The 922,746-nt window shown below is 37.7% G+C and carries 883 protein-coding genes, 21 tRNA genes, 6 rRNA genes, 6 pseudogenes, 2 riboswitches and 3 other annotated features (2 of these 921 cut by a window edge); of the genes and pseudogenes, 714 read left to right on the forward strand and 202 right to left on the reverse strand.

Going from position 1 to position 922,746, the window contains the following annotated elements; genetic code table 11:
• The 5 genes and pseudogenes from sstT to RRV45_RS05760 all read left to right on the forward strand — a co-directional run.
• Positions 1–624, forward strand: the 3' portion of a protein-coding gene (gene sstT, locus RRV45_RS05740) for a serine/threonine transporter SstT (RefSeq protein ID WP_315667826.1). Its footprint begins 615 nt before the window's first position; 624 of the gene's 1,239 nt are visible here — the last part of the coding sequence; its start codon lies off the left edge, out of view; it ends in the stop codon at positions 622–624.
• A gap of 401 nt (positions 625–1,025) precedes the next feature.
• Positions 1,026–2,009: pseudogene (locus tag RRV45_RS05745) on the forward strand (NAD(P)-dependent oxidoreductase).
• 50 nt (positions 2,010–2,059) lie between these two features.
• Positions 2,060–2,431 (forward strand): cupin domain-containing protein, encoded by a 372-nt coding sequence (locus RRV45_RS05750; RefSeq protein WP_315667828.1) that lies wholly within the window; start codon positions 2,060–2,062, stop codon positions 2,429–2,431.
• A gap of 79 nt (positions 2,432–2,510) precedes the next feature.
• Positions 2,511–3,329: pseudogene (locus RRV45_RS05755) on the forward strand (formate/nitrite transporter family protein).
• A 283-nt stretch (positions 3,330–3,612) separates the two neighbouring features.
• The gene (locus RRV45_RS05760; RefSeq protein ID WP_315667829.1) at positions 3,613–4,983 is read left to right on the forward strand and encodes a uracil/xanthine transporter; all 1,371 of its coding nucleotides are present in this window, start codon (positions 3,613–3,615) and stop codon (positions 4,981–4,983) included.
• 77 nt (positions 4,984–5,060) lie between these two features.
• Here the strand turns inward: RRV45_RS05760 and RRV45_RS05765 are convergent, their stop codons facing one another.
• Positions 5,061–6,719 (reverse strand): PucR family transcriptional regulator, encoded by a 1,659-nt coding sequence (locus RRV45_RS05765; protein WP_315667830.1) that lies wholly within the window; start codon positions 6,717–6,719, stop codon positions 5,061–5,063.
• A gap of 222 nt (positions 6,720–6,941) precedes the next feature.
• Between RRV45_RS05765 and RRV45_RS05770 the strand changes: the two genes are divergently transcribed.
• From RRV45_RS05770 to RRV45_RS05840, 15 genes are all read left to right on the forward strand, one after another.
• A complete protein-coding gene (locus RRV45_RS05770; protein ID WP_315667831.1) occupies positions 6,942–7,325 on the forward strand; it encodes a RidA family protein in 384 nt (127 codons plus the stop codon).
• 246 nt (positions 7,326–7,571) lie between these two features.
• On the forward strand, positions 7,572–8,906 hold the full coding sequence (locus RRV45_RS05775) for an allantoinase (protein ID WP_315667832.1): 1,335 nt from the start codon (positions 7,572–7,574) through the stop codon (positions 8,904–8,906).
• A 138-nt stretch (positions 8,907–9,044) separates the two neighbouring features.
• Entirely contained in the window at positions 9,045–10,721 is a 1,677-nt protein-coding gene (locus RRV45_RS05780) for a PucR family transcriptional regulator (RefSeq protein WP_315667833.1), read from the forward strand.
• A gap of 593 nt (positions 10,722–11,314) precedes the next feature.
• On the forward strand, positions 11,315–12,553 hold the full coding sequence (gene allC, locus RRV45_RS05785) for an allantoate deiminase (RefSeq protein ID WP_315668944.1): 1,239 nt from the start codon (positions 11,315–11,317) through the stop codon (positions 12,551–12,553).
• An 81-nt stretch (positions 12,554–12,634) separates the two neighbouring features.
• The gene (allE, locus tag RRV45_RS05790; RefSeq protein ID WP_315667834.1) at positions 12,635–13,399 is read left to right on the forward strand and encodes a (S)-ureidoglycine aminohydrolase; all 765 of its coding nucleotides are present in this window, start codon (positions 12,635–12,637) and stop codon (positions 13,397–13,399) included.
• Positions 13,400–13,423: 24 nt separating this feature from the next.
• A complete protein-coding gene (gene allD / locus RRV45_RS05795; protein WP_315667835.1) occupies positions 13,424–14,476 on the forward strand; it encodes an ureidoglycolate dehydrogenase in 1,053 nt (350 codons plus the stop codon).
• A 42-nt stretch (positions 14,477–14,518) separates the two neighbouring features.
• Entirely contained in the window at positions 14,519–15,568 is a 1,050-nt protein-coding gene (gene allD, locus RRV45_RS05800) for an ureidoglycolate dehydrogenase (RefSeq protein ID WP_315667836.1), read from the forward strand.
• A 125-nt stretch (positions 15,569–15,693) separates the two neighbouring features.
• On the forward strand, positions 15,694–17,439 hold the full coding sequence (gene fdrA, locus RRV45_RS05805; RefSeq protein WP_315667837.1) for an acyl-CoA synthetase FdrA: 1,746 nt from the start codon (positions 15,694–15,696) through the stop codon (positions 17,437–17,439).
• A 63-nt stretch (positions 17,440–17,502) separates the two neighbouring features.
• Complete coding sequence (locus RRV45_RS05810; protein WP_315667838.1) at positions 17,503–18,777, forward strand: YlbE family protein; 1,275 nt, start codon at positions 17,503–17,505, stop codon at positions 18,775–18,777.
• Between the two features lie 203 nt (positions 18,778–18,980).
• Complete coding sequence (locus RRV45_RS05815; protein ID WP_315667840.1) at positions 18,981–19,988, forward strand: bZIP transcription factor; 1,008 nt, start codon at positions 18,981–18,983, stop codon at positions 19,986–19,988.
• Positions 19,989–20,215: 227 nt separating this feature from the next.
• Positions 20,216–20,324: riboswitch (SAM riboswitch) on the forward strand.
• A 97-nt stretch (positions 20,325–20,421) separates the two neighbouring features.
• On the forward strand, positions 20,422–21,228 hold the full coding sequence (locus tag RRV45_RS05820; RefSeq protein WP_315667842.1) for a MetQ/NlpA family ABC transporter substrate-binding protein: 807 nt from the start codon (positions 20,422–20,424) through the stop codon (positions 21,226–21,228).
• 34 nt (positions 21,229–21,262) lie between these two features.
• Positions 21,263–22,276 carry a methionine ABC transporter ATP-binding protein gene (locus RRV45_RS05825; protein ID WP_315667844.1) on the forward strand — a complete coding sequence of 338 codons (1,014 nt, stop codon included), beginning with the start codon at positions 21,263–21,265 and terminating at the stop codon, positions 22,274–22,276.
• A 4-nt stretch (positions 22,277–22,280) separates the two neighbouring features.
• A complete protein-coding gene (locus RRV45_RS05830; protein WP_315667846.1) occupies positions 22,281–22,943 on the forward strand; it encodes a methionine ABC transporter permease in 663 nt (220 codons plus the stop codon).
• Between the two features lie 16 nt (positions 22,944–22,959).
• A complete protein-coding gene (locus RRV45_RS05835; protein WP_315667848.1) occupies positions 22,960–23,736 on the forward strand; it encodes an enoyl-CoA hydratase/isomerase family protein in 777 nt (258 codons plus the stop codon).
• 20 nt (positions 23,737–23,756) lie between these two features.
• Positions 23,757–24,947 (forward strand): CaiB/BaiF CoA transferase family protein, encoded by a 1,191-nt coding sequence (locus tag RRV45_RS05840; RefSeq protein WP_315667849.1) that lies wholly within the window; start codon positions 23,757–23,759, stop codon positions 24,945–24,947.
• Between the two features lie 244 nt (positions 24,948–25,191).
• Here the strand turns inward: RRV45_RS05840 and RRV45_RS05845 are convergent, their stop codons facing one another.
• Entirely contained in the window at positions 25,192–25,989 is a 798-nt protein-coding gene (locus RRV45_RS05845) for a LysM peptidoglycan-binding domain-containing protein (protein ID WP_315667851.1), read from the reverse strand.
• 402 nt (positions 25,990–26,391) lie between these two features.
• On the opposite strand from RRV45_RS05845, the gene RRV45_RS05850 reads away from it, so the two are divergent.
• Positions 26,392–27,618, forward strand: a complete 1,227-nt coding sequence (locus tag RRV45_RS05850) for an NADH:flavin oxidoreductase/NADH oxidase family protein (protein ID WP_315667852.1) — start codon at positions 26,392–26,394, stop codon at positions 27,616–27,618.
• A gap of 124 nt (positions 27,619–27,742) precedes the next feature.
• Positions 27,743–30,115, forward strand: coding sequence for a polyprenyl synthetase family protein (locus RRV45_RS05855; protein WP_410489335.1), 2,373 nt, complete (start codon positions 27,743–27,745; stop codon positions 30,113–30,115).
• A gap of 93 nt (positions 30,116–30,208) precedes the next feature.
• Here RRV45_RS05855 and RRV45_RS05860 read toward each other — a convergent pair whose 3' ends face one another.
• From RRV45_RS05860 to RRV45_RS05890, 7 genes are all read right to left on the reverse strand, one after another.
• Complete coding sequence (locus RRV45_RS05860; RefSeq protein WP_315667854.1) at positions 30,209–31,594, reverse strand: MATE family efflux transporter; 1,386 nt, start codon at positions 31,592–31,594, stop codon at positions 30,209–30,211.
• 281 nt (positions 31,595–31,875) lie between these two features.
• A complete protein-coding gene (locus tag RRV45_RS05865) occupies positions 31,876–32,604 on the reverse strand; it encodes a class I SAM-dependent methyltransferase (RefSeq protein ID WP_315667855.1) in 729 nt (242 codons plus the stop codon).
• Positions 32,605–32,884: 280 nt separating this feature from the next.
• Entirely contained in the window at positions 32,885–33,667 is a 783-nt protein-coding gene (locus RRV45_RS05870; RefSeq protein ID WP_315667856.1) for a TatD family hydrolase, read from the reverse strand.
• 2 nt (positions 33,668–33,669) lie between these two features.
• On the reverse strand, positions 33,670–34,410 hold the full coding sequence (locus tag RRV45_RS05875; RefSeq protein ID WP_315667857.1) for an ABC transporter ATP-binding protein: 741 nt from the start codon (positions 34,408–34,410) through the stop codon (positions 33,670–33,672).
• A gap of 1 nt (position 34,411) precedes the next feature.
• Positions 34,412–35,173: an ABC transporter permease gene (locus RRV45_RS05880; protein ID WP_315667858.1), complete on the reverse strand. Its 762-nt coding sequence runs from the start codon at positions 35,171–35,173 to the stop codon at positions 34,412–34,414.
• Positions 35,173–35,463 (reverse strand): thiamine-binding protein, encoded by a 291-nt coding sequence (locus RRV45_RS05885; RefSeq protein WP_315667859.1) that lies wholly within the window; start codon positions 35,461–35,463, stop codon positions 35,173–35,175. Before RRV45_RS05885 ends, RRV45_RS05880 begins: the two co-directional genes overlap by 1 nt.
• A 13-nt stretch (positions 35,464–35,476) precedes the next feature.
• Positions 35,477–36,472 carry an ABC transporter substrate-binding protein gene (locus RRV45_RS05890; protein WP_315667860.1) on the reverse strand — a complete coding sequence of 332 codons (996 nt, stop codon included), beginning with the start codon at positions 36,470–36,472 and terminating at the stop codon, positions 35,477–35,479.
• A 93-nt stretch (positions 36,473–36,565) separates the two neighbouring features.
• A riboswitch (TPP riboswitch) is annotated at positions 36,566–36,675 on the reverse strand.
• A gap of 210 nt (positions 36,676–36,885) precedes the next feature.
• Between RRV45_RS05890 and RRV45_RS05895 the strand changes: the two genes are divergently transcribed.
• On the forward strand, positions 36,886–37,734 hold the full coding sequence (locus RRV45_RS05895) for an MBL fold metallo-hydrolase (protein WP_315667861.1): 849 nt from the start codon (positions 36,886–36,888) through the stop codon (positions 37,732–37,734).
• Between the two features lie 58 nt (positions 37,735–37,792).
• Here RRV45_RS05895 and RRV45_RS05900 read toward each other — a convergent pair whose 3' ends face one another.
• The 6 genes from RRV45_RS05900 to RRV45_RS05925 form a co-directional block, all read right to left on the reverse strand.
• The gene (locus RRV45_RS05900) at positions 37,793–38,314 is read right to left on the reverse strand and encodes a cupin domain-containing protein (protein WP_315667862.1); all 522 of its coding nucleotides are present in this window, start codon (positions 38,312–38,314) and stop codon (positions 37,793–37,795) included.
• Between the two features lie 161 nt (positions 38,315–38,475).
• The gene (locus RRV45_RS05905; protein WP_315667863.1) at positions 38,476–39,780 is read right to left on the reverse strand and encodes a DUF4179 domain-containing protein; all 1,305 of its coding nucleotides are present in this window, start codon (positions 39,778–39,780) and stop codon (positions 38,476–38,478) included.
• Positions 39,781–40,290 (reverse strand): sigma-70 family RNA polymerase sigma factor, encoded by a 510-nt coding sequence (locus RRV45_RS05910; RefSeq protein ID WP_315667865.1) that lies wholly within the window; start codon positions 40,288–40,290, stop codon positions 39,781–39,783.
• Positions 40,291–40,608: 318 nt separating this feature from the next.
• Complete coding sequence (locus RRV45_RS05915) at positions 40,609–41,250, reverse strand: hypothetical protein (protein WP_315667866.1); 642 nt, start codon at positions 41,248–41,250, stop codon at positions 40,609–40,611.
• Complete coding sequence (locus RRV45_RS05920; protein ID WP_315667867.1) at positions 41,228–42,037, reverse strand: hypothetical protein; 810 nt, start codon at positions 42,035–42,037, stop codon at positions 41,228–41,230. The genes RRV45_RS05915 and RRV45_RS05920 overlap by 23 nt, the downstream gene beginning before the upstream one ends.
• A gap of 295 nt (positions 42,038–42,332) precedes the next feature.
• The gene (locus RRV45_RS05925; protein WP_315667868.1) at positions 42,333–43,748 is read right to left on the reverse strand and encodes a trypsin-like peptidase domain-containing protein; all 1,416 of its coding nucleotides are present in this window, start codon (positions 43,746–43,748) and stop codon (positions 42,333–42,335) included.
• A 299-nt stretch (positions 43,749–44,047) separates the two neighbouring features.
• Between RRV45_RS05925 and RRV45_RS05930 the strand changes: the two genes are divergently transcribed.
• The gene (locus tag RRV45_RS05930; RefSeq protein WP_315667869.1) at positions 44,048–44,407 is read left to right on the forward strand and encodes a hypothetical protein; all 360 of its coding nucleotides are present in this window, start codon (positions 44,048–44,050) and stop codon (positions 44,405–44,407) included.
• 50 nt (positions 44,408–44,457) lie between these two features.
• Here RRV45_RS05930 and RRV45_RS05935 read toward each other — a convergent pair whose 3' ends face one another.
• Both RRV45_RS05935 and guaC read right to left on the reverse strand, forming a co-directional pair.
• Positions 44,458–46,167: an ABC transporter ATP-binding protein gene (locus tag RRV45_RS05935; RefSeq protein ID WP_315667870.1), complete on the reverse strand. Its 1,710-nt coding sequence runs from the start codon at positions 46,165–46,167 to the stop codon at positions 44,458–44,460.
• Positions 46,168–46,501: 334 nt separating this feature from the next.
• Positions 46,502–47,485 (reverse strand): GMP reductase, encoded by a 984-nt coding sequence (gene guaC, locus RRV45_RS05940; RefSeq protein WP_315667871.1) that lies wholly within the window; start codon positions 47,483–47,485, stop codon positions 46,502–46,504.
• A gap of 368 nt (positions 47,486–47,853) precedes the next feature.
• Here guaC and cyoE (RRV45_RS05945) point away from each other — a divergent pair, with 368 nt between their 5' ends.
• The gene (gene cyoE, locus RRV45_RS05945) at positions 47,854–48,756 is read left to right on the forward strand and encodes a heme o synthase (RefSeq protein ID WP_315667872.1); all 903 of its coding nucleotides are present in this window, start codon (positions 47,854–47,856) and stop codon (positions 48,754–48,756) included.
• A gap of 91 nt (positions 48,757–48,847) precedes the next feature.
• Here the strand turns inward: cyoE (RRV45_RS05945) and RRV45_RS05950 are convergent, their stop codons facing one another.
• Complete coding sequence (locus RRV45_RS05950) at positions 48,848–50,230, reverse strand: VWA domain-containing protein (protein ID WP_315667873.1); 1,383 nt, start codon at positions 50,228–50,230, stop codon at positions 48,848–48,850.
• A gap of 236 nt (positions 50,231–50,466) precedes the next feature.
• Between RRV45_RS05950 and RRV45_RS05955 the strand changes: the two genes are divergently transcribed.
• On the forward strand, positions 50,467–51,321 hold the full coding sequence (locus tag RRV45_RS05955) for a chemotaxis protein (RefSeq protein WP_315667874.1): 855 nt from the start codon (positions 50,467–50,469) through the stop codon (positions 51,319–51,321).
• A 191-nt stretch (positions 51,322–51,512) separates the two neighbouring features.
• Here RRV45_RS05955 and RRV45_RS05960 read toward each other — a convergent pair whose 3' ends face one another.
• A complete protein-coding gene (locus RRV45_RS05960) occupies positions 51,513–51,884 on the reverse strand; it encodes a DUF1360 domain-containing protein (RefSeq protein WP_315668945.1) in 372 nt (123 codons plus the stop codon).
• Positions 51,885–52,219: 335 nt separating this feature from the next.
• Between RRV45_RS05960 and RRV45_RS05965 the strand changes: the two genes are divergently transcribed.
• From RRV45_RS05965 to RRV45_RS05980, 4 genes are all read left to right on the forward strand, one after another.
• Positions 52,220–52,993 (forward strand): enoyl-CoA hydratase-related protein, encoded by a 774-nt coding sequence (locus RRV45_RS05965; RefSeq protein WP_315667875.1) that lies wholly within the window; start codon positions 52,220–52,222, stop codon positions 52,991–52,993.
• A gap of 141 nt (positions 52,994–53,134) precedes the next feature.
• Positions 53,135–54,007 carry a 3-hydroxyacyl-CoA dehydrogenase gene (locus RRV45_RS05970; protein ID WP_315667876.1) on the forward strand — a complete coding sequence of 291 codons (873 nt, stop codon included), beginning with the start codon at positions 53,135–53,137 and terminating at the stop codon, positions 54,005–54,007.
• A complete protein-coding gene (locus tag RRV45_RS05975; RefSeq protein WP_315667878.1) occupies positions 54,004–55,209 on the forward strand; it encodes an acetyl-CoA C-acyltransferase in 1,206 nt (401 codons plus the stop codon). The genes RRV45_RS05970 and RRV45_RS05975 overlap by 4 nt, the downstream gene beginning before the upstream one ends.
• A gap of 102 nt (positions 55,210–55,311) precedes the next feature.
• The gene (locus RRV45_RS05980; protein WP_315668946.1) at positions 55,312–56,292 is read left to right on the forward strand and encodes an NAD(P)H-dependent flavin oxidoreductase; all 981 of its coding nucleotides are present in this window, start codon (positions 55,312–55,314) and stop codon (positions 56,290–56,292) included.
• Positions 56,293–56,548: 256 nt separating this feature from the next.
• On the opposite strand, the gene ltaE is transcribed toward RRV45_RS05980, so the two are convergent.
• A complete protein-coding gene (gene ltaE, locus RRV45_RS05985; protein WP_315667879.1) occupies positions 56,549–57,586 on the reverse strand; it encodes a low-specificity L-threonine aldolase in 1,038 nt (345 codons plus the stop codon).
• 149 nt (positions 57,587–57,735) lie between these two features.
• On the opposite strand from ltaE, the gene RRV45_RS05990 reads away from it, so the two are divergent.
• From RRV45_RS05990 to RRV45_RS06050, 13 genes are all read left to right on the forward strand, one after another.
• The gene (locus RRV45_RS05990) at positions 57,736–58,965 is read left to right on the forward strand and encodes an MDR family MFS transporter (RefSeq protein ID WP_315667880.1); all 1,230 of its coding nucleotides are present in this window, start codon (positions 57,736–57,738) and stop codon (positions 58,963–58,965) included.
• Between the two features lie 125 nt (positions 58,966–59,090).
• A complete protein-coding gene (locus RRV45_RS05995; protein WP_315667881.1) occupies positions 59,091–59,939 on the forward strand; it encodes an SDR family NAD(P)-dependent oxidoreductase in 849 nt (282 codons plus the stop codon).
• Positions 59,940–59,942: 3 nt separating this feature from the next.
• Positions 59,943–61,490: an AMP-binding protein gene (locus tag RRV45_RS06000; RefSeq protein ID WP_315667882.1), complete on the forward strand. Its 1,548-nt coding sequence runs from the start codon at positions 59,943–59,945 to the stop codon at positions 61,488–61,490.
• A gap of 112 nt (positions 61,491–61,602) precedes the next feature.
• On the forward strand, positions 61,603–62,658 hold the full coding sequence (locus tag RRV45_RS06005; RefSeq protein ID WP_315667883.1) for a TRAP transporter substrate-binding protein: 1,056 nt from the start codon (positions 61,603–61,605) through the stop codon (positions 62,656–62,658).
• Positions 62,659–62,776: 118 nt separating this feature from the next.
• Positions 62,777–63,265: a TRAP transporter small permease gene (locus RRV45_RS06010; RefSeq protein ID WP_315667884.1), complete on the forward strand. Its 489-nt coding sequence runs from the start codon at positions 62,777–62,779 to the stop codon at positions 63,263–63,265.
• Positions 63,262–64,536: a TRAP transporter large permease gene (locus RRV45_RS06015; RefSeq protein WP_315667885.1), complete on the forward strand. Its 1,275-nt coding sequence runs from the start codon at positions 63,262–63,264 to the stop codon at positions 64,534–64,536. The genes RRV45_RS06010 and RRV45_RS06015 overlap by 4 nt, the downstream gene beginning before the upstream one ends.
• Positions 64,537–64,619: 83 nt before the next feature.
• Positions 64,620–66,233 (forward strand): PucR family transcriptional regulator, encoded by a 1,614-nt coding sequence (locus tag RRV45_RS06020; protein ID WP_315667886.1) that lies wholly within the window; start codon positions 64,620–64,622, stop codon positions 66,231–66,233.
• 89 nt (positions 66,234–66,322) lie between these two features.
• The gene (locus RRV45_RS06025) at positions 66,323–67,618 is read left to right on the forward strand and encodes a Zn-dependent hydrolase (protein WP_315667887.1); all 1,296 of its coding nucleotides are present in this window, start codon (positions 66,323–66,325) and stop codon (positions 67,616–67,618) included.
• The gene (locus tag RRV45_RS06030; RefSeq protein ID WP_315667888.1) at positions 67,572–68,354 is read left to right on the forward strand and encodes a dihydroorotate dehydrogenase electron transfer subunit; all 783 of its coding nucleotides are present in this window, start codon (positions 67,572–67,574) and stop codon (positions 68,352–68,354) included. The genes RRV45_RS06025 and RRV45_RS06030 overlap by 47 nt, the downstream gene beginning before the upstream one ends.
• A complete protein-coding gene (locus tag RRV45_RS06035) occupies positions 68,351–69,277 on the forward strand; it encodes a dihydroorotate dehydrogenase (RefSeq protein WP_315667890.1) in 927 nt (308 codons plus the stop codon). The genes RRV45_RS06030 and RRV45_RS06035 overlap by 4 nt, the downstream gene beginning before the upstream one ends.
• Positions 69,278–69,281: 4 nt before the next feature.
• Positions 69,282–70,700, forward strand: a complete 1,419-nt coding sequence (allB, locus tag RRV45_RS06040) for an allantoinase AllB (RefSeq protein WP_315667891.1) — start codon at positions 69,282–69,284, stop codon at positions 70,698–70,700.
• Positions 70,690–71,988: a CapA family protein gene (locus tag RRV45_RS06045; RefSeq protein WP_410489361.1), complete on the forward strand. Its 1,299-nt coding sequence runs from the start codon at positions 70,690–70,692 to the stop codon at positions 71,986–71,988. Before allB (RRV45_RS06040) ends, RRV45_RS06045 begins: the two co-directional genes overlap by 11 nt.
• 163 nt (positions 71,989–72,151) lie before the next feature.
• Entirely contained in the window at positions 72,152–72,340 is a 189-nt protein-coding gene (locus tag RRV45_RS06050; RefSeq protein ID WP_315667893.1) for a hypothetical protein, read from the forward strand.
• A 249-nt stretch (positions 72,341–72,589) separates the two neighbouring features.
• Here the strand turns inward: RRV45_RS06050 and RRV45_RS06055 are convergent, their stop codons facing one another.
• The 5 genes from RRV45_RS06055 to RRV45_RS06075 all read right to left on the reverse strand — a co-directional run bounded on the left by RRV45_RS06055 (position 72,590) and on the right by RRV45_RS06075 (position 77,329).
• Positions 72,590–72,892 carry a DUF5634 family protein gene (locus RRV45_RS06055; RefSeq protein ID WP_315667894.1) on the reverse strand — a complete coding sequence of 101 codons (303 nt, stop codon included), beginning with the start codon at positions 72,890–72,892 and terminating at the stop codon, positions 72,590–72,592.
• Between the two features lie 100 nt (positions 72,893–72,992).
• Complete coding sequence (locus RRV45_RS06060; protein WP_315667895.1) at positions 72,993–73,751, reverse strand: AAA family ATPase; 759 nt, start codon at positions 73,749–73,751, stop codon at positions 72,993–72,995.
• Between the two features lie 124 nt (positions 73,752–73,875).
• The gene (locus RRV45_RS06065) at positions 73,876–75,237 is read right to left on the reverse strand and encodes an FAD-binding oxidoreductase (protein WP_315667896.1); all 1,362 of its coding nucleotides are present in this window, start codon (positions 75,235–75,237) and stop codon (positions 73,876–73,878) included.
• Between the two features lie 37 nt (positions 75,238–75,274).
• On the reverse strand, positions 75,275–76,459 hold the full coding sequence (locus RRV45_RS06070) for an aminotransferase A (RefSeq protein WP_410489362.1): 1,185 nt from the start codon (positions 76,457–76,459) through the stop codon (positions 75,275–75,277).
• A gap of 135 nt (positions 76,460–76,594) precedes the next feature.
• The gene (locus RRV45_RS06075; protein WP_315667897.1) at positions 76,595–77,329 is read right to left on the reverse strand and encodes an IclR family transcriptional regulator; all 735 of its coding nucleotides are present in this window, start codon (positions 77,327–77,329) and stop codon (positions 76,595–76,597) included.
• A gap of 175 nt (positions 77,330–77,504) precedes the next feature.
• Here RRV45_RS06075 and RRV45_RS06080 point away from each other — a divergent pair, with 175 nt between their 5' ends.
• The 9 genes from RRV45_RS06080 (at position 77,505) to RRV45_RS06120 (ending at position 87,145) form a co-directional block, all read left to right on the forward strand.
• The gene (locus RRV45_RS06080; RefSeq protein ID WP_315667898.1) at positions 77,505–78,389 is read left to right on the forward strand and encodes a dimethylarginine dimethylaminohydrolase family protein; all 885 of its coding nucleotides are present in this window, start codon (positions 77,505–77,507) and stop codon (positions 78,387–78,389) included.
• A 78-nt stretch (positions 78,390–78,467) separates the two neighbouring features.
• The gene (locus tag RRV45_RS06085) at positions 78,468–79,562 is read left to right on the forward strand and encodes an ABC transporter ATP-binding protein (protein ID WP_315667899.1); all 1,095 of its coding nucleotides are present in this window, start codon (positions 78,468–78,470) and stop codon (positions 79,560–79,562) included.
• Between the two features lie 37 nt (positions 79,563–79,599).
• Complete coding sequence (locus RRV45_RS06090) at positions 79,600–80,655, forward strand: ABC transporter substrate-binding protein (protein WP_315667901.1); 1,056 nt, start codon at positions 79,600–79,602, stop codon at positions 80,653–80,655.
• A 14-nt stretch (positions 80,656–80,669) separates the two neighbouring features.
• The gene (locus RRV45_RS06095; protein WP_315667903.1) at positions 80,670–81,572 is read left to right on the forward strand and encodes an ABC transporter permease; all 903 of its coding nucleotides are present in this window, start codon (positions 80,670–80,672) and stop codon (positions 81,570–81,572) included.
• Position 81,573: 1 nt separating this feature from the next.
• Positions 81,574–82,356: an ABC transporter permease gene (locus RRV45_RS06100; RefSeq protein ID WP_315667905.1), complete on the forward strand. Its 783-nt coding sequence runs from the start codon at positions 81,574–81,576 to the stop codon at positions 82,354–82,356.
• 130 nt (positions 82,357–82,486) lie between these two features.
• Positions 82,487–83,461 (forward strand): L-lactate dehydrogenase, encoded by a 975-nt coding sequence (locus RRV45_RS06105; RefSeq protein WP_315667906.1) that lies wholly within the window; start codon positions 82,487–82,489, stop codon positions 83,459–83,461.
• Positions 83,462–83,597: 136 nt separating this feature from the next.
• Positions 83,598–84,359, forward strand: coding sequence for a dimethylarginine dimethylaminohydrolase family protein (locus tag RRV45_RS06110; protein ID WP_315667907.1), 762 nt, complete (start codon positions 83,598–83,600; stop codon positions 84,357–84,359).
• A gap of 52 nt (positions 84,360–84,411) precedes the next feature.
• Positions 84,412–86,037, forward strand: a complete 1,626-nt coding sequence (locus tag RRV45_RS06115) for a M20/M25/M40 family metallo-hydrolase (protein WP_315667908.1) — start codon at positions 84,412–84,414, stop codon at positions 86,035–86,037.
• A gap of 223 nt (positions 86,038–86,260) precedes the next feature.
• Positions 86,261–87,145, forward strand: a complete 885-nt coding sequence (locus RRV45_RS06120) for an ROK family protein (protein ID WP_315667909.1) — start codon at positions 86,261–86,263, stop codon at positions 87,143–87,145.
• 102 nt (positions 87,146–87,247) lie between these two features.
• Here RRV45_RS06120 and RRV45_RS06125 read toward each other — a convergent pair whose 3' ends face one another.
• Positions 87,248–88,345: an ABC transporter ATP-binding protein gene (locus RRV45_RS06125; protein WP_315667910.1), complete on the reverse strand. Its 1,098-nt coding sequence runs from the start codon at positions 88,343–88,345 to the stop codon at positions 87,248–87,250.
• A gap of 342 nt (positions 88,346–88,687) precedes the next feature.
• Entirely contained in the window at positions 88,688–90,295 is a 1,608-nt protein-coding gene (locus RRV45_RS06130; RefSeq protein ID WP_315667912.1) for an ABC transporter substrate-binding protein, read from the reverse strand.
• Positions 90,296–90,535: 240 nt separating this feature from the next.
• Here RRV45_RS06130 and RRV45_RS06135 point away from each other — a divergent pair, with 240 nt between their 5' ends.
• The 10 genes from RRV45_RS06135 (at position 90,536) to RRV45_RS06180 (ending at position 101,251) form a co-directional block, all read left to right on the forward strand.
• Positions 90,536–91,501: an ABC transporter permease gene (locus RRV45_RS06135; RefSeq protein WP_315667913.1), complete on the forward strand. Its 966-nt coding sequence runs from the start codon at positions 90,536–90,538 to the stop codon at positions 91,499–91,501.
• A complete protein-coding gene (locus RRV45_RS06140) occupies positions 91,501–92,394 on the forward strand; it encodes an ABC transporter permease (protein ID WP_315667915.1) in 894 nt (297 codons plus the stop codon). Before RRV45_RS06135 ends, RRV45_RS06140 begins: the two co-directional genes overlap by 1 nt.
• A 25-nt stretch (positions 92,395–92,419) precedes the next feature.
• The gene (locus RRV45_RS06145) at positions 92,420–93,433 is read left to right on the forward strand and encodes an ABC transporter ATP-binding protein (RefSeq protein ID WP_315667916.1); all 1,014 of its coding nucleotides are present in this window, start codon (positions 92,420–92,422) and stop codon (positions 93,431–93,433) included.
• The gene (locus tag RRV45_RS06150) at positions 93,426–94,397 is read left to right on the forward strand and encodes an ABC transporter ATP-binding protein (protein WP_315667917.1); all 972 of its coding nucleotides are present in this window, start codon (positions 93,426–93,428) and stop codon (positions 94,395–94,397) included. The genes RRV45_RS06145 and RRV45_RS06150 overlap by 8 nt, the downstream gene beginning before the upstream one ends.
• A 20-nt stretch (positions 94,398–94,417) precedes the next feature.
• On the forward strand, positions 94,418–95,365 hold the full coding sequence (locus RRV45_RS06155) for a DUF1177 domain-containing protein (RefSeq protein ID WP_315667919.1): 948 nt from the start codon (positions 94,418–94,420) through the stop codon (positions 95,363–95,365).
• Complete coding sequence (locus RRV45_RS06160; RefSeq protein WP_315667920.1) at positions 95,365–96,633, forward strand: M20 family metallopeptidase; 1,269 nt, start codon at positions 95,365–95,367, stop codon at positions 96,631–96,633. The genes RRV45_RS06155 and RRV45_RS06160 overlap by 1 nt, the downstream gene beginning before the upstream one ends.
• Before the next feature lie 247 nt (positions 96,634–96,880).
• Entirely contained in the window at positions 96,881–97,642 is a 762-nt protein-coding gene (locus RRV45_RS06165) for an IclR family transcriptional regulator (RefSeq protein ID WP_315667921.1), read from the forward strand.
• An 18-nt stretch (positions 97,643–97,660) separates the two neighbouring features.
• Positions 97,661–98,590, forward strand: coding sequence for an aminopeptidase (locus RRV45_RS06170; protein ID WP_315667922.1), 930 nt, complete (start codon positions 97,661–97,663; stop codon positions 98,588–98,590).
• A 270-nt stretch (positions 98,591–98,860) separates the two neighbouring features.
• Positions 98,861–99,886 carry a hypothetical protein gene (locus RRV45_RS06175; protein WP_315667923.1) on the forward strand — a complete coding sequence of 342 codons (1,026 nt, stop codon included), beginning with the start codon at positions 98,861–98,863 and terminating at the stop codon, positions 99,884–99,886.
• Between the two features lie 132 nt (positions 99,887–100,018).
• A complete protein-coding gene (locus RRV45_RS06180; protein WP_315667925.1) occupies positions 100,019–101,251 on the forward strand; it encodes an ATP-binding protein in 1,233 nt (410 codons plus the stop codon).
• Between the two features lie 190 nt (positions 101,252–101,441).
• Here the strand turns inward: RRV45_RS06180 and RRV45_RS06185 are convergent, their stop codons facing one another.
• Positions 101,442–101,822: a DoxX family protein gene (locus tag RRV45_RS06185; RefSeq protein ID WP_315667926.1), complete on the reverse strand. Its 381-nt coding sequence runs from the start codon at positions 101,820–101,822 to the stop codon at positions 101,442–101,444.
• 165 nt (positions 101,823–101,987) lie between these two features.
• Here RRV45_RS06185 and hemG point away from each other — a divergent pair, with 165 nt between their 5' ends.
• The gene (gene hemG, locus RRV45_RS06190; protein WP_315667927.1) at positions 101,988–103,376 is read left to right on the forward strand and encodes a protoporphyrinogen oxidase; all 1,389 of its coding nucleotides are present in this window, start codon (positions 101,988–101,990) and stop codon (positions 103,374–103,376) included.
• A gap of 186 nt (positions 103,377–103,562) precedes the next feature.
• Positions 103,563–104,429 carry an AraC family transcriptional regulator gene (locus tag RRV45_RS06195; protein WP_315668949.1) on the forward strand — a complete coding sequence of 289 codons (867 nt, stop codon included), beginning with the start codon at positions 103,563–103,565 and terminating at the stop codon, positions 104,427–104,429.
• A gap of 52 nt (positions 104,430–104,481) precedes the next feature.
• Here the strand turns inward: RRV45_RS06195 and RRV45_RS06200 are convergent, their stop codons facing one another.
• The 3 genes from RRV45_RS06200 to RRV45_RS06210 form a co-directional block, all read right to left on the reverse strand.
• The gene (locus RRV45_RS06200; protein WP_315667928.1) at positions 104,482–105,384 is read right to left on the reverse strand and encodes an NAD-dependent epimerase/dehydratase family protein; all 903 of its coding nucleotides are present in this window, start codon (positions 105,382–105,384) and stop codon (positions 104,482–104,484) included.
• 79 nt (positions 105,385–105,463) lie between these two features.
• The gene (locus RRV45_RS06205) at positions 105,464–106,699 is read right to left on the reverse strand and encodes a CynX/NimT family MFS transporter (protein ID WP_315667929.1); all 1,236 of its coding nucleotides are present in this window, start codon (positions 106,697–106,699) and stop codon (positions 105,464–105,466) included.
• A gap of 232 nt (positions 106,700–106,931) precedes the next feature.
• Entirely contained in the window at positions 106,932–109,040 is a 2,109-nt protein-coding gene (locus RRV45_RS06210; RefSeq protein WP_315667930.1) for a helix-turn-helix domain-containing protein, read from the reverse strand.
• A 167-nt stretch (positions 109,041–109,207) separates the two neighbouring features.
• On the opposite strand from RRV45_RS06210, the gene RRV45_RS06215 reads away from it, so the two are divergent.
• The 3 genes from RRV45_RS06215 to RRV45_RS06225 all read left to right on the forward strand — a co-directional run bounded on the left by RRV45_RS06215 (position 109,208) and on the right by RRV45_RS06225 (position 113,090).
• The gene (locus RRV45_RS06215) at positions 109,208–110,386 is read left to right on the forward strand and encodes a M20 family metallopeptidase (RefSeq protein WP_315667931.1); all 1,179 of its coding nucleotides are present in this window, start codon (positions 109,208–109,210) and stop codon (positions 110,384–110,386) included.
• Positions 110,387–110,567: 181 nt separating this feature from the next.
• Positions 110,568–111,755 (forward strand): hypothetical protein, encoded by a 1,188-nt coding sequence (locus RRV45_RS06220; RefSeq protein WP_315667932.1) that lies wholly within the window; start codon positions 110,568–110,570, stop codon positions 111,753–111,755.
• Positions 111,756–111,860: 105 nt separating this feature from the next.
• Positions 111,861–113,090: a Zn-dependent hydrolase gene (locus RRV45_RS06225; protein ID WP_315667933.1), complete on the forward strand. Its 1,230-nt coding sequence runs from the start codon at positions 111,861–111,863 to the stop codon at positions 113,088–113,090.
• A 399-nt stretch (positions 113,091–113,489) separates the two neighbouring features.
• Here RRV45_RS06225 and RRV45_RS06230 read toward each other — a convergent pair whose 3' ends face one another.
• Positions 113,490–114,890, reverse strand: a complete 1,401-nt coding sequence (locus RRV45_RS06230; RefSeq protein ID WP_315667934.1) for a sigma-54 interaction domain-containing protein — start codon at positions 114,888–114,890, stop codon at positions 113,490–113,492.
• A 298-nt stretch (positions 114,891–115,188) separates the two neighbouring features.
• Here RRV45_RS06230 and RRV45_RS06235 point away from each other — a divergent pair, with 298 nt between their 5' ends.
• The 13 genes from RRV45_RS06235 to RRV45_RS06295 all read left to right on the forward strand — a co-directional run bounded on the left by RRV45_RS06235 (position 115,189) and on the right by RRV45_RS06295 (position 128,927).
• The gene (locus tag RRV45_RS06235; RefSeq protein ID WP_315668951.1) at positions 115,189–115,968 is read left to right on the forward strand and encodes an SDR family NAD(P)-dependent oxidoreductase; all 780 of its coding nucleotides are present in this window, start codon (positions 115,189–115,191) and stop codon (positions 115,966–115,968) included.
• A 26-nt stretch (positions 115,969–115,994) separates the two neighbouring features.
• Positions 115,995–117,434, forward strand: a complete 1,440-nt coding sequence (gcvPA, locus tag RRV45_RS06240) for an aminomethyl-transferring glycine dehydrogenase subunit GcvPA (RefSeq protein WP_315667935.1) — start codon at positions 115,995–115,997, stop codon at positions 117,432–117,434.
• Positions 117,421–118,998: an aminomethyl-transferring glycine dehydrogenase subunit GcvPB gene (gcvPB, locus tag RRV45_RS06245; protein ID WP_315667936.1), complete on the forward strand. Its 1,578-nt coding sequence runs from the start codon at positions 117,421–117,423 to the stop codon at positions 118,996–118,998. Before gcvPA ends, gcvPB begins: the two co-directional genes overlap by 14 nt.
• A 168-nt stretch (positions 118,999–119,166) precedes the next feature.
• Positions 119,167–120,819 (forward strand): M20/M25/M40 family metallo-hydrolase, encoded by a 1,653-nt coding sequence (locus tag RRV45_RS06250; protein WP_315667937.1) that lies wholly within the window; start codon positions 119,167–119,169, stop codon positions 120,817–120,819.
• A 171-nt stretch (positions 120,820–120,990) separates the two neighbouring features.
• Positions 120,991–122,028 carry a TRAP transporter substrate-binding protein gene (locus RRV45_RS06255; protein ID WP_315667938.1) on the forward strand — a complete coding sequence of 346 codons (1,038 nt, stop codon included), beginning with the start codon at positions 120,991–120,993 and terminating at the stop codon, positions 122,026–122,028.
• A gap of 69 nt (positions 122,029–122,097) precedes the next feature.
• Complete coding sequence (locus RRV45_RS06260; RefSeq protein WP_315667939.1) at positions 122,098–122,589, forward strand: TRAP transporter small permease; 492 nt, start codon at positions 122,098–122,100, stop codon at positions 122,587–122,589.
• On the forward strand, positions 122,586–123,869 hold the full coding sequence (locus RRV45_RS06265) for a TRAP transporter large permease (protein ID WP_315667940.1): 1,284 nt from the start codon (positions 122,586–122,588) through the stop codon (positions 123,867–123,869). The genes RRV45_RS06260 and RRV45_RS06265 overlap by 4 nt, the downstream gene beginning before the upstream one ends.
• A 122-nt stretch (positions 123,870–123,991) precedes the next feature.
• On the forward strand, positions 123,992–125,161 hold the full coding sequence (locus RRV45_RS06270; protein WP_315667941.1) for an aminotransferase class I/II-fold pyridoxal phosphate-dependent enzyme: 1,170 nt from the start codon (positions 123,992–123,994) through the stop codon (positions 125,159–125,161).
• 91 nt (positions 125,162–125,252) lie between these two features.
• Complete coding sequence (locus RRV45_RS06275; RefSeq protein WP_315667942.1) at positions 125,253–126,005, forward strand: SDR family NAD(P)-dependent oxidoreductase; 753 nt, start codon at positions 125,253–125,255, stop codon at positions 126,003–126,005.
• Positions 126,006–126,129: 124 nt separating this feature from the next.
• Positions 126,130–126,852, forward strand: coding sequence for an amino acid ABC transporter ATP-binding protein (locus RRV45_RS06280; protein WP_315667944.1), 723 nt, complete (start codon positions 126,130–126,132; stop codon positions 126,850–126,852).
• A 59-nt stretch (positions 126,853–126,911) separates the two neighbouring features.
• On the forward strand, positions 126,912–127,748 hold the full coding sequence (locus RRV45_RS06285; protein ID WP_315667945.1) for an ABC transporter substrate-binding protein: 837 nt from the start codon (positions 126,912–126,914) through the stop codon (positions 127,746–127,748).
• Between the two features lie 50 nt (positions 127,749–127,798).
• Entirely contained in the window at positions 127,799–128,500 is a 702-nt protein-coding gene (locus RRV45_RS06290; protein ID WP_315667946.1) for an amino acid ABC transporter permease, read from the forward strand.
• Positions 128,501–128,735: 235 nt separating this feature from the next.
• Positions 128,736–128,927, forward strand: a complete 192-nt coding sequence (locus RRV45_RS06295) for a hypothetical protein (RefSeq protein ID WP_315667947.1) — start codon at positions 128,736–128,738, stop codon at positions 128,925–128,927.
• 257 nt (positions 128,928–129,184) lie between these two features.
• On the opposite strand, the gene RRV45_RS06300 is transcribed toward RRV45_RS06295, so the two are convergent.
• The 4 genes from RRV45_RS06300 to RRV45_RS06315 form a co-directional block, all read right to left on the reverse strand.
• On the reverse strand, positions 129,185–130,111 hold the full coding sequence (locus RRV45_RS06300) for a DMT family transporter (RefSeq protein ID WP_315667948.1): 927 nt from the start codon (positions 130,109–130,111) through the stop codon (positions 129,185–129,187).
• Between the two features lie 182 nt (positions 130,112–130,293).
• Entirely contained in the window at positions 130,294–131,028 is a 735-nt protein-coding gene (locus tag RRV45_RS06305; RefSeq protein WP_315667949.1) for a type II toxin-antitoxin system Phd/YefM family antitoxin, read from the reverse strand.
• A 146-nt stretch (positions 131,029–131,174) separates the two neighbouring features.
• Entirely contained in the window at positions 131,175–131,747 is a 573-nt protein-coding gene (locus RRV45_RS06310) for a hypothetical protein (protein WP_315667950.1), read from the reverse strand.
• Positions 131,748–131,771: 24 nt separating this feature from the next.
• Positions 131,772–132,059 (reverse strand): hypothetical protein, encoded by a 288-nt coding sequence (locus RRV45_RS06315; RefSeq protein WP_315667952.1) that lies wholly within the window; start codon positions 132,057–132,059, stop codon positions 131,772–131,774.
• A gap of 123 nt (positions 132,060–132,182) precedes the next feature.
• On the opposite strand from RRV45_RS06315, the gene RRV45_RS06320 reads away from it, so the two are divergent.
• The 3 genes from RRV45_RS06320 to RRV45_RS06330 all read left to right on the forward strand — a co-directional run bounded on the left by RRV45_RS06320 (position 132,183) and on the right by RRV45_RS06330 (position 135,643).
• Positions 132,183–132,941, forward strand: coding sequence for an NRDE family protein (locus RRV45_RS06320; protein ID WP_315667953.1), 759 nt, complete (start codon positions 132,183–132,185; stop codon positions 132,939–132,941).
• 113 nt (positions 132,942–133,054) lie between these two features.
• Positions 133,055–134,035 carry a diaminopimelate dehydrogenase gene (locus RRV45_RS06325; protein WP_315667955.1) on the forward strand — a complete coding sequence of 327 codons (981 nt, stop codon included), beginning with the start codon at positions 133,055–133,057 and terminating at the stop codon, positions 134,033–134,035.
• Between the two features lie 147 nt (positions 134,036–134,182).
• Entirely contained in the window at positions 134,183–135,643 is a 1,461-nt protein-coding gene (locus tag RRV45_RS06330; protein ID WP_315667956.1) for a PstS family phosphate ABC transporter substrate-binding protein, read from the forward strand.
• Positions 135,644–135,693: 50 nt separating this feature from the next.
• Here RRV45_RS06330 and RRV45_RS06335 read toward each other — a convergent pair whose 3' ends face one another.
• The 3 genes from RRV45_RS06335 to RRV45_RS06345 all read right to left on the reverse strand — a co-directional run bounded on the left by RRV45_RS06335 (position 135,694) and on the right by RRV45_RS06345 (position 139,594).
• Positions 135,694–136,920 (reverse strand): PucR family transcriptional regulator, encoded by a 1,227-nt coding sequence (locus RRV45_RS06335; protein WP_315667958.1) that lies wholly within the window; start codon positions 136,918–136,920, stop codon positions 135,694–135,696.
• Between the two features lie 179 nt (positions 136,921–137,099).
• Complete coding sequence (gene pruA / locus RRV45_RS06340; RefSeq protein ID WP_315667959.1) at positions 137,100–138,644, reverse strand: L-glutamate gamma-semialdehyde dehydrogenase; 1,545 nt, start codon at positions 138,642–138,644, stop codon at positions 137,100–137,102.
• Positions 138,645–138,676: 32 nt separating this feature from the next.
• Positions 138,677–139,594 (reverse strand): proline dehydrogenase, encoded by a 918-nt coding sequence (locus tag RRV45_RS06345; protein ID WP_315667960.1) that lies wholly within the window; start codon positions 139,592–139,594, stop codon positions 138,677–138,679.
• 256 nt (positions 139,595–139,850) lie between these two features.
• Between RRV45_RS06345 and RRV45_RS06350 the strand changes: the two genes are divergently transcribed.
• The 3 genes from RRV45_RS06350 (at position 139,851) to RRV45_RS06360 (ending at position 144,394) form a co-directional block, all read left to right on the forward strand.
• Positions 139,851–141,581, forward strand: a complete 1,731-nt coding sequence (locus RRV45_RS06350; RefSeq protein ID WP_315667962.1) for an ABC transporter ATP-binding protein — start codon at positions 139,851–139,853, stop codon at positions 141,579–141,581.
• The gene (locus RRV45_RS06355; RefSeq protein ID WP_315667964.1) at positions 141,574–143,412 is read left to right on the forward strand and encodes an ABC transporter ATP-binding protein; all 1,839 of its coding nucleotides are present in this window, start codon (positions 141,574–141,576) and stop codon (positions 143,410–143,412) included. The genes RRV45_RS06350 and RRV45_RS06355 overlap by 8 nt, the downstream gene beginning before the upstream one ends.
• Before the next feature lie 484 nt (positions 143,413–143,896).
• Entirely contained in the window at positions 143,897–144,394 is a 498-nt protein-coding gene (locus tag RRV45_RS06360; RefSeq protein ID WP_315667965.1) for a DoxX family protein, read from the forward strand.
• A gap of 263 nt (positions 144,395–144,657) precedes the next feature.
• Here RRV45_RS06360 and RRV45_RS06365 read toward each other — a convergent pair whose 3' ends face one another.
• The 3 genes from RRV45_RS06365 to RRV45_RS06375 all read right to left on the reverse strand — a co-directional run bounded on the left by RRV45_RS06365 (position 144,658) and on the right by RRV45_RS06375 (position 146,045).
• Positions 144,658–144,849, reverse strand: coding sequence for a YfhD family protein (locus tag RRV45_RS06365; protein ID WP_315667966.1), 192 nt, complete (start codon positions 144,847–144,849; stop codon positions 144,658–144,660).
• Positions 144,850–144,939: 90 nt separating this feature from the next.
• Complete coding sequence (locus tag RRV45_RS06370) at positions 144,940–145,062, reverse strand: YfhE family protein (RefSeq protein WP_151537531.1); 123 nt, start codon at positions 145,060–145,062, stop codon at positions 144,940–144,942.
• Positions 145,063–145,142: 80 nt separating this feature from the next.
• Positions 145,143–146,045, reverse strand: coding sequence for a TIGR01777 family oxidoreductase (locus RRV45_RS06375; protein ID WP_315667967.1), 903 nt, complete (start codon positions 146,043–146,045; stop codon positions 145,143–145,145).
• 100 nt (positions 146,046–146,145) lie between these two features.
• On the opposite strand from RRV45_RS06375, the gene recX reads away from it, so the two are divergent.
• On the forward strand, positions 146,146–146,943 hold the full coding sequence (gene recX, locus RRV45_RS06380) for a recombination regulator RecX (RefSeq protein WP_315667968.1): 798 nt from the start codon (positions 146,146–146,148) through the stop codon (positions 146,941–146,943).
• A 48-nt stretch (positions 146,944–146,991) separates the two neighbouring features.
• Here the strand turns inward: recX and RRV45_RS06385 are convergent, their stop codons facing one another.
• A complete protein-coding gene (locus tag RRV45_RS06385; RefSeq protein ID WP_315667970.1) occupies positions 146,992–147,660 on the reverse strand; it encodes an SDR family NAD(P)-dependent oxidoreductase in 669 nt (222 codons plus the stop codon).
• A gap of 171 nt (positions 147,661–147,831) precedes the next feature.
• Here RRV45_RS06385 and RRV45_RS06390 point away from each other — a divergent pair, with 171 nt between their 5' ends.
• Entirely contained in the window at positions 147,832–148,149 is a 318-nt protein-coding gene (locus tag RRV45_RS06390) for a YfhH family protein (protein WP_315667971.1), read from the forward strand.
• A 34-nt stretch (positions 148,150–148,183) separates the two neighbouring features.
• On the opposite strand, the gene RRV45_RS06395 is transcribed toward RRV45_RS06390, so the two are convergent.
• Together RRV45_RS06395 and RRV45_RS06400 are read right to left on the reverse strand one after the other, a co-directional pair.
• Positions 148,184–148,327 (reverse strand): YpzG family protein, encoded by a 144-nt coding sequence (locus RRV45_RS06395; protein ID WP_315667972.1) that lies wholly within the window; start codon positions 148,325–148,327, stop codon positions 148,184–148,186.
• A gap of 19 nt (positions 148,328–148,346) precedes the next feature.
• On the reverse strand, positions 148,347–148,520 hold the full coding sequence (locus RRV45_RS06400) for a small, acid-soluble spore protein K (RefSeq protein ID WP_315667973.1): 174 nt from the start codon (positions 148,518–148,520) through the stop codon (positions 148,347–148,349).
• Between the two features lie 131 nt (positions 148,521–148,651).
• Between RRV45_RS06400 and RRV45_RS06405 the strand changes: the two genes are divergently transcribed.
• Positions 148,652–148,921, forward strand: a complete 270-nt coding sequence (locus RRV45_RS06405; protein ID WP_315667974.1) for a YfhJ family protein — start codon at positions 148,652–148,654, stop codon at positions 148,919–148,921.
• A gap of 34 nt (positions 148,922–148,955) precedes the next feature.
• Here RRV45_RS06405 and RRV45_RS06410 read toward each other — a convergent pair whose 3' ends face one another.
• Positions 148,956–149,936 (reverse strand): metal-dependent hydrolase, encoded by a 981-nt coding sequence (locus tag RRV45_RS06410; RefSeq protein WP_315667975.1) that lies wholly within the window; start codon positions 149,934–149,936, stop codon positions 148,956–148,958.
• A 260-nt stretch (positions 149,937–150,196) separates the two neighbouring features.
• Here RRV45_RS06410 and mutY point away from each other — a divergent pair, with 260 nt between their 5' ends.
• The gene (gene mutY, locus RRV45_RS06415; RefSeq protein WP_315667976.1) at positions 150,197–151,297 is read left to right on the forward strand and encodes an A/G-specific adenine glycosylase; all 1,101 of its coding nucleotides are present in this window, start codon (positions 150,197–150,199) and stop codon (positions 151,295–151,297) included.
• 307 nt (positions 151,298–151,604) lie between these two features.
• Here mutY and RRV45_RS06420 read toward each other — a convergent pair whose 3' ends face one another.
• Positions 151,605–151,799, reverse strand: a complete 195-nt coding sequence (locus RRV45_RS06420; protein WP_315667977.1) for a hypothetical protein — start codon at positions 151,797–151,799, stop codon at positions 151,605–151,607.
• A 153-nt stretch (positions 151,800–151,952) separates the two neighbouring features.
• On the opposite strand from RRV45_RS06420, the gene fabL reads away from it, so the two are divergent.
• From fabL to RRV45_RS06445, 5 genes are all read left to right on the forward strand, one after another.
• Positions 151,953–152,702, forward strand: coding sequence for an enoyl-[acyl-carrier-protein] reductase FabL (fabL, locus tag RRV45_RS06425; RefSeq protein ID WP_315668952.1), 750 nt, complete (start codon positions 151,953–151,955; stop codon positions 152,700–152,702).
• A 122-nt stretch (positions 152,703–152,824) separates the two neighbouring features.
• Entirely contained in the window at positions 152,825–153,034 is a 210-nt protein-coding gene (locus RRV45_RS06430) for a gamma-type small acid-soluble spore protein (protein WP_410489337.1), read from the forward strand.
• 240 nt (positions 153,035–153,274) lie between these two features.
• Positions 153,275–153,526 (forward strand): YgaB family protein, encoded by a 252-nt coding sequence (locus RRV45_RS06435; RefSeq protein WP_315667978.1) that lies wholly within the window; start codon positions 153,275–153,277, stop codon positions 153,524–153,526.
• 383 nt (positions 153,527–153,909) lie between these two features.
• The gene (locus RRV45_RS06440) at positions 153,910–154,440 is read left to right on the forward strand and encodes a nucleoside tri-diphosphate phosphatase (RefSeq protein ID WP_315667979.1); all 531 of its coding nucleotides are present in this window, start codon (positions 153,910–153,912) and stop codon (positions 154,438–154,440) included.
• A gap of 231 nt (positions 154,441–154,671) precedes the next feature.
• The gene (locus tag RRV45_RS06445) at positions 154,672–156,420 is read left to right on the forward strand and encodes an ABC transporter ATP-binding protein (RefSeq protein ID WP_315667980.1); all 1,749 of its coding nucleotides are present in this window, start codon (positions 154,672–154,674) and stop codon (positions 156,418–156,420) included.
• Between the two features lie 158 nt (positions 156,421–156,578).
• Here the strand turns inward: RRV45_RS06445 and RRV45_RS06450 are convergent, their stop codons facing one another.
• Together RRV45_RS06450 and RRV45_RS06455 are read right to left on the reverse strand one after the other, a co-directional pair.
• Entirely contained in the window at positions 156,579–157,649 is a 1,071-nt protein-coding gene (locus RRV45_RS06450) for an FUSC family protein (RefSeq protein ID WP_315667981.1), read from the reverse strand.
• Between the two features lie 268 nt (positions 157,650–157,917).
• The gene (locus tag RRV45_RS06455; protein WP_315667982.1) at positions 157,918–159,213 is read right to left on the reverse strand and encodes a glutamate-1-semialdehyde 2,1-aminomutase; all 1,296 of its coding nucleotides are present in this window, start codon (positions 159,211–159,213) and stop codon (positions 157,918–157,920) included.
• 164 nt (positions 159,214–159,377) lie between these two features.
• On the opposite strand from RRV45_RS06455, the gene RRV45_RS06460 reads away from it, so the two are divergent.
• The 3 genes from RRV45_RS06460 to perR all read left to right on the forward strand — a co-directional run bounded on the left by RRV45_RS06460 (position 159,378) and on the right by perR (position 161,123).
• Positions 159,378–159,788, forward strand: coding sequence for an ion channel (locus tag RRV45_RS06460; protein ID WP_315667983.1), 411 nt, complete (start codon positions 159,378–159,380; stop codon positions 159,786–159,788).
• A 78-nt stretch (positions 159,789–159,866) separates the two neighbouring features.
• Positions 159,867–160,337, forward strand: a complete 471-nt coding sequence (bcp, locus tag RRV45_RS06465) for a thioredoxin-dependent thiol peroxidase (protein WP_315667984.1) — start codon at positions 159,867–159,869, stop codon at positions 160,335–160,337.
• 348 nt (positions 160,338–160,685) lie between these two features.
• Positions 160,686–161,123 carry a peroxide-responsive transcriptional repressor PerR gene (perR, locus tag RRV45_RS06470; RefSeq protein ID WP_315667986.1) on the forward strand — a complete coding sequence of 146 codons (438 nt, stop codon included), beginning with the start codon at positions 160,686–160,688 and terminating at the stop codon, positions 161,121–161,123.
• A gap of 91 nt (positions 161,124–161,214) precedes the next feature.
• On the opposite strand, the gene RRV45_RS06475 is transcribed toward perR, so the two are convergent.
• Positions 161,215–161,565 (reverse strand): YgzB family protein, encoded by a 351-nt coding sequence (locus RRV45_RS06475; RefSeq protein WP_315667987.1) that lies wholly within the window; start codon positions 161,563–161,565, stop codon positions 161,215–161,217.
• Between the two features lie 279 nt (positions 161,566–161,844).
• Between RRV45_RS06475 and RRV45_RS06480 the strand changes: the two genes are divergently transcribed.
• The 22 genes from RRV45_RS06480 (at position 161,845) to RRV45_RS06585 (ending at position 172,563) form a co-directional block, all read left to right on the forward strand.
• Positions 161,845–162,720 carry a nucleotidyltransferase-like protein gene (locus tag RRV45_RS06480; RefSeq protein WP_315667988.1) on the forward strand — a complete coding sequence of 292 codons (876 nt, stop codon included), beginning with the start codon at positions 161,845–161,847 and terminating at the stop codon, positions 162,718–162,720.
• A gap of 262 nt (positions 162,721–162,982) precedes the next feature.
• Positions 162,983–164,532, forward strand: a 16S ribosomal RNA gene (locus RRV45_RS06485).
• A gap of 473 nt (positions 164,533–165,005) precedes the next feature.
• Positions 165,006–167,941, forward strand: a 23S ribosomal RNA gene (locus RRV45_RS06490).
• Positions 167,942–168,055: 114 nt separating this feature from the next.
• Positions 168,056–168,172, forward strand: a 5S ribosomal RNA gene (gene rrf / locus RRV45_RS06495).
• Together the 16S, 23S and 5S rRNA genes with 17 tRNA genes alongside form the textbook arrangement of a ribosomal RNA operon.
• 18 nt (positions 168,173–168,190) lie before the next feature.
• Positions 168,191–168,265 (forward strand) — tRNA-Asn (locus RRV45_RS06500).
• Positions 168,266–168,268: 3 nt separating this feature from the next.
• Positions 168,269–168,359, forward strand: a tRNA-Ser gene (locus RRV45_RS06505).
• A gap of 15 nt (positions 168,360–168,374) precedes the next feature.
• A tRNA-Glu gene (locus tag RRV45_RS06510) sits at positions 168,375–168,449 on the forward strand.
• A 61-nt stretch (positions 168,450–168,510) separates the two neighbouring features.
• Positions 168,511–168,586 (forward strand) — tRNA-Val (locus RRV45_RS06515).
• Positions 168,587–168,756: 170 nt separating this feature from the next.
• Positions 168,757–168,830: transfer RNA gene (locus RRV45_RS06520), tRNA-Met, on the forward strand.
• 3 nt (positions 168,831–168,833) lie between these two features.
• Positions 168,834–168,910: transfer RNA gene (locus tag RRV45_RS06525), tRNA-Asp, on the forward strand.
• 6 nt (positions 168,911–168,916) lie between these two features.
• A tRNA-Phe gene (locus RRV45_RS06530) sits at positions 168,917–168,992 on the forward strand.
• 167 nt (positions 168,993–169,159) lie between these two features.
• Positions 169,160–169,235, forward strand: a tRNA-Thr gene (locus tag RRV45_RS06535).
• Positions 169,236–169,353: 118 nt separating this feature from the next.
• Positions 169,354–169,438: transfer RNA gene (locus RRV45_RS06540), tRNA-Tyr, on the forward strand.
• Between the two features lie 5 nt (positions 169,439–169,443).
• A tRNA-Trp gene (locus tag RRV45_RS06545) sits at positions 169,444–169,517 on the forward strand.
• 9 nt (positions 169,518–169,526) lie between these two features.
• Positions 169,527–169,602 (forward strand) — tRNA-His (locus tag RRV45_RS06550).
• A gap of 29 nt (positions 169,603–169,631) precedes the next feature.
• Positions 169,632–169,707: transfer RNA gene (locus RRV45_RS06555), tRNA-His, on the forward strand.
• A 65-nt stretch (positions 169,708–169,772) separates the two neighbouring features.
• Positions 169,773–169,847: transfer RNA gene (locus RRV45_RS06560), tRNA-Gln, on the forward strand.
• Positions 169,848–169,850: 3 nt separating this feature from the next.
• Positions 169,851–169,925: transfer RNA gene (locus RRV45_RS06565), tRNA-Gly, on the forward strand.
• An 11-nt stretch (positions 169,926–169,936) separates the two neighbouring features.
• Positions 169,937–170,010: transfer RNA gene (locus RRV45_RS06570), tRNA-Cys, on the forward strand.
• A 25-nt stretch (positions 170,011–170,035) separates the two neighbouring features.
• Positions 170,036–170,121, forward strand: a tRNA-Leu gene (locus RRV45_RS06575).
• Between the two features lie 20 nt (positions 170,122–170,141).
• Positions 170,142–170,223: transfer RNA gene (locus RRV45_RS06580), tRNA-Leu, on the forward strand.
• A gap of 879 nt (positions 170,224–171,102) precedes the next feature.
• Complete coding sequence (locus RRV45_RS06585) at positions 171,103–172,563, forward strand: sodium:solute symporter family protein (protein ID WP_315667989.1); 1,461 nt, start codon at positions 171,103–171,105, stop codon at positions 172,561–172,563.
• 221 nt (positions 172,564–172,784) lie between these two features.
• Here RRV45_RS06585 and RRV45_RS06590 read toward each other — a convergent pair whose 3' ends face one another.
• The 3 genes from RRV45_RS06590 to dctP all read right to left on the reverse strand — a co-directional run bounded on the left by RRV45_RS06590 (position 172,785) and on the right by dctP (position 175,809).
• A complete protein-coding gene (locus RRV45_RS06590; RefSeq protein WP_315667990.1) occupies positions 172,785–174,083 on the reverse strand; it encodes a TRAP transporter large permease in 1,299 nt (432 codons plus the stop codon).
• Positions 174,084–174,102: 19 nt separating this feature from the next.
• A complete protein-coding gene (locus RRV45_RS06595) occupies positions 174,103–174,645 on the reverse strand; it encodes a TRAP transporter small permease (protein ID WP_315667991.1) in 543 nt (180 codons plus the stop codon).
• Between the two features lie 108 nt (positions 174,646–174,753).
• A complete protein-coding gene (dctP, locus tag RRV45_RS06600) occupies positions 174,754–175,809 on the reverse strand; it encodes a TRAP transporter substrate-binding protein DctP (protein ID WP_315667992.1) in 1,056 nt (351 codons plus the stop codon).
• Between the two features lie 206 nt (positions 175,810–176,015).
• On the opposite strand from dctP, the gene RRV45_RS06605 reads away from it, so the two are divergent.
• Both RRV45_RS06605 and RRV45_RS06610 read left to right on the forward strand, forming a co-directional pair.
• Entirely contained in the window at positions 176,016–177,728 is a 1,713-nt protein-coding gene (locus RRV45_RS06605; RefSeq protein WP_315667994.1) for a sensor histidine kinase, read from the forward strand.
• Between the two features lie 717 nt (positions 177,729–178,445).
• A complete protein-coding gene (locus RRV45_RS06610) occupies positions 178,446–179,159 on the forward strand; it encodes a response regulator transcription factor (protein ID WP_315667995.1) in 714 nt (237 codons plus the stop codon).
• A 14-nt stretch (positions 179,160–179,173) separates the two neighbouring features.
• Here the strand turns inward: RRV45_RS06610 and RRV45_RS22090 are convergent, their stop codons facing one another.
• Complete coding sequence (locus RRV45_RS22090; RefSeq protein ID WP_410489338.1) at positions 179,174–179,398, reverse strand: DUF3311 domain-containing protein; 225 nt, start codon at positions 179,396–179,398, stop codon at positions 179,174–179,176.
• Positions 179,399–180,038: 640 nt separating this feature from the next.
• On the opposite strand from RRV45_RS22090, the gene RRV45_RS06615 reads away from it, so the two are divergent.
• From RRV45_RS06615 to RRV45_RS06660, 10 genes are all read left to right on the forward strand, one after another.
• Positions 180,039–180,314 carry a DUF485 domain-containing protein gene (locus RRV45_RS06615; RefSeq protein ID WP_315667996.1) on the forward strand — a complete coding sequence of 92 codons (276 nt, stop codon included), beginning with the start codon at positions 180,039–180,041 and terminating at the stop codon, positions 180,312–180,314.
• Positions 180,311–181,864 carry a solute symporter family protein gene (locus tag RRV45_RS06620; protein WP_315667997.1) on the forward strand — a complete coding sequence of 518 codons (1,554 nt, stop codon included), beginning with the start codon at positions 180,311–180,313 and terminating at the stop codon, positions 181,862–181,864. Before RRV45_RS06615 ends, RRV45_RS06620 begins: the two co-directional genes overlap by 4 nt.
• A complete protein-coding gene (locus tag RRV45_RS06625; RefSeq protein ID WP_315667998.1) occupies positions 181,852–183,621 on the forward strand; it encodes a LytS/YhcK type 5TM receptor domain-containing protein in 1,770 nt (589 codons plus the stop codon). The genes RRV45_RS06620 and RRV45_RS06625 overlap by 13 nt, the downstream gene beginning before the upstream one ends.
• Complete coding sequence (locus RRV45_RS06630; RefSeq protein WP_315667999.1) at positions 183,618–184,370, forward strand: LytR/AlgR family response regulator transcription factor; 753 nt, start codon at positions 183,618–183,620, stop codon at positions 184,368–184,370. The genes RRV45_RS06625 and RRV45_RS06630 overlap by 4 nt, the downstream gene beginning before the upstream one ends.
• Before the next feature lie 144 nt (positions 184,371–184,514).
• Positions 184,515–184,838 carry a DUF485 domain-containing protein gene (locus RRV45_RS06635; RefSeq protein WP_315668000.1) on the forward strand — a complete coding sequence of 108 codons (324 nt, stop codon included), beginning with the start codon at positions 184,515–184,517 and terminating at the stop codon, positions 184,836–184,838.
• A gap of 13 nt (positions 184,839–184,851) precedes the next feature.
• Positions 184,852–186,387: a solute symporter family protein gene (locus tag RRV45_RS06640; protein ID WP_315668001.1), complete on the forward strand. Its 1,536-nt coding sequence runs from the start codon at positions 184,852–184,854 to the stop codon at positions 186,385–186,387.
• A 91-nt stretch (positions 186,388–186,478) separates the two neighbouring features.
• Positions 186,479–188,197, forward strand: a complete 1,719-nt coding sequence (locus RRV45_RS06645; RefSeq protein ID WP_315668953.1) for a sulfate adenylyltransferase — start codon at positions 186,479–186,481, stop codon at positions 188,195–188,197.
• 180 nt (positions 188,198–188,377) lie between these two features.
• Positions 188,378–188,761, forward strand: a complete 384-nt coding sequence (locus tag RRV45_RS06650) for a GntR family transcriptional regulator (RefSeq protein ID WP_315668003.1) — start codon at positions 188,378–188,380, stop codon at positions 188,759–188,761.
• Positions 188,745–189,641, forward strand: a complete 897-nt coding sequence (locus RRV45_RS06655; RefSeq protein ID WP_315668004.1) for an ABC transporter ATP-binding protein — start codon at positions 188,745–188,747, stop codon at positions 189,639–189,641. The genes RRV45_RS06650 and RRV45_RS06655 overlap by 17 nt, the downstream gene beginning before the upstream one ends.
• On the forward strand, positions 189,638–190,321 hold the full coding sequence (locus RRV45_RS06660; protein WP_315668005.1) for a hypothetical protein: 684 nt from the start codon (positions 189,638–189,640) through the stop codon (positions 190,319–190,321). Before RRV45_RS06655 ends, RRV45_RS06660 begins: the two co-directional genes overlap by 4 nt.
• Before the next feature lie 184 nt (positions 190,322–190,505).
• Here RRV45_RS06660 and RRV45_RS06665 read toward each other — a convergent pair whose 3' ends face one another.
• A complete protein-coding gene (locus tag RRV45_RS06665) occupies positions 190,506–191,513 on the reverse strand; it encodes a DUF3231 family protein (RefSeq protein ID WP_315668006.1) in 1,008 nt (335 codons plus the stop codon).
• Positions 191,514–191,690: 177 nt separating this feature from the next.
• On the opposite strand from RRV45_RS06665, the gene RRV45_RS06670 reads away from it, so the two are divergent.
• The 11 genes from RRV45_RS06670 to fabG (RRV45_RS06720) all read left to right on the forward strand — a co-directional run bounded on the left by RRV45_RS06670 (position 191,691) and on the right by fabG (RRV45_RS06720) (position 204,982).
• Positions 191,691–192,752 carry a DNA cytosine methyltransferase gene (locus tag RRV45_RS06670; RefSeq protein WP_315668007.1) on the forward strand — a complete coding sequence of 354 codons (1,062 nt, stop codon included), beginning with the start codon at positions 191,691–191,693 and terminating at the stop codon, positions 192,750–192,752.
• Positions 192,753–192,941: 189 nt separating this feature from the next.
• The gene (locus tag RRV45_RS06675) at positions 192,942–194,579 is read left to right on the forward strand and encodes an McrB family protein (RefSeq protein ID WP_315668008.1); all 1,638 of its coding nucleotides are present in this window, start codon (positions 192,942–192,944) and stop codon (positions 194,577–194,579) included.
• A 13-nt stretch (positions 194,580–194,592) separates the two neighbouring features.
• Positions 194,593–195,837 carry a 5-methylcytosine restriction system specificity protein McrC gene (locus RRV45_RS06680; RefSeq protein WP_315668010.1) on the forward strand — a complete coding sequence of 415 codons (1,245 nt, stop codon included), beginning with the start codon at positions 194,593–194,595 and terminating at the stop codon, positions 195,835–195,837.
• 79 nt (positions 195,838–195,916) lie between these two features.
• On the forward strand, positions 195,917–196,360 hold the full coding sequence (locus RRV45_RS06685) for an SRPBCC domain-containing protein (RefSeq protein ID WP_315668011.1): 444 nt from the start codon (positions 195,917–195,919) through the stop codon (positions 196,358–196,360).
• A 160-nt stretch (positions 196,361–196,520) separates the two neighbouring features.
• Positions 196,521–197,051, forward strand: coding sequence for a GNAT family N-acetyltransferase (locus RRV45_RS06690; protein ID WP_315668013.1), 531 nt, complete (start codon positions 196,521–196,523; stop codon positions 197,049–197,051).
• Positions 197,052–197,514: 463 nt separating this feature from the next.
• Positions 197,515–198,693 carry a NupC/NupG family nucleoside CNT transporter gene (locus RRV45_RS06695; protein WP_315668014.1) on the forward strand — a complete coding sequence of 393 codons (1,179 nt, stop codon included), beginning with the start codon at positions 197,515–197,517 and terminating at the stop codon, positions 198,691–198,693.
• A gap of 226 nt (positions 198,694–198,919) precedes the next feature.
• Positions 198,920–200,278, forward strand: a complete 1,359-nt coding sequence (locus tag RRV45_RS06700) for a sigma-54 interaction domain-containing protein (protein ID WP_315668015.1) — start codon at positions 198,920–198,922, stop codon at positions 200,276–200,278.
• A gap of 207 nt (positions 200,279–200,485) precedes the next feature.
• Positions 200,486–201,346, forward strand: coding sequence for a beta-keto acid cleavage family enzyme (locus RRV45_RS06705; protein WP_315668016.1), 861 nt, complete (start codon positions 200,486–200,488; stop codon positions 201,344–201,346).
• Between the two features lie 54 nt (positions 201,347–201,400).
• Complete coding sequence (locus RRV45_RS06710) at positions 201,401–202,465, forward strand: ketopantoate reductase family protein (protein WP_315668017.1); 1,065 nt, start codon at positions 201,401–201,403, stop codon at positions 202,463–202,465.
• A 145-nt stretch (positions 202,466–202,610) separates the two neighbouring features.
• Positions 202,611–204,164, forward strand: a complete 1,554-nt coding sequence (locus tag RRV45_RS06715; protein WP_315668018.1) for a sodium:solute symporter family protein — start codon at positions 202,611–202,613, stop codon at positions 204,162–204,164.
• A 77-nt stretch (positions 204,165–204,241) separates the two neighbouring features.
• Complete coding sequence (fabG, locus tag RRV45_RS06720) at positions 204,242–204,982, forward strand: 3-oxoacyl-ACP reductase FabG (protein WP_315668019.1); 741 nt, start codon at positions 204,242–204,244, stop codon at positions 204,980–204,982.
• Positions 204,983–205,577: 595 nt separating this feature from the next.
• Here fabG (RRV45_RS06720) and RRV45_RS06725 read toward each other — a convergent pair.
• Complete coding sequence (locus RRV45_RS06725; RefSeq protein ID WP_315668020.1) at positions 205,578–206,993, reverse strand: LysM peptidoglycan-binding domain-containing protein; 1,416 nt, start codon at positions 206,991–206,993, stop codon at positions 205,578–205,580.
• A gap of 236 nt (positions 206,994–207,229) precedes the next feature.
• Here RRV45_RS06725 and RRV45_RS06730 point away from each other — a divergent pair, with 236 nt between their 5' ends.
• Positions 207,230–208,243, forward strand: coding sequence for a DUF3231 family protein (locus tag RRV45_RS06730; RefSeq protein ID WP_315668021.1), 1,014 nt, complete (start codon positions 207,230–207,232; stop codon positions 208,241–208,243).
• Between the two features lie 114 nt (positions 208,244–208,357).
• Here RRV45_RS06730 and RRV45_RS06735 read toward each other — a convergent pair whose 3' ends face one another.
• Complete coding sequence (locus RRV45_RS06735; RefSeq protein ID WP_315668025.1) at positions 208,358–209,533, reverse strand: sulfite reductase subunit alpha; 1,176 nt, start codon at positions 209,531–209,533, stop codon at positions 208,358–208,360.
• Between the two features lie 580 nt (positions 209,534–210,113).
• Between RRV45_RS06735 and RRV45_RS06740 the strand changes: the two genes are divergently transcribed.
• A tRNA-Gly gene (locus RRV45_RS06740) sits at positions 210,114–210,187 on the forward strand.
• 79 nt (positions 210,188–210,266) lie between these two features.
• On the opposite strand, the gene RRV45_RS06745 is transcribed toward RRV45_RS06740, so the two are convergent.
• Entirely contained in the window at positions 210,267–210,935 is a 669-nt protein-coding gene (locus tag RRV45_RS06745; RefSeq protein ID WP_315668027.1) for a B3/B4 domain-containing protein, read from the reverse strand.
• 106 nt (positions 210,936–211,041) lie between these two features.
• Between RRV45_RS06745 and queG the strand changes: the two genes are divergently transcribed.
• From queG to RRV45_RS06770, 5 genes are all read left to right on the forward strand, one after another.
• Positions 211,042–212,178 carry a tRNA epoxyqueuosine(34) reductase QueG gene (queG, locus tag RRV45_RS06750; protein WP_315668029.1) on the forward strand — a complete coding sequence of 379 codons (1,137 nt, stop codon included), beginning with the start codon at positions 211,042–211,044 and terminating at the stop codon, positions 212,176–212,178.
• Between the two features lie 88 nt (positions 212,179–212,266).
• The gene (locus RRV45_RS06755) at positions 212,267–213,148 is read left to right on the forward strand and encodes an amidase domain-containing protein (RefSeq protein WP_315668031.1); all 882 of its coding nucleotides are present in this window, start codon (positions 212,267–212,269) and stop codon (positions 213,146–213,148) included.
• Between the two features lie 199 nt (positions 213,149–213,347).
• A complete protein-coding gene (trmL, locus tag RRV45_RS06760; protein WP_315668032.1) occupies positions 213,348–213,821 on the forward strand; it encodes a tRNA (uridine(34)/cytosine(34)/5-carboxymethylaminomethyluridine(34)-2'-O)-methyltransferase TrmL in 474 nt (157 codons plus the stop codon).
• Between the two features lie 92 nt (positions 213,822–213,913).
• On the forward strand, positions 213,914–214,663 hold the full coding sequence (gene nfsA, locus RRV45_RS06765; RefSeq protein ID WP_315668033.1) for an oxygen-insensitive NADPH nitroreductase: 750 nt from the start codon (positions 213,914–213,916) through the stop codon (positions 214,661–214,663).
• Positions 214,664–215,104: 441 nt separating this feature from the next.
• Positions 215,105–217,000, forward strand: a complete 1,896-nt coding sequence (locus RRV45_RS06770) for a PrkA family serine protein kinase (RefSeq protein ID WP_315668034.1) — start codon at positions 215,105–215,107, stop codon at positions 216,998–217,000.
• 86 nt (positions 217,001–217,086) lie between these two features.
• Here the strand turns inward: RRV45_RS06770 and RRV45_RS06775 are convergent, their stop codons facing one another.
• Positions 217,087–217,230 (reverse strand): hypothetical protein, encoded by a 144-nt coding sequence (locus RRV45_RS06775; RefSeq protein WP_315668035.1) that lies wholly within the window; start codon positions 217,228–217,230, stop codon positions 217,087–217,089.
• 740 nt (positions 217,231–217,970) lie between these two features.
• Here RRV45_RS06775 and yhbH point away from each other — a divergent pair.
• Positions 217,971–219,131, forward strand: coding sequence for a sporulation protein YhbH (yhbH, locus tag RRV45_RS06780; RefSeq protein WP_410489363.1), 1,161 nt, complete (start codon positions 217,971–217,973; stop codon positions 219,129–219,131).
• Between the two features lie 87 nt (positions 219,132–219,218).
• On the opposite strand, the gene RRV45_RS06785 is transcribed toward yhbH, so the two are convergent.
• The gene (locus RRV45_RS06785) at positions 219,219–220,811 is read right to left on the reverse strand and encodes a glutathione ABC transporter substrate-binding protein (RefSeq protein ID WP_315668037.1); all 1,593 of its coding nucleotides are present in this window, start codon (positions 220,809–220,811) and stop codon (positions 219,219–219,221) included.
• 310 nt (positions 220,812–221,121) lie between these two features.
• Between RRV45_RS06785 and nikC the strand changes: the two genes are divergently transcribed.
• From nikC to proC, 7 genes are all read left to right on the forward strand, one after another.
• Positions 221,122–222,027 carry a nickel transporter permease gene (gene nikC / locus RRV45_RS06790; RefSeq protein ID WP_315668038.1) on the forward strand — a complete coding sequence of 302 codons (906 nt, stop codon included), beginning with the start codon at positions 221,122–221,124 and terminating at the stop codon, positions 222,025–222,027.
• Positions 222,028–222,048: 21 nt separating this feature from the next.
• Positions 222,049–222,972 carry an ABC transporter permease gene (locus RRV45_RS06795; RefSeq protein WP_315668039.1) on the forward strand — a complete coding sequence of 308 codons (924 nt, stop codon included), beginning with the start codon at positions 222,049–222,051 and terminating at the stop codon, positions 222,970–222,972.
• 14 nt (positions 222,973–222,986) lie between these two features.
• The gene (locus RRV45_RS06800) at positions 222,987–224,012 is read left to right on the forward strand and encodes an ABC transporter ATP-binding protein (RefSeq protein WP_315668040.1); all 1,026 of its coding nucleotides are present in this window, start codon (positions 222,987–222,989) and stop codon (positions 224,010–224,012) included.
• Positions 224,005–225,018, forward strand: a complete 1,014-nt coding sequence (locus tag RRV45_RS06805) for an ABC transporter ATP-binding protein (RefSeq protein ID WP_315668041.1) — start codon at positions 224,005–224,007, stop codon at positions 225,016–225,018. The genes RRV45_RS06800 and RRV45_RS06805 overlap by 8 nt, the downstream gene beginning before the upstream one ends.
• A gap of 133 nt (positions 225,019–225,151) precedes the next feature.
• Positions 225,152–226,108: an MBL fold metallo-hydrolase gene (locus tag RRV45_RS06810; RefSeq protein WP_315668042.1), complete on the forward strand. Its 957-nt coding sequence runs from the start codon at positions 225,152–225,154 to the stop codon at positions 226,106–226,108.
• Between the two features lie 32 nt (positions 226,109–226,140).
• Positions 226,141–226,785, forward strand: coding sequence for an NUDIX hydrolase (locus tag RRV45_RS06815; RefSeq protein ID WP_315668043.1), 645 nt, complete (start codon positions 226,141–226,143; stop codon positions 226,783–226,785).
• A 36-nt stretch (positions 226,786–226,821) separates the two neighbouring features.
• The gene (proC, locus tag RRV45_RS06820) at positions 226,822–227,631 is read left to right on the forward strand and encodes a pyrroline-5-carboxylate reductase (RefSeq protein ID WP_315668044.1); all 810 of its coding nucleotides are present in this window, start codon (positions 226,822–226,824) and stop codon (positions 227,629–227,631) included.
• A gap of 72 nt (positions 227,632–227,703) precedes the next feature.
• Here proC and RRV45_RS06825 read toward each other — a convergent pair whose 3' ends face one another.
• Positions 227,704–227,892, reverse strand: coding sequence for a hypothetical protein (locus RRV45_RS06825; RefSeq protein ID WP_315668045.1), 189 nt, complete (start codon positions 227,890–227,892; stop codon positions 227,704–227,706).
• Between the two features lie 214 nt (positions 227,893–228,106).
• Between RRV45_RS06825 and RRV45_RS06830 the strand changes: the two genes are divergently transcribed.
• Positions 228,107–229,495: an L-cystine transporter gene (locus RRV45_RS06830; protein WP_315668046.1), complete on the forward strand. Its 1,389-nt coding sequence runs from the start codon at positions 228,107–228,109 to the stop codon at positions 229,493–229,495.
• A 17-nt stretch (positions 229,496–229,512) separates the two neighbouring features.
• On the opposite strand, the gene RRV45_RS06835 is transcribed toward RRV45_RS06830, so the two are convergent.
• Positions 229,513–231,402: a dihydroorotate dehydrogenase gene (locus RRV45_RS06835; protein WP_315668048.1), complete on the reverse strand. Its 1,890-nt coding sequence runs from the start codon at positions 231,400–231,402 to the stop codon at positions 229,513–229,515.
• Between the two features lie 191 nt (positions 231,403–231,593).
• On the opposite strand from RRV45_RS06835, the gene RRV45_RS06840 reads away from it, so the two are divergent.
• The 3 genes from RRV45_RS06840 (at position 231,594) to RRV45_RS06850 (ending at position 235,484) form a co-directional block, all read left to right on the forward strand.
• Complete coding sequence (locus RRV45_RS06840) at positions 231,594–232,304, forward strand: response regulator transcription factor (protein ID WP_315668049.1); 711 nt, start codon at positions 231,594–231,596, stop codon at positions 232,302–232,304.
• Positions 232,301–233,677 (forward strand): sensor histidine kinase, encoded by a 1,377-nt coding sequence (locus tag RRV45_RS06845; RefSeq protein WP_315668051.1) that lies wholly within the window; start codon positions 232,301–232,303, stop codon positions 233,675–233,677. Before RRV45_RS06840 ends, RRV45_RS06845 begins: the two co-directional genes overlap by 4 nt.
• Before the next feature lie 115 nt (positions 233,678–233,792).
• Positions 233,793–235,484, forward strand: a complete 1,692-nt coding sequence (locus RRV45_RS06850) for a DL-endopeptidase inhibitor IseA family protein (RefSeq protein WP_315668052.1) — start codon at positions 233,793–233,795, stop codon at positions 235,482–235,484.
• A 116-nt stretch (positions 235,485–235,600) separates the two neighbouring features.
• On the opposite strand, the gene RRV45_RS06855 is transcribed toward RRV45_RS06850, so the two are convergent.
• Together RRV45_RS06855 and RRV45_RS06860 are read right to left on the reverse strand one after the other, a co-directional pair.
• Entirely contained in the window at positions 235,601–236,599 is a 999-nt protein-coding gene (locus RRV45_RS06855) for an inorganic phosphate transporter (protein WP_315668053.1), read from the reverse strand.
• A gap of 13 nt (positions 236,600–236,612) precedes the next feature.
• Positions 236,613–237,230, reverse strand: a complete 618-nt coding sequence (locus tag RRV45_RS06860; protein ID WP_315668054.1) for a DUF47 domain-containing protein — start codon at positions 237,228–237,230, stop codon at positions 236,613–236,615.
• 458 nt (positions 237,231–237,688) lie between these two features.
• Between RRV45_RS06860 and RRV45_RS06865 the strand changes: the two genes are divergently transcribed.
• Positions 237,689–237,949 carry a GlsB/YeaQ/YmgE family stress response membrane protein gene (locus tag RRV45_RS06865; RefSeq protein WP_315668055.1) on the forward strand — a complete coding sequence of 87 codons (261 nt, stop codon included), beginning with the start codon at positions 237,689–237,691 and terminating at the stop codon, positions 237,947–237,949.
• 99 nt (positions 237,950–238,048) lie between these two features.
• On the opposite strand, the gene RRV45_RS06870 is transcribed toward RRV45_RS06865, so the two are convergent.
• The gene (locus tag RRV45_RS06870) at positions 238,049–238,990 is read right to left on the reverse strand and encodes an RluA family pseudouridine synthase (protein WP_315668954.1); all 942 of its coding nucleotides are present in this window, start codon (positions 238,988–238,990) and stop codon (positions 238,049–238,051) included.
• Between the two features lie 133 nt (positions 238,991–239,123).
• Between RRV45_RS06870 and RRV45_RS06875 the strand changes: the two genes are divergently transcribed.
• A complete protein-coding gene (locus tag RRV45_RS06875) occupies positions 239,124–239,522 on the forward strand; it encodes a YhcU family protein (protein WP_315668056.1) in 399 nt (132 codons plus the stop codon).
• 49 nt (positions 239,523–239,571) lie between these two features.
• On the opposite strand, the gene RRV45_RS06880 is transcribed toward RRV45_RS06875, so the two are convergent.
• Positions 239,572–240,042: a thioredoxin family protein gene (locus tag RRV45_RS06880; protein WP_315668057.1), complete on the reverse strand. Its 471-nt coding sequence runs from the start codon at positions 240,040–240,042 to the stop codon at positions 239,572–239,574.
• A 1-nt stretch (position 240,043) separates the two neighbouring features.
• Positions 240,044–240,478 carry a disulfide oxidoreductase gene (locus tag RRV45_RS06885; protein ID WP_315668059.1) on the reverse strand — a complete coding sequence of 145 codons (435 nt, stop codon included), beginning with the start codon at positions 240,476–240,478 and terminating at the stop codon, positions 240,044–240,046.
• 296 nt (positions 240,479–240,774) lie between these two features.
• On the opposite strand from RRV45_RS06885, the gene RRV45_RS06890 reads away from it, so the two are divergent.
• From RRV45_RS06890 to RRV45_RS06905, 4 genes are all read left to right on the forward strand, one after another.
• Entirely contained in the window at positions 240,775–242,517 is a 1,743-nt protein-coding gene (locus tag RRV45_RS06890; protein ID WP_315668060.1) for a phospho-sugar mutase, read from the forward strand.
• A 159-nt stretch (positions 242,518–242,676) separates the two neighbouring features.
• Complete coding sequence (locus RRV45_RS06895; RefSeq protein WP_315668061.1) at positions 242,677–243,798, forward strand: GAF domain-containing sensor histidine kinase; 1,122 nt, start codon at positions 242,677–242,679, stop codon at positions 243,796–243,798.
• An 11-nt stretch (positions 243,799–243,809) separates the two neighbouring features.
• On the forward strand, positions 243,810–244,451 hold the full coding sequence (locus RRV45_RS06900; RefSeq protein ID WP_315668062.1) for a response regulator transcription factor: 642 nt from the start codon (positions 243,810–243,812) through the stop codon (positions 244,449–244,451).
• Positions 244,452–244,650: 199 nt separating this feature from the next.
• Entirely contained in the window at positions 244,651–245,178 is a 528-nt protein-coding gene (locus tag RRV45_RS06905; protein ID WP_315668063.1) for an NADPH-dependent FMN reductase, read from the forward strand.
• A 116-nt stretch (positions 245,179–245,294) separates the two neighbouring features.
• On the opposite strand, the gene RRV45_RS06910 is transcribed toward RRV45_RS06905, so the two are convergent.
• Positions 245,295–245,546, reverse strand: coding sequence for a YhdB family protein (locus tag RRV45_RS06910; RefSeq protein WP_315668064.1), 252 nt, complete (start codon positions 245,544–245,546; stop codon positions 245,295–245,297).
• A gap of 222 nt (positions 245,547–245,768) precedes the next feature.
• Between RRV45_RS06910 and RRV45_RS06915 the strand changes: the two genes are divergently transcribed.
• The 7 genes from RRV45_RS06915 (at position 245,769) to RRV45_RS06945 (ending at position 252,044) form a co-directional block, all read left to right on the forward strand.
• Positions 245,769–246,080 carry a DUF3889 domain-containing protein gene (locus tag RRV45_RS06915; protein ID WP_315668065.1) on the forward strand — a complete coding sequence of 104 codons (312 nt, stop codon included), beginning with the start codon at positions 245,769–245,771 and terminating at the stop codon, positions 246,078–246,080.
• 119 nt (positions 246,081–246,199) lie between these two features.
• Positions 246,200–246,892 (forward strand): response regulator transcription factor, encoded by a 693-nt coding sequence (locus RRV45_RS06920; RefSeq protein ID WP_410489339.1) that lies wholly within the window; start codon positions 246,200–246,202, stop codon positions 246,890–246,892.
• Positions 246,889–248,241, forward strand: coding sequence for a sensor histidine kinase (locus tag RRV45_RS06925; RefSeq protein ID WP_315668067.1), 1,353 nt, complete (start codon positions 246,889–246,891; stop codon positions 248,239–248,241). Before RRV45_RS06920 ends, RRV45_RS06925 begins: the two co-directional genes overlap by 4 nt.
• Positions 248,242–248,319: 78 nt before the next feature.
• Positions 248,320–249,054, forward strand: coding sequence for a PepSY domain-containing protein (locus RRV45_RS06930; protein WP_315668068.1), 735 nt, complete (start codon positions 248,320–248,322; stop codon positions 249,052–249,054).
• Positions 249,055–249,154: 100 nt separating this feature from the next.
• Positions 249,155–249,820: a PepSY domain-containing protein gene (locus RRV45_RS06935; RefSeq protein WP_315668069.1), complete on the forward strand. Its 666-nt coding sequence runs from the start codon at positions 249,155–249,157 to the stop codon at positions 249,818–249,820.
• A 111-nt stretch (positions 249,821–249,931) separates the two neighbouring features.
• Positions 249,932–251,347, forward strand: coding sequence for a SpoVR family protein (locus RRV45_RS06940; protein ID WP_315668070.1), 1,416 nt, complete (start codon positions 249,932–249,934; stop codon positions 251,345–251,347).
• A 163-nt stretch (positions 251,348–251,510) separates the two neighbouring features.
• Entirely contained in the window at positions 251,511–252,044 is a 534-nt protein-coding gene (locus RRV45_RS06945) for a hypothetical protein (RefSeq protein WP_315668071.1), read from the forward strand.
• Positions 252,045–252,072: 28 nt separating this feature from the next.
• Here the strand turns inward: RRV45_RS06945 and RRV45_RS06950 are convergent, their stop codons facing one another.
• Positions 252,073–252,966: a YitT family protein gene (locus tag RRV45_RS06950; protein ID WP_315668072.1), complete on the reverse strand. Its 894-nt coding sequence runs from the start codon at positions 252,964–252,966 to the stop codon at positions 252,073–252,075.
• Positions 252,967–253,190: 224 nt separating this feature from the next.
• On the opposite strand from RRV45_RS06950, the gene RRV45_RS06955 reads away from it, so the two are divergent.
• Complete coding sequence (locus tag RRV45_RS06955; RefSeq protein WP_315668073.1) at positions 253,191–253,586, forward strand: response regulator transcription factor; 396 nt, start codon at positions 253,191–253,193, stop codon at positions 253,584–253,586.
• Positions 253,579–254,511, forward strand: a complete 933-nt coding sequence (locus RRV45_RS06960) for a hypothetical protein (protein ID WP_315668074.1) — start codon at positions 253,579–253,581, stop codon at positions 254,509–254,511. The genes RRV45_RS06955 and RRV45_RS06960 overlap by 8 nt, the downstream gene beginning before the upstream one ends.
• Before the next feature lie 114 nt (positions 254,512–254,625).
• On the opposite strand, the gene RRV45_RS06965 is transcribed toward RRV45_RS06960, so the two are convergent.
• Complete coding sequence (locus RRV45_RS06965; protein WP_315668075.1) at positions 254,626–255,264, reverse strand: hypothetical protein; 639 nt, start codon at positions 255,262–255,264, stop codon at positions 254,626–254,628.
• Between the two features lie 178 nt (positions 255,265–255,442).
• Here RRV45_RS06965 and RRV45_RS06970 point away from each other — a divergent pair, with 178 nt between their 5' ends.
• Entirely contained in the window at positions 255,443–256,144 is a 702-nt protein-coding gene (locus tag RRV45_RS06970) for a response regulator transcription factor (protein WP_315668076.1), read from the forward strand.
• Positions 256,134–257,540, forward strand: a complete 1,407-nt coding sequence (locus tag RRV45_RS06975) for a HAMP domain-containing sensor histidine kinase (RefSeq protein ID WP_315668077.1) — start codon at positions 256,134–256,136, stop codon at positions 257,538–257,540. The genes RRV45_RS06970 and RRV45_RS06975 overlap by 11 nt, the downstream gene beginning before the upstream one ends.
• 52 nt (positions 257,541–257,592) lie before the next feature.
• Here the strand turns inward: RRV45_RS06975 and RRV45_RS06980 are convergent, their stop codons facing one another.
• The 3 genes from RRV45_RS06980 to RRV45_RS06990 form a co-directional block, all read right to left on the reverse strand.
• Positions 257,593–258,936: a hemolysin family protein gene (locus RRV45_RS06980; RefSeq protein ID WP_315668078.1), complete on the reverse strand. Its 1,344-nt coding sequence runs from the start codon at positions 258,934–258,936 to the stop codon at positions 257,593–257,595.
• Between the two features lie 64 nt (positions 258,937–259,000).
• Complete coding sequence (locus RRV45_RS06985; protein ID WP_315668955.1) at positions 259,001–259,402, reverse strand: MerR family transcriptional regulator; 402 nt, start codon at positions 259,400–259,402, stop codon at positions 259,001–259,003.
• A gap of 257 nt (positions 259,403–259,659) precedes the next feature.
• Entirely contained in the window at positions 259,660–260,961 is a 1,302-nt protein-coding gene (locus RRV45_RS06990) for a hemolysin family protein (RefSeq protein ID WP_315668080.1), read from the reverse strand.
• 192 nt (positions 260,962–261,153) lie between these two features.
• On the opposite strand from RRV45_RS06990, the gene RRV45_RS06995 reads away from it, so the two are divergent.
• Positions 261,154–261,549 (forward strand): ArsR/SmtB family transcription factor, encoded by a 396-nt coding sequence (locus RRV45_RS06995; RefSeq protein ID WP_315668082.1) that lies wholly within the window; start codon positions 261,154–261,156, stop codon positions 261,547–261,549.
• Complete coding sequence (locus RRV45_RS07000; protein WP_410489340.1) at positions 261,518–263,650, forward strand: heavy metal translocating P-type ATPase; 2,133 nt, start codon at positions 261,518–261,520, stop codon at positions 263,648–263,650. Before RRV45_RS06995 ends, RRV45_RS07000 begins: the two co-directional genes overlap by 32 nt.
• A gap of 392 nt (positions 263,651–264,042) precedes the next feature.
• On the opposite strand, the gene RRV45_RS07005 is transcribed toward RRV45_RS07000, so the two are convergent.
• Both RRV45_RS07005 and RRV45_RS07010 read right to left on the reverse strand, forming a co-directional pair.
• Positions 264,043–264,582 (reverse strand): GNAT family N-acetyltransferase, encoded by a 540-nt coding sequence (locus tag RRV45_RS07005; RefSeq protein ID WP_315668083.1) that lies wholly within the window; start codon positions 264,580–264,582, stop codon positions 264,043–264,045.
• Between the two features lie 136 nt (positions 264,583–264,718).
• On the reverse strand, positions 264,719–265,852 hold the full coding sequence (locus RRV45_RS07010; RefSeq protein WP_315668084.1) for a histidine kinase N-terminal domain-containing protein: 1,134 nt from the start codon (positions 265,850–265,852) through the stop codon (positions 264,719–264,721).
• A 267-nt stretch (positions 265,853–266,119) separates the two neighbouring features.
• Between RRV45_RS07010 and RRV45_RS07015 the strand changes: the two genes are divergently transcribed.
• The 8 genes from RRV45_RS07015 (at position 266,120) to fumC (ending at position 272,171) form a co-directional block, all read left to right on the forward strand.
• On the forward strand, positions 266,120–266,584 hold the full coding sequence (locus RRV45_RS07015; RefSeq protein WP_315668085.1) for a helix-turn-helix transcriptional regulator: 465 nt from the start codon (positions 266,120–266,122) through the stop codon (positions 266,582–266,584).
• Positions 266,585–266,667: 83 nt separating this feature from the next.
• On the forward strand, positions 266,668–268,713 hold the full coding sequence (locus RRV45_RS07020) for a transglycosylase domain-containing protein (protein ID WP_315668086.1): 2,046 nt from the start codon (positions 266,668–266,670) through the stop codon (positions 268,711–268,713).
• Between the two features lie 166 nt (positions 268,714–268,879).
• A complete protein-coding gene (gene sigY / locus RRV45_RS07025; protein ID WP_315668087.1) occupies positions 268,880–269,434 on the forward strand; it encodes an RNA polymerase sigma factor SigY in 555 nt (184 codons plus the stop codon).
• On the forward strand, positions 269,397–269,738 hold the full coding sequence (locus RRV45_RS07030) for a YxlC family protein (RefSeq protein WP_315668088.1): 342 nt from the start codon (positions 269,397–269,399) through the stop codon (positions 269,736–269,738). The genes sigY and RRV45_RS07030 overlap by 38 nt, the downstream gene beginning before the upstream one ends.
• Complete coding sequence (locus RRV45_RS07035; protein ID WP_315668089.1) at positions 269,735–269,941, forward strand: sigma-Y antisigma factor component; 207 nt, start codon at positions 269,735–269,737, stop codon at positions 269,939–269,941. The genes RRV45_RS07030 and RRV45_RS07035 overlap by 4 nt, the downstream gene beginning before the upstream one ends.
• A gap of 15 nt (positions 269,942–269,956) precedes the next feature.
• Complete coding sequence (locus tag RRV45_RS07040; protein WP_315668091.1) at positions 269,957–270,160, forward strand: hypothetical protein; 204 nt, start codon at positions 269,957–269,959, stop codon at positions 270,158–270,160.
• Positions 270,141–270,455: a YbjQ family protein gene (locus RRV45_RS07045; protein ID WP_315668092.1), complete on the forward strand. Its 315-nt coding sequence runs from the start codon at positions 270,141–270,143 to the stop codon at positions 270,453–270,455. The genes RRV45_RS07040 and RRV45_RS07045 overlap by 20 nt, the downstream gene beginning before the upstream one ends.
• Positions 270,456–270,788: 333 nt before the next feature.
• Positions 270,789–272,171, forward strand: a complete 1,383-nt coding sequence (gene fumC, locus RRV45_RS07050) for a class II fumarate hydratase (RefSeq protein WP_315668093.1) — start codon at positions 270,789–270,791, stop codon at positions 272,169–272,171.
• A gap of 73 nt (positions 272,172–272,244) precedes the next feature.
• Here the strand turns inward: fumC and RRV45_RS07055 are convergent, their stop codons facing one another.
• Positions 272,245–272,457, reverse strand: a complete 213-nt coding sequence (locus tag RRV45_RS07055) for a small, acid-soluble spore protein, alpha/beta type (protein WP_410489341.1) — start codon at positions 272,455–272,457, stop codon at positions 272,245–272,247.
• Between the two features lie 284 nt (positions 272,458–272,741).
• Here RRV45_RS07055 and RRV45_RS07060 point away from each other — a divergent pair, with 284 nt between their 5' ends.
• Entirely contained in the window at positions 272,742–272,984 is a 243-nt protein-coding gene (locus tag RRV45_RS07060; protein WP_315668095.1) for a hypothetical protein, read from the forward strand.
• A 63-nt stretch (positions 272,985–273,047) separates the two neighbouring features.
• On the opposite strand, the gene RRV45_RS07065 is transcribed toward RRV45_RS07060, so the two are convergent.
• Positions 273,048–273,233, reverse strand: coding sequence for a hypothetical protein (locus RRV45_RS07065; protein WP_315668096.1), 186 nt, complete (start codon positions 273,231–273,233; stop codon positions 273,048–273,050).
• A gap of 65 nt (positions 273,234–273,298) precedes the next feature.
• The gene (locus RRV45_RS07070; protein WP_315668097.1) at positions 273,299–273,511 is read right to left on the reverse strand and encodes a YheE family protein; all 213 of its coding nucleotides are present in this window, start codon (positions 273,509–273,511) and stop codon (positions 273,299–273,301) included.
• Positions 273,512–273,658: 147 nt separating this feature from the next.
• Between RRV45_RS07070 and RRV45_RS07075 the strand changes: the two genes are divergently transcribed.
• The gene (locus RRV45_RS07075; protein ID WP_315668099.1) at positions 273,659–273,784 is read left to right on the forward strand and encodes a hypothetical protein; all 126 of its coding nucleotides are present in this window, start codon (positions 273,659–273,661) and stop codon (positions 273,782–273,784) included.
• Positions 273,785–273,829: 45 nt separating this feature from the next.
• Here RRV45_RS07075 and RRV45_RS07080 read toward each other — a convergent pair whose 3' ends face one another.
• From RRV45_RS07080 to RRV45_RS07100, 4 genes and pseudogenes are all read right to left on the reverse strand, one after another.
• A complete protein-coding gene (locus RRV45_RS07080) occupies positions 273,830–275,002 on the reverse strand; it encodes a YheC/YheD family endospore coat-associated protein (RefSeq protein ID WP_315668100.1) in 1,173 nt (390 codons plus the stop codon).
• Positions 274,999–276,366: pseudogene (locus RRV45_RS22095) on the reverse strand (YheC/YheD family protein). Before RRV45_RS22095 ends, RRV45_RS07080 begins: the two are co-directional and overlap by 4 nt.
• Positions 276,332–277,435: a YheC/YheD family endospore coat-associated protein gene (locus RRV45_RS07095; RefSeq protein ID WP_315668102.1), complete on the reverse strand. Its 1,104-nt coding sequence runs from the start codon at positions 277,433–277,435 to the stop codon at positions 276,332–276,334. The pseudogene RRV45_RS22095 and the gene RRV45_RS07095 overlap by 35 nt, the downstream one beginning before the upstream one ends.
• A 71-nt stretch (positions 277,436–277,506) precedes the next feature.
• Positions 277,507–278,871, reverse strand: a complete 1,365-nt coding sequence (locus RRV45_RS07100; RefSeq protein WP_315668103.1) for a YheC/YheD family endospore coat-associated protein — start codon at positions 278,869–278,871, stop codon at positions 277,507–277,509.
• A gap of 95 nt (positions 278,872–278,966) precedes the next feature.
• On the opposite strand from RRV45_RS07100, the gene RRV45_RS07105 reads away from it, so the two are divergent.
• Together RRV45_RS07105 and RRV45_RS07110 are read left to right on the forward strand one after the other, a co-directional pair.
• Entirely contained in the window at positions 278,967–280,139 is a 1,173-nt protein-coding gene (locus RRV45_RS07105; RefSeq protein ID WP_315668104.1) for a DUF445 domain-containing protein, read from the forward strand.
• A 115-nt stretch (positions 280,140–280,254) separates the two neighbouring features.
• A complete protein-coding gene (locus tag RRV45_RS07110) occupies positions 280,255–280,605 on the forward strand; it encodes a YlbF family regulator (protein ID WP_315668106.1) in 351 nt (116 codons plus the stop codon).
• A 72-nt stretch (positions 280,606–280,677) separates the two neighbouring features.
• Here RRV45_RS07110 and RRV45_RS07115 read toward each other — a convergent pair whose 3' ends face one another.
• Positions 280,678–280,878, reverse strand: coding sequence for an alpha/beta-type small acid-soluble spore protein (locus tag RRV45_RS07115; protein ID WP_221847235.1), 201 nt, complete (start codon positions 280,876–280,878; stop codon positions 280,678–280,680).
• Positions 280,879–281,067: 189 nt separating this feature from the next.
• Between RRV45_RS07115 and RRV45_RS07120 the strand changes: the two genes are divergently transcribed.
• From RRV45_RS07120 to RRV45_RS07135, 4 genes are all read left to right on the forward strand, one after another.
• The gene (locus tag RRV45_RS07120) at positions 281,068–281,934 is read left to right on the forward strand and encodes a Cof-type HAD-IIB family hydrolase (protein WP_315668958.1); all 867 of its coding nucleotides are present in this window, start codon (positions 281,068–281,070) and stop codon (positions 281,932–281,934) included.
• A gap of 213 nt (positions 281,935–282,147) precedes the next feature.
• Positions 282,148–283,659: a coproporphyrinogen III oxidase gene (locus RRV45_RS07125; protein ID WP_315668107.1), complete on the forward strand. Its 1,512-nt coding sequence runs from the start codon at positions 282,148–282,150 to the stop codon at positions 283,657–283,659.
• 147 nt (positions 283,660–283,806) lie between these two features.
• On the forward strand, positions 283,807–285,432 hold the full coding sequence (locus RRV45_RS07130) for a long-chain fatty acid--CoA ligase (RefSeq protein WP_315668108.1): 1,626 nt from the start codon (positions 283,807–283,809) through the stop codon (positions 285,430–285,432).
• A gap of 154 nt (positions 285,433–285,586) precedes the next feature.
• Positions 285,587–286,378: an enoyl-CoA hydratase gene (locus RRV45_RS07135; RefSeq protein WP_315668110.1), complete on the forward strand. Its 792-nt coding sequence runs from the start codon at positions 285,587–285,589 to the stop codon at positions 286,376–286,378.
• Positions 286,379–286,439: 61 nt separating this feature from the next.
• Here RRV45_RS07135 and RRV45_RS07140 read toward each other — a convergent pair whose 3' ends face one another.
• Positions 286,440–286,625 carry a YhzD family protein gene (locus RRV45_RS07140; protein ID WP_315668111.1) on the reverse strand — a complete coding sequence of 62 codons (186 nt, stop codon included), beginning with the start codon at positions 286,623–286,625 and terminating at the stop codon, positions 286,440–286,442.
• A 154-nt stretch (positions 286,626–286,779) separates the two neighbouring features.
• On the opposite strand from RRV45_RS07140, the gene RRV45_RS07145 reads away from it, so the two are divergent.
• On the forward strand, positions 286,780–287,679 hold the full coding sequence (locus RRV45_RS07145) for an ABC transporter ATP-binding protein (RefSeq protein WP_315668112.1): 900 nt from the start codon (positions 286,780–286,782) through the stop codon (positions 287,677–287,679).
• Positions 287,672–288,928 (forward strand): ABC transporter permease, encoded by a 1,257-nt coding sequence (locus RRV45_RS07150; RefSeq protein ID WP_315668113.1) that lies wholly within the window; start codon positions 287,672–287,674, stop codon positions 288,926–288,928. Before RRV45_RS07145 ends, RRV45_RS07150 begins: the two co-directional genes overlap by 8 nt.
• A gap of 36 nt (positions 288,929–288,964) precedes the next feature.
• On the opposite strand, the gene RRV45_RS07155 is transcribed toward RRV45_RS07150, so the two are convergent.
• On the reverse strand, positions 288,965–290,320 hold the full coding sequence (locus RRV45_RS07155) for an arsenic transporter (RefSeq protein ID WP_315668115.1): 1,356 nt from the start codon (positions 290,318–290,320) through the stop codon (positions 288,965–288,967).
• A gap of 301 nt (positions 290,321–290,621) precedes the next feature.
• Between RRV45_RS07155 and RRV45_RS07160 the strand changes: the two genes are divergently transcribed.
• The 4 genes from RRV45_RS07160 (at position 290,622) to RRV45_RS07175 (ending at position 296,075) form a co-directional block, all read left to right on the forward strand.
• Positions 290,622–291,839, forward strand: coding sequence for a metallophosphoesterase family protein (locus RRV45_RS07160; RefSeq protein ID WP_315668116.1), 1,218 nt, complete (start codon positions 290,622–290,624; stop codon positions 291,837–291,839).
• 11 nt (positions 291,840–291,850) lie between these two features.
• Positions 291,851–294,649 carry an ATP-binding protein gene (locus RRV45_RS07165; RefSeq protein WP_315668117.1) on the forward strand — a complete coding sequence of 933 codons (2,799 nt, stop codon included), beginning with the start codon at positions 291,851–291,853 and terminating at the stop codon, positions 294,647–294,649.
• Positions 294,650–294,741: 92 nt separating this feature from the next.
• On the forward strand, positions 294,742–295,686 hold the full coding sequence (yhaM, locus tag RRV45_RS07170; RefSeq protein WP_315668118.1) for a 3'-5' exoribonuclease YhaM: 945 nt from the start codon (positions 294,742–294,744) through the stop codon (positions 295,684–295,686).
• 200 nt (positions 295,687–295,886) lie between these two features.
• The gene (locus RRV45_RS07175) at positions 295,887–296,075 is read left to right on the forward strand and encodes a sporulation YhaL family protein (protein ID WP_315668119.1); all 189 of its coding nucleotides are present in this window, start codon (positions 295,887–295,889) and stop codon (positions 296,073–296,075) included.
• A gap of 80 nt (positions 296,076–296,155) precedes the next feature.
• On the opposite strand, the gene RRV45_RS07180 is transcribed toward RRV45_RS07175, so the two are convergent.
• Complete coding sequence (locus tag RRV45_RS07180) at positions 296,156–297,031, reverse strand: peptidylprolyl isomerase (protein ID WP_315668120.1); 876 nt, start codon at positions 297,029–297,031, stop codon at positions 296,156–296,158.
• Between the two features lie 278 nt (positions 297,032–297,309).
• Between RRV45_RS07180 and RRV45_RS07185 the strand changes: the two genes are divergently transcribed.
• Together RRV45_RS07185 and RRV45_RS07190 are read left to right on the forward strand one after the other, a co-directional pair.
• A complete protein-coding gene (locus RRV45_RS07185; protein WP_315668121.1) occupies positions 297,310–297,411 on the forward strand; it encodes a YjcZ family sporulation protein in 102 nt (33 codons plus the stop codon).
• A gap of 36 nt (positions 297,412–297,447) precedes the next feature.
• On the forward strand, positions 297,448–297,543 hold the full coding sequence (locus RRV45_RS07190; protein ID WP_315668122.1) for a YjcZ family sporulation protein: 96 nt from the start codon (positions 297,448–297,450) through the stop codon (positions 297,541–297,543).
• Positions 297,544–297,619: 76 nt separating this feature from the next.
• On the opposite strand, the gene RRV45_RS07195 is transcribed toward RRV45_RS07190, so the two are convergent.
• Both RRV45_RS07195 and RRV45_RS07200 read right to left on the reverse strand, forming a co-directional pair.
• Positions 297,620–297,802, reverse strand: a complete 183-nt coding sequence (locus RRV45_RS07195; protein WP_315668123.1) for a hypothetical protein — start codon at positions 297,800–297,802, stop codon at positions 297,620–297,622.
• A gap of 221 nt (positions 297,803–298,023) precedes the next feature.
• A complete protein-coding gene (locus tag RRV45_RS07200) occupies positions 298,024–298,566 on the reverse strand; it encodes a DUF3267 domain-containing protein (RefSeq protein WP_315668124.1) in 543 nt (180 codons plus the stop codon).
• A gap of 277 nt (positions 298,567–298,843) precedes the next feature.
• Here RRV45_RS07200 and RRV45_RS07205 point away from each other — a divergent pair, with 277 nt between their 5' ends.
• Complete coding sequence (locus RRV45_RS07205) at positions 298,844–299,179, forward strand: DUF1878 family protein (RefSeq protein WP_315668125.1); 336 nt, start codon at positions 298,844–298,846, stop codon at positions 299,177–299,179.
• A 3-nt stretch (positions 299,180–299,182) separates the two neighbouring features.
• Here RRV45_RS07205 and RRV45_RS07210 read toward each other — a convergent pair whose 3' ends face one another.
• Both RRV45_RS07210 and RRV45_RS07215 read right to left on the reverse strand, forming a co-directional pair.
• The gene (locus RRV45_RS07210; protein ID WP_315668126.1) at positions 299,183–299,758 is read right to left on the reverse strand and encodes an HTH-type transcriptional regulator Hpr; all 576 of its coding nucleotides are present in this window, start codon (positions 299,756–299,758) and stop codon (positions 299,183–299,185) included.
• Between the two features lie 284 nt (positions 299,759–300,042).
• A complete protein-coding gene (locus tag RRV45_RS07215; RefSeq protein WP_315668127.1) occupies positions 300,043–300,411 on the reverse strand; it encodes a YtxH domain-containing protein in 369 nt (122 codons plus the stop codon).
• 231 nt (positions 300,412–300,642) lie between these two features.
• On the opposite strand from RRV45_RS07215, the gene RRV45_RS07220 reads away from it, so the two are divergent.
• On the forward strand, positions 300,643–300,834 hold the full coding sequence (locus tag RRV45_RS07220) for a hypothetical protein (RefSeq protein WP_315668128.1): 192 nt from the start codon (positions 300,643–300,645) through the stop codon (positions 300,832–300,834).
• A 55-nt stretch (positions 300,835–300,889) separates the two neighbouring features.
• Here the strand turns inward: RRV45_RS07220 and RRV45_RS07225 are convergent.
• From RRV45_RS07225 to RRV45_RS07240, 4 genes are all read right to left on the reverse strand, one after another.
• A protein-coding gene (locus tag RRV45_RS07225) for an IS3 family transposase (RefSeq protein ID WP_315668129.1) occupies positions 300,890–302,244 on the reverse strand; the annotation gives its coding sequence in 2 pieces (ribosomal slippage) (positions 300,890–301,791 and positions 301,791–302,244; 1,356 coding nt in all).
• Positions 302,245–302,356: 112 nt separating this feature from the next.
• Positions 302,357–302,890 (reverse strand): tryptophan transporter, encoded by a 534-nt coding sequence (locus tag RRV45_RS07230; protein ID WP_315668131.1) that lies wholly within the window; start codon positions 302,888–302,890, stop codon positions 302,357–302,359.
• Between the two features lie 129 nt (positions 302,891–303,019).
• Positions 303,020–304,102: a 3-phosphoserine/phosphohydroxythreonine transaminase gene (serC, locus tag RRV45_RS07235; RefSeq protein ID WP_315668132.1), complete on the reverse strand. Its 1,083-nt coding sequence runs from the start codon at positions 304,100–304,102 to the stop codon at positions 303,020–303,022.
• A 220-nt stretch (positions 304,103–304,322) separates the two neighbouring features.
• Positions 304,323–304,751 (reverse strand): HIT family protein, encoded by a 429-nt coding sequence (locus RRV45_RS07240; protein WP_315668134.1) that lies wholly within the window; start codon positions 304,749–304,751, stop codon positions 304,323–304,325.
• Between the two features lie 614 nt (positions 304,752–305,365).
• Here RRV45_RS07240 and RRV45_RS07245 point away from each other — a divergent pair.
• From RRV45_RS07245 to RRV45_RS07255, 3 genes are all read left to right on the forward strand, one after another.
• Positions 305,366–306,106 (forward strand): ABC transporter ATP-binding protein, encoded by a 741-nt coding sequence (locus RRV45_RS07245; RefSeq protein ID WP_315668136.1) that lies wholly within the window; start codon positions 305,366–305,368, stop codon positions 306,104–306,106.
• Positions 306,099–307,310, forward strand: a complete 1,212-nt coding sequence (locus tag RRV45_RS07250) for an ABC transporter permease (RefSeq protein ID WP_315668138.1) — start codon at positions 306,099–306,101, stop codon at positions 307,308–307,310. Before RRV45_RS07245 ends, RRV45_RS07250 begins: the two co-directional genes overlap by 8 nt.
• Positions 307,311–307,534: 224 nt before the next feature.
• Complete coding sequence (locus RRV45_RS07255; RefSeq protein ID WP_315668140.1) at positions 307,535–308,260, forward strand: EcsC family protein; 726 nt, start codon at positions 307,535–307,537, stop codon at positions 308,258–308,260.
• Between the two features lie 20 nt (positions 308,261–308,280).
• On the opposite strand, the gene RRV45_RS07260 is transcribed toward RRV45_RS07255, so the two are convergent.
• Entirely contained in the window at positions 308,281–309,489 is a 1,209-nt protein-coding gene (locus tag RRV45_RS07260) for a M20 family metallopeptidase (protein ID WP_315668142.1), read from the reverse strand.
• A 121-nt stretch (positions 309,490–309,610) separates the two neighbouring features.
• Between RRV45_RS07260 and RRV45_RS07265 the strand changes: the two genes are divergently transcribed.
• Positions 309,611–310,264 carry a phosphatase PAP2 family protein gene (locus RRV45_RS07265; protein WP_315668143.1) on the forward strand — a complete coding sequence of 218 codons (654 nt, stop codon included), beginning with the start codon at positions 309,611–309,613 and terminating at the stop codon, positions 310,262–310,264.
• Positions 310,265–310,322: 58 nt separating this feature from the next.
• On the opposite strand, the gene RRV45_RS07270 is transcribed toward RRV45_RS07265, so the two are convergent.
• Positions 310,323–310,832 (reverse strand): antibiotic biosynthesis monooxygenase family protein, encoded by a 510-nt coding sequence (locus RRV45_RS07270; protein ID WP_315668144.1) that lies wholly within the window; start codon positions 310,830–310,832, stop codon positions 310,323–310,325.
• 211 nt (positions 310,833–311,043) lie between these two features.
• Between RRV45_RS07270 and hemE the strand changes: the two genes are divergently transcribed.
• From hemE to hemY, 3 genes are read left to right on the forward strand one after another with little or no spacing between them, the layout of a single operon-like run.
• Positions 311,044–312,090: a uroporphyrinogen decarboxylase gene (gene hemE / locus RRV45_RS07275; protein ID WP_315668145.1), complete on the forward strand. Its 1,047-nt coding sequence runs from the start codon at positions 311,044–311,046 to the stop codon at positions 312,088–312,090.
• Positions 312,091–312,120: 30 nt separating this feature from the next.
• A complete protein-coding gene (gene hemH, locus RRV45_RS07280) occupies positions 312,121–313,056 on the forward strand; it encodes a ferrochelatase (protein ID WP_315668146.1) in 936 nt (311 codons plus the stop codon).
• A 26-nt stretch (positions 313,057–313,082) separates the two neighbouring features.
• Positions 313,083–314,516 (forward strand): protoporphyrinogen oxidase, encoded by a 1,434-nt coding sequence (hemY, locus tag RRV45_RS07285; protein ID WP_315668147.1) that lies wholly within the window; start codon positions 313,083–313,085, stop codon positions 314,514–314,516.
• An 88-nt stretch (positions 314,517–314,604) separates the two neighbouring features.
• Here the strand turns inward: hemY and yhfH are convergent, their stop codons facing one another.
• Positions 314,605–314,739: a protein YhfH gene (gene yhfH / locus RRV45_RS07290; protein WP_315668148.1), complete on the reverse strand. Its 135-nt coding sequence runs from the start codon at positions 314,737–314,739 to the stop codon at positions 314,605–314,607.
• 215 nt (positions 314,740–314,954) lie between these two features.
• Between yhfH and RRV45_RS07295 the strand changes: the two genes are divergently transcribed.
• The 6 genes from RRV45_RS07295 (at position 314,955) to RRV45_RS07320 (ending at position 320,828) form a co-directional block, all read left to right on the forward strand.
• Positions 314,955–315,689, forward strand: a complete 735-nt coding sequence (locus RRV45_RS07295; protein ID WP_315668149.1) for an MBL fold metallo-hydrolase — start codon at positions 314,955–314,957, stop codon at positions 315,687–315,689.
• A gap of 13 nt (positions 315,690–315,702) precedes the next feature.
• Positions 315,703–316,689: a lipoate--protein ligase gene (locus RRV45_RS07300; protein ID WP_315668150.1), complete on the forward strand. Its 987-nt coding sequence runs from the start codon at positions 315,703–315,705 to the stop codon at positions 316,687–316,689.
• Positions 316,690–316,840: 151 nt separating this feature from the next.
• Positions 316,841–317,617 (forward strand): enoyl-CoA hydratase-related protein, encoded by a 777-nt coding sequence (locus tag RRV45_RS07305; protein ID WP_315668152.1) that lies wholly within the window; start codon positions 316,841–316,843, stop codon positions 317,615–317,617.
• A gap of 192 nt (positions 317,618–317,809) precedes the next feature.
• On the forward strand, positions 317,810–318,829 hold the full coding sequence (locus tag RRV45_RS07310) for an ABC transporter substrate-binding protein (protein WP_315668154.1): 1,020 nt from the start codon (positions 317,810–317,812) through the stop codon (positions 318,827–318,829).
• Positions 318,830–319,048: 219 nt separating this feature from the next.
• Complete coding sequence (locus RRV45_RS07315; RefSeq protein ID WP_315668155.1) at positions 319,049–320,059, forward strand: ABC transporter permease; 1,011 nt, start codon at positions 319,049–319,051, stop codon at positions 320,057–320,059.
• A complete protein-coding gene (locus RRV45_RS07320) occupies positions 320,034–320,828 on the forward strand; it encodes an ABC transporter ATP-binding protein (protein ID WP_315668156.1) in 795 nt (264 codons plus the stop codon). The genes RRV45_RS07315 and RRV45_RS07320 overlap by 26 nt, the downstream gene beginning before the upstream one ends.
• 57 nt (positions 320,829–320,885) lie before the next feature.
• Here RRV45_RS07320 and RRV45_RS07325 read toward each other — a convergent pair whose 3' ends face one another.
• Positions 320,886–321,437 (reverse strand): helix-turn-helix domain-containing protein, encoded by a 552-nt coding sequence (locus RRV45_RS07325; protein WP_315668157.1) that lies wholly within the window; start codon positions 321,435–321,437, stop codon positions 320,886–320,888.
• A gap of 144 nt (positions 321,438–321,581) precedes the next feature.
• Here RRV45_RS07325 and RRV45_RS07330 point away from each other — a divergent pair, with 144 nt between their 5' ends.
• The 3 genes from RRV45_RS07330 to RRV45_RS07340 all read left to right on the forward strand — a co-directional run bounded on the left by RRV45_RS07330 (position 321,582) and on the right by RRV45_RS07340 (position 324,049).
• On the forward strand, positions 321,582–322,310 hold the full coding sequence (locus RRV45_RS07330; protein ID WP_315668158.1) for an AzlC family ABC transporter permease: 729 nt from the start codon (positions 321,582–321,584) through the stop codon (positions 322,308–322,310).
• The gene (locus tag RRV45_RS07335) at positions 322,303–322,608 is read left to right on the forward strand and encodes an AzlD domain-containing protein (RefSeq protein WP_315668159.1); all 306 of its coding nucleotides are present in this window, start codon (positions 322,303–322,305) and stop codon (positions 322,606–322,608) included. The genes RRV45_RS07330 and RRV45_RS07335 overlap by 8 nt, the downstream gene beginning before the upstream one ends.
• Positions 322,609–322,774: 166 nt before the next feature.
• The gene (locus RRV45_RS07340) at positions 322,775–324,049 is read left to right on the forward strand and encodes a M48 family metallopeptidase (protein WP_315668160.1); all 1,275 of its coding nucleotides are present in this window, start codon (positions 322,775–322,777) and stop codon (positions 324,047–324,049) included.
• A 74-nt stretch (positions 324,050–324,123) separates the two neighbouring features.
• On the opposite strand, the gene RRV45_RS07345 is transcribed toward RRV45_RS07340, so the two are convergent.
• A complete protein-coding gene (locus RRV45_RS07345; RefSeq protein WP_315668162.1) occupies positions 324,124–324,360 on the reverse strand; it encodes an IDEAL domain-containing protein in 237 nt (78 codons plus the stop codon).
• 188 nt (positions 324,361–324,548) lie between these two features.
• On the opposite strand from RRV45_RS07345, the gene RRV45_RS07350 reads away from it, so the two are divergent.
• On the forward strand, positions 324,549–325,130 hold the full coding sequence (locus RRV45_RS07350; protein WP_315668164.1) for a competence protein ComK: 582 nt from the start codon (positions 324,549–324,551) through the stop codon (positions 325,128–325,130).
• Positions 325,131–325,158: 28 nt separating this feature from the next.
• On the opposite strand, the gene RRV45_RS07355 is transcribed toward RRV45_RS07350, so the two are convergent.
• Together RRV45_RS07355 and RRV45_RS07360 are read right to left on the reverse strand one after the other, a co-directional pair.
• Positions 325,159–325,554 carry a hypothetical protein gene (locus RRV45_RS07355; RefSeq protein WP_315668165.1) on the reverse strand — a complete coding sequence of 132 codons (396 nt, stop codon included), beginning with the start codon at positions 325,552–325,554 and terminating at the stop codon, positions 325,159–325,161.
• A gap of 315 nt (positions 325,555–325,869) precedes the next feature.
• Positions 325,870–326,232: a winged helix-turn-helix transcriptional regulator gene (locus tag RRV45_RS07360; RefSeq protein ID WP_315668166.1), complete on the reverse strand. Its 363-nt coding sequence runs from the start codon at positions 326,230–326,232 to the stop codon at positions 325,870–325,872.
• A gap of 127 nt (positions 326,233–326,359) precedes the next feature.
• Here RRV45_RS07360 and RRV45_RS07365 point away from each other — a divergent pair, with 127 nt between their 5' ends.
• The 20 genes from RRV45_RS07365 to addA all read left to right on the forward strand — a co-directional run bounded on the left by RRV45_RS07365 (position 326,360) and on the right by addA (position 354,304).
• Positions 326,360–327,475, forward strand: a complete 1,116-nt coding sequence (locus RRV45_RS07365; RefSeq protein WP_315668167.1) for an S-(hydroxymethyl)glutathione dehydrogenase/class III alcohol dehydrogenase — start codon at positions 326,360–326,362, stop codon at positions 327,473–327,475.
• Between the two features lie 4 nt (positions 327,476–327,479).
• Positions 327,480–328,313, forward strand: coding sequence for an S-formylglutathione hydrolase (gene fghA, locus RRV45_RS07370; RefSeq protein ID WP_315668168.1), 834 nt, complete (start codon positions 327,480–327,482; stop codon positions 328,311–328,313).
• A gap of 136 nt (positions 328,314–328,449) precedes the next feature.
• Positions 328,450–330,780 (forward strand): bifunctional glutamate--cysteine ligase GshA/glutathione synthetase GshB, encoded by a 2,331-nt coding sequence (gene gshAB, locus RRV45_RS07375; RefSeq protein WP_315668169.1) that lies wholly within the window; start codon positions 328,450–328,452, stop codon positions 330,778–330,780.
• Between the two features lie 338 nt (positions 330,781–331,118).
• Positions 331,119–331,469 (forward strand): thioredoxin domain-containing protein, encoded by a 351-nt coding sequence (locus RRV45_RS07380; RefSeq protein ID WP_315668171.1) that lies wholly within the window; start codon positions 331,119–331,121, stop codon positions 331,467–331,469.
• 433 nt (positions 331,470–331,902) lie between these two features.
• Positions 331,903–332,841, forward strand: coding sequence for an LCP family protein (locus RRV45_RS07385; RefSeq protein WP_315668172.1), 939 nt, complete (start codon positions 331,903–331,905; stop codon positions 332,839–332,841).
• A gap of 217 nt (positions 332,842–333,058) precedes the next feature.
• On the forward strand, positions 333,059–333,679 hold the full coding sequence (locus RRV45_RS07390) for a TVP38/TMEM64 family protein (protein WP_315668173.1): 621 nt from the start codon (positions 333,059–333,061) through the stop codon (positions 333,677–333,679).
• Positions 333,680–333,702: 23 nt separating this feature from the next.
• Positions 333,703–334,257 (forward strand): signal peptidase I, encoded by a 555-nt coding sequence (gene lepB, locus RRV45_RS07395; protein WP_315668174.1) that lies wholly within the window; start codon positions 333,703–333,705, stop codon positions 334,255–334,257.
• A 141-nt stretch (positions 334,258–334,398) separates the two neighbouring features.
• Positions 334,399–337,656 carry a BTAD domain-containing putative transcriptional regulator gene (locus RRV45_RS07400; RefSeq protein ID WP_315668175.1) on the forward strand — a complete coding sequence of 1,086 codons (3,258 nt, stop codon included), beginning with the start codon at positions 334,399–334,401 and terminating at the stop codon, positions 337,654–337,656.
• A 110-nt stretch (positions 337,657–337,766) separates the two neighbouring features.
• Positions 337,767–339,044: a substrate-binding domain-containing protein gene (locus tag RRV45_RS07405; protein WP_410489364.1), complete on the forward strand. Its 1,278-nt coding sequence runs from the start codon at positions 337,767–337,769 to the stop codon at positions 339,042–339,044.
• A 97-nt stretch (positions 339,045–339,141) separates the two neighbouring features.
• Entirely contained in the window at positions 339,142–339,915 is a 774-nt protein-coding gene (locus tag RRV45_RS07410; protein WP_315668177.1) for an ABC transporter ATP-binding protein, read from the forward strand.
• On the forward strand, positions 339,893–340,600 hold the full coding sequence (locus tag RRV45_RS07415; protein ID WP_315668178.1) for an ABC transporter ATP-binding protein: 708 nt from the start codon (positions 339,893–339,895) through the stop codon (positions 340,598–340,600). Before RRV45_RS07410 ends, RRV45_RS07415 begins: the two co-directional genes overlap by 23 nt.
• Positions 340,601–340,617: 17 nt before the next feature.
• Entirely contained in the window at positions 340,618–341,478 is an 861-nt protein-coding gene (locus RRV45_RS07420; protein WP_315668179.1) for a branched-chain amino acid ABC transporter permease, read from the forward strand.
• Between the two features lie 5 nt (positions 341,479–341,483).
• A complete protein-coding gene (locus tag RRV45_RS07425; protein ID WP_315668180.1) occupies positions 341,484–342,482 on the forward strand; it encodes a branched-chain amino acid ABC transporter permease in 999 nt (332 codons plus the stop codon).
• A gap of 10 nt (positions 342,483–342,492) precedes the next feature.
• A complete protein-coding gene (locus tag RRV45_RS07430) occupies positions 342,493–342,669 on the forward strand; it encodes a hypothetical protein (RefSeq protein WP_315668181.1) in 177 nt (58 codons plus the stop codon).
• A gap of 28 nt (positions 342,670–342,697) precedes the next feature.
• Positions 342,698–343,705 (forward strand): 3-oxoacyl-ACP synthase, encoded by a 1,008-nt coding sequence (locus RRV45_RS07435; RefSeq protein WP_315668182.1) that lies wholly within the window; start codon positions 342,698–342,700, stop codon positions 343,703–343,705.
• A gap of 7 nt (positions 343,706–343,712) precedes the next feature.
• Positions 343,713–344,609 carry an intracellular short-chain-length polyhydroxyalkanoate depolymerase gene (locus RRV45_RS07440; protein ID WP_315668183.1) on the forward strand — a complete coding sequence of 299 codons (897 nt, stop codon included), beginning with the start codon at positions 343,713–343,715 and terminating at the stop codon, positions 344,607–344,609.
• A gap of 13 nt (positions 344,610–344,622) precedes the next feature.
• Entirely contained in the window at positions 344,623–345,363 is a 741-nt protein-coding gene (gene fabG / locus RRV45_RS07445; RefSeq protein ID WP_315668184.1) for a 3-oxoacyl-ACP reductase FabG, read from the forward strand.
• A gap of 57 nt (positions 345,364–345,420) precedes the next feature.
• Positions 345,421–346,938: an acyl-CoA synthetase gene (locus tag RRV45_RS07450; RefSeq protein ID WP_315668185.1), complete on the forward strand. Its 1,518-nt coding sequence runs from the start codon at positions 345,421–345,423 to the stop codon at positions 346,936–346,938.
• 138 nt (positions 346,939–347,076) lie between these two features.
• Positions 347,077–350,586, forward strand: a complete 3,510-nt coding sequence (addB, locus tag RRV45_RS07455) for a helicase-exonuclease AddAB subunit AddB (RefSeq protein WP_315668186.1) — start codon at positions 347,077–347,079, stop codon at positions 350,584–350,586.
• Entirely contained in the window at positions 350,564–354,304 is a 3,741-nt protein-coding gene (gene addA / locus RRV45_RS07460) for a helicase-exonuclease AddAB subunit AddA (RefSeq protein ID WP_315668187.1), read from the forward strand. The genes addB and addA overlap by 23 nt, the downstream gene beginning before the upstream one ends.
• 43 nt (positions 354,305–354,347) lie before the next feature.
• Here addA and RRV45_RS07465 read toward each other — a convergent pair whose 3' ends face one another.
• From RRV45_RS07465 to RRV45_RS07490, 6 genes are read right to left on the reverse strand one after another with little or no spacing between them, the layout of a single operon-like run.
• Complete coding sequence (locus RRV45_RS07465; protein ID WP_315668188.1) at positions 354,348–354,566, reverse strand: spore germination protein; 219 nt, start codon at positions 354,564–354,566, stop codon at positions 354,348–354,350.
• A gap of 45 nt (positions 354,567–354,611) precedes the next feature.
• Positions 354,612–354,983, reverse strand: coding sequence for a spore germination protein GerPE (locus RRV45_RS07470; protein ID WP_315668189.1), 372 nt, complete (start codon positions 354,981–354,983; stop codon positions 354,612–354,614).
• Positions 354,984–354,989: 6 nt separating this feature from the next.
• Positions 354,990–355,166 (reverse strand): spore gernimation protein GerPD, encoded by a 177-nt coding sequence (locus RRV45_RS07475; protein WP_315668190.1) that lies wholly within the window; start codon positions 355,164–355,166, stop codon positions 354,990–354,992.
• Positions 355,156–355,785: a spore germination protein GerPC gene (gerPC, locus tag RRV45_RS07480; protein ID WP_315668191.1), complete on the reverse strand. Its 630-nt coding sequence runs from the start codon at positions 355,783–355,785 to the stop codon at positions 355,156–355,158. The genes RRV45_RS07475 and gerPC overlap by 11 nt, the downstream gene beginning before the upstream one ends.
• 40 nt (positions 355,786–355,825) lie before the next feature.
• Positions 355,826–356,062, reverse strand: coding sequence for a spore germination protein GerPB (locus tag RRV45_RS07485; RefSeq protein ID WP_315668193.1), 237 nt, complete (start codon positions 356,060–356,062; stop codon positions 355,826–355,828).
• 15 nt (positions 356,063–356,077) lie between these two features.
• Positions 356,078–356,299: a spore germination protein gene (locus RRV45_RS07490; RefSeq protein ID WP_315668194.1), complete on the reverse strand. Its 222-nt coding sequence runs from the start codon at positions 356,297–356,299 to the stop codon at positions 356,078–356,080.
• A 176-nt stretch (positions 356,300–356,475) separates the two neighbouring features.
• Between RRV45_RS07490 and RRV45_RS07495 the strand changes: the two genes are divergently transcribed.
• Together RRV45_RS07495 and RRV45_RS07500 are read left to right on the forward strand one after the other, a co-directional pair.
• Positions 356,476–356,829 (forward strand): YisL family protein, encoded by a 354-nt coding sequence (locus RRV45_RS07495; protein ID WP_315668195.1) that lies wholly within the window; start codon positions 356,476–356,478, stop codon positions 356,827–356,829.
• Between the two features lie 141 nt (positions 356,830–356,970).
• On the forward strand, positions 356,971–359,892 hold the full coding sequence (locus tag RRV45_RS07500; protein ID WP_315668196.1) for a bifunctional diguanylate cyclase/phosphodiesterase: 2,922 nt from the start codon (positions 356,971–356,973) through the stop codon (positions 359,890–359,892).
• Between the two features lie 209 nt (positions 359,893–360,101).
• On the opposite strand, the gene RRV45_RS07505 is transcribed toward RRV45_RS07500, so the two are convergent.
• Positions 360,102–360,665, reverse strand: coding sequence for a DUF2777 domain-containing protein (locus tag RRV45_RS07505; protein WP_315668197.1), 564 nt, complete (start codon positions 360,663–360,665; stop codon positions 360,102–360,104).
• Positions 360,666–360,952: 287 nt separating this feature from the next.
• Here RRV45_RS07505 and RRV45_RS07510 point away from each other — a divergent pair, with 287 nt between their 5' ends.
• Positions 360,953–362,482, forward strand: coding sequence for an alpha-amylase family glycosyl hydrolase (locus RRV45_RS07510; RefSeq protein ID WP_315668198.1), 1,530 nt, complete (start codon positions 360,953–360,955; stop codon positions 362,480–362,482).
• A 53-nt stretch (positions 362,483–362,535) separates the two neighbouring features.
• Here RRV45_RS07510 and RRV45_RS07515 read toward each other — a convergent pair whose 3' ends face one another.
• Positions 362,536–363,027 carry a YajQ family cyclic di-GMP-binding protein gene (locus RRV45_RS07515; RefSeq protein WP_315668199.1) on the reverse strand — a complete coding sequence of 164 codons (492 nt, stop codon included), beginning with the start codon at positions 363,025–363,027 and terminating at the stop codon, positions 362,536–362,538.
• A 182-nt stretch (positions 363,028–363,209) separates the two neighbouring features.
• On the opposite strand from RRV45_RS07515, the gene RRV45_RS07520 reads away from it, so the two are divergent.
• Entirely contained in the window at positions 363,210–364,070 is an 861-nt protein-coding gene (locus RRV45_RS07520; RefSeq protein WP_315668200.1) for a CvfB family protein, read from the forward strand.
• A 153-nt stretch (positions 364,071–364,223) separates the two neighbouring features.
• Here RRV45_RS07520 and RRV45_RS07525 read toward each other — a convergent pair whose 3' ends face one another.
• Together RRV45_RS07525 and RRV45_RS07530 are read right to left on the reverse strand one after the other, a co-directional pair.
• The gene (locus RRV45_RS07525; protein ID WP_082677191.1) at positions 364,224–364,355 is read right to left on the reverse strand and encodes a DUF3941 domain-containing protein; all 132 of its coding nucleotides are present in this window, start codon (positions 364,353–364,355) and stop codon (positions 364,224–364,226) included.
• A 128-nt stretch (positions 364,356–364,483) separates the two neighbouring features.
• On the reverse strand, positions 364,484–365,341 hold the full coding sequence (locus RRV45_RS07530) for a DegV family protein (protein ID WP_315668203.1): 858 nt from the start codon (positions 365,339–365,341) through the stop codon (positions 364,484–364,486).
• Positions 365,342–365,456: 115 nt separating this feature from the next.
• Here RRV45_RS07530 and RRV45_RS07535 point away from each other — a divergent pair, with 115 nt between their 5' ends.
• Both RRV45_RS07535 and RRV45_RS07540 read left to right on the forward strand, forming a co-directional pair.
• Positions 365,457–366,287 carry a YitT family protein gene (locus RRV45_RS07535; RefSeq protein ID WP_315668205.1) on the forward strand — a complete coding sequence of 277 codons (831 nt, stop codon included), beginning with the start codon at positions 365,457–365,459 and terminating at the stop codon, positions 366,285–366,287.
• A 20-nt stretch (positions 366,288–366,307) separates the two neighbouring features.
• On the forward strand, positions 366,308–366,739 hold the full coding sequence (locus RRV45_RS07540) for an intracellular proteinase inhibitor (RefSeq protein ID WP_315668206.1): 432 nt from the start codon (positions 366,308–366,310) through the stop codon (positions 366,737–366,739).
• A 22-nt stretch (positions 366,740–366,761) separates the two neighbouring features.
• Here RRV45_RS07540 and RRV45_RS07545 read toward each other — a convergent pair whose 3' ends face one another.
• The 3 genes from RRV45_RS07545 to RRV45_RS07555 form a co-directional block, all read right to left on the reverse strand.
• Complete coding sequence (locus RRV45_RS07545; protein ID WP_315668207.1) at positions 366,762–366,962, reverse strand: DUF3813 domain-containing protein; 201 nt, start codon at positions 366,960–366,962, stop codon at positions 366,762–366,764.
• 1 nt (position 366,963) lies between these two features.
• Positions 366,964–367,116, reverse strand: coding sequence for a hypothetical protein (locus RRV45_RS07550; protein WP_197414450.1), 153 nt, complete (start codon positions 367,114–367,116; stop codon positions 366,964–366,966).
• A 123-nt stretch (positions 367,117–367,239) separates the two neighbouring features.
• Entirely contained in the window at positions 367,240–368,055 is an 816-nt protein-coding gene (locus RRV45_RS07555; protein ID WP_315668210.1) for a Cof-type HAD-IIB family hydrolase, read from the reverse strand.
• Positions 368,056–368,299: 244 nt separating this feature from the next.
• On the opposite strand from RRV45_RS07555, the gene yjfP reads away from it, so the two are divergent.
• The 5 genes from yjfP (at position 368,300) to moaA (ending at position 372,499) form a co-directional block, all read left to right on the forward strand.
• Complete coding sequence (yjfP, locus tag RRV45_RS07560) at positions 368,300–369,067, forward strand: esterase (protein ID WP_315668211.1); 768 nt, start codon at positions 368,300–368,302, stop codon at positions 369,065–369,067.
• Between the two features lie 98 nt (positions 369,068–369,165).
• Positions 369,166–369,474 carry a metal-sulfur cluster assembly factor gene (locus RRV45_RS07565; protein ID WP_315668212.1) on the forward strand — a complete coding sequence of 103 codons (309 nt, stop codon included), beginning with the start codon at positions 369,166–369,168 and terminating at the stop codon, positions 369,472–369,474.
• A gap of 13 nt (positions 369,475–369,487) precedes the next feature.
• Positions 369,488–369,826, forward strand: a complete 339-nt coding sequence (locus RRV45_RS07570; protein ID WP_315668213.1) for a DsrE family protein — start codon at positions 369,488–369,490, stop codon at positions 369,824–369,826.
• Positions 369,827–370,129: 303 nt separating this feature from the next.
• Complete coding sequence (locus RRV45_RS07575; RefSeq protein ID WP_315668214.1) at positions 370,130–371,254, forward strand: TIGR04053 family radical SAM/SPASM domain-containing protein; 1,125 nt, start codon at positions 370,130–370,132, stop codon at positions 371,252–371,254.
• Between the two features lie 228 nt (positions 371,255–371,482).
• Complete coding sequence (moaA, locus tag RRV45_RS07580; RefSeq protein WP_315668215.1) at positions 371,483–372,499, forward strand: GTP 3',8-cyclase MoaA; 1,017 nt, start codon at positions 371,483–371,485, stop codon at positions 372,497–372,499.
• Positions 372,500–372,591: 92 nt separating this feature from the next.
• On the opposite strand, the gene ric is transcribed toward moaA, so the two are convergent.
• On the reverse strand, positions 372,592–373,281 hold the full coding sequence (ric, locus tag RRV45_RS07585) for an iron-sulfur cluster repair di-iron protein (protein WP_315668216.1): 690 nt from the start codon (positions 373,279–373,281) through the stop codon (positions 372,592–372,594).
• 199 nt (positions 373,282–373,480) lie between these two features.
• Here ric and glp point away from each other — a divergent pair, with 199 nt between their 5' ends.
• The 3 genes from glp (at position 373,481) to RRV45_RS07600 (ending at position 376,104) form a co-directional block, all read left to right on the forward strand.
• The gene (glp, locus tag RRV45_RS07590) at positions 373,481–374,746 is read left to right on the forward strand and encodes a molybdopterin molybdotransferase MoeA (RefSeq protein ID WP_315668217.1); all 1,266 of its coding nucleotides are present in this window, start codon (positions 373,481–373,483) and stop codon (positions 374,744–374,746) included.
• On the forward strand, positions 374,740–375,267 hold the full coding sequence (gene mobB, locus RRV45_RS07595; protein WP_315668218.1) for a molybdopterin-guanine dinucleotide biosynthesis protein B: 528 nt from the start codon (positions 374,740–374,742) through the stop codon (positions 375,265–375,267). The genes glp and mobB overlap by 7 nt, the downstream gene beginning before the upstream one ends.
• Before the next feature lie 120 nt (positions 375,268–375,387).
• The gene (locus tag RRV45_RS07600) at positions 375,388–376,104 is read left to right on the forward strand and encodes a YwiC-like family protein (protein ID WP_315668219.1); all 717 of its coding nucleotides are present in this window, start codon (positions 375,388–375,390) and stop codon (positions 376,102–376,104) included.
• Positions 376,105–376,147: 43 nt separating this feature from the next.
• Here RRV45_RS07600 and RRV45_RS07605 read toward each other — a convergent pair whose 3' ends face one another.
• The gene (locus RRV45_RS07605; RefSeq protein ID WP_315668220.1) at positions 376,148–376,840 is read right to left on the reverse strand and encodes a Crp/Fnr family transcriptional regulator; all 693 of its coding nucleotides are present in this window, start codon (positions 376,838–376,840) and stop codon (positions 376,148–376,150) included.
• Positions 376,841–377,070: 230 nt separating this feature from the next.
• Here RRV45_RS07605 and argC point away from each other — a divergent pair, with 230 nt between their 5' ends.
• The 7 genes from argC (at position 377,071) to clpB (ending at position 385,451) form a co-directional block, all read left to right on the forward strand.
• Positions 377,071–378,102 carry an N-acetyl-gamma-glutamyl-phosphate reductase gene (gene argC, locus RRV45_RS07610; protein ID WP_315668221.1) on the forward strand — a complete coding sequence of 344 codons (1,032 nt, stop codon included), beginning with the start codon at positions 377,071–377,073 and terminating at the stop codon, positions 378,100–378,102.
• A 16-nt stretch (positions 378,103–378,118) separates the two neighbouring features.
• On the forward strand, positions 378,119–379,351 hold the full coding sequence (argJ, locus tag RRV45_RS07615; protein WP_315668222.1) for a bifunctional ornithine acetyltransferase/N-acetylglutamate synthase: 1,233 nt from the start codon (positions 378,119–378,121) through the stop codon (positions 379,349–379,351).
• Positions 379,352–379,363: 12 nt separating this feature from the next.
• A complete protein-coding gene (gene argB / locus RRV45_RS07620) occupies positions 379,364–380,137 on the forward strand; it encodes an acetylglutamate kinase (protein ID WP_315668223.1) in 774 nt (257 codons plus the stop codon).
• Complete coding sequence (locus tag RRV45_RS07625) at positions 380,134–381,291, forward strand: acetylornithine transaminase (protein WP_315668224.1); 1,158 nt, start codon at positions 380,134–380,136, stop codon at positions 381,289–381,291. Before argB ends, RRV45_RS07625 begins: the two co-directional genes overlap by 4 nt.
• A gap of 209 nt (positions 381,292–381,500) precedes the next feature.
• Positions 381,501–382,454: an ornithine carbamoyltransferase gene (gene argF, locus RRV45_RS07630; RefSeq protein ID WP_315668960.1), complete on the forward strand. Its 954-nt coding sequence runs from the start codon at positions 381,501–381,503 to the stop codon at positions 382,452–382,454.
• A 124-nt stretch (positions 382,455–382,578) separates the two neighbouring features.
• Positions 382,579–382,758 (forward strand): YjzC family protein, encoded by a 180-nt coding sequence (locus RRV45_RS07635; protein WP_315668225.1) that lies wholly within the window; start codon positions 382,579–382,581, stop codon positions 382,756–382,758.
• A gap of 95 nt (positions 382,759–382,853) precedes the next feature.
• A complete protein-coding gene (gene clpB, locus RRV45_RS07640) occupies positions 382,854–385,451 on the forward strand; it encodes an ATP-dependent chaperone ClpB (protein WP_315668226.1) in 2,598 nt (865 codons plus the stop codon).
• A gap of 293 nt (positions 385,452–385,744) precedes the next feature.
• On the opposite strand, the gene RRV45_RS07645 is transcribed toward clpB, so the two are convergent.
• Complete coding sequence (locus RRV45_RS07645) at positions 385,745–385,936, reverse strand: DUF2929 family protein (protein ID WP_315668227.1); 192 nt, start codon at positions 385,934–385,936, stop codon at positions 385,745–385,747.
• Positions 385,937–386,117: 181 nt separating this feature from the next.
• On the opposite strand from RRV45_RS07645, the gene RRV45_RS07650 reads away from it, so the two are divergent.
• From RRV45_RS07650 to RRV45_RS07665, 4 genes are all read left to right on the forward strand, one after another.
• Positions 386,118–386,855 (forward strand): hydrolase, encoded by a 738-nt coding sequence (locus RRV45_RS07650; protein ID WP_315668228.1) that lies wholly within the window; start codon positions 386,118–386,120, stop codon positions 386,853–386,855.
• A gap of 130 nt (positions 386,856–386,985) precedes the next feature.
• On the forward strand, positions 386,986–387,804 hold the full coding sequence (locus RRV45_RS07655; protein ID WP_315668229.1) for a Rossmann-fold NAD(P)-binding domain-containing protein: 819 nt from the start codon (positions 386,986–386,988) through the stop codon (positions 387,802–387,804).
• 140 nt (positions 387,805–387,944) lie between these two features.
• On the forward strand, positions 387,945–388,904 hold the full coding sequence (locus tag RRV45_RS07660) for a BMP family ABC transporter substrate-binding protein (protein WP_315668230.1): 960 nt from the start codon (positions 387,945–387,947) through the stop codon (positions 388,902–388,904).
• A 22-nt stretch (positions 388,905–388,926) separates the two neighbouring features.
• Positions 388,927–389,121, forward strand: coding sequence for a ComZ family protein (locus RRV45_RS07665; protein WP_315668231.1), 195 nt, complete (start codon positions 388,927–388,929; stop codon positions 389,119–389,121).
• A gap of 38 nt (positions 389,122–389,159) precedes the next feature.
• Here RRV45_RS07665 and RRV45_RS07670 read toward each other — a convergent pair whose 3' ends face one another.
• A complete protein-coding gene (locus RRV45_RS07670) occupies positions 389,160–389,540 on the reverse strand; it encodes a hypothetical protein (protein ID WP_315668232.1) in 381 nt (126 codons plus the stop codon).
• Between the two features lie 299 nt (positions 389,541–389,839).
• Here RRV45_RS07670 and RRV45_RS07675 point away from each other — a divergent pair, with 299 nt between their 5' ends.
• The 10 genes from RRV45_RS07675 (at position 389,840) to RRV45_RS07720 (ending at position 402,172) form a co-directional block, all read left to right on the forward strand.
• Positions 389,840–390,772: a beta-ketoacyl-ACP synthase III gene (locus RRV45_RS07675; protein ID WP_315668233.1), complete on the forward strand. Its 933-nt coding sequence runs from the start codon at positions 389,840–389,842 to the stop codon at positions 390,770–390,772.
• A gap of 81 nt (positions 390,773–390,853) precedes the next feature.
• Positions 390,854–392,092, forward strand: coding sequence for a beta-ketoacyl-ACP synthase II (gene fabF / locus RRV45_RS07680; RefSeq protein ID WP_315668234.1), 1,239 nt, complete (start codon positions 390,854–390,856; stop codon positions 392,090–392,092).
• Positions 392,093–392,570: 478 nt separating this feature from the next.
• On the forward strand, positions 392,571–393,956 hold the full coding sequence (gene ltrA, locus RRV45_RS07685; protein ID WP_315668235.1) for a group II intron reverse transcriptase/maturase: 1,386 nt from the start codon (positions 392,571–392,573) through the stop codon (positions 393,954–393,956).
• 359 nt (positions 393,957–394,315) lie between these two features.
• Positions 394,316–395,113: a DUF2268 domain-containing protein gene (locus tag RRV45_RS07690; RefSeq protein ID WP_315668236.1), complete on the forward strand. Its 798-nt coding sequence runs from the start codon at positions 394,316–394,318 to the stop codon at positions 395,111–395,113.
• A 308-nt stretch (positions 395,114–395,421) separates the two neighbouring features.
• A complete protein-coding gene (locus RRV45_RS07695) occupies positions 395,422–396,405 on the forward strand; it encodes an ABC transporter ATP-binding protein (RefSeq protein WP_315668237.1) in 984 nt (327 codons plus the stop codon).
• Positions 396,402–397,424, forward strand: a complete 1,023-nt coding sequence (locus RRV45_RS07700) for an ABC transporter ATP-binding protein (RefSeq protein WP_315668238.1) — start codon at positions 396,402–396,404, stop codon at positions 397,422–397,424. Before RRV45_RS07695 ends, RRV45_RS07700 begins: the two co-directional genes overlap by 4 nt.
• A 144-nt stretch (positions 397,425–397,568) precedes the next feature.
• The gene (locus RRV45_RS07705) at positions 397,569–399,242 is read left to right on the forward strand and encodes a peptide-binding protein (RefSeq protein WP_315668239.1); all 1,674 of its coding nucleotides are present in this window, start codon (positions 397,569–397,571) and stop codon (positions 399,240–399,242) included.
• A 150-nt stretch (positions 399,243–399,392) separates the two neighbouring features.
• The gene (locus RRV45_RS07710; protein ID WP_315668240.1) at positions 399,393–400,343 is read left to right on the forward strand and encodes an ABC transporter permease; all 951 of its coding nucleotides are present in this window, start codon (positions 399,393–399,395) and stop codon (positions 400,341–400,343) included.
• 21 nt (positions 400,344–400,364) lie between these two features.
• A complete protein-coding gene (gene opp4C, locus RRV45_RS07715; RefSeq protein ID WP_410489365.1) occupies positions 400,365–401,270 on the forward strand; it encodes an oligopeptide ABC transporter permease in 906 nt (301 codons plus the stop codon).
• Between the two features lie 155 nt (positions 401,271–401,425).
• Complete coding sequence (locus RRV45_RS07720; RefSeq protein ID WP_315668242.1) at positions 401,426–402,172, forward strand: YjbA family protein; 747 nt, start codon at positions 401,426–401,428, stop codon at positions 402,170–402,172.
• Between the two features lie 329 nt (positions 402,173–402,501).
• On the opposite strand, the gene trpS is transcribed toward RRV45_RS07720, so the two are convergent.
• Entirely contained in the window at positions 402,502–403,491 is a 990-nt protein-coding gene (gene trpS, locus RRV45_RS07725) for a tryptophan--tRNA ligase (RefSeq protein ID WP_315668243.1), read from the reverse strand.
• Between the two features lie 110 nt (positions 403,492–403,601).
• Positions 403,602–403,821, reverse strand: a binding site (T-box leader).
• Positions 403,822–404,410: 589 nt separating this feature from the next.
• Between trpS and RRV45_RS07730 the strand changes: the two genes are divergently transcribed.
• The 5 genes from RRV45_RS07730 to RRV45_RS07750 all read left to right on the forward strand — a co-directional run bounded on the left by RRV45_RS07730 (position 404,411) and on the right by RRV45_RS07750 (position 410,085).
• On the forward strand, positions 404,411–406,057 hold the full coding sequence (locus tag RRV45_RS07730; RefSeq protein ID WP_315668244.1) for a peptide ABC transporter substrate-binding protein: 1,647 nt from the start codon (positions 404,411–404,413) through the stop codon (positions 406,055–406,057).
• Between the two features lie 132 nt (positions 406,058–406,189).
• Entirely contained in the window at positions 406,190–407,125 is a 936-nt protein-coding gene (locus RRV45_RS07735) for an ABC transporter permease (RefSeq protein WP_315668245.1), read from the forward strand.
• Entirely contained in the window at positions 407,126–408,043 is a 918-nt protein-coding gene (locus RRV45_RS07740) for an ABC transporter permease (protein WP_410489367.1), read from the forward strand.
• Between the two features lie 36 nt (positions 408,044–408,079).
• Positions 408,080–409,147, forward strand: coding sequence for an ABC transporter ATP-binding protein (locus tag RRV45_RS07745; RefSeq protein ID WP_315668247.1), 1,068 nt, complete (start codon positions 408,080–408,082; stop codon positions 409,145–409,147).
• A gap of 2 nt (positions 409,148–409,149) precedes the next feature.
• Positions 409,150–410,085, forward strand: coding sequence for an ABC transporter ATP-binding protein (locus RRV45_RS07750; RefSeq protein WP_315668248.1), 936 nt, complete (start codon positions 409,150–409,152; stop codon positions 410,083–410,085).
• 206 nt (positions 410,086–410,291) lie between these two features.
• Here RRV45_RS07750 and RRV45_RS07755 read toward each other — a convergent pair whose 3' ends face one another.
• Positions 410,292–410,531, reverse strand: a complete 240-nt coding sequence (locus tag RRV45_RS07755; protein ID WP_410489342.1) for a hypothetical protein — start codon at positions 410,529–410,531, stop codon at positions 410,292–410,294.
• Positions 410,532–411,046: 515 nt separating this feature from the next.
• On the opposite strand from RRV45_RS07755, the gene spxA reads away from it, so the two are divergent.
• The 5 genes from spxA to pepF all read left to right on the forward strand — a co-directional run bounded on the left by spxA (position 411,047) and on the right by pepF (position 417,171).
• On the forward strand, positions 411,047–411,442 hold the full coding sequence (gene spxA / locus RRV45_RS07760) for a transcriptional regulator SpxA (protein ID WP_221844538.1): 396 nt from the start codon (positions 411,047–411,049) through the stop codon (positions 411,440–411,442).
• 253 nt (positions 411,443–411,695) lie between these two features.
• Positions 411,696–412,358, forward strand: coding sequence for an adaptor protein MecA (gene mecA, locus RRV45_RS07765; protein ID WP_315668249.1), 663 nt, complete (start codon positions 411,696–411,698; stop codon positions 412,356–412,358).
• 57 nt (positions 412,359–412,415) lie between these two features.
• A complete protein-coding gene (gene cls, locus RRV45_RS07770; protein WP_315668250.1) occupies positions 412,416–413,933 on the forward strand; it encodes a cardiolipin synthase in 1,518 nt (505 codons plus the stop codon).
• A gap of 107 nt (positions 413,934–414,040) precedes the next feature.
• Positions 414,041–415,240, forward strand: a complete 1,200-nt coding sequence (locus tag RRV45_RS07775) for a competence protein CoiA (RefSeq protein ID WP_315668251.1) — start codon at positions 414,041–414,043, stop codon at positions 415,238–415,240.
• A 113-nt stretch (positions 415,241–415,353) separates the two neighbouring features.
• Complete coding sequence (gene pepF, locus RRV45_RS07780; protein WP_315668252.1) at positions 415,354–417,171, forward strand: oligoendopeptidase F; 1,818 nt, start codon at positions 415,354–415,356, stop codon at positions 417,169–417,171.
• A 54-nt stretch (positions 417,172–417,225) separates the two neighbouring features.
• On the opposite strand, the gene RRV45_RS07785 is transcribed toward pepF, so the two are convergent.
• From RRV45_RS07785 to RRV45_RS07805, 5 genes are all read right to left on the reverse strand, one after another.
• A complete protein-coding gene (locus tag RRV45_RS07785; protein WP_410489368.1) occupies positions 417,226–417,375 on the reverse strand; it encodes a hypothetical protein in 150 nt (49 codons plus the stop codon).
• 333 nt (positions 417,376–417,708) lie between these two features.
• The gene (locus tag RRV45_RS07790; protein ID WP_315668253.1) at positions 417,709–418,596 is read right to left on the reverse strand and encodes a ClpXP adapter SpxH family protein; all 888 of its coding nucleotides are present in this window, start codon (positions 418,594–418,596) and stop codon (positions 417,709–417,711) included.
• Positions 418,593–419,000: a globin domain-containing protein gene (locus tag RRV45_RS07795; RefSeq protein WP_315668254.1), complete on the reverse strand. Its 408-nt coding sequence runs from the start codon at positions 418,998–419,000 to the stop codon at positions 418,593–418,595. The genes RRV45_RS07790 and RRV45_RS07795 overlap by 4 nt, the downstream gene beginning before the upstream one ends.
• Positions 419,001–419,230: 230 nt before the next feature.
• Positions 419,231–419,854: a lytic transglycosylase domain-containing protein gene (locus RRV45_RS07800; protein WP_315668255.1), complete on the reverse strand. Its 624-nt coding sequence runs from the start codon at positions 419,852–419,854 to the stop codon at positions 419,231–419,233.
• A gap of 17 nt (positions 419,855–419,871) precedes the next feature.
• Positions 419,872–420,471: a CYTH domain-containing protein gene (locus RRV45_RS07805; RefSeq protein WP_315668962.1), complete on the reverse strand. Its 600-nt coding sequence runs from the start codon at positions 420,469–420,471 to the stop codon at positions 419,872–419,874.
• Positions 420,472–420,632: 161 nt separating this feature from the next.
• Here RRV45_RS07805 and RRV45_RS07810 point away from each other — a divergent pair, with 161 nt between their 5' ends.
• The 4 genes from RRV45_RS07810 to RRV45_RS07825 all read left to right on the forward strand — a co-directional run bounded on the left by RRV45_RS07810 (position 420,633) and on the right by RRV45_RS07825 (position 423,651).
• The gene (locus RRV45_RS07810) at positions 420,633–421,004 is read left to right on the forward strand and encodes a UPF0738 family protein (protein WP_315668256.1); all 372 of its coding nucleotides are present in this window, start codon (positions 420,633–420,635) and stop codon (positions 421,002–421,004) included.
• Positions 421,005–421,100: 96 nt separating this feature from the next.
• Entirely contained in the window at positions 421,101–421,751 is a 651-nt protein-coding gene (locus RRV45_RS07815; RefSeq protein WP_315668257.1) for a GTP pyrophosphokinase, read from the forward strand.
• Positions 421,752–421,917: 166 nt separating this feature from the next.
• Positions 421,918–422,712: an NAD kinase gene (locus RRV45_RS07820; RefSeq protein WP_315668258.1), complete on the forward strand. Its 795-nt coding sequence runs from the start codon at positions 421,918–421,920 to the stop codon at positions 422,710–422,712.
• 36 nt (positions 422,713–422,748) lie between these two features.
• Entirely contained in the window at positions 422,749–423,651 is a 903-nt protein-coding gene (locus tag RRV45_RS07825; protein ID WP_315668259.1) for an RluA family pseudouridine synthase, read from the forward strand.
• 27 nt (positions 423,652–423,678) lie between these two features.
• Here RRV45_RS07825 and prpE read toward each other — a convergent pair whose 3' ends face one another.
• Entirely contained in the window at positions 423,679–424,413 is a 735-nt protein-coding gene (prpE, locus tag RRV45_RS07830) for a bis(5'-nucleosyl)-tetraphosphatase PrpE (protein WP_315668260.1), read from the reverse strand.
• A 276-nt stretch (positions 424,414–424,689) separates the two neighbouring features.
• Here prpE and mgtE point away from each other — a divergent pair, with 276 nt between their 5' ends.
• The 4 genes from mgtE to RRV45_RS07850 all read left to right on the forward strand — a co-directional run bounded on the left by mgtE (position 424,690) and on the right by RRV45_RS07850 (position 429,654).
• The gene (gene mgtE, locus RRV45_RS07835) at positions 424,690–426,063 is read left to right on the forward strand and encodes a magnesium transporter (RefSeq protein WP_315668261.1); all 1,374 of its coding nucleotides are present in this window, start codon (positions 424,690–424,692) and stop codon (positions 426,061–426,063) included.
• 78 nt (positions 426,064–426,141) lie between these two features.
• Positions 426,142–428,004, forward strand: coding sequence for a monovalent cation:proton antiporter family protein (locus tag RRV45_RS07840; RefSeq protein ID WP_315668262.1), 1,863 nt, complete (start codon positions 426,142–426,144; stop codon positions 428,002–428,004).
• 104 nt (positions 428,005–428,108) lie between these two features.
• Complete coding sequence (fabI, locus tag RRV45_RS07845; protein ID WP_315668263.1) at positions 428,109–428,879, forward strand: enoyl-ACP reductase FabI; 771 nt, start codon at positions 428,109–428,111, stop codon at positions 428,877–428,879.
• A 193-nt stretch (positions 428,880–429,072) separates the two neighbouring features.
• A complete protein-coding gene (locus RRV45_RS07850; RefSeq protein WP_315668264.1) occupies positions 429,073–429,654 on the forward strand; it encodes a CotO family spore coat protein in 582 nt (193 codons plus the stop codon).
• 67 nt (positions 429,655–429,721) lie between these two features.
• Here RRV45_RS07850 and RRV45_RS07855 read toward each other — a convergent pair whose 3' ends face one another.
• On the reverse strand, positions 429,722–430,303 hold the full coding sequence (locus tag RRV45_RS07855; RefSeq protein ID WP_315668265.1) for a CotY/CotZ family spore coat protein: 582 nt from the start codon (positions 430,301–430,303) through the stop codon (positions 429,722–429,724).
• Between the two features lie 147 nt (positions 430,304–430,450).
• Between RRV45_RS07855 and RRV45_RS07860 the strand changes: the two genes are divergently transcribed.
• The 7 genes and pseudogenes from RRV45_RS07860 to RRV45_RS07890 all read left to right on the forward strand — a co-directional run bounded on the left by RRV45_RS07860 (position 430,451) and on the right by RRV45_RS07890 (position 434,238).
• On the forward strand, positions 430,451–430,792 hold the full coding sequence (locus RRV45_RS07860) for a DUF1360 domain-containing protein (RefSeq protein ID WP_315668266.1): 342 nt from the start codon (positions 430,451–430,453) through the stop codon (positions 430,790–430,792).
• Positions 430,793–431,276: 484 nt separating this feature from the next.
• Positions 431,277–431,753, forward strand: a complete 477-nt coding sequence (locus tag RRV45_RS07865; protein ID WP_315668267.1) for a sporulation protein — start codon at positions 431,277–431,279, stop codon at positions 431,751–431,753.
• A 13-nt stretch (positions 431,754–431,766) separates the two neighbouring features.
• Entirely contained in the window at positions 431,767–432,243 is a 477-nt protein-coding gene (gene spoVAC, locus RRV45_RS07870) for a stage V sporulation protein AC (protein WP_315668268.1), read from the forward strand.
• Positions 432,243–433,262 carry a stage V sporulation protein AD gene (gene spoVAD / locus RRV45_RS07875; RefSeq protein ID WP_315668269.1) on the forward strand — a complete coding sequence of 340 codons (1,020 nt, stop codon included), beginning with the start codon at positions 432,243–432,245 and terminating at the stop codon, positions 433,260–433,262. Before spoVAC ends, spoVAD begins: the two co-directional genes overlap by 1 nt.
• A gap of 15 nt (positions 433,263–433,277) precedes the next feature.
• Positions 433,278–433,634, forward strand: a complete 357-nt coding sequence (gene spoVAE / locus RRV45_RS07880; RefSeq protein WP_315668270.1) for a stage V sporulation protein AE — start codon at positions 433,278–433,280, stop codon at positions 433,632–433,634.
• Between the two features lie 151 nt (positions 433,635–433,785).
• A pseudogene (locus tag RRV45_RS07885) lies at positions 433,786–433,872 on the forward strand (YjcZ family sporulation protein); the annotation flags it as partial.
• A gap of 111 nt (positions 433,873–433,983) precedes the next feature.
• Positions 433,984–434,238, forward strand: coding sequence for a stage VI sporulation protein F (locus RRV45_RS07890; RefSeq protein ID WP_315668271.1), 255 nt, complete (start codon positions 433,984–433,986; stop codon positions 434,236–434,238).
• Positions 434,239–434,292: 54 nt separating this feature from the next.
• Here the strand turns inward: RRV45_RS07890 and RRV45_RS07895 are convergent, their stop codons facing one another.
• Positions 434,293–436,614 carry a UvrD-helicase domain-containing protein gene (locus RRV45_RS07895; protein ID WP_315668272.1) on the reverse strand — a complete coding sequence of 774 codons (2,322 nt, stop codon included), beginning with the start codon at positions 436,612–436,614 and terminating at the stop codon, positions 434,293–434,295.
• A gap of 149 nt (positions 436,615–436,763) precedes the next feature.
• Between RRV45_RS07895 and RRV45_RS07900 the strand changes: the two genes are divergently transcribed.
• Positions 436,764–437,033, forward strand: a complete 270-nt coding sequence (locus RRV45_RS07900) for a hypothetical protein (protein ID WP_315668273.1) — start codon at positions 436,764–436,766, stop codon at positions 437,031–437,033.
• A gap of 49 nt (positions 437,034–437,082) precedes the next feature.
• Here the strand turns inward: RRV45_RS07900 and RRV45_RS07905 are convergent, their stop codons facing one another.
• From RRV45_RS07905 to RRV45_RS07915, 3 genes are all read right to left on the reverse strand, one after another.
• Entirely contained in the window at positions 437,083–437,505 is a 423-nt protein-coding gene (locus RRV45_RS07905; RefSeq protein ID WP_315668274.1) for a GNAT family N-acetyltransferase, read from the reverse strand.
• A 9-nt stretch (positions 437,506–437,514) separates the two neighbouring features.
• Entirely contained in the window at positions 437,515–438,027 is a 513-nt protein-coding gene (locus tag RRV45_RS07910) for a YjcG family protein (RefSeq protein ID WP_315668964.1), read from the reverse strand.
• 136 nt (positions 438,028–438,163) lie between these two features.
• A complete protein-coding gene (locus tag RRV45_RS07915) occupies positions 438,164–438,889 on the reverse strand; it encodes an alpha/beta hydrolase (protein WP_315668275.1) in 726 nt (241 codons plus the stop codon).
• Positions 438,890–439,253: 364 nt separating this feature from the next.
• Here RRV45_RS07915 and RRV45_RS07920 point away from each other — a divergent pair, with 364 nt between their 5' ends.
• The 6 genes from RRV45_RS07920 (at position 439,254) to RRV45_RS07945 (ending at position 445,044) form a co-directional block, all read left to right on the forward strand.
• The gene (locus RRV45_RS07920; RefSeq protein ID WP_315668276.1) at positions 439,254–440,279 is read left to right on the forward strand and encodes a TAXI family TRAP transporter solute-binding subunit; all 1,026 of its coding nucleotides are present in this window, start codon (positions 439,254–439,256) and stop codon (positions 440,277–440,279) included.
• Between the two features lie 118 nt (positions 440,280–440,397).
• Complete coding sequence (locus tag RRV45_RS07925; protein ID WP_315668277.1) at positions 440,398–440,919, forward strand: DUF1850 domain-containing protein; 522 nt, start codon at positions 440,398–440,400, stop codon at positions 440,917–440,919.
• Positions 440,906–442,858, forward strand: coding sequence for a TRAP transporter permease (locus tag RRV45_RS07930; protein WP_315668278.1), 1,953 nt, complete (start codon positions 440,906–440,908; stop codon positions 442,856–442,858). Before RRV45_RS07925 ends, RRV45_RS07930 begins: the two co-directional genes overlap by 14 nt.
• A 148-nt stretch (positions 442,859–443,006) precedes the next feature.
• Positions 443,007–443,078: transfer RNA gene (locus RRV45_RS07935), tRNA-Val, on the forward strand.
• A 413-nt stretch (positions 443,079–443,491) separates the two neighbouring features.
• The gene (locus tag RRV45_RS07940; RefSeq protein ID WP_315668279.1) at positions 443,492–444,424 is read left to right on the forward strand and encodes a DMT family transporter; all 933 of its coding nucleotides are present in this window, start codon (positions 443,492–443,494) and stop codon (positions 444,422–444,424) included.
• 53 nt (positions 444,425–444,477) lie between these two features.
• Entirely contained in the window at positions 444,478–445,044 is a 567-nt protein-coding gene (locus tag RRV45_RS07945; RefSeq protein WP_315668280.1) for a cysteine dioxygenase, read from the forward strand.
• A gap of 1,297 nt (positions 445,045–446,341) precedes the next feature.
• On the opposite strand, the gene RRV45_RS07950 is transcribed toward RRV45_RS07945, so the two are convergent.
• Complete coding sequence (locus RRV45_RS07950; RefSeq protein ID WP_315668281.1) at positions 446,342–447,685, reverse strand: uracil-xanthine permease family protein; 1,344 nt, start codon at positions 447,683–447,685, stop codon at positions 446,342–446,344.
• A gap of 266 nt (positions 447,686–447,951) precedes the next feature.
• A complete protein-coding gene (locus tag RRV45_RS07955) occupies positions 447,952–448,158 on the reverse strand; it encodes a hypothetical protein (RefSeq protein WP_315668282.1) in 207 nt (68 codons plus the stop codon).
• Between the two features lie 30 nt (positions 448,159–448,188).
• On the opposite strand from RRV45_RS07955, the gene RRV45_RS07960 reads away from it, so the two are divergent.
• The 5 genes from RRV45_RS07960 to RRV45_RS07980 all read left to right on the forward strand — a co-directional run bounded on the left by RRV45_RS07960 (position 448,189) and on the right by RRV45_RS07980 (position 456,142).
• A complete protein-coding gene (locus RRV45_RS07960; RefSeq protein ID WP_315668283.1) occupies positions 448,189–449,163 on the forward strand; it encodes an aromatic ring-hydroxylating dioxygenase subunit alpha in 975 nt (324 codons plus the stop codon).
• A gap of 786 nt (positions 449,164–449,949) precedes the next feature.
• Positions 449,950–451,347 (forward strand): NCS1 family transporter, encoded by a 1,398-nt coding sequence (locus RRV45_RS07965; protein WP_315668284.1) that lies wholly within the window; start codon positions 449,950–449,952, stop codon positions 451,345–451,347.
• 445 nt (positions 451,348–451,792) lie between these two features.
• Positions 451,793–453,259 (forward strand): allantoin permease, encoded by a 1,467-nt coding sequence (gene allW, locus RRV45_RS07970; RefSeq protein ID WP_315668285.1) that lies wholly within the window; start codon positions 451,793–451,795, stop codon positions 453,257–453,259.
• A gap of 82 nt (positions 453,260–453,341) precedes the next feature.
• The gene (gene allB, locus RRV45_RS07975; RefSeq protein ID WP_315668286.1) at positions 453,342–454,697 is read left to right on the forward strand and encodes an allantoinase AllB; all 1,356 of its coding nucleotides are present in this window, start codon (positions 453,342–453,344) and stop codon (positions 454,695–454,697) included.
• Between the two features lie 95 nt (positions 454,698–454,792).
• Entirely contained in the window at positions 454,793–456,142 is a 1,350-nt protein-coding gene (locus RRV45_RS07980; protein WP_315668287.1) for an allantoinase, read from the forward strand.
• A 59-nt stretch (positions 456,143–456,201) separates the two neighbouring features.
• On the opposite strand, the gene RRV45_RS07985 is transcribed toward RRV45_RS07980, so the two are convergent.
• Both RRV45_RS07985 and RRV45_RS07990 read right to left on the reverse strand, forming a co-directional pair.
• Complete coding sequence (locus RRV45_RS07985; protein ID WP_315668288.1) at positions 456,202–457,845, reverse strand: PucR family transcriptional regulator; 1,644 nt, start codon at positions 457,843–457,845, stop codon at positions 456,202–456,204.
• Between the two features lie 515 nt (positions 457,846–458,360).
• The gene (locus RRV45_RS07990) at positions 458,361–459,188 is read right to left on the reverse strand and encodes an aldo/keto reductase (protein WP_315668289.1); all 828 of its coding nucleotides are present in this window, start codon (positions 459,186–459,188) and stop codon (positions 458,361–458,363) included.
• A gap of 246 nt (positions 459,189–459,434) precedes the next feature.
• Here RRV45_RS07990 and RRV45_RS07995 point away from each other — a divergent pair, with 246 nt between their 5' ends.
• From RRV45_RS07995 to RRV45_RS08010, 4 genes are all read left to right on the forward strand, one after another.
• Positions 459,435–460,697: an MFS transporter gene (locus RRV45_RS07995; RefSeq protein ID WP_315668290.1), complete on the forward strand. Its 1,263-nt coding sequence runs from the start codon at positions 459,435–459,437 to the stop codon at positions 460,695–460,697.
• A 316-nt stretch (positions 460,698–461,013) separates the two neighbouring features.
• On the forward strand, positions 461,014–461,451 hold the full coding sequence (locus RRV45_RS08000; protein ID WP_315668291.1) for a helical membrane plugin domain-containing protein: 438 nt from the start codon (positions 461,014–461,016) through the stop codon (positions 461,449–461,451).
• 40 nt (positions 461,452–461,491) lie between these two features.
• On the forward strand, positions 461,492–462,673 hold the full coding sequence (locus RRV45_RS08005; protein ID WP_315668292.1) for an NAD(P)/FAD-dependent oxidoreductase: 1,182 nt from the start codon (positions 461,492–461,494) through the stop codon (positions 462,671–462,673).
• Between the two features lie 383 nt (positions 462,674–463,056).
• Complete coding sequence (locus tag RRV45_RS08010) at positions 463,057–464,004, forward strand: COX15/CtaA family protein (protein ID WP_315668293.1); 948 nt, start codon at positions 463,057–463,059, stop codon at positions 464,002–464,004.
• 57 nt (positions 464,005–464,061) lie between these two features.
• Here the strand turns inward: RRV45_RS08010 and pepT are convergent, their stop codons facing one another.
• Positions 464,062–465,303 (reverse strand): peptidase T, encoded by a 1,242-nt coding sequence (pepT, locus tag RRV45_RS08015; RefSeq protein ID WP_315668294.1) that lies wholly within the window; start codon positions 465,301–465,303, stop codon positions 464,062–464,064.
• Between the two features lie 67 nt (positions 465,304–465,370).
• Positions 465,371–465,853: a hypothetical protein gene (locus tag RRV45_RS08020; RefSeq protein WP_315668295.1), complete on the reverse strand. Its 483-nt coding sequence runs from the start codon at positions 465,851–465,853 to the stop codon at positions 465,371–465,373.
• A gap of 183 nt (positions 465,854–466,036) precedes the next feature.
• On the opposite strand from RRV45_RS08020, the gene RRV45_RS08025 reads away from it, so the two are divergent.
• A complete protein-coding gene (locus RRV45_RS08025) occupies positions 466,037–467,176 on the forward strand; it encodes an amidohydrolase (protein WP_315668296.1) in 1,140 nt (379 codons plus the stop codon).
• A gap of 117 nt (positions 467,177–467,293) precedes the next feature.
• On the opposite strand, the gene RRV45_RS08030 is transcribed toward RRV45_RS08025, so the two are convergent.
• On the reverse strand, positions 467,294–468,034 hold the full coding sequence (locus RRV45_RS08030; RefSeq protein ID WP_315668297.1) for a YqjF family protein: 741 nt from the start codon (positions 468,032–468,034) through the stop codon (positions 467,294–467,296).
• A gap of 155 nt (positions 468,035–468,189) precedes the next feature.
• Here RRV45_RS08030 and RRV45_RS08035 point away from each other — a divergent pair, with 155 nt between their 5' ends.
• On the forward strand, positions 468,190–469,587 hold the full coding sequence (locus tag RRV45_RS08035) for an FMN-binding glutamate synthase family protein (RefSeq protein WP_315668298.1): 1,398 nt from the start codon (positions 468,190–468,192) through the stop codon (positions 469,585–469,587).
• A gap of 46 nt (positions 469,588–469,633) precedes the next feature.
• Here the strand turns inward: RRV45_RS08035 and RRV45_RS08040 are convergent, their stop codons facing one another.
• On the reverse strand, positions 469,634–470,368 hold the full coding sequence (locus tag RRV45_RS08040) for a protein-glutamine gamma-glutamyltransferase (RefSeq protein ID WP_315668299.1): 735 nt from the start codon (positions 470,366–470,368) through the stop codon (positions 469,634–469,636).
• 175 nt (positions 470,369–470,543) lie between these two features.
• On the opposite strand from RRV45_RS08040, the gene RRV45_RS08045 reads away from it, so the two are divergent.
• From RRV45_RS08045 to RRV45_RS08060, 4 genes are all read left to right on the forward strand, one after another.
• Entirely contained in the window at positions 470,544–470,780 is a 237-nt protein-coding gene (locus RRV45_RS08045) for a helix-turn-helix transcriptional regulator (protein WP_315668965.1), read from the forward strand.
• A gap of 151 nt (positions 470,781–470,931) precedes the next feature.
• A complete protein-coding gene (locus RRV45_RS08050) occupies positions 470,932–471,276 on the forward strand; it encodes a hypothetical protein (protein WP_410489343.1) in 345 nt (114 codons plus the stop codon).
• Between the two features lie 90 nt (positions 471,277–471,366).
• The gene (locus RRV45_RS08055) at positions 471,367–471,561 is read left to right on the forward strand and encodes an alpha/beta-type small acid-soluble spore protein (RefSeq protein ID WP_315668300.1); all 195 of its coding nucleotides are present in this window, start codon (positions 471,367–471,369) and stop codon (positions 471,559–471,561) included.
• A gap of 166 nt (positions 471,562–471,727) precedes the next feature.
• Positions 471,728–471,946: a hypothetical protein gene (locus RRV45_RS08060; protein ID WP_315668968.1), complete on the forward strand. Its 219-nt coding sequence runs from the start codon at positions 471,728–471,730 to the stop codon at positions 471,944–471,946.
• Between the two features lie 69 nt (positions 471,947–472,015).
• On the opposite strand, the gene RRV45_RS08065 is transcribed toward RRV45_RS08060, so the two are convergent.
• A complete protein-coding gene (locus RRV45_RS08065; RefSeq protein WP_315668301.1) occupies positions 472,016–472,321 on the reverse strand; it encodes a hypothetical protein in 306 nt (101 codons plus the stop codon).
• 256 nt (positions 472,322–472,577) lie between these two features.
• On the opposite strand from RRV45_RS08065, the gene RRV45_RS08070 reads away from it, so the two are divergent.
• The 4 genes from RRV45_RS08070 (at position 472,578) to RRV45_RS08085 (ending at position 475,139) form a co-directional block, all read left to right on the forward strand.
• Positions 472,578–473,102, forward strand: coding sequence for a hypothetical protein (locus tag RRV45_RS08070; RefSeq protein WP_315668970.1), 525 nt, complete (start codon positions 472,578–472,580; stop codon positions 473,100–473,102).
• Positions 473,103–473,117: 15 nt separating this feature from the next.
• Positions 473,118–474,647, forward strand: a complete 1,530-nt coding sequence (locus RRV45_RS08075; protein WP_315668302.1) for a flotillin family protein — start codon at positions 473,118–473,120, stop codon at positions 474,645–474,647.
• 219 nt (positions 474,648–474,866) lie between these two features.
• The gene (locus tag RRV45_RS08080; RefSeq protein WP_315668303.1) at positions 474,867–474,977 is read left to right on the forward strand and encodes a YjcZ family sporulation protein; all 111 of its coding nucleotides are present in this window, start codon (positions 474,867–474,869) and stop codon (positions 474,975–474,977) included.
• A 39-nt stretch (positions 474,978–475,016) separates the two neighbouring features.
• Positions 475,017–475,139: a YjcZ family sporulation protein gene (locus RRV45_RS08085; protein WP_315668304.1), complete on the forward strand. Its 123-nt coding sequence runs from the start codon at positions 475,017–475,019 to the stop codon at positions 475,137–475,139.
• A gap of 108 nt (positions 475,140–475,247) precedes the next feature.
• Here RRV45_RS08085 and RRV45_RS08090 read toward each other — a convergent pair.
• Positions 475,248–479,675, reverse strand: a pseudogene (locus RRV45_RS08090) (S8 family serine peptidase).
• Positions 479,676–480,400: 725 nt separating this feature from the next.
• Between RRV45_RS08090 and RRV45_RS08095 the strand changes: the two are divergent.
• Together RRV45_RS08095 and RRV45_RS08100 are read left to right on the forward strand one after the other, a co-directional pair.
• Positions 480,401–480,928, forward strand: a complete 528-nt coding sequence (locus RRV45_RS08095; RefSeq protein WP_315668305.1) for an RNA polymerase sigma factor — start codon at positions 480,401–480,403, stop codon at positions 480,926–480,928.
• Positions 480,912–481,526 carry a hypothetical protein gene (locus RRV45_RS08100; protein ID WP_315668306.1) on the forward strand — a complete coding sequence of 205 codons (615 nt, stop codon included), beginning with the start codon at positions 480,912–480,914 and terminating at the stop codon, positions 481,524–481,526. The genes RRV45_RS08095 and RRV45_RS08100 overlap by 17 nt, the downstream gene beginning before the upstream one ends.
• A gap of 72 nt (positions 481,527–481,598) precedes the next feature.
• Here the strand turns inward: RRV45_RS08100 and RRV45_RS08105 are convergent, their stop codons facing one another.
• Entirely contained in the window at positions 481,599–481,937 is a 339-nt protein-coding gene (locus RRV45_RS08105) for a hypothetical protein (protein WP_315668307.1), read from the reverse strand.
• Positions 481,938–482,222: 285 nt separating this feature from the next.
• On the opposite strand from RRV45_RS08105, the gene RRV45_RS08110 reads away from it, so the two are divergent.
• Positions 482,223–482,825 carry a cell wall hydrolase gene (locus RRV45_RS08110; RefSeq protein ID WP_315668308.1) on the forward strand — a complete coding sequence of 201 codons (603 nt, stop codon included), beginning with the start codon at positions 482,223–482,225 and terminating at the stop codon, positions 482,823–482,825.
• Positions 482,826–482,870: 45 nt separating this feature from the next.
• Here the strand turns inward: RRV45_RS08110 and RRV45_RS08115 are convergent, their stop codons facing one another.
• A complete protein-coding gene (locus RRV45_RS08115) occupies positions 482,871–483,740 on the reverse strand; it encodes a metal-dependent hydrolase (protein ID WP_315668309.1) in 870 nt (289 codons plus the stop codon).
• Between the two features lie 192 nt (positions 483,741–483,932).
• Between RRV45_RS08115 and RRV45_RS08120 the strand changes: the two genes are divergently transcribed.
• From RRV45_RS08120 to RRV45_RS08145, 6 genes are all read left to right on the forward strand, one after another.
• On the forward strand, positions 483,933–485,513 hold the full coding sequence (locus RRV45_RS08120; RefSeq protein ID WP_315668310.1) for a peptide chain release factor 3: 1,581 nt from the start codon (positions 483,933–483,935) through the stop codon (positions 485,511–485,513).
• A gap of 229 nt (positions 485,514–485,742) precedes the next feature.
• Positions 485,743–487,122 (forward strand): Na+/H+ antiporter NhaC, encoded by a 1,380-nt coding sequence (gene nhaC, locus RRV45_RS08125; protein WP_315668311.1) that lies wholly within the window; start codon positions 485,743–485,745, stop codon positions 487,120–487,122.
• A 158-nt stretch (positions 487,123–487,280) separates the two neighbouring features.
• On the forward strand, positions 487,281–487,754 hold the full coding sequence (locus tag RRV45_RS08130; RefSeq protein WP_315668312.1) for a hypothetical protein: 474 nt from the start codon (positions 487,281–487,283) through the stop codon (positions 487,752–487,754).
• Positions 487,755–487,904: 150 nt separating this feature from the next.
• On the forward strand, positions 487,905–489,140 hold the full coding sequence (locus tag RRV45_RS08135; RefSeq protein WP_315668313.1) for a DUF5667 domain-containing protein: 1,236 nt from the start codon (positions 487,905–487,907) through the stop codon (positions 489,138–489,140).
• Positions 489,141–489,280: 140 nt separating this feature from the next.
• Entirely contained in the window at positions 489,281–490,027 is a 747-nt protein-coding gene (sigI, locus tag RRV45_RS08140) for an RNA polymerase sigma factor SigI (RefSeq protein WP_315668314.1), read from the forward strand.
• The gene (locus tag RRV45_RS08145; RefSeq protein WP_315668315.1) at positions 490,024–491,190 is read left to right on the forward strand and encodes an anti-sigma factor domain-containing protein; all 1,167 of its coding nucleotides are present in this window, start codon (positions 490,024–490,026) and stop codon (positions 491,188–491,190) included. The genes sigI and RRV45_RS08145 overlap by 4 nt, the downstream gene beginning before the upstream one ends.
• Positions 491,191–491,266: 76 nt before the next feature.
• On the opposite strand, the gene RRV45_RS08150 is transcribed toward RRV45_RS08145, so the two are convergent.
• Positions 491,267–491,464, reverse strand: a complete 198-nt coding sequence (locus tag RRV45_RS08150) for an alpha/beta-type small acid-soluble spore protein (RefSeq protein ID WP_315668316.1) — start codon at positions 491,462–491,464, stop codon at positions 491,267–491,269.
• Between the two features lie 239 nt (positions 491,465–491,703).
• Between RRV45_RS08150 and RRV45_RS08155 the strand changes: the two genes are divergently transcribed.
• Entirely contained in the window at positions 491,704–493,062 is a 1,359-nt protein-coding gene (locus RRV45_RS08155) for a TrkH family potassium uptake protein (protein WP_315668317.1), read from the forward strand.
• Positions 493,063–493,174: 112 nt separating this feature from the next.
• Here RRV45_RS08155 and RRV45_RS08160 read toward each other — a convergent pair whose 3' ends face one another.
• Positions 493,175–493,525, reverse strand: coding sequence for a DUF3905 domain-containing protein (locus RRV45_RS08160; protein ID WP_315668318.1), 351 nt, complete (start codon positions 493,523–493,525; stop codon positions 493,175–493,177).
• Positions 493,526–493,699: 174 nt separating this feature from the next.
• On the opposite strand from RRV45_RS08160, the gene RRV45_RS08165 reads away from it, so the two are divergent.
• Complete coding sequence (locus RRV45_RS08165) at positions 493,700–493,861, forward strand: hypothetical protein (RefSeq protein ID WP_315668319.1); 162 nt, start codon at positions 493,700–493,702, stop codon at positions 493,859–493,861.
• Entirely contained in the window at positions 493,861–494,004 is a 144-nt protein-coding gene (locus RRV45_RS08170; protein ID WP_315668320.1) for a hypothetical protein, read from the forward strand. Before RRV45_RS08165 ends, RRV45_RS08170 begins: the two co-directional genes overlap by 1 nt.
• 43 nt (positions 494,005–494,047) lie before the next feature.
• On the opposite strand, the gene RRV45_RS08175 is transcribed toward RRV45_RS08170, so the two are convergent.
• Positions 494,048–495,805, reverse strand: coding sequence for a B12-binding domain-containing radical SAM protein (locus RRV45_RS08175; RefSeq protein ID WP_315668321.1), 1,758 nt, complete (start codon positions 495,803–495,805; stop codon positions 494,048–494,050).
• Positions 495,806–496,024: 219 nt separating this feature from the next.
• Between RRV45_RS08175 and RRV45_RS08180 the strand changes: the two genes are divergently transcribed.
• The 7 genes from RRV45_RS08180 (at position 496,025) to RRV45_RS08210 (ending at position 504,151) form a co-directional block, all read left to right on the forward strand.
• A complete protein-coding gene (locus RRV45_RS08180; RefSeq protein ID WP_315668322.1) occupies positions 496,025–496,660 on the forward strand; it encodes a helix-turn-helix transcriptional regulator in 636 nt (211 codons plus the stop codon).
• A 22-nt stretch (positions 496,661–496,682) separates the two neighbouring features.
• Positions 496,683–497,498 (forward strand): pyruvate, water dikinase regulatory protein, encoded by an 816-nt coding sequence (locus tag RRV45_RS08185; RefSeq protein ID WP_315668323.1) that lies wholly within the window; start codon positions 496,683–496,685, stop codon positions 497,496–497,498.
• Positions 497,499–497,500: 2 nt separating this feature from the next.
• Positions 497,501–500,170: a pyruvate, phosphate dikinase gene (gene ppdK, locus RRV45_RS08190; RefSeq protein WP_315668324.1), complete on the forward strand. Its 2,670-nt coding sequence runs from the start codon at positions 497,501–497,503 to the stop codon at positions 500,168–500,170.
• Positions 500,171–500,313: 143 nt separating this feature from the next.
• Positions 500,314–501,030: a (Fe-S)-binding protein gene (locus RRV45_RS08195; protein ID WP_315668325.1), complete on the forward strand. Its 717-nt coding sequence runs from the start codon at positions 500,314–500,316 to the stop codon at positions 501,028–501,030.
• 14 nt (positions 501,031–501,044) lie between these two features.
• Entirely contained in the window at positions 501,045–502,472 is a 1,428-nt protein-coding gene (locus RRV45_RS08200) for a LutB/LldF family L-lactate oxidation iron-sulfur protein (RefSeq protein WP_315668326.1), read from the forward strand.
• Positions 502,472–503,191 carry a LutC/YkgG family protein gene (locus RRV45_RS08205; RefSeq protein ID WP_315668327.1) on the forward strand — a complete coding sequence of 240 codons (720 nt, stop codon included), beginning with the start codon at positions 502,472–502,474 and terminating at the stop codon, positions 503,189–503,191. Before RRV45_RS08200 ends, RRV45_RS08205 begins: the two co-directional genes overlap by 1 nt.
• A gap of 132 nt (positions 503,192–503,323) precedes the next feature.
• A complete protein-coding gene (locus RRV45_RS08210) occupies positions 503,324–504,151 on the forward strand; it encodes an N-acetylmuramoyl-L-alanine amidase family protein (protein WP_315668328.1) in 828 nt (275 codons plus the stop codon).
• A gap of 51 nt (positions 504,152–504,202) precedes the next feature.
• Here the strand turns inward: RRV45_RS08210 and RRV45_RS08215 are convergent.
• Positions 504,203–504,276: transfer RNA gene (locus RRV45_RS08215), tRNA-Arg, on the reverse strand.
• A 378-nt stretch (positions 504,277–504,654) separates the two neighbouring features.
• Entirely contained in the window at positions 504,655–505,695 is a 1,041-nt protein-coding gene (locus RRV45_RS08220) for an acyltransferase family protein (protein WP_315668329.1), read from the reverse strand.
• A 354-nt stretch (positions 505,696–506,049) separates the two neighbouring features.
• Between RRV45_RS08220 and RRV45_RS08225 the strand changes: the two genes are divergently transcribed.
• From RRV45_RS08225 to RRV45_RS08245, 5 genes are all read left to right on the forward strand, one after another.
• Positions 506,050–507,063, forward strand: a complete 1,014-nt coding sequence (locus tag RRV45_RS08225; RefSeq protein ID WP_315668330.1) for a 2-oxoacid:acceptor oxidoreductase family protein — start codon at positions 506,050–506,052, stop codon at positions 507,061–507,063.
• Positions 507,063–509,357, forward strand: coding sequence for a thiamine pyrophosphate-dependent enzyme (locus RRV45_RS08230; protein ID WP_315668331.1), 2,295 nt, complete (start codon positions 507,063–507,065; stop codon positions 509,355–509,357). The genes RRV45_RS08225 and RRV45_RS08230 overlap by 1 nt, the downstream gene beginning before the upstream one ends.
• 255 nt (positions 509,358–509,612) lie before the next feature.
• Positions 509,613–511,418: a methyl-accepting chemotaxis protein gene (locus tag RRV45_RS08235; RefSeq protein WP_315668332.1), complete on the forward strand. Its 1,806-nt coding sequence runs from the start codon at positions 509,613–509,615 to the stop codon at positions 511,416–511,418.
• Between the two features lie 154 nt (positions 511,419–511,572).
• Positions 511,573–513,075 (forward strand): PAS domain-containing sensor histidine kinase, encoded by a 1,503-nt coding sequence (locus RRV45_RS08240; RefSeq protein WP_315668333.1) that lies wholly within the window; start codon positions 511,573–511,575, stop codon positions 513,073–513,075.
• A gap of 182 nt (positions 513,076–513,257) precedes the next feature.
• A complete protein-coding gene (locus RRV45_RS08245) occupies positions 513,258–513,512 on the forward strand; it encodes an aspartyl-phosphate phosphatase Spo0E family protein (protein WP_315668334.1) in 255 nt (84 codons plus the stop codon).
• 65 nt (positions 513,513–513,577) lie between these two features.
• Here the strand turns inward: RRV45_RS08245 and RRV45_RS08250 are convergent, their stop codons facing one another.
• On the reverse strand, positions 513,578–514,312 hold the full coding sequence (locus RRV45_RS08250) for a ZIP family metal transporter (protein WP_315668335.1): 735 nt from the start codon (positions 514,310–514,312) through the stop codon (positions 513,578–513,580).
• 348 nt (positions 514,313–514,660) lie between these two features.
• On the opposite strand from RRV45_RS08250, the gene RRV45_RS08255 reads away from it, so the two are divergent.
• From RRV45_RS08255 to RRV45_RS08270, 4 genes are all read left to right on the forward strand, one after another.
• The gene (locus RRV45_RS08255; protein WP_315668336.1) at positions 514,661–515,476 is read left to right on the forward strand and encodes an electron transfer flavoprotein subunit beta/FixA family protein; all 816 of its coding nucleotides are present in this window, start codon (positions 514,661–514,663) and stop codon (positions 515,474–515,476) included.
• A gap of 102 nt (positions 515,477–515,578) precedes the next feature.
• Positions 515,579–516,607 (forward strand): electron transfer flavoprotein subunit alpha/FixB family protein, encoded by a 1,029-nt coding sequence (locus RRV45_RS08260; protein WP_315668337.1) that lies wholly within the window; start codon positions 515,579–515,581, stop codon positions 516,605–516,607.
• Positions 516,600–517,895, forward strand: a complete 1,296-nt coding sequence (locus tag RRV45_RS08265) for an FAD-dependent oxidoreductase (protein WP_315668338.1) — start codon at positions 516,600–516,602, stop codon at positions 517,893–517,895. The genes RRV45_RS08260 and RRV45_RS08265 overlap by 8 nt, the downstream gene beginning before the upstream one ends.
• Positions 517,895–518,179: a ferredoxin family protein gene (locus tag RRV45_RS08270; RefSeq protein ID WP_315668339.1), complete on the forward strand. Its 285-nt coding sequence runs from the start codon at positions 517,895–517,897 to the stop codon at positions 518,177–518,179. Before RRV45_RS08265 ends, RRV45_RS08270 begins: the two co-directional genes overlap by 1 nt.
• Before the next feature lie 139 nt (positions 518,180–518,318).
• Here RRV45_RS08270 and RRV45_RS08275 read toward each other — a convergent pair whose 3' ends face one another.
• Positions 518,319–519,551 carry an MFS transporter gene (locus RRV45_RS08275; RefSeq protein WP_315668340.1) on the reverse strand — a complete coding sequence of 411 codons (1,233 nt, stop codon included), beginning with the start codon at positions 519,549–519,551 and terminating at the stop codon, positions 518,319–518,321.
• Between the two features lie 192 nt (positions 519,552–519,743).
• On the opposite strand from RRV45_RS08275, the gene RRV45_RS08280 reads away from it, so the two are divergent.
• Complete coding sequence (locus RRV45_RS08280) at positions 519,744–520,751, forward strand: phosphotransferase enzyme family protein (protein WP_315668341.1); 1,008 nt, start codon at positions 519,744–519,746, stop codon at positions 520,749–520,751.
• 62 nt (positions 520,752–520,813) lie between these two features.
• Here the strand turns inward: RRV45_RS08280 and RRV45_RS08285 are convergent, their stop codons facing one another.
• A complete protein-coding gene (locus RRV45_RS08285) occupies positions 520,814–522,310 on the reverse strand; it encodes an ATP-binding protein (protein ID WP_315668342.1) in 1,497 nt (498 codons plus the stop codon).
• A 202-nt stretch (positions 522,311–522,512) separates the two neighbouring features.
• Here RRV45_RS08285 and RRV45_RS08290 point away from each other — a divergent pair, with 202 nt between their 5' ends.
• Both RRV45_RS08290 and RRV45_RS08295 read left to right on the forward strand, forming a co-directional pair.
• Complete coding sequence (locus RRV45_RS08290) at positions 522,513–522,950, forward strand: MarR family winged helix-turn-helix transcriptional regulator (protein ID WP_315668343.1); 438 nt, start codon at positions 522,513–522,515, stop codon at positions 522,948–522,950.
• 111 nt (positions 522,951–523,061) lie between these two features.
• Entirely contained in the window at positions 523,062–524,756 is a 1,695-nt protein-coding gene (locus tag RRV45_RS08295; RefSeq protein ID WP_315668344.1) for a M3 family oligoendopeptidase, read from the forward strand.
• A gap of 78 nt (positions 524,757–524,834) precedes the next feature.
• Here the strand turns inward: RRV45_RS08295 and RRV45_RS08300 are convergent, their stop codons facing one another.
• Positions 524,835–526,979, reverse strand: a complete 2,145-nt coding sequence (locus tag RRV45_RS08300) for an ATP-dependent Clp protease ATP-binding subunit (protein WP_315668345.1) — start codon at positions 526,977–526,979, stop codon at positions 524,835–524,837.
• A 197-nt stretch (positions 526,980–527,176) separates the two neighbouring features.
• On the opposite strand from RRV45_RS08300, the gene RRV45_RS08305 reads away from it, so the two are divergent.
• Positions 527,177–528,217 (forward strand): YkvI family membrane protein, encoded by a 1,041-nt coding sequence (locus RRV45_RS08305; protein ID WP_315668346.1) that lies wholly within the window; start codon positions 527,177–527,179, stop codon positions 528,215–528,217.
• Positions 528,218–528,346: 129 nt separating this feature from the next.
• Here the strand turns inward: RRV45_RS08305 and RRV45_RS08310 are convergent, their stop codons facing one another.
• Positions 528,347–529,036: a hypothetical protein gene (locus RRV45_RS08310; protein ID WP_315668347.1), complete on the reverse strand. Its 690-nt coding sequence runs from the start codon at positions 529,034–529,036 to the stop codon at positions 528,347–528,349.
• 146 nt (positions 529,037–529,182) lie between these two features.
• Positions 529,183–529,794 (reverse strand): CPBP family intramembrane glutamic endopeptidase, encoded by a 612-nt coding sequence (locus RRV45_RS08315; protein ID WP_315668348.1) that lies wholly within the window; start codon positions 529,792–529,794, stop codon positions 529,183–529,185.
• 143 nt (positions 529,795–529,937) lie between these two features.
• Here RRV45_RS08315 and RRV45_RS08320 point away from each other — a divergent pair, with 143 nt between their 5' ends.
• A complete protein-coding gene (locus tag RRV45_RS08320; RefSeq protein ID WP_315668349.1) occupies positions 529,938–530,048 on the forward strand; it encodes a DUF6254 family protein in 111 nt (36 codons plus the stop codon).
• A 94-nt stretch (positions 530,049–530,142) separates the two neighbouring features.
• Here the strand turns inward: RRV45_RS08320 and RRV45_RS08325 are convergent, their stop codons facing one another.
• Complete coding sequence (locus RRV45_RS08325; protein WP_315668350.1) at positions 530,143–530,331, reverse strand: YkvS family protein; 189 nt, start codon at positions 530,329–530,331, stop codon at positions 530,143–530,145.
• Between the two features lie 251 nt (positions 530,332–530,582).
• On the opposite strand from RRV45_RS08325, the gene RRV45_RS08330 reads away from it, so the two are divergent.
• The 8 genes from RRV45_RS08330 (at position 530,583) to RRV45_RS08365 (ending at position 535,426) form a co-directional block, all read left to right on the forward strand.
• The gene (locus RRV45_RS08330; protein ID WP_410489344.1) at positions 530,583–530,780 is read left to right on the forward strand and encodes a hypothetical protein; all 198 of its coding nucleotides are present in this window, start codon (positions 530,583–530,585) and stop codon (positions 530,778–530,780) included.
• A gap of 167 nt (positions 530,781–530,947) precedes the next feature.
• Positions 530,948–531,325 (forward strand): cytochrome-c oxidase, encoded by a 378-nt coding sequence (locus RRV45_RS08335; protein ID WP_315668351.1) that lies wholly within the window; start codon positions 530,948–530,950, stop codon positions 531,323–531,325.
• A 124-nt stretch (positions 531,326–531,449) separates the two neighbouring features.
• Positions 531,450–531,674, forward strand: coding sequence for a hypothetical protein (locus RRV45_RS08340; RefSeq protein ID WP_315668352.1), 225 nt, complete (start codon positions 531,450–531,452; stop codon positions 531,672–531,674).
• Positions 531,675–531,810: 136 nt separating this feature from the next.
• Positions 531,811–532,275 (forward strand): hypothetical protein, encoded by a 465-nt coding sequence (locus tag RRV45_RS08345; RefSeq protein ID WP_315668353.1) that lies wholly within the window; start codon positions 531,811–531,813, stop codon positions 532,273–532,275.
• 259 nt (positions 532,276–532,534) lie between these two features.
• Positions 532,535–533,413 (forward strand): NAD(P)-dependent oxidoreductase, encoded by an 879-nt coding sequence (locus RRV45_RS08350; protein ID WP_315668354.1) that lies wholly within the window; start codon positions 532,535–532,537, stop codon positions 533,411–533,413.
• Positions 533,414–533,475: 62 nt separating this feature from the next.
• Positions 533,476–533,652, forward strand: coding sequence for a hypothetical protein (locus tag RRV45_RS08355; RefSeq protein ID WP_315668355.1), 177 nt, complete (start codon positions 533,476–533,478; stop codon positions 533,650–533,652).
• A gap of 170 nt (positions 533,653–533,822) precedes the next feature.
• The gene (locus RRV45_RS08360; protein WP_315668356.1) at positions 533,823–534,347 is read left to right on the forward strand and encodes an RDD family protein; all 525 of its coding nucleotides are present in this window, start codon (positions 533,823–533,825) and stop codon (positions 534,345–534,347) included.
• A gap of 173 nt (positions 534,348–534,520) precedes the next feature.
• On the forward strand, positions 534,521–535,426 hold the full coding sequence (locus RRV45_RS08365; protein ID WP_315668357.1) for a chemotaxis protein: 906 nt from the start codon (positions 534,521–534,523) through the stop codon (positions 535,424–535,426).
• A 52-nt stretch (positions 535,427–535,478) separates the two neighbouring features.
• Here RRV45_RS08365 and RRV45_RS08370 read toward each other — a convergent pair whose 3' ends face one another.
• The gene (locus tag RRV45_RS08370; protein ID WP_315668358.1) at positions 535,479–535,949 is read right to left on the reverse strand and encodes a YkyB family protein; all 471 of its coding nucleotides are present in this window, start codon (positions 535,947–535,949) and stop codon (positions 535,479–535,481) included.
• Between the two features lie 576 nt (positions 535,950–536,525).
• On the opposite strand from RRV45_RS08370, the gene RRV45_RS08375 reads away from it, so the two are divergent.
• Positions 536,526–538,634 (forward strand): EAL domain-containing protein, encoded by a 2,109-nt coding sequence (locus tag RRV45_RS08375; protein ID WP_315668359.1) that lies wholly within the window; start codon positions 536,526–536,528, stop codon positions 538,632–538,634.
• A gap of 31 nt (positions 538,635–538,665) precedes the next feature.
• Here the strand turns inward: RRV45_RS08375 and RRV45_RS08380 are convergent, their stop codons facing one another.
• The gene (locus RRV45_RS08380) at positions 538,666–539,532 is read right to left on the reverse strand and encodes a metallophosphoesterase (RefSeq protein ID WP_315668360.1); all 867 of its coding nucleotides are present in this window, start codon (positions 539,530–539,532) and stop codon (positions 538,666–538,668) included.
• Between the two features lie 205 nt (positions 539,533–539,737).
• On the opposite strand from RRV45_RS08380, the gene fadH reads away from it, so the two are divergent.
• From fadH to RRV45_RS08425, 9 genes are all read left to right on the forward strand, one after another.
• Positions 539,738–540,502 carry a 2,4-dienoyl-CoA reductase gene (fadH, locus tag RRV45_RS08385; RefSeq protein ID WP_315668361.1) on the forward strand — a complete coding sequence of 255 codons (765 nt, stop codon included), beginning with the start codon at positions 539,738–539,740 and terminating at the stop codon, positions 540,500–540,502.
• A gap of 152 nt (positions 540,503–540,654) precedes the next feature.
• Positions 540,655–542,070 carry an aspartate ammonia-lyase gene (aspA, locus tag RRV45_RS08390; RefSeq protein ID WP_315668362.1) on the forward strand — a complete coding sequence of 472 codons (1,416 nt, stop codon included), beginning with the start codon at positions 540,655–540,657 and terminating at the stop codon, positions 542,068–542,070.
• A gap of 164 nt (positions 542,071–542,234) precedes the next feature.
• Positions 542,235–543,452: an EAL domain-containing protein gene (locus tag RRV45_RS08395; protein ID WP_315668363.1), complete on the forward strand. Its 1,218-nt coding sequence runs from the start codon at positions 542,235–542,237 to the stop codon at positions 543,450–543,452.
• A gap of 174 nt (positions 543,453–543,626) precedes the next feature.
• The gene (locus tag RRV45_RS08400; protein ID WP_315668364.1) at positions 543,627–543,767 is read left to right on the forward strand and encodes a cytochrome c oxidase subunit 2A; all 141 of its coding nucleotides are present in this window, start codon (positions 543,627–543,629) and stop codon (positions 543,765–543,767) included.
• Positions 543,768–543,776: 9 nt separating this feature from the next.
• Complete coding sequence (locus RRV45_RS08405) at positions 543,777–544,241, forward strand: cytochrome c oxidase subunit II (protein WP_315668365.1); 465 nt, start codon at positions 543,777–543,779, stop codon at positions 544,239–544,241.
• Positions 544,242–544,255: 14 nt separating this feature from the next.
• Entirely contained in the window at positions 544,256–545,953 is a 1,698-nt protein-coding gene (locus tag RRV45_RS08410) for a cbb3-type cytochrome c oxidase subunit I (RefSeq protein ID WP_315668366.1), read from the forward strand.
• A 402-nt stretch (positions 545,954–546,355) separates the two neighbouring features.
• Positions 546,356–546,988, forward strand: coding sequence for an SCO family protein (locus RRV45_RS08415; RefSeq protein WP_315668367.1), 633 nt, complete (start codon positions 546,356–546,358; stop codon positions 546,986–546,988).
• A gap of 3 nt (positions 546,989–546,991) precedes the next feature.
• On the forward strand, positions 546,992–547,549 hold the full coding sequence (locus tag RRV45_RS08420; protein ID WP_315668368.1) for a hypothetical protein: 558 nt from the start codon (positions 546,992–546,994) through the stop codon (positions 547,547–547,549).
• A gap of 229 nt (positions 547,550–547,778) precedes the next feature.
• A complete protein-coding gene (locus RRV45_RS08425) occupies positions 547,779–548,435 on the forward strand; it encodes a DUF3993 domain-containing protein (protein WP_315668369.1) in 657 nt (218 codons plus the stop codon).
• A gap of 49 nt (positions 548,436–548,484) precedes the next feature.
• On the opposite strand, the gene RRV45_RS08430 is transcribed toward RRV45_RS08425, so the two are convergent.
• On the reverse strand, positions 548,485–548,697 hold the full coding sequence (locus RRV45_RS08430; RefSeq protein WP_315668370.1) for a glutaredoxin family protein: 213 nt from the start codon (positions 548,695–548,697) through the stop codon (positions 548,485–548,487).
• Positions 548,698–548,754: 57 nt separating this feature from the next.
• Between RRV45_RS08430 and RRV45_RS08435 the strand changes: the two genes are divergently transcribed.
• The 8 genes from RRV45_RS08435 to RRV45_RS08470 all read left to right on the forward strand — a co-directional run bounded on the left by RRV45_RS08435 (position 548,755) and on the right by RRV45_RS08470 (position 554,688).
• Complete coding sequence (locus RRV45_RS08435) at positions 548,755–548,916, forward strand: hypothetical protein (RefSeq protein WP_315668371.1); 162 nt, start codon at positions 548,755–548,757, stop codon at positions 548,914–548,916.
• An 89-nt stretch (positions 548,917–549,005) separates the two neighbouring features.
• A complete protein-coding gene (locus tag RRV45_RS08440) occupies positions 549,006–549,242 on the forward strand; it encodes a YkuJ family protein (protein ID WP_315668372.1) in 237 nt (78 codons plus the stop codon).
• 135 nt (positions 549,243–549,377) lie between these two features.
• Positions 549,378–549,824, forward strand: a complete 447-nt coding sequence (gene cbpB / locus RRV45_RS08445; protein ID WP_315668373.1) for a cyclic-di-AMP-binding protein CbpB — start codon at positions 549,378–549,380, stop codon at positions 549,822–549,824.
• A 171-nt stretch (positions 549,825–549,995) separates the two neighbouring features.
• Positions 549,996–551,441, forward strand: coding sequence for an MDR family MFS transporter (locus tag RRV45_RS08450; protein WP_315668972.1), 1,446 nt, complete (start codon positions 549,996–549,998; stop codon positions 551,439–551,441).
• 70 nt (positions 551,442–551,511) lie between these two features.
• Entirely contained in the window at positions 551,512–552,441 is a 930-nt protein-coding gene (locus RRV45_RS08455; protein WP_410489369.1) for a LysR family transcriptional regulator, read from the forward strand.
• A gap of 310 nt (positions 552,442–552,751) precedes the next feature.
• Positions 552,752–553,300, forward strand: coding sequence for a peroxiredoxin (locus tag RRV45_RS08460; RefSeq protein ID WP_315668375.1), 549 nt, complete (start codon positions 552,752–552,754; stop codon positions 553,298–553,300).
• Between the two features lie 91 nt (positions 553,301–553,391).
• Positions 553,392–553,847, forward strand: a complete 456-nt coding sequence (locus RRV45_RS08465) for a TlpA family protein disulfide reductase (RefSeq protein WP_315668376.1) — start codon at positions 553,392–553,394, stop codon at positions 553,845–553,847.
• A gap of 181 nt (positions 553,848–554,028) precedes the next feature.
• Positions 554,029–554,688: a potassium channel family protein gene (locus tag RRV45_RS08470; protein ID WP_315668377.1), complete on the forward strand. Its 660-nt coding sequence runs from the start codon at positions 554,029–554,031 to the stop codon at positions 554,686–554,688.
• A 71-nt stretch (positions 554,689–554,759) separates the two neighbouring features.
• On the opposite strand, the gene rnjA is transcribed toward RRV45_RS08470, so the two are convergent.
• Entirely contained in the window at positions 554,760–556,427 is a 1,668-nt protein-coding gene (gene rnjA / locus RRV45_RS08475; protein ID WP_315668378.1) for a ribonuclease J1, read from the reverse strand.
• A gap of 3 nt (positions 556,428–556,430) precedes the next feature.
• Entirely contained in the window at positions 556,431–556,643 is a 213-nt protein-coding gene (locus tag RRV45_RS08480; RefSeq protein WP_315668379.1) for a DNA-dependent RNA polymerase subunit epsilon, read from the reverse strand.
• Positions 556,644–557,444: 801 nt separating this feature from the next.
• On the opposite strand from RRV45_RS08480, the gene RRV45_RS08485 reads away from it, so the two are divergent.
• Both RRV45_RS08485 and RRV45_RS08490 read left to right on the forward strand, forming a co-directional pair.
• The gene (locus RRV45_RS08485; RefSeq protein WP_315668380.1) at positions 557,445–558,338 is read left to right on the forward strand and encodes a DMT family transporter; all 894 of its coding nucleotides are present in this window, start codon (positions 557,445–557,447) and stop codon (positions 558,336–558,338) included.
• Between the two features lie 27 nt (positions 558,339–558,365).
• Entirely contained in the window at positions 558,366–559,136 is a 771-nt protein-coding gene (locus RRV45_RS08490) for a Cof-type HAD-IIB family hydrolase (RefSeq protein ID WP_315668381.1), read from the forward strand.
• A gap of 80 nt (positions 559,137–559,216) precedes the next feature.
• Here RRV45_RS08490 and def (RRV45_RS08495) read toward each other — a convergent pair whose 3' ends face one another.
• A complete protein-coding gene (def, locus tag RRV45_RS08495) occupies positions 559,217–559,771 on the reverse strand; it encodes a peptide deformylase (RefSeq protein ID WP_315668382.1) in 555 nt (184 codons plus the stop codon).
• A 123-nt stretch (positions 559,772–559,894) separates the two neighbouring features.
• Complete coding sequence (locus tag RRV45_RS08500) at positions 559,895–560,032, reverse strand: YjcZ family sporulation protein (RefSeq protein WP_315668383.1); 138 nt, start codon at positions 560,030–560,032, stop codon at positions 559,895–559,897.
• Between the two features lie 219 nt (positions 560,033–560,251).
• Here RRV45_RS08500 and RRV45_RS08505 point away from each other — a divergent pair, with 219 nt between their 5' ends.
• The 5 genes from RRV45_RS08505 to lpdA (RRV45_RS08525) all read left to right on the forward strand — a co-directional run bounded on the left by RRV45_RS08505 (position 560,252) and on the right by lpdA (RRV45_RS08525) (position 566,376).
• On the forward strand, positions 560,252–560,920 hold the full coding sequence (locus RRV45_RS08505; protein WP_315668384.1) for a YkyA family protein: 669 nt from the start codon (positions 560,252–560,254) through the stop codon (positions 560,918–560,920).
• Positions 560,921–561,434: 514 nt separating this feature from the next.
• Positions 561,435–562,556, forward strand: coding sequence for a pyruvate dehydrogenase (acetyl-transferring) E1 component subunit alpha (gene pdhA / locus RRV45_RS08510; RefSeq protein ID WP_315668385.1), 1,122 nt, complete (start codon positions 561,435–561,437; stop codon positions 562,554–562,556).
• 3 nt (positions 562,557–562,559) lie between these two features.
• A complete protein-coding gene (locus RRV45_RS08515; RefSeq protein WP_315668386.1) occupies positions 562,560–563,537 on the forward strand; it encodes an alpha-ketoacid dehydrogenase subunit beta in 978 nt (325 codons plus the stop codon).
• Between the two features lie 127 nt (positions 563,538–563,664).
• The gene (locus tag RRV45_RS08520; RefSeq protein WP_315668387.1) at positions 563,665–564,963 is read left to right on the forward strand and encodes a dihydrolipoamide acetyltransferase family protein; all 1,299 of its coding nucleotides are present in this window, start codon (positions 563,665–563,667) and stop codon (positions 564,961–564,963) included.
• A 3-nt stretch (positions 564,964–564,966) separates the two neighbouring features.
• Positions 564,967–566,376: a dihydrolipoyl dehydrogenase gene (lpdA, locus tag RRV45_RS08525; RefSeq protein WP_315668388.1), complete on the forward strand. Its 1,410-nt coding sequence runs from the start codon at positions 564,967–564,969 to the stop codon at positions 566,374–566,376.
• 63 nt (positions 566,377–566,439) lie between these two features.
• Here lpdA (RRV45_RS08525) and RRV45_RS08530 read toward each other — a convergent pair whose 3' ends face one another.
• Positions 566,440–566,829: a small peptidoglycan-associated lipoprotein gene (locus tag RRV45_RS08530; RefSeq protein WP_315668389.1), complete on the reverse strand. Its 390-nt coding sequence runs from the start codon at positions 566,827–566,829 to the stop codon at positions 566,440–566,442.
• A gap of 248 nt (positions 566,830–567,077) precedes the next feature.
• Between RRV45_RS08530 and RRV45_RS08535 the strand changes: the two genes are divergently transcribed.
• Positions 567,078–567,314 carry a hypothetical protein gene (locus RRV45_RS08535; RefSeq protein WP_315668390.1) on the forward strand — a complete coding sequence of 79 codons (237 nt, stop codon included), beginning with the start codon at positions 567,078–567,080 and terminating at the stop codon, positions 567,312–567,314.
• Positions 567,315–567,329: 15 nt separating this feature from the next.
• Here the strand turns inward: RRV45_RS08535 and RRV45_RS08540 are convergent, their stop codons facing one another.
• Entirely contained in the window at positions 567,330–567,671 is a 342-nt protein-coding gene (locus RRV45_RS08540; RefSeq protein ID WP_315668391.1) for a hypothetical protein, read from the reverse strand.
• Positions 567,672–567,741: 70 nt separating this feature from the next.
• Positions 567,742–568,176: a DUF1885 family protein gene (locus tag RRV45_RS08545; RefSeq protein ID WP_410489370.1), complete on the reverse strand. Its 435-nt coding sequence runs from the start codon at positions 568,174–568,176 to the stop codon at positions 567,742–567,744.
• A gap of 322 nt (positions 568,177–568,498) precedes the next feature.
• Here RRV45_RS08545 and RRV45_RS08550 point away from each other — a divergent pair, with 322 nt between their 5' ends.
• Together RRV45_RS08550 and RRV45_RS08555 are read left to right on the forward strand one after the other, a co-directional pair.
• Entirely contained in the window at positions 568,499–568,798 is a 300-nt protein-coding gene (locus RRV45_RS08550; protein WP_315668393.1) for a DUF3055 domain-containing protein, read from the forward strand.
• Between the two features lie 267 nt (positions 568,799–569,065).
• Positions 569,066–569,197 carry a GapA-binding peptide SR1P gene (locus RRV45_RS08555; protein ID WP_315668394.1) on the forward strand — a complete coding sequence of 44 codons (132 nt, stop codon included), beginning with the start codon at positions 569,066–569,068 and terminating at the stop codon, positions 569,195–569,197.
• 66 nt (positions 569,198–569,263) lie between these two features.
• Here RRV45_RS08555 and RRV45_RS08560 read toward each other — a convergent pair whose 3' ends face one another.
• Positions 569,264–570,733: an aminotransferase class I/II-fold pyridoxal phosphate-dependent enzyme gene (locus tag RRV45_RS08560; protein WP_315668395.1), complete on the reverse strand. Its 1,470-nt coding sequence runs from the start codon at positions 570,731–570,733 to the stop codon at positions 569,264–569,266.
• A 226-nt stretch (positions 570,734–570,959) separates the two neighbouring features.
• Between RRV45_RS08560 and RRV45_RS08565 the strand changes: the two genes are divergently transcribed.
• On the forward strand, positions 570,960–571,919 hold the full coding sequence (locus RRV45_RS08565; RefSeq protein WP_315668396.1) for an NAD(P)H-dependent flavin oxidoreductase: 960 nt from the start codon (positions 570,960–570,962) through the stop codon (positions 571,917–571,919).
• A gap of 34 nt (positions 571,920–571,953) precedes the next feature.
• Entirely contained in the window at positions 571,954–572,229 is a 276-nt protein-coding gene (locus RRV45_RS08570; RefSeq protein WP_315668397.1) for a UPF0223 family protein, read from the forward strand.
• Positions 572,230–572,300: 71 nt separating this feature from the next.
• On the opposite strand, the gene RRV45_RS08575 is transcribed toward RRV45_RS08570, so the two are convergent.
• Positions 572,301–572,921: a YktB family protein gene (locus RRV45_RS08575; RefSeq protein WP_315668398.1), complete on the reverse strand. Its 621-nt coding sequence runs from the start codon at positions 572,919–572,921 to the stop codon at positions 572,301–572,303.
• A 236-nt stretch (positions 572,922–573,157) separates the two neighbouring features.
• On the opposite strand from RRV45_RS08575, the gene RRV45_RS08580 reads away from it, so the two are divergent.
• A complete protein-coding gene (locus tag RRV45_RS08580; RefSeq protein ID WP_315668399.1) occupies positions 573,158–573,352 on the forward strand; it encodes a hypothetical protein in 195 nt (64 codons plus the stop codon).
• Between the two features lie 273 nt (positions 573,353–573,625).
• Positions 573,626–574,423, forward strand: a complete 798-nt coding sequence (locus tag RRV45_RS08585; protein ID WP_315668400.1) for an inositol monophosphatase family protein — start codon at positions 573,626–573,628, stop codon at positions 574,421–574,423.
• A gap of 39 nt (positions 574,424–574,462) precedes the next feature.
• Here RRV45_RS08585 and RRV45_RS08590 read toward each other — a convergent pair whose 3' ends face one another.
• A complete protein-coding gene (locus RRV45_RS08590; protein ID WP_315668401.1) occupies positions 574,463–574,648 on the reverse strand; it encodes a YlaF family protein in 186 nt (61 codons plus the stop codon).
• A 179-nt stretch (positions 574,649–574,827) separates the two neighbouring features.
• On the opposite strand from RRV45_RS08590, the gene typA reads away from it, so the two are divergent.
• From typA to RRV45_RS08605, 3 genes are read left to right on the forward strand one after another with little or no spacing between them, the layout of a single operon-like run.
• Positions 574,828–576,666 (forward strand): translational GTPase TypA, encoded by a 1,839-nt coding sequence (gene typA / locus RRV45_RS08595; RefSeq protein ID WP_315668402.1) that lies wholly within the window; start codon positions 574,828–574,830, stop codon positions 576,664–576,666.
• A 24-nt stretch (positions 576,667–576,690) separates the two neighbouring features.
• On the forward strand, positions 576,691–577,008 hold the full coding sequence (locus RRV45_RS08600) for a YlaH-like family protein (RefSeq protein ID WP_315668403.1): 318 nt from the start codon (positions 576,691–576,693) through the stop codon (positions 577,006–577,008).
• A gap of 15 nt (positions 577,009–577,023) precedes the next feature.
• A complete protein-coding gene (locus RRV45_RS08605) occupies positions 577,024–577,314 on the forward strand; it encodes a hypothetical protein (RefSeq protein ID WP_315668404.1) in 291 nt (96 codons plus the stop codon).
• 125 nt (positions 577,315–577,439) lie between these two features.
• Here RRV45_RS08605 and RRV45_RS08610 read toward each other — a convergent pair whose 3' ends face one another.
• On the reverse strand, positions 577,440–577,640 hold the full coding sequence (locus RRV45_RS08610) for a YlaI family protein (RefSeq protein WP_315668405.1): 201 nt from the start codon (positions 577,638–577,640) through the stop codon (positions 577,440–577,442).
• Between the two features lie 199 nt (positions 577,641–577,839).
• Here RRV45_RS08610 and RRV45_RS08615 point away from each other — a divergent pair, with 199 nt between their 5' ends.
• Positions 577,840–578,295 (forward strand): pyridoxamine 5'-phosphate oxidase family protein, encoded by a 456-nt coding sequence (locus RRV45_RS08615; protein ID WP_315668406.1) that lies wholly within the window; start codon positions 577,840–577,842, stop codon positions 578,293–578,295.
• Between the two features lie 73 nt (positions 578,296–578,368).
• Here the strand turns inward: RRV45_RS08615 and RRV45_RS08620 are convergent, their stop codons facing one another.
• Positions 578,369–578,968 (reverse strand): YhcN/YlaJ family sporulation lipoprotein, encoded by a 600-nt coding sequence (locus RRV45_RS08620; RefSeq protein ID WP_315668407.1) that lies wholly within the window; start codon positions 578,966–578,968, stop codon positions 578,369–578,371.
• 200 nt (positions 578,969–579,168) lie between these two features.
• Here RRV45_RS08620 and RRV45_RS08625 point away from each other — a divergent pair, with 200 nt between their 5' ends.
• Positions 579,169–580,497, forward strand: a complete 1,329-nt coding sequence (locus tag RRV45_RS08625; protein ID WP_315668408.1) for a PhoH family protein — start codon at positions 579,169–579,171, stop codon at positions 580,495–580,497.
• Between the two features lie 45 nt (positions 580,498–580,542).
• On the opposite strand, the gene RRV45_RS08630 is transcribed toward RRV45_RS08625, so the two are convergent.
• A complete protein-coding gene (locus tag RRV45_RS08630; protein ID WP_315668409.1) occupies positions 580,543–581,043 on the reverse strand; it encodes a peptidyl-prolyl cis-trans isomerase in 501 nt (166 codons plus the stop codon).
• Between the two features lie 146 nt (positions 581,044–581,189).
• Between RRV45_RS08630 and glsA the strand changes: the two genes are divergently transcribed.
• The 4 genes from glsA (at position 581,190) to pyc (ending at position 587,791) form a co-directional block, all read left to right on the forward strand.
• Entirely contained in the window at positions 581,190–582,119 is a 930-nt protein-coding gene (gene glsA, locus RRV45_RS08635; RefSeq protein WP_315668410.1) for a glutaminase A, read from the forward strand.
• A gap of 90 nt (positions 582,120–582,209) precedes the next feature.
• Positions 582,210–582,491: a YlaN family protein gene (locus tag RRV45_RS08640; RefSeq protein ID WP_315668411.1), complete on the forward strand. Its 282-nt coding sequence runs from the start codon at positions 582,210–582,212 to the stop codon at positions 582,489–582,491.
• A gap of 547 nt (positions 582,492–583,038) precedes the next feature.
• Positions 583,039–584,241, forward strand: a complete 1,203-nt coding sequence (locus RRV45_RS08645; RefSeq protein WP_315668412.1) for an FtsW/RodA/SpoVE family cell cycle protein — start codon at positions 583,039–583,041, stop codon at positions 584,239–584,241.
• 109 nt (positions 584,242–584,350) lie between these two features.
• Complete coding sequence (pyc, locus tag RRV45_RS08650; protein ID WP_315668413.1) at positions 584,351–587,791, forward strand: pyruvate carboxylase; 3,441 nt, start codon at positions 584,351–584,353, stop codon at positions 587,789–587,791.
• Positions 587,792–587,837: 46 nt separating this feature from the next.
• Here the strand turns inward: pyc and RRV45_RS08655 are convergent, their stop codons facing one another.
• Positions 587,838–588,806: a COX15/CtaA family protein gene (locus tag RRV45_RS08655; RefSeq protein ID WP_315668414.1), complete on the reverse strand. Its 969-nt coding sequence runs from the start codon at positions 588,804–588,806 to the stop codon at positions 587,838–587,840.
• Between the two features lie 604 nt (positions 588,807–589,410).
• Here RRV45_RS08655 and cyoE (RRV45_RS08660) point away from each other — a divergent pair.
• From cyoE (RRV45_RS08660) to RRV45_RS08690, 7 genes are all read left to right on the forward strand, one after another.
• A complete protein-coding gene (gene cyoE / locus RRV45_RS08660) occupies positions 589,411–590,349 on the forward strand; it encodes a heme o synthase (protein WP_315668415.1) in 939 nt (312 codons plus the stop codon).
• 214 nt (positions 590,350–590,563) lie between these two features.
• Positions 590,564–591,655, forward strand: coding sequence for a cytochrome c oxidase subunit II (gene coxB, locus RRV45_RS08665; protein ID WP_315668416.1), 1,092 nt, complete (start codon positions 590,564–590,566; stop codon positions 591,653–591,655).
• A gap of 23 nt (positions 591,656–591,678) precedes the next feature.
• Positions 591,679–593,565, forward strand: coding sequence for a cytochrome c oxidase subunit I (gene ctaD, locus RRV45_RS08670; RefSeq protein ID WP_315668974.1), 1,887 nt, complete (start codon positions 591,679–591,681; stop codon positions 593,563–593,565).
• Positions 593,565–594,194: a cytochrome (ubi)quinol oxidase subunit III gene (locus tag RRV45_RS08675; RefSeq protein WP_315668417.1), complete on the forward strand. Its 630-nt coding sequence runs from the start codon at positions 593,565–593,567 to the stop codon at positions 594,192–594,194. Before ctaD ends, RRV45_RS08675 begins: the two co-directional genes overlap by 1 nt.
• 4 nt (positions 594,195–594,198) lie before the next feature.
• On the forward strand, positions 594,199–594,534 hold the full coding sequence (gene ctaF / locus RRV45_RS08680; RefSeq protein WP_315668418.1) for a cytochrome c oxidase subunit IVB: 336 nt from the start codon (positions 594,199–594,201) through the stop codon (positions 594,532–594,534).
• A 92-nt stretch (positions 594,535–594,626) separates the two neighbouring features.
• Positions 594,627–595,529, forward strand: coding sequence for a cytochrome c oxidase assembly factor CtaG (gene ctaG, locus RRV45_RS08685; RefSeq protein ID WP_315668419.1), 903 nt, complete (start codon positions 594,627–594,629; stop codon positions 595,527–595,529).
• 225 nt (positions 595,530–595,754) lie between these two features.
• On the forward strand, positions 595,755–596,222 hold the full coding sequence (locus RRV45_RS08690; RefSeq protein ID WP_315668420.1) for a DUF420 domain-containing protein: 468 nt from the start codon (positions 595,755–595,757) through the stop codon (positions 596,220–596,222).
• Between the two features lie 57 nt (positions 596,223–596,279).
• Here the strand turns inward: RRV45_RS08690 and RRV45_RS08695 are convergent, their stop codons facing one another.
• The gene (locus RRV45_RS08695; RefSeq protein ID WP_315668421.1) at positions 596,280–596,639 is read right to left on the reverse strand and encodes a YugN family protein; all 360 of its coding nucleotides are present in this window, start codon (positions 596,637–596,639) and stop codon (positions 596,280–596,282) included.
• 236 nt (positions 596,640–596,875) lie between these two features.
• Here RRV45_RS08695 and safA point away from each other — a divergent pair, with 236 nt between their 5' ends.
• The 4 genes from safA to RRV45_RS08715 all read left to right on the forward strand — a co-directional run bounded on the left by safA (position 596,876) and on the right by RRV45_RS08715 (position 601,138).
• On the forward strand, positions 596,876–597,526 hold the full coding sequence (gene safA / locus RRV45_RS08700) for a SafA/ExsA family spore coat assembly protein (RefSeq protein WP_315668422.1): 651 nt from the start codon (positions 596,876–596,878) through the stop codon (positions 597,524–597,526).
• Positions 597,527–597,958, forward strand: coding sequence for a CBS domain-containing protein (locus RRV45_RS08705; RefSeq protein WP_315668423.1), 432 nt, complete (start codon positions 597,527–597,529; stop codon positions 597,956–597,958).
• 466 nt (positions 597,959–598,424) lie between these two features.
• On the forward strand, positions 598,425–599,810 hold the full coding sequence (ltrA, locus tag RRV45_RS08710; protein WP_315668235.1) for a group II intron reverse transcriptase/maturase: 1,386 nt from the start codon (positions 598,425–598,427) through the stop codon (positions 599,808–599,810).
• A gap of 383 nt (positions 599,811–600,193) precedes the next feature.
• Positions 600,194–601,138: a CAP domain-containing protein gene (locus RRV45_RS08715; protein WP_315668424.1), complete on the forward strand. Its 945-nt coding sequence runs from the start codon at positions 600,194–600,196 to the stop codon at positions 601,136–601,138.
• A gap of 205 nt (positions 601,139–601,343) precedes the next feature.
• On the opposite strand, the gene RRV45_RS08720 is transcribed toward RRV45_RS08715, so the two are convergent.
• The gene (locus tag RRV45_RS08720) at positions 601,344–601,700 is read right to left on the reverse strand and encodes a hypothetical protein (protein ID WP_315668425.1); all 357 of its coding nucleotides are present in this window, start codon (positions 601,698–601,700) and stop codon (positions 601,344–601,346) included.
• 15 nt (positions 601,701–601,715) lie between these two features.
• Positions 601,716–602,201 carry a PaaI family thioesterase gene (locus RRV45_RS08725; protein WP_315668426.1) on the reverse strand — a complete coding sequence of 162 codons (486 nt, stop codon included), beginning with the start codon at positions 602,199–602,201 and terminating at the stop codon, positions 601,716–601,718.
• 146 nt (positions 602,202–602,347) lie between these two features.
• Here RRV45_RS08725 and RRV45_RS08730 point away from each other — a divergent pair, with 146 nt between their 5' ends.
• The 8 genes from RRV45_RS08730 to coaD all read left to right on the forward strand — a co-directional run bounded on the left by RRV45_RS08730 (position 602,348) and on the right by coaD (position 607,480).
• On the forward strand, positions 602,348–602,749 hold the full coding sequence (locus RRV45_RS08730) for a YlbD family protein (protein ID WP_315668427.1): 402 nt from the start codon (positions 602,348–602,350) through the stop codon (positions 602,747–602,749).
• 17 nt (positions 602,750–602,766) lie between these two features.
• Entirely contained in the window at positions 602,767–603,006 is a 240-nt protein-coding gene (locus tag RRV45_RS08735) for a YlbE-like family protein (protein WP_315668428.1), read from the forward strand.
• A 126-nt stretch (positions 603,007–603,132) separates the two neighbouring features.
• Complete coding sequence (locus RRV45_RS08740; protein WP_315668429.1) at positions 603,133–603,555, forward strand: hypothetical protein; 423 nt, start codon at positions 603,133–603,135, stop codon at positions 603,553–603,555.
• A 49-nt stretch (positions 603,556–603,604) separates the two neighbouring features.
• A complete protein-coding gene (locus RRV45_RS08745) occupies positions 603,605–604,048 on the forward strand; it encodes a YlbF family regulator (protein WP_315668430.1) in 444 nt (147 codons plus the stop codon).
• 126 nt (positions 604,049–604,174) lie between these two features.
• Complete coding sequence (locus RRV45_RS08750; RefSeq protein WP_315668431.1) at positions 604,175–604,450, forward strand: YlbG family protein; 276 nt, start codon at positions 604,175–604,177, stop codon at positions 604,448–604,450.
• 188 nt (positions 604,451–604,638) lie between these two features.
• Entirely contained in the window at positions 604,639–606,057 is a 1,419-nt protein-coding gene (locus RRV45_RS08755) for a stalk domain-containing protein (RefSeq protein WP_315668432.1), read from the forward strand.
• A gap of 366 nt (positions 606,058–606,423) precedes the next feature.
• A complete protein-coding gene (gene rsmD / locus RRV45_RS08760) occupies positions 606,424–606,978 on the forward strand; it encodes a 16S rRNA (guanine(966)-N(2))-methyltransferase RsmD (protein ID WP_315668433.1) in 555 nt (184 codons plus the stop codon).
• A 19-nt stretch (positions 606,979–606,997) separates the two neighbouring features.
• Complete coding sequence (gene coaD / locus RRV45_RS08765) at positions 606,998–607,480, forward strand: pantetheine-phosphate adenylyltransferase (protein ID WP_315668434.1); 483 nt, start codon at positions 606,998–607,000, stop codon at positions 607,478–607,480.
• Positions 607,481–607,519: 39 nt separating this feature from the next.
• Here the strand turns inward: coaD and ylbJ are convergent, their stop codons facing one another.
• Positions 607,520–608,731 carry a sporulation integral membrane protein YlbJ gene (gene ylbJ / locus RRV45_RS08770; protein WP_315668435.1) on the reverse strand — a complete coding sequence of 404 codons (1,212 nt, stop codon included), beginning with the start codon at positions 608,729–608,731 and terminating at the stop codon, positions 607,520–607,522.
• A 211-nt stretch (positions 608,732–608,942) separates the two neighbouring features.
• Between ylbJ and RRV45_RS08775 the strand changes: the two genes are divergently transcribed.
• Together RRV45_RS08775 and RRV45_RS08780 are read left to right on the forward strand one after the other, a co-directional pair.
• Positions 608,943–609,734: a patatin-like phospholipase family protein gene (locus RRV45_RS08775; protein ID WP_315668436.1), complete on the forward strand. Its 792-nt coding sequence runs from the start codon at positions 608,943–608,945 to the stop codon at positions 609,732–609,734.
• Entirely contained in the window at positions 609,731–610,747 is a 1,017-nt protein-coding gene (locus RRV45_RS08780) for a SepM family pheromone-processing serine protease (RefSeq protein WP_315668437.1), read from the forward strand. Before RRV45_RS08775 ends, RRV45_RS08780 begins: the two co-directional genes overlap by 4 nt.
• Before the next feature lie 36 nt (positions 610,748–610,783).
• Here the strand turns inward: RRV45_RS08780 and RRV45_RS08785 are convergent, their stop codons facing one another.
• The gene (locus RRV45_RS08785) at positions 610,784–611,998 is read right to left on the reverse strand and encodes a nucleotidyltransferase (protein WP_315668438.1); all 1,215 of its coding nucleotides are present in this window, start codon (positions 611,996–611,998) and stop codon (positions 610,784–610,786) included.
• A 179-nt stretch (positions 611,999–612,177) separates the two neighbouring features.
• Between RRV45_RS08785 and RRV45_RS08790 the strand changes: the two genes are divergently transcribed.
• From RRV45_RS08790 to RRV45_RS08805, 4 genes are all read left to right on the forward strand, one after another.
• Entirely contained in the window at positions 612,178–612,702 is a 525-nt protein-coding gene (locus tag RRV45_RS08790; RefSeq protein ID WP_315668439.1) for a YceD family protein, read from the forward strand.
• 47 nt (positions 612,703–612,749) lie between these two features.
• Entirely contained in the window at positions 612,750–612,923 is a 174-nt protein-coding gene (gene rpmF / locus RRV45_RS08795; protein ID WP_003348855.1) for a 50S ribosomal protein L32, read from the forward strand.
• A gap of 106 nt (positions 612,924–613,029) precedes the next feature.
• Positions 613,030–613,788: an enoyl-CoA hydratase/isomerase family protein gene (locus RRV45_RS08800; RefSeq protein WP_315668440.1), complete on the forward strand. Its 759-nt coding sequence runs from the start codon at positions 613,030–613,032 to the stop codon at positions 613,786–613,788.
• A gap of 100 nt (positions 613,789–613,888) precedes the next feature.
• Positions 613,889–614,482: an RsfA family transcriptional regulator gene (locus tag RRV45_RS08805; protein WP_315668441.1), complete on the forward strand. Its 594-nt coding sequence runs from the start codon at positions 613,889–613,891 to the stop codon at positions 614,480–614,482.
• Between the two features lie 79 nt (positions 614,483–614,561).
• Here the strand turns inward: RRV45_RS08805 and RRV45_RS08810 are convergent, their stop codons facing one another.
• Complete coding sequence (locus RRV45_RS08810; protein ID WP_315668442.1) at positions 614,562–615,035, reverse strand: N-acetyltransferase; 474 nt, start codon at positions 615,033–615,035, stop codon at positions 614,562–614,564.
• Between the two features lie 225 nt (positions 615,036–615,260).
• Between RRV45_RS08810 and RRV45_RS08815 the strand changes: the two genes are divergently transcribed.
• From RRV45_RS08815 to ftsZ, 21 genes are all read left to right on the forward strand, one after another.
• Positions 615,261–616,151, forward strand: coding sequence for a 2-dehydropantoate 2-reductase (locus tag RRV45_RS08815; protein ID WP_315668443.1), 891 nt, complete (start codon positions 615,261–615,263; stop codon positions 616,149–616,151).
• A gap of 17 nt (positions 616,152–616,168) precedes the next feature.
• Positions 616,169–616,564, forward strand: coding sequence for a DUF3397 domain-containing protein (locus tag RRV45_RS08820; protein WP_315668444.1), 396 nt, complete (start codon positions 616,169–616,171; stop codon positions 616,562–616,564).
• 145 nt (positions 616,565–616,709) lie between these two features.
• A complete protein-coding gene (gene bshC / locus RRV45_RS08825) occupies positions 616,710–618,344 on the forward strand; it encodes a bacillithiol biosynthesis cysteine-adding enzyme BshC (protein WP_315668445.1) in 1,635 nt (544 codons plus the stop codon).
• A 235-nt stretch (positions 618,345–618,579) separates the two neighbouring features.
• Positions 618,580–619,011 carry a division/cell wall cluster transcriptional repressor MraZ gene (gene mraZ, locus RRV45_RS08830; protein WP_315668975.1) on the forward strand — a complete coding sequence of 144 codons (432 nt, stop codon included), beginning with the start codon at positions 618,580–618,582 and terminating at the stop codon, positions 619,009–619,011.
• 30 nt (positions 619,012–619,041) lie between these two features.
• Complete coding sequence (gene rsmH / locus RRV45_RS08835; protein WP_315668446.1) at positions 619,042–619,974, forward strand: 16S rRNA (cytosine(1402)-N(4))-methyltransferase RsmH; 933 nt, start codon at positions 619,042–619,044, stop codon at positions 619,972–619,974.
• 36 nt (positions 619,975–620,010) lie between these two features.
• Positions 620,011–620,376 carry a cell division protein FtsL gene (gene ftsL, locus RRV45_RS08840; protein WP_315668447.1) on the forward strand — a complete coding sequence of 122 codons (366 nt, stop codon included), beginning with the start codon at positions 620,011–620,013 and terminating at the stop codon, positions 620,374–620,376.
• A complete protein-coding gene (locus tag RRV45_RS08845; protein WP_315668448.1) occupies positions 620,376–622,622 on the forward strand; it encodes a penicillin-binding protein in 2,247 nt (748 codons plus the stop codon). The genes ftsL and RRV45_RS08845 overlap by 1 nt, the downstream gene beginning before the upstream one ends.
• A gap of 154 nt (positions 622,623–622,776) precedes the next feature.
• Entirely contained in the window at positions 622,777–624,696 is a 1,920-nt protein-coding gene (locus RRV45_RS08850; RefSeq protein ID WP_315668449.1) for a stage V sporulation protein D, read from the forward strand.
• A gap of 201 nt (positions 624,697–624,897) precedes the next feature.
• On the forward strand, positions 624,898–626,358 hold the full coding sequence (locus RRV45_RS08855) for a UDP-N-acetylmuramoyl-L-alanyl-D-glutamate--2,6-diaminopimelate ligase (protein WP_315668450.1): 1,461 nt from the start codon (positions 624,898–624,900) through the stop codon (positions 626,356–626,358).
• A 1-nt stretch (position 626,359) separates the two neighbouring features.
• Complete coding sequence (locus RRV45_RS08860) at positions 626,360–626,821, forward strand: hypothetical protein (RefSeq protein ID WP_315668451.1); 462 nt, start codon at positions 626,360–626,362, stop codon at positions 626,819–626,821.
• Positions 626,818–627,792 carry a phospho-N-acetylmuramoyl-pentapeptide-transferase gene (mraY, locus tag RRV45_RS08865; RefSeq protein WP_315668452.1) on the forward strand — a complete coding sequence of 325 codons (975 nt, stop codon included), beginning with the start codon at positions 626,818–626,820 and terminating at the stop codon, positions 627,790–627,792. Before RRV45_RS08860 ends, mraY begins: the two co-directional genes overlap by 4 nt.
• Complete coding sequence (gene murD, locus RRV45_RS08870; protein ID WP_315668453.1) at positions 627,793–629,145, forward strand: UDP-N-acetylmuramoyl-L-alanine--D-glutamate ligase; 1,353 nt, start codon at positions 627,793–627,795, stop codon at positions 629,143–629,145.
• Positions 629,146–629,250: 105 nt separating this feature from the next.
• Complete coding sequence (spoVE, locus tag RRV45_RS08875; protein WP_315668454.1) at positions 629,251–630,351, forward strand: stage V sporulation protein E; 1,101 nt, start codon at positions 629,251–629,253, stop codon at positions 630,349–630,351.
• A gap of 217 nt (positions 630,352–630,568) precedes the next feature.
• Positions 630,569–631,672: an undecaprenyldiphospho-muramoylpentapeptide beta-N-acetylglucosaminyltransferase gene (gene murG / locus RRV45_RS08880; protein ID WP_315668455.1), complete on the forward strand. Its 1,104-nt coding sequence runs from the start codon at positions 630,569–630,571 to the stop codon at positions 631,670–631,672.
• Between the two features lie 79 nt (positions 631,673–631,751).
• Positions 631,752–632,660, forward strand: coding sequence for a UDP-N-acetylmuramate dehydrogenase (gene murB, locus RRV45_RS08885; protein WP_315668456.1), 909 nt, complete (start codon positions 631,752–631,754; stop codon positions 632,658–632,660).
• A gap of 215 nt (positions 632,661–632,875) precedes the next feature.
• The gene (locus tag RRV45_RS08890; RefSeq protein ID WP_315668457.1) at positions 632,876–633,667 is read left to right on the forward strand and encodes a cell division protein FtsQ/DivIB; all 792 of its coding nucleotides are present in this window, start codon (positions 632,876–632,878) and stop codon (positions 633,665–633,667) included.
• Positions 633,615–634,346 (forward strand): DUF881 domain-containing protein, encoded by a 732-nt coding sequence (locus RRV45_RS08895; protein ID WP_315668458.1) that lies wholly within the window; start codon positions 633,615–633,617, stop codon positions 634,344–634,346. Before RRV45_RS08890 ends, RRV45_RS08895 begins: the two co-directional genes overlap by 53 nt.
• 75 nt (positions 634,347–634,421) lie before the next feature.
• The gene (locus RRV45_RS08900) at positions 634,422–635,156 is read left to right on the forward strand and encodes a DUF881 domain-containing protein (protein WP_315668459.1); all 735 of its coding nucleotides are present in this window, start codon (positions 634,422–634,424) and stop codon (positions 635,154–635,156) included.
• A gap of 1 nt (position 635,157) precedes the next feature.
• Complete coding sequence (locus RRV45_RS08905) at positions 635,158–635,520, forward strand: small basic family protein (RefSeq protein ID WP_315668460.1); 363 nt, start codon at positions 635,158–635,160, stop codon at positions 635,518–635,520.
• A 102-nt stretch (positions 635,521–635,622) separates the two neighbouring features.
• Positions 635,623–636,921 (forward strand): cell division protein FtsA, encoded by a 1,299-nt coding sequence (ftsA, locus tag RRV45_RS08910; protein ID WP_315668461.1) that lies wholly within the window; start codon positions 635,623–635,625, stop codon positions 636,919–636,921.
• Between the two features lie 49 nt (positions 636,922–636,970).
• Entirely contained in the window at positions 636,971–638,107 is a 1,137-nt protein-coding gene (ftsZ, locus tag RRV45_RS08915; protein ID WP_315668462.1) for a cell division protein FtsZ, read from the forward strand.
• Between the two features lie 395 nt (positions 638,108–638,502).
• Here ftsZ and hmpA read toward each other — a convergent pair whose 3' ends face one another.
• Positions 638,503–639,732: an NO-inducible flavohemoprotein gene (hmpA, locus tag RRV45_RS08920; RefSeq protein ID WP_315668463.1), complete on the reverse strand. Its 1,230-nt coding sequence runs from the start codon at positions 639,730–639,732 to the stop codon at positions 638,503–638,505.
• 267 nt (positions 639,733–639,999) lie between these two features.
• Here hmpA and spoIIGA point away from each other — a divergent pair, with 267 nt between their 5' ends.
• From spoIIGA to pyrE, 22 genes are all read left to right on the forward strand, one after another.
• Positions 640,000–640,944 carry a sigma-E processing peptidase SpoIIGA gene (gene spoIIGA, locus RRV45_RS08925; RefSeq protein ID WP_315668464.1) on the forward strand — a complete coding sequence of 315 codons (945 nt, stop codon included), beginning with the start codon at positions 640,000–640,002 and terminating at the stop codon, positions 640,942–640,944.
• Positions 640,945–640,976: 32 nt separating this feature from the next.
• Positions 640,977–641,696, forward strand: a complete 720-nt coding sequence (gene sigE, locus RRV45_RS08930) for an RNA polymerase sporulation sigma factor SigE (RefSeq protein WP_315668465.1) — start codon at positions 640,977–640,979, stop codon at positions 641,694–641,696.
• 173 nt (positions 641,697–641,869) lie between these two features.
• On the forward strand, positions 641,870–642,649 hold the full coding sequence (gene sigG, locus RRV45_RS08935; protein WP_315668466.1) for an RNA polymerase sporulation sigma factor SigG: 780 nt from the start codon (positions 641,870–641,872) through the stop codon (positions 642,647–642,649).
• A 106-nt stretch (positions 642,650–642,755) separates the two neighbouring features.
• On the forward strand, positions 642,756–643,025 hold the full coding sequence (locus tag RRV45_RS08940) for a YlmC/YmxH family sporulation protein (protein WP_315668467.1): 270 nt from the start codon (positions 642,756–642,758) through the stop codon (positions 643,023–643,025).
• A 251-nt stretch (positions 643,026–643,276) separates the two neighbouring features.
• The gene (gene pgeF, locus RRV45_RS08945) at positions 643,277–644,098 is read left to right on the forward strand and encodes a peptidoglycan editing factor PgeF (RefSeq protein ID WP_315668468.1); all 822 of its coding nucleotides are present in this window, start codon (positions 643,277–643,279) and stop codon (positions 644,096–644,098) included.
• Positions 644,099–644,104: 6 nt separating this feature from the next.
• Complete coding sequence (locus RRV45_RS08950; protein WP_315668469.1) at positions 644,105–644,782, forward strand: YggS family pyridoxal phosphate-dependent enzyme; 678 nt, start codon at positions 644,105–644,107, stop codon at positions 644,780–644,782.
• A 12-nt stretch (positions 644,783–644,794) separates the two neighbouring features.
• The gene (locus RRV45_RS08955) at positions 644,795–645,241 is read left to right on the forward strand and encodes a cell division protein SepF (protein WP_315668470.1); all 447 of its coding nucleotides are present in this window, start codon (positions 644,795–644,797) and stop codon (positions 645,239–645,241) included.
• Between the two features lie 6 nt (positions 645,242–645,247).
• Positions 645,248–645,511, forward strand: a complete 264-nt coding sequence (locus tag RRV45_RS08960; RefSeq protein ID WP_315668471.1) for a YggT family protein — start codon at positions 645,248–645,250, stop codon at positions 645,509–645,511.
• A gap of 105 nt (positions 645,512–645,616) precedes the next feature.
• Complete coding sequence (locus RRV45_RS08965; protein WP_315668472.1) at positions 645,617–646,390, forward strand: YlmH family RNA-binding protein; 774 nt, start codon at positions 645,617–645,619, stop codon at positions 646,388–646,390.
• Between the two features lie 104 nt (positions 646,391–646,494).
• Positions 646,495–647,010 (forward strand): DivIVA domain-containing protein, encoded by a 516-nt coding sequence (locus RRV45_RS08970; protein WP_315668473.1) that lies wholly within the window; start codon positions 646,495–646,497, stop codon positions 647,008–647,010.
• Positions 647,011–647,059: 49 nt separating this feature from the next.
• Positions 647,060–647,324 (forward strand) — a binding site (T-box leader).
• 112 nt (positions 647,325–647,436) lie between these two features.
• On the forward strand, positions 647,437–650,208 hold the full coding sequence (ileS, locus tag RRV45_RS08975) for an isoleucine--tRNA ligase (protein ID WP_315668474.1): 2,772 nt from the start codon (positions 647,437–647,439) through the stop codon (positions 650,206–650,208).
• Positions 650,209–650,358: 150 nt separating this feature from the next.
• A complete protein-coding gene (locus tag RRV45_RS08980) occupies positions 650,359–650,646 on the forward strand; it encodes a hypothetical protein (protein WP_315668475.1) in 288 nt (95 codons plus the stop codon).
• A 78-nt stretch (positions 650,647–650,724) separates the two neighbouring features.
• On the forward strand, positions 650,725–651,219 hold the full coding sequence (lspA, locus tag RRV45_RS08985; protein ID WP_315668476.1) for a signal peptidase II: 495 nt from the start codon (positions 650,725–650,727) through the stop codon (positions 651,217–651,219).
• Positions 651,191–652,096 carry an RluA family pseudouridine synthase gene (locus RRV45_RS08990; protein ID WP_315668477.1) on the forward strand — a complete coding sequence of 302 codons (906 nt, stop codon included), beginning with the start codon at positions 651,191–651,193 and terminating at the stop codon, positions 652,094–652,096. The genes lspA and RRV45_RS08990 overlap by 29 nt, the downstream gene beginning before the upstream one ends.
• Before the next feature lie 187 nt (positions 652,097–652,283).
• Positions 652,284–652,826 carry a bifunctional pyr operon transcriptional regulator/uracil phosphoribosyltransferase PyrR gene (gene pyrR / locus RRV45_RS08995; protein ID WP_315668976.1) on the forward strand — a complete coding sequence of 181 codons (543 nt, stop codon included), beginning with the start codon at positions 652,284–652,286 and terminating at the stop codon, positions 652,824–652,826.
• A gap of 175 nt (positions 652,827–653,001) precedes the next feature.
• A complete protein-coding gene (locus tag RRV45_RS09000) occupies positions 653,002–654,288 on the forward strand; it encodes a solute carrier family 23 protein (RefSeq protein WP_315668478.1) in 1,287 nt (428 codons plus the stop codon).
• Positions 654,289–654,455: 167 nt separating this feature from the next.
• Positions 654,456–655,397 carry an aspartate carbamoyltransferase catalytic subunit gene (locus RRV45_RS09005; protein WP_315668479.1) on the forward strand — a complete coding sequence of 314 codons (942 nt, stop codon included), beginning with the start codon at positions 654,456–654,458 and terminating at the stop codon, positions 655,395–655,397.
• Entirely contained in the window at positions 655,360–656,646 is a 1,287-nt protein-coding gene (locus tag RRV45_RS09010) for a dihydroorotase (RefSeq protein WP_315668480.1), read from the forward strand. Before RRV45_RS09005 ends, RRV45_RS09010 begins: the two co-directional genes overlap by 38 nt.
• Positions 656,647–656,692: 46 nt before the next feature.
• On the forward strand, positions 656,693–657,472 hold the full coding sequence (locus tag RRV45_RS09015; RefSeq protein ID WP_410489345.1) for a dihydroorotate dehydrogenase electron transfer subunit: 780 nt from the start codon (positions 656,693–656,695) through the stop codon (positions 657,470–657,472).
• Positions 657,469–658,380 carry a dihydroorotate dehydrogenase gene (locus RRV45_RS09020; protein ID WP_315668481.1) on the forward strand — a complete coding sequence of 304 codons (912 nt, stop codon included), beginning with the start codon at positions 657,469–657,471 and terminating at the stop codon, positions 658,378–658,380. The genes RRV45_RS09015 and RRV45_RS09020 overlap by 4 nt, the downstream gene beginning before the upstream one ends.
• 2 nt (positions 658,381–658,382) lie before the next feature.
• Complete coding sequence (gene pyrF / locus RRV45_RS09025; protein ID WP_315668482.1) at positions 658,383–659,099, forward strand: orotidine-5'-phosphate decarboxylase; 717 nt, start codon at positions 658,383–658,385, stop codon at positions 659,097–659,099.
• Positions 659,096–659,719, forward strand: coding sequence for an orotate phosphoribosyltransferase (gene pyrE / locus RRV45_RS09030; RefSeq protein WP_315668483.1), 624 nt, complete (start codon positions 659,096–659,098; stop codon positions 659,717–659,719). The genes pyrF and pyrE overlap by 4 nt, the downstream gene beginning before the upstream one ends.
• Before the next feature lie 105 nt (positions 659,720–659,824).
• On the opposite strand, the gene RRV45_RS09035 is transcribed toward pyrE, so the two are convergent.
• Positions 659,825–661,534: an Rqc2 family fibronectin-binding protein gene (locus tag RRV45_RS09035; protein ID WP_315668484.1), complete on the reverse strand. Its 1,710-nt coding sequence runs from the start codon at positions 661,532–661,534 to the stop codon at positions 659,825–659,827.
• Positions 661,535–662,052: 518 nt separating this feature from the next.
• On the opposite strand from RRV45_RS09035, the gene RRV45_RS09040 reads away from it, so the two are divergent.
• From RRV45_RS09040 to spoVM, 17 genes are all read left to right on the forward strand, one after another.
• Positions 662,053–664,731, forward strand: coding sequence for a calcium-translocating P-type ATPase, SERCA-type (locus RRV45_RS09040; RefSeq protein WP_315668485.1), 2,679 nt, complete (start codon positions 662,053–662,055; stop codon positions 664,729–664,731).
• 150 nt (positions 664,732–664,881) lie between these two features.
• Positions 664,882–665,754 (forward strand): YicC/YloC family endoribonuclease, encoded by an 873-nt coding sequence (locus RRV45_RS09045; protein WP_315668486.1) that lies wholly within the window; start codon positions 664,882–664,884, stop codon positions 665,752–665,754.
• A 57-nt stretch (positions 665,755–665,811) separates the two neighbouring features.
• A complete protein-coding gene (gene remA, locus RRV45_RS09050; protein ID WP_315668487.1) occupies positions 665,812–666,075 on the forward strand; it encodes an extracellular matrix/biofilm regulator RemA in 264 nt (87 codons plus the stop codon).
• A 9-nt stretch (positions 666,076–666,084) separates the two neighbouring features.
• Positions 666,085–666,699, forward strand: a complete 615-nt coding sequence (gmk, locus tag RRV45_RS09055) for a guanylate kinase (protein ID WP_315668488.1) — start codon at positions 666,085–666,087, stop codon at positions 666,697–666,699.
• 3 nt (positions 666,700–666,702) lie between these two features.
• A complete protein-coding gene (gene rpoZ / locus RRV45_RS09060; protein ID WP_315668489.1) occupies positions 666,703–666,924 on the forward strand; it encodes a DNA-directed RNA polymerase subunit omega in 222 nt (73 codons plus the stop codon).
• A 141-nt stretch (positions 666,925–667,065) separates the two neighbouring features.
• Positions 667,066–668,274: a bifunctional phosphopantothenoylcysteine decarboxylase/phosphopantothenate--cysteine ligase CoaBC gene (coaBC, locus tag RRV45_RS09065; protein WP_315668490.1), complete on the forward strand. Its 1,209-nt coding sequence runs from the start codon at positions 667,066–667,068 to the stop codon at positions 668,272–668,274.
• On the forward strand, positions 668,271–670,688 hold the full coding sequence (gene priA / locus RRV45_RS09070) for a primosomal protein N' (protein ID WP_315668491.1): 2,418 nt from the start codon (positions 668,271–668,273) through the stop codon (positions 670,686–670,688). The genes coaBC and priA overlap by 4 nt, the downstream gene beginning before the upstream one ends.
• 300 nt (positions 670,689–670,988) lie before the next feature.
• A complete protein-coding gene (gene def / locus RRV45_RS09075; protein WP_315668492.1) occupies positions 670,989–671,468 on the forward strand; it encodes a peptide deformylase in 480 nt (159 codons plus the stop codon).
• Between the two features lies 1 nt (position 671,469).
• Positions 671,470–672,420, forward strand: coding sequence for a methionyl-tRNA formyltransferase (gene fmt / locus RRV45_RS09080; protein ID WP_315668493.1), 951 nt, complete (start codon positions 671,470–671,472; stop codon positions 672,418–672,420).
• Positions 672,417–673,760, forward strand: coding sequence for a 16S rRNA (cytosine(967)-C(5))-methyltransferase RsmB (gene rsmB, locus RRV45_RS09085; RefSeq protein WP_315668494.1), 1,344 nt, complete (start codon positions 672,417–672,419; stop codon positions 673,758–673,760). The genes fmt and rsmB overlap by 4 nt, the downstream gene beginning before the upstream one ends.
• Before the next feature lie 3 nt (positions 673,761–673,763).
• Positions 673,764–674,846, forward strand: coding sequence for a 23S rRNA (adenine(2503)-C(2))-methyltransferase RlmN (gene rlmN, locus RRV45_RS09090; protein ID WP_315668495.1), 1,083 nt, complete (start codon positions 673,764–673,766; stop codon positions 674,844–674,846).
• Between the two features lie 4 nt (positions 674,847–674,850).
• Entirely contained in the window at positions 674,851–675,606 is a 756-nt protein-coding gene (locus tag RRV45_RS09095) for a Stp1/IreP family PP2C-type Ser/Thr phosphatase (RefSeq protein WP_315668496.1), read from the forward strand.
• Entirely contained in the window at positions 675,603–677,555 is a 1,953-nt protein-coding gene (gene pknB, locus RRV45_RS09100) for a Stk1 family PASTA domain-containing Ser/Thr kinase (RefSeq protein WP_315668497.1), read from the forward strand. Before RRV45_RS09095 ends, pknB begins: the two co-directional genes overlap by 4 nt.
• 57 nt (positions 677,556–677,612) lie before the next feature.
• Positions 677,613–678,494, forward strand: coding sequence for a ribosome small subunit-dependent GTPase A (gene rsgA / locus RRV45_RS09105; protein WP_315668498.1), 882 nt, complete (start codon positions 677,613–677,615; stop codon positions 678,492–678,494).
• Positions 678,495–678,496: 2 nt separating this feature from the next.
• Entirely contained in the window at positions 678,497–679,153 is a 657-nt protein-coding gene (rpe, locus tag RRV45_RS09110; protein ID WP_315668499.1) for a ribulose-phosphate 3-epimerase, read from the forward strand.
• Positions 679,154–679,247: 94 nt separating this feature from the next.
• Entirely contained in the window at positions 679,248–679,895 is a 648-nt protein-coding gene (locus RRV45_RS09115) for a thiamine diphosphokinase (RefSeq protein ID WP_315668500.1), read from the forward strand.
• Between the two features lie 97 nt (positions 679,896–679,992).
• Complete coding sequence (gene spoVM, locus RRV45_RS09120; protein WP_066289202.1) at positions 679,993–680,073, forward strand: stage V sporulation protein SpoVM; 81 nt, start codon at positions 679,993–679,995, stop codon at positions 680,071–680,073.
• 86 nt (positions 680,074–680,159) lie between these two features.
• Here the strand turns inward: spoVM and rpmB are convergent, their stop codons facing one another.
• Positions 680,160–680,348: a 50S ribosomal protein L28 gene (gene rpmB, locus RRV45_RS09125; RefSeq protein ID WP_090758060.1), complete on the reverse strand. Its 189-nt coding sequence runs from the start codon at positions 680,346–680,348 to the stop codon at positions 680,160–680,162.
• 295 nt (positions 680,349–680,643) lie between these two features.
• Between rpmB and RRV45_RS09130 the strand changes: the two genes are divergently transcribed.
• The 133 genes from RRV45_RS09130 (at position 680,644) to mutL (ending at position 823,189) form a co-directional block, all read left to right on the forward strand.
• On the forward strand, positions 680,644–681,006 hold the full coding sequence (locus tag RRV45_RS09130; RefSeq protein ID WP_066289195.1) for an Asp23/Gls24 family envelope stress response protein: 363 nt from the start codon (positions 680,644–680,646) through the stop codon (positions 681,004–681,006).
• Positions 681,007–681,022: 16 nt separating this feature from the next.
• Positions 681,023–682,699, forward strand: a complete 1,677-nt coding sequence (locus tag RRV45_RS09135; protein ID WP_315668501.1) for a DAK2 domain-containing protein — start codon at positions 681,023–681,025, stop codon at positions 682,697–682,699.
• Between the two features lie 190 nt (positions 682,700–682,889).
• The gene (gene recG, locus RRV45_RS09140) at positions 682,890–684,926 is read left to right on the forward strand and encodes an ATP-dependent DNA helicase RecG (protein ID WP_410489371.1); all 2,037 of its coding nucleotides are present in this window, start codon (positions 682,890–682,892) and stop codon (positions 684,924–684,926) included.
• 273 nt (positions 684,927–685,199) lie between these two features.
• Positions 685,200–685,802: a transcription factor FapR gene (fapR, locus tag RRV45_RS09145; RefSeq protein ID WP_315668502.1), complete on the forward strand. Its 603-nt coding sequence runs from the start codon at positions 685,200–685,202 to the stop codon at positions 685,800–685,802.
• Positions 685,786–686,778 carry a phosphate acyltransferase PlsX gene (gene plsX / locus RRV45_RS09150; protein ID WP_315668503.1) on the forward strand — a complete coding sequence of 331 codons (993 nt, stop codon included), beginning with the start codon at positions 685,786–685,788 and terminating at the stop codon, positions 686,776–686,778. The genes fapR and plsX overlap by 17 nt, the downstream gene beginning before the upstream one ends.
• A gap of 27 nt (positions 686,779–686,805) precedes the next feature.
• The gene (gene fabD, locus RRV45_RS09155) at positions 686,806–687,753 is read left to right on the forward strand and encodes an ACP S-malonyltransferase (protein WP_315668504.1); all 948 of its coding nucleotides are present in this window, start codon (positions 686,806–686,808) and stop codon (positions 687,751–687,753) included.
• Positions 687,750–688,493: a 3-oxoacyl-[acyl-carrier-protein] reductase gene (fabG, locus tag RRV45_RS09160; RefSeq protein ID WP_315668505.1), complete on the forward strand. Its 744-nt coding sequence runs from the start codon at positions 687,750–687,752 to the stop codon at positions 688,491–688,493. The genes fabD and fabG (RRV45_RS09160) overlap by 4 nt, the downstream gene beginning before the upstream one ends.
• 105 nt (positions 688,494–688,598) lie before the next feature.
• On the forward strand, positions 688,599–688,832 hold the full coding sequence (locus tag RRV45_RS09165; protein WP_066289176.1) for an acyl carrier protein: 234 nt from the start codon (positions 688,599–688,601) through the stop codon (positions 688,830–688,832).
• 266 nt (positions 688,833–689,098) lie between these two features.
• Positions 689,099–689,842, forward strand: a complete 744-nt coding sequence (gene rnc, locus RRV45_RS09170) for a ribonuclease III (RefSeq protein ID WP_315668506.1) — start codon at positions 689,099–689,101, stop codon at positions 689,840–689,842.
• Positions 689,843–689,889: 47 nt separating this feature from the next.
• The gene (smc, locus tag RRV45_RS09175) at positions 689,890–693,456 is read left to right on the forward strand and encodes a chromosome segregation protein SMC (RefSeq protein ID WP_315668507.1); all 3,567 of its coding nucleotides are present in this window, start codon (positions 689,890–689,892) and stop codon (positions 693,454–693,456) included.
• Positions 693,457–693,525: 69 nt separating this feature from the next.
• A complete protein-coding gene (gene ftsY / locus RRV45_RS09180; RefSeq protein ID WP_315668508.1) occupies positions 693,526–694,515 on the forward strand; it encodes a signal recognition particle-docking protein FtsY in 990 nt (329 codons plus the stop codon).
• Positions 694,516–694,679: 164 nt separating this feature from the next.
• Positions 694,680–697,064, forward strand: coding sequence for a hypothetical protein (locus tag RRV45_RS09185; protein WP_315668509.1), 2,385 nt, complete (start codon positions 694,680–694,682; stop codon positions 697,062–697,064).
• Entirely contained in the window at positions 697,061–697,996 is a 936-nt protein-coding gene (locus RRV45_RS09190; RefSeq protein WP_315668510.1) for an ABC transporter ATP-binding protein, read from the forward strand. The genes RRV45_RS09185 and RRV45_RS09190 overlap by 4 nt, the downstream gene beginning before the upstream one ends.
• A complete protein-coding gene (locus tag RRV45_RS09195; protein WP_315668511.1) occupies positions 697,993–698,838 on the forward strand; it encodes an ABC transporter permease in 846 nt (281 codons plus the stop codon). Before RRV45_RS09190 ends, RRV45_RS09195 begins: the two co-directional genes overlap by 4 nt.
• 20 nt (positions 698,839–698,858) lie before the next feature.
• On the forward strand, positions 698,859–700,430 hold the full coding sequence (locus tag RRV45_RS09200; RefSeq protein WP_315668512.1) for a hypothetical protein: 1,572 nt from the start codon (positions 698,859–698,861) through the stop codon (positions 700,428–700,430).
• 5 nt (positions 700,431–700,435) lie between these two features.
• On the forward strand, positions 700,436–701,440 hold the full coding sequence (locus RRV45_RS09205; protein WP_315668513.1) for an AAA family ATPase: 1,005 nt from the start codon (positions 700,436–700,438) through the stop codon (positions 701,438–701,440).
• Positions 701,440–702,306, forward strand: coding sequence for a DUF58 domain-containing protein (locus tag RRV45_RS09210; protein ID WP_315668514.1), 867 nt, complete (start codon positions 701,440–701,442; stop codon positions 702,304–702,306). The genes RRV45_RS09205 and RRV45_RS09210 overlap by 1 nt, the downstream gene beginning before the upstream one ends.
• A 9-nt stretch (positions 702,307–702,315) precedes the next feature.
• Complete coding sequence (locus RRV45_RS09215) at positions 702,316–704,082, forward strand: vWA domain-containing protein (protein WP_315668515.1); 1,767 nt, start codon at positions 702,316–702,318, stop codon at positions 704,080–704,082.
• Positions 704,066–706,846, forward strand: a complete 2,781-nt coding sequence (locus tag RRV45_RS09220) for a VWA domain-containing protein (protein ID WP_315668516.1) — start codon at positions 704,066–704,068, stop codon at positions 706,844–706,846. The genes RRV45_RS09215 and RRV45_RS09220 overlap by 17 nt, the downstream gene beginning before the upstream one ends.
• 137 nt (positions 706,847–706,983) lie before the next feature.
• Positions 706,984–707,316, forward strand: coding sequence for a putative DNA-binding protein (locus RRV45_RS09225; protein WP_315668517.1), 333 nt, complete (start codon positions 706,984–706,986; stop codon positions 707,314–707,316).
• Between the two features lie 11 nt (positions 707,317–707,327).
• The gene (gene ffh, locus RRV45_RS09230; protein WP_315668518.1) at positions 707,328–708,680 is read left to right on the forward strand and encodes a signal recognition particle protein; all 1,353 of its coding nucleotides are present in this window, start codon (positions 707,328–707,330) and stop codon (positions 708,678–708,680) included.
• A gap of 108 nt (positions 708,681–708,788) precedes the next feature.
• The gene (rpsP, locus tag RRV45_RS09235; RefSeq protein WP_151534178.1) at positions 708,789–709,061 is read left to right on the forward strand and encodes a 30S ribosomal protein S16; all 273 of its coding nucleotides are present in this window, start codon (positions 708,789–708,791) and stop codon (positions 709,059–709,061) included.
• Between the two features lie 11 nt (positions 709,062–709,072).
• Entirely contained in the window at positions 709,073–709,303 is a 231-nt protein-coding gene (locus RRV45_RS09240; RefSeq protein WP_315668519.1) for a KH domain-containing protein, read from the forward strand.
• Between the two features lie 173 nt (positions 709,304–709,476).
• Positions 709,477–709,863 (forward strand): YlqD family protein, encoded by a 387-nt coding sequence (locus RRV45_RS09245; protein WP_315668520.1) that lies wholly within the window; start codon positions 709,477–709,479, stop codon positions 709,861–709,863.
• Positions 709,864–709,875: 12 nt separating this feature from the next.
• Complete coding sequence (gene rimM, locus RRV45_RS09250; RefSeq protein WP_315668521.1) at positions 709,876–710,394, forward strand: ribosome maturation factor RimM; 519 nt, start codon at positions 709,876–709,878, stop codon at positions 710,392–710,394.
• A complete protein-coding gene (gene trmD / locus RRV45_RS09255; protein ID WP_315668522.1) occupies positions 710,391–711,131 on the forward strand; it encodes a tRNA (guanosine(37)-N1)-methyltransferase TrmD in 741 nt (246 codons plus the stop codon). The genes rimM and trmD overlap by 4 nt, the downstream gene beginning before the upstream one ends.
• Positions 711,132–711,272: 141 nt before the next feature.
• Positions 711,273–711,617, forward strand: a complete 345-nt coding sequence (gene rplS / locus RRV45_RS09260) for a 50S ribosomal protein L19 (RefSeq protein WP_066289113.1) — start codon at positions 711,273–711,275, stop codon at positions 711,615–711,617.
• A 200-nt stretch (positions 711,618–711,817) separates the two neighbouring features.
• The gene (lepB, locus tag RRV45_RS09265) at positions 711,818–712,369 is read left to right on the forward strand and encodes a signal peptidase I (RefSeq protein ID WP_315668523.1); all 552 of its coding nucleotides are present in this window, start codon (positions 711,818–711,820) and stop codon (positions 712,367–712,369) included.
• A gap of 39 nt (positions 712,370–712,408) precedes the next feature.
• Entirely contained in the window at positions 712,409–713,284 is an 876-nt protein-coding gene (gene ylqF / locus RRV45_RS09270) for a ribosome biogenesis GTPase YlqF (protein ID WP_315668524.1), read from the forward strand.
• 85 nt (positions 713,285–713,369) lie between these two features.
• Positions 713,370–714,149: a ribonuclease HII gene (locus RRV45_RS09275; RefSeq protein ID WP_315668525.1), complete on the forward strand. Its 780-nt coding sequence runs from the start codon at positions 713,370–713,372 to the stop codon at positions 714,147–714,149.
• A 12-nt stretch (positions 714,150–714,161) separates the two neighbouring features.
• Positions 714,162–715,475 (forward strand): hypothetical protein, encoded by a 1,314-nt coding sequence (locus tag RRV45_RS09280; RefSeq protein ID WP_315668526.1) that lies wholly within the window; start codon positions 714,162–714,164, stop codon positions 715,473–715,475.
• Positions 715,472–715,765 carry an EscU/YscU/HrcU family type III secretion system export apparatus switch protein gene (locus RRV45_RS09285; RefSeq protein WP_315668527.1) on the forward strand — a complete coding sequence of 98 codons (294 nt, stop codon included), beginning with the start codon at positions 715,472–715,474 and terminating at the stop codon, positions 715,763–715,765. Before RRV45_RS09280 ends, RRV45_RS09285 begins: the two co-directional genes overlap by 4 nt.
• A 97-nt stretch (positions 715,766–715,862) precedes the next feature.
• Positions 715,863–717,023 carry an ADP-forming succinate--CoA ligase subunit beta gene (gene sucC / locus RRV45_RS09290; RefSeq protein WP_315668528.1) on the forward strand — a complete coding sequence of 387 codons (1,161 nt, stop codon included), beginning with the start codon at positions 715,863–715,865 and terminating at the stop codon, positions 717,021–717,023.
• A gap of 28 nt (positions 717,024–717,051) precedes the next feature.
• Entirely contained in the window at positions 717,052–717,954 is a 903-nt protein-coding gene (sucD, locus tag RRV45_RS09295; protein WP_315668529.1) for a succinate--CoA ligase subunit alpha, read from the forward strand.
• Between the two features lie 105 nt (positions 717,955–718,059).
• Positions 718,060–718,932, forward strand: coding sequence for a DNA-processing protein DprA (gene dprA, locus RRV45_RS09300; RefSeq protein ID WP_315668530.1), 873 nt, complete (start codon positions 718,060–718,062; stop codon positions 718,930–718,932).
• A gap of 304 nt (positions 718,933–719,236) precedes the next feature.
• Positions 719,237–721,312: a type I DNA topoisomerase gene (gene topA, locus RRV45_RS09305; protein WP_315668531.1), complete on the forward strand. Its 2,076-nt coding sequence runs from the start codon at positions 719,237–719,239 to the stop codon at positions 721,310–721,312.
• A 174-nt stretch (positions 721,313–721,486) separates the two neighbouring features.
• Complete coding sequence (gene trmFO / locus RRV45_RS09310) at positions 721,487–722,800, forward strand: FADH(2)-oxidizing methylenetetrahydrofolate--tRNA-(uracil(54)-C(5))-methyltransferase TrmFO (protein WP_315668532.1); 1,314 nt, start codon at positions 721,487–721,489, stop codon at positions 722,798–722,800.
• A 56-nt stretch (positions 722,801–722,856) separates the two neighbouring features.
• Positions 722,857–723,759, forward strand: coding sequence for a tyrosine recombinase XerC (gene xerC, locus RRV45_RS09315; protein ID WP_315668533.1), 903 nt, complete (start codon positions 722,857–722,859; stop codon positions 723,757–723,759).
• 76 nt (positions 723,760–723,835) lie between these two features.
• The gene (gene hslV, locus RRV45_RS09320) at positions 723,836–724,378 is read left to right on the forward strand and encodes an ATP-dependent protease subunit HslV (RefSeq protein ID WP_315668534.1); all 543 of its coding nucleotides are present in this window, start codon (positions 723,836–723,838) and stop codon (positions 724,376–724,378) included.
• 18 nt (positions 724,379–724,396) lie between these two features.
• Positions 724,397–725,803 (forward strand): HslU--HslV peptidase ATPase subunit, encoded by a 1,407-nt coding sequence (gene hslU, locus RRV45_RS09325; RefSeq protein ID WP_315668535.1) that lies wholly within the window; start codon positions 724,397–724,399, stop codon positions 725,801–725,803.
• A gap of 102 nt (positions 725,804–725,905) precedes the next feature.
• On the forward strand, positions 725,906–726,685 hold the full coding sequence (codY, locus tag RRV45_RS09330) for a GTP-sensing pleiotropic transcriptional regulator CodY (RefSeq protein ID WP_315668536.1): 780 nt from the start codon (positions 725,906–725,908) through the stop codon (positions 726,683–726,685).
• 400 nt (positions 726,686–727,085) lie between these two features.
• Positions 727,086–727,481 carry a flagellar basal body rod protein FlgB gene (gene flgB / locus RRV45_RS09335; protein WP_315668537.1) on the forward strand — a complete coding sequence of 132 codons (396 nt, stop codon included), beginning with the start codon at positions 727,086–727,088 and terminating at the stop codon, positions 727,479–727,481.
• Between the two features lie 2 nt (positions 727,482–727,483).
• Positions 727,484–727,933: a flagellar basal body rod protein FlgC gene (flgC, locus tag RRV45_RS09340; protein WP_315668538.1), complete on the forward strand. Its 450-nt coding sequence runs from the start codon at positions 727,484–727,486 to the stop codon at positions 727,931–727,933.
• A 13-nt stretch (positions 727,934–727,946) separates the two neighbouring features.
• Positions 727,947–728,255: a flagellar hook-basal body complex protein FliE gene (gene fliE / locus RRV45_RS09345; RefSeq protein ID WP_315668539.1), complete on the forward strand. Its 309-nt coding sequence runs from the start codon at positions 727,947–727,949 to the stop codon at positions 728,253–728,255.
• A gap of 292 nt (positions 728,256–728,547) precedes the next feature.
• The gene (gene fliF / locus RRV45_RS09350; protein ID WP_315668540.1) at positions 728,548–730,143 is read left to right on the forward strand and encodes a flagellar basal-body MS-ring/collar protein FliF; all 1,596 of its coding nucleotides are present in this window, start codon (positions 728,548–728,550) and stop codon (positions 730,141–730,143) included.
• A 12-nt stretch (positions 730,144–730,155) separates the two neighbouring features.
• Entirely contained in the window at positions 730,156–731,172 is a 1,017-nt protein-coding gene (gene fliG, locus RRV45_RS09355; RefSeq protein WP_315668541.1) for a flagellar motor switch protein FliG, read from the forward strand.
• On the forward strand, positions 731,156–731,941 hold the full coding sequence (fliH, locus tag RRV45_RS09360; RefSeq protein ID WP_315668542.1) for a flagellar assembly protein FliH: 786 nt from the start codon (positions 731,156–731,158) through the stop codon (positions 731,939–731,941). Before fliG ends, fliH begins: the two co-directional genes overlap by 17 nt.
• The gene (fliI, locus tag RRV45_RS09365) at positions 731,938–733,257 is read left to right on the forward strand and encodes a flagellar protein export ATPase FliI (RefSeq protein WP_315668543.1); all 1,320 of its coding nucleotides are present in this window, start codon (positions 731,938–731,940) and stop codon (positions 733,255–733,257) included. The genes fliH and fliI overlap by 4 nt, the downstream gene beginning before the upstream one ends.
• A 5-nt stretch (positions 733,258–733,262) precedes the next feature.
• A complete protein-coding gene (gene fliJ, locus RRV45_RS09370; RefSeq protein WP_315668544.1) occupies positions 733,263–733,706 on the forward strand; it encodes a flagellar export protein FliJ in 444 nt (147 codons plus the stop codon).
• Positions 733,707–733,714: 8 nt separating this feature from the next.
• Entirely contained in the window at positions 733,715–734,329 is a 615-nt protein-coding gene (locus RRV45_RS09375) for a MotE family protein (RefSeq protein WP_315668545.1), read from the forward strand.
• 32 nt (positions 734,330–734,361) lie between these two features.
• Positions 734,362–735,600, forward strand: coding sequence for a flagellar hook-length control protein FliK (locus tag RRV45_RS09380; RefSeq protein ID WP_315668546.1), 1,239 nt, complete (start codon positions 734,362–734,364; stop codon positions 735,598–735,600).
• A gap of 11 nt (positions 735,601–735,611) precedes the next feature.
• Positions 735,612–736,247 carry a flagellar hook assembly protein FlgD gene (gene flgD, locus RRV45_RS09385; protein ID WP_315668547.1) on the forward strand — a complete coding sequence of 212 codons (636 nt, stop codon included), beginning with the start codon at positions 735,612–735,614 and terminating at the stop codon, positions 736,245–736,247.
• A 15-nt stretch (positions 736,248–736,262) separates the two neighbouring features.
• The gene (locus RRV45_RS09390; RefSeq protein WP_315668548.1) at positions 736,263–736,652 is read left to right on the forward strand and encodes a TIGR02530 family flagellar biosynthesis protein; all 390 of its coding nucleotides are present in this window, start codon (positions 736,263–736,265) and stop codon (positions 736,650–736,652) included.
• Positions 736,653–736,730: 78 nt separating this feature from the next.
• A complete protein-coding gene (locus tag RRV45_RS09395; protein ID WP_315668549.1) occupies positions 736,731–737,927 on the forward strand; it encodes a flagellar hook protein FlgE in 1,197 nt (398 codons plus the stop codon).
• Positions 737,928–737,980: 53 nt separating this feature from the next.
• Complete coding sequence (locus RRV45_RS09400; RefSeq protein ID WP_315668550.1) at positions 737,981–738,202, forward strand: flagellar FlbD family protein; 222 nt, start codon at positions 737,981–737,983, stop codon at positions 738,200–738,202.
• Positions 738,192–738,620 carry a flagellar basal body-associated protein FliL gene (gene fliL / locus RRV45_RS09405; protein ID WP_315668551.1) on the forward strand — a complete coding sequence of 143 codons (429 nt, stop codon included), beginning with the start codon at positions 738,192–738,194 and terminating at the stop codon, positions 738,618–738,620. Before RRV45_RS09400 ends, fliL begins: the two co-directional genes overlap by 11 nt.
• A gap of 46 nt (positions 738,621–738,666) precedes the next feature.
• Positions 738,667–739,668 (forward strand): flagellar motor switch protein FliM, encoded by a 1,002-nt coding sequence (fliM, locus tag RRV45_RS09410; protein ID WP_315668552.1) that lies wholly within the window; start codon positions 738,667–738,669, stop codon positions 739,666–739,668.
• Positions 739,655–740,980 carry a flagellar motor switch phosphatase FliY gene (gene fliY / locus RRV45_RS09415; RefSeq protein ID WP_315668553.1) on the forward strand — a complete coding sequence of 442 codons (1,326 nt, stop codon included), beginning with the start codon at positions 739,655–739,657 and terminating at the stop codon, positions 740,978–740,980. The genes fliM and fliY overlap by 14 nt, the downstream gene beginning before the upstream one ends.
• A gap of 18 nt (positions 740,981–740,998) precedes the next feature.
• A complete protein-coding gene (locus tag RRV45_RS09420; RefSeq protein WP_315668554.1) occupies positions 740,999–741,361 on the forward strand; it encodes a response regulator in 363 nt (120 codons plus the stop codon).
• A 29-nt stretch (positions 741,362–741,390) separates the two neighbouring features.
• A complete protein-coding gene (locus tag RRV45_RS09425; RefSeq protein ID WP_315668555.1) occupies positions 741,391–742,050 on the forward strand; it encodes a flagellar biosynthetic protein FliO in 660 nt (219 codons plus the stop codon).
• Complete coding sequence (gene fliP, locus RRV45_RS09430; protein ID WP_315668556.1) at positions 742,047–742,712, forward strand: flagellar type III secretion system pore protein FliP; 666 nt, start codon at positions 742,047–742,049, stop codon at positions 742,710–742,712. Before RRV45_RS09425 ends, fliP begins: the two co-directional genes overlap by 4 nt.
• 17 nt (positions 742,713–742,729) lie before the next feature.
• Complete coding sequence (gene fliQ / locus RRV45_RS09435) at positions 742,730–742,999, forward strand: flagellar biosynthesis protein FliQ (protein ID WP_315668557.1); 270 nt, start codon at positions 742,730–742,732, stop codon at positions 742,997–742,999.
• A gap of 4 nt (positions 743,000–743,003) precedes the next feature.
• Entirely contained in the window at positions 743,004–743,780 is a 777-nt protein-coding gene (fliR, locus tag RRV45_RS09440) for a flagellar biosynthetic protein FliR (protein WP_315668558.1), read from the forward strand.
• A 3-nt stretch (positions 743,781–743,783) separates the two neighbouring features.
• The gene (gene flhB, locus RRV45_RS09445; RefSeq protein ID WP_315668559.1) at positions 743,784–744,869 is read left to right on the forward strand and encodes a flagellar biosynthesis protein FlhB; all 1,086 of its coding nucleotides are present in this window, start codon (positions 743,784–743,786) and stop codon (positions 744,867–744,869) included.
• A gap of 95 nt (positions 744,870–744,964) precedes the next feature.
• Entirely contained in the window at positions 744,965–747,001 is a 2,037-nt protein-coding gene (gene flhA / locus RRV45_RS09450) for a flagellar biosynthesis protein FlhA (RefSeq protein ID WP_315668560.1), read from the forward strand.
• Positions 746,998–748,161 carry a flagellar biosynthesis protein FlhF gene (flhF, locus tag RRV45_RS09455; RefSeq protein WP_315668561.1) on the forward strand — a complete coding sequence of 388 codons (1,164 nt, stop codon included), beginning with the start codon at positions 746,998–747,000 and terminating at the stop codon, positions 748,159–748,161. Before flhA ends, flhF begins: the two co-directional genes overlap by 4 nt.
• A gap of 1 nt (position 748,162) precedes the next feature.
• Complete coding sequence (locus tag RRV45_RS09460) at positions 748,163–749,029, forward strand: MinD/ParA family protein (RefSeq protein ID WP_315668562.1); 867 nt, start codon at positions 748,163–748,165, stop codon at positions 749,027–749,029.
• Positions 749,030–749,038: 9 nt separating this feature from the next.
• On the forward strand, positions 749,039–750,130 hold the full coding sequence (locus RRV45_RS09465) for a protein-glutamate methylesterase/protein-glutamine glutaminase (protein WP_315668563.1): 1,092 nt from the start codon (positions 749,039–749,041) through the stop codon (positions 750,128–750,130).
• A gap of 19 nt (positions 750,131–750,149) precedes the next feature.
• Positions 750,150–752,207 carry a chemotaxis protein CheA gene (locus RRV45_RS09470; RefSeq protein ID WP_315668564.1) on the forward strand — a complete coding sequence of 686 codons (2,058 nt, stop codon included), beginning with the start codon at positions 750,150–750,152 and terminating at the stop codon, positions 752,205–752,207.
• Positions 752,208–752,260: 53 nt separating this feature from the next.
• On the forward strand, positions 752,261–752,731 hold the full coding sequence (locus RRV45_RS09475; protein ID WP_315668565.1) for a chemotaxis protein CheW: 471 nt from the start codon (positions 752,261–752,263) through the stop codon (positions 752,729–752,731).
• A 4-nt stretch (positions 752,732–752,735) separates the two neighbouring features.
• A complete protein-coding gene (locus RRV45_RS09480; protein WP_315668566.1) occupies positions 752,736–753,362 on the forward strand; it encodes a chemotaxis protein CheC in 627 nt (208 codons plus the stop codon).
• 4 nt (positions 753,363–753,366) lie between these two features.
• Positions 753,367–753,864: a chemotaxis protein CheD gene (locus RRV45_RS09485; protein ID WP_315668567.1), complete on the forward strand. Its 498-nt coding sequence runs from the start codon at positions 753,367–753,369 to the stop codon at positions 753,862–753,864.
• 134 nt (positions 753,865–753,998) lie between these two features.
• Positions 753,999–754,760 (forward strand): FliA/WhiG family RNA polymerase sigma factor, encoded by a 762-nt coding sequence (locus RRV45_RS09490; RefSeq protein ID WP_315668568.1) that lies wholly within the window; start codon positions 753,999–754,001, stop codon positions 754,758–754,760.
• A gap of 25 nt (positions 754,761–754,785) precedes the next feature.
• On the forward strand, positions 754,786–756,144 hold the full coding sequence (locus RRV45_RS09495; RefSeq protein ID WP_315668569.1) for a DUF342 domain-containing protein: 1,359 nt from the start codon (positions 754,786–754,788) through the stop codon (positions 756,142–756,144).
• A gap of 37 nt (positions 756,145–756,181) precedes the next feature.
• Positions 756,182–756,493 (forward strand): hypothetical protein, encoded by a 312-nt coding sequence (locus RRV45_RS09500; RefSeq protein ID WP_315668570.1) that lies wholly within the window; start codon positions 756,182–756,184, stop codon positions 756,491–756,493.
• Between the two features lie 9 nt (positions 756,494–756,502).
• Positions 756,503–757,111 (forward strand): hypothetical protein, encoded by a 609-nt coding sequence (locus RRV45_RS09505; RefSeq protein WP_315668571.1) that lies wholly within the window; start codon positions 756,503–756,505, stop codon positions 757,109–757,111.
• Positions 757,112–757,264: 153 nt separating this feature from the next.
• Positions 757,265–757,966, forward strand: a complete 702-nt coding sequence (rpsB, locus tag RRV45_RS09510) for a 30S ribosomal protein S2 (RefSeq protein WP_315668572.1) — start codon at positions 757,265–757,267, stop codon at positions 757,964–757,966.
• A 187-nt stretch (positions 757,967–758,153) separates the two neighbouring features.
• Positions 758,154–759,035 (forward strand): translation elongation factor Ts, encoded by an 882-nt coding sequence (tsf, locus tag RRV45_RS09515; RefSeq protein ID WP_315668573.1) that lies wholly within the window; start codon positions 758,154–758,156, stop codon positions 759,033–759,035.
• Between the two features lie 100 nt (positions 759,036–759,135).
• Positions 759,136–759,861, forward strand: a complete 726-nt coding sequence (pyrH, locus tag RRV45_RS09520) for a UMP kinase (RefSeq protein WP_315668574.1) — start codon at positions 759,136–759,138, stop codon at positions 759,859–759,861.
• Positions 759,861–760,418, forward strand: coding sequence for a ribosome recycling factor (frr, locus tag RRV45_RS09525; protein ID WP_315668575.1), 558 nt, complete (start codon positions 759,861–759,863; stop codon positions 760,416–760,418). Before pyrH ends, frr begins: the two co-directional genes overlap by 1 nt.
• Positions 760,419–760,672: 254 nt before the next feature.
• Positions 760,673–761,449, forward strand: a complete 777-nt coding sequence (locus RRV45_RS09530) for an isoprenyl transferase (protein WP_315668576.1) — start codon at positions 760,673–760,675, stop codon at positions 761,447–761,449.
• A gap of 19 nt (positions 761,450–761,468) precedes the next feature.
• Complete coding sequence (locus RRV45_RS09535) at positions 761,469–762,257, forward strand: phosphatidate cytidylyltransferase (protein ID WP_315668577.1); 789 nt, start codon at positions 761,469–761,471, stop codon at positions 762,255–762,257.
• Between the two features lie 31 nt (positions 762,258–762,288).
• Entirely contained in the window at positions 762,289–763,434 is a 1,146-nt protein-coding gene (locus RRV45_RS09540) for a 1-deoxy-D-xylulose-5-phosphate reductoisomerase (protein WP_315668578.1), read from the forward strand.
• A gap of 59 nt (positions 763,435–763,493) precedes the next feature.
• Positions 763,494–764,756 carry an RIP metalloprotease RseP gene (gene rseP, locus RRV45_RS09545; RefSeq protein ID WP_315668579.1) on the forward strand — a complete coding sequence of 421 codons (1,263 nt, stop codon included), beginning with the start codon at positions 763,494–763,496 and terminating at the stop codon, positions 764,754–764,756.
• Between the two features lie 208 nt (positions 764,757–764,964).
• On the forward strand, positions 764,965–769,284 hold the full coding sequence (locus RRV45_RS09550; RefSeq protein WP_315668580.1) for a PolC-type DNA polymerase III: 4,320 nt from the start codon (positions 764,965–764,967) through the stop codon (positions 769,282–769,284).
• Positions 769,285–769,520: 236 nt separating this feature from the next.
• The gene (gene rimP / locus RRV45_RS09555; protein ID WP_315668984.1) at positions 769,521–769,994 is read left to right on the forward strand and encodes a ribosome maturation factor RimP; all 474 of its coding nucleotides are present in this window, start codon (positions 769,521–769,523) and stop codon (positions 769,992–769,994) included.
• 47 nt (positions 769,995–770,041) lie between these two features.
• Positions 770,042–771,163 carry a transcription termination factor NusA gene (gene nusA / locus RRV45_RS09560; RefSeq protein WP_315668581.1) on the forward strand — a complete coding sequence of 374 codons (1,122 nt, stop codon included), beginning with the start codon at positions 770,042–770,044 and terminating at the stop codon, positions 771,161–771,163.
• Positions 771,164–771,178: 15 nt separating this feature from the next.
• Entirely contained in the window at positions 771,179–771,463 is a 285-nt protein-coding gene (gene rnpM / locus RRV45_RS09565; RefSeq protein ID WP_315668582.1) for an RNase P modulator RnpM, read from the forward strand.
• A complete protein-coding gene (locus RRV45_RS09570; RefSeq protein ID WP_315668583.1) occupies positions 771,460–771,762 on the forward strand; it encodes a YlxQ family RNA-binding protein in 303 nt (100 codons plus the stop codon). Before rnpM ends, RRV45_RS09570 begins: the two co-directional genes overlap by 4 nt.
• A gap of 19 nt (positions 771,763–771,781) precedes the next feature.
• Positions 771,782–774,004: a translation initiation factor IF-2 gene (gene infB / locus RRV45_RS09575; protein WP_315668584.1), complete on the forward strand. Its 2,223-nt coding sequence runs from the start codon at positions 771,782–771,784 to the stop codon at positions 774,002–774,004.
• Complete coding sequence (locus tag RRV45_RS09580) at positions 774,001–774,282, forward strand: DUF503 domain-containing protein (protein ID WP_315668585.1); 282 nt, start codon at positions 774,001–774,003, stop codon at positions 774,280–774,282. The genes infB and RRV45_RS09580 overlap by 4 nt, the downstream gene beginning before the upstream one ends.
• 201 nt (positions 774,283–774,483) lie before the next feature.
• A complete protein-coding gene (gene rbfA, locus RRV45_RS09585) occupies positions 774,484–774,849 on the forward strand; it encodes a 30S ribosome-binding factor RbfA (protein ID WP_315668586.1) in 366 nt (121 codons plus the stop codon).
• Between the two features lie 68 nt (positions 774,850–774,917).
• Positions 774,918–775,838 (forward strand): tRNA pseudouridine(55) synthase TruB, encoded by a 921-nt coding sequence (gene truB / locus RRV45_RS09590; RefSeq protein ID WP_315668587.1) that lies wholly within the window; start codon positions 774,918–774,920, stop codon positions 775,836–775,838.
• 39 nt (positions 775,839–775,877) lie between these two features.
• Positions 775,878–776,831 carry a bifunctional riboflavin kinase/FAD synthetase gene (gene ribF, locus RRV45_RS09595; RefSeq protein ID WP_315668588.1) on the forward strand — a complete coding sequence of 318 codons (954 nt, stop codon included), beginning with the start codon at positions 775,878–775,880 and terminating at the stop codon, positions 776,829–776,831.
• A gap of 122 nt (positions 776,832–776,953) precedes the next feature.
• Positions 776,954–777,223: a 30S ribosomal protein S15 gene (gene rpsO / locus RRV45_RS09600; RefSeq protein ID WP_066288899.1), complete on the forward strand. Its 270-nt coding sequence runs from the start codon at positions 776,954–776,956 to the stop codon at positions 777,221–777,223.
• A 220-nt stretch (positions 777,224–777,443) separates the two neighbouring features.
• Entirely contained in the window at positions 777,444–779,564 is a 2,121-nt protein-coding gene (pnp, locus tag RRV45_RS09605) for a polyribonucleotide nucleotidyltransferase (RefSeq protein ID WP_315668589.1), read from the forward strand.
• 169 nt (positions 779,565–779,733) lie between these two features.
• Positions 779,734–780,723, forward strand: coding sequence for a polysaccharide deacetylase family protein (locus tag RRV45_RS09610; protein WP_315668590.1), 990 nt, complete (start codon positions 779,734–779,736; stop codon positions 780,721–780,723).
• A gap of 39 nt (positions 780,724–780,762) precedes the next feature.
• Positions 780,763–781,998, forward strand: coding sequence for a M16 family metallopeptidase (locus RRV45_RS09615; protein WP_315668591.1), 1,236 nt, complete (start codon positions 780,763–780,765; stop codon positions 781,996–781,998).
• A 113-nt stretch (positions 781,999–782,111) separates the two neighbouring features.
• Entirely contained in the window at positions 782,112–782,366 is a 255-nt protein-coding gene (locus tag RRV45_RS09620; RefSeq protein ID WP_315668592.1) for a YlmC/YmxH family sporulation protein, read from the forward strand.
• A gap of 253 nt (positions 782,367–782,619) precedes the next feature.
• Positions 782,620–783,519, forward strand: a complete 900-nt coding sequence (gene dpaA, locus RRV45_RS09625) for a dipicolinic acid synthetase subunit A (protein ID WP_315668593.1) — start codon at positions 782,620–782,622, stop codon at positions 783,517–783,519.
• Between the two features lies 1 nt (position 783,520).
• Positions 783,521–784,120: a dipicolinate synthase subunit B gene (dpaB, locus tag RRV45_RS09630; protein WP_315668594.1), complete on the forward strand. Its 600-nt coding sequence runs from the start codon at positions 783,521–783,523 to the stop codon at positions 784,118–784,120.
• 141 nt (positions 784,121–784,261) lie between these two features.
• Positions 784,262–785,311, forward strand: a complete 1,050-nt coding sequence (gene asd / locus RRV45_RS09635; protein ID WP_315668595.1) for an aspartate-semialdehyde dehydrogenase — start codon at positions 784,262–784,264, stop codon at positions 785,309–785,311.
• 155 nt (positions 785,312–785,466) lie between these two features.
• A complete protein-coding gene (gene dapG / locus RRV45_RS09640) occupies positions 785,467–786,729 on the forward strand; it encodes an aspartate kinase (protein WP_315668596.1) in 1,263 nt (420 codons plus the stop codon).
• Positions 786,730–786,731: 2 nt separating this feature from the next.
• A complete protein-coding gene (gene dapA / locus RRV45_RS09645; RefSeq protein ID WP_315668597.1) occupies positions 786,732–787,598 on the forward strand; it encodes a 4-hydroxy-tetrahydrodipicolinate synthase in 867 nt (288 codons plus the stop codon).
• Positions 787,599–787,883: 285 nt separating this feature from the next.
• Positions 787,884–789,551 (forward strand): ribonuclease J, encoded by a 1,668-nt coding sequence (locus RRV45_RS09650; protein WP_315668598.1) that lies wholly within the window; start codon positions 787,884–787,886, stop codon positions 789,549–789,551.
• Positions 789,552–789,697: 146 nt separating this feature from the next.
• Positions 789,698–790,447 (forward strand): ClpP family protease, encoded by a 750-nt coding sequence (locus RRV45_RS09655; protein ID WP_315668599.1) that lies wholly within the window; start codon positions 789,698–789,700, stop codon positions 790,445–790,447.
• Positions 790,444–790,662, forward strand: a complete 219-nt coding sequence (locus tag RRV45_RS09660; protein ID WP_315668600.1) for a YlzJ-like family protein — start codon at positions 790,444–790,446, stop codon at positions 790,660–790,662. Before RRV45_RS09655 ends, RRV45_RS09660 begins: the two co-directional genes overlap by 4 nt.
• Positions 790,663–790,810: 148 nt before the next feature.
• The gene (locus RRV45_RS09665; protein ID WP_315668601.1) at positions 790,811–793,147 is read left to right on the forward strand and encodes a DNA translocase FtsK; all 2,337 of its coding nucleotides are present in this window, start codon (positions 790,811–790,813) and stop codon (positions 793,145–793,147) included.
• A 253-nt stretch (positions 793,148–793,400) separates the two neighbouring features.
• On the forward strand, positions 793,401–794,126 hold the full coding sequence (locus RRV45_RS09670) for a GntR family transcriptional regulator (RefSeq protein WP_315668602.1): 726 nt from the start codon (positions 793,401–793,403) through the stop codon (positions 794,124–794,126).
• A gap of 82 nt (positions 794,127–794,208) precedes the next feature.
• Positions 794,209–795,315 carry a BMP family lipoprotein gene (locus RRV45_RS09675; RefSeq protein WP_315668603.1) on the forward strand — a complete coding sequence of 369 codons (1,107 nt, stop codon included), beginning with the start codon at positions 794,209–794,211 and terminating at the stop codon, positions 795,313–795,315.
• Positions 795,316–795,574: 259 nt separating this feature from the next.
• On the forward strand, positions 795,575–797,110 hold the full coding sequence (locus RRV45_RS09680; protein ID WP_315668986.1) for an ABC transporter ATP-binding protein: 1,536 nt from the start codon (positions 795,575–795,577) through the stop codon (positions 797,108–797,110).
• A complete protein-coding gene (locus RRV45_RS09685; protein WP_315668604.1) occupies positions 797,103–798,149 on the forward strand; it encodes an ABC transporter permease in 1,047 nt (348 codons plus the stop codon). The genes RRV45_RS09680 and RRV45_RS09685 overlap by 8 nt, the downstream gene beginning before the upstream one ends.
• Before the next feature lie 15 nt (positions 798,150–798,164).
• Positions 798,165–799,109 (forward strand): ABC transporter permease, encoded by a 945-nt coding sequence (locus RRV45_RS09690; RefSeq protein WP_410489372.1) that lies wholly within the window; start codon positions 798,165–798,167, stop codon positions 799,107–799,109.
• A gap of 207 nt (positions 799,110–799,316) precedes the next feature.
• Positions 799,317–800,597, forward strand: coding sequence for an EF-P 5-aminopentanol modification-associated protein YfmF (yfmF, locus tag RRV45_RS09695; protein ID WP_315668607.1), 1,281 nt, complete (start codon positions 799,317–799,319; stop codon positions 800,595–800,597).
• Positions 800,597–801,886: an EF-P 5-aminopentanol modification-associated protein YfmH gene (yfmH, locus tag RRV45_RS09700; protein WP_315668608.1), complete on the forward strand. Its 1,290-nt coding sequence runs from the start codon at positions 800,597–800,599 to the stop codon at positions 801,884–801,886. Before yfmF ends, yfmH begins: the two co-directional genes overlap by 1 nt.
• Positions 801,887–801,978: 92 nt before the next feature.
• Positions 801,979–802,701, forward strand: coding sequence for an elongation factor P 5-aminopentanone reductase (ymfI, locus tag RRV45_RS09705; RefSeq protein WP_315668609.1), 723 nt, complete (start codon positions 801,979–801,981; stop codon positions 802,699–802,701).
• Between the two features lie 101 nt (positions 802,702–802,802).
• Positions 802,803–803,063, forward strand: a complete 261-nt coding sequence (locus RRV45_RS09710; protein WP_315668610.1) for a DUF3243 domain-containing protein — start codon at positions 802,803–802,805, stop codon at positions 803,061–803,063.
• A gap of 247 nt (positions 803,064–803,310) precedes the next feature.
• Positions 803,311–804,105 carry a DUF3388 domain-containing protein gene (locus RRV45_RS09715; RefSeq protein WP_315668611.1) on the forward strand — a complete coding sequence of 265 codons (795 nt, stop codon included), beginning with the start codon at positions 803,311–803,313 and terminating at the stop codon, positions 804,103–804,105.
• A gap of 18 nt (positions 804,106–804,123) precedes the next feature.
• On the forward strand, positions 804,124–805,044 hold the full coding sequence (locus RRV45_RS09720) for a helix-turn-helix domain-containing protein (protein WP_315668612.1): 921 nt from the start codon (positions 804,124–804,126) through the stop codon (positions 805,042–805,044).
• A gap of 61 nt (positions 805,045–805,105) precedes the next feature.
• Positions 805,106–805,684, forward strand: coding sequence for a CDP-diacylglycerol--glycerol-3-phosphate 3-phosphatidyltransferase (pgsA, locus tag RRV45_RS09725; RefSeq protein ID WP_315668613.1), 579 nt, complete (start codon positions 805,106–805,108; stop codon positions 805,682–805,684).
• A gap of 27 nt (positions 805,685–805,711) precedes the next feature.
• On the forward strand, positions 805,712–806,965 hold the full coding sequence (locus tag RRV45_RS09730; protein WP_315668614.1) for a competence/damage-inducible protein A: 1,254 nt from the start codon (positions 805,712–805,714) through the stop codon (positions 806,963–806,965).
• 258 nt (positions 806,966–807,223) lie between these two features.
• The gene (gene recA / locus RRV45_RS09735) at positions 807,224–808,261 is read left to right on the forward strand and encodes a recombinase RecA (protein ID WP_315668615.1); all 1,038 of its coding nucleotides are present in this window, start codon (positions 807,224–807,226) and stop codon (positions 808,259–808,261) included.
• A 315-nt stretch (positions 808,262–808,576) separates the two neighbouring features.
• Entirely contained in the window at positions 808,577–810,142 is a 1,566-nt protein-coding gene (gene rny, locus RRV45_RS09740) for a ribonuclease Y (RefSeq protein WP_315668988.1), read from the forward strand.
• A gap of 131 nt (positions 810,143–810,273) precedes the next feature.
• Positions 810,274–811,071 (forward strand): TIGR00282 family metallophosphoesterase, encoded by a 798-nt coding sequence (locus RRV45_RS09745; RefSeq protein WP_315668617.1) that lies wholly within the window; start codon positions 810,274–810,276, stop codon positions 811,069–811,071.
• A 238-nt stretch (positions 811,072–811,309) separates the two neighbouring features.
• Positions 811,310–811,570 (forward strand): stage V sporulation protein SpoVS, encoded by a 261-nt coding sequence (spoVS, locus tag RRV45_RS09750; protein ID WP_009791522.1) that lies wholly within the window; start codon positions 811,310–811,312, stop codon positions 811,568–811,570.
• Between the two features lie 335 nt (positions 811,571–811,905).
• On the forward strand, positions 811,906–813,639 hold the full coding sequence (locus RRV45_RS09755) for a 2-oxoacid:acceptor oxidoreductase subunit alpha (RefSeq protein WP_315668618.1): 1,734 nt from the start codon (positions 811,906–811,908) through the stop codon (positions 813,637–813,639).
• The gene (locus RRV45_RS09760; RefSeq protein WP_315668619.1) at positions 813,640–814,506 is read left to right on the forward strand and encodes a 2-oxoacid:ferredoxin oxidoreductase subunit beta; all 867 of its coding nucleotides are present in this window, start codon (positions 813,640–813,642) and stop codon (positions 814,504–814,506) included.
• 499 nt (positions 814,507–815,005) lie between these two features.
• Positions 815,006–816,550, forward strand: a complete 1,545-nt coding sequence (gene miaB, locus RRV45_RS09765) for a tRNA (N6-isopentenyl adenosine(37)-C2)-methylthiotransferase MiaB (protein WP_315668620.1) — start codon at positions 815,006–815,008, stop codon at positions 816,548–816,550.
• A gap of 1 nt (position 816,551) precedes the next feature.
• A complete protein-coding gene (locus RRV45_RS09770) occupies positions 816,552–816,983 on the forward strand; it encodes a RicAFT regulatory complex protein RicA family protein (RefSeq protein WP_315668621.1) in 432 nt (143 codons plus the stop codon).
• A 211-nt stretch (positions 816,984–817,194) separates the two neighbouring features.
• Positions 817,195–817,743, forward strand: a complete 549-nt coding sequence (locus RRV45_RS09775) for an outer spore coat protein CotE (protein WP_315668623.1) — start codon at positions 817,195–817,197, stop codon at positions 817,741–817,743.
• A gap of 110 nt (positions 817,744–817,853) precedes the next feature.
• Entirely contained in the window at positions 817,854–818,480 is a 627-nt protein-coding gene (locus RRV45_RS09780; protein ID WP_315668624.1) for a LysE family translocator, read from the forward strand.
• Between the two features lie 183 nt (positions 818,481–818,663).
• On the forward strand, positions 818,664–821,264 hold the full coding sequence (mutS, locus tag RRV45_RS09785; protein ID WP_315668990.1) for a DNA mismatch repair protein MutS: 2,601 nt from the start codon (positions 818,664–818,666) through the stop codon (positions 821,262–821,264).
• Between the two features lie 62 nt (positions 821,265–821,326).
• Positions 821,327–823,189 carry a DNA mismatch repair endonuclease MutL gene (mutL, locus tag RRV45_RS09790; protein ID WP_315668625.1) on the forward strand — a complete coding sequence of 621 codons (1,863 nt, stop codon included), beginning with the start codon at positions 821,327–821,329 and terminating at the stop codon, positions 823,187–823,189.
• A 101-nt stretch (positions 823,190–823,290) separates the two neighbouring features.
• Here mutL and mreBH read toward each other — a convergent pair whose 3' ends face one another.
• A complete protein-coding gene (mreBH, locus tag RRV45_RS09795; RefSeq protein ID WP_315668627.1) occupies positions 823,291–824,298 on the reverse strand; it encodes a rod-share determining protein MreBH in 1,008 nt (335 codons plus the stop codon).
• 359 nt (positions 824,299–824,657) lie between these two features.
• Between mreBH and miaA the strand changes: the two genes are divergently transcribed.
• From miaA to glnA, 7 genes are all read left to right on the forward strand, one after another.
• Positions 824,658–825,617 (forward strand): tRNA (adenosine(37)-N6)-dimethylallyltransferase MiaA, encoded by a 960-nt coding sequence (miaA, locus tag RRV45_RS09800; RefSeq protein ID WP_315668629.1) that lies wholly within the window; start codon positions 824,658–824,660, stop codon positions 825,615–825,617.
• Positions 825,618–825,644: 27 nt separating this feature from the next.
• Entirely contained in the window at positions 825,645–825,875 is a 231-nt protein-coding gene (gene hfq, locus RRV45_RS09805; protein ID WP_315668630.1) for an RNA chaperone Hfq, read from the forward strand.
• A 253-nt stretch (positions 825,876–826,128) separates the two neighbouring features.
• A complete protein-coding gene (gene spoVK / locus RRV45_RS09810) occupies positions 826,129–827,076 on the forward strand; it encodes a stage V sporulation protein K (protein WP_315668631.1) in 948 nt (315 codons plus the stop codon).
• A gap of 189 nt (positions 827,077–827,265) precedes the next feature.
• Positions 827,266–828,522, forward strand: a complete 1,257-nt coding sequence (hflX, locus tag RRV45_RS09815; protein ID WP_315668632.1) for a GTPase HflX — start codon at positions 827,266–827,268, stop codon at positions 828,520–828,522.
• 13 nt (positions 828,523–828,535) lie between these two features.
• Positions 828,536–829,807 carry a methionine gamma-lyase family protein gene (locus RRV45_RS09820; protein ID WP_315668633.1) on the forward strand — a complete coding sequence of 424 codons (1,272 nt, stop codon included), beginning with the start codon at positions 828,536–828,538 and terminating at the stop codon, positions 829,805–829,807.
• 142 nt (positions 829,808–829,949) lie between these two features.
• On the forward strand, positions 829,950–830,348 hold the full coding sequence (locus RRV45_RS09825) for a MerR family transcriptional regulator (protein WP_315668634.1): 399 nt from the start codon (positions 829,950–829,952) through the stop codon (positions 830,346–830,348).
• A gap of 34 nt (positions 830,349–830,382) precedes the next feature.
• Positions 830,383–831,717, forward strand: a complete 1,335-nt coding sequence (glnA, locus tag RRV45_RS09830) for a type I glutamate--ammonia ligase (protein ID WP_315668635.1) — start codon at positions 830,383–830,385, stop codon at positions 831,715–831,717.
• A gap of 112 nt (positions 831,718–831,829) precedes the next feature.
• On the opposite strand, the gene RRV45_RS09835 is transcribed toward glnA, so the two are convergent.
• Entirely contained in the window at positions 831,830–832,123 is a 294-nt protein-coding gene (locus RRV45_RS09835) for a DUF4257 domain-containing protein (protein ID WP_315668636.1), read from the reverse strand.
• Positions 832,124–832,351: 228 nt separating this feature from the next.
• A complete protein-coding gene (gene lexA, locus RRV45_RS09840) occupies positions 832,352–832,975 on the reverse strand; it encodes a transcriptional repressor LexA (protein WP_315668992.1) in 624 nt (207 codons plus the stop codon).
• A gap of 155 nt (positions 832,976–833,130) precedes the next feature.
• Here lexA and RRV45_RS09845 point away from each other — a divergent pair, with 155 nt between their 5' ends.
• The 8 genes from RRV45_RS09845 to RRV45_RS09880 all read left to right on the forward strand — a co-directional run bounded on the left by RRV45_RS09845 (position 833,131) and on the right by RRV45_RS09880 (position 841,351).
• Entirely contained in the window at positions 833,131–833,454 is a 324-nt protein-coding gene (locus RRV45_RS09845) for a cell division suppressor protein YneA (protein WP_315668638.1), read from the forward strand.
• Between the two features lie 26 nt (positions 833,455–833,480).
• Entirely contained in the window at positions 833,481–834,137 is a 657-nt protein-coding gene (locus RRV45_RS09850; RefSeq protein ID WP_315668639.1) for a YneB family resolvase-like protein, read from the forward strand.
• A gap of 138 nt (positions 834,138–834,275) precedes the next feature.
• Positions 834,276–834,512: a DUF896 domain-containing protein gene (locus RRV45_RS09855; protein ID WP_315668641.1), complete on the forward strand. Its 237-nt coding sequence runs from the start codon at positions 834,276–834,278 to the stop codon at positions 834,510–834,512.
• A 182-nt stretch (positions 834,513–834,694) separates the two neighbouring features.
• Complete coding sequence (gene tkt, locus RRV45_RS09860; RefSeq protein WP_315668642.1) at positions 834,695–836,695, forward strand: transketolase; 2,001 nt, start codon at positions 834,695–834,697, stop codon at positions 836,693–836,695.
• Positions 836,696–836,877: 182 nt separating this feature from the next.
• Entirely contained in the window at positions 836,878–837,315 is a 438-nt protein-coding gene (sirA, locus tag RRV45_RS09865; RefSeq protein WP_315668643.1) for a sporulation inhibitor of replication protein SirA, read from the forward strand.
• Between the two features lie 89 nt (positions 837,316–837,404).
• The gene (locus RRV45_RS09870) at positions 837,405–837,617 is read left to right on the forward strand and encodes a YneF family protein (RefSeq protein ID WP_315668644.1); all 213 of its coding nucleotides are present in this window, start codon (positions 837,405–837,407) and stop codon (positions 837,615–837,617) included.
• A 190-nt stretch (positions 837,618–837,807) separates the two neighbouring features.
• On the forward strand, positions 837,808–839,556 hold the full coding sequence (locus RRV45_RS09875) for an ABC transporter transmembrane domain-containing protein (RefSeq protein WP_315668645.1): 1,749 nt from the start codon (positions 837,808–837,810) through the stop codon (positions 839,554–839,556).
• A 4-nt stretch (positions 839,557–839,560) separates the two neighbouring features.
• The gene (locus RRV45_RS09880; protein ID WP_315668646.1) at positions 839,561–841,351 is read left to right on the forward strand and encodes an ABC transporter ATP-binding protein; all 1,791 of its coding nucleotides are present in this window, start codon (positions 839,561–839,563) and stop codon (positions 841,349–841,351) included.
• Positions 841,352–841,419: 68 nt separating this feature from the next.
• On the opposite strand, the gene RRV45_RS09885 is transcribed toward RRV45_RS09880, so the two are convergent.
• Entirely contained in the window at positions 841,420–841,590 is a 171-nt protein-coding gene (locus RRV45_RS09885) for an aspartyl-phosphate phosphatase Spo0E family protein (RefSeq protein WP_315668647.1), read from the reverse strand.
• Positions 841,591–841,865: 275 nt separating this feature from the next.
• Between RRV45_RS09885 and RRV45_RS09890 the strand changes: the two genes are divergently transcribed.
• The 3 genes from RRV45_RS09890 (at position 841,866) to RRV45_RS09900 (ending at position 843,814) form a co-directional block, all read left to right on the forward strand.
• Complete coding sequence (locus RRV45_RS09890) at positions 841,866–842,576, forward strand: cytochrome c biogenesis CcdA family protein (RefSeq protein ID WP_315668648.1); 711 nt, start codon at positions 841,866–841,868, stop codon at positions 842,574–842,576.
• Between the two features lie 244 nt (positions 842,577–842,820).
• The gene (locus tag RRV45_RS09895) at positions 842,821–843,180 is read left to right on the forward strand and encodes a response regulator (RefSeq protein ID WP_315668649.1); all 360 of its coding nucleotides are present in this window, start codon (positions 842,821–842,823) and stop codon (positions 843,178–843,180) included.
• A 148-nt stretch (positions 843,181–843,328) separates the two neighbouring features.
• Complete coding sequence (locus RRV45_RS09900) at positions 843,329–843,814, forward strand: CcdC family protein (RefSeq protein ID WP_315668650.1); 486 nt, start codon at positions 843,329–843,331, stop codon at positions 843,812–843,814.
• 113 nt (positions 843,815–843,927) lie between these two features.
• Here the strand turns inward: RRV45_RS09900 and RRV45_RS09905 are convergent, their stop codons facing one another.
• Positions 843,928–844,353: a DUF2621 domain-containing protein gene (locus RRV45_RS09905; protein WP_315668651.1), complete on the reverse strand. Its 426-nt coding sequence runs from the start codon at positions 844,351–844,353 to the stop codon at positions 843,928–843,930.
• Positions 844,354–844,498: 145 nt separating this feature from the next.
• Here RRV45_RS09905 and RRV45_RS09910 point away from each other — a divergent pair.
• A tRNA-Sec gene (locus RRV45_RS09910) sits at positions 844,499–844,595 on the forward strand.
• A 116-nt stretch (positions 844,596–844,711) separates the two neighbouring features.
• Here the strand turns inward: RRV45_RS09910 and RRV45_RS09915 are convergent.
• Both RRV45_RS09915 and RRV45_RS09920 read right to left on the reverse strand, forming a co-directional pair.
• Complete coding sequence (locus tag RRV45_RS09915) at positions 844,712–845,857, reverse strand: thermonuclease family protein (RefSeq protein ID WP_315668652.1); 1,146 nt, start codon at positions 845,855–845,857, stop codon at positions 844,712–844,714.
• A gap of 305 nt (positions 845,858–846,162) precedes the next feature.
• The gene (locus tag RRV45_RS09920) at positions 846,163–846,450 is read right to left on the reverse strand and encodes a phage holin family protein (protein WP_315668653.1); all 288 of its coding nucleotides are present in this window, start codon (positions 846,448–846,450) and stop codon (positions 846,163–846,165) included.
• A gap of 293 nt (positions 846,451–846,743) precedes the next feature.
• Between RRV45_RS09920 and RRV45_RS09925 the strand changes: the two genes are divergently transcribed.
• The 8 genes from RRV45_RS09925 to selB all read left to right on the forward strand — a co-directional run bounded on the left by RRV45_RS09925 (position 846,744) and on the right by selB (position 856,907).
• Positions 846,744–848,021 carry an IS110 family RNA-guided transposase gene (locus tag RRV45_RS09925; protein ID WP_315667004.1) on the forward strand — a complete coding sequence of 426 codons (1,278 nt, stop codon included), beginning with the start codon at positions 846,744–846,746 and terminating at the stop codon, positions 848,019–848,021.
• 385 nt (positions 848,022–848,406) lie between these two features.
• A complete protein-coding gene (locus tag RRV45_RS09930) occupies positions 848,407–848,544 on the forward strand; it encodes a YvrJ family protein (protein ID WP_315668654.1) in 138 nt (45 codons plus the stop codon).
• A gap of 199 nt (positions 848,545–848,743) precedes the next feature.
• Positions 848,744–848,944, forward strand: a complete 201-nt coding sequence (locus RRV45_RS09935) for a cold-shock protein (protein ID WP_066288596.1) — start codon at positions 848,744–848,746, stop codon at positions 848,942–848,944.
• Positions 848,945–849,175: 231 nt separating this feature from the next.
• Positions 849,176–850,321 (forward strand): exonuclease SbcCD subunit D, encoded by a 1,146-nt coding sequence (locus tag RRV45_RS09940; RefSeq protein ID WP_315668655.1) that lies wholly within the window; start codon positions 849,176–849,178, stop codon positions 850,319–850,321.
• On the forward strand, positions 850,318–853,452 hold the full coding sequence (locus tag RRV45_RS09945; RefSeq protein WP_315668656.1) for an SMC family ATPase: 3,135 nt from the start codon (positions 850,318–850,320) through the stop codon (positions 853,450–853,452). Before RRV45_RS09940 ends, RRV45_RS09945 begins: the two co-directional genes overlap by 4 nt.
• Positions 853,453–853,556: 104 nt before the next feature.
• The gene (locus tag RRV45_RS09950; RefSeq protein WP_315668657.1) at positions 853,557–854,243 is read left to right on the forward strand and encodes a Dph6-related ATP pyrophosphatase; all 687 of its coding nucleotides are present in this window, start codon (positions 853,557–853,559) and stop codon (positions 854,241–854,243) included.
• Between the two features lie 41 nt (positions 854,244–854,284).
• A complete protein-coding gene (locus RRV45_RS09955) occupies positions 854,285–855,004 on the forward strand; it encodes a YwaF family protein (protein ID WP_315668658.1) in 720 nt (239 codons plus the stop codon).
• Between the two features lie 16 nt (positions 855,005–855,020).
• Positions 855,021–856,907, forward strand: a complete 1,887-nt coding sequence (selB, locus tag RRV45_RS09960) for a selenocysteine-specific translation elongation factor (RefSeq protein ID WP_315668994.1) — start codon at positions 855,021–855,023, stop codon at positions 856,905–856,907.
• Positions 856,908–856,971: 64 nt separating this feature from the next.
• On the opposite strand, the gene RRV45_RS09965 is transcribed toward selB, so the two are convergent.
• The 3 genes from RRV45_RS09965 to RRV45_RS09975 form a co-directional block, all read right to left on the reverse strand.
• Positions 856,972–858,021, reverse strand: a complete 1,050-nt coding sequence (locus tag RRV45_RS09965; RefSeq protein WP_315668659.1) for a M42 family metallopeptidase — start codon at positions 858,019–858,021, stop codon at positions 856,972–856,974.
• A 126-nt stretch (positions 858,022–858,147) separates the two neighbouring features.
• Positions 858,148–858,762, reverse strand: a complete 615-nt coding sequence (locus tag RRV45_RS09970; RefSeq protein ID WP_315668660.1) for a hypothetical protein — start codon at positions 858,760–858,762, stop codon at positions 858,148–858,150.
• Positions 858,763–858,871: 109 nt separating this feature from the next.
• A complete protein-coding gene (locus RRV45_RS09975; protein WP_315668661.1) occupies positions 858,872–859,057 on the reverse strand; it encodes a hypothetical protein in 186 nt (61 codons plus the stop codon).
• Between the two features lie 318 nt (positions 859,058–859,375).
• Here RRV45_RS09975 and RRV45_RS09980 point away from each other — a divergent pair, with 318 nt between their 5' ends.
• The 7 genes from RRV45_RS09980 to RRV45_RS10010 all read left to right on the forward strand — a co-directional run bounded on the left by RRV45_RS09980 (position 859,376) and on the right by RRV45_RS10010 (position 866,254).
• Positions 859,376–861,352 (forward strand): LTA synthase family protein, encoded by a 1,977-nt coding sequence (locus RRV45_RS09980; RefSeq protein WP_315668662.1) that lies wholly within the window; start codon positions 859,376–859,378, stop codon positions 861,350–861,352.
• A 188-nt stretch (positions 861,353–861,540) separates the two neighbouring features.
• On the forward strand, positions 861,541–861,774 hold the full coding sequence (locus RRV45_RS09985; protein ID WP_315668663.1) for a hypothetical protein: 234 nt from the start codon (positions 861,541–861,543) through the stop codon (positions 861,772–861,774).
• A 160-nt stretch (positions 861,775–861,934) separates the two neighbouring features.
• Positions 861,935–862,612: a helix-turn-helix transcriptional regulator gene (locus tag RRV45_RS09990; RefSeq protein WP_315668664.1), complete on the forward strand. Its 678-nt coding sequence runs from the start codon at positions 861,935–861,937 to the stop codon at positions 862,610–862,612.
• A 38-nt stretch (positions 862,613–862,650) separates the two neighbouring features.
• On the forward strand, positions 862,651–863,313 hold the full coding sequence (gene sdaAB / locus RRV45_RS09995; RefSeq protein ID WP_315668665.1) for an L-serine ammonia-lyase, iron-sulfur-dependent subunit beta: 663 nt from the start codon (positions 862,651–862,653) through the stop codon (positions 863,311–863,313).
• Positions 863,314–863,357: 44 nt separating this feature from the next.
• Positions 863,358–864,239: an L-serine ammonia-lyase, iron-sulfur-dependent, subunit alpha gene (sdaAA, locus tag RRV45_RS10000; protein WP_315668666.1), complete on the forward strand. Its 882-nt coding sequence runs from the start codon at positions 863,358–863,360 to the stop codon at positions 864,237–864,239.
• A 196-nt stretch (positions 864,240–864,435) separates the two neighbouring features.
• Positions 864,436–864,801 carry a hypothetical protein gene (locus tag RRV45_RS10005; RefSeq protein ID WP_315668668.1) on the forward strand — a complete coding sequence of 122 codons (366 nt, stop codon included), beginning with the start codon at positions 864,436–864,438 and terminating at the stop codon, positions 864,799–864,801.
• Between the two features lie 205 nt (positions 864,802–865,006).
• Positions 865,007–866,254: an MFS transporter gene (locus RRV45_RS10010; protein WP_315668669.1), complete on the forward strand. Its 1,248-nt coding sequence runs from the start codon at positions 865,007–865,009 to the stop codon at positions 866,252–866,254.
• A gap of 35 nt (positions 866,255–866,289) precedes the next feature.
• Here the strand turns inward: RRV45_RS10010 and RRV45_RS10015 are convergent, their stop codons facing one another.
• The gene (locus RRV45_RS10015; RefSeq protein ID WP_315668671.1) at positions 866,290–867,663 is read right to left on the reverse strand and encodes a dipeptidase; all 1,374 of its coding nucleotides are present in this window, start codon (positions 867,661–867,663) and stop codon (positions 866,290–866,292) included.
• A 414-nt stretch (positions 867,664–868,077) separates the two neighbouring features.
• Between RRV45_RS10015 and paaA the strand changes: the two genes are divergently transcribed.
• From paaA to RRV45_RS10145, 26 genes are all read left to right on the forward strand, one after another.
• Positions 868,078–868,983: a 1,2-phenylacetyl-CoA epoxidase subunit PaaA gene (paaA, locus tag RRV45_RS10020; RefSeq protein WP_315668996.1), complete on the forward strand. Its 906-nt coding sequence runs from the start codon at positions 868,078–868,080 to the stop codon at positions 868,981–868,983.
• Positions 868,984–869,015: 32 nt separating this feature from the next.
• Complete coding sequence (gene paaB / locus RRV45_RS10025; protein ID WP_315668672.1) at positions 869,016–869,372, forward strand: 1,2-phenylacetyl-CoA epoxidase subunit PaaB; 357 nt, start codon at positions 869,016–869,018, stop codon at positions 869,370–869,372.
• Positions 869,359–870,174 carry a 1,2-phenylacetyl-CoA epoxidase subunit PaaC gene (gene paaC / locus RRV45_RS10030; RefSeq protein ID WP_315668673.1) on the forward strand — a complete coding sequence of 272 codons (816 nt, stop codon included), beginning with the start codon at positions 869,359–869,361 and terminating at the stop codon, positions 870,172–870,174. Before paaB ends, paaC begins: the two co-directional genes overlap by 14 nt.
• 19 nt (positions 870,175–870,193) lie before the next feature.
• Complete coding sequence (gene paaD, locus RRV45_RS10035) at positions 870,194–870,688, forward strand: 1,2-phenylacetyl-CoA epoxidase subunit PaaD (RefSeq protein WP_315668674.1); 495 nt, start codon at positions 870,194–870,196, stop codon at positions 870,686–870,688.
• Between the two features lie 26 nt (positions 870,689–870,714).
• Complete coding sequence (locus RRV45_RS10040) at positions 870,715–871,026, forward strand: EthD family reductase (RefSeq protein WP_315668675.1); 312 nt, start codon at positions 870,715–870,717, stop codon at positions 871,024–871,026.
• Positions 871,016–871,795 carry an enoyl-CoA hydratase-related protein gene (locus tag RRV45_RS10045; protein ID WP_315668676.1) on the forward strand — a complete coding sequence of 260 codons (780 nt, stop codon included), beginning with the start codon at positions 871,016–871,018 and terminating at the stop codon, positions 871,793–871,795. Before RRV45_RS10040 ends, RRV45_RS10045 begins: the two co-directional genes overlap by 11 nt.
• Before the next feature lie 127 nt (positions 871,796–871,922).
• Positions 871,923–872,798 carry a phenylacetic acid degradation operon negative regulatory protein PaaX gene (paaX, locus tag RRV45_RS10050; RefSeq protein ID WP_315668677.1) on the forward strand — a complete coding sequence of 292 codons (876 nt, stop codon included), beginning with the start codon at positions 871,923–871,925 and terminating at the stop codon, positions 872,796–872,798.
• A 350-nt stretch (positions 872,799–873,148) separates the two neighbouring features.
• Positions 873,149–874,207: an ABC transporter substrate-binding protein gene (locus RRV45_RS10055; protein ID WP_315668678.1), complete on the forward strand. Its 1,059-nt coding sequence runs from the start codon at positions 873,149–873,151 to the stop codon at positions 874,205–874,207.
• Between the two features lie 18 nt (positions 874,208–874,225).
• A complete protein-coding gene (locus RRV45_RS10060) occupies positions 874,226–875,239 on the forward strand; it encodes an ABC transporter permease (RefSeq protein ID WP_315668679.1) in 1,014 nt (337 codons plus the stop codon).
• Positions 875,232–876,026, forward strand: a complete 795-nt coding sequence (locus RRV45_RS10065; protein ID WP_315668680.1) for an ABC transporter ATP-binding protein — start codon at positions 875,232–875,234, stop codon at positions 876,024–876,026. Before RRV45_RS10060 ends, RRV45_RS10065 begins: the two co-directional genes overlap by 8 nt.
• Positions 876,027–876,217: 191 nt before the next feature.
• A complete protein-coding gene (locus RRV45_RS10070) occupies positions 876,218–876,601 on the forward strand; it encodes a thioesterase family protein (protein ID WP_315668681.1) in 384 nt (127 codons plus the stop codon).
• Between the two features lie 96 nt (positions 876,602–876,697).
• Entirely contained in the window at positions 876,698–877,804 is a 1,107-nt protein-coding gene (locus tag RRV45_RS10075) for a Leu/Phe/Val dehydrogenase (RefSeq protein ID WP_315668682.1), read from the forward strand.
• 95 nt (positions 877,805–877,899) lie between these two features.
• The gene (gene pdhA, locus RRV45_RS10080) at positions 877,900–878,970 is read left to right on the forward strand and encodes a pyruvate dehydrogenase (acetyl-transferring) E1 component subunit alpha (protein WP_315668683.1); all 1,071 of its coding nucleotides are present in this window, start codon (positions 877,900–877,902) and stop codon (positions 878,968–878,970) included.
• Complete coding sequence (locus tag RRV45_RS10085) at positions 878,967–879,962, forward strand: alpha-ketoacid dehydrogenase subunit beta (RefSeq protein ID WP_315668684.1); 996 nt, start codon at positions 878,967–878,969, stop codon at positions 879,960–879,962. The genes pdhA (RRV45_RS10080) and RRV45_RS10085 overlap by 4 nt, the downstream gene beginning before the upstream one ends.
• A 10-nt stretch (positions 879,963–879,972) precedes the next feature.
• Positions 879,973–881,184, forward strand: coding sequence for a dihydrolipoamide acetyltransferase family protein (locus RRV45_RS10090; RefSeq protein WP_315668685.1), 1,212 nt, complete (start codon positions 879,973–879,975; stop codon positions 881,182–881,184).
• Positions 881,185–882,615, forward strand: a complete 1,431-nt coding sequence (gene lpdA, locus RRV45_RS10095; RefSeq protein WP_315668686.1) for a dihydrolipoyl dehydrogenase — start codon at positions 881,185–881,187, stop codon at positions 882,613–882,615.
• A gap of 123 nt (positions 882,616–882,738) precedes the next feature.
• Entirely contained in the window at positions 882,739–883,857 is a 1,119-nt protein-coding gene (gene hppD, locus RRV45_RS10100) for a 4-hydroxyphenylpyruvate dioxygenase (protein WP_315668687.1), read from the forward strand.
• Positions 883,790–884,977, forward strand: a complete 1,188-nt coding sequence (gene hisC / locus RRV45_RS10105; protein ID WP_315668688.1) for a histidinol-phosphate transaminase — start codon at positions 883,790–883,792, stop codon at positions 884,975–884,977. Before hppD ends, hisC begins: the two co-directional genes overlap by 68 nt.
• A complete protein-coding gene (locus RRV45_RS10110; protein WP_315668689.1) occupies positions 884,958–885,578 on the forward strand; it encodes a flavin reductase family protein in 621 nt (206 codons plus the stop codon). Before hisC ends, RRV45_RS10110 begins: the two co-directional genes overlap by 20 nt.
• A gap of 4 nt (positions 885,579–885,582) precedes the next feature.
• Positions 885,583–886,491 (forward strand): fumarylacetoacetate hydrolase family protein, encoded by a 909-nt coding sequence (locus RRV45_RS10115; protein WP_315668690.1) that lies wholly within the window; start codon positions 885,583–885,585, stop codon positions 886,489–886,491.
• Between the two features lie 14 nt (positions 886,492–886,505).
• Complete coding sequence (locus tag RRV45_RS10120) at positions 886,506–887,657, forward strand: homogentisate 1,2-dioxygenase (RefSeq protein WP_315668691.1); 1,152 nt, start codon at positions 886,506–886,508, stop codon at positions 887,655–887,657.
• Between the two features lie 334 nt (positions 887,658–887,991).
• The gene (gene arr / locus RRV45_RS10125) at positions 887,992–888,408 is read left to right on the forward strand and encodes an NAD(+)--rifampin ADP-ribosyltransferase (RefSeq protein WP_315668693.1); all 417 of its coding nucleotides are present in this window, start codon (positions 887,992–887,994) and stop codon (positions 888,406–888,408) included.
• Between the two features lie 480 nt (positions 888,409–888,888).
• Entirely contained in the window at positions 888,889–889,212 is a 324-nt protein-coding gene (locus RRV45_RS10130) for an HAD hydrolase-like protein (RefSeq protein ID WP_315668998.1), read from the forward strand.
• Positions 889,209–889,826 carry an NUDIX hydrolase gene (locus RRV45_RS10135; protein WP_315668694.1) on the forward strand — a complete coding sequence of 206 codons (618 nt, stop codon included), beginning with the start codon at positions 889,209–889,211 and terminating at the stop codon, positions 889,824–889,826. Before RRV45_RS10130 ends, RRV45_RS10135 begins: the two co-directional genes overlap by 4 nt.
• Positions 889,827–889,974: 148 nt before the next feature.
• The gene (locus RRV45_RS10140; RefSeq protein ID WP_315669132.1) at positions 889,975–890,118 is read left to right on the forward strand and encodes a hypothetical protein; all 144 of its coding nucleotides are present in this window, start codon (positions 889,975–889,977) and stop codon (positions 890,116–890,118) included.
• 426 nt (positions 890,119–890,544) lie between these two features.
• On the forward strand, positions 890,545–891,030 hold the full coding sequence (locus tag RRV45_RS10145) for a glutathione peroxidase (RefSeq protein ID WP_315668696.1): 486 nt from the start codon (positions 890,545–890,547) through the stop codon (positions 891,028–891,030).
• Positions 891,031–891,531: 501 nt separating this feature from the next.
• Here RRV45_RS10145 and RRV45_RS10150 read toward each other — a convergent pair.
• Entirely contained in the window at positions 891,532–892,149 is a 618-nt protein-coding gene (locus RRV45_RS10150; RefSeq protein ID WP_315668697.1) for a nitroreductase family protein, read from the reverse strand.
• 420 nt (positions 892,150–892,569) lie between these two features.
• Here RRV45_RS10150 and RRV45_RS10155 point away from each other — a divergent pair, with 420 nt between their 5' ends.
• From RRV45_RS10155 to RRV45_RS10180, 6 genes and pseudogenes are all read left to right on the forward strand, one after another.
• Positions 892,570–892,695 carry a hypothetical protein gene (locus RRV45_RS10155; RefSeq protein WP_315668698.1) on the forward strand — a complete coding sequence of 42 codons (126 nt, stop codon included), beginning with the start codon at positions 892,570–892,572 and terminating at the stop codon, positions 892,693–892,695.
• Between the two features lie 247 nt (positions 892,696–892,942).
• Entirely contained in the window at positions 892,943–893,170 is a 228-nt protein-coding gene (locus tag RRV45_RS10160) for a hypothetical protein (RefSeq protein WP_315668699.1), read from the forward strand.
• Positions 893,171–893,217: 47 nt separating this feature from the next.
• A complete protein-coding gene (locus tag RRV45_RS10165) occupies positions 893,218–893,523 on the forward strand; it encodes a hypothetical protein (RefSeq protein WP_315668700.1) in 306 nt (101 codons plus the stop codon).
• A gap of 161 nt (positions 893,524–893,684) precedes the next feature.
• Positions 893,685–893,975 (forward strand): annotated as a pseudogene (locus RRV45_RS10170) (RNA polymerase alpha subunit C-terminal domain-containing protein).
• Between the two features lie 141 nt (positions 893,976–894,116).
• Positions 894,117–894,512: a VOC family protein gene (locus tag RRV45_RS10175; RefSeq protein ID WP_315668701.1), complete on the forward strand. Its 396-nt coding sequence runs from the start codon at positions 894,117–894,119 to the stop codon at positions 894,510–894,512.
• A 38-nt stretch (positions 894,513–894,550) separates the two neighbouring features.
• Positions 894,551–894,755, forward strand: a binding site (T-box leader).
• A gap of 150 nt (positions 894,756–894,905) precedes the next feature.
• Positions 894,906–895,031 carry a hypothetical protein gene (locus tag RRV45_RS10180; RefSeq protein ID WP_315668703.1) on the forward strand — a complete coding sequence of 42 codons (126 nt, stop codon included), beginning with the start codon at positions 894,906–894,908 and terminating at the stop codon, positions 895,029–895,031.
• 42 nt (positions 895,032–895,073) lie between these two features.
• Here the strand turns inward: RRV45_RS10180 and RRV45_RS10185 are convergent, their stop codons facing one another.
• Positions 895,074–895,871, reverse strand: coding sequence for an HAD family hydrolase (locus RRV45_RS10185; RefSeq protein ID WP_315668704.1), 798 nt, complete (start codon positions 895,869–895,871; stop codon positions 895,074–895,076).
• A gap of 848 nt (positions 895,872–896,719) precedes the next feature.
• Between RRV45_RS10185 and RRV45_RS10190 the strand changes: the two genes are divergently transcribed.
• Positions 896,720–898,075, forward strand: a complete 1,356-nt coding sequence (locus RRV45_RS10190; protein WP_315668706.1) for a DUF5667 domain-containing protein — start codon at positions 896,720–896,722, stop codon at positions 898,073–898,075.
• A gap of 374 nt (positions 898,076–898,449) precedes the next feature.
• On the opposite strand, the gene RRV45_RS10195 is transcribed toward RRV45_RS10190, so the two are convergent.
• On the reverse strand, positions 898,450–898,851 hold the full coding sequence (locus RRV45_RS10195; RefSeq protein WP_315668707.1) for a hypothetical protein: 402 nt from the start codon (positions 898,849–898,851) through the stop codon (positions 898,450–898,452).
• 288 nt (positions 898,852–899,139) lie between these two features.
• Here RRV45_RS10195 and RRV45_RS10200 point away from each other — a divergent pair, with 288 nt between their 5' ends.
• From RRV45_RS10200 to RRV45_RS10245, 10 genes are all read left to right on the forward strand, one after another.
• Entirely contained in the window at positions 899,140–899,769 is a 630-nt protein-coding gene (locus tag RRV45_RS10200) for a hypothetical protein (protein WP_315668708.1), read from the forward strand.
• A gap of 445 nt (positions 899,770–900,214) precedes the next feature.
• Entirely contained in the window at positions 900,215–900,574 is a 360-nt protein-coding gene (locus tag RRV45_RS10205; protein ID WP_315668709.1) for a YciI family protein, read from the forward strand.
• 517 nt (positions 900,575–901,091) lie between these two features.
• The gene (locus RRV45_RS10210) at positions 901,092–901,415 is read left to right on the forward strand and encodes a hypothetical protein (RefSeq protein ID WP_315668710.1); all 324 of its coding nucleotides are present in this window, start codon (positions 901,092–901,094) and stop codon (positions 901,413–901,415) included.
• Positions 901,416–901,699: 284 nt separating this feature from the next.
• Complete coding sequence (locus RRV45_RS10215) at positions 901,700–901,954, forward strand: DUF1292 domain-containing protein (RefSeq protein ID WP_315668711.1); 255 nt, start codon at positions 901,700–901,702, stop codon at positions 901,952–901,954.
• A 691-nt stretch (positions 901,955–902,645) separates the two neighbouring features.
• Positions 902,646–904,196: ribosomal RNA gene (locus RRV45_RS10220) — 16S ribosomal RNA — on the forward strand.
• A 432-nt stretch (positions 904,197–904,628) separates the two neighbouring features.
• A 23S ribosomal RNA gene (locus tag RRV45_RS10225) occupies positions 904,629–907,564 on the forward strand.
• 78 nt (positions 907,565–907,642) lie between these two features.
• Positions 907,643–907,759, forward strand: a 5S ribosomal RNA gene (rrf, locus tag RRV45_RS10230).
• 113 nt (positions 907,760–907,872) lie between these two features.
• A complete protein-coding gene (locus tag RRV45_RS10235; protein ID WP_315668712.1) occupies positions 907,873–908,727 on the forward strand; it encodes a tyrosine-type recombinase/integrase in 855 nt (284 codons plus the stop codon).
• Positions 908,728–908,892: 165 nt separating this feature from the next.
• Entirely contained in the window at positions 908,893–909,096 is a 204-nt protein-coding gene (locus RRV45_RS10240) for a hypothetical protein (protein ID WP_315668713.1), read from the forward strand.
• Between the two features lie 345 nt (positions 909,097–909,441).
• A complete protein-coding gene (locus RRV45_RS10245; RefSeq protein ID WP_315668714.1) occupies positions 909,442–909,603 on the forward strand; it encodes a DUF3934 domain-containing protein in 162 nt (53 codons plus the stop codon).
• Between the two features lie 173 nt (positions 909,604–909,776).
• Here RRV45_RS10245 and RRV45_RS10250 read toward each other — a convergent pair whose 3' ends face one another.
• Entirely contained in the window at positions 909,777–910,217 is a 441-nt protein-coding gene (locus RRV45_RS10250) for a YaiI/YqxD family protein (RefSeq protein ID WP_315668715.1), read from the reverse strand.
• 652 nt (positions 910,218–910,869) lie between these two features.
• Here RRV45_RS10250 and RRV45_RS10255 point away from each other — a divergent pair.
• The 4 genes from RRV45_RS10255 (at position 910,870) to RRV45_RS10270 (ending at position 914,502) form a co-directional block, all read left to right on the forward strand.
• Entirely contained in the window at positions 910,870–911,052 is a 183-nt protein-coding gene (locus tag RRV45_RS10255; protein WP_315668716.1) for a hypothetical protein, read from the forward strand.
• A 238-nt stretch (positions 911,053–911,290) separates the two neighbouring features.
• Positions 911,291–911,758: a VOC family protein gene (locus RRV45_RS10260; RefSeq protein WP_315668717.1), complete on the forward strand. Its 468-nt coding sequence runs from the start codon at positions 911,291–911,293 to the stop codon at positions 911,756–911,758.
• 411 nt (positions 911,759–912,169) lie between these two features.
• Positions 912,170–913,447 carry an IS110 family RNA-guided transposase gene (locus RRV45_RS10265; protein ID WP_315667004.1) on the forward strand — a complete coding sequence of 426 codons (1,278 nt, stop codon included), beginning with the start codon at positions 912,170–912,172 and terminating at the stop codon, positions 913,445–913,447.
• Between the two features lie 386 nt (positions 913,448–913,833).
• Positions 913,834–914,502, forward strand: a complete 669-nt coding sequence (locus RRV45_RS10270) for a DNA alkylation repair protein (protein WP_315668718.1) — start codon at positions 913,834–913,836, stop codon at positions 914,500–914,502.
• A gap of 303 nt (positions 914,503–914,805) precedes the next feature.
• On the opposite strand, the gene RRV45_RS10275 is transcribed toward RRV45_RS10270, so the two are convergent.
• The 3 genes from RRV45_RS10275 to RRV45_RS10285 form a co-directional block, all read right to left on the reverse strand.
• Positions 914,806–915,174 carry a DUF4180 domain-containing protein gene (locus RRV45_RS10275; protein WP_315668719.1) on the reverse strand — a complete coding sequence of 123 codons (369 nt, stop codon included), beginning with the start codon at positions 915,172–915,174 and terminating at the stop codon, positions 914,806–914,808.
• An 848-nt stretch (positions 915,175–916,022) separates the two neighbouring features.
• On the reverse strand, positions 916,023–916,454 hold the full coding sequence (locus RRV45_RS10280) for a hypothetical protein (protein ID WP_315668721.1): 432 nt from the start codon (positions 916,452–916,454) through the stop codon (positions 916,023–916,025).
• Positions 916,451–916,657 (reverse strand): helix-turn-helix transcriptional regulator, encoded by a 207-nt coding sequence (locus RRV45_RS10285; protein WP_315668722.1) that lies wholly within the window; start codon positions 916,655–916,657, stop codon positions 916,451–916,453. The genes RRV45_RS10280 and RRV45_RS10285 overlap by 4 nt, the downstream gene beginning before the upstream one ends.
• A gap of 536 nt (positions 916,658–917,193) precedes the next feature.
• On the opposite strand from RRV45_RS10285, the gene RRV45_RS10290 reads away from it, so the two are divergent.
• The 3 genes from RRV45_RS10290 (at position 917,194) to RRV45_RS10300 (ending at position 919,073) form a co-directional block, all read left to right on the forward strand.
• Positions 917,194–918,021, forward strand: coding sequence for a tyrosine-type recombinase/integrase (locus RRV45_RS10290; protein WP_315668723.1), 828 nt, complete (start codon positions 917,194–917,196; stop codon positions 918,019–918,021).
• A gap of 267 nt (positions 918,022–918,288) precedes the next feature.
• Positions 918,289–918,633, forward strand: a complete 345-nt coding sequence (locus RRV45_RS10295) for a hypothetical protein (RefSeq protein ID WP_315668724.1) — start codon at positions 918,289–918,291, stop codon at positions 918,631–918,633.
• Positions 918,634–918,803: 170 nt separating this feature from the next.
• Entirely contained in the window at positions 918,804–919,073 is a 270-nt protein-coding gene (locus tag RRV45_RS10300) for a hypothetical protein (protein ID WP_315668725.1), read from the forward strand.
• Positions 919,074–919,105: 32 nt separating this feature from the next.
• Here RRV45_RS10300 and RRV45_RS10305 read toward each other — a convergent pair whose 3' ends face one another.
• The 3 genes in view from RRV45_RS10305 to RRV45_RS10315 are tightly spaced (at most 8 nt apart) and all read right to left on the reverse strand, a layout consistent with a single transcriptional unit that may run on beyond the window.
• Positions 919,106–920,236 (reverse strand): Ger(x)C family spore germination protein, encoded by a 1,131-nt coding sequence (locus RRV45_RS10305; protein WP_315668727.1) that lies wholly within the window; start codon positions 920,234–920,236, stop codon positions 919,106–919,108.
• A gap of 4 nt (positions 920,237–920,240) precedes the next feature.
• Entirely contained in the window at positions 920,241–921,335 is a 1,095-nt protein-coding gene (locus RRV45_RS10310) for a GerAB/ArcD/ProY family transporter (RefSeq protein WP_315668728.1), read from the reverse strand.
• A gap of 8 nt (positions 921,336–921,343) precedes the next feature.
• A protein-coding gene (locus RRV45_RS10315) for a spore germination protein (RefSeq protein ID WP_315668729.1) crosses the window boundary here: on the reverse strand, positions 921,344–922,746 show its 3' portion. It continues 79 nt past the right edge of the window; only the last 1,403 of its 1,482 coding nucleotides appear in the window; its start codon lies off the right edge, out of view; its stop codon occupies positions 921,344–921,346.

Genomic DNA, 922,746 nt, shown 5'->3' on the forward strand with positions numbered 1-922,746 from the left:
GCTTTACTAGGCTATGGAAAAATACTTGCCCTATTAGTTGGCTGTATGCTTTTTGTAGCATTTGTTGTAAATCCAATAATCGTGTTTGCGTTAATTAGGCAAAATCCATATCCACTTGTATTTAAATGCGTAAAGGAAAGCGGGATTACAGCATTCTTTACACGCAGCTCAGCTGCAAATATTCCTGTTAATATGAAATTATGTGAGAATCTTGGTTTGAATAAAGATAGTTATTCAGTATCCATTCCATTAGGTGCAACGATCAATATGGCTGGTGCCGCTGTGACGATTACTGTTTTGACGCTTGCGGCAGTTCACACACTTGGGATTCAGGTCGATATTCCTACAGCCATTATCCTTAGCGTCTTGGCAGCTGTATGTGCTTGCGGTGCTTCAGGAGTTGCGGGAGGATCTTTATTATTGATTCCTCTAGCGTGCAGCTTATTTGGAATCCCAGCTGATGTGGCTATGCAAGTAGTTGGTGTAGGCTTTATCATCGGTGTTGTGCAGGACTCTATTGAAACAGCCCTTAATTCATCAACAGATGTGCTTTTCACAGCAGCTGCTGAATATAAAGAGTGGCGTAAAGAAGGAAAAACAATTGATATTAAGAAAGTAGCATAAAATGATGAAACTGTACCCTGATGTGTCCAAATATTGGGGTACAGTTTTTTACTGTATTAATAGGTAAAAACGTTCGGTTAATTATCTAAACAATGTCGATACGTTGCCAAATATCCGCTTATTATAAGTTTTGGCTAAAAAAAATAAATAAGTTTATCAACTATGGACAATGACTAGTAGACACTTGATGGATATAATTAAGTCATAAAGAGAATGTGAAAACATTCACAAATAACAAATAGCTATAAATCATCAATTTAATTTCATAGGAAACATTAAAAAATGAAATTGAATATTTTTTTAGCAAAGTTTGTGAATTTCTTCACAAATAGAATGTTAGATGAATTCTTACCCAGAATACATCTGCAGAAACACAAAAAATTATTGAAGAGGTGCTTATAATGGCAAAAGTTTTAGTAGCTGGAGAAATTCCACAAAAAGGTTTAGACATGTTAACTGCCAATCATGAGGTTGAAGTATTTGAAGGCAAGCAGCTGATTACAGATGCCGAATTAAAGGAGCGACTGAAAGATAAAGATGCATTACTAAGCTTACTGTCTACACCTGTTTCAAAAGAAGTAATTGATAGGGCGCCAAATTTAAAAATTATTGCGAACTGTGGAGCAGGCTTTAATAATATTGACTTTGAATATGCAGCATAAAAATGAATTCCAGCAACGAATACACCTATTGCGTCCACTGCGGCAACAGCTGACTTAACGATTGCTTTATTATTAGCTTCTGCAAGAAGAATCGCTGAGGGTGATGAAGTATGCCGCACAGTAGGCTTTAACGGCTGGGCGCCGCTTTACTTCCGTGGGCGTGAAGTGACAGGGAAAACGATTGGTATTATCGGATTTGGACAAATCGGTCAGGCAGTGGCAAAACGAGCAGCTGCTTTTGATATGAAGGTTTTATACAGCAATATAAGACAGCAAACCCCGGAAGTAGAAAAGGCATTAAATGCGACTTATGTTTCATTTGACGAATTAGTTGTAAAATCTGATTTCATTTCGATCAATTGCTCTTACAATCCAAGTAATAAACATATGTTCAGCACGAGACAATTTGAAATGATGAAATCAACAGCCCATTTAATCAATTGTGCACGTGGCCCAATTTTAGACGAAGCGGCACTTATTAAAGCTTTAGAAGAGAATGTAATTGAAGGAGCAGCACTAGACGTGTTCGAATTCGAACCTGAAATTGGGGAAGGTTTAAAACGATTGAAGAATGTTGTGTTAACACCTCATATCGGAAATGCTACTTATGAAACGCGTGATGCCATGGCAGTGATGGCAGCGGAGAACATCGTGAAAGTATTAAATAACGAACAGCCTTCCTATGTAATAAACGGTGTAGTTAGTAATACAGCTCTTGTTTAACCAAGTTTTTGCGTTTAGTTGTTATCATAATTGAAAAGGGGAATTTCAAAATGACAAGCGCAACGATGGGAACAAATAAACGATTCTTTAAACTTGAGGAGCTTGCTCAATTTGATCATAACGAAGTGAAAAAGACAATCTTCTATGAAACAGATAAAACAGCTGGGGCTGTATGGTGCTTAGAACCTGGCCAAGAAATTTTTAAGCATGCACATTCCACTTCAGATGATCTTTGGATTTGTATCCAAGGAACAGGGACCTTTTATCCTGGAAAAGGTGAAGAAGTTGAGATCACTAAAGGAGATCTTATCATTTCCTATCCCGGTCAACAACATGGAATGCGGAACACTGGAACCGAGCGCTTCATATGTATAGGGGTTGCGGGTCCTATTCCAATGGATTTAGTATTACCTGAAGAATAAATGATGCAGCAAGCTGATTTACTTAATGAAACATTTTAGTAATTCAGCTTGTTTAATAAATAATAAAGGAGTTTTTCTGATGGATCTTCAGCCAATAGACCAAGCAGTTGAACTTGCCTTGAAAAAGAAACAAATCTTGAAAGATTCGGTTGTAAAATATTTGCTTAGGGCAGCTTTGTCAGGTGTTTTTGTTGGAATTGGCCTTGTCGTATCGTTCCGGTTAGGTGAAGGTTTTTTTGATATTCAATCACCAATGTCCGCACTTATGTCGTCTATTTTTTTTGGAATTGCCCTCGTGTTAATCATTTACGGCGGAGGGGAATTGTTTACTGGTAACACGATGTATTTTACGATGAGTTCACTTAGGAAAAAAACAACCATTAAAGATACTCTGCAAAATTGACTTGCCTGCTATGGAGGAAATCTAATAGGTGCCGTGTTTTTTGCTTTCATTGTGATGAATTCCGGCTTATTTTCAAATGCAGAAAATAGCCAATTATTAATGTCTACTGCATCTTATAAAATGGATGCCTCTGCTTGGCAATTAATTTTTCGTGGAATTCTTTGTAATTTAGTAGTTTGTCTTGCCGTCTGGATCCCCATGCATGTAAAAGGGGAGGGGGCAAAAATATTTATTATGATGTTTTTAGTATTCGCATTTGTTGCTGCAGGGTTTGAACATAGTGTTGCCAATATGGTGACATTCTCACTTGCCATATCAGTACCACATCCTGACACTGTTACATTCATGGGTGCCATTCACAACCTGATTCCTGTCACGATTGGAAATATCATCGGGGGTGGGGTTTTTGTTGGGGCAGTATATACGTTCCTCTCCGCTCCTATTAAAAATAAACAACCACAAGTAGTAAAAGCGAAAGAAATGGAAGCAGTTTAACGAAGATTAATAAATTTTTTTATACTTTATTTTATTAATGACAAATGGGTAGATCGATGCAGTAAAAGCTGCAAGGTCTACCTTTATTTTTTCCATGACCGAAGGTTTCCACTATAACCACAGTACGATTATTGTTTATAACAGACAAAAATATACTAAAAAATTAGATGAAATGAATAATGATGTTTACTATGCTTTCCTGTACATTAGATATACCGGATTAATCAAACGAATAATCCTTTGTAGGAAAAAGTAAAAACAAAAAAGAATGGGGTTAAATTTAATGAACGAAAATAGGTCAGCTGCTACTTTCCTTGCTGGAATTCAATGGTTGTTTTTTATGCTGGCCAATACGGTAGTTATCCCGATAACGATCGGCCATGCATTCGATTTATCCTCCATTGAAGTGATTAGTGCACTGCAACGGTCTTTCATTTTTACAGGTATTGCATGTATTCTCCAAGCACTAGTTGGGCATAAGTATCCTTTAATGGAAGGTCAATCTGGTATATGGTGGGGAGCTGTGTTAAGCTTAAGTGCTTCTGCCTCGACTTCTGGAATATCAGTCAGTGAGCTTGGGGGAGGTCTTGCCATTGGAATCATCATTTCTGGCGTCCTCGTTGTTGTCCTTGGGTTACTTGGACTGGGTAATATTCTAAAGCGCTTATTTACCCCTGTTGTCATGAGCACCGTATTATTTCTGCTAGCTGTACAATTAATTGGGATCTTTACAAAGGGAATGCTAGGACTTTCTACTGGCGATCAAATTGATATACCTACGGCTAGTTTGTCCATATTTCTTGTTATTCTTGTTATTTGGATTAACGTAAAGGGACCTAAATTTATTCGCAGCTTTTCATTATTAATTGGAATCGTAACAGGCTGGATTCTTTACGAGCTTCTTTTCCCAGCTAGTTCATCTGCCGCTGTAAAATCCACCAACCTTATTCATTTATTTCCATGGGGGCATCCGACCGTAAGCTTAGGTTTAATCATTACGGCTGTTATAACTGGATTAGTAAATACAACAAATACGATTGCAGCGATAAAAGGATTTGAACCGATGGTCGATGCAAAAACGACCGATAACCAGTATAAGAAGTCAATTATGCTGACAGGGGCCAATTCCATTGTATCGGGCTTATTCGGAATGGTGCCATACGCACCTTATGTATCAACACTTGGCTTCTTAAAGTCAACGCTAATTTTTGAGCGTGCTCCGATGATCATTGGTTCCGTTGTATTTATGTTTCTTGGTTTCGTGCCTTCCCTCAGTCAATTCTTTTCAACTCTCCCAATAAGTGTGGGAAATGCCGTCTTATTTGTAGCTTATCTGCAGTTATTTAACGGTGCAATTTCAAATTTACGCAGTATACATTTTACTACTAATACCATTTATCGAATTGCTGCACCTATTTTATTAGGGATTGCGATTATGAATATTCCTGCTGATATGTTTGCATCGATCCCAATGTTCATTCGTCCTCTTCTTAGCAGCGGTTTATTGATGGGGATTTTATTATCCATTTTCCTTGAAAACACAATAAACTGGTCTAAATTAGATTGTGCCGAGAAAAGTTTAGTAAAAATAAATAAAGTTAGCTTGGAATCCAATGGGACCTCTCCCAAGGAATCTTATTTCCCATCAAAATAGGGGAGAAGCATTCCTAATACCAACAAAAAGGATAGATAGCAGTATGTACTGCTTTATCTATCCTTTTTGTTTCTTTTCTATGTAAAAATCGGCTTCATGACTAAAGCCATTCTTAAATGCAATGAGTTTTGTGGTTCATGAACGGAATACCCTAGAATATCTTCACATTTTGCAATTCGATATTTAACAGTATTTCGATGGATATACAATTTCTTTGCTGTTACGGTTATCTCGCAATTATTTTCTAAATAAACAATTAATGTATTGGTTAAGTCTTCTTCATCCTTTGTTTTAGGATAAGAAAGCGATCTTAGCGTGTTTTCATAAAAGTTTTTTAAGTTTTCTTTCGGAATTAAATGGATCAGCTCCATTAATTGCTTTGTTTCATAAAGGTTGATAAATTTCTTATGATATAAGTCTTCTCCCTTTTTCCATGCCTCCACAGCCTCAGAATAGGTAATGGGAATATAGGAGATATCATTTACAATGTTCCCTACTCCAAATGATAAGGATACTTTTAATGTTGAAAAAACATCTTCTTGAAATTCCTCGAGTTTTTCCTTAATAGAGGCTATGAGATTATCATTTGTCGTTTGAATGATACTAACAAAGTAGTCGTTCTTCATGAAAAGAATACTTTCCTTATTAATTTTTGAGATGGATTTATTAAATAGATCATATAAAATATCATATAAGAAATCGTAGGATTGATATTTCACATCACTAATTTCTTCCGAAAAATCATTCCTGTTCTCTTCATCAATTTTAAAAACAATACAAATATAGTTTGCTTTTTCCATTAATCCATATTGTTTTCCCCGATAGATTACCTCTTCCTTGGAGGAAATGTTTCCATCAACAAGGGAACCGAAAAAGTTATTTTCTAATAATCGACTGCTTTCCCGGATGGCTTCATTTTTTAAGAGGGTGAAGGAAATAACAGTTGAAGCTTGTTCAATGGCCAATTGTGATGAAGGGTAAGGCAATTTTTCAGCATTAAAGATGATAAGCAGGCTAGGATAAGGATGCCTTGTTTTTACCTGAAAGATATTAAGTGACAAAGAGGAATGATCAGAACTTGGATCTTGTATGGTAATCATCCTTTTTTCACTATATTCCTCAAGATTGCTTTTGAATATATCCACAACATTTTCTTTCAGAAGCTTCAATTTTTGTCCCTGAAAATGCCTAGAAAATGAAACGACATCTCCCAGTGGATTAAGTAAAAGGACAGGGCACTTTAAAAAAGAGCCGAGATTTTCAATTAAAGATTGCAGATTATATCCCTTTATCATCATATCGGTAAATTTCTTATGTACATGAATGGCGTAAAACAACTCTTCAATTTTGTTATTCCATAAAAAACTTAACATTTGATGGGCGACATTTCCTATTGTTAGGGAAGGAGGAATTTGGATAATTGGAAATTCTAATCTATTTGCTAAATCCACCACTTCTACAGGAATTTCATTGATGAATCTTTTTAGTTTAATGGCCATGCCGGCGCAAGGATGCTCACTCAATTGCTTGATGAGCTTACCAAGATTACGTGGATCATCCTTAAAGGCATAACCTGTAGTCAGTAACAATGAATTTTCAGCTAAAAAATGTGTGACGTCTGGTGCTTCAGATATCTCAATGGATGTAACCTTCCGCTTTAGTCCCCTATGACCAGCAATTACTTTTGCCTCAAGAAAAGCATCTACAATAAATAAATCCTCAACTGTTTTCATCATGCACCTCTATAAAATAGAAAAATTTTTAAAAAGAATGAAAAACTGTGTATTTTATACAAAATAGGGGCTGTAGATTATTTATAATGGATAATGAAATTAATTATAGTTTTTAAAGTAATTTTAGTAAAGTGTTTAAGGGAATGAAAAAATCATAAGAGGATGCGGCTTGAATTTTCTTATATTTAGTTATAACTTAGTATAGAATTACAATTTAGGAGGATTATGATGGCTAGAAAGATTTATAACGCAGAGAGAGCATCTGTATCAGGACCGTATTCGCACGCGGTTGATGCTGGCGAGTTTGTATTTTTATCAGGACAAACTGCCATGAATACTGTCGGAGCAACACAAATGACAGGGGACATTGCTACACAAACGAAAGAATGCTTTGCCAATTTAATTGAAGTGTTAAAAGCGGGCAATCTTACACTTGATGATGTAGTAAAAGTAAATGTGTACCTAACAGACATGAATAATTTCACAGCAATGAATGACGTCTATAAAACATATTTTCAAGATCCATATCCTGCAAGGACATGCGTAGCTGTATTAGCATTGCCGCTTGGAGCAGAAGTTGAAATTGAAATGATTGCCAAAAGATCGTAACGAAATTCTATAAGGTGCCTGGCCCCACAATCATACCCATATCTTAAGTCTATTCTACTGAATTTGACACTAGATACTGAATCGTGGTGCCAGGCACCTTTACTTAGGACAGCTCCCTCATATTAACGCGCAACTTCTTTATTTACTCCACAAAACAAATTTTCCAAAAAAATCAAACTTCAAAACTGGTGCATTTATAGCGGCTATTAATGGGATTATAATAAAAAAATGCAGGGGAGACTGAATATGTCTACTTTCGATATAATTATTAATAATGGTAAGATTGTTACAGCTGAGTCCATCGTCCAAGGTGATATCGCTATCAAGGATGGAATATTTAAAGAAATTTCTATAGACAAGCCGCTTGAGGCAGATGCTGATAAGGTCATTGATGCTAAAGGGCTGCATATTCTTCCTGGATTAATTGACACTCATGTTCATTTTAATGAACCAGGGAGAGCGGAATGGGAAGGTCTTGATACAGGGAGCAGAAGTTTAGCTGCTGGCGGAGCCACTACATTCTTTGATATGCCTCTAAATAGCACACCTCCAACGATTAATAAGGAAAATCTTGAGATAAAAAGAAAACTTGCTGAAGAAAAATCCATTGTTAATCCTCGTTTCTGGGGTGGACTTGTTCCGGAAAATATCGAGAATTTAAAAGAACTTCATGAAAATGGTGTTATTGGTTTTAAAGCCTTTATGTCTCCAAGTGGCATTGAAGATTTTAATCATGTTGATGATGAATCAATCTTTAAAGGAATGACCGAAATTGCTTCACTTGGTTCTATTCTAGCTGTTCATGCCGAGAGTACAGTGATTTGTGACCAGCTTGCGCAAAAAAAACAGCGAGAAGGAAAAACGTCTGCGCGGGATTTCGTGGAATCGAGACCGATCATATCGGAGATTGAAGCAGTTAGAAGAATCCTTTCTTATGCAGAAGCGACAGGCTGTAAGTTGCATATTGTCCATGCAAGCAGCCGAAAGGTAGTCCAAATAATTGAAGAGGCGAAGCGCAAGGGCGTTGATATAACAGTTGAAACTTGTCCGCATTACCTTTCTTTAACTGTTAAGGACTTAGAAGAATTGGGTGGAATGGCCAAATGCTGCCCTCCGCTTCGTGATGAAGAGGAAGTGGAAGATTTATGGGCGGCAGTTGCGAACGGCGAGATCGATGTGATCGGTTCTGATCATTCACCAGCACCAGCAGACATGAAGTTGATTGAAGGGAATTTCTTCGAAGGATGGGGCGGTATTTCTGGTGCACAATCTACTTTGAATATTTTGTTGACAGAAGGATATTTTAAACGAAAACTACCTTTAGAAAAAATTGTTGCCTTAACAGCTACAAACCCGGCAAAATTATTTGGACTATCAACTAAAGGAACGATTGCTGTTGAATATGATGCCGATTTGACACTAGTCAATTTAGAGGAAAGCTTCGTCCTAAAGAATGAGGATTTATTTTACCGCCATCAACATTCACCATATGTGGGAAAAGCATTCAATGGAAAGGTAACAACAACAATAGTAAATGGTGAAGTTGTTTTTGAACACGGAAAAATAACTAAAGATAATTAACTCTAAGAAGACGAGTAATGAAAGGCTAGGAGTTTTCCTTGGCCTTTTTTCCATTTTTGCCTCTATAGTCAAATAGACTGAATTGGGCTTAAATAAACTATAAGGATAATTTTAATATGAAGAAAGGATTTGCAAATTATGGAATTTAGAATTAAAGATTTGTTGAAATTCCCTTCTCTTAAAGATGCAGTAGTTCTAAGTGGAAAAAATCATTTGAATAAAGTGATTAAGGGAACAACTATTATGGAAGCTCCAGATATAACTAATTGGCTTACAGGGGGAGAATTAGTTTTAACAAGTCTTTATCCCGTTCGTAATTTTAGTGAAGAGGAGCATCATCAGTTTATTGCCCAGCTAGCTGAAAAAGGGGTAAGTGTATTAGTCATAAAAATTCACCGTTTTGTTTCGGAAATACCGATGTCCATCATAAATGCTGGGGAAAAATCGGGATTGACGATCATTCAGCTTCCAAAGGAAGTTCCCTATGTTGATGTCATGTATCCAGTCATGGGAGAACTATTTAATAATCAAGTAAAAAAGCTGCAATACTACAAGGAAATCCATGATCGGTTTACAGAATTATCTCTAGCAGATGAAGGGCTGGAAAAAATCATAAAGACGTTGGAGCAGTTGATCGGCAATCCGGTCGCCCTCTTTGATCGCCATTTTCATTGTATTGAGACAACTTTTCCTTCCCTGACAGAATTTAAAATTATTGAGAAGGTTTCCTATTATAACCAAAAAGAAGGGATAAAATTTCCGCACTACCGACAAATCGTTAAATATCCAGCTTTAAATGGACAAAAGGGATTCCAAATCGTTGTTCCAATAGAAACGATTAATCGTATAAAAACATATTTGCTAATTGGCGAATTTAATAAGCCGCTTCAGGAACTAGATTTAATTGCGGTTGAAAATTGTGCAATCTCTTTATCTCTTGAGTTAGTAAAACAATTTGCCGTGGCAGAAGTTAATAAAAAGTTTAAAAATGATTTAATTGATGAACTGATCGGCGGAAAAGTCCAGCAGATGAATGTAGTTTTTCAAAAGGCAAATGTCATTGGCTGGGATTTAAGTGGATCATTCGCAGCGGTTCTATTCAAAATTTCCTCAGAAAAAGATACAACTACCACTGATCAGAAGGAAAATAATCGAATTCTTTCCGTTCAAAATTATGAACTGGTGTATGAAGCCATTCACCATTATTTGCCCGATGGAATTATCCGAAGCAGAAGCGACTTCGTGATTGTCCTTTGGAAAATAAGTGATGGGGACTTAAAGGCTGGCAACTGGATGGATCATATTAAAGATACGGCAAGGAAAATCCAGATTTCTATAAAAAATCAATTAAAGGACAATTCCGTTCGGATTGGAATTGGCAGTTTACAAAAAAGCATAATGGAAATTCCCCAAAGTTTTAAAGAAGCTCAAGACGCCCTAGAAATAGGAGAAATTATTGGCGGCAAAGAAGCTATTACGGTGTTTTCTGAATTAGGGATTTTTCGTCTTTTATACAAATTAAATGACTCTGCCGTCTTAAGCAGCTTTATCCCACAATCATTGCAGAAGCTGCTCCATTACCAGCATGCTAATAAGAAGGACTTATTAATAACGCTGAAAACATTTTTGGAATGTAACCAAAATGCGACAAAAACATCTCAGATTCTTTATATACACCAGAAAACAGCTGTCTATCGTTTGGAAAGAATAAAAGACATTACCGGGATGAATTTTGAAGACCCTGAGGAAATGTTATCTGTTCAAATAGGATTGAAAATTGTCGATATACTTAATCGAAAAGAGGCTGTCTTATAAGGTGCCTGGCTCCACACTATACCAACATCTAGTTCTATTTTGGACACTAGATATTGAATGGTGGTGCCTGGCACCTTTGCATTGGGCAGCCTCTTTTCGTTCCTATTGCTCCACATAAAACCCGAGAAGTAATCCGAAATTTTCCAAAACGGGCAAAAAACTTCATAACATACGCGGGAAAATTATCTGATATAGATAAAAAAATAAAAAATCCTTAGCCATTACGTATAAAGACTAACAGGCTTAAAAGGATTAAGATTAATACATATTGGTTGTAATTACATACCGACTCAAGGTTATATAGTAGTCTAATAAAAATCTCTTAAGTCACGAGCATAATAATGACTCAAAAGACAGACCTTATAGCTAGATTGAATAATTTTTTTATTAATTGGAAGCGCTTTTGCTGCGCTTAGTCAAGGAACCTATTATGGACCTGCATACCGGAAAGCAGGATTTTGGTTTTTATATTGCAATTATCATTCTCTTAATTGGATTTTTCTTAGTAAATTTAAGAAAACACCAGTTCAACAGTAAATTAGAACACCTAAGAAAGGAAGGTACATATGACAGACGGTACACAAGAAAAATCTATGTCTGCCCTTAATGGGCTGGCAGAAGAAACAAGTGGAAAACTGGATTGGTTGAGCCAGTATGGCAAAGACCCTGAAGGTGGCGTAACCAGATTATTATACTCTAAAGAATGGGTAGACGCACAGCATGCATTGAAAGAATGGATGGAGAACGAAGGCCTAGAAGCCCGTTTTGATGAAATTGGTAATTTATTCGGAACTTTAAAAGGAAAAAATACAAATGAAACCGTTCTAACTGGTTCACATGTTGATTCCGTGAAAAACGCAGGTAAATATGATGGTCCTTACGGAATTGTCTCTGGGATTTTAGCGCTAAAATATTTAAAGCAAATATACGGAGAACCGCTTCGAAATATTGAAGTCGTATCCATGGCAGAAGAAGAAGGAAGCCGATTCCCATATGCCTTCTGGGGTTCAAAAAACATCGTAGGATTAGCTAAACGTGAAGATGTAGAAAACATCAGTGACTTTGAGGGAATCCCATTTGTTGAAGCGATGAAAAACGCAGGTTTTGGTTTCAGAGACGAAACTAAGGAGCCGCGCAAAGATTTAAAAGCATTTGTTGAGGTTCATATAGAACAAGGAAGCGTGTTAGAAACTGAAAAGAAATCAGTAGGTGTTGTACACAGTATTGTTGGTCAACGAAGGTTTACTGTTGAAATAGTTGGAGAAGCTAACCACGCTGGAACTACTCCAATGGGATACAGAAAAGATGCTGTTTATGCGGCAAGCCAAATGATTTATGAAATGATTTCGATGGCAAGAAAGGTAGGAGACCCGCTTGTTGCAACAGTCGGCAAGATTGAAGTACTTCCAAACATCGTGAATGTTGTACCAGGGAAAGCGATCTTTACGATTGATGTCCGACATACAGATAAAGCAGCGATTGAATCCTTCACTGATCAGCTTACTGCCAAGATTAATGAAGTTTCTAGAGATCATGGTGTAGAAACAACGATTGATATGTGGATGGATGCTGATCCGGTTCCAATGGATCAAAAGGTTGTTGAACTTATTGAGAAACAATGTAAAGAAAATGGTCTTAACTACAAGTTAATGCACAGCGGTGCCGGACATGATTCACAGATTTTCGCTCCAGTCGTGCCAACAGCTATGCTATTCGTCCCTAGCTTAAAGGGAATTAGCCATAATCCAGCAGAGTTTACAGAGCCATCAGACTTGGCTGAAGGTGTTAAAGCACTGATTGGTGCCCTTTATGAATTAGGATATAAAGAATAATTGATGTTTTTATCAGCTGCGTATAATTAGGTTTCATACCTTTTATAATAAAAAATTTTCAAAAAAGAGGAGAATGTATCGATGGGTTATCCAAAAGATTTGCTTTCAAGTAGATCCATAATCAAACATGGTTTATATGCTTTAATCGCACCTGAAGGTCTTGTAAATAATGTAATTCCTGGATTTGAAAATTGCACAATGTCAATTTTAGGATCTCCGCAATTAGGTGCAACCTTTGTTGATTACATCGTTACAATGCACGAAGGCGGAAAGAATAGCCAAGGCTTCTGCGGACAAGCAGATGTTGAATCCTTTGTTTATGTTTTAGGCGGAAAAGTAAAAGCTAAAGCTGACGATCAAGAATTTGTCTTAGAGGAAAGCGGCTATTTATATTGCCCGCCAGGTGTGACAATGTACTTAGAAAACATGGAAGCTGGCGATTCACGTCTATTCCTTTATAAACAAAAATACAAACCACTAGAAGGCAAGAAGCCTTGGGTTGTATCTGGTCATTCAAACGATATTGAATACAGAGACTACGATGATATGCACAATGTTCATATTAAAGATTTATTACCAATGGATATTGATTTTGATATGAACTTCCACATTTTATCTTTCGACCCAGCGGCAAGCCATCCATTTATTGAAACACACTATCAACAACACGGGGCATACTTACTTTCTGGTGAAGGTATGTACAACCTAGATAATGAATGGATTCCAGTTAAAAAAGGCGATTACATTTTCATGGGACCATATGTCCATCAAGCAGCTTATGCTGTTGGAAGAGAACCTTTAACATATGTTTATTCTAAAGATTGTAATCGGGATCCAGAATTATAATAATCCCAACAAAGAGGTGTCACCATGAGATTAAACAGAGAGGACTTGAAAAGTCTAATCAAAACAAAACTGCATAAGGCTGGTCTTAAAGAGGACCATGCTGAAGCAGCAGCAGAAGTGCTCGTATTTGCAGATGAAAGAGGAATTCATTCCCACGGTGCAATGCGTGTAGAATATTATGCTGAAAGAATTGCTAAAGGCGGAATTAACACGAACCCTGAATTTAGATTTGAAAAGACAGGTCCTTGCTCAGGCGTTTTCCATGCTGATGGCGGAAATGGTCATACAGCAGCTAAATTAGCAATGGATGAAGCCATTAAAATGGCAAAAGAAAACGGTATTGCTATTGTTGGTGTGAGAGATATGTCCCATAGTGGAGCGATTTCTTACTTTACCCATCAAGCTGCACAGGCTGATCTTATTGGACTTTCTGTTTGTCAGTCCGATCCGATGGTTGTTCCATTTGGCGGGGCTGAGCCTTATTACGGCACTAACCCAATTGCTTTTGCTGCACCAAGTTCTGAAGAAGGAAAATTCATGACTTTAGATATGGCAACAACTGTTCAAGCTTGGGGGAAAATTCTTCATGCAAGATCAAAGAATGATTCGATTCCTGATACTTGGGCAGTAGATAAAAATGGCGAACCAACGACTGATCCTTTTAATGTGAACGCACTATTGCCAATTGCTGGACCAAAAGGATACGGGCTTATGATGATGGTTGATGTTTTATCTGGTATTTTACTCGGACTTCCGTTTGGAAATAAAGTTTCTTCCATGTACGAAGATTTAACTGAATACCGTAAATTAGGTCAGCTGCATATTGTCATTAACCCTGAATTTTTCGGTGGTCTAGGTGGTTTCAAGAAAGACATTTCGCAATCGATGGATGACTTGAATCAGATTAAACCTGCTCCAGGCTTTTCAAAAGTTTTATACCCTGGGCAAAATAATGACGTTGTAATAGCTGAATATAAGGAAAATGGCATTGAAATTGTTGATGACATTTATGAGTATTTACGTTCTGATGTGATTCATAACAATCAATACGATCACAAAGACCCATTTGCTAAGTAATAAAATAAACAGGTAACGATGAATTTTAAGGGGTGAGAGGGAATGAGATTATCAAAAGAGCAATTGCACGATTTAATTGCTACAAAGCTTAATAAGGCTGGATTAACAGAAGATCATGCTAGCGGAGTTGCAGATGTACTTGTACATGCAGATGCAAGAGGTGTTCACTCTCACGGCGCGATGAGAGTGGAATATTATGCTGAAAGAATTGCTAAAGGCGGACTAAATAATAATCCAAATTTCAAGTTTGAAAAAACGGGTCCATGTACAGCGATTTTCGATGGAGATAATGGAGTAGGCCATGTGGCAGCAAAGCTTGCAATGGATGAAGCGATTAAAATGGCAAAGGAAAATGGAGTTGCTGTGGTAGGTGTAAGTAGAATCGGCCATAGCGGTGCACTTTCTTACTTTGTTCAACAGGCTGCAAATGAAAATCTAGTTGGAATTTCAGTTTGTCAATCCGACCCGATGGTTGTTCCTTTTGGTGGATCAGAGCCTTATTACGGTACAAACCCAATTGCTTTTGCTGCACCAGGCAAGGACGGAGAGCACATTACTTTTGATATGGCGACAACTGTACAGGCTTGGGGGAAAATCCTTCATGCAAGATCGAAAAATGAATCCATTCCTGATACATGGGCTGTTGACAGCAATGGGGAACCGACAACGGATCCTTTTAAAGTAAATGCGTTAGTTCCGATTGCTGGTCCAAAGGGATACGGGCTCATGATGATGGTTGATGTTTTATCAGGTATCTTACTTGGCCTTCCGTTTGGAAATAAAGTTTCTTCCATGTACCATGATCTCACTGAGTATCGTAATCTAGGACAGCTTCATATTGTTATCAATCCTGAGTTCTTTACAGGAATTAAAGGCTTCCAAGAGGATATTGCAACAACAATGAAAGACCTCAATAACATCAAGCCGGCCCCTGGCTTTGATCAAGTTTCTTACCCTGGGCAAAGAAGTGCTGAAAGGGAAAAGAAATATGAAGAGAACGGCATTGAAATTGTGGATCATATTTATGAGTATTTGACTTCAGATGTTGTTCACAACAATGCGTTCGACAATAAAAGCCCTTTTGCAAAATAAAAAAGAGTTAGAAAAATGAAGGGTGGTCTCCGAAAGTTGCCACCCTTCTTCTATGGAAAGAAAATGTTTGAATTCAAAAACACTTTCGAAAAGTAAGAAAAAAATAAAAAGAGGTGCATGAAAACATGCTTTATACTATCGTCAAACAGAATTCATATCAGGATTCAGTTAACCTAATGCTTCTTACGAATAAAATCTCAACAATGGAAGGCGTTAACAAAGTCCAAATTATGATGGGGACTCCTGCTAACAAAGATATTTTCAAGACTGCTGGTCTTTTCACGGAAGAGCTTGAAGGGGCAGCATCCAATGATATGTGTATCGTTGTTGACACTGATTCAGAAGAAAAGATTCAAGAAGTTCTTGATGAAGTAGATAACTATTTAAGCAACCAAGCAATCAGCAACAGCAAGGAAGCTTTTGAAACTGTACGTTCATGGGATAAAGCTACGCAAGCATTACCAGGTGCGAATCTTGCAATCATCTCTACACCAGGTCAATATGCTGCTGAAGAAGCAGAAAAAGCACTTGATAGAGATATGCACGTTTTAATTTTCAGTGACAATGTAACAATTGAAGATGAGCGTCGCATTAAAGAAAAAGCACATGAAAAAGGTCTTCTTGTTATGGGTCCTGACTGTGGTACTGCAGTTGTTTCTGGTGTTCCGCTTGCATTTGCAAACGTTGTGAAAACAGGAAAAATTGGTGTAATTGGAGCTTCTGGAACAGGTATTCAAGAAGTTATTACAGAAATTGACCGTTTAGGCAGCGGTGTTAGCCATGCAATCGGTACTGGAGGCCGTGACCTCAATGATAAAATTGGCGCAATTACAATGTTAGATGGTATTAAGGCTTTAGCACAACATAGCCAAACAGAAGTCATCACATTGATTTCAAAACCACCTGCAAAAGAAGTTCGTGATGAAGTTGTTCAATTACTTCAAAGCATTTCTAAGCCAGTTGTTGCGATTTTCCTTGGTGAAGAGCCACATAACCATGAAGGAAATGTTTATTATGCAAATACACTTGAAGAAACAGCAGCTATCGCTGTTGATCTTGCAAAAGGTAATGCAATCAAACCAAATTACAATACGCTTCAAGCTGAAGTACCTGCAGTAAACTTAAAGTATGAACAAAAAACAATTAAAGGTTTATATTCTGGCGGTACGCTTGGATATGAAGCAGCTACACTTATCAGCAGAGGACTTAACCTTGGAACAACAGATCATCATGAAGACGGTTATCTTTTAAATGCTAATGGATTTGAAGTAATTGACCTTGGTGATGATATTTATACACAAGGTAAACCGCATCCAATGATTGACCCAGATACAAGAATCCAATTCTTCCAAAAAGCAGCACAAGATGAATCAACAGCCATTATTTTATTTGATGTTGTACTTGGATATGGTTCTCATGAAGATATGGCGGGAGCTCTTATTCCTGGCATCCAAAAAATTCAGAACGCTGCAAAAGAAAATGGCAGAAACATTTACTTTGTTGGAACTGTTTGTGGTACAGATCAAGACCCACAAGATATCGATGATCAAAAAGCAAAACTAGAACAAGCTGGCGTTATCTTACGTGATAGCAATAACCAAGCAGTTTTAACTGCTTTAGCAATGCTTGATATCCAAATTGAAGAAGTACAAAAAGAAGTAGTTTCTGCTAAAGATGCTGCGAATGCTAATATTGCGGTTTCAGAGGCAATCCAAAAATTATTAACAGAAAAACCAAATGTAGTTAACGTTGGATTAAAGAAATTTACAGATGCAATTACCGCAAACGGTGGAAGAGTTGTTCAATTTGACTGGCGTCCAGTTGCAGGCGGAAATCCAAGAATGCGTAAAATCTTAAGTGTACTTCGCTAATCTAAGGAATATATCTAGAGAAACCGATTTACACGACTAATGAATTTTCAGGAGGAAAGCATAATGTACGGACAATATAAAACAATTGATGAAGCAAACCGAGCAGTTATCGATAAAGTAGTATCAAGCGCACCATTTTTAACAGATGTGGTTCCTGCTAAATCTGTTATTCAAGAGTTAAATGGAAAAGTATTACTTCATGCAGGACCACCAATTAAATGGGAAAACATGACAAGCCCAATGCAAGGATCTTGTGTAGGAGCGGCCATTTTTGAAGGCTGGGCATCAAACGCTGATGAAGCATTTGCGATGCTTAAAAATGGAGAAATAGAATTCATTCCTTGTCACCACGTTAATGCGGTTGGTCCAATGGGTGGTATCACATCTGGAAGTATGCCGGTTTTAGTTGTAGAAAATCGTGACGGCGGCAATCAAGCATATTGTACAATGAATGAAGGAATTGGTGCAGTTCTACGTTTCGGTGCATATTCTGAGGAAGTAATTAACCGTCTTGGATGGTTCAGAGATGTACTAGGACCTGTTATTTCAAAAGCACTTAAAGTAAAAGGCGATGGGTTAAACGTAAACGTAGCGATTGCAAAAGCAATTACGATGGGTGATGAGTTCCATCAACGTAATATCGCTGGTTCACTTATTTTCTTAAAGGACATCGCTCCATACATTCTACAATCAGATGCAGATGAAAAAGATAAGCTTGATGTAATCCAATTCTTAGCTGATACAGACCAATTCTTCTTAAATATTGCGATGGCAACAAGTAAAGCAGTTATGGATACAGCAAGAGAAATTCAGCATGGTACAGTTGTAACAGCAATGTGCCGTAATGGATATGAATTCGGAATCCGTATTGCGGGTATGGGTGATCAATGGTTTACAGCACCTGTTAATACACCACAAGGCCTATTCTTTACAGGATATGATCAAGATATGGCTTGCCCTGATATGGGTGACAGTGCGATCACTGAAACATTCGGTGTTGGCGGTATGGCTATGATCGCTGCTCCTGGTGTTACTCGCTTCGTTGGTGCAGGCGGTATGGACGATGCAGTTACCACAAGTAACGATATGATGGAAATTTGTATTGATCATAATTCTAACTTCTCTATCCCAACTTGGGATTTCAAAGGCTCTTGCCTAGGAATTGACGCAAGAAAAGTTGTTGAAACTGGAATCGAGCCGGTTATCAACACTGGTATTGCTCATAAAGAAGCTGGAGTTGGACAAATCGGTGCTGGTACCGTTCGTGCTCCATTAGCTTGCTTCGAAAAAGCAATCGATGCTTATGCAGTTAAACTTGGGTTAATTGACCCTCAATAATTATTAATATCTTCTGTTTAAGTAAGCCCCTGTATGTTAAAAGCATATAGGGGCTTTTGTTGTTGGAAAATCTTTAAAGATTTTCCATTTTTGTTATAAATAATCGTATACTGTTATTAAAGCTGTTTTAACATACGCTGTTTTTGAAGACACAATGTTAAAAAAAGTGGCGTTTAATTAAAATGAGGAGGAGGGGATTGGGAATGAAAAGATTTTTATCAAGTGTAGTACTTTTTGTAGTCGCCGGAATACTATCTGGTTGCACTAATCAAGCAAATGCAGACGAGGCCAAAGAATTTGCTGAATTAATGAAGCAAGTAGAGCAGCTTTCATTGGAAAATGAAGCGTTGCAAAGTATGGTGGAGGAACAAAGGAAAGAGCTAGAGGAAATGAAAGGTAATGATTTCTCAGTTATTCTTGCGAAGGATATTGTAGAATATCCACGTTCACTTTATAAGGAAACTACTCTTGATATTGATCAGGATGGAGAGGACGAAATAATTGAACTATATGTGAATGCAGAGAAAATGGAAAATGATTTGTTTGCATGGGATGATGGACAGACATGGTTATTGGCAGTGAAAGATGGTGAGAAAACCTATCCTCTTTTTGATAATTTTGTTCAATTAGGGTCAATTGAAATGAGTACGACAACCTTCGATGGAAAACCAGGTATTGTCATGTTAGAGACTTGGCATTCTGATATTTATATTCATAAATTTACATACGATGGGGATGCGAAGGGATTTGTTAAAGAAACTTTTTATAAAAAAGAAAATATCAATCAGCAATACAATCCACCTGCCTCCTACGCCTTATTCAAGGACGCATACGAATTAATGGAACAGGCTTTTACCGATAAAGCGGTGAAAGCACTAGGAGCTAGCGAGAACAATCTACAGGAATTAAAGGATCGAGCAGCTGTTTATGACCCAATCCTTGTTGACCTTAGAAGAGCACAATGGTTGTTTAAAACTGTTGGGCTGTTGAATCCTGAACTACAAGTTTCATTAGAGAGCGCAGTTCATTTGCTAAACCAAATGGAAATAAATCCTCCAACATCAGAGCAAATGAATCAATTACGGGACATTCATGATGTATTCAAAGCCAATGAAATCACCGATTTGATTATAGAAGAAGAGAATCGAATTCACCCAGATATCGAGGAAAAGCTTCAAAGATTGGAAGATATTCTTAATGGAAAGAAATAATTAATTTATAGGGGAATTTGGATAGGTTAACTCGAACTCTGTCAGAAACCCTATTATTTGAAAAGTTTACAAGAATTAAAAGAACATAAATACTTTTTAATTCAATTAATGGAAAAAAACAGCGATAACTGAGGTCTAAATTAGTCATTTTTCTAAATGTTATTGACAATATGAATAAATGAGGGTAAAGTTTGTACTTAAGGAAATTGAAAAATTAAATAGTTTATCTCTTATCAAGAGTAGCTGAGGGACTGGCCCGATGAAGCTCGGCAACCGTCTATGTAAATAGATTGGTGCTAAATCCTGCAAAACATTTATTGTTTTGGAAGATAAGAGAGGATTTTATGTATAAATACAGAAGCCTCTCTTTTTTGATAGAGAGGCTTTTTAATATTTTCTTCTTCCAATATAACTACACAGGGGGAACCTCGAAATGAAGAAGCTTGGATTGTTTTTAGCATTATTTGGAATGACATTATTTATTGCCGCATGCAGTAAAGAAAGCGGCGGCGAACTGAACGATAAGAAGCTAGTCATTGGAGCAACGGACGGTCCGCATGCTCAAATATTAGAAGTTGTTAAAGAAGTGGCTGCAGAAGACGGACTTGAGCTGGAAATTAAACCTTTTACTGACTACGTGCTTCCAAATACAGCGTTAGATGAAGGCGACTTAGATGTGAACAGCTATCAGCATAAACCTTTTCTTGAAAAATTTAATGATGACCATGGAACTGATTTAGTCCCAGTTGGGAAAACGATTCTTAATCCAATGGGCATATACTCTGAAACATATAAAAGCTTTGATGACCTGCCAGACGGAGCAAAGTTCGGTTTGCCAAACGATCCGACAAATGGATCACGTGCACTCTTCATCTTACAAGAAAATGGCTACATTAAGCTTGAAGAAGGAAAAGAAGAAACAGCCTCTATTCATGATGTAGTGGAAAATCCAAAGAATCTTGAGTTCATTGAGCTTGACGCAGCACAAATTCCAAAACAATTAAGCGAAGTCGATGCTGCAGCCATTAATACAAATTTTGCAATCGCTGCGGGTCTTTATCCGAAAGAAGATGCATTTATTTTAGAATCAACAAACTCTCCATATGTGAACTATATTGTAGTTAGAGCGGAAAACGAAAACGATCCTGTTGTTAAAAAATTGGTAGAGGCTTACCAAAACGATAAGGTGAAAAAGTTCATTGAAGAAGAATTCCGCGGATCAATCATACCTGGTTTTTAATTAGGTAAAGAAAGCATAGAAAGGAAAAGTCCCCATGATTTTATTAGAACACGTTTCAAAATCCTTTGAGTCGAAAAAAGGGATTGTCAAAGCAGTTAAAGATGTGAATCTTCATGTGAAAAAAGGTGAAATTCATGGGGTGATCGGCTATAGCGGTGCTGGTAAGAGCACATTGATACGCTGTGTAAATTTATTGGAGAAACCTACTAGCGGAAAAGTATTTATAGGCGGCAAAGAAGCTACTTCTTTGCCGCTCAACCAATTACGCGATGTCCGAAAAAGAATCGGCATGATTTTCCAGGGATTCAACCTCTTAAAAACAGCTACCGTTTATGATAATATCGCCATCCCCCTTAAATTATTAGGTTACAGCAAGACGGAAACAAATGAACGTGTGATTAAATATTTAGATATTGTTGGACTGGCTGATAAACATCAATCGTTTCCAAGCCAACTTTCCGGCGGGCAAAAGCAAAGGGTCGCGATTGCACGTGCACTTGCACAGGAGCCCGAGGTATTACTAAGTGATGAAGCAACAAGTGCCCTTGATCCTGAGACAACGGATTCCATTTTGGATTTACTTTTAAAAATTAATCAAGAACTAGGGATTACTATTTTGCTGATTACACATGAAATGAATGTTATCCAAAAAATCTGTGACCATGTATCTGTAATGGAAAATGGTGAAGTTGTTGAACAAGGCTCGACAATTGATTTATTTACAAAGCCTCAGCAGCAGACTACGAAAAAGTTCTTAAATACAATCAGTCAGCGGAAGCTGTCACCTTCATTAATTAGCCAGCTTAATGTAACCGGCAAGGTTTCCCGACTCACTTTTGTCGGAGAAAGTACAGGGCAACCGCTTCTGGCTAAAGTAAGTCAGCAATTTAAAGTTCAGCCCAATATTTTAACAGCGAATATTCTAGAATTGAAAAACGGTATTGTCGGCAATATTGTTGTCCATCTCATTGGTGAACAGCATGATGTGGATGATTCATTGACGTATTTACAAAACCATGGTGTAGGCATCGAGGAATTGGAGGGATAATATTATGTCTGAATTTATTGATAAATGGTTTCCGATTGTCTGGAAATCTGTGCTGGAAACCTTCCAAATGGTTGGCGTTTCCATGGTATTCGCTATCATAATCGGTATCCCTTTAGGGGTATTGCTCGTGTTAACACGTCCTGGCCAAGCTTGGCAAAATCAATGGATCTATCAAATATTAAATCTAGTCATTAATATTTTGCGCTCAGTTCCATTTATTATTTTATTAATTTTCATTTTTCCATTTACAAAATTCATTGTTGGCACAACGATTGGCGTACAAGGTGCCATTGTTCCACTTGTTATTTACACAGCACCATATCTTGCAAGATTAGTAGAATCATCTCTTCTTTCCGTTGATAATGGCGTATTGGAAGCCTATAAGGCAATGGGAATTAAAACGAGACAAATTATTTGGCATGTAATGCTTCGTGAAGCGAGGCCATCCCTTGTCCTCGCTTTAACCATCACCATTGTCAGCTTGATTGGTGCTACTGCGATGGCTGGACTTGTTGGTGCTGGCGGTCTTGGGGATTTAGCCTACCGTTATGGGCATTTACGCTACGAAGAAAGTGTCATGTATGCAACTGTTATCATCCTGATTATTCTTGTACAAAGCTGTCAGTCTATTGGTAACCGTATCTCAGCTCGTTTAAAGAAAGATTGATAGGAGAGAGGAACATATGTCAAACGAACTTTATGTAGAAAAAGATGGAGCGATTGCTTCCCTCATCATCAACCGTTCTCATAAAAAGAATTCATTTACTCTTGCCATGTTTCAAAAGCTTGGCGAGTTATTAGATGAGCTGGAACAAGATAAGAGCGTGAAAGTGCTGATTATCCGTGGTGTTGATGATACAGCTTTTTCAGCGGGTGCCGATATTACCGAGTTTCTAGAAGTGCGTCTTCATGCGGAGAAGGCAAAGGCCTATAATGATTACGCCTTGGAGTCGATTGAAAAATTGTATCGGTTTTCCAAACCAACGATTGCCCTGATTAAAACATTAGCAATCGGAGGAGGACTGGAACTTGCGAACTCATGTGATTTCCGGTTTGCCTCTGCTGGGAGCAAGGTAGGAATTACAGCTGCGAATATTGGCATTGTATACAATTTATCAAGTACAAAAAGACTTTATAATTTGATAGGCCCTTCAAAAACGAAGGAGCTGCTATATACAGCTAAGCTGATTAGTGCAGAACGAGGCCAAGAAATTGGTTTAATTGATTATGTTTACCCAATTGAAGAAATTGAGGAGAAATGCCTTGATTTTGCCGATAGAATTAAGGTGAAATCATCTGTTGCCAACGCCGGCATTAAGAAAGTCATCCAAGCCATTATTGATGGAGAGAACGAAGAAAGTGACTATATTGAAAATGTCATTTTAGAATCATACAGCTCTGATGATTATATGGAGGGCATTCAGGCGTTTTTGGAAAAAAGAAAACCGAATTTCTCGTAAGGAAAAGGAGTCTTTACATCATGAATCAAGCATTAGAAGGAATGAAAGTAATCGACCTATCACAAGTTTTAGCAGGTCCATATTGCACGATGGTTCTTGGTGATATGGGTGCTGATGTCATCAAAATTGAAAAATATCCAAAGGGCGATGACACCCGGTTAATGGGTGCTGCGATTAACGAAGAAAGTTATATGTATATGATGGTCAATCGTAATAAACGTGGCATGTGTCTCAATTTAAAAAGTGAAGAAGGCCGCAACATATTACTTGACCTAATCAAAACCGCAGATGTTTTTATAGAAAATTATCGCCCTGGCGTAACAAAAAAATTGGGCATTGACTATGAAACATTGAAAGAAATTAATCCTGGATTAATCTACTGCTCGATTTCGGGCTACGGACAGACTGGCTCCTATAGTAAAAAGGGCGGCTATGATATTATGGCACAAGGCATGTCAGGGCTGATGGATATGACTGGTGAAAAAGGTGGAAAGCCTGTAAAAGTAGGGATTGCCATTCATGATATCGCTGCAGCACAAACCGCCATTCAATCAATTTTAACTGCATACATCCACCGTTTAAGAAATGGAAAAGGTCAATATATCGATGTTTCCCTTGTTAATGCAGGACTTGCCTGGACTGTTTGGGAGGCTGCTGCTTATTTTGGAACAGGAGAAGTGGCAAAACGGAATGGAACAGCACACCGGGCATCTGCTCCATATCAAGGCTACGAAACCAAAGATGGTTTTATATTAATTGGAGCAGCCAATCAGAAGCTATGGGAAAATTTTTGCTTAAACGTAGTCGATAAACCTCACTGGTTAGAAGATCCCCGCTACGAAACGGTTAGCTTGAGAACAGAACATGTAGATGAACTTGAAGTCGAAATCGAGGGAATTTTAAAACAAAAAGATTCTGCATACTGGCTGAAACTTCTTGAAGAAAACGGAATCCCATCAGGTCCGATCTATTCTTATGATCAAACTTTGAATGATCCGCATATCCTCGAACATGAAATGGTCCTTGAATATGAGCATCCTGCCGTTGGACAAATGAAAACACTTGGCTTCCCTGCTAAATTTTCCGAAACTCCGGGCCAATTAAGAATGCCTGCCCCGCTCCTTGGACAGCACAATAAGGAGATTTTGACCGCACTAGGATATTCTGATGAAGAATATGAAGCTTTAAGAGAGAAAGAAGTTATTAAGTAACGCGAAGGGGACGAATCTCTTGCTTCCAAATTTCAAAGCATCAAGGATTCAAGGAAATTCATATAAAGATCTGTAGACGAAAATTATCATAATGCAGTAAACGAAGATCGAGAACATCTAAACTTTCATCCATAATAGTAATGAAAGGCAACTAACCCTTTGGGCGTTGCCTTTTTACGGTTCAAATAACAGAATTACAGATTTTCTGAGAAAAAAATCAGATGCAAGCATCGATCGTATATTATTAAAATATCACTTTTATTTTTACTAAATCTTGAATACTTCCATCTTTAGCACTTCTTGTAAAAACGTGAAGTTCCCCTGTACTTGCTGTAGGTGTTCTGTCAAATGGAAGCGTACTTCTAAAATTTCCATACTCTGGAGCTCCTGCATCGGCCATTGTAAAGCGCTCTTTGGAAACGATAACTCCACGTACATCTCTTAGTTCATGATTAAGAGCGGCTTCGAATGCTCTTGCTTGTCCTTCTACTCGCTGCCCGTTAACAATTTTTGTCCCAGGAAGAGGAGTCCATACAACAATATTTCGGGAAGTTGGCAAAGGGATAAGCAAATGAAACTTTGGCCAAATAAGGTCTGCTTGATAACCGGGCCGGCCTTGATTTGCTTTGGTTATTCTTGAAAGTGAAATGCCAAATTTGCGCGAAATAGCGGAAAGCGTATCCCCAGATTGTATTTCATAGATAAACAGTGGAACCTGTAATCGTTGATCAGGAACAATAATGTTAGGGTTAGCCAGCTTATTGATACCTGAAACTAAATCGGTAAATGTACTAAACCTCGAAGCGATCCTACTGACAGTATCACCGGATTTGACAACATAAGATACTCTTCCTGATACTGATAGAGTTGGAACTACTAGTACATCTCCTGGAAAGATAAGCCCACGATCTGTAATGGGTGGAATTATGTGGTTTGCCTGTTCGATTGCTTGAACAGAGCTTCCAAACCTGTTGGCTATCGAAAAAAGAGTATCCCCTTTGCGAACTGTATAAATAAAAGCTTTCATCTTAATAATTGTCAATTTACTTCACCTCCTTTTTTGTGCCTTTCTCATAAGTTATGAATATTCAATTTATATGGTATAGGCAAGTTTATGATGGATGAAAATAAAAAAGATAATTATTTTGTCAGCGATTTACGATTTGTTATTGCATTATTCTGATATTTAATTATATAAACAAAACTGAGAGGTGATTCAAATGTCAGAAAAAGTCCGGTAAACACCAGAGAATCAATCTTTTCAGATATATAACGGAATCAGGGTCCTCATTATAAGGGAAAAGGGACACTACTGGTATTGAAGTAATGCAAAGATTCTATCGCTCAACTTTTTAAAATCGAGTAAATAGTTCAAAGAATATGAAGAATCACCAAGGTTAGCATTTAATATACTAGAAATAAAGTCTGAAGTGGGGGAGACAAAATGGTTTGTTTAGGAGATGAGTTATGTTTACCATGTGGAGCTGCAATTAAAAACCGGTTTTTGAAGTCTGCTATGAGTGAGAATCTTGCAACAGTTGATCATGCGCCAACGAGGGAGTTGATTACTCTTTATGAAACGTGGGCAGAGGGTGGTTCGGGCCTAGTTATTACAGGAAACATTATGGTTGATTCTAAGTATCTAGGAGAACCTCGAAATGTGGTCATTGAAGATGAGCGAAACTTACCTTTACTTCAAAAGTTAGCCCAGGCATGCAGCTTAGGGAATACCCACTTATGGGCACAGTTAAACCATCCTGGCAAACAATCTCTAAAGCTATTAACAAAAGAGTCTCTTGCCCCTTCTGCCATTCCTTTAGGTCCGGGATACGATCGTTTCTTTGCACCTCCACGAGAACTTAAAGAAAGCGAAATTGAAGAGATAATAGAGAGATTTGCCATGGCTTCAGCAATTTGCAAGAAAGCGGGATTTACGGGTGTACAAATTCACGGTGCACATGGGTATCTCGTTAACCAATTTCTCTCTCCTGTACATAATCAACGGCTGGATTATTGGGGGGGATCATTGAATAATCGGATGAACTTTTTGACTGAAATGTACTTGGCCATTCGAGCAAAAGTGGGTAACTCCTTCCCTATAGGGATTAAACTTAATTCAACCGATTTCATGCGAGGTGGGTTTTCTGAAGAAGATGCGATCCAAGTGATTCTCCGTTTGTCTGAGCTTGGAATTGACCTAATTGAAATTTCTGGAGGAAATTACGAATCCCCAGTTTTCACAGGGAGAATTATAAAAGAGAGTTCATTAAAGCGTGAAGCCTATTTTCTTGAATTTGCCGAAAGGACTAAAAAAGTTACTGATGTTCCAATAGCTGTAACAGGAGGGTTCAGAACAGCGAAAGGCATGAAGCAGGCATTGGCGCAAGGGGGAACAGATATGGTTGGATTAGCTCGCCCGCTAGCTGTTGAACCCAATATTCCTAATCTAATACTGGATGGTGAAGATTATCTATGCCCTGTTCGCCCAATTAAGACAGGAATAAACGTAATCGACCGTATTGCGCTACTAGAGATTACTTGGTATGAACAGCAAATGGAAAGGCTAAGTAAAGGAAAAAGGACAAAACCAAACTTTCACCCACTCTTGTCTCTTTTATTAACCATTCATAAAAGTGGCTGGAATGTTTTTCAGAAAAGAAGAGCTCGATAATCTGAGTTAAAAATATTTTGTTAGTTTTAAAGAAAAATGTTTAAATAATGGTTAAATATTAATATTGGATAAAATAAGATTGTATACATAAATAAGAAAACATTAAGTAGAGGGAATGGATAGTATGAATGATGAGTTAATAAAAAATGCCGATGCATGCTATCGGCTGGCTGAACGGAAGGCTGCTCAATATTTTAAATCACTTTGTATGCAAGTCGTGCAAAAGGCCTTTGTCCCTATCCTGACAAAAGATATACAATCCTGGAAACACAATCATATTCATCATCATTCATTATTCTCCTTTTTTTCGCGTGTAAAGGGAAAACCTGACTCTCGGAATTATCATCATTATATCCAATGGCTGGAATACACAGGTAAACTAGATAATTACCTGGATCGAAGCATTTCCTATATTTTCTTGAGGGACCTCGGCAAAGCCTTGGACTCAGCGGATACACAAATTAGGATTCAACGTGTAGTTGATAGTTTAAAAAGTCATCTGACAACAGACCAGGGAGACAAAACGGAGCTGTTTCGCATGGATAGATTTTACCGGATGGCCCAAAAGGAAGGTATTGAATCTACCATGATCTGGTTGATAAATAAACTAAAGACTGTATCCGTCAATATCCCAAAGGGGCTAGATGCAGTGCAAGCCCAGCGGAAACTTATTAAAATCATTGCTGGGGTATTAATGCACGAGCTTGAAGAGATGGATGAAGAGGCATCTCCTGAAGAACGTACTCAAAAACTTGATAAAGCTATTAGGCTAGGCTATTCCTATGGTCTGACCTATCCTTTTATTGACGATCTTCTGGATTCAGGAGTCCTATCCGAAAAGGAGAAAAAGCAATACTCCGATCTAATACGCACCACACTTATTACAGGATCTGTGCAGGAATTGGGCGAATGGACAGGAAAAAACAAGGAGTTGATCCGATATATTCATTCGGAACTGAGAGATGCCTTTGAGTACATTAAGGCTCATCAGCGGCAAGAGACAATAAAGTCATTTTTCGAGCAATCCTATGTGTTTTTTCATTCTCAGGAAGTGGATCGAGTAAAGGATCTATCACATGCAAATTACACGAATGAAGAGCTTTATATTCCAATCATTTTAAAATCGGCTTCTTCACGATTGATTGTCCGTTCAGTGATCAGTGCTCCTGAGGATGAGGGCTTTGACAACAGAACATTCTTTTATGGTATATACAACCAGCTGGCTGATGATTTTGCAGATATGTTTAATGACATGGAGGAAGGTGCAGTAACACCTTATACCTATTATATGAAATATCATGATAAACGCCCGGATCTTATAAACCCCTTTGAATTATACTGGACGGTCATCTCCAATTTGATTTATAACGTGTATCATTCAGATACCAAGACTTGTGAGGTGATTTTGGATCGGGCGATAAACGGCCTGAAACGATTTAAAGAACGAATCGGGACCCAAAAATACAACGAAGTGATGGAGCTATTTGCTTCTGGAAATCCGAAATTCAATCGATTAATCCAAAGAATGGTTCGGAAAGCGGATGATGTGGATTTCTTTGATAAATTGCTTCGGGACCATATGATTACCATTTTGAAAAATGAACGGAAAGAACAGGAAGATTTTTCAGATACGATTGAAACCGTACGGAATCAGATCAACAACATCCTGCATATTCCAAATAACAATCCTGTTTCTTTAATGAAAGAGCCGATCATTGATGCTGCAAATTACAGTTTGGAAAGCGATGGCAAACGATTAAGGCCAATAGTGACTTGGGTTATGGGCATAAACGAATATGGCTTGGAAAAGTCAGCAATCATTCCACTTCTGAGATCTTTGGAATATATGCATACTGCATCCCTAATCTTCGATGATCTTCCATCCCAGGATAATGCATCTACCCGTAGAGGGCGTCCAACCCTACATCAGGTGTACAATATCGCCGTAGCAGAATTAACAGGTCTCTTTCTGACCCAGAAGGCTATCGCGGAACAAGCATCTCTTGACCAGTTTGATTCGAAAACTGTGCTTACCTTGATTAAATATTCGGCCCAAATAACAGAGGATATGTGTAAGGGACAAGCGATGGACTTAGATTCTAGAGGGAAACAATTGACCCTAGAACGATTGAATATGATGAGTTTTTATAAAACCGGGATAGCTTTTGAAGCTTCCCTTATCATGCCTGCAATTCTCGCCCAAGCAAATGGGTTAGAAATTGAAGCTTTGAAAAAATTCGCCCGCCATGCAGGCATTGCGTTTCAGATTAAAGATGATCTGCTAGATGTTGAAGGTGATCTAATCCTCCTCGGAAAACCAATTGGTAAAGATGCTGAAAACAACAATTCAACTTTTGTGTCCATTCTAGGTATTGATGGTGCCAGAAAAGCGATGTGGGAACACTACTGTCTTGCGATGGAAGCGTTGCAAGAGGTGCAACGGAACACCACTTTTCTGAAGCATTTATTGAATTATATTGTGAACAGGGATCATTAAAGAGTTTGTTAATCCTAATGAATTCAAAAGGTGAACACAAAAACAGAGGGGCGAATCCCCTCTGTTTTCGATTTTCTATATCCTTGATAAATTTTAATTTACAGCAACTTCCCCTAATTCTGGGTTGTCATGGGGAACAAGGGCATGTTTTTCCCATTTTCTGCTTTTCCATCTAAAATACATAATAATGGCCCGAGTCCATTCATCAGCTGCAATAGCCAGCCAAACACCTGGTAAGCCAAGATCAAGGTAAAACACAAAGAAATAACCTAATGGGAGACTCATTCCTACCATTGAAAACGCACCGATGATGACAGGGAAGGTTGCATCTCCTGCTGCACGTAACGAATTAATGACAACAATGTTTATCGTACGCCCTGTTTCAAGTAGGATACTAAATAGCAGGACGCTTGCACCTAAGCGAATGATCTCAGGATCATCTGTGAATAACGCCATCAGTGGTTCGCGAAGCAAGATGACTGTGGCCACGATGATCAATGTGGCAGCACTCGCCCATTTTAGACTTTTCCATACCCGGACATATGCTTCATCCTTTAGATTTCCGCCAACAAGCCTACCAACGATGATTGATGTTCCCATTCCAATGGCTAAGGCAAATAAATACATAAACATTGAGATATTAGCTGCGTATTGTCTTGCTGCAAGTGAGTTCTCACCGAGAAAGGTCACATAAAATAAGAAGACGATTTGGCAGGATTGATACATTACCTGTTCAAAGGCAGAAGGTAAACCGATCTTTAAAATTTTTCGTATATATTCTCGCGATAGATTGAAATAATATTTAATTTCAATTCGGATTTCCATAATTCGATAGAGGAGCCAGAAGAATACTAGCAATGCAAGGATACGGCTAACTACGGAAGAAATAGCAGCACCTTGGACACCTAATTCCGGGAATCCAAACTTTCCAAATATTAAACAATAGTTTCCTATAATATGAATCACGTTCATTCCAAGTGAGACAAGCATAGCCTGCTTTGTAAATCCATGAACCCGTATGATAGCAGCGACTGAATTAATAAGTGCCTGCAAGAAAATAGCTCCACCGACAATCCTTAAATAGCTGTCAGCATAAATTAATATTTCTCCTGATAAATTTAATCCTTCCAATATATTTCTGCTGAAAAGAAGAAAAATCACACTGACGATTATGCCGACCATTAAATTCATTATAATGGCTGTCGCAGATATTTTCGCAACCTCGGCCATTTTTCTCGAACCGATATATTGAGCAATAACGATGGCTGCACCGTTACCGACTACTTCCAAAATGAGTATGGAAATATGAAGGTATTGGTTGGCCGCACCAACACCAGAAACTGCATTATCCGATATGGCACTCAACATAAACGTATCAACAATACCCATGAGCATAAAAAGAAAGATTTCCAAGAATATGGGCCAAGTTAAGAAGAAGAGATTAAAATCCTTCTGTATCTTTGCTGAATTATTAATCAATTTGTTCACCTTTTCACATAAAAGTTAATCAGAAATGTATCTTATAACAGCTTGATGAGTGTTACAAGACTTTTTTGTCGTTTTGAAATGTCATTTTATGGAGGATTATTTTCACTTTTGAAAAAAGGTCAGGAACCAGTTAATAAAGGGCTAATTAGGTATTCTATGAAGGGAAAAAATTAAGGAGCTATATTTAGAAGTATCATATATTTATCAAGAAAAAGATGAGCAGACGTAACATCTCTCATCTTTTTTAAATGATGTATGCTTATTACAGCTTTTTATTTGTAAGCAATTCCGATTAATGCAGGAGAATCGGGCGAATATTCCGATCCCTTAAAATCTCCAAATAACTCTACTTTCCGAAACCCAGCCATTATTAGACTCTCATTAAGTTCATTTGAAGTTAACGGGTATAGCTCAACACTATTCGTGTAGGTATGAATACCAGATGACTGATTGACCGTAAGTGTTCCGTTGAAATTAATTTTATTTTCGAAGTGGTCATATGTTCTCTTAAATATAATTCCCTTATTCGGCAACTCTATAAGCGGCAAATCTGTAATATGGTGTTGAAGAACACGATCATAATTTACAGTTTGAATAATTAAAATGCCGTCCTCGGCTAGTACATTGGATATTTTCTTTAGGGTCTTACTAATTTCTGCATGTGATTCTAAATGAACAATGGAATTTCCGATACAAATGGCAGCATCAAACGATTGGTCTTTAAAGTGATTTATATCTCTCATATCTAATTTTAATGCCGTTAAATTCACCTGATGACCTGTCCGCTTTTGTTCGATTTTTTCGACCATCTTCTGATCAAGATCAACGGCTGTTACGTTGTAGCCTGATTTCGCTAATTCAATCGCTTGGTTGCCTGCTCCGGCAGCAATATCAAGTAGCTTGGCTTTATTGTTTATGACAGACTTTATAAAACTCAGCTGAGCTGGATTGCTAGGAAAAATATCATCATAATATTGACTTAATACTTGATAAAATGTCATCACCTTACACCTCATCTCTGCAAATTACTAATTTAATGTTACTCTCAATGCAAATTATAACCCATTTAAGAGATGAATCTAATGATGGAAGTCACTGTCTATTATGATCCCTATTTACAGCCAGCTTTATTGAGATTTATTTGCGAACCGACAGGGTTTGTTTGCGAAACTTCAGGGTTTGTTTGCGAAACTACAGGGTTTGTTTGCGAACCTTCAGGGTTTGTTTGCGAAACCACATGATTTATTTGCGAAACCACCACATTTGTTTGCGTTAGCACTGTTAGCTCTCTTTATCTCTTAAACAATAAAACCCAATTGTATTTTTTCTAACAATAGAATAAACCTCTGATATCGGTACACGCTTTAATCTCGCAATTTCCTCTAGTGATTTATGCATCATTTGCGGGTGGGTCTGGCAGCCTGTAAAAGGACCTTCGAATGGCCAAGGACCATCGGTTTCAACCATGATTTGCTCGAGAGGATACTTTTTGACTAGCCCCTGAATATCGTCTTCATAGAGTACATCAGGCGTGACGGATATAAAATAACCATTCTTAATCATCCGGTCAATCGTATACTCATCTCCCTTAAACCAATGGAAATGGGCTTTTGAAATTGAGTGCTTTTCAAGAAGGTCACATACAATTTTCGCATCCTCGTATACAGCGTGAAGCACGAGCGGTTTTTGCCATATTTTCGACTTGATTGTCACTTCCTCTAACAATTCAAGAAAGGGTTCAAGAGGGAGATCCTGTTCTTGACGCAAATAATAGGGGAGTCCCACTTCACCAACTGCAATCATTTCATCTTGATAACGATCCATCCAATTAATCAGCTCGACAAGCTCTTTTTCATGTGGAAGCTTCTGTTCTGGATGATAGCCGTAAGCTGGATATACCTGTTGATAACACGTAGCAATTTCCTGTGTAGCCTTACATGATTGCAAGTCAAAGGAAACAGCAATCATTGCTTCGACCGAATTATCTCCTTCAATAATTCGGCTTAAATCCTTTTTCTCATACTGATCGAGATGAATATGCGAATCAATGATTTTTTTCATCATACTCACTCCATGAACGATTTCAATTCATAATAGATTTTCCGTTTCCATTGTAAAAAGTCGTCCTCTAACAGCAGCTCTTCCTTACGCGGTCTAGCAAAAGGAATGACAAATTCAGCTGCAACCGTTGCAGGCTTGTTGGAGAGAATCACAATCCGGTCGGATAAAAACAAAGCTTCTTCAAGATTATGAGTGACAAATAAAACAGTCCGGCGATTGTTTTCCCAGATGGACAATAGCCATTTTTGCATATCCAGTCTTGTGAGTTCGTCTAATGCTGAGAACGGTTCATCCAGTAAGATGATTGGCTGTGGACTGAGCAAAGCGCGAATGAAGGATACCCGCTGTTTCATCCCGCCAGAGAGCTCATGAGGATAGGAATGAGTATATTGGGCTAACCCGGCTTTTTTAATCATTTCTATTGCTTTAATACTATCCTTTTTTCCCTTTAACTCTTGACCAAGAAGAACGTTCTGTAAAACTGTTCTCCATGGAAGTAGACTAGGGGACTGCGGCATGTAACTCACTGCGCCTGTTTGACTATTGATTTTTTCACCCTTCAGTGTAATCGTTCCTTCATCAGGCGTAAGTATTCCGCCAATGAGGGAAAAGAGTGTACTTTTTCCACTGCCTGAAGGGCCAAGGATGGATACAAATTCCCCTTCGTTCACTTGTAAATTAAGATGCTTAATGATATCTATATCTGAAAATTTTTTCGAAATATCCTGTATCGTTAAGACACTCATTTTAGTTTGCTCCTTTTGACTGCCAGCGGATAAGAAGTCGTTCAATTAAAATAATAATTGCAAAAAATAAAAGACTTAACGCCATAATCGCAAAGATGGCAACAAACACCCGATCTGTTCGGAATGAGGAAGAAGCTAAAGTCATATACACACCGATGCCTGATTTTGCCCCAAGCCATTCGGAAATCACGGCACCCATCACACTATAAGTGGCAGAGATTTTTATTCCTGAAAAAATGGAGGGGAGAGCATGTGGAAGTTCCAGCTTCCAAAACATTTGACTCTTCGTTGCGCCTGCCATTTTCATATAATGCCTTAAGTCAGCTGATGTTTGCTTAAACCCATCAAGAGCTGCGATAGTAACAGGGAAAAAACAAACAAGTGTAATGACAATCATTTTTGGCAAAAGCCCAAAACCAAACCAGATAACCAATAATGGAGCGAGAACGATCACCGGAATATTTTGTGAAAGAATCAGAAACGGATAAACAGCTTCTCGGACAAACGGCAAGAGATAGAGCAGGATAGCAGCGGAAAGGCCAATCCCAACTCCAATCGCAAACCCTGTAACCCCGAGTTTTATCGTTGAAAGCATGTGTTCAGAAAAACTTGCAAAGCCTGTAATCGCTTCCGTCATAATGGTTGAGGGCGCAGGTAGCAGCCATTCTGGAATTCCGGCTTTTTTAACTACCAGCTCCCAAATGAAAAAGAAGAGAAGGAGAACGACAACCGATCTCCATCCCTTAAGTCGCTTCAGCTTCATTATTGATACTTCTCCGTTAACTGACTCATCGTGATACCTGTTGGCTGATATAAAATTTTCACTTGAGAAATCACGTTTCTGCTGCCCATTTCAATCATGCGTTCATTCATTTTCTTAATCACATCAAAAAGATAGGAAAGCTCACCTTCCATCGTTGTTTCTAATGGAGAAACTTTGTAGGCCACACCTGATTCTTCAATAATTTTAATCGCTTCATCCACATATGGAATCACGTCTTCGCCATTTTTTGTTTTCGGTATTATTTGAATGCTAACTAGGGCATTGTTCATCCTGCCAGTCTCCTTACTGTGGTAAATAGTCGTTTGTATAGGCTTTTTGTGCATCTAGTTCACTATCTAATAATTGATTTTCATACATCCAGCTTGCATAGTTTTCCCAAACTTCAAGTTTCTGTTCACCCCATCTTGGCGCATCATCTTGATATTTTGATGCCAGCCATTCCTGGCTTTTCTTCACAAGCTCTTGATCAAGATCAGGTGCTGCTTTTAATAAACTATCAGCTGCATCGGATGGATTGTCGATGGCAAATTTATAACCTTTCGAAACAGCCTTCAAAAATTTCTTCACTTGTTCCGGATTAGATTCAAGCTTCTTTTCATTTGTTGCAAGGACTGGTGTATAGTAGTCAAGTTTCTTACTATAATCGGTTAAATAGACCATATTAATCTTTTCTCCGCGAAGTTCCGCTTCAATGCCTGTCCAGCCATAGTAGATCCATGCAAAGTCAACATCTCGTTTTACCGCTGTAAAAAAGTCTGTATCTCCCATATTCACAATGGAAACATCTTCTACGTTGGCATTTTCGACTTGCATTAATGAAGCAATCACTGATTTTTCAACTGGTGCTCCCCAGCCCCCGTATGTTTTTCCCGCAAAATCCTTTGGAGAAGTGATGTTTTTCTCCGCTGGAGAGGCAAATCCTGATGTATTATGCTGAATAACTGCTGCGATTGAAACTAAAGGAACTCCTTGAACACGAGCTTGTGTAATACTTTCCTGATAGCTTACGCCAAAATCGGCTTTCCCCGAAGCGACCAGCTGATCGGCTCCTGCTTCACCAGGCATAATAATTTCAACATCCAAGCCTTCTTCGTTAAAATATCCTTTATCCTGAGCAACATATAAACCGGTATGATTCGTATTCGGCGTCCAATCAAGAACTACCGTTACCTTTTCATTTTTCTCTAGCTTGTCCTTCTGTTGATCTGCCGAATCCTTTCCTCCAGCACATCCTGCGAGAAGCAAGACTGTCAACATCGTTGCAATAAACTTTTTCATGATCGTTTCCTCCAAAGTATTCATGATGTTTTACCAGAAAAAATAAAAAACACCCGGATGAGAACCCGCGCGTACATGAAAAAACATATCTATTCTTCATTCGAATACGTTTCCTCCGCTGGTCTTACCCAGATCAGGTTCAAAGGGTCAGTACCTCTCAGGTCCAATCTCAACCGGTCACACCGGTTCCCCCACAATTCTAATGCTATTTATTTTTTCAGATACTTTATTATATCAAATAATAAGAGGGCGAAGGAGCTTAAAATATGAAATCTTTTTGCGAATAGACAACCTTGAGCAAGAACCGCTAAATTTTCATTTTATCTTTGTATTCAATTCTGGAATCTCTATATGTATTAGAAATTTGAGTTTGTTATGTTAAAATAATAAAAAACACGAGAGTAGGTACTTAAATGCTGAAAAAACTTACAAATAAAGTGTATTATATGCCACATTATTCGGAAACTGACCGTCCTGCATTAGGTTTAATTTGTGGGGATGACTTTAGCGTTGTCGTTGATTCAGGGAATTCGCCCGCACATGCAAAGGATTTTCTTAATTTAGTGGGTAAAATGGAAATCCCGCCGGTCAAGTTTGTTGTTATCACACATTGGCATTGGGATCATATCTTTGGCATAAAAACGATGGGATTATTAACGATTAGCCATGAGGAAACAAAAGAAAAATTGGAATATTTGAAAACTCTTAAATGGGATGATGCTTCACTAGATGCGCGAGTTGAGACGGGTGAAGAGATCGAATTTTGCAGTGAATATATCAAAAAAGAAATGCCGAGCAGGGATAATTTAGAGCTGCAGGTGCCAGATTTAACATTTAGTGATAAGTTCGAAATGGATTTGGGCGGCGTAACTTGTGTAGTTGAACATGTTGGAGGAGTCCATGCGCAGGATTCATCCATCATTTATGTTCCTGATGAAAAAGTGATGTTTCTAGGAGATTGCATCTATCAGGACTTTTATAGTGGCGAATGGAGCTATGATCTGAACGAACTCACCATCTTATTAGAAAAAATCAAAAAATATGATGTCAATAGTTATGTAACTGGACATCAAGATCCAAAAACGTATGAGGAAATGTGGAGCTTCTTGGATGATCTTATTAATATAGGAGAAATCGTAGGTGAAGAGGTTTCTGTTGATTCAGCTGTCACTAAGTTTAACGAAGTACGAGGGACAGAACCAAGTGAAGAGCAGCTTGAGTATATCCAAAATTTTGTCAGCGGCAATCAGAAGAAAAAATAAATATGTTAAAGAAGGCCCCTAGTAAAATTTACTTTACCAGGGGTCCGTTGTTTATAGCTTACTCAGGAATGGTTTTATATGCTAACTTTTCAATGATCTCTTTATGCGTAGGATATTGAGAAAGGAGCTCGTCTTGTGTGAACAATTCAAAGTCCTGAAATTCAAAACCTGGAGAAACCATACAGCCTACTAAGGAGAAGGTATCTTCTTCCATAACAGACGATCCGAAAATAGCATTTTTCGGAACTAAAGCTTGAGGGACTTCTCCTTTATCCAAATTTAATCCTAATTTTATCTCTTCATATTCTCCGTTTTCATGAATAATATGAATCGTTAAAGGACTTCCAGCATGATAATACCATAATTCATCAGATTTCAAGCGGTGAAGATGGGACAGATCATTAGAAGTTAATAAAAAATAAATACTCGTATATAGCTTTCGTTTCCCCTCAAAATTCACTGTTAATTCTTGATCAGAAGTTCTTTCACCAGATTCGAATGTTCTTTTATAATATCCGCCTTCTGGGTGTGGCTCTAGTCCAAGTTTCGATACAAAATATTGTGCATCATGATTGTTCAAAGTAAAATACCTCCAAAAAAATTCAAATCTCTTGAGCTTACCAAACAAATAATCCTGCGATCATCGCAGTTAAACTAAATGAACCAGTGAAGTATAACAAAAAACATCTCACTAATAAAGGTTATTTTAATATAATGAAAAATCCCGATATTTTTAAAAGGCTATTTCATGATTAAGGGAATATTCACAGCAGCAGATCCTTTTAAATACTTTTCGTAGCTATTGAAATAAATTCGAATCGGATTTGTTTTATTGCTTGTGTCAAATGTGTAGGTTGATTCTGCCATCCCATCTCTATTGCTATGACTCGAACCATTAGTATAAACAGTCTTGCCGTTTGCATCGACTGCTTGGAAAAACATTTGATAGAAATGATTTTCTTCTTTCGATTTAAAGTTAGCACGAATTGTATTATTACTTTCAATTCCGATAATTACATTTACATTGTCGGGAATATAGAGGACTTTCTTCTTTAGAAAATCGACTTCGATATAATCCTTTCCTTTTGGCAATGCCTGCACATCATTAATTTCCAACGTCAAGTTCTTTGGCTCTCTAAAATAGTTGCTTTGAAAAAAGAGTGATGCTTCTGCGTCACGCATACCTCCAAAACCTGAAAATCCATTTGTAATCGTACCCCATACTTCGCCTTTTTCATCCAATAAACGCATGCTTTTAATTTGCAAAATTTGCATGGTGTTTGCAGAATCGACTGCGATATCAAGCTTTGCCCGAAGCGGAGAGATCCTCAGTGATTTAACGGTCAATTTTTGATCATCGATTTCTACAGTTTGATCTAATTTGTAATTTTTACTTTTTGCAATTTTCTTATGCAATGAAAAAGGGATGTTGAATTTTGTCTCATGTTCGTCTTTAAAGGTAATGGATAATTCGAAATTCGGATTTGTGTAGTCGATATTATTACTAGAGGTTACCTCTATGATATCTTCTATATGATTTGTTGGCTCCTTCCCAAACCAACTATATGTTAATCCAGCTTCCAGCCTTTTACTATTTTGCTTAATCTCAACGTTTTTCGTGTTGAGGTCATGAATATCGAAAGGGGCTTCCAGCACATAATTAATAAACATTCCCGATTCATCTGCAATGATGCCGAGCAATGTAAACGTTAAATTATTCTTTGTTTCCGTTATATTAAGCTCTTCGTAATATTCATTTTTTAATATATCTTCAATTCCTTTGTCATAGGCAATCATCTCAACAAGCGGAGCAAAGCCTGGTATTTTCGCAACAGCTTGTGCAAAAGCAGGAGATACGCGAATCGTTGTAATAAAGATTAAGATAAGAGCTGCTGTAACTGCAAACGTTCCTGTCCATCTTTTGCGATTTCGTCTTTCATTTCTTACTCTCTTTAAACCGTTTGCCCTTGCATAGGAGAGTGCTTCTTTCGGAACCGGAATCGAATTAAGTTCATCTTTTAAAGCGGCATATTCTTTTTCATTCATTTAAAATTCCCTCCTCTCGCTAAAATAATGGCGCAGCTTTCGAAGAGCTGTATGCAATCTGGATTTAACTGTTCCTTCGGGAATATTTTGCGCGCTCGCAATCTCATTGTTTTTCATATCCTGAAAATATTTCAAATAAATTAATTGCTGCTGTTCATGCGGCAATTGCGAAATCGCTTCAACAATCTCTAGCTTAGGAGAATCATAATATTGTCCTTCGACCTCCAACGTTTCCCTCAGCTCTATACGACTTTTTCTCTTATGCATATCGTGGCACACATTGAGCAATATTCGAACGAGCCATGTTCCGACATAACGCGGCTCTTTAAGTGTATGAATGTTTTTATAGCTTCGGTAAGTCGTTTCTTGAATGGCTTCAATCGCATCGTGCTCATTTTTTAAATAAGCAAACGCTGTCCGATACATGACATCTTCATATGCTTCCAGCACGTGTAAAAGAGCGTGTTCATCCCTTTTCATTGCTTTTTTTATTATATCTATCTCAACCACAGCGTTGCCTCCTTCCCCCTGTACATATTAGACTTTGCAGCAGGGGAAATCGTTCATCTTCTTTTTCGTAATTAATAATGGTCATTAGGGGTGGTCTAATCCTAAATGAATAATGGAAAAGATTTTATAAAAAAGAATAGATTGAAATACTATTAAATACCAATTCTAACATGTAAAGTATTTATAAATATTATGAGGCTGCCTAAATGAATGGAAAAATGTTTGGGGCTTGTTTCCTTATTCATGATTTGATAAAACTAAATATAAATTTGAAAGGCTTACAGTCTAATTGTACTGTAAGCCTTTTTTTGATTTTTTTTAGAAAATCAATAGCCCTATAACAGTAGAAAGAATTAAGCCAATCATTACCGGGAAAAAGCTTTTTCGAACAAGTTCCATAACGGGGACTTTTGCAAATCCTGCTACGGCGACAAGGGATGACCAGGCAATCAACGTTCCACCGCCTACCCAAATAGCGCCCATTTGCCCAATAGCTGCTAATGTTTCAACGTCAACCCCGACATTTGGGCCTAATGCTCCAGATAAAGATCCAACTAAAGGAAGGCCGGAAAAACCAGAACCGTCTAACCCCGTAATAGCCCCAATTATTAGAATGCCAAAACCTGCGATAAAGGTGCTTTCCGGTATGAATTGCTGTCCAGCCACAACTAGATCAAATAAGAAGGAAGGCGCCCCTTCTGCACCAATGCCAAATATTTTACTTGATAAATCTCCACTTCCAATAAAGAAAAATCCAGCAATCGGAATGACCGGCCCCATTGCTTTAAAGGCGAACAAAAATCCTTGCACAAAATTTTCACTTACATCATTTAGCGATGAACGTAGATTTTTAAACATAGTTGCAGCAATAAGGAGAATGGCGGATGCACCACCTATTAGGGCAGCACCGGTTCCACCCTCAATGGATGGGATGAAATCAGAAAATTTGGCGAGAAACATATATACAATAATTATTAGAAATGTTAGGGGAACAAGGATGGCAAAAAGGGTGTCTATATTTACTTTTTTGCGTTTGGTTATTTTCCATTTCTTCTTTCGAATGAGGAGATTGACCTTCCTTTTCCCAGGCGATCAAATGAGTATTGGATGGACGTGAAATTTGTTTTCTTAAAAATAAATAAGCGATAACAATGGCCGTAATCCCTGTAATGATCGATAATACTAGCGCCCGATCCGCTAAAATTCCAACATTCGCCCCTGCAGCAGTTGCTGTCAAAGTAGGAGCAATTTGGATGACGTAATCAGACGATAAGGCCATTCCCTGACCAGCGAGTGAAATCGCAATGGCTGCTCCAATCGGCGGAAGTCCAGCCCGAACAGCTACAGGTATAAGCAAAGCGCCAACTAATGGTACAGCCGGTGTTGGCCAAAAGAATAGCGAGATGATATACGTAACGAAAATAATGATCCAGTATGATAAATGCCCATTTTTCATTACCTTCTGAAATGGTGTGATCATTTGCCTATCTGATCCAAGTGATTTCAACGAGTGCAGTAAAGCAGTCATAATTGTGATAATAAGGAAGATATTAAATAATTCCCCTGCGGCAACTAAGCTTGCATTGAATATGGTCTGCAAACCAGATATAAAAGAGCCAGTAAATATCCACCCAACTAAGAATGTTACGATAATGGAAGGTACAACAATATTTTGACGAAACAGCATGGTTAGAATAATAACGCAGGTCCCAATTAAATACATCCAATGAGCTGCTGTTAATTCCATTCTATTAACCCCCTCAACCTATATTGAAAAGCAATATTAAAATAGTCTATGCTGATATATGGGCTTAGGTGAAAGGCATTATAATCAAAATGAAAACAAAACTTAGGTAGGAATAAATCATGAAGATCGTTACAATTGTCGGAAGTATCCGTAAGTGTTCTCTTAATAGGCAGCTCGCTGAGACTATGAAAGAACGCTATATTAATAAAATGGATATGTACATTGCTGACATCAAATTTTGGAACAAAAAAGAAGCAAGAGGAAGTTTCTCATGCTTCTTCAAAATAATTCAAAGCTAGTATTTGTGCTCAATAAAGTTCAATGCAAATTGAAATATTTTTTCAGCAGGCACTGCTAGATTTAAGTTTTGCCCTTTATCATAGCCCGCAGTGATTAGGCCCACTAGTCTCCCATACATATCCAGCAATGCGCCCCCTGAACTTCCATCGGAAATCGGAGCAGTAAATTGGATCATGGGGATGTCATTAATATCTCTGAATCCGGAAACAATGCCATCGGAAACGGAATTAAATAACCCTAAAGGGCTCCCTATGGCAACAATCTTCTGGCCCCGAACTAATTGCCCATCTGTTTTAACCGTGAGGGGTAGACAGTCTTTATCCACTTTAATAATCGCCAGGTCATATTGCTGATGATATTTAATGAGATTACTAGTTATATATTCTTGTGTTTCATTCTCGTAAAGAATTGAATAAAGATGGCCGCCCGCGACAACATGCAGGTTTGTTAAGATATATCCCTTGCTGTGAATGACTACACCAGAGCCACTGCAAAAAATCTCATTATTCTCATTATAACTTTTAATCATGACAACAGAGCTTGATAGACCGGCCAGCTCCTCATAACTGAACTCCTCAGCTTTTGGTGGATTTTCGTTTTGATTTGTAGAATTTAAAATCTTAGGCTGAGAAATATTAACTGGTGCTGAAGGCAAGGTTGCAGGCCCCGATATCTGTACAGGTGAAAAATCAGGGATGGATACATGATTTGTATGTAGGGTGCTGCACCTATACAATGTTGAGTATTTTTCCACTTCAGGACTCAGATGGATAATATCCTCTTTTGGATTCATATAGCATATATCACAGCCAAGTCGAGATAAGAAGTATAAGAATAACAGTTCATGATGCTTAATATCACCGTTAAAAATAACTTTCGGAAATACGTTCATGCCATTAAATAGCTTAGGCAAATAGATTTCCAGCCAGTTCAAAAATTTAACAACAAAGTTTTTAAATATAGTGGGATTGGAATGTGGATGGACTTTTTTATACATGGAGAGAATCTCTAAAAAGGTGAGCTTTTTAGTCCATTCAAGGGTATCGTTATCTAATCGTGTGCATAAAGGTGTTTGATACAGCAATCTAGGATCAGTGATGGAATTATTCACGATTGTTTCCCAATTATCCCAAACCCTTTCTAGTCTGTTAATGTCATCTATATTTGATATCCTTTCAAGTCCGTGAAGTCGAACGTAAGCTGGAACTGGCATACTTGAAGAAAAATATCGGTCCATTTTAAGAATATTCTCAGTGTAAAGTTGGATGGTATTTGGAATACCTATATATCTTACAAATAGGACTTCTTTAGTAACAATATAATGATCCTTTTTATGTATGAGCATAAAATCTTCGAGAGGATTTTGCGTTTCTTTAAGTTTGATCTTTAAAGGTTTAGTTCTCACTATCATATTAATTCTCCGATTAAAATTATTTATCTAGCGTAATTATAATTGAATTTTACATAAGTGCATAGTTAAATAGGTAAATATTGGGATAATGTTCATTAGCAGTACGTAATATCCGCAGTAGTAAGTCCAATCGTGATGTAAATGGTGAACAGTATACCGATTGAACAGCTGATACATTTCGTGTATCGGCCCGTTGTTACCCTTCTTTCACAATGTGGCACAAATAAATGAGTTTTATAATAGTGTCCATTTTCATACACTCTTCTTAATTAAGTTATTGATAATAAGGGGAGTGGAAAATGAAAATCAATTTAGAAATGGAAAAAGCGAATATGCTTGCTAAACAAATCGTTGCATTTATTAAATATGTTCGTAAAAGCTGCGAAAGTAAGAATAGTGTTTATCCTAATCCCGACAAATTGTATCAAATCAAACTTCTCATAGATGAGTTTAAGTTCCAAATCATTGCAGAAGAACTCCAGAGGATAAACCGGTTTTCATGGGATGAAAAGTACACTTACTATTTAGTGGATGAATTTCAGAAGGGGTTAAATATAATGGAGGAGTATGTAAGAAAAAATATCGATGATTTATTCATCTTATCGGCCAGACTTTATACATTAAGTAACCTTACTCTATTAATTAGAAGTAAGAAGTAAAAAGCCTGACTCTAGCTGTGATAAGCGAGTCAGGCTTTTAAATTTATTTCTCAACTAAATTGAGCCTGATGCAGTCTGCTGTATATTCCTTGGGATTCCAGCAGTTCTTGGTGGTTGCCCTGCTCGGCAATTCCATCTTCCGTTACAACTAGAATTCGATCAGCATTTTTAATGGTGGCCAATCTATGGGCAATAACGAGCGTAGTCCTGCCTTCTGTGAGCTCCTCCAGTGACTTTTGAATCGCTGCCTCTGTTTCTGTGTCAAGGGCGGATGTAGCTTCATCCAAGATTAGAATAGGCGGATTTTTAAGGAACATTCGGGCAATGGCGAGTCTCTGCTTTTGACCGCCGGAAAGCTTGACGCCTCTTTCGCCAATAACCGTATCAAGTCCGTGCGGCTGACTTCGGATGAAGTCATCGAGCTTTGCTTTTTCAGCAGCATCTAAGATTTCCTCATCAGTCGCATTTAAATTCCCATAGGCAATATTTTCGCGAATCGTTCCGGAGAATAGAAACACATCCTGCTGGACAATACCGATTTGACTGCGCAGGGATGATAGTTTAATATCTCGAATATCTATATGATTAATAGAAATGGAGCCGTCTTGAACCTCATAAAATCGCGGAAGGAGGCTGCAAAGGGTAGTTTTTCCAGCACCAGATGGGCCAACAAAAGCGACAGTTTCTCCGGGCTGAATGGATAGATTAATGTTATTCAAGACAGTTTGATTACCTTCATAACCAAAAGAAACATTGTTGTATTGAATTGTTCCAGCAAGCTCCATCTCGATGGCATCCTCGGAATCTTCAATATCAGGCTCCGTGTCGATAATTTCTGTATATCGCTTAAATCCAGCAATTCCCTTCGGATAACTTTCAATAACCGCATTAATCTTTTGAATAGGGCCGATCAAAATATTCGATAACAAGATAAAGGCAACGAACTCTCCGTAAGTTAATTCATTAGATATAACAAAAAACGTTCCAAATAATAAGGTAAAAAGAGTAATGGTTCTCATAAACAAATAATTAGCCATTACATTTTGCGCCATAATCTTATACGATTGCAGCTTAGTTAGACGATAATTCTCGTTGTTTTCTTTAAATTTTTTCTGCTCATACTTTTCGTTTGCAAACGCTTGGACAACGCGAATGCCCCCGATGCTGTCCTCTATTCGAGAATTAATTTCCGCGACATCCTGGAACATTTTTCGAAAGGTTCTGGTCATTTTTTTATTAAAATAAATCGCAAATATTATCAGAAGAGGGATGACGATAAATGATATAACCGCAAGCTTCCAGTTAATGCTGACCATCAAGGCAAAAGAGCCAATAAGTGTCATGATGGCAACAAATACATCTTCTGGTCCGTGATGGGCCACTTCTCCAATCTCCTCAAGATCCTTCGTTAGCCGTGAGATGCTATGTCCTGTTTTATTATTGTCATAGTATCCAAATGAAAGCTTTTGCATATGCGTAAACAGCTTTTGGCGCATGTCGGTTTCAATATTGATTCCTAAATTATGCCCCCAATATGTAACAATATAATGCAATCCCGTATTAAGAAGATAAATCAGCAGCAGTCCAGCACATGCTAATAAAATTATGCTCCAATTTCCTTCGGGGAGCAGCCGATCAATGACCTGATTTACGGCTAAAGGAAAAGCAAGCTCTAATATGCCGACAATAATTGCTGATACAAAGTCAAGGATAAACAACCATTTATAAGGACGATAATAAGAAAAAAAGCGTAATAGCAACTAAATACCTCCTGAAAAAATTATACTGAGAAATATGGTCTGAATTGAAATTCATTCTCAATTATAAGTGTTATTTCCTTTTTATTCAATGGCTCTTACTGTTACGAACTGAATCTTATTTGCGAAACTCGATGAGTTGTATGCGAAACCCAATGAGTTATTTGCAAACTCGATAGTTATTTGCGAAACTCGATGAGTTGTTTGCGAAACCCGATGATTTGTTTGCGAAACTCCATGAGTTATTTGCGAAACCCCGGCTTCGTTCTATTAATAAAAGAAAAAAAGCTAACTCCGTCTTTTTCAAAGCAGAGTTAGCAATTTTATTTTGATCTGATTAATAAACTCGATCACCGTTAAAAATAGAGTTCTTTACAATAACATAGTCAACATTGCGGATGGAGCTTAGTTTGCTTCCTCCAGAATAAGAAATAGAAGACTGAAGATCCTGTTCCATTTCAGTTAATGTTTCTTGTAAAGGCCCTTTGTACTCAACATACATCTTTTTACCTTCAACGTTTTTCTTTTCGCCTTTTTGGAATTCTGAAGCGGAACCAAAGTATTCTTTGTAAAGCTTTCCGTCTTTCTCGATTGTTTCACCTGGTGATTCTTCATGACCAGCAAATAACGAACCAATCATCACCATTGTTGCGCCGAATCTAACAGATTTAGCGATGTCTCCATGTGTACGAATGCCACCGTCAGCAATAATCGGCTTGCTAGCTGCTTTTGCACACCAGCGTAATGCAGCCAATTGCCAGCCGCCGGTTCCAAAACCAGTTTTGATTTTCGTGATACATACTTTACCTGGTCCAATCCCAACCTTTGTTGCGTCTGCACCAGCATTTTCTAATTCTCTTACAGCTTCTGGTGTACCAACATTCCCTGCAATCACAAAGCTGTTCGGCAAGTGCTTTTTAATATGTTGAATGATATTAATTACAGCATTAGAGTGGCCGTGGGCAATATCAATAGTGATGAATTCTGGGACAAGCTCAGCTTGTGCTAATTCTTCAATAAATCCATATTCCTCTTCCTTAACACCTACACTAATAGAAGCAATTAATCCACGAGCCTTCATATCTTTAATAAAGGAAATTCGTTTTTCAGGATTAAAACGATGCATGATATAGAAGTAACCGTTTTCAGCCAAATAAATCGCAATCTTCTCGTCAATAATTGTTTGCATATTTGCAGGAACGACAGGCAGTCTAAATGTATGTCCTCCTAAAGATACAGTTGTATCACACTCTGAACGGCTATTCACTATACATTTAGCCGGAATTAATTGAATATCTTCATAATCAAATACGTTTTCCATGTTTTACACCCCTAAAAACGAATATTAAAGTTTGGACATTGAATGATCGTTCGTCCACATAGTAATTTACATGATTACCATTTGAATGTCAAAGTTTTTATTATTATTGGCTATGACATGAAGAAAAATTAACAAAAAAGGAGTTTAAGTTCCTAAGGAATGGCGAACATGACGGGCTGTAAAATCAATAGCCGCCTAAATCGCAATTTTTGTAGAATTTTGTTTGTTGAATTTCGAATTTGTAAGCAAAGTGTGTTAATATTTAGATTGCGAGCCTTCTTTAATAAAGCAGTGGGATGGACATGCATGATATATGAAGTGGGTTTGCCTTTATTTTTTGAACTAAGTTATGGGGGGGAGGATGTAAGATGAGTAAGGATGGAATTCCTTCTCCGCAGAAGTCTTTCATGTCTGACCTAAGGTCTCTTTTTAAAGCGAATGTATTAATAGCTAATGTTCTGCCGGTGTTTACCGGATTCTGGTTAGCGCTGTATTTTACAAATGAATCCTTTATGGAGCACGTTCCATTATTTTTACTGATTATGGTTGGCAGTACATTTGTTATGGCGGGAGCACTTATTATTAATAATTGGTTTGATGTAGATATTGATACAGTGATGGAAAGAACGAAAAACCGTCCGACCGTTACAGGCCATATTACTTTAAAGGCTGTCTTAATAATGGGGATTACTTTCTCCATATTAGGTTTCCTCATTCTCTTTTTTACCACACTTGAAGCGGCCTTTTATGCATTTATCGGATGGTTTACTTATGTCATTTTGTATACGATGTGGTCGAAACGGAAATTCACTTTGAATACAGTCATTGGAAGTATATCTGGAGCTGTTTCGCCTTTAATTGGGTGGGCAGCAATAACGTCTAGCATTCATATCATTCCAATTGTTCTTTTTCTGATATTATTTATTTTTCAAATGCCGCATACTTTTGCCATTGCGATGAGGAAACATGATGAGTATAAAGCAGCAGGTGTAGCCATGCTGCCAGTTGTTCATGGCTTTTCTATGACGAAGCGGCAAATTCTTGTATATGTAGCATGTTTGCTGCCGCTGCCATTTTATTTAGCTCCGCTCGGAACAGTGTTCCTTGTCGTTGCTACCTTGCTTAATATCGTGTGGCTAGTCATTAGTATAAGGGGATTTTTCGTCAAGGATGACCAGAAATGGGCACGGGTCATGTTTCTATATTCGGTTAATTATATTGCCATTTTGTATTTACTGATGGTTATAGTAACATTGCCGATATTTGAATAGCTCATTACATTTTTAGTACAATTAAAAAGGGAAACATGGCTAATCGTGAGCCGTGTTTACCCTTTTTGCTTTTCGGATAAGAAAAATTCATTTACCGAACTCTGCTAGTTTCCCTAAGAATCAACCCATTGGCAGAAGCAGCCCGAACCCAACCCGGATACTCATTCATTAGCAAATCATATAACTCATGGTCGGAAATCATTTGCGGATCTTCTACACTGAAGAAGTTAGCATTATCGAGATACCGTCCTGTTAAATGATCTAACTCCTCTAGAAAGGAAAAGTCGGATTGAAATGCTCTGAAGAATCCTCTGGCTTTTGTCCCTTTATTTGACTTCCCGATTGCCATGAATTGCCAGAAAATTGGTTCGTAAGATGAGCTTTGAATATGGCTGATCGTTTCTTTTTCATCAAAGGTCGCTCCATCAGTTACAAACATTACATAGACCGATATGTCATTAGGAAGGGGATTATTCCGTCTTTCCGATGAACCGAAGTAATGATTGCGGATTGTTTTCATTGCTTTTCCATAATACGTGCTGCCCTCTAATGGGTATTGTTTAATTAACCGATTGACAAAGCCATAAAAATTTTCAATCGTTAATTCTCCAGCATCATGAGCTTTTGCCCCAAATAAGAAAATATCAATGGAACCGTCATCATCAAAACGAGTACCGAGGGCTAATATTCTTTCTGCAAATTCTTGAATTTTTCCAGTGCGGTACAGATTCGCCATGGAACCAGAGATGTCTAGGCAAAGTGCAACCTTTGCTTGATGGTTTTGTAAGCCAACCTTTTGTAAGCTGACCGTTGCTTTTTTGGAAAGATCCAAAATTTTTGGTGCCTGCTGCTCCATCTTCTTTTCTAGCATGATTCTTTTATGATTGACTGGCTGTGGGGGAGGAGTTGTTGCTGCTTGTGTAACTGGCGAAGGTGCAGGCTGCTGTGAACTCTCTTCGGCCACCTCACCGCCAAAATCCTTCAATAAGGCAGCTAGTCCACCATCAAAGCCTCGTCCAACAGAAGAAACTCTCCATAGAGATTTATAATAAATTTCCGATATAATCACTGCTTTTTCATTATTAAAGTCTTTACCCTGAAAAGAGTATTCCATAATTCGTTGACCGTTTGCTTTGACGACAAAAGATCCGGAAGATATCATCCCCATTTTTCCATTTCCGTCAATGGTTGCTGTAAATACTAAATATCGAGAAGTTGGCGGGAGCTTGGATAAATCTATTAAAAAAGTTCCGCTGCCGTTGTTATGGGATTGTAGCTGGATTTCATTATAAGGTGATTGCAGCTGGTTATAGAAGATCATATATCGGTCATCGGCAATTTTTTTGTCATCGTTTAACCCAAAGCATGTAATGTCGACTTCGAAACCGGAAGCAACGTTTACTTCGACCTGAAGCTGTGTAGAAGGGGTGAAGTCGGCCAATTTAGACTTTTCTCCCCGAATTAAAGTTTTCATATGCTCCTCCTTTAAGGAAGTGGTATTATTTGTATTGTACATTAAAACTGCTATCCATGTAACATTTCATGGGCTTGTTTTATTAAATTAGGATTAAGTGCTCCTGATAAAACAAAAAATAAATATTTTAGTTGTATGGTGAAAATATCCTTTCAAACCTGTCCAATCCTGAATACATTGTTGTATGCCAAATAATTTACAAATGTGTAAAATTTATTTTTAAAGGGAGAGGAAAAATGCATAAAAAACTAGCTGTAGCCATTATTCATGGAATGGGTAGTCAAAAGGAGGATTTTGCTAAGGAAACGATCGCACTGATCAATAATTTATTTGCAAAAAAATTGGAGCATTTAGTTGAAGACCCTGTCTCCTATCTTAAGATTCAAGCGATACATTGGGCACCCATTTTTACGTATAGAGAGGACAAACTATTTGAAAAAATGGTTCAGAACAATAAATTAAATTATCTGGGACTAAGAAAATTCCTTATAACTTATCTAGGAGATGCCATTGCCTATCAACCGGTCGAGACGGTAAAGCAAAATTATGAGAGAGTCCATGAAAAAGTTGGAGAAGGACTTAACATTCTCGCTAAAAGGGCAGGAGATCATGCCCCTTTATGTGTCATCTCTCATAGTCTAGGTTCTGTCATTGCCAGTAACTATTTTTACGATTTACAATTTAAAAAAAGTGATCTTACCTGTGTTGTCAATGAATCTTCACCTTTGGAAAAAGGGGATACTTTAACCTTATTTTATACAATGGGAACGACCCTCCCGATATGGAGTTTACGCTATTATAACTTTAACCGCCCGATTAATATTCCTTCTAGAAACCTCAAAAAGTATTATCCTAGCTTAAAAGGTGAATGGTTAAATTTTTATGACAAAGACGATGTTTTAGGCTTCCCGCTTAGACCTGTAGACGAAAGTTATCAAAACGCAGTTAACGAAGATCGAGAAGTGAATGTAGGTGGTTTATTAACGAGTTGGAATCCACTATCTCATACAGGATACTTTAAAGATATGGATGTCATTGAGCCCATTGTAGATGGGCTAGTTCGAACTTGGAGACAAGTAAATAACATCTAAATTACATTTCATAGTTAAATAACCTTTACAATTGATTGGCAGCCCCTGAAAATGTTGAGCGTTCATTGAACACTCACAAAATGCAGGGGTTTATTCATTTACCAAAACTTTTTACTCAAATAAGCAGGGGAGGATTACAATTGAGAGATAATATACCTGTACCAAAGTCCAATTCTTCTGTATCTAAAACATTACTGTACTGGGGGCTTGGACTTTGTACAATATTCTATTTGCTCATTATACAATTCTGTTCTTTTGATATTTACCCCAACAAACGTTTCTAAGATGGCTTGTCCACCTGCAATGGCAAGGATGAAAATAATATAATTAGCAATAGTGGGTAGAAAAAGATACATTGTACAGAGCAGGATTGCCGACCAAATTCCTGTACACCAATAACAGGTTAAAAGGTAACCAATCATGGACTTAGGAACCTTTTTGATCTCATGATCTCGTGTTTCCTTTTTCGTTAAAAAGAGGTTTCTTAAAGGTTCAGCTATCTTATCAAAAACGATTAAATGTGTTAAGCGGTAACTTGCTAATATGATCATCATAAAAGCCATCCATGATATATCCAATGAGGAATCCTCCTAAATATTTCTTTTCTTAATTATCACCGGATTACATTCATATTATGATAAGAACATATGAGAGTTTTTTGCCCATCTTCTTTCGTCTATTCAAGTATTGGCATGCATAAGAATCTTCTTAACCATTCATTTTATCGAGTGGGCTACGGTTTCACTCCATTTATTTTGTTTGCAAACTGGAAATAGAAAAAGTTTTTTTGTAAATGTCTGAATATATTTACAATTAGTATAACGATAAACTACAATAACGTTATAAAGGTGTTATATAGTTGAGGATTTTATATAGATTTATTAAGGGGGCATATTGCATGTTTGATACGATCCGTTATGACGTTAAAGATGGGGTTGCCTGGCTTTATTTAAATCGGCCTGACAAACTCAATGCGTTTACAGCGCAAATGAACCGTGAAATTACAGAAGCAGTAAGAAATGCTTCAAAGAACGATGAAGTTCGCTGCATAGTTATTACAGGCGAGGGGCGTGCGTTCTGTTCCGGCCAAGATTTATCGGAAGTTGATGAAAGTATGGATCATGGCGATGTATTAAGAAACCATTACGGTCCGATGGTTAAACAATTGAGACAATGTGAAAAGCCGATAATTGCGGCGGTAAATGGAGTAGCTGCCGGAGCAGGTTTTTCCCTTGCACTCTCATGTGACTTTAGACTAGTGTCAGAGAAAGCGAGTTTTATCAATGCTTTCGTCCATGTCGGACTCATCCCAGACTCTGGCAATCTCTATTTTCTAAATCAGCTTGTTGGTCAGGCAAAGGCGGCAGAACTCGCTATATTGGGCGAAAAAGTGCCAGCTGCCGAGGCAGTTCAAATTGGCCTTGCCAATCGGATGATCCCAGCGGAGGCTTTCGAGAAGGAAGTAAGTAACTTTGCTTTACGTCTCGCTTCTATGCCAACAAAGGCAATAGGTTTAATCAAACGTTCATTGAAAGCGGTTTCAACACTATCTTTTGAAGACTACCTTGAGCACGAAGCACAAGGACAGAGAGCGGCTGGATTAACAGCTGACCACCGTGAAGGCATCGAAGCATTTATGCAAAAAAGAAAACCTGTGTTTTCTGGGAAATAGAGGAATTAACTCCGTGTATGCTGCACAAGAAATGTAGGCAGAGTAGGATGCATTAGAGTTAGCTTTATGTCTGAGCGTAATTCGCAGATGAGATTTATATATATGAGCAGGTCATCTACTTGCATAAGGGGGAGAATCGATATGATCAACCGCATTGTGGTCGTAGGCTCCGGCGTTATGGGGAGAGGCATCGCCTATGTTGGAGCAGTTGGCGGATATTCAGTCACATTAGTAGACATTAATGAAACCGCTTTGCAAAATGCAAAGCAGGAAATTGAGCTGATTTTTGAAAAAGGGCTGGCACGGGGGAAGATTTCTTCAGAGGCAGCGGAAAAAGTGAGTGAAAATTTAAACTATGAAAGTGACTTGTCAATAGCTGCTGCGGCGGCTGATTTAATTATTGAAGCCGTTCCTGAAATTGCTTCTATCAAAAAACAAGTGTTTGAAACAATGGAAAAGCATGCATCTAAAAACTGCTTCTTTGCTACTAATACATCCACAATGAGTCCAACAGAGATTGCTTCTTATGCAAAACGCCCAGAAAAAACAATCGCGATGCATTTCTTTAATCCCGTACATAAAATGCCCCTTGTTGAAATTGTCCGAGGACTTGAAACGAGTGAGGAAACAGCAGAGGTCATTAGGGAAGTAGCTGTCAAAATGGGGAAAGAAACAGTCGTTATTAACGAATTCCCAGGATTCGTGACGAGCCGGATTAGTGCCCTAGTGGGAAACGAAGCGTTTTATATGCTTCAAGAGGGACTTGGGACGCCAGAGGAAATCGATAAAGCAATTAAACTTGGCTTGAACTATCCGATGGGACCATTTGAACTCGTTGATCTTGTTGGCCTTGATGTTCGTTTAAATAACTTGAAATATTTACATGAAAAGCTTGGCGAGAAATACCGCCCAGCACCGCTTCTAGAACGGTACGTCAAAGCTGGACGTCTAGGGCGTAAAAGCGGAAAAGGTGTTTACGACTATACGAACAAGGAAGAGATGGTAGAAAAATGAGAGAAGTCGTTATTATAGATGCTGTCCGCACACCGATTGGCAAATATAAAGGGGCTTTAAAAGATGTTAGACCAGATGATCTTGGTGCGGTTGTTATTAAAGCACTTATCAAAAGAAACCCAAAGCTTCCTCCTGAAAAAATTGAAGAGGTTATTTTTGGCAATGCGAATCAGGCTGGAGAAGATAACAGAAACGTGGCAAGAATGTCTGCTCTGTTAGCGGCTCTTCCTGTGGAAGTGGGTGGCACAACAATCAACCGTCTGTGCGGTTCCGGTTTGGATGCGGTTTTGTATGCGGCAAGATCAATCGCTGTCGGTGAAGGGGATATTTATATTGCTGGCGGAACAGAGAGTATGACACGAGCACCGCTCGTGATGGCGAAGCCTTCTCAGGACTTTCCGAGAGGCAATATGGAATTGCAGGATACAACGATTGGCTGGCGCTTTACGAATCCAAAGCTGAAAGAAATGTACGGTACGGACTCCATGCCGCAAACGGCTGAAAATGTCGCACAGCGTTATAATATTTCCCGCGAAGACCAGGATCAATTTGCCTTTGAAAGCCAGCAGCGTGCGAAAAAGGCGATAGACGAAAATCGATTTGCCGAGGAAATTGTTTCAGTTATTTATAAAGACCGAAAAGGCAATGAAATTATCGTAGATACTGATGAGCATCCACGCTCAGATTCTACTCTTGAAAAGCTTGGCAAGCTGAAACCACTTTTTGAAGGTGGTACAGTAACAGCTGGCAATGCATCTGGCGTAAATGACGGAGCCTCTGCCCTGCTATTGATGAGCGCTGAAAAAGCAAAAGAATTAGGTTTGAAGCCGCTGGCGAAATATGTGACAGGAGCTACAGCTGGGCTTGAACCTGCCGTTATGGGACTTGGTCCGATTTATGCTTCAAGAAAAGCGCTTGAACGGGCAGGATTGACAGTTGATGATTTGGGACTAATCGAATTGAATGAGGCATTTGCCTCTCAATCGCTTGAATGTATTCGTCAGTTGGGACTTGATCAAAGTAAGGTGAACGTCAACGGGGGAGCAATTGCTTTCGGACATCCACTTGGTGCAAGCGGTGCCCGCATATTAACGACACTTCTTTATGAAATGAAGAAACGTGATGAAACATATGGCCTTGCGACAATGTGTATCGGTGTAGGCCAGGGAATTGCTGCTATTGTTGAGAATGTAAAAGATTAGCTCCATTTTTTGTATTACACCTTCAAACAGGCTGCTCAGAACGGCCCTTATAGAGGCAGGAGTTGGGCAGTCTTTTTAAAGAGAAAGGTTGAAAGATAAATGATGAAATCTGTTTGTGAATTGCTTCAAATCACATACCCGATTTTCCAGGGAGGAATGGGTAATATCAGTAATGCGCAGCTAACAGCAGCTGTTTCAGAAGCGGGCGGTCTAGGGACAATTGGCTGTGGCACGATGGCACCTGATGAAGTGGAAAAAATTATTCTTGAAACGAAGCAGCGGACGAGCAAACCGTTCGCGGTAAATATCCCGATTAGTGTCTCACCTTATACAAAGGAGCTAATCGAGCTTGTGATTAAACACCATATCCCGGTCATATCACTTTCCGCAGGAAATCCGGCTCCTTATATTCCAGTGCTTCATGAGCATGGAGTGAAGGTAATTGCTCTCGTTGCGTCTGTAAAGCATGCACAAAAAGCTGAGGCAGCTGGGGCAGATATTTTAGTAGCGGAGGGCTATGAGGCTGCAGGGATTAACTCTAGTCTGGAACTGACGACATTTACGCTTATTCCGCAAATTGTGAATCATGTTAAGGTCCCCGTATTAGCAGCAGGCGGCATTGGCGATGGCAAAGGGCTGGCGGCAGCATTGATGCTAGGCGCGAGCGGCGTGCAAATGGGTACTAGACTAATAGCGACAAAAGAAGCTCCTTTTCATGATTTATATAAACAGAATCTTGTTAATGCGGCAGACACGGATACGATGATTTTTGGCCGCAGTGTTGGTCGGGTCAGAAGAATTTTAAAAACACCTTATGCGAAGACCCTTTATGATAGGGAAAAATCAGGAATGACAATAGAGGAATATATGGAATGGACATCAGAAGAAAAGCATATTATGGGTGCAATCGAAGGCGATATGGAAAATGGCTTCATTAACAGCGGCCAGATCGCGGGGCTGATCGAAGATATTCCAAGTGTGAAGGAATTGCTTGAGGACATGATGGAGGAAGCGCGAAAACAGCTAAACCGTTCGGCACAAGAGTTTGAAGCACTGAAAATAATGATTCGAAAAAAAAAATAAAAGTATTATCTTTTTGCAGATAGAAATTAGCAGACACAGTTCGTTTTGGTTAACTCCTAACAAAAAAGCTTACCATGAAGGGTTCATGGATCGAGAGTTTTAGGTTACTCCTGTCAAAAAAACGCTTACCATGAAGAGTTCATGGATCGAGTTTTAGTCAATTCCTGTCAATAACGCCTACCATGAAGGGGCCATTAATGTCTTCATAGTTTATTATGAAAAGCCTGTTCCCAAATGTTGGGGACAGGCTGTTTTATTAAATACATGAATTTGTAATAGACTTTACAGCTTCAACCGCTTTCTCAACATCATCATTCGTAATGCCCCTATGTGTAACAAATCTAATTCGATATGGACCTGAAGAAGTTGCTAAAATACCAAATTGCTTTAATTGATCAATAAATTCTCTCGAGTCCATTCCAAGTCGGTCAATGTCCATCATGATAATATTTGTTTCAACACTATCCAATTCGATATCAATCCCATCAATTTGTGATAATCCTTCAGCAAGGGATTTTGCATGAATGTGGTCTTCCTTCAAACGATCAATCATTTCCTCTAAGGCCACAATTCCCGCTGCACCAATGATGCCTGCCTGGCGGGTTCCGCCACCTAGCATTTTCCTCCATTTTCTGGCTCTTTCGATAAACTCCTTTGTCCCCACCAAAAGCGAACCCATTGGAGCACTCAGTCCTTTTGATAAACAAAACTGAACGGAATCTGCATATTTAGCCATTTCCTTAGGATGAACGTTCAAACTAGTGGCCGCATTGAATAATCTTGCCCCGTCTAAATGAATAGGAAGCTGAAACTCTCTTGAAAGCTGATAAACCTCTTCCATATAACTAAGCGGCAAAACCCGCCCGCCGGAAAATGCATGAGTATTCTCTAAGCAAATCAAGCTAGTTCTTGGAAAGTGAATGTCATTTCCGCGAATGGCTTTCCTCATTTCAGATAATGGTATCTGTCCATTTACACCTTTAATCGTTTTCGCTTGGACGCCTGCAATGGTTGAAAGTCCGCCAGTTTCATAGTAATAAATATGGGAATTCTCCTCTAAGATGACTTCATCTCCACGCTGTGTATAAGTTAAAACAGCTACCTGATTTCCCTGTGTTCCGCTTGTAACAAATAAAGCAGCTTCTTTTCCCAGTAAGTCTGCCGCTATTTGCTCTAATCGATTAATAGTCGGGTCATCACGATACACGTCATCTCCAACCTCCGCATTGCGCATCGCATCTCTCATTTTTTCGGTAGGCATTGTAACGGTATCACTTCTTAAATCTATTGGCATTGTGTTTCCTCCCTAAAATTCTCTATAGTGTAATTTAAGCATAAGGTTAATTTTTTGCATAGAAACTATCAATCTCTTTAAATATTGCCATATTCTGCATAAAGGGCTAGAATAGATTCACTATTGAAAATAGATTAGAGGAAAAGAATATGTCAGCACTTAATAATTTGCATCCACTTGTATGGAATATTGTCATTGGAACGGTTTTCGGAAGAATGGCCACCTCCATGAGCATTCCGTTTTTGGCTATTTATTTAACGAATGTAAAAGGGGTATCACCTACTCAAACTGGGCTAATCATCGCAGTAAGTTCACTGGTCGGAATCGCAACCAGCTTTTTTGGCGGCTATTTTTCCGATCGTTTTGGCAGAAAAAGAGTTTTATTGATTTCGATTTTTCTGTGGGCTTTTGTTTTTATCGGCTTTGGCATAGTGGAGGCGGTCTGGGGATTCTTTTTTATGAATGCGCTAAATGGGTTCTGCCGTTCTACTTTTGAGCCGGCATCGAGAGCCTTGCTGGCGGATTTAACAGAACCGAAAAATCGGTTGATTATTTTTAACCTTCGCTATACAGCGATTAATGTCGGTGTGATTTTCGGTCCGATCCTTGGGTTTTACTTAGGATCATCTAAGTCCACCTTTGCCTTTTTTATTGCAGCAGGTGTATATGCCCTATACGGATTATCACTCCTAATAACATATCAAAGGACATCGATTCAAACAGGATCAAAAGAAAATGAGGGACCTGGTAATCGTGTAAAAATGATCGAAGCATTTAGAATTACCAAATCAGATTCCATTTTATTATGGTCTTTAATTGGATTTATTTTGGCGATTACAGGATATTCTCAATTATCATCCACTTTGCCTCAATACCTGTCGAACACTTCTCTCATTGAAAATGGAGCAAAGACGTTTTCGTTTTTATTAGCGTTTAATGCGCTTACTGTCATTTCCATTCAGTATCCGCTACTAAAGATTGGAAAAAAGTATTCGCCTTTAACATCGATTATGTTAGGCAGTATCATGGTCAGCTTGGGTTTAATTGGCTTTGGATTAGCTAGAGGAATGCTCGTGTGGATTATTGTCATGATGGTTTTTACCGCTGGAGAAGTGTTAATGTTCAGCATGACTGATCTATTTATGGATAATATTGCAAAGCCGAATTTGCGAGGTACGTATTTCGGGGCAATGGGTTTTACTCAGATTGGAAATGTTATCGGGCCTGCACTTGGAGGATTCCTGCTCGATACACATGGATATGACAAACCAATCCTTGTTTTTGGATTATTGTGCTTTTCCTCATTACTAGCGATCCCCATTCTGCTAGGCGTCATGGCGAAAATGAAGAATCAGTCGCTTCGTGAGGCGCAAACATAGCTAATTAAAGGGACGGTTCCTATGCCTACGTGGAGGAACTGTCTCTTTCTTTATTTTCGGTAAAGGTTTTTTCGCTTTTTTCATAGAATATTATGATTATATGACAATATATGAAAAAAGGGATTATGATGCGAAAATATAACTTTTTGGAGAGAGTATTATTCCGGCCAACGTATTTAAATAAGAAGAAGCTACAAAGCACATTACAAGGAAAGACCATCCTCATTACTGGTGCAAGCTCGGGAATTGGGGAGCAGTTGGCTTATATGCTTGCAGATGTAAATGTCCATTTACTATTAGTTGCAAGAAGAGAGGAAAAGCTGTTGACGATAAAAAAGGAAATCGAAAAGTTAGAAGCAAAAGTAAGTATTTTCCATGCGGATATAAGAATGGAGGAAGAGATGCAGGGACTTCTGATGTACATTCATCAACTTCCCGCTGGATTGGACGTAGTTGTAAGCAATGCGGGAATATCTATTAACCGGTCCATTTTTCATTCATTAGATAGGTATCATGATTTTACCCGTACAATGGCGATTAATTATTTTGCCCCGGTTCAACTGCTATTGTCGGTTATACCAATACTTGAAAAAAATAAAGGCCAGATCATTAACGTTTCTACAATAAACGCTGTGCTATTGCCGATCCCCTTTTGGGCTGCTTATCAGGCATCGAAGTCAGCCTTTGACAACTGGCTTCGATCTGCTGCTCCAGAATTAAATGCTAGGGGGATTTCAACAACAACGATTTATCTGCCATTAGTGAAAACGCCCATGATTTTGCCAACAGCTGCATATCAAAAGATGCCCGCCATGTCCCCAGAGCATGTGGCCAAAATCATTTGCCAAACGATGTATACAAAAAGAAAAAAGTATAGTCCGTGGTGGTTAATTTTTGCTGAATTGGCATCCATTGCTTTTAGGGGAATTTGGGAACGATTTGGCCCAATAATTTTAAGAAAAAAGGGGAAATGAAACTTGAATATATTAAAACTCATATTTGTTTTATATAAAATCAAATTACTTTCTCCAACAGGCTTGTATAGATTAATAGTTGCAATTTCTAAGAACGGAATCAATGTCATGACTCTCTTACAAATTGCAGAATGGTCCTACGGGAACAAAGTGGCATTAGCAGATGGCGATGAAACAATAAGCTACAACCAATTATTCTCCGAATCCGAAAAGCTTTCTTTGATTTTATTTGAAAAATACAGGCTGAGGGGCGGTCAGAAGGTAGGGTTTCTGTGTAAAAATCACGCTTCATTAGTCAGATCTATTTTTGCAGTTTCACGATTAGGAGCAGATATTTATTTACTCAATCCCGAAATGAGCAAAAATCAGTTTAAATCACAATGGGAACGGCATAATTTTGACTTCCTCCTATATGATTCGGAGTTAAGCCCGATTATCGAACATGTAAACTTCACAAACGAAAAGATTATGAGTTATCATGATCATTTGCCCTCAATCAATAGGTTAATAACCACAAATGTGAATAAGGAAATTCAATTGCCAAGAACTTCTATGGGTAAAATAATGCTGCTTACAGGCGGCACAACAGGAAAATCAAAGGAAGCTCCTCATAAACCATCGCTATTCAATTATTTAAATCCATTTGTAAGTTTGCTGATAAGATTAAAGCTTAAGGAATACAATCCTGTTTATATTGCTACGCCTATTTATCACGGCTATGGGCTTGCTGTATTATTTTTATTTATCGCTTTAGGGAAAAAAGTGGTGATTAATAAAAGGTTTCATGCTGAAAAAGCCTGTCAGCTCATTCGCGACCATAAGGTTGAAGTCGTAACGGTCGTGCCATTAATGCTTCATAAAATGTTAAAGCATAATGCTGAGGATCTAAAATCTCTTAACTGTATTGCTTCTGGCGGTGCTGTGCTCAATCCTAAACTAGCAGAAGAGGTTTTAAGGAAATTAGGAGCTGTTTTGTGCAATTTGTACGGCACTTCGGAAACGGGGTTAAATATAATTGCGGCACCGCAGGACTTAAAGCATTCTGTTCACACAATCGGAAAAAGAATAAATGGCGTCCCCTTAAAAGTATTGGATGAAAACAAGGAAGAAGTAGAAGCGGGTTCAATTGGGCAATTTTGCGTAAAAAGAGAATGGTCATTTAGAAATAGCAAGGCTTCTTGGATTGAAACAGGTGATTTAGGCTATCGTGATCAGAATGGGTATTATTTTTTATGCGGAAGAAAGGATGATATGGTTGTTTCCGCTGGAGAAAATGTGTACCCAATTGAATTAGAGCAGATCCTTTTCCAACACCCTCTGATCGAAGATGTAGCTGTGATCGGCATTCATGATGAACACTTTGGGCAGAGGCTGAGAGCATTTGTTCATCTAGTGAAGCACGCGAGCCTTACAGAAGAGGAGCTTTGTGAATGGCTGCGCTCTAGAGTTGCCAGGTTTCAGGTGCCAAGGGAGATAGTTTTCATCGATCATATGCCCTATACAGCTTTAGGAAAACTGGATAAGAAGCAGCTTAAAGCTAGGGAGATATAAGGAGTCTTATCATTTGTTAATTCAGACAATTTTTTATATTGATTTTTATCTGAATAAACAATAAAATAAGAGTTAAAATTTAAGAAAATTCAGAAATGTGGGTGGAGTCTAAATGAAGAAGTTTTTTATCTTGATTTTTGCTGCTGTTCTAATCTTTAGTTTGGCTGCATGTGGAAAAACTAGCAACAATTCCGAGACTACCAAAGATGATTCAACAGACTCAGAAGGATTTGAAACTATTGAAATCACCTTTAGCCATAACCAGCCAATTGAAAGCCCTGAACATGCGGGAGCTGCAAAGTTCAAAGAAGTTGTTGAGGAAAAAACAGGTGGAAAAGTGACAGTTAATATATTCCCAGCTTCCCAATTAGGTAGTTTACGTGAGCAGGTAGAGGGGACACAAATTGGTGAAATTGATATAACAATGCAGCCAACAGCAGTTGTTTCCCCGTTTGTCGATGATGTTAAGGTAGTTGATCTACCTTATTTATGGCCAGCTGATAAAGATCAGACCTATAAGGTATTAGATGGAGAAGTTGGAAAAGAATTATTAGGCACACTTGATAAGGGTGGATTTAAAGGATTGGGATATTGGCCAGGTGGATTTAAATTATTTACGACAGGAAAAAAGGAAATTCACAAACCTGAAGATTTCAAGGGTTTGACCATGCGGGTAATGGAGTCGCCGTTATTAATTGAGCAATATAAAAATTGGGGAGGAAATGCAATTCCAGTACCATACTCTGAAGTATATAATTCGCTTCAGCAAGGTGTTGTGGATGGACAGGAGAATCCTTTACAAACAATTTTCTTAAATAATTATCATGAAGTACAAAAAAATATTGTTGAAAGTTACCATGGAACAATGACATACCTTCTAATGGCTAATAAAGGCTGGTATGATGGGATTTCTGAACAATTGAAGAAGGTTATTGCTGAAGCTGAAATTGAAGGGCACAATGCCGCACGCAAAAAACTTGCAGATGTAGAAGATGACTATCGACAAAAAATTATTGACAGTGGGGCGAATTACTATAAATTAACAGATGATGAAATAGAGGCCTTCCGTCAAGCATCATTGCCAATGCATAAGGAAGTTTATAACACACCTGACCAATTGAAATTGCTAGATAAATTATATGATGCAATTGAAGAATCAAAAAAATAATTAATAATAGATTTAGTGAAACAAGGGATGGTAATTAAATTATGTTACTGATTCCTTGTTTTACTTTAATAGTATCTTTTATTTCAGATTGGTACGGATAGGAAGGGGATTAATACCAATGAGGTGGTTATTTAAAATTGAAGAAGCTGTTTTAGGAATTAGTATTATATCGGCTACACTAGTTTTATTTATTAATATAGTCCTTCGATATTTTTTTAGCGCTAATACTACTTGGGCGGAGGAATTTATAAGATATGTAATGATTTGGATTACATTTATAGGATGCAGTGTTTGTTTTGGAAGAGGGTTACATGTGGGAATTGATTTCTTTTTAGAATTTGTTACAAAAAAGTGGAATACGATTATTGGAATTTTTGTAAACGTTATCTCGATAATCCTAATGATGTTCTTAATCATATTTGGGGCGGAACTTGTAAAATTCAGTTTTAATTCTGGACAAATTACACCATCTCTTCAAATCAAGATGTTCTGGGTTTACCTTGCGATCCCTGTAGGAGGTGCACTCTCTTTAATCCACCTCTTAATAAACTTATTTGGTGAATTCAAAAAAATAAAAACTACTTCGATTGAGGAGAATCAAATATGATTTTATTTTTAATGATTTTAATTTTCTTCTTTTTATTTAGTAGTACTCCAATTTTTGTTGCTTTAACAATTTCCTCATTTTTTACTATATTGTTCCTAACAGATATTCAACCGATGATTCTTATTCAAAGACTTTTTGGCGGTATAGATCAGTTTGCATTAATGGCGCTTCCCTTCTTCATTTTTGCAGCAAATATCATGGAAGTTGGCGGTTTATCTAAACGGATATTACGATGGGCACGTGGATTAGTTGGGCATCTTTCTGGAGGGGTTGCCATGACAACTCAAATTTCCAGTATGTTCTTTGGCGCACTATCAGGGTCAAGCCCAGCTACAGTAGTGGCAATTGGGAAAATTATGTACCCAGAAATGATAAGAGGAAAGTATAATAAAGGTTTTGCGGCTGCTCTTTTGGCATCCTCAGGTGCTGTTTCATTAATCATACCTCCAAGTATAACATTGATTATTTTTGGCTCAGTAACAGGCGTATCTGTAGGCAGCCTATTTATTGCTGGAATTGGAGCAGGTATTATCTTTGGATTATCATCTATCGTATATATTTATATTTATGCTCGAAAAAATAATATACCACGAGATAAAAAGGCTTCTGCAGGTGAATTATGGGATGCAACAAAAAAAGCAGCATGGGCTTTAATGATTCCTGTCATTATTTTGGGTGGAATATATGGTGGAATATTTACACCAACTGAAGCAGCGGGTGTTTCAGCCGTATATGCACTTCTCATTAGTCTTTTTGTATACAAAGAAATGGATATGAAATCTTTATACAGGGTTTGTGTAGATTCAGCGGTCCTTTCAGCTCAGGTTCTAGTATTAGTTGCTGCTGCCCAGGTTCTTGGCTGGATGTTAACAAGGGGACAAGTACCACAGGCGATTGCAACTTGGATTACAACTAATGTGGAAACTTCATTTATGTTCCTAATGGTATTAAATGTCGTCCTTCTAATTTTAGGTATGTTCATGGAGGGTGTTGCTGCCATTATCATTGTAGCTCCTCTCATTTTTCCAACTGCAGTATCTATGGGAATTGATCCTGTACACCTCGGTGTAATCATAATTACAAATCTAGCAATAGGTATGTATACACCACCTTTTGGACTAAATCTTTTTGTTACCCAAGGAATAACAAACCTAAAGATACCCGAAATGATGCCTGGAATTTTACGTTTCCTAGCATTCAATATTATCGGTCTCTTGATAATAACGTATATCCCAGAAGCTTCCTTGTTTCTATTGAATATTATGGAATGATACTGTTCTAATTACCTAAAGTTGAATCAATCAATATATCACTTCGGATTGAACTGGTATGTCAGAAACACGGGAGGGGTATTATGGCTATTCCCTTAAAAAATTTATTGAAAATTGGAGGATTAAGAGAGTGTACGGTTGTAGCCGGTCACAAAGGAATTGATAGGATTGTTACGAATGTAACTGTTATGGAAGTTCCTGATATTGTTAAATGGCTAAAAGGGAATGAACTTCTATTAACAAGCCTTTATCCAATTAAAGATGACCTTAACGCCCAAATCCAACTTATTGAAAAGCTTTATGAGGTAGGGACAACAGCTTTAGCTGTTAAACCTATTCGATTTGTTAATTCTATACCAATAGATATGAAGAAAAAAGCTGACCAATATGGGATTACACTTCTTGAAATTCCTGAGCAAGTTAGTTATTTAGATATATTATCTCCTGCAATGAATGCGATTTTTAACGAAAAGGTTGTTTTACAGGAGGATTTAGAGCATGCGACAAGATTACTAAATGAAATATCAATTGCAAATAGTGATTTTAATCATTTTATTGAGACACTTTCGTCCTTAACAAAAAGTAACGTATGTTTAGAAAGCCATGTCCCGTTCATTCAAGTATCACCCCGAGAGGAATGTCTTTTGCCGATGACATCCGGTCAATTAAAGGAGCTAGAAGTGATTCAGCGACCAGTTCGAATGTTAAGAAAAAACGCTGAACAACTGGATGAATCTTGTATTGTTGCTCCAATAATTATTGATGGAATATTGTATGGAACGATTACAAGTTGGAATTATCACTTTGAATTTATGGAAGTTGATTTAGCCATTCAAGAGAAAGCAGCGTCATTGCTTTCTCTTGAATTTTTAAGAAAAAAAGTTAGATACGAGATTGAGCAGCAGTACAAAAATAACTTCATTCAAGACTTATTATTTAATCAAGTGATGAATATTCAGGATTTGGTTGAGAGGGGAAAAACGTATGATTTCCAAGAAAATGAATCCTATCTATGCATTATTATTGTAGAAAAAGAAAAGTCTGATAAGGATATATTTACTAAACGTATGAACCAAATTGAAACATTATCAAAGGGGGTAGAGCCCCAATTAATAATCGGAACAATACGTAATTCCCTAATTTTATTAGTGCCAAGGAAGAAGCGGGCCGCTCAAGAGATAAAAAAGCTTATTGAGCGATTCCAAACAATTATTGAACAAGTTGTACATGAAAGGTTAAGGCTTGGTTATGGCTCTGCATATACAGGAGTGCGGGGAATAAGAAAAAGTTTTTTAGAAGCAGAAAAGGCGATTACACTTGGAGCGAAATTATGGAATGTAAAATCAATTATTCACTTCAGCAATTTAGGTGTCTATCGGTTAATATCACTAATCGAAGATAGCAATGAACTGGAAAGTTACTATGAGGAATCAATGAAAAAGCTGGTTAGTTATGACAAAGAAAGTGAATTGAATTTAATCGAGACATTAGAACAATATTTCGTTTGTAATGAATCACTAAAAAAGACAGCAGACCAATTATTTATCCATGTAAATACACTTAAATATAGACTACAGAAAATTAAACAAATTACTGGTTTAAGTCTTCAAAATTCCGAAGATAAATTAATGTTGCAAATAGGGTTAAAAATTCATCAATACTTTTCAGTTATTATTGATAAAGACGAAAAAAGTTGAAATATATAGTCCGAACAGACAAAGTTTTTCTGAACTGCTTTAGCGTATTTTATCAGTATAAGTGTTTATGGAAATATGAGGTGATTTTTATGAATATTGCTCGAGTTTTGCAAACATTAGATGCTTTTAATGAATTTGGAAAGACAGAGAACGGCATTTCAAGAATTGCTTTTACAGATGAAGAACAGAAAGCGAAGGAGTACTTTATTAAACAATGTGAGAGCTTGGGAATGTTTGTCACTGTTGATCCAGTAGGTAATATTATTGCTCGTCGGGAAGGAAAAAACGACTTGCTGCCCGCAGTTGCTATTGGATCACATCTCGATACTGTCTACAACGGTGGTAAATTTGATGGGGTTGTAGGTGTTGTAGCAGGGTTAGAGGTTGTGCGGACTCTTGTGGAGGAACGTATTGCAACACTACATCCAATTGAGATTATTTGTTTTTCATGTGAAGAATCCTCAAGGTTTAATTTTTCAACCTTAGGCAGTAAGGCAATGATAGGGGATCTAACATTAGAGTCACTTCGGACACTAAAAGATCGTGATGATATACCAATTGAAGCAGCATTTAAGGATCAAAAGTTAATACTTGAAAACTATAAGAGAGCTGAAAGAAATACAACAGAATTAAAGGTATTTTATGAAGTTCATATAGAACAGGGAAGTAGGTTGATTGAAAGTGAAAAATCAATCGGACTCGTAACAGGAATTGCTGCACCCTTAAGATTAGCGATTAATATTAAGGGAAAGAGTTCGCATTCTGGTACAACTGGAATGAAACAACGGAAGGATGCCTTATTAGCCGCATCGGAATTAACTATGATTGTAGAAATGGCTGCACTGGCAGAGATTGAATTTGAGACAGTAGCGACAGTTGGGGTATTAGATATTTATCCTAGTGCAATGAATGTAATCCCTGGCATAGCAAAATTAAAGATTGATATACGAAGTACAGATATTAAGTCAAGATATCGTGTGCTAAATAGAATTAAAGATGGAATTTTATTCATTCAGAAGAAACGGGGAGTATCCGTATCTATTGATTGGATGCACGAAGAAGAACCAGTACTGATGGATAAAAACATTACTGAAGAAATTGCATCTATATGTGAGAATTTAGGATTAAATTATATGTTTATGCCAAGTGGCGCCGGTCATGACGCTATGAATATGGCCAAACGATGGCCCGCTTCATTGATATTTATCCCATCAGTAGATGGTTTAAGCCATCATCCTGAGGAGTATACAGAGCAAACTGACATTGAAGCAGGTATAAAGCTATTAGAGAAGGTAGTAAAGTCAAGTGCAATTATTTCCACCGGGGAGGAGAGCCAACATGGAATCGCGTCAAGTCAGAATTATCTCGAATGTGAAGGTAAGTGATCGTTATTGGCATATGATCGTTGATACAAGCGGTATGAAGGAAACAGTTGAACCGGGCCAATTCTTTAATCTGCTTTGCGATGATGGTTTGTATCCGTTTCTCAGAAGACCATTAAGTGTATACAGGATTAACTCAGATAGTAATACTCTTGAATTTCTTTATTTAACAAAAGGAATAGGAACAAAGAAGATGACCGAGCTACATGCTGGAGGAAAAATTGATATATTTGGTCCTCTCGGAACTGGATTTAAAATTAACGATTCAGAACAAGCAATTCTCCTATTAGCGAGGGGAGTCGGAATTGCAACACTAGCAGCTTTAGCCTATAAAGCGATTGATTATAATAAGCGGGTTATTGCGATTCTAAGTGCTCGAAGCCAAAATGATCTACTTGCAGCAGACTTTCTTACAAGTATTGGAGTAACTGTTTTTAAGGTAACAGATGAAGAAGGAACTAGTGAAGTTACTAAAGTTGAGAAATTAGTTAATAGAATTCTTATTGAATATGAAATTCATGCCCTTTACACATGTGGTTCCAAAAGATTAGCTAGACTGATGCAAAATGTTGCTAAAAGAGAAGGATTGCCAGGTGAAATCGCTCTTGAGGAGCATATGGGTTGTGCAATGGGGGTTTGTTTTGCTTGCGTTTGTAATATTTATGACGGTAATGAAATAAAAAGTGCTCGGGTTTGTGTTGAAGGACCGGTATTTCCGTTAGAACAGGTGGTTTTATGATGATGAAAACAGCGGTTGATATGAGTGTTGATATTGGAGGACTGGTGTTAAAAAATCCAATTATGCCAGCCTCAGGTGCATTTGGGCCAGAAATGAATAAAGCGATTGATTTTAATCGTCTAGGTGCAATTGTTCCAAAGAGTATTACAATGTTCCCACGACCCGGGAATGCAACTCCACGCGTTTGTGAAACACCGGCGGGCATGATTAATTCCATTGGGATTCAAAGTAAAGGGATAAAGTATTATATGGAAAACTATGTCCCTTTCTATTCGCAATATGATCCGCCTTTAATTTCAAGTCTATCTGCAGATTCTATTGACCAATTTGCTGAAATAGCTGAAATTGTTACCGAAAGTAAAGATGTTGATGCTATAGAATTAAATATTTCCTGCCCCAATTTAAAAGGCAATGGTCTTGCATTTGGCATGGATGCGGAAATAACCTATAACCTTGTTAAAAAAGTTCGTGGTGTTACGGACAAACCAATTATTACGAAGCTTTCACCAAATGTGACGAGTATTCAAGAAATTGCCATCGCGGCTGAAGCTGGAGGGAGCGATAGCTTGAATGTTGCAAACACTTTACTTGCAATGTCTATTGATGTCCATACAAGGAGGCCGAAAATAGGTAATATCATGGGTGGGCTATCTGGTCCCGCTACGAAGCCAGTCATTGTTAGGCTAATCTACCAGGTGGCCCAAGTAGTGAAAATCCCGATTATAGGGTGCGGTGGAGTTATGTCCGGTGAAGATGCTATTGAAATGATGTTAGCAGGGGCATCGGCCGTTCAAATAGGAACAGCAAGCTTTATACAGCCTGATGCAATGATTAGAATACTTGGTGAAATTGAATTATACATGGAGAAATATCAGATCGATGATATTAAAGAACTAATTGGTCAAGTCCTTATTAATAACTAGTGGGGTGATTGTCATAGTATTCGATCTCGTAATAAAAAATGGAACAATTGTAACATCTGAAGATTCATTTAATGGAAACATCTATATAAAAAGTGGCAAAATCAAAGCAATCACTTCTGAAGAGTTGCCTGGTGAAGCAAATGAAATAGTAGATGCAGGCGGATTGCATGTTTTTCCAGGTTTCATTGATACCCATGTACATTCAAGAGATCCTGGAGCCACTTATAAAGAAGACTTTTACCATTCAACTCAAGCTGCAGCAGCTGGAGGTATTACAACAGTTTTTGAAATGCCAAATACCAATCCTCCAATTAATAATGTGGAGAATTTTCAAAAGCAAGTTTCTAATTTGCAAAGTAAGGCATTTGTTGATTTTGGAATTTGGGCAATTTGTTTAGGCCATACAAATATTAATGAATATAATGCGCTTCAAAAGGCCGGGGTAATTGGCTTTAAGTTCTTCTGGGGTTATGCAGTACATTCAAAAACATATCAGCTCATGTATAACTATAAAAAGGAAATGAATGATGTGATCCCTCCATTTACTGACGGGGAAGTATATGACATGTTTCAGGAGGTTGCAAAAACTGGGCAAGTATTTGCGATTCATGCTGAAAATAACGACCTAATCCAGCATCTTACTCAAAAGGTTGAAGCGAGAAATGGTCACAGTTACCTTGATTTACTTGAAGGGAGACCTAATCTCGCAGAGGAATTAACGATTCAAACGGGAATTGCTATGGCTAAAAAGACAGGGGCGCGTCTTCATATCCTTCATGTTAGTACAGCTGAGGGAATAGAACTTGTTCGTCAGGCACAAAAAGAAGGCTACCCTATTACAGCGGAAACATGTCCACACTTTTTATTCCTATCGGCTGATAACTACGATGCTATCGGACCACAAATGAAGGTTTATCCACCTATTAAATATAAGAGGGATCAAGAGGCACTTTGGAATGCAGTTATTGATGGAACGATTTCGCTTGTCTGTTCAGACCATGCACCACATACAGAAGAAGAAAAAGATGGGGACTTATGGTCGATTCCAGCAGGAATGTGTGGTGTTGAGACATTAGCACCACTAATGTTAGATGCTGTCAATGAAGGGAAACTTTCAATTCACGATTTAGTCCGCCTCCTCTCTGAAGGGCCGGCAAAGTTATTTAATGTTTATCCTACTAAAGGTACGATTCGTGTTGGAGCTGATGCTGATTTTACGATCGTAGACATGAATAAAGAATCAAAAATTGAACGTAATCGGCTCCACAGTAAAAGTAAGATAACAGCATTTGACGGATTTAAAATTAAGGGGACCCCAGTTCAAACAATAGTAAGAGGTGTTACTGTTATGAAGGAAGGCGAAGTACTAGGCTCTCCCACGGGAAGACTAATAACGCCGATTGAACGAAGTAATGATAGATAGAAATGCTAATAGTTTCCGCTTTGTTGCCACTGGGGATAGTTTTATTACGAGAAAAATGTCTAATAAGGATTACGATAAACAGCTCGCAGATTTAATTGGAAGTGCCGAGTTTCGCTTTACAAATTTAGAAACTACTCTGCATCGAAATGAAGGCTATCCATCAGCTTTGAGTGGTGGAACGTGGGCAATGTCAGATCCGGATGTACTAAATGATTTATTGAAGTATCAATTTAACTGCATGACTTGGGCAAACAATCATACTCTCGATTATCTATACGGCGGCTTGATTGCAACAAAGAAACATTTAGACGAAGCTAATATTACTCATGCAGGTGTTGGTGAAAATCTTGCTTCTGCCAGTTCTCCAGCATACTTAGAATCTGATTCAGGTCGCATTGCAATAATTGGAGCAACATCAACCTTTCACGACTTTTGGAGGGCGGGGGAACAGCGTTCAGATATGCTTGGGCGCCCGGGAGTAAATCCGCTCAGATACCAAACCACTTATTATGTTTTACCTGAGCATTACAATGTACTTAAGGACATAGCTGATAAAAGCGGCATTAATGCCGAAAATAATCTAGCAATTGAAGAAGGGTTTTTGTCTAGTAATCAAGTATTTCGATTCGGTACTTATTCTTTTAGCGTTTGTGAAAAAATAGGTATGGTTAGGGAACCTTATAGTGAAGATGTAAAAAGAATTGTTAAATCAATACATGAAGGAAAACGGCAGGCAGATTATGTAGTCGTAAGTATTCATTGCCATGAAATGAATAAGGACCGTAAGGATCAAGTACCTGATTTTCTCGAAACCTTTGCCCGAATATGCATTGATGAAGGTGCCCATGCTGTCATTGGTCATGGCCCTCACATCTTACGAGGTGTGGAAATTTATAAGAACCGTCCGATTTTCTATAGTTTAGGAAATTTTATTTTTCAAAATGAAACTGTTCAGAAGTTACCTAATGATTTCTATGAGGGATATCAGTTGCCCTTGACAGCTACGGTGGCGGATGCACTAGACAAACGAAGCAATAATGGTACGAAAGGGCTTGGGGTAAACAGGGCAGTATGGGAATCGGTAGTACCAATTTGGGAAATGAAAGCTGGCACTCTAACAAGCCTTAAATTTTACCCAATAGAGTTAGGCTATGGATTGCCGCGGTACAGTAGAGGGTGGCCTATAATAACCAAGAATGAAGAAATACTCAAGGGGTTGGAAGAGTTATCAGAACCATACGGTACAAATTTTATAATTAAGGATGGGATAGCTGAGGTTATTTTATAACCAAAGTTTTGATATTAAAGAAGAAAATCAGGAATTACTATATTTAAGCAAAAATCCTTGCTATTTTTAGTAACTAATTTTATAATTTTTGTAATTTACAGACATTAAATATTGAATATGTCTTCGAAGTCGTATGAATATAAGAAGAAAGAGAGGGATTTGATTGGAAAAAGTAGAGAAGGTTAAGGTTTTTTCGGAATTATATGAACTAATCACATATTATTATGAATTCCGTGACCAACCTGTCGAAAAAGACTTTAATTACTTTAATAAGGTTGAACAATGCTGTACATTGCTAGATTTAGACTTTAATGAATTAAAAAGAGAATTTAAATTAAAGGAAGAACTTTAGAGTAAAGGCCTGACTAAAAAAATAATGGGATAGAGGCAAACACCCCAACGTTTATATGTTGGGGCGTTTGTTTTTCATCAAATGAGTAATAAAGACAAAGCGCATGGATTTCATCTTAATCCATGCGCTTTGTGTGATTTACCCTTGTTATTTAACCTGCTGTTTGTTCTGTGATTTCCAATGTTTTTTTACATTACTCGGTACCGAAGCTGCCCCCCTCCAAGAAAGAGGCTTCATTATTGATAGCATTTAGATCTCTCGTAAAACACTCTCTAAATCATCATAACCACTTTGATCATTTAACTTAGGATCATCAGGCTCGAGTGTCCACTGATCTTTTTCCAGTGCTAATTCACCTTGATCATTTTTAAGATAAGGACTATGAATATGGTAGGTTTTCCCGTCTTTATTGACTGTATATCCTAGGTAATAACGATCCCCTTCACCATGCTCCTCAAAAATTCCGATATCATCAATGCCATATTTGTCGATAAAGGATTGAAAAGGCTGCTGTAAATTATTTATGATTTGTTCTCGTGGTAAAAAATCCATATCAATATTGCTCCTTCCAATTATTCCTATACTTAATATGGCATTCATTAGATCTTTTCATTAATAAAAAGCAAAAAATTATCCAAGCAGTGAAATTTTCTTAATCATTCAGTAGGTGATGCAGGATTCTTTCCCTGTCCTCAAAAAACTGTTTCATCATCTGGTAATGTCCCGTTTCCTCGAGTGAAGTTTCCTTTGCGCCATCTTCTGTAAATTCTATAATGGCAGCATTCGGATAAGACATAATGATAGGGGAATGAGTGGCAATGATGAATTGTGAATTCTGCTGGACTAATTCGTGAATTCTAGCAAGCATGGATAATTGCCGCAGAGGAGATAGTGCAGCTTCGGGTTCATCCATGATGTATAGACCGTTTCCTCTAAACCGATTCATAAAAGTTGCCCAGAAAGATTCTCCATGTGACTGTTGATGAAGTGACACGCCTCCGAATGAATCGATAACCGGGGGACCCCCTCCAAACTCCCTATCCATTTCCTCAATATTGGATGCTACATTATAGAAGGTTTCTGCTCGAAGGAAGAAGCCATCACTAGGTTTTATGACTCCTTTCACCAGCCTAATATAATTGTCTAATTCTGAATGGGAATCATAAGTGGAAAAATTGAAATTAAATGAGCCGCCTTCCGGATTAAATCCAGCGGCAACCGCAATGGCCTCCAATAAGGTTGACTTCCCCATGCCATTATCACCGACAAAGTAAGTTACGTTTGGATGAAAGGATAGCTTATCCAGCGTTTGGATGCTAGGTAAATTAAATGGAAATCTGTTAAAGGAAGGGATATGCTCACGTTTTAGGCTGATCCTTCTTAAATAATCACTTTCGATAAAATGCTCCATATCCAATTCCCCTTTGAATCACTTTCTTTTATCTTAACAAATCGTTATCAGGTAGAAAAGCAAAGGTGCCAAGCACCACGAATCAATTATTGTGGAGCCTGGCACCTTATCAGGCAGCCTCATATTATTCAAAAATTTTCCCTGGATTCAATATACCATTTGGATCCAATACATTTTTTATATCTTTCATAACATCCAGTGCTTCCCCGTGCTGAAGGGACTGGTATTTCTTTTTCCCTAATCCAACCCCATGTTCTCCTGTACAAGTTCCTCCACAAGCCAAAGCATATTTGACGATCTTTTCATTAAATTGATTTGCCCGTTCCATATCTAGGGGATTATCGGTGTCAATTAATACTCCTGCGTGAAAGTTTCCATCACCGATATGACCAATGATGTCACCTTGCAATCCTGATTCATCTAAACATTTTCGGGTATATTCTACTGCATCTGCTAGTGTGGACAGTGGAACACAAACATCCGTATTCATGACTTGTTTCCCAGGGTTCTCGTGAATGAGCGCATATAAAGAATTATGTCTTACTTCCCATAGCTTTGCTCTTCCTAATGAGTCAGTTTCGAATTCAAACTCATAACAGCCAAATTCATTGAATATTTCTTTCGTTAGTTGAACATCCGATTCGACACTGCCTTTAGAACCGTGGAATTCTAGAAAGAGAGAAGCCCCCTCAGAATAATTTGTACCATATACTTTATTCATATATTGGATTGTTTCCCCCTCAACCAATTCAACTCTGGCAATCGGTACACCAACGGATAACATGGCGGTAGCAGCTTGAATGGCCTCGTTTACAGATGGGAATACGGCACGTGCAGCCATAATGACTTCTGAAATACCATGAACTTGAAGCGTTAATTCAGAAAAAATACCTAATGTTCCTTCTGAGCCAACAAATAGTTCTGTTAAGTTATATCCTGAAGATGATTTTTTTGCTTTTCCACCAGTTTGAATAACTCGACCGTCAGATAAAACGACTTCCAAATTTCTTACATTATCTTTCATCGCACCATATCTAACGGTTGTTGTTCCACTTGCATTAGTAGAAGCCATACCTCCTAGTGTGGCATCAGCACCTGGATCAACTGAAAAAAACAACCCATGTTTTCCAAGTTCCTTATTTAATTGCAGCCTTGTCACACCAGGTTGAACACGAACTAGAAAATCGTCTGGATTTATCTCTAGTATTTTATTCATTTCTTGAAAATCTAGAGAGATTCCTCCTTTTAAAGGAATCGCAGCCCCCTCAAGACCTGACCCCACTCCGAAAGGGGTAACAGGAATTTTATGTTCATTTGCAAATTGCATAATTGTAACAATCTCTTCTGAATTTCTTGGGAAGACGACAACATCGGGAAAGCTCGCTTCATGAAATGATTCATCTTTACTATGATTTAAACGAACGGTTTCATTCGTACTGATACGATCATTAGGAACAATTTGTTTTAATTTCTCAGCAAGCGTCATGTTTATCTCCTCACATTATGAAACTTCAATACTAAAATCATATATTCCAACTATTATTTAACCGCTTTGAGTGTAAGAAACGTTCAATTCCATCTAGACCCTTTACTAAATCCTCCATCGATTGTGCATACGAAATTCGAATATATCCTTCACCATAATCAGAGAAAGAACTTCCAGGAATAACAGCGACTTTTTCTTGTTCAAGGAGGTTCATAGCAAAATCCATTGATGATAGCCCTGTACTTTTAATCGATGGGAAAATATAAAATGCCCCTTTTGGTTCAACGACATCTAAGCCCATTTCTTTTAGTCTTATATAGGCGAGATCTCTTCGATGTTTATATTCATTTTTCATTGCTAATACTTCTTCCGTATACACACCTTGTTTTAATGCCTCAACTGCAGCATACTGGCTAATCGTACTTGGACAAATCGAATTAAAAGAATGTATTTTATAAAATTGGTCGATTAAGTAAGAAGGAGCAAAAGCAAAACCTATGCGCCATCCAGTCATAGAATGTGATTTTGAAAGTCCGTTTATTATAATCGTTTTCTCCTTTAAATTTGGAATCGAACCGATTGAAAAATGTTTTTCATCATAGAGCAACTCACTATATACTTCATCCGCCACAATAAATATTTGTTTATCTTCTAGCACTTTGCCAATCTCAAGCACTTCTTTTTCAGATAAAATTGTTCCAAGCGGGTTGCTAGGATAAGGGAGAAGTACACAACGAGTTTTTTCGGTAATATGCTCTTCTATTTGCGCAGCTGTTAATTTAAAATCACTATTTGATGTATCAACATAGACAGGGACTGCATTACATAACTTGATTAAGGGTTCATACCCTGGATAAATAGGAACAGGTAAGATGACTTCAGATCCTTCTTCTAGAATCGTGCGAAAGGCAAGATCAAGAGCTTCACTTGCCCCAGTTGTGACGATGATTTCATCTTCCGGACGATACGATAAATTATAATTTTCGCGAACATAATTACTTGCTGCTACACGTAATTCATAGAGTCCGGCTGTTTCTGTGTAGGCATTTTGATTTTCGATAATTGCTTTTACTCCAGCATCTTTTACATATTCAGGGGTAGGGAAATTTGGTTGGCCAAATGTCAGATTTATAATGTCTGGTGAACGATCGACTTTATTAGCAATTTTACGAATGCCTGACATTTCAATACCTACTACATTTTTATTTAGTAGATTAATCATTGTAATCATTCCTTCCATAATTTAGCTCTTTTTGTGTTCGAGGCCTAAGGGCGAATTCTTTTAGATTAATAGCTAAAAGGAAAAGTATTTTATAAGAGGTAACCACCACCCTTAATATTTTGCTTCATAAGAATCTTAGCTTGAATGCCCCATTTTCCACGAAATTTTGTTTCCTGTATTTATCACTTCATCAATAATTCCCTTTAATGTTTCATCCTCCATATTCGAGATATTTAATTTAATACTGACAGCACCAATCACCCCGCCGTAATGATTGAGTATAGGTGAAGCGATAAAAGAAATACCGTCATTTTGCTCGTCATGAAGCAATTCATATCCGTCAATTTTAATTTTGTTTAAACGTTGAAAGAATGCAGTTCTTTCAGCTTCTGGAACGGATTCGTTCACTACTTTTCCTACAAAGTCAGTTGTCATATGTGCTAGCATCGTTAGATTAGCTGCACCTTCGTGTAACGGTGTTCTAAGGCCTAACTTGTCATGTACTCGAATGGTTTGATGTATACAGTCAATTCTTTCAATAATGATAGATTCCGTACCTATTGGCTTGCTCAAATATACCGTTGCCTCTACAGTCCTCATTAAGTTTTCTAATTCAGGTCGTAACACGCTAACATAATCAAGCGTGTCGTAAACAATTAATCCGTATTCAAGCCACAGATTACCAAGTCCATAGAGCTTACTTTTCGGATCTTGTTGGATCATTTCATGTTTAATCATGGCATTGAGGTTACGATGCAGGGAACTGGTGGGAAGTTTACATTCTTTAGCCAGTTCTGTGATAGAGAATTGGTTCGGATAATGTTGAATTAAGACCTTTACTATATGCATGGCGCGATCAATTGATTGCATCAAAATCCCTACCTTTCTATTAAGCAGCAACATGCTGGGAATACTTTTCCATTGTTAAGGGAATTTTCAGATATCTGAAAATTATTAATTGACAATAATCTCATTTTTCATTATATTAAAACTAATTCCCGTTAGCAAGAATAAAATTCCATTAGTCGGAAAGGTTGATAAAAATATGATAGAAACTTTGCAATATTGTAGTTCAATGTTTAAGAAATTGGATCATGTTATTGTGAAAAATCCAAAAGATGCATTTATTAGCCAAGAACATTTACATCAACAATGGAAAACATTCAATTATATTGAGGAACCAAATTATGAGGATGCAGTAAGGGAGTATGAAGAATTTATTGCAATCCTAGAAAAACACGTGAACAAAATTGATTATTTACCGTCATCTAATAAAACAGGGATTGACTCTCTATACGCACATGACCCAGTCAAGTTTACAAAACATGGTGCAATCATCTTGAATTCAGGTAAAAGACTAAGACAACCTGAGGCGGAAGTCTATAAAGAGTTTTTAAAAGAAAAAAAAATCCCGATTATTGGTGAACTTACCGGTGATGCAATAGCAGATGGAGGAGATATTGTTTGGCTTGATGATCGTACCTTAGCAGTAGGTCGTGGTTACAGGACAAATGAAGAAGCAATCCGTCAATTAAGAGAAATAACAAAGCCATTCGTTGATGACTTTATCGTTGTACAGCTTCCTCATGATCAAGGAGAAGCGGAGTGCTTACATCTTATGTCTTTCATCAGTATAGTTGATCAAGATTTAGCAGTTGTCTATTCGCGTTTAATGCCTGTCTTCTTCAGACAATTATTAGTGGAGAAAGGCATTCAATTGATTGAAGTACCTGAAGAAGAATATCACAATCTCGGTTGTAACGTTTTGGCACTTGCCCCAAGAGTTTGTGTGATCACATCTGGAAACGATTACACAAAAAGAGAACTTGAAAAAGCTGGAGCAACAGTCTATGAATACAACGGAAAAGAAATCTCTTATAAAGGAACAGGTGGACCTACATGTCTCACTGCCCCTGTTGTAAGAGTATAGGTAATATAGCAAAAATAGTTTACTTAATTAGCAGGTATATAGTTTTTAGAACGCATCGCGTTGGAAGGAGGGTATTGGATGGTATTAGGCAACAGTTTATCCATTGTCAATGCTTCAAAGTATTATAAGAAGTTTAAAGCAGTTGATGATGTGAATTTAGAAGTAAATCAAGGGGAGTTTCTCACTATATTAGGACCAAGTGGTTCTGGAAAGACGTCATTACTTAAACTAATTGCAGGATTTGAACAGTTAAATCAAGGGGCTATTATATTAAATGATCAAGATATTTCGAAGAAAAAACCTTACGAGAGAGATATCGGGATGTTATTTCAAAATTATGCCCTTTTCCCTCATATGACGATTTTTGAAAATATCGCATATCCCCTACGCCTTCGTAAAGTACCAAAGGCAGAAATCAATGAAAGGGTAGAAGCTGTTCTGAAGCTTGTCCATCTAGAACAATTTGGATCAAGATATCCTGAACAATTAAGTGGAGGACAACAACAAAGGGTAGCACTGGCAAGGGCAATTGTCTTTAACCCGCCACTTCTCCTTTTAGATGAGCCACTTGGAGCACTCGATAAACAATTACGTAAGAAAATGCAACTGGAAATAAAGCATATTCAAGAACAAGTCGGAATCACAACTGTTAGTGTGACACATGATCAGGAAGAGGCATTAACCATGTCAGATAAAATTTGTGTCATGAACAACGGAAGGATCGAACAGGTTGATACCCCTGAAAACTTGTACAAGCGGCCTAAGAATCGCTTTGTAGCTGAATTTATCGGTGAAATCAACTTAATTAAGGGCAATGTTGTGAGTGTTGACGAAGAAAAAGCAAAAGTAAAAGTAAATGATGGTTTTATAGTTGATATCGGAGTAGATACTGAACTAGTCATGAAGAATAATTCGATGCTGATCGCTCTTCGTCCAGAAAATATTCAGATAGCTAAAGAAGAGTCTGAATTTCATAACACGATTAAAGCCAAAGTTATTGAATCCATTTATGTTGGCGAGGCCTTTAATATTAAGACAAGAACGGAAACAGGAGAGGAAATAACAGCGAAGGTCCCTGCACATGTTTCTAATTTACCATTAAAAGATAAAGAAATTATTCTAGGATGGAATTATAAGGATGCTTGTTTAATTCATGATGAAACACCAGCATAAAATTAAAAAAATAATGATGAAAGAGGGGAAATGATTCATGCCAAAGAAAATAGTAGTTTTCCTATTTGCAATGTTTGTTGCAGTTATTGTAGCGGGCTGTGGAAACGAGGCAACAAATGGTAAAGAAAGTAAAGAACTAATAGTTGTAGATTGGGGAGGCCCTTATACAGAAATTCACCAAGAAGTTGTATTCAAACCATTTGAAGAAAAATATGATGTCAAAGTGAAAGTTGTAACACCGCCTGATGTAGGAAAATTAAAATCAATGGTGGAAAGTGGAAATGTTGAATGGGACGTTGTGAGTGTAGGTGATGATTTTGCCATTCGAGGCGGGAGAGAGGGTCTATTAGAGAAATTAGACTTTGATGTGATTAAAACAGATGGACTTCCAGAAGAGCTTGTTCACGATTATGCTGTTCCTGAAAATACATTTTCTACAGTGATTTCCTTTAATACGGATACATTCCCTGTAGATAAGCATCCGACAACATGGGCTGAGTTTTTCGATACAGCCAATTTTCCTGGAGATCGTAGCTTATATAATGATCCAATGTGGACGTTAGAAGCAGCTCTATTAGCTGATGGAGTAGAACCGGAAAATTTATACCCATTAGATGTCGACCGTGCATTTAAAAAGCTTGATGAAATAAAAAGTCATGTGAAAGTGTGGTGGACAGCAGGTGCGCAGCCACCAGAGATACTAGCGACAAATCAAGTGCCATTATCGAGTTCGTGGGCTGGCCGTGTTATAGCAGCCAAAACTGATGGGGCAGCAGTTGATGTAGATTTCAATCAAGGCCTAATTTTATCAAACTCCTGGGCAGTACCTAAAGGAGCACCAAATAAAGACTTAGCAATGAAATTTATTGCCTTTTCTTTAGAACCTGAACAACAAGCAGCTCTTTCAAATAAATACGACAACGCACCAGCTAATGCTAATGCAATAGAGTTGTTAACTGACGAATCAAAAGTCCGATTAGGTTTAGATGACTCCACTGATTTACTACAAAAACAGATATATATTAATACCAATTGGTGGGTTGATAACTACGAAGAGGTTAATGAACGCTTTAGAACATGGCTTCTAGAATAAATGGAGGTTGAAATATGATCGAAGTTAAAACTGAGACATGGGTACCTGATAAACAGGTATCCTTCTCCCGCCGTTTAGCAAGAATATCTGGATTACAATGGCTTCTTTTGATTATCCCATTGGCATATATCTTAATTTTAATGTTCTTTTCAATGATCGACTTTTTTAAACTTAGCTTTTTTAATGCTGATGGATTTACATTAGAATATATCAAATCCTTTTTTTCTACTCCAGTTTATTTGAAAGTGTTGTGGTTGACGTTAAAAATCTCTTTGCTCGTTACGGTATTTGCATTAGTGATTGCCTATCCGCTCGCATACTCATTAGTGATAACAAAATCAGCACTATGGAAAAGAATTATTTTTTCAGCTGTGTTAATTCCATTTTGGATAAGCTTACTTGTTCGTACATTTGCTTGGACAATTTTGCTTCGGAAAAATGGGGTCATTAATATCATACTAATGAAATTAGGGATCATCGACCAACCACTTGAGCTTATATATAATACGACTGGAGTTGTCATCGCGATGACTCATATTCTTCTGCCATACATGGTCTTAAGTCTCTATTCTGTTATGGCAGGGATAGATCAAAGATTGCTTCAGGCAGCACAAGGTATGGGAGCACGTCCTATGAAAGCTTTTTTTCAGGTCTTTTTCCCATTATCGGTTCCGGGGCTGCTCTCTGGTTCTCTATTAGTCTTTGTAATGGGAATTGGGTATTTTATTACACCCGCTTTATTGGGCGGACCAAATACAATCATGATTTCGATGTTAATTGAAAGTAATATTAACACAACATTGAATTGGCACTTAGCCTCAGTTCTAGCTCTAGTATTATTTGTTGCAACGATCCTTTTGCTATTGATTGCTCTTCTGGTAACAGGAAAAAATCCTGTATTGAAGGAGTTGGAATAGGATGTGGCTTAAAATATTGGTAGGCACTATTGTTATTGCTTTAATTTCTCCTATTTTAGTTGTGATTCCGATGTCTTTTTCTTCGGCTAGTTACTTTGAATTTCCAATTCCGGGTTACTCTCTGAAATGGTATCTTAACTTTTTCAATAACGATGAATGGGTAATAGGGTTAATTAGAAGTCTAGTCATCGCATTTTTCACTGCGATATTATCTACTATTTTAGGAATTATGGCTTCACTCGCTGTTTCGAGATTAAACTTTTGGGGTAAGAAGTTGTTTATGTCGTTGATGGTTGCTCCAATGATCATTCCAGTCATCATTACAGGGGTTGCACTATATCATTCCTTCGCTCCACTTAAACTGACGAATAACTTTGTCGGCTTAATATTAGCACACACAATTTTAGCAATCCCCATTGTTTTTGTAACAGTAACAGCTAGTTTGAAGGGGATGGACCGTAACCTTGAATTGGCTGCGATGGGGCTAGGTTCAACCCCATTTGGAGCATTCTTTAAAGTAACACTTCCGTTAATTCGACCAGGTGTGTTATCAGGTGCGTTATTTGCCTTTATTATTTCCTTCGATGAAGTTGTCGTCACCATCTTCTTAGGCGGACCAAATACAAAAACATTACCAATTGCTATGTGGGAAAATCTGAGAATCCAAGTGGATCCAACAATGGCAGCTGTCTCTTCGATTCTAATTGTCATCACTATTGGATTGTTTGTTTTGGGAGAATTCTTCACAGCACGTAAAGCCCGAAAAGTCAGTAAGAATTTATAAGAAATAAAAATTTGCCTAGTTTAGGTGAAAAATCACCTAAACTAGGCGATTCTTGAAAGATAGCATCATATTCTACAAGACAAAATATCAAGAATCTCTTTAGCTTATGTTTAAATAAGGGAGAATTGTCATGAAAAAAAATGTTAATAGAGTTGCAATCATAGGTACTGGTTTTGTTGGTTCGAGCTATGCTTATGCATTAGTTAATCAAGCAATTGCAGAGGAAATCGTATTAATTGATATGAATCGCGATAAGGCCGATGGAGAAGCCATGGACTTAAACCATGGGAAATTGTATTCTTCTTCTCCTACAAAGGTTTGGTCAGGAGACTACAGCGATTGTAAAGATGCGGATATTGTTTGCATAACAGCTGGAGTTAGCCAAAATGAAGAGATTACAAGATTAACTGTAGTCGAAAAAAACACCAAGATTGTAAAAACCATTGTAGAACAAGTGATGAATTCCGGGTTTAATGGAATCTTTGTAATTGCGTCAAATCCAGTTGATATCATCACATATGCCACATGGAAATTTTCAGGTCTTCCGAAAGAAAGAGTGATTGGATCTGGAACCATGCTAGATACAGCCAGATATCTATTTATGCTGGGTGAGTATTTTAACATGGACTCCAGAAATATAAATGGATATATTATTGGCGAGCATGGTGACTCACAGTTACCTGCTTTAAGTACTGCAACAATTGGTGGAAGATCAATCATAGACATTGTAAATTCTGAAAGTAAATATTCAATTGAAGATCTTGAAAAGATTGCAGTGAATGTACGCGATGCAGCAACTCATGTTGGTAATCGTAAAGGCGCAACATACTATGGAATCGGTATGTGCTTAGCAAGGCTCACAAAAGCAATTCTTAAAAACGAAAATATAATATTGCCTGTATCTGCTTACTTAGATGGGGAGTATGGATTTAACGATGTGTATGTCGGTGTACCTGCGGTTATTAACAGGCAAGGCTTGAGAAACATTGTTGAAATGAATATAAATAAGGATGAAAAAGAAAAACTAACTGCTTCTGTTATGATTTTGAGAAATACGATGGAACCAGTAATCAATCGTTTAATTTCTGAAAAGCAGGTTCAGTAATATTTGCTTGGAATCCCTTACCTATATAGGAATAATAAAAATAAATAATCGTTTGACATTGTAAAATAGCAATTTGGTGTTTTCACATAGTGGAATTTTATTTCGTTATACAAAAAAATATTTCGGAGGTTTTATTATGTTCAAAAATATTATTGTTAAGAGACCAGCAGGAACGTTAGTGAATGGATTAACTACTTCAGAACTAGGAAAACCAATATTTGAAAAGGCACTTGTGCAGCATGATGCTTATATTGAAGCCCTAAAAACATGTGGGGTTGAGATTACAGTACTTCCGGAAAATAGTGAGTTTCCTGATGCTACTTTTGTAGAGGACACGGCAGTTCTAACAAAGGAATTTGCGGTAGTAACAAATCCCGGGGCAGAAAGCCGCAATAGGGAAATTGTTGAGATAGAACCAGCATTGAAGCATTTTTATGAAAGATTTTATCATATTGAAGCCCCTGGAACTCTTGATGGAGGCGATATTTTACAAATTGAGGATCATTTCTATATTGGAATTTCGGCTAGGACTAACTTAGAAGGAGCAGAACAATTAAAGCAAATTCTTGAATCTGAAAACTATAAAGCGACTATTATAGAGCTAAAGAAATTTTTCCACCTGAAAACTGGGGTTACTTATATTGGAAATGGTACAGTACTTGTGGCAGGAGAATTTACAGATCATGATGCATTTAATTCATATAACAAAATAATCGTACCAGCTGAGGAAGAATACGCTGCAAACTGCATTCGTGTAAATGATTATGTCATCATTCCTTCAGGTTATCCAATTACGAAGAAGAAAATTGAAGATGCCGGCTACCAAACAATTGAAGTGGACACTTCTGAATTCCGTAAAATAGATGGCGGTCTAAGCTGCTTGTCATTACGATTTTAATTGATTACTTTAAAAATTGTAGTTCCATTACCTATAATGGGAGTTGAAGGCTATGTTGGAATACCAATGGGCGACAAAAGAGGGGCTCCGCAACCTATTATGTGAGGTTGTTAGTTGGGAAAGTCGAACACTCACTGCTGGAGAACGGGAATTTCCAGAAAAGTTAGCTTCAAAGTTGCGTAAATTAACTTATTTTCAAGAAAATCCTAATCATTTAGGAATTTATGATGCAGATCTTGGCAGGAGATTTGTTACCGCTTTATATAAACATCCAGAGGCACAAGAAACGATAGTTCTGATTAGCCATTTTGATACAGTTTTTACAGAAGAATATGGGGATCTCGAGGATTATGCATTTCAGCCTGAGAAATTGACTGAAATGCTTTATAGTCGAATTAATAGTCTTCCACCTGATGCTCAGGAGGACCTTCTTTCTGGTGAGTATTTGTTTGGCAGAGGTACGATGGATATGAAAATGGGTCTCGTCATGCATATGGGAGTAATCGAAAAGGCTTCTATTGAAAAATGGCCTATTAATCTTGTTTTGTTAACAGTCCCAGATGAAGAGGTTAATTCAGCTGGTATGCGGGCAGCAGTAGTGAAATTAGTTGAAATGAAGAAAGTGCATGGCCTTAATTATAAATTATTCTTAAATGGCGAGCCTGTCTTTTCTCAACAGCCTGGTGATAACAATTATTATGTCTATTCTGGTTCAATCGGAAAAATAATGCCCTCTGTACTTTTTTATGGACGTGAAACCCATGTTGGCGAACCATTAGCTGGAATTACAGCACCTTATATAGCCTCTTTTATGACACAGAAAATGGAGTGGAACGAAAAATTTCAAGAAACTGTGTTAGGAGAGAAGACGCCACTTCCAGTAACTTTACAGCAAAAGGATTTAAAAATGGAATATTCTACACAAACACCGTTTAGGTCAACAGCCTTATACAATGTATTCTTAATGAAGAAAAACGCTGCAGAAATTATGGATATATTCGAAGAGATTGCAAAAGAAGCAGCAATAGAATGCAACGAAGCGTATTTTAAAACATGTGCAGTTCAGAATATTAGGCCAGTAGGTCAAGTTCGTGTACTTCGTTATGAACAATTGTTAGAACATGCAGTAACAAAGCTTGGTAAAGTCTTTGTTGAGTCCGTTCAGGCAGAAGTTTTCGCGAACAAAAAGTGGGACGACCGAGAAAAGTGCTTACGTATCGTTGATACATTGATGATTGAATGCCAGGAGCTTGCACCTGCAATGATTTTACTTTTTGCTCCACCGTATTACCCTGCTGTTAATTCGTCTGATTGTGATTTCATTAAAGAATGTGTGGACTATATTACAGAGCAAGGCAAGATAAAGTTTGATCTGCCCGTTCAACAAATTCACTATTTCAATGGAATAAGTGATTTAAGTTATGTGAATTACAAAGATACTGGACAAGGTTGGACAGCATTCATCGCAAATACACCAGTTTGGGGAGAATGCTACAGTATTCCATTTGAACATATGAAAGAACTTCAAGCACCAGTTTTAAACATAGGTCCCTTCGGAAAAGACGCACACAAACGTACTGAACGCCTGAACACAAAGAGTGCATTTGAGGAAGTACCGGTGCTAGTTGAAGGATTAATCAAGATGATTAGTCCACAGCCTGTTCATTCCATTCCCTAAAAAAAAATATGATTATGAAGGAGCCCAAGATTACCATCCTGTGGCTCCTTTTCGCTTACTTATCAATAAATCAGGGCTATACTTGGTTTATGGGAATATAGTAAAAGTACAAGTATGTAACAGAAAAAATTTACTAAAGATTAGCCATTACATCTTTCCCTGCCTATAATATTGTTTCTATGTTTCAAGATTTGAAAAGCCCAAGAAAATGGAGAGTGAAAAAATGAAAATATTAGCAATAGACATAGGGGGTACTTCAATAAAAACGGGCTTATGTGATGAGCATGGACATTTTGAAATGATGAAAGAATACGAAACCTTAGTAAGGAACGGGGAAGGTAACGTAGTTGAAAAGCTGTTAAAAATAATCTCTGAATTCCATAACATTGACGCAATCGGCATTAGTACAGCGGGTCAAGTAAATAGCGAACAGGGATACATCTATGCTAGTGAAAACATTCCAGACCTTACAGGGAAAAGATTAAAAGAAATTGTGGAAAAGAAGTTTCATGTACCTGTCAAGTTAGAAAATGACGTGAATGCAGCTGCTCTAGGTGAAAAATACTTTGGGGCAGGAAGGGATTTAAGTGATTTTCTTTGCCTGACTTATGGTACTGGAGTTGGCGGGGCAATTGTTCTCGAATCTAAATTATATAAGGGGCATAAAGGAATAGCTGCTGAATTTGGCCATATGATCACCCACCCTCTTGGCCATAAATGTGGATGCGGTCGTCTAGGATGCTATGAAACTTACGCCTCTACTACAGCTTTGGTTAATAGGGCGAAAGAAATAAATAAAGATTACCTAAATGGAAAAAATATTTTTGCCCCGGCAAATCAAGATGACCCAATACTTGAAAAGGCTATACAAGATTGGATATTTGAAGTAGCTCTCGGGCTAACATCCCTAATTCATATTTTTGATCCCCCAACAATTATTATAGGGGGCGGGGTGATGGAGCAAGAAAAACTTGTTAATAGGGTGTCAATGAAAGTAAAAGAATTAATCTTGGAAAGTTATTCAGATGTATCAATTATTAAGGCTTCCCTTGGAAATAAAGCAGGGATATATGGTGCCGCTTCATTGCACCTCAAAAGTAGAAATTAGAATGAGTCAATGTTTTAAAAATAGGTTACTAATTTAATAATTATTATAAAAAATAGGAAATAATAACGGAAGGATCTCTGTGATCACTTCCGTTTATTCTAATTATCGAATTCTTCGTTCTGTTTCAGTATCAAAGAAATGGACTTTATTCATATTTAATGCTAGTAGAATCTTTTGACCGCTTTGCACACTTGCATTAGCATCAAGACGGGCAACAATGTTTTGCCCCTCGATACTCGAATAAATCAATTTTTCTGCACCTGTTAGTTCTGTAACGTCAATTCTAGCGCCAATAGCTGATCCTTTTAATGACTCAACAAAGGAGGAGTCAGCGTGAATATTTTCAGGACGAATACCGAGGATAATGCTATTGCCCAAATAGCCTTTTTCACGGAGGAGCTTCATCTTTCCTTCAGGAACAGAAAGTGTAGTACTTCCGACTCTAAATCCACTTTCTTCAAGAACTCCAGTAATAAAGTTCATCGCCGGAGACCCAATAAATCCTCCTACGAAAACATTTTCCGGATGATCATAAACCTCCTTAGAAGCCCCGACCTGTTGAATAGATCCATCCTTCATGACAACCATCCGGGTAGCCATCGTCATAGCTTCCGTCTGGTCATGAGTCACATAAATAGTTGTTGTTTGTAAACGCTCGTGCAGTTTAATAATCTCTGACCGCATTTGAACACGGAGCTTAGCATCTAGATTTGAAAGCGGCTCGTCCATGAGAAATACCTTGGCATCACGGACAATGGCTCTTCCTAATGCAACACGCTGACACTGTCCACCAGATAGAACGTTTGGCTTCCGATCTAAATAGGCTTCAATACCAAGCATGTGAGCAGCCTCTTTTACCCGCCGGTCGATTTCATCCTTTGAATATTTCCTTCGCTTTAATCCAAATGCCATATTTTCATAGACGCTCAAATGGGAGTATAAGGCATAGTGCTGAAAAACCATTGCCATGTCGCGATCCTTTGGAGGGACGTCATTCACCCGTTTTCCGTCCATATAGAAATTCCCCTGTGAAATCTCCTCAAGTCCAGCAATCATTCGCAAGGTTGTTGATTTACCGCACCCTGAAGGACCTACGAAAACGATAAATTCTTTATCATAAATATCAAGGCTAAAGTCCTTAACGGCAGTAACTTTATTATCATAGACTTTGTAAATATGTTCGAGTTTTAATTCCGCCATATAAATTAGCTCCTTTCATTGTTAAATCAATGATATTTAGATTAATAGCTAAATTTAGGCGGTTCAATTAATAGATATTTATGATTATCAGGAATTTAGCTAACATGACTAATCTCTCTCCAATAAAGAATTATAAAAAAACTTTACAGAAATTGTACTCATCTCTTCTTATGATAACACTCCTCTACTTGTTATCAAAAACGAAAGATGGTAAATCTAACGGCTTTTTTTATGAAATATAAAAGAAAAGCAGAGATTAGAATTGTACTGCATCTCCAACTGCTAGTTGTGTGTAACCATTGGAGTGCAGTGCAAAAATCTCTGCTTTTCTATATTTGTTTATTATTTATTTAGCCAAACGTTTGTGCCATTAGGATGAACAATTTGGATAGAGTAATCTGCAGATACATTAAAGCCCTGTACTTTTTTAGTAATACCTGCAGTTGCATCAAGGTTATCCAGCTCAATACGCGGAACTTCTTTTACAATGATCTCTAGTGCCTGCTGATATAATTTTGCACGTTCGCTTTGCTCTACTGTTTCAGAAACGGCTTTTTCAAGCAGTGCGTCTACTTCAGGATTTTCATAGCCTTTTCCGTTACCAAGAGCTCCAAGCTGGTCAGTGTGGAATAATTGGTATAGGAAGAAGTAAGGATCTGGATACCATGTCCACCCACCGATAGACATAGGTGCATTTCCTTTAGACACTGTATCGCTGTAAGTACCCCATTCAACTACTTTAATCTCCACATCAATATTTAAGTTATTTTTCATTTGATTTTGGAAAATCGTACCGTATGGAACACGTGCTTCGGATAAATAAAGCTCTGTTTTAAATCCATCTGGGTATCCAGCTTCAGCAAGAAGTTTTTTCGCTTCTTTCGGATCGAATGTAGGAGTTAGTTTTTCTAAATCCTTGCTATAGCCCCAAGATTTTTTTGGAAGAGGCATGTAAGAAACTTCGCCGCCGCCCCATTGGTGAACACCTTTTACAATTTCTTCAACATTTGTACCTTTATAAATAGCTTCACGAACCTTTGGATCTGCTGTTGGACCCTTTTTATTGTTTAAGTCAAGATAAGTGATAGCAAGAGCTGGTTCAGAAAGCAGTTCTAAGTTAGCATCACTCTTAATTAATTCACGATTTTGACCTTTTACATCTGTAGCTACATCAATATCTCCTGAACGCAATGCATTTGTCATCATATTAGCATCGGAAATAATTTTGAATGTAACGCCATCAAGATGCGGCTTCTCGCCCCAATATTTTTCATTGCGGACAAGTTCAATTTGCTGATCCTTTTGCCAGTTTTTAATTTGGAAAGGTCCTGTACTAATTACGTTGCTTCCGAACTGGTCTCCCCAGCCTTCCACTTCTTCTTTAGGCACGATCATATTGCCTGAGTCTGTTAATACTGCTAGTAAGGCAGCATTTGGTGCTGCTAAATGAACAGCTACTTCAAATTCACCAGTTACTTCAACCTTTTCAACCCCGCGAAGACGGTTCATCGCAGATTCTTTAGCTGAACGTTCAAGACTGTATTTCACATCTTCAGCCGTCATTTGTCTTCCATCTTGGAATTTTCCAGGCTGGAAGTATATATCATCTCTTAACTTAAAAGTATAAACTTTCATATCATCAGAGACAGTCCACTCTGTTGCAAGTGATGGGATAATTTCACTCAAGTCTTTATTGTAAACTACCAGAGTATCTCCAATTGATCGCATAACTTGAGATTCATATACACCTGTATATTGAATCGGATCAAGAGTTTTGGGATTTTGCGATAATCCAACTTTAAGTACGCCACCATCTTGTGGTTCCCCAGTTGCTGCTGAGTCATTATTTTCAGTCGGAGCTGATTTAGAACCGCCACCAGAGCAAGCACTTAAGACTAAAACGACAGAAACTGCTAACAATAACCAAACCTTAAATAATTTATTCTTCATAAATATCCTCCTTTTTTGATTCGATATGTGAAACAGTAATTCAAATATTGAATTTATTAAATAAACTAACACAAATCCAAAGGTGTTGTAAATATTTTTTTATAATATTTTCAAAACATTATTTATTCCATTTTTTAATTTTATTTTTAGTATTTACAAATTTTAATAATAGATGCTAAACTAAAATTCAAATATTGAACCATTGATTCGAATAACGAATAATAGAAATGGAGGTATATTATGGGGAAATATATTATAAGAAGAATATTTGATCTCTTGCCAACTATATTTGTTGTCGCTGTTATTGTCTTCATTGTTACTAGAATGATACCTGGTGATCCTGCAAGCGTAATGCTTGGTCCGCAGGCGAGTGTAGAAGATATAGAAGCTCTGAGGCAAAAGCTAGGATTAAATGAACCAATTTATATGCAATTTCTTCAATATATAGGAAATTTGCTACAAGGGGATTTAGGAATTTCATACACCTATAATGAACCGATTTTTAGCTTAATTATGGATCGTTTTCCTAATACGATTATTCTTGCCGCTAGTGCACTGATCATTGCTGTCGTTATAGGAATACCTGCTGGAATTATCTCTGCATCTAAGCAAAACTCACTATTAGATTACTCAGTTATGCTTATTTCCTTAATAGGTGTTTCTTTGCCGATCTTCTGGCTTGGCGTTATGCTCGTTCTTTACTTTAGTGTTAACCTTGGATGGTTTCCTGCTACAGGAATGGGCACACTAGAGGAAGGATTTATACCTTATATAAAACATTTAGTTCTCCCAAGTATTACACTGGCAACAATTCCAATGGCGACTTTTGCGAGGATAACTCGTTCAAGTATGCTGGAGGTTATATCACATGATTACATCAAAACAGCACGTTCTAAAGGGTTAAGTGAATTTTTGGTAATTTGTAAACATGCTTTTAAGAATGCCCTTACTCCAATTTTGACCGTTCTAGGAATGCAAATTTCGATGTTGCTTGGAGGAGCCGTTCTGACTGAAACGATTTTTAGCTGGCCAGGAATGGGCCGTTTAATAGTCGATGCCATTGACAAACGAGATTTTGTAGTAGTACAAGGCACAGTCCTTTTTATCGCTGTCATTTTTGTAGTTGTGAATTTATTGGTCGATATTTTATATAAAGTGGTTAACCCTCGAGTTAACTATACTTCCAGTAAGGGAGGGATGAAATAATGGCATCAATAGAAGGCCTGAAGAATGAAACTGGACAAAAAGCAGTAAAACAGAAAAAGGAAACCAATTTATTTAAAAAATTAATCCGAAATCGCCTTGCTGCTGTAGGACTAATAATTATGGTGATCATGTCTATCATGGCAATTTTTGCTCCATTGATTGCCACTCATGCCCCAAATCAAATGGATGTTGTGAAATCACTCTTACCTCCAGGTACAGAAGGACATATTCTTGGTACCGATAACTATGGAAGAGATCTGTTCAGCCGAATTGTATATGGTGCCAGAATTTCTTTAATAGTTGGTGTTTCTGCTGTAGTTTTTGGTGCATTTTTCGGTACATTGCTTGGATTATTGTCAGGATATTTTGGAGGGAAAATAGATTCTATTATCATGCGTACAATGGATGGACTTTTTGCATTTCCATTTATTCTACTAGCGATTACTTTAATGACTGTACTTGGCCAAGGTCTTTTGAACGTAATTATTGCCATAGGTGTTGCAAATATTCCGGGCTTTGCAAGAATTGTCCGTGGACAAGTCCTGAGTGTTAAGGAAGAAGAATTTATTGAAGTAACAAGATCATTAGGAGCAACAGACAGCAGAATTGTCTTTCAGCATGTGCTGCCAAACTGTTTAGCTCCATTAATTGTTTATGGAACGATGAGTGTAGCTGGGGCAATTATTTCTGAGGCTGCCTTAAGCTTTTTAGGGCTTGGTGTCCAGCCGCCAACTGCTTCGTGGGGAAGCATTTTGAAGGACGGGAAAGACTTCTTAGTATTAAACCCGCATATGGCTACATTTTCTGGACTATCCATTTTATTAACCGTTCTTGGCATTAACTTGTTTGGGGATGGATTAAGAGACGCTTTAGATCCAAAAATGAAAGTTTAATAGAACATTGATGGAGGTGATACATGTGTCTGATCTTCTTTTGAAGGTTGAAGATTTGGAAGTGCATTTTTGTTCTTCCTCATCTGTTGTTAAAGCAGTAAATGGTGTTAGTTTTACATTAAATAGGAAAGAAACATTAGGGATTGTTGGTGAATCAGGCTCAGGAAAGAGTGTGACAGCTACTGCATTATTACGACTTATTCCAAATCCGCCTGGAAAAATAGCCGGAGGAAAAATGGAGTTTGAAGGACAGGATTTGCTCTCTTTATCTGAAAAAGAAATGCGTGCATTAAGAGGAAATGAAATATCAATGATATTCCAAGATCCAATGACTAGCTTAAACCCAGTTTATACAGTTGGAAATCAAATCATGGAATCCATTCGCACACATCAAAATGTGTCGAAAAAGGAAGCTAAAAAAGCTGCAATTGATATGCTGAAGCTCGTTGGGATCCCAGAAGCAGAAAAACGAATAGATATGTATCCTCATGAATTTTCTGGAGGGATGAGGCAAAGGGTTATGATTGCCATTGCGCTTGCTTGTAACCCGAAACTGCTAATTGCCGATGAACCAACAACAGCACTTGATGTGACGGTGCAGGCACAAATTCTTGACTTGATGAGAAATTTACAAGAAACAATTGGCACCTCGATTATTATGATTACCCATGATCTTGGGGTTGTTTGGGAGTTGTGTGATAAAGTCATCGTTATGTATGCAGGAAATACAGTTGAATCTGGCAATGTCCAAGCAATTTATGATAATCCTCTCCATCCTTATACATGGGGGTTGCTAGACTCACAAATTACGAGTGAAATTACAGATGAGGCTAAGCTATCTGCTATTCCGGGAAGCCCTCCTGATTTGCGTCAAGAAATGAAAGGCTGCCATTTCGCACCTCGCTGCCCTTATGCAAAAGAAATTTGTTTAACAAATAAGCCGGAATCCATTGAAGTAGAAGATGGACATTTTGTAGCCTGTCATTTTCAAACGAAAACAGAAAGATTAGAACGAAAGGAGCGGGCTTATCATGAGTGAAGTCATTATTAAGGTTGATAACTTAAAGAAGCATTTTCCTATCGATGATCCGCTTCCTTTCAAAAAATCTACACAAAGTGTAAAAGCTGTAGATGGAGTAAGTTTTGAGGTATTACGCGGTGAAACACTTGGAATTGTAGGGGAATCAGGATGCGGTAAATCGACAATGGCAAGATTGATTAATCAATTAATACGTCCAACATCCGGATCTGTCGAATTTAAAGGGCAAGACTTAGCAAAACTGGGTTCAAAGGAAATCCGTTCGTCTAGAAAAGACATCCAAATGGTTTTCCAAAACCCGTACGCTTCCTTAGATCCAAGAAAGACAATTGAACAATTAATTGTCGAGCCGTTAATCATCCATCAAATAGGAGACAGGGCATCACGTAAAAAACGTGCACAAGAATTACTTGAAGTAGTCGGATTGAGCAGCTATCATGGTGATCGCTACCCTCATGAATTCTCAGGCGGTCAGCGCCAGCGTATAAATATCGCTCGTGCATTAGCTCTAAATCCAGATGTCATTATTTGCGATGAACCAGTCTCCGCCTTGGATGTTTCAGTACAAGCCCAGGTTATAAATTTATTAAAAGATTTGCAGAATCAGTTTGGATTAACCTATCTGTTTATCTCTCATGACTTAAATGTAGTCAGATATATGTGTGATCGTATTGCGGTTATGTATCTTGGGAAAATTGTTGAAATTGGGACATATAAGGAAATATATGAAAAGCCCAGCCATCCTTATACTCAAGCGCTATTATCTGCTATTCCAAAAGAAGGCCCTTATGAAAAGAAGGAAAGAATTCTTTTAAAAGGAGATGTCCCAAGCCCAGTTAACCCTCCGTCCGGATGTCATTTTCACAAAAGATGCCCTTATGCTATCGATATCTGCAAAACAGATCGGCCAGAATTAAAAGATAAGGCGATAGGTCATCAAGTATCTTGTCATATTATTAATTAATTTTTTAGGAGGAATGTATCATGTCTTTAAAATATGTTATGGAAGTTTATGAGCTTTTAGATAATATTCATGTATCGGGTGAGGATGTTAAAGCGTATCTAAACAATATTTCTGAACAAGGAGAAATCACAGTTCAAACAGTTGAAGGGAAAAAAGGCTCTACTGATTTTATTAAAGTGACTATTCCAGGAGAAAACGGAAAGTCAACGGGAGGCAATGCTCCTACACTAGGAATTATTGGCCGTTTAGGCGGAATTGGTGCTCGTCCAGAAGTAAAAGGTTTCGTATCAGATGGTGATGGGGCTTTATCATGCATAGCAGCAGCAGCAAAATTGCTTGATATGATGGGGAAAGGTGACTGTTTAAGAGGTGATATTATCTTAACAACACATATTTGTCCGACGGCTCCAACCTTGCCTCATGATCCTGTTCCTTTCATGGATTCGCCAGTAGATATATTGACTATGAACCAGCATGAAGTAACAAAGGACATGGATGCTATTCTATCTATTGATACAACAAAGGGAAATATGATTACAAACCATCGTGGATTTGCTATCACACCTACTGTTAAGGAAGGCTATATATTAAAAGTGAGCAACGACTTGCTTCATATATATACTCAATCTGCTGGAAGACTTCCTGTTACATTGCCAATTACAACGCAAGATATTACACCTTACGGAAACGGTGTCTATCATGTTAACAGTATTCTTCAGCCTTCTGTTGCGACTTCAAGCCCTGTTGTAGGAGTAGCGATTACAACTGAAACAGCTGTTGCAGGTTGTGGTACAGGTGCTACACACCCAACTGATGTTGAGCAGGTTGTCCGTTTTGCAATAGAAGTAGCGAAGCTTTATGGTGAAAATAAGTGCACGTTCTTTGATGAAGAAGAGTTCAAACGCTTAGAGGCACTATACGGAAAAATGACACACTTACAGACAAAAGGAAATCAGGTGACTGCGTGATGACTGCTTTAGCTGCGTTGAAGCAAAAATTAATTGATGAAGTGGAAGCCCGGAAAGAAGAATTAATTGAGTTATGCAGTCAATTGATCCAAATTCCAAGTGAAAATCCTCCGGGAGATTCAACGGAAATTAGTCAATTTATTACGGATTATCTGACTCAATTTGATATTAAGACAGAATGGCATGAATCAAGTGATAAAATGTTTAATCTTGTTTCAAGCATCGGGAACGACAACGGAAAGCATTTAATTTATTGTGGACATACAGATGTAGTCCCAGCTGGAGATTTATCAAAATGGGACTTTAACCCCTTTTCTGGTGAAGTGAAGGACGGCTGGCTTCTTGGAAGAGGAGCAAGTGATATGAAAGCTGGTCTTGGCGGCCTTATTTTCGTCTTTGGCTTATTGAAGAAACTAGAGGTAGAGTTACCGGGTAAACTGACATTAGCGATTGTACCTGACGAAGAAACAGGTGGAGAATTTGGGGTTCCATGGCTCTTAGAAAACGGAATTATTCATGGGGACGGCTGCTTAATCGCTGAGCCATCTTCTCCATTAAATCCCACAATTGGACAAAAGGGTTCGTATTGGTTTGAATTAGAAGTGTTTGGCGTCCCAGGGCATGGAAGTCTTTCGCCGATTGCTGGAAACAATGCGATTGTTGACGCCATTGCAGCGATTGAAAGAATAATGAAATTATGGGATTTAAAGATTAACCTTCCTGAAGAAGTTAAGCCTCTAATTGAAGTTTCCAAGCGCTATATGCGCGACATAGAGAAGGATCGTGAGAAGTTCCAACCTGTATTAGAAAGTATCACTGTTAATATTGGAACCATTAATGGAGGAACGAAATCGAATGTTATCCCGGAAAGCTGCAAGGTCCAAGTAGATTGCCGTCTGCCATTCGGTATTACCCAAGATGAAGTAACTGCTTTTATTAAGAAGGAATTGGATGAATTAGAAATTAAATATAAAATCCATCAATTTGGATTTAGAAGTAATGCAAACTATACATCAGCAGATGATCTTGTATGCAAATCAATAGTTGATAACATTTCTCTCGTAACAGGTGAGGAAGCCTATGGAGTTATGCAATGGGCAAGCAGCGATGCCCGTCACTTTAGAGACCATCACATACCAGTCCTTCAGTACGGACCAGCATATTTGCCAAGTATTCATGGATATAATGAAAAAGTTCGTGTTGAAGATATTGTCAGATGTGCTAAAGTTTATATAGCAGCAGTTATTGATTTTTTAAACTCAAAGTAGTTTAAGAATACTTCTCGCCAATAGGTTATAGAGCATTAGAAAAGATGTAGCACTTCGTATATGATTCTTGTTTCTTTTGCAAAAGAGCATCTCAATAGACGATGCTTGACAAGTATAACAAATGGGGATTTGTGGCGGTACTTCCCCTTGGTAACATTATTGGAGGGGGAAACTGCCACATTATACGGGCAAGCTCACTGTTTTTATTAGCTTTTTATCACTTAAGTCATTGGGGGAAGAACGATAAATGTTAAAAACGTTAGATTCATCAATAAAAGTTCTAAGAATGTTTACAAAAGAAAAGCCGGTTTGGGGCGGGAGAGAGCTAGCAAATGAGCTTGGCATGAACCACACTAATATTTACCGGATCCTTGAAACTTTTGAGAAAAATCGTTTTATCATTAAAGATGCTGAGACTAAGAAATATAGCCTTGGGTATGCTTTGTGGGAATTAGGAAGTATTATGTATGAAACTTTAAATATTTCGCAATTAATACGCCCAATTTTGAAAGAATTATGTGAAAAAACAGGTGAATCTGTTTTCCTTACCAAATTAGATCGTGACGAAGCGGTAACACTTGAAGTGTTGGAACCAGAAAATAAGGTGAAATTTTCTGTTTCAGCAGGAAGCAGAGCTCCTCTGTATGTAGGTGCATCTTATCGTTCTATACTTGCTTTTTTACCAGAAGAAGCCCAGGAATCTATTATTGAAGCTGGTTTAGTTAAGTATACGAAAACTACGATGACCGATCCGCAAGAATTAAGAGCAGAATTAAAGAGAATTCGTAAGCAAGGATGGGCCGAGAGCAAAGGAGAATATACAGAGGATGTAATTGCCATTGCTGTGCCGCTCTTTAATGAAGAGGATGTTGTCGGATCCATAACTGTATCTGGTCCTATTTATCGAATGACAGATGACAAACGGAAAGAGTATCTCCCACTTTTAAAAGCGGCAAGGGATGAAACAGCTGAAACGATGAAAAGATATAAACTGAAATTCAAAGCATAATAGTTTGGGAGGATATTAATGCAAGAATTGATCCAAGTAGCAAAATCTGTGTTGAATAATAATTTGCATCTAAAAGAGAATGAACATATTTTGATCGTAACAGACTCGGAACTAGTAGATATTGCAAAAATTTTCTTCCAAGCTGGAGAAGAATTGGGAAATGAAACGATTATGATGCTTATGACACCGAGATCTAAATCCGGTGAGGAGCCTCCATTTCATGTTTCTGAAGTAATGAGATCAGTGGAAGTAGTTCTCTGCATTACAAAGCATTCACTAACTCATACGAAAGCTAGAAAGCTAGCATCTGCCTCAGGAGCCCGTATTGCCACGATGCCAGGAATTACAATAGATATGCTGCAAAAAGGCGCTATTACTGCTGACTATATCGAAGTAGAAAAGCTTACAGAGTGCTATTCCAAACTATTAGATGCAGGCTCAGCCGTTGTTATAAAGAAGGAGAATACTCATTTAAGTTTTTCTATTCAAGGAAGAGAAAGTATCCGCAGTACTGGTATTTTTCGAGAAAAAGGAGAATCTGGCAATCTCCCTTCAGGTGAGAGCTATATTGCACCTATAGAAGATTCTGCAAATGGGACAATTCTTGTGGACGGTACTATCGCAGGAATTGGCGTCCTTAGCGAACCGATTACATTAACCATTGAGAATGGAAGATTAATGGAGGCTAGCGGAACGGATGGTATGAAGCTTCTTGAACTTTTAGGTGATGGAAAAGGAAGAAATATAGCCGAATTTGGAATTGGTACAAACAAAAGTGCAAGACTAACTGGAAATCTTCTTGAAGATGAGAAGGTTTTTGGAACTGTACATATTGCATTTGGAAGTAATAAGTCGTTCGGCGGTGAAAATGAAGCGGGTGTGCACATTGATTGTGTGATCAATGAACCATCAGTCTGGATTGATGAGAAGCCACTATTACTCAAATAATATTTAAAAAGACGAAGACTGGAGAATAGAGGTATTTCCTATTTTCTCCAGTCCTCGTCTTTTTTGTTATCTTACAATTTCTGAATATTTATTATTGACGAGAAATAAATATTTAAATTATTGTTATGAACATAAACTGTAACTTAAGTAAAGGAAGTTAAGGAAATACAAATACAAAATATGGTATAATTCTCAAAAGAGTATCTCGTGAACATAGTAATTCTCGAGATACTCTTTTTTATATATAAAGTGTGAAATGGGGGAGGATTAATGACTCTTAATTATCAAAAGAAAGAGGAATGGTTTAAGTTTCTAGATAGCCAAGGAAATCCAATTGAGCGAAGGACTGAGATCCGTTTTGATCCAATCACTGGGGAATCATCTCGTCTTATTTATGATTCAGGATTAGTATTTACACCACCAGATTATACAGAAATTGCTAAGAAAAACGGGGGTGCAAAATGTCCCTTTTGTCAGGAAAATTTATTGAAAATGACTCCGATTTTCCCGAAAGAAATTAACGAAAATGGGCGAATTATTAAAGGCGAAGCGGTAGGTTTTCCGAATCTTTTTCCTTATAGTAAGCATAACGGGGTAGTTATTTTCTCTGGACAGCACTATGTTCGCCTGGAGGAATTTACAATAGAGTTGATTACGAATGCATTTTCCGCTGCACAAGATTATTTAAAAAGAATAATTACGTCAGATCCTGAAGCACGCTATATTTCAATTAATTGGAATTATTTGCCTTATTCAGGTGGAAGCGTTCTTCACCCGCATATACAGGTTTGTGCATCAGATTCACCGACAAATTATCAAGCTCAGCTTGAGGCAAAGACAAAAGCCTATGAAGGAAATAATGATTTATTTACCAATCTTTATGAAACGGAAAAGGCGAAGGGCGAAAGATGGATCGGAGAAAAAGGAAATGTGGCTTGGATGCATGCCTATGCCCCTAAAGGTCAAAATGATTTTGTCGCTATATTTCCCGAAAAATATACGATAAATGATCTCACAGAGCAGGATTGGACAGATTTCGCAGCAGGATTGAAGGCAATCTTCCAAACGTTGACAGAGCAAGGATTTGCAAGCTTTAACATGGCGTTAAATTTTTCGTTAAATGAGGATTTAAAGCAGGCCGTTCATGTCCGCCTCATTCCGCGTTTTACTGTTGGCATGATGGAAACGAGCGATACAAATTTCTATCAGGCTCTTCACCAAGAACCGCTTACATATAAGGTACCGGAAGAAGTTGCATCAAGAGCCCGTGAATATTTTAATAAAATTATTGAATAATTAATAAAAGCATGAATACGGACGGGGAAAATCCCCAAAGATTCATGCTTTTTTAAGTAGACAGGAGAGAAAATTGTCGATTTTTAGCGAAAGAGGTATAATAAGAATTATTATTTATTGTGAGGAACTCTAATGAACAAAGAGAAATTAGATTCAATGCTGCAGCATGAAGAAAGGCGGGCACTTTTAGCCTATTTACTATCTTTTTATATTACTTTAGCTTTGTATGATGTTTTTTATTATTATCTTTATCCAATATTTATTTTGAAAACTGAGCCTGGTCTTATTGGTCCTTTTAGCTACTGGAATTATGTAATCTTCATTAGCTTGGTCCCTATATCCTATTTATTAGCAAAAAGAAATAAGCTTCATGCAATAAAGTACTTGTATATTCTCGTTTACATGGGAATGACAGCATTAGGCGATATGATCATGTTTTCAGGGGAATCTGGCGAGTATCAAAGCGGAAATGTTGCGGAATTAACTTTGCTATTATTCTCTCCAATATTTGTCAATAACCGTTTTTATTGGACAGTGACTGCCGTTTCATTGTTAAGATATTTAACTGTGGGCATTGTTATAGAATCGGCTGCTGTTGTCATTCCGATGGCCATTATTAGTATTTTATCTGTAATTGCTTATATTTTTATGAAACGTTTTTCATCCTATATTTTTGCGTTGACTTCAATCCATGAGAAGATGCGGCATAAGGAAAAGCTAGCATTTATTGGACAGATGGCAGCCTCAATAGGACATGAAATAAAGAATCCGCTAGCTTCTCTAAAAGGTTTTACCCAGCTTCAAAAAGAAAAATACGAAGATGACCAACAGTATTTTTCCATTATGGAGCAGGAAATTGACCGAATTAATTCGATCGTGAATGATTTATTGGTTCTCGGTAAACCAAGAGCGGTTCAGTTTCAAAGAAAAAACATTAATGACATTCTTACCTATGTCATATCGATAACCGAGCAGCTGGCTCGCCAAAAGGGGATTACACTTACTGCAGATCTCGATGAAAATATACCCCCAGTTGTTTGTGATGAGAATCAGCTGAAGCAGGCATTTATTAATCTTATTAAAAATGGTGTTGATTCAATGTCCGATGGAGGCTTGCTAAAGGTATATTCCCATTACCATACAGGCAATACATTATCAGTCAGCTTCGTCGATCAAGGATGTGGAATAGAACCATCAAATATGGAAAGGCTATTCGCACCATTTTATACAACAAAGATTGATGGCACCGGTTTAGGGCTTATGGTGACCAAGAAAATAGTAGAGGACCATCAAGGTCAAATAAAGGTTGATAGTGAATTGAATAAAGGAACAAAGGTAGATATGATTTTACCGATTGAGCAATAGGCTGTCGAAGGAGCGTTCAATGTAAGGGTTTTATTTATGTATTCTCCAAATTTCTAACATAGAATCGTTCAATGTAAGCGTTTTATTTACGCTCTATACAAAACGCTAACATAGCGTTCCATGCAGCGTTCCTTGTCCAATTTAAAAGCCTGTGCATCGGAATTGGTTTTCCTTTGCAAAGGCTTTTACTTTAGTACCTTTTTGCTGGATGATGATTGTATAGAATAAACAGCAAAATGAGCATCACAATATCTAATCTAGCATTAGCGGCAAATTGAAAAAAGCCAGCGTGCAAAGTTGGAATCTTCGTTAAAATAATGGCGACAATCATAATGCCAATTAAGGGCAATGTTGCATTTGCTACACTTCTATTTAATAAAATTAAGACTCCGCAGATTAATTCCACTATGGCAACGATATACATCACTGAAATCGGATAAGGCAGTCCTAAGTTTACAAAATAAGTCCCCATCTCAGGATTAATAAATTTTATCAATCCAGCAATGATGAATACGTAGGCCACAGCATACCGAATTAATTGGTCCGTTGATATGGATATTTTAATGGCCAACCCCTCCTTTATAAAACTGTATGCCGTTTTCCGGACAAACAGTCTAAGAAAAGCATATAAAACTTCTTTTAGTCACAAAATTGTTGGAACATGTACCGTAGGGGTATGAAGATGAAGTATGGTACACTTTTAATCATAAACAAGATATTAACAGGGGTGTCAAAATTGAAAACTGTATTAGTCGTTGGCGGAGGAATCACTGGATTGTCTGCTATATATGAATTACATAAATGGAAAAAGGCCAATCAATCTGATGTTAGGCTCATTCTTGCCGAGGCTTCTCCAGAGCTCGGGGGGAAAATTCGCACAGTTAAAGATCGTGGCTTTATTATGGAGGCGGGGGCTGACTCGATTGTCTCGCGGAAAGTCAATACAATGTCATTCATTGAAGAACTTGGATTAGAAAATGAAGTTGTTTATAATGCGTCAGGACGGTCATTTATTTACACAGAGGGTGAACTAAAGCAGATTCCTGCTGATGCCGTATTTGGAATTCCGACAAGTGTTGAATCCTTAGCAAAGACTACGCTTGTTTCTGCTGAAGGAAAAGTAGAGGCCCTAAAGGATTTGTATACAACTAGCGATACATTTACGAAAAATGATTCCATAGGCGATTTCCTGGAATATTTTCTTGGGAAGGAATTAGTGGAAAAACAGATTGCCCCTGTACTTTCAGGTGTATATTCCGGAAAATTAAGCGACCTTACTATCGCCTCGACACTTCCATATGTTTTGGATTATAAAAAGGAATACGGCAGCATAATTAAAGGTTTTGAGGCAAATAAGGAAAAGTTTCAAAGTGGCGGGGGAAAGAAGTTTTTTTCCTTCAAAAGCGGCTTAGGGAAGCTTATCGATGCTTATGAAGAAAAACTCGGTGATGCTGAAATTTTAAAAAATACAATAGTAAATAAAATTGAGAAAAACGGTGTACGTTATCAAGTCACTTTGCACAACCAGGACATCATTGAAGCGGATAGTATTGTTTTAAGCATACCTAGTAATAAGGCTGGGAAGTTATTTAATGATTCAGCGCTGGAGAACAGCTTTTCCCAATTTAGAAATAGCTCCCTCATTAGTGTTTATGTTGGTTTTGATGTTCTGGACAGTATTCTGCCGGAGGATGGAACTGGCTTTATTACTTCGGAAAGTGACGATGTATTATGTAATGCCTGCACATGGACGAGCCGGAAATGGGAGCACACATCGGAAACGAAAAATCTGCTTGTCAGACTTTTTTATAAAAGCAGCATTCCCGCATTCCCTTCTTTATCAGAAATGGATAAAGATCAATTGCTTCAAACAGCACTTACGGATATTCACAAAAGCCTGGGTATCGCGGCTGAGCCTATCGCTTGCGAGATTACAAAATGGACAGACAGTATGCCAAATTATTTAATTCGCCATCCACATACCGTAGAAGGTTTAGAGGAAAAACTGTCAGCATCCTATCCAGGAATCATGCTTGCAGGCTGTTCTTATTACGGTGTGGGCATTCCAGATTGTATAGAAAATGGAGCTAGCATTGCAGGCAAAATCATTGGCAATCTTCAATAATGCATTTTTTCTGAGGACAGCATTGGCAAAGCTGTTCTTTTTTAACCCTGAAAAAGGTTATTTCTACAATTAAAAGAATTATTTTAAAGGGTATTTGAAATTAGCTAATAAACTGTCCGAACAAAGCATAAATTGACAGGATTCCATTTCCTGCTTTTGTTAATATGAAATCAAGGGAGTGAGATGATGGCTTGGATTGAATCCATACAGAGAGCAATTGATTATATGGAAGATCATTTGCTCGAAAACATTACGATTGAAGGGATAGCTAAACAAGCAAACGCCTCCGCCTTTCACTTTCAGCGAGCCTTTACGATCTTAACAGATATGTCTGTAGGAGAATACTTAAGGCGGCGAAGACTGACTTTAGCTGCACAGGAGCTATCGAGAACGAACTGTAAAATCATTGATCTGGCCTATAAATATGGCTATGACACTCCTGAGGCTTTCACAAAAGCATTTCGCAGACAGCATGGAATTGCTCCGACTGAAGCGCGAAAATATATGGGAAAGCTGAAATTCTATGAGCGCCTGATCATACAGGTAATTCTGAAAGGAGCAGAACCGATGAAGTATAATGTATTAGAAAGAGACAGTTTCCAGGTGGTTGGTATTAAGCGGGAGTTTTCAGTCGTCAATGGGGAAAATTTAATAGGCATTCCTAAACTGTGGGATGAGGTTCTTAATGATGGAACATGTGAGAAGGTAGCGAGTCTGATCAATGGGCAAATCAAAGGTGTGCTAGGTGTTTGTGCTGATAAAAAAGGAGAGGGGCCATCTGGGGCAATGGATTATTGGGTGGCAGCGGAATTCGATGGAAATGCACCTGAAGGGTTTTTAACTTTGGAAATTCCAGCAGCTAAATGGGTCGTATTTGAAGTACATGGGCCGATGCCTGAGGCGATGCAGAAGACATGGAAGAAAATCTACTCGGAGTGGTTCCCTACAAGCGGCTATGAACATGCAGAAGGTGTACCACAATTAGAAGTATATCCCGATGATGATTCATCCAGTTCTGATTATTATTCAGAAATCTGGATCCCTGTAAAATAGGGAAAATAGAGCAGAAGCAATTCACAATTATGAAAAGCTTCTGCTCTTACTGTTAAGCATTTTGGGCATGACTAATAGAATAATACTCTATTAAATCCTCTAAAACCTCATCTAATTCAGCAAAGCTATAGCCAAGCTCTTCCGCCTTACTTGTATTAATAGACCATGAGCCTTCAAAGGAATAAGGAGAGGCATTTTCTTTTGTCAGCACTCCTGTGATTTTTGCCTTTAGATTTAATTGCGACTCAATTTTCTCTAGCAGTTCCTTTAGTGAAATATCCTTTTTACAGCCAGGATTGATGGGACCAGTGAAGGAGGACGCACCTAGATCGTATAAAAATTGGGCAGCATCATCAGACAGGATAAAGCTATATCTGGAATCAGGATTGGATAGGCCAATTTCTTCATTGTTAATGACTTTATCCACATGGAACCTTAGTCTGTTTGTAAAGTCGTCCTTGCCAATCACGATTGGAAAACGGGCAGCTGCGACCTCTATGTCATTTTGAGAGAATAATAGAGCTTCCGCTGCACGCTTTGCTTCCTGATACCCTTTATACCCTATAAATTGCTCTCTTGGCTGAAACTCGTAGGTAAATTCATATGGATTAAAGTGATCCTCCACATGATTAACTCCAAAATCATATACTGCTTGAGTAGACGTGAAAATGTACCTCTTCACTTTTCCTGTCAAAGCCTGCAATATATATTGTGCCTCCAGCGGGGATTGGCATGTTTGGTCATAGACAATATCCCATTGACGGTCGGCAAGTGCTTTTTCAATCGACTTCTCATTTCGCCTATCCAATTTTAATCTTTCCACCTGGTCTCCAAATGGGTCAGGGGTAAATCCTCTTGTTGCAACCGTTACTTTATCTCCATTTTGCAAAAGCTTTCCAACTAATTTCTTTCCAAAAAATTGTGTTCCCCCTAAAACTAGAATTCTTCTGTTCAAGTAGCTACCTCTTTTCTATTAAGTTAAATAATAAATACTAGATATAATGACAAATTCCTGCATCTAGAAAACATCTATCTTACGCAATAGTAGAGGGGGCTTTCTTTTGCTCGTGTGTATTTGTGTTCTCTTGTAAAACATATAAATTCCGTCCTGCTCCCACTCCAGCTATCGTGTATATGACCGTGATAACAACAAGCAGGATTAATGGAATCGTCCATGTATGAAAGAAATCGAATAAAAATCCAATGATAAACGGTCCTAGAGCCGCCAATAAATAACCAACGGATTGTGCCATTCCAGATAGGTCGGAGGCTTGTTTTGCATTTGCTGCCCGCAGCCCGATAAGAGTTAGACCATGACTTATAGCTGCTCCAAGAGAAATTCCCAGCATGATTATACAACAGAGTATAAAGGCTTTATTCGTGCTAAAAATTAAGCCCGATAAGCCAGTTATACATAGAAGACCAATACCCAAGGCAATGCCTTTTTGGTTTGGAAGCCGATCAGCAAGAACTGGAATAATGATGTTTGCAGGCAGCCCGGAAAATTGGAATAAGGTAAGCATCCAGCCTGCTATTGCAATATCAAAACCTTGAGTATGCAGAATTTCAGGAAGCCAGGCGGTTATACTGAAATATACCATTGATTGTAAACCCATGAAGAGTGTTACTTGCCAGGCTATTGAAGAAAACCAAATGCGTGAACCGGTTTGTTTTTGTTTGAGGCTATCAAAGGATGTGTTTTTTACTTTAAGTTGAGGAAGCCAAAAGCCGATAGCGGTAAAAATAATTAGTGCCCACATTCCAAGTGATAATCTCCAGCCTAAGCTAAGCGAATCGGCAAGAGGGATGCTGAGGCCAGGTGCTAAACCAGCGAAAACACCCATTGATAGTGTGTAAATCCCTGTTAGAAGCCCGACTTTTCTTGGAAAGGATTGTTTGACAATTCCAGGTAACAGGACATTGCAAATGGCGATACCTAAGCCTATCAAGATTGTTCCTGAAAATAGGAGAGAAAGTGTGCTGGAGGAGCGAATCATAATTCCTGCACCTAAAATACATAATCCAATCATGACACTCATTTCATTTCCAAGCCTTCTAGAAATTCCTGGAACAAATGGGGAAATCATCCCGAAGGCAATGAGTGGCAATGTAGTTAATAAGCCAGCTATACCATTGGAAATTCCAGTTTCAGCCCGTATATGTCCTGTTAAAGGACCAATCGAAGTAATAGCAGGTCTTAGCGTGAACGCAACAAAAATAATACCAATCATTAGGAGTGTATTATTTTTTCGTATTTGAATATTTTCCATTCAGATAAATTCCCCCAGTATTCAAAACAAAATAGATCCTACATGGTGATTTCTATTGCTTTGTGTAAAAATCGGCAGGAGAATCTTTCATATTCGCATTATTATAATGAATATTCTGAATTTTGTACAGAGGGAAATGTAAAAAAGCACCTGTCACTTATTTACATGGAGTAAGGAAATAGACAGGCACTGATTTTGTTTTCGAAAGTTTAATAACAAAATAGCTATAGCCTTATTCATTTTTAGGAAAGTTTTCATACAGATGGCAGGCTAATAATATTTGTAAATAGTCATCTGGATCATTGAAATCAAGCTGGAGCAGTTCCTCGATCCTTTTAATGCGGTGGTAGAGCGTGTTTTTATGAACATGTAGCCTTTCAGATGTTTCGACTATCGATTTATTCAGTCTTACATAAGTGAAAAGCGTTTTCTCTAAATCATTGTTTTGTGCTTTTTCTGAACGCAACGGTGCCAGTATATCATTGGCAAACTGCTCTATTTCCGGAGAAGGCTGTGCTAGAAAAAGTCGATTGATCCCCATCTTTTTGTAATTCATGATCCCTGTTTTATGGCGATTGATTATATATGCAAGTGCTTTTTTTGCCTCGTCATAGCACTTAGAAATGGCATGTATCCCCTTATAAGATGAACTAAGCCCGGCATAAAGCGGTATGTTCTCTTGGTTACCCCATTTCAATAATAAGGAGTCTAGCATCGTGCCCACTTCATCTATTTCATTTGGGTGGTTTGTAGAAAAGAGAATCGTGACCTTATTATGAAATCCATATACGAGTGTTCCTTTTTCAGGTATTCTCCGTTTAATTCTGGAAATGAGGCGATGAATAACTGCTTCTAATATTTGCAGATCAGTGTATGAGACTATTTCAAGCAGCAGCACGGAGAAGAATGAATTTGTATTTAAACCTAATGCCTCTCCAATTTCCTCCATAACTAATGGTTCTTTATTGTTCAGCAGGTCATTAAAGATTTCTTTTGTTTTTTTATAATAGACTTCTGCCTGAGTTTTTTGCTTTGTTAGCTCGAGGGCCAGAACATAACTTGCTTGTTCAATGGTCATTTTATCTTGGGGCGAAATCGGTTTAAGAAACGGGATAATAAAACAGCCTAGGGAAACGCGGTCCGTTAATATCGGATATACGTAATATTTCATTTCTTTCTCATCATTAATATCTATAAAAAATGGTTTTGTCTTATACCTTAGGATTTCAGCGAATTCGTCATTGCTTAAATATGGATAATGCACTGTTTTTTTCGGAAAGAGCTCGGAGTCTAAATTATCAAAAAAGAAAACCTCACTGCTCATCATTCGATTTAACTCCCGAATGATATACTCTACACTTTTATTTTGCAGGGAAAGACGAGTTAGATTTTCATGAATCTCTGCTCTTCTTAAAAGAAGACTATTTTTTTCCTCTAATCGTTTTGTTAATTCTATGATTTCTTCTAACTGCTCATTTTTTTCCTGATATAGTCTTGCGTTTTGAATGGCAATAGCTGCCTGTGCCCCAAAGCCCTCTAATAATCGAAGATTGTCCTCGGTTAATTTTCCTTCCGCTTCGTATTGATGAACAGTCATGACGCCGATTGGCTGGTTATCCAATTTTAGAGGAACTGAAATGAGGGATTTTAATTTAGAATGATCACTGGCACCTCGAATATTAGTGAAGTTACTCATCGAAAGAGTTTCCATTCCTTCATAAATTTCAGATTTTGAGAAATAAATGACGGGATTTCCGTCTTTATATACTCTTCCAGTTATGGATTCCCCGAACTTTACTCGAATAGCCTTCAGCTTTTTATTAAAACCAATTGCTGATCTTACCGTTAATTCCTGTGTTCTATCATTAGCTAATTGCACAAAGCCCGCGTCTGCAGCTGGAATTACGCTTAGGGCATGGCTAACAATCTTGTCGAGTACTTCGTCTAGCTCAAGAGAGGCAGTGATAGAAAGAGTGCTCTCTATCATACTGGTTAGCTCAATCTCTTTTGCACTGATTTTATTTTCTAGACCTACTACAGAAAAAAGGATATAAAGCTCATCTAGTTCATTTTTGGATAAGTGGATGGCGGGATTAGAAAGATATAAATGGACCTGATCATTCCCAGAGTAGAAAAATGTGTAAAGGCTATTATTAGTACTCGGCTGAACAAGATATTTCTTCTTTGAGGGATTTGTGAGAAAGGGGATATCAATAACTGCCATCTCACCGTGTGAGTGTAGCAGTTGGGTTCTTTGTTTTACTTTTTCAGAAAAGTATATTTTATAAGGATTATTATTGAATTTATTTTGCAGAAAAGTAAATAGTTGTTGTTTTATCAAGTGTAATCCCACCTTTATGGACTATTATACAATAAACAGATCTCATTTATGTACAAATGAACATTGAATTAATTTTCAGATTTATTATTATATTCAATATAGAAAAAACAAATACATTATACTATTTTGATAAAATATTATAGTCGATTAAGTAGGAGTGAATGAATATGAACAAGCTTTATGAGTTATTAGATCAGGCTTACGATGAAATGGTAGAAGTACGCCGATATTTGCATCAATATCCCGAGCTTTCTTTCCAAGAGGAAAATACACCTAAATACATTGCTGAATATCATGAAAAATTAGGCCATGAGGTCCGTACAGGTGTTGGAGGACGCGGGGTTGTAGCCACACTGCGCGGTGGAAAGCCTGGCCAAACAGTTGCATTGCGTGCGGACTTTGACGCACTTCCGATTCAAGAAGAAAACGATGTCCCATATAAATCGAAGGTAGCTGGAGTTATGCATGCCTGCGGACATGACAGCCACACCGCTACACTGCTTATTTTGGCAAAAGTTTTAAATAGTATGAAGGAAGAGATCGAAGGAAATATTGTATTTATCCATCAGCACGCTGAAGAGGTACTGCCTGGCGGAGCGATTGCGATGATCGAGGATGGCTGTTTAGCTGGAGTGGATGTCATCTTTGGCCAGCATATTTGGTCAACTGCTCCTGTGGGTACAATTGAGTATAGGCAAGGACCGATGATGGCAGCCGCTGACTTCTTCAAAGTGAAAATCAAAGGCCGTGGCGGACACGGTTCTCAGCCGCATCGGACAAAGGATAGTGTTGTTATCGGATCACAGCTGGTTGGCAATATTCAACAAATTGTTTCCCGCCGAGTAGATCCTCTTGATACCGCTGTTATATCAATTGGCTCATTTGAAGCAAAAAATGCACCGAATGTCATTGCAGATTCCGCTTCTCTTGCTGGAACAGTAAGAACTTTCAAAGATGAAACACGTGAGTATATAGAATCTGAAATTGAACGCATCATTAAAGGAACTTGTTTGGCTGCAGATGCAGAATATACGTACGAGTACCAAAAGGGCTACCCTGCAACCGTTAATCCAAAACAGGAAATGGAATTTATTGTGGAGCTAGCTAAACAAGTGCCGGGCGTAACAGCTGTAGTTGAATGTGAACCGCAAATGGGTGGAGAGGATTTTGCATATTATCTGCAAAAGGTTAAGGGAGCATTTTTCTTCACAGGCGGTCAAAATCCTGAATGGAAAGAAACATACCCCCATCACCATCCAAAATTTGATATTGATGAAAAAGGAATGCTGATTGCAGCGAAAACATTAGGAATAGCGACTTTAACTTATTTAGAAAATAATAAATAGTAGAGGATACAGACCGGATTCTTAGTGAAGTATGACAAGGATCCGGTACGCTTTCTATTTTTGTAATAGGCATTTTAGAAGTTAATTGTTTTGAATTTTTCGTAACCTCTTTAATGAAATATTAGGAAATGTATTTAAGGAAATTGTATATTTATGGATATTAATGAAGGAAGTGATTCTCATGCCTCAAATGGCAGCCTTAGTAATATTAGTTTTTATTTTATATATTGGAGATTTTGTTTCAACTCGTACAAAAGCCTGGATTCCTTCTGTATTTGTCAGTGCTGTCTTATTTCTTATTGGATATTGGACGTTTTTCCCGCAGGACATCGTCTCCATATCTGGTGTACCACCAGTTGTTGCAACGATGGTGATTTACCTACTCATTACAAATATGGGGACTTTACTTTCTGTTAAAGAACTAATGAAGCAATGGAAGACGATTGTTATTGCGTTATCAGGTATTTTAGGAATTATTGCTGTATTATTTGGAATTGGGACATTTATTTGGGACTGGAACACTGTTGTCGTTGCGATCCCGCCATTAGTCGGTGGAATCGTATCTGCTGTTATTATGTCTGAAGGTGCAAAAGAATTAGGGCTTATATCCCTATCTGTATTTGCTATCGTTATTTATGTCATGCAAGGTTTTGCAGGTTATCCTTTAACTTCTATCGTATTAAAGAAGGAAGGCAGAAGGCTTCTGAAGGAATATCGCAGTGGAAAACTAGAGAAATTAGAAGCTGAACAGACTGAATCTAGTGAAGAAGATGAACTAAAGCTTTTCAAAAAGATGCCAAAAGAGTATAACACCGACTATTTCAAATTCCTTCGTCTAGCTATTGTCGGTTTACTAGCTTATCTTGTGTCAACGGCGCTTGCACCGATATTTGCGATCAGTCCGTTTGTATTATGTTTAGTATTCGGGGTTATTGGAAGAAGTGTTGGTTTTCTGGAAAGACAAATTCTCTTTAAAGCCAATGGATTTGGAATAGGTATTATGTTTCTAATGCTCTTTGTTTTTGACTCATTAAAAAATGCGACTCCAAGCATGTTGGTTGAAATTATTTATCCTTTAGTTGGATGTATTGTATTAGGTGTAATTGGAATGTACATTTTCTCGTTTATTATCGGAAAGGTATTGAAGGTTAGTAAAGAAATGGCGTTTGCGGTTTCTTTAACAGCTTTATACGGATTTCCAGCAGACTATATTATTACGAATGAGGTTATTAAATCATTAACAAAAGATAAAAAGGAACAAGATGTTTTAACAAGTCATATGCTGCCGCCGATGCTTGTTGGAGGTTTCATCACAGTTACAATGGTTTCCGTAGTTTTAGCAGGTATTTTCGTAGGATTCTTGAAATAATTAGTAAAATATTGCGGGTTCGATATATTTGGTAAATGAAATGGCCAAGTAATGTCGACCCGCTTATCTTTCATTTAGTAAAGTTCTAGTTTTGGAGGGATTCACATGACAAAGTCTCAACAAAGGATCGAAAACCATATTGAGGAATTGAGTAAATTTACGGCAACTCCGGGTAAAGGGGTAACACGGCTTACTTATAGTCAAGAGGATTTACAGGCAAGAAACTATATTAAAGAGACTATGGAGGAATATGGATTAATAGTCCGTGAAGATGGGTTAGGCAATATTTTTGGAAGGCTAGAAGGAAGTATAGAGGATGCGCCTAGTGTTATTGTCGGTTCTCACTTTGATTCTGTTCCTAACGGCGGTGCGTATGATGGCGCTGCCGGCGTTGTCGCTGGTCTAGAAGTGGCTGCTCTTTTTCAAGAAAAGAACTTAAAGCCAAAATATCCATTAGAAGTGATTGCGATGGTAGAAGAAGAGGGTTCGAGATTCGGCGGAGGCCTAATGGGATCACGAGGAATCATTGGCACACTGACCGAGGAAGATTTCAAAAATCTAAAGGATTCAGACGGCATTTCAACGGTGGAAGCAATGAAGGGAATCGGATTAGATTCGTCCTTGGTCAAAATAAGAGATCCGAAAACAATGAAGGCTTTCTTAGAATTGCATATTGAGCAAGGACCGATTCTTGAAGAAGCCAATATTCCAATTGGAGTTGTAGAAGCGATTGTAGGCTTGACTCAGCTAGAGGTAACGGTAGAGGGTCAAGCAGGCCATGCTGGTACAACTCCGATGGATCGCAGGTCTGATGCGTTAGTGACAGCAGCAAGAATTATTGCACAATTACCGGATCTTGCTCTGGAAGAGGGAGAGGGGACAGTCATCACCACTGGCCGCTTACATGTTTATCCGAACGGTGCCAACGTCATTCCGGATAAAACGATTTTCACCATCGACCTTCGATCTGGAAAAGAAGAGAATGTTCAACGTGTACTGGAGAAGGTGCAGACATTAATTCAATCCTATCAAGCAGAGGGCATTCGGACTTCGGTTAAGCAGCAATTATATATCCAGCCAAAGGCACTTAGTGAAAATATGCGTTCTCTTCTCAAGCAAATAAGCGGAGAATTGGGAGTTTCTTATCGCTCTATCAATAGCGGTGCAGGTCATGATGCTATGGTCTTTTCAGATGTCACAGATGTTGGGATGATTTTCGTTCCAAGTAAAAACGGCTTAAGCCATTGTCCAGAGGAATGGTCTGATTCAGGCCATTTAGCAGATGGAGCCCAAATTTTATTCGAGGCAGCAAAGAGTTTGACAGAGGCGGAATAGGAAAATATAGAAATCCCACAGAATATCATATTTTGTGGGATTTCTATTGCTGTTGGTGACAGTAAAAAGCCAGAAGTGGTCACCAATCCCTGCTAATTGTGCCCGTGCCGATCGAAAAAAGCCAAGAACGGTCATCAAAGTCCTCCACTGGTGCCTGTGCCGATAGGAAAAAGCTAAGAACGGTCATCAATGTCCTCCACTGGTGCCCGTGCCGATAGGAAAAAGCCAAGAACGGTCACCAATCCCTGCTAATGGTGCCCGTGCCGACCGAAAACAGCCAAGAACGGTCATCAATCTCTGTCAATGGTGCCCGCTCAATCCAATATTTCCACCGGGCGGTAACCAATGTCTCCAAAGTCTAACCTTATCTACTATTTAATCTTAAGAAATATAAGTTTTCTATGAAAGAATATGCAGTTTTTCCATTTTTCGATATAGAGTACGAACACTTATGCCTAAGTCCTGGGCTGCTTTTTGTTTGCCATTATAGCTATTTCCATAGTACTGAAGCTTTTGAATAATTACATCCCGTTCGGCTCCTGCAAGAGGGGGTTCATGTTCGTTCTCCTCAATGCTGGAGGTTGAACAATTCTGAAAGATGTAGGGAGGAAGGGAGTGTTCTGTTAATATATTTTCTGTTTCCATGTTCATGCTATATTCAATGACATTTTCCAGCTCTCGTAAATTTCCCGGCCAATGATAGCTGGACAGTGACTTTAAGTACTCATCTGTATAGGAATAAATCGTTTTGCCTGTTCGATCCTGTAATTTTTCAATAATGCTTGATACAAAAATAGATAAGTCTTCCATTCTTTCCTTTAAAGAAGGAAGTGTGACCGGAATAACATTTAATCTGTAAAATAAATCCGAACGGAATAGATTATCATTCATCAATTTGGCCAATGATTGATTGGTTGCTGCAATAATGCGAAAGTTTACCTTTCTTGTTTGTGTTCCCCCTACCCGTTGGATAACGCCATCTTGTAACACCTTTAATAACTTCGGCTGTAAGGAAATAGGCAAATCTGCAATCTCATCTAAAAAAAGAGTTCCATTATCAGCTAATTCAAGATAGCCCGGTTTTCCCTTTTTTCTTGCATTTGTAAATGCTCCCTCTTCATATCCAAATAATTCACTTTCAAATAAGTTTTCTGGAATAGATGCACAATTCAATTCTACGAAAGGCCCATTTTGGACCACACTTGTACTATGAATATATTGCGCTAATAAGCTCTTCCCTGTACCTGTTTCCCCTGTAATTAAAACAGAAGAAGAACTATTTTTCATGTTTTTAATAATCCTTTGAATTTGAAGAAAGGATGAACTTTTTCCAAAAATATAGTTTGGTGCTGTTCTCGAGCTTATCTCTTCTACTTTAAATTCATTACTGTCTTTCAATATCGAAACAATTATTTCTTTTAACTGAGATAACCATTTTATGTAATAGTCCTGATTTTCTATCAAAATCCTTTCGTTTCCATCAGAGAAGCTGACAAAAGATATAAACCCATATTTTTTCCCATTAATGACCATGTCTTGGATAAGCTCAGCTTTCGAAGGACAATTATTGATGTAATGACATCCTGTACACATATTCATTTTTCCGGGCTGATGCAGAAAAGTAATGTGATTGCCGTAAAGTTTCTTAAAAAACGGAGCGTATGCCTTCTCTCCTTTTACACGTATATAGTTTTCTGTAGCAGCAATTAATTTGCCATTAGGATTGAAGCAAGCAATATCTAGGTGAAGAAGATTTGAAAAAGCCTGTATAACTTTTGAAATGGAATTTAACAACAGCATTTCATGTTCTCTCCCTATGTATCAATTTCAATCTAAGATTCTCTTATTTTATTTACATAATTCTAAATAGTCAATAATTTGGGTGGATTATGACAATTTTGACACACTTTTTTGTCAGTCCTGTCAAAAGAGGGATGTCAAAGATTTAAAAAATATGTCAAGGATTCTACTACAAACGCTATTTTTAGATAAATTAGAAAGTTGGCACAATTTTTGCGAGTATAAGATTGATAATAAAAAGGAGGGACTAGAATTGATTGATGTAAACAATAAAGAAAAAGGCAAAACATTGAGTGAACTGGATTATGAAAAATTATTAGGACTTAAAGATAAAGTGGTTGTTATTACAGGAGCGGCTTCTGGTATCGGCTTGGCGACTGCTGAGCTGTTTGCAGAGGCAGGTGCACAGGTTGCCATTATTGACATTAATAAAGAGAAGGGAACGGCCGTTGCAGCTTCAATGAATGATAAGGGATGGAAAACAGGATTTTTCAAATGTGATGTTACTTCATCTGCTGAATGTGAAGCTGTAGCCAAACAGATTGAACAAGAATTTGGAAGAATTGATGTCTTGTTTAATAACGCAGGTGTTATTAGAAGAAAAACGGTCGTTGATCATACAGAAGAGGATTGGGATATTGTTCTAAATGTTTCATTGAAAGGAGCATTTTTATTATCAAAGTTTGTTATCCCAATCATGGCTAAAAATGGCGGCGGCAGTATTGTCAACACAGGTTCAGGCTGGGGGTTAAAAGGCGGTGATCTAGCGGCTTCCTACTGTGCAGCGAAAGCGGGCGTTGTCAATTTAACAAAAGCGATGGCCATAGACCATGGAAAGGAGAATATTCGTGTCAATTGTATATGCCCAGGTGACACGGATACACCGTTATTAAGAGATGAAGCTAAGCAATTACAGCATGAGGAAGAGTCATTTCTTAAATCATCTGCTGTCGGGCGTCCATTAGAAAGAATTGGCACACCATCTGACATAGCAAAAGGTGTCCTGTTCCTGTCAAGTGATATGGCTTCTTGGGTAACAGGAACGGTGTTAACGGTTGACGGTGGAGGACTGGCATAAAAATTTATTTAAAGGAGAGATAGATAATGGGAAAGTTTAATGAAGGAGCTCATCCATATATTCCAAACACAGCTCCAGATGTGAAAGAGGAAATGCTGAAAGAAATTGGTGTTCAAACGATTGAAGAGCTTTTTGATGGTATACCTGAAGAATTGCACTATAAAAAAGAGATGAATATTCCGGAAGCGTTATCAGAGTACGAGTTAAAAAGATATATAGATGGAATTTTAAACAAAAATATTAATACAAAAGAATACTTAAATTTTTTAGGTGCAGGCTGTTGGAACCACTATATTCCAGCTGTATGTGATGAAATCAATTCACGTGCAGAATTTTTAACCGCCTATGCCGGGGACCCTTATGAGGATCATGGCAGATATCAAGCATTGTTTGAATATCAAAGTTTGATGGCGGAATTAGTAGATATGGATGTTGTCAACGTTCCAACATTTGATTGGGCGCAGGCAGCAGCTACTTCTATCAGAATGGCAGGACGTATTACTGGCCGGACAGAAGTACTATTGCCAAAAACGATATCGCCTGACCGTTTGAAGGTGATTAAAAATTATTGCTCTCCATCCATAAAGGTTATTCTTGTTGACTATGAAGAGGGTTCAGGTCAAATCAATTTGACGGATTTAGAAAACAAGTTATCAGCAAATACAGCCGCCGTTTATTTTGAAAATCCATCCTATCTTGGTTTTATTGAATCGCAAGGTCAAAAAATCAGCAGTCTAGCAAAAGACCACGGTGCTATAACAGTCGTAGGTGTTGATCCGAGTACCCTTGGAGTACTGGCTCCTCCAAGCCATTATGGTGCTGATATCGTTTGTGGAGACCTTCAGCCGCTAGGCATGCACATGAGTTATGGCGGCGGACAATCTGGATTTATTGCTACACATGATGATATTACTTTTGTACAGGAATATCCTTCCCGATTATTCGGAATTGCACCGACAGTTGTTGAAGGGGAATATGGATTCGGAGATGTTTATTATGATAGAACCTCTTTTGCACAGAGGGAAAATGGGAAAGAATCTGTTGGAACGCAAACGGCTTTATGGGGGATTACAGCAGGCGTCTATTTATCATTATTAGGGCCAAAAGGAATGTATGAACTAGGTCAGTCCATTATGCAAAAGTCACAATATGCAATGGGACAGCTTGGCAACATTCCAAATGTTGTAGCATCACGTTTTGAATCAACAAGCTTTAAGGAGTTTGTTGTTGATTTCAACCTTACAGGAAAATCTGTAAAGGAAATAAATAAATACTTGCTGGATAATGGTATCTTTGGCGGGAAGGACTTATCTGAGGATTTTCCAGAATTAGGGCAATGTGCATTATTCTGTATTACTGAAATTCATACGAAAAAGGATATCGATCAACTTGTCAGTACAATTCAGCAATGCTTAGATTCGGTCGAAAGCATTGAGAAAGGGGAGAATGTACATGCAAAAAATTAATAGAACCCATAGTGTTAGAAACTATCATCAGGCAAAGTGGGATGAGCCGATTATTTTTGAACTTCATAAAAGCGGAGAGCGTGGAGTTACTCTTCCAGCAGTTGAAGAGGAAATTATCAATAGTGTAGGAGATGGAATCTCTGCTATTCCATCTGAAATGGTTCGAAAAAGACAGCCTAATTTACCTGAGATAACCCAAAATAGAGTTTTACGCCATTATTTGAGACTTTCACAGGAAACGCTGGGAGCTGCTTTTAACGTTGAAATTGGGCAAGGCACTTGTACGATGAAGTATTCTCCAAAAGTTAACGAAACCTTTGCTTCATCACCTAAAATGTCAGAGCTTCATCCGTTACAGGATGTCAGTACGGTACAAGGGATCCTTGAGGTAATGTATAAATTAGATTTATGCATGAGAGAAATTTCTGGAATGGACTATTTCACATTCCAGCCAGGGAGCGGAACACAGTCATTATTTACGATGGCTTCGATTGTTCGTGCTTACCATGATGCTAACGGTGAGGGGGAACAACGTAATGAAATCATTACAACAAGCTTCTCACACCCTTCGGCTGCGGCAACTGCAGCAGTTAAGGGATACAAAATTATCACCTTACAGCCAGATGAAGAGGGCTTCCCTGACATCGAGGAGTTAAAAGCGGTTGTTTCCGAAAGAACAGCTGGATTTGTCGTTGCGAATCCAGAGGATACAGGAATTTATAATTACCGTATTAAGGAGTTTACGAAAATTGTCCATGAAGCTGGCGGGATTTGCTACTATGACCAGGCAAATGCTAACGGACTACTTGGTATTACTCGTGCAAAAGAGGCAGGTTTTGATATGTGCTTCTTCAACCTTCATAAAACATTTTCTACTCCACATGCATGTGGTGGTCCAGCAACAGGGGCTCTGGGAGTGATAAACAAGCTGAAGGAATTTTTACCGGGGCCAATCGTTGAAAAACAAGATGAGAAGTATGTTTTGAATGATAATTTAAAACATAGTATCGGGAAAGTACGGTCATTCCAGGGCGTTCCGCAAACAGTATTGCGAGCCTACGCATGGGTAAGGGCACTTGGCGCTGAAGGATTAAAGGATGTAGCCCAAATTGCTGTCTTAAACAATAACTATTTATATCACAAAATATTAAAAATCCGCGGGGCAAGCGCTCCTTATATTAATGGAAAAAGGCTGGAGCAAGTGCGTTATAGCTGGGAACAGCTAACGGAGGAAACTGGAGTAACTACGGATGATGTTTCCCGCCGTATGGCTGATTTTGCCCATCATTATTGGTCAAGTCACCATCCATTTGTCATACCAGAACCATTTACGCTTGAGCCAACAGAGTCCTACTCTAAAGCAGATTTAGATGAATATATTGCATCGTTAACACAGATTTCAAACGAGGCTTATTCCAATCCAGAACATGTGAAAAATGCTCCGCATAATAGTTCCATTCATCGAGTAGATGAACAGGATTACTTTGAAAACCCAGAAAAATGGGCAATCACATGGCGTTCCTATTTGAAAAAAGCAAAGGAAACGGAAGAAATTAACCTATAAAAATAAGTCCGTCAGTGAGGAGGGATTCTCACTGATGGAAGGAGGGGTAATCTGTAGCGAAGTAAAGAGAGAGTTGTGGTAGTCCTTTTTCTACCCATGATTTAGGCACTCCGCTTTTTAAATAAAGGAATAAATTTTATTAATGAAAAAGAGAGGAAGTATGTTCCAATGATTTCGACAAAAAATGAAGTATTACAGTTTACAGATGAATTAGTTCGAGTTGAGAGTATTGTTGATACAACGGGTGAGATTGATATAGCTAATAAGATATATGATGTCGTTTCGTCCCTTCCATATTTTAAAGAGAATCCTTACAAACTTATTAAATCAAGAACAGTAGATGATGAGATTGAAAGATATAATGTTCTGGCTTTCGTAGAAGGAACAAAAGATATAAATAATAAGAAAACAGTTATCTTAATGGGACATATAGACACCGTAGGGATTGATGATTACACAAATTTAAAAGACGTCGCTTGCTCGCCTTCCGAACTTATGGAAAAACTAAAGGAAGAATCGCTGCCTACTCTCGTAAAAGATCACCTGCTTTCAGCAGAATGGTATTTCGGACGTGGTGTTTTAGATATGAAAAGTGGTGTGGCAAGTCATCTTTCTCTATTAAAATACTTCTCTGAACATCCAGAAGAGCTATCCGGAAATCTTGTTTTTTTTGCAGCATGTGACGAAGAGGTTAGCTCAAAAGGCGTTTTGTCTGGATTAAAGGATCTTAAAAAATGGAAGCAAGAACATGGATTTAATTATATTGGGTTAATTAATTCCGATTTTGTAACTCCTTTATATGAAGGGGATGAAAATAGATATATTTACAGAGGAACAGTTGGAAAGCTTCTTCCATCCTTCTTTATTACAGGGGCTGAAACTCATGTCGGCTCTGCTTTTGAAGGATTAGACCCTAATTATATTGCAGCAGAATTAACTAGACAAATTAGTTACAATCCGGAATTGTGTGATAGTTTTTTAGGAGAAACACCAGCTCCGCCTGTTTCATTAAAGCAAATGGATTTAAAGCCAAATTATACAGTACAGACAGCACTTTCAGCTTACGTTTACTTTAACTTTTTTATTCATTCATGGTCTCCAAAGGATGTATTAATTAAGTTATCGGAACAAGCCGAAATTGCATTTGAAAATGCTCTTAAGACCTTAAATGAGCGCTATGAAAAGTTTAATAAGATAACGAATCAGCCATCCAAGGAATTACCTTGGAAGACAAGAGTGCTCATTTATGAAGATATGACAAAAGAGTTAGAAAAAGAGCATGGGGAAAAATTTCTTAAGCATATGGAAGAGTTCAAATCCAAACTATTATTAGATAAAAGTTTAGATACTCGAATGTTTGCTGCAAGAGTAGTCGAGGAAGAGTGGAATTGGATGAAAGATAAAAGTCCAGCGATTATCCTATTTTATTCATCGCTTTATTCACCTTGCTTGGCATTAACTGGTAAGGATGAAAGAGAGGACAATTTATCAGAGGCATTAGACAAGGCGATTGAAGCGATACAACCAGAGTATGCTCATCCGATCGTTACGAAGAATTTCTTTCAATATATTTGCGATATGAGTTGTGTTGCGTTAAGTGATGATGATGAAGCAATTAGGGCAGTTATGGAAAATAATCCGGGATGGGGAACGAAACATTACGTCAATTTTCAAGATATTCGTGATATTAATGTTCCAGCAATTAATATTGGACCATATGGATATGATGGCCATAAGAAATTTGAAAGAATGGAAATCCAATATTCCACGGAAGTAGTGCCGAAAATAACTAAAGAAGTAATTCGCCTTTTAATTGGGTAATTGCAGGTGAATTTCAATACGAAACACAATTACAATTGTGACTTTAGCTATATTAGAAAATAGTTTAATAGTAATAGTTGCTTGTAGATTAATCGACGAAATTTATATCAATTAAAAACCAGGTTTAATGTTAATTTTTCCAAATCACTTACAAATCAAGGGGGCTTTTTGATGAAGAGGTTTTTAAGTGTCATTGTTTTACTTGCTATGGTTTTAGTTAGTGCGTGTGGAAGGCCTTCGGGAGGGAGTTCGGAGGCAGGATCCGGCGGTTCAACAGAAAAGGGCGGTCAAAAGTATACATTGAGGATATCACATTTGGTGCCCGAAGAGCAGTCTACTCATATCACTGCATTGGATTTTAAAAAGAAGGTGGAAGAACGCTCTAATGGTCAAATAGAAGTACAGGTTTATCCAAACGGATCACTCTTTGGATCAGACCGTGAGGCAATCGAAGCAGTTCAGCTAGGAAATATTGAGATGACAATTCCAGCCGTTGCAGCACTTTCCTCTTTTAATAGTAAATTCATGGTATTTGATTTACCTTTCTTATTTAATTCAAGGGAAGCAGCATATAAGGCTCTTGATGGTGATTTAGGTAAAACATTATTGTCGGACCTCGAGCAGAATGATTTAAAAGGTTTAGTATTTGGAGAAAATGGATTCCGGCATATTTCTAATAACAATGGACCAATTGATAGTCCCGAGGATTTAAAGGGAATTAAGATGCGTACGCTTGAAAGCCCAGTTCATGCTGATACATTTAAAGCCTTTGGAGCGAATGCATCTCCATTTGCCTTTGGTGAGTTATATACAGCCCTTCAGCAAAAAACATATGATGCGATGGAAAGCCCAATTTCTATTTATTACACTAGTAAGATGTATGAAGTGCAGGATTATTTAACATTGAGCGGCCATTTTTATGCAGCAACAATCCTTGTCATGAATGAGAAATTCTACAATGAATTACCAGAAGACCTTCAAAAGGTCGTTACTGAAGCAGCGAAGGAATTCCAAACAGATCAACGTAAACTTGCTCAAAAGCAGGATACAGACTTCCTTGTTAAACTTGAGGAAAGTGGCATGAAAATAAATGATCTTACTGAGGAACAGAAGAATGCATTTAGAGAAGCATCTAAACCAGTATACGAAAAGTATATTCCACAAATTGGGGAGGATATTGTAAATCAGGCACTTGCTGCAAATGAGTAAATTACTAAAAGAAGGCTCGCCTTTGTTGGTGAGCTTTCCTCTTATCATCCTTAATGAAAGGTGAATAATATGAAATTTAAAGATCAATATATCGAAGAGTTTTTCTTGATCTTAACGTTAGTGGCAATGGTAGCCTTAATTTTTGGTCAGGTTGTTGGCAGATATATTTTTAATTCTGCACCTAGTTGGACAGAAGAACTAGCACGCTTTATCCATATATGGCAAGTTTGGATAGGTGCAAGCTACGCCGTTCGGTTGCAGGCGCATATCCGCGTTGAAGCCTTTAGGAATTTATTTTCCACCTTTATTCAAAAAATACTTGATACGGTTTCAAACCTAGTCTGGTTTAGTCTTGCGTTATTCTTAGCTATTCTTGGAACCCAGCTTGTTTTAAGCAGCCTTAATAATGGACAAGTTACACCAGCTACACAACTGCCGATGTGGATTCCATTTTTAGCCATTCCACTGGGGGGGATTGGAATGTCAATTCGTTTATTACAGCAGCTTTGGATTATATGGAAATCTCCTTCTAACCCAAGCGAGGGGGGGACCCCGATTTGACAGTCGCGGTACTTTTCATTTCCCTATTTGTTTTCCTATTAATTGGTGTACCAATTGCGATCTCATTAGGTGCTTCTGCGTTGATAACGATTTATTTCACAACGACATTGCCTTTAACAATTATGACACAAAAAGCCTTTACTTCTCTTGACTCCTTTCCTTTATTAGCCGTTCCGTTTTTTATGCTTGCTGGTGTTTTGATGGGAAAAGGTGGAGTATCAAAACGATTATTAAATCTTGCCACAATACTAGTTGGATGGATGATCGGCGGACTTGCAATGGTTACGATAGTTTCATGTATGTTCTTTGCAGCTATTTCCGGGTCGGGTCCCGCAACCGTTGCAGCCATAGGTTCATTCATGATTCCTTCGATGAAAGAAAAGAAGTATGAGGAAGGATTCGCAGCTGGTGTTGCTGCAGCTGCAGGTTCGATTGGCGTTATTATCCCACCAAGTATTCCATTTGTACTTTATGGGGTGGTTGCCGGAGTTTCTGTTGGTAGCATGTTCCTGGCGGGGATTATTCCGGGTATCATCCTTGGTATTGGAATGATGATTGTCTCTTATATGGTCTCAAAGAAGAAAAATTATAAATCAGAGGATACGATCAAATATTCATTTAAAGAGGGTTTAAGGGCATTCTATGACGCCAAATGGGCTTTGCTAATACCAGTTATTATTTTAGGCGGAATATATGGCGGAGTATTTTCCCCAACGGAAGCAGCCGTCGTCGCTGTAGTTTATGCAATAATAATTGGAGCCTTTGTTCATAAAGAACTGTCAATGAAAGATATTTATGATTGTTTACGAGAAGCAATTGTTATTAACGCAACAACGATGATTATTATCGGTTTATCTATTTCCTTTGCGTATATTATGACACTTGAACAAATTCCGAATAGTATCGCTATTTTTATAACAGAGTTATCAAGTAATCCGCTTGTGATTTTATTGATTATTAATATATTGTTACTTATTGTTGGAATGTTTATCGATACAATTTCCGCTTTAATCGTCTTATCTCCAATCTTATTACCAATTGTTACGGCCGTAGGTGTGGATCCTGTTCATTTTGGTGTTATTTTGGTATCAAATTTAGCAATTGGGTTTATTACTCCTCCGCTTGGTGTTAATTTATTTGTTGCATCTAGTATAAGTGGAATAAAGATAGAAAAGATTATTATTGGTATTTTGCCATTTTTATTGTCTATGATTATCTGTTTACTAGTTATCACGTATGTACCAGCACTATCCACATGGTTGCCGTTAATGCTTGATTAAAATTCATAGAGATTTATAAAGGTAATTTAAAGTATTTGATGATAAACCGGTGGCAGGCAAGAGTATCTGAAAGAACATTCTAGAATTTAAAAAAGCAGAAGGATGAAAGGTTGATGTAAATAATGGCACTTACATTAAATTCACATGTTTTAAATTTGGGAATCTCAGGGATTCGGACTTTTTCCAATCAGTTAGCAAATTTTCCTGATGCAATTAATCTTACAATTGGACAACCAGATTTCCCCACACCACAGCATATAAAAGAAGCGGCTATATCCTCAATTTTGGCTGATTACACAGGCTATTCTCATAACGCTGGACTACTATCTCTACGCCAAGAAGTTCAATCTTTTTTCTTCGATCGATATAACCTGTCTTACCGCGCAGAGGATGAAATTTATATTACAGTTGGAGCAAGTGAAGCGCTTGATATAGCCTTCCGGACAATACTTGAAGAAGGTGATGAAGTTATATTATTTGCACCTGTATATCCTGGCTATATTCCGGTAATAGAACTATGTGGTGCAGTACCAATTTTAATAGATACATCCGGAACTGATTTTAAACCAACACTTGATCAAATAAAGAAGGCTGTAACACCAAAAACGAAAGCCATTTTATTTAACTATCCATCTAATCCAACGGGAGTAATCCTTACTAGGGATGAAATACGGACGCTGACGGATTGGATTAGAACGCAGGAGTTATTCGTAGTGTCAGATGAAATCTACAGTGAAAATACGTTTGGAAGCAAGCATGTTTCTTTTGCATCAATGGAAGGAATGCGAGAACGCACAATAATTATTCATGGGTTATCTAAGTCTCACTCTATGACAGGCTGGCGAATTGGCTTTACTATGGCTCCGGCATTCCTAATAGAACAAATGATAAAAGTCCATTTATATAGCGTAACTTGTGCCCCTGTTACTAGTCAATATGCTGCAATCCAGGCATTGCGTTATGGGCGTGATGATTCCGATGCAATGAACAAAGAGTATGTAAAAAGACTTGACTTTTTATATAACCGCTTGAGAGAAATGGGGCTAGAAACCATGAAGCCTTCTGGAGCCTTTTATATTTTTCCAAAGATTCCATCGATATTTCCAGATTCATACACCTTTGCTACACAGTTGCTTACAGAAGGTGGCGTTGCTGTCGTACCAGGCAGTGCATTCTCATCTTTTGGAGAAGGTTATTTCAGAATTTCGTATGCCTATTCGATGGATATATTAAAGGAAGGGCTTGATCGGCTAGAGAAGTTCTTACAAAATCATTGTATTAAAGGAGTCTAAGAACAACGAAGACTTACTTAGTAGAACTTTCAAATCTATTGGTCCTATTTTGAACGATTAATCATGATGAGAAAGATGGGAGAGGTTAACTTTGAACATAGGAAAATATCAAGATAGCCTTCGTGATAAACGTGTTGTTATAACCGGTGGTGCCAGTGGAATCGGTTTAGCTACTGCCATTCGATTTGCAAACGAGGAAGCAATTGTTACGATCATTGATAATAACCAGGATTCATTGGAAAAAGTATTAAATGAATATTCAACAATTAAACATGGAGTAGTTGCAGATGTAAGTTGTCACGAGAGTGTGCGTAATGCTTTTCTTGAAATTGATCATTTGGCAGGAGGTGTGGATATTCTTATTGCAAATGCAGGAATAAGTATAAGATCTAATTTTATTGACATTACTCCGGAGCAATGGGAAAAGGTGATAGGGGTTAATCTCAATGGCATATTTTACACTGCACAAGAAGCAGCAAAAAGAATGCTTAATCAGGGGCATGGTGTAATTTTAATGACGGCCTCGACCAATGGTTTAGTTGGTCATCCATATTACGCAGATTATAATGCCTCAAAAGCCGGTGTGAATCTTTTAGCACGAACAATGGCTTTAGAACTAGCTCCGACGATTCGAGTAAATACAGTCTGCCCTGGATACGTCCTCACACCGATGCAACTTGCAGAGTACAGTCCAGAAGCATTAGAGCAAGTAAATGAAAAAATCCCTTTAAAGAGACATGCCAAACCTGAGGAGGTTGCAGGATTGTATGCATTTTTAGCATCTTCGGAGGCGAAGTATATTACAGGGCAGCATATTCCTATTGATGGGGGAGAACTCGCTTAAAAGACAAGGCACGTTGGCGATTCCGAGTATGGGAACCTTATTTGACAGTACCGTTTACGTATTGGCTGTTAACACTTTTAATAACGTATTTACTTAATAATGTTGAAAGGAGGTTGTTGAACACATGATTAAAGTGAAAAATTTAAAGAAAAAATTCGGAGATATAGAGGTTTTAAGGGATATTAATATACAGATTAAGGAAAAGGAAGTTGTAGTAGTAATCGGTCCCTCTGGTTCTGGGAAATCGACATTCCTCCGCTGTATAAATAATTTAGAAGAAATATCATCAGGTGATATTTATATAAATGACATAAACATTTCCAATCATAAGGTGAATATTAATGAGATGCGGGCAGATGTCGGCATGGTTTTCCAACAATTTAATTTATTCCCTCATAAAACCGTTTTAGAAAATATCACTTTAGCTCCTATGAAGGTTCGCAAAAGAAAAAAGCAAGAAGCAGAAGAAAAAGCATTTAAATTACTTGAAAAAGTAGGGCTTGTAAGTAAAGCAGATGCATATCCAGATTCATTGTCGGGTGGACAAAAACAAAGAATTGCCATTGCTAGAGCATTAGCAATGGAACCGAAAATTATGTTATTCGATGAACCGACATCAGCCTTAGACCCTGAAATGGTCGGGGAAGTTTTAGCAGTGATGAAGGACTTGGCGCACGAAGGAATGACGATGGTCGTTGTTACGCATGAAATGGGTTTTGCTAGAGAAGTTGGGGATCGAGTCGTTTTCATGGATGAAGGCTATGTCATAGAGGAAGCCTCTCCTGTAACCTTATTTTCTGAGCCTAAAAATGAACGAACGATTGCGTTTCTTTCGAAAGTATTATAAATAGAAGATTTGTGACTTTTGTTATCTGAATTTTCCAAAATGATGAAGGAGTGAATGTAATGAAAAGTAAAAAGAAACTATTTCTAGTATCAATCATCTCGATTATCTTTCTATTGATTTTAGGAGGATGCGGAAGTAACTCGACTTCAAACCAAGCAGATAAACCGGGGTCTGATACAAAAGGGACAGAATCTAAAGAGGATATGAAGCTTGTTCATGATGGGAAGCTCACCTTTGCCATGAGTGGATTACTTAAACCATTAAATTACAAAGAAAATGACAAGCTGGTAGGCTTTGATGTGGAGATAGGAACTGAGATTGCAAAACGTATCGGCTTGGAGCCAAATCCGGTTACAAATCCATGGGAAACAATTCTTCAAGGATTAAAAGGGAAAAAATATGATGTCATTATTGGAAGCATGACAGCCACGGAAGAACGTTTAAAACAGGTTGACTTTTCCATTCCATATTATATCTCTGGAGCGCAAATTTTCGTAGCCGAAGAAAACAATACCATTCAAACTAAAGATGACGTGAAGGATAAAATTATTGGTGTCGTTCAAGCAAGCACCCATAAAGAAGTGGCAGAAAGCTATACTGATAAAGTGAAAGCGTATCCAAGTGAAGTATTTGCTTTACAAGATTTAGGTCCAGGACGTATTGATGCGGTTATTACCGATAAAATTGTCGGGGTATCAGCAATCAAAGAGCAAGGTTTAAAAATAAAACCAATTGACGGGGTACTAAATCAGGAAAATATTGCAGTTGCTATAAATAAAGATCATCAAGTGCTGCTGGATAAGATTAATCAAGCGATAAATGAAATTATAGAGGACGGCACGTACGAAGAAATAAGCAAGAAATGGTTTGGATTAAACATTATGGAAAAGAAGTAAACTCGATTAAAAAGTTATTAAGCTTACACTTTTAAAGGGGCTAACTTACTATGAATTTTTTTGAGAGTGTTATATCAATTATCCAAAAGCATGGTAGTGCTTTTTTACAGGCCTCGATTACTACCATAACTATTACGGCCATATCCTTGGCAATCGCTACTGTTATTGGATTAGTGTTTGCCTTTTTTAAAGTGTCAAATATTACTCTTCTAAAAAAATTAGCAGATTTTTATATATTTATAATACGAGGATTACCTCTAATCGTGTTAATCATGTTCTTGTATTACGGAATTTCCAGTGTAATTGTCCTTAATGATTTTACGGCGGGTGCGATTGCATTGGGGATTCATTCAGGAGCCTATTTGGCAGAGATTTTTAGGGGAGCTATCCAATCAATTGATAAAGGACAAACAGAAGCAGCTCGATCATTAGGAATGTCTTCCTCATTAACAATGAGGAGTATTATCCTTCCACAAGCGTTCAAAAGGGCGATTCCTGCATTAGGAAATCAATTTATTATTGGTTTGAAAGACTCTTCACTCGTAGCCTATATTGCTGTTACCGAATTGTTTAGTCGAGCACTCTATGCATCCGCTGAAAATTATATGCCATTTGAGACATATCTTGTCGTAGGTTTGTATTATCTTGCTCTTGTCTTAATTTTCACTTTGATTTTAAACAAAATTGAAAAGCGGTTGGATAATGGAACCGTTAAGAGAAGTGTATTTAAGGGGAGTGCTATCCAAAAATAATATTTATTTCAGAAAAAATAGCTTTTACAAATGAAAATAGTTATAGCTGATAAGGTATATGAATTAATTTCTGCTCTTCCTTAATTTAAAGAAAACTCTAACCAACTTATTAAATCAAGAACTGTAGATGATGGAATTGAGAGATATAATGTTTGGTATTCGTAAAAGGAACGAAAGACATAAATGTCCGACTATAATTCTCTTTTATTCATAACTACATTCACCTTGTCTAGAATTGACACGAAAGGATCAGAGAGAAATTGATTTATTAGAGGCATTGGATAAAGCTGTTGAAGCGGTTCAGCAAGAATATGCACATCCAATTGTGATAAAGAATTTCTTCCCATATATTTGTGATATGAGTTGTGTGGCAAAAAGCGATAACGAACAAGAGATTCAAACCGTTATTGAAAATAACCCTGGTTAGGGAACGAAGCACTATGTTAACTATCAAGATATTCGTGATATTACCGTTTCAGCTATTAATATAGGTCCATTTGGATACGATGGCCATAATAAAAATGAACGGATGGAAATTCAATATTTAACGGAAATTTTTCTAAAGATTAAAGAAGAGGTCATTCGTTGATTATTTAGGTGATTTTATAAAAAAAGGAAGGGAAGTTACTCTATTAAAATTTAATAGGGAAACTTCCCTTTAGTGAATATCTCAGACAATAGGTGTTAGGATGCACGCTCCATTGCCACTCCTTCCTTTACCTGCTTCTCCGGTAGTGAAAGGAGTACGACTGCTGCGACTATAAATAAGCCCCCCATTAATTGAAAAGCCCCAAATGACTCCTTTAACCAAATAATTGAAACAATGGCGGCAACGAGAGGCTCAATACTTGAAAGCAAACTGGATTCTGTTGCAGATAGATATTTTAAGCTCCCGATATATAGAAGAAAGGAAAGAGTACCAACAATAATGATTAGAATGAGCATTACTGTTGTTGAAACTGTTAAGGCTTCCCCAAATTTCCGAAAGCTAAACTGCGGACTAAATAGATATAATACAATTCCTCCAATAAGCATGCCCCAGCCAATAATAACTAGAGTCCCCCAGTCAGTGATTAAAGCTTTTGGCTGCAGCGTATAAAAAGCAAAGCCAATTGCCGTTAAGAGGCCCATAATTATTGCTGCTCTAGATAGGACAACATTCTCCATCGAACCGTTTGTAACTAGAAAGAAAACACCAATTAAAGCACCAAATATAGCTAGTAATTGCATAATTGATGGCAGTTTTCTTAACTGTGCGGCGACATAAATGGTAATAAGAACCGGCCCGAGAAATTGAAATAGTGTTGCGGTAACCGCGTTGCTTATATAAACTGCCTCGATAAATGCATATTGGGCGCCAAGCATGCCAAGGGTACCAAATATAATTAGCTGCAACCAATAACGGGGATGTCTCCAAATCCCGAAAATATCTTTCTTAGCTAAAACTAATGCCCCTAAAATAATAATTCCTGCTGCAAGGAGACGTACAACTAAAAATTCGAGAGATGATAATTCTGTATGTTGGAATAGCCATTGAATCATAGGTCCGGAAATTCCCCATAAAGCAGCTCCGCTGATAATCATCAGCAGGCCATGCTGTCGTGGTTTCATGAATGTATACCTCCATTAAAGTTCTACATGAATTTCTTTCAATGAAATGTTAATTATAGAGGTATTATAAATTTCAACTGGCGCCTTTAAAAGTGTCAGATATTAATATATGTAGGGGATACAGCTGCTTTCGAAAGCTTAGTTTCATCATAAGGTACCCGCCCTTTATATAGGGAGGTCCCTTATTTATTGGGGAAAATACTATTGAGTTCAACAGATAATCCGGAAAAAACATATGAGTGTGCAGCTTCATTTTGTTTAAATGTCATGTTATTACTTATATTTTTGTCTTCAAATAAGTAAATCGAAATCTCATTGTTTAAAGGATTTACAATCCAATATTCCTTTACCCCGCATGACATATAGAGATCAAGCTTTTTTATCATGTCTTTTCTTCTTGTACTTTCCGATAAAATCTCGACAACAAGATCAGGAACTCCTTTATAATAATCATTGTCATCAAGCTTCTCCTCAAGGTCACAAATAACCATCATATCAGGCTGAACAATGCTTTTATTATCAGGACTTCGTTTGAGTTCAATATCATATGGAGCAACAAGTGGAGTACACTTTTTTCCTTTAAACCAGTTATAAAAAATTACAAATAGCTCAGTTAACGTAACCTGGTGAACCGTTTTTGGTGAAGCAAGTAAAAAGATTTCACCATCAATATATTCGTATCGTTCTTCACTCTCTTTTGTCAGGTTCAAAAATTCCTCAAAGCTTGCCTTTTTGCCATCAAAACTATATTCATTTAGCTTTTCCTGTACTGTCATAACAGTTGTTTCATTCTTGGAATCCGTTGAAGTAAGCTTGGCGATGGGGGTACCATTACGGGTAATAATAATGTCCTCTTTCGCAGCAAGCATCAAATACTTTCCAAAATTATTTTGTAGCTCAGTTGAATTTATAACCATTAAGAGACACCTCCATAACTAGCTAAAATAGCTATATTAGCTAATCTAATTATATAGGTCTGGATAATAAATGGCAAATAGCTGTTTAAAAAAAGAAATGAAGGATGTCTGCATAGAAAATCAGGCTAACTAGACAGACTTTTTAATTACACTGTCAAAAACCTTATTCTAAACTGCCTTAATAAAACGAGTATGATAATTTCCATTATTATGGTAGTAATGGCACTCAAGCCGATAATATAAAAGCCCGCAGAATCATCGACATTCATAAAAAACGGAACAGCTGCCAAAGAAGCAAAGGTTCCAATTACGTAAGTGCGCACCCCTTTCTTCGCGCTTTTTGCAAACAGCATAGATCCTTCATTCTCTGCCATTTCAATTAATCCAAGGATCGTATAGTAAACCATGAATAAATGAATAATTCCATGTATCATTGAAATAACCATCACAAATAGCGACATGTTGGACAAACTGAATTCATCTAATGGAATGGGGGGACTCTGAAAAATTGTCACTAATGATAACAATGCCAAGCTGATTGCAAGTCCTTTTGCTTTTGAAAAATACGAGGAGTAAGCCTGTAGCTGGTTTAAACCAGAAACAGCTATGAAATAGCCAATAATATCGGGCAGTATATCGATTATTATGATATTAATATCAATCAGAACAAGGATTAGTCCCCAAAAGACTTTGTTGATGGAAGAAGGTATATTAGTCATTTTTACCCTCCTTAACAAGCTCCCTTAAATCCTTTTTTGATAGTGGCGATACTTAGGACCATGCCCGGGTCCCTTTGAATAAAATTCACCATCTATTCCAGGAATAGTGAGCCATTGGATGTCCATCTCATAGCTGCGATTCGCAATATAATGTAAATGGATAATATATCCTTTACTGGACGGAACATAGTAATAATGCTTTAACATAATTGGCCTTTGAAGCTGGCTAGATACAAAAAGTGCATAATTTCCAACTAAACTCAGAATGACAACTGCTACCCCTGCGTAAAGCAAGGATTTATTCATTTTCATCGCGTTTTCCTTTCAAACATGACATTATATATTGTATATACCATTTAATTTAAAGTTTTCCTTTTCTGAAAAAGATTTTGTTAATCGAAATGAACATACTCATAAATGAAGGTGGTGAAATACATGTGTTTGATTCTATTTGCTTATAAAGTCCACCCTGAATATAGGCTTGTTGTTGCTGCAAACCGCGATGAATTTTATGCACGGCCAACAGCACCAGCACATTATTGGGATGACCATCCTAATATATTGGCTGGCAGAGATTTAGAAAAGATGGGCACCTGGATGGGGGTTACAACTTCCGGCAGATTTGCGGCATTAACGAATTATCGGAATCCGAAGGAAGTAACTGTAGGGAAGCGGTCTCGAGGAGAGCTTGTAGCTGGATTTTTACAGGGAAAAGATACTCCATTTGAATACATGAAAAAGTCCGCGGCGAACGCCAATATGTATCCTGGCTATAATTTAATAGCAGGCGATAATGAAAATTTATTCTATTACTCAAATATCGAAAATGAAATCAAAAAGCTTCCCCCAGGGGTTTATGGGGTTAGTAATCATTTATTAAACACAGATTGGCCAAAGGTGAAAAGGGGGAAGGAAGGGTTAGCTGAATTAATTGGTGGAAAAAACGAGGATCTTTCAGCTGATCTATTTAAGCTTCTACAACATGCAGACCCCGCTCCAGATGAATTCCTTCCTAACACAGGGGTTTCTATTGAATTGGAAAGAATGCTTTCTCCATTATTTATCCAAAGTGAAGGATATGGGACAAGAAGCTCGACTGTATTATTCATGAATGATGAGAAAATAGATTTTAATGAGCGAGTATATTCACTAGACTCTGTCAGCAGTAATAGATTTACAATAAAAATTTCTTAGGAAGAAGCTGAAGTGTAAAAAAACTTTATTGTGCTAAAGTTTTTTTGTTGTATATTTGCCTAATAAAAGGTAATATGAAAAATAAAAGTTTATCAGCTATGGAGGGAATAACTATGAGCAGTCAAATTAAAGTAGGAATTGTCGGATATGGGAATCTTGGACGCGGCGTATTAGCGGCTATCGAACAATGCCCGGACATGGAATTGGTTAGTATTTTTACAAGAAGATCACCTGAAAGTATTTCTGTTAATGATGTAAAGGTATTACATATCTCCGAAGCTGAAAGTTACAAGGATAAAATTGATGTGATGATTTTATGCGGTGGTTCGGCAACTGATCTGCCTGAACAAGGCCCGCAGTTTGCACAATGGTTTAATACGGTTGATAGCTATGACACTCACGCGAAAATCCCAGAATACTTCGATTCAGTTGATCAGGCTGCAAAAGAAAGCGGGAAAACAAGTATTATCTCTGTTGGATGGGATCCTGGTCTGTTCTCTATTAATCGTTTAATGGCCGAAGCGATTTTACCAGCCGGTGAAAATTACACGTTCTGGGGGAAAGGTGTCAGCCAAGGGCATTCGGATGCTGTCCGCAGAGTTGAAGGTGTAAAAGGAGCTGTCCAATACACCGTTCCAATCCAAGAGGCTGTTGAAAAAGTAAGAAGCGGGGAAAATCCGCAGCTTTCCACTGCTGAAAAGCACTTGAGAGTTTGCTATGTAGTTGCTGAAGAAGGCTATGACCAAGCGAAAATAGAAGAAACGATTAAAACCATGCCGAATTATTTTGCAGATTATATTACAGAGGTACATTTTATTACTGAAGAAGAACTGCAGGCAAACCACTCCAAGCTTCCACATGGGGGATTCGTAATCCGTGGCGGACAGACAGGGGAAAATAACAAACAAATCATTGAATTCTCACTGAATCTAGAAAGCAATCCGGAATTCACTTCAAGCGTGTTAGTTGCATATGCACGTGCTGCTTACCGTTTAAATAATGAAGGCCAAGCTGGGGCAAAATCTGTTTTTGAAGTAGCGCCAGTTTACCTGTCCCCAAAAACTGCAGAAGAATTAAGAAGAGATTTACTATAGGATGGGCCATCCCCATTGTCCTGTTAAACAGATGTCATTTTAAATAGTGGCATCTGTTTTCTTTTTGTCAAAATTAATTAAATATATTGTGAAATTAAATTAAAAAGTGTAAAATTACACTATAATCTCTGGAGGGATGTGTCAATTTTGGCTAGAAGGCTAGGGATATTGTTTTTATATTTCGGTATTATTCCTTTTGGACTGTCATTTTTACCGCTTGCACTATTGGGTATCGGAATCCAAAATATCATGATTTCTTCCCTAATACCTCTAATAATTGGCGGTGCAATCTTTGGTATGATCGCGGTAAAGAAGCTAAATCAGCAGGATAAATTAAAGGAACCCTTGTTGCTCTATTTTATGCCGCTCCTTTATACTGGGGTTCTATGGGCAATATTTATGATCATTAGTCATGGGTTTTACGGTGCTGATATATGGTTTTATTTTGGTATTTCTCATATTGCATTTGCCCCGATATTTTTAATAGGGTCATTTATGGGAGTCGGAAGTCTATTAATTTGGGCGCCTTTAGCATATGAAATTTCATTTTTAATTGCCTTTATGCTTACTTTGCTGCTTAGAAAAGAACGCCCAATTTTTAAAAGAAAGCAGTGGATAACGATTCTTGCGGTCCTCATCATTTCCTTTGGCACAGGTGCCACAATTCAGATGCATCGAAGTAAGACGGTATTGCCATCGTATGGGTTTAACTATGGAGGAGGCTACTCTAGTACAGATTTAACTCCCTATTCTGTAAGTAATCCTAATCACAAACTTCCTAAGCTTAACGAAGAATCAACATTTGTGATACGTGATCGTAATCAAATGCCCATATTAGATGGGGCTGAAGCGGCTTATCCAGTTTATTCTGCTTTTGCTAATGCGACCTATAAAAATATTGACAAGCTTAACTATGCTGAAGATATTGTCACCTTTACAAACACAATTTATGCCTATGAAAGAATGCTATCAGGTGAAATCGACATCTATTTTGGTGCAGAGCCATCGAAATCTCAGCTAGAAATGGCGAAGAGGGCAGGAAAAGAGCTTGTGATGACCCCAATTGGAAAGGAAGCATTTGTGTTCTTCGTAAATCCAGATAATGAGGTTCAGAGCTTAAGTGTTTCTGAGATTCAAGGAATCTATTCTGGGAAAATAACGAATTGGTCTAATTTGAATGGACGCAATGAAAGGATAATTGCCTTTCAGCGCCCCGAAAACTCAGGAAGTCAAACATTATTAGAGAAAATTATGGGGGATACCCCGATTATGAAGCCGTTAAAAGAGGAGGTTCCACGTGGAATGGGCGGGATCATGGAACAGGTTGCAGACTATCGAAATTATAAAAATGCGATTGGCTTCTCATTCCGCTTTTTCGCTACTGGCATGAATCCCAATCCTGATATTAAGCTGATTGCCATAGATGGCATAGAACCAAACCCAGAAAATATATCTAGCAGCAAATATCCCTTTACTGCATCCCTCTATGCGATCACATTAAAGGATAATCCGAAGCCAACAATAGATCCCTTTTTAGAATGGATGAAGGGGCCACAAGGGCAGGAAATCGTTGAACAAATTGGGTATATTAAACTTCCGGAAAATTGAAGATAAAAAAGATGCCCATTTAATAATAGCGGCATCTTTTTTATAATAATTTATTGCCCTTTTTTCATAAGCTGCAAATCTATATAGAGCTGGCATTTTAAATTAAAATCATCCAGATCCAGTCCCGTTAAATCAGTAATTTGCTTAATTCTATATTTCAGCGTATTAATATGGATGAAAAGCTGGTCGGAAGTTTGCTTGAGCCGGCAATTATTATATAAATACACTTCTAACGTGTTGACTAAATCAGTTTGGCTTTCCTGATCTTTTCTTTGAAGGATCAGCAGTTCTTCGTTTCTATAATTCATCTGATCGTTTTGTCTTGAGATGGTTTCAAGATAATGAAAAACCCCAAGCTTTTTATATTCGAAGATTTGCTGAGAGGAGCCAATGAATTTTGCTGTATTGATTACCTCGAGTGCTTCTTTATAGCTTTGGTTTATTTTAAGAATGGAATTATAAGGACGACCGATCCCCGCATAAATAGGCTGATTTTTAAATTGACTTAATACCGTATTAGTCAATTCTTTAGTGCTCTCAGACAATTGTTCAGGACTTTCCGAGTTGCTGCCCATTACGACAATAATCTTTAGCCCATCACAAAAAAGATGGGTAGGGTTTTTAAGGGCGTTGGCAAACAACCGAACAGTCTCTGTCAGCTCAACAAAAATATCCTCATCATTTTGAGAGATTGTTAAGACAACAATAGCAGAGGAATTTGGAATAATAATATTCTTATTTGCTGCCTCCCATTTTACCTGATTTTCCGATTGGTAAGAATCATGTATGATTTTTTTGAAAAACAGCTCTTTTTCTTCATCCTTCTTCAGCTTTTTCTGCACTTTCTGGTAAAGGAGCTTACCAATATGTAAAGACACATCCGATAAAAATTGGAGTTCATTCTCAGTTAGAAGGTTATTAATTTCCTGAATCCAAATAAATCCGAGTATTTTATTATTATGTTTCGTGCTAACAACAACACGCTGATTTAGGCCGATATCTTTAATTTCCTTGACACGAAATGGTTTAGTTTCCGTTTTCAGCTGTTCTACTATTCCTTCATCCATGAATTTTTCCAGAATCGAAATGGGCCAGCGTTTGGAAAAGATCGTTTGCTGATTGGCCTTATCAAATTGTTCGATATAAAAAGAGCTGTAGGCTAGTAAAGAAAATTGCTCATTCTCTATCACAATCGGCTTTTTCAAATAGGAACTAATTAAATCCGTAATCTCATCAATATCCGTTAATGTCAATATTTTATCCAATGGCTGATTCATTCGGCTGCTCCTTTCCAAAAAAATTTACTGCGTATCTATTCTAAGTATTAATTATGTATGTAAAAATTAAAAACCTTAGATTCTATCATACTTTCAATAGGTTTATATGTATATAGATTATTCCTGGGATAGGAAAATAAAAAATCAATCGGCAATTATACCGATTGATTCCATTAAAGTTAAAACATTTCGGATGTTGTTTTTGCTTGCATATGAAGAAGCAGATAATCAGGACCGCCTGCTTTAGAGTCTGTTCCTGACATATTAAATCCGCCAAATGGCTGGTAGCCTACGATGGCACCTGTGCAGCCTCGGTTGAAGTATAGGTTTCCTACATGGAAATCTTCACGTGCTTTTTCCATGTTTTCACGATTATTGGTAATAACCGCACCAGTTAAACCGTACTCTGTGTTGTTAGCAATTTCGATTGCCTCATCGAAGTCCTTCGCTTTTGTAAACCCAACTACCGGTCCGAAGATTTCTTCCTTCATAATGCGGGCATCTGGAGAAAGATCAGCAAATATAGTTGGTTTAATGAAGTAGCCCTTTGAATCGTCTCCTTCGCCGCCTGTCATAAGCTTTCCTTCTAGCTTACCAATTTCGATATAGCTCATGATTTTATTGTAAGCACTTTGATCAATAACTGTCGCCATGTAATTACTTGGATCAACTGGATCGCCTTGTGTTAATTGGTTCGTTAATTCAACTGCGCGATTTAATACTTGATCATAGACATCCTCAACAATAACTGCACGTGAACATGCCGAACATTTTTGGCCAGAGAAGCCGAAAGCTGATTTCACGATCGATTGTGCGGCTAATTCTAGGTCAGCTTCTTTATCAACAACAATTGTATCTTTACCGCCCATTTCAGCAATTAGGCGTTTCATCCAAATTTGACCCTCGTTAATTTTTGATGCACGTTCGAAAATGCGAAGACCGACATCACGAGAGCCCGTGAAGGAGATGAAGCGAGTCTTCGGATGATCAACTAAGTAATCACCGACTTCAGCACCGCTTCCAGGAACAAAGTTAAGCACGCCTGCAGGAAGTCCAGCTTCTTCCATTACCTCTACGAACTTAGCAGCTACAATTGGTGTAGTGGAAGCAGGTTTTAATAGAACAGTGTTTCCAGTTACGATTGCTGCAACTGTTGTTCCAGCCATGATTGCAAACGGGAAGTTCCATGGTGAGATGATAATGCCTACCCCTAGCGGAATATAATCATAGCGGTTGTATTCACCTGGACGGCTTTCGACTGGAACACCGTCTTTGATTCGCAGCATTTGACGAGCATAGTATTCTAGGAAATCGATTGCTTCAGCTGTATCTGCGTCAGCTTCATTCCATGGCTTACCAGCTTCTTTTGTCAGAAGGGCAGAGAATTCATGCTTGCGGCGGCGAATAATCGCAGCTGCTTTGAATAATACGTCTGCACGCACTTCAGGCTTTACTTTTTTCCAAGATTCGAATGCAGTAACAGCTGCCTGCATTGCTTTTTCAGCAAGGTCTTTGCTTGCTTTCGAAACACTTCCGATTACTTCCTGCTTATTAGCTGGGTTATAGGAAACAATTTTGCTATCGGTTGTAATTTTTTCATTGCCGATTGCAAGAGGGTAATCCTGGCCAAGGTAGCCTTCTACAAGTTTTATAGCTTCTAAGTAAGCTTGTTTATTTTCTTCAACTGAAAAATCAGTAAACGGTTCGTGTTTATATGGAATCATTTTTTTCTCTCCTTTTGTTATATGAAATCTTCTTAGTTCTTTACCATACCCTTGAAAGCAAAAGCAATATTGGCTGGTCTTTCCGCTAATCTTCTCATAAAGTAGCCGTACCAATCTAAACCATAAGGTACATAGACACGGAATTTATAGCCTTGCTTCACTAAATCTAGCTGTGTTTTGTTCCTCATTCCGTAAAGCATTTGGAATTCAAAACGATCCTTCGGAATATTATGCTCTCTAGCAATCATTTTTGTATACTCGATGATTTGATCATCGTGTGACGCGATTGCTGTGTAATTCCCGCTTAATAAGCTTTGTTTAATCAGTTTTTTATAATTTTCATCCACATCTTTCTTCTCGGGATAGGCGACATCGGCAGATTCTTTATAGGCCCCTTTAACAAGACGTAAGAATGGCTGATATTCACTGAGGTCTTTTAAATCTTGCTCCGTACGGTATAAATAAGCTTGAAGAACCGTGCTGATGCAGGAGTATTTCTCTTTAAGCTCCTTGAAAATATCAATCGTTGCCTGGCAGCGAGGAACATCTTCCATATCAATCGTCACCATGATTTGATGTTTTTCAGCTGTATCAAGAATTCTGGTCATATTCGACATAACTAACTCACGGTCAATATCAAGTCCTAATGAGGTCATTTTCAGAGAAACTTGCGAATCAAGCTTTTCCTTGCTGATCATTTCGATTGTGCGAATACACTCTTCTGTACGCTCGTTTGCGATCTCAACTGAATTAACGAATTCTCCTAAATGGTCCACTGTTACTGATAAGCCCTGATTATTTAACTTTCTGATGAACTCAATTGAGCTTGGAAAATCCAGCCCGCCAATCAGTTTGCCTTGTGCAAACTTTCCTCCTCTTTTTTGAGCGATTTTATTAAGAAGATCGTTCTTTGAAAGAAATAAGAAAAAGTCCCTTGTGATTGCTTCCAAATTAATAACACCTCCGAAAATTGAAGTAAATACCCGCATATTGAGTATATCTTCTATTAATTAAATTCTACAATTCTGTGACAACTATCTACAATGTTTGTGAAATACAATTATTTGACTATTCTTTTGTTGCTTTTGGACATAAAGATTATTATTTAAATATTCCGTAAAAAGGGATATGATAAGATTAGTGATTATTATTTAGGGATTCGAAGTATTGTATATATAACCCGAAAACAGCTTTGGAGGGCAATAAATGTTAAAAGTATTATCCTATTTAAAACCATATCGGATAGCGGTAGCTGCTGCGCTCGCCTTAACACTGACAGAGCTTGCTGTCGAACTTGTCCAACCCCTGTTTATGGCTAAAATTATAGACGACGGCATTTTAAAAAGTGATCTTTCTGTTGTTATTAAATGGGGAAGCATCATGCTTGTATTTTCACTTATTTCATTAGCGGCAGGTGTTCTTAATTCCTTTTATGCAGCCCATACAAGTCAGAGCTTTGGATTTGATATTCGCAGAAGCCTATTTGAAAAGGTACAATCCTTTTCCTTCGCCAACTTTAATCTATTTCCAGCGTCATCTCTTATAACGAGGATGACGAATGATATTACCCAAATTCAAAATACGTTATTTATGAGTCTGAGAATCATGCTTCGGGCTCCATTGATGATTGTTGGCGGGCTTGTCATGGCATTTTTCGTCAATGTGAAGCTGGCACTTATTTTACTTATAGTTGTTCCTTTTTTATTTATTTTTCTAAAGTGGCTCATGAGCATTGGAGGTGCTCTATTCAAAACGGTCCAGGAAAAATTGGACTCAGTGAATGGTGTCATGCGAGAAACGCTAACAGGAATTAGACTAATTAAAGCTTTTATTAGAAGGAATCATGAAGTTAAACGTTTTACACAGGCTAATGAGGATTTAAAGGATCAGACGATTAAGGCATTGAGAATAATGGAAATCACGATGCCTGTCCTATTGATTATAATGAATATCTCGATTCTAGGTGTGCTCTGGTTTGGAAGCATCCAGGTGAATAGCGGTGGAGTTAAGGTAGGAGAAGTGGTTGCAATTGTCAATTATGCAACTAGAATTACTGGGGCCTTCTCGATCTTTTCCTTTATTATTATGGCCTTTTCTCGTGCTCGTGCATCTTCCAATCGGATTGTTGAAGTTCTAGATGCCAAGGTAGACCTTTCTGATCAAGAGGATGCCGATTCAACTTTCTATATAAAAGAAGGAAAGGTTGAATTTAAGCATGTAACCTTCCAATATCCAGATACAGAATCACCAGCCCTTAGAAATATGACTTTTACTGTTAATCCAGGACAAACGGTGGCGATCTTAGGGGCAACCGGTTCAGGAAAAACTTCTCTATTTCAGCTTATTCCAAGGCTTTATGACGTTAATGACGGGGAGATTTTAATCGATGGCATCAATGTCCGTGAGATGAAAATGGAAAATCTCCGCAGGAAAATTGGATTTGTGCCACAGGAGGCGCTGTTGTTTACCGGTACAGTAAAAGAAAATATAGCATGGGGAAAAGAAAATGCTTCAATGGACGAAATTATTGAAGCAGCAAAAGATGCGCAAATTTACGAGACGATAAAATCATTTCCTAGCATGTTTCAAGCTAAGCTTGGGCAAAAGGGAGTGAATCTTTCAGGAGGTCAGAAGCAAAGGCTTTCTATAGCGAGAGCCCTTGTCAGGAAGCCTAAAATTCTTCTGCTGGATGATAGTACAAGTGCTTTAGATAGGAGAACAGAGGCAAAATTGCTTGAAGCTTTAAAGAATTATACATGTACGACCTTTATCATCACACAAAAAATTAGTACAGCAATGGAGGCAGACCGGATTTTACTTTTAGAGGAAGGGAAGCTCCTAGCACAAGGAACCCATGAATCCCTGTTAAAAGAATCACAGCTATATCGAGAAATATTCCGATCTCAATCGAGAGAGGAGAGAAGAAATTATGCTTAATGAGATGAAAAGACCGTTTCAATATAAGAAAAATCGGACTTTAAATGAAAAAGTAAAAGTAAAAACACAGACAAAACAAAAAGCTAAAACTAGGAACTACAAACAGACATTAAAAAGGATCTGGCAATTTCTTTCCTATAATAAAGGTTTATTATATTTAGTTCTATTAATGGTTCTTATTAGTTCATTTTTAGGGCTGCTAGGCCCCTTTTTAGTTGGAATGGCCATTGATAAATATATTGTGACTAAAAGCAGCGATGGCTTTATTACACTTCTTTTTGTACTTGCAGGAATTTATGCTGCTTATTCGCTATCTCTTTGGTTTCAAAATTATTGGATGATTGGTATTGCGCAAAACACAGTCTTTGAAATGAGAACAAAGCTTTTCAAGCATTTGCATAAGCTGCCTATTCCCTTCTTTGATAAACGGCAGCATGGAGAGTTAATGAGCCGAATTACAAATGATATTGAAAATGTCAGCTCAACATTAAACAGCTCAGTCATTCAGATTTTTTCTAGCATACTTACCCTCATTGGCACAGTATCGGTTATGCTTTGGCTAAGCCCGCTCCTAACGTTGTTGACCTTAACTATTGTTCCACTTATGTATTTAGGAATGAAGTGGATTACAAAGAGGACAGGGGTGCTATTTAAAGAGCAGCAGAGAAATCTAGGAGAACTGAATGGTTTTATTGAAGAAACTATATCTGGGCAAAGAATAATTAAAACTTTTTCACAGGAACGGATGGTATCGGATGAGTTTATAGAAAAGGCAGAGAGGCTAAGGGGTGCAGGATATTGGGCACAGACGTATTCGGGTTTTATTCCAAAGCTGATGAACTTTCTTAACAATCTTAGCTTTGCAATTATCGCGGGCATAGGCGGAATTTTGGCATTAAAAGGGCTTATATCTATCGGAGCTATTGTTATTTTTACAGAATATGCCCGCCAGTTTACCCGTCCATTGAATGATTTAGCGAACCAGTTTAATACACTTCTTTCTGCGATTGCTGGGGCAGAAAGGGTATTTGAAATACTTGATGAAGAGGATGAATTGGAAAATGAAAGTGGGTTAAGGGATATTTCAAATGTTAGAGGAGAGGTTGAATTTCGTGATGTAAGCTTTTCGTATGAAGAGGAAGGGAACACAGTAAGAAATATAAATCTTCATGTTTTTCCAGGTGAGACCGCCGCGTTTGTTGGACCTACAGGTGCTGGAAAAACAACGATGATTAACCTGCTATCCCGTTTTTATGAGGTGGATAGTGGAAGTATTCTTATCGATGGTCACCCAATTTCGGAAATAAAAAAAGAAAACTTAAGAAAGCATATGGGGTATGTATTACAGGATTCCTTTTTGTTTCAAGGAACGGTTATGGAGAATATTCGCTATGGAAGGCTTGAAGCAACTGATGAGGAAGTGGTTAAAGCAGCTAAAATGGCAAATGCCCATTCATTTATAATGAAGCTCCCTAATCAATACAACACATTATTAAATCAAGACGGAAATGGCATTAGTCAGGGGCAAAAGCAGTTATTATCCATTGCAAGGGCTTTTCTGGCTAACCCGTTAATTCTCATTTTAGATGAAGCTACAAGCAGTATTGACACGATAACCGAATTGAAAATTCAGGACGCACTACTGGAGTTAATGAAGGGAAGAACGAGCTTTGTCATTGCACACCGCTTAAATACAATACAAAATGCAGATCGAATTTTTGTACTTCATGAAGGTGAATTGATTGAAGAGGGGACACATGAGTCTTTACTTAAGCAAAAGGGCTTTTATTATCATCTGCATGGACAGACAGGGGAGAAAGCAAATGTCTGAATGGATGAAAAGCATGGAGAAATCTTTCGATTTTCATGCTTTTTTTCTTTTGGAGCTTAAAATATTGCAATTACATATTCACTGTTTATTAACAGTTGAAATCCAATAATGACAAACGATCCACAGCTTTATCCACATTACCCACAGAAAAATGGTGAAACCTGAAGCTGTTTCCCAAACCCTTGCTATAAAAGGACTTTCGAATAGTTACCCACAATATCCACAATATTGTGGGTAACTATATGTTCAAATTTTAGTCATAATTGATTTTATATTTGTGAAAGATTAGTGAAGCCCCTTGGCAAATGATAGAAAAAGGATTATATTAAGAGTGTAGAAAGAAAGTGAAAAACTTCACAAAGCAAATCACTTCCTTTCTAGAATAAAGCTGGCCGGCTTACCATTAAAGTAAATGGAAAAACTTTTTGCGAACTATGTGAACTATTTCACAAAATAAATATATCCAAATTAGGAGAGGATTATTATGAAATGGTGGAAAACTCCGCAAGCAGCAATTGCATGGACAGTGTTAAGAATTTGGTTAGGAATTCAGTGGATAGAAGCTGGATGGGGTAAAGTAACAGGCGGTTTTAAAGCTGATGGATTTATACAAGGAGCCATTGCCAAAGCGGGAGGGGATCACCCGGCAGTACAAGGCTGGTACGCAGCATTTTTAGAAAACTTTGCAGCACCTAATGCAGATTTATTCAGTACTCTAGTTGCATATGGTGAACTTCTAGTAGGAATTGGACTTATTCTTGGAGCAGCAACCATTCCAGCACTTATTGCAGGGGCATTTATGAACCTTAACTTCTTATTAGCCGGAACAACAAGCACAAACCCTATCCTTTATACTACTGCCATTATTCTACTATTCACAGGTAGCGGTGCTTATTTCTGGGGCGTAGACAGAATTGCAATCCCATACGTGAAAAACCTTTTAGGAAAAGGCGGAAATACAACTGAAAAGCAAATAGCTTAATGGTTAAAAGTAGAAAGCAGCAAGGAGCCGATCCTTGCTGCTTTTCTAATAGTAAGTATAACTTTTCTCGAGTTTGAGAACTGTCTAGCTTCAGCGCCTACCCCCGACGTACAGGACGTACTAGTGTCGACAATGCGACAGGACGTCGCGGTTTTGTCGACCTCGAGGTCACAAGCCAATCCTCCCAGAAAGGTAGAGCTCACCTTTCCGGGAGGCTCGTCTTGTGCTTGTCGGGGGTGACCGACGCGCTTCCGCTTTTCTGATTACGATCTTCGTTGCTTTCCTTTAACTCTTTGATTCGCAGCATTTGCACGAGCTTGAGCCTCAAGATCTGCCTGATCGGCAAGTTCTTGTGAGAATTCCTCATCGATTCCATCAGATTTCATATTTTTTGGCACTTGTGGAAGTGAAGCTTTGTTTTTGTCTCGAGATCTTTGTCCGCGTGAACGGCCCATTGCAAAAACCCCTTTCAACAATAAAGTGCGGAAACCAAAGTTGCTTCCGTACTTTATTGTTAACAATCCTGCCAAAATTATAGTTGGGAATTAATGCTTTGGCCTGTCCACATAACCGCCAGCCCGGTCCGCCATTTTGAATTCGCGGGAGTAGAGAACCTCCTGTGTTGCAGATAAAGATCGTTTCTTTTTATCTTTTGTTTTTTTATCCAAGTCGATCACCCTTTCAAAAAATAAGGTAAAATTCACACCATCCTTATTTTTCCCTTAAGTGAAAAGTTTGATACTAGCTTTTAGTAGATATCTGCTAAAGCTTCATGCAAATGCTTAAATAGGAAAGGATAGCCATTGGATATCAGCTTTGCGGGAAGCACATTTTGTCCTTCAAGCACGAGTCCGCTCATTTCACCTAACAAGGCCTTTAAAGCAAATCCTGGTGCGGGAATCCAATGTGGACGTTGCATCGCCTTCCCAAGTAGTTGACCAAATTCCTTCATTCTTAAAGGGTTAGGTGCGGTAAAATTTACAGGGCCCTCAATATTTGTGCTATTAATGCAAAAAATAATGCCATTCACAACATCATTTAAGTGGATCCAAGAAACCCACTGTTCACCCGATCCGACTGTCCCGCCGGCAAAAAGTTTATAAGGCAGTGCCATTCTCGGAAGAGCGCCATCAGTCCCATCGAGAATAATTCCAAAACGGCAGCAAACCGTACGAATTCCTAATTCCTGAGCCTTTAGTGCTTCAGTCTCCCATTGCTGTACAGTAGCTGAAAGGAAGTCCGAACCCTTTTCTGAAGAGTCCTCTTTAAAAGTATTTGTCAGTGAAGTCCCATAATAACCGATAGCACTGGCATTAATTAATAAGGCTGGCTTTTTCATCAGCTGTTTTAATATTCGAAGCACTTCCTTTGTTGCAGAAATTCGACTTTCCAAAATTCTCTTCTTTCGGGCTTCAGTCCATCTCCCGCTATTAATGGATTCGCCCGCAAGATTAATTAAAGCATCTATTCCTTCTAGCATTTCTTCCGGCCGATCCCCCTCATTAAGCCAAGAAACATAGGTAATATTTTCGCTAGCATACCTTTGGCCCACATTTCTTGTAAGGATGTAAACTTCATGCCCGTTCTTTACTAATTCCTTTGCCAAAGCTCCGCCAACAAAGCCTGTCCCGCCTGTCAAAGCAATCTTCATGAATCTTTCCTCCGTTTATTAATCTTTTTAATTACTTGTTCTCTATATATTCCTTAAATCCTTTTTCAATTAATGGTACATTAATGATGAGGTGATAAATATGCCTACTATTACAAAAATCTCTGTACAGGAAAAAAATAAAGATCGATATAATATTTTTTTGGATGAAAAATATGCCTTTAGTGTGGATGAGGATGTAATTATTAAACATCAGTTGAAAAAAGGTATGGAGCTGGACGAATTTTCTTTATCCGAAATTGCTTATCAGGATGACATTCGCAAAGCATATAACAGAGCTATCCAATTTTTATCCAAAAGAATGAGGTCGGAAAAAGAAGTACACCAATATTTAGCCGAAAAAGATGTCGATGAAATGATTATTCGGGAAGTCATCCATAAATTGTATGAGTACCGATTTTTAGATGATAAAGAGTATGCCATCGCTTTTGTTCGGACGTCAATGAATACGACTGACAAAGGGTCAAGAGTCATTCGTGGAGAGCTGCGGGAAAAGGGTATACCTGAGAATTTGATTGATATAGCTTTGAAGGAATATTCATATGAAAAAGAATTCAAAACCGCATGTATGCTCTGTGAAAAATTTGTACAAAAGAATTCTCGAGACTCAACTAGGGTGATTAAGCAAAAGCTTGAAGGGATGCTTTATAGAAAAGGCTATTCAATGGAAATGATTCAGGCAGCCATTACTGAAACAGATATGGACAAGGGTGAAGATCTGGAAATGGCGGCTCTACGTACTCATGCAGAAAAGGCCCATCGAAAATTTTCCCATTTGAGTGATTTTGAATATGAGCAAAAAATGAAACAGACGCTCTATCGTAAGGGATTTGCTATTGAATTGATTGAGCAAATGATGGTTGAGCTGAAAGAAGAATAGTCTTTAAATAAACAACCCTGCCATACATATCCAGGCAGGGTTAGAGTATTAAGGTTTATTGTTTTCAATAATAATGGTGTCTTTATCCATGTTCTCCCAAATGATTTCAGCGATTTTTGCGGGTGATTGCAGACGGGACTTGTCTTTAATATGGTCACTATGATCCCAGAAAGGGGTATCCATTCCGCCCATATAAACGGCCTTAACTTGTATGTTCGAAGCTTCGTATTCCTTTTGCAGGCTTTCTGTCAGTCCTCTGACTGCAAATTTACTTGCACAATATCCTGCTTCATTCGTTTTTCCTATTAAACCAGCCGTTGAAATAATGTTCATGATGAAGCCTTCTTTAACTTCTTGAAGAAATGCTTGAGTCATATGAATCGTTCCAAAAACATTCACCTCGAACATCTGTTCAATCTTTTCCGGAGTGGATTGTTCAAACGGCCCAAACATACCTAATCCCGCGTTGTTAATAAGTCCATAAAGATTGAACCTGCTGCTGACGTCTGCCATCAATAACTTTATTTCCGATGGTACAGTTACATCTACGGGAAGGGAAGTTGCTTTTCCTTTTTGTGATGTGATTTGTTCCTCAACAGGTTTTAATTTCTCAATCTTTCTGCCTGCTAAAATAATATGGTAGCCTTTTTGTCCATATAATAAGGCTAGCTCTTTTCCTAACCCTGAGCCCGCGCCAGTTATGATGATAGAATTCATCCTTTTAACACCTCAATCCGTTTGCCTTAAACCCTTATTGTATCAAATCTGGGGTTCATATGCTGTAGTCTTATCCCTTTTCTATTTGTTCATTTTTCAATATACTTTAGTATGGATACTATTAGGATGTCCTTTGACATAGAAAAGGTGCATGACAGGAAGGTGAATTAAATGCAGGAAAAAAGATATAGCGATATGACAGAGTACGAACTGCAGCAGGAAATTTCAAAGCTAAATGAAAAAGCTAGGAAAGCAGAACAAATGGGAATGGTCAATGAGTATGCTGTACTTGAAAGAAAGGCAGTAATGGCAAAATCCTATTTATTGAACCCAGATGATTATAAAGCTGGCGAGATATATGAAATTGAAGGGGATCCTGGCGCTTATTTTAAAATCGATTATATGAATGGGGTATTTGCCTGGGGATTTCGTTTAAAAGGCAGTGAAGGGGAAGAGGCGCTACCGATTTCAATGCTGAAAAAAGGCTGAGAAAGAGGAAAACTCCTCTTTCTCCAGAGTACCGCTACGATCTTTTCCTTGTTTGCGCTTCTAATATGACGAGGTTTTGAGTAAGCTGTGTCTCTCCGTTTATTTGTGAATGAGCATGTTTTGGACGGAAATTAGGTGCTTTAATTTTTGAGTTAAAGAAATTCCGCGGTTTAGCCATTATACAGCCTCCTTAGTGGTTAAAATTCGGGTGTATCACTATCGCGGTTTGAAGATGCTCTCATTCTTTCTTGGGGATGTGTATTAATGGTTCCATCTGCCCTTGTAGAAGCATACTCTGCTTTCGCACGGGGCTCTCCGCCAAATTTATTTTTGTTTTGGTTTGGGAAGTTTCTTGCTTTATTACGGACCATTCAAACGCCTCCTGACAAGGGATGTAAGAGCGTGAAAAACATTGCGGTTGGCAAATGCTCATCACGTAATCATAGTATTTGTTTTTCCTCAATCTGTATGATGGTCTTTTATTGGAAAAGAGGTCATGGAAATGAATGAATATCAAAAGAGATTATTTACAAAGCTTCTTGAGAAAAACAACTTTCTATCAGCAAGCCTTGCCCAAACATGGGTTGAGTTGCTTTGGGACGATTTCGAAACTACTTATGCAAAAGCAGGCAGGAAATATCAGGGAAGTGAAATGACGGAAAAGGTTGTTAGTCAATGGATTGAACACTATGGTGATAAGTTGCATGAATTTGTTGCCGAGAATCCAAAGTACAAGCACTTATTGGAACAGGATCCGAAGAAGATGCATTAAAAAATATCTGGCTAAGCAGGCCAGATATTTTTTGCTAACTAGGAATAATATCCAATTTTTTACGAAGCTTCTCTTCACTGAAAATCCATCCTGTATAGGATGTGATTATTTCTAATTCTGGATTTAATTGCACAACCGCCACGAAAGGGTAATAATCATTGCTGCGATAACGTAGGTCGATGAAACGAACTTCATAATAATCATCGTATTCGTCAATCTCCCAACGGTAAACAGGGGAGAAGGATAAAAAGGCAGACAGGTTTTTATCTTTCTTGGCGGCCTCTAAAACGGGTGTCTCCGGCACAGGGACACGGTTAAATTGATCAATGATTTTCACTTCATGATCTTCAGCGCGCCCGACAAAAAACTGGTGCTTATTCATAACAGCAATCCGCCATTTGTTGTATTTCATTGTTGGGGCAATAATGATCTCCGTTGCATCTGGGATCATTCTTTTTACCTCATTATATACTTTCTTTTGTGCCCTAAATCGAAAAACATAATAGAAAACCAACATGACATAAATAGGCAGAAATGTATATCCTGGATGCGCACCAAATGCCCATATTAAAATGCCAACGATATGAATTCCAAATATATATGGATCAAATGTATTAATAATCCCTAATGCGACCCATTTTGATGAAAATGGACGTAATGCTTGGGTACCATAAGCATTGAAAATATCAACAAAAACGTGGAGAAAAACAGCGATAAACGTCCAAATCCAAAGATGGAGTAAATTCGCTCCTGGAAAGAAAGGGTAGATGACGGCAATGAGTGCTAAAGGCCAAAGGAGAACAGCAGGAATTGAATGGGTAATCCCGCGATGATTGCGAATATAAACGGCATTGCTTTTAAGTTTTAATACTGTATCAATATCGGGGATTTGTGAACCGACAATGGCCCCAATCATTACGCTTGTTGTTGTAGCTGAATTTTGTGCAACGACCGGATCAAGAGTAGCAATTCCAGCTAACGCAAGACCCATCACAATATGTGTGCCAGTATCCAAGAGGAAAAACCTCCTTATTTTAGAAATCATTATAAGGTTAATTTTATTATGATTTTGCTTGTTTCACCACAAAAACATGTTAAATTTATAAGAGTTGCTAAAATTGAAACAAAAAGCCTGGTTAAATTCAAAGAATGCAATTTCTTATTAATGTGTGCCTAGAAAATCTAAACTACTTCCATATATTTTTCCCATTATAACATTTGTTAATCCTTTTATAGGATTGTACTACTTTTTTACAATATCTTGGAGGAGAAGACTTGAACAAAAATCAATTAGAACAGCTTAATCATATAGATATAAAAGCCTTTCAGCACGATTTAATAGGCTGGTTTCAGGCTGAACAAAGAGACCTTCCTTGGAGAAAGGATAGGGACCCTTATAAAGTTTGGGTTTCAGAAATTATGCTCCAGCAAACACGGGTGGACACGGTCATTCCCTACTTTAACCGGTTTATCGAGCAGTTTCCAACAACTAAAGCATTGGCAGAGGCTGAGGAGGAAAAGGTGCTGAAGGCTTGGGAAGGCTTAGGCTATTATTCACGGGCGAGGAATCTTCAATCAGCAGTCAAGGAGGTTGAGGAAAAATACGAAGGCAAGGTTCCTAATAATCAAAAGGAGATCTCTTCGTTAAAAGGGGTTGGGCCCTACACAGCGGGGGCTATTCTCAGCATCGCTTACGGTCTTCCTGAACCAGCTGTTGATGGAAATGTGATGCGGGTCTTATCGAGAATTTTATCGATTTGGGAGGATATTGCTAAGGCATCGTCAAGGAGAGTTTTTGAAGAGGCAGTAAGAAAGCTAATCTCTCACGAAAATCCGTCCTACTTTAATCAAGCTTTGATGGAGCTAGGAGCCTTAATTTGTACCCCTACATCACCAAAATGTCTATTATGTCCAGTTCGTGAGCATTGCCACGCATTCCATGCCGGAACACATACTGAGCTTCCTATTAAAACAAAAAATAAGAAACATCGACATGTTCGAATTGCAGCAGCTGTTCTGACAGATAGGGAAGGTCGAATTCTTATTCATAAAAGGGATGATCAGGGGCTGTTAGCGAATTTATGGGAGTTCCCTAATGTAGAAATTCTGCTGCCCTATGAACACGAAACTATTCAGTTAGTGGAAGTAATGAAAGATCAGTTTCAGGCTGACGTTCAAGTGAAAGAAATGATCGGACAAATTGAGCATGTATTCTCCCATTTAACGTGGAATATCAATGCTTATAAAGGTAAGCTGCTCTCTTTTGAAAATGAAGCCGATGACCTGAAGCTCGTTACACCGGAAGAAATGGAACAGTTTGCTTTTTCTGTGTCTCACCAGAAAATATTTAAGAAATTTATGGAATCGACATCATAATGGATATCTAGAGTGAAAGTATAGTGTGAAAAGTCCGTCATCGGGGTTATGACGGACACTTTGAGTGAAAATTTATTGTGAAAAGTCCGTCATCGGGGTTATGACGGACACTTTGATTGAAAATCTATTGTGAAAAGTCCGTCATCGGGGGTATAACGGACACTTTGAGTGAAAATCTATTGTGAAAAGTCCGTCATCGGGGTTATGACGGACACTTTGAGTGAAAATTTATTGTGAAAAGTCCGTCATCGGGGTTATGACGGACACTTTGAGTTAATGTAAAGTAAAAAAAGTCCGTCAGCAACTATCATGACCTCTTCGTATTCTTCAATCCCCCGCGATTTTGAATTTCCTCCATGATTTCTCTTTGAATCGTTTGACCTTCCGCATTTAAATACGGGACAATTTGCTGGAAGGAATGGTGAAAATAAGTTAACTCTTGATCTTCCCAATCTGTTTTGGACATCATCGACAATTCAGTCATGTCTCGGCCGTTATACATAATCCTCTTCCTTTCATTTATCGTATTTATTATTGTTCTGATCTCAATTGCTAGATATACATGAAAAAGATAAAATGAGCATTAGAAGAATATGGCGGATTGTGAGTGACTTTTTCATACTTCCGCCATTTATCAAGAAAGGAATTGGGACATATGGCACAAAAGGTAGCATTAGTAACCGGGAGCAGCAGAGGGATAGGAAAAGCAACAGCGATTAGATTGGCAAAAGAAGGCTATGATATTGTCATTAATTATGCACGAAGCAAGTCAGCGGCAATGGAAACAGCCGCAGAAATTGAAGCTTTAGGAAGAAAGGCTTTCATTGTAAAAGCAAATGTCGGTGGCGTAGAAAAGATAAAAAAATTATTTCAGGAGATTGATCAAGAATATGGCAGGTTAGATGTATTTGTCAACAATGCCGCTTCAGGCGTACTGCGCCCCGCAATGGAGCTGGAAGAATCTCACTGGGATTGGACAATGAATATTAATAGCAAGGCTTTATTATTTTGTGCCCAAGAGGCCGCAAAGCTAATGGAAAGAAACGAAGGGGGCAAAATTGTCAGCATTAGCTCGTTAGGCTCTATTCGCTATTTGGAAAATTATACAACTGTCGGCGTTTCGAAGGCTGCCTTAGAAGCTTTAACAAGATATTTAGCTGTTGAGCTTGCTTCTAAAAATATTACTGTAAATGCGGTTTCAGGCGGTGCTGTTGATACAGAGGCACTTACACATTTTCCAAATCGCGAAGAACTGCTAGCCGAAGCAAGAAAAAAAACACCAGCTGGGAGAATGGTTGAAATTGAGGATATGGTGAATGCAGTTATGTTCTTATTAAGTGATCAATCAAGCATGATTCGCGGCCAGACAATTATTGTAGATGGGGGAATATCCTTACTCGTATAATTAAAAATTGCCATGATTAAAAACCGTCAGTTGAGAGGACAACTCCCCTCGCTACAGTTTTTTAAAATTCGAGGATAATATTTCTGCGCTTGGTTAAATTAAAGAGCGTGGAGGTGATAATCATGGCAAAACAACCAAACCAATCTCAAGCTGGAACAAACATTCAACAAGTTAGACAACAAAACGCTCAATCCGCTGGTGCTGGAGCAGCTGGTGCCGGGGGTCAGTTCGGTACAGAGTTTGCTAGCGAAACAAATGCACAAGAGGTTAGACAACAAAACCAACAAGCTGAGGCTCGCAAAGCACAAAACTCCGGTCAGCAAAGTCAGTAATTTATATGGAAGGCGCCCTTTTATTCGAAAGGGTGCCTTCTTTTTTTGAATGTTGACAGTTTATTAGGTCTATTCGATAAGGCATGCGGATATAATGCTGGAGTATAGCAGTACTTTGATTCACTTCAGATCTTCTTTTTCGACAAAACTTCCATTCAATCAACAGAAGTAGTCAAAGGAAAGATAGGGTTGTGAGCGAATACATACAAAGAAAAATAAATGGGACGGTGAAACAAACTTATGAAAAACTTTAACCATTTAGTATCTGAACAAATGCAAACGATGGAAAAACTTCTATATCTTCAAAGTGAACTCGAGCGCTGTGAGGAAATTGAAGAGGAGCTTAATGCTCTCCAGGAAGAGACTGAGCTTGAAAGTATACAAATTGAAATAGCGAATTTGCGAAAAGAGCTTAAGGACATACATCAGCTTTTTGAAACGCAAACAGAAGAAGTCATTCGCTCGTATCAAGATATTAAGGTAACCGTTTGACCATAGGCCAATAATATACATAGATGAATACAATGCCAATGATAACGCAGCTTAAGATCATGAAAAAAGGGTATTAGACCTGCAAAATATTAATCCTATATTGTTTTTCTTTCAGCCATTGAAGATTTCCAATGGCTCTTTGTTTTAAATTTTGCCATAAACCGTTATAATAGTAGAAAAAAGTATTCGTTCTTTGTTGCCTTTAATCAGTTAAAAAATTTATTGGAGACATGAGTGGGATTAGATTATTGAAAAATAAATGTGCATTATGATAATAATCTTCTTGTCTCACCTTCATCTCCCGACAATAGGAGGACAAGCCTTGTCTCTCTAAGTTGGATAGGTTGCAAAGCCCGGGATTTTTCGAAAGAAGGGGAAAATGAATGGCCGTACCCAGAGAAGGAGAACCAGTACAAATTCATAGCTATAAACATAATGGGCATATCCATCGCGTCTGGGAGGAAACAACCGTTTTAAAAGGAACACAAAATTTGGTCATTGGCGGAAATGACCGGACTGTTGTAACGGAATCGGACGGAAGAACATGGATCACGAGAGAACCAGCAATTTGTTATTTTCATTCACAATATTGGTTTAATGTTATTGGAATGATTCGGGAGGATGGAATTTATTATTATTGCAATATTAGTTCTCCCTTTATTTTTGATGGGGAAGCAGTGAAATATATTGATTATGACCTAGATATAAAGGTTTTTCCAGACATGACCTTCAATCTGCTCGATGAGGATGAATACGAGCGGCATCGGCAGGAAATGAATTATCCTGAGCCTATCGACCGCATCTTAAAATCCAATGTCGATCAATTAATTCATTGGATTCGCCAAAGAAAAGGTCCGTTTGCACCCGATTTTATTGATATTTGGTATGAAAGATATCTTACCTACAGACGCTAATGAAAAATGGATGAGAGCACGAATGTCACGCCTGTTGACCGATGAATCAACAGGTTTTTATAATGCTTGGCTTTATTTTCGATTATTGTTGTTTACTAGCCGTATGCATGCGACCGGGTTTTATTCTGGACGAAAACAAGAGAGAGCAGGTATGCGTAAGGCGGTTTGATCTCCAACAAAAAGTCATTAGCAAAAGCCATATGTTTTAAAAAGGTAAGAGGGGGAAATAAGTTGGACAGCATCCGGCGTTATATGCACTTTGTTAAGCCATATCGCCTGCAGATTATCATCACGCTCATCATTGGAATCATTAAGTTTGCGATTCCCCTATTAATTCCATTACTAATTAAATATGTAATTGATGATATTGTAGGGAGCACCGACTTGAGCAGTGCTGATAAGACAGGCAGTTTAATCAAAATAATGGGCATAATGATTTTTGTCTTTGTCATTATTCGTCCACCGATTGAGTATTACCGGCAGTATTTTGCCCAATGGGTAGCGAGCAAAATTTTGTATGATATTCGTGATAGACTATTCACACATATACAAAAGCTAAGCTTTAAATATTATGCCAATACGAGAGCTGGCGAGGTCATTTCAAGAGTGATCAACGATGTTGAACAAACAAAAACATTCGTTATTACTGGATTAATGAATTTATGGCTTGATATCGCAACGATTCTGATTGCCGTAGCAATTATGATGAAAATGGATTTTACTTTAACGATTGTTTCGTTAATTCTATTCCCGTTTTATGGGTTTTCCGTAAGGTATTTTTTCGGCAATTTAAGAAAGCTGACAAGGGCACGTTCGCAAGCATTGGCGGAAGTCCAGGGATATCTTCATGAACGCGTTCAGGGAATGGCTGTCATAAAAAGCTTTGCCATTGAAGATCATGAACAAACTCAGTTTGATAAGCAAAATGAAAATTTTCTAACGAAAGCCATTGATCATACAAAATGGAATGCAAAGGCATTTGCCGTTGTTAATACCATCACAGATATTGCGCCATTACTTGTCATTGGCTACTCAGCCTACCAGGTTATTCAAGGGAATTTATCTACAGGAACAATGATGGCGTTCATTGCTTACATTGATAGATTATATAATCCACTCAGAAGACTTGTAAATTCATCCACAACATTAACCCAATCGATTGCCTCTATGGACAGAGTGTTTGAATTAATAGATGAAAAGTATGATATTGATGACTCTCCAAATGCAATGGAATGCAAGGCTGTGAAAGGTGATATTGATTTTGAACAAGTAAGCTTTGCCTACGATAAAAAGGAAGAGCTTGTTCTAAAAAATATTACTTTGAATGTGAAAAAGGGTGAGACCATTGCTCTTGTTGGGATGAGCGGGGGAGGTAAGTCTTCATTAGTAGGGTTAATCCCAAGATTTTATGATGTTACAGAGGGAAAAATCTTGTTAGACGGAAAAGATATCCGATCATTTAAGGTTCGCTCCTTAAGGGATAAAATCGGAATGGTTCTTCAGGATAATATCCTCTTTAGTGAGTCTGTCAAAACAAATATTTTATTAGGAAAGCCAGGGGCTTCTGATGAAGAGGTTATCGAAGCTGCGAAGGCTGCCAATGCTCATGAATTTATTATGAATTTGCCAAATGGCTATGATACGAGGGTCGGAGAACGCGGAGTCAAGCTCTCAGGCGGGCAGAAGCAGCGTGTGGCGATTGCAAGAATCTTTCTCAAAAATCCGCCAATCTTAATTTTGGACGAAGCCACTTCGGCACTGGATTTAGAAAGCGAGCATTTAATACAGGAAGCATTAGAGGAGCTTGCTAAGGATCGGACAACCTTTATTGTTGCTCACAGACTTTCAACCATCACACATGCAGATCGGATTATCTTGATTGAGCATGGAGAGATTTCTGAAGTTGGCAGCCATGAAGAACTAATGAAATTACAAGGCAATTATTATAAGTTATTTCAAGTACAACAGCTTGAAAGTTAGAAAAGAGCATCCGCGCTGGATGCTCTTTTCTATTACTTGTCTAGCTCCAGCGCCTACCCCCTCGAGGTCACAAGCCAATCCTCCCAGAAAGGTAAAGTACACCTTTCCGAGAGGCTCGTCTTGTGCTTGTCGGGGGTGGACAAGGCGCTTCTGCTTTTCTACTTCTCTATCGACATTTCATTCGCTTTTTTATGATAGGTTTGGAAGCTAGTAATTAACTTATCAAGATGCTCGACCTGCTCATTATAATCAATAATAGCGGAGATTATTTGCATATTGTGCGAAAGGGTGTCTTCATCCTCTAGAGAAGCTTCCTTCTTTTGAGATATAAAGAGGTTGAAAAGCTCTTTCCTATTTAGGAAGATGTCTCCCTCTTCAAAGACTACATTCGGACGTACTTTTCCAATGAACTTTAACATGATATGTTCATGATGATGAATTAGACAGTCAAGCTGCTGTTGAATCGCATTTTGGTAATCCAAAGGCATTTCCTGTAGATCATTTTCAAAACGATGTAATTTCCTTAATGTATCCAGCGATCTTTTTACAGTTGAAATCATTTGCCGATAAATAACAAGCCTTCGTGATTTTGGAATTGTTTCCTTTTTGAAATAGTTGCGCTCTTCCTTATACATTATGTATAAATGGTCAAGGTTTCTAACACTTTCCTTCATTTTCCCAATATCATTTTTCAGCAGCTTATGCTCGGAGGCATGCCTAATTGTGAGCCGGATCCATTTAGTGGTTTCCTCTGTAATATCTGAAATGCCATAGTATAGTTTTTTCTCATATTTAGGCGGAAGAAACACAAGATTGACGATAAAAGCTGAGAAAACACCTAACATAACAGTAGAAAAGCGTATAAGAGAAAATTGGATAAATTCATCACTAGGTGTTTCCATAATAACAATCATGGTTACGAGAGCTAATCCAATTGTATTTTCTATTTTGAGCTTTAGGTTAATGGTGATCACAACGATTGCTGCTAAACCGATGATGAACATATCATTGCCGAATAATAGAACAAAGACTACTGCGGTAAGAGCCCCAATTGCATTTCCCTGAACCTGTTCAATGATAGATAAGAAGGATCGGTAAATGGTGGGCTGAATCGCGAAAATCGCCGCAATGGCTGCAAAGACAGGAGAAGGCAGCTGAAAAACCTGAGATAAAAATAATGATAGAATAATTGCGATTCCCGTTTTTAGTATGCGGGCGCCAAGCTTCATACTTATTTGTTTCCTTTCTATCAGAAGATGCCTTCTGTTTTTTACCTTAACTTAGTCATCATAACGAATAAGGTGTTATTTTAACAAACAATCCAATGAATTCAACTAAAGTGATTTTATTAAGATGACATTAATGTACTATACATGGATATAGTAAGAAGTACAATGGGCATTTTCGTGAATTTTTTACAAGAGTTTGTCCTATTTAAATTTAGAAAAAGGAGCGAAAAATAATCGCTCCTACAATCATATGAATGAAAAATATTAATTATTCTTCCCTTAATGCTTGAAACGCATTCTGCACGGCATGAATCGTTGCTTCGATATCTTCCTCTGTATGTGCGATGGTTAGGAACCAAGCTTCATATTTGGATGGTGCAAGATTGATTCCTTGATTTAACATGAGCTTGAAGAATTTCGCAAACATCTCGCCGTCTGTGTTCTCTGCTTGGACATAATTGACGACTTTTTCATTTGTAAAATAGACTGTCAGCGCACCCTTCAAACGATTAATTGTAATAGGGATATTGTATTCCTTTGCAGCTGCTGCAATACCTTCCTCAAGCAACGCTCCAAGTCTGTCGAGATACTCATATACACCCTTTTGCTGTAAAACCTCTAGGCATGCAATTCCTGATAAAATGGATGCCGGATTACCTGCCATTGTTCCTGCTTGATAGGCTGGTCCTAAAGGAGCCACTTTTTCCATGATTTCTTTCTTGCCGCCGTATGCACCAATTGGCAAGCCGCCTCCAATAATTTTTCCCATGGCGGTTAAATCAGGAGTAACGCCTAATAAATCCTGAGCCCCGCCATACATAAATCGGAAAGCGGTTATGACCTCATCATAAATCACAAGAGCACCTGCAGCATGTGTTAATTCGTTAATTTGTTCTAAGAAACCTGGCTTTGGTTCAACAATGCCGAAGTTCCCGACAATTGGCTCCACAAGAACAGCTGCAATTTCACTTCCCCATTTTTCTAATGCCTCTTTAAATGGTTCGATGTCATTAAACGGAACCGTAATAACCTCTTGAGCAATACTCTTAGGGACACCAGCTGAATCTGGCGTTCCGAGTGTAGCTGGACCTGATCCTGCTGCGACCAGAACGAGATCAGAGTGGCCATGATAGCAGCCGGCGAATTTGATGATCTTGTCTCTCCCTGTATAGGCACGTGCCACACGAATCGTTGTCATGACTGCTTCTGTTCCAGAATTAACGAAACGGACCTTTTCAAGAGCTGGCATAGCTTCTTTAAGCATTGCCGCAAATTTTACTTCATGGGGAGTTGGTGTTCCATATAGTACACCTGTCTCAGCAGCCTTCTTAATAGCTTCAGTTACGTGTGGATGAGCATGACCTGTAATAATGGGACCATAAGCGGCTAAATAATCAATATATTGATTGCCATCTACATCCCAAAAATACGCTCCTTGACCTCTCTCCATAACGACTGGGGCACCGCCGCCAACAGCTTTATATGAACGGGAAGGACTGTTCACCCCTCCGACAATATGCTCAAGTGCCTCTTTATGTATGCGTTCTGAATTTGAAAATTGCATGTGAATCCTCCTTGGTATATGTGCTAACTTACCATATCTTATCATGTTTTGGGGTTGGAATGTTTCGTTTCATAATTGCGACTTCTCGATGGATACAAGCAGTCATATGGATTTAGCAATAAGCGTATAGTTTAAGAGAGGCAAAGAGGAAAGTGGGCGTGTAAATGGTTTTTTATATATCCCTTGTATTAATTGTATTCTGTATGATCATGAGCATAAGAACTTTATTTTTGCCACACAAAATTAAAGGGAAAAAAGTTAGCTTTGAAAACTTTATGTATTTGGCCTTTATTTATGTAACCGTCATGATTGGGTTTGGTCTTATATATATTCTTCTTGAAACGAATGGCTATACTGTTTTTATGGAAGGAACGGTCGGATTAGAAGGTGATTTTCTTAATCAACTAGAAACAGGTTTTTATTTCAGTGCAGTAACCTTATTTTCTGTTGGCTATGGAGATATTGCCCCTATTGGCATCGGAAGAATGATAGCAGTGCTTGAAGCACTCATTGGCTATACGATCCCGGCTGCTTTCGTATTTAGAGCAGTATTTGAGATGGAAAAGAAATTGTAGCGGTCGTCAAGTTGATTTTGTTGTTTTTCTTGGAAAAATTGGATAGGCTTATGGAAAAAGGATATAGGGGGAATTTCAATGGCCGTTTCGATAGGAGAATTAGCTCCTGATTTTGCACTTGAAGCAAGTAATGGGGAAACGATTAAACTATCTGATTTTCGAGGAAAAAATATTGTCTTATATTTCTATCCAAAGGATATGACTCCTGGATGTACAACACAGGCATGTGATTTTCGAGACAAGCATAGTCATTTCGCAGATTTGGATGCAGTTATTCTTGGTGTGAGTCCTGATCCACTTGCCCGCCATGAGAAATTCATTGAAAAATATGATTTGCCATTTATCCTGCTTGCAGACGAGGAGAATAAGGCTGCGGAAGCTTATGATGTTTGGAAGCTTAAGAAAACTTTCGGAAAAGAATATATGGGAATCGAACGCTCTACATTCATCATCGATAAAGCTGGCAAGCTAGTAAAGGAATGGAGAAAGGTGAAGGTTAAGGGGCATGTCGAGGAAGCACTTGAATATATAAGGGAAAATCTTTCATAAAAAATGGCCTATTTTTTGCCAACAAGGCTTTTGTCCACTCATATTGAAATGATTTGAATATCATTTTATTAGGGCATACCTCCTCAGATATATTTTGAAGCGAATCATAACGGATTCGCTTTTTTTATTTTTTATGTTTTTAAATATATTTATTAAACATATAGTAATTTAAGAATGACTGTAACCAGAAGGGGGGATAAAAAACTTCCGTATGGGTCAGATTTTAATAAAAAAGCCTTAACTGCCCGTTTTTTAGTTTGCAATGTTGACAAAAGTAGTATTGAATGAGTAAACTATTTATAAAGATTATAAAGTAATAATTCTTGTTAGAAAAGAGGTGCATGGCCGGTGGCGCAGATTCAATTAAAAGAAGCGCTGGATACTCTTAAGGATACTGGAGTTCGTATAACACCACAGCGTCATGCGATACTTGAATATTTAATAAACTCAATGTCACACCCTACAGCAGATGATATTTACAAGGCTTTAGAAGGAAAGTTTCCAAATATGAGTGTGGCAACAGTTTACAATAATTTACGAGTATTTCGTGAGGTTGGCCTTGTTAAGGAATTAACTTATGGAGATGCATCAAGCCGTTTTGACTTTGTAACAACCCATCATTACCATGTTATTTGTGAAAAATGTGGGAAAATCGTTGACTTTCATTATCCTGGTCTTGATGAAGTTGAGCATTTAGCATCCCATGTTACAGGTTTTAAGATTAGCCATCATCGAATGGAGATTTACGGAACCTGCCCAGATTGTTCAATTAAAGAGACGCATTAATAAAACAAAGCTGCTGGTCAAAGTACCGACAGCTTATTTTTATGGGCATTTTCGTTGAGTAGCAAGGCAATGGTAAAAATAAAAATCTCGGCTACAACCGAGATTTTTTATTATAATTTTCATCGAATTCTTTGCCCTCTAGATTACGATCTAGTGTTAATGGTTCATTACAATACATGCACATATCAACGCGACCTAATATTTTTGTATGTTTGCCGCAATTTGGACAGACAACCTGTACCGTTTTTGTTGATAGCATCCCAATCCAAAAGTATACTACTGTACTAGCAATAATAAAGACGGTTCCAAAAAGCATAAAGATGGTCATGAGCAGAGGGGAAGTTCTGAAAAAGATCCCAAGATACATGACTAAAAAACCGACAAATATTAAAGCAAGGGCAAATGTTCGAATTTTATTGATTTTACTTGAATATTTAGCCATTTAAGTCCCTCCTACGGAAATACTATAACATATCAAATGAAAGATAATAAGTAGTAAGCGTATCTTTCAATAGAAGAGATACTAGATAAATACCTATTAACAAAAATGAAATAATAGAAAATGCAGGCAGTTTTTCTTTTTGATAAAGAAGGATTATTTGAAAAAATTGTCGAAGATATATTTGATTCATGCATAAAAGCTTCATTAAGCCTATTAAATGATTAATTGTTTTTTTTTGAACATGAAAAATAAAGCTAATAAAAATATGGAGGAATAAGGATGGAAGATATTCTCCGCCCCATTTATCAAGAACGAGCTAGTCAAGCAAATACTCTCGGAGTGTTAATGATAAAGAAACAACAGAAGAATATTCCAGCTACAGACACCTTTGATGTTGTTTTGCTAATATTAGTTAAGGAAGCAGAGTCACCAGTATACGTAAAGCACTATACTTATAACGATCAGAAAGCGGCTTTATATACGATTACTGACCAGCAGCTATATGAATGGATTTTACTCGGATCGAATAAGAAGATTTTTGATTGGTTATATAACGGTAAAGTGATTTTCGAACGTAACGAATATTTCCATAAGATCAATACGGAACTAAGGGATTTCCCATTCAATGGCCGTAAATTGAAAATGGGAATTGAATTTGCCAAACTAATTCGTCGGTATATGGATGGGAAGGCTTTTTTTGAAAATGGTCATTACTTGGATACATATAATCATGTAGTTCATTCCCTTCATCATCTAGCTAGACTTGCGTTAATAGAGCAAGGCTTTCACCCTGAGGTAACGGTCTGGCAGCAAATTAAACAAATTGAGCCAGAAATATTAAAATTATATGAAGAGCTGGTAAATAGTCATGAGCCTTTAGAAAAAAGGCTAGAGCTGCTTTTCTTAGCAAGTGAGTTTTTGATCCATTCCAAAATAAAAAGCGGCATCAGCCATTTAGTGGATGTTCTATTGGAAAAAGAGTTCTGGTCTATAAATGAAATGATGAACCATAAAGAATTACAGCATTATTCAGTTGATTTAGGAATGCTGATCGAATATCTAATCGATAGAAATTTGATTGAAGTTGTAACAATAGAAACAAAGGGAAAAGGTGTTTTTCATCGGTATTATAAACTCAGTCAAAAGTTATTGTAAAAAAGCAAAAAAGCTATTGACCTTTTATTAAATACTTGTTATATTTATATCCGCCGCTGCAATTTATTGAATAAAATGAAGAGCAGTTGGCGGATGAAGGTTTTAAAAAAGTGTTGACATCAAATTCGACACATGTTATATTAGAAAAGTCGCTTCTGAGCAACCCGATAGTTCTTTGAAAACTGAACGAACAAAACGTCAACGTTTAATCTTTTAGTCTTTTTCTCGAAAAAAGACATATATGAGCTAATCAACTCACAATTTATTGGAGAGTTTGATCCTGGCTCAGGACGAACGCTGGCGGCGTGCCTAATACATGCAAGTCGAGCGAACTTTTGGGAGCTTGCTCCCAAAAGTTAGCGGCGGACGGGTGAGTAACACGTGGGCAACCTGCCTGTAAGACTGGGATAACTTCGGGAAACCGGAGCTAATACCGGATAATTCTTTTCTACTCATGTAGGAAAGCTGAAAGATGGCTTCGGCTATCACTTACAGATGGGCCCGCGGCGCATTAGCTAGTTGGTGAGGTAACGGCTCACCAAGGCAACGATGCGTAGCCGACCTGAGAGGGTGATCGGCCACACTGGGACTGAGACACGGCCCAGACTCCTACGGGAGGCAGCAGTAGGGAATCTTCCGCAATGGACGAAAGTCTGACGGAGCAACGCCGCGTGAGTGATGAAGGTTTTCGGATCGTAAAACTCTGTTGTTAGGGAAGAACAAGTACCGGAGTAACTGCCGGTACCTTGACGGTACCTAACCAGAAAGCCACGGCTAACTACGTGCCAGCAGCCGCGGTAATACGTAGGTGGCAAGCGTTGTCCGGAATTATTGGGCGTAAAGCGCGCGCAGGCGGTCCTTTAAGTCTGATGTGAAAGCCCACGGCTCAACCGTGGAGGGTCATTGGAAACTGGGGGACTTGAGTGCAGAAGAGGAGAGTGGAATTCCACGTGTAGCGGTGAAATGCGTAGAGATGTGGAGGAACACCAGTGGCGAAGGCGACTCTCTGGTCTGTAACTGACGCTGAGGCGCGAAAGCGTGGGGAGCGAACAGGATTAGATACCCTGGTAGTCCACGCCGTAAACGATGAGTGCTAAGTGTTAGAGGGTTTCCGCCCTTTAGTGCTGCAGCAAACGCATTAAGCACTCCGCCTGGGGAGTACGGCCGCAAGGCTGAAACTCAAAGGAATTGACGGGGGCCCGCACAAGCGGTGGAGCATGTGGTTTAATTCGAAGCAACGCGAAGAACCTTACCAGGTCTTGACATCCTCTGACAATCCTAGAGATAGGACTTTCCCCTTCGGGGGACAGAGTGACAGGTGGTGCATGGTTGTCGTCAGCTCGTGTCGTGAGATGTTGGGTTAAGTCCCGCAACGAGCGCAACCCTTGATCTTAGTTGCCAGCATTCAGTTGGGCACTCTAAGGTGACTGCCGGTGACAAACCGGAGGAAGGTGGGGATGACGTCAAATCATCATGCCCCTTATGACCTGGGCTACACACGTGCTACAATGGATGGTACAAAGGGCTGCAAGACCGCGAGGTTTAGCCAATCCCATAAAACCATTCTCAGTTCGGATTGCAGGCTGCAACTCGCCTGCATGAAGCCGGAATCGCTAGTAATCGCGGATCAGCATGCCGCGGTGAATACGTTCCCGGGCCTTGTACACACCGCCCGTCACACCACGAGAGTTTGTAACACCCGAAGTCGGTGGGGTAACCGTAAGGAGCCAGCCGCCTAAGGTGGGACAGATGATTGGGGTGAAGTCGTAACAAGGTAGCCGTATCGGAAGGTGCGGCTGGATCACCTCCTTTCTAAGGATGAATTGAAGTACTCGATACTTCAATAAAAGACGTTACTTGTTCGTTCAGTTTTGAGGGAATTATCATCATTTTTAAAATGGTTTTAATTTCTCAATATTTGCTCCTGCGCCGCAGAGATTCGAGGAAGTAACCCCTCAGCTCGTTGCAAGGCAGCATGAAGTAATACTACGATGCGAAATCACGTTGTGATTGAAATCAGTAGCCTTGTTCCTTGAAAACTAGATAATGATTATGAAGAAGCAATAACCGAGTAATCGCCATTTTAGTTATTCTCTCTATTTAATATAGAGTTAAAAACAACCAATCACGAGAATAGAAATTAATCTATTCACAAATCGTGAGGGAAATGAGAAGCAGTAGATCAAGGAAGCGACCGAGCGAGCACCGGAACGTACGCAGTTGGTACGTGAGGAGCACAGCGAGAGAGCTGACGCAGAGATGCGCCGCTTATCATTTGCCGAACAGGTTAAGTTAATAAGGGCGCACGGTGAATGCCTTGGCACTAGGAGCCGATGAAGGACGGGACTAACACCGATATGCTTCGGGGAGCTGTAAGTAAGCTTTGATCCGGAGATTTCCGAATGGGGGAACCCACTGTTCGTAATGGAACAGTATCTTTACCTGAATACATAGGGTATTGAAGGCAGACCCGGGGAACTGAAACATCTAAGTACCCGGAGGAAGAGAAAGCAAACGCGATTCCCTGAGTAGCGGCGAGCGAAACGGGATTAGCCCAAACCAAGAGGCTTGCCTCTTGGGGTTGTAGGACACTCTATACGGAGTTACAAAGGAACGAGGTAAATGAACAGGTCTGGAAAGGCCGGCCAGAGAAGGTAAAAGCCCTGTAGTTGAAACTTCGTTCCCTCCAGAGTGGATCCTGAGTACGGCGGGACACGTGAAATCCCGTCGGAAGCAGGGAGGACCATCTCCCAAGGCTAAATACTCCCTAGTGACCGATAGTGAACCAGTACCGTGAGGGAAAGGTGAAAAGCACCCCGGAAGGGGAGTGAAATAGTTCCTGAAACCGTGTGCCTACAAGTAGTCAGAGCCCTTTAACGGGTGATGGCGTGCCTTTTGTAGAATGAACCGGCGAGTTACGATTACATGCAAGGTTAAGTTGAATAGACGGAGCCGCAGCGAAAGCGAGTCTGAATAGGGCGAATTGAGTATGTGGTCGTAGACCCGAAACCAGGTGACCTACCCATGTCCAGGTTGAAGTCCAGGTAACACTGGATGGAGGACCGAACCCACGCACGTTGAAAAGTGCGGGGATGAGGTGTGGGTAGCGGAGAAATTCCAATCGAACTTGGAGATAGCTGGTTCTCTCCGAAATAGCTTTAGGGCTAGCCTCATGTTGTTAGAATCTTGGAGGTAGAGCACTGTTTGGACTAGGGGCCCTCATCGGGTTACCGAATTCAGACAAACTCCGAATGCCAAAGATTTATCCATGGGAGTCAGACTGCGAGTGATAAGATCCGTAGTCAAGAGGGAAACAGCCCAGACCACCAGTTAAGGTCCCAAAGTATACGTTAAGTGGAAAAGGATGTGGAGTTGCTTAGACAACCAGGATGTTGGCTTAGAAGCAGCCACCATTTAAAGAGTGCGTAATAGCTCACTGGTCGAGTGACTCTGCGCCGAAAATGTACCGGGGCTAAACGTATCACCGAAGCTGTGGATGGACATCTGCGATGTCCGTGGTAGGAGAGCGTTCTAAGGGCGTTGAAGCTAGACCGTAAGGACTGGTGGAGCGCTTAGAAGTGAGAATGCCGGTATGAGTAGCGAAAGATGGGTGAGAATCCCATCCACCGAATGCCTAAGGTTTCCTGAGGAAGGCTCGTCCGCTCAGGGTTAGTCGGGACCTAAGCCGAGGCTGAAAAGCGTAGGCGATGGACAACAGGTTGATATTCCTGTACCACCTCTTTACCGTTTGAGCAATGGGGGGACGCAGGAGGATAGGGTAAGCGCGCTGCTGGAATAGCGCGTCTAAGCAGTTAGAGTGCAAGCGAGGCAAATCCCGCTTGCGTTAAGCTTGAGCTGTGATAGCGAGGGAAATATAGTACCGAAGTTCCTGAATCCACACTGCCAAGAAAAGCCTCTAGCGAGGGAAAAGGTGCCCGTACCGCAAACCGACACAGGTAGGCGAGGAGAGAATCCTAAGGTGAGCGAGAGAACTCTCGTTAAGGAACTCGGCAAAATCACCCCGTAACTTCGGGAGAAGGGGTGCTCATTTGGGTGAATAGCCCGGATGAGCCGCAGTGAATAGGCCCAGGCGACTGTTTAGCAAAAACACAGGTCTCTGCGAAGCCGCAAGGCGAAGTATAGGGGCTGACGCCTGCCCGGTGCTGGAAGGTTAAGAGGAGGGGTTAGCGCAAGCGAAGCTCTGAATTGAAGCCCCAGTAAACGGCGGCCGTAACTATAACGGTCCTAAGGTAGCGAAATTCCTTGTCAGGTAAGTTCTGACCCGCACGAAAGGCGTAACGATCTGGGCACTGTCTCAACGAGAGACTCGGTGAAATTATAGTACCTGTGAAGATGCAGGTTACCCGCGACAGGACGGAAAGACCCCGTGGAGCTTTACTGTAGCCTGATATTGAATTTCGGTACAGCTTGTACAGGATAGGTAGGAGCCTTGGAAGCCGGAGCGCCAGCTTCGGTGGAGGCATTGGTGGGATACTACCCTGGCTGTATTGAAATTCTAACCCGCGCCCCTGATCGGGGCGGGAGACAGTGTCAGGTGGGCAGTTTGACTGGGGCGGTCGCCTCCTAAAGAGTAACGGAGGCGCCCAAAGGTTCCCTCAGAATGGTTGGAAATCATTCGAAGAGTGTAAAGGCATAAGGGAGCTTGACTGCGAGACCTACAAGTCGAGCAGGGACGAAAGTCGGGCTTAGTGATCCGGTGGTTCCGCATGGAAGGGCCATCGCTCAACGGATAAAAGCTACCCCGGGGATAACAGGCTTATCTCCCCCAAGAGTCCACATCGACGGGGAGGTTTGGCACCTCGATGTCGGCTCATCGCATCCTGGGGCTGTAGTCGGTCCCAAGGGTTGGGCTGTTCGCCCATTAAAGCGGTACGCGAGCTGGGTTCAGAACGTCGTGAGACAGTTCGGTCCCTATCCGTCGTGGGCGCAGGAAATTTGAGAGGAGCTGTCCTTAGTACGAGAGGACCGGGATGGACGCACCGCTGGTGTACCAGTTGTCTTGCCAAAGGCATAGCTGGGTAGCTATGTGCGGACGGGATAAGTGCTGAAAGCATCTAAGCATGAAGCCCCCCTCGAGATGAGATTTCCCATAGCGTCAAGCTAGTAAGACCCCTGAAAGATGATCAGGTTGATAGGTTTGAGGTGGAAGCGTGGCGACACGTGGAGCTGACAAATACTAATCGGTCGAGGACTTAACCACATTTAGTATGATTACTCGAATAACTTCTTCAGCATTATCTAGTTTTGAGGGAATGAAAATTTCTCTTGAAAAAAATCAAAAAGACGATATAATAGATATTGTCTTTAACAAAAGTCTAGTGGCGATAGCGAGAAGGCCACACCCGTTCCCATCCCGAACACGGAAGTTAAGCTTCTCAGCGCCGATGGTAGTTTGGGGCTGTCCCCATGTGAGAGTAGGACGTCGCTAGGCTTTTAATATATTCACTATTCCGCAGTAGCTCAGTGGTAGAGCATTCGGCTGTTAACCGAACGGTCGTAGGTTCGAATCCTACCTGCGGAGCCATCTGGAGAGCTGTCCGAGTGGCCGAAGGAGCACGATTGGAAATCGTGTATACGCTAACCGCGTATCAAGGGTTCAAATCCCTTGCTCTCCGCCATTTAAAAACTTATCTGGCCCCTTGGTCAAGCGGTTAAGACACCGCCCTTTCACGGCGGTAACACGGGTTCGAATCCCGTAGGGGTCACCATTTGGCATACTAAGTACGCGACATCCTGTCGCAACGTATGCACTTGCACGTCCTGTGCTTCGGAGGATTAGCTCAGCTGGGAGAGCATCTGCCTTACAAGCAGAGGGTCGGCGGTTCGATCCCGTCATCCTCCACCATGTTTACTTATAGCATGGAATATTATTGTCGCGGGGTGGAGCAACGAGCGTTACTCCATGAATCAACTGTGAGTTGTACCGATGCAGCTGCTGCTTGATTAAGCATCCTGAGATCGGGTCAGTCCTTATGCTTTATATGAGCATAGTAAAAATCATATAAATACTATTATCGCGGGGTGGAGCAGTCCGGTAGCTCGTCGGGCTCATAACCCGAAGGTCGCAGGTTCAAATCCTGTCCCCGCAATCTGGTCCGGTAGTTCAGTTGGTTAGAATGCCTGCCTGTCACGCAGGAGGTCGCGGGTTCGAGTCCCGTCCGGACCGCCATTTTGTGGCTCAGTAGCTCAGTCGGTAGAGCAAAGGACTGAAAATCCTTGTGTCGGCGGTTCGATTCCGTCCTGAGCCACCATTTAAAAAGAATACGCCGGCCTAGCTCAATTGGTAGAGGATTTTAAAAGCTTGCAGCACCGAAGCTTTACTCCCTTGATGGTAAACTTTTTAAATCTGCGACAAAGTTTGTAAGACTTTGAAGCACAATTTTTAGCAGTTTTTAAATTAGGAAATAAAATAATATACGCCGGCCTAGCTCAATTGGTAGAGCAACTGACTTGTAATCAGTAGGTTGGGGGTTCGAGTCCTCTGGCCGGCACCAAAAATTTAAAATTACAGCTTCGGAGCAGTTCTTCAATGAATGGTAATTTTAAATTTTTGCGACAAAGACCGCAGGACTTTGGAGCATATTATGACTACAGACAATTTCTAATAACTACGGTGGGGTAGCGAAGTGGCTAAACGCGGCGGACTGTAAATCCGCTCCCTTTGGGTTCGGCGGTTCGAATCCGTCCCCCACCACCATTTATAGGGGTATAGTTTAATGGTAAAACGAAGGTCTCCAAAACCTTTGATGTGGGTTCGATTCCTACTACCCCTGCCATAAATTATGGCGGTTGTGGCGAAGTGGTTAACGCATCGGATTGTGGTTCCGACATTCGTGGGTTCGATTCCCATCAGCCGCCCCATTTAATTATTGAAACTATTATGAATTATGGCGATTGTGGCGAAGTGGTTAACGCATCGGATTGTGGTTCCGACATTCGTGGGTTCGATTCCCATCAGTCGCCCCATTTTAATAAATAGTGGAACCCTTATCATAGGTTTTGATATAATATCATTAATTACTCTATATTATTGGGCTATAGCCAAGCGGTAAGGCATCGCACTTTGACTGCGACATGCGTTGGTTCGAATCCAGCTAGCCCAGCCATTTGCGGAAGTAGTTCAGTGGTAGAACACCACCTTGCCAAGGTGGGGGTCGCGGGTTCGAATCCCGTCTTCCGCTCCATTTTATTTTAAGGCGGCATAGCCAAGTGGTAAGGCATAGGTCTGCAAAACCTTGATCACCGGTTCAAATCCGGTTGCCGCCTCCAACTTCAAAATTATTTTTTTATATACGCCGGGGTGGCGGAACTGGCAGACGCACAGGACTTAAAATCCTGCGGTAGGTGACTACCGTACCGGTTCGATTCCGGTCCTCGGCACTTCCTTGAAATTTTAATACGCCGGTGTGGCGGAATTGGCAGACGCGCACGACTCAAAATCGTGTTCCTTCTGGAGTGTCGGTTCGATCCCGACCACCGGTATCTTTTGTTATTTTAGTTAAATAAGATTTTTTAGAAAGCTCATAACCCTCTTCAAATAGAGATTTATGAGCTTTTTCAATTTCTAAGAAGTCGTTAGAAAACGATTAGGACTTCAAATCATTTTACACATTTTATACACAACCATCTCCTCATATTTTCTTCATACTAAGTTGTTCATCCTCAATTCGTAATTCTTAATAGCATGTATTGCCATATCCTAGCCGTTCAATTACGAATTGGATTGATTGTCCTTTTATTGAGTGATATCTATGCCGTATGCATACCTGTCTTTTCGGTCAAAATATACCTTTTTGATATAGTGCCAGTTGTCTAGTTATTCACCTAGTTGATAGGTAGATAATTATTGGACTATTTTAAATCGTATCCATAATTTCCATAATTATTGACATCATATTTGTTATAATTTTTATAGCTTCATTTTAACTCTATATAATTTCATTTAAAATATTTAATATAGCTGGAGGAGATAAGGAATTGAATTGCCAGCAAGTTCTGTAAACCTTAAGATAGGATTACAGACTAATCGAACGAAAATGCACCTTAGCCCTTTACCACTGTTGTGCTTAGCAAAATAAAAGTGCAGAATTTTGCAAAGATAAATTAAGCTGCAATTTTAGATAAGAGCCTTGGTCATGATAGCCTTCATGGATAGCCAAGCCCTGTGGCTACTGGATTCTTGGTTAGAGAAGTATGCCTATAGATGTGGCTCCATGTCAGTTTGCAATACTCTGCATTTGCAATTGCAACAATGTTTACTTTTTCTCTGCAAAATACAGCTTTCTAATAGGTAATAATGTTGCATATTGTCAACAATTTTCGAAACTGATAATACAAAATAAGAATTATAAGGGAGAAAAAATGGATCAAAGTTCTATAGCTATTTTATTTATAGGGGCTTCTATGTTTATTCCTTTATGGATTGGTGCTAAAGCAGGTGAAAAAGACCAAGCGACCATATCTGGTTTTTTTGTTCAGAACAGGAGCATGTCCCCAATGACTGTATTCTTTACTGTTCAGGCCACCTGGTGGAGTGCTTTTGCTTTTTTGGGTTCTACTTCATATTATTACAACAATGGACCTGTATATTGGACAACCATAGGTTGGGATATACTTTTTGGAATACTTTTTTTGAGGATCGGAAAGAGAATATGGTTTTATGGAAAAGAGAACAACTATATTACTGCGACCGACTTTTTTATGGATATATATAAATCCAAAGCTTTAGGAATATTAGTCACGACTCTTATGATGCTTTTTACAATACCTTATTTTCAAATACAGATTTCTGGCGGAGCATATCTTATTGAAACAGCTTCAAAGGGATTGATACCAAGTCAGATGGGAGCTTTTGTATTTACCTCCGTTATAGTAATTTATGTTTGGACTGGAGGACTGAGGGCTGTTGCCTGGACCGATATTTTTTACCAGATATTAATAATTATTAGTGTATTGTTAGGTGGAATATTTATTGTTTATTATTTCAATGGAATTGGAAATCTCTTCTCGGAGTTAAATGATAAAGTGCCTGAAGTTTTAACTCTTCCTGGGCCTATGGGTCCGCTGCTATGGATTTCAATGTTTGTAATTGTTCCTATTGGCGCATTAATGGGACCTCCACTTTGGATAAGGATATATGCAGTAAAAGATGCCAAAACCTTTTATCTAATCCCTTTCTTGCTTGCTTCTATATCATTCATTAATATGACTCCTATGCTTTTAGGCAATGCGGGAATCCTTCTTGTAGATGAACTGGTTGATTCTGATACATTATTACCGAGGGTTGTTTTAAATTACATGCCATATATACTTGCCTATATAATACTAATTGGTGGTGCAGCTGCCGCCATGTCTACAGCAAACTCTCAAATTCATTCGATTTCAGCTATGTACACAATTGATATACATAAAAGATATATAAATAGAAATACGAGTGACAAAAGGTTACTCAATATAGGAAAGGTTGGAATTCTGATATTTGCAGTCCTTTCATATCTAACTTTTACTTTTATTCCAGGTTTAATGATTCAGCTTGGATTAATTGCACTAAGCGGTACAGCACAAGTATTTGTTCCGGTAGCAGGGGCTCTTTTTTGGGAAGAATCAAATGCAAAGGGCGCTATAGCGGGAATTATTACTGGATTAGCCGTTCTTATTATAATTTCATATAACTTTGATATAAATGTTGGAATAATAGGGTTTCTTGCATTAATCTTCAATGCATTTGTATTTATAGTAGTTTCAAAATTTTCACAGGAAGTAAAAGAAACTAAGGAGAGCATTAAGAATCTTAAATCAAAGTATAAAAGGTCTATTAATTAGAAAACTAGGCATATAAACGGAAAGGATGGGAATAGGCAATCAATATAAGGAAGGCTATTAGAATCTGCAAGAGGCGCATAATAATTTTATGCGCCTACTCTTTTCTTATTCAACTCTTTCAGATATCTAACTTGAAACCAAAGGTAATAGAGGTACATTTAAAAGGTATAAACAAGTACTTTAGTTCCTGTTAAGCCAACGATACGAACAGTGTGTTAATTTTATAAAAGGCCAAATAGTCTAGGTAGGAACAAAGCAATATCTGGAAAAACAGTAGTTATGAACAATGTTGGAAGCCAAGCGAAAAGAATCAACCACATTGTTGGTTTCATCATTTCGTTGATTGGTGCATTGCCTATTCTGGATCCAAGGTATAAAAATGGAGCGGTTGGAGGAGTAACACAACCTAGTCCAAGATTAACACCCATTATAGCTGCAAAGTGTACTGGATGAATTTCAAGTGCAATTGCTACTGGTAGTAATATCGGTGTTGTAAGAAGGATGGCACTTGTATCGTCCATAAGCATTCCTATAATAATCAAGAATAAGTTAAGCATGAAAATTAAAACGAGCCTATTATCTGTTGCTGCCATCATTAAATCAAGAATCATATTCGGTACATTTTCCATTATATATAATCTTGAAAGCATCATAACAGATAATAGCATGATCATAATTACACCAGCTGTTGTTCCGGCAGCTACTAATGCGGATTTGAATGTTTTCCAGTCAAGCCCCTTATAGAAAAGGATTCCAATGGGAATTGTATATAATACCGAAACTGCGGCAGCTTCTGTCGGAGTAAGGAAACCGCCGTATATGCCACCTAAAATGATAAAAGGTGCAATTAAAGCAGGAACAGCTTTTCCTGTTCTGTTTACTAAGGTATTAACGAAAACAGGTTTTTCCATTTTTTCTGGTAATACCAATGTTTTGCAGTCTCTTAGCATCCACCAGTTAGTTAGAATAAGTAATATAATGAGTAAGATTCCAGGACCTATAGTAGAAAGGAATGTAGCCAATACAGATTGGCCACCAATAAATGCAAATAAAATCATGTTCAGACTCGGTGGGATAAGAAGTCCCAGCAAGGATGCGCTTGAAATAAGTGCAGCGGAAACTCCTCGTGGATATCCCGCAGCTTGCATTCTTGGAAGCATAATAGTTCCAATACTTGAAAGGGTAGCGAAACCACTGCCGGAGATGGAACCAAAGAGGGCACATGATATCACCATTACTGCTCCAAGTCCTCCCTTTATACGCCCTATAAACATAGTGACAAAATTAATTAAACTTTCTCCAATTCCGCTCTTTTCCATAAGCTGACCTGCAAGTATAAAAAGTGGAATTGCCACTAGAATTAGGGAACTAACCTTACTGAAGCCATATGGTAATAGGAAGGTATAATCATATCCTCCAAAAACAACAATTACTAGGATGGAGGCAAAAAATGCATACGGTATTTCAACTCCAAGTAATAGAATGACTATTAAAACAAGAATGGCTACTAAAGAAAGCATTTAATTATACCTCCTTCCTTTAATCATTTTTATCATTGAATTGAATCTTCTTTATCCATTTTAAATAGAATCTTTTTATTCCATCATACAAATAAACTATATGGAAAAAGGTGCCTACACCTAAACCGAACAAAAGTGAAGATTGACCAACTATTACCGGAATACGCCAAACTGTAGTTAGCTGTCCATTATCGAGATTCCATTGGAATAATTGTATGGCCCAAAGAAAAAATACTATACCTAGACAAACACTCAAAGTATCACGTATTAGTGAAATCAAATCTTTTAAAAAACTCTCTTTCATCATAATAACGATGATATCCGCTTTAATATGGCTTTTTTCATAAGACCCGTAAGCGCTTCCAAACATATAAAGCCAGAAGGCACAAATAATTAGTATTTCTTCGTAGCCTAGTAAATTAAAGTCAAGGGCACGAGCTACAACAGCAGCAAAAGTAATTAATGTTACAAGTATATTGCTGACAATTAAACCAAACCTTAAAAACTTGACTAAAGCTGACCAAACGAATGATTTTTCTAACCTGTTTTCAAGGGAATGCATTTGCAATTCTCCTTTCTCTAATGTTGTAAACAAAATAAAAGGAAATAAGGGAAGGGTTTCCCTTCCCCATGTGTTAAAAACATTTGTTAGTTTGTTAGATTGCTAGTTTTATTTAAGTTTTTCAACTTCAGCTCTCATACCATCCATTAATTCTTTAGTCAATTGCTCTTCAAGCTTAGGCCAAGTAGTTTCTCTAACAAAATCTGCATAAGTGTCTATTTGTTCATCAGTGAATTCAATAACTTCAACGCCATAATCATCAGCTAATTTTTTCTTGTAGTTTTCTTCATTTTCTTGTGCTAAAGTAAAGCTTTTTTCACTTTGTTCGTTGAATGCTGCCACAACAATTTCAGCATCTTCAGGGGAAAGCTTTTCAAGAGTTTTTTCACTCATAACATAGCTTGTTGCTTCTGCATGCAAATAGTTTACATACATGTAATTGATTACTTCACCAACCCATGCATAGTTGATATTTGGTGTTCCACCTACCCAACCATCAACAACTTTTGTTTGAATAGCTGTAGGCACCTCTGCGTACGGAACGGTAATCGGAATGAAACCAAGATCTTCCTGTGGTATTCGGAAAGTAACCATGCCAGGACTTCTGGTTTTAACCCCTTTGTTTACCCCTGGAGTAAACATGTCAGTTGGTTCTGTTACAAAAGCTTGACCAATAAATCCTTCAAGCACAAATCCAAGGAATCTAACATCGTTTTCATCTGTTAATTTGCCCATTTCTTTAGCAAGATAAGAATCTGGAGCGTAAAGGATTTTTGCTTCATCAAAGCTCTTAGCGTAGTATGGAACATAAGCAGCTCCAAGCCTTGCGTCTAAAGCATCTGGAATCGTTATTTGTGCAGCATCGATAGTACCTCTTATGATTTCTTCGTAAACGGTTTCATATCCACCTAACTGGCTTGCTGGGAAGTATTTAATTTCAACTCTTCCCTCAGTTCTTTCCTTAACGATTTCAGCAAGTTCATTGTTTAGACCAGTAGCAATGTGTTCTAGCGGGGCATCAGATGCAAGTCTTAAAACGATAGGCTTAGTAGAAACATCACCACTGCCGCCAGTTTGTTTTCCGCCGCCACTACCGCAGGCAGTAAGCGCTATAAGTACCAACGCTAGTGTAAAAATAACCAGAGTAAATTTCTTGGTTCTCATTGTAATCCCCCTCTACTAATTGAATTTTCCGAATTATTTAAATCTAAATACAATAATAACGATCTATTGTTAAAAAACCCTTAAAATAATCTTAAAATTTAATAAAATAACCTAAAAATTCGAAAAAATCCAAAATGTGTATTACAGGTTTAAATTTTTTGATACAATGAATAAGATACCTCTGGTATGGGAGGTGACCTAATAAAATGATATATTTTTCACAGAGTTACATATTACTATTTATACTAATTATATTTGTATCAACAATCTCTTTACTCTATTTTTATATTTTTTCAAGGAACCATGAAAAGTATATTCATTTCTGGGGCCTGAGCTGGATCATGTATGCCCTTGGACTAATAAGTAATATTTTCTTAGTATCCGAGCCATTTCATATTCCCATCATTGGTTTTAAGCAGATGTGCGATTTACTTAACAGCCTTTTTCTTCTTATGGGGACATACTACTTTATTGGGAAAAAATTCCCATCCTATTGGATTCAATTTACCATTGTAAATATTATTTGGATTGCACTTGCTGTTTATTATGAATTATCATTTGTTACAGTCACTCTATTGTCTTCAGCTTTTTTCAACATTATTGCCATTGTTACAGGAGTTATGTTGTTTAGATTCTGGAAGGTTAATTTTTTAGGAAAGTTTATTGTTATTTCAATTTTTTTTATTTGGGGAATTCATAAAGGATCATATCCATACCTGTACACCCAATTTTTAAACGAATCTCTTGAATACACAACTGAGATTATTCTTGCAAATTTATTAAATTTCTGTATTATGCTTATTTACCTTCAAAAAATTCGACAAGAGCTTGTGGATAGAGAAAAATTGTACCGCGTTTTAGCGGAAAACGCACAAGATATGATATATATTTATAAATTAATGCCATACCCTTATTTTGAGTACGTAAGTCCTTCATGTGAAAAAATAATGGGATATAAGCCAGAGGAATTTTATCAAAACCCTAATTTGTTTTTCGAAATCATACATCCGGATGATAAAGAGTTTTTGAATGAACTATTTGACCCATTGTCAACTTTTGCAGAGCCCCTTACCTTAAGATGGGGGCATAAATCAAATAATTACGTATGGACAGAACAAAAAACAACTTTTATTCTTGAAAAAGAAGTAGGACTTACCCGGATAGAAGGAATTATACGTGATATCACAGAGAGAAAGAAGATAGAACAAAGCTTGGAGCTTGCTGAAAAATCAAGAAGAACAATGCTTACAAATATTTCCCATGAATTGAGAACCCCTATAACATCCATAGTAGGCTACACATCAGCAATTAAGGAAGGGCGTTACAAAGAGGATCAAATTGAAAAATATATTGATTTAATATATAAAAAATCGATTTTCCTGCAAAGGCTTGTGCAGGACTTATTCCAGCTTACCCAGTATGAATCTGGAAAAATATCATTTAACTTTTCTCAAATTTCTATAAACGAGTTTGTTATTGATATAATTGAGAAATATCGCTATGATGTATTACAGAACAACAGAAGGTTTGATGTCTCTTTTGATAAGAGGGATGAGTTTTTGGACGCCACCATTATAGTTGACATTGAAAGAATCGATCAGGTTTGTTCAAATCTAATCTTTAATGCAATAAAATTCTCACCCCAACAGGGACTAATTAAGGTTGAATTAAGTAGATCAGCGGATAGCCTTATAATATTAATAAAGGATACGGGTCCTGGAATACCAGAGACTGACAAAGAAAAAATATTTAACCGCTTTTTCAGAAGCAAATTCAATAAGGAAAATTATGAAGGCAGCGGTCTAGGACTTGCCATATCAAAAGAAATAGTTGAATACCACAAGGGTTCAATTTGGGTGGAGAGTGAGATCAACAAAGGATCCACTTTTTACTTCTCAATTCCAATCTACATATCATAAACTTTGACATGATCACAAAACTTGCTCATATTAAGAGATGGTTTTCCCTTCAATCTTTCTTACCATAATAGACTGCTTTCCAAAACGCTGTCTTGTAAATAACGGCTAATTTGTATGGGTTTACGCACTATTTGTTCGATTTGTGCTAGAACGTGTTGGCCAAAAACAATATGTGCTATAAATGTTTGGTTATGAAATGCCCACGCTCTAGCCATAGAAATTCTCGAAGCTTTAGATGTTGTTTTATCTATTTGAAAAATAACACAATGACTAAGCGTGATTTGTACCTATCATATACTCCTTTAGTACTTTAACGATCACCTGCTAAAGCCCCAATTGTTAGACACGCAGCTAACAGTAACATACTCCCCTTAAGATAGACAGGTAAAAAATAAAAAACTGTTTATCTAGGGGAGTTTTTGTACTTTTTTATCTTGGTCTTCAATTAATTCATTCGATAAGCGAGCAGCTGTATAATACTTACATTAAAACATTTACTAATCTCTTCTCCTCCTAATACAACTGGTAAATGCGTCCTACGCATCCCTGAATTTCCTGATAAAAATGACATTCCTTTTCTGTTGAATATATTCGCTTTGAAAGAAGTAAAATTTTAATATTTTGAGTATTTTTAATAGTTTGACGAAGTTAATGCAATACTAGTAATATATGTTATAATTATCTTAAATAAATTTAATGACATGTGTGGAGATAAACATGGCAAGAGAAAAAATCCTTATCGTTGATGATGAAGTAGAAATTCTGGAACTAATAAAATCATATTTAATAGAAGAACAATTCCAGGTACTTACTGCACAGGATGCTAAACATGCATTAACCAAGATTAAAACTGAACCACCTGATTTAATTCTCCTAGATATCATGCTACCTGATATTGACGGAATAGAGTTATGTTTGGAAATTAGGAAAGTTACAAATGCTCCGATTCTCTTTGTTAGCTGTAAATCCCAGGAGATGGACAAGGTTCTTGCCTTATCAGTTGGGGGAGACGATTATATCACTAAGCCGTTTTTACCGTATGAACTAGTGGCTAGAATAAAGGCTCATTTGAGAAGAAACCGTCTGGCTCAGCAAACAGATTATACGCCTACAATAATTAAATATCCTGGAATAAGTGTTAACCTGGATAGCCATGAGGTATATGTAAATGAAGAATTGGTAACGTTGTCATCAAAGGAATTTGAGATATTAGCCATACTCATTAAAAATCCAAAACGTATTTATAGTACGGAACAGTTATTTCAGATGGTGTGGAAGATGGGGGGACTTGATTCGGATTCGAGAACCATCATGGTGTACATTAGCAATTTGAGAAAGAAAATTGAAAAAGATCCTTCTAATCCTAAGTATATTGTCAATATTAGGGGAGTTGGTTACAAGTTTAATGCTAGCATGTACAATGAAAAATAATAAAGGCTGAGGAGTTATTTGTTATCCTTTTCTCCCCAGTTTTTTTTGTACGCATAGAAAAGTGTAATACACATGTATACCCATACTATGAGTACAAAACTATAGATAAATGGCATTCCAAATATAACCGGTTCGATTCTGTTGATAAAGAAAATCCCTGGAAATTCTATTAAGGCGAACCCTCCCAATAGCAACATGTTTATTCTAAATTTAACCTTATTTCTCTTTACACCAAGCATGGCTATTTTCCTTTCTATATTTTATTAAGGTTAATATAACATAAATCATAAATAAGTAAAACAGAATATTAAGTCAATTTTGTACGTAGTATAATGTAAAAATATCATCTTTCTATCAAACCCATGTAGAGTGTGTTATGTACTTTTCCTTTCATAACTATTCACTTATATTTTGCACTAAACAACAGTCTTTAACGATCATTGGCTCGGAAGCATTGATTTTATTGATGTTACCGGGCATTTTTGTGTCTATTTTAGGGTTCTATACTATTTTCTGGGGATATAAACAATTTAGGAAAAATAAGTACTCAAAACTTATGGTATCTTTTATACATTAAATGCTTAGAAACAAGTAAAAAATTGGGGGTGTGCGCATATGAATTTTATCTATGAAATATTCAGGGATAAAAAGATGTCCTAGTAAAAGAAATATATGTAATATACGTTACCTATAATTGATATGGTTTATCGGCTGCACTTAAAAGGTAAATTAAAAAGAAGGAAAAGCTCATGTATTGAAAAACGAACATGCGCTTTTAGTCTGACAGTGTTTCAGTATCAACTTTACAAGCCTAAGTCCTTCATGTATCATTTGAATTGAATCATTTTACTGATTTTTCAGAAAACAGGAGGAAGATAAATGGAGGAGCGAATTTTACATTTAATTCGTAAGAGAAAGCAGTTGATGGGGCCTGCTTTGGCTGTTGCATTGCTGTTTTATTTTTTGCTTCCTTTATCTCTTACTTTTATTCCTAATGTGATGACTCAGCCTAGCTTTATTTATAATATTTCTTGGGCATGGCTGTATGCATTTTTACAAATTCCGATGACATGGTTTTTCTGTTGGCTTTATCATATAACAGCTAAAAAAATTGAACGACAAATGGAAGGCATCGATAAGGAGGAATCGATTTGAATCCTACTTATTTTTTATTCCTTATTTATATCATTGTTTGTACATTGATTATTACATATTGGGCAGCTAAGCGAAGTAAAACAACTAATCGGTTTTACATTGCTTCAGGGTCGTTAACAGGTTTTCAAAATGGAATGGCTATAGCTGGTGATTTCATTAGTGCAGCCTCCTTTCTCGGTATAGTTGGGATGGTTGCAATTCGTGGCTATGATGGTTTTTTATATTCCATTGGCTTTTTAGTATCTTATCTTGTTGTATTATTTTTAGTTGCTGAACCTATACATCGCCTAGGAAAATACTCCCTTGGAGATGTAATTTGTTCCCGATTTCCAAGTGAGAAGATGAGATTAATTATGGCCTTTTGTACATTTATCATTTCCATACTATACATGATTCCTCAACTTGTTGCTTCAGGATTTCTACTTCGATTACTGCTAGATATCGATTATTCTATTTCAGTCATTGTGATTGGGGGATTAATGACGATCTATGTCGTTGTAGGCGGGATGATAGCGACTTCTTGGGTACAGATTGTGAAAACCGTTCTTCTTATGTCAGGAACATTTCTTCTCACACTTATCGTTTTTTCTCATTTTAATTGGGATGTTGCGAAGTTAATTGAAGAAGTAAAAACAGGTACGCCTTTAAGAGAGAACTTCTTCCTTCCTGGAAATTTATTTGATAATCCATTGGAATTCCTTTCGCTGCAACTTGCTTTAGTGCTTGGGACTGCTGGATTACCTCATATTCTAATACGACTATTTACGGTAAGTAATACATTTGAGGTTCGCAGGTCACTAATAAGCGCAACATGGATTATTGGAATTTTTTATTTAATGACACTCGTTTTAGGCCTTGGGACTGTCGCATTCTTAGGATATGATTCGCTAATGGTACTTGACCCTACTGGAAATTTAGCAGCACCATTACTTGCTAAGGCGGTTGGTGGTGACTTCTTGTTGGCATTTGTTTCAGCGATTGCTTTTACAACCATCGTTGCAGTGGTTGCAGGACTTGTTATTTCCGCCACAACTGCTTTTTCCCATGATATTTTCCATCATATCTTGAAAAAAGGGAAATCAACAGAAAAGGAGCAATTGAGGGCAGCACGATGGTCGGCCTTAGGAATCGGATTGATTTCCACCTTATTTGCGTTACATTTGGAGACCATTAATGTAACATTTCTCGTTTCGATGACTTTTATTGTTGCCGCATCAAGTATTTTCCCGGTTCTTTTATTAACTATTTATTGGAAGCGCTTTACTCAAGTGGGAGCCATTACGGGTATGTTTACTGGTCTAGTTGCTTCTTTATTATTCGTTGTTTTAGGTCCTTACATTATGAATCCAAATGATGGATGGATTAAAGCAGAGGCTGTGTTTTCGCTATATAATCCAGGTATTATAACAATTCCAATGGGCTTTCTAGGTGCATATTTGGGAACCATTCTTTCAAGCAAGCAATCCGATTCAATAACAGAATTTAACAATTTTTATATTCAATCGCAGACCGGCATTGCCTTAAGGGGAGAAAAGAAATGGAAAGCTTAACGATTATTTTGTTTGAACGTTTGGGACTACTTCTTATTATTGCATTTGTGATGACACGGACCCCTGGTTTCAGGTCATTGGTGTACCGCAATTATAGTGTGAAGATGTCGATCGTTCATGCATTGGTGTTTGGCTTATTTGGAATAGCAAGTACGGTTACTGGGATTGTCATACATGAGGATGGAGTCATCAGTCATCAGTTAGTTATTTTTCCAGTAGAGGATCATCACTTAATTGTTAGCTTAAGCCTTGTTGCGATTGTGATTGCCGGTTTATTAGGTGGGCCGACACTTGGTTTTTGGGCAGGGGTTATTACTGGAATCCATCTGCTATTTGTTGGTGGTGTTGGGGGAGTGGCGAATAGCCTTGTCAATCCTATTTCAGGTTTACTGGCAGGGTTAACAGCAAGGTTTTTTTCCAACGAACGTGTTATCTCTCCATTGAAGGCCCTATTTATTGGGGTTTTTCCTCCAGTTTTACATATGCAATTATTACTCATTATGTACACAGATCGGCTAGATATGATTACACTTGTCAATACGATTGGCTTACCACTTGTATTATCGAATAGTACAGCGATTGCAATTTTTACAGCGATGATCGGAATTGTTTTACGAGAACAAGAAAATGAGGCAGCGCTAGCATCGAAACAAGCATTAACCATTGCTAAAGAGGCACTTCCTTTTTTAAAAAAAGACTCTCCTATTGACGTTGCGAATGGCTTAGCAAAATTATTATATAGTCGCCTGAGGCTTGCTGCAGTTTCCATTACAGATCAAAAGGAGGTCTTAGCCCATAAAGGATTGGGTGAAGAGCATCATCTTTTTGGTGATTCAATTACGGCACATCCAGCACAAAAGTCGATTAATTTGAAAAAAATTCAGGTTACACACGTGAAATCAGATTTAATGTGTACTCATAAAAATTGCAGCCTAGAGGCAGCTATTTTCATTCCAATAATAGAAGATGATCATGTAACGTATCTTATTGCTTTCTATTTCCGTAAAGCAGAGCATATTTCTCCTGTTGAAATGATGATGGCACAAGGGCTAGGACAATTTATTTCAGACCAATTGAACATGCTTGGGGCGGAAAAACTAAAGGCACATATCCGAGATGCAGAGTTAAGGAATTTACAAGCACAAATCAATCCGCACTTTTTGTTTAATACTCTTCAATTAATTGCTGGTTTGTTTCGGGAAAATCCATTGAAGGCTCGTCTCTTAACACTGCAATTAGCAAGTTATATGAGGTTTAATTTACGTTTAGTATCGAAATCATTGGTTGAACTTGAAAAAGAGTGTGACCATGCTGAAGCCTATACTTCTATTATTCAAGAACGATTTAAAGGAAGATTACAAATTGATTTTATAAAGCCAGCTGATCTTTCAAATATTTATATTCCGCCATCGAGCATTCAGCCATTGATTGAAAATTCGGTTCAACATGGTTTAAAGAATGTAACAGATGGTGCAAAGATTGAAATTATAATAGAAAAAGAGAATGGGAGGCTTGCCGTTCAAGTTCGGGATAACGGCAGCGGTTTTCCTAAACATATTTTACCGATAGTAAGTCTGCAACCATTAGTAAGTCATAATAATGGTGGGACAGGTATTTATAATGTGAACCAACGATTAGTCCATTTATTAGGAGATTCGGCGAGATTGCATATTCGAAATTTGTCCCAAGGGGGAAGTGAAGTGAAGTTTTCGATTCCAATTTCAAATCAATTTGAAGAGGAGCAGGTGATGGGATGAATATTCATGCGATGATAGCTGAAGATGAAATGATGGCAAGAAAGGAATTGCTCTATTTATTGAAAGAAGAGAAGGGAGTGATCCTTACTCCACACGCGGAGACGGGTGAACAATTAATTGAGTTATATTCTGAACATCGGCCGGATGTTATTTTTCTTGACGTAGAGATGCCAGGTTTAACAGGAATCGAGGCAGCCCGATTTATTTTGAAACAGGAGACAGCCAGGATTCCTTTATTTGTGTTCACTACTGCATATGATGAGTATGCAATGGATGCTTTTGAAGTAGAAGCGGTTGACTACTTATTAAAACCATATGACGAGACGAGATTTCGAAGGACAATGAACCGCATTCGCAAAAGTATGATGAACCGAAAGAATAGTAGTGAAGCAACTGAAAAAAAGGTACAAACTATTGTATCAAAGATGTTAATTGATGACGGAGAACGTATGGTTGTTGTCTCACCTGATTCCATTTACTACGCTGTCCCAAATAAACGATTTTTAGAGATTCATACCGAAGATAAGGTCATTATGAGTCGGATGACTTTACAAGATTTAGAGGATCAGTTGGCAGGTCATTTATTTTTCCGAGCACATCGCAGTTATTTAGTAAATCTAAATCACGTTTTAGAAATAACCCCATGGTTTAACGGAACAAGCAATTTAACTCTAAAAGATAAAAATCGAACAAAAATCCCTGTAAGTCGTTCTGCGAGTAAAACCATTTTTGAAATCTTTAAAGGATAAGTTCAATACGCCAGGATTTACAACCATTCACCAGTCATACATAACCATTCACCCTGTGTTTTCAACCGTTCATCCATTTTCTATTTATATAATATTCCAAATATATATAATTATCTATAAATTGGAGGAAGGGGATGGTTGATTTTGGCTCAAAGGGAATTAATTACTGAGAAAAGTGTAGATTATGTAAAGGTTGAAAGCAGTCAACAGTTTAAACAATTTTTGAGCAAAAAGAATAAATTTTTAGTACCGATGACCGTGTTTTTTATGATTTTTTACTTTTTATTGCCAATTTTCACCTCTTACACAACATTTTTAAATACCCCAGCAATTGGAGATATTTCTTGGACATGGATTTTTGCGGTTTCTCAGTTTGTCATGGTTTGGGTATTAAGTGCAATCTATGTAAAAAAAGCAGGTTCCTTTGATAAAGAAGCCGAACAAATCATTTATGAGCAGTTAAACTAAGGGGGAATGGCAGATGGATCCGATTGTAGTTGTTCTTTTTCTCGCAATCGTTATTCTTACGTTAGTTATCACCTATATTGCAGCAAAACAAACAAAATCCACTGGAGATTTTTATACGGCAGGTGGGGGATTAACAGGATGGCAGAATGGATTAGCAATAGCTGGTGATTATTTATCGGCTGCATCCTTCCTTGGTATTGCAGGAATGATTGCTTTGCAAGGGTTTGACGGATTTTTCTATAGTATCGGATTTTTGATTGCTTATTTAGTTGTATTGTTGTTAGTTGCAGAGCCTTTGCGTAACCTCGGTAAATATACGTTAGCGGATATGATTAATTCTCGCTTTGATGCAAAAAAAGTAAGAGGGGCGGCTGCTCTTAGTACGATTACCATCGTTCTTTTCTACATGATTGCACAACTTGTTGGTGCTGGTGCACTTATACAGCTTTTGTTCGAGATCCCTTATTGGATAGCGGTGTTAATTGTTGGTGTTATGATGACGATTTACGTCTTATTCGGTGGCATGATCGCTACGAGTTGGGTACAGATTACAAAGGCTGTACTTCTGATGGCAGGAATGGTTATTATCTCCTTCATGGTATTAATGAAATTTAACTTTAATATAGGGGCCATGTTTACAGAAGTAAAAACGGCAACTAGTCATGGTGCAGATTATTTAAATCCAGGAATCAAATATAAAAATCCTTTAGGAACGCTTTCATTAATGCTTGCCTTAGTGCTTGGAACAGCTGGACTTCCACACATTCTGATGCGCTTTTTCACGGTAAAAGATGCAAAAACTGCCAGAACCTCGGTTATTACAGCAACTTGGACAATTGGAATTTTTTATATTTTAACATTATTCCTTGGCTTCGGGGCTGCCATTTATGTTGGTGAAAGTGAAATTCTTGCGGCAAATAAAGGCGGAAATATGGCGGCACCTCTACTAGCTGAGGCAATCGGCGGGAACATCTTATTTGCTTTCATTTCAGCGGTTGCATTTGCGACAATCTTAGCGGTGGTCGCTGGTCTCGTGCTATCAGGAGCATCTGCATTTGCCCATGATATTTATGGACAAATTATAAAAAAAGGAAAGATAACAGAGAAAGAGCAGATGCTAGCTGCACGCTATGCAGCATTAGGTGTTTCTGTTGTATCTATTCTATTATCATTAGGTGCTCAATACTTAAACGTAGCCTTCCTAGTTTCTTTAGCATTTTGTATCGCCGCAAGTGCGAATTTACCAGTAATTTTATATACAGTATATTGGAAGCGCTTTAATACATCAGGTGCAGTTTGGGGAGTTTTTTCCGGGTTGATCTCAGCATTAGTGTTAGTATCAATAAGTCCCAGCGTGTTCTCACCAGTTGAAGGGGCCGCTCTATTTGTAGGGAATCCAATTTTTCCATTCGATAATCCTGCACTTGTTAGTGTGCCATTAGGCTTTCTCGGTGGTTATCTTGGAACTATTTTCTCGAAAGAAAATGATTATAAACGCTATGCTGAAGTTGCTGTACGAGCGCATACAGGCTATAAAAATGCCGAATGAATGTACATTAAAAAACACTTAATTGAATAGACATGGGGAGAAAGTAAAAGTAGGAAAAGCAGATTGTTTAGGGGGTTGAGATGGATTGGTAATGAACAAAGAAACAAGTGTCGAAGAAAAAGCAACAAAATATCCACAACTGCCACATGGGGGAAAATTAGTTAATCGTGTTTTAACTGGAGAAGAACGAGACCGAGCACTGGAACGGGCAAATCAGCTTCCATTTATAATGGTCGATTTAGAGGCTGTCATAACGCTCGAAATGATTGCTACAGGTGTGCTATCTCCTAATGAAGGGTTTATGAATGAAGCGGACTATAAATCAGTATTAATAGAAGGGCGCCTAGCAAATGGACTTGTTTGGCCTGTGCCGCTGAGCTTCGCACCTGTTGGTGACAGAAATAAGCATGTGATTCAATCTCTATCTGTAGGAGATGAGGTCGCATTAGTGGATGAATCGAAGGAACCGGTAGCTATATTAAAATTAGAAGATATTTTCGAATATGACCGAAACTTCCGCGCTCAGCAACTCTTTGGTACGACTGACCGCAGTCATCCTGGTGTTGATTCTATTTATCGAAGAATGGGGGATACTGCATTAGGCGGACCGATTCAGTTACTTCGCCGTGTCCATTGGGGGCCATTTGAAAAAATACGGATCGAACCGAAAGATACATGGAAACTCTTTTATGAAGAGAAAAAATTTAAATCGGTTGCTGGCTTTATTACAGGTGCAAATCCATTACATCGCGGTCACGAATATATTCATCGCAATGCACTTGAGGAAATGGATGGATTATTTGTACAGCCATTAGTTGAGATGGCAAAGCGTGAATATACGAGACATGAATTCCGTATGTTATCCTATCAGGCTGTGCTTGATACTTATTATCCAAAGGAGAGAACCATTCTTTCACCATTGCGTGTGACCTATATTTTTGCGGGTCCTCGTGAAGCTGTTCTCCATGCACTCATTATGAAAAATTACGGCTGTACCCATGCTTTAATTGGTCGAGATCATGCGGGTGTTGGTGATTATTATGATAAATATGCAAGTCACACGATTTTTGATAAGTTTACGAAAGAGGAGCTAGGGATTGATATTCGGTTATTTCATGAGGTGTTTTATTGCACGCGCTGTGATAACCCAGCAACAGAACAAACATGTCCACACGATGATCGCTATCGAATCAATATTTCTGGAACAGGGATCCGTGAGTTGCTGCGGTATGGCGTTTTACCACCGAAGGAAATTGTAAGACCGGAATCTGCCCGTATTGCCATGCAAGGTGTACAGCCTAAAGGTGTCGATGAGGAAGGGCTTGCAATTGCACCTGTTGGAAAAACGATAAAGTCTATTTTTCCTTATTATCTGCATTCTAAGGGAATTGGTGGTTCCAAACGCAAGCGACCTTTAGTGGTGGATGAACTAACGATAGAAGATTTAGAAGCAGCCATTAAGGATATACGTGAAAATGCGGACCGAGTGTATAAGGAGATCTTTGAAGAATTCAGTTATGTAACAGATCACCTTCGTTCCGTCCAGCCGGAGTGGGTTTCGGAAGCTAGAGAATCGATATATCGTCAACAAGAAATGGTTGTAGAAAACTTGAAAGAAAAAGTAGATAGAGCAATGGAAAAAGCGTCAGATGAATTTTTGTATCAGGATAAATCAGAAGCTGAGCGCGAACTAGAAGTAGCGAACAGGATATTAGAAGATATTCCTGCTGCTTTGCGCAAAGTGGATATTGAATACCGAACATGGAATCCTCTGCCATATAGGCGGTATAGGGGGAGTGATGAGGAATAGATTGTTAGAATAAAATGGTTTGGATCTATGAATGACCTGTCCAATAATGGATGGGTCATTTTTTATGGTTTTGAAACCTTTTTATAAAATTCACACTTTTATAAAAACCCCTATTGACTCTATACTTTATTTGTTATATGGTTAATTACATAAGTAACTAACCAATGTGGTGGTGAGGATATGAAACAGTTAATTGACGATGGTCGGCCTATATTTCTGCAAATTATGGAACGGATTGAGGATGACATTATTGAAGGTGGGTTGGCGGAAGAATCACAGGTTCCATCGACAAATCAGTTTGCCGCATTTTACAAAATTAATCCTGCAACTGCAGCGAAAGGTGTTAATTTATTAGTGGATGAAGGTATTTTATATAAAAAGCGGGGGATTGGGATGTTTGTTGCAGAGGGAGCACGTGAAAAGGTCATTAACAAACGAAAAGAACAGTTTTTTGAACAGTATATCATCACGATGATCCATGAAGCGAAGAAGTTAGGCATTACGGCAGATCAGCTGACAGATATGGTTGGAAAGGGGATGATTAGGAATGAAAAGGATAGTTGAGGTTAAACAACTTGCTAAGTCATATAGAGAATTTAAGGCGCTCGATGATATAACATTTACGATTGAGGAAAATAAAATTTACGGATTACTTGGAAGAAATGGTGCTGGCAAAACAACTCTAATGAAATTGTTAACTGCTCAAGAGTTTCCTACGAAAGGTGAAATAAAAGTATTTGGTGAAACCCCTGAGGAAAACAGGAGAGTATTAAGTCAAATATGTTTTATTAAAGAAAGTCAAAAGTATCCGGATAATTTCAGCGTTCATGATATTTTAAAAGTTTCAAAATCCCTATTTCCAAATTGGGATGAGGAGTTTGCCTACTCCTTAGTTAAAGATTTCAATCTCCCTTTAATAAGAAAGCCAAAAAAACTATCAAGGGGGATGCACTCAGCAGTTGGGGTTGTCATCGGCCTTGCTAGTCGAGCACCGATAACGATATTTGATGAACCATATTTAGGACTTGATGCAGTTTCAAGAGGAATATTTTATGACAAATTGATGGAGGATTACTCGGAATATCCTCGTACCGTCATATTATCAACTCATTTAATTGACGAGGTAAGTAATTTACTTGAACATATTTTAGTTATTGACAAAGGTCGATTAATCATAAATGATGAAGCGGAAAATTTACGAGGTATTGCCTATACGGTGACTGGGCAAGCAGCGAGAGTAGAAGCGTTTGTGAAAAACAAGGAAGTCATCCATCGAGAGCCTTTTGGCGGATTGCTTTCTGCTACAGTTATGCAAAATAAGAACAGTATGGATTGCATTCAAGCAGAAGCTAGCGGACTTGAAATATCGACAGTTTCCTTACAGCAATTGGTTGTTCATATGACAAAAGGAAAATCTACTCATGAAGGAGCGATTGCCCAATGAATATTCAAAGTGTGGTAAAGATGCACTCTAGAGATAAATGGGCGTGGTTTTTTATTCCGAATATTATTCTCTTTTCAGTATTCCTTTTAAATTTTATCGTCAGCCTGCTTATTTCAAGTGATGAAAAAATGTATACTGGAGGAGTCTCGTACATTTTTTTCTATATGCTAGTCATGGGGATCATTATTGTTGTGCAAACATATCCTTATGCAATCGGAATGTCAATTAGAAGAACGGATTACTTTTTCGGCACTGTCGTTATGGGTGTCGCTGTAAATATATTGTATGGAATAATGTTAGTTCTCCTAGCGGCAATAGAAAATGCAACAAATGGGTGGGGAGAAAGGGTCCATTTCTTTCACTTTCCCTATTTGAATGATGGGACACTTTTGGAACAATTGATAGTATATATTATCCTGCTTATTAATTTATTTTGTATCGGATTACTAATATCCAGCACAGCTCGTCGCTTTGGTGCAAAAGGCCTCGTTATAGCGATAATTTCTTTATTATTAATTTCAAGTGTTGCCGCACTTTTTGTGACTTATTATGGTGTTTGGATGGATATTTTTCAATGGTTCGTACAGTTTACTGCTGTTCAAATTGCATATTGGCTCATTCTTCCAACTTTATTATATATGATGCTCTCATATGCGCTATTGAAAAGAGCAACTGTTTAATTGTTTGTTAACTTCAAGTATTCAAGTAAAAAAGGCTTGTTACAGGCTGTGTTACATTGGGTGTGCGTTTAACTATACTAGATAAATGCTGTTAATCAAAAAGGGGAAGGAAGAATTCAGAATTCTATTTTTCCTTCCTCTAGTACGAAAGCAGCATGTGATTAGAACTGCTAATTAATTCCTGCTATTGTCCCTTTACCAAGCCATCCCGGTCATCTGTCTGTGGAGGTTCTTCCATCCAGCCACGTTTTATCATAATATTGGCTGCGTCTTCAGCATATAGTGAAATTTCTGGGATTAGAGAAGCATATTTTAAACCTAAATCTCTTCTTGGACTTGCTGCCATGGCTATACCGTAATTCCCAATGCCTACCGCAATCATTGCCGACACATGAAACATAATGAGTTTATCAGAAAAAATATTTGTTGTGCAATCAGAAACAGCAGTATCCCAGCCCATTGGAGCAGGCAAGTCCTCATTTGTTAAAAATTTATTAAATATCTCAATGTGTTTTTGGGCAATTCTTTTCCCTCTTGTTAAAAATTGTTTTACATCTTCATTTTTGGATGTTTGTGCAAATCCCATCATTAGAACTTTTCCAATAGCATTCGTTTGTATATTTAAAAACAAATGAGTTACCTCCACAGACGTAAGAGCTCTTTTTTTGCCAAAAAATCCGGCTAAAAATTGCTGATCGTCTACAAAACCTACTTTATCAGGTGTCGATATAGTTGGTGGTCTTATGTAAGTGCCTTGTTTTAACATTAAATCTCTCGTTTTATCTTGCAACACAACGCCTGCATTTAACACCCTTTTATGAAAATTAACTACATCCGCCCGGGTTGCCAATCCTATTGCGGCACTGTTCGATGCCATTGCAATATAGGACATATTTCGTAAATATATTAATACAAAAGTATCTGAAAATAGTCTCGGAGCTTTAGAATTAACATCCTGATCCGTAAATCCCATAGGTATTGGGAACTTTTCCTTTTCAAAGATGTCCCTCATAATTGAAATGTTTTCTTTCGCTGTATTCAATGTCCATTCAATAACAGGGCGTATTTCCTGATCCTCCACCTTTTCAAGAAAATATGTATTCACACAGACTGCTAGTGTGTCATTCAGATATTGGGTCCAGAGGCTAGACATTTCAGCAGCAGTTAATTGAATGTGTGTTTTATCTTCCATTTGAACGACCTCCTGTTTAATATACTAAAAAGTAATATCCCCTAGATTTAGAAAAAAATGATGGAAAATCATTATTCAAAAGGTATATCGACTGCATAGGAACTAGTGTTCGATAAACTATTGTGTTATTGGGGGAACTCTAGTAAAATGAAATAAAGAATAGAAGAGGTGCATAAGATGTTAAAACTTGTCTCCTTATTTAGTGGTTGTGGAGGAATGGATCTAGGCTTTAAACAAGCTGGGTATGACATTGTTTTTGCTAATGATATAGATAATGATGCTGTAGCTACTTATAGAGAAAACATTGGAGAAATCATTCAAAAGGATATTAGAGAGATACATGAAGATGAAATACCAGAGTGTGATATTTTAATAGGGGGATTTCCTTGTCAGCCATTCTCTAGCGCGGGGAACCGAAAGGGAGTTGCTGATGAACGGGGAACTTTGTTTCATGAATGTATTCGAATTATAAAAAAAAGACAACCAAAAATTGTGTTGTTTGAAAATGTAAGAGGAATTCTTTCGATAAAAAATGATGATGGAAGTAAGTTAATTGATGAAATTGAAAGAATTATGGATGAATCTGGATATAATGTTAATTATAAATTACTAAAAGCTAGTGACTACGGAGTACCACAGAATAGGTATCGAGTTATTATTGTAGGAATAAGAAAAGATATAAACAAAAGATTTGTATTTCCAAAACCGTTGAAATCAGATAACCTTACTCTTGGTTCCGTACTAGATAATCTTGACCCTAATTTGCCAAATAATGAACATTGGAAGTTTTCACCTCAGTCTCAGGAGATTATCCCTTATATTAATGAAGGCGGTTCTTGGAAGGATATCCCTTATGACAAACTGCCTGAAAGAATGAAACGAATTAGAGACAATATTAAGAAGTATAAATCCCCTAATTTTTATAGAAGGTATAGCAGAAATGAAATTTGTGGAACCATTACAGCCGCAGCTACCCCTGAAAATTGTGGAATCATTCATCCGACAGAAGATAGAAGATTTACCGTAAGAGAAATAGCTAGAATTCAATCTTTTCCAGATGATTTCGTTTTTAGTGCAAACAATATATCCGGTAAATATAAAGTAATTGGGAATGCAGTTCCACCAAAGCTTTCATATATATTAGCAAATCAAATCCTTGATATTTTAAATGGAAAAATTGAATCTGAAGTTAATGATCTTGGACAAATCAATGCAGATGAATTATTAGGAATTGTTTAAGTCACCTGTCTGGGTGGCTTATTTTTGTCTCATATTGTATGAAACAGGGACTCGTTTACAGTTTTTAAATTAATCAATTTAACATTGTTATAGCAAAGTAAACAATGATCATTTTAGATAATCATCACTTGTTATGAGAAAATAAAATATATAATTCCTATTAAAGAAAATGTATGTAGGAGGAGCAAAATGTCAAAGTTTTATATTTCAAAAGATGATGTGCTTCAGTCAATCGAGTACTTTAAAAATTTAAATATTGATAACGATTCTATGCTGCCAGCATTTTTAATAGCAAAACATCTTGGTATTTCTTTAAGAAGGCCAGTAACATTTTCAAATGTAAGTCCCGAACAAAAAACGGAAATATTAGGGGTTATCTGGCAATTAGGCGGCTTACAGGGGAAAGAGGAAACTAGTAAAAAGAGATCTGTTTTGTTTTCTAACTCCTTTAAAGCCGATGAAATATCTTCAAGTGATTTCTACCAAGCTGGCACTGACTTTACTGGGTTGGTAGGAAGGATTAAAGATACCGTTGAAAAGAAAAATATAAATGTTCAGCTTTTTGTTGATAACAATAAGCTACTGACACTCTCAAGAAAATACAAGGAAATTATCAACGAAAACTATCTTAAAGGGCAAAAAATTTCCTTAAAACATTTTGCTTGTTGGGTCTTTCGTTTCATTGATTTTGACTTCAAAAATGTAAACCCAGATGAGAAGGAATTTACTCGGGTTGTTAGTAAAGCAATCAGAAGTATGTTCAAAATCACGAAAAAAGATTTTCTATGGTTATTTGAAGATGATGTTTTAAGTGATTCCATCACTCCATCTTCAACAATAATCACTGCGTCAGACATTCGAGATGAATTTACATTTAAAACTGGAGCAGAGCCAGAGATTTTTGCTAGCGCAACGGTTGATCCGATTCAAGCCATTTCCGTAGATAAAGAGCAAGTGGAGAAATATATTCAAATGTCTGGAGATAACCCAACTGACGAACAAATTTACCAAACCTTGTTACAGACAAAACAAATCGTCCTTACAGGTGTACCTGGAGTTGGAAAGTCAAGGTTTTTAAACAACTTACGAAAGAAGTTTGACCATACTGAAATGATTCAGTTTCATGCAAACTACTCCTATGAAGAATTTATTGGCGGGGATACCATTGAGTCCTCTTCTGTCATATCAAAAAAGGGAAAATTCTTAAGTTTTGTAGAAAAAGCAAAGAATGATGAAGAACATACCTATTTATTTATTATTGATGAATTAAACCGAGGGAATATTGCACAAATCTTTGGTGAAACCATACTAACTTTAGATCGTGGATATTCCGTTGATTTAGCAAAGGCAATTGATGGAGTTGAAACTTTTTCGATCCCTAACAATATATATATTGCTTGTTCAATGAACACAAGTGATCGAAATATTGCATTTCTTGATTTAGCCATTAGGAGGCGCTTTGCTTTTCTAGAAATGCAGCCGAATTATGAATTGCTTTCATCCGTAGCTGGGTATGGATCTTTTGATTTAGGCGATATTTTAAAAACGATCAACACTAGGATCTTAAATGCATTAGGAAGAGAAGAATTATTACTTGGGCATTCTTATTTTTTATCTGATTCCGTGAAAACGGGTGATAAATTTGTATGGACAGACGAAACCCTTCACCTCCAATTTAACTTTGTTATACTTCCAACATTGAGAGAATATACATTGTCCAATCGAAATGCCCTAGTTACAATCCTCGGTGAACAACTAGGTGTAGGATTACTTGAGATAGATGAGTTTGTGGAAGCCTTCTCCGAGGAATTTGGAAATGAACTTTAAGGAATGATGTCTTGTGGAAAAAATCACTAATGCGGATGGACAACATTTAATTTACGTATTTCCAGATGAAATAAAATTCTTTACACATTTCCTTGAAAAGAAAGGCATTAAATGGAGTCAGGAGCAAAAAGATTCTTCTATTATTACACTTAGTAAATCACTTACAGGTTATATAAAAACACCACGAAGATTGATCCATATAGAACCAAAATATAAAGAAATCCACTTAGATCATATTTTAAGACTATATAATTATGTATATAGTTATAGCGATGTTCAGGACGATGAATTGTTAGATATCAATGAAAGCACTCAAAGCCAAAATATTGTTAATTCCTTTTTACGGAAATTACGGGAAAATATTTCGATTGGAATTTTACAAGATTATTTTCCGGTAGAAAAACAATCTAAATTTTTCAAAGGGAATGTCGATTACGTATCTACTTATAAAAATATGATGAAATTAAGAAATGATCCTGTCCAAACGAAAGTATACACATTATCGTTGAATGTAGATATCAATCGATTAATAATAGGTGCTCTACAAATTATTTCCCGATCTGGTCAAAACAGTTCGGAAGCTATTGAATTACTTGGTTATTATGATAACGTAAATCCTATTACTGAAAATGCCAGTGAATTTCTAAGCAAAATCCATTTTAATTCGAAAAATATCCGATATAAAAAAGTCGCTTCTGAGGCGGCTATGATTATTGACTCATTATTTTACGATGGAGCAAGAGGAAACGTTGGTGGTGAGAGTTTTCTCATTAACTTTGATTTACTCTTCGAACAATTTATTCGAAAGATTCTTCTGGAAGTAACGGAAGAAAGGAATTTTTCGATTTGGAAAGAACCAAAGTTATTAGGTACGGAATATTTAAATGGATCCATTTTGAGTAGTAATGTATATCAACCGGATATTTTATATAAATTTAATCCAGAAGATGAAGAAAGAGATTATCAACCATCTGCTGAAGCAGTGCTGGATGCGAAAAACAAAGCGTACGGTGTATTCAAAAATGCAGATATCTATCAAATCATGATATATAATCAGCTGCTATATGCAAAAAAAAGTATTTTAGTATATCCATCTTTCTTTTACAAACCAGCAACCACCTTTACAATTGAAAATACTAGGATACCTGTTCCTGACATACATTCCGTATTTATTGATATATCAAGCCCGGATGCTGAATCATTTAAGAGGGCGATAAACATTCTAATTGAGGATATCTATGACATACTCGAAAATTGATTCATTAAATAAGTAAAGTTTCTTAATAAGTTCTGAAATCATTTTTACAAATATCTTAAAAGGGAAGGAAATATGAAAAATGACTAAAAGGTTAATTGTAAAGGATAAAATTAAAATTCAAGCTAGCTCAGAAAAAATTTGGGAGGTACTTATTAATCCGAAATACGTTTCACAGTGGGATGAACTGCCAGAGGATTATCCGCAAGAGGATATGACTTTGGGGAGTGAGGTTGTTTGGGAACTCCCTAATGGAGGGAAGTCTATAACACAAATTATTAAGGCAGAAGAAAACAAAGAATTGATTATAGCCTTAAACGTTACAAATTGGATTGTTAAACCTTCAGTTGGAGAAGTGGCATATCATTATAAAATCGTTAACAATGGAAATCATTCCGTTCTTGAGATTGAGATTGGGGACTTTTCATTGCTGCAGAATGGACAAATGTATTATGATGCATCAGTAGAATTTGCCTCAATGGCAAAAATAAAAATAAAGGATTTAGCAGAAGGCCAAAACTCCTGAATAATTAAGAGCACTGAAATGTACCATCCTTGGCATAGTTTTTACCACTGAATGACAAGAGTGTACGAGAGAATGACATACTATTTACCGCTTTAAATCTTCTGGAATATCGAATGAGTGGATTTAATTATTTAAAGGCAGCCATTCAAGGGGGATAACGATGTATACATATTTAGAGTTTGAAAATAAAATGGCTGATGATTTAGTAGTATTTTTAACATCAGAAACATGGAGTTTTCATGGACAGGAGAATCCTACTGAGGAGTCTATAAGAGAAAATTTAGCCAACGGAAATTATAACAAAAATGGGAACCAAACATTTTGGATCATGGATAATCATACAAAAATTGGTTTAATAAGAATTTTTGATTTAGAAGACCCCATATGTTTATTCGATTTGCGATTAAAAGAAAAGGTTAGAGGGAAAGGAATAGGAAACCATGTCCTTAATTGGTTATGTACTTATGTATTCAATAATTACACTCATATTATTAGAATCGAAGGTCATACCAGATATGATAATTTTGCGATGAGAAAAACGTTCTTTAATAGCGGATTTGTAAAAGAATCTTATAACCGTAGATCCTGGAGACAAAGCGGACAATTATTTGATTCTGTTGGATATGCAATGATAAGAGAAGACTGGGAGAACAATACTAAAACAATAATAGAGGATAACTTTCCTTACTAACTTAAAGGAAGCATAGATGAAGAAGCCGCTCATGTGGGGAGTTTTTTCCATTGCAAATCGTTCGTAACAGATGTATATTAGTTTAGTTGAAATGGGAATCATCTGGTCACTCACACGTTATAGTACTAATAGTCTACAGTAAGTGTCTATTCTCATATGCTTGTTGACGTAGGAAATTTATCTATATTTATGTTTTTAAATTTGTATATTCCTCCTGGGATGTCATAAATCGAAATCCAAAAGGGACTGATCATATGATCATTGTCCTTTTTGTGTTTTTTGGCGATTTTCTATGTAGCAAGAATAAGCAAGTTTAGTTATGGGGAGGATGAAAATGAATATAAACTGTATGAGTTTGGGCATTTGTATTTTATCTTACTTGAGGAGATAAAGTGCTTAGGAATAGTTTTTTTAAAATCTTAAAGAATAAACTTCTAGAAATAACTACACATCGGAGGATTTAATGAAATACATAATAGCTTTGTTTGGACTGCTTGTTGTTTTGGGACTTGCTTATTTATTAAGTACTAATCGGAAAGATATAAAAATTAAACCAATTATTCTGATGATTGTAATCCAAGTTTTATTAGCGGTGTTATTGTTAAATACAAAATTTGGATTTGTATTAATTAAAGTTTTTTCAGACGTATTTAATACATTATTAGATTATGCGAACAGTGGAATATCATTTGTTTTTGGAGGCCTTGCAAATGAAGGGGAAATGCCTTTTTTCCTAATCGTTCTGCTTCCAATCGTATTTATTTCGGTATTAATTGGTATACTCCAGTATTTAAAAATACTTCCTTTTATTATGAAAGGAATTGGTTTGTTGTTAAGTAAGGTAAATGGTATGGGAAGGTTAGAGTCGTATAATGCCGTTGCATCGGCAATGGTTGGTCAATCCGAAGTATTTATTACGGTTAAAAAGCAACTTGGCCAACTGCCGGCTAATCGCTTATATACATTGTGTGCTTCAGCGATGTCAACCGTTTCAATGTCCATTGTCGGAGCTTATATGACTATGATTGAACCAAAATATGTGGTTACGGCATTGGCACTCAACTTATTTGGAGGATTTATTATTGCATCCGTAATTAATCCGTATACTGTGAAATCCAGCGAAGATATTCTTATTATTCAAGAGGAAAAACAAAGCTTTTTTGAAATGATAGGTGAATATATAATTGATGGGTTTAAAGTAGCGATTATAGTTGCTGCCATGTTAATTGGTTTTGTTGCATTAATTGCAGGAATTAATGGCGTTTTTGATTTAATTTTCGGTATTTCGTTCCAGGAGATCATGGGATATATCTTTGCACCTTTTGCTTTAATTATGGGAGTTCCATTATATGAAGCTGTTCAAGCAGGAGGTATTATGGCGACAAAGCTTGTGACAAATGAATTTGTAGCTATGATGGATTTAGCAAAAATGCAGGATAGCTTTACCCCGCGAACACTTGGAATTATCTCGGTCTTCCTTGTCTCATTTGCAAACTTCTCCTCTATCGGAATCATTTCAGGAGCAGTAAAAAGTTTAAATGAGGAAAAGGGAAATACAGTAGCTCGGTTTGGCTTGAAACTATTGTATGGTGCAACACTAGTTAGTGTTTTATCTGCAATTATTGTAAGTATTGTATTATAAAGTATATTATGACCTCCGACTTTTGAAAGGAAGGGTATAGAATTATTATGAGAAAAACGTTTCTTACATTATGTAAGGAGCGTTTTTTCAATCTACCCTTAATAAACATGAATAAAAATTAAATTGGAATTAATAAACAAAAACTAACGAATAGTTGTTATAGTAGGAATATAGGGAATATAAAGAATATAATTCGTTTGAAGTTTTTAAAGGTGGTCTCAATTCTGTGGGAAAAAATGTACATGAAATTCACTATTATAAAAAAATATGTGATGAGTTATATGATGGAATTTATATTACCGATGGTGAAGGAAAAACTATATATGTGAATAAGGCTTATAGCAGAATAACTGGATTAGCACCAGAGCTGGTCTTAAATAAGTATGTGAGTGAACTTATGAAAGCAGGATTATTTAAAAATGCAATTACACCTGATATTCTAAAAACTAAAAAACCAATTAATGCAATGGCTGAAATTCGCACCGGAGTAAAGGTGTTAATTTCCGGATCCCCTATTTTAAATAATGAAGGAAACGTAGAAAAAGTAGTTGTTATTAATAGAGATATGTCGGATTTATTGGAAATGCAAGATAAGCTGAATGCTTCACAGAACGAGATCGAACATCTAAGAAATTTACAAATATCTAAGAGCTTCATAGGAACTAGTGAGGAAATTCAACCTGTAATTCAAATGATTCATCAGGTAGCAAATTTAGATGTAACGGTACTTATAACAGGTGAAACTGGAGTTGGGAAGGAAGTAGTAGGGAATGAAATTTATTCGAATAGTAATAGAAAAGGAAAACCTTTTATAAAAGTTAATTGTGCAGCAATTCCTGCCAGTCTTTTAGAAGCCGAATTGTTTGGATATGAAGCTGGGGCATTTACAGGAGCATCAAGTAGAGGAAAAGTTGGAATGTTTGAATTAGCCGACAAAGGGACGCTGCTTTTAGATGAAATTGGGGAAATGCCACTTGAATTACAATCAAAACTTCTCAGAATAATCCAAGAAAAGGAGGTTACGAGGGTAGGAGGTACAAAATCGATTAAATTTGACGTTCGAATTATTGCATCAACTAATTGTGACTTATCTCTCCTAGTAAAACAGGGAAAGTTTAGGGAAGATTTATTTTATAGATTAAATGTATTTCCTATTCATATACCCTCTCTAAGAGATCGGATTGGAGATATTGAAGTTCTAACAAAACATTTTTTGTACCATTACAATACTAAGTATGGAAAAAAAGTGAGTCTTGATGATGAGGTTTATGATGTGTTTCAAACGTATAAATGGCCAGGAAATATTAGAGAATTGCAAAATGTTATAGAGCGAATGGTTATTATCTCAGAAAAATACAAAAGTATTGATGTTGGTTTAGCAAAAAAAATCTTGAATATCGAATTTGAAGGAACATCAAATACAGAGATTAGCTTAAAAGAAATTTTGGAAAAAGTAGAGAGGCAGACAATTCAAAGTGCATTAAAAAAGTATGGAAGTACAAGAAAAATAGCTGCTGCCTTAAAAATCAGCCAATCATCTGTCGTAAAAAAAGCAAAAAAGCTAGGCATTCCATTAGGTGAGTAAAAGAGGAATCGATTCGATTCTTTTTTTACTCATTAAAAAACGATTATAATGTAAAATACTCAGATTAGTCATAAAATCTGAGTATTTTTTTCATCACTTTGCTATCTTGATTAAGATAAACCCCGTTGTATTCCCGATTTAACAGTTGGCACAAAAATTGCATTAAAAAACAACTGAATATAAATCAATAGAATGTGAGGGAAAACAATGGAAAAGTTAATCATTACTGTAGCTCCAACAGGGGCTCAAACGACAAGAGAGCATACTCCCTACGTACCATTATCACCAAAAGAAATTGCCGATTCAGTTTATGAATCCTGGAAAGAGGGTGCAGCTATAGCACATATCCATGTTAGGGATAAGAAAGGAAATAATACTTTGGATTTAAACACTTATAAAGAAGTGATTGATCGCGTTCAGGATAAATGCGATATTATACTAAATTTAACAACTGCTGGAGGCTTAGGGAATGATGATGAAACAAGATTAAAAGTTTGTGAATTAAATCCCGAAATGGCAACATTTGATGCTGGAACGATGAATTTTGGTCAAGATGTATTTCATAATACACCTTTATTTTTGGAGAGATTGGCAGAGGTTACAATAGAACGCCAAATAAAGCCGGAAATAGAGATCTTTGATGTTGGAATGATCCACAATGCTTTAAGAATTGCAAAAAAAGGACTATTAGAAGAACCATTTCATTTTCAATTTGTTTTAGGTGTGCAAGGCGGGATGCCTGCAACTCCAAAGAACTTAATGTTCTTAATCGATAGTATCCCGGAAGGTTCAACTTGGTCGGCAATAGGAGCAAGTAAAGAGCAGTTAACTATTAACACAATGAGTATTTTGTTAGGCGGTCATGTACGAGTAGGGATGGAAGATAGCGTATATTTCCGAAAAGGAGAACTTGCCACTGCAAACACTCAATTTGTGAAGAGAATTGTTGAACTATCGAACACTTTAGGAAGAGAGGTTGCAACACCAGATGAAGCTAGAGAAATATTAGGGATAAATAAGTTGAAAAGAGCTAATCTATTGACAACAATAGAAGGTTTTCAGGTTTAATATTTATATTAGGTTTTTTAGAAAAATAAAAACAAGAAATAGGTGATTTAGTATATGAATATCGCAATAATGGGCGCCGGCTCTCTAGGTACCATCATAGGAGCATTAATGACAGAAGGTGGTGAAAAAGTAGATTTAATAGATATTAATATAAATCATGTAAACATGCTGAATCAATTGGGTGCTACACTATCTGGATTCATTAATAAAACCATCAGTGTAAACGCTTTAACACCAAATAATATAAATAAGACATATGATCTAGTATTTTTACTAACAAAGCAGGTGTATAACTATGAATCATTAAAACAATTACTCCCTTACCTTCATGAAAATAGTATTGTTTGTACTCTGCAGAATGGTATTCCTGAAGATTATGTATCCTCAATTGTAGGAGCTGAAAGGACGGTAGGCGGGGTAGTCGGATTTGGGGCAACATGGAAAGGCCCTGGTGAATCTGAATTAACTACAGAGTGGGAAACGGTAAGAAAATATGCTTTTGATATAGGAGAATTGACTGGGGAGGTTACCCCAAGGCTCTCAATAATAAAATCAGTTTTAGAACATATTGGCTATTGCGAAATCTCCACAAATATTCTTGGTATGAAATGGTCTAAGCTGCTCATGAATGCAACTTTTAGTGGAATGTCTGCAGCACTGGGCTGTACTTTTGGAGAAGTGTTAGATAATAAAATTGCCATGACAAGTTTAGCTTTTATTGCTGACGAAACGATAAAAGTAGCTCATGCACAAGGTATTCAATTAGCTAAAATGCAAGGAAAGGATATGGAATTTTTAGAACTGAAAGATGGTCAAAAGGTTGAGGAGAAGATGGATTTTTACCATGAAGTTTGGTCCCCCCATAGGAATTTAAAAGCAAGCATGCTGCAAGATTTAGATAGAAAAGTAAAGACGGAAATTAATTATATTAATGGCTACGTTTCTGATAAAGGAAAAGCCTTTAGCATCTTGACTCCTTTCAACGATTTAGTTGTAAAGCTCGTATCTGAGGCTGAAGATAAAAAGGTGACTCCTGTATTTTCCGAAAATTTATACTCGTTTGAATTGTTTAATGCTAAATATCAAAATAAAACAACAAAACTTGTAAAGGAGCGGTAACCAAATGGCTGTTGCACTTTCTATATGGGGTCTAACTATTGCGTTTTCATTAATAATTGGAACGATACTTTGTTATAAAGTTGAAAAATCGAAAGTCAAGCGGTGGGGAAGTTCAGGAAAATTATATAAATAGGAGGGATAAGCCATGTGGTATATTGCAGTCTTTGCATTTTATTTACTATTTATTGTGTGGACATGTTTGAAAAGTTTGAAGAATGTAGAATCTATGTCAGATTTTACAACTGGCGGACATAGAATGGGTTTATTTATTGGAGTTGGAACAACAGTTGCGACTTGGGTAAGTGTTGCTTCTGTAATGGGCGTTCCCGGTTATTTATATAGCTCTGGTGTAGCAGCTATTATTGGATGGGTAGCAGGATGGTTTTTCGGTACAGCTTTAATCCCAATCGTAGCCTATAAGGTTAGAAGACCAGAAACTCCTGCTAAAACATTTCCTGAATTTATTCATCTAAGATATGAGCCCTTAAAGAAAAACAGCCATTTGCGTACACTTGTCGCTGCTCTAATGCTTGTTGGATATTTTATTTTCACACATCTGCAAGTAGTTGGATTCGGTATTGTCTTTTCTACAATTACGGGTGTGAAATATGAAATTGCCATTTTTGCATTTTTAGCCTTTCTACTTTTTACAAGTATAGGAGGTTTCTGGTCGGTTGCAGTCACGGATACAGTTAATACCATCTTAATCGTCTTAGGAGTTATTTTAGGAGCAGTAGCCGTTCTAATAGCTACAGGAGGATTTGCAAATATTTATAACACACTTGCAACGACCACTGCTCCAACTATTGTGGGAGGAGAAAATTTATCCAAAGGGGTTTTACTTTCACCAGTAGGGACTTTCGGTTTGGGTGCTCTTTTCTCGATTTTCATATCTAACTCACTTGGTGCTGCGGTGTCACCTCACTGGGTTGCAAGAATGCTGGCACCTAAAAGTATAAAAGTAGCCATACTTCAAATGATGATTTCAGTTGGATTATTAATTGCTATTTTTGTTCCGCTAATTATTATTGGACTTGGTGCAAAAGCATTAATCCCTAGTATGCCAGCGGGACAAACAACAGACTATATAATGCCGTTAGTTATCACTCAATATGCGCATCCTTTAATTGGAGCGCTTACTTTAGTGGCATTATGTGCTGCAGCAGTTTCAACTGCTAACTCTATGCTATTACATTGTGGCACATCGCTTTATTATGATATTTATAAAAATATTTTTACATCCAAAACGTCTGAGGTTACTTCTAAAAAGCACTTAAGATATACAGTAATTGGACTTGGTATCCTTGCAGTATTAAGTGCTATAAAACCACCAGTTTTACTTGCAATGGGATTCACGTATGTATATGGCGGATTTGGTGCAGCCTTCTTTTTTGTCGTATATTTAGGCTTGTATTGGAAACGGATGAACAGTGCTGGAGCTTATGCAAATATTTTAATTGGATCTGGTGTTTATATCATCGCAAAAATATTAGGAGCAACTAATCCATTTATTGTTGCATTAGGGTTTGCTTTCGTTGGAGTTTTAATTGCTGTTTACTTTGGTAAGAAAGCTCCTTTAGAAGCATATGAACCATATTTTGAAAGCGAAATAAGCGATTCTACTAAAAAGGTTATCTCAACAATTCAAGATAATTATTCTAATGATAAAGTTGAAGATATTCCTCCAACCGGGACTTAAAAATTATTTAGGCATTAAAATAAAATTTTTGTTCCTGAAGCAAATACTGAGAATTTCTTTTTGAAAGGAAAAATAATATGAGATTAGCTGGGAAAGTGGCAGTCATAACGGGTGCAGGAAAAGGGATTGGCGTAGCAACGGCTAAAAAATTTGCAGAAGAAGGCGCAAAATTAGTTTTAGCGGATTTAAATGAACAGGATCTCATAAGCAGGACGGAAGAAATTAGAGAAATAGGCGGAGAGGCCATATGGGTTGTAACCGATGTTACGAAACGGAATGAGGTTAACTATTTATTCAAGCAGGCATTATTGCATTATGAGCGAATAGAAATTGTAATTAATAATGCAGGGATTGTCCAGGATTCTCAACTTATTAACATGTCTGAAGAACAGTGGGATCAAGTTATTGATGTGAACTTAAAGGGAGTATTTAATATTGGTCAGTGTGCTGCAAAAATAATGAAAGATCAAAGAGCAGGCGTTATTATTAATGCATCTTCTGTTGTTGGAATCTATGGAAACTTCGGACAAACGAATTATGCAGCAGCCAAATGGGGAGTAAATGGTATGACAAAAACCTGGGCAAAAGAACTAGGGAAATACGGAATTCGTGTAAATGCAATTGCTCCAGGATTTGTGGAAACCGATATGATTAGGAGCCTGCCTCATAAAGTAGTCGAAATGATGAAAGCTAAATCCCCATTAAATAAGATGGCTGAACCCGCTGACATAGCAAATGGCTATACCTTTCTTGCATCAGACGAAGCAGGATTTATTACAGGAGAAATATTGAGTATTGATGGAGGACTTGTTATTTAATTCCAAAATAAATATAAATATGATCGAATGCCCATGAATGTTGTGAAAACAGCCATTATGGGTATTTTTTTTGGAAAAACAACCTAGTTTCATCCTGAGCAAAATGAGAGTAATGTAAATGGCAGTAAAAATGCTAATGAATTTAACACAAAAAAACGCTCAGAGATTTGTAATTCTCTGGGCATCTTTAATGGGGTTTACACTTAAAGCAGAAGAAAAGTGTTACATTAATTGTTCACTTTGAGTGATGATGGATTTTTAGAGGACACAGTAACCTCTATTTACTTAAATACTTATTATTAGCAGTTTAATAGGACACAGAATTCCTTATTTGATAAAAATAAGGGGATAATGAAGGGTTTTTCATCAAATAAAGGAACGACAGTCCGCTAGCTGACCAAAGAGGGGGGATTTTCACAAATAACGGAAACAGAGTCCGCCGTCATCAGAAATCAAAACATGTGGTACGATTTTATCACCTTTTTTACAGATGTGGCTATAAACGATGTCTGTTTGTTAAGAAGGGTGGAATTCTTATTTTCGAACCCTTTTGGATTCATTGGTACAGATTTTATCAAATTAGTTAATATAAAAATCATATCAATTTCCTCGCCCTAAAATTCCATTCCTGCATCAGCCAATTTTGCGGGAATGGACTACCTAAAACCCAGTAGCTGACACCCCTTAGTCCGTAGATTTTCACTGTATCAAATTTAGCCTGTGCACTGCGTGCGTCCTCAAACCAAACCTCGTGCTGCTGCCCGTTTTCATCTGTGTATCGAAAAAACGGAGATTGGTACGTTTGATTGTATTGGATCGCAACTCCGTATTTAGCAGCAAGGCGGATAGCTTCTTGTGGACTGACAGTTTTGGCAAAGGTACCCTGTGCCCATGGGATTTTCCAATCTCTTCCGTAAAGTGGATAACCCATTAGAATTTTATTAGGTGGGATAACAGTGACGGCATAATCTAATACCCGCCGGACTTCATTGATCGGAGCAATAGCCCATGGTCTTCCGCCAGCCCATCCCCACTCATAGGTCATCAATACAATAAAGTCGACTATTTCTCCTTGGGCTTTATAATCGTGTGCTTCATAGAGGAGCCCTTTTTGGTCAGCGCTGATCTTCGGTGCAAGAGCAGTTGAAACAGATAATCCAAGAGGACGCAATCTTGCCACCACACGGCGCAAAAATGCATTATAGTTTTCTCGGTCCTCAGGGTAAACATATTCTAAGTCCAAATTCAAGCCTATATAGCCTTTTTCCCTGATCGTATTAAGAATATTGGTGATTAAGGTTTCCTGAAGAGTTGGATTGCGAAGGATGGCTGCGGCAAGATCAGAATCGAATTTATTTCCTGAGAAGTTAGTGAGGACTAATAATGGCACAACATGTTTTGCACGTGCTGCTTCTAGGACGGCTTCCTCATTCCTTGTTGTAATGGTTCCGTCTTCCTTCATTGCATAAGTAAAGGGAGTAAGGTATGTGAAATATCTTCCTAAATTCAGAACTTCCTGGCGCCCAGATTCCGATGCTTTGGTTGTATAAGCATTAACTTCAATAACTGGCCGCGATCTTTCGGGGATTCTTAGTACAAGGCCTGGATAGATCAGGGAAGGGTTGGAGATCTGGTTCAATTGAGCTATTGCATCTACAGTTGTTCCATAATTTCTTGCAATTAGCCAAAGCGTTTCCCCTTGCTTTACTGTATGGAAAATGACTGGAATGCTTAAAACTTGCCCGATATAAATCACTGAAGGGTCTATAATTTGATTAGCCTCGGTAATTGCCTCAATGGTCGTTCCGTACCGTCTTGCAATCGCCGTAAGAGTATCTCCCGGCTGAACAACGTAGGTTTGATAAGGGGCAGGGATGACCAGTGCTTGACCAAATACTAAAATATTTGGATTATCTAACTGATTGGCTGATGCAATTTGATTCATGTTGACTCCGTATCTCTGCGATATCAGCCACAGGTTTTCACCCTGTTGAACTACATGTATTTGCATAGATAGCCTCCTTTAATCATGTTTCTTTACACTGTATTCTATGAATGTGTATTTATGATTTCTTAAAAAAGGAAAACTGATAAATACAATAAGATACAGCTTGAAGATACAAATGAAGAAGGGTAAAAAAGGTGTTAGCTGGATTCTTGCTAACACCTTTTTGGAGGGATGTTCACTCATATATTTGCTCGTAATGGGAATATTATTCCTTATCAAATTCACAGGAGGTTGCTTATATGGATGATAAAATTGCTAATTATAATGAAACATTAACCTCAACTGAAATAGGTAAACTGTGGGCAACGTATACAGGAAATACTATGGCCAAGTGTGTTATTAGTTATTATCTTAAACACATTGAAGATGAAGATATTAAACAGGTTTTAGAAACGGCTTTAAATTTAAGCGAAACGATCGTAGAAAAGATTAGAGAAATTTTTATCAAAGAAAACTTCCCTATTCCCATCGGATTTACAGAGGAAGATGTGAACTTGGGTGCACCAAGATTATTTTCCGATGAGTTCTACCTACATTATTTGAAATATACATGTAAAGCAGGGATGAGCATTTATTCAATAGCCATTCCTTTAATGATAAGAAAAGATATAAGAGAATTCTTTATTACTACCCTTAATTCCACGATAAAGCTGATCACAGATATCAATGATACTTTAGAGGACAAGGGATTCTTAGTAAAACCACCCTTCATTCCAATTCCCCAAAAGGTTGATTTTGTCAAACGAAAAAAATATCTAAATGGTTTTTTTGGAAATGTTAGGCCGCTGCACGCTCTAGAGATTGCACATATTTATGATAATATTGAAAACAATGTAACAAGTAAGGGGTTATTAATCGGTTTTAGTCAAGTAGCTAAAACCGAAAAAATTCAAGGATTCCTTCTTAGAGGAAAGGAACTCACCAATAAACATATAGAAATTTGTTCACAACAAATACATCAAGAGAATTTACCATCTCCATCATTATTAGATGATTTAGTAAGCACTTCTACCTCTTCACCATTTTCAGAAAAATTGATGCTATGGCATAAAATAGATATGTTTTCCATGAAGATAAGGACATATGCAAACGGAGCGTCTCTTAATGGAAGGCGTGATATTGGGGGAATGTATGCAAAGCTTCTAATGGACGTTGCCTTATATGTAGAGGATGGTGCTCAAATTATGATTGATCAAGGATGGATGGAACAAGCACCTGAAGCCGCTGACCGTGAAAAATTAGCAAAGAAATAGGTATAACTAGACTAACCATCTCTATTAGGAAATGACCATAAATTAAATAAAAAGCACCCCTCTGTTTGGTTTGGAACGGTGGGGCACTTTTTATTATTATAGAATGTGTTTCAATTAATATACATCACGTTGATAACGACCTTGCTTCTGCATATCCTTCAGATAAGCTTCGGCTTCATCGCGAGTCATCGCGCCTTCTTTTTCAATAACAGTAACAAGCGCTTCGTTGACGTCTTTCGCCATACGTTCCTTATCCCCACAAACGTAGAAATAAGCTCCATTATTAATCCATTGGAACAATTCTTTACTATTTTCTAGCATTTTGTGCTGCACATACACTTTTTGAGCTGAATCACGAGAGAAGGCAGTATCGAGTTTCGTCAACACCCCGTCGTGCTGATAATTTTCTAATTCGTCTTGATAAAGGAAATCCGTTGCTGCATGCTGATCTCCGAAAAAGAGCCATGTACGGCCAGGAGCTTTATTTACTGCCCATTCTTGAATAAATGAACGGAATGGAGCAATGCCTGTCCCAGGCCCAACCATAATGATATCTTTCTCTTGAGACTCTGGTAAATAAAAGTGTTTATTTGGTTGAACAAAGACTGGAAGTAAATCTCCTTCCTGAACACGTTCAGCACATTGGACAGAACAAACACCTTTTCGTTCACGTCCGTGAGCAGTATAGCGAACAGCACCGATTGTTAGATGAACTTCATCTGGATTTGCTGTAATGCTGCTAGCAATAGAATAGAGACGCGGCGTCATTTTCCTCAATAAGGAGACGATTTCTTGAGCAGATGCCTTCCAAGGGCCAAAGTCACGCAACATATCTAATAAATCGCGACCATAACAATATTCTTTAAGCTGATCTGCATTTTCAATCAATATAAGCCTTTGCAGCTCTTCATTTTCTGTAAATGCTGCTGCCTGCTGTAAAACCTTTTTCGTCAGGAGAGTAATTTCAAGATAGGTTGTCAACGCTTCCATCAATGGCAGCGACTCTCCTTGTTTCCCAACAGTTACAATTTCTTCTTCATCCCATCCCATTTCCTTTAGAAGGGACGATACAAGCTCTGGATCATTTTCAGGGACAATACCAAGCGCATCTCCTGGAACATACGAAAGGCCAGAACCTTTTAATGATAACTCAATATGTCTTGTTTCCTTACTTGAGCCTGTTCCATTTAAATTAATATTTTTTAGAACCTTTGCTAAAAATGGGTTTGTCCTTGAAAATTGTGGTTTGTCACTTTTGGCATTTTTAGGGTTTTCTAAAGTAATTGCCATATCTCGATACCTCCAAAAGTAGTATATACCTAGGATAACATATCAATGTAAAAACAGAATTGTTTTTTGTCACACAGATGGTAAGATTTTTAGAAAGATCAATCTGAATTTTTTTTTGGAAGCCTTAAGAAGGTCCTCCCATGAATATTAGGACTGTTTTTCGAAAAAAGTGAAAAGCCTGTCCAGTAAAATGGTTTATTTGGACAGGTTAACAAAAAAAACAGATACCTATCCAGAAATATTTACAAGGAAGACTCTCCATTGGTTGTGTTAATAAACAATTCTAAAGAATTTCTAAACAATGAAAAATAGAGAAATTTGTCGAAAAAAACTTGACGTTACCTAAATAGGGTTGTATTATTAAGGAGTTGTTAATTAATTGTAATCAAATTTACAGGGAATCCTGTTTTTTTATTATAGAAAAATGCGGGTGTAGTTTAGTGGTAAAACTACAGCCACGAGCAACGCCTCCTGAATAAGCTACGAGTTGCCTCGACGGATTCACATCCTTGAGTAAGCTTGCAGAGGAAGAGGCATGATGAAACGTAAAGTAAATATACTTCCTTATACAATAATAAATGCGGGTGTAGTTTAGTGGTAAAACTACAGCCTTCCAAGCTGTTGTCGTGGGTTCGATTCCCATCACCCGCTCCATACATATCAACGCAGTGTTTCGTTTCAAAAAAGAACGAGGTATTGCGTTTTTTAATGCTCAAAAAAAGGTGCCACCATTTTAGCACCCAATGATATTTACAATTCCTTGACCGCCATGAATTTGGATAAACATATTCATAAGCGATGTGACCATTTTATTCGCTTCTTCCTTATTTAATGAAGGGCGTAAATAAACAATATGTATAGCGTTTTTTGTTTTTTCAGTTATAGCGCTTCTTTCTGAATCTACAAAAGGGCTGCCAAAGGCCCCGATATCATCACACGTTACAATTAAACGGTGAAGTGAATTGGGTCTTCCATTTAGTCCAACATATTCCTCACCTTCTTTTCCAAGCCTCATCGTCACATTCCCATTCAGCTTGTCCATATCATAGACACCAATTGGAACTTGATAATGCAAAGAAAAGAAGTTATTAATATCAGTAGCACTGTTCACAGGCTGTAAATAGTTTTGCTTTTTGACCCTGCGGTATAGGGCTTCAGCCGAATGACGGTAACGGTTAGGATCTTTCCCTACTGCTTTAAAAATCTGTCTCCATTCTTTGATCCCATCTAAATCTGTTACATTTTTATCCTCTAATTCGAAGTAAATGGATTCTTGAAACAGCTGCAGTCGTCCTTTAACCATTTGCGGAGATTCACCTACCTCAATATTCTGATAGCGAATAACTCCGATTTTAATGTCTGGTATTAGTTCGCAAAGCTCAGACGAAACATGAATTTCCAACCATTCCACCTCCCAAATTATTTAAAAATAGTTTATCATAGGAAGCGATGATTTAAATAATATTTGGACCTTCATATAGAAAAATCTCGAAAGGAGGGGGGTCAAGGTGAATTCGGCTAGATTAAAACAAGAAATCATTGAATACAGTAAAAAAATCGGAATTGATAAAATTGGCTTCACAACAGCAAATACATTTGATGAAATGAAAAATCGGCTTATTCGTCAGCAGGAGCTTCAATATCAATCAGGATTTGAAGAAAAGGATATTGAGAAAAGGGTTAACCCTGCACTGCTGATGGATGAGCCTCGCTCCATTATCTCCATAGCCCTTGCTTACCCTTCTAAAATGAGCGAGAGAGTTGTAAGTAAAAAAGGAGAAAGACGCGGGATATTTTGCCGTGCATCCTGGGGAGAAGATTACCATTATATTTTACGGGATAGGCTGCAGCTATTGGAGGAATTTATTAAGGGGTTAGTTCCTGATGCCAAATGCAAGTCTATGGTTGACACAGGAGAATTAGTGGACAGAGCAGTTGCGGAACGAGCGGGAATTGGCTGGAGCGGGAAAAACTGTTCTATTATTACTCCGGAATTCGGTTCTTACGTGTATTTAGGAGAAATGATTACATCGATTCCATTTGAGCCTGATCAGCCGATGGAGGATCGTTGCGGCACGTGCAATAAATGTATCGAAGCATGCCCTACTGGAGCTTTAGTGCAAGGGGGACAGCTAAATGCACAAAGATGTATTGCTTTTCTCACACAGACAAAGGGATTTCTTCCAGAGGAATTCAGGGAGAAATTAGGAAATCGTCTATATGGCTGTGATTCATGCCAAACCGCTTGTCCGGAAAACAAGGGGAAGAACTATTATTTCCATGAAGAAATGAAGCCAGATCCTGAAACTGTTAAACCGCTATTAAAACCGTTGCTGCAAATAAGCAACCGGGATTTCAAAGAAAAGTTTGGACCTCTATCAGGATCTTGGAGAGGGAAAAAGCCTATTCAGCGTAATGCCATTTTCGCCTTAGCACATTTTAAGGACGAAACCGCTGTTGATGAACTCATTGAGGTGTTGAATTCAGATTCACGCCCTGTTATCCGCGGCACTGCCGCATGGGCAATTGGAAAAATTGGCGGAGAAACGGCTCGCCTTGCATTAGAAAAGGCTCTACAAAAGGAAAAAGATGAAGAAGTATTAAGTGAGATCAATCTCGGATTAAGCTTTTTTCGAGTAAAATGAGGTCGGCTAAAAGCCTGCCTCATTTTTTATATGGTGAAAATCATTAATCTTCTTTCATATATATATTTATGAAAGGAGTGGTTGCCCAGTGAGAGAGCAGCTTCAAGAGCTTTTAGAAAAAAGGGTGCAGCAATGTGTTTCTCAAAAAAATAGGAGCTCAACTCATTTCTGCCCAAAAATAGAACTTAAGAAAGAGGGGCTTGCTAAGCGTTCAGGTGAAATAATTAAAGCAAAGTCAATTGGGAACATCATATCCGTTGATCATGGTCAAGAAGAAAAGAGCTCCGTTCAATATAATGTCCACTTTAAATATTTAGTGAAGCACAAGGATATGCTCTTCTTAGAAGAGCAAATTGAGGAAAGAAGAGCTGAATTTTATAAGGGAATATTAATTGAGGATCATGAAATTAATCGTTATGCAGAACCTAAAGAGGATACGGAACTAAAGATTGAAAAAGAAGATTCCGAAGAGAGAATTGTTTACGAGTATAATCGATTAAGAGCTGTCCAATATGCAGAAAGATGGTGGAATAGCTATAATCCAGCCTATGAAACATTCGAGGTTAATTGTACGAATTATATATCGCAATGCTTGCATGCTGGCGGCGGCCCCATGCGAGGGTATCCGAATAGGGGCGCAGGCTGGTGGATGATGAATAAGAATTGGAGCTATAGCTGGTCTGTCGCAAATTCAATGAGGATACACTTGCCTCGTGCATCTATAGGACTTCGGGCAAAAGAGGTTACTAGTCCTGAGGAATTAATGCTGGGTGACGTCATTTGCTACGATTTCCAAGGGGACGGAAGATTTGATCATACAACGATTGTAACTGCTAAGGATGCAAACGGAATGCCATTGGTTAATGCCCATACAACAAACAGCCGAATGCGATATTGGGCATATGAGGATTCAACTGCATACACACCGAATATTAAATATAAATTTTTTACGATAGTCGATGATCAATGATTGTATGTAGAGGGAGTAAATCAGTGATATAATATAATGTGTATTTTTATATTTTAAGAACTGTCTAGCTCCAGCACCTACCCCCTCGAGGTCAAAAGCCGGTCCACCAAGAAGGTTAAAGTACAACCTTCTCGCCGGCCTGTCTTATGCTTGTCGGGGGTGAGCGAGGTGCTTGCGCTTTTCTAATGAGGTGAAATACGTGGCATTGCATGTAGTTTTATATCAACCAGAAATCCCAGCAAATACAGGAAATATCGCGCGTACTTGTGCTGCAACGGATACGACATTGCATTTAATTCGTCCTCTTGGCTTTTCTACTGATGATAAGATGTTGAAACGGGCTGGGTTGGACTATTGGCAATACGTTAATATTATTTATTATGATTCACTGGATGATTTTTTTAAAAAAACGGCAGGCGGGGAATATTTTTTTCTAACAAAGTTTGGATCGAAGCCCCACTCTTCATTTGACTATAGTAACAAGGTTAAGGATTATTATTTTATTTTTGGAAAAGAAACAACTGGACTCCCTAAGGATGTTATCGAGAATAATAAGGACCGAGCTTTACGAATACCGATGAATACTAATGTCCGTTCCTTGAATTTATCCAACACTGCAGCCATCCTTATATATGAAGCATTGCGACAGCAAGATTATGTACATTTAGAGTAGGGAAAAGACCTGATTATGCTCAGGTCTTTTTTTTTGGTGAAATTAACCAAGTTGGTTACAATGTAATTGAGGCATGGAAAGGATGGTTGTAAATGAATCAAAGTATAGAGCTTCTTCTTAATCATCGGTCTGTCAGGAAGTTCGAGGACAAGCCATTAACAAGAGAACAGATTGAGACTATTGTAAGATGTGCACAGTCTGCTTCAACATCAAGCTTTATTCAAGCTTATTCAATTATTGGCATTACAGATCAGGAGAAGAAAAATAAATTGGCCCAGATTGCAGGAGATCAAAATTATGTTGCGAATAACGGACATTTCTTTGTTTTTTGCGCTGATTTATCACGACATGAGCTAGTAGGAGAAATGGAAAATAAGGATGTTCATCCATCCATTGAAAGCACTGAAAAGTTTATGGTTGCCTTAATTGATACGGCATTAGCTGCTCAGAATGCAGTCATTGCTGCGGAATCTATGGGGCTTGGGATTTGTTATATTGGCGGTATCCGCAACAATCTCGAAGATGTATGCAATCTGCTAAAGACACCAAAACGGGTGATTCCTTTATTCGGACTAGCAGTGGGATTCCCTGCGCAAAATACGGATAAGAAACCAAGACTTCCACTCCAATCGGTTTACCATGAAAATGAATACCATCAAGATAAAGAAGAAATTCGTAACGGGCTGGAAATGTATAATGGAATCATTTCTGAGTATTATTTTAAAAGAACAGATGGAAAAAGAAATGATACTTGGACAAGCCAAATGGCCAATATGCTGGAGAAGCAATCGAGAATGTATATGAAGGAATTTGTTGAAAAATTAGAACTAAACCTCAAATAAAAAAAGCTGCACTTGGCAGCCTTTTTTATTTATTACCTGTTCCTGGCTTATCTTCGTAACCAGATGTGAAAATAGCAGCAAGGAAAGCAACCATAACACCGAGAATGATAACCGTACCCATATGTATGAAATCCCCCTTATCCTCTTTTGTTATTTCAATCAACATATATGCTTATTATAGCCCAATAAAATGAAAGTGTGAAATAAAATCTGTGGAATATTTTTAACACTTTTGTATTAATGAAGTTTTCATGAAATCCTAATAGATTATTCAGAAATAAATGGAGAAACAGCGCAATCTGCATCTTAATATTCTTCATTTTATAAATGCCTGATTTTAAAAAAGGACAACCGAATCTATTCCCTAAGTTAGCATGTTCATTTACAGGCTCGCATAGAGTATATTAATCGTCTCTGAAAATGCGACAAGGGGAGGTCCTTATGGATATTCTAAAAAAAATTGAGATGTATCGACATGAAGAGGAAAAGCTTAAATGGGAAGGGACTTTTGGAGAGTATTTAGAAATTATTAAAGAGAAGCCATGGGTTGCCCAGTCGGCACATTCCCGGGTATATAATATGATCAAAGATTCGGGTATTGAGGACGTGAAAGGGCAGAAACGATATCGCTTTTTCAGTAATCAACTATTTGGTTTAGAGGAAGCACTTGAAAGACTTGTAGAAGAATATTTTCATCCGGCTGCCAAAAGGCTGGATGTTCGAAAAAGAATTCTCTTATTAATGGGGCCTGTTAGTGGAGGGAAATCCACATTGGTCACCATGCTTAAAAGAGGCTTGGAGGCCTATTCCCATCAAGATAGGGGAGCAGTCTATGCGATAAAAGGCTGCCCAATGCATGAAGACCCCTTACATCTAATCCCACATCATCTCAGACAGGATTTCCTTGAGGAATATGGGATAAGAATAGAAGGAAATTTATCTCCGCTGAATATGATGCGTCTGGAACAGGAATATAACGGAAGAATTGAGGATGTGCTTGTAGAAAGAATCCTTTTCTCTGAAGACCGAAGAGTGGGAATTGGCACATTTAGTCCATCCGACCCGAAATCTCAGGATATTGCCGATTTAACTGGAAGCATAGATTTCTCAACCATTGCTGAATACGGCTCTGAATCTGATCCGAGGGCATACCGATTTGATGGAGAGCTGAACAAAGCAAACCGAGGAATGATGGAGTTCCAGGAGATGCTGAAATGTGATGAAAAGTTTCTTTGGCATTTATTATCCTTAACACAGGAAGGAAATTTTAAAGCGGGAAGGTTTGCGCTTATTTCAGCTGATGAGCTAATTGTCGCACATACAAACGAAACAGAGTACCGTTCCTTCATCTCCAATAAGAAAAATGAAGCCCTTCATTCAAGGATTATTGTCATGCCGATTCCGTATAATTTAAAGGTAACGGAAGAGGAGAAGATATATGACAAAATGATTCGCGAAAGTGATGTGTATGATGTTCATATTGCCCCTCATACATTACGGGTGGCCGCGATGTTTACGATCTTAACACGCTTAAAGGAACCGAAGAAAGGCGATATCGATTTAGTTAAGAAAATGCGTCTTTATGACGGGGAAAGTGTTGAAGGCTATAATCGGGCTGATGTAGATGAGCTGAAAAAGGAATACCAGGATGAAGGCATGAGCGGAATCGATCCGCGTTATGTGATCAATCGCATTTCTTCAACGATTATTCGTAAGGAGATCTCCTCCATCAATGCGCTGGATGTTTTAAGATCGCTAAAAGAAGGACTGGATCAGCACCCATCGATAACACAAGAGCTTAGGGAGCGATATTTAAATTTCATATCACTTGCACGTAAAGAATATGATGAAATCGCGAAAAAGGAAGTACAAAAGGCATTTGTGTATTCATATGAAGAATCTGCGAAAACCCTTATGGATAACTACCTGGATAATGTGGAGGCCTATTGCAATAAATCGAAGCTTCGCGATCCTTTGACAGGCGAGGAAATTAATCCAGACGAGAAGCTCATGCGTTCTATTGAGGAGCAAATTGGCATTTCGGAAAATGCAAAAAAAGCGTTCCGGGAAGAGATTCTTATTCGAATTTCAGCTTATGCCCGTAAAGGAAAGAGATTTGATTATAACTCTCATGACAGGCTCCGTGAAGCGATTCAAAAGAAACTATTTGCTGATTTAAAAGATGTTGTGAAAATTACAACCTCTTCCAAAACACCGGATGAACAGCAACTTAAAAAGGTAAATGAAGTCGTGGCGCGCTTAATAGATGAGCATGGCTACAATTCGACTTCTGCGAATGAATTACTGAGGTATGTAGGCAGTCTTTTAAATAGGTAGGATGTATTATCATAACTATAAAGTTTAGGCAAGAAAAGGACTGACAGCGAATCTGTCAGTCCTTTTTCTACCATTATTCCATTCGCTTATTTCTTTTCAACCAATCGTGAATCTGTTAAATAAACGACTAAATCGCTGCAGGCAGGGCAAACGGGTTTGTTATCAATATAGATTGTAGAATCATACATGGAAAGCTCGCCGCATCGGTCACAGCATAGGAACTCGCTCATTATGTCACCTCGATCTATTAATGGTTACTTAAGTTTATTTCTGCCTAAATCACTATATGTATTTAATTAGTATAAAAGAAAGCTTGTCCTTATGGAAAGGGAAACCACCCTATTATCGAAATTATTTGTAAATTATTTCGAGTTCTTGCATAGGATAAAGTAATAAACATTCTTAGCCATAAGTTGTCCAATAGTAGAAAGAAGGCTAAGAAGCCTATTGTCAATTGGATTTGTGATATGTAAGGTTGGTTAGATAATCAATAACCAAGTTCAATGTCTAGCTCCAGCGCCTACCCCCTCGAGGTCATAAGTCAGTCCGCCAAGAAAGTCAAAAAACAACTTTCCCGTTAGCCTGTCTTATGCTTGTCGGGGGTGAGCACAAAGGAAAGCTTCTGTGAATATTCATCGCAGGAACAATTGTCCTTTAATTGTTCCGAAGGCGCTTCCGCTTTTCTTATGCTAGACACCATTCTGTTGACACTCTCGATATTGTATGTTGTTTAGTTAGAATTGTGCGCGAAAATTTAACTTCATTCATCAGAAGTATTCCACTCCTAAATTGAATGTCGAATGCAAAATTGTATCAAATTCAGCGGGGGTTCAAGCTCCAGTTGATTGAAGTTAAGCCTCCGGCGGATGCCTCAGATTTTTTAGAGGAAATTATCGAGTAAGCTCGATAAAAATCTGGGTGCAATTTCGCCCAGGCGAAATTGATAAAAGGAGGGCTTAATGTGACCGAAATGAATAACCATCAGTTTGTGATTTCTCAAGAAGATTGGTCCCTCCATCGCAAAGGCCATGATGACCAGCAGCGCCATCAGGAAAAAGTTCAGGATGCCATCCGAAATAATTTACCTGATCTAATAACAGAAGAGAGTATAGTCATGTCGAATGGTCGGGAAGTTGTCAAAATCCCGATTCGTTCATTAGACGAATATAAAATTCGCTATAATTATGATAAAAACAAACATGTTGGCCAAGGAGATGGAGATAGCCGCGTTGGTGATGTGGTGGCCCGTGATGGATCAAGCAATCAAAAAGGACCTGGGAAAGGGCAGGGAGCAGGCGATCAGCCTGGTGAAGATTATTTTGAAGCAGAAGTTTCGTTAATGGAAATTGAAGAAGCGCTTTTTAAGCAATTAGAGCTACCCAATTTAAAAAGGAAAGAACAAGAGGAGATTCTTGTTGAAAACATTGAATTTAATGATATTAGAAAAACCGGTTTGATGGGAAATATCGATAAGAAACGAACGATGATGACAGCATTTAAACGAAATGCCATGACCGGGAAGCCTAGCTTTCACCCTATTTATCAAGAGGATTTAAAATTCAAGACTTGGAATGAGGTTATAAAACCTGACTCCAAGGCAGTCGTATTAGCAATGATGGATACGAGCGGCTCAATGGGAATATGGGAAAAGTATATGGCTAGAAGCTTCTTCTTCTGGATGACAAGATTTTTAAGGACAAAATATGAGACTGTAGAAATTGAATTTATTGCCCACCATACGGAAGCTAAAGTTGTATCGGAGGAAGATTTCTTTTCAAAAGGTGAAAGCGGCGGTACGATCTGCTCCTCTGCCTATCGAAAAGCACTTGAGCTTATTGAGGCAAAATATAATCCCCGCAGGTTTAATATTTACCCATTTCACTTTTCCGATGGTGACAACTTAACCTCAGACAATGCCCGCTGTGTAAAGCTTGTTGAGGAATTGATGAAGGTATCCAATATGTTTGGCTATGGAGAAGTTAATCAGTATAACCGCCACTCAACCCTCATGTCCGCCTATAAAAACATCAAACATGATGATTTCCGGTACTATATTCTAAAACAAAAAGTGGATGTATTTCACGCAATGAAGAGCTTTTTCAAGAAGGAAGAAGATAAAATGTACGTCTAATGGAGAGAGGATCGATTCGCCTCTCTTACTCTATCATAATAGTACAACCCCATTTCAAAATAGAAATGGGGTTGTGCTATTATGATATTACTTTAATTTAATATCTTTAAAGAATGGAGTTCCACTGAAGTTTACGAATAAACCAGATTCAACTCCGTTTGTAGCGTGAACAAAGTCAGGATGATGCAGGTATACCATTGGTGCTTCTTCTACAAGAATTTCAGAAACTTCTTTGTATGCTTGGTTACGATCATCTTGATTTGTGCTTGTACGTCCTTTATCTAGTAACTCATCCACTTTAGGATTTGTGTAGAATGAACGGTTACCAACTGATCCATGATTAGCAGAATGGAATAATGCGTATAAGCCGTAGTCAGCATCACCTGTTACTGTAGTCCAGCCTAGAACGAATAATTCATGCTCGCCAGCAGCTGTTTTCTCAAGGAATGTCCCCCACTCAATAACTTGGATTTCTACTTCGATATTAATTTCAGCTAATTGAGCTTGAACAAGTTCAGCGATATCAGCACGCTCTTTACTTCCTTCGTTTACATAGATTGTTGTTTTGAAACCATCTGCAAATCCTGCTTCTGCAAGTAATTTCTTAGCAGCCTCTACATCATATGGAAGCGGCTGTAACTCTTGGGAGTTACCAACAACTGTAGGAGCTAATGGACCAACAGCTGGAACTCCTTGACCATCTAGGATTCCGTTTACAACATCATCTTTGTTAATAGCCATTGCAATCGCTTGACGAACTTTAACGTTGTCATATGGAGCTTTATTCAAGTTGAAACTTACGTAGTCCATACGTGTACCACGAACACGGTCGATTGAAATGCCGTCCATTGCCTCAACACGAGCAACATCAGAAGCACCAACTAGCATAAGATGAGCTTCGCCTGTCTCAATCATTGCTACGCGTGTAGCTTGCTCTGGTACAACTTTGATAGAAACAGTTTCAATGGAAGGTTTTTCTCCCCAATAGTCATCGTTTTTAACAAATTTAATTTCAGCACCACGGTTCCATGATTCGAATTTGAAAGGACCTGTACCGATTGGATTTTCATCCACTTTCTTACCGCCATCCTTTTCTTCTTGAAGAGCAGAAGGAGCGATGATTGAACCAGCGTTATGTGCTAAGTGAGCTGGCAGCGGAGCAAAAGGCTTCTCTGTAATGATTTGAACTGTATAATCGTCAATAACCTTAATTTCTGAAATCATGTTAAGAATAACTGCTTTTGGTGAAGCAAATTCTGGATCGATAATTCTCTCAAAACTCAATTTAACAGCTTCAGCTGTGAAATCTGAACCGTCATGGAATTTAACTCCCTCACGAAGTTTGAATTCCCAAGTTGTATCATCTACAGCATTATATTCAGTAGCAAGTAAAGGAACAACAGATCCATCTGGTGCATAATCAGTCAAGCGCTCATAAAGTTGGGTTGTTGCAGTATTAGATGCGGTATCATTCACTCCATGAGGATCTAAAGTTGGTGCATCTGATCCTGTAACATAGATGAAGTCTTTGCCACCAGTTGCTGGCTCTTCTGTCTTAGGTGTTTCGCCTTCCTTTGCAGGAGTTTCCTCAGTGGTAGTGTTGCTTTTTCCGCTGCATGCAGACAGCACTAGAATAAATGCAAGCGCTAACATGAGCAAAAGATTGTTCTTTTTCGTCAACAAAATGACCCCCTTATTTAGTCGTACAATTTTTATAATAGTAGAAAAATTAGTAATTTACAAGATTTATTTTGGTAAAATTTAATTTATATGTTAATATTGTCATAAAAATGTAATCATATCTCTGTAATTCTATGTTTTTCCACATAATAGGAGAAAGTGGTGGTAAAATAGCATTTTGATTATAGGATATACATATTCTGCTAATTAAAAAGCATTGTCATATCATTAAAATTTATATATTATATTCGTTGTGTGTTTTGAATTTTTTTAATCTTTAATCTACTAATGAAAGGATGAACATTAGGATATGAATCAACAGCCACAGCTTCAACCAACTGCTCCGGCCATTCCTGTTAAAGAGTACAATCCAAAGGCTGCTCGAGCAAAAGCCTTTTATAAGAAACTTGCGAAAAACAAGGCGGCCATGTGCGGTGCCTTTATTGTCATTGCCATTACATTTATGGCTATTTTTGCACCTCTGCTTGCACCGTATGATCCGGCGGAAATGGCATTGAGCAAAAAATTGCAAGCGCCTTCATCTGAGCATTGGCTAGGCACGGACGACAAGGGACGTGATATATTAAGCCGTATTTTATTTGGGGCAAGAATTTCATTAACTATTGGAATTTTATCAACTGCCCTCGGTGCGTTTGCCGGAATTCTATTAGGAGTTGTATCTGGATATTACGGCAGATGGATCGATTCATTCATTATGAGAATATGCGATATTTTACTAGCTTTCCCTGGTATTTTGTTAGCTCTAGCCATCATAAGTGTGCTTGGCGCAAGTACGACAAATGTGATTATTGCCGTTGCATTCTTTGCAGTTCCAACATTTGCGCGGATTGTTCGAGGATCTACTTTAAGTGTAAAAAAGCTAGAGTACATCGATGCTATAAGGGCGATGGGTTCGAGTGATTTTAGAATTATCTTTAAACACATTCTTCCCAATATTCTTTCTCCAATTATTGTACAAGCTACACTTTATATTGCGTCAGCGATCATTACTGCTAGTTCACTGTCTTTCCTTGGAATGGGGACAAAGCCGCCAACTCCCGAGTGGGGCTTTATGCTTTCACAGGGCCGTTCTTATTTAGCACAGGCTCCACATGTTACTTTAATTCCGGGATTAGCTATTTTACTAGTTGTAGTAGGCTTTAACTTATTTGGTGATGGATTACGTGATGCACTTGATCCAAAATCCAAGAAATAATGTGAGAGAAGGTGAGCGAACATGTTTATATATATTCTTCGAAGATTAATCCAGACAATCCCTGTCATGATCGGGGTTACTCTAGCAGTATTTTTAATGATGCACTTAATTCCAGGAGATCCTGCTCAAATCATGGCTGGAGAGAACGCTAATCCTGAGCAGGTCGAACAGATGCGAGAGAATTTAGGTTTGAACGATCCTTTATATGAACAATATTTCCGTTATGTTTCCAATGCTGTTCAAGGTGATCTAGGAACATCTATCCGGACGAATCGTGCTGTATCCAATGAAATATTCGATTCACGGTTTTGGATTACTGTTCAGCTTGCCGTTTTTGGTACGGTACTGGCTGTTTTAGGGGGGCTAATTGCGGGAATCGTTTCCGCTACAAGGAAAGGATCACTCGCTGATATTTCTCTCATGCTTGTAGCACTTTTCGGCTTCTCAATGCCGAATTTTTTACTCGGAATTATGTTAATTTATTTCTTTGCTGTCAATCTAGGTTGGCTTCCTGTTGTCGGTTGGGGTTCTTTTGAACATATGATTTTGCCGGTTATTACGTTAGGAACTGTTGGTGCAGCGATTATTGCCCGAATGACTCGTTCAAGTATGCTTGAAGTTATTGATCAGGATTATATTCGCACAGCCTATGCAAAAGGTGTTAGCGATCGGTTAGTTATTTACAAACATGCTCTGCGTAATGCTTTAGTTCCTGTTGTTACGGTTGTCGGCCTGCAATTTGGAGGTTTACTAGGGGGAGCAGTTATAACAGAAACGGTTTTTGCCATTAATGGTTTAGGACGCTTGATCATCGATTCTATTCGTGCACATGATTTCCCGATGGTACAAGGGACGATTCTAGTTTGTGCTGTTCTCTTCGTAATTGTTAATACACTTGTGGATGTTACATACCGTTTCATTAACAAACGGATTGATTTGAACTAAGGCTGGTGAGACAAATGACAATACAAAAAACTGAAAAAATTCTTGAGGTAAAAGGATTGCGAACGTCCTTCTTTACAGATGAAGGAGAAGTAAAAGCAGTAGATGGTGTTGATTTTTCAATAGAAAGAGGGAAAACGCTTGGAATTGTTGGTGAGTCCGGCTCAGGTAAAAGTATTACTTCCCTTTCGATTCTTCGTCTTCTCCAAGAGCCAATTGGGAAAATTGTTGGCGGGGAAGTCTATTTCAAGGGCGAAAATCTATTAGAAAAATCGAAAAAGCAGATGATGGATATCCGTGGTAATAATATTTCGATGATTTTCCAAGAGCCAATGACATCTTTGAATCCGACATTAACATGTGGGGAACAGATTGCGGAATCCATTCGCATTCATCAGAAGCTAAACCGCAGGGACGCATGGATAAAAGCAATTGATATGCTGAGTTTGGTAGGTATCCCTTCACCCGAAAAACGTGCTAAGCAATATCCGTTTGAGCTTTCAGGGGGTATGCGCCAACGGGTTATGATAGCGATTGCATTGGCATGTAATCCAGAATTATTAATTGCTGATGAGCCGACTACTGCACTGGATGTTACGATCCAGGCTCAAATTCTTGAACTGATAAAAAAGCTCCAGGACGAACTTGGCACATCACTTATGATTATTACTCATGATCTTGGAGTAGTAGCAGAAATGTGTGATAAGGTAGCGGTTATGTATTGTGGAAAGGTTGTAGAATATGCAGATGTAGAATCCATATTCACAGACCCTAAGCATCCATATACGATCGGTTTATTAAACTCAGTTCCTAAACATGATGAAGATGTAGAGGGAGATCTTTCTGTTATTCATGGTCAAGTCCCAAGTCCATTTAAATTACCGCTTGGCTGCCGATTTGCTCCTCGGTGCCCGCATGCAAGAGAAGTTTGTCATTCCGAGCTGCCGGAGCTAAGAGATACTCCAGATGGTGATAAGGTTCGCTGCTGGATTTATACAGATAAATGGGAGAAACAAGAGGGGGTTGCAGCTAGCCATGAGTAAGCAAGCATTATTAGAAGTGAAGGAGCTTAAGCAGTATTTCCCAATTAAAGGCGGTATTCTAGGTAGAACTGTTAACCACGTTAAAGCAGTTGATGACATTAGCTTTAATATATATGAAGGAGAAACGGTCAGCATAGTTGGAGAGTCCGGCTGCGGCAAATCGACAACTGGCAGAGCGATCCTTCGATTGGATAATCCTTATTCTGGTGAAGTGTATTTCCAAGGCGAGAATTTACTTGCATTAAGCAAATCACAAATGAGAAAAAAACGAAAAGATTTGCAAATCATATTCCAAGATCCGTATGCTTCATTAAATCCACGTCAAACAGTAAGTCAGATTTTAGAAGAAGCACTGGAGATCCAAAATGTTGTACCGCCTAGAGAAAGAAGACAAAAAATTACTGAGTTACTTGAAACAGTAGGAATTGGAGCTCACCAGATTGACCGCTACCCACATGAATTCAGTGGAGGACAGCGTCAGCGAATTGGCATTGCCCGTGCGCTTTCTGTAAATCCAAAGCTGATAATTTGTGATGAAGCCGTTTCAGCACTTGACGTGTCTATTCAAGCACAGGTATTAAACCTACTAAAGGAATTGCAAAGGGATTTCAAGCTAACCTATTTATTTATCTCCCATGATCTTGGTGTAGTACGCCATATTTCAGATCGAATCATTGTTATGTACTTAGGCAAGATTGTGGAAATCGCAGATAAAAAATCCTTATTTAATAATCCGCAGCATCCTTATACAAAGGCATTATTATCTGCAATTCCTAGTACGAATGTATTACAGAAAAAAGAACGGGTCATTCTCAAAGGAGATGTACCATCACCGATAGATCCACCAGCCGGATGCCGTTTTCACACACGCTGCCCATATGCTTTTGATCGCTGTGCAACAATGGAACCAGCCCTGCATGCCATTCCTGGGGAGAATCATCAAGTGGCCTGCCATTTAGCGGAGGAAGGTCCTGTCGATTTCTCTGCATTAAAAGCTAACTATTAAGCAATATTTCGAAGCCCTTCTCTCTTTGAGAGGGCTTTTTATTAACCCTGAAAAAACGGAAAGAGGATTTTTGCTAAATTTTGAAGAATTCGTTATAAAATAGTAAATATACTTTCGAAAGGGGTTTGGTGAAATGAGTACAACAAATTTAGGATATAATGTATCTCTTATCGATGCATTCGATATCGGAAAAGAAAGAAGAACAGGTTCCTATGTTCTTCATGATGACGATGTAACGATTATTGAAACGAGCGCGAGTCCCTCTATTCCATATGTGCTGAAAGGTTTAGAAGAATTAGGTATAGAGTTAACAGAAGTAAAAAATATAATTGTCACACATATACATCTTGATCATGCCGGCGGTGTTGGTTTATTGCTTAATCATTGCCCGAATGCTAAAGTAATTGTTCATCCTCGCGGCAAACGTCATCTTGCTGATCCCTCTAGACTGATTCAAGGAGCGAAGGCCGTTTATGGTGATAAATTTAATGAGCTCTTTGATCCCATTTTGCCAGTGCCAGAGGATCGTTTGGTAATCAAAGAGGACGGGGAAAAGATAAAAATCGGAAAAGAACGTATGCTGACATTTATGGATACACCAGGTCATGCTAACCATCATTTTTCTATACATGATTCATTAAGTAATGGGATATTTACTGGCGATACAATCGGAGTTTATTATCCTCAAGTTTTCGATCAGGGGGTTGAGTTATTTCTTCCGTCCACCTCACCGAATCAATTTGATCCTGAAACCATGCTTCATTCCATGAAAAAAATTTCATCCCTTCATGTCGAGAGAATTTACTTTGGCCATTACGGAATGACAGCTAATCCTGATGAGGTTTACAAGCAAATTGAATATTGGCTTCCTATATTTATGGCTGCTGGGGAAAAAGTATGGGCAGAAAACCCGACTGCATCATTTGATGCGAAGCAGAAAGCCATTTTTCTTCTGTTATTGGATGAGGTACATCAATTTTTATCCAATAATAAAATAGTTTTAAATGGAGATATTTCTGAAATTATTCAGCTTGATTTGACTGTTGGATCAATGGGAATATTAGATTATTTAACAAAAAGAGAAAAATAATAGGTGTTCAACAAATTATGGAGGTGTAGAATATGGATCTTCAGAAAATAATAAATAAGCTTAAAAATCGTACACCTTCTATTCTAGGAAGTGAGAAATTTTCTAAATATGCCATATTAATTCCTCTTATTCAAATGGAAGATGATATTCATCTTTTATTCGAGGTTCGTTCTCTGCAATTAAGAAGACAGCCGGGTGAAGTATGCTTTCCGGGAGGAAGGGTCGATAGGACAGATCGCGATGAAAAGCATACGGCAATAAGGGAGACTTCAGAAGAGTTAGGGATAAAAGAGGATCATATTCATCATGTTTTTCCGTTAGACTATATGATTTCTCCGTTTGGAACGATTATCTATCCTTACGTTGGACACATTGGAAATCCGGAAATGATGAAGCTTAACCGAAGTGAAGTGGAGGAGACCTTCACTGTACCGCTATCCTACTTAAAGAAAACAGAACCCGAAACCTTTCAAATCCGCTTTCGAGTCGAGCCTGAAAAAGATTTCCCATTTAACCAAATTGTCGGCGGAAAAAATTATGATTGGCAAACGAGAAAAATGGAAGAGTGTTTTTATTATTATGAAGACAGAGTCATCTGGGGTTTAACAGCAAGAATTCTTAAGCATTTTATAGAAATCCTTAACGCGGATGTCCTTGACCCCTTTGATGAAGAGTAGTCATTATTATTATGTAAATAGTCGGGATGTGTTAATTTGAATAGAAAGATTGGGTTCATAGGTGCTGGAAAAATGGCGCAGGCGATGATAGGCGGAATCCTTCATGCGGATAAAGTTCCAGCTGCGAATATGATGGCAAGTGCGGCTTCAAAGGAGACAGTCAGGAAAGTGATGGAAAGGTTCTCTATCCAGGTAACAACAGATAATAAAAAAGTTGCCAAGCATGCTGATGTACTTTTCCTCGCAATTAAGCCAAATCTACACCAGTCTATTATTGAGGAAATTAAAGATTCCATTAAGCCTGATTCGCTCATTATTACAATTGCTGCAGGTATCAGCCTGCAATTCCTTGAGAAATCATTTCCCCGGAAGGTAAAAGCGATACGGTCCATGCCGAATACACCTTCTTTAATTGGAGAGGGGATGAGTGTCCTTTGTGCAAACAAATTTGTGACGAAAGAGGAATTGGAAGAAGTTCTTAGCATTTATTCGTGCTTCGGACGGGCTGAAGTCGTCCATGAGAGCTTAATGGATTCAATTCCAGCTATTAGCGCATCGTCACCTGCCTATGTGTATATGTTTATTGAGGCATTAGCAGATGGAGGAGTCAAAAACGGATTATCAAGAGAGCAGTCCTATAAATTAGCAGCCCAAGCTGTATTAGGAGCTGCGAAAATGATTCTTGAAACGGGAAAACATCCGGGGGAGCTTAAGGATGAGGTTTGTACCCCTGGAGGAGCAACCATTGAGGCAGTAGCCGAGCTTGAGAAAAAGGGATTTCGTGCCGCTGTCCTCTCGGCAATGGAGAAATGCACAGAGAAAACAAAAGCACTTACTAATCATTAATTAGACAAAAATAAGCAGGAGGAGCAGCAAATAAATTGCTGCTCCTCCTGCTTATTGACAGTAGGGACTATATTAATTTTTCAATAACGTTTGATTAAGACCAGAATATAAGTCTTTCATATGGACAGTAACAATTTTAGCACCGATCTGAACATGTACCATGTTGTCAAAAACAGCAGTAACAAGACCGTTTAGGGATACTTTCGAACCAATATTAACATCCTTTTTTTCGTTTTTATCCTTTTTGCTATCTGCCATCATTACACCATCCCATTCAATAATAAATTTTTAATATTATAAAAAGAATATATCCTTTTAATTGTAAAATAAACCCCGAAATAAAAAAAGTATTATGCATTTAAAAATCGGCAAGAATATAATTATAAAAAGATTATCGAATTCCTACTTGACTCATAGGATTACATGATATATATTTTTATCAATGTTTAAGTTTATTATTTTAGGAGGAAATAAAATGACAACAGGGCTTGTTATCGTAAATATTGCCATTATGTTATTAATTATTATTGGCCTGTTCTATATGCAGAAAAAACATATATCATTTTCAAAACGTGTTTTTACTGCATTAGGATTAGGGATTGTGTTTGGTTTTGCCTTACAGCTTATTTATGGCCCCACTTCAGAGGTAGTTGCTGAATCAACAGCATGGATTAACATTGTTGGCGGAGGTTATGTAAAGTTTCTGCAAATGATTGTTATGCCACTTGTGTTTATTTCGATATTAACTGCCTTTACGAAGCTGAAATTAAGCAATAATATTGGTAAGATTAGTACTCTTATTATTGGCTTGCTAATTGCAACAACAGCTGTATCAGCCGGTGTAGGTATTGCTACAACTTTAGGCTTTAATTTGGAGTCTGTTCAAATTACTCAAGGTGATGCTGAAGTAGCCCGGGGTGAAATGATAGAGCAAAGAAATCTTGAAATGCAGGGTAAGACATTCCCACAGCAGATTTTGGAATTACTTCCAGCTAACCCATTCTTGGATTTAACAGGTGCACGTCCAACATCAACGATTTCAGTTGTTATCTTTGCAGCATTTCTTGGGTTTGCCTTTTTAGGTGTTAGAAGAAAGGCGCCTGAACAAGCTGAATTATTCTCGAAAATTGTAGATGCATTTTACGCAGTAATCATGCGTGTTGTGACGATAATTTTACGCTTAACTCCATATGGCGTCCTTGCCATTATGACAAAGACCGTAGCATTAAGTGATTTCGATGCGATATTAAAGCTCGGCAAGTTTGTGCTCGCGTCCTATGTCGCATTGCTCGTTATGTTCCTAATTCATTTATTGTTGCTGACATTTGCTGGACTTAATCCGATTACGTATGTGAAAAAGGCGTTCCCGGTACTAACCTTTGCCTTTACTTCACGTTCAAGTGCCGGTGCCTTGCCATTAAATATTCAAACACAGAAGTCTCTTGGAGTCCCTGATGGAATTGCCAACTTCTCTGGATCCTTTGGGCTTTCTATCGGCCAAAATGGTTGCGCTGGTATTTATCCGGCCATGCTCGCAATTATGATTGCACCAACAGTAGGAATTAATCCATTGTCACCATCATTCATCGCTACGGTTATTGCTGTTGTGGCAATTAGCTCTTTCGGTGTTGCTGGAGTTGGCGGCGGTGCAACCTTTGCAGCTATCTTAGTTTTATCCGCTTTGAATTTACCAGTTGCCTTAGCCGGTCTCTTGATATCAATCGAGCCGCTAATCGATATGGGGCGTACCGCACTTAATGTAAGTGGCTCTATGACATCAGGACTTCTAACGAGCCGAATGACTGGTGAAATTGATTCAAGTGTATATAACAATATGGATAAGAAAATTGAAGCAGAAGCATAAAAAAAATCGGCAGGTGCCTATGAAGGCATTTGCCGTTTTTTTTCATTTTGCAGATTTTCACTATCAAATAAAAACCCCTTTGATAAAATAAGCCCAGCAATATAAAGAAGTAAGGCAAAGTATGCTGGAAGAAGGTGAATAAAGGTCGTATAGCCAATAAATAAATGAGTTAAGATACCGGCTGAAAAGGCTGGCAGGCCCCCAAATAAAAAGGAGTACCATACCCATTTAGCCCCTTCATGATAGCCCCAAAGGCCCATCATGAGTACAAGCAGCCCGACACTAAATAAGGCACTCCCAAATCCGGCCCGATCATGGGCAATGACTGGAATTAGCCGGTTATTTATTTCATTAAGAATCTCAGGAGGGATACAGATAAACCCAATATCTGTCGGGACAAAAATACTTGTTATCCCAATAGTTGAGATGACGACTCCGCCAATGACAAATGAAAATCCCAAGATGACGAAGCAAAGCTGCCCCCAAAGTGATTTTTTCCAATTCAAAGTATTTCTGCGGTTTTTTGAAACGGGAGAATGAACGGCTCCTTTTGTTTGATAAACTCCCCATATGAAAAATGGAAGCAGGATGAGCCAAAATAAACCATGCAGCCAATCAAAGTATCCATATCCGATAAATAAAAGTATTCCTAAAAATCCTGAAATGGCAGCAATATTAATGGCCTTCCTCGCCCAATGAACTCCTAAACGCACTCCGTTTTTTGCGAGCTGCATATAAAGAATTGACCCAGAAATCATTGTTCCAGCAAGGGTCATCCGATCATGAGCCATAAATTTAAGGATGTTTGGATTTAAGGCAAGTAATTCCTCTTTAGTCATTTGGATAAATGCTTCATCATATGGGAGAATGACACGGGTCATGCTAAAGATGAGAGCAAGAAGTCCCCCGCAGAAAATAATTAACCCAAATAGCCAATACCATTTCCAGCCTTGTATGATATCTATTTCTTCATCTATTCCTATAGAATCAGCAAGTGCTTCGTTAATTCTTTTAGGAAGGCCTGGGCCAGATGAGACATAGCCATCTGTTAGCATGATTAGATCTGCTCCAAAATCATGAAGCAGAATAGCGTCTTCAGGCTCATATACTCCCCCTGAAATAATAATAGGAATCCCCACAATTTCCTTTTCCTGTAGAAGCTTTAAAGCATCTGCTATCTTCATTGTCTGTCTCTCATGAAGTGGGGCATCATTCGCTTCCTCAATTAATAATCCATGAATTAGATTAGAGCTTATGAGTGATTGAATGTGAATAATAGAGGTACCTATATTATTGTGTGGAATGGCAAGAATAATCGGTTTCTTGCTTTCATTTGCAATCATCTCTATAAACTGATTGGAGTTTAGCAATGTAAGATTATCAATCACATATGCATCAGCAAAGGACTCTAATGGCTTTGAAAGTTTTTCTATTTCATCCATACTTTTAAGCGTATTGGTATTTAATCTAATAAATAAAGGAATGGCAGGCTTTAGATTCTTTAACCTTTGCACTGTTTGGTTGATCCCTATTGATTCAAGAGGCTTTGGAAAAAGAATGGTCCCTGTTTGCACATCAAATCTAGCTGTCTCTTTAGACTCATTAGGATTCACACTGACAGGACCTACCTCAATGAAACCAAAGCCAAGATGAGAAAATGCTCTTGTTCCAGTCAATAACGGGTCTATTTTTCCACTTAAACCAATTGGGCTTGAAAATGTGCAGTTAAATAACCTTTTGCCTATTGTAGGAGATGGCTGCATATGTCCAAGAAATTCGATCAGGTATTTTCCGCCTGGTAAACTAGCAATCACACCCATTCCCCTGTGAATGAATTCTCTTCCGGCCGAACCGGATAGCCGGGAAAGCCATGGCTTAAACAAAGGGTGATATGACCAATCAGGCATAAAGCTGTCCCCCTATATAAGAATTATATCTCTATTCTACAGGAAGAATTTTCAAATAAAAGAGGAAATGGAAAGGTTTTTAGGGAATTTTTATTTGGAAGAAAATATAATGGTAAGATGTGACAATTTGCCTTTTCTAACGACTAATTTAGATGGGCGATTGAAAATTATTTATATAGGGTGAAAAAAGGATGACGACAAACGGAAAAATATTAATTGTTGAAGATGAGCTATCTATACGTAAATTAATTGCTTTTAATCTACAAAGATCTAATTTTGAGGTAATGGAGGCTGGTGAAGGAAATCTTGCCTTAAAGTTAGTTGAAGAGTATAAGCCATCGTTAGTTATTCTTGATCTCATGCTTCCTGACATGGATGGATTTGAGATATGCACTGCGATAAGGGAAAAGACCCCCCAGCTGCCAATCATTATCCTCTCAGCACGAGGGCAGGATATGGATAAAATTATGGGTCTTGAGCTTGGGGCAGATGATTATATTGTGAAGCCTTTTAATCCGCTTGAGCTCGTAGCAAGAATAAGGACTGTGTTAAGAAGAACAGAAATGATACCTCAGACGGCCAAGGCTTCAAAGTTAGAGGCAGGCCCCTACGTAATTGATATTAAAACACAAAGAGTCTATAAATCTGGACAGCTGCTAAAGTTAACTCCCCGTGAATTTCAAATAATGAAATATTTCTTTGAAAAGTTAAATGAACCCATTACAAGAGATGAATTCCTTGATGAGGTATGGGGATTAAATTATTTTGGAGACCCTAAAACAGTTGATGTGCATATTAGAAGGCTTAGAGAAAAAATTGAAGATGATCCTTCAAATCCATTATATTTGAAAACGATTTGGGGATTTGGGTATTGCTTTGAGGAAGGCGAGAAGCTGGGATGAAGAAAGGGATTAAGAAGCGGCTAGTATGGAGTTATCTAATATTAATCATCTTTACAGTTGTTCTCTATGAGACTATTATTCTATCTGCCCTTTACACTTATTACATGGGTGGAGTCAAACAGGCTCTCAGAGATCAAGGATCCATGTTTTCGACCTTTTATGAGCAATATTTTGAGTCTGGAAACTTGTCTAATCAGGCGGAGCAGCTTCTTAGTCAATATCACTTTAACATCGGTGCGCAGGTGCAAATCATTGATTCTGATGGCACCGTTCTGGCAAATACTCATGACCAGGGAAAATTAAATCTGGCAGCACTTGAAGATGTTAAATCGGGTCTAAATGGAACAACTGGCTATTGGGTGGGCGATAACGGGGGTGAACAGCTGTTAGCAGTAACACAGCCAATTTTAGTGGGAAATGAGCCAATTGGAGCGGTCAGGTTCATTTCATCTATAGACAATCTATATTCTGTTTTTATTCAAAATTCTATGATGTTAGCTGGAATCGGAATCATTGTTATTTTGCTCGTAACATGTATTAGCTATTTCCTGGCAGCCTCCATTACAAAACCAATTAGCACGATCACATTGGCTGCAGAACAAATGGCTGCTGGTTTCTTTGCTACAAGAATTCCGAAGAAAAAAGATGATGAAATCGGCAAGCTGGCTGACACATTAAACTTTATGGCTAGAGAGGTTGAAAAGCACGAAAAGCTGAAGAATGAATTTATCGCATCCGTTTCACATGAATTAAGAACACCATTAACCTCTGTAAAAGGATGGGCTGTTACTTTACATTCGCTTTCTGAAGATCAGATGTTTAAAGAAGGGCTAGAAATCATTTCAAGTGAAAGTGACCGGCTAAATTTAATGCTAGGGGATTTGCTTGATTTATCTAGTTTATCAACTGGTAAAGTAGAATTTCTTTTAGCTAATATCGATTTATCAAAATTAATAAGGGAAGTTGCAGGGCAGCTGCACCCACGGGCAGAGAGGCAGAAGGTAAATTTAGAGGTAATCAGAATGCCTGAAGCCTTAATCGTTAAACTTGATCGAAACAGGATGAAGCAAGTATTGATTAACATCTTGGATAATGCTCTTAAATTTACACCTCAAAATGGAAGAATTACCGTTCGTGTTGAACGGAAAGAAGGAATAACAATCATTGAAATAGCTGACACAGGGAAAGGAATACCACCTGATGACCTGCCTGCCATAACGAAGAAATTTTATAAAGGTAAGTATCGCGGGGCCGGTACAGGGTTGGGGCTTGCTATTTGTTATGAAATTATTCAAGCCCATGGCGGAAATCTGGAGCTAAATAGTAAGGTTGGCGAAGGGACAACAGCCACTATATCCTTGCCTCATCAATAGGCTAGCTTTTTAAGCTTCTTAATGTATATGCAATGATTAGTTAACCTATTTGAAACGAATTCCATTCCTTTATTATTGTATTCTTTTTGTAGGAGGAAATATAGGGGGTTAATTTATGGGGAAATATCGTTTACGGTATTCTGCTTTGCTTTTAGCTAGCTCATTTTTTCTTGGAGGATGCAACTTTCTTCCGGAGCCAGTAACATTATTACAAGCACCTCAATATGCAGAAGCGGCTAGTGAAATAGAGAAGACATTGTTATTAAAATCTAAAGAATTCTTACCTGCCGGAATGGTTTTTACAACGGCTAGTCAGCCAGTGGGAATTGAATCTGCCATACAAGCGGATTTAAATGGAGACGGAGAAAATGAGGTGGTTTATCTTTACCAGTCCATTGGAAAACAAGACCAATCAGGGGCGTTAATTTTAAGGAAAGAGAAAGGCGAATGGAAAAAGGAAAGGGATGTTAAAGGGACTGGATATGAAGTTAGCTGGGCTAGCAGTGCAGACATAACAGGTGACGGAAGGCCAGAACTTTTATTAGGATGGAAAATCGGTGTATCGGCAGGAAATATCCTCGACATTTTCACATGGGACCCCGGCCAACACGGCGGATTAGTGAAATTAGCACAGTTAAACTACCACGAATTAGAGGTTCTGATTCCGGAGGATAAAAAGGACTCACAGGCAAGATTAGCTGTTTGGAATCGAGAGATGGCTGATGTATATAAAACAGACCTTGTTAAGTGGGAAAATAATTCATTTCAATCTGATTTAAGCTTCTATCCTGCCTATTTCGCGAAAGTAGCCGATTATTATGATACAAGGGCTAATAATGTTCCTAATGCTCCTTATTATTGGTATTATCTGGCTGATGCAAGGCTAAGAGAAGGTCACCCTGAGCTAGCACTTCAAGCTATTGAAAATGGGATGAATTTGAAAATAACTTTTCCTTCAAGAGATGAATTTAAAAATCTGAAAATGGAGATTAAAGAAAAATTAGCACACCTTAACAGTGAGACGCTACTTTATTATTTACGGGATGCGGATATCACAATGGATATCCCGAAAGCTTTGGCTTCAAGTCTTTTCATTAAAGATGAAGAAGGAAATAATAGTGAATATATGATTAATGTAAATAAGGTCTTAGACAATGGGCAAACGGAAATATTATTTACCGTGGAAGTCCATCAAAAAGATTGGATTAGCAGTTTGGAGGAATATGGTTTATCTCCGCTCTTTGAAACAAAAACTCTTACGTATGGCGTTCGAAAGAATAATGAATTTTTTCATGATCCGGTGGTAGGTCAAATAGTTAGCAGTATTAGACCGGGGGCGGACTACAAGAAACTAAAAAGTCAGGAAGAACAAATGTTGCTGGAAATGGTTCAAACGGCAGTAAAGAAATACTGGTATGTAACAAGCGGAGGAAAAATTGAAGAGGGTCTGATAGAAAGCTTTCTATTGAATGAGATGGATTACCGTTACATGGGCAGTGATCTTGATTCAAAGGAGAAAGTGAACGAATATTTATCAAGCACATACTCGGCAGAAGCTATTCATCAATATATGGAACGAGCAGGCATAGTACTTCATAATGGAAAGCTTGCTCAGCCAAATGCAGACGGAGGGTCACGTGCAGATTACGAAAGAGCAACCATTTTTCTCACAAAGGATGCAGGCTCTGAAAAAGAATACAATCTAAAAGTTCCGCTCGGTGATAGTTTAGTTACTGAAACTGTTCATATCGTTTTTCGCCAAACCGATAAGGGCTGGAAAATCGATTCCATCCCCGGCAGCTTTTAAAATGCAGCAGGCTATTAATGCCTGCTAATTTTTTGAAAAATGAATGGTTTTAAGAGAATAGCAAGTTGAACCATCCCCTTAGAACCAGCAAAACTCGAAATCCTATCTTTCATCCATTAAAAAATAGCATTTAAAAGAAGGTAAACAAGACCTGCGATGGTTGCAGAAATAGGCAAAGTAATTACCCAAGTGATAAGCATTCTTTGTGCTGTTCCCCATTTAACCCCTTTTAGGCGGTGAGCTGAACCGACTCCTAAAATAGAAGACGAAATAACATGTGTTGTACTTACTGGCAAATGAATAAATGTAGCCCCGAAAATAATCATCGCACCTGTTAAATCGGCTGCCACGCCATTCACTGGGCGAATTTTCATGATTTTTCCGCCGACTGTTTTAATGATTTTCCAGCCGCCGACAGATGTCCCAAGCCCCATTGCAAGCGCACAGGAGAACTGAACCCAGAATGGAATGTCTGTAGTCGTCACATAGTTATTGGCGATAAGTGCCATTGTAATTATTCCCATCGCTTTCTGTGCATCATTCGTCCCGTGTGTATAGGATTGCAATGCAGCAGTAAAAATTTGAAACAAGCGAAAATTCCGATTGGTCTTTGTTAAATTGTTATTTCTAAATACGACTTTAAAAATGCTGTAAACAATAAATCCGACTACAAATGCGATTATTGGCGAGAAAATAAGCGCCTGCAAAATTTTCAGAAAACCTTGGTAATTAAGAGCAGCAAACCCTGAAGCAGCAATAGCCGCACCGGCAATAGAGCCAATTAAGGCATGTGAGGAGCTGCTTGGAATACCATAATACCATGTTAATAAATTCCAGAAAATCCCTGCAATCAGTGCAGCCAGAATAACTAATGATCCATTTTGTAATGTAAATGGGTCAACGATATCCTTTGTAATTGTTTTGGCAACACCTGTAAAAGTCATCGCACCAACAAAGTTCATTACTGCTGCTAAAATGATCGCATGCCGTGGTTTAAGGGCTTTTGTTGAAACAGATGTAGCAATTGCGTTAGCAGTATCATGAAAACCGTTTATGAAGTCAAAAGTTAAGGCTCCGATGACAATTAAAACTGTTAATATAAATAATCCATCCATATGTTACGGCTCCTTATGCATTTTTCATAATGATGGTTTCAAGTGTGTTAGCAACCGCTTGGCAGCTATCGGCTATATCTTCCATATTTTCGTATATCTCTTTATACTGAATGATTCTGATTGGATCCTTCTCTACGGAGAAAAGATGTTTGATCGACTGGCGAAGAACGCCGTCACATTTTGATTCATGATCTTTAATTATGATTAGATGTTCTCTAATTTGCAGTAATTTTTTCGTTGAAAGAAGTTCTATTGACTTTTCAATTTCAAAAGCAGAGTTTTTAATTGCATCTACGAACTTAAGCATGTAATCATCAGCCTGAGTAATGGAATACATTTCGAATAGGGCTGCACAATGTTCAATTCCATCGATTACATCATCCAAACTCATAGCTAGGTGAAGGATATCCTCCCGCTCAATTGGCGTAATAAAGGCATTATTTAATTCCCTGATCACTTCATGAACATATGTATCCCCTTTTGACTCATAATCCTTCATCGTTTCTGAAAAAACTTTCAAATCACTTACATTGTTCAGTTTATAATCTGCGAAGTAAATTGCACCCTCTTTTACGTTCAGTGCAATATTGCTTAACAACGTATTGAATTTGTCCTTCTTTTTGAAAACCATGTTTATAACCCCCATAGAAATAAATTCATCCAAACGAAAATAATTTTATATGAAAATGAGTGAATTAGATAGGTTTAAGTCGAAAAAAGTCGATAAATTCTTTTCTTTTAATGTAAAAAAATCATTCAATATTTCTTATAGTTTCCTTAGTATGTGAAATTTCGGATGGATTATAATCATTTTGCAAAAAGCAAAAGTTTTGGACAAATGCTGTGCGGGTAAACGGGTATTAATATCCGGCGTAGGCCGTTTATATAGATTGAGCGATTGCCTTAGAGCAATCGCTTTTGGTTTTCTAGTAAAAAAAGTGTAATTTTGATGATTTTTGGGTACGTTACATATAAGCTTCAAGCTTGTACCATTTCTTTTCAGTTGCTTTCCGAAAAGTGGAAAATAATTTTTTGAATGAAAGAAAAAAACGGAGAAAAACTACAATCAAAACAGCAAGGAGTGATATTATGTTTAGCTTTTTATGGGCATTAATTATAGGAGGAATCATTGGCTGGATTGCTGGGATGATTGTCGGCAAAGATATTCCAGGCGGTGTTTTTGGTAATATAATTGCAGGATTTGTAGGTGCATGGCTAGGGTCTGCAATCTTCGGTGATTGGGGTCCAGATATCGCTGGCTTCCCGATTATTCCAGCCTTAATCGGTTCTGTGCTGCTCGTATTCCTTCTAAGCCTTATTATGCGAGCCTTTAGAAGAACAACTGACTAATCAAATTGCGGAAATAATTAGGCGCTGAATAAAGATAAATAAAAGTAGAAGGGTCGTCTCAAATGCCAAATTAATGGCATTAGAGGCGACCCTTGTCATTTAGGTAAGGTCACTGGGCAACACTTGCAGCAACTCTGCCAGCATGACTGATTTGTTGTCCTTTTCCCCAGGTAAAGGAGCATTGCAGCTGATGTTTTCCATCGTAAAGGGGTGAGGAAAATCAAGTTTGGCAGCATGTAAGGCTTGACGGTCAAAGATGGGTTTTCCTCCATATAATACGTCACCAGCTAGAGGATGACCAATATGGCTTAAATGGACACGGATTTGATGTGTACGCCCCGTCTCTAGCTGACATTTAACAAGTGACAGGTTTTGTTTCGGGTACGTTTTGATTAATTCAAAATGTGTAATAGCCTGTTGTCCGCTTGGGGATACTCGCCTTCTTGTTGCATGGTGGCGATCGCGTCCAATGGGCTCCTTTATGATTCCTTTCTTAGTCTTTAGCAAGCCATGAACGAGTGCCATATACGTCCGTTTAATGATTCTTTCCTCTAATTTCCTATCAAGAATACTGCCTGCAAGAGGATGCTTGGCAAAAAGCACGGCCCCAGTCGTATCACGATCCAGCCGGTGAACATGCCTCACATTCCGATATTCTCCTTGAGATTGCAAATAAAAAGCAGCTGCATTTGAAAGTGTATTTGTCTGCCTCTCCTCGTTAGGGTGAGTATCCATATGGGCTGGCTTATTAAGAACAAGTACATGATCATCCTCATAAAGGATTTCTACATCTTTATAAGAGGGAGCTACGCCAAAGTCCTCATCAACAAAAAGTCGTAATTGCAATTTATCATTATTTTTTAATGAGGAATTCCAGTTTATCAACTCACCGTTAACCTTTACATGATTTTCCATTCGCATAAAATGAATTTGTTTTTTCGGTGCTCTCCAAATATTTCTAAGAATATAATCAATAGTAAATCCTTCCCAATCAAGGGGTAAAGTTAATTCATACCATTCTCCAAATCTTTTGGCTTTAATCATAAACCTCTCCTTTATGGATGTAAAAATGGAAGTTTTTTGGGTTTAATTACCACCCTAAAAAACTTATTGAATATGCTATTCTAATGATATATTACGAACAGGTTACAATGTTTAAAAGGTGGTCATCTAAGTGAAAGTTGTGTTTGCTTCGACTTATGAACAAGAGCTGAAAATAAAGGAACTTATCCAAAATTTATATTCAAAAGTCTTTCCTCTCTATTTTCCTGATGAAGAAATAAAGGAATTTGAGCGTATGCAAGTATTACATACGACAACAAGACATTCCGAGTACTTTGGAACATTGAAAGAGGCATACCAGATTATAGCAAGCTTACAAACCATTATTTCCATACTAGAACTTCCCCAATTAGAAGATAAATATGAGGGAGTATTTGTAAAAAATGTACATACTCTAGAGCAGTTTGGTTTGACCTTTCCATTTTCCTTCAGTCAATTTAATGGGAGTAAAATTATTAAGGATGAAGTTCTTAGTATTTATTCAAAAGCAGCAAATGAAATTTTAATATAGGATGAAAACGCCTGCAAATGTGAAAGTTTGCAGGCGTTTTTTATTGACTTTACAGGCTGTTTTCGTTAAACCATTGTTTAAAAACATCTTCGTCTTGATATCCTGTAATACGATTAACTTCTTTTCCGTCTTTATATTGGACGATGGTAGGTGTTTGAGTAATTAAGTATTTATCCCAGCCATTTTCAAACTCGAGCAAATTATATTGTACAAGATCTACTTTCATATCTTTTGCTAAAGGAGAAACAACTGGTGTTGTTCTTTGACAATGGGAACATGTTGGGCTAAAAAAGTACACAGTCACATCTTCTTTATTATCAAGTTTCTTCTCTAATTCCTCAGGAAGGATTATATTTTGATAATTAGGGTCATCAAGCTGAGCTATTGTTTCAGGATGAAGTTTATCTTTTCCATATGGATTATCACCGGAAACCTTCTCTTCATTTTGCATTTTTGTTAAAAAACCGACAGCTACAAAAAGAACAATGATGACTGCAAGAAATATAACAACTTTTTTCATCTTATTTTACCTCTTTCGTTTTTTTCCATAAAAGATAACTGCATATAAAAATAATGATAAAAGCAGTCAAAGCTAGAAACGGAATTGTAATAAATCCAAGCCAATTAATATATTGGCCAGTACATGGGACTCTCCCGCATGAAGCCGCATGATCAGCAAGAAAAGACACCTTTTGTATGGAATAATGATATAGTGAAATACAAACACCAATACTAGACAGGACCATGGAATAAATGCTGATTCGATAATCCTTTCGAATAACCGCCATTCCTAATATAATAACTAATGGATACATAACTATTCTTTGATACCAACATAATGTACAAGGCTCATATTGGCGTATCTCAGAAAAATATAGGCTTCCAAACAACGCAATAACGGAGGCTGCCCAGGAAATAAACAGGAAGGACTCACGATTATCTTTCGTCTTATTCATAGTGTACTCCTTATCTATTGAACATACTTTAGAAAAGTATAGAGCTTCTCGTTTAGCTTTGTAAATTACTTTAAAAGAATATCATGTTTTTTTCTGTATTTCGTCATAATTTTGTCATGATATATATATATGTTGCCTTCGTTTTATCATAAGAAAAAGAGGAAAAATACTCAAATTTGTTGTCTGATTATTATGGTTATGTCAAAAAAACAAGAATAATTTTAAAAGGGAAACAGGTCTTTTTATCGAAGAGAATTTGTAGATTGGATAGTGTTTTAATTTTAGGAGGGAAAAGTGTGAACTGGAAAGCAAAAGCAGAAAGATGGATTTATGATGAGAATTTAGATCCGAAGTTAAAAGCGGAGCTAACAGTCCTGCAAAAGGATGAAAAAAAACTGGAGGATGCTTTTTATAAAGACTTAGAGTTTGGTACCGGCGGAATGAGAGGAGAAATCGGGGCGGGTACGAATCGGATGAATATATATACCGTCAGGAAAGCATCTGCTGGCCTGGCAGCTTACATAGAAGAGAATGGAGAAAAGGCTAAAGCACAAGGGGTTGTCATTGCCTATGATTCCCGTCATATGTCTAAGGAATTTGCTATGGAGGCAGCAAAAACTCTGGCGGCAAGAGGGATTCAAACATATGTATTCAAAGAATTGAGACCTACTCCTGAGTTATCCTTTGCCGTCCGTCATTTACAGGCATTCTCAGGCATTGTCATTACGGCAAGCCATAATCCGCCAGAGTATAATGGATATAAAGTATATGGAGCTGACGGATCACAGCTGCCACCTAAATTAGCTGATATCGTCATTTCCAAGGTAAATGAAATTGAAAATGAACTTTTAATCAATGTTGAAGATGAAACAAGTTTAATGGAGCAGGGACTCATTAAAATAATTGGTGAAGAGGTTGACAGTCAATATACAGAAAAGCTAATCTCAATTTCTGAAAACTCTTCCTTAGGGAGCGAAACAGATCTTAAGATTGTCTTTACTCCACTGCATGGAACCGGAAATAAACCGGTAAGAGCTGCATTAGAGGCTTTACATTACAAGCAAGTGTATGTTGTAGAAGAACAGGAACTGCCAGATCCTGAATTTTCAACGGTTAAAAGTCCTAATCCAGAGGAGAAGTCGGCCTTTGAATTGGCGATAAAGGTTGGAAAAGAGAAGGAAGCCGATCTGTTAATTGCTACTGACCCTGATGCGGATAGACTTGGGATAGCAGTCAGAAATCAATCTGGTGAGTTTGTTCTTTTAACTGGAAATCAAACGGGCGCTCTGCTGATGCACTATATTTTGTCACAGAAAAAAGAAAAAAACATTCTTCCTATTAACGCCGTTGTCCTGAAAACGATCGTTACATCTGAACTTGGCAGAAAAATTGCTTCCTCATTTCATACAGATACTGTCGATGTATTGACGGGCTTTAAATTTATTGCTGAAAAAATGAAGGAATATGAAGAGACGGGGGAATATGAGTTTCTATTCGGCTATGAGGAGAGCTATGGCTATTTAATCGGAGACTTTGCAAGAGATAAAGATGCGGTTCAGGCTGCTTTATTAGCGGCAGAAGCAGCAGCCTTTTATAAGAAAAAAGGGATGACTTTATATGAGGGATTACTAGCTCTATTTGAGCAGTATGGTTATTTTCTTGAGGGCCTAGAATCAATCACCCTTAAAGGAAAGGAAGGGGCTCAATTAATTCAGGAAATATTAGCTGCCTTCCGAGCAAATCCTCTAACTCAAGTGGCTGGAATAAAGACTGTAGCTGTTGAGGATTATTTAACAGGTGTCCGGAGGGAGAGCAATGGAGTGGAGTCATCCATAAACCTTCCTAAATCTAATGTGATTAAATATCTTTTGGAAGATGGGACATGGATTTGCTTAAGGCCATCTGGGACTGAGCCGAAGATGAAGTTTTATTTCGGAGTCAATGGGGCAAGTTCAGTAGAAAGCGAGCAAAAGCTTGGAGCAATCAAAAGTGATTTCATGGCGATTGTTGACAAGAAGCTAAATTCAGCAGCAATATAATGAATCTAGATGCACCGTGGAGATAAACTCTTCGGTGCTTTTTGATTTTAATACAGAAACTACAACTTTAGTCGTAGATATATTCATTCGAATTGCTAAGGAATAGGCCGCATAAAAGTATTATAATAATGGCAGGAACATCCATTGGGAGGAATAAAGGTGACATTGGAGAATCGCTATTCGGAAATTTGGATATTAAAGGAAATTGCTGAATTGTTAAATGAAGGAACAGAAATAAAAAAGATTTTGTCCGAGGTTCTAGCTAAATTACTGCATGTGACGGGCTTGGAAACAGGATGGGTCTTTCTATTTGAGCCTGATGGAAAATACGAGCTTGCAGCAAAAGAAAAGCTGCCCGCAGCGTTATCATACAATCATAATGAGCGGATGTGTAAGGGTGAATGCTGGTGTATAGACCGCTATATCGATGGAAGATTGCATAAGGCGATTAATATTATTGAGTGCAAAAGAATTGAAGACGCACGCAATGAAAAAATTGCGGATACGAATCAATTAACGCATCATGCAACAGTTCCTCTTCGGGCAGGTGATGAGAAATTCGGTATTTTAAATGTCGGATCACCAAATAAGACCCATTTTTCTAAGGAAGAACTGGCTTTGCTCGAATCCATTGCATTTCAAATTGGCACAGCCTTAAAGCGAATTAAGCTTACAGGACAGGAGCAGGAAAATGCCTTAACAGCAGAAAGAAATAGGCTTGCAAGAGATTTGCATGACTCAGTCAATCAGCTCCTTTTCTCTTTAAGCTTAACGGCAAGGGGAGGGGCAGAGATGACAATGGAACCCGATACAAAAGAGACCTTCTCCTATATTCAAGATTTAGCACAGGAAGCATTAATTGAAATGAGAGCATTGATTTGGCAACTGCGGCCAAGGGGATTGGAAAATGGAATAATAAGCGCCCTTTTAAGCTATGGAGAAATGCTTGACTTAGAAGTAAGCTCTAAAGTAAAGGGGGTAGTTTCTCTGCCAGGAAAGGTGGAAGAGGCTCTTTGGAGGATTGGTCAGGAGGCACTCGCCAATTGTAAAAAGCATTCCGGTCAGCCCAAGGTGGAATTAATCTTATCCGTGGAACAAAAGCGAGCAAATATGGTTATTTCCGATTATGGCTGCGGTTTTTATTATGATGGGGATTTAAGAAATATTCCATCCCTTGGCTTAAAGAGCATGAGAGATCGTACTGAATCATTAAATGGGGAATTCAAGCTGACAAGCTCTGAAGAAAATGGGACTAGAATTGAAGTGTCTATACCAATATAGGGGGGAAGAAAATGGCCATACGTGTTCTTATCGCCGATGATCACCATGTTGTCAGGCGAGGACTCGTTTTTTTTCTTAAAACACAGGCGGAAATTGATATCGTTGGCGAGGCTAAGAATGGAAAAGAGGCAATTGACTTAGCAGCAAAACTTTGTCCAGATATTGTGTTAATGGATTTAGAGATGCCTGTTTTAAACGGAATTGAGGCAACTCGTGAAATAAAAAAACAATATCCAGAAATTAAGGTCATGATGTTAACAAGCTTTTCCGATCAAGATCATGTCATACCGGCAATTGAAGCTGGTGCTTCTGGTTATCAATTAAAAGATATAGAACCAGATGAGCTTGTCAAAGCCATTTTTCAATTAATGAGCGGTGAAAATCAGCTGCATCCAAAAGCAACCACTCATCTATTATCTCATTTATCAGGAAAAAGTCATTCCGAAAAAAGAGCTGTTGATGAGCTGACAAAAAGAGAAATCGAAGTCCTGCAGGAAATTGCAAAGGGAAAAAGCAATAAGGAAATTGCTGCTGAACTTTTCATTACGGAAAAAACAGTTAAGACTCATGTATCTAATCTTCTATCTAAGCTTGAACTTGCCGATAGAACTCAAGCTGCTCTCTATGCAGTAAGAAATGGTATATTCAAATAATGCTGTCTTAAGAAATTTATCAGCCCATCAATAGCCAAATGGGTTTGTAGTTGTGACTAAAGTTGGAGTCTATATTGTTTTCTTCATAAGTAATGGCAGAAAAAATAAATCTTACCGCTGATGAAAAAGTACAATCTCTCCCCTATAGTTGAATGAATATAAACGATAGCGAAAAATGACGTAAAAAGGAGAGATCCATTTGAAATTGACGATTATAAATGGCAGCCCAAGAAAAAAAGGAAGAACAGGGATTGCCTCAAGATATATTGCGAAAAAATACGGCGCTGACCTTATTGATTTAAGTAAATGCGAGCTGCCTTTATATAACGGAGAGGAGTCACAGCATCAAATTCCTGCCGTTAAAGCATTGCGAGAAAATCTGTCAGCATCTGATGGCATTATTTTGGCGTCACCTGAGTACCATAGTGGAATGAGTGGGGCGCTTAAAAATGCGCTTGATTTCCTTGGAAGTGAACAGTTTGCTAATAAACCTGTCGCATTACTTGTAGCAGCAGGAGGCGGAAAGGGCGGAATAAATGCCCTAAGCAATATGAGAATTGTTGGCAGAGGAGTATATGCAAATGTGATCCCTCGTCAGTTAGTTTTAGATCCGCACTGCTTTGACTATGATAACGATTGGCTACATGAAGAGCCAGCGAAACTCGTTGATCAATTAATGAATGAGCTAAAAATGTATACGAATATGTATGTCCAAATGAAGGGTTAATAGGTAAAGGATAACTGTTCAATCATACGATTTAATAAAAGCACTATATTCAGCATAAATAGAAGTAGTAAAAAAACACGGTTTGAAACCGTGTTTTTTTGATGGTGGTGGAATTCTTATGGTAACTGGTAAACCTCGTTTTGCAATTCAAAAGCAGAATAGGCATTAGCATGGTCGATGTATCGAAGTAAAGAATATAGATGTTTCTCGATAACGGAATAGTCTTTTTCAAAGTTGTACGCATGAAGAAAGTATTCGATCTTTTTAGAAAGAAAGTGATCTTCCGTTCTAACCATCAATATTAACAAATTATCCCATTCAGAGCGATGTGTATAATATAACGCTCGGTCATAATCTAATTTATTCATTTGTCCATCTCCTTCATCTTAAGGAGTTGACTTTAGCTTATGTTTATGTAATTAAAAATTACACTGTAAATGTTGGACATCTTGATTTTATAGGGTTTTCAACTTTTTCCTGCATACAAAAGAATCATTAAGGAACTGTAAATTAATTTCTAATCTGGCCACATAAATAATGAAAAAACACAAACAATAGGAAAAATTGATTTAAGTGCAGGAGGACAAGTGATGAAAAAGCTTTTCTGTATGATGTTTACTGTCAGTTTATTTTTGAACGCTCACAACTTAGCATTTGCTCAAAATGATTATGAAAAGTATGGACGAATTGCTACTGCAGTTGTTAAAGAGGATTACCCTGGTGAAGAGGTTGTTGATTATCAATATGCCGGCAGGAAGAAGCTCTCAGAAACAGATGTCATGGACTCCTTTATTTTTGAGGTGAAAGAAAATAATCAGCTCAAAAAAGTAACAGTCAATATTTCACATAGCTTAAAAAACAATAGGCTTTTACAACTTACAGTAGACGAGCAGAAGGGATAAGAGGGCATACTAGCTCCTTATCCCTTCTTTTTTCCTATTTATTCATGATGATAATGAATTACTTGCAGGTTTTTGTTAACCTTGATAAATAAATGGTTATTGAAAAAGGGGAGACTCAATTGAATAAAGAAGCAATATTAGTTATTGAGGATGAAGAGAAAATAGCGAGGCTGCTTGAACTGGAGCTCGAATTTGAAGGTTATAAAGTAACAAAAGCAATGGACGGGATAAAAGGTCTCGAGGAATACCGATCAAATAAATGGGATTTAATATTATTAGATGTCATGCTTCCCGGATTGAGCGGAATTGAAATTTTGCGGCGAATTCGAATAAATGACAGCCATACACCTGTTTTGTTATTAACAGCAAAAGACTCGGTTGAAGATAAAGTTTCAGGGCTTGATTTAGGTGCAAATGATTATATAACGAAACCTTTCCAAATAGAAGAATTGCTAGCAAGGGTTCGTGTCGCATTAAGGCATAAAGCAGCTGAAAAAAAGGAGGAAACCGACTGGCTTACATTAGCGGATTTAAGATTAAATGAAAAAACACGAGAAGTTTTAAGAGGAGAAGATTTCATCGAATTAACTCCTAGAGAATTTGATCTTCTTGCTTATTTGTTAAAAAACAAAATGCAGGTATTAAACCGTGACCAAATTTTAGAAGCCGTATGGGGGTATGACTTTTTTGGCGATACAAATGTAGTGGATGTATATATCCGTTATTTAAGGAAAAAAATTGATTCTCCGGAAAAAGAGCCATTAATTCATACGATCCGCGGTGTTGGCTACGTTCTAAAGGTAATAAAATGAAGCTGAGAAATAAGATTAACCTTAATACTGCAGTCTTGTTTACAATCCTGTTAATATTAATGAATATTTCGATTTATTTTCTATTTAACAATTTACTCATTAATAGTGAACTTGAAACAGCCAGAGAAGAAATGAAAATGACATCCATGACGTTTAATAAATATCTCGAAACGATTCCAGAGAAAGAACTTCTCAGATCTTATCTTCCAGTGGAAGGCATGATTCGAATCGTTAGGCCAGACACAAAGAAGTCTTCAGCTGTTACAACCTTAAATGAAAAAGAATTGAGCAAACAGAAAGTAGAATATTATTCAGGTGAGATTAGCAAGAAAATTAATAAAAATAAGCGCATTTATGCTTTTCATTCTATGCCGATCATTCTCCCAGATGGAAACATCGCAAATCTGCAAATAACTAAGAGCTTGGAAAAATCGATTGAGAATCTCCAAACCCTTAGGCTTGTATTATTCATAGTTACGTTGCTGGCATTAATTCCTGTATTTATTTCGAGCAGGCTGCTAAGCAATCTCTTAATTAATCCAGTAACAAGTATGATTAAAACGATGAGCGAAATTAAGGAAAGCGGTCAATTCAAACGGCTGCCATTAGAAGAAGAATCAAAGGATGAGCTTTATCAAATGGGAGAGACGTTTAATCATATGATTGATTTGCTTGAGACAAATTTTGAAAAACAGAAGCAGTTCGTTTCCAATGCTTCACATGAGCTTAAGACACCTTTAACGGTTATTGAAAGCTATGCAAGCCTTTTGAAAAGAAGAGGCTTGCGGGAGCCTGAGATCTTTAATGAATCCATTGAGGCGATCCTTTCAGAGTCCATTCGTATGAGGGAAATGACCGAGCAATTGTTATTGCTCGCAAAGCATAATGAACAGTGGGATCTCAAGCTAACAAATTTAAATTTATTAGATGTATTGAAACAAACGGTAAAAGGATTTCAAAATGCTTATAATCGTGATGTTGTAATTGAAGTGGAACAATTGACTTCTACCTTTGTTACAACAGATGAGCAAAAACTAAAGCAGTTGCTGTTTATATTTTTAGATAACGCCCGTAAATATAGTGATGACATCATTACCACTTCTGTTGGCGTAGAAAAGAACGAAGCCTATATTAAAATAATTGATCGCGGGATCGGAATTCCTGAAGAAGCATTGCCAAAAATATTTGATCGTTTCTACCGTGTTGATCAAGCGAGGAGCCGTAAAAGTGGTGGTTCAGGCCTAGGACTTTCCCTCGCAAAGGAAATTGCCGAGGCAATAGATGTACGAGTAACGCTTGAAAGCAAAGAAAAAGCTGGAACAACAGTGACTTTAACAATTAATAAATAAAAAATTTCTTTTTCTCATCTTTTTCTCATTTTCATATAGGAAAATGGAAGGAGTATAGAAGGTGAGGTGTTTATACTTATGAAAAACAAACATTTTCTATTGATAATGATGAGCGTTGCAGCAATAGTTATACTTTTGATTGTTATTAAAGCTTTAGGTCCTGTATTGAACCCATCTGCAGAAACTCTATCCAAAAGCGATGCTAAATCTCTCGTAGAGGAAAGATACAATGGACAGGTAACAGAGATAGTCCTAAAGAATAATCACTATGTCATTGAAATGGATAGAGATGAGATGAACTATGAGCTCAAGCTGGATGCTGAAAAAGGGGAGGTTATTTCTTTTACTAAAAAAGGAAATTCTAACGGCGCATCCGATACTTTGGATCCTGAACAAACAGAAATTATCCCTCAGCCAGCAGAGTCCCTAACTGAAAATGAAATTAAGGAGAAAATTCTATTAGAGTATCCTGGTGAGCTCGTTCAATTTATTAAATTAAATGAGCAGGGTAAAAGCCAATATAAAGTTATCGTTCAGGGGAAAGGAAAGAAACACATCTTAAAAGTAGATGCACAAACAGGAGAAATCCTTTTTCACAAGGCGGAAAATAAAGCAACCGTGATCATTACAGAGGAAGAGGCTGTTCAAATTGCTTCAAAGCAAGTAAAGGGTCAAATAAGTGATGTTGATTTAGAAACGGATGACAATTTACATTATTATCTCGTTGAAATTGATACTTCAGATGATCGGGAAGCAACCATCCAAATTCACGCGATAACAGGTGAAGTCATATCTATTACATGGGATGATTAGAATAGACTCACATGATTCTCATCAATTTCTAATCTTCCTATTCTATTCCTCTAATATTGAAGGGCTATATTGTAGATGTACGAAAGAACAAGGAGGAATAATGATGAAGCATAAATTTATTATTGGAGCCGTTTCAGCAGCAGTGATTTTAGGAGGAGCCGTTGCGGCAGGTGCAGCAAAAAATGATTATCCCAAAGCAGAGCTGCAAAACACGAATCAGAAAATGATTACACATGACGAGGCTATTAAGATTGCTTTAACAAAGGCAGAGGGAAATGTAGAAAGTGTTGAATTAGAAAACAAGTTTGGGAAGCGTTATTTTGAAGTGGAAATTGAGAATGGTCATAAAGATGTTGAAATCCGCATTGATGCCATATCAGGTGATGTTCTATCAGTAAAAGAAGATCTAGACGATGATGATCATGATGACGATGATTCTGAGAAAACAGCAAAATCTAGTCAAAAAGGTTCTATTCCTTTTCAAAAAGCAATAGAGATTTCCGAAAAGGAAGTTAGTGGCAAGGTCAAAGACATTGATCGTGATGAGGATGACGATCAACTTATTTATGAAGTTGAACTAAAAACTAATAAGGGTGAAGCTGAGGTAAAGATTAATGCTGTATCTGGGAAGGTATTAGATGTCGAGTATGATGACGATCGCGATGATGATAATGACGATGACGATGACGATGATGATGATGATCGCGATGATGATCACAATGACAAAGACGATGATGATGACGATGATGATGACAGCGATGATTAAGTGAGAAAAAGCGGGAGATTATGCTCTTCCGCTTTTTTTGTTCCAACTCCAATTCATCATTCCGCCTATTTTTTCATAGATTGTGATAAGAACAAAAAGGGGGAATTACAAATGTTGGAAGAGGATCGTAAGCAGCTGTATAACGCCATAGAAGAAATAACAGAAATCGCCAAAGGTTTTGGCTTAGATTATTATCCGATGCGTTATGAAATATGTCCCGCTGATATTATTTATACTTTCGGAGCCTATGGTATGCCAACGCGTTTTTCACACTGGAGCTTTGGCAAGCAGTTTTTCAAAATGAAGCTTCATTATGATCTTGGGCTATCTAAAATTTATGAGCTTGTTATTAATTCAGATCCATGCTACGCCTTTTTGCTCGATTCCAACTCATTAATTCAGAATAAATTAATCGTTGCCCATGTGCTGGCACATTGTGACTTTTTCAAAAACAATATTCGTTTTCAAAATACAAAGCGCGATATGGTTGAAAGCATGGCAGCTACAGCAGAACGGATCAGACAATATGAAATTATGCACGGCAAAAAGGCAGTGGAAACCTTCTTAGATGCTGTTCTAGCCATTGAAGAACATATTGATCCTTCCTTAATGAGACCGAAGCTCCCCTGGAATTTAGATGATGCCGAATACGAAGAAGAAGAACCTATTGCCACCTCCCCGTACGATGATTTATGGAATCTTGATGAAAGAAATAATCGGAAACCTGATAAGATAAAGAAGAAAAAGAAAATCCCGCCACAGCCTGAAAAGGACTTATTGCTATTCATTGAAAGCTATAGCCGTGAGCTTACCGACTGGCAGCGTGATATATTAACGATGATGCGAGAAGAGATGCTCTACTTCTGGCCACAGCTCGAAACAAAAATCATGAATGAAGGCTGGGCATCGTACTGGCATCAGCGTATTCTTAGAGAAATGGATTTAACTAGCTCTGAGGCATTAGAGTTTGCGAAATTAAATGCAGGCGTTGTTCAGCCATCACGCACAAGCATTAACCCATATTATTTAGGATTGAAAATTTTTGAGGATATTGAGGAGAGATATGATAATCCGACAGACAAGATGAAAAAACGTGGGGTAAAGCCTGGTTCTGGAAGGGAGAAAATGTTCGAGGTCCGTGAAATTGAGTCTGACATTTCATTCCTCCGCAATTACTTGACTAAAGATTTAGTGACGAGAGAGGATATGTATCTATTCCAGAAGCAAGGAAAAGATTATAAAGTCGTTGACAAGCAATGGGAGCATGTTCGTGATCAGCTTGTAAGCATGCGTGTAAACGGCGGCTTCCCATATTTAACCGTCAATGATGGTGATTATTTAAAAAATGGCGAGCTTTATTTAAAGCATTGGTTTGAAGGAATAGAGCTAGATCTAAAATATTTAGAAAAGGTCCTGCCTTATGTCCACCAGCTTTGGGGCAGAAGTGTCCATATGGAAACAATCGTTGAAGGCAAGAATATGCTGTTTACGTATGATGGGAAAGGGATTCACCGAAAGTATTTATAATAACTTGAAACAACGACAGGTTGTGACTTGTCGTTGTTCCTTTGTGCCTATTATTTCGTTTTTTCAAAATATACCTCCCATAATGGCTAGTTTGAAACTGTGCTTTTTCCAGAATTGCGAATATTTATGTCGCTTACTGGAAGAATACTGGAGAGGTGAGGAAATGAAAAAATATGCTATTCTTATTGGCCTATCCATGATGATGCTTTTTTCAGTCAGAGCAGTGCCAGTGTTAGCATTAAATTACGAAAAACAGGAACTGGACTGTGCTCAGAAAAAAGATATGAGGAATAAAGCCTTTAATGAAGCGGTAATGGAGGATATTTTTTCGAGCTATGGCCATAAATATGATGAGATAATTGATCAAAGTATGTATATAAATTTTATTGACTTGATGAAATATAGTGTAATTGCTGGTAAAAGAGATGTTCAATTGGAGAGTATAAAGGGGCATATGAGCGGGGAGTCAACTGGGGAAAAAAGAATCTATTTTTTCCACGGAAACCCTAATGAAGCGTATATTTTTTATAAGGATTTGGAAAGTCAAAATATCGCGATTCATTTGGAACGCACCAATAGTGAATGGACTATAAAGGATACGAAAATAAAAAAGGGAAAAAAGATCCCCTTTATCCGTGAAAAATGTGAGGATGATTATTTCATGAAACGGATGTTTAATAATCTCTATCAAAAATAATGAGGTGCCGATAGGGCACCTTTTTCTCTTAATGAATAGCCTTCTTCTTAAACCGTCCGCCACGCACCTCGGTGATATTGGCAATAGCCAAAAAGGCATGTGGATCAATTTCTTCCACAATCGTTTTTAATTTAGCTTCTTCGAGGCGTGTAATGACACAAAAAATGACTTTCTTATCGTCACCTGTATATGCCCCTTCCCCGTTCAAATATGTGACACCACGACCAAGCCTTGCAAGAATAGCATCCCCGACAATCTTGTGGTTTTCTGATATGATCCAAACTGATTTCGATTCGTCTAATCCTTGAATAACGATGTCAATCGTTTTATATGCGATAAAATAGGCGAGAACGGAATACATCGCTCGATTCCAACCAAATACAAAACCCGCTGATGTGAAAATAAAAAGATTAAAGAACATAACAATTTCTCCTACAGAGAAAGGGAACTTCTTATTTACAATAATTGCTAATATTTCGGTCCCATCAAGAGAGCCACCATAGCGTATAACGATTCCGACTCCGGCTCCTAAAATAATCCCTCCAAATACAGTTGCAAGAAGAGGATCCTTAGTAAATACGGGAACATCGTGAAGAAGAGCGGTTGAAACAGAGAGAATAGTAATTCCCAACAGGGTGGATAATGCGAAGGTTTTACCAATCTGTTTATAACCTATATAGAAAAAGGGGATATTCAAAATGAAGATAAATACGCCTAAATTCATCCCGGTGATATGTGAAAGCATGATGGAAATACCGGTAATTCCTCCATCCAAAATTTTGTTCGGAACGAGAAATTCTTCGATTCCTACCCCCATTAATAAAGAGCCAAAACAAATAAAAAAGATAATTTTTACTAATTTTGTTTTAGATAAGCCCTTATGCAACTGTGCCGCGGCCACATTTTCTGTCGAATCGATCATATATTTTCCCCCAATTTAAATAATTCCTACAGCTGAATCATGAAATTTCCATTTTTATTAATTATAACATTTTTTTACTTTATTTAAGTAAGCATGGATTAAAAAATGTCGAAAATGTTACATGAAAAACAGGGATTAAGTAATATATTTTCTATTTAATGAAGGGATATTGTTGTATATTGTAGAACTTTTATCCTATATCTTTAAATCAGGAGTGAGACACAATGGAAAATCATTTAAAAGTGTTAATTTGCGATGATTCTGCCTTAATTAGAAAAAAACTTAGAAATATTTTAGGGGTTTGCCAATGCAAAAATATTGAAGAGGCTCAAAATGGGCTAGAGGCTGTTGAAAAGGCCAATTCCTTTAAGCCTGATCTCATTTTTATGGATATTGTTATGCCTGAAAAAGATGGCATTGAAGCTTTAGAAGAAATAAAAAGGAATCATCCGGCAATGAAAGTAATAATGGCATCCTCAGCAGGCACTCAATCTCATTTGAAAAAAGCACTCGAATGTGGTGCAGATGATTTTATTCAAAAGCCGATTACTCTTGAAGCAATAACATCCATTATTGAAAAAGCGATAAAGGAAGAAAGGGAGGACAATGCTCATGTTTAGTCAATACTTTGGACATTATTTATTAAATAATGGGCTGCTAACAACTGAACAGCTCAAGCATGCGCTAGAACAGCAAAAATCGATCCATGTAAAATTAGGTGTGATTGCAGTCGATAAAGGTTTTCTTACATCTGCACAAGTGGAAGAAATTCATGACAGCCAGAAAAAACAGGACAAGCGATTTGGGGAAATTGCAGTTGACCTTGGATTTTTAACGAACGAGCAGGTCGAGCAAATGCTTGCTGCACAGAAAAACAACCATTTGCTTTTAGCACAAGCTATTGTGGACAACAACTTTATGACGATTGACGAGTTCTCTAATTCATTAAATGAATATAAAAAGTTATATACCTTATCAGATGAACGTTTTGAAGCAATTAAAAACGGTGACATTGATGCAATGGTCAAAAGTCTTTTACATTCATCTGAAAACGAAAAAGATGATTATATTGACTATATTTCATTATTTGTTAAAAATATGATTCGGTTTATTGACGATCAAGTTTATATTGAAGTAAGTCCCGTAAATGGAGAAATCGAAACAGACTGGCTTGTCATGCAGGAAATTCAAGGTGAGGTACCACTGTTAACGGCACTTGCTGCTAGTGAAGAAGTGTTCTTACATATCGCATCCATTTACGCCGAAGAGGAATTGGCAGAAGTTTGCGAACTTGCTCAAGCATCTGTCAGTGAGTTCCTGAATCTTCATAATGGAATATTCCTAGTGAATATGTCTAATAGAGGAATAGAATTAGGAATGGCTCCACAATCCGTTCAGAGTGAGGCAGTTTTCCAATTTGATGAAGACACAAGCTTACATCTGACTGTCCATACTTCTAAAGGTGAATTCCAATTAGTCATTTCGAAGAAGCCTCAGTTAGCTAAAGTTTCTGCTAAGATTCAAGAAACTCCTGCCACTATGTAAGAAAATATGCACCTGAATGAGAATTTATTCTATCACAATGATGGAGAAGCCATAGGGTGATTTAAGTAAAAATAGAAGGCTGCCTATCACTTAGGCAGCCTTGTGCATATTTAGCTAATCCTTAATATCTTCTTTTATTTTCTTCATTAAAGCTTTCTTTTCCGCACGGACTTTTTCTTTATCGATATTAAGGCTATCCTTCATATCCTTAAAGGATAATCCTTCCTGTTTAAGCTTGATCAACTCAGATAAATCCTTATTGCTTACCTTTGCGATGGCTGCACCTACTACAATAAATCGTAATGAAATCCCTTTGTCTACCCAGGAATTAATTTCATCTTCTGTTTTTCCGGAATATTCAGCAACGTTTTCGATTACTTCGTTCTTATGTTCCTGTAAGTATTTTTCCTTATGCTCTTGGTATTGTTCTTTAAGCTTCTTTAAATCAAGCCCATAATGCTCTGCAGTTTTCTCCCAAGAGGAATCATTTTTCTTGTAAACATTTAGGACGTCATCAACTTTTTTATTCGAATATTTAGCGATATGAGCGGCTCTAAGAATCTCGTCTTTTGAATAACCTTGATCCAAAAGGCGGTTAAGATCTCCTTCATTAATAAAATGATGGTGGTGATCTCGCTTAATCTCATGATGCCTGCCGTTTTCAGCATATGTAATTATAGTTGATTGGGCTAGGATGAATCCAAAAACAATTATCCCAAACACCCATTTTTTAAGTAAATCTCTACTTACCATTTTGCATTCTCCTTTTTATTTTTTTGCTCCGTAAATAGTATGTCCGAAATAAGTAAAGAAATGTGGAAAAAATTGGTCCGCCTAATAAAAACTTAGGGATAAGTGAAATTTATTGTAAAATAGGGGAGGGTTCGATTACATTTAAGAAAAGGTATTTACTTGGGAAGGTGCATTTTTGATGAAAATACTCGTTGTTGAAGATAATGAAAGTGTTTGTTCCATGCTGGAGATGTTTTTTATGAAAGAAGGGTATGAGGGTTTTTTTGTTCATAATGGACAAGAAGGTTTTGAGCGGTTTAATAAAGGGAAATGGGATTTAATTATTGTCGATTGGATGCTTCCGATTATGGATGGTGTGACACTTTGCCGAAAAATTCGTGAACTGAGCCAAGTGCCAATTATTATGCTGACAGCCAAGGACAGCGATTCCGATCAGGTTCTGGGTCTTGAAATGGGAGCGGATGATTACGTGACGAAGCCTTTCAGCCCGCTCGCACTGATGGCGAGGATTAAGGCTGTAACAAGACGTTATCAATCTGATGTTATGGAAAAAGAGGAAAGCAATGTCATTACTAGCCAATATTTTAAAATTAGTAAGGATTCACGCGAAGTTTATTTTAACGGGCAGCCACTCCTAAATTTGACACCAAAGGAATTTGATTTGCTTTATTATTTTGTAAAAAATCCGAAGCAGGTTTTTTCACGTGAGCAGTTATTAGATCGTGTATGGGGTTATCAGTTTTATGGAGATGAACGAACGGTGGACGTCCACATTAAACGGTTAAGGAAGAAGATCGGAACTCCTGAGCAGCCATTTATTCAAACGGTATGGGGAATTGGCTATAAATTTGATGAAACGGTAGTCCCGAATGAGGATTAGATTTTTTTATCAGCTATTAATTAGTCATATTAGCATCCTCATTTTGGCTTTCCTCATTTTGAGTTTGTCCTTTTCACAGTTTGTTGAAAGGTATATTTTCCAGAATAAAGTGGAGGAGCTAGAGGCATATGGCGATCAAATCCTAACAGATTTAACGTTAAGGCTTGAGGGGAATGAACAATTTTTAGCCGAGTACAGCCAGCTTCTTAATACTAGACATATTAAATATATTCTGTTTAATTATGAAGGAAAAGTTATCTATCCGAAGCTGCAAAGCACCCCATTAATACAATTGACTGAAAAAGAGTGGACGGAAATATCAAAGGGAAATAAAGTATCTGTTAAGCATGATATTAAACGATTTGGTCAGGAAGTATCACTTGTTGCTGTTCCCTTTATGCAGGGAGATCGTTTAGGCGGGGGAATTCTATTATTGTCGCCCATAACTGGGACGATGAATATGATTGCCCAATTAAATAAATTCTTATTGTATACAATCGTCATCTCTTTATCAGCTTCCATTCTTATTAGTCTTGTATTTTCGAAAAGCTTGATTAGACGGATTAAGGAAATCCGTAATGCGACTTCGATGATATCAGCTGGAAATTATGATGTTCACGTTCCGGAATCATCCATCGATGAGATTGGCCAGCTGGCAAGAGATTTCAATGAAATGGCCGGAAAAATAAAGGAATCCCATGAAGAAATAGAGCGGCTTGAAAATAGACGGAGAAAATTTATAGCGGACGTTTCTCATGAAATGCGGACCCCATTAACAACGATTAGCGGGCTTGCTGAAGGGATAAAGAATCAGTTAATTCCTGAAGATGATATAGAAAGAGGCATGGTATTAATTGACCGTGAAGCGAAAAGACTGATTCGGCTAGTGAACGAAAATCTTGACTACGAAAAAATCCGCTCTAACCAGCTGAAGCTAGATTCGGTTGAAATAAATTTATCCGAAGTGCTTGAAGTAGTGAAAGAGCAGCTTCAAATGCAGGCTCTTGAAAAAAACAATCACATATTGGTCATATGTGAGGCAGGTATTACGGTCATTGCCGATTATGACAGACTCATCCAAATCCTCATAAATATTGTCAAAAATAGTAACCAGTTCACTGAAAGCGGCCAAATTATCCTTAAAGGATTAGCAGAAAAAAAGGAAACGATTATTGAAATCGAGGATACTGGCATTGGAATTGATCCCGAAGAAATAGAGTCCATTTGGCATCGATTTTATAAAGCTGATGTATCTAGAACGGGAGAGTCGTTCGGAGAATTCGGCATCGGCTTATCCATTGTCAAACAGCTTGTTCAGCTGCATCATGGCAGAATAGAAGTGAGCAGCGAAAAAGGGAAAGGTACGAAATTTACAATTTACTTTCCGAAAGGATAATAAGAAAAGGTCAGAATCCACTTGAATGATTGGAATCTGACCTTTTTATTTGTTAGACTACTTGGGTTCCCCTCAAGGGAAGGGGTTGAGTCTTTTCATTTTCATTACGCTTCATGACTTCAATATACTTAATATGATGATCTTCCATGTCGATAATCTTAAAGGCATAGGAATCTAATTCAATAACATCGCCTTGCTTAGCTTCGTAATTCTCTGTTAAAATCCAACCGCCGATTGTATCAACATCCTCGTCATTGATATCTACATTAAGCAAGTCACTAACTTCACTTACAAGCATTTTGGAATCAATGATATAGTGTTCTTCATTGATTTTACGAACCTCTGGCACTTCATCCATATCAAATTCATCACGGATATCACCGACAATTTCCTCGATAATATCTTCTACTGTCACCAGACCGGAAGTTCCGCCATATTCATCCATCAGAATAGCCATATGAATTCTTTCCTTCTGCATTTTAAGAAGAAGATCATGGATTGGAATCGTATCAATTACGCGAATAATTGGGCGTGTATAAGATTCAAGCTTATTGGAAGTGACCTGTCTGTTCTTAATGAGATCCGTCATAACTTCTTTAATATTCACTAATCCGATAATATGGTCTTTATCCCCATCGATTATTGGATAGCGTGTAAATTTCTCTTCATAAACCGTTTGTAAAAAGCTTTCAAGCGTATCATCCTTCGAGAATGAAACGATTTCAGTTCGTGGAACCATGATTTCTTTTGCAATACGGTCGTCAAAATCAAAGATTTTATTTACATACTTAAACTCAGATTGGTTGATTTCGCCGCTTTCATAGCTTTCAGATAAAATGATGCGAAGTTCTTCTTCTGAATGGGCTAATTCGTGTTCAGAAACTGGCTTTAATCCAAATAGTCGCGTTAATAATTGAGCAGATCCATTTAAAGCCCAAATGAAAGGATACATTAACTTGTAGAATAAAATTAATGGTCGTGCGGTTAACAATGTAACCTTTTCAGCTTTTTGAATCGCAAGGGTTTTTGGCGCCAATTCTCCTACAACAACGTGCAAGAAGGTAATAATTCCGAAGGCAATTCCGATTGAAATAATATGTGATGCAGAACTTGGTACGTTCAGTTTTTCAAAAATAGGGTGTAGCATATGTGCAATGGTCGGTTCTCCGAGCCAACCGATTCCAAGAGCTGTAATGGTTATCCCTAATTGGCAAGCTGATAAATACTCATCCAAATTACTAATCACTTTCTTAGCTGGAATTGCACCTTTATTTCCTTCTTCAATTAACTGATCAATCCTTGAACTTCTTATCTTTACGATGGCAAATTCTGAAGCAACAAAAAATGCCGTCAAAGCAATTAAAATGGCTATAATAACCAAGTTTAATATGTCCAAATAAATTCCCTTAGCCCGAATCTTTCGGGTAAGGAGTCACCTCCTGAAATATTAGAAAATAGGGTTAACTTGTCAGGCTTACAAGAGATTTAATTAATGTTGTGCCTTCTGTATTCAGCTTTTTTGAGAGGTCACCCTTTTGATCTTCATCCAAGCAATTGATCAGTGGCAACAGAACAGCAATTTCATTATGAAGCTGCTTTATTTGCTGCGTAACCGCATCAATTTGCCTCTCAACATCTCTTGTATGCATGACCGTTTTTGATTTTAATTCTAGTTTTCTCTTAATCTCATCTAACGGTAAATGCATAGTTTTACATTCTTCAATAAAATGAAGGTCGGATAGAACTTCTTCTGAATACATACGGTAATTAGACTTAGTGCGTTGAGCCTGGATAAGCCCAATGTTTGTATAATAATCTATAGTTCGTTTAGAAATATTTGCAATTTTTGCTATTTCACCAATACGATAAACTGCCCCATCGTATCACCCCATTACAATTAAATAAAGTCAGAGTTTCTAAAAATAAGTGTAACTCCCTAAATTTATTATATGCTAGATAAAACCATACAGTCAAACGTAACAGTTTAATAATTATTTGTTACATTAATTTATTGGGCATTCTAAAGAAATATGTATTCGAATTTTCGGAAAATAAAAAACGAACAGAAAGGAACAGACCGATATTAGGAATAACATTGTTGTTCCTAATGGTCTATTCATCAGTCAGCATTAGCTTTTTTCACTTCAATATAGAGTATATGGTGGCCTTCAATTTCTTTAATAATAAATTGGTATCCATCATGTTCAAGGGCCTCTCCCTGTTCTAAATCGAATTTTTGTGTGAGTATCCAGCCGCCAAGAGTATCGACCTCATCTTCATCAAGAGTCGTACCTAATAAATCATTCGTTTCAGAAATGAGCAGCTTTGCATCTAATATATAATGGTCTTTATCCAGCTTTTGCACGAAAGGAAGTTCATCAGCATCAAACTCATCACGAATTTCACCAACTATTTCCTCTAAAATATCCTCTGCCGTAACTAAACCAGCAGTTCCGCCATATTCATCAAATAATATGGCCATATGAATTCGTTCCTTTTGCATTTTCAACAGCAGATCATGAATAGGGATGGTTTCAATAACTTTTATTACAGGCTTTATATACTGCACTACTGTATTTTCCTCTTTGCATTTTTTTCGAATACAGTCGGTTAATATTTCTTTCACGTTAATATGTCCAAGAATGGTATCTTTGTCTCCACCCGTGATCGGATACCTTGTATACCTTTCATTCATGATGACATCAAGGACTTCAGAAAGCGTAGCATTCTCATCTAAGCTGACGATTTCAGTTCGAGGGACCATAATCTCCTTTGCGATGCGATTGTCAAATTCGAAAATATTATTTACGTATTTATATTCTGACTGGTTGATTTCACCGCTCTTCAGGCTTTCAGAAAGGATAATCCGCAATTCTTCTTCAGAGTGGGCAATTTCATGCTCAGAAACAGGCTTTAAACCAAACAGGCTAGTTACAAATCTTGCCGAGTGATTAAGGGTCCAAATAAAAGGGAATAAAATTTTGTAAAACCAAATTAAAGGCTGGGCGAAAGATAGAGTAACGGCTTCAGCTTTTTGAATGGCAACTGTTTTTGGTGCCAGCTCTCCTATAACTACATGTAAGAAGGTGACAACTGAAAAGGCGATGACAAACGAAAGAACCTTATTAAGGGAAGGCTGTAAATTAAGCTGCTCAAAGATGGGTTCTAACATTTTTGCGATAGTTGGCTCACCAAGCCAGCCGAGGCCTAAGGCGGTTATGGTAATTCCAAGCTGACATGCAGATAAGTATTCATCGAGATTGGCGGTTACTTTTTTTGCAGCGTTTGCTTTCGGATTGCCCTCTGCAATTAGTTGGTCAATACGGGATGAACGAACCTTTACCATGGCAAATTCAGATGCAACAAAAAAAGCAGTTAAGGCAATTAATAAAAATAGCAGGAAAAGATTAAGTATCATCATTAAAGTCCTCACAAAGGTTGTAAGGAGCGTTCACCTCCTGTGAAGTTTACTTTTCCCGAAATGATCTTTTTTTATTTTAATTAATACCATTTCAACTCTATAAACAAACATTTTTGTCATAATTCCTTTGACAGAAAATGAAAGGATAGCATAAACTAATATTCAAATAAACATTTGAATGATGGTGTGAAAATGAAGATCATAAATGATGTTTGTGAAATTACATGCGTTGATGAAGAAAAGGTAAATCGGTTAAAAAGCAAGTTAATGGATCAGAATACAACAGATGTAACAAAAATTTTCAAAGCTCTTGCTGATGTTACCCGTCTAAAAATTGCTTATTCCTTAGTTCTAGAGGAACCTTTATGTGTTTGCGATGTTGCCAATATTGCAGGCTGCTCAATTGCATCCGCATCACATCATTTACGAACACTGAAGAAGCTTGGACTAGCAAAGTTTAAGAAAGAGGGTAAGCTTGTTTATTATTCACTTGATGACGAGCATGTCCGCCAACTCATCGAAATCGCATTTATCCATCATAAGGAGGTGGCTTTACGTGAACCAGGCAATGGCGAAAGAAACGGATAAGACTGTCTATCGAGTACAAGGCTTTTCTTGAATTAGCTGCGCTCAAAAGTTCGAAAAGAACGTTAAGCACCTGGATGGTGTGATAGATGCCAGTGTTAATTTTGGAGCTTCAAAGCTCACGGTTTATGGGGCAACCACTTTAGAAGAGCTTGAAAAGGCTGGAGCCTTTGAAGGAATAAAACTCAAACCTGAAAATGAAAAAATCGAATTCACAAAAGTACCCTTTTATAAAAAGAATTGGAATGTCCTTGTTTCCTGCGCTTTATTAATAGCTGGATGGATGATTCAATTTTATTACGGGGAAGGATATATTCTTTCGGTAATCGCTTATGGCTTATCGATCGTCATAGGAGGCTACGGCCTTTTTAAAACAGGGTTAAAAAATCTTTTCAAATTGCAGTTTGATATGCGAACTCTGATGACGATTGCTATTATTGGTGCAGCCCTTATTGGAGAATGGGGAGAAGGGGCAACAGTCGTGATTCTTTTTGCCATCAGTGAGGTGCTCGAGGCCTATTCGATGGATAAAGCAAGGGCCTCTATCCAATCATTAATGAATATTGCGCCGAAGGAAGCTCATATAAGGCGAAACGGCAAAGATATGACCATTCCAGTTGAAGAAATTGTCATCGGAGATATTATGATAGTAAAACCAGGGCAAAAAATTGCAATGGATGGTAAAGTTCTCTCCGGTGCTTCAACTGTCAATCAGGCACCTATCACAGGGGAATCGATTCCAGTTAATAAATCATCAGGAGATGATGTTTTTGCTGGTACGTTGAACGTTGAAGGCCTACTGGAAATTACGGTTACGAAGAAAATGGAAGACACGACAATCGCAAAAATAATTCATCTTGTAGAAGAGGCACAGGCAGAACGCGCGCCTTCCCAAGCGTTTGTTGATAGATTTGCAAAGTATTATACTCCAGTAATAATTCTAATTGCTTTCTTGGTTGCCATTATTCCTCCGGTTTTCTTACATGGAAATTGGGATACTTGGATTTATCAAGGCTTAGCTGTACTAGTTGTAGGCTGTCCTTGTGCTCTTGTTATTTCAACGCCAGTGTCGATAGTCACAGCCATTGGGAATGCTGCAAGAAATGGTGTCCTCATTAAAGGCGGTATTCATCTAGAAGAGACTGGGGCTTTAAGAGCCATTGCCTTTGACAAAACAGGAACACTTACGAAAGGCATTCCTGCAATAACAGATCTTCTCGTTTATCATGGCATGAATGTTAAACAGCTATTAAGGATTGCCGCGGCATTAGAAAATGGGTCCCAGCACCCGTTGGCAAAAGCAATTATAAATAGGGCTGAACAGGAGAAGCTTCCTTTTAAAGAAGTGGAAGTGACGGATTTTACCTCCATAACAGGTAAAGGAATAAAGGGACGGATTGATCAAGCTACTTATTTACTTGGCAGCCCTAAGTTATTTGAAGGCCATCGTGAAATGGACGCCATTTCCCCTGAACTTACCAGATTGGAAGGTGAGGGCAAGACAGTTGTTTTATTAGGAACAGAGGATAAAATTATTGGAATTGCAGCCATTTCTGATGGGGTAAGGGAAAGCAGCAGGAGTGTTATACGGAAACTTCATGAATTAGGGATTGAAGAAACGATTATGCTCACAGGCGACAATTACGGCACAGCAAGGGCTGTCGGTGAAAATATAGGTGTCTCAAGCATTGCAGCAGAACTGCTTCCTGAAGAAAAATTAGCCTATATAAAACAGCTTCGAGACACATATGAAAAAGTAGCAATGATAGGGGATGGCGTAAACGATGCTCCTGCACTTGCAGCTGCAAATGTTGGCATTGCAATGGGGGGAGCGGGTACAGATACCGCACTTGAAACCGCTGATATCGCATTAATGAGCGATGATTTATCCAAGCTGCCTTTTACAATTAAATTAAGCCGCAAAGCGTTACAAATTATTAAGCAAAATATCACTTTCTCCATTGGCATAAAGCTCATCGCCTTGCTGCTCGTTGTTCCGGGATGGCTAACATTATGGATTGCGATTTTCGCGGATATGGGTGCAACATTGATTGTGACATTAAACGGTTTAAGACTGCTGAGAGTGAAGGAAAGTAAAAAATAAGTTTTGTGGAGTAGAATTAAAACTTTACGAAACCTATACAAATTAACAAAAAGTAACGCTTAGAGACTATGAGCGTTACTTTTTTACGCCTACAAATAATGTGGACATTGAATCCGTTATTTTCATGAAAATGGCCTAATTAAAAACTAAGCGGACACTGGGTAAGTTATTTACTAAAAAACACGGATAATTTACTGCTTTTTCATAAAATAGAGGCACCTGTGTCCGTAAACATAAGGAATTCCCTTGTTTTGCCCCGAATGACGGACCATATGTCCGACAAGAAATGCTAACAATAGTTATTGTTCTACTAAAGTAGAAAATTAGACCTATAGTGTATGTTTTGCGCTCCCTATCAGTTTACAATTTCCACAAAAGCTAAACTACTTCCTTTATTTCCAATCACGTGCAAGCATTCCATAGATTACTAGATCATGATAATGATCGTATAAAAATTCTGCGTCACGAACAATTCCTTCTTGAATAAACCCCAATCTTTCTGGAATCGCACGGCTCTTCTTATTGCCTATCCCGCAGCGGATTTCCAGCCTATTTAAATTTAGGTCCAGAAACGCGAAATTGACTAGCGCCTGAACCGTTCTAGTCATAATCCCTTTTCCTTCAAAGCCTTTTGCAAGGTAGTAGCCCATACTCGTTTGTTTATTATTCCAATCAATTTGGTGAAAACCAACTGAACCGACAAGCTGCCCTTTATAACGAATCCCAGTATTAAGTCCATTATTATCAGCAAAAGCTTTTAGCCACATTGGAATAATCCCATGATATTGGATTGGTGAAGTCATGTTATCAACCCAAGGCAGCCATTCTCTTAAATGCTCTCTATTCGTATCGACTAAATGATAAAGTTCTTCTGAATGGTGCAATTGAAAAAGCTGCAATTCGATATCTTGATCAACCTTTAGCACAAACATCTTATACCCTCCCTTTTAAAAAAAATTAGAGATAATTACCAATTTTATATGGAAAAATGATAGAAGTACATTAGAATTTTCCAAGCGGATTGAAATATCGTCTATTAATAATAAAAAATGGCCGACTCTTAAAGAATCAGCCTTGGTTTTTGTCAGAGATTGGAAGGATCATACTAAATACCGTTAATTCTCCTTTTGTTTCACATTCTAATTTACCTTTATGCTTTTCAATAATTTCTTTGCAAACAAATAATCCGAGCCCAGTGCCGAGAGATTTGGTCGTTACAAATGGTTCAAAGATGGACTGGACAAGATGATGTGGAATCTTTGGCCCATTATTGGCAATTTCTAGCCTAATATATGAATCATCTTGAATATGGCTTGTAATTTTTATTAATGGTTCTTGCGTATACGTATGCAAAACATCAATTGCATTAAAAATAATATTGATTAGTACTTGCCGGATCTCATCCGAATAGCCCAAGAGGTAAATATGGTCTGGCATATATTTATCAATTTTTACTTTGCCGTCCAAAATACTTGGATACAAGAAAACTAATACTTCATCAATTATTTCATTAAGTGAAAAATTCACTTTCTCTTTTCCAATCAATTCTTTCTTGGATAGTAAGAGAAACTGAGAAATGCGAAAATTTAATTGTTCTAATTCTATCGAAATAATATCTAAATATTTCAAGTTTGGATTTTCAGCTTTTAATAATTGAATGAAGCCTTGAACAGAGGTAAGTGGATTTCGAAACTCGTGGATGAAGCTAGAAGTCATTTGTCCTAGCAATGTAAGTCGGTCTTTATGGCTTGTATCAATAAATTGAGTTTTTTCTTCGATAATCTGGTTTTTTGCATCACTATAATAAGTAACAGAGAAAAATAAGAATTGATCAAAACAATATTGAACCTTTTGATAGTATTCGTTTAGTTCTTCAGAATCAAGGTCCATAAATTTTAGTTTTTCTTGGAAAATGGAACGTCCAAGATTTACGTTATAAACAAACTCGCCTATATTAATACCGGCTTTTAACCGTTGATCCGCAATGGAAATTGCAAACTTGCGTATCGTCTTTACCAATTCCTCCTCTGAGTATGAAAAGCATTGGGTCAGAAGATAAAACATTACCTCGCCATTTTCCTTCATTCGATCTTTAAACGGATCTTCAGAAGAAACGACTATTTTCTTTCCCCATTCACTTAACATATTTTTCTTTTCCCTGTGCAATTGCTCAACAACCTTCTTACTTGATCTTGTTAACATTTGTCTCTCCATTCTTCATGAATATAAATCTTTTTCCATAGTTATATAAATTTCTACTTTTTATATGAATATCCTTTGTCGAATTTAAACGAATTAAAAAACAGTTCTTCAAGACTACTCATTCTTTGTCAAAATAGGAGAAAAGCAAACGATTTCCACAAAATATCAATAGGCTCGCAGTTTAATTTATTGTCATTTTTTTACGCAATCTTTTATAATTGAAGAAGCAGTGTAAAAATACACTAAATTAAAGGGATGAAGCATACATTGAATCGCGAAGAAGTAATTTTTAAAGTATCTGAGAAATTGCGTCTTATCCGAACGGAAGCAGGATATACACAGGATAAAATGGCGGAGATTATTGGTGTCTCTAAAAAAACCCTTGTTCAAATAGAAAAAGGGCGAGTCGAAGCAGGCTGGTCGATAGTTGTTGCTGTTTGTGCCCTATTTAGGGAAACGGAAACAGTCCGCTTTTTATTTGGAAACGAGCCCTTGGAGGTTCTCGAGACGATTGCAAGAGAAGGGATTGACTATCGAAAAGAAAAAACGTTGGGCGGAAAGATTTGGTGGAGAGAGCTAGGGAACGAAAATGGCATTTTGCTTCAGCAAAATATTATTAGTCAGCATTTTCGCATCATTGACGAAGACCATTTTCGTATTTATAGCAGCTTTGATGAATCCTCCTCCAAAGAACGATTTGCCGAGCTGGTACACGAAAAAAACAGTTTGTAACCCCCATAAAAATGAATAGTCTGCCGAATTTCTTTATAGAATCATTATAATTTTAGACATCTTTGACCAACTATGGAGGAATTATGAGGGAAAAACAATCTGTTTATATCAAGTTCCTGAAATTTTGGAAGCAGAAGCATATGACTCAAATTGCTATTCTATCTGCATCAACTGCAGTATTAGCATTTTTGGGCTTTTTTTATTACTACGCAAACGGGGCAAATATTAGTTCGCTAGAAGACGGACTTGCACAGTCTACTGTTATTTATGATGTGAACGGAGAGATTGCAAGCAAAATATCTGCTAATAAAGTAGAAGGAGTATCAATAAAGGAAATACCAGATCATATGAAGAATGCGGTTATTGCCATTGAGGATCACCGTTTTTATCAACATAATGGTGTTGATTTTACGAGTATTGGAAGAGCATTTTTCCGAAACATGAAGGCAGGGGAAATTGTCGAGGGTGGCAGTACAATTACTCAGCAACTGACAAAAAATGCATTGCTATCATCAGAAAAAACATATAAGCGAAAAATCGAAGAATACTTTCTAGCGAGGGAAATTGAGAAACAGTTTACCAAAGATGAAATTTTGCAGATGTATTTGAATGAGATTTATTTTGGTGAAGGTGCATGGGGGATTAAGAGAGCAGCAATGAAGTATTTCGGTAAGGATGTCAAAGATTTAACGATCAGTGAAGCAGCTTTATTAGCCGGCTTAATCAAAGCTCCTTCTGTGATTAACCCTTACAAAAATGAAAAGGCAGCACTTGATCGCAGAAACATTGTACTCGCACAAATGAAAACCAATGGCTTTATTTCAGAAAACCAATGGATAGAAGCGAAAAATGAAAAATTAGTTTTTGACGATAAAGGCGGTGATCCATTCAAGGGGAAATATCCGTATTATGTTGACTTTGTTCTAGAGGAAGGGATGAAGAAATACGGTTTTACTCTTGATGAGTTATTAACTGGCGGCTATCAGATCTATACTGAACTTGACCCATTCATGCAGGCGACTGTTGAAGAGACGTATCGTGACGATTCCATGTTTCCAGTAAGTAAAGGGGATCAAATGGTTCAAAGCGGGGCTATTCTTATTGATCCAAAAAGTGGGGGTGTTCGTGCTCTAGTTGGCGGCAGGGGCGAGCACACACTCCTTGGACATAACAGGGCGATTCATCCCGTAGGCCAGCCAGGTTCAACGATGAAACCACTTGTCCCTTACACGCCTGCACTTGAAAATGGCTGGGATATTAAAGATGAATTACAGGATGAAAAAATGCAGTTTGGTGATTACAAGCCAAATAATTATAATTTCAAATTTCGTGGGCAAGTACCTATGTATGAAGCTGTGAAGGATTCTTTAAATATTCCTGCAGTATGGCTTCTCAATGAAATCGGCATTGATAAGGGAATTGACGCAGCAAAAAGGTTTGGAATTCCGGAAGAAGCAATCAACAAAAACCTTGCACTAGCACTTGGAGGAACAAATAAAGGAGTATCTCCTTTGAATATGGCTGAAGCGTACACTGTTTTTGCAAACGGTGGGGAAAAGGCTGACGCGCATACGATTGTAAAAATTGTTGACCAAAATGGAAACACTATTGCAAATTGGGATGATAAAAGAACAAAGGTAACAACTAAAGAGGTAACTGATAAAATCACAACCATGCTGCTTGGTGTTGTAGAGCAAGGTTCCGGAAAAGCAGCGCAGATTCCGGGGAGAGAGGTAGCCGGTAAAACCGGCTCAACACAGGTTCCCATTGAAGGGGTAAACGGGATAAAGGATCAATGGTTCGTTGGTTATACTCCTCAGCTTGTTGGCGCTGTTTGGGTAGGCTATGATCGGACTGACAAGGAACACTATTTAACAACAACGAGCGGAGAAGGAACTGCGCCGATTTTTAAAACGATCATGTCTAAGGCTTTACAAAATAAAGAAGCCATTTCTTTCGGTGTCCCGCATATTTCCTCCTTTATCGAAAAGAAAAAGCAAGAAGAAAATTTCAATAAGTTTGATAAAGGCTTCTTGAAAAATAAAGAAAAGTGGGAAAAGAAAATAGAAAAGGAAAAGAAAAAGTGGGAGAAGAAGCGGAAGAAAAATAAAGGGAAAAAAGATGATTAAAAGAAACTTGGCATTTTTAGCCAAGTTTTTTTACTTTTTCCATGTTTTTTTATGAAAAAAATTTATAATATATGTGAACGATTATTTATTATCAAGCGTCTAATTTATAATGAGTCTAAGAAATGTAATGAAGGCGGGACGATACGAAGGGGAGGAACTTAGTCAAATGGAGGAGAAAGAGCTCATACAAAGCGCGAAGTCCGGCAATAAACGCGCTCTAGCCACGCTTTTTCAAAATAATTACCCCTTCTTAGTTAAGTATTTAATTAAAGTTACAATGAATCCAGATATAGCTGAAGAGCTAGCACAGGAAACAATGGCAAAATGTATAGAGAAAATTCATTTATACCAATTTAAATCCAAGTTTTCCTCTTGGCTTATTTCAATTGCAACAAATTTATATATCGATCAGCAGCGGAGAAAGAAAAGGGAAAAAGCATTCATGATGGATGAAGAACAATACAGAAAGCTAAAATGGCATCTGGAATCGAGGAATGAAGAATGGAATGATACGATATCCGCTTTAGGCAAATTGGCGGAGGATGTAAGGATTCCGATTATTTTAAGGCATTATTATGGCTATACCTATGATGAGATTGGGGAGTGGATGAAGCTATCCCCTGGGACGATAAAGTCTAGAGTTCATAATGGAATTATGGCTGTCAGGAAGGAGTTGAGAATAAATGAAGAAAGAGAGAGACATGAGAGAAGATCTAGATGAAGACTTATTATTAGTCATGAGGGAAATTGAGCACGGTCTTAACTCAATTGATCAAGGTACACCTATTCAAACGCCAAATATAGAATGGTTTGAGAATTTGATTGTCGAAGAGAAGAAAAATATGAAAAAGAAGCTTATTTTCGATGCTTCACTTTTCGCCATTCTTGCACTAATTATTTTAACCGGCATTTTATTTGCTTTGTACCGGGTTCCAATTGTCTTCTTCGCGATTCAAGGGATTGCTGTTATGTTTATCCTTGCATTCGTTTCAATTCAGTTTGTTAAACAGGTGAAAGAAACATGAATGAGGAAGTTTCTTTACCGTTACTTATTGTTGTTGCCGTCATTTTAATCAGTCAAAGTACTTTTCTATTCACAAATGCAAGGAAACATGGACATAACTATTGGCTATGGGGAATCCTCGGCTTAATCCAGGCGCCTGTTCCTACACTTGTTTATTTACTATTTGTTAGGAAGCTGTGGAGAAAGAAGAAAAAGATTCATTAAAAGGGATGAAGATTCGTGGGAAAACTGAAGCAGCTGTTTCTGCTGTTAACAGTCGTTAGCCAAATACTTGGATTGGTTATGCTGTTTATTAACATTAAAATAGCGATATTGCTTTATGTCTTATACGCTGTTCTGTTTGTGCTTATTTTTATTATATTAATCATAGAGAGACAGAAAGAAAAAGAGGAGGAAAAACGTAATGATTATCGTAACTATTGAGTCTGTTCCGGGGAAGGAAATTAAAGAAATAAAAGGGTTTGTCAGAGGAGGCTGCATTCAATCTAAGCATATCGGTAAGGATATCATGGCTGGATTACGCACAATTGTCGGCGGAGAAATAAGTGAATACACTGAAATGATGGAAGAAGCAAGACAAAAGGCTATCGGCAGAATGGTGGAGGATGCCAAGTCAAAAGGAGCAAATGCGATTATTGGCATGCGTCTCCAATCGTCAGCAGTCATGCAGAATGCATCAGAAATTATAGCTTATGGAACGGCTGTTTTTGTGGAATAAGTTGTGAAAAGTGGATTTGTATAAAGGTGAGAAAAAGTTCATAAATATGTCACCTTGCTGTCACGGAATGTTCCTATCTTTTCGTAAAACCGTCCTTTTTCTATGATATTTTTAACATATCAATAGAATCAGGGGGAATTTAAAATGGAACAGCTTTCAATTACATTAGTTATTGCCAGTATTATGGTCCTTGGTTATTTTATCGGTTATACAGTTGTTAAACACTAAAACTGCTTGCTTATGCAAAGCAGTTTTTTTATACCCATAAAACTCCAAAAATAGGGAATAGAATATAAGGGAAGGAATGATTAAAAACAACGAAGGAGGGGTTTCATGGAAAATTATCGGATCGAAAATGATACGCTTGGAGAAGTAAACGTTCCGGCAGATAAATATTGGGGAGCGCAGACACAAAGAAGCCGGGAAAACTTTCGTATCGGCATTGAAAAAATGCCGATGGAGGTCATTTATGCCTTTGCCAAAATTAAAAATGCGGCAGCTATTGTAAACAATAGACTTGGAAAATTATCAGATGAAAAAAAGGAAGCGATTGTTCAGGCAACCGCGGAAATTCTTGAAGGGAAATTTGATGATCATTTTCCGCTAGTAGTCTGGCAGACAGGAAGCGGTACCCAATCCAATATGAACGTAAACGAAGTCGTGGCAAGAAGAGCAAATGAAATGCTGAAGGCCAAAGGAGACTCAAATACAAAGGTGCATCCTAATGACGATGTGAATATGTCCCAGAGCTCGAACGATACGTTCCCAACAGCGATGCATGTATCAGCATATATTGAAATAGCCGAAAAGCTGATTCCCTCACTTCAAGCATTGAAGAAATCCGTCCGTCAAAAGGAAGAGGCTTTTCATGCAATTGTAAAAATTGGAAGGACCCATTTGCAGGATGCTACCCCATTGACATTAGGTCAGGAAATAAGCGGGTGGCGTGCTATGCTTGAAAAAAGCGAGCGGATGATTTCGGAAGCAATGGATCATTTACTAGATCTAGCCATTGGCGGAACAGCAGTAGGTACAGGTATAAATGCAGATAAATCCTTTGGGGAAGAGGTTACACAAGAAATTTCGAAAGGAACGGGGCATGCTTTCCGTTCTTCTGACAATAAATTTCATGCCTTGACAAGTCATGATGAAATTGTTTATATGCATGGGTCTTTAAAGGCACTGGCTGCAGATCTCATGAAAATAGCCAATGATGTCAGATGGCTCGCCAGTGGACCTAGAAGTGGTATTGGGGAGCTTTCCATCCCTGCTAATGAACCAGGAAGCTCCATTATGCCAGGAAAGGTAAACCCGACACAAAGCGAAGCACTAACAATGATTGCGTGTCAGGTATTTGGCAATGATGCAACAATTGGTTTTGCCGCAAGCCAAGGGAATTTCGAATTAAATGTCTTTAAGCCAGTCATTATTTTCAACCTTATCCAAAGTGTTCGCCTTTTATCAGATGGAATGGACTCATTTAATGAAAAATGTTTAGTTGGCTTGGAAGCAAATGAAGATATTATTGCGGATCATGTTAATAGATCATTAATGCTTGTCACTGCTCTTAACCCTCATATTGGCTATGAAAAGGCAGCTGAGATTGCAAAGCTTGCATTTAATGAAAATAGTACTTTAAAAGAAGCGGCCCTGAAGACTAGGCATGTTACAAGTGAACAATTCGATTTGTGGGTGGATCCTTCAAAGATGGTATAGCTAAACCAATGGAAAAGCCCCCTTATAGAAGGGGGCTCAAGCCATCTCTTATTAAATTGTGTTTTACAAGTTATTATTTTTGATAACCGCCAAGTTGTTGTTCAGCCATTTGAACTAGGCGTTTTGTAATTTCTCCTCCAACAGATCCGTTGGCACGAGATGTAGTGTCAGCACCTAAGCTTACACCAAATTCAGTAGCAATTTCATACTTCATTTGGTCAAGTGCTTGTGCTACTCCTGGTACTAGTAATTGGTTTGAGGAATTGCTTCTTGTGTTGTTGTTCATAATTGGTTCATCTCCTCATAGAATTTTGTTAGTATGGTTGGGTTAGCCGGATTTGCACCGACACAAGATAAACTTGTTACCTCTAACTGGTTTAACCCATCGGTTAGTGGAAAGTTGTTGTGTGTCTGTGTTTACTCTATATTATGGTGTTTTTCTAATCGCTTATTCTTTTTTTGTAGTGGGAATTGTTTCCTACCGGTTTTGTCATAACTATTAAGGGAATGACGAACGATATGATTATGGAGAGTGTATGACATAATTAAGAATGGAGCGGGGGCATATAAATGGCGATTTGTCCAATCTGTAATGGGTTCCAAGAAATAAAGACAAAATGCTCATCATGCGGTAATATTGTATACGACCAAGGCAGGATTATGGATTATTACGATGATTATAGTGCATACATGCCTATAGATCTCATGAAATTGGAAAATGGCTATCCAACTGATTACATCAACAAGGAATGCCCGCATTTATTGAAATGCTTATCATGCGGAAATCAAGAGATAGCCTTAATAAAAGAATAATTTTCACACGAGAAAATAGCACTTTCATTTTGCGAAAGTGCTATTTATTATACAAATTTTAAGTTATTGGGCTGTATATGGCGGATCCTCTTCAAAAAGATCTCTTGCTTCCTCAATATTAGTTGTTTCTTCTCTCATATGTACTGATCCGCCCGACATTCCTTCATTGATCATTCGGTCAATGTCTAAATAAACTTTGTCTCTTCCTTCATTATGAGAATCGTCTTTTACATTTTTTTTATCAGGCATGGCAGTTTGCCTCCTTTGCATATGATAAGACTTATCATTCCAAAGAAGTTTAGAAAACATACTAATCACTGATCATAAACATGGAAAAGCATTAATTCATGAATTTGTTCCATTAATTTTATCTCATCTTCTCCATTTGGTGTGATTGAGGTCCATTCAATTTTACCATTTTGATGATAAATCCCATTAAATTTCTGCTTGTTAAAATAAAAGGAAAATTTCCATCCAGGCAATTGTTTGTTTTCGTATAAAGGCTTGTATTGAAAATGCGTTAACATATCACCGCCCCCTTTGTTTTCATCTTACACCTTTTTCTCAAACAACCCAATAAAATAATTCACATGACATGAAAAACCAGTGTAATTCCTTCAATTGGAGGGAAGAAGAAGTATGTACAATTATTAATTGAAAAAGGAGTTGCTTAAATGAATAGAAATAAATGGGCTTTAACCACTTTAGCTTTTGGCGCAGCATACTTATTAAGGAATGATAAATCCCGCCAAAAGTTAAAGGAACAGTTCCGCTCGTTTGCCGGACCAACTAAGAGATAAGTAATAGCAGTCCACATAGGGATCCGTATAATGTGGACTGCTGAATTAAAATCCTGCTAAATCAAGAAATAAACAGGTCAAGGTTTGCAATCGTTTCCTTTCAATTTCCTGTTCATCAAACCGCATTGGCTTAGAATTAATTTCGTATACCACATACCGGCCGTCTGCAGAAATTCCTGCATCAATTGAAAATTCGCCAAAAAAACCGATTTCCTTTGATAATAGCTTTCCTGCACGCTGGGAGACTTCTGTAATAAACTGATCATGTTCTTTTGATTGCAATTGTTTATAGGGCAGAATAATCCCGCCTTTTGGAACGTGGGTTGTAACATTTTGTTCTCTCGATTGCCGGATGCCTACGCCCGTTACTTTATATTGATTATTTACATAATGGACCAGAATCCGAAAGTCAAACCGTTTTCCATTATACAACAATGGCTCGACAGCATTTTGGGCGATATAAGACTTTTTTAAGAGAACCGAGTTCCAATTCATCCAAAATGTATGAAAATCTTCATACTGAAGCAATTCCTCATGCCCTAGCAAATTAATGGTAGAATCCTTATTTAATGAAGCAAGATAAATGCCCTTTCCTTTTGAACCTAATGATGGCTTTAAATATAATTGATTGTGCTTTTTAAAAAAGTTCTCTAATGGTAATTTTTCATGGATTTTAATTGTTTCAGGCATTAACTTTTGGAAATAGGGATCCTCGGAAAAAACTTGATAAAATTCATGTTTATCAAGAAAACATGTATTGAAAAAGGGAATGTTCTTGCTCTTGAAAAATTGATAAGCTTCAAAAAAGGAGTCCGATTTTTCTAATATTCGAAAAGGAACCCGATTGTAAACAACATGGGGCAGGGGGCATTTGATTGAGTACCATTTATCTTTAATCGGAAGATACATATATCCTTTTATTGAATGGTCGTTTATATTTTGAGGGGTAAAAACGATGGATATCCCACCGTTTTTCATGATTTCCTTCTGAAGCTCTTTGAATAATCTGCCATTTCCAGTCACTTTATTATCTTTTTTTCTCCCTGTTAAAATTCCAATTAAGGGAATTTCCTTTTGCGGTGAAATATGAAGGGGGAGGCTCCGTGCGGGCGCGGAACAAATCATAGTAACTGGATGTTTATTACTGCCTAGTGTTATTGATTGTTTATTAGAAAGAGTAAACCAATCTTTAAGTTCAAGATCATAAAAAATGCTCATCTAAAAACTTCCTCGGGACTCATGATAGCCCTTTCGGCTAAAAATACGGCAAAGGATAAGGAAAGCTTTCTCGTCAGATAATCAAATTCCTTCAACTCCGGATGCCTGAAAATGGATCTGCCTGGCTTTGAGTTTGCTTCGAATAGCCATACATTTCCTTGACGATCGAGCCCGAGGTCAAAGCCAATTTCACCAATAATACCTTCCATATTTTCTTCCAAGGCTTTGCTTAATAACAGAGCTGCATTTGATAATTTTGTTTCTGCCAGCCTTTGCTCCTCTATAGATGGAAAAACCTCGGCCATTGTTTGGATAACCCCGCCGCTCTTTACATGTGTAGTTACACTTCCAGCTCCCGCTACTTTTGCTGCAATAGCCGTAACAACCCAGTCTCCATGATTATTTTTATTAGTGTGAATCCTAAAATCGATTGGCCGCTGATCTTTCCGCAGTAAATGAATTCCTTGCTGAACGAGCATTCGATTTAGTTTTTTACCACCAAAAACATGATTCATTAATCTTTCCAAGCTATTATACTTCAGCAGCTTATTTTTACCCTCTAGGCTCCGGAATCTGCAATAATAATATCCATTAGACTTATCTTATAAAATTTGATGGATTCCTAAACCAAGACTCCCGTTTACCGGCTTTATATACACATGCCCGAATTCGCCAAGCATTCTTTCAATTTCTGAAAATGAAACAAAAGGATGAGTTTCCGGCAGGAATTTTGCAATCGTGTCATCTTGAATAAGCCGGTCAAAAATATCTAATTTATTAAAAAATCCGGGATTATACCATGGGATTAAATATTCTGATTGCAGCCTTACTTTTATGTTATTCTGCTCCGCTAATCTTTCGCTTTTTCGATTCGGCAGCCGATCATAAATCACGTTAGGAAAGGGAACTTTAAATGTCTTCCATCCATTATCGTGGTAGAATAATCCGCTTATTAATCCCTGGTCCCAATCAATATGCTGCTCCCCGAACACAAAGGGCATTGCTCCAACAGACTTTTTAACAGAAAGTAATTTGGCAAAGAAAAGGCTGCGTTCACCGATTGGCCGAATCGGAAAAGGTATGAAGCCTGATGTGAAAATACCAACGAGTGGTCCAATAAAAAGCGTTTCATCATCAATGAAAATATGAAGAGGAACCTTTAAATCCGGGAAATTCAGCTGCTCGGCAATATCCTCGCTAAGGCTAATCATTTCCTTGCCATTTGGCTGATTATCTATTTTCGTTTCAATGGACTTTGATCCAAAAGCAATTTTTAATAGTTTGGTTTTTGAAGCCGCTTCAAATGGGATATAGACTTGATGGGAGGTATCATGAAGAATTTCCACCTGATATTGTTTTCTCATCGATTTGTCTCCTTTCTAAATCTAATCTTTTACCGTAAATAAGTGGTGAAGTATATAAATGATCCTCCAAAGAAGGATTAATCGTTAAGGCAACCTTTCGTCCTGGCTTGGAGTTGATATCGAGTATCCAAATGGCAAAATTTTCACTTACTCCAATATCCACGCCTAATTCAAAAAGCGGGGGAAAATGCTGTTCTAATATTTGTGGAAGAGATCTCAGAACTTCATTTATTTCATTATTTACGTAATCTCTTTCAGAAGAAGGATGTGAAGCCAGCCAATCCTCATATGAAGAAATCAATCCTCCTGCATTAATATTCGAAATGATCCCCTTTTCCTTGCCAGTCCTTATCCCTTTAGCAATTTCCTGCCATACACCATTTCCGTTTTTTTGAAGTAGTACTCTTATGTCAAACGGCTGATTCATATTATTAGTAAGCTTTTTATATTCCTGGATTAGATATCCTCTTTCTTTGATGAGATAATCGATTAATGAAATCACCTTCTCTTCATAAGGGAACAGGCGTGTGATCGTTTTGTTTTGTTTATCTGTTTGAATAATGAATTCATTATTTTTCTTTTCTAAATAGTAAATCCCTCTGCCTTGAGAGCCATTAACTGGTTTCATCATGAGAGGCTTATTCGGAAAAAGGTGCTGAATGACATGTTGACCTGATTTTACTTGGCTTGATTTCAGCAAGTAGGGTGACAACTTTGAATTTTCAAGTGCATCGTATAATTCCAATTTATTTGGCAGGCCATAGCCTAAAAATAATATATCTTTTTTTGTTTTTAGCCACTTAACTATTGCTTTGCATCGTTTGGAATGAGGATCCTCTTTGTAGAAACACCGGTCATAAAGTACTTTAGGGAGAGGAAATTCACAAGCTTCCCATTCATTTGTATCGGGATTGAAATAATCTCCACTCACTTTTTCTGAAATAGGATTAATATTAGAGGGTACAAATCGATAGCACGCCATTTCCAGCTCGTGTGCTCTTTTGGCGATTTCATTAAAATAATGTTTTTCATTAGACGTTTGTAACGTCATTAACCCAAATGACAGCATTTTTTAATACCTCCTTGAAGTTAGACATATATAATTAATTTGTAAATGAATATTCTAGGAATTGATCATTTTTACTTCGAAAAAGTTAAGAAGGTGCAGTATTCGATTAAAGCCTTTGTTGAGGGACGTATTTTATTTTCATTTTCTCCGAGGTTTTTGGATGGCTTGGCATTTACTTCAATAATCCAAAGCTTTCCGCTTTCATCCACCCCGATATCTACTCCAAGCTCTCCCATTAAGCCATCGGAATGATGGCCTATAATAGACGAAGTTTCCACTGCAAGCTCCTTCATAAGTGCAAGCTGCTGGATGGCTGTTTTCCGATCCGATAATTTGGTTAGTACGTGAATGGGCTTCATCATTTCTCCGCCTCTTGCAATATTCGAAACAAACTGCTGTTGTGCTGATATTCTAGCTACTGCCGAGGTTGCCTTCCAGGAATTTTGTAAGCTCCGGTGACAAAGAACTCGAAAATCCAGCTGGTTATTTTTGTATTTAATTAGGGGGATCCCTTGTTGCACAATATAGGTTCTCTTTTCAAGAAATGGCTGAACCCATTTGAAAAACTGGCTAAACGTATGAAACGAATTTGCCTGTTCCCGTCCCATGGAAGTAGATATTTCTACTTGGAGAGAATTCATTTTTTTTGAAACCCTTATAATATTTCTTCCTTGGCTTCCATGGATGGGCTTTATATAAATTGAGTCGTATTTCATCATTAATTCTTCCAATGATTGCTCCGTTGCTAGTAATGTTTCGGGAAGAAAAGGATGTAAATACTCTTCAGAGATGAATAAATCATTGACCTTGTCTTTAGAGAGGAAATGATCATTAAATATTGGAATATTGCGAGAAACAATAGCTGTCTTAAATTTTTTGAAAAATATGCTTGCTTCAAGCCTACGGGAATGGATACGATTATAGATAACGTCTGGGAGAGGGACAGGAGATTTATACCAGCTTTCATTTACAAGATAATAGCCGCTTATGTTCCCATTAGAATAATCCGTTAATGAAAAAACATAGAAAAAGCCGCCTTTTTCTGATATTACCTCGTGCATTTCCATGCAAAAATTGTGGATAGAGCGAAAATTTGGTTCCTTTTCATCTGATAAGTTTATTTCAGTTAATAAGCCAATTACTGGACCAATAGTAAGGGTGTTTTTATTTTGAGAAAACTGTGCAATAAATTGCGTACTCTGTATAGGCAGCATCAGCTCTCGGAACAAATCTTCACTCATGATGATTTCATCTTTTGTGATGGAAGCACTCTCTATATTTACAGGAATTCGATTGCTTCCCACTGCAACATCAAATATTTTTGCTTCATCCATTCCCCAATAATGAATGAGGGAACGGCTTATTTTTATGGAATGGTTCTTTTTTTGAAACGATTTGGTCGGAACAATCGTAATAGGTAATAATGATAATGGCATGATCATTCCTCATTTTTGAAAAAAATTTTTAGGCATTAATAATGAAAAAATAGGCAAAAGCTGATAAAGTATCGTATGTAAAAAAGGTTAAAATTGTGCGCAAGTCCAGATGGAAGGTAGATGTTATTCGTATGCAAATCGTATTGACAATCTTATTAATGATTACGATTGGAGCTATTATTGGAGGGTTTACTAATTACCTTGCAATAAAAATGCTCTTTAGGCCTTATAAAACTCTATATATTGGGAGGTGGCGGGTTCCGTTTACTCCTGGTTTAATCCCAAAGCGCAGAGATGAGCTTGCAGAACAAATGGGAAAAATGGTCGTTAACCATCTTTTAACTCCCGAAAGTATTCAAAGGAAATTTTTAAACGAAAATTTTCATAAGGAGATGACAGGTGTTGTTCAACGGGAACTGGAAACCTTTTTGAATACAGAGAAAACACCTGCAGAATTACTCGATACATTAGGAATAAAGGATGTCCAGGCGAAAACAGAACGTCATTTGGATGATGTGATTGAGAGAAAATATGAAGATTTAATGAGGAAGTATCGAAATCAGCCATTAAAAGAAATTATTCCAGAAAATTTGCTTGAAAAGGTTAATGAGAAAATCCCGAATATAAGTAAGTTTATTTTACAAAAGGGGGTTGATTATTTTTCAAGCATAGAGGGAAATATGCGGATTCAAAGGATGGCCGATGATTTCTTAAAGGAACGCAGCGGGGTCCTTGGTGGCATGATGCAAATGTTTATGGGAAACATCAATATTGCCGATAAAATCCAGCCAGAAATTATTAAATTCCTCAAGAATGAAGGAACAGCTGATATGATTACAACCCTTGTACAAAAAGAATGGGAAAAAGTGCTTAATTGGGAAGGTGAAAAATTAGAAGAACAGTTTAATAAAGCAGATATCCTTTCATTTATGCGGGAAAATATCAGAAAAATCATCAGGCTAGAACAAATCCTCAAATCCCCAATTTCAAAATTAAGTGAACCATACCGTGTGGGGATTATTGAAACCATTGTTCCAAGGGGTGTAGAGCTTTTTGGAGAATGGCTTTCGAGCCGTGTAGATGTGTTAATGGAGAGACTGCGATTACAAGAAATTATACGGGATCAAGTGGAAGCATTCTCTGTTGAGAGACTTGAAGAAATGGTTCTATCGATTATAAATAGCGAATTAAAAATGATTACTTTTCTTGGGGCTTTGCTTGGAGGAATGATCGGGTTATTTCAAGGAATTATTGCCATTGTTCTCTAATAGTATTATTAGTAGTCGGGCACCGGGGCAACTATTGCTTTCAAACACTTCTCGCTTTGAATGGCATATTTTGTTATAGTGAAGTGATTGCCCAAAATGGAAAGGAGTTTTAATATTGGCAGTTAATTTATATGATTCCGCATATGAACTTGAGAAAGCAGTAAGACAAAGTAGTGAATATAGAAATTTAAAGCAGGCTTATGACGAGGTAAATGCTGATCCGTCTGCCAAATCAATGTTTGACAACTTTCGCAACATTCAAATGCAGCTGCAGCAAAAACAAATGATGGGTCAGGATATTTCCGAAGCTGAGGTACAGCAGGCTCAACAAACTGTAGCACTTGTCCAGCAAAATGTGAAAATATCTAAGTTAATGGAAGCGGAACAGCGAATGAGCATGATTATTGCAGAACTAAATAAGGTAATCATGAAGCCACTTGAAGAGCTTTATGGACCACTTGGCTAATATAACTATAAATTTGAAAACCGCTTCTCTGTGCAGGAGCGGTTTTCGTCATGAACCTATGTTTATTCTTCTTTAAAATCTTCCACCAAGCTGCTGCTCGGCCATTTGAACGAGGCGCTTAGTAATTTCTCCACCAACTGAACCATTTGCTCTTGAAGATGTTTCTGGGCCAAGGTTTACACCGAATTCTGTTGCAATTTCGTACTTCATTTGCTCAATTGCCTGAGAAACTCCTGGTACTAATAGCTGATTTGAATTGTTGCTTCTTGCCATGTAAATCATCTCCTTTGGTGTAATTAAATGTTACAGTCATATTTTTAATTGGATAATTACTATTTATACATTGTTTATTTTGGTAATTTTTATAATGAATGAAGTTTTCGCAGGGATTGTTCTATTCCTTTTTATCCTTTCATAAAAGTGTAATAGGACAATTTTACTCTCGCGTAAGGGGGAAATATGATGATTTACAGGCTGTTAGCGTTAAATATTGATGGCACTCTTCTTCAATCAAATGGAAGACTTCATAAATCTACAAAAGAAGCGATTGACTATGTGCAGCAAAAAGGTATTTACGTCACGTTAGTAACGGCAAGAAGCTTTCCATCTGCGAAAAAAGTGGCAAAGGCATTAAAATTAGATTCATCAATTGTTGCACACAGTGGAGCTTATATTGCCAGTTCAAGGGATAAGCCCATTTTTGTCAGGCGAATTGCAGAGGATGTAACGTATGAAATTGTGAGGCTGCTTGAGGGGTTTTCCTGTCAGATTCGATTAGTGCATGAAAAATATTCGCTTGCCAATAAATCGAAGCTGAATCATAATATGTTGGCTAAGACCGTTTTTTCATCTGGTGATCCGATTTTTTATTCACAGCAATTTGTCGATTCCTTAAGCGAAACTATTCTTGATGACCCTGTCAATCCTCCAAAAATTGAAGTTTATTTTGAGGAAGAAACAGATTGCAAGGATGCCGCGGCAGCTATAAAAGGTATGTTTTCAGAAATTGATATTCTCCAGCTGAACCACCTCCGTATCGATATTATGCCGGCTGGAGTTTCTAAGCTTAATGGGTTGTTGTATTTAGGAGATCATTTAGATATTGCCCGCAGTGAAATGGTTGTAATTGGGGACGGCATCGATGATCTCGGTATGATTGAGGCTGCTGGGCTCGGTGTTGCCATGGGCAATGCGCCTATAGAAGTCAAAAAAGCGGCAGATTGGGTCACTCGTCCGAATAACCAGCACGGGGTTAGTTATATGGTAAAGGAGCATTTCAGAAAGCAACATCCGATTGAATTTTTAAAGAAAATGAATTTATTGAAATGATTATTTGAAGAAAAGTCGTTCTTATTGATCGACTTTTTTTCTTTTTTATTGTAAAAAAAATGAATCTTTGTCGGTTTCATGTAATCCGGTATATATTGACCTCGTATAACCATTTTTGTACACTTAAATAAGCTCAAAAGATGAGAAACATTATAACTGCCATCAAATCTATTTTGATGGTAGTTTCACTATATTGATAAAAAGGTGATTGCATTGCAAATTTTAGTTACAGGATTACAAGATGAGCGGTTTCAGCGTCCGCTTCAACTTATTGCGAATTTATTTTTTGAGGAATGCCAAGTGTCCATGAATTCTCATAGTGATATGGATTTAAAGATCGCTATTAATCTGCAAGTAAAAGAATCTATTTTTGTTAAGGCGGAACTTACAGATCAGGAGGGCATAGAGAAAACCGCAGCCTTTGAAACCGAGTTCATTGCATCTGGGACAGAGAAAGAGCGATATAAACAAATAAGGATTGCGATTTCCCATGTTTACCTAAAAGTTCTGCAGGATTGGACGGGGATTACCCAAAAGTGGGGGTTCCTAACCGGGATCCGGCCAACAAAGCTTCTGCACCGCCATATGCAGGAGAAAACTCCTAGGGCCGCGGCACATCAGCAACTTAAGGAGGATTACTTAATTACAGACGAAAAGATCCAGCTTATGCAGCAAATTGTTGACAGGCAGTTAGCTGTTGTTCCTGATCTTTACGAGCTTCAAAATGAGGTCAGCATTTATATCGGAATTCCATTCTGCCCAACTAAGTGTGCTTATTGTACCTTCCCAGCTTATGCCATTAATGGACGGCAAGGCTCTGTTGATTCATTCTTAGGAGGTCTTCACTATGAAATGAGGAAGGTTGGGGAATGGCTGAAAGAAAACAACGTGAAAATCACGACTGTTTACTACGGTGGAGGCACTCCGACAAGTATTACCGCTGAAGAGATGGATATGCTTTATGAAGAAATGTACACCTCCTTCCCTGATGTGGAAAAGATCCGTGAGATTACGGTTGAGGCTGGAAGACCAGACACGATAACACCTGAAAAGCTCGAGGTGTTGAAAAAGTGGAAAATAGATCGAATCAGCATTAATCCACAATCATATATCCAGGAAACATTAAAAGCGATTGGCAGACATCATACGGTGGAAGAAACAATCGATAAATTCCATTTGGCTCGTCACATGGGCATGAATAATATCAATATGGATTTAATTATCGGGCTCCCAGGTGAAGGGGTGCCGGAATTTTCACACACACTAAGTGAAACAGAAAAGCTCATGCCTGAATCATTAACTGTCCATACTCTATCTTTCAAACGTGCCTCCGAAATGACGAAAAATAAGGAAAAATACAAGGTAGCAGATCGAAAAGAAATTGAGAAGATGATGGACATGGCTGAGAATTGGACAAAAGAGCATAACTATACACCATATTATTTATATAGACAAAAAAACATCCTTGGAAATCTTGAGAATGTTGGCTACTCACTTCCTGGTCAGGACAGTATCTATAATATTATGATCATGGAAGAGAAGCAGACGATCATTGGTCTGGGTTGTGGCGCAGCTAGTAAATTTGTCCATCCGACCACAGGAAAGATCACACAATTTGCCAATCCGAAGGACCCAAAAACATACAATGAAAGCTTCGAGAAATACACAAATGAGAAGTTGAGATTATTAAGTGAATTATTTGATACACAAGAATCCCTTGCTTAAAAAAGCAAGGGGTTTTTAAATTTTAATATTTTTGATAATTCAGAAAAATAGAAGGGTTTTTCTAAATTAAATAGAATGTTTTAGGTACAAAAGATCATACACTTCTTTGAATGGATGTAAGCGCTTTTAATAAGGGGGAGATTTATTATGATGATGCAAACACCTTTAACAATGACGCAAATGATCAAGAGAGCGGAAAGGTTTTTTCCAAAGAAACAGGTTGTATCAAGAACAGCGAGCGGGATTCAGCGGTTTACATATAAGGATATTGCTGACCGTACAAGAAGGCTTGCTGAGAGTCTTCAAAAGCTTGGTGTAGAAAGAGGAGATAAAGTAGGGACTCTAGCCTGGAATCACCACCGCCATTTAGAGGCGTATTTTGCGATTCCATGCAGTGGGGCCGTTCTCCATACAATTAACATTCGCCTTTCTCCGCAGCATATTGTTTTTATTATTAATCATGCAGAAGATAAAGTTTTATTTATTGACTCAGATATCCTCCCATTGATTGAAGCAGTAAAGGACAAGTTGCCAACTGTGAAAGCATTTATCATCATGACAGATGATGAAGAGCTCCCTGAAACATCTCTATCTCCTGTTTACCATTATGAGAAGTTACTTGAAAAGGCTACGGGAGACTATGATTATCCAGATGATCTAGATGAAAATGATCCAGCAGGCATGTGCTATACATCCGCCACAACGGGGAATCCAAAAGGTGTCATTTATTCTCATCGCGGAATCGTCCTTCACAGTATGGCATTAGGAATGGCAGACAGTGCGGGGGTTAGTGAGAAAGATATTGCTATGCCGGTCGTTCCGATGTTCCATGTAAATGCATGGGGATTGCCGTTTGCTGCAGTTTGGTTTGGAACAAACTTAGTTATGCCTGGTCCGTATTTTACTCCAAAGCTTTTAGCTGAGCTCATTCAGGAGGAAAAAGTGACCATTACAGCAGGGGTTCCAACGATTTGGCTGGGACTATTAAAGGAGCTTGATGAAAACAAGTATGACATGAGTTCATTGCGCTCAGTCCTATGTGGCGGTTCAGCAGCACCGAAAGGGATGATCAAAGCCTTTGAACAGAAGCACAATATTCCTTTCATGCATGCCTATGGGATGACTGAAACGAGTCCATTAGTCGTAATTTCTACCTTAAAAAGCTACCAGGAAGAGCTTTCCTATGAGGAGCGTCTAGACTTGAAAGCGAAACAGGGCATACTCGTTCCAGGACTCGAAATGAAAATTGTTGGTAAGGATGGAGAGGCAGCCTGGGATGGGAAGGAAATGGGGGAGCTTGCTATTCGCGGACCGTGGATTGCCTCAGAATATTATAAGGACGAACGAACGTCTGAGGCGTTCCGTGATGGATGGCTCTACACAGGGGATGTGGTCACCATTGATGAAGAAGGCTTTATGAAAATTGTTGACCGAACGAAGGATTTGATTAAGAGCGGAGGAGAATGGATTTCCTCTGTTGATATTGAAAATGCCTTAATGGCACATGAGGCTGTTTTTGAGGCAGCGGTGGTAGCTGTACCGCACGAAGAATGGCAGGAGCGGCCAGTTGCCTGTGTTGTACTGAAAGAGGCCTATCAAGGAAAAACTGACAAACAAGAGCTATTGGAATTTTTAAAGCCGCAATTTGCCAAATGGTGGCTTCCAGATGAAATATTATTTTTGAAAGAAATTCCAAAAACCTCCGTTGGGAAGTTTCTGAAGATGGCACTAAGAGATCAGGTACAAAAAGATCTGACTGAGACAAATAAATAGGTAAAAAATGCGGCCGTAATTTTATTACGGTCGTTTCTCATTTTGGATATTAAAAAAGAACTAATATAAAAATATTATGAATAATCGTTCATTTTAGTTTTTAAATATAATTAAAGCCATTATAATTAGATTTAAACAATGAGGAGGGGTTATCTTGACTATAGACTTTGGAACTGAAACAGTAAATTTGACAATAAGTGGACGCGTGGCAACAATTGAGCTTAACAGACCAGATTCACTTAATGCGTTAAGTGTAGAAATGCTTAAGGATCTAGCAACGATATTAAATAAAGTTAATAGTCTTGATGAGGTTGATATTGTTGTTTTGACAGGAAAAGGAAGGGCTTTCTGTTCAGGAGGAGACATTAAAACGATGCTTTCATCAACTGATGATAGTGCATTTCCTTTAGTAATGGACAGCATTGGCACAGTCGTAAAAGAGCTTTATGGCATGTCAAAATTAACGATTAGTGCGATTTCGGGTGCGGCTGCAGGTCTTGGTCTTAGCCTTGCTTTAGCGACTGATTACATCATAGCTGAGAAGTCTAGTAAGCTGGCAATGAATTTTATAGGAATAGCTTTAATTCCTGATGGAGCAGCCCATTATTTCTTAGAAAAGCGACTTGGAGAAGATAAAGCAAAGCACCTGATTTGGGAAGGGAAGCCATTAGCTGCTGATGAGGCTTATAAGCTAGGTCTTATCCATGAGGTAACTGAAGAAGAGATAACCAATACTCTCGACAAAAAAATAAATACTTGGCTCAGAAGCCCAATAAAAGCCATGATTGAAACGAAAAAAATATTTGTTGAAAAAAATCTCCCAGAACTAAATAAGGTTCTCGAGCTTGAAAAAGCGGGCCAATATAAAATGAGGCAAACTGAAGATCACAAAGAGGGCATTGGGGCATTTATCGGAAAAAGAAAACCAGTATTTATTGGGAAATAATATAGGGGAAAGCAAAAAAGTTTCGCTTCTAGGGCTTTTTTGCTTTCGCTAAAAAATTCATTTAAGAATGAAATAAAATGAGTTTCCCAGAAGGAGTAGTGCAGCGATATGTTTTTTCATCGAAGCCTTTTTCCTTTAGTATTTGCTCACCTTTACCTTTTGCCTCTGTATCATCACCTGCTTGAAAGGCCTCATCTAAAAGCTTTTCTCCACTTTTTTCAAAAACAGTTAACTTATATGTTTTCATTAAAAATCCTCCTCGTTCCTAATACTATTATTTTTCCATAATTTTCAGATTTATGCAAAGCTTTGTTATTGAGATTAATAATGAAAAATTTTTTTACTATTTGAACCTTTTTTCCATTTAATTCGTATAAGTAGGAGGATAGGAGGATGATGAAATGGGATTAAAATTAGAACATGTAACAAAGCGCTTTGGGAATTTTACAGCTGTGGATGACCTCTCAATAACAATTCCCGAAAAAGAAATGTTTGGCTTTCTTGGAGCGAATGGAGCGGGAAAGACGACAACTTTTCGGATGATTCTAGGCTTGATTGATACAAGTGAAGGGAATATCACATGGGACGGAAAACCGATTGATTATTCTACTAGTCCGCTTGTCGGGTACCTGCCTGAGGAAAGAGGGCTATATCCGAAGCTAAAGGTTAAGGACCAAATTGTTTATTTAGCGAGATTAAGAGGTATGCACAAACAAGAAATATTGAAGGAGCTTGACTACTGGCTGAATCGGTTTAAAGTACCTGAATATGCAGATAAAAAAGTGGAGGAGCTTTCAAAGGGAAACCAGCAAAAAATCCAATTCATTACAGCTGTCATACATAAACCGAAATTATTAATTCTCGATGAACCCTTTAGCGGATTAGATCCAGTGAATGTGGAACTGCTTAAGGAAGCTGTTATTGAATTGAAGAATAAAGGCACTACGATTGTTTTCTCTTCCCATCGCATGGAGCATGTGGAGGAAATGTGTGAGCATTTATGCATCATGCATAGAGGGAAGCCCGTTGTAAAAGGTGCTCTAAAAGAAATCAAACGTTCATTCGGGAAAAAGAATTTAGTTATTCATGCTGACTTCAGCGTTGAGTATTTAAAGAATTATCCTGGAGTTTCAAGGGTTCGGCAAACGGCTGAAGGGATCCATTTGCAAATTGAAGGTGAAGACATTGCAGAGGGAGTCTTGAAAGAGATCGTTGGAAAAGGATTTATTCGAAAATTTGTCCTAGAAGAACCTTCATTAAATGATATTTTTATTGAGAAGGTAGGTGCTTCCTATGAGTAATTTCTGGATCATTCTTGGGCATACATACTTTTCCAAGCTCAAAACAAAATCCTTCATTATAACCACACTTATCACAATGCTAATTGTTGCTGGATTAACAAATATGACTAGAATTATAGACTTTTTCAATAAAGGGGAAGGGTCGGAAGAAAGGATAGCAGTCATAGACGAAACGGGATTACTTATCAATCCTTTAAAGGAACAAATGAAAGCGAACAACAGTGATATTCAACTGGAAGCCTTTAACGGCAGTGAAAAAGATGCGGAAAACGCAGTGAAGTTGGATGAATATAAAGGATTGCTCATCCTATCCAATAATCAAGAAGGATTACCGGAAGCGGCCTATAAAGCAAGAAGCATTGCTGATTCTTCACTTCCATCTGAACTTCAGCACTACTTGCAGCAGATCAAGACAGGGCTTGCTGCTTCAAAAATAAATTTATCACAGGAGCAATTAAGCAAGCTTTATGAGCCAGTTTCTTTTAGTAAATTCGCACTTGAAGAAAATGCAAAAACGGAAGAAGAATTAAATCAGGCAAGAGGGCTCGTCTATGTCCTGCTGTTTATCATTTATTTCGCTGTTATTTTATACGCGAATATGATTGCCATGGAGGTTGCTACAGAAAAGTCCTCACGTGTAATGGAAATTCTTATTTCTAGCGTAGCACCTGTTAAGCAAATGTTTGCAAAGATTATTGGAATTGCCTTGCTTAGTTTAACGCAAATGGGAATTATCCTAGCTGTTGGTATTTATTTTGTAAAGAGAAATATGGAAAGCATGCAAGGCGGTTTTTTCGAATTTTTCGGGTTTAGTGATATTCCGACTTCTACTATTATTTACGCTCTCGTATTCTTTTTACTAGGATACTTATTATATGCAACATTAGCTGCATTTCTTGGATCGCTTGTCAGTAGGATTGAAGATGTCCAACAAATGATTATGCCCATGACTTTGCTTGTTGTGGCAGGCTTTATGATATCCATGTTTGGACTAGGCCAGCCGGATACGTCTTTTATGACGATTGCCTCTTTTATTCCATTTTTCACGCCGATGCTTATGTTTATGCGTGTAGGAATGCTAACATTACCAGTGTGGGAGCCGTTATTAGGCATTGCGATATTAATCATCACGATTGTCATATTGGCCATATTTGGTGCCAAGGTATATAAAGGAGGAGTTCTCATGTACGGTAAATCAAACTCCTTTAAGGATATTAAAAAGGCCTTGCAGCTTACGAAAAACGAATAGATAGCAAAAGGCTCTGCACAAAGCAGAGCTTTTTGTTTATGCAAATACCATCTGCACCCAATAATAGAGAAGGAACAAAGTAACGATTGTTGATATTGGAATCACAATGATAGATACACTTAAATAGTCCTTCCACTTGATCTTAATCTTGTATTTCCTCAATATATGCATCCAAATAAGGGAAGCAAGTGTCCCGATAGGCAGTAATAATGATCCCATATCGCTGCCGATGATATTTGCTAAATAAATTGTCTTTAATGTAATCGCATCAAGTCCCATTTCAGTTAGCGTTATAGTTCCGATCATTAATGCAGGATGGTTATTAAATATGTTGGAAAGGATGGAAACTAGACCGCCCATTATAAAGCTCGCTTGAAACAATCCTCTATTTACTATCGGCTCAAAAGTCTGTACGAGCAATTTTGTCAATCCTACATTATGAAGTCCGTAAATGATTACATACATGGAAAAAGCAAAGATGAGAATATGCCAAGGTGTTTTCTTTATGATATCTACAGGGTTTGTTCCTAAATGATACCATCTCCAAATCAGCAAGCTGAGCGATCCAAGCACGGCGACAAATTCAATTGGGATAGCAAAATAGGAAGCAACGAAGAGTAAGCAGCGCATCACGAAAACAAATAGTAACACCTTTAACATTAATTTTGTTCTTTTTCGTTTCGTTTCAACGGATAGTGATTTTTTTAGCGGATGAAAATGCTTGGAGAAAAAGACCTCATCAATTTCATCCTTGGTGGACGGCAACACTTTCGGTAACTTCTTCTTTACTACTAAAAACATAATCCAGGCCATAAATAACAATCCTAATGTCGCTGGAACAAACATCATGGCAGTATGCATATAAAGCGACATGTCAATTATTTTTAAAGCTATTAAATTGACAATATTACTAACACCAATTGGTGCACTAGAAGCAGTTGCAATTAGAGCTCCACTCAACAGATAGGGGATCATTTGTTGCGGTTTTAACCGAAGATTTCTTAGAAGGATGATTAATAACGGAGTGGTAATTAGGATGCTTCCATCATTGTTAAATAATAGAGTCATTAAAAAACACAGTAATTGAATATACCAATATAGACGGTAGCCTGAACCTTTTGATAAATTAGCAAGCCGGGCAGCTGCCCAGTGGAAAAACCCGAAGCTTTCTAATATGACAGCCATGACAATGGTTGCCATAATCGTAATCGAGGCGCCGCCAATTTTATCTATAATATCAAGAATGTTTGCCTTAGTTACAATCCCGGTCAGTAATATAATTAGGGCTCCAACAGAAGCTGGCCATGCTTCATTTAACCCTTTAGGTCTCCAAAAAATGACTAGCATTGTGACAATAAAAACAATTATAGTCATTCCAATCTCGAAAGTCATGTCACTTCTCTCCCTAAAGTCTATTAGGACAAATGTCTTTGCGTGTCCTATTTGCTATATTTATATTCATTCCAATGAAGCAGGAAATGGACAAACATCCATTTTAAACAAAAAGTATGTTTGTCCTTATAAGTAAAATGCCTACTAGAGATAGTAGTCTATGTACTAAAATCTATTTAATAGTGGAGAAATTAAATCAAACAATAGTCTATTTGCTTATTATAAAATTTCGGCCTATAAGAACGTGCATTCGTATTTGAAATAGGGTAAAATTAGGGGAAAAAGATCGAGAGGTTTTCACATGAAAAAGGTGACATTTATCCATGCTGCAGATTTGCATTTGGATAGCCCGATGGTCGGGTTAATGAACTTGCCCCAGAAAATATTTAGCAGACTTCAAGACAGCACCTTTGATGCTTTAAAGACAGTTGTTGACAATGCTTTAATTCATCAAGTGGATTTTGTCATTATTGCAGGTGATTTATTTGATGGAGAGAATCGCAGTATTCGTGCCCAGATAAAATTTCGTAAAGAAATGGAGCGCCTAGCAGAAAAAAATATCCCTATCTATGTTGTTCATGGAAATCATGATCATTTGGATGGAAACTGGACACATCTAAATATGCCGAATAATGTTCATGTTTTCTCACATGAGGTAGAGGCATTAAGATTTGTAAAGGATGAAGTATCTGTTCATCTTTATGGATTCAGTTACCCAAGAAGGCATGTGTACGATAGAATGATTAGTCATTATAAAAAGAAACAGGGAGCGGATTTTCATATTGGGATCCTCCATGGGCATTTGGAAGGAAATAACGAACACGATAAATATGCTCCCTTTTCTCTCAAGGATTTACTCCATAAGGACTTTGACTATTGGGCTCTTGGCCATATTCATAAACGCCAAACCCTCCATACATATCCGCCAGTTATTTACTCGGGAAATATTCAAGGCAGGAACCGGAAGGAGACAGGGTGGAAGGGATGTTATTTAGTTCAATTGACAGAGACTGAGGCTGAGCTGCAGTTTATCGAAACTTCAGCAGTCCTTTGGGAGGAAGTGAATGTTGATGTCTCAAAGGCTTCATCATTTCAAGTGATATATGATATTTGCAAAAGTCTGATTCAGGAAATAAGGCTAGAAAATAAAGGAATCATTGTGTCGATGACCTTAGATTTTGTCAATCTGCCAGAACAGGATATGAAGAGTATCACGGAAGGAGACTTATTAGATGCTTTGCAGGAGGATGAAGGGGAGGAAGAAGCGTTTGTTTGGATTTCTAGTCTAACAATTAACGAAAAAATCGATTGGAATCGTGAGCATTTGGCAAAGGAATCAGAGTTTTACGCGGAGCTTTTCATGACTGCAGAACAGTATGACGTCTTAGATAGCAGTATTTCCACATTATATAATCATCCGGATGCTAGAAGACTTCTAAAACAAATATCAGAGGAGGAGAAAAGGGAGATTGCCAAAGAGGCTGAGAGACTATTAGTTAATTTATTGTATAAGCATTAGGAGGTGATAGTATGAAGATTAAGGATATCCATATTTATGGGTTTGGGAAATTTTCAGATATGAAAATGACAAATTTGCATGAGTTTCAGGTTCTATTCGGAGAAAATGAGGCTGGCAAGTCAACAATTATGTCATTTATTCATAGTCTTTTATTTGGATTTCCAACGAGGCTTCAATCAGAGCCTAGATATGAACCGAAAGAGGGCGCTAAATACGGTGGGAGAATGACGGTTGACTTCGCCGAAAAAGGGATCGTAGTCATAGAAAGGGTTATAGGAAAAGCCTCGGGTAATGTAATTGTGATGCTTGAGGATGGTACAAAAGGAGGAGAAGAACTCCTTAGGGACCTTCTCCATCGTGTTGATAAAACCTTATTTCAATCGATTTTTTCATTTAATATTCATGGTATTCAAAATGTACATAGGATGAAGGGGGAGGATCTTGGAAAATACTTATTCTCAGCTGGGGCTTTAGGAACAGATCAGCTTATTCGTACTGAAAACACACTGCAAAAGGAAATGGATAGCCGCTTTAAACCAAATGGCAAAAAACCATACTTAAATGAAAAGCTAAAAGAGCTAAAGCATCTGCGCAATGAATTAAAAAAGGCTGAACAGCAAAATGAGCAATACTGGAAGCTGCAGAGTGAAAAAGACCGTTTAGAAATAGATCTGACAGAAACACAAGCTGAATTAGCCCAGCTGCATTCGTTGAAACTAAAATTAGAAGCCTGGAGACAGATTCAGCCGCTCAAGCTAGAGGAAGTATCAATAATCGAAGAATTAAACAACTATATGGATATTCCATTTCCTATCGATGGTCTTTCAAAATTAGATCGACTTGAAGAACTGATGAAGCCTTTGGAAGGGCAAATATCCAGCCATACTAATCGTCTGAAAATTTTAGAAGATGAAATTAAAAATAACGCACCTGATTTCAATATGCTGGGTGAGGAACAGAAAATAAATTCAGCTGTTGAAAGCCTGTCATTATATGAAAGGCTTGAACAGGAAGAAAAGGAACTGCAAGACAGATGTACACAGCTAAGGGAAGAGGAATTAAGTTTAAGAGAAAAGCTTCATTTGACTATAGAAGATGAAGAGTTATTCTCCATTAATACAAGTGTCTTTATGAAGGAAAAAGTCAAAAGCGGCCAGGAAAAATATCGGCGGCTGGACTTGAAAAAGCATGAACTTGATGAAAGATTTAATAGTGAAAAGCAATTGCTTGAGGAAATCGAAGATAAAATAAAGAATAATGAAAAACAGCTTCAGTCTGAAACAGAAAGAAAAGCTCTTAAAGACAAGATGCGGAGAAAAAGAGTTCAAGAAAGGACTCAATTCATAATATTTTCGATACTTTTTTCCGTCTTGATTGCTTGGGGGATATTAGAATCAAAATTACCAATGATTTTGCTTGGTGCCTTTGGAATTATTTTTTCAATTTATTTATTTAATAAGAAATCGGCTAATGCGGACAATGTCTTTGGTAGAGATAAGAATCTTTTGGAACAGCTGACTCATTTCAAAATCCAATGGACAGAAAGAAATGCCCAATATGAAAGGGTATTAATGGATTATGAAACTTGGGAAAATGAAATGGTTAAGGCTGAAAGGGAAATAATCGAACTTGGAGAAGGCCTTTTATTACCTGGAGAAATTGCTCTTGCTTATTTATCTGAGGCCTTTGAGCTAATAGAACAGCTAAAAAAGCTTTATCGTGAAAAGAAAAAGGCTATTGATAGGCAACATTTAGTTACGGGAAAAAAGAATGATATAGTTGAGGCTATTGAGCATCTAAGTAATGAATTCTTAGGTATGTCTTATTCCAGTATTCAAGAAAGGGCTTATACGTTAAGAAATCGCTTAAAGGAAGAAATGGAAAAGAATTTGGCTCATGAAGGAAGAAAGGCAAAGCTAATTGAGCTAAAGGAAGAAAGGCAGAAATATCAGCTCCAATGGGATCATTTTAATCGGTCAAAGGGAGAGCTATATCAGCAGGCATTTGTATCAGATGAAAAGTCTTTCCGGGAAGCTGGTAAAATGGATGAAAGAAAACGGATGCTTGAGGAACAATTGCTTCATTTGCAGAGGCAGTTAAAGATTGCCACGTTAAATGAACAGGAAATGGAATTGTTTCAGGAAATTGCCGATTTAGATGAGCGATTATATAGCTATGCAACACAGCATAAAATGCTAGAAGAAAAAATACCTTTATTGCAAAGCGACATGGCTAAGGTAAAATATGAAATCCAATTGTTAGAAGAAGGCGGTACTCATGCTGAGTTACTGCATCTCTATAAACAAAAGCATTCAGAATTAGACATGGGGGCACGTGAATGGGTGAAGTTTGCGGCGGCAAAGGATATGTTAAATCATACGATTGAACGCTTTAAAAACGAGCGGCTTCCAAGAATGCTGGAAAAGGCAGAGGAGTACTTGGAATATTTAACAGATGGTAAATATATAAAAATATTTCCAAAACAAGAGGGAAGCGGATTTCTTTTACAGAGGAAGGATCAGCAATTATTTGAAGCCAATGAGCTAAGCCAGGCGACAGCTGAACAGGTTTACGTGTCATTAAGGCTGGCTTTAGCTGTGACCATTTATGGAAAGTTCCCTTTTCCGATTATTATTGATGACAGCTTCGTCAATTTTGACCAACACCGAACAAGGAAAGTTATTCATTTGCTTAAGAGATTAAAAGGACGGCAGGTTCTGTTTTTTACTTGCCATCAGCATTTATTGACCTATTTCTTAGACGATCAGGTCGTTGAAGTAGGTAAAGAGATGAGAACGCCACTAAATTAAAGGGAATCAATGGGTTCTCTATTGATTTCTGTTAGACATTTATTGTCTATGATATACTATTTTAATAGAAAGAAAGGAGCATCGGACCACCTATGCCAAAAGGAATTGTTTATTATGATGTTGGTGAACATATCGAACTTTTTTTACTGATAAAAAATGCAACAAAAGGAATTGCGAGTAATGGAAAACCTTTTTTAACCCTTATTTTTCAAGATCAGAGCGGAGAAATAGAAGCTAAGCTTTGGGATGTGTCTGACGGTGATGAAAAGATCTATGTACCGGAAACGATTGTTAAAGTTTCAGGAGATATACTAAACTATCGGGGGCGCAATCAGCTCAGAATTAAACAAATACGCCCAGCATCCGCAAGTGATTCTGTTAAACTGGCTGATTTTCTTGAAACAGCTCCATTAAGTACGGATGAAATGATTAGTAAAATTACTCAATACATTTTTGAAATGCAAAATCCAAATCTGCAGAGAATTACGCGTCATTTATTAAAAAAGCACCAGCAGGCATTTTTGGAATATCCGGCAGCAACGAAAAATCATCATGAATTTGTTTCAGGTCTAGCCTATCATGTAGTTTCTATGCTTGATTTGGCAAAGGCAATAGCAGGCCTTTATCCTAGTCTGGATAAAGATCTCTTATATTCAGGAATTATTCTTCATGACTTAGGGAAGGTCATTGAGCTATCAGGTCCAATTTCTACCGTTTATACGATAGAAGGCAATTTACTTGGCCACATAACGATTATGGTCACTGAAATTGGCAAAGCAGCTGATGAGCTATCAATAACAGGAGAGGAAGTACTCATTCTGCAGCATTTGGTCCTTTCTCATCACGGGAAGGCAGAATGGGGAAGCCCGAAACCTCCGCTCATAAAAGAGGCAGAAATTCTGCATTATATTGACAATCTAGATGCAAAAATGAACATGCTCGACCGTGCTTTAGAACGGGTAAAACCAGGTGAATTTACTGAAAGAGTTTTTGCACTTGATAATAGATCATTCTATAAGCCTGTTTTCCATAAATAATAAAAAAATCGTCCTTCCCATTTGGCAGGACGATTTTTTACTGTTCATTCATAATTCTATTATTAAAGACATAAATATTTTATAAGAGAGTGGGACAACCATTCAATAAAAAAGCGTAAGCGCCTTCGGAACAATCAAAGGACAATTGTTCCTGCGATGATTATCGCTGAAGCTAGACAAATAGAAGGGTGTTGATTGTCATGATCATTCCATTTTGGGTATATTTTATTGCCGTTGGAATTCTCCTTAGTGCCTATATGGCGATTAAGGCAGGAAGAGAAGAACGAAAGGCAGAAAATGAAAGCATTGAGCTTGAAGGCAGGGTTTATATTGAGAGGATTGAAAAGGAAAGAGAGAAAAGAAGAACTAGTCAGCAGTCATTAGGTTAGACAGGCACAAAAAAGTATAGACCCCTTACAGTGCATATAGTTATTTACTATACATGCTGTTTGGGGTCAATATTTGTTAATTATTGCTGAGCAGCTTCAGAATTTTCTAAAATGTTCTTTAAATCCTTATCGTTTACCTTCACGTTTGCATCCTTCAATTCACGTTCCATTGCTTTCTGAATTTTATCCGCATCAAGCTGAGAAACCTTTATTTCATATTCCATTTTCTCTTTCATTTCATCAAAAGATTTTTTATCTTTTTTCTCTGTTACTTGGATAATATGGTATCCATGCTGTGATTTTACAGGTGCACTAATTTCATTAACTTCTAACGCATATGATGCATTTTCAAATTCCGGAACCATTCTTCCCGGTCCAAACCACCCAAGATCTCCGCCATTTGCTGCTGAGCCAGTGTCTGTAGAATATTCCTTCGCTAAATCCTCAAACTTAGCACCTTCATCAAGCTTTTTCTTTACTTCATTAGCTGTTTTCTCATCTTCTACAAGAATATGTCTAGCCTTAATTTGAGGCTTGTAATTTTCGTAGTATTCCTTTACTTCCTCTTCAGTCACCTTAATATCTTTAATTGCCGCCTTTTCCTGCATTAAGCCAGTTCTAAAGGTGTCCTTTAGCTCATCTTCATCTTTATAGCCATATTGAAGAAGGGCCATTTCGAAATTGGGACCGAGCTGCTCTTTAAGCTCGTCAATTTTTTCATTTAGTTCCTCATCAGATACATTGTAATTTTTTGATAGGACCTTTTCATAGACAAGTTCACGAAGAACTGCCTCGCCAGTTTTTTCTTTCATTGCGTCATAAAGCTCGTCCTTTGTAATGTCACCAGCTTTTGTTTGCACTACTACATCTGAATCACTCGCATTATTATTACCATTGCAAGCAGTTAAGCCTAAGACCCCAGCTGTTAATGTGAGGGAAATAATCCATTTCTTCATGTTAGACACTCCTAGGAAAATTTATTTCAATTACTAATTTCATAAAACCTACTATACCACAAATGAATTGTAGAACAAAAACAATAACCTATGGAAGTTAAAAAATTCATTTGGATTTTCTCACCTGTCTAGGTAGCTGTCTATCCCTAATTTAGGTGAAGTCATATACTACAAAGACACTTTTTCAAAGCACTAAAGATTTAACCCAATTATTTTCGGATTATGATGACAAGTGCCTAATCGAATAAGGTGTTCGTTGAATAGTATATTTTAGCAACATGAAAGGAGGGTGTCTCATGGGTGCTGGTTTCGGTGGTGGATTTGCACTAATAGTAGTGCTTTTCATCTTATTAATAATTGTTGGCGCTTCTTGGTTCTAAGATAACTGTTTTGCTTGCGGGAAAGGAGGATGCAATATGTCAAAAGGAGCTGGACACGGATTCGGAGGCGGATTTGCCTTAATCGTTGTTTTATTTATCCTATTAATCATCATTGGAGCATCTTGGCTTTAATGAATGACATAAAGAATCATCCATCCTAAAATGAAAAACCGGCGGGGAGTATATTCCCGCCGGTTTTCTGCATCATTTAAGCATAAAGAATCTCTACAAATGATGATATGAGAAGAATTGTAATTAAAATATTAATCGTTCTAAACACTGTAGGCTGTCGCTCCTCAGGGATTTCCTTCTGGAGACAAAGCGAGTTGGTCATTTTGTTAATATTAAATAGGATAAAGACGGCAAAAATAATAAAAAAAATGGAGATCACCGAAGATTCCCTCCTTTACATTTATGAAGAAAAAAGGTAGGGTCTGGGCTATTCGCGTAAATAGCATTTCAGACAGCCTAAATCCGATTGTATGTTATTTACAATAACAAAAAATCCGGAAAAAAGATAGTCTTTAAGACTAGTGAAAACTTGGTTTTATCAAATTCCTGAAAAAGGCATCCATTATCGGATACCTTTTTATCTATTACACAATTTTGTTATCATTTTTTGTGCAGCAATATTTCAATTCCATCATCATTCTCTTCAATATATGAACAATTCGGTGCGAAAAGCACATTCTTTACACAAATAAAATCGGAGAGACATAGTCCAACATGATAAGCTAGAATGATGGTAAAATAATGTAAATAATGAGGGTACATATAACAAGCAAAAATCAAAATACTATTAATTACGATAAAAGGTGCAAAAAGCGCAAAAATAAATTGCCATTTTGAAATCGGTTCAAAAACCTTTATTTGAATGAAAGGTAAAAAGCCATATTTTAATGATAATTCCTTTTTTACTTTATTTACGTGGTGTGCTAATGGTAAAAAGTGAAAAAGTTTATGAAGCGGGTAAATAAGCAAGAGACCAAGAATTAATAAGTAAAAATAATTGTCATGGTATGAATGTGCCTTAAATAAAAACTGCGCAGGCACATATACAAAAATAAATGTCAGTAACATAGTTAATGAAGACAAAATGAAAAGTCTTTGTGAGCCATACTGTCTAGAAAAGTTAATCGTCTTCCATGAATTCATGGTATCATACCTCCATAAGGAGAAAATAGTTCTTGAAGGAATATTGAAATTAAAATAGAAATCTTTGCAGGAAAAGATTCTTCTAAAATCTTTTTCTTCAAACTTACTAAGATACTTTACGCTTAATGTTTAAAAAAATCAATAGGAAAAAAACATGGATTTTGTCGAATTGTGGTACGGTTTATGTTTAAATAATAGATGATTAAAAACTAGAGGCAGTTGGTCTAGACTGCGTGCGATAGCGGTATAAAACACAGTCAGGGGGAATAGGGAAGTAATGGATATAAATGAGGTAATGAAAAGAATGAATAAGTTAGAATATCACCAGAAGCTTTTATTAAAGGTAATTGAAAATAGAAATTTGGAATTTTTTAAATTAATTGTTGAAAAGTCGTTAACTGAAAGGGAAGTTAAAGATTTCTTCAGACTTTGTGAAGAATTGAGCATGGAATTAGAAGAACAAAAAGCGGAAGGGTTTGTCTACTTTCATCCGCTTTACAATAAATTTAAATATGGCTTACATAAGAATCTTGAACCTAAGGAAGTTGTCCAAGCATGTTTAGCACAAGGTTTATTTTCTTCTCTGATGTCCGAATTTGTGAAATATCCTTAAAGATTATACTGATTCCTGAAGAGTGCTTTCATTTTTCAGCAGCTTTCCATCTTCCTCTATGAAATCATTTTCAATATTATTAAATGATTTTTCAAAAATCTCCATAAAGTCCTCTCCATATATATTTCTCACTATAGCCATAATTTCAATGATTTCTGGAAACTTTCCATAAAGCTCTCTTAAAGGTCTTGCTCCTGAGAACACTGCATATTGATCTGGGTCGTATGTCTCCATTAATTGCAATAAAACATTTTCGCCTTCTTCAGTAATCTGGATATACGTATTTCTTTTGTCGCTTTCCTTTTTTGAAAATTTTAGTAAACCGCGCTCTTCAAGCTTTTTGGAGAAGTTAAATGCTGTTGATACATGCATTACCCCAAACTTAGCCACATCAGAAATAGATGCCCCTTTTAAGTGATAGGCAATCCATAATATATGGTGCTCATTGATGTTTAAATCAAAGGGCTTAATCCATTGCTGCCAATCTTTTTCGATGGATTTCCATAAGGCTTTACTAAGTTGAGCAACTCTTTGGCTGAAAATCATCGCTTCCTTCATTGAATACATTTTTTCTGTCATAAAACTATTCACCTACTTTTCTAGTTCTCTATATTCATTATGCCAATAAAGTAAAAATTAATAAAGAAAAAAATTTACTAAATTTTTAGAAATTACTTCTTATAGCTATTTTTCTTCAAGGTAATGAAACAACTAATGATTTCTTGAAAAAATTTTTTCGAAACTAAGGACAAACTTAAAAAATGAAGGTTGGGCAATGTCACTTTATTAATATATTTATTTTCGGCTTAAAATGAAAAAATCCTTCTTTTTATTAAAATAAAAAAGGATTTTTTTTGAAATGATTATTTTTTATAATTTTTGAGATCTAAACTATTTTCTAGATCTGAAATAGCCTCTTCAATCACATGAATTTCCTTATGAAGGATTTGCTGGTTGGATTGGATATCTCGCTTCCATTCATCAACCATCGTTATCACATCTGATGAAAATTCAGCAATGATGACTTTACCTTCTTTACTGGCTCTTACAGCCGTATCCTTTAAATCAATGATCTGACTTTTCAGTTCAGCCATTTGTTTCTGTATATTTTTTACATTTTCTATTAAATTTTGTCTCGTTTCTTTTCCGGAATTTGGTGCTGTTAATAAAGTACTAATTCCTGAAGCAGAACCGCCAATAAAAAAACCGATAAGTAATGATTTTGCTTTCATTTTATCACCTCATAGAATTGCTTATTCCCCTGTTTTTTCGGACACTTCGACTCACTTTCCCATTAATACCAATTTTACTACGGATTTAAACATATCGACAAAGAATAATGAAAGCCATTTTTATTTTAGTATGAACCAATCATTACTTCCTTTTACATACGAGCAGGGATTGTAGCATAAAGATAAAGAAAAGAGATTATATGCTTGCTATAAGAAAGTGAGGGGGTCCGCATGTCAGGGATAACAACAGGATTTATTACAATTGGGGCCGTTCTGATTACCGGTGGCGTATATTTCATGCTAGCTATGAGAAAGCCAGGTTTTTACCCGCCTAAATATATATTGAAAAAAAGAGCAGCTGCTTTAGGAGCCGGAGGGATTGTTTTAATGTTACTGGGTGCCTTTATGTATAGTTTGCAATAAAGTAAAAACCCGCTTATTATGAAGTGACCCCAAAAAGTTAGACACGGTTATTTCATCAGGCAGCTTGAGTAAAATGAGTTCGGTATTGCACCGGACTCATTTTTAATTTTGCCTTCATCCGTTTCGTATTATAGTAATTGATATATTTTTCTAATTCTAATTTAAAATGTTCTACACTTTCAAATTCCTTTAAGTAGAGGAATTCCGACTTCATAATACCAAAGAAGTTCTCCATCACCGAGTTGTCATAACAGTTTCCTTTACGAGACATACTTTGTACAATGCCCCTGGACTCAAGCGCATGCCGATATTTCTTCATTTGATAATGCCAGCCTTGATCTGAATGCATCAGTAGCTGGTGGTCCTCTGGCAAGCGCACTAAAGCTTTCTCCAACATATCTGAAACTAGTGAATACGTTGGTCTAGAACCAATTGTATATGTAATTATTTCTCCATTAAACAAGTCTAAAACAGGCGATAAATAGAGTTTTTCACCAAATAATTTAAATTCCGTAATGTCTGTTACCCATTTTTCATTTGGGGCATCTGCGGTAAAATTGCGGTCTAATATATTAGGCGCAATTTTACCAACCGTACCTTTATATGATTTATATTTTTTCATTCGCACTAAGCACTTTAAACCTAACTCTTTCATGATACGTTGAACCTTCTTATGATTCACTTTTTGCCCACGGTTCACTAGCTCATCACGAATACGACGGTACCCATAACGACCTTCGTGTTCTTCATAAATCGCTTTGATTTCCACTTTCAAATCGGCATCTGGATCTGGTTGACCCATTCGCTTCACTAGATCATAATACGTGCTGCGTGGAATACCAGCGAGTTCCACGAGTGCTTTCACCGGATATTTATGCCTTAATTCATAGATTACTTGCGCTTTGTCTTGTTTGGTGATTTTTCCTTGTTTTGAACTAAGGCATTCAACTTTTTTAAATACTCGTTTTCCATTTCCAGTTGTTTAATACGTGCTTCAAGTGCTTCAGTAGAGCCTTTGACCGGTTCTGGTTTAGGTTGTTGATTGGATTCCTTTTTCATGGATAAACGCCCCTTTTTCTTTGATTGAAGGGCATCAAATCCTTGTGTTTCAAATAGTTTTCTCCAAGCAATAATTGTTGAAGGGGCAGGAATCCTAAATATCGCTGCCGTTTCATTTAAGGACGTACCATGTTCAATCATGTAATTTAATACGTCTAGTTTAAACTGTTGTGTGTAATTTTTACAAGGCTTAATAAAAGCTTCAACACCATTATATTCGTATTGTTTGACCCATTTTAGGATTGCTTTATGATCGGTCCCTAAAGATTTAGCTATTTCAGATGAACTCTCACTTCCATTTAAATAGCGTTGAACTGCTTTTAATTTATCTTCTGTAGTAAATTTGGCCATAGAAAAACTGCACCTCCAATTGTTAGATGGTGTCTAACAATTGGGGTGCAGTTCATTAATGAAGCGGGTTTTTGTTTCACGTTATTAATCAATAAGCTTACCATCTGCGCCATTATTTTGTAACAACGACTGTTGAATCATTTAGTTTTGTTCTCTTCACAATTGAAAGCGCCACTGGATATAGAACAACCATTACGATCGTATTAACTGCAGCTGTTGGCAAAACAACTGCTGCGAATAAAGCAGTGAATGGTCCAGGCAAACCGACGATAAATAAAGCTGACGATAAGAATACAATCCCAGATACAATCGTACACACCGCTGTAAGAATGGCAGCACTAACAATGGACTTTTGGAATTTCTTTAAAGCTAAGAATAATCCTAAGAATACAAATGCAGTAATCGGTTTATCAATGATATTTGGAATTAGGCCACCAGGGAATGTAGTTGTTAAACCAGCTATAATTCCTGTTACTAAACTAAGAAGCAACACACTCTTTTTATTTGGAAAAAGAATAATTCCAATAAACATCATTGTTAACATCATATCTGGCTTCATTCCAAAAAAGAATCCCGGAACAACTGCATGCAATACTGTCCCCATCCCAACTAAAAGGGCTAGGGCTACAAGATTTTTCGTATTCATTTCTCATCTTCTCCTCTGCTATACTAAGCTATTAATATTTGTTTCTTCTGCAGTGCACTCGTTGCCTGCAGCAAGAAACTTGCACTTATTATACCATACATTGATTTATATTAAAGAGTAATTTTTCAGTTAATAATTATTTTTAAATGTTTTCATAAACTTCGCAAGCTGCTCAACATGTTCAACTGGGATAGCGTTATAAATCGACGCACGGCAGCCTCCAACAGAACGGTGTCCGTTCAAGCCAATGAAGCCAGCTTCTTTAGCTTGCAGGAGGAAACTTTTTGAAGCTTCCTCATCTTTTAAATTAAAGGTAACATTCATCTTGGATCTGCAGTCTCTCTCAGCGTGTCCAATATAGAATCCTTCACTTTCGTCTATACAATCGTAAAGGATTTTCGCTTTCTCTTCGTTTCTCTTCTCGATGACTGGCAATCCGCCCTCTTGCTGGACCCACTCAAGGACAAGCTTTAACAAATAGATGGCTAAGGTTGGAGGTGTGTTGTAAAGAGAATTATTTTTTGCGAAAGTATTGTAATTAAGCATGGTTGGCAGTGAACTATTTGAATGGGAGAGGAGTTCTTTATTCATAATCACAACTGTAACTCCGGATGGTCCCATGTTTTTTTGTGCCCCGGCATATATAAGATCGAAATCCTCAATATTGATTGCTTTACTTAAAATATCACTAGACATATCAGCAATTAAAGGAACTTCCTTATTGGAAGGAAATTGACTCCACTGAGTGCCATAAATCGTATTATTGCTTGTAATATGAAGATAAGCTGCTTCCTTTGAAAGCTCAATGTCATGACCAGTAGGTATGAAACGATAATTTTCATTCTTACTTGAGGCAGCCACATGAGTTTGCCCAATTTTTTCGGCTTCCTGTAATGCTTTGTCAGCAAAAACACCAGTTAAAACATAATTTCCTACCTTTCCTTCTGTAATCAAATTCATTGGAACCATTGAAAATTGCAGACTTGCTCCGCCTTGAAGGAACAGAACTTCAAAACTGTCTGGAATCGATAGGATGCTTCTTAATAAATCTTGTGCTTTTTGATGAATCGCTTCATATTCTTTGCTTCTGTGACTTAATTCCATAACAGCCATGCCACTGCCGTTATAATTAAGCCAATTCTTCTCTGCTTCTTGTAAAACTGATATCGGTAGAGCAGCTGGTCCCGCATTAAAATTAAATGCCCTTTTCATAGTAGTCCCTCCAAAAAGAATAAGTTAAGTCGACAATTTGCCTTAACGCTGTAATGAGTTAAAAAGATAATCTTATGGTAACAAAAAAAAATCATTTGTACAGAAGGAATTAGGAACTTTCCGAAAAAAATATAAAAATGTGACAGTTGAAAAAATATAAAAAGGGCCTTCCAAAATGTTGGAAGAGACCCTTTAAGTTCGTGGATAATTATACTCTTTTTTATTTCGTTCCGATTCTACTATTAATTCCTTTTGCTATTTCTTGTAAAGCCTCTGGGCTATATTCAGAATTATGTGTTTTCCAGACAGCGCCAAAGCCATCTCCTTTGCCATAACGTGGGATTAGGTGCATATGGAAATGGAATACTTCCTGCCCAGCGTCCTTGCCGTTATTCTGCAAAATATTCATACCTAAAGGTTCGCAATCCTCTTTAATTGCATTTGCAATTTGCGGAACTGCTTCAAAAAGCGTTCTCGCTGTTTCAGCATTCATATCAAAAATATTTTCATTATGTATTTTTGGTATTACTAATGTATGCCCTTTTGTTACCTGGCTAATATCAAGAAAGGCTAATACATGCTCATTTTCAAACACCTTTGCTGAGGGAATCTCTCCATTCACAATTTTGCAGAAAATACAATTGCTCACTTAAAAACACTCCTTCTCCCATGATTATTCATATTTTACCTATAATACCATAATTAATAAACGGATAAAAGGCAGGATCCGCTAAGGGATCCCGCCTTCATGAAGGGGATTGCTTCTATTAAATACGTTTCTAATTCAGGTCATTCCCTTTGATAAACACCTCATTTATTGAATGATTGTGTTTACTTTTAGAGAGATGCGATCATTGTTCAAGCTGACCATCCCCAATTCTTTATAAGTTTTTGCTAAAACGTATAAAGCTGGATATTGTCTTTAACAAACACCTCATTTTTTAAGTGTAGTGTTGTTATTCGCTTTGATCTTCTTGGTTAATTAGAACATTGCCCAATGTAACCATCCCCTTATTTTTAAACGTTTGAAGCTTAGCCTATATTGAAATGTTCATTGTCTGCGACAGACACCTCATTTCAAAATTTGATAATTCTTTAAGTTATCAAATAGCTTGTTTCCCCTTCATAAATTAGAATACCCGCATGGGATTTTCATATACATGTTTTAGAAAAGATTTTTTAATAAAATGGATGAGCAAATTGGACAATTGGAGCAAGTGTTTTTTACAATGGGGATAGTAAATAGGGAAGGACGTTTTTAACATGGCTCTTTTGCAAATTGAAAATGTGACGGGCGGATACACGAAAAATCCCGTGTTAAAAGATATATCTTTTGAGGTATATGAAAAAGAACTTGTTGGTTTAATTGGTTTAAATGGTGCCGGAAAAAGTACAACGATTAAGCATGTGATCGGGTTAATGGAGCCGCATAGCGGATCAATCACAATAAATGGAAATAGATTTCATCAAGATAAGGAAGCATACCGAAAGCAGTTTACCTTTGTGCCAGAAACACCGATATTATATGATGAATTGACTTTAGAAGAACATCTGAAAATAACAGCGATGGCCTATGGGTTGAAACGCGAGGATTATATGGAAAGGGCGGACAAGCTTCTTAAGGAATTCCGCATGGAAAAAAGGCTTAAGTGGTTTCCTGCTCACTTTTCAAAAGGAATGAAACAAAAGGTGATGATCATGTGTGCTTTTTTAGTTCAGCCGGACCTTTATATTGTCGATGAACCTTTTGTCGGGCTTGATCCGCTTGGTATTCAATCCCTTCTTGATTTAATGAAGAAAATGAAAGAAAACGGTGCGGGAATATTAATGTCCACTCATATTTTGGCAACTGCGGAAAGATATTGTGACCGCTTTGTCATATTACATGAGGGAAAGATTCGGGCAAAAGGTACATTAAATGAACTAAGGGAGCAGTTCTCTATGCCGGAAGCTACATTAGATGATATTTATATTGCGCTTACAAAGGAAGAAAATTATGTTTGATGAGAAAAAGCTGTGGAGAGAGCGGTTCAATCAAAGAATGAAGGAGTTTTCTCGTTATTCACGATATATACTTAATGGTCACATAGTTATTGTCTTGATTTTTTTACTTGGAACGGCGGCTTATTATTACCAGGAGTGGTTAAAAACAATTCCTGAGCAATTTCCGGCAGCGGCCATTATGGCTGTTGTGATTGGATTACTGTTAACTTACAGTCCGATTAGTACATTTCTATCTGAGGCAGACAAAATATTTCTGCTTCCGTTAGAAAGCAAGCTCTCACGCTATTTCTTCCGCTCAATCACAGTGAGCTATGCCGTACATGCATATCTTATTTTTCTTGGTCTTGGTGTTTTTATACCAATGTACGCAAGGGTGAATGACGGGAACTTTGATAAGTTTATGCCTTTTTTATTCGTGATTTTAATAATAAAAGTGCTGAATGTCATTATCCGCTGGAAGGTTCAGTATTTTGTTGAAACAAAAGTTCATATCATTGACTCGTTTGTAAGATATGCGATCAATACGGTTTTCCTTTTCTTTCTCTTTTCGAATGCCAAGATTATTTTTCTGATTCCAGAGGTCGTGTTATTAATGGGATTATTATTCTTCTATCAGAGAAATACAAGGGATAAAGGTTTGAAATGGGAGTATCTAATCGAGATGGAAGAGAGAAGAATGACTTCTTTTTATCGGCTAGCCAATTTATTTACCGATGTTCCGAAGCTAAGGGATCATGTTAAGAGGCGTAAATGGCTTGATTGGGTGTTCAGCAGACTATCCTTTGCACAACAGGATACTTTTAGCCATCTTTATGTAAGGACCTTTCTGCGGGCAGGTGATTACTTCGGATTATATGTCCGATTAACTCTCATTTGTATTGGTGTTTTTTATTTTATTTCCTTTGGATTAGGTCAAGCCTTCATTGCGCTGCTTTTTATTTATTTAACAGGTTTTCAATTACTTCCTCTTTGGAACCATTATCAAAATAAACTTTGGATCATGCTTTATCCGATCAGGGAGGAGATGAAAGAAAAAGCCTTTAAGCGACTGCTTTTAATGGTTTTATATTTACAAACTATTTTATTAGCCATAGCGATTTTATTAAAAGGCGATGTGATGGCAGCTATCATTACTCTAATAGCCGGAATAGGATTTGCTTACTTATTTACAAATGTATATATAACAAAGAGACTGAAGTCATGAGAAAAGCGCAAGCGCCTTGTTCACCCCCGACAAGCACAAGACGAGCCTCTCGGAAAGGTGTACTTTACCTTTCTGGGAGGATTGGCTTGTGACCTCGAGGGGGTAGGCGCTGGAGCTAGACAGTTCTCAAACTCGAGAAAAGTTATACTTTCTTTTGAAAAAAACTGAAACCATTCATTCTCCTTACCGTATTTAATAGAAGGAAAGAAAAGGATGGGTAGCTTATGAATGAATATGAATTGCAAGCATATAAAGAGATAGAAGAGTGGAAACAAAAACTATTAAAAAAATCTGGGATGTTAAATCGCTTATCAAAAAAAGCACAAACAAAGGTGAATAGCCTAATCCCGGAAAAGGCTCATCAAATCCTGACAGACAGTATTAAAAAGATGGTAAAGGCAACACTTGTCGGCTCAAATTTAACAACGAGAAAAAAACAATTCACAGGCCATTCTTTAAAGGAAATGGATAAACAGTTTTCTGAAAAATTTTCGTCCTATAAAAAAACAGCAATTATCGAGGGTGCAGGGACTGGAGCTGGAGGTTTTATTCTTGGTTTAGCTGACTTTCCGCTACTTTTAACAATAAAAATGAAATTTCTCTTTGAAGCCGCAGCCATCTACGGGTTTGATACAGATGAATATGAAGAACGGTTATTCCTGCTTCATGTGTTCAAGCTGGCTTTTTCAAGCGATGAAAAGAGAAGGGCTACTTTTGGGATTGTTGAAGAATGGGATGCGAGAAAAGCTGAGATTGCTGAAATGGACTGGAGAGAATTTCAGCAGGAATATCGGGATTACATCGATTTTGTCAAAATGCTTCAGCTAGTTCCAGGCATTGGAGCGGCTGTAGGTGCTTTTGCGAACAATAACTTAATGGAGCATCTTGGTGAAACAGCGAAAAATGCGTATCGGATGCGAGTATTGAAAACAGCCCCAAAGCTTTATTAGCTTTGAGGCTGTTTTTGTTTTTAGTTTAAGACCTCTGCACCGCTGTCTTCATTTTTTATAGTATGACAATTTAATGCAGCAGAGCCAAGTGTTTTGGCCGCGAGTAGCATTGCTTTTTCATCGATATCAAATTTAGGATGGTGATGTGGATAATTTTCATCTGTATTTTCTGGCTTCGCACCGGTGAAGAAGAATGTTCCTTTTACATGCTGAAGATAATAAGCAAAGTCTTCTCCGCCCATTTGCGGTTCTGTTTCTACCACTTCAGTTACTTCTTCAATATTTAGTGCGCAATTGATAAGGAATTCTGTTTCGTCTTTGTGATTAACAACAGCCGGGTATCCTCTTGCATACAAGTAATCGTATGTGCTATCCGCTGTGTAGCATGTTCCTTTTACAATCCGTTCAATTTCTTTTTCAATATTGGTACGGACTTCTTCATTAAAAGTACGAACGGTCCCGCCAAGTTTTACTTTATCAGCAATGACATTAAAGGCATTTTCTGCAATAAAGTAGCCGACCGTTACAACAGCAGAATCAATGGGATTGACTTTTCTGCTGACAATTTGCTGCAAGTTCACGACTAGCTGAGAAGCCGTAACAATTGCATCCTTCGTTCTATGCGGCTGTGCTCCATGACCGCCTTTTCCCTGAATCGTAATTTCAAAACGATCTGCTGCTGCCATTACTGGACCAACTCGATATTGAATGGTACCAGTTGACTCTGAAGCCCATAAATGTGTGCCAAATATGACATCGACACCTTCTAAACACCCATCTTCAATCATAGAAATAGCCCCGCCTGGTGCAAATTCCTCAGCATGCTGATGGATCATCACATATGTACCTTGGAGCTCTTCCCGCATTTCATGAAGTGATTTGGCGAGAACGAGCAATGTAGCAGTATGGCCATCGTGTCCGCAAGCATGCATAACACCTGGTACAAGAGATTTGTACGGCACATCCTTTTCATCTTGAATCGGAAGGGCATCAAAGTCGGCTCTTAAAGCGACTGTTTTTCCCGGTTTGCTTCCATAAATCTTAGCAACAACACCATTTCCGCCGACATTGCCTCGGACTTCAATTCCTAATTTTTCATAGTAGGATTTAATATAATTTGCTGTTTTCACTTCCTTAAAGGAAAGCTCAGGATGCTGGTGTAAATAGCGTCTTATTGAAACCATTTCTTCATAATAAGTTTCTAGTTTGGCAAATAATTTATTAAGCATAGCCACTCTCCTCTTATATGTATTTTGAATATTATAACACTGTTGTTGAATAGGAGTGAATGTTTTTGCTAAAATAAGGGACGTGTGTAAAAAAGGTTAGCAGAAAGAGGGAAAGGTAAATTTGGAATTCAGAAAGTCGCTTGTTACATATGTATTGATAGTCATTTCCGCTTGTATTTTCATTTATTTTGCCTTAGCGGTAAGAAGCGGAGAGCCATTACGTTTCGATCAAAATGTGAATTCGTTTTTGTTAAGTCTATTTAAGGAAAACTCTTATCCGTTTTTCAAAGCCCTTAATTTGATAGGTTCCTCAAAGGGAATTGGATTAATAGCACTTGCAGTTATATTACTATTATGGATGAAAAAAAGGGACTATGTCGGTATGGCTGTGTTCACCTTAACAATCGCAACTGGGGCTTTGCTAAACGATTATGTTAAAGATACTACTGCACGCCCACGTCCGGAGATTGAGCACATCGTTCATGTAAAAAGTTTTAGCTTTCCAAGTGGACATGCGATGATGGGGGTTGTTTTGTATGTATTGATTGCTTACTTCCTCGTTAGTAATATCCAGTCACGAGCCGGAAAATGGCTAGTGATGTTCCTTGCAATTTTGATGATAATCATGCTAGGAGTTAGCCGTATCGTCTTACAAGTTCATTACCCATCGGATGTAGTTTCGGGCTATGCTCTAGGCTTAGCTTGGGTCCTTATGGGACTTATTATATATGAGTTTTTAAGAAAAAATGGCGTTAATCGAATAAATCGTAAGTAAAAACAGACTCTTCCATATTTTTTAAATTGGAAGGGTCTGTTTTATAGTTTAGAACGGATTATATTCTATCTTCCTCAGTGGGAATATAAAACTTCGAAATATAGGATGCACCCATAAAGATTTGAGGTTGAGCTGTAGATGATTTTGCTCCTTGAAAGAATGATTGATAGGAAGGGGAAGTTTCCCAACCCATATAGGCTTTTTCGCTCCTCCATAAAGTAAAAATGATATAAGTATTTGATTTAAGTGGCCGTAACACCCGTAAAGCAATGAAGCCAGGATTTTCATTTAAGGAGGTTTTTTCAGATTTAAATCGAAATTCAAATACTGGTTTGTCATCATCCATGACAGGTATATGATGTAATATTAAAAATCCGGAATTCTCCAAAATACCTTCGGATTTCAGAACCTCATAAGATCTAGGAACACTAAACACGGTTTTATTCGCCGTTTCATGGACCAATAATGCCCCCTCATTATTCTGCAGGAGGAGTATTGTTTCCTTGGGGTGCTTATCTTTAATTCTCTTTAGGAAATCGTAGGTACCGCTTGTCATAAAGATATTCATTTATATCTCACCTCTATGATTAGGTTAATCTTATTATTGTGCCTCGTTATCTCTGTAAATTCGTCAAATTTTCGACATTTCTTCTTATAAACTATACAACTGTAGTGGAAAGGGATACAGTAAGGATGGGCAAAAGTTGCTGGAATTTTAAATATTCCTATATATATATTACAATGAAATGCAGATAGTCTTTGAAAGGGGTTTATTTTAGATGGAAAGAATATTTAATGATACATTTTTAAGAGCAGCAAAGGGTGAGAAAACGGATCATGTGCCAGTTTGGTATATGCGTCAGGCAGGCCGTTCACAGCCAGAATACCGAGCAATAAAGGAAAAATATTCTCTATTTGAAATTACACATCAGCCTGAGCTATGTGCTTATGTGACAAAATTACCTGTTGATCAATATAACAATGATGCAGCCATACTTTATAAGGATATTATGTCACCGCTTCCTGCACTTGGAGTGGAAGTTGAAATTAAATCTGGTGTAGGTCCGGTCATTTCAAATCCTATCCGATCAACAGCCGATGTTGAAAAGCTTGGTGAAATTAATCCAGAGGAAGATGTGCCTTATGTTTTAGAAACGATCAAAATTCTTACACAGGAGCAATTGACTGTTCCTCTTATTGGCTTTGCTGGTGCACCATTTACACTTGCAAGTTATATGATCGAAGGCGGCCCTTCGAAAAATTACAATAAAACAAAGGCTTTCATGTATGCAGAACCTGAAGCATGGTTTGCCTTAATGGATAAGCTTAGTGAAATGACAATTACATATGTAAAATCCCAAATTAAAGCAGGAGCGAAGGCGATTCAAATTTTTGATTCATGGGTAGGTGCTTTAAATGTAGCTGATTACCGTGTTTTCATAAAGCCAACGATGAATAAAATCTTCTCAAGCCTAAGAGAGGAAAATGTTCCTCTTATTATGTTTGGTGTTGGAGCAAGCCACCTTGCAATGGAATGGCATGACCTGCCATTAGATGTAGTTGGCCTTGATTGGAGACTTCCTATTAAAGAGGCAAGGGAGAGAGGAATTACAAAAGCAGTTCAAGGTAACCTAGACCCCGCCCTTTTATTAGCTCCATGGGAAGTAATCGAGGAAAGAGCGAAAGCGATTTTGGATCAAGGAATGGAAAAGCCGGGCTATATCTTTAACCTTGGACATGGCGTATTCCCTGAAGTTAAACCTGAAACATTAAAGAAATTAACGGCATTTGTACATGAATATTCTGCTTCTAAGCTGGGCAACTAGAGTAGTAACAGATCTACTAGAGGTGATTAGATGACAAGGAAGAAAATGGGCCTGCTTGTAATGGCGTATGGCACTCCATATAAAGAAGAAGATATAGAACGCTATTATACTCATATTCGCAGAGGGAGAAAGCCTTCTCCAGAAATGCTAGAGGATTTACGAAACAGGTATGAAGCAATCGGCGGAATTTCTCCATTAGCAAAAATTACATTGGATCAGGGAAAAAGCCTAGAGACATTTTTAAATGAAAATCAGGAAGAGTATGAGTTTCAAATGTATCTCGGCTTAAAGCATATTGAACCGTTTATTGAATATGCCGTTAAACAAATGAATGAGGATGGCATTGAAGAAGCTGTCAGTATTGTACTTGCTCCACACTTTTCAACATTTAGCGTCAAGTCATACAATGGCAGAGCAAAAGAAGAAGCAGAAAAGCTGGGCGGTCCTGTTATCCATTCAGTGGAAAGCTGGTATGATGAGCCAAAGTTTATTCAATATTGGGTAGACCGTGTGAAATCTACTTTTGAAGGATTTCCTCAGGAAGAAAGAGAAAAGTCAGTGTTAATTGTTTCAGCTCATAGTTTACCAGAGAAGATTCTTCAATTAGGAGACCCATATCCAAAACAGCTTCAGGAAACGGCGGATTTAATTGCAAAAGGTGCTGGAGTCAAAAATTATGCTGTCGGCTGGCAAAGTGCAGGAAATACACCAGAGCCTTGGCTTGGTCCCGATGTTCAAGACTTGACTAGGGAGTTATATGAAACACATGGATACAAGGCATTTGTTTATACTCCAGTAGGCTTTGTATCGGATCATCTCGAAGTCCTATATGACAATGATTATGAATGTAAAGTAGTTACTGATGAAATTGGTGCTAGCTATTATAGACCGCCTATGCCGAACGATCAGCCAGAATTTATTGAGGCATTGGCAGCCGTCATTCTTAAAAAATTAGCAAACAAGTGAGACTAAAGTAAAGAAGGCGAAGAACTGTGTCGGAACAAAAGAAAAGGGTTGTTATTATCGGTGGTGGAATTACAGGTCTAACAGCAGCTTACTATTTGCAAAAGGAAGCAAGTGATAAAGGACTGCCGCTTGAGGTAAGACTAATAGAAGCTACCGATCGGCTAGGCGGGAAAATGCAAACCGTTATACGCGATGGTTTTGTAATAGAGAGAGGTCCCGATTCCTTTCTAGCCCGTAAGCAAAGTGCTTCCCGCCTTGCGAAGGAAGTCGGAATGGAAGATAAGTTAATCAGGAATACGGCTGGAAAATCGTATGTACTCGTTAAAGATCGCCTGCATCCGATGCCTGGTGGTTCTGTAATGGGAATACCTACACAAATAGCCCCTTTTGTTACGACCGGTTTATTTTCTTTTGCGGGGAAAGCAAGAGCGGCTGCAGATTTTATTTTGCCGAAATCAAATCCAGCTAATGACCAGTCACTTGGTAAGTTTTTTCGCAGGAGACTTGGAGATGAAGTGGTTGAAAACTTAATTGAGCCTTTGCTTTCCGGTATTTACGCTGGAGATATTGACAAGCTTAGTCTCATGTCTACCTTTCCACAGTTTTACCAGGTTGAACAAAAATATAAAAGTTTAATATTAGGCATGAAGAAATCAACTCTAGCACCGCCGAAGAGTGCGGGGGAGAAGAAAGACAAGGGTATCTTTCTGACAATTAGTACAGGCTTGCAGTCTTTTGCAGATGCAATAGAATCTAAGTTAGAGCCCAATTCTGTCATGAAGGGCTGTAAAGTTAAACGTATTCACAAAAAGGAAAATGGATATGTAATCGAGTCAAATGGGGGAGAAAGGTTGGACGCTGATAGCATTATAATGTCTGTCCCGCATCATATAACCCAATCTATTTTTGCCGATTATCGTTTCTTTGACTCTTTAAAGGATATGTCATCCACTTCTGTCGCTACCATTGCCCTTGCTTTTCCAAAAGAAGCAATTGAAAAGGATATCGAAGGGACAGGGTTTGTCGTCTCAAGAAATAGTGATTATACGATTACTGCCTGTACATGGACCCACAAAAAATGGCCGCATACTACACCAGCAGGAAAAGTACTTATTCGCTGCTATGTAGGCAGACCCGGTGATGAGGCTGTTGTGGAGCTGCCAGATAATGAATTGATAAAGATTGTCCTAAATGAGCTTAATAAAACAATGAATATTACGATGGACCCTGATTTTGCTGTCATTTCGAGATGGACAGATTCCATGCCGCAATACACGGTTGGGCATAAAGAACGAATTGAAAAGGTCAAAACGCATTTAAATTCTGAGCTTCCAGGGATAGTTCTGGCGGGCAGCTCATTTGAAGGATTAGGGATGCCTGATTGTATTGACCAAGGTGAAGCAGCGGTTAATAAGGTATTATCATTTTTAAATATGGATGAAAAAAAAGCTGTCTTGTGACAGTTTTTTTTATTCAGCTTTCCTGAGTGTACAAAAAAACCAGTCGTTATATGACGGCTGGTTTTAATATGTCTAAATGAATCTGTTATTAAATATCTTTAACACCTAGGCAGTGATCACACTTATTTCCATAGCATTCATGCTGCTCATCAATAGACTTCCCACACTCAACACATTGCTTTGCTGGTAAATTTCTAAAAAATTCGAGAATGTTTTGAATCATTTTGAATGCCTCCTAAGTTTTTCGATTAGTAAGATTATTTGTTTTTATTGTATTATAACAGATGAGTGTTGTCAATACCTGTTTCAATACAAAAATCAAAAATATAAAATTTGGTTCTTTGGCTATATATGTGTCCTAGCTCATTCCAAAATCAGAAATCTTTTTACATTAGGGTATAATATTGGTTATACATAAGTTTCTAAGGAGGTATTTTTATGAAATTTACTGTAATTGGGCATTGGGGCGGTTATCCGAAGGCGGGGGAGGCGAGTTCAGGGTATATACTGGAGCATGATGGATTTCAGCTGCTGATTGATTGCGGTAGTGCTGTTCTATCACAGATGCAAAGTATTATTCAGCCTGAGGAATTAAACGGAGTCATTCTATCACATTATCATCCCGATCACACAGCGGATATTGGCGTATTACAGCACGCCAGACTCATACAAGGCTTCTTAGGAAAGGAAATGGACTGCCTGCCAATTTACGGGCATTCAGAGGATGAAAGAGAATTTTCAAAGTTAACCTATAAAAATATTACAAAAGGAATAGCCTATGATCCTGATCAGGCTTTATCAATTGGGCCTTTTAGGGTACAATTTTTACAGACAGGCCATCCTGTTCCATGTTATGCAATGAGATTTGAAGCTGGCGGAAAATCTATCGTTTATACAGCTGATACGTCATTCAAGGATGAATTTATTCCCTTCTCTAAAGGGGTTGATTTACTAGTGTGTGAATGTAATTTCTATGGAAACCAGAATGGAAAAAACGCAGGACATATGACAAGTCTGGATGCAGGGAATTTAGCTAATGACGCCAACGCCCGGCAACTCCTTCTCACACATTTGCCACATTACGGAAACCTGGAACAATTAAAGGAAGAAGCAGCGACAAGATATAATGGTCCAATTTCACTTGCTGCCTATCAATGGTCGTTAGCCTTATAAAGGAGTGAAGCGAATGTTATTTATCGATAATAAAGGAATAACCGATCCAAGAATTAATCTCGCTATTGAGGAATATGCACTAAAAAACTTAGATATTAATGAAACATATTTACTGTTTTACATAAATGAACCATCTATCATTATTGGGAAAAATCAAAATACAATTGAAGAAATTAATACAGAATACGTTGAAAGCAATGGTATTCATGTTGTCCGCCGTTTATCAGGGGGTGGCGCTGTTTACCATGATTTAGGGAATTTAAACTTCAGTTTTATAACAAAGGATGATGGGGAGAGCTTTCATAATTTCCGTAAATTTACTGAGCCTGTCGTCCAAGCCCTGCAAAAGCTTGGTGTTAATGCTGAATTGAGTGGACGTAATGATTTAACAGCAGAAGGAAGAAAGATTTCTGGGAATGCTCAATTTTCAACTAAAGGAAAAATGTTTAGCCATGGGACCCTGCTTTTTGATTCCGAAATTGACAGCGTTGTGTCAGCATTAAAGGTGAAAAAGGATAAGATTGAGTCGAAAGGAATTAAATCCATTCGCAGCCGTGTCGCAAATATCTCCGAGTTTTTAACAGAGAAAATTACGATAGAGGAATTTCGATTGCTTCTGCTTCAAAATATTTTTGATGGGAAAGAAATTGAAGAGTACAAGCTTACCGATGAAGATTGGGAGAAAATTCATCAGCTGTCTAAGGAAAGATACCAAAATTGGGATTGGAATTATGGCAAATCTCCTAAATTCAATTTGCAGCATTCTCATCGGTTCCCGGTGGGGCAAATTGATATCCGTCTAGAGGTTGAGGGTGGAATGATTCAGCAATGTAAGATATTTGGCGACTTTTTCGGTGTGGGGGATGTAGCCGATCTAGAAGAAAGACTTACTGGATTGCGCTATGAAAGATCTGCAATTGAAAAGGCAATCGAGGATATGGATGTAAAGTATTACTTCGGGAATATTACGAAAGAGGAATTTCTAAACTTAATTTACTAGGTTCGTGCGAGCGTTTCTGATAGGGAAACGCTCTTTTTAATGGGAAAAAGAGTATGACGGACAAAATCTGTCTAATTTTTTTGTAAAGAAAGGGTTTTCACGGTATTTATCGAATTGAACATGTAGTCATTTTTATTCGAGGAGGAGTCAGATGAATTCGATTATTGTTGAGATGAAGGAGCATATTGCAGTTATAACGATAAATCGTTCAGAGGCATTGAATGCATTTAATTATGATACGTTAGTGGAGCTGCAAGAGGCGGTTGAGGCCATACGGATAAATTCAGATGTCAGGGTAGTTATATTTACTGGTTCAGGAGAGAAGGCTTTCAGCGTAGGCGCCGATTTAAAAGAGCGAAAGACATTATCTGATGTGGAAGTTCGCCGTAATATTTATAAAATCGGTGAAGTCTTTTCATTAATTGACCAGCTGCCCCAGCCAACCATTGCAGCTATTAATGGGTTTGCCTTTGGCGGCGGAATGGAACTGGCTCTATCATGTGATTTTAGAATTGCCGTTTCAGGAACATCAATGGGACTGACTGAAACGAGTTTAGCTATTATTCCAGGCGCAGGTGGTACACAAAGATTACCAAGACTTATTGGTCAGGCAAAAGCGATGGAATTAATTTTGACAGCCAAACGTTTGACCTCAGAGGAAGCATTTGAATTTGGCCTTTTAAATAAAGTAATTGACAGAGATAATCTCCTAAATGCTTGTTTTGAATTAGCAAATCAAATGCTAGCCAATGGTCCTCTTGCTCTTCAACAAGCTAAATTTGCAATTAAACAGGGAATGAACGGGGATTTACAGACCGGATTGCAAATTGAAAGGAAAGCATATGAGGTCATTATTCCGACTGAGGATCGGGTCGAGGCACTAACAGCCTTTGCAGAGAAAAGAAAGCCCAATTTTAAAGGAAGATAAGGGACACAGCCGCAGTGCTGTGTTTTTACTTTTACTATATATTGACAATCTTATATTCTCATTTCAGAAAATTTTATTAAAATAGTAAAAAAGACTTGAATTTTCACTCTTTTTAGCTTTATAATTTAGTGAATAAAAGCGAAAAAGCATAAAAGCAAAAAAGCGCAAAAGTATTCTAAGGGGGAACAACAGATGTTTAAGAAAATGAAATTAATGGCCGCAGCTAGTTTAGTAGGTGTTGCATTGCTAAGCGGATGTGGAACCGATAAGGCAACTGATGAAGGCAAAGGTTCAGGTAATGAAGCTGAAAAAACATATAAGATTGGGATTACTCAATTTGCAGAGCATCCATCACTTGATGCAGCTACAGAAGGATTTAAGAAAGCTTTAGAGGATGAAGGCTTTAAAGAAGGGGAAAATGCAGAATTCCTTATTCAAAATGCTCAAGCAGACATGAATAATACATTGACAATTGCTAACAACTTTGTCGGTGATAAAGTGGATTTAATTTTTGCTAACGCGACACCAAGTGCAGTTAGTGCTTTAAATGCTACAAAGGAAATTCCAATTCTTTTCACATCCGTTACTGACCCAGTTGGAGCTGGTCTAGTAGAAGCGCTTGATAAACCAGGTGATAATATTACAGGTACAACTGACAATCACCCAGACGGTACAGCCAAAACGATTAACTTTATTACAGAGGAAATTGGCGCCAAAAATATTGGGGTTATCTTCAACTCAGGAGAGCAAAACTCTGAAGTTCAAGCTGATGCTGTAAGAGAGCTTGCTGAGAAAAATGGAGCTAAAGTGGTAGAAGCAACTGTTTCAACTTCTGCTGAAGTAAAGCAGGCTGCTGAATCATTAATTGGACGAGTAGACGCAATTTATGTTCCAACGGATAATACAGTTGTTTCTGCTTTAGAATCAGTTATCTCAGTAGCAAACGAAAAGAAAGTTCCTTTGTTTGTAGGAGAGCTTGACTCTATGAAACGCGGTGCCGTTGCAGCGAGCGGATTTAATTATTATGACCTAGGCTACCAAACTGGTAAAATGGCTGCGGAAATTTTAAAAGGCAATAAAAAGCCATCCGAACTTCCAGTTGAACTTCCAAGCAGTTTAAAGCTTGTGATTAACAAAAAAGCAGCGGTAGATCAAGGTGTTGAAGTGAAGCAAGAGTGGGAAACTATTGGTGAATTTTACGAAGGCGAATAATACTTTTAAAGTTTGAGAAATGTCTAGCTCCAGCGCCTACCCCCTCGAGGTCGCAAGCCAATCCTCCCAGAAAGGTAAAGTACACCTTTCCGTGAGGCTCGTCTTGTGCTTGTCGGGGGTGACCACAAAGGAATGCTTCTGCGAATAATCATCGCAGGAACATTTGCCCTTTGATGTTCCGAAGGCGCTTGCGCTTTTCGATAAGAAAGGAAGATGAATATGTCGACAGCCATCTTTGGTTCTATAGAAGCAGGTGCAATCTATGCATTAATGGCATTGGGAGTCTATTTATCATTTAGAATATTAGATTTTCCTGATCTCACAGTGGATGGGAGCTTCGTGACGGGTGCTGCGGTGGCTGCAGTCCTTATTGTAGGAGGGACGAATCCATTCCTAGCAACGCTTATAGCTCTAATTTGCGGATTTGTGGCCGGCTGTATCACTGGATTACTTCATACGAAGGGGAAAATCAATCCTTTACTTTCAGGTATTCTGATGATGATTGCTTTGTACTCAATAAACTTGAGGATTATGGGCAAGTCAAATGTCCCGCTTTTATCAGAAGAAACTGTGATCACAAAATTAACAGCATTCTGGCAAGGTATTGGGCTTGATAATGGAATTCAGGCAATCTTTTCGGCAACGGGCTTCGTTCCAAAAACATGGGGAATTCTCTTCCTTATGATCATACTGGCTTTTGTTGTAAAGGTTTTGATAGATTTATTCCTAAAAACAGATTTTGGCTTAGCGATCCGTGCAACAGGAAATAATGAAACGATGATCCGCAGCTTTTCAGCGGACACAGATTTATTAAAAATAGTTGGGCTTGGTATTTCCAATGCGCTTGTCGCTTTATCTGGTGCGCTTGTTGCCCAGTACAATGGATTTAGTGATGTTGGAATGGGAATCGGGATGATTATCATTGGCTTAGCATCGGTCATTATTGGAGAAGCCATTTTTGGAGCAAAGACGATTGTAAGAGCTACATTTGCTGTTATTGGCGGTGCTATTTTATACAGAATCATTGTTACTTTGGCATTAAGGGTTGAATTTCTCGAAACAGGGGATATGAAGCTTATTACAGCCTTTATCGTTGTTTGTGCACTTATTCTGCCAAAAATCATTGATAAGCAGCGTGAAAAACAAAGGAAGAAGCGGAAAATGACGCAAGTCTTACAAAAAGCGAATGAGAGTGGTGAGCAACTTGCTGCAATTAAATCAAATTCATAAAGTTTTTAATGAAGGTACACCTGATGAGAAAATTGCTTTACAGCATATGAACCTGCATTTAAAACCAGGCGATTTTATGACCGTAATCGGCAGCAATGGGGCGGGAAAATCAACATTGATGAACCTTATCTCTGGTAAATTGATTCCGGATGTAGGCAAGGTAGTTATCGATGGGAAAGACGTTACAACTGTGAAGGAGTTCAAACGCTCAAAACTCATCGGACGTGTTTTTCAGGACCCGATGGCGGGGACTGCACCAGCCATGACGATTGAAGAAAATCTTGCTATTGCTTATTCTAGAACAGCCTCCCGCGGTTTGAAAAGAGGAGTTACAAAGGCGCGAAGGGAATTTTTTAAGGAAAAGCTTGAGACTTTGCATCTTGGTTTAGAGAATCGTCTTCAGGCAAAGGTTGGTTTACTGTCAGGAGGGGAAAGGCAGGCACTGTCTCTGTTAATGGCGACTTTCACAGAACCGAAAATCCTTTTGCTTGATGAGCATACAGCCGCACTTGATCCTTCACGCGCAGAGCTTATCACCAATTTAACAAAAGAAATTGTTGAAACGTATAAACTGACAACCTTGATGGTCACTCATAATATGCAGCAGGCTTTGGATCTAGGAAACAGGCTTATTATGATGGATAAAGGTCAAATTATTTTTGAAACGACTGAAGAGCAAAAGCAGCAATTAACGGTTGATAAGCTATTAGAAGAATTCCAGCGTATCCGTGGGGAGAAAATGAGCAGTGATCGGGCTGTACTAATCTAATAGATTAATTTCTTAAATGAAAAGGGCATATCACTTCAAGTGATATGCCTTTAAAAATTATAAATAATACATAACAGCTTGGTATTCGACTAAATCTGTACCAATATTTTTGTATGTATGATTTTTATTAGCTAAAAATCTTATGGAATTTCCAGGGGATACTTGTCTGCTTTGCTCGCCAATTTGAATTTCAAGTTCACCTTTAAGTACAGTGATATATTCTTCTACACCGTCATTATGCTTCTCTGAAAGATGCTGGCAGCCAGGATCCATTTCAACAATAAAGATTTCAAACTTTTTTCTAGGATCAAAAGGGAAAATAGGGTAGACCCGGTATTCTCCATTGCTCTCGACAATGGGGGGAATGGATTTATAATCTACAAATAATAAATCTGAGGGCTCGTCTTTTATTAGTGAAGAGAATGAGACTTGAAGTCCACTGGCAATTTTCCACAATGTTGTTACAGTTGGGTTAGATTCTCCACGTTCGATTTGACCGAGCATAGCCTTGCTTACCCCAGTTAGTTCTGAAGTAGCGTCAAGGCTGAAACCTCTGTTTTTACGAATATTCCTTAGATTTTCTCCTATATTTTTTTGAATATTTTCCATTTTGCCCTCCATATCTATTGTGCAATATAACGTCCATATGTATAATATAATATATTGGTTAGATGTGATAACATACATTATGTCTAGTATAGTATATTTTTAATCGTAAGTCTTTCTGATTTTTCAAAAAAGGTGGTGCAGCTAATGGCTGAGCTTGTATTAAACAAAACAAATTCAGATTTTAGGAAAGGATTCCAATCAGGAATTAGCATTGCAATTGGATATATACCAGTTGCATTAACCTTTGGGCTGCTGGCAAAAACAACGGGCCTGACGTTTGTTGAAACTCTCTTAATGAGTTTAGTCGTTTTTGCTGGCGCTTCCCAATATATCTCCCTTAGCCTACTTACTCTTGGCACAGGCATATTTGAAATCATTTTAACTACCTTCATTGTAAATATTAGACATTTCTTAATGTCTTCAGCTTTAAATGAAAAATGTGAAGATGATCATCTTGTCAACAAAGCTATTTACTCGTTTGGAATTACGGATGAGTCCTTTTCTGTAGCGGCCATGAAGGAAGGAATGGTTAGCACAGGTTATATGTTTGGGCTTAATTTAATCGGCTATTTGAGTTGGGTAGCAGGAACTGGTTTTGGCTTCTTACTTGGGGCCAGTCTTCCTCAGACGTTACAGGAAAGCATGACAATTGCTCTTTATGCAATGTTTATCGGTTTATTAGTACCGTCTATGAGAAAAAGTGTGAAAGTAGTGTTCCTAGCGGCTTTATCTGCCTGCTTTAATACGATATTCTCTTTAACCAATGCTCTTTCAACTGGGTGGGCCATTGTTGTGGCAACACTTCTATCTGCAGTTATCATTGAGCTAATTGAGGGAGTAAAGAAAAAGCAGAGGGGGAAAGGGAATGAGTAGTCATATCGTTTGGATGATCATTGGTATGGGCGTTGTTACGTATATTCCTAGAATGCTGCCGTTTGTTCTATTTAAGGGGAAGGAATTGCCGGTATTTCTGCAGGGTGTTCTTAAAAATGTTCCTGCTGCTACTCTAGGAGCACTTGTTTTCCCGGGAGTTTTCTTTATTAATGAGGATATATGGTTTGGGATTTTAGGTGCGGCTGCTGCCTTTTTTGTTGCGTTTCTTGGGGCAAATGTTATTCTGGTTGTCTTAGGTTCCATTGTTGTTTTATCTATCTATTCATTTATTATGTGATGAGCGTAAGCCGGTTCAAAATAGAATCGGTTTTTTCGATTTTTTCTTATCGAAAATGTACAAGCTATACAAAGGCTTAAAGCTATACAAGTATTAAGAATTTGTTCTAAATATTGATTTTTGTACTAAACTTACATTGAAGGGTTGTACAAAAGGAGGGAGAGAGATGGCAAGAAAAATTGGGCTTTATGGGGTTCTATCCTATTGCCTTTATGGACTTTTCTTTTATTGGTATTTATTTTATTTTGCCGATACAAGTCTTACCTTCGAGTATCAGGGGACGAGGGCAGACCCAGCTACTTTTCTAAATGGAAGGGAGCTCATGCTTAGTGAAGAATATTCTAAAATAAGGAACTTTTTATTTTTTTTGTCTACACCATTTGAATGGCTTTTTTACCTTTTTATTTTATTGCTTGGCTTTTCTAATGCATTTAAAAAGTGGTCTGAACAGACAACCAAAATAAAGTTTTTTCAAAATGCGATTTATTTAATTTGGCTTTCCTTTTTTGCTTTTATTGCAACGATGCCACTCAATTATATTAGTTATTCTTTATCCAAAACCTATAATATTTCCACGCAAACCTTTAGCGGCTGGATGAAGGATGAGCTCATTGACTTCTGGATCAATTTCGGAACGATGATTATAATTGTTTCGGTTCTTTATTGGCTGATTAATAAAAGCCGAAAAAGATGGTGGCTCTACGCATGGCTGCTTTCGATCCCATTTACATTATTTATGATGTTTTTGCAGCCCGTTGTCATTGATCCGCTTTATAATGATTTTTATCCTCTGAAAAATAAAGAGCTGGAAGCAAAGATTTTGGCATTGGCCGATCAAGCCCATATTCCTGCCGAGCATGTATATGAAGTTAATATGTCTGAAAAGACTAATGCCTTAAATGCATATGTGAATGGAATTGGTTCCAATTCTAGAATTGTCCTTTGGGATACGACTTTGAATCGGTTAACGGAAGGGCAAATTTTATTTATTATGGCTCATGAAATGGGGCATTATGTTGAAAAGCATATTTATTTTGGAATAGCTGGGTACTTACTTTTATCCCTGGTCGGATTATATTTAGCAGCAAAGTTGTTGGGGTATGCGATTAGCAGATGGGGGAAAGCGTTGAAGGTTCCTGCGGTTAACGATATTCGCTCCTTGCCGCTCTTTTTAATCATTCTTTCCATGCTAATGTTTATTTCAAGCCCTCTTTCCAATTTTGTTTCCCGCTATCAGGAATCACGTGCGGATCAATATGCAATTGAGCTTACAAAGGATACAGATGATGCCATTTCAACTTTTCAGGAACTAACCCGTGCTGGGAAAAGTCAGGTGAATCCTCCACTGTTAGTAAAAATATTCCGCTATGGACATCCAACTATGCTGGAACGCATATCAATACTTGAAGAATATGAATTAAAAATAAAATCGCATGAGTAGACTAAGTGTCTGCTCATGTTTTTCTTTTCTCCAATAAAATAATCCCCCGGTGTTCCGGGAGATTCAAACGTTTATTACGTGCCAAATCGCTTTGTAAGTTCAATATATTTTTGGGATAAGTGAATAAATGCTGGTTTATTGCCTTCATCTAGGGAATGATCAATTTCCTTCAGTAGTTTGTTTTTTTCCGTTGTCAGCAGCACTTCTGATAGCAGCATGTCAATATAAAGATCTAAAACATACGATTCCTTTAACTTTTTCCTTTTCATGGCGTTCTTTTTCATCAGCTCTGTGTATGATTTTTCATTCATGAAAATCACCTCAACGCTTTTTACTATTATATGGAGTTCCTCCTTTTTATTAACCTAATTTTTAAAATTTTTAAAAAACATTCACGAATGGAAAGATTATGAACAATTTAGCAACTTTTTGAAAAATATGAATTTATCTGGTAATTGTTTGGTATAGTTGATGAAATATATATTGAGGAGATGAAGTAATGGTTAAATCAATGATTCCCCCATTAATTGAAGAATATGAAGTGAATTCCCACACAATGGTTATTATGCCTTTATCTTATGGCAGCAAAATTTATTCGCAAATTTGGGAGCTTGAGGATGAATTTATTTCTCCTTTCAAGCCTATTGATATTATTAGAAAGGGCTGTATTTCTTTTGGCAGCAGTTATGAAGGAAGAAAAGAAGCGACTAAACATCTAACTGGAATTACCCACAAAGCACCCATTACAGTAGACTCCACAAACTCCATTTATTTTTTTCCAACTACTTCTCCGAGCAACACTCAATGCATATGGATATCTCAAGAGCATATTCATTTTCATCGCCGTGGGGACTCAGCCAATACACAGGTATTATTTAAAAATAAAAGATCCTTGTCTATACCAGTTTCCTTTAATTCATTCAACAATCAAATTTTACGAACTGCTCTGTTAAAAACAAGACTTAGCAAGAGAATTGAAAATTTGGAGCGTAAAGACTGGTACATGATAAATGGAAAAAGAAATTTAAATGCTTCTGAAAATGAAGGGAAATATAATACAAGAGGTCATGATCTCTGTTAATGGAGAGAGGGGGTTTAGGGAGTTTTCCCTATGAGTAACCCTCTTTTTTTTCATTCTGCCAATCTTGAAGGTGGCGTCTATATAAATAAAATTCTAATAAGTCTTGAACTTTATTGCGAATACGCGGATTAAAGTAATTATGATGTTCTTCATAGCCCTTATATAAAAACATGAACATAGTAAAAGCTTCATCCCGCTTTAATTGTTCAACTTTAAGCTTGTTTCTATGCATATATTGTTTCACTTCTTTAAGTTCTTTTTGAATCACTTTCATTGTTTCTTCAATCAATTTCAAATATGGCTGCTTAAGTTTAAAAGGACTCTTGTTAATAACAATGAGATCCCGATTCAAAACGGTTAGCACCATCGGCAAATAAATAGCCTGCTCAATAATATTACGATCCTCCTCAGGAATTCTTGTCATAATCTCTTCCTCCCTCAGTTATACAAAAAAAATCACAATGTCAGCTTATAATCTTGAATTTGAGTATAAGATTCACATAATAGGAACATTTGTTCTGTAATCATTGTATATTTAAACATCATAATTTGCAAGTTCCTTTTTTTTAGATGCCTCTGGATTTTGAGTAGGAAAATTTCTCTAATTTCTCAAATTTCTCATGTACATGCTGTACAATCGAGAGGAGAAAACCCCCAAAAAGTCGTTTGAGAACAGTCAAAAAGCCACGTAACGCCTATGTACAAGCGTTTTGTGGCTTTTTATTTTTAGAACCGTTTTCTAATCAATTGATATTTTATCAGCATTCCCTTCCAAAAAATCTCTAAAATTAACTCCCCAATCACAAATGGAAGTTACAACGGGTTCTAGAAGTAAACCAATTTCACTTAGTTGATACTCTACTTTAGGAGGTACAACCGGGTATACAACTCTAGTAATGATATTATCCTCTTCTAATTCCCTTAATTGTCTAATTAACATACGTTGATTGACATTGGGAAGATATTTTTGTATTTCACTTAACCTCAATGGAGATTGTTGGAGTAAACACCATATAATTGCTATCTTCCAACGACCACCTATCACCGATAAGGCCAAGTCTTTGCTCGTGAAGAACGTTTTATCTTTATAGGAAAATTCCATATTATTTACTATCTCCTTCTATTGTAATATGTTTATAGTGACAAAAACGTCAGTATTGTCCCGTTAATTATAATGTGTAATTATATAAATTGTAAATACTATAAAATAAAGGAAAGAAGGGATTCATTTGAAAAGTAGAGCTGCTGTTGCATTTGGACCAGGAGAACCACTTAAAATTGTAGAAATTGATGTAGAAGAACCAAAAGCCAAAGAGGTATTAGTAAAAATACTGTATACATCAGTATGTCATACAGATGCTTTTACATTATCAGGTGATGATCCCGAAGGTGTATTTCCTGCTGTACTAGGTCATGAAGGTGCGGGTGTTGTCGTTGCTGTAGGGGATGAAGTGACTTCAGTAAAACCAGGGGATCACGTTATTCCGCTGTACACAGCTGAATGTGGAGAATGTAAATTCTGTCGTTCTGGTAAAACAAACTTATGTAGTGCCGTACGAGAAACTCAAGGTAAAGGTTTAATGCCTGATGGAACAACTCGTTTCTCTTATAATGGAGAACCTATTTATCATTACATGGGAACAAGTACATTTAGTGAATATACAGTTGTTTCTGAAGTCTCTTTAGCAAAAATTGATCCAGAGGCGCCACTGGATAAAGTTTGTCTATTTGGATGCGGTGTTACTACAGGGATTGGAGCTGTACACAACACAGCAAAAGTGGAAGAAGGAGCAGTGACAGCCGTATTTGGTCTTGGCGCTATTGGATTAGCTGTTATTCAAGGGTTGGTTCAAGCAAAAGCAAGCCGAATTATTGCTATAGACTTAAATGAGGATAAGTTTGAATTAGCTAAAAAAATGGGAGCAACTGATTTCATCAATCCTTCTAAATTTGATAAACCAATTCAAGAAGTCATCATTGAAATGACGGATGGAGGAGTAGATTATAGCTTCGAGTGTATTGGAAATGTTGAAGTTATGAGGTCTGCTCTTGAATGTTGTCATAAAGGCTGGGGTGAAAGTACGATTATCGGTGTAGCAGGCGCAGGTAAAGAAATTCATACTCGTCCCTTCCAATTAGTAACGGGGCGTGTATGGCGTGGTTCAGCCTTTGGAGGAGTGAAAGGAAGAACTCAACTGCCAGGAATGGTTGAAGATTATATGAATGGTGAAATCGATTTAGATTCTTTTATCACACATCACTTAGAGTTTAAAGATATTAATGAAGCTTTTGATTTGCTTCATAAGGGCGAGTCGATTCGTACGATTTTAACATATGGAGAGTGAGAAAGTGAGTCTTAAAATTATTGAAAAACATCGCTCTTTTGGCGGAGAACATTTCAAGTACAGCCATTATTCAGAAGTCTTACAATGTGATATGACATTTAGTCTTTACCTGCCTTCAAATATAGACAATAAAAAAATCCCGCTCATCTGGTGGCTCTCTGGTTTAACGTGTACAGATGATAATTTCAGTCATAAAAGCGGTTTTCAAAGATTGGCTGAAAAATATCAAACGGCTGTAATGATTCCAGATACTTCGCCTCGTGGAGAGCATGTAGCAAATGATGAAGGCTATGACCTTGGTCATGGTGCTGGTTTTTATGTAAATGCTACACAAGAGCCATGGGCTAAGCATTATAAAATGTACTCGTACATCGTAGATGAATTAACGGCGATAGCGACATCGTTAGTTCCTCATTTTTCTGGTGAAGAAAGTATTATGGGGCACTCTATGGGCGGCCATGGCGCTTTAGTAATTGGGTTGAAAAATACAGAGAGATTCAAAGCAATCTCTGCATTTTCACCGATATTAAGTCCAAGTCAAGTCCCATGGGGAATTAAAGCCTTCTCTGCATATTTAGGTGATGATCAAGCTGCCTGGAAAGAATGGGATGCTTCAGAATTAGTAAAAGAAGCGAGCATTCCACCGATTCTCATAATGCAGGGAAGTCAAGATGACTTTTATCCGGTACAGCTAGAGGAAACAGCCTTCATACAAAATGCTCGTGAACATAATCAAGTAGTGCAATATGAAAAGCTTGAAGGGTATGATCATAGCTATTACTTTATTGCAACTTTCTTAGAGGATCATTTTGCTTTTCATAAAAAGCACTTTCGTTAATTCTTATTCTCAATAAGGGATGGAATTAGTATGAAAATATCCACATTGCAGCTGAATGTGGATATTTTTGCTTGTTTCTTAATTTACTGCCCAAACGCTGTGGAAAAAAATACGTTTGATAGGAGGTAGAGATGTTATGGATTTTAAAAACATGTTAGCTAATAGCCGTGTTAAACCATACTTATTAAAAGCCCGTTTTGGGATTGAAAAGGAAAGTCATCGCGTTGATCTAGCAGGAAATTTAGCTAACACCGATCATCCTAGGAGCTTTTCAGTACGAGATGACCATCCGTATATTCAGCGTGATTTCTCGGAAACACAGATGGAATTAATCACGCCTGTAACGGAGTCGCTAGAGGAGCTGTTTAATTACTTAGCAGCGATCCATGATGTGGCTTATCGTTCTATAGGCGATAATGAAATGCTTTGGCCATTAAGCATGCCGCCACAGCTGCCTGAGAATGAGGAAGATATCATAATTGCGAAATTGAATAATGTTGAAAATGTTCAATATCGGCAGGCGCTATCGAATTCCTATGGCCGCCGTAAACAAATGATTAGTGGGGTTCATTTCAATTTTGAATTTGGCGAGGAGCTCATCCAAGCATTATTTATCTTACAATCAGAACTTCAAGATTATCGGGAATTTAAAAATGAAGTGTATCTAAAAGTTACAAGAAACTACTTACACTATCGATGGCTATTCACTTATTTATTTGGTGCTTCTCCTATTAGTGAAAAGAACTTTTTTGAAGGAGACTCTTTCAATCAGGCAGTAAGAAGCATTAGAAGCAGTAAGTTTGGCTATATAAATCACGAAGATGTTAAAGTGTCTTTTAGCAGTATACAGAACTATATAGCAGACCTTTCTTTAATGGTGAAAAAAGGCTTCCTAGTAGAAGAAAAAGAATTTTATTCAGCTGTTCGTTTAAGGGGTGGGCAGCGTGTTTCCGATTTAAAAAGAGAAGGTGTTCAGTATATCGAATTGCGTAACATAGACATTAACCCTTTTGAAAAGAATGGAATGAGCTATGAGCAAGCAGAGTTTCTACATCTTTTCTTAGTTTATCTATTATGGAAGGATGAAGGGGAGAATTGTGATGAGTGGGTAAAAATCGGCGATGACTACAATAATGCAGTAGCTCTTGAGCATCCATTCACGCACACGCAATATGAAATTGAGGCAGAAGCCATCTTGGATGAGATGGAGCATCTAGTAGATATCTTGGATTTGTCTATTTCTGATACATTATTTGCTAATGTGAGAGATATGCTTAAGGACCCAAGTAAGACTTTAGCTGGCAGACTCTATTCAGTGAGTGAAAAAAGCAATCAAAGTCAAGTAGCTACATCCATAGCAAAAGAAAATTATCAAACATCCTGGAATCAACCGTATTTATTAACAGGATTTACTGATATGGAATTGTCCACTCAAATATTAATGTTTGATGCTATCCAGCAAGGAATCAAGCTAGAGATCTTAGATCGGGAAGAACAATTTTTGAAGCTTCAATTAGAAGATCATGTGGAATATGTGAAAAATGGCAATATGACTAGTAAGGATAGCTATATTTCACCCTTAATTATGGAAAATAAAACTGTAACAAAGAAAATTCTTCACCAGCATGGATTTCGTGTGCCGAATGGGGAGGAATTTAATCATAAGGAAGACGCTCTGCATTCCTATAAATTATTTTCCACTAAAGCCTTTGTTGTGAAGCCTAAAACAACAAACTATGGCTTAGGCATATCTATCTTCAAGGAAGGTGCAAGTTACGAAGATTATGAAAAAGCCATCTCACTAGCATTTAAAGAAGATTCATCTGTTTTAATTGAGGAATTTCTAAAAGGAACAGAATATCGATTTTTTGTGTTAAATGATCAAGTGCTTGCTGTATTATTACGAATTCCTGCAAATGTTAAAGGGGACGGCAAACAAACTGTTGAAGAATTAGTCATTCAAAAGAATCGTGATCCATTAAGAGGAAGCAGTCATCGAACACCTTTAGAAACGATCCAATTAGGAGAGTTGGAAAACCTTATGCTGAAAGGCCAAGGGTACCGAATGGATTATATTCCGGAAAAAGATGAAGTCATTTATCTGCGAGAGAATTCTAATATTAGCACAGGTGGAGACTCAATTGATGTAACAGACCAAATTCCTGATGATTACAAAAAAGTAGCAGTGGAAGCGGTAGCTGCAATCGGTGCCAAAATTTGCGGCATCGATTTAATTATTGGAAATACAGATGCCCCTGCATCAGATAAAGATGCTTATGGAATAATTGAAGCGAACTTTAATCCATGTATGTACATGCATATCTATCCCTATAAGGGCGAGTCCCGACGTTTAACGATGCATATTATCCAGTATTTATTTCCTGAATTATTACAAAGTCAGGAATCAAAGTTAGTCAAATTAGAGGTACCACAAGCAAAGCGCGGATTTACAAAACTAAGCTGTTGAATGACAGTAATGTTTTTTTATGTTCAATCTAAAACAGACATACCCCGTTCTGAGTAGGGACGGGGATAAAATAATTTTGTTTATATAATGCTATGTAGAATACTTTCTGACGCATTAAATTTGATAATAAAATCGTTTAAATATATTTTACCCACAATATGCAATGTTTTAGAAAGAATTTTTTTTTCGTTTTAATCTCTTAATATTATGATTGAGATTATTTGTTTTTGTTTTATATTAATTTTTGATAAGGTTGGACATTCAATAAGTAAGCATAATTGATTTGAGAATTTACAAATTGTTGTATAATAATGGCATTAAAGAAAGGAGTTTGAGGGATGATTGCTACTTATGAAGAAAATGCAGCTAGTTTTAATAAAATTGATGCCGCAAAAGCACATGAATTGGTAAAAGGGGAAGGCGAAGCCGTTATCTATATTGGCAAGGCTGTATGTCCTTATTGTCAAAAATTCATTAAAAAACTAAAAAAAGTTGCTGAAGAAACTGATACTCATGTCTATTATGTCAATAGTGTGGAAAAATCTGATTTGGAAGGGATTACGGCCTTCCGAAATGAATACGACATTCCAACGGTTCCAGGTTTCATCTATACTAATGGTGACACCGTAAACGTTAAATGCGATTCATCTATGACAGAAGAAGAAATCAAAGCTTTTATGAATAAATAATCTGATTTGGGATTATTTGGCAGTTCGAATTTACCGGAGCGGAATAAAGAGAAAAGTTAGTTGAATTAATAGAAAATACGGTGGATTTTTATAAAACATCTATGCGAAACTGCATGGAGTGTGAACTTTTATAATAATTTTAAAGTTGGCGATTATGCATTTAGTGACTTTCATCAGGGTGCATACAGGCGAAAGCTAATCATGGGCTTTCAATTTAAGAATCAGCCTTTTAAACCATATTATCGGATGGTTTAAAGATTACTTATAGGAAACTAGATTAAAGCCGCAAGCCTTAGAGGTTTGTGGTTTTAATTTTATTTAGAATAAGGTAATACAATAAATACCAGCATGAAACAAGAAACTTTTTATCTATGAAAGTAGTCTTATATGTTTGAAAGTAAATTTCCTAAATGAAAAGGAAGGACTATTTAATATGAGATCAGATCGATATCAACAGAAAAAACAAACTAAGAAGAAGTGGAAATCAATTGTCCTCATTCTTTTTCTAATATGTTTCGGACTTATTGGGTATTCCTATTTTCAATATAAACAAGGGGTTTCACAATCCTTAAAGAAGGCAAACATAGATGGTAAAGAGGAATTTGAATTTCACGGAGATAAGGATCAGTATGGCGGCACAAATATACTTCTGCTTGGGAGTGATGCCCGCGGTAATGAAAAATCACGAGCGGATACGATAATGATCGCTCAATACCATCCAGATAAAGGCACATATAAAGTCATTTCTATTATGAGAGATATTTATGTGAATATTCCTGGATATGGAAAGCACAAGATCAATGCTGCTTTGGCTTTTGGAGGTCCGGAATTATTAAGAAAAACAATTAAGGAAAATTTTGATATAGACATTAAATATTACTCTATCGTTGACTTTAATGGTTTCGTACATCTTATTGATGAGGCATTTCCACAAGGTGTTGAAATTGAGGTAGAAAAAGCAATGTCTGCTTATATCGGAGTTACTTTACAACCAGGTCTACAACGGCTTGATGGCAAGCATTTACTTGGCTATGTCCGATTCCGTCATGATGCAGTTGGTGATTTTGGCAGGGTAGAACGGCAACAAAAGGTGATTAAGGAAATCGGCTCTCAATTTAAAAGCATTCAAACAATCGCAAAGCTGCCAAAATTAGTCGGTGTGATGACACCTTTTGTGAATACAAACATGGAAGCAACTGATATTCTTTATATAAGCAAGGATTTTATTTCAAAGGACATTCAAGACATTGGGACTTTACGAATCCCGATAGATGGTTCTTACAGCAATCAAAGAGTTAGCGGTTCTGGGTCTGTTCTAGCAATAGATCTTGAAAAAAATAAACAGGCAATTCATGAATTTTTAGCAAAATAATATTCTTTTTCCCAAAAATGGGTGTACAATTAAATAGAAAGAGGTAAAAATAAGTATACCTTTTCTAGTTTGAGAAATGTCTAGCTTCAGCGCCTACCCCCTCGAGGTCACAAGTCAATCCTCCCAGAAAGGAAAAGACACCTTTCCGTGAGGCTTGTCTTGTGCTTGTCGGGGGTGAGCAAGGCGCTTCCGCTTTTCTGTTTACAAGGAGATAATAATGGATTTAGAGTGGCTTAAAGATTGGTTTACACTTGAACATATAATGGAATTAATAGATAAATATCGTTCCTTTGGCCCGCTTCCAGGTATTTTGCTGCCAATGATCGAGGCCTTCTTGCCATTTCTTCCACTATTTTTATTCGTAATGGCAAATGCAAATGCATTTGGATTATGGCTGGGCTTCCTATTTTCATGGATTGGCGCAACATTAGGAGCGTTGTTAGTTTTCATATTAGTACGGAAGTATGGACAGCGCCGGGTGCTGAGGATGCTTAGAAAGCATTCGCAAGTACAAAAGCTTATGGCATGGGTGGAAAGACATGGGTTTGGTCCGTTATTTATTCTTATATGCTTTCCTTTCACACCTTCAGCGGTAGTAAATATTGTTGCAGGTCTTTCAAAAATTAGCATCGCTCAGTATATGCTCGCCGTCTTGACAGGAAAGCTCGTTATGATATTTACGATCAGCTTTATTGGATATGATATTAAATCCCTGATCACACAGCCGATTCGATCTGCGATTGTAGGAGTTATTATCTTTATCCTTTGGTATGTTGGAAAAAGAATTGAAATAAAAATGAATATAAAGATGGAGAGGGAAAGGGACTACCAAGAGTAAAGGTTTGGAGGGGAGGAGAAAAAATGAGTGAGGGGATGAAAAAAGAAGGAATTGAGTGGATAAAGGCCTTCGCTATCGGAATTATTATTTTTGCTTTTATACGAACCTTTTTCTTTTCTAATTATATTGTTGAAGGTGAATCAATGGAACCAACGCTTGAAAATGGCAATAAGTTAATTGTCAACAAGATTGGGACTCAGATTGGGGAATTGCACCGGTTCGATGTCATTGTTTTTCACCATAGCAAGGAAGAAGACTTTGTGAAAAGGGTTATTGGTTTGCCGGGCGATAAGGTTGAATACCATAATGATGAGCTCTATATTAATGGGGAAAAAGTATATGAACCATACCTCGAAAAGTTTCGCAAAGAGGCATTTGGAAGTATGCTGACTGGAGATTTTACCTTGATGGAGGCTGCAGGTGCTGAGACTGTCCCAGAAGGGAAGATTTTTGTTTTGGGAGATAACCGTGCCAAAAGCTGGGATAGCCGTCATTATGGATTTATATCTGCTGATCAGGTAGTCGGAAAAGTAAACCTTAGATATTGGCCGATTGATGAAATGGATATTTCCTTCTAGACTTAGCTTTAATGGGACTCGAAACAACTCGGGTCCTTTTTTGAAGGAAAATATAGGTTTAATAGCGAAGTTAAAACAGACATTATTTTTTTTGAAATAAGTAGTCGGAAAATTAAGATTCTTGGAAGTGAGGGAAGTAATTTGTTCAAATTTATGCCTATTATCCGAACGAAGCTTCTCGTTCCAGATGTGAAAATAGAATCCATTAGAAGAGCAGCTTTAACGAAAAAGATGAAATTAATTACTAGTTATCCTTTGACCATTATTCATTCAGGAGCGGGCTACGGGAAAAGTACAGCGCTCGCTCTATTTGTTAACGATGAAAAAAAAGATTGCAGCTGGTATTCAATCTCCGCAGCTGATGATGATATTCTTCCTTTTCTGTCATATTTAATTTCCTCGATCCAATCATCAATTCCAGAGTTCGGAAAGAACCTGGCTTTGATGATGAAGGATATGGACAGGTATATTAGAGATGAAGAAATCAGTATGCTAAGTTCCCTTTTTATTAATGAACTGCTGTCCATCGAAAAAGAACTTTTTATCATTCTAGATGATTTTCATCAAATTGAACAATCCTATACGGTTAATCGGTGGATGGAAAAGTTGCTTGATCACATTCCTTCGAATATTCATTTTATTATTTCCAGCAGAAGCCGCCCTGTGTGGAAACAGCTGACGAAAATGAAGGTATGTAATCAGCTGCTCGAAATCACGAAAGACGATCTCCTTATGACAATAGATGAGGCGGAGCTTTTGCTAAACGACTATTATGATATAAATGTTAACGAAGAACAGTTAGCACAAATTTATGCGTTAACTGAGGGATGGGTCATTGCCATTGGGATGATTGCCCAGCAGATTCCGGGAAACGGTGACTTTTCCAACTTGCATTCAAGACCCTCTCAATCTCTTCAAGATTTATTTCAGTATTTGGCTTTGGAGGTTTTTGCAAAACAGCCGCCAATTATCCAGCAATTTTTAGAACAGACGTGTATATTCGATGAATTAAGTGCAGAGATTTGTGACTCAGTATTAGGCATAACGGGTTCATCCTCAATCCTTCATCAAATTATCGAAAAAAATTTGTTTATTTATCGTATTGGAGAAAAGCAATTTAAGTATCACGCATTATTTAAAGAGTTTTTAGAGAATCAATTAAAGGTAAAGGATCCAGAAACTTTTCAGTCTTTGCATGAGCGAACCGCCCGTTTTTTTGAACGAAAAAAACAATGGGAAGAGGCTTTGCTGCATTATGAGAAAATCCAGTATAGCGATGCAGTTGCTTCCGTCTTAAATGAAGTTGGCTTTAGGATGCTGGAGAATGGGAAGCTTGAAAATCTCTATGACCGGCTCATGTTTATTTCAGAAAAGGAAAAAGACAAATTTTATCCTCTTTGGTTTTTGCAAGGGGAGGTTCTTCGGTATCGCTCCAATTACAATGAGGCAGAGGCATGTTATATGAAAGCTGCACAAATGGCTGAAGAAAAAGATAATTTGCTTGAAAAAAGCCGGGCACTTGAAGGACAGGCAAAAATCTATCTGGACACGATTCAGCCGCATAAAGCCGAGAGGATTCTTTTTCAGGCAATCGAAATTAGAGAAAAATATGATATTCAGTCGAAGGATGAGACAGCAAAGCTCTATCATCTTCTAGCAGAAAACCTGTTAAATTCCGGTCAATATATGAAAGCTGAAAAATGGATTAAAAGGGCTGGTAATCTGAATGTACCCCATTTTAATAACAGCCTTGAGGCAAGATTATATTTGCGGACCGGAAGATTCGGGCAAGCGAAGAAGATATTATCGAACGATAAAAAGAGAGAAGCTTCTGGAAAAACACCTCTGCCCCAATCTCATCGGGAAACGGATATTCTTCTATCTCTTATTGAGGGTCTTACTGGAAACGGAAATCAAGCAAAGTCACTCGCACAGGAAGGGATACAGCATGGCATTAGCATAAAGGCTCCTTACGTTGAGGCATGTGGCTGGATGAGAATGGGTCATGCCATTCAAATTGTAAACGATTATGACCTATCATTAGCGGAGAAGTGCTATGAAACAGCACTCGATATTATGAACCGGCTGCGAATCGAGAGGGGAAAAGCGGAGCCGCTAATGGGGCTGTGCTTACTATATGGGAGCAAAGGGGAATTCGAAAGAGCAATGTCAGCAGGCAATGCCGCCCTTGCTGAAACAGAAAAAGTAAAGGATATTTGGTTGTCAGCCCTTATTCAGCTTGCGTTGGGGATTTCAGCAGTTTATAGCAAGCATTATTCTTATGCCTCTGAATCTATCAAAAAGGCAACCAGCCATTTTAACGAGTGTGGAGATCAATATGGAAACATGCTTTGTCTTTACTGGCAAACATATATTTACTATAGCCAAAATGAGCCAGTATCTCTCTTGGAAATACTTCCTCTTTTATTAAAAGAGGTGCAATCAGGCGAATATGAATTTATTTTTAATAAAAGGACTATGTTTGGTCCTAGAGATTTGCAAATATTTGCTCCAATTCTTATTGAGGCACAGAGACAAAAATTCATGCCACAATTGGTAGCAAGGCTTCTCCAGGAAATGAATTTGTCAAAGGTAGACTTTCATCCAGGCTATACACTTAGAGTGAATACCCTAGGAAGATTTCAAGTTTGGCTAGGTGAAAAAGAGGTGGAAGAGAAGGATTGGCAGCGGGGAAAAGCTAAAGAGTTACTGCAATTATTTATTACAAATGCTCATAAATTAATTCCTAAGGAGCAAATTTATCAGCTTCTATGGACTGATCAGGATGAAAAAAGTGCGGCAAGGGATTTTAAAGTTGCATTAAATGCTCTTAACAATGTTCTTGAACCGAATCGGAAAGCTAGAAGGACCCCCTTTTTTATTGTGAGGGAAGGAACAGCATACGGGTTAAATCCTCATGCCGTTCTAGAGGTTGATAGCCAGGCTTTTGAACAATGGATCACAGCTGGATTGGAAGAAAAGACAACAGAAAAGGCAACGAGTTATCTGGAAAAGGGCCTTAAAATTTACAAGGGAGACTATTTGCCAGAGCGCAGATTTGATGATTGGTGCCTGAATGAAAAAGAAAGATTATCCGTATTTTTTATTAGGGCAGCAGAAAAGCTGGCTCAGCTTTATGTGAGAAGTGAGGAATATGACAAGGCTATACATTGGTGCAGTAAAATATTAGAGAAAGACCGTACATGGGAGGAAGCCTACCGACTTACGATGTATTGCTATTATCGGAAAAACAACCGTCCCTTCGCACTAAAATGGTACCAAAAATGCTGTGAAATATTGGAGGAAGAGCTTGGCGTTCCCCCTCTTGATCCAACGCGCCATATGTATGAAATGATTCTAGAATCAGGAAACACACTAAACTCAGTCAGGCAGCCATAAGGTTGCCTTTTCTGATTTCTTTCATAATTTGTAACTCATTTGTAACCCCAATTATTTATGATTGCTTCAATGCTAGGTTTTTATTTTGAAAGGAAGAAGGGGGAAAGATGATGACAGTTTTGTCTCGTAAAATGGGTTTTATTTGTATGCTAATGCTTGTCATGTTATTCGCTGGCGCTTGCAGCGGAACAACAGAGAAGACTGGAAACGGAAATGAAAACACAAACAATAATAACAATAACACCAGCAAGCCAGAAGAAGAGCCAGAAGAAAAGGAAAGCAGTGAGCCGATCAAGATCGGTGTTCTTGCTTCACAGACAGGAGGCCTAGAATCCTATGGGAAGCAAACATTACAAGGATTCGAACTTGGTCTTGATTACGCAACGAACGGTACGAGAGAGGTAGCAGGCAGAAAGATTGAAGTATTTATAGAAGATACGGAAACGAAGCCTGAGGTAGCCGTTCAAAAAGCAACAAAGCTTCTCGAAGAACACGGAGTGGATTTCTTAGTAGGGTCTTCCAGCTCAGGAGATACACTAGCTGTTCTCCCGCTAGCAGAAGAATATGAAAAGATTATGGTTGTTGAACCAGCGGTGGCAGACACGATTACAGGATCTGAGTTTAATAAATATATTTTCCGGACAGCTCGCAACTCCTCGCAGGATGCGGTGGCAGGAGCAGCAGCGATTGCAGGCGAAGGTGTTAAAATTGCAACCCTTGCACCAGATTATTCGTTCGGCCGAGATGGGGTAGAAGCCTTTAAGGAAGCAGCAATTAAGCTTGGAGCGGAAATTATTCATGAAGAGTATGCTGACCCCGCTGCTACAGACTTCACGTCAAATATTCAAAAAATCATTGATTCTAAACCAAATTATTTATTTGTTGTCTGGGCAGGTGCAAACTCCCCATGGAATCAAATCGCTGATATGAAGGTTCAGGAAAAAGGAATAAAAATTTCGACAGGGGCGCCAGATATTCCTGCTTTATCTACAATGGAGCCGCTGATTGGCATGGAAGGATTTACTGTATACTATCATGATTTGCCAGCGAATGATATAAACAAATGGCTAGTAGAAGAACATAAAAAGCGCTTTAACGGTGAAGTCCCTGATTTATTTACTCCAGGTGGAATGACCGCAGCTATCGCCATTGTTGAGGCATTGAAGAAAACAGAAGGAAATGCAGAAGCCGATACATTAATTGCTGCAATGGAAGGAATGAGCTTCGAAACGCCTAAAGGAAAAATGACTTTCCGTCCAGAAGATCACCAAGCACTACAAACGCTATATGCTATTAGGCTGGAGAAGAAGGATGGAGTCCCTTATCCGGTTCCAGTGTTAATTCGCGAATTAAGCCCTGAAGAGACAGAACCGCCAATCAGAAACTAAGAATGACGGGAAATTTCCCACAGAAACAATGAACTTCGGTGTTATACCGAGGTTCATTGTTTCTATAACTAATTAAAAAGCCAGGTGGTGAATGAGAGTGAAATCAATTATAGAGACAAAGGATTTATCCATTACATTTGGCGGCCATACAGCTGTGGACCGTGTGAGTATAGCAGTTCCTGAAAACCACTTTAAGTCTATTATTGGCCCCAATGGAGCTGGTAAAACAACTTTCTTTAATCTATTAAGCGGACAGCTGATGCCAACGGAGGGGCAAATTTTCTTCAGAGAAAAAGAGATTACTAAAATGTCAACGACAGAAAGAACACGTCTTGGAATTGGAAGGTCCTTTCAAATCACGAATGTTTTTCCTAATTTAACTGTTTTGGAGAATGTCAGGCTCGCAGTACAGTCCCAAGCGGGAACACGCTTTCAGATGCTAGCCCATTATCGGAAATATAAAGTTTTTGAGGAAAAGGCAGAAGAATGGCTAGAGCTCGTGCTTCTCCAAAATAAAAAAGAGATTTTAGCTAGAAACTTAGCCCACGGGGAAAAAAGAAAGCTGGAAATTGCCATGCTATTAGCCTTGAATACAGAGGTTCTTCTCCTTGATGAGCCGACAGCTGGAATGTCCGTTGAAGAGGTGCCTGCTATCCTGGAAGTTATTAAAAAAATAAAGCAGGGGAAGGATCGAACAATCATCTTAATTGAACACAAAATGGATATGATTCTGGATTTATCTGACACTGTCATGGTTCTATTCAATGGGAGATTACTAGCAGACGGAACTCCAGAGGAAATCATGAAAAACGAGACTGTTCAGTCCGCGTATTTAGGGGGTCTGTACGATGACAGTTCAATTAAAGCTTAATAACATTGAGACGCATATTGGACAATATCATATTTTGCAGGGAGTTTCATTTGAAGCGCGAAAAGGAGAAGTAACTGTTCTGCTTGGGAGAAATGGTGCAGGAAAAACGACAACCCTAAGAACCATTATGGGGCTGAATCCTCCGTCAAAAGGGGCGATTTTTTACAAAGGGGAAGGAATCGAAGGATTGCCAACATACAGTGTGGCACAGAAAGGGATTGGGTATGTCCCTGAGGATCAAGGTATTTTTGCCGGCTTGACAGTTGAGGAAAATATGAAGGTAGCAATGAAAAATGATGATGATGAAACGAAGGCAAGGCTCCAATGGATATTAGGCTTATTCCCCGATTTAAAGACATTTTGGAAAAAGCCGGGAGGGCTTTTAAGCGGCGGGCAAAAACAAATGCTGTCTATTGCGAGAGCCTATATTAATGATAATGATTTGCTTTTAATAGATGAGCCAAGCAAGGGTCTGGCACCAATTGTAGTGGAAAAGGTGATGGAAACTATTCTGCAAATGAAGGAGCAGACAACCATCGTCCTCGTTGAACAAAATTTTATAATGGCCAGTACAATTGGCGATCAGTTCTACATTATTGACGATGGGCGGACAGTGAGCGAAGGACATATGGCCCAGTTAAAAGAAGATGCAGACATGCGGAGAAAGTATTTAGGAATTGCATAAAGAAAGGAGGAAAAGATATGGATGTTTTAATTACTTTGACATTAAACGGATTAGCGACTGGAATGCTTATATTTCTGCTTGCCGCTGGTTTAACGTTAATTTTTGGTCTCATGGATGTATTAAACTTTGCTCATGGCGGGCTTTTTGCATGGGGAGCCTATAGCGGAACATGGCTATATGCAGCGACAGGGAGCTTCATTATAGCGATTGCTGGCGCTATTGTTACAGGGCTTATTCTTGGATTGCTGACTGAAAGATGGATCATCAAACCAGTCTACGGAAATCATATTCAACAAATTTTAATTACACTTGGCCTCATGCTAGTCTTGTCTGAGTTATTAAAAGTTGTGTGGGGACCTAATCAATTATCTGCTTCACCGCCCCCATATTTGGCTGGAAGCTGGGAGCTTGGAAACGTCATTATTATTAAGTATCGAGTATTTATTATCGCCGTTGGACTGCTCGTGTTCGGAATTGTTCAATATATTTTAAAAAACACAAAAATAGGTTTGATCGTAAGAGCTGGCGTCATGGACAAAGAAATGGTGCAATCGCTTGGAATTAATATTCAAAGAGTATTTATGTTTGTTTTTATGGTTGGTGCTGGAATGGCTGCACTTGGCGGAGTGATGCTTGGACCTTATTCAGGCGTCATCTATGCAGAGATGGGCCTTGAGTTTGCAATTTTAGCTTTCATAGTTGTTGTTATTGGAGGGATGGGCAGCTTTCCGGGCTCTATATTGGCTGCCATATTAGTGGGCTTGTCAGGATCATTTATGGCCTACTATGTTCCTTCACTTTCTTTAGCTGTCAATATGCTATTAATGGCAATCGTTTTAATTTTTAGACCACAGGGATTGTTTGGATTAAAGGGGTGAGGAAGATGAGATTATTAGCTGCTGGCAGAATGAATTTTGTGTACTTAATAACGGCAATCTTTCTCCTTATTTTGCCATTTGTATATGAATCTAGAACTCTGCTAATTTTGCTGACACAAGTGTTTATTTTTGCAATTTTTGCGATGAGCTATGATATTTTGCTAGGATTTACCGGAATCGTTTCTTTCGGGCATGCAATGTTTTTTGGAATAGGCGCATACACAATTGGCGTCTTTATGAAGCGGTTTGATCCGACTATTCCGTATCTTTTATTAGCTGTTTTAGTGACGATTATTTTAACATCCATTGTGAGCTTAGTTCTAGGTCTGCTAACTTTACGTCTTAAAAGTCATTTTTATGCAATGTTAACTCTGGCCTTCTCGGGTCTTTTCCTCGTTTTAGCTGAAAAATGGAGAACGGTTACGTATGGCAATGACGGGTTTACCTTCCGAATTCCAGAATTATTAAAAGACCGGACCGATTTTTATCTTATTTGCCTTGTCACGATGATTTTGGTATTTGCCATTCTTAAAAGATTTACAAATTCCCCTTTAGGAAGAGTTCTGCAAGCTATTCGGGAAAATGAACAAAGAACAGAATCTCTCGGCTACAGCATTCTTCATTATAAGGTCATTGCGAGTGTCATTTCGGGTGTAATGGCGGGAATGGCAGGTCTTCTTTATTCTATGTCGCTGCGATTTGTAAATACGAGTGTATTCACTATGGATATTACACTTGATGCTTTGCTCATGACCATAATTGGAGGAGTGGGAACGTTAGTTGGCGCGATCATTGGGGCAGGATTAATAGAATTTGCTCATCACTGGCTAACTGAATTGGCAAAGATCCATTGGATCTTTGAACGCTGGATCATCTTCTTCGGAATTATATATATTTTGGTCGTCATGTTCTTTCCAATGGGAATCGTTGGAACATTGAAAAAGCTGAAAGTAAGACGAACGAAGAAAAAGGAGAGTAAGAAGGAAGAGAAAATTGCAAGTTAGGGGGAGCAGGATGGAGCAAAAGCAAATTGCCTCTTTCATCGTCCGCTTTCATTTAGCAGAGATAGATGAGCAGACAGGAAAGAAAAAATGGCGCATTAAAGTGTCCCATGTTCAGGAGGATATAGAAATATTATTCGAAACTATTGAGGATGCGATGAACTTTATGAGGAATATAATTGGAGATTAGCAAGTAGAAAAAGAATGGAAGTGTTTTAATGAGTATAGGTATTCTTAGCACTGGAATCTACCTGCCCGAAGATTATATAACTGGTGAGGAAATTGCAAGAATGGCAGGAATTCCTAAAGAGATTGTGGAAGGTAAAATGGGGATAAAAAGGAAAACCATTCCTGGCTCGGAAGACCATACATGCCAAATGGGAATTCGTGCGGCAAAGAAGGCCATTAAAAAAGTGAATCTAGATCCATTGACCATTGACCTTGTCATCTATATTGGTGAAGAGCATAAGGAATACCCGCTTTGGACAGCCGGTATTAAGCTGCAGGAGGAAGTTGGGGCGTTGAATGCGTGGGCCTTCGATGTGGCTCTTCGCTGTGGAACGACAGTCATGGCCTTAAAGGTAGCAAAAAATATGATGATTGCAGATCCGGCAATCAATACTGTGCTTTTAGCCGGAGGATACAGGAATGGAGATTTTATCGATTATCATAACCCTCGAACAAGATTTATGTATAATCTTGGGGCAGGCGGAGGGGCGATTATTTTACAAAAGAACTGCAAGAAAAATTTATTACTAGAGACAGAGATGCTGACAGACGGCTCTTTTTCTGAAGATGTTGTCGTTGTGGCAGGCGGGACGAAACATCCGCTGACACAGCAGGCGTTGGAGGAAGGAAAAAATAAACTAGACGTTCTTGATCCTGCTGGCATGAAAGAGCGTCTTGAAAAAAAATCGATGAAGAATTTTCTTCATGTTATTCGTAAATCAGTTCTGAATAGCGGATATGAAGAGAAGGATATTTCTTATGTCGGGATGCTTCATATGAAGAAGTCAGCCCATCACTATGTGTTAAAGGAGTTAGGATTATCAGAGGAGGCCTCAATCTATTTAGAGGAATATGGCCATATCGGTCAAATGGATCAAATCTTATCATTAGAGCTTGCTGAAACATCTGGGAAACTGAAAAACGGTAATGTAGTTGTACTAGTCAGTGCGGGCATTGGCTATGCTTGGGGAGCTTCTGTAATTCGATGGGGAGAGTGATTTAGAAGTGACAGAAATAATGATAAAAAACGTAAATCTGCCGAATGGGGAAACGATTTTCTATCGTGAAAGATTAGGAGGAACAAAAAACGTTCTACTCGTTCACGGCAATATGAATTCCTCAAAGCATTGGGATGTTGTTCTAGAAAACATGGATCCTAAATACAAGCTCTACGCGATCGATCAGAGAGGCTTTGGGCTATCAAGCTATCAAAATCCAATCTATTCCATTAAAGAGCTTGCCGATGATATTGATCATTTCACGAAAGCAATTGGATTAAAGGATTTTTCAATAGTAGGGTGGTCTATGGGAGGCACAGTTTGTATGCAATATGTCGCCAATAATCCCGATGTGTGCGATAAAATGATCTTGCTTGCATCAGGTTCCACAAGGGGGCATCCGCTATATGAATCAGATGAAAACAGAATGCCAGACTTAAATCGGCGTGTTGAAACATATGCCCAGACAAAGAGAGAGAAAGCAAAAGTCATCACAACCGAGCATGCATACGCAACGAGAAATCGTGAATTATTAAGAATGATTAATGATGCTGTTATTTATACAAAAAACAAACCTGATCCGGAACGCTACGAAGAGTATATTGATGATATCCTTACCCAAAGGAATTATGCTGAAATTGTCCATGCCTTGAATACGTTTAATATTAGTCGGACATTTAACGGTTTAATAGAAGGAACAGGGGAGGCAGAGAAAATAAAAATTCCTACACTTGTCCTCTTAGGAGACAGGGATTTAGTGATCACTAGACAAATGAATGAAGAAATTTTAGAGGATATTGGGGAGAATGCAAGCTTTGTACAATTAAAGGATTGCGGTCATTCCCCGCTGATTGATGATTCGGAGCAGCTGCTTCAAGTGATGTCTGAATTTTTAGATAGATGAGGGGGGGGTTAACATGAGACTTAAAGATAAGGTTGCCATTATTACTGGGGCTGCCAATGGGATTGGATTTGCTGCCGTGCAAACCTTTGCAAGGGAAGGTGCAGCTGTAGCTCTTGCTGATTTTGATGCAGACTTAGGAGCAGATAGAGCTAGAGAGCTGAAGGAGCAGGGATATTGTGCTGAGTTTTTTCAAGTAAATGTAGCGGATCGAGAAAGCATTAATCAAATGGTATCAGCTGTGAATAATACTTTTGGGAAAATTGATATTTTAATCAATAATGCAGGAATTACAAGAGATGGCATGCTAACAAAGCTGTCTGCAGAGGATTTTCAGTCTGTGCTTGATGTGAATTTAACTGGGGTTTTCCAATGTACACAAGCAGTACTGCCTTTCATGCTCCAACAAGGAAAAGGCAAAATCATTAATACTTCTTCTGTTTCAGGGGTATATGGTAATATTGGCCAAACAAATTATGCCGCGACTAAAGCGGGGGTAGTCGGGATGACGAAAACTTGGGCAAAGGAGCTTGGCCGTAAAGGGATTAATGTAAATGCAGTGGCTCCAGGGTTTATAAATACCGGAATGACGGCTAAAGTTCCTGAAAAGGTAATTGGACAAATGAAAATGATGATACCGCTAGAGCGTCTCGGAAGTCCTGAGGATATTGCCAACGCATATTTATTCTTAGCTTCTAATGAATCGGATTATGTTAACGGTACGGTCCTTCATGTAGATGGGGGGATTATGATGTAACTCCTATGTAACTCTCTTTCTTTAATATGATGGTATCTTGATTAAGGAGAGATTATAGTGGGGTGGGAACTCGATTGGCTGGAGAATAGAGCGAGATTATCACCGGCTTCTGTTGCCATCATTGAAGCCGATACGAATCATAAGCGGACATATGATGAAGTGAATAAGCGAGCACTAGCAATAGCGTGCTGGTTGGATCATCAAGGGGTGAAAAAGGGCGATCGAGTTGCTTTACTTTCACCTAATCATATAAGTTATTTTGATTTCTTGTTTGCCTGCGGAAAGCTTGGAGCAGTATTTGTTCCGGTCAATTGGCGCTTATCTGGTGAAGAAATTAAATATATACTTAATGATTGTCATCCCAAAATCATTGGCTGCCATTCAGATTTTACAGAATTGCTGAAAGGCAGTTGCATTGATGGAACGCAAGTGGTGCAAATCAATTGTCATCAATATGAAGAAATCATAACTGGCACTTGGGCAGATAGAATTGAAAGCAATTTAACTGAAACAGATCCATTAGTCATTATTTATACGGGAGGGACGACAGGGAATCCAAAGGGGGTTGTCCTTTCACATCAATCTATTTTATGGAATGCTATGAATACGATTATCAGCTGGAATTTGACTAGTTCAGATAAGACACTTACGTATTTGCCATTATTCCATACTGGAGGTTTGAATGCGCTCTCCATCCCTTTGTTATTAATTGGCGGGACAGTAGTGATTGCTGAATATTTTGAACCTGTAAAAGCGATGGAGTACTTAAATTTGTTTAAATGCTCAATCGTATTATTTGTACCAACAATGTACCATATGATCACGGAATCACCTGAATTTACAAAAACAAGCTTTCCTTATACAAAATTATTTCTTTCTGGAGGAGCACCGTGTCCGCTGGAAATCTATGAAAAGTTCAAGCAGAAAGGACTTCCATTTAAAGAGGGCTATGGACTATCAGAGGCTGGTCCGAATAATTTTTTTATTACAGCTGATCAAGCAACGGTAAAAAAAGGTTCTGTCGGAAGGCCAATGATTTTCAATGAAATCATGCTTATCAAAGAAGATGGGTCAGAAGCAATTGTTGATGAGGTAGGTGAGGTCCTGATAAAGGGAAAGCACTCCTTCAGCCATTATTGGAACAATGAAAAGGCAACAAAGGAAGCCGTTAAAGATGGTTGGCTTTATACAGGTGATTTAGCAAGAAAAGATTCAGATGGATTTTTCTTTATTGTAGGCAGGAAGAAAGAAATAATTATTACCGGGGGAGAAAATGTATATCCCTTAGAGGTTGAACAGTGGTTATCTGCACATCCAGAAATCAATGAAGCCGCAGTTATTGGACTTCCTGATCGAAAATGGGGAGAAGCAGTTACAGCTTTCCTCACTCTTAAAGACAAGGCGGTTATTACAGAAGAGGAAATTAAAAGCTATTGCCGTATCAAATTAGGGAAATATAAAATACCGAGAAACATTTTTGTCTTAAAGGAGCTGCCAAAAACGCCTGTCGGTAAAGTGGATAAAAAGCAATTAAAGCGGATTGGGACTGAAAACTCCATAATAAAAGATTGTTAGCTGCGCGATCATTGGTCGCGCTTTTTGTATTTCTTTTTACCATTAATTAACGTAGGTCAATCCAAACGAATGCTCTCATATATGTTAAAATATTTAATAGAAATTGGAATGTAATGTCGAAAGGAAGAGAGGCTGTCTATGTCCGTTCGTTTATTAATTGGCCGCTCAGGAAGTGGTAAAACAGACTATTGTTTAAATGAAATAAGAGCTGAATTAAAAAGGGATCCAATTGGGAATCCACCACTTATTTACTTAGTTCCTGAGCAAATGACATTTCTATCAGAATATAAATTAATTACAACACCAGGACTTGGCGGGATGATCCGCAGTCAAGTATATTCCTTCACTCGCCTTGCCTGGAAAATACTTCAGGAAACAGGCGGTATCAGCCGCTATCATATAAACAGTGTCGGAATTAATATGCTCATTCGAAAAATCATTGATGAGAAAAAGGATAGTCTTAAGCTGTTTCAGCGTGCTGCCGATAAAAATGGGTTTATCCAGCAAGTAGAACAAATGATGACGGAATTCAAAAGATATTGTGTTCAGCCCGAAGAACTTTCAGAGAAACAAGCTCAACTAACACAAGAGGAACATGTAAATAAGGCACTTCACGATAAGCTTCACGATCTTGAACTCATTTACAGAAGCTTTGAAGAATCACTGATTGATAAATACGTAGACTCCGAGGATTACTTTCGGCTCCTAGTGGAAAAAGCAGGACAATCTGAATATTTACAGAAAGCAGAAGTTTATATTGATGGGTTTTATAGCTTTACACCCCAGGAATTTATGATTGTAGAGCAGTTAATGAAGCACTGCAAGAAAGTAACAATCACTTTAACCCTTGATCAGCCATTTAAGAAGAATCCGCCTGATGAACTGCATCTTTTTAGAATGTCAGGTGAAACCTGCCAGACTATTTATGAAATCGCTGCACAACAAGGACTTCAAGTAGAAGAAGTAATCTTGAACGGCCAGAAAAGATGGGGAAAGCCATCCTTAAAGCACCTTGAAGAAAAGTTCGAATCACGCCCAGCAGAAGGTTATAAAGGGGAGACTGCTGTTCATATCGGCCATGCAGCAAATCGCAGAGCAGAAATTGAAGGCATTGCTAGAAAAATTAATCGGCTAGTGCGAACAAAAGGGCTTCGTTATCGTGATATTGCCATTTTATCTAGAAATGGCCAGGATTATTTTGATATTATTGGAACGATCTTTCATGATTATCAAATACCTTATTTTATCGATCAAAAAAGGACGATGCTGCATCATCCGCTTGTTGAATTAATACGGTCAACTCTTGAGGTAATCAACGGAAACTGGAGATATGAGCCGATTTTTAGAGCAGTAAAAACTGAATTGTTATTTCCGGCAAAATTAAATGCCCATCATTTAAGGGAACAGATGGACAGGCTTGAGAACTATTGCTTGGCTTATGGCATTCAAGGCGATAAATGGACGAATAAGAAAAGATGGATTTATCGGAGAATTAGAGGCTTAGAGTTTGAAAGCTTTGGGCAAACCGATGCGGAAAAGGAAATAGAGCAGGAGTTAAATGAACTAAGAGATATGATCACTGGTCCAATCCTTAGACTATCGCGCCGCCTAAAGAAAGCTCATTCGGGACGGCAGTATTGTGAAGCTGTCTATTTATACCTAGAAGAATTAGATGTTCCGGCTAAATTAGAGAGCTGGAAGCTTGAAGAAGATAATAAGGGAAATTTAGTGAAATCCCGTGAACATGAGCAGTCTTGGAATGCAATTATGGAGCTGCTTGACCAATATGTAGAAATGCTCGGGGAAGAGGAAGTTACGTTAAAACAATTTGCTTCCATTCTTGAAGCTGGTTTGGAATCTCTTCGTTTTACCCTTATCCCTCCAGCGTTGGATGGGGTTATGGCTGCTGATTTGGACATGTCGCGTCTTTCTGACATTAAAGCCGCCTTTATCATCGGAATGAATGATGGTGTCTTTCCAGCTAAATTTTCTGAGGAGGGACTGCTAGCCGACAGTGACCGGGAACAGCTCCTTGTTAACGGTTTAAAAATTGCACCAGCCAGCAAAACACGGCTCCTGGATGAAGAATTTATTGCCTATAAAGCATTTGCTACGCCTTCTGATTGGCTATTCATCAGCTATCCGCTTGCCAATGAGGAAGGAAAAGCGCTGCTTCCGTCTTCCTATATAAAAAGATTAACAGATTTATTGCCTGATTGTGTACACCATGATTATCTATCAGACCCTGCAGAGCTGCCAGAGAATGAACAGCTGGAGTATGCAGTAAATCTGCACACCTCCTTAGCTTATTTAACATCCCAGATGGGGCTAAAGAAAAGAAATTATCCGATTTATGATTTCTGGTGGGATATTTATAATTATTTCCTGCATCATGAACAATGGAGAGGACAAGCTCTTAAAGTTTTATCTAGTTTAAATTATGAAAATAAGACAAAGCAATTAAAAGAAGAAATGAGCAAGGATTTATATGGAGATATCATTCAGGCGAGTGTTTCAAGAATGGAGCTATTCCACGGATGTCCGTTTTCACATTTTGCCCAGCATGGTTTAAAGCTGAAGGAACGTCAAGTATTCCGGCTTGAAGCTCCCGATATCGGAGATTTATTTCATGCCGCTTTAAAATACATCGCTGAAACTGTGATGAGCAAAAAACTTTCCTGGACTGATTTAACAAGAAAGCAATGTGAAATCCTCGCACAAGAGGCGGTCGAAATGCTTGCTCCTAAATTACAAAATGAAATCCTGCTCAGCTCCAATCGTCATTATTATATTAAAAGGAAGCTGGAGCAAATTATTAGCCGTGCCTCTTATGTATTAAGTGAGCATGCAAAGATGAGCGGATTTTCTCCAATCGGACTAGAACTCGGCTTTGGACCAAAGGGGGAGCTGCCTCCGCTTACGTTCCCGCTAAAAAATGGAGCGAAGATGGAGCTTATCGGCAGGATCGACCGTGTGGATAAAGCAGAGGATAAGGATGGAGTATTTTTAAGAGTTATAGACTATAAATCGAGTTCAAAGGATATAAACGTGAATGAAGTCTACTATGGTCTAGCCTTGCAAATGTTAACTTATTTAGATATTATTGTCTCCCATTCACATGCACTGATCGGGACAGAAGCAAACCCAGCAGGGATTTTATATTTCCATGTCCACAACCCAATCATCAGTACTTCAAAAATGCTCACAATAGATGATATTGAGCAGGAGATATTTAAAAAGTTTAAAATGAATGGCCTCATATTAGGGGAAGAAAATGTGATTAAGCTAATGGATCAGACATTAGATAACGGCGACTCGTCCATCATTTCTGCAGGCTTTAAGAAGGATGGTACACTATCTAAGCGTTCCAAAATTGCAAGCAAGCAAGAATTTGAACAACTCCGTCAGTATGTCCGAAAAATGTATACGAAGACAGGAAATCAAATTACTGAAGGAAAAGTGGACATTTCTCCTTATAAAATGAAGGATAAAACACCATGTACATTTTGTTCCTTTAAACCTGTATGCCAATTCGATGAGTCACTAGGAGCAAATGAATACCGCATGCTTGTTCCTCAGCCGAAAGATGATGTGCTAGCTAGTATTCGAAAGGAGGTAGGGAAGGATGAAATCAACTATTCCAGCTAAGCCAGCTAATGTAACATGGACAGATGATCAATGGAAGGCGATTATGGCAAAGGGGCAGGATATTCTTGTTGCAGCAGCGGCAGGTTCCGGGAAAACAGCTGTCCTTGTTGAAAGGATCATTAATAAAATTGTATCAGAGGAAGAATCAATCAACGTTGATGAGTTGCTTGTTGTGACATTTACGAATGCCTCAGCAGCAGAAATGAGACACAGGATTGGAGAGGCTCTTGATAAAGCCATTAATGCAAATCCTAAATCTGCCCATTTACGAAAGCAGCTGAGCCTGTTAAATAAAGCATCGATCTCTACACTTCACTCATTTTGTCTGGAAATGGTTAGAAAATACTACTATTTACTCGATATTGATCCGAGCTTTCGAATTGCTGACGAAACAGAAGCACAGCTTTTAAGAGATGAAGTGCTTGAAGAGCTTTTCGAAGAGGAGTATGGGAAAGAAGGAAATGATTCGTTTTTTGCTCTTGTAGATACGTTTACAAATGACAGGAGTGACACTGCTCTACAGGACATCATCAGGGATATATATGATTTTGCGAGATCAAATCCCTCTCCTGATGAATACCTTGATTCCATCATCGAGATGTATAATGTTGATGAAAACAGTGAAATCGAAGGAATGCCCTTTGTACAGTCCCTTTTACAGGATATGGATTTGCAGCTTAAGGGGGCAAAACAGCTGCTTGAATATGGGCTTGAGCTAACTAAGCTTCCGGGTGGCCCTGCACCAAGAGCAGAAAACTTTATTGCCGACCTTCATGTTGTCCAAACATTACTGGAAGCGAAAAAAGACTCCTGGCAAACGCTTTACGAGGCGATGCAATCCTGGTCATTTGGCAGGGCGAAAAATTGCAAGGGCGATGAGTATGATAGCGAGCTAATTGAAAAGGCAAAGAAGCTAAGAGATAAGGCAAAAAAAATCATTCAGGATCTTCAGGATGAGCTATTTTCCCGTAAGCCTGATAGCTTCCTGCGAGATATGAAGGAAATGAAGCAGTATATTGAGACACTCGTCTATATCGTGAAGGAATTTTCAATACGGTTTAATCAAATAAAGACAGAAAAAGGTTTAGTGGATTTTGCCGACCTCGAACATTTCTGTTTAGAAATTCTTTCTGATAAGAGTGACGAAGGAAACTTAACACCTTCAGATGCAGCAGTTGCCTGTAGAAATCAGTTCAAGGAAGTTCTAGTTGATGAGTATCAAGATGTTAACATGGTTCAGGAAGCGATCCTTCAGCTTGTGACAATGGACTCAGAGGTTGCGGGAAACCTTTTTATGGTGGGCGATGTGAAACAATCTATTTACCGCTTCCGTCTTGCAGAACCGAATTTATTCTTAGGCAAATACAACAGGTTTGAGAAAAACGGTGAAGAAGCAGGCTTAAGAATTGACCTTGCCAAAAACTTTAGAAGCCGAAAAGAAGTGCTGCACGGAACGAATTATATATTTAAACAGATTATGGGTGTTTCTGTCGGTGAAATTGAATATGACGAAGCAGCAGAGCTGAAAGCTGGAGCCCCATATCCAGAAGATGAATCTTATCCCATTGAATTAACGGTTATCGATTTAGAAGGGACAGAAGAGGAAGAACCGCAGGACAATGAGCAGGATGGGTTTGACGCGGCAGAGCTTGCCCAATCCCAGCTAGAGGCAAGATTCATGGCAGCAAAAATAAAAGAAATCATTTCTGAGCGGAAGAACGTATACAATCCAAAAATGAAATCAGGGCGTCCGGCGGAATACCGGGATATCGTCATTTTGCTGCGATCGATGACATGGGCACCTCAGATCATGGAGGAATTTAAGCAACAGGGTATTCCCGTATATGCTAATTTATCAACGGGTTATTTCGAGGCCACTGAAGTATCCATTATGATGTCACTATTAAAAATAATTGACAATCCATATCAGGATATCCCGCTTGCAGCTGTATTAAGGTCCCCAATTGTCGGCTTGACTGAGGAAGAGCTGTCCCAGATAAGAATTCAACACAAAAAGGCTTCGTTTTATGAGGCAATGGCATCTTTTTGCAATGTTAAGCCTGCATTTGAACTTGAACACTTATATGCAAAAGTCCGGCCATTCTATGAACAGCTAATGAATTGGCGCGTCATGGCAAGGCAAGGCTCTCTTTCTGAGCTAATCTGGCAATTATATAGAGAGACAAGGTTTTATGATTTCGTTGGCGGCATGCCTGGCGGAAAGCAAAGACAGGCAAATCTTCGGGCATTTTTTGACCGTGCAAGGCAATATGAAGCTACATCGTTTAGAGGATTATTCAGGTTCTTAAGATTTATTGAACGCATGAGGGATAGGGGAGATGATCTCGGTGCTGCACGTGCCTTAGGAGAACAGGAGGATGTTGTTCGCCTGATGACGATTCATAGCAGCAAAGGGCTTGAGTTTCCTTTCGTATTCATAGCTGGGCTTGGCCGGAATTTTAATACGATGGATTTGAAAAAAGCCTATATGCTAGATAAGGAATATGGATTCGCTGCAAAATACGTAAATGCTGAAAAACGAATATCGTATCCATCTCTTCCCCAAATTGCTTTTAAAAGGAAAAAGAAGATGGAAATGCTTTCGGAAGAAATGCGGGTCCTCTATGTAGCCTTGACGAGGGCTAAGGAAAAGCTTTACTTAGTATCGTCAGTCAAAAAGGCTGAGAAGAAGGTAAATCAATGGCTGCAATCTGCTGAAAATCCAAACTGGCTGTTAAATGAATTTGATCGCGCATCTGCGATAAGCTTTCTTGATTGGATTGGTCCAGCTCTCGTACGGCATAGAGATTATGATAGCAGGATTAGTCAGCTCATTTCCAGTGAAATTACCGACCACCCTTCAACATGGAAGGTTCAGATTATAAACAGTGAAGAGGTTGCAAAACTTGTTGAAGTGCTAGAAGCCGAAAAAGATACCTATCTGCAAATGGTATTCTCAGGTGAGGAAGTTCCTGTACAGTCTCCATTTAAGACTATGGTTGAAGACCAATTGTCATGGAAATATTCATATTTAGAAGCTTCCCAAAACCGTTCTAAGCAGTCAGTTTCTGAGGTGAAAAGGCAAAAGGAGATATTTTCCCAGGAAGATAGCGGGATAGAAATCATCCGTCAATTCAAAAAGCCTATATTAAACCGGCCACAATTTATGCAGGAGAAGTCATTATCTCCGGCAGAACGAGGAACCGCTATGCATATGGTCATGCAGCACATTAGCTTTAAAGAACAGATGACTGTAAAATCTATTTCTGCCAAAATGGATGAAATGGTTCGTAAAGAATTACTGACAGAAGAGCAGCGAGCGGCCATCGATCCGTCTTTAATTGAGCTTTTTTTCAAAACTGAGCTTGGAAGAAGAATGATAATGGCAAGAGAGATTAATCGAGAAATTCCTTTCAGTGTATCTTTACCAGCAAGCGATATTTATCCGGAATGGAAGGGTGAAGAGGAGTCTGTCTTAATCCAGGGGATTATTGATTGCCTTTTTGAGGATGAACAAGGTTTCGTGTTAATTGACTATAAGACCGATCAAATTACCGGCCGTTTTAAAGGCGGGATTGATGAAGCAAAATCGGTACTTGCAAATCGTTACAGAGTTCAAATTCAGATGTATACAAGGGCTTTAGAGCAAATTCTAAAAAGAGACATTCAAGAAAGATATTTATACTTTTTTGATGGAGCACTTATTATTAAATTATAGAAGCGACCGGTTAAGGATGTAAGTCCTTACCCAGTCGCTTTTCTTAATTATTTCCAACTATAGGCTGGTCAATTAGGTTTGTATCAAGGACATTGGTACCGTTTATACCATTGTTCGTAATAATGAACCCACCGGTATTTAATGCACCTTGGCCAGAATAGGTTTTCCCACTAGTTTTAGGCGATATATTAAGAGCATCTCCAAATTGTACAACACCACCATCAACATTTAAAATTTGCACTGGACCAACAATGGCTGGCATATAAACTCTTCCTTTTACAATTTTTTTATTTTCCCATCTTGATCTTCATTCATGCTGCAGCAACTGCCGGATATGCTTAACTCTTGCTTCCATAGAAATATGCTTGCTGCTGCCAATATGGACAACGGAAGATGTAGATATCCCGTTAATATCAATATTATTAACCTTAATGGCAGGGTTTAAATGCATGGTTTGCATAGATATTACTTCTTCAATGGGGACGAGGGGAACGCTTATCGTGAAAGCTTTGAAAGATAAGAAATTCCCCTCATTTCCAAGAAAGGTATCTGTTTCACGCTGTACGGCCAGGGCTCGTGTAAATCCATGAACATAGGTAGAATCGCCTATTTGAATAACAGATGAAAAGGCAACTGTATCTGCCTTTAACTGGTCAACGATTGAAGTTCTGCTGAGCATGATACATCACTCTGGAGTTAATGGAACAACTGGTCCAATGATTAAAGACTCAGGAGGAGTATCAAATACAGATGCAAGCTGGATTGTTTGCGTGTCCCCGACCATTAACAGTGATGAGCTGGATACCCCGGTAACTCGAATATTTCCAATGCAAATATCTCGGTTATACACTTCAAAATTCATTCGTTTCCATTCCTTTCTCTGATTCTGGCAAATGACTTATAAAGGTATGAACCCCGTTTTTAATTTCTTTCTTTAAATTCACCAAAATTTCTTCATTAAAATCAGGTACTGTACCTTGTTCCCTATTTGTTGCGGTAAGCTGTTGCTGCTTAAGATGGTAATCAATGCGGTTAGGCAGCTGCTTTTTTATATCATCCTTTATGAATAAAATATATGATTCATCTATAGATTTATTTAGTGAATGGGCTGTTTCCTCAATAACGCTTTGTAATTCATTTTCCAAAAATTTATTGATTTCATCCTCGATTTCCATTGATCTTTGGAAATGGGCTTTTGGCTGAAAGGGAGTATGAATCCCCTTATTATTAATGGCAAAATCCTCAATTTCCTGAAGCTCGGATGGATTTAACCCAATATTTAATGTTCCGTCTAATGATTCAACCTTCAATTGGTCGAATTTATATTCAATTCTATCTACAGTTATCGGTGGTCGTATCTTCAATTCCTTCGTCTGTTTCTCTAATTCTCTTACCTTGTTTTCCAGGTGAATAATTCTTTTTTCTTGTGCTTCTATAAAAATATGCATTTTTTGCAGGTAAGAGTATAATGTCTGATCCATCCTTACCACCTCGCTTTTTTCGGATCATCGTTTCCACACATTACCTTCCTGCAGAATGTAAAGGTACGGCAGGAGCTTCTAACAGTTGCTCTCCGCCAATAACACCTACCCCAGGCAAGAGGGTATGTGGAGCAGGACCTGTAAATCCTCCTGTATTAGATAGATAGGAAGCGGGCTTAATAATTCCTGCACTTCCTATCTGCAATACAGAGGAGTTGGTGATTCCACCGATCTTTATGAAATTAATTTGAATGGATTGGTTAATGTAAAAGTTCATTCTTTTCACCCTATATTAAGCATTTAATAATATTCCTTGATCCATACCGTCTGAATCATATGTGTTCGTACTGCTTTGTCGATTGTAAATAGTTAGACCATCACCGGTATTAAAGGATCCAGCTCCAGAAAATGTTTTCGCATTTGCTACCGGCATGATCTTATAAACATCTCCAATATGGAATACCCCGCTGCTCCCAATAGAAACGACCTGAACGACTCCAACGATAGCTGGCATTTTTGACATCCTTTACACTAATTTCTCTTTATATCCTATGTGCCTATATACAGATTGTGCCTAGAAATATTTGGCTGGACAAATGAATGGTATTTCTCCTATGATAATAGTGGAATTTACATTTTTTGCTCCAAATATGATATGATTGTATCGATTTTAGTTAAGGAGGCCATTCGATGATTCATGCACACATAACAACATGGGTTTTAGCACTTGTATTATTCTTTGTAGCTTTAGGATTACATAAGAGTGGAAAAGCTAGAGGTTTGAAAGTAGTTCAAATGGTATTAAGGCTTTTCTATATATTAATAATTATTACAGGTGTAGTAATATTAAGTAAAATTAACATCAGTTCGCTTTATATCTTAAAGTCATTACTTGGAATAGTAGTAATCGGTATGATGGAAATGATTATTGTCCGTTCGGTTAAAGGAAAGAAAACTACAATGTTTTGGTTATTGTTCCTTGTAACTTTTATCCTCGTTCTTTACTTAGGATTTGTTAAACTTCCGTTAACTTTCCTCATGTAAAAACATTTTTTGATAAAATTTGTCAATTATCTAGTAAAAAGCTGCTAAAAAGGCAGCTTTTTCTTTTTTTAGACATATCAACATTTCGGTTTTTATGGTATTTTTATCATATAAATATGTCACGGAATTAGTGGTGGAGCTATGGCGAAAACAATAACATGTATTTATGAAGATGAATATCAATTATATAGCTTGATAGATATGCATGAACTAAAAGAATACCCTAGCCTCCTTGTTCAAGTTTTTTCAGGGATGGCAGACAGAGATTCTCTATTAAAATTGCAAAACATCATAAAAAAAATGGTGCCTCTTGCTACAGTTATTGGCTGTTCAGCATCAGGTGAGATTTTTGAAGGAAATATCACAGAAAATAAGACTATTATTTCTTTTACGGTATTTGATAAAACAGAAGTAAAGTCTACTTTGCTTCATCAGGAATCTTTTAAAGACAGTTTTGACATGGGAAAAAGGTTAGCACAGCAAATTGTCGATTTTGATACGAAAGTACTGATTATTTTTCCTGCTGGAGATAAAGTCGATTCTCAATCTCTTTTAGAAGGGATTATTGAAGGTAATCCGCAGCTAACCGTTTCAGGCGGTATTGCTGGAAATACAGGATTGAGTCCAGAACCTTATTCGATAGCAGGAGAGGAATTAACAAGCCAAGGGGTTGTAGGAGTAGCCCTTCAAAGCAAACAGCTATTTGCACAAGTACAAAGTCATATTATATGGCAGGAAATTGGAAAGGTTTTTACCGTTACAAAGTCAAACGGAGATATTATCTATTCATTAGATAAGAAAAAACCTTTACAAATCTTAAAACATTATTTGGGAGAAGGCTTTATAAAAGATATTTCGAATTCAAGATTTGAGTTCCCTTTCACTATTAGTCATAAAGACGGAAAAGTCTCTTTATTTATAATTGATATTTTGAAGAATGGGGCCATTCGTGTCAGCAGGAATGTGTCCGAAGGAGATAAACTTACTTTTTCCTATCCAAATATTGAAGCAACTATTGATCAAACATTACAGGGGTTTAGGCAAATAGCAAAAAAACCGGTAGAAACTATTTTTGTTTACAATAGCTTGTCGAGAAAACGGTTTGCTCGAGATTTTTCAGAAAAAGAACTAATGATGCTTCAGAGCATTGCACCAGCTAATGGTTTCTTCACAAATGGGGAGGTATTAGCGGGAAACGAAGGGACGGCCCAGCATGGAGGTCTATCACTTACGTACTTATCCCTATCTGAACAATCGCTTGAAAAGCGGGAGAATCGTGGTGGTCTTTCCTTTAAATATTCGATGCCTGAACAGTTGAAAACCTTAGCATCACTTACACGTTTGATGGATTCCTCGCAAGAAGATTTTCAGCAATTGCATGAAAACTTGACTATTTCTGAGCAATACCACCAATCTCTTTTTAATAATCATACAGATATAGTTTATTCAACTGATTTACAAGGATACTTTACAAATGTGAATCCTGCATTTGATGATATGTTTGGCTATCGTCATGATGAGATAACGGGTGCATCATCTTTTAAAATTGTATTAAGCGAGGACATTCCAAGAGTAAGAATGCATTTTTTCAGAGCGATAAAGGGAAAAGAACAATACTATAATGCTACTCTCATATCCAAATCTGGGGAAATGAATTTATTTCAACTTAAAAACATTCCCATTACAGTTAATGGCGAATGTGTCGGAATATATGTTATCGGAAAAAACATGACCGAGCAAAAAAAGATCGAAGAAAAGATTACAGAACTAGCGAATTTCGACCATGATACAGGACTTCCAAATCGAATGAGGTTTACTGAGCAGCTTGAACAAATGCTTCAGCGGGCAAAAAAGAAAAAGCGCATACTTGCCGTTCTTTCTATCGACATTGATCGTTTTAAGTTAATCAATGATAGCCTGGGACATTTTGCGGGAGATATGATTTTAAAGGAGATAGCTTTTCGAATTGAAAAAGTTCTCCCAAGCGGATCATATATTGGGAGATTTGGCGGAGATAAGTTTACAGTTATACTAACAAAGGAAGCACAAGTAGATGAAGTAATGAAAGCAGCAAAATCCATTTTATTGGAGATTTCAAAACCTGTTCATCATGAAAGTCAAGAATTCTTTGTTACAGCAAGTATTGGGGTTAGCTTTTATCCAGAAGATGGAACAGATGAACATGAGCTTCTGAAAAATGCCGATATAGCGACAAATCGATCAAAAGACAAGGGTGGAAATCAAATTACCTTTTTCTCGACTGAAATGAATGAGCAAGCGCTGAATAGACTCGAGCTCGAGAGCTATTTACGTAAAGCCTTGCAGAAAAATGAATTCTATCTCATGTTTCAGCCATTAATCGATTTAGAATCCGGGAAAATCTTTGGCAGTGAGGCGCTCATTCGCTGGAATCATCCAAAGCTTGGCCTCGTATCTCCGGCAGATTTTATCCCGCTTGCAGAAGAGACGGGTATTATTCAAGAGATTGGAAGATGGGTGCTCCGAACAGCCTGTATGCAGAATAAAAAGTGGCAGGAGCTTGGAAATAATCAATTAGCGGTTGCCGTTAATGTGTCGGCATACCAGTTTCAGCAGCCAGGTTTTATGAATGATGTAAAACAGGCTTTAAGCGAATCTAAATTAGATCCCCAATATTTAACTTTAGAGCTGACAGAGAGTACGATGCTAACGAATATTGATTACAGTATTCCAATCATGAGGGCACTTCAAAAGCTTGGAGTTAAGGTGTCGATTGATGACTTTGGAACAGGTTATTCTTCATTAAGTTACTTAAAGGACTTACCTATTAACACATTAAAAATTGATCGCTCATTCATAAACAATTTGCGCGTGGATACGTATGATATAGCAATTGTGAAGGCTATCATTACAATGGGACATGGCCTGGAAGTGAAGGTAGTGGCTGAAGGGGTCGAAACGAAGGAACAAATTGAACTCCTAAAAGAATTAAATTGCCATTATGCTCAAGGCTTCTATATTCATAAACCGCTGAAAATAACTGAGTTTGAAAAAGGATTAAAGGAAAAAGCAGAGATAAAATAGCAAAAAGGTGACTCGAGTGAGTCACCTTTTATGTCTAGTACCAGCGCCTACCCCCTCGAGGTCACAAGCCAATTCTGAAAGGTAGAGCTCACCTTTCCGAGAGGCTCGACTTGTGCTTGTCGGGGGTGACCACAAAGGAAAGCATCAGCGAATATTCATCGCAGGAACAATCGCCCTTTGTTGTTCCGAAGGCGCTTATACTTTTCTTGTTAAGAAGATATTTTCTCAATAACCATTCTTTTTCCGCTATTTAATGTAAATTCAAAGCGGTCATTCATCTTTTCGAAGTAACTAAAATGATGCTGAACATTGCAAATATGTTCCTGGTTATCAAATACGATAAAATTAACACCGCTCTTTCTCTCGTTTCTTTCAAGAAAGGAGAGCTGATTATAGCAGTAGATACAATCATATATAGAAAACCGCAAGGAATTTAATGTCGTGATAAATTGGAAAAATGCATCATCATTCATTCCTTCTAGTAATTTTTCTAATGAAAATACAAGGTGCTTTCTAATTCTTACAGAGTCTTGATCTTTCAAAAGAAGGATCTCATTGTCTATTGCCAGTTTCCCTTCTTCAGATAATATCCCTTTTTTCCAGCGTTTAAATCGAAAAATCTCTACTTCCTGGTGGAGGAATTCTTCCATTAATGATGCTTCATCCGTCTCTTTATCAAAGAAAACCCATTGATCATTAATATATTCAATAGATCCTTCGGTATAGGCACGAGTTTGGTATTCAATTAGTTTCGTTCGCTGCTGTCTATTCATTATAAACCTCCATCTGATTCCCTCAACAATCTTTTTAGACAGTTTCCTCTCTTTTTATAACCAGATCTAAATAATTCTTCATTCATTTATGGATAAACAAATCCGCCCCTATAAAAATCATATTCTGACAGGCGGTTTTATGAAATGGATAAACACCTAATCTCGAATGGTAAAATCGCAAAAAACTAGTTGATTCTGCATTAAACATTTGACTGCGCAAGGGAAAAAAGGCTAATCTTAAGGAGTTGCATATTAGCTTGTTTGTGAAAGAAGGGGGAGGAGCGGAGATGGTAAAAAGAGTGTGGACTCTTATCTTAATTCCGTTGCTTCTTTTTTACGCTCAGCCTGTAGGAGCAGTTGAAAAAGAAGATCGAAAATGGCAAGATGAATCTATTTACTTTTTAATGGTGGACCGCTTTGATAATGGGGATTTTAAAAATGATTATCATGTGAATGTAAAGGATCCGCAAAGCTTCCATGGCGGTGACTTCCAAGGAGTCATTAAGAAACTCGATTACATAAAGGATATGGGCTTTACTGCTATTAGGCTGACACCAATTTTTGATAATGAAGAAAACGGATATCATGGATATGGGGTTATAGATTATTACAATACGGAAGAGCATTTTGGAACGATTGATGAATTTAAAATGCTTGTAAAAGAAATTCATAACCGAAATTTGAAAGTGATGTTAGATTTCCCGATTAATCATGTTGGCTCAAAGCATGAATGGCTAAAGGACCCTACAAAGAAAGATTGGTTTAAAACTGACCAATCACCAAATCTACAGGGCCTTGAAAATGAGTGGATAAATGAACTTCCTAGGTTGAATCATGAAAATCTAGAAGTTCAAGAATATTTATTGGATGCTGCAAAATGGTGGATTAATGAAACGAATATAGATGGATATTACCTTGATGAAGTAGACGGGGTTTCAAAAAAGTTCCTAACTGATTTTGTTCAACAGTCTAAATCTTCTAAGAAGGATTTTTATTTACTTGGTGAAGTAAGGTCAATTGATCCCCGTATCATAACTGAATATGAGGACACAGGGATTGATGGGTTTCTGGACTTTCCTTTAACCGAAACATTAAGGCCAGCCTTTGTACAAGTTGACCAATCATTAAAAGAACTAAAAACTCGCAAAGACGAACTGATGTCAGTCTACAAAAATCCAAATTTGATGGGATCGTTATTGGATGACCATAAAGTAGACCGTTTTACGCGGGATATGGTCGAACAAAATCAGCATCCTGGTCCAAGATGGAAGCTTGCATTAACCTATCTTTATACTTCTCCGGGAGTTCCGATCGTTTATTATGGCAGTGAAATAGCCTTGGATGGCGGTTTGGGGCCTGATAATCATCGACAGATGGATTTCCGGACTGATAAGGATTTGATTGACTATATAACAAAGCTCGGTGAACTACGTTCCAATCTCCCTAGCTTAACTAGAGGAGAAATGAAGCTGCTTGCTGAGGAAAATGGCGTTCTTGCTTATAAACGTACTTATAAGAATGAAACGACAGTTATTGTCATAAATAACAGTTCTGAATCTCGAAATATTACGATTAATGCAGAAGAATTTGCTGATGATAAAGAGCTGCGAGGCTTATTGACGAATGACCTCGTTAAGAGCAATGATCATCAATATAAAATTTTCACTGATAGAGAAGAAGCTGAAATATATATTTTATCTCAAAAATCTGGGATGAATATTCCATATGTAACAGCAACTGTTATTGTGTGGGGTGCCTTTGTAGCTTTTATCATCGCAGTATGGAGAAGATCCAAAAGGAAACGGTCCCAGGAATAGTTAAAAAGTAAAAGCCAAAGGAACTTGCCTGCCTTTGGCTTTTACTTTAGTTCTTAACGATAATTCACAAATTGTACCTCTACGGTTAAGTCTGCTTCTTTAATAGCTGAAATAATCTGTTGCAGATCGTCTCGGTTTTTCCCGGTAACACGAATTTGATCATCCTGTATTTGGCTTTTTACTTTTAAACCGCTGTTTTTTATTAATGTATTAATTTTCTTAGCATTTTCCTTATCGATTCCTTGGGCAACCTTGGCTCTTTGCCGCACCGTTCCCCCTGAAGCCCCTTCAATTTTTCCATAATCTAAATTTTTTATCGGAATGCCTCTTCTAATCATTTTGCTTATTAGCACATCTTTAAGCTGGCCAAGCTTGTACTCATCGTCTGAAATAAGCACAAGCTCCTCTTTATCAAGAGAAACGTGACTTTTGCTTCCTTTAAAGTCATAGCGGGTTTGAATCTCTTTCATTGCAATACTAATAGCGTTTGTGACTTCTGAAAAGTCAACCTTGGATACAATATCAAATGAGCTCTCTTTAGACATAATTACCTCCATAAACTTCAGTTCTTTTTCAAAAGATATCAATAAAAAGGATGGTCTTTTGAAAAGAAGTTTTACTTTACTTATAATTATAGTAAAATATAGCAGTCCAAACAACTTCAGGTGATATTGTCTAATTTAGATAGACGTTATTAAATAAACTAATAAAAAAGGATGAATAATTAATGCCTATAAATGATTATATTGGCCGTACCGTAAAGTTAACAGTGGAAAGGCCTGCTGAATTTGGCTACTTTCTATCAAATGGCGATGAGGATGTGCTTTTACATAAAAATGATACGGATTTGCAGCTAGAAGAAGGCCAAGAGATTGAAGTTTTTCTATACACGGATTCTAGAGGAAGAGTAGCAGCTACAACAACGATTCCTGAAATTACAACAGAATCCTATGGCTGGGCTGTTGTTAGTGATGTAATGCAGGATATTGGTGTTTTTATCAATATTGGAATTAAAAAGGATATGCTTCTTGGAAAAGAAGATCTTCCTGTCCATCGGTCAGTGTGGCCAAAGGAAGGCGATTTGCTCTATATAACGTTAAGAGTGAATCGCAATAATCGTATATATGTTAAAGTTGCCACCGACCCAATCATCGAGCAGATGTCCATAAAGGCTACAAGACAAGATTTTAATAAAAACATCCATGGTCATATTTACAGAACAGCAAAGGTTGGAAGCTGGGTCTATACTGCCGAAGGATTCAAAGGGTTTATCCATGAATCTCAGCGAAAAACCGAACCACGTCTGGGAGAAAAGATTGAGGGCCGAGTAATTGATGTAAAAGAGGATGGAACAATCAATGTTTCCTTAGCGCCAAGAAAACAAGAGGCACTTGATGAGGATTCTGAAAAAATCCTTTCATATTTAGAATTGCGCAATGGGGCTATGCCTTATAGTGATAAAAGCTCTCCGGAGGATATACAGGATCGCTTTCAGCTTAGTAAAGCCAGCTTCAAACGTGCATTAGGGCGGTTGATGAAGGAAGGGAAAATCTATCAAGAAGAAGGCTGGACCTATATTAAGAAATAAACGAGCAAGCAGCAGCTTGCTCGTTTTGCTTTTGTCTAGCTCCGGCGCCTAGCCCCTCTAGGTCATAAGCCAATCCGTCAAGAAGGTTAAAGAGCAACCTTCCCGCCGGCTCGTCTTATGCTTGTCGGGGCTGACCGAGGCGCTTCCGCTTTTCTATAAATGATCGGTCGTCTTAGAATACTGGTTTTTCCCAGCCTTGCGGTTTTTCTCGCGCATCATATTTTTTTCATGCCTGAGGGCATTATTATCCTTCGCTTTTTTATCATTATCGGAAGTTCGGGGCATAATAGGGTTACTCCTTTCCATATTTTGCATTCATGGAGCTTTAATATAAAAAGACAACCTTTAATACGAGGTTGACTATTCATATTGTCTGTAATAATGAAAAGGAGTATTCGTAAGAAAGAAAAGGGTTATTTTACTTTATTTAAGAAGAATATGGCGATTGTCCCGGACCCTGTATGAGAGCCAATGGCAGCCCCGATAGAGGAGATGAAGACATCTTTAACGTTTAATTCCTGAACGATTAGTTCTTTCATTTCTAAAGCTGTTTCTTCATCGTCAGCATGACTAATACCAATGACCTGACGTTCGAAGTTTTCGCCTCTTTCTTTCATTAATTCAATGATACGGCGAAGGAGCTTCTTTTTTCCTCTATGTTTTTCAATTGGAACGAGCTTGCCATCTTCAACATTTAATAATGGCTTGATATTAAGAAGCCCGCCCAAAAATGCAGATGCTTTTGAAACACGTCCGCCTTTTGCAAGGTAATCGAGGTCGTGGACCGTAAATAAATGCTCCATATGCTTACAGCGGTATGTAATATCTTCTAAAATAGCCTCTTTCGATGCGTTTTCTTTAGCTAATTTAGCAGCTTCCTTAACAATTAAGCCAAATCCAAGTGAAGCACATTTCGTATCAACAATAGTTAAATTAAAGTCAGGATAAGTTTCCTTTACTTGTTGGAGAATCATAACTGCGGTTTGGTATGTTCCTGATAATTGTGATGAAAATGCGATATAAATTCCATCCTCATTATTTTTTGCCATGTTTGTAAAAGCTTCTTCAAAGGCAAGAGGAGAAGCTTGGGACGTTTTCGGCACTTTTCCTTCACGGATGGCTTCATAAACTGTTTTAGGATTTATCGTTACTAAATCTTCATATTCAGTATCGTTTAAGTGGACTTTTAATGGGAATAAGGTAACGTTATTTTCTTCAAAAAAACTTAAAGGTAAATCACTTGCACTATCTGTCAAAATTTTTACTGACATATATACTCACCTGCTTTCCATCCTATTTAATCTTAAGTTTATAGAAATTAGTATAAAAAGACAATAAAAATACCATTTTTGGGTAATAACTAATAATTTAGATAGGTGATCAAATATGATTTGGTTAAGAACCAAGAAATTAATCGTTGTATTGATTGGTGCACTTCTCACAGCGATTTCCATGAACTTTTTCCTTATCCCAGCAAATGTTTATTCCAGCGGATTTGCCGGAGCAGCACAGCTTTTATCCAGCGTATTTGGAGGGGGAATCTCTACAGGGATTTTCCTATTTATATTAAATGTCCCGGTTGCTCTTCTAGGTTGGGTGAAGGTTGGCAGGTCCTTTACACTTTATAGTTTTATAAGTGTATTGGCCATGTCTATCTTTTTAGAAGTGATTCCTGTAAAGGCGTTTTCGGATGATATTTTATTAAATGCTGTTTTTGGCGGAGTGATTGGAGCTGTTGGAGTAGGATTAACATTAAAATGGGGTGCTTCAACAGGTGGTATGGATATTATTGCAATGGTCCTTTCACGTTTAAATGATAAACCGATTGGCACCTATTTCTTTATATTAAATGCCATAATCATAATAACAGCAGGTGCCCTTTATGGCTGGGAAAAGGCATTGTATACGATTGTGACGCTATACGTTTCAACAAGGGTAATTGATGCCATTCATACAAGACATGAGAAACTGACAGTTATGATTATTACAAAAAAATCAGCTGAAATGAAAAAAGTCATCCATGAAAAACTGATGAGAGGCATAACCATTATACCTGCCAAAGGATCATATACTAATGAGGATAAGGAGATGCTCATGATTGTTATCACTCGTTATGAATTATTTTATTTAGAAAGAATAATTAAGGAAGTAGATTCAAATGCTTTTACTAATATAGTGCAGACTATCGGAGTACTAGGCTTCTTCCGCAAGGATTAATTAACCTTTGGAGGGATAAAATGCTACAGATTCTTATCTCGTATTTAGTAATGATGGGCTCCCTTTCGACATTTGCTGGAGAAATGATCAAGCATCCTTTGGTCAGCTATGAAGAAAAAGAGGAAGCAGCCGTTGAAAACAATTCATTTCGAAAAATTCAGGTAAGTGGCGAGAAAGGGCGTTACAGAGTAATTGGGGAAGCACGATCAAATAGCGGTAAGCTTTTCTATGTCGTTGAAGATGGGCATAATGAATTAATTTCTGAAAAAAAGCTGGAAATGAACGAAAAATTTCCTTTATGGTCAAAAATAAAAATAAAAATTAATATTCCTAAAGAGGAAATGCCTGAGAGCGGGACCATTATTCTTTATTTATATGGGCGAAATGAAGAAGGACAAATGATCAATGAACTTCCAATAATCCTAGAGAAAGTCCAACAAGCTGACAGTTAGAATGTCAGCTTGTTGTTTATTATTATAATTGAAGGTTTGAAGGAATTTCGTCTAACCTTTGCTGCATTCCTGCCAACTGTTCCTGCTCTGCTCTTGTCGAGTTTGCGTATGCAGAGCTTAAGGCATTTTTTGCTTTCTGAACAGCTTCTGATCTATTAGCAGGTCCAGCCTTAGTTGCCATGTCGACAGAGCGTTTCGCCTCTTGAAACAGTCTGTTACCCATGCTAAATTCCTCCAAGAGAGGATTCTTTCACGTTAGCCATTTTTTCCGCTTCAGCCTCTGCATATGTTGAGTGATAAGGGATACGTTCTGCATGCTTAGTAACTGAATCTACTCCCTGCTGTACAAAGCGTTTCGATTTATTACGTTTACCCAATCGAATCCCCTCCAAAAAAGAAGTTGTTGAAACAGCATAACTGCTGCCTCGTTGATTAGTATGCTCTAATCGCATCTTTTAAAAAGGGGAATATCTTGGTCTTTCTTCTAATATGAGGCATGATTATAACTTTAGATTTAATAATTCATTCAAATAAACGGCAACGCCGTCTTCTTCATTAGTTAAGGTAACTTCTTTTGCTACTGATTTAACCTCATTAATTCCATTCCCCATAGCGATTCCATATCCTGCAAATTCAAGCATTTCTAAATCGTTATCCTCATCGCCAAAAGCGATAATTCTGTCAGCAGGAATCTGGAAGTAATCAGCTGCTCTTTTCAAACCGACAGCTTTGTTTAATCCAGCCTTTACTATTTCTATAACATGAAACGGGGCCGCCCAGCTTCGGTGGTCAATGACTTCAGCATGAAGATTCGATAGATGATCACGAATCGTTTGCACATGCTCCTCATCGGTATGAATTAACATACTTGTAGGAGAGGAATTTAGAAAATTGCGTAAGTCACCAGTCGTCACATTAGGCTCACCAAAGCCAAATATTTCTATCAGTTTTTTATCCTGATAATGGAAGTAAACATCATCAATGACCTCTGCAATGATGTTATGAAAATGAAAGGAGCTGCAAGCCTCAACAATTTCTTTGGCAATATTTACTTCTAATGGTGAATGATAAACTCCCCACTTTTTATCCCTGGGATGATGCACAAATGCTCCGTTGAAATTAACAATTGGAGTATCAAGATTCATTTCTTTATAATAAATTTCACTTGAACGAAAAGGTCTTCCAGTTGCAATCATGACAATATGCCCTTCTTCACGGGCTTTTTGAATCACTTTTTTTGTTTTTAATGATATAGTCTTATCATCCTTTAGCAACGTACCATCCAAGTCTAGCGCGATCAAATGCTTTTCTGCCATAATAACAACACCTTCTTTATACATTTTTTTCTATTTCAAGTGTAAAGCTTTAGAAAAAAAAAAGTCCACATGTTACACTGAATGAGAAATGTTCCTAGTCTCGTACCCATCGTTCATGTAATCAAAACCAAAAATTTAACTATAACCACTATGTTAACAAATATTCGTTAGCTTTGTAAAAATTAACGATTATTTTTTATCTTAACCTAATATTTAGTTTGGCTTAACATTAGGAGGATTTACAATGATTACTGTGAAAAATTCCAAACTTAACGAAATTCCCTTTCTTCACATTGCCGATTCAACTAAATGGGAAGAACAACTTCCATCTATCATCTTTATTCACGGTTTCACAAGCAGGAAGGAATTTAATCTGTACTATGCTTACTTACTAGCTGAAAAAGGGTTTCGTGTTATCCTTCCTGAAGCACTATACCATGGTGAAAGAAGTACTGGACTGTCGGGAAACGAACTGAATTTACATTTCTGGGAGATCATCATCCGAACAATCGAAGAACTGGATATCGTAAAAAGTTCCTTCGAAGACGAGCAATTGATAGACCCCAGCAGAGTAGGTGTTGTTGGGACTTCAATGGGGGGAATTGTCACATTAGGTGCACTTACTCAATACCCTTGGATAAAAGTGGCGGCAAGCTTAATGGGAATGCCTTACTATGAGAAGTTTGCCTTGCACCAAATAGATGAACTTCAACGTCATGGAGTTGACATTCCACTCACAAAGGATGAAATTGCTCATCTGATGAACAAAATTAGAGAACTTGATTTAAGTAAGCAGACTGATAAACTTAGAAATAGACCATTGCTATTCTGGCATGGCAAACAGGATTCGGTCGTTCCTTACTCACCTGCCTTTCATTTTTATGAAACGATTAAACCTTTATACGATAAACAACCGGAAAATCTTTCATTTATTATTGATGAGAAAGCTGGTCATAAGGTGAGTACGACAGGGGTTATAGAAACAGTAAAATGGTTTGAAACTTATTTATAAAGTAAATTTACTGCCTGATGTGATGCCCGTCATTTATATTCAAGATTGTTTTTGATAAGATAATAATTAGAAACATAGAAGAAGGAGTGTTATAGCAGATGGATCAAGAAGTAAAAGACAGTATTATGGGTGCTCTAGAGCTAGTAGTTGACCCAGAACTTGGTGTGGATATCGTTAATCTTGGATTAGTTTACGATGTTAAGATGGATGAAGAGGGAAAGACGACCGTTGATATGACTTTAACGTCAATGGGCTGTCCTCTTGCTGGAACAATTGTAGAAAACGTAAAGAGTGCTCTAGCAGATATTCCAGAAGTGAAAGAGACGGAAGTAAATATAGTCTGGAATCCGCCATGGTCAAAAGACAGAATGTCTCGATATGCGAAGATTGCTTTAGGGGTTCGTTAGAGGTGAGAGGCTGATGAAGAATAAAGTCATTCTAGTTAGCTCTGATCAGCTTGGAAAAGGGGATAAGGAGCTTGGTGAAGGCGTCCTTGAAACCTTTTTTACATTGTTAAAGCAAAGAGAGGAATTACCTGCAGCAATTTTTTGCATGAATAGCGGTGTATTTGCATTAACTGAACAATCCTTTGCTTCCGTTCATCTTAAAGAGCTGGAGGAAAAGGGAGTAGAAGTAATTGCCTGCAAAACTTGTGTAGACTATTACGAAGTGCAAACTAAATTAATTGCCGGTAAAATTAGCGGGATGCCAGCCTTTATTGATCTAGCATCCAAATATGAAGTCATTACGATATCATAGAACAGCAGGGGCTTATGCTCTTGCTGTTTTTTTTCTTATTGGTCAGCTTATGGTGTACAGTTAGGAACCAGTCCGAAATAATCAGTTTACTGGACAGGTTTCGTTGTTTAGTCAAAATCCTGTTAAAATACTCCAATCCAGCAAGTTAATTTGACTGGATTAGAATTTTCCTCCTCCTTTAATGATCCTCAATGTGAGATTTCTCACTATTTTATTTTGCATTTTCCCTTATAATACGATTGCAATCAATATTTAGATAAATATCCTTCAATGGAAATAGTGAATATGAGAGGAAGGATTCTAATGTCCTTTAGCCGCGATTTTAATAAAGATCCTTTTATTGTAATTTGGGAATTAACAAGAGCTTGTCAGTTAAAATGCCTTCATTGCCGGGCTGAAGCTCAATATAGAAGAGATCCCCGCGAATTATCTTTTGAGGAAGGAAAGGCATTAATTGATCAAATCTATGAAATGAATAATCCGATGCTTGTCTTTACAGGTGGTGACCCATTGATGCGAGAGGATGTTTTTGATATTGCGAAGTATGCAGTGGAAAAAGGTGTCCGTGTCTCAATGACTCCTAGTGCAACCCCAAATGTGACAAAGGAAGCGATTGAGAAAGCAAAGGAAGTGGGTTTATCACGCTGGGCATTTAGCCTTGATGGTCCTACGCCCGAAATACATGATCATTTTCGCGGAACAGCAGGGTCGTTCGATTTAACGATCGAAAGAATTAAGTATTTGCATGAGCTTGAAATTCCTGTTCAAATTAACACAGTTATTTCTCGTTACAATATTGATTACTTGGATGAAATGGCGAAGGTCGTAGAAAATTTGAAATGTGTTCTCTGGAGTGTCTTTTTCCTAGTTCCGACTGGAAGAGGACAGGAAAGCGATATGATTTCACCTGTTGAACATGAAAAAGTATTTAAGTGGCTATATGATTTAAGTAAAAAGGTGTCCTTCGATATAAAAACAACTGCAGCCCAGCATTATCGCCGTGTTGTTATTCAGAATAAAATGAGAGAGGAGCAGGCACAAAACGGTGATATTCAATATTTAGATGCTCTGACTCAACAAGGATTAACTGGATCTATAGATGGTCTTGGACGGGCTCCTAAAGGTGTTAATGACGGCAATGGCTTCGTGTTTATTTCTCATATTGGAGATGTCTACCCGAGCGGGCTTCTTCCAATTAAAGCAGGAAATGTAAGGGAACAGCCTTTAGCTGAAATATATAGGGAATCACCGGTTTTCAAAAACTTAAGAAACCCTGATGCATATAAGGGCAAGTGCGGAGTATGTGAATTTAGATATGTTTGCGGCGGCTCACGTTCCCGGGCCTATGCAGTCACAGGAGATTATATGGAAAGTGAACCTTTCTGCGTATACATTCCAAAAGCATTAAGAAAAAAAGCAACATCTTAAAAATTGAATCAAAAGGTGACTCCGAATGGCGGTCTTCACTCACTCTGCACACTGTATATAATTTCTTGTAAGAGCATATTATATAAAGTATTATGTGAGTTAAATGTCTGTCCAATTGCTAAGTCACCCTCTTTGGCTTTTTTAACTAAATTTAACTGAAAGTCCTAATTAAGTTATTTTGTATGCTACAATGTTTCAAAAGAGGTCACCCTCAATGGAGTTGATAGGATGGAAAAATCAATCGTTAAAGATCAATACAATCGGCCATTAAGAGATCTGCGGATATCGGTAATTGATCGTTGTAATTTTCGGTGCACTTATTGTATGCCAGCGGAGAAATTTGGACCGGATTTTGCTTTTTTGCCGAAAAGTGAGCTATTAACATATGAGGAAATTGAACTTCTTGCGAAAATATTTGTAGATCTTGGTGTAGAAAAGATCAGGCTAACAGGCGGAGAACCATTGCTTCGCAAGGATATGCCAATACTCGTGAAAAAGCTTGCGGCAATAGATGGGCTAAAGGATCTCGCATTAACTACAAACGGAGTCTTGCTTCCAAGGCTTGCGAATGATTTAAAGGAAGCCGGGTTACAACGGGTAAATGTTAGCTTAGATTCATTAAATGACGAGTTATTCGGAAAAATAAATGGCAGAAATGTTGCGGTTCAAGAAGTTCTCAATGGAATTAAGGCTGCCCAAGAGGCAGGACTCTTTGTGAAAATTAATATGGTTGTAAAAAAGGGATTAAATGAATCTGAAATCGTGCCGATGGCAAAATTTTGCAAAGAACACGGACTACAGCTTCGGTTTATAGAATATATGGATGTTGGCAGCACAAATGGATGGAAAATGGATGATGTTATCACAAAGAAAGAAATTTATGAAATCTTAAAGGTGCACTATTTATTAGACCCAGTAGACCCTGATTATTATGGCGAAGTTGCCAAACGATATCGGTATGAAGGGTCTAATGTCGATGTAGGGTTTATTCCATCTGTATCGGAATCTTTCTGTTCAAGTTGCACTCGATCAAGACTTTCTGCAAATGGACAGATTTTCACTTGTCTATTTAATGGAGAGGGTCATGATATGAAGGAATTTATGAGGAATGGTGCGTCAGAAGCTGAAATAAGAAACAAGATCATCAATATTTGGAGCGGAAGAAAAGATCGTTATTCAGATGAGCGGACTGAAGAAACTACCAGAAATCGCAAGAAAATTGAGATGTCTTATATCGGTGGTTAAAAACATCCTTGCCTAGACTCCTAGTCTGGGATTTTTTTATAAAAAAAAGAAATCAGCATCTATACGCCGATTTCCCTTTCCCAACAATGTGATTAAAAATATCTTGGGAATAAAATATTATTTTCTAAATGAACATGCATGAATGTTTGCCCTTCTAACATTTCAAGACGCTTGTATACAAGTGTGTACGTTCCGCAAGCATCAAGTGGAAGCTCATAATCAGAAGTTGTTTCTCTAAGCTGTCTTAAAAGTTCCCCTGCATGGTCATGTTCCTTTTCAAGCTCTTTAATATAGTTAATAATTTCTTCGCGGTTAGGAACTTCAGGATCTTCTAATTGTTTCAGCATTGGGAAAACTGTTTCTTCCTCTTTAGCTGTATGTTCAATCATTTCTTTCTTGAACTCATAAAATAGCTCATACACCTTCAAAAGCTCTGGGTGATGATCACCATGAACCTTTGCCACCTTTGTTACATATGGGCTTAACTGTGCAAGTTCATCTAATAGTGGAATATGATAATGCTGCATAACATGATTGATTATTTCTTGAGATGAACTGTCCGTCCATACCCCCATATCATCCTTTTGATTTTCTTCCTTAGCATAAATCTCATTTAAATCTGCCATTAATTGCTCTATGTTAACTGATAGCTCTGATGCAGCAGTTATTAATGGAATATTTCCTCCACAGCAAAAATCTATACGATAGCGTTTAAATACATCACTTGTTTTCGGTTGTTCATTCACTATATCCTTTACTAATGTTGTTTCTGAAAAAGCCATGGTCAATAAATCCTCCTTTAATTAAGCTTTAAATACATATACAGCATAAACGATATTTAATTGTTAACTGGTGACTGTAATCACACTTAAGAGTAATTAAGACAAACTTTAGCAATTATGTGTGAGCTAGATTATATGAAATCAACATCAATACACCTATAATAAAAGGATAATGATGTCTCTATAGGAGCTGATATAATTGGTTGAAAGAAGAAATCCCATTCCCGTTGGCGAAGCTGTCATGCGGGTGATGGACTTTGAAAAAAAAGGTCACATAGAATACGTCTCAATAAATGAGAGTTTTGGAAGGTATTTGGCTGAAGATATCACAGCCACTAATGATGTGCCACATTTTGACCGATCTCCATATGATGGATTTGCTGTTAGAGCAATCGATACGAAAGAAGCATCACCAGAAAATCCAATTGAATTTGAAGTTATTGATCATATCGGTGCCGGACACGTGACAAGTAAAAAGGTTGGCGCATTTCAGGCGGTCCGCATTATGACTGGGGCACAGATGCCTGCAGAATGTGATGCCGTTGTGATGCTTGAGTTATCAAAAGGGTTTGAAAAAAACGGAAAAAATTATATGTCCATTAAACGTTCATTCAATTCAGGGGATAATATCTCATTCAGGGGGGAGGATGCAAAAGAAGGGGATATCCTTATTAAAAAAGGGATAAAAATAAATCCAGGAATTCAGGCTATACTTGCTACGTTTGGCTATGCAAAAGTTCCAGTTGCGAAAAAGCCAGTAGTAGGATTATTTGCTACGGGTACAGAACTGCTAGATGTTGATGATCCTTTAGAACCTGGCAAAATTAGAAACAGCAACTCTTATATGATTGCTGCACAAATAGAACGTGCGGGTGCCGAGGTTCTTTATTTCGGTAAACTTCCTGATGAGTTTAAAACATGCTATGAAGCTGTAAATTCAGCTTTAGATAAAGTAGATATGCTTATCACAACTGGTGGAGTATCAGTTGGAGACTTTGATTACCTTCCAGCCATATATAGTAAACTAAATGCTAAAGTTCTTTTTAACAAAGTAGCAATGAGGCCTGGCAGTGTGACGACTGTAGCACAGTTAGAAGGAAAGCTTTTATTCGGTTTATCGGGAAATCCATCCGCTTGCTATGTTGGTTTCGAACTATTTACCCGTCCAATCATAAGGAAAATGCTATTTGCTGAAAAGCCTCATCTTCGGAAAGAGAATGCTGAACTTACGGTTGAATTTGCAAAAGCAAACCCTTTTACCCGCTTAGTTAGAAGTACTGTCACTGTAAAGGACGGAAAATTATTGGTTTTTCCAAGCGGTGTAGACAAATCCAATATCGTAATGAGCCTTGCTGGAGCTAATTCATTAATGATTCTGCCAGGGGGAACAAGGGGTTTTCAAGCAGGCTCTGAAGTCGATGTATTGCTGCTTGAGGATTATGACGGAAGCGAGTGGCCATGGTAAGGTCTCCATATGTTTTTCAAGTGGTTGGCTACCAAAACAGCGGGAAAACAACACTTGTAAAAAAAATTATTACACATCTTAAGAAACATGATTTAACAGCCGCTACAGTGAAGCATCATGGGCATGGAGGAAAGCCTAATCTGCTTGAAACAAAAGATTCTAGTCAGCATATTTCTTCTGGAGCGCTTGCAGCTATTGTGGAAGGGGATGGAAGAATTCTGCTCCAAGCGGAGAAAATGAATTGGACGCTTGACGAGCAGCTTGTGATCCTAATGCAGTTTAATCCAGACTTTATCATAATTGAAGGTCATAAGCATGCCAGCTTTCCTAAGTTTGTGCTCTTGAAAGACATAGAGGATTCCAAACTCCTTTCAGTATTAAGCAATATTAAAGTTGTGTTATATTGGTCTGAAGAAACTAGCACGATTCAAGATGAATTTCCTTCACTTCCGTTTTTCTCAATACACGACAATGCAGGAGAAGAGTGGATAATAAACTACCTAATAAATCAACACAGTTAGTTAAATGTCCTAAAAACCGTCACAATTCGGCGGTTTTATTTTTTTGTGTGATTCATTTCACTTAAATCATCAATTCGAACCTATATAGTAAAGTAAGGTAGCAAAGGGGGGGAGAAAATAGTGAAGCTATTTTTACCAAAGCAGCATGGTGCATGGGCAATGGTCATCATCCCATTCTGGCTGGGAGTTGCTGCAGCTGAATTTATGTGGATTCACATCCCTTTTTTTATTGGCTGGCTTTTACTTTATTTAGCTACATATCCAATGCTTCTTTTATTCAAAAGGAAAAAAATAAATTTTTATCGTAAATGGGCATTGATCTATTTAGTTCCGGCCTTGATTCTGTTGATGTTTCCTTTATTGGTGAGACCATCTATTATAATTTTTGGCCTGTCGATGATCCCATTCTTTTTACTCAACGCTTATTATTCATCCAAAAATAGAGATCGCGCATTTGGAAATGATGTAAGCGCTATATTAGTTTTTTCATTTGCTGGCTTGGCTAGCAGCTATCTTCCTGCAGGAGAACTTAATTTAACTAGCTTAACCATCTTTATTGCCTCCATATTATTTTTTATAGGAAGCACCTTTTTTGTAAAAACAATGATTAGGGAGAAGAAAAACCAAACATTTAAATGGATTTCATGGATATTTCACATAGGAGTTATTACTGTCTGGTTTATTGCTGGTAAGCCTTTATTGGTTATCTCATTCATCCCTAGTTTGATTAGAGCCATCATTTTCTACGGCAAGGGGCTGACAATGGCTAAACTTGGAATTCTTGAAATTGTTAATGCGGCATTTTTCTTCATTCTTGTACTCATTCATGTGATATAGAGGCAAACAAAAAAAACGCTTATTTTTAAGCGTTTTAATTTTTTTATTCTATATTACATATCTCAACTGGGCAGTTTTCACAGTCTATTTCGTTTTTTAAATAGCTTAGGCTGTGAATGGTAATGATACCTTTTTTAATAGAAATAATTTCCTTTTTTCGAAGTTCGCCTAACATCCGATTGACAACTTCTCTGGATGTTCCGCAAAAATTAGCGAGCTCTTGGTTCGTTAATGGGATGCTTAAAGTAATTCCATTTTCGGAAATCACCCCATAGCTATTGGAAAGTCTAATTAATGTTGAAAATAGGGCACCCTTTTTCCCATGGAGAATGAGATCTCTAAATTTAGTTTGCGTTTTTCGATATTGAAGGCTTGTCCACTTCATTAATTCAAGTGCTAGCTGATGCTCCTGTTTTAATCTTTCCTCTAATTCATTTTGAGCGATAACCGCAACCTCTCCACCCTCAATTACCTTTGCACTTAGCATATACCTTGGTGCTGAACAGAAAAGTGTAAGCTCCCCAATGATATCACCTGTAGAGCACATCCTTAAAGTAAGCTCACGCCCATCTGGAACGATTTTACTTATTTGAATTAAACCACTTTCAATAACAAACAGTTCACTTGCTTTCATCCCTTCTTGGAATAGAAAGGTGCCTTTTTCAATTTTTCTTTTATGATGAACAGTTAGTAATAACTCCTTAAGCTCATTAGAAAACTCATTTTGAGACTCCATATGATAAACCACCTTTTCCCGTAGTGTATGTCCGTGGGAAAAACGAACCTTTAACTTTAGAATAATTCAATCTTTTAGGGTTAATAACACTATTATATTGTAAAGATAAAAAACTTCAACAAAAAACAGTTGATTTTATCTTCCATCCTTTCTATAATAAGAGAAATATTAATTCATAAATATAAAAAAAAATGATTAAATATGCAAAATGGTTAATGAAGGGAGAAGCTATGAAGGTTTCAATTATAGGAACAACTGGATATGGGGGAGCGGAGCTGCTGAGGATACTACAAAGGCATCCTGAATTTAAAATACAGTCTATCCACTCATCTAAGAAAGATATTCCGATTTGGAAAGAATATCCCCACCTCTTTGAAATTATTGATGACAATCTGCAAAACATAAATTCTAGTGAGATCGCTGAACAATCAGATATCGTTTTTCTTGCTACCCCATCAGGAATCTCCGGAAACTTAGCTGCTGAATTTGAAAATAAGAATATTAACGTGATTGATCTTTCAGGTGATTTAAGATTACCTGCTGAGACATATAAGACATGGTACAAACATGAACCTGTTAATGAAACTTTGTCTGGCAAAGCTGTCTACGGCCTTACAGAATGGTACAGGGAAGAAATTAGAGCTTCAAAGTTAATTGCCAATCCTGGATGTTACCCAACTGCAACACTATTAGGCCTAGCTCCAGTCGTTAAAGAAAAACTAATTAAGCCATCGAGTATTATTATCGATGCCAAATCAGGTGTATCAGGTGCCGGCAGATCATTAGCTCGAAATACTAGTTTTGCAGAGGCAAATGAGAACTTTAGAGTTTATAAGGTTAATGAACACCAGCATACGCCTGAAATTGAAAAGCAGCTTTCAAGATGGAATAAAGATATCAGTCCAATTACCTTTACAACACACCTATTGCCAATTACGAGAGGAATCATGATCACAGCCTATGTTCAACTATCAGAAGATCTAAATACCTCCCAACTGCTAGATTTGTATAACGAAACTTACCGTGATAATTCGTTCATTCGCATTAGGCCGGAAAATACATTCCCATCGGTCAAGGAGGTAGCTGGCTCCAACTACTGTGATATTGGTCTTCATGTCGATCCAAGGACCGGAAGATTAACGATTATTTCTGTTATTGATAATTTAATGAAGGGTGCAGCAGGGCAGGCTGTGCAAAATGCAAATATAATATGCGGTTTTGAAGAAACGACAGGATTAGATTTTATTCCAATGTTTCCATAAGAAGGAGGAAAAAAACATGCAAGCTGTATCTCACACTGTATCCCTAAAAGAAGTTGATGGAGGAAGTATCATTTCTCCAAAAGGATTTAATGCTTCTGGGGTGCATGCAGGACTAAGGTATTCAAAAAAAGATTTAGGAATAATTATTAGCGAAATTCCAGCAAATTGCGCTGCAGTTTATACAACTAGCCATTTCCAGGCAGCACCATTAAAAGTAACACAAGAAAGCATTAAAGTTGAGAACATGCTGCAAGCGGTGGTCGTAAATAGTGCTTGTGCAAATGCATGTACTGGGGAAAGAGGAATAAAAGACGCTCTCCAAATGAGAAAATGGACAGCAGAAAAATTTGGATTAATGGAGCACTATGTTGCCGTTGCATCAACGGGAGTTATCGGTGAGTATTTGCCAATGGATAAGCTTGAAATCGGTATTCAGAGTTTACAGCCGGATAATGACTCTAAGCATGCTGAGGATTTCCAAACAGCGATTCTAACGACAGATATTGTAATGAAGAATTGCTGCTACAGCACAGTTATTGATGGTTTAACGATTACGATGGGAGGAGCGGCGAAAGGCTCTGGGATGATCAATCCGAATATGGCTACGATGCTGGGCTTTATTACTACAGATGCAAATATTGAAAGTGAACATCTTCGAGCTGCTTTAGGGCTTATAACAGATACGACATTTAATCAAATAACAGTTGATGGGGATACATCGACAAATGATATGGTTCTTGTAATGGCAAACGGAATGGCCGGAAATAAGTCACTTACACCTAATCACCCGGAATGGAATGAGTTTGTGCAACTGCTTTCGAAGACATGTGAAAGTCTGGCAAAGCAAATTGCCAAGGATGGAGAAGGGGCAACGAAATTAATTGAAGTGGATGTAAAAGGAGCAGAAAGTGATCTTGAAGCAAGACAAGTAGCAAAGCAAATTGTAGGATCAAACCTAGTGAAAACAGCCGTATATGGAGAAGATGCAAACTGGGGAAGAATCATCGGAGCTATAGGTCAATCAAAGGTTCATGTAAACCCTGATTCTGTCGATATTGCGATTGGTCCCATTACTATGCTTAAGAATAGTGAGCCACAGCCATTTTCTGAAGAAGAGGCAAGTGAATATTTACGAAATCAAACTATTCAAATTTATGTTGACCTGCATCAAGGAACTGGAGCAGGTAAGGCATGGGGCTGTGACTTAAGCTATGATTATGTCAAAATTAATGCAAGCTACCGATCGTAAGGGGGAAGTCACATGAAAACAATCGTTATAAAATGTGGTGGCAGTGTGCTGGATGAACTAACCCCGGATTTTTTTGAAAGTTTAATAGATTTGGATAAACAAGGCTACAAGCTCATATTTGTACACGGAGGAGGACCTGATATTAATAAAATGCTTGATCTTTTTCAGGTCCCTCATGAATTTGTTCAAGGGCTTCGTAAGACGACTTCTCAGGCACTGGAAATTGTTGAAATGGTTTTGTCTGGGCAGACAAATAGAAAACTGGTAGCTAAACTCCAATCGTATGGATTAAAGGGCTTTGGTTTAAATGGAAGTGATGGAGAGTTTTTGCAAGGGGAGTTTATTGACAAGGAACAGCTTGGATTTGTCGGTGATGTTACGAGGGTGAATAAAGAGGTAATCACCATGCTTTTGCAAGACCGATTTATTCCTGTCATTACGCCAATTGCAGTTACAGAAGACGGAACAAAGCTTAATATAAATGCTGATTTTGCTGCAGCAGCCGTAGCTAATGCACTAGAGGTTGAACATTGTATTTTTGTCACGGATGTAGATGGGATTATGATTGATGGAAACCTGCTGCTTCAAACAGATACTGAAGAAATTGATAAGTATATTGACCAAGGACAAATCACTGGCGGAATGATCCCAAAGGTTAAATCTGCTGCAGCCTCGATCGAAAAAGGAATAAAAAGCGTGATGATTGTTTCGGGTAAGAAGAAGTTTTTTGACGGTTTTCAATGGATTGGAACAGAAATCAATGCCAAAGAGAGGGTATTAAAATGAGCCATTTATTTCCGACATATGCCCGTTGGGACGTTGAACCAGAACAGGCTGAAGGCTGTGTCATTATAGATAAAAACGGAAAAAAGTATTTGGATTTTACGTCTGGAATTGGAGTTTGTAATCTAGGTCATCGGCCTAAGGCTGTGCAAAAGGCAATTAGCAGCCAGCTTAACAAATTCTGGCATGTTTCCAATTTATTTGTTCAAGGGGAGCAAGAGAAAGCCGCACAACTATTAGCAGAAGCTGCCAAGATGGATTTGGTGTTTTTTGCAAACAGTGGTGCTGAAGCAAATGAAGCGGCTATTAAGCTCGCTAGAAAAGCGACTGGACGAAAGAAAATCATCACCTTTACAAACTCCTTTCATGGACGGACTTTTGCCACGATGTCGGCAACCGGCCAGGATAAAATAAAAACTGGTTTTGGTCCTATGCTAGAAACATTTGTCTACTTGCCTTTTAATGATTTAGATGCACTTAAACAGGTGGTAGATAATGATACAGCCGCAATCATGCTTGAGGTGGTACAAGGGGAAGGCGGTATTCATATTGGAAAGCATGAGTTTTTACAGGGTGTTCAGGAACTATGTAAAGAGTATAATGCCCTATTCATTATTGACGAAATTCAAACTGGGATTGGGCGGACAGGGACTCCGTTTTCATTTCAGCAATTTAATTTAACACCTGATATAGTAACATCTGCCAAAGGGTTAGGAAATGGATTGCCAATAGGAGCTGTAATCGGGAGAAAGGAACTCGAAACAGTCTTTGGACCTGGAAGCCATGGATCAACCTTCGGTGGAAATCCGCTATCAGTTGCTGCGGCTATTGCTACAATGGAAACAATCTTTCAAGAGGAATTCTTACAGAATGTCTTGAATAACAGCCAATATCTGTTTAAGAAAATATGCAGTGATTTAAGTTCATTAGAAGAAATTAATGAAGTTAGAAATCTTGGTTTCATGTTCGGAATTGAAACGTCTATTGACTTGCCTGTTTTATTAAAGGAATTAAGGGAAAATGGATTATTAGCTCTTCCAGCAGGCAATAATATATTAAGACTATTGCCTCCTTTAACTGTTTCAATTTCTGAAATGGAAGAAGCAGTAAATATAATTAAAACAGTAATGAAAAAACTCTCTAAAACAGCCGTATAGGGCTGATCATTTTTGTATATCTTTGCATAAAAATAAATAAGTATAAATAAAAATACATTATTAAAACTAGTTTTCCCCAATTTTGACTATATATTAGTACAGTTTCTGTAGACTTTGCAAAACAAAAATTGCTCGGGAAATATTAAGTGATGAAATTTAATGGAAAAAATAACCGAAAATTAAATTTAAAAGGAGTGATTGAATTGGCTATTTCAATTCAAACTGCAGATAACAAACTTAATATTAAAGGAAGTGATTTTTTAGCTTTAGCAGATTTCTCGCCAGAGGTTATTAGTGGTTTGCTTCAAAAAGCTAAAAAGCTTAAGAATGCAGCATTGCTTGGTGAACATATTGCTCCCTTACAGGGTAAAATTTTGGGAATGATATTCGAAAAATCTTCTACACGTACAAGAGTTTCATTCGAGGCTGGAATGATCCAGCTTGGGGGTCAGGCATTATATTTAAATAGTCAAGACCTCCAATTAGGAAGAGGAGAGTCCATCGCTGATACAGCTAAGGTTCTTTCACACTATGTTGATGCTATTATGATACGTACTTTTTCACATAATACCATTGAAGAGCTTGCTTTACATGCAACGATTCCAGTAATTAATGGGCTAACAGATTTGTATCACCCATGTCAGGCTTTAGCAGATTTATTAACTTTACAGGAAACTAAAGGTGAATTAGCTGGGTTAAAGCTAGCCTATATTGGTGATGGAAATAATGTTGCTCATTCATTGATGATTGGGGCAGCAAAATTAGGCGTAGATATTACGATAGCCACTCCTGCTGGATATGAACCAAATGCTGATATCGTTCAAAAGGCAAAAGGGTTTGCTGCAGCTAGCGGCGGGAAGGTGGCTATAACAAATAATCCATATGAGGCTGTTAATGGTGCAGATGCTATTTATACAGACGTGTGGACGAGTATGGGGCAAGAGGCAGAAAATGAAAAAAGACTAAAAGCCTTTACAGATTTCCAAGTAAATGAGGGCCTCATTCAAAATGCAAAGAAAGATTTTACATTCCTTCATTGCTTACCTGCACATAGGGGAGAAGAGGTTACAGCAAATGTTATTGATGGACCAAATTCGGCTGTCTTCCAGCAGGCTGGCAACAGACTGCATGTTCAAAAAGCCCTATTATCAGAAATTTTATAAGAGCAAAAGGCCTTCTTACTGTAAGAGGGCTTTTTGCTATTTTATTATGGTAAAAAGTTCTATCTCGATGAATTTTTAGGATGGAAATAATAGTAGTGATTCTAGAAATAAAGGAGGAGTGTATATGGGGCAAAATCGTCAATTTAAACCAGGTCAGAAAGCACCGAATAATGGAATTTATATTGAAGTTGGAGAAACTGGAAGCAATGTTAATAACCCACAAATGCTGAAGCTTAAGGCAGGAGATAGATTTCCTGAAAACTCCAACCATAATCGTGTTTGGACGTATCAAAGAAAACCTTAAACTTAAATTATTATTGGGAGCCATCCATTTGTGGATGGCTTTACATATGCTATAATAACATTAAAGGTCAAAGAAGGTCAGAGAGGAGGATATGTATGGATATTAATAAAATGACAGAACGGATGCAGGACGGAATTATGAGTGCGCAAAATCTGGCAATAAGGGAACAGCATCAGGAAGTGGATGATGTTCATTTATTATTGGCTCTTCTCGGACAGGACAACAGCCTAATGGCATCTATTCTGAAAAAGTCACATGTATCAATTGAAAATATGAAAAAAGGTTTAGAACACATACTTAGGAAAAAACCGCAAGTTTCGGGAACCGGCATTGAACAGGGAAAGCTATATATTACGATTAATCTTCAACGCAGTTTGGCAAGTGCAGATGCGATTAGGGAAAAATTTAATGATGAATTTCTTTCAGTTGAACATGTCCTATTAGCCATCTCAGAATCAACATCTGAAGCGTCAGCAGCTTTCAAAAAAGAAGGAATTAATAGTCATAAGCTAGAGCTAGCGATAAAGGAAATAAGGGGGAATCAAAGGGTGACATCACAAAATCCAGAAGCAACATATGAAGCTTTAAAAAAATATGGGAGAGACTTAGTTGCAGAGGTAAAGGCGGGAAAGATGGACCCGGTAATCGGGAGAGATAGTGAGATTAGAAATGTCATTCGAATTTTATCTCGAAAAACAAAAAACAATCCTGTATTAATCGGAGAACCGGGTGTAGGGAAAACGGCAATAGTCGAGGGCCTTGCCCAAAGAATTGTCCGAAGAGATGTTCCAGAAGGGTTAAAGGATAAAACAATATTCTCCTTGGATATGAGCTCTCTTATTGCCGGTGCAAAATTTAGAGGAGAGTTTGAAGAGCGTCTTAAAGCGGTTTTAAATGAAGTGAAAAAAAGCGAAGGAAGGATTCTCCTTTTTATTGATGAAATTCATACGATCGTTGGAGCTGGCAAGACCGAAGGAGCTATGGATGCTGGCAATATGCTTAAACCGATGCTTGCCCGGGGAGAATTGCATTGTATAGGTGCTACGACCCTAGATGAACACCGAAAATATATTGAAAAGGACCCAGCATTAGAAAGACGCTTTCAGCAGGTTCTCGTTCAGGAGCCTGATGTGGAAGATTCCATTTCGATCCTTAGAGGACTGAAAGAAAGATATGAGATTCACCATGGGGTAAACATACATGATCGTGCCTTAGTCGCAGCGGTGACCTTATCAGACCGATATATAACAGATCGCTTCCTTCCAGATAAAGCGATTGATTTAGTTGACGAGGCTTGTGCTATGATTCGCACGGAAATTGACTCTATGCCACAGGAACTTGATGAGGTTACGAGAAGAGTAATGCAGCTTGAGATAGAGGAAGCAGCATTAAGTAAAGAAAGCGACGAAGCAAGTAAAGCTAGACTTTTGCTTTTGCAAAAGGAATTGGCTGGTTTTAAGGAAAAAGCCGATCATATGCAAGCAAAATGGCAGGACGAAAAAGAAGGCATTCAGAAAATCCGTGAAAAAAGAGAACAGCTGGAAAAATTGCGCAGGGAGCTCGAAAAGGCCGAAAATGAATACGATTTAAATAAAGCAGCAGAGCTTCGACATGGAAGAATACCTGCATTGGAAAAAGATATAAAGCAGCTTGAGCAGGAAGTGAATGAGAAAGATGGGGAACGCTTATTAAGAGAAGAGGTAACAGAAGAGGAGATAGCGGACATTGTTGCAAGATGGACAGGCATTCCTGTAGCCAAGCTTGTTGAAGGTGAACGTGAGAAGCTCCTAAGATTAGAAAGCATTCTTCATGAAAGAGTCATCGGCCAGAATGAAGCTGTTGAACTTGTGTCAGATGCTGTTCTTCGTGCAAGAGCAGGAATTAAAGATCCAAATCGTCCAATAGGTTCTTTTATTTTCCTAGGTCCAACAGGGGTAGGGAAGACCGAGCTTGCGAAAGCTTTAGCACAAAGCTTATTTGACAGTGAAGAGCATATTATTCGGATGGATATGTCTGAATATATGGAAAAGCATGCTGTTTCAAGATTAATTGGAGCTCCTCCCGGCTATGTCGGCTATGAGGAAGGCGGACAGCTGACAGAAGCAGTTAGAAGAAAGCCATACTCCGTCATTCTGCTTGATGAAATTGAGAAGGCACATCCAGAAGTCTTTAACATTCTCCTGCAAATGCTCGATGATGGAAGGATTACTGATTCACAGGGAAGAACAGTTGATTTTAAAAATACAGTAATTATTATGACGTCTAATATTGGTTCACAGTATTTGCTTGAACGCGTTAGTGGAGAAGAGTATATAAATGAAGAAACTCGAAATAAAGTGATGAATACGTTAAGAGGACATTTTCGTCCAGAGTTCTTAAATCGGGTAGACGAAATCATTCTATTTAAGCCTCTTGCTTTAACAGAAATAAAGGAAATTGTATCTAAATTAATCAAACAGCTTCAAGAGAGATTGTCAGATCAGCATGTTCGCCTAGATATTTCAGAAACAGCTAAGGAATACATTGCTGAAAATGGATTTGATCCTGTTTATGGTGCACGTCCATTAAAGCGTTTCATCCAAAGAAATGTAGAAACGATTTTAGCCCGCAGAATAATCGGAGGAGAAATTAAAGATTATAGTGAAGTATCAATTACGGTTAAAAACGATGAATTAACATTGAAAATTCAATAAAAAAAGGAGTGACTTAGGTAGGGTATGCAAGCATACGCTAAAGTCACTCTCTTTTTATACTGTCTAGCTTCAGCGCCTACCCCCGACGTACAGGACGTACTAGTGTTGACAATGCGACAGGACGTCGCGTTTTTGTCAACCTCGAGGTCACAAGCCAATCCTGAAAGGTAGAGCTCACCTTTCCGTGAGGCTCGTCTTGTGCTTGTCGGGGGTGGGCACAAAGGAAAGCTTCTGCGAATATTCATCGCAGGAACAATTGTCCTTTGATTGTTCCGAAGGCGCTTCTGCTTTTCTTAGTGAATACCTTCTTTTTCCACTGGTCCTTCAGGAATGACCGTTGAAATTACAAAAATTAAAATCGTAGCACCTACTGCGAGAATGGATCCTGTTTTGAAATCAAAAGCTAAACCAAGCATGGAGCTAACTACATAAGTTAACATTTGAACAAGTAGAAAAGTCCAAAAAAACGTCCAAAAGAATCTCATCGTATTCACCTCTACATTTTAAAATCCCCTATCATATTACCATAACCAGATAAATTAATAAATGAAACCAGAAGAAAAATTATGAAATCCTTTGTATTTCAAATATATAGGCTTTCCCCCTTTCATTTCATGTGAAACGTCATACATTATTATGAAAATAAGAAGCAAAGGAGTTTTCGCAATGGAAAGCCGGAACTTTCAATTGGATACCGAATGGAATATGATCCACTATCCTGAAAAACCAAGTGGTTTCGGTATCCTGATTATAGGTGATGACAGGCACTACGTTAATGAAAACGGGAGCTACTGGACACAGAATGAGGGAAAATCAGCTATTTTAAATATGCTTAAGGATGAGGGGTATATTATTTTTTATTCAAACTTATACCGAAAGAATTGGGGAAGTGAAAAAGCAGTTAAACTGGCAAGAAGATTATATGAACATATTATTCGCACAGAAATAATAAATCCAAAGATTAATCTAATTGCAGAAGGGATGGGGGCTTTAATTGCCTTAAAGCTTATGGATGAAATGGGCCCTCAGCTAATCCGCGGATGTATTTTAATTAATCCCATTTTTTCTCTCAGTGATCATTTAGAACTTGAAAAGGAGCATAAATTTTTCTATAAAAATTTACTAAAAGAGCTTGCTGAGGCTTATGAATTAGATATGAAATATGTTGAAAATAAAATCATTCTAAAAGAAAGCTTTAAGAATTCTCTATGTATTCCTACCAAAATCATTCATATTATGACTGATGGGCGGGCATATAATCAATCAAAACAAGTAAAAACACAAGCTGAAAAATGGAAGGAAACAGGAAGCCCTATCTCGATTTGTTTTTTGCTGCCTGAAAAAAGGATGGGCATGGGAACACAAATAATTAATTTTATGAAGAAGAATGAAGGGATATTATAAAAAACGAATCTTTCATATATTCATAAAGGCAAGGGAATTGTTCATTCATACGGAAGGAGGTTCTTCTTTGCGAATTAAATAGCAGTGTGTTTGCATAGAATACACTGATAATGGTTAGGGAGGCTTTACAATGGACAGGGCAATAATAATTGGAACATTCAAGTTTTTAGGTTTTCATTTTTGTCGCTCATTATTAGAACAAGGATTTGAGGTAATAGGTATTCGGTTCGATCATGATGAAAAAGATTCATATATTAACGATAAGCGTATGGAAATTGAACGCAACGCAAATTTTTACGAAGAATCATTATCCAACTGGCTTTCCAAAGGGGAAATTAATGATCAAACCTTTTTAATTTTTGATCATTATGATATTTTGGAGACTAATCAAAAGGAGTGCTTCGATGGAGATCATTCCATAGAGGAGTACATTATAAAGAATAAAATGGTCAAAAATGATTCAAGAATGATTTCCCTTTTTTCGATTCAAAGTTTTCTGCAGATGAATGAAACGGAAAAGCGTATCCTTCAAAGAATGAATAATCTTCGTGTCTTTCTCCCAACTATTTATGGACCGTGGCAGCCCAGCCCATTTTTATTTCAGCAATACTTGTTAAAAACGATTGATCCAGACCATCAAATTTCATTAAATGAACAAGAATGGATCCATGATACTCTATATATTGATGATATTGTGGATCCTATCTTGAACTTAGCTAAAAGCAGTTTAGGAGAATCATACATCTTGAAAAGCGATATTACGAATCATTGGAAAAAATGTGCTGACTACCTTTCAATCCCTGCTAATGTTATAGAAAAAAATCTTTGCAAGAATCCAGCTGATACGTGGGAGTTAAATACAAAATTAGTGAAAAGTAAAACCCTTTTTTCCAAAGGAATCGATACCCAGAAACGGCATCTAAAGTTGTTACATGAAGGCAGAATTTAGTAGGATAGGAATAAAGTCTTTTCAAAACTTGCGTGATAAGGGTAGAATGAAAATAGCTGGAAGATGTTTCTGGACTTTTTCTGTTTGTTTTAAATAGAAAAATATGTTATGGCTATTTTGGAGAGGCGGAACAAAGGGAGATGCGGAAATTATTTGTACGATTTGGGATTCTTCTTTTAAGCCTTCTTTTATTGTCCTCCTGCGGACAAGCAATGTCATCAGGCAAACTAAAGAAAGCGGGCTTATTAATCCCTGATACGATAAATGATCAAGTATGGGGAACTAAAGGCTATAAAGGATTGTTAAAGATTCAATCCCAACATAATATCGAGGTTTATTATAAAGAGGGCATGAATTCACAACTAGTTGTTGAACGTGCGGTTAAAGAATTCGACCAAAAAGGCGTTAATATTATTTTTGGCCATGGTAATGAATATGCGGAATACTTTAATCAGCTTTCACCTAGCTACCCCCATATCCATTTTGTCAGTTTTAATGGAGATGCGGAAAATACCAATACTACAAGTTTAAATTTTGAAGGGTATGCAATGGGTTTTTTCGGTGGAATGATTGCAGGTCATATGACTAAGACTAATGTTATTGGAATTATTGCAGCATATGAGTGGCAGCCTGAAATTGAAGGCTTTTATGAAGGGGCCAATTATGAAAATCCACAAGTAGATGTCATGATTGAATATGTAGGCAATTGGGATGATGCTAGAAAAGCGATTGAATTATTAAATAAGATAACGGCAAAAGGTGCAGATGTTATTTATCCAGCCGGTGATGGCTACAACGTTCCTGTTATCGAGCAGGTGAAAGAGAAGGGCCATTATGCAATTGGATATATATCTGACCAGTCAGATCTGGGTGAATCAGCCGTTTTAACTAGCACGATCCAGCATGTGGATGTTCTTTATGAATTGGTGGCAGAGAGATTTGATAAAGGGGAGCTCAAATCCGGAAATCTGTCATTTGATTTTCAAGAGGATGTAATTACTCTTGGAAAATTTAGCTCAGATGTGGACCAAGAATTTATTAATAATATAAATACAGCCATTGCAGAATATCGAAAAACTGGAGAACTTCCAAGTAAATAAAGTAAAAGAAGGAGTTACATATATGCATTCAACAGAAAAAACGATGGAATTCATGCAAATTGCCATGAAATATCTTCCAGAAGCAAAGCAGCAATTAGAAGAAGCTGGAGTAGAATTATCCCTTGAAATGATTCAGCCATTCATGAGTCTCTTTACAAAGGTTATGAATGAAGCATATGAAATGGGAAAAGCAGATGCACTAGCAGAAAAGGAATAATTGAAACCGGTCTTCGATGGAGGACCGGTTTCAATTATTCATTCATCTTTCTTTTTCAAAATTTGATCAATTAAAGGAGTGACCTTTCGATATAGAGGCTTTAATTGCTTAGCAGTACTAACAATTGTATCTATATTATCCATTAGTTCAACAAAATTAATATTATTTACAACATGATTGAGATGGTTTGAGAGGGAACTATTGTTTGTATTCTCTTTAGGTGAAGGATGATGTCTTTCCCGAAGCATTAAGCTATCAAAACGGTTATGAATTCTATTTGAACTTTCATACTCCATTTCTTCATGCGTTTCTTCAAATTCCACGTTATTAGCGGAAGGCTTTTCAACTGAACCGAACATTAATTGATTAAGACGATTTGATTTTGTGAAACCATGTTTGTTATCATTTTCTGTATTCAACGGATCTCCATCCCCTTTTATATTATTTTATGTTGATTACTCAACCCTGTTTGGACAAAAGCGGATAAAGTGAAACTTCAATCCGTGGGGGTTTTACAGCTCGCTAATCTGCGATAAAAATCTTAGAATTAGTCTTTGATTAATTCTTGCTATTGTACCCGTTTATTTGATAAAATTAGTACCAAGTCATAATATTTGATAATAATATAGGTTTTAACTCATAATTTTTATTAATTGAGCCAGTACTCATTTTTGTAATGGCTTTTCCATTGAATAGTAGAGGATAAGGAGTGGACTCCATGAATGCAGGGATTATTGGAATTGGCAGATGCTTGCCAGAGAAAATTCTTACTAATGCGGATCTAGAAAAAATGGTTGATACATCAGATGAATGGATTAGAACACGTACAGGTATTGAGGAAAGAAGAATAGCGGATGATGATACCGATACGTCTGATCTTGCTTATGAAGCGGCAAGAAAGGCGATCGAAAACGCAAATATTTCACCCGAAGATTTAGATATGATCATAGTTGCAACCGTTACACCTGACCGTCCTTTTCCATCTGTTGCCTGCATGCTTCAGGAAAGGCTGGGGGCTGTCAAAGCAGCCGCGATGGACGTTAGTGCTGCATGTGCCGGATTTATGTACGGAATTGTTACAGCAAAGCAATTTGTTGAGGCTGGAACTTATAAGCACGTATTAATAGTAGGGGTTGAAAAGCTTTCAAAAGTCACAGATTGGGAAGACCGAAATACGGCTGTATTATTCGGGGATGGTGCTGGAGCTGCTGTCATCGGCCAAGTTTCTGAGGGCAGAGGAATTCTATCTTTTGAGCTTGGCGCTGATGGAACAGGTGGAAAGCATTTATTCCAGGAAGAGTACATTATCATGAACGGTCGTGAAGTATTTAAATTCGCAGTCCGCCAAATGGGAGAAAGCTGTGTAAACGTATTAGAAAAAGCGGGTCTTACAAAAGAAGATGTTGATTTCTTAATCCCTCATCAGGCAAATATTCGGATTATGGAGGCTTCAAGGCAGCGTCTCGATTTACCTGAAGAAAAAATGTCAAAAACAATTCACAAATATGGAAATACATCAGCTGCGTCAATACCTATTTCCATTTTTGAGGAATTAGAGGCAGGAAAGATTAAAGATGGAGATTTAATTGTAATGGTCGGTTTCGGCGGCGGATTAACATGGGGTGCCATCGCAATGCGCTGGGGCAGATAAGAGGAATTTTCACAAAGATTCTTTTATTATTATGATAGAATGTTCGTTAAATATCTATTAGAGTAAAGGAGATATAAATTAATGAATAAACGTAGAGTTGTTGTTACAGGCATTGGCGCTGTAACTCCGCTTGGGAATGAAGCAGAAACTACTTGGAAAAATATCCTTGCAGGTGTATCTGGTGTAGGTCCTTTAACAAGAGTTAATGCAGATGAATATCCGGTAAAAGTTGCTGCAGAAGTAAAGGAATTTAATGTCGAAAACTTCATCGAAAAAAAGGATGCTAGAAAAATGGACCGCTTTACACATTATGCGGTTGCAGCATCTTTAATGGCGGTAAAGGATGCAAATTTATCGATCAATGAAGACAACGCTCATCGCATCGGCGTTTGGATTGGCTCAGGGATTGGCGGTATGGAGACATTCGAAAATCAATTCGAAACATTTCTAAATCGCGGTTACAGAAGGGTTAGTCCATTCTTCGTTCCAATGATGATACCTGATATGGCAACAGGTCAAGTATCCATCACACTAGGGGCTAAAGGATTTAATTCATGTACTGTAACAGCATGTGCAACTGGCACAAACTCCATTGGTGATGCCTTTAAAGTTATACAGCGCGGGGATGCAGATGCAATGGTAACAGGTGGAGCTGAAGCACCGATTACGAAAATGTCAGTTGCAGGATTTTGTGCTAACACAGCATTATCAACAAATCCTGATCCAAACACAGCTAGCCGTCCATTTGATAAAAATCGAGATGGGTTTGTTATTGGTGAAGGAGCTGGAATAGTTGTTCTTGAGGAGCTTGAGCATGCTCTTGCTAGAGGTGCAAACATATACGCTGAAATAGTAGGGTATGGTGCTACAGGCGATGCTTACCATATTACAGCACCAGCACCAGAAGGAGAAGGCGGAGCCAGAGCTATGAAAATGGCGATCAATGATGCTGGTTTAATGCCAGAGGATATTGATTATATTAATGCTCATGGAACTAGTACAGATTACAATGATAAATATGAAACAATGGCAATTAAACAGGTTTTTGGAGAGCATGCTTACAAATTGGCTATAAGCTCTACGAAATCAATGACTGGCCACCTTCTTGGAGCGGCTGGCGGAATAGAAGCTATTTTTACCGTTTTAGCTATGAAGGAAGGTATTTTACCGCCAACAATAAATTATGAAACACCAGACCCGGACTGTGATCTTGATTATGTTCCAAACGAAGCGAGAAAGAAAGAAATTAAAGCGGCAATTAGTAATTCATTAGGCTTCGGCGGCCATAACGCAACGATCGCATTTAAAAAATACGAATAATTTTTATTTAAGGAAGGTCAAATCTGTCGATTTGACCTTCTTTTTTATGTGCGCCCGGCATGGGCTATAACTTGGTGGTGAAAGTCCACTACAGGCTTGGCAGTAGGAACTGTTAGCTAATGGCAAGGGTGTCCACCGTGAGGTGGAATCTGAAGGTAGCCGGAGGCAAAATCCCGAACTGACGGACAGAAACTATATATAAGGCTGAATTAGGACGGACGAGTTTGCATAACAAAACAAAGTCCAATACTGCACGAATCCTATACAGTAAATATAGCAGTTACATGGGAGGAAGGTTATAGCTCTTACCCGGGGAGGTCTTACAAGGGTTCTCGACAAGAGAGATGGAATATCTCACAGGAACAAGTCTGTTAGTGATGATAGACTGAATTGTAAGAAGTCAGCAGAAGCCATAGTAGTTCCATCGGAATGAAGGGCTGAACAATAACAATCTTGGGAAAATACGGAGGTAAAGGCAGTGCATAGACCACAGAATACATCGAAAGATGGCTATTCGCAAATGGATAGGTTGGAAACTGAAGAGTATGCGAAAGCGTGTAGTTCTGTCTATACAGAAGTAGGACGCCAAGATGGTATCGATTTAATTGACAAGATAATTGATGACGAAAATCTACTTAGGGCTTGTGAAAAGGTTAAAGCAAATAAAGGTGCACCCGGAATTGATGGAATGAAAGTAGATGAACTTTTTGGTCATGTGCAAAAATACCACAAATATCTTAAAAGAAAATTGAAGGATGGCACTTATAACCCTTTACCTGTTAAACGAGTTGAAATACCCAAACCGGATGGGTCTAAACGTAAGTTAGGCATTCCATGTGTAAGGGACCGTATGGTCCAACAAGCAATCTATCAAGTAATCGGTGGGATAATAGACCCTTATTTCTCGGAAATGAGTTATGGATTCAGACCTAACAGAAATCAACATCAAGCTATTGAACAATCCATCAAATACTACGAACAAGGATATAAAGTGGTTGTAGATTGTGACTTAAAGAGTTACTTCGACACAATAAATCACCAAAAGCTGATGGAATATCTAAAGATATTTATACAAGACAATATAGTCCTAAAGTTAATCTGGAAATTTCTTAAGAGTGGAATCCTTGAAAATGGACTAACGAAATCAACGGACTCTGGTGCTCCTCAAGGTGGCGTTCTTTCGCCAATACTGAGTAATATCTACTTAAATCAACTAGATAAGGAATTAGAGGGACGTGGACACAAATTCGTGCGCTTTGCGGATGACTTCTGCATCTATGTTAAAAGCAAACGAGCCGGACAACGTGTAATGGAAAGTATCACCAACTTCCTTGAAAAGGATTTAAAACTGACAGTTAACAGCACTAAGAGTCAAATAGGAAGTCCAACAAAATTGAAATTTCTAGGTTTCTGTATACACACTACCTCTAAAGGTGTTAGTTGCAGACCGCACCAAGTAGCTAAGAAGAGGTTTAAAACTAAACTAAAGAATCTAACAAAACGGAATCGCCCAGGTAAATTTGAGGAAATAGCCAAGGAAATTAACCAAGCGACAGTTGGTTGGATAAATTACTATGGAATCAGCTTGATGAAAAGGTTTATCGAAGACGTTACAAAATGGTTGAATCATCGATTAAGACAGATTATATGGAAAAGATGGAAGAGGGTTAAAACACGGTATCAGCAACTAAGGAGATTAGGAATCAAACATGATGAGGCTTGTAAAGTAGCCAATACCCGAAAGGGTTATTGGAGGATTTCAGGCTGCGGAACGCTTCATAATGCAATTAAAATAAAGACGCTCATTAAATGGGGTCTAAAAGACCTTAACCACTTATATGAACGTCGATACTCAAGTTATTGAACCGCCGTATACGGGACCGTACGTACGGTGGTGTGAGAGGTCGGGAGTTAATTACTCCCTCCTACTCGATTTAAGTTAAATCTGGGGCTTTCGCAAATAAACCGGTCGCTTTCGCAAATAAATCGGTTGCTTTCGCAAATAAACTCATTGCTTTCGAAAATAAACCGGTCTTTCGCAAATAATCCGGTTGCTTTCGCAAATAAACCGGTTGCTTTCGCAAATAAACCGGTCAATTCCGCAAATAAATCTCCGCTATCTTTAAGTAGAGTTCTTTTTTAGTTCAATCCACTTAATAACAAAAAAAACCACTATTCATAAACTAAAAATAAGCTAATAAAAGTAATGGGGGTAAATAAATAGTGGGGGTAATACGAACGGACCTGTGGCTAGAAGATGATTTCTATAACTATGAGAAAATATGTTCAAGGCTTTCAAAATCATTTTCTGATGACAGCCCTAATAAAATTTATAAATATCTAAGTCAATTTGGCATGTACAAACCGAATAGGCAAAGCTATGAAAATTTTACTGAGCTAAAAAAGCGGAATTACTGGGAAAAAACCGAGGAGATCTTCAGAAAATACAAGAAAGAATGGCGCGGCCCAAATATTCCTATATATATTTTTCCAATGGCTTCTATAAACTCGTTATTTTCCAAAGTGAAAACAACTAAATCTGGGGTAGCCTTTAAAGATAAATTATTCCTTTTTCTCACACCATTTGAGGATGATTTGGAACTAGAAGCCCTTTTCATTCACGAGTATCATCATACATGCAGACTTCAACATCAAAATAAAAAGATAGAGGATGCGACTTTAATTGATTCGATGATTTTAGAAGGCCTTGCAGAACACACAGTTAAAAAATACTGCGGGAAAAACTACATTGCGCAATGGTGTGAATATTATTCTGAGAAAGAGTTTCTATATTTTTGGGAGAGGTTTTTAAAACAACAGATTAGCACGAAGAGGTTTTCTAATTTGCATGATGATATTCTTTACGGCAGGGGGAAATACCCGAAAATGATTGGCTATGCCGCCGGTTTTGCAATCGTTTCCATGTACAAAGAGGAGATGGATTTTTCTTTGCAGGAATCATTTAGATTAGATTCACAATCCTTTATACCTAGTCATTTAAATGAAAAAATAACGGAATAAAAGCCTTATTTAATCTGGAACTAAGCAGGTTCCAGATTCTTTTATTTTATAAGAGGTGAACAGTTTAATGCAAAGAGTTTGAATTTTTAGTTAAATATATTATGTTTAAAAAATAGAATATTTTAAAAAATTCTTGAATTCGTAATCTTTCTGTAATAATATACAATTAAACACTCAAATAATTCCAAATTAGATAATATCTATAAAATTTGTAAAAAAGGTATTTTCGAATATTAAATAGGGATTGTTGGAGTCTCTTTTCAAAAGACAGGTTGCCCAAAATTATTGATTTTTGGACGGAGGGTATTATGACAGCATTATTGGAATTAAAAAACTTAAAAACATACTTTATGAGAAAGAAAATAAATATTCCTGCCGTTGATGGTGTTGATTTAAAAATACATAAAGGTGAGACAGTTGCACTTGTAGGGGAATCGGGATCAGGAAAGAGTATTACATCCCTTTCAATTATGAGACTTATCCCAAGTCCGCCGGGAAAAATTGTGGACGGAGAAATCCTTTTTGACGGGAAGGATTTAGTTAAGCTTTCAGAAAATGAAATGTGTAAAATCCGTGGGAATGATATCTCTATGATTTTCCAGGAGCCCATGACATCGTTGAATCCAGTCCTAACCATTGGAGAACAAATTATTGAGGTGCTCATGTACCATCAAAAAATGTCAAAAAGCATCGCAAGAAATCGTGCCATAGAAATGCTTGAACTCGTAGGATTCTCTCGTGCGAAAGCACTTATTGATGAATATCCACACCGTCTTTCAGGTGGCATGAGGCAGCGTGTTATGATAGCTATCGCCATGAGCTGTAATCCTAAGCTTCTGATTGCAGATGAGCCGACAACTGCTCTTGATGTTACAATTCAAGCCCAGATACTAGACTTAATGAAAGATTTAAGCCAAAAATCTGATACTTCAATCCTAGTAATAACCCATGATTTAGGTGTTGTTTCAGAAATTGCGGATCGAGTAGTTGTTATGTATTGTGGTCAAGTGGTAGAAGAAGCTAGTGTAGATGATTTATTTGATGAACCGTTACACCCTTATACAATTGGGTTAATGGGATCAATTCCATCGCTGGATGGAGACTTGGATCGTCTTTACTCTATCGAAGGTACAGTTCCTCCTCCAGAACACTTTCCGAAAGGGTGCCGTTTTGCACCTCGCTGTCCACATGCATTTGATCGCTGCCATAACGAAGCACCTGAGTTTAAGCCAGTTAAAGGCTCAAGGTCAGTACGCTGCTTTTTACACGAAGAGAAGGAGGCGACAGTATGAATGCAACGACTTCTTTAGGAAAAAAGGAGCTAGAATACGGGAAAGATTCAACATACCTATTAGATGTAAGGGACTTAAGGAAGCACTTTCCTATTAAAGCTGGCTTTTTACAAAGGACAGTAGGCACTATCAAAGCTGTAGACGGTTTGAGCTTTAATGTTAAAAAAGGAGAAACAATTGGAATTGTTGGTGAATCGGGCTGTGGAAAATCAACTGCAGGCCGGACCCTAATTCGTCTGTATGAACCAACAAGCGGAGATATCATCTTTAAAGGTCAGAATATTTCGAAAATGAATGAAGCAGATCTTCGCCGAACTATTAGAAAAGATATACAAATGGTTTTCCAAGATCCGTATGCCTCACTAAATCCTAGGAAGACATTAAAATCAATTCTTAGTGAGCCAATGGTTACCCATAATTTATATGGCGGGAAGGAAAGAAAGGAGAAAATTCAAGATCTTCTTGATAAGGTAGGGCTTAATCCTCTGTTTATTAATCGATACCCACATGAGTTTTCTGGTGGACAAAGACAAAGGATTGGTATTGCCAGGGCTCTTGCGGTAAATCCTGATTTAGTCATTGCGGATGAACCAGTGTCTGCACTCGATGTGTCCATCCAAGCACAAATTATTAACTTGATGGAGGACTTGCAGGATGACTTAGGGCTAACCTATGTGTTTATCTCCCATGATCTAAGTGTCGTTCGTCACATTAGCGATAGGGTAGGAGTTATGTATTTAGGAAAAATCATGGAATTTGCGGGTAAAAAGGATTTGTATGAAGATCCGCTTCATCCCTATACTCAGGCGCTTATGTCAGCTGTTCCAGTTCCAAAGAAAAAAGGTGTACAGGCAAGGGAAAGAATTATTCTAAAAGGAGACTTGCCTAGCCCAGCAAATCCGCCTCAAGGCTGTGTTTTCCATACCCGTTGCCCTGCCGCAATGGAAATATGCAGTCAAATGATACCTGAATATAAAGAGGTAAAGCAGGGCCATTATGTAGCCTGCCATTTATATTAATTTCTGTTATTAAATGCTCGATAAACTCATTCTATGAGATTTATGCATTTAGTATATAAATCTTTGAAGGGGGGCGATATATTTACACTCGTTTCTCTGAAAAAAGGATTTAGATTTAAAAAATAAACCTAAGGGGGAAAATGAATGAAAAAGCCAGCGTGGTTACTAGTAAGCCTAATGCTAGTATTGTCTATGTTCTTAGCTGCATGTTCCGGCGGACAGCAGACAACCCAGCCAAAAGAAGAAACACCGGCAAAAGAAGAAACACCGGCAAAAGAAGAACCGAAAAATGAAGGACCTGTTACAGGTGGAGACCTAGTGGTTGGATCAACAGGTGCACCGACAATGTTTAACCCTTTATATTCAAATGATGCATCAAGCGGTGATATTGAAGATATGATTTTTAGCAGTTTAACAGGTTCTGATATTGAACTTAATACAATAACAGAAGGCAATCTTGCTGAGTCACTAGAGGCTTCAGAAGATGGTAAAGAATTTACTGTAAAGATTGTTGAAAATGCAAAATTCCATGATGGCGAGCCATTAGATGCAGATGATGTTGTATTTACATACAGCATTCCATTAAGCCCAGATTATGATGGCGTCCGTAAGTCATATTTTGAAAATATCGAAAAGATCGAAAAAATTGACCAATATACTGTTAAATTTACTTTAAAGCAAGTGGATGCTCAATTCCCAGTAGTTAGTCTTGGATTCGGAATTCTTCCTGAGCATATCTTAAAAGATGTTCCGATTGCGGATCTTGGAGAGCATGAATTTAACACGAAAAACCCGATTGGTTCAGGTCCATTCAAGTTTGATGAGTGGAAAGATGGTGAGTACGTAAGGGTTGTTGCTAATGATGATTATTTTGACGGCCGTCCGTACTTAGATTCTGTCACTTATAAGCTTGTTCCAGATGCAAACGCTATTCTTGCTCAACTGCAAGCTGGAGACATTGATTACTATGCAGGTATCGCACAGCCAGACGTTCCAACAGTTGAAAGCTTTGCTGATGCTACTGGACTTCGTCTAGAATCAGGTTTAGCCCTTTCCTACACATATCTAGCTTTAAACCAGCGTGACGCAAAGTTTCAGGATAAGAAAGTTCGTCAAGCGATCACTCATGCAATTGATCGTAAAGCAATCGTTGAGAACGTAATGGCTGGACTTGGTGAAGTTGCACACGTTCCAGAAAGTCCATTAAGCTGGGCATATAACCCAGATGTACCAAAGTTTGAATACGATGTTGAAAAAGCTAAGGCAATGTTAGCAGAAGCTGGCTGGACGGCTGGTGCTGATGGCATTCTAGAAAAAGATGGGAAGAAATTCTCTATAGAAGTTAAGACGAACCAAGGAAACAAAGTTCGTGAAGATATCGTTGTTATTCTTCAACAACAACTAAAAGAAGTTGGTATTGAAATTAAACCTCAAATCGTTGAATTCAGTTCATTAATTGCTGATATCGACCCAGGTGTATGGAATTTTGAAGCAATCGTTTTAGGCTGGAGCTTAGGTATTGATCCAGATCCTAGCGGTATTTTCCATACGAAAGAAATTGAACAAGGCCTTAACTTTACTGGCTACTCAAATCCTGAGCTAGATGTATTAATGGATGAGCAGCTACAAGAGCTTGACAAAGATAAGCGTAAAGAAATGATTGGAAAAATTCAAGCTGGTCTAGCTGAAGATCAAGCATATACGTTCCTATACTATCCGAAAGAGTTCCGTGCACTTCCTAAGAATCTAGAAGGCTATGAATTCCATCCGAAGGCTCAAATGTACAACATCCACAAATGGTGGTTAAAACAAGAATAGAGTTATTACCTGAAAAGTAAGGGATTGGGGCCCCCCAAGGCCCTTTACCTTCCCTTACTTTTTATTTTTCAAATACTGAAAATTCTACACGTTAATTTTTTTGGCTGTGTATTTTGAATAAACTGAAATTAATGAAAGGGAGAATAGGCGATGGTTTCATACATTTTTAGACGAACATTAATGGCTATTCCCTTACTATTCGGAATTACCATATTATCATTTGCCATCATAAAAGCGGCACCAGGCGGGCCTGTAGCAATGCTAATGGATCCAAAAATGAAGCCGTCAGATAAAGCAAAATTCGAAGAAAAATATGGATTAAACGACCCTATTCATATTCAATATTTTAAATGGCTTGGAAATATGGCAAAAGGGGATTTCGGTGAATCTTTAATTAAACGGGGAACTCCAGTGAGTGAGCTTATTCTTAATAGGCTTCCAAATACCCTATTATTAATGGTTGTTTCATTTGCCATTGCCGTCATCATTGCTATTCCAATTGGCATTTACTCGGCAATGCGACCCTATTCGCCATTGGATTATACGTTTACAGTCGGCTCCTTTCTAGGGGTTGCAACACCCAACTTCTGGTTAGGACTTATTTTAATCATGTTTTTCTCAGTTAAATTAGGCTGGTTTCCAACTGGCGGAGTAGCAACATTAAATGCGCCATTTAGTATTTGGGACCGAATACATCATTTAATATTACCAGGCTTTGTTTTAGCGACAGCGGATTTAGCGGCTCTTACACGTTACACAAGATCTTCTATGCTGGATGTCCTAAAGCAGGATTATATTCGTACGGCTATGTCAAAAGGGTTCAAAGAAAAGAAAGTGGTTGTTAAGCATGGGGTTAGAAACGGCATGATTCCAATCATCACTCTTTTTGGTTTAATGCTGCCTTCCTTTGTTGGCGGAGCAGCTATTACAGAGAAGGTTTTTGCTTGGCCTGGTCTTGGGCAATTATTTATTGACTCTGCTTTTCTTCGCGACTACCCAGTCATTATGGCGCTAACCGTTATTTCTGCAGTGTTTGTTGTGATTGGAAATTTACTAGCGGATATTTTATACGCAATTTTCGATCCGCGTATTGAGTATTAAGGAGGGGTTTTTTTGTCACAAATAAATGCGGAAATTACACAAGATGATTTAAAATTAAACCCCCATTTAAAAAGCAAGCCTGATACGTTAACTAGAATATTTTTTCGAAAATTTACGAAAAATAGATTGGCTGTTATAGGAGCCATCGTATTGTTTCTAATAATCATGTCATCTATATTAGCTCCAGTGATTGCCCCATATAAATTTGAGGATATGAATTTATTGCATAAGCTAAAAGCGCCTGGGGCTGAATATTGGCTTGGGACTGATCGATATGGACGAGATATCTTCACAAGGCTTTTATATGGAGGAAGAATTTCTTTACTTGTTGGCTTTGGTTCTGTTGCCGGGGCTCTTATAATCGGAGTTAGTGTGGGGGCCATTGCTGGTTATTTTGGCGGAATTATTGATGCGATGTTAATGAGATTGGTTGATATCGTCATTTCAATTCCAAGTCTATTTTTATTAATCACAGTAGTTTCTATTTTTAAACCAAGTACTTTTAACTTAATCCTTGTTATTGCTCTTATCAGCTGGACAAGTACAGCGAGGCTTGTAAGAGGGGAGTTCCTTACATTAAGAACGAGAGAGTTTGTGCTTGCATCGAAAACGATAGGGACTAAATCTTATAAAATTATTTTTAGTCATATATTGCCAAATGCAATGGGGCCAATCATCGTTTCAGCTTCCTTGTTAATTGGGAATGTCATTTTGACTGAGGCTGCCTTAAGTTATTTGGGATTAGGTATCCAGCCTCCTACCCCAAGCTGGGGAAATATGCTTCAAGATGCACAGGATTTCACAGTTTTGAAAACGGCGCCTTGGTATTCTTTTTTCCCGGGCTTACTCATTTTGATTACTGTTTTATGCTTTAACTTTATCGGAGATGGACTCCGAGATGCATTAGATCCAAAAACTCAAGATTAAGGATGAAAAGTCTCTCCTAATAAATAGGGGGGACTTCTTATTTTAATTATATGATCAATGAAAATATTTCCCTGCGTCTTACTAATTTAGGAATAATTTTACTTCCCTCTGCCCATACTGAGTGACAAATAGCATGTTGAAGCGGGGGGTAAAAGATGTTATATCTTCATGATGTTTGGGTGAACTGGTTTGAAGGAGAAGAAAATGGATATAATGTTTGCCACTTTCATGAATGGCGTAAAGATGATGGTGTAGAACTATTAGACCAAGTACCTTTAATCAAAATTGATCCAGTTCTGTTTAATTACATTGAAAATGATTTATCGGAATTGCCTCAACAACTGTTAGACGATATATATCAAAAGGCCTATTTAAGAAAAAATCATGAGCGAGTCCAATTAGACTATTGTTTTGTTGTATCTGATGGAAAAGGTATATTAGCAGTCGATACTATTGGCTATAATATTCCGATTCGAAAAAGCAGGCTTATACCAAGACAAGAACAATTAGCGTATGAAATGCTTTCTAATCATGATGCTACACCATATTCTTTTAATGATCAAAGAGCATTAAAGAATTTTCATATTCTTTCTCCCTCGCCTGAATTGATGGCAGGGTTGACTAGAAAAGAAAGACAATTAAAGCAACTAATGTTTATGGCGTTAGATCAGCTATATTCTTCCAAAAATGTAGCTGAAGTCCGTTATTGGTATACAGAATGGAGTCCAGAAAGTTATAAGGATATTCAGCAAATGGCTTTTGAGGAAGCTTGGCTTCAGCTTTTTGAACAGAGTAAATATGGATGGACGAACAAGCATGAGCAATTTTGTGAAAACTTAATTAAAGGGCAGCCGTTTTTTGAGAAATTATGGGAAATGGAGCACGGTCCTAAAGTAAATTAGAAGGAAAGTAAAAAAAATCTATCACGTTGATGATAGATTTTTTTTGCTTAAAATAAGAAAATATAATTTTTCTCGAGTTTGAGAACTGTCTAGCTCCACAAGGAACGCTTCGGCAGCATTATCATCGCACGAGTAAAAGCGTTAGCTTTTAGGAGGAGCGCCTCCCCCCTCGAGGTCACAAGTCAAGCCTCCTAGAAAGGTAAGGAACAACCTTTCCGGGAGGCTTGGCTTGTGCTTGTCGGGGGTGACCACAAAGGAAAGCTTCTGCGATTAGTCATCGCAGGAACAATTGTCCTTTAATTGTTCCGAAGGCGCTTTCGCATTTCTGATTATCTTTTTTTTCTTCCTAGTCCCATTGCATTTTCCATCTTTTTCAGCATTTTATCGGCAACGCTTGCTGCCTTTTCAGCACCTTGATCCAAAATATCATCCAGTTCCTGTGATTCCATCAATTCGTAATATTTTTCCTGGATTGGCTTTATTTCATTCACGACTACCTCAGCTAAATCGGATTTAAAATCTCCATAGCCTTTTCCTTCATACATGTTTTCAATTTCATTAATTTCTTTCCCTGAAAAAATTGAATATATCGAAAGAAGGTTAGATACACCAGGTTTATTTTCTTTATTAAATTTAACGATGCCCTCAGAGTCAGTTACAGCACTTTTTATTTTCTTTTCAATTTGCTTAATATCATCAAGAAGGGTAATGGAAGCCTTCTTATTTGGATCGGATTTACTCATTTTCTTAGTTGGCTCTTGAAGCGACATAATGCGTGCCCCAACCTTAGGAACTCGAATTTCAGGGATAGTAAAAATCTCACTGTATTTTTTATTAAATCTTTCTGCCAAATCACGGGTTAATTCTATATGCTGCTTTTGATCCTCTCCTACAGGAACGAGATCAGAGCTGTATAGCAGAATATCTGCAACCATTAAAGGCGGGTATGTCAATAACGCAGAAGGGACTGCATCTCTTCCAGCCGCTTTATCTTTAAATTGTGTCATTCTTTCAAGTTCGCCAATATAGGAAATACATTGCATCATCCAACCGGCTTGTGCATGAGCAGGTACTTCGGATTGTATGAAAAGGGTAGCCTTTTCTGGGTCAATCCCAACAGCTAAATAGAGTGCTGCCAAGCTTCGGATATTCTTTCTTAACTCTAATCTGTCTTGTGGGACCGTAATTGCATGCTGATCCACAATACAAAAATAACAATTATACTCATCTTGCAGTTCAACAAATTGCTTGAGGGCGCCAATATAGTTACCTAGCGTAATCGTACCGCTTGGCTGTATGCCCGAAAAGATTGTTTTCATTTAATTTCCTCCTTTAATATTGGCCGAAAAAGAGACAGTACAACGGGTAGGAACCGATCATACTAAATTAATAAAATTTTTGGACAAAAAAGGACCATTCGTTCCTAAAAGATAGGGACGAATGGTCCGCGTTGCCACCCTAATTACTCAATATGAGTCACTCTGTACCATGCTGAATTCGCATAGAACCCTCTGTAACGTGAGGATACGTCTTTCATATATAATAGAGGGCTCAAAAGTCCATTCGATTTACATGGTTACCTGTTTCCACCATCCACAGGCTCTCTTGAAACCAAAAGTAAATGTACTACTCTTTCTCATAGCCGATTTTTTATTATGTTACCTTTAAGAATATAATAAATGGAATGTAAAATCAAGAGAACATCATACTAAACAAAAGGAATCATTATATTCAGAAAGTTCTTTTAATAAAAAAACCAAATAAATGCTAATAAATATACATTTTTATAAATTTTTTACTGGTCTAAAAACTCGCATATTATAAGTATTTTTCGTGAAAATATATAAGAGATTGCTATTAACCTAGTAAAACTTACTTGCAATAATTTTTTTATGAATTTATAATTAACCTAGCAAGCAAGATCTTTACAAAAATGTTACATACATTACAAGGCGGTTACAGTATAACTGTGGGGTTGTTTTACTATACTAAAAAAGTAAGTTTTAACTAATAAATAAACATGCAAAATTCCATCTGTCTGATTAGTTTTCAGAATTTAGGGATAATCATTTTATTATAAGTGTAAACTTACTTTTTTATTTGCTATTACATAGTTTGTCAATCGAACTCGATTCAATTTACAGACTTTTTAGGTAATCCACCCAATGTGTACACTTGTACAATTAGTATCTAATGTAAAGAAAACGTTTGCAGAAAAAAATAGGGGGGTTTCAAACCGTGAAAAAAAGATTATCGATCTTTTTTAGTATGCTGTTAGTACTAAGTATGTTTCTTGCTGCATGCGGAGGAAATAATAATGCTGACAGTGGAGACAAAGGCGGAGATAAAGACGCAGGAAAGTCTGACGTTCCGCAAGAATTACGTGTAAATATCAATACTGAACCACCATCTTTACACCCAGGACTTGCGAAAGACTCTACTTCTGGAGCAGTGCTTCGCCAAACACTTGAAGGCTTAACACGTATCGGGAAAGATGGAGAGCCTGAAAATGCAATGGCAGAAGAAGTGAAAGTTTCTGATGACCAAAAAGTATACACGTTTACAATTCGTGACGCAAAATGGTCAAATGGAGATCCTGTCACTGCAAATGATTTCGAAGCTGCTTGGAAATGGGCTTTAGATCCAAACAATCAATCAGAATATGCATACCAACTTTATTATATTAAAGGTGGAGAAGCAGCTAATACTGCTGGCGGTTCACTAGATGAAGTAGGAGTTAAAGCTTTAGACGAGAAAACACTTGAAGTTACTCTTGAAAACCCAACTCCATTCTTCTTAGAATTAACAGCGTTCTATACTTACCTTCCATTCAACAGCAAAATTGCCGAAGCAAACCCAAATTGGGCTAATGATGCTGGTGAGAACTATACTACTAACGGACCTTTCGTAATGACGGAATGGGCTCATAGTGATAAAATCGTTCTTGAAAAGAGCGAAACTTATTGGGATGCAGACGCAGTAAAACTATCAAAAATTGAAATGATCATGATTAATGATCCAAATACAGAATTATCAATGTTTGACAATGGTGAGCTTGATTGGGCTGGTGCTCCAACAGGTGCGCTTCCAACTGATGCAATGCAAGCACTTAAAGATGAAGGCCGTTTAACAACACAATCAATCGCTGGTGTTTACAAGTACAAGTTCAATACTACAGTTGAACCATTTAACAATGTAAATATCCGTAAAGCTTTTGCATTGTCAATTAATCGTCAAGAGCTAATTGACAATATCCTTCAAGGTGAACAGCAGCCAGCTATGGCGCTTGTACCGCCATCCATGTTTGAAGAAAATGAAAAAGGCTATTTCAAAGATAATGATGTTGAAAAAGCAAAAGAATATTTACAAAAAGGTTTAGAAGAAATGGGTCTTAAAGATGCTTCTGAGCTACCTGCAGTAACCCTTTCTTACAATACTTCTGAAGCACACCAAAAGATTGCTCAAGCAATTCAAGATATGTGGAAGAACAGCCTTGGTGTAGAAGTAACCCTTGATAACCAAGAGTGGGCTGTATACCTTGATAAAGTACATTCACTTGATTACCAAGTTGCTCGTATGGGCTGGTTAGGCGATTTCAACGATGCAATCAACTTCCTTGAAATGTTCCGTGACGCTGATGGCGGAAACAACGATACTGGATGGGAAAACAAAGAGTATCAAGAATTACTTGCAAATTCTGCAACTGAAGGAGATCCAGAAGTTCGTCAACAAATGTTAAAGGATGCAGAGGCTATTTTTATGGATGAAATGCCAATCGCTCCAATCTATTACTACACGAACAACTGGGTTCAAGATCCAAAATTAAAAGATGTTGTTGTATCTGGCTTAGGTGATGTACAATATAAATGGGCTTATTTCGAATAAGAATAAGTAATTAAACTTAAGGTATATGGGGGTATCTCCCTGTATACCTTAGTTTTCTGTTATGCTGTTGCGCCTGAAAAAGGCGCTTCCGCTTTTCTAGTTGAAAAAGTAAAAAATTGGAGGTGTAAGTCAATGGCTAAATATATTGGAAAGCGCTTACTGTACATGCTTATCTCCCTATGGCTAATCGTAACGGCAACGTTTTTCTTCATGCGCATTGCACCCGGAAACCCATTTACATCTGAAAAACAACTGCCTCCCGAAATTGAAGCTAATTTAAATGCTCACTATGGATTGGACAAGCCTTGGTATGCTCAATACGGGGAATATTTACTTAGAGTTGCAAAATGGGATTTCGGCCCATCATTCAAATATAAAAGCCAAACGGTAAACGATTTAATCAATGATGGTTTCCCTGTTTCTTTCTTGCTTGGAATGGAAGCGATTTTTCTTGCAATTGCGTTCGGGGTCCTGTTAGGGATTATTGCCGCATTAAGACATAATAAATGGCCAGATTACACGGCTATGGTTATTGCCGTTTTGGGGATTTCTGTTCCATCCTTCATTATGGCATCCGTTCTTCAATATGTTTTTGCGATTAAATTGGGCTTATTCCCTGTAGCCCGCTGGGAAACATTTATGCATACTGTTCTTCCAGCCATAGCTTTAGGTTCAACACCAATGGCATTTATAGCACGATTGACACGTTCGAGTATGCTTGAAGTAATGAGTAATGATTATATTAAAACAGCAAAAGCAAAAGGTTTAAGCCAAGGAGTTATTACAGTAAGGCATGCAATCCGTAATGCACTTTTACCAGTTGTAACGTATTTGGGGCCTTTAACAGCTGGAATCTTAACAGGAAGCTTTGTTATCGAAAAAATCTTCGGTATTCCAGGTTTAGGTGCGCACTTCGTAACAAGTATTACTAACCGCGATTATACGGTTATTATGGGTGTAACAGTCTTTTATAGTGTTTTGTTACTCGTATCTATTCTCCTTGTTGACATTGCATACGGAATCATCGATCCACGCATCAAACTTGCTGGCGGGAAGAAAGGAGAGTAAATTATGCAGATTTCTAAAGATAAATTTCAACTTGTCGGGTCCCAATTAGAAAACGCTGAAAAAATTTCAAAGCCTAGTCTTTCATTTTGGAAAGATGTTTCTATCCGCTTCCGAAAAAACAAGCTTGCTATGTTTGGATTAGTTCTTTTATTATTACTAATCATTATGGCGGCTTTCGGACCATATATGAGTGAATACGATTACCGGACAAACGATTTAGCAAATAAGAACCAACCGCCATCTTCTGAGCACTGGTTTGGTACAGATGATCTTGGTCGTGATGTATTTGTACGAACTTGGGAAGGCGCCAGAATTTCTATCTTCATTGGAGTTGCTGCTGCACTTATTGATTTAGTAATCGGTGTAATATGGGGGGGAATCGCTGGATATAAAGGCGGACGCACAGATGAATTTATGATGCGTTTTGCTGATATTCTTTATGGAGTTCCATACTTATTGCTAGTAATCTTATTAATGGTAGTACTAGGGCAAGGACTTGGGACAATGATTCTAGCAATGACTATTACTGGCTGGATTAATATGTCGCGTATTGTTCGTGGACAAGTGCTATCACTGAAAAATCAGGAGTATGTTCTAGCTGCGAAAACACTTGGAGCAAACACTTCAAGAATTATGGGTCGACATTTAATTCCAAACGCGATGGGACCAATCATGGTTACAATGACGTTAACTGTTCCATCTGCCATTTTCACTGAAGCGTTCTTAAGTTATATTGGCCTAGGATTAACGCCGCCTCTTGCCAGCTGGGGAACAATGGCTAATGACGGGTTACCAGCTTTACGCTACTATCCATGGCGTTTATTCTTCCCAGCTACGTTTATTTGTTTAACTATTTTTGCCTTTAATGTAATTGGAGACGGGTTACGTGACGCACTTGACCCAAGACTTCGCAAATAAACTAGAAATGCCGGAGCTAGACAAAGGAGTGAGAAAATGGAAAAAATACTTGAAGTGAAAGATTTAGAAGTCTCGTTCCAAACATATGGAGGAAATGTGAAAGCGGTCCGCGGGGTTAGCTTTGACCTTTATAAAGGAGAGACACTCGCTATTGTTGGTGAGTCTGGGTCCGGAAAAAGTGTTACCTCCCAGACAATTATGAAATTAATTCCAATGCCTCCAGGAAAAATTACTGGTGGACAAATTCTATTCAACGGTGAAGATATTGTTCCAAAAACAGATAAACAAATGGAAAAAATCCGCGGAAAAGAAATTAGTATGATTTTCCAAGATCCAATGACTTCATTAAATCCAACGATGAAGATTGGCTATCAGATTATGGAAGGTCTAATTAAGCACCAAAATATGTCAAAGCAGGATGCCAAAGCACGTGCAGTGGAGCTGCTAAGTCTTGTTGGCATTCCAATGCCGGAAAGACGTGTTAACCAATACCCACACGAATTTTCGGGCGGTATGAGACAGCGTGCGATGATCGCTATTGCACTTGCTGCAAATCCGAAGCTTTTAATTGCTGATGAGCCAACTACAGCTCTTGATGTAACAATTCAAGCACAAATTCTTGATTTAATGAAAGATCTACAAAGTAAAATGGATACGTCTATTATCTTTATCACCCATGATCTTGGAGTTGTTGCAAACGTAGCAGACCGAGTTGCTGTTATGTATGCAGGCCAAATTGTGGAGATGGGTACTGTAGATGAGATTTTCTATGACCCTCGCCATCCTTATACATGGGGGCTTCTGGCATCGATGCCGAGCTTAGACAATGATGATAAAGCGGATCTTGCTGCAATCCCAGGTACACCGCCAGACTTAACTAATCCTCCAAAAGGAGATGCTTTTGCAGCGAGAAATAAATATGCGCTTGCGATAGACTTTGAAGAGGAACCGCCAATGTATCAAATTTCTGAAACGCATTTCGCAAAAACATGGCTTCTTCATCCAGATGCACCAAAGGTAGAACCACCTGCAGCAGTTCAAAAACGGATGCGTAAATTATCCTCCACATTTAAACAACCAGTCTTAGTGAAGGAGGGTAACTAAACATGGCTGAAAAATTATTGGAAATCAAAAATTTAAAGCAGCATTTCAATGTTGGGAGACCCAACATGGTTAAAGCTGTCGATGGTATCACTTTTGACATTTTCAAAGGTGAAACATTGGGACTTGTTGGTGAATCGGGATGTGGAAAATCAACTACTGGCCGAACGATTATTCGCCTGTATGATGCTACTGATGGCCAAGTTCTTTTTAATGGAGAAGACGTTCACGGCAAAAAGTCAGCAAAAGAATTGAAGAAGTTTAACCGCAAAATGCAAATGATTTTCCAGGATCCTTATGCGTCACTTAACCCTCGTATGACCGTTGCAGATATTATTGCTGAAGGCATTGATATTCACGGTTTAGCGAAAGGCAAAAAAGATCGAATGGAAAGAGTTTATGAACTATTAGAAACGGTTGGTTTAAATAAAGAGCATGCTAACCGCTATCCTCATGAATTCTCTGGCGGTCAAAGACAGCGAATTGGTATTGCAAGAGCATTGGCTGTTGAACCTGACTTTATTATTGCCGATGAGCCAATTTCTGCACTTGACGTTTCTATTCAAGCTCAAGTAGTTAACTTACTGAAAAACCTGCAGCGTGAAAAAGGATTAACATACCTTTTTATCGCTCATGATCTTTCAATGGTTAAATATATTAGTGATCGTATTGGTGTGATGTATTTCGGAAAGTTAGTTGAACTTGCCAGTGCAGAGGACCTATATAATAGTCCAATTCACCCTTACACACAATCATTATTGTCTGCGATTCCTCTTCCAGATCCTGATACAGAGCGAACACGCAAACGTATTTCATATGATCCGAAGGTCCATAATTATAGTGACAACGAAAAGCTTGAAATGCGTGAAATTACACCAGGACACTTTGTCTACTGCTCGGAAAAAGAAGAAAAACAATATAAAGCACAATATGCTAAATGATAAAAACGATCTCTTGGCTGAGATCGTTTTTCCTTTTAAGAAAAACAAATCCTTTTATGCGTTTACGCTTTTGATTATTAAAGAGAATTCTTTTTATTATCATACAACAAATGAATTAAAAATACTATTGTAAATTTTTGATTAATTAAAATAATAAAAAAAGAGACTGATTTTTTCAGTCCCTTTTCATGATCTATATATGTCTGTTATTTCTTTTTTCCTCCAACTGCTTTCCAGCCCGTTGTGAACTTTGCACATTGATCAACAAATTCATTTTTATTTTTTCCGCCAAATATTTTTTCGCCAAGCCCGTTCGTAATTACACCAAGAGTAGCGGTTAATCCAATAATTACGAGTGATACAATAGTTAAATCAATTATGTAGTCTATCATCATAATCCCCCATTTCCCTTTTTCACATGAATGAATGCGAATTTGCCGCATCATATCCCCACACTCTTATTGTATTAGAAGTTGGGATGTATTTAAAGGGGAAATAGAAATTATCTCCCTCTTTATATAGTTAAATTCCACTAAATAATTTTCATTCCTATGAAGGCAATTGAGAATTAATGCGGGCAGGTGATGATTACAATCTTAATAATCGGGTATATACAAATAAGTCGGTCAAAAAAATCATTTGAATAATACGGATCTAGATGCTTCATCATATGTGAATATTATGTGACAGATAAAAAAATATTTTTTTTATGAAACCTTTCTCATACTCATTCGTCTTATATACTAGATTTACAAAAAAGTGATTTGTGTAATGAATAATATAGGCTTTAATCTTATTATAAAAAGATATATCCAAACAGGTATTCTTAGTGTATAATAATTAATATATATTACTTATTTAAAGTAATTGTAATTTAGGGATTAGCTTTATGTTCATTATTAAACAAATAACAATCTATTTTTGATTATATGTCTAAATATTAAGGGAGTGAATTTGTAAAATGGTTACATTATACACTTCACCAAGTTGTACTTCTTGCAGAAAAGCGAAATTATGGCTAGAAGAGCATGATATTGCTTATAAAGAAAGAAATATCTTTTCTGAACCGCTGTCAATTGATGAGATAAAAGAAATCCTGCGTATGACAGAGGATGGAACAGACGAAATAATTTCAACGAGATCTAAAATTTTCCAAAAGCTGGATGTTAATTTAGAAGCGATGCCTCTTCAAGATTTATTTGAATTAATTAAAAAGAATCCCGGGCTGCTTCGCCGTCCGATCATCATTGATGAAAAGAGGCTGCAGGTCGGATATAACGAAGATGAAATTAGACGTTTTCTTCCTAGAAAAGTCCGTACATTCCAGCTTCGTGAAGCACAGCGCTTAGTAAATTAGTAGGACAGGGCCTTCTTTCGAATGAAGAGGGTCCTTTTAATATATATTTAGAAAAGCTATAAAGTTTGAGAAAGCAAAAGAATTTTGCTAAAATGTTAGGACAATTGTTTTATACAATTGAGGGACAAGTGATTAGACACTGGGTGTTTAATGGTTTTTGAAAAGTTGTGACATTTTAATTCCCTTTATATGCTTTTTGTCATAAAATAAAGTACAAGGTGCAATATCTTACTCCGGAAGGGAGAGTTGCAAAATGGAAATCGAAAGAATTAATGATCATACAGTTAAGTTTTATATTTCATATGGTGATATAGAAGAAAGAGGCTTTGAGCGTGATGAAATTTGGTATAACCGTGAACGCAGCGAAGAACTTTTTTGGGAAATGATGGAGGAAGTCCATGAAGAAGAAGAGTTCTCTGTGGAAGGTCCACTATGGATTCAAGTTCAAGCATTAGATAAAGGTTTAGAAATACTTGTTACTAAGGCTCAGCTTTCAAAAGATGGACAAAAATTTGAATTGCCAGTTCCAGATGAGAAATTAAAGGATATTCCAGTGGATGAGCGTATTGAAGAGCTGCTTGACCAACATTTTAATCCAAATTCAGATGATGAATTAGATTACGAGGAAAATCTTGATTTTCTCCTTACATTTAGAGACTTTGAAGATCTTATTTCTCTTTCAAAGCAGCATGGTCTTGATTCCATTCCAACAAAGCTATATTCATTTGAGGGAAGATACTTTTTATTTGTTGAATTTCCTGAGGAAACTTTCACTGAAGAGGATATTGACAATAAGCTGTCTATTTTATTGGAATATGGTCTTGAAACACAGATTACTATTCATCGGGTAGAGGAATACGGAAAACTAATTATCGCTGAAGATGTATTTGAACAACTAAGAACGTATTTTAAATAGAAAATCCGATTTCAGTTTTGAAATCGGATTTTCTTATGGCAAGTGGTAGGTGAGAAAGTGAAAAATACAGTAAGAATTATTTTATTTCTAGGATTAATGGTAGGTCTTGTTTATCTATACGATCATTTTGTCATGCAAACTGGCGGCTATTTAGGCTATATAAGTATTTTGATGTCGCTGTCAGTTATATTTATTGCTTTTGTCATATTTTTAGAAAATCGACATCCTGCTCAAACCGTAACATGGCTTGTCGTATTAGGTAGTTTTCCGTTAGTTGGGTTTATTTTCTACCTCTTATTCGGACGAAACTATAAGAAGGAAAAGATGTTTAGGCGGAAATATATTCTAGATAAACAAACTTTTTTAAGAGTCGAAGGTGAGAATGACCCGTCTAATGAGGATAAAATGAAACAACTGGGGGACCATCAGAGAAAATTGTTTTATTTGGCGCAGAATTTAGGACATAGCCCAATATCCTTTGCCACACAAACAAAGGTTTTAACGAATGGAGAAGAGACCTTTCAGCATATTTTAGAAGCATTACAAGAAGCGACTCACCACATTCATTTAGAGTATTATATTGTACGTCATGACCAAATTGGCCAAGAAATAAAAGATATTTTAATAAAAAAGGCTCAAGAAGGAGTAAAAGTCCGTTTTCTCTTCGATGCAGTTGGTTCGTGGAAACTATCAAGTAAATATATTGATGAATTAAAGAGTGCTGGCATTGAAATGATTCCCTTCGGACCTGTTAGGCTTCCCTTTCTTAGCAGCAAAATAAACTTCCGCAACCATCGTAAAATTATTGTCATTGATGGAAGTATTGGATTTGTAGGCGGGTTAAATATTGGTGATGAATATCTAGGACGAGATGAGAGCTTTGGTTTTTGGCGCGACACTCATTTGTTAATGAGGGGGGAGGCTGTAAGAAGCCTGCAATTGATTTTCCTTCAAGATTGGTATTATATGACAAATAAGAGTATCATATCGCCGGAGTATTTATCCCCTGATTTAGAGGAAAGCATTCATGGGGGAGTACAGCTAATTGCTGGAGGACCAGATAATGAATGGAGCGTTATTAAAAATATCTTTTTCTCCATGATTACATCAGCTGAGAAATCGGTATGGATTGCCTCGCCATATTTTATTCCGGATGAGGATATATTTTCAGCACTTAAAATAGCGGCTTTAAGCGGAATTGATGTAAGACTTCTTGTACCGCAGAAACCTGATAAAAGGATCGTTTTCTATGCATCTCGCTCATACTTTCCAGAATTGCTGGAAGCAGGTGTAAAGATCTTTGAATATAAGAAGGGCTTTATGCATAGCAAAATTGTCATCGTTGATGAAGAATTAGCATCCATTGGAACATCTAATATGGATATGAGAAGTTTTCATTTGAATTTCGAGGTAAATGCCTTTTTATATCGCACAAGAAGTACTGACAAGCTTGTAAGAGAATATCTAAATGATATCCAATATTCCAATGAAATAAATTTAGAGAAATTCAAAAAAAGGAAGATTGGTTATCGTATTATTGAATCGACTTCAAGACTGTTGTCGCCATTTCTGTAAAGGAGCTGTACCTTCAATGGAACAGCTCCTTTATTATTTATAATAAATCATAAAGGGTTTATAAATTTTTTGTCGAATAGTAGCCTTTAAAGAAGGGAGATGATCTTTTGTTAGTTTCAAAAACAAAGCAAGGAGAATGGTTTAACTTAGCAAGTTATCAAAATCTTGAATTGCTTAGAGAGTTAAGAAAGTCTGAATGCTTCTATTGTCCAGAATGTAACGAGCGGGTCCTATTAAAGGTCGGAACGATAAAAATTCCTCATTTTGCCCATGAAAAAGGTGCCGTATGCTCAGAAAATTATGAAAGAGAATCCGAGTATCATTTAAAAGGAAAGCTTGCCTTATATAAGTGGCTTCAACAGCAGTCCCTGTCTCCCTTGCTAGAACCATATTTTAAAGAAATTGCGCAAAGGCCTGATATTGGGTTTACGCATAATGGTGTCTCATATGCTCTAGAATATCAATGCTCTACGATCCCAGAAGAACTGTTTGTGAAAAGAACAGAAAACTATTATAAAGCGAATATCATTCCTATATGGATCATAGCTGGCAAGAATATTAAACGTAAAGGTCATAACCGAGTTGCTCTTACGAGGTTCGATTATTTATTCGTAACAAAAAAATCTTCAGGAACATGGTTTCTGCCCGCCTATTGTCCAATTACGGACAGCCTCATCCTTATTCACGAAATCCTGCCCGTTACCGTAAAAAATTCCTTAGCGCAATTCTCTGTAGTGAATCTAAAAAGCTCAACTATATCTAATATTTTAAATCCGGGAAACAGCCGTTCAAATAGGCTAGAGGATTGGATTAAGGAAATCAGAAAGGCAAAAAATATCTCGCTTCCTCTATATGGATCAGTCCACAATAAATTCCTCCAAGAGCTTTATTCTCATTCCCTAGCACCATCTATGCTTCCACCCGAAATCGGCTTGCCGGTTCCTCATTTGCATTTTATTGAAACCCCAGCTATTGAGTGGCAAAGCTACTTATTTATCGATGTGCTGAAACATAATAAATTAATATCGATGGAGCAAATTTTTCAATCCTTTAGAAAGAGAGTTCGAAATCGCAAAATAAAAATTAGACAGCTTCCGCAAGCCCCAATGGGAAATGCCTTAATGGCTGTGAGGGAATATATCGATTTACTTATCCAAATAAAAATAATCCAGCCTATTAGCCAAACCTCTTTCAAGATGGTTAACCCGGCCATCAAGCATGATACACTAGGAAACCAGCTTGAGTATGAGAAAATTTTTTACCAAACATATGGAGAAGTTATTAGTAAGAGTTTGAGGTGGGTATGATAAAAATAAAGAGTTAGAAATACAATGAATAGGGAAGGGATTCTATCATTGTAAAGCGAAATAATAATTTGCACCCTTTTTCGGAACACGAAATATTGAATGGAGGATGAAAAATGTCGAGTGAAACAGCTGTTAAAAAGCTCCCTGCGAGAAGTGAAATTAATGTTGAGGACACTTGGAAGCTAGAGGATATATTCCAAAATGATGAAGCATGGGATAAGGAATTCACTGATGTAAAAGCATTAATACCTGGAGCGAGTAAGTATCAAGGAAAGTTAGGGGAAAATGCTAATTTATTATATGAGGCATTACAATATCAGGATCATTTACTCGAACGTCTTGGCAAGCTCTATACATATGCGCATATGAGATATGATCAGGATACAACAAATTCTCATTATCAAGGTATGGACGATCGCATAAAGAATTTATATTCACAGGCTGCTAGCAATCTGGCCTATATTGTTCCAGAAATTCTTGCCGTTAATGAAGAGAAGATTAATGGTTTCTTAGAGGAAAAGAAAGAGCTTCAGCTTTACAGGCAATCGTTAGACGAAATTAATTTACAGCGCCCTCATGTGCTCTCTGCTGAACAGGAGGCATTGCTTGCACAAGCCTCTGAAGTATTTTCTGCTTCCAGTAATACATTTGGGATGCTTAATAACGCTGATTTAGAATTCCCTTCCATTAAGGATGAAACTGGAGATGAGGTTGAGGTTACCCATGGCCGTTATAGCCGATTCCTTGAAAGTGAAGATCAAAGGGTAAGACATGATGCGTTTAAAGCTGTTTATGACACTTATGGGAAATTTCGTAATACGTTTGCCAGCACATTAAGCGGCAACGTAAAAATGCATAATTTCAATGCGAGAATTAGAAACTACAGCTCGGCCCGACATTCAGCCTTAGCTGCTAATAATATCCCAGAATCGGTTTACGATAATCTCGTTGGAACAGTTAATGACAATCTCCATCTGCTGCAGCGCTATGTAAAGCTTCGTAAAAAGGTTCTAGGACTCAGTGAGCTTCATATGTACGATCTGTACACACCTCTTGTTAAAGACATCAAAATGGAGGTTAAGTATGATGAAGCCAAGGATTTAATACTTAAAGGCTTAGCTCCTCTTGGCGCAGATTATTTAAACGTACTGAAAGAAGGCTTTGAAAATCGCTGGGTTGATATTTACGAGAATAAAGGAAAGCGCAGCGGTGCTTATTCATCTGGTTCATATGGGACCCATCCATATATACTAATGAACTGGCAGGATAATATTAATAATTTGTTTACACTGGCACATGAATTTGGACACTCTGTTCATAGTTATTACACAAGAAAGACTCAAAAATATCCATATGGCAATTACTCGATTTTCGTTGCAGAGGTAGCCTCAACATGCAATGAAGCGTTATTAAATGATTATTTATTAAAAACAGTGGACGATGATAAGAAGAGAATTTATTTATTAAATCATTTTTTAGAAGGCTTTAGAGGCACAGTATTTCGTCAAACGATGTTTGCTGAGTTTGAGCATTTAATTCATCAAAAGGTCCAGAATAATGAAGCTCTAACGGCAGAGTCGCTGACATCTGACTACTATGAGCTTAATAAGAAATATTTTGGAGAGGAAAATCTAATCATTGACGAAGAAATCGGATTAGAATGGTCTCGGATTCCTCATTTTTATTATAATTATTATGTTTACCAATATGCGACTGGCTATAGTGCAGCTACCTCATTGAGCAAGCAAATATTAGAAGAGGGTCAGCCTGCAGTTGATCGATACATTGACTTCTTAAAGGCTGGAAGCTCAGATTACCCTATAGAGGTGCTAAAGAAAGCTGGAGTAGATATGACAAGCTCTAAACCAGTTGAGGATGCTTGTAAAGTATTTGAAGAAAAACTTAATGAAATGGAAAAATTACTAGGGTAATGAAAAAAGGAGAATGAAGGTTACAAGGTTCATTCTCCTTATACTATAACAGATTTAAAATCCTTTGAATTTCTTTCGGTCATTAATCGTGATGATGAGAATTAATATGGATAAAAATAATAGCGGTGAACTTATATATATGGGAAACATCTTCATTAGCGCGAAGAAATTTAAGAAAAAAGAAAGTACAATAAAGACAAACATTAGAACAAAAGGAAGCTTTTTCACTTCTTACTCCTCCTGTTAGATTGGTGGCTGCCCTAATGACAGGCAAGATAGTTATTACATTATATTCTGTTGTCCATCTTATATGATGTGTATTTGACAATATTGTGAAATTACGCACAAACTTATTGCGGACTCCATAAATTCATGTTATATTACAGACATGAAGTTGATCACACAAACACCTACCCCTTGTTTGACCGTGAAAGATTTCTCCCATCCCCTTTTTTCGTATTAAATATAAAAAAAGACCATGCTGACTAAATTAGTCAGTATGGTCTTTTTTTGTAATGAGTTATTAAAGTAATGAGTTCAATCTTTCTCTAATGAAATAAACTTCCAAAACATACCGTACTTGACGGGGATTTGCTCGACTATTTGCTTTAATTGCAGCTTTTTCATTTCACGGTCTACTTCATTGATTGTCATGTTGTAGACAACGGCAATTTCCTTGGAGGCCACGAATTTAAAATACTTTAGAAAGACCTCTAAAGGAGGGGGAGCTGAGCGTTCAGGCTTATCTAACAGCATTTCCTCTAATATTTGTTCATACACCTCATATGGATAATAACCGGTAATCTTTATTCCTTCGTCCTCAATATTTTCGTTAAAAAAGACGAGGGTGGGGATTTCATGTACATCCATTTCTGCTGTAATTTTTAAATCGCATTGAAATGCCTTCGCTGCACTATCTGAATGAATATCAGAGATAAATTCCGGAACATCCAGACCTACACTTTCAGCACATTCCCTTAATACATCCAGACTTGAGACGTTTTGCTTTTGCAAGAATAACACTTCCTGTAATTTTCGCAAAAACCGTATTCCTGCTCTTCTGCCTTGCAGCTCTGCAGCTTTAATGGCAACTGATGCAAGATGTGGAGATGAAATAGGATTTTCAAACCAAAGGTTTCCGTCACAAGACATTCCTGTACGGCTTGCTGTTTTTTCCCAAAGCTCAGCCATACTTTCATAGGTTTGCTTTCTGCCTATATTTAATGTTGCCAATCTTCCGCTTATAACATGCTTAATGGAAAAATATCGGCCATACTCAATCATGAGCTTTTTTAAGATGGGTTCTAGAGCCCAGCATTCAGGACAAAGAGGATCAATGAACATGTACAATTCAAGCGGCTTTTTCTCACTGCCATGACAATGAGGTGATGGCGACTTTAATTCGAATGATTCCTGATTGTTCACAAGTTCTCACCTTTCATCATTTCATTTTCAGATGTATTAATCATATGCTGTGCAGTTAAAAAGAGTCTGGCATAAAAATCTTCTCTAATTTGTCCTTCCAGTTTAACCTCGTCCATTGCTTCTGTCATACATGAAAGCCACGCCTCAGCCCTCGTTTCGGTTATTGCGAAGGGCAGATGCCGGGCACGAAGCATAGGATGCCCATGTTCAGATGTATATAATGGGGGGCCGCCCAAGTATTGGGTTAAAAATTGCTTTTGCTTTCTTGCCGTTTCAGTTAGATCGTCTGGAAAAATAGGAACGAGATCAGGATGTTGTCCTACGCGGTGATAAAAAGCTTCCACAAGAAGATGAAGCTTCTCTTCTCCAATCGCATCGAACGGTGTATGCATTTTCTCGACCATAATAAAAAATCTCCCTTATTTGAGTTATCTAAATACTCATTTTTTTTAAGCCAGCTTGGACAAAAAGAAAAATGAATGGCGTTTGATAATTGTAATCTGTTTACATTCTATCAATGTAGGATTTTTAACTCAAACAAATAGCTTTCAAAAATTCTCAATGGGCATAATTTAGGGCACCCACCTTTAGACTTACACAAAAAAATGTCTATTGGGACAATAGACGGAGGGAGTTAGGATAGAAAGGCACTTTTTATTTTTCGGACGTAATTTATCGTTTCTTTGAATGGAGGAATCCCTCCGTGTTTATCGACATTTCCTGGTCCAGCATTATAGGCTGCCAAAGCTAGTTCAATATCTTCATCATATTTATTAAGCATTTGACGCAAATATTTCGCTCCGCCATAAATATTTTCCTGGGGATCAAACACATTCTTCACACCCAATGACTTTGCTGTTTCAGGCATAAGCTGCATCAATCCAGAGGCGCCTGCATGGCTAATCGCAGACGGATTAAAGTTCGATTCCTGCTTTATGACTGATTTAAGCAATTTGAATGGAATACGGTAAAGATCTGCTGCCTTTTCAATAATTTCATCAAAAGCTGTTTGGTTTCCGGAACCTGACAGCTTAGTAAGCATAAATGGAGGCAAAGCTGGCCCATTTATCACCGTTGAAGAGCTGCTTGCGGTTTGATCGGCGAACTTCTCAACAGATGAATTAGGTACATTAGCTTCTTGATATAATTGAACCAGCAGCTCCTGGAATAATTGGCTATTTTCAGAAGGAGTTCCAGAGCGGTTAAAATTTTTTAGTGCCTGCAAGTCTAGCATTATTTTCAATTGCTCTACATTCATGATTATTGTTCTCCTTTTTAAAAACCGGTTTGCTGATTGTATTTTTCATTATAAAAACGCATAATTTTATTGTCAGTTTTGCGAATAGGTATTTCTAAATGTAATAGCAGGGCTGAAAATACTTCCATGCCTTTCTCTCTATTACTTACTTCATATTCTATCTCAAAATCCTCTTTATTTAAATAAAAACTATGATCCAATACGATTAGTCCATCCTTATAATCTGTTTCAGCTCTGTTCGTTGTTAAAGAGCCAAAATACTTTATGAGGTTTGGATCAATATTCATTTCCTCAATTAACAATCTAATTGATTCAACCATAATTTTTCCCGAATGGAACATGTTCTCAGCCATCTCTTCGGTAATATTTTCATTTGTTTCAAGAAGACCATCCCTGTATGGTTGCTTAAGAGTTAGTTCAAATCGATTATTCTTTGTTCTAATTCTAAGAGCACAACCGGCCTTTTTTAAAGCAAAATCCTTTGTATCAAAATAATGATTTTCTTGAGTAAAAAAATTTTCATCGTTAAAATGTAAGTAATTTTTTAACTTATTAAATTCATTTTTTGTTAGTATGTTTTTTAATTCAATTTCAATTGTTTGGGACAAATTTTTCATTCCTTTCAAAGGTTCACAATCTAATTATCACCTTCTTAATTGTTTACTGCAATTCGTATAGGAAATTTAATTGCTAAAATTAGAATTTGCAAAATACTTATATTAGGGTTTTATTGCCTGTAAATCTGCGATAAAATAAGGTAAGTTTGGAGGTAGAGAAGATGACAAAGAAAATATCAATAATCGATGCAGTTTTTAGGGAGAATGAAAGGGAAATAGAAATTATAGCAGAAGAAGGTTACTCCATTAATGATTTAAAGCCGATGGAGCAAATGTTAGTTGATTCAGATAATCTTTCCTTTATTTACATAACAGACATGAATGATGAGTATACATATTTAGCAATTCCGCATTCCATATGGTCACAGCTTAAGAGTGCATTGGACTTAGAGTATAGAGTATATTTAACAGATCGCAATGAACGAATCCATCTTCCGGGATTTATTGAAGAGTTAAGCTATTTAATTGAAAATATTAAAGGGAATAGTAATTACGGAGAGGAAATGGTTGAAAAAGTCGAAAGCGTTTTTTAACCAATTGAATAATCATCCGCCCATACAAATCTAGCCTAATTTCATTTTAGGAACAGATTTTATTAAGACAATTATTTCGGATGAGGTGTTGATGAAGTGAAAAATTGGGATCAATTTTTAGCTCCATATAAGCAAGCTGTAGAAGAATTGAAGATAAAGCTAAAAGGAATGCGGAAACAATTTGAACAAGAGGGCACACACTCACCAATTGAATTTGTGACGGGTAGAGTCAAGCCTATTGCAAGTATTCTTGATAAGGCTAATCAAAAGAGCATACCGTTAAATGTTTTAGACACTGAGATTCAGGATATTGCAGGACTACGCATGATGTGCCAGTTTGTGGACGATATAAAAAAGGTTGTTGAATTGTTAAGAAAGCGAAATGATTTTGAAATTGTGGAAGAAAGAGATTATATTTCTCATAAGAAAGTGAGCGGCTACCGTTCCTATCATGTTGTCATTCGCTATCCAGTTCAAACGATCAACGGAGAAAGACAAATTTTAGCTGAGATTCAAATTCGTACGCTCGCCATGAACTTCTGGGCTACCATTGAACATTCGCTAAATTATAAGTATAAGGGCCAATTTCCTAAGGATATTCAAATGAGACTTCAAAGGGCAGCAGAAGCAGCATTCATGCTCGATGAAGAAATGTCGCTTATCCGCGGAGAGATTCAGGAAGCCCAAGCATTTTTTTCAAGAAATAAGGAACAGCAAGGCAACAACCTTGATTCGCATCAAGAATAAACTTCACTGAGGGTGCTTCATGAGCCTTGCGATGAGCTGAACAATTCTTCCTTGAATACGCTATGGCGCAGGAGCACTTATTTAATCATTTATGGGAGGTTAACCTTGTTCAACAATACTTAATAACAAAGCTGATGATAAATATCCATAAAGGAGAATTATTGAGATGAAATTTGCCATTACCTCGAAAGGCGATAACAAATCAAATGCACTCATGCATAAAATGAGAACTTATTTATTGGATTTCGATCTTATTTATGATGAAGAGCAACCTGATATTGTCGTCTCAATAGGCGGGGATGGCACCTTATTGTATGCTTTCCATCGCTATACTGGCCGTTTGGACAAAACAGCTTTCGTTGGAATTCATACGGGTCATCTAGGCTTTTATGCGGATTGGGTGCCCGAGGAAATTGAAAAACTTGTGATAGCGATTGCGAAAACACCTTATCAGGTCAGTGAATATCCACTCCTTGAGGTTATCATTCGTTATCAGCACGGTGGAAGAGAAACTCGTTATCTTGCCTTAAATGAATCAACGGTTAAGGCGGTTGATGCTACCCTTGTTATGGATGTAGAAATTCGCGGCCAGCATTTTGAGCGTTTTAGAGGAGATGGATTATGCGTTTCAACTCCTTCAGGGAGTACAGCCTATAATAAGGCATTAGGTGGTGCAATTCTTCACCCTTCCTTATCTGCTATTCAGCTAGCTGAAATGGCTTCAATCAATAATAAAGTATTCCGGACTGTCGGCTCTCCGCTTGTCCTTCCTGCTCACCATACATGTATGTTAAAACCGGTTAATAGTCCTGATTTTCAAATTACAATAGACCATTTAAATTTGCTGCATAAAGATGTAAAATCGATTCAATTCCGAGTGGCTGATGAAAAGATTCGTTTTGCCCGCTTTCGTCCGTTCCCATTCTGGAAAAGAGTTCATGATTCATTTGTGGCTGATTAAAGTAGTTATGAAAGAAAAAGGTGGACAAGATTAGGGATGTCAAGATTTGAACTCATGTGGCACATAACCTCAGAGGACGAAAATAAAAACATCAAAGATTTTTTATATGAAAAGGAAATCTCGAAAACGTCTTTAACCGATATAAAATTTAAAGGTGGTTTTATTTCTGTAAATGGAAAAGAAGCAACGGTCCGTTATTCTCTAAAAGAGGGTGACAGCCTGATTATTGGATTTCCTGAAGAAATTCCAAGTGATGGGGTTAGAGGGGAAAAGCTTCCGCTAAACATATTGTATGAAGACGACTATTTACTAGCTGTAAATAAGCCTGCTGGCATGAGCACAATTCCCTCAAGGGAGCATCCTACCGGCAGCCTCGCCAATGCTTTAATCGGCTATTATCAGCAAATTGGTTTAAAAGCGACTACCCATATCGTAACAAGACTTGATCGCGACACATCTGGAATCGTCCTAGTAGCTAAGCATCGGCATATCCATCATCTGTTTAGCAAGCAACAAAAAGCTGCCATGATACATAGAGAATATGAAGCACTTGCAGAAGGTGTACTGACAGAAGAGTACGGTGTAATAAAGCAGCCTATTGCCAGGAAAAAGGATAGTATTATTGAAAGAGAAGTTAGTGCTAAAGGGCAATATGCCTGTACTCATTATGAGGTTATTCGCAAATATCGGTCATTTACTCATGTGAAATTAAGACTTGAAACAGGGCGTACCCATCAAATCCGGGTGCACATGTCCTATTTAGGCCATCCTTTGCTCGGAGATGATCTCTATGGAGGAAAGCTTGACTTACTTTCACACCAGGCCCTGCATTGCAGCAAGCTTTCGTTTGTTCATCCTATTACGGAAGAAATGCTTACTTTCAATCAGGAATTGCCGGATGATCTAAGAAAAATCCTTAAGAAGGAGGGTGACTGTTAATACGGTCACCCTTTACCTTTGTTAATGCTAAATTTTTCGAAACTTTTCTTCTACAAGCGGCATTGTTGATGGTACGGACACGATCTCCATTTCCGGGTATTTGAGAGCGGATAATTTGTTTCCAAATACAGCTCCTGTGTCGATATTGTAAGTATTATTAACGATTCTGACATCCTTAACAGGCGTGTGACCATATACAATTACTGCTATTCCATGATAGTGTTGAGCCCAATCTCTTCGGACAGGTGAGCCATCCGGATTTTTTTCTCCGGTAATATCTCCATATAGCACAAAGGTTTTTACCTTTTCTGAGTGCTGGCCAATATAGTCTTCACGTATGCCTGCATGGGCAATGACTAGCTTCCCTTCATCTAACACAGCATATAGCGGCGCCTCTTCATACAATTTCATGAATTTTTCCCGAATGATGTTTTGGCTTTTCATATCAAGAGAATCATATTCAGCAGCGGTCGTTTCAAGACCGTGGGTAAGCTGAACTTTATTCCCTAGGAAGAATCGGTAAAGCTTGTTGCAATGATTGCCAGGTACATAATAGGCATTGCTTTCATTAACAAGCCTGTAGACAGTTTCCGCTACTCTTAAAGAGTGTGGGCCACGGTCTGTTAAGTCCCCTACGAAGGCTAATTTTCTGCCACTGTCATGGATGGGTATGCCCTTCTCCCAGCTGTAGCCAAGCTTAATTGTAAGCTCCTTAAACTCATGAAAACATCCGTGGATATCTCCTATAATATCAATCTTCATACGATACTCCTTTTTTACTTTTATCATATCAATAAATTATGAACTTATCCTTGCCATCTAAACAGAATTGTACAATTATCATTATGAGCCATGTTAGCTCATGATATGAATTGGGTAAAAGAGGGGAAAGTAACGAGGAAGAAACTTTTTTTAATGGTTGCTGTGCTAGGAAAATGGTTATGTTTTCCTTAAATCAAGCGACAAGAATGTTGAAATTTGCTAGTATTATGGAGTATTCAGGCGTATATGTTTTACGAAGAGAGGAGGCTATGAAATATGGAGGAAGCTTTTAACGAGAAAGCCACTCACCATTTGAACAGGGAATTGCTCATCGATTCTTTACAAAATGAAGATATAGGAACATTCCGGGATGAGTTTCTAGAGCTGCATCCTTATGATCAGGCTTCATTTTTTAAGGAATTAGATGAAGATACGCGAGAAAGAATTTATCATTATCTTTCTCCTGAGGAAATGGCTACACTATTTGAAAATCTAGAAATAGATGATGAGAGCTACCAAGATGTGTTGGCAGAAATGAATCCAGCCTATGCGGCCGAAATGATTTCAAAAATGTATGTTGATGATGCGGTTGATGTACTAAATGAGCTTGAGAAAGATCAGGTTGTCAGCTATTTAACGATTATGGACGAAGAGGCTGCACAGGAAATAAAGGATCTGCTTCATTATGAGGAATATACAGCCGGAAGTATTATGACAACGGACTTTGTCTCCATAGCAGCTAATCAAACAGTACGGTCTGCTATGTATATACTAAAAAAAGAAGCGCCAAAGGCCGAAACGATTTATTACATCTATGTTCTCGATGAGGAAGAAAGACTTGCCGGAGTTGTTTCATTAAGAGATTTAATTGTGAATGATGATGACACGATGATTTCAGAAATAACAAATGAAAGAATTGTCTCCGTATCCGTTGGCGATGATCAGGAGGAGGTTGCCCGGAAAATTAAAGACTATAATTTTCTAGCGCTTCCTGTTGTCGACTTTCAAAACCATCTGTTAGGTATTATAACTGTTGATGACATTATGGATGTTATGGAAGAAGAGGCGTCTGATGATTACTCGAAGCTTGCTGCTGTGTCAGACATGGCTACAATTGACCGCAGTCCGTTTTCAGCTGCACGCAAGAGACTGCCATGGCTCATTATCCTTCTGTATCTTGGAATGGGGACTGCAAGCCTAGCAGCACGCTTTGAAGGGACTTTAGAGAAGGCGGCAATATTAGGGGCATTCATAACATTAATCGCCGGAATGGCTGGGAACACTGGAACACAGGCACTAGCCGTTGTAGTACGTGGGATTGCTACGGGTGATCTGGAAAAAGAGAGCAAACTCAAATTAATTTATCGAGAAGCTGGTACCGGCTTAATCACTGGAACGATTTGTGGAGTCCTTGTCACAATGACCATTTTTATTTGGAAAGGCAATTTATATTTGGGAATACTAGTTGGAGTTTCTATTTTCTGCACCTTAATTATTGCAACTTTAGCAGGTGCAATCATTCCACTAGCTATGCACAAATTCAGAATTGATCCAGCTGTCGCTTCTGGTCCCTTCATCACCACAATCAATGATATTATCAGTATTTTAATTTACTTTAGCATCGCAAATATGTTTTTGGGATTTTTATAGGTGCCAGGCACCGATTGTGGACAGTTTGGTATTTTTTGTGTTTATAGGGTGGACACTTACTGAATAAGGAGGAATTAGATGGAAGAACATGGAGTTTCAGTAGCATCATTGGTCATTGTGATCATAATAGCTTTCATAACGCCGATATTATTGCATCGGCTAAAGATTAATTTCATACCCGTTGTCGTTGCAGAAATATTGATGGGGCTTGTTATTGGAAAAAGCGGCTTTAATCTTGTGCAGCCTGATATGTGGCTTGAGACTCTTTCAACACTGGGCTTTATTTTTCTTATGTTTCTTAGCGGACTGGAAATTGACTTTACTGCATTCTCTGGAAATAAGAAGCGCGAAAAGCTGCCAAGCGGGAAATTAGAGCCTAACTCATTTTCTGCATCGTTCATTATATTTGCAGGGATATTTCTTATTTCATTAGGGCTTTCATATTTATTCGTATTAGCTGGATTTATTGAGAATGCCTTTTTGATGACTTTAATTATTTCAACTATTTCATTAGGTGTTGTCGTTCCAACTTTAAAGGAAGCTCATCTCATGAAAACTGGGATAGGTCAAATTATCTTATTAGTTGCCGTAATTGCTGACTTAGTTACGATGATTTTATTAGCCGTCTTTGTTTCTCTATATGATGGAGGAGAAGGAAATGTGTGGTTGCTGCTTATCCTCTTTGCTGCTGGAGTACTCTTGTATTTTGTCGGAAGACGATTTAAAAATGGGAAATTTTTCGAGACGATGTCGACTGGAACTGTTCAAATAGGCACGCGAGCAGTATTTACTTTAATCATCCTGCTAGTTGCAGTATCTGAATCAGTTGGAGCAGAGAATATTCTCGGTGCTTTCCTTGCTGGTGTACTTGTATCCCTCCTGGCTCCTAATCAAGAAATGATTCATAAGCTTGATTCTTTCGGATATGGCTTTCTAATTCCAATATTTTTTGTGATGGTCGGTGTTGACCTAAACATTTGGTCATTATTAAGCGATAAACAAATGCTCATGCTGATACCGCTCCTGCTTATTGCCTTACTAGTTTCTAAACTTGTACCTGTTTACTTATTAAAGAGATGGTATGATATGAAAACGGTTGTGGCTTCAGGTTTTCTTTTGACATCGACTTTGTCATTAGTAATTGCGTCCGCAACAATCGGTGAAAGAATTGGGGTCATTACGGCCGAAATGAGTGGAACATTAATTTTAGTTGCCATTATTACGAGTGTATTCACCCCTGTTGTTTTTAAAAAATTATTCCCAAGGGAGGCAAATACTCAAAAAACATTAACGGTAGCATTTATCGGTGCAAATCAGCTGACACTTCCAGTCTATCGGGAACTTAATTCAAGCCTTTATAAGGCGATCCTTTATCATAAAAAACAGGAGAAGGCTGATAAAAATATCGCAGATTCCTTATTTGATATTGTAGAATTGGATCATTATTCCATTGACACTCTAGAGGAAAAGAATGCGCTGAACGCAGATATTGTTGTGATCTCTACAGGAGACGAAGAATTGAATGCTACACTTGCCATAGCTGTTAAGGAGCAGGGAGTTGAGAGGGTTATTTGCCGACTTGAAAGCCCCGATCTTCAAGAAAGCATGAAGGAGCATGATGTTGAGGTTTTTTCTGTATTATTGTCACAAAAAACTTTGCTGAGAGCATTAATCGAAACCCCGAGTGTAATGGATATATTAACGAATCAGGAAAATGCCTTGTATGAAATCGAAATGCTTAATGATCAATTTGAGGGTATGACTTTAAGAAAGTTTCCGTTTACCGGGGATGTCATTTTTGTGAGGATTTTTAGAGGACATGATTCCATTGTCCCTCATGGGGAGACAGAGCTTCAATTAAATGATCGATTAATCGTAACTGGAACGAAAGAATATGTTGATGAATTAAAACGGGAGCTTGAATTTTGTGATTGGTGTTAGAAATAAAACCATTTTCAACTACTTTCTTTCATTTTTCTAAATATTATAGTAAAATTAGGACTAGGTACTAATAACGTGTAATAATACTTAGGGGGCTGGAAAGAATGACTCTTTCTTTAAATGGAAAAACCTTTGTTGTCATGGGTGTAGCCAATAAGCGCAGTATCGCATGGGGGATTGCAAGATCCCTTCATAGTGCGGGCGCCCGTTTAATATTTACATATGCGGGTGAACGGCTAGAGGGAAGTGTTCGTGAGCTAGCAGAATCTCTTGAAGGGGCAAATTCCCTTGTCCTGCCTTGTGACGTAACAAATGACCAGGATATTGACAAATGCTTTGCAGAAATTAAAGAGCAGGTTGGTACAATTCACGGACTTGCACATTGTATTGCTTTTGCTAACAAAGAGGAACTTCAAGGCGATTACATGAATACTACGAGGGACGGGTTTTTACTGGCACACAATATTAGTTCTTACTCATTAACAGCAGTAGCGAAGGTTGCGAAGGATTTAATGACAGAGGGAGGAAGCATCGTTACCTTAACGTATTTAGGCGGTGAGCGTGCGATCAAAAATTATAACGTAATGGGTGTTGCGAAAGCTTCACTTGATGCAAGTGTTAAGTATTTAGCTAATGATCTTGGTAAATCCGGTATTCGCGTTAACTCTATTTCAGCAGGTCCTATTCGGACACTATCAGCAAAAGGGGTAAGTGATTTCAACTCCATCTTAAAAGAAATCGAAGAACGCTCTCCGTTACGTAGAACAACAACCCCGGAAGAGGTTGGAGATACAGCTGCTTTTTTATTTAGTGATCTATCTCGCGGAATCACTGGTGAAAATATTCATGTTGATTCAGGCTTTCATATTGTATAAGACTATAATTAGTTAGCCTTTAATTTAAGTGATTTTAATTAACTGCCCGCTCACACGCTGTGAAGCGGTTTTTTTTCGTAAAAGAATGCCCGTAAAGCATTATCTGTTAGAGAATATTCTTCATATAGGAAACGAAATCCCTTACTTTGCATACATATAGGATGAACCCATTTGTATGTGGAGGTGGATAAATATGCCCAAAAAGAAAGAAAAAGAACCATTTTTTCATATAACACAGCCTGGAATAAAAATCCCACAAGCGAATATGCAGGAAATTTTCTCAAGTAAAAAAGCTGAAAAGCAAAAGAAAGATCACTCTGCTCATCCAAAAGGAAAAGATCAGAAAGAACATGAATTGAAGGAGGAAAAGACACTAAGCGAACAAGTTGAGAGTAAGTTGAAAGATGCAGCTTTGGCAGGCAAGGATAGTGAAAAAAAGGTTCAAGAAATAATTGAAAATTTTGAGGCTGAAAATAGCAATAAAGAAGGTGATTCTCCCTTTGCATCCCATATTAAAAGGAAGCCAGGCCCATCTTTTAAAAGGCTAAAAAGCTTTAAAGATATGAACACGATCGAGAGATTAAATTATTTAATTGATTTTCCAAAGCAATTACCGCCTGTTCCTTGTATTTTTGAAACAGAGAAAGAATCATGGAGAGGAATACTTGTCGGAAAAGCAGAGGAAACCATTGAAATTAAAATGTTCGATGGGAAAACGAAATCCATTGAAATTCAAACATTAAAAGAAATACGAATGTCAGGTTTAAGAAAATAAAATAAAATAAAATAAAATAAAAAATAGCCAGCCGCATAAAAACGACTGGCTCCTTTTTTGTATCATTTTATTGACAAACTCTTAAATCTACATCGGCGATACATTGTACAGCGCAGAAGCATTTTAAATCAACTGTAATACAGTCATTAGTACTGCGGAAATTGTCTACATCGCAAACTTTTGATAAATCAATGCAGCAGTCTTTTACTAAGTTCACAGTTTTAACGTTTTGCATTTGGTTTTGCCCTTGCTGATCTCTATCTCCTCTGTTTTCCATCTTAATTGGTTCTAAAACACGAAGAACTGCACAGCAGTTGTCAAATACATCTTCAACGCGGAAGAAAATCGATACGCATGCATTATCTTTATTGTCTTTCCCGTCTCTCCCATCTCTCCCGTTTCTATTTCTGTTACCGGTGAAAAATGCATGGAATGGAGTTCCGTCTGCTGTACTTAAAACGATTACGCGTGTATCCGCGCGCATTGGTCTTCCCTTTGACGAAGGAGAGATTGCTCCAAGCGGTTCTAGAAAGCAGTTGGATGGGCATTCGCATACTTCTTCTGCATTTTCTTGAATATCTTTTATCGCACGGACTACTTCGCATACACAGTTATTGTGTTTGAAGTCGTCTTTTTTTCCACAACTCATTTTAGTTTCCTCCTTATTTGATTCTTGTGATACTACACTAATAACATATTGCTGAAGTGCCCTATGGGTTACGGACAAACGCCTTGTTTTATTAAAAAATAGGCAATTTTTTTACGAAAGGGTGTAAATAGCTTGGAATTATCCCTAATGGAATTACTGATACTAGCCCTGGCAAGCTTTAGACTAACTAGGTTATTGGTCTTTGATAAAATAACAGAATTCTTGAGAAGGCCTTTTTTTGAAGAGCTTGAGGAGAAGAACGAAGCTGGAGAAATTGATATTTATATTACACCGAAAAAAGGCGGCATTCGCGGATTTCTAGGTCAATTACTAAGCTGCTATTGGTGTACAGGTGTTTGGACATCTATAGTAGTGTGTGTTTTGTATATTTACTTTTTAGAAATAGCTGTTCCTATCCTTATTATTCTTGCAGTGGCAGGGCTGGCTGCGATTTTTGAAACAATTGTACAAAAATGGCTGAATGACTAACGAATATAGGCCGCTGATTTACACAAGCAACAATGTTGCTCATACATTATATGAAGGGGAAAAGTAATTGCTAGCCAAATGTAGAAAAAGGAAGTTTATGCGTGAAATTTAGAGATAAAAACTCAGGTAAGGAGTGAATGGCAATATGTATAAAAAAAGTTCTCAACCAATTAAGAATCAGGCTAATCAATCAACAAAGAAGAAAAAAGGTTGTGGATGCGGACAGAAAATGAAGAAAACAAAGTAGTAATAAACAGTCGGAAATTCCGGCTGTTTTTTAATTACAACTGAACCATGTTTTTTTATTTACATAATTTGGTGGTTCGCCAATTCATATTTTTTCTATGAATCGAGGACAATAAATGAAGAAAGGCGGATGCATCAGATTTTTTAGAGAAGTTATCGAGCCAGCTCGATAAAAATCTATGCGAAATTGATTTATGGAGCTGCTTCTGATAACGGACGAGTAAGGAAGGGAAGATTTATGAGGACAAAATTATGCATTATCATTTTCATATTGTCTGCCGGAATAGCAGGCTGTGGTTTAGGGAGTGAAGAGACAAATAAGAGTGAGCTGGCGTTACTAAAGACAACGAATCCTAGTCCGGCATTACTTGAAAGCAATACGAAAGAGAAGCTTGATTTAGTGGAAAGCATCAAACAAGACATCAGTTCTATGAAAGAATTATATGATGTTGCGGTCGTAAAAGGAAAGGAAGATACTCTAGTTGCCTATAAGGTAAAGCATATGTACCGTTTTCAAATGAAAAGGATCGAAAAGAGAATGTCGGATATGCTGGAGAAAAAATATAAGGATGAGAATTTTACGGTCTCCAGTGATTATAAAATTTTTCTTGAAGCTGTAAAGCTAAATGAAAGGATGAAAGACCCTGATTTCTCAGATAAAAAAGCAAATCAAAAGTTGCAAGAAATAATTAAGCTTAAACAAGAAATGGCATAGAAAGGAGAATAAGATGGGAAAGGACCAGAAGAAACTTACACCCGAGCAACAAAAATATCAAACATTGCAGCAAAAGCATGAGCTTAAACGCCCGATCTTAAAAAACTGCCTTAGAGCCTTCTGGGTTGGCGGGGTAATTTGTGCAATTGGACAGGCCATTACGTATTTCTATATATATTTTTTCAACTTTACAGAGCAAACGGCTGGAAATCCAACTGTTGCCACGATGGTATTCCTTTCTATGCTTTTTACAGGTTTCGGTGTTTACGATCATATTGCCCAATACGGTGGAGCGGGAACTGCAGTACCTGTAACAGGCTTTGGAAATGCAGTTATTTCTGCAGCGATTGAACACAAAACAGAAGGGTTCGTCCTTGGTGTCGGGGGAAACATGTTTAAGCTAGCGGGTTCGGTCATTTTATTCGGTGTATTTTCAGCCTTTGTTGTAGCTTCAATCAAAACGATTTTAATTTACTGGGGTGTTTTGTAATGCTTAAAGGAAAGCAATCTTGGGTATTCCATAATCGTCCTATTATTGCCGCAACCGGTGTATCAGGGGGTCCATTTGAAGCAAATGGAAAACTTGCAAATGATTTCGATGTTCTCCACGATGATTTGTGGATGGGGCAGGATTCATATGAAAAGGCGCACCGAGTATTGATTGAAGAAGCCTGCGAAGCAGCCTTAAAAAAAGGCAATCTGCAAGATGATGATGTTCACTTTTATATTGCGGGAGATTTAATTAACCAAATTACCCCAACTAGCTTTAGTGCAAGAACGAATCAAATTCCGTACTTCGGCATATTCGGGGCTTGTTCTACTTCCATGGAGGGTTTAGCACTTGCCTCATTTATAATAAATAATCAAGGTGCCAAATATATACTTACAGGTGCAGCAAGCCATAATGCGGCTGCTGAAAGACAATTCAGATATCCGACTGAATATGGCGGACAGAAGCCCCCAACAGCTCAATGGACAATTACAGGTGCAGGCATGGCCCTTGTAAAAGTAAATGAAGGTAATGAGAAACTTCCCTATACAACTTCTGCAACTATTGGAAAGGTAGTTGATATGGGAATTACTGATCCATTTAATATGGGGGGAGCGATGGCACCAGCCGCAGCAGAAACCATAAAAGCACATTTCAAGGATTTACAATTAGATCCATCATACTACGATTTGATAGTAACAGGGGATTTAGGTCAAATTGGGCAGAGTGCGGCATATGAGCTATTGACGAATGCAGGCTTAAAAATTGAGCGGGATAAATTCCAAGATTGCGGATTAATTATTTATAAAGAGGATCAGCCTGTCAATTCCGGGGGAAGCGGAGCAGGTTGTTCAGCAACTGTTCTTTATGGACATTTGCTGAATCAAATGAAACAGGGTAAATATAGGAGAATTCTAGTAGTGGCTACTGGTGCACTTTTGTCACCATTAACCTTTCAGCAAAACGAGACGATTCCCTGCATTGCTCATGCGGTTTCAATCGAAATGGATAACGAGTGAAGGAGGGATAAACTAATGCTGCCAATGTTCTTTTGGGCTTTTGTCGTTGGAGGTATGATTTGTGTGATTGGCCAATTATTATTTGATGTTGCTAAATTAACACCGGGACATACATTAAGCCTTCTTGTTGTGATTGGAGCTATTCTGGATGGTCTTGGTCTTTATGAGCCATTAATTGATTTTGCTGGTGCCGGAGCTACAATTCCTATAACGAGCTTTGGGAACTCCCTCGTCCATGGTGCGTTGAATGAAGCGGAAAAACACGGCCTGGTCGGAGTATTAACAGGGATGTTTGAGGTCACGAGCTCAGGAATCTCTGCTGCTATCGTATTCGGATTTATCGGCGCCCTTATCTTTAAACCAAAAGGATAAAAAATCCATTACTATTACTTCTTAAAATCATAAGACAAATATAGGAGCTTGCCTACACACCTTATCATCATATTTCATATTGTGTTAAAGACTAAATAAAGTGAGGTGTAAGGATATGGGCTTCGGTTTCGGAGGGTGTGGCTATGGCGGCTACGGCTACGGTGGCGGCTTCCGTTCAAATTTCGTCTTGATTGTTGTGTTGTTTATTTTGTTAATTATTGTTGGTTGCAGCTTCTAACAATTCACGGCAAAAAAACAGGTAGGTGATTTACATTTGCCTGTTTTTTTTCACGTTTTACGCCCAACTTCATACTATATAAAGTAGTTTATGAAAGGGCGTGATCTTACAATGGATAATAATTTCTTTAAAAATATTGAAAAGAAAACTGGCGTTAATATGAAGGATGTATTTGATTTAGCTAATTCGTTACAAAATGCAAATTTTAAAGATGAAAAAACAGTAAGGAGTGTCATTCGAAGAGTATCACAAATTGCAAATAAGCCAGTAAATAAAGAAACTGAGGACAAAATTGTACAGTCAATTGTAGCAGATGGCAAACAGCTTGATTTTGGTACAATTTCACAAATGATTAACAAAAAGTAGAGAAAGGAGGCTGTCCAAAGCAAAGGTGCCATTCACCTTACTGGACAGCCTCTTCTATTGAAGTGTAAATTCCTTCATAGCCATTGTTTGCCTTGGGATACCGGAAAGGAATCTTGAAGGAGAGGCTTGTTTTCCGCGTCTTTTATCTGGAATTGAGATGTACAGGTATTCCATTGCTCTTGTAATTGCTACATACAGCAGCCGACGCTCCTCCTCAATCGTTGAAGAATCTCCATTTCGAAATGCTTCTAATGCATAATCATGAGGCAGATTCCCATCAACAACTCCTAATAGATAAACGACTTTATATTCAAGACCTTTTGCTCGGTGAATCGTGCTCAATGAAATGGCATTTTGATTTTTTTTGCTGAAAGCCTTCATTTCCTTATTCATAGCCCGCATATGATCTGCATGATTTAATAAATCTTCAATTGAAGTAAAGTTCCTTGCCGCAACTTTAAGATCTTTAAGGTCATCAGAGCCTTTCTCCATCTTGTTGCCGTCACTGCCCCGATTTTTAACAAAATCTTGGAACCCAAGCTCCTTTTCAATGACTTCAATAGCTGAAACAGGTGACATTTTTGATAAAGACTGGATCACTTTTACACTCTTTCTCAATTTATTCTCTTGAAAAGAAAAGCCTGTTTTTATATATTTCAGGCATTCAAGCAAGGAGCAATCCTTTAAAATACTTTCTGCGATCAAATCTTTCATCGCTGCTTGCTTGACGAAAAGAGCGGGAAGAATATTCTTTATCGCATCCTGATGATCTTCATTAATAGACAGTTGTAAAAAGCTCAGTATACTTTTCACGATAAAACGGTCATAAAACGACTCCGCGTCCATCTCAATCCTGAAAGGCAGGCTAGAGTTAGTCAATCGTTCGAAAATGGCACGGCTTCCGGTATTTGTACGAAATAATACAACGATGTCATTTGGCTGAAAGCCTTCTGCCATTTTTTCCTGTATATCAGTAACAATTGCCGTTGCTTCTTCTTCTTCATCATAAGGGTAGAAAACAACTGGCAGATTTGTGCCAGATGCTTGAGCTTGCATGTTCTTCGCATGGCGATTTTTATTTTGCTTAATTACTTCATTTGCAGTAGATACAATTTCATGTGAAGAACGGTAATTTTGACTTAATATGACGATTTCTGCTGTAGAAAAGTCTTTTTCAAAATCTAGCAGGTATTGGGGGGTGCTGCCTCGAAAAGCATATATAGATTGGTCATCATCCCCGACTGCACATACATTTTGAGTTAGGGCAGACATCATTTTTATTAATTCATATTGAATTTTATTAATGTCTTGAAATTCATCAATTAGAAAGTATTGAAAACGCTTTTGGTACTTGGCTAGAATATCAGGCTCATTTTGGAATAATGTATAACATCCCAGTAGCATATCATCGAAATCAAACCATTCATTCTTCTTTTTCTCTTGCTCATAAAGCTGATAAAGAAGGGCAACCTGTTCCTCCCAGGCAGATTCAGGTCTGATCTGGTCAGGAGAAATGATGGAATTTTTCCAAAAGCTAATTTGCTGAAGTGCGAGGTCAAAGGCAAATTCCTTCTCATCTAAGTTTAAGGTCCTTCCAGCCTGTTTAATGAGTTGATCACGCTGCCAGCCCTTGCTTAAAAGTTTATCAGCAGACCATTCTTGTGGAGAATGAAAGACTAATATCCGATAGAAAAGACTATGAAAGGTTCCAGAAACAATCTGCTGACTTTTCTTTTCATCGATATTTGGATAGGTGATGAGCCTTTTCTTCATCTCTGAAGCAGCTTTTGCTGTAAAAGTAACAAGCAAAATTGATCTTGGGTCAATTTTATGCTCACTAATCATAAATGCCGTTCTTGCTGTTAATACTCTTGTTTTACCGCTGCCCGCACCAGCTAGAACAAGTAGGGGGCCATTGACACGAGAAACAGCCTTCGCCTGATTAAGATCAAGCACGACACCAGCTTCTTTTAAATCATTTAAATACTGAAAGGACTCATTCATTTCATCTCGTTTGGCTGGAATAAATGGAGTTTGTATTTTCAATGTCTGCGCTTTTTTATATGTGTTTCCAGGTGAATTTTCCGCCGTTACAGATCGGGATTTTGGAATTCTAAATCCATTTTGTTCTTTATATTCTGGCTGTTCTTTTGTCTTTGAGATAAGAAGGTTTGGGGGATCCTCACACTTCTTGTCTTCCTTATGTATATGATAAAAGTAAGGATCCTTTTCAATCCCTATGTAGAACCGAACAGGTTTACCACAGGCTGGACAATGCAGTTTTCCCTTTTTGCCATTTTCATAAATGGATTGGTATAATTCTCGGTTTATTTGATTAATATGAATGATTGCATTATTAAACTTCGCTGTTTTCATCTAGTAATCCTCAACTTTGCCTTTGATTAGACAAACTCTATCATAACAAAAAAGCATATGCCAACGAAAGTTTTTTAAGAAGATGGTCATAAATAGATATCTAATCTCGTAATTCTATAAAAACTGTTTGTTACGAAAAGGAGGAAAAAATGGGGTATATCATTCCTGTCAACCATTATCAGTATAGCCAATATGCAGAGAGAGAGGTGATCAAAAGGTATGACCCTTATCGATTCGTGCCTATAAAACGAATAAAGCCTTCAATTAACCCTCCAGAGCGACAACATCCACAAGAGCCAACTCTTACCCAAACTAACAAAAAAATGTCAAGAATGAATCAGAAAGTATCACATCAAAAAATGGATAGACTGTATGGAGAAATTACAGGGAAGGGACTTCTTTACAGTGATTTTGCCTAATGTTAGCTGATCTCACGAAAAAACTTCTGTCGAGGCGACAGAAGTTTTTTTATATATTTTTTTTCATTGTCCGGTGGGGGATGCCAGCATCTAAAAACTCTTCAGAGATAATATCATAGCCTAACCCACTGTAAAAAGGGATAGCATGAGTTTGTGCATTAAGCTTTAATGAAGGAATGTCGTGCTCTTTTGCATACTCTTCAATTTTCAGCATGATCATTTTTCCCGCGCCGGTTTTCCGTTTGTCTTTTAGGACGCAAATTCTTTCCACTTTCCCAATTCCATCAATTATTCGAAATCTGCCTGCACCTATTGGAGTTTCTCCGTCATATTGAACAAAATGTATGGCGGTGTCATCATACTGATCGATTTCTTCTTCTTCTGGTACCTGTTGTTCTTGAACAAAAACAGTTTTGCGAACAGATAATGCATCCTGTAATTCTTGATGATTTCCTACGACTTTTACAATCATATTAGCTTTCTATTCCCTTCCAAGGCGAAATGTTTCATATACAGTCCATGAGCCGTTTTCTAGCTGATACAACAGGTGAAAACGGTCAACGCTGTCCTCGTAATTAAATTGGTTCATTCTTAGCGTGCCATATACATCTGAATGTTCATCATTAGAGAGTTTTTGCCCAACTGTAATATGAGGGACAAAAGCATATTCGGAATTTTCGATATTAATTTTCTCATTTATTTCCTTTTGAAGCTCTTTCAGTTCATCAGATCCTTCTATTTTTAAATAGATGGCATTGTTAACAGGTTTAAATGAACTAAATTTTGTCGTTTGAATGTTAAAAGGCTGATAGTTGTTAGAAATCTCATTCAATGAAACAGTAAGTTGCTCCATATCTTCTTCTGGTACATTGAATGCTGATTTTAGCGTAATGTGAGGAGGAATTAAGGAATAATTCGGGTCATACCTTTTTCGGTATGAATTTGCAAAGTCCTGAAGTTTTTTTGATGGAAAAATAACAATACCTAATTTCATCATATTACCTCCATATACAGATTTTAATGTGTTATATAATAAAATATTGTGAAAAATAAAATATTTATATTATTATAACAAATTTTTAATAAACAAAGTACTTAACATTAGAAAAACTAATTAATCTTGAAAAGAATTAGGAAAACATTTTTTTCAATGCTTTTTTTAGATTTGGCTGCCAATGGGTCCACGTGTGATTTCCGTCAAATTCTTCATAAAAATAAGGAAACTTCAGTTCGTTAAATAATTTTGATAATTCACGGTTCGGTCTTAAGAAGTTTTCAATTTCATTTGTTGTTGTCTTAACTTCTGTTTCATCTTTCCCGATAACGTGATAGATATGAAGGAGATGAGGCTCTTTAACGTCTTTAACGGCATTTATAACATCATCATTGACCATGGGGGATTGTAAAATCACTTTTCCAAAAGTATGAGGATATTGAATAGCTGCCATGAGAGAAACAGTTGCTGCCAGGGAATCACCAATTAGTGCACGGCCCATCCCCATCTGATACGTTGGGAATTCGGCATCAAGAAACGGAACGAGCTCATGTGCAAGAAAGCGGATATATGCCTGATGCTGTTCCCCGCTCGGATGATATTTTCTTCTTCGATCCTCTACATTTTTATAAGGAATGCCCACAATGATAATATTTTCAATCTCCTTATTTTCCAGCAACTGGTCTGCAGTCCTGCCAATTCTCCCTAATTGAAAATAATCACGTCCATCTTGAGCAATTACGATCGAATATTTGTATAATGGTGAGAATGAAGCAGGAAAATAGACTAAAAGCTGGATATCCTCTCCCAGCTCTTTACTTGCAAAGGTAATATCTTTTATTGTTCCTCTAGTATGACTCATCACTGACTCCTCCATAAATGTATATCAATAATTTTCATGATATTTTAACACATGATAGTAGTAAATGCTTTTTTCAATACTCTCTTGATAGAAAATTTTTCGGAAATCTATTAAGAAAAATATTTTTTTCAACAGTTGGTATGTAAGTTATAATATGGATTCATTTTTAAATTCCATGCCAAAAATTAATTTTACATAAATCTCAATTAAATCGATTGATAATGGTTCGTTTTTTATTACTGAAGATAATGGAAATTAGTATTTTTTTAGGTAAAAAAAAGTTATTGTTATGGATTATTGACAATTATGTTAAGCATTGTGTTATTATATAATCTGAAAACTGAAAATAAAAGGGGGATAAAATATGAAAAAGAAAAGTTTTCTTTTAATGACAGTGTTATTGTTAACGCTTTCTATGTTTCTAGCAGCTTGTGGCGGCGGAGCGAAGGAAGATGAGGGTGAAAAGACTGATGGAGGCAACGCTGGAGGAGATAGCGGTACCGAAACAGCTGAAAAGCCAGAGTTTATTAGTATTCTAACAGGTGGAACAGGTGGTACATACTTCCCGCTTGGCGGATCGTTTGCTAATATTGTGACTGACGCTACTGGCATTTCAACAAATGCTGAAACTTCAGGTGCATCAGCTGAAAATATGACAACGTTAAAGGCCGGTGACGCTGAAATCGCGTTTACGCAAACTGACATTGCTTCTTATGCTAAAGAAGGAAAGTTAATGTTTGAAGGCGAAAAAATTGATAATGTAAGTGCAATTGGTACACTTTACCCAGAAACAATCCAAATTGTTACTACTGCAAAATCTGGTATTAAATCAGTTGAAGACTTAAAAGGTAAAAAAGTATCTGTAGGTGCTCCTGGTTCAGGTACTGCTGCAAATGCTGAGCAAATTCTTGAAGTCCATGGACTTACATTTGATGATATCAAAAAGCAAGACCTATCTTTTGATGAGTCAACTGCTGGAATCCAAGACGGAACTATTGATGCAGCTTTCGTTACAGCCGGAACTCCAACTGGAGCTGTTGAAGGACTATCTGCAACTGAAGATGTAGTGATTGTTCCAATCGCTCAAGATAAAGTTGATGCGATTATTGCGAAATACCCATACTATGCAAAAGAAGAAATTCCAGCTGGCACATACAAGTTAGCTGAGCCTGTATTAACTGTTGCTGTTCAAGCAATGCTTGTTGCTTCAAATGATCTTTCTGAAGAAGTAGTTTACGATATTACGAAAGCTATTTTCGAAAACTTAGACAAAGTTACTCACGCTAAAGGGAAATTAATTAAGGTTGAAAACGCTCTAAATGGAGTTGGAATTGATGTTCACCCAGGTGCACAAAAATACTTCGATGAAAAAGGCGTTAAAGCTCAATAATTAAGTAATTGGCCGGTAGTAAAACCTAATAACAAGGTATTACTGCCGGTCAAATTATCTTTTTGGGGAATTGGCGTTTTTATATAAACAAATAGCTTCGTTTTCAGGCGGGATCAATATGGGAAAAAGAAAGTCAGCTATCGTGCTGTTCCTCATCTTAACATCCATCGCAATATTGTTATTCATTCCATTTAGGCAAGGATTGGTTTTTGAGTATCAAGATACTGGTAGATTGCTTGCCTACATCCCTTTTTCAAAGGAAGAAAAGTTTCAAATCAAATATACACATTCTATCCATTTAACCGATGTGGTAGAAAGCTATCAAAAGACTGCTACTGATCAAATTATGCAATATGAATTAATGTATGAGGAATTTTCAATCGGCATGCCCGAGAACGCTTCCGATGGTGAAATATTTGAACAAAAGGATGGAAAATATTACTTAAAAAATATGAATCGTGTTTTTCCTTCCTTCGATCTTCGAGTCGGACAGGTTAGGGCAAATCATACGGTTATTTATAAAAACAAAGAATATCCTCTATCAAATTACATTGAGCCCGGAACTTGGGTTCGCATAAAGATTGAAAGATTGAATATGCTACAGCTATTGAAAGGAGTGAACATCCTTGAGTCAACATGAAACGTTATCTCAGGAAAAACAGCAGGAACTTTTAGAAAAATATGACCCGGAAGCTGGCACAAGAAAGCTAAAGGGATGGATCGGCTGGATCGTCTTTATTGGATTGCTATCCTTCTCTTTATTTCAACTTTATACAGGGGTTTTTGGCGTTTTAACGGCACAGCTTCAGCGTTCGATTCACTTAGGATTTGCCTTGGCTCTTATATTCTTATTATTCCCAGCAAGAAAGAAAGATAAAGGAAAAAAGCATAAGCCTGCATGGTATGATTATATTTTGGCGCTTGCGTCAGTTGCAGTTGGTGCATACTGGCCACTAATGATTGATGAACTAGTCATGAGAGTAGGTCGTTTAACTGACTTAGACTTTTATATCGGATTATTAGCAATTATTCTCGTTCTTGAAGCTACCCGCCGTGCGGTTGGGTTGCCAATCACTATTATTGCAACGCTGTTCTTGCTTTATGCTCTTTATGGACCACATATGCCAGGGTTTCTCGCACACCGTGGTTTAGACATAAAGAGGCTTGTTCAAACGATGTTTTTTACAACAGAAGGTATACTTGGAACACCATTAGGAGTATCCGCTACCTTTATTTTCTTATTTCTGCTCTTCGGATCATTCCTTGTGAAAACAGGGGTAGGTCAGTATTTTAATGATTTAGCACTTTCCATTGCAGGAAAAAGAATTGGCGGGCCTGCGAAAGTGGCCATTTTCTCTAGTGCATTACAAGGGACTATTAGTGGAAGCTCAGTTGCCAACGTTGTTACTTCAGGTTCTTTTACGATTCCGATGATGAAAAAGCTTGGATATAAGAAAGAATTTGCTGGCGGGGTTGAGGCTGCGGCTTCGACAGGCGGGCAGCTAATGCCTCCAGTTATGGGTGCGGCTGCTTTCTTAATGGTTGAGTTTATTGGTGGAATCTCTTATTGGGATATTGCGAAAGCAGCAGCCATCCCTGCCTTGTTATATTTCACAGGTATTTGGATTATGACTCACTTTGAAGCAAAGCGAGTAGGACTAAAAGGTTTAAAAGATGAAGAAATGCCAAACCGTAAAGAGGTTTTAAGCAAAATTTACTTATTACTCCCAATTCTTGGGGTAATTGTCCTATTAATGAGCGGTATGAGTGTAATCCGTGCTGCTCTATGGTCGATTGTTATTACAGTTGCCGTGAGTGCCATCCGTAAGGAAACACGAATCACTCTAAAGGATGCAATTGATGCACTTGTTGATGGGGCGCGTACTGCACTTGGTGTTGCATCCGCTACTGCTGCAGCCGGTATTATTGTAGGGGTAGTTACGAAAACAGGATTAGGGTTAAAGCTTGCAAACGGGCTGTTAGATCTAGCTGGGGGAGCTATTATCCCTACCTTAATGCTAACAATGATTGCCGCACTTGTTCTGGGAATGGGTTCGCCTACAACAGCAAACTATGTTATTACATCAACCATTGCAGCACCTGCCATTATTTTATTAGGTGTTCCAGATCTCCCAGCGCATTTATTCGTGTTCTATTTTGGAATTATTGCTGATATCACCCCGCCAGTTGCCTTAGCAGCATTTGCAGCCGCAGGCGTCTCTGGAGGAGATCCAATAAAGACTGGTGTCAGCTCGGCGAAGCTTGCCATTGCGGCCTTCATTATACCGTATATGTTCGTGCTCTCGCCTGAATTATTAATGATTGATACCACCTGGTATAACTTAATATGGGTAGTTGCTACTGCAATAGCAGGTATGACTGCAATTGGTGCAGGAGTAATCGGCTATTGGTTCAGAAAGCTTGTATGGTATGAAAGAATTCTTGCATTGGCAGGAGGTCTATTACTTATCGATCCAAACGGATATACTGATCTTGTTGGACTAGGATTATTTATTGTTGTAATCGCTCTTCAATTTATATTTAAGCGTGGGAATACATCAAATCCACAAACGGCATAATGTAAAAGGGAAGATCCTGGAATAGGGTGCTTCCCTTTTATTTTGTTTGTAAAATTATAGATGATAGATGAAATAGTATAAAGATAGAGTGAAAAATTGATTGACTTTTCTTCTAAAATATATATAATTGAATATATACTTATTAAACGATCTGATAGTTCAGCGGGAGAACACTACCTTGACAGGGTAGGGGTCGGGGGTTCAAATCCCTCTCAGATCATTGGGTGCCAAACCCGTAGAAGCCCTTCGAAACAAAGGGTTTCCGTAAAAAAGACCGTCTCTTCGGAGGCGGTCTTTTTCTATGTTTGATTATTATTTTTTGTAAATTGCACATTTACTGCACATTTATTATTATAATTTATCTAAATAAGCTTTTTCAAACTTTTCAGCACTTTTTCTTTGTAATTCGGGACTAACGGTGAATAGAAATCCAGTGTAACTTGAACTCGACTATGTCCTAATCTATCAGCAACAATTTTTGGATTTAAAACTTTACTACACAGGGAGCTACCCAAAATTTGAGTGACCTTTATTGTGAACCTGCTCTTCCTACCCCACTATAAGAACTACTCATTTTCTGAAAGGACAAGCATAAAATGAAGTAAAAAGACTCCTGCCGAAAGGATGATCACAATGACCTTTAAAACAAAATTAATTGCTTCGATATATGCCTTAATTGCGATTAGCTTCTGGGGCATCTCCTTTGTGTCCACGAAAGTTATACTCCCAAAACTAGATCCCTTTTCCATCATTGCCCTTCGTTTTGGAATAGGAGCTCTATTTTTATTGATGATTTTAATCATTCAGCGCCAACGCGTATTGGTCTCTATTCACTATATTCCACATTTAATCGTCCTAGGTATACTTGGGATATTTATTCATCAAGTACTTCAAGCTACGGCCCTAATAACAATTGATGCATCTTCTGCAGGTTGGCTTATTTCGTTTTCCCCCGTTTTCTCAGTTATACTCTCCATTATTTTTTTACATGAAAAGATGAGTTTTACGAAAGCAGCTGGAATGATCCTTGCCATTATTGGCGTTTTGCTCGTTACAACAGGAAAGGGTGGGCAGGGATTTCAGCTTTCAATGAATATTGGATTTTTCCTAATCTTATTAAGCACGTTAAATTGGGCGATATATTCAATTCTGCTAAAAAGCCTAAAGATACCCTATCCATCCCTTTTAGTAACATTCTACATAAGTATATTTGGCCTTCTTCTCACAACGCCGTTTCTTATCCGCAACAAAGTCTGGGAACTGCTCCCTTTATTATCCCCTGCAGAATGGGGTCACTTATTGTTTCTAGGCATTTTTGTATCTGGCACTGGCTATTGGTATTGGGGAAAGGCACATGAGGTTTTAGACGCTTCGAAGGTCTCGATGTTTATCTATTTGGAGCCCGTTGCCACCTTTATTGCTGCCATTTTGCTGTTACAGGAGGAAATTTTATTCATAAGTGTTGCTGGAGGAATCATAATTATAGTAGGAGTCCTTATTGTGAATGGACAGCTTATTCCCTGGTTTTTCAACCTCTTCAGGCATTGGTTATTTTTTAAAAAGTGATGTAAAGCATGGAGGGGCAACAAGAACTAACATAAAAATAGGGGGGATTCTGTATGCCTTTGACGACTAAAGCAAAGAAAATATTAGATTCCTTAAAAAGTCCAACAAAGGAAGAATTAAGAGATGCCTTATTACAGCTAGACATGAGCCTTGCTCATTTCTCCTCATTGCCAGAACCTGCCGATCAATTCCCATATAATCGAAGGCTTCTGTATAAAAGTGAAGAAGTGGAGCTACTTGTTATGAATTGGTCGCAATTGGAATGTGCCCCTCACGATCATGGTCAATCTCAAGGCTGGATTCAGGTTCTCTCCGGTACCTCTCTAAATTCAGTGTATGAGCTAGATGAGAATGGCCTTCCTTCCGAATGGTTTCATGAATATCATCATGAAGGAAAATGCTATTATGCTCCTAAAAGAGGAATTCACAAGATGAAGGCTTCCAATCAGACACACTTGGTTACTATTCATCTCTATTCACCCCCTATTACCAATATGATTGTCTATGACTTGGAAAAATGTGCTTCCTGTATTGTATCAGACGATTGTGGTGCATGGTGGCCAAAGGAGCAATATCAGAAGGTAAAAGAGTTAAAGTTAAAGAGGGATAATGTAATGTAGAGATTTCTATTTTGCTAAAAGCTTTAAAACCGAAACCGCAGGAACTATATAGATAAATGGCTCCTTCGGTTATTTACTAAAAAAGAATTCGTAAGTTTTAGTAATCAAAGTTTATTAATGGTGACTTTTTTTTATTTTTGCTTTCACAACAACAGTCATAGGTAATATAAATAACAAGTTCTCATAAAGAAGCCAATCCAAATTCACAAGCCTGGGGTAAATGTGAAAGAATTGGGGAGGGTTAGATGGAGAAATATTAAGGATGGTAAAAAATCCATGGCAAAGAGCCTAGCAGTACCATGACCTTTTAAGAAATTCACCTTCGTTACCAAACTAGTATCTTTCAGGATGGCAGACCAGCCGGAATTTGATTAATGCATACATATAAAAAACAAACAGTACTAGAAAAATTATTTTGTTAATTAATTTCGTTTTTTTCATCCCGCTATCCTTACCTCTGTTTCTTCAGACATATCAATATGCCTTACCCTAAAAGCTCACTCATTAGTACCTCCTATCTTTGATTCATTTATAGGTTAATTTTACCATAAATCTAAAAATACTCTTTTATGGAAAATTAGAGTCATTCTAATTTTCACTAATAATTTCCCTTATAACAGGATTGCCCATTTATTGCACATACTTAATTTATATAATTGAAAATAATTTATCTAGATTTATTAACTTACTCAACAAACGTTGATTTAACAACATTTAATTAACTCAGTTAATCTATTTTTATCCATATTTTTTATGAATTGATTTTGACAGGGTAGGGGTCGGGGGTTCAAATCCCTCTCAGATCATTGGGTGCCAAACCCGTAGAAGCCCTTCGAAATAAAGGGTTTCCATAAAAAAGACCGTCTCTTCGGAGGCGGTCTTTTTCTATGTTTGATTATTATTTTTGAACTTGCACATTTACTGCACATTTATTATTGTAGGTTGGAACTTTTGCAGCGGCTATTGCTGCTTTTTTCTAGAATATTACCTAGAAACACCTATAATAATCATCATCTTTGAACCGGATCAAGCTGACTGTTTTTATCGTTCTTTTTCGAATAAGGAGGGAGCCAGAGAAATCGTTACAGGTGAAATGAATACAATCATGGCCGGTTTGGCTTGCTGTGAGTAAATACAAAATCCTTCAGCATTCTTCGTCAATATGCAAAAGCAGCATTTTCCTATGCGGACCGTTTGGCTGCACTTGGATTATTGCATTCTTTACGGCTTAAGATATAATTTCTTAACAATGAAAATAGGCTAATCCATGGTGTGATTAGCCTATTAATTTTAATTCCTAAACAGAGTCTTCCGCAACAGGTTCTTCTTCCGGTTTTTCTTTTCTTGGAGGGATGACCAAATTTAAAATGACAGTAGCTAAGGCCCCTACTGTAATCCCAGAAGATAAAATATAATTTGCCCAATCAGGAGTACTATATAGAACCTCTTTAGGCAGGATTGAAACAGCTATTGTTAATAAGATAGGTATTCCGATGATGATCATGTTGCGGTCATCAATTATAATTGGCTGTATCACCTTTATGCCATTTGCAACAATCGCAACACAAACAATTCCAAAAACCCCGTTTATGACAGGCTCCGGTATGCAAGTGATTGCTGTGGAAAGTTTTGGTACGAGACCTAAACAAATTAAAATCACGCCACTAGCCATGATTACTAATCTGCTCGCAACACCAGTGATTGCCAGAAGCCCGGCATTAGAAGAGTAGCCAGTCATTGGTGTACTACCAACTAATGCACCAACAAAGCAGCCAAGACCTTCACCAAAAGAAGCCCTATTTAATCGCTTTTCATCAAGCTCTTTCCCCGTAACCGTTGAAACGACAAACCATGTTCCAGTTGTTTCAATTAAAATAATTAAATAGACGAATACCATCGTTATGATGGCGCTTACATCAAATACAGGACTTCCAAAGGGAAGGAGGGATGGAAATGAGAACCAGCTTGCATCCCTAACAGGTGAAAAATCAACACTGCCAAATAAACTTGCAGTCATCGTTCCGACAGCAATGGCTATAATGACAGAAACTAAACGAAAAAATGTTCCTATACCTTTTAACCTGGGGCCAAGAAGCATGCAAATAATCAAAACTCCCGCGGAAACTGCCGCGACAAGAATGTTTTCCCCGATGTTCCCTGGTGAATGATAAATGTTATTAAGGCCAATAGGCATTAAAGCAATTCCTACAATAATGATAACTGTCCCGCCAACAAGAGGCGGAATAAACTTTCTAACAGCTTTTGCAAACCATTTTAATGGATATCCGATCACTGCAATAATGATTGCCCCAGGAATTAAACTTCCTGCGATAGCACCAAGCCCTAGTTTCCCGCCGATTGCGGCAATGGCTCCAATAGGCACATATGAAGGCCCCTGTACAACTGGCAGCTTAATTCCTGCACCAGTCTGAATTAATGTGGCAATGCCTGTTCCAAGAAAACACATTTGAATGAAGAAAGAGGTATTTTCTGTACTTAAGGCAAGAAGTCCCGCGATAATAATAGGAGCAATATACAAATCCATTGCCAAAACATGCTGTAAACCAAGGACAAAGGCTTTGCCATAGCCAATCCTATCATCTACACCGATAATAATCCCATTTTCTGGTTTTTTGTCCATTCGGTGTCCCCCTTAAAATATTGTGTTATTAAGCTATTCAGCTTGTTTAAATTAAATACGCTATTAACTTAAAATTTTAGAATATTTAAAATAAAATTTGATATTTATAATTTTTACTGAATACTTGCCATATTCTCATAATAATAATAATAATAATAATAATTAAGAACTGAAAAAAGAGAGATCAAATCTGTTGAATAATTGATCTCTCAAAAAATCCTAACCTATTTCATTATCTCTAAACTATTACTTATTAGTAATCTCCTTTACTGGATCGGATCGATCGTGTATTTTCTCTTTTCATTTGGAATATTTAAATTTAGGCTAACTGTAGCCATTGCTCCAACTGTGATCCCAGAAGATAAAATATTGTTCGCCCAATCTGGAATACTGTGAAAATCTTCTTTAGGTAAAATTGTAACTGCAATTTTTAAAAGGATAGGCATACCAATTACGAACTGAACGAAAACCATTGTAATAATTACATATTAGGGGGAGATAGAATGATTCAAGATAAAGTTTTGCTGGAGGACTGGATCGTGGCATGCCGTTCTGAAGATGTAAAGGAAAAGCCGATTCAGATTATTCTGATGGGAGAACGCTTAGCCATTTTTAGAAATAGTGAAGGGGTCCATGCTTTTAGAGATTTATGTATCCATAGGGGGGCGGCTTTGTCGCTTGGCGAGGTGAAAAATGATTGTATTGTATGTCCTTACCATGGCTGGGAATATAACCACGATGGTGAATGTGTGAGGATTCCACAACTGCCTGAAGGAAGAACAATCCCAAAAAAAGCAAAAGCTGAATCATATGCCTGCATGGAAAAATACGGATTTATTTGGGTGAATTTAGCGAATAATAACCCGGAATTTTTTCGATATGAAGAAATGGAAAGCATTGCTTTCCAAAACGTGATTTGGGGACCGCAGGGGGTACAAGCTAAGCCGCCGCGAATCATCGAAAACTTTCTCGATGTAGGACATTTAGCTGTCCTTCATGAGGGATATCTTGGCGCAGCAAGCCATCGTGTGATTCAAAATTACTCTGTTCATAAAGAAAATGGCAGAATCTATACCGATGAAATTCCCATCTATCAGCCTGATCCGGATGGATCTGGAAAACCGAAATATGTATACTACACATATGAAATTATGCGCCCTTTAACGGTCAAATTTACAAAAAGAGACCATGAAAATAACACGGAAATGACAATTGTTCTAACTGTCAGACCAGTTAATGAAAATGAATCCGTAGCTTATGGAATCCTTTCCTTTGATTACGAAACTGGTTTAACCGATGAAGAAATAGTCAAGTTTCAAAATGAAATTTTTGCTCAAGATAAACCGATAGTAGAAAACCAAAAACCGGAGGAACTTCCACTTGATCTTCAAGTTGAACTTTCCCTTATCTGTGACCGTATGAGTATTGCTTACAGACAGTATTTGAAAGAGCTTGGTGTTGTATTAGGTACAGCTTAATAGAAAATGGCGAAACTCATCATTTGAGATAATGATGGGTTTTTTTGACTTTTCTTGATTTAAACATAAAAGAAATTATGATTTTATCGAGTTTGTCTACAGTCTGAAACCACTTATTCGGGAGTGGTCTTTTCCTTTGTAAATAGCATCCCATATTATAAAACCAAATGAACTTTGCCTAAAATATTTATTAGAAGTATAGAAAGCTGCAAATCTCACACCAAGATTAGCAAATAAATAATGAGTTCTTAAAAAAGAATGATAAAAAGGAGTGATTGTTTACTTTAAATATTACTCCTTTTTATTTTGTATTTTACTTTTTAATTATTCAGTTTTTTATCGTTCAACATATACAAACCGTTTCTGCATTTAAAATCCTTGATTTATTAAGATATGGAAATAAAATTAACTGACCATTTGTTCAAAGTATACAAATGGTTGTACAGAACGAATGTTATTGTAAAATCATTTATGCACTGTTAATAGCGGCTGCTTGTTTATTTTGTTTAATTGACATAAAGACCTTCATAAAAAAGCTATGTATAATGAGTATTGTTAACAACGAAAACGTTTCCGAGGGGATAAAATTGGTTAACTTAATGTTCTATTTACGGAACTAAAATTATTTGACTAATTAAAGTGCTATTGTTTAAAAGGGAGAAATACCATTCCGGATGTAATCACTTGAAATTGAAAATAATTTTACAGAAATTAGGTTAAACTTTACGAAATGGTCAAAACAGTTATGCTATTAAAGTCGGCATAATAGAAAAAGGGGTATGATATATGTCTACAACAATTGAAAGTTACGATAAAAGAGAGACGCAAATTGAACGTGTCGCAGGGATGGATGAATCTTTATATCCGAAAACTGAAAAGGGCAGAACTGTAAGCGCGAAAGACTATATTTTTATGTGGATTGGTGACGGCGTTAATTTAGGTAATATGACGCTTGGGGCCAGTGTGATTGTAGCGGGTGTTGCGACATTAAATATTTTTCAAACAATTTTAGCTGCTATCATCGCAATTGGGATCATTTCAACAATTTTCGCATTGAATGATCGACTTGGGTATAGAGAAGGAATTCCATATGTTGTCCAACTTAGAATGTCCTTTGGGATAAAGGGAACAGTGATATCGTCTCTTCTACGTGGGATACCCGCCATTGTTTGGTACGGTATTCAAAGCTGGATTGGCGGAACTGCATTAAATGAAATTGCGAAGATTGTTACGGGTGGAACTTTTGATAATGTTGTTGTTTGCTTTATTGCTCTGCAACTAATTCAAATTGTCCTTTCATTGTTCGGTTTCCATGCAATTAAATGGGTTGAGACTGTCGCATCGGTTGTATTTATGATAGCACTTGTTTATGTTTTCGGAATTCTTATTTCATCTCATAGCACTGAGATTGCCCAAAACTGGGTACAGGCAAAAGGCTCATGGGGCTTGCCGTTCTTTGGACTCATTATGGTCTTTTTAGGGAACTATGCAGGTATCTTTGTAAGTGCTGCAGACTATTCTAGAGAGCTCAAAACTGGTTTGAGTGATGCAAAACGCGGATCATTATACTTTATCCCAATTACTTTATCATATGGTTTTGTTATTGTAATTGGGGCAATGCTTGCTGCTGCTACTGGCGTAACGAATCCTGCACAAGCATTGCCGATAGTAATCGATAATCCTTATATCTCAGTATTTGTATCTGCATTTATTGTAGTTGCGGTTATTGCAACAAATATGGTTGCTAACATTATTCCACCAGCTTATGTCATTACATTGCTGACAAAATTAAAATATAAAGCATCTGTAACTGTAACAGGGTTGCTTGCTTTAGGTGCATTTCCTTGGTTGCTTATACAGGAGTCTTCAGCTAAAGGTCTTAATATGTTTATTCTAATATATTCCGCATTTTTAGGACCTGTTATTGCAATATTATTAGTGGACTACTATATACTAAGAAAACAAAAGGTAGATCTTGAAGATTTGTACAAAGAGAATGGTTCTTTTGCTGGATTTAATCTAGCGGGGCTAATTGCAATGTTTATCGGTGCGGGCGCTGCCTTCCTTTTAGTAGAACTTGCATGGATAATCGGATTAGTAATGGCGGGTATCTCTTACTATCTTCTCACAAAGTATGCATTTAAAGACTCAAGTTTCAAAAAAGGAACGATTTTTGAAAAATAAAAGTAAGTAGAATAAATAATACCTTGCGGAGAATGTTCTGCAGGGTATTATTTTTATATCATTTTAATCGTACTGCTTACACATCCCCCCTTATTAACTGTGTAAGAATATTAAATAAATGTCACTATTTTACGTTTTATAATTGTGCAACTTGCACTCTCTTTTGTGTAAAATGGATATAAAAATAGAGTGAATTATGCATAGTCGATAATATTTGATGGTCATTTTGTTTAATGAACCTAAAGAAGTTTAGCTAAATACTATTGTATAATAATTATGACCGGTCTAAGTAGAAAAATGAGGATTTAATAAAATTACTTTTTGATATTTGTTCGATAAACCTCATTGCATTTTTTAAATCATGTACGCGAAATATAAGTGCATGTTTAGAACGAACTTGAATTAATGGTACTTGGCATTTGGAATTGTACAAGGGGGGATTCTTTTGAATCGTTTTAATAGAGAACAAGTAAAGGCAGCCGGATATAGTGAAGACGTCTTGCCGACAAAAGAAGAAGAAAGAAACTGGAGCTTCGGGAATTTTTCGACTGTCTGGATGGGTTCTGTCCATAACATCCCAAACTATATTGCAATTGGCGGGCTCTTTGCTTTAGGAATGTCAGTTGGACAGGTTTTTGCAGCCATTATGGTTGCCTCCATTATAATAGCAGCAATGCTAGTTCTTAATGGTCATGCTGGATCAAAGTATGGATTGCCATTTGCGATGTTACTGCGTCTATCCTATGGAACAAAAGGTTCAATGATTCCTGGTATATTAAGGGGAGTAATTGCGGCGATTATGTGGTTTGGATTTCAGACCTACGCGGGCAGTCAAGCCTTATCAATCTTAATTGGAAAGCTTTGGCCAGCATATTTAACGTTAGGTGGAGATTGGAGCCTATTAGGATTAACATTACCTGGATTACTTTCATTTTTGATTTTTTGGTTATTTAATGTTGCTTTAATTTTTGGAGGAATGGGGTTCTTAGGAAAATTTACAAATATCCTTTCACCGCTTGTTTACATAGTTTTTGGTGGAATGGCAATATGGGCCATTAACTTAGCTGGTGGAATTGGACCAATATTAGCTTATACTGGCTCAGGAGTAACTGGAAATAAAACGATTATCTTTATTGCTGCTGTGACAGCAGTCATTGCTGCTTGGGCAGCACCAATTGTAAACGTTTCCGATTTCACAAGGATGGCGAAATCAACGAAGGACCAAGCACTTGGACAAACAATCGGTCTTGTTGTGACATATTTATTATTTGCCGTTGCCAGTATCGCAATTATTGTCGGTTCTGAAATCGCTTTTGGAACTCCGATATGGAATGTCCTAGATGTAGTTGCTCGGTTTGACGGAACATTTGCTATTGCTATTTCCGTTCTTACACTTTGTTTAACAACATTATCTGTTAACGTTACAGGAAATATTGTTCCAGCTGGTTACCAATTAGCATCCTTATTTCCAAAAAAAATCACTTTCAAATCCGGTGCAATTATTGCAGCAATCATTGGTATACTCGTTATGCCATGGAAGCTGATGGAAAATGCAACAAGTATTTTCACTTTCTTAAATATTATTGGCGGTATATTGGCTCCTGTTACTGGAGTCATGTTAGCCCAGTATTTTGTCATCTCAAAATCAGAAATTGATTTGAACGAGTTATATGCGAAAAAGGGCAAGTACAACTATAAAAATGGTTTTAATGTAAATGCCATTATAACGACAATTATCGCAGGCGTCATTTGTTTAATTGGGAATTTTGTGCCAGTTTTGAAACCGCTTTACGATATGTCCTGGTTTGTCGGAATCATTTCGGCGTTTATTATTTATACATTGCTTGAAAGACCGCATTTAAAAGGGACTTTATTTGAAAAGACTCCAAAATTAAATGAGGAAAATAGTTAAATAAAGAAATGGCAAAACTAAGGATTGTCGAAAAAATTTTAGAGTATGAAAAACTTTATGATAGCTGAAAGGGGAAATTCAAATGGGATATGATTTAGTTATTAAAGGCGGAAATGTTGTATTACGTGATGGGGTTTATAAAGTTGATATCGGCATCAAAGATGAGAAAATCTCATGTATTGCTGAGCAAATTACCGCTGATGCAAAAGAAGTAATTGATGCAACTGGACAATATGTTATGCCTGGAATGATTGATACACATGTTCATATTAGTGAACCTGGACGTACAGAATGGGAAGGTTTTGAAACCGGCTCGAAATCATTAGCAGCGGGCGGAACAACAAGTTATGTAGAAATGCCTCTTAATGCTTTACCAGCCACAATCAATAAAGAAGCGTTAGATCTAAAACTTGAAGCAGCAGTTAATCAAAACTATGTTGACTATGCTTTTTATGGCGGTCTTGTTCCACAAAACTTGGAAAAATTAAAGGAATTAGCTGATGAAGGTGTACTTGCTTTTAAATGCTTCTTATCTGACATCACTAGTGATGTTCCAGGTGATTTCACACATGTAGATGATTACACATTATATAAAGGTATGAAAAAGTTAGCTGAATTAGATCAGCTGCTATGTATACACGCGGAAAATCCATCGGTAACATCTGGACTTTCTAAAGAATTTGCGAGAGAAGGAAAAAACTCTGGAGTAGAATATGCTGAATCACGCCCTGTTTTTACAGAAGTGGAAGCAGTTCAGCGTGCGATCCTTTTTGCTAAAGAAACTGGTTGTAAATTGCATCTTGTTCATATTAGTACTTCTGAGGCAATACAAACAATATTGAAAGCTCGTGCAGAAGGTGTAGATGTAACGGTTGAGTCATGCCCTCATTATTTTGCCTTTACTGCCGAACAAGTGGATGAAATTGGCCCTAGAGCAAAATGTCAGCCTCCTATCAGAAAAGCAGAAGATCAAGCAAAATTATGGGACGAGCTTCTTAACGGGAATATCGACTGGCTAACTTCTGACCATTCGCCTTGTACTGAGGACTTAAAACAAGGAAATCTATGGGAAGCCTGGGGCGGTATTAGCGGTGCGCAAAATAACGTTGATCTTATGTTTGATTTAGCAGTAAAACAACGTGGTTTACCTATTTCTAAGTTTGTTGATTTAATCGCAACAAATCCGGCTGAACGATTTAATATTACCCATAAAGGTGAAATTGCTGTTTCAAAAGATGCAGATATTATTTTAGTTGACCCTAATCAATCATATGTTGTAAAAAGAGAAGAACTTTATTATAAAAACAAACACAGTGCGTATGAAGGCAGAAAAATTGATTGCCGTGTAACTAAAACAATCGTTCGCGGAAATGTTGTTTTTGATTTAGAAAAAGGAATTGTTGGAAGCCCTGTAGGAAAGCTGATTTCAGCTAAATAATTTCTTTATAAAATCCTATATAAAAATACCCTTTGCTATTGCCGGCGATCGACAATGGCAAAGGGTTAAACAAATTGTTTGGGAGAGGGAAAAATATGACTAAATATGATTTAATTATCAAAAACGGTACAATTGTAACTGCAGATTCAACTGTCCAAGGTGATATTGCAATCAAAGATGGCAAAATCCAAGAAGTATCTGTTGGTAAATCAATTGAAGCAGCTGCAGAGAAAGAAATCAACGCAGAAGGACTACATATTCTACCTGGATTAATTGATACGCATGTCCACTTTAATGAACCGGGAAGAACAGAATGGGAAGGTCTTGAAACGGGAAGCAGAAGTTTAGCTGCAGGTGGGGCAACCTCTTTTTTCGATATGCCATTAAACAGCACACCTCCTACCATCAATAAAGCAAATTTAGATTTAAAAAAAGCTTGTGCTGAAGAAAAATCAATTGTAAATCCTTATTACTGGGGCGGACTTGTACCAGAAAATATTAGCGATCTTAAAGAGCTTCACGAAAACGGTGTCATTGGTTTTAAAGCATTTATGTCACCAAGTGGAATTGCTGATTTCAACCATGTTGATGATGAAACAATTTTTAAAGGCATGAAAGAAATTGCTTCTTTCGGTTCATTACTTGCTGTACATGCTGAAAGCACTGTAATTTGTGATCAGCTAGCTAAGGAAAAGCAAAGTCAAGGAAAAACCTCTGCTAGAGATTTTGTAGAATCAAGACCGATCATATCCGAAATTGAAGCGGTTAGAAGAATAATTTCTTATGCGGAAGCTACTGGCTGTAAGCTTCATGTTGTTCATGCGAGCAGCAGAAAGGTAGTAGACGTTATCAAGGAAGCAAAACAAAGAGGCGTAGATATTACGGTTGAAACTTGCCCACACTACCTGGCATTAACAGTAAAAGACTTGGAAGAAAAAGGCGGATTAGCAAAATGCTGTCCACCATTAAGAGACGAAGAAGAAGTAGAAGATCTTTGGGCGGCTGTTGCGAACGGCGAAATTAATGTTATCGCATCTGACCATTCACCAGCACCAGCATCTATGAAAACGATAACAGACAATTATTTCGAAGGCTGGGGCGGAATTTCAGGTGCGCAATCAACTTTGAATATCATGTTAACAGAGGGGTATTTCAAACGTAATCTTTCTTTAGAAAAAATCGTTGAATTAACATCTACAAATCCTGCGAAACTATTTGGACTTACAAATAAAGGCACGATTGAAGCTGGTTACGATGCCGACTTAGCCATTGTTAACTTAAATGAAAGCTTTGAACTGCAGAAGGAAGATTTATTCTACCGTCACCAGCACTCACCATATGTTGGTATGGCATTTAAAGGAAAAGTTAAAACGACTATCGTAAATGGGGAAGTAGTCTTCGATAAGAATGAAATCATTGAAAATAAAAAATTAACTGCTAACTAAAAAAGAAAAAACCAAAGCCCAATTTTACTGGGTTTTGGTTTTTTTACGTTGTCTAGCTATTACTCAATTTCCTTAAGAATGGTTCCGATCATTAATGCGACACGTATGCGCAGTGAATCGACAGGATCACGTAAAGAACAATTAAGCAGTTCTTCTGTTTTTTCTATACGGTATTTAACCGTATTTCTATGAATGTACAATCTCCGTGATGTCTCCGAGATTTCACATTGGGAATCAAGAAAAACTTGAATCGTTTTGATTAACTCTTGATCTTCTTTTGTTTTAGGGTATGCAAGTGATTTTAATGTATTTTCGTACAGAGCTTTTAAATCTTTTTTCGGAATGGCATTTAATAATTCTTCAAGTTCTTTCGTTTTATAAAAATTAATGAAACCGAGCTTATTCATATCATACCCGCTCATAATTGCTTCTACAGCTTCGTTATACGCGGTTGTAATATCTTTAATTGAATTAACAGCATTGCTGATGCCGAATGATATAGAATAATCACCTTGTAAGCCTTCTTGACAATTTTTTATAAATTCAGTTACAACATACAAATCTTCATCACTAAAATTTTCGAATTGCAATATCATTACAAAGTATTTTTCCTTCGTAAATAATATTCCTTCCATATTGCTGTGAATAATTTCATCCTCAAGCTGGTCATATATAGTATTGTGTAATTCCCCGACCTTTTTTTCATATAATTGCAAAGCTTCATAATTTTGTCCTTCTTGATCAACGGTACAAATAATGCAAATATTATTCAAATCCTCATTTAAGCCATAATAATTGGCACGGCTTAAAATCTCTTCATCCGAGTGAATTCTCTTTTCAATTAAATCATCGAAGAAATTATTTTTTAATAATCTCGAATTTTCTTCGATCGCTTGTTCTTTAATTATTGTAAAAGAAATGACGTTGCCGGCTTGTTCGATTGCCATTTGTGAAGATGGATATGGCAAAGTTAAAGAATCAATAATGACGAGCATGCTAGGATGCTGCCTTTTAGTTTGGACAGGAAAGGTAGAAATAGATTGCTGTTCTTTAGATGGAATAACAAATGTACTTCCTTCCCGGGCAGCAGCTAAATCTTCTTTTACTTTTTCGATGATTTCCTGTTCGACTAATTTCATTGAATCCATTCGAAAGTCATGACTATGTGCGATTTTTTCTCCTCTATGATTCAATAAGAGGGTAGGACGTGATAAGAAATGTCCTAATTGTTCGATCAGCGCAGTTAAGCTATAGCCTTTGATCATCATATCAGAAAACTCTTTCTGAACATGAAGGGCATAATAAAGCTGTTCAGCTTCATGATCATTTAAGTAATTCAAGATATAGCGGGAAACTTCCCCTAATGTATGTTTTGTAGGAAGATCAATAATTGGAAATGCTAAATCATCTGCGAGCAATTTCACTTCTGTAGGCAATTCTTGTAAGAAGCGATTGATTTTGATAACCATCCCAGAGCAATTTAATTCATGCATTTGTTTAATCAGTTCACACATTAACTGAATATTGTTATTAAAAGCATATCCAGTTGTAAGGAGTAAATGATTTCTATCTAAAAATTGGATTACATCAGGCGTATCAGAAATATTAACAAATTGGACATTTCGAGTGAGTCCTCTGTGGCCTGCAAGGACAACACTTTCCTTCATTCCTTCTAAAATAAATAAATCATTCATTATTTTCATGTATTATTACCCTCTTTTTAGGCTTTGTAAATGTCATTTTACGTTAAATGTTAACAAAATGCAAAACATTTATTGGCTATATTGAACAAAAAAAGTGACAGAAGTTGCTTAAATTTATGTGATTGTAGGGTTTATGGAATAATGTGGAAGATGTTATTTACCATGGTAAATCATATATTATAGTTTTAAGGTGAAGTCGTTGAATTATTCAATATTTAGGACACTCTTGAGGTAAAACTGGAAACGAGTTACTCTATAATAGGTTAAAAAAAGACGGCAGCTGGCCGTCTTTTTTAGATAAGAAAGAATAAATTTTCTCGAGTTTGCGAACTGTCTAGCTCCAGCGCCTACCCCCTCGAGGTCACAAGCCAATCCTCCCAGAAAGGTAAAGAACACCTTTCCGGGAGGCTCGTCTTGTGCTTGTCGGGGGTGAGCACAAAGGAAAGCTTCTGCGAATATACATCGCAGGAACAATTGTCCTTCGATTGTTCCGAAGGCGCCTCCGCTTTTCTAAGTTAGTCTCTCATATTGAATTCGCTTGGCTTTGGACCTTTGCGTTCATCGCGGTTTAAGCTATTGATTTCATCCATTTCATTGGCTGTTAGTTCAAAATCAAATACATTGATATTCTCTTCAATACGGGATGGAGTAACCGATTTAGGAATAACGATTGTATTATTTTGCAAGTGCCAGCGAAGGACAGTCTGTGCTGGTGTTTTCCCGTGTTTTTCTGCGATTTTTTTAATCGTTTCATTCTGCAACACTTCACCGCCTTGATGGAGCGGGCTCCATGCTTCTACAAAGATATCGTGTTTGGAGCATAAATCTTTTAACTCGTTCTGAGCAAAATATGGGTGACATTCAACTTGATTTAATACAGGTTTTATATCACATTCTTTTAATAAGCGGTCAAGATGTTCAATTTCGAAGTTGCACACACCAATTGCTTTTACCCGTCCATCGTGATAAAGCTTTTCAAGTGCTTTATATGTATCAATATATTGATCAAATTCAGGTGCTGGCCAATGGATTAAATATAAATCAACATAATCAAGTCCTAGTCTTTTTAAGCTTTCCTCATATGCCCGCAAAGTATTGTCAAAGCCTTGATCACTGTTCCATACCTTTGTTGTAATAAAAAGCTCTTCCCGCGGAATACCAGCTTTTTTAATGGCTTTTCCGACTCCTTCTTCGTTTTTATAAATCATCGCAGTATCAATGGAACGATAACCTGTTTCCAGTGCTTTAACAACAGCTTTAGTTGCTTCGTCATTTTTAACCTTCCACACGCCAAATCCAAGCTGGGGCATTTTCAAGCCGTTATTTAATGTTACAAAATTCATTATTCATTTCTCCTGTCTAATAAATTCTCCTGCTTATTAAGCTAACAATATGTACGTTAAATATCACATTACTATTGTAAAATAAAAATTTGCCATTTTCCAATATTTACTCATAAAATGGCAGAATTCTAATTTGATTATTAAAAATTTACGAAAATAATATACTATTATTCTGCCCATAAAGTGTACAATGTAATAAAAGGGAATTATTGGTCAATACGAATGATTAAAAAAGGAGGTTTGGTTATGGGGAAGATGACAAAACCGGAACGAAGCTGGGCTTTTTATGACTGGGCCAACTCCGCCTATTCTATTGTTGTCGTAACAGCTATTTTTCCTTTATATTTTAAGTCTGCAGCAACAGACGCGGGGATTTCTGCTTCAGCCTCTACAGCTTATTGGGGCTATGCGAACTCATTTGCCACATTAATCGTATCCATTCTAGCACCATTACTTGGTACAATAGCAGACTTTAGGGGATTCAAGAAAAGGTTTTTCACATTTTTTGCTTCACTTGGTGTGATTTTTACATTACTTTTAGCGGTAGTCCCAAATGATCAATGGCTGATTCTTTTAGGATGTTTTGTTTTGACCTCTGTTGGATTTGCGGGAGCGAATATATTCTATGACGCTTTCCTAGTGGATGTAACGAGTGAGGACCGAATGAATCGTATTTCTTCAAATGGCTTTGCTCTAGGATATATTGGGAGTACCATCCCGTTTATTATTTCAATTGCTATTATTTTATTGTCTCAGCAAGGGATTATCCCACTATCAGTTGGAATAGCTAGCCAAATCGCATTTGTCATTACTGCTCTATGGTGGGGTCTATTTACCATCCCAATGTTAAAGAATGTTGAACAGAAGTATTATGTAGATCGTGTTCCGAATCCTGTAACAACTAGTTTTAAAAAGCTGTTTGCAACACTGAAAAATATTAAGGCTTACCGTGCATTATTTCTGTTCCTAATCGCTTATTTCTTTTATATTGATGGCGTCCATACGATTTTAACGATGTCAACGGCATATGGGTCTGATTTAGGTATTGGTGCCTCTACATTATTAATTGTTTTGTTTCTAGTTCAGGTAGTTGCAGCTCCATTTACCGTTTTGTTTGGAAAAATGGGGCAAAAGTTTAGTGAAAAGAAAATGATTATTGTCGCCATATTTGTTTATATTTGTATTTGCATTTATGCCTATTTCCTGAAAACTGCCATCGATTTTTGGATACTTGCGATGCTTGTAGCCACTGTACAGGGGGGAATACAGGCGCTTAGCCGTGCGTATTTTGCCAAGCTCATTCCTAAGGAGTCATCAAATGAATTCTTTGGCTTTTATAATATTTTTGGCAAGGTTGCAGCCATTGCGGGACCAACTTTAGTAGGTGCTACTGCACATATTACTGGGAATACAAACAGTGGTGTTTTCAGTTTAATCATCTTATTTATTATTGGTGGAATCCTTTTACTGCGTGTACCAAATCAAGCAAAGTTTAATTCAGAGCACTAGGTGTAATTCGTAAGATAAAGCTTAATGAAAGGGGCTGGTATTCCATTTTGAGGAATGCAGCCTTTTTACTTTTTCATATTCCACCTGTAAATAACATTTAAGCTATGAATATATAAAAATCCAATTGAAATTATATAAATTTAGGCGTATAGTAGTTTTTGGGATGACTGAGGGATATGAAATTATTAATTAGCTTTTTAGTGATTATTATAACGTAAATATGCTTTGATGCTTTGTATTGTGAAATATCACACAAAATGGAATTTTCCTTCAGTTTATTGTTAAAATTTTTTAAATTGTAAAGGGGAAAGAGGACATGACTGCAACGCTTACTCAACAAAAGCCTGAACAAGAACTTGTGTCATATAATCAAGACAAGCTTGATGTACTTGATCAGCTTTTAAAACCTGAGGTACAGGAATCCTTGACAACATTAGTAGAGCAGCTTCCTAAGCTTACTGAGCTTGTCAACATCTTAAATAAGTCTTATGACTTTGCACAATCTGTGACAACTGATGAAGTATTAAAGAATGATATGATTGGTGCAATTACTGAAATGGCAGGACCTATTAAGGATTCTGTTAAAAATATTGCAGCTACTGCTATTGAAGCAAAAGACCGTGCGGAAGAAAGCCATGAAGTTATTGGGTTATTTGGCGTTTTAAAAATGTTAAAAGATCCTCAAGCTCAAAAGCTTTTCCGTTTCGTAAACGCTTACCTTCAAATTACATCAGAGAAGGAAGCACAAAAATAGGATAGTTTCTTTAATACAACTAGTAAGGACGGGATAATACATGTCAAAACATATTGTGATCTTAGGAGCAGGCTATGGCGGAGTTCTTTCAGCTTTAACTGTTCGCAAATATTTAAATAGTGATGAAGCCTATGTTACTGTTGTGAATCAATACCCGACACACCAAATTATTACTGAACTGCACCGCCTTGCAGGTGGAACTATTGCAGAAAAAGCTATTTCTATGCCTTTAGAAAAGCTTTTCAAAGGTAAAGATATTAACTTGAAAATTGCTAAGGTTGAATCTTTCTCAGCTGATGAAAAAGCAGTTAAGCTTGATGATGGTTCAACTTTGAAATATGACACACTCGTTGTTGCTCTAGGAAGTAAAACTGGTTACTTCGGTATTCCTGGACTAGAGGAAAACAGCATGGTACTAAAATCAGTTGATGATGCTAATAACATTTACAATCATATTGTTGGCAAGATTGAAGAATACAGTAAATCTAAAAATGAAGCAGATGCTACGATTGTTATTGGCGGCGGTGGTTTAACTGGTGTTGAACTAGTAGGTGAAATCGTTGATAATATGCCTAAAATCGCAAAAAAATATGGGGTAGATCCGAAAGAATTGAAAATCAAGCTTGTTGAAGCTGGTCCAAAAATTCTTCCAGTTCTGCCAGACCATTTAATCGAACGTGCAACAGCTAGCCTTGAAGCACGTGGTGTAGAATTCTTGACAGGTCTTCCTGTAACAAATGTAAATGGCAATGAAATCGATCTTAAAGACGGTTCAAAAATTATTGCAAACACATTTGTTTGGACAGGCGGCATTCAAGCACTTCCAATTGTTGAACAGTCTGGACTTGCATGTGATCGCGGTCGTGCAACCGTTAATGAATATCTTCAATCTTCTTCTCACCCTGATGTATTTGTTGTTGGAGACAGTGCAGTTGCCTTCCCGGCTGAAGGCGGCCGTCCATATGCACCAACCGCACAAAATGCATGGCAAATGGGAGAGCTTGTTGGTTATAATTTATTCGCACTTCTTAAAGACAAGACATTTGAATCTTTTGCACCTGTAAATTCAGGAACTCTTGCAAGCCTTGGCCGTAAAGATGCTGTTGCAACAATCGGTGCAAACGAAACTTCACTTAAAGGACTACCTGCTTCTATCATGAAGGAAGCAAGTAATGTTCGCTATTATTCACATATCAAAGCTTTATATACATTAGCATACTAAGTCATAAAAAAAACAGCAGGCATTTTGATATGCCTGCTGATTTTTTTCGTCTTTCTTTATCTATTTGATAATGGTCTCTGAGTTATTTCCTCCGGGTGGAACAATCGGGTATACATTCTCCTCTTCAGTATTAATGCTTTCATGAGTATTTCGGATCCTAGATAAATAGTCTCTCTGTTAGAGTTTGTATAATTCATTACAATCTCCTTCCTTTTTGAACTAATTTACACGTCAAAAACGATTTTGTATGTGATTTGAATCATGAATATTCAAATAATTTACCTTTCGAAGATTGTTTGTGATGCATATCACCGAAAGTTTAATCAATGTTTGATAAATTAATGTAATATTCAGAATAAATAATTGAGTTGGGGTGATTGAATTTGAAAATAACTCGGTTAGCCTTTTTAATAATTCTTCTTACATATGGATTAATAGTATTTGGAGGCTATGTGGCATCATCAGAATCAGGAATGGGATGTGGACCGGAGTGGCCATTATGCAACGGAGAAGTTGTTCCAATCTTGGAAGGGGAAACGTTAATTGAATTCGCCCATAGAGTGATTGGTGCCATTCTCGCCATACTGGCTGTATACTTATTTATTAAAATACTTAGCACAAATAGGGAGTCAAAAGTCCGTGCAGCAGCATGGTGGATAATCTTATTGTTGATTGTCCAAATTCTTCTTGGAGCCGTTGTAGTCGTCCTAGATTTACCTTCGATCGTTGTCACAGCACATCTATTGATTGCAATGGTATTTCTTTCTGCACTCATATACATTTGGAAGAATGCGTATGACGAGGAAAGTAGTCCACGACTATTTTATTCGGGCTCATTAAGTGAAAAGAAGCAAAAATCAGCTGGTAAGCATTTAAACTTTTTGCTGATTCTACTTATTTTAATATTAGCAATTGGGGCCTATATAAAACATGAATCTTACGGATTAGCTTGCGGTTGGTTTGCATGTGTGGAATCAATTGGCCCGAATTCAGTTCCAGAGCTTCTGCAAACTATTCATAGAGTTCTTGCAGTGATGTCGACAATCTATATTTTCATACTTTTATTTTTGGCATTTTCAAAAAACTGGGGAGCGTCACTTCAAAAACGCTTAATCATTATTTTACTAACTGTTTTACTTCAATTAGTTATTGGTGTATTTACAGTAATCAGTTATCTTGAAGTCCCGTTGGCGGTTCTTCATTTGGCTATTGGCACAGCATTGTTTGCTTTTGTATTTGAAGCACGAGTTTGTTTAGGGCCTCAGATTGAAGTAACAAGTCTTTCAGAAATGGCCAGTAAGAAAAGGAACAGTCAATATGAAAACCTATAAACTAATAAATAAAATGAAGCTGCAAAAACCATTCGGTTAGCAGCTTCATTATATTTTCTACAAATTGTCTCCCTTTTCCTCAAATAGCCTAATAATATTTACAATCGTATTTACCGCTTTTTCCATATTATCAACAGAAATATACTCGAATTTGCCGTGATAGTTTTCGCCGCCTGTGAAAATATTCGGAGTTGGCAGTCCCATATAGGAAAGCTGAGAACCGTCTGTGCCGCCGCGGATTGGTTTTACAATTGGGGCAATATCCAGCATTTCCATAGCTTCGTGTGCAATATCAACGATTTCCTTAACAGGTTCGATTTTTTCTCTCATATTATAATATTGATCCTTCATCTCAAGAAGGATATTATCTTGTCCATATTTTTGCTTTAGATCCTGAACAATGGCTTCCAATTTTGCTTTTCTAGCATTGAATTTATCTATGTCAAAATCACGTATAATGTAGCTTAGCTTTGTTTCTTCCACATCTCCATTAAATGAAAGAAGATGGTAGAAACCCTCATAACCTTCAGTAAATTCAGGTGCCTCGTTAACAGGAAGCTTCGAATTGAATTGCATTGCTATTTTTGTTGAATTCACCATTTTACCTTTAGCGGTTCCAGGATGGATATTGTTTCCTTTAATTGTAATTTTAGCAGAAGCAGCATTGAAGCTTTCATATTCGAGTTCCCCAAGAGGCCCTCCGTCAACTGTATATGCATACTTTGCATTGAAGGCTGGCACATCAAATTTATGAGGCCCTCTGCCAATTTCCTCATCTGGGGTAAAAGCCACTCTTATTTTCCCGTGCTTAATTTCTGGATTTTGAATGAGGTATTCCATTGCTGTCATAATTTCAGCAATTCCGGCCTTATTGTCAGCACCAAGAAGAGTGGTACCATCAGTAGTTATTAAAGTATGACCTTTATATTGGTTTAAGCTTGGAAAATCCTTAGGAGAGAGAACAATTTGCAAATCTTTATTTAAGATAATGTCATTTCCATTATAATCCTCGTGAATTTGCGGCTTGACATTTGCACCGGTAAAATCTGTTGCCGTATCAAGATGAGCCAAAAATCCAATTGTTGGAACTGACTTTTCTGTATTTGCAGGTAAAGTTGCCATTACATACCCATTCTCGTCAATCGTTACTTCTTCCATTCCAATTGCCTTTAATTCTTCGACTAATAAATTCGCCAATGTAAGCTGACCTTGTGTGGAAGGGCATGTTTCATTTGCTTCATTAGATTGAGTATCAATTTTCACATATGTAGTAAATCTTTTAATCATTTCACTTTTCAACACAAACAACTCCTTTATATGGTACTTTTTCCATTTTATCATATTAGATTTTATTTGTTTAAACTCACTATATAAATATATGTATAAGAACAGTTCCGAAAAAAATAAACGCCATTGTATAATGAAATCTTCTTCTTCTTCCGGAAGCTTTCCATCTCCTTAATAAACCGCTATACAATAGTAAGGGCAATATCCCAATTGAGAGGATGCCACTAGTTGTTTTTAATATCCAAAAATCCTCTATATGTGTGTATATCATGATTGCCGAATGAAGAAATATGAGCAGTGTAGCTGTGATACCAATCGGAATATGATATTTCATCATCTCCTTTGAGATTTTTGCTAATTTTATTTTCACCTGTCGGACCTTGCTTTTTCGAATAAGGAGAAAAACGAAATACATATTGATATTTATCAAAAATAAAATAAAGGCTGCTTGTGCCAGGATTTTTCCCATTAATATATAATTAGAATCGTATCCATTAATAAAACTCCAAAATAAAATGATAAAGATAGTCAGGACGTTTACCGTAATCCATTTGACAATCATTAAAAACCCTCCCATTTAAAAATAAGCGGTCGAATACATCTTCCAATTAATGTTTTCCTATTTCCATCATAATATAAAATACGATAGAATTATTCAGAAAGTAATGAAAAGTAGAAAACAAAAAAGAATTTGTTGTATAATGATTTAATATTTCAATTTATGCTAAAAAGGGAGATATACGCAATGAAGCAAGATCCTATTCAATTGATTGACCAAAATCACAAAGAAATTCTTCAAACCTATCAAGAACTTCATTATCTTGCAGAACCAAGCTGGAAAGAGGAAAAAACCTCATCATATATTATTGAAAAACTGATAGACGCAGGGTTAAAGGTAAAAACGTACGAAGACCATTTTGGATTAGTCACAGAGATTCAAGGAGAGTCAGAGGATGTCATTGCCCTTCGTGCAGACATGGACGCATTAGTTCAGGAGGTTGATGGAGAGGTCCGTGCAAATCATTCATGTGGGCATGATGGACATAGTACTATGGTGCTTTATACTGCCCTTGCCTTAGCAGAATCAGGGCAAACCTTTAAGCATACTATTCGGTTTATTTTCCAGCCTGCAGAGGAAAAGGCTGAAGGTGCATTGAAAATGATTGAAGCAGGAGCGTTAAAAAATGTAAAGTTTCTTGGTGGGATTCATGTGCGTCCAGCTTTAGAAATCCCTTTACAAAAGGCAGCGCCTGTCATTCTTCACGGATCTACAGCTAGTATTCAAGGAACTATTCAGGGTGTTCCAGCCCATGCGGCAAGACCCGAGGAAGGCAATAACCCGATTGAAGCAGCAGCCATTTTAATTCAGGCTATTCGTCAGATCCGATTGATTGATGCGTACAAATACTCTATTAAGATAACAGAACTGCATGGTGGGGAGGCATCAAATTTAATTCCGGAAAAAGTTCAGTTTACATTTGACTTAAGAGCTGAAACGAATGAAACAATGGATAAGTTAATAAAGAAAGCAGAGCATACAATCAGTAAAATTGCTGAATTAACTGAAACAGAGATAAATTACTCTCTTGGTGAATATTCACCTGCAGCCATACGCAATGTAAGAGCGATAGAGCTTGGAAAAAAAGCCATCACATCAATCCTTGGTAAAGAAAACTTTATCCAGGAATGCCCTTCACCAGGAGCGGAAGATTTTCATTTTTACACATTGAAAAAACCGGATATTTCAGCAACGATGATAGGTTTAGGCTGTGACTTAAAGCCTGGTCTTCATCATCCAAAGATGTCATTTAACAAAGAAGCACTTATTTATGGTGCAAAAATATTAACTAATCTATTATTAGAGGCAGATAAAGAGAAATGGTAAATATCGCGAATTCTCGAAATGTATATTTAAAATAATTGTTTCAAATGTAAGACCTTCTTATCTTGTTAAAGAAGGTCTTATTTGTATCTGAAATGGACAAAATCAAAATTAGATTATCTAGGCTTTTTTAATATTCCAAATAAGCGAATCTACACCTTTAGAAAAATGAAAGATTGGTTGTATATCAGATATGTCGATCTGAAATGGAGTAAATAATGTATTCTTTTTAATGATTGCTTCTGCCTGCTGTAAAGGCCAAGGATCATGATGAATTTCGCAGCAATAGAGATTGTCTCTTTTATTTGAGCTAAAAAAGCAGTAACGTTCGGTAAGCCAATGATCAAGAGTTCCTTCAATAGGGAAAAAAATATCTTTAACTGGCGAATAAGAACCTTTACAAATAATTTGCGGATTTGTTTGTTTTACACGAATACTATCGTAATAAAACGCTTTTCCTATCTTCTGAATAGATATATGTGAATGCTTATATGGCAAATGCAGCCATCTCTTTGCAATCGTAAGGGAAGCTAAATCGCCGACATCTAATGACATGAAGTAAATACCAGGTTTTCCATTATAATGAACATATGTACGGACATTAATTTCAGCAAATGGCGGAATGATGGAAATTGACGGGAATCCTCGGGGATAAATCCCTTCCATTTCAAATATAATGATACCCAACCATGCATCCCCATCAAAGGTGTCAATATGCAAGGAAGGATGGACAAATTGCCGAACTTTTTCTAGGGAAATTGGCCAATGAATAAATAATAAATTCCGCCATGCCTGACGCATAATCCAATAATCTGATGGTATTGGATAAGGACGGTGCGCATTGTCATATATTAACTTCATTAAATGGCCCCTTTCTGGAAATTTCTCACTCCGCATAGTCTTTTCTGCTATTTTATGTTTTATACTATTTCAAACTATTGGTTTACATATTTTCCCTATAATAGGAAATAATATTAGGAAAATAGACTTTGTATTTATAAAAGTGGAGATGGAAAATGCCAAATATCATTATATATGTCACTTTTACGATGATAACCATTTTGTTTGCCCTTACTTTCTTCATGTTTTTATGCTGGCGTTGGCTCGTGAAAAAAATCGTAAAAAAAATGGGGAAGATCATTTTAACCGACAGCTACCAAGAAAATATTATGGAATTAATGCCGGGCCTGCGTCATGTGGGCATTCAAAATATGCTCGAAAATAGCTTGAGGGCAAGTAGTGGAGATGTGTTGCATCGCCCTCTTGGCTCATCCAAGAAATGGCCGCATTTAGATCCGATCACATTCATTCCTGCACAAACTACTCCATTTGCTGTAGACGGGGACGAAGAAGTAGATGTAAGCGTAATAATTGGACCAAAAGCAAAAAAACCAATGAAAATAAAAATCCCTCTAATGATTAGCGGGATGGCCTACGGAATCGCACTCAGCGAGAAAGTGCGGCTTTCTTTGGCAGAAGCGGCTATGAATACCGGAACAGCTATTAATTCAGGTGAAGGCGGAATTATGCCTGAAGAACTAAATACAGCAGGCAATTATATTGTGCAATTTTCTAAAACAGAATGGTCCAAGGAAAAGGAACTATTCAAGCGGGCGAATGCGATAGAAATAAAGCTAGGGCAAGGTGCGGTGTTTTCGACAGGAGCAAGAATTTCACCTGAAAACATAACAGGTCGCGCACGTGATATCATGGGGTTAAAAGAAAATGAGACGGCAGTGATTTATGATAATTTTTTTGAAGGTCAAACACTTAAGGATTTAACAGATCTTGTAGATGAACTTCGAAATATGTCAGGTGGAGTTCCAATCGGTGTAAAAATGGGGGCAGGTGGAAAAATTGAAGAGGATATTGATCATGTTATTGAAATGGGGGTCGATTTTATTGCTATTGATGGAGGGCAAGCGGCAACACTAGGAGCTCCGCCTATTTTATCAGATGACGTTGGTATTCCGACTTTACACGCTATTGTCCGGGCGAGTAATCATTTAGAAAAAAGAAAAATGAAAGGACAAATTACCCTCATAGCAGCAGGTGGTCTTTTAGTGCCGGGACACTTTTTAAAAGTTATCGCACTTGGTGCAGATGCTGTCTATATAGGCTCTGCCATATTATTTGCAGTCTCACATAGTCAATCTTTGAATGCTCTGCCTTTTGAGCCGCCGACACAAGCTGTTTGGAATCAAGGGAAATTTAAGGATCAATTCAATCAGGAAGAAGGAGCTAAAACAGCTGAAAAGTTTTTAACTGCAAGTACTGAAGAAATGAAAATGGGATTGCGAGCTATGGGTAAGCGTTCTTTAAAAGAGCTTTCTAGAAAAGATTTAGTATCCTACGATGAGCTTACAGCCCGAATGATCGGCATTCCATTTTCATTTGAACCTTGGGAAAAATAGAATAGAGAAAGGCGCCATACAAATTAGTGGCGCCTGTTCAGCTTATTTAATAATAATGCCTCTTGGCAAATTGAGATAAATAATTTGTGTTTAATCTGCTATGCTGGGATATTAAATAGGCGGATTTTGTTGCGTCTTTCTTCCTTAATGAATTGAGGTCATTTATCATCTCTTCTTCCGTTTTAATTCCAATTCCATGTCCAAAATATAAACCATCTCCCAAATATACAGCATTTTCCCCTGTCCATACAGGATGGTCATAATCAGGATTATAAAAGTAAACGACATCCCCGGGGATAAAATTACTTCCTATTTTGGTAATGATACTTAAATCCTGGTCGTGGTTCCAATCCCAAACGAGGAGCCTTTGAAATAAAGTATTAAAATAACTTACTGAGATCAAATCAAGGACTGCTTTATAAAAAATAATCACAATGGCTGTTGTACATTCAAACGCATATTCCTTGCCATTTTCAAATACATCCTTAATTGCATCAGATGGAAGAATAGAGGGTTTTAGTAAATAACCGTATTTGATTTTTGTCCAAATTCGAGGATTAAATTTAGATGTACTAAATGGAGCAAATGTTACCTCGCTTTTTTGAAGGTTATTTGCTGCTAAAATAATATGCTTCCTTAATCTTATATCAAAGAGCAATTCATGCAAGGAATTATATTGATGAATAGAAGGGCTAGTTTCTAGGGCGATAAATATCTCCCTTTCCGTCCCATGAAACCTGTTCTGACTGGGCTTTAATTCATAATTTGAAATAATAATCAAAATATCAGCCTCCTTTCACAAAGGGTTTTATTGATTTTTAACTATTCAGAGGTTTTTCGTTTCTTAAATATAGAGCCAATGCATTGGTGAAAATAATTTACTTTACAAAAGGATCAATTCAATGATAATTTATTTAAATAATATGATACTGCAAAGGGGGGTATGAGCATTGAGAATGGATAAAGAAATTATTAAGTATTTAAGAAAGAGTTATGAGATGAATCAGCGTGATTTTGCAAAGATTGTCAGCTGCAGCTTCTCGCTCATTGCACTAGTAGAAGTAGGTAAACGAAGAGTAACTTCTGAGTTAGAAGAAAAAATAAAAAAAGCTTTTGATTTAGATGATCAACAGATTCAATCTATCGCTTCTCTTGTATCTGAGTTTAGTAAGGGAGTACCTCCATTTATGTAAATACACCGCTTGAATTTACCAATACGTATGTTCATTAACTCACCTTATGAAGCATGTCCATAACTTTATTTAGGCTATGGCCGTGTCACCTCACTACTGCCTACATAGATTATAGGGAAACATTACTATTCATAAAAGGAGATATGTCCCTATGTATCCTTATCAATATTATCCTGAATATGCCCATCAGCAATTCGGCACTTATATGCCATTTCCGGCTGCACAGTCATTTAATCTAAATGAGATTGACAGGCAACCGCCCGGGCAAACACGTGAATTGGAAAGAAGAGTAAACAGACTTGAAAGGCAAAATGAAGAACAGGTAAGAGAGTTAGCTAGAATAAATAATGAAATACGAAGGATCAATCAAGAAATAAATCGTCTAAACCAGAATGATGTTCGAACTACTCGAAGATTAAATCGATTAAACCAAAGACTTAGAGCCGTAGAAAATCGTTTAGCTATTCCATTTTTTGCTCAAGAGGATGGTTTCTGATTCATAAATGAATGGATCACTATACATTCGGTTAAATTAACAAAAGAGCAAGGGCACTTGCTCAAATAATCGTGGTGGGAGTGATGTATCATGGCTAGAAACAAACTTTTGGTACCTGGTGTTGAAAATGCTTTAGACCAAATGAAATATGAGATAGCAGGCGAGTTTGGAGTTCAACTTGGTGCAGATACAACCTCACGAGCAAATGGTTCTGTTGGCGGCGAAATGACAAAGCGTCTTGTCGCTATGGGACAGGAGCAGCTGAAGAATCAGCAAGGACAGTAATAAGATTGCAAGGCAGGGACCTTTCTTTGGAGGGTCTCTTTAATTCGTTTCGATTAGTAATAGTTCCCTTTTCTAGGTGATTACCCAAGAATTTATATATTGCTTTGAATACTATTTAATGGGTGTAAAAATTTGTAGAAGAAAATGAGGAGGAACAAAATTGAATATGAATGTAATACCAAATTCTATTGATATGTATGACGAAAGGATTCGACCATTTGGATTTGGCTTTGGCAGACCATTCTTTGGATTCGGTTTTCCGTTTTTAGGAGGATTAGCTTTAGGAGCAGCACTTGGTGGAGGATGGGGAGGATATGGTTACCCGTACTATCCACCTTATCCTTATCCTTATTCTTTTTACCCGCCTTATGGATACTGGTATTAAGTAAAAATGAAATGTTCAATGGGGATGCTCCAATAAGAAATTCAATTGAAGTTTAAAGGCCTCCCCTTTTTATTTTTCGTCCCATTCCTCATAAGTCACAATTCCGCCAGTTAGATCAATTTGATTTCGCTCCCCTTTGTAATATAGCTTGCCATCCTCGTTTACAATCAAGTTCTCATAAGTAAAAACATGATCCCCAGATGGCAGCTTAATAATGATTTTTTCACCAAGCACTTTCTTGGGTGCCTCAATCTTAATTAAGCTTTGAGAATAAAAATAAAGGGCAGTAATAGCTGAAATACATAAGGAAAAGAACAGAATGAAGCGTTTTATAACAAAATATGATTTTTTAGAGTATCTTTGCGACCTCGACATTCTTCTTGCATACCTCCTGTAAGAAAAGACTAATCTCCTGAGTATCGTATGCATGTAGAATTTCGATGATGACAGAAAAAGGCTAAAGTTTATATGAGTCTAGGCAACTGTAAAAATAGTTATTTGAAAATTGTTTTTTGAAAAATGAAACATTTTCATCTATTCACTCGTAAGTAAGGTAGATTTTAATTAAATTGTTTATTAAGGGGGAGGTACTGATGGTTGTCATTATGCTAAGGAAAAGTCCTGAATAATGATGGAGGTATTGGGAATTGGTATTCAAACACTCTATTTGTATACGCTTATTATTTCTGGCAGCTTAATTATCTTATACTTATTTTTCGGTGATGTAATCGAAGGGATATCTGAAGCAACAGGGTTCCTTAATCCTGTACTAATTCTTGCTTTTTTAACTTTTTTATCAGCTATCGGTTATGTCCTTGAGGCTTTAACAGGACTAAACAGTATCCTAATCATGGTCATTTCTGCAATTGTTTCCATCATATTAGATACTCTGCTTAATGTATTTGTCCTGATTCCATTAGCCAATTCTGAGGAATCTCTTGTGTATACAGAGGATTCATTGAAAGGGAGATTGGGGAATGTTATAATCCCAATTCCAGAAAACGGATTTGGCGAGGTTTTGATTGAAAGTATTAGCGGGAGGATTTCCAAGCCAGCGGCTAGCTTTGATAATAAAGTTATAGAAGAAGGAAAAAAAGTGCTTGTAATCGATATTAAAGATGGGGTTCTTTATGTTGTGCCTCATAATCAGTATTAAATAGGAGGAAGGGTTATGCTCACTATTTGGATTGTAATTGGAATTGTTGCTTTTTTATTAATTGCATTATTAGGGGTCTTCATTACCAAATATAGAACAGCTGGACCTGATGAGGCATTGATTGTAACGGGGAGCTATCTCGGCAGTAAAAATGTACATGTTGATGAATCAGGAAATAAGATAAAAATCATCCGCGGCGGTGGTACATTTGTGCTGCCAGTGTTCCAACAGGCTGAACCACTAAGCTTACTTTCAAGCAAGCTAGAGGTATCTACTCCTGAAGTATACACAGAACAGGGTGTACCTGTTATGGCGGATGGTACAGCGATTATTAAAATTGGCGGCTCAATTGGAGAGATTGCAACGGCAGCAGAACAATTTCTTGGAAAATCAAAGGAAGATCGAGAAAATGAAGCAAAAGAGGTTCTTGAGGGACATCTGAGATCGATTCTTGGTTCCATGACTGTTGAAGAAATCTATAAAAATCGCGATAAGTTTTCCCAGGAGGTACAGAGGGTCGCATCTCAGGACCTTGCGAAAATGGGATTAATCATCGTTTCATTTACAATTAAAGATGTCCGTGATAAGAACGGTTATTTAGATTCTTTAGGAAAGCCAAGAATTGCTCAAGTGAAGCGCGATGCAGATATTGCAACAGCAGAGGCTGAGAAGGAAACGAGGATTAAACGTGCAGAGGCCGATAAGGACGCACAAAGGGCTGAGCTTGAAAGAGCAACAGAAATTGCCGAGGCTGAAAAAGAAAATCAGATGAAAATGGCTGAATACCGGAGGGAGCAGGATATTGCAAAAGCGCGGGCTGACCAAGCCTATGATTTAGAGACTGCTCGTGCAAAGCAAGAGGTAACAGAGCAGGAAATGCAAATTAAGATTATTGAACGTCAGAAACAAATTGAATTAGAAGAAAAAGAAATATTAAGAAGAGAACGTCAATATGATTCCGAAGTAAAGAAAAAGGCAGATGCAGACCGGTATGCAGTTGAACAGGCCGCGGAAGCAAATAAGAAAAAGCAAATGGCTGAAGCAGATGCAAACAAATACTTAATTGAAGCTCAGGCACGGGCTGAAGCAGAAAGGGTTCGTGTGGACGGATTGGCAAAAGCAGAATCTCAGCGGGCACAAGGTGAGGCAGAAGCAGAAATTATTCGACTGAAGGGTCTTGCAGAAGCAGAAGCGAAAAGGAAAATTGCCGAAGCATTTGAGCAATACGGCCAAGCAGCTATTATGGATATGGTATTGGAAATGCTTCCAGAATATGCGAAGCAAGTGGCAACCCCGCTTTCCAATATTGATAAAATAACAGTTGTTGATACAGGCAGTGATGGAAAAAATGGCGGTGCCAATAAAATCACAGGCTATGCAACGAATTTAATGTCCACGATGCAAGAGAGTCTTAAGGCATCCTCAGGTATTGATGTAAAAGAGCTGATTGAGAACTTTTCCGGAAAGGGAAATATCCGTCAAAGCATAAATGAGCTAACGAATGAGTTGGCAAGCAAGAATGACTATGAAGCAAAAGATGAATGAGAAATAAGTAATTATAATTTTTCATAACTGAATATTGCTTGGCAAAAAGGGCGGTGATCTATTTAGATCCACCTCCTTTTTTATTTTTCAAAATTAGACGATAATACAGGATTTTTAGTTTGTCCTAATGAAATAACCCAAAAATTGTGCATTCGTCTATCGCACACAATAGCTTATTTGAATAGGATATAAGGAATCAAATAAAGGAGGTATTTGGATATGTCAGATGGATGCGTACACGGCGGAGGCTTCGCTCTTCTTGTTGTTTTGTTTATCCTGTTAATCATTATAGGAGCTTCATGGGGTTTCGGAGGGTATGGGTACTATTAATAGAAAAAAATTTATGAATATTTAGGAGGAGATTAGATTATGTGGTACGGCGGCTATGGTCATGGCGGCTGTGGATATGGCGGATATGGTGGCGGTTTTGCATTAATCGTTGTCCTATTTATCCTGCTTATCATCGTAGGCGCAGCTTGCTTTAGATTTTAATAAAGAAGGAAGCAAGAGAGTAAACCTCTCTTGCTTTTTAGGTAAATAATGGAATAAATGCAAGTATAAAACAGGCCCAACTTGAAAACTGAGCCTGTTTTTGATTACTTAATTTTCAACATTTTCGGTTTCTTCAATTACTTCTTCATTGCTGCCATTTCCGTTATTTCCCTTTCCTTTGTTATCTTTTTCTTTTTTCTTTTTTTCATTAATGTAAAGCTTGCCATCAGCAATTTTACGTGCATCGTTGCCAAAGTCATCTGTTACATGTACTTCTATTTCTGCACCAGGCGCTTTTACATTAGATGTGACAGAATAGTATCCCACATAATGCCCAGGTGCAGTTTCCGTCATCGGCAGTGTATTGGCGTCTGATAGCTGTCCACCAGTGTTAGTTAATGGCAATCTGAGGGTAAACGTTGCTTTCAGGCCAGGTTCGCTGTCAAATTCAATTTTGACCGTTTCGCCTTTCTTCAATTCGTTATCTTCTGAAGGAAGCAGATTTTCAATAGCTGGTGGAGTATATTTTGCATTTACTGTTACTGTTTTTTCCTCAGAATTACCTGCCTTGTCTTGAGCAATAACAGTGATTATGTTTTCACCTTCACTTAGAATAATACGAAGTGAGTATTTGCCATCGGCTATATTTGCACTTTGACCATTAACCTGTACTGAATCAAGATTTTCATCGGATACTGTACCTTCAACGGTTACTGTTTCTTTATTTGTTTTTGATTTATCCTCTGGTGCAGTTATTGTTAGCTCTGGTTTCGTTTGATCGAAAACGATTTTTACAGGATTTGAAGCATCCGTTGACCCTAAATCTGTTGTCACCTTCGCAGTTAGAATGTTTTCACCCTCTGTTAACGAAACTTCAGCTGAGAATATTCCAGCATCAGTCGCTTCTGTAGTTGCAATTTCCTCTCCATCGTTGAAAATTTTGACTGTTGCCGAAGGTGCTGTTGTACCTTCTACAGTTACTGTTCCTTCACTTGTAAATGCGCCATCTGCTGGAGAGGTTATCACAGGAGCTGTTACTTCATAATTAACTGTGGAACGAATCATATAGTTGCCTTCTGCTTCTGGTGACGGGGACCAAGCACCTCCTACCAGCTGCCAGCTTCGCTTCGCATTTGTTCCATTTTCATCCGTTGCAAGTCCAGGAGCATTCGGATTCGGAGAAGTTTGGATGTAAACCATGTAGAAATCCCCGTTAACCATTATTCCATGCTCCCTTAAATCAATATGTGTCCACTCGCCATTTCTTAATGCAGTGGCATCAAATGGTCCCGCTAGCTTCTTACCAGGTGCTCCATCTGGACCGCTTGCATCGTACACTTCAACTTTGAAAGCCGTACCGCCTGGAACCGGCCATTGTGTATCCCAGAATCGGAATAACCCGCCTGTTACCATAGCATTTTTGTGCCCAGGAGCAAGCGCCATTTTAACAGCCCAGCCATTTCCGGCATCATAGAAGGCACGGGCATTTTCAGCAGTACCGTCATCATAGCCAATTTCGCCTGGGAAACCGATGAACGGCTTTAACTGTACGTTTTATTCCAATGGAGTTTCACTAATGCTAATAGCAATATCCTGGCTGTAGTATGAAGGTGCCATCACCTTTAATGTGTAGTTTCCTTCATATGCTGTAATAGAATATTCACCGTTTGCATTTGTTTCAACAGGCTGAACGGCAGCATCCTCTACTAAAAGAAGTGTTGCATTTGCAACAGGTTGACCTGTAGCTTGATTTGTAACAGTACCAGAAACTGTTCCTTGCGGGATTGGCTCTAAAACAAAATTAGCTGTCACTTCACCGTCTTGAGGAATATGAACAGTCTGTGCCTGCGAACGGTATCCATAAGATTCTGCTTGCACAGTAAAGGATCCGGAAGCATGTGTAAATTCATATGTGCCGTCAAAAGGTTTTGTAAATACTGATCTGCCTGATTCTAAAATACTCACTTCAGCAGTTAATGGAAGGAGAGCAGGGAAAGGCAGATTGTTTGAGTCCTTATTTTGTTTTACCTTTTCTTTTACAGGTAGAATCTTGTCAGGATCGACCTTTTCACCCTTTAGAGTAGCATTGGAATCTTCTGCAGCTAAAGGCTGATTCGTAATACCAAGCTGATTACTATTTGCAGACTGAAGTGCTGTATTTGAGAGCTGTACGTCATCAATGTACCAGCCAGGTCTCTGGACAGATCCATCTGTTTTTACATTGAAGCCTATATAGATTCTTTGACCTGCGTATTCGCTTAAGTCTACTTCTCCGTCAACCCAGCCTGAAGTAATATCAGTGATGCGAAGCATTTGTGTCCAGTTTTCCATGTCAGTTGAGACGAAAACATGGCCGTAATCCCAGTTCCTTTCAAGGTTATACCATTGCTTGAACTGTAAGTATGCACTTCCTTCTGGGAGGTCAATAGGCGGCATAACTAATGTCATATTGGCTCTGTTATCGTAGTTTCCTGCAAGATTAGTTGCGTAAACTTTTTCCCCTGATACTGCGCTGCCAGGCCCGGAGGTTGGCACTCCCCATTGCCAGCTATTAAATTCACCGAATGATGTCCAGCCTGTTGGCTCAGATTCAAAATCCTGTGAATAGCCTATGGTGATGCCAGGCATAACAGATACTACAAAGTTATCAGTTATAACTTCATTTCCTCCAAAGTCATTGACCTTCCATTTATATGTGATGGATGGCGTAGAAATCTCGTCTCCAGGAATCGTTACTTTGTAAATTCCATCCTTATAGTCTCCTGAAATTCTTGCTCCTTGTAAAGTTGCCCAGGTGCCGTCAGATTTTAAGTATTCAAGGACAGTGTTTAATACACTTACATTGTCTGTTGCTCTTAATTCTAAGGAAAGATCCATTCCAGCGTATATTTCTTGCGGAGCATTGTGTACCACTTCAGGTGCTTCACTATCGTTGCCTTCTTTTGCAACTTGGCCTTTAATCTTTCCAAGGCCTGATATGACAGAAGAAACGGCATCATATGCATTAACGAGACCATATCCAAAGCCATTATTTGGTGTTTCAGGATATTGTCCGTTTGTTAAAGGTGTAGCTGTTTGGATTAATATTTCTTCCATATCTTCAACAGAAAGACTTGAATTAACTTGACGAAGCATGGCTGCAACAGCTGAAACATGCGGGCCTGCCATGGAGGTTCCATTCCAGCCTCCCTCATATCCGCTTCCTGGTACGGAAGAACGAATATTTACACCTGGCGCAGAGATATCAGGTTTGATTTCTCCATATGGTGATGGTCCTTGAAGGGAGAAGCTGCCTAATCCATTGTTAATATCTGTTGCTCCAGTAGCAAACGATTCAGGATAGTTTGCTGGATTGGCAATTGATCCTGGCCCGCCTGGATTTCCGGCTCTTGTATTGCCTGCAGAGAATTCTGGGAAGATTTCAGCTGCACGCCACGCTTGAACCATAGGACGATACCATTCATCAAGACCTGGGCCGCCGCCCCAAGAGTTATTTACAACATCAGGAGCTTTATCAGGGTGAGGATTTCCAGCTGCATCCTTTGGCGCTATAATCCATTCACCAGCAGCAATCAAATCTCTATCTGTACCGCCAGAAGCTGTAAACGCTTTAACAGCAATCCACTTTGCACCTGGTGCTACTCCAATTTGGTTGGCTCCATTTGGCTCAGCACCAACCATCGTACCTGTTACATGGGTACCATGTCCATGATCATCATAAGCTGAATTTCTTCCAGCAGTAGCATCAAACCAGTTAAATTCATGTGTTGGAGAATTAGGATTGGCTGGATTATAGCCTCGGTATTTTTCCTTTAGTGCTGGATGATCCCATTGGACACCAGTGTCTATGGATGCAACAACCGTACCAGATCCATCAATTCCCATTGCCCAAACGGCTGGAGCACCGACTCTTTCAATATTCCATTCTATTGAGTTTGTTTCAGCTTCTGTTTTTTTATCTAGCTGAAGTGAAGGGGGCTCGGCAACCTTTTCTGGAATATTCAGCTGTCTAACTTCGTTTGGTAGAATTTTGTCAATTTCAGGGAAGGCTGCGACTTGTTCCATTACCTCTTTTGTAGCAGTAACAGCAATGGCATTCACAATATAGAAGGATTCAACATCTGTTGCTTTTCCCTCTTTCTCCATTTTTTGGAGAAATTCTGCAACAGGGCCTTGAGTTTCAAATGCAGTAGATCGTAGGGAGGAAAGAACTGCGGATCGTTTCATGTATTTTATTTTAGCTGGTGTTACATTTTGATTTAAAGCATTTTTTTCAGCATTTTTTGCTGCTGCGGCTGTGTCTGCTTGTTCCTTGAACTTAATTAAAAACGTGACTTTATCTTGATTAGCGAATTGATCTTGTAATCTGCTGCTAATTTTACTTTTTGTAGCCTCAGGAGCTGCTTTCTTAAGTGAAGTATGTGGAGAATCATTTGCTTCCGCTTGACCCATGTTCGGGAACATAAGCGGGAGTATTAAAAAAGCAATGAACATGATATTAAGCCAACGAAATCGCGTATTTCTTTTCCTCTTCAAAATAATCCCTCCTTGTTTTGGTAAATAAGATTTTGCCTGCTGGTTCTAAATGAAAATAATCACCTCCAAAAAGGGCGAAAAGAAAACCCTTTGTTAATGAAACTTTAGCGAATGAAATTCGAAAAAGATGTCGAATAATCAGAGAGGAATTGAGTGCTAGATTAAAATGAGAGGAAGGAATTAGAGTAAGATGACTGGTCAAGATAAAAGGAACTAGTAAACACTCAATCTAAACGACTAGAAATATGTTCATTTACATATAAAATTGGCAATTTTCATGTTTTTTTGGAAAAAATAAGAAAAAGGGAAGGGGAGTGAATTTAACCGAAAAGACCTATAGTGAAAAGGAAGTGGGTTATTAGCTGATGCGTCTTTTATCCTAGTGGAGGATTTAAAAAATATCGGGTTACAAAAATAGCAAATAAGTCATGTAACTTTTTAGAAAAAATGTAAATCTTCTGCTTTCTAATTTAGTAACAGATAGATAGTACTAGTTAAATAGAATGATCAAAAAACATACTTTTATCCTGTTTTCAAATGATTGAGCAGGAAAATAGATATACATATCTAAAAATCTATTGAATTTAAGGAAAAATTGATCTGGAAATCATTGCTATCAATTGGTAAGGTAGGGAATATTACAACATTAGTTATTAATATGTTTTGAAAAGTGATTCTTTTTTGTACCTTATTCGTCTAATAGTTTGTATGAGGGAGCGGATAAAATGAAAAGAAATTCTGCAGAACATTTTGAACAAATATACACAGAATATAGTGATAAAATTTACGGCTATATATTTCTCCTAGTAAATAATAAAGAGATTGCTGAAGACTTGACTCAAGAAGCTTTTATCAAAGCATTTAGAAGTCTAAACCAATTCAATGGAGAGTCTCATATGTTTACTTGGTTATTTCGTATTGCCAGAAATGTGACGATCGATTTTTTACGAAAAAAGCGGTTGTATCAATTTTTTTCAATAGATAAATATCAATTCGAGTCTGAAAAGCAATCCCCGCTAGAAATTGTACTAAAAGGGGAGAATATTACAATTCTTTACGAGGCCATTCGAAAATTAAAGATTAGCTATCAGGAAGTGATTATTTTAAGAAAGATTAAAGAGTTTTCCATAAAGGAGACCGCTGAAATTTTAAATTGGAATGAAAATAAAGTTAAAATTACAACCTCTAGAGCAATGGCAGCGTTAAAAAAAGAATTACTAAAACGGAGGGTTAGCCGTGAGGAAGTTATCTGAATATGATCATTCTTTTCAAGAATTAAAGCATATACCTCGCTCAAATCAGCAAAAACAATTAAGTTTATTGAAAATCTTGGATGAGATGAATAAACAAACAAAAGGAACGAAGAACCTTTTTCCACAAATATTAACTATTTCAGTTTCGTTTGCTGCATGTGTTCTATTTGCCTTTATTGTTTTTCATCAAAAAGATCTAATCCAAACCACAAGTCTGCTCAATACAATAGAGAATAATTCGATTACTCAAATGACATTATCTCCCGCAAAGTCCAATCATACATTTACTCAGAAAGAGGGGGGGAATCAAAAGGGTATTTACTTCATTGAAGATGATGACTGGAATCTTACTTTTAACAAATTTATAAAAAATGCTCAAAACGTTTCTTATGAGCCTCAAACTATGCCGTTATATGATCTGCTTCTTACTTTTAAAAATCATGAAACAATAAAAATAAAAGTATGGGCAGAGGACGGATTAGTCTACTTAAAAGAATTAGAACAAGAAAACTTTTATCTTTTATCTAGGGAAAATAGTGCAGTTTTTATTGATAAAGTAAATTCCATTCATGAATATATCGAAACGCCTTTGAAATAGTAACCATTACAAAAAACGAAGTCCATTTTTAGGAGGGCTTCGTTTATTTGCATCCGAGTTTAATTAGAAATTCTATTGAGCACGGCATATATTACTCCAAAATCCTTCGACACATACCTTATATCGCGGAACATTGCCATCTCCCCCGCCGTAAGCATATTTTGTACAGTACCAGCAAAGGGGCTCTCCATTAGTTGATTCATCATCGTTAAGATTGTTTATTGTTCCGTCCGGCCAATCGGACTTTGCATTTGAATTCTCTTCAATTGTGTTGAATACTTGTCCGGCTTTGATGTTTTCTGAATCTATACCTTCTGCATTAAATGGCTTTTTCACATCGTTTTGTGATGCAAAAGCTTGAACAGTTCCTACGAGCATTAAAATTAGCAGAATGATCATGCTCCTTTTCATTTAAATTCCCCCTTATATTCGATTATTAGTAGAATAACTTATTTTTCCAATTAAGAAATGGTTCGAAACTAGTGATTACCTTTAGTACTTAATAACTAACTATAATGAAATATCTCATTAAAATGGATATATGCTATTAATTTTTCCTGCTTATTCCTTTCATTCCATGGAAAATATTAAGTTGGAGACTATGACTAAACTATGTTAGGGTAATTAATGTTGGCACATAACTTGCCAAGGATTTTAACCATAATAATCAGTCTTTACTTAAAGGGAGGAGAAATAATGAAGAAGCTTGCAGCAGCTATGCTTGCAGGACTCATGATGCTCTCATTCCAGTTTATCCAATCTAAGAATACACATGTCAATGCTGAAACATTGGATCATGTAGATATATATACTGTTCAGAAAGGCGATTCCCTTTTTAAAATTGGATTGAAATACGGAGTATCTGAGCTAGAGATAAAAGAAATAAATTATTTAAAGTCGAAAAAGATTCATCCAGGTCAAAAGCTTATCTTACCAGAAACAATTTCTAAGGCTGAAAAAGACCTCCTTGCAAGGCTTGTACATGCAGAGGCTAAAGGAGAGCCGCATGAGGGAAAGGTAGCCGTTGCATTAGTCGTATTGAATCGGGTAGAAGATGACCGATTCCCGGATAAGATTAAAGATGTTATTTATCAAAAAAGACAATTCCAACCAGTTGATAATGGATCGATTAATGAGCCTTCTGGTGAAGATTCTAAAAAAGCTATGATGGAAGCTTTAGCTCTCCAGGGGCAAGGAAATGAGTCAATATTTTTCTTTAATCCCGATAAAACAAATAGTAAATGGTTAAGAACAAAAACGGTGACAACCGTAATAGGCAATCACAGATTTGCGAAGTAATTGAATTAACGAAAGAACAAAGATGAGGGTTTATTGCCCTCAACTTTATTTGTTTTTATCAATATATTCAAATAAAAATGATTGCCCATTACGATAAAATCGCGGATCATATAAGCCGAGACGCTCCTGATCGTTTACGAGTACAACGAATGGTGACCACTCATAAAGTGTTTTTGCTTCTGGGCGCTCAGCAAACAATTTGTCTAAATCAGCTTCGGCTGCTGATTCAAGGACATATTGAACTTTTCGGTCCTGCCAAAGATTGTCTTGAAAAATAGTAACCTGATCATCTTTCATCGTAATGACAGAAAAGGTCCAAGGAACAAAACCGGCGGAAAGAGCCACTTGATCATACTGATCGTCATACTGATTGTAAATTATATACCCTTGAGCCGTTTGAACGATAAGATGTAAGGCAATAAATGCCCATGCAAGCTTAAAATAATAAGGAGACTTTGTTTTCTCTTTTCTTGATAAAATAAAAGCTATCCCTAAAATTCCCCAAAATACTAAATCTACGATAGGGATCGTCCCAAATGTAATCCTTTGAGTGGAAAAAGGTTCTAAATAGCCAGTTCCCCAAGCATTAAAAAGGTCGCTCGTATCATGTATGAAAACTGCAAGCCATCCAAGCAGGAATAACTTCATATCTTTAATCTTAAAAATGGCTAAACAAATGAGTGAAAAAAGCAGGGCCCAAATAGGTGTTAAGAAAACCGAGTGAGTAATCCCCCTATGCCACATTTGATAAAGGCCCTCTGTATCCCAAAACCGGGAAATAACATCAATATCGGGAATTAGACTTGCACCAACAGCAGTCACAAGATAGGCTCTTTTATGGTTTTTATCCAAATCTTTTTTATTAACAGTCCCGTAAAGGGCGAGACCGAATAAGGTGTGAGTAACCGAATCCAAAACGATCTCCTCCAAAAAGAATAGTCTTAGTATAAAATCTATTTTAATTATAGACACAATCTGCCTTAAAGGCTATTTTAAACAATTTTGTAAAATCCCATTTGTAATGGAAATATACTGTATTGCAATCTGTTTTTCAGAAATGCTAAAATTGAAGGTATGATTAAATTTGAGAGTCAGCGAGGAACTATAATGGTAAATAAGTTTAACGAAGAAGTTTTATCACGCAGGACTTTTGCGATCATCTCCCACCCGGATGCAGGGAAAACGACCTTAACTGAGAAGCTCCTTTTATTTGGTGGCGCCATCAGAGATGCTGGGACGGTAAAAGGAAAGAAAACGGGAAAATATGCAACGAGTGACTGGATGGAAATAGAGAAGCAGAGGGGAATCTCTGTTACGTCCAGTGTGATGCAATTTGACTATAAGGGTGCGCGTGTCAATATCTTGGATACACCTGGGCATCAGGATTTTAGTGAAGATACGTATCGGACACTAACTGCTGTTGACAGTGCAGTGATGATCATTGATTCTGCAAAAGGAATAGAAGAGCAGACTTTAAAGCTTTTTAAAGTTTGCCGAATGAGAGGCATTCCTATTTTCACCTTTATTAATAAATTGGACCGCCAAGGAAGAACACCATTAGAGCTTCTAGCAGAGCTTGAAGAAGTAATGGGCATTCAATCATACCCGATGAATTGGCCGATTGGAATGGGAAAGGAATTCCTTGGAATTTATGATCGTTTTAATAATCGAATTGAGCAATTTCGTGTAGAGGAGAAGGAGCGATTTCTTCCATTGAATGAAGATGGGGAAATAGATGGTGATCATGCTATTAAAGCATCAGGCCTTTATGAGCAAACACTTGAAGAAGTAATGCTGTTAAATGAGGCTGGGAACGAGTTTTCGGTTGAAAAATTGGCAGAGGGGGAGCTTACCCCCGTTTTCTTTGGCAGTGCTTTAACGAATTTTGGTGTTCAGACTTTTTTAGAATCCTATTTGCAGTTCGCACCGCCTCCTCAAGCCCGAAAGTCAACTGCTGGTGAAATTGATCCCTTATCTGAAAGCTTTTCAGGCTTTATCTTTAAAATCCAAGCTAATATGAATCCAGCTCATCGGGATCGCATTGCTTTCCTTAGAATTTGTTCTGGCCGTTTTGAGCGCGGGATGTCTGTGAATATCCCTAGACTAGGCAAGCAAATAAAGCTGGCCCAGTCTACCCAATTCATGGCAGACGATCGAAGCACCGTTGATGTAGCTGTTAGCGGTGATATTATCGGTATATATGATCCTGGCACATATCAAATTGGTGATACGTTAACATCGGGAAAAGATAATTTCCAATTTGAACGGCTGCCGCAATTTACACCTGAGCTTTTCGTTAAGGTTTATGCGAAAAATGTGATGAAACAAAAGCATTTTCATAAAGGGATTCAGCAGTTAGTTCAGGAAGGTGCAATCCAGCTGTATAAAACCGTGAAAACCGAAGATTTACTTTTAGGAGCGGTTGGACAGCTTCAATTTGAAGTATTTGAGCACCGAATGAAAAATGAATATAATACAGAAGTGATTATGGAAAGAGTTGGATCGAAAATTGTTCGTTGGGTTGATGGTGAGGATGTGAATGAAAACCTTTCAAGTTCAAGAAGCCTTCTTGTCCATGACCGATTTGAAAAGAAAGTCTTCTTATTCGAAAATGATTTCGCACTTCGCTGGTTTCAAGAAAAAAATCCAGAAGTAAAATTGTATAATCCTATGGATTCAGAGCATTAATAATATAAAGAGCTTATCTAAAAAACGGCTTGCTAAAGGAGCCGTTTTTCTTTTTTGATGTATATAATACTTTTCTAGTATGATCGAATTTTAGTAGTGACCTAGGATAAAACCCCTACATAACTTGACATAAGGTTGAAAAAACACTATATTAATATTATAAATTTGTACTTTAGTGCTAAAAAGCGTTTAAGTGTAAATGTTCTGGGATACTAAGGAGCGTCACAACATGGACCACATACAACAATCAATAACTCTTAAGCCTTTGGAGGCCTTTTTCATTACAGTAATTATTTTAGGCGGAATCAGCAGTGCAATTATTTTTGCTGGAGTAGTCCCTCACATACCGATTGTTTTGGCTATTATGTTCCTAATTGGCTTTGGACTTTTTAAGAAAATAAGCATGAGAGATTTAGAGGATGGCCTTACAAGTGGTGCAAAATCCGGTCTTGGGGCTGTTTTTATTTTTTTCTTTATTGGCATGTTGATTAGCAGCTGGATGGCAAGCGGAACGATTCCGACTTTTATATATTTAGCATTAGAAGTTGTGAACGGGAAGTTTTTCTACGCCATAGCTTTTGCCGTGTCCTCTATTATTGGGCTGAGTATCGGCAGTTCATTAACGACAGCAGCAACAATTGGCGTTGCATTTATGAGCGTTTCTTCTGCCCTAGGCTTATCAGAAGCATTAACGGCTGGAGCGGTTATCTCAGGTGCCTTCTTTGGAGATAAGATGTCCCCGCTTTCAGATACAACGAATCTGGCTTCGATGATTGTAAAGGTGGATTTATTTGATCATATTAAAAATATGGCTTGGACAACTGTTCCTGCATTTCTCATTTCATTCGTCCTATTTGCTGTTTTATCTCCTGAGGAGGCAGTTTCGAATTTTTCTCAAATCGGCTTATTAAAGGAGACATTAGTTGATCAGGGATTTGTTCATTGGTATTCCCTTGCTCCTTTTTTAATATTGAGTTTTTTAGCGATAAAAAAGGTTTCAGCCCTTGCGACATTATCTGCAAGTATTTTATCGGCATTATTCATCAGTTTCTTTGTCCAAAAAGGATTTAGCTTAAAAGAAATGATGAATCTTTTGTTTTTTGGATTTCAATCTGATAGTGGTGTAAAGGAAGTGGACTCCCTGTTAACAAGGGGAGGAATGGAAAGTATGATGTTTTCCATTTCACTAGTTTTGTTGGCTCTCTCGATGGGAGGTCTCTTTTTTAAATTAGGAATATTACCAGCATTATTACAGGGAATAAAAGACTGCTTAAATCGTGTTCCAACTTTAATTGCTTCAACCGCCGGTACAGCTATAGGCATTAATTTTCTTCTTGGAGAACAATATCTTTCTATTCTCCTCACTGGAAATGCTTATCAAAAGGCATATGAAAAGGCAGGATTACATCCAAAAAATCTTTCAAGGGCGCTGGAGGATGCCGGAACAGTTATTAATCCGCTCGTCCCATGGGGAGTTTGTGGTGTGTTTTTAACCGGTGTTTTAGGAGTTGACACGATTAGCTATTTACCGTTTACCTTCTTTTGCCTTTTATCTCCATTATTAACTGTTTTTTATGGTATCACAGGCTTTACCATTGCGAAAAAGTGAAAGAGTGGCTAATTAAAGGCTGCTCTTTCACTTTTTTGTTTTACATTTGTTTTTTGTCGAATGTTGTAGGAAATAAATTGGAAATTAATTGGGATATGGAAAATATTTAACATCGATCCAGAGCAAAATAATACTATCGAAACTTGGCTGGTGATGAGATGAAATCATTTACAAAACTGGAAGCGGTATTATGGAGTATTGCTCTGCCTGGATTTAGTCAGTTATTATCAGGACACATATGGAAGGGCATACTTTTTGTTGTACTTGAAATTACAATTAATGTGTTCAGCAATTTCAATAGGGCCATCATGTATAGCTTTTTAGGGGAAATTGAAAATGCGATCGAGGTAACTGATTTCCAATGGTTAATGTTTTATCCTTGTTTATATATGTTTGCTATGTGGGATTCTTATCGAAGTGCAATGATAAAAAACGAAGAGCTTTCCTACCTCCCATTTGTCTTTAGTGCTTATTTTGTTACAGTTGGGCTAATGTATTCAACAAAACTAACCCTTTTTGGGGTATTATTTGGGCCAGTGTTTCTACCTATGCTTTTTTTAATTCCAGGATTAGTTTTTGGGTTTTTGGTAAGGTGGTTAATATTAACAATTAGGAAACAAAGAGTCTTATAGTAGTTTTAAGCTTTAACAACTGTTTTGTTAAGGCTATTTTTGTGTTTGTAAATTTTTTTGTTTAATAACCCCCAAAAACCATCTAATCAACTGCGAACAGTTGTAGTGAAAAAAGCGGCCGCTAAGAAAATAACTATGAGGTGAAATTAGATGAAATTTTTATCAACTAAGGAAATCAACAAAATAGCAAAAGGAACATTAGCAGTAGTTTTGGCGGGAACATTCACATTAACTGCCTCACTAGCATCTGCAGCCGAAAATACAGAGAACCCAGAAAATTATCAAACGGTAGTTTTGGATAATCAAACAACTGAAAACAATGTCCAAACTGAAAATAAAGAAATTGATGCAGGAACGAATAATCAAGAAAGTACAATAGATGTAGTCAGTGCTGAAAAGCCATCTCTAGTCCCTGGAAGCTTTTTCTATTTCGCAAAAATTGCCTTAGAAAAAATCAAATTAGCCCTTACCTTTGACGATGAAAAGGAAGCTAAATTACTTGCCACTTTTGCAGCAGAGCGCCTTGCTGAAGCTGAAGCACTTTTTGCACAGAAAAAAGAAGCTGAGGCAATGAAAGTAATTGAAGAAGCAATAGAAAATTTATCAAAAGCTGAAGATCAAGTGAACAAAGAGCAAGAAGACCCTACGAGCGAAGAGTCTGCTGAAGAGGATACTGAAAAAGTAGAACAGACGGAAGAAGATAAGACCGATGCTGAAGAAGTGGCTGCAAATGATGAAGTGGCGGTTGATATAGATGTAGAAGAAAAGCCAGTCGATGAATTGGAAGAAATAATGTCACAAAACATTATTGCTTTAAAAGCGGCATTGGAAAAGGTGAAAAATCCAGTTGCAAAGGCTGCACTGCAAAAAAATATTGATAAAAGCTATGAAAAACTAGCGAAAAAGATTGAGAAACTAAATAAAAAATATGGAATAGATATTGAGTCAGAGGCTAATTCAGAAGAAGAAGTGGCAAATGACCAAGAAAGCAAGGATGAGACTACAGCTGCAGAAACAGATAAAACCGCCAAAGAAGATGTAAACAAGGATAATGCTGAAGCTATTATCCCTGAGAATACTAATCAAGCTGAAGTGATCAATAAGAAGCAAGAGGAAAAAACAAAGAAAGCTGAGGAACGTGCTGAGGCGAAAAAAGCACATGATTTAAAGAAGCAGCAAGAAAAACAAGCACGTGAATTAGCAAAAGCAGAAGAAAAACAAAAACGTGAAGCTGCTAAACAAGAAGCAAAGCAAGCCCGCGAGGATGCAAAGGAAAAACGTGAAGAATTAAAAAAAGCCAGAAAACAAGCTCAAGAAGCCAAGCATGATCAAAAACACTCACATAAAAAGGATCATGAAAATAAAGGAAATGGGAAAAATGACTAATATTTTGTAAGGATTTAAAAATTTATTAGAAAAAGAGGACTTAAATTAAGTTCTCTTTTCCTAATCATGCAGTCAACCCTTATAAAACGTTCCTCGCCACCGTATGATATAATGTGTTTTGGATAAAAGAGGTGAGGCTATTGCTAGGTTTGTTGTTCATGGCAAAAAAGCGAAAAAAAACAATAGAAGAGACTGTTCATTTAATACAGCAAGGCGATACAGTCCTGCAAGATGAACTAATAAATTCATATAAACCATTTATTGCTAAAACGGTATCATCAGTTTGTAAAAGATATATATATGACTCAGATGATGAATTCAGTATTGGTCTAATAGCTTTTAATGAAGCAATACAAAAATACTCACCTGAAAAAGGGAGTTCATTAATAAGTTTTTCAGAGGTCTTAATTAAGAGAAGGGTTATTGATTATATTCGTACTCAGTCGAAGCATCAAGTTTTGAAACTTGATTATAGTGCAAGTGATAGAGAGGATGATCAGACTGGAGCTGCGATTGAAAATGAGCTGTCAATAAACGATTACAATAGGAAAACAGATGAAGAAGCAAGAAGAGAAGAAATTATTCACTTTAATGAAGTCCTTAATAGATTCGAGCTATCATTTAATGATTTAATTCAGCAATCCCCAAAGCATGCTGACGCAAGGAAAAATGCAATGAAGGTGGCACAATTAATTGCTGATAATAATGAACTAAAACATATATTACTTGAAAAGAAAAGATTGCCTATCAAACAGCTTGAAAACATTGTTTCTATTAGCAGAAAAACAATTGAGAGAAATAGAAAATACATAATTGCAATGTCACTTATTTTAATTGGTGATTATGTGTATTTAAGGGATTATATTAAAGGGGTGTTGGAAACGTGAAAAAAGGAATAATAATGGAAATAAATGAACGTTTTTTAACGCTATTAACCCCAGAAGGTGAATTTCTGCGTGCGGCAAAACTTAATAGACAATACGAAATAGGTCAAGAAATCGATTTTTATCCACTAAGTATCGATAAAACTACTAATCGGACACTATTTTCCATATTTTCAAGCTTTAAAGCTAAAGCCGTTATCGCAGCAGCTTTAGTAATCATGCTAGTATGTTCTTCTGTTTTTTCTTTAAGTGGAAATAATGAGGTCTATGCCTATATGTCTATCGATATTAATCCAAGTATTGAACTAGCGATTAATGATAAGTTTCAAGTAATTGAAATAAAGCCTTACAATGAAGAAGGGGAACAAATAGTTAAACACATTCATGATTGGAAGAAAAAAAATATTCAGGTTATTACGGGTCAGATAATAGAGGAAATTAAAGATCAAGGGTATGCAAAAGATAATTATGAAATCGTTATTGCTACAGTAAATACAAAGAAAGAAAATAAAGCACTTGAATCAAAGTGGAATGAAGAAATAACTGAAATTAAAGAGAATATTCAAAAAGAAAAGCTAGAAGTAAAGGTTATGGATGCATCTCCTAATGATAGAAAAGAAGCGAAAGAAAAAGGTCTTTCCATTGGATCATATAAAGAAACTCAATTGAAAAAGAAAACTGAACATCAACCTGGTTCAAATAAACCAGATAAGCAAGATAACAAGAAATCAGATCAATCTCGAAATCCTAACAATAAAGAGACTAATAATAATCCGAAAAGTGAACATTCCACTATTCCACCTGGACAGCTAAAAAAAGAGCCTGCGTCAAATCGAAATAACGGATCTGAACAATCAAACAAAATTAAATTTGAAAAAACAACTCCTCCTGGGCAGGAAAAAAAAGGGGAACGTGAAAACAAACCCAACGGCAACAAACAGGAGAATGAAAAAAAAAATAATAATAATGGGAAGCAATTAGAAAAAAATAAACAGAAAAACAAGGATGAGAATCCTTCCTATCAAAGAGGGAATGGAAAAGAAGCTCATTCAAAATTGAATGATCGTGAAGATAATAAAGAAAAATCTAAATCAGCCAATGAAAACAGAAAAGACAAGGATAAGTGGCATCAGGACAAGGATAAAAAGGATCGTGACAATGATTAACATAAATGGCAATGGAAAGTCCGGTGAGAACCGGACTTTTTTGAATCCATCTATATTGGATTAAAGTCATTTAAAGCTAAATATTATTTCCAGACATGCGCGCCTGTGCTTGCTTCACTAATCTTTTTGTAATTTCTCCGCCTACTGAACCATTTGCGCGAGATACAGTATCAGAACCTAGCTGTACGCCAAATTCTTGTGCGATTTCATATTTAACTTGATCTAAATATTGTTCAATACCGGGAACTAGTAGTTTATTGCTGCTATTTGCCAATTCTTCTCAACTCCTATCATTGTTTGACAGAGGTTATTTATTTCTCTGTAATTGTAGTATGTTTAAATAATGGTCAATTGATAAGTGGAAATATTTTTCGTTATAGATAAAACTTTATGAATTTAAAGCATTATTATATTTATTGCTGAAAGATAAATAACAATTAGAAATTACTTTCATATTAAAGATATATTCTTTATGATAGAGGGTATGAAAAGAAAGGAAAGGAATTATAATCCATGTGGAGAAAGGTTAAAATCCGTTTAAGCAGATTAACACCAGCCCAGGTAATAACAAGCTATTATTTAATGGCGATTACATTTTCAGTAATACTTCTTAGCTTGCCCTATGTACATAAGCCTGGGGTTGAAATTGATTTTATTGATACGGTATTTACCGCAGTGAGTGCAGTAAGTGTGACAGGCTTAACTGTTGTAGAAATTTCAGAAACCTATAGTGTCTTTGGGTATTTTATTATTATGATTGTGTTGCAATTTGGCGGTCTAGGAATCATGGCAATCGGCACGTTTTTTTGGATGTTATTAGGGAAAAAAATTGGCCTTAGAAGCAGGCGGCTTATTATGATTGACCACAACCAAATGGCGTTATCCGGTCTCGTACATTTGATTAGAGAAATAATCAAAATTGTCCTTCTAATTGAACTTTTAGGGGCATTAATTCTAGGTTTTCATTTTTTGAAATATTATCCGACATGGGAGGAGGCATTCCTTCATGGATTATTTGCATCTGTTAGTGCAACAACGAATGCGGGAATGGGTATAACTGGAGCTTCGCTAGTCCCTTTTGCAAGTGATTATTTTGTTCAATTAATTAATATCTTATTGATTATCCTTGGAGCGATAGGCTTCCCAGTATTAATTGAAGTAAAGGAATATTTATTTAATAAAACACTTGACGGGCGCTTCCGATTTTCATTATTTACGAAGCTAACAACCATTACATATGCCGGTCTCCTAATTATAGGCACAATATTTATTTTAGTGTTAGAGTTTAATCACTTTTTGAAAGGAGTAACATGGCATAAAGGCTTTTTTTATGCGTTATTCCAAGCAGCTACAACGAGAAGTGCCGGCCTTTCAACGATGGATATAAGCGAGTTTACTATGCCAACATTATTGGTTTTAAGTATCCTAATGTTCATCGGTGCATCGCCAAGTTCTGTTGGTGGTGGGATAAGGACCACGACATTTGCATTAAATATTTTATTTATTTTCCATTTTGCAAAGGGCAATAGAGATATTAAGGTATTTAACCGCGAGCTTCATCAAGATGATATTCATAAATCATTAGCCATTACAATCTTAGCAACTGTCATGTGCTTTTTATCAGTTGTGATTCTAAGTATTTCTGATAGTCAGCATGAGCTCATTGCCATTATCGTAGAGGTTTGTTCTGCTTTTGGTACAACGGGTCTTTCCATGGGGATTACGGCCGATTTAAGCAGCTTTGGGAAATGCATTTTGATGATCCTAATGTTTATTGGCAGAATTGGTTTAACATCCTTCTTATTTATTATTGGTGGTAAAGAGAAGAAGACCAATTATCATTATCCTAAAGAACGTGTGATTATAGGTTAAAAAATACAGGTGCCTGACTCCATGATTATACTAATATCCAGAGGCTGTACCATTAATTGGACACTTGATATTGAATCTTGGAGCAGGCACCTTTGCTTTGCACAGATCCGATTTAGTCCGTTCCCTTACTCACATCATGAGTAGGGTGCATAAAAGGACTGCCTTGTGGCCGTTTTTTTCTTTCGAGTAAATCCTTGTTTTCAGACGTATTCCAGCCAATATCATTCGTTGGATGAACCCACTCATCACCAGCCATAATGGAAGGCTCCGTTTCCTTGCTCCAGTTCTCTAATGGGGAATTTTCTGATGAGTAGAAGCTATCGCCTATGACCACGCCATGGGAATTTTCAAAAGGTGCTTCCATTTTAATTCCTGTTCCCTTGAAGCTAGGTGCTTCAATTTGATGGGGAAGAGTCTCATCAATGCCAATATTCTTTCCAACTGCCTTCTTCTTATTATCCATTCAAATCATCCCTTTTCCTTTGTATAGAAAAAATAGCTGGTCTTTTTTAGATTTTGTTGAATTAGTTCATTTATAAGTCTTTTTAAATTGAAATTTAAGGGAATTTTTTTTTGAATGAAAAAATATTGTGAGAAAACAATAAGAATGTACCATTCTCAATAGGAGGCTTCAGAAATGGCAAAAAGAAAAGCGCAATTTGATGCTGCTCTAAAGCATACGAAAACCCCAAAGAAAAACTTAGAGGAAACGGAATTCTCTGCAGAGTTTAGCCAAGGTGAAAACCCGATGAAAGGAGCAAACCGGAACTCAAAGCAAGGGAGAAAGGGCAGATCCTAATGGATAAAAACAAAGAAAAACAAAAAAATGCCAATGTTGAATTTGGCATCGAGTTTGGCGATATGAATGCCAGCAAACTTTATGAAGTTCCCTTTATGAGTAAAGATAAGGAAAAGAAAAACAATCGGAAAAAGAAATACTAAAGAAATCAGCCCTCTGCTTATGCAGGGGGCTGAAATGGAATAACTAATTATTAGAAAAAGAAAAAATGAATGATTTTTCATGTCTTGAATCAAAGTAAGTCAGGATTGTACCAGGGTTTTTGTTGATTTCTCCAGTAATTAAATACTTATCCAGATCAAATGGAAGTTTTTCGATTAGCGTATGCTTATAAATATCCTTTTCATTTAGGCCAATTTTAACAAATTCGGACCCTAAAATGGATGGGTTTTTGATTATGTCCTGATAAATGATTGATCTTTCAGCTTTATCGTAACTAGCAGAGGCATCGGGTCCCCACCACGGCTTTCTAGGCTTATATTTTTGCCTAATTAAATAGTCATACTTCATTAATCCTTCCACAATATCTAAGTCGGCTACCTTTTTGCTCTGAAGAAATTCATAAAGTCTTCTAAATAAATCCTCTAACTGATGCCCAATTCTTGACCAGCCTTTTTCCTCCCAAAAGCTTCCGAATTCCTGAAAGAAGTCAAATGGAGAAGAGAATGATTTAGTTACTAAATATTCCACCGTGAAATCCATTCTATGGTCATTCCAATATTTCTCCAGTACATCCTCAACCTGCTTAATCCGGATAATGTCGTCAAAGGACAATACATTATTTCCGAGCATTTCGTACGGTGAATGGTCCATATAAATATATTGATGTTCAGCAGCTCTCAAGCGCAGTCCTGTCCCTCTTAATAATTTTAAGAAACCAAGCTGCAGTTCCTCAGGTCTCATCGCGAATACATCATTAAATGTTTTTCGGAATGAATGATAATCTTCCTCGGGAAGTCCAGCAATTAAATCCAGATGCTGGTCTATTTTTCCGCCATTTTTGACCATTGTCACTGTACGTGAAAGTTTTTCGAAATTCTGCTTTCTCATAACAAGCTCATTTGTATAATCATTTGTTGATTGAACACCTATTTCAAAACGGAATAAGCCCGCTGGTGCCTCCTTATTTAGAAACTCAATAACCTCGGGTCTCATAATGTCTGCCGTAATTTCAAACTGAAATACAGTCCCCGGCAGATGCTCATCTATTAAAAATTGAAACATTTCCATCGCATAGCTTCTGCTTATATTAAACGTACGATCGACAAACTTTATCGTTTTAGCGCCGTTTTTCATTAAATAACGAATATCTTCCTTAATTTTTTCACGGTCAAAATAACGAACTCCAACCTCTATCGATGACAGGCAGAATTGACAGCTAAAAGGACAGCCACGGCTTGTCTCGATATACGTAACCCGCTTTGAAAGGTGAGGGATATCCTCTTCAAATCTGAAGGGAGAAGGTAATTCTCGAAGATCCAGCTTATTTCGCTGAGGATTGATTTTGACCTCTCCATCCTTACGATAAGCAACCCCATGTATTTGTTCAATCTCTAATTCACCTTGAATACCTGAGAGTAATTGCTTAAATGTCTCTTCTCCTTCACCAATAACAATATAGTCGAAATCATTAACCTCTTTCATCCAGTCTAGGACATCATAGGAAACTTCAGGGCCGCCTACGACAATTTGAATAGACGAATTAATCTTTTTGATCATATTGACTACTTTAATCGTTTCTTCGATATTCCAAATATAGCAGCTAAATCCGATGACGTCAGGCTTCTTTCGAATTAAATCTGTCACGATATTCATAATTGGGTCTTTAATTGTATATTCAGCAATTTCTATATGAAACTCAGGGCTTGCATAAGCCTTTAAATAACGTATGGCAATATTAGTGTGAATATATTTAGCATTTAGTGTAGAACAAATTATTTTCATGAAAGAAACTCCTTATAGAGTATTAAATATCAACATATTATTATAACTTATTGTTGACAAAAAGGATAGATGCAAAACCTGCCTTCAATTGTAGAGGATTTATAGTTTTTTATTTTGTCAATTTTAGAAAAAATAAATAGGATATACTATATACAAATAAGTATGTCACATTTATAATGGTAATATAAAATAATACATACTTATCTTCCCTAGGGGGTGATGATGATTAAATTATCCGATCGCCAGGATGAAATCCTTCAAATTGTAAAACGTGACGGCCCGATAACAGGTAACGAAATTGCTAAAAAGCTCTCACTTTCAAGAGCAGCGTTACGCCCAGATCTTGCAATACTCACAAGAACTGGGAATTTAGATGCCAGGCCTCGAGTAGGCTATTTCTATAATGAGGAATTTCAAGTCAAGCGTCATGCAGAAAAGTTTATCAACCAAAAGGTAAAGGATTTTAAAGCACATCCAATCGTAGTTGAAAGTTCAACCTCTGTTTATGATGCAATTGTCCAATTGTTTTTAGAGGATGTTGGTACGCTTTATGCAGTTGATTCAGAGGGGTATTTGGCAGGAGTTGTTTCAAGAAAGGATTTATTAAGGGCATCCCTTGGAAATAAAAACCTTCAAGAGCTGCCGGTAAGTGTGATCATGACAAGGATGCCAAATATTACAACGGTTGACCCAGAAGAAACATTACTCGAAGCCGCGAAAAAAATGATTTCCTATCATATTGATTCTTTACCAGTTGTAAAAGAAGTTAAGGGGAAAAGCAATGCATTTTTACTGCTAGGAAGAATAACGAAAACGACCTTAACTCGCGCATATATAGAAATAGGAGAAAAATAACCTCAGGGGAGTTGCTGAAAAGTTGGAGCGCAAGAAAATCGTATATGTGGTGTCAGACTCGGTTGGGGAAACTGCGGAGTTTGTCGTAAAAGCAGTAGCAACTCAGTTTAATGGCAGTCAAATTGATATTCGCAGAAATTCATATGTAGATGATATCGAGGATATTGAAGATATTATTACTCTAGCTAATAAAGACCAATCGATCATTGCTTATACAATTGTTATTCCTGCCTTAAAGGAGCACTTAGATAAAAGAGCGCAAGATGAAGGAATTGTAGCTGTTGATTTATTAAACCCTTTAATGAATGCGTTTCAAACACAGTTTAACAAAGAGCCGCATCATAGTCCTGGGTTAATGAGGAAGCTGGATGAAGAGTATTTTCGGAAAATTGAAGCGATTGAATTCGCAGTTAAATACGATGATGGGCGTGATCCGCGAGGAATAACTAAAGCAGATATTGTATTGATTGGCGTTTCCAGAACTTCGAAAACTCCATTATCGATGTATTTGGCACATAAACGGTTTAAGGTGGCCAATGTCCCTTTAGTCCCGGAAGTACCGCCGCCAGATGAACTATTTCAAATTCCGCGAAAGAATTGTATTGGCTTAATTATTTCGCCAGATAAACTAAACGAAATACGCAAGGAAAGGCTAAAGGCACTTGGACTTGCATCGCAAGCGAACTATGCAAGCTTTGGTCGGATTCTTGATGAATTAGATTATGCAGAGAAAATTATGAAGCGTGTAGGATGTCCGATTATTAATGTATCGAATAAGGCTGTGGAAGAAACAGCAGGGTTAATACTAGAAGTGTTAAAAAAGGAGAGGAGCTATTAATTATGGAGAAATTCGTTTATTTATTTCAAGAAGGTCATGGAAACATGAAAGATTTGCTCGGAGGAAAAGGAGCAAATCTAGCGGAAATGACAAACATCGGTTTGCCAGTACCTGATGGTTTTACGATTTCTACAGGAGCTTGCAGTGCTTATTATGAGGCTGGAAAAACAATTCCAAATCTAGTAATGCAACAGACTTTAGAAGCTTTATCACGTCTAGAAGCAAAAATGGAAAAGAAATTGGGAGATTCAGAAAATCCATTACTAGTTTCTGTACGCTCAGGATCTGTTTTCTCAATGCCTGGAATGATGGATACGATATTAAATCTTGGGATGAATGACGAAACGGTCGTAGGATTAGCAAAATTAACAAACAATCCTCGTTTTGCTTATGATTCATATCGACGTTTTATTCAAATGTTCAGCAACGTTGTTCTCGAGATTGATACGTATTATTTTGAGCAATTATTAGAGGAAATTCGTGAACATAAAGGATATTCCTCTGACCCTGAATTGACAGCTGAAGATTGGAAGGAAGTCATTGCCGGCTATAAGGGAATTGTGAAAAAGCATACGAGAAAAGCATTTCCACAGGATCCGAAGGAACAGCTTTTCCTTGCTATCAATGCGGTATTTAACTCCTGGAATAATCAGCGTGCAATCGTTTATCGCCGATTAAATAAAATTCCTGATCATCTTGGAACAGCCGTTAATATTCAAAGTATGGTATTTGGGAATATGGGGAATGACTCTGGGACAGGTGTTGCTTTTACAAGGAATCCTTCAACTGGAGAACCCGTTCTTTACGGTGAATATTTAATCAATGCTCAAGGGGAGGATGTTGTTGCAGGAATTCGTACTCCACTGCCAATTCGAACCTTAAAGGAAGAAATGCCAGAAGTATACCAGCAATTTAATCAAATTTGTCAGCAGCTTGAGCAGCATTATCAAGAAATGCAGGATATAGAGTTTACTGTAGAACGGGGTAAGCTATTTATACTTCAAACACGAAATGGAAAGAGAACAGCCCAAGCTGCGATTCGTATTGCTGTGGAAATGGTAGATGAAGGAATTATTGATAAAAAGACCGCTCTTCTTCGTGTGGACCCTGACCAGTTAAATCAGCTTCTGCACCGCAGAATAGATGAATCAGCAGTAAAGACCATTCTAGCAAAAGGTTTGCCAGCCTCTCCCGGGGCTGCAACAGGTCAGGTAGTTTTCGATGCTGATGAAGCTGAACAATTGGCTAATGAGGGCAAAAAGGTAATCCTAGTTCGTCCTGAGACTACCCCGGATGATATCCATGGGATTGTCGCTGCACAAGCCATTTTGACAAGCCGGGGAGGTATGACTAGTCATGCAGCGGTTGTTGCCAGAGGAATGGGGAAGGCTTGTATATGCGGATGTGAAGCTTTAAAAATTGATTTAAAAGCAAAACATTTTGCTGCTGGCGATAAGGTAATTAAGTATGGGGATACCATTACGATTGATGGTTCAACTGGAGAAATTATTCTTGGGGAGGTCCCAATGATTGACCCAGAGCTATCGGAAGAATTTCAATGCTTACTTCGCTGGGCTGATGAAGTTCGTAATATAACTGTTCGCGCAAATGCTGATAATCCAGAGGACGCGAAAAAAGCCTTTGAATTTGGAGCGGCCGGAATTGGTTTATGCCGGACGGAACATATGTTTATGGATAGTAAGCGGATTCCAACTGTTCAAAAAATGATATTAGCTGATAGCTTTAATGAGAGAAAGGAAGCACTTGAGCAGCTTTTACCAATGCAGCAAGGGGATTTTGAAGGGATTTTTGAAGCGATGCAAGGTTATCCAGTAAATGTCCGTCTACTTGACCCTCCGCTTCATGAGTTTTTACCTCACAAAGAGGAGCTTCTCGTTGATGTGACAAGGCTTCAAATATTAGATCCTAAATCTGAGGAATTGAAGAAAAAAGAGCAATTGCTTAAAAAAGTCCGTCAATTGGATGAGTATAATCCGATGCTTGGTCTTCGCGGTTGCCGTTTAGGAATGATGTATCCAGAAATCTATGAAATGCAGGCAAAGGCAATCTTCTATGCTGCTGCTAAACTAGCTGAAAAAGCAATAGATGTTCAGCCAGAAATCATGATACCGCTAGTCGGTCATGTGAATGAACTTAAGCAAATGCGTCAAGTAGTAATCGATGCCGCAAATCATGTTCAGGCAGAAACAGGTAAGGAGATTAAATATACAATTGGTACAATGATAGAAATTCCACGTGCTGCTTTGACAGCTGATGAAATTGCAGTGGAAGCCGATTTCTTCTCGTTTGGAACAAATGATTTAACACAAACAACGTTTGGATACAGCCGTGATGATGCAGAAGGGAAATTCCTTCAAGCCTATATTGAGAACAAAGTTCTACCGGAAAATCCATTTGCAGCCCTTGACCAAAATGGTGTTGGAAAGCTTGTAGAAACAGGTGTGAAGCTTGGAAGAAAAACAAAGCCAAAGCTTAAAACGGGAATTTGCGGGGAACATGGTGGCGAGAAAAGCTCCATTGAATTCTTCTATAAGACAGGGTTAGATTATATCAGCTGTTCGCCTTACCGCGTTCCATTAGCTCGATTGGCAGCTGCGCAAGCAACTATTCGCCATGAATCTAAAAATGAAGTGGTTTTTACGAACGCTTAATTCAGGAAGGACAGTATCTTTGTGGTACTGTCCTGTTTTATTTATAGAATTTTCAGGCAAATTAGTAAACATAACTATCTTTCATTAAATAAAATAGATAGAATATTAATAAGGTAAGAAAAATGATTGAAAGAAGGTTGGCTATGAGAGTAAGCTTATTTGCTACATGTTTAGTAGATATGTTCCAAAGTAATGTCGGGAAGGCGACTGTAGAAGTCCTAGAGCGACTAGGCTGTGAGATTGATTTTCCCAAAAATCAAGTTTGCTGCGGCCAACCGGCATACAATAGCGGCTATGTAAAAGAATCAAAAGAAGCGATGAAAAGAATGATCGAGGCCTTCGAAGAATCAGAATATGTTGTTTCTCCTTCTGGATCATGCGCATATATGTTTCAGGAGTATCCAGCAATTTTCAAGGAAGATCCAGTATGGGAGCCAAGAGCTAAGGAACTGGCTAGAAAAACGTATGAATTAACTCAATTTATTGTAGATGTTTTGAAGGTTGAGGATATAGGGGCAAGGTTAGAAGGAAATGCTACCTATCATACTTCCTGTCATATGACGAGATTACTTGGTGTAAAGGAAGCACCTCTTAAACTATTAAATCGTGTAGAGGGGCTCCAATATACGGAGTTGCCAAACAAGCATAATTGCTGCGGGTTTGGCGGTACATTTTCTGTGAAAATGACGCAAATATCAGAGCAAATGGTTGATGAGAAGGTTAAGCATATTGAAGAAACGCAAGCTGAATATATTATCGGTGCAGATGGGGGATGCTTAATGAATATTGGGGGACGCATCGACCGAAAAGGGAAGCCGATAAAGGTTATGCATATTGCTGAAGTATTAAACAGCCGTTAAAGGAGGGGAGTATAATGGCGATGAAAATTGGCACTGAAAATTTCGATGAGCGAGTCAACGCTGGCATTAATAATTCTTTTATGAGAGGAGCCGTTTCTAGTGCACAGGAAAGACTTCATACACGAAGATTAGCTGCTGCAGAAGAATTAGGCAACTGGGAAGAATGGCGCTCGCTTGGAGAAGAGATCCGCCAGCACGTACTTGAAAATTTAGATTATTATCTATATGAATTAAGCGAGAATATTGCTAAAAGAGGCGGTCATGTATTCTTTGCTGAAACAGCTGAAGAAGCCACTTCTTATATTGAAGATGTAATAAAAGAGAAAAACGCCAAAAAGGTAGTAAAATCCAAATCAATGGTCACGGAGGAAATTCACTTAAATGCTTGCCTTGAAAACGCTGGCTGCGAAGTGATTGAGACAGATTTAGGTGAATATATTTTACAGATTGATGATCATGATCCGCCCTCACATATTGTAGCTCCGGCATTACACAAAAATAAGGAACAAATCCGAGATGTTTTTGCTAAAAAATTAAACTATGAGAATAGTGAAGATCCAGCAGAATTATGCGCACATTCACGGAAAATGCTGAGAAATGAATTTTTAACAGCAGATGTAGGCATAACAGGATGCAACTTTGCCATTGCGGAAACCGGCTCCATAACTTTAGTGACAAATGAGGGAAATGCTGACCTTGTTACGGCATTGCCAAAAACACAAATAACCGTCATGGGCATGGAAAGAATCGTTCCAACCTTTGAAGAAATGGAGGTTCTTGTTAGTTTATTAACAAGGAGTGCGGTTGGACAAAAACTGCCAAGCTATGTAACCGTCCTTTCTGGTCCTCGAGAAGAAGAGGATTCTGACGGACCAGAGGAATTTCATTTAGTCGTCGTTGATAATGGACGTTCTAATATTTTAGGAGGAGAGTTTCAATCTATTTTACAATGTATACGCTGTGCTGCATGTGTGAATGTTTGTCCAGTGTATCGCCATGTGGGAGGGCATTCGTACGGCTCGATTTACTCAGGACCAATTGGAGCAGTCCTGTCACCGTTATTAGGAGGATATGATGATTATAAGGAGCTCCCTTATGCATCGACATTATGCGGGGCTTGCACTGAGGCTTGTCCAGTAAAGATTCCGCTGCATGAACTTCTCCATAAACATCGTCAAGTTATAGTTGAAAAAGAGGGAAAAGCACCGATATCCGAGAAAATGGCAATGAAGGCATTTGGGCTTGGAGCAGCTTCGCCTGCACTGTATAAAATCGGTTCGAAAGTAGCCCCTGCTGCTATGAACCCATTTACAGTTGGCGACAAAATTTCAAAAGGACCAGGTCCGCTTAAGGCTTGGACAGAAATTCGTGATTTCCCAGCACCAAATAAAGAGCGCTTCCGTGATTGGTTTGCCAATCGGGATACTGGGGGTAATAAATAATGGTTGGGAAAATCCAGAATAGGGAGTTATTTTTAACTAAGATTGCTGAGCGATTAGGCAGAGGTCAACGGGCGACCACGATAGAAAGCCCTGTGTGGAACTTTCAACCACAGGATGATGTTTTAAAGGGAGCAAGCAGTGATGACTTACTTCATGTCCTAAGAGAGCAATGTAAAAATATACACACCGATTTTTTTACAACAAATATTTCAGGGCTGCCCGAAACAATAAAGAGCATTATTTTCGAATATGGCGGGGGGCCGATTATCACGTGGAGTGACCCGCGATTTGAAGCATTTGGGCTTTCACCCCTGTTTAATGAAATTCTGCCGAGTAAAAATATAAAAGTTGATGTCTGGGACTCAAGCGTTGGTCAAGAAAATATTAAACTAGCAGAAAAGGCAAATATCGGGATCACGATAAGTGAAATCACCTTAGCAGAATCTGGTACAGCAGTCATTTTCAGCAGTAAAGATAGAGGGAGAAGTATTAGCTTCTTACCAGCAACATCTGTCATCATTATACCGAAAAGTTCCATCGTTCCACGCATGACACAAGCAGCAAGATTAATTAGGAAAAAAGTAAAGAATGGAGAGGAAATTGCTTCATGTGTTAACTTTATAACTGGTCCAAGCAATTCGGCAGATATTGAGTTGAACTTAGTTGTTGGCGTACATGGTCCAACAAAGGCTGCTTATATTGTTGTAGAGGATATATAAGAGAACACAATTAACCTGCTAATTTTCAAAGTGCTGGTATAAGTTACCAGCTGAAATCGATTATCAAACAGTATAGCTGCCCACATGGCAGCTTGTTTTTTTGCATACTTTATGTAAAGGAGTTGATTTGGAATGGTCAAAATTTTCATTGACCCTGGACATGGAGGAGCAGATCCGGGTGCCGTTGGGAATGGGTTATTTGAAAAAAACTTAACCTTGAAAATTTCTAAATATATAAGGACCATGCTGACAGCTTACGAAAATATTCAAGTAAAATTAAGCCGGGAAAGTGATCAAACTGTATCCCTTAATCAACGAACGAACATGGCAAACGCGTGGGGAGCAGAATTTCTATTATCTGTCCATATAAATTCTGGCGGGGGCACTGGATTTGAAGATTATATTCATCCAAGAAATAGACAAAGTTCACCTTCTTACCAAGGGGTCATTCATGAAGAAATCGTCAAGCAAATAGATTTAAAGGATCGAGGTAAAAAACAGGAGAATTTTCATATGCTGCGAGAATCCAATATGCCAGCAATGCTAACAGAAAATGGATTTATAGATAATCCAAATGATGCCTCAAAACTTAGTCAGTCTTCGTATATAGAAAGAATAGCGCGTGGTCATGTAAATGGATTGGTTAGGGCTTTAAAGCTTAAAAAAAAGCCAGAAAGACTGCCGAATTGGGATGGTTTAGTTTTTAAAAAAGGACAAATAGGACGAATTAAAATATTGAAAAGGATCAATCTTTGGAGAAGAGATGAAAATAAAAAATTAATTTTTTCTAGAATATTGAATCCTGGTGAAGTTTACCCTGTATATGGATTCGATAATTTATATGGCGGACAATATAACGTAGGAGACAACCATTGGATTACAAATATTGATGGATATATTAAATATGAGACACCTTCGAAGTCATTCTTAGCAAATGCTGTGAAATTTTATGCTAAGTAACAAAAACCGCCAATTCCTCATGAATCAGGAATTGGCGTTTTTTGTTTTTTACGTCCCAGAGAGGATTCGAACCTCCGACCTACAGCTTAGGAGGCTGTCGCTCTATCCTGCTGAGCTACTGGGACATGATAGTATTATTAGTGATCTAGTTTTCACTGAATGGGTGTGCCCCTGTTCCTTCCTCTACTAGTTAATCAAGGAAGCTGAATGCGTCGGAACAAAGCTACGAGGATGGTGAGTCAGGGAAGTGTACGCTTTGCTGAGCTACTGGGACACGATAGTATTATTAGTGATCTAGTTTTCACTAAATGGATGTGATCCTGTTCCTTCCTCTACTAGTTAATCAAGGAAGCTGGATGCGTCGGAACAAAGCTACAAGGATGGTGAGTCAGGGAAGTGTACGCTTTGCTGAGCTACTGGGACATTTAGATTTTTATTATAAACTCCTGTTCCAATACAGTCAATTATTTAGACTAAAAACGGACGCATAAGTACGTCCGTTTTTAGTTTAAAAGCTTCTTCCTATAGTATTGCATTATAGCAGATGACCGAGCTTGCAGGTTTTTCAGTTTGGTTGTCTTTAACTCAATAAGAGGCTGTGCGAATGGTACGGTTATTTTGCTGGATAATAGTAAAGTTAGCAATAGGGATGCGCCAGCTAACAACAGATAGTTTTGTGGTTCCGTGAAATAATGTTGTACCGGGCTCTCTCTAAAAATACGAATAAAAAACCCGTGCAGGAGATAAACATACAATGTGTTTTTTCCTAAGTTTGTAAAGAAATAATGTCCCTTTGGAACTAGCGAGAAAAAACTGAAGACCATAATTAAGCTTAATATATAAAACCCTAAACGTGTTAACATAGCGCCTATGGATGCTGCACCCATCTCTGTATATGGCTTGGATCCTAGTAGCCATTCATGATTCAAATCTGGGGAAAAATAAAATCCCGTAAATACAATCGCCAATACACACAAGGCTGCGAGCTTAATTTTTGCTGTTTGAAGGAAAGAAAAATGCTCTCTTTTTAAATAATAGCCAATTAGAAAGAGTGGGAAGAACACAAAAGTTCTAGATAAACTTAAATAGTTTGTAATCCAGTCAATATATCCAACTAACAGCCCAACGATAAACGCCGCCCCGAGTGAATATGAAGCTTTATATTTAGTGAAAGCGAGCAGCATAATATTCCAAGAAAACAAACTGATTAAAAACCATAAAGACCAATGTGGCTTTAGCGGTTCAACCTGAAAGGACGATTCTTTATATAGAAAGAAATAAAATACAGAATAGATGACTTGAAAAATGATATATGGAAGGATTAACTTTCTAGTAATTTTAGAAACATATCCTTTTTTATTAAATCCTTTGGCAAAATAACCTGAGATAAGAATAAATGCTGGCATATGGAAGGTATAGATTACCTTATAAAGAGTATAGATTCCCTCGCTGTCTTCGATAAAAGACTGAAGAAAATGCCCAAATACGACCAAGGAAATTAAAATAAATTTTGCATTATCAAAGTAATACTCCCGTTTCTTCATATATCCTCCTCTTTTTAGACCCCCTAAAAAGATTCTTAATATATATACCCACCCTATCATGTTTAAAACCTTTAATGGCTAGTAAATGAGAGGGGTGTTTTCTAATTATAGGAAATATACTTTGGTAATGGTTTGTTATAATACATGAAAACATCTGTTATATAATTGTGATTGCGTTCTCAACGTTGATATTAATGCGATTTTTTGAAAAAATACAAACTGTTTTAGTCATTTTTGTTAGAATGTTTGACTTTTGTCACAGCGGTACTTTAAACATTCTAATACAATATCAAAAGGGGAAATTTTCATGTTTGTATTTTACAGACAAAAAGGATGAATATTGGGAGGGACAATATGTCAATTTTACCAAAGAAAAGTGGACTTGGTTTTTTTGAAATTAGACTGGAATCAATCGGAGGGCTGGGGGCTAATCTAGCTGGAAAAATGCTTGCTGAAGCCGGAGTTTTGGGGCTCGGTTTAAACGGTTCGAACTTTTCATCATATGGCTCTGAAAAGAAAGGATCGCCAGTGAAAAGCTTTATTCGTTTTTGTGATCAAGATATAGAAATTCGTGCTCATAGTCCGATTGAACAACCACATGTTGTCGGTGTTTTTCATGAGGCATTATATAAAACAGTTGATGTAGTAAGCGGCCTTGAGCCAGATGGAATTCTATTAGTTAATTCCATTAGGGATTTTGATTCAATCAAGGCAGATTTGAAATTAGAAACAGGCACATTAGCTATCATCGATGCTTTGCAAATTTCTGTTGATGAAAAGACAAAGGTTAATACAGCGATGCTTGGAGCATTATTCCGTATTTGTGACTTCCTTGATCCTGAATCTATGAAGGATGTCATTCGAAAAACATTCGAAAAGAAATACCCGCATCTTGTTGAACCAAATATTCGAACATTTGAACGAGGATACAATGAGGTTCAATTCAAAACATATGAAACACCTGATGATGCAAAGGGAAAAGCATTTTCTCGTCCGCTTCCATTACTAGGATATGAAACTCAAGAAATTGGCGGGATTATTACAGCTCAAGGAAATAGTATCTTAAAAGACTTGAGCGGGTCCAGACAAGGGTTCCTTCCAAAATATGATCAAGAGACATGTATTCACTGTGCTGCATGTGATACCGTCTGTCCTGATTATTGCTTTGTATGGGAAGAAGGGGAGGATAAGCGCGGTCGGAAGCAAATGTTTCTTAAAGGCATCGATTATCAATATTGCAAAGGCTGCCTAAAGTGTGTCGAGGCTTGTCCGACAACGGCATTAAGTGATTTGCGCGAAACAATTGGCTATGCTGAAGCAAACTGGGTGAAACATAAATTTCCTTACATAGCGGGAGGGATTTCATAATGGCGATGGTAGTTGAACAACCTATTAAAAAAGATATTGCAGAACAATTGGTAACCTTTGAAAGCGGAAATGAAATGGCGGCAATGGCTGCAGCCCAAATAAACTATCATATTATGGGATATTTTCCGATTACACCTTCAACTGAGGTCGCCCAATATTTAGACCAAATGAAGGCTAGAGGAGAACATAATATTAAGTTGATTCCGGCCGATGGAGAACATGGCTCAGCAGGGATTTGTTACGGAGCTGCTGCAACAGGTGCAAGGGTATTTAATGCAACAAGTGCTAATGGTCTAATGTATATGCTTGAGCAGCTTCCTGTTCAATCCGGTACACGATTCCCGATGGTGATGAATTTAGTTACACGTTCCGTAAGCGGCCCGTTAGACATTAGAGGGGACCATTCAGATTTATACTTTGCCCTTAATACAGGCTGGGTAATACTAACGGCGAGAACACCACAGGCTGTTTATGATATGAATATAATGGCTCTCAAAATTGCTGAGCATTCAAAGGTTCGTTTGCCTGTGATTGTTGCATATGACGGCTTTTTTACATCTCATCAGAAGAGAAAAGTCAATTATTTTAAAGATCGCAATGTAGTTCAGCAATTTGTTGGTGAGTGCCCGACAGATTATCATTTTATTAGGGATCCGAAAAAACCTGTAACGATTGGTGCCCATATGAATGGCGAAGACTTAATAAATAATCATTTTCAGCAATCTGAGGCGATGTATGCAGCAGGTGAGATATTTAAGGAAGTCGCAATAGATTATGCTGCCATTTCCGGCCGTGAATACCCAGTATTAGACTTATACAAAATGGTAGATGCAGAGGTAGCTCTATTCCTATTAAACTCAGCGGCTGAAACGGCAAAGGATACGGTCGATCGACTAAGAGAAAAAGGAATTAAAGCGGGTGTCATCAGCCCTAATATCATTCGTCCATTCCCTGCAAAAGAAATTCGTGAAGCTCTGAAAAATATTAAAGCCCTGCTCATTGGTGAGAGAGCAGATTCCTATGGCGGCAATGGTCCAAACTTAACTCACGAAGTAAAGTCCGCACTGCAGGATGATAAAAATAATAAAACGATTGTCTTAAGCCGTGTATTTGGACTTGGCGGAAAAGATTTTTATGAAGATGATGCAGAGCACTTCTTTAACGAAGCAATCGAGGCAATGAATAATGGATATGCCAAAAAATCATTTGATTATTTTGGTCATGTTCCCGGAAATAAAGATAAGGGACTTAAGCCAGTTATTACCCCTCAGCATGGGGATGTTTATAAATCAGGCTTGATTCACGTTGAAAAAGATCCCGAAACAAATAAATTAAAGGTGAAAATCCCACCATTACGCTCATTAACATCGAAGCCAAAGCGAATTGCTTCAGGACACGGAGCTTGTCCGGGCTGTGGAATATTTACTGGATTAGAATTGTTTTTTAAAGGGATTGAAGGAGATGTAGTAGTCCTCTTCCAAACGGGCTGTGCGTATGTTACAACGACTGCTTATCCATATTCTTCACATAAACAAACAATGATTCACAACCTTTTCCAAAACGGCGCTGCAACCCTTTCTGGAACATTAGAAGCCTTCTTGGAATTAAAGGAACGCGGAGAAATTGATGTGTCAGATGATGCGACCTTTGTCATGATTACGGGCGATGGCGGTATGGATATTGGGATGGGTTCAGCAATTGGAACGGCACTAAGAAATCATAACCTTATTATGCTTGAGTATGATAATGAAGGCTATATGAATACAGGCTCACAAATGTCCTATTCTACCCCAAAAGGACATATGACAAGTACAAGTAATGTCGGACGTACGCAAAAGGGTAAAGCATTCCATCATAAGGATACGGCACAAATTATGGCTTCAACTAATATCCCTTACGTCTTTACCGGAGCCGAAGCATTCCCGCAGGATTTAATTAAGAAAGCGGCAAAAGCGCAATGGTATGCACAAAATGTTGGTACGGTTTATGGGAAAATTCTTATCACCTGTCCATTAAACTGGAAGTCGGATGACCGCTATGGTGAGAAAATTATTGAAGCGGCTGTTAATACATGTTTCTTCCCTCTATATGAGGTTGAGGAGGGGGTAACAGCGATTACTTATAATCCAGAAGAGAAGAAGAAAAGGGTAGGATTGCCCGAATGGCTGAAGTATATGGGAAAAACAAAGCATCTTTTAAAAGAAGAAAATCATGAAATGTTAACGGAATTGGAAGAAGAAATCGAAAAGCGCTGGCAGCGTCTTCTAGCTAAACATGAAAATCCTTTATTATAAATAATTCTTTCATACACAAAGCGTCTCCCTAGTCAATTTGCGGCTATGAGACGCTTTTTTTATTTAATAGAAGTAATAACCCTTAATGGGGCAAACTGGAGAATCTCCTTTATTTATCCTAAAGTACCAACTTCCTCTTGAATGCCTAATTAATTATATTATAATAAAATAGTACTAGTAATATTTTGATATTTTTACATAATTTTTGGTACAATATGTTGACAACAATGTCAAGACAAGGGAGGAATACCTAATATGAAAGGGGTAAAAAAGACTCGTATTAAGAAAGTAAAAAAATCTAAAAATCATAAAAAGGATAAAGAATATAAGTTAAATAGAGTCATTACCAGGCTGTCAAACATTCCATTATGGAAAAGATTAAAGCTAGGACAAAAATATGGAGTAGCTTTATTTGTAACAATTGGTTTATTTACAATTTCCACCATTATCACATTTGGCTTCTTGTCTATTGCGAATTCCAAAATGGAAATGGTTGAAGAATCGGGCGAAAAAGCCATATTGTTTAATGAAGCTACGGCCATTTTTCATCAAAAAGGCAGCTCAATTGGAAATTATATAATAGATTCCAATCCGAAGCATTTAACATCCTTTGATGAACTATCAAAGGAATTTAATAAATTAAAGAAGGCATTAAAGCCGGCCTTGACAACTAAAATGTCAAAAGACTTATTTAATGAAATCATTGAAAATGACAAAAAAATATCAACGATGTTTCATTTTACAATTAAACCGGAAGTAAAGCTTCAGCATGTAAGAGAGTATCGTCTTGGAAAGCTGCAAGCAGATACGATGATTTCTGAAACAATCGTTAAATTAGACACTTTAAGCGAAATGCTGAATACAGAGCGAAAGAAAGCAGTAAATTCTGCTAAGTCCGCGTTATTATTAACGTTGATTATACTTGGGATTTCAATCGTTATTTCTGCTGCTCTTGGTATCGTAAGCATCCTTGTTATTGGAAAATTTATTTCCACACAGCTTAGTCAAATTGTTCATCTTTCTAACGAAGTGGCTAGCGGAAATCTCAAAGTAGATGCCATAGACTATGATGGCACCGATGAAATAGCTGAGTTAGGTAAAGCTACAAATTCAATGAAAGAAAAACTTCAGGCTATGATACAGGAAATATCTGCTGTTTCAACGTATGTTACAGAAAAGAGTGGAGAACTGAATATTGCCGCATCAGAGGTTAAAGCTGCCAGCCAGCAAGGAGCTTCAACAATTCAGGAGCTATCAGGCGGAGCAGAGGAACAAGCAAGATCAGCTAATGGTTTAGCTAGAATGATGGAAAGCTATATGGTAGATGTTGAAAAAGCATCACATAGTGGTACAGAGATTCAAAAGGCATCGAACGAGGTTCTAGCTTTGACTAAAACTGGGGATACCCTAATGGAAGAATCACAAAAACAAATGGCCATGATTAATGAAATTATGAAGACATCTGTTGAACGTGTAAACGGATTAGATGAACAAACACAGCAAATCACAAAGCTTATTCAAGTTATCCATGATATTGCTAATCAAACTAATCTGCTTGCGCTAAACGCAGCTATTGAAGCGGCGCGTGCAGGTGAACATGGCAGGGGCTTTGCGGTTGTTGCAGATGAAGTTCGAAAATTAGCTGAACAAGTTTCATTATCTGTTGCAGATATCACAAAGATTGTAAAAGGAATCCAAATGGAATCAAGTAATGTCGTTTCATCCCTACAGACTGGATATTCTCAAGTTGAAAAAGGAACTGATCAAATCCAACTGACTGGTGAAACATTTGAAAAGATCTATCAGGCTGTTAACATGATGTCAAATAATGTGCTGGAAATATCTATGAATCTTGAAAGTGTTTCTGGTGCTACTTTAACTATGAATCAATCAATTGAAAATATTGCTGATGTATCCATTCAATCTGCAGCAGGTATTGAACAAACGAGCGCTGTTATTACACAAACCAATCATTCTATGGAAGAAATCTCAGAAAATGCTCAAAGTTTATCGGAGCTTGCAGATCAATTAAATGTGATGATTTCAAAATTTAAGCTATAAATTTGTTACAAAGGGATTCCCTGATTTGGGAATCCCTTTTCTCTTTCTTTGCCCCAAACACCGTTATTTCAATTTTCAAATTTAAGAGAGGGAATTTTGCAATTTTGTAGAACTATGTATATAATGTAAATCCCATTTGGGAGGGAAGGAAGAAGTGAATTTGAACAGGAATAGCAACCAAGTACATGCTGATTATTTAAAGGAAGTTCATATTACAGAGAATGAAATAAGACAATTAGAAATCAAGTTAAAAAATAATGCAGATATTTATATAAATATATATGAAGAAGCCTTGGAAGGAATTATTTTTTGGACGGGTAAGGGCCAAATAGTAAAAGCAAATGAGGCTGCCTGCCGAATTTTTGAATGCAGTAAAGAAGAGCTTGTTACAAAAAGGATTCAGGATTTTATTTATGCCAGTAAAGAAGAAATTTATCAAGTATACAATAATTTCTGCCGAAAAGGGGCCATCCGGGATGAACTTGTTTTTCTAATGCCCAATGGACAAGAAAAGTCATTGGAATTTACTAGTAAGTTGCATGCAATTGACGAGTTTCATATGACAATTTTTCGAAATGTCAGTGAAACTAGGAGAATGGAAAAGGAGCTCAGAGAGAGTGAATTAAAATTTAGGAAGATCTTTGAAGGGGCTTTAGAGGGTATTATCTTGTGGAAGAATGATTTTACCATTGTTGATATAAATCAGGCAGCAGAGAAGATGCTTTCTGTGTCGAAAAAGGAAATAATCGGACATTCCTTTATAGATTTATTAACAAAACTTCATCTTTCAATTAATGAAACTAACTATTATTACCAAAATCTCGTTAACAGTGGCCAGACAACGGGGACTATTGATATTAAAGTAGAAACAGGGGAAACAAAATATATAGAATTTTCAGCAAGGTACAATGTTTTATCCGAATTAAGTCTAGTAACCTTTAAAGACATCACAGAAAAACTGCAGCTGGATGCTCAGCTCCGAAAATCAGATACATTGAATGTTATTGGGGAGCTTGCTGCAGGTATTGCGCATGAAATTCGCAATCCAATGACAGCATTAAAAGGATTTATTCAATTATTGGAGGATTCAGTTAAAGAGGATCATTCTATGTATTTCAATATTATTTCCTCTGAGCTAAAGAGGATTGACTCTATCATTAATGAATTCTTAATATTGGCAAAACCACAAGCGGTTAAGTTTATTGAAGTAGATCTTATAAAAATCATGAAAGAAACAGTAGATTTCTTAAGTGCACAAGCCTTATTACATAATATTCAGTTCCGAACAAAATACCAAGAAGGCCTGCCGCCAATATTTTGTGAACCAAATCAACTGAAAAAGGTTTTTATTAACCTAATTAAGAATGCAATTGAGGTCATGCCAAAAGGCGGCTATATTGATGTGAACATGAATTCGACAAAGGATGGAAGACTGCATATATCCATTGTGGATGAAGGAAATGGTATCCCGAAGGATAAACTTGAAAAGCTAGGTCAGCCTTTTTATACAACAAAGGAAAAAGGTACGGGTCTTGGACTAATGGTAAGCTACAAAATTATTAAAGAGCATAAGGGAAACATAGAGGTTGAAAGTGAATTAGGAGTGGGGACTATTTTTAACATATATCTTCCATTGAAGAAATATGTAGTAAAGTAATCTTTTTTTGTCGAAATAAATCTAAGAATAAACAGGCAAAATGTCGAGTAATTTAAATTAGGAAGAAAACTGTCTAATTTTGCGAATCTATTTACTTTTATATATTTTCTTGCAATAATGCTAAAGGTAACCTACTAAATAGAATGATTTTGTGTAAAAAGGATAGGATGGAGGAAAAAAGCTTGGCGGAAAAATGTAAAAAAATACTGCTCCAGATCCAAGAAAAAAGGGAGAAAATGATAAAATCTGCAAAAATACATGGGTACACGAGTGAGGATACCATTCAATGCAGTCAAGAACTGGATCAATTGATTTATGAATATCAATTGACTATACATAAAGAAAAGATAGAGGAAGAAGCTCGATTTCCCTTTAATAAATTGATTTTTGTTTTTCCCAATACATCAATTGAGTCCGATTTTGAAATGATTACGTAAAAAAGTCCCTATGGCGCAATATTACGCTATAGGGACTTTTTAATTTTCCACCGCTATAAGCTATATTATGAAAAGACGTCAATAAGCAATACCATAAATAAAAGTCCGATGATGAAGGAATAAGTTGATGTACGTTCGTTTCCATCCCCATGACTTTCAGGTATTAATTCTTTATAAATAATAAATAACATTGCTCCAGCAGCGAAGGCGAGTCCATATGGAACGAGGAAGTCTACATAGGATGTTAAATAGAAGCCCAATAATCCCATGACAATTTCTATAGCTCCTGTCATCGTTGCAATAATAAAAGCTTTAAATTTTTTTATCTTCTGGTTGACTAGGAATAAAGCGACAAGAAATCCTTCAGGCGCATTTTGCAAACCAATAGCAAAGGCAATTAGATTTCCAGTATCCTGAACGTGAGATGCGTAGCTTACTCCGACAGACAGACCTTCAGGGATATTGTGTAGGGTAATAGCCGCAATAATAAGCATGGCCTTTTCATCAAATTCTATTCCTTTTTTCGAATGTTTAAGATCTATGTGCGGAATGTTTTTTTCCATTATGGTAAGGGTTAAAACACCAAGAAATATTCCTATAGCAAGTGGAAGAAATCCACCAGTCTTTAAAGCCTCAGGTATTAGCCCTAACATTGAGGCTGCCATCATTATACCAGCAGTGAATGCAAGTAAATTATCGCGCCATCTATGGGTAACAGTACTTGACATAAAAAGAATGATTAAAGCACCTACACCTGTTGATAAGGCCGAGAGAACCGTTCCGACAATGACTTCATTCATCTTCTTACCCTCATTTCTATTTATAACTATATTATAAGAGTCAACTAAACAGGCTGACAAATATTTATTTCGATTTTTAGCAATAAAATTGATCCAATTCCGAATGGGCATTAGCGGAAATAATATATTTTATACAGGAGAATTAAATATGTTCAAAAAAAATACTGTTTTTGTCAATCAGCTTTCCGGACTTAGCTGATTCTTTCATTCAGTTTTGTAGCAGTAAACGGAAGCATTTTCATTAATTGTTAGTACTATGCTTGTGCCAAGAGTCATATATCGTTAATACATATCTTTTTTTACGGTTATAAGGATCACGTTTTCAATATTAAGGAGGGTGAGCTAGTTATGCACATCGTTGTCTGTGTTAAGCAAGTACCAGATACAAAAATAATAAAAATAAATCCAAAGACAAACACACTTGACCGAAGGAGCGCGCCAGCAATCCTGAATCCATATGATGCACATGCGGTTCAAGAGGCTGTAAGAATTAAGAAAATGATCGGGGAAGGAACGATTTCCGTACTTTCTATGGGCCCTCCTCAGGCAACAGCCGTCATCAAAAAAAGCATTGAAATAGGAGCTGATAAAGGTTATTTGATATCAGACAGGGCCTTTGCGGGTGCAGACACCTTAGCAACAAGCTATGCCTTATCTAAGGCATTGGAGAGAATTACGAAAGAGGAGCCAATTGATTTAATTATTTGCGGGCTGCATGCGATTGATGGGGATACTGGCCAGGTTGGCCCAGGGATAGCAAGGAGAATGGATATACCCCCTATAACCAATGTAATCGAAGTAACAAGCTTTAATACTTCAGAAAAATCGGTTCTATTAAAAAGAAAAATTGCGAATGGGCATCAATTAATTGAATCTCAATATCCGTGTCTACTAACAGTTGCAAAGGAGATTAATGACATTGAATATTCGCCAATGACTAATATGATAAAAGCTGCAAGGTACGAGCCTATTATATGGACGGTAAATGACCTGGAGGATGTTGACAGGTCTCAGCTTGGACTAAAGGGATCCCCGACTATTGTAGGAAAAATGTTCACTCCTCCTAAGCCAGAAGGCGGAAAAAGGTTAGAAGGCAATGCTGATGAACAAGTGATGCAGCTAATTTCTTTGTTAGAGGATAAAAAGGAATTACTTCTTGGATAAATAATAGGCTAGTCGTTTATGTCAAGTTAATTTTATTTATTGTTGATGAACAATCGTTATCAAACTGCTATTATTCACTTTTTATACAAAGGAGAGGTCCTGATGTTTGAAGATTACCGTGGCGTTTGGGTCTTTATTGAAGTTAATGAGGGGACAATTGAAGGGGTCTCCTTGGAACTATTGGGTGCGGGAAGAAGTCTAGCAGACAAATTAAAGGTTCCGCTATCAGGTGTATTGTTAGGTCATAATATTAAGAAATTATGCCCTGAAGTCATTTCCTATGGTGCTGACCAAGTATATGTGATTGACCACCCTGTGTTAAATGATTATCGAACTGAATCATATATGAAAGGTGTGATGCTTCTTGCGGAAAAATACAAGCCGGAGATCTTTCTCTATGGCGCTACATCGAATGGAAAAGACCTTGCAAGCGCAGTTGCCACAGACTTGAGCACAGGCTTAACGGCAGATACAACAATGCTTGATGCAGATTTGAAAACAAGACTGCTGGAGGCAAGCCGACCAGCCTTTGGCGGAAATATAATGGCAACAATTTTATGTAAAAAGCATCGACCGCAAATGGCTACTGTAAGACCTAAAGTCATGAAGGCGCTTGAGAAAGATAGCAGTAGAGAAGGAAAGATAATTGAGGAAGAAATTTCCTTAAATGAAGAAGAAATGAGAACAAAGGTGTTAGAAATTGTGAAGGATGTCACAAAAAAAGTCAGTTTAGCGGATGCTCATGTTGTTGTAGCTGGGGGAAAAGGGATGGGAGACAATAAAGGATTTCAGCTTATTCATGAATTAGCTGAAACGATCGGAGCGAGCGTAGGTGGAACTAGGGATGTTGTCGAGGCAGGCTGGCTTCCTCATGAACAGCAAGTAGGGCAAACGGGAGAAACGATTACACCAAAAATATACTTTGCCATTGGAATCTCAGGTGCTATCCAGCATATAGTAGGAATGAAAAATTCAGAGTTCATCATTGCCATCAATAAAGATCCAAATGCGCCAATATTTGATGTCGCCACATATGGGATTGTTGGGGATGCATTAGAAATTGTCCCTAAGCTGATCGAGCAATTTAAGGAACTGCGGAAAGAGAAGGGCGGTGAAGTAAGTTATGTCTGAAAAATTTGATGTCATTGTTGTAGGAGCTGGCCCAGCCGGAACTTCATGTGCCTATACTTGTGCAAAAAATGGATTAAAGGTTTTACAGATTGAAAGAGGAGAATATCCTGGAAGCAAAAATGTCATGGGTGGCGTATTATACAGGAAGCAGATGGAAGAAATCATTCCTGAATTCTGGAAAGAAGCTCCATTGGAAAGACCTGTCATTGAACAGCGATTTTGGATGATGGATAAAGAATCGGCTGTCACCTTTGGCTATAAGGGGCTTGAATGGGGAGTCGAGCCATATAATAACTTTACAGTATTAAGGGCTCAGTTTGATCAATGGTTTGCAAAAAAAGGGGTTGAGCAAGGGGTTTTACTTATAAATGAAACGGTTGTCCTTGAGTGTATTGTGGAAAATGGAAAAGTCATTGGGGTTAGAACGGATCGTCCCGATGGAGAAGTTTATGCGGATGTTGTCGTGTTAGCTGATGGCGTAAATTCTCTGCTTGGCAAGCAGCTTGGATTTCATAAAGAATTTAGACCGGACGAGGTTGCCTTAACTGTAATGGAGGTTGTAAACCTTTCGAAGGAGAAAATAAACGACCGATTTAATTTAGAGGATAACCAAGGTTGTACGATCGAGATATTCGGTGACTCCACTAAGGGGAATCTTGGAACTGCGTTTATTTATACAAATAAGGAGAGCATTAATATTGGGGTTGGAACAACACTATCCAGTATGATCAAAGCAAAGTTGCGCCCGTATGATCTATTAGATTATTTAAAAACACATCCAATGGTTAGACCATTAATGGAAGGGGGAGAATCAGCCGAATACTTAGCACATCTTATTCCAGAAGGAGGATTTCATTCTGTTCCAAAGGTAGCTGGAAATGGGGTGCTTGTAGTCGGAGATGCCGCCCAGCTTGTTAATGCGATCCACAGGGAAGGGTCAAATATGGCTATGAAGTCGGGGCAACTGGCTGCGGAAGCAATTATTAACGCGAAAAAACGCAATGATTTCAGTGAATCAAGTTTAAATCATTACAGAGAGGCTTTACATGAAAGCTTTATTATGAAGGACTTGGAAAAATATAAAGATGCTACTCATGTATTTGAGCATCATCCGCAATACTTTAAAGAGTATGTTCCATTAATGAACAAGGCAGCAAGCAAATTCTTTACCGTTGACGGCACATCTAAAAAGGATAAGCAAAAACAAATTATGAAAAGCTTTACTGGGGAAAGGGGCACTATCAAGGTCATCAAAGATATGTATCGAGCATGGAAGGCGGTGAAATAATGTCAACGAAGAATATTGAAGAAAAACAATATCTCTTACGTTTTAAAGCTGATACGAAGTCACATTTAACGGTAATGGACCACGATATTTGTATAACTAAATGTCCTGATAAAATTTGTACAGTCTTTTGCCCGGCTGAAGTATACAAATGGGAAGGGCTAAGAATGCAGGTAGGCTATGAGGGCTGCCATGAGTGCGGAAGCTGCAGAATAGGCTGCCCATACCAAAATATTAAATGGGAATATCCGAAGGGCGGACATGGCATCGTATTTAGGCTGGCATAAATTAAAGGCGGCTAAAGAGGTTAATAAATAGACTGAATGATAGGGAATAGGTTCCTATATGACGGTGCTTAAATCATAGCAGCGTCTTTATTTTTTTGAAAAAAATGGAGGCGTAGCCTCCACTAAAAAGTTCTTCAACTTATGAATTCCATTCATTGACCTTTTGATCAGAAGGAAGGAGCAGTGTGATCAATCCAAGCAATGGCAAAAAGCCTGTAAGAATCATAGTTTGAGTAATTCCGATTAAATCGGCTGAATAACCGATTACCATTGAGCCAATAGCCCCCATGCCAAAAGCGAGTCCAACAGTAAGGCCAGCCATTGTACCAATTTTACCAGGAACTAGTTCTTGAGCATATACGACTGTTACAGAAAAGCTTGACATTATGATAAAGCCTGATATTGCAAGCAAGCAAAAAGCAATCACAGGTGGAACAAATGGAATTAATATAGTTAATGGAGCTGATATAATCATCGATAAAAAGATAATCATCTTTTTGCCGAATCGATCAGCAAGTGGGCCACCGAAGAAAGTCCCAAGTGCTCCCGAAACGAGAAAGGCAAATAGAAAGATTTGCGCTTGCCTAATAGAAAAAGAATAGTTTTCTATTGTGTAAAAGGCGTAGTAATTTGTCATTCCTGAAACATACCATGAACGTGCAAAAATTAAAAATAGAACAAGCCCGAGTGCAATTTTAACCGGTTTAGATAAACCTATTTTTTCATGTTTGGTCATCTTGCTATGGTTCATTATCAATGTTCTCTCTACACGAAGTTTACCAGCATACCAAAAAGCGATATAAGTTAGCAGTCCTACTGCAACAGCTGCAACAACTGTGAACCACGCTGCTCCAATTTGCCCGAGCGGAACAAGGACTAACGCGGTAATTAGAGGTGCCATTGCCTGCCCGCTATTTCCGCCTACCTGATATATGGATTGGGCAAGACCACGTCTAGGGCCTGCAGCCATGAAGGCAACCCTAGAACCTTCAGGATGAAAAACGGCTGAACCGAGTCCGATAAAAATGACAGAAATGACGATAAACTCAAAGCTTTGTGAAAGTGCCAACCCTAATACACCAAACATGCTAGACGTTAATCCTATTGGCAAAGCATAGGGCATTGGCTTCTTATCTGTAACCATACCTACTGCAGGCTGCAAAACAGAAGCGACAATATTTAAGGCAAAGCCAATAATCCCTAATTGGGTAAAGGTAAGCCCCATCGACTTCTCTAAAATTGGAAACATTGCAGGAATAATAGCTTGCAGTGAATCATTTAATAAATGACAGAGGCCTAAGATGATTAATATTTTATATGAAGTTTCATTGCTCTTTTGGAGGGTCTTGGTCGCCGCTGCGGTACTGCTCACACTCAGGTCCCCTTTCTGTAAATATAATTTAGTAATTCTAAGTAATAATAATACATGATTATTATGGTTTACGAAATATATTTTATAATTTTCATAATATAGTACAATGTTAATAGGAATATTCTTATAATTATAATAGGTTTTTACAAATTTGCTTTTGATAGGAAATAAAGTTATTTAAGGAGGGAATATGTGGAAAAGTATGTAGGGGTTTTACGTACAAAGGAAATCATGATTCACTTTTTGAAATCTTTTTCTTTAGAAGATGAATATAAGCTCTTAGGTGACTTTGAAAATTTCGTTTATGAGGTGTACAAAGAAGGGAAACCATATATTCTCAGAATTACTCACAGCTCACATCGGGAGCTAGAAGATTTATATGCAGAAATTGAATGGGTGAATTATTTGTCGAAACAAGGATTGAATGTTCCGACTTTATTCCAATCTATTAATGGTAAATTTGTTGAATTCATTCCTGCTAATGACGAATCTGTTTTTTTTGGAAGTCTGTTTTCCAAAGCGTCTGGAGAACCGGTGAAAATGAAAGATAATTCCATAAATAAAGATCTATTTTCTGCTTGGGGAAAACAAATTGGTAAAATGCATTCCGCTACAAAAAACTATATGCCTTCCCCGCTTATTAAGAAAAGGCCGCATTGGTATGAAGATGAGCTTCTAGATATAGAAAAACATTTTCCTACAACGGAGACAACTGCTATACAAAACGCGATTGATTTATTAGAGCAAATAAAGACCCTTCCTATAGAAAGTGACAATTACGCACTTATCCATACGGACATTCATGCTGGGAACTTTTTCTATGACGGGAACAGCATTCATGTGTTTGATTTTGATGATTGCTGTTATCACTGGCTAGTGTCTGATATTGCCATTCCTTTATATTATTCATGCCTTTCTAGCTTCACAACAGATGAAGTCAATGAACGAGAGGAGTTTGGCCGTTTATTTATAGACGCATTTTTAGCTGGATATGAAACAGAATGTAACCTCCCACACGGTTGGGAGCAGCAGCTGCCGTTATTTCTGATGCTACGTGATGTTACACTGTATTCGGTTTTTAATAAAAAAATCGCACCTGAGGATCGCAATGAGCGAATTATTAGTTTAATTGATGAGATTAAATCTAGAATTGAACAGAAGAAAAGCATTGTAAATATAAATTTTATTGCTTCTAATTAAGAAATGTAATAGAAAAGGTAAAAGAAGCCAAATGTGGCTTCTTTTACTTTTTGGAGTTTCCTTTAGCTTTGACTAGGTAAAATGACATCAACAATTGTTCCTTTATTAACTGAACTAGTTATTTTTATATTTCCTCCAAATGAATGAAGAATTCTTTTGCAAACGACAAGACCAAGTCCTGTCCCGAAATCCTTTGATGTATAGAAGGGCTGAAAGATTTTTTCAATATCTTCTTCGGGAATTCCTGTTCCCGTATCAGCAATTTGAATATGGCATTTATCTTGCTCTTTGAAAAGTTTAATGGTTAAATGTCCGCCTCTAGTCATTGATTCTAAGGCATTTTTGCTAATATTCAGCAGTACCTGCTTTATTTGGTCTTTTGTGCAATCAACGAGTAGTGGCGTTTTTGAAAGAGTAAGCTCGTATTGAACATTGTTTAAATTAGCCTCTGATAAAATGAGCGGCTCCAATTCCTTCAGGATGTTCCTTATATCGATAATTTCGGTTTTTTGGGCGGTAGGCTTACCAAGAATAAGAAATTCACTGACTATCTCATTTATCCGGCTTATTTCATCATTAATAATGTCAAAATAATATTGATCTTGAGAATTCGTATATTTTTCACTTAATAGTTGTACAAGTCCTTTTATTCCAGTAAGCGGGTTTCTAATTTCATGCGCTGTACTTGCCGCTAGCGTCCCAACAAGTTCCAGCTTTTGAAGTTCGTTTTCCTTTTTCTCTCTTGCTGCTTCTCTTTTCAACATCATATATTTTATAAATAGGAACAAAATATGAAAAATAAATATAAATCGTAGTAAATCAATCGAGACGGTTTTTAAAATATTTCCTTTCTCTCTCTGCGGTATTTTAACTTGAATACTCCATGGCAGCCTGTCAATAGGGAGAAGTACAGAGTTTTTTGCTGTAAAATTTATTGAGTTATCCGTATTAATACCCATGATGACTGCACCATTTGAATTTATGACTGAAAGCCTCGTATCAGGAGTCAATAGCCTCATGATATTCTGCAAATAATCTACCCTTAAATGAGCGATGATAATAAAATCTATTTTCCCGTTCTCATTCATTACTGGCTTTCCGATTCCGATTACTTTCTTGCCATTTTTCAATACTTCATAATGATTCGAGATTATGATGTCCTTTGTCTCGATAATTTCTTGTACATAATCATGATCAGATAGATTCATATTTGAAAGCAGTGAATTGGAGCCTGTTATCACTGTTCCGTTTTCGTCAAGTAAATAAATTCCTCCATATCTAGGTTCTTTACTGTGCATTTTTTTCAAAATTGATTCCAGTTTCAGAGGGGCTTCAATAGCCATCTCAGCGGTGAAAGATAAAATATCAAGTGATGTGACTGTTTCGGCAATAAATTGATCCCAGCTTCTTTGGTGAACAGTACCCGTCCAGATTGCTTGTTCCCTGCGTTCAGAATAATCACGATTTATCGTATCATTTAAATTGTAGAGGACACCAATGAGAATGGGGAATATGACAATGACTACGTATAATAGAAAATTGTTTTTACGACTTTTCATCAAATTAGGACTCCGTCAATATAGTAATAGTTCAATTATATAGTATACCATTATTTTGCAGAAGAGCTTTAACTTGAAAATCCGTATGACAGAATGGAGAAAATAGATATTTAGGCATCTTAAAATACGAAAATTGACATAGTCCAATAGTTTTTTTATAATTTACTTAGATTTCAAGATAATTATAAAGGATTGGATTAATGTGAATTCGGAACAAAGTAAACAATCATTAAAATTATTCATCGTATTATCAAGAGCCTATCGCTCAATCAATGAAAATGTAAATAAACTCATTCAAACATATGGGCTAAATCCAACAGAATTTGCCGTCTTAGAGCTTCTTTATCATAAAGGAGATCAGCCTCTGCAACAAATAGGAGGAAAGATTCTGTTGGCAAGTGGAAGTATTACATATGTTGTGGATAAGCTTGAGCAAAAGGGGTACTTAAGGAGAGTTGCATGTCCGAAAGACAGACGGGTTACGTATGGACAAATTACAGAGAAAGGCAAGTCCTTTATTGAGGATATTTTTCCTGATCATGAAGGGCATATACATGCTTTAATGTCTGAACTTTCCGAGGAAGAAAAGGATACAGCTATTAGCTTGTTGAAAAAGCTCGGATTGTCAATCGGAAAATAATAAAACGGTCCAATAGGATCGTTTTTTTCTTTGCTAAATAGAGGGATTCATTCATATATGTAGAATTATAATAAGGGTTCTGATAACAGAGGAAATAAGGGGGCATTTGAAATGAGTTTTGAAAATTATACATATACCCGTCCAAATTTAACGGAATTGAGCAAGAAATTTGATGAAGCATTAGCTATCTTTAATGGGGCAAAGTCTGGTGAGGAACAAATTTCGGCAATGAAGGAAATTAATGATTTACGCAATGACATAGGAACTATGTTTAACCTTTGTTATATTCGTCATTCTGTTGATACAAATGATGAGTTTTATAAGGCAGAACAGGATTATATGGATGAAATCCAGCCGGAAGTGGAGGGCTTTGTAACTAGGTATTACGAGGCTCTTGTCAAATCTGTTTTCCGCAATGAAATAGAAGAAAAGTTTGGAAATCAGTTATTTGCGCTGGCTGAGGCACAATTAAAGGTGTTTTCCCCAGAAATTGTTCCGCTGCTGCAAAAGGAAAACAAACTATCTTCCGACTACACAAAATTAATTGCTTCTGCCAAGATTGATTTTGACGGCGAAGAGCGCACTCTTGCCCAAATGGAGCCATTTACACAGTCTATTGACCGCGATGTCCGAAAAACAGCCAGCGAAGCTCGGTTCGGATTTTTAGCAGAAAATGAGGAAGAGCTTGACCGTATTTTTGATGACTTAGTAAAGGTTAGAACAGAAATTGCCCATAAGCTTGGATATAATAATTTTGTAGAGTTGGCATATTTACGAATGCAAAGAACAGATTATAATGCTGAAATGGTTGCTAAGTTTCGGGATCAAGTGAAGGAATATATCGTTCCAATTGCAACAAAATTAAAGGAACGCCAAAGAGAACGAATTGGTGTTGATCAGTTGAAGTACTATGACGAAGGTTTTAACTTTAAAACTGGTAATGCAGCACCAAAAGGGAGCCCAGAATGGATTATCGAAAATGGCCAGAAAATGTATAATGAACTCTCAACAGAAACAGGGGAGTTTTTCTCATATATGAGAGAAGAGAACTTGATGGATCTTGTTGCGAAGAAAGGAAAAGCAGGGGGCGGATATTGTACATTTATTGAGAATTACAAGGCCCCATTTATTTTCTCGAATTTCAATGGGACATCCGGGGATATTGATGTACTTACACATGAGGCAGGACATGCATTTCAAGTTTACTCGAGCGGAAAATATGAAATTCCAGAATATTATTGGCCAACCTATGAGGCATGTGAAATTCATTCTATGAGTATGGAATTCTTTACTTGGCCATGGATGGATAAATTTTTTAAAGAGGATACAGATAAATATAAATTTGCCCACTTGAGCGGTGCTTTATTATTTCTTCCTTACGGTGTGGCTGTTGATGAGTTTCAGCATTGGGTATACGAGAATAATACAGCTACCCCAAAAGAGAGAAAACAAGCGTGGAGAGAGATTGAAAAGAAATATATGCCTCATAAAGATTACGATGGCAATGAGTATCTAGAAAATGGCGGCTTCTGGCAGCGGCAGGCTCATATATATAATTCTCCTTTCTATTATATCGACTATACGTTAGCTCAAATTTGTGCATTCCAATTTTGGAAGCGATCAAGGGAAAACCATGAAGATGCTTGGAAGGATTATGTTCATTTATGCAGTTTAGGAGGCAGTCAAGCCTTTACCGGTTTAGTATCTGAGGCGAATCTTATTTCACCATTTAAAGATGGTTGTGTAGAATCTGTAGTTGGAGAAATTGAAAGCTGGTTAAATACAATAGATGATAAGAGTCTTTAATAGCACTAGCTGCATTTGTGTTAAAGAGAAGGGCCGGAAAAATATCCGGCCTTTTTTATAGTGCTATTAAGCAGCTAGCTATTTTGTTTTTAATATGATTTCATCAGTTTCTAAAATTGCCTGTAATTGATGCACACCGGGCTGATCAATGATGAAATCAGCTAGCTTATCTTCGAGCTGATCCTGAATAACTCTTCGCAACGGACGTGCTCCGAAAGCAGGGTTATAGCCTAGCTCGGCAAGCTTTGATTTAGCATCATCGGAAACTGTAAGCTTAATGTTTTGCTCACTTAGGTTTTGATTTAAATCATTGAGCATAATTTCAACAATTTGTAATAGATGTTCTTTATTAAGTGACTTAAACTCAATGATATTATCAAAACGATTGAGGAATTCTGGTTTAAAGAACTGACCAAGAGTATCTAAAATACTTGCTTCCTTCATCGCTTCATTCGTACCAAATCCTACATGAATCTCCCTGTGCTGTACACCAGCATTACTTGTCATAATAATGACGGAGTCTTTAAAGCTCACAGTGCGTCCCTGACTATCTGTTAAACGTCCATCCTCAAGAATTTGGAGGAATATATGCTGAACATCAGGATGTGCCTTTTCAATCTCATCTAGCAGAATAATACTGTATGGGTTAAGGCGAATTTTTTCGGTTAATTGACCCGCTTCTTCATGTCCAACATAACCTGGAGGGGAGCCGATAATTTTTGAAATACTATGCTTCTCCATATATTCACTCATATCAAGGCGAATCAGTGCCTCTTTAGAGCCAAATAGTTCTTCAGCAAGTGTTTTAGTTAATTCTGTCTTACCGACACCTGTTGGTCCTACAAACAAGAAGGAACCAATTGGACGGTTTTTTGATTTAAGACCGGCTCGGCTTCTGCGGATTGCCTTTGCTACCTTAAGAACGGCGTCCTTTTGGCCGATAACTTTTTTAGAGAGATTTGATTCAATGTTTTTCATCTTGATTTGGTCATCTTCTAGAAGTTTTCCAACAGGAATCCCTGTATTTTTCTCAATGATTTCTTGAATATGGTGGATTTCAACAATTGGACGGGACATATGGTTATTTGCGTTTAATGCCTTCTCCAATTTTATTTCTTCATCCCTAAGCTTTGCAGCTTCTTCATAGTTCTCTTCTTGTAGAGCTTTTTCCTTCTGTTTGTTAATTTCCTTCAAGCGGTTTTCAATCTGATCAGAGGAAGGAAGGTCTGATTTCAAATTAATTTTTGAACCGGCTTCATCCATTAAATCTATTGCCTTATCTGGGAGGAAGCGATCTTGAATATATCGGCTTGATAAATATACACAAGCCTTTAAAGCGTCATCTGAATAGGATACCTCATGATAATCTTCATACTTTGATTTAAGGCCATTTAGAATCCCGAGTGCTTCGTCAGCGGTTGGCTCTAGTACTTGTACCGGCTGGAATCGCCGTTCAAGAGCTGGATCCTTTTCAATTTGACGGTATTCCTTTAATGTAGTTGCACCGACTAATTGCAGTTCCCCTCTAGCAAGTGCCGGTTTTAGAATATTTCCTGCATCCATAGAGCCTTCGGCTGAGCCGGCTCCAACGAGTAGATGAATTTCATCGATAAAGAGAATAATATTTTTTCTTTCTTGCAGTTCATGTATTATTTGTTTCATTCTTTCTTCGAATTGTCCGCGAATGCCGGTATTAGCAACTAGTGAAGCAACATCCAGCAAGTAAACCTCCTTATTAAGGAGTTTCTTTGGAACTTTGCCCTCTGAAATAGAGGCGGCTAATCCTTCGGCAATGGCAGTTTTCCCGACACCAGGCTCCCCGATTAAAACAGGGTTATTTTTATTCCTTCTATTTAATATTTCAATGACACGGTTAATCTCTTCATCCCTTCCAATCACGGGATCAATTAGTCCAGCTTTAGCAAGCCCTGTTAGGTTTCTGCCGAATTGGTCAATAAATCCACCGCGGCCAGTTCCTTTGGCGTCCTTTGTAGCAGGATTATTTTTGGGACTCTGGGCTGAGTTTATATTATTAAATAGCTCCTCAAATGGAAGCTGATTAAAACCTGAAAATCCGCTTAAAGATGGTCCAAAGGAGGAACCAATCTTTGCTTTTTCATCCTGATAGCAGCTTTGGCAAAGGATTAGGTTTTTTTCATTTCCGTTTACATTTACTTTAAATTGTACATTTGCTTCTTTATCACGACATTTTTGACAAAGCATATGGAATACCTCCTATTTATATTTTGACTTTGACTATATTTGATCTTTGACTATATTATACTTTGACCTTCTTTGACTTTCAAGAGGCTTATCTTGGATTTTGTTTAGTGAATTATTGGAAGTATTTATGAATAACCGTAGAATGCTCGTCTTAGTTTGTCCTCAGGTTCATATATTGAAGAGAAGGAGGAGATCTAGTGAAGACGAACTGGAGCGCAGCCTTTCAAATAGCTGCTGTATATGTAGGGACTGTTGTTGGGGCAGGCTTTGCAACAGGGAGGGAAATTGTTGAGTTCTTTTCCCGTTTTGGATTTATTGGATTAGTTTCTATCTTAATGAGTGGCTACATATTTATTTTTCTAGGTTCAAAATTAATGAGGATTGCAGCACGTATTGGAGCAACTTCCTATCAGGAATTGAACGAATATTTATTTGGTAGATTTTTTGGTTCTGCCATTAATATATTGATGCTTTTCATGTTGCTTGGGGTATGTGCAGTCATGTTGTCTGGTGCAGGGGCAGTATTTGAGGAACAAATAGGACTATCGAAATATACAGGGATTTTCGTCACGATCGGCCTATCCATTGTCGTTATGATTTTAGGGACGAAGGGAATATTTGCTGTAAATTCTTTTGTCGTTCCAATGATGGTTGCTTTTAGTTTTCTATTATTGTTTATTTCAATGAGACTTCCTAATTTTACGGAGCAAATATTGTATATACCTTTTGCAGAAGATGGGTGGAAATCTGTTGTAGCTCCATTTTCATATGCGGCATTGAATTTAAGCTTGGCACAGGCTGTTTTAGTTCCAATTGCGTCTGAAATTAAGCATGACAAAACCATTAAATGGGGGGGAATACTTGGTGGTGGAGCTTTGACTATTATCCTTATTTCAAGTCATTTGACATTAGTTATGCTGCCTGGGCTTGAAACATACGATATTCCCATGGCAGTGATCATGAAAACATTTGCATCATCATTATTTTGGATTTATGTTTTTATTATTTATGGGGAAATTTTCACCTCAGTCATTGGAAATGTATTTGGCATTGAGCGCCAGTTGAGGAAGTACATATCCGTTCCTAGTATAGTTACGGTATGTATTATTTTTACTGCATGTTACTTTATTAGTTTAATAAACTATGGGACATTATTATCATATTTATATCCGGTCTTTGGTTATATAAGTATTATTTTTGTCGTGCTATTATGGATGAAGCCCTTTGAAGTAAAATAAGGGACCGTACTAAAAGCAAAGGTGCCAGGCACCACGATTCAATATCTAGTCTCAAATTAGTAGAGAGTGTCTAGATGCTTGTATGATTGTGGAGTCAGGCACCTTATAGTACAGCCTTAGTGAAAATGATTATTTATTTTTTAAAATTGTCTTGCCCATTTGCAGGAAGGCATCTTTATAATCTAAATTCTTCTTTGTAAATAGAGACAATTTAATTGGCTGATCAGAATTTTTTATTAAATAGGAAGTAACGACATCATCACCATTTGATGCTTCCATGGCAATAGAATCTTTAAAAAACTCATCTCCGCTCGGCACTTCAATGGGATGAATTGTTTCGTCAACTGCTTGAAGCTGTGCCTTCGTATTTTCTTCCATCATGTCCCATTGTACGTCTTCAGGAAGAAGCTCTATTCGCATAAAGATATGATCATTTTCTGTTAGATAGATAACATCTTTGTTAGGCTCTTCGGCTGTAAGCTCAAATTCAGGAAGGACGTACATTGAATATGGCTGGTTGTCACTTGATTTAAGGAATGCTGTTTCTTCCTTAGCCTCGTCATTTAAAGTATATTGGAGGTTTTGTTCAAGAATACGAACAACCCCCTCATCCTCTTTCGTTTGTTCATCATTCTTCTGTTCAACGGGCTCTTGCTCCGTATCTGTGTTTTGATTTTCCTGACTTTCCTTATTTATCTCTTCATTTTGAGTTTGATTAGACCCATTTGCATCATCATCTTTGTTTTCACTCGTACCACATCCTGAAAGAATGAGTCCTAATAATCCAAAAATAAACATCCATTTTTTCAAATGTTTCACTGTTATTCCCCCTAGTAAATGCTAATAAGCTGCTGTAATTAATTAGACGAAAAGTTAAAATAGGAGTTACATAATTATTCCTACAATATCATTTTCTTATTTAAAGGTACAAATATATTAAGGAAAATGAGTAAAAGTTCTCATTTTTACTTTAATGGAACGATAACAAATAGGAATAAATCAAAAATTAAATGTGAGACAATTAATAAAGGCATACTTTTTTTCCATGTGTATAGCCATCCCCAGAAAAGTCCTGCAACTAAAGCGGCAAAGGCAAGAATCCATTGTTCTGAGTATAGATGAACAGATGCATAGAGAATTGCTGAAATTACGATTGCTGCTGGGATATTTGTGTATTTTAATATTCTCGTTTGAACGAAACCACGCCAAAATATTTCTTCACCGGGAATAATAATCAAGATGAGAACAATATAATGCCAAAGCATCGATGGGGAATACCTCCCATACAGCTTTGAAATATCCTTCATCATGGGAAGATTTAAAAAATCAATCATATGAAATCCAGCCCAAAAAATTCCAAATAGTAAGAGACCAGAACCGATTCCATACAAGAGATACAGCCCAAACGGGACTTCATCCTTTAATTCTTCGTTTAATATAGAGTGGCTGATTAAAAATAAAAGGGAAGCTGAAAAGATATACCAGAAAACGGCTTTATCCTGAAAAGTAAAATACATAAGCATATGAGCAATAATGAGCCCAATTATTAGACGGTAATCTGCAGTTATTTTCTTCAAATGTCCAAGCTCCTTTCTGCAAACAAGTCTATTTTAGCAAAAAGAAATCAATAATTGTAATCAAAAAAGGTTTCTTTTGTTTTTTTGAATATAAATTAGTGAAAATTGCTTAACCTAAGGGTAAGAGAAGGGAGGGAAATACAGTGACAAAATCGAAGCGAGAAAAGGATCGGGCTTGGACAGTCAGAAAGCAAGATCAGAATCCCCATGGAAAAGTAAAGTCCCTAAAGGAGATAGCTCAAGAGAAAGAATAATATTGAATAAATTTAAAGAGAAAATAAAATAAAATAAAAAGCAGTAGTAAGCTGCTTTTTATTTTATACACTCTCTTTTGTTAAGTATGCGTTTTCATAACACAGATTCCTTCACAACTTTATAATTTTTATGATTAACTACAGTCCTTTGTTCAAGATCAAGGTCTCGATAATTTCCCATATAGGAAAGATCAACGATTACTGAGTTTTCGTTTACCTTTTCGACAATTCCCTGCAATCCATCACGGAATTCAATGATATTTCCCACTTCTGCTTTTTTCAAAAGCCTCGCCCCTTTTTTGCAAGATTTGAATTAAGAGATTAATAACAGTTTGCACTAATTTTTATTTTTCGTAAAGTAATATGTTATTATTTCGTGAAATTCCCTAAATTTCCCTCGGAGTATTGGTTGCGCTTTCATTTTCATCGTTTCTGCATACAATCTATAAATCACAATAAAGGATTGAGATTCTCGTGGAAAACATAATAAGATTCATATATTATGAAGGTGTAATAATCTGATAAGGGTGCTGAATGATGAAGGAAGAACAAATTCATGAAATCTTAGAAAAGTTAAAGAGTGGGGAACTATCGGAATACTATGTAACGAAGGAAGAGTTTCTTCCAGTACGTAATGTACTTGTCAATAGAGAGGATTTTAAGCAATTTAGAGGTATAGCCCAGCGCGGAGGGGCAGTGCTTTATCGTTACATGGAAAGAGCTAGAAGTTGAAACGAATAGTTGGTAAATGGATGCTTGAGATAACTCGAGTGTCCTTTTTTATTCCGTTTGCCTTATCAAATAAAAGGTGAAAATTACTTTAGTCTCATAGTCTAAAGAGGGATTTATGCACATATTCTTTAACATCTAGATGACATTTGATGGAAGGAGGAATTAAAGTGGGAATCAGGCTTATAAAAATTTCGTCCATATACTTTGCAGTTGGTGTTTTAATCGGATATTATATGTCAAGCTCTCATTCTTATGTCCTAACACCGGTTCATGTACACATTAATCTGCTTGGATGGACATCGCTAACATTAGCGGGTATACTTTATCATTTATTCCCGAACCTCGCAGCATCAAAGTTAGCAAAATGGCATTTTTGGCTGCATAATCTTGGCTTGCCAATTATGATGATTGCATTGGCGATTGTAGTCACTACTCAAAATGAAGCGTTTATACCAGGAACAGCAGTTGGCGCTACCGTCACAGCGATTGGTATATTGTTATTTGTCTTTAATATCTTAAAGAATTTAAAAGGTAATGAAAGATAACTTTAAATTAATGAAATTAACAAAGAGGCTTCACTTCAACGATTAATATGTTGTAGAAATGGATCCTCTTTTTATATCCTTTTTGTTCCATTTTCCTTGCATAAAAAGGAGATTCCGTTGTTTTGTGACAGTGATTGCTTTAATATCATCATCACCGTTTTTCAAGTGGACAGAAGGACAAAAGTGGTCGGAAAAAATAGAGCAATTCAACAATAACGAGGGTTCCCAAGAAAACACTTTCATTCCAAGTGAATTGGAGGATGCAGGAAAACAGATTTCTGTAGACATGACTCTTATTGGGACTGTTTTTTTCGCTGTAGGTATAATTTTGCTGTTTATCTATGTTTAAAGAGGTTTTTGCATGTTAATAAGAACGATCGATAAAGTGTTTTACTTACCGGCTATTCCAATGGCTGGTTTTTTTATTTACAAAAGGTTTATCTTTAATCGTTAAAGGCTATGGTAGGAAAAAGGAGGAAAACGCGATGCAACGTCATGTTTATTTTCTATTTTTGCTTATTCTTTTTTCTCTCATGCTGACAGGCTGTAAGCAAACTGGATCCAGCCAATCGATCGTAAACAGTCATGCGGAGGCCTTGTTAACAAAAAACAATGAACTGCAATTTCGGTTTAAAATTAATGATAAAATATTAAGCGGGGAGAAGCTTTACAAAGTTAAAGTAACCATTCATAATGCAAAACTTGCATCTGCACTAGGTACAAGTGAAATTATCTACGGGTCAGATGTAAAATTTACCGGCGCGTATATTGAAGTTAATAACCATAGGGATAACTTCATTTTTATGAATCCAATTCCTTTACTTAAAGATCTTCATGTATTTGAAATTGAAGAAATGATCATGAATGAGGATGCAGTTTCGGTAGAGGTTTTTAATGATAAACAGGTTATTGCAAAAGCTTTTCTAACAAACTTTTCATCACAGTTATAATTTTTTTCTTTGTTTAGTTTGTAGCCGTATTGGGAATAATGGTAAAGCGCATGAAACTTGGGGGGGGCTAGACTGAATGGTCTAGTCTTTTTCCTTTTTTATCTTCATAGTAAATGACGATAGCAACAAAAAAATAGAATGATAGGAAGAATTTAAATTTTAACACAAGAAAAATGCTTTTTAAACTAGACTTGAAGTAAAATAGAATTAGAAGTGAAATTGGTAATAAATACATATAAACTGTGAGAGGAGTTTAAGGATGGGGTTACGTGAAAATACGGTCATAGGATTTATTGGTACTGGGGTCATGGGGAAAAGTATGGCAGGGCATTTGCTTAACGCTGGATATCCATTAATTGTTTATTCGCGGACAAAAACGAAAGCTGAAGATTTAATTGCCAAAGGTGCGGAATGGACAAACTCTCCTAAAGATGTTGCAGAAAGGGCAAATATTATTATAACAATGGTTGGCTACCCTGCAGATGTAGCTGAGGTATATTTAGGTGAAAAGGGAATTATTACAAACGGACAAGAAAATTCATATGTCATCGATATGACAACGTCTACACCAACCCTTGCGAAACGAATATATGAAGAGGCAAGAGAAAAAGGTATTTTCGCACTTGACGCTCCAGTATCTGGGGGTGACATCGGTGCGAAGGAAGCAAAGCTTTCGATCATGGTTGGCGGAGATAAAGAAGCATTTATGGATTTGGAGCCAATCTTCCGTTTAATGGGAACTAATATTGTCTATCAAGGAAAAGCTGGTTCTGGGCAGCATACAAAAATGTGTAACCAAATTGCCATTGCCTCGAACATGATTGGGGTATGTGAAGCGATCGTTTATGCAGAAAAGGCTGGTCTTGACCCGGAGACTGTATTGAAAAGCATATCGACAGGTGCTGCAGGCAGCTGGTCCCTTTCTAATTTGGCACCCAGAATGATAAACGGAAATTTCGATCCTGGTTTTTATATAAAGCATTTCATTAAGGATATGAATATTGCTTTACAAGAAGCCGAGGCAATGGGAATGAAAACTCCAGGCTTGGCATTAGCAAAGGAAATGTATGTACAGCTTGCTGAAGCCGGTGAAGAAAACCGCGGCACACAAGCACTTTATAAGTATTGGGAGCGGTAATGAATAAAGGAACCCTCTTTATTTAATAATAAAGTTGATTGTTATGAAAAGGGGGTTCTTCTATGGCAAAGAAAACGAAAAAAAATGATCCTCAGCAAAAAAATAAAAAAGGATTCGATTCAGCTGTTTTAGACACGGAATTTGCCCATGAAATGGGAAGTACCGACACAAATCAGATTCATAAGGATAAAGCAAAAAAGGAAAAAGCACCGAAAAATAATGGAAAATATAAAGGTTAATAAAAAAGGTGAGCTTAAAAAAGCTCACCTTTTCCTAATTAATATCTGTAATTCCATTCAAGAAAATGGTTTTTAGTAGTGTTAAAAATTAGAAATTATTGAGTATAATATAAAATGCACTTAGAATAATAGATGGTCATTATTGATTAATAAGTTTTGGAGGTAGTACTGTGGAAACGATTTTGGATAAACAACCTTATGAAGAAAGGATGGAATACGGAGGATTTTGGATTCGATTTGCAGCATATATTATTGACTCCATCATAATAGGAGTGCCATTATTAATCGTTACTTTGATTATTTTTATGCTCTTTTTTGGGGGCACCGGGGCACTTGATTTATTTTTGGGCGATCCCTATGCAACTGAGCTATCAGATGAAGATGCCTTATTATTCCTTGGTTCTTATTTAGGAGCACTCGGAATATCTTTGTTAATTAATATTGTAGGAGCTGTTGCCTACTTTGCTGGTTTACACGCTTCAAAATGGCAGGCAACTGTAGGAAAAAAACTGCTTGGATTAAAGGTAACTGATTTAAAAGGAAACAGAATTTCCTTTTGGCGTGCTTTAGGCAGATATTTAGCTATGTCTTTTTTATCAGGAATTCTTTTAATTGGCTTCATTATTGCTGCCTTTACAGAAAAGAAACAATCCCTTCATGATTTAATTGCAGGTACGACTGTCATAAAAAAATAGTAAAACTTATGCAAAGAGCAGGCAGAAAGCCTGCTTTTTGCATTTCAATAGTGACAAAAGCTATTAGAAAATTATTCACTAAATCTTTTAAATTATTTTTAGAAAAATTTTCTATTCGTGATATAGTAGTAGGTATAATTGTTCATTTTATTAACAGGAAGGGCGAAGTTTGCGTGGAACATAAAAAAGGAATATTATTGGAAAGCGGAACAAACGAACTTGAAATTGTTGAGTTTGGTATTGGGAAAAACAAATTTGGAATCAATGTAATAAAGGTGAAGGAAATAATTAACCCTGTTCCTGTTATTCAAGTACCCCATGCTCATAAAAATGTCGAGGGCATTATTGAATTGCGGGGAGATGTGCTTCCAGTTGTCAATGTAGCTACCGCATTAGGTTTTCCTGCATCTGAGAATCCCCAGCAGGACAAATTTATTGTCGCTGAATTTAATAAGCAAAAAATCGTATTCCATGTACATAGCGTGACACAAATTCATCGAATTTCTTGGGATCAAATAGAAAAGCCATCTGAAATGTATCAAGGTCCTGAGAGCCAGATTATTGGGGTTATTAAGCTTAATGGAGAAATGATCTTATTATTAGACTTTGAAAAAATTGTTGTGGAAATTAATCCTGAAACGGGGATAAACGTTCAGCAAGTACAAAAGCTGGGGAAACGGGAACGATCTAATAAACGACTAGTTGTGGCAGAGGATTCGCCATTACTGCGCAAGCTCCTTTATGATACGTTAAAGGAGGCTGGGTTCGAATATATTGAGTTCTTTGAAAACGGCCGCGATGCACTAAACTATTTGGAAAACATAGTTCAAAGTGGAAAGAATATTGTGGACGAAGTTCAGCTTGTGATTACAGATATTGAAATGCCACAGATGGATGGGCATCATTTAACGAAACGAATTAAGAATAATCATGAATTAACAAAGTTACCTGTCGTTATTTTTTCTTCACTAATTACGGATGATCTTCGCCATAAAGGGCAAATGGTTGGGGCAGATGCACAAGTAAGTAAGCCTGAGATAGCTGAACTTGTCCTGCTTATTGATAAGATATCTCTATAAGGATTTTAAAGAGGAAAAGCTAGGCCTCCCTTTTGAGGGACCTAGCTTTTTTTTAAAAATAACTTTCCCCGAGCTTTTTAAATACGGGTTTATTATATGACCGTTTTTTATGTGATGGTGGATCATTTGCTTCCTTAAGTCCTGTATAAGATATTAGAAGTTTTTTCGCTTGGTTTAAGGAGAGAGTGGATCTTGGGTTGCGAATATGGTCATTTAATTTTCCTAAATGAGGCAGTTGGGCGAAATCTGCTTTGGATGGCGGTAAATGAAATGAATAATTTCCACACTCAACAAGTACATCTGATTGCTGCTGACTGTATTTAGGATTACCTGAGAAATGAAGTCCCACCTTATTGGCTTTACCTTCTCTAATAAGCTTTTGTAATGCATCCTGTTTCAGCTTATATAGGAACTTTGGGTTCGTTGCTGTCTTTGCATGGCGATTAACGGTGAAGATTGCTTGTGAGAGGTTTTCAACCGTTGGATGTAAATAATGAGGATTGTCGTTCTTTTCCGAGTTCAATAGTATGACTCCTTTCAATTTGTTAGGGGTATATTGCTATTATACCCCTTTTTTCAAAAAAATGAAATAAAATAGGAAAATAACTCCTAGTAGACTCTATTACGTCATTTATCGCAGATTAACGGGCTGTAAGGCCCTCGCTTCATCAAGTCCCCAATGATAGGCCACTATTACTTGTAAAGGAACGATATCTAGCCAATTACCTAAATCGGAAAATACCTGTGCTCCAAACAGGGGGCGAAAGGGGGGATTTTAAGAGTCTTAAACATGCCTGTTTTCATTTTTTAGCTCTCCTTATTTCCATTAATGGCCTCTCTTCGCCTTGCCAAAAGCTTATCCCATATAAATAACAAATATAATTTATACATAAATTTTCGAATATTATCAGCAGTATGTATGACAAACAGGAATGTCTTTTTTGTCATTTTGTATTATAATGAAAAAATATTGGGGAATTTGTAAACAATCTGGACATTTTGTTAAAATTTGATTGTTATGTGGAAATCATTCATGGCATCTCATGATGTATACATGACCAAGTTCTTTTAAGGACGGAATAAGTATAAGGATGATTAGATGAAAAAGATAAAGGAATTATTAACCACACAATTAAATAGTATTAATATTACAAATAAGGCTGAAGGCATTATCTTAGATATTATTTTTCAACATATTAAAGATATGGTATTTATCATGAAGGTAGAGCCTGGTCCTAATTTCACCTATCTTTTCGCTAATAAACCAGGGATAGAGCATGCTAATTTGCCACTTGACTATATTGGGAAATCATTGGATGAAGTTCTCCCGTTTAAAACTGCTTACATATTACAGCAAGAATATTTAAGAATTCTTAGGCAGAAAAAAACAATTGGATTTTCAGATGAGGTTATCCTTCCAGATGGAAGCAAAATGAACGGAGAGTCGTTTTTGACTCCTGTGTTTGATGAAAATAACGAGGTACGCTATGTTGTATCAGTCACAAGAGATATAACATCAGCAATAATAGAGAAGAAGCGATTAATTGAAAGTGAACAGAAATACCGATCCATCGTTGACCATAATTTAGATGGAATTCTGACAGTTAATCTAAATGGCATCATACAGGAGGTCAATCCTGCAGGAAGTAAATTAACAGGTTTGTCAGAAAAGCAACTGACCAATAGATCAATTTTTGATTTAATTCCTGAACAGGATATTGAAGACATAAAAATGCTTTTTCACAAAACTAGGAATGGCTATCCGATTGAAACACTAGATTGCCGTTTTGTTCATCGAAAAGGACATTATTTAACGGTACACTTTAAGACCGCACCAGTTGTTGTGAACAAAGATATTGTAGGAATATATGTAATAATACGTGATATCTCCGAACAGGCTAAAAATGCAGAAACAATAAAATATATGGCATTTCATGATCAACTGACAGGATTATATAATAGAAGAGCATTATTAGGCGACTTGGAGGAGCAAATAACTTCTGCAAAAAAGACAGGAAATGAATTTGCCCTTCTTTCGATTGATTTGGATCGGTTTAAATATTTAAATGATACACTTGGACATATTTTAGGAGATGAAATATTAAAGAAAGTTGCAAACAGGCTTTCTGAATTTAAAAGTTGCACCGTGTATAGACAGGGTGGGGACGAGTTTATTATTCTTCTTCCTAAAATTGATAGAAATAAAGCTAGCAAATTTGCACAGAATATTTTATCAAAATTCTCTAAATCCTTTTATTTAAGCTCGCAAGAATACTATATTACACCAAGTATTGGGATCAGTATGTATCCGAATGATGGAAATAACGCAGAAACGCTCATCAAAAATGCAGATGAAGCATTATTTAGGGTAAAAGAAAAAGGGAAAGCTCATTTTCAATTCTATCGCACAGAAATGAATTCAATCCTAAGAAATGTTGTTGAAATGGAAACACTTCTGCGGAAGGCGATTGAACGGGAAGAGCTGTTATTGCATTATCAGCCCCAGATTGATTTAAAAACAATGAGAGTATCTAGTTTTGAGGCGTTATTACGCTGGGATAATCACACACTTGGGATGATTCCTCCAGGAGAATTTATTCCACTTGCTGAGGATACAGGATTAATCATCCCGATTGGAAACTGGGTAATTGATACTGCCTGTAAGCAAATTCGTGATTGGTCAGTTAAATATCAACAGGATTTTCGAATTGCTATTAATATTTCTCCTAAACAATTTCAACAGCATAATTTACTTAAGATCATTCAAAAGTCTATTGAAAAATATCGAATTAGTCCTATGGCTTTGGAAATTGAAATTACAGAAGGAGCTATGCAGGATACAAAGGATACAGCTCCTATCCTATCAAGATTAAAGGAACTTGGAGTTTCCATATCTGTCGATGATTTTGGAACAGGCTATTCATCATTAAATTATTTAAAGCAATTTCCAATTGATGTCTTAAAGATTGATCAGTCTTTTGTCAAGGATGTACTACTGAATGATAAAGATGCAGCTATTACAACGACTATTATCCATTTAGGGAGAAGCCTAGGGATGGAGGTAATCGCTGAAGGGGTAGAAAACACGGATCAGGCGACATTTTTATTAAATGCCAACTGCCACAAAGCACAAGGATTTTTGTTTTCAAGACCTCTTCCTGCCGAAGAGATTGAAAATGACTTTCTTAAAGAATACTGCAATAAATAGAAAAAGGAAAAGCAAATGGCTTTTCCTTTTTCTATTCACTAATGAGCGTAAATACTGTCAATTCAGGCTTGGATAAAAAACGGAATGGAAGACGGGTAGTCCCAATTCCGCGATTAACATAGAGTGTTAATGGTGTATCACCAATTTCATAAAAGCCTTCATGATATTTTTCTGCAAAAGGTGGCTTTACAAGGGCGCCTAAAAAAGGAATCTGGACTTGTCCACCGTGACTGTGACCGCTAAGCTGTAGATGGATATTATACTGTGAAGCCTCATCTGCTAAATCGGGAGCATGGGATAAGAGGATTTTAAAAGAATCTTTAGGAACTCCAATTAAAGATTTCTTGATGTCAGGCTTTCCTAACATGGCATCATCAATTCCAATAATATATAAGCTGCTGCCATCAAGCAGTTTTACCTGCTGATGGCTGTTTTGCAGCAAAATAATATCAGCCTGCTCAACAATAGATTTATAAATATCTGATCCGTACCCTCCATGATCGTGATTTCCGTATATAGCAAATTTACCAAATGGGGCTTTAAGATTTTTAAGAAGCGGGATTATCTTATCCCCTTCAGTAAATTTATTGGGTTCGTCCAATAAATCCCCTGTGAAGAAGATAAGATCTGGTTTAAGCTCATTTATTTGCTGCACAAGAGTCATGAATTGCTTCCTATCATATTGAAAGCCCAAATGAGTATCACTGAACTGAACAATTTTGAAATGATTGAAGCTTTTTGGAATTGATTTATGACGAATAGGAAAATTATTTATCTCTAAAAGCCTTGGCTCAATATGTCCAGCATAATAATATCCTGCAGCACCTAGACCAGAAATTGTAAATAATGAGCCGAATACTTTTTTCAAAAAAGACCTTCTCGTAACTTTTTTCGGCATGAATATTACCAACCATTCTAATTCATTTTCATTTTAATACATTGATACCTTCTAATACTATCAAACTCTTATCTTAAAAAGAAGCGATTTAAAATGATTTAAGAGTTTAACTTTAACTTGTAGGATCATAAAATTTATTAGAAAATTCAATCTACTAGTGGTAAAATAGAGAATGAATGTTCATTCACTTTTTAGGGGGGATATAATGAAGGAAAAGGTAGTAATTGTTACAGGTGGTTCAAGTGGTATGGGCAAATACATGGCAAAGCGTTTTGCTGAGGCGAATGCTTTTGTTGTTATAACTGGAAGGTCAAGGGAGCGCCTTGATGAAGCGAAATTGGAAATAGAAACATTTCCGGGACAAGTGTTAACTGTTCAAATGGATGTTCGTGAAATAGAACATGTGAAAAATATGGTAGACGAAACGGTAAAAGCCTTTGGAAGAATCGATTATCTTATTAATAATGCTGCTGGAAACTTTATTTGTCCAGCTGAAAAACTTAGCGTAAATGGCTGGAATTCAGTTATCGATATTGTCTTAAATGGAACATTCTATTGCTCTAGTGAAATAGGGAAGTACTGGATCGAAAAGGGGATTAAAGGCAGTATCATCAATATGGTGGCCACATATGCATGGGATGCAGGTGCAGGCGTCATTCATTCAGCTGCAGCGAAAGCTGGCGTATTATCGATGACAAGAACTTTGGCTGTGGAATGGGGAAGAAAATATGGAATAAGAGTGAATGCAATCGCTCCCGGACCGATTGAACGTACTGGAGGAGCCGAGCGGTTATGGGAATCAGAAGCGGCTGCAGAAAGAACAATTAATAGTGTACCATTGGGGAGACTTGGAAAACCTGAGGAAATTGCAGAATTAGCTTATTTTCTATTTTCTGATCATGCAGCATATATTAATGGTGAATGTATTACAATGGACGGGGGACAATGGTTAAATCAATTTCCGTTCTAAAAAAAGAACTAGCAGGAGAAAGGTGTCACTCCTTGCTAGTTCTTTTTTTTAGTAAAAGTAACTGAAAAACTTTTTAAATATAGTATACTAAACTTAAGGGGAGAAGACGCTTCCCTTTCTTCAATATTTGGTTGATTAGGAGATGTTTATTCGTGAGTACATATCGTGTTGAAAAGGATTTCTTGGGAGAAAAGCATGTCCCGATTGAGGCTTATTATGGAATACAAACATTAAGAGCTGTTGAGAATTTTCCCATTACAGGATATAAATTAGACAAAGATTTAATTATTGCGATGGCAATTGTAAAAAAAGCTGCTGCCCTTGCTAACTCAAGTATTGGGCGTTTATATAAAGGAAAAGCAGAGGCAATTTGCAAAGCAGCAGATGAAATTATTTCAGGTAAATGGCATGATCACTTCATTGTCGATCCTATCCAAGGCGGAGCGGGAACTTCCATTAATATGAATGCGAACGAAGTTATCGCAAATAGAGGATTAGAGCTTTTGGGGAAAGAAAAGGGTGAATATTTTCATTTGAATCCAAATATTGATGTTAATATGGCCCAATCCACAAACGATGCCTTTCCAACAGCAATTCATCTTTCTGTTTATAGAGCACTAGAAACTTTGTTAACTACCATGAATGAAATGAAGGAAGCTTTTAATCAAAAGGCGATCGAATTTGATTCTGTTATTAAGATGGGAAGGACTCATTTGCAGGATGCAGTTCCTATTCGTCTTGGGCAGGAATTTAGGGCTTATACGAATGTAATTGAACGAGATATTAAAAGAATCGAAAGATCAAAGGAAGCTTTATTAGAAGTAAATATGGGAGCGACTGCTGTAGGAACCGGGCTCAATGCTGATCCACTTTATATTGAAAAAGTTGTTCAGTATTTAGCTGAGATTTCTGGCATCCCTGTAAAACCAGCCAGCAATCTTGTTGACGCTACACAAAACACGGATACCTATGTAGAGGTATCAGCAGCCCTTAAAATCTGTATGGTGAACATGTCAAAAATCGCTAATGACCTGAGATTAATGGCTTCAGGTCCGAGAGCGGGTTTATATGAAATTAACTTGCCAGCCCGTCAGCCTGGTTCATCAATTATGCCAGGAAAAGTAAATCCGGTGATGCCGGAAGTCCTTAACCAAATTGCTTTCCAAGTAATTGGCAATGACCATACAATTTCTCTTGCCTCTGAAGCGGGCCAATTTGAGTTGAATGTTATGGAGCCAGTACTATTATTTAATCTGCTCCAATCCATCTCAATCATGAATAATGGCTTCCGTGTATTTACTGACTTCTGTGTATCAGGAATAACAGCTAATGCTGACCGACTTAAAGAGTATGTGGAAAAAAGCGTAGGATTATTAACTGCTGTCAATCCGCATATCGGATATAATGTCGCTTCCGAAATTGCCAGAGAGTCAATTGTAAATGGGAAATCCATTCGTGAATTATGCCTGCAATATGATGTGCTAAGTGAAGAAGAATTAGATCTGATTCTAGATCCATATGAAATGACAAAGCCTGGAATCTCTGGTGCATCTTTACTTGATAAGTAATGTTGTTGCCAATATAATGTAATTAATTTATGGACGAAAATACCGATAGGATTATCGGTATTTTTGTCCATTTATCGCAGATTAACGGGTTGTTAGATTCCCGCTGATTGAAGTTTCACTTTATTGAAAAGTATTTGATAAATTTAATACTGGAGGGTATGAAAATGGATGCCCTAGAAATATTAACGGATTTGGATCATGTATTTCCATATTTTCAACCGATATTTAGTGCCGATGAACTAAGAGTCACAGGTTATGAGATATTAGGAAGATATAAAGGAGAAAATGGGGTTGTAAGCTTAGGCCCTATTTTTCTAGATGAAAGCATACCTGAAGAATATAGGCTGGAAATCGATCATACCGTCTTAAGAAAGGCGTTAGAGAAAGCACTTTTATTAGAGGATGATATTCTTCTTTTTATTAATAAAGATGCAGATTTATTAATGTTTGATAATGCTGAATCTTTTCTGTCCATTTTGTTTGAATATCAAGAGAAGGGGATAAAACTAAACCGGATCGTACTAGAATCGACTGAGCGTGTCTACAAGGGGGATGTAGAGCATTTAGACCATCTATTAAATTATATTCGGACTTATGACATCAAGATTGCCATTGATAATATGGGGAATGAGAGAAGCCATTTAGATAGAATTGGGCAAATCTCACCGAATATTTTAAAGGTTGATTTAAATGAGCTTCGGTCTACTGCTTCTGCCCATATATTACATGATATCTTACTTTCTATTTCTTTATTAGCGCGAAAAATTGGGGCCACTTTGCTTTTTAAAAATATTGAAATGGTTTATCAGCTTCAATTCGCGTGGAGAAATGGGGGGAGATATTACCAGGGCTATTATTTACAAAAACCATCAGAGGAATTTGTAGAACGCGATATTAAAAAGGATAAATTAAAGGAAAAATGGCATGAATTTATCTCTTACGAAAAGAAAAAACTCGAAGAATTGTATAATGTTACAGAGAAGTTTAACGAAAGGCTTACTCAGTTTCTCCAAACAAAAAATCGCAGAATGCTCGAATATGAGGATTTAATAAAGGAACTTTCTATATCTTTAACAGATGTCGCTTTTCGCTTATATGTATGTGATGAAAATGGAATTCAGAAATCAGCCAATATCTTTAAGGAAGATAATAATTGGTTGCTTCAGCCAGAATACCTGCATAAAAACTGGAGCTGGCGACCTTATTTTTTCGAGAATATTTTGAAAATGAAAAAGGAAAAGCGAGGTATTTTATCTGATTTATACAGGGATATGGAGACAGGGGAAACAATCCGTACATTTTCGTATCCGTTAAATGCGATTGATTATATATTTATTGATCTTTCATATGATTTCCTTTATGAAAATGAAGGATTACTCTAATATAGAATACCAAGGCCTCCTCAAAGGGGGCCTTTTTTGTCTAAATTTTGTCTGAAAGAGATACATATTATTTAAAATTTTGCGCGTATTTGATAGGTGTGATTCACTTCACTTCAATGAGAACCTTTCGCAATTATTATGTAACTATAAAGAACAAAAGGAGGTAGTGTTCAGATGGGAGCCACAAAACAAGATAATAAATCAAAGGTAGAAGAGCATTCACAGAAAGGTACAGCCTTTTCTGTAACCTTAGTCGGGGCAGTCATTCTGATTACTTATTTTGTACTATTTGGTTTATATATGACTAGAGTATAGGGGGGGAAAATGATGCATCGTGGAGAAAAAATTTGGCTGACATTGAGTTTTGGAATGATTATGGGCTTCATGCTTATTACTGGTTATCAAGGATTTGCTTTAGGAATGGCACCACCAAGTCATAATGAACAAATTGACCCGCAAAAGGTAGACGAAACAGCACCTTTTGATCAGCCTGGTATTAAAAAAATTGGTGAAAATGAATATGAAGTAGTCATGACTTTACAAATATTTAGTTTTACTCCTAGCAATATTGAAATACCTGCAGGATCAACCGTTCATTTCACAATGACGTCTAAAGACGTTGTACACGGATTCCAAGTTGCAAATACGAATATTAATGCGATGGTCATGCCTGGACATATTCAAAAGATAACACAAAAATTTGATAAACCGGGTGATTATTTAGTGCTATGTAATGAATACTGTGGTGCTGGACACCAATTAATGAGTACTACCATTACAGTTAAATAAAGGGGGGAAGTATAGTGGAATCGGTCATTCAACAAAAGGGAAAATCAACAGTTTTTAAAGAAAAAGCAAATAAAGTGCTTGGTATAAGCTTAGAGGACGCTAGAATATCGAAATCATATCTATCTGTTGCATTTATAGCGTTACTTCTTGGCGGATTGTTAGGGTTATTGCAAGGGTTAAATCGTGCTGGTCTTTTAGAATTACCAACATGGTTTAATTATTATCAAGTATTAACAGCACACGGTTTACTTCTAATTGTCGTGCTATCAGCTTTCTTTACAATTGGGTATTTTTATGCAGGACTTTCACATACATTAGGCGGTCTTCTTCCAAAAGTTAGAAAGATGGCTTGGATAGGTTTTTGGATGAAGATATTCGGTTTTGTGTTAGTAGTTATACCAATCGTAATGAATGAAGCATCGGTTATGTTTACCTTCTATCCACCAATGGCAGCTCATCCAGTCTTTTACTTTGGTTTAGTGTTTATCGTATTAGGTGTGTGGATGCTTTCAGCTGGAGCATTTATCAATGTTGCGCACTGGAGAAAGATGAACAAAGGGCAGCATGTTCCAATTCTAGCATTCTTTGCTACTGGTGTATTTGTATTATTAGTCGGCGCAACTGCTTTTGTTGCGGTTGAAGTACTATTTATGATTATTCCATGGTCTCTAGGATGGGTTGATACAATCAATGTTATGGTTGCTCGTACACTATTCTGGGCATTTGGACATACGGCAGTTAATATTTGGTATTTAACAGCAGTTTCAGCATGGTACGTCATTGTACCAAAAGTAATTGGAGGAACACGTTTTAATGACTATTTAACTCGTGTTGTAGTAATTGCATTAGTTATTATGAATATTACTGGTGGATTCCACCATCAAATCGTAGACCCAAGTATTTCAGAACCAGTTAAATTCATGCACGTATTCATGAGTTTAGCAATTGGTTTCCCTTCTCTAATGACTGCTTACGCAATGTTTGCGGTATTTGAGCGTACTGGTAGAAGAAAAGGCGGAAAAGGACTTTTAGGTTGGTTTAAAAAGCTTCCATGGGGAGATGTTCGTTTCTTAGCTCCATTTATCGCAATGGCTGCCTTTGCACCAGCAGGAGCAGGCGGTATTGTTCAAAGTACGAACCAATTAGACCAAGTTGTTCATAATACAATGTGGGTTGTTGGCCACTTCCATTTAACATTAGGTATGTCCGTAGTTATGACATTCTTTGGAATTAGTTATTGGTTAGTCCCATATATTTCAAAACGAGTATTAACACCGCAAATGAATAAATTAGGTGTTATTCAAACGATTATTTGGACAATTGGTATGGTAATTATGTCCTTTTCAATGCACACTGTTGGATTATTTGGTTCACCAAGAAGAACGTCATTTACAACTTATGGCGACTTCTCAGCAACGTTAGGCTGGGATCCATATATGACTGCGGTAGGTATTGGTGCATCACTCCTAATGGTCGCAGTAATTATTCAGGTGTATGCAGTATTTAATTTAATGTTCTTTGCTCCTAAAGGTGAAACAGAATTCCCAATTGCTGAAGTGGAAGAAGGAGAATCTAAAACTCCTTATATGACCGAGCGCTGGGGAGTTTGGGTTGTAGTTATGATCATAGTTGTTGCTATGGCATATGTATTGCCACTGACTGATATGATTGTAAATGCACCACCAGGTTCACCGCCATTTAAGACTTGGTAAATAGAAAAGCGGAGGCGCCTTGCTCACCCCCGACAAGCACAAGACGGGCCTTCCGGAAAGGTGTTCTTTACCTTTCTGGGAGGATCGGCTTGTGACCTCGAGGGGGTAGGCGCTGGAGCTAGACAGAACGAAAAGCGGAGGCGGCTCGTTCAGCCCCGACAAGTCCACCTCGAGGTCGACAAAACGCGACGTCCTCCCAAAAGCTCCGCTTTTGGTCGTGCGATGTGTCGCTGAAGTAGCTTTCCTTGTCCTGTCGCATTGTCGACACTAGTACGTCCTGTACATCGGGGCTAGCCGCTGCAGCTGGACATTGATTGACAATTGAGATAGCTCGAAGATAGGGCTATCTCTTTTTTATAAAAATCAAACAAAAGCAAAATAATGATTTGGGAAGTGATTTCCGTGATCAAAAACCGGCATAATACAATTGCTACCATCCTTGTATTATTGTTTGGCTGTGTGTTGTTTTTTATAGCGACAGATGGATTCCGAGCATTTACGGCAGAAACCGCGAGAGTGAATCAGCTGATGGAGGAAAAGCCCGTATTCCCTGATGTCACTTTAGAGGATAACAAAGGACGGAAATATCCGATTTCTGAGTTTGAAGATAAGTATATATTCATTACATTTCTTTATACATCCTGTGCGACTGTCTGCCCTCAATTAGAAATGAATATGGCTCAAGTTTATGATTTGCTGCCAAGAAAATATATTGGAGAAGACATTGTTTTTTTGAGTATTAGCTTTGATCCGACTAGAGATGACCCAGCGACATTAGAAACATACAGAGAGGCTTTTAATAGCGATGGGGAAACTTGGAGGATGGCGAGAATACCTAATCAGGCTGAATTAGACTCTTTGCTGGAGAAGTTTGGCGTAATAGTAATTCCTGATGGGCTTGGGAATTTCACACATAATTCAGCATTTTATTTAGTTGATAAAAAAGGCCGTTTAATCGATGTTATGGATTATACGGAGATTGAAGAAGCTGCTGCAAAGGTAACAAGCATTCTTGAAAATGAAGCGGGGGTGTAATTTATGACACAAGTTTTCTATGCCTTTCTGTTATATATTTTCCTAATGCTTCCCCCTGTTGCTAATTTAGTGGAGTCAATTATGATTACGCATATGCATATGCAAATGCCGTTGCTTGTTATCTCAGGATTTTTTATGGCACGCTTTTTTCTAATCCGATTTCCGCGTTTTTTCGAAAAATGGAATAGCAATGGTATACCGGGAATTATTTTATTTATGATCATTGTTATATATTGGACAATACCAAGGACAATGGATGAGGCCTTGACGTTACAAAGTGTAGAGATTTTTAAATTTATCAGTTTACCTTTCTTGGCGGGAGTTCCACTTAGAGATAGTTGGAAAAAGCTCAGTTCGACAGGAAAAAACGTCATTATTATCATTTTTACGATTAAGTATTTTGGGATGGGATTTTTATATATTTGGTCACCTGACCAATTATGCAACAATTATTTATTAATTGAACAATTAACCCTTGGTTGGGGGTTTTTGACGACTGCAATTGCACTGTTAATTTATTTGGTGTACAAACATTTTGTTGATCCTTCGCAATATGAATAGAAGGAAGAAGGTGGAATTCATTTTTGTAAACCATTGTAAAAGATACCCATAATCCAAGTGCATTTTTACAGCTTTGGGTTTTGGGTGTTTTTTGTCTAATGAAGGGGCTTTTAGTGTTTTAAAGCTTTTTCCTGTCAGAATCTGCAGTTATTTTACGAATAAAACTATCGTTCTATCCCTTTGTTTGTTGATAAAATGAGAATTATTAAGAAATGAAGGGGATGACAGAATGAACAAGCTATTCATTAAAATTTTTCCAATAATTGTTGCGATAACTTTCACTTTTCCGGCATTAACGAAAGCAGAGGAGACTTTATCCAACCGTGATGATGTCTTTGAATTTGTACAAGCTGCCTATCATGCTCAACTATCACTTGGAGAAAAACCTAGGGCAATGGATGAAATTGATAAAATACTGTCGCCATATTTTACTGAAGAAGCAAAAGGAATTTTTTTAGAAGAAAACCTTTTCTCTGAAAATGGTTTATTTATTACATATGGAACTGATTTTCCATTTTATTATATTCCCTACTTTACCTATACTGATGATACGAAGCTTGTCTCTCAGGAAAATGAAATGTACCTTTTTGAGTTTTTCCCTGAGATGGATGAAGGTCCTGTTTCTTATGAGAGCCATTATGAAGGATTGTTATTAGCATACACTGTTGATGGATGGAGAATAGCTGAATTTCTTTATAATAATATTCCCGAGCAGGTAATGCATCCAGAGAAGAAGCAAAAGGACTCACACTCAACCAGCATAGATCGTGAAGCCTATTATCAGAAAATAGTCCAGTCATCATTCCAGGTTGGCTTATGCATGAATCCATTAGAGTTTTTAATTAAATATGGCGGTTATTGCTCAACTTTTATAAGTGGAAAATGAGCAATTTAACAGAAATAAGTAGTTATTCTTTAATCTCTAGTATCTCTTTTTACCTTTCTAAATCAAAACCGGTGATAACTTCTTCTCCAATTACGATAGTTGGAGTAGAAAATGATTGGTATTTATTGATTAATTCATTTCTTGCCTTTTGATCTTTTTTAATATCTTTTGTGGTAAAAGAAAAGCTGTATTCACTTAAAAATCTTTTCGTTATTTCACAAGGCGGGCAATCCGGCTGTGTATAAATGGTAATTTCTTTCATTAAGGCTCCCTCACTTTCATTTCTATATTAGTGTAAAAGACAGGAGAATTTCAATCAATGAAGCTTGAAACAATAATGATGACATTCAGTTCATTGCCTTTAACACTTAATTTAGCCGTTTCCCAAAAGAAAAAAGAGAAAAATAATATTTTTTTATTGTACAATCAGCTTACATTAATTTATGCTGTTAATATTGGTATGAAGAGGAATGAGACCTGAATTTTCGAAATTTAGTTATTTAGGATAGAAACATGCCAAAAGAGAAACCTAAATATAATGTTTAAGGTTTTTGTGAAAGGAGAGGGAGCATGTCACAGCTTCAAGGGATATTAACACGTTTAAAAAACTTACAGGAACAATCAACAGGCGGAGAGCCAATGCAACGTTTTTTTGAGGTGAACGGCGAACGAAAATGTCAGGTAACCTACCAGCCAAAGAGTGAAATGTTTGAGCTGGAGGTCTATAATGAAAAGGAAAAACCTAAAAGGTATCAATTTGATAATATTGATATGATTACGATTGAAATTTTTGATCTAATTCAATAAACCATCTGAAAGGGAGCCAATTAAGGTTCCCTTTTTCAAATCATTTTGAGGATAGTGGAACTTAATAGGAGCAACTAAATGAAAACTGTGATAAACTAAAATAGATTGATAATAATAATTTGAGGGGTTTCGGCGATGATCAGTCTTTACAGCGGGGAGTTTTTAGAAAATAATATCCGTAATTTTATGATACCTTCAGAACGGGTAGCACATGTGCAAATTGGCAATAATTTAGAGCATGCTCTTTTAGTGTTAACAAAAAGCGGCTACACGGCCATTCCTGTACTTGATCCGTATTATAAACTTCATGGCTTAATAAGTACCCCGTTAATCATGGACTCAATTCTAGGCCTTGAGAGAATTGAATTTGAACAGCTAGAAGAAAAGCGCGTAGAAGAAGTAATGAATCGGAAAATTCCAAGATTAAACATTAATTCATCCATCCAGGATTCAGTTGCTTTATTAATCGACAATCCATTCCTATGCGTTGAGAATGAAGATGGTTTTTTTGAAGGAATATTTACACGAAGAACCATAATGATTGAGTTAAATAAACAAATTCGAAAAAATAGTAAAAACTAATGCTCCCTTTTAAGGGAGCTTGATTTTTTTTACAGATAAGTACGTATACTAAATTAATTATGGGGAGCGAAAAGATTCTAGGAGGATAATTGATTGGAACAGGTTATTGAAAAATCATTCATACATAAAGATAAAAAACAAACAAGACGACCTTTAGTACTAGCTTCAGTCATGCTAGCTATGTTTATGGGGGCAATAGAGGCAACAATTGTGTCAACTGCAATGCCAGTGATTGTAGGGGATTTAGGTGGATTTTCTTTATATAGCTGGGTGTTTTCTTCATATTTACTGATGAATGCAGTGACTGTGCTTATTTATGGGAAGCTATCTGATCTATTTGGAAGAAAACCAATTTTAATTATAGGGATTATCATTTTCTTAATTGGCTCCATATTATGCGGATTTGCGCAGTCCATGAAAATGCTCATCATCTTTAGATTAATTCAGGGCTTTGGCGCAGGTGCTGTTATGCCGATTGCCACTACAATTGTCGGTGATATTTATACGAAGGAAGAGAGAGCCAAAATCCAAGGGTATTTATCAAGTGTATGGGGTATATCTGCTATTATGGGTCCAGCTGTCGGAGGAATTTTAGTTGAATATGTTAGCTGGCATTATGTGTTTTGGATTAATATCCCTCTTGGCATTTTGGCCATTATTGGGATTGCGAAATTTCTTCATGAAAATATTGAAAAGAAAAAGCCTCAGATTGATTATATAGGTGCCTTTCTTCTGACGGTTTCCATTTCATCATTAATGATTGTTCTTGTAGAAGGTGGAGTCAATTGGGCTTGGTCTTCTCCAAAGGCCATTAGCTTAATAGGCATCAGCTTACTAGCTTTCCTATTATTTGTTATTCAGGAGAAAAGAACACCAGAACCAATGATGCCTTTCAGTATATGGAAAGAGCGTTCAATCCTTATCGCAAACTTAGCTTCCTTAACGACTGGGGTTATTTTAATAGGGATATCGAGCTTTCTTCCGGCATTTGTACAAGGTGTGATGGAGCGCTCGCCCATTGTAGCTGGATTTACGTTAACAACCATGTCTATTGGATGGCCACTCGCTTCATGGTCAGCAGGTCGATTATTGTTAAAAATCGGGTTTAGAAGCACATCAATTATCGGTGGTTTATCTCTCATTTTAGGATGTATTGTGTTTTCTACTCTTTCACCCGAGGCAGGACCGCTTTGGGCTGCATGTGGATCTTTCCTTGTCGGTGTTGGAATGGGCTTAACCTTAACGACCTTTATTGTTTCCATCCAGAGTACTGTCAGCTGGCATCAAAGAGGAATAGCAACAGCTGCCAATATGTTTATGAGAAATTTAGGAAATACAATTGGAGCGGCCTTACTAGGCGGTATACTAAATAATCGCATTATGTTCTACTTTAAGGAAAAAGGGCAAGGGGCTGCAGAAGATTTAACAATTGACTCCACGAATATTCTCTTAAATGAAGAGGAAAGAAATAAGCTTGCTGGAGGAGTAAAAGCATTGCTTCAAGATGGCCTTACTTTTTCTTTGCAATCCGTCTATTATACCGTGCTGATTTTTGCTGTGGTCAGCTTTGTCCTGATTATGTTACTTCCGAAAAAAGAACCAGGCTCTGCAAAGTAATTGCAGAGCCTTTTTCGTAATAAAATAATTCATCAACAAAAATGAAACTTTAAACTATTTAGGTTATAGTATAAGAAAAAAAGAACGGAGTGAATATATGTCATCACTTTCTGAGTTTCACTTTCTTTCTGTCCTTGCTCAGGAAATGAATATGAGGAAGGCTGCAGAGAGATTATTTGTTTCACAGCCCGCTTTATCTCAACGCTTGCAAACGATTGAGAAGGAGTGGGGAGAAAAATTATTTGTCCGTTCTCAAAAGGGCTTATCTTTAACACCTGCTGGGGAGCTTGTCATAAAATTTATTAATGAGGTTATTACAAAAGAGGAAAAGGTTAGAGAATCCATCCATGCTCTCAATTCAGAAGTTCATGGTACATTAAAGATAGCTGTTGCATCCATTGTGGGGCAAAATTGGCTTCCACAAGTATTAAAGAAATTCGTAACCCGCTACCCCCAAGCAAAAGTTTCCCTCCTGACCGGCTGGAGCAGCGAAATATTAAAATCGATATATGAAGATCAAGTACATATTGGAATTATTCGGGGAACACCAGATTGGAAGGGGATAAAAATTCATCTTTTTAAGGACCCGCTTTATTTAGTAGATACTGAAATCACTTCACCTGAACAGATCTTAAATACGGATAGGCCATTTATTCAATTTAAAAGTGATTCAAACTATTTTCAGGAAATTCAAGATTGGTGGCTGAGGACATTCAAAACAGCTCCAAAAAGGACAATAGTTGTTGATCAGATTGAAACATGTAAGCAAATGACATTCAACGGGATAGGTTATGCCATCCTGCCTGCCATTACTTTAAATGGAGCGGAGAAGAACATATTTAAGGTTCCATTATTGGATGAGCATGATCTTCCCTTACAACGGGATACATGGCTGCTTGGCTATGAATCCGCCTTCCAGCTCAAGCAAGTACAAGCCTTCGTTGAGTTAATAAAGGAATTTATCGAAGAAGAAGGAAATGAAGATAGGAGCAGTGAATAGAAGAGTTACGGGGAGCATTTTATTTTATTCCGAATGAGATATTTGGTAAAATTATGATGAAACAAAGATATTTAAGATAAGACTGACTTTAATTATTTGATTAAATACTGCAAAATAAGGGTAAAACATGTAATGGGTTTTCTATCAAATTAATTAATTTGATTTTTAATAATAGATATTTAATTAAATTAATTACAATTTGACATTGACTTCAAATCTTTAGTCATCTATACTTGTATTTGTGTACAAGACTTTAAATGAGAAACTGATTAATATATTCTCATTTAATTAATTAATGGAGGGATTACATATGCCAGAACGCATGGTAGGTAAACAAGCACCTAGATTTGAAATGGATGCAGTATTAGCAAACAAAGAATTTGGAAAAGTAAGCCTTGAAGAAAATATGAAGAATGATAAGTGGACAGTTCTTTTCTTCTATCCAATGGACTTTACTTTCGTATGTCCAACTGAAATCACTGCACTTTCAGATCGTTATGATGAGTTTGAAGACTTGGATGCAGAAGTAATTGGAGTTTCTACAGATACAATTCATACTCACTTAGCTTGGATTAATACTGATCGCAAGAACAACGGGCTTGGTGATTTAAAATATCCATTAGCTGCTGATACAAATCATGTTGTTTCACGCGATTATGGAGTGTTAATTGAAGAAGAGGGTATCGCACTTCGCGGACTATATATCATCAGCCCAGAAGGCGAATTAATGTATTCAGTTGTTAACCACAACAACATTGGCCGTGACGTGGATGAAACACTTCGTGTCCTTCAAGCACTTCAAACTGGCGGACTTTGCCCAGCTAACTGGAAGCCAGGACAAAGCACATTAAATGTATAATTAAGAGAATTTTATGAAAAGGCCTAACTTGATTGTTAGGTCTTTTCTTGAAATATGATCGGATTTTTTTCTTAATAAGGGGGATAAACCAATGAAATTACGTGAGCAAATGCCTGAGTTAACAGGTGCAACTGAATGGTTAAATGGAGAGGTAACGAAGGCTCAACTTGTGGGTGAAAAGCCAACTTTAATTCATTTTTGGTCTGTGAGCTGCCATCTTTGTAAAGAAGCTATGCCACATGTTAATAAATTTAGGGATGATTATAAAGACCAATTAAATGTTGTTGCGGTTCATATGCCTCGCTCTGAGGACGATTTGGATCTAGAGGCAATCAAAAAAGTAGCTGCAGAGCATGAAATTACACAGCCTATTTATGTAGACAGTGAGCATAAGTTAAATGAGGCATTCGAAAATCAATACGTCCCAGCTTATTATGTATTTGATAAGGATGGAAGCTTGCGTCATTTCCAAGCAGGCGGAAGCGGTATGAAAATGCTTGAAAAGCGTGTCAATCGTGTATTAGATGAAATGAATAAAGCAGAATAAAGTGAAAAATGGACCAAGCTCAAAGTTTGGTTCTTTTTTTTGAGAATTAGCTCCGTAAAGCTTCATGCTAAAGCAGCGAACAACACTTGACTAATTTCCACAGATAATAATACAATAGATAAATTATAGCAAGTATGTAAATTATCTGATAAATGATCGTTAAAAAGCTGGAGGAATGATTGTGAAAAAGGAATTTGCTGTGATTGGACTTGGGCGTTTTGGTGGAAGCATCTGCAGGGCTTTGGCAGAGGAAGGCATGGAAGTCATGGCAATTGATGTGGATGAAGATCGTGTTAATGAATTCTCTATGATCGCATCACATGCGGTAGTTGGAGATACAACGGACGAAACAGTGATTAAAAGTCTCGGTATTCGAAATTTTGATCATGTCATCGTAGCAATTGGTGATAATATACAGGCAAGTATTTTAACGACATTAATATTAAAAGAATTGGGAGTAACAAAGATAACCGTTAAAGCCCAAAACGATTATCATGAGAAAGTATTAAGAAAAATTGGTGCGGATCATGTTGTCCATCCTGAGCGGGATATGGGGAGACGTATAGCTCATAATATCGTTTCTAATAATGTCCTTGATTATTTGGAGCTTTCTGAAGAACATAGTATTGTTGAAATTGTAGCGAATGACAAGCTTAGTGGACATACTCTGATTGATTTAGATATACGGGCAAAATATGGAATAAATATTGTAGCAATTAAAAGAAAAAATGATATCATCGTTTCCCCATTAGCACATGAGGTCATTCAGCTTAATGATATTTTAATTGTTATTGGAGCAGACGTAGATATTAATCGCTTTGAGAAAAAAGTAATGGGTTAATAACAAAAGCTGAAGCTAGACGCAGGCAAAAAAAGGCTGTAATTCCATTGAGAATTACAGCCCTTTTTTTATTATACTTCCATAATTATTGGTAAAATCATTGGACGGCGTTTCGTTTTTTCATAAAGGAAAGGCGCTAGTGTATCGGTAATCTCGTTTTTGATTTCTGACCACTGGGTCGTTTTCCGTTCCATTACCTTGTTTAAATGCTTGTTAATTAATGATTGAGCATCATTAATAAGATCCCCTGATTCTCTCATATAGACGAAGCCGCGTGAGATGAGGTCAGGGCCTGCAGATATTTTGAAATCCTTCATATTAATGCTGACAACGACAACTACTAATCCTTCCTCAGAAAGAATTCGGCGATCACGAAGCACGATATTGCCGATGTCACCAATTCCGTTTCCGTCAATATAAACCGAACCTGAAGGAATTTTCCCAGCAATTTGTGCTGTATCTTCACTTAGAGCAAGTACTTCTCCATTATCCATTATAAAGCAGTTTTCATCCTTCACACCGCAATCAACAGCTAGCTTCGCGTGCATCTTTTGCATTCTATATTCACCGTGAATCGGCATGAAGAATTTTGGCTTAATTAACCTTAGCATTAACTTTTGCTCTTCTTGACCACCATGTCCTGAAGTGTGAATATCACTTAGCTTTCCATAAATAACCTCTGCACCAGCACGAGAAAGCATATCTATGGTTCTGCTCACACTAATTGTATTTCCTGGAATAGGTGAAGAGGAGAAGACAACAGTATCGCCTGGGTTAATTTGAATTTGACGATGAGTCCCATTAGCAATACGTGATAGAGCAGCCATCGGTTCACCTTGACTCCCAGTACATAAAATAGTTACTTGGTTTGATGGCAAGCGATTAATTTGCTGTGCATCAATAAATGTGTCCTTAGGCGCCTGAATGTAGCCAAGCTCTTGTCCGATATTTATTGCTGCTTCCATACTGCGTCCAAATACAGCAATTTTTCTTCCATTTGAAACAGCTGCTTCAGTCACTTGCTGAAGACGGTGAATATTGGAAGCAAAGGTTGCAAAGATCACTCGGCCTTCTACTTTGCGGAATATGTCATGAATGCTTTCACCAACTCGGCGTTCTGACATTGTAAACTCGGGAATTTCACTATTCGTGCTATCAGATAATAAGCAAAGCACGCCTTCTTTCCCGATTTCAGCCATCTTTGTTAAGTTGGCAGGTTCACCAACTGGCGTAAAATCAAACTTAAAATCACCTGTATGAACAATTTGACCTGGTGGTGTTTTTACGACAATCCCGTATGAGTCTGGAATACTATGAGTTGTCCGAAAAAAAGTAACGGACGTTTTTCTAAACTTAATGACATCATCTTCTTTAATTTCATGCATTTTAGTTTGTCGCAGTAGTCCGTGCTCTTCTAATTTATTGCGAAGCAAACCAAGTGCAAGCTTACCGCCATAAATAGGAATGTTAACCTCTCTTAATAAATAGGGAATTCCGCCAATATGGTCTTCATGTCCGTGCGTGATAAAAAGACCTTTAATTTTGTCTTCATTTTTTACTAAATACGTATAATCAGGTATTACATAATCAATGCCAAGGAGTTCGTCTTCAGGAAATTTAATTCCTGCATCAATTAAGATGATTTCATCCTGGAATTGAACAGCATACGTGTTCTTTCCGATTTCTCCTAGTCCTCCTAGGGCGAAAACTGCTGTTTGATCATTTTTTACAAATTTCATAATTTATTCTATCTCCAATACTTTAAAGTCTTCACTTTGTTTTTCAAATTCTAAAAATTGTCCCTCTAATACGGTGATGAACTCAATATTAAAAGGTTTCTCCGCTAATTTAAGCCGTACATCTCTTTCAGATTCTCCTTCAACATAAATAGATTGTGTTTTTTCACGAACAGGTACCTCTTTTTTTGATTCTTGATAAAAAACTTTAAAAATCATTAAAATCTCTCCTTCATCCGAATAACTTTTTCTATTATATATAAAATTAACATGATTTACATGTTTTTTCTTATTAAAGAGTAAATTTGTATGTAAATGGTTTTTTAATATAAGTCAACATGATACGATAAGGAACGAGCCCTTCGCAAGAATGAAGGGCTCAAGTATAAACTGTCTAGCTTCAGCCCCCAGCCCCGATGTACAGGACGTACTAGTGTCGACAATGCGACAGGACAGGGAAAGCTTCGTCAGCGACACATCGCACGACCAAAAGCGGAGCTTTTGGGAGGATGTCGCGTTTTTGTCGACCTCGAGGTCATAAGCCAATCCGTCATGAAGGTTAAAGTGCAACCTTCCTGCCGGCTCGTCTTATGCTTGTCGGACTTGCACAGGATGTGCTGACATCGATGTTCGCCACAGGACGTGGCGGTCTTTAATCGATGTTCCCTGTCAGGGCGCTTCCGCATTTCTTTTAAGCTATAGTTTTCTTTCGCAGCATATCTCTCCACTGTTTTAAAAGCTTCTTTCTTAGCTTCTTTAACATTGTGGATCAACTCCTTACTTTCTATTTTAAACAATCCTTGTCCAAAGTAAAGTATTCAAGGATGGTATTAAAAGATTTAGTTGTTTTATTATATGACAAATTTAGTTAATCTCTCGTGGATATTTTTGGGCAGCTCATAAAATAGTGAAAGATTCCTCTATTATAAACTTGATTGACAATTAGCTAAAATGGGTTTAGTGTTTTATTACGCAAATCGAAATTTTTTTTAAATTAGTTTTGAAGTAAGGATGAGGAAAATGGGAAAGCTATACAGTGCATTAGCGATTTTAAGCATCATTTGGGGAACGTCATTTTTATTTATTAAGCTATTGCTGGAAGATTTGGGACCTGCTGGAGTTGTTTTTGGAAGATCCCTTTTTGGCTTTTTGATTCTAGCCATTTTCGTTCTAATTAAACGGGAAAAAATTCATTACAAAGAGCTTCCATTAACAAAGCTTTTCGTAGTGGGATTACTAAACAATACATTGCCATGGCTGCTTATTTCTATGGGGCAGACGAAGATCTCTTCAAGCTTAGCTTCCATTATTAATGCTACAACACCTATCTGGACACTCCTAATTGGAACGCTTTTTTTCTCAACGGTTTTAAGAAAAAATCAATGGATCGGTATTGGACTTGGTTTTATTGGAATTTTTATAATATCTGATTTAACATCTGGTGACTTACTTTCAGGACATTTTTCGGGAATCCTGTTTTTATTAGGTGCGACTATTTGTTATGGCGCAGGCACACAACTGACAAAGAAAACATTAGGTCAAGTATCGAGCTTACATATATCCTTATTTACCTTATTTTCTGCTGCGTTGATTAGTTTTTTCGTGATGTTGTTTTCTTCGCCCGATTCCTTTGCTGCTTTTACGGAATGGCATGTCATTTTCTCGCTGCTAGGCTTAGGTTCTTTAGGCTCAGGAGTTGCCTATCTGCTATTTTACTATTTAGTAAAAGAAGGAGGCCCGGAATTTGCTTCCTTGGTAACCTATCTAGTGCCAGGATCAGCCATTTTATGGGGAGCTTTCATATTGGGAGAAAGTATTCATTTTACAATGATTGTTGGCCTGCTAATCATTTTTCTTGGTGTTTATATCACCTCCACTAAAGAAAAACAAAAAGAAGGCAAAGCTGCAGCTTAATATGTTTTAGAAGGGAAAGGAACATAATTGAAAAAAATAGTATTCTTTGATATAGATGGAACATTGTTAGATAGTGATAAACAGCTCCCAAAGTCAACAAAACATGCACTGGAGCAATTAAAGGATAACGGCGTATTTGTTGCAATTGCAACAGGGCGTGCCCCCTTTATGTTTGACAGGCTGCGCAAAGAGCTGGATATCGATTCCTTTGTAAGCTTTAATGGACAATATGTGGTTTTTGAGAATGAAGTCATATTTAAAAATGGTCTGCCATCAGCGGAACTTGAAAAATTAGTGACTTACTCAAGTGAGAGAGGACATTCTCTAGTGTTTTTAGATGAAAAAGAAATGAAATCTTCAGAACTTGATAACAGACTAATAGAAGAAAGTATCGGAAGTTTGAAATTTCCGTATCCAGAAAAAGATATTGAGTTTTATAAAAATAAGGAAATCTATCAAGCCTTAGTATTTTCAGAAGAAAAAGAGGATGCGGCTTATGAAAGAGATTTTCCAAACTTCCGTTTTATTCGCTGGCATCAATTTTCAACAGATGTGTTGCCGGCTGGAGGTTCAAAAGCAGAGGGAATAAAGCTAATGATTAGCAGACTGGGAATTGAAATGAAGAATGTTTATGCTTTCGGGGATGGATTAAATGATAAAGAAATGCTTCAATCAGTTGGAACAGGGATTGCTATGGGGAATGCATTAGACGAAGTTAAACTTGCTGCAGATGTTACAACAACATCGGTAAATAACAACGGCATTTGGGACGGCTTGAAAAAAGTAGGATTAATTTAGGGGGAATTAGAGCATAGGAAAAGACTGAACGCTAATGTTCAGTCTTTTCCTATGGGTCTTAAAATCCAATAGGCATAGTTCTATCTTTCGATTGGAATAGCTCCCTCTATTGGCTTAAATGGATCTTCTTTATTAATATGATCATAAAACATAATTCCGTTCAGGTGATCAATTTCGTGCTGAAACACGATAGCTAATATCCCTTTTAGCCTTAATTTGACTTCAACTCCATCAAGGGTAGTTCCTTGAACAGTTATTCTTGCATATCTCGGAACATTTCCAGGAATCGATTCATCAACTGATAAACAGCCTTCCCCGGAAGTTAGGTACGTTTGTTCAACAGAATGGCTTTTAATTTTTGGATTAAACAGCGCATAATTATGAAGAGTTCCTTTTTCATCCTTAAGGTAAACAGCAATCATCCTTTTTGAAATATTGATTTGCGGAGCAGCCAAACCAATGCCTGCACGAAGCCCGTATTTTTCAGCAATCTCTGGGTTCTGACTGTTTATTACATAGTCTAAAAGGCTTTGAAGTATTCCTTTATCCTCCTCGGAAGGCGGAAGTGCGACTTCTTTTGCAACTTTTCTTAATGTGGGATGCCCATCACGAATAATATCCTTCATCGTTAACATTTCCTTCACTCCTGTAGCATAAAATCAATCGGCGAATTATTAATTACTTTATTTAGTCTATCAAAATGAATGAAAAATGTTAATAAAAAGGGAAGGTGCATTTTTGCACCTTCCCCATGAATATTATCTCCAGCAAGCGCAGCCAACGATGATAAGAAGAATGAAAAGCACAACAATCAGCGCGAAGCCTCTGCCGTAGCCCGCACCTCCAACAAACCCTGGATAGCCGCAGCCATAACCGTATCCGCCATAACCATACATGAAGGATAACCTCCCTAAAAGTAGATTACCGCCCACAAATATTTTCTATAGGACGATTAATATAGCCTATGTTTGGAGGATTTTGTTGGTGAAGGCCTTTGCCTATGTCATAAATGAAAAGTATTGGGAATAGATTGTTAGTGGACAAGCCTTCTAAGTATTGAAAAATGAAAAGGCTGCAGGTATAGTTAAATTGTTCTAATTAAGGAGGTTTAAAGTGTGTCGGTACCTATAAAAAGCTGCCTATTAATTATTTGTATAAGTGCGGTTATGATCATTTCTGGCTGTTTAAGTACTAGCTCACCTGTTGAGAAAATATATGATGTGCTAGAAAGAGTTGTTGCATCGGAAGAGGTATTTGAAAAGCAGCAGGATCCGTTAGTTGAATTAGAAAAGAAAGAAAAAGAAATTTATGATAAAATAATTTCCCTTGGAATGAAGGAAATTGAAGAAGTTTCTATATTGTCAAATGAAGCTGCCAATATCGTTGACCAGAGGCAAGAGCATATGGTGAAGGAAAAGGAAAGCATTAAAGCGTCTGAAAAGGAGTTTAAATCTTTAGAATCCCTAATTGAAGAAATTGATGAGCCTAAACTAAAAGGATTATCTCAAGATTTATTCGATTGTATGATGGAAAGATATGCCACCCATGAAGAAATATTTCAACATTACTCTAAAGCGGTTCAATTAGATAAAGATCTTTATGCTATGTTTAAAGAAGAAAGTCTTCAATTGATTCAGCTTGAGGATCAAATCAATAAAATTAATGAAGCATATGGAAATATTATTAATGCTAATAAAAAATTTAATGATAAAACAAAGCAATATAATGAATTAAAATTATCCTTCTATAAAGAATCCGGACTAGACGTTAAAATGAAGGACTAATGAGCAAGGGCAGCATTTACTAAATGCTGCCCTTGCTATATTTTACAATACAATATTAAATTATCCTCTGGAATGATGTGCTATAACACGCTGCTAGTGTTACTTTTTTTATAGAACAGCGCATAAAGAATTATAATACAGAATTTCTCGAAGGGAATTACTTAAAAAACGTGAAAACGTTGTAAAAACTTAATATCAAGTAGTTGACGGAAGAAATAATGTGATTTAAACTTAAAATCATTAATAGAAATGTGTATCAATTTTGTTGCAAATTTAATTGATACAGAATAAGATAGAATATGAGTTAACAACAATAGAAGTTATAAACTGAAGAAAATGGAATCCTAAAAAAGCAGAAATCCAGGCAATTATTTATTTCTGAATATTTTCATTTTTACCAAATACAATTCACTCTGCTTACGTTTTCTATTTTAACTTAGTTTTGGGTAACCTAGAAATTGTATTGAACTCATATTATTACGTCTCTTTTAAAACTATGGAAAGGGTGACACGTATGGCTTCTAAAACAAAATTGGCACAATTGGATGTTGGGAAGCAGCTTGAAATTGTTGAAGAACAATTTCAAACGTTTCAAATTCTTAATGAGGAAGGAAAAGTAGTAAATGAATCAGCAATGCCTGATTTAAGCGATGAACAGCTTCAGGAATTAATGCGAAGAATGGTTTACACACGCATACTAGATCAACGCTCTATTTCTTTAAATAGACAAGGAAGACTTGGCTTCTATGCACCAACTGCAGGCCAGGAAGCTTCTCAGCTGGCTTCACAATTTGCATTGGAGAAGGAAGATTTTATACTTCCTGGATACCGTGATGTACCGCAAATGATTTGGCATGGTCTTCCACTATCTCAAGCTTTCTTATGGTCAAGAGGACACTTTGAGGGTGGGAATATTCCAGAAGGTGTTAATGTTATTGCTCCGCAAATTATTATTGGAGCTCAATACATCCAGGCAGCTGGTGTAGCACTAGGAATGAAAAAACGTGGAGCAAAAGCAGTTGCTGTGACTTATACAGGCGATGGCGGTACTTCGCAAGGTGACTTCTATGAGGGAATTAACTTTGCAGGTTCTTATGGTGCTCCGGCAATTTTTATTGTTCAAAATAATAGATTCGCTATTTCTACTCCAGTTTCTGTACAAACTGCTGCTAAAACACTTGCTCAAAAAGCTGTCGCAGCTGGAATTCCGGGAATTCAAGTAGATGGGATGGATCCATTGGCTGTTTATGTGGCTGTACGAGAGGCTCGTGAGCGTGCAATCAACGGGGAAGGTCCAACATTAATTGAGACTCTTACTTACCGCTATGGTCCTCATACGATGGCTGGAGACGATCCTACACGTTACCGTACAGCTGATCTTGATAATGAGTGGGAAAAGAAAGACCCGCTTGTCCGTTTCCGCAAATTCTTGGAGGATAAAGGAATTTGGAATGAAGAAATGGAAAACGAAACAATTGAAAAAGCAAAAGAAGATATTAAAGTTGCAATAAAACAAGCAGATGACACACCTAAACAAAAAGTAACTGACCTCATTTCAATCATGCATGAAGATGCAGGAATGCCTTATAACTTAAAAGAACAATTTGAAATATATAAAGAAAAGGAGTCGAAGTAAGCCATGGCGCAAATGACAATGATTCAGGCAATTACTGATGCTTTACGCACAGAGTTGCGAAATGATCCGAATGTATTAGTATTCGGAGAAGATGTGGGCGTGAACGGCGGCGTATTCCGTGCTACTGAAGGTCTTCAAAATGAATTCGGCGAAGAACGTGTATTTGATACGCCTTTAGCTGAATCTGGAATCGGCGGCCTTGCGGTTGGTCTTAGCTTACAAGGCTTCCGACCAGTACCTGAAATACAATTTTTCGGTTTCGTATATGAAGTAATGGATTCTATTTCCGGACAACTGGCGCGCATGCGCTATCGTTCTGGCGGCAGATATAATGCGCCTGTAACCATTCGTTCACCTTTTGGAGGTGGCGTACATACTCCAGAAATGCATGCTGACAGCTTGGAAGGGCTAATGGCTCAACAGCCTGGGTTAAAGGTTGTTATTCCATCAACTCCTTATGATGCAAAAGGTCTTTTAATTTCGGCCATCCGTGATAATGACCCGGTCATTTTCCTTGAGCATATGAAATTATACCGTTCTTTTCGTCAAGAAGTACCTGAGGAAGAGTACACAATTCCATTAGGTAAAGCTGAAGTGAAACGAGAAGGAAAAGACTTGTCGATTATTACTTATGGAGCAATGGTGCATGAAGCATTAAAGGCTGCTGAAGAATTAGAAAAAGAAGGCTATTCTGCAGAGGTAATCGATCTACGTACAGTATCACCAATTGATATTGAAACTATTATTGCTACTGTTGAAAAAACAGGACGTGCAATTGTCGTTCAAGAGGCTCAAAAGCAGGCTGGTATTGCTGCTAATGTTGTAGCAGAGATTAATGACCGTGCAATCTTAAGCCTTGAAGCCCCTGTCCTTCGCGTTGCAGCACCGGATACAGTTTTTGCTTTCCCACAAGCTGAAACGGTTTGGCTTCCAAACTATAAGGATATTATTGAAACGGGTAAGAAAGTTTTAACTTTCTAAAAGAGTGTAATTACTTTCTTTCGAAGGGGAGAATGAGGGAAGGAATAGAAAATCGGTACAAATACCGATTTTCTTCTTTCCAGCTTCTGTCCTTCCTTATATTGTTAGTGTAGGAGGATGATTCTAAATGTCATTTCAATTTAAATTGCCTGACATTGGTGAAGGGATCCACGAAGGGGAAATAGTTAAGTGGTTCGTTAAAGCAGGCGATAAAGTACAAGAAGATGATGTATTATGCGAAGTTCAGAATGATAAAGCAGTTGTAGAAATTCCTTCACCTGTTAAAGGAACGGTTGAAGAAATATTAGTTGGAGAAGGAACTGTTGCAACTGTTGGCCAGGTTCTAATTACATTTGATGCGCCTGGATATGAAAATTTAAAATTCAAAGGCGATGAAAATCTAGAGGATGACAAGCCAGCAGACCAAGCCCCAGAGAAAAAGGATGAAGCTGAAGTAAATAAAGCCGAAATCCAAACAGATGCTAAATCTGACCGCCGGATTATCGCCATGCCTTCCGTTCGAAAATATGCTCGTGATAAAGGTGTTGATATTCAGCAAGTTGCGGGAAGCGGTAATAATGGAAGGATCTTAAAAACCGACATTGATTCGTTCTTAAGCGGCGGAGTTCAAGTCCAGCAACCTGTGGCTCCAGAGCAAGAAACAACAGCAGCACCTGTAGAAGCGGAAGCTGCTCCAGTTCAAAAAATTATTCCACAAGGGCAGTACCCTGAAACTCGTGAAAAAATGAGCGGCATTCGTAAAGCAATTGCAAAAGCGATGGTAAACTCAAAGCATACGGCTCCACATGTTACTTTAATGGATGAAATTGAAGTGACAAAGCTTGTAGCACATCGTAAGAAGTTCAAAGAAGTTGCTGCAAATAAAGGAATTAAATTAACGTTCCTTCCATATGTAGTGAAGGCATTAACAAGTGCGTTACGTGAATATCCAGTATTGAATACATCAATTGATGACGCCGCACAAGAAATTATTCAAAAGCATTATTACAATATTGGTATAGCAGCAGACACTGAAAAGGGACTTTTAGTACCAGTTGTAAAAGATGCTGATCGTAAATCTATGTTTACTATTTCAAATGAAATTAGTGAGCTTGCTGCAAAAGCGCGTGATGGTAAGTTATCTTCAGAAGAAATGAAAGGGGCTTCCTGCACAATTACAAATATTGGATCAGCAGGCGGACAATGGTTTACCCCTGTTATCAATCACCCAGAAGTTGCTATTTTAGGCATTGGCCGTATTTCAGAAAAGCCAATTGTTAAAGATGGTGAAATTGTTGCAGCTCCAGTACTTACATTATCATTAAGCTTTGACCATCGCATCATCGATGGTGCAACAGCGCAAAACGCTTTAAATCATATTAAACGTTTATTAAATGATCCAGAACTATTGTTAATGGAGGCTTAAAATATGGTAGTAGGAGATTTCCCAATCGAAACAGATACAATTGTCATTGGTTCAGGACCTGGCGGGTATGTGGCTGCTATTCGTGCAGCACAGCTTGGCCAGAAAGTGACTATCGTAGAAAAGGCAAATTTAGGCGGGGTTTGCTTAAATGTTGGGTGTATTCCATCTAAAGCATTGATTGCTGCTGGACACCGTTATGAAACAGCTAAGCATTCTGATTCAATTGGGATTACAGCTGAGAATGTAACTGTTGATTTTACAAAAGTACAGGAATGGAAAAGCAGTGTAGTTAAGAAATTAACTGGCGGCGTTGAAGGTTTATTAAAAGGGAATAAAGTTGAAATCGTACGGGGAGAAGCTTATTTCGTTGATGCGAATACACTTCGGGTAATGGATGAAAATTCTGCTCAAACTTATACTTTTAAGCATGCCATTATTGCAACTGGTTCCCGTCCAATTGAAATTCCGGCATTTAAATATTCCAAGCGAGTTCTTGACTCAACAGGTGCACTCGCGCTTCAAGAAATCCCTCAGAAAGTCGTTGTTATCGGCGGTGGATACATTGGTACGGAACTTGGCGGGGCATATGCTAATTTCGGTACACAAGTGACAATTCTTGAGGGTACAGATGAAATTCTAGGCGGATTTGAAAAGCAAATGTCCGCTTTGGTAAAACGTAACCTTAAGAAAAAAGGTGCTGAAATCATTACGAAAGCACTTGCTAAAGGTGTAGAAGAAAATGAAAATGGCGTAACTATCAAATTCGAGGTTAAGGGCGAAGAGAAATCCATCGAAGCAGATTATGTTTTCGTTATGGTAGGACGCCGTCCGAATACAGATGAATTAGGATTAGAACAGGTTGGTATTGAAATGACAGATCGCGGGGTCATTAAAACCGATAAACAATGCCGAACGAATATCAGGAATATATATGCTATTGGAGATGTAATCGAAGGCCCTCCACTTGCACATAAAGCATCTTATGAAGGGAAAATTGCAGCTGAGGCCATTTCAGGACATAATTCTGAAATTGACTATTTAGGCATCCCAGCTGTTGTGTTCTCCGATCCTGAACTTGCTTCAGTTGGTTATACAGAAGCACAAGCAAAAGAAGAGGGAATTGAAGTTAATGCGTCTAAATTCCCATTTGCTGCTAATGGCCGTGCTCTTGCTCTAGATGCTACTGACGGATTTGTGAAGCTGATCACTCGTAAGGAAGACGGCTTAGTGATTGGTGCTCAAATTGCAGGAGCCAGTGCATCTGATATGATTGCTGAATTAGGCTTAGCGATTGAAGCAGGTATGACGGCTGAAGATCTTGCTATGACGATTCATGCTCACCCAACATTAGGCGAAATTACAATGGAAGCTGCAGAAGTTGCACTAGGCAGTCCAATCCATATTATAAAATAACTTGATAAGAAAAGTCCTTTTCCGAATGGAAAAGGACTTTTCTTATTGTATATTGGGAATATGTTAATTGCTTGTCGACAATTCACCTTTTAAGGCATTTGATATTGGTTTGATTATCTGTTCTGCCGAAGTATCACCTTTAATTTTAACGATAACTTTTTCTTGATGAATGATTAAGATGGTTGGGCTGCTTTGGACATCAAATGTTTCATAATATCTTTTGGCTTTGTCGCTTGAGATTATTTTCATATTTTTAATTTCTTCTGGAAATTCCTTCTTTAATTCAATAATCGCATCATAGTAGGAGGCTTCCTCTTCATAATCCTTCTCATTTGAAAAGAATAAGATTTGCTTACTATTTTTATCAAAAATCAGCTCATCGTGAGGTTTAAAATGGTTACATGAGGTAATAAACAAGAAAGAGGCTATGAAAAAAAGCGAAAACACTTTCATATCTGTTCCTCACCTTTTCATTATTTCATTTCAATTACTATCGTTTATTTTCCATTTTATAGAGATTAATAAGTATTTTATCATAAAAAATGGATATTTATGACTTGTCACCTAAATGTTACAGAAATGAAAAATAAGATGAGCTGCTTCAACATATATTACTTAGACATATATCTTTTGGAGCTTGACTTATAATCAATTTTTGAAAAAAGATAGGGATAAGAAATAACAAATCTGGTGGTGGAAAAATGAAGGTATATACTGCATTGCTGCTGCAGCTAATAATATGGAGCGGCTACACCTTTATTGAATGGCTCTCAAAATACGATCAGCTTATTTATAAAGTGCTGATGTTCTTCGTATTTTTATATTTAGCCATCATCATTGGAAACTACATTGTAAAGTCTGCAAAAAAAACCTTCTTTGTTACGGCACTTAGCCTGACTTTATATGGATCATTTCATTTCTCAATGGCGTTTATATAAGAAAAAGAGCCTAGTTCATTTAGGCTCTTTTTTCTGCCGGCCATTGAAAAAATTAGAAATGATAGTGTAGAGGGAAAAGGTAAATAGAAAAAAGCAAATAAACGTAAATAAAAATGGTGTTACCTTAAAGTTTGTTTCTTTTTCAATAGGAGAGACAAACTTAACTTCTAGTGGATATTCATTTTTTGCCTCTGGTAGAGTAACTTGTTGTTCAGCGAATGGAAAAGGACCTCCAAATGATATGCTCTGATTTAATTGTGCCGGTCTTTCCTCAAAATATGAATAAAAGATAAATGGGGAGCTTAATGTAATTGCGAGAGCAACAACCCCAAAGAATAATAGTTTATTTCTTAACATAATTCATCACCTCATCATACAGCAAAACAGAAGAACAGCCAGCTGCTGTTCTTCTGAAAGTATTTTATTCTTACTTTCTTGGGTAAAAATACATGACTCTGCCATTGAATAAATGCAATTCACCTTTAAGTTTCTTTGCAAGGTAGCGGCAAAACTCGTTAGCTTTTCCTTTATCACCATATGTAGCTGTTTCCGGTAATGTAACCTGAATATATGATTGTTCACGTTGGGATCCATCTTCGTCCCTAATTGTTTCTTTATCTATTCCTAGTAAAATTGTATGATACCTGTCATTGTTCGAATGTAGGTAGAACCATTTCCCTTTTCCTTCAGGTTTTTCTTTTATTTCATAAGGAAAAGCGGCTTCATTGTATTTCCAATCAACCTGGTCTCCTGTTTTCGCCGTAATGTCTTTAAAGTATTGAAATAATTCTTTTACTTCATCTGTCGTAATATGTTCTTTTTCTGATGAAGGCACGAGTTTTATGTATGCATTGCTTGCCAACATCCATCCCCCCATTTTTTCAAAAGATAAGAAAGTATAACTTTTCTCGAATTTGAGAACTGTCTAGCTCCAGCGCCTACCCCCTCGAGGTCACAAGCCAATCCTCCCAGAAAGGTAAAGAACACCTTTCCGAGAGGCTCGTCTTGTGCTTGTCGGTGGTGGGCAAGGCGCTTGCGCTTTTCTTATAATACTTTCCCTTTTATTCTAGCACTGAATAAAAACGAATGACAGCGTAAACAAAGATTTTTCATAAAAACCTTGTAAAACAATGGAATATAAATTATAATAATATTCTAAATATTAAATTTAAAGGAGGAGTAATATGAATCTATTTGAAAAGCTCTATGATGAGCATGAAAATGTGAAGGTGCGATTCGTTGGTTTTACAACAGAGCAGTCCCGCTATGATTTTGGGATTGTGTATACAAATTTATTTTTCGGAAAACCTCTTGTTGTCTGTATGCAAACTGGCCGCTCAACACTCCTCGACCCTAAGGACCTCGAAGATGCTGAACATTTACAACACGCCTTTAAAATGGATAATCGCCATCAAGCAGAAGACTTATGTGAATTTTTTAAGCTCACCTTACCAGCGACTACTTTCCACACCCAATATGAATGAGAAGAACAGGCTGAAATTAGCCTGTTTTATTCTTGTGTACTGTCTAGCTTCAGCGCCTACCCCCTCGAGGTCACAAGCCAATCCTCCCAGAAAGGTAAAGTACACCTTTCCGTGAGGCTCGTCTTGTGCTTGTCGGGGGTGGGCAAGGCGCTTCCGCTTTTCTCAATGTGTCATACAATTAACCCTTGTAAAAATAAATGTGTTATATTATTATGTAATTAATGATGATAGAGCGTTTTCAAATTGATTACAAAGGGGAACGAAAGAATGGGTACAATTGTATGCCAGGCATGTAATTCTACAATTGATTATTTCGAGGATGAGAAAGTAACAGTCCTATACTCCAAAGCAGATTGCAGCTGCTGTGAAGAAAGCCATCATAAAGATGAAGTAAAATAATAAAATATGTATATAAATAAACCTTCCCAAATGTAAATTTGGGAAGGTTTTTCTTATAAATTGTATTTAGCGGATAGCTTTATACTCTTTAATTACTCGAAGGTATTTAAAATCATAATCTTCTGGTCCTTGAACAGGAAGTCCAGCTTCCATATTTGTTTTTATATACGTTAGATTTTCTTTCGTAATGATTTCTCCCGGAATAAAAATTGGAATACCAGGAGGATAGACCATGATAAATTCTGCAATGATTCTTCCTTCTGATTCATCAAAAGGTACTAGTTCAGTTTCAGCATAGAATGCATCGCGAGGAGAAAGGGCTAACACAGGAATATCAGGCAGTAATACTTGTGTATCACGCTTTTCCGTTAAACCATGTCTTTCCCTTGATAATTCTTGCAGTGCCTTTACCAACATATCTCCTTCGTATTCAGTATCCCCAGGTGTGATAATACAAAGGATGTTGTATAGGTCAGACATTTCGACTTCAATATTGTATTTTTCTCGAAGCCACTTCTCTACATCAAACCCATTTAACCCGAGATCCTTTACTGAAATAATCAGCTTTGTTGGATCATAGCCATGTGCAGCATCGGTCTCAAGGATTTCTTCTCCAACACAGTATACATGCTCAATTTCATTTATGCGATGGCGGATGGATTGCGAAAGTTCTATTGTTTTATCGATCAATTCTTTTCCTTCAGTAACTAGGCTTCTCCTTGCTACGTCCAAGGATGCAAGCAATAAATATGAAGTCGATGTTGTTGTAAGCATACTTAGAATCGTTTGTACCCTTTTGGCTGAAACAAGGTTTCCACGCATATTCAAAATAGAGCTTTGTGTCATCGATCCACCAAGCTTATGAACGCTTGTTGCTGCTAAATCAGCACCTGCTTGCATAGCGGATAGTGGTAATTCATCATGGAAATGAATATGTACACCGTGCGCCTCGTCTACAAGAACAGGTACATTATAGGAATGCGCAATTTCAACAATTTTCTTCAAGTCAGCCGAAATCCCAAAATAGGTTGGATTGATCACAAGAATTCCTTTTGCATCAGGATGCTGTTCAAGAGCCCTCGAGACAGACTCGGTAGTTATTCCATGAGAGATCCCTAGATTTTTATCGATTTCAGGATGAATAAATATCGGGGTTGCACCCGAAAAAACAATAGCTGACATGACTGACTTATGAACATTTCTTGGAACAATGATTTTTTCGCCAGGTCCACAAACGGCCATGACCATTGTCATGATTGCCCCGCTTGTTCCTTGTACAGAGAAGAAGGTTCGGTCAGCACCAAAAGCTTCAGCAGCTAAATCTTGAGCATCTTTAATCATGCCCTTAGGCTGGTGAAGATCATCTAGAGGACCAATATTAATAAGGTCTATTGAAAGCGCGTTGTGGCCAATGAATTCTCTAAATTCGGAATCAATTCCCGCTCCTTTTTTATGGCCAGGTATATGAAATTGAATTGGATTTTTTTTAGCATGTTCAAGTAAGCCGCTGAATAACGGTGTTTCTAATTGTGACAATGTATTTCCACACCTCTTTAATAATAATTTTGCATCACAAAAAGTCATAAAACATTTGAATTATAGCACTATTCCCTTTCTTTGCATAGAAAATTTGATGAGTATTGAATGATTTATTTTTTCATGTGATATTTATATAATCTTCTTTAGTTTTAGATGTTAACAGGAAAATATGACAGTAAAATAGAAGTTATCATATATATGGGTTTGAAGGAGGCTTATTTATATGAATTGGAATACAAGAGTAACTGAATTATTAAACATTAAATACCCAATCATCCAGGGAGGGCTTGCTCATCTTGCTTACTCAGAATTAGCAGCTGCTGTTTCGAATGCTGGAGGTCTAGGACAAGTAACGGCGATGTCATTAGAAAGTCCGGATGCTTTAAGAGAGGAAATACGTAAAGTTAAGAAAATGACAGAACAGCCTTTTGGAGTTAATTTTGCTATTGGACAGCATGGCAGGCCATTTTCACACTATTTAGATGTGGCCATTGAAGAAGAGGTTCCAGTTATATCAATGACTGGAGGAAACCCAGCACCAATTTTTGAGCAATTAAAAGGGGTAAATGTGAAAAAACTAGTTCTAGTTGCTGCAAAAAGGCAGGCAATAAAAGCTGAAGAACTTGGTGCTGATGCCGTAATGGTTGTCGGACAAGAGGGGGGAGGACATTTAGGCCGAGATGATATTGGGACCTTCGTATTAACCCCGCAAGTCGTAGATGCTGTTTCTATCCCTGTAATTGCATCAGGGGGGATTGGGGATGGCAGGGGGCTTATGGCAGCCCTTAGCCTTGGTGCGGAAGGCATCGAAATGGGGACTAGATTTATTGCGACAGAGGAGTGTATCCATGCATCAGAGGTCTATAAAAAAAGGCTTGTCGAAGGAAGTGAAAACGATACTGTAGTTATAAAAAAAACAATCGGGGCTCCAGCTAGAGTCATTTCAAATTCTTGGACAGAGAAAATTCTTGCTATTGAGGAGCAAAATGGCGGCTATGAGCAATTGAAAGACTACATTAGCGGGAAGGCTAATAAAAAGTATATATACGAAGGGAAGGAGGAAGAGGGATTTGCTTGGGCAGGGCAAGTAATGGGACTAATTAAAGATGTTCCAACTGTACAGGAACTATTTAATCGAATGATCTCGGAGGGAGAGAGTATTCGTAATAAATGGACAATGTAATACATAAATAATGTTTAATTAAAGAGGTGCAGAGATGGAATACCAATACCCAATTGACCCTGATTGGACAACAGATGAAATAATTGATGTCATACAATACTTTCAGCTTGTAGAGCTCAGCTATGGAAAAGGTGTAAATCGTGAAAAATACTTAGCTGCCTATAGAAGATTTAAAGAAATTGTTCCAGGTAAAGCACAAGAAAGAAATATTTGTAATGAGTTTGAAGAGGTAAGCGGCTTTTCAGCATATCATACATTAAAGACTGTGAAAGAGGCAGAAGCAGGTAAAGAAGTTAAAATGAAGAAGTGAAGAATGTAAAATATGGCATGTGGCCGCCTAAAAATTAATAGGGGCCACTGCCTATATTCTCTCTCTTTTGTTTAAAACATTTTATACAAGGGTAATAATGTTTTAAACACAGATTCTGCATGTTCAAGAAAAGCTTGAGGATCCATTTCAATTGCTTCTTTGCTAGGAATATGTACACCGCATAAAATCTCTGCTTTTTTCACTTTTTGTAAACGAATAAACATGGACTGCAAATCTTCTTTAGCCAATTCTCCATGTACATTCGCCATTGGTTTAGTGTGATCAGTTGACCAAACAAAGTGATTAGGAATATGTTTATAGATTTTATTTAAGTTCATTTCTAATTTTTTACCGAAGTCATCTTTATTAGGAGCTTCATATATAAGGGCAAACCAGATGAAAACATGTGTTTCCCACAGTCCAATTTGAAAATGCGGCAGCATTTTATAGCCCCTCGGATTACTCGCATAAGCAACCCAGGTGTCCTTCGGAGGATTTACTGTCCGGCGTGCATGTTTGGCTACATGGGGATAAATTTCATCACCTGTCTCAATGGTGAGCATTGGAGCAAAATATTTACCTAATTCCTCAAGTTTTGGGCGGATACTAGTAATTAAGGCTTCCATTCGCTCCTCTAGTCCTTCGATCTTAAAAACATCAAAATCTGTATTCGTAAATCCTGAAAATGACATTTGCAACCTCCTCAAACTTAAACTAATTTATCAGCTAATAAATATAATCAATTTCAAAAATATATATTCTGAAATATTGTAGCATACCTGTTCACAAACAAAAACCGCTATCTTGCGGGATATTTGTAACTATAGGTATTCACACATATTTGTTGCAACTGACTTAATTTCCTCATATTATATATAAATAAATAGTCAGAAAATTTAAATTAGATTTTTGGAAAGGGGTGATTTTTGTGAAACAACTGATGAACACTGTTAAAAATAAAGCTAGCGAAAGAGAGCGTACTGCAGTTCTCCGATTAGAATTAGATTACGAGCTAGCAACACTATTTGATGCAATGAATGATAAAAATGAAGATTTACAATTGAAAAGTAAACAAAAACTTGAAAAAATCAGACAAGAGCTTTTACGCCTTAGAGCACTTTAACTAAGTGTTCGAATGAAAGAGGTAAAGGGGAAAGAAAATAGAAAATGTATATTGAAATAGGACTTAACCAATAACAACGAACTCCTTCACAAAATTTGGGAGTTCGTTTTGTTGTTTTTTACAATAAGCGATTAAGTTTATAAATACGGTGAAAGGATAAAGCTTGAAGTGTCAATCTCATTCAATTAAGCTATTGTTATTTAAAGATGATTTATAAATATCCTCTTTAGGTGAACTGAAGAGTAAGTTGAATGGTGCGGAGGTGTAACCACGATGAATTGGACAGAAATTAAGAATTGTGCAATGGAATGGACTAAAGAAGCCGGTGAAAATATCAAAGCGTCTTTTAGTAAAAACCTAGTCATTCAAACAAAAACGAATGCAAATGATTTAGTAACAGATATTGATAAAAGTACAGAACAATTCTTTATTAAGAAAATAAAGGAAGGTTTCCCCACACATAAAATTCTAGGCGAAGAAGGTCTTGGTGACAAAATAAATAATTTAGACGGAGTAGTTTGGATTATTGACCCAATAGATGGGACAATGAATTTTATCCATCAGCAAAGGAATTTTGCAATTTCCATTGGAATATATGAGGACGGTATAGGTAAGATTGGCCTCATTTATGATGTTGTTCATGATGAGCTTTACCATGCTATAAAAGGGAGCGGGGTTTTTCTAAATGATTTAGCATTGCCTCCGCTTGAGCCAGTGTCTATTTCGGAAGCCATAATTGGAATAAATGCGACTTGGGTTACTGAAAATAAACGGGTTGATCCGGCTCTGTTATCACCAATAGTTAAGGAGGCCCGAGGAACTCGCTCCTACGGCTCTGCTGCTTTGGAAATGGCGTATATTGCTTCAGGCAGGATAGATGCCTATATTACATTGCGTCTTGCACCATGGGATATAGCAGCTGGTATTATTTTGGTCGAAGAGCTAGGAGGGATTGCAACGACATTAAAGGGCGAAGCTTTAAGCCTCCTTGAGAATAATACTGTGTTTATTTCGAAGCCAGGTCTTCATCAGGAAATTATGTCGAAGTATTTAAATAATGGTAATTGGTGAAAAGGACCGTCCAAAAGATTTGGCGGTCGTTTTTTTTCATTATAAAAGTCCGTTTTCTCTCATTTTTTTCTTTGTTTTAAATCCAAAACCCATTGTGAAAATTAATAATAAGATTGCTCCCAAAATCCCTACAACACTTTTTTCAGCAATTGCAACTCCAATTCCCATCATGCATAGTGCGGCCGCAATCGCAAAAGCTAATAATGGCCATTTGATTTGTTTCATTTTATGTAACCTCCCATTCTGGGTGTTTATTTTGCCTTGTGTAAAAACATTGTCTACAAAATATTATTTTACACAAAAATGATTTAAGTTTCCACTTTATTTATGATATAATGTTTCAGTTATAGATTTGGAAAATTAAAATTGATGTTAACTGTTAAATACAGGTAGGAGGAACTTCCTTGAAACTTAGAGAAGACATTCGAAATATTGCTATCATCGCTCACGTTGACCATGGCAAAACAACAATGGTTGACCAGCTGCTTAAACAGGCTGGTACTTTTAGATCTAATGAGCATGTTGAAGAACGTGCAATGGATTCAGGTGACATTGAAAGAGAACGCGGAATTACTATTTTAGCAAAAAATACCGCGATTCAGTATAAAGATACAAAAATTAACATTCTTGATACACCAGGACACGCTGATTTTGGCGGTGAGGTAGAGCGTATCATGAAAATGGTTGATGGTGTTCTGCTTATCGTTGATGCTTATGAAGGCTGCATGCCGCAAACACGCTTTGTTCTTAAAAAAGCATTAGAGCAAAATTTAACACCGATTGTTGTAGTCAATAAAATTGACCGTGATTTTGCCCGTCCAGAGGAAGTAATTGATGAGGTATTGGATTTATTTATTGAGCTGGAAGCAACAGAAGATCAGCTTGAATTTCCGATTATTTACGCATCGGGTATAAATGGAACAGCAAGTACAGATCCATCGAAACAAGATGAAAACATGCAGGCGCTATATGATGCAATTGTTAATCATATTCCTGCACCAGTAGACAACCGTGAAGAACCGTTGCAATTTCAAGTAGCTTTACTTGATTATAATGATTATGTAGGTAGAATTGGTATTGGACGAGTATTCCGTGGAACAATTAAAGTTGGCCAACAAGTGGCCTTAATGAAACTGGACGGTTCTATAAAGCAATTTCGAGTAACGAAAATCTTTGGATTCTTCGGACTGAAACGTCAGGAAATTGATGAGGCTTGTGCCGGAGATTTAATTGCCCTTTCAGGTATGGAAGATATTAATGTCGGTGAAACAGTATGCCCTGTTGAACACCAAGAGGCTTTACCTGTTCTTCGTATCGATGAACCAACATTGCAAATGACGTTTCTTGTGAATAACAGTCCATTTGCCGGTAGAGAAGGAAAATATCTTACTGCTAGAAAAGTGGAAGAAAGACTACGTTCACAACTGCAGACGGATGTAAGTCTCCGTGTTGATAATACAGATTCACCAGATGCTTGGATTGTATCCGGACGTGGAGAATTGCATCTTTCGATTTTGATTGAAAATATGCGCCGTGAAGGATTTGAACTACAAGTGTCTAAGCCCGAGGTCATTGTAAGGGAAATTGATGGAGTCCGCTGTGAGCCTGTTGAACGTGTGCAAATAGATGTACCTGAAGAGCATACAGGGTCCATTATGGAATCCATTGGAGCTAGAAAAGGCGAAATGATCGATATGATTAATAATGGAAATGGTCAAGTGCGCTTAATCTTTAATGTGCCTGCCCGTGGACTAATTGGCTATACTACTGAATTCCTAACTTTGACACGCGGTTATGGAATTATTAATCATACTTTTGATAGCTATCAGCCAATGGCACAAGGTCAGGTTGGAGGCAGACGCCAAGGTGTTCTAGTCTCTATGGAAAGCGGAAAATCTTCAACTTATGGCATTATGCAGGTAGAAGATCGTGGAACGATATTTGTCGAGCCAGGTACTGAAATTTATGAAGGTATGATTGTTGGGGAGCATAATCGCGAAAGTGACCTCACAGTTAATATTACGAAAGTTAAACAAGCTACAAACGTCCGTTCTGCAACGAAAGATCAAACGACAACGATGAAGAAGCCGCGTATAATGACGCTTGAAGAAGCTTTAGAATATTTGAATGAAGATGAATATTGTGAAGTTACACCAGAATCAATTCGTTTACGTAAAAAAATCCTTGATAAAAATGAACGTGAAAGAATGGCTAAAAAGAAAAAATATGCTGAAATGAGCTAAAAAACTTTTAAGGGGGAGAAGAAAATGGTTGATATAAATGAACGGCTGTCTTTTTTCGCTGCTTTATTTAAAGTGCAAGAAAATTCAAGCTTAGGAATGTGGATGTTATATTTGACCATTATATTGCTCTGTATTATTGTATTTAAATTAGGTTTTGCGAAAAAATTGCCGTTAGCAAAATCGGCTATTATCTATCTCTTTCTTATTCTAGGGTGTACAGTTCTAACCTTTTTTGCAGTGTTTCTTCCAATAACTGAAGGATTAGTTGTTGCAGCATTAATCTTAATCATCTACAAAATCCGTCTTCATCAGTCAAAAAAGCAAGAAGGAAAACAGATGTAGGATGGAGTGGATAATATGAGATCTTTACAGGATAATTTGTATAATTGGCTAACGATTAAAGTTGTCAGTTTGGAACGGCCTGATGATACGGCAGCAGCTGATACAGTAAAAATGTTTGAGGAAATGCTAATTGATGAACACCGACTTTCAAATATTGAGATTGAGACAGATGAAATGATGTACTATGTTCACTTTGATCAAGACGGAGAAAGAAAAAAATCCCGTTTCCCAAGAGAACTTATTGAAGTCATGCTGAATCAGATAAAATCGGAACCTGAAAAATATGTAAACTACCCGGATGAGTAGGATTTAAATGACAAAAGAGGGGGGCTATGTGCCTCCCTCTTTTGAATTGTCTAGCTCCAGTGCCTTCCCCCAACGTACAGGACGTACTAGTGTCGACAATGCGACAGGGGATCGCGTTTTTCTTGTTACCATTCTTCTTCTTTCACTTTGCTTTGGTATAATTTAAAGTTGCCGGTTTCCATTCTTTTTTGTGTATTTGCTGTTATTCTAGCTTCGCAATCCTTGCACATATAAGTATGTATCGGCCTGTTTCTAAGTCTTTTTGCTTGAAAAGATTGATCTTCAATGGATTCAATTTTATCACATAAAACACATTTGACTCTCATAGCGTACTCCTCAAATAAATTTTCATAATGCTTTAACGATGTTCATGCAATTCTTATTCGTTGGTAAGTTTATTAATACCTATTATAATTATATATGATGTGTATCCTTAATTCGACTTCTTTTCGAGTGTTAATAATATGTATCTGTTGAAAGTTAAGGATGGGCATAATATGATGTAGAATGAAAGGAGGGATTAGTATGGCAAATCAAGTAGAACCTAAATTAATTAAACCACTTTTTGATGCTCTTCAGCAAGAAAGGTTTGTCACGTTAGCGACAATTGATTACGAAACGGGCGGACCAAATGTTAGCGCCATTTCATGGGTACTGGCTAAAGATGAAGGGGCCATTCTTTTTGCGGTTGATAATCGTTCAAGAATTGTTCAAAACATTAAAGAGAACAAAAAGGCAGTATTAAATTTAATAGCAAATGAATCTACATATTCCATAACAGGAGATGTTACTGTTAAGGAGGAAAAGCTTGATGGCGTTCCATTAAAGCTTGCTCTTTTAGAGCTGTCTATTCATGAAGTGAGAGATGTCATGTTCTACGGTTCAAAGATTGTTTCTGAGCCTCAATATGACAAAACATATGATAAAGATGCAGCTGCACGCCTAGATAAACAGGTAATGGATGCAATGAAAAAGGCCTAGTCGAGTGACTAGCCTTTTTTGCATTTTATGAAATGTTGACTATGTCTATCGATCGATCTGCCCTCTGTTTTACTTAATCATGCTTATCTTTATAATGATTAGACTGCTCTTCCTGTTGCTTTTCAAGTTTTTGTTTTTCTGGATTATTTAAATTCTTTTTCTGATCTTCTGGACCATCTTTTGGATTTGGATCAATAATATCTGCAGGAATTTCTGGCATTAATCGGCCGGTAATATCTGCTAACTCATTCATAATTCCCTGAATAGGCTTCCCAACTTGAATATCTTCTGAAATTTCTCTTAAACGTGCAGTTATATCAGGGTCAGCAATGATAATGGCCCTAGCTCCATCAGGATCGTTTTTTAAGCTCTCTGCTACTGAATATTTAATGGCACCTACCTCAGATCTCTCCAGGTTTTTGTTAACATCAATTCCAACTATTGCATATCGGCCCAAAACAACCGCAGTTGCATCGTTTACATTAGGAATGCTCGTGGCGAGATTTACGAGCCGCTGGGAGATTTGCTGCCCGGTTGTTCGATCAACCTCTTGTATCGTACTGTTTTTGACATTTACTAAATTTTGATTTTGATTTTCTTGGCTTTGATTATTGTTGATCCCGCATCCCGCTATCAGCACGACAGCAAGTCCGATAAATAGCTGCTTTTTCAATTTTCACCATCTCCTATACTTAGGCTTTAGCCTCCAATGCTTTAGGCAATTTAATTCAGAAGCTAAAGCATTATTAAAGGAATCATTAACGGTTATTGTGCAAAATTTCGTCTATCTTTATACGGTAAAACATATATTTTACCAAAGTTCCATTCGTTCCACTGTTTAATAGAGACCTAAGAGGAGCAGGAGGCATTAGATTGAGTAAAATATACGTGTTAGATACAAATGTCTTGTTACAAGATCCGCATTCGATTTTTTCCTTTGAAGAAAATGAAGTGGTTATTCCAGCCGTGGTACTAGAGGAAGTTGATTCGAAGAAAAGATACATGGACGAGATTGGCAGGAATGCAAGACACGTATCAAGGCTGATTGACAGCTTTAGAGGTACAGGAAAACTTCATGAACGAATTCCTCTTGAAAATGGCGGAAGCTTGCGAATTGAATTAAACCATCGTTCATTTCAACAGTTACAGGATATTTTTATTGAAAAGACGAATGATAACCGAATATTGGCTGTTGCAAAAAATTTATCTTTAGAGGAAGAAGCAAAGGAAGATGGAAAAACAGTCATAATCGTAAGTAAGGATGCACTCGTAAGGGTTAAAGCAGATGCAATCGGTCTAATTAGTGAAGATTACCTTAGTGATCGGGTTATTGAGAATGATCACGTATATACTGGATTTTTGGAAGTATATATCGCGAAGGATACGTTGAACCGTTTTTATGAGAAGGGTGAACTTCACATTTCAGAGGTGGTCACTTTTCCAGTATTCCCTAACCAATTTCTTGTAATGAAAGATGCATTAGGATCATCTTCGTCAGCCTTAGGAATTGTTGATAAAACGAGAAAAAAAATTAAGAAACTTATATTTGATTATGACCATATATGGGGAATTAAACCGAGAAATGTTCAGCAAACGATTGCCATGGAGCTTCTTTTAAGAAAGGATTTACCCCTGGTTACCTTAACAGGGAAGGCAGGAACGGGAAAAACACTTATTGCCCTTGCCTCTGGACTTATGCAGACTGAAGATTATGGATATTATAAAAAGCTGCTTGTAGCCCGCCCGATTGTACCAGTTGGAAAGGATCTAGGCTTTCTTCCTGGTGAAAAAGAGGAAAAGCTTAGGCCGTGGATGCAGCCGATTTTTGATAACCTGGAATATTTATTTAATGTTAAAAAGCCTGGGGAATTGGATGCGATTTTGGCAGGGATGGGCTCTATTGAAGTTGAGGCATTAACTTATATTAGGGGGAGAAGCATTCCAGATCAATACATCATCATTGACGAAGCACAAAACTTGACGAAACACGAGGTCAAAACGATTCTTACACGCGTAGGAGAGGGAAGTAAAATAGTGTTAATGGGAGATCCTGAACAAATTGATCACCCATATTTGGATGCTTATAATAATGGATTAACATACGTGGTAGAGAGGTTCAAGGACCAAACAATCGCGGGTCATGTTAAGCTGATTAAAGGAGAAAGATCTGGACTTGCACAATTAGCAGCTGATTTATTATAGCACCAGCATGAAAAAGGGGCGGAATTATCGCCCCTTCCGCAGGGATTACCTGATCTTCAAAGCCTTAACTTTTTTTATTGGGTTATCTTTATTTCTTCCATCTCCATAATAAACATAAACCGGACCATCCTCTTTTAAAGGCTTGCCATTAATGGAAAAGCCAAGAACTAGCTCCATGCCCTCATGAAGGGGCATACTTATCTCTCCTTCTTCTTCACTTACAATAATGAGTGTGGCCGCATCTCTTTCAGGTTCTGCATTTTGGATAAATGGTTTTAAAGGGATGCCAAAAGTTCCATTCAATACTTTTTCCTTTTCAAATTTCTTCTCAGTTTTTAAAGTCGGAGGATAAATCGCGCCTTCCATAATTTCTCTATCCCAATGCTTGGAGATTGATTTTGTGTATTCTTCAAGAGCGTCATGAATTTCTTTATCCGTGTCAAAAAAAGACAGCAAATCAACTCGCCGATCATCAAATATCCAAACCCCAGGATCAAGTGTAATCGAATATTTAACATTCCCGCTTAACGAAATAATATTTTCCATTAATAATTCCTCCTAAAAAGGGCAAAAAACTTATTTACAAACGTAAGTATACAGATTATTGATGGAATTGTCATACTTTCACCGAAATGATAAAATGGAAATTCCAGCATCAACCAAAATATCACCAATGTTTGGGGGAAGTTCCGTTGGCATGCCGAACAAATGAAGACTTACAAAGAATTATAAATAAAGTTTTGTCATTAACAGAGGAAGGAAAGGTAGCGGATTATATTCCAGCGCTCGCCAAGGCAAATAAGAATGATTTATCAGTTGCCATCTTTAAAAGGAATAATGAATGTCTCTATGCTGGTACTTACACGAAACGATTTACGTTGCAGAGCATCTCTAAGGTCCTTGTATTGGCACTTGCCTTACAAGACAGAGGTGTTGATTATGTGTTTGAAAGAGTCGGAATGGAGCCGACTGGGGATCCTTTTAATTCTATTTCAAAGCTTGAAACCTCTATTCCATCAAAGCCATTAAATCCGATGATCAATGCTGGTGCTCTTGCTGTTACAAATATGATAAAAGGGGAAAATGAAGCTGAAAGATGGGAGAGAATCCTTCGTTTTGTCCAATGTTTAGGGAACAAGAAGGATCTTACATATGACGAGGAAGTGGCGGCATCTGAGCTGGACACCGCATGGCTCAATCGATCACTATGCTATTTTATGAAGCAGCATAAAGTGATTGAAGGAGATATTGAAGATTTAATGATGCTCTATACTAAACAATGTGCCATCGAAATGAATTGTTTTGAATTATCTAGGATAGGAGCGGTTTTTGCCTTAAATGGACTTGACCCTGAAACAGGTGAAAGGCTTTTGCCTTTAGAAATTGCAAGGATTTGCAAAACCTTTATGGTCACTTGCGGAATGTATAATGCTTCAGGCGAATTCGCTATAAAAGTAGGAATTCCAGCGAAGAGTGGAGTTTCCGGAGGCATTCTTGCTGTCGTTCCTGAGAAATACGGGATAGGTATATTCGGTCCTTCATTAGATGAAAAAGGAAACAGCATTGCAGGCATTAAGCTGTTAGAGGAACTCGCCGTGCAATATGATTTTAGTATATTTTAAAAGTATTCAATCCTTATTATTCTTGCTTTTTTATCATCTAACGTATAAAATTTATAGATAGGATAATCGCTCGGAAATGGGGGATTGAAGTTGGCTTCAGAAATGATTATAGACCATAAGGAAAGAGCAAATGCCCTATTAAAGGCTGACGCTGCTAAAATATTGAAATTAATTAAAGTGCAGATGGACAATCTTACCATGCCGCAATGCCCTCTATATGAAGAGGTGCTTGATACACAAATGTTTGGGTTGTCACGGGAAATAGATTTTGCGGTCCGTCTTGGCCTAATTGAACAGAAGGACGGAAAGGCAATTCTGGCTGAATTAGAAAAGGAACTTTCTATTCTGCATGATGCTTCAGTAAGGAAATAAAAAGAAATGCGGAAGCGCCTTCGGAACAATCAAAGGACAATTGTTCCTGCGATGAATACTCGCAGAAGCTATCCTTTGTGCTCACCCCCGACAAGCACAAGTCGAGCCTCCCGGAAAGGTGTGCTCTTTACCTTTCTGGGAGGATTGGCTTGTGACCTCGAGGTCGACAAAAACGCGACGTCCTCCCAAAAGCTCCGCTTTTGGTCGTGCGATGATTACGCTTCCGAAGTCTTCCTTGTCCTGTCGCATTGTCGACACTTGTACGTCCAGTACATCGGGGGTAGGCGCTAAAGCTAGATAGCCAAAAAAACTCAAACATTCTGAATAGATTGTTTGAGTTTTTTTATCATTAAATTAGTATAACTAAAGCTTCTTTTGCAGACAGAAAAACGATTATATTGTATAAAAATATTTTAATTAGTATAACATAATTATAGATTTTTTATAAATAGTATGTTACATTAAAAACAACTTTTCTTCGATGCAGGATGTTGTAATGCTTTAGTCGAATAAAATACTCTACATAGAAGATAAGGGAAGAGGCTGAATGTTAAAAAAAATCTTAAAATCATATGATTACTCTTTAGTTATTGCGGTTGTGCTTTTATCGGTTTTTGGCCTGATCATGATTTATAGTGCAAGTATGGTTACAGCTGTACAGCGCTGGGGATATCCAAGCGATTTTTTTTATGATAAGCAAAAGCTGCATCTTATTTTATCAGCAATTGCATTTACGTTTATGGCGATTTTTCCGTATAAAGCGATGTTAAGCAATAAAATTCTAGTACCAATGGTTTTCCTTTCATTAGCCGGCTTATTTGCTATCTATCTTTTTGGACATGCCACCAATAATGCTCAAAGCTGGTTTAAATTTGGCACCAGAAGTATTCAGCCTTCTGAATTTGTAAAACTCACAGTTATTATTTATCTATCAGCTGTTTATGCAAAGAAACAATCCTATATAAACGAGTTTAATAAGGGAGTAGTTCCCCCGCTTGCTTATTTGTTTCTAGCTTGCTTATTTGTAGCTATTCAGCCTGACTTTGGTACTGCCGCTATCATTTTTGCTATAGCAGCTGTAATTATTTTTTCTTCGGGAATGAGCTATAAGAATGTCTTGAAGCTTGGTACTATTGGAGTCTTAATTGTGGCACCTCTTGTCCTTATCATGAAGGATAAGATTTTTACAAAAGTACGTATGGGGCGTATTGAAGCATTCCAAGATCCATTTCAAACTGACTTTGGCTACCATTTAGTAAATTCATATCTAGCACTTGGTGCTGGAGGAATTAAAGGTTTAGGACTCGGCCAAAGCATTCAAAAGCTAGGATATTTACCAGAGTCCCATACTGACTTTATTATGGCCGTTATTGCTGAAGAACTTGGTGCTTTTGGTGTTTGTTTCGTATTACTCCTAATTGGATATATTGTTCTTCGAGGATTGTATATAGGGCTAAAATGCATGGATCCTTTTGGCAGTTTACTAGCAATAGGGATTTCTAGTATGATAGGAATTCAATCTTTTGTTAATCTAGCGGGAATATCAGGTGTTATTCCTTTAACTGGGGTTCCGCTTCCCTTTATAAGCTACGGAGGATCATCTATTTTGCAGCTTTCCTTAGCAATGGGGATTCTTGTCAATATTTCGATGTTTGTTACTTATGAACAAAAGTATAAAGGCACTGCAGAGAAAGAGCAGCAGAAGCCATACAGAAATATTCCTAATCAAATCTATAATTATCGTAAATAAGTGTCAGTTTAACTGCACTTGTTAATAAATTACTGCTGACGGCTATGCAAAGGCCGCAGCATAGATTCAATTTCCAGAAAAATCAAATAGTAAAGAAGAGGTGTTTTTCTTGAACCGTCGTATTAACAAAGTGTTAGTAGCTAATAGAGGTGAGATTGCTATCCGGGTATTTAGAGCATGTACTGAATTAAATATCCGTACAGTAGCCATATATTCGAAAGAGGACTCTGGATCCTATCATCGATATAAGGCAGATGAAGCCTATTTAATAGGAGAAGGGAAAAAACCAATCGATGCCTATCTTGATATCGATGGAATAATCGAAATTGCTAAAAATAGTGATGTGGATGCCATTCATCCCGGATATGGATTTTTATCCGAAAATATCCATTTTGCAAGACGATGTGAAGAAGAGGGTATCATATTTATTGGCCCGAAGTCTCGTCACTTAGATATGTTTGGAGACAAAGTTAAAGCAAGAACACAAGCACAGCTTGCAGAAATTCCTGTTATCCCAGGCAGTGATGGACCTATAAACGGTTTAGAAGAAGTAGTTAGCTTTGGAAAGAATTATGGATTTCCAATTATTATTAAAGCTTCTCTCGGTGGCGGCGGAAGAGGGATGAGAATTGTAAATAATCTTGAGGAAGTAAAGGAATCTTTTGAACGTGCAAAATCAGAAGCCAAGGCCGCTTTTGGCAATGATGAAGTTTATGTTGAGAAATTTATAGATAAGCCAAAGCATATAGAGGTTCAAATTATCGGAGATAAACACGGAAACATCGTTCATTTATATGAGAGGGACTGCTCCGTTCAACGCCGTCACCAAAAAGTAGTGGAGGTCGCTCCATGTGTATCTCTGTCTCCAAAACTAAGAGATGAGATTTGTGAGGCTGCAGTAAGATTGATGAAAAAGGTTGACTACATTAATGCAGGGACTGTTGAATTTCTAGTATCTGGTGATGAATTTTACTTTATTGAAGTGAATCCGCGTGTCCAAGTTGAGCATACAATCACCGAGATGGTTACGGGTATTGATATTGTTCAAACACAGATTTTAGTTGCCGAAGGTCATCCCCTTCATAGTGATGTGGTTGGAGTTCCAACGCAGGAAAATATACATGTAAATGGGTATGCCATTCAATCTCGTGTGACAACAGAAGATCCTTTAAATAATTTTATGCCTGATACTGGAAAGATTATGGCTTACCGATCTGGTGGAGGCTTTGGGGTTCGGCTTGATGCAGGTAATGGGTTTCAAGGTGCGGTCATAACACCTTACTATGACTCATTACTTGTGAAATTATCAACACAGGCAATGACTTTTGAGCAAGCTGCTGCCAAAATGGTTCGTAATCTTCAGGAATTTAGAATCCGTGGTATTAAAACAAATATTCCATTTTTAGAGAATGTAGTTAAACATGAAAAATTCCTTAAAGGGGAATACGATACCTCCTTTATAGACAAAACTCCAGAGTTGTTTCTGTTTCCAAAACGAAAAGACCGTGGAACTAAAATGCTCTCATATATTGCGAACGTGACAGTGAATGGTTTCCCAGGCATTGAAAAAACAAAACGACCAATATTTGACCAGCCAAGGATACCAAAAATTAGCAGTGAAATGCAATACCAGCAAGGAACGAAACAAATTTTAGAACAACATGGAGCAGATGGCCTTGTTAAATGGATTAAAGAACAGAAGGAAGTACTTCTTACTGATACAACATTCCGTGATGCACATCAATCATTATTAGCTACCCGTGTTCGAACAAACGATATTAAACAAATTGCTGAACCAACTGCTAAATTATTGCCAGGTTTGTTTTCTTCTGAAATGTGGGGAGGAGCTACATTTGATGTCGCTTACCGCTTCCTGAAAGAGGACCCATGGGAAAGATTGTTGGCATTAAGAGAAAGAATGCCTAATATCTTATTCCAAATGCTTCTAAGAGGAGCTAATGCTGTAGGCTATGCGAATTATCCTGACAATGTTATTCGTGAATTCGTTGAGAAGTCTTCACAGGCTGGAATCGATGTGTACAGAATTTTCGATAGCCTTAACTGGGTTAAAGGGATGGAAGTAGCCATTGATGCAGTACGTCAGAATGGGAAAATTGCTGAAGCAGCTATTTGTTATACAGGTGATATAACCGACCCTCTAAGGTCGAAATATAATATTAATTATTATAAAGAGTTAGCTAAAGAACTTGAGAATCAGGGTGCGCATATTTTAGGACTTAAGGATATGGCCGGCTTATTAAAGCCACAGGCAGCCTATCAGTTAATTTCTGAATTAAAAGAAACGGTTAATATTCCAATTCATCTTCATACACATGATACAAGCGGAAATGGCATATTTATGTACGCAAAAGCAATTGAGGCTGGAGTTGATATCGTTGATGTTGCTGTTAGTTCAATGGCGGGATTAACCTCACAGCCAAGTGCCAATTCCTTATATTATGCATTAGAGGGTACCGACCGAAAACCAAATATAAATATTGATGCTTTAGAACAATTATCTTACTATTGGGAAGATGTAAGAAAATACTATCGAGATTTCGAAAGCGGTATGATTTCTCCGCATACAGAAATCTATAAGCATGAAATGCCAGGTGGTCAGTATAGTAATCTTCAGCAGCAAGCTAAAGGTGTAGGGCTTGGGGAAAAATGGGATGAAGTGAAGGAAATGTATTCACGTGTAAACCTTATGTTTGGTGATATTGTAAAGGTTACACCATCTTCTAAGGTTGTTGGAGATATGGCCCTATATATGGTTCAAAATCAATTAACAGAAGAAGATGTTATTAATAAAGGGATGACTTTAGATTTTCCAGATTCTGTTGTAGAGCTATTTGAAGGATATCTTGGGCAGCCATATGGCGGATTTCCAAAAGAACTTCAAAAGGTAGTCTTGAAAAATAAAGAGCCTATTACAGTTCGTGCTGGGGAGCTTTTAGAAGACGTAGACTTCGAAGCAATGAGAGAAAAGCTTTTCAAAGAGCTTGGCAGACAAGTGACGAGCTTTGACATGCTCGCATATGCCCTTTACCCAAAGGTTTTTATAGACTATACAAAAACAGTAGAGCAATTTTCCGATGTCTCTGTCCTTGATACTCCAACCTTTTTATTTGGTATGAGATTAGGTGAAGAGATTGAGATAGAAATTGAGACTGGAAAAACATTAATCGTAAAGCTTATATCAATCGGGCAGCCACAAGCGGATGGAACAAGAATTGTCTATTTTGAATTGAATGGGCAGGCTCGTGAAGTTGTTATTAAGGATGAAAGTATTAAAGCGACAGTAGTTTCAAAAATAATGGCAGATCCACATAATGAAAGCCATATCGGAGCATCGATGCCGGGAACGGTTATTAAGGTATTAGTTAAAAAGGGAGAAAAGGTTGAAAAAGGCGATCATTTAATGATCACAGAAGCCATGAAAATGGAAACAACCGTACAAGCTCCGTTTTCTGGAGTAATTGAAGATATTTATGTTTCAAATGGGGAAGCCATTCAAACAGGGGATCTGCTAATAGAAATTTCTAAATAAATAAAACAAGAGCTGCAGTGTGAACTGCAGCTCTTGTTTTTGTATTTCACTGCGCTGTAATTGGCGGTGTTGAAGGGAGCTTGTTATCATCTTTTACCTTCTCAAGTGAGAGAGCATTCCTCTTGCTGCGGGAGGATAGTAGAATAAAGTAGCTTAAAACACCAAATAAACAGGAAATAAAGAAAGCATGTGCAAGTGCTATATATAAATTTAATTTCGATAATACAACTAAGGCGCCTGCGATCACTTGTAGAGTGACTAGAATAAAGGAGATTATCCAGCCCCAGTAAATAACTTTTTGATCTTTGTAGTGTTTAACAGCAAGATAGGTAATATAGGCAATCCATAAAAAAATGATCCCTGCTGCAGCACGATGCCCCATTTGTACCCATTCGTGCATATTTGCAGGCAGGGTTAAAGAACTATTTATGCATAGCGGCCAATCTCTGCACACTAAACTTGCGTTAACGTGTCTAACAAGAGCTCCTGTATAAACGACAATATAGCTGTATATTGAAATGCCGATAATATGCTTTTTCATTCGACTGTCAAGGACAATTTTTTCGGCTTCAAACTTTTTATCAACTTCAAAAATGAGAAGAGTAAGCAGCAGAACCGTAGCAAAGGAAATTAATGAAATACCGAAATGCAAGGCAAGAACAAAATCGGATTGTCCCCATTTAACAGCTGCAGCCCCGATTAAACCTTGAAGGACTAGGAAAAAGAAAGAAGTTATAGACAGAAACTTAGTTTCACGAATTTGACCGATAGAGCGCCATGTCCAAACAGAAAGGATTAGAACCATGATCCCTACGCCACCCGAAACTACCCTATGGGCAAGTTCAATAACTAATTCAGGTGTTATATTCTTTGGCAAAATTTCACCATGGCAGAGCGGCCAAGAATTCCCGCACCCCATTCCAGAGTCTGTTTTTGTTACAAGAGCTCCGCCTAAAAGGACTAACAGCATCCCGATTGTTGTTAATACAGCGAACCATTTAAGTGATCGTTGCAAAGTGCTTCACCCTCTTCTAATAATTCAATTTGTAATAGGAGGTAAATGACTAGTATAATCAGAATAATCAAATTAGAAAATGTTTTCTGATGATACCTAAATATCTAATTAAAAGTATAAAAGGGAAATAGAAATAGAGAATGAGAATAACCCTATCGAATACTACAGCATTTATACTTGTTTTACAATTATTTAATTAGTATTCACTGTCTTTATAATGAAAAAGATATGTACATAAATAATTCATCATATATACTTACTTAAGAGTATAAATTGTTTACTAACACATCATTTATATTATGGCAGAAAAGCAACAATTCTTTAAGCGAAAAAGTGATTTGACACAAATTATTCATAATTTATTCGAAAAATATTCACAAAAATGCATCAAAGTGTGATTTAATATACAGAGGAAGATGTCTTTTTCATGATATCTAATTAACAGTGTTACTACTATTATAATAGTGGAAAACTATTTAGTTTGTAATCATTTTGGAAATACTCTTCGTTTTTTATTGCAAATATAGCATTGCCAGCTAGAATGCATTATAGTAGTTGTAGTAACAATGTCGTATTTGTGATAAGGGATAAAGGAGGAAAAAATATGTCTAACTCGAGGGCCTTCATTGATGCTGGTTTAGAAAACAGCAGTGAAAGCCTGGAAAATGATGTGCCAAGGACAACAGTCTGGGAGGATTTTTTATCACTGATTAAGATTGGGATTGTAAACTCCAATTTAATTACAACCTTCACAGGTTTATGGCTTGCACTTCACTTTACAGGAAAAGGCTTTTTGAATAATTTGGATATTGTTCTTTATACTTTAATAGGATCATCTTTAATTATAGCTGGCTCATGTGCACTCAATAATTATATTGATCGAGATATAGATCCTTATATGGAAAGAACGAAGAATAGGCCAACGGTAACTGGAAGGGTTTCACCTGCCAGAGTGGCAATATTAAGCTTTTTGTTAATCGGTATTGGTACAGGATTGCTTTTACTCACTACTATAACTGCAGCATTGATCGGTTTAGTAGGAGTATTCAGTTATATTGTTCTATATACAATTTGGTCAAAACGGAGATACGTCTCAAACACTATTATTGGAAGTATTTCTGGTGCCGCACCTCCACTTATCGGTTGGGCTGCAGTTGATGCGAATCTTGACATCATGGCATGGGGATTGTTTTTAATTATGTTTTTCTGGCAGCCACCTCACTTTTATGCGCTTGCAATGAGGAGATGTGAAGAATATCGTGCAGCTAATGTACCAATGCTTCCTGTAGTTAAAGGGTTTAGAAGAACAAAAATCTCTATTTACTTATGGGTTGCAGGATTGTTGCCTCTTCCGTTTTTACTTCCGGAATTAGGGCTTCCATTTCTGATTCTTGCAGCTGTATTAAATATTGGCTGGATTGCAACAGGAATTTATGCCAGGAAATATAATGATGATATGAAATGGGCTACATTAATGTTTGTATATTCACTACAATATCTGACTATTATGTTTGTAGCTATGGTAATTATCACATTAATATAAAATGTTTCAGGGGAGGGCAACTGGGCTAGTGCTCTTGCTCTAACCCTATTTAATATTTGGAATTCAGCATTCGTTTCCTTTATTAAGATAGACTACATAATAAACAGTGTTAGGAAATTCTTTCTTTTCCTAAATGTTAGAAAGAATTTATATATAATTTTTTCGATCAAACATTTCAAACAGAAATTATACGAAAGAGGGGTTTGATTAAGCTATGAAAAGGCTTGCAAAATGGCGTCTTGTTTCGTTGTTTACGATTCTAGCGCTGATACTTTCTGCATGCGGTAATGCGAATTTATCTACTTTACAGCCTGCAGGTGAGGTTGCACAAAAACAATATGATTTGATGGTGCTAAGTACTGCAATTATGGTAGGGGTAATAGCAATTGTAGCAGTGATTTTCATTATTGTTTTGGTGAAATTCCGTCGTAAGGACGAAAAAATTCCAAAGCAGGTTGAAGGAAGTCATGCATTAGAAATTATTTGGACAGTTATTCCAATTTTATTAGTTCTCGTTCTAGCTGTTCCAACAGTATCAGCTACATTTAAATTAGCTGATGTGTCTCCAATGGAAAGGATAAATGAAGATGGCAAAACAGATGCACTTGTTGTAAATGTACGCGCCAACTTATATTGGTGGGAATTTGAATATCCAAACGAAGAAATTATTACAAGCCAAGATCTTGTTGTACCAACGGATGAAAGGGTCTACTTTAACCTAATCGCTTCAGATGTTAAGCATTCCTTCTGGATTCCTGCTGTTGGAGGAAAGCTTGATACTAACACAGATAACGTGAATAAATTCTGGCTGGAATTTGATGATGAGAAATCATCTGATGTAAATAATGTTTTTTATGGTAAATGTGCTGAGCTTTGCGGTCCGTCACATGCCTTAATGGATTTCAAAGTGAAAGCAGTTCCGAGAGCTGAATTCGATCAATGGGTAAGTGATATGCAAAGTGTTAAAGAGCCTATCCAGGCTACTACTGCTACTGCTCAAGCCGGACAAGAAATCTTTAATCAAAGCTGTATCGGATGTCATGCAGTAACTCCTGCAAACACAACTCCAGAGGCAGCAAGATTAGCTCCAAACTTAACAAACTTTGGTGAGCGTGAGAAAATTGCTGGTTTCTTAGATCATACAGAAGAGGATTTAAAGAACTGGCTGGCAGATCCTGAAAAGTATAAGCCAGGTAATAAAATGACTAATACTTATACTGGTTCTGGTCCTAATGGTGAATTAACGGATGATGAATTAGAAGCATTAACTGAATATCTGATGGGATTAAAAGTTCAGGGGAAATAGTGTAATTGCTAAAGGGAGGTAAAATTGTGAGTACCATTGCACAAAAAAAAGGTTTTGGCGCGGTTCTTTGGGATTACTTAACTACTGTAGACCATAAGAAAATTGCACACCTTTATCTTTTTGCTGGCGGATTCTTCTTTCTTCTTGGTGGAATAGAAGCTATGGTTATCCGAATCCAGTTAATAAAACCAAATAATGATTTTGTAAGTGCAGGTTTATTTAATGAAATGCTAACAATGCACGGAACAACGATGATATTTCTGGCCGCGATGCCATTGCTTTTAGGATTTATGAACGCCGTCATGCCCCTCCAAATTGGAGCTCGTGACGTAGCATTCCCTTTCCTTAACTCTTTAGGGTTTTGGTTATTCTTCTTTGGTGGAGTGTTTCTGAACCTTTCATGGTTCTTAGGAGGAGCACCAGATGCTGGGTGGACTTCCTATGCATCTTTATCACTTGCATCCGAAGGCCATGGGATAGACTTCTATGTACTTGGATTACAAATTTCTGGTTTTGGTACACTTATGGGGGGAATTAACTTCCTTGTAACCATTATTAACATGCGTGCGCCGGGAATGACTTATATGCGTATGCCAATGTTTACATGGACGACTTTTGTTGCTTCATCGTTAATTCTATTTGCTTTTCCTCCATTAACAGTAAGTATCTTTTTACTAATGTTTGACCGTATGTTCGGTTCTAATTTCTTTGATGCTTCAATGGGCGGAAATACAATCATTTGGGAGCATTTCTTCTGGATCTTCGGACATCCAGAGGTGTATATCTTAATTTTGCCGGCTTTCGGTATTTTCTCAGAGATTTTTTCTGTATTCGCACGAAAGCGTCTTTTCGGTTATTCATCAATGGTATTTGCTACCGTTTTAATTGGTTTCTTAGGATTCATGGTATGGGCTCACCATATGTTTACAACAGGGTTAGGTCCAATTGCTAATGCGATCTTTGCAGTAGCTACAATGGCAATTGCGGTTCCGACAGGAATTAAAATTTTCAACTGGTTATTTACGCTTTGGGGCGGAAGCATTACATTTACAACACCGATGCTTTATGCCGTTGCATTTATTCCTTCCTTCCTAATGGGTGGAGTAACTGGGGTAATGCTCGGTGCAGCTGCAGCGGATTATCAGTACCATGATACTTACTTCGTTGTTGCTCATTTCCACTATGTAATTGTTGGTGGGGTTGTGTTTGCTTTACTTGCAGGAACACATTTTTACTGGCCTAAAATGTTTGGAACTATGCTAAATGAATTCCTTGGAAAAATTACATTCGTACTATTCTTCATAGGATTCCATTTAACATTCTTTATCCAGCATTTCTTAGGATTATGGGGAATGCCACGACGCATTTTCACATTCCTACCGGGTCAAGGTCTTGAAACTGGAAACTTTGTAAGTACAATCGGGGCATTCTTTATGGCTATTGCTGTTGTTATCATGTTATTCAACATTGTTATGACTAGTGTGAAGAATGTAAAGGTTGGCAATGATCCTTGGGGTGACGGCCGTACACTTGAGTGGGCAATTTCGTCTCCGCCTCCATACTATAACTTTAAACAACTTCCGCTTGTTCGTGGTCTTGATGCATATTGGATCGAGAAGATGGAAGGCAAAAAAGGCATGGTGCCTGCTGAGCCGCTAGGTGATATTCATATGCCAAATAATTCATTTATTCCTTTCATGATTTCACTAGGCTTGTTCGTTGCAGCATTTGGTGCAATGTATCAGGCAGATGAAGGTAATACATGGGGTATTCCAGTATTAATTCTTGGCTTAGTGATTACTTTTGGTTCAATGCTTGTACGTTCATTAAAAGATGATCATGGATATCATATTCATAAAGAAGAGTTAATTGATGATATGGACGATAACAATAAGGGGGTTAAGGCATAATGCATGCAGAAGAGAAAATGACGGTTGAAAAATGGCCTGCTTCGCCTGAACTGCAAACCCTCGAGGGTAAAAATAAATTTTTAGGCTTTTGGTTATTCCTAGGTGGAGAGACTGTTCTCTTCGCCTCCCTCTTTGCAACATATCTTGCTTTAAAGGACTCAGTACCTAGCAGTGATATGAAATTAGCAAAAGACCTTTTTGAGATTCCACTTGTTTTTGCGATGACAATGATTCTTTTAACTAGTTCATTAACAAGTGTGTATGCTATGTACCATATGAAAAACTTTAATTTTAAGAAAATGCAACTATGGCTTGGTATTACAGTATTGCTTGGCTTGTCGTTCTTAGGATTAGAGATTTATGAATTTAATCATTATGTTCATGAATTTGATCATACATTTTCAAGCAGTGCGTTCGGGTCAGCATTCTATACATTAGTAGGGTTCCATGGAGCTCACGTTGCCTTCGGACTAGGTTGGATTATCTCATTAATGATCCGTAACAGTAAACGTGGATTAAGCCTATATAATGCACCGAAGTTTTATGTAGCTAGCTTATATTGGCACTTCATTGATGTTGTTTGGGTATTTATTTTTACAGTTGTATATTTAATGGGAATGGTGGGATAAACTGATGACAAATGAACAATTAAACTCAGGCAACCCTCGAGTAGACATTGAATATCGCCGCAGAAAAAGTGCTGAAGAAATGAAGCACCATATTATTTCATTCGCATTAATGATTTTCTTAACACTTGTTGCCTTCGTGGCAGTTGGGTATGAAGGATTTTCTGGATGGTTTATTATACCTTTCATTTTAATCCTTGCATGTGTTCAAGTAATTTTTCAATTATATTACTTCATGCATATGAATAATGAAGGCCATGAAGCACCTAAGTTGTTTATGTATTCTGGAATGCTCATTGCATTTGTTACAATTTTGTGCTATACGACTATTATTTGGTGGTAATAAATAGAAAGGAAATCGGCGTTAGCCGGTTTTCTTTTTATGTTAACTAAATAGTTTTAATATTGGGATTTCAATCGAGGGGTGATTATGCAGTGGCTATTCAAATTTTTGGTTTTCGAGCATTATGGAGCCCATACTTTTTTATTTTTTTAGCACTTGTGCTAGCTAGTTATTTTCTTGTAACTATTAAATTTAGAAAGAAATTTTCTGATAGTGAACCGTTAAGGATAGGTCAAGCTATTCACTTTTCTATAGCAATTGTCCTTTTATATATCATAAAAGGCTCTCCAATAGATTTAATGGGACATCTCATGTTTTATGCACATATGATTCAGATGGCAATTCTTTGCCTAGTTATCCCACAATTTATTATTTTAGGAGTGCCTGCCTGGATTTGGCGTTATCTTTTTAAAAGATCAGCATTAAAGAATGTTTTTACATTTATGACAAAGCCAGTTGTAGCCCTATTATTATTTAATGGGATATTCTCCATCTATCATATTCCTCTAGTGTTTGATTTAGTTAAAACAAGTTTTTGGCTGCATGCGGCCTATACGAGCCTATTGTTTGTAATGGCTATTATTTTTTGGTGGCCAATTGATAATAAACTTGAAGATCATCAATCTTTAAGCGGCCTTAAGAAGGTTGGATATATATTTGCTGGCAGTGCGTTATTATTGCCTGCATGCGCTTTGATTATATTTGCAGAGACTCCTTTATACTCTTCTTTTTCCGATCCAGATGCTTGGGCGAAATCATTAGAACTTTGTGTTCCCGCATCCACACTTGCTGGCTTAACTTTAAGTGGACCTGAAATGTTCAGTTCTTTAACACTTCTAAACGATCAGCAGCTTGGCGGGATTATTATGAAAATTATTCAAGAAGTCGTTTACGGTGTAGCACTAGCGCAAATTTTCTTTAGCTGGTATCGTAAAGAGCAGGAAGAAACCGAAATTGAAAAGCAGCATACTCTTAATCCTCACATAATTGAATGATTCAAGCCTCATCTACTTGGATGAGGTTTTTTGAAATTTCTATGTAATAAATCACGCTTTTCTGTTTAATATTTGAACAAATTAGGAACTTTTGTGAAAAGGGGTTTATGTTTGTTGATTATGGAGCTGAACTTTAATAGAATTAACGTTGTGAACCATTCTTATTTCTAAAGGCATTTTTTAATGGCCGTGGATGAGAATAGAGAGAATAGAGAGGGAGTTACTATGAATTATTCGCTGCCGATTTTACCAACAATAAGTACGACTTTTATTGTTTTGAGTGCCATTGCAGTTGCAATTGGATGGGCACAGATTCGTCAAAGAAAAATAGAAACCCATAAAAAAACAATGATGTTAGCCGCAGTATTTGCAATAATATTTTTTATTATTTATGCTAGCAGAACTATATTTATCGGAAATACTGCATTTGGTGGACCTGACGAAATAAAGATATACTATACTATATTCCTAATCTTCCACATAACTCTAGCGACTGTAGGAGCTGTTTTAGGTATTGTTACTCTTATTACTGGTTACAAAAATCAGTTGAGTAAACATAGAAGGCTTGGACCGATTACTAGTATCGTATGGTTTGTTACTGCCATTACTGGTGTTGCTGTGTACTTGTTATTATATGTTTTTTATCATGGAGGGGAAACAACCTCAGTTATTAAAGCCATTTTAGGTTTTTGATAGCAGTTTTTGTAGAAAATTAAAAGAGGACGCATGGTTGCCATGCGTCCTTTTGTATTATTTTGCAAACTTTTCAATTTCTGAATTAAGGTCATTTAGAATTTTTTCACATTGACTAACTAGTGACTTAGGGAAAACCTCATCTTCACCATATTCAACACCATGAGGATAATAATATTTTCCAAGCACTGGTGTCTTTAATTGAATGACTGCTTTAAAAGTGTCGACATCCCCTTCAATTGATTGACCAAATACACGTAAATAGAAGGTTCCTTCTTTTAGATCAAATCTGCGATCATATGTAACTCTTTCATAGTCCCATTGCCCCTCACGGACAAGACCTTTAGAAAGCATGACTTCATCTAAGCGAACGAGGTCCGCTTTCTTGTTTTCAATCCCCGTATTTTCAAACTTCATATGTGTCCCTCCTAAAACAATCCATGTCTAGCTGACAGCAGCTAATATCAAGTTAAATTAAACAACAATTACTATCCAAATCTTATAATAGTAGAAATAGCCAGAAGATGCAATGTATACATGAAGAAAACGATTGAAATTCATCTTTTATTCATTATTTACATTCACAATTAATATCAGGAAATTATTTCTGCTGTTTTGGAGAACATAATGATTGAAAGAAAAGGGGGTTATGAATGAAGCGGATAATTAAATATTTCATTTGTCTATGTCTATGGCTTTATATTTCTCCTGCAACTAAGGCAGATGCAGAATCTCAATATGTAGTAAATAGTGGTGATACTCTATGGAAAATTGCTTTATATAATGGAGTTGAGCTGATAACAATTATTCAAAGCAATCCGCAAGTCTCAAATCCGCATTTAATTTTTCCAGGGCAAAAAATCACGATTCCGGCTCGAAAGAAAGTAGAGAAGGGGATTATATTATCTGCTTCCGAAAAAAGTCTTTTGGAACTCACAAACATGAAGCGAGCAAATGCAGGACTGAAGCCATTAATCGTAGATTATTCCTTAACAAAAGCAGCAAGGAAAAAAGCTTTGGATATGATGGAAAATGAATATGTGTCGCATATTTCACCAAGATATGGAGATTCTACAACTATGCTAAAGTCCTTTCAAATTCCATTTGAAAAAGCCAGAGAGAGTATTGGAGCAGGATTTAGTTCACCCGAGAAGATTTTCACACTATGGATGAATTCAGCCGTTAACCAGTCAAATTTATTAGATAAACTGTCTACCCATATAGGTGTTGGTCATGCAGAAGGTGGTCTACATGGCCATTATTGGACAGTACTCATTATTCAAAGAGATGAAGGAGGAAGTTAAATGGAGAAGATCCGTGATATTATGACTGACAATGTTGACAGTTGTTCATTGTTAGACAATGTGTTTGAAGTAGCTGTAAAAATGAAGGAATTAAATGTCGGTGCGATTCCTATAGTTGACAATGATAAACTCGTTGGGATGATCACTGACCGGGATATCGTATTACGATGTGTAGCTGAGAAAAATCCGCCTTCATCAAAGGTTGAAAAAATCATGAGTACGGATATAGTAACTGTTACAAAAGATATGGATGTGCAAGAGGCAGCTAGTTTAATGGCAAAGCACCAAATTAGACGATTACCAGTAGTAGAAGGAGACAAATTAATTGGAATTGTTTCCTTAGGTGATTTTGCTGTACATCATTTAACAGATCAAAGAGCCGGGAAAGCCCTAACGGAAATTTCTGAAACGAACAATGAAATTCAGCACTAAAGTTTGGAACACCTTAATTGGGTGTTCCTTTTTTATGTGCGCCCGGCATGGGCTATAACTTGGTGGTGAAAGTCCACTACAGGCTTGGCAGTAGGAACTGTTAGCTAATGGCAAGGGTGTCCACCGTGAGGTGGAATCTGAAGGAAGCCGGAGGCAAAATCCCGAACTGACGGACAGAAACTATATATAAGGCTGAATTAGGACGGACGAGTTTGCATAACAAAACAAAGTCCAATACTGCACGAATCCTATACAGTAAATATAGCAGTTACATGGGAGGAAGGTTATAGCTCTTACCCGGGGAGGTCTTACAAGGGTTCTCGACAAGAGAGATGGAATATCTCACAGGAACAAGTCTGTTAGTGATGATAGACTGAATTGTAAGAAGTCAGCAGAAGCCATAGTAGTTCCATCGGAATGAAGGGCTGAACAATAACAATCTTGGGAAAATACGGAGGTAAAGGCAGTGCATAGACCACAGAATACATCGAAAGATGGCTATTCGCAAATGGATAGGTTGGAAACTGAAGAGTATGCGAAAGCGTGTAGTTCTGTCTATACAGAAGTAGGACGCCAAGATGGTATCGATTTAATTGACAAGATAATTGATGACGAAAATCTACTTAGGGCTTGTGAAAAGGTTAAAGCAAATAAAGGTGCACCCGGAATTGATGGAATGAAAGTAGATGAACTTTTTGGTCATGTGCAAAAATACCACAAATATCTTAAAAGAAAATTGAAGGATGGCACTTATAACCCTTTACCTGTTAAACGAGTTGAAATACCCAAACCGGATGGGTCTAAACGTAAGTTAGGCATTCCATGTGTAAGGGACCGTATGGTCCAACAAGCAATCTATCAAGTAATCGGTGGGATAATAGACCCTTATTTCTCGGAAATGAGTTATGGATTCAGACCTAACAGAAATCAACATCAAGCTATTGAACAATCCATCAAATACTACGAACAAGGATATAAAGTGGTTGTAGATTGTGACTTAAAGAGTTACTTCGACACAATAAATCACCAAAAGCTGATGGAATATCTAAAGATATTTATACAAGACAATATAGTCCTAAAGTTAATCTGGAAATTTCTTAAGAGTGGAATCCTTGAAAATGGACTAACGAAATCAACGGACTCTGGTGCTCCTCAAGGTGGCGTTCTTTCGCCAATACTGAGTAATATCTACTTAAATCAACTAGATAAGGAATTAGAGGGACGTGGACACAAATTCGTGCGCTTTGCGGATGACTTCTGCATCTATGTTAAAAGCAAACGAGCCGGACAACGTGTAATGGAAAGTATCACCAACTTCCTTGAAAAGGATTTAAAACTGACAGTTAACAGCACTAAGAGTCAAATAGGAAGTCCAACAAAATTGAAATTTCTAGGTTTCTGTATACACACTACCTCTAAAGGTGTTAGTTGCAGACCGCACCAAGTAGCTAAGAAGAGGTTTAAAACTAAACTAAAGAATCTAACAAAACGGAATCGCCCAGGTAAATTTGAGGAAATAGCCAAGGAAATTAACCAAGCGACAGTTGGTTGGATAAATTACTATGGAATCAGCTTGATGAAAAGGTTTATCGAAGACGTTACAAAATGGTTGAATCATCGATTAAGACAGATTATATGGAAAAGATGGAAGAGGGTTAAAACACGGTATCAGCAACTAAGGAGATTAGGAATCAAACATGATGAGGCTTGTAAAGTAGCCAATACCCGAAAGGGTTATTGGAGGATTTCAGGCTGCGGAACGCTTCATAATGCAATTAAAATAAAGACGCTCATTAAATGGGGTCTAAAAGACCTTAACCACTTATATGAACGTCGATACTCAAGTTATTGAACCGCCGTATACGGGACCGTACGTACGGTGGTGTGAGAGGTCGGGAGTTAATTACTCCCTCCTACTCGATTACAATAATTAGGATTTAAATAGTGGGAAAAGTAAAGTAATGTAGTTATAAGGACATAGAATCCCTATTCATTATAGGTGAAATTTATTAGAATTTTCTGCCCCTTCTATTAAAAAGAATGTAAATGATGTTATACTAATCATTAAGAGTTATCATATATATAATATTAATAAAGAAAGGAGGCAAGCCTCTGAAGACCCTGATTAGGATTTTAGTTATCATATCCAGTCTCCTTGTCGTAGGCCTTTACTTTAATTTTAGTACAGTTTCTAAAGATGATGTTTTATTAAATGAAGTTAACATTAAACCTAAAGTGGATCATGATTTAGATGAAACAGGATCTGAAAATACCTCTATTCTTAAGATGCCAAACGAAGGGTTAGTTAGTTTAATGGGCAAGCCTTCCAGTACTATCATAGAGGAGCTAGGGAAGCCTTCACGGATCGATCCTTCGTTATATGGGTATGAGTGGTGGGTTTACCCCATTAATTATAAAAAATATATTCAGGCAGGCATCAAAAATGATATAATAGTTACTATTTTTGCAACTGGAACAGACGTTGGAATCCCGCCATTTAAAATTGGGCAGCCAGTGGCAGAGATCTATTCCTTAACAGTTCTTGATACAAATATTAGCCTTGAATATAATAATAGTTCCTATAAATTTGAACTCTCCGAAGATGATTTGAATACTCGTCCACTTATTATGATTGGAAATGTTTATGCGCAGCTTTATCTAGACAAGTTTAGCGGTACTCTTTCTAGTATTCGACTAATCGATTCTGAAACTTTGATCAAACTGCATCCATACGAAATGGTTTATAGAGGAGAAATGCTTGAGGGGTATGAGGAAACGACCGTAAAAGAGGAAGCAGTGGAAAGAGGGAAAGAAAGACAAATTTTTGATATTACTAATGTATTTCGAGTCCGTAATAAATTAGACCCTTTAGAATGGGATGAACAAACGGCTGAGGTAGCACTTGCACATAGCAAGGATATGTATGAAAGTCAGCAGTTTTCTCATATATCAGAGGAATTTGGGGATTTGGCTGACCGATTAGAAGCTGGCAATGTCTTTTACCAAATAGCTGGGGAGAATATTGCGGCTAATTATTTGGATGCACCTGCTGCTGTTGAAGGCTGGCTTAATAGTAAGGGGCATCGTGAGAGTTTATTAAATGAACAGTTCACCCACTTAGGTGTAGGCGTTTATAATAAGCACTATACACAAAACTTTATTGAGAAATGGCAGGAATAAGCAATTATAATTTTATATTTTTAAAAAGCTAACTTAGTTATTGTTTTTGATGTAGCCATATGTGTACGGGTTTTATTATGGACGAAAACATTCGAGTACATTTGCACGTAGGGGGACTTCAACAATATTATTTACATACCCTTCAGAAAGAGCTTGTTCCGATTCCACAAGCTCTTTTTAAATCCTAGGAGATATTGAAAATACTTCAACCTAATTGTTCGATTCTATTTACTAGAAAATAATCTTCTTTCCAATTACCGTATACCCGAATTTTTCCGCCTTTTTTAAGGTGGGGAATTTCCGCCTCTTTATCCATTGGAATCAATCTCTTAACATCCCAATAAGAATATTCTGATTTAATTTTAATATCTATTACATAAACAAAACGATGATAAGAAAATCTTTGCCTGCTTTCATTCAAATTGACGATGGTCCCCGAAATTATCGCTTCTTCAGGGGTGTTTTTTAACTTTAGCCACTTTTCGTGACTTTCACGCATTTCCTTTTTTGTAACCCAGTAAAAGTAAATACAAATAATTGGAATAACAATGGCAGTAACCATTAGAACACCACCTAGTTATTTATTCCAAATGATAAAAAAACTGCCGGTAGCATGTGCTATTTTCTTGCCATCTGAGCGATATACATTTGCTGATAAAACCATTGTTTTTGTACCTTTATGATCGAGATGAGCTTTGCACTGAAGAAAATCCCCTTTACCGACAGCTAAATAATGAATATTTAATTGGGTTGTCACAGCACCATATCCATCAGGCAGTAATGAGTTTGCAAATACCCCCATTGCTGTATCAATAATTGTGGCAGTAATTCCACCATGTACGATGTCAAATGAATTATAGAGAAGAGGGGTAATCGGGATGGTTAATTCGCAAAATTCATTGGTCATCGTTCTTTCCATTTGCAATAAACCGCCGACATACGAGTTGTTTAATTTTCTTTGTTTCTTTTGAAAACCGCGTAATAATTCTGTAAGAACACTTAATTCATCTGAAGTAATATTTGTTAAGCAGTCTTCTACTATCTCTCTTACTTGATTTTTCATTTCATATTCACCTTTCAAGCATCTTGTTCTGTATCCATTTTAACATTTTTGGTTGAACTTGAATATTTAGATTGTCCTTTCACCTTTTATTAAAGCAAACATAAAATAAGATAGGCATTTGTAACAAACTGAGGTGAATGAGGCAAATGACTAAAAAGAAACTCCATCCATCCATTTTACAATTTAAGGAATTTGTGAAAAAGAATCCAAAGATTGTTCTAGAGGTTCGGACAGGAAAGAAAACTTGGCAAGAGTTATATGAAGACTGGTATTTACTAGGTGAAGATGATCCGAAATGGGAAAACGTGCGATCAGAAGAGCAGGCAAAAAGCTCAACAGAAGAAAAAAAGTCTGATTGGATGTCCCAAATATTAGGCTCAATTAAAAAAATGGATCCAAACCAGGTGCAAGGTTATATTCATAATCTCAATCAGGCATTATCAGCCGTTCAAGGTGTTCTATCACAATTTCAGGGAGGTAATCAACAACAAAAATTGACGAATACTAATCAACCGCCTCCAAACCCATTTAAGTTTAAAAAAGATTAGATAAAAAGGGGTATGAGATGAGAAAAGAGGTTATGGAATATATTAGCCAAAATAAGGAGTTACAAAGGTATATTCGAGAACAGCCTTCTTGGTATCGGCGATTATCACGTAATCCCCATGATATCCAAGCACTCGAAATAGCCGCATTACACTATTATCAAAGAACAATCCCGCATAAGGTAGAAAAATTTACAAATAGCGTACAAATGGCCTCAATGATGATGAGTATGTTTCAAGCAATGAAATCACAAACTTAATGAAAGCTTTCTCGGAAAACTGAGAGAGCTTTTTTATTTTTCTAAAACAGGAAAGAGTAAAAATAGCTATTAAAGCTAACAATAATCCCATATGAAAGGCTTTTTTAATAAAGGAGTGTTCTTGGAGTGAAACGATTCATTTATTTATATATAGTATTCGTGGTATTAGCTGGCTGCCAAAATGACAAGCCAAAACCAGAAACGAAATTAATAGTTCAGCCAATTAATGTTTCTAATCTTGATCAAGAGATCCCTGTGTTAGCATTTCCTACAAGTAATAATGATCCATTTTATGTAAACCATCATGTGAAAGGAAAAAATATCTTTATTGAATGTTTAGTTCAAGGAATAACCTTTAGGGATTCAAATGAGCCTAATAAAGGGTCGATTATATTATATGTTGATGGGAAAAAGAAAGAGAAAATTTCATCAGCAGCGTTTATTGTTAAAGGATTATCTGCAGGAACACATCGAATAAAATTAGAGGTAGTTAAGGATAACCATACGACTCCAATCATGATAAAGGAATTTTATGTAACGATCCCATAACTTTTGATTTCCACTGTTTCATGGTAAAATATGAAACGGAGGTGAGCGGATGCTTGCTACAATTGAAAGAGTCGAAATTATAGAGTCAGCAGAACAAATTGCTAACATGATCATACATTCAGTTGAGGCGGAAAATTACCGTCAATGTTTATATAGATTAAAGACAAGCAAGGAAACACAAAGGAAAATTAAAGAGTTTGTAAATATGAAGGAGCATTATGAAGAAGTTCAGCGCTTTGGAAAGTATCATCCTGACTATAAAAAGGTCATGGTATCGATCCGGGAATTAAAAAGAGAGATGGATTTGGATGAAAATGTTGCTGAGTTTAGGAAGGCTGAAAATGATCTTCAATCTATCCTTGATGAAGTAAGTGTTATCATAGGGCATTCGGTTTCTGAAAAAATAAAAGTCCCAACTGGAAATCCGTTTTTTGACAGTCTGTCTAGCTGTGGCGGAGGATGCGGATCGGGAGGAAGCTGTGGCTGTTCTTAATATACATACGGCATAGGATTATTCCGATGCCGTTCTTTTTTGTCAATCCTCCTTAATCCCATTGAAAGAAAATGTTTTTTTATGCTAGACTATTGAAAATAGTTGTTTTTTGAAGGGGAAGAAATTATGCTGGGTCAACGGCAAGGGATTATTGTCTGGCTTTATTCTTTAAAACAGGCAAAAATGTTAAGAAGATTTGGAAATGTTCATTATGTTTCTAAAAGATTAAAATATGTAGTGTTATATTGTAATCTTGACGAAACAGAGGAGATAATGGGAAAAATAAGTGCTTTTTCATTTGTAAAAAAGGTTGAGCCATCTTATAAGCCTTTCCTGAAGATGGAATTTGAGAATTCAAAGCCAGATAAAGCAAAGGAATATGATTATAAGATGGGCATTTAAAAGGTGAGGGCATTGGTCCTTACTTTTTTATTTTATCAATTAAATAAGAAGCTATTAACTGTTATAGCAAATGAAAAATTTGAGAAAAAACATCATTTTTTCGTCGTTTTTATACAAAATCCATGTACTGATGCTTTCGGATTTGCTATGGTTATTATTAGGAAAGATTAGTGAAGGGGACCTTTTGTATGTGGAAAACATTTGTTTTAATTTCTATCGTATTAACAACAGTTATCGGCGGTATGTTGTTTTGGCAATGGAAGGCATATTCTAAGGAAAACGAGTCCACTATTCAAACTTCTGAAAACGCAGCCCAGGAAATAACTGTTAAATCTAGTGAAAGAGAGCTGCTAATCACACAAAAGGTGACAGGTCTAACAGCCGGGAAGGAATATAAGGTAGACAAGCCAGAAAGCCTATTTCGCTGGTCATGTATAAATATACGTAATAATCCTTGTGAATCTTCGGATGAAAATGCTTTAAAATTAATTCCTGAACAGAATGAGCTAGTATTTGAATACATGATCCCGATTAAAAAGGATAGTAAGGCCTTTTTACTTGAAGATTGGACCATATCTTTGCCTGAGATTGCCGTAACAAGGTCATCTGTAATTATTGTTGATTCTGTGAAAAGTGGCGGTGCATGGGTAGCAGGGGCAAAGTTGAAGGGATTTAAAGAAATGGATTTAATAGATTATTATTATTTTGAAGGGAACGGAGGCGCTCCCGCTGTATATTGGCAGTATGAACCTCTTCAAGCAACAGAAAGTAAAAATGAGTTATTTACTTATTTTGGCAGCCGAGAAATAAATAAATTGCTTATAAGTGAGTTTCAAGGTCTTAAAGATTTCCCTTATGTATCTGTCATTTTTACGGATCAAATGAAAGAACAGACAAGCAATGGACTCTTAATTTCAAAACCCGGCATAAAAGAAGATGATTTTAAACTGAAAATGTTTAACTACTTTTACGAAAAAAAATTCAGAAATCTCCCAATGGACAAACAGTGGGTCATTGATGCACTTGCTTCTTATTCGGCTAAATTGCCAGCAAGTACTGAAAAGGGTAATGTAGTCTTGCATGAAATGAAAATTAAACTGACAGAAGAGGAATTAGGGGCTTTCCTTAACACGATTAATACGAGTTCTGAACCTTTAACCATTCAAAAATTAGATCAATTTGTTTCTGAAATAAGGGGATTAAGCACCCGCTTTTTTACATTGAATGAAGGGAAAATGGATTCACTTGTCCCTCTTTATTTTTACGATCCTCGAAAAGTTGCGATAAATGGAAATACTATTACAGGATTAGAAATTATTTTTGAAGAAGGAAAGAGTATGTTTCCTTTTATTGAGACGATGAAAGCATTAGATTATGGTGTCGAAATTCTTGCTGACAAGGAGACCATTCTTCTAAGGAAAGAGTCTAACACATACCGTTTTTTTCTGAATCGAAATATTTTTATATATAATGAAGATGATTATGGTTTATTAGAAAAGCCATTAGCAATTATTAATGGAAATATATATATGAGCGGGCAATGGATTGAAACATTGTTTAAGGTTGAGATTGAAGAGGAAGATGATGAAATTATTATTTCTTATTAAGATAAAAAGGATTTCGAATAAATAAAAAACCCTGCAGAAATTCTGCAGGGTCCTTCTATATCCTCATTAAGGATAGAAGGCAAAGGGAGAGGAGAAACCGGAGGAAGAACTTATGGGGAAACGTAAGTCTTCTCCGCGGTTGGCAACAACATCCTCGAATAGATGCTGTTAATTACATTATTTCCACAATAGCTCTGGATATACACTATTGGGGATATTTTTTTCCAGCAGTCCATTATTAAGGTCAATCATCATTTTTTTACAAACAGGCATTGAGTGAAATGAATACAGGTTGGCGGCGGATATACAAATATGATAGGATAGGAAGGAAAAAATAGACAGAGAATTGATTAGTGGTGATAATAAATGAGAGTAGTTTCAGGCAATAGAAAAGGAAAGGCATTAAAGGCTGTCCCTGGAAGTTCAACTAGACCAACAACTGATAAAGTGAAGGAAGCCATGTTTAATATTATTGGACCATATTTTGATGGGGGAATTGTCCTTGACTTATTCGCAGGGAGCGGGGGCCTTGGCATTGAAGCATTAAGCCGTGGCATCGAGAAGGCGATTTTTGTAGACAAAGATGGAAAGGCAATTCAGACTATTCGCGATAATGTGAATACATGCGATTTTGAGGACAGAGTGGAAATTTATCGAAATGAAGCTGAAAGAGCTTTGAAGGCAGTTATTAAAAGAGAATTATCATTTGATATCATCTTTATGGATCCTCCTTATAAAAAACAGCAGCTATTAAAACTGCTGGAAATAATAAATGAAGCAAATGTCCTTGTTGAAGGAGGAACAATTGTATGTGAGCATGGCTCTGATATTCAATTACCTGACACTGTTGGTAAGCTAGAAAAGCGAAAATTTGAAAAATACGGCATGATTTCCATTACAATCTATCATTTGCCGATATAAATATACGAGGGGGATAAATATGGGCGGGATTGCGGTTTGCCCCGGAAGTTTTGATCCAATTACATATGGTCATCTGGATATTATTAAAAGAGGAGCAAAAGTATTTGAGGAAATCCATGTTGTTGTATTAAATAACTCTTCAAAAAATCCATTATTTTCTGTTGATGAAAGAGTAAAGTTGATAAAGGAAGTGACAAAGGAGATACCAAATGTGACGGTTTCTACCTTTCAGGGCTTGCTAGTGGATTATGCGAATATGGTAAATGCAAGTGCGATAATTCGTGGTCTTCGTGCAGTATCGGACTTTGAATATGAGATGCAGATTACTTCAATGAATCGTGTGCTAAATGATAAAATTGAAACCTTCTTCATCATGACAAACAATCAATATTCTTTTTTAAGCTCTAGTATTGTGAAGGAAGTTGCTAAATATGATGGGAAGGTTTCAGAGCTTGTACCACCTGCTGTACAGGAAGCATTAAGGGAAAAATTTAAGGAATAAGACAAACGAGCACATTTCGTGCTCGTTAATTTCCAAATGCTATCTGCCTAATCTTCTTGCGAGTAAGAAGGTGTAGCATAGTAAGGCGAAGATCGTGATGAGAGGTCCAGCATCTGACATAATTAAGAACCATTTGTGCATCCAGGAGCCTTCCCCAAAAAAGGCAACAGGGACTGCATTCGAAGGCTGTTCTGTATTGTAAAAACGTTCATAAACGGGATTCCAAAGAAGGGCTGCATAAATAGCAGCAAAAAAACCTTGAAGTATCCGTGCAATAAAGAATGGTTTAAAATCAATATCGGTCTGAGCTAGTATACTTGCGACCTGCGCCTGAACACTAAAGCCGCTAAATGCTAGTACAAAGCTTGTAATAATTGCTTGATGCATAAGAGTTGCTTCCTGCACTTGACTTGTCATCTGACTCCCAAGGGTGATTTCAAAAATACCTGAAATAAAAGGAGTGCTTAATTCAATTGGCAGATTGAATGCAGAAAGAATAATTTCCAGTCCGCCTGCTAAGAAGGTGGTAATTCCAAGATGGTATAGTAATTTATTAATGACTGAAAAGAGAATAATAAATCCGCCAATCATTAATAATGTTCGAATGGACGACATGACTGCATCGCCAAGTAGCTTGCCAATCGGCCGATTATCATTAATTCTTGTGCGATGAAGGACAGATAGTGCATATCTAATAGAAGGCTTTCTTTGTTTGTTTTCATTAGTTGTTTCTTCCTTACGTCCATAAAATCTCATCAAAAGTCCAACAGTAATATTGCCTAAATAATGAGCTAGTGCAAGAATCACACCTAGCTTTGCATTATGAAAAAAACCGACAGACACAGCGCCGAAAATAAACAATGGGTTGGAGCAATTAGTGAAGGATACTAATCGTTCAGCTTCTGTTTTGGATATTTGACCTTCCTGTCTAAGCCGTGCAGTTAATTTTGCTCCTGCTGGAAACCCGGATGCCATGCCCATTGCCCAGACAAATCCGCCAACTCCAGGAACCTTGAATAAAGGGCGCATAAGCGGTTCAAGAAGGACGCCGATAAACCTGACGACTCCAAAGCCAATAAGCATTTCAGAAACAATAAAAAAAGGTAAAAGGGAAGGAAATACGATTTCCCACCACATGTTTAAGCCCCTTATGGAAGCATCTACAGACTCTTGAGGAAAAGATATAAGTGATATGGCCATCATCGTTACGGATAAGGCAAGAATGATTGTTTTTAGTTTGGAACGTAACACTTGGCAAAGCCTCCCTCAAAAGTTGAACTGACTGTTACTACAAATAAGCCTTGTCCTCTATAAATCAATATACTCATAGAACAGTAAAATAGACCATAAGATTGAACATGAAATAATTAATTACCCTTTCCTATAAACGTTCAATTCATTTAAAAAAGTAAATTCAAGATTACAAATATGGGAGAAAAATCGCCTCGAAGGAGGAATCTTTTTGAAAAGGCCGAAAATCGGATTGGCACTTGGATCAGGAGGAGCTAGAGGGTTCGCGCATTTAGGGGCAATTAAGGTACTGAAGGATGAAGGAATTCCAATTGATTTAATAGCTGGAAGCAGTATGGGTGCGATGGTTGGCTGTTTTTACGGGGCTGGACTCGATATTAACCGCCTATATAAATTAGCTACAGCTTTCAAACGCAAGTATTATTTGGATTTTACTGTACCAAAAATGGGTTTTATAGCAGGGAAGAGAGTGAAGGAGCTTATACGCATATTTACTCACGGCAAACATTTAGAGCAATTAGTGCTGCCCGTTAAGGTGGTTGCAACAGATTTAATGACTGGGGAAAAGGTGATCTTTGAAAAAGGCCCCATTGCTGATGCTGTCCGTGCCAGTATTTCAATCCCTGGAATTTTTGTTCCTGAAAAACTTAACGGCCGTCTCCTTGTAGATGGAGGGGTTGTTGATCGTGTCCCTGTTTCCGTTGTAAAGGAGATGGGAGCAGATATTGTCATTGCCATTGACGTATCCCATGTTAAAACAAATGCTGAAATCACTTCCATTTATGATGTAATTATGCAGAGTTTGGATATTTTACAGATGGAATTAGTCACTCATCGTGAAATTGTATCAGACTTTATGATTAAGCCGAGGGTCGAAATGTATAGTTCAAGAGCATTTACAAATATTGAAGAAATCATCCGAATCGGGGAAGAAGAAACGAGAAAACATATTAAAGAAATTAAAGAAGTAATCAACCAGTGGAAGGAGCCTGCAAGTGAATGAGAAATAAATATGTTATGCGTTCCTTCATGACCGCAGCAATCATTCTAATATTAAGTTCTTTTTATACCTTGCCCTACTATGTGTCAAAGCCTGGATTAGCTAAAGAACTTGAACCAATCGTTCAAGTTGATAATGGATACAAGGAAGCAGGAAGCTTCATGCTGACGACCGTGAGAATGGGAAAAGCGAATATATATTCATATGCCATTGCAAAGCTAAATCCATATCATGAACTTTATCAAATTGATGAAATTAGGAGAGAAAACGAGTCGGAGGAGGAATATAATGTTCGGCAGCTGCATTTAATGTCTTCTTCAAAACAGTCTGCGATTGAGACGGCTTACAAGAAAGCGAAGATTCCGATTCATTATAAATATCATGGCATTTTTGTCCTTAATGTAAAGCCTGATATGCCTGCTGATGGAAAATTGAAGGCAGGAGACCGGATCTTTAAGGTTGACGGCAATGAATTCGAATCCTCAGATCAATTTATTAATTATATAGCCGGAAAAAATGAAGGTGACGTAGTTGAATTTACTCTTGAACGCCATAAGAAAATAAGTGAGACGAAGATTGCCTTGCAAATACTTCAAGAGACAGGGAAACCTGGTGTTGGGATCTCCTTAGTGGACGATAAGGAAATTGAAGTAAAGCCTAATGTAACGATTAATAGCGAGGATATTGGCGGACCTTCCGCAGGTTTTATGTTCTCGTTGGAAATATATAATCAATTAGTGAAAGAAGATTTAACTAGGGGCTATCAAATTGCAGGAACTGGAACAATTAACTCGAATGGAATAATTGGAAGAATCGGAGGAATAGAGCAAAAAATTGTTGCTGCTGACAAAGCTGGTGCAGACATTTTCCTTGCACCAAATGAAAATGGGGAAGAAGATTCAAATTATAAGGCGGCGGTAAAGACAGCGAAAGATATTGGTTCAAAAATGAAAATTATTCCTGTCGATACGTTTGATGAAGCCATTGACTATTTATATAAGCTAAAATCAAAATAGCGGCAAAAACCGCTATTTTTGATTGTGGAAGTATTATTAATCAAGTAAAAGGGGCGGTTGCTTAAATTCCATATCCATCAGACGCTGCTGCGCAATTCCTAAAGCACCCATTGAATAAATCCGAGAAGCTCTAATATCAAGTGTTAAATGTTTAATATGTACGGAAGAAAGTTTTGAGATTAAAGGCAGCTGCAGCCGTGATTTATTTTTATTTAAGTAGTGTCTGCCTTTAGAGGTCATTCCTAATAGACGTAAATATTCTGCTCTTTCAACTTGTTTATTCATTTCATTCTTTCTCGTATTTGTTAAAATGTGTACACAGGCTCTTTGAAGTCTTGTCCAAGTATATCGCTTCGTTTTTATATTATTCATAAACTCGTGAAAACTATTGGATACAAGCACAGCAGAAGCTAGCCGATTCTCAAGACCTTCTTCAACTTCGTATATACAGCTTAGTTCTTCAGAAGTGGAATGTAGGATCCGAAATCTTAAATAAGGCCAATAATTCTCCCAATCATGAAAAAGTCCAAATTCCTGTCGATAATCAAGCAGTACCTGGTAGGATGTTTCAGGCATGTATTGTTTAACGTTAGCCAACTCACCCTTTTCTGAAAATAAAGCTTTTCGAATGCTTGTTGCACTGGCTATGGTGTCAGAAGAAAAATGTGGGTCATGATAATCTGCACTCTTCCTAGATACTGTTAAGGGCTTAATAGAAGCGTTCTGTTCTTGAACAGCCTTTACATATTGAAAACCCAAAATATTATTAGGCTTTGACATATCAAGTAATTCTTCATAGGGAGATAGATCATGGTAAGCCAAGGACGAAGCCTTTGGATAACTATTTCCTCGTTCTAAATAATGTTTCACTTGTCTTTGATAATGATCATTGTTAGTTTCAAGAAACGAGATCGTCCGGCAAAAGCTTTCGATATCTCCAGATTCACTCCCGAAGCAAAGGGAATGGCATCCAGCAGCCTCGAGAATGGAAACGGCACCACTTGCAAATGAATTAGCCTGCTGTGTAGCGAAGGCATACGGCAATTCAAAAACAATATCAGCTCCCGCCAGTAATGCCATCTCTGTACGTTTCCATTTTGAGACAAAGGCGGGTTCTCCTCTCTGAAGAAAATTGCCGCTCATTACAGCAATAACGACTTCAGCATCTGCAAGTTTCCTTGCTTCCTGCAGATGAAAGGCATGACCATTATGAAAAGGGTTATATTCTACAATTACACCAACTGCATTCATTTAATTTAACTCCTTATAGTTAGTTTAAAAGGGAGTGGGAAGGTGAAGGATAATAGAAAAGCAGAAAGGACAAAAGGTTTAAATAATCTGATAATGAACACATTATACTGTAAAGATTTTTTATTGACAAATAATTATTTGAAAGCTATAATTACCTTTGTTGCCTTGGGGTGATTTATATGAAATGGACATTAAGTCAGTTACAAAAATATCGAAGCAAGGAATTGCTCATTGATGAATTAGTTGAAGTTGACGAGATTAAAAACATTGATCCGACAATTAGAGATGCTTCACCAATGAGGGTCACTGGCCGAGTGGATATCGATTCCGCAAAAGCAACCTTCCATATGAAATTGGAAGGGTACTTAATTCTTCCTTGTTCTCGTACGTTAGTTGACGTAAGCTATCCAATTAATGTAGAAACAACAGAAACTTTTCTCTTAAAAGGTTTAGATTATGAAACCGATGAGGAAGTTCACCAAGTAATAGGTGATGTGATTGACCTAATGCCGGTCATTCATGAGATCCTGTTACTCGAGGTTCCAATGCAAGTATACTGCGAAGATAGCAGTGAAGAAGGAGCTCCTCAATCTGGAAAAGATTGGGAGGTCATTCAGGAGCAAGATAAAAAGGATAAAATTGATCCTCGTCTTGCTGGACTTGCTCATTTTTTTGATCAAAGTGATCCTTCTTCCGATTCATAATTGGAGGAAAACTACACTCTCTAAATCTCTTTAAGGAGGTGGGACTAATGGCTGTACCTTTTAGAAGAACTTCTAAAACTGCGAAAAGAAAGCGTCGTACCCATTTTAAATTACAGGTACCTGGTATGGTAGAATGCCCAAACTGTGGTGAAATGAAACTTGCTCACCGCGTATGTAAGGCTTGCGGAACATACAAAGGAAAAGAAGTTGTTAACAACTAATTTCCAATCTGATAAAAGCACAAGAACATTATGTTCTTGTGCTTTTATCGTTTTGAGCTACTATTAGGAGGAGTATTGAACAATTTCTTGGTTGAAGGAGGATCACATGGACTCATACATAATAGAAAAACATGAAGATGGATTATTAATGTTTACGATTAACAGACCAGATAAAAGAAATGCAATCAGTTATGAAGTAATGGATGGTTTAGAAAAAGCCCTGACTCTATCTAGTCAAGAAGATATTAAGGTTCTGGCGATAACTGGCCAAGGGGAGAAGGCGTTTTGTTCTGGCGGGGATCTATCAGCTTTTCATCGTCTAAGAACAGAGGAGGAAGCCTATGTGATGCTTAGTAGAATGTCCGAATTACTAGTCAAGCTCATGCTGTTGCCAAAGCCTACAATTGCCCTGCTGAATGGAACTGCTGTTGGAGGAGGCTGTGAGCTTGCTTCAGCCTGTGATTTTCGTATTGCAAGTAAGCATGTTAAGGCTGGATTTATTCAAGGATCCTTGGCTATAACTACTGGCTGGGGAGGGGGAACCTTTCTGTTTGAAAGGCTTTTGCCGGCTAATGCAATGAAAATGCTAATGGAAGCTTCCCTTTATGATACAGAGCAATTAAGGGAACTTGGATTTGTTCAATCAATTGTAGAGGGTGACCTTCAAGAGAATGCACGGAAAGACTTAAATATAATACTCGGCATAGAGTCAGACGTATTAACAGCCTATAAAACAATGCTAATTAATAAATGGAAAGAAACAAGGCTTAAAGAGAGAGTAAAGGAAGAAGTAAGGAAATGTGCAAAATTATGGGAAAGTGAAGCGCATCATCAGCAAGTAGCCAAGTTTTTAGAGAAAAAGTAAGAATTTTCTACATTCTTTATAGATAATCATTTAGGATATCAGTCTATCTTTTCTAGCATAAGCATATGTATAAATAAAAAACACTAGGAGGGATATTCTGATGTCTTCAACTCGACAGGATGCTTGGACTCATGATGAAGATTTACTTCTTGCTGAATTGGTGCTTCGTCATATTAGAGAGGGTGGTACACAGCTGCAGGCTTTTGAAAAGGTAGGAAAAAAGCTCTCTAGGACAGCAGCAGCATGCGGATTTCGCTGGAATTCCTATGTAAGAAAACAATATAAATCTGGAATAGAGTTAGCCAAAAAACAGCGGAAGGAAAGAAAGCATAACCCTCAAGCAGAAGAGGCAGGAAATTTTGAGGAAAATGACGAAGTAGCGACTAATCTTGAAGTTCCTGCAGAGAATTCAAATGGAATTGATAAACCGTTGGAATTTGAAGATTTGATCAGCTACTTAAAAAAATTATATAGTAAAGCTGAAGAGTCCAGTTCACAAAGTGAAGATTTAAAAACAAATGAGGCTCGGATTCAACAGCTTGAAAAGCAGCTGTATTATCTTGCATCAGAAAATGAAAGATTGATTAAGGAATTAAACTCAATTGAGAAGGATTATAAGTCATTAATCGAAATTATGGAAAGAGCAAGAAAAATGGTTGCGATCAAAAACGAAGATAGTCAGCAAAAAATATAATTTGAAAAAATAAAGCGGACAATTTTTTGTCCGCTTCGAATTTATATCTGTTTTGGATTTATAGTCATCTGCTCTCTGATTAATGTGTCTGCTCTCTTACGCCCTCAGGAAACCATACTAGCGGGTTTTCTCCACGATCTCTTTCCATGTCATAATGAACTGAGGAAAAGCCCATCTTTTGCCAAAAATCAGCTGATTTTACTCTTGGATTTGTCTTTATTGGCAGACCAAAATTCTTCGCAAATTCTACTAGTGCCGTCCCATATCCTTTATTCTGATAGTCAGGGATTACTTCCAATTTCCACAATTCTAAATAATCTTGAGCAGGTTCAAAGTATCTGTCAAAGTTTTTTTCAACTTGATAAAGGCTCATTCTTGCAACTAGCTTATCTCCAAAATAAATTCCATAGAACGGAGATTTACTATCGTTCTCAATAATATTCGCTTCTAGGTCTTCAAGCATCGAAAGCTCTTGAAGTCCATATTCTTTAAATTTTTTAAACTCTTCAAGTGTTTTATAATTGATGACCAATTTTTCAACCTTATAATCCATGAATATTCCTCCCCTGTAAATCCTATTGTCAAAAATCGGATTTTTTTATCTAATAAATGTAGGCGCTTTCTTCTATTTATTAATATTATATAACAAATAGTCAAGAAATTGTAATCAATCCTAAATATACAGATAATTATCTCTTATTAGTGGTCTTTCTTATTACCTTTTTTCTTTTTTCTGTTAAAATATGACTAAATACATAGATAGAGTGAAGTGAATGTTATGGAAATTGCAATTATTGGCGGAGGTTCATTAGGCCTGCTATTCTCCCATTATTTAAATGAATTTCATCAGATACGCTTATATGTCCGTTCAAAGGAGCAGGAGTACGCTTTATCAACTGAAGGGTTAATATTTGAAAAAAATGGCCAAAAGATCGTTCATTCTATTAACACTGCAAAATTCTCTGAATGGGAGGGAAACGAAGATCTAACAATTCTGGCAGTTAAACAATATCATTTGCCCGATATTTTGCAGAGAATGGCAGAAGTAACTCCCAGTTATAAAGGATCATTCTTATTTCTGCAAAATGGAATGGGGCATTTAAAATGGTTAGATTCCATACAGGCAAATAATATTTATGTTGGATCTGTCGAGCATGGAGCTAAGAAGGAAAGTTTAAATCATGTTAATCATTCAGGAAGCGGCATTACGAGAATAGCCATTTACAAGGGGCATTCCTTAGATAATATAAATGAATTGGCAAATCAATATATAGATCGCTTTCCGTTTGCTGTAGAAAAGGATTATGAAAGCATGCTGGTTAAAAAGCTAATTGTTAACTCGGTTATTAATCCTATAACCGCTGTTTTAAATGTTCGCAATGGTGAACTTCTTGATAACCCGTATTACTATAAGCTTTTTAAGAAAATGTTTATAGAAATTAGTTCCATTTTATATATGAATGATCAAGATGAGACACTTACGCATCTTGAAAATGTATGCAGGAAAACAGCTGCTAATCATTCATCCATGCTTCAGGATCTAGTTGGAAATCGACCAACGGAAGTGGATGCGATTCTAGGCTATGTGCTGGAAAAGGCAGGTGAAAAGGGAGTGTCTGCTCCTCTTACTGAGTTTTTATATGAAACTATAAAAGGTAAGGAGTATTAAGGAAGGGAGGCGTATGAATGATATCTTTTTTTTCTTCGATCATTGCTACTTTTGTTACCATTCCATTATTAGGTTATTTTCTCGTTTTCATAATTTGTAAGCAAGTGACAAAGCAGCATAAAAAATCAGTACACATGGCTCTAGATGTAAGTACCTTCCTATTTATCATCTCTGTCCATTATTTAATTCTTGCAATTTGGGAACAATCTTTTTTATGGGTTATTTTTTTATCCTTACTTGTTTTAGCCATTATATTCGTTTTACTGCACTGGAAAATTAAACATGAAATAAATTTACCACTAGTTTTCAGAGGGTTTTGGCGTTTTAATTTTCTTCTATTTTTTACTGCGTATGTAGTTTTAACGGTAATTGGATTAATTCAAAGTGTGAGTGGATTTGTAGCTGGAGGTTAATACTCGAGAATTTTGAGCAAAGTCTTTTTCATTTCAAATCAGACAATGCTATACTCATATGGAAACATCCGAATAAGGAATAAAAAAGATTAATAAGCGTTCTCAGCTAATTAATGAAAATTGTGTATTAGAAAGGAAGACTTAAATGGAGATTGAAAATCTCTCCTTACCGGCGACAAACCGATTTGCAACAGAATATTTAGAACAGACAAAGAATATTCAGAGATATTTTCATTATCGTTACAATGATCAGTTAGATTTTGAAAAACGCCGCGGGGAATTAATGAACCGATCATTTATGAGAGAAGAGCTTGCAGCTCATATTGAACAGTATATGTCTAAATTTCCAGGCTCTGACATGGTTCAGTCTTCTCTTCAAAAGCTGAAGCAGGAAAATAGTACAGTTATTATTGGTGGTCAGCAGGCGGGTATACTAACTGGACCACTATATAGCATACATAAGATAATTTCAATAGTTAGTCTTGCAAAGCAAAAAGAGCGGGAATTAAATGCTCCAGTTATCCCGGTTTTTTGGATTGCAGGCGAGGATCATGATTTTCAGGAAGTTAATCATGTTTATGTTGAAAATAACTATAAAATCGAAAAGAAAGTATATCCAGAAAAAATACGTGATAAACGAATGGTCTCTGATATTACCATCGACCGGGATCAGTGTCTCAAATGGGCAGAAGCGATTATTCAAACATTTGGGGAAACTGAACATACGCTAGGCCTTCTGGCAGAAGTGGAAACAGCTATCAGCAAATCTGATTCATTTGTTGATTTTTTTGCTCATCTTATTATGCAGATGTTTAAGGATACAGGTCTCTTAATTATTGATTCAGGTGACCGAAAACTTCGAAGTCTTGAAAAGGAGTTTTTTGTCAAACAAATAAACAGCTTTAAAGATATCACGAAATCTGTATTATCCCAGCAGTCTGAACTTAAAGAAGATGGCTTTTCAAATATGATTGAAATAAGTAATGCTGCTGCAAACTTATTTTATTATGACGAAGACCATTATGAAAGAATCCTCCTAGAGTATGATGAGGATAAGGATGCATTCAGCGGAAAAGATGGTTCTTTTCAAATCACCCGGCAAAGTTTGCTCGATCTCGCACAGGAGTTTCCAGAAAAACTTAGCAATAACGTAGTAACTAGACCGATTATGCAAGAATGGCTATTTCCAACGCTTGCTTTCATTGCTGGACCTGGAGAAATTGCTTACTGGGCTGAGCTAAAATTGGCGTTTGAACACTTTGATTTAAGAATGCCTCCAATCGTACCTCGTCTTAATATTACCTTCCTAGATCGCTCAATAGAATCAGATATACTTGAGCTTGGACTTGATTTGGAAGAAGTATTAATTTCGGGTACAGAAAAGGAAAGGCTTCAATTTTTACAATCAATAAGGGATCAGCAGGTGAAAGAGCTTTTCAATAAAACAAAGCAGGAATTTCTGCAAAATTACGAAATGCTGGAAAGCTATTTAATGAAAAAAGATACAGGCTTGGTGCCACTTCTTAAAAAGAATGAAGGCTTTTTGATCAAGCAGCTGGATTTTATGGAAGCAAAGCTTGATCAGGCAGAACAATTAAAATATGATGTATTGTTAAATAAGTTTGCAAGGGTAGAGAATGCCATCAGGCCACTAGGTTCACCTCAAGAACGGATGTTGAATTGTTTATTCTTTATCAATCAATATGGATTCAACATTATCCATAACCTTTTAGAGTGCAGCTTTACATTTGATGGCACACATAAATTAATTAAAATGTAAAGCAATAAAATATTTGCCGAAAAAAGACTTTATCCTATAGGATGAAGTCTTTTTTTGTTGAAGAACAGAGAGGATTTTAAAATGGTGTTAAGATTTGTAGGGAAAAGACGAACGAAAAAATGGAAATAGCTGATATTTTCTAAAGGATTTTAAACCCAATCATAGAATTTTAAAAATATGTGGAGGAAAGTGGGGGAATGTGGTACATTTGAGTAAGAAAGTGGGGTTAGTGGGCATGTTCATGGGTGAGTACCATCACAACATTGATAATAAGGGCCGTTTAATTGTACCTGCTAAATTCCGTGATGGTTTAGGAGAATCATTTGTCCTAACACGCGGCTTAGATCAATGTTTATTTGGCTACCCTATGGATGAATGGAAGCTGCTAGAAGAAAAGCTTAAAGGCTTACCGCTCACAAAAAAAGATGCTCGTGCATTTACCCGTTTTTTCTTTTCTGGTGCTACAGAATGTGAAATTGATAAACAAGGAAGAATAAATATAACCTCCCCCCTGGCTTCATATGCCAACTTGGAAAAAGAATGTGTCGTTTTAGGGGTTTCCAGCAGGATTGAAATATGGAGTAAAAGATTATGGGAGGATTATTTCTCTGATTCAGAGGAATCCTTTGCTGAAATTGCAGAGAATATGATTGGGTTTGATATTTAACTTCATTCAGCAGAAAAAGAGGTGGACAGCATGTTTGAACATACGACAGTATTACTGAAAGAAACAGTAGATGGTTTGGATATTCATCCTGAAGGCGTGTATGTTGATTGTACGTTAGGCGGGGCAGGACATAGTGAATTAATATTGTCCAAGCTATCAGGGAATGGAAAGCTCTATGCTTTTGACCAAGATGATACAGCAATTTTACATGCTAAGGAAAAGCTTTCAAAATACGGTGATAGAATAACTATTATTAAAAGTAACTTTGAACATCTTCAAGCGGAATTGGAAAAGTTGGGAGTTCATCAAGTGGATGGGGTTTTGTATGATTTAGGCGTTTCATCTCCCCAATTAGATACACCTGAACGAGGCTTTAGTTATCATCATGATGCTCCATTAGATATGAGAATGGACATGGATGCAGATTTTTCTGCTTATGATGTCGTTAATCATTGGAGCTACGGTGACTTAGTTAGAATTTTCTTTAAATATGGAGAAGAAAAGTTTTCAAAGCAAATTGCCCGAAAAATTGAAGCTGCGCGTGAAATAGCACCTATTGCTACTACAGGTCAGCTCGTTGAATTGATTAAGGACGCTATTCCGGCCCCTGCTAGAAGAAAAGGCGGCCATCCTGCAAAAAGAGTTTTTCAGGCTATTCGTATTGCAGTTAATGATGAACTAGGAGTATTTGAGAGATCCTTGCAGCAGGCTATTGATATTTTAAAGCCTGGCGGCAGGATAAGTGTCATTACATTCCATTCACTCGAGGATAGGATTTGTAAGGTTTCATTTAAAGCTGCAAGCGATACACCTAATCTCCCGCCTGGATTGCCAATTATTCCAGATGAATATAAACCGGTCATAAAATTAATTACAAGGAAGCCGATCACTCCGTCTGATGATGAACTGGAGATAAATAATAGAGCTAGATCAGCAAAACTTCGAATCGCTGAAAAATTATAGAGAAACTAAAATAGAAACCAAAACAGGAGGGGTATAATGGGAAACCTAGCACGGAAACTTCAACAAGAGCAAAGGTATGAACAGCAAAAACAAATGGTACAAGCACCAAAAAAGATCAGAAATCGAAATCCGTGGCTTTCACCAGGAGAAAAACTATTAGGGTTAGTTTTCACAGGGATTGTTTGTTTTGGTGCTGTTAATATTGTTTCAAATCAAGCGGCGATTTACGAAATAAATAAAGAAATTCAAGATACAAAAGTAGCTATTCAGGAACAGAAAAAGGTAAATGGAGATCTCGAAATGCAGGTAAGCGAACTAAGTACATACGAACGGATATGGGAAAAGGCAAAGGAGCTTGGGCTAAAATTAAATGAAAACAATGTTAAGGTTGTGCAAGATTAATGATCAAAAAACAGCCAAATATTAACTTTGGAGCAGCAATATTATTTGTAATATTTGGTCTGCTCTTTTTTGTCTTAGTTTACCGCTTTATCTCCATACAAGTAACAGGTGAAATCCGGGGACATGTTCTTGCAGCAGAGGCACAGCAAAAATATGAAAACGAAAGGGTTATAGAAGCAAGGCGAGGCACAATATATGACCGGAATGGAGAGGTCCTCGCAACAGATATGAACTCATACAAACTAGTTGCGATTTTAGATGAGAAAATGACAACCAATGAAAAAAAGCCCCGTCACGTTGTGAATCCTGAAAAAACAGCAAGTGAACTAGCAAAAGTAATTGAAATGAATGAATCAGACATTTATAGACTCCTTACTAAAGTAAATCCTAAAACAAATGAAAAGCCTTTTCAAGTTGAGTTTGGCAAAGCTGGACGTGATTTAACTAACCAAAAGAAAAGAGAAATTGAAGAATTGAAGCTTCCAGGCATTACATTTATTAAGGATACTAAACGTTTTTATCCTAACGGTGTATTTGCGTCTCATTTAGTTGGGTACGTAGAAAAAAAGGAAGCTGAAAATAACAGAACTGAAACAGTAGGAATGCTCGGTTTGGAGCAAAGTCTGAATGATATTTTGACAGGGGAAAATGGCAAGGTTAAATATGAAAGTGATCTATGGGGATATTTATTGTCCGACAGTGAGGAGCGTGTTACACCTGCACGTAATGGACAGGATGTATATTTAACGATCGATAAGAAAATCCAAACCTTTCTGGAGGATTCCCTAAATAAAGTAGAAAACGAATATAAACCGAAGAAAATTTTCGCGGTTGTGGCAGATCCGAAAACCGGAGAAATTCTTGCAATGGGACAAAGGCCGTCATTTCACCCAATGACTAAGGAAGGGATAAATGAAACTTGGCATAATGAGATCATTGAGAACTCATTCGAGCCTGGTTCAACGATGAAAATTTTCACCCTTGGAGCGGCAATTGAAGAGGGAGTATTCAACCAGAATGATACATTTAAATCAGGTCAATATGCAGCAGATAATAAATCAAGACCTGTTCGAGACTGGAACGATGGCCGTGGATGGGGAACAATTTCCTATTTAGAAGGAGTTCAACGCTCATCCAACGTTGTTTTCGCAAAACTTGTAAAAGAAAAACTTGGCTTTGACACTTACGAAAAATATTTAACGAGTTTTGGCTTTGACCGGCCTACAGGAATTGAATTGCCGAAAGAAACTGGTGGTAAAATCGTCTATAATTGGCCATTGGAAAAAATAACAACCGGCTTTGGGCAAGGAACAGCTATTACTCCTATCCAGCAGGTTCAAGCGGCCACTGCCATCGCCAATGATGGGAATATGATGAAGCCTCATATTATAAGTAAAATTGTCGATCCAAATGACGATGAAAAAATTGTTAAAAAAACCGAACCTGAAGTTGCGGGAAAGCCAATTTCTGCAAATACAGCCAAACAAGTTAGAGATATTTTAGAAACAGTTGTATCTTCACCTAAAGGCACTGGCTTTCGTTATTACAATATTGAAGGGTATGAAGTAGCTGGAAAGACAGGGACAGCACAAATACCTAATCCTCAAGGCGGATATTTAACTGGCCGTCAAAACTATGTGTTTTCATTTTTAGGAATGGCACCAAAGGATGATCCAAAGTTAGTTGTCTATGTGGCAGTCCAGCAGCCGGAAATTGATATTCATACTAGCGGAGCTATTCCAGTTGCGGATGTATTTAATCCGGTTATGAAAAGCAGTCTGCAATATTTAAATATTGATCCAGCAGTACAAACCAAACCTAATTTTGATTTAATTCCTAATGTTACAGATTTATCACCTGAAGAAGCTATTAAACAACTAACTAGCAAAGGAATGGAACCGATTGTTATCGGAAAAGGCAATCAGATTATAAAACAGCTGCCTGAGGCTGGAGCAAGTTTGCTTTCGAAAGAAAGGGTAATAATTCGAACGGATGGGAACTTAACTATTCCAGACATGACAGGCTGGTCATTGCGAGATGTAATGAAGATTGCAAAGTTAGGAAATTTAAAGTTAAATACTGTTGGAAGTGGATATGTAAAGAAGCAAAATTTAAAGCCTGGTGCATTATTTAATGAAGGTGAATATTTAATAGTAGAGTTAGAACCTCCGATCGATAAATACAGTGTGGATGAAGAAGAGCCATCTGAAGATAGCGAGGAAGAAATAATTGAAGTAAAAGATTAATAAGTAACACTTGAGACCAAAACAGAATATTGGAGTAATGATCAATTTGCTATTGATTATTACCCCAATATTCTGTTGGTCTTTTTCTTATTCTAATTAAATGGGTACAAGCATATATTGAAACGAGCCAAAAACTAAGGAGGATCGTTCTTGTATGCGTGTTTCTAATGTAACTGTGAGAAAAAGATTAACAATAGCTCTAGTCGCAGGCTTGTTAATTTTTTTTATTATTGATATTCGACTCGGATATGTTCAATTCTTTTTAGGCAATTCTTTAACAGATGGCGCAAAGGAACTATGGAGCCGGGATATACCCTTCGAACCTGAAAGAGGTGAAATCATTGACCGTAATGGGGTTGCACTTGCAACAAATGTAAGTGCACCTACAATATATGTGGTACCAAGGCAAATTAAAGACCCTAATGACGCTGCGGAAAAACTAGCTGCTGTTCTTAATGCATCAAAGGAAAAAATTTATGCAGAGATTACTAAGAAAGCAAAGGATGTAAAATTAACTGCGGGAAGAAAAATTTCCCATGAAAAGGCAAAAGAAATAAGATCATTGAATATTGATGGAGTATACCTTGGTGAGGATTCAAAGAGGCATTATCCATTTGGAAATTATTTGTCACATGTATTAGGATTTGCTGGTATCGATAATCAAGGGCTAATGGGACTAGAACTTTATTACGATAAAGAATTACAGGGGAAAAAAGGATCCGTCAAGTTTTATGCAAATGCAAAAGGTGAACGAATGAATGATATGGCTGACGATTATGATCCCCCAGTGGATGGATATGATTTAAGGCTAACGATAGATTCTAAGGTGCAGACCATTGTGGAACGGGTATTAGATAATGCACAAGCGACTTATAACCCGGATGGAATTATTGCAATCGCGATGAATCCGAATAATGGAGAAATATTAGCGATGTCAAGCAGGCCAAATTTTGATCCTGCTAATTTTCGGAATGTCTCACCGGAAGTATATAACCGGAATCTCCCAATTTGGAGTACTTTTGAACCAGGATCCACATTTAAAATCATCACGCTTGCAGCCGCATTGGAGGAAGGGAAGGTTGATCTGGAAAAAGATCATTTTCATGATCCGGGCTACGTTAAAGTGGGCGGTGCAAGATTACGCTGCTGGAAAAAAGGTGGACACGGCAGCCAGTCATTCCTTGAAGTCGTTCAAAATTCCTGTAACCCAGGCTTTGTTGAACTGGGTGATCGACTAGGAAAAGAATCTTTATTTAAATATATAAGAGACTTCGGATTTGGTGAAAAAACAGGAATTGATCTTCAAGGTGAAGGAACTGGAATTCTTTTTAATATTGATAAAGTGGGACCTGTTGAACAGGCAACCACTGCTTTTGGACAGGGGGTTTCAGTCACACCTATCCAACAGGTCGCTGCCCTTTCTGCTGCTATAAATGGAGGGACATTATATACACCATATGTGGCAAAGGAACTCATCGATCCAATAACTGGCGAAATTGTGATGAGAAAAACTCCTACAGCCAAAAGGGAAGTTATTTCCAAAGAAACGTCAGATCAAATTAGATATGCTCTTGAAAGTGTTGTAGCCCAAGGCACGGGAGGTAAAGCGTTTATAGACGGATACCGAGTAGGCGGAAAAACAGGAACAGCACAGAAGGCCCAAGGCGGAAGATACCTTGAAAATAACCATATTGTTTCTTTTATTGGCTTTGCTCCAGCAGATGACCCTCAGCTAGTTGTCTATGTTGCTGTAGATAATCCGAAGGGCACCGTCCAATTCGGGGGAGTTGTTGCTGCCCCTATTGTAGGAGATATTATGGAAGATAGTCTGCGTGCGATGGGAGTTAAGCCGAGGGAAAAGCAAATCGAGAAAAAGCTTACATGGCCTGATGTTCCGATGATTGAGGTGCCGGATTTAGTAGGCATAACGAAAAAAGAACTAGGGGAACTGTATATTAATCTAAAAATAGATGCAAGCGGAGAAGGGGACAAAGTGGTTAAGCAAACACCAGAACCAGGTATAAAACTTAAAGAAGGGTCCACGATTAGACTATATTTTGACAAGGATGAATAAAATACCGGAATTCTAAAAAAGCGGGCGGCCCATTATGTAACGCCGCCTGCATTTTTATTAATTCCATTTTTAGACTTAGTAAATTCGAATAGCTAAATGTCAATTTTTCATGTAAAATGAAAATCGTTACGATTTTTGGCTGTTTCTTAATATTGCATGGATTGTATGTATGTAAAGTCTTTTAGTTAAGGGGATGACGAAATGAAGTTACATACGCTATTGCATGATTTGCAGCCATATTTGGCATATAGCGGGGAAAATCCTGACATCTCTTCAATAGAAAATGACAGTCGTAAAGTTCAAAAAGGCAGCCTGTTTATTTGTATTAAAGGTTTTACAGTAGATGGACATGATTTTGCTCCCTCAGCTGTTAAGAATGGCGCGGTTGCCATCGTTTCTGAAAAAGAAATGAACCTTTCTGTGCCTGTTATTGTTGTTCGAAATACTAGGCGGGCAATGGCTTTATTAGCTGACTCCTTTTTCGGACAGCCAAGTAAGAAGCTGCATTTAATTGGGATTACTGGCACAAATGGGAAGACAACAACGAGCCATTTAATTGAAAAAGTTCTATCGGATTATGGCAGAAAGACTGGTTTGATTGGTACAATGTATACAAAAATAGGGGATAAAATGTCTGATGTGAAAAATACAACTCCAGATGCCCTTACCCTACAAAGGATTTTCAAACAAATGGCTGATGCCGGTGTACAATCCACAGTGATGGAGGTTTCTTCACATGCATTGGATGAAGGCAGGATACACGGAAGTGATTTTGATTTAGCAGTATTCACAAATTTAACTCAGGATCACTTGGATTATCATAAAACCATGGATGAGTATAGAAATGCAAAGGGTCTGCTATTTGCCCAGCTAGGCAGTGCGTTCCGATATAACCCTCCAAAGTACGCCGTTCTAAATATCGATGATTCTGTAACAAATCATTATATAAAAGCAACAACAGCTCATGTGATAACATTTGGGATTGATCAGCCTGCAGATTTGCAAGCGGCAAATATCCAAATGACAGCCTCTGGAACCTCATTTGAATTACATAGTCCATTTGGAAAAAATCAAGTATCTATGGGGCTTGTTGGAAAATTCAGCGTATATAATGTGCTTGCAGCCATTGGTGCTGGTATAGCATCCGGAATTCCTATGAAACATATTATTCAATCAATTCAGGGATTGAAGGGTGTATCAGGCCGTTTTGAAACTGTCGATGCAGGACAGAAATTTACGGTGATCGTTGATTATGCACATACACCAGACAGCTTAGAAAATGTGCTGAAAACAGTAAAGCAGATTGCAGCTAAAAGAATTTTTGTCATCGTTGGATGCGGTGGAGACAGGGACCGTTCGAAAAGACCTTTAATGGCAAAAATTGCATGCCAGTATGGCACTGACGCCATTTTCACTTCAGATAATCCCCGCAGTGAGGATCCTGTTGCAATTTTGGCAGATATGGAAGCTGGGGTAAAAGGTCTAAAATATAAAGTTATTCTTGACCGAAAAGAAGCAATTTACTATGCAATTAACATGGCAGTTGATGGAGATGTCATTTTAATAGCTGGAAAAGGACATGAAACCTATCAGTTGATCGGAAATCAAGTTTTTGATTTTGACGACCGGTTAGTTGCAAAAGAGGCAATAGAGGAGCGATAAAATGTTATTAGCGTATGGTGATTTAGCGAAACTGTTTCCGAAAGTGAAAGGAATACAGGATCATAAGCTTTTTTTTCATACGGTCGCGACAATTTCAGATGTGCCCCAATTCAGAGGAATGTTCATCCCTCTTGATGAGAATACAGGGGAGTTGAAGAAAGCCATTGAAAATGGTGCAGTTGCTGCCCTGTGGAATGAAGAGAAGGAGATCCCTCGATATACACCTAATCATTTTCCAGTTTTTTTTACTAATGACTTATTGAAAGGCTTAAAGGACATGATGGAACTATACTTAGAAAAATTAAACCAACAACAAGAAGCAGAAATTAAAGTGACTAATTTCCTCTTTTCAGATGAAATACTTCTTAAAGAAAACAAATCAACATATGATATTGCTGTGATGGCAGAAAAAATTAAGGACATTAGCAATAGGCTCCAGGATGGAAGGGAGGGAGCAAAATGATGGAGAAAGTTATTTTTTTCACAATAATTATGAGTTTCTTAATAACAGTCCTGCTATCTCCCATTTTTATTCCCTTCTTGAGAAGATTGAAATTTGGGCAAAGCATTAGAGAGGAAGGTCCTAAATCGCATTTAAAGAAAACCGGGACACCAACGATGGGCGGTATTATGATCCTTCTCTCCATTGCCATTACAACATTTGTGATGACAGGAAAGTTTTCAGAGCCAACCGTAAAAACATACTTGCTTTTATTAGTTACGCTCGGGTTTGGGCTCTTAGGCTTCCTTGATGACTTTATTAAAGTCGCTTTGAAGAGGAATCTTGGTTTGACCTCAATACAGAAGTTATTGGGGCAGATTATCATTTCAATAATTTTTTATTTTATTTTTCAGCAAAACGATTTTTCAACTGTCATTCATATACCATTAACGAATCTTTCTTATGATTTAGGATGGATGTATGTTCTTTTTATCATATTTTGGCTAGTAGGCTTTTCTAATGCTGTTAATCTTACAGATGGTTTGGATGGGCTTTTATCTGGAACGGCTGCAATCGCCTTTGGAGCGTTTGCCGTTTTAGCTTGGAGTTTATCACAATTTGAAATTGCCATCTTTTCTGTGGCAGTAGCGGGTGCTGTGCTAGGCTTTCTTGTTTTCAATGCTCATCCTGCTAAAGTATTTATGGGGGATACCGGCTCTCTTGCACTAGGTGGAGCTATTGCAACAATTGCTATATTAATTAAGCTTGAAATCATCTTGCTAATTATTGGCGGCGTTTTTGTTATCGAAACTTTATCTGTTATTTTACAGGTGATTTCATTTAAAACAACAGGCAAAAGGATCTTTAAGATGAGTCCATTACATCACCACTATGAGCTTGTTGGATGGTCAGAGTGGAGAGTTGTGGTGACCTTTTGGGCTGTAGGCCTTCTTTGTGCAATTCTTGGAATCTATATCGAGGTGTGGATGTAATTGAAACCGATCAATCACTATCGTCATAAAAAAATATTAGTATTAGGATTAGCAAAAAGTGGGGTTGCCGCTGCTTCTCTTTTACATAAACTCGGTGCTTTTGTAACCGTAAATGATTACAAACCACTTTCCGAAAATATGGAGGCGCAAAGTTTGCTGGAAGAAGGAATTACGGTAATATGCGGAGAGCACCCTTTAGGACTCCTTGAAGAAGGGTTTGAGCTAATTGTTAAAAACCCGGGGATTCCTTATCATAATCCAATGATTGTAGGTGCAATTGAAAAGCGGATACCTATTATTACAGAGGTTGAGCTTGCCTATCATATATCTGAAGCTCCACTAATAGGCATTACAGGGACAAATGGAAAAACTACGACAACTACACTTATTTATGAAATGCTGAAAGAGGGGGGGAAGCACCCTTTAATTGCGGGTAATATTGGAACAGTAGCCTCCGAGGTAGCACAGGGGGCTACTAGGGAAAATACGATTGTTATAGAATTATCCTCTTTTCAGCTAATGGGAATAAATGAATTTAAACCGAAAATTGCTATTTTAACAAACCTTTATGATGCACATCTTGATTATCATGGAACAAGAAAAGAGTATGTTCATGCGAAAGCAAATATTACTAGTAATCAAACAAATGATGATTTTTTTATCGTAAATGCAGAGCAGGATGATGTGTTGGAAATTGCTGCACAGTCAAATGCTACAATCATTCCGTTTTCAGTTAAGAATAGATTGGATTCCGGTGTTTATCTTGAAAACGGCTGGATTTACTTTAATGATGAAAGAGTTATCGCGACTAAAGATATTGCCTTACCGGGAGCTCATAATTTAGAAAATATTCTTTCGGCTATTGCCGCAGCAAAGCTTTCATCTGTTAATAACGAGGCAATTTTCAAAGTTCTTCATACGTTTAAAGGTGTCAAGCATCGCTTGCAGTTTGTTATGGAACATGAAGGGAGAAAGTTTTATAACGATTCAAAGGCAACGAATATATTAGCAACTCAAAATGCTATTTCCGCTTTTCATGACCCTATTATTCTTCTGGCGGGCGGTTTGGACCGCGGGAATGAATTTGATGAACTTATTCCTTACTTTAAAAACGTAAAGGCAGTAGTAACCTTTGGTCAAACTGCCCCGAGAATCAAAAGTGCTGCAGTTCAAGCGGGAATAAAAACCATAATGCATGTCGATAATGTGGAAAAAGCCGTTCCTGTAGCCTATCAGTTATCCGAAAAGGGTGATGTGATATTGTTATCTCCAGCTTGTGCGAGCTGGGATCAATATAAAACTTTTGAGGTAAGGGGAGACATTTTTATACAAGCTGTGCATATGCTTAAGTGAGGGCTTGTACGCGAATAAGGGAAAAATCAGCATAGGGAGTCATCTTTCGCAATATTTTCTTCGTTTTTTACACGGCCCTAAAACTAGCATTCGAGGTGTTTTGTGTTGCCAACAAAAAGAACGACTCCCGATTTGATTTTAATCATCGTGACATTAACATTACTTGCAGTGGGGTTAACGATGGTATATAGTGCTAGCGCTATTTGGGCAGAGTATAAATTCGATGATTCTTTTTTCTTTGCAAAGAGACAGATGCTGTTTGCTGCGGTAGGGATAGTCGCTATGTTTTTTATCATGAATGTTGATTATTGGACGTGGAGAACTTGGGCAAAGGTTATAGTCATTATTTGTTTTGTCCTATTAATCCTAGTCCTAATACCAGGTATTGGAAATGTAAGGAATGGTTCAAGAAGCTGGATAGGGGTCGGTGCTTTTTCGATTCAGCCATCGGAATTTATGAAGCTTGCGATGATTGCCTTTCTTGCAAAATATTTATCTGAAAACCAAAAACTTATAACGTCCTTTACAAAAGGTTTAATTCCATCATTAGGGATTGTGTTTTTGGCTTTTGGATTAATCATGCTGCAGCCGGATTTGGGAACAGGAACAGTCATGGTTGGTACTTGTATTGTAATGATTTTCATTGCAGGCGGGAGAATTAGCCACTTTGTCGGACTTGGCCTATTGGGGCTTGGGGGCTTTGTTGCTTTAATCTTATCTGCTCCTTATCGGATCAAACGAATAACCTCCTTTCTAGATCCGTGGGAAGACCCATTAGGAAGTGGATTTCAGATTATACAATCCTTATATGCAATCGGACCAGGCGGGTTATTTGGTTTAGGACTGGGACAGAGCCGCCAAAAGTTCTTTTATTTGCCAGAACCGCAAACGGACTTCATATTTGCCATTCTTTCAGAAGAGCTTGGGTTTATTGGGGGATCGTTTGTTATTTTATTATTTGCCTTACTATTATGGAGAGGAATTAGAATTGCCCTTGGAGCTCCTGACCTATTCGGCAGTTTCCTAGCGGTTGGTATCATTGCGATGATTGCGATCCAGGTCATGATTAATATCGGGGTTGTCATTGGACTCATGCCTGTTACCGGAATTACCCTTCCATTCCTAAGCTATGGGGGATCATCATTAACACTTATGCTTTTAGCAGTAGGTGTTCTATTAAACATTAGCAGATATTCAAGATATTAATTTTTTGACCCTGGTTACAGGGTTTCTTTTTGTTTTATCTAAACTTATAGATAGATTACATTATGATGAAATTGACTAAAAACAACTGAAATTTATTACATTTACATGTCATTATGTTATCCCATTCTAATCATTTGTTTTTATATAGTAGAATAGGGTAAAGTGTGTTAGCATGACTATGAAAATAAATCAATATACTCTGCTTTGAGGTGAGAACATGAGAATAGCAATAAGCGGAGGCGGAACTGGAGGACATATTTATCCAGCACTCGCCCTCATAAGAGAAATACAAAAGGATATTAAGGACGCAGAGTTTTTATATATTGGAACAGAAAGCGGTTTGGAAAGCAAACTTGTCCCAAGAGAAAATATTCCCTTTAAATCAATACATATTACTGGATTTAAAAGAAAGCTTTCATTAGAAAATGTAAAAACTATATTCCGTTTTTTAAAGGGTGTTAAGGATAGTAAAAAAATGCTCAAAGAATTTAATGCAGATGTTGTGATAGGTACAGGAGGATATGTATGTGGACCAGTTGTATATGCAGCATCAAAGCTAGGAATCCCAACCATCATTCATGAGCAGAATAGTGTACCAGGTTTAACAAATAAATTTCTGAGCAAATATGTTGATAAAATTGCGGTTTGCTTTGAAGAAGCTATTAAGTTTTTTCCGAAAGAAAAAGTCGTGCTAACTGGAAATCCGCGAGCTTCAGAGGTTTTGGGGAAAGATGGAATGAAAGGGCGTCTATCCGCTGGTTTAAAAATAAATCTGCCAGTCGTATTAATCGTTGGCGGGAGCAGGGGCGCGAAGCCTATTAATGAAGCAGTCCTAAAATCATTAGCCCAACTTGGTGAAAAGCCATATCAAATATTGTACGTGACTGGTGATGTTCATTTTGAAGAAGTCCAAAAAGAGGTTGAACTAATCGGAAATCCTGAAAATGTAATCATTAAACCCTTTATACATAATATGCCAGAGGTACTTGCAGGAACAGATTTATCTATTGCTAGGGCAGGAGCAACAACGCTCGCTGAGTTAACCTCACTTGGAATTCCAAGCATACTTATACCAAGTCCTTATGTTACAAATAACCATCAAGAGAAGAATGCGAGATCATTGAGTGATCATGAAGCAGCAGAATTGCTGCTCGAAAAGGATTTAACCGGAAAAAAACTTGTAGAGTTAATGGACCAGATCTTGATGGATGAAGTAAAGCTAAAAGAAATGAAAAAAGCCGCAAAGAAGTTAGGGATACCTGATGCAGCTCAAAGACTTTATAGATTAATGGAAGAACTTGTTGAAAAGAGTAGGAAGTAGCCTAAAAGAAATAACTGCATAAAATGATATCTATAAATAAAAATTACAATTGAAATAAAAAATAGAAAGGGAGGTAAATATGAACGAAATAATTGATTTGCTAAATGAATTTAACATTGGAAAAATTAAAGAACAAGAACCTTTAGCTAATCATACAACTATGAAAATAGGCGGACCAGCCGATTTGTTTATTGAGCCCTCATCTGTCGAAAATATAATAAAAACTGTTGAGATCCTTCACAAATATAATGTTAAATGGACGGCAATTGGAAGAGGATCTAACTTGCTAATATCTGATTTAGGGATAGAAGGAGCAGTTATTAAGCTTGGATCAGGACTGTCACATATGGAGATTAATGAATCGGAGCTAACGGTTGGCGGTGGATATTCGATCGTAAGTCTTTCCACACAAATAAGCAGAAAGGGCCTATCCGGTCTTGAATTTGCCAGTGGTATTCCTGGTTCAGTCGGTGGGGCTGTTTATATGAATGCAGGGGCACATGGTTCTGATATTTCAAAGATATTAACAAAAGCCCACATTCTTTTTGAAGATGGGAAAGTTGAATGGCTTTCCAATGAGGAGATGGAATTTTCCTATAGAACATCCGTTTTACAGAAAAAGCGCCCAGGTATAGTTATTGAAGCCGTCTTTCAATTGCAGCCTGGGGATAAAAACAAAATTTTTGAAGAAATGCAAAGAAATAAGGATTACCGGAAAGAAACACAGCCTTGGAATTATCCTTGTGCAGGCAGTATATTTAGAAATCCCCTGCCCAATTATGCGGGTAAGCTGATCGAAGATGCGGGATTAAAAGGGTATTCTATCGGAGGAGCGAAAGTGTCCGATATGCATGGGAATTTCATTGTCAATACAGGAAACGCAAAAGCCGCTGATGTACTGGCATTAATCCAGCACATAAAAGAAAAAATTCATGAAAAGTACACAATAAAAATAGAAACCGAAGTGGAAATAATCGGTCGAAAGTAACGGGAAATAATCCTTACTTGGGCTGCTTATTATGGTATAATTATACTCTAGGACTAAGGTCAGTATAAATGACGGCATGTCTACATGCCGTTTGTTTTCTCATTTATAAATTTACTTCCAAGAAAAGTTAATTTGAAAGGACAAGCCTTCCTTTATAGATTATGATTTATATAGGATTATTGGATAGATTATGTGTGTTAACCGAGGTGAATGATGTGGAAAAAGGGAAGGTTGTTTCTCTTGAGGACCGAATTCCGAAGCTAAAACAACAAAGGCGGAAAAAAGCAAATAGAAGATTAATTTTTTTGCTGCTATTATTCTTCACGCTTATTTCTTTTATCATTTATTTCCAATCTCCATTAAGCCATATAAATAAAATTGAAGTTAAAGGCAGTTCTACCTACAGCAATGAAGAATTAATTTCTCTTTCTGGTCTATCTGAAAAAGTTAATATTTGGAAGGTGGAAGAGAGTGCTATCGAGAGAAAACTAGAAGAGCTTCCAGAGGTAAAATCCGCTAAGATTAAGATAAATTTGCCTAATACAGTTAACATTACAATTAATGAATATAAGCGCATCGCTTATTTAATGAAAGAAAAAAGCTATTTGCCGGTTCTTGAAAATGGGAAAGTTCTTAAAAAGAGTAAAACCGCTGAAATCCCCGCAACTGCGCCTTTACTCATTGGCTTTTCAGAAGGAAATGAACTTAATGGAATGATCAATGAGCTTGAAGTGCTCCCTGAGGTGGTTTTAAATTCTATTTCTGAAATTCACCATACCCCAAAGAAAACAGATTCCTATCATTTGACTCTTTATATGAATGATGGATTTGAAGTAAGTGCGACAGTCAAAAGCTTCTCAGAGAAAATGTCACATTACCCTTCAATTATTAGCCAATTGGACCCACATATTAAAGGCGTTATTGATTTGGAAGTCGGCTCTTATTTCAAAGCTTATGAACAAGAGGGAGCTGAACAGGTTGAAGAAAAAACTGAAAGTGACAGGTAATCATGTCATTTTTTCTCTTGTTTTTCTTGTTTTAGGTTATATCATTGCTTTTTCATATCATCAAACTAAAAGCGAATTTGACAACACAGCGATAACAGGGAAACAGTGGGAAAGAGATTTAGAATTACGCAATCAATTAGTTCAATTAGAGGAAAAAAATCGTTCATTACAAAAAGAATTAAACGATAAGCAAGAAAGAGTGCGTGAAATCGAGAAGGAGATGTCACAAGAAGCACAAGTTTACTTCAACCTCGCTGAAGATGCTGAAAAGTATAGAATGTATTTAGGTAAGGTTAAAGTGAAAGGGCAAGGTGTTGAAGTAACGCTGGCAGATGGGGATTATAATCCTGAAGAAGTGAATGTTAATAATTATATTGTTCATGAACACCATGTGTTTAAGGTGATAAATGAATTATATATTTCTGGTGCTTCTGCTATTGCGATAAATGGACAAAGGCTATCACATAATTCATATATTCTCTGTAATGGGCCGGTTATTGAAGTTGATGGCTACCAGCATCCTGCTCCCTTCGTCATTTCAGCTATTGGAGATGGGGATGTTTTGGCCTCAGCTCTGAATTTAACAGGTGGAGTAAAGGATTCATTAGTCAACGATAATATTCTATTTACTCTAGAAAAAAAAGCCGAGATTACGCTGGAGCCTTTGTTAGGGAGCTAAATTAGTACTATGTATTATAGTCACAAAAATCGTCCACATTTTTAAATTAGGCTGGAAAGTTAGGTGGTAAAAAACGTGGACAAATTCAAAAAAAATATAAATTTCACACTTATTACTATTGTCATTGGATTTATGGTAGCTATTCAATTTCGAACGGTTAAAGAGCCTGTTGTGCGTGATACTCGTGATACTTGGCAGCTTAGGGAAGATGTCATGAAGGAAAATGAACTCCAGATCAAACTCATTCGTGAAGTACGATCAAATGAAGAAAAGATTGCGAAGTACGAAACTGAACTAAAGCAAAGCAAAGAACAAATTCTTAGGGAAACTCTCAGTGAATTAAAAGAAGAAGCAGGGTTAACTAATGTCCAAGGAAATGGAATAATTTTAAATATTGAGCCTGTATATGAAGAACTTTTAATTGGTACGCCTGTAACAACTGTTTCCCCAGATTTATTAAAAAGACTTGTTAATGAATTAAATATGTACAATGCCTTGCATATTTCAATAGATGGTCAGCGCCTTATTAATACAACGGTAATTAGAGATATAAACGGAGAAACAAAAGTTGATGGACACTCCCTAAATCGATTGCCAATCGAGATCAAGGTAATAGCTGAAGACGCAAAATCCGCAGACAAACTATTTAAAAGGATGCAAGTATCAAAGTCCGCAGATGAGTTCTTTATTGATAATTTAAGAGTGAAAGTTCAAAAGCCGGAAGGAATCATTACAATACCCGCGTATGAAAATACAATAAGGATAAGAGGCATGGAACCAGTTAACACAGACAAAGGAGGCAATTCATGATATGTGGCTTCCTTTATTAGGATTAATAATAGGTGTAATTCTAGGTTTATTTACTGAAGTGAAAATTCCAGAGGAGTACTCAAATTACTTATCTATTGCTGTGCTTGCAGCTTTAGATACGTTATTCGGAGGAATTCGAGCTCAGCTGCAGAATATTTACGATGAAAAGGTTTTTGTTTCTGGTTTCTTTTTTAATATTCTTCTTGCTGCAAGTTTGGCTTTTCTAGGTGTCCATCTTGGTGTAGACTTATATTTAGCAGCAGTATTTGCATTTGGAGTCAGGTTATTCCAAAATATTGCCGTGATTAGAAGAATATTATTGACAAAATGGTCCGCAAACCGTGAAAAAACTGAAAAAAATTAATTTTTATAAAGGGAAATTGCTAGTTTTGACGAATTATTTAATAATAACATTTAATAAATTAAATTAGAAAAAAGCGGGAAGAGCAAAAGGAGGTGCCATAGAATGAACAACAATGAAATATATGTAAGTCTTGACATCGGTACATCCAGCGTAAAAGTTATCATAGGAGAAATGGTCAATGACTCTTTAAATATAATTGGTGTCGGCAGTGTGCAATCTGAAGGTCTAAGAAAGGGTGCCATTGTTGATATAGATGAAACGGTTCATTCAATTAGGAAGGCAATTGAACAGGCTGAAAGAATGATAGGAATGGAAATTACAAGTGTAATAGTTGGCATCACGGGCAACCATGTTATGCTCCAGCCTTGTCATGGTGTAGTTGCTGTTTCAAGTGAAAACAGAGAGATTACAGATGAAGATGTAGCTAGAGTCATCGATGCAGCTCAAGTGGTTTCAATTCCGCCGGAAAGAGATATTATTGACGTCATTCCGAAACAATTCATTGTTGATGGATTAGATGAAATTAGTGATCCGCGAGGAATGATAGGTGTACGCCTGGAAATGGAAGGCACCATTATAACTGGATCCAAGACCATTTTACATAATTCATTACGTTGTGTTGAACGTGCAGGCCTTGAAATACTTGATATTACGCTTCAGCCTTTGGCAGCTGGTGCTTACGCATTGTCGAAGGATGAGAAGAATCTCGGTGTGGCCCTAGTTGATATTGGCGGCGGTTCAACAACAATAGCTATATTTGAACAGGGAAATTTAAAAGCTACAAGTGTTCTTCCAGTTGGGGGAGACCATATAACAAAGGATTTATCAATCGGTCTCCGCACATCAACAGAGGATGCTGAAAAGATAAAAATCAAGCATGGGTATGCTTTTTATGACCATGCTTCAGAGGAAGAGGTTTTCAGTGTACCGATAATTGGAAGTGATCAGCACCAGCAATTTAATCAGTTGGAAATTTCGGATATCATTGAAGCCCGAATGGAAGAAATCTTTGAACTGATCCAAAATGAAGTGAGAAGACTAGGCTCTCAAGATCTCCCAGGAGGCTTTGTGCTAACAGGAGGAGTTGCAAATACACAAGGTATTCTTGAATTAGCACAAGTCATTTTTCAAAATCGGGTTCGAATTGCCATCCCAGATTATATTGGTGTTAGGGAACCGCAATTTACTACTGCTGTTGGCTTAATTAAATTTGCATATAAAAATGCGAAAATTCAAGGCAGAAAAATGTCTATGGGAGCTGGGGCAGGGGCCCCCGTTCATACTCAGGAATTAAAAGAAAAGCGTGTTCAAAAACAACCGCAACCAAAAAAGCCGGAAAAGCAACCGGAAGAAAAAATAACATCAAGAGTGAAGAAGTTCCTCGGATACTTTTTTGAATAGCTTTTGAAAAGGTGTTCACTGGGATATCGACGATTTAGGAGGATTTGTCATGTTGGAATTTGATACTAATTTAGATTCATTGGCAACGATAAAAGTCATCGGCGTTGGCGGCGGTGGTAACAACGCGGTTAACCGTATGATTGAACATGGTGTGCAAGGTGTAGAATTTATTGCAGTTAACACAGATGCCCAGGCACTTAATTTATCTAAGGCAGAAGTGAAAATGCAAATTGGCGGTAAGCTTACCCGTGGACTTGGTGCAGGTGCAAACCCTGAGGTCGGAAAGAAAGCTGCTGAAGAGAGTAAAGAGCAGATTGAGGAAGCTCTTAGAGGAGCGGATATGGTGTTTGTAACTGCCGGTATGGGTGGTGGTACAGGAACGGGTGCTGCACCTGTAATTGCTCAAATTGCCAGAGATCTTGGTGCATTAACGGTAGGAGTCGTTACGCGTCCGTTTACCTTTGAAGGACGAAAACGTTCTACACAAGCTGCAGGCGGTATTGCTTCTATGAAAGAAGCTGTTGACACATTAATCGTGATTCCTAATGATCGTTTATTAGAAATTGTAGATAAAAGTACGCCGATGCTTGAGGCTTTCCGTGAGGCAGATAATGTGCTTAGACAGGGTGTACAAGGTATCTCTGACTTAATCGCTGTTCCAGGACTAATTAATCTGGATTTTGCGGATGTTAAAACAATTATGTCCAGCAAAGGTTCAGCATTAATGGGAATTGGCGTTGCTGCTGGGGAGAACCGTGCTGCGGAAGCTGCGAAGAAAGCCATTTCCTCACCATTACTAGAAACATCCATTGATGGTGCTCAGGGTGTACTTATGAACATTACTGGTGGAACAAATTTAAGCCTTTATGAGGTACAAGAGGCAGCGGATATTGTTGCAACTGCATCTGACCAGGATGTTAACATGATTTTTGGATCGGTTATCAATGAAAACCTAAATGATGAGATTGTCGTTACTGTTATTGCTACTGGCTTCAATGAAGAAATTGCTCAGCCAAAACCATCAAGGCCAACTTTTGGACAACCAAAACCTGCAATAAATCCAATAAAACGTGAGCAAAAAAGAGAAGAAGTTTCTCATGAACCAGTTAGAAATAACTATACTCAACAAACCGATGAAGCATTAGACATCCCTACATTTTTAAGAAATAGAAATCGTAGAAGATAATAGTATAGCAATGAAAAAAGGCATGACCTCTATTGTAGGGAATCATGCCTTTTTTTGTTTTTAAGATAAGAGAGTAATAACTTTTCTCGAGTTTGAGAATTGTCTAGCTCCACAAGGAACGGTTCGGCAGCGTAATCATCGCACGAGTAAAAGCGTTAGCTTTTAGGAGGAGCGCCTACCCCCGAAGTACAGGACGAACGAGTGTCGACAATGCGACAGGACGTCGCGTTTTTGGCGACCTCGAGGTCACAAGTCAATCCTGAAAGGTAGAGCTCACCTTTCCGAGAGGCTCGTCTTGTGCTTGTCGGGGGTGAGCACAAAGGAAAGCTTCTGTGAATAAACATCGCAGGAACAATTGTCCTTTGATTGTTCTGAAGGCGCTTGCGCTTTTCTAGTTATACAGTTTGTGCCTCTTTTAATTCCATGGCCGGTCCGAAGAATTCATAGCGAATATTTTCCTTTTTGATGCCAGCTTCCATCAATGCTTCATACAAAACTTGCATAAAGCCAATCGGACCGCACATATAGACTGTAGCATCTTTGTTTGTGATCACTTTATTTAACCAATCAGAGGTAATATAGCCTTCTTTACTATAGATACCATTTTCTTTATCAAGAGCAGTTGGTTTTTCATAGCAGTAATAGCTTTTTACTAATTCATTCTTCTCAGTTATTTGCTTAACTTCATTTACAAATGCATGGACGTTCCCGTTAATTGCTGCATGGATAAAGGTAGTTTCTTGGTTTTTATCAGCTAGTTCATGGAGCATGCAAAGCATCGGTGTAATGCCTACCCCACCGCTAAGTAGAACGGTTGGCCGATTAGATTGTTCTTCTAATACAAAATCACCAGCAGGTGCACTAATTTCGATTATATCGCCAACTTTCGCATTGTTATGCAAGTATGTAGAAACGATGCCAGCTGGTTTATTACCAATTGAATCCTCTCTCTTTACAGAAATGCGATAAAATGTTTTATCTTTTGATTGAGATAAACTATATTGACGAATATGTGTGTATTGTTCATTAGGAATATTCGTTAATTTAATACTAATGTATTGTCCCGGAATAAACTCTGCGATAGGCTCCCCATCGACTGGTGTAAAGTAAAAAGAGGTAATAACTTCACTTTCCTTTACGATTCTTTCAATTTTAAAGTCTCTGAAATACTCCCAGCCCCCTTGCTGATTGCCCGCTTTTTCATACATATCCTTTTCTACATTAATAAATGCATCGGCAATAACGCCATAGGCCTTTTCCCAAGCACCAATAATCTCATCAGTTGCAGCCTCTCCTAATACTGCTTTTATAGCTAATAGCAAGTGCTTTCCTACTATTGGATAATGCTCAGGCAATATACCTAAAGATCTATGCTTATGCGCTATTTGTACTACAGCCGGTACAATCACTTCCAGTTGATCAATATATTTCGCGGCGGCATATACAGTATTTGCAAGCGCTTTTTGCTGTCTGCCTTGTTTTTGATTTGCGTGATTAAAGATGTTTAGTAATTCTGGGTGATTACCAAACATTAATTCATAGAATTTTTTTGTAATTTCTTCTCCATGCTGTTCGAGAACTGGAACTGTACTTTTAATAATGTCAATTGTTTTTTGATCTAACATGCTGAAAATCCCCTTTACTCTATTTTCAACGTAATTATAGTGAAATAAAAAATCCGGAAGTGTGATTTGAATCACACTTTTTTAAGCCAAAAGTGAATAATCTGTGAAAAGCTAAATATTGACAAAATCCGAAAAGAAAAGTGGAAATTTCTATCGTTTTGATTACAGAAAGTGACACACTTTCTCTTATAGGGTACGTTATACTTTTTTTAAAAGATTAATAGGCGTCATATTTTTGTTCCTACCAATCTGTAAGGAGGAAGAAGATTGGAGGTTTATTTAGATATTATTTGGGCATTAAATTTTTTATTTGATAGCCTGCTGCTGTACTTAACTGCTGTCATCTTAAAAAGAGATATAAAGTTTTGGAGGCTTTTTACAGGGGGATTAATAGGGTCTGCCATCATATTGTTATCCCTTACTCCATTGAGTACGTTCTCATCACATCCCTTTGCTAAATTGTTATTCTCTATTTTCATGGTTTTAACGGTTTTTGGCTTTAAAAGATTTCGCTACTTTATTAACGGACTGATGACATTTTATTTAACAACCTTTTTAATTGGCGGAACACTGATTGGGGTACATTATTTTATTCAATTTGATTTTAAGCTTTCTTCCTCTGTAATGGTTGCAAGTGTAAAAGGGTTTGGGGATCCAATCAGCTGGGTATTTGTATTAATTGGGTTTCCATTAGCCTGGCATTTTTCTAAGCGTAATATGGATCGAATTGAGATGACAAAAATCCAATACGATAGTTTGATTAAAGTCATTGTTTCAATAAATGGAGAATTATTCAGGTTCATAGGTCTTATCGATAGTGGGAATCAGCTTTATGATCCAATTACAAAAACGCCCGTCATGTTTATTTCATTAAAAAATCGGATTGAGGATTTTCCAAACGATATTGTAAAAATGGCCCAAAAACCGGAAAGTATCATTCTCGGTGATGAAATGGTCTCTCCTGATTGGGAGTATAGAATGAGAATTGTTCCTTACAAAGTAGTTGGACAAGAACACCAGCTAATTATTGCGATTAAGCCTGACTATATAGTTTTAGAAAAAGAAAATGATTTAATAAAGGTTGAAAAAGGCTTGGTATCATTTTCAATGCAGCAGCTATCTGCAGATGATGCATTTCAATGCATTGTCCATCCTAAGATGCTAACCACTACAAAAAAGGTTACTACAGAGGGATATGCTAAGCATGCATAGTAACACATTTCTATTCAGGAGGAGGATATTTCATGAAACGGTTAAAACTTCGCTTATCATACTATTGGTATAAATTATTAATGAAGCTTGGACTTAGAACAGATGAAGTATATTATATTGGTGGAAGCGAAGCACTGCCCCCTCCTCTTAGCAAGGAAGAAGAGGAACTGTTATTAGAAAAACTTCCGAACGGTGATAAAGCTGCTAGATCCATTTTAATTGAAAGAAATTTAAGACTGGTAGTTTATATTGCCAGGAAGTTTGAAAATACAGGAATCAATATTGAAGACTTAATTAGCATTGGCACCATTGGCCTTATAAAAGCAGTAAATACCTTTAATCCCGAAAAGAAAATAAAGCTTGCTACATATGCATCAAGGTGTATTGAAAATGAGATTTTAATGTATTTAAGAAGAAATAATAAAATTCGCTCTGAGGTTTCCTTTGATGAGCCATTGAATATTGATTGGGATGGAAATGAACTGCTTTTATCAGATGTATTGGGTACGGAGGAAGATATTATTACGAAGGATCTCGAAGCAAATGTAGATAAGAAACTCTTATCAAAGGCTTTACATCAGTTATCTGATAGAGAAAAGCAAATTATGGAGCTGCGTTTCGGTCTCGGAACAGGGGAAGAGAAAACCCAAAAGGATGTAGCTGATATGCTGGGCATCTCACAATCGTATATTTCAAGATTAGAAAAGCGTATTATTAAGCGGCTTAAAAAAGAATTTAATAAAATGGTATAGGGTGCAAATTTGTTATTTCGAAAAAATATTTTCAAAAAAAATTCAGGATTAAAGCTTGAATCCATCGTGTTTTTTCCAATTTATGTGTTCTAGAGCAACTTATAGCCGTGCATATTTTTCCTCCTCAAGGAAATACTGTTTTTGTACAGCAGCTCCTGTGAGGAGGGAAAGAATTGACTCGAAATAAAGTAGAAATTTGCGGTGTTGATACATCAAAGCTTCCAGTTTTGAAAAACGAAGAAATGAGAGAGCTCTTCAAGCAAATGCATAAGGGGGATATAACCGCACGGGAAAAACTCGTCAACGGTAATTTACGCCTAGTTCTCAGCGTTATCCAGCGTTTTAATAACAGGGGTGAATTTGTTGATGATCTATTCCAGGTCGGCTGTATCGGTCTAATGAAGTCTATTGATAATTTTGATTTAAGTCAAAACGTTAAGTTTTCCACCTATGCTGTTCCCATGATAATAGGCGAAATTAGAAGATATTTGCGTGATAATAATCCGATACGCGTCTCTCGTTCACTAAGGGATATTGCTTATAAGGCACTGCAAGTAAGAGAACGATTAATGAGTAAAACATCGAGAGAGCCGACAGCAGTTGAAATTGCGAAGGAGCTTGATGTGCCGCATGAAGAAATTGTATTTGCTTTAGATGCAATTCAAGACCCTGTGTCCTTATTTGAACCCATTTATAATGATGGGGGAGATCCAATTTATGTAGTGGATCAAATAAGCGATGAAAAAAGTAAGGATATTCAATGGATTGAGGAAATAGCCTTAAAAGAAGGAATGAGAAGGTTAAACGATCGGGAAAAGCTAATTCTGCGTAAACGCTTTTTTCAAGGGAAAACTCAAATGGAAGTTGCTGAAGAAATCGGCATCTCTCAGGCACAAGTATCAAGACTTGAGAAAGCTGCCATCAAACAAATGAATAAAAATATTCAAAGCTAAGCTGCCTTTTTGGCAGCTTATTCTTTTTTCTATCATACATACGATAATTTATTATGGATAGTCATATATATTCTATATCGATGCGAAATGATGGGAGTGGGAGGAAATGATAAGAATATCAGATTTCCAAATGAAGGATGTCATAAATGTAGCAAATGGCAAGAAGCTTGGTAATGTGGGGGATATAGATATTAATGTGCAAACTGGGAAAATAAACGCTGTTATCATTGGAGGAACAGGAAAGGTATTAGGCTTTTTTGGTCGGGACGAGGATCTGATTATTCCTTGGAGAAATATCTTAAAGATTGGGGAAGATGTCATCCTTGTTCGTTATGTGAGTGGTAATATGGAGAAAGATGTCGATGAAGATGAGTAAATAATGCCTTTTTAGCTGTGAAGTGAGGCTAGACTATGGTAAACTATAGAAAAAATGAAATGCGTAAGCGCCTTGCCCACCCCCGACAAGCACAAGACGAGCCTTCAGGAAAGGTGTTTTTTCCTTTCATGAAGGATTGGCTTGTGACCTCGAGGTCGACAAAAACGCGACGTCCTGTCGCATTGTCGACACTTGTACGTCCTGTACATCGGGGGTTGGCGCTTAAGCTAGACATATAATGGGGTATTTGAATGGAACCATTTATTTTTAAAAAAAGCGAGTATTTTGTCATTAATGAATGGGAAGAAAAGTTTCCTCGTTTACTTGCAGGATTTACGAGTAAAAAAGGCGGCGTTAGTAAAGGTGCTTACTCTTCTATGAATCTCGGGCTTCATGTAAATGATTCATTACAATCTGTTAGACAAAATCGGGAACATATGGGTGAAATCCTAGGGTTCCCGCTTCATACTTGGGTTAGTGCAGAACAAACCCATGACATACACATAGAAAAGGTTGTAAAGGAAGACAGAGGGAGAGGCTCATTACAATATGAGGATTCTTTCAATGCAACAGATGGCTTTTTTACAACGGATACAGGATTGCTACTAACCTTATGCTACGCTGACTGTGTTCCTCTATATTTCTTCCATGAAAAGTCCAAGGCAATTGGTGTTGCTCACGCAGGATGGAAGGGGACAGTCAATGGAATTGCTAGAGAAATGGTTGCAATGTATAAACAAGAAGGGATGGATATAGAAGGTCTTCATGCCGTTATTGGTCCATCCATTTGTGGTAATTGTTATATTGTAGACAATCGTGTTATATCATTAATAAACAAGAACTTAGCTGATTATCATCCTAAACCTTATACTCAAATAGAGGATAATCAATATTTTCTTGATTTAAAGCAATTAAATAAAGACATCCTAATTAAATCAGGCGTCTTGGAAAAAAATATAAGTGTAACAAATTTATGTACCAGCTGTGAAAACAATGATTTCTTCTCGCACCGAAGAGATAAAGGGAAAACAGGAAGAATGATGAGTTTTATTGGCTGGAAGGAGGATTTCTAGTTTTAAATGAAGGTCATTGAAAATCTAAAAGCAATTCAACATAAAATAAACGAAGCTTGTGAAAGAGCTAATCGAAATAGTGAGGATATTAAGGTTATTGCTGTAACTAAATACGTATCAACTGAACGTGCCTTAGAAGCACTTGATGCGGGTATTATCCATTTAGGAGAAAATCGAGATGACGGGCTCCTAGAAAAATGGGAAGTGATCAAGGACAAGCCGGTATGGCATTTTATTGGTACTTTACAATCTAGAAAAGTAAAGAATATTATTGATAAAGTGGAATATATTCACTCCGTGGACAGGTTGTCGCTTGCTCAAGAAATAAATAAGCGTGCAAACAAGAAAATTAATTGTTTTATTCAAGTTAATGTTTCAGGTGAAGAGTCAAAGCAGGGAATTCATCCTGAAGAGGTTAAGGAATTCATTGCAGAGCTAAGTCATTATCCTAATATTCTTGTATCCGGCTTAATGACAATGGCTCCGCTAACTTCTGATGATGAAATATTGCGATCATGCTTCCAAAAGCTTAAAAGACTGCAAACTGACATACAAGAGTTGAAATTAGAATACGCACCTTGTCATGAGCTATCAATGGGTATGTCAAATGACTTCGAGATTGCCATTGAAGAAGGTGCAACAATGATTCGGATAGGAACTGCTCTAGTAGGAAACGAGGAATAGGAGGTTAATAAAATGAGCATAAAATCTAAATTTAAAACATTTTTCTTCCTAGATGATGAATACGATGATCGGGAAGAGGAATATATGGAAGAAGAGCCCGAACAACCAAAACAGCCTCAATCTCAAAAACAGCAGGTTCAGAAGAATAATGTAGTCAGTCTTCAAAGTGTTCAAAAGTCCTCCAAGGTGGTTTTAATTGAACCACGTGTGTATGCTGAAGCCCAAGACATTGCTGATCAATTGAAAAACAGAAGAGCAGTTGTCGTTAATTTACAAAGAATTGATCGGGACCAGGCAAAAAGAATTGTGGACTTCTTGAGTGGGACCGTCTATGCAATTGGCGGGGATATCCAGAAAATAGGGACTGATATTTTCTTATGTACACCTGATAATATCGAGGTCTCCGGTAATATTTCGCAAATCATGCAAGAAACTGAATACGAAAGTTCGAGGTGGTAAAATTTAATGGGAATTATACTTAGTGTGTTAACATCGATTATCTACTATTATTCATGGGCATTAATCATTTATATTTTATTGTCCTGGTTTCCTAATGCACGGGAGTCAGGAATTGGGCAGTTTTTAGGAAGAATTTGTGAACCGTATTTAGAGCCATTTAGAAAAATTATTCCCCCACTTGGAATGATTGATATATCTCCAATTGTGGCTATTTTAGTTCTGCGCTTTGCATCCAGCGGATTAGCTCAATTGTTCGTTTGGATTGCATAATTTAAGAAGTATTGGGGCTCTTTCAAAGGCCCTTTTTTGTTTTTGAATTTCGAGGGCTGTGAAAAGAATAATCAAGGAAGCTACTTAAAGGGGAATATTAAGTAAATGTCTGTTTATCAGCACTTTCGACCTGAAGAAAAAGGTTTCATTGATCAGGTTCTAAACTGGAAGAATTCTGTAGAAATTACATATGCACCGAAATTAACTGAATTTCTGGATCCAAGAGAGCAGGAAATCATCAGACAATTGATTGGAATGAATAATGATGTAAAGATACATCTGTTTGGCGGATTTGAACTAGCTGAAAGGAAGCGTGCTTTGCTATATCCTGAATACTTACAGCCCGAGGAGGAAGATTTTCAAATATCTTTATTTGAAGTTGACTATCCCAAAAAGTTTGTTAATTTGGAACATCCTCAAGTGCTTGGCAGCCTTATGTCCCTTGGACTAAAAAGGGTGAAATATGGTGATATCCTCTTTGAAGGTGATAGTATCCAGTTTTTTGTTACGAGAGACATTGAACACTATATTTCTACTCAATTGAACACAATTGGCAAGGCCTCAGTCAGCTTAATATATCAGCCTTTAAACAGAGCACTGCAGTCGAAGGAAATATGGTCTGAACAATCTGTAACCTCAACATCTTTACGGTTAGATACTGTTGCTTCTGCCATTCATAATATTTCAAGGCAGAAATCTCAAACTTTAATTCAACAAGGTCTTACTAAAGTAAATTGGACTTTAATTGAAAATCCAGCTTTTGAAGTGAGAGAAAGTGATATAATTTCTATAAGAGGGTATGGACGAGCAAAAATTATTGCTTTGGAAGGAAAGACCAAAAGGGATAAATGGAAAATAACTGCGGGAAAACAAAAATAATTATTAAAAATGCAGGATTTTGCTGCAAGTTGTCGAATTTATTTAGATAGGAATTTATTAAATATATACATAAATATAACTACCGAATTTGGGAGGTGGCCAAGATGCCATTAACACCGTTGGATATTCATAATAAAGAATTCAGCAAAGGATTCCGAGGTTATGATGAAGATGAAGTAAATGAATTTCTTGACCAAGTAATTAAAGACTATGAAATTCTGATCAGAGAAAAGAAGGACTTAGAGGAAAGACTGAATGATCAAAACGAACGGATTGGCCATTTTACCACAATCGAGGAAACGTTAAATAAATCAATTGTAGTAGCCCAAGAGGCGGCAGAAGAAGTAAGAAGAAACGCACAAAAGGAAGCAAAGCTTATCATTAAAGAAGCTGAGAAAAATGCGGATCGAATTGTCAATGAATCATTATCTAAGGCAAGAAAAATTGCCCTTGAAATTGAGGAATTAAAAAAGCAATCAAAGGTGTTCAGAACTCGCTTTAAAATGCTGATCGAAGCTCAGCTTGATTTGTTAAATAACGATGACTGGGATCATTTGCTCGAATATAAGCTTGATGCTACAGAATTAAAATCCGCTCAAGAAGAGGATTCATTAGCTTGACGAAAGCAGAATATATCGCATATAATCTTAAAAAGAATGTAAATTATGAACATTAACTGTGAGAGGGACAGTACAAATTTCATAGCTTAGATCAATGCTAAGAAAAGCATTGTCAGCGAACCAGGGAAGGTGAGAGCCTGGAGTAAGCGGAAATTTGGAAGATCACCCTTGAGTTCCTTTGTTGAACATCCTTTAAGGATTAGTAGATAAAGGCGAGTCATTCACGTTAAGAATTTTTAAAGCGGATAGAAAATTAATTATTATTCTATCTACAAGGGTGGTACCGCGGGAAATAATACCTTCTCGTCCCTTTTTGGGATGAGGGGTTTTTTTTATTTTTATAAGCTCTTGCCACATCAACAATTGGTTTAATGTTGTTAAAAATGGTAATCATGAAGCTAGTTAAAGCTACGGGAGGAAAAGCAAATGGAATACAAAGATACTTTATTAATGCCAAAAACAGAATTTCCAATGCGTGGAAATTTACCGAACCGTGAGCCTGAAATTCAGGCAAAATGGGAAGAAATGAATATTTATGAGAAAGTTCAAGAACGTACGAAAGGCCGTCCAATGTTTGTTTTGCATGATGGGCCTCCATATGCAAATGGTGATATTCACATTGGCCATGCTTTAAATAAAATTTTAAAAGATATGATTGTCCGCCATAAGTCAATGAGTGGTTACCATGCCCCATATGTTCCAGGCTGGGATACTCATGGTCTTCCTATTGAACAGGCATTGACGAATAAAGGTGTTAAGCGTAAGGAAATGACGGTAGCAGAGTTCAGAAAGCTCTGCGAACAATATGCATATGAACAAATTGACAGCCAGCGTACTCAGTTTAAACGTTTGGGTGTAAGAGGAGATTGGGAAAATCCATATATTACTTTAAAGCCTGAATATGAGGCACAGCAAATCAAGGTTTTTGGAGATATGGCGAAGAAAGGCTATATTTACAAAGGCTTAAAGCCAGTATATTGGTCCCCATCCTCTGAATCTGCATTAGCAGAAGCAGAAATTGAGTATAAAGATAAGCGTTCTCCATCTATCTATGTAGGCTTTAAAGTAGCTGATGGCAAGGATGTATTAGAAAAAGACACGAAAATCGTCATTTGGACTACGACACCTTGGACAATTCCTGCTAATCTAGGGATCGCTGTTCATCCTGAGCTTAAATATGTTGTTGTGGAAGAAAAAGGTCAAAAATATGTTGTTGCAGCTGACCTTTTAGAAGCTGTTACGAAGGAAGTAGAATGGCAAGATCCTCAAGTAGTAAAAACAGTTCAAGGCTCAGAGCTTGAAAATATTGTTGCTATCCATCCATTATATGGACGCGATTCACTTGTCGTATTAGGGGAACACGTTACGATTGATGCAGGAACCGGATGTGTTCATACCGCACCTGGTCACGGGGAAGACGACTTCTATGTTGGTCAGAAGTATGGCCTTGATGTATTATGTCCTGTTGATGACCGCGGATATATGACGAAAGAAGCGGAGGGCTTTGAAGGGTTATTTTATGATGAAGCCAATAAATCAATTACGGAAAAACTTGATGAGGCTGGTGCGTTATTAAAGCTTTCATTCATTACCCATTCCTATCCACATGACTGGAGAACAAAAAAGCCAGTGATTTATCGCGCAACAGCACAATGGTTTGCTTCCATTAAAGATTTCCGCAAAGAGCTATTGGATGCAATAAATGAAACAAAGTTTGTGCCTGCCTGGGGAGAAACACGATTATTTAATATGGTTCGCGACCGTGGAGATTGGTGCATTTCACGTCAGCGAGCATGGGGTGTGCCAATTCCTGTATTTTATGCAGAAAATGGAGAACCTATTATTACCGATGAAACAATTGATCATGTTTCTAAATTATTTAGGGAGCATGGTTCAAACATTTGGTTTGAAAAAGAAGCAAAAGATTTACTGCCTGAGGGCTTTACCCATCCTGAAAGTCCAAATGGAAAGTTTACAAAAGAAACAGATATTATGGATGTTTGGTTCGATTCAGGATCTTCACACCAGGCTGTATTATTAGAGCGAGATGATCTGCAAAGACCGGCTGATTTATATTTAGAAGGATCAGACCAGTACCGAGGATGGTTTAACTCATCCCTGTCAACAGCAGTTGCTGTTACAGGAAAGGCACCATACAAAGGGATTCTAAGCCATGGATTTGTCTTAGATGGTGAAGGAAGAAAGATGAGTAAATCATTAGGCAATGTTGTCATTCCAGCCAAGGTAATGAATCAATTAGGTGCAGATATTTTAAGGCTATGGGTGGCTTCAGTAGATTATCAGGCCGATGTTCGTGTTTCTGATGCGATTCTAAAGCAAGTAACAGAGGTGTACCGCAAGATTAGAAATACATTCCGATTCTTATTAGGAAATCTTGCTGACTTTGATCCAAGCACAAATACAGTTGCATTTGAAAATCTGCGTGAAGTAGACCAGTTTATGCTTGTTAAGTTAAATAAATTAGTTAAGACTGTCCGAGAAGCCTATGACAATTACGAGTATGCAGGCATTTATCATGCTGTTAATAATTTCTGTACACTTGATTTAAGTGCATTCTATCTCGATTTTGCAAAGGATATTCTATATATTGAAGGAAAAGATCATCCTGATCGCCGAGCTATTCAAACGGTTCTGTATGAGTGCTTAATTTCCTTGACAAAATTGGTTGCACCTATTCTTTCTCATACAGCTGATGAAGTTTGGAGCTTTATCCCATCAGTAAAAGAAGAAAGTGTTCAGCTAACAGATATGCCAGAATATAAGGAACTGCCTAACGCTAAAGGGCTGGAAGAAAAATGGACATCATTCATGACACTGCGTGATGATGTTTTGAAAGCTCTTGAAGAAGCGCGTAATGAAAAGGTAATTGGTAAATCACTTACAGCGAAAGTGACGATGTTTGTGGATGATAAGACGAAGGGCTTACTTGACTCTATTGATGAGAATGTCAAACAACTCTTCATTGTTTCAGGGTTTGAAGTGGCTGGCTTGATTGAGGATGCACCTGAAAATGCCCTTAAGTTTGAAAATACAGCAATCGTTATTTCTAAAGCAGAAGGGGAAACTTGTGAACGCTGCTGGACTGTAACACCAGAAGTCGGGCAGGTTGAAGAATTTAATACATTATGCTCTAGATGTGCGGATGTTGTTAAAACGCAATACAGCCATTTAGCTTAATATTTTCACGAGGAGGGTCAGACCCCGCAACGTATTTCTTGCGGGATCTGACCCTTTGTTAATTGTTGTACTCACTGTAAAAACTTACACTGACTTTAATAAGTGCATGCGGATATAATAGGTAGAAATAAATAGAACGGAGGAGCATAAATGGATGCCAAAGCAGAACCCCTTTATTCGGAACTCCGTAAAACACGAATGGAACTTTTAGAAAGGTTAATGGACAATAATTCCTCGTCCCTCATTAAACCAATTATTAAAGCAGAACTATTAGATGTGGAAGATACATTAAATAAAATTGAATTAGGTCTTTTTGGCAGATGCGAAATTTCAGGTGAGCCTATTCCTGAAGAGCTGCTAACTATGGTACCAACAATAAAATCTTTGGACGACTATGGAAAAATCGACAGTTATTTCAGAAAGGGGATATTTCATTAATAACAGGATTACTGTGTTTTTTATAAAGAATGTGCTAAAATGCAAAGGTAATACAATGAAAATGTGGGGGTTGCCTTTGTGTTTTATTACATAATAGCTTTATTTATTATTGCGCTTGATCAATTCACGAAATGGCTTATAGTCAAAAACTTTCAATTAGGAGAAAGTGTGGAAGTAATCGAAAATTTCCTCTATATAACCTCTCATCGAAACAAAGGGGCTGCTTGGGGAATATTGCAAGGGCAAATGTGGTTTTTCTATATAATAACCGTTATTGTTATTATCGGAATCATTTATTACATGCAAAAAGCTGCAAAAGGCAAACCTCTGCTAGGTGTATCACTAGGCTTTATGCTAGGAGGGGCGATTGGGAATTTTATTGATCGGGTCATTCACAAAGAAGTCGTTGATTTTATTAACACTTATATTTTTGGCTATGATTTCCCTGTCTTTAATATTGCCGATTCCGCTTTAGTGATCGGTGTTGCTATGCTTATGATACAAATGCTGCTAGAAGAGAGAGCGTTGAAAAAGGAGAAATCTCATGGAGAAAATGGAACACATCATTCCTGAGGAACAAACGGGTGAAAGAATAGATAAAGTTCTTACATCTTTAAATGAGGAATGGTCTAGAACACAGGTTCAGCTGTGGATAAAGGATGGGCATGTTCTCATCAACGGACAAAAAATAAAAACAAATTATAAATGCAATAGGAATGACCAAATAGTAATTCAAATTCCTGAACCAGAAGAATTAGATGTTGTACCGGAAGAAATGGATTTAGAAATTTTTTATGAGGATCAGGATGTATTAGTTGTCAATAAACCTAAAGGAATGGTTGTACATCCAGCACCAGGCCATTTAACTGGGACACTTGTTAATGGACTAATGGCACATTGTAAAGATTTGTCCGGAATTAACGGGGTCATGAGACCAGGGATTGTTCATCGAATTGATAAAGACACTTCTGGATTATTAATGGTAGCAAAAAATGATCTTGCCCATGAAAGTCTTGTAAACCAGCTTGTTGAAAAAACTGTAACAAGAAAATATAAGGCGATCGTTCATGGCGTAATTCCTCATGATTACGGAACCATTGATGCACCTATCGCACGTGATCAGAAAGATAGGCAAAGTATGGCTGTCACTGATAATGGAAAAAAAGCCGTTACCCATTTTCATGTGCTTGATCGGTTTAACGATTATACGTTCATTGAATGCCAGCTGGAAACGGGAAGAACGCACCAAATTCGTGTACATATGAAGTATATAGGCTACCCGCTTGTGGGGGATCCTAAATATGGACCGAGAAAAACACTTGATCTTGGGGGACAGGCATTACACGCGGGAATTTTAGGATTTGTCCATCCTAGATCAGGTGAATACCTAGAATTTGAAGCCCCATTACCGGATTATTTCGGGCAACTAATTGAACAGCTGCAAAAATAATGATTGACATCTAAGTGTATGTAAAATAAAATTACTATAGTTGAATAAGTCCTTTAATCACAGTCCCGTGAGGCTGAGAAGGAAGCGGATAAGATTCAAGACGTGTATTCAATGTCTTGTTACCTTTAGATACGCCTATATCCTCTCGCCATCGCGGCGGGAGTTTTTTTGTAAAGGGGTGGTTAATATTTCACAGAAAGCGATCGTACTCGATGAACAAGCAATAAGAAGAGCATTAACAAGGATTGCCCATGAGATTATAGAAAGAAACAAAGGTATTGAAGGCTGTGTACTCGTTGGGATTCGAACGCGGGGAATTTACCTTGCAACTCGCCTTGCTGAAAGAATCGAGCAAATTGAAGGAACAAAGATTGCTGTTGGAGAATTAGATATTACGCTATATAGAGATGATTTAACAAAAATTACAGACAGTCAAGAACCGCTAGTCAAAGGTTCAGATATACCAAAGGATATTAATGACCAAAAGGTTATACTGATTGATGATGTCCTTTATACAGGCAGGACAGTAAGGGCTGCCCTTGATGCATTGATGGATATCGGCAGACCGTCTACAATCCAACTAGCAGTCCTTGTGGATCGTGGACATAGAGAATTGCCAATCAGGGCAGATTTTGTTGGGAAAAACATTCCAACATCGAGCTCAGAGAAAATTGTTGTGGAATTAAAGGAAGTCGATCAAGTCGATCAGGTAAGTATATTTGAAAACTAAATAACCCTTTTTAAAAGCAGTCCTGTGAGGCTGACAAAGGGGGAGACACAAATACAGAATAGTCTTTTACTGTATGCTTGTACCCTCTTTGCGCAAATTTGGCAAAGAGGTTTTTTTATGGCTACACTCTAAAAAAGAAATAGACATGAACATCAACTAGTAGGAGAGGTAGATTATGAACAAACCAGTATTAGACATTAAAGATGTACCATCACCAATGCAATGGTTAACTTTAAGTTTACAGCATTTATTCGCCATGTTCGGCGCAACTGTATTAGTTCCTTATCTTGTTGATTTAGATCCTGCCATAGCGTTAATTTCGAGTGGATTTGGGACATTGGCCTTCCTAATCATTACACAATGGAAAGTACCAGCTTATTTAGGCTCCTCCTTCGCATATATTTATCCGCTCATAATGGCTGGAAAAGCGGGCGGAATTGGAGCGATGATGATCGGAAGCTTTATGGTAGGACTCTTGTATGGGGTTGTAGCTCTTATTATTAAAAAAGCGGGCTATCGCTGGCTGATGAATCTTCTGCCGCCAATTGTTGTCGGTCCAGTGATTATGGTTATCGGATTGGCTTTATCGGGAACAGCGGTAGGAATGGCAATGAATAACCCGGTAACAAGCGAATATAGCATGCTTCACTTCTCTGTAGCGCTTGTAACATTAGCTGTGACGATTATTTTCTCGGTCTACTTTAAAGGGATGCTCAGCATGATCCCAATCTTAGCAGGAATCATCATGGGATATGTATATGCACTTGCAGTAGGAATTGTTGATTTTACAGGTGTACGGGAGGCTGCATGGGTAGAAGTTCCTAACTTTGTCTTCCCATTCGCTGATTATGATTTAAAGTTCACAGCAGATCTTATGCTCTTAATGCTGCCGGTTGCAATCGTTACAATATCAGAGCATATCGGGCACCAGCTTGTCTTAGGAAAAGTTGTAAACAAGGATTATATTAAAGACCCTGGTCTACATCGTTCACTTCTAGGAGATGGGACTGCAACGATGATCTCAGCGATCATGGGCGGACCGCCAAAGACTACGTATGGTGAAAATATCGGGGTACTTGCGATCACAAGAATTTATAGCGTGTTTGTACTAGGCGGTGCAGCTGTTTTAGCGATTATCTTCGGGTTTATCGGAAAAGTTTCAGCTCTGATAAGCTCCATTCCAACACCTGTTATGGGTGGAGTATCGATTCTCTTATTTGGAATCATCGCCTCATCTGGATTGAGGATGTTAGTGGACAGCAAAGTAGATTTTGGTGATAAAAGAAATCTAGTGATTTCATCGGTCATCCTCGTCATCGGCATTGGCGGAGCACATGTCGATATCGGATCATTTCAGATTCAGGGCATGGCTCTTGCAGCGATTTGCGGAGTGGTTTTAAACTTAATCTTGCCTGGCCGAGAGCCGGTAAAGGATAATATGTTTGAATCAGAACTAGATTAATTAAACAGTTAACGCCTTTTAAGTAAGTCCAGAGAGATTTGAAAGGGTGTTGAAGTGATTGGATCAAAGGAAATCTATTCTTCCTTTTTCCAACTTGTCTCTTCAACTCTTCAGCACCCTGACAAAATGTCAGGGTGTTTTTTTAGAAGATAAGGGAGGGTTTATGAATGAAACATTTACTAACGACAACTGAATTAACCATTAATGAAATTAACGAAATTCTAGAAGACGCTCAATATTTTTTAGACGGTGGTACATGGTCACCTGGGAAAAACATATTTGTAGCGAATCTATTTTATGAAAATAGCACAAGAACGAAATGCAGCTTTGAAGTAGCTGAAAGAAGATTAGGAATTGATACAATACCATTTGAAGTGAGTACATCAAGTGTGCAAAAAGGGGAAACTCTTTACGATACGGTTAAAACGCTTGAAGCAATCGGGGCAAATGCAGTTATTATTCGCCATAGCGAAGATCGTTATTTTGACGAGCTAGAAGGAAAAACAGATGCAGCAATCATTAACGCTGGTGATGGATGTGGACATCACCCAACACAATCGCTGCTTGATTTATTAACCATCAAACAGGAATTTGGCCGCTTTCATGGATTAAAGGTTGCGATAATCGGTGATATTAGGCATAGCCGAGTAGCAAGATCAAATGCGGATACATTAGTGAGGTTAGGTGCAGAAGTTGTTTTTTCAGGACCTGAAGAATGGTTTGATGATGAAATTCTTGAAAATGGGGTTATCTTTGAAGATATAGATAGGGCAGTAGCTACTTCTGATGTTGTTATGCTCCTTAGAATTCAGCATGAACGACATGAAGTAAAAGGAGATCGAACGGCTGAAGAATATCATCAAGCTTTTGGGTTGACGGTGGAAAGGGAAAGAAAAATGAAGCCAGGAAGCATCATCATGCATCCAGCTCCTATCAATCGTGATGTTGAAATTGCGGATTGCTTAGTAGAATGTGAACGTTCGAGAATATTTAAGCAAATGACAAATGGTGTTTTTGTAAGAATGGCGGTACTGAAAAGAGCGCTTGAACAAACTGAAAGGGGCGGAAAAGATGTCAACACTTATAAAGAATGGGCAGTTGCTAACTAATGAAGGAGAATTCATAAAAAAAGATATTTTAATAGAGGCTGGAAAAATTGTTGGGATTGGCGAAGGTATTACAACAGAAGCGAAAGAAACGATTGATGCGACGGGTCTGCTAATTGCTCCTGGATTTATTGATTTGCATGTTCACCTTCGTGAGCCGGGCGGCGAGAAGAAGGAAACAATTGAAACTGGAACTAAGTCCGCTGCAAAGGGCGGATTTACAACCGTAGCAGCAATGCCAAATACGAGACCTGTCCCAGATTCTAAAGAACAGCTGGAAAAGTTAAATAAACGAATTGAAGAAACGGCTTCTGTCCGTGTTCTTCCTTACGCATCAATTACTATTCGGGAGATCGGTGAAGAGCTTACAGATTTCCAAGCGCTTAAAGAAGCAGGGGCATTTGCCTTTACGGATGATGGTGTTGGAGTTCAATCAGCCGGAATAATGCTTGCCGCAATGAAGCGTGCTGCTGAAATTAATATGCCGATCGTGGCCCACTGTGAAGAAAATACATTAATCAATAAAGGATCAGTTCATGAAGGCGAATTTTCGAAAAGCAATGGATTGAATGGAATTCCTTCTGTTTGTGAATCTGTGCATATAGCTAGGGACGTTTTACTTGCTGAGGCAGCCCACTGCCATTACCATGTTTGCCATATTAGTACGAAGGAATCTGTCAGAGTTGTAAGAGATGCGAAAAGAGCAGGCATTAAGGTGACTGCGGAAGTAACTCCTCATCACCTGCTGATTTGTGAGGATGACATACCGGGATTGGATACAAATTATAAAATGAATCCGCCTTTAAGAGGTGCAGAAGACAAAATAGCCCTCATCGAAGGAATTTTAGATGGAACTATTGATTTTATTGCAACTGATCATGCCCCGCATACAGCGGAGGAAAAGGCGGAAGGCATGCAACTTGCACCTTTTGGAATTGTTGGATTGGAAACAGCGTTCCCGCTTCTTTATACACATTTCGTTGAAAAAGGAATTTTTACCTTAAAACAATTAATTGACTTCTTAACAATAAAGCCTGCTGAAACGTTCGGTCTTGCATCGGGCAAAATTGAAATTGGAGCAGCTGCTGATATAGTATTACTTGACTTAAATCATAGTGAAGCAATTAATCCTGAACAATTTTTATCAAAAGGGAGAAATACGCCTTTTGGTGGCTGGGAATGTAAAGGCTGGCCAGTATTAACGATGGTTAATGGGGAGATTGCTTGGAGCAACAAAGTTGTTACAGAATAAAAAGAACAGCGAGAGTACTCTGCTGAAGTCAAAAGGTGGTATTCACATGATTAAAAAAGAATTATGTCAAGTTGTTTCACAAGAGAAAATCGCTGACGATATATTTGAGCTCACTCTAAAGGGGGAGCTTGTTAATGAAATGAATGAGCCAGGACAATTTATCCACTTGAAAGTAGGTAATCAGCTCGACCCTCTTTTAAGAAGGCCAATTAGTATAGCGGAAATAAATAAGAGTAAAAAAGAGTTTAAAATGATCTATCGTGCTGAAGGCAAGGGTACAAAATTATTATCTGATAAGAAAATTGGAGAAGCAATTGATGTTCTCGGTCCTTTAGGCCATGGTTTTCCAATAGAGGAGGCAAAGGTTGGAGAAACAGCCCTTTTAGTTGGAGGAGGGATTGGAGTCCCTCCTTTATACGAACTATCAAAACAGCTTGTTAAAAAGGGAGTAAAAGTTATCCATGTTCTTGGCTTCCAATCAGCAAATGTCGTTTTTTATAATGAGAGGTTTTCAGAGCTAGGCGAGACGTATATTGCTACAGCTGATGGCAGTTTTGGAAAAAAAGGATTTGTCACGAATGTAATCGAAGACGAAAGAATTGAATTTGATATTCTCTATTCCTGTGGTCCAACGCCAATGCTAAGAGCACTAGAACAAAAATATAAACATAAAAAAGTTTATCTTTCGCTGGAAGAACGGATGGGCTGTGGAATCGGTGCCTGCTTCGCATGTGTATGCCATACGGGTGATGATCCGACGGGGCACAGCTATAAAAAGGTTTGCAGTGATGGTCCAGTATTTAAGGCAGGGGAGGTTGTCATATGAAATCATTACAAATAAGCTTGCCTGGTTTAGAGTTGAAGAATCCTATCATGCCGGCATCAGGCTGTTTTGGGTTCGGAAGAGAGTATAGTAAGCTTTATGATTTAAGTCTGCTTGGAGCAATTATGATTAAGGCAACAACCTACGAGCCTCGATTTGGAAACCCGACACCGCGTGTTGCTGAAACTTCATCTGGCATGCTTAATGCCATCGGATTGCAAAATCCTGGCTTGGAAAAAGTAATGAAAGAAGAACTTACTTGGCTGGAGCAATTCGATGTTCCGATTATCGCCAATGTAGCGGGATCGCAGGAAGAAGATTATATTACAGTGGCAAAAGAAATTTCAAAGGCACCAAATGTACATGCTCTTGAATTGAATATTTCCTGTCCGAATGTAAAAACAGGGGGAATTGCTTTTGGCACCATTCCAGAGGTGGCAAAAAACCTGACGAAAAAAGTGAAAGAGGTTTCTGAAGTTCCTGTTTATGTAAAACTTTCTCCTAACGTAACAAATATTGTCGACATGGCGAAAGCGATTGAAGACGGTGGTGCTGACGGTTTAACGATGATTAACACTTTAGTTGGCATGAGAATTGATCTTAAGACTGGGAAGCCGATCTTAGCGAATCAAACTGGAGGTTTATCGGGCCCTGCCATTAAACCTGTGGCAATCCGTATGATCCATGAGGTTAGCCAGCGTGTTTCTCTGCCTATCATCGGAATGGGCGGCATTCAATCGGCTGAGGATGTTATTGAATATTATTATGCTGGAGCGAGTGCAGTAGCTGTAGGAACAGCCAACTTCGTAGATCCGTTTATTTGTCCAACAATTATTGAAGAGTTACCAGAACTTTTGCATAGCCTCGGCTTTGAGCATATTTCTGAGTGTACGGGAAGGAGCTGGAAATAAGCATGAATGGTTCGATTATCATTGCTCTTGATTTTGCCGGTAAAAAAGAAGTATTTCGATTCCTCGAGAATTTTGGAGATGAAAAGTTATTTTTAAAAGTTGGAATGGAGCTGTACTATCAAGAGGGGCCAGGCATTATTCATGACTTGAAAAATCAAGGACATGATATTTTTCTAGATTTAAAGCTTCATGATATTCCCAACACAGTTGGAAGTGCGATGAAGGGACTTGCCAGACTTGGGTGTGACCTCGTCAATGTCCATGCTGCCGGAGGAAAAGAAATGATGGAAGCAGCTCTCGAAGGCTTAGAGGCGGGGTCCGATAGTGGTCAAGCTAGACCTGCATGCATTGCTGTTACCCAATTAACGAGCACTTCAGAGGAGCAAATGAAGAAGGAACAATTAATCCAGTTGTCATTAGAAGAGTCCGTCCTTCATTATGCCTCACTTGCCAAGCAAGCAGGCTTGGATGGTGTTGTATGCTCCACATATGAAGCACGGCCTATTACTCAATTATTAGGAAATTCATTTCTTACAGTGACGCCAGGCATTCGTTTAAAGTCAGATGACGTACAGGATCAAAAACGGGTAGCTACTCCTGAATTTGCCAAGTCAGAAGGTGTTTCGGCGATTGTTGTTGGCCGTTCGATTACTAAATCTGCAAATCCGCTGGAGAAATATTTAATGTTCAAACAATCGTGGGAGGGTGTTCACCAATGAATCGCAAAATAGCAGAAAGTCTACTAGAAATAAAAGCTGTCGCATTAAAGCCAAACGATCCTTTTACATGGTCATCAGGTCTTCGTGCGCCAATATACTGTGATAATCGTCTAACTTTATCCTACCCTTCCGTCCGTAAAGAAATTGCCAATGGGCTGAAGGAAACGATCTTAGCGAAGTTTCCAAATGCGGAACTTATTGCAGGTACAGCTACTGCGGGCATTCCGCATGCAGCATGGGTGAGTGATTTAATGGATCTTCCAATGTGCTATGTACGTTCAAAGCCAAAGGGCCATGGTCAAGGGAATCAGATTGAAGGGAAAGCTCAAGCAGGTCAAAAGGTCGTAGTGGTTGAAGATTTAATTTCAACAGGCGGCAGCGTCATTACTGCTGTTGAGGCGCTCAGAAAGGCTGGGTGCGAGGTGTTAGGAGTAGTAGCTATTTTCACCTATCAACTTCAAAAGGGAAAGGAACTTTTGGAAAATGCGAATATTAGCGCCTATACCTTAACTGACTTTGAAACTTTATCGGAAATTGCAAGAGAAAAAGGGTATATCCAAGGGGAAGATATGAAGAAGCTTTCCGAATGGAGAAATGATCCTGCGGAATGGGGAAAATAAACTTAACTAGTAAAGGTGCCAGGCACCACGATTCAATATCCAGTGTCAAATTAGTTGATGAGAACTAGATATTGGTTTTATTGTGGAGTCAGGCACCTTATTTTGTTATTTTTTTAAAGCGAGAACTGTTTCCTCATCCGGAGTCACATATATTGTTTGCTGGTTATCGTATATAACGAATCCGGGCTTTGCACCGCTAGGCTTTTTGACATGTCTGATTTGAGTAAAGTCAACAGGTACGGAGCTCGAATTTCTTGCTTTACTAAAGTAAGCAGCAAGGACAGCTGCTTCAAGAATTGTCTTTTCTGAAGGCTCCTTGCTGCGAATGACGACATGGGAACCGGGAATATCCTTTGTATGAAGCCAAATTTCATCTCTGCCTGCCAGTTTATTCGTTAAATAATCATTTTGCTTATTATTTTTACCGACTAAAATTTCTGTTCCGTCTGTGGAAGTATAGGGGTCCAGCACTGGCTTCGCGTTTTGGACTTTTTTATTTTTTCGCTTCTGTTTATCTTTTATATATTGTCCTTCGATCAGCTCTTCGCGAATTTCCTCGATATCCTTCGGTGAGGCCGATTCCACCTGCTGCAGCAAAGCTTCAAAATACGCGTGCTCTTTTCTAGCTAACTCGATTTGTTCTTTTACAATACCAATAGCATTTTTCGCTTTCTGGTACTTTGTAAAATATCTTTGCGCATTTTCCGATGGAGTTTTTTGCGGCTCCAATTGGATGGTCACTGTTGCCCCTTGTTCATCATAATAATTGATGACTTCGATTTCCTTCATACCTTTTTTGATGGCAAAAATATTAGCTGTCACTAATTCGCCATACAGCTGGTGAATATCCGCATTTTCTGCTTCCTTTAAAGTAGCCATAAGCTTCTTGATTTTTTTCTCGTTTTTTTCTTTTTCGTTCATAATAAATCGTTCAAGATCATGTGCTTGCTGTTTTACACGGTCACGTTCTGCTTTGCCAAAATAAAAGCGATCGAGCATTTTGCTTAATGTTTGAAACTCTCTTGCGTCTCCTTGCAAATAATGCAATGGAAATAGATAAAAATTCTCCTTCGTTCCACTCATCGTAATTGTGGGCTGTATTTGCTGTACCTTTACTTCTTGCAAAATTGTTAAAAACGTCTTCGGTAAAGTTGTCCGATTAGCTAAGCCTGCCTGAAAGATGACTTCTTTTGCGAAAAGTGGAGATATTCCAGCAAAGCTTGAGACAAGCTGCTTATCTAGCTTCCCGCTATTAAAATCCAATTGCTTCAAAACTTCGGTTTCGTCTGCTTCAAATGGATTTAATTTATTTTGACTTGGCGGCAATATGTATTCGTGTCCAGGCAAAATGGCCCGATGTGAATTGACGGCAAATGAAACATGCTTAATACTATCGAGAATCATATTTCTCGTTTTATCCACTAATGTAATATTGCTATGCCGTCCCATAATCTCTACAATAAGTTGTTTATAGGACGTATCCCCAATTTCGTTCCGCCCTTTTACTTCAAAAATAATAATCCGATCTAAGTCCACCTGCTTAATATCTTCAAGAAAATACCCTTCTAAATGCTTTCTAAGGAGCATACAAAACATAGGCGGCTCTGCAGGGTTGTCATGAGATTCATTTGTCAGCTGCACCCGTGCATAGCTTGGGTGAGCAGATAATAGGAGCTTATGATTTTTTCCATTGGCTCTTACTACTAAAATAATTTCATTTTTATAAGGCTGATGAATTTTATTAATTCTTCCGCCTTTTAATTCACGGGTCAATTCTTCTGTCATGGCCCTAGTAAATAAACCGTCAAATGACATAAGGAAACATCCTTTTCTATTTAATATCTTCATTTTTCTTACACTAACCCTAAAAGGTGTCCACATTATAAAAGGAAGAAGAGGCAGCTTTACGGACAATAGTTCCGTTATTTGAGAAAAAGAATGTTAATTTCTGAGGTTTGCGGACATACGTTCTGCTAATATATAAAAAGCCTCGATTTCCTTGTGTTTTTTCGGGAATAGCGGCCTCAGTGTCCATTTAGCCATTCATTTAGATCATTTATATAGAAATAACGGATTCTTTGTCCGCTTATTTCTCCCCACATTGGTTTTTATCCCGCTACCTAAATATAATAGCATTTTTTTGGACGAGTCTGAATAAGCTTTCTTTAGACTAGGCTGTTTTCGGGGGGATGTTTGCTAATTTTAAAGGGGTGGTAGGTCCGAATGCTGTAACAGAAAAGGCATCTTTTCATTATAAGAGCCATAACTCTAGTTTGTACAAACATTTGCTTTTCTACAAGAAGCTAGACAATAAGGAGGAAGTGTGATGTCTGATGAGATTTCATGAAATGAACGAAACAGAAGTTGAACAAGCTCTTAATTCTGATAAAACAGCCGGTTTAACGAGTGAAGATGTAAAGAAGCGAAGAAAGCAATTTGGCTATAATGAATTAGAAGAGGGAGAAAAACAGTCTGCCTTACTTTTGTTTTTTAGTCAATTTAAGGATTTCATGGTCCTTGTTTTACTAGCAGCGACACTTGTTTCGGGGCTCCTTGGTGAATACATAGATGCTGTCGCCATTATTGCGATCGTGATAATAAATGGTATGCTTGGTTTTTTTCAAGAGAGGAAGGCGGAAAAATCATTAGCTGCATTAAAAGAGCTTTCGGCGCCTCAGGTTAGTGTATTAAGAGATGGGGAATGGATAAAAATTCTTTCAAAAGAAATAGTCGTTGGAGATATTATTAGATTTTCGAGCGGAGACCGAATCGGGGCAGATGTAAGATTGATAGAATCCAATAGCCTTGAAGTAGAAGAGTCTGCACTGACTGGCGAATCTCTGCCGGTTTCGAAAACAACAGGCTCTATAAAAGCGGCTAATCTTGGAATCGGCGATATGGAAAACATGGCTTTTATGGGCACATTAGTTACACGCGGAAGCGGAGTAGGTCTTGTCGTTGCAATCGGAATGAAAACAGCTATGGGGCAAATTGCCGATTTGCTGCAAAAGGCTGAAACAATGACTACACCATTGCAGCGCAGGCTTGAGCAGCTTGGAAAAATTCTCATCACTGTGGCCCTTTTACTAACTGTTCTAGTAGTTGTTGTCGGGGTTTTACAAGGGCAAGACTTATATACGATGTTCCTTGCGGGGGTTTCATTAGCTGTTGCAGCCATCCCAGAAGGGCTTCCGGCCATTGTAACGGTTGCTTTATCTCTCGGTGTCCAAAGAATGATAAAGCAGAAGGCAATCGTAAGGAAGCTTCCTGCCGTTGAAACACTTGGATGTGCCTCGGTTATCTGTTCAGATAAGACAGGAACAATGACTCAAAATAAAATGACCGTCACCCATCTTTGGAGCGGTGGCAACGTATGGCATGTAGATGGCGTTGGTTATGAACCTCAAGGGAAGTTTTCTCGAAATGATAAGCAAATAGAATTAAAGAATGAAAAGTCACTTCAGCAATTGCTCATGTTTGGAATGCTCTGTAATCATGCAGAAATAAAACAAAAAAGTAAAGAATATATAATTGATGGAGATCCTACAGAAGGCGCGTTGCTGGTTGCGGCTATGAAGGCAGGCTACAGCCGGAACACTTTGTTAAGCCAATATCAAATCATAAAGGAATTCCCTTTTGATTCTTCAAGGAAAATGATGAGTATTATTGTAAAGGATCACAATGGCAGGCAATTTATTGTCACTAAAGGAGCACCCGATGTGTTGGCTGGGATATCCAGAAGTGTCCTTTGGGACGGAAAACGCCAACTAATGTCAGGTGAAGTTTCTAGAAAAATTCAAGAAGCAATTGAAGGCTTAGCCTCACAAGCCTTAAGAACAATAGCGATTGGGTTTAAAGAAATCCCTGAAAACACCATCATTTTACATGAAAAAGAGGCAGAAAGAGATCTTACCTTTATAGGTCTTCATGGCATGATTGATCCACCAAGACCAGAAGTAAAGAATGCTGTTAAAGAGTGCAGGGACGCAGGAATTAAAACTGTTATGATTACTGGTGATCATGTCATTACCGCAAAAGCGATAGCAAAGCAGCTTGGTATATTTACAAACAACTCAAAGGTTTTGGATGGAAAAGCACTTTCAGAAATGAATGTTCATGAATTAGAAGAAGTAGTCGATGATGTTTCTGTTTTTGCCAGAGTTTCCCCAGAGCATAAATTGAAAATTGTAAAGGCTTTGCAGAACAGAGGACATATAGTGGCCATGACAGGTGATGGCGTTAATGATGCACCGGCTATTAAGGCAGCGGATATTGGGGTAGCAATGGGGATAACGGGGACAGATGTGGCCAAGGAAGCTTCTGCTTTGGTTCTTCTGGATGATAATTTTGCTACGATTAAAGCGGCGATAAAAGAAGGCAGAAATATTTACGAGAATATTAGAAAATTTATTCGATATTTGCTAGCTTCCAATGTTGGTGAAATTCTTGTTATGCTTTTTGCTATGCTCCTTGGTTACCCACTTCCTTTAGTGCCTATACAAATACTATGGGTAAATCTTGTAACAGACGGCTTACCTGCAATGGCTTTAGGTTTAGATCAGCCTGAAGATGATGTAATGAAACGAAAGCCAAGAAATCCTAGGGAGGGAGTATTTGCTAGAGGACTTGGCTGGAAGGTAGTATCACGAGGCTTCTTAATTGGGATTGTCACATTAATAGCTTTCATTATCGTTTACAATAAAAATCCAGAAGATCTTGCATATGCACAAACGATTGCTTTTTCCACCTTAGTAATGGCACAACTTATTCACGTATTTGATTGCCGCAGTGAGAAGTCAGTTTTTGCAAGAAATCCATTCGGAAACAAATATTTAGTTTGGGCGGTTATTTCATCCTTGGCCTTACTGTTTGTTGTTATTTACTATCCGCCATTACAGCCAATATTCCATACAGTTCCAGTGGAAATGAAAGATTGGTTTATGATTACTGGGCTTGCAGCATTACCAACATTTTTATTAGCAGGTTCTTTTTTGGCAAGAAAAAGAAAATAAGATATGCTATAATCCAAAAGGTAATAGAGCATTTTCTATTGCCTTTTTGTTTTGTATTAAAATTTTTAAATACATTTTTCTTTAATTATGGTAAAATACGAACTAATTGTTTAATTTTTTTTGTAATCCATAGATCAGGGCGTGTTTAATATGGTTATTAGTATGACTGGTTTTGGCAGAGGGAAGAAGAATGAGGGTCCTTTTACTGCCTTAGTTGAAGTTAAATCGGTAAATCATCGATTTGCTGAATACCAAATTAGAATGCCGAAACAGCTTCTTTATCTTGAAGATAAAATTAAGAAGAAGATTAGTGAATATGTCCAAAGAGGAAGAACTGAAGTTTATATCACAGTTGAGGGACAGAGCTTGGCAAGTCGGCAAGTTCAAATAGATTGGGCATTATTAGACGAATATGTTAAATACATAACGGATATTAAAAACAAATTTTCAATTGGAACTGAAGTAACCCTTCAGGATTTAACGAGAGAAGAGCTTATACTAATAGTAGATAAAGAAACGAACAATGAAAATTTAGAAGCAATGTTGCTTACAGCTGTCGAAGAGGCATGTCAACAATTATGGCAAATGCGTAAATTTGAAGGTTTGGAGCTCGAAAAGGATCTAAACTGTAATCTTAGCAAATTAACTGAGCGACTTGCTGAATTAAAAGAGTATGCCCCGAAAGTTGTACAGCAATATCAAGAGAAACTGGCCAAGCGGATGTCTGATTTTTTGAATGGGCAAGTAGATGAAACGAGATTGTTAACGGAAGTAGCTATTTTCGCCGATAAGTCAGATATTAACGAGGAAGTCACTCGTCTTTACAGTCATATCAATCAATTTACACATACGTTGCCATTAAGTGAACCGATTGGAAGAAAATTGGATTTTATTCTTCAGGAGATGAACCGTGAAGTGAATACAATAGGTTCGAAAGCAAATGATTCGTCTATAGCTTTTCTTGTAGTAGAAATGAAAAGCTTGCTGGAAAAGATGAAGGAACAAGTCCAAAATATTGAATGACTGTTTAGAAAAAGGCTCGCGGGGCCAAAATATATAACTGATACTTGGAGGAACCTGATGGCGATTAAATTAATTAATATTGGCTTTGGCAATATTGTTTCAGCCAATCGTATAATCTCTATAGTAAGCCCCGAATCCGCACCGATAAAAAGAATCATCCAGGATGCTCGTGATCGCGGTTCATTAATAGATGCAACATACGGGAGGCGGACGAGGGCAGTTATCGTTATGGATAGTGACCATGTCATTCTCTCAGCAGTTCAGCCAGAGACCGTTGCCCACCGCTTAGATGACAGAGACGATACTATTGATGAAGGGTAGGATTGAATAATGAAGGAGAAAGGTTTATTGATTGTTTTGTCCGGCCCTTCCGGTGTAGGGAAGGGGACTGTTCGGAAAGAGATCTTTTCTCAGCCGGATACTGCTTTTGAATACTCCATTTCAATGACAACCAGGTTGCCTAGGGAAGGTGAGATTGATGGGGTAGATTATTTTTTCAAGTCTCGCGAAGAATTTGAAGCGTTAATTGAGCAAGAAAAGCTTCTTGAATATGCTGAATTCGTTGGCAATTATTATGGAACTCCTGTAGACTATGTGCAAGAGACATTGGAAAAAGGAAAGGATGTTTTCCTGGAAATAGAAGTACAGGGGGCTCGCCAAGTGCGAAAGAAATTCCCGGATGGATTATTCATTTTTCTTGTTCCGCCAAGTCTCTCGGAGTTAAAGAACAGAATTGTTACAAGAGGAACTGAAACAGAAGATATTATTAATAACCGGATGACGGTTGCTAAAGAAGAAATTGAAATGATGAACTTGTATGATTATGTCGTGGAAAATGACCGAATAGAGCTTGCATGCGAAAGAATTAAAGCAATTGTTGTTGCTGAACATTGCCGAAGAGAACGCGTCGAGCCACGATATATTAAAATGCTGGAGGTTGAATAATAAATGCTATATCCTTCTATCGATTCATTAATGACTAAAATTGATTCCAAATATTCACTTGTGTCCGTTGCTGCAAAGCGTGCCCGTATGATGCAAGTAAATGCAAAGCCACAGCTTGATAAATATGTATCTCACAAAAATGTTGGCAAAGCATTAGAGGAAATCAATGCGGACCAGCTTCACTACCGTCTAGGGAAAAAGCAAAAGGATGAAGCTTACGAATAGGAACTGATAATAACAACCTTTCATGGTTGTTATTTTTATTTTTCAAAGTATAAAGCAAGGATAATGATGATTAATAGATGAAAAAAAAAGGCACTTCTTGCATAATAAAGATAGAACTTGTTGGTAGATGGAGGTCCAATTATGCTCATCGGTAAAAAGATTCTTTTATGTGTAACAGGCGGAATTGCAGTATATAAAGCTGCTGCCTTAACGAGTAAGCTAACTCAGGCTGGTGCAGACGTTAAGGTTATTCTAAGTGAATCAGCTGGAAAATTTGTAACCCCCTTAACATTTCAAGCTTTGTCTCGAAATGATGTTTATACAGATACATTTGATGAAAAAAATTCTAAAGTCATTGCCCATATCGATCTGGCTGATTGGGCTGATTTAATATTAATTGCACCGGCAACGGCAAATATCATTGGGAAGCTGGCAAACGGGATTGCTGATGATATGATTTCGACCACTTTGCTTGCTGCTGCTGCGCCTGTTTGGGTTGCTCCTGCAATGAATGTCCATATGTACAATCACCCAGCTGTTCAGAAGAACATGGACACGCTTCACAGTTTTGGCTATAGGTTTATCGAGCCGGGAGAAGGATACCTTGCGTGCGGATATGTGGGAAAAGGGAGACTAGAGGAGCCAGAGAAAATAACAGAACTGATTACGGATCATTTTCAAACAAACCATATAAATCTATCTGGGTCCAAACTAGTCATTACAGCTGGTCCGACTAGGGAAAAAATTGACCCGGTCAGATATATTACTAATCATTCGTCAGGAAAAATGGGCTATGCGATTGCCGAGGAGGCCATTAAGACCGGAGCTGATGTTGTACTCATCTCAGGTCCTGTTTCACTTCAGGCACCAGCGGGTGTGAACGTAATAAAGGTGGAAAGTGCTGAAGAAATGTACGAGGCAGTGATGGCCCAATTCGGAAATGCAGATATTGTAATAAAAACTGCTGCGGTTGCTGATTATCGTCCGAAAATAACTTATGATCAAAAGGTGAAAAAACAACCTGGGGAACAAAGTTTAGAGCTTGAAAGAACTAAGGATATTCTTTTTGAACTTGGCAAAGTAAAAAAACATCAAATTTTAATTGGGTTTGCTGCTGAAACAGAACATGTAGCAGAATACGCCCATGAAAAGCTCAAGAAAAAAAATGCAGATATGATTGTCGCAAATAACGTAAAAACCGAAGGAGCAGGCTTTGGAACAGACACGAATATTGTTACGTTATTTAAACGAGATGGTACATCAGAAGAGCTCCCTCTGATGTCAAAGCATAAGGTTGCAGAAAAAATACTCCATGAAGCTTCTCAGTTGTTAAGGGATGAACATAAATGAACATTGCCAGTGTAATCGTTGATGTACCGGCAAGACAAACGGACAGGGCTTTCGATTATTTAATCCCAGGCCATTTAATAGGTATTATACAAATCGGGATGAGGGTGATTGTTCCTTTTGGACCGAGAAAAATTCAAGGCTTCGTGACGGACATTAAAGCTGAATCCCATTTTAAACAATTAAAAAAGCTAATTGAGCCAATGGACTTAAATCCTGTATTGAATCAGGAACTTCTAACTCTTGGCGATTGGTTAACGGAATCAACACTTTGCTATAAGATTTCATCATACCAAGTAATGCTGCCTGCTGCTTTAAAGGCTAAATATGAAAAAAAACTAAAATTAATCAATGCTGAAAATCCGGATGAATTGCCTCCTCACATTAAAGAGGTATTTGCAAATCGGGATATCATTTCCTGGCAGGAAGCAGTTGAGATGGGATATTTATCACTGTTGCAAAAAGAAGTAACGAATGGGACGGTTGAAATTTTATATGAGGTAAAGGAACGAATAAGGAAGAAAAAGCGCAAGGCGGTCTATACAAATTTAAGTAAGGAAGAGCTATCTGCTGAAATAGAAAGCTTGCCACCTCAAGCGACTAAACAAAAGCAAGTGCTAGATTTTTTTATACACACTGGAGAGAATATCATTGAGCTTCGTGAGCTTCTAATGAAGCTCGGGATTACCTCTTCCGTAGTGAATGGATTGATCCAAAAAGGGATCTTACGGCAAAAAGAATTAGAAGTTTACAGAGATCCTTATGGGGAACGTACTTTTGCAAGAACGGAACCACTTCCTCTATCATCGGACCAAGAACATGCTATTAAGCCAATCTTAGCAACCATTGAAGAGGAAGTACACGATACTTTTTTATTATATGGTGTAACAGGGAGCGGCAAAACAGAAGTCTATCTACAATCGATTGGAATGGTCCTTGAGAAGGGAAAAGAAGCCATTGTCCTCGTACCTGAAATTTCCCTAACCCCGCAAATGGTGAAAAGATTTAAGGGGAGATTCGGGGACCAGGTAGCCGTTCTTCACAGCGGGCTTTCAACAGGTGAAAAATATGATGAATGGCGAAAGATTCAAAGACAGGAAGTTAAGGTAGTAGTCGGTGCGAGGTCGGCTATTTTCGCGCCTTTCCAAAATCTAGGAATCATAATCATCGATGAGGAGCATGAGACAAGCTATAAACAAGAGGAAAATCCGAGATATCATGCCCGCGATGTGGCAATCCATAGAGGGGCTACCCATAATTGTCCGGTCGTCCTAGGAAGTGCGACTCCTTCTCTCGAGTCATTTGCCAGAGCACAAAAAGGAGTTTACAAGCTTCTATCGATGCCGAAGAGAATGAATAATCAGGCTTTGCCCGAAGTAGCGATTATCGATATGAGAGAAGAATTAAGAGCGGGAAACAGGTCGATGTTTTCACAAATGCTTCTCGAAAAAATTAAAGATCGATTAGAAAAAAAGGAACAGATTGTTTTATTTCTAAATAAAAGGGGCCACTCGTCCTTTGTCATGTGCAGGGATTGCGGATATGTTGTTAATTGCCCCAACTGCGATATCTCTTTAACCTACCATCGATTCAACCAGCATATGAAATGCCATTATTGCGGCTATGAAGCTGAAGCACCAAAAAATTGCCCTGAATGCCAGAGTGAGCATATTCGCTATTTTGGCACGGGGACGCAAAAAGTCGAGGAGGAGTTAGCAAAGATTCTTCCTGAAGCGACCGTTATTCGTATGGATGTCGATACAACAAGTAAAAAGGGTGCCCATGAAAAACTTCTTGATCAATTTCAAGACGGCCATGCTGATATTCTGCTTGGAACACAAATGATTGCTAAAGGATTGGATTTTCCTAACATCACATTAGTTGGCGTATTATCTGCTGATACTATGCTCCACCTCCCGGATTTCAGATCTTCCGAGAAAACCTTTCAGCTGCTAACTCAAGTTAGTGGGCGGGCAGGAAGACACGAGCTTGAAGGAGAGGTTATTGTTCAGACGTATACCCCTGAACATTATAGCGTTGAATTAGCAGGAGAACAGGATTATGCTCGTTTTTATGATAAAGAAATGATGGTGAGGAAAGTCCACAAATATCCGCCGTTCTACTATATATCCTTAGTGACTGTTAGCCATGAGGAATTAATGAAGGCGGTATCTGTTACAGAAAAAATCACAGCCTATCTTCGATCCAGGCTATCTAAAGAAGCTATATGTCTTGGACCAGTTGCTTCTCCAATACCTAGGATTAATAATAGATATAGGTACCAATGTTTGATAAAATACAAGCGGGAACCAGCTTTAGGTGAGTCTCTCAAAAAAATGCTTGATCACTATCAGCAGGAGATTCATTCGAGCGGACTGCAAATTTCCGTAGATCTAAATCCATATATACTAATGTAATAAGGTGAAACTTCAATCAGTGGGGTGCCTTTCCCCACTGATTGTTAGTTGCGGCCCACAGGATGTGGGTCACACAGACGTTGCCACAGGATGTGGCGTTCTTAGTCTGTGTACATATTTTCGGGCCTTTACGGGCTGTTGATCCCCCTTCAAGAAATTTTTGTTTACTCAACTTCTTGAAGGGGGGTCTTACAGCCCGTTAATCTGCGAGAAATTGAAGAAAGATTTAGATGAATTTTGTTATGAATCTTGTGAAAATAGTTGAAAATAGGTAAATAAGAAGTCATTGGAGGAACTAGATTGTCAGTCAGAAAAATTGTCACTTATCCTTCTGAAATATTAGAGGTACAGTGTAAACCAGTTAAGTTTTTTGATAAAAAACTCGTAAAAATATTAAATGATATGTACGATACAATGATTGAATTTGACGGGGTTGGGCTTGCCGCCCCACAAATCGGTCTTGATCAGCAAATAGCGATAGTCGATATTGATGATGATAGTGGCACAATCGAAATGATTAATCCGGAAATACTGGAAATAAAGGGAGAACAAATAGGGCCGGAAGGCTGCCTGAGTTTTCCGGGATTATATGGAGAAGTTAGTAGACCTGACTATGTGAAAGTTAAGGCTCAAGATCGGAAAGGGAAATTTTATACACTTGAAGCTGAAGACTTTTTGGCGAGAGCGATCTTACATGAAATTGACCATCTTCAAGGAATTTTATTTACCTCCAAAGTAATTAGATATCTTGAAGAAGCTGAACTGGAAGGAGCGGAGTAAAATGACAAAAATCGTTTTTATGGGAACACCTGATTTCTCAGTTCCTGTCCTGCAGCAAATTATTAAAGACGGGTTTGAGGTTATTGCTGTTGTAACACAGCCTGACCGTCCTGTAGGAAGAAAAAGGGTGCTAACACCTCCTCCAGTAAAGGTAGAGGCGGAAATTCATGGGATTCCTGTTTATCAGCCAGAAAAAATTAGAGAGAGAGAAGAGCTAGACAAAATTCTAGCACTAAATCCGGATTTGGTTATAACTGCTGCCTTTGGACAAATTTTACCAAAGGAGCTATTAGAAGCTCCTAAATTTGGATGTATAAATGTTCATGCTTCCTTACTTCCAGAATTAAGAGGCGGTGCACCTATCCACTATTCGATTATTCAAGGAAAGAAAAAGACCGGAATAACGATTATGTATATGGCTGAAAAGCTTGATGCGGGGGATATTTTAACTCAAGTGGAGGTTCCGATTACGGAAACAGACACAGTTGGTACGCTGCACGATAAGCTCAGTGCGGCAGGTTCACAGCTATTATCCGACACTTTGCCTAAACTGATTAAAGGGGAATTACAATCTATTCCTCAAAATGACGCTGAAGCGACTTTTGCCTCAAATATTAAAAGAGAGCAGGAAAAAATTGATTGGTCAAAAACAGGAGAGGATATTTATAACCATATACGCGGATTAAATCCTTGGCCAGTTGCTTATACAACATTAAACGATGCCGTAATAAAAGTTTGGTTGGCTGAAAAGGTTAAAGGGGAGTTAAAACAGGTACCAGGGACCATTATAAGAATAGAGAACGAAGCACTAGTAATCGCAACTGGGAATGAGACCGCCATTAAAATTATCGAACTTCAGCCAGCAGGAAAGAAAAAAATGACTGCGGAGCAATTTTTACGGGGAGCTGGTTCACAAGTAACGATTGGGGATCGTCTAGGAGTTGAACAATGAAAAAGAAAAACGTCCGTGAAACCGCAATGGACTTGTTGGAGACCATTGAAAAAAAACAGTCTTACAGCAATTTGCTTCTTAATAACTTTATTAACAAGAACCAAATTAGCTCAAAGGATATTGGCTTGCTAACCGAATTGACATATGGAACCTTGCAAAGAAGAATGAGTCTTGATTTCTTTTTAAAGCCATTTCTTAAAGGGAATAAAAAGGTTGAAAGCTGGGTCATTCAATTATTACGTCTTACCTTATATCAAATGATTTATTTGGATAAGATTCCTGACCGGGCAGCGATATTTGAAGCAGTTGAAATTGCCAAAAACCGCGGTCATAAAGGAATTTCCGGAATGGTTAATGGCATTTTTCGCAATATTCAAAGGTCGGGCTTGCCTTCCTTAGAAACAATCGAGGATCCGATTGAAAGACTTTCTATCGAAACAAGTCACCCTTACTGGCTTGTGAAGAGATGGGAAGCCCAACTAGGATATGAAAAGACAAAAGACATGTGCGATCTTAATTTAACAGCCCCACTACAAACGGGGAGGGTCAATCTAACAAGAACAACGGTAGAAGATTGCATCAAGCTTTTGGAGGAAGAAGGGTTTCAAGTTGAACCAAGCCCTTTTATACCTGAAGCTATCAAATGTTACCGTGGCAACCTTGCCCACTCCCGTGCTTTTAAAGATGGAATGATCACCATTCAAGATGAAAGCTCGATGCTTGCCGCATATGCATTAGGTGTTACTGAAAATGAACGGATCTTAGATGCGTGTGCTGCTCCTGGAGGGAAATCTACACATATAGCAGAACAGCTTTCTAACACTGGTCAGGTTGTTTCACTTGATTTACATGATCATAAAGTAAAATTGATTCATGAAAATGCAGCAAGGCTTAAACTATCCAATATAACAGCAACTGCCCTTGACAGCAGAAAGGTTCAAGAGCATTTTGAACAAGCATCTTTTGACCGTATTTTATTGGATGCCCCTTGCTCAGGTCTTGGGGTAATGAGAAGAAAACCGGATATGAAGTATACGAAAAAGGAAGAAGATATTTTCCAATTGGCAACAGTGCAAAAAAACTTATTAACTGCAGTTTCCCCTTTATTGAAAAAAGGTGGTAATCTAGTTTATAGTACTTGTACTGTTGACATTGAAGAGAATCAACATGTAGTAGAAGCTTTTTTAAATGAGAATGATGAATTTGAAGGGGATCTATCGATGAAGGACCGGATGCCTGAGGCCATTCGTCCGCTTGTTAATGGGTTTCAGCTTCAAATTTTGCCGCAAGATATTGGATCGGATGGGTTTTACATAGCCTGTCTAAGAAAGAAGGTATAATGAATGGAACAAGCTACCAAGGAAGCAATAACAACAGAACAAAAACCGTCCATTTATTCTTTACAGCTGCACGAGTTAAAAGACTGGTTAACAGAAATGAATGAAAAGGCGTTTCGTGCCGATCAAATTTTTGATTGGCTTTATACGAAAAGAGTTATAAGCTTTGAAGATATGTCCAATTTATCTAAAGGATTACGAGAAAAATTATCCAATTCCTTTACTTTAACGACATTGAAAACTATAATTCAACAGCAATCCTCAGATGGGACGATAAAATTTTTATTTGAACTTCATGATGGGTATTCGATTGAAACCGTTCTAATGAGGCATGAATACGGCAATTCTGTTTGTGTAACGACCCAGGTGGGATGCAGAATTGGCTGTACATTTTGTGCATCCACTCTAGGGGGGTTAAAGCGGAACCTAGAAGCAGGAGAAATCGTTGCTCAAGTCGTAAAAGTTCAGCAGGCATTAGATGAAACAGAGGAAAGAGTTAGTTCTATCGTCATTATGGGGATTGGGGAACCTTTTGATAATTATGATCAAATGCTCTCCTTCTTAAAAATCGTCAATCACGACAAAGGGCTAAATATTGGTGCCCGTCATATTACAGTTTCAACGAGTGGTATCATTCCGAAGATTTATCAATTTGCTGATGAAAATATGCAAATCAATTTCGCACTTTCTCTTCATGCACCAAACTCAGAACTTAGAAGCCGTCTAATGCCAATTAATCGTGCATACAAGCTTCCAGATTTAATGGAAGCCATCCGTTATTATGTAAATAAAACTGGGAGACGTGTCAGTTTTGAGTACGGATTATTCGGTGGAGTAAATGATCAGGTTGAGCATGCAGAGGAATTAGCGAGGTTAGTAAAAGGAATTAAATGCCATATAAACTTGATTCCAGTCAATTATGTTCCTGAACGAGATTACGTTAGAACACCGAAGGAACAAATTTTTAAATTTGAAAAAACATTGAAGAACCATGGTGTAAATGTAACGATTCGCAGAGAGCAAGGTCATGATATAGATGCAGCATGTGGACAACTTCGTGCGAAGGAGCGAAAAGAGGAGACGAGGTGACAAGATGAAAGCTGTTTTTAAGACAGACCGAGGCAGAATTCGTCAGCATAATGAAGATAATGGTGGAATATTTTTAAACCGAAGCGGCCAGCGCCTTGCCATTGTAGCAGATGGTATGGGCGGTCATCGCGCGGGTGATGTGGCAAGTGAAATGGCTTTAACGAATCTGCAAAAGCTATGGGGAGAAACAGAAGCGGTAAGGACAGCAGATGAAGCGGAAGAGTGGTTAAGAGTCAATATTGAAAAGGGCAATACAGCACTCTACGAGCATTCAAAAAACACATCAGAATGTGAAGGGATGGGGACAACCTTAGTCGCCGCCATCTGTACAAAACATTTTGCTACCATTGCTAATATTGGGGATAGCCGTTGCTATATTCTAAATGAAAATGGGTTTCAGCAGCTAACGGATGACCATTCACTTGTAAATGAATTAGTCCGTTCAGGACAAATTTCAAAAGAGGATGCAGAGCATCACCCAATGAAAAATGTTGTATTAAGAGCTCTCGGAACAGAAGAAACAGTGAATATGGATATTAAGACAATTATTTTTGAGGAGGAGGACCTTTTGCTTCTATGTTCAGACGGTCTCTCCAATAAGGTGACGGAAAAAGAAATGATTCATATTCTTAAAGATAATCAAGGTTTAGAAGAAAAGGCTGCTGCCCTTATTGAATTAGCGAATAATCACGGCGGCGAGGATAATATTACGTTGGTCATAGTTGAATTTTTTGATAATGAGTCTGGTGAACGTCTATGATGATTGGTAAAAGAATTAGCGGTAGATATAAAATTCTGGAAGTCATCGGCGGAGGCGGAATGGCTAATGTTTATTTAGCTCATGATATGATTCTTGACCGTGATGTGGCAGTTAAAATGCTACGCCTTGATTTTGCTAATGATGATGAGTTTATCCGTCGTTTTCATCGAGAAGCCCAATCGGCAACAAGTCTAGCCCACCCTAATATTGTTAGTATTTACGATGTCGGTGAGGAAGATTCCCTTTATTACATTGTCATGGAATATGTCGATGGACAAACATTAAAACAATACATACTGCAAAACAGTCCTGTTCGTGTTGAAAAAGTAATTGAGATTATGAAGCAGCTAACCTCGGCTATTGCACATGCTCATCAAAATCATATTATTCACCGAGACATTAAGCCTCATAATATATTAATAGACAGGCACGGAAATGTAAAAATCACAGATTTTGGCATCGCAATAGCTTTAAGTGCGACAAGCATAACCCAAACCAATTCAGTCCTAGGATCTGTTCATTATTTATCGCCTGAACAAGCGAGAGGCGGAATGGCAAACCGTAAGTCTGATATTTATTCTCTCGGAATTGTTATGTTTGAATTGTTGACGGGAAGGCTGCCATTTTCGGGAGAGTCAGCTGTTTCCATTGCTTTAAAGCATTTGCAATCTGAAACACCTTCATTAAGGAGATGGAACCCATCCATTCCGCAAAGCCTTGAAAACATTGTTTTAAAAGCAACGGCAAAAGATCCATTTCATCGCTATGACAGTGTAGAAGAAATGGAAGATGATTTAAGCTCAAGCTTGGACCCAGAACGAATAGGTGAGGCGAAATTTATTATCCCGGTTGATAATGATGCAACAAAGGCTATTCCAATCATTACAGATGAGCATTCTTTTCCAGTGAGTGATGAGACAGTTGTTCACGCGAAAGCCGTTCACCATGTTGAGGAAGCTAAACCGCAAAAGGAAAAGGAAAAGAAAAAGAAGTGGCCAGCCATATTAGTTTCTACTTTTATTGGCCTGATTATATTGGGAATTTTAATTGTTTTTGTTCTACCAGGCTTATTTTCACCAAAAGAAGTGATCGTTCCTGACTTAACTGGTGATGAGATTGATAAAGCAATAGCAGAGCTGGAAGCGGCAGGATTTCATGTTAATGAACCGATTCGGATAAACGATGAGGATTGGGATGAAGGCCTTGTCATTAAGACTGAACCTAAAGCTGGAAAAACAGTTAAAGAAGGTTCAGATATTGATATTTATGAAAGCTTAGGCAAGGAAAAATTTGAACTGGCAGATTATAGGGATCACTCCTATGATGAAGTGGTAAGGTTATTAGAGCAGGAAAAATTTAAATTTATTGATAAAGAGGAAGTTTATGATGAGGGCATTCCCTCTGGAACAATAATCGATCAAAACATCCAAAAAGGTGAGCTAGTCGTTCCTGGGGAAACGGAATTAGAATTTATCGTAAGTAAGGGACCGACTCCAATATCTTTAAAAGATTTAAAAGAGTACAATAGAAAAGGCTTACAGGAGTATGAGGCTGCCACAGGATTAATTATTGAAATAACAGAGGCGTACTCAAATGAGGTTCAGGAAGGTAATGTAATCTCGCAGGATCCTCTTCCGGGCACCGAGTTAACAAAAGGTAAAAAAGTAAAGGTCGTTATTTCTAAAGGCAAAGAGGAATTACCCCCAAAAATAGTCACTAGGGATATCATTGTTCCGTATGAACCGTCTGAGGATGGCCAGCCACAGGAAATTCAAATTTATATTGATGACATGGAGAGGGATTTGAATGTACCTGAAATAACTGACTATATTACAGAAAATAAGACATATAGAATTGAATTAACTATTGCTGCTGGGCAACAAGCAGTTTACCAGGTAAGAAGAGACAATGTGGTTATCGATCAGCAATACGTGCCGTTTCCGGAATAATGTTAAGGGTACTTCCCAAACTAATGTTAAATAAACTTAAGGGTAAGGAGTGTTGCTATGCCTGAGGGCAAAATTATTAAGGCATTAAGCGGGTTTTATTATGTTTTAAGTGGTAATGAAACTATACAATGCCGTGGTCGGGGTGTATTTCGAAAGAACAAGATAACTCCTCTTGTCGGTGATGAGGTCGTATTCCAAGCAGAAAATGATAAGGAAGGGTATATCCTTGAAATTAAAGAGCGGAAGAACGAACTTGTCAGGCCGCCAATTGCCAATGTAGATCAAGCAATTCTTGTATTTTCAGCAGTTGAACCAAGCTTCAGTACATCTTTGCTTGATCGATTTCTCGTATTGGTAGAGTTTAATCATATTAAGCCGATTATTTGTATTACAAAAATGGATTTAACAAATGAAGAACAATATAAGGAAATTCAAAACTATGCCAATAATTATCGTAAAGCGGGCTATCAAGTTTTATTAACTTCCTCTGAAACAGAAGAAGGGATCAAAGATCTATCTCCATTTTTGGATGGAGAAATCTCCGTTTTTGCAGGGCAGTCAGGTGTAGGTAAATCTTCCTTGCTTAATGCTTTAAGACCAGATCTAGAATTAAGAACAAATGATATTTCCTCACATTTAGGAAGAGGAAAACATACAACAAGGCATGTAGAATTAATAAAAGTAGGGAATGGTCTCGTTGCCGATACTCCAGGGTTTAGTTCTTTGGAGTTTACCGATATTGAGATGGAGGATGTGAATTTCTGTTTCCCTGAAATTCAGCAGCATAGTGAGGACTGTAAATTCAGAGGATGTCTTCATTTAGCAGAGCCTAAATGCGCTGTGAAAATAGCGGTAGACAATCATGAAATTCCACTTTATCGATATGAGCATTACAAAACTTTTTTACAGGAAATTAAAGAGAGAAAGCCGAGGTACTAATTATGGTGAAAGTTGCACCATCGATATTATCAGCTGATTTTTCCAAGCTTGGGGAAGAAATTAAAGATGTAGAAAGAGGGGGAGCAGATTATATCCATGTAGATGTAATGGATGGGCATTTTGTTCCAAATATTACAATTGGTCCGCTTATTGTAGAAGCAATTAGACCTGTTACAAAGCTTCCTTTAGACGTCCATTTGATGATTGAAAATCCAGACCAATATATTGAGGCATTTGCGAAAGCGGGAGCTGATTATATTACCGTCCATGTAGAGGCATGTCGTCACCTCCATCGGACTATACATTTTATTAAGTCTTTAGGCGTAAAGGCGGGTGTTGTTTTAAATCCGGCAACACCGGTAAATACGATTGAACACATCATTGAGGATGTTGATATGGTATTACTTATGACGGTTAACCCTGGCTTTGGCGGTCAAAAATTCATTTCATCCGTTCTTCCGAAAATTACAGCTGTCAAAAAAATGGCTGACGATAAAGGGTTAAACATTGAAATTGAAGTAGACGGCGGGGTAAATGAAGAAACGGCCAAGCTTTGTATTGAAGCAGGTGCTAATGTTCTAGTTGCTGGTTCTGCGGTATACAGCCAGGAGGATCGTGCTAAAGCAATTGCAGCAATAAAAGGAAGTATGATTCACTAAAATAAAGGCTGACTCAAGGGATGCAAACTCCATTAATATCGTGGTGTTTTCCCAAAAATGAGTCAGCCTTTTTCACATAATGGAGCTGGTAATCATGATAATAAATTTATTAGCGGGAGGACCTGTAAGCCTGTTGCCAAACCTAGATATTTACAAGCAAGAAGGGGATATTTGGATTGGAGTCGATAGAGGCGTCTTAACACTTTTTTCAATCGGGATACAACCATCGATCGCTTTCGGGGATTTTGATTCAGTTTCAGCTGAGGAAATGGCTGTTATCGAGGAGCAAATAGTAGATTTGAAACGTTTTCGGCCAGAGAAAGATGAAACAGATATGGAATTAGCATTAAATTGGGCCATTAAACAAAAGCCAAAATTAATTCGCATATTTGGCGCAACAGGCGGAAGATTGGATCACTTTTTTGCCAATATACAGCTGCTTGTTAATCCATTCCTGCATGGTGAAGATGCTCAAATCGAAATCATTGATCACAGTAATATCATCTATATAAAAGGACCGGGAATTCATGAAATTAAGAGAAATCTTCTGTTTAAATATGTATCCTTCATCCCTCTATCTATGGAAATTCACGATTTAACCTTAAATGGGTTTAAGTATCCATTACAGGATGAGCATATTCAAATGGGATCCACGCTATGTATTAGTAACGAACTTATTAACGATAGTGGGAATTTTTCATTTTCAAAAGGCATAATAATGGTTGTAAGAAGTAAAGATTAAGTTCCTATATTATTAGTACTTATCATATTTATTTGAATAAGATGATAATGGCGAAAGATAAGTTGGATGTGTGAGATCGTGAGGAGGGACACGTGATATGAGATTTTATACAATTAAACTGCCAAGATTTTTGGGCGGCATCGTACGCGCAATGTTAGGAACCTTTAAGAAAAATTGATGCTATTCATGCAAGAAAAAAGCACCTGTCAAGGGTGCTTTATTTTTGGTATTAAAAAAGACATCCAAATGGATGTCTTTTTAATATTATACGCGTTCTACTTTACCAGATTTAAGCGCTCTTGCAGATACCCAAACACGTTTAGGTTTACCGTCTACAAGGATACGTACTTTTTGAAGGTTTGCACCCCAAGTACGCTTGTTAGCGTTCATTGCATGGGAACGTGCATTACCTGTTGTTGTTTTTCTACCAGTGACTACACATTTACGTGGCATATTATTTCCCTCCTTACACATAAGCTGAAGCTATTTTCATGCTTTCATTGCTATGTTAGATGACCATTTTGATTTAATGTCTCCTAAATTAATGAATTTGTGGACATTAAAAGATACTTTAATAATTTATCACACAACCCTTTATATTGCAATAGGTGTCTTTCAAGAAAAAATCCTTGACATACACTATAGAGCTGTAAGCTATAATAAGGAGGGCAGAGTCCAGCTTTCAAAATGACAAAGTATATAGTAAAATGATTTTAGCCAAGGAGTATTTTCCAAAGGGGGAAGTAAAATGTCCATCGAACTTAATACGAAATTCGGTCAAATTGATATTTCGAATGAAGTAATTGCTACAATTGCAGGTGGGGCTGCGGTTGATTGTTATGGAATTGTAGGAATGGCCTCCAAAAATCAGCTAAAGGACGGACTAACTGATATTTTGCGTAAAGAGAACTTTACTCGTGGGGTCATCGTTAGACAGGATGAAGATGAAGTACATATTGATATGTATATTATAGTAAGTTATGGAACGAAAATTTCTGAGATTGCTCACAACGTGCAATCAAAGGTAAAATACATCCTAGATAAAACAGTTGGTCTGAGCACGGACTCGGTTAATATTTACGTTCAAGGAGTTCGTGTGACGAACCCGTAGTGAGGAGGAAAGACTTGTGTCAATTAATGCACTAGATGGAAAACGTTTTGCAGAAATGGTCATTACGGGAGCCAATCACTTATCTGCGAATGCCCAATATGTTGATTCACTTAACGTTTTCCCAGTTCCTGACGGTGATACAGGAACAAATATGAATTTGTCGCTAACATCAGGAGCGAAGGAAGTAAAGAATAATATTCAAGACCATATTGGTAAGGTCGGTTCAGCACTATCCAAAGGATTGCTAATGGGAGCCCGTGGGAACTCCGGGGTTATTTTATCCCAGCTTTTCCGAGGCTTTTCTAAAGCCATTGAACAGAAGGCTGAAATTAATAGTATAGAATTTGCTGATGCGCTTCATAGTGGAGTAGAAACAGCTTATAAGGCCGTAATGAAGCCTGTTGAAGGAACAATTTTGACAGTTGCAAAAGACTCGGCCAAAAGAGCAGTGCAAGTAGCCAAAAATGAAAAAGACCTTATTGCCTTAATGGAAGAAATAGTCAAAGAGTCGAAGGCATCACTTAGCCGCACTCCAGACCTGCTTCCCGTTTTGAAAGAGGTAGGAGTAGTTGATAGCGGAGGCCAAGGTCTTGTCTTTGTATATGAGGGATTCCTCGCTCAATTAAAGGGTGAAGAACTTCCTGACAGTCCTTCCGCATTTCCAAAAATGGAAGATTTGGTTAGTGCGGAGCATCACAAAAACATACATAGCTTTATGAATACAGAAGATATTGAATTTGGTTATTGCACTGAATTTATGGTTAAATTTGAACCAGAAAAGCTTGCTAAAAGTCCGTTCTCCGAAGAAGCTTTTCGAACGGATTTGAGTAAATTTGGTGACTCATTATTAGTTATTGCCGATGATGAGCTTGTTAAAGTTCATATTCACTCGGAACAGCCTGGCGAATGCTTATCTTATGGGCAGCGTTATGGAAGCCTTATCAATATGAAGATCGAAAATATGCGTCAGCAGCACTCTAACTTAGTTGAAGGTACCCAAACCCAAGCAAGTTCTGCACCAGTATCGAAGGAATTAAAGGAATATGGTATTGTCACAGTCTCGATGGGACAGGGCATTGCTGACCTATTCCGAAGCATTGGAGCCCATGCAGTTATTGAAGGTGGCCAAACGATGAACCCGAGTACTGAAGATATTGTGAAGGCGATCGAAGAAGTCCATGCGAAAAAGGTCATCATTCTTCCTAATAATAAAAATATTATTATGGCAGCTGAGCAGGCAGCCGAAGTCGCAGAACAAGAGGTTATTGTCATCCCGACTAAGACAGTTCCACAAGGAATGTCAGCATTGCTTGCGTTCAACCCAAGTGCTGAATTAGCCCAAAATAAGTACGGCATGACAGAAGCACTTCAACATGTAAAAACAGGGCAGATTACATTTGCAGTAAGAGACACAAGCATTGATGGTCTTGAAATTGAGAAGGATGATTTCATGGGAATCGCCGAAGGGAAAATCCTTGTCAAAAATAAAGATAAGGTCCAGACAGCAAAAGACCTTCTTTCTAACATGCTTGATGAGGATTCGGAAATTTTAACGATTCTAAAGGGTGAGGACGCTTCTGACGAAGATGTACAAGCCATCGTCAATTTAGTTGAAGAAGAGTTTGAAGAAATTGAAATTGAAATACATGATGGAAAACAGCCGTTGTATGCATTTATTTTTGCAATTGAATAAAGGAAAATGATAACGAAAGCGCCTTCTTAATTTTGAAGGAGTTATCTATTTATTTACCTATGCAGAAAGAAGGGGCCTCCCCTTCTTTTTTGGCTAAATATATGTTAGTGATGATCATTTATTTATGAAATAGATTCGGAAGCTGGAGGTGAGATCTTTGTCAAATCATTATAAAATATTGAATCCAAATATGACTCTTCCAGTTACAGCCGTAAAAGGGATAGGAGAAGAAACCGCTGCAGCATTAGAGGAAATGAATATTAAAACCGTAAAAGATTTACTAGAGTACTTCCCGTTCCGCTATGAAGATTACCGACAAAAGGATTTGGCAGAGGTTAAGCATGAAGAAAGAGTGACTGTGATCGGAAAGATACATAGCGAGCCCTCTCTTGTCTACTATGGAAGAAAGCGTTCAAGATTAACGTTAAGAGTACTTGTAGGAAACTATCTAATACAGACAGTATTATTTAATCAGCCATATATCAAGAACAAAATCTCAATAAATGAAACAGTTACGGTTACGGGAAAATGGGACCAGCATCGGCAAACAATTACAGCAAGTGAATTGCATGTTGGTTCGGTTATAAAAAGTAAAGATTTTGAGCCAGTTTATACTGTAAAGGGAAAAGTAACGGTTAAAGGCTTAAGACGCTTTATCAGTCTTGCTTTTTCTCAATTTGGGACAGATGTGGAAGAAACATTACCAGAATTATACTTAATTAAATATAAGCTATTGAATAGAAGGACTGCACTAAACATCATGCATTTTCCAGCAGATCAAAATGATTTAAAGCAGGCTAGAAGAAGATTTGTTTATGAAGAGTTTTTTTATTTTCAAATAAAAATGCAAGCATTAAGAAAGATTGATAGAGAACAGTCAAAAGGCATCAGCCAACTTTATCATCTCGAAAATCTTAAGTTATTTATTCATTCATTGCCATTTTCCCTTACAGATGCACAAAAAAGAGTTGTTAAGGAAATTCTTTCTGATATGAAGTCACCGTTTAGAATGAACCGGCTCTTGCAGGGAGATGTAGGTTCCGGAAAGACAGCAGTGGCGGCAATTGCTCTTTATGCGTCTAGAACGGCTGGCTTTCAAGGTGCGTTAATGGTCCCGACGGAAATATTGGCGGAACAGCATGCTGAATCACTGAAACAAATGCTTGATCCCTTTCAGATAAAATGTGAGCTGCTGACAAGTTCGGTTAAGGGAAAAAGACGCCGAGAAATCCTGCAGCTTCTTAAAGAAGGAGAGATTGATGTTCTTATCGGAACACATGCTTTAATACAAGATGAGGTCGAATTTCAGAAATTAGGGCTTGTTATTACAGATGAACAGCATCGATTTGGGGTTGAACAGCGAAGGGTTTTGAGGGAGAAGGGGGAGAATCCCGATGTTTTATTTATGACAGCAACCCCTATTCCCCGAACATTAGCGATTACTGTTTTTGGAGAAATGGATGTATCCATTATTGATGAAATGCCGGCAGGGAGAAAAGTGATAGAAACGTATTGGGCGAAGCCTTCTATGCTTGAGCGAGTTTTAGGATTTGTTGAAAAGGAGCTTCGTGCTGGTCATCAGGCATATGTTATTTGTCCGCTAATCGAAGAATCTGATAAGTTGGACGTCCAGAATGCAATCGATGTTCATGCGCAATTAACACATTTTTTTAATGGGCGTTATCAAGTTGGATTAATGCATGGCAGATTACACTCTGATGAAAAAGAAGCAGTAATGAAGGAATTTAGCCATAATGAAATTCAAGTGCTCGTTTCGACAACAGTAGTTGAAGTTGGAGTGAATGTCCCTAATGCCACGATGATGGTCATTTATGATGCTGAACGATTTGGTTTGTCCCAGCTTCATCAGTTAAGAGGCAGGGTTGGACGTGGCAGTGATCAATCTTTTTGTATTCTCCTGGCCGATCCGAAGTCAGAAACAGGGAAAGAACGGATGAAAATAATGACCGAAACAAATGACGGGTTTCTTCTTAGTGAAAAGGACCTCGAACTAAGAGGACCAGGTGATTTCTTCGGAAAAAAACAAAGCGGACTTCCTGAATTTAAGGTTGCTGATATGGTGCATGATTATCGAGCTTTAGAGACAGCTAGAGATGATGCAGCACAATTAATTGAAACAAATGAATTTTGGACTGCTCCTGAATTTCATTATTTAAGAGAATACTTAAGGGAAACCGGTGTGCTGGAAGGCGAAAAACTTGATTAGCTAAAAATTACTCCACGCTGTCAACGCGCTGGAGCTTTTTTTTGTCTAGATCCTAGTCAAGGCACCACCGCTTTTATTTATCTAGCTCCAGTGCCTAGGGGCTCGAGGTCATAAGTCAAGTTGTCATGAAGGTAAAGTGCGCCCTTCCTGCCAACTTGACTTATGCTTGTCGCCCCTGGTCAAGGCACCTCCGCTTTTATGCTTGCAATCTGTTTTTCTTGATTATATACTACTATTAGTACCTAGTCTTAATATCTGGGACGGTGTGTATAGATGAGAAGAAATAAAAAAGAGCGACAGGCACAATTAAAGGTAACTATAAAGGAAAATCCTTTTATTACCGATGAAGAGCTTGCTGAAAAGTTTTCTGTTAGTGTGCAGACAATCCGGTTGGACAGGCTGGAATTATCCATTCCTGAGTTGCGTGAACGAATAAAACATGTAGCTGAAAAAAGGTTTGAGGATGAAGTCCGCTCCTTGCCCATTGAAGAAATTATTGGTGAAATTATTGATATTGAATTAGATAGAACGGCTATATCCATTTTAGATATAAAAGAAGAGCATGTTTTTAGGCGGAACAATATTGCCCGAGGGCATCATCTATTTGCTCAGGCAAATTCATTGGCAGTAGCTATGATAAACGATGAGCTTGCGTTAACTGCTAAAGCAAATATTCAATTTACACGATCAGTGAAGCATAAGGAAAGGGTCATTGCAAAGGCTAAAGTTATAAGCATCGATTCTGAAAATGGCAGGACAATCGTGGAAGTTGCAAGCTATGTGAACAATGAGTTAGTTTTTAAAGGGGAATTCGATATGTATCGTTCTCACAAAAAAACAAAAAAGGATGAAAAACAGCATGAAAATAGCGATTGATGCAATGGGAGGCGATCATGCTCCTAAAGAAATCGTGCTTGGGGCAATGAAAGCTGCTGCTGAATATAAAGATATTGAAATTACCCTAGTTGGAAACGAAACAAAAATAAAAGAATATTTAACGAACCCGGATCGAATTGAAATTTTACATACAGATGAAGTCATCTTAGCAACTGATGAGCCTGTTAGGGCGGTGCGCAGGAAAAAGAATGCCTCAATGGTGCTAGCAGCTCAGCTCGTTACTGATGGAAAAGCTGACGCTTGTATTTCAGCTGGAAACACAGGCGCCTTAATGGCAGCAGGACTTTTTGTAGTTGGTCGAATAGACGGGATTGAAAGACCAGCGTTATCCCCAACTTTGCCAACGATTGGCGGAGAGGGATTTTTACTTCTTGATGTTGGAGCTAATGTTGATGCAAAGCCTGAACATCTCCTGCAGTATGCGATAATGGGATCCATCTATTCAGAAAAAGTTCGCGGCATATCTAATCCAAGAATTGGACTTCTAAACATTGGAACAGAAGAAAAAAAGGGAAATGAGCTAACAAAGCATACATTTGAATTACTGCAAAATGCAAATTTGAATTTTATAGGCAATGTAGAGGCACGGGATTTGCTAGAGGGCGCAGCAGACGTTGTAGTAACGGATGGATTTACTGGCAATATGGTTCTGAAGACGATTGAAGGAACAGCCCTTTCTGTTTTTAAAATGTTGAAATCCGCATTGACAAGCAGCTTTAAAAGTAAACTGGCTGCTGCCGTTCTTAAGCCAGATCTAGTCCAATTGAAATCGAAAATGGACTACTCTGAATATGGCGGTGCAGGTCTATTTGGTTTAAAAGCTCCAGTAATAAAAGCACACGGATCATCAGATGCGAATGCTGTTTACAATGCTGTGAGACAGTCGCGGGATATGGTTGCTCATAATGTATCGGAAACAATTAAGGAAGTCGTTGAAAAACATAACTCAAAATAATTATTGATTAAGAATAGGGGTGTCTAAATGGGGAAAATTGCATTTCTATTTCCAGGCCAAGGATCACAGACTGTTGGTATGGGAAAAACTCTAGCCGATGCTGATCAAACAGTAAAATCTTACTTTGATATAGCAGATGAAAAATTAAACTTCTCTCTTTCAAATCTGATTTTTGATGGACCGCAGGAGGAGCTGACTTTAACAACAAATGCGCAGCCTGCGTTACTTACGACAAGTATTGCTGTCCTTGAGTATTTTAAACAATTTGGAATCAAACCGGATTTTGTTGCCGGCCACAGTCTTGGTGAGTATACTGCACTTGTAGCTGCAGGAGCAATTTCTTTTGAGGACGGGGTGTACGCAGTTCGAAAAAGAGGCGAATATATGGAAGAAGCAGTTCCTAATGGAGAAGGTACAATGGCCGCAGTTTTAGGCTTAGACCGAGACACCCTTCGGACAGTAACTGAAAAGGTTACTGAAGAAGGTGATTCAGTGCAGCTTGCGAATTTGAACTGTCCTGGACAAATTGTTATTTCTGGATCGAGAAAAGGCGTTGAAATTGCATCGGTCAGGGCTAAAGAAGCAGGCGCAAAACGTGTCATGCCCCTCGTAGTTAGCGGGCCTTTCCACTCCGAATTAATGAAGCCTGCGGCAGAGAAGTTTAAAGGAATACTAGATGAAATTGAAGTTAAGAATGCAGAAATTCCAGTTATTGCAAATGTTACAGCAGATGAAATCATTTCGGCAGAAGAAATTAAAGAAAAATTAATTGAGCAGCTTTATTCACCTGTCCTATGGGAAGATTCCGTACAAAAGATGATTTCCTTAGGGGTAGATACATTTATTGAAATTGGTCCAGGAAAGGTTCTGTCTGGTCTCGTAAAGAAAATCGATAAAAGTGTTCGGATTTTTGCCGTTTCGGATCAAGAGACATGTACAGCAGTGATCGATTCCTTAAAGGAGGAAATACAATGAAGCTTGAAGGAAAAATAGCTCTAGTAACCGGGGCTTCCCGCGGAATTGGCCGAGAAATTGCTTTAGAATTAGCTAGACAAGGTGCAGATATTGCAGTTAATTACTCTGGCAGTGAAGAAAGAGCCAATGGGGTAGTTGCTGAAATTAAGGAAATGGGCCGAAGCGCGATTGCGATTCAATGTGATGTTTCCAATAGTGAATCGGTTGCGAATATGGTAAAGGAAACAATTGACGCTTTTGGCAAACTTGATATTCTCGTTAATAATGCTGGCATTACGAAGGATAATCTTTTGATGAGAATGAAGGAAGACGAGTGGGATGATGTAATCAATATTAATCTTAAAGGTGTCTTCTTATGTACGAAAGCAGTGACTAGACAAATGATGAAGCAAAGAAGCGGGCGAATTATTAATATTTCATCGATAGTCGGAGTCAGTGGAAATCCTGGACAAGCAAACTATGTTGCTGCTAAATCTGGTGTAATCGGATTGACAAAAACATCCGCTAAGGAACTCGCCTCTCGTGGAATAACCGTTAATGCTGTCGCACCTGGATTTATTACAACAGACATGACGGATAAGCTTCAAGAAGAAGTAAAGGAAGCGATGTTAAAGCAAATTCCGTTAGCTCGGTTTGGTGAGCCTTCAGATATTGCTAATGTTGTTGTTTTCCTCGCATCAGAAGATAGCCGCTACATGACAGGCCAGACACTCCATGTTGATGGCGGAATGGTTATGTAATCCATGGCAACGAGAGAAAAAAAGGAAAACCTTTAAAATAATTATAAAGTACATTTATTATTTCCTTAAAATACTCTATAATATCTTGAGGGGAGGTGAACAAGCATGGCAGAAGTATTAGAAAGAGTAACAAAGATTATCGTTGACCGTCTAGGTGTTGAAGAGTCTGAAGTAAAATTAGAAGCTTCTTTCAAAGATGATCTTGGCGCTGATTCCCTTGATGTAGTTGAATTAGTAATGGAATTAGAAGATGAGTTTGATATGGAAATCTCTGATGATGACGCTGAAAAAATTGCTACAGTCGGTGACGCTGTAAATTACATAAGTGCAAAGCAATAAATCATCAGTTAACAAGTAAGAAATACTTTTTCAGTGAGGGTATCTACCCTCACTGTATATCATTTTTGTCGTATTTTTTGTCCATTATTACTTGACATTCAATTAGGTGGTTACGGACAGAAAATACGTTTGTCCTCTAAAGCTCCGTTCATTAACGGGGCTTTCTTATGCTTTTTTGCATATTTCATTATTTTTCAGTAAACTCTTAATTAGTATCGTTAATGTTATATTTCGTCAATTTACTTATAAAGGTGAATCAATTAATTATGCACAATATTGGAAAAGACAAGGATAAAAGGTCATTTCGATCTATAGATAAACGTTTTAAGGAATTTCAAAAAAAAATCGGTATTGATTTTCAAAATGAAAAGCTTTTAAAACAGGCCTTTACACATTCATCGTATGTAAATGAGCACCGCAGAAAACCAAATGAAGATAATGAGCGGCTTGAGTTCTTAGGTGATGCGGTACTTGAGTTAACGGTTTCTCAGTTTCTGTTTTTAAAATACCCATTGATGAGTGAAGGCGAATTAACTAAATTAAGGGCAGCTATAGTTTGCGAACCTTCTCTTGTAGCATTTGCACATGAACTATCCTTTGGAGAGCTTGTTCTATTAGGCAAGGGGGAAGAAATGACCGGTGGTAGGGAAAGACCAGCGTTGCTAGCAGACGTTTTCGAGTCATTTATTGGTGCTTTATATTTAGATAAAGGCTTAGATACAGTTGTCTTTTTCCTCGAAAAAATTGTTTTTCCAAAAGTCAATTCAGGTAAATTTGCTCATGTTATGGATTATAAAAGCCAGCTGCAAGAATTGATTCAGCGTGATGGTCAAGGTCTTATTGAGTATAAAATATTGCAGGAAAAAGGTCCCGCGCATAATCGAGAATTTGTTTCTAGGGTATCAATGAACGGAATGGAATTAGGGACAGGCACAGGCCGCTCCAAAAAGGAAGCCGAACAACATGCAGCACAGATGGCTCTTGAGGTCCTAAGAAATAAGCTGAACTAGTATAAGACAGCATAGATAAGAAACATTTAGATTAGGGGGAGCAGCAGTTGTTTTTAAAACGGTTAGATGTAGTTGGCTTTAAATCGTTTGCTGAGAGAATCATGGTTGATTTTGTTCCAGGTGTTACTGCTGTTGTAGGTCCGAATGGAAGCGGAAAAAGCAACATTACGGATGCAATCCGTTGGGTGTTAGGTGAACAATCAGCTAAATCTCTTAGAGGCGCCAAAATGGAGGATATCATTTTTTCCGGCAGTGATTCCAGAAAATCGCTTAACTTTGCAGAGGTTACGCTAACATTAGATAATGAGGATCAATCCTTGCCGATTGATTATAATGAAGTCAGTGTTACACGCCGTGTGTACAGATCAGGTGAAAGTGAATTTTTAATAAATAAGCAATCCTGCAGACTTAAGGACATTGTCGATTTATTTATGGATTCAGGTTTAGGAAGAGAAGCATTTTCTATTATTAGCCAAGGAAGAGTAGAGGAAATTCTTAATAGCAAGGCTGAAGAGCGCAGAACAATTTTTGAAGAAGCAGCGGGTGTACTTAAATACAAAAGCAGGAAAAAGAAAGCAGAAGGAAAGCTGACTGAGACTCAAGATAATTTAAATCGGGTCAATGATATTGTGTATGAGCTTGAAAGTCAGGTGGAGCCTTTAAAGATTCAAGCCTCCATTGCTAAGGATTATTTAGAGCAAAAGGACGAGCTTGAAAAAATAGAAGTGGCGCTAACAGTATATGAAATTGAGGATTTACATGCAAAATGGGAGAAATTATCTCAAGACCTTGGGTTGCATAAAGAAAACGAAATGAAGCATTCGGCCAATCTCCATAGTAAAGAAGCGAAAATCGAACAATTAAGAGACCAAGCTTTGGCTCTTGATGAGTCAATCAGTGATTTGCAAAATGTATTGCTTCATGCAAGTGAAGAACTTGAAAAGCTAGAAGGCAGAAAAGAAGTGCTTAAGGAAAGAAAGAAAAACGCTTCCCAGAACAAGGAGCAGCTTCAAAAAAATCTTGAGGAATACGCAGCAAAAGAACTGGAGCTAATAAGTCAAAAGGAAAAGCAATATTCCAGTAAAAAGCAATTAGAAAAAGAAGCTAGCAATCTGCAAAATGAATTAAAACAAAAACATGAGCAATTAAAACTATTTAATGAAAATACGGAAGATAAGATTGAATCATTAAAAAGTGATTATATCGAAATTTTAAGTAAACAGGCTGCTGCCAAAAATGAGCTGCAAAATATTGAACAGCAGCTAAATCAGCTGGACATGAGAAACAGTAAGCTTGAGCAGGATAATGAAAATTTTATCCAAAGTCGAAAAAATATTCTTGAAAAGAAAAACAAGATTGAAGCTCAGCTTCTTTCTGCACAAAAAGAATTAGATGATGGAGTAAAGCTATTTAGAGATGAGCAAAGAAAGCTCGAAATAAGCAAGGATAATTATCAGAAGCAGGAAAAGACCCTTTATCAAGCCTATCAATATCTTCAAAAGGCTAAATCGAGACAAGAGATGCTTGAAGAAATGGAAGATGATTATTCTGGCTTCTTTCAGGGTGTGAAAGAAGTATTAAAGGGCCGTGGCGGAAAGCTTTCAGGAATCGAGGGAGCTGTTGCTGAACTCATTCAAGTTCCTAAGGAAATTGAAACTGCAATTGAAACAGCCTTAGGTGGGGCTATGCAGCATATTATTGTAGAAACAGAACAGGACGGCCGAAGGGCGATTCAATATTTAAAGCAAAACTCCTTTGGACGTGCAACCTTCTTACCTTTAAATGTCATGAAAGGCAAGAGCTTAAGCTTTAGTCAGCTGCAATTAATACAGCAGCATCCTTCCTTTGTTGGAGAAGCTGCAAAATTAATTCAATTCGATCCTAAATATAAAGAATCAATGGAAAATTTACTTGGTAATGTCGTCATTGCAAAGGAGTTAAAAGGTGCGAATGAAATGGCTAAGCTCCTGCAATACAGAGTAAGGCTCGTGACTCTGGATGGCGATATTGTCAATCCAGGGGGCTCAATGACAGGCGGTGCCCTAAAACAAAAAACGTCATCCATTTTAAGCAGAAAAGGCGAACTTGAAGAATTAAAGGTAAGAATTACGGATATGGAATCAAAGACGGCAGGATTGGAATCACAGGTTAAGCTTCTTAAAGCGGATATCCAAAAGCTTGAAGCAAGGATCGATGGTCATAGAAAATTAGGGGAAGAGCTAAGATTAAAGGAACAGTCAATAAAAGGCGATCTTCGAGAATTAGAATTTGAGGAGAAAAGTATAAATGAAAGATTGTCCCTTTATGATATGGATAAAGCACAATTTATGGAAGATAAGACGAAATTGTTGAATAGAAAAGCTGATTTACATTCATTACTTGAAGCTTATCAGTCCCAAATAACTTCTTATGACGAAAAGATTCTTATGCTGACAGATCAGAAAAACATGCAAAAAACTTCAAAAGAGACGCTTTTATCTGAAATAAATGAGCTAAAAGTCAGCTATGCATCAAAAAGTGAACAATATAATCATGCTAAAGATAAATATGAAGCCATATTGGAAGAGCTTGCAGAAATAAACGAGAAATTAATCATTTGTAAAGAGGACCTTGAACTCCTTTCCTCGGAAATGGTAAATAGCTTCTCTGGAGAACAGCAGTTAGAAGAAGCTGCCAAAAGGAAGCTTCAAGACAAAACGGAAACACTTAACTTAATTTCCTCAAGAAGAGAAGAACGAATGGGGCTTCAAACAGCTCTGGAAGATTTAGAGCTTGAAACAAAAGAGCTAAAAAGGCTTCATAAAGGAATGGTCGAAGCACTTAAGGACGAGGAAGTAAGGCTTAATCGTTTAGATGTTGAGCTTGAAACCCGATTGACTCATTTAAGAGAAGAGTATTTGTTGTCCTTTGAAGGGGCTAAAGTAGAATATCCTTTAACGATTGATGTTAATGAAGCCAGAAAAAAAGTAAAACTAATTAAATTGGCCATTGAAGAGCTGGGAACAGTAAATCTAGGTGCGATTGAGGAATATGAACGGGTATCAGAACGGTATGAATTCCTGCTAGAGCAAAAAAATGATTTACAAGCGGCTAAAGATACGTTGTTCCAGGTTATTGATGAAATGGATATTGAAATGAAAAAACGGTTCCAGCAAACCTTTGAGGGCATTCGTTTTCATTTCGAATCAGTTTTTCAATCATTATTTGGCGGGGGCAGAGCAGATTTAAAGCTTACAGATCCAGATGATTTATTAAATACCGGTGTCGAAATTGTTGCACAGCCACCTGGAAAAAAACTGCAAAACCTAGGATTATTATCAGGTGGGGAAAGAGCACTAACAGCGATAGCACTGCTTTTTTCGATATTAAAGGTGCGACCTGTTCCGTTCTGTATTCTTGATGAGGTTGAGGCAGCACTTGACGAGGCAAACGTATTCCGCTTTAGTCAGTATTTAAAGAGATTCAGCTCTGAAACGCAATTTATTGTTATCACCCATCGTAAGGGAACAATGGAGGAAGCTGACGTATTGTATGGTGTGACAATGCAAGAATCAGGAGTCTCGAAATTAGTGTCTGTTCGCTTAGAAGAGACGAAGGAATTAATAACTCAATAATTTTGGAAGCTGGCCTTTTAAGGTTGGCTCCAAGTACATACAATTCCAAATTAAAGGAAGTGAACCTTAATGAGTTTTTTCAAAAAGTTAAAAGAAAAAATAACAAAACAAACTGATAGTGTGACAGAAAAGTTTAAAGATGGATTAGCAAAAACAAGAGACAATTTTTCAAATAAAGTAAATGATCTTGTTGCAAGATATCGCAAAGTCGATGAGGATTTCTTTGAGGAGCTAGAGGAAATCCTCATTCAAGCGGATGTTGGCTTCGATACCGTAATGGAGCTTGTTGAAGAGTTAAAATTAGAAGTGAAAAGAAAAAATATTCAAGATCCGAAAGATGTTCAAAGTGTGATCTCTGAGAAACTAGTTGAAATTTATGAAGCAGGCGGAAAGTCCTCTTCTGAGCTTAATATCCAATCTGATTCGTTAACCGTTATCCTTTTTGTCGGTGTTAATGGAGTTGGGAAAACTACAACCATTGGCAAGCTTGCACATAAATTCAAAAATGAAGGTAAAAAGGTGATATTAGCAGCAGGGGATACTTTTAGAGCAGGAGCAATTGAGCAGCTTGAGGTTTGGGGAGATAGAGTCGGTGTTGAAGTCATAAAGCAAGCTGAAGGCTCAGATCCTGCGGCAGTTATGTTTGATGCGATCCAAGCGGCAAAATCCCGACATGCTGATATATTAATTTGTGATACAGCGGGAAGGCTTCAAAACAAAGTAAACTTGATGAAGGAGCTTGAAAAGGTCAAGCGGGTTATTGAACGAGAAGTTCCTGGCGCTCCGCATGAGGTCCTTCTAGTACTTGATGCCACGACTGGCCAAAATGCATTGATTCAAGCAAAAACCTTTAAGGAAGCAACAGATGTTAGCGGTATTGTGCTAACTAAGCTTGATGGAACAGCAAAAGGCGGAATCGTCCTTGCTATTAGAAATGAACTGGACATCCCTGTTAAATTTGTTGGTCTTGGAGAAAAAATGGATGACCTTCAGGAATTTAATGCAGAACAGTATGTTTATGGGCTTTTTGCAGAGTTAGTTGAACAAGAAGCTGAATAATTAAAAATAAACAAAAAAACAGCCGGAACTTAGGATCCGGCTGTTTTTTTAAAATAAATTTCTGCACTGCGTTTCATTATATTTAGCTTTTTTTAAAAGACTGAAAACTTTCATCATTATTTTTCGTCTATTAATATGGAAATTCATTGCTGGGGGAGATCTAGATGCACAAAAGTATTAAATTAGTCCTTGGTCTTTTTGTAAGTTTTTTCTTGACCATGTGCTTTTTTCTGCCAACTGTAAAAGCGGAAGCTGAAAATATTACAATTACCATTGATGAGGGTTTAAGCGGGAAGGCAAAAATGGGAAAGGGATTCCCGCTATCCATTAAACTTGAAAATAAGGGAGAAGCATTTACTGGAGACTTACTTATAAATTTTAATCCTTCATGGAATACAGGCGGAGTTCTTTCCATTAACGTAGATTTACCTGCAAATAGCACGAAAACCTATCAAGCTACACTTCCGGGATTAACTGATGATCACCCATCATCCTATCAAAATTTTCCTACCATTCAATTGTACAAAGGGGAATGGAAAAAAGGGAAATCTATTAAATTTAATGGTGATGATATGATTAAACCCAAATATATAGATATGAATGAAAATGTAATTGGAGTGTTAAGTGAGAACTATGATCGATTAAAGGAATTAAGAATTCTTCCCTTTACACAAATGGAGATGATTGAGCTTAAAAAGGAACAACTGCCAAAGCAAGCATTAGGCCTTGAGATGCTTGATTTCTTGCTTATTGATGAATATCCTCTGTCACAATTAGACAAAGAGCAGCAAACGGCCATTAAGGAATGGATTGCAGGGGGAGGGGTTCTAATTGCAGGGGCTTCTCCTAATGGAAGCGGGTCTTATGGTGATATTTATTCATTACTTCCGATGAAGATGGACAGTGAAACGAAGGTTTCTACTAATTTCCTAAAGCTAGTCGACCAAGAAAAAAATCCAGATTTTCAAGAATTAAATATTTTTACTGGATCAGTAGATAAAACTGCCGACATCATTGATAAGAGTGATTCAATACCAATAACAGTAAAAACTAAAGTTGGGGATGGAGCAATTTTACAAACTGGGTTTTCTCTCGGTGATGAACCTTTAGCATCTTGGAAGGGCTATAGTACTTGGTTTGCAAAGTTTTTGAATGAGGCTGAAAAATCGAATATGTTATCAGGCAGATATGGCCCAGATTTTTATGGCTCCCTATATTGGGAATTTGTGGAGGCAAATGAGTTTTTCCCTGCCAGCCATTTTTCAATCGTTCAGCTTATTGCTTTATTGGGTGGATATATCATCGTCATTGTGCCCCTATTATATTTTGTTTTGAGGAAAATGGATAAACGGGAGCATTCATGGTGGATTATACCTTCCCTAGCTCTATTAATGGCTGCCGCTGTTTTTGGAATAGGCGCAAAAGATCGGATTGCAAAGCCGCAGCTTAATCAAATGGGCGTTTACAGAGTATCGGACAATCAATTAACGGGATTACAAGCAACAACTCTATTATCGAATAAAAGCGGAGAATACACCCTTTCAATCCCAAAGGATTTTAAAGCTGTAACAAGTACACAGAATATGAATGGCTATGATGCTGCGAGGAGCGCGGTTTATGAGGAAAAACGAAGGACAACTGATATTGTCTTCCCTGAAGTAGGATATTGGTCCTCTAAAACACTATATGGGAAGGCGAGCACGAAAACTGATGGCAGCTTTACTGCATATCTTAAACTTAATAACAGCCATTTGACAGGAACAATTCACAACGGTTTCGAATATGATTTCGAGGAAATTTTTATCTGGTCAGGAAATGAGAAGATTGGCTTAGGTCCATTGAAGAAGGGTGAGTCAAAGCAGGTTGACAAACAAATGAAACAGGCCTTTCTATCAAAGCCAACTGGTGCTGGAGGGCCTGGCTATTCCTATCAGAATACAGATATAAACATAATGAGAAAAGAAAGATTACAATATGTTGCCTCGAACTTTATTTTAATTAATGGGACCGAAAATGAACCTGTTATTGGGGGATTTACGAAAGATGCTGTATTAGATGTAAATATGCTCGGTAAAAAAGAAAAACAAGATAATACGAATCTTGTTATAGAATCTTTTCATGCTGAACATGAACTCTCTGGGGCTGTAACGATTAATAATGAAATGCTTAGTTCCCATCTTAACGTACTTAAAGGACATATTTTTGAAAAAATGATAAATGGGTCTATACGGGAGATGGCCATAGATGATGGCGAGTATGAATATTTCGTTCAGCTTCCAAAACAATTAGTTGACAAGGCCATAAATCTGAATGAAATGACTATTAAGATGAATAGCCAATTAATTCAGTATTCCGTTTTCAATTATGAGTCTGGTGAATGGCTTCCGATTGAAGCGGATAAACGAAGTCTTACTCTTAATAATGAAACCAACATTCAGCAATATGTATCCAAGGAAGGCGAAATAAAAATAATGCTTGTAAAAAATGCAAAAGGTGATCCACATGTTCAATTACCGGCGATCACTATTAAAGGGGATGTGACACCGTGATTGAAATTATCGACCTCACAAAACGATACGGAAATTTTACAGCGCTTAATTCACTTAATCTGCAAATTGAGAAGGGATCTGTCTTTGGATTTGTCGGGCAGAATGGCGCTGGAAAGTCAACTACCTTTTCGATATTAGCTACTTTGCTTGCTCCGACTTCAGGAACGGCCTATATAAATGGATTTAACGTCCAAAAGGAACCGAAAATGGTAAGAAGACAGCTTGGGTATATGCCAGATTTCTTTGGAGTATATGATCAGCTAAAAACAATAGAATATTTACATTTCTATGGAGCGAGCTATGGGATTCCTTTACAAGAAAGAGAAAAGCTTATTCCTCAATTGCTGGATCTTGTCAATTTATCTCATAAGCAGGATTCCTATGTAGACGTACTGTCGAGAGGGATGAAGCAGCGTTTATGTCTGGCTAGAAGCTTAATCCATGATCCAGAGGTGCTGATACTTGATGAACCTGCCTCTGGACTGGATCCAAGAGCGCGTGTAGAAATGCGGGAAATATTAAAGGAATTAAAGAGCATGGGGAAAACGATATTAATTTCTTCGCATATTCTGCCAGAGCTAGCTGAAATGTGCGATACGATCGGAATTATTGATCAAGGTCAGCTTGTTGCCGAAGGGTCAGTTTCAGACATTCAAGCCAAGTTAAAAGGAGAGAAATTGATTATTGTTAAGACATTCAAAGATTTCGATAAAGCGGCAGCCTTCTTTGAAGATGATCCTAATGTGTCAAAATTACATAAAGGAGAGGAGGAAAACTCCCTGCAATTTATTTATAAGGGCTCTGATCTTGAGCAAATGGAATTACTGAAAAAGGCGATCATAAACAACATCGCAATCACAAGCTTTTCAGAAATTGAGACGGATCTTGAAGATGTATTTATGGAAATTACTAGGGGAGTAGAGCTGTCATGAAGAATTTTGTTATAAACCCTGTTCTGAATAAGGAATTTAAGCTTCGTTTTCGATCTTTCAAAAGCTTTCTTGGCATTCTCTTTTATCTGCTTGCGCTTGGAATAATCATTGTCGGATTTGTATTTATCGAATCACTCTCAAACTCACAGGGCTTTTTCAAGCCAGATCAAAGCAGGACGATATTTATCATGCTATCTTTTCTTCAGCTCGCATTAGTTCTATTTATTACTCCTGGACTTACAGCAGGTGTCATTAGCAGTGAGCGTGAACGACAGACATTGAATATAATGCTGACAACGACACAAAGCTCGGCCAGCATTATCCTAAGCAAGCTGATATCCTCCATTTCTTACTTGCTTTTATTAATCATTGCAGGTCTGCCTCTATACAGCTTTGTCTTTCTTTTCGGGGGGATATCCCCTGGTCAGGTGTTAACGACCATTTCATTTTATATTTTCACGATGCTTGCTTTTGGCAGTGTCGGTGTCCTATTATCAACACTTATTAGGAAAACGATTGTGTCGATGGTGTCCGCTTATGGAGTTACTTTATTTTTAGCAGGCGGAACTGCATTTTTGGCGATTGTATTCATGCAATTCGCCAATCGTTACGGATACACGGGAACACCATCAACAAGCCCTTTAGCTTATTTTGCGGCGATGCTAAATCCGCCAATCATTCTCCTAAGTACTTTTGAGCCTGAATTCTCAAGGGAAATTACGAATACAACAGGGATTAAATTTCCATTGTGGATCGCTTATTTAATATCGTATACAGTCATCATTATCGGTGCTGTCTTCATTAGTATTAAAAAACTGCGTCCTAATATGAAAAAGGGATGAATAGATAAGGAATGAAACCAATGGAGGATCGCAAACAATTTAAAAACCTGTTAAGGCCAATACAGAAACAGCTGCTCGTTCAGTTAATTATAAAGGAGGTTCAGCTTCTGCTTGTATTTGCAGGAGCTTTGTCCCTTTTACTTCTAGTGCTGGCAAGATTTATTGTCATTCCTTTTGTTAATTATTACTTCCTTTCTTTTATACTTGCGCTGTTTATCATTTTTATCATTCGTATATGGAGAAAACGGCCAAAGTTACATGAAGCTGTTATTATTTATAATCACTTTGTTCCAGATGATCGGGTTTTAACAGCTTATAGCTTCTTAAAAACTGAGGGAATCATGGCTGCCATTCAGCTCTCTGATGCGGTTAAGCAGATGAAGAGCACAAGTGAAAAGGTTTATAAGAGAAAAAAACAATATTTTTATCCTAATTGGCTGTTTTTAAGTCTCGTATTCACAGCAGCAGCTATATTTCTATTTGTTTCTCCGAATGAAAACATTAATCTGGCAAAGCAGAAGGAGAAGGAAATCAAGCTTGTAACAGAGGCTGAAAAAAAACTAAGGGAAGAAATCAAAAAGGAAAAAGATCCAGAAGTGAAAAAAACTCTACAGGAAGCAGTAGACAAAATGGGAGAAAAGAAATCTGCTGAGGAAGCTTTAAAAGAGCTGGCCAAACAAAAGAAGGAATTAGAATTAAAGGCTCTGAAAGAAAAAGAAAAACAAATGACAATTGAAAACTGGAAGAATGAATTAAAAAATAACGGATTGTCGGATTTAGAAAAGGTCCTAAATGAAAAAAACTTAGAAGCCATCGAGAAGGAATTGGCTAAGTTAAATGAAAAATGGAATGGCCTTACAGATGAACAGAAGAAGGCCTTTAATCAATTGGCCGAGAATGATAGCCAGCTTAATGAAGAGGAGCTAGCTAAATTAATGGAACAGATTGAAAGTGTACTAAATTCTGAGGAATTTCTAGCTCAGCTTGCTGCTGCACAGCAGGCTTTGCAAAAAGCGGGATTAGCGATGCAAAATCAAATGGCATCAAACGGGATTCCTCCCGGTCAGTTTGCCTTCTCCCCTCCCGGTCAATCTAGTAATGGAGCTAATCCTTCGGGGGGGCAGCCAAGCGGACAAAGCAGCAATGGACAGCAGTCTGGTCAAAACCCACAAGGATCGTCTGGCGGAAATAGTTCAGGGAATGGTGCAGGAAACGGTTCAGGCGCTGGCTCTGGAAATGGAAGCGGCTCTGGCTCGGGTAGCGGCAGTGGGGCAGGTTCCGGAAATGGGTCAGGCGCTGGTGGTTTAGGAGCAGGAAAAGGGCAAGGTTCTCGGGAGCTCCTTACAATCCCTGGTCAGTTAGAAGGTCAGACAAATGTCGAAAGGGATACTGGAGGACTTGGGGAAGGCAGCCCTGCCCAGCAAACAGAAGGTTCGGGGCCAGTCTTAAAAGGGTCTATTAAACCATATGATGAGGTTTTTGAAACATATGAAAAAGCATATCGGCAAAGTACGGACCGCTACAAGCTGCCAGCGGATTTAGAGGAAATCGTTAAAAATTATTTTACAAATATCGATCCGAACAAGGAGTGACAAAGATGACTTCAACAACAGAAAAGGAACAGCAATTCACCTTTGCGGCCGAAACTATCTCAAAAGTCAAAGATGAAATCCAATCATTTATTGTCGGCCAGAATGAGGTAATAGATCAAGTATTATGGAGTATATTGGCGGGTGGGCATGTGCTATTAGAGGGGCTGCCAGGATTAGGAAAAACAATGCTGATCAAAACAATTTCTGAATGTTTGGATCTGAAATTCTCCCGTATCCAATTTACGCCAGATATTATGCCATCTGATATTACAGGAACGATGCTTCTTCAGCCAGATGAAGCAGGAAGACAGAATTTTGTTTTTCATAAAGGACCATTATTTGCAAATATTATTTTGGCAGATGAAATAAACAGAGCTACTCCAAAAACACAGAGTGCCTTACTTGAGGCAATGGGAGAGAAAACAGTTACTATTATGGGTGAAACAAAACGAATGGAAAACCCGTTTTTCGTTTTGGCAACGCAAAATCCAATTGATATGGAAGGGACTTACCCTTTGCCAGAGGCTCAAACTGATCGTTTTATTTGTAAAGTGCATGTTCATTATCCGTCTAAAGAGGAGCTTAAAGAAATTGTTTTGCGAACGACAGGAACGGAAACGGTCCAATTAGAAAAAATGGCTAAAGTACAGGATGTTATCGTACTTCAGCAGCTGACTAAAGAGGTATTAGTTTCAGAAGATATTATTGATTATGCTGTAAATATGATTTCAGCTACACATCCCGAATCTGAGGAAGCACCAGAATTAGTAAAGCAATTCGTTCAGTATGGAAGCGGTCCGCGTGGTCTACAAAGCTTAATTAGCCTGGCTAAAGCAAGAGCAATTAGCTTAGGAAGATATCATGTTTCTATAGGTGATATCAAGCATGTCGCTAAGCCGGTATTAAGACACCGCCTCATTTTAAACTTCGAAGGGGAGGCAAATGGCATGACGGCTGATAAGATTATCGAACATTTATTAGATAATCTTGGACAGGGAGCAAGAGGATAATGAACAATCAGCATGCACTAATTAGTAAATTGCAGAAAAAGAGATTAATGGTTAAGACGAAAAAGAGAGGTTTCCATAAAGGCACAAGGCAATCTAGTAAGTTCGGTTCCTCGTTAGAATTTTCGGATTTTAGAGCATATCAGCCTGGTGACGATGTACGGCAAATTGATTGGAATGTCTATGGAAGAACACAAAAGCATTATATTAAAAGATATCTAGACGAACAGGAACTGTCCATTGCCATCTATCTTGATGCAACCTCTTCAATGAGGAAAATAAATAAAAAGTGGGAATTAGCCAAGTATATAGGAGCAGCACTAAGTTTTATTGTGTTAAATAGTGAAGACAGACTGTTTTTCACTTCAGTTTCATCTATGGGTGTCCAACCTGTTAAGAGAAAGGGGGCAGTCTATAGCAGGAGGACGTTTTTAGAAATACTCCAGCTGGATGAAGCTGAAAGAACCGGAGATTTTATTAAAAACTTGAATCAATCAATTGTAAAGAAGCAGCAGCTTTCAATCATTATTACGGACGGTTTAGAGCCTTTAAATGAAATTGAAAATTTACTAAAAAAACTAGCAGCCTATAAGCAAGAAGTCTGGTTTATACAAGTACTCAGTGCTGAAGAAATATCTCCTCAGTTTTCAGGAGACATGAAATTAATTGATGTTGAAACAGATTCAATCGTGAATGTCAGCATGAGTCCGTCCATACTAGCGGAATACGAAAAACGAATACTAGAGCATAATCGGAATTTAAAAGCTATATGCCGAAAATTTGGTGGGCAGTATTTACTGGCAAGTGATAACCGGGATATTCAATCAATACTATTTCATGATTTTTCCGGGAAAGGGTTAATCAACTGAGGTGAAGCTATGCAATTTTTAAATCCGTGGTTTTTCCTATTAAGTATTTTTATAGCTGCGGTCATATTATTTTATTTTTTCCGGAAGCAATATGTGGAGAAATCTGTTTCCTCTAATTTTCTCTGGGAACAAGTGTTAAATGAATGGCAAGCATCTCCCTGGCTTAAGAAGCTGCAGCAAAACCTTTTATTTTGGCTCCAGCTATTAGCCCTTTTATTATTAATGTTTTCTCTTGTTCGTCCATTTTGGTTTGAAAATGTAATAAAGGGTGAACACATCATAATGATTATTGATTCTTCAGCCACTATGTCAGCTAAATTTGAAAATAGCAGCCGCTTTGAAATTGCAAAGCAGGAAATGCTTAATTTAGTAGAAAAGCTTGAAGGCCAGGAGGTCACTTTGATAAAAGCGGGGAAAAAGCCGGAAATCCTTTTAAGCCATGAAAGGGAAGTTGCAGTAATTAAAAAGCTAGTCAATAGCTTGCAGCTTAGCTATGAGCATGAGCAGATGGATAAAGCAATGAACCTAGCAGCCTCGCTATCTACTGAAAAGGATACGTCCATACATATTTTTTCAGATGGAGTTATAGAATCAAATGTTGAAGAAGCCATGAAAGATCAATATGTTGTCGTTCATAATGTCGGTGAAGACGTCAACAATGCCTCACTCATTTCTTTTGGGGTTGCGCCTGTTGATGGACATATTACCGGTGTTGCTTTAATTGAAAATCAAACACCTGAAAAAATTGAAATTGATTTTAGAATAAAAAGTGAAGGATCTGAGCTTTTCGAACAGCAGGTTACTATTGAAGGGGAGCAGCGATATGTTGTACAGATTCCTTCCCTTCCTGAAAAACCTTATTACGAAGCAATGATCTTCAGTCATGATGGATATGCAGCCGATAATTATTTGACCTCGATTTATACAGAAAGCAATCCTAAGGTGTATACGGTAGGAGAGGTAAATTCGTTTGCAATAAAAGGTTTCCAAACAATTGGAGCCGAGCTGCTGCAAACAAGTACAGGTAGTGCTGATTTTGTACAAGGAATCCTTTTGACCGAAGGCACTGAGTTTCCAAAATTACTCGAACAACCGTCGATTTTTTTTAATACAAACAATGACAAAATAAGGTTGTCTGATCCATTGGCAGGGAACGATGATCGGCTGCTACAATACGTAGATTATGGAAAGATATATATTGAATCTGTGTCGGAGGAATTGGAAGGTGATTGGGAAACGATTTTAAGGAGCGGCACTCTTCCTTTAATCCAAAAGGGACAAGTAAATGGCCACCCCATCATTATTGTAAACTTTTCATTAGCTGATTCTGATTGGCCCCTTCAGCCAAGCTTTCCTATTTTTTTATATAATGCTTATGATTGGCTTTCCAAACAGACTGACTTTCTAGGTTACTTTGGCCCAGGTGAGGAAAAATGGCTGAACATAGGTCAAGGAAATCACAGAATCGAAATTTTTAATAATGAAGATAAGAATTTATATTCTTTAGATTTAACACAGGAGAGCTTTAAAGCTCCTATTGAACCAGGCACCTATCAAGCTGTGGCAGGAGATAAAATCTATCACTTTTCCGTCCTGCTTGATGAGAGGGAGAAACATCCAAAAGTGGAAGCAGCATTTCATTTCAATGAGCAGAAAGCTCAAGAAAACGGAAAAAGAGGAAATCCGAATGATAAGCTGTGGTTTTGGCTTGCCTTGTTAGCTTTTGGTTTTATTGTTTTAGAATGGGAGGTATACAGGCGTGGGCATAGAATTTAAATATCCCATTCTATTTTTGCTGTTAATTCCGGCAGTTTTGACAGTTTTTCTATTCTTAAGACAGAGGAAGCAAATTTATTCTATGGAAGCCTACTGGATAGCAAGTATTAGGCTGGTCATATTTGCTTTATTAATTTTTGCCTTGACGGTTCCGCAAATATTGCTTCCAGCAAAGGGCGAAACAGTTGTTTTTCTAGCTGACCGTTCTGCAAGTGTCAGCCAATCCCATCAGCAGCTTCTTGAATGGATCGAGAAGAGTGTCATGCACAAACAAACGGATGATTCTTTCGCTGTAGTCACTTTTGGTGAAAATGTTTCACTTGAACAAAATACAGGAATCAAGAAAAATCCGCTCTCGCAATTTAATACCGAGATCCATGATGGTGAAACAAATATGGAAGCAGGATTACATTTTGCAGCCTCATTAATTCCCCATAACTCTAGCGGCAGAATTGTACTGCTATCGGATGGAAATGAAACTATAGGGAACAGCGGGGAGGCTGCTAATCTTCTTAAAAATCGCAATATTGAACTTGATTATGTCCTGTTGAAAAATCATGTTGGGGAAGATATGTCATTATCTGAGATAAATGTTCCTCCATCACTGTATAAAGGTGAGGAGGCACTCGTTTCCTTTATAATTGATAGCAATGCTGATAAAAATGCCGTCATTCGGCTCTCAGTGAATAATCAAGAAATTCTCAAAGAGATCGTTCATGTGAAGGAAGGAAAGAATGTCTATACTTTTACTCACAAAGCTGATACATCGGGGCTTACAGTATATAAGGGTGAGATTGCTGCCGAAAATGATACTTTTATAGAAAATAATATGATGCATTCTGTTGCGAACGTTAAAGGGACACCAAAGATTCTTATAGTTCAAGGCAAAGAGGGAGGCAATTTAGGAGCAATTTTGGGTAATTCCGATTTAGAGGTTGAGACTATTTCGCCGGAAATGCTCCCAACCTCACTATCAAGCTATCTTCAGTACCAATCTATCATTTTCAATAATGTACCGGCAACTGTCATTACAGAGAGACAGATGAATATGATTGAGAAAGCGGTAAAGGAATTTGGTACTGGCTTCGTGATGGCAGGAGGAGAAGAAAGCTTCGGTTTGGGAGGATATTTTAAAACTCCAATTGAAAAGCTTTTGCCTGTAGATATGGATCTTAAAGGGAAACAAGAGATGCCTTCTCTAGGACTGATGATTGTGATGGATCGATCTGGAAGTATGGCAGGATCAAAGCTCGAGTTGGCTAAAGAAGCTGCGGCAAGATCTGTTGAATTATTGCGGGAAGAGGATACACTTGGGTTTATTGCTTTTGATGATCGTCCGTGGGTTATTGTGGAAACAAAGCCTTTAAAGGATAAGGAAAAAGCGGCTGATCAAATCCGGTCGGTTACACCAGGCGGAGGAACGGAAATTTATTCTTCTTTGGAGCTCGCATTTCAGGAGTTAGAAGACCTAAAGCTGCAGCGAAAGCATATTATCCTATTGACGGATGGTCAAGCACCCGGCGGAGACTATGAGGGATTAATTGAGAGAGGAAAGGAAAAAAATATTACTCTGTCAACAGTTGCGTTAGGAAGCGATGCTGACCGAGGTCTGCTAGAGGATTTAGCCAATATGGGATCAGGCCGATTTTATGATGTGACAGATTCTTCGGTGATACCAAGCATTCTCTCGCGTGAAACGGTAATGGCAACGAGAACTTATATTGAGGACAATCCTTTTTTTCCTAGTATTCAGCCTTACCCTGACTGGTCAACACTATTCAAAGATGGGGTTCCGAAAATGAACGCATACATTGCGACAACACCAAAGAGCCGTGCACAGGTGCCTGTTTTGAGTGTAAAGGAAGATCCGATTCTTGCAGAATGGCAATATGGTATGGGGCACACGATTGCCTTTACATCTGATTTTTCAGGAAAATGGTCAGGGGATTGGGCTCGATGGGAAACGTGGCCGATATTTATTAATCAGCTTGTGACAAAGACGCTTCCTCAGTATGAGAGCGAGCCTTACCGAATTCAATACTCAAAGGAAGATGGGAATCCAATTCTAACTTTAGAATCAGCAGCAAACCAGTCTTTACCAATTGAAGCTTCTCTCGTCTCGGAGAGCGGGGAGATCCTTAACACGAATACGAAGCTTGTGGCACCAGGCAAATATGAGCTTTCTATGCCAAATTCATCAGGCATGTTTTTTATAAGTGTCAAGCAAACAAATAGAGACGGATCAATTCATACTTATCAAACGGGATTCACTGTCCCATATTCAGATGAGTATTTAATCAATGGTCCAAATGAAGCCCAGCTTAATGAATTGGCCAAAAAGACCGGAGGAAAAGCATTATTGACCGAAAAAGAAACTTTTAGGCCTCTACTTTCGAAAAAACATGAGCAGCAGCCAATAAGTCAATGGCTAATTCTAGGTGCCTTTTTACTATTCTTTATCGAGATTGCAATCCGCCGATTCGGGATAGTTACAACAATCAGTCACAAGAGGAAAACGAGATTGGAAAAACGGGGAAGCATCTTAGATAGTAAAAAAAACACGAAACAGATTACTATTAATAGAGAGGAACCTATTGATCATAAAGAATTAAAGATTAGAGAAGATACGGTTAGGAACCCTCAAACAAATAACAAAATGACACAAGTTAGGACGAAGATGGTACAAAAAGAGGCTGGTGTGTCAGCAGAAGAACGTGCTGATAGAATGAAAAGACTGCTTGAAGCAAAAAAACGGAAGAATTAAAAGGATTAGCAATTAAGCCGATTTTTTCATGCCACTGCTTGACTATTTTGGAATGTAAAGATAATTTCTTGACATATTCAAATGTCCTATGTAAACTATCTTTGTAAAGGCTTTTCACTTAACAAGGGGGAGTAGGGATGTTAGAAAAGACAACGAGAATGAATTATCTCTATGATTTTTATCAATCGTTGTTGACTCCTAAGCAGCGAAGCTATATGTCCCTTTATTACCTGGATGATTTTTCACTTGGAGAGATTGCAGAAGAGTATGATGTCAGTCGTCAAGCAGTATACGACAATATTAAACGTACCGAAGCAATGCTTGAAGAGTATGAAGAAAAGCTGTTATTATTTCAAAAATTTCAAGAGCGAAGTAAGTTGATTGCCCGCATGAAGGACATTCTTAAAGGAAATCCCGAGATTCAAAAGGTAATGGATTCAATGATTGCTGAGCTTGAGAAATTAGATTAGGAGGCGGCAACATGGCATTTGAAGGATTAGCCGACCGACTGCAGAATACAATCCAGAAGATCCGCGGCAAGGGGAAAGTAAATGAAGCGGATGTAAAAGAAATGATGCGAGATGTTCGTCTTGCATTATTAGAAGCAGACGTTAACTTTAAGGTCGTCAAAGAGTTTGTCAAAAAGGTAAGTGAACGGGCTGTTGGCCAGGAAGTGCTAAAGAGCTTAACACCAGGGCAGCAGGTAGTTAAAGTCGTCAAAGAAGAGTTGACTCAATTAATGGGTGGAGAGCAGAGCAAGATTGCTGTTGCGGGCCGTCCTCCAACTGTCATTATGATGGTTGGTTTACAAGGGGCGGGTAAAACAACTACTTCTGGAAAGCTTGCTAACCTGCTTCGAAAGAAATACAACCGAAGCCCATTGCTAGTGGCTGCTGATATTTATCGCCCTGCTGCGATTAAACAGCTGGAAACGCTGGGAAAACAGCTAAGTTTGCCGGTTTTTTCCTTAGGTGACAAGGTTAGCCCTGTTGAAATAGCTAAACAAGCAATTGCGAAGGCAAAGGAAGATCATCATGATTATGTCCTGATTGATACAGCGGGACGATTACATGTTGATGAAGCCTTGATGGATGAGCTAAAGCAAATTAAAGAGCTATCTAACCCAGATGAAATCTTCCTTGTCGTTGATGCAATGACAGGTCAAGACGCAGTAAATGTGGCTCAAAGCTTTAATGAGCTGCTTGGATTAACTGGTGTCGTGCTAACAAAGCTTGATGGCGATACTCGTGGAGGGGCTGCTCTATCTATTCGCTCCGTCACGGATACTCCTATTAAATTTGTCGGTTTAGGTGAAAAAATGGATGCACTTGAGCCATTCCATCCTGAAAGAATGGCATCAAGAATTTTAGGCATGGGAGATGTTCTTACTCTCATTGAAAAAGCTCAGGCAAACGTTGATGAAGAAAAAGCAAAAGAAATGCAGCAAAAAATGCGTACAGCTTCTTTAACTTTTGATGACTTTTTAGAGCAGTTAAGCCAGGTTCGCAGTATGGGGCCATTGGATGAACTGTTGAAAATGCTTCCAGGCGCCAACAAAATAAAAGGCTTAGACAAGCTACAGGTGGATGATAAGCAAATTTCACAGGTCGAAGCTATTATTAGATCGATGACAAAGGATGAGAAAATTCATCCAGAAACGATTAATGCAAGCCGCCGTAAGCGAATTGCCAAGGGAAGCGGTACAACTGTGCCTGAAGTCAACCGTTTGCTGAAGCAATTTGAAGATATGAAGAAAATGATGAAGCAAATGTCAGGAATGCAGCAAAAAGGGAAGAAAAAGGGCGGATTTAAGTTTCCATTCAATCCGTTTTAATTAAAATGAAACATTTTCTTAAGCTGTAAAGAAAAAACCCTTTACAAACTATTTAACAATCTGATATTATACTATCTTGTGTGAAACTATTCGGAGGTGCTTTAAATTATGGCAGTAAAAATTCGTTTAAAACGTATGGGAGCAAAGAAAACTCCTTTCTATCGTATCGTTGTAGCTGATTCTCGTTCACCACGTGATGGACGTTTCATTGAAACAGTAGGAACTTACAATCCAGTAGCTGAGCCAGCTATCGTTGATATTAATGAAGAGCTTGCTCTTAAATGGCTACAAACTGGTGCAAAACCTTCTGACACAGTTCGTAACTTATTCTCTAAACAAGGCATTATGGAGAAATTCCATAACGCTAAAAACGGCAAGTAATTTCTAATAAGATGAAAGAGCTTATCGAAACGATTGTTAAGCCCCTTGTTGATTTTCCGGACGAAGTGCATGTGAGTGTACTTGAAGAAGACAACCGCGTAACCTATCAGCTTTCTGTCAACAAGAATGACATGGGGAAAGTAATTGGGAAGCAAGGGCGCGTTGCGAAAGCAATACGGACTGTTGTTTATGCAGCAGGATCATCACAGCAGAAAAAGGTTTTTCTAGAAATCAGTGAATAATGCTTCTCTTAAGCGCTATAACTGAAACATATGAAAGGATTGACAGGTTTCATGTCAATCTTATCAGCAAAAAGGAGGGGTCCCTTAAGGTCCCCTCCTTTTTGCCAATCACATGACTCTTCAGTCACTTATTCAGAACTAATGCACGATTAAAGCCTTAGGAGGCAATATAGATGAAAATCATTCAATCTGTCGTGGTCAAACAAGTTCTTACCGAAAATAGTAAAAGTGAACTATTAAATAAATATCACTCAAATAAGCTGCAGCTCCAAAAAGAATGTGATCAGCTCCGATTCGAGATGAAAAAACAAGAAAAGTCTAAAAAGTTTCATGCAGCTAATTTAAAGAAACAATTTGAGAAAGAAATTCAAATGCGTAAAGAAAAGATTAAACTGCTCGATTTTCAAATAGAACAATTACATATACTACCACTAGGAAGCGAGCTTAAAGAAAAAGAGATCAATGCCATTATTGATATTGAGATTGGAGATCGCTGGGAAGATATTCAGAGTGGAGGAACAATCATTATTAAAGACGGAATCGTTGAGGACATACGTTAGAGGTGAAAGAAATTGGAAAAATGGTTTAATGTTGGAAAAGTAGTGAACACCCACGGTATTAGAGGAGAAGTGAGAATCATTTCTAAGACTGATTTTGCAGAAGAAAGATATAAGTCTGGAAATCGATTATTTTTATTTATGCCTCAATCTAAAAGCCCTCTTGAATTAACCGTAAAATCGCATCGAACACATAAAAATTTTGATTTAGTTATCTTTGATGGCTACGATAATATTAATCAAGTTGAGAACATGAAAGGCGGGATCTTGAAGGTTCCTGAGAGCCAGCTTGGTGTTTTAGATGAAGATGAATTTTATTATCATGAAATTATTGGCTGTATTGTAACTACGGTAGACGGTGAGGAAATTGGGAAAATCAGTGAAATTCTCTCGCCTGGGGCAAATGATGTATGGGTAATAAAGGGGGAGGGCGGCAAAGAAATTCTAATTCCCTATATTGAAGCGGTTGTCAAAGAGGTAAATGTGAAAGAGAAGATGGTTATTATTGATCCAATTGAAGGGCTGCTATCATGATGAAAATCGATGTTCTAACACTTTTCCCCGAAATGTTTAATGGAGTCTTTGGCCATTCTATTTTAAAAAAAGCAGCAGAAAACAAGGCGGTTGAGTATAATGTCGTTAACTTTAGGGAATATGCTGATAATAAGCATCAAACCGTTGATGATTATCCTTATGGCGGCGGTGCAGGGATGGTTTTAAAGCCACAGCCCATCTTTGATGCTGTGGCAGATTTGCGTGAGAAAGGCAAATCTGATCCAAGAGTCATCCTGCTCTGTCCACAAGGGGAAAGATATACGCAGAAGAAGGCAGAAGAACTTGCCGAGTTAGATCATCTTATTTTCGTTTGCGGCCATTATGAAGGGTATGATGAGAGGATTCGAGAGCATATAGTGACGGATGAAATATCCATCGGTGATTTTGTGCTGACAGGCGGGGAACTCGGAGCTATGGTTGTCATTGACAGTGTAGTCAGGCTCCTTCCTGGTGTTCTTGGAAACGAAGAATCCCACCGCAAGGATTCTTTTAGTACGGGCCTTCTCGAGCATCCTCATTATACCCGGCCTGCTGATTTCAGAGGAATGAAAGTTCCGGATATTCTTATTTCCGGGAATCATCGCTTAATTGATGAATGGAGAACGAAGGAATCATTAAGAAGAACTTTCACCCGCAGGCCAGATTTATTGGAACATGTTCATTTGAACGATGTGCAAATAAAATGGCTGGAAGAAATAAAAAATGAACAGAATTAGCATTGAAGTTGAATGTTAAGTATGATAAAATACTCTTTGTGACTTAGGCTGGACTATTTCAGTTTTTTGTCCTATAAAGATGTTCCGCTGCAATTAGAAGAGAAGATGTGCATGAGCGTCTGTTGGAAGGAGTTGAAAACGATGCATAAATTAATCGAAGAAATCACAAAAGAACAACTTCGTACGGATGTTCCTGCGTTCCGTCCTGGTGATACTGTACGTGTACACGTAAGTATTGTTGAGGGAACTCGTGAGCGTATTCAGGTATACGAAGGAGTCGTGATTAAGCGTCGTGGTGGTGGAATTAGCGAAACTTTCACAGTTCGTAAGATCTCTTACGGTGTAGGCGTTGAGCGTACATTCCCTGTTCACACACCAAAGATTGCGAAGCTTGAAGTTCTTCGCCGCGGTAAAGTACGCCGTGCGAAACTTTACTACCTACGTAACCTACGTGGTAAAAAAGCTCGTATTAAAGAAATCCGATAATCTAAGAAAAAAGGAAGGAGCTTGTAATTACAAGCTCCTTTTTCTTAGCTTATAATATTACATAATTGTTAAATAATAATGACATAAGGTCCAAAGTGTGAATGTTGACTAGGATTTTTGTACAATAAAAACGCGGGTACAAAAGTGCCCTCAATTAATAGGACATACTATTGGTTTTTACTGAGATTGGTGGGGAAATAATGACGAAGAAGAAAAATGAATTATGGGAATGGTCTAAAGCCTTAGTGATTGCAGTTCTATTAGCAGCAATTATTCGATACTTTTTATTTGCTCCCATTGTGGTAGATGGATTATCAATGATGCCGACCTTGCATGATCAAGATCGGATGATCGTAAATAAATTCAGCTATAAGATTGGAAAGCCAGAGCGCTTTGATATTATTGTTTTTCATGCACCGGAAAATAAAGATTACATAAAGAGAGTAATCGGGCTGCCAGGAGATCGAATTGAATATAAGGATGATGTCCTTTATGTTAACGGAAAAGCCTATGATGAACCTTATTTAGATCAGTATAAGCAACAGATTATTGACGGACCACTAACAGAGCCGTTTACGCTTCAAGAAAAGATTGGCCAGGAAACGGTTCCAGAAGGGCATCTGTTTGTAATGGGAGATAACCGCAGATACAGCAAGGATAGCCGTCATATCGGAACAGTGCCAATGGAGAAAGTATTAGGAAATACAGGCATTATTTATTGGCCAATCGAAGACATTCGAATTGTAAAATGATGAATGGGATGCAATTCAATTTTGAAAGAGGTATAAGCTATGACGATTCAATGGTTTCCAGGGCATATGGCAAAAGCCCGCAGACAAGTAACAGAAAAACTAAAGCTAGTTGATATTATTTTTGAATTGGTCGATGCCAGAATCCCATACTCATCCCGAAATCCGATGATTGATGAGATTATTCAGCATAAGCCGCGGATCGTCCTATTAAACAAGGCTGATATGGCCGATAAAGAAGTGACAAGGCAATGGATCAAACATTTTCAGGACGAAGGAACGAGAGCACTTGCCATTAATTCGCAGGCAGGACAAGGCATGAAGGAAATCGTGGCAGCCTCTCAAGATATTCTGAAAGAAAAATTTGACCGAATGAAGGCAAAAGGGGTAAAACCGAGGGCTATTCGCGCCATGATTGTAGGTATCCCTAATGCAGGCAAATCAACTTTAATTAACAGGCTGGCGAAAAAGAATATTGCAAAGACGGGAAATACACCAGGGGTTACCAAGGCCCAGCAGTGGATTAAGGTCGGAAAAGAATTGGAGCTCTTGGACACACCTGGGATTCTATGGCCTAAATTTGAAGATCAACAAGTCGGCTTAAAGTTAGCGCTAACAGGAGCAATAAAGGATACCATTTTAAACTTACAGGATATTGCCATTTTTGCTTTAAGATTTCTTGAGAAGAAATACCCTGACCGGCTCAAAGATCGTTACAAGCTAGATGAGATTCCTGAAGATATTGTAGAATTATTTAATGAGATTGGAAAACTTCGGGGCTGCCTAATGGCTGGAGGAGAGATTGATTACGATAAAGTTACTGAACTCGTTATTAGGGAGTTTCGAACAGAAAAATGGGGACCTATTTCTTTAGAGCAGCCTGAAGACTTGGTGGCGGAAAAAACGGAAGAAAAATAATAATAAATCAACGGCCCTTCTTTTGAAAAGAGGGCTTTAATATTTTCTGATTAAGGCCGATACAAAGAAATGAAGGGGAATCAACATGGAGAAATTAAACATACGAGAGATCGAACAAAGGCTTGCTAAAGAAAATGATCTTCATAGTCCATTTGTGAAAATGCTGGAAAAGGATGAGCGAAAAGGCGTACATGGGCTATTAAAAAAATGGCATAACAAAAAAGATAAAGAAGCTAAAGCCTATGAAAAACATGTTCAAATGACATGCTATGAAAAAAAATATCGATCTGAAGGCTTTGTTCATATTGCTGGGGTTGACGAGGTGGGAAGAGGTCCTTTGGCCGGTCCTGTTATAGCTGCTGCCGTCATTTTACCACCTGAATTCTATTTGCCTGGACTTGATGATTCTAAGAAGCTATCAGAACAAAAAAGAGTTGAATATTATGAGGAAATTATACAATCGGCGATAGATTATCATGTTGGAATAATTGATTCAGAAGAAATTGACAAAATTAATATCTATGAGGCATCGAAAAAGGCCATGCGGACAGCCATTGCAGGTTTAAAATTAAAACCTGACTTTCTGCTTATTGATGCAGTTAAACTAAATACACCGTATCCCGAGGAGGCGATTATTAAGGGTGACAGCAAAAGTATATCAATCGCAGCGGCCTCCATTATTGCCAAAGTGACTCGTGACCGCCTAATGGTTGATTTAGGAAGGGAATATCCTGTTTACGGTTTTTCTACAAATATGGGATACGGGACAAAAGAACATTTATCAGCGATTCAAATGTTTGGCATCACCTCTCATCACCGAAAAAGCTTTGCGCCAGTAAAGGATTACATAGGAAAACGGAAATAAGAAGGTGAAAATTTGCAGCCTCTGAATTTTGTTCAAAATCTATTAAATCAGAACCAAATAAGTGACAATCTTTCTTTAGTATTAAGACCGGGGCAAATCATTAGCGGCAAGGTCATGAAGTTATTTCCAAATGGGATTGCAGAGGTTTTAGTTGGGTCTAATAAAGTAATCGCCCAGCTAGAAGCCCCATTATCGGTTAATGAGCGGCATTGGTTTCAAGTGCAGTCAGGTGAAGGAAAAGTTCACTTAAGAGTGCTAGAGGCAAATGGAGGAAATGGAACTGACGCCACTAGTGAAAGTGTATTAAAAGAACTTGCTCTCCCGAATTCAAAAGTAAATACTACCTTACTACAATTCTTTCAAAATAAACATCTCCCAATAACGAAAGAAACGGTTCATATAGCAGCCCAATGGCTGAAAGGCAAAATACTGTCGGATGGCTTAAAGGTCCTTGATGCGGTCTTGTCAAAGCAGCTGCCATTTACAAAGAATGTGTTCAATTCCTTGTACGCGATACAGGAGGATGAGCCCATTTCCTCCTTATTGGACAAACTTCAAGCACTATTAAAAAACGGGGAGTTATCTGATGCTTCCAGGCGTCTGATCTCTATTATGGAACAGCTTCGTTTCCCTGATAGCAAACCCTCGGCTTCGATGTTACAAACCAGCGAGGACCCAAATACACAATTCATAAAGGATGAAGTAAAGACCGCTATTAAAACCATTGGATTTTCATACGAAAATGAAACGGTAAAGCTTATAAAAGACAATGAGCCATTAAATGTTAATAAAATGGAGGCCCTCAAGCCGATTCTATTGCGTCTATTAAGTGAGGAAGCAGCCGCCCCCATTCATGATGCTGCTGAAAAGCTTTTAAACAAAATAACCGGTTATCAGGTGCTCTCGCAGGAAGCTGGTCCCATCCAGCAATTAATCTTTCAAATCCCATTGACCTTTTGGGATAAAAGAACAGATTTAACGATGCAATGGAGCGGAAGAAAAAATGAAAATGGGCAGATAGATCCCAATTTTTGCCGAATTCTATTTTATTTAAATCTTGACCACCTTAAGGAAACAATTGTTGATTTGCATGTCCAAAATAGGGTCATTTCAATCTCAGTAGTGAATCATCATGATGATTTGAAAACACTGGCTCAGCAATATATCCCGATTTTAAAGGAAAGATTAGAAGAAATTAAATATCATTTATCTACTATTCATTTCGAAAAACCAATAGATAAGAAAGAAACACATATCGAAAAGAAAAAAGCCTTATCAAGTCTTAAGCTTCCAAATCATTATATTGGGGTTGATTTTCGGATATGACAAAGCAAAATGAATTACATCGTAAAGAAGCTGTTGCTTTGACTTACGATAAGAATGGTTCAGATACACCTTATGTTTCCGCAAAAGGAAAAGGATTAATTGCAGAAGGAATACTTGCTAAAGCAAGGGAGCATGATATACCTGTCCAAGAAGACCCCTCTTTATTAGAGCTATTGGGAAAACTTAATATTAATGAGCAAATCCCCGAAGAATTATATGAAGCAGTTGCGGAGGTTTTTGCTTTTATCTATAAAGCTGATAAAAAGGCAGGAAAAATAAATTCTAAATAGAAATAATATTTCCGGAATAAAGGTGGACAAGGTTTGTGTCATTATATAAAATGGTATCGCAGTCTACTTTTATGAAAGACCAAATAGGAGGATGGAAATGAACATACATGAGTACCAAGGAAAAGAGGTCCTCAGACAATATGGGGTATCAGTTCCAAACGGATTAGTTGCTTTTACAGTGGAAGAGGCAGTGGAAGCCGCAAAAAAATTAGGCACGGAAGTGTGTGTTGTTAAAGCACAAATTCATGCAGGGGGACGCGGTAAAGCTGGCGGTGTAAAAGTCGCAAAAAATTTAGATGAAGTTCGTACATATGCAAATGAAATTTTAGGAAAAACACTTGTTACTCACCAAACGGGTCCTGAAGGTAAAGAAGTTAAACGCCTGCTTATCGAAGAAGGCTGCGATATTAAAAAAGAATACTATATTGGTTTAGTATTAGACCGTGCTACTTCTCATGTAGTTTTAATGGCTTCTGAAGAAGGCGGAACAGAAATCGAAGAAGTTGCTGAAAAAACACCTGAAAAAATCTTCAAAGAAGAAATTGATCCGGTTGTTGGTTTAACAGCATTCCAAGCACGACGTATTGCATTTAACATTAATATTCCGAAAGAGCTCGTAAATCAAGCGGTTAAGTTTATGATGGGCTTATATAGTGCCTATATCGAGAAAGATTGTTCTATTGCTGAAATTAACCCGCTAGTTGTTACTGGCGATGGCAAGGTTATGGCATTAGATGCTAAATTGAATTTTGATAGCAATGCGATCTACCGTCAAAAAGATATTTTAGAATATCGTGACCTTGATGAAGAGGATCCAAAGGAAATTGAAGCATCTAAATATGATTTAAGCTATATTTCACTAGACGGAAATATTGGCTGCATGGTGAACGGTGCTGGCTTAGCAATGGCAACGATGGATATCGTTAAACATTATGGTGGAGATCCTGCTAACTTCCTTGATGTTGGCGGCGGTGCTACAGCAGAGAAAGTAACAGAAGCTTTTAAAATCATCCTTTCTGACAAAAACGTTAAAGGTATTTTCGTCAATATCTTTGGCGGAATAATGAAATGTGATGTTATCGCAACAGGTGTAGTAGAAGCTGCAAAGCAAGTAGGTTTAAACGTGCCTTTAGTTGTTCGTTTAGAAGGTACAAATGTTGAGTTAGGCAAGAAAATTCTTGCTGAGTCTGACATTGAAATTATTGCAGCTGAATCTATGGCTGATGGCGCACAAAAAATCGTTTCATTAGTAGGGTAATTCGGGATAACCAGAAAGGGGAATAATCGTGAGTGTATTTATTAACAAAGATACAAAAGTTATAGTGCAAGGGATTACTGGTTCTACGGCACTTTTCCATACAAAACAAATGTTAGAATACGGTACAAAAATTGTTGGGGGAACATCACCTGGTAAAGGTGGCACTGAAGTAGAAGGAGTTCCTGTGTTTAATACTGTCGAAGAAGCAGTGAAAACGACTGGAGCTAATGCTTCTGTTATTTATGTTCCAGCTCCGTTTGCTGCTGACGCTATTTTAGAAGCTGTTGATGCAGAGCTTGATCTTGTTATTTGTATTACTGAACATATTCCAGTATTAGATATGGTAAAAGTAAAACGCTATATGGAAGGCAAGAAAACTCGACTAGTTGGTCCTAACTGTCCGGGTGTTATTACTCCAGATGAGTGTAAGATTGGAATTATGCCAGGCTATATCCATACAAAAGGACATGTTGGCGTTGTTTCCCGTTCAGGAACTCTAACATATGAAGCCGTTCATCAGTTAACTCAAGCTGGTATCGGTCAAACTACTGCTGTAGGGATTGGCGGAGACCCAGTAAACGGAACAAACTTCATTGATACCTTAAAGGCTTTCAACGAAGATCCAGAAACGTATGCAGTGATCATGATCGGTGAAATCGGCGGAACAGCTGAAGAAGAAGCTGCAGAGTGGGTTAAAGCGAACATGACGAAGCCTGTTGTAGGCTTTATTGGCGGGCGCACAGCACCTCCAGGAAAGCGTATGGGACATGCTGGTGCCATTATTTCTGGAGGGAAAGGAACAGCTGACGAAAAGATCCGCGTTATGAATGAATGTGGAATTGAAGTTGCTGAGACTCCTTCTGTAATGGGTGAAACATTAATTAAAGTCCTTAAAGAAAAAGGGCTATACGAGAAGTGTAAAACTCATTAATCTGATAGTGAAAATAATTTAATGATTAGCTAGAACTATATGCAGACCCCCCTTTTTTAGGGGGGCTATTCTGCATGAGCATTATTAATAAACAGGAGGATTAAAATGGAAGATTTTAAATTTAAATTAATTCACTTGCACCATTGCAGGGGAATAGGCTGGAAAACAATATTAAACATTTTAAAGGCTGACCCAGGACTCAAGCAGCTTTACAACTTATCCGTCAATGATTTTCCTCACCAGAATTCTACTGTTACTACTCCTGCCTCCATTCTTCATGATCTTCAATCCGATTTTATCCCTCAACAAATTCGCCAGTATCAATTAAAAGACATCAGCATGATCACAATTTTTGATGACGAATATCCAGAATTATTAAAAGAAATTTATCAGCCGCCTTGGGTTCTCTATGGGAAAGGTGATCTATCATTGCTGAAAAATCATCTGCATTTAGCGGTAGTAGGCTCAAGGCAGTATAATCACTATGGAGAAGATGCCATTCATAGTTTTTTTCCTAAATTAATTGAAAATAAATTTGTGATTGTAAGCGGATTGGCAGCAGGAATTGATAAGATTGCCCACGAAACTGCCATTCATTTAAAGGGAAAAACGATCGGTGTTATTGCGGGTGGCTTGTACCACGTTTATCCGCAGGAGAGTAGAAAGCTTTCTGTTGAAATGATGAAAAACCATTTAATCATATCAGAGTATCCGCCTGATACAAGACCAGTGAAATGGCAATTTCCTATGAGGAACAGAATCATAAGCGGAATCTGTAAAGGAACCTTTGTTGTCCAAGCAAAAAGTAAGAGTGGCTCATTAATTACAGCTAACTATGCAGTCCAAGAAGGAAGGGAAGTATTTGCTCTTCCTGGTAATGTCTTTAGTCCCTATTGTGCTGGGACGAATGAACTGATTCAGCAAGGAGCGAAGCTTGTCAAATCTTCAGAAGATATAATAGAAGAATTGATTTATTAAACATATATGTATTTTTTGGTTGAAATTGTTGTATAATTCTAAAAAAAGAATATTTGCTTTTTAAAGAATTTATACAAATAGAATAATATTTTTCCTGATTTTATTCAAAAGACTTGAAATTACTTCGGAACTGTTATACATTGTGCAACAGACGTTCGAAATTAAGAATGAAAAAATCCATATTAAAACGGCTTATAATTAATGAAACCGTTTTAAAATGGATAATAATGTTTGACAAAGATGAAACTGTTGTACAATAATAATTGATATTTCTTATAAAATCCCCTCTTAAGGAGGACTATTGATGTCTGAGTTTTTAGTAATCGTTGAGTCGCCGGCAAAGGCTAAAACGATTGAGCGTTATCTTGGGAAAAAATATAAAGTAAAAGCGTCCATGGGACATGTTAGAGATCTTCCTAAAAGTCAAATGGGTGTTGACATAGAAAATCAGTACGAGCCTAAGTATATTACAATACGGGGAAAAGGGCCTGTATTGAAAGAGTTAAAGACAGCAGCCAAAAAGGCAAAGAAAATTTATCTAGCAGCTGACCCCGACCGCGAGGGAGAGGCTATTGCCTGGCACTTAGCTCACAGCCTTAATATGGATATTTCATCTGAATGCCGAGTTGTCTTTAATGAAATTACGAAAGATGCGATAAAAGAATCGTTTAAACATCCTAGGCCTATTAATATGGATCTTGTTGATTCCCAGCAAGCACGTCGGATGCTTGACCGTCTCGTTGGCTATAATATCAGCCCTTTACTATGGAAAAAAGTAAAAAAGGGCCTAAGTGCTGGCAGAGTCCAATCTGTAGCGGTTCGTTTAATTATTGACAGGGAAAAAGAAATAAAAGCCTTTGAACCTGAAGAGTATTGGTCCATTGAAGGCGATTTTCTAAAAGGAAATGAGAGCTTTGAAGCGTCCTTCTATGGCATAGGGACTAATAGACTTGAATTAAAATCAAAAGATGATGTCGAGCTTGTATTAAGCAAAATGAATGGGAACAAATTTGAAGTAACATCCGTTGCAAAAAAAGAACGTAAAAGGAATCCTGCTGCTCCATTTACTACCTCCTCGCTACAGCAGGAGGCAGCAAGGAAATTAAATTTCCGGGCGAAAAAAACAATGATGCTTGCCCAGCAGCTTTATGAGGGAATCGACCTTGGCAAAGAGGGAACAGTCGGTTTAATTACGTACATGAGAACGGATTCTACTCGGATTTCAGAAATTGCCCAAGGAGAGGCTTCCCAGTATATCGCAGGAACTTATGGCAAGGATTTTCTGCAGGTTGAAAAGAAGAAAGAAAAAAAGAAATCTAATACGCAAGATGCTCATGAAGCCATTCGACCGACAAGTGTAACGAAAGAGCCAGCTAGTTTAAAAGAGTTTCTCTCAAGGGACCAGCTGCGATTATACAGGTTAATTTGGGAACGATTCGTGGCAAGTCAGATGGCTCCAGCCGTTATGGATACGATGAGTGTGGACTTAAAGAACGGCGATGTCATTTTCAGAGCAACAGGATCGAAAGTGAAATTCCCTGGGTTCATGAAAGTGTATGTAGAGGGTACTGATGATCAAGCTGAGGAGAAGGACAAAATGCTTCCTGACCTTAAAGAAGGTGATGAGGTCATCAAAAAGGATATTGATCCGAAACAGCATTTCACCCAGCCTCCTCCAAGGTATACAGAAGCCCGTTTAGTAAAAACCCTTGAAGAGCTTGGCATTGGACGTCCATCCACATTTGCACCTACTTTAGATACGATTCAAAAGCGCGGGTACGTTGCATTGGATAATAAACGATTTGTTCCAACGGAGCTAGGAGAAATCGTACTTGACCTAATTCTTGAATTTTTTCCGGATATTCTCGATGTTGAATTTACAGCAAAGATGGAAAAGGACCTTGATTATATAGAAGAAGGAAAAGTCAATTGGGTTGAAATTATCCATAACTTTTATAGTGAATTTGAAAAGCATCTGAAAATTGCCGAGAAAGAAATGCAAGAGGTTGAAATTAAGGATGAGCCAGCAGGAGAAGATTGTGAACAATGCGGAAATCCGATGGTCTTTAAAATGGGACGATTCGGAAAATTTATGGCTTGCAGCAATTTTCCTGATTGCAGAAATACAAAACCAATTGTTAAAGAGATTGGTGTTACATGTCCGAAGTGTAAGGAAGGAAATATAATAGAGAGAAAAAGTAAAAAACGGCGAATTTTTTATGGGTGTGACCGTTTCCCAGAATGTGACTTTATTTCTTGGGATAAGCCTTTACCGCGCAGCTGTCCAAAATGTGAGAACCTCCTTATTGAAAAGAAGCTGAAAAAAGGTGTTCAAGTTCAATGTATCGAATGTGATTACAAGGAAGAGAAGCAAGGTTAAGGGTGGGCTATCGGCTCACTCTTTTCTTATGGAAATCTGAGATATCCATATTTTAAGAACAATTAGGGAATCTTTTTAGAGAAAATCTTAATCATGCAATTAGTTTAATTGCAAAATGATAGTGATTAGGTGTAAAGTAAGATAGCTATGTTTTTGAAACGCGGAGGTTAGAAAATGAAGGATAAAACAGTAAATGTCATAGGTGCTGGGTTAGCTGGAAGTGAAGCTGCATGGCAGCTTGCCAATAGAGGGATTCAAGTTAGGCTTTATGAGATGAGACCTGTGAAGCAAACACCTGCTCATCACACAGATAAATTCGCGGAACTCGTTTGCAGCAATTCGCTTCGTGCAAATACACTTACGAATGCAGTAGGTGTGCTAAAAGAAGAGATGCGAAAATTAAATTCAATTATTATTGAGTCAGCTGATGCTAGTGCAGTACCCGCTGGCGGGGCTTTAGCTGTTGATCGCCATGACTTTGCGGCACGGGTAACAGATAAAGTGAAGAATCATCCAAATGTGACTGTCATTCAGGAAGAAGTTACTAATATTCCTGATGGTACAACTATCATCTCGACAGGACCATTAACAAGCGAATCATTATCTTTGAAGCTTAAAGAATTGTCAGGTGAGGAATACTTGTATTTCTACGATGCGGCAGCACCAATTATTGAAAAAGAATCGATTAATATGGATAAGGTTTACCTTAAATCACGCTATGACAAAGGAGAAGCCGCCTATTTAAACTGCCCGATGACAGAGGAAGAATTCAATAATTTTTACGAAGCCTTAATTAGCGCTGAAACCGTTCCATTAAAAGAATTCGAAAAAGAAATCTTTTTTGAAGGCTGTATGCCAATTGAGGTTATGGCAACCAGAGGAAAGAAAACAATGCTTTTTGGTCCGATGAAACCAGTTGGTTTAGAGGATCCAAAAACGGGAAAAAGACCATATGCAGTAGTTCAGCTTCGTCAGGATGATGCAGCAGGAACACTATATAATATTGTTGGGTTTCAAACTCACTTAAAATGGGGCCCCCAAAAAGAGGTTATTCAATTAATACCGGGATTAGAAAATGCTGAAATTATCCGCTATGGGGTTATGCATCGTAATACGTTCATAAATTCCCCGAAGGTATTGAAGCCTACGTATCAATTCATTAACAGAGAAGATTTATTTTTTGCCGGACAAATGACGGGTGTTGAAGGCTATGTTGAATCTGCTGCGAGCGGATTGGTAGCAGGAATAAATGCAGCCAGATTGCTTAGTGGTGAAGATCTTGTAGAATTTCCGCATGAAACCGTCATTGGAAGTATGGCAAGATATATCACATCAGCTAACGAGAAAAGCTTTCAGCCAATGAATGCTAACTTTGGGTTGCTGCCTGAACTTCCTGTTAAAATTAGAGGAAAAAAAGAGCGTAACGAACAGCATGCAAACCGGGCATTAGAAACAATTCAGAACTTTGTGAAAAGTAAGGAGATTTAATTGCAAGGGCTTCTAAAATATGATACTATTTAGAAGCCCTTGTGAGGTGATAATGAATGGACCAAAATGTGAACAATTCGTTAAAGATGTTTATTGAATATTTACAAATTGAAAAAAATTATTCACAATATACTATTGAGTATTATCAGCAAGATATTAACGAATTTTTTATGTTCATAAATGAACAAGCAATAAATAATTTGCAGGATGTTAAGTATTCTGATGTCCGTATTTATCTTACAATGCTCTTTGAAAGAAGATTTGCGAGAAAATCTGTTGCCAGAAAAATTTCTTGTTTGCGGAGTTTTTTTAAATTCCTCGTCAGAGAGAAAGTAGTCACTGAAAACCCTTTTGCCCTTGCTTCCATTCCAAGGCTTGAAAAAAAGCTTCCGGAATTTTTTTATGAGGAAGAAATGAAAGAGTTATTTAATGCATGTGAAACGGAAACGATATTAGGGCAAAGAAATAAAGCGTTATTAGAGCTCCTATATGCAACAGGTATGCGTGTCGGCGAATGCAGCAATATTCAATTAAAGGATATTGATATGTACTTATCAACTGTATTGGTTCATGGTAAGGGAAATAAGCAAAGGTATATTCCTTTTGGAAGCTTTGCACATGATGCCTTGCAATATTACATAAATAACGGTCGCAGAAGCTTGCTAAAAAAGGAAGCCCCGAATGATTATTTATTTCTGAATAATAAAGGGAAACCTCTAACAGCTCGAGGGATAAGATATATTCTGAATAAGCTAATTGAACAATCGTCTTTAAATGGCAAAATTCATCCGCATATGCTTAGACATTCATTTGCCACACATTTACTAGCTAATGGAGCGGATATGAGAACGGTTCAGGAATTGTTAGGTCATGCCTATTTATCATCGACACAAGTATATACACATGTTACTAGCGAATATTTAAGAAATTCTTATTTAGCGCACCATCCAAGAGCTTAATAAACAGATTTACGATACCTTGAATTTGTAAATCATAGCCCTGGTTTACGTTAAACGGCAAAAGGAGGATGTTAGAATGTCTCAATTTCATGCAACAACTATTTTCGCTGTTCACCACAAGGGTAATTGCGCAATGGCTGGAGACGGTCAAGTAACCTTTGGAAATGCAGTCGTCATGAAACATACAGCACGCAAGGTTCGGAAGCTATTTAATGGAAAGGTGATTGCAGGTTTTGCAGGTTCTGTTGCAGATGCATTTACGCTATTTGAAATGTTTGAAGGCAAGCTTGAAGAATACAATGGAAATTTGCAGCGAGCCGCAGTGGAGCTTGCTAAGCAATGGAGAAGCGATAAAGTATTGCGACAGCTGGAAGCAATGCTTATTGTCATGAGTGCAGAAAGCCTCCTGCTTATATCAGGCACAGGTGAAGTTATTGAACCTGATGATGGTATTTTAGCGATTGGCTCTGGCGGACATTATGCACTAGCAGCTGGAAGGTCTTTAAAGCGGTATGCTGGGGATCATTTAACTGCGAAAGAAATTGCCAAAGCCTCTCTCGAAATGGCAGCTGAAATATGTGTTTACACCAATCACAATATTATAGTAGAAGAACTTTAAGGGAAGGTGAGCTGACCGATGGTTAAAGGAACGGACTTAACGCCACGTCAAATTGTTGAAAGACTTGATCAATTTATTATTGGTCAAAAGGATGCAAAAAAAGCAGTAGCTGTAGCATTAAGGAACAGATATCGCCGTGGATTACTTGATGAAAAGCTCCGTGATGAAATTAGCCCTAAAAACATATTAATGATCGGACCTACAGGTGTTGGTAAAACTGAAATTGCCCGCCGAATGGCGAAGTTAGTCGGGGCTCCTTTTATTAAAGTGGAGGCAACGAAATTTACTGAGGTTGGATATGTTGGAAGAGATGTTGAATCAATGGTTAGAGACCTTGTAGAAACATCTGTCAGACTTGTTAAAGAAGAAAAGATGAATAGCGTGAAGGAACGAGCAGAAGACAGTGCCAATCGGATCATAGTAGAATTATTAGTTCCTTCAAACAAAAAGACTGTTAATTATAAGAATCCATTGGAAATGCTTTTCGGTGGAGGCAATGATGGGTCAGATCAAGATACAACCGCTTCAGATGATATGAATATTCAAGCAAAACGTAAGGTTGTAAAAGAAAAACTCGCCTTAGGTGAACTTGAAAATGAATTTATCACTGTAGAGCTTGAAGAACAGCCACCATCTATGTTTGATATGCTGCAAGGTTCTGGTATGGAACAAATGGGTATGAATATGCAGGATGCTTTAAGCGGTTTAATGCCAAAGCGCAGGAAGAAAAGAAAACTGACTGTAAGTGAAGCAAGAAAGGTTTTAACAAATGAAGAGGCACAAAAATTAATAGATATGGATGAAGTGACTCAGGAAGCTGTTTTCCGTGCTGAACAATCTGGCATAATATTTATTGATGAAATAGATAAGATTGCAAGCCGCAGCAACGGTGGCTCATCTGCGGATGTATCACGGGAAGGTGTTCAAAGGGATATCCTTCCAGTGGTAGAAGGATCTACAGTCGTAACAAAATATGGTACAGTAAAAACGGACCACGTACTGTTTATGGCAGCTGGAGCGTTTCATATGGCGAAGCCTTCCGATTTAATCCCAGAGCTGCAAGGGCGCTTTCCAATCCGTGTGGAATTAACGAAGCTAACTGTTGAGGATTTCTTTAACATCTTAGTTGAGCCTGATAATGCTCTTATCAAACAATATCAAGCATTATTGGAAACTGAAGGTATACAAATTGAATTTTCTGACGATGCTATTCGTAGGATTGCTGAATTTGCCTTTGAAGTGAATCAAAATACCGACAATATTGGAGCACGCCGTCTTCACACGATAATGGAAAAGATGCTTGAAGATTTATCTTTTGAAGCACCAGATGTAACGATGGAAAAGATAACGATTACTCCTCAATATGTTGAAGAGAAATTAGGAGCAATTTCCCGCAACAAGGATTTAAGTCAATTTATTTTGTAAAGTTTATGTTAAGTTATATGTGAATAGATAGACAAATAATTTTTATTATTTCAAGATAAAATAGAATAAGGCTTTTTTGTTAAGCAAATGGAGGAAAAACTGATGGATTTATTATCAAGAACTAGAAAAATTAATGCAATGCTGCAAAGAGCAGCAGGTAAACCTGTTAACTTTAAAGAAATGGCGGAAACATTAAGTGATGTTATTACTGCTAATATTTTCGTTGTAAGCAGACGTGGTAAGTTATTAGGCTTTGCTGTAAACCAGCAAATTGAAAATGATCGCATGAAGCAAATGCTTGCAGATCGCCAATTCCCTGAGGAGTACACGAATAATCTTTTCAATCTTCAGGAGACTTCGCCAAACCTTGATGTTGAAAGTGAATATTCAGCTTTCCCTGCTGAAAATAAAGATCTTTTCAGAACAGGGCTTACGACTATCGTTCCAATTATTGGTGGTGGAGAGCGTCTAGGAACACTAATTCTTGCAAGATTGAATGATCAATTCCATGACGATGATTTAATTCTTGCCGAATATGGAGCAACAGTAGTTGGTATGGAAATTTTACGTGAAAAAGCAGAGGAAATTGAAGAAGAAGCGCGCAGTAAAGCTGTTGTCCAAATGGCTATTAGTTCCCTTTCTTACAGTGAATTAGAAGCAATTGAGCATATTTTTGAAGAATTAAACGGCAGTGAAGGCTTGCTCGTTGCCTCAAAAATAGCTGATCGTGTTGGGATTACAAGATCAGTAATCGTAAATGCTTTACGTAAATTAGAAAGTGCAGGAGTAATTGAATCAAGATCACTTGGTATGAAAGGAACCTATATTAAGGTTCTAAATGATAAGTTTTTATTCGAGCTTGAGAAGTTAAAATCTCATTAATAGCATTTTGTTAAACCCCTTTTTCGACAAGAAAAGGGGTTTTTTTATTACATTTGTTTTACGGGCTTTAAACAAAATAAAAAATTATTTTATTTCTATTACAATTTATTTTTAATTAATCTGAGGTCTTTTTTCCTATTATCACAAAGGATGAAAAAGTTTTTGTTCGTTAAATTGTTGTAATTTACAATGATTTAATGTTTTCATTACAAATATCTCATTTTATAATTAAAAATGGGAAGAAGGTCATGTTAAAAGTATTCCAAGTATGATAGACATATTATTTCATTTTCATTACAATAAAAGGTATGCGACATATTGTATTCTTTTTCTTCAAAATTCTACATATTACATTGATGGGTTTTTTTGACAATGAAAATAGCAATAATGAGGTGCTTTTATGAAATTGTTTTCTAATTCGATAACGAATATTGAAAATGGTCTTAATTATTCCTCCCTTAAACAAAAGGTAATATCACAAAATATAGCAAATGAAGCGACACCAGGATATAAAGCAAAAGACGTTAGCTTTAAGCAGTCATTGGAAACCGCAGTTAGCCGATCTTTAGAAGCAAATCGAACAGATCAAAGGCATTTTGATTTTAAAAGCAGCCCGCTTTCTAACGCTGGAATCATTAATAGGAAAAATGTGTCTTATAACCATAACGGGAATAGTGTAGATATCGATAAGGAAATGACTGACTTAGCCGGTAATCAAATTTATTACAATGCACTTATTGACCGAATTAGCGGAAAGTTTTCAAGCTTGCAGACTGTTATAAGGGGAGGTAAGTAGAAATGTCAATTTTTCATAGCATGAATAATTCTGCTTCTGCCCTAACTGCCCAAAGATTAAGGATGGATGTTATTTCATCGAATATGGCCAATGCAGAATCGACTAGAGGAAAGCTAGTCGATGGCGAATGGCAGCCCTACCGGCGTAAATCAGTCGTCCTTGAACCGAAAGAGGGACAGTTCTCCAATTTTCTTAATAAAGCCATGAACCAATCAATTGCCGGCAATGGAGTAAAGGCTACAAGAATTATTGAAGACCAAACTCCGTTTAAGCTCGTATATAATCCGGAGCACCCAGATGCAAATGCTGAAGGATATGTAGAGCTGCCAAATGTTGATCCTTTGAGGGAAATGGTAGACCTCATAAGTGCTACCAGATCATATGAAGCGAATGTGACAGTTCTTAATGCTTCTAAAAGCATGTTGATGAAAGCATTAGAGATTGGAAAATAGAGGAGCAGTATAAATGAATAATGTTGGATTTCCTGCTGTTAGCAATATATTAAAGCCTCAAGGGGCTAAACAGACTCATACATATACACCATACGAAGCTCACAAGAGTTTTGCGTCCGTACTTAAGAATTCAATTCAGGAATTAAATAATCTCCAAAATGAATCAGACAAAATGACTGAAAAACTCGTAAAAGGTGAAAACGTTGATTTACATCAAGTTATGATTGCTTCTCAAAAAGCAAGTGTTACATTGCAGGCTACACTCGAAATTCGCAATAAAGTAATCGAAGCCTATCAAGAGACTATGCGAATGCAAGTGTAATAGAAATGCGGAAGTGCCTTCGGAACAATTAAAGGGCAATTGTTCCTGCGATGAATATTCGCAGAAGCTTTCCTTTGTGCCCAGGGGCGACAAGCATAAGACGAGACGGCAGGAAGGTTGTTCTTTAACCTTCTTGACGGATTGGCTTATGACCTCGAGCCCCTAGGCACTGAAGCTAGACATTAATCTATATCTTAGAACGCATTGTTTATATTATTTTATTAAAGCTAAAAACTTCTGTTTTGCGGTTATTAGCTGCCAAAGAATGAGACAGAATAACCGGGGGATTGAAATGAAAGAATCGTTTCGGAATTATAAAGAAAAAGTCCAAGAATTTTGGCAAAATCGAACCAAAAAGCAAAAAATTATGCTTTTTGGTTCCGTCCTTTTATTTATAATCATTGTTACAGGTGCATCGATACTAGCGACTAGAAGTACACTAGTTCCGCTTTATAGCAATCTTACACCTTCTGAAACAGGGACTATTAAAGAAAGCCTAGACGGAAGAGGTATCAAATCTGAAATTGCTGATGGCGGAACAACAATTAAAGTACCAGAAGAAGTTGTGGATACACTTAAGGTAGAACTTGCGGCTGAGGGTATTCCAAAATCCGGCAATATTGATTATTCATTTTTCAGTCAGAACGCAGGCATTGGAACAACGGAAAATGAATTTAAAATGATCAAATTAGATACAATGCAAACAGAATTAGCCAATTTAATAAGAGGGATTGAAGGGGTAAATGACGCAAAGGTCATGATAAACCTTCCCGAAAAAGGGATATTTGTTAAAGACCCTTCTGAAGAAGCATCAGCTTCCATTGTTCTAAATACAAAGCCAGGTTATCAATTTGAAGATTCCCAAATTCAAGCTCTTTATCATTTAGTTTCAAAAAGTATTCCCAATTTGCCTACTGATAATATCGTCATTACTAATCAATTCTTTGAGTACTTTGATCTAAAAAATAATCAAAATTCTACACCAGGTTCAACATTTGCTGAACAGCATGAAATTAAAAAGCAAATTGAACGAGATGTGCAGCGCCAAGTACAAGGAATGCTTGGTACATTAATGGGACATGACAAGGTTGTTGTGTCTGTGACGGCTGATGTTGATTTTACCCAAGAGAACAGGGAAGAAAATCTCGTCACTCCAGTCGATGAAGAAAATATGGCTGGGATTGCTATTAGCGCCCAAAAAATAACAGAAACCTTTACAGGAAATGCAGATCAAGCAGGCGGTCTAACAGCTGCCGGGGATCCTGCAGATGTTCCAGGTTCTTCTTATTTAGAAGGAAATGGGGCGAATGGTGATTATGAAAAAATCGAAGAAACCATAAATAATGAAGTAAATAAAATTCGCAAAGAAATTGTTGAGAGCCCATATAAAGTTAGAGATTTAGGCATTCAAGTTATGGTTGAACCTCCACAGCCTGATGATCCAACTACTCTTCCTCAGGAAAGAGTAGATGATATTACAAAAATTCTTGCCACGATTGTTCGCACAACAATCGATAAAAAGGCCGGATCAGATGAATTAACGGAAGAAGCAATTAATGAAAAGGTCGTAGTGTCAGTTCAGCCATTCAAAGGCAAAGTAGAATTCCCTAATGATGTTAAGCAAGTTCTTCCGCTATGGGCTTACATTGTAGGTGGTGTGCTTCTTGCCATTATCGCTCTATTAATCTTCCTATTTATTAGGGCAAGAAGAAAACAAAAAGCAGAAGAACAGGAACTATTGGAAGTTGAGGAAGTCATTCATGTTCCAGACGTAAATGAGGAGCTTGAGACAGAAAGTACTATGCGCAAAAAACAGCTTGAAAAAATGGCAAAAGAAAAGCCAGAGGATTTTGCAAAGCTCCTGCGTACGTGGATTGCTGAAGATTAGGGGGTATGGGTAATGGCAAGGAAAGATCAAAAAGAGCTGTCAGGTAAGCAAAAAGCAGCCATACTTCTTATATCACTTGGACCTGATGTTGCATCGTCTGTATATAAGCATTTAAGTGAAGAAGAAATAGAAAAATTAACTCTAGAGATCTCTGGTGTCAAAAAAGTTGATTCACAGGCAAAAGAAGAAGTTGTAGAGGAGTTTCACAATATCGCGTTGGCTCAGGATTATATTTCACAAGGCGGAATTGGGTATGCAAAAACGGTTTTAGAAAAAGCGCTTGGGAATGAGCAGGCAGCTATTATCATTAATCGGCTTACATCATCCTTGCAGGTGAGACCTTTCGACTTTGCAAGGAAAGCAGATCCTGCTCAAATCCTTAACTTTATTCAAAATGAGCACCCGCAAACGATAGCTCTAATATTATCGTATTTGGATGCCGCTCAAGCAGGGCAAATTCTATCGGAGCTCCCACAGGAAATGCAAGCAGATATTGCGAAAAGAATTGCAGTCATGGACAGCACAGCACCAGAAATTATTAATGAAGTAGAACAAATACTCGAAAGAAAACTTTCAGCAACTGTTACACAGGACTACACTCAAACTGGCGGAATTGAAGCAGTTGTGGACGTCCTAAATGGAGTTGACCGTTCTACTGAACGAACAATTTTGGATGCTTTAGAAATTCAGGATCCCGAGCTTGCAGAAGAAATTAAGAAAAGAATGTTTGTATTCGAGGATATTGTTACCCTCGATAACCGTGCCATTCAGCGAGTTATCCGCGATTGTGAAAGTGAGGATCTTATGCTTTCGCTTAAAGTTTCAAGTGATGAAGTTAAGGAAATTATTTTCAAAAATATGTCTAAACGTATGGTTGAAACCTTTAAAGACGAAATGGAATACATGGGTCCTGTTAGACTACGTGATGTAGAAGAAGCGCAATCTAGAATTGTGGCAATCATTCGACGTCTAGAGGAAGCTGGGGAAATAGTCGTTGCTAGAGGCGGGGGAGATGATATTATTGTCTAGATTAATAAAGGCGGTTCCCTCTTTGGCTGACAATAATGTTAATGAAAAAAAGATTATTTCTATTAAAGTTTTTAAGCCGGAAAAACAAGAAGATGACTTTGAACCTACCCCTATAAATCATTCAGAACAGGCACAATCAATTATTGCAGAAGCTGAAATGGAAGCAGAATCGATAATAAGCCTTGCTAGGCATGAGGCTGAGTTAATTCGTCAGCAGCTAGAGCAAGATGTTCAATCTTTTGAAATTGAAAAAGAAAACATCGCTGCAGCGGCACATGAATCAGGGTATGCTTCCGGATATGAAGAGGGCCGAGAGAAAGGCTACTTAGAATATCTTGAAATTATTGAATCTGCACGAGCAGTAGTTGATTCCGCAAAGAATGATTATCGAATGCATGTTGAATCGTCCGACAGGGAGATTCTCGAAATCGGTCTCAAAGTTGCTCAGAAAATCTTAGGGAAAACGATTCAAGAAAATAAGGAAGAATTTTTACCTATCGTGAAGCGAGCGTTAAAGGAAGCACGGGATAATCAGGAAATTCAATTGCATGTTCATCCAAGTCATTATGATTATCTTCTTTCAAATAAGGAAGAACTAAAAATACTTTTTCCAAGAGAAATTGATTTATTTATCTATCCAGACGATGAATTAGGAGAGTCAAGCTGCATTATTGAATCCGTTAATGGGAGAATTGATGCAAGTATTGATAGTCAGCTAGAAGAAATAAAACGAAAGCTTGTTGAAATGCTAGAGGGTGAGCAGGAATGAAGCTCTTGGATGTCATTGAGGAAATTGATCAGCTAGACTCCTTTAAACGCTATGGACGTGTAAAAAGAGTGGTAGGTTTAATGATTGAGTCCCAGGGCCCCCCTGAAAGTTCCATTGGCGATGTTTGTTATATTCATGTAGGCAGTAAGCGAAAAAGAACCATACAGGCAGAGGTAGTCGGTTTCAAAAACGAAGAAGTTATTTTGATGCCGTATACAACCATTAATGATATTTCACCTGGCAGCTTAGTAGAAGCGACCTCAAGGCCATTGGAAATTAAAGTTGGGGCGCAGCTGATTGGTTCAGTCATTGACTCAATAGGGCAGCCTCTTGATGGAACGCCATTGCCGAAAGGACTTTCTTCTGCACCAACTGAGCAAGCTCCGCCAAATCCGCTCAAAAGACCCCCTATTTCTTCCGCTATGGAGGTAGGAGTTCGGATGATCGATAGTTTATTAACTGTTGGAATCGGACAGCGGGTTGGAATTTTTGCAGGGAGTGGTGTGGGAAAGAGTACTCTGCTAGGCATGGTTGCCAGGAATACGAAAGCGGATTTGAACGTCATTGCTCTAATCGGAGAGCGCGGCAGAGAAGTGCGTGAATTCATTGAGCGCGACCTCGGTCCAGAAGGCTTAAGCCGTTCTATTGTTGTCGTAGCAACGTCTGATCAACCAGCATTAATGAGAATTAAAGGTGCCTATACAGCAACAGCAATTGCTGAATATTTTCGAGATAAAGGTTTAAATGTCATGATGATGATGGATTCAGTTACAAGGGTGGCAATGGCGCAAAGAGAGGTTGGACTAGCAATAGGTGAGCCCCCGACAACAAAGGGGTATACTCCTTCTGTTTTTGCCATTTTGCCGAAGCTTCTCGAAAGAACCGGAACAAATGAAAAAGGGTCCATTACAGCATTTTATACTGTTTTAGTAGATGGCGATGATATGAATGAACCAATTGCTGATACGGTGCGCGGGATATTAGACGGACACTTTGTTCTTGATCGCGCACTTGCTAATAAAGGTCAATATCCTGCTGTTAATGTGCTAAAAAGCGTCAGCAGGGTCATGAATAATATCGTTCCAACCGAACATGTACGAGCAGCGGAGAAATTACGGGAAGCATTAAGTACTTATATAAATGCCGAAGATTTAATAAATATCGGGGCCTATAAAAAAGGCTCATCCATTGAAATTGATGAAGCCATTAGGCTCTACCCTAATATTATTTCCTTTTTAAAGCAGGGAACGCATGAAAAAATAACTTTTCAAGAAAGTGTTTACCAATTAAAGAGCATTTTAGGGAAAGGAGATTAATTTTCATGCAATACCAATTCAAATTTGAAAAAATCCTTACGATTAAAGAAAGAGAAAAGGATGAAGCACTTAACATTTATAATCAATCAGTCAAAAGATTTGAAACTGCTGCTGAAAAATTATATGAACTCCTTAAGAAGAAAGAGGATTTAGAAGACTATCAATCTTACAGGCTAGTCAATGGGTTGCCAGTGCAAGAAATTAGGCATCATCAGCACTTTATTCATCAATTGGAAAGAACGATCGAGCATTATCAGCAAATTGTTATGAATGCACGAAATCACATGAATTTTCAGCAGGAGAGGCTGCTTGAGAAAAATGTAGAAGTGAAGAAGTATGAAAAAATTAAAGAAAAAGACATGACGAATTTTGCTGAAGATGTAAGGCTGCAAGAGGGAAGGCAAATGGATGATATCTCGATTCAGCATTATATGTATCGGGGAAATTAGGTGGTAAAGTGGATAAGGTACTAGAAGAGAAAGAAGAAAAAAAACAATCAAGATTCCAAGGTTTCATATTTGTTGTCTTTATCCCGCTGTTATTTGCGATTACAGTAGCCCTTATAGTGATGACCATCCTCGGGGTTAATGTTTTTGAAATAACAAAGGAATACGGTCAGAAAATTCCATTTATATCATCTGCAATCAATGATGAAAGTCCCGAAAGCTTTGAGGCGCTGGAGTCAAAAATGATTGAACTTGAAGCGGAAATTAAAGACCGGGAAGCGAAAATTTCCAAGCTTGAAACCCAGATCGAGAGTAAAGACGAAGAAATTTCACAAGTACAAATTGAAAAAGAACGACTTGAAGAAGAAATTATCGAATTAACAGCAATGAAAGAAGAAAATAAACGGGCATTCAAGGATATTATCAAAACTTATGAAACGATTTCAGCAAAGAAGGCTGCTCCTATTCTTTCACAAATGAGTGAGGAAGAGGCTTTGCAAATCCTTTCAAGCATTAAAGCTGATACATTAGCAGCCATTATGGAAAAGATGAATCCGGAAGATGCAGCCCGGTACACGGAACTGTTAACAGCGAACGCTGAAAATCAGTTGCAAAATTCTCCATAATGTTAAAGAGTTAAATGAAAGGGGGTGGAAAAATGGAAATGACCGGACTAGGAGCAATTCATACAATTGTATCCAATAACGGAAATTCAGCTTCACCTGGTAAAGTCCCAAGCGGATTTGGCGCTTTGGTTGCAGGATTAATGGGGAATTCACCAACCCCAGTACAAACTGATATTTCTACAAATAATTTACCAAGTGATGAACTTGGACATTTACTTCAATTTCTACAGATAACAGATGTATTTGAACTTGAAAATGGGGCTGAACTTCTTGGAGAAACCTCAATAGGTAATGCAGAGATCATCAAAATAATTGAAGATCAGCTGAATCTATCATCTGATGAACTTTTGGAGCTATTAAGTAAATTTTACAGTGATATCAGTCCGTCAGCAAAGATTGAAAAATCAAGAGACGAGGATGAATCACAAATAGATATGATCCTTGCACTCATCGGATCGATTATTTCTATTCAAAAGCAAGAAATGAAAATAGAACCGAATAGAGACTTTGGACAAGCAATGAAAGCAATCAAACTATTTGAGCTGTTATCTGCACATCAGGATTCTTTAGGTAATCAGTTTAAGTTAAAAGAATTCATGAAGAATATCTCTGAAAAGCTAGAAATGGCATTAAATAATACAAATTCCTCTGAAAGAGGGGAGTTTGCAAAGAAAACCTTTCAAGCCCTTGTAAATGAATTGAATGGAAAGGCTGTTGCGGTCACCGACAAGGCGGGGGAACATATTGCTAAAGCTTTGAATAAATCTGAGCCTGTTAATCATCAAGGATTCATTCAATTTCAGCAATTATCAAAACCTGAGCAGCTAACTATGCTATCAAGTACTGGCAGACCTGTTTCAGCCGAGCAGCTGATTGAACAGTTTGAATCCATTCTATCTAAAAGCCAATTGCTGAAAAGCGGAGGGACTCAAAGGTTATTCCTTAAGTTAAATCCAGAACATCTCGGTTCACTTAGAATAGAGCTAATTCAAAAGGATTCAAATATCATTGCCCGAATTCTTACTTCCACAGGTAATGCAAAAGATTTGATGGAGTCGCATTTGAACGGGTTAAGACAAGCCTTCCAATCGCAAAACATTCAAGTGGAGAGAATTGAAATTTCTCAAGCTTTTACTTCTCAGGAACGCAGCTATAACCGTGAAGGGCAACATCAAGGTCAGGAAAGACAGCAACAGGATGAGCGTCAAGAAAAACAATCAGGAGATTTTAACCACTCATTCGAAGAAGCACTTCTTAATACAGAAGCTTAGGTGTGATAAAAATGACTAATACGATTGATTCGTCTTTAATGCTATCAAGCTATCAGAAAGAACAGAGAAAAACTGGCTCGGATGTTTTAGGGAAAGATGATTTTCTAAAAATTCTAATGGTCCAGCTGCAAAATCAGGACCCGATGAATCCGATGCAGGATAAAGACTTCATTGCCCAAATGGCAACATTCTCAACATTAGAGCAAATAACGAATATGGGAAAATCAATGGATAAATTCGTGAAGGTTCAGGAGCAAAGTCAATTAATTGCCTATAACCAATTTGTCGGCAAGGACATTACATGGCATAAAGTCTCTGAAGCAAAGGAACAGGGTGGAACTCCTGTAATAGAAGAAGGAACAGGGAGAGTAGCATCCGTTCAGTTTAAGGATAACAATGTTCTTTTTATCTTAGATGATGGAACGAAATTAGAACCGGGCAATATTTCGCAAATTAATGAAACATCAAAAGAAAATGCGATGGTTCAAGCGAGCATGATGATTGGAAAATCCGTTACATACTTAGCAGATAAAGCAGAAAAAACAGGATTAGTTAAATCAGTTTCCTTTAAAGATGGAAAAACTCTGTTTCAGCTAGATGATGAAACAACAACCATCACTGCTTCACAAATAACAAAAATAGAATAATGAGAAGGTGATTGAATGGATAAAATGATGTTTCATCCGATTCAATCGAAAGCCGTTTTAAGCCCGAAGGCCAAACCATTTAAGCCAGAATTGCAAAGCTCTCAAAAATTTGCCGCCCATCTACAAACGGCTCTTCATCCACAAGGTAAATTAATAGTGAGTAAACACGCACAGGATCGCATGCAGCAAAGAGGCATTCAAATTAATGAATCTCACTGGAAGCAAATTGCAGACAAAGTTCTCGAAGCTAGACAAAAGGGTGTAAATGAATCACTCGTATTGCTTAAAGATGCGGCACTCATTGTCAGCGCCAAAAACAATACAGTGATCACGGCAATGGATCGGGAAGAAGCCCGAACACAAATATTCACAAATATTAATGGCACTATTCTTTTAGATCAATAAATAAGGGCTGGACCTTTTTTAGGAAGCCTAAGCTGCGGAATGACAGAAGCAGCTACATACGAAAGGAGCAAAACTATAATGCTACGTTCAATGTATTCAGGGATAAGCGGATTGAAAAATTTCCAGACAAAGCTTGATGTTATTGGGAATAATATTGCTAACGTTAATACTGCGGGATTTAAAAAAGGTCGTGTAACTTTCAAGGATACAATGAATCAAATGGTAACTGGAGCAAGTGCCGCAACTGAGAACCGTGGAGGTACAAATCCAATACAGGTCGGTTTAGGGTCTTCGCTAGCAACAATTGATACCATTCATACTGGTTCTAGTTTACAAACTACTAATCGCACCCTTGATTTAGGAATTGATGGGGATGGATACTTTGTTGTTAAAGATGGTCAACAAACTTTTTATACAAGAGCAGGAAATTTTTATTTAGATGATAACGGGACCCTTGTTAATGCAAATGGCTTAAAAGTACAAGCCTATAATAATGGAGTACTTGAGGATATTAAAGTGAATGTTAATGCTACATTGCCTCCATTGGCAACTGATGAAATAAAATTGGAAGGAAGTTTACCTGATCCAACAACTGTTTTAGCTGGAGCAACTAGTGAGGTGCAACAAATGAAAGTTGTTGATACTAATGGTGTTGAACATACTTTAGATTATCAGTATGTTGAGAATAACGGAGCCTGGGAAATTCATTTATCAAACCAAATGGCGAACCCTCCGGTACCAGCACAGGTAATTGCATTACCTTATAATGCGGCAAATACACCACCATATACTAGTAATCCTACGTCTTTCAATTTGACAACTCTTGGACTTCCAACAGGGACAGTCAATATAAGCGTAGACACTTTGAAACAAGAGGGCGATTCTATTACAGCCCAAGCAAATCCTAATGGAAATTTATCAGGTAAATTAGAAAGCTTTAGTATTGGACCAACTGGCGAGGTAAGTGGAGTATATTCAAATGGATTGATAAGAAATCAAGGTGTATTAGCATTAGCAAAATTTAGTAATACCTCTGGATTATTGAAAGCTGGCAACAATTTATTTCAAGAAACAATTAATTCAGGTACCGCAAATATTAATGTCCCTGGAAGTGGTCGCGGTTCAATCGCTGCTGGAGCTCTCGAAATGTCCAACGTAGACCTTTCCGAAGAGTTCACTGAAATGATCACAGCCCAGCGTGGTTTCCAGGCAAATACAAGAATTATCACAACTTCAGACGAAATTTTACAAGAGTTAGTTAACCTAAAACGATAGGTAAGGGAGGGACAGGGTCTTGAGGCTTGGATCTCGGGGCCCTGAACATAACATTGATTAAAGTTAGTCGCCTAAATGGAAAACCATTTACACTAAATGCAGTGTTTATCGAAACGATAGAGTCATTTCCCGATACAACCATCACACTAACGAATGGGCGTAAATATGTTGTAAAAGAATCGGAGGATGCTGTTTCGAAACTAGTAAAGGAATTCTATCAATCTGTCAGCCTTTTCGGGCAGCAGCAAATGGGAGAAAGAGAGAATGAAGAATAATAAGCTGGTCATGATCATGTTAATATTGCTTGTGGCTATTGCCTTAGTTGGAGCAGTCGCGGTTATTATTGTTAAGCAGCTTAATGATAATTCTGGTCCGAAAGAACCGACAATTGATGAAGTTTTAGAGGCATCTGTGGACGTTCCGCAAATCACAACTAATTTAGCAAGCAATGATTTCATCCGTATTTCATTTAAAATTCAAACAGATAGTAAAAAAGCAAAAGAGGAACTAGAAAAAAGAGATTTTCAAGTTAAAGACATCATTATCCAAGAACTATCTGAAATGACAGCCGAAGATATTCAAGGTAAAGAGGGTCAAAAAAAGCTAAAAGATGATTTAAAGGGAAAAATTAATACGATTTTGCAAAAAGGTGAAGTGGAACAGGTATATATTACTGAAAATCTCCTCCAATAGAACATCATTATTAAAATTTATAGTCAAAGGCTGGAGGTGAGATTTCATGTCAGGAGAAGTTTTATCACAGAGTGAAATAGATGCGCTGCTTTCTGCATTGTCAACAGGAGAAATGGATGCAGAGGAACTTAAAAAAGAGCAGACTGAGAAAAAAGTAAAGGTTTATGACTTTAAAAGGGCGCTGCGCTTTTCAAAGGATCAAATTAGAAGTTTAACAAGGATCCATGAAAACTTTGCAAGGCTATTAACTACTTTCTTCTCTGCACAATTAAGAACTTATGTCCAAATTACTGTCGCATCAGCCGATCAGATTCCATATGAAGAGTTTATTAGATCCATCCCAAAAATGACAATTTTAAATGTTTTTGAGGTGCCCCCTTTGGATGGCAGAATCCTGATGGAAGTCAATCCTAATATTGCTTACGCATTAATGGATAGAATGATGGGCGGAAAAGGTTCGAGTATAAATAAGGTTGATACTTTAACAGAAATAGAAACAAAAATTATGTCTGCCACTTTTGAACGAGCATTTGAGAATTATATGGAAGCCTGGAGCACCATTGAAGAAATTGATCCGCAGCTAATGGATTTTGAAGTGAATCCTCAATTTCTGCAAATGGTATCGCCGAATGAAACGGTTGTAGTGATCTCGTTAAATACGACAATTGGTGAAACGAGCGGTATGATGAATATTTGTATTCCACATGTCGTTCTTGAACCAATTATTCCGAAGCTATCTGTCCATTATTGGATGCAAACAGATAAAAAAGATAGAGTTCCTGAGGAGTTAGACAGGCTTGAAAAGCATATCCATCGTGCAGAAGTATCCATTGTTGGAGAACTTGGCACTTCTGAAATCAGCATTCAAGATTTTCTTATGTTAGATATCGGTGATGTGATCGAGCTAAATAAACCAATTGATCAGCCTTTACTCATTAAAGTGGGCGATATACCTAAATTTATCGGACAGCCAGGCAAAGTAAACAAAAAACTTGCTATTCAAGTATTAGACATCGTGAAAGGGGGAGACGACGATGATGAGCGATGATATGCTTTCACAAGATGAAATTGATGCGCTATTACGCGGGGTAGATGACGATGATGAGACTGAATTATTTGATGAAACCTTAAATGTAGAAGACTTCCTATCTCCAATGGAGCAGGATGCTTTAGGAGAAATTGGGAACATTTCATTTGGAAGCTCAGCAACAGCATTGTCAACCTTACTGAACCAAAAAGTAGAAATAACGACACCATCAGTAACGACCATACCGCCTAGAAAATTGCATGAAGAATTCCCGCATCCATACGTTGCGATCCAAGTTAGTTATACAGAAGGATTTTCAGGCAGTAATTTATTAGTCATTAAACAAACAGATGCTGCGATTATTGCAGATTTAATGTTAGGCGGAAATGGACAAAACCCTGCTGATCTTATGGGGGAAATTCAGCTAAGTGCTGTGCAGGAAGCAATGAACCAAATGATGGGATCTGCAGCAACTTCAATGTCTACCATTTTTAGCAAAAGAGTTGATATTTCACCTCCTTCGATTGATATTTTAGATATTCCGCAGGGAGAGGGAACAAATCGAATTCCTGGAGAAGATATATTGGTAAAAATATCCTTCCGGTTGAAGATCGGGGATTTAATTGACTCTAATATTATGCAGCTTTTGCCACTGCAATTTGCTAAAAGTTTAGTCAATGAATTGTTAAATCCGGGAGGAGAACCAGAGAATATTTCAGGTACAATGAAAGAAGCCGAGGATTCCTTCCCAGCCTATCAGGACTCTGAATTGACACTAAATAAACAGCCTGCAGAGATATACGCTCAGGACAATGTCTATTCACAAAACAATTATTCAGAAAGAGAAATGGTTCCATCAAATGGGGGTTGGCAGCAAGCGCCTCAAGCTCAACAAGCTCAACAGGTACATCAAGCATATCAGGCGCAACCAGCATTCTACCCGCCGCCACAAGCAGTGAACCATCAAAATGGTCCACAGCATTTTGGTTCTGCTTTGCCTGGGGGAGTACAGCCGACTGTTCAGCCTGCAGTATTTTCAAGCTTTGAACCATATTCGCTCCAAGAATCTGAATCAAAAAATTTAAACATGCTGCTTGATATACCGTTGCAAGTAACTGTTGAACTAGGAAGAACAAAACGATCAGTGAAAGAAATTCTTGAGTTATCTGCTGGATCGATCATTGAATTAGATAAACTTGCAGGGGAACCCGTAGATATTCTAGTCAATAATCGCCTTATCGCTCAAGGAGAGGTCGTTGTGATTGACGAGAACTTCGGAGTTCGTGTAACAGATATTATTAGTCAAAGTGACCGAATTAAAAAACTTAAATAAGCACGGGGGTTAACAGAGATGGCTCACAAAATTTTAATTGTAGATGATGCAGCTTTTATGAGAATGATGATTAAGGATATTCTTTCAAAAAATGGATATGAAGTAGTCGGAGAAGCAGCCGATGGTGCACAGGCAGTTGAAAAATATAAAGAATCACAGCCTGACTTAGTGACAATGGATATTACGATGCCGGAAATGGATGGAATTACTGCTCTTAAAGAAATAAAAAAAATTAATCCGAATGCGAAGGTTATTATGTGTTCAGCGATGGGGCAGCAAGCAATGGTTATTGATGCAATCCAAGCTGGGGCAAAGGATTTTATCGTAAAACCATTCCAGGCTGACCGTGTGATTGAGGCTATTTCCAAAACTTTGGGCTAATGAATATTTCATTTAGAGGGTGCAGTATATTGCAATATTTCAAGCGGACAATTTTTTCGCTGTTTTTAATAAGCTTTGCTCTGCTAGGGATTCATGCACCAGCCTATGCAGAGCAAGTAAATAGCGTAAAAGATTGTATAGAACATCCAGATACATGTGATCAAGATCAGATTCCTCAAAAACAGGAAACAACCAAGAATGAACAGCCAGTTAAGGTTGGATTGAATGCTTTTGATTTTGTCAAAATGATTTTTGCCACTGTCTTTGTTGTCGGACTATTATATTTTCTGCTTAAATTCATTAATAAAAAAAGTAAGATGTATAAAAGCTCGCAGCTTGTTGAGAATTTAGGCGGAACGGCACTTGGCACAAACCGTTCCATTCAATTAATAAAGGTAGGAAACCGGATTTTAGTTGTAGGTGTAGGGGAAAATATCCAGCTATTGATGGAAATTGAAGATCAGGAGGAGTATAATCAGCTCCTATCCGATTATAACGAAAAGATGGAACAGCTTGTACAACCAAGCGATATTGTGACAAAGGTTCTTCAACTAAGAAAAAATGTACAGCCAGATGAAAAACCAGGGAACCACTTTCAAAGTTTACTCAAACAACAATTGGAAGATATCACAAAAGGAAGAAAGCAATTATATAAAGAAATGGAGAAGAAAGGGACAGACGAGCAATGAATGAATTTATGGAGTTTTTTAACAATAGTTCGCCTGCCAATGTTTCAACATCTGTGAAGCTCATATTAATGCTTACAGTTTTATCATTGGCACCCGGTATTCTCATTTTAATGACTTGCTTTACAAGAATAATAATTGTTCTCTCCTTTGTCAGAACGGCGCTTGCCACACAGCAAATGCCCCCTAATCAAGTTCTAATCGGACTGGCTTTATTTCTTTCATTTTTTATTATGGCACCTACTTTTCAGCAGGTAAATGAAGAAGCACTTACACCGCTTTTTAATGAAGAAATTAACTTAGAACAAGCATACGAAAAAGCCGCGATTCCATTTAAGGAATTTATGAGTGCTCATACGAGGCAAAAGGATTTAGCTTTGTTCCTTGAATATTCAAAAGCAGAAGCACCTAAATCAATAGAGGACATTCCATTAACAGCTCTTGTCCCGGCTTTTGCCATTAGTGAAATAAAAACGGCGTTCCAAATTGGATTTATGATTTTTATTCCATTTCTTGTAATTGATATGGTGGTAGCTAGTGTTCTTATGTCAATGGGTATGATGATGCTGCCCCCAGTGATGATTTCATTGCCCTTTAAAATATTATTATTTGTTCTAGTAGATGGATGGTATCTCGTTGTCAAATCTCTTTTACAAAGCTTTTAAGCAGGTGAAAATAATAAATGACTCCTGAATCCGTAATAACAATTGCAGAACAAGGCATTATAACGGTATTAATGATTAGTGGCCCTTTGTTGGTGCTTGCCCTAGTTGTAGGGTTAATCGTCAGTATCTTTCAGGCAACTACACAAATTCAAGAACAGACACTGGCGTTTATTCCAAAAATTGTTGCTGTGTTAGCCGGACTTGTTTTCTTCGGTCCATGGATGCTCAGTCATATGCTTTCATATGCTGGCGAGATATTTTCGAATTTAACTAGATTTATAGGATGATCATATGGTGAATTTCTTACCTGCATTCCCAGTGTTTTTACTTATTTTAGTAAGGGTAACATCTTTTTTTCTGATGATGCCCCTTTTTTCATATCGATCTATTCCAACTGCTGCAAAAATTGGCTTAGGCTTCTTTATGTCATTCATTATGGTATTTACTTTGGATGCCCCTGTGTTAGAAATAGACAGTCATTATTTTTTATTAATTATTAAGGAAGCTTTGGTCGGACTCTTAATTGGATTTATCGCTTATTTGATTCTATCGGCCATACAAATCGCCGGCGGTTTTATTGACTTTCAGATGGGGTTTGCCATTGCAAACGTCATCGATCCGCAAACAGGTGCACAAAGCCCGCTTATGGGTCAATATTTATATACGATTGGACTCTTTTTTTTACTTACTGTGAATGGCCATCATCTATTGCTGGATGGGGTGTTTTATAGCTATCAGTTTATTCCTTTAGAACAGTCCTGGATCTCATTTGGGAATGAAAGCATGGTGGAATATGTAGTAAAGGCATTTAATTCGATGTTTATTATTGCCTTTCAAATGTCAATCCCTGTCGTGGGCAGTTTATTTTTAGTGGATATTGCCTTGGGGATTGTTGCTCGAACAGTTCCCCAACTAAATGTATTTGTTGTGGGACTTCCATTGAAAATAGGTGTGAGCTTTATTGTATTAATAGCAGTGATGAGTATTATGCTGCTAGTAGTTTCCCAATTATTCGAAATGATGTTAAATACAATGCGTGGTCTAATGGAAATTATTGGGGGAACTTAACAGATGAAACGACTAATTGCGTTAGACCTGCAATATTTTGCAGGAGAAAAAACGGAAAAAGCAACACCGAAAAAACGACAGGACTCAAGAAAAAAGGGACAAGTAGCTAAGAGCCAGGATGTTAACACAGCCGTTGTCCTTTTAGGTGTTTTTTTATTCCTTCTATTTGCGGGATCCTATTTAAAGGATATTGTTTTTTATATTATGACTCATACTTTTAATCAGTTAATGCTTATGGAACTGACAGAAGCAAATATACAAATTGTTTTTTTAGCTATCTTAAAGGAGCTTGTCCTATTTTTAGGTCCGATCATGCTAGTTGCAATGCTTTCGGGAATAGTCTCAAATTATGCCCAGGTAGGATTTTTATTTTCTACTGAGGCGATTCAGCCGAAGCTAGAGAAGCTGGATCCAATTAAAGGATTTAAACGGATATTTTCAGTTAGAGCCATTGTTGAACTTTTAAAATCAATCTTAAAAATTGGCTTTGTTGGCATTATTACCTTTTTGGTTTTATGGAGCAGAATAGATGAGATCCTGATCTTATCACAAAAAACAGTTGGAGCTGCACTGGCAACGATTGGCAGCTTAACTGTGCAAATGGGTTTGTATGCCTCAGGTGCCCTGCTATTTCTATCGATATTAGATTTCTTGTATCAGAAATATGATTTTGAAAAAAACATTCGAATGTCAAAACAAGATATTAAAGACGAGTATAAAAATATTGAAGGGGATCCCCTTATTAAATCAAAAATAAAACAGAAACAGCGGGAAATGGCTATGAGAAGAATGATGCAGGAGGTTCCGAATGCAGACGTCGTTATCACCAATCCAACTCATTTCGCCGTTGCATTAAAATATGATGAGGCAAAACTCGATGCACCCTATGTTGTCGCAAAAGGGGTCGACTTTGTCGCTCAAAAGATAAAAATGATAGCTAAAGAAAAGGATATTATAACTGTTGAAAATCGGCCTCTTGCGAGAGCTTTATATAGTCAGGCAGAAATTGGAGATGCAATTCCTGAAGAATTTTTCAAGGCAGTCGCAGAAATTCTTGCCCATGTATATAGAATGAAAAAGAAAATTTAATGATCTCTATACATTTTTAGAGTGCTATAGAAAAACTTTGGAAACCAATAGTAAATAAGCTTTTGCCAGGTTTTTCTTTTTAGGAGAGGAATTTTATGTCAGGAAGAGATTTATCCGTATTAGTAGCTGTCATTTTAATTGTAGCTATGCTTATTATCCCTTTTCCATCGTGGCTTCTAAGTATACTAATCTTAATTAATATTACATTGGCACTCATAGTCTTATTGACGACAATGAATATGAGTGAGCCGCTTCAATTTTCGATATTCCCGTCATTATTATTATTATTGACGCTTTTCCGCTTAGGATTAAATGTTTCGACAACACGTTCAATCCTTTCAACAGGTGATGCGGGCGGAGTTGTCCATACTTTCGGTACATTCGTTGTCGGCGGTAATCTTGTTGTTGGTCTAGTTGTGTTTTTAATTTTGGTTATCATTCAATTTATCGTTATTACAAAAGGAGCTGAGCGTGTTTCTGAGGTCGCTGCGAGATTTACCCTTGATGCGATGCCTGGGAAACAGATGAGTATTGATGCGGACCTAAATGCTGGAATGATTTCAGAGCAGGAAGCTCGTGCACGACGTGAAAAGGTGAGTAGAGAAGCGGATTTTTATGGTTCAATGGATGGTGCAAGTAAATTTGTAAAAGGGGATGCAATTGCAGGAATCATTATTGTCTTAATTAACCTGATTTTTGGGATTGTGATCGGTGTGATGCAGCTAGGGTTGTCGGTAGCTGAATCTGCATCAAAATTTTCATTATTATCAGTAGGGGATGGCTTAGTCAGCCAAATTCCTGCACTTCTTATTTCAACTGCAACGGGCATTGTTGTAACAAGAGCGGCTTCTGATGGTAATCTAGGAAAAGACATTACAACTCAATTATTTGCTTTTCCAAAAATGCTATATGTTACTGGAGGAACGATATTTTTATTAGGGCTGTTTACTCCAATTAGTGATTTGCTAACGATTCCGATTGCTGGGCTTCTCTGTTTTGGGGGATATATGATCAACCGTACCCCTGATCAAGGGAAGGAAGAGCTTCAGGAAATCGATGAAGAACTGGAAGCAAGTGAGATGAAAAGTCCAGAAAGCGTAGTTAGTTTATTAAACGTGGATCCCATTGAGTTTGAATTCGGTTATGGGCTTATCCCGTTAGCAGACGCTAATCAAGGTGGAGATCTGCTTGATCGTATTGTAATGATTCGCAGGCAGCTAGCAATAGAATTAGGCTTAGTTATTCCTGTTGTACGAATTCGAGATAATATTCAGCTTCAACCGAATGAATATAGACTAAAAATCAAAGGAAATGAAATGGCAAGAGGCGAGCTGCTGCTTGATCATTATTTAGCAATGAGCCCTGGTATTGAAGATGATTCAATTGAAGGGATTGATACGATAGAACCATCCTTTGGACTGCCTGCAAAATGGATTACAGAGGATATGAAGGAACAGGCAGAAATATTTGGCTATACAGTAGTGGATCCGCCTTCTGTTGTTTCCACCCATATTACAGAAGTGATTAAGGGGAATGCTCATGAACTAATCGGTCGTCAGGAAACGAAACAACTGATTGACCATCTTAATGAGAGCTATCCAATTCTTGTTGAGGAAGTTACACCAAACCCGCTTTCAGTTGGAGAAGTGCAGAAAGTATTGGCAAAGCTGTTAAAAGAAAATGTATCCATTCGAAACTTGCCAATCATCTTCGAGACACTAGCTGATTTTGGAAAAGTAACTAGCGACACAGAATTACTTACAGAATATGTTCGCCAAGCATTGGCACGGCAAATCACAAATCAATTTTCTCAAGGTTCTGATTCACTAAAAGTGGTAACACTTTCTGGTAAAGTAGAGAAGCTAATTGCTGAAGGTATCCAGCAAACAGAACATGGCAATTATTTATCTATGGATCCAACAGTTTCTCAATCCGTCTTAGAATCAATCGCTTCACAGGTAGAGCAATTGTCTTTAATTGAACAAACACCTATTGTTTTATGCTCTCCTGCAGTAAGAATGTATGTCCGTCAGTTAACCGAAAGATATTTCCCGCAAATTCCAATTCTTTCGTATAACGAACTTGAAGCTAATGTAGAAGTACAGAGTGTAGGGGTGGTGAACATAGATTGAAGGTAAAAAAATATATTGCACCTTCCATGGCTGAAGCTATGAAGCATATCCGAGCCGAGCTTGGAAGTGATGCAGTTATATTAAATTCTAGAGAGGTTCAGTCAGGCGGTTTTCTAGGGCTTTTTAAAAAACGTAGTATAGAAGTAATTGCAGCTACTGATCAACTGGCAAATTCTCAAACGAAAACAATCACAAAACAAAAGCTATCAACTGCACCTGATACGAACCGGAATTTTAAGATGGAGAACGCAAATAATAATAATAAGATTAGTGAAAAACATAAGCCTTCTGAAGACATAATGAAGGAAATTAATGAGTTAAAGTCGCAGTTAAAGGCAATGTCCGTTTCTAATCCAGAATTTGGACCTGTTTACCCTGAACATTTAAAGCTGATGCAAAAATTATTAAATGAACAGGACATCAATGAAGCTAATCAAAACAAACTACTAACTTCACTTCTTGAAAAATGGTATGTAAATGGGGCAACTGCATCAATTAATGAGGTATATTCCTGGCTTGAAAAGAACATGGTTGACCAGCTTAGAGGAATAAACTTTGGCGGAGTTTCCTTTAAGAAAAAGTATTTAAATGTGGTCGGTCCTACAGGGGTTGGAAAAACAACTTCCCTAGCAAAGATTGCGGCAGAATGTGTAATTAATCATAAAAAGAAAGTTGCTTTTATCACTACAGATACGTACCGGATTGCAGCGATTGATCAATTAAAAACTTATGCCAAAATTTTAAATGTACCAATGGAGGTCTGCTATACAATCGATGATTTTAAAAAGGCTGCAAATAACTTCAATGAATATGATCTTGTTCTAATCGATACGGCAGGCAGAAACTTTAGAAACAAGCAATATGTTGAAGATTTAAAACAGGTTATTGATTTTGATCATGACATGGAAACCTTTCTAGTTCTCTCTCTTACTTCAAAACAAAGGGATATGGAAGATATATATGAACAGTTCTCCATTATTGAAATCGATAAATTTATTTTTACAAAATCGGATGAAACCTCAAGCTACGGAGCGATGTATAATTTGATCACAAAATACAACAAGGGTGTTGCCTACTTGACAAATGGTCAAAATGTTCCTGACGATATGATTGAAGTGAAACCTAGTACGATAGCAAAAACAATTATTGGGGTCGAATAAAATGAAAGACCAGGCAGAAGATTTACGAATAAGATTAAGAGCAAGTAAACTAAGGAAAAATCCTAGAACTTTAGCGGTTGTAAGCGGTAAGGGAGGAGTTGGAAAATCTAACTTTTCTCTCAACTTTGCAATATCCTTAACAAAGAAGGGCTTCGCAGTATTGCTTTTCGATATGGATTTAGGCATGGGTAATCTTGATATATTGATGGGAACGTCTTCAGAGTATTCAATCGTAGATTATTTTGAAGGCCGAGTTTCATTAAAGCAAGCGATAATGCATGGGCCTGAGGGGCTAAAATATATTGCAGGCGGTTCTGGACTTTCCCACATCGTACATTTAGATGAAAACAGGGTAGAACATTTTACACAAGAGCTCTCAGTATTATTTGCTGAGTATGACTATGTCATTTTCGATATGGGTGCCGGCATCACAAATGAATCAATTAAATTTATTCTATCAGCCCAAGAGCTTGTGTGTATCACAACGTCAGAGCCTACAGCCATGACAGATGCCTACTCGATGCTGAAACATATTCATTTAGTTGATTCATCAATCCCCTACTATATTGTCATTAATCGTGTTCAGAATGAAAAGGAAGGGCAGATGACCTATAACCGAATAGCTAAAGTGTTACAGAATTTTCTTGGAAGGGAATCATTCTATCTTGGAATGCTCCCGGATGACCGATCGATTCAGCAAGCTGTTAGAAGGCAAACCCCTTTTATTCTAAACAATGAAAAGTCACCTGCTTCAAAATCAATTATTGAAATTGCTGATCGGTATAAAGAAAAGTATTTTCATGATAAACCGTTAGGAAATAGTTTTTCATTTATTTCAAAACTAAAGCGATTTCTCTTCGAAAGGTAGGCGTCTTCATTGAGAAAAATTAATGTGCTAGTTGTTGATGATTCGGCCTTTATGAGGAAGCTAATTTCTGATTTTCTTAAAGAAGACCCACAAATTGAAGTCATTGGAACGGCGAGAAATGGTGAAGATGGACTGAAAAAAGTAAGAGACTTGAATCCAGATGTTATCACTATGGATGTTGAAATGCCCCTATTAAATGGGCTTGATGCTCTTAAACAAATCATGATTGAACATCCGGTTCCAGTCATTATGCTTTCTAGTACAACAAAAGAAGGTGCAGAAAATACGTTAACGGCTATTCAAAATGGCGCTTTTGATTTTATTGCAAAGCCTTCGGGTGCGATATCTCTTGATTTACATAAAATTAAAGAAGAATTGGTTCGAAAAGTCATCTTAGCAAGCAAATTAAGCAGGAAACAATTGATAAATTTAGCATCTAATAGAAAAATACCTATAAATCATGAAGAAAGATATAGTAAAATAGAACTAAGTGAATCTAGTGAAATTAGTAAACAAAATAGGGATCCCTACACAAAAAAAATAATTTGTATTGGAACTTCTACAGGAGGACCGAGAGCTCTGCAACAGGTTCTAACAAAAATTCCTCCAACTATTGATGCTGCCATTCTTATTGTTCAGCACATGCCCGCTGGTTTTACGAAATCATTAGCAAACAGATTAGATTCACTATGTGAAATATCTGTAAAGGAAGCAATTGATGGTGAAATAGTACAAAAGGGAACTGCCTATATAGCTCCTGGCGGTTTTCATTTAAAAGTAAGGCAATCGGGTAATAATCTGCTTACATTTTTAGAAAAGTCAGATGCTAGAAACGGGCACAGACCTGCAGTAGATATTCTTTTTGAATCAGTAAGTGAAATTAAGGATTACAAGAAGGTAGCAGTCATCATGACTGGAATGGGGTCAGATGGAACTCAAGGACTTATTGCCCTAAAAAACACTGGTAAAGTTACTGCCATAGCTGAATCACAAGAAACGTCAATTGTTTTCGGAATGCCAAAAGCTGCTATTGCCACAAGATTAATAGACGAAATTCAAGATGTGGATAAAATTGCAGAATCAATTTTGAAATATGTTTAATGTGGAGGGCTGAGAGCTCGTGGATATGAACCAATATTTAGAAGTCTTTATTGAAGAAAGTAAAGAACATTTACAGGCTTGTAATGAACAGCTGCTTGAGCTTGAAAAGAACCCTGAGAATATATCAATCGTTAATGAGATTTTCCGCTCGGCACATACGTTAAAGGGAATGTCAGCAACGATGGGCTATGAAGACTTAGCAAAATTAACCCATCAAATGGAAAATGTACTAGACGCCATTCGAAATCATAAGCTTACTTTTAATCCAGAGATCCTTGATGTTATTTTCCTTGCTGTTGATGACCTTGAAGCTATGGTTCAATCCATTGCTGAAGGCGGAGACGGAAAAAGAGACGTAGCCGAAGTAGTAGAAAAGCTATTAATGATAGAAAAAGGGGAAAGTATTTCCCAAATAGCAAAAGCTGAGGCAGCAGTTGCTGTTGCAGAGCTCAATCCAACAGTAAAAAGTGTTTACGATGAGTTTGAACTGACAGTCATGCAGCAATCAAAGGAACAGGGATTTGAAACTTTTGAAATAACGGTTTCGTTAAGGGAAGACTGCTTACTGAAAGCAGCAAGAGTATTTATGGTATTTGAAATTCTTGAGAAAATCGGTGAAGTGATAAAGGCAAATCCTTCGGTTGAGCAATTAGAGGAAGAACAATTTGATCAGGAATTTACTGTCACAATCGTATCTAAAGAGGTTAAAGAAGATATCCATAAGAAAGTGATGAAGGTTTCAGAGGTAGAAAGAGTTGATGTTCAGGTTTTATCATTGGAAGCATTGCGTCAATCTGAATTAGATGCACATGAGCTTATTGAAAGTCTTGCACCGATTTTTGAAGAAAAGGAAACGACTGAAAATAATATTCCTCAAAAGCAAGAAGAAAAGAAAGCGGGGGCATCATCCTCATCAGCTAAGAATTCTAACAGCAAAACAATCAGGGTGAATATTGAAAGACTTGATATCCTAATGAATTTATTTGAAGAATTAGTCATAGACCGGGGGCGTCTTGAACAAATTTCCCGCGATTTAAATAATCAGGAGCTGCATGAAACGGTAGAACGGATGACAAGAATTTCAGGTGATTTACAAAATATTATTTTAAACATGCGCATGGTTCCAGTAGAAACAGTATTTAATAGATTCCCGCGGATGGTTCGTCAATTAGCCCGTGATTTAGACAAGAAGATTAATCTTGAGATAATTGGTGCTGAAACAGAATTAGACAGAACAGTTATTGATGAAATTGGCGACCCGCTCGTTCATTTAATTAGAAACGCACTTGACCATGGAGTTGAAACACCTGAAATTAGAAAAGCTAATGGAAAGAATGAAGAAGGAACAGTTATTCTAAAAGCTTATCATAGTGGCAATCATGTCTTTATTGAAATAGAAGATGATGGTGCTGGAATTAATCGGGATAAAGTGCTTGCAAAAGCGATCAAAAAAGGTATAGTCACGCAACAGGCGGCAGCAACAATGACTGACAAGCAGGTTTTTGAGCTAATACTTGCTTCTGGTTTCTCAACAGCTGATAAGATTTCTGATGTTTCAGGCCGTGGAGTGGGTCTAGACGTTGTAAAAAGCACAATTGAATCATTAGGCGGTACGGTATCTATCGATTCAAATCTAGGCAAAGGTTCGATTTTCTCGATACAATTACCGCTTACATTGTCGATTATTTCGGTTATGCTTACTGAAATACAAAAAGAAAAATTCGCTATCCCACTATCTTCAATTATTGAAACGGCGATTGTAAAAAAATCTGATATACTAAATGCCCATAATCAAAGAGTTATCGATTTTAGAGGCAAGGTTGTTCCGCTTCTTTTCCTAAAAGAAATTTTCGAAGTACCGGTATTTGAAGAAGGGGATGAATTCTACTCTGTTGTCATTGTTAGAAAAGGAGACAAAATGGCAGGCCTAGTTGTTGACTCTTTTATTGGCCAGCAGGAGGTTGTCTTAAAGTCTCTAGGAAACTATTTAACAAATGTATTTGCTATATCGGGAGCTACCATACTTGGTGATGGTCAGGTAGCGTTAATTGTAGATTGCAACTCGTTAATTAAGTAAACCATTATCTTCGTACCATTAATTATAGATTGTCTAGTAAGGAGTGGATCAGTATGGCTGAGACTATAGCTTCTGATATTAAATTAATCGTTTTTCAGCTTATGAATAAAGAGTATGCAATCCCGGTAAATCAAGTTCGGTCCATTGAGAAAATTGAGCATATTACGAGAGTGCCAAGAACAGAAAAGTTTATTAAAGGTGTCATTAATCTACGCGGAGTCATTACGCCAATTATTGATCTTCGCAGCAGATTTGGGCTAGAAGAGGTTGGCTATTCAGATAGTACTAGGGTCATTATCGCAGGACTTAATGATTTGGAGGTCGGGTTCATTGTTGATTTAGCTAATGATGTAATCGACATTCCAGTTAACTCGATTGAACCGCCACCTGAAGTTGTAGGGGTAGCAGAGGCCGATTACATTAATGGTGTTGCCAAGGTCGGAAATCGTTTGTTAATTCTTATTGACCTTGAGAAGATCTTAAATATAGAAGAACGTTTAATATTACAAGGAAATGAAGGATGAACAAATGAATTTTATTGAAAAAATTTCATCCATGCATCTTGATATATTAAAAGAGATTGGAAATATAGGAGCTGGACATGCAGCAACTGCGCTCTCTAAGTTATTAAATAAGAAAATAGACATGAAAGTGCCAGACGTCAGGATCGTTTCATTTGATGAAATGATGAATATGATGGGTGGTTCAGATAATGTTGTTGCTGGAGTGTTCCTAAGAATTGAAGGCGATGCCCCTGGAAGCATGTTTTTTGTCTTACCCGTTGAACAGGCTTCCAGATTTATTCGTGAAATGATTGGTGATGAATACTTCAGCTTTGATTCACCGCCTTATAGTGAATTAGGATTATCTGCTTATCAGGAGCTTGGAAATATCCTTTCTGGTTCATATTTATCCTCTCTCTCTGATTTCACCAATTTATCATTATATCCTTCTGTACCAGCATTAAGCATTGATATGGCTGGTGCAATAATTAGCTATGGACTGATCGAATTATCACAAGTCAGCGATTTCGCCATTGTAATAGATACAGCACTTAATGATGATGGGGCAGATAAAGAAGCGGTCAAGGGCCATTTTTTCTTACTGCCAGATCCAGAATCCTTCGATACGATTTTTAAATCTTTGGGAGTATAACAAAATGATCCAATGTAAAGAAGTTATAAAAGTGGGAATTGCTGATATGAATATTGTTAAAACCCCTAATACGATTCGCACCTCTGGATTAGGTTCTTGTGTTGGAGTGGTAGTCTATGATCAGCAACGGGAGATTGCAGGGCTTTCACATATTATGCTTCCAGATTCGAACCTTGCAAAGGCAGGTAATATAAATACTGCCAAATATGCAGATACGGCTGTTAAAGACTTAGTGTCTAAGCTTATTCAAAATGGTGCAAGAGCCTATTCTTTAAAGGCGAAAATTGCTGGAGGGGCTCAAATGTTTCAATTTTCTTCTGGCAGTGATATTATGCGGATCGGTCCTAGAAATGTAGATGCTGTAAAGGCAGAGCTAGCAGCACTTAAAATTTCTATTGTTTCTGAAGATGTTGGCGGAAATAGTGGAAGAACAATAGAATTTGATCCACAGACATGTATACTACATATTCGGACAGTAAATAAGGGTGTACAGGAAATATAATCAGCCTCATACCAGATGTGTGGGCTGTTTCCTAAAAGAGTTTACTCGGTAATGGAGTTAATGAAAGGCAAAGGATTTTTTACTAGGATTGTAATCATCGTTTATGGAAAAGGAAACGTTTGAGGAGGATGACCATGGCGCATCAAACACTTCAGGAGCAACGATATTGGCATAATTGGGTCGACTCACGTGATAATCAAGCAGGGGATTATCTTGTAAAGAAATATTTGCCGTTAGTGAGTTATCATGTCCAGCGGATTTCCGTAAATCTTCCTAGAAATGTTTCGCGGGATGATTTACGAAGTCTGGGAATGATAGGCTTATATGATGCCTTGGAAAAATTTGATCCAAATCGGGATCTGAAGTTTGATACATATGCATCCTTCCGAATTAGAGGTGCTATTTTAGACGGTTTAAGAAAAGAGGATTGGCTCCCGCGAAATACTAGGGAAAAGGCAAAAAAAATTGAAGCTGCAATTGAAAAACTCGAGCAGCGACTAATGCGAAATGCAAGTATCGAGGAAATTTCATCTGAACTAAATATGAGTGAAGAAGAAGTGCAATCTGTCATAAATGAACATTTCTTTGCAAATATTCTTTCAATGGATGAAAAGTTTAATGATCAAGATGATAAAGAAGGCCACTCACATATTATTAAAGATGATCGTGCAGAAATTCCTGAAGATAAAATAGTAAAAGATGAAATGATCCGTGAGCTTATCGAAATGATTTCTTTACTAAATGAAAAAGAACAGCTAGTTATTAGCTTGTTTTATAAAGAAGAATTAACCTTAACAGAAATTGGACAAGTGATGAGTCTATCGACTTCTAGAATTTCTCAGATTCATTCAAAGGCAATTTTTAAATTAAGGAATGCTTTAATAAAAGTTATTTAGATTGTAGTTTGAAAGGGGAACCGAAATGGAAAAGCATTATCGAATAATCATAACGAAGGATCGTTTAACAGCAAAAATTGATTTAGTTTCGAATGTAGCAAATGACTTTTCCATTAAAAAGAGTGATGTTGAACAATTTCTTTCTAAAGAAAAGATATCTTTCGGAATCATTGAGGATGTGATAAATCAGATTTTTGAAAACCCACAATCCTTAAGTTATCCATCCATTATTGCTGAAGGCATCCCGCCTAAAAATGGGGTGGATGCCTATCTTCTAAATGAAGTTCAGCATGAGAAAAAAGAGGTAAGAGAAAAATTCAACTTCCGAAAAGTTCTTCAAATCCCATCTGTTTCAAGTGGCCAGCCTCTTGCTTCAGTTGTCCCGCCTACTCCAGGTACAGACGGAATGGATGTATTTGGAAAAAGGATTCCCGCTAAAAATGGAAACCCCCTTAAAATAAGACCAGGAAAAAATGTTATTTTAAATAATTCAAGATTTTATTCAACTTCTGATGGGCAATTAAGCCTTACAGACAAAATGATCTCCGTCAATCCCGTTTTTGAAGTCAATGGTGACCTTGATTTAAAGACAGGAAATGTTGATTTTATTGGCAATGTCGTTATTAGAGGAAATGTACCTAGCGGATACGAAATAAAAGCTGGTGGAGATGTTAGAATATTTGGTTTAGTAGAGGCTGCACATATTCATGCTGAAGGCAATATCATTATTTCTGGAGGGGTTACGGGAGGAAATAAAGGGATGATCTCAAGCGTAGGAAATGTTCAGGCAACCTACTTAAATCAGGCAAATGTGCAAGCTGGTCATGATGTCATTATAGAGTCCTCTATTTTACACAGTAAAATTCGGGCAGGTTCCTCCATCTTAGGCAAAAATGCATTCGTTATCGGTGGATTCCTTACAGCTAATAAAGAGATACATGTAAAAGAAGTTGGAAACCATTTGTTTACAAAAACGGAACTACAAGCTCACTTAGATACGTCTTTGGCTGATAGAGAGAAAGAGTTACATTTAGAAAGAGCGAAATTAATTGATAATCTTGAGAAATTATCAAATATTGAGCGAAAGCTATTAGGAATTGCAAAGCTGACTGGGAATCTAACTCAAGAACAAAAAGTAGTTATTCTCAAGCAAAAATCTACAAAACAACATATTGTTGGGCAGATCACAAATATTGATGAAGAGCTAAGACAATTGGAGGAAGCACTCAATGAAAGACAAGACTCTTCCATTTATATTTATGAGACAGTATTTCCAAATAGTACTTTGCGTTTTGGGAAGTATGCCAAGCAATTGCAGCACAAACAATCATCAGCACGTTTTTTACTTCAAGGCGGGGAAATCGTGACTGAGCCTATTCTATAGACAATAAAATTGACTTATTAGAGATGGGTGTGGAACTATGAGTTTGAAGTCGATTGAAATGCAAATTGCCTTACCAAGGACAATGGAAGTGGGGAAAATACAAGAGCAATTGCAGCAGCGAGGTCAAAACATCAATGATTTTGCCACAGAGCGAACCCATAAAGAAGAAAAACAGCATAGAGAAACTGTTATAAAACACGAACAAAAAGCGAATGTCAAACTTACCCAAGATGAGCATAATGGCAATGCTGGGGAAGATAAAGATACTCCACAAAAAAAGAAAAGCAGCAAGCTTATTGAAAAGGAGAAACATCCATATAAAGGTAATGTCATTGATTACAGTGGATAGAGGGATTATATGACCACTTTCTTATTATTTATCAGTTTATTTTTAAATGTTCTTGCCCTTTTTTCAATTATCATATTATTTTTGCGTCAAAACCGTTTTTTACAAGTAGAGAAAAAACAGGAAAAAATGCTTCAAGAAATGGAAGAAGTCATTTCTGCTTATCTAGTTCAGATGAAGGAAGAAAACGAAGATTTTATTAAGCGAATGGGGAAAATTGAAAGGAATGCTCAAACTTTCCCGAACGGAGAAAGTCGGGTAACGATTAAGAAAAGTAAAGATGACTCTCATCTTGAAAAAAATGTAAGTCTTCAAAACCGAATTGGAAAAGCAAATGCTTATAGTGCTGCAAATGCATACAAACAAAACGCTGTTGTTCCAAGTAGTCATGCCAGTAATAACTCCAAAGTAATAGCAAATGATAAGGTAGATTTGCCGCCTCTAGAAACCAATACTATTCTTGCAGACGTAAATGAAAAAGAGAATTCACAGGATCAATCACTATTAAATGATATTCTTCAATTAAAAAAGCAAGGATATAATGAGACAGAAATTGCTCAAAAGCTAAATAAAGGTAAGACAGAAATTAATCTTTTATTAAAATTTAATCAAAAGAAATAAGGAATAACTTGATAGTCCATTATTTTTATGCTATATTAACAAATGGTGTTAATACACACGCTTATTGATTTAGTCGGACGGTGCTGAAACCCTTTCAGTTCCCGATTGAAAATGAAATAAGCGGAGGAAAACAAACCATTAGGAGGAAAAACAATGTCAGTCATTTCAATGAAACAATTGCTTGAAGCTGGTGTACACTTTGGTCACCAAACACGCCGTTGGAACCCTAAGATGAAGAAATATATCTTCACTGAGCGTAACGGTATCTACATCATCGACCTTCAAAAAACGGTTAAGAAGGTAGAAGAAGCTTACAATTTCGTTAAAGAACTTGCTGGAAACGGCGGTACAATCCTATTTGTTGGTACGAAAAAACAAGCTCAAGACTCTGTTAAAGAAGAAGCAATCCGTTCTGGTATGTACTTTGTTAACCAACGCTGGTTAGGTGGTACTTTAACGAACTTCGAAACAATCCAAAAGCGTATTAACCGTTTAAAAGATATCGAAAGAATGTCTGAAGATGGAACGTTTGAAGTACTTCCAAAGAAAGAAGTAGTTCAATTGAAGAAAGAGCAAGAGCGTTTAGAAAAATTCTTAGGCGGAATCAAGGATATGAAGACTCTTCCAGATGCTTTATTTATCATTGATCCTCGCAAAGAGCGCATTGCTGTTGCAGAAGCACATAAATTAAATATTCCAATCGTAGGTATTGTTGATACAAACTGTGATCCGGATGAAATTGATGTTGTTATCCCTGCAAACGATGATGCGATCCGTGCTGTTAAATTATTAACTGCTAAGATGGCTGATGCGATCCTTGAAGCAAAACAAGGCGAAGAAGTTACTACTGCTTAATAAAAGCTATTCTGGTTTATGAAATCAAATCTATTTTAAGTTTTGAGGGATTAGGCTAAGAATCAAGGCTAACAATAATAAAGGTGATAAGGGAGCACCCTTTATCACCTTTTTTTAAAGGGTTATTGTTTGTAAGTGAAAATATAGGTAAAAATATTAATACATAGATTTAAGGAGGATTTTCATAATGGCTATTACTGCACAAATGGTTAAGGAACTTCGTGAAAAAACAGGCGCAGGTATGATGGATTGTAAAAAAGCTCTTCAAGAAACTGATGGTGATATGGAAAAAGCAATTGATTTCTTACGTGAAAAAGGAATTGCAAAAGCAGCTAAAAAAGGCGACCGTATTGCAGCAGAAGGTCTTACAACTATCAAAGTTGAAGGGAATGCAGCTGTTATTCTTGAAGTAAACTCTGAAACAGATTTCGTTGCAAAGAATGAAGGTTTCCAAGTTCTTGTAAAAGAATTAGCTGATCACCTTTTAGCGAAAAAACCAGCTTCAGTTGAAGAAGCTCTTGGACAAACAATGGATAATGGTGCAACTGTAGAAACTCATATTAATTCTGCTATCGCAAAAATTGGAGAGAAGCTTACACTTCGCCGTTTTGCTGTTAAAACAAAAACAGACAGCGATGCATTTGGTGCATACTTGCATATGGGTGGACGTATTGGTGTGTTAACTGTAGTTGAAGGTACAACAGATGAAGATGCAGCTAAAGATGTATCTATGCATATTGCAGCATTAAATCCTAAATATGTATCACGTGACGAGGTTTCTGCTGAAGAAGTTGAGCGTGAGCGTCAAGTATTAACACAACAAGCATTAAATGAAGGAAAACCTGAAAATATCGTTGCTAAAATGGTAGAAGGCCGTTTAAGCAAATATTTCGAAGATGTTTGTGTAAACGACCAAGCGTTTGTTAAAAACCCTGACCAAAAGGTTGGAAAATTTGTTGAATCAAAAGGCGGAAAAATCCGTGAGTTCGTTCGCTACGAAGTTGGAGAAGGCTTAGAAAAGCGTGAAGACAATTTCGCAGAAGAAGTAATGAGCCAGGTTAAGAAATAATAAACTTACTATCAAGAAATGCTTAATCTAGGGAACACACAGTGTTCCCTATTTTTCAAAGTGCGTATACGCATTTCGATTTTTACATATGGAGGTCTTTATGAGCAACCCAAAGTACAAACGCGTCGTCTTAAAATTAAGTGGAGAAGCTTTAGCAGGAGAGCAAGGCTTTGGAATTAATCCTGCCGTCATTAAATCAGTTGCAGCACAAGTAAGAGACTTAGCTCAATTAGGAGTAGAGGTTGCAGTTGTTGTTGGCGGTGGAAATATATGGCGTGGGAAGATTGGGGAAGAAATGGGGATGGACAGAGCAAATGCTGACTATATGGGCATGCTTGCAACTGTTATGAACTCATTAGCACTTCAAGATAGCCTTGAGCAGCTAGGAGTTGAGACAAGGGTTCAAACCTCAATTGAGATGAGACAAGTCGCAGAGCCATATATTCGCAGAAAGGCAATTCGCCACCTAGAGAAAAAGCGAGTTGTTATTTTTGCAGCTGGTACAGGTAACCCTTATTTTTCAACTGATACAACTGCCGCTTTACGTGCAGCAGAAATAGAAGCGGAAGTTATCTTAATGGCGAAAAACAATGTTGACGGTGTATACTCTGCTGACCCGCGTGTTGATAAAAATGCCAAAAAATATGAAGAATTATCATATTTAGACGTATTAAAAGAAGGGTTGGCTGTAATGGATTCTACGGCATCTTCTTTGTGTATGGATAATGATATTCCATTAATTGTTTTCTCGATTATGGAACAGGGGAATATTAATCGCGCTGTTATGGGCGAAACAATCGGAACAATTGTGAGGGGGAAAAAATAATGCCAAAACAAGTAATTGCGAATGCAAAAGAAAAAATGACAAAAGCAATCCAAGCATATACTCGTGAATTAGCAGCGATCCGTGCAGGGAGAGCCAATGCTTCCTTACTTGATAGGATTACTGTTGACTATTACGGGGCGCCAACGCCTATTAATCAATTAGCAGGTGTATCTGTTCCAGAAGCACGACTTTTAGTCATTCAACCTTACGATAAAACGATTCTCGGTGATATTGAAAAAGCCATCCTTAAATCAGATATCGGTTTAACCCCATCAAATGATGGAAATATTATTAGACTTTCTATTCCGCAGCTTACAGAGGAGCGCCGGAAAGAGTTGGTTAAACAGGTTAAAAAGGAATCAGAGGAAGCAAAAATTGCTATTCGTAATATTCGCCGTGATGGGAATGATGATTTAAAAAAGCTGGAGAAAAATGGAGAAATTACAGAAGATGATTTACGTGGTTACTCTGATGATATCCAAAAGCTGACAGATGAGCAAATTGCTAAAATCGATTCCATTACAAAGGATAAAGAAAAAGAAGTACTTGAAGTGTAATGCATCATCTACCCTCTATCATTAGGGGGTTTTTTCAATCTTCTAGGTACTAATTCCCGCAATAGAAAAATAAATACATATAAAGCATATTCTTAATTTAGTTATCTATACATACCCTTTTATAGAGATAACTTTCTTTATTTTTGGTATGATAAAATCATGCGGAAAATGAACTCTATCTTGTCCTTACCAGATGTACTAATCGGCAAGTTTTCTTTTCGGAGGTAAGAAAACCTATCTAAAGGAGCATTTTTATGTTAAATAAAATGAAACAATGGAGAAATCAGAATAGCTCAACAGATCTCCGAGAGAGAATCTTGAAAATTCAAGAGCTTCAGATTCCTTCACACGTAGCGATTATAATGGATGGCAATGGCAGATGGGCAAAGAAAAGAGCGCTGCCGCGTGTTGCGGGGCATCATGAGGGAATGAAAGTAGTTCGGAAAATGACAAAATTGGCTAATGAGCTTGGAATAAAAACCTTAACTCTATATGCTTTCTCGACTGAAAATTGGAAAAGACCTAAAATGGAAGTGGATTTTTTAATGAAGCTCCCGGAGGAGTTTTTAGGTACATTCCTTCCTGAGCTAGTCGAAGAGAATGTACGGGTACAAATGATGGGCTATAAGGAAATGCTGCCTACACATACAAGGAATGCGATTGAGAAGGCAATGGAAGATACAAAGGATAATACCGGGTTAATTTTGAACTTCGCTCTTAATTATGGGAGCAGGGCGGAAATTATTGAGGGAATCAAACTTGTCTTAAAAGATTGCAATAGTGGTATAATAAATGAAAATGATTTAAATGAAGAAGTTTTTTCAAATTATTTAATGACGAAAGATCTAAATGATCCTGATTTATTAATTAGAACAAGCGGGGAAATCCGTTTAAGCAATTTTATGCTTTGGCAGCTTGCATACACGGAGTTTTGGTTTACTGATGTTCTATGGCCAGATTTTGGCGAAGAGCATTTTATTGAAGCGATTGAGGTATTCCAGAACCGTCAGAGGCGGTTTGGCGGAGTTTAATAAAGGTGTGACGACATAGATGAAGCAACGAATCATTTCAGCGATCATATTTGGTGCAATTTTTTTGCCTTTAACGATTTATGGTGGATTTCCATTCATTATTCTAGCCTATTTATTGGCATCTATTGCACTATATGAAGTATTAAAAATGCGCAAAATTAAGCTCTATTCTTTACCAGGGCTACTTTCTTTATTACTATTATGGGTAATGCTACTACCTAAACAGTTCCAGAATAGTTTTGAACCACTAAGCTATTCGAAAATTGAATTTGTCCTCCTCGCGGTTTTACTTTTTTTAACCTATACAGTAACAACAAAAAATCAATTTAATTTTGATGATGTTGCGTTTTCAATTCTTGCTGTACTTTATATTGGTATTGGTTTCTATTTCTTTATTGAAACACGTGAATCGGGACTAGTCTATATTTTCTATTCCTTATTTATCATATGGGCAACCGACTCTGGAGCCTATTTTATTGGCCGTGCTATTGGTAAAAACAAGCTCTGGCCTGAAATTAGCCCCAATAAGACAATTGAAGGTTCGATTGGTGGTGTCGTTTGTGCACTAATAGTGGCAGCGCTCTTTATTCTTTTCTCAGATATTAATGCCTCTTTTCTACAGCTATCCATCATTACGATAGTCCTGTCAATTTTTGGACAAATTGGTGATTTAGTTGAATCCGCTTTGAAGCGCCATTATGATGTAAAGGATTCCGGTAATATAATGCCGGGGCACGGCGGAATATTAGATCGTTTTGATAGCTTATTATTCGTTTGGCCATTATTGCATTTTATTTATTTAATGTAGTTAGTTCTTTATGCAACAGGAGTTGAATTTGTTGAAGAATATTAGTTTAATGGGAGCTACTGGTTCAATTGGCACCCAAACGTTAGATATAATCAAGGAGCATCCTGATGAATTTCGGCTAGTTGCCATGGCAGTTGGCAGAAATCTGGACCTGACTAGGAAAATCATTCTTGAATATCGTCCAGAGCTTGTTTCAACGTCCGACAGATCATCAGCACAAATACTAGAAGCTGAATTTCCAAATATCTCTTTTACATATGGCAATGACGGGCTATCAGAAGTAGCCGTTTATCATAAAGCAGAGATCCTTGTTAATGCAGTCACTGGCAGTATTGGTTTAACTCCAACACTGCAAGCTATTAAGGAAAAAAAGACGATTGCCATTGCGAATAAGGAAACATTAGTAACTGCGGGACATCTTGTCATGGAGGAAGCGAAAAAAAATCAAGTTTCATTATTGCCAGTGGATAGTGAGCATTCTGCTATTTTTCAGGCTTTACAAGGTGAAAATCAAAAGAATATTGAAAAGCTAATACTGACTGCCTCCGGTGGTTCTTTTAGGGACCGTACTAGACAGGAGCTAGAAAATGTGACAGTTCGTGAAGCTCTTAATCATCCTAATTGGTCTATGGGTGCAAAAATCACAATCGATTCTGCAACGATGATGAATAAAGGACTAGAGGTCATTGAAGCACATTGGCTTTTTTCAATCAATTATGATAATATTGACGTCTTATTGCATAAGGAAAGCATCATTCACTCTATGATTGAATTTCAGGACAGCAGCATCATCGCACAATTAGGAACACCAGATATGAGGGTTCCCATTCAATATGCATTGACTTATCCAGACAGGCTTCCCCTTCCATCAGCAAATCGGTTGAACTTGGCTGAAATTGGAATGCTCCATTTTCAAAAAATGGACATGGACCGCTTCCGCTGTTTAAGGTATGCGTATGAAGCTGGTAAGGCGGGCGGATCAATGCCTGCTGTTTTGAATGCTGCAAACGAAGTAGCAGTTGCAGCCTTTTTAAATGGAAAAACAACCTTCCTTCAAATAGAAGAATTAATTGAAAAGGCTTTGAGTATTCACAAAAACATCTCAAATCCAAGTCTTGCCCATATTCAGGAAGTCGATTTGGAGACGAGAAAATATGTAGACTCACTTTTAAGCTAAAAGCTTTTTAACTCAAAAAGATAATGCTTTGTTATCTTTTTAAAAAAGGTGGTTATGTTTTGAGTACAGTTATAGCCTTTATTATCATATTTGGCGCATTAGTATTTTTTCATGAATTAGGGCATTTTGTATTTGCGAAAAGAGCAGGGATCCTTTGCCGTGAATTCGCAATTGGGTTCGGACCTAAGGTATTCTCTCATAAAAAGGGAGAAACAACCTACACGATTAGGCTATTACCAATTGGGGGCTTTGTCCGCATGGCGGGAGAAGATCCTGAAATGATTGATATAAAGCCAGGATTTAGAGTTGGTTTATTATTTAATGAATCAGAACAAGTTAAGAAAATTATCCTGAATCAAAAGGAAAAATACCCAGAAGCTAGAGTCATTGAGGTGGAGCATGCAGATATAGAGCATTCTCTGGTCATTAAAGGCTACGTTGAAGGGGAAGAGGAAGAAAAACTACAATCATTTACTATTAGCCCAAGTGCATTATTAGTAGAAGATGGAGTTGAAACCCTAATTGCTCCTTACAATAGACAGTTTGCTTCAAAGACGCTAGGCCAGAGAACTATGGCTATTTTTGCTGGGCCGATGATGAACTTTATTCTTGCCTTTGTCATTTTTGTCCTTATCGGACTGCTGCAGGGAATTCCTACGAATGAACCTGAGCTAGGAAAATTAACTCCTGATGGAGCTGCGATATCTGCAGGATTAAAAGAAGGGGATATCATTCACAGTATTAACGGAGCTGAAATATCAAGCTGGTCGGATGTTGTTGAGATTATCCGCAAAAATCCGAACAATGAGCTCCAATTCTCCCTTGATCGAGACGGACAAGAAATAAACTTGCCTGTTACTCCGAAGGTTCAAGAAGTAGAAGGGGAAAAGATTGGTATAATCGGCGTTTATAGCCCAATGGAAAATTCACCTATTAAGGCCATTACAAATGGGGCTTTAGAAACGTATAATTGGACTATAGAGATTTTTAAAATGCTGGGTAAATTGATTACTGGACAATTCTCCATTGATGCATTATCAGGTCCTGTCGGCATATATGTATCAACTGACACAGTAGCTAAATCGGGTATTTATTATTTGATGAAATGGGCAGGTATACTAAGTATTAACTTAGGTATCATGAATTTACTTCCAATACCTGCTTTAGATGGCGGAAGATTGATGTTTTTCGCGGTTGAAGCAGTAAGAGGAAAGCCAATTGACCGTCATAAAGAAGGAATGGTTCATTTTATCGGGTTTGCATTATTAATGCTTTTAATGCTAGTAGTAACCTGGAACGACATTCAAAGATTTTTCTTATAATATATAGCTATCCAAGGGTCATATTCTTTTTGAGTGAAAAGAGTGCGATAATTCTCCGCTTTTTTCACCCTACAGAATCTGACCCTTTTTTATTGACATGGGCAATTAAAGATCGTTTAAAAGGACAGCCACATGATTAATAGTTCATGTTATAATAGACATCGTCTGTATATGTGAAATAGAAAATTAATAGATGGGAGAGAGAACAATGGAAGCCCTAGGCAATAAAGAGAGATTCCAACTCTTGCTCCAGCAGCTGCAGTTAACTGAAGATTCAATTGTGCAGCATTTTAAACATGCTCAAATAAAGAAAGTAGTAATTGGGAAGAAAGAAAAAAAGTGGCATTTTCATTTTGAATTTGAGCAAATTCTTCCATTTAATATCTTTAGCCTCTTTTCCACTAAGTTGGCAAAGGTATTTTCTCATATTGCAAATACATCGTTTACCATTGAGGTTAAGAATAATAAAATTGATGAACAATTAGTGCAGGGGTATTGGAAATATTGTATTCAAGAAATGGAAGGCATGGCCCCTCCATTAATAAAATTATTAAATGAACAGATTCCTGCCGTGCATGGGAACAAGCTTATTATAAATGTAAGAAACGATACGGAAGGATTGTCCATCAAAAGAAAATATGCAGAGATTATATCAAGTGTTTATGAAACAGTTGGTTTTCCCACATTATCGATTGATACTGAAATTTCTTCAGAAGGCGCTAATGAAGAATATCAGAAATTTATCGAGGCTAAACAAAGAGAAGACCAAGAACGCGGGATTCAAGCAATGATTGAAATGCAGAAGAAAGAAGCTGAAGCAGGGGCTAATGATGCTGCTTCGATTCAAGGCCCGTTAACAATCGGATTAACGATTAAAGATGATGCCGATTTCAGAAAGCTAATTGATATTATCGATGAAGAACGCCGAGTTGCAATAGAGGGGTATGTGTTTTCTGCGGAAACAAAGGAACTCCGGAGCGGCAGAACACTTTTAACCTTCAAAATTACGGATTACACAAGCTCCATAATAGTCAAAATGTTTTCACGGGATAAAGAAGATGCCGCATTGTATCAGCATGTTCAAAAGGGTATGTGGCTGAAGGTGAGAGGCAGTATCCAAACGGATACCTTTGTTCGTGATCTTGTCATGATTGGAAATGATATAAACGAAATCAAACCAGTCCAAAGACAAGATACAGCACCCGAAAATGAAAAACGTGTGGAACTTCATCTCCATACCCCAATGAGTCAAATGGATGCCGTCACATCCGTCAGCGCACTTATTAGTCAGGCAAAGAAATGGGGGCATAAGGCAATAGCTGTAACGGATCACGCAGTCGTACAGTCTTTTCCTGAAGCCTTTAGTGCTGGGAAGAAGAATGATATAAAAATATTGTATGGTGTTGAAGTTAACTTAGTAGACGATGGGGTTCCTATTGCCTATAACAGTGCAAAAAGAAAGCTGACTGAAGATACGTATGTAGTATTTGACGTTGAAACGACTGGTTTATCCGCTGTTTATGACACGATTATTGAGCTTGCAGCGGTTAAGATTCATAACGGAGAAATTATTGATCGCTTTGAGTCCTTTGCGAATCCACACCACCCACTTTCTGCAACTACTATTAATTTAACTGGAATCACAGATGACCTTGTTGAAAATGCACCTGAAGTAGATGAAGTGCTGCAGAGATTTTATGAGTGGACGGGTGATGATATTTTAGTTGCTCATAATGCTTCTTTTGACATGGGATTCTTAAATGTTGGCTATAAGAAAATTGGTTTAGGAAAAGCATCAAATCCAGTAATTGACACATTGGAATTGGCCCGTTTCTTATATCCAGATATGAAAAACCATCGCTTAAATACATTAGCGAAGAAATTTGATGTTGAGTTAACACAGCATCATAGAGCGATATATGATGCTGAAGCAACTGGTTATCTATTATTAAAGATGTTAAAGGATGCTGCAGAAAAAGAAATTGAATATCATGATCAGTTTAATGATCATATGGGTGAGGGGAATGCATACCAGCGTGCTAGACCTTATCATTGTACACTGCTTGCACAAACTGAAGCTGGTTTAAAGAATCTATTTAAGCTTGTTTCTATCTCTCATATGAATTATTTCTATCGTGTTCCGCGAATTCCAAGATCACTGCTTCAGAAATATCGGGAAGGGCTTCTTGTTGGCTCCGGATGTGATAAAGGTGAAGTTTTCGAGGGAATGATGCAGAAGTCACCTGAAGAGGTTGAAGATATTGCAGCATTTTACGATTATCTTGAAGTACACCCTAAAGCTGTCTATGCTCATTTAATAGAACTAGAACTAGTAAAAAATGAAAAAGCTCTAGAGGAGATCATTGGGAATATTGTTCAATTAGGTGATAAACTAGGTCTTCCTGTTGTCGGAACAGGAAATGTCCATTATTTAAACCCAAATGACAAAATATACCGTAAGATCCTGATCAGTTCTCAAGGGGGAGCAAATCCATTAAATCGTCATAAGCTTCCAGATGTGCATTTTAGAACAACGAATGAAATGCTTGATGCTTTTTCATTTCTGGGGCGTGATATGGCAAAGGAAATTGTCGTAGATAATACGAATAAAATTGCCGATATGATTGATGTTATTAAACCAATCAAAGATGATCTGTATACGCCAAAAATCGAAGGCGCAGATGATGAAATGCGGAATATGAGCTATGCAATGGCAAGAAGAATTTATGGAGATGATCTGCCTGAAATAGTTGAAGCTCGTCTTGAAAAGGAATTAAAAAGTATAATTGGGCATGGCTTTGCTGTTATTTATTTGATCTCTCATAAATTAGTAAAAAAATCATTAGATGATGGTTATTTAGTTGGTTCACGGGGATCTGTTGGTTCATCCTTTGTTGCAACGATGACAGAGATAACAGAAGTAAATCCGCTGCCTCCACATTATGTGTGTCCAGAGTGCAAGCATTCTGAATTCTTCAATGACGGTTCAGTAGGATCTGGATATGACCTGCCGGACAAGGACTGTCAAAACTGTGGTGCTGCCTATATAAAGGATGGACAAGATATTCCGTTTGAAACCTTCCTTGGTTTCAAAGGGGACAAGGTTCCGGATATTGACTTAAACTTTTCAGGGGAATATCAGCCGCGTGCCCACAACTACACGAAGGTTTTGTTTGGGGAAGACTATGTATACCGGGCGGGTACGATTGGAACAGTTGCCGACAAGACAGCATTCGGATATGTAAAAGCCTATCAGCAGGATCATAACCTACAATTAAGAGGTGCAGAGGTTGAACGCCTTGCCTCTGGATGCACTGGTGTAAAAAGAACAACTGGTCAGCATCCAGGAGGTATTATCGTTGTTCCTGATTATATGGATATTTTTGATTTTTCACCGATCCAATTTCCGGCTGATGATAAAAATTCAGAATGGAAGACAACCCATTTTGATTTCCATTCTATCCATGATAATCTACTTAAACTCGACATTCTTGGACACGATGATCCAACGGTTATTCGTATGCTGCAAGATTTAAGCGGAATTGATCCGAAAACAATCCCAACAGACGATCCTGAAGTCATGAAAATATTTAGCGGTACAGAATCCTTAGGTGTAACAGAAGATCAAATCATGTGTAAAACAGGCACGCTTGGTATTCCGGAATTTGGAACACGATTTGTTCGTCAAATGCTTGAAGATACAAAGCCGACAACATTTTCCGAGCTCGTTCAAATATCTGGACTTTCTCATGGTACCGATGTTTGGCTAGGTAATGCGCAGGAACTCATTCATAATAAAATTTGTACATTGAGTGAAGTTATTGGATGTCGTGATGATATTATGGTTTATTTAATTTATCAAGGCCTGGAACCAGCATTTGCCTTTAAAATTATGGAATCCGTTCGTAAAGGTAAAGGGTTATCCGATGAAATGGAAGAGGAAATGAGGAAGAATCAGGTTCCCGAATGGTATATCGACTCTTGTAAAAAGATAAAATATATGTTCCCTAAAGCCCATGCTTCTGCTTATGTTTTAATGGCCGTAAGGATTGCTTATTTTAAAGTTCATCATCCTCTTTTGTATTATGCAGCATACTTTACAGTTCGTGCAGAAGATTTTGATGTGGATGCCATGGTTAAAGGATCGCAATCCATCCGTGCTTTAGTTGAAGAGATAAATGCTAAAGGCCTTGATGCGTCCACAAAGGAAAAGAACCTATTAACGGTGATGGAGCTGGCCCTTGAAATGTCTGAACGCGGCTTTAGCTTCCAAAAGGTTGACTTATACCGCTCAAGTGCAAATGAATTTATTATTGATGGAAATACTTTAATACCTCCATTCAATTCGATTCCTGGACTGGGGACAAATGCGGCCCTTAATATTGTAAAAGCTAGGGAAGTGGGGGAGTTTCTGTCTAAAGAAGACCTTCAGCAGCGGGGAAGATTATCCAAAACGATCATTGAGTATTTGGACAATCACGGTTGCCTGGAATCACTTCCAGAACAAAATCAGCTTTCACTATTTTAATGCTAAGCAGATAATTTTTATTGATAAAAATCGGTCAATCCCTTGACATGATAGCCATTCCATTTGCATTAAAAATTTGGTTATGGTATAGTTTTTATGGAAATACTATTAATAACTCTCGTTAAAGAAGAGTGGGGCAACCCACTCTTTCGTGTTGTATACGTTATTTTTAGTTGTAATAATTATCCAATATGAATTTAATTTACTTGAAGCCATGAACCGGGTAAAGGAGGGATATTATGAGCAAGGTGACTGATACGGTTGGACAATTAGTCACACCCATTCTAGATGAGCTAAATATTGAATTAGTTGACATTGAATACGTAAAGGAAGGAAGAGATTGGTTCCTCCGCGTATTTATTGATAAGGAAAATGGTGTCGATATTGAGGACTGCGGGTTAGTCAGTGAAAAATTAAGTGAAAAGCTTGATGAGATAGATCCAATTCCTTATAACTATTTCTTAGAGGTTTCATCGCCTGGAGCTGAACGCCCTCTTAAAAGTGAAAAGGACTTTCAAAAAGCAATTGGCAAAAATGTTTTTATTAAAACCTATGAGCCTATTGATGGTGATAAAACGTTCGAAGGAATTTTGACTCATTTTGATGGTCAAACAGTAACAGTTGAAATCAAAATTAAAACAAGAAAGAAAAGTATTGATATACCTTATGAAAAAGTTGCAAATGCTCGCTTAGCAGTTGTTTTTTCATAAAGACCAATTAGCGCTTGCGCTTTTCGATTAAAGGGGGAAAAGATCTCATGAGCAGCGAATTGTTGGATGCTCTCACATTACTTGAAAAAGAAAAAGGCATTTCACGTGATGTCATTATTGATGCAATTGAAGCAGCGCTAGTATCTGCATACCGCAGAAACTTCAATCAAGCACAAAATGTTCGGATTGATTTAAATCTTGGAAACGGAACGATGCGAGTTTTTGCCCGGAAAGAAGTAGTTGAAGAGGTATTTGACCCAAGACTAGAAATTTCCGTTGAAGATGCCGGGAGAATTAATCCTAATTACCAGGTTGAAGATATAGTGGAATTAGAAGTGACCCCAAAGGACTTCGGCCGAATTGCGGCACAAACAGCCAAGCAGGTTGTTACACAGCGTGTTCGTGAAGCCGAAAGAGGAATTATATACTCTGAATTTATTGACCGTGAAGAAGATATTATGACAGGGATTGTGCAGCGTCAGGATTCCAAATTTATTTATGTCAGTCTTGGAAAAATTGAAGCGATTCTTCCTACAAATGAACAAATGCCTAACGAACAATACAAACCGCATGACAGAATAAAAGTGTTCATTACAAAGGTTGAAAAGACAACAAAAGGACCACAAATTTTTGTTTCCAGAACCCACCCAGGTCTTTTGAAAAGATTGTTTGAAATTGAAGTTCCCGAAATTTACGATGGTACAGTTGAAATTAAATCTGTAGCCAGAGAAGCTGGAGACCGTTCGAAAATTTCCGTTCATTCTGATAATGAGGAAGTCGATCCAGTTGGTTCTTGTGTTGGACCGAAAGGCACTCGTGTTCAAGCGGTAGTGAATGAGTTAAAAGGTGAAAAGATTGACATTGTAAAGTGGTCAGCTGATCCGATTGTTTTCGTAGCTAATGCTTTAAGTCCATCTAAAGTTCTTGACGTTATCGTAAATGAAAATGATAAAGCTACAACTGTTATAGTTCCAGATTATCAGCTGTCACTCGCAATTGGAAAACGTGGGCAAAACGCGAGACTTGCTGCGAAGCTAACAGGATGGAAAATAGATATTAAATCTGAGTCGGAAGCGCGTGAAACAGGCATGTATCCAAGAGAAGAAACACTTTTGACTTATGATAGCACTGAGCTTGAAGATGATGATTTTCAGGAAGATATGGATTAATAGGGGTGAATGAATGTGAACAATCGTAAAAAAGTTCCTCTGCGTAAATGTGTCGCAACCGGTGAAATGAGACCGAAAAAAGAACTCGTTCGCATCGTTCGCTCTAAAGAAGGGGAAGTATCCGTTGATCTGACTGGAAAAAAATCCGGTCGCGGCGCCTACCTTTCTAAAGAAGAAGAGGCTGTAAAACTTGCAAAAAAGAAAAACATTTTAGCGAGCCATTTAGAAGTTTCAATAGATGATTCAATTTATGAAGAGCTTTTAGAGCTCATAGAGAAGGAGAAACGACTATCCAAATGAATGCAAATCAATGGATGTCATTGCTTGGCTTAGCGAATCGGGCACGAAAAATTACTTCGGGTGAAGAGCTTACTATCAAAGAAATAAGAAACGGTAAAGCAAAGCTCATATTGCTATCTGCGGACGCTTCTGTTAACACGACAAAAAAAGTAACTGATAAATGTAAATCCTATCAAATTCCATATAGGCTTGTAGAAAACCGGGAAATCCTTGGTCAGGCTATTGGAAAAGATGCTCGGGTTGTTGTGGCAGTGCTTGATGATGGATTTGCAAAAAAACTGAAGTCGTTGCTCGATTAATTCCAGCGGGGGTGAAAGTATGAGTAAAATACGCGTTTACGAATATGCAAAAAAGCAAAACGTATCAAGTAAAGACGTGATTACAAAATTAAAAGACATGAATATCGAGGTCTCAAACCATATGACAGCAATTGAAGCTTCTGCCGTACAAAAATTGGACGGAATATACGGTAAGAAGGAAGACAAACAGCCAGAAAAGCAAAATCAGCAAAAGACAAATCCAGTTCAGACAAAACCAAAAGCTCAGACTGCTAATCGAGATGAGCAGCAGGGAGCAAACAAAGGTAATAATAAACCAATGCAAAAACAAGCTGAAGGTAAAAAGCCAAACCAAGATAGTAACAAAAAAGACAATAAGCCTTTTAACAAAAACAAGAATAAAAATAGTAACAATAACAATCAAAATCAAAATAGAAATAAAAACAATAATAAAGGGAAAAGCAACCATCAAGCACAAGTCCCTCCTGCTCCTAAAAAAGTAAAGGAACTTCCAGCTAAAATTACTTTTAGTGATTCATTAACAGTTGCTGAACTTGCAAAAAAACTTCATCGTGAACCATCAGAAATCATCAAGAAATTATTTATGCTTGGTGTTATGGCTACAATTAATCAAGCTTTGGATAAAGATGCCATTGAATTAATTGCTACTGATTACGGGGTTGAAGTCGAAGAAGAAGTTCATATCGATGTGACTGATTTAGAGGTTTATTTCACAGATGAAGAAGAAGTGGAGCTAGTAGAACGTCCGGCAGTTGTTACGATTATGGGGCACGTTGACCACGGTAAAACAACGACTTTGGATTCTATTAGAAATACGAAAGTAACCGCGGGAGAAGCTGGTGGTATTACTCAGCATATCGGAGCTTATCAAGTGGAAGAAAACGGAAAGAAGATTACGTTTTTAGATACACCAGGACATGCTGCCTTTACAACGATGCGTGCCCGTGGAGCGAAAATTACGGATATTACCATTCTTGTTGTTGCTGCTGATGATGGTGTTATGCCTCAAACGATTGAAGCGATTAACCATGCGAAAGCAGCAGAAGTACCAATTATTGTAGCTGTTAATAAAATGGATAAGGAATCTGCCAATCCAGACCGCGTAATGCAAGAGTTAACTGAATATGGATTAGTACCAGAGGCTTGGGGTGGGGATACTATTTTTGTTCCTATTTCTGCCCTTAAAGGAGAAGGAATTGACAATCTTCTGGAAATGATACTTCTTGTAAGCGAGGTTGAAGAATTTAAGGCTAATCCTAAACGAAGTGCTGTAGGAACTGTAATCGAGGCTCAATTAGATAAAGGCCGCGGATCAGTTGCAACTCTGCTCGTTCAAAACGGTACTTTAAAAGTAGGAGATCCGATTGTTGTTGGAAATACTTTTGGCCGAGTACGTGCAATGGTCAATGATCTTGGACGCCGTGTGAAACAAGCAGGACCATCAACACCAGTAGAGATTACAGGTCTTAATGATGTACCTCAAGCTGGGGATCGCTTCGTTGTACTTTCTGATGAGAAGACAGCTCGCCAAATTGGAGAGTCTCGTGCTCAGCAAGCCCTTCAAGCCCAGCGTAGTGAGAAGACAAAAATTAGCTTGGATAACTTGTTTGAACATATGAAACAAGGAGAAATGAAGGATTTAAATGTTGTTGTTAAGGCAGATGTCCAAGGTACTGCAGAAGCACTTACAACAGCCTTGCAAAAGATTGATGTTGAAGGTGTAAATGTTCGTATTCTTCATACTGGAGCAGGAGCTATTAATGAATCAGATATTACACTTGCTGCAGCATTTAACGCGTTTGTTGTCGGATTTAATGTACGCCCTGACAATAACGCTAAGCGTGCTGCGGAAGCTGAAGGTGTAGATATTCGCCTGCATAGAGTTATTTACAAAGTAATCGAAGAAATCGAATTGGCTATGAAAGGAATGCTTGATCCAGAATTTGAAGAAAAAATTATTGGTCAAGCAGAAGTTCGTCAAACATTTAAAGTATCAAAAGTTGGAACAATTGCAGGTTCATATGTTACAGATGGAAAAATTACTCGGGATAGCGGAGTACGCTTGATCCGTGATGGCATTGTTATTTTTGAAGGGGAAGTGGATGCACTTAAGCGCTTCAAGGATGATGCTAAAGAGGTAAGTCAAGGATATGAATGTGGGATTACGATCAGAAACTTTAATGATGTAAAAGAAGGCGATGTTATTGAAGCCTTCGTTATGCAGGAAATTGAGCGAAAATGATCATTGGGCTTGCAGCTTGTGAATGTATCATTTATGACTCACATTCTTTAAAAGAAAAACGAGCTGTATTACAAAGAATTCTAACCCGTTTGAAACAAAAATATAATATATCTGTTTCTGAGGTAGATTATCAAGATGTATGGCAACGAACTAAAATAGCCATTGTTGCCGTATCATCTTCTCGAGTTTCTACGGAGCAAGAATTACAAAATGCCCTTAAATTAATTGATTCGTTTCCTGAAATTGAACGAACAATTACAGATATTGAGTGGGTTTAACTTTATTCAGTATTTATTTTCTATTTCAATTTGTGGGCAATGAATACAATTAGGAAACTATTCAGAAGGGGTTCAATACTTTCTGAATAAAGTTAAGCCTCCGGCGGATGCCTCAGATTTTTAAAGGAATTTATCGGGCTCTGCCCGATAAAAATCTGGGCGCAAATCCACCAAGGCGGATTTGATTAGAGGTGAATGAATTTGAGCCTTCGAGCAAATAAAGTTGGAGAACAAATGAAGAAGGAGCTTGGCGAAATTATCGGCCGTAAATTAAAAGACCCACGTGTTGGTTTTGTTACGGTAACCGATGTCCAAGTAACCGGAGATCTTCAGCAAGCAACCGTATTTATTTCTGTTCTTGGCGATGAGGAACAAAGAGAAAATACACTAAAAGGCCTAGCTAAAGCAAAAGGATTTATCCGTTCAGAGATTGGGCAGCGAATCCGCTTGCGTAAAACTCCAGAAATTTTCTTTGAATTTGATGAATCAATTGATTATGGCAATCGGATTGAAACTTTACTTCATCAAATACATGATGAAGATCGTTCAAAGGAAAACGAGGATTAATGATAGAAAAGGATGTGGATAGACATTTGTCTATCCATTTTTTTCGAATTAAAGAAGGAGGATCACTTGTGGAAGGTATATTGCCGTTATTTAAACCTAGGGGGATTACCTCACATGATTGTGTATTTAAGCTTCGCAAAATCTTAAAAATGAAAAGAATTGGCCATACAGGAACGCTAGACCCAGATGTGACAGGGGTTCTTCCGATTTGCTTAGGGAGAGCGACAAAAGTGGCTGAATATATTACAGATGCAGGAAAAGCATATGAAGGTGAAGTAACGATAGGGTATTCCACCACAACAGAGGATGCATCAGGTGAGACCGTTGAAGATAGGCCAATAACGAATTCATTTCCAAGAGAAGAAATTTTGGCTGTTTTGGAGAGCTTAACTGGTGAAATATCGCAAACCCCGCCAATGTATTCCGCTGTGAAAGTAAATGGAAAACGGCTTTATGAATATGCAAGACAAGGGATTACTGTTGAAAGGCCAACTAGAAGGGTAAAGGTTTATTCAATCGAACTTCTTGATGACCGTGAAATTTTCAGTGGAGAACGTATTCAATTCCGTTTCCGGGTTTCCTGCAGCAAGGGAACGTATATACGAACATTGGCTGTCATGATTGGAGAAAAACTTGGTTATCCTGCTCACATGTCTGAACTTGTCAGGATTCAATCTGCCTCATACTCCTTACAAGACTGCTTAACATTAGAAGAAATAGAAACCTTCGTTCAAGAAGGCACCCTTTTAGAAAAAATAAAGCCGCTTGAATCTGCGCTTTCTCATTTGCCCAAATATACGATAAATGATACAGTAGCAAAGAAAGTAAAAAATGGAGCAGTATTGCCCATACCAAGTCATTTATCTGAAACAGAAGGTCCCATTGTTGTTGAAACTGTAAACGGCATTGCTTTGGCGGTTTACGAGCATCATCAGCAAAAGCAAGGATTAATGAAACCAGTAAAGGTCATCCGAAACGAAACACTTTGAGAAAATAAGGCTTTGAATTAGAAAAAAAGGTGAACCATCATGGAAATAATTTCAATTAAACATCCGCATAATTTTAACAGGGACGAACTGCCGCCATTATCTATGGCATTAGGCTATTTTGACGGAGTTCATCTTGGACATCAGGCAGTGATCAAAAAGGCAAAGTCAATCGCTGCTGAGCACGGCTTCAAAAGCGCTGTCATGACCTTTGATCCTCATCCCTCTGTTGTATTAGGAAAAAGTGTAAAGCATGTTGAATATATTACTCCACTACGCGATAAAATCGAGTTAATTGCTAAATTAGGGATCGATTATGTATTTATCGTTAACTTTACAAGGGAGTTCGCAAGTCTATTGCCCCAAGAATTTGTAGATCAATATTTAATAGATCTGCATGTAAAACATGTAATAGCTGGCTTTGACTTTACATATGGCCGAATGGGTAAAGGAACGATGGAAACATTGCCATTCCATTCAAGGGAAAAATTCACCTATACAGTCGTTCCAAAATTAGCATCTAATAATAATGAGAAAATCAGCTCAACCTTAATACGGTCAATGATTCGTGAAGGCAGGCTGGAAGGAATTTTACTTACATTAGGCAGGCATTATTCTACCAATGGGACAGTTATTCATGGAGATAAAAGAGGAAGAACAATAGGGTTTCCAACGGCGAACATTGAATTACTGGACGATTACATCCTTCCCCCTACCGGAGTTTATTGTGTCCGCATTAACGTTCATGGAAATTGGCATGAAGGAGTATGCAATGTCGGCTATAAGCCAACCTTTAAAGAGGAAATGTCGAAAAAGCCATCTATCGAGGTTCATATTTTTGATTTTAATCAGGAAATTTACGGTCAGGAAGTAATGGTTGAATGGCATTTGCATTTACGTAAGGAACAAAAATTCAATGGAATACAAGAGCTTGTTGCTCAAATAGAAAAGGACAAAAGGTCAGCGCTAGCTTACTTTGAAAAAAACAATGTTTAGCCTTGCTTTTTGTCATAAAAAGTTGTATTCTTATTAACGTATCAAAAGAACCTTTGCTTGGCAAGTCGAGTCACCGACGCTTGCTCGGTAACAGGGGATTTACTATTTAGGAGGTGAAACGGATGGCAATCACTAAAGAACGTAAAAATGAACTAATTAATGAGTATAAAACTCATGAGAATGATACTGGATCTCCAGAAGTTCAAATCGCTGTCCTTACTGAGGAAATTAACAAATTGAACGATCATTTACGTACTCATAAGAAAGACCACCACTCACGTCGCGGTCTTTTGAAAATGGTAGGTAAACGTCGTAACCTGTTAACTTACCTGCGTAACAAAGACGTTCAACGTTACCGTGAGTTAATTAACAAATTAGGTTTACGTCGATAATAAGAAAAGCGGGAGTTTTCCCGCTTTTTTATTAGCTTAAAAAGAACACATGTTTACATACATAAAAGAGCCATTTTAACATGCAATAATATTGTACATACTATACATACACGGATTTCATACTTTTTCGAACATATTTGTTCAAATAATGTTTAGGTTTAGGTTTCCAATTCAAGTCGCTAAACCTCCATTGTGATAAGGTAGAGAGGGGTTACAAAATATGGGACAAGATAAACATATTTATTCTATAGATTGGGCTGGCCGCAATTTAACTGTTGAAATTGGACAGTTAGCAAAACAAGCAAATGGTGCAGTGCTAGTTCGCTATGGAGACACAGCTGTATTATGTACAGCAACGGCATCAAAGGAGCCGAAAAATTTAGATTTCTTTCCACTAACAGTTAATTACGAGGAAAGATTATACGCTGTTGGGAAAATACCTGGTGGATTTATTAAAAGAGAAGGCCGACCAAGTGAAAAAGCTATTTTGGCCAGCCGCTTAATTGATAGACCAATCCGCCCATTATTTGCTGATGGTTTCCGTAATGAAGTACAAGTAGTCAGCATGGTTATGAGTGTTGATCAAGATTGTTCATCAGAAATGGCGGCCATGTTTGGTTCTTCATTAGCCTTAAGTGTATCAGATATTCCTTTTGGAGGACCAATTGCTGGAGTAAGTGTTGGCCGTATTAATGGCGAATTCATTATTAACCCTACAGTAGATCAAGCAGATAAAAGCGATATTCATTTAGTTGTCGCTGGTACGAAGGATGCAATAAATATGGTTGAAGCAGGTGCATTAGAAGTACCTGAAGAAATCATGCTAGAAGCGATTATGTTTGGACATGAAGAAATTAAGCGATTAATCTCCTTTCAAGAAGAAATTGTAGCTGAAATCGGCAAAGAAAAACTTGAAATTGTTCTATTTGAACTTGATCAAGAATTAGAAGCTAAAGTTCGTTCAATTTGCGAACAAGACATGATCGCAGCTATTCAAGTTCAGGAAAAGCATGCACGCGAGGATGCGATTAAAGCTGTTAAAAATGGTGTAGTTGCAAAATTTGAAGAACAAGAGGCTTCTGAAGAAGACCTTAAACAAGTGAAACAAATTCTTGATAAAATTGTAAAAGGCGAAGTAAGAAGGCTGATTACAGAAGATAAGGTTCGTCCAGATGGGCGTGGCTTGGATGTCATTCGTCCATTATCTTCAGAGATCGGTATTTTGGCTAGAACACATGGTTCAGGACTATTTACTCGTGGACAAACTCAGGCATTAAGCGTATGTACATTGGGGGCACTAGGTGATGTTCAAATTCTAGATGGCCTAGGTATTGAGGAAGAAAAACGTTTTATGCATCATTACAACTTCCCTAATTTCAGCGTTGGAGAAACTGGACCGATGAGAGGGCCAGGCCGTCGTGAAATTGGACATGGTGCACTAGGAGAGCGTGCTTTGGAGCCTGTTATTCCATCCGAAAAAGATTTCCCTTACACAGTCCGTTTAGTATCTGAAGTATTGGAATCTAATGGATCTACTTCACAGGCAAGTATTTGTGCAAGTACCCTTGCTATGATGGATGCCGGTGTACCAATTAAGGCTCCTGTTGCAGGGATCGCGATGGGTCTAATTAAGTCAGGAGAGCATTACTCTATTCTGACAGATATCCAAGGAATGGAAGATCATTTAGGAGATATGGACTTTAAAGTTGCTGGTACGGCTAAAGGCGTAACAGCTTTACAAATGGATATTAAAATTGAAGGTCTTTCCCGTGAAATATTAGAAGAAGCTCTTCAGCAAGCGAAAAAAGGCCGCATGCAAATTCTTGACTCAATGCTAAGTACGATTGCTCAGCCAAAACAAGAGCTGTCCAAATACGCTCCTAAGATCTTGACAATGCATATTAACCCAGATAAGATTCGTGATGTTATTGGACCGAGCGGAAAGCAAATCAATAAGATTATTGAAGAGACTGGCGTAAAAATTGATATTGAACAAGATGGTACAGTATTCATCTCTTCAACTGATGAAGAAATGAACCAAAAAGCGAAGAAAATTATTGAGGACATTGTTCGTGAGGTTGAAGTCGGACAAATGTATCTTGGTAAAGTAAAGCGAATTGAAAAATTCGGAGCATTTGTTGAAATATTTAACGGAAAAGATGGACTTGTCCACATTTCAGAGCTTGCTGAAGAACGTGTTGGCAAAGTAGAGGATGTCGTATCAATAGGGGACGAATTACTTGTTAAAGTAACCGAAATTGATAAACAAGGCCGTGTAAACTTATCACGTAAAGCTGTCCTCCGTGAGCAGCGCGAACAGAAAGAACAAGCACAACAATAATTACTAGCAAAAGCATGATTTATTATTAAAGGAAAGAGTCAGGACGGGAGGGCCCCCCTGACTCTTTCCATATACATACCCATTGTTAAAAATTAACTTTAATAAGGAAATCCACCTCGTTCTACCTTGTCCTCTTAAAACATATGGTTTATGGAAGGAGGCAAGGATTATGAAAAAGTGGATTTATTTAAGTATAATTGTTATTGTTGCATTTTTTTTCGTAAACAATCCGTTAACGAATCAATACATTACTGGTTTAAAAGCTGATTCTATTTCTGTTTCCAAACAAAATGATCCATTATATAGAGAAATAACTGCCCGAGCTGCAGACTATTATATTCCCCCGCAGGATGCGAAGATTGATCGAATTTGGAAAGCGATGCCTGGTTTAAATGGATTACAGGTTGATATAGTCGCTTCATATAAAAAAATGAAGCCTGATGGAGAATTTAAGGAAGAAAGGCTTGTTTTTAAACAAGTTCAGCCTAAAGTTCAATTAAACGATTTGCCGCCTTCTCCTACATATAAAGGACATCCAGAAAAAGAGATGGTTAGTTTCATTATCAATGTAGCCTGGGGAAATGAGTATTTAACAGATGTGCTTGCAACGTTAAAGAAACATAACGTTTCGGCAAGTTTTTTCTTAGAGGGAAAATGGGCTCAAAATAATCCCGAACTGGCAAAAATGATAGAAGAAGCAGGACATGAAATTGGTAACCATTCATATTCTCAACCTAATATGGCAAAAATATCAACAAGTAAAATGAGGGAAGAAATACAAAAAACGAATGATGTTCTTAAGGCTATTACAGATAAGCCTGTAAAATGGTTTGCCCCGCCTAGTGGAAGCTTTCGTGATGAAACGGTACAAATCGCCTCACAGGAAAGCTTAAGAACGGTTATATGGTCGGTTGATACTGTCGATTTGAAAAAGCCTTCCCCTGAGGAATTGCTAAATCGGGTTATGAGTAAGGTTCATAATGGGGCGATCATCTTAATGCACCCTACAAGCCCAACAGAAAGGTCGCTAGATCAGTTAATCATTGGGCTGAAGAAGCAGGACTTTCAAATTGGAACCGTTTCCGAGCTTTTGAGTTCTGATCGAAAGGCTGATAATCTTAATTTTGGAAAAGTTAATAGTAAGGAAAATAACAACTAAAATTATTGCATCTCTGTTAAAGGAACAGGAGGAACTTATTTGATTAAAAAGTATACATGCCAAAATGGTGTAAGAGTCGTATTAGAAAATATTCCACACGTTCGTTCCGTTGCCATCGGTGTTTGGATTGGAACTGGATCTAGAGATGAAAACCTAGAGAATAACGGAATTTCCCATTTTCTTGAACATATGTTTTTTAAGGGAACAAAAACAAGATCAGCACGTGAGATCGCTGAATCATTTGACAGTATTGGCGGACAGGTGAATGCTTTTACTTCAAAAGAATACACTTGCTATTATGCAAAGGTTCTCGATACTCATGCAGATTTTGCACTTGAGGTTTTAGCGGATATGTTCTTTAACTCTACATTTGTGGAAGAAGAGCTGAATAAAGAGAAAAACGTTGTTTATGAAGAAATTAAAATGTATGAGGATACGCCTGATGATATCGTTCATGACTTGCTTAGCAAAGCCATTTATGAAACTCATCCCCTTGGCTATCCGATATTAGGCACAGAGGAAACACTTGCTGCCTTTAATGGTGATACATTAAGGGAATATGTTCACGACATGTATACGCCTGAAAAAGTGGTCATTTCAATTGCCGGCAATATTTCTGAATCTTTTATTCGTGAAGTTGAGAAATATTTCGGATCCTATGAAGGCGGCAATCATGAAAAAACTGAGCATAGCCTTGAATTTCATCCAAATAAGGTTGTTCGGAAAAAGGATACAGAGCAGGCCCATTTATGTATTGGTTTTGAAGGACTGCAGGTTGGCCATCCAGAAATGTACAATTTAATTATTCTCAATAATGTTCTTGGCGGCAGCATGAGCAGCCGGTTATTCCAGGACGTTAGGGAACAAAAGGGACTCGCCTATTCAGTATTTTCTTATCATTCAGCCTACCAGGATGCGGGGATTGTTACACTCTACGGAGGAACTGGAGCTAAGCAATTAGATGTCTTATTTGAAACGATGCAAGAAACATTAAGCAAGCTTAAACAAGATGGAATTACAGAAAAGGAATTAAATAATAGCAAGGAACAGCTTAAAGGGAGTCTGATGCTCAGCCTGGAAAGCACAAATAGCCGGATGAGCCGAAATGGCAAAAATGAACTATTACTGAAGCGTCATCGATCATTAGATGAAATCATTGAACAAATTGATGCTGTATCAAAAAAAGGTGTAAATGACATGGCAAATTCCATATTCACTGATAAATATGCCGTATCCCTAATTAGCCCTAATGGCGAGTTGCCAAAAAGCATATAAACCGTAATAACAGTCTGTTTAAATAGCAGACTGTTTTTTGTTTTTGCGGTAAGTTGATTTATAGTCTAAAAAACAAGGAATAACGATAAATTGTATTGAGAGGGGGGAAGGCCGTGAGACTTAGTGAACTTAGTGGAAAAGAAATCGTTGACGTGAAAAAAGCAGAAAGATTAGGGGTGCTTGGGCAAACAGATCTTGAAATAAACGAAAAAAGTGGACAAATACAGGCATTAGTCATTCCATCTTTGAAATGGTTTGGGCTCAAAAGGCAAGGAGATGAGATACGTGTACCCTGGAGCCACATTAAAAGGATCGGAACTGATATGATTATTTTAGATATGCCAGATGAGGAAGATGCAAATGAATAGTAAATATGTAACGGATTAAATAGATTGGCTAAAGCCAGTCTATTTTTTTTTAATAAAATTCTTTTTAGTAAAAAAATTAGGCTAAAACCTAGTGCCCACTTACTTTTCTTCTCACCAGAAAACAAACCTCAACTCATATTTAAAGCCTTTTATTAGATGGAAAACTCACCGATTTAGCCTTCCGTACATAGGATGTTGAAGTAGTGAAATAACACAGTACCTGTAACACTCTTTAGAAGAAGGTGAGGGTTTCATGCTAACAGACATCCAAATTGCTGTTATTGGCGGAGATGCTAGGCAGCTGGAAATTATACGCAAACTAACCGAGCTGGATGCCAAGCTTTCATTAATTGGATTTGAACAACTAGATCATGCCTTTACTGGGGCTGTTAAAGAAAAAATAGATGAAGTTGACTTTTCAAATAAGGATGTTGTCATATTACCTGTTCCTGGAACTGGCTTAGATGGTCAAATTGAAACAATATTTTCTAATGAAAAAGTATATTTACGGAAAGAAATGCTTTTGGAAACGCCTTCCCATTGTACGATCTATTCAGGAATAAGCAATTCATATTTAGACAGTCTGACTAAGCAGGCGAATAGACGTCTCGTTAATTTATTTGAACGGGATGATGTAGCCATTTATAACTCAATTCCCACAGTGGAGGGAACAATTATGATGGCCATACAGCATACTGATATTACCATTCATGGGTCAAACATTACCGTTCTCGGCCTTGGAAGAGTTGGGATGAGTGTTGCAAGAGTCTTTGATTCTCTTGGAGCCAAGGTAAAAGTGGGTGCGAGAAAAAGTGAACATATTGCAAGGATTTCTGAAATGGGTTTAATTCCATTTCATTTAAAGGATTTAGAAAATGAAGTAAAGGATGCAGATATTTGTATCAATACGATTCCACATTTAGTAGTTACGGCTTCTGTCATTGCAAAAATGCCAGTTCATACTCTCATTATTGATCTTGCTTCTAAACCGGGAGGGACAGACTTTAGGTATGCTGAAAAAAGGGGAGTAAAGGCATTACTCGCACCTGGTCTCCCAGGAATCGTTGCACCTAAAACAGCCGGAAAAATATTAGCGAAGGTTCTTTCCCAATTAATAAAAGAAGATAGTGTTAAGCGAAAGGGGAATATTTAATATGAGTTTAAAAGGAAAACGTATCGGTTTTGGTCTGACAGGATCCCATTGCACATACGATGCGGTGTTCCCGGAAATAGAGAAGCTTGTCAATGCTGGGGCTGAAGTATTGCCTGTTGTTACCTTTACAGTTAAAAGTACTGAAACAAGGTTTGGAAAAGGGGAAGATTGGGTACAAAGAATTGAAGAATTAACTGGAAATAAAGTAATAGACACCATTGTGAAGGCAGAGCCCTTAGGTCCGAAAATTCCGTTAGATTGTATGGTAATCGCCCCCTTAACAGGAAATTCTATGAGTAAATTTGCAAACGCAATGACAGATTCCCCTGTATTAATGGCTGCAAAGGCAACGCTAAGGAATCAAAAGCCTGTTGTTTTAGGAATATCCACAAACGATGCTCTTGGCTTAAATGGCGTGAATTTAATGAGATTAATGGCAACGAAAAATATTTATTTTATCCCTTTTGGCCAGGATGATCCAGAGAGAAAACCAAACTCAATAGTTGCTAGAATGACAGCTTTATCTGAAACGATCGAAGCTGCTATTGCAGGTAAGCAATTCCAGCCTGTGCTTGTGGAAAGATATAAAGACGAGGAATAAAGGATTTCCCCAATTTTCTAGCAAAAAGTTTATTACTTTAAAGAATGAATATGTTAAAATGTATGTTATTATAAGAAAATTCATTATGTTTCTTTAGTAATGTTTTTGCTAGAAAGTATTTTTTGAGAGGGGAAAAAACAAATGGAACAGAAAAAAGGATTTCATGTAGCAGTTTTAGGAGCAACAGGAGCAGTAGGGCAGCAAATGCTTGATACACTTGAGAAAAAGAACTTTCCAATCGAAAAGCTAACCTTACTTTCTTCTGCACGTTCAGCGGGAAAAAAGGTTCATTATAAAGGCGAAGAATTAACAGTTCAGGAAGCAACGCCAGAAAGCTTTGCAGGCGTTGATATAGCATTATTTAGTGCAGGTGGAAGTGTTTCGAAAGAAATGGCGGCTCATGCTGTTTCTCATGGGGCAATTGTAGTTGATAATACAAGTGCTTTCCGTATGGATGAAGATGTGCCGCTTGTTGTGCCAGAAGTCAATGAACAAGACCTTCACAATCATAAAGGAATTATTGCAAATCCAAACTGTTCAACGATTCAAATGGTTGTAGCTTTAGAACCTGTCCGTCAGAAATACGGTTTAAATAAGGTGATCGTTTCAACATACCAGGCTGTTTCGGGATCAGGTGCAGCTGCAGTTGAAGAACTTAATGAGCAAACAAAGGCAATCATAAATGGCGAATCCTTTGAGCCTGCCATTCTTCCTGTAAAAAGCGATAAGAAGCATTATCAAATTGCCTTTAACGCAATTCCGCAAATTGATAAGTTTACAGAGAACGGCTTTACATTTGAAGAAATGAAAATGATAAATGAAACAAAAAAGATCATGAATCTTCCTGAACTTCAAGTTGCAGCGACATGTGTACGTTTACCAGTTGCAACTGGGCACTCAGAATCTCTGTATTTCGAGGTGAATGAAGAAGGAGTTAGCTCACAAGAAATTAAAGAGCTTCTAAAAGACTCCCCTGGGGTTATTTTACAAGATGATCCAGACAATCAAATATACCCGATGCCTGCTGATTGTGTAGGCAAGAGCGATGTATTTGTAGGACGTATCCGCAAGGACTTAGATCACCCAACGGGCTTCCATATGTGGGTTGTATCAGACAATCTATTAAAGGGAGCTGCCTGGAACTCCGTCCAAATTGCAGAAAGCTTAGTAAAACTTGGCTTAGTAAAATAACAGCGTTCACGTTAAGTTTTTCATTTCATATTATGATTTTGAGCATTCAAAATGTTGGAGCTAGAAATTTCTAGCTCCAAATATTATCCTTCCTCTCTATCCATAAACTTATAGTTTAGCCTTTTACCAATGAAGAGTTTTATAGAGGTGTAATAATGAAAATAATTGTCCAAAAATTTGGAGGCACGTCAGTTCGCAATGAGAAAAGCAGGGCACATGCTTTAAAACACATCAAAAAAGCCCGATTAGAGGGGTTTAAGATAGTCGTTGTTGTATCAGCAATGGGACGATTAGGTGATCCATATGCGACGGATACGTTACTTTCGCTCGTAGAAACAAATAAATCATTGATTAATAAAAGGGAAACTGATCTTTTACTATCCTGTGGAGAAATTATTTCAAGTATTGTTTTTACAAATATGCTTTTGGAGCATGGCATAAAAGCAACGGCCTTGACAGGTGCGCAAGCAGGTTTTCGAACGAATCACGAACATATAAACGCGAAAATTATCGATATGAAATGTGATAGGCTTCTTAAAATGCTTGAAGATCACGATGTAGTCGTAGTAGCTGGATTTCAAGGTGCTGCCAAGAATTGGGATGTCACAACGATCGGCAGAGGCGGCAGCGACACATCAGCAGCAGCTTTAGGAGCGGCCCTAAATGCGGAATGGATTGAAATATTTACAGATGTTGATGGCATCATGACAGCTGACCCAAGTATCGCAGAAAATGCACGTCCTCTATCTATTGTCACTTATACAGAAGTATGCAATATGGCTTATCAAGGAGCAAAAGTCATACATCCTCGAGCTGTTGAAATTGCCATGCAGGCTAAAATCCCCATTCGAATTCGATCTACCTATACAGAAAATTTAGGAACCCTTGTGACAGCTATTAATAAGGAACAGCAGGGAATAGACATCAAGGAAAGAATTGTTACAGGAATTGCCCATCTCCCAAATATTACACAAATCAAAGTGCAGGCTAAGAAGGATCAATATAATTTGCAAGCCGAGGTTTTTAAGGCTATGGCAAATGAAGGAATCAGTGTCGATTTTATTAATATTTATCCAAATGGCGTTAATTATACAGTTTCAGAAGAAATGACAGAGAAAGCCATTCAGATATTAGAACAATTAAATCATACTCCTCTTGTTGAGAAAGATTGTGCGAAAGTATCTGTCGTTGGAGCTGGCATGCAAGGTGTACCAGGAGTCGCATCAAAAATTGTTACGGCATTGTCAGAGCAGGAAATAAGGATTTTACAATCTGCGGATAGCCATACTACTATATGGGTTCTTGTTAAACAGCATGATTTAGCTAAAGCAATCAATGCTTTACATGATGCGTTCCAGCTTGAAAAGGATTATACAGTTCCTGAGAATACTGAATTTTGGAAGATTAAAGGAGTGTAGCAATGATTCAGTTAGGCCGGGTTTCGACAGCGATGGTTACTCCATTTGATAGAAAGGGTCATATTGATTTCCCGAAAACTACTCAGCTTATTAATCATTTAATTGAAAATGGCACAGAATCTCTTATCGTAGCTGGGACTACAGGCGAGTCTCCTACCTTAACGAATGAAGAAAAAATCGCCTTATTCCAGCATGTGGTTAAAGTAGTCGACAAAAGAATTCCAGTTATTGCGGGAACAGGCAGTAATAACACATACGCTTCCATTGACTTAACAAAACGGGCAGAGCAAATAGGTGTTGACGGGATCATGGTTGTGGCACCCTATTACAACAGACCAAATCAAGCTGGACTTTTTCAGCATTTTAAAGCTATTGCTGAAAGTACGAAGCTGCCAGTGATGGTTTATAATATTCCAGGAAGAGCATCTGTCAACATTGAACCTGAAACCATTATCAGCCTATCTAAAATACAGAATATCTTTTCGGTGAAAGAAGCAAGCGGAAATTTAAATGCAATGGCCCGAATCATCTCAGAAACGGCTGAGGACTTTCAGCTTTACAGCGGGGATGATGGATTGACTATCCCTGTTCTGGCTATAGGCGGAATTGGTGTAGTCTCAGTGGCGTCCCATATTATTGGAAATGAAATGCAAGAGATGATTGGAGCATTTTTGAATGGAGAAATTGAAAAAGCGGCAAGTCTCCATCAAGACCTCCTCCCAATCATGGAAGGACTCTTCACAGCCCCAAGCCCTGTTCCGGTAAAAACAGCGTTACAATTAAAGGGATTAGATGTGGGTTCCGTAAGATTGCCGCTAGTACCGCTAACAGAGCAGGAAAGAAGTAGATTATCGGCTTTATTAAAATAAAAATATAATTTATGAGCCAGTCAGTTTTTTGCTGATTGGCTTTTTAATTTGGACTAGAATGGCCCCCTCCGCTTTTCTTCTTGTCTAGCTCCGGGGGCCATCGGCTCGAGGTCATAAGCCAAATCCTCACAAAAGGAAAGAACGCCTTTTGCAAGGCTTCGTCTTATGCTTGTCGCCGATAAGCGGGCCCCCTCCGCTTTTCTTCTTGTCATGGTTTTCTTTCTTCAAGTATAATATTGGTAACTGATCTAAGGTCGGGCAACTGAAAATAGGAGGATTTTAACATTGAACACTAGAAAGAATGAAAGCATCAAGATTGTGGCACTGGGGGGAGTAGGTGAATTTGGCAAGAATATGTACCTCGCGGAGGTAGATGAAGACATATATGTTTTAGATGCAGGATTCATGATACCGGAAAATGAAATGTTCGGAATAGATATTGTCATACCTGACTTCACTTATCTCGCACAAAATAAAGAAAGGGTTAAAGGAATCTTTTTGACACATGGTCATGAAGATCATATCGGTGCCCTATCATATATATTAAGAGATATTAATGTTCCTGTATATGGCACGAAGCTGACGCTTGCATTAGCAAAAGCGAAAATGAAAGAACAGGAATTTAAAGGTCAAATCAATTTTGTGGAGATTCATTCGGACTCTAAGATCGAATTTCAATCTGCGGACGTGTCATTTTTTCATACAACCCACAGCATTCCAGACAGCGTTGGAATTTGTATACATACTTCAGAGGGAAGTATCGTTTACACTGGGGATTTTAAATTTGATCAAGCGGCGACTTCTTATTACAAGCCTGAGATAGGAAAAATGGCGAGAATCGGTGAAGATGGTGTTCTTTGCTTGCTTTCTGACAGTACGGAGGCAGATAAACCGGGTCATACCCAATCGGAAGCCAAAGTAATCAGCCAAGTAACCGATGCCTTTTTTAATGCTCCAGGTCGAATCATCGCTGCATCTTTGGCATCTGATTTAATAAGAATTCAGCATATTTTTGATGCAGCCTATAAAAGCAGAAGAAAAGTTGCGATCCTTGGCAAATTCTCGCAATCAGCTTTCGGTATCGCACTTCAGCTTGGGTATTTACAGGTACCCGAGGAATTAATCATTCCCATTTCTGAAGTCAATCAATATCCGGATGATGAAATTGTTATTCTACTAACGGGATCCCAAGGAGAGCCCATTGAAGTTTTGCAAAAAATGTCCAAGCAGCTTCATAAGCAGATCAATATTAAACAGGGTGATACTGTCATGCTAACTGCCTTCCCTATTAGAGGGAGTGAGGTAATCATTTTTAAGACGACTGATATGCTTTTTCGTGCAGGAGCAAATGTTATTTCCGGAAAGGGTGCATTTGGCACATCAAGCCACGGAAGCCAGGAAGAGCTTAAATTTATGATTAATTTAATGCAGCCGAAATTCTTTATTCCTGTTCATGGTGAATATCGCATGTTAAAGGCACATGCCAAAGTTGCTTTGGAAACCGGTTTAACGAATGATCAAATATTCATCCCTGAAAAAGGCGAGGTTGCAGAAATAAAAGAAGGCCGAATTCGCCCCGCTGGCAGAATTCCATCGGGTAATGTTCTAATTGATGGAAGTGGAATCGGAGATGTCGGAAATATTGTATTAAGGGACAGGAAGCTCCTTTCCCAGGATGGGATATTACTTGTCGTTGTAACCTTAAATAAAAAGGAAAAAAGCATATGTGCTGGACCTGAAATTATTTCTAGAGGATTTGTCTACGTAAGAGAATCAGAGGAACTATTAATTGAGGCAACAAAGAAGGTCAGAGAAATTGTCGAAAAAAACATATCAAAAGAAACCTTCGATTGGTCAGGTATTAAGCAAGATATGAGAGATGTATTGAATCAGTATCTTTATGAAAAAACGAAACGAAGACCAATGATTTTACCTATTATTATGGAGGTTTAGAATCGAAGCACAGCTTTAGGCAGCTGTGCTTTTCGTATTATTAATGGGTATTAACCGAACACCGAATGAAAAAACTCCCAAAGTCCATACTAAACCCATATGGCTTTTTTGGTTCTTTAATTTGGCTTGAAGGGAGAAAATAAGATATGAATAATGATTATAAACAAAGCAGCTCTCAAAATGAGGAGCAGGACCAGCCGAAGGAAGGACAATCCTCAGGTCTTATTGAAAAAATTCAACAGTTAGGGCAAACGAATGTTCCGCAGCTGTCACAGGACTCAAAGATACACTGTTTAACGATTGTTGGTCAAATTGAGGGGCATCTTCAACTGCCTCCACAAAATAAAACAACGAAATATGAACACCTCATCCCCCAAATTGTTGCAATTGAGCAAAACCCAAAAATAGAAGGGCTATTAGTCATATTAAATACAGTAGGCGGAGATGTAGAAGCGGGTCTAGCCATATCAGAAATGCTAGCATCCTTATCAAAGCCAACTGTATCGATCGTGCTCGGCGGAGGGCATTCAATTGGAGTACCGATTGCTGTTTCATGTGACCATTCATTTATCGTTGAAAGCGCGACAATGACCATCCATCCGATTAGATTGACTGGCTTAGTGATTGGTGTGCCTCAAACCTTTGAATACTTAGATAAAATGCAAGAACGGGTCATTAATTTTGTTACGAAGAACTCTAATATTTCAGAGGAATATTTTAAGGAATTAATGTTTGCCAAAGGGAATTTAACGAGAGACATTGGCACGAATGTAGTAGGGAAAGATGCTGTTGAGTGCGGATTAATCGATAGCGTGGGCGGAATTGGTGCTGCAATGAAAAGGTTGAATGAATTGATAGACATTAATAAAAAGAAGAATGAAGGGATGGTCCAATGATCCTTTATACAATGATGCCGCAGGAGCTTATTTACCAAACGAACGAAAGTGAATTTGGAAAACAAAAAGTCGTATCTTATCAGGGAATTCCGGTGCTAGTGAACATGGATGAAGGCCAAACCGGCACAGTAATTCGTATTATGAGCAGTGATCCCGCTCATTTCATGGATGAAGCATGTTTTCCAGGGGCGAAAATTACTTTAACATTACAGTGAATGAAGACGATGTGTTATAATAGATTTAACTTCAGGGCAGCCAAAATATGGCTGCTTTCTTCTTTCAATACATAATATAAATATTCGGTGCATGTTTTATAAATCTATTGTTTAAGATGGAAATAAGAAGATAATACAAGGTGATCATATGGCCAAAAAGAAGCGAAGGCAATCTAGAAAAAAAGAAAATATTAAATCAACAATTAAGTTTGAGCTTATTGGTCTCGCGCTGCTTGCTTTAGGTGTTATTGCAATGGCAAAGCTAGGAAAAGCAGGGGATTGGACCGTGCTGTTTTTTCAGTTTTTCATGGGGGATTGGTATATATTAGGTGTTTTGGGCATGATCGTTTTTGCCAGTTATATCATGTGGAAAAGAACACTGCCAAATTTCTTTAGCACTAAATTGGTAGGCTGTTATTTAATCATTTGCTCTATTCTATTACTTAGTCATACTACCCATATTGAATTATTAACGAATAGCGGAAAGGTACAAAACCCAAGTGTGATTAAACAGACCTTCGAAATGTTTGAGATGGTAAGGAATAGTGAAACGAGCACAGAGAAATTATATGGAGGCATGATCGGAGCTATTCTTATTGCAGTATTCTTTTATTTATTCGATGTTGCTGGAGCCAAATTCATTGCTTTAATAATGATTATCATTGGAATTACATTAGTAACGGGCAGAACGTTTGGCGAGGCATTTGGAAAGCTTCTAACAGCTATTGGGAAATTTATGAAAAATCAATGGGATGCCTTCATTCTCGATATGAAAGAATGGGGCAGAAACCGTAAAGTGAAAAGAAGTTCAAGGCGTGAAAAGGCAAAAGAACAAAGAAGCAGGGCAGAGGAAGAGATTACAACAGAGCCCGTAATTAAAATTAATAGTGCGAGTGAGCAAAATGAAGATTCACATCCAGAACCTATAATTTCTAGTTTTGCTGAAAAGGCTATTTATGAACCAAATAAACAGGTGGAAATAGAAACAATAACAAGAGTGGCAAACCAGTCAGATCCAGAGTCAGGACCGCCTATCACATTCGCAGAAGTAGAAAACGTGGATTATGAATTGCCGCCTATTAATCTGCTTAAGCTGCCTAGACAAACAGATCAAAGCGGCGAATATGAGTTAATACATGCTAATGCAGCAAAGCTTGAAAGGACTTTTCAAAGTTTTGGCGTTAAAGCAAGAGTGACTCAGGTTCATCTAGGACCAGCTGTAACGAAATATGAGGTGCATCCAGATGTGGGAGTTAAGGTCAGTAAGATTGTTAGTTTGCATGATGATTTGGCCCTGGCGCTTGCAGCAAAGGACATTAGAATCGAGGCCCCGATTCCTGGGAAATCTGCGATTGGGATTGAAGTGCCAAATTCTGAAGTCGCAATGGTTTCGCTTAGAGAAGTCATTGAAGCAAACCAATATGAGAGGCCAGATTCAAAGCTATTAATTGGATTAGGCCGAGATATTACGGGTGAATCAGTTTTAGCAGAATTAAATAAAATGCCCCATCTATTAGTGGCTGGTGCAACTGGCAGCGGTAAAAGTGTGTGCATTAACGGAATCATCACAAGTGTATTAATGCGGGCAAAGCCGCATGAAGTGAAATTAATGATGATTGACCCCAAAATGGTTGAATTGAATGTATATAATGGGGTCCCACACTTGCTTGCTCCTGTTGTTACGGATCCAAAAAAAGCATCACAGGCACTAAAAAAAGTTGTGAATGAAATGGAAAGACGCTATGAGCTATTTTCACATACAGGAACAAGAAATATTGAAGGATATAATGAATACGTAAAAAGACATAATGCGGAAGAAGAAGCACAGCAGCCGCTGCTGCCATACATCGTTGTGATTGTGGACGAGCTTGCTGATTTAATGATGGTAGCATCCTCTGATGTAGAAGATGCAATCACTAGGCTTGCTCAAATGGCGCGTGCAGCTGGAATACATTTAATCATTGCTACCCAGCGTCCTTCTGTAGATGTCATTACAGGTGTTATTAAGGCGAATATACCTTCTAGGATTGCCTTTGCTGTTTCCTCTGCAACTGATTCAAGAACCATTCTTGATATGGGTGGAGCGGAGAAGTTGCTAGGCAGAGGAGATATGCTCTTCCTTCCAGTTGGTGCTTCTAAGCCTGTTCGGATTCAAGGTGCTTTTTTATCAGATGAAGAAGTTGAGGATGTCGTTAATTTTGTTATCGAACAGCAGAAGGCACAATATCAAGAAGAGATGATTCCAGATGAAATACCGGAAACAACGTCAGAAGTTGATGATGACTTATACGAAGAAGCAGTTGAACTTATATTAGAAATGCAAACAGCTTCTGTCTCTATGCTGCAGCGCAGATTTCGAATTGGCTATACGCGAGCTGCCCGCCTCATTGATGAAATGGAAGCAAGAGGAATCGTTGGTCCTTATGAAGGCAGTAAGCCACGGGCTGTACTGCTTGGCAAGCCATCTGAGGAAGCTAGCTCATAGAACTTTTTCTGAAAGACTCGTTTTTGCTAAAACGGGTCTTTTTGGCAGGAAATAAAACTTTATTAAAAAATGTGTTATACTAATATAATTACAATCTGATGGCGTCCTACCAACTGTTTGACGCGTTTTTTACTATTTTTTAATAATTTCTGTTTCATTATTAACTAAAAAATGATATAGTATTTTCGATTAGTAGGAAAGATTGAACATCAGAGGTCTGATGTCTCCGAGAAAAATGGTTGGAGGAACCTGCATGTCCATAAAGTCAGATAACCGGCATTTATATTTACAAGTGATTGATCGCTTAAAGCAAGACATTGAAGATGGAAGATACAAAGAAAAAGAGAAGCTTCCGTCTGAATTTGATCTCGCAAAACAACTTGGCGTCAGTAGAGCAACTCTTCGTGAAGCGCTTCGTATTCTGGAAGAAGAAAACGTTATCATTCGCAGGCATGGGGTTGGGACCTTTGTAAATGCAAAGCCGTTGTTCACATCGGGAATCGAACAATTAAATAGTGTTACTGACATGATATTGAATGCAGGAATGAAGCCGGGAACCATTTTCTTAAGCTCATCTACAATTGGACCGACTGAAGAAGATATTCGCCGCTTTTCATGTTCTGAGGAAGAGGAAATAGCTGTGATTGAGAGGGTAAGAACCGCTAACGGTGAACCTGTGGTGTATTGTATTGATAAAATTCCAGTTTCAATTCTCACTGATACATTCACTCATGAGCAGGAATCATTATTGAGTTTACTGGAAAAAAGAGCAAATCGAAAAATTACATATGCAATCACCCAAATTATACCGCTCGGTTATCATGAAAAAGTTTCCCCGATCCTAGAGTGTGATCCTGAAACTGCTTTGCTCGTTTTGAAGCAAATGCATTTTGATGAAGCGGATGAACCCATTCTTTATTCAGTCAATTATTTTAGAGCGGATAAGTTTAGCTTCCATGTTCTTAGGAAAAGGTTATAGTTCACTCCTAGGAAAAATAAGCTATTAGTAGCTCTAAGGCTTTTCTACTATCAGATTATTATAATTATAGGGGGTCAATACATTGAAAAAGCGAAAATTTGGTTTAGCGCTATCTCTAGTGCTAGCAGCTGGAACAATATTAGGTGCTTGTGGAAAGTCGGATGAAAAAGATGGCGACACAGCTAAAACAGAAAATAATGAAAGTGCTTTCTCTGTTGCCATGGTAACAGATGTTGGTGGGGTAGATGATAAATCATTTAACCAATCAGCTTGGGAAGGTCTTAAGGAGTTTGGAAAGAATCACGGACTCGAAAAAGGGAAAGGCGGATTTGACTATCTGCAATCTAAATCAGATGCTGACTACTCCACTAACTTAAATAAACTTTCTCGTGAAGGGTTTAATTTAGTATTTGGTGTTGGCTTCCTAATGGTAGAAGATATTAATAAAATTGCTGAGCAGCAAAAGGACACTCATTTCGGGATTATTGATGGTGTTGTAGAACAGCCAAACGTTGTAAGTGTACTGTTTAAAGAGCAGGAAGCGGCATTCCTTGCAGGGGTAGCTGCTGCAAAAGCAACCAAATCTAATCAAATTGGCTTTATTGGCGGAATGGAAATTCCAGTAATTGAGCGTTTCGAATCGGGCTTCTTAGCTGGTGTACAATCTGTTAACCCTGATATTAAAGTAAATGTTCACTATACAGGAGCTTTTGATAAGGCTGAACTTGGAAAAACGACTGCTGCACAAATGTATTCTTCAGGTGTTGACGTTATTTTCCACGCTGCAGGCGGTACTGGTAATGGATTATTTACAGAAGCAAAAGATCTTAAGAAGAAAGATCCTGCAAGAGAAATTTGGGCAATTGGTGTTGACTCTGATCAGACTCTAGAAGGTGTCGTTGAAATTGACGGCAAAAATCATAACGTTATCCTTACATCTGCTATGAAAGGTGTAAAAACTGCTGTAATGGATATTTCTGAAAAATCAAAGGCTGGAAACTTCCCTGGCGGTGAAACATTAATATACGGTTTAGCTGAGGAAGGTGTAAATTTAGCGCCAATTAATGAAGAAATCGCTAATAAGGCTGATATTGAAGCCGCTGTAGGTGAATGGTCAGAAAAAATTAAGAGCGGTGAGATTACAGTTCCTGGTACTTTAGATGAGCTTGAAAACTTTAAAGTACAATAAGTAGAAATGTATTGGAGTTAGAAACTTCACATACTTGAAAAATGTAAATCTACTAATTTTTAATGAGGAATAAGCGGGTTTGTTAACCGGCCCCTTATTCCTTTTTTGAATTCAATGGAAATTTAATTGAAATGTAGAACAGATTTTTTTCTACATTTCAATTAAGGTTTTATTGGACTAAGTGATATATAAGTTATCAAAAAGGTCTGACATCTTACTACCAATACTTTCCTTTTATCTTGAGCAAGGAGTGAAAATGATGGAATATGTTATTGAAATGCTCAATATTCGTAAAGAATTTCCAGGGATTGTTGCAAACGACAACATCACCCTTCAATTAAAAAAAGGTGAAATTCATGCTTTATTAGGTGAAAATGGAGCAGGGAAATCAACGCTAATGAATGTCCTTTTCGGATTGTACCAGCCAGAAGCGGGTGAGATCCGTGTAAAGGGAAAACCCGTAAAAATTACAAATCCTAATATTGCAAATGACTTGGGAATTGGAATGGTGCATCAGCACTTTATGCTTGTTGATCCTTTTACGGTAACGGAAAATATCATTCTTGGAAAAGAAACGACAGCTGGCGGAAAGATTGATATAAAAAAAGCTGAAAAAGAAGTAAGAGAAATCTCTGAAAAATACGGCTTAGCAGTTGATCCTAAGGCGAAGATTGCTGATATTTCCGTAGGGATGCAGCAACGGGTTGAAATCTTAAAAACATTATATCGCGGTGCGGAGATTCTTATTTTCGATGAACCTACTGCCGTACTAACACCTCAGGAAATTCATGAGTTAATTCAAATAATGAAAGCATTAATTAATGAAGGTAAATCAATCATTTTAATTACTCATAAATTGAAAGAAATTATGGAGGTTTGTGATCGAGTAACCGTTATTCGAAAGGGCGTTGGCATTGGAACAGTAAATGTCAGCGAAACAAATCCGAATGAGCTAGCCAGTTTAATGGTTGGCCGAGAAGTTGTTTTTAAGACGGAAAAGAAAGAAGCACAGCCTGAGCAGGATGTACTCGTTATTAATGATCTCCATGTTAAGGATTCTCGCGGACTCCCAGCGGTAGAAGGATTAAATCTAACAGTTAAAGCTGGTGAGATATTAGGAATTGCCGGTGTAGATGGGAATGGACAAACAGAATTACTTGAGGCCATCACAGGCCTTAGGAAGTCTGAAAGTGGTTCTATAAAGCTTAATGACAAGGAAATTAGAAATCAACCACCTAGAAAAGTGACTGAAACTGGAATAGGCCATATTCCTCAGGATCGTCATAAGCATGGGCTTGTGCTCGATTTTCCAATCGGAGAAAATATGGTTCTGCAAACCTATTACCAACAGCCCTATTCAAAAAATGGTGTATTAAGCTTTAAAGAAATTTATAAAAAGGCAAAAGGATTAATCCAAGAATATGATGTTCGAACTCCAAGTGAGTTTACACTAGCCCGCGCATTGTCTGGGGGTAACCAGCAAAAGGCAATCATTGGCCGTGAAATTGATCGGAATCCAGATTTGCTTATTGCAGCCCAGCCTACACGGGGATTAGATGTTGGTGCAATTGAGTTTATTCACCAACGCCTTATTGATCAGCGAGATCAAGGTAAAGCAGTCTTACTCATTTCTTTTGAACTCGATGAAATTTTAAATGTGAGTGACCGGATTGCCGTTATCTATGAAGGGAAAATTGTTGCCATTGTTGATCCTAAACAAACGACAGAACAAGAATTAGGATTGTTAATGGCTGGTTCGAAACGAAAGGAAGCAGGTGAAAAAGCCGATGTCTAATCGCTTGAAAAATATGATTGTTCCCCTTTTAGCTGTTTTATTAGGGATGATTGCCGGAACCATTATTATGATTGCTACCGGCTATAATGCTGGTGATGCATTCTATGCACTTTGGGATGGGGCTTTCGGTGATATATATTATTTTGGGGAAACCATTAGACAGGTGACACCATATATACTCGCTGGACTTGCCGTTGCTTTTGCATTCAAAACGGGATTGTTTAATATCGGAGTAGAAGGACAGCTAATTGTCGGGTGGCTTGCAGCCGTTTGGGTAGGGTTCGCATTTGATCTCCCTAAGATTATTCATTTGCCTTTAGCTGTTTTAGCCGCTGCAGCTGCTGGAGCACTTTGGGCATTTATACCTGGTTTTTTAAAAGCCCGTTTCCGTGTTCACGAAGTTATTGTTACCATTATGTTGAACTATGTAGCATTACATGTATCAAACTATTTCGTTCGTTCGGTTTTTTCTGAAAAGAGTGATCGCACACCTAATATCCATGAAACTGCTTCTTTGCGTTCTCCTTTTCTAGAAGGCCTGACTGATTTCTCTCGCTTACATTGGGGTATAGTAATTGCTCTTTTCTGTGCACTTTTAATGTGGTTTATTCTGGAGAAAACGACTAGGGGATATGAATTAAAATCAGTTGGTTTTAATCAGCATGCCTCTGAATATGCCGGTATGAATGTTCGCTCTAATATTATTTTATCAATGGTGATTTCGGGTTCCTTTGCAGGACTAGCGGGCGCAATGGAAGGGCTTGGCACCTTTGGCTATACAGCGGTAAAGGGCGGGTTCACAGGAGTAGGATTTGATGGAATTGCTGTAGCCCTGCTCGGTGCAAACGGGCCTATTGGCATTATCTTAGCGGCTATATTATTTGGCGCTTTAAAGGTAGGGGCGTTAAATATGCCACTTGAAGCAGGCGTGCCAAATGAACTTGTTGATATTATTATCGCCTTAATTGTCTTCTTTGTAGCAGCTAGTTATATGATTAGAATCTTCATTGATCGTATTGGTAAAAAGGGGGTGAAGTAAGTGGGCATCATCGATATGTTAGCAATCATAATTCCCTCAACAATGCTTTGGGCAGCACCACTTATTTTCACAGCATTAGGCGGAACCTTTTCAGAGCGTTCAGGGGTTATTAATATTGGTCTTGAAGGATTAATGGTTATCGGTGCATTTTCAGCTATTGTCTTTAACCTAACGTTCGCAAGCACCTTTGGAAGCTTTACTCCATGGGTTTCGTTACTTGCAGCAATGGTTATCGGAGCATTGCTTTCGGCTTTCCACGCCGTTGCATCGATTACTTTTAGAGCGGACCAGACTGTCTCAGGTGTTGCTATAAATCTTTTGGCTGTCGGAGCAGCGTTGTTCCTAGTTAAGTTTATTTATGGTAAAGGTCAAACGGATGCTATTCAAAAAGGCTTCCATAAGATTGACATTCCCATTTTAGGTGATATTCCTCTTATAGGGAGATTGTTTTTCTCAAATACGTATTACACTTCTTATGTAGCGATCATAGCTGCCATTATTGTGTGGTATGTTATTTTTAAAACCCCTTTCGGATTAAGATTGCGAGCTGTCGGTGAACACCCAATGGCTGCTGATACAACGGGGGTAAATGTAACAAAAATTCGTTATATCGCTGTAATCCTTTCTGGTGCCCTTGGCGGAATCGGGGGAGGCATCTATGCTCAATCGATTACTTCCGACTTTAGCCATGCGACTATTAGCGGTCAAGGTTTTATGGCATTAGCAGCAATGATTTTCGGTAAATGGCATCCACTTGGGGCTATGGGTGCTGCTTTGTTCTTCGGATTTGCTCAAAGCTTAAGTATTATCGGATCAAGCTTGCCTTTCTTGGAAAATATTCCGAATGTCTATTTATTAATTGCTCCATATTTGTTAACAATTCTAGCCTTAACAGGATTTATCGGACGTGCCGATGCGCCGAAAGCTTCAGGTGTCCCATATATTAAAGGAACACGTTAATTTGCTTAAGACCTCATTTTTTGGGGTCTTTTTTTCGTACCCGGTATCACAATTACCATTTAAGTTAATAACTTGAAATATGGAATTGGGGCAAGTTATATTTAGAATATGTTTATTTCAAAAAGTTTGTGGAAAATAACCAATGTTAAGTTACATAAGATAGTAAAGCAAATAATAATTATATTAGGATGATTGGGAGGACAGAATATGGAAATTTTATCAGAAGCCGTTAAACCAATGAATGGCTATAATCTTCATATTGTAAACACCGAAAAATATAAAACCAATACTTTAGTTTGGAAAATGAAAGCCCCGCTAAATAAAGAATTTTCAACCCATAGGGCTTTACTTCCGTATGTTCTGCAGAGCAGCAGTGAAAAATATCCTACCACCGGGAAGCTCCGTTCTTATCTAGATGAGCTTTATGGAGCAACCTTTTTTGTGGACCTGTCCAAAAAAGGAGAATACCACATTATTAGTTTTTCAATGGAAATCGCAAATGAAAAATTTTTATCAGATCATACCCCTCTTTTAAAAGAAGCATTTCAATTTTTATCAGAAATTTTAACAAAACCAAATGTTCAAGGAAATGCTTTTGATACAGATACTGTAGAGAATGAAAAAAGGACATTAAAGCAAAGGATTCAATCTGTATATGATGATAAAATGCGCTACTCCAACTTTCGTCTCGTTCAAGAAATGTGCAAGGAGGAGCCGTATTCACTGCATGTTCATGGAGAAAAGGAAGATGTTGACCCGATTACCCCTGAAGGTCTTTACGAGTACTATCAGAATGCTTTAAATCAAGATGAGATGGACCTTTATGTGATAGGGGACGTAAATCAGGATGAAGTAGAGGCTATTGCACAGGAACTATTGCAATTTACGGATCGGACTCCACAGGTTATCCATTCTTCAGCATTCAAAGAAAAGAATGATGTTCATGAAGTAATCGAAAACCAGGATGTAAAGCAAGGGAAATTAAATATTGGCTACCGGACAAATATTGTTTATGGGGATGAGGATTACTACGCTTTACAAGTTTATAACGGAATTTTTGGCGGCTTCTCACATTCCAAGCTATTTATTAATGTAAGGGAAAAAGCGAGTCTTGCTTATTACGCGGCAAGCAGGTTAGAGAGCCATAAAGGCTTATTAATGGTGATGACAGGAATTGATAATAAAAATTATGATCAGGCTGTCAGTATTATTCATGCGCAAATTGAGGCGATGAAAAATGGTGATTTCACGGAAGAGGAATTAAACCAGACGAAGGCAGTTATTAAAAATCAGCTGCTCGAGACCATTGATACATCTAGAGGGATAGTTGAGGTCCTTTATCATAACGTAGTATCCCAAAAAGATATATTCATCCAAGATTGGATGGATAAAATGGATCTTGCTTCAAAGGACGATATTGTTGCGGTTGCCAATAAGATCACTTTAGATACGATTTATTTTTTAACTGGGAAGGAGGCAGGAATGTAATGGAAAAAATTACATTTGAACAGCTAAAGGAAGAATTATTTTTTGAGAAACTTGATAATGGTTTAGATGTGTACATCCTGCCAAAAGCTGGTTTTAATAAAACTTATGCGACTTTTACAACGAAATACGGGTCCATTGACAATCATTTCCTTCCTCAAGGGAAAAAGGAGTATGTGAAAGTTCCCGATGGGATTGCTCACTTTTTAGAGCATAAGCTTTTTGAGAAAGAGGATGGAGATGTCTTTCAGCAATTTAGCAGGCAGGGAGCATCGGCTAATGCATTTACATCTTTCACAAGAACTGCTTACTTATTTTCGAGTACATCAAATGTAGAAAAAAATCTTGACACTTTAATTGATTTTGTTCAATATCCATATTTTACAGAACAAACAGTTGAGAAAGAAAAGGGAATCATCGGACAGGAAATTACGATGTATGATGATAATCCTGACTGGCGGTTGTATTTTGGTTTAATTGAAAATATGTATCAGCAACATCCGGTGAAAATTGATATTGCTGGAACGGTTGACACGATTTCTCATATTACGAAAGACCTGCTTTATGAGTGCTATCATACGTTCTACCACCCAAGTAATATGCTATTATTTATTGTAGGACCTGTAAATCCAGTCAATATTATGAAGCAAATTAAGGATAACCAATCATCTAAAGATTACAAGCAATTGCCAGAAATTCATCGTAAATTGGAAGAAGAGCCTGAACAGGTTGCAAAGAAGAAGCAAGTGTTGCAAATGAATGTTCAAACATCCAAATGCTTAGTGGGTATAAAGGCGAAGAATGTGAATAAGTCTGGCGAGGAATTATTGAAAACAGAGCTAAGTTTAAACGTTATGCTCGACATTATATTTGGTAAAAGCTCTGACCATTATAGTACTTTATATAAACAAGGGTTAATTGACGATACGTTCTCGTTTGATTATACCCAGGAAAACAGTTTTGGATTTGCTATGGTCGGCGGAGATACAAATGATCCGGATAAGCTTGCCCAATCAATAATGAAAATTCTATTAAAAATGAAGGAAAAGGGAGCCATTTCAGAAGAGAGCCTTGAACGAACGAAAAAGAAAAAGATTGGCGCCTTTCTGCGGGCAATAAACTCACCCGAATATATTGCGAATCAATTTACAAGATATGCCTTTAATGAAATGAATTTATTTGATGTGGTTACAACCCTTGAAGCTATAAAAATAGAGGATATAGAAAGCATAGCAAGTGAATTTATTTCAGAAGAAAGATTTTCTGTTTGTCAAGTTGTCCCGAAAAGTTGATTAACAAAAACAATATGACGATAATAAAGAGAAAGCGCTTCTTCATATTAGCGCTTTCTTTCCTTTTTAGTTTAGAGCATGGAGTGAACAGGATGAGAAAATATGCATTAATTACGGGAGCAAGCGGTGGTATCGGGGAAGCGATTGCTGCTAAATTAGCGGAAGAGGGCTATCATTTATATTTGCATTATCATGAGAATAAAAGGGCAATTGAAACTTTAATGGAGCAGCTTAAAGCTTTTGGGGGAGAGTATATTCCAATCCAGGCAGATTTATCTTCAAAAAGTGGCTATAAAAAGCTCGCAAAAAATATTTTTTCCATTGATGCCATTATTCATAATAGCGGAATTAGCCATTACGGCCTTTTATATGAGCTTGAGGACAGCATGGCAGAAAAGCTGATCAATCTTCATGTCACAACACCACTTATGCTTACGAAGCAATTATTGCCTAAATTACTGGCAAAAAGAAGCGGAAACATTATCGTTATCTCATCAATATGGGGTCAAACTGGAGCTGCTTGTGAGGTGGCCTACTCCACAGTTAAAGGTGCTCAAATATCGTTTGTCAAAGCGTTAAGCAAAGAGCTGGCCTTTAATGGCATCAGAGTGAATGCTGTAGCACCAGGTGCCGTTCAAACAGCAATGCTAGAGGGCTTTACCTTTGATGAGCTTGAATCGCTCAAAAATGAAATTCCAATGGGAAGACTCGCTTCACCTGAAAATATTGCTGATTCTGTTTCATTTCTTTTGTCAGAAAAATCGTCCTATATTACGGGACAAGTACTGGCCGTAAATGGCGGCTGGTATACTTAATCAATGGTTACCAAGGAAAACATGAATATTTTTTCTCTGCAATAAACAAAATAACTATGTACTATAGTTGTACAACACAGTTTTTAAAGGAGGATATACTCATGTCTGTACTTGAAAATTGGCAGCAATGGAAAGACTTTCTAGGCGATCGTCTAGATCAGGGACAGCAGCAGGGAATGAATAAAGACACAATTAATAATCTTGCCTACCAAATCGGTGACTACTTAGCAAAACAAGTAGATCCGAAAAATGAACAGCAGAGAATTCTCTCTGATTTATGGTCCGTTGCTGATAAGGACGAACAGATGGCCATTGCAAATATTATGGTTAAACTGGTAGAGAACAACGGAACACAACAATAATTTATGACAAAAAAGGAGAGGCTCACCCTCTCTTTTTTTATGCTTTGAAAGAATTAAACTCCAAATGTATCCTGAAAATGATTAAAAATTGATTTTTATTACGTTCTGATTGGTTTTTTCCTTTCATCTTTTTACGAAATCATTTATTATAAAGGTGCGATTGATAAAGAGGACAAGTTGGTCTTTCATATTCAACCTCATAAACGTAAAGGGAATCGTAGGACGGTACTTAAGGAGGTAATTAATTTTGAGCAAAACAGAGTGGTATTTAGAGTATGAAATCCAAAAGAACCGACCAGGTTTGCTTGGCGATATTTCTTCCCTTTTAGGTATGCTTTCCATTAACATTGTTACGATCAATGGTGTTGATGAAGGCCGGAGGGGGTTATTGATTCTAGCAGAAAGCAATGAACAAATTGTTCGGCTTGAGTCAATTTTACATACTATGGATACAATAAAATTAATTAAACTCCGTAAACCAAAATTAAGGGACCGTTTGGCTGTTCGACACGGAAGATACATACAAAGAGACGCAGATGACAAAAAGACTTTCCGTTTTGTAAGGGACGAGCTTGGACTATTAGTTGACTTTATGGCAGAATTATTTAAGCAGGAAGGGCACAAGCTAATAGGTATAAGAGGAATGCCTCGTGTTGGAAAAACCGAATCAATTGTTGCTTCAAGTGTTTGTGCCAATAAAAGATGGTTATTCGTTTCCTCTACGCTGTTAAAGCAAACCATTCGCAATCAATTAATTCATGATGAGTATAATGAAAATAATCTCTTTATTATTGACGGGATTGTTTCTTCTAGACGAGCAAACGAACGCCATTGGCAGCTTGTACGTGAAATTATGAATATGAATGCTGTTAAAGTGGTAGAGCATCCAGATATTTTTGTGGAAAACACAGAGTATTCGATTGAAGATTTCGATTATATAATTGAGCTTCGCACTGATCCTGAAGAGGAAATAAAATATGATATTGTCGATAAAACCAAAATGATCTCCGAATCTGACTTTGGAGGCTTTGATTTTTCGTAAGTTGGAAGGTGTTAAAAATTGTCGGAACTTGGGGTTAAGTTAAAAGAAGCCCGCTTGGCTAAAGGCTTAAGTCTCGATGACTTGCAAGTAGCCACAAAAATTCAAAAGCGGTATTTAATTGGCATTGAAGAAGGAAACTATAGTATGATGCCTGGGAAGTTCTATATACGCGCTTTCATTAAACAGTATGCAGAAGCTGTGGGATTACAGCCAGAAGAGCTATTTGAACAGTATAAATCGGAAATTCCTTCTACTATAAATGAGGATATTCCTGAAAAGCTGTCTAGAGTGCAATCAAGAAAAGATATTACTTCAGGCGGTTCAAAAGTCTTTGATATTCTTCCGAAAATTTTAATAGCTGTATTCATTATAGGTGCAGCGGCTGTTGTTTATTATTTCGTTACTCAAAAAGGCGATGGAAATGCAGATAAGGATCTCGCAGATAATAGCGGGAATGAGCAAGTTCGTCTTGAAGAATCGGAAGACTTTTCCAAAGAGTCTGATGTTAATTCTGAAGCTGATTCGGATAAGGAATCTTCAAAAGCTGACGAGGAAAATGGGGCAGCAGAGGATGAAGTTGAAGAGGAAACGCCTCCTATACCGAATCAAGAACTTACTGTCGTTGAAACTAGCGGCAAAAATACAATATATGAACTAAAAAATGCGGATACGTTTGAATTGAAGGTTGTTTCGACTGGAAAAACATGGGTTAGTGTCAAAAATGGTAAGGGAACATCTTTCTACCAAGGAACATTAACAAAAGGGGACACAGAAAGCCAGTCTCTTGATTTTTCAAAAGAAACTGAAGCTGCGTTAATCATCGGAAACTCCCTTGAAACTGAGATTTATGTGAACGATGAAAAAGTGGTTTTTGCCATTGATCCGGCTCAGATTGTAACGCAGAATATTACCATTCGCTACTTACCGAGCAACGAATAGTCATCAATTGATGACTATTTTTCACTTTTCTCATCGACTTATTACAAATTGGAGGTAAATCATGAATCTGCCTAATAAAATTACAATCTCAAGAATTTGCCTTATCCCTGTGTTTCTAATTATCATGCTCGTTCCTTTCTCTTGGGGTGACGTGACAATGCTTGGGGCTACGCTTCCTGTAACCCATCTAATTGGTGCCTTAGTTTTCATTTTTGCCTCTGCTACAGATTGGGTGGATGGCTATTATGCCAGAAAGCTAAACCTCGTAACGAACTTTGGAAAGTTCCTTGACCCTCTGGCTGATAAGCTGCTTGTTTCTGCAGCGTTAATCGTCTTAGTGGAACTGGGATTTGCTCCATCATGGATCGTGATTATCATAATTAGCCGTGAATTTGCGGTCACTGGATTACGTCTTCTTCTAGCCGAAGGGGGAGAAGTAGTTGCGGCAAACATGTTGGGAAAAATCAAAACTTGGGCACAAATAGTAGCGATTTCGGCTTTGCTTTTACATAATATTATATTTGAAATGTTTTCTATTCCGTTTGCTGATATAGCCCTTTGGATCGCCATGATTTTTACAATTTGGTCTGGCTGGGACTATTTCATAAAGAATAAGCAAGTCTTTACTAATTCAAAATAGATTTCGCAAATAAAGGTGGCGTCCCGAATGAATGCAGAAATCATTGCAGTAGGTTCTGAACTATTGCTAGGTCAAATTGTTAATACAAATGCTAGGTTTTTGTCACGGCAGCTAGCTGATTTAGGAGTTAATGTTTTTTATCATACAGTTGTTGGAGATAATCCGAAGCGCCTAAAGACTGCAATTGAAATAGCTGAAAACCGCTCTGATTTTCTTATTTTTACCGGTGGTTTAGGACCAACGAAGGATGATTTAACGAAGGAAACGATTGCTAAGCATTTGAATAAGAGGCTGATTATGGATGAACAGGCCCTGCAATTAATTGAACTCTATTTTGAACGTTCAAATCGAGTAATGACGGAAAATAATAAAAAGCAAGCGATTGTCCTGGAAGGTTCACAAGTATTGCCAAATGAGCATGGCATGGCACCAGGAATGCTGCTCGACACCGAAAAGCATATGTATATGCTTCTTCCGGGACCGCCGAAGGAAATGGAACCGATGTTCTTAAAGTATGGGTACCCGATCCTGCGCTCAAAGCTTAATGAAGAGGATATCATTTTGTCGCGAGTGTTAAGATTTTTTGGTATTGGGGAAGCGATGCTTGAAACAGAAATAGAGGATTTAATTGATTCCCAATCCAATCCAACCATTGCTCCGCTTGCTTCAGATGGAGAGGTATCACTTAGACTTACAGCCAAGCATAATCAGATGGAAACGGTTCTTCAATTATTGGATGAAGCAGAAGAAGCCATTCTTGCCCGTGTAGGAGAATATTTCTATGGTTATGATGATACTTCTCTTATGATTGAGACGATTAAATTACTTAAAGAAAATGACTTAACTATTAGCTGTGCTGAAAGCTTAACTGGGGGAATGTTTCAACAGACATTTACATCCATTCCAGGTGCCGGCTCCTTATTGAAGGGTGGCATTGTGTGTTATACAAATGAAGTAAAAGCAAGTGTTCTTCATGTTAGAAAAGAGACCATTCATGAAGATGGTGTTGTGAGTGCACAATGTGCAATGGAATTGGCTGCTAATGTTTCAGCACTGATGAATTCGGATATAGGGATTAGCTTTACTGGTGTAGCTGGTCCGGATGAACTTGAAGGCAAGCCTGTTGGCACTGTCTTTATAGGGATTTATTTGAAAGGGAAGCCTGTTCATGCAGAAAAGTTAAACTTAGGAGGTACAAGAGAAGCCATTCGGGTTAGAAGTGTGAAATATGGCTGTTATTTTCTATTGAAGTATCTCAAATCCATTCAGAATGTCAAATAAGGCATTCTGATTTTTTAATAGTTGCTTTTAATAATAGTTAACTAGCTATATTTTCATTTTCCATGCAAGTACCCCTATGAAAATATCAATTTCTTCTAGTGAAAATATCATTTTCTTTAAAGTTTTACGATGAAAAAAACCCGAATGAATGTTCGAATTTTTTCTCGACAAACAAATGAAAAACAGTTATAGTAAAGATAGGTTATTTAGATTTAGTATAAACAAATGTGTTTTTGTTACGATAAAGGAGGAAGAAAAATGAGCGATCGTCAAGCAGCACTTGAGATGGCATTAAAACAAATAGAAAAGCAATTTGGTAAAGGATCTATTATGAAACTGGGAGAGCAGACGGATCGAAGGGTTTCTGCTATTCCTAGTGGTTCACTAGCATTAGACGCAGCACTTGGAGTAGGCGGTTACCCTAGAGGGCGGATCATTGAAATTTACGGTCCTGAGAGTTCTGGTAAAACAACAGTGGCATTACATGCTATTGCAGAAGTGCAAGCAACCGGAGGACAAGCAGCATTTATTGATGCAGAACATGCACTTGATCCTGTTTACGCACAAAAGCTTGGCGTAAATATTGATGAATTGCTGCTTTCTCAGCCTGATACAGGTGAGCAGGCATTAGAGATCGCTGAAGCACTTGTTCGAAGTGGCGCGGTCGACATTCTTGTTATTGACTCTGTTGCTGCACTAGTTCCGAAGGCAGAGATTGAAGGAGAAATGGGCGACTCCCATATCGGCTTACAGGCACGATTAATGTCCCAAGCACTAAGAAAACTATCAGGTGCTATTAATAAGTCAAAAACTATCGCTATCTTTATTAACCAGATTCGTGAAAAAGTAGGAGTTATGTTCGGAAACCCTGAAACAACTCCGGGCGGACGCGCTCTTAAATTCTACTCAACTATCCGTCTTGAAGTACGCCGCGCTGAACAATTAAAGCAAGGCACTGAGATGGTTGGTAATAAAACGAAGATAAAAGTCGTAAAAAATAAGGTTGCTCCTCCATTCCGTGTAGCTGAAGTAGATATTATGTATGGAGAAGGAATTTCAAAGGAAGGGGAAATCATTGATATAGGCTCAGAGCTGGAAATTGTTCAAAAGAGCGGTTCGTGGTATTCCTACAATGAAGAGCGAATTGGCCAAGGACGAGAAAATGCAAAACAGTTCTTAAAGGAAAACCCTGATATTCGCTTACAAATTCAAAAGCAAATTCGTGAACATTATGGTCTAGATGATGTGAAAACAATAAATGATGATGAGCAAGAGGAATTCCAGCTTGTCGAGTAGTCTTTTTCAAAAGGCAAAGCCGTTTACTAAGTGGCTTTGCTTTTTTTATAGCTATTTATCACAAATAAAAAATATTATAAATTTTTAAATATTATTTGCCGTTGCTCGAATGTGAATTCCGATATAAACAAGTGCTGAGCAGACAAAGCCTTGACAATGAAATTCCACACCTTTACAATTAAAAATGTATATTTTACATTTTATGATGAATGAAAACGTTGAAAAGCCTTTGTGCTGTATGTTGAATGGGACAATATACATGCCGACACTTTAGAAACGTAACACAAAAAGTTCATAGCAAGAGGAGGTGAAATGATGGAACTATTAACAGCAATCATCATCTCCAGTTTGCTTGGCCTATTCGTCGGTGCAGTTGTTAGCTATTTTGTTTGTAAGTCCATTGCTCAAGCAAAGATCGCAGGAGCCAAGGATTCTGCAGAGCAGATATTGGAAGACTCCAAGCGTGAAGCAGATGCTTTAAAGAAGGAAGCCTTGCTTGAAGCAAAGGATGAGATTCACAAGCTTCGGACAGAAGCGGAGCGTGAAATTCGTGATCGAAGAAATGAGCTTCAAAAACAAGAAAATCGTTTACTGCAAAAAGAAGAAAATCTTGATCGTAAAGATGAAACGTTAGATAAACGTGAAACACTTTTAGAGAAGAGGGACGATTCTCTTAACAAAAGACAACAGCATATTGAAGAGATGGAAAGCAAAGTGGACGAGATGGTACGAACACAACAAGCTGAGCTAGAACGCATCTCAGGCTTAACCCGTGAAGCGGCTAAGTCCATCATTTTAGAGCGTGTAGAGCAGGAAGTGGCTCATGATGTCGCTATAATGATTAAAGAGGGCGAGATTAGAGCGAAAGAGGAAGCCGATAAGAAGGCGAAGGATATCTTGTCACTGGCAATCCAACGATGCGCAGCGGATCATGTTGCAGAAACAACAGTTTCTGTAGTTAACCTGCCTAATGATGAAATGAAGGGGCGAATTATCGGTCGTGAAGGCCGGAATATTCGTACACTTGAAACGCTTACAGGAATTGATCTTATTATTGATGATACACCAGAAGCAGTCATCTTATCAGGGTTTGATCCAATTCGCCGCGAGACTGCCCGTTTAGCTTTAGACAAGCTCGTACAGGACGGTCGTATACACCCTGCGCGCATTGAAGAAATGGTTGATAAAGCACGCCGTGAAGTGGATGAACATATCCGTGAAATTGGCGAGCAGACAACATTTGAAGTCGGGGTACATGGACTCCATCCGGATCTTATAAAAATTCTCGGCCGCCTGAAATTCAGGACAAGCTATGGCCAGAATGTTTTAAAGCATTCTATGGAAGTAGCACAATTGTCAGGATTACTTGCAGCAGAACTAGGTCAGGACGAGGTTCTTGCGAGACGAGCAGGCTTGCTTCATGACATTGGAAAAGCTATTGACCATGAAGTGGAAGGAAGCCATGTTGAAATTGGGGTTGAGCTTGCAACGAAATACAAAGAGCACCCAATTGTTATTAATAGTATTGCTTCACATCATGGGGACACTGAGCCAACTTCAATTATTGCCGTTCTAGTAGCTGCAGCTGATGCACTTTCAGCAGCAAGACCTGGGGCGAGAAGAGAGACATTGGAAAATTATATTCGACGTCTTGAAAAGCTGGAAGAGATTTCTGAATCTTATGATGGTGTTGAAAAGTCTTTTGCCATCCAAGCTGGACGAGAAATTCGGATATTAGTAAAACCAGAACAAATTGATGACCTTGAAGCACATCGTCTTGCGAGAGATATTCGTAAGAAGATCGAAGAAGAGCTTGATTATCCAGGACATATAAAAGTTACGGTTATTCGTGAAACACGAGCCGTGGAATATGCAAAATAAAGCGGTGCTTAGCATCGCTTTATTTTTTTCCAAATAAAATACATAAATAAACTTTTAGAAAGAATGGGAATATAAACATGCACTGCCTATTGCGGCAAATCAGAAGAATATAGCAAAGAAGGGACAAATATATGAACATATTATTTGTAGGGGATGTTGTTGGCTCATTAGGAAGAGATATGATAAAGGAATATGTTCCAAAGCTTAAGGGAAAATACCGTCCACAAATTACAATTATCAATGGGGAAAATGCTGCAGGCGGCAAAGGAATTACAGAGAAGATTTACCGTGGTTTCTTGGAAGCAGGAGCACAGGCAGTTACACTTGGTAATCACACTTGGGACAATAAGGAAATATTCGATTTTATTGACGATGCAAAGTATTTGGTGCGTCCGGCAAACTTCCCAGAAGGAAATCCGGGCAAAGGAATTGTTTACTTAAAATATAATGCAATCGAAGTAGCCGTTATCAGTTTGCAAGGGAGAACATTTTTGCCTGCAATAGATTGTCCATTTCGCAAAGCAGATGAACTGGTTCTTGAGGCTCGAAAAAGAACACCCATTATATTTGTCGACTTTCATGCAGAAGCAACTAGTGAAAAGCAAGCAATGGGCTGGTACTTAGATGGAAGAGTTACCTCCGTTATCGGCACTCATACACATGTGCAAACAGCAGATCATCGCATTCTGCCTAATGGAACAGCTTTTATGTCAGATGTTGGCATGACAGGCCCATATGATGGAATATTAGGAGTAGAGAGGGAAGCTGTGTTAAAAAGGTTTATCTCAAGCTTGCCTGTGAGATTTGAAGTTCCGAAAGAAGGGCGTACACAATTGAGTGCTGTACTTATTGAAATAGATAATCAAACCGGAAAAGCAAAGAAAATGACTCCGATATTAATTAATGAGGATCATCCTTTTTATTCTTAAACAAATAACTGCGTCAATTTGCCGAAAATGGTAAATGAGATGCAGTTATTTTTTATTTAAAGGAGTTAATTCAAGAAGGAATATTCTATAATTTTGTCCAAGCCGGAATATGTGAATTGAGAAATGAATATAGTAGCAATGGAATGATCTATACCTGATATGTTCATTTTCCAAAAGTAGGCACGTAGGAAGCTAAGGTCATGAACATGCGGGAGGGGAAAACAAGGAGGAGCTAGGAATGGAAATATTAAAAGTTTCAGCAAAATCTAATCCTAATTCTGTAGCTGGTGCGCTTGCAGGTGTTTTGCGAGAAAGAGGCGGCGCAGAAATCCAAGCGATTGGTGCGGGCGCACTAAATCAAGCGGTTAAAGCAGTAGCTATCGCAAGAGGATTTGTCGCGCCTAGCGGAGTGGATTTGATTTGTATCCCGGCATTCACAGATATTAAGATTGATGGGGAAGAACGAACAGCGATTAAATTAATTGTAGAACCAAGGTAAAAAGAAATGTGGTAGTTTTGAAGAATGCAGACCTGTTGCGTGAATGCAAACAGGTCTTTTTTTTGCGATGAAAAAGGCTTTAAAAGATTACATGGCATCAACTTAATTATTATATTGTTTTCAAAAAGAAAATATTCAAATTTTCGCCAAAAATGATCTGAAAGGGTTGCTTTTTTTAAGAACTAGGTCTAGAATTGAAAGCGTTTAGTACCCATTCAAAAATCCAATGTTAGACTGGTTTTTAGAACAGTAAATATCGAATTTGATTGAGTGCTATTCTGCTTAAAAAAAACGTTTTCATATATTTTTTTAACGTATCCAAAGGGGTGTAAGTCATGATCAATCAACTTTCATGGAAAGTTGGAGGGCAACAAGGGGAAGGTATTGAGAGTACTGGAGAAATATTCTCAATAGCATTAAATCGGTTAGGCTACTATTTGTATGGTTACCGTCATTTTTCTTCACGAATAAAGGGCGGACATACGAATAATAAAATTCGTGTAAGTACAACACAAGTAAGATCCATTTCTGATGATCTAGATATTTTGGTAGCTTTTGACCAAGAGACAATTGATCTAAACTATAAGGAATTACATGATAAAGGTGTAATTATTGCGGATGCAAAATTCAATCCTACAAAGCCTGAAGATACAAATGCGGCTATGTATGCTGTTCCTTTCACAGAATTAGCAACTGAACTAGGAACATCCCTAATGAAAAACATGGTTGCTGTTGGGGCAACTTGCGCAGTACTGAACTTAGATATTAACGTATTTAAAGAAGTAGTTCAAGAGATATTTGGACGAAAAGGCCAACAAGTTGTTGATAAAAATATGGAAGCCATTAAAGCTGGCTTTGATTTTATGAAGGAAAACCTTGCCGACACAACAGAATTAATGGAGCTTGAAAAAGCAGATGGCAAAAAGCGTTTATTTATGATTGGTAACGATGCGATCGCATTAGGCGCTCTTGCTGGCGGTTGCCGTTTCATGGCTGCTTACCCAATTACACCAGCGTCTGAAATTATGGAATATTTAATTAAGAAGCTTCCACCTCTAGGCGGAGCTGTTATCCAAACCGAAGATGAAATTGCTGCAGTTACAATGGCAATCGGAGCTAACTATGGCGGAGTGCGTTCCCTAACTGCTTCAGCTGGACCAGGTCTAGCATTGAAAATGGAAGCCATCGGTTTATCCGGTATGACTGAAACTCCACTTGTAATTGTTGATACACAGCGTGGAGGTCCTTCAACAGGTCTGCCGACGAAACAAGAACAGTCTGACCTAATGTCTATGATTTATGGTACACATGGAGAAATTCCAAAAATCGTAATGGCTCCAAGTACGGTACAAGAAGCGTTCTATGATACAGCAGAAGCGTTTAACCTTGCTGAAGAATATCAATGCCCTGTCATTATTCTTTCTGATCTTCAGCTGTCTCTAGGGAAACAAACAGTTGAACCGCTAGAATTAGATAAAGTTGAAGTGCGCCGTGGAAAGCTTCAAACTGGAGAATTACCAGAGGCAGAAGGTGGCTACTTTAAGAGATACGAAGTTACTGAAGATGGGGTTTCACCACGTGTTATTCCAGGTATGAAAAATGGTATTCACCATGTAACAGGTGTTGAGCATGATGAAACAGGAAAGCCATCTGAATCTGCGGTAAATCGTAAAGCGCAAATGGATAAACGTTTCCGTAAAATCGAAAACATTAAATTCAATACACCTGTTTACAAAAATGCACCACATGAAGAAGCTGACTTACTAATCATTGGCTTTAACTCAACTCGTGGGGTTATTGAAGAAGCAATGGGCCGCCTTGAAAAGGATGGTTTGAAAGTGAACCATGCACAAATACGTTTAATTCATCCGTTCCCTACTGATGAAGTATTGCCGCTCGTAAAATCTGCTAAAAAAATCGCTGTTGTTGAAAACAACGCTACTGGGCAATTGGCAAACATTATTAAGATGAACGTCGGACATGCTGAGAAAATTGAAAAGATGTTAAAATACGACGGAAATCCATTCTTGCCACATGAAATTCACACAAATTGCAAGGAGTTGTTCTAAATGGCAACATTTAAAGATTTTCGAAATAATGTAAAACCAAACTGGTGCCCAGGCTGTGGAGACTTCTCTGTACAAGCGGCTATCCAGCGTGCGGCTGCAAATGTCGGTTTAGAGCCTGAGAATTTAGCAGTTATTTCAGGTATCGGGTGTTCTGGACGTATTTCCGGATATATTAATTCATATGGCTTCCATGGAATTCATGGACGTTCCCTGCCAATTGCACAAGGTGTTAAAATGGCAAACCGTGATTTAACAGTTATTGCTTCTGGTGGTGACGGTGATGGCTTTGCTATTGGAATGGGGCATACGATACACGCCATTCGCCGTAATGTAAATATTACGTATATTGTTATGGATAACCAAATCTATGGATTAACGAAAGGGCAAACGTCCCCACGTTCTGCAACAGGCTTTAAAACAAAATCAACGCCTGAAGGTTCAATTGAACAAGCTATTGCTCCTATGGAAATGGCTTTAACAGCTGGCGCAACATTTGTTGCCCAAAGCTTTTCAACTGACCTTAAAGATTTAACAGCGTTAATTGAAGCTGGTATTAAGCATGATGGTTTCTCATTAATTAATGTATTCAGCCCATGTGTAACTTATAATAAAGTGAACACATATGACTGGTTTAAAGAGAACTTAACAAAGCTTAGCGATGTTGAAGGCTATGATTCTTCTAACCGTGAACTGGCTATGCAAACATTAATGAAGCATGATGGTCTAGTAACAGGCCTTATCTATCAAAACACTGAGCGTAAATCATACCAAGAGTTATTAAAAGGCTATTCTGAGCAGCCATTAACTCAAGCTGACCTTAATTTAGATCAGGCTCACTTTGATAAATTAATTCAAGAATTTATTTAAGCCGTTTTGGCTGAAAAGAAACCCATCTCCATGGGTTTCTTTTTTATGCTAAAAGATAAATTTTAAAAAATGACCATGAAATCGTGATTATAGTCACGTACAATTAAATTAGATTCCTATAAGATAAAGTGAAACTTTAATCAGTGGGGGGGGCCTTCATCCCCCACTGATTGTTAGTTGAACCAATCGGGCCTTTACAGGCTGTTGATCCTCCACTTTAGAAATTTTTGTTTTTACTCAACTTCTTGCAGTAAGGATCTTACAGCCCGTTAATCTGCGATAAATATTTGTGAATAGTTTTTATCATTTACATAATAGAATCTTGGGAAGAAGTTAATGGCTTCAAATCAGTATATCTATTGTTTTAAGAGCCTAAAAGCATTATACTATACTAATGTGAATTGCTTTAAATTTACCATTGCTCAACCTAACCTTATTAAAATACATGATAAAAACATAACTCTCTTAAACCCGGATATGTTAGAAAGGGGATTAAAATATGAATGAAAAGCAAAGACTTGAAGGTCAACAAGTGAAAGCAGCCGATCCTTCGGACAAAAAATCCGAAAAGGATTATAGTAAATACTTTGAGACCGTGTTTACAACGCCATCCTTGAAGGATGCCAAAAAACGTGGAAAAGAAGAAGTAAAATATCATAAAGATTTTGATATTCCGGAAGAATTTCATGGAATGGGACAGGGCCGAAAGTTCTATATCCGCACATATGGCTGCCAAATGAATGAACATGATACAGAAGTCATGGCGGGGATCTTTATGGGGCTTGGCTATGAACCAACTGATTCTGTGGAAGATGCCAACGTCATTCTCTTAAATACATGTGCCATTCGCGAAAACGCTGAAAATAAAGTGTTTGGTGAACTTGGACACTTAAAGCATTTGAAAAAAGAAAAACCTGACTTGCTTTTAGGTGTTTGCGGCTGTATGTCCCAAGAGGAGTCTGTCGTAAACAAAATTCTTAAAACCTATAATCAAGTCGATATGATTTTCGGAACACATAATATTCACCGTCTTCCTAACATCCTGAAGGAAGCATATATGTCAAAAGAAATGGTCATTGAAGTATGGTCAAAAGAGGGAGATGTCATCGAAAATCTTCCTAAAGTACGCCGCGGCAATATTAAAGCTTGGGTTAATATTATGTATGGCTGTGATAAGTTCTGCACTTATTGTATTGTACCATTTACACGGGGGAAAGAGCGAAGCCGCCGACCAGAGGACATTATTCAAGAAGTTAGACAATTAGCGGCACAAGGCTATCAAGAAATTACCCTGCTTGGACAAAATGTTAATGCTTACGGGAAAGACTTTGAAGATATTAAATACGGTCTTGGAGATCTAATGGATGAGATTCGTAAAATTGACATCCCGCGTGTTCGGTTTACGACAAGTCATCCGCGAGATTTTGATGACCATCTTATTGAGGTCTTGGCAAAAGGCGGAAATCTCGTAGAACATATTCACTTGCCTGTTCAATCTGGTTCAACAGAAGTGCTTAAAATCATGGCTCGTAAATACTCAAGAGAGCATTATTTAGAGCTTATTCGAAAAATAAAAGCGGCAATCCCTAATGCAACATTCACTACTGACATTATTGTTGGGTATCCGAATGAAACAGAAGAGCAGTTCCAAGAAACGCTCTCCTTATATCGGGAAGTAGGGTATGAAGCAGCCTATACCTTTATCTATTCCCCTCGTGAAGGCACACCTGCAGCAAAAATGCAGGATAATGTTCCAATGGAAGTCAAGAAAGAACGTTTACAGCGTTTGAATGCATTAGTTAATGAACTTTCTGCTGAAGCAATGAAGAAGTATCAAGGCCAAACGGTAGAGGTATTAGTGGAAGGTGAAAGTAAAAATAATCCAGATGTGTTAGCTGGCTATACGAGAAAAAATAAGCTAGTTAATTTTATTGGTCCAAAATCAGCAATTGGTAAAATTGTTAATGTGAAAATCACAGATGCAAAAACTTGGTCATTAAACGGAGAAATGGTTGAAGAACTAGATGCGGTAGAGGTGGAGTAAGATGGGGAAATACACAAAGGATGACATTATAGCAAGAGCAAAAGAGCTTGCACAAATGATTGCAGAAACGGAAGAGGTTGACTTTTTTAAACGTGCTGAAGCCCAAATTCATGAAAATGCTAAGGTTAAGGCAACAATTTCCAATATTAAAGGTTTGCAAAAGCAAGCCGTTAATTTGCAGCATTTCGGCAAAATGGAAGCATTAAAAAAGACTGAGGATAAAATTGAATCCTTACAGAACGAGCTGGATGAAATTCCTGTCGTGCAGGAGTTTAAGCAATCACAAATTGATGTAAATGAACTCCTTCAGCTAGTTGCATCAGTCATTTCTAATACTGTCACAGACGAGATCATTTTGACAACTGGCGGTGACCTTCTAAGCGGAGAAACAGGTGCTCAAATTAAAAATAGCGACTGTTCACACCATCATTAATAATACAAGAGCCCCTTTTGGATCATTTTCCGAAAGGGGTTTATTTTTTTTGTTAAATCTTATGAATTACTATTGTGGGCACACTCCTAGAGAAAAAGCATATTATGAATTATGCCAATACTTTTACTCAAACATTCATCAATAAATATCGCACACTAGTCTAATATCCCGCATAGGATGAAGTGAAAATGAATGAGGAGGTTCGCTCGCAATGGGAGAATACAGAGAGATTATAACCAAGGCGGTCGTAGCGAAAGGACGTAAATTTACTCAATCCAATCATACGATTAGCCCTAAACATCATCCATCAAGCATTCTAGGCTGTTGGATCATAAACCATAAGTACGATGCGAAAAAGGTCGGGAAAACAGTCGAAGTTTGCGGCAAATATGACATTAACGTTTGGTATTCCTTTGATAATAATACAAGAACAGAAGTTGTTACTGAACGTGTCGAATATACAGATGTCATAAAACTTAAATACCGTGACCCGGATAGTTTAGATGACCAAGAAGTAATCGCACGCGTATTACAGCAGCCTAACTGTACTGAAGCTGTCATTTCACCAAATGGAAATAGAATCATTGTCCATGTTGAAAGAGAATTTCTCGTTGAAGTGATCGGTGAAACAAAGGTTTGTGTTGCTATCCATCAAGGAAAATGCGATTGTGAAGATGACGATGCATGGGGACTGGACGTCGAAGACGAAGAGTTTGAAGATTTAAATCCAGATTTCTTAGTTGGAGATGAAGAGGAATAAAAGTTAACTAGGAGGTTTTGCTCCTAGTTTTTCTTTTTTTAAAAAGAATATATGTTTAAATATTCAAACTTGTTATATAATGAATAAAAATTTAAAAGGAGGTAGAACAAATGGAGAATTATTGGCTTTTTGTCTTTATGTGTATAATGCTAATTATTTTGCCAGGGCCTGATACAGCCATTATTACTAGAAATACAATTTCAAAACGAAAAGCTGCAGGAATGAAAACTACATTTGGAACTCTTACTGCTCTGCTCATTCATACCCTAGCAGCTGTATTTGGTTTGTCTGCTCTAATTGTAAAGTCAGCTTTTCTATTTTCAATTTTAAAATATGTTGGTGCCATTTATTTAATCTATCTTGGCTGTAAATCAATCCTATATATTCTGAAAAAGCATCCTCAGACAAGTCAAGATTTAAATCAAGCTGAAAAATATAAAAATGCATCTTACTACCGTCAGGGTTTCCTAACTAATCTTCTAAATCCTAAGGTTGCTGTATTCTTTTTGACTTTTTTGCCTCAATTTGCAGGTAAAGGGGATAATGCTTTTTTTGAATTTTTAGCTTTGGGCTTAACCTATACAGTCTTAACACTGCTATGGTTTATTTTCTATATATACTTAATCAATTATATTAGTGAATTTATGAAAAAGCCTTCTACTATGAAGGCGGTAGAGGGGTTAACAGGAGGCATTCTTATACTTTTTGGCATAAAGCTTGCTTTGGAAAAAAACTAATTTGTCATGTTCTTAGTATCTATGTTTCTAGTAAATGCAGCGATCTTTCAAAAGGGTTGCTGCATTATTATTTTTGTCAGAACATTCATTTTAGATGATTATGTTATAATGAGGATATCATTTTCAGCCGAAGCTGCTGAGAAAAATAATCATATTGATATAAATGTTACTATGGAGGATACTATGGCTGGTTATACGCCTATGATACAGCAATACTTAAGTGTAAAGGCAGATTACAAAGATGCCTTTTTATTTTTTCGCCTTGGCGATTTTTATGAGATGTTTTTTGAGGATGCAATAAAAGCTTCACAGGAACTCGAAATAACGTTAACGAGCAGGGAGGGGGGCACGGAGGAGCGGATTCCGATGTGCGGTGTACCCTATCATTCTGCTCCTGGCTATGTTGAACAATTAATAGAGAAGGGGTATAAAGTAGCGATTTGTGAGCAAACGGAAGACCCGAAACAAGCAAAGGGTGTGGTGAAAAGAGAGGTCGTTCAGCTGATTACCCCCGGGACGATGATGGAGGGCAAAGGCCTTCATGAAAAAGAAAATAATTATTTAGCTTCTATTTCACATTTTGATGATAGTTCTTTCGGATTTGCCTTTAATGATCTTTCTACTGGAGAAACGAAGGTTACCCTTTTGACTTCTGGCTTTGATGAAGTGTTAAATGAAATTTCACTTTTAGGTGCGAAGGAAGTTGTTATTTCTTCCGGCTTTAACGAGGAATGGCAGCAGAAAATGAAAGAACGGACAGAAATGACCTTTTCCATTGAAGACGATCATATTCAAAAGGATCATTACCAACATTTACTTGAAGAAATTAATCAGGACAAGTTTCACCAAACCGTTTCCAGACTGTTTAACTATCTATATCGAACACAAAAGAGAAGCTTGGACCATCTTCAGAAAGTTACAATCTATCGAACACATCAGTATATGAAAATCGATTATTTCTCAAAGCGGAATCTAGAGCTAACTGAAACGATACGTTCCAAAGGGAAAAAGGGATCTTTGCTATGGCTTCTAGATGAAACACAGACAGCCATGGGCGGCAGATTATTAAAACAATGGATCGATCGTCCGCTTGTGAATGAGCAGGAAATTATTCGCCGCCAGAATCTAGTTGAAACATTTAAAACCTCATACTTTGAAAGGGAAGAACTAAGGGAGAAGCTAAAGGAGGTCTATGACCTTGAACGGCTTGCCGGAAGGGTTGCCTTCGGAAATGTGAATGCTCGGGATTTACTCCAGCTCAGACGTTCTTTACTGCAAATTCCTGGAATAAAGGACCTGTTATTGAATCTTTCCAGTTCAGAGGCACAGCATTTCTCTAATGGTCTCGATCCTTGTGAGGAGATTGTTGATCTGCTTGATAGGGCAATTGCAGAAAACCCCCCGCTTTCAGTTAAAGACGGGAATATGATAAAGGATGGGTATAACGATGAACTTGATAAGTTCCGTGATGCTACCCGAAATGGGAAAACGTGGATTGCTCAGCTAGAGAAACAGGAGCGGGAGAAGACGGGAATTAAATCTCTTAAGGTGGGTTATAATCGCGTTTTTGGCTACTATATTGAGGTGACTAGAGCTAATCTTCACTTATTAAAAGAAGGTCAATACGAGAGGAAACAAACGTTAACAAACGCAGAAAGGTTTATTACGCCAGAGCTAAAAGAAAAAGAGGCACTGATTCTGCAGGCAGAGGAAAAAAGCGTAGAGCTGGAATATGAGCTTTTCTTAAATCTTCGTGAGCATATAAAGGGATTTATTCCTAGACTTCAGGCGTTAGCAAAATTAATTAGTGAGCTTGATGTTCTTCAATGCTTTGCAACAGTGAGTGAAGAGAGACATTATGTGAAGCCAATGTTTTCTAAGGAAAACAGAGTCTTAATCAAGGATGGCAGACATCCAGTCGTTGAAAAAGTGATGAATGCGCAAAGCTATGTACCAAATGATTGTTATATGGATGCTGAAAGTGAAATGTTCTTAATCACAGGTCCTAATATGTCAGGTAAAAGTACTTATATGAGACAAATTGCCCTAACAGCAATTCTGGCGCAAATTGGCTGTTATGTACCAGCCTCAGAGGCGGTTTTACCTATTTTTGATCAAGTTTTTACAAGAATTGGTGCAGCGGATGATTTAATCTCGGGTCAAAGTACCTTTATGGTTGAAATGCTTGAAGCGAAAAATGCCATCATCCATGCAACGCAAAACAGTCTTATTCTCTTTGATGAAATCGGACGCGGAACATCCACATATGATGGAATGGCGTTAGCTCAAGCGATGATAGAGTATATCCATGATCGAATTGGTGCGAAAACGTTATTTTCTACTCATTATCATGAATTAACAGTCTTGGAAGAAAGTCTTGAAAAATTAAAAAATGTGCATGTAAGTGCCGTGGAACAAGATGGGAAAGTTGTTTTCCTTCATAAGATTAAAGAAGGAGCAGCGGATAAAAGCTATGGTATTCATGTAGCACAGCTTGCTGAATTGCCTGAAGAACTAATTCATAGAGCAAACGAGATCTTAACGGGCTTTGAGCAGAAGGTACCAGTACATGCTGCCGTACCGCCAAAAAAAGAATTACAAACATCTGCAGAGTCCGATTCCCAGCTATCATTCTTTGACGAGCCCATATTAGTAAAAGAAAACCCTGTCAATTCAAAGGAAAAACAGGTTCTGGAAAAAGTAAAATCACTAGATATTCTAGATATGACACCAATGCAAGCATTAAATACCCTTTATGAACTTCACAAAAAGCTAAAAATTTAAGGGGGAATTAGCCCCTCGTTACAAATAATAGAGAACTTTCTAAAATGGGGAGGTGAAGCTGAGTGGGGAAAATTATTCAGCTCGATGATGCACTTTCAAATAAAATAGCAGCAGGCGAGGTTGTGGAGCGTCCAGCATCCGTTGTGAAAGAACTAGTGGAAAATTCAATAGATGCAGGAAGTACAATTATTGAGATTGAAACAGAGGAAGCAGGATTAGCCAAGATTCGAATCATTGATAATGGGGACGGTATTGCTGAAGAAGATGTGCTTACTGCTTTCCAGCGTCATGCGACAAGTAAAATAAAGGATGAAAATGACTTATTTCGTATTCGTACACTAGGTTTCCGTGGTGAAGCATTGCCAAGTATTGCTTCTGTTTCAAAAGTCGAAATGAAAACCTCGACTGGGGAAACCGGTACAAGAATCGTTGTTGAAGGCGGTAAGCTAGGAGCAGTAGAAAAAGCACCCGCTAGAAAAGGGACAGACTTAGTTGTTTCTGATTTATTCTTTAATACACCTGCACGTTTAAAATATATGAAAACCATTCATACCGAGCTTGGTAATATTACAGATGTTGTCAATCGTTTGGCTCTAGCACATCCAAAGGTATCAATCCGGCTTATTCATAATGATCGAAAGCTGCTTCAAACGAATGGAAACGGAGATGTTCGCCAAGTTTTAGCTGCCATATATGGAATGAACATCGTGAAAAAAATGATTCCTATTAAAGCGAGCTCTCTGGATTTTCAAATAAGCGGCTATGCTGCATATCCTGAAGTAACAAGAGCCTCGAGAAATTATATTTCAACGATGATAAATGGCAGATTCATTAAGAATTATGCATTAGCGAAGGCAATCCAGGAAGGCTACCATACCCTTCTGCCTATAGGCCGATATCCAATTGTTTTAATTAATATTAATATGGATCCTTTACTTGTTGATGTCAATGTCCATCCTTCTAAAATGGAAGTCCGATTAAGTAAGGAGCAGGAATTATATGAGCTTGTCATCAAAACAATTAAAGCTGCCTTTAAGAAGGAAGAGTTGATTCCGGCAGGGTTTACCGAGCCAAAATTAATGCAGCCGAAACAGGAACAGATCTTTTTGCAACTAGATCATATTCCTGAAAAAAAGGAATTTAAAGAGGAAAGCTTTGTCCACCCAGCTATTTCATCTATTGTTAGGGAAGAAAGTATGAGTACTGAGATGACTGCAGATGATTCGGAGCCGAAGTCAGAAATAGTCTCAACATATGTTGAACACGATTTCAGCACAAATGAAAAAAGAGCGGAAACCACGGGGATTTCGAATATGGAACAAGTGGATCGGCAAGAGCGAACGCGAATTCCACCGTTGTATCCTATTGGACAAATGCACGGAACGTATATTTTCGCTCAAAATGAAAAGGGATTATTTATCATCGATCAGCACGCAGCTCAAGAGCGGATTAAATATGAATTTTTTAAAGAAAAGGTTGGACAAGTGGCAAGTGAACTACAGGAAATGCTCATACCGCTTACCTTTGATTACTCAACAGATGATTATATAAAAATTAATGAATATAAAGGAGAGTTAGAAAAGGTCGGCGTTTTCCTTGAGCCGTTTGGTCATAACAGCTTTATCATCCGCTCTCATCCGCAATGGCTGCCTAAAGGAGAAGAGAAGGAGATCATCGAGGATATGATTGAGCAGCTCCTGTCTATGAAGAGGGTTGATATTAAGAAGCTTAGGGAAGAAGCGGCGATCATGATGAGCTGCAAGGCTTCTATCAAAGCTAACCATCATTTAAGGAATGATGAAATTCAGGCATTGCTTGATGAATTAAGGCAGACCTCTGACCCCTTCACTTGTCCGCATGGCCGCCCGATCATTATTCATTATTCTACTTATGACATGGAAAAAATGTTTAAGCGTGTTATGTGACAACTAGATATTCATAAAGATACCGATAATAATATTATGTAAACTAAAATCAAATAAAGGGAGCATTTTCCATATGGATAATGCTCCCTTCGTATATATATTTACTTAATAGCAGTTTGTAATTTTCCTATATATTTCAATGCCTTGCCTGTCCCAATTGCCACAGATTCAAGTGGACTTGGCGCAAGATGAACTGGAACAGAAATCTCTTTAGAAAGCCATTGCTGCATTCCGTTAATAAGTGCGCCTCCGCCTGATAGAATAACGCCTCTATCTACAATATCTCCCGACAATTCAGCAGGACTCTCTTCTAAAGTGGCGCGAATGGCCTCAAGTATGTGAAGCAACGATTCTTTAATAGCATCCCGAATGGCATAGGATGATAAAGTAATGGTTTTGGGAAGGCCTGTAACAAGATCCCGTCCGCGAATTTCCATTTGTAACTCTTCGTGGTCTATGAGTGCATAACCTATTTCCATTTTTACTTTTTCGGCAGTCCGTTCTCCAATTAAAACGTTAAAATCTTTTCGAACATATTGGATAATATCTTCATCCAACCTGTCACCGCCTACTCGGATGGAATGACAGGCCACAACGCCACCATAGGAAATAATAGCTACTTCTGTCGACCCGCCGCCAATGTCCACTACAACATTGGCTATTGGTTCATCTACAGGCAAACCAGCCCCAATCGCCGCTGCTACGGGCTCCTCTATTAAATGAACATGTTTTGCCCCAGCATGACGAACAGCATCATGAATGGCTCTTCTTTCAACACTTGTAGATCCTGATGGAGTACAAATTACTACATTAGGTTTTCTAATGGCAAAGCCAGCCTTTTTAGTAGCTTTTGCAATTACATAGCGCAGCATTTCAGTAGTCGTATCATAGTCAGCTATAACACCATCCTTTAATGGGCGAATGGCAATAATTCTTCCGGGTGTTTTCCCGATCATTTCCTTTGCTTCTTTTCCTACAGCCAACACCTTTTTCGTATTCGCATCAAGCGCTACAACAGAAGGTTCATTAAAAGTGATTCCTTTATTTTTACTATATACTAAGATATTAGCTGTTCCTAAATCAATGCCTAATTCAGAAGTTGATATCATTATTTACTCCCACCTAATCTATTACTGAATATCTAATTACTCTCGATATTCTTCTACTAAACTATCATGATTAAGGGGGTATCGATTGAATTGTTATGAAATCGTTAATAAATTGTAATGAAACAAGAAAATAAAACCATAAACATGAAAACCTTAGTAGAATAAAATAAGAATAATGAATAAATGAATGGAATCATGACAATAATGTTTAAATGTGAAAAACGAATCCAACCATTTACATGCATAACCACTGAAAGTAGTTCATGTTTATGATACTATAGGGGAACAGCGCCTTTCTTCCTAACGTAAAGAGGTGCTATTGACTAATGTAGTTCAATAAAGGCAGTGTGAACAGATAAATGGGAAAAGAAAAGCTTGTTGTGCTCATTGGGCCAACTGCGGTCGGGAAAACGAAGCTAAGTATTGAGTTAGCTAAAAGGCTGAATGGAGAAATTATTAGCGGTGATTCGATGCAAATCTATAGAGGCATGGATATTGGCACTGCAAAAATTAAACAGGATGAAATGGAGGGTATTCCCCATCATTTAATTGATATTAAAGATCCAGATGAGCCTTTTTCTGTTGCAGAATTTCAGGAACTTGTGAGGGAGAAAATTTCCGAGATTACCTTAAGAGGAAAAATGCCGATGATTGTTGGTGGAACTGGCTTGTATATCCAGTCTGTTATTTTCGATTATCACTTTTCAGATGCCCCATCTGATGAGGCTTTTCGTCATATGCTTGAAAAAAAGGCAGAGGCCGAGGGAAATGAAAGTGTACATCTCGAATTAAGCAAGGTTGATCCCGAAAGCGCAGAAAGAATTCATCCTAATAATATTCGCCGAGTCATAAGAGCATTGGAAGTTTATCATTGTACTGGTAAAACGATAAACAAATTACAGGAAAACCAGAAGCCAGAGCTTATGTATAATGCAGCTATTATTGGGCTAACAATGGATAGGGACATATTATATCAGCGAATCAATACGAGAGTCGATTTGATGATCAAAGAAGGACTCCTTGAAGAGGTTGAATGGTTATTTAATCAGGATATTAAGGATTGTCAATCAATTCAGGCAATAGGCTATAAGGAACTCTATGAATATTTTAGCCATAGCATTTCATTAGAGGAAGCGATTTCTCTGTTAAAGCAGAATTCACGCCGTTATGCAAAAAGGCAGCTCACATGGTTTCGAAATAAAATGAATGTTGATTGGTTTGATATGTCGGAAGTTGTTACGTCAGGCATGTTTGAAAAAAAACTTGCGGAAATTTCAACGCATATTGAAGGAAAGCTGCAAATAAAATCGAATACATAGAGTAGAGATAAAAGAGGAGGATATAAGATGAAAACATCTATTAATATTCAAGACCAATTTTTAAACCAGCTTCGGAAGGACAATACAAATGTAACCGTGTTTTTATTAAACGGATTCCAAATTAGAGGCCAAATAAAAGGCTTTGATAATTTCACAGTTCTTTTTGAATCTGAAGGAAAGCAACAGCTTGTATATAAACATGCAATTTCTACATTCGCGCCTCAGCGCAATGTTCAAATCGATATGGAGAACCAATAATTACTACTCGAGTTGAATAAGGGTTCCACTTCTTAGGAAGTGGAACCCTTTATATTTTTATTGGAAACCAAACAGGGTGTAAATTAGGCTTTTACAAAAACCTTTAATGAAGTAAGAATCAAATGAATACATATAGATAAGGAATTTTTTCACTAACAATAAGTGGAATCTTGATCCTATGAAGAAAATGGGCTTTTGTCACAATCTAAACTTCTATGCGTATACTGTTTCTGAGAACGTGAGGTGAAAGCTTTTGGACCAGCCAATTCGAATGAAGAATAATGGACAGATTAGCATTGTCCTTAATTCGCAAAATCGCAAAACCTTAACGAAAGAACTGCCTGAATCTCAAGCCTTACCTAAAGTAATTCCACCAGAGCATACGGCACTCAAAGATATTGAAGAAGAATTAGGTGCTCTTGTAGGAATGGAAGAAATGAAAAGAATGATAAAGGAAATTTATGCATGGATATATGTGAATAAAAAACGTGAAGATGCAGGCCTAAAGGCAGGAAAACAGGCACTTCATATGATGTTTAAAGGAAACCCTGGCACAGGTAAGACAACGGTTGCCAGATTAATCGGAAAGCTTTTTCAAAAAATGAATGTTTTATCAAAAGGACATTTAATTGAAGCAGAACGTGCGGATCTCGTTGGTGAATATATTGGCCATACAGCACAGAAGACGCGGGATTTGATCAAAAAAGCTTTAGGCGGGATCCTGTTTATTGATGAAGCTTATTCTCTTGGAAGAGGCGGAGAAAAGGATTTTGGAAAGGAAGCCATCGATACGCTGGTTAAACATATGGAAGATAAACAGCATGAATTTATTCTTATCCTTGCAGGCTATTCGAGGGAAATGGATTACTTTCTCACCTTAAATCCTGGATTGCATTCACGATTTCCATTAGTGATTGATTTTCCTGATTACTCCGTTGCTCAGCTCATGGAAATTGGGGACAGAATGTTAAAAGATCGGGAATATACGTTAAGCCATGAAGCGGAAAAAAAGCTGCATGACCATTTACTATGGATCAAAACTCATTTAAATCCGGTAAGCTTCTCAAATGGCAGGTATATTCGAAACGTCATAGAAAAGTCGATAAGAGCTCAGGCAATGAGGCTATTAATGCAGAATAGCTATGACAGGCATGAGCTAGTGACAATCCGGAGCAATGATTTAGTATTTGAAGGGGATTAAGAACAGAAGGATTCCACTTAACAGGAATCCTTTTTCAATACACTGAAGGGGAGTCCTAAAGAGTATTGCACCTTTATTTTTTCGTAAAATAACGATAATCACACACAAATTAGAGTTAATTTCTTGGTTTTGTTATGATAGGATTAAGTGATTTCCGTAATAAAGTATAAAAGGAAAGAAGGATGCTGATTGGAGCAAAAGCATAATTTTGAAAAAGTAATTCTCGTTGGATGTCAGACTAATGAAGATGATCAGCAATTTGCGTATTCGATAGAAGAATTAGGCTCTTTAACTGAGACAGCAAAAGGGAAAGTCGTTGCAACCTTATCGCAAAAACGTGATCGCATCCATTCGGCTACATATATTGGAAAGGGCAAGGTTGAGGAATTAACGGCCCTCCAAGAAGAATTAGAAGCAGATTTAATTATCTTTAATGATGAATTATCGCCAAGCCAAGTACGAAATCTTGCAGCAAATGTAGATGCAAAAATAATTGACCGGACACAATTAATATTAGATATTTTTGCACAGAGAGCACGTTCGAAAGAGGGGAAGCTGCAGGTTGAACTAGCTCAGCTGCAATACTTGCTGCCAAGATTGACAGGTCAGGGAACACAGCTTTCAAGGCTAGGAGGAGGAATTGGCACTAGAGGACCAGGTGAAACAAAATTAGAATCTGATAGAAGACATATTCGAGGTCGCATCAATGAAATTAAAAACCAACTATCTGTTATTGTTCAGCATCGGGACAGGTATAGAGAAAGAAGAAAAAAGAACAAAGCGTTCCAAATCGCAATTGTAGGCTATACAAATGCTGGGAAATCGACATTGTTTAACAGATTGACAGAGGCAGATTCCTTTGAAGAAAATCAGCTATTTGCAACCCTTGATCCGATGACTAGAAAGTTAATTATGCCAAGCGGATTTACGACTCTTCTGACGGATACAGTAGGTTTTATTCAAGATTTGCCAACTACGCTAATAGCTGCATTCCGCTCGACCCTTGAAGAGGTTAAAGAGGCGGATTTAATCCTGCATGTTGTTGACAGTGGAAGTCCAGATTATTATCAGCATGAAGAAACGGTAAATGAACTATTGAAGGAACTTGAAAACGAAAAGATACCACAACTAACTGTATATAATAAGAGAGATATTAAGCACCCTGATTTTGTTCCAATTGCAAAAACAAAGGCTATTCTAATCAGTGCATTTGACGAGCAAGACCGCAATGGGCTAAAAAGCATGATTGAAGAAATGATTCTGGAAATGATGAATTATTATCATGTAGAGGTACCTTCTTCAGAAGGAAAGCTTCTGTCCCAGCTCAAAAATGAAACAATATTACGGGAACTATTTTTCCATGAAGAAAAGCAAATCTATGTATGTAAGGGCTATTACCTTGAGAACCACCATATTGGTGGGCAGATAAATAAATACAAAATGTAGATAGGAGAACATCATGTTTCAACAGTTATCAAATGGGGAAAAGCTGCAGCCAATTGTTACTGAAATTGAGCAGCAAATTGCTAATGTATTAGTAGGGATCGATAAAAAAATTGATGAAAATCAATTTCGTGTGCTTAATAGCTTTCAAAACAATCGGGTAAGTGATTCTCATTTTATTCCAACGACTGGCTATGGCTACGATGATATGGGCAGGGATACTCTAGAAAGGATCTATGCAGAGGTATTTGGAGGAGAATCGGCAGTCGTCCGTCCGCAAATTATTTCCGGAACACATGCCATCTCTATTGCCTTATTCGGGGTCCTTCGTCCTGGAGATGAACTTCTGTATATAACTGGAAAACCATATGACACATTAGAAGAAATAGTAGGCCTAAGGGGCAATGGTGTTGGTTCCTTGAAGGAATTCGGCATTACATATAATGCTGTTAACTTAACGGCAGATGGGGCAGTTGATTATGAAGCTGTAGCAAAAGCAATTAAGCCACAAACAAAAATGATCGGCATACAGCGTTCAAAAGGGTATGCAACTAGACCTTCCTTTACTATTGCTCAAATTGAAGAAATGATTAAATTCGTGAAGGAAATTAAATCAGATGTAGTAGTTTTTGTCGATAACTGCTACGGAGAATTTGTTGAAACAAAAGAACCATGCCATGTAGGTGCTGATTTAATGGCAGGTTCATTAATTAAAAACCCTGGAGGCGGACTGGCTAAAACAGGCGGCTATATAGTGGGTAAAGAGAAATGGGTAGAGGCATGCTCATATCGCATGACTTCTCCAGGAATCGGTGCTGAAGCCGGTGCATCATTATACAGCCTGCAGGAAATGTATCAAGGCTTTTTCCTAGCTCCTCATATTGTCGGCCAAGCACTAAAGGGAGCTGTTTTTACCTCCGCATTTTTAGAGAGGCTTGGAATGAATTCTTCACCAAAATGGGATGCGAAAAGAACGGATTTAATTCAATCTGTCCAATTTGATGACCGTGACAAGATGATTGCATTTTGTCAGGCTATCCAATATGCTGCACCGATTAATTCACATGTTACACCATATCCAAGTGCGATGCCTGGATATGAAGATGAGGTGATTATGGCAGCCGGAGCTTTTGTACAAGGAGCTAGCATTGAATTGTCAGCAGACGGTCCGATTAGACCGCCATATGTGGCATATGTTCAAGGCGGACTCACTTATTCTCACGTAAAAATTGCCATTTGTACAGCGATAAATGGGTTAATCGAAAAGGGTTTAATTCATATTGACTAATTGAACATACTAAGGACAGCGAATACATAAGCTGTCCTTTTCATTTTTTAAAATTTCATGTTAGGAAACCTAACATCATGTTGACAAGAAACCTAACATCCGGTTATATTAAGTTGTAAATAAGAAAAGGGAGGAGAAATAAGTGACTGGAAGCAAGATTCGCCGTTCCATGCCGCTTTTCCCAATTGGCCCAGTCATGCAGTTAACCGAATTATCTGCGCGTCAAATTCGGTACTATGAGGAGCACCAATTGATTTCTCCAGCTAGAACAGAAGGTAATAGAAGAATGTTCTCACTAAACGATATTGATAAGCTCCTGGAAATTAAAGATCTCATTGACCAAGGGGTAAATATGGCTGGAATTAAACAGCTGTTTTCTATCAAGGATCAAAGGCCTGCAGATCTATTAAAAGATGAAAAAGCAGAACGAGAGCTGACAAATGATGAAATTAGAAGACATCTGCGCAAGGAAATTGTGAGGGCAGGTCGATTTCATTTACCATCATCTCATCAAGTAAATATGAATCGTTTTTTTCATTAACGATTTTGTTTAACAACTAAGGAGGAACCTATTAATGGCAAAGTTCACGAAAGAAGACATTAGAAGAATTTCAGATGAAGAAAACGTTAAATTTATTCGTCTCCAGTTTACTGATATATTAGGAACGATTAAAAACGTTGAAATCCCGATCAGTCAGCTAGAAAAAGCTCTTGATAATAAAATGATGTTTGATGGTTCCTCCATTGAAGGTTTTGTTCGTATTGAAGAATCTGATATGTATTTATTTCCAGATCTAGATACATGGGTTGTTTTTCCATGGACTGCTGAGAAGGGAAAGGTTGCTCGTCTAATCTGTGATATTCATAATGCAGATGGAACACCATTCCAAGGGGACCCGCGAAATAATTTAAAACGTATTTTGAAGGAAATGGAAGAAATGGGTTTTACGGACTTTAATCTTGGACCTGAGCCAGAATTCTTCTTATTCAAGCTTGATCAGAATGGAGATCCATCTCTTGAACTGAATGATAATGGTGGCTACTTTGATCTTGCTCCTACAGATCTTGGTGAAAACTGCCGCCGAGATATCGTTCTTGAACTAGAAGAAATGGGTTTTGAAATTGAAGCATCTCACCATGAGGTAGCTCCAGGACAGCATGAAATTGATTTCAAATACGCGGATGCCCTAACAGCTTGCGACCAAATTCAAACATTTAAATTAGTCGTAAAAACGATTGCTCGTAAACATGGCCTTCATGCTACATTTATGCCAAAGCCTCTTTTCGGTGTGGCAGGATCAGGGATGCACTGCAATGTGTCTCTATTTAAAGAAGGGAAAAATGCCTTCTTCGATGATAAGGGCAATTTGCAGCTAAGTGATTATGCCCGCCAATTTATTGCAGGTATTTTGAAGCATTCAACAGGCTTTACTGCTGTTACTAATCCGACAGTAAATTCCTATAAGCGGTTGGTGCCAGGATATGAAGCACCATGCTATGTAGCTTGGTCAGCACAGAACCGTTCTCCATTAGTGCGCATACCATCATCAAGAGGAATAAGCACACGTGTAGAGGTTAGAAGTGTTGATCCAGCTGCAAACCCTTATCTTGCAATGGCTGTCTTATTAAAAGCTGGACTGGATGGCATTAAGCATGGCCTTATTCCACCTGCATCTGTTGACCGAAACATTTATGTTATGAGTAAAGAAGAAAGAATGGCTGAAGGAATTGATGATCTTCCTTCAACATTAGCAGAAGCACTTGATAAGCTGAAAGCAAATGAGGTTATCGTTTCAGCATTAGGCGGACATATTTTTGAACACTTTGTAGAGGCAAAAGAGATTGAGTGGGATATGTTCCGTACGCAAGTGCATCCGTGGGAGCGGGAGCAGTATATGACGATGTATTAATATTTGAAGCCCTGATTTGTTCAGGGCTTTTACTCTGTCATTCAATAAGAACTTGGGGGAAGAACGTATGAAGAAAAATCCCCGCTTTTATTAGCAGGGAAAAGATAATATTCTATTGATTCCGATCTTCTTTTCTTAATTTTAAGAATTCAAGACATTTAAGCAGAGTGTCTCCGCCTAAACCGGCAATAATTGATAAGGAAACAACTTTAAATGCTGAATCAGGCTCGTAAAAAGTGACTAAACAAGCAGCAGCAAGTCCACCTAAAATAACTTCTTCTAAATACCCGAGGTAAATGAATTTTTTTGTTTTTCTAGGCTTAATTATTCTTCCTTCTTTACTAATATGTCCTGCAGCACCGACAAGTCCACCAATCAAAACAGCGAAGAAAATGTTCAAATACATTTGTACTTCACCTCCTAAAGTCGAGATTTTTTAAAGCGACCTTAGGTTGATTCTGGGTGTATTATTATTTTATAGAATTTTCCAATAAATAGAATGTGTATAAATATTCATTTTTTGGAAAAATTAATAGTATAGAAATCATATGTTTTATTTAAAAATAAGAAGGTATCCTACTTATGTATTGATATTAAAGAAAAGCCGGCAAATAGATGCCCGCTTTCATTCATACTAATGAATCTGCCGATATACGCCAATCACCTTGCCTAAAATGGAAACATTACGAAGAATAATTGGTTCCATTGTAGAGTTTTCTGGCTGAAGTCTAATATAATCTTTTTCCTTAAAAAATCTCTTAACAGTTGCTTCGTCATCCTCAGTCATCGCAACAATAATATCACCATTATTAGCTGTTTGCTGCTGCCTTACAATGACATAATCCCCGTCTAGTATTCCTGCCTCCATCATACTCTCACCCATAATTTCAAGCATAAAAACCTGCTCTGCATCAGGTGCCAGTCTTTCAGGCAGAGGAAAATATTCCTCAACATTTTCAATAGCTGTTATTGGCTGACCAGCTGTTACTTTTCCCACAATAGGCACATTTACGATCTTATAATCAGGGGCCTGTACAGTTCCTTCTAAATCTAATATTTCAATAGCGCGCGGTTTCGTTGGATCTCTCCGGATTAAGCCTTTGCTTTCTAATCTAGCAAGGTGGCCATGGACAGTAGAGCTAGAGGCTAAACCTACTGCTTCGCCAATTTCTCTAACAGATGGTGGATAACCTTTTTGTTTAACTTCATCTTTAATAAAATTTAATATATCCTGCTGCCTTTTTGATAATTTCGCCATCATAATCACACCTCTTATGATTTTCTTTCCCTAATTATAGCATCACTTACCATATAGTACAAACATAAGTTCGAATAATCGTTGACACAAAACAAATGTTCGGTTTATAATATAGTTAAATAAGCGAACATATATTCTTAATGAGGTGTGTAAGTATGAAAAAATTGTGGAATCAATATTCGTATGCTATTATTCTATTCGTTTTAAGCTTTCTTACTGTATTCATCGTAATTAATCAGCTTGGAGAATCTGAAAATATAAATTATATGAAAATCACTGTTAATGATGGTGATACACTATGGCAAATAGCTGAAGACTTTTCAACGAATCATGAATTAACAGCAATGGAGTTTATTAACTGGGTCGAGCGGAATAACGGAATTTCGGGGGAAAGGATCTTTCCAGGAGATGAACTCGTTATTCCTGTATTAGAGGATTATTCTTCACAAGTGCATACCGAGTTAGCAAGTTCCCATTAATATATCTTTAGGGAAGGGCATTACATATGAAAGCAATTATTTACTGCAGGGTAAGCACAACTAAAGAATCACAGGAAACCTCACTTGCTAGACAAGAGGAAGAATTAACAGAGTTAGCAAATAAAAATGGCTTTGAAATTGTTCAGGTAATTCGTGAACAGGCCAGCGGCTATGGTTTAGATCGCGATGGAATTATTGAGCTTCTCTCACTGATTAAAGATAAAGACGTAAAATATGTTCTCATCCAGGATGAGACTAGACTTGGCAGAGGCAATGCAAAGATGGCTATTCTACACTGTATATTAAAAGAAGGTGTTTCATTATATAGTGTTAGCCATAACGGGGAGCTTCAGCTTTCTGAGTCGGATTCAATGGTATTAAATATTGTGAGTTTAGTAGAGGAATACCAGAGAAAAATACATAATATTAAAATAAAGCGGGGAATGAAGCGTGCAGTTCAAAAAGGATACAGACCTGAGAAAAATCTTACAAATCTAGGCATACATTCTGGCAGGGATCGTATTGAGGTTCCGATTGAAGAAATAGTAAGACTTAGGAACAATGAACTGACATTCTCAGAAATTGCAGCAACCCTAACAGGCCTTGGTTATCAAATATCAAAAGCTACAGTACATCGAAGATACCAGGAATACATAGATACAAAAACAGAAATTAAAAAGTAAACTGATACTCCTTTATATAAATTATTAAAACTTTATCAAATTGGGTAGAGTTTTTTTCTTAATATGCCTTTCTTGTCAAAAGGACTCTTTTTTAGTAACATGGCAATGGGATTCAATGAAATATAAAGGAGCTAAACTATGCTGCCAAAAGATAAACTAGATCGAATTAATGCGCTTGCAAGGAAAGCAAAGGAAGTAGGATTAAATGAAACAGAGGCCAAGGAACAGTCAGCACTTCGCAAAGAATATTTGCAGACCTTTCGATCATCTATGCTGACTACACTTAAAGGTGTTACCATTGTTGACCCTAAAGGAAATGATGTTACACCTGAGAAACTTAAAAAGATTCAAAAAAACAAAGATCTTTTACATTGAGAATTTTGGAACGTGAATGAAGGAAAACAGCAAATGTTTCCTTCTTTACATATACATAATTTATTAAGGCAATATTAGTAATAATTAGATTTTTAATTATTATTTATTCATTTTGTTGTATTAGAAGGGCAGTAACTTTAATATTAGAAGAGTAATAATAATTAGTAGAAGGGATGTATCACATGTTTGATCAAAACGATGCTTTATCCATAAGTTCCATCCGTACATTATCTATCGATGCAATTGAAAAAGCAAAATCAGGTCACCCGGGTATGCCAATGGGAGCTGCGCCAATGGCTTATACACTTTGGACTCAATTTATGAATCATAATCCTAAAAATCCTCAGTGGTTTAATCGCGACCGTTTTGTTCTGTCAGCAGGCCACGGTTCCATGCTTCTATATAGCCTTCTTCATCTTTCGGGATACGATGTATCAATGGAAGATATTAAGAACTTTAGGCAATGGGGAAGCAAAACACCAGGACATCCTGAGTTTGGTCATACGCCAGGTGTAGATGCAACTACTGGTCCTCTTGGACAAGGAATAGCTATGTCAGTTGGAATGGCAATGGCTGAACGCCATTTAGCAGCTGTATACAACAAAAATCAATTTAATATGGTTGACCATTATACATACAGCATTTGCGGTGACGGGGATTTAATGGAAGGGGTTTCCGCTGAAGCAGCATCTCTTGCTGGCCATCTTAACCTTGGGAGATTAATAGTGCTTTACGACTCCAATGATATTTCCCTTGATGGCGACTTAAATAAGTCGTTCTCTGAAAGTGTAGAACAAAGATTTAAATCATATGGCTGGCAATACTTAAGAGTGGAAGACGGGAACAATTTGACTGAAATCGCAAATGCGATTGAAGAAGCGAAGCAAGATATTAACCATCCAACACTTATTGAAGTAAAAACAGTCATCGGCTATGGCTCACCAAACAAGTCTGGAAAATCTGATGTTCATGGAGCTCCTCTTGGGGCAGATGAATTAAAGTTAACGAAGGAAGCTTATAAGTGGACCTTTGAAGAAGACTTCTACGTTCCTGAAGAAGTGTATGAGCATTTCAGAAAGCTTGTAGTGGAACAAGGAGAAAAGAAAGAGCAAGAATGGAATGACTTATTCTCTCAATACAGAAATGAGTTTCCTGAGCTCGCAAGTCAGCTCGAGCAAGTAATCACTGGTGAGCTTAAACAGGGATGGGCAAATGATATCCCTGCTTATGAGGAAGGAAAAAGCATTGCGAGCCGTGCATCATCTGGAGAGGCATTGAATGCCATTGCCAAAAACCTTCCGTCCTTTATCGGAGGATCTGCGGACCTTGCAGGTTCAAATAAGACGATGATTAAGGGTACAGCAGACTTTACACCAGAGACTTTTGATGGAAAAAACATTTGGTTTGGTGTTCGTGAATTTGCAATGGGAGCTGCATTAAATGGAATGGCTTTACATGGTGGATTAAAAGTTTTTGGAGGTACCTTCTTTGTATTCTCTGACTACCTGCGTCCGGCCATTCGTCTTGCAGCGTTGATGAAGCTGCCAGTTACGTATGTGTTTACACATGATAGTATTGCGGTTGGTGAAGATGGACCAACACATGAACCAATTGAACAATTAGCTGCTTTGAGAGCAATGCCTAATCTATCTGTTATTCGTCCTGCAGATGGAAATGAAACAGCAGCAGCTTGGAAATTAGCGGTTGAATCGAAAGATAAACCGACAGCCCTCGTATTAACGAGACAAGATCTGCCAACATTAAAAGGTACAAAAGAGACAGCATACGATGGCGTTTCAAAAGGCGCATATGTTGTATCACCTGCTAGCAAAGAAACAGCTGATGCATTATTAATTGCTTCTGGATCAGAGGTAAGCTTAGCAGTTGAAGCCCAGAAAGCTTTAGAAGCTGATGGTATATCTGCAGCAGTTATCAGTATGCCTTCATGGGATCGTTTTGAAGCTCAATCGAAGGAATACAAGGAAAGTGTAATTCCTAAAGATGTAAAGAAAAGATTAGCGATTGAAATGGGTTCTTCTCTTGGATGGCACCGCTATGCTGGAGATGAGGGAGATGTCCTTGGCATTGATCAATTTGGTGCATCTGCTCCTGGCGAAAAAATTATGGCGGAATATGGTTTCACAGTTGAAAATGTTGTGGCCCGTGTAAAATCATTATTGTAGAACTAATAAGATTAAGAAGAGCACTAGCTGCTCTTCTTTTTTTGTCATTAATAGCTTTTATTTTCTAAAAATTCTTTGTTTCGACAAAATTAGCGAATGTTTTTGACGGTTTAAGACACAATGTTCAAAATAATATGATTATAATGAGAAGAAAGGGGGTTGTCCCGGAAGGAGAGGTTTGGATGAGATCCTATCAGTTATATTTAATTGAAGATGAATTTGCCTCCCATTATTTTGGCAGGGAGAGAATGTTTTTTCAGTTATTTCAAGAATTCGAGCACGCAGCTGGTACTATGGAATACATACTGGCTAGACAAATTCAATATATAACAAAGCCGATACCGGGATTAAAACTCCATCAATATATTAACCAGCAATTGTATAGAAATAAAGATTTTTTAACAAATAAAGGGATATATTATATTGAGATGGGAAAAAGAAGTAGAGCTAAACTAGAAATTAAAGACCGCTGCCTGCTTTTAGAAGCGAGTGGAAATTATGATGCTGAAACCATCTTTTTTGAGGTGCTAAGAAAAAGCGAATCATCTTTTCTTGCGATTGATACTGAACATCATCGATACGGTTGGCTAAAACCAATTAAGGAAAGAAAATTAGTTTAAAAAAATGATAAAATCACAAAGCAAATATTGTATAATAGCCTTTGGTTTAGTACACTGTATGTTAGACAACATGAAGGAGGAAATATGAAATGTGGACTTATATTCTAGTTGGTATCCTAGCACTTCTTGCTGGTTTAGCACTAGGATTTTTCATTGCTCGAAAATATATGATGAGCTATTTAAAGAAAAATCCGCCAATTAATGAACAAATGCTAAAAATGATGATGATGCAGATGGGTCAAAAGCCATCTCAGAAGAAAATCAATCAAATGATGGCAGCCATGAATAAGCAAACAAAATAATGGTGGACGGGCACTCAGAAATGGGTGCTTTTTTATTTATCCAAATTATAAATCTTCCTATTTTTTGTAATATTTGATAAAATATTTAAGCTATGTCATAAAGGTAAAAAGGACAAATTCCATTGATTGGAAACCTTTTTAAAGGTTCAAAGGTAAGATGCAGTTTTTTTAATCCTGGAGGACTAAAGAGATGAGAGTATTCTTAGATTTAATGTGGTTCTTTAAACAAGAGAAAAAAGCTTATTTAATAGGTATCCTAATGTTATTGCTTGTAGCTTTGCTGCAGCTTGTTCCCCCTAAAGTGATAGGTATTTTTGTTGATCATGTTAAGGATCAAACTTTAACTTGGAACAACCTTTTTCAATTATTAGGTGCTTTAATTGGTGCTGCCGTTCTTATGTATGCTTTACGCTATTATTGGCGAATTATGATTTTTGGCTCAGCTGTTAAACTATCGAAATTATTAAGGAATAAACTCTATCATCATTTCACAACAATGTCCCAATCCTTTTATCAAAAGAAGCGGGTCGGTGATTTGATGGCACACGCAACAAATGATCTTCAGGCTATTCAGCAAACAGCCGGGGCAGGCGTATTGACACTTGTGGATTCATTAGCAACTGGAGGATTTGTTATTATCGCCATGGCCGCAACAATTAGCTGGAAGCTTACTTTAATCAGTCTAATTCCGATGCCCCTCATGGCCATTTTAACAAGCTGGTACGGAACTATGCTTCATAAGCGTTTTCATAAGGCACAGGAGGCATTTTCTGCCTTAAATGATAAAACGCAGGAAAGTGTAACAGGGATTAAAGTGATCAAAACATTCGGTCAAGAGAACGAGGATATTGAGGACTTTAGGAAGCAATCCGAGGATGTTGTTAAAAAGAACATCTCTGTAGCTAGAGTTGATTCATTATTCGATCCCACCATATCTATTATAGTAGGTATTTCGTTTTTCCTATCCATTGCTTTTGGTGCAAAATTTGTACTAAACAATGAAATGACAATTGGTGAGCTAGTTTCGTTTACGACTTATTTAGGACTGCTTATTTGGCCAATGCTGGCATTTGGGTGGCTATTTAATATTGTCGAAAGAGGGCGTGCTTCAAATGACCGCGTTACCTCACTCCTTTCGGAAAAGGTTGATATTTATGATCTTCCTAACGCGTTAGAAGTCGTTCCAAGCGGGGATGTTGAATTTAATCTATCTAAATTTACATATCCAGAGGATAAGAAGCCTTTATTGAAGGATATCCATTTTACTTTAAAAAGAGGAGAAACATTAGGGGTCGTAGGTAGAACTGGTGCGGGTAAAACAACTTTATTAAAATTATTAATTCGTGAATTTGAAGGGTATGAAGGCTCGATCATGTTTGCTGGAAACCCATTAAGTCATTATCAAATTGATAAGCTAAGAGAAGCAATTGGCTATGTGCCACAGGACCATTTTTTATTTTCGGCAACCATTGCTGAAAATATTGCTTTTACAAAGCCACTTGCAGATATTGAAGAGATATATGCTGCTGCAAGGCTAGCAAATATTCATGACGATATTTTACTGTTCACAGATGGCTACGAAACGGTTGTCGGTGAACGTGGCGTGTCACTTTCTGGAGGGCAAAAACAGCGTATTTCTATTGCCAGGGCTCTACTAATGCAGCCCGAGGTATTGATATTGGATGATTCATTGTCGGCTGTTGATGCGAAAACGGAAGAAGCGATTTTATCTGCCTTAAGACAAGAACGTGAAGGAAAGACAACGATTATTACTGCCCATCGTTTAAGTGCCATTCAACATGCTAATCTTATTATTGTTCTTGATAACGGAAAAATTGTCCAACGGGGCACTCATGAGCAATTAATGTGTGAGAATGGCTGGTATAAAGAGATGTATTTACAACAGCAGCTAGAAGAATTGGTTGAGCAGGGAGGTTAGGATAATGGATGAAATAAAGGGAATAGAAGGAAAGGAACAGAGGAAGATTCTTTTTCGACTTCTGTCCTACACAAAGCCTCATATGAAAACGATGGTCCTAGCCTTTAGTCTGCTGCTATTGACAACAATTGGCGATGTTTTAGGGCCGATATTAATTAAAATTTTCATTGATGACCATTTAAGACCCGGAAATCTAGAATTTGAACCTCTATTTGCATTAGGGGCAGCCTTTATTGGGATTCAAATCATGAATGTCCTTGTTTCTTATTTTCAATTGCTGAAATTTCAGGAGATCGCCTTAAAGATTATTCAACAGCTTCGTGTAGACGTTTTTACGAAGGTCCAGAAGCTTGGGCTGAGGTTTTTTGATAAAACACCTGCTGGCAGTATCGTCTCAAGGGTAACCAATGATACAGAAGCAATAAAGGATATGTTTGTCAGTGTGATTGTAACGTTCATTCAAGGGGCATTTCTTTTAGCGGGTATTTTTATTGCCATGTTTATATTAAATGTTAGACTCGCTTTATTTTGTTTAATAATCCTGCCAATCCTGTTTTATATCATGCAGACTTATAGAAGGTATAGCTCTATTTTTTATCAGGATATGAGGGAGAGGCTGAGTCAGCTTAATGCGAAGTTAAGTGAGTCATTGCAAGGCATGTCAATCATTCAAGTTTTCCGCCAAGAAAAACGGCTAAGACAGGAATTTGGAAACATTAATGAAGAGCACTATCATGCAGGGATGAAAAATATTAAAATTGATAGTCTGTTATTACGTCCAGCTATTGATTTAGTGTATGTTTTTGCATTAATCATGATATTAAGCTTTTTTGGAATTACTTCATTCAACAGCCCAATCGAAATCGGAGTTATCTATGCATTTATCAGTTATTTAGATCGTTTCTTTGAGCCTGTTAATCAAATGATGATGAGACTTTCCATGTACCAGCAGGCCATTGTCGCAGCATCGAGGGTATTTAAGCTTGTTGATGAAACAGAGCTTTCCCCGGAACAGCCGGAGAACGCCAAAAAGCAAATTCAGGAGGGGGAAATTGAATTTCGCAATGTAAGCTTTTCCTATGATGGAAAGAGAGACATTTTGAAGAATATTTCATTTACAGCTAAACCTGGAGAAACTGTTGCCCTAGTAGGACACACAGGAAGTGGTAAGAGCTCAATTATTAATCTCATGATGCGTTTCTATGAATTTGAAAGAGGAGAGATCTTTATTGATGGACAGTCAATCAAATCCTATAGCAAGGAAGAGCTAAGGGTTAAAATGGGATTAGTTCTTCAGGATCCATTCCTTTTTTTCGGTACAATAAAAGATAATATTCGACTTCATAACCATGAACTAAGTGATCAAGAAATCGTGGATGCAGCCCAATTTGTGCAGGCCCATGCTTTCATAGAAAAATTAGATAATGGCTATAATCAGCAGGTGGTAGAAAGAGGGTCTACCTTTTCAAGTGGACAAAGACAGCTAATCGCTTTCGCTAGAACGATTGCTGCAAATCCAAAAATACTCGTATTGGATGAAGCGACCGCTAATATTGATACAGAAACGGAAGAAGCAATTCAGTTTGCTTTAGAAAAAATGCGAAAAGGGAGAACGACAATTGCCATTGCCCATCGCCTTTTTACGATTCAAGATGCAGAGTTAATCCTCGTCCTGCACCAGGGAGAAATTGTCGAGAGAGGAAGCCATCAAGAGCTTCTGGCAAAACAAGGTTTATATCATAAAATGTATTTATTGCAGAATAGTTCGGGAGAAAAAGTGGGAGATGTCGTATAAGTCTTCTAGTAAAGAAGCCCTTCAAAAAAGAAAATCCAGCTTGGGTATGTTCACCTAGGCTGGTTTTTTTAATGTGTAGGTATTTTTTGGCTAAGCTTTCGGTGATACTCATTCAGCAAATGATCAAGTTCTTGGCTGTATTTGATGGCCGTGGACGAGGCTAAGCCATTTTTCATCGCCACTTGTATCAGTTCAAGTCTTTTCTGTTCAATTAAATTGAGTAAATCTTTGTTAGACACATCTAGTTATCCTTTCAGATCGTTATAAAGAAGATAGCATTACTAAAGAACTTGTTGTTTCTAGAAATGTAAAAACATGATAGATTAAAACAAAATTTGTTAACATATGCTATAGTATAGCGAATTTTGGGAATAAATTCAAAAGAAACTTCTATAATAAATAAATAATTTTTTCGTGTTGAAGATAGAGACACAAATTGTTCAAATCTAATCATTATCATTTCCTAATAACATTTGTTAGAATGGAGAATGAATCGTTTTGAACAGGAGATGTTATGATGGCTGACTTAAATGTGTTCATTGCGTTAGGGGCTGGATTTTTAAGTTTTATTTCACCATGTTGCTTGCCTTTGTACCCAGCTTTTTTATCTTATATTACAGGTATGTCTGTTGGTGAACTTAAAGAGGAAAATGCGATGCTCCAAAGGCGAAGCATGTTGCATACATTGTTTTTCTTAATTGGATTTTCACTTATTTTTATTGCGATCGGTTTTAGTTCTTCATTTCTTGGAACATTCTTTATGGATTACCAAGATTTGATCAGACAAATTGGCGCTATATTTATCTTCTTCTTTGGTTTAATGGTAGTCGGTTTTCTTAAACCGGAGTTTTTAATGAAGGAAAGAAGATTTGAGTTTAAAAACCGTCCTTCAGGCTTACTAGGATCAATATTGATAGGAATGGCATTTGCTGCAGGTTGGACACCATGCACAGGTCCTATACTTGGCGCCGTATTCTCACTTGCGGTTTCAAATCCTAATTCAGCAATGATTTATATGATAGCCTATATTCTTGGTTTTGCTGTTCCGTTCTTTGTCCTATCTTTCTTTATTGGGAAGCTTAAATGGATTAGAAAAAATAGTTTGCTTATTATGAGAGTAGGCGGTTACATTATGATGGCAATGGGTGTTGTCTTGTTTTTTGATTGGATGACGAAAATTATTGCAATACTATCACCTTTATTCGGAGGATTTACTGGCTTTTAGTCTAGCCTGTTTGTAAAATTTTTATAATTGACTTGATAGGATATAACGGATTACAATTATGGGCGAAATTTGTCGTTCTCTTTAAATTGAAATTTTACATAATTTTAGATATATTTTATAGTATGTTCTTCTTTAGAAAAAGAATAAATTAGCTTAGATAAAGTCTTTTTTTAGTACATTAAACCTATTAAAAGTAGGAGTTATTAGATAAACTTCCGATGTAGTTGTCGAGGGGGAAGCAGCAATGGCAAGAATACTAATTGTTGATGATGCAAAGTTTATGAGGATTACATTATCAAATATTCTAAAAAAAGCAAATCATGAGATTGTTGGAGAAGGTGAAAACGGCAAAGAGGCTGTTCAATTATATGATGCGTTATTGCCAGATTTAGTGACAATGGATATTACAATGCCAGAAATGAGCGGACTTGAAGCAGTGAAGGAAATAAAAAGGCAATATCCAAGTGCAAAAGTAATCATGTGTTCTGCGATGGGGCAACAAAAGATGGTCGTAGAAGCGATCGAATTGGGAGCAAAAGACTTTATTGTAAAGCCGTTTGATGAAGGTAGAGTATTGGAAGCTGTTAATAGAGTACTAAGTTAATATTTAAGGAACACTGCCTCTGCTTAATCTGAACGTAGACAAGTTCGGATTAAGCAGAGGCAGTTTTAATTTCATTTTCTTTCCCTATATGAAAGAATTACGATATAATAAAAAATGCAAATTATCATTAGATAAGGGATGTAAAACTATGGATATGGTTATTGTTTCATCAATTGGTGCCATTGGTATGGCTATATTTGCCATGTTTCTACGTATGAAGGCAGCTAAAAAACCAGCATCAGCCAAAAAAATTATTTTGCCGCCTATTTTTATGAGTACTGGTGCCCTTATGTTCATTTTTCCGTATTTTAGGGTGACAGCCCTTGAAATCTTGGAAGCTCTTTTAGTGGGGATGTTATTTTCCATTTTACTGATTAAAACCTCTAAATTTGAAATCAGAGACAATCAAATATATTTAAAGCGGTCAAAGGCATTTCTCTTAATCTTAATCGGTTTACTCATACTTAGAATTGCCGGAAAATTGGTTTTGAGTTCTTACATTGATCTCGGGCAGCTGGGCGGCATGTTTTGGATATTAGCTTTTGGTATGATTGTTCCATGGAGAGTAGCTATGTATTTGAACTATCGTAAATTGCAGCGTGAGTTAAGTTTAGCTGAGATTAAGCGGCTGTAAGAACCTTGCTGTTTAAAGTTTCACTTTATCGAATTGATAGATAATATAAATGCCACAGATTAGACAAAATCTGTGGCATTTGTAATATTAAAACCATTCTCCTTTGAGAATGGTCAAAATAAATGCTCGTATGGAGCCATGTTTATTTCTTTTTCAGTTAGTCTTTTTCTTAAGAATTTATGATCTCTTTTTGGTGTCGCGACAATATATCCTCTTATTATTAAATCTTCATTAATTAAAGTAACCTTTTCCTTTAGTGCAAGCTCGCCAATTTTTCCAGCGATTTTATGCCTTGCTACATCACGGAACAGCTCGGGTACAGGACTAACAAGCTCCTCAAGCAATTTTTTTCCCTCTTGATTCCAAAGATGCTTTGATTCATTCACATAATATTCTTCCCAATCCATATCCGATTTTCCGTCTACCTTTGGCATCTTTTTCAAGAACTTTCGAAACATAAAAAAGCCGCCAATGGCAAAAGAACCTGTCAGAATAACAACCCAAAATAGAATAAACCACAAAAACCATCCATCAAGCATGTATCTTCACCTACAAATAAATTTTCCTTATTATATTATAAACTCTTGACAGATTGGAGACAAGTAATGAGAACCTAATAATGATTTCAGATTAATTCCTTGCTCTATAGTTCTTAAACTACTATAATTAAACATGTCTAATCAAGGGGCTGAATGGGGTACTGGTGTCCTCCGTAGTCTTCAAAACTATCTGTGACCACCGTGTGTGGTCAGCTGGGTTCGATTCCCAGGCAGTCCCGCCATATTAAACTAGGGATGTTTCTTATATAAAATTATTGACACCAACCAATTTAATATAACAGGCAGAAATTAATTAAAAAACACTTGGATATTTTTCCAAGTGTTTTTTCATCTCTTTTTATCGCTCACATGCCCAATTGTCTTTATCTCGGTCATGTTTTGAATCGTAAGCAGGGTGATCAGCAGGAACTCCGTTAGGATAAACCTTCCTTAATTCCGTACAGTTTTTATATGACTCGTTGCTGCTAGTTGAAGGGGCAGCAGGAGTGGAGCCTGTATTCGAATTTGTGCTTGATTTTGTATTGTTATTTGTGTTGTTTGATGATGAAGATGTTGAGCCGCTGCTGGATGCTGTTGTCTTTGAATCCAGATCACCTTTTGTAGTACCTTCCGCTCCGAAAGCCCATAAACCGGTATTTTGTTCTCTCGCTTCGCGGGCAAATTTTACAAAGTAATCACTGTATTTCACGTCAGGCGGATAAGTAGAAGGTTCTGCATATCCATTTAAAACAAGATCGGCATTAAACATTTTTGAGCGAATTTCATTTTCATCCATATCGTTCGTTGGAATATCAAGCCAAACAATTCGAAGATATCGAGCATAGCGATCAGTATCTGATACGTCCTTCTGTAAGTATACTTGTTTCCCTTCGAGCTTTGAAGTGGTATAGTTGCTTGCTTCCTTGCCGTATTCTTCAGTTTTCGTAGTAGACTCAGGTGTATTCACACCTACAAGGCGAACTTTTCTGCCGTCTGAGGTTTCGACTGTATCTCCGTCTACAACTCTGCTAATTGTCACTAATTCTAATCCTAACGTGCTAGCCTGTTCTTCTTTTGCATTTTGTTCTGCTTCGAGTTTCTCTTTTTCTAATCGTTCCTCTTCAGCTTTCGCTTCTTCTTTTGCTCTCGCCTCTGCTTCTGCTTTAGCTTTTTCTTCTTCTTCCTCTTTCTTAGCTATTTCCGCCGCTTCTTTTTCCGCCGAATCTTTTTGCGCAGTTGTACTTGCTAACTGATTTTCGTTATTTTTATCTGCTGTTTCGGTTGTATCAGCAAATGAAACCCCTAGAATTAAAAACAAGATCAATCCTGCTGTAACTATCAATCCTGGTTTCTTAACTATAATGTTTCCCTTTTTCTTTTGATTGGATAAATATAACCCAATTAAAAACACAGCTGTCCCAATAAATGCAAATGGTACTGCAATACCCATGATTAGCATGAATAATAAAATGACAGCTAGTATGATTCCTTTAATGAATTTCATTTAATTTTCCTCACTCCTAAACCTTAGTTTCTAACATATGAATACATTCAATGATAATTATACATGTTTTTTGTCATTTATTGATTCTGTTAGAAATGTAAAAATTTTATGAATATGTAAGTGGTTTGAAAAAATAATGAAAAAGCGGAAGGGATTGTCCAAGCCAAATGGCACAACTTTAATAAAATAATATGGAAGATCTCCTCCCTTAGGTCTTGTGAACTACACTTTACCGTTCATATCAATGAACGGTCATTTTTTTGGCATAATGGAAAAGGCCTCTTCAACGGAGGCCATTCTCGTTTTTATTGTCCTTTCTTACTTTTTTTCGAGCTATTTCTAATTTTTGTTTGCTTGTACATTTGATGTCCTAACACAGCAACTCCGGCAGCAGTGATACCGTTTACAAGTCCATCTATAGAAAATCCAAATGCCACGCTTCCGACTGTGATCGATGCGATAAAGAGTATCCAAATAATCAACCAATCAGGGATGGCTGGTGTTTGTTTAAGGGCAAACCCCAGCACCCAAAGGGCAGGTACTAGCATAATATAATTCTGATTTAAATAATCAATAAGATTCAAAAAAGTCACCTCCTATTTCCACATTTATATATTTTATGCAAATCAAGAAATTTGGCTTGTTTTATCTCCTAAATTATACGGAATGGAAGAATACATAGCGGCCATATCCTTTTTAGATCAGCACCTATATATAGAAAGTAACAGGAGGTGATCTTTAAATTTATTATTATATTAGAAAGGAGCATTCCTGTTAGAAGTATTTTCGGGGACTTGAAAAAAAAAGAGCCCTCTTGGTATGATACGGGGTGTCAAATCGTGTGGCGAATTGACCCCTAACTTAGTTAACCAAGGAGGACTCCAAAATGGATTTTAAACAAAATCAGAAAATAAATCAAGTCACCGAAAAAACACTAGTTGTGGGAATCGACATTGCCAAGCGGACACACTTCGCTTGTTTTGTAGATGACCGTGGACGAGTGCTCCAAAAATCATTCTCTGTTTCTCAATCTGGAGATGGATTCGAGCTTTTCTATCAACGTATTCTCGCTGCAATGAGAGAAAACGGAAAAACAGAAGTCATTATCGGGATTGAACCGACTGGCCATTATTGGCTCAATATCGCCTATTTCCTTGAGGAACGGGGCATCCCCCTAGTCATGGTTAATCCTATGCATGTTAGACGGTCGAAAGAGTTGGATGATAATTTGCCAACGAAGCATGACCGCAAAGATGCACTTGTGATTGCTCGTCTTTTAAAAGACGGACGGTTCAGCTATCCCCGTATCTTGAAAGGTATGGAAGCTGAACTTCGCGTCGGGTCAACGTTAAGAAGCAAATTGACAGAAGAACTAGGGTCTGTAAAAAACATGATCATTCGCTGGTTAGATCGCTATTTTCCTGAATTCACTCAGGTTTTCCCATCATTCGGAAAAATGGCTATGGCCGTACTTGAATGTACTCCATTTCCAAGTGATCTTCACCAGAAACAGCCTGAAGAAATTTTAGCGCTTTATCGGAAGGTCGATGGGTTAAAATCCCCTCAAAGACCGAAAGCAACGAGAATCATTGAAGTCGCCGAGAGGTCTATTGGTGTAACTGAAGGACATAAGATGGCCCGTATTGAAATAGCCACACTTGTCCGCCGTTACCATCAGCTCGAAAAAGATATCGAAAGCATTTCTCAACACTTAGTTAATCTTGTAAAAACGACTGTAGAATATGAATGGTTATCAACGGTTCCAGGGCTTGGAGATACAACAATTGTCGATTTATTAGCTGAAATCGGAAGCTTTTCTCACTACGAAGATCCACGCCAACTAATCAAACTCGCGGGATTAACGTTACGTGAAAACTCCTCTGGCTTGCACAAAGGACAAAAGCGCATCTCCAAACGAGGCAGAAGAAAACTACGTGCCCTCCTGTTCCGAGTGATGATGCCGATGATTCTCCACAACGAAGCCTTTAAAAAGTTACACGAGTATTATACAAACCGTAAGGTTAATCCCTTACGCAAGAAGCAATCCATCGTAGTTCTATGCGGTAAGCTATTAAAAGTACTACATGGGATAAGCACTAAGCACAAAGCGTTTGACGAACAGCGAATGATGAGGGATATTCCTAGTCTCGTAGAGGCTGCGTAAAGCTCTACGTCCCCTTATACCTAGACAAAAGGATGACACGGAGAAGCTGGCAATATTTTCACCATTCGACCGAGAGTCCCTAAAGGAGCTTCGCTAGCCTCTGCCTTATGACTAGACCGAACGAAGGAATGTAGGCACACTGATGCCCAGAGACATGGGAGGGTACGTCATCATAAGCTACGCAGAGATCCATTGTGCATCTCATAATTTCCTATCACTACTTTCTATTATTATCCAGTAGTGACCGCGAAGCGTACCCATATGTTGGAATAGTTTCACATAATATAAAAATATTGTTAGGAATCGTGTCGAAAAATATTTTTTTGACACCTCAACAATGGGTTAAACCATTGATATATCAACATTTATAGAGGGAGTGCGAAACATGGAGGATCTTTTACCATTGATAAGCGAAGTAGGCTTTCCAATAATTGTGACGCTATTTTTGCTGCACAGAATAGAAGCGAAGCTAGACGTAGTGGTAAATTCCATTCAGGGGCTTCCTGACCGTCTAAAGGAGTAAGCCTAGTAGTTAACATTTATTGACTTTCAATTCCAAAAATGCTAAATTTAAATCAGCCGTTATGCATCGCATTATATTTTTGCAAGCAATTTTCCAAAGTATTCTTTTGTTTGGATGAGTAATAAGGAGTAAAGCTATAATCGTTGTGAATGGTGAATTAACACATGGCTTTTAACAGCCTATAGGAGGATTTTTTTACATGAAAAACGGTAAAGTTAAATGGTTTAATGCTGAAAAAGGTTTCGGATTCATCGAAGGTGAAGACGGAAACGATGTATTCGTACATTACTCTGCAATCCAAACTGAAGGATTCAAAACATTAGAAGAAGGTCAAGAAGTATCTTTTGAAGTTGTTGAAGGTGCTCGTGGACCACAAGCTGCTAACGTAAATAAACTATAATCATAAACTATAAACAGTCCTGCTTTTGTGGGGCTGTTTTTTATTTGATTATATTTAATTGAAAATTGGAAATCCTTCTGTAGATATTGTTATAATAGGTACATATGTTCGTTTTTTGGTATCCACCTAGTAATTACTTCCTCAGACGTCTACACCAGACCTATAAAAACATAAATTTGATATAATGAGTGTATTTGAGACTAGTAATATAAAGATAAGAAGGTGAAGATTTTGAAATTTATTCATACAGCAGATTGGCATTTGGGAAAGCTTGTACATGGAATTTATATGACCGAAGACCAGCGTTACTTCTTGAAGCAATTTGTTGATCTTGTTGCGGAAGAAAAGCCGGACGCTGTTGTAATCGCCGGAGATTTATATGATCGGTCCGTACCGCCAACAGAGGCGGTGGAACTGCTTAATGACGTATTATTCAAAATCAATGTAGAGTTAAATACACCTATTGTAGCAATTGGCGGCAATCATGATAGTGCGGAACGATTGTCTTTTGGAAGCTCGTGGTACCGAAAAAGTCAGTTATATTTATCAGGTAAGCTTGATTCTAACGTTCATCCAATACATATAGGCGGTGTTAATTTTTATCTGGTACCATATGCTGAGCCGGGAATAGTTCGGCAAATGTTCGGAGATGACACCATTCATACGCATCAGGACGCGATGAAAGCGATTATTGGAAAAATTGAAGATACCTTAAACCCTAATGAAGCAAATGTATTAGTTGGTCATGCTTTTGTTCTAGGCGGAAAAACTAGCGATTCAGAGAGAACTCTTTCTGTAGGAGGTTCTGGATGTGTTGGGGCAGAATTATTTGAACCGTTTTCCTATACAGCACTTGGGCATCTTCATAGTCCTGATGCTCTTAAACATGAAAGGATTCGTTATTCTGGTTCTCTTCTAAAGTATTCGTTTTCGGAGTCGAAACAGGAAAAGTCAGTTTCCATTATCGAAATGGACGAAAAGGGTCATTTTGATTTGCGGGTTCGTAAACTATCTCCACAAAAGGATATGAGGGAAATAGAAGGATTTTTAGATGAATTGATGGATCCAGCATTTTACGAGAAACAAATGGCAGAAGATTATTTGAAAATCATTCTCCATGATGAAGGTGCCTTAATAGATCCGATTAATAAGCTTCGGCAAATCTATCCAAATGTTCTTCATCTAGAACGAAAAATCCACATTACTGATATGAAGAAGAAACAGTTTTTCACATCAGTAAAGGAAGAAAAAAAGACAGAGCTTGAACTTTTTCAGCAATTTTATCAGGAAATGACAACTTCGGAATTTACCGATGACAAGAAGGCTGTTATGACTGATGTGATTGAAAAAGCTTTGAAGGATGGTGCAGCGATATGAGACCTTTAAAGTTAATCATGCAGGCGTTTGGGCCATATGCAGGAACAGAAACGATAGATTTTACAATGCTTGGGAATAGAACAATGTTTGTAATTTCTGGAAAGACCGGCTCAGGAAAAACGACTATTTTTGATGGAATTAGCTATGCTATTTATGGGAAAGCAAGTGGGGAAGATCGTAATGGGCCTGAATTAAGGAGTCAATTTGCTAGGAATGAATTATTAACAGAGGTGACACTTAAGTTTTCTTTAAGAAATAAGACGTTCATTATTACAAGATCCCCTCAGCAGGAAAAGAAGAAGGAACGCGGGGATGGAATGACAACCATTAGTGCAAAAGCTGAATTGTACATGATCAATAGTGATGGGGACAAGCAGCTTCTTGCCTCAAATATACGTGATGTAGATGAAAAGATTAAAGAAATCATGATTATTGACAGTAATCAGTTCAGGCAAATCCTCATGATTCCTCAAGGAGAATTCAGGAAGCTCCTTACATCGGAGAGTAAGGATAAGGAAGTCATTTTGCAGCGGCTATTCCATACTCAAATATATAAGCGGATCGAGGAAAAGCTAAAGGAAGATGCAATCGATCTAAAGAAATCAGTTGAAAAGCAAGTAGAAAACCGTGATCAAGCCATTCAGCAAATTTCAGCTCTTTTTAATGAGGAGCTAAAAGGGTATTTAAATGCAGGGAGTGTGAATGATACGCTCATCATGCCTTTATTACAATTAGAAATGGAATCCATGACTGGAGAGCTGGGAAAGCTCGCAGATCAATTAAAGGATAAACAAGAAAAACGGGATTTACTTCAGCAGAAGCTATTTGAAGCAGAGACAATTGTAAAACAGCTAAAGGCTAAAGATGAATTAGAAAAACGGAAGACTGAACTTCATAATGAGAAGGATGTCTACAGTCAAATTGAGAAAAAAATTAATCTTGCCCAAAAAGCAGCCGTGCTAGCCCAGCAGGAAGAGCTCTGTCATCATTTGAAAAAAGAATCAGATGAGGCTAATAATGAGCTTCAGTCGTTAAATTCAAAGATTACGTCACTGTCAGCTCTTTTATATGAGCAGGAAAAGAAATGGGAAGAAGAAAAAGGTCGGGAAGATGAAAGAAGGGCACTAGCAGAGGAAATCAGTTCTCTTAAAAATATGAAAGAGGAAATTGAATCCCTGTCCTTCGTGAAAAATGAGGTAACTTTACTTGAAAAAGCTCTTGAAAAAAGCAAGATTGAAAAATTAGAGCTTGAAGATTCCCTAAAGAAATCAGAACAGGCTATCCTACTTTTACAAGAAGAAAAACAACAGATTGAGAGAGAACAGCTTACTTTTCTTCAAAATGCTCAACAATTAGAGAAATTAGAAGAAGAATTGTTAAGGTTTAATAAATACGAAGAACTTATTCTCCGCTATGATCAAGCAAAATTGAATTTTGAAAAACGAAAAGGTCATCATGATCATTACGTTTCGCGATTAGCTGATGTAAAGGAAACAATCGAACAACTGGAGCAAAAATGGCTTCACGGACAAGCTAGTCTACTTGCAAATAAGCTTCATGTTGGAGAAGCATGCCCTGTTTGCGGATCAAGGGAACACCCCAATATAGCAGCTATGTCAGATTCAATCCCTGATGAAAAAGATTTAAAAGCCGCAAAAAAACAGGCAGATGAGCTTGAAAAGGAAAAAGCAAAGGCTGAATCATCTTTTTATGAATCTCAGTCTATAGTAAATTCAATAAAAGAGTCGCTAGAATCACAGCTGAAAGAAATTAAGAATCAGCGTGATGATCTGACAATTAATTCATTACCGATGGTGAAAGAAACGATATTGGCGGAGAGAGACGATCTTGTTCAGAAACAAAGCGTTTTATCCAAAAGACAAGCTAAAATGCCAGCTTGCTTAAATGAGCTTAAATTATTGGAGCAGGATAGAGAGAAATTTTCAAAGAAGCTTAAATTGAACATGGAACAAATAAATAATGAAACTATTATTTTTACCGAGAAAAAAACACATTTAACAAGAATGATAGCGAAAATACCACCTGATCTACATTCGGCTGAGGTTTTTGAATCACGCTTGAAGAACGCCATTAAAAAGCAAGAGGATCTTATAAAGCTATTGGAAACTGTGCAGCAGCAATATCAGGACACAAAGGGAAGATTCCTCGGAGAATCGGCTAAATTTGAAACGATCAAAAAACAAGCTGATAGATTGAAAGAAAGATTGACAATGGAAAGAGAAGCTTTTGTTCAGAAAATGAATGATCAGGGTTTTGGAACCTACTCAGAATACAATGAATCGAAAAAGTCTGAACAGGAGATACAGTTGCTAGATCAATCATTAAGGGATTACCGGGAAGAGCTTCGATCCGTCCATGACCGTTATGAAGAGCTTACTATGCTGTTAAAAGACGTAGAAATGCCTGATTTAGAACAAATTAGTGAATCCTTTAAAGAAAATGAGGAACATATTCGTTTGCTTCAAGAGCAATATACCGACTTGTTTATGAAGAAAAAACATAATGAAGAAACAGCAGAAAAAATAATAGAAATCAATAAGCGTATGAAAGCACTGGAAGACAGGTACAAGTTAATTGGTCATTTATATGAAATCGCAAAGGGACAAAACACGTACCGTATTACTTTTGAGCGATTTGTTTTGGCCGCTTTTCTTGATGATATTTTAAGAGAAGCAAATGGAAGATTGAGAAAAATGACGAGTGGAAGATATGAGTTGTTAAGAAAAACCGATCGGTCAAAGGGGAATGTTCAAAGCGGCTTAGAGCTGCTTGTTTTTGATCAATATACTGGACAAGAAAGACATGTGAAAACCCTATCTGGAGGAGAGAGCTTTAAAGCAGCATTAGCTCTTGCCTTGGGATTAGCAGATGTTGTTCAGCAATATGCCGGCGGTGTTTCACTAGAAACAATGTTTATAGATGAGGGATTTGGAACTCTTGATCCAGAGTCCCTTGATCAAGCGATTGAAGCTTTAATGGATATACAAAGCAGCGGAAGACTGGTAGGAATTATTTCTCATGTACCTGAGCTCAAGGAAAGAATAGATGCCCGCCTTGAAGTGATTGCAACCCAAACAGGAAGCCAGACTGAATTTCAATTTTTATCTTAATACGATGGAAAGGAGCGAATCCGATGATTCAATCCTTTCTTTTTTCATAAACGGAGTACAATTTATGCTAATATAGGAATAAGTTAGATAGAAGGATGATTATTATGAAAAAAAGAGTGGCTTTATCCTGGAGCGGCGGAAAAGATGGCTGCCTCAGTCTGGATGTATTAACAAAGAATGGAATTGATGTTGTTTGTTTAGTGACGACAGTACCGGTTGAATTAGGCAGAACCTTTGGTCATGGTGAAAATTTAGAATTAGTAAAGCTCCAAGGGGAGTGCTTGGATATCCCTGTCGAGTTTATTTCCACCACCTTTGAGAAGTATACTGAAAGCTTCATCAATAAATTAACGATATTAAAAGATAAGTATCATCTAGAAGCCATCGCCTTTGGTGATTTGTATTTGGAAGGTCATCGTGAGTGGGGAGAAAAAATGGCAGATGCAGCTGGTCTTCAAGCGATATACCCGCTATGGGGAAAGCAGGAAGATGCTCTTCGTATGCTTGACGATTATCTCCAATCTGGTTATAAGGCAACAGTTATTCGTATTAGGGAGGATATTCTAGATGAAACGTGGTTAGGAAGGCAACTGGACTTTTCATTTTTTGAAGATGTAAAGACGAAGGAAATGTGTCCGATGGGTGAGTCGGGTGAATATCATTCATTTGTATATGATGGACCGTTGTTTAAGCAAAGTATTATCCTTAAGAATCCGGAAATTATTCAATTAGAGACTACGAAAAAACTGGAATTTAGCCAGTATGAACTACAGGCAAAGGATTGTATTTAACAAGGATCAACAAATATTAAATAAAAGAGAGGAATCCTTCATTGAACAATACATTTGGTCATGAATATTCTCTTTTCCCTTTTGAGGCATTTTCTTTTCAGCATTTGATGATGATTGTTATCTTAATAGGCGGTACGATTCTCCTTTATGCAAAGAAAAACTATTTGAAAGAACATGATAAGGCTGTAAGAATCCTCATGTTTTTAAGTCTGTTTGTTTTGGAAGCTATGTATCATATATGGCTTTTTAAAGATGGTTATTGGGATATATCCTTTACGCTGCCGCTTCAGCTTTGTTCGTTAAGTCTTATTCTTTGTCTTATTTTACTGACGACTAAATCAAAATTTATATTTCAAATTGTATTCTATATTGGAATTACGGGGGCAACAATGGCGGTAATAACTCCTGAGTTATTTCTTGGTTTTCCTCATTTTCGATATTTCCAATTTTTTATTACTCATATCTTTATCATTTGGACTTGTTTTTATTTTTGGATGATTCACGAATACTCACCTAATGGCAAGGGGCTAATCATGTCATTTTTATTTCTAAATGGAAGTGCATGTCTTGCCTTTGCTGCGAATAGAATGACTGGCGGGAATTATATGTTTCTAGCATTTAAACCATCCAATGCCTCATTATTAAATTATTTTGGTCCGTTTCCTTATTATATTGTAACTTTAGAGGGAGCGGCCTTATTCTTCTTCTTCCTTTTGCTCGTAATCTGCAATAAAGTTAAGCTAAAAGAAATTCAGAGGTAGGTGACAGCATTTGAATATGAAACGATATTTCACTATCGGTATGGCTGGCCATATCGATCATGGGAAGACAACGCTTACGAAAGCGCTGACAAATGTTGATACAGATAGATTGAAAGAGGAGAAGGAAAGACAAATCTCCATTGAACTTGGGTTTGCTTCTTTATATGAAGATCATGAACTGGAAATTTCCGTTGTTGATGTTCCAGGTCATGAACGTTTTATTAGACAGATGATTGCAGGTGTTGCAGGGATCGATTTAGTTATACTCGTTGTTGCAGCTGATGAAGGAGTCATGCCGCAAACCCGAGAGCATTTACATATACTTGGTTTATTAGGAATTAAGAACGGAATTATTGCGGTTACAAAAATTAATCGTGTTGAAAATGATTTTATTGACCTTGTTAAGGATGATATTTTGGATGAATTAAAAGATACTGTATTTGAACATGCACCATTGATGCTTGTCGATAGTTTAACTGGACAAGGAATAGAGGATTTGAAACATTTAATTATTGACGAACTAAAAAAACGGGAAACTAGAGACAGTAAAGGTGCTTTTCGTCTTCCTATTGATCAAGTGTTCTCTGTGAAAGGGCAAGGTACTGTTGTCAGAGGGACTGTCTATGAAGGATCAGTAGAGGAAGGACAAGCATTAAAGATTATGCCAAAAGGGCTGGGAACCCGTGCAAGACAGCTTCAGGTCCATCACAAATCGGCTAATAGCGCCTATGCTGGTCAACGGACAGCAATAAATTTATCCGGAATCGCAAAGGAGGACATCCAGCGTGGTGATGTTCTAGTCTCTTCAGAACATTTTATTGTCACACAAACGATTGATGTCGCCCTTCGTCTGGCAGGTGATTTGGAATACATGGTGAAGCAGCGTATGCCTATTAAATGTCATCTTGGAACAGCTGAAGTAATGGGGCGGATTGTGTTATTTGACCGTAATGACATTAAGACGGACGCGGAGGAAATTCTTTGTCAAATCCGCTTGGAAGAGGAGATTGTCACAAAAAGAGGAGACCGCTTTATTTTAAGACGTCCTAGTCCACAGGAGACAATCGGCGGCGGATGGGTCATTGATCCTAAAGGGGAAAAATATCGATTTGGCCAAAAGACAGTTGATGAGCTTGAAAAGAAAAAAGAAGGTACACCGAAAGAAAGAATTTATGCTGCCCTTCATGAGGCCAAAAGTTTGCCGTTTCAAGAGATTTTGAAAAGAACATCCATTTCTGAACAAGATCTGCAAAACTATTTAATAGATGAAGAATTTCTCCTATATGGAGGAAAAGAGTACACACTGCTTATCATCAAGGAATCAATTGAAAAAGACATGATCACTTTATTACAAGGCTTCCACGGTGAGAATCCTTTGAAACTTGGGATGAATAAGGCGGAGCTATTGCAATTAATTAGTAAGCAATATCCGAAGAGACTAGCAGAATATGTGTTAGAAAAGGGGATAGAAACTACTATTTTTGGTAAAAAGGACCAATTTATTTTCCATAGCGAGTTTACACCTCATGTACCAAAAAGCTGGCAGAAGCGCACAGAAAATATGCTTGCAGATTTGAAAAAAGATGGATTAAAGGTTAAGTATTTCAATGATTATATAACAAAAGCTGGCATTCCAAGTGATTTAGCACTCGACTTAACGAAGTTTCTGGCGGATACCGAAGAAGTGATCTCTCTTGATGAACAATTTTATTGGCATGCGGAGCACTTTAATCAAGCTGTAGAGCAATTAAGAAGTGGAACTGCGATAGAATTTGAAGTCGGTGATGCAAAAGACATTCTCGATCTTTCGCGGAAATATATGATTCCGTTTCTTGAGAAGCTTGATTCTTTAGGTTATACAAAGAGAGTCGAAAATAAAAGGGTTTGGCAGGAAAGTAAATAATCCATTCGGAAGTTTGCAGCAAAAAGTAAACCAAGCCACTAACTAAGGCTTGGTTTACCAATGTTTACTCTATCATATCTGACAACACGTAATGATAGAGTAATTTAGCTGTATGATCAATGGATGACTTATGAGTACGTTCAAAAGCATGGGAGGAATCAATCCCAGGTCCAACTAATCCATGAACGATATCATGACCTGAACGGATTGCGGCAGATGCATCTGAACCATAATATGGATAAATATCAAGCTTATATTCAATCTGGTTATCGATTGCAAGCTGAACAAGTTTTTTTCTTAAACCATAGTGATAAGGTCCACTCGCATCCTTTACACAAATAGATACTGTGTATTCATCGGTCGACTGACCATCACCCATCGCTCCCATATCTACTGCCAAATATTCAACTGTTTCTGGAGTAATGTTCGAATTACCTCCATAACCAATTTCCTCATTATTAGAAATTAAAAAATGGGTAGTATAAGGTAGTTCGATTTTCTCAAGCTTGATTTGCTTTATTAATTGCAGGAGAATTCCGACACTTGCTTTATCGTCTAAATGTCTTGATTTAATAAATCCGGCTGGCGTTATTTCCACTCGGGGGTCAAAGGAAATAAAATCTCCAACCTCAATCCCTAAGGCACGAACGTCCTCTGCATTATGTACTACTTCATCTAAACGCACTTCCATATTTTCTTGGTTTCTCTCAAATTTACCGGCATCTTTGTAAACGTGGACGGATGTCTGATGCATTAAAATTGTCCCGGTGTATTTTTTTCCTGAAGTCGTTTCAATTTCGCAATATTCCCCTTCAATTGAATTGTATTTAAATCCGCCAATTAGGTCGAGCTTCAACCTTCCGCTCGGTTTAATTTCTTTAACGATAGCTCCAAGCGTGTCTACGTGAGCTGTAAGCATTCGATGATTCTTTTCATCCTGGCCGCTAATCGTTGCAATTAGACCGCCTTTTCGATTTCGTTTTGTTTCGATCTCTAATTCACTCAGGTAATTTTCAACGAAGGTAATAACCTCATTTGTATTTCCAGATGGACTTGGAATGGAAACAAGCTTAGATATTAATTGAATAATCTCATCCGTATGAGAATATGACATATGTATGGCCCCTCTCTAAGAAAATCATGCATCTTCCATATTATACTTCTTTATACTGTCATAATAAATGAATTAGAGGCATGCTTAATAACCGAAATGGTTCATTTAGCATGCCTCACAAATTTATCATTGAATATTTTCAAGCTCTGAAGTAACTGAGTAATCATCCGTATTCTTTTCTGATGAAATAAATTCCTGCTTGACCATACCCATTCCTGGTGCCCAATACTTTCGAACAATCGTCTCATTTTCTTTATCCTGCTGCTCTATGATGATGACATTTTTTACATTGCCGATAGGGAGTGCCAGCTCGGCATTTGTATGAGTTATCGTAAAGCCATTAAATGTTTTTCCAGCTTGCAATGGTTTTATTAACAGAGGAACAGGTTTAAAATGCTTTTTTAATTCTTCCAATGATGGAATCGTCTCATCATAATATTCAGGCTGCTCGTAAACCCTATAAATTCCGTCATCTGTAAACTTATAAATTCTTAATATTCTAGTGCCGCCATTGTCAATTATGGAAGGAAGATAGCTATCTGTTCTTTGATAAAAAACTTCTGTAAAGGCTGCATATTCATTCCCCTCACCATGATATTCATATTTTTTATTTGCCTGAGGAAAATACTCATCAATCTTTATTTCTTCGGGAGAAAATTTTGGTTTTGGTGATTGGGGTTGTTTTTCGGTACACCCCGTTAATAAAAGAAATCCAATGAGAATAAATAAGTATTTGTTCATCGTTTAATCTCCTTTAATTGTTTGACGAAATAATTATTAAAAAGTTACATTTTGCTTACTTATCATTATGTATGGCAGGGGATCAAGCAAAGATCCCCTAGTTTAAGATTTATTTACCAATTAGCGCTTTGACTCCTAGATAAAGCAGCGCTAAAGAGAAAACAATGATTGCAATTCCGCCTAAGATATGAAAAAAACTCGCAATCCCTGCCGAGATCACAGCAGATGTAGGAACTTTAATTAATGCAAATCCAGCCAAAATACATGCTAAATAAAGTAAAGCTAATGAATGCATGAATATCCCTCCTTTACTACAATTTATGTAAAAAGAGAGGGGGTTGTTTGGGTATAAGAACTTATTTAGAGTGAATTTTTTATGGTAATTATTAGTAGGCAGCTTAACTTTTCATCGAACTAATTATTGAATTTTTTGCAGAATTTTGAAGAAATAATACTAATAATATATTGTAAATCCCTGTTTAATTTTTATTTTTTTTATGTTATATTATAAATCGTTCACCAAACCCATATTCATTTGATTACGAATAAATAACTTATGTAAACTTAGCGATTGCTAAGTTTTTCTGATTTTTACAATTGTGAGGTGTAAATTATGAAAAAATTATTACCTTTAACAAAGGAATTGATGAAAGAAAAAAGAATGAGAATTTTCTTCTTTATTGTCATTCTCTTTTGGTTAAAGACATATGCAGCTTATAGAATAGAATTTAGTTTAGGAATTGATAATAAACTTCAAGAATTTTTATTGATTCTTAATCCATTAAGTTCAGCATTATTATTCCTAGGTTTTGCATTATTTTTTAAAGGAAGATTACAATCCGCATTATTCATTACGATGAACTTCCTGATGTCGTTTTTATTGTATGCAAATATTGTTTATTACCGATTCTTTGATGACTTTATTACCGTTCCAGTAATCATGCAAACAAAGACGAATGGAGGGCAATTAGGCGAAAGTGCTTTATCCTTAATGAGTCCTTTTGATGTATTTTACTTTATTGATACAATTATTCTTGCAATTTTTGTCTTTAAAAAATGGTACAACCCTAGTAAGACAGTGAGCAGAAAGCCGGCGAAATATGTAATTACGGCAGCTATCCTAACATTTATTATTAATCTTGGATTGGCTGAATCAGATCGTCCACAATTGCTTACTCGTTCTTTCGACAGAAATTATCTTGTGAAATATTTAGGTGCTTACAATTTCTCTGTTTATGATGTTATTCAGAATGCACGATCAGCTAGTCAAAGAGCATTGGCTGATTCAAATGACATTACGGAAGTGGAGAACTATATTAAAGCTAATTATGCGGCTCCAAATCCTGAATACTTTGGTAAAGCTAAGGGAATGAATGTGATTTACATTTCTTTAGAATCACTTCAAACCTTTATTATTGATTACAAGTTAAATGGGCAAGAGGTTACTCCATTTTTGAACTCATTAGCACATAATGGCGAAACCTTCTATTTTGATAATATTATTAACCAAACAGGTCAAGGAAAAACATCGGATGCTGAATTTATTATGGATAATTCCTTATATCCGATGTCGCAAGGTTCTGTCTATGTAACAAAAGCTCAAAATACGTATCATGCTGCACCAGCTATTTTGAAAACACATGGATATACGTCTGCAGCTTTCCACGGCAACTATAAAACGTTTTGGAACCGAAACGAAATGTACCGTTCTTTAGGCTATGATCACTTTTTCGATGCCGAATACTATGATATGAGTGAAGAAAATACGAAAAACTATGGTATGAAGGATAAACCATTCTTTACTGAATCCATGCCATTACTTGAAAGTCTGCCACAGCCTTTCTATACAAAATTTATTACTTTATCTAATCACTTTCCATTTAAAATGGATGAAGGGGATACTGCTTTCCCAGCTGCTGAAACTGACAATAAGGTAGTGAATCAATACTTCCAGTCTGCACATTATATGGATCAGGCAATTGAACAGTTCTTTAATGACCTTAAAGCATCTGGATTATACGATAATACAGTTATTGTCATGTATGGTGACCATTATGGCATTTCAGAGAACCATAATGATGCGATGGCTGAAATTATCGGTAAAGAAGTTACTCCTTTTGAATATGCTAGAAATCTGCAAAGAATTCCGGTATTCATCCATGTACCTGGTGTAGAAGGCGGAGCTCAGCATCAAATTGGCGGCCAAGTAGATGTTCGTCCAACAGTGCTGCATTTATTAGGAATTGATACGAAGGATTATTTAGAAATTGGCTCTGACCTATTATCTGAAAAGCACCGTGAAATCGTACCATTCCGCAATGGAGACTTTGTCTCTCCGAAAGTGACCCAAGTGGATGAAAAATTCTATTCCAATGAAACAGGTGAACTTGTAGATGGAGAAGAATATGCACATTTAGTTGAAAAAGCAAAAGCTGAACTGCAAATATCAGATAACATCGTGTATAAAGACCTTTTAAGATTCTATCAGCCAGATGGCTTTGAACCAATTAACAGAAATGATTATCAGTATATAAAAAAAGAAGACCCGATCCTAAGTGAAACAGGAAGACAGTCGGGCAGTGTAGAATAATGGTAAGAGCGAAGAGTAAATCTTCGCTCTTTTTTGCATTAAAGCTGCTTACAGCTATAGCTTTGTGAGATGCAAATATTATATTTAACATAATAGTATTATGTAAATAAAGCTGTTATAAATTAGACTATCGATCATCAATATAGTAAATTAATGTTATAAGCTTAATCAGTCAGGAGGAATTAATAATGAGCGAGTGTAAATTGGATCATTCACATGAAGATGTAAGACTGAAGTACGAGCAGCAAAAGGCTTTTTTACCTCATGAAATGGCTCCTCTTTTTGAGACTTTCTTTAATCAAGAACATACACAGGATATATTGAATGAAGTTTTTCACCTGTTGAAGAAATATGATTTGGCCACAGAAGATGAAAAAGAGCAGCGGGAAAATCGCTTGAATTTAGTTTTAAAAAATGTATAAATTGGAATTTGAAAGAAGACCTGTTAAGCAGAGTCTTCTTTTTTTACGAATGGCTGTTGCAAAATTTTTGTAGCTATTAAAATATTATTTTAACTACACAAATTTTGTGATATTATGATATTACTAATATTAATAAAGAGTTTGTGAAGGATGTGGAGAATTGAGGGAATCTAATCGCCCAATATTTGATTTAGCAATTCGCACAGCCGATATGCTTGTAAGGATGTTTGGTTCTCGTTGTGAAGTGGCCGTTCATGATTTCTCTGATTTGAAAAGGTCGCTTATTCATCTTGCAGGGAGTGTGACTGGAAGAAAAATTGGTTCTCCCATAACGGATCTCGTGTTGCATGAGCTGGCAAAGAAGGATCAGGATATCGAGGATATTCCGAGCTATAAAACACAGTCAAGCAAAGGGAATGTGATGAAATCAGCAACAATCTTCCTTCGTGATTCACACAGTAAGATTATCGGTGCTTTATGTATTAATTATGATATAAGTCTTTTAATGCAGTTTAGCGGGGAACTGGAAGAATTTATTAGCTTTGATGAACAGCAGCATACAAAATCAGAAAACTTCTTCACCTCTGTACAAGAGGTGATTCATGAAATGGTTGAACAAGTTTTGCTCGGATTCAAGAAAGCGCCATCCTTAATGAGTCTGGACGAAAAAGTGGAGTGTGTTCGCCAGCTTGATGAAAAAGGAACCTTTCTAATAAAGGGTGCAACAGATTATGTAGCATCAGTTCTCGGAGTTTCGAAATTCACTGTATACAATTATTTGCAAAAAATTAGAACAATAAATGAACTTCAGCCAGAAGAGCTTGCAGAACATAAATAATTTTAATCTCATAAATTAAGAATAAAGGAGCATTCGATATGAAATATAGATCAGCTTTTGATATTATCGGTCCGGTTATGATCGGCCCATCCAGCTCTCATACGGCAGGAGCTGCAAGAATTGGCCGTGTGGCGAGAACTTTGTTTAATCGGCTTCCAAAAAAAGCAGTTATTTCATTATACGGTTCATTTGCCAAGACCTATAAAGGCCATGGTACGGATGTAGCAATTGTTGGCGGGCTCTTAGATTTTGATACGTTCGATGAGCGTATTCCTTCTTCACTGAAGCTTGCCGAGGAGGCGGGAATGGAGATAGTATTTTCCGTAGAAGAAATGATACCGGATCACCCAAATACCGTTCGGATTAATTTATACGATGAAACAGGTGATTTAGAGGTTGTTGGAATTTCAATTGGTGGAGGCACGATTGAAATAACGGAACTAAATTCATTTAAGCTTAAATTGTCTGGGGAGCACCCAGCAATTCTTGTTGTTCATAACGATCAATTTGGGGTTATCTCATCTGTTACCCAAATACTTGCCAATCATGAAATCAATATTGGTCATATGGAGGTTTCCCGTAAGGAAAAAGGAAAAATGGCCTTAATGGTAATAGAGGTGGATCAAAAAATCCATCAGGACGTCATTGTTGAAATAGAAAATGTTCCAAATGTAACTCAAATTATTAGAATGGTTGACTAATGCCAGGGTGCATTTGATTATAAGCCAGGAATAGGGGTGGAAAGATGATTTTATTTAGAAATGTAGCTGAACTTGTTAAGCTTGCCGAAAGTAAACAAGTGAAAATAGCAGAAATTATGATTCAGCAGGAAATTGAAGTGACTGGGCTTACTAGAGAAGAAATTATTGCCAAGATGGATCGTAACTTAACAGTGATGGAGGAAGCTGTTGAACGCGGTCTTAAAGGAGTAACTTCAGTCTCTGGTTTAACAGGCGGAGATGCAGTTCTTCTGCAAAATTATATTAAAAGCGGGAAATCATTATCTGGTAATATTCTGCTCGATGCGGTAAGTAAAGCAGTTGCAACGAATGAGGTTAACGCAGCGATGGGGACTATTTGCGCAACTCCAACTGCAGGTTCTGCAGGTGTTGTACCTGGTACATTATTTGCAGTGAAGGAAGTTTTAAATCCAACGAGAATGGAAATGATTGAATTCTTGTTTACCTCTGCAGCCTTTGGATTTGTAGTGGCAAACAATGCGTCAATCTCTGGTGCGGCTGGCGGCTGTCAGGCTGAGGTAGGATCGGCAAGCGGAATGGCGGCTGCCTCTATTGTCGAACTTGCCGGCGGTACACCTAGACAAGCTGCTGAGGCAATGGCCATAACATTGAAAAATATGCTTGGCTTAGTATGTGACCCTGTTGCAGGATTAGTAGAAGTACCTTGTGTGAAACGTAATGCAATGGGGGCTTCAAATGCGATGACTGCAGCTGATATGGCTCTAGCTGGCATTAAAAGCCGAATTCCATGTGATGAAGTCATTCATGCGATGTTCTTAATCGGTCAGTCGATGCCGTCAGCATTAAGAGAAACGGCTGAAGGCGGCCTTGCAGCAACTCCAACAGGACGAAGACTTGAAGCAGAAATATTTGGCGAAAAAAAATAATAAACATGAGTGGCCTGGATATGATAAATGTCCAGGTTTTTTATTGTTCAGTTTCAATGTATTTTCTTCGTTTGTTTTTGTTATTCACATATCTGACATAGTTTAGAAAATCAAAATAATTGTAAATAAATGTCCACAGATTCCATCTAGTTTATGGTGGTAAGATGAAAGTAATAATAATAAGGAGCGATAGGTGATGGAGGAGATATTAACGAAAATATTGCATGGAATGAATGACATTAGAGACCAAGTGGCAGAAATCAGCGATAACATTAAATCACTGGAGAGACGGCTGGATAGACTGGAAAAAGTCGATAGCATTGAACATCGAATAGAAGTGAATCAAATTGATTTGTCTGATATTAAGGATATAGTTTCAAAAATGGAATCCTACCAAAAAGAAGAATTAAATGACTTTTTTCAGTATTTGAAGGGGGCTTCAATTAAAATATTCAGCGAAGAATTACTTTGTATTAATCAGCGCCTAGATGCACAATTAACGAAAATTGCCAAAAACGAAGAAGCGATTTTGATGATGAAGGAAAAGAACAAGGTCAGCTGATTATTTTTTGAAATTTACTCTATATGAAGAGGCCGGAAATCGGCTTCTTTTTCATTTTCTGAAAGTAGTAGTTCGCAGGTATAAAAATTTTCGTAAAACTGCAGAAACCCTCTTGCAACTTATAGGAAGAGGGATTATGATAGCTAGAGAAAATTTATTTAGAATATCGAAATAAATAGTTACATGAATGAAGGAAGAGAGACAAATGCCACAGTCCTATAGTACTTTAAAGGCAAATGAAAAGCTTAGTATTCGAAATGGAATAGCAACAACGATAATCCTAAATATTAGCAATAATTATTTTCCCTTGTTCGCCATCAGTGTTCTTGGGGCTACTAATTATCAGGTTGGATTAATTAGCTCATTGCCACAATTTGTCGGGATGTTCGCGATGCTGATTGGATCAATTATTTTAAGCAGATTAGAAGAAAAAAAGAAATTTACCGCTTACTCCTTTCTGGCTGCTCGTTTGTTTCTCATCGCGATGTTTTTTGTCATTTTTCTCCCTGTTGAGTATCGGAGCTGGGTATTTGTTCTTTTAGTGGGGTTGATGAATTTACCAGGTTCGTTTGCCAATTTAAGCTGGCAATCCTTTATAGGAGATCTTATTCCTGACGATAGAAGAAGCGGCTTTTTTAGTGAGAGAAATAAAATGATGACCATTGTTGGGATGATATCAACCTTCTTGATAGGTATTCTCTTACAGCAATTTGATAAAAGCAATGCTTTGCCATTTCAGCTGCTATTTATTTGTGCATTCCTTTTCGGATTAATGGAAGTTTACTATTTAATGAAGCATAAGGAAAAAAAGAATGATAAAAAAATAGAAAAGAAGAAACTAAATCTTGGCATCTATGTTTATAAACATAAACCATTTGTCTATTTTTTAGTTTGCTGCTTGTTTTTTAATTTTGGGTGGCAAATGGCGTGGTCATTATTTAGTATTTACCAAATAAAATATGCAGGAGCGACTGCTTTATGGATCAGTTTATTTACAGTTTCCAATCAAATTGCACAGATAGCCAGTTTTAAATGGTGGGGGAGAATGGCCGATAAACACAGCAATGCAAAGATGCTGATTTTCGTATCTTTAGGAATGGCCAGTACTCCTATTTTGACTGTTCTTTCCACTAATTTAGTTTATCTTGTCATTGTAAATGCCTCCTCTGGCTTATTTGTCTCGGGGACCGTGTTATTATTATTTAATCATTTATTAGAGGTTACGAAAGAGGATAATCGCAGTACCTATATTTCGAATTATAATATATTGTTAGCACTTGTAGCGTTTATTGCTCCACAGTTCGGTGTTTTCCTCCTTGAGAATACGAGTATGGACGTGGCGATGATTATTTCTACGATTATAAGAGGTGCTAGCGCCATACTTTTCTTTTTTATGTTTTTATATATGCGAAAAAGCCATGCCGGTACAGTCGGTAGTAAAGTGCTTGGATAAATGGAAAGACGCCAGCTAAAGTGGCGTCTTTTCCCTTATATTGATTTCTCTAGTTCATACCAATAATGACAAAGAGTATCAAGGCCTTTGTCAAAGTTCTCCAAATGGAAATGCTCATTTGGCGCATGGAAATTTTCATCAGGCAGACCAAAACCCATTAATACAACAGGAAGCTGTAATATTTGATCAAATGCCGCTACGATCGGAATGGATCCGCCTCCACGTGTATAGGATGTAGGAACTCCATAAACCTTTTCATAGGCACGGCCAGCAGCCTGGATAGCCGGATGGTCAAAAGGAGTGACATACGGTGAACCTTTATCAAATAGAGAAATATTCACTTCTACACCCTTTGGTTTATTTTTCTCGATATGTTGCTTTAGAAGGCTGACAATTTCATCAGGATCTTGATTTGGAACTAAGCGGCAAGTGATCTTTGCCGTAGCTTCAGAAGGGATGACTGTTTTAATGCCTTCTCCTTGGAAACCTCCATAAATTCCATTTACTTCAAGTGTTGGTCTAACCCATAATCTTTCTAATGTCGAAAATCCAAGTTCCCCGAATAATTCTGTAACACCAGCTTGCTGCTTAAAGCTTTCATCATTCATTTCCAATGCATCATATGCTTGTTTTTCATCTTCAGTTAAAGGCTGAACTTGATCATAAAATCCATCTACTGTGATTTTGCCATCGATATCATGAAATGTATTAACTAGTTGGACTAGAGCGTGAATAGGGTTTTGTACAGCTCCGCCATATAACCCCGAATGCAGATCTCCTTTTGCACCTTTCACATCAATTTGTAAGCCGCATAAACCGCGTAGACCATAGCAAATAGTAGGCCTTCCTTTATCAATCATGCCTGTATCCGATATAACAATCACATCAGCTGATAAAAGCACTTTATTCTCTTCAACAAATGTTGGAAGGTTAGGACTTCCAATCTCCTCTTCACCTTCAATGCAAAACTTGAAGTTTACCGGAAGTGTGCCAGTTGTTTGAAGAATCGCTTCAATGGCTTTCAAATGCATGAATACTTGTCCTTTATCATCACTGGCCCCACGTGCATATATTTTTTCATCTCTAATGTCTGCTTCAAATGGAGAAGTCTCCCATAAATGAAGGGGATCAACTGGCTGTACATCATAGTGGCCGTAGATAAGAACTGTTGGTTTTCCTTCGGCCTTTAACCAGTCTCCATAAACAACGGGATGTCCTTTTGTTTCATAAATTTCTACATGTTCCATTCCTATTTTTGTCAGTGAATCAGCCGTCCATTGTGCTGCCCTTTGTACATCGCCTTTATGGTCGGGCAGGGCACTAATACTTGGTATCGCTAAAAATTCGAAAAGCTCCTTAAGATGAATTTCTCTTTTATCTTGTAGAAAATCCAATACTGCTTGATCCATTATCCGTTCCTCCATTTCCTTTGTAAAAATTCCAGAATGACCATTACATAATCCTTCCAAATTGTCTGTCCTATTTAAATATAACATAGGCCGCCGTTTTGATAAAAACCCTAAACAACTATAGAAAGGCATCGGATGTTCAATAAAAAAAATAGGTTAAAAGAATATATAAAATTTTCAGAAAACTAATTGACTTTTAATCATTTCCACGGTATCTTTGTGTTAAATATATGACACATAATATACAGCACGATAAATTTACGTTATATAAATTTTCTTGAAGCATAAATATTTATATTCAAGCAAGCGAATTGCATGACGTTATAGAAAATTCATTAATATTTGGGGGTGAGTAATTTGTCAGAAACGATTTTTGGCGAGCATTTAACAGAAGGGGCGAAATACGAGCACTTTATGCATCGCATTAATAATGGGGAAAAAATTGAAGCAGATGATTGGATGCCGGATGAATATCGAATAACACTTATTAAATTAATTTCAATGCATGGAATAAGTGAAATTATGGGGGCGTTGCCTGAAAAGGAATGGGTCCCGAAAGCACCTTCATTAAAAAGAAAGCTCGGGATCATGGCTAAGGTACAAGATGAAATGGGTCACGGACAGCTGTTATTAAGGGTTGCAGAGGATCTAATGAAGCCATACGGTAAAACCCGAGAAGATATTATGCAAGATTTATTTACCGGAAGGCTGAAATTTCATAATGTATTTCATATGGAAGCCCCAACATGGGGAGACGCAGGACTAATTGGGTGGCTTGTCGATGGAGCAGCCATTATCTCTCAGACGAATATGCTTGATGCTTCATACGGGCCTTACGCAAGAGCTTTGAAAAGAATTTGTGCGGAGGAAGTTTTTCATGCCCAGCATGGCGAGTCAATTATTATGGCATTGGCTGAAGGTACAAAGGAACAAAGAGAGATGGTACAGGGTGCCATTAATAGATGGTGGGATTCCCTTCTGATGTTCTTCGGTCCAGCAGATGCATCAACGACAGGAACTTCTAAGCAAGATATAACAATTAAATATCGAATTCGAACAAAAACAAATGAACAACTGAGACAGGATTTCTTTTCGAAATATATCCCTAGAGTCTTATCACTTGGATTAACAATCCCAGATGAAACGATGCATTTTGATAATAATCAGGGAAAATGGCTTTATAAGCAGCCTGATTGGGAGCGATTTAAGGAAATCGTCAGGAATAATGGTCCGAAATCAAAGGAACGTTTAGAGTTGCGGCAAATAACTTACGTTGAAAATCAGTGGGTTCGTGATGCACTGGCTAATTCGAATCATTGATTTTATGAAAAATTTTGATAGGAGGAGACTCTTTGAGCAGTGGAGGATTTTACCAGGAATTCGAGGTTTTCAGTAAAAGGACAGATACCTCACCGTTACAATATCAATTTTCCTTGCTTGCCCCTAATCAAGAACTTGCACTAGTCATGGCACAGGAAAATTTCATGCGGCGGGAGCCGGTAGCAGATATTTGGGTTATAAAAAGCTCGGATATTCGCAAAATGTCACCTGAGGAAAAGCAGACATTAAGGCGGCTTGATAATAAAGATTATCGAAATACAAAGGGATATGGATATCTAAAGAAAAAATGGCGTCAGTATGAGCAAGCAATGCTTGATGAAAAGGAAATTTTGTCATGGGGAGGATTGAAAAAGAGTGAACAAGACTGATCTTTCGCCACTGAATCCTGCATATAAATCTTCATTAACAGCACTCTTATACCAGCTCGCCGATGATGATTTCATTATTGCATACCGGGGGTCGGAATGGCTTGGGCTTGCTCCTCATATAGAGGAGGATGTTGCCTTTTCCTCCATTAGCCAAGATACAATGGGGCATGCGGCCATGTTTTATCAGCTTCTAGAAGAGCTTGGTGAAGGCAGTATTGATGAATTAGCGCATTCACGAAAGGCGAAGGACCGAAGAAATGCTGTTTTGCTTGAGATGGTAAATGGGCCAGGAAACTATTTATCAAAACCCCAGTATGACTTTGCGTTTGCAGTTGTCAGAAACTACTTCTACGTTCAGGCAAAGAAAATTCGCATGGATTCCTTGAAAAATTCATCCTATCAACCACTGGCCCATATGGCAATCAATGTTAATATGGAGCTCTTCTACCATCTTCTGCATTGGAAAACCTGGTTTGTGCAATTAATGAATGCCAGGGGTGAGGCAAGAAAAAGAATGGAAGCTGCTGTTGCGAAGGTGTTTTCTGATTTCGAAGGTGTACTGACTTTAGGGCCACTGGGGAGTGATATGGCTAAATTTGGATTAATTGAGGATGAAGAACTATTGAAACAAAAGTGGAGGTCTGCCATGCTTCCGGTCTTTGAAGCGATCAATCTGGCGTTGCCGGAATCATTCGGTATGAAGAGCGGGAATGGACGTATAGGCGAACACACAAAGGAACTCGATATTGCTTTAGCCATTCTTTCCGAAGTATATCATGCAGATCCTGCCGCTAATTGGTAGGAAGAGGGATTGATTAAGTATGAAGAAAACAACTACTTCTGCAGACAAAGTTATTAAAGCGCTTCATCAAGTTAAAGATCCAGAAATAGACTCCATTTCGATCGTTGATTTAGGAATGTTAGAAAGGGTGACGGTGGACGGCCAATCGATAACAATTGAGCTGCTCCCAACTTTTATGGGCTGCCCAGCTCTTGAAGTTATCCGTCAAAACGTAGTTAAAGAGATTAAATCTCAATTTGACTTTGAGCAAATTGATGTACAATTCATTTACCATCCACCATGGACGTCAGACAGAATTACAGCTAAGGGGAGAGAGGACTTAAAAGAATTCGGAATTGCCCCTCCTCCAAAACATATCCGCGAAACTGGAGAATGGCAAGTGAATTGCCCGTTCTGCGACTCCATCTATACAACACTAGACAACCTCTTTGGACCAACTGCCTGTCGCAGCATTCTATACTGCAGGACTTGCAAAAACCCTTTTGAAGCCATGAAACCTGTTTCTACAATATAAATACAATTTGAAGGGAAGAAAATAATATGGCAAAACTTATCGCTTTATACAAGCACCCTGAAAACAAAGAAGCTTTTGATAAGCATTACTTTGAAACACACGCTCCTCTTACGGCAAAAATTCCGGGCCTTCGCAAAATGGAGGTTACTAGGATTATAGGCAGCCCAATGGGCGGGGATGGGAAATATTACCTCATGTGTGAAATGCATTATGAAAGTCTGGAGTCACTTCAAACGGCAATGAGAACGGACGAAGGGAAGGCTTCAGGCAAAGATGCGATGAAATTTGCAGGTGATTTAATCACATTAATGATTGGTGAAGATGTAGATGGGCAATGACTATGAATATATTGAAGCTGCCATTGAAGGAAAGCTTGGATTCATAGCCTTAAATCGTCCAAAGGTACTCAATGCCATTAATCGCAAAATGGTATCGGAAATTTTGACTGTTATGGAGGAATTTGATGAAAATGATGATGTCAAAGTCATCATATTGAGCGGCAAAGGGAGGGCATTTGCTGCAGGGGCTGATATTGAAGAAATGGCTAATGACAATTCAATCGATTTTGAGTTGCGCAATCAATTCAAGGATTGGGACCGATTAGCCATGATAAAGAAGCCAATAATTGGAGCCGTTCAAGGATTTGCACTTGGCGGGGGCTTTGAGCTTGCCCTCTGCTGCGATCTTCTTTATGCCGCGGAGGATGCGGAATTCGGATTTCCTGAAGTAAATCTTGGTGTTATGCCTGGTGCAGGGGGAACGCAGCGGTTAACAAAGCTAGCTGGTAAAACAAAGGCGATGGAATGGCTTTTTACAGGAAAAAGAATCCTAGCAAAAGAAGCTCTCCAATTTGGAATGGTCAACCAATTGTTTGCTCGTGAGGTTCTTATGGAAGAAACGATTAAAATTGCAAGGCATATTGCTAATCAAGCGCCAATATCGATTCGCTTAATAAAGGAATCCGTGCTGAAAGCGGTAGATGCCTCTCTTGAAGAAGGCATGCATTTTGAAAGGAAAAATTTCTATCTATTATTTTCAACCGAAGATCAAAAAGAAGGCATGAAGGCTTTTCAAGAAAAAAGAAGGCCGAATTTTAATGGGAGATAGGGTGGGTACTTATTATTATTTAGAATTTAAAATGTTGTGAAAATTTCATTTGATATAGTAGAATTATTTTATGACGTTTATATTTCGGCATTCTATCTATATGAAATGAAGTGAGGAATGAAGGTAATTGAATACTAGATCAATGATTTTTACTTTATATGGAGACTATATATCGCATTATGGCAGTAAAATTTGGATTGGAAGTTTAATTCGGTTATTAAATGAGTTTGGTCATAATGATCAATCTGTTCGGGCAGCTATTTCTAGGATGAATAAGCAAGGCTGGGTTCAGTCCGATAAAGTCGGCAATAAAAGCTATTATTCTTTAACAGACCGCGGTCAAAAAAGGATTGATGAGGCAGCTAAAAGGATATTTAAGCTTATGCCGGAAAAATGGGATGGGCAGTGGAGAATATTAATGTACACTATTCCAGAGGAAATTCGGACAGTTAGGGATGAACTTAGAAAAGAATTAGTCTGGAGCGGATTTGGCTCCTTATCTAATAGCTGCTGGATATCAGCCAATAATCTTGAAAATCATGTGAATGAAATAATTGATAAATATGATATCGGTCAATATGTCGATTTTTTTATCGCAAAATATGAGGGGCCGCATGATAATTTCCGTTTAGTTGAAAAGAGCTGGAACTTAGAGGATATTAATTCCAAGTATCAAGTGTTCATTTCCGAATATAGTCAGAAATATATCATCGATAAAAATAAAATTCAAAAGGGACAAATGTCTGATGCAGAATGCTTTGTGGAAAGGACAAAGCTCGTCCATGAATATAGAAAATTCTTGTTTGTTGATCCAGGACTGCCTGAAGAGTTGCTTCCTGAAAAATGGTTAGGCAGCCACGCTGCATCATTGTTTAGTGAGTATTATAAAGAATTGGCAAAGCCAGCTTCCCGTTTTTTTGAGGCTGTGTTTAGAGAAGGAAATGAGATTAAGCACAAGGATGTTCATTATGATGTGCTCGATCACCCATATATTGTTGAATAGAATGGCACCACTTGTTCCTGTAAGGTGCATAGCTTCACAATAATACTAATATTTAAAGTCACCACTAATTTGACACTTATATTAAATCGTGGTGCCTTGCACCTGTTTTTAGGCATACAGAACTATTTCTGTATGCTTTTCTTCTTGCTTCTAAACTGATAATATATTAATCTAAATATATTAAATTTTTTGAATATTATTGACTATCAGCTTCGTAAAATGATAATATAACGATATATTTACGTTATCCATGTTATTTATCATATAAATTCAGCATCTTCATACATAGGTAGTCCACGCTGCTATTTTTGCAGTGTTTAATATTTATTAAAAAGAGGGGGTATTTCAAGATGAAAAGGTCTTTAAAAGTTTTATTCTTCCTATTGGCAGCAGTACTGCTCATGCTTAGTGCATGTGGAAAAGAGGAGGCAGTCCAACCTGCTGAGGCTGAAAAGGGAAAAGAGGAGGCAGCCCAACCTGCTGAGGCCGAAAAAGAAAAAGAACAGGAAAAGCACAAGATTGGCATTACCCAGTTTGTTGCCCACCCTTCCTTAGATGCAGCAACAGAAGGATTTAAAAAGGCATTAGAGGATGAAGGATTTAAAGAAGGGGAAAATGTCGAATATAATTTCCAAAATGCACAGGCAGATATGAATAACACACAGACGATTGCCAATAACTTTGTTGGTGATAAGGTTGATTTAATTTTTGCTAATGCTACTCCAAGTGCTGTTAGTGCACTAAATGCTACAAGGGATATACCAATTTTATTTACATCTGTAACGGATCCTGTAGGAGCGGGACTTGTAGAAGCATTCGATAAACCAGGCGATAATATTACAGGTACAACGGACAATCATCCGGAAGGCACCGCAAAAACGATTCATTTTATCATTGATGAAGCTGGAGCGCAGACGATTGGTGTCATATTTAATGCGGGTGAACAGAATTCAGAGGTGCAGGTGGCAGAAGTGAAGAAGCTTGCTGAAGCGAAGGGTGCAACGATCGTTGAAGCTTCCGTATCAACATCTGCCGAAGTAAAGCAGGCTACTGAATCATTAGTAGGCAGAGTAGATGCCATTTATGTCCCGACAGATAATACGGTTGTTTCCGCCTTAGAATCTGTTATATCTGTTGCAGATAGCGAGAAGCTGCCGCTATTCGTAGGAGAGCTTGACTCTATGAAGCGTGGAGCAGTTGCAGCAAGCGGATTTAGCTATTATGATCTCGGCTACCAGACTGGAAAAATGGCTGCAGAAATTTTAAAAGGAAATAAAAAGCCATCTGAAATTCCTGTTGAGCTTCCAAGCAGTTTAACATTAATGATTAATAAGAAAGCGGCTGAACAGCAAGGGCTTGAAGTTAAGCAAGAATGGGAGAAAATTGCGGAGTTTTATGAAGGCGAATAACAGAGGGTGTGATTCATAATGTTCACGGCAGTATTTGGAGCGTTTGAAGCTGGAATTATCTATGCGATTATGGCACTCGGAGTTTATTTGTCCTTCCGAGTGCTGGATTTTCCAGACTTAACGGTAGATGGAAGCTTTGTAACTGGTGCGGCTGTTGCAGCGACAATGATTGTTAGCGGGATAAATCCATTTCTTGCCACTGTTTTCGCACTTATTGCTGGGTTTGCTGCAGGCTGTATTACGGGGGTCCTTCATACGTTTGGGAAGATCAATGCACTCCTATCTGGGATATTAATGATGATTGCTCTTTATTCGATAAATCTCCGAATTATGGGGAAATCAAATGTACCGTTATTGAATACAGAAACAGCTATGACTAATGTTAGAGAAACTTGGGATAAAACGGGATTAGACTCCATTTTTAATAGTATTCTTTCTGCAGTAGGGCTTGGAGACAGCTTGCCAAGGTCATGGGGTATTTTAATTTTCATGGTGATTGTTACCTTTTTGTTAAAATTCCTGACAGATAAATTCCTCCAGACCGAAATTGGTCTGGCCATTAGAGCGACTGGGGACAATAAGCGAATGATTAGAAGCTTATCAGCCAATACAAATTTAACTGTCATTCTAGGACTTGGCATTTCCAACTCCATGGTTGCATTTTCTGGAGCACTTATCGCTCAGCAGGGTGGCTTTGCTGATGTTGGTATGGGTATTGGGATGATTATTATTGGTCTGGCATCAGTCATAATCGGAGAGGCTCTGTTTGGAACAAAAACAATTGCAAGAACAACGTTAGCGGTTATCGGTGGCGCGATCATTTACCGAATCGTTGTGACACTTGCTTTGAGGGTAGATTTCCTTGAACCTGGTGATATGAAATTAATTACTGCAACCATTGTTATTTTAGCACTCATTCTTCCAAAAATAATTGATTCTTCAAAAGAGAAAAAGCGGAAAGCGAGAAAGCAGGCGGAGAGTTTGGCTTTAAGCAATATTCCTTCAGATAGAAAGGAGGGGCCATATGCTTGAGCTCAAACACATTCATAAAGTTTTTAATGAAGGAACACCTGACGAAAAAATTGCCTTGGATCGTATTCATTTAAAGTTAAATAAAGGAGATTTTGTTACCGTAATCGGCAGTAATGGGGCTGGGAAATCTACCTTAATGAATATGATCTCTGGCGTCATGATACCTGACGTTGGCACTGTATCGATTGATAGACAGAATGTTACGATGATGTCGGAATACAAAAGAGCAAAGTTAATCGGACGTGTGTTTCAAGACCCGATGGCTGGAACAGCTCCGAGTATGACGATTGAAGAAAATTTAGCAATGGCTTATTCCAGAAATAAGCAGAGAACGTTAAGAAAAGGGGTTACGAAGAAGCGAAAGGAATATTTTCAAGAAGTGCTCCAATCGCTTCATCTTGGGTTAGAAAACCGGCTCACGGCCAAAGTTGGATTGCTGTCAGGTGGGGAAAGGCAGGCGCTATCATTATTGATGGCCACGTTTACGGAGCCAGCCATTCTTTTGCTTGATGAGCATACAGCCGCCCTTGACCCAGCACGTGCCGAGCTTATCACGAATTTAACAAAGGAAATTGTCGAAAAATACAATTTGACGACATTAATGGTCACACATAATATGCAGCAGGCACTTGATTTAGGAAATAGACTAATCATGATGGATAAAGGTCAAATTATCCTGGAGGTTGAAGAAGATCAAAAAGGAAACTTGACGATCGAACAGTTATTAAATGAGTTTCAGAGAATTCGAGGTTCGAAAATGGCAAGTGATCGGGCTCTACTATCTTAATATTGAATATAAAAAAGGGATTAATTAGGCGTTATTCACTAATTAATCCTTTTTATTATGTATTGGCCATATAATCAAGAAGAAAGAATTTTTTAAACTTTTACAATTTATTGACTATTCGTTATACGAAATGGTATCATATCGTTAATTAAACGTCATACTTATTATTGTATAAACTATGGAGGGATCGAATGAAACCAGGTTTAACGGCAGGTTATTCGGTTACGATTGAGGCAGTAGTGACTCGTGAAATGTTTGCTCAATTTGAAGGGAAAATGGTTCATCCAACCTATTCGACCGTAATGATGATTTACCATATGGAATGGGCGTCTAGGCAAATCATTTTGCCTTTTTTAGAAGAGCATGAGGAGGGAATGGGGTTGTCTGTTTCCGCTAAACATATATTGCCGGCTCGGGAAGGATCTAAATTGAACATAAAGGCAGTCCTAACTGAAAAGAAAGACAATAAGATTATTACCGATGTTTTTGTTATCAATGATACTAAGCTAATTGGCACTGGGGAGGTTACGCAGGTAATTCTTCCGAAAGCGAAAATTAAGAGCATGCTAGCATAATTATCATGCTATTTACTAATCTGTTTTTATATTAACAGCAAACCTAAAGATGACTCAGTTTGTAAGCGTTAACATAATCGTTAGGGGGAAATGTTCATGAATATGTTTTCGAAGATAAAAGACCATGAACAGGTTGTGTTTTGTAATGATGAATTAACTGGCTTAAAGGCTATTATTGCTATCCATAGTACAAAGCTAGGTCCAGCCCTAGGCGGCTGCAGGATGCTCCCTTATTCAAGTGAAGAGGAGGCGCTTGAAGATGTACTGCGTCTTTCGCGAGGTATGACATACAAATGCGCTGCTGCGGATGTTGATTTTGGCGGCGGAAAAGCAGTTATTATTGGCGACCCTCATAAAGATAAGACACCGGAGCTATTCCGTGCGTTCGGGCAGTTCGTAGAATCATTGAATGGCAGATTCTATACGGGTACAGATATGGGAACTTCACCAGATGATTTCATTCATGCGTTAAGGGAAACGAATTGTATCGTTGGCGTTGATGAGGTTTACGGGGGAAGCGGGGACTCTTCTGTGCCGACTGCACAAGGCGTTATTTATGGAATTCAAGCAACAAATAAAATATTAACAGGCTCTGATCAACTAAGCGGAAAAAGCTATGTGGTCCAGGGACTTGGTAAAGTGGGATTCAAGGTTGCAGAAAGGCTGCTGGAGGATGGAGCAGATTTATACGTGTCCGATATCAATCAGCAAGCAATCAATAGGCTGCTATCTAAAGCGAAAACATTAGGAGCCACAGTAAAAGTTTTATCGAGTGATGAGATCTATGAGGCTAACGCAGATATCTTTATTCCATGTGCAATGGGTGGCATTATTAATGACGAAACCATTCAGTATCTATCTGTAAAGGCCGTTGTCGGTTCAGCGAATAACCAGCTTTTGGAGCTTCATCATGCACAAAAGCTAATGGATAAAGGGATTTTATTTGCTCCTGATTATATTGTCAACTCCGGTGGTTTAATTCAAGTAGCAGATGAACTGTATACACCGAATAAAGAAAGAGTCCTGCAAAAAACAAAAGCCATTTATAACTCTTTACTCCATATTTACGAGTATGCAAATGCGGAAGGAATAACAACAGTGGAAGCGGCTAATCAATTTTGTGAAAAACGTATTGAAGCGCGAGCACGCAGAAATAGCTTTTTTTCTCATAAGAAGCGTCCAAAATGGGCAGTGAGAACGTAATTTTTTAATGTAATAACAACATTAATAATGTGATAATATTTTTTTGTTTTTGTGCCCTAATAGGTTCTAAATAATATAAAGCAAAGGGTGAGAAAATGGACAGTCAGTTTCCAGTGCTTCAAGTAATGGATCCAAACGGACAAATAGCAGCACCCCAATATAAGGAGAAGATTACAGAGGAATTGGCCAGAAACTTTTATAGGCAGCTCGTTAGAATCCGCCTTTTTGATCGGAAGGCGGTAAGCCTGCAGCGACAAGGAAGGATAGGCACATATGCACCATTCGAAGGGCAGGAGGCTTCACAGGTAGGTAGTGCTCTTGCATTAAACGAATGGGATTGGATGTTTCCAACGTACCGTGACCATGGGGCAGCCTTTGTTTTTGGCCACTCATTAAGGAATATTCTTTTATTTTGGAATGGCCGAAACGAAGGGTGTATCCCTCCAGCGGGAAAAAAGATTTTCCCTCCAGGTATCCCGATTGCCACCCAGATTCCTCACGCAGCAGGGGCCGCCTTAGCAGAAAAGAAAAAGGGAACAACCAATGCAGCCATTGCTTACTTCGGTGATGGTGCCACATCTGAAGGGGACTTTCATGAAGGGCTTAATTTCGCGAGTGTATTTAAAGCACCTGTCGTTTTCTTTAATCAAAATAATCAATTTGCCATTTCAGTTCCAATTGACAAGCAAATGAATTCTAAGACGATTGCCCAAAAGTCCTTAGCCTATGATATTCCTGGTGTCCGGATCGATGGAAACGATGTTTTCATTGTTTATTTTGAAACGTTAAAGGCTTTGGAGAGAGCGAGAAAGGGTAATGGACCGACATTAATTGAAGCTGTCACCTGGAGATATGGGGCTCATACGACCGCTGATGACCCATCGAAATACCGCTGCCAAGTAGAGAGCAATAACCGCCGAACAGAAACAGATCCTATTCTTCGCCTTGAAAAGTGGATGAAAAATGAAGGATTATATGATGAAAAATGGTTGCGTGATGTGGAAGCGGAAGCCACACAGGAAATTGAGAAAGCAGTTGAAGAAATGGAAGATCTTCCTCCCGCAGATCCTGCTAATATATTTGATCATGTCTTTGCGGAGCCAACATGGCAAATCGCTCAGCAAAAAGAAGAGTATCTTAGATTCATAGGGGGTGAAGGGAGATGAGTACGGCAATCAAAACAAAAACGTTCACACTCATACAAGCCATTACTGATGCTCTGGATACAATGCTTGAGGAAAGATCCGAAGTACTGCTCTTAGGAGAGGACATCGGAAAAAATGGCGGAGTATTTCGCGCTACTGAAGGACTTCAAGAGAAATACGGCGCTGACCGGGTTATTGATACACCTTTAAGTGAAGCGGGGTTCGTTGGAGCAGGAATTGGTATGGCGGTTAATGGATTTTTACCTGTCATAGAAATTCAGTTTCTTAGCTTTATTTATCCAGCCTATGAACAAATCATGACACATGCTTCTAGACTACGGATGAGGACGATGGGGCATTTTACTGTTCCAATGGTCATTCGTGCCCCATACGGAGCGGGAGTCAGGGCTCCCGAAATCCATTGCGATAGTCCAGAAGCAATATTTACCCATATGCCAGGAATAAAGGTCGTATGCCCGTCCAGTCCTTATGATGCTAAGGGTTTGCTTATTGCAGCAATTGAAGATCCAGATCCTGTATTATTTATGGAACCAATGAGGTGTTACCGAGCTGGCAAGGAAGAGGTGCCAGAAGGAAAATACAAAATAGAAATTGGTAAAGGAAAAAAAATGCTGGAAGGGGACGATGTGTCCATCATTACTTGGGGAGCGATGGTTCCGGTTGTCATGAAAGCAGCGAAAGAAATGCAGATTCAAGGCATTCATTGTGATGTGATCGATTTAAGAACCTTATACCCGATCGATAAAGAGATCATTGCTGAATCGGTCCAAAAAACAGGCCGGACAGTTATTGTTCATGAGGCACATGCCACTGGTGGGGTTGGAAATGATGTATTAGCCATCATCAATGACACATCGTTTTTATATCAAAAAGCGCCAGCAGAAAGGGTTACTGGATTTGATGCCCCTGTTCCATACTTTGGTTTTGAGGATCATTATTTACCAACGGCAGATCGAGTGAAATTTGCCATTCATAAAGTCATGTCGTTCTAGGAGGGAAGGAATGGAAGTCAAATTACATGATATTGGAGAAGGAATGACCGAAGCAGACATTAATTGCTTTTTAGTAAAGGCAGGTGATTTTGTCCGAGCCGATGAACCTATCATTGAAATACAAACAGACAAAATGACTGCGGAAATTCCTGCCCCGCGCACTGGGTATATTCGAGAGTTTAAAGTAGAAATCGGGCAGACCGTTCCTGTTGGAACAACTTTATTAATCTTGGAAGAAGAAGGCAGCTTAAATAAACAACCGATATCACCCGCTACAATGACAGTTGATCATTCTATGACGAATGTAAAAGATTATAAAAAACGTATTCTCGCATCACCGTATACAAGGAAAATTGCGAGAGAAAACGGGATAAATATTGAAGTTGTTAAGGGGTCTGGTCCAGCCGGAAGAATTACTGATGAAGATATTTATCAATTAATGGCTTCTTCACAACAACAGGATTCGGAGAGAAACAGCCAGCCCACAAGAAATACGACAATCGCACCTGCAGAACTACCCCCATTAAAATCAGACACCATTCCTTTCAGAGGCAGAAGAAAGCAAATCGCGAAAAAAATGGTTCAATCCTTAAATACGATTCCCCATTGTACTCATTTTGAAGAAGTAGATGTTACGGAACTGATTCAATTTCGAGCGGAATTAAAGAATATCAATCAAACGATTACAGCAACTGCCTTTTTCATAAAGGCTTTGTCTGTATGTCTTACGGAATTTCCGATTTTTAATGCTCGGCTTGACGAGGAAAATGAGGTGATTCATCTTCTAAAAGAACATCATATCGGAATGGCGGTGGATGCGGAAGATGGTCTTATCGTTCCCGTGCTTCGCCATGTGGAGAAAAAATCAATACGAGCCATTCATGACGAAATGAAAATAGTTACGGAAAAAGCATTAGCCAATAAATTAAGCATGAAGGATATAACAGGCGGAACGTTTACGATTAGTAATGTTGGCCCCCTTGGTGGAAGCTTTGGGGCAACGCCGATTATTCAGCATCCTGAAGTGGCGCTTGTATCCTTCCATAAGACGAAGAAAATGCCTGTAGTGACAGAGGATGATCAAATTGTGATCCGGTCTATCATGAATATTTCAATGTCCTTCGATCATCGGGTGGCAGACGGGGCGAGTGCTGTCCGTTTTACAAACAGATTTGCACAATTCATTCAAAATCCAAAAATGCTTTTGCTGGAGTTGGTTTAGATGGTTGTCGGCGACCTTGCCCATGAACGTGATTTAGTAATTATTGGCGGTGGACCAGGAGGATATCATGCGGCTATTCGAGCTGCTCAGCTTGGGCAATCTGTTACCCTAATTGAAAAGGGGGAGCTTGGAGGTGTATGCCTAAATAAAGGCTGTATCCCGTCTAAAGTCCTGACCCATGGCGCCGCTGAATTTGCCTCATTTAAGGAAATAGATCAACTAGGAATAGAGATTAATAGTATTAAGTTTAATATGGATAAACTACAAGCTTACAAAAATAAAACGATTACCCAGCTTCGAGATGGCGTCCTATCCTTATGTAAAGCGAATAAAATTGAAATTATAAAAGGATCCGCGTTTTTTCTTTCAGAAGAACGGATTGGTGTTGAAAATGGGGATCAATATGATATTTATCGTTTTAATCATGCAATCATCGCGACTGGAGGCTATCCGAAATCACCGGAGGGCATAAAGATTGATCATGAGAGAGTTCTAAATTCCTGGTCGATCACTAATCTTAAAGTAGTGCCCGAAAAGCTTTTCGTTTATGGTCATGACTATATTGCGTTAGAAATCGCCATGGCCTATAACTCTATTGGCTCTGAAGTTGTACTTATAAATGAACACGATGATTTCATGTTTGATTCATCCATTAACCGTGAGCTCATGCGAATATTAAAGAAAAAACAGATAGGGATCCTCAAAAACAACTTCATTTCAGAAGCATATACTAAGGATGAGGGAGTAACCATTTTTATTAAAAATAAGACAGGCACAGAGGAATTAAAGGGTTCGCATTTATTTGTTTCTGGCAGCAATACCCCAAACACTAATCATTTAGGAATAAATCGTATAGGTGTTGAAACGACAAAGAGCGGATTCATTGTCGTTAATCACGAGTGCCGTACTTCAAAGAATCATATATTTGCGATTGGCGATGTGACAGAAGGACCAAGTTTAGCCATTAAAGCCATTAAGCAGGGCAAGACAGCTGCGGAAGCAATCACAGGTATAAAGGCTGAAGCAGATTTGCGTTTTCTGCCAGTCATTGCTCATACTAGCCCTCCGATTGCCTATGTGGGTTTAACTGAGGAAGAAGCTATTAAGCAAGGGCACTCAGTTGAAACAGCGCAATTCCCGCTTTCAGGAAATGGCTATGCCGCCATCCTTGGAAAAAAAGATGGATTGATTAAAGTAATATTTGATAAAGATAATGATCTTTTACTTGGCATACACATCATTGGGTATGGGGCCGTTGAACTAATTTCCAGCGGAGTGCTGTCGCTAGAGATGGCAGCAAGAGACGAGGATTTGCTGTTTCCGCTATACCCGCATCCAAGCATAAACGAGGGGTTACTAGAAGCAGTAGAAGCAATAAAGAACCAAGCCATCCATCTACCTCCAAATATGAGGAAAAAAATAAAGGTTTAAATCGTATATTACTTTAATGCAGATGTGCATTATAGCTTTAACTTGTACTCTTGAGAACATTGGCACTATCCATATAATATTAATTCAGAATATTATTAATTTTTACAATTAGGGGGAGCTAAAATGAAAGAAAAAATAACGGCAAGCAAGGAAAAAGTGGAGGATTTTTTTCCTGTTAAGGAAGTTGATTATTTAGAAATTTACACAGGTAACGCCAAACAATCCTGTTACTTTTTTTGCTCTGCCTTTGGCTTTAAACCTGTGGCATATTCTGGACTGGAGACAGGCAATAGAGAAACTGTTTCCTATGTTCTTCAGCAAAGAAAGATCCGTCTAGTCATTACAGGATCCTTAACTGAATCGAGCAGAGTCTCTTCTTTTGTGAAAAAGCATGGAGACGGAGTAAAGGATGTTGCTTTAACGGTAGATGATGTGGAGAAAGCATATAAAGAAGCTGTTTCAAGAGGGGCCATTGAAATTATGCCTCCGTTCGAAATCAAAGATGATCATGGTACTGTAAAAAAGGCAGTTATCGGAACATATGGAGATACGATCCACACATTAGTAGAACGGAATAACTATACAGGGGTTTTCATGCCAGGCTACGAGCCATTTGCTATGAACATACCATTTGAAGATGCCGGCTTTATTGGAATTGACCATGTGGTCGGCAATGTCGAAAGTATGGAAGAATGGGTTAATTATTATGCAAATGTTATGGGCTTTAAAGAGATGACACACTTCACGGACAAAGATATTAGCACGGAATATTCTGCACTAATGTCAAAGGTCATGCATAATGGCGGCCGTATTAAATTCCCGATCAACGAGCCAGCTGAAGGAAAACGAAAATCACAAATTGAAGAGTATCTAGAATTTTACAATGGACCTGGTGTTCAGCATCTGGCGCTTCTTACAGAAGATATTGTCAGTACGGTCAGCATCCTTCGCAAAAATGGAGTAGAATTCTTGAATACACCTGCCGCGTATTATGATGAGGCTTTATCAAAGCGTGTTGGAAAAATTGATGAGGAAATTGAAAAGCTGAAAGAATTAAGCATTTTAGTAGATCGTGATGATGAGGGTTATTTACTGCAAATCTTTACGAAGCCAGTTGTTGATAGACCAACATTATTTATTGAAGTAATCCAGCGTAAAGGCGCAAGAGGATTTGGTGAAGGGAATTTCAAGGCTTTGTTTGAATCCATTGAACGAGAGCAGGAAAGAAGAGGTAATCTATAACTTTATGGTCAAAATCAAAACAAAAAGTATACTAGAAGAAATTCAATCATATCCCCTTGGACTTTCGCAAAAGGAAATAAAAGAGAAGTACAGTCTTAATAGAGTATGGAAAATGTCTGATAATGAAAACGTTTATGGGTGCCCGCCAAAGGTAAAAGAGGCTATCTATCAGCATCTGCAAACGCTTCATTTATATCCTGACGGAAATACCTCTGAGTTAGTAAGCAGGCTCGCTAATTTTTACCACGTTGAGGAGGATCAGCTTATTGCTGGCAACGGATCAGACGAAATTATTAGAATGCTTACCCGAGCTTATATCAATAAAGGTGATGAGGCTATAATGGCTGATATCACCTTTCCCCGATATGAAACGAATGTTGTGATAGAGGGCGGGACATCGGTCAAAGTCCCTTTGGCAAACGGAGTTCATCATTTAACAGCTATGCTTAATATGATTACACCAAAAACTAAAATAATCTTTATTTGCAACCCTAATAATCCTACAGGAACAATTGTAGGAAATGAGGAATTAAATAACTTTATTGAAAACATTCCGGAAAATATCCTGATTGTTCTAGATGAGGCTTATTACGAATATGTGACATCCCAGGATTATTTACAATCCATCCCTCTTCTGAGTAACCATCCGAATTTAATTATTTTAAGGACCTTTTCGAAAATATATGGGCTTGCTGGGCTGCGTGTCGGCTACGGAATGATGCATCCTTCCATTGTAAAAGAACTGCATAAAGTAAGGGAAGTGTTTAATGTAAACGTGCTGGCGCAGGCAGCTGCTGTTCAGGCACTTAAAGACCGCGAGTTTATCACGGTATGTGCTGAAAAAAATGCTGTGGAAAGAAAATTTGTCTCTGATGGGCTCCGTAATTTTGAAATAGAATTTTTTCCTTCCGAAGCAAATTTTCTATTCGTTTACAGCCAGCATCCCATTTCGAAAAAGTTAATTTCGAATGGTTTTCTTGTCCGGCCAATGAAGCTCAGCGGCTACACTGACGCATTTAGAATCACTTTAGGTACAAGGAGCGATAATGAAGCTTTCCTGCATGTCCTTAGCCAAATAATAAATGATGGGCGGTGTGAGGGTGGAAATATCACCAGGTAATCTTGATTGGAGAGAGGCATATAAGCTATTAGTTGGTTCTATTTTACCGCGCCCAATTGCATTTGTTACAACGATTGATGATAAAGGAATTGTCAATGCAGCTCCATTTAGCTTCTTCACAGCCATCTGTGCAGACCCTTTGCTGATTTGCTTCTCGCCGATGAGAAGAGGGACGGACGGAGCAAAAAAAGACACACTTACAAACATTGAAACTACAAAAGATTTCGTTATTAATATTGTCAGCGAAGATTTTGTGGAAAAGATGAATATGTGTGCAACTGAGTTTCCTTCTGAGATAGACGAAATGGAAGTAGCGGGCCTTACGAAATTAAAAAGCCATAGTGTAAAGCCTCCAAGAATAGGAGAGTCAAAGATCCACCTTGAATGTACGCTGTACGAAGCTCTTCACTTTGGCGAACAGGCAGGATCTGGCAGTCTAGTCATTGGAAAGGTTGAGCATGTTCATGTTGCCGATGAACTCTATGAAAAGGGAAGAATAAACTCGGAGAAATTAAAGCCTATCGGCCGGCTTGCAGGTCAATTGTATACGAAGCCATTGGCAGATATGTTTGAATTAATCCGTAAAATAAATCCAGGGTGATGATATGAAATTTGTAACCTTTCAAAAAGAGGACGGTTGTATTAGAGCGGGCTGGATGATTGGGCATAGCCATGTGATGGATATGCATGAAGCTTCAAAAGGAGTACTGCCTAAAGATATGCTTTCTTTTTTGGAAAACCATCCATTCTTCCTAAATTATATTTCTACAATGATAACTACAGATTATGGCGTGTATCCCCTTGAAAAAGTGATACTTAAAGCGCCGCTGCCAAACCCTAAAAGCTTTCGAGATTTTTATGCATTTGAAGAACATGTAAAAACCGCTAGAGAAAATCGCGGTCTAGAAATGATTCCAGAATGGTATGATATTCCCGTCTTTTACTTTTCTAATCATTTAGCCATTAAAGGGCCGAATGAAATGATCACTAGACCAAAACATTGTCATTGGCTTGATTATGAATTGGAAATTGCTTGCGTGATTGGGAAGGAAGGAACGGACATTGAGGCTAAGAATGCGGATGATTATATTTTTGGCTATTGCATTTTAAACGACTGGAGTGCTCGAGATATTCAGAGAAAAGAAATGAAGGTTGGACTAGGTCCTGCGAAAGGAAAGGACTTTGCAACATCGATAGGTCCTTACATTGTTACTAAGGATGAATTAGAAAAGTACCGCGTTGAAAATGGGTATGACTTAACGATGACAGCGATGGTGAATAATGTTCTGCTTTCAGAAGGGAATATGAGTGATATTTATTATTCATTTGCTGAAATGATTGAAAGGGCATCAGACGGAGTAACCCTGTATCCTGGTGACTTAATTGGTTCTGGAACAGTGGGGAGCGGCTGTATATTAGAGCTCGGAACAGATGTCCACCGCTGGCTGGAGCCTGGTGATGAAGTCGAACTAGAAATAACCGCACTCGGTGCTTTAAAAAACATTATCTTATAAAGTGAGGTGGAACAATGTTTTACAGGCAGATGGGGAAAATCCCTCACAAGCGCCACACGATGTTTAAAAAAGAAGACGGCAGTCTATTCAGAGAACAAGTTATGGGAACAAAAGGTTTTTCCGGCACTCAATCAATTCTTTATCATCATTACATGCCGACAGAAGTAGTCCGTTCGGAACTAATCGGCAAATATTTGCCAGAGTATGAGGATCAGGCACCATTAAAGCACCGGCATTTGATGACAGATAAGCTTCAGAAAAAAGGGGATGCACTGCAAGCGAGGGAATATTTATTAGGGAACGATGATTTGCTCATCGGCACGGCAAAAATAAATCAGCCGATGAAAAGCTTCTATCGAAATGGCGATGGAGATGAAATGCTTTTTATTCATTACGGTTCAGGGGTTATTGAGACAATGTTTGGAACGATTACCTATCGTCCAGGAGATTATGTGATGATCCCAATTGGTACCATTTACCGGGTAATTCCGGATGAAAATGAGGAAACAAAGGCACTAATTGTCGAGTCTTTTAGCCAAATTGTTACACCGCGAAGATACCGGAATGAGTTTGGGCAATTATTGGAGCATAGTCCATTTTGTGAGCGTGACATTAGGGGGCCAGAGTTTTTAGCAACTTTTGATGAAAAGGGAGAATTTGAAGTTATTACAAAGACGAGGGGCTACCTTCATTCTCATATATTAAATCATCACCCTTTAGATGTTGTTGGGTGGGACGGCTATCTTTATCCATGGGCATTTAATGTAGAAGATTTCGAGCCGATAACGGGAAGAGTGCATCAGCCGCCACCAGTTCATCAAACCTTTGAAGGACACAATTTTGTTGTTTGTTCCTTCGTGCCAAGATTATTCGACTATCATCCTGAAGCGATTCCCGCACCCTATTATCACAGCAATGTAAATAGCGATGAATTGCTATACTATGTAGAAGGGAATTTCATGAGCAGGAAGGGGATTAATAAGGAATCGATTACTCTTCATCCGAGCGGGATTCCTCATGGTCCCCATCCAGGTACGACAGAAGCAAGTATCGGGAAGAAGGAAACACTGGAATTGGCAGTTATGATTGATACATTTAAGCCTCTCCGAGTGGTAAAACAAGCTTTAGCCATTGAAGATGAGAAGTATATGTATACTTGGGTTTAATTAGGTACAAATATTAAAACCCCACATTCTTTTAAAACAATATTACTTTCACAATCAATTAAAAAATCCCGATTTTCTCTTCAAATTGAGAAAATTATCGGGATTTTTTATTTTTTATTAACTCAAAAGATTACTTGAAAATACAAAACCATATGCCAGTCCATAAAATCCTCAGCAATCAAAATCTTGATTGCCAATTAAAAACGTAAAAATATGTAATATCATTATCTCTACCTATATTATACTATTATTTATCAATTATTTATAGACTACTCTTTCTGTAATTCTATACTATAATGTTATACACAAATCAAAAAATATGAGGTGTATCAGTATGAGTGACAAAAAAGATGTCTTAGATAACGGCCCATTTTTCCATGGCACTAAAGCGGAACTAAAAATTGGAGATTTATTAGAACCACAACACTTATCAAATTATCAAGATAAAAAATCTAACTATATATATTTTACTGCAACATTAGATGCTGCTAAATGGGGTGCTGAATTAGCAACATCTAAATCAAAGGAAAGAATTTATATTGTAGAACCATTAGGTGATTTTGAAAATGATCCGAACTTAACTAACAAAAGATTTTCTGGAAACCCAACACGTTCTTATAGGTCAAAATCTCCTTTGAAAATAATAGCCGAACTAGGTTCATGGGAAAGGCATTCCGATGAAGAAATAAATCATATGCTGTCATCTTTAAAAACGTTACGTGAACAAGGAAAAGCTGTAATAGACGATTAAACCCGTGGTAAAAAGTAAGGTATCTTTTTTATGCTAAATGCAGTAAAAATATGGGGTAAAGAATTAAAATGTGATATATGTTTCGATAATCAATGGTTTAAAAGCACACTTAAAACAGAATTTGATAGTGCAGAAAACGCTTGGTAATATAACGAAGAAGTAAGATATATGTTTGAATGTAAAAAATGCGGTAATTGCAGGATATTTGAAATGGTATCTAACGCAGATGATATTGATGACGTGAATATCACTTTTAACCTTATCTCAGAGATATAGAATTTTATAAAGCTAACAGGGGCGTTAATCCAAGAAGGATTCACGCTCTTTTTTGTTAAGGATATTGAACTATCGAAGCTGAGGGAGTTGAAGAAGGATTTAATGGGTAAATGTGGAATAACTATTAGGAAACTTAATATAAAAAAATTAAGATTATTTATGACTATCATGCAGTTTCAGTGATTAAGCAACTGAAGGGAGCTAATTATGAAAGCTATAGTGTTTGATTTTGATGGGACATTTGCGAATACATTACCAATTTGTTTTTATGCTTTTCAAAATGTATTTAAAGAATATGATAATACGGATCTTAGTTCAAATGAAATTAAAGAAATGTTTGGTCCTTCTGAAGCGATTTATATTGGAGATAGTGATGCTGATATAGTTGCAGGTGCACAAGCTGATGTTTTTACAATTGGTGTCCAGTGGTTACCTGAATACCAAACATCAGCCTTTAGCGAACAACCAGATTTAATATTAAAAAGTGTAATGGAATTTAAAAGTTTATTTAAGGTAGGGAGCATATGAGTAATCAATGGTTGGAGTGGGCTAAAAGAATTCAAGCAATATCTCAGGCAGGATTATCCTTTTCCAAAGATATATATGATATCGAGCGTTATAAGGAATTACGTAAGATTAGTTTAGAAATTATGTCAGAATACACAGAACTTGAAATGAACAAGCTTAGGGATTTATTTGCGAATGAAACGGGTTACCAAACTCCAAAAGTAGATGTTCGTGGTGTTGTTTTTAAAAACAATCAGATTTTAATGGTAAAAGAAAATATTGATGATAAGTGGGCTTTACCAGGTGGGTTTTGTGATATTGGATTATCCCCTTCAGAGAATGTAGTAAAGGAAATTAAAGAGGAATCTGGTTATGACGTAATCCCAATCAAATTAATTGCTTTATTGGATAAAAATAAACACCCACATCCTCCGGAACCATATCACTACTATAAGATATTTATTTTGTGCGAGATTATTGGAGGGGAAGCTACTATCGGTATTGAAACAAATAACATTCAATTTTTTTCGCAACACAATTTACCGCAGCTTTCTACTAACAGAAATACCGAGTCACAAATTAATACTCTCTTTGAATTTTTGCGGACCCCTGAAAAGGAAACATTATTTGATTAAACTATCCATTCTGCATCTTTCACATCTGTTTTACGGCCAGGAACTGCTTTCATATGTTGTGCATTCACACTAAGAAAACTATTTCTTCGGCTTCAAGAATTTTTATGCGAAGATTGTATAAAATTTTACTGCAGAAGATAGGAATGGTATGACAATCATGACATGTACCGTAGAAGTCCATGCAGGCGGATTATCAGGTGCGGTGTTAACACCAATTATTAAATGGGCTGTTCCTAAAGTAGCCTCTCGTTTAACAGAATCTATTGCTCGTAAAATTGCCGTATTCGCATAATATTCAAAGATTGAAAGTCGCTTCATATTTGGAGAAACTTCCTGTGAAGCAAAGATAGTAACTAATGAAAAGATAAAGAGTTTTACTAGCAGTTTTATCATTAGCGTAAGGGGGCTGTCCAGAAATGGAGGGCCTCTCTCTTCATATTAAAATTGTGAAAATTAATCGGTAACTTAAATGCTATCAGACATAATATTTCAAGAGATTTTACAGTTACATAATTATTTTTAAGAAGTCCATTGGATTTCTTAAGGCTTGCTTTGTATATTAGTTACCTTAACGTTGAATGGTGATCAAGTAAGATTTCTGAAATCGGAATATATATTAATATTTAGATGTGATTCTGAAGGAATGCTAAACTCGCTAAAAGATGATGTCTAAAGGATTAGTGCAATTAATGGATATCTTGAAAGGGATGTGAAAAAAATGAGCGTGTATGACTTTACTGTAAAAAAAATCGATGGTCAAACAGAGCCGTTGTCTCGTTACGAAGGAAAAGTCGTTCTTATCGTCAATACGGCGAGCAAGTGTGGCTTCACCCCACAGTATAAGGGGTTACAAACGCTGTATGATAAGTACCGTGATTTAGGATTGGAGATTCTAGGATTTCCTTGTAATCAATTCGGTCAACAAGAACCAGGAACGAACGAGGAAATTCAGCAGTTTTGCGATTTGAATTACAATGTGAACTTTCCAATGTTTGCAAAAGTAGACGTAAATGGTGCGAATGCGGACCCACTTTATCAATACATTAAAAAGGAGGCCAAAGGCGCATTAGGGTCGCAGGCGGTCAAATGGAATTTCACAAAATTTCTAGTGGACCGAAAAGGGAAGGTGGTAAAGCGTTTTGCTCCACAGACAGAACCGGAAAAACTGACAGCCGAAATAGAAGAAGTGCTGAAACGTTGCTGACAAACAATAGAGCTTATTTAACCCCGTCCTAAATTTAGAACGGGGAAATACTAGTTAGAGCTAATAAGATTTAGTACTAATTTGTCTTTTTACAATCTTCACGGTAAAGTAACTGAGAAAATCATGAAAGATGCTACGAATTAGTTGAAGAATATATGAAATAATTTTTCAACACTTATAACAAGACAATTTTCAAGTAGACAATTAAGATTAGAATAATTGTTAATTACTTAAGTTAAATGGAAATTGGTGGTTATTACGTTTTATCAGAATAATAAAAAAGAATGCCCATCAAGAAATAGACATTCCTAGTTTTTTCTAAAAAATTATGCAAAAATATTGCAATTAAATTGACTCTTGGGAAACCCGAAAGCTAAATAAAACAAAAAGAATATTGCAACAATAATTGCAAGTTTGCTTTACTATTCAATACTTGTATTTACAAACATATATTATGGATGAAAACTCAATTAAAACTTATTTTTTAGGATAAATTAGTTATTAATCAACAAAATGAACAAACTCACCAACAGGTTTTCTATACCCTCTTGGTCTTATATTATCTGTTACAGATTTGCCCAATGTAATCATTAATACAGGCTGGTGGTTCTCTGGAATGTTGTAAATTTCTTTAATGATGTGTTCATTTTTCACATGCATTGGGCAAGTATCCCATCCCTTATCTTTGGCAGCTAACATAAATAGCATTGCAGATAAACTAGCATTTCGTAAATTATCTTCTTCTATTAGTGTAGGGTTATTACTATATAATTTATTAATTGTTTCAATCGTATCATTGTATTCTAACTCGTCTATAATTCCAAGCATTTTCATACCTTCATATAATCGAGGGGCTTCCTTGTATCCATCACTATCTCCACAAACGATGATCGTTGCAGAAGCACTAAGGGTTTTATGCTGTTCATATGAGGCTTTCTTGACAAGTGCTTTCTTTTCCTCCGATGTGACAACATAATAATGGGTAGTTTGGATGTTATATGAAGAAGGATGTGTTTTAACGATTTCAAAAATTTCTTGTAATTCAGAAGCTGAGATTTTTACGTCCGATTGAAAATTGATAGCAGAACGTCTGCTTTTTGCTAATTCTATAAATTCCATATATGTATTCTCCTCTTTATGCTCATTCTTTTGATAGATTAAAATTTATTATTATATCCTCATTATACATAATATACAGAGCTTTAAATTAATGAAATGCATAAAATTGTGAACTTTAACCGAGACTTTTGTATGGTTGCCGATACCAAAACTACCCATTTTAGTGATTGGATTATGTTAAACCATGTGAATGGTTATTAGGAAGAAACTGATAGTCAAAGCAACAATCTTACAGAAAACAGCCTTAAAAATACGGGATATTTTATTTACGATAGTAAATGGATATTATTATAAAGGGAAATTATTAGAAAAATGAAACTCATTTAAAGTAAGAACGTATTATATGAAACTCAAAGAATTAATAAGGGAGGTCAAAAATTATTAAAAGATTTTTCGGACTATTGGAATTACACGCTAAAATTGAAGTTTTATGATGATGAAACGATAGAGGTTGTTGAGAAAAAGGGGCAATTATCCATCGAAGATTTAAAAATTACACGAGATTGGGAAGAGAGAACGACTAAAATTGGAAATGATGTTTTTTAGTAAAAAAAGAAGCATTAAACACAGTGCTTCTTTTTGTGTTAAAACTACTTCTAATTGCCAGTTATTTATGGAGTTATTTGTGTAGTCAATATGACTTTTCTTTCCCAAAACGGAACCCTTAAATTGTTATCCAGCGTTTTTTTTTACCATATCCTTTTCTTCAAATTTTACATATATAAAGATTGAAAGCAGTGAGCAAATGGATAAGACCAAGTGATAAAGCATCGAATATGAGAAGCTTTCAGAATTGGGTGGGCGTAATGTAGCTCTTATTGAACAGCCGGCTGCTCAAATTGAGCCAAACAGAACTTCAGATTGCGCTGAACAGGATGGCAGGATGACACAAGCAATACCAGAGATTACTACAGAGACTACAACAGAGAAAGATACTAACCCTTTTTCCGAAGTGATTCAATACTGGAATGACAAAACGAATGCATCCTACAGAGCTGGAATGAGAAAAACGATACTTTAAATATAAATTATGTATTATTAATTTTTTGGAAGGGGAGTGAAATACAAATGAACTTTGATACCCATATTTTTAATTCAATGCCTGACGATGATATATTAAGTGACATTGTAGAATTACATAAAGACATTTTTGGGAATTCTAATGATTTGATTAACAAAATGGGAAGTAAACCGCAATTATTAATTATTACCGCTATGAATGGTGTTGTTCAAACAAAAACAATGAATAAATGGCGTAATATGTTAGTTTTGAATATAAAAAATGGATTTGATGTCATTGATACTTATACAGATGAAAAAGGAATACATAAAATTATTCTTGAAAAAAATTTACTCAACCTTAAAGGTAGCTAGAGTTGAAGTATAAGTAGCTACTAGGCGGTTTATTCTATAATCAGCTATCGGGGCAGGATTGCTGAATGGGGACATACATAGTTTTTGTCGAGATTGTATAACTAATTTGCAATATATACTTTGTTTAAATTCAATACAGAATTTGTCTGGAGGGGATTATTTTGAAAGTAGAAAAAAGTTTAAGGGTTTGTGAATAGGGCCATAAGTATTACAAAAGTAGTGAGTGTCCAAGTTGTCCTACCTGTTATAAAGAGAATAAGCCTAAAAGTGGCTTCCTTTCGAAACTCAGTTCACCTGCAAGAAATGCATTGGTTCACGAAGGGATCGACACTTTGAAGGAACTATCAAAGTACACTGGAAAAGAAATATTGAAATTTCATGGTATTGGGCCATCTTCCTTACCTATTTTGAGAACTTCATTAGAAGAAGAAGGGTTATCATTTAACGAATAATAAACTACAATTTGTGATGTACTTTACTTAATTAACTGGTGCAAAAATTCAACAGTCGCATCTTGTATAAATGCAGCAGAATACGGTTAAAGAAATTAGAATAGTTTCCAGAATATAAATTATCGTTGGAGGATATTTAATATGAAACCGAAAATAAATATTATTACACTTGCTGTTAATGATTTGGAAAAGTCGATAGCGTTTTATAAAGATGGATTAGGTTTACCAACTGGAGGGTTAGTTGAAGGTGCAGATCATATTATATTTGAAATGGAAGGCGATCTATCATTAGTTCTATATCTTCGTTCGGAACTTAGGGAGTTTAATCAATCAAATTCAGTCGAAGAGTCTTCCAAGGTGATTCTGAGCCATGCTGCTGAAAGTAAAGAAGAGGTTGATTCGATTTTAAAAAATGCAACAGAATTTGGTGCAACACTTCTACCTAATCAGCCAAAGGAATATGATTGGGGATATTCAGGATACTTTAAAGATCTTGATGGACATATATGGGAAATCGTCTATTTTAATTTGAGTTAATAGGTTTTTTCTAATGCCATAACAATTTGGATACATTGATTAATTTAAGGTGAGTAGTAATTGCATTTTCGTTGAGAGCGAGCCAGTGTTGGTGGGAGTCTGGTACGAATTTAGTTATGAAGCGCACCTCGGAGAAGGTTAATTGAAATTAGTAGATTAACTCGGTTATAACCGTTATTTTTTCAAGCTGGCTTATTCGTAAGCAAGTAGAGTGGTACCGCGAATTAATACCTCGACTCTATATATGGAGACGGGGTTTTTTATTTTTAAGGATATAAACAGATTGTCATATCATCCATTGAATACGCATTAAAAAAAAGTGTGATTCATCTTTAACTCACGAGGAGATTGAAAAAATTCTCGAGATTCCTCCTCAACAAGAAATGGGGGATTATGCATTTCCCTTGTTTTGTATTAGCTAAACAATTAAAAAAAGCTCCACAGCAAATTGCGAAAGATCTTTCATATATAGTAGAGCATGAATTTATTCAACGAGTTGAAGCCTGCTGGACCTTATGAATTAACGAATAGAGGAGTCCCAAAAAAGTCATAAAAAAAACTCTAAATCGCATAGGATTTAGATGATTTAAGAAGATTACGTTCGATAAACTCAGCTAATCCATCATTTTCGTGGTGTCCAGTAACAAAGTTAGCTGATGATTTAACCTTTTCGCTGGCGTTTCCCATGGCCACACCAGTACCAGCATGACGAAGCATCTCTATATCATTCGGTCCGTCTCCAATGGCTACAACTTCACTTGGACTCATTCGAAATTCGGTAAGTAAGCTTTTAATGGCAAACCATTTGGACACATTTGGAGCAACCAGCTCAAACCCGTCATTCCAATCGATGACTTCTGCTTCCTTTTTAAACAAAGAGGATAATTCAGGACATGGTCCACCTGTTCGAACACTGTATTTAAGAACATCTTGATACTTTGCTTGTCTTAAATCTCCAATATACACCGGTGGAATTTGTCCAACTTTTGCCCAATAATCGATTTCTCTATTTGTTTCCTTATAATAAATCCCATTTGCTGTATGGATAATAACATTACAAGGACGTTCAGCAGTCAGATTGTGAAATCGTTCTTCGTTTAATCGGACGGTTTTCATACGTATAATGCTTCCTGTCTCTGCATCATGAATAGCAGCACCATTCAAACAGATTATCGGCGTTTGTAATCCAATTTCTTTATGGTAGGGAACAGTTATGTCATAGTGCCGACCAGTAGCTAGAAAAACCTTAACTCCCTGATTAACAAGCTTATAAATAGCTTCTTTATTTCGGCTGGAAATGGAGTTTGAGGCTTTTAATAGTGTACCATCCATATCAATAAATATTGCACGCACATTCATTTCTTTTGCCTCCTTATTCGTTGCTAAAGCAATCTTATCATCTGAATATTAAATTTAAGTAAATTCATTGTATAGGTTTAGTGAACTGTGGCGACAATCATTGCCAAAAGATAAACAGTAAGAGTGCTTTTCTTTTGAATTGGAACATTTTGGAGAATAAGAGAAGGTGCTTTCATTTTTTTAAAAAAGAACCTAAATAACAGCTATCTATGAAATGGAGGAAAATTATCGGTAAAAAGGCTTCTTCGTCATATTGAAATATATGTATCAAACTTGATTAATTCAATTATTTTTGGGGGCTGGTTTCTCGAAGAACTGGGATACAGCTCTTTTCAGTCTATCCCTACATAGTTCCTAATTCGTCAGCCATAAAAAGCCAAAATAAGAATGGCTGATTCTCTTCCAAAACATAGATTTTCTTAATAAGCTGCTATGAATTGGGAAAGTATTTTTAGAAAATATAAAAGCTTCTACGTTATTCTGTTAAAGGGCATGATTATAAAATAACTTTAAGATTTAAACAACTCTACTGTAATATTTTTTAGTGCAGGGATATTTGCACCAAGAATTAAACAATTATTTTTACCCCCATGCTAATTAGCATGGGGTATGCTGTTAGAGGTTTTAAAATGGATTAACTTAATTGCAAATTTACGATAATAAAAACAAGAAAACTTCTTAATATATTTGTATTGCTGATTACTTTGTACTTAGGTTTTGTCTTGCTGTAAAATAATTCACATTCCCAATTTCGAAAAATTATATTAACTTTTTTCAGATATACCGACACAAACCTGTCTGCTTTTGTCGAAGGGTATTATGAAAATCAGATCAGGAGGAAACAGACTATGAAAATTAAAAAATCACTAATAAGCGGTGCAGCAGCATCAGCACTTATTCTTTCTTCTTTAGGAACAAGCGCTGCATATGCAAATGAGGATGCAGTTGAACCAACCACACCGGATACGGAAGAAGTAGTAGAAGTTGATGTAAACGATGAAGCGGCAGCGGTAGAAGAAAATTTAGCTGATGAAGAAGCTACTGCAGAAGATGAAGCTTCGGAAGAAGTGACTACGGATGAGGAAGATGCAACAGAGGAAGAGGTAACTGAAGAAAATTCTGCTACTGAAGAAGCAGATGACACAGAAACAACAGAAGAAACGGTTCAAGAGCAAGAAGAGGCACCAGCTTTGGTTCCTGGAGATTTCTTCTACTTTGTGAAAATTATGATGGAAAAAATAAGACTTGCTGTTACATTTGATGATTACAAGGAAGCTCGTCTTTTAGCTGATTTTGCTGCTGAGCGTATTGCTGAAGCAAATGCATTGCTTGCAGAGGGAAAAACTGAAGAGGCAACAGCACTTTTAGAAGAGGCAATAAATATTCAAAAGGAAGCTACTGATAGTTTAGCAAAATCAGAAGAAATTGCTGTTGAAGATACAGTAGCGACAGAGGAAGCTGCTGATGAAACTGAAGTGACTGAAGATCAGGCAGCTGAAGACACTGAAACGACAACAGAAACAACAGAAACAACAGAAACAACAGAAACAGAAACATCGGAAGGCGAAGAAGCTGCAGCAGAAGATGAAGCGATAGAAGATGAAGTAGAAGCGAAACTTGCTCAAAACATTGATGCATTAGCTGCAGCATTATCACATGTTAAAAACCCTACAGCTCAATTAGCATTAATGAAAAATATTCAAAAGTCTTTTGCGAAATTAGACAAGAAGCTTGCAAAGCTTGAAGCAAAAGCAGCAAAATTCGCAGTTGAAACTACTGATGATGATAAAATTGTTGAGGAAGAAGCAGCAGTAGATACTGAAACTGCGGCAACAGAAGAAACCCCAGTAGAAGAAGCAACAAAGGAAACAGTAGTTGAGGAAGTCGTAACTGAAGAAACAGTAGTAGAAGAAGTAACAGAGGAAACAGCGGTAGAAGAAACAGTAACAGACGAACAAGCTGAGACTGAAGTTGCAGAAGAACCTAAAGAAACTACTGTTGTTGCTCCAGGATTAGCTAAGAAAGAAGAAGCAAAGGCTAAGGCTGCAGAAAAGCGTGCTGAAGGTCAGGCAAAAGGTGTTGCTAAAAAGCAAGAAGCTCAAGTAAAGAAAGTTGATAAACAACAAAAAGAAAATGAAAAGAAACAAAACGCCCAAAATAAAGGCGCTGAAAATAAGAAAGACAATGGTAAAGGGAACGAATAATACATTTCTTAAACCTAGTACTCCGAGTACTAGGTTTTTTTGCCTATTAGTTTAGGAAGCAGATCTTGTTCTTAAACCAAAATGTGAATGTCAACAAATAATATCCGGTAACAGCCGTTAATTTACTTTTTTTAATTTAATAGAATGAGTTCAGTACTTTAAAAATGGAACTAACTATAACCTTATTAAATTCCATTGATCTTATTAACATTCTTCTTAATCAATTACATTTGATTACTCTTATTCAAGAAAAGGACGAAATTTCAGAATAAGAATGACGCTTTTTCTTTTTGTATTGGCCTTTTAATTAAATTATGCTCAATGGTTAATTAGCTTTTTACGTACAAATAGAGTATGTGAAGAAGCACTAGCCTTTAGTTCATTAATAAATAGATTATGTCATTTGTTACTATTCCTTCACCTATTGCTTGAATATGTAAATGGTCATGTAGGTATGGCTTATCAATGTTCCAGGTCAAAGAAAAGTTATTATCGGTATCATTTTCCTTAATGTCATAGCCTATTAGTTTTCTTTCTGTCCATGTTTTAGTACCAGTAGGAATTAGCCAATATAAAACGGACTCCGTGTTTGCTGCTTTAACCTTAAATGTTATTTCTTTTGTCCCTTTAGGTACCTGTATCCAATTTCCATCGTTTGGATAGTCTGTACTAATACTTAAAATTCTTGGATTAGGTGATTGCGAAGGAATATCTTGACTAATATTTGGTTGGAATGCTGTTAAGATATTTAAAGCAAAAAATAATTTTAATATCATTGATTTCACCTCAATAGGTAGTATTTACCTAATAAGGCTTGATATGTGTTATTCAAGTAGCGGGTTACTATAATTTAAAATCTTCAGCTGCTTCGGCGGCTTTTTTTCTTCTTCCTCGAACGGCAGTTTAGTGAAAGAAGGATAATAGCTCTTTCTTATTGAAATAAAGGAGTAGTTATGTTTATCAGCCTATTCTAAGTTTAATGGTAATGTTGAATAATATTCATAAAATATACACTATTATTATTATGAGCGACAAATAACAGAAGGAGGTTGAAAGGAGGTTAAATGAAAAAAACATTTATTGTATTGTTAATAGGTTTAGGTTTATTGCTAATTTCAGCATGCTCTAATAAAGATTTAGAATCTTTTAATGAAGAAAAAGTACGATTAACTAATGAGATTTTAGAATTAAAGAAACATATATCTGAAAAAGATGAAGCGATAAACCATCTAAAAAAGGTTAATTCAGATGAAACTACTAAATTAGGAGAACTAAGAGAAAGTCTGGATATGGTTAGATTTTCATCCTACGCCAGATTAGATGATAATAAAGACACCTTTGATAATTTGAAAAATATTTATAACATAAAATCCGATTATGTTATTAAAGATGATTGGTATGTGATCAATGAGGACTATTTTCAAATTGAATTATTAGAATATGAAAATGCTAAGAAAGTAGAATTTTATAGCTTGAGATTGGAGTCAGAAGAAGGCCCAATATTAGTGTTTAGTGATACAAACCCTACAGATGGATGGAAATATACAAATGATAATATTGGAGAGATCATAAATAAGCATAAGCCACATTCTAATGGGGCTTCATATAAGCCTTATTTTCTAATTTATACTGAAGTGACACTTAAGGATGGAAATGGCATAAGAACATCAAAACTACCGATATATAATAGGTAAATTGCTTGGTATTATCCTAATAAATAATATATTTTAAAAGTCAAGATATTTGGACCTATTTAACAAGGGAACGATTGTTACAGGTTTTTTTCCAGAAAATAAGATTATTTATTAAAGATCCACAACAGTTAGTACCTGATTCCATTGAGAATAGCTTTGCCATTAGTTAAAGCGTGGAACCTGCAAGCAGGAATGCGGGTATTGGAAGTCGGACCTGGCACTGGACAGATTGCTGTTAGCCAGGCAAAAAATTGTGGCGTTTCCGTTGTAACTATAGAACCTTAGGAAGACCTAAACATTAATATCGACTGAGAAGAACAAAATTTTATGCAACGATCACATTTTTAGATTTTTATCAATGTGTCCATTTTGTAGAAACCAGTTGGTTGTATTTAAAAAGAGTTAATTAGGGGATTTGTCTCTAAAAAAGAGGGAGGAAATTTTTATGCTGTTTATGATGATTGTCAAAGCCTCGAAGAATTCAGAAGCCGGAAAGCTTCCGAGTTCTGAGCTCATTGAAGCCATGACGAAGTACAATGAGGAATTAGTTAAGGCAGGCGTGCGAGTTGCAGCTAAAGGACTTCATCCAAGTTCAAATGGGATTCGCATTTCGTATCCGAAACCAGGGGAAAAGCCGGTTGTTACGAATGGCCCATTTACGGAATCGAAAGAATTGATTGCCGGATTCATTCTGATTGATGTGAAGTCGAGGGAAGAAGCCATCGAGTGGGCCATGCGGATGCCGGACCCGCAAGGACATGGGGAAGGTCAAATTGAATTACGTCAAGTATTTGAGGCACCGTAGCAAAACTAAAAAACAGTAATGATTTTATTTTAATCAAATTACCGAATGATCAAAAGAATCCTGGAGAAGAAACCTATGTGATGTTCTTCAACTAACTGGAACATTCAACAAGAAAAAGTAGTTAAGATCTTTAATAATTTGGCGCGATTCAAAAATATGAATTGCGCTCTATTGGCCTCTAAGGGTCATTTAATGGAGGAAGAATTTAAAGAGAAATTGAATACATATGGTATTGCTAGTGTGGTGTTTATGGAAGATTGTATTTAAACTCTCTCAGTTTTATAAGATTTTCTCCTCAATACTCGCTATGGGTGCAGGTTACTTAAATTTTTTTGAACTCCCATTATGGCGCTTCCTAACTATTTTCATACTCTGTGGTGCAGACTGATTTTGTCCTGCATGGCTGCCTAAAGGGCTGGGTAATGGAGGTATTTACCTACCCGAAGTAAATTAAGCGATTAATTTTTAATGGTTATACTAAGAATATATATGATTAAGATAAGTAAGGAGCGAGAAGATGCCACGAAGGTCTGCACAGACAAATGAAGCGATGGATACGGAAAATATTATTCATTTGCCAAATAATGAACAAAACAATGACGAAGTTGGTAACCTTTCTCGTATGTTAGCAGCAGTGTTGGACTATCTGTCAGATGAAGAAGTAGATGAGATAGATGTCCAATACATTTTGGAAAAGACGGAAGGTCTTCGAGAATGGTGGAATCTATATCGAGAAAGCAACAGGAAACTAATTGAGGAAGAAATTAGGGAATCTTTAGGTGAACTGTCTTTGGAAGAACTTCAAAGGATCCGTGAACAGATAAAAGAAAAACAGGATTGAATGTACAGCGTTAAATGAACCTAATGGCAAACAATATTATTTGAAGGAATCATTACAAAAAACATTTGCATTCTGCTTTAATTGGGATGCTTTATTCTTCTTTAGATAGCGGAGCAGGTTAGTGGTAGTTCAAACCTTCATGTAATTTTGTTACATATTAATTTTAAGTTTAATGTTTAAATCTTTATTTCCTTCAAGAATCTACTTTGGAAATAAAATGATTATGAATCCTTCTAAACAAAGTTTCGTGCAAGACAATATTAAAAAAGGAGAGGGGTTACCTCATGGAAAACGTTGAAGTAGGTGAAATATTTACAAATGACCAGGGCGAGGAAATTGAAGTGCTGGCGGTGGTAAATATGGAAGGGACAGATTACGTTGCACTCGGATTTGTGGAGGATCTTCAAGAAGAAATCGAGGAAGACATTGATATTTTCTTTTTAAAAGTCAACCAGGATGGAAATTTCATAGCCATTGAAAGCAATGAGGAATTCGACAGAGTTTCTTCAGCCTTTGATGAAATAATGCAAGAAGACTAATACTTTACAGGACAAATGAAAACCTTGCTAATGCAAGGTTTTTTGTTATCGTGCACCATTCTTTCTTGACAGGTCTAGATTTTTTAAAAAAACATATTTACAGGGAGCTGGATACTAATACTAAGGTTTAGATGATAAAATTTTGAAGGTTTCTGATTAAACTATTGGGGAGTTTAGTGAAAGAAGGAATAGTTTGCTTGTGGTTAAAATGAAGAAAAAGTTTAAGTATTACGAGTAGTAATAGTAACTTCTTTATGAACTGAACTTACTCAATTAGTAAAAATCTATAAAAATGCAAGTTTGTAAGGTATTTTTGATTAAAAAATAAAAAATAAAAATTCTTCTTTTGTGTTTACTTTTATTTCAATAGGTAGTAATATAGTAATTCTCCGATTAAGAATTAATTTATACAATATTATCTGGAGATATTTTTTATAAAAAAAGTAAAACAGAAGTTGACTTCTGTGAAAATGGGTGGTATAGTAATAACGAAGCGTTGGTTGGCAATCATGAACAACTTAAATCGCTTTGAAAAACTTTTTAAAAATAGAAGTTGACTTCTGCGAAGTTAACTGATATAATAAGTTTTGTAGCAAGTTAGTTCTTTGAAAACTAAACAAAGCAAAAACGTCAACGTTTAACTTTTAGTCTTTTTTTAAAAAAGACATTTATGAGCTAATCAACTCACAATTTATTGGAGAGTTTGATCCTGGCTCAGGACGAACGCTGGCGGCGTGCCTAATACATGCAAGTCGAGCGAACTTGCGGGAGCTTTCTCTCGGGAAGTTAGCGGCGGACGGGTGAGTAACACGTGGGCAACCTGCCTGTAAGACTGGGATAACTTCGGGAAACCGGAGCTAATACCGGATAATTCTTTCTCTCTCATGAGGGAAAGCTGAAAGATGGTTTCGGCTATCACTTGCAGATGGGCCCGCGGCGCATTAGCTAGTTGGTGAGGTAATGGCTCACCAAGGCAACGATGCGTAGCCGACCTGAGAGGGTGATCGGCCACACTGGGACTGAGACACGGCCCAGACTCCTACGGGAGGCAGCAGTAGGGAATCTTCCGCAATGGACGAAAGTCTGACGGAGCAACGCCGCGTGAGTGATGAAGGTTTTCGGATCGTAAAACTCTGTTGTTAGGGAAGAACAAGTACCGGAGTAACTGCCGGTACCTTGACGGTACCTAACCAGAAAGCCACGGCTAACTACGTGCCAGCAGCCGCGGTAATACGTAGGTGGCAAGCGTTGTCCGGAATTATTGGGCGTAAAGCGCGCGCAGGCGGTCCTTTAAGTCTGATGTGAAAGCCCACGGCTCAACCGTGGAGGGTCATTGGAAACTGGGGGACTTGAGTGCAGAAGAGGAGAGTGGAATTCCACGTGTAGCGGTGAAATGCGTAGAGATGTGGAGGAACACCAGTGGCGAAGGCGACTCTCTGGTCTGTAACTGACGCTGAGGCGCGAAAGCGTGGGGAGCGAACAGGATTAGATACCCTGGTAGTCCACGCCGTAAACGATGAGTGCTAAGTGTTAGAGGGTTTCCGCCCTTTAGTGCTGCAGCAAACGCATTAAGCACTCCGCCTGGGGAGTACGGCCGCAAGGCTGAAACTCAAAGGAATTGACGGGGGCCCGCACAAGCGGTGGAGCATGTGGTTTAATTCGAAGCAACGCGAAGAACCTTACCAGGTCTTGACATCCTCTGACAATCCTAGAGATAGGACTTTCCCCTTCGGGGGACAGAGTGACAGGTGGTGCATGGTTGTCGTCAGCTCGTGTCGTGAGATGTTGGGTTAAGTCCCGCAACGAGCGCAACCCTTGATCTTAGTTGCCAGCATTCAGTTGGGCACTCTAAGGTGACTGCCGGTGACAAACCGGAGGAAGGTGGGGATGACGTCAAATCATCATGCCCCTTATGACCTGGGCTACACACGTGCTACAATGGATGGTACAAAGGGCTGCAAGACCGCGAGGTTTAGCCAATCCCATAAAACCATTCTCAGTTCGGATTGCAGGCTGCAACTCGCCTGCATGAAGCCGGAATCGCTAGTAATCGCGGATCAGCATGCCGCGGTGAATACGTTCCCGGGCCTTGTACACACCGCCCGTCACACCACGAGAGTTTGTAACACCCGAAGTCGGTGGGGTAACCTTTTGGAGCCAGCCGCCTAAGGTGGGACAGATGATTGGGGTGAAGTCGTAACAAGGTAGCCGTATCGGAAGGTGCGGCTGGATCACCTCCTTTCTAAGGATGAATTAAAGCAGTTAATGCTTTAATAAAAGACGTTTTTGACTTTGTTTAGTTTTGAGAGAATTATCTCTCAGTATATTGCTCCTGCGCCGCAGTGATTTGAGGAGGCAAATCCTCAGCTCGTCGCAAGGTAGCATGAAGAAATGCTACGATGCCAAATCACGATGTGATTGAAGTCAGTAGCCTTGTTCCTTGAAAACTAGATATTGAACCAATTCAAAATTGACTGAGTTTAACGCTTAATTTAGTGATTCTCTTTATTTGAATAGAGAAAAAGCCAATCACGATTTACGAAATCGTGAGGGAAATGAGAAGCAAGCAGATCAAGGAAGCGACCGAACGAGCACCGGAACGTACGCAGTTGGTACGTGAGGAGCACAGCGAGAGAGCTGACGCAGAGATGCGCCGCTTATCATTTGCCGAACAGGTTAAGTTAATAAGGGCGCACGGTGAATGCCTTGGCACTAGGAGCCGATGAAGGACGGGACTAACACCGATATGCTTCGGGGAGCTGTAAGTAAGCTTTGATCCGGAGATTTCCGAATGGGGGAACCCACTGTTCGTAATGGAACAGTATCTTTACCTGAATACATAGGGTATTGAAGGCAGACCCGGGGAACTGAAACATCTAAGTACCCGGAGGAAGAGAAAGCAAACGCGATTCCCTGAGTAGCGGCGAGCGAAACGGGATTAGCCCAAACCAAGAGGCTTGCCTCTTGGGGTTGTAGGACACTCTATACGGAGTTACAAAGGAACGAGGTAAATGAACAGGTCTGGAAAGGCCGGCCAGAGAAGGTAAAAGCCCTGTAGTTGAAACTTCGTTCCCTCCAGAGTGGATCCTGAGTACGGCGGGACACGTGAAATCCCGTCGGAAGCAGGGAGGACCATCTCCCAAGGCTAAATACTCCCTAGTGACCGATAGTGAACCAGTACCGTGAGGGAAAGGTGAAAAGCACCCCGGAAGGGGAGTGAAATAGTTCCTGAAACCGTGTGCCTACAAGTAGTCAGAGCCCTTTAACGGGTGATGGCGTGCCTTTTGTAGAATGAACCGGCGAGTTACGATTACATGCAAGGTTAAGTTGAATAGACGGAGCCGCAGCGAAAGCGAGTCTGAATAGGGCGAATTGAGTATGTGGTCGTAGACCCGAAACCAGGTGACCTACCCATGTCCAGGTTGAAGTCCAGGTAACACTGGATGGAGGACCGAACCCACGCACGTTGAAAAGTGCGGGGATGAGGTGTGGGTAGCGGAGAAATTCCAATCGAACTTGGAGATAGCTGGTTCTCTCCGAAATAGCTTTAGGGCTAGCCTCATGTTGTTAGAATCTTGGAGGTAGAGCACTGTTTGGACTAGGGGCCCTCATCGGGTTACCGAATTCAGACAAACTCCGAATGCCAAAGATTTATCCATGGGAGTCAGACTGCGAGTGATAAGATCCGTAGTCAAGAGGGAAACAGCCCAGACCACCAGTTAAGGTCCCAAAGTATACGTTAAGTGGAAAAGGATGTGGAGTTGCTTAGACAACCAGGATGTTGGCTTAGAAGCAGCCACCATTTAAAGAGTGCGTAATAGCTCACTGGTCGAGTGACTCTGCGCCGAAAATGTACCGGGGCTAAACGTATCACCGAAGCTGTGGATGGACATCTGCGATGTCCGTGGTAGGAGAGCGTTCTAAGGGCGTTGAAGCTAGACCGTAAGGACTGGTGGAGCGCTTAGAAGTGAGAATGCCGGTATGAGTAGCGAAAGATGGGTGAGAATCCCATCCACCGAATGCCTAAGGTTTCCTGAGGAAGGCTCGTCCGCTCAGGGTTAGTCGGGACCTAAGCCGAGGCTGAAAAGCGTAGGCGATGGACAACAGGTTGATATTCCTGTACCACCTCTTTACCGTTTGAGCAATGGGGGGACGCAGGAGGATAGGGTAAGCGCGCTGCTGGAATAGCGCGTCTAAGCAGTTAGAGTGCAAGCGAGGCAAATCCCGCTTGCGTTAAGCTTGAGCTGTGATAGCGAGGGAAATATAGTACCGAAGTTCCTGAATCCACACTGCCAAGAAAAGCCTCTAGCGAGGGAAAAGGTGCCCGTACCGCAAACCGACACAGGTAGGCGAGGAGAGAATCCTAAGGTGAGCGAGAGAACTCTCGTTAAGGAACTCGGCAAAATCACCCCGTAACTTCGGGAGAAGGGGTGCTCATTTGGGTGAATAGCCCGGATGAGCCGCAGTGAATAGGCCCAGGCGACTGTTTAGCAAAAACACAGGTCTCTGCGAAGCCGCAAGGCGAAGTATAGGGGCTGACGCCTGCCCGGTGCTGGAAGGTTAAGAGGAGGGGTTAGCGCAAGCGAAGCTCTGAATTGAAGCCCCAGTAAACGGCGGCCGTAACTATAACGGTCCTAAGGTAGCGAAATTCCTTGTCAGGTAAGTTCTGACCCGCACGAAAGGCGTAACGATCTGGGCACTGTCTCAACGAGAGACTCGGTGAAATTATAGTACCTGTGAAGATGCAGGTTACCCGCGACAGGACGGAAAGACCCCGTGGAGCTTTACTGTAGCCTGATATTGAATTTCGGTACAGCTTGTACAGGATAGGTAGGAGCCTTGGAAGCCGGAGCGCCAGCTTCGGTGGAGGCATTGGTGGGATACTACCCTGGCTGTATTGAAATTCTAACCCGCGCCCCTGATCGGGGCGGGAGACAGTGTCAGGTGGGCAGTTTGACTGGGGCGGTCGCCTCCTAAAGAGTAACGGAGGCGCCCAAAGGTTCCCTCAGAATGGTTGGAAATCATTCGAAGAGTGTAAAGGCATAAGGGAGCTTGACTGCGAGACCTACAAGTCGAGCAGGGACGAAAGTCGGGCTTAGTGATCCGGTGGTTCCGCATGGAAGGGCCATCGCTCAACGGATAAAAGCTACCCCGGGGATAACAGGCTTATCTCCCCCAAGAGTCCACATCGACGGGGAGGTTTGGCACCTCGATGTCGGCTCATCGCATCCTGGGGCTGTAGTCGGTCCCAAGGGTTGGGCTGTTCGCCCATTAAAGCGGTACGCGAGCTGGGTTCAGAACGTCGTGAGACAGTTCGGTCCCTATCCGTCGTGGGCGCAGGAAATTTGAGAGGAGCTGTCCTTAGTACGAGAGGACCGGGATGGACGCACCGCTGGTGTACCAGTTGTCTTGCCAAAGGCATAGCTGGGTAGCTATGTGCGGACGGGATAAGTGCTGAAAGCATCTAAGCATGAAGCCCCCCTCGAGATGAGATTTCCCATAGCGTCAAGCTAGTAAGACCCCTGAAAGATGATCAGGTTGATAGGTTTGAGGTGGAAGCGTGGCGACACGTGGAGCTGACAAATACTAATCGGTCGAGGACTTAACCACATTGAAGCGTGATACAAAGTGAATATGAATTGGCCAATATCTAGTTTTGAAGGTACAAACCTTCAACAATTAAAAAGGTCTAGTGGCAATAGCGAGAAGGTCACACCCGTTCCCATCCCGAACACGGAAGTTAAGCTTCTCAGCGCCGATAGTAGTGTGGGGCTGTCCCCATGTGAGAGTAGGACGTCGCCAGGCAATGAATAGGCATCCATTAGGGGTGCTTTTTTTTATATATTATTTTCGCAGAAGTTTACTTCTTGTTTTATTGCGGTTATAATAAAAGTATTATTAGCTAGGAGGGACATAAGTTGACAAATTATTCTGGAGAGGTTATTCCGCTGATTCTTGATTTTTGTAAATGGCTAGTCGAGCAAAATAAATCCGCTAATACAGTTAAAACATACGGCCGAGAACTTGAAAGGTTTCAAGAATGGCTTCAAAAGAACGATTCTGATTTAAACCATTTGCGTAAGAGTGATATTAAATATTATATTACTCACTTAGAACAGCAGCAAAAAAGCCTAGCAACAATTGATAAAATAGTTGGTGTCATACGTACTTTTGCGAAGTACCTGCAGCAACCTGAACTTACTTTTGGTATTGAACTAAAACCTGTAGTAAGAAATGAAGAATTTGAAACATTATCTGATGCACAGTATCAAGTTTTGATAGAAAAGGTATATCGTAATAGTGATCTGCGAGATCGGGCTATCGTCTATATCCTGTTGCACACTGGAATTCGTGTTTCAGAATTATGTAATTTAAACTGGGAGCATGTCAACTTTGAAAAAAATGAGATAACTATTGAAAAAGAAGAAGAAAGACGTGCCATTCCTCTATCTAAGGATGCAAGAGAGCATTTAAATGAGTATTTTAGGGTCCATCCATTAAAGCAACAGGCGATTTTCATCTCGAAAACAGGTAACCGATTAACAGAAAGAACCATCCAATACATGCTTAAAAATTATGATGTAACCCCAAATCAATTAAGACATACTTTCTGCCAACGGCTCGTTGATTCTAATGTCGATCTTGAAGTTGTTTCAAAACTTGCTGGCATTAAGGATTTAAATCTTATCAAAAGATATGTTAAAAGCCCCGAGGTAAACAGAGGATTAGAGGAAGTCATTAATAATGCTTTTATTAATAACACGCTAGGATAGGTTGTTAACGTAAGGGTGGTTTAAGGACATTTTTTATTACCCTTCCATTAATTTTAAATTCGACAGTTCATCCACGCGAAGGCGAAATGCTTATTTAAATAAAGAGATTATAAAAGTTTTTATTGGGGATTATACAGATTAAAATTAAATATGGAGTTGATTATTGTGAACGAGCGGAAATCAGCTAATGAGGTTGCCGAGGCAGAAATCAAAATCATTGAACAACTCGAAGATGGTAAGGTCAATGGCACAACAAAAGGAAGTACTGAGGAAACAACAGCAAACCTTGAATTGCAGGCAAAATTCAGCAACGAAGATGGTGAGCCTGAAATAGGTACATCCCCGGCAGCCATTGTAACACCTTCATAAGGAAGAAGTAAAAGATGATAGTGAAGTCGGCGAGCCGACTTCTTTTCTTATTGTGCGAATATTTTCAGTGAATTGTAGAGTATTTCACTTCCCTCAGCGGTAAAAGAAGTATTGGAAATTTAAAATATTCCTATTAGGAGTGGTGGTTGTTCCATATTCGGGCCCGATTGCAGAAAATTATTGGATGAAAATGATAAAACTTTTTTATGGAAAAAGTATACTTTACAATGGTATGGGTAACTGGAAGGATGTTACTTATTGCAATATGTTTGGTTAATAACCGAGTTAAATGACTGAAACTAACCAGATAGGTAACTTAACCTAGAATAATAATGGAGTGATTTTATGAGTAAAGCTAAAGGAAAAGGTGGAACAGGGAGAGGAACAGACAAGAAGGGATGGAATCGTTGGCAAGCTAGTGCAAACAAAAAAAGGAGTGCAAAACCTTATATAAGTAAAGGTACAAAAAAAACGGATGTTGAAAATGACCCCACGAGCAAAAGTTAAAGTACTTATCCGAAAAATATAGCGAATGCTGAATAAATACAATATTTAATTACCCAACGTGTGCGAGCTCCTTTAAAGGAGTTCGCTTTTTTCCTTTTCTGCTGGGGCAGGTTAATTTTATATTTGTCACAATTTATTTTTTAAGGTTTTTCTTAAAAATGAACGGTTCTTTTTTAAATTGAAATCGCTCTTTTAAAAAGCCTCTTAAACTTCTCCCTATCTTCTGCTGTAAATGGTTTTGGCCCCTTTGTACGCTTACCACTTTTTCGAGCCATTGCACTTAAATAACGTGTTTGTAATAATTGGTCAATGTTTTCATTTGTATAACTAGACCCATTATGGTGAAGTACAGCACACCCCTTTGCTAAACCTAGTGAAGCAAGACCATAATCTTGCGTAACGATTAGATCTCCTTTTTCTGCTAACTTCATAATCCGATAATCAGCAGCATCTGCTCCAGAATCAACATAGATGGTTTCCACTCCTGATGGTTGTTCCGCATTAGAAAAATGAGAAAAGCTTGTAACAAGGATAACGGGAATTTCAGCATTCGTACCTTCAGAGATAATGATATCTTTCACCGGACAAGCATCTGCATCAACATAAATTTTCATCTTTACCTCTCCCCGTAAGTAAGTTAGAGTTGATGATAATGGGAAATTTAGCCTTTGTCAAACCATAAAGAGGGTTTACCTAAAATCATTTAATAACAGTTGTTCTATTAAGGGGCTAGATTGCCGAATAAAAACTACCTAAAACTAATAATTGATAATAATAAATTAATATCTATATGGTAATTTATCAGCCCATCATATGAGAATTCATCAGTGCTGCACTATTCTAATCCATTAGATAAAGATACCCAAAATTTAGCAGACTTTTATGTTAACCATTCACAAAGGATATGCTGGTCTTGATTAAGCAGGCGGTGGAGTGGTATCTACTGGAGAAGATATGTTGAAAATTATGAAAGCGTTAGTATCCTATCAATTAGTGAAAAACATAATCCTTATCAGCTAAAGGATTGCGATTGCTCAATAAACGATAACCATTCTCTTGTTGAATTAAGTTCAGGTTTATGCAATAACAATAGAAGATTATTCTAGGACAATCTTGAATGAGTAGTATATATTTAAGCTTTTTTGGAGTTGCAAAATGGAGCTTTATGTATTTAGCAAAGATAGTGGTAAGAGGATCTCAAAATTTAATGCAGATTTTGTTATGTAAAGTATTAATCAAACTGAAAAGACAATTCATGTAGGTTACATGTACTTAGAAGAAAACGGAATTATTGGCCTTCATAAAGCAGTAGTACCTCAATTTCAATTAATTTTAAATGAGGATGTTTATGTTCGAGGTAAAAAAGAGAATATATTAAAGTTCAATCAGGATATGCTGTTTTTTGGGAGAAAGATGAATGGCATGAAACCAATGATTACAGCCATTTAAATGTACCGACATAGTATTTACCACTAAATGATAAGTTTACCATAGAATGACACAATGTTTACCACTGCAAATCCTTCTAATCAGTCTTCTATACGTAGTAAACCTATACTGAGCAATAAATATGATGATTATTAGGTGACTTTGTGAAACAAAGCTAACGGAGCAGGATTGTTGAAGAAGATATTCTTTTAACGTAAAGTTTAAAGTACAAAATTTCTATATATGGGGGATGGGTAAAATGATAAAGGGGCTTTATGAAGCACATTTACCTGTGAAAAATTTAGAAGTTTCGATTGAATTTTACAGAAAATTAGGTTTAAAATTTGCTTGGCGTGATGAAGATACTGCATTCTTTTGGATAGAAGAAGGGAAAAGTTGGTTGGGATTGTGGGAAGGAAATGAATACCAAACTCCATATCATCCTTCTTTAAGGCATATTGCTTTTCGTGTCACATATCAGAATTTAAAAGAATCATTAAAATGGCTTGAATCCATACAAGTTGAACCTGTTCCATTTGGAAGTAGAATTTCAATTGATCCTTTTGTAAGACCAAATCAAGGAAATGCTTCGGTTTACTTTGATGACCCAGATGGAAATAGTTTAGAATTGGTGTGTTATGTTGACGTTCCCAATGAATTAAAACATATCACAGAAAAGTTTTCATTTGAGGATTGGGAGAATTTAGTTAATAGTAAATTAAAATAATCAAGCACTCTTTTCCTCAAGATTGTGAAGAATTGTACTTAAAATATCGGGGGCGTTTCTTTAAAAAGGAATGCTCTTTTCGTATCCAATTAAAAGGAAGTAAATGTTATTATTATATTAAAGATATTTGCTCTTCTATTATAGGTGGAGAAAGCTTTAAAACGATATATTTTACAATATTAAAAAAGGTAAACTTTGGAGGTACACCACTGCAATAAGACTTTTAACGAAATTAAGTTCTTGATATATCCCATCAAGGACATATTATGAAACAGTGCTTTAATAAAGGAGCATTCCTGTTAGAAGTATTTTCGGGGACTTGAAAAAAAAAGAGCCCTCTTGGTATGATACGGGGTGTCAAATCGTGTGGCGAATTGACCCCTAACTTAGTTAACCAAGGAGGACTCCAAAATGGATTTTAAACAAAATCAGAAAATAAATCAAGTCACCGAAAAAACACTAGTTGTGGGAATCGACATTGCCAAGCGGACACACTTCGCTTGTTTTGTAGATGACCGTGGACGAGTGCTCCAAAAATCATTCTCTGTTTCTCAATCTGGAGATGGATTCGAGCTTTTCTATCAACGTATTCTCGCTGCAATGAGAGAAAACGGAAAAACAGAAGTCATTATCGGGATTGAACCGACTGGCCATTATTGGCTCAATATCGCCTATTTCCTTGAGGAACGGGGCATCCCCCTAGTCATGGTTAATCCTATGCATGTTAGACGGTCGAAAGAGTTGGATGATAATTTGCCAACGAAGCATGACCGCAAAGATGCACTTGTGATTGCTCGTCTTTTAAAAGACGGACGGTTCAGCTATCCCCGTATCTTGAAAGGTATGGAAGCTGAACTTCGCGTCGGGTCAACGTTAAGAAGCAAATTGACAGAAGAACTAGGGTCTGTAAAAAACATGATCATTCGCTGGTTAGATCGCTATTTTCCTGAATTCACTCAGGTTTTCCCATCATTCGGAAAAATGGCTATGGCCGTACTTGAATGTACTCCATTTCCAAGTGATCTTCACCAGAAACAGCCTGAAGAAATTTTAGCGCTTTATCGGAAGGTCGATGGGTTAAAATCCCCTCAAAGACCGAAAGCAACGAGAATCATTGAAGTCGCCGAGAGGTCTATTGGTGTAACTGAAGGACATAAGATGGCCCGTATTGAAATAGCCACACTTGTCCGCCGTTACCATCAGCTCGAAAAAGATATCGAAAGCATTTCTCAACACTTAGTTAATCTTGTAAAAACGACTGTAGAATATGAATGGTTATCAACGGTTCCAGGGCTTGGAGATACAACAATTGTCGATTTATTAGCTGAAATCGGAAGCTTTTCTCACTACGAAGATCCACGCCAACTAATCAAACTCGCGGGATTAACGTTACGTGAAAACTCCTCTGGCTTGCACAAAGGACAAAAGCGCATCTCCAAACGAGGCAGAAGAAAACTACGTGCCCTCCTGTTCCGAGTGATGATGCCGATGATTCTCCACAACGAAGCCTTTAAAAAGTTACACGAGTATTATACAAACCGTAAGGTTAATCCCTTACGCAAGAAGCAATCCATCGTAGTTCTATGCGGTAAGCTATTAAAAGTACTACATGGGATAAGCACTAAGCACAAAGCGTTTGACGAACAGCGAATGATGAGGGATATTCCTAGTCTCGTAGAGGCTGCGTAAAGCTCTACGTCCCCTTATACCTAGACAAAAGGATGACACGGAGAAGCTGGCAATATTTTCACCATTCGACCGAGAGTCCCTAAAGGAGCTTCGCTAGCCTCTGCCTTATGACTAGACCGAACGAAGGAATGTAGGCACACTGATGCCCAGAGACATGGGAGGGTACGTCATCATAAGCTACGCAGAGATCCATTGTGCATCTCATAATTTCCTATCACTACTTTCTATTATTATCCAGTAGTGACCGCGAAGCGTACCCATATGTTGGAATAGTTTCACATAATATAAAAATATTGTTAGGAATCGTGTCGAAAAATATTTTTTTGACACCTCAACAATGGGTTAAACCATTGATATATCAACATTTATAGAGGGAGTTGTATAAAATGAATGAAAATAAAGGTACAGAAATAAAACGCTTTTCAAAAGCAGAAAACATTCTACCTCAGATCAATAGTAAAACTAAGCTAGGCGACTTACGAAAAATCGCGAAGGACATTAAAAAAGATCACGAACTAGCTATGGAACTTTGGTCAACCGAAGAGTTTTTGCCCAGACTATTGGCAATCTTAATTATGGATAAAAAACTTCTTTCACAAGATGTGCTAAATAAGCTTGATAAGGATATGCAGACTCACACTTTTGATGAGCGAAATAACTTAATGGATTGGTTAATGGCTAATCAGCTCACCAAAGACAAGAAGAAAATTGCATTGATGGAGTCATGGGAAAATAGCCCTTCTGCTCTTCAAAGGCGAGCTTTCTGGTATTATCAAGCGCGATTGAGATGGACTGGACAAACACCGCCTGATAACACATCAGACTTACTATCTGCATTAGAAGCAAATATTACGCAGGAAGAACCGGAAGTTCAATGGGCTATGAATTTCACCGCCGGCTGGATAGGCGTTTATGATGAAAAGAATCGTGCACGTTGTATTAAACTTGGTGAGAAAACGGGTCTTTACAAAGATGAAATAGTAGCAAAAGGATGTACGCCCAGCTATTTACCGGAGTTCATTACGATTGAAGTTAACAAACGGCATAATAATTAGTTACCTTTGAAAAATTTATTAGGTTTAATGCAAAAAATAAAGGAATTCAAAGCCTCAATATGAAAATTGTAAAAGGCTTGGACCGAAAAATAAAGAAAACAACGCGTTATGGCAGCTAGTTAGTTAAAATATGCAAGGAAGATGTAAATGATTAACTTACTATCTCTTTTTGATCTGTAGGGCGCTTATCTTTAAGAAGAACAACTTTCCAGCTGCGCAGTACAAAAATACTGTTGAAAAAACTTTTAATCGAGCGAGACGGAAAAAACGAGCCAGAAATTGCCCGAACCTTCTTTAAAAACCTTATATTGCATTAGATAATTTATCTATTGCATCTTGTTCTGATGAAACAAAAAATATTTTGTTACCCTTATTACATTCATAAATGAAATCTTTAAGTGGTTTACTAGTATAAGAAGAAAAATCCCCTAAGATTGCAAACTTAATATTGTAGATAATGAATTTTTGAAGGATACCGCCTGCAAGTTTTGTACTGAGATTAAAGAATTCTTCAGAAAATCCATCCTTGTTTAGTGCAATTCGGTTACTGCCTGTTTCGCTGCTAAGAGTCATTATAAAATCCAATGCACTTTGTTCATCAGATAAAAACAATGAATCTGCACGAGCAATTGCAATGATATGTCCATTCTTTTCTGTCTTTGTTATATTCAAATTAAACACTCCAATCCAATATAATTATTTATTAAATAGGTACATCGGGTAAATAATAGGTACGAAAGAGTTGCTTTCCGTTAGGTCCTTACTATCCATGGAGAGAACGCTAAGCTTCGTCACATTTTCTCCTTAAAAAAAACAATTTTCTTTGTGGGTTTAGGATTAATAGAATATAAAACCACATTTTTTATTACGTTTTAATGCACGTTTGTTAAATTCTAGAATAAGCTAGAGGCTATGCGCCTGTCCTAATTATGGACTATTGCTTTTTCATAATACCTGCTGCTTGAAGCTTTGCTAATAGCTCATTAAAGTTTGCTACTAACTCAGGTAGTGTAGTGCAGTAGAGTCAGTTTGGTGCTCTATCTGAAAACTAACCTCATCGGGTTGTATCTTAACTAGAGTGCCTAGTCCGGGTATAAGCTTTTTACCCTCGTGTGCCATAGTTATCACCTCGTTTCAAATTAAACCGATTTCATATCTCTACCTTGGAAACCCCTATATATAAGGGCTGTATGGGAAGCAATAGCATTCCGCAGATTATTGAAGTGTTCTACTTTATTCGCTGTAGTTCCTTTCTTAAATCCACTCGATGCAATATTAATTCTTCAAAACCATATTGCAGTACTAATTGTTGAATAATTTCTGTTCCTATCCCTTTAACTGATACTTATGTGACATAGATTGAAATATTGGTGATGAATCACGAATTTGATAGAGACTTTGTCGAATATCTTCATGTAGTTCTCCAAACCACGCTGCTCTTTTGCCATATGTCTTCTAAACTAACAGCATGAAAAAAAGTAGCAGTGTTTGATTACACATAAAGAAGTAGATGAATTTTATTACATCTCTTTATTAAACTTGAAACGGTAATAAGTGCCATATACAAGGATAAGCAGATAGGAAAAAACAAATAGCAATAACACTACTAAATCTATACCCATCAAGGTAAATGCTAACATTAAGGCTCCAAACACAAAAACCATCATGTCATAAGCTTTCGCTTTTGCCTGATTAGCGATTGCCAAATTACGCTCATCATTTTTGCCAATCTCCAGCTGCTTTGCTGCGGCGGGAGCACTCTTCATAGCACGTTGGAGGACTATTTCTCCCATACCGTGACCGAAAATAACACAGCCCAGCCCAACACAGATATAAGGCAATGCTCCCAGCATACCTTGTAGACCTTCATTTGTTTTGATGAAGTACAGACCTCCTGATAGTAGGCCTAAACCTACAACGGTAAGAATATAAGCGGAAATAGATTTTTTCATACCTTATCGTCCTCCTCATAAATAAAGATTTCTTCAATAGTCATACCGAAAAAACGTGCAATCTTAAATGCTAAAAGAATTGATGGGTTATAACGTCCGTTTTCCAGCGAACCGATAGTTTGCCTTGATACTTCAAGAGCCTTTGCTAATTCTTCTTGTATAATTCCGCGTTGATTGCGGATTTCTTCTAAACGGTTGTTCATCGTTTATCCTCCTCATGGAAAGTTGACTTTCCATAAGGGGGGTATATCGCACAATGCAAATAATGTAAAGTGTACTTTCCGTTTTTGGTGAAGCTTTTTAATTTCAGATGGGTTGATAATGATATTCGTCCAGATAATATTCGGCTTTTCAATACCGATAAGCCTATAGAACGCTACAAGAATTTGTGTGAGGTAAAATGGCTCGCCAAAGGGATGATAGAGGACTTAGATTTTACGCTACATGGATATTGAACGGATTCTAATGTTGAATAAGCACGATGAAAAACAACAGATAAATTTATTGCACAGTACAACGATACTGGCAATACATAATCTTTAAGAGACGATTACCCTAAAAGTAATCGTCTCTTTCTTATTCGAAGGATAAAATCTAAGAAATTAAGAAGCTGTTCCTACTCAGTGGTATTTTTGCTGTATGTATAGGTAATCCTTAGTTACTAATTAGAGCTAAGGAGAGTTGATTATTATGAATCTAGGTGAGCAAATATTATCAGATTTAGTTGCTACTTTAAAAGTTGTATCCTAATATTGAAGTGGAAACTACAAAGAATAAATTATCTACTGTTCTATCAGAGTATTATTTTCAAAGAGTTGAGTTAGATGAGGTACATCCTGACCTTGAGGATAAAATACAATTGTTCATCTCGGCAAAAAAACTAGAAGGTTTAAGTTCTATTACTCTAGACAACTACCTCATGGAATTAAGTATGTTTGCTGATATCGTAAAAAAGAAGGCAGAGGACATAACTACAGCAGATGTTCGAATGTATTTAAGTCAAGATGGGACCTTAAAAATGAGCACAATTAGAAAGAAATTATCTGTAATAAAGAGTTTTTTTAGTTGGTTAGCTTCAGAAGAATATATTAAACGTGATCCAACGACCAAATTAATAGCTCCAAAAGAGGAATACCGTCTTCCTAAATCATTATCAATTCAAGAACTAGAAATGCTAAGAGAATCCTGCGATACAGTCAGGCAGCGTGCTTTTCTAGAAATTTTATATGCGACGGGTTGTAGATTGTCTGAAGTTCATGGATTAGATAAAGCTGATATCAATCTACAAAATATGAGCACATTAGTTATTGGTAAAGGTGATAAACAAAGGGAAGTCTATTTTTCGATTAGAGCAATGTATCATTTAGATAAATATTTAAAAGGAAGAAATGACAACTGTGAAGCTTTGATGATTACGGAGAGAAAACCTTACAGAAGGTTATCAAAACGAGGAATACAAAGAGAAATAGGTATAATCGCTCAAAAAGCAGGTTTACAAGACAAAGTAAGTCCCCATGTTTTAAGACACACTTTTGCTACTTTAACATTAAATAATGGTGCTGAATAGTCCACCTGATACGACACTAAGGTATGCAAGGATTACTCATGAGCGAAAGCGAGAGCAGCATAAAAGATATCTAATTCAATAATTGACATTAGACAATTACTGCGCAGTACTAACAAAGCCTAATGAAAAGGTAAGAACCTAGGAGTATTCAAGAGTTTTTTACATTCGTTATAGGAACAGAATAGAAAAAACAACAGGATTTGAATGATGAGTTTTACTTTAAAAACGGCTATGATTATCTCAAGTAATTTTTTTGAGGTGATAATTATGAAGAAGCAGCCACCTTTTGAAGAATGGGGATATAAGTTAGTTCCATCCTCCTACGGAGAGCTAAATGGACAGAAAAGGTATAACCGTGTTTCCTTTGGTGCCTCATTTTGGCATACATCTGACCCAGATAATATTCATCGAGCCTGTACTGTTTTTGTACAATTTTGTACAAATCCTAATTTCAAAGCCGCATTAAAAAAAGGAGAAATTAAGATTGATTACCCTTGCCATATTCTTGATGTTGATTTGGAAGTTGTATTAGCTACGACGATTGCATTCAATGTGATCGTCATTTCGTATTTGACTAAAAAGTGCACATTAAATTTCTTCATTTTTAGGTAACTTTGAGAAAGAATGTACTTAAGCTAACGGGCAGGTGTGCGGCCAAGCATAGGTCGTATCATATAGCGGGTGGGATTCCCATCGAGTTGAAATATGGGATGCTCATTATGGATATTTGTACAATTATATGAAAGGTGTGAAGTCTATCAAAACAATGAGGAGGCTAAATCTTGGCCAAAAACAAAGAGCAGGGTGATTTTATTAAGTGGTTGGATGAAGAGGACCCATTCGGCTTAAATGAAGAAATAGAATTTATTATTTTTAGATGTATTGATTGCGGAAAAGAAGATGAAGTTCCAGATTATGTTGTAGAAGAATTTCATTTAGACTTGGAAGAAAATGAAGAAGTGGAAGTTGTCTATCCTTTTTGTAATGGTTCAATGCAAAGAGCGAGGAATAAATGTCCCAAGAGAATAATACTCACTTGGGACGTGGTTTAAGTCGCGTTAGCGATTATGTTCCTAAAAACATGTTAATCAACTGATCCAGTTCGCTTAATTTCCACCTTTATATTTGGTTTTATCTTTAGTGCTGAATATTTTTGTCTTAAATCTCCCTCAGTTAAATGGGAATATTTTCTAACACTTCTTATTTTTCTTCCGATGCCAATGGGATCCGTATTTAAATTTTTTAATTCCTCAAGAATATATCCAAATTCTTTGTTTAGGGCTTCACCAATTAGTTGCTCCATTTTGTTTAGTGAATCTTTATTTTTCACAGAAGTAGATGGTTGAAATTCTAATGTTGAAACGGAAATCGTTGCATTTAAATGAACCAATTCTTCGTTCTTTATTTCAATGTTTCCTTTGTACTTTATTGGATGAAGTGTAATCTTATAAATATCACTTTTAGGAAGGTTGAGTTCGGCAATACCCCTTTTCTCTAATTCTTCAGCAGCAATCTCTACAGTTATATCACCTAAAAATGCCTTGTTATTTGTGAATAATTTTATGTAAAGGGTGTTTATCAACGAAATAGATCCAACAATTTTATCTTCTTTGAATAATGCCACACCATCTATAGAAGGTGCTACCCCATTTGCATTTTTTATCATGGGTAGGGTAGGATCGATACCAATTTCATATAATGTGGTTATAAAATCATGTAAGTTGGAGTTGACTAACATTTCTTTCTTTTCTTGTTTATCCAATAGTTGATAGATATAGGATCCCATTTCGGGATATTCTTCATAGTTTGTATTGTTGATCGTCTCCTCAGCACTATCAGTAATGGCCAAAAAGATTAAAGAACTGATACTGCTATCTCGTTGCATTGTATCCAGAAAAGAAGAAATTCCTACTGTTTCTGCCATATTTTTATTAAACAGTATGGTCCTTAATTGACCAGACGTAATGTCATGGCTTGTCTGTTCCTCTAGTTTTTGTCTGATTTGTTTACTAGTCGTTCCGTCAGCAGAAAGGGTTACACTCGTCTTTTCTTCTTTTCGGTCAAATTGTAACAAACTGATAGTGCCTTTGTATGTATTGTCATCAAGTAAGTCATAACCAATAATCGTTGAAATCCCTTGCATTTCTATTATTTTTTCAGGGGCCATACATGCAGAACAAAGAAGAGAACACAGCAGAATAACAATTTTTTTCATTCTTTCAACTCCGTCTGGTACGAGTATTGATTTTTGATTTTATAATGGTTATTCCATACAAGAAAATCGGATAGATAAACCACAGGAAAAATCCAGTTTTGCCAATTTGATCAAAAAAATAATTATTATCTACTCTTGTAGTAATTAAAAAACTGCAGATAAAAAGGATAATGGAGATGAGCCATATTCCATATTTCTGTTTTATATGAAAAATCTGTTTAATACCCTTGGAAGAAATATATAGAGTGATACATAGGTTTGGAAAAATAACTAAAATCCATAATGGAACCGCAACAAATTCAAAGCGCTCAATAAATGGAAAATGGACCGTGCTAATCATGCTGACAACAGGCCATACATTCTTCTCTAATTCATTCGCGCTAAAAAATAAAATAGAAACAACAGTTGTTATTAAAACAAGAATGGTCGTAAACCAGACTGCTATTTGACTAAACAGCTGTAGTTTATTTTTCTCCTTTATAAATGGAAAAATAAAAAGTAACGTCTCGAAACCTAACATTGTATAACTGCTCTTGAAAACTCCTTTCATAATTTCTGAAGGAGTTGTCGTCATAATAGGTAAAATCCTAGTTAGGTTTATGGTTTGAAGTGGTTGGTACACAACAAATAGCAACCATATAGTCAATAAAAAGGATAAGAAGCAAACACCGGTCACTACTCTAAATCCGCCGGATACAGCATAAATGGTTATTATTAATAAAGCCAATACCCCGACCCATTCATAGACACCTTCATATCCCCATGTTAGTGACAACTCGACAAAACTAATGGTGATCGAATAATGGACGGCAATAAAGTAAATGACAATAAGGAAGTTAAAAATACTACCAATCAAGCGTCCGAATATATGTTCATGAATTTCATAAAGAGTACCACCTTCATTTTTTTTTAGGATAGAAATCATTAACCATGTAATCAAGCTAACGAATAAACCAGATAGTAAAATGGATATCCAAGCATCTTTTTTTGATTCTAGATACATAATTCTTGGAACTCCAAGAATTCCCATGCCAATTTGCGAAGTGTGTATGATATAAAACGCCATAAAGGCGTTAACAAAACTTATATTTGATTTCATTTTGCACCTCAAGATTCATCTAAATCTGTTATATTTTTTAATCGATCCATTAGGCGAATGGAGTCTTTTGGTCGATTTACTAACGGTCGCCTCATATAAAAATGGTGGGGGAGACGTATTAAAAAATATTGCAAATCTTTCATTCTTAGCGGATATAGAGGTGCAAGATAGGGTTTATTTAAAGAAGTTAATTTTAACAAGTGAACCATTAGAATACATATACCGACAATGATTCCATTTAACCCCCAAACACCTGCTAAAATAATGATTGGAAATCTAGCAATTCTGACAGCAGTGCCCATTTCATAAATAGGAGCCGAAAATGCCCCTAATGCACTAAATGCAACAATGATAATTAAAATATTGCTAGTTAACCCTGCCTCAACCGTTGCTTGGCCAATGACAATACCTCCTACAATTCCCATTGTTTGTCCTACTTTTGAAGGAAGGCGGGCCCCAGCTTCTCTAAGTAACTCAATTAACAATTCTAGTAAGAGTGCTTCTAATAAGGGTGGAAAAGGAACTTGTGAACGTGATTGTCCAATGATAAATAACAATTTAGATGGTATGAGTTCAAAATGATACGTCATGGCAGCAACATAAATGGCTGTTAAAAAAAGAGAACCTACCATAGCAAATAATCGGATGAAACGAATAAATGTACTTAAAGACCATCTCAAATAGATATCTTCTGTTGATTCGAAAAATGAGAAAAAATTAGCAGGACCTATAATCGCTACTGGGCTACCATCTATAAAAACACCAATTCGCCCGTTTAAAATCGAGTAGATGAATCGATCGGGCAGCTCTGTTAATATAAATTGTGGAAATAAAGAGTAATGATTATCTTCTAGGCATTGAGCCAAAACGGAACTGTCAATTATATTTTCTGTTTTTAATTGTTTAATCCTGTCCTTAAGTGTCTGAAGAGTGTCATGGTTCGCGATATCTTTTATATATACAATTCTTACTTGCTTTTCAACGCGTTCCCCAATCTTTATTTCATCCGTGCACAAATTATAATCTTTTAGATTTTGTCTGATTATCTTAACGTTAGAAGTTAATGATTCAGTGAACGAAATTTTAGGTCCATATACTAACGATTCTGTTTCTGCTTTCTCAATAGAGCGTTCAATGGGATTTGCGCAGTTCGCAATGAATGCCTTTTTCTCATCTAAAAAATAAATATAAGCAAATCCATTTAATAGGGAAGAGATTACCTCTTGTTCGTTTAAATTTACCTTTATTTCTTCTATAGGTATGTTTTTCATTAAATAGGTGTAATGTAAGTTTCCTACAGAAAGTTCTTCAATGTATTTAATGACAAATTCATTTAGAATCTCTGGCTTAATTAAATTCTTCATAAAAATAATATGAATCCCCTCTTGACCAACTTCAAGCTTTCGACAGA

Source organism: Bacillus sp. DTU_2020_1000418_1_SI_GHA_SEK_038 (assembly GCF_032341175.1).
Taxonomy (GTDB): domain Bacteria; phylum Bacillota; class Bacilli; order Bacillales; family Cytobacillaceae; genus Cytobacillus.

Excerpts from the sequence above, each read along its gene's own strand:
- RRV45_RS05750 (WP_315667828.1), top strand. The coding sequence starts at position 2,060 with ATGACAAGCGCAACGATGGGAACAAATAAACGATTCTTTAAACTTGAG.
- RRV45_RS05760 (WP_315667829.1), top strand. The coding sequence starts at position 3,613 with ATGAACGAAAATAGGTCAGCTGCTACTTTCCTTGCTGGAATTCAATGG.
- RRV45_RS05765 (WP_315667830.1), bottom strand. The coding sequence starts at position 6,719 with ATGATGAAAACAGTTGAGGATTTATTTATTGTAGATGCTTTTCTTGAG.
- RRV45_RS05770 (WP_315667831.1), top strand. The coding sequence starts at position 6,942 with ATGATGGCTAGAAAGATTTATAACGCAGAGAGAGCATCTGTATCAGGA.
- RRV45_RS05775 (WP_315667832.1), top strand. The coding sequence starts at position 7,572 with ATGTCTACTTTCGATATAATTATTAATAATGGTAAGATTGTTACAGCT.
- RRV45_RS05780 (WP_315667833.1), top strand. The coding sequence starts at position 9,045 with ATGGAATTTAGAATTAAAGATTTGTTGAAATTCCCTTCTCTTAAAGAT.
- allC (WP_315668944.1), top strand. The coding sequence starts at position 11,315 with ATGTCTGCCCTTAATGGGCTGGCAGAAGAAACAAGTGGAAAACTGGAT.
- allE (WP_315667834.1), top strand. The coding sequence starts at position 12,635 with ATGGGTTATCCAAAAGATTTGCTTTCAAGTAGATCCATAATCAAACAT.
- allD (WP_315667835.1), top strand. The coding sequence starts at position 13,424 with ATGAGATTAAACAGAGAGGACTTGAAAAGTCTAATCAAAACAAAACTG.
- allD (WP_315667836.1), top strand. The coding sequence starts at position 14,519 with ATGAGATTATCAAAAGAGCAATTGCACGATTTAATTGCTACAAAGCTT.
- fdrA (WP_315667837.1), top strand. The coding sequence starts at position 15,694 with ATGCTTTATACTATCGTCAAACAGAATTCATATCAGGATTCAGTTAAC.
- RRV45_RS05810 (WP_315667838.1), top strand. The coding sequence starts at position 17,503 with ATGTACGGACAATATAAAACAATTGATGAAGCAAACCGAGCAGTTATC.
- RRV45_RS05815 (WP_315667840.1), top strand. The coding sequence starts at position 18,981 with ATGAAAAGATTTTTATCAAGTGTAGTACTTTTTGTAGTCGCCGGAATA.
- RRV45_RS05820 (WP_315667842.1), top strand. The coding sequence starts at position 20,422 with ATGAAGAAGCTTGGATTGTTTTTAGCATTATTTGGAATGACATTATTT.
- RRV45_RS05825 (WP_315667844.1), top strand. The coding sequence starts at position 21,263 with ATGATTTTATTAGAACACGTTTCAAAATCCTTTGAGTCGAAAAAAGGG.
- RRV45_RS05830 (WP_315667846.1), top strand. The coding sequence starts at position 22,281 with ATGTCTGAATTTATTGATAAATGGTTTCCGATTGTCTGGAAATCTGTG.
- RRV45_RS05835 (WP_315667848.1), top strand. The coding sequence starts at position 22,960 with ATGTCAAACGAACTTTATGTAGAAAAAGATGGAGCGATTGCTTCCCTC.
- RRV45_RS05840 (WP_315667849.1), top strand. The coding sequence starts at position 23,757 with ATGAATCAAGCATTAGAAGGAATGAAAGTAATCGACCTATCACAAGTT.
- RRV45_RS05850 (WP_315667852.1), top strand. The coding sequence starts at position 26,392 with ATGGTTTGTTTAGGAGATGAGTTATGTTTACCATGTGGAGCTGCAATT.
- RRV45_RS05855 (WP_410489335.1), top strand. The coding sequence starts at position 27,743 with ATGAATGATGAGTTAATAAAAAATGCCGATGCATGCTATCGGCTGGCT.
- RRV45_RS05865 (WP_315667855.1), bottom strand. The coding sequence starts at position 32,604 with ATGACATTTTATCAAGTATTAAGTCAATATTATGATGATATTTTTCCT.
- RRV45_RS05870 (WP_315667856.1), bottom strand. The coding sequence starts at position 33,667 with ATGATGAAAAAAATCATTGATTCGCATATTCATCTCGATCAGTATGAG.
- RRV45_RS05875 (WP_315667857.1), bottom strand. The coding sequence starts at position 34,410 with ATGAGTGTCTTAACGATACAGGATATTTCGAAAAAATTTTCAGATATA.
- RRV45_RS05880 (WP_315667858.1), bottom strand. The coding sequence starts at position 35,173 with ATGAAGCTGAAGCGACTTAAGGGATGGAGATCGGTTGTCGTTCTCCTT.
- RRV45_RS05885 (WP_315667859.1), bottom strand. The coding sequence starts at position 35,463 with ATGAACAATGCCCTAGTTAGCATTCAAATAATACCGAAAACAAAAAAT.
- RRV45_RS05890 (WP_315667860.1), bottom strand. The coding sequence starts at position 36,472 with ATGAAAAAGTTTATTGCAACGATGTTGACAGTCTTGCTTCTCGCAGGA.
- RRV45_RS05895 (WP_315667861.1), top strand. The coding sequence starts at position 36,886 with ATGCTGAAAAAACTTACAAATAAAGTGTATTATATGCCACATTATTCG.
- RRV45_RS05905 (WP_315667863.1), bottom strand. The coding sequence starts at position 39,780 with ATGAATGAAAAAGAATATGCCGCTTTAAAAGATGAACTTAATTCGATT.
- RRV45_RS05915 (WP_315667866.1), bottom strand. The coding sequence starts at position 41,250 with ATGTTTCTCGCCAAATTTTCTGATTTCATCCCATCCATTGAGGGTGGA.
- RRV45_RS05920 (WP_315667867.1), bottom strand. The coding sequence starts at position 42,037 with ATGGAATTAACAGCAGCTCATTGGATGTATTTAATTGGGACCTGCGTT.
- RRV45_RS05925 (WP_315667868.1), bottom strand. The coding sequence starts at position 43,748 with ATGATAGTGAGAACTAAACCTTTAAAGATCAAACTTAAAGAAACGCAA.
- RRV45_RS05930 (WP_315667869.1), top strand. The coding sequence starts at position 44,048 with ATGAAAATCAATTTAGAAATGGAAAAAGCGAATATGCTTGCTAAACAA.
- guaC (WP_315667871.1), bottom strand. The coding sequence starts at position 47,485 with ATGGAAAACGTATTTGATTATGAAGATATTCAATTAATTCCGGCTAAA.
- cyoE (WP_315667872.1), top strand. The coding sequence starts at position 47,854 with ATGAGTAAGGATGGAATTCCTTCTCCGCAGAAGTCTTTCATGTCTGAC.
- RRV45_RS05950 (WP_315667873.1), bottom strand. The coding sequence starts at position 50,230 with ATGAAAACTTTAATTCGGGGAGAAAAGTCTAAATTGGCCGACTTCACC.
- RRV45_RS05955 (WP_315667874.1), top strand. The coding sequence starts at position 50,467 with ATGCATAAAAAACTAGCTGTAGCCATTATTCATGGAATGGGTAGTCAA.
- RRV45_RS05960 (WP_315668945.1), bottom strand. The coding sequence starts at position 51,884 with ATGGCTTTTATGATGATCATATTAGCAAGTTACCGCTTAACACATTTA.
- RRV45_RS05965 (WP_315667875.1), top strand. The coding sequence starts at position 52,220 with ATGTTTGATACGATCCGTTATGACGTTAAAGATGGGGTTGCCTGGCTT.
- RRV45_RS05970 (WP_315667876.1), top strand. The coding sequence starts at position 53,135 with ATGATCAACCGCATTGTGGTCGTAGGCTCCGGCGTTATGGGGAGAGGC.
- RRV45_RS05975 (WP_315667878.1), top strand. The coding sequence starts at position 54,004 with ATGAGAGAAGTCGTTATTATAGATGCTGTCCGCACACCGATTGGCAAA.
- RRV45_RS05980 (WP_315668946.1), top strand. The coding sequence starts at position 55,312 with ATGAAATCTGTTTGTGAATTGCTTCAAATCACATACCCGATTTTCCAG.
- ltaE (WP_315667879.1), bottom strand. The coding sequence starts at position 57,586 with ATGCCAATAGATTTAAGAAGTGATACCGTTACAATGCCTACCGAAAAA.
- RRV45_RS05990 (WP_315667880.1), top strand. The coding sequence starts at position 57,736 with ATGTCAGCACTTAATAATTTGCATCCACTTGTATGGAATATTGTCATT.
- RRV45_RS05995 (WP_315667881.1), top strand. The coding sequence starts at position 59,091 with ATGATGCGAAAATATAACTTTTTGGAGAGAGTATTATTCCGGCCAACG.
- RRV45_RS06005 (WP_315667883.1), top strand. The coding sequence starts at position 61,603 with ATGAAGAAGTTTTTTATCTTGATTTTTGCTGCTGTTCTAATCTTTAGT.
- RRV45_RS06010 (WP_315667884.1), top strand. The coding sequence starts at position 62,777 with ATGAGGTGGTTATTTAAAATTGAAGAAGCTGTTTTAGGAATTAGTATT.
- RRV45_RS06015 (WP_315667885.1), top strand. The coding sequence starts at position 63,262 with ATGATTTTATTTTTAATGATTTTAATTTTCTTCTTTTTATTTAGTAGT.
- RRV45_RS06020 (WP_315667886.1), top strand. The coding sequence starts at position 64,620 with ATGGCTATTCCCTTAAAAAATTTATTGAAAATTGGAGGATTAAGAGAG.
- RRV45_RS06025 (WP_315667887.1), top strand. The coding sequence starts at position 66,323 with ATGAATATTGCTCGAGTTTTGCAAACATTAGATGCTTTTAATGAATTT.
- RRV45_RS06030 (WP_315667888.1), top strand. The coding sequence starts at position 67,572 with ATGGAATCGCGTCAAGTCAGAATTATCTCGAATGTGAAGGTAAGTGAT.
- RRV45_RS06035 (WP_315667890.1), top strand. The coding sequence starts at position 68,351 with ATGATGATGAAAACAGCGGTTGATATGAGTGTTGATATTGGAGGACTG.
- RRV45_RS06045 (WP_410489361.1), top strand. The coding sequence starts at position 70,690 with ATGATAGATAGAAATGCTAATAGTTTCCGCTTTGTTGCCACTGGGGAT.
- RRV45_RS06055 (WP_315667894.1), bottom strand. The coding sequence starts at position 72,892 with ATGGATTTTTTACCACGAGAACAAATCATAAATAATTTACAGCAGCCT.
- RRV45_RS06060 (WP_315667895.1), bottom strand. The coding sequence starts at position 73,751 with ATGGAGCATTTTATCGAAAGTGATTATTTAAGAAGGATCAGCCTAAAA.
- RRV45_RS06065 (WP_315667896.1), bottom strand. The coding sequence starts at position 75,237 with ATGACGCTTGCTGAGAAATTAAAACAAATTGTTCCTAATGATCGTATC.
- RRV45_RS06070 (WP_410489362.1), bottom strand. The coding sequence starts at position 76,459 with ATGATTAATCTACTAAATAAAAATGTAGTAGGTATTGAAATGTCAGGC.
- RRV45_RS06075 (WP_315667897.1), bottom strand. The coding sequence starts at position 77,329 with ATGCAATCAATTGATCGCGCCATGCATATAGTAAAGGTCTTAATTCAA.
- RRV45_RS06080 (WP_315667898.1), top strand. The coding sequence starts at position 77,505 with ATGATAGAAACTTTGCAATATTGTAGTTCAATGTTTAAGAAATTGGAT.
- RRV45_RS06085 (WP_315667899.1), top strand. The coding sequence starts at position 78,468 with ATGGTATTAGGCAACAGTTTATCCATTGTCAATGCTTCAAAGTATTAT.
- RRV45_RS06090 (WP_315667901.1), top strand. The coding sequence starts at position 79,600 with ATGCCAAAGAAAATAGTAGTTTTCCTATTTGCAATGTTTGTTGCAGTT.
- RRV45_RS06095 (WP_315667903.1), top strand. The coding sequence starts at position 80,670 with ATGATCGAAGTTAAAACTGAGACATGGGTACCTGATAAACAGGTATCC.
- RRV45_RS06100 (WP_315667905.1), top strand. The coding sequence starts at position 81,574 with ATGTGGCTTAAAATATTGGTAGGCACTATTGTTATTGCTTTAATTTCT.
- RRV45_RS06105 (WP_315667906.1), top strand. The coding sequence starts at position 82,487 with ATGAAAAAAAATGTTAATAGAGTTGCAATCATAGGTACTGGTTTTGTT.
- RRV45_RS06110 (WP_315667907.1), top strand. The coding sequence starts at position 83,598 with ATGTTCAAAAATATTATTGTTAAGAGACCAGCAGGAACGTTAGTGAAT.
- RRV45_RS06115 (WP_315667908.1), top strand. The coding sequence starts at position 84,412 with ATGTTGGAATACCAATGGGCGACAAAAGAGGGGCTCCGCAACCTATTA.
- RRV45_RS06120 (WP_315667909.1), top strand. The coding sequence starts at position 86,261 with ATGAAAATATTAGCAATAGACATAGGGGGTACTTCAATAAAAACGGGC.
- RRV45_RS06125 (WP_315667910.1), bottom strand. The coding sequence starts at position 88,345 with ATGGCGGAATTAAAACTCGAACATATTTACAAAGTCTATGATAATAAA.
- RRV45_RS06130 (WP_315667912.1), bottom strand. The coding sequence starts at position 90,295 with ATGAAGAATAAATTATTTAAGGTTTGGTTATTGTTAGCAGTTTCTGTC.
- RRV45_RS06135 (WP_315667913.1), top strand. The coding sequence starts at position 90,536 with ATGGGGAAATATATTATAAGAAGAATATTTGATCTCTTGCCAACTATA.
- RRV45_RS06140 (WP_315667915.1), top strand. The coding sequence starts at position 91,501 with ATGGCATCAATAGAAGGCCTGAAGAATGAAACTGGACAAAAAGCAGTA.
- RRV45_RS06150 (WP_315667917.1), top strand. The coding sequence starts at position 93,426 with ATGAGTGAAGTCATTATTAAGGTTGATAACTTAAAGAAGCATTTTCCT.
- RRV45_RS06155 (WP_315667919.1), top strand. The coding sequence starts at position 94,418 with ATGTCTTTAAAATATGTTATGGAAGTTTATGAGCTTTTAGATAATATT.
- RRV45_RS06160 (WP_315667920.1), top strand. The coding sequence starts at position 95,365 with ATGACTGCTTTAGCTGCGTTGAAGCAAAAATTAATTGATGAAGTGGAA.
- RRV45_RS06165 (WP_315667921.1), top strand. The coding sequence starts at position 96,881 with ATGTTAAAAACGTTAGATTCATCAATAAAAGTTCTAAGAATGTTTACA.
- RRV45_RS06170 (WP_315667922.1), top strand. The coding sequence starts at position 97,661 with ATGCAAGAATTGATCCAAGTAGCAAAATCTGTGTTGAATAATAATTTG.
- RRV45_RS06175 (WP_315667923.1), top strand. The coding sequence starts at position 98,861 with ATGACTCTTAATTATCAAAAGAAAGAGGAATGGTTTAAGTTTCTAGAT.
- RRV45_RS06180 (WP_315667925.1), top strand. The coding sequence starts at position 100,019 with ATGAACAAAGAGAAATTAGATTCAATGCTGCAGCATGAAGAAAGGCGG.
- RRV45_RS06195 (WP_315668949.1), top strand. The coding sequence starts at position 103,563 with ATGGCTTGGATTGAATCCATACAGAGAGCAATTGATTATATGGAAGAT.
- RRV45_RS06205 (WP_315667929.1), bottom strand. The coding sequence starts at position 106,699 with ATGGAAAATATTCAAATACGAAAAAATAATACACTCCTAATGATTGGT.
- RRV45_RS06215 (WP_315667931.1), top strand. The coding sequence starts at position 109,208 with ATGAACAAGCTTTATGAGTTATTAGATCAGGCTTACGATGAAATGGTA.
- RRV45_RS06220 (WP_315667932.1), top strand. The coding sequence starts at position 110,568 with ATGCCTCAAATGGCAGCCTTAGTAATATTAGTTTTTATTTTATATATT.
- RRV45_RS06225 (WP_315667933.1), top strand. The coding sequence starts at position 111,861 with ATGACAAAGTCTCAACAAAGGATCGAAAACCATATTGAGGAATTGAGT.
- RRV45_RS06230 (WP_315667934.1), bottom strand. The coding sequence starts at position 114,890 with ATGCTGTTGTTAAATTCCATTTCAAAAGTTATACAGGCTTTTTCAAAT.
- gcvPA (WP_315667935.1), top strand. The coding sequence starts at position 115,995 with ATGGGAAAGTTTAATGAAGGAGCTCATCCATATATTCCAAACACAGCT.
- gcvPB (WP_315667936.1), top strand. The coding sequence starts at position 117,421 with ATGCAAAAAATTAATAGAACCCATAGTGTTAGAAACTATCATCAGGCA.
- RRV45_RS06250 (WP_315667937.1), top strand. The coding sequence starts at position 119,167 with ATGATTTCGACAAAAAATGAAGTATTACAGTTTACAGATGAATTAGTT.
- RRV45_RS06255 (WP_315667938.1), top strand. The coding sequence starts at position 120,991 with ATGAAGAGGTTTTTAAGTGTCATTGTTTTACTTGCTATGGTTTTAGTT.
- RRV45_RS06260 (WP_315667939.1), top strand. The coding sequence starts at position 122,098 with ATGAAATTTAAAGATCAATATATCGAAGAGTTTTTCTTGATCTTAACG.
- RRV45_RS06270 (WP_315667941.1), top strand. The coding sequence starts at position 123,992 with ATGGCACTTACATTAAATTCACATGTTTTAAATTTGGGAATCTCAGGG.
- RRV45_RS06280 (WP_315667944.1), top strand. The coding sequence starts at position 126,130 with ATGATTAAAGTGAAAAATTTAAAGAAAAAATTCGGAGATATAGAGGTT.
- RRV45_RS06285 (WP_315667945.1), top strand. The coding sequence starts at position 126,912 with ATGAAAAGTAAAAAGAAACTATTTCTAGTATCAATCATCTCGATTATC.
- RRV45_RS06290 (WP_315667946.1), top strand. The coding sequence starts at position 127,799 with ATGAATTTTTTTGAGAGTGTTATATCAATTATCCAAAAGCATGGTAGT.
- RRV45_RS06300 (WP_315667948.1), bottom strand. The coding sequence starts at position 130,111 with ATGAAACCACGACAGCATGGCCTGCTGATGATTATCAGCGGAGCTGCT.
- RRV45_RS06305 (WP_315667949.1), bottom strand. The coding sequence starts at position 131,028 with ATGGTTATAAATTCAACTGAGCTACAAAATAATTTTGGAAAGTATTTG.
- RRV45_RS06310 (WP_315667950.1), bottom strand. The coding sequence starts at position 131,747 with ATGACTAATATACCTTCTTCCATCAACAAAGTCTTTTGGGGACTAATC.
- RRV45_RS06315 (WP_315667952.1), bottom strand. The coding sequence starts at position 132,059 with ATGAAAATGAATAAATCCTTGCTTTACGCAGGGGTAGCAGTTGTCATT.
- RRV45_RS06320 (WP_315667953.1), top strand. The coding sequence starts at position 132,183 with ATGTGTTTGATTCTATTTGCTTATAAAGTCCACCCTGAATATAGGCTT.
- RRV45_RS06325 (WP_315667955.1), top strand. The coding sequence starts at position 133,055 with ATGAGCAGTCAAATTAAAGTAGGAATTGTCGGATATGGGAATCTTGGA.
- RRV45_RS06335 (WP_315667958.1), bottom strand. The coding sequence starts at position 136,920 with ATGAATCAGCCATTGGATAAAATATTGACATTAACGGATATTGATGAG.
- pruA (WP_315667959.1), bottom strand. The coding sequence starts at position 138,644 with ATGATTCCATATAAACACGAACCGTTTACTGATTTTTCAGTTGAAGAA.
- RRV45_RS06350 (WP_315667962.1), top strand. The coding sequence starts at position 139,851 with ATGTTAAAAGTATTATCCTATTTAAAACCATATCGGATAGCGGTAGCT.
- RRV45_RS06355 (WP_315667964.1), top strand. The coding sequence starts at position 141,574 with ATGCTTAATGAGATGAAAAGACCGTTTCAATATAAGAAAAATCGGACT.
- RRV45_RS06360 (WP_315667965.1), top strand. The coding sequence starts at position 143,897 with ATGAAATGGTGGAAAACTCCGCAAGCAGCAATTGCATGGACAGTGTTA.
- RRV45_RS06365 (WP_315667966.1), bottom strand. The coding sequence starts at position 144,849 with ATGGGCCGTTCACGCGGACAAAGATCTCGAGACAAAAACAAAGCTTCA.
- RRV45_RS06375 (WP_315667967.1), bottom strand. The coding sequence starts at position 146,045 with ATGAAGATTGCTTTGACAGGCGGGACAGGCTTTGTTGGCGGAGCTTTG.
- recX (WP_315667968.1), top strand. The coding sequence starts at position 146,146 with ATGCCTACTATTACAAAAATCTCTGTACAGGAAAAAAATAAAGATCGA.
- RRV45_RS06385 (WP_315667970.1), bottom strand. The coding sequence starts at position 147,660 with ATGAATTCTATCATCATAACTGGCGCGGGCTCAGGGTTAGGAAAAGAG.
- RRV45_RS06390 (WP_315667971.1), top strand. The coding sequence starts at position 147,832 with ATGCAGGAAAAAAGATATAGCGATATGACAGAGTACGAACTGCAGCAG.
- RRV45_RS06395 (WP_315667972.1), bottom strand. The coding sequence starts at position 148,327 with ATGGCTAAACCGCGGAATTTCTTTAACTCAAAAATTAAAGCACCTAAT.
- RRV45_RS06400 (WP_315667973.1), bottom strand. The coding sequence starts at position 148,520 with ATGGTCCGTAATAAAGCAAGAAACTTCCCAAACCAAAACAAAAATAAA.
- RRV45_RS06405 (WP_315667974.1), top strand. The coding sequence starts at position 148,652 with ATGAATGAATATCAAAAGAGATTATTTACAAAGCTTCTTGAGAAAAAC.
- RRV45_RS06420 (WP_315667977.1), bottom strand. The coding sequence starts at position 151,799 with ATGTATAACGGCCGAGACATGACTGAATTGTCGATGATGTCCAAAACA.
- fabL (WP_315668952.1), top strand. The coding sequence starts at position 151,953 with ATGGCACAAAAGGTAGCATTAGTAACCGGGAGCAGCAGAGGGATAGGA.
- RRV45_RS06430 (WP_410489337.1), top strand. The coding sequence starts at position 152,825 with ATGGCAAAACAACCAAACCAATCTCAAGCTGGAACAAACATTCAACAA.
- RRV45_RS06435 (WP_315667978.1), top strand. The coding sequence starts at position 153,275 with ATGAAAAACTTTAACCATTTAGTATCTGAACAAATGCAAACGATGGAA.
- RRV45_RS06440 (WP_315667979.1), top strand. The coding sequence starts at position 153,910 with ATGGCCGTACCCAGAGAAGGAGAACCAGTACAAATTCATAGCTATAAA.
- RRV45_RS06450 (WP_315667981.1), bottom strand. The coding sequence starts at position 157,649 with ATGAAGCTTGGCGCCCGCATACTAAAAACGGGAATCGCAATTATTCTA.
- RRV45_RS06455 (WP_315667982.1), bottom strand. The coding sequence starts at position 159,213 with ATGCAATTTTCAAATTCAGAACGCATACATAAAGAGGCACTTGAGCAT.
- RRV45_RS06460 (WP_315667983.1), top strand. The coding sequence starts at position 159,378 with ATGGTTTTTTATATATCCCTTGTATTAATTGTATTCTGTATGATCATG.
- bcp (WP_315667984.1), top strand. The coding sequence starts at position 159,867 with ATGGCCGTTTCGATAGGAGAATTAGCTCCTGATTTTGCACTTGAAGCA.
- RRV45_RS06475 (WP_315667987.1), bottom strand. The coding sequence starts at position 161,565 with ATGGCTAAATATTCAAGTAAAATCAATAAAATTCGAACATTTGCCCTT.
- RRV45_RS06480 (WP_315667988.1), top strand. The coding sequence starts at position 161,845 with ATGGAAGATATTCTCCGCCCCATTTATCAAGAACGAGCTAGTCAAGCA.
- RRV45_RS06585 (WP_315667989.1), top strand. The coding sequence starts at position 171,103 with ATGGATCAAAGTTCTATAGCTATTTTATTTATAGGGGCTTCTATGTTT.
- RRV45_RS06590 (WP_315667990.1), bottom strand. The coding sequence starts at position 174,083 with ATGCTTTCTTTAGTAGCCATTCTTGTTTTAATAGTCATTCTATTACTT.
- RRV45_RS06595 (WP_315667991.1), bottom strand. The coding sequence starts at position 174,645 with ATGCATTCCCTTGAAAACAGGTTAGAAAAATCATTCGTTTGGTCAGCT.
- dctP (WP_315667992.1), bottom strand. The coding sequence starts at position 175,809 with ATGAGAACCAAGAAATTTACTCTGGTTATTTTTACACTAGCGTTGGTA.
- RRV45_RS06605 (WP_315667994.1), top strand. The coding sequence starts at position 176,016 with ATGATATATTTTTCACAGAGTTACATATTACTATTTATACTAATTATA.
- RRV45_RS06610 (WP_315667995.1), top strand. The coding sequence starts at position 178,446 with ATGGCAAGAGAAAAAATCCTTATCGTTGATGATGAAGTAGAAATTCTG.
- RRV45_RS22090 (WP_410489338.1), bottom strand. The coding sequence starts at position 179,398 with ATGCTTGGTGTAAAGAGAAATAAGGTTAAATTTAGAATAAACATGTTG.
- RRV45_RS06615 (WP_315667996.1), top strand. The coding sequence starts at position 180,039 with ATGGAGGAGCGAATTTTACATTTAATTCGTAAGAGAAAGCAGTTGATG.
- RRV45_RS06625 (WP_315667998.1), top strand. The coding sequence starts at position 181,852 with ATGGAAAGCTTAACGATTATTTTGTTTGAACGTTTGGGACTACTTCTT.
- RRV45_RS06630 (WP_315667999.1), top strand. The coding sequence starts at position 183,618 with ATGAATATTCATGCGATGATAGCTGAAGATGAAATGATGGCAAGAAAG.
- RRV45_RS06640 (WP_315668001.1), top strand. The coding sequence starts at position 184,852 with ATGGATCCGATTGTAGTTGTTCTTTTTCTCGCAATCGTTATTCTTACG.
- RRV45_RS06645 (WP_315668953.1), top strand. The coding sequence starts at position 186,479 with ATGAACAAAGAAACAAGTGTCGAAGAAAAAGCAACAAAATATCCACAA.
- RRV45_RS06650 (WP_315668003.1), top strand. The coding sequence starts at position 188,378 with ATGAAACAGTTAATTGACGATGGTCGGCCTATATTTCTGCAAATTATG.
- RRV45_RS06655 (WP_315668004.1), top strand. The coding sequence starts at position 188,745 with ATGAAAAGGATAGTTGAGGTTAAACAACTTGCTAAGTCATATAGAGAA.
- RRV45_RS06660 (WP_315668005.1), top strand. The coding sequence starts at position 189,638 with ATGAATATTCAAAGTGTGGTAAAGATGCACTCTAGAGATAAATGGGCG.
- RRV45_RS06665 (WP_315668006.1), bottom strand. The coding sequence starts at position 191,513 with ATGGAAGATAAAACACACATTCAATTAACTGCTGCTGAAATGTCTAGC.
- RRV45_RS06670 (WP_315668007.1), top strand. The coding sequence starts at position 191,691 with ATGTTAAAACTTGTCTCCTTATTTAGTGGTTGTGGAGGAATGGATCTA.
- RRV45_RS06675 (WP_315668008.1), top strand. The coding sequence starts at position 192,942 with ATGTCAAAGTTTTATATTTCAAAAGATGATGTGCTTCAGTCAATCGAG.
- RRV45_RS06685 (WP_315668011.1), top strand. The coding sequence starts at position 195,917 with ATGACTAAAAGGTTAATTGTAAAGGATAAAATTAAAATTCAAGCTAGC.
- RRV45_RS06690 (WP_315668013.1), top strand. The coding sequence starts at position 196,521 with ATGTATACATATTTAGAGTTTGAAAATAAAATGGCTGATGATTTAGTA.
- RRV45_RS06695 (WP_315668014.1), top strand. The coding sequence starts at position 197,515 with ATGAAATACATAATAGCTTTGTTTGGACTGCTTGTTGTTTTGGGACTT.
- RRV45_RS06705 (WP_315668016.1), top strand. The coding sequence starts at position 200,486 with ATGGAAAAGTTAATCATTACTGTAGCTCCAACAGGGGCTCAAACGACA.
- RRV45_RS06710 (WP_315668017.1), top strand. The coding sequence starts at position 201,401 with ATGAATATCGCAATAATGGGCGCCGGCTCTCTAGGTACCATCATAGGA.
- RRV45_RS06715 (WP_315668018.1), top strand. The coding sequence starts at position 202,611 with ATGTGGTATATTGCAGTCTTTGCATTTTATTTACTATTTATTGTGTGG.
- fabG (WP_315668019.1), top strand. The coding sequence starts at position 204,242 with ATGAGATTAGCTGGGAAAGTGGCAGTCATAACGGGTGCAGGAAAAGGG.
- RRV45_RS06725 (WP_315668020.1), bottom strand. The coding sequence starts at position 206,993 with ATGCAAATACATGTAGTTCAACAGGGTGAAAACCTGTGGCTGATATCG.
- RRV45_RS06730 (WP_315668021.1), top strand. The coding sequence starts at position 207,230 with ATGGATGATAAAATTGCTAATTATAATGAAACATTAACCTCAACTGAA.
- RRV45_RS06735 (WP_315668025.1), bottom strand. The coding sequence starts at position 209,533 with ATGGCAATTACTTTAGAAAACCCTAAAAATGCCAAAAGTGACAAACCA.
- nfsA (WP_315668033.1), top strand. The coding sequence starts at position 213,914 with ATGAATCAAAGTATAGAGCTTCTTCTTAATCATCGGTCTGTCAGGAAG.
- RRV45_RS06770 (WP_315668034.1), top strand. The coding sequence starts at position 215,105 with ATGGATATTCTAAAAAAAATTGAGATGTATCGACATGAAGAGGAAAAG.
- RRV45_RS06775 (WP_315668035.1), bottom strand. The coding sequence starts at position 217,230 with ATGAGCGAGTTCCTATGCTGTGACCGATGCGGCGAGCTTTCCATGTAT.
- yhbH (WP_410489363.1), top strand. The coding sequence starts at position 217,971 with ATGAATAACCATCAGTTTGTGATTTCTCAAGAAGATTGGTCCCTCCAT.
- nikC (WP_315668038.1), top strand. The coding sequence starts at position 221,122 with ATGAATCAACAGCCACAGCTTCAACCAACTGCTCCGGCCATTCCTGTT.
- RRV45_RS06795 (WP_315668039.1), top strand. The coding sequence starts at position 222,049 with ATGTTTATATATATTCTTCGAAGATTAATCCAGACAATCCCTGTCATG.
- RRV45_RS06800 (WP_315668040.1), top strand. The coding sequence starts at position 222,987 with ATGACAATACAAAAAACTGAAAAAATTCTTGAGGTAAAAGGATTGCGA.
- RRV45_RS06805 (WP_315668041.1), top strand. The coding sequence starts at position 224,005 with ATGAGTAAGCAAGCATTATTAGAAGTGAAGGAGCTTAAGCAGTATTTC.
- RRV45_RS06810 (WP_315668042.1), top strand. The coding sequence starts at position 225,152 with ATGAGTACAACAAATTTAGGATATAATGTATCTCTTATCGATGCATTC.
- RRV45_RS06815 (WP_315668043.1), top strand. The coding sequence starts at position 226,141 with ATGGATCTTCAGAAAATAATAAATAAGCTTAAAAATCGTACACCTTCT.
- RRV45_RS06825 (WP_315668045.1), bottom strand. The coding sequence starts at position 227,892 with ATGATGGCAGATAGCAAAAAGGATAAAAACGAAAAAAAGGATGTTAAT.
- RRV45_RS06830 (WP_315668046.1), top strand. The coding sequence starts at position 228,107 with ATGACAACAGGGCTTGTTATCGTAAATATTGCCATTATGTTATTAATT.
- RRV45_RS06835 (WP_315668048.1), bottom strand. The coding sequence starts at position 231,402 with ATGCCTGATTGGTCATATCACCCTTTGTTTAAGCCATGGCTTTCCCGG.
- RRV45_RS06840 (WP_315668049.1), top strand. The coding sequence starts at position 231,594 with ATGACGACAAACGGAAAAATATTAATTGTTGAAGATGAGCTATCTATA.
- RRV45_RS06845 (WP_315668051.1), top strand. The coding sequence starts at position 232,301 with ATGAAGAAAGGGATTAAGAAGCGGCTAGTATGGAGTTATCTAATATTA.
- RRV45_RS06850 (WP_315668052.1), top strand. The coding sequence starts at position 233,793 with ATGGGGAAATATCGTTTACGGTATTCTGCTTTGCTTTTAGCTAGCTCA.
- RRV45_RS06855 (WP_315668053.1), bottom strand. The coding sequence starts at position 236,599 with ATGGATGGATTATTTATATTAACAGTTTTAATTGTCATCGGAGCCTTA.
- RRV45_RS06860 (WP_315668054.1), bottom strand. The coding sequence starts at position 237,230 with ATGGTTTTCAAAAAGAAGGACAAATTCAATACGTTGTTAAGCAATATT.
- RRV45_RS06865 (WP_315668055.1), top strand. The coding sequence starts at position 237,689 with ATGTTTAGCTTTTTATGGGCATTAATTATAGGAGGAATCATTGGCTGG.
- RRV45_RS06880 (WP_315668057.1), bottom strand. The coding sequence starts at position 240,042 with ATGAAAAAAGTTGTTATATTTCTTGCAGTCATCATTGTTCTTTTTGTA.
- RRV45_RS06885 (WP_315668059.1), bottom strand. The coding sequence starts at position 240,478 with ATGAATAAGACGAAAGATAATCGTGAGTCCTTCCTGTTTATTTCCTGG.
- RRV45_RS06900 (WP_315668062.1), top strand. The coding sequence starts at position 243,810 with ATGGCCATACGTGTTCTTATCGCCGATGATCACCATGTTGTCAGGCGA.
- RRV45_RS06910 (WP_315668064.1), bottom strand. The coding sequence starts at position 245,546 with ATGAATAAATTAGATTATGACCGAGCGTTATATTATACACATCGCTCT.
- RRV45_RS06915 (WP_315668065.1), top strand. The coding sequence starts at position 245,769 with ATGAAAAAGCTTTTCTGTATGATGTTTACTGTCAGTTTATTTTTGAAC.
- RRV45_RS06925 (WP_315668067.1), top strand. The coding sequence starts at position 246,889 with ATGAAGCTGAGAAATAAGATTAACCTTAATACTGCAGTCTTGTTTACA.
- RRV45_RS06930 (WP_315668068.1), top strand. The coding sequence starts at position 248,320 with ATGAAAAACAAACATTTTCTATTGATAATGATGAGCGTTGCAGCAATA.
- RRV45_RS06935 (WP_315668069.1), top strand. The coding sequence starts at position 249,155 with ATGATGAAGCATAAATTTATTATTGGAGCCGTTTCAGCAGCAGTGATT.
- RRV45_RS06940 (WP_315668070.1), top strand. The coding sequence starts at position 249,932 with ATGTTGGAAGAGGATCGTAAGCAGCTGTATAACGCCATAGAAGAAATA.
- RRV45_RS06945 (WP_315668071.1), top strand. The coding sequence starts at position 251,511 with ATGAAAAAATATGCTATTCTTATTGGCCTATCCATGATGATGCTTTTT.
- RRV45_RS06950 (WP_315668072.1), bottom strand. The coding sequence starts at position 252,966 with ATGATCGATTCGACAGAAAATGTGGCCGCGGCACAGTTGCATAAGGGC.
- RRV45_RS06955 (WP_315668073.1), top strand. The coding sequence starts at position 253,191 with ATGGAAAATCATTTAAAAGTGTTAATTTGCGATGATTCTGCCTTAATT.
- RRV45_RS06960 (WP_315668074.1), top strand. The coding sequence starts at position 253,579 with ATGTTTAGTCAATACTTTGGACATTATTTATTAAATAATGGGCTGCTA.
- RRV45_RS06965 (WP_315668075.1), bottom strand. The coding sequence starts at position 255,264 with ATGGTAAGTAGAGATTTACTTAAAAAATGGGTGTTTGGGATAATTGTT.
- RRV45_RS06970 (WP_315668076.1), top strand. The coding sequence starts at position 255,443 with ATGAAAATACTCGTTGTTGAAGATAATGAAAGTGTTTGTTCCATGCTG.
- RRV45_RS06975 (WP_315668077.1), top strand. The coding sequence starts at position 256,134 with ATGAGGATTAGATTTTTTTATCAGCTATTAATTAGTCATATTAGCATC.
- RRV45_RS06990 (WP_315668080.1), bottom strand. The coding sequence starts at position 260,961 with ATGATGATACTTAATCTTTTCCTGCTATTTTTATTAATTGCCTTAACT.
- RRV45_RS06995 (WP_315668082.1), top strand. The coding sequence starts at position 261,154 with ATGAAGATCATAAATGATGTTTGTGAAATTACATGCGTTGATGAAGAA.
- RRV45_RS07005 (WP_315668083.1), bottom strand. The coding sequence starts at position 264,582 with ATGTTTGTGCTAAAGGTTGATCAAGATATCGAATTGCAGCTTTTTCAA.
- RRV45_RS07010 (WP_315668084.1), bottom strand. The coding sequence starts at position 265,852 with ATGTTAACAAGATCAAGTAAGAAGGTTGTTGAGCAATTGCACAGGGAA.
- RRV45_RS07020 (WP_315668086.1), top strand. The coding sequence starts at position 266,668 with ATGAGGGAAAAACAATCTGTTTATATCAAGTTCCTGAAATTTTGGAAG.
- sigY (WP_315668087.1), top strand. The coding sequence starts at position 268,880 with ATGGAGGAGAAAGAGCTCATACAAAGCGCGAAGTCCGGCAATAAACGC.
- RRV45_RS07030 (WP_315668088.1), top strand. The coding sequence starts at position 269,397 with ATGAAGAAAGAGAGAGACATGAGAGAAGATCTAGATGAAGACTTATTA.
- RRV45_RS07035 (WP_315668089.1), top strand. The coding sequence starts at position 269,735 with ATGAATGAGGAAGTTTCTTTACCGTTACTTATTGTTGTTGCCGTCATT.
- RRV45_RS07045 (WP_315668092.1), top strand. The coding sequence starts at position 270,141 with ATGATTATCGTAACTATTGAGTCTGTTCCGGGGAAGGAAATTAAAGAA.
- fumC (WP_315668093.1), top strand. The coding sequence starts at position 270,789 with ATGGAAAATTATCGGATCGAAAATGATACGCTTGGAGAAGTAAACGTT.
- RRV45_RS07055 (WP_410489341.1), bottom strand. The coding sequence starts at position 272,457 with ATGAACAACAACACAAGAAGCAATTCCTCAAACCAATTACTAGTACCA.
- RRV45_RS07060 (WP_315668095.1), top strand. The coding sequence starts at position 272,742 with ATGGCGATTTGTCCAATCTGTAATGGGTTCCAAGAAATAAAGACAAAA.
- RRV45_RS07065 (WP_315668096.1), bottom strand. The coding sequence starts at position 273,233 with ATGCCTGATAAAAAAAATGTAAAAGACGATTCTCATAATGAAGGAAGA.
- RRV45_RS07070 (WP_315668097.1), bottom strand. The coding sequence starts at position 273,511 with ATGTTAACGCATTTTCAATACAAGCCTTTATACGAAAACAAACAATTG.
- RRV45_RS07075 (WP_315668099.1), top strand. The coding sequence starts at position 273,659 with ATGAATAGAAATAAATGGGCTTTAACCACTTTAGCTTTTGGCGCAGCA.
- RRV45_RS07080 (WP_315668100.1), bottom strand. The coding sequence starts at position 275,002 with ATGAGCATTTTTTATGATCTTGAACTTAAAGATTGGTTTACTCTTTCT.
- RRV45_RS07095 (WP_315668102.1), bottom strand. The coding sequence starts at position 277,435 with ATGCTGTCATTTGGGTTAATGACGTTACAAACGTCTAATGAAAAACAT.
- RRV45_RS07100 (WP_315668103.1), bottom strand. The coding sequence starts at position 278,871 with ATGCCATTATCATTATTACCTATTACGATTGTTCCGACCAAATCGTTT.
- RRV45_RS07115 (WP_221847235.1), bottom strand. The coding sequence starts at position 280,878 with ATGGCAAGAAGCAACAATTCAAATCAGCTATTAGTACCAGGAGTTTCT.
- RRV45_RS07120 (WP_315668958.1), top strand. The coding sequence starts at position 281,068 with ATGATTTACAGGCTGTTAGCGTTAAATATTGATGGCACTCTTCTTCAA.
- RRV45_RS07130 (WP_315668108.1), top strand. The coding sequence starts at position 283,807 with ATGATGATGCAAACACCTTTAACAATGACGCAAATGATCAAGAGAGCG.
- RRV45_RS07140 (WP_315668111.1), bottom strand. The coding sequence starts at position 286,625 with ATGAAAACATATAAGTTAACTGTTTTTGAAAAAAGTGGAGAAAAGCTT.
- RRV45_RS07145 (WP_315668112.1), top strand. The coding sequence starts at position 286,780 with ATGGGATTAAAATTAGAACATGTAACAAAGCGCTTTGGGAATTTTACA.
- RRV45_RS07150 (WP_315668113.1), top strand. The coding sequence starts at position 287,672 with ATGAGTAATTTCTGGATCATTCTTGGGCATACATACTTTTCCAAGCTC.
- RRV45_RS07155 (WP_315668115.1), bottom strand. The coding sequence starts at position 290,320 with ATGACTTTCGAGATTGGAATGACTATAATTGTTTTTATTGTCACAATG.
- RRV45_RS07160 (WP_315668116.1), top strand. The coding sequence starts at position 290,622 with ATGAAAAAGGTGACATTTATCCATGCTGCAGATTTGCATTTGGATAGC.
- RRV45_RS07165 (WP_315668117.1), top strand. The coding sequence starts at position 291,851 with ATGAAGATTAAGGATATCCATATTTATGGGTTTGGGAAATTTTCAGAT.
- yhaM (WP_315668118.1), top strand. The coding sequence starts at position 294,742 with ATGCCAAAAGGAATTGTTTATTATGATGTTGGTGAACATATCGAACTT.
- RRV45_RS07175 (WP_315668119.1), top strand. The coding sequence starts at position 295,887 with ATGATCATTCCATTTTGGGTATATTTTATTGCCGTTGGAATTCTCCTT.
- RRV45_RS07180 (WP_315668120.1), bottom strand. The coding sequence starts at position 297,031 with ATGAAGAAATGGATTATTTCCCTCACATTAACAGCTGGGGTCTTAGGC.
- RRV45_RS07185 (WP_315668121.1), top strand. The coding sequence starts at position 297,310 with ATGAAAGGAGGGTGTCTCATGGGTGCTGGTTTCGGTGGTGGATTTGCA.
- RRV45_RS07190 (WP_315668122.1), top strand. The coding sequence starts at position 297,448 with ATGTCAAAAGGAGCTGGACACGGATTCGGAGGCGGATTTGCCTTAATC.
- RRV45_RS07200 (WP_315668124.1), bottom strand. The coding sequence starts at position 298,566 with ATGAATTCATGGAAGACGATTAACTTTTCTAGACAGTATGGCTCACAA.
- RRV45_RS07205 (WP_315668125.1), top strand. The coding sequence starts at position 298,844 with ATGGATATAAATGAGGTAATGAAAAGAATGAATAAGTTAGAATATCAC.
- RRV45_RS07210 (WP_315668126.1), bottom strand. The coding sequence starts at position 299,758 with ATGACAGAAAAAATGTATTCAATGAAGGAAGCGATGATTTTCAGCCAA.
- RRV45_RS07215 (WP_315668127.1), bottom strand. The coding sequence starts at position 300,411 with ATGAAAGCAAAATCATTACTTATCGGTTTTTTTATTGGCGGTTCTGCT.
- RRV45_RS07220 (WP_315668128.1), top strand. The coding sequence starts at position 300,643 with ATGTCAGGGATAACAACAGGATTTATTACAATTGGGGCCGTTCTGATT.
- RRV45_RS07230 (WP_315668131.1), bottom strand. The coding sequence starts at position 302,890 with ATGAATACGAAAAATCTTGTAGCCCTAGCCCTTTTAGTTGGGATGGGG.
- serC (WP_315668132.1), bottom strand. The coding sequence starts at position 304,102 with ATGAAAAGGGCATTTAATTTTAATGCGGGACCAGCTGCTCTACCGATA.
- RRV45_RS07245 (WP_315668136.1), top strand. The coding sequence starts at position 305,366 with ATGGCTCTTTTGCAAATTGAAAATGTGACGGGCGGATACACGAAAAAT.
- RRV45_RS07250 (WP_315668138.1), top strand. The coding sequence starts at position 306,099 with ATGTTTGATGAGAAAAAGCTGTGGAGAGAGCGGTTCAATCAAAGAATG.
- RRV45_RS07255 (WP_315668140.1), top strand. The coding sequence starts at position 307,535 with ATGAATGAATATGAATTGCAAGCATATAAAGAGATAGAAGAGTGGAAA.
- RRV45_RS07260 (WP_315668142.1), bottom strand. The coding sequence starts at position 309,489 with ATGCTTAATAAATTATTTGCCAAACTAGAAACTTATTATGAAGAAATG.
- RRV45_RS07270 (WP_315668144.1), bottom strand. The coding sequence starts at position 310,832 with ATGAATATCTTTATGACAAGCGGTACCTACGATTTCCTAAAGAGAATT.
- hemE (WP_315668145.1), top strand. The coding sequence starts at position 311,044 with ATGGAAAGAATATTTAATGATACATTTTTAAGAGCAGCAAAGGGTGAG.
- hemH (WP_315668146.1), top strand. The coding sequence starts at position 312,121 with ATGACAAGGAAGAAAATGGGCCTGCTTGTAATGGCGTATGGCACTCCA.
- yhfH (WP_315668148.1), bottom strand. The coding sequence starts at position 314,739 with ATGATTCAAAACATTCTCGAATTTTTTAGAAATTTACCAGCAAAGCAA.
- RRV45_RS07295 (WP_315668149.1), top strand. The coding sequence starts at position 314,955 with ATGAAATTTACTGTAATTGGGCATTGGGGCGGTTATCCGAAGGCGGGG.
- RRV45_RS07300 (WP_315668150.1), top strand. The coding sequence starts at position 315,703 with ATGTTATTTATCGATAATAAAGGAATAACCGATCCAAGAATTAATCTC.
- RRV45_RS07305 (WP_315668152.1), top strand. The coding sequence starts at position 316,841 with ATGAATTCGATTATTGTTGAGATGAAGGAGCATATTGCAGTTATAACG.
- RRV45_RS07310 (WP_315668154.1), top strand. The coding sequence starts at position 317,810 with ATGTTTAAGAAAATGAAATTAATGGCCGCAGCTAGTTTAGTAGGTGTT.
- RRV45_RS07315 (WP_315668155.1), top strand. The coding sequence starts at position 319,049 with ATGTCGACAGCCATCTTTGGTTCTATAGAAGCAGGTGCAATCTATGCA.
- RRV45_RS07325 (WP_315668157.1), bottom strand. The coding sequence starts at position 321,437 with ATGGAAAATATTCAAAAAAATATAGGAGAAAATCTAAGGAATATTCGT.
- RRV45_RS07330 (WP_315668158.1), top strand. The coding sequence starts at position 321,582 with ATGGCTGAGCTTGTATTAAACAAAACAAATTCAGATTTTAGGAAAGGA.
- RRV45_RS07335 (WP_315668159.1), top strand. The coding sequence starts at position 322,303 with ATGAGTAGTCATATCGTTTGGATGATCATTGGTATGGGCGTTGTTACG.
- RRV45_RS07340 (WP_315668160.1), top strand. The coding sequence starts at position 322,775 with ATGGCAAGAAAAATTGGGCTTTATGGGGTTCTATCCTATTGCCTTTAT.
- RRV45_RS07345 (WP_315668162.1), bottom strand. The coding sequence starts at position 324,360 with ATGAATGAAAAATCATACACAGAGCTGATGAAAAAGAACGCCATGAAA.
- RRV45_RS07350 (WP_315668164.1), top strand. The coding sequence starts at position 324,549 with ATGGTTAAATCAATGATTCCCCCATTAATTGAAGAATATGAAGTGAAT.
- RRV45_RS07355 (WP_315668165.1), bottom strand. The coding sequence starts at position 325,554 with ATGACAAGAATTCCTGAGGAGGATCGTAATATTATTGAGCAGGCTATT.
- RRV45_RS07360 (WP_315668166.1), bottom strand. The coding sequence starts at position 326,232 with ATGGAATTTTCCTATAAAGATAAAACGTTCTTCACGAGCAAAGACTTG.
- gshAB (WP_315668169.1), top strand. The coding sequence starts at position 328,450 with ATGGATTTTAAAAACATGTTAGCTAATAGCCGTGTTAAACCATACTTA.
- RRV45_RS07380 (WP_315668171.1), top strand. The coding sequence starts at position 331,119 with ATGATTGCTACTTATGAAGAAAATGCAGCTAGTTTTAATAAAATTGAT.
- RRV45_RS07385 (WP_315668172.1), top strand. The coding sequence starts at position 331,903 with ATGAGATCAGATCGATATCAACAGAAAAAACAAACTAAGAAGAAGTGG.
- RRV45_RS07390 (WP_315668173.1), top strand. The coding sequence starts at position 333,059 with ATGGATTTAGAGTGGCTTAAAGATTGGTTTACACTTGAACATATAATG.
- lepB (WP_315668174.1), top strand. The coding sequence starts at position 333,703 with ATGAGTGAGGGGATGAAAAAAGAAGGAATTGAGTGGATAAAGGCCTTC.
- RRV45_RS07405 (WP_410489364.1), top strand. The coding sequence starts at position 337,767 with ATGACAGTTTTGTCTCGTAAAATGGGTTTTATTTGTATGCTAATGCTT.
- RRV45_RS07415 (WP_315668178.1), top strand. The coding sequence starts at position 339,893 with ATGACAGTTCAATTAAAGCTTAATAACATTGAGACGCATATTGGACAA.
- RRV45_RS07420 (WP_315668179.1), top strand. The coding sequence starts at position 340,618 with ATGGATGTTTTAATTACTTTGACATTAAACGGATTAGCGACTGGAATG.
- RRV45_RS07425 (WP_315668180.1), top strand. The coding sequence starts at position 341,484 with ATGAGATTATTAGCTGCTGGCAGAATGAATTTTGTGTACTTAATAACG.
- RRV45_RS07430 (WP_315668181.1), top strand. The coding sequence starts at position 342,493 with ATGGAGCAAAAGCAAATTGCCTCTTTCATCGTCCGCTTTCATTTAGCA.
- RRV45_RS07435 (WP_315668182.1), top strand. The coding sequence starts at position 342,698 with ATGAGTATAGGTATTCTTAGCACTGGAATCTACCTGCCCGAAGATTAT.
- fabG (WP_315668184.1), top strand. The coding sequence starts at position 344,623 with ATGAGACTTAAAGATAAGGTTGCCATTATTACTGGGGCTGCCAATGGG.
- addB (WP_315668186.1), top strand. The coding sequence starts at position 347,077 with ATGTCCGTTCGTTTATTAATTGGCCGCTCAGGAAGTGGTAAAACAGAC.
- addA (WP_315668187.1), top strand. The coding sequence starts at position 350,564 with ATGAAATCAACTATTCCAGCTAAGCCAGCTAATGTAACATGGACAGAT.
- RRV45_RS07465 (WP_315668188.1), bottom strand. The coding sequence starts at position 354,566 with ATGCCAGCCATTGTTGGTCCAGTGCAAATTTTAAATGTTGATGGTGGT.
- RRV45_RS07470 (WP_315668189.1), bottom strand. The coding sequence starts at position 354,983 with ATGCTCAGCAGAACTTCAATCGTTGACCAGTTAAAGGCAGATACAGTT.
- RRV45_RS07475 (WP_315668190.1), bottom strand. The coding sequence starts at position 355,166 with ATGAATTTTGAAGTGTATAACCGAGATATTTGCATTGGAAATATTCGA.
- gerPC (WP_315668191.1), bottom strand. The coding sequence starts at position 355,785 with ATGGATCAGACATTATACTCTTACCTGCAAAAAATGCATATTTTTATA.
- RRV45_RS07485 (WP_315668193.1), bottom strand. The coding sequence starts at position 356,062 with ATGAACTTTTACATTAACCAATCCATTCAAATTAATTTCATAAAGATC.
- RRV45_RS07490 (WP_315668194.1), bottom strand. The coding sequence starts at position 356,299 with ATGCCAGCTATCGTTGGAGTCGTTCAGGTCGTTTCTATTGGGAGCAGC.
- RRV45_RS07495 (WP_315668195.1), top strand. The coding sequence starts at position 356,476 with ATGATTCATGCACACATAACAACATGGGTTTTAGCACTTGTATTATTC.
- RRV45_RS07500 (WP_315668196.1), top strand. The coding sequence starts at position 356,971 with ATGGCGAAAACAATAACATGTATTTATGAAGATGAATATCAATTATAT.
- RRV45_RS07505 (WP_315668197.1), bottom strand. The coding sequence starts at position 360,665 with ATGAATAGACAGCAGCGAACGAAACTAATTGAATACCAAACTCGTGCC.
- RRV45_RS07510 (WP_315668198.1), top strand. The coding sequence starts at position 360,953 with ATGGTAAAAAGAGTGTGGACTCTTATCTTAATTCCGTTGCTTCTTTTT.
- RRV45_RS07515 (WP_315668199.1), bottom strand. The coding sequence starts at position 363,027 with ATGTCTAAAGAGAGCTCATTTGATATTGTATCCAAGGTTGACTTTTCA.
- RRV45_RS07520 (WP_315668200.1), top strand. The coding sequence starts at position 363,210 with ATGCCTATAAATGATTATATTGGCCGTACCGTAAAGTTAACAGTGGAA.
- RRV45_RS07525 (WP_082677191.1), bottom strand. The coding sequence starts at position 364,355 with ATGCCCCGAACTTCCGATAATGATAAAAAAGCGAAGGATAATAATGCC.
- RRV45_RS07530 (WP_315668203.1), bottom strand. The coding sequence starts at position 365,341 with ATGTCAGTAAAAATTTTGACAGATAGTGCAAGTGATTTACCTTTAAGT.
- RRV45_RS07535 (WP_315668205.1), top strand. The coding sequence starts at position 365,457 with ATGATTTGGTTAAGAACCAAGAAATTAATCGTTGTATTGATTGGTGCA.
- RRV45_RS07540 (WP_315668206.1), top strand. The coding sequence starts at position 366,308 with ATGCTACAGATTCTTATCTCGTATTTAGTAATGATGGGCTCCCTTTCG.
- RRV45_RS07545 (WP_315668207.1), bottom strand. The coding sequence starts at position 366,962 with ATGGGTAACAGACTGTTTCAAGAGGCGAAACGCTCTGTCGACATGGCA.
- RRV45_RS07555 (WP_315668210.1), bottom strand. The coding sequence starts at position 368,055 with ATGGCAGAAAAGCATTTGATCGCGCTAGACTTGGATGGTACGTTGCTA.
- yjfP (WP_315668211.1), top strand. The coding sequence starts at position 368,300 with ATGATTACTGTGAAAAATTCCAAACTTAACGAAATTCCCTTTCTTCAC.
- RRV45_RS07565 (WP_315668212.1), top strand. The coding sequence starts at position 369,166 with ATGGATCAAGAAGTAAAAGACAGTATTATGGGTGCTCTAGAGCTAGTA.
- RRV45_RS07570 (WP_315668213.1), top strand. The coding sequence starts at position 369,488 with ATGAAGAATAAAGTCATTCTAGTTAGCTCTGATCAGCTTGGAAAAGGG.
- RRV45_RS07575 (WP_315668214.1), top strand. The coding sequence starts at position 370,130 with ATGTCCTTTAGCCGCGATTTTAATAAAGATCCTTTTATTGTAATTTGG.
- moaA (WP_315668215.1), top strand. The coding sequence starts at position 371,483 with ATGGAAAAATCAATCGTTAAAGATCAATACAATCGGCCATTAAGAGAT.
- ric (WP_315668216.1), bottom strand. The coding sequence starts at position 373,281 with ATGGCTTTTTCAGAAACAACATTAGTAAAGGATATAGTGAATGAACAA.
- mobB (WP_315668218.1), top strand. The coding sequence starts at position 374,740 with ATGGTAAGGTCTCCATATGTTTTTCAAGTGGTTGGCTACCAAAACAGC.
- RRV45_RS07605 (WP_315668220.1), bottom strand. The coding sequence starts at position 376,840 with ATGGAGTCTCAAAATGAGTTTTCTAATGAGCTTAAGGAGTTATTACTA.
- argC (WP_315668221.1), top strand. The coding sequence starts at position 377,071 with ATGAAGGTTTCAATTATAGGAACAACTGGATATGGGGGAGCGGAGCTG.
- argJ (WP_315668222.1), top strand. The coding sequence starts at position 378,119 with ATGCAAGCTGTATCTCACACTGTATCCCTAAAAGAAGTTGATGGAGGA.
- argB (WP_315668223.1), top strand. The coding sequence starts at position 379,364 with ATGAAAACAATCGTTATAAAATGTGGTGGCAGTGTGCTGGATGAACTA.
- RRV45_RS07625 (WP_315668224.1), top strand. The coding sequence starts at position 380,134 with ATGAGCCATTTATTTCCGACATATGCCCGTTGGGACGTTGAACCAGAA.
- RRV45_RS07635 (WP_315668225.1), top strand. The coding sequence starts at position 382,579 with ATGGGGCAAAATCGTCAATTTAAACCAGGTCAGAAAGCACCGAATAAT.
- clpB (WP_315668226.1), top strand. The coding sequence starts at position 382,854 with ATGGATATTAATAAAATGACAGAACGGATGCAGGACGGAATTATGAGT.
- RRV45_RS07645 (WP_315668227.1), bottom strand. The coding sequence starts at position 385,936 with ATGAGATTCTTTTGGACGTTTTTTTGGACTTTTCTACTTGTTCAAATG.
- RRV45_RS07650 (WP_315668228.1), top strand. The coding sequence starts at position 386,118 with ATGGAAAGCCGGAACTTTCAATTGGATACCGAATGGAATATGATCCAC.
- RRV45_RS07655 (WP_315668229.1), top strand. The coding sequence starts at position 386,986 with ATGGACAGGGCAATAATAATTGGAACATTCAAGTTTTTAGGTTTTCAT.
- RRV45_RS07660 (WP_315668230.1), top strand. The coding sequence starts at position 387,945 with ATGCGGAAATTATTTGTACGATTTGGGATTCTTCTTTTAAGCCTTCTT.
- RRV45_RS07665 (WP_315668231.1), top strand. The coding sequence starts at position 388,927 with ATGCATTCAACAGAAAAAACGATGGAATTCATGCAAATTGCCATGAAA.
- RRV45_RS07675 (WP_315668233.1), top strand. The coding sequence starts at position 389,840 with ATGAATGCAGGGATTATTGGAATTGGCAGATGCTTGCCAGAGAAAATT.
- fabF (WP_315668234.1), top strand. The coding sequence starts at position 390,854 with ATGAATAAACGTAGAGTTGTTGTTACAGGCATTGGCGCTGTAACTCCG.
- RRV45_RS07695 (WP_315668237.1), top strand. The coding sequence starts at position 395,422 with ATGACAGCATTATTGGAATTAAAAAACTTAAAAACATACTTTATGAGA.
- RRV45_RS07700 (WP_315668238.1), top strand. The coding sequence starts at position 396,402 with ATGAATGCAACGACTTCTTTAGGAAAAAAGGAGCTAGAATACGGGAAA.
- RRV45_RS07705 (WP_315668239.1), top strand. The coding sequence starts at position 397,569 with ATGAAAAAGCCAGCGTGGTTACTAGTAAGCCTAATGCTAGTATTGTCT.
- RRV45_RS07710 (WP_315668240.1), top strand. The coding sequence starts at position 399,393 with ATGGTTTCATACATTTTTAGACGAACATTAATGGCTATTCCCTTACTA.
- RRV45_RS07720 (WP_315668242.1), top strand. The coding sequence starts at position 401,426 with ATGTTATATCTTCATGATGTTTGGGTGAACTGGTTTGAAGGAGAAGAA.
- trpS (WP_315668243.1), bottom strand. The coding sequence starts at position 403,491 with ATGAAAACAATCTTTTCGGGCATACAGCCAAGCGGTACGATTACGCTA.
- RRV45_RS07735 (WP_315668245.1), top strand. The coding sequence starts at position 406,190 with ATGGCTAAATATATTGGAAAGCGCTTACTGTACATGCTTATCTCCCTA.
- RRV45_RS07745 (WP_315668247.1), top strand. The coding sequence starts at position 408,080 with ATGGAAAAAATACTTGAAGTGAAAGATTTAGAAGTCTCGTTCCAAACA.
- RRV45_RS07750 (WP_315668248.1), top strand. The coding sequence starts at position 409,150 with ATGGCTGAAAAATTATTGGAAATCAAAAATTTAAAGCAGCATTTCAAT.
- RRV45_RS07755 (WP_410489342.1), bottom strand. The coding sequence starts at position 410,531 with ATGATGCGGCAAATTCGCATTCATTCATGTGAAAAAGGGAAATGGGGG.
- spxA (WP_221844538.1), top strand. The coding sequence starts at position 411,047 with ATGGTTACATTATACACTTCACCAAGTTGTACTTCTTGCAGAAAAGCG.
- mecA (WP_315668249.1), top strand. The coding sequence starts at position 411,696 with ATGGAAATCGAAAGAATTAATGATCATACAGTTAAGTTTTATATTTCA.
- pepF (WP_315668252.1), top strand. The coding sequence starts at position 415,354 with ATGTCGAGTGAAACAGCTGTTAAAAAGCTCCCTGCGAGAAGTGAAATT.
- RRV45_RS07785 (WP_410489368.1), bottom strand. The coding sequence starts at position 417,375 with ATGTTTGTCTTTATTGTACTTTCTTTTTTCTTAAATTTCTTCGCGCTA.
- RRV45_RS07795 (WP_315668254.1), bottom strand. The coding sequence starts at position 419,000 with ATGGTCGAGAAAATGCATACACCGTTCGATGCGATTGGAGAAGAGAAG.
- RRV45_RS07800 (WP_315668255.1), bottom strand. The coding sequence starts at position 419,854 with ATGAATGTAGAGCAATTGAAAATAATGCTAGACTTGCAGGCACTAAAA.
- RRV45_RS07805 (WP_315668962.1), bottom strand. The coding sequence starts at position 420,471 with ATGAAAAATTTGTCCCAAACAATTGAAATTGAATTAAAAAACATACTA.
- RRV45_RS07810 (WP_315668256.1), top strand. The coding sequence starts at position 420,633 with ATGACAAAGAAAATATCAATAATCGATGCAGTTTTTAGGGAGAATGAA.
- RRV45_RS07820 (WP_315668258.1), top strand. The coding sequence starts at position 421,918 with ATGAAATTTGCCATTACCTCGAAAGGCGATAACAAATCAAATGCACTC.
- RRV45_RS07825 (WP_315668259.1), top strand. The coding sequence starts at position 422,749 with ATGTCAAGATTTGAACTCATGTGGCACATAACCTCAGAGGACGAAAAT.
- prpE (WP_315668260.1), bottom strand. The coding sequence starts at position 424,413 with ATGAAGATTGATATTATAGGAGATATCCACGGATGTTTTCATGAGTTT.
- mgtE (WP_315668261.1), top strand. The coding sequence starts at position 424,690 with ATGGAGGAAGCTTTTAACGAGAAAGCCACTCACCATTTGAACAGGGAA.
- RRV45_RS07840 (WP_315668262.1), top strand. The coding sequence starts at position 426,142 with ATGGAAGAACATGGAGTTTCAGTAGCATCATTGGTCATTGTGATCATA.
- fabI (WP_315668263.1), top strand. The coding sequence starts at position 428,109 with ATGACTCTTTCTTTAAATGGAAAAACCTTTGTTGTCATGGGTGTAGCC.
- RRV45_RS07850 (WP_315668264.1), top strand. The coding sequence starts at position 429,073 with ATGCCCAAAAAGAAAGAAAAAGAACCATTTTTTCATATAACACAGCCT.
- RRV45_RS07855 (WP_315668265.1), bottom strand. The coding sequence starts at position 430,303 with ATGAGTTGTGGAAAAAAAGACGACTTCAAACACAATAACTGTGTATGC.
- RRV45_RS07860 (WP_315668266.1), top strand. The coding sequence starts at position 430,451 with ATGGAATTACTGATACTAGCCCTGGCAAGCTTTAGACTAACTAGGTTA.
- RRV45_RS07865 (WP_315668267.1), top strand. The coding sequence starts at position 431,277 with ATGAGGACAAAATTATGCATTATCATTTTCATATTGTCTGCCGGAATA.
- spoVAC (WP_315668268.1), top strand. The coding sequence starts at position 431,767 with ATGGGAAAGGACCAGAAGAAACTTACACCCGAGCAACAAAAATATCAA.
- spoVAD (WP_315668269.1), top strand. The coding sequence starts at position 432,243 with ATGCTTAAAGGAAAGCAATCTTGGGTATTCCATAATCGTCCTATTATT.
- spoVAE (WP_315668270.1), top strand. The coding sequence starts at position 433,278 with ATGCTGCCAATGTTCTTTTGGGCTTTTGTCGTTGGAGGTATGATTTGT.
- RRV45_RS07890 (WP_315668271.1), top strand. The coding sequence starts at position 433,984 with ATGGATAATAATTTCTTTAAAAATATTGAAAAGAAAACTGGCGTTAAT.
- RRV45_RS07895 (WP_315668272.1), bottom strand. The coding sequence starts at position 436,614 with ATGAAAACAGCGAAGTTTAATAATGCAATCATTCATATTAATCAAATA.
- RRV45_RS07900 (WP_315668273.1), top strand. The coding sequence starts at position 436,764 with ATGGGGTATATCATTCCTGTCAACCATTATCAGTATAGCCAATATGCA.
- RRV45_RS07905 (WP_315668274.1), bottom strand. The coding sequence starts at position 437,505 with ATGATTGTAAAAGTCGTAGGAAATCATCAAGAATTACAGGATGCATTA.
- RRV45_RS07910 (WP_315668964.1), bottom strand. The coding sequence starts at position 438,027 with ATGAAATTAGGTATTGTTATTTTTCCATCAAAAAAACTTCAGGACTTT.
- RRV45_RS07915 (WP_315668275.1), bottom strand. The coding sequence starts at position 438,889 with ATGAGTCATACTAGAGGAACAATAAAAGATATTACCTTTGCAAGTAAA.
- RRV45_RS07920 (WP_315668276.1), top strand. The coding sequence starts at position 439,254 with ATGAAAAAGAAAAGTTTTCTTTTAATGACAGTGTTATTGTTAACGCTT.
- RRV45_RS07925 (WP_315668277.1), top strand. The coding sequence starts at position 440,398 with ATGGGAAAAAGAAAGTCAGCTATCGTGCTGTTCCTCATCTTAACATCC.
- RRV45_RS07940 (WP_315668279.1), top strand. The coding sequence starts at position 443,492 with ATGACCTTTAAAACAAAATTAATTGCTTCGATATATGCCTTAATTGCG.
- RRV45_RS07945 (WP_315668280.1), top strand. The coding sequence starts at position 444,478 with ATGCCTTTGACGACTAAAGCAAAGAAAATATTAGATTCCTTAAAAAGT.
- RRV45_RS07950 (WP_315668281.1), bottom strand. The coding sequence starts at position 447,685 with ATGGACAAAAAACCAGAAAATGGGATTATTATCGGTGTAGATGATAGG.
- RRV45_RS07955 (WP_315668282.1), bottom strand. The coding sequence starts at position 448,158 with ATGGTTTTCGTTCAGTTCGTAATTGGTATGCCTATCCTTTTAAAAATT.
- RRV45_RS07960 (WP_315668283.1), top strand. The coding sequence starts at position 448,189 with ATGATTCAAGATAAAGTTTTGCTGGAGGACTGGATCGTGGCATGCCGT.
- RRV45_RS07965 (WP_315668284.1), top strand. The coding sequence starts at position 449,950 with ATGTCTACAACAATTGAAAGTTACGATAAAAGAGAGACGCAAATTGAA.
- allB (WP_315668286.1), top strand. The coding sequence starts at position 453,342 with ATGGGATATGATTTAGTTATTAAAGGCGGAAATGTTGTATTACGTGAT.
- RRV45_RS07980 (WP_315668287.1), top strand. The coding sequence starts at position 454,793 with ATGACTAAATATGATTTAATTATCAAAAACGGTACAATTGTAACTGCA.
- RRV45_RS07985 (WP_315668288.1), bottom strand. The coding sequence starts at position 457,845 with ATGAAAATAATGAATGATTTATTTATTTTAGAAGGAATGAAGGAAAGT.
- RRV45_RS07990 (WP_315668289.1), bottom strand. The coding sequence starts at position 459,188 with ATGAATTTTGTAACATTAAATAACGGCTTGAAAATGCCCCAGCTTGGA.
- RRV45_RS07995 (WP_315668290.1), top strand. The coding sequence starts at position 459,435 with ATGGGGAAGATGACAAAACCGGAACGAAGCTGGGCTTTTTATGACTGG.
- RRV45_RS08000 (WP_315668291.1), top strand. The coding sequence starts at position 461,014 with ATGACTGCAACGCTTACTCAACAAAAGCCTGAACAAGAACTTGTGTCA.
- RRV45_RS08005 (WP_315668292.1), top strand. The coding sequence starts at position 461,492 with ATGTCAAAACATATTGTGATCTTAGGAGCAGGCTATGGCGGAGTTCTT.
- RRV45_RS08020 (WP_315668295.1), bottom strand. The coding sequence starts at position 465,853 with ATGATTGTCAAATGGATTACGGTAAACGTCCTGACTATCTTTATCATT.
- RRV45_RS08025 (WP_315668296.1), top strand. The coding sequence starts at position 466,037 with ATGAAGCAAGATCCTATTCAATTGATTGACCAAAATCACAAAGAAATT.
- RRV45_RS08030 (WP_315668297.1), bottom strand. The coding sequence starts at position 468,034 with ATGAAGTTAATATATGACAATGCGCACCGTCCTTATCCAATACCATCA.
- RRV45_RS08035 (WP_315668298.1), top strand. The coding sequence starts at position 468,190 with ATGCCAAATATCATTATATATGTCACTTTTACGATGATAACCATTTTG.
- RRV45_RS08045 (WP_315668965.1), top strand. The coding sequence starts at position 470,544 with ATGGATAAAGAAATTATTAAGTATTTAAGAAAGAGTTATGAGATGAAT.
- RRV45_RS08050 (WP_410489343.1), top strand. The coding sequence starts at position 470,932 with ATGTATCCTTATCAATATTATCCTGAATATGCCCATCAGCAATTCGGC.
- RRV45_RS08055 (WP_315668300.1), top strand. The coding sequence starts at position 471,367 with ATGGCTAGAAACAAACTTTTGGTACCTGGTGTTGAAAATGCTTTAGAC.
- RRV45_RS08060 (WP_315668968.1), top strand. The coding sequence starts at position 471,728 with ATGAATGTAATACCAAATTCTATTGATATGTATGACGAAAGGATTCGA.
- RRV45_RS08065 (WP_315668301.1), bottom strand. The coding sequence starts at position 472,321 with ATGTCGAGGTCGCAAAGATACTCTAAAAAATCATATTTTGTTATAAAA.
- RRV45_RS08070 (WP_315668970.1), top strand. The coding sequence starts at position 472,578 with ATGGAGGTATTGGGAATTGGTATTCAAACACTCTATTTGTATACGCTT.
- RRV45_RS08075 (WP_315668302.1), top strand. The coding sequence starts at position 473,118 with ATGCTCACTATTTGGATTGTAATTGGAATTGTTGCTTTTTTATTAATT.
- RRV45_RS08080 (WP_315668303.1), top strand. The coding sequence starts at position 474,867 with ATGTCAGATGGATGCGTACACGGCGGAGGCTTCGCTCTTCTTGTTGTT.
- RRV45_RS08085 (WP_315668304.1), top strand. The coding sequence starts at position 475,017 with ATGTGGTACGGCGGCTATGGTCATGGCGGCTGTGGATATGGCGGATAT.
- RRV45_RS08095 (WP_315668305.1), top strand. The coding sequence starts at position 480,401 with ATGAAAAGAAATTCTGCAGAACATTTTGAACAAATATACACAGAATAT.
- RRV45_RS08105 (WP_315668307.1), bottom strand. The coding sequence starts at position 481,937 with ATGAAAAGGAGCATGATCATTCTGCTAATTTTAATGCTCGTAGGAACT.
- RRV45_RS08110 (WP_315668308.1), top strand. The coding sequence starts at position 482,223 with ATGAAGAAGCTTGCAGCAGCTATGCTTGCAGGACTCATGATGCTCTCA.
- RRV45_RS08120 (WP_315668310.1), top strand. The coding sequence starts at position 483,933 with ATGGTAAATAAGTTTAACGAAGAAGTTTTATCACGCAGGACTTTTGCG.
- nhaC (WP_315668311.1), top strand. The coding sequence starts at position 485,743 with ATGGACCACATACAACAATCAATAACTCTTAAGCCTTTGGAGGCCTTT.
- RRV45_RS08130 (WP_315668312.1), top strand. The coding sequence starts at position 487,281 with ATGAAATCATTTACAAAACTGGAAGCGGTATTATGGAGTATTGCTCTG.
- RRV45_RS08135 (WP_315668313.1), top strand. The coding sequence starts at position 487,905 with ATGAAATTTTTATCAACTAAGGAAATCAACAAAATAGCAAAAGGAACA.
- RRV45_RS08155 (WP_315668317.1), top strand. The coding sequence starts at position 491,704 with ATGTGGAGAAAGGTTAAAATCCGTTTAAGCAGATTAACACCAGCCCAG.
- RRV45_RS08160 (WP_315668318.1), bottom strand. The coding sequence starts at position 493,525 with ATGGATAATAAGAAGAAGGCAGTTGGAAAGAATATTGGCATTGATGAG.
- RRV45_RS08165 (WP_315668319.1), top strand. The coding sequence starts at position 493,700 with ATGGCAAAAAGAAAAGCGCAATTTGATGCTGCTCTAAAGCATACGAAA.
- RRV45_RS08170 (WP_315668320.1), top strand. The coding sequence starts at position 493,861 with ATGGATAAAAACAAAGAAAAACAAAAAAATGCCAATGTTGAATTTGGC.
- RRV45_RS08175 (WP_315668321.1), bottom strand. The coding sequence starts at position 495,805 with ATGAAAATAATTTGTTCTACACTAAATGCTAAATATATTCACACTAAT.
- RRV45_RS08180 (WP_315668322.1), top strand. The coding sequence starts at position 496,025 with ATGATGATTAAATTATCCGATCGCCAGGATGAAATCCTTCAAATTGTA.
- ppdK (WP_315668324.1), top strand. The coding sequence starts at position 497,501 with ATGGAGAAATTCGTTTATTTATTTCAAGAAGGTCATGGAAACATGAAA.
- RRV45_RS08195 (WP_315668325.1), top strand. The coding sequence starts at position 500,314 with ATGAGAGTAAGCTTATTTGCTACATGTTTAGTAGATATGTTCCAAAGT.
- RRV45_RS08200 (WP_315668326.1), top strand. The coding sequence starts at position 501,045 with ATGGCGATGAAAATTGGCACTGAAAATTTCGATGAGCGAGTCAACGCT.
- RRV45_RS08205 (WP_315668327.1), top strand. The coding sequence starts at position 502,472 with ATGGTTGGGAAAATCCAGAATAGGGAGTTATTTTTAACTAAGATTGCT.
- RRV45_RS08210 (WP_315668328.1), top strand. The coding sequence starts at position 503,324 with ATGGTCAAAATTTTCATTGACCCTGGACATGGAGGAGCAGATCCGGGT.
- RRV45_RS08220 (WP_315668329.1), bottom strand. The coding sequence starts at position 505,695 with ATGAAGAAACGGGAGTATTACTTTGATAATGCAAAATTTATTTTAATT.
- RRV45_RS08225 (WP_315668330.1), top strand. The coding sequence starts at position 506,050 with ATGTCAATTTTACCAAAGAAAAGTGGACTTGGTTTTTTTGAAATTAGA.
- RRV45_RS08230 (WP_315668331.1), top strand. The coding sequence starts at position 507,063 with ATGGCGATGGTAGTTGAACAACCTATTAAAAAAGATATTGCAGAACAA.
- RRV45_RS08235 (WP_315668332.1), top strand. The coding sequence starts at position 509,613 with ATGAAAGGGGTAAAAAAGACTCGTATTAAGAAAGTAAAAAAATCTAAA.
- RRV45_RS08250 (WP_315668335.1), bottom strand. The coding sequence starts at position 514,312 with ATGAATGAAGTCATTGTCGGAACGGTTCTCTCGGCCTTATCAACAGGT.
- RRV45_RS08255 (WP_315668336.1), top strand. The coding sequence starts at position 514,661 with ATGCACATCGTTGTCTGTGTTAAGCAAGTACCAGATACAAAAATAATA.
- RRV45_RS08260 (WP_315668337.1), top strand. The coding sequence starts at position 515,579 with ATGTTTGAAGATTACCGTGGCGTTTGGGTCTTTATTGAAGTTAATGAG.
- RRV45_RS08265 (WP_315668338.1), top strand. The coding sequence starts at position 516,600 with ATGTCTGAAAAATTTGATGTCATTGTTGTAGGAGCTGGCCCAGCCGGA.
- RRV45_RS08270 (WP_315668339.1), top strand. The coding sequence starts at position 517,895 with ATGTCAACGAAGAATATTGAAGAAAAACAATATCTCTTACGTTTTAAA.
- RRV45_RS08285 (WP_315668342.1), bottom strand. The coding sequence starts at position 522,310 with ATGAAAAGTCGTAAAAACAATTTTCTATTATACGTAGTCATTGTCATA.
- RRV45_RS08295 (WP_315668344.1), top strand. The coding sequence starts at position 523,062 with ATGAGTTTTGAAAATTATACATATACCCGTCCAAATTTAACGGAATTG.
- RRV45_RS08300 (WP_315668345.1), bottom strand. The coding sequence starts at position 526,979 with ATGCTTTGTCAAAAATGTCGTGATAAAGAAGCAAATGTACAATTTAAA.
- RRV45_RS08330 (WP_410489344.1), top strand. The coding sequence starts at position 530,583 with ATGATGAAGGAAGAACAAATTCATGAAATCTTAGAAAAGTTAAAGAGT.
- RRV45_RS08345 (WP_315668353.1), top strand. The coding sequence starts at position 531,811 with ATGCAACGTCATGTTTATTTTCTATTTTTGCTTATTCTTTTTTCTCTC.
- RRV45_RS08350 (WP_315668354.1), top strand. The coding sequence starts at position 532,535 with ATGGGGTTACGTGAAAATACGGTCATAGGATTTATTGGTACTGGGGTC.
- RRV45_RS08355 (WP_315668355.1), top strand. The coding sequence starts at position 533,476 with ATGGCAAAGAAAACGAAAAAAAATGATCCTCAGCAAAAAAATAAAAAA.
- RRV45_RS08375 (WP_315668359.1), top strand. The coding sequence starts at position 536,526 with ATGAAAAAGATAAAGGAATTATTAACCACACAATTAAATAGTATTAAT.
- RRV45_RS08380 (WP_315668360.1), bottom strand. The coding sequence starts at position 539,532 with ATGCCGAAAAAAGTTACGAGAAGGTCTTTTTTGAAAAAAGTATTCGGC.
- fadH (WP_315668361.1), top strand. The coding sequence starts at position 539,738 with ATGAAGGAAAAGGTAGTAATTGTTACAGGTGGTTCAAGTGGTATGGGC.
- RRV45_RS08395 (WP_315668363.1), top strand. The coding sequence starts at position 542,235 with ATGGATGCCCTAGAAATATTAACGGATTTGGATCATGTATTTCCATAT.
- RRV45_RS08400 (WP_315668364.1), top strand. The coding sequence starts at position 543,627 with ATGGGAGCCACAAAACAAGATAATAAATCAAAGGTAGAAGAGCATTCA.
- RRV45_RS08405 (WP_315668365.1), top strand. The coding sequence starts at position 543,777 with ATGATGCATCGTGGAGAAAAAATTTGGCTGACATTGAGTTTTGGAATG.
- RRV45_RS08420 (WP_315668368.1), top strand. The coding sequence starts at position 546,992 with ATGACACAAGTTTTCTATGCCTTTCTGTTATATATTTTCCTAATGCTT.
- RRV45_RS08425 (WP_315668369.1), top strand. The coding sequence starts at position 547,779 with ATGAACAAGCTATTCATTAAAATTTTTCCAATAATTGTTGCGATAACT.
- RRV45_RS08430 (WP_315668370.1), bottom strand. The coding sequence starts at position 548,697 with ATGAAAGAAATTACCATTTATACACAGCCGGATTGCCCGCCTTGTGAA.
- RRV45_RS08435 (WP_315668371.1), top strand. The coding sequence starts at position 548,755 with ATGAAGCTTGAAACAATAATGATGACATTCAGTTCATTGCCTTTAACA.
- RRV45_RS08440 (WP_315668372.1), top strand. The coding sequence starts at position 549,006 with ATGTCACAGCTTCAAGGGATATTAACACGTTTAAAAAACTTACAGGAA.
- cbpB (WP_315668373.1), top strand. The coding sequence starts at position 549,378 with ATGATCAGTCTTTACAGCGGGGAGTTTTTAGAAAATAATATCCGTAAT.
- RRV45_RS08450 (WP_315668972.1), top strand. The coding sequence starts at position 549,996 with ATGCTAGCTATGTTTATGGGGGCAATAGAGGCAACAATTGTGTCAACT.
- RRV45_RS08460 (WP_315668375.1), top strand. The coding sequence starts at position 552,752 with ATGCCAGAACGCATGGTAGGTAAACAAGCACCTAGATTTGAAATGGAT.
- RRV45_RS08465 (WP_315668376.1), top strand. The coding sequence starts at position 553,392 with ATGAAATTACGTGAGCAAATGCCTGAGTTAACAGGTGCAACTGAATGG.
- rnjA (WP_315668378.1), bottom strand. The coding sequence starts at position 556,427 with ATGAAATTTGTAAAAAATGATCAAACAGCAGTTTTCGCCCTAGGAGGA.
- RRV45_RS08480 (WP_315668379.1), bottom strand. The coding sequence starts at position 556,643 with ATGATTTTTAAAGTTTTTTATCAAGAATCAAAAAAAGAGGTACCTGTT.
- RRV45_RS08485 (WP_315668380.1), top strand. The coding sequence starts at position 557,445 with ATGGGAAAGCTATACAGTGCATTAGCGATTTTAAGCATCATTTGGGGA.
- def (WP_315668382.1), bottom strand. The coding sequence starts at position 559,771 with ATGTTAACGATGAAGGATATTATTCGTGATGGGCATCCCACATTAAGA.
- RRV45_RS08500 (WP_315668383.1), bottom strand. The coding sequence starts at position 560,032 with ATGTATGGTTATGGCGGATACGGTTATGGCTGCGGCTATCCAGGGTTT.
- pdhA (WP_315668385.1), top strand. The coding sequence starts at position 561,435 with ATGGCTTCTAAAACAAAATTGGCACAATTGGATGTTGGGAAGCAGCTT.
- RRV45_RS08515 (WP_315668386.1), top strand. The coding sequence starts at position 562,560 with ATGGCGCAAATGACAATGATTCAGGCAATTACTGATGCTTTACGCACA.
- RRV45_RS08520 (WP_315668387.1), top strand. The coding sequence starts at position 563,665 with ATGTCATTTCAATTTAAATTGCCTGACATTGGTGAAGGGATCCACGAA.
- lpdA (WP_315668388.1), top strand. The coding sequence starts at position 564,967 with ATGGTAGTAGGAGATTTCCCAATCGAAACAGATACAATTGTCATTGGT.
- RRV45_RS08530 (WP_315668389.1), bottom strand. The coding sequence starts at position 566,829 with ATGAAAGTGTTTTCGCTTTTTTTCATAGCCTCTTTCTTGTTTATTACC.
- RRV45_RS08535 (WP_315668390.1), top strand. The coding sequence starts at position 567,078 with ATGAAGGTATATACTGCATTGCTGCTGCAGCTAATAATATGGAGCGGC.
- RRV45_RS08540 (WP_315668391.1), bottom strand. The coding sequence starts at position 567,671 with ATGTTAAGAAATAAACTATTATTCTTTGGGGTTGTTGCTCTCGCAATT.
- RRV45_RS08550 (WP_315668393.1), top strand. The coding sequence starts at position 568,499 with ATGAATCTATTTGAAAAGCTCTATGATGAGCATGAAAATGTGAAGGTG.
- RRV45_RS08555 (WP_315668394.1), top strand. The coding sequence starts at position 569,066 with ATGGGTACAATTGTATGCCAGGCATGTAATTCTACAATTGATTATTTC.
- RRV45_RS08565 (WP_315668396.1), top strand. The coding sequence starts at position 570,960 with ATGAATTGGAATACAAGAGTAACTGAATTATTAAACATTAAATACCCA.
- RRV45_RS08570 (WP_315668397.1), top strand. The coding sequence starts at position 571,954 with ATGGAATACCAATACCCAATTGACCCTGATTGGACAACAGATGAAATA.
- RRV45_RS08575 (WP_315668398.1), bottom strand. The coding sequence starts at position 572,921 with ATGTCATTTTCAGGATTTACGAATACAGATTTTGATGTTTTTAAGATC.
- RRV45_RS08585 (WP_315668400.1), top strand. The coding sequence starts at position 573,626 with ATGAATTGGACAGAAATTAAGAATTGTGCAATGGAATGGACTAAAGAA.
- RRV45_RS08590 (WP_315668401.1), bottom strand. The coding sequence starts at position 574,648 with ATGAAACAAATCAAATGGCCATTATTAGCTTTTGCGATTGCGGCCGCA.
- RRV45_RS08600 (WP_315668403.1), top strand. The coding sequence starts at position 576,691 with ATGGTTGATATAAATGAACGGCTGTCTTTTTTCGCTGCTTTATTTAAA.
- RRV45_RS08605 (WP_315668404.1), top strand. The coding sequence starts at position 577,024 with ATGAGATCTTTACAGGATAATTTGTATAATTGGCTAACGATTAAAGTT.
- RRV45_RS08610 (WP_315668405.1), bottom strand. The coding sequence starts at position 577,640 with ATGAGAGTCAAATGTGTTTTATGTGATAAAATTGAATCCATTGAAGAT.
- RRV45_RS08615 (WP_315668406.1), top strand. The coding sequence starts at position 577,840 with ATGGCAAATCAAGTAGAACCTAAATTAATTAAACCACTTTTTGATGCT.
- RRV45_RS08630 (WP_315668409.1), bottom strand. The coding sequence starts at position 581,043 with ATGGAAAATATTATTTCGTTAAGCGGGAATGTTAAATATTCGATTACA.
- RRV45_RS08645 (WP_315668412.1), top strand. The coding sequence starts at position 583,039 with ATGTTAAAAAAAATCTTAAAATCATATGATTACTCTTTAGTTATTGCG.
- cyoE (WP_315668415.1), top strand. The coding sequence starts at position 589,411 with ATGTCTAACTCGAGGGCCTTCATTGATGCTGGTTTAGAAAACAGCAGT.
- coxB (WP_315668416.1), top strand. The coding sequence starts at position 590,564 with ATGAAAAGGCTTGCAAAATGGCGTCTTGTTTCGTTGTTTACGATTCTA.
- RRV45_RS08675 (WP_315668417.1), top strand. The coding sequence starts at position 593,565 with ATGCATGCAGAAGAGAAAATGACGGTTGAAAAATGGCCTGCTTCGCCT.
- ctaF (WP_315668418.1), top strand. The coding sequence starts at position 594,199 with ATGACAAATGAACAATTAAACTCAGGCAACCCTCGAGTAGACATTGAA.
- RRV45_RS08690 (WP_315668420.1), top strand. The coding sequence starts at position 595,755 with ATGAATTATTCGCTGCCGATTTTACCAACAATAAGTACGACTTTTATT.
- RRV45_RS08695 (WP_315668421.1), bottom strand. The coding sequence starts at position 596,639 with ATGAAGTTTGAAAATACGGGGATTGAAAACAAGAAAGCGGACCTCGTT.
- safA (WP_315668422.1), top strand. The coding sequence starts at position 596,876 with ATGAAGCGGATAATTAAATATTTCATTTGTCTATGTCTATGGCTTTAT.
- RRV45_RS08705 (WP_315668423.1), top strand. The coding sequence starts at position 597,527 with ATGGAGAAGATCCGTGATATTATGACTGACAATGTTGACAGTTGTTCA.
- RRV45_RS08720 (WP_315668425.1), bottom strand. The coding sequence starts at position 601,700 with ATGGTTACTGCCATTGTTATTCCAATTATTTGTATTTACTTTTACTGG.
- RRV45_RS08725 (WP_315668426.1), bottom strand. The coding sequence starts at position 602,201 with ATGAAAAATCAAGTAAGAGAGATAGTAGAAGACTGCTTAACAAATATT.
- RRV45_RS08730 (WP_315668427.1), top strand. The coding sequence starts at position 602,348 with ATGACTAAAAAGAAACTCCATCCATCCATTTTACAATTTAAGGAATTT.
- RRV45_RS08735 (WP_315668428.1), top strand. The coding sequence starts at position 602,767 with ATGAGAAAAGAGGTTATGGAATATATTAGCCAAAATAAGGAGTTACAA.
- RRV45_RS08745 (WP_315668430.1), top strand. The coding sequence starts at position 603,605 with ATGCTTGCTACAATTGAAAGAGTCGAAATTATAGAGTCAGCAGAACAA.
- RRV45_RS08750 (WP_315668431.1), top strand. The coding sequence starts at position 604,175 with ATGCTGGGTCAACGGCAAGGGATTATTGTCTGGCTTTATTCTTTAAAA.
- RRV45_RS08755 (WP_315668432.1), top strand. The coding sequence starts at position 604,639 with ATGTGGAAAACATTTGTTTTAATTTCTATCGTATTAACAACAGTTATC.
- rsmD (WP_315668433.1), top strand. The coding sequence starts at position 606,424 with ATGAGAGTAGTTTCAGGCAATAGAAAAGGAAAGGCATTAAAGGCTGTC.
- coaD (WP_315668434.1), top strand. The coding sequence starts at position 606,998 with ATGGGCGGGATTGCGGTTTGCCCCGGAAGTTTTGATCCAATTACATAT.
- RRV45_RS08780 (WP_315668437.1), top strand. The coding sequence starts at position 609,731 with ATGAGAAATAAATATGTTATGCGTTCCTTCATGACCGCAGCAATCATT.
- RRV45_RS08785 (WP_315668438.1), bottom strand. The coding sequence starts at position 611,998 with ATGAATGCAGTTGGTGTAATTGTAGAATATAACCCTTTTCATAATGGT.
- RRV45_RS08790 (WP_315668439.1), top strand. The coding sequence starts at position 612,178 with ATGAAATGGACATTAAGTCAGTTACAAAAATATCGAAGCAAGGAATTG.
- rpmF (WP_003348855.1), top strand. The coding sequence starts at position 612,750 with ATGGCTGTACCTTTTAGAAGAACTTCTAAAACTGCGAAAAGAAAGCGT.
- RRV45_RS08800 (WP_315668440.1), top strand. The coding sequence starts at position 613,030 with ATGGACTCATACATAATAGAAAAACATGAAGATGGATTATTAATGTTT.
- RRV45_RS08805 (WP_315668441.1), top strand. The coding sequence starts at position 613,889 with ATGTCTTCAACTCGACAGGATGCTTGGACTCATGATGAAGATTTACTT.
- RRV45_RS08810 (WP_315668442.1), bottom strand. The coding sequence starts at position 615,035 with ATGGATTATAAGGTTGAAAAATTGGTCATCAATTATAAAACACTTGAA.
- RRV45_RS08815 (WP_315668443.1), top strand. The coding sequence starts at position 615,261 with ATGGAAATTGCAATTATTGGCGGAGGTTCATTAGGCCTGCTATTCTCC.
- RRV45_RS08820 (WP_315668444.1), top strand. The coding sequence starts at position 616,169 with ATGATATCTTTTTTTTCTTCGATCATTGCTACTTTTGTTACCATTCCA.
- bshC (WP_315668445.1), top strand. The coding sequence starts at position 616,710 with ATGGAGATTGAAAATCTCTCCTTACCGGCGACAAACCGATTTGCAACA.
- mraZ (WP_315668975.1), top strand. The coding sequence starts at position 618,580 with ATGTTCATGGGTGAGTACCATCACAACATTGATAATAAGGGCCGTTTA.
- rsmH (WP_315668446.1), top strand. The coding sequence starts at position 619,042 with ATGTTTGAACATACGACAGTATTACTGAAAGAAACAGTAGATGGTTTG.
- ftsL (WP_315668447.1), top strand. The coding sequence starts at position 620,011 with ATGGGAAACCTAGCACGGAAACTTCAACAAGAGCAAAGGTATGAACAG.
- RRV45_RS08845 (WP_315668448.1), top strand. The coding sequence starts at position 620,376 with ATGATCAAAAAACAGCCAAATATTAACTTTGGAGCAGCAATATTATTT.
- RRV45_RS08850 (WP_315668449.1), top strand. The coding sequence starts at position 622,777 with ATGCGTGTTTCTAATGTAACTGTGAGAAAAAGATTAACAATAGCTCTA.
- RRV45_RS08855 (WP_315668450.1), top strand. The coding sequence starts at position 624,898 with ATGAAGTTACATACGCTATTGCATGATTTGCAGCCATATTTGGCATAT.
- RRV45_RS08860 (WP_315668451.1), top strand. The coding sequence starts at position 626,360 with ATGTTATTAGCGTATGGTGATTTAGCGAAACTGTTTCCGAAAGTGAAA.
- mraY (WP_315668452.1), top strand. The coding sequence starts at position 626,818 with ATGATGGAGAAAGTTATTTTTTTCACAATAATTATGAGTTTCTTAATA.
- murG (WP_315668455.1), top strand. The coding sequence starts at position 630,569 with ATGAGAATAGCAATAAGCGGAGGCGGAACTGGAGGACATATTTATCCA.
- murB (WP_315668456.1), top strand. The coding sequence starts at position 631,752 with ATGAACGAAATAATTGATTTGCTAAATGAATTTAACATTGGAAAAATT.
- RRV45_RS08895 (WP_315668458.1), top strand. The coding sequence starts at position 633,615 with ATGAACAAGAGGGAGCTGAACAGGTTGAAGAAAAAACTGAAAGTGACA.
- RRV45_RS08905 (WP_315668460.1), top strand. The coding sequence starts at position 635,158 with ATGTGGCTTCCTTTATTAGGATTAATAATAGGTGTAATTCTAGGTTTA.
- ftsA (WP_315668461.1), top strand. The coding sequence starts at position 635,623 with ATGAACAACAATGAAATATATGTAAGTCTTGACATCGGTACATCCAGC.
- ftsZ (WP_315668462.1), top strand. The coding sequence starts at position 636,971 with ATGTTGGAATTTGATACTAATTTAGATTCATTGGCAACGATAAAAGTC.
- hmpA (WP_315668463.1), bottom strand. The coding sequence starts at position 639,732 with ATGTTAGATCAAAAAACAATTGACATTATTAAAAGTACAGTTCCAGTT.
- sigE (WP_315668465.1), top strand. The coding sequence starts at position 640,977 with ATGAAACGGTTAAAACTTCGCTTATCATACTATTGGTATAAATTATTA.
- RRV45_RS08940 (WP_315668467.1), top strand. The coding sequence starts at position 642,756 with ATGATAAGAATATCAGATTTCCAAATGAAGGATGTCATAAATGTAGCA.
- pgeF (WP_315668468.1), top strand. The coding sequence starts at position 643,277 with ATGGAACCATTTATTTTTAAAAAAAGCGAGTATTTTGTCATTAATGAA.
- RRV45_RS08950 (WP_315668469.1), top strand. The coding sequence starts at position 644,105 with ATGAAGGTCATTGAAAATCTAAAAGCAATTCAACATAAAATAAACGAA.
- RRV45_RS08955 (WP_315668470.1), top strand. The coding sequence starts at position 644,795 with ATGAGCATAAAATCTAAATTTAAAACATTTTTCTTCCTAGATGATGAA.
- RRV45_RS08960 (WP_315668471.1), top strand. The coding sequence starts at position 645,248 with ATGGGAATTATACTTAGTGTGTTAACATCGATTATCTACTATTATTCA.
- RRV45_RS08965 (WP_315668472.1), top strand. The coding sequence starts at position 645,617 with ATGTCTGTTTATCAGCACTTTCGACCTGAAGAAAAAGGTTTCATTGAT.
- RRV45_RS08970 (WP_315668473.1), top strand. The coding sequence starts at position 646,495 with ATGCCATTAACACCGTTGGATATTCATAATAAAGAATTCAGCAAAGGA.
- ileS (WP_315668474.1), top strand. The coding sequence starts at position 647,437 with ATGGAATACAAAGATACTTTATTAATGCCAAAAACAGAATTTCCAATG.
- RRV45_RS08980 (WP_315668475.1), top strand. The coding sequence starts at position 650,359 with ATGGATGCCAAAGCAGAACCCCTTTATTCGGAACTCCGTAAAACACGA.
- RRV45_RS08990 (WP_315668477.1), top strand. The coding sequence starts at position 651,191 with ATGGAGAAAATGGAACACATCATTCCTGAGGAACAAACGGGTGAAAGA.
- RRV45_RS09000 (WP_315668478.1), top strand. The coding sequence starts at position 653,002 with ATGAACAAACCAGTATTAGACATTAAAGATGTACCATCACCAATGCAA.
- RRV45_RS09005 (WP_315668479.1), top strand. The coding sequence starts at position 654,456 with ATGAAACATTTACTAACGACAACTGAATTAACCATTAATGAAATTAAC.
- RRV45_RS09010 (WP_315668480.1), top strand. The coding sequence starts at position 655,360 with ATGTCAACACTTATAAAGAATGGGCAGTTGCTAACTAATGAAGGAGAA.
- RRV45_RS09015 (WP_410489345.1), top strand. The coding sequence starts at position 656,693 with ATGATTAAAAAAGAATTATGTCAAGTTGTTTCACAAGAGAAAATCGCT.
- RRV45_RS09020 (WP_315668481.1), top strand. The coding sequence starts at position 657,469 with ATGAAATCATTACAAATAAGCTTGCCTGGTTTAGAGTTGAAGAATCCT.
- pyrF (WP_315668482.1), top strand. The coding sequence starts at position 658,383 with ATGAATGGTTCGATTATCATTGCTCTTGATTTTGCCGGTAAAAAAGAA.
- pyrE (WP_315668483.1), top strand. The coding sequence starts at position 659,096 with ATGAATCGCAAAATAGCAGAAAGTCTACTAGAAATAAAAGCTGTCGCA.
- RRV45_RS09035 (WP_315668484.1), bottom strand. The coding sequence starts at position 661,534 with ATGTCATTTGACGGTTTATTTACTAGGGCCATGACAGAAGAATTGACC.
- RRV45_RS09040 (WP_315668485.1), top strand. The coding sequence starts at position 662,053 with ATGAGATTTCATGAAATGAACGAAACAGAAGTTGAACAAGCTCTTAAT.
- RRV45_RS09045 (WP_315668486.1), top strand. The coding sequence starts at position 664,882 with ATGGTTATTAGTATGACTGGTTTTGGCAGAGGGAAGAAGAATGAGGGT.
- remA (WP_315668487.1), top strand. The coding sequence starts at position 665,812 with ATGGCGATTAAATTAATTAATATTGGCTTTGGCAATATTGTTTCAGCC.
- gmk (WP_315668488.1), top strand. The coding sequence starts at position 666,085 with ATGAAGGAGAAAGGTTTATTGATTGTTTTGTCCGGCCCTTCCGGTGTA.
- rpoZ (WP_315668489.1), top strand. The coding sequence starts at position 666,703 with ATGCTATATCCTTCTATCGATTCATTAATGACTAAAATTGATTCCAAA.
- coaBC (WP_315668490.1), top strand. The coding sequence starts at position 667,066 with ATGCTCATCGGTAAAAAGATTCTTTTATGTGTAACAGGCGGAATTGCA.
- priA (WP_315668491.1), top strand. The coding sequence starts at position 668,271 with ATGAACATTGCCAGTGTAATCGTTGATGTACCGGCAAGACAAACGGAC.
- fmt (WP_315668493.1), top strand. The coding sequence starts at position 671,470 with ATGACAAAAATCGTTTTTATGGGAACACCTGATTTCTCAGTTCCTGTC.
- rsmB (WP_315668494.1), top strand. The coding sequence starts at position 672,417 with ATGAAAAAGAAAAACGTCCGTGAAACCGCAATGGACTTGTTGGAGACC.
- rlmN (WP_315668495.1), top strand. The coding sequence starts at position 673,764 with ATGGAACAAGCTACCAAGGAAGCAATAACAACAGAACAAAAACCGTCC.
- RRV45_RS09095 (WP_315668496.1), top strand. The coding sequence starts at position 674,851 with ATGAAAGCTGTTTTTAAGACAGACCGAGGCAGAATTCGTCAGCATAAT.
- pknB (WP_315668497.1), top strand. The coding sequence starts at position 675,603 with ATGATGATTGGTAAAAGAATTAGCGGTAGATATAAAATTCTGGAAGTC.
- rsgA (WP_315668498.1), top strand. The coding sequence starts at position 677,613 with ATGCCTGAGGGCAAAATTATTAAGGCATTAAGCGGGTTTTATTATGTT.
- rpe (WP_315668499.1), top strand. The coding sequence starts at position 678,497 with ATGGTGAAAGTTGCACCATCGATATTATCAGCTGATTTTTCCAAGCTT.
- RRV45_RS09115 (WP_315668500.1), top strand. The coding sequence starts at position 679,248 with ATGATAATAAATTTATTAGCGGGAGGACCTGTAAGCCTGTTGCCAAAC.
- spoVM (WP_066289202.1), top strand. The coding sequence starts at position 679,993 with ATGAGATTTTATACAATTAAACTGCCAAGATTTTTGGGCGGCATCGTA.
- rpmB (WP_090758060.1), bottom strand. The coding sequence starts at position 680,348 with ATGCCACGTAAATGTGTAGTCACTGGTAGAAAAACAACAACAGGTAAT.
- RRV45_RS09130 (WP_066289195.1), top strand. The coding sequence starts at position 680,644 with ATGTCCATCGAACTTAATACGAAATTCGGTCAAATTGATATTTCGAAT.
- recG (WP_410489371.1), top strand. The coding sequence starts at position 682,890 with ATGACTCTTCCAGTTACAGCCGTAAAAGGGATAGGAGAAGAAACCGCT.
- fapR (WP_315668502.1), top strand. The coding sequence starts at position 685,200 with ATGAGAAGAAATAAAAAAGAGCGACAGGCACAATTAAAGGTAACTATA.
- plsX (WP_315668503.1), top strand. The coding sequence starts at position 685,786 with ATGAAAATAGCGATTGATGCAATGGGAGGCGATCATGCTCCTAAAGAA.
- fabD (WP_315668504.1), top strand. The coding sequence starts at position 686,806 with ATGGGGAAAATTGCATTTCTATTTCCAGGCCAAGGATCACAGACTGTT.
- fabG (WP_315668505.1), top strand. The coding sequence starts at position 687,750 with ATGAAGCTTGAAGGAAAAATAGCTCTAGTAACCGGGGCTTCCCGCGGA.
- RRV45_RS09165 (WP_066289176.1), top strand. The coding sequence starts at position 688,599 with ATGGCAGAAGTATTAGAAAGAGTAACAAAGATTATCGTTGACCGTCTA.
- rnc (WP_315668506.1), top strand. The coding sequence starts at position 689,099 with ATGCACAATATTGGAAAAGACAAGGATAAAAGGTCATTTCGATCTATA.
- ftsY (WP_315668508.1), top strand. The coding sequence starts at position 693,526 with ATGAGTTTTTTCAAAAAGTTAAAAGAAAAAATAACAAAACAAACTGAT.
- RRV45_RS09185 (WP_315668509.1), top strand. The coding sequence starts at position 694,680 with ATGCACAAAAGTATTAAATTAGTCCTTGGTCTTTTTGTAAGTTTTTTC.
- RRV45_RS09195 (WP_315668511.1), top strand. The coding sequence starts at position 697,993 with ATGAAGAATTTTGTTATAAACCCTGTTCTGAATAAGGAATTTAAGCTT.
- RRV45_RS09200 (WP_315668512.1), top strand. The coding sequence starts at position 698,859 with ATGGAGGATCGCAAACAATTTAAAAACCTGTTAAGGCCAATACAGAAA.
- RRV45_RS09205 (WP_315668513.1), top strand. The coding sequence starts at position 700,436 with ATGACTTCAACAACAGAAAAGGAACAGCAATTCACCTTTGCGGCCGAA.
- RRV45_RS09210 (WP_315668514.1), top strand. The coding sequence starts at position 701,440 with ATGAACAATCAGCATGCACTAATTAGTAAATTGCAGAAAAAGAGATTA.
- RRV45_RS09215 (WP_315668515.1), top strand. The coding sequence starts at position 702,316 with ATGCAATTTTTAAATCCGTGGTTTTTCCTATTAAGTATTTTTATAGCT.
- RRV45_RS09225 (WP_315668517.1), top strand. The coding sequence starts at position 706,984 with ATGTTAGAAAAGACAACGAGAATGAATTATCTCTATGATTTTTATCAA.
- ffh (WP_315668518.1), top strand. The coding sequence starts at position 707,328 with ATGGCATTTGAAGGATTAGCCGACCGACTGCAGAATACAATCCAGAAG.
- rpsP (WP_151534178.1), top strand. The coding sequence starts at position 708,789 with ATGGCAGTAAAAATTCGTTTAAAACGTATGGGAGCAAAGAAAACTCCT.
- RRV45_RS09240 (WP_315668519.1), top strand. The coding sequence starts at position 709,073 with ATGAAAGAGCTTATCGAAACGATTGTTAAGCCCCTTGTTGATTTTCCG.
- RRV45_RS09245 (WP_315668520.1), top strand. The coding sequence starts at position 709,477 with ATGAAAATCATTCAATCTGTCGTGGTCAAACAAGTTCTTACCGAAAAT.
- trmD (WP_315668522.1), top strand. The coding sequence starts at position 710,391 with ATGATGAAAATCGATGTTCTAACACTTTTCCCCGAAATGTTTAATGGA.
- rplS (WP_066289113.1), top strand. The coding sequence starts at position 711,273 with ATGCATAAATTAATCGAAGAAATCACAAAAGAACAACTTCGTACGGAT.
- lepB (WP_315668523.1), top strand. The coding sequence starts at position 711,818 with ATGACGAAGAAGAAAAATGAATTATGGGAATGGTCTAAAGCCTTAGTG.
- ylqF (WP_315668524.1), top strand. The coding sequence starts at position 712,409 with ATGACGATTCAATGGTTTCCAGGGCATATGGCAAAAGCCCGCAGACAA.
- RRV45_RS09275 (WP_315668525.1), top strand. The coding sequence starts at position 713,370 with ATGGAGAAATTAAACATACGAGAGATCGAACAAAGGCTTGCTAAAGAA.
- RRV45_RS09285 (WP_315668527.1), top strand. The coding sequence starts at position 715,472 with ATGACAAAGCAAAATGAATTACATCGTAAAGAAGCTGTTGCTTTGACT.
- sucC (WP_315668528.1), top strand. The coding sequence starts at position 715,863 with ATGAACATACATGAGTACCAAGGAAAAGAGGTCCTCAGACAATATGGG.
- dprA (WP_315668530.1), top strand. The coding sequence starts at position 718,060 with ATGGAAGATTTTAAATTTAAATTAATTCACTTGCACCATTGCAGGGGA.
- topA (WP_315668531.1), top strand. The coding sequence starts at position 719,237 with ATGTCTGAGTTTTTAGTAATCGTTGAGTCGCCGGCAAAGGCTAAAACG.
- trmFO (WP_315668532.1), top strand. The coding sequence starts at position 721,487 with ATGAAGGATAAAACAGTAAATGTCATAGGTGCTGGGTTAGCTGGAAGT.
- xerC (WP_315668533.1), top strand. The coding sequence starts at position 722,857 with ATGGACCAAAATGTGAACAATTCGTTAAAGATGTTTATTGAATATTTA.
- hslV (WP_315668534.1), top strand. The coding sequence starts at position 723,836 with ATGTCTCAATTTCATGCAACAACTATTTTCGCTGTTCACCACAAGGGT.
- hslU (WP_315668535.1), top strand. The coding sequence starts at position 724,397 with ATGGTTAAAGGAACGGACTTAACGCCACGTCAAATTGTTGAAAGACTT.
- codY (WP_315668536.1), top strand. The coding sequence starts at position 725,906 with ATGGATTTATTATCAAGAACTAGAAAAATTAATGCAATGCTGCAAAGA.
- flgB (WP_315668537.1), top strand. The coding sequence starts at position 727,086 with ATGAAATTGTTTTCTAATTCGATAACGAATATTGAAAATGGTCTTAAT.
- flgC (WP_315668538.1), top strand. The coding sequence starts at position 727,484 with ATGTCAATTTTTCATAGCATGAATAATTCTGCTTCTGCCCTAACTGCC.
- fliE (WP_315668539.1), top strand. The coding sequence starts at position 727,947 with ATGAATAATGTTGGATTTCCTGCTGTTAGCAATATATTAAAGCCTCAA.
- fliF (WP_315668540.1), top strand. The coding sequence starts at position 728,548 with ATGAAAGAATCGTTTCGGAATTATAAAGAAAAAGTCCAAGAATTTTGG.
- fliG (WP_315668541.1), top strand. The coding sequence starts at position 730,156 with ATGGCAAGGAAAGATCAAAAAGAGCTGTCAGGTAAGCAAAAAGCAGCC.
- fliH (WP_315668542.1), top strand. The coding sequence starts at position 731,156 with ATGATATTATTGTCTAGATTAATAAAGGCGGTTCCCTCTTTGGCTGAC.
- fliI (WP_315668543.1), top strand. The coding sequence starts at position 731,938 with ATGAAGCTCTTGGATGTCATTGAGGAAATTGATCAGCTAGACTCCTTT.
- fliJ (WP_315668544.1), top strand. The coding sequence starts at position 733,263 with ATGCAATACCAATTCAAATTTGAAAAAATCCTTACGATTAAAGAAAGA.
- RRV45_RS09380 (WP_315668546.1), top strand. The coding sequence starts at position 734,362 with ATGGAAATGACCGGACTAGGAGCAATTCATACAATTGTATCCAATAAC.
- flgD (WP_315668547.1), top strand. The coding sequence starts at position 735,612 with ATGACTAATACGATTGATTCGTCTTTAATGCTATCAAGCTATCAGAAA.
- RRV45_RS09390 (WP_315668548.1), top strand. The coding sequence starts at position 736,263 with ATGGATAAAATGATGTTTCATCCGATTCAATCGAAAGCCGTTTTAAGC.
- RRV45_RS09395 (WP_315668549.1), top strand. The coding sequence starts at position 736,731 with ATGCTACGTTCAATGTATTCAGGGATAAGCGGATTGAAAAATTTCCAG.
- fliL (WP_315668551.1), top strand. The coding sequence starts at position 738,192 with ATGAAGAATAATAAGCTGGTCATGATCATGTTAATATTGCTTGTGGCT.
- fliM (WP_315668552.1), top strand. The coding sequence starts at position 738,667 with ATGTCAGGAGAAGTTTTATCACAGAGTGAAATAGATGCGCTGCTTTCT.
- fliY (WP_315668553.1), top strand. The coding sequence starts at position 739,655 with ATGATGAGCGATGATATGCTTTCACAAGATGAAATTGATGCGCTATTA.
- RRV45_RS09420 (WP_315668554.1), top strand. The coding sequence starts at position 740,999 with ATGGCTCACAAAATTTTAATTGTAGATGATGCAGCTTTTATGAGAATG.
- fliP (WP_315668556.1), top strand. The coding sequence starts at position 742,047 with ATGAATGAATTTATGGAGTTTTTTAACAATAGTTCGCCTGCCAATGTT.
- fliQ (WP_315668557.1), top strand. The coding sequence starts at position 742,730 with ATGACTCCTGAATCCGTAATAACAATTGCAGAACAAGGCATTATAACG.
- fliR (WP_315668558.1), top strand. The coding sequence starts at position 743,004 with ATGGTGAATTTCTTACCTGCATTCCCAGTGTTTTTACTTATTTTAGTA.
- flhB (WP_315668559.1), top strand. The coding sequence starts at position 743,784 with ATGAAACGACTAATTGCGTTAGACCTGCAATATTTTGCAGGAGAAAAA.
- flhA (WP_315668560.1), top strand. The coding sequence starts at position 744,965 with ATGTCAGGAAGAGATTTATCCGTATTAGTAGCTGTCATTTTAATTGTA.
- RRV45_RS09460 (WP_315668562.1), top strand. The coding sequence starts at position 748,163 with ATGAAAGACCAGGCAGAAGATTTACGAATAAGATTAAGAGCAAGTAAA.
- RRV45_RS09475 (WP_315668565.1), top strand. The coding sequence starts at position 752,261 with ATGGCTGAGACTATAGCTTCTGATATTAAATTAATCGTTTTTCAGCTT.
- RRV45_RS09480 (WP_315668566.1), top strand. The coding sequence starts at position 752,736 with ATGAATTTTATTGAAAAAATTTCATCCATGCATCTTGATATATTAAAA.
- RRV45_RS09485 (WP_315668567.1), top strand. The coding sequence starts at position 753,367 with ATGATCCAATGTAAAGAAGTTATAAAAGTGGGAATTGCTGATATGAAT.
- RRV45_RS09490 (WP_315668568.1), top strand. The coding sequence starts at position 753,999 with ATGGCGCATCAAACACTTCAGGAGCAACGATATTGGCATAATTGGGTC.
- RRV45_RS09495 (WP_315668569.1), top strand. The coding sequence starts at position 754,786 with ATGGAAAAGCATTATCGAATAATCATAACGAAGGATCGTTTAACAGCA.
- RRV45_RS09500 (WP_315668570.1), top strand. The coding sequence starts at position 756,182 with ATGAGTTTGAAGTCGATTGAAATGCAAATTGCCTTACCAAGGACAATG.
- RRV45_RS09505 (WP_315668571.1), top strand. The coding sequence starts at position 756,503 with ATGACCACTTTCTTATTATTTATCAGTTTATTTTTAAATGTTCTTGCC.
- rpsB (WP_315668572.1), top strand. The coding sequence starts at position 757,265 with ATGTCAGTCATTTCAATGAAACAATTGCTTGAAGCTGGTGTACACTTT.
- tsf (WP_315668573.1), top strand. The coding sequence starts at position 758,154 with ATGGCTATTACTGCACAAATGGTTAAGGAACTTCGTGAAAAAACAGGC.
- pyrH (WP_315668574.1), top strand. The coding sequence starts at position 759,136 with ATGAGCAACCCAAAGTACAAACGCGTCGTCTTAAAATTAAGTGGAGAA.
- frr (WP_315668575.1), top strand. The coding sequence starts at position 759,861 with ATGCCAAAACAAGTAATTGCGAATGCAAAAGAAAAAATGACAAAAGCA.
- RRV45_RS09530 (WP_315668576.1), top strand. The coding sequence starts at position 760,673 with ATGTTAAATAAAATGAAACAATGGAGAAATCAGAATAGCTCAACAGAT.
- RRV45_RS09535 (WP_315668577.1), top strand. The coding sequence starts at position 761,469 with ATGAAGCAACGAATCATTTCAGCGATCATATTTGGTGCAATTTTTTTG.
- RRV45_RS09550 (WP_315668580.1), top strand. The coding sequence starts at position 764,965 with ATGGAAGCCCTAGGCAATAAAGAGAGATTCCAACTCTTGCTCCAGCAG.
- nusA (WP_315668581.1), top strand. The coding sequence starts at position 770,042 with ATGAGCAGCGAATTGTTGGATGCTCTCACATTACTTGAAAAAGAAAAA.
- RRV45_RS09570 (WP_315668583.1), top strand. The coding sequence starts at position 771,460 with ATGAATGCAAATCAATGGATGTCATTGCTTGGCTTAGCGAATCGGGCA.
- infB (WP_315668584.1), top strand. The coding sequence starts at position 771,782 with ATGAGTAAAATACGCGTTTACGAATATGCAAAAAAGCAAAACGTATCA.
- RRV45_RS09580 (WP_315668585.1), top strand. The coding sequence starts at position 774,001 with ATGATCATTGGGCTTGCAGCTTGTGAATGTATCATTTATGACTCACAT.
- ribF (WP_315668588.1), top strand. The coding sequence starts at position 775,878 with ATGGAAATAATTTCAATTAAACATCCGCATAATTTTAACAGGGACGAA.
- rpsO (WP_066288899.1), top strand. The coding sequence starts at position 776,954 with ATGGCAATCACTAAAGAACGTAAAAATGAACTAATTAATGAGTATAAA.
- pnp (WP_315668589.1), top strand. The coding sequence starts at position 777,444 with ATGGGACAAGATAAACATATTTATTCTATAGATTGGGCTGGCCGCAAT.
- RRV45_RS09610 (WP_315668590.1), top strand. The coding sequence starts at position 779,734 with ATGAAAAAGTGGATTTATTTAAGTATAATTGTTATTGTTGCATTTTTT.
- dpaA (WP_315668593.1), top strand. The coding sequence starts at position 782,620 with ATGCTAACAGACATCCAAATTGCTGTTATTGGCGGAGATGCTAGGCAG.
- dpaB (WP_315668594.1), top strand. The coding sequence starts at position 783,521 with ATGAGTTTAAAAGGAAAACGTATCGGTTTTGGTCTGACAGGATCCCAT.
- asd (WP_315668595.1), top strand. The coding sequence starts at position 784,262 with ATGGAACAGAAAAAAGGATTTCATGTAGCAGTTTTAGGAGCAACAGGA.
- dapG (WP_315668596.1), top strand. The coding sequence starts at position 785,467 with ATGAAAATAATTGTCCAAAAATTTGGAGGCACGTCAGTTCGCAATGAG.
- dapA (WP_315668597.1), top strand. The coding sequence starts at position 786,732 with ATGATTCAGTTAGGCCGGGTTTCGACAGCGATGGTTACTCCATTTGAT.
- RRV45_RS09655 (WP_315668599.1), top strand. The coding sequence starts at position 789,698 with ATGAATAATGATTATAAACAAAGCAGCTCTCAAAATGAGGAGCAGGAC.
- RRV45_RS09660 (WP_315668600.1), top strand. The coding sequence starts at position 790,444 with ATGATCCTTTATACAATGATGCCGCAGGAGCTTATTTACCAAACGAAC.
- RRV45_RS09665 (WP_315668601.1), top strand. The coding sequence starts at position 790,811 with ATGGCCAAAAAGAAGCGAAGGCAATCTAGAAAAAAAGAAAATATTAAA.
- RRV45_RS09670 (WP_315668602.1), top strand. The coding sequence starts at position 793,401 with ATGTCCATAAAGTCAGATAACCGGCATTTATATTTACAAGTGATTGAT.
- RRV45_RS09680 (WP_315668986.1), top strand. The coding sequence starts at position 795,575 with ATGGAATATGTTATTGAAATGCTCAATATTCGTAAAGAATTTCCAGGG.
- RRV45_RS09685 (WP_315668604.1), top strand. The coding sequence starts at position 797,103 with ATGTCTAATCGCTTGAAAAATATGATTGTTCCCCTTTTAGCTGTTTTA.
- RRV45_RS09690 (WP_410489372.1), top strand. The coding sequence starts at position 798,165 with ATGTTAGCAATCATAATTCCCTCAACAATGCTTTGGGCAGCACCACTT.
- yfmF (WP_315668607.1), top strand. The coding sequence starts at position 799,317 with ATGGAAATTTTATCAGAAGCCGTTAAACCAATGAATGGCTATAATCTT.
- yfmH (WP_315668608.1), top strand. The coding sequence starts at position 800,597 with ATGGAAAAAATTACATTTGAACAGCTAAAGGAAGAATTATTTTTTGAG.
- ymfI (WP_315668609.1), top strand. The coding sequence starts at position 801,979 with ATGAGAAAATATGCATTAATTACGGGAGCAAGCGGTGGTATCGGGGAA.
- RRV45_RS09710 (WP_315668610.1), top strand. The coding sequence starts at position 802,803 with ATGTCTGTACTTGAAAATTGGCAGCAATGGAAAGACTTTCTAGGCGAT.
- pgsA (WP_315668613.1), top strand. The coding sequence starts at position 805,106 with ATGAATCTGCCTAATAAAATTACAATCTCAAGAATTTGCCTTATCCCT.
- RRV45_RS09730 (WP_315668614.1), top strand. The coding sequence starts at position 805,712 with ATGAATGCAGAAATCATTGCAGTAGGTTCTGAACTATTGCTAGGTCAA.
- recA (WP_315668615.1), top strand. The coding sequence starts at position 807,224 with ATGAGCGATCGTCAAGCAGCACTTGAGATGGCATTAAAACAAATAGAA.
- rny (WP_315668988.1), top strand. The coding sequence starts at position 808,577 with ATGGAACTATTAACAGCAATCATCATCTCCAGTTTGCTTGGCCTATTC.
- RRV45_RS09745 (WP_315668617.1), top strand. The coding sequence starts at position 810,274 with ATGAACATATTATTTGTAGGGGATGTTGTTGGCTCATTAGGAAGAGAT.
- spoVS (WP_009791522.1), top strand. The coding sequence starts at position 811,310 with ATGGAAATATTAAAAGTTTCAGCAAAATCTAATCCTAATTCTGTAGCT.
- RRV45_RS09755 (WP_315668618.1), top strand. The coding sequence starts at position 811,906 with ATGATCAATCAACTTTCATGGAAAGTTGGAGGGCAACAAGGGGAAGGT.
- RRV45_RS09760 (WP_315668619.1), top strand. The coding sequence starts at position 813,640 with ATGGCAACATTTAAAGATTTTCGAAATAATGTAAAACCAAACTGGTGC.
- miaB (WP_315668620.1), top strand. The coding sequence starts at position 815,006 with ATGAATGAAAAGCAAAGACTTGAAGGTCAACAAGTGAAAGCAGCCGAT.
- RRV45_RS09770 (WP_315668621.1), top strand. The coding sequence starts at position 816,552 with ATGGGGAAATACACAAAGGATGACATTATAGCAAGAGCAAAAGAGCTT.
- RRV45_RS09775 (WP_315668623.1), top strand. The coding sequence starts at position 817,195 with ATGGGAGAATACAGAGAGATTATAACCAAGGCGGTCGTAGCGAAAGGA.
- RRV45_RS09780 (WP_315668624.1), top strand. The coding sequence starts at position 817,854 with ATGGAGAATTATTGGCTTTTTGTCTTTATGTGTATAATGCTAATTATT.
- mutS (WP_315668990.1), top strand. The coding sequence starts at position 818,664 with ATGGCTGGTTATACGCCTATGATACAGCAATACTTAAGTGTAAAGGCA.
- mreBH (WP_315668627.1), bottom strand. The coding sequence starts at position 824,298 with ATGATATCAACTTCTGAATTAGGCATTGATTTAGGAACAGCTAATATC.
- miaA (WP_315668629.1), top strand. The coding sequence starts at position 824,658 with ATGGGAAAAGAAAAGCTTGTTGTGCTCATTGGGCCAACTGCGGTCGGG.
- hfq (WP_315668630.1), top strand. The coding sequence starts at position 825,645 with ATGAAAACATCTATTAATATTCAAGACCAATTTTTAAACCAGCTTCGG.
- RRV45_RS09820 (WP_315668633.1), top strand. The coding sequence starts at position 828,536 with ATGTTTCAACAGTTATCAAATGGGGAAAAGCTGCAGCCAATTGTTACT.
- glnA (WP_315668635.1), top strand. The coding sequence starts at position 830,383 with ATGGCAAAGTTCACGAAAGAAGACATTAGAAGAATTTCAGATGAAGAA.
- RRV45_RS09835 (WP_315668636.1), bottom strand. The coding sequence starts at position 832,123 with ATGTATTTGAACATTTTCTTCGCTGTTTTGATTGGTGGACTTGTCGGT.
- lexA (WP_315668992.1), bottom strand. The coding sequence starts at position 832,975 with ATGGCGAAATTATCAAAAAGGCAGCAGGATATATTAAATTTTATTAAA.
- RRV45_RS09845 (WP_315668638.1), top strand. The coding sequence starts at position 833,131 with ATGAAAAAATTGTGGAATCAATATTCGTATGCTATTATTCTATTCGTT.
- RRV45_RS09850 (WP_315668639.1), top strand. The coding sequence starts at position 833,481 with ATGAAAGCAATTATTTACTGCAGGGTAAGCACAACTAAAGAATCACAG.
- RRV45_RS09855 (WP_315668641.1), top strand. The coding sequence starts at position 834,276 with ATGCTGCCAAAAGATAAACTAGATCGAATTAATGCGCTTGCAAGGAAA.
- tkt (WP_315668642.1), top strand. The coding sequence starts at position 834,695 with ATGTTTGATCAAAACGATGCTTTATCCATAAGTTCCATCCGTACATTA.
- sirA (WP_315668643.1), top strand. The coding sequence starts at position 836,878 with ATGAGATCCTATCAGTTATATTTAATTGAAGATGAATTTGCCTCCCAT.
- RRV45_RS09870 (WP_315668644.1), top strand. The coding sequence starts at position 837,405 with ATGTGGACTTATATTCTAGTTGGTATCCTAGCACTTCTTGCTGGTTTA.
- RRV45_RS09875 (WP_315668645.1), top strand. The coding sequence starts at position 837,808 with ATGAGAGTATTCTTAGATTTAATGTGGTTCTTTAAACAAGAGAAAAAA.
- RRV45_RS09880 (WP_315668646.1), top strand. The coding sequence starts at position 839,561 with ATGGATGAAATAAAGGGAATAGAAGGAAAGGAACAGAGGAAGATTCTT.
- RRV45_RS09890 (WP_315668648.1), top strand. The coding sequence starts at position 841,866 with ATGATGGCTGACTTAAATGTGTTCATTGCGTTAGGGGCTGGATTTTTA.
- RRV45_RS09895 (WP_315668649.1), top strand. The coding sequence starts at position 842,821 with ATGGCAAGAATACTAATTGTTGATGATGCAAAGTTTATGAGGATTACA.
- RRV45_RS09900 (WP_315668650.1), top strand. The coding sequence starts at position 843,329 with ATGGATATGGTTATTGTTTCATCAATTGGTGCCATTGGTATGGCTATA.
- RRV45_RS09905 (WP_315668651.1), bottom strand. The coding sequence starts at position 844,353 with ATGCTTGATGGATGGTTTTTGTGGTTTATTCTATTTTGGGTTGTTATT.
- RRV45_RS09915 (WP_315668652.1), bottom strand. The coding sequence starts at position 845,857 with ATGAAATTCATTAAAGGAATCATACTAGCTGTCATTTTATTATTCATG.
- RRV45_RS09925 (WP_315667004.1), top strand. The coding sequence starts at position 846,744 with ATGGATTTTAAACAAAATCAGAAAATAAATCAAGTCACCGAAAAAACA.
- RRV45_RS09930 (WP_315668654.1), top strand. The coding sequence starts at position 848,407 with ATGGAGGATCTTTTACCATTGATAAGCGAAGTAGGCTTTCCAATAATT.
- RRV45_RS09935 (WP_066288596.1), top strand. The coding sequence starts at position 848,744 with ATGAAAAACGGTAAAGTTAAATGGTTTAATGCTGAAAAAGGTTTCGGA.
- RRV45_RS09945 (WP_315668656.1), top strand. The coding sequence starts at position 850,318 with ATGAGACCTTTAAAGTTAATCATGCAGGCGTTTGGGCCATATGCAGGA.
- RRV45_RS09950 (WP_315668657.1), top strand. The coding sequence starts at position 853,557 with ATGAAAAAAAGAGTGGCTTTATCCTGGAGCGGCGGAAAAGATGGCTGC.
- selB (WP_315668994.1), top strand. The coding sequence starts at position 855,021 with ATGAAACGATATTTCACTATCGGTATGGCTGGCCATATCGATCATGGG.
- RRV45_RS09965 (WP_315668659.1), bottom strand. The coding sequence starts at position 858,021 with ATGTCATATTCTCATACGGATGAGATTATTCAATTAATATCTAAGCTT.
- RRV45_RS09970 (WP_315668660.1), bottom strand. The coding sequence starts at position 858,762 with ATGAACAAATACTTATTTATTCTCATTGGATTTCTTTTATTAACGGGG.
- RRV45_RS09975 (WP_315668661.1), bottom strand. The coding sequence starts at position 859,057 with ATGCATTCATTAGCTTTACTTTATTTAGCATGTATTTTGGCTGGATTT.
- RRV45_RS09980 (WP_315668662.1), top strand. The coding sequence starts at position 859,376 with ATGAAAAAATTATTACCTTTAACAAAGGAATTGATGAAAGAAAAAAGA.
- RRV45_RS09985 (WP_315668663.1), top strand. The coding sequence starts at position 861,541 with ATGAGCGAGTGTAAATTGGATCATTCACATGAAGATGTAAGACTGAAG.
- sdaAB (WP_315668665.1), top strand. The coding sequence starts at position 862,651 with ATGAAATATAGATCAGCTTTTGATATTATCGGTCCGGTTATGATCGGC.
- sdaAA (WP_315668666.1), top strand. The coding sequence starts at position 863,358 with ATGATTTTATTTAGAAATGTAGCTGAACTTGTTAAGCTTGCCGAAAGT.
- RRV45_RS10005 (WP_315668668.1), top strand. The coding sequence starts at position 864,436 with ATGGAGGAGATATTAACGAAAATATTGCATGGAATGAATGACATTAGA.
- RRV45_RS10010 (WP_315668669.1), top strand. The coding sequence starts at position 865,007 with ATGCCACAGTCCTATAGTACTTTAAAGGCAAATGAAAAGCTTAGTATT.
- RRV45_RS10015 (WP_315668671.1), bottom strand. The coding sequence starts at position 867,663 with ATGGATCAAGCAGTATTGGATTTTCTACAAGATAAAAGAGAAATTCAT.
- paaA (WP_315668996.1), top strand. The coding sequence starts at position 868,078 with ATGCATCGCATTAATAATGGGGAAAAAATTGAAGCAGATGATTGGATG.
- paaD (WP_315668674.1), top strand. The coding sequence starts at position 870,194 with ATGAAGAAAACAACTACTTCTGCAGACAAAGTTATTAAAGCGCTTCAT.
- RRV45_RS10040 (WP_315668675.1), top strand. The coding sequence starts at position 870,715 with ATGGCAAAACTTATCGCTTTATACAAGCACCCTGAAAACAAAGAAGCT.
- RRV45_RS10045 (WP_315668676.1), top strand. The coding sequence starts at position 871,016 with ATGGGCAATGACTATGAATATATTGAAGCTGCCATTGAAGGAAAGCTT.
- RRV45_RS10055 (WP_315668678.1), top strand. The coding sequence starts at position 873,149 with ATGAAAAGGTCTTTAAAAGTTTTATTCTTCCTATTGGCAGCAGTACTG.
- RRV45_RS10060 (WP_315668679.1), top strand. The coding sequence starts at position 874,226 with ATGTTCACGGCAGTATTTGGAGCGTTTGAAGCTGGAATTATCTATGCG.
- RRV45_RS10065 (WP_315668680.1), top strand. The coding sequence starts at position 875,232 with ATGCTTGAGCTCAAACACATTCATAAAGTTTTTAATGAAGGAACACCT.
- RRV45_RS10070 (WP_315668681.1), top strand. The coding sequence starts at position 876,218 with ATGAAACCAGGTTTAACGGCAGGTTATTCGGTTACGATTGAGGCAGTA.
- RRV45_RS10075 (WP_315668682.1), top strand. The coding sequence starts at position 876,698 with ATGAATATGTTTTCGAAGATAAAAGACCATGAACAGGTTGTGTTTTGT.
- pdhA (WP_315668683.1), top strand. The coding sequence starts at position 877,900 with ATGGACAGTCAGTTTCCAGTGCTTCAAGTAATGGATCCAAACGGACAA.
- RRV45_RS10085 (WP_315668684.1), top strand. The coding sequence starts at position 878,967 with ATGAGTACGGCAATCAAAACAAAAACGTTCACACTCATACAAGCCATT.
- RRV45_RS10090 (WP_315668685.1), top strand. The coding sequence starts at position 879,973 with ATGGAAGTCAAATTACATGATATTGGAGAAGGAATGACCGAAGCAGAC.
- lpdA (WP_315668686.1), top strand. The coding sequence starts at position 881,185 with ATGGTTGTCGGCGACCTTGCCCATGAACGTGATTTAGTAATTATTGGC.
- hppD (WP_315668687.1), top strand. The coding sequence starts at position 882,739 with ATGAAAGAAAAAATAACGGCAAGCAAGGAAAAAGTGGAGGATTTTTTT.
- RRV45_RS10115 (WP_315668690.1), top strand. The coding sequence starts at position 885,583 with ATGAAATTTGTAACCTTTCAAAAAGAGGACGGTTGTATTAGAGCGGGC.
- RRV45_RS10120 (WP_315668691.1), top strand. The coding sequence starts at position 886,506 with ATGTTTTACAGGCAGATGGGGAAAATCCCTCACAAGCGCCACACGATG.
- arr (WP_315668693.1), top strand. The coding sequence starts at position 887,992 with ATGAGTGACAAAAAAGATGTCTTAGATAACGGCCCATTTTTCCATGGC.
- RRV45_RS10135 (WP_315668694.1), top strand. The coding sequence starts at position 889,209 with ATGAGTAATCAATGGTTGGAGTGGGCTAAAAGAATTCAAGCAATATCT.
- RRV45_RS10140 (WP_315669132.1), top strand. The coding sequence starts at position 889,975 with ATGACAATCATGACATGTACCGTAGAAGTCCATGCAGGCGGATTATCA.
- RRV45_RS10145 (WP_315668696.1), top strand. The coding sequence starts at position 890,545 with ATGAGCGTGTATGACTTTACTGTAAAAAAAATCGATGGTCAAACAGAG.
- RRV45_RS10150 (WP_315668697.1), bottom strand. The coding sequence starts at position 892,149 with ATGGAATTTATAGAATTAGCAAAAAGCAGACGTTCTGCTATCAATTTT.
- RRV45_RS10165 (WP_315668700.1), top strand. The coding sequence starts at position 893,218 with ATGAACTTTGATACCCATATTTTTAATTCAATGCCTGACGATGATATA.
- RRV45_RS10175 (WP_315668701.1), top strand. The coding sequence starts at position 894,117 with ATGAAACCGAAAATAAATATTATTACACTTGCTGTTAATGATTTGGAA.
- RRV45_RS10180 (WP_315668703.1), top strand. The coding sequence starts at position 894,906 with ATGCATTTCCCTTGTTTTGTATTAGCTAAACAATTAAAAAAAGCTCCA.
- RRV45_RS10185 (WP_315668704.1), bottom strand. The coding sequence starts at position 895,871 with ATGAATGTGCGTGCAATATTTATTGATATGGATGGTACACTATTAAAA.
- RRV45_RS10190 (WP_315668706.1), top strand. The coding sequence starts at position 896,720 with ATGAAAATTAAAAAATCACTAATAAGCGGTGCAGCAGCATCAGCACTT.
- RRV45_RS10195 (WP_315668707.1), bottom strand. The coding sequence starts at position 898,851 with ATGATATTAAAATTATTTTTTGCTTTAAATATCTTAACAGCATTCCAA.
- RRV45_RS10200 (WP_315668708.1), top strand. The coding sequence starts at position 899,140 with ATGAAAAAAACATTTATTGTATTGTTAATAGGTTTAGGTTTATTGCTA.
- RRV45_RS10205 (WP_315668709.1), top strand. The coding sequence starts at position 900,215 with ATGCTGTTTATGATGATTGTCAAAGCCTCGAAGAATTCAGAAGCCGGA.
- RRV45_RS10210 (WP_315668710.1), top strand. The coding sequence starts at position 901,092 with ATGCCACGAAGGTCTGCACAGACAAATGAAGCGATGGATACGGAAAAT.
- RRV45_RS10215 (WP_315668711.1), top strand. The coding sequence starts at position 901,700 with ATGGAAAACGTTGAAGTAGGTGAAATATTTACAAATGACCAGGGCGAG.
- RRV45_RS10245 (WP_315668714.1), top strand. The coding sequence starts at position 909,442 with ATGAGTAAAGCTAAAGGAAAAGGTGGAACAGGGAGAGGAACAGACAAG.
- RRV45_RS10250 (WP_315668715.1), bottom strand. The coding sequence starts at position 910,217 with ATGAAAATTTATGTTGATGCAGATGCTTGTCCGGTGAAAGATATCATT.
- RRV45_RS10255 (WP_315668716.1), top strand. The coding sequence starts at position 910,870 with ATGTACTTAGAAGAAAACGGAATTATTGGCCTTCATAAAGCAGTAGTA.
- RRV45_RS10260 (WP_315668717.1), top strand. The coding sequence starts at position 911,291 with ATGATAAAGGGGCTTTATGAAGCACATTTACCTGTGAAAAATTTAGAA.
- RRV45_RS10265 (WP_315667004.1), top strand. The coding sequence starts at position 912,170 with ATGGATTTTAAACAAAATCAGAAAATAAATCAAGTCACCGAAAAAACA.
- RRV45_RS10270 (WP_315668718.1), top strand. The coding sequence starts at position 913,834 with ATGAATGAAAATAAAGGTACAGAAATAAAACGCTTTTCAAAAGCAGAA.
- RRV45_RS10280 (WP_315668721.1), bottom strand. The coding sequence starts at position 916,454 with ATGAAAAAATCTATTTCCGCTTATATTCTTACCGTTGTAGGTTTAGGC.
- RRV45_RS10285 (WP_315668722.1), bottom strand. The coding sequence starts at position 916,657 with ATGAACAACCGTTTAGAAGAAATCCGCAATCAACGCGGAATTATACAA.
- RRV45_RS10295 (WP_315668724.1), top strand. The coding sequence starts at position 918,289 with ATGAAGAAGCAGCCACCTTTTGAAGAATGGGGATATAAGTTAGTTCCA.
- RRV45_RS10305 (WP_315668727.1), bottom strand. The coding sequence starts at position 920,236 with ATGAAAAAAATTGTTATTCTGCTGTGTTCTCTTCTTTGTTCTGCATGT.
- RRV45_RS10310 (WP_315668728.1), bottom strand. The coding sequence starts at position 921,335 with ATGAAATCAAATATAAGTTTTGTTAACGCCTTTATGGCGTTTTATATC.